This is a genomic window from Kribbella sp. C-35 (genome assembly GCF_046549195.1).
Lineage (GTDB): Bacteria > Actinomycetota > Actinomycetes > Propionibacteriales > Kribbellaceae > Kribbella.
On the sequence record NZ_JAJPWG010000002.1, the window covers coordinates 455,650 to 1,371,852 of the forward strand.

The window sequence follows — 916,203 nt, forward strand, 5'->3', positions numbered from 1 at the left end:
CGAGGACGCCGATCACCAGCGCGGGCAGCAGGTACGAGCGCGGGAACCCTTCCAGCACACCGGACACCGGGAACCACTTCAGCTCGACCCCGAACAGGTACTGCGCGGCGAAGTACGCCACCAGTCCGGGCACCGCGAGCAGCACGAGTGTTGCCAGCAGCAACGACCGGTCGACCCAGCCGTTGCGCTTGAAGCCGGCGTAGATCCCGAAGAACAGCCCCAGCGTCCACTGCACGACGTTCGCCAGCAGCGTCAGCTTCAGCGTCACCGGGATCCGCAGCCGGAGCTGGTCGGCGATGTCCGCGCCCGCGAACGTCGTACCGAAGTGGCCGGTGAGGATGTCCTTCATGCTCAGCAGGTACTGGACGATGAAGGGGTCGTCCAGGTGGTACTGCGCGCGCTTGGCCGCCAGCACCGCGGCGGGGATCGGCTTGTCGCCGGCCAGCTCCCGCAGGGGGTCCCCGGGCATCGCGAAGACGAGCGCGAAGACCCCCAGCGTCACCAGCACACCGATCGGTACCGCCGCCACTGCACGGCGCAGGATGAAACGGATCACTTGAAAGTTGCCCAGAGTGCCGATACTCCGACGAACTTCGACACCCGCGGCTCGATCTTGGCCGAGTGCAGGTACGCGTTCGACTTCGTGTAGAGCGGGATCAGCGGCATGTCCTCGAGCGCGATGTCCTCGGCCTGCTGGTACAGCTTGATCGCCTTCTCCGGGTCCGGCTCGGCGTCGCCCTTGGCCAGTACGGCGTCCAGCGCCGGGTTGGCGTAACCGGCGAAGTTCGCGTCACCGTTGGACTTGAACATCGGCGTCAGGTAGTCCTCGATCGACGGGTAGTCGTGACCCCAGCCGCTGAAGCGCAGCCCGTCCAGCTTGCGGCTGTCGGCGAGCTCGCCGATCTCCGAGCTCTGCTTGCCGGTGTACTTGACGGTCAGGCCGAGGTTCTGCCGGAGCATGTTGCCGATCGCCTCGGCGAAGATCTGGCCGGTCGCCGACGAGGTGTTGTAGTTGATGTTCAGCGGGCCGGAGAAACCGCCGGCCTCCTGCAACAGCTGCTTGGCCTTGGCAGCGTCGAAATCGCAGTACTTGCAGGCGTTGTCGCGGTAGCCGGCCATGTCCGGCGCGACCAGGCCCTTGGCCGGCTCGGACAGACCGACGAGGTCGGCGAACGCCTTCCGGTCGATCGCCTCCGAGAACGCGTGCCGTAGCTTCGGGTTCTTGAAGCGCGGGTCCCAGGCCGGGATCACCAGATAGTTGGCGCCGGAGCTGATGCTGGTCACCCATTGGTCCGGGGCGTCGGTCTTGAAGCTCTTCACCTTGGTCGACGGCACGTCCACGAAGTCCACGTTGCCGGCCAGGAACTCGTTGTACGCCGTGTCCGCGTTCGGGATGAACCGATAGGTGATCGAGTCGGCCTGCGGGGCGGTGCCCTTGTAGCCGTCCCACTTGGCCAGCTTGATGTCGTCACCGGCGTTCCAGTCGGCGGCGAGCTTGAACGGGCCGTTGCCGATCGGCTTGCGCTTGTACGCGTCCGGGTTCTTCCGCACCTCTTCGGGCAGCGGCGCGAGGCCGAGGTACTGCAGCGTCAGGCCGAACTGCGAGAACGGCACCTTCAGCTTGACCGAGAAGGTCAGGTCGTCGATCTGCTTCAGGCCGCTCAGCGTCTTCACCGCGGTCGGCTTCGGCGTGGCGCCGTCCGCGGTCGGCGGGTTCAGGGCGTCGTACCCCTCGACCTTGGAGAAGAAGCCGTTGTTCTTCCAGGCGTTCGAGCCCATCGCGGTCATGTTCCAGCTGTCCACGTAGTCCTTCGCGGTCAGCGGCTGGCCGTTCTGGAACGTGTTGCCGGCCTTCAGCTTGATCGTCCAGGTCTGGCTGGTCTTGTCCGGCGTGACCGAGTCGGCCATCACGTTCTGCAGCTTGCCGGTCTCCGGGTCCGTGGTCACCAGCGGGGCGAACATCGCCATCGCGACCTGGATGCCCGGACTGCCGTTCTCGTTCAGCGGGTTGATGTACTCCAGCGGATCGGCAGCGATCGCGATGACCTCGCTCTTGCTGCCGGAGCCGCTGCCGGAGCCGCTGCTCTTCCCGTCTCCACACGAGGCGAGCACCAGAGCCAATCCCAGTGCCACCCCCACTACCCCAGTCAGACGTCGCACGGTCAAACCAACTTCCTCGGCGGGAGGGCCGCTAGGCGGGCGGATCAAGCGTCATGGTGGCTGGTCGAAACTGCACATGTCAACGTTGTCAGGGACAAAGCAGCGGCGCGTAACTCAGGCGTTACTTTGCCAAGACCTCAGATGACCAGCCCTCACTTGCGGAGCGAGGCCCCACTTAATCAGATCAGTACGCCAGAGTCATCAGATGACAGGTCAGATTTGATCTAAACTCGCTTCTGCGCACAGTTGCGCACTTATCGGTAGCCAGCCGCTTGCAGACGGTAAAGCTCGGCATACGTGCCGCCCGTTGCCATCAGCTCGTCGTGGGTACCGCGCTCGCTCACGCGGCCGTTTTCCAGTACCACGATGAGGTCCGCCGAGCGCACGGTGGAGAAGCGATGTGAGATGAGCAACGTGATCCGCCCGTCGGCACGTCCGGCGCGCGCTTCGGCGGCCAACCGGTCGAAGACGGCCGCCTCGGTCTGGGGGTCCAGCGATGCGCTCGGCTCGTCCATGATCATCAGCAGCGGCGCCGGGCGGACGAGTGCGCGGGCGATCGCCAGCTTCTGCCATTGCCCGCCGGAGAGTTCGACGCCGTCGACCCACGACGTACCGAGTTGGGTGTCGAGCCCTTGCGGCAATGTGTCCACGAAGCTCGCATCCGCCTTGCTGAGGGCGGTGCGCACCTGGTCCGGCGGCTCGGACAGTCCGCCGACCGCAACGGCCTCGCCGACCGTCAGCTGGTACCGGACGAAGTCCTGGAAACCGGCGCTGACCTTCTGCCGGTACGCCTCGAGGTCCATCGTGGCGAGATCGACGCCGTCGACCAGCACCGCACCCGAGGCCGGCCGGTACATGCCGGTGAGGAGCTTGACCAAGGTCGACTTGCCCGCGCCGTTCTCGCCGACGATCGCGACCGTGCGGCCGGCGGGCAGGAACAGGTCGGTCCCGGGGAGCGCGAGGCGATCGCCTGCGCCGTACCCGAAGGTGACCTGCTTCAGTTCGATGCCGTGCGTCAGCCGATCCGGCGTCGGCGCGGTGCCTGGTTCCTTGTCGGCCTGCTGCGCAAGCCAGAAGTAGTGCTCGGCCGTCGTACGAACCCGCAGTACGGTGCCCGCCAGGTCGAGGACCCTGTTCGCCGCACTCACCACGGCGCCGGCGAGCGCGAGCGCCAAGGCCACGTCACCTGGGGTGACACTCGCCTCTTGCAGGATCAGCACCATTGCGCCGACGTACGCGAGCGGGAACACGGACCAGCCGACGGACCCGATCAGGACCGATCGGAAGAGCGCCCGGTGAGCGATTGTGTTGGCCTTGTCCGCGGCTTCTCGGTGGCTATGGAGCAGCTCATCGCCCATCGAGGCGACGTGCAGCTCCTGTGCCGAGGTCGGAGCGACCGACAGCATGAACAGTTGCTGCGCGAGCCGCCGTTGCGGAGCCGCTTCCAGCTCCGACTTTCTGCGAATCCGTTCGGCCCGGCGGCTCAACCACAGCGAGGGAATCGCCACCAGCGGGAGCACCACCAGCACGGGCTTCAGGTCAGCCAGGAGGACAGTGCTGATCACCAACTGGGCCACGACGAACAGGCCGATGAACGGCATCGTGACGCTGTCCGCGAGGTCCGGCGCCTCTCGCCGCAGTGTCTGCAATCGGTCCAGGAACTCGGGTCGCTCGAAGTGCTGGATCTGCGGCGCACCCGCGGCCAGCCTCAGTACTCTGCGCTCGGCGACAAAACTGGAGCGTTCGCGCATCCGGATCGTTGCCCAGCGATAGCCGATCGGGGCCACCAGCACGAAGGTCAGTGCGACGGCGACCGCGATGCCTCCGGCAACTATCTGCCGTGGTTCGCCGGACACTACGCCGTCGACCAGTGGCCGTACGCCGAGTGCGACGAGCAGCGGGCTGACGAAACTCGACATCGTGACGACGGTGTAGAGCGTGAACAGGCCCGGACCGATCTCCCAGCCGAGTCCGATCAGCAGACGGGCGGTGGCGACCCATGACTTCACTCCGGGCCTCCCTCGAAACGAGCCGCTTGAAGGCGGAACAAGTGGGCGTAGGTGCCGTCCCGTTGGAGCAGCTCGTCGTGCGATCCCTGCTCGATCACCCTGCCTTCGTCGAGTACGACGATGGACGAGGCCTGGCGCACCGTGGAGAAACGGTGCGAGATCAGGATCGTCGTCAGCCCGGCGGTCAGGTCGAGGAAACGCCGGTACAGCTCTGCTTCGGAGCGGGCGTCCAGGTGCGCGGCCGGCTCGTCCAGTACCAGTACGGACGCGCCCTGTTGGACGGCGTACAGCGCTCTCGCGAGGCCTAGCCGTTGCCACTCGCCGCCGGACAGCTCGACACCGCCGTCGAACTCGGCCGAGAGCACCGTGTCCCAGCCGTTCGGCAACGCCTCGACAATGGTCTTCGCTCCTGCCCGTTCGGCCGCGACCTCAATGTCTGCAGCACCGCGGCCGAATCGGACATTGCTGTACGCCGACATCGGCAACCGCACCGGTTGCTGGAAGACCACCGCCAGCCTGCGACGCCAGTCGTCCGTGTCGAGGTCTCGCAGCTCGACACCGTCGATCTGGATGGAGCCTTCGTTCGGTTCGTACAGACCGCACAGCAGCTTGACGAGGCTGGTCTTGCCGGCACCGTTGGCGCCGACGACCGCGAGGGACTGCCCGGCTGGAATCGCCAGATCGAGGTCCTTCAGTACCCGACGGCTCGCGCCTGGATAGCTGAAAGACACGTTGCGGAAGGCGATCTCCCGTTGCGGCATCCCGGTGGCCGGCTGCGATCCGTTGGCGGGCCCGGCCATCGGTGCGATCGCGCGCATCGCCTCGTCGTACCGGTCGAGGGTCGCGAGGGCGAGCTCTGTCTGCAGGCCGGACCAGGACGACTGCTGGATGCCGCCCAGCGCGACCAGGAAGGTCTGGACGTACGTCGCGGTCGGGCCGGCGGCGAGGCGACCGGCCATCGCCTCGCGAACCACGAGCACGATGCCGCCGAGCACGACAACGCCGAGGAACGCGGTCGCAACCAGCGGACGACGGCCGGCCGGGGTCAGGACCCGCTGCATCGTCGCGGCCCAAGTCTCCCCGTGCCTGTTGACGACGAACTCCGGCAACCCGAACAGGCGGATCTCCTTGGCGGCCGGCGGGGTGGTTCCCAGATCGCTGAAGTACCGCATCCGGCGCGCCGACTCTGTTGCGCCGTAGTGGTGCCCGGCCTCGGTGCGGGATGCGACCCGGTCCTCGTACGCCGCCCACACACCGGCCACGAGCAAACCTGCGCCGAGCCACCAATGGAAACCGGCGAGAATGATGCCCGAGGCCAGCAGAATGATCCGCCCGGTGGCCAAACCACCGATCGTGCTCGCGAGCCGACCCGGTCGCGCCCAGTCCGCCCGCAAGGTGTCACGCCCGACCTCCACCAGCGCCGCCGTCGCAGGATCCTCCAAATGCCGCACGCCACTAGGCGCAGCCACAGCCTTCATCAACTCGTGCTGCAGCACCCCATCAACCCGCTCCCCCAACGCAGTAGCTGCCGCCCGCTGCTGCGCACCCCCAACCCACTGCAGCAACAAACATGCACCGGCCACAACAGCCCACCCCACCACCCGAGGCGCGTCCGCTCTGGCAACCCCAGCAACAACCTGCCCAATCGCCACGGCCATCCAGATCGGCGCAGCAGCCGACACCACGATGCCCGCAACTGTGAGCACCGAAAGCCCTCGCGCCTCCCGCCAGGCCACGAGGGCAAACCGCCAGAGTCCGGACATCCGGCCAAGTTACCAACGCCAAGCGGTCCACGCGGCCGAGCGCAGTACTTGCTGGGGTCGAACCGCCGGCGCCGCGGCGAGCCTGCCTATCCGTTTCCGGCGATCGAGCAGTGTGATGTTTGTGTCTGTGGATAAGCGGAATCCCTTGCACATAAGGGATCTACGGGTCGAAAACCGTCCTTTGGTGTGTCTAAGGTCGTGGGTATGGCGATCTTGGACGAGCGACCCGTTTGGTCGATGAGCGGTGGCGAGAAGCTGTCGGCTCTCGACGCGGCACGCGCCGAGATCGCGCGCCTCCAGGTGCGCTGCCTCCACCTGTCAGCCGGGCTCGACGCCGACGGCTACGCCCAGGAGGTCGGCGCTCGCGACACCGTGCAACTGCTCTCGGTCCGCTACCGCCTGGATCCCGCCGACGTACGCCGAGACCTCCGCCTGGCTCGTGCCCTGCACAAGTACCCGGCCGTGAACGCGGCCCTCGGCACCGAACGCCCGGCCGACCCCGCCAGCTCCGTCGACAGGACACAGCTGAACCTGGGACAAGCCGACGCGATCGTCTCCGCGCTCGAGAAAGTGCCGACCGCGGCCGGCGTGCCGGTCGAGGACCTGCGTGTCGCCGAAGAAGCGATGGTCGAGGCAGCCGGTCTGCTCCCGCCGGCCGACCTGCGCAAGCTCGGCAAGGAGATGCGCGAACGGCTCGACACCGACGGCCCCGAGCCCCACGGCGACGAGGACGAAGCGTCGTCTCGCGAGGCCCTGTGGATCAAAGCGGCCGATCGCGGCGTCACCTTCGGCGGCTACCTCGCCGACGAGAACGCCGAACTCTTCCAGACCCTGATCTTCGCCGGCGCCAAACCACACAAGACCCCCGACGGCGAACGTGATCCGCGGCCGCGCAGCAAGCGACAGGCCGACGCCCTCACCGCCATTCTCGCCACGGCAGCCGGCACAGGCGCGGCCGTACCAGGCCACGGCGACATCAAACCGCACATCACCGTGACCATCGACCTGGAAGACCTCAAGGTAGGCACCGGCTCTGGCGACCTCGTCCATGGCGATTTCCTCTCCGCCGCCGCCGTCCGACGACTCGCCTGCGACGCCGGGGTGATCCCGCTGGTGCTCGGCTCGGACTCCGAACCGCTCGACGTCGGTGCCGAACACCGCTTCGTCACCCGGGCCATCCGCCACGCCCTCAACGCCCGCGACAAAGGCTGCATCGCGTGCGGCGCGCCGCCCTCGATCTGTGAAGCCCACCATGTGGTCCACTGGGCCGACGGCGGCTCGACAGCTCTCGACAACCTCGTCCTCGTCTGCAAACGCGACCACATCAACATCCACCAAGGCCGCATCACAGTCACGTTCGCCAACGGCCAACCTGCCGTGACTCGCCCCGCCTGGTCCGACCCCGACCCGCCACCCGTGCGCCAGACGGCCTGATTCACCCGCTCCGCGCTCATGCTTCACGCGAAGTGGGCCGTTACCGCGCGCCCAGACCTTCGGAGATCAGCACGCCCGCCAAATCGTCCAGACCGAGCTACCCGTTTGGTCAGCGACTTGTCGCCTGCTGCGCGAAGAGTCGAGCGAAGCGGCCTGCCGCTTGGGACATCAACTCCGGGTACGTTCCTTGCTGTACCACCGAACCGCCGTCGATGACGTAGATGCGGTCCATCTCGCGGAGGGTCCAGGCTCGGTGCGAGACCACGATCGTGATGCGGTCGGCGCTGGTACGGCGGAGGTCGGTGAAGATCTCCTGCTCTGCCTCGGCGTCGATCGCGGAGGTCGGCTCGTCGAGGATCCAGACGCCGGCGTTGCGCAGGCGGATCCGCGCGAGCGCCAAGCGCTGCCACTGGCCACCGGAGATGCCGGTGCCGCCCCACTGCTGCCCGAGCTGGGTGTCCGGGGGAAGGTCGGCGGCGAAGGTGTCCGCCAGCGCTTCGCGGATGTCCTGGTCCGTGACGGAGCCCGGCGCGCCGAGGGTGACGGCGTCGCGGAGGGTGAACTCGAAGCGTCCGAACTCCTGCACCAGCAGGCCGAAGTGCGCGAGCCGCTCGTCCTCGGCCAGCGCGTCGGCGTCTGCTCCGTCGATCAGCACCCGCCCGCTGTCGGGGCGCAACGAACCGACCAGCAAGTTGATCGCTGTCGACTTGCCCGCCCCGTTCACGCCGACCAGGGCAACCATTTCGCCTCGGCGGGCTTCGATGCTCACGTCGCGAAGAGTCGGCTCGGCGGCGCCCGGGTACCCGAACGTTACGTTGTCCAAGGCAACAGAACCGACGTGCCGAACCACCGCACGACGAGGCCGGTCCGGCACGCTGCGCACGAACCGCCGGTAGATCGCCGCCTGCGGAGCCGCGGTGACGATACTGCCGAACGCGTACCCACACTGCCGAATCGCATTGAGCCCCGTGATCGTCCCGGCCACCGCCGCAGCCGCCGCTCCCCCGGTCGCACCACCCAGCACCAGCGCTATCAGGGCTCCGCCGAACAGCAGCACCGTGGCCAGCGCCGCGCCCAGCTCGTACAACATCGCCGTACGGACCATCCGGTCAAGGATCCAGGTCGCCTGCGCGCGGCTGCCGGCGATCAGGTCGGCGACCTTCCATCCCGATCCGAGCACGGCCAACTCGGTCCCGGGACGTTGCTGGATGAGCTGCTCGGTCGCGTACGCCGCCTTCCGCTCGTGCTCACCCACCCGCGGCCAGCCTTTCGCCTCCATCCGCGAGATCAGCGTGAACGCGAGGACAGTCGGCACCAGCGCGGCCAGCACCAGCAGCCCGGACAGCAGGTTGATCGACGAGATCGCCATGCACAGGACGACGGACGTGGCCGCGGCACTCAGCACCTGAACGGGCTTCCCGGCGACATCACTCATCGGATGTGTCGCGGTCTGGCTCGCCTCGAGGTCCCTGACCGCCTCGGGCTCAGCCAGCCGGCTCGGGCTCAGCCGGGCTGCGACCCGGGCCAGCTCGACCCGCAGGGCGAGGCGGAGTCGCAGCATCATCCGCTGCCCGGCGATGTTCGACACCTGGGTCAGCGGATACATCGACCCGACTACGACCGTCAGGCCGAGCAACGGTCCCCACGGGTTCTCCGCGTCGACCAAGTCCTGAATCAGCACCACCTGCGCTCCAGGCAAGATCGCCAGCAGCAGTTGGAGAACCGAGTACGTCGCGAGCCACCCCGGAGTGATCCGGACGGCATCGAGCAGTGATTCACGGGCAGTACGAAACGCATCCAGCACGGGTGATCCTCTTTCGCATGACGGCAGGCCAAACCGCACTGGGTGCATCCAGTGCGGCACATCGACCGTCAAATGCGTGCGATCCCGTTCAGAGTGGAATCCAGAGGCAGATCACGTCGTGACGCGACACAACTCCCCGCAGGTTAGTGCGGTGGGATGTTCTGGTTCAAGTGGAAGAGGTTGCCCGGGTCGTACTTCCGCTTGAGAGCCTGCAGACGGTCGTACGTCGTACCGCCGTACGCGGACCGGATCCGGTCGGTGCCCTCGTTGCTCAGGAAGTTGAGGTAGACGCCGGACAGGTGCGGCTCGAGGGCGCGCCAGGAATCGCGGACCCACTCGCGTTGGGCCTCGAACCCTTCCGGGCCGTCGGTCGCGCCGACGAAGTTGAAGGTGTGCCCGCTCGTCCGGCCGCCGAACGCCGTACTGTCGGCCGGCACCCGGGAGATCGCGCCGCCGAGGTGGAAGATCGGGTACGCGGTGTACGGCGAATCGATGGCGTGACCGCGGTCCACGGCCACGTCGATCACCTCGTCGGACAGCTCGGCCACGTCGCCGGCGCGGATGTAATACCAGCGGCCGTGCGGGAAACCGGGGTCGAGCATCGCCTGCAGGTCCAGGTAGGGCTGCGGCTTCACCAGATCCAGCAGCGACGGCGCGAACGCCTTCAGCGGGGCCACCACCTTCTCGCCGTCCTCGACCGGCCCGGCGTAGCAGGCGACGATCGCCACCACCGGCCGGCCGTGCAGCTCGGCCGGGATCGCTGCCGTGGACGGCAACCAGCGATGGATCACCGCAGTGGTGAGCTCGTCGGGGATACCGGTGATCCAGTCCCGGTAGAAGCGCATCAGCTCCGGCGACCGGTCCATGGGCCACGCGACCAGGCCGCCGTACACGATCGGCCCGACCGGGTGCAGCTGGAACTCGAACTCGGTCACGATGCCGAAGTTCCCGCCGCCACCGCGGATCCCCCAGAACAGGTCGCCGTTCTCGTCGGGGCTGGCAGTCACCAGGTCGCCGCCGGCAGTGACCACGTCGGCCGAGAGCAGGTTGTCGATGCTCAGCCCGTACTTGCGCATCAGCCAGCCGATCCCGCCGCCCAGCGTGAGCCCGGCCAGACCGGTGTGCGTGACGATCCCGGACGGCGTGGCCAGGCCGAACGCCTGGGTCTCCCGGTCGAGCTCTCCGAGCAGCACACCCGCCTGCGCCCGCGCGGTACGGCGTACCGGGTCGACCCGGATGCCCTTCATCGGGGCCAGGTCCACCACCACGCCGCCGTCACACGTCGAGTGCCCAGGGAAGCTGTGGCCGCCGCCCCGTACCGCGACCGGACCACCGGTACGACGGGCGAACTTGAGCGCCGACCGGATGTCGGCGACTCCCGTGCAGCGCGCGATCAGCCCGGGCCGACGGTCGATCGACCCGTTCCAGACCCTCCGGTGCTCGTCGTACGCCGGGTCGCCCGGCTGGATCAGGTCGCCACGAAAGTCCGTGGCCAAGTCCTCGAGTGCATGGATATCCGCCGCGATAGTGCTCATGACCGCCCCCTCGGCGCCAGTATGCGCCTCGGACGTCAGAGGGTGAAGGCGGTGCTGTCTTCCTTGAAGGGGCCCATGACGGTGAGAGCGGGGGTGCCGGCGTAGAGGTCCGCGGCCAGGGCTGTCACGTCATCGAGGGTGACGGAGTCGATGCGGTGCAGGATCTCGTCGACGGTGGGGAGCTCGCCGTACACGAGTTCGGCCTTCGCGATCCGGGTCATCTTGGCGCCGGTGTCCTCGAGGCCCATCACGACCGAGCCGCGCATCTGGCCCTTGCCGCGGAGCAGTTCGTCGGGGGTGATGTTGCCGCGGGCAATCGACGCGAGCTCGCCGCGGATCACGTCCAGGACCTCAGGGGCCTTCTTCGGCAGGCAGCCCGCGTACACGCCGACCATGCCCGAGTCGGCGTACGCCGAACCGAACGTGAACACCGAGTACGCCAGTCCGCGCTTCTCCCGCACCTCCTGGAACAGCCGCGACGACATCCCGCCGCCGACGATCCCGTGCAGTACGCCGGCGATGTAGCGGCGCTGGTCGCTCCGGACCAGCCCGGGCATCCCGAGCACCAGGTGCGCCTGCTCGACGTCCCGGTGATGCACCTGCACCCCGCCGTACGTCGGAACGGTCTTGCCGGAACCACGTCGTACAGCGGCCGGCTCGGCCTCGGCCGTCACCCAATGACGCTCGAACGCCTTGCGGACCAGGCGAACCACCTCGGCGTGGTCGACGTTGCCCGCCACCGAGACGACGATGTTGGACGGCTTGTAGCGGCGCCGGTACCAGCCCACGACCTGCTGGCGGGACAGCCCGGCGACCGAGTCCGGCGTACCGGTGATCGAACGCCCGAGCGGGGACCTGCCCCACAGCTGCTCGGCGAACAGGTCGTGGATGTGGTCCGACGTCTCGTCGGCGTGCATCGCGATCTCTTCGTCGATGACGTCGCGTTCACTCTCCACGTCCGCGTTCGTCAGCGTGGCGGAGGTGATCATGTCGCAGATGACGTCGACCGCGAGCGGCAGGTCGGAGTCCAGCACCCGCGAGTAGTAGCAGGTGTACTCCTTGCCGGTGAACGCGTTCATCTCGCCGCCGACCGCGTCGATCGCGGCGGAGATCTCCAGTGCGTCGCGGCGCTCGGTGCCCTTGAACAGCAGGTGTTCGAGGAAGTGCGTCGCACCGGCCAGCTGCTCCGGCTCGTCGCGGGAGCCGACGCCGACCCAGAGGCCGAACGTGACCGAGCGGAAGCCCGGCACCGACTGGGACAGCACGCGAAGCCCGGAGGGCAGGACGGTCCGTTTCACCGGACCGCCCGCCTCCGGGCTCAGCAGTGTGCTGGTGGTTGCTCGAATCACTCGGCGGACTCGGCAGCCTTCTCTTCAGCCTTCTCTTCACCCTCGATGACCGGGATCAGCGAGAGCTTGCCGCGGTCGTCGATCTCGGCGATCTCGACCTGCAGCTTCTGACCGACCGAGAGCACGTCCTCGACGGCCTCGACGCGCTTGCCGCCGGCCAGCGGACGCAGCTTGCTGATGTGCAGCAGGCCGTCCTTGCCCGGCAGCAGGCTGATGAACGCACCGAAGTTGGTCGTCTTCACGACCGTACCCAGGTAGCGCTCGCCCTTCTCCGGCATGGTCGGGTTCGCGATCGCGTTGATCGCGGCCCGGGCCGCCTCGGCCGACGGGCCGTCGGTCGCGCCGATGTACACGGTGCCGTCGTCCTCGATCGAGATGTCGGCGCCGGTGTCCTCGGTGATCTGGTTGATCATCTTGCCCTTCGGGCCGATGACCTCGCCGATCTTGTCGACCGGGACCTTCACCGAGATGACCCGCGGCGCGAACTCGCTCATCTCACCCGGCGCGTCGATGGCCTTGGCCATCACGTCCAGGATCGTCAGGCGGGCGTCCTTGGCCTGGGTCAGCGCGCCGGCCAGCACGCTGGCCGGGATACCGTCCAGCTTGGTGTCCAGCTGCAGGGCGGTGACGAAGTCCTTCGTACCGGCGACCTTGAAGTCCATGTCGCCGAACGCGTCCTCCGCGCCCAGGATGTCGGTCAGCGCGACGTACTGCGTCTCGCCGTCGATCTCACCGGAGATCAGACCCATCGCGATACCGGCGACCGGCGCCTTCAGCGGCACACCGGCGTTCAGCAGCGACAGCGTCGAGGCGCAGACCGAACCCATCGAGGTGGACCCGTTCGAGCCGAGCGCCTCGGACACCTGACGCAGCGCGTACGGGAAGTCCTCGCGGGACGGCAGCACCGGCACCAGGGCCCGCTCGGCCAGCGCGCCGTGACCGATCTCGCGGCGCTTCGGCGAACCCACCCGGCCGGTCTCACCGGTCGAGTACGGCGGGAAGTTGTAGTTGTGCATGTACCGCTTGCGGGTCTCCGGGGAGAGCGTGTCCAGCTGCTGCTCCATCCGGAGCATGTTCAGCGTGGTGACACCCATGATCTGGGTCTCGCCGCGCTCGAACAGCGCCGAGCCGTGCACCCGCGGGAGCACGCCGATCTGCGCCTTCAGCGGCCGGATGTCGGCCAGCCCGCGGCCGTCGATGCGGACCTTGTCCTTCAGCACCCGCTGCCGGACCAGCTTCTTGGTCAGCGAGCGGAACGCTGCGGACAGCTCCTTCTCGCGGCCCTCGAAGTCGGCGGCCAGCTTGTCCACCGTGGCGGCCTTGACCGCGTCGGTGGCGTCCTCACGCTCGTGCTTGCCGGCGATGGTCAGCGCCTGCGCGAGCTCTTCGCTCGCGGAGGCCTCGACCGCGGCGAACGCGTCGTCCTGGTAGTCCGGGAAGACCGGGAACTCACCGGTCGGCTTCGCGGCCTTGGCCGCCAGCTCGGACTGCGCGTCGACCAGGGTCTTGATGAACGCCTTGGAGGCCTCGAGGCCCTCGGCGACGATCTCCTCGGTCGGCGCCTGCGCGCCACCGGCGACCTTGTCGAAGGTGGTCGGGGTCGACTCGGCCTCGACCATCATGATCGCGACGTCACCGGACTCGGTGACACGACCGGCGACGACCATGTCGAAGACGGCGTCCTCGAGCTCGGTGTGCGTCGGGAACGCGACCCACTGGGTGCCGATCAGCGCGACGCGGGTGGCGCCGATCGGGCCCGAGAACGGCAGCCCGGCGATCTGGGTGGACATCGACGCCGCGTTGATCGCGAGCACGTCGTACAGCTTGTCCGGGTTCAGCGCCAGGACCGTGATGACGACCTGGATCTCGTTGCGCAGACCGGACACGAACGACGGCCGCAGCGGGCGGTCGATCAGCCGGCAGGTCAGGATGGCCTCCTCGGAAGGACGGCCCTCCCGGCGGAAGAACGAGCCCGGGATGCGGCCCGCCGCGTACATCCGCTCCTCGACGTCCACCGTCAACGGGAAGAAGTCGAACTGGTCCTTGGGCTTCTTGCTGGCCGTGGTGGCCGACAGCACCATCGTGTCGCCGTCGAGGTAGGCGGCGGCGGAGCCGGCGGCCTGCTGGGCCAGACGGCCCGTCTCGAAGCGGATGGTGCGGGTGCCGAAGCTGCCGTTGTCGATGACGGCCTCAGCGAATTCGGCGCCCTCCATGGGCGCGCGTGTGGATCCCGACACGGGATACCCCTCTCTCACAGTGTGACGACTGCGAGGCGCGAGCTTCCGGGATACCGGTCTTCGATCGAGGCTCGCGGGTCTTTGCCAAAAGATCTGGCACTACCCGAAAGCCACTACCGAGGACCGGTCGTGATCCCGCCACGCGCTTCGCGTCGCCTCGTACGTCTTACGTGATTCGATATTCAGTTGTGCCACGCCAGGGCGTGGATACGCCAGGAGCGGCCACCCGAGTCTCGGGGGCCGCTCCTCGCGAAGTCATCGGCGAAGGCCGAGCCGCTCGATCAAGGACCGGTAGCGGTTGATGTCCTTCTTCGCCAGGTAGTTCAGCAGCCGGCGGCGCTGACCGACCAGGAGCAACAGGCCACGACGGCTGTGGTGGTCGTGCTTGTGCTCCTTCAGGTGCTCGGTGAGGTGAGCGATGCGGTGCGTCAGAAGCGCAACCTGGACCTCGGGGGACCCGGTGTCGCCCTCGGTCAGGGCGTACTCACCCATGATCTTCTTCTTCGTTGCGGCATCAACAGATGACACAGGATTCCTCTCGATTTCCGTTGCGCGGCGCACCGGGGCATTCTTCACCCGAGCACTCTCGATCCGCGGCCGTTCAGACGGCAGCAGCCAGCGTATCAGTCCGTGGACGCGTCACCCTAATCACCGGTCAGCAGGCGGCGCGCGCCGTCGACGTCGGCCTTCACCTGCACCACCAGTTCGTCGATGGTGTCGAACCGGATCTGCGAACCGCGCAGCCGGGCGACGAAATCGATCGCGACCGTGGCGCCGTACAGCTCGAGGTCGTCGCGGTCCACCACGTGCGACTCCACCCGGCGGTCCACGCCGTCGAAGGTCGGGTTGCTGCCGACGCTGATCGCCGCGGGCAGCGGATCCGGGTACGCCGGGGCGCCCGGAGCCGCCGTCAGCACGGTGAGCCATCCGGCGTACACGCCGTCCTGCGGGACCGCGGCGCCCGGGTCGGCGGGGATGTTCGCGGTCGGAAAGCCGAGTTCGCGGCCGCGCTTGTCGCCCTCGACGACCACGCCGGTGACGCGGAACGGGCGGCCGAGCGCCTCCGCGGCGGCCTCGACGTCACCGTCGGCGAGCTGCTGGCGCACGTACGTCGACGACCAGGGCTGCTCGTCTCCCGCGAGGCTCAGACCCTCGACCTGGAAGCCGTACTGCGTTCCCGCCTGGACGAGCGTGTCGACGTGACCGGCCGCCTTGTGTCCGAAGCGGAAGTTCTCGCCGACCACGATCGCCTTCGCGTGCAGCGCGTTCACCAGCGTGCGCTCGATGAACTCCTCCGGCGACCAGTGCGACACCTCCTTGGTGAACTCGAGGATCAGCACCGCGTCGGCGCCGGCCTCGCCGAGCAGCTCGGCGCGCCGGCCGGGCTCACTGAGCTGCAGCGGCGCGTGGTCGGGCCGCAGGACCCGCATCGGGTGCGGGTCGAAGGTCATCGCGACCACCGGCAGTCCACCCAGCTCGGCCGCCCGCGCGCGAGCGTGCGCGAGCACCTCCTGGTGACCCCGGTGCACCCCGTCGAAGTTGCCGATCGTGACGACTGTCGGCCCGAAGTCCGGGCTCACCTCGTCCAATCCGTGCCAGACACGCATGAGAGCAGGATTCCATGCCGCGTCTGAATTGCTTCCATCAGGTCCACGATCACCCCTTGTAATCGTGCGGTGACTCAACTTAGGGTGGGCCGCGCACTGGATGAGCCTGGGGAGGTCTCGTGAAGCTACGCCGTCTGGTTGCTGTCTGCGCCGCACTCGCACTGGTGGCGGGCCTACCTGCCGCAGCCGCCACAGCCGCGCCGAGCACCACGACGTCCACCGGCTTCTCCCGGTACGTCGCGTTAGGCGACTCGTATACGTCCGCGCCGTTCGTCCCCGTGGCCGACCTGTTGTCGCTCGGGTGCGCCCGCTCGTACAGCAACTACCCGAAGCTCCTGGCCGGGGCGCTCGGGGTGCACCGGTTCACCGACGTGAGCTGCGGCGGGGCGGACACCACGAACATGACCCAGCCGCAGAGCACGATCCTCGGCACCGCCGCGCCACAGTTCAACGCGCTGACGCCGGACACCGACCTGGTGACGCTCGGAATCGGCGGGAACGACTTCGGCGTCTTCGGTGACATCATCGGAACCTGCCCCGGGCTGCGCGCCTCCGACCCGACCGGGGCGCCGTGCAAGGCGCACTTCACGGTCGACGGCGTGGACACGCTCAAAGCCAAGATCGCCCAGACCCAGACACGGATCGCGATCGTCGTCCAGGGCATCCGGGCGAGGTCGCCGCAGGCCACCATCGTGCTGGTCGGCTACCCGAAGATCGCGCCGGAGCACGGGACCTGCCCGTCGATCCTGCCGTTCGCCGACGGCGACTACGCGTACCTGTACTCGATCGAGCAGGCGCTGAACGCGGCCGTCTCCGGGGCAGCCGCGGCCGGCGGAGCGACGTACGTCGACACCTTCGGGCCGTCCACCGGGCACGACGCCTGCGCCCCGGACGGCCAGGCCTGGATCCAGGGCAAGGACATCAACCTGCTGCGGGCGTTGAACTACCACCCGCGCTTCGAGGGCGAGGCCGGCATGGCCGCGCTCACCTACAAGGCCCTGACCGGCGCGCAGCCGGTCGTCACCGCCGCCGAGCAGGCCGCGTGGGCCGCCCGGGCGCGCACGCTGGCGAAGCAGGCCGCCGCATCACCCCAGATTGCTCTCTCCCCCAAGGCCCTCGAGGCCTCCCTGAACCGCGTACGGACCAGCGCGCAACGCTGACCCTTTCCAATCCGTACTGCGGACCACGGGCCGGGCCACCTCACGCGTGGCTCGGCCCGCTGGTTTCTTCCACTAGTTCCGTGAGTGCCTGTCCGAGGGGAAGATCGACGCGGTACGTCGCGTACGGGTCGCCGCGGGTCAGCCCCTGGTTGACGATCAGCACCGGCGTACCGGCCTTGGCGGCGTGCCGGACGAAGCGGAACCCGGACATCACGGTGAGGGACGAGCCGAGGACCAGGATGGCGTTCGCGTCGTCGATGAGCCGGTAGCAGCGCTCGACGCGGCTCTTCGGGACGTTCTCGCCGAAGAACACCACGTCGGGTTTGAGCACGCCGCCGCAGACCGTGCACGCGACGACGGTGAACGTACGGACGACGTCCTCGGGCAGTTCGACGTCGCCGTCCGGGTTGATCCGGGTCGCCTCGGCCGTGAACGCCTGGTTGGCGGCGCGGAGGCGGCGGTCGAGGACCTCGCGGGCGGACGTCGTACCGCAGCCGAGGCAGATCACTCGGTCGAGGTTGCCGTGCAGTTCGATCACGTCGCGGGCGCCGGCCGCCTGGTGCAGGCCGTCGACGTTCTGCGTGATGACGCCGCTCAGGTGGCCGCGGGCCTGGAGGGCGGCGACGGCGCGGTGGCCGGCGTTCGGGGCGGCGCGAGCGATGGTGCGCCAGCCGAGGTGGCTGCGCGCCCAGTACCGCTGCCGCGCGACCTCGCTTGCGGTGAAGTCGCCGTACGTCATCGGGGTGTGCGTCCGCAGGCTGCCGGTCTCGCCGCGGTAGTCCGGGATCCCCGATTCGGTCGAGATCCCGGCGCCACTCAGGACGACGACGCGCCCGGCGGCCACGATCTGCGCGACCGGGCCGATGTCCGTCGCACCCGGCTCCAACGCCAGCACCTCGGGCCCGGGGGCCCACTCCAACGTCGGACGAGAACGCACACCCCAAGGTTACGTGCAGATCGGCGGGCCTGCTTTCAGGCGGCGTTCGGCGGCTTCACGGACAGCTGCCGGATCCATCGAGGACCAGTCGGCGTCGATCCACCAGGTCGCCCCGGCCTCGGCCCACGGGCGGACCGTGTCCGCCGCCTTGGTGTCGTCGGCGCGGGTCACGCCTTCGGTGACCACGTCGTACCCGTCCATCGTGAGGCCGTGTGCCTCGCGTTCCTTGCGGATCCAGGCGACGCCTTCGGCCAGGAGCTCCGGAGTCAGCTCGCCCGGCTGCTCACCCGGCGCGAGGATCGGCGCATAGTTCGGCAGCCAGCCGTCCTGGAGCGCCGCACGGCGCATCGACTTCGGTCGTGGCCAACCGCCCACGACCCAGGTCGGGACCCGCGGCTGCTGCACGGGCGGAGGTGGCGCCGGTGGCATCAGCTCGGCGATCTTGCGGGCCTGGTAGTGCTTGCCCGAGTACTCGAACGGTTGGTCGCGCCACAGATGCGGCAGGAGCTCCAGCGACTCGTCCATGAGCTCCGCGCGAACCTTCCGCCCGGGGTCCTCCTCGAACAGCCAGAACCGGTCCTCGCCGGCGACGCCCAGTCCGACCGAGAGGATCACCCGGCCGCCGCTGAGGTTGTCGACGGTCGAGACCTGTCCCGCCACGTCCCACGGTTTTCGGCGCGGCAGCGGCGTGAGCATCGTCCCGAGCCGGATCCGCTCGGTCGTCATCGCCGCGGCGCCGAGCATGACCCAGGCGTCGATACCCCAGATCGACTCCCACACGAAAAACCCGTCCCAACCGTGCGCTTCGGCAATCGCCGCGAGCTCAGCCGCATCCCGCGCATCGCCGTACGCCATCACGAACCCGTATTTCATGCCACCGGACGGTACGCCGGACCACCGACAAAAACGTCAGCTGACGAAGACCGCGGTGGGTTTGGCGACGGGGCCGTGGGGTTCGTAGAGGGCCAGGAAGGTGCCGTCCGGGGCGAACATCGCGGTCTGTCCGGTGGCGAGTTCGAGGCCCGGTAGCGGGCGGCCGGTGCGGATCGCGGCCGCCTGGGCGTCGTCGGCGTCGTACCGCGGGAAGGTGCCTGCGGCAACGTCCGCGATCGGGAGCCAGTCGAAGGACTCGGCGAGGGACTCCAGGGTGTGCGCGGTCTTGAGGTCGAAGGAGCCGACCCTGGTACGGCGCAGCGCGGTCAGGTGACCGCCGACGCCGAGTTCGGCGCCGAGGTCGCGGGCGAGCGCCCGGATGTACGTGCCGCTGGAGCAGTCCACCGAGACGTCGACCGAGATCCCGTCGTCGTCGGGCCGGACGTCGAGGATGTCGTAGCGCGACACGGTCACAGCCCGGGCCTTCAGGGCGACCTCCTCGCCCGCGCGCACCCGCTCGTACGCGCGCCGACCGTCGACCTTGATCGCCGACACCTTCGACGGGACCTGCGAGATCTCCCCGCGGAACCCCTCGACGGCCGCCGAGATCGCCTCGGCGGTGACGCCGTCGACCGGGGTCGTGGACGTGATCTCGCCCTCGGCGTCGTCGGTCGTCGTCGTGGCACCGAGCCGGATCGTCGCGTCGTACGACTTGTCGGCCAGCTGCAGGTGGCCGAGCAGCCGCGTCGCCCGGTTCAGGCCGACGACCAGGACACCGGTCGCCATCGGGTCCAGCGTGCCGGCGTGGCCGACCTTCCGGGTGCCGGCCAGCCGGCGGATCCGGGCGACGACGGTGTGCGAGGTCAGCCCGGCAGGCTTGTCTACGACCACGATCCCGTCGGACGTCGACGTGAAGTCAGGGCTCAACGAAGTACTCAGTCCTGCTCGTCCTCGTCGTCGTCCTTGTGCTTGTACGGGTCCGCGTCACCGGCCGGCTTCGCGCCCGCGGCGGCCTTGGCCACCTCGGCATCGGCCGTCCGTGCCTTCTCGAGCAGTTCCTCGATGTGCCCCGCGGTCTCCGGCACGGCGTCCAGGAAGAACGCCACGCTCGGGGTGTGCCGCAGGCCGAGCGCCTTGCCGACCTCGCTGCGGATCAGGCCCTTCGACGACTCGAGCGCGGCCGCGGTGCTCGCGCGGGCCTGCTCGTCGCCGTACACCGTGTAGAAGACGCTCGCCTCGCGCAGATCGCCGGTCAGCCGGGCGTCGGTGACCGTGACGAACCCGAGCCGCGGGTCCTTGACCCGGCGCTCCAGTAGTTCGGCGACGAGCACCTGGATCCGGTCGGCCAACTGCTTCGCCCTTGCTTCACCCATCAGGGCTCACTCCTTCATTCATGAACAACGTCCGGAGAGGCGGCCAGCGCCTCTCCGGACGTTACTCCGGTGCCCCTGGGACCAGGGGCACCGCCTGCTGTCAGCTGCGCGGCTTCTCGCGGAGCTCGAACGCCTCGACGACGTCGCCGATCTTGATGTCGTTGAAGTTGTTGATGGTCAGACCGCACTCGAAGCCCTCGCGGACCTCGGACGCGTCGTCCTTGAACCTCTTCAGCGACGACAGCTCGGAGTTGTCGACGACCACCGCGCCGTCCCGGATCAACCGGACCTTCGCGTTCCGCTTGAGCAGGCCGCTGGTCACCCAGCAACCGGCGATGTTGCCCACCTTCGAGGAGCGGAAGATCTCCCGGATCTCGGCCTGGCCGAGGGTGACCTCCTCGTAGATCGGCTTGAGCATGCCCTTCAGGGCGGCCTCGATGTCGTCGATCGCCGAGTAGATGACCGAGTAGTACCGGACATCCACGCCCTCGCGCTCGGCCAGGTCTCCGGCCTTGCCCGCCGGCCGCACGTTGAAGCCGATGATGACGGCGTTCGACGCGATGGCCAGGTTGACGTCGTTCTCGTTGATCGCACCGACACCGCGGTCGATGATCCGCAGGTTGACCTCGTCGCCGACCTCGATCCGGACCAGCGCGTCTTCCAGCGCCTCGACCGAACCGGACACGTCGCCCTTGAGGATCAGCAGCAGCTCCTGTGCCTCGCCCTTCTCCATCGAGGCCATGAAGTCCTCGAGGGTCCGGCGGACGCGCCGCTTGGCGTTGGCCGCCGCACGAGCGCGGGCTTCCCGCTTCTCGGCGATCTGCCGGGCCTGGCGGTCGTCGTCGACGACCAGGAACTTGTCGCCGGCACCCGGAACCGCGGTCAGACCGAGGACCAGGACCGGACGCGACGGCGTCGCCTCCTCGACCGGGTCGCCGTGCTCGTCGAGCATGGCCCGGACCCGGCCGTACGCCGGACCGACCACCATCGAGTCGCCGACCCGGAGCGTGCCGCGCTGCACCAGCACGGTCGCCACCGGACCACGGCCCTTGTCGAGGTTCGCCTCGATCGCGATGCCCTCGGCGTGCATCTTCGGGTTCGCCCGCAGATCCAGCGCCGCGTCCGCGGTCAGGACGACGCCCTCGAGCAGGCCGTCGATGTTGATCCGGGACTTGGCCGAGACGTCGACGAACATCGTGTCGCCGCCGTACTCCTCGGGAACCAGGCCGTACTCGGTCAGCTGACCGCGCACCTTGGCCGGGTCCGCCGCCGGGACGTCGATCTTGTTCACCGCGACCACGATCGGGACACCCGCCGCACGGGCGTGGTTCAGCGCCTCGATCGTCTGCGGCATCACGCCGTCGTCGGCCGCGACCACCAGGATGACGATGTCGGTGGCCTGCGCACCACGGGCACGCATGGCGGTGAACGCCTCGTGACCCGGGGTGTCGACGAAGGTGATCGCCCGCTCCTCGCCGTCCACCTCGGTGGTCACCTGGTACGCACCGATGTGCTGGGTGATACCGCCGGCTTCCTTGGCCTGGACGTTCGCCATCCGGATCGCGTCCAGCAGCTTCGTCTTACCGTGGTCGACGTGACCCATGACGGTCACCACCGGCGGCCGCGGAGCCAGGTCGCTCTCGTCGCCCTCGTCGGAACCGAAGTCGATGTCGAACGACTGCAGCAGCTCGCGGTCCTCGTCCTCCGGCGAGACGATCTGGACGTCGTAGTTCAGCTCGGTACCGAGCAGCTCGAGCGTCTCCTCGTTCACCGACTGGGTCGCGGTCACCATCTCACCGAGGTGGAACAGCACCTGGACCAGCGACGCCGGGTCGACTCCGACCTTCTCGGCGAAGTCCGTCAGCGACGCGCCACGCGGCAGCTTCACGACCTCGCCGTCACCGTGCTTGACGCGCACGCCACCGACGGCCGGAGCCTGCATGTTGTCGAATTCCTGGCGCTTCGCCCGCTTCGACTTGCGGCCACGACGCGCCGGACCGCCCGGACGCCCGAAGGCACCCTGCGTCCCGCCACGACCGCGGTTGCCCGGACCCGGACGGCCACCGCCGCCACCGGGCGGGCCGCTCGGGCCGCCGCCACCGGGACGGAAACCGCCGCCGGCGCCGCCACCGCCACCGCCGCGCGGACCGGCACCCGGACCGCCGCCGGGACGACCGCGGCCACCGCCAGCGCCACCGCCACCACCGGGACCGCCGGAGCCGCCGCCGGGACGGCCGGTGAACGTACCGGCCGAGGACTTCGGCATCATCGCCGGGTTCGGACGCGGAGCGCCCGGCACACCACCGGAACGCGGCCGGTCGCTACCGCCGCGCTCGCCACCACGCTCGCCGCCGCGACCCTGCGGCGGACGCGGGGCCATCCCGGCCGGGCTCGGAGCGCCCTGCCGGTCGCCACCGCCGCCACCCTGGCCTGGGCGCGGTCCACCGCGCTGCATGCCCTGGGTCGAACTGAACGGGTTGTTGCCCGGACGCGGAGCACCCGGACGCGGGCCGCCGCCACCCTGGCCGCCCTGACGGGGCGCGCCGGGACGCGGGGCACCCGGACGGGGCGCACCCGGACGCGGACCGGAACCGGGACCACCCTGGCCACCCGGACGCGGACCAGAACCCTGGCCGCCGCCCTGGCCGCCCGGACGCGGGCTCGCACCCGGTGCCGGACGCGGACCCGGACGGGCCGCGGAGTCGCCACCGGTACGACGCGGCGCCGGAGACGGAGCCGACGGGCCACGGGTCTCCGGGGCCGCCTTCGCGGCCGGAGCCTCGAACGACGGGGCTGCCGGGGACTCCGCCTTCGCCGCCGGTGCGGACTCGACCGGAGCCGACTCCACCGGGGCAGGCGCAGCCGGAGCGGACTCCTGGCGCGGACCCGGCTTCGGGCCCGGACGCGGACCCGGCTTGATCCCCGGGGCCGACTTCACCGTCTCGGCCGCAGGGGCCGTGGCGGCCGCAGCGGCCGGAGCCTCGGCGACCGGAGCCGCCTCGGTGCGCACCTCAGCGGCCGGCGCGGTGCGCTCGGCCGGAGCCTTCGGGGCAGCCGGCTGTGCTGATGTCGGGGCCGGCTTCGGCGCCGGCGCGACCGGTGCGGTCGCCTGCGGCGCGGCAGACGTGCTTGCGGCGGCCTTCTTGGCCGCGCGCTTCTTCGGCGGGTTCTTCTCGAACTCCTCCGCCAACCGTCGGACGACGGGTGCCTCGATCGTCGAGGACGCCGATCGGACGAACTCTCCCATGTCGTTCAGCCTGGTCAGAACGACCTTGCTGGTAACTCCGAGCTCTTTCGCGAGCTCGTAGACCCGGACCTTTGCCACTACTCTCCCTCTGGTCCGAGCCTGGGGCGCGGACCGTTAGTTGACGTACATGCTCATCGCATTGCACTCATCGTTCGACACTCATCGAGTGGTCATGAGTCGATGACCCGCCTTCATGTCGGTCACGACGGTCCGGTCGAACCGCCGCGGACGGCCGGGTGGCCGCCTTTTGCACTGCTTCTTCCCTATCACGCTGCGCGAAGTACTCCTGCAACCCGGTCACGTCGAGCGGCCCCGGGACCTTGAAGGCCCGTGGGAACGCCTTACGCCGGACGGCGAGGTCGAAACACTCGGTCGCCGGGTGCAGATGCGCCCCGCGGCCGGGTGCCCGACGATCGGGATCCGGGAGGACCATGAGATTGCCTGGTCCTCCGGACACCGTCATCCGCAGCAGGTCAGTCGGGCTGGATCGTTTCCGGCACCCGATACAGGTGCGCTCCCGAAGCTTCTCAGGGCGCGCGTCTGCAGTTTCTGTCACAGTTCCTCAGGGTGTGGTGACGACTCAGTCGACCGACCGAGAGATCAGTCTACCTTCTTGTCCTCACCAGTCACATCGGTATCCGGCCGGATGTCGATCCGCCAGCCGGTGAGCCGGGCGGCGAGGCGGGCGTTCTGCCCTTCCTTGCCGATCGCGAGCGACAGCTGATAGTCGGGTACGACGACGCGCGCCGCACGGGCCGCGGCGTCCACCACCTCGACAGACGTAACCTGCGCCGGGGACAGCGCATTCCCGACGAACGTCGCCGGATCGTCGCTGTGGTCGATGATGTCGATCTTCTCGCCGTGCAGCTCGTGCATGATGTTGCGCACCCGCTGACCCATCGGCCCGATGCAGGCGCCCTTGCCGTTCACGGAGGGGTTCAGGGTGCGGACGGCGATCTTGGTCCGGTGCCCCGCCTCGCGGGCGATCGCGGTGATCTCGACGGTGCCGTCGGCGATCTCCGGGACCTCCAGCGCGAACAGCTTCTTCACCAGGTTCGGGTGCGTCCGGCTGACCGTGATCTGCGGACCTTTGAAGCCCTTCCGGACGCCGACGACGTACACCCGCAGGCGGGAGCCGTGCTCGTACTTCTCCCCCGGCACCTGCTCGGGCGCCGGCAGCACGGCCTCGATCTTGCCGAGGTCGACCATCACGGACCGCGGGTCGCGGCCCTGCTGGACGACACCGGAGACGATGTCGCCCTCCTTGCCGGAGAACTCGCCGTACCGCACCTCGTCCTCGGCGTCACGCAGCCGCTGCAGGATGATCTGCTTGGCCGTGGTGGCGGCGATCCGGCCGAAGTCGGCCGGGGTGTCGTCGTACTCCCGGGCCAGCGTGCCGTCCTCGGCCAGCTCGCGGGCGAAGACGGTCACGTGCCCGGTCTTGCGGTCCAGCTCGACCCGGGCGTGCTGCTGAGCCCCCTCGGTCCGGTGATACGCCACCAGCAACGCCGCCTCGATCGCCTCGACGACGACCTCCAGGGCGATGTCCTTCTCGCGCTCGAGTGACCGCAGCACGGCCATGTCGATGTCCATGTCAGTTCTCCTCCACCGTGCCGTCGGCAGGTGTTTCTTCGTCGTCGTTGCCGGCAGCCCGGTTGAATTCGATCTGGATCTTGGCCTTGGCCACGTCGGCGTACGCGACGCTCTGGCGCTTGCCGTCGACGTCCAGCTCGGCCGCCTCCTCGGAGGCGGACTTGATCCGGCCGGTCAGCTTCCCGCCGTCGGTCAGCGTGACCGCGACCAGGCGGCTGATGTTGCGCCGCCAGTGCCGGGGCAGGGTGAGCGGCCGGTCGACGCCGGGGCTGGAGACCTCCAGCGTGTAGGCGCCCTCGCCCATGATGTCGTCGGCGTCGAGCGCCTTGGAGATCGCGCGGGTGACATCCGCGACGTCGTCGAGGCTGATGCCGCCGTCGCGATCGACCAGGACGCGCAGCAGGCGGCGGCGCCCGGCCGGGGCGATGTCCACGGCCTCCAGGTCGCAGCCGAACTGCTCGACGATCGGCCGCAGGAAGTTCTCGAGGCTCGTGGTGTCCGTGTGGCTCGTGGGGCCCGGCTTTCGGCTCACAGGTTGACCTGCCTCTCTCCAGTTGTGCACCCGTTCCACTCCCGGCGGTCCGGCCGAGAGCAGTAGCCCACCATATCTGCCCGCTGCTCCGATCCCGGTCATCGGCTCTCCCGGGCCGGTCATCGGCGGGTCAGCAGGTATCGTTCCGGCGTGCCTGAACGCCGCCTCAATCGACGCACCGTCTTCGTCACCGCCGCCCTTGTCCCGGGCGCGGTCGCGCTGGCCGGTTGCAAGGACGACGCCGCCTCCGGGGCCGGTACGCCGGGCACGAAGGGCGCCGTGAACGGCACGCCGACGGCACCGGGGCCGACCGAGGAGACACCGACCGTCGACCCGGCAGTCGTCGCGGCGCTCAGTACTGCGGCGACCCAGGTGACTCAATTGTCCCAGCTCTACGCAACCGCGAGCCGTAAGTTCCCGGCGCTGCGGGCCCAGCTCGCCGCGGGCGCGAAGTACCACGTGAGCCACCTGGCGAAGCTCAAGGAGACCCAGGGAGTGGCAGCGCAGGCGGCCAAGTCCGCAGTCCCGGCGAGTTCACAGGCCGCGCTGGCCGCTATCGCCAAGCAAGAGAAGGCCACCGCCGTCGCGCACGCGGCCGCCGCGGCGAAGCTTTCCGGTGCCCCGGCCCGTCTGCTCGCCGAGATCGCCGCGTCCGAGACCCAGCTGTTCGCGACGCTGACCCCGAAGAAGAAGGAAGCCCCATGAACCAGGTCGAAGCCCTGCAGGCGGCGCTCGCCGGCGAGCATGCCGCGCTGTACGGCGTGGGCGCCGCCGGGGGCAAGCTCAGCGGGGCCAGGTTCCGGGACGCGACCGACACGTTCGAGGTCCACCGCGACAACCGCGACCGCCTGAGCGCGTTGCTGGTCGCGGCCGGCGAGACACCGGTCGCGGCGCAACCGGCGTACGACCTCCCCCAGGTCGTCAGCAACACCGCGACGGCAACCGCCTTGATCCTGCTGATCGAGCGCCGGATCGCGGCGGTGTACGGCGACCTCGTCGAGGCCGCCGAACAACCCGCCGTACGAACGTTCGCCATCGAGACCCTGCTCGGCTACGCAACCAGCCAGCTCAGCTGGGGCGGCGCGCCCGTAGCCTTCCCCGGCGCGACCCCCTGACCCACGCCCGCCCAGCGCGGCCCCACCGACCCGAGCCGACCGCTGAGTCCAATTTGCCTGGCATACCCATCAAATCAGGGCTTCCGGACCCATTCTCAGGGTCACGAACCCATTGTTTGCCTGGCGGACCAAGGAAATATCCGGCTCTTGTGACTGATGTGTGGGTGGTCGACGGGTTCCAGGGCGGCGCGAGGCCGGGTGTTATGTGCAAGCTCGACAGGAGGTATCGAGTGAACGGGTAGTGCACCTGAGCGTGAACGTGTCCGTGCGTACAGCGTCTCGTCGGTGCACTACCTGTCGAACTCGCACATCACACAGCCGCCAGGGCCGTGCCACCACCAACCCCGATCACCCAGCCGCCACACAACACCCACACCTCCGGCACGAGACCGGATATCCCCTGGTGTTGTGGCTTCTCCCCTCGCATACCAACAGAGAAGCCACAACACCGACGGATATCCCCTCGTATGCGGGAGCTCTCGTCGCGCGTGCGGTGCATGCGGTGCGGTGGTGGGGGCTGGAGATCGGGGCGGGTGGGTGGGGTGGGTCAGCGCCTACGGCGCCACGGGCCGGTGATCGCGTAGGTGATGCCGGGGCTGTAGACGTTGAAGAACATCGTGCGGCCGTCGGCCGAGAAGCCGGCGCCGGCCAGTTCGCCGTACTCCGGGTCCTCCGGGGTGCCGTTGTTCACCCGGTTGCGGGCGAACTTGAACACCTGACCGTCCTCCGTGGTGCCGAGGATGTGCTGCTCGCCGAGCCCGTCCTCGCACATCATCAGCCCGCCGTACGGCGACATCGTGATGTTGTCGGGGGCATCGAACTCGGGGTCGTCCGAGCCGGGCGACGGCCGGGTGAAGATCACCTCGAGGCGCAGGGTCTTCTTCCGCGGGTCGAACCGCCAGACCTGGCCGTCGTGGTTCACCTTCGGGCCGAGCTCGGTCCGCGCGAACGACGAGACGAAGTACACGCAGCGGTCCCGGGTCCCCCACCAGCAGCCTTCGAGCTTGTAGCCGCCGGTGATCGGCTTGGCGTAGTCCTGCGCCCGGACCGACTCGGTCGTCGCCAGCGGATCCGGCACCTTCACCCATTGCACGCCGTGGAACAGCGTGCCGGCCTCCTGGACCACCGACAGGTCGGGCAGGTCCGGAATGTGCATCGCCTGCAGCTCGCCACCGGCGCGCAGCGAGCCCCAGCCGCCGCGCGGGCGGTTCGGCAGGAACCGGTAGAAGCCGCCGAGCGGCGCGACGAACGCGTCCTCGGTCTCGTACACGATCCCGGTCGCCGGATCGATGGCGACCGCCTCGTGCTGGAATCGGCCCATCTGGGTCAGCGCGAACGGCTGGACGTTGCGGCGGTCGTCGTACGGGTCGACCTCGAAGATGAAGCCGTGGTCCTTGATGTAGCCGCTCTGACCGGCCTTGAGTTCGGTCTCCTCGCAGGTCAGCCAGGTCCGCCACGGGGTGATGCCACCGGAGCAGTTGATCGCCGTACCGCCGAGGCTGACGAACTCCCGCGTCGCCGCGTTGTGCCGGTTCACGACCAGCGTGCTGGTGCCGCCGGCACCAGCCGGGTCGTAGGTCCGCTCGGCCGGGGCGACGACCTTGATGGCCGCGGTCGGACTGCACTCGTGGTTGCGGACCAGCCGGGCACCGCCGTCGCGGTCCGCGAACGCGCCCATGCCGTCGAACCGGCTGGGGGTCTGCAGCCCGTCGGGCCGAACGGTGCCCTCGCGGGACAGGATCTTGTAGCTGAACCCGCGCGGCAGGTCGAGCATGCCGTCCGGGTCCTCGATCAGCGGGCCGTAGCCGATCTTCGGGCCGGACGTGCCGAGCGCGGGCTGGGCGGTGTACAGCGCCTCCACCGAGCCCGCGACGCTGACCGCGACACCGGCCGCGGCAGCTCGGGTGACGAACTGCCGCCGGGACAGGGGATTCTCGTGAACGGACACGGGTGGGGCCTCCTCGTGGGCGTAAGGATCTGCCGGTCACCGGTGAACATACGGTGAACGGCAGACGCCTACAAGATGAACCTCCGTGTCGCTACTGGTAGCAGGGCTTGGTGAAGTCGTGCGCCTTCGCCGTCTTGCCGGTGAAGAAGTCGCGTTCCACCTTGACGCCGGTCGGCGCCGTCGGGTCCACCTTCGAGATGATGCTGGAGCGGAAGACGCGCTCGTTCGGCTCGCCGTTGAAGCGGCCCGCCTCAGCCGGCAGCATCCCTTCGTAGTCCACGGTCTGCAGTGACTTCACCGCGGCCAGCAGCCCGGCCCGGGTGAGGTCCTTGGACTCGACCGCCTTCTGCAGCGCGGCCTTCAGCGGGTACGACCAGACCCAGCCGGCTGTGTAGCCGTCGTTCGGCGCAGCCTTGAAGGTCGCCTGGTCGATCGACGCGGCCAGCGCCTTGTGCCCCGGGGTGTCGGTGCCGTACGGCGCCCACGGTCCGGACTGCCGGTAGAGCGCGGTCAGTGCGGGCGCGGCCGGACTCTTCAGCAGGGCCGGGTTCCAGGTCGGGCTGGTGCCGATGAACGGGCTCTTGAAACCGTTCTGCGCGGCGCCGCCGACGATGGTCGCCGCCTCGGTCGGGCCGGTGGTCAGGATGACCAGATCGGGTTTGGCCGCGAGCAGTTTCTGGATCGCCGCACCCTGGTTCTCCTGCCCGGGCGCTGTGGGGATGTCGGTGAACTTCAGCCCGTTGGCCTCGGCCGCGATCTTCGTCCCGGCCGCGGCGTCGTCGCCGTAGTCACCCGGGAAGTGCACCGCTGCGACGCTCTTCGGCTTCAGCGTCTCGACCGCGAAGTCGACCGAGTTCATCGACTCGAAGCAGTAGTTCGTGCCCGACTCCAGGATCACGTCCTCGAACGCCCACGCCGAGGTCCAGGACGCCGGTACGCCGATCATCCCGCTGGCCTTCAGGTCGCCGAGGATCGCGGCTGTGGTCGGCGAGCCGAGGGTCTGGGCCAGCCCCAGGACGTCGGGCTTGATCTCGGCGTACACCTCGTTGTGGATCTGCGGGTTGTACTTGTTGTCCTTGGTGTACTTCGACACGTCGACCTCGTACGCCCCGATCCCGCCGGCCTTGTTGACCCGCTGCCAGAACGCCTTCTGGCTCTCGGTGATCGGTACGCCGAGCGCCTTGAACGGGCCCTCGGTCAGGTCCGAGATCGAGCCGAGGTAGATGCAGCCCTTGGTCTTGTCGACCGCGGCCGGGCACGGCTCGGCGGTGACCCCGACGTCGAACTTGACGCCCGATCCGCCCTGCTGCGTCTCCGGGGCGTCGTTCCGGCACCCCACCAGCACAGCCATCGCCGCGACCAGCGCGACAGCGATTCCCCTCCGAATGCTCATCGATACTCCTTAGTGCGAGAACGGCCAGGATTTCCAATAGGTGCGGAGCCGGATCCAGATCCCGAACAGCCCTCGCGGTTCGAAGATCAGGAAGGCGATGATCAGCAGGCCGTAGAGGATCGTCTCGACCTGGAAGACCGTGATCCCACCGGCCGCCGAACTGCTGCTGATGAACGGCAGCACGGCCGGAAGCTCGCGGGTGATCCGCGGCAGCAGGGTGATGAACAGCGCGCCGAGCACCGAGCCCGAGATGGTGGCGACCCCTCCGATCAGCACCATCGCGATGTACTGCACCGACATGCCGAGGTTGAACGACCCCGGCTCGACGAAGCCGATCATCACGTACAGCAGCGCGCCCGCGACGCCGGCGTAGAACGACGACACCGCGAACGCGATCATCTTGTAGCGGGTCACGTCGACCCCGATCACCTCGGCGGCCAGGTCCCGGTCCCGGACCGCGGCCAGCGCCCGGCCGATCCGGGAGCGGACCAGGTTCCGGGCCAGTACGCCGAAGATCACCAGCAGCACGAGCATCAGCAGGTACAGCTTCTGCGCTTTGGTGAACATCGACCCGTCCACCGCGAACTGGATCCCGAACAACTCCGGTACGGCGGCCGGACGGCCGACCCCGACTCCCCCGGTGAGATCGCGCCAATGCTTGAACACGTGCTCCCCGATGAACACCAGGCCGAGCGTCACCACCGCCAGGTACAGCCCGCGCAACCGGGCCGCCAGCGGCGCGACGATCAACCCGGCGAGTCCCGCGACCAGCCCGGCCGCGAGCAACCAGATCGGCAGTGAGGTGATCCCGAACCCGATCAGCCGCGTGCTGTCCGGATCGCCCGACAACGCCGCCGCCGTATAGGCGCCGATGGCAAGGAAGAACGCGTGCCCGAGTGACACCTGCCCGGCGTACCCGGTGACGAGGTTCAGCCCGATCGCCCCGATCGACGCCACACACGCAGTCGCCAGTACGACGAGCAGGTCGTCGGTCAGCAGGAACGGCAACGACACCGCCGCGATCCCGAGCACCGACGTCCAGAACCGCTTCCCCGGCGTGTTCAGCAAAGCCGTGTCCTGCTGGTAGGACAGGTAGAGCAGTGGTCGACTCATATCCGCTCCACCTCGCGAGTGCCGAAGAGGCCGTAGGGTCTGACGAGCAGGACGAGGAGCATCAGCAGGTACGGGACGACGAGGAAGAAGTCGCCGCCGAAAGCCGGATGCAGGTTGTCGCCGTAGCTGCCGACCAGCGCCTCGATCACGCCGACCGTCAGGCCCGCGATCACTGCGCCGCCAAGGGAATCCAGGCCGCCGAGGATGATCACCGGCAGTGCCTTGAGCGCGGTCAGCCAGAGGTTCTGCTCGAGGCCGATGCCGGTCGAGAGGAACACCCCGGCCAGCCCGGCGAGTGCGGCCGCGAGCGCCCAGGACAACGAGAACACTCGCCCTACTGACACTCCCTGCGCGAGCGCGACCTCTTGATCCGACGATGCCGCCCGCATCGCCAGACCGGTGCGCGACCAGCGGTAGAACGCGAACAGCGCAGCCACCACGATCAGGGTCGTCACGAGCGTGGCGAGATGCCGCTGGTCGATCTTGGCACCCAGTACGTCGACCTGCCGCAGGCCCCACGGATCACCCATCTGCCGGATGTCCAGGCCGATGAACGAGTTCACCACCGTCCGGATCACGATGTCGACGCCGAGGGTGATGATCGCGATCACGAACACCGGCTTGCCGATCATCGGCCGCAACGCCAGCCGTTCCACGCCGGCGCCGAGCAGCCCGGTCAGCAGCAGCGCGACCAGGACGGCGACGAAGAAGTTCATCGACAGCACCAGATAGCCGACCAAGAGCGCGCCGGCCATCATGAACGCCGGCTGGGCGAAGCTGATCACCCGCATGGACTTGTAGACGATCACGAACCCCAGCGCCAGCAGGGCGTAGATCGACCCGTTGCCGAGACCGCGGACCACCGTGGCGACGAACTCGTTCACCTGACACCCCCGGCGTACATGGACTCGACCAGGCCGGCGAACGCCGACTCGACGGCCGTACGTTTGACCTTCTGGGTCGCGGTCAGCTCGCCGTCCTCGTGATCCAGCACCTTCGGCAGCAGCCGGAACGACCGCACCTGCTCGACGGTGGCGAACCGTTCGTTGACCTCGTCGACGACTCCCTGCACGAGCCCGATCACCTCGGGCTTCGCGGACAGGTCGCCGTACGTCGAGTACGGCAGGCGATGGACCTGCGCCCAGTGCCCGACCGTATCCGGCTCGATGCCGATCAACGCGGTGAGGAACTTGCGCCGGTCGCCGATCACCACGGCTTCCTTGATGTACGGCGACGCTTTCAGGGCGTTCTCGAGTTCCGACGGGGCGACGTTCTTGCCGCCCGCGGTGATGATGATGTCCTTCATCCGGTCGGTGATGCGCAGATGCGTACCGTCGACCCACTCCCCCACGTCGCCGGTGTGCAGCCAGCCGTCCGGGTCGACCACCTTCGCGGTCGCCGCCGGGTCGTGCCAGTAGCCGGCGAACGTCCCCGGATGCCGGGTGAGGATCTCGCCGGTGCTCTCGTCGATCCGCACCTCGACGCCCTTGTGCGGCTCGCCGACCGTGCCGACCTTGACCCGGCCCGGACGGTTGGCGGTGGCCACCGCGGTGTTCTCGGTCATGCCGTACACCTCGTGCATCGGCAGGCCGAGTCCCATGAAGAACCGCAGTACCTCGGGTGCGATCGGTGCGGCGCCACAGGCGGCGTACCGGACCTTGCGCAGGCCGACGCGATCCTTCAGCGCGCGGTAGCAGAACAGCCAGCCGACCGCGTAGACCGCCCGCGAGGCGGCGGTATGACGTCCGCCGTTGGCCGCGAGAACGCCGCCGATCCAGTCGGCACGGCGCAACCAATAGCCGCAGACCACGCGCTTGACCGGATCCGCGGACTCGATCCGGATCTGCACACCGGCCGCGATCTTCTCCCAGATCCGGGGTACGCCGAACAGGACGGTCGGCTGTACCTCGTGCAGGTTGCTCGCGACGGTCTCGATCGACTCGGCGAAGTGCACGCAGACGCCGGCTCCGGCGCCGAACCAGCCGCTGAAGATCCGCTCGGCGACATGGCACAACGGCAGGTAGGACAGCACGCTGTCACGCGGTGACGGCGGCGGTGCGGTGAAGCCGCCGCGCTCGACCAGCTCCTGGATGGCGAAGTCGACGTTCGCGCCGGTGAGCATCACGCCCTTCGGCGGCCCGGTGGTCCCGGAGGTGTAGATCAGCGTCACCACGTCGTCCGGGCGGGCGTCGATCATGCGCTGCGCCACGGCGTTCGGATGGGCCTCGCGGTGCTCGGTGCCGAGGGCAAGGAAGTCGGGCCAGGCGATCAGCCGCGGGTCGTCGTACCGGTAGCGGATGCCGCGCGGTTCGACGTACACGATGTGCCGCAGGTCGGGCAGGTCGTCGACCGCGAGCGCCTTGTCGACCTGCTCCTGGTCCTCCGCGATCAGCACCTTCGCGCCCGAGTGCCGGAGCAGGTAGCCGACCTCGGCGACCGGGTTGGTCGGGTAGAGACCGACGGTGGCGGCGCGGACGGCGACCGTGCCGACATCGGTGTAGAGCCACTCGCGCCGGTTCTCCGAGTGGATCGCGACCCGGTCTCCGGGTTCGATGCCGAGGGCAATCAGCGCGTGCCCGACCAGCTCGGCGGTGTCCCAGTACTGCCGCCAGCTGACCTGCTGCCAGATGCCCAGATCCTTTTCCCGCAAGGCGATCCCGCCGGCTGTCTTCCTGGCCCGCTCGCGGACCCGAGTGGCGATCGTACTCATGGCATCACCCGGTGTTCCTCGCCCAGGTAGGCGCGGACCACGTCGGGATCGGTCGCCACCTCCCGCGGCGTGCCGGTGCGGATCGGCTTGCCGAAGTCGATCACCATGATCCGGTCGGCCAGATCCATCACCAGGCCCATGTCGTGCTCGACCATCACCATCGGCAGCCCGAGTTCGTCGCGGATGTCGAGGATGAACCGGGCCATGTCCTCGGTCTCCTCCAGGTTCATCCCGGCGACCGGTTCGTCCAGCAGTAACAGCTTCGGCTCGGACGCGAGCGCGCGGCCCAGTTCGACCCGCTTCTGTACGCCGTACGGCAGCAGGCCGACCGGGAGCCGCCGCCACGGGGCGAGCTCGAGGAAGTCGACGATCTCCTCGACGGCGAGCCGGTTCGCGAGCTCGTTGCGCCGGGCCTTACCGAGCCACGCGAACGCCGAGAGGACGCCGTACGGGTGATGGAGGTGCCGGCCGAGCATCAGGTTGTCGAGCACGGTGAGGTTGGAGAACAGCTCGATGTTCTGGAAGGTCCGGGCGACGCCCAGGCGCGCGATCGCGTGCGGCCGGCGGCCGATCAGGTCCTCGTCGCCGAACCGGACGGTCCCCTGTTGCGGGCGGTAGACGCCGGAGAGGACGTTGAAGATCGAGGTCTTGCCGGCGCCGTTCGGCCCGATCACCGCGAACAGCTCGCCCGCGTTCACGGTGAAGCTCACGCCGTTGAGCGCCGTCACCCCGTCGAATCCGAGGACGACATCCTCGAACGTGAGCACCGGCGTCGCTTCCTCGGTGCGCTCACTCTGCCGAGCCTCCGTCGCGGTCACGACAGCCAACGCTTCCGGCGGCGGTAGTGCTTGACGTCGCGGAAGGACTTCACCGAGCCTTCGGCGCCGAGGCCGAGATAGAACTCGCGAACGTCGCCGTCGGCAAGCAATTCCGCGGCGGGTTTGTCCATCACCATCGCGCCGTTCTCCAGCACGTAACCGTGTTCGGCGATCGACAACGCCATCGCCGCGTTCTGCTCGACCAGCAGAACCGTCGTACCGTCCTGGTTGATCTGCACGATCACGTCGCGGATCTGCTGGACGATCATCGGCGCCAGGCCGAGACTCGGCTCGTCCAGCAGCAGGTACTTCGGGTCCGACATCAGCGCCCGGCCGATGGCCAGCATCTGCTGCTCACCGCCGGACAGGTAGCCGGCGAGCTTGCGGCGCCGGTCGGCCAGCACCGGGAACAGCTGATAGGTCCGGTCCAGGTTGGCCTTGATCGAGCGCGGGCTGACGTGCCCGCCGATCCGCAGGTTCTCCTCGACGGTGAGGTCGGCCAGGATGCGCCGGCCCTCCATGACCTGTTTGATGCCCAGGGCAGCGATCCGGCTGGCGCCGTACGTGTGGATCGGCTCGCCGTCGAGGGTGATCGACCCGCGCCGGACCGCGCCGTCATGGACGTCGAGCAGGCCGGAGAACGCGCGCAGCAGGGTGGACTTGCCGGCGCCGTTCGCCCCGAGCAGGGCCACGATCCGGCCCTGTGGAACCTCGAGGCCGACGCCCCGCAGCACCAGCATCACATCGTCGTAGACGACCTCGAGATTCTTCGCCGCCAGCACTCGGCCCCCTTGGTGGAGGTTCCCCAACCAGCATCTTGGCGAGTGAGTGTGACAGCACCGGTGGCGACTTTGAAGTCCTCGCAGCCCGGAAATCGGACACCGCTGCGCAACCGTGACCGATCGTCAGGGGTGAAACCAGTTACGCAACTGGTATTACAACGAACGAACCCAGTTGGCGAGCAGCTCGGCGCCCGCGTCGCCGGACTTCTCCGGGTGGAACTGGGTGGCGGTGAGCGGGCCGTTCTCGACGGCGGCGACGAAGCGGTCGGCGCCGTACGTCGTCCACGTGACCAGCGGGGCGACCGACTCGCGGGCGTCCAGCAGCTGCCACTCGCGAACGCCGTACGAATGGACGAAGTAGAAGCGTTCCTTCTCGATACCGTCGAACAGCTTCGTGCCGGCCGGTACGTCGACGGTGTTCCAGCCCATGTGCGGGACCGGCTGGTCGTCCTTCGGCTGCAGGCGCTCGACGGTGCCGGGCCACTGTTCGCAGCCCTCGGTCTCGACGCCGTGCTCGATGCCGCGGGCGAACAGGATCTGCATACCCACGCAGATCCCGAGCACCGGGCGGCCACCGGTCAGCCGACGGTCGACCGCGACGTCGCCGCGGACCGCCTTCAGACCGGTCATGCAGGCCTCGAAAGCACCCACGCCCGGCACGAGCAGGCCGTCCGCGTTGCAGGCCGCGTCGAAGTCGGAGGTCACCGTGACGTCGGCGCCGACGCGTTGCAGCGCCCGCTCCCCCGACCGGATGTTGCCCGATCCATAGTCGAGCAGGACGACCTTCTTGCTCACAGGGCGCCCTTGGTGGACGGGATGCCCGGCTGCCGCGGGTCCAGTTCGGCGGCGGCGCGGAGAGCCCGGGCGAACGCCTTGAACTGCGCCTCGACGATGTGGTGCGGGTCGCGGCCCGACAGCACCCGGATGTGGATGCAGATCGCGGCGTTGAACGCGAGCGTCTCGAACACGTGCTGGGTCAGCGAACCGGCATAGTCGCCGCCGATGATCGCGTACACCTGGCCGTCCGGCTCGCCTGTGTGCACGCAGTACGGGCGCCCGGACAGGTCGACCGTGCAGTGCACGAGCGCCTCGTCTAGCGGCACGGTCGCGTCGCCGAACCTTCTGATCCCGCGTTTGTCGCCCAGCGCTTCCTTCAAAGCCTGGCCGATGCCGATCGCGGTGTCCTCGACCGTGTGGTGCGCGTCGATCTCCAGGTCGCCGACCGTGTTCACGTGCAGGTCGAGCAGCGCGTGCTTGGCGAGCGCGTTGAGCATGTGGTCGTAGAACCCGACCCCCGTCGAGATGTCCGCCCGGCCCTCGCCGTCGATGTTCAGCTCGACCAGGACCTTGGACTCACTCGTCTCCCGGTCGATCCGCGCCGTACGCCTCATGCACGTCCTCGCTTCGCTGCGGGCGCACAAGAGCCGTACGACGCGCTGTGCCTATTGATGAGTTCGCTTCGCTCACTCATGTGTCAGCCTTCCAGTGTCAGTCTTGAGAACGCGCTCCAGCGAAGCGCGGAACGCGGCCATCTCGTCGCCGGTGCCGATCGAGACCCGCAGCCAGCCGTCCGGACCGGTCTCCCGGATCAGTACGCCGTCGTCCAGCAACGCCTGCCAGACCGCGTGCCGATCCGCGAACGTGCCGAACAGGACGAAGTTCGCATCCGAGTCGACCGCCCGCAATCCCAACGACCGCAGCCAGTCGACGGTCTCGTCCCGCTCGACCCGGAGCTGCTCGACCCGGCCGAGCAGCTCGTCGGAGTGCTGCAACGCCGCCCGCGCGACCGCCTGGGTCACCGCGGACAGGTGGTACGGCAGGCGAACGATCCGCAGCGCGTCCACGAACTGCTTGCTCGCGGCAAGGTATCCGACCCGCCCGCCGGCCATCGCGAACGCCTTCGACATCGTCCGCGCGACAGCGAGATTCGGGTACGACGGCAACAAACTGACCGCACTGGGCGTCCCGGCCCGCCGGAACTCGGCGTACGCCTCGTCGACCACGACCACCGCGCCTTGTGCGGCGGCCTGCGCGACGATCGCCTCGGTCACGTCGATCGGCAGCGCCGTCCCGGTCGGGTTGTTCGGCGAGGCGAGCAGGACCACCGACGGGCGGTGCCGGGAGATCGCCGCGAGCGCCTTGCTCTTGTCCAGTGTGAAGTCCTCGGCGCGGCGGCCGGCGACCCACGCGGTGTTCGTGTCCCGCGCGTACTCCGGATACATCGAGTACGTCGGCGCGAACGAGAGCGCCGTACGACCGGGGCCGCCGAAGGCCTGCAGGATGTGCAGCATCACCTCGTTGGACCCGTTCGCCGCCCAGAGCTGCTCCGGCTCGAGGTGCGCGCCGGACTCACGCGCCAGGTACGCCGCGAGGTCCGCACGCAATCCGATGAACTCGCGGTCCGGGTAGCGGTTCATGCCACGGGCGGCCACGGTGACCGCAGCCGCGATGTCGGCGACGGTCGCCTCGCTCGCCGGGTACGGGTTCTCGTTGACGTTCAGGAGGACCGGGACGTCGAGCTGCGGGGCGCCGTACGGTTCGAAGCTCTTGAGCTCCTCGCGGATCGGCAGCCCGTCGAAGCGGCCCATCACCGCTCCCCTGGGAATCGGACGGACACCGCGGCGCCGTGGGCAGGCAGGTCCTCGGCGTGAGCCAGCGTGACGACGTGCGCGGCGACCGCCTGCAACGCGTCGCGCGAGTAGTTGATCACGTGCACGGCCTTCAGGAAGCTGCGCACGGACAGGCCGGACGAGTGGCAGGCGCAACCGGCCGTCGGGAGGACGTGGTTCGAGCCCGCACAGTAGTCGCCGAGCGACACCGGCGACCAGCCGCCGACGAAGATCGCGCCGGCGTTGGTGATCAGGTCGGCCCGCTCCTCGGCGTCCGCGGTCTGGAGCTCAAGGTGCTCGGCGGCGTACGCGTCGACCACCGCGGTGCCCTGCTCGAGGTCGTCGACCAGTACGACGGCCGACTGCTGACCGTTCAGAGCCTCCGTCACGCGGTCCTGGTGCTTGGTCTGCGCGACCTGACCCGGCAGCTCGGCCTCGACCGCGGCGGCCAAGGCTTCGGACGGTGTCACCAGCACGCTGGCGGCCATCGGGTCGTGCTCGGCCTGGCTGATCAGGTCGGCGACGACGTGCTTGGGGTCGGCGGTGTCGTCGGCGAGGATCGCGATCTCCGTCGGGCCGGCCTCGGAGTCGATGCCGACCTCACCCAGCAGGAACCGCTTGGCGGCGACCACGTAGATGTTGCCCGGTCCCGTGATCAGGTTGACCTTCTTGCAGCCGTCAAAGCCGTAAGCGAATCCGGCGATCGCCTGCGCGCCGCCCATTGCGTAGACCTCTTCGATCCCGAGCAGCGCACATACCGCGAGCACCGTCGGGTGTGGCAGGCCGCCGAACTCCTTCTGCGGCGGCGAAGCAACAGCAAGGGACGGTACGCCGGCCACCTGAGCCGGAACGACGTTCATCAGGACGCTCGATGCAAGCGGCGCCCGGCCGCCTGGCACGTACAGGCCCACGCGCTGGACCGGGACGAACCGCTGGGTCACCCGCCCGCCGGGCGCGGGCTCGGAGGCGATGTCGGCGGTGAGCTCGTCCTGGCTGACCTCGCGGACCCGGCGGATCGATTCCTCGAAGGCGCTGCGCACCTCCGGGTCGAGCTCCTCGAGCGCGGTCTTCAGCGCCTCGGCCGGGACCCGGATGTCCTCGACGCGCACATGGTCGAACTTCTCGCCGTACTCCCGGATCGCCTCGAGGCCGCGATGGCGGACGTCCAGGCAGATGGGTCGGACGACGTCGAGAGCCTTCTCGACGTCGAACACGGCTCGGGGAACGAGGGCATTCACTTCGGCTTGGAGGTCGGAGACCTCTCCGGCCGCCACTCGGCCCCGCAGGTCGACGCGGCGAATCATGGCGCCAGTCTAGTGGCGCGACCCGGCCTGCTCCGCGCCCTATCCACAGGTCGGCCGCCGGCGACGCCGTACCGGCGCGGTCACCGGCCGTGATCAGGGGTTGTGTCCACTAGGCTCATTGGCATGGACTCCCGCCTGCCGTTGCTCACTGTCGACACGGTGATCTTTCCCGGCCTGGTGGTCTCGATTCCGGTGACCGATGTCCAGGGCCGCGCGGTGGTCCGCGACCTGGTCGAGAACGGCGGCGAGCTGGTCTGCGGTGCGCTCGCGGTCCGGGACGGATACGAGCTGGGTGAGCGGGTGTTCCGGTCGCTGTACGGGACCGGCTGCGCGGCAACGATCTCCGAGATCGCGCTGGACGCGGACGACGACGGACCGGTCGAGGTGACGCTGACCGGGAACCGGCGGTTCAAGGTGAGCGAGCTGGACGGCGGCGGCGACTACCTGGTCGCGGATGTGGAGTGGCTGCCCGACGACCTCGGCGACGACCCGCTCGGTACGGCGACGATTGCGCTCGAGAGGTTCCGCAAGTACGCCGAGGCGGTCAGCGAGATCAGTCGCCCCGGCCTCCACCTCGGCGATCTCCCCGACGACCCCGGCACGCTGTCGTACCTGATGTCGGCGGCAATGAAACTCATGACCCCCGACCGCCAGAAGCTCCTCGAAGCCGCCGACGTCACCACACGGCTCGTCCAGCTCGTCGCCCTCATCGACACCGAACTCGCCGCGATCAGCGCCCTTCCGTCCCTCCCCGCCACCGACCTCATCGCCTGGTCCGCCCTCTCCCCCAACTGACCTCGGCCTGCTTGCCCTACCGGATTGAATCCCACAGCGGTATGGTTGTGGTATGAGCAAGCAGATCACAGTCCGGCTGCCGGACGACCTGGTCGACTTCATGGACGAGCTCGTCGCGACCGACAAGGCGACGAGCCGGGCTTCCGTGGTCGCCCGGGCGATGGTGCGTGAGCGGCGCCGCGAACTGGCGGCCCGCGATCTCGCCATCCTGAACGAACACGGCGAGTACGCCGACCTCGAGGGCTTGGCCCCCGCGGCCGCGGGCACCGTGCTCAGCGACCTCGACTGAGTACGACGTCGTGCGTCCGCTGCACATCGCCCGGCTCGACAAACCCCGGCCGGTCGTCGTGCTGACCCGTGAACTGATCCGGCCGCGCCTCACCAACGTGACGGTCGCGCCGATCACCAGCACGATCCGTGGCCTGTCCACCGAGGTCCTGGTCGGGCCCGACAACGGCCTCGACCACCCGAGCGCGATCTCCTGCGACAACATCCAGACCATCCCGAAGGCGCAGCTCGGCCGCCTGATCGGGTACCTCCACCCCGACCAGGAACCTGCCCTGGCCGAAGCGATCAACCTGGCGTTCGACCTTGAGTTCTAACCCAGCTTGCTGATGTCGCGGACCGCGCCCTTGTCGGCGCTGGTCGCCATCGCGGCGTAGGCGCGCAGGGCAGTCGTGACCTTGCGGTCGCGGCTCTTCGGGGCGTAGACGCCGCCGAGCGCCGCCTCGCGTGCGGCCAGCTCGTCGTCGCCGACCAGCAGCTCGATCGACCGGTTCGGGATGTCGATCTTGATCCGGTCGCCGTCCTGGACCAGGGCGATCGTCCCGCCGGACGCCGCCTCGGGCGACACGTGCCCGATCGAGAGTCCCGACGTACCGCCGGAGAAGCGGCCGTCGGTGATCAGCGCGCAGACCTTGCCGAGACCGCGACCCTTGAGGAACGACGTCGGGTACAGCATCTCCTGCATGCCCGGGCCGCCCTTCGGGCCCTCGTACCGGATCACGACGACGTCGCCCGGCTGGACCTGCTTGGCCAGGATCTTCTCGACGGCTTCCTCCTGCGACTCACACACCACCGCAGGGCCCTCGAAGGTCCAGATCGACTCGTCCACACCGGCCGTCTTCACGACACAGCCGTCGACGGCCAGGTTGCCCTTCAGGACGCCGAGACCGCCGTCCTTGGAGTACGCGTGCTCGCGGTCCCGGATGCAGCCGTTCGCCGCGTCGTCGTCCAGCGTCTCCCACCGCTCCGACTGCGAGAACGCGGTGGCCGACCGCTTGCAGCCCGGCGCCGCATGCCACAGCTCGACGGCCTCCGGCGACGGCGATCCGCCGCGCAGGTCCCACGTCTTCAGCCACTCGTCGATCGAGTCGCTGTGCACGGTGTGGATGTCCTGGTTCAGCAGGCCGGCGCGGTGCAGCTCGCCGAGGATGGCCGGGATGCCGCCGGCGCGGTGCACGTCCTCCATGTAGTACGTGCCCTGGGGCGCGACGTTCGGCGCGACCTTCGCCAGGCACGGGACCCGGCGCGACACCGCGTTGATGTCGTCGAGGTCGAAGTCGACCTCCGCCTCCTGTGCGGCCGCGAGCAGGTGCAGGATCGTGTTGGTCGACCCGCCCATCGCGATGTCCAGGGCCATCGCGTTCTCGAACGCTTCCTTGGAGGCGACGTTCCGCGGCAGCACGGTGGCGTCGTCGTTGTCGTAGTACCGCTGGGTGATCCGTACGACGGTCTCGCCGGCCTTCTCGTACAGCGCGCGGCGGGCGGTGTGGGTGGCCAGCACGGAGCCGTTGCCCGGCAGCGAGAGGCCGATCGCCTCGGTCAGGCAGTTCATCGAGTTCGCGGTGAACATGCCGGAACAGGAACCGCAGGTCGGGCAGGCGTTCTCCTCGATCCGCAGGATGTCGGCGTCGGAGACGTTCTCGTTGACGGCCTCGGACATCGCGTCGATCAGGTCGAGCTTGCGGACCGTGCCGTCGACGAGCGTCGCGCGGCCGGCCTCCATCGGGCCGCCGGAGACGAACACGGTCGGGATGTTCAGCCGGAGCGCCGCCATCAGCATGCCGGGGGTGATCTTGTCGCAGTTCGAGATGCAGACGAGTGCGTCCGCGCAGTGCGCCTCGACCATGTACTCGACCGAGTCGGCGATCAGGTCCCGGGACGGCAGGCTGTAGAGCATGCCGCCGTGACCCATCGCGATCCCGTCGTCGACGGCGATCGTGTTGAACTCGCGGGCGATCCCGCCGGCCGCGTGGATCGCCTCGGACACGATCCGGCCGACCGGGGCCAGGTGCGTGTGGCCTGGGACGAACTCGGTGAAGCTGTTCGCCACCGCGATGATCGGCTTCCCGAAGTCCTCCCGGGCTACCCCGGAGGCCTGCATGAGCGCGCGGGCGCCCGCCATGTTGCGGCCGTGGGTGACTGTACGGGACCTGAGAGCGGGCACGACGGCATCTCCTTGCAGCTAGAAACGTACTCGTCGATCCTGCCACGCCCGTCCGGATGCCGGTACGCGGGTCCCGGATCGTGGAGGTACTGATTCTGTCGGTGGGCCGATCTAGCCTGTTCATATGGCTGAGACGGAGCCGGGAATCGAGTACAGCACGCGACCGCTGCACGCGGCGCTCCGTCCGTATGCGAGCGACGTCATCGGGTATGCGTACGACGCCGATCCCCCGGACCTGCACCGCGGCCTGCCCTCGCGCTACCTGACCGTCATCGTCACCCTCGACGAGCCGCTGGGCGTCGCGTGGCCGGGCGGTCCGGTGGAGAAGTACGACGCACTCGTCGGCGGGCTGCACTCGAGCGCCGTGGAGGTCGGCCAGACGCCGAGTCGCGCCGGTGTGCAGCTCAACCTCACTCCAGCCGCCGCGCGGGTGCTGCTCGGCCTGCCGCCGGGTGAGCTCGCGTCCGGGGTGCTCAGTCTCGACGAGCTGCTCGGGCGCCGGGCACGCGAGCTGACAGAGCGATTGCGGCAGGCAGCGACCTGGTCCGCACGCTTCGACGTGCTCGAGACGTGGCTGCTCCGGGAGCTCGGTCAGCGCCGGGCGGGCGCGATCCGCCCGGAGCTGGGGTGGGCGTGGCTGCGGCTGTGCGAGTCCAGCGGCGGCATCGGCGTACAGGAGCTGGCGAAGGAGGTGGGGTGGAGCCGGCGGCATCTCACCGATCGGTTCCGGTCCGAGTTCGGCCTGCCGCCGAAGGTCGCGGCCCGGGTGCTGCGCCTCGAGCTCGTCACCGCGACGCTCCGCCGCCGGCCGCACACCCGGCTGTCCGAACTGTCGGCCGCCGCCGGGTACGCCGATCAGGCGCACCTGACCCGTGAGTTCCGGGCGATCGCCGGCTGCTCGCCGCGCCAATGGATGATCGAGGAACTCCCGGCGCTACCAGCCGATTTCGCCCGTAATCCACAGGGCCCGGCGATCGCGCCAGCATCGTCGGCGCGATCTCATTAGACTCGCCGGGGTGAGTGACACGACCGAGCTGCCCGATTCCGAAGCTCTTCAGGTTCTCCGGCGGGTGTTCGGGTACGAATCCTTCCGCGGTGAGCAGGCCGACATCATCGACACCGTCGTCGCGGGCGGTGACGCGCTGGTGCTGATGCCGACCGGCGGCGGCAAGTCGCTGTGCTACCAGATCCCGTCGCTGGTCCGGTCCGGCGTCGGCGTGGTGATCTCGCCGCTGATCGCGTTGATGCAGGACCAGGTGGACGCGCTGACCGCGCTCGGCGTACGGGCGGGATTCCTGAACTCCACGCAGGACTTCGAGCAGCGGCGTGAGGTCGAGCAGGCGTTCCTGGCCGGCGAGCTCGACCTGCTGTACCTGGCGCCCGAGCGGTTGCGGGTCGAGGCGACCGTGCGGCTCCTCGACCAGGGCAAGATCGCACTGTTCGCGATCGACGAGGCGCACTGTGTGTCGCAGTGGGGCCACGACTTCCGGCCCGACTACCTGATGCTGTCCGAGCTGCACGAGCGCTGGCCCGACGTACCACGGATCGCGTTGACCGCGACGGCGACCGAGGCGACGCATCAGGAGATCGCGACCCGGCTGAAGCTGGACGAGGCGAAGCACTTCGTCGCGAGCTTCGACCGGCCGAACATCCAGTACCGGATCGTCCCGAAGGACAACCCGCAGCGGCAGCTGCTCGACCTGCTCCGCACCGAGCACGCCGGCGACGCGGGCATCGTGTACTGCCTGTCCCGCAACAGCGTCGAGAAGACCGCAGCCTTCCTGACCCAGAACGGGATCGAAGCCGTGCCGTACCACGCGGGCCTGGACAGCCGGACGCGCTCGACCAACCAGGCGCGGTTCCTGCGCGAGGACGGGCTGGTCGTGGTGGCGACGATCGCGTTCGGGATGGGGATCGACAAACCGGACGTCCGGTTCGTCGCGCATCTCGATCTGCCGAAGTCGGTCGAGGGCTACTACCAGGAGACCGGTCGTGCGGGGCGGGACGGACTGCCCTCGACCGCGTGGCTGGCCTATGGGCTGCAGGACGTCGTACAGCAGCGGAAGATGATCGACACGTCCGAGGGCGACCTCGCGCATCGGCGGCGGCTGGGTTCGCATCTCGACGCGATGCTCGCGCTGTGCGAGACCGTGCAGTGCCGTCGGTCGCAGTTGCTGGCGTACTTCGGTCAGCAGGGCGACGCGTGCGGGAACTGCGACACCTGCCTGACGCCGCCGGAGTCGTGGGACGGGACGATCGCGGCGCAGAAGCTGCTGTCGACGGTTTATCGGCTGCAGCACGAGCGCGGGCAGAAGTTCGGCGCCGGGCAACTGGTCGACATCCTGCTCGGCAAGGAGACCGACAAGGTCAAGCAGCTCCGGCACCACGAGCTGACGGTGTTCGGGATCGGCACCGAGTTGAAGGACACCGAATGGCGCGGGGTGGTCCGGCAGTTGCTGGCGCTGCGGTTGCTGGCGGTCGAGGGTGACTACGGCACGCTCGTGCTGACCGAGGAGAGCGGCGAGGTGCTCGGCCGGCGGCGCGAGGTGATGATGCGCCGGGAGCCCGAGCGGGTCCGGTCGTCGAGCAGGTCGTCGGGCGGGAAGAAGGCGGCGGCCGATCTGCCACCGGAGGCGGCGCCGGTGTTCGAGCGGTTGCGCGCGTGGCGGGCGGCCGTGGCCAAGGAGCAGGGCGTTCCGGCGTACGTCATCTTCCACGACGCGACGCTGCGGCAGATCGCCACCGACCAGCCGTCGTCGCTGGCCGAGCTGGGCACGATCAGCGGCATCGGCGAGAACAAGCTGACCAAGTACGGCGAGGGCGTGCTGGAGACTCTGGCCGCTGAGTGATGTCGAATCGCGCTGCCGGTCTTCGACGCCTTGGCACAGGGTGCGGACCATCCGTGCCCGCGAGACTGGGAGAACGACCATGTCTTCATCCGTGCTGTTGATGTCGATGTCCGCCGACGGCTACATCGCCGGTCCGGACGACCGGCCCGGCAACCCCGGCGGCGACGACTTCATGCGGTTGCACGAGTGGTACCTGGACGCGGACGGCGAGGTGGGCCGCCCGGACGGCGAGCCCGGCGAGATCTGGGACGAGTTCAACGCCACGGGCGCGGTCCTGGTCGGCCGTCGTACGGCGGAGCAGGTCGACTACTACGGCGGCGACCATCACGGCGTACCGATCTTCGTTCTCAGCCGCGACCCGTCTCCGGTCGACTACGAGAACGTCCACGTCGTGGGTGACATCGAGACCGCGATGGCGCAGGCCAAGGCGGCGGCCGGTGACAAGGACGTCCTGGTCCACGGCGCGGTCACCGCACAACTGGCGCTGGCGGCCGGTGTCCTCGACGAGCTGCAGATCAGCCAGGTGCCGGTCCTGTTCGGCAGCGGTCTGCGACTCTTCGACGTACTCCCCGACCGCGTCGAACTCGAGATCGTCCGCGTGATCGACACCCCGCGAGCGACCCACCTCCGCTACCGGGTCCGCCGCTGATCAGCTGAGGAGCGGCTGCAGTGCGGTGAGGAGTTCGGTCATCGTGGTGTCGACGTGTTTGTTGCCATCGGCAAGGAGCAGGGAGACCGCGAGCTTCTTGGCCGGGATCACGATCAGCAGGCTGGAGTGATCGGGCATGTCACCGCGATGACCGTACGCCGGGTCGATGCCGAACTGCTGCGAGAACAGCATCGTGCCCAATCCGTACCCGCCCTCGCCGCTCGTCATATCCGCGACCAGCTCGGGCGGCAGCACGCGGCCGCCGTACAACTCGTAGCCCCAACGGGCGACCGTCGGGGCGTCGGCGGCGAGGCCCGCGTTCGCGGCGGACAGGCTGGCGATCGCTCGGCACGGGAGGTAGCCGTCCGGCTTGCCGCACACCGGGTTGGCGTCGGCGACCGCCGGAGCCTGTGGCTTCTCCGCGTCCTGGAAGGCCGCGTGCTGCAGATCGGCCGGCGTCGCGAGGTCCCGGCGAAGCACGGTGGCGAGCGGCTGCCCGGTGACCTTTTCGATCAGCATGCCGAGCAGGACATAGCTCGGATTGCTGTAGTTGTACGGGCTGTTGGGCGCCCCAACGGGTGCGGTGTCGTAGGACAGCGCCTGCTCGGGGGTCCAGTGTTTGCTGGGCGCGGCGGCGATGGCCTTGTCCAGGTGGGCGTAGTCCGCGGGCAGGTAGTTCGGTACGCCTGAGGTCATCGAGAGGTGCTGGCGAACGGTTGCGTTGTTCGCGGTCAGCTTGTGCTTCACGTACGTCGACAGCGGGGCATCGAGATCGACCTTCTTCGCCTTCGCGAGCAGCATGACCTCGGACGCGACGAACGTCTTGGTGATACTCGCGACCGCCATGCTCGACGTCGGCACCACCTTCGTACCGCGCGCGTCGACCCCGGCGGCGCCCGACCAGGTCCACCGATCGGTGACGACCGCGGCGGTCACACCGCGCGCACCCGACTCGATGTCCGGCATCGAGACGACCTTCTCGAGCACATCCTGCAGGACCTTCGCCTTCGCCGGATCCAGCGTGCCCGTTCCCGGGTCGGGGAAACTCGCAGCGGCCGGCGTCACCCTAGGCGCCTCTTCTCCCCCGCCGCCAGAACAAGCCACCAACCCCAGCACCAGTAGCACGGCCGCCCCAGTTCTCACCATCTGCTGATGATGGCACCGGCACAGACCACAACGCCGTACCCGATCGGGCAGTCCTACGGCGTCCAGCTGACCGAGCCGGCCAGGGTGGCGAAGTCCTGGAGGAGACGGGAGCGGCGGGTCGCGATCCACGCCAGGCAGACCGTGTTCGGGGCGAGGTTGTCGACCGGGACCGTGACGACGTCGGGACGCTGGTAGAAGGTCGCGACGGACAGCGGGATGATCGAGACGCCGCGGCCGGCGGCGACGTGTTCGAGTTTCTCCTCGACGCTGCGCAGGACGGGGACCGGCTTCGCCGTCCGGGTGCGGAGCTCGACGGCGATGTCGCGCCATTCCGGTACGGCGTCCGGGTCCTGCAGCAGGTGCTCGTCGGCGAGGTCGGTGATGTCGATGACGGGCTTGCCGGCCAGGCGATGATCGGCCGGCAGCGTGGCGACCCGCGGCTCGTCGAACAGCGGGCGAACGGTCAGCCCGGCCTGATCGATCGGCAGCCGGACGATGCTCACGTCCACCCGTCCGTCGTGCAGTACGTCGACCTGGTCGTCCCACGTGGTCCGGATCAGCTCGATCTCGAGGTCGGGATGCGCTTGGCCGAACCCGCGCACCGCCTCGGTCACCGTCAGGCCCGGCATGAAGCCGATCGTGAACGTCTTCGAGCCACGCGCCGCGAGCGCGACCCTGCGCCGAGTGGCGTCCGCGGCGGCCAACAGCGGGCGGGCGTCGTCGAGCAACTGGCGACCGGCCGCCGTCAGTTCGGTGGCTCGCTTGGTGCGCACGAACAACTGCGCCCGTAGCTCGTCCTCGAGCGCGCGGATCTGCCGCGACAGCACCGGCTGCGCGATGTGCAGCCGCTCGGCCGCGCGCCCGAAGTGCAGTTCCTCGGCGACGGCCACGAAGTACCGAAGCTTGCGGAGATCGACATCCATAATACCTTCAGGGTATTACAGCGACCGGAACAGGTCTTGGACGCCGGTCCCCGGACGGCCGCATCGTGGAAAGCGAAATCCCCACCACGAAAGGCAGTTCCGTGACTCTGCAGGACCAACGCGTCGTCGTCCTCGGTGGTACGTCGGGCATCGGGCTCGCGACCGCTCAACTCGCCGCCGCCCAGGGCGCGACCGTGATCGTTGCCTCCAGCAACCCCGACTCGGTGCAGCGGGCGCTCGCAACCCTCCCCGACTCGGCGACCGGCGCGGCCGTCGACCTCACCGACTCCGCTGCTGTGGCGGCGTTCTTCACCGGTCTCGATCCGTTCGACCACCTGGTCTTCACGGCAGGGGAAGCCCTGACGTTGCTCGAGGTCGGCACGATGGACCTCGCCCAGGCCCGTGCCGCCTTCGAGTTGCGGTACTTCGGCGCGCTCGGTGCGGTGAGTGCCGCCGTACCGAGGCTCCGTCCGGGCGGTTCCGTCGTACTCACGACCGGCGCCGCCGCGGACCGGCCCGGCGCCGGCTGGTCGGTCGCCTCGAGTATCTGCGGCGCGGTGGACTCCCTCGTCCGGGCCCTCGCCGTCGAACTCGCCCCGCTCCGCGTCAACGCCGTCAAACCCGGTGTCGTCCGTACGCCGTTGTGGCGCGGCGCCCTCGAGTACGACGAGACCGCCCGCCACCTGCCCGTCCAACGCGTCGGCGAACCCGAGGACATCGCCGCCGCCTACGTCTACCTGATGAACCAGCCGTACGCGACCGGCTCCATCGTCACCGTCGACGGCGGACACGTCCTCGTCTGAGTCAGGCCTGCGAGATGTAGAGACGGTTCCCGTCGGGGTCGCGGAGGCTGAACATCGGCGGGACGCCCGGCCACTCCAGCAGTTCGTCGGTGTCGACGCCGGCGCCGAGGAAGTGCTGGTGGGCCGCCTTGGCGTCCGGGCTGGCCATCCGGATGCCGGTGTCGACGCCGGCCGGGTTGCCCGCACTCGCGGGGACGAGCGCGATACTCCCCGCCGATCCAGACGACCCTGCCGGAGCGACCACGATCCACCGCCCACCGAGCTGCGGCAACGGCGCATCCATCAGCACCTCGAACCCCAACGTCTCGGTGTAGAACGCCACCGCCCGGTCCTGATCGCTCACCGGAACGCCGACCGTCCTGATCTCGCTGATGTGGTTCATGCTGATTCTCCTTCTCGTGAAGAGGTGCTTTCACTCAGGAGGTAGAACCCGATCCGCGCTTTTCGACATCACCCGCAGAATCCTCGCGCAGAGTTGTCCGGCTCTCCTGTCCGCGGTCACCACCGTCGCTGCACGGCTGCCCCCGCCTGTGCGGTCTCACGCCGAGTCGTGGCGTTTGGTTGCCGCTCGAGAGCGCGAGTCGTGGATCGAGGCTGCGTTTGACCGCCAAATCCCACGACTCGACGGACATCGGTGCCTGCGCCACGGTCGCTTGAGGGACGCGGCCGGCCTTCGCCAAACTCGTCTCCGTCGAGGGCGTCGGGCACTGGATCCACAGAGAAGCCCCGGACGCCTGTGGTCAGGCGGTCCGGGGCTTCTTCGGTGATGTGATTACTTCGCGACGACCCGCAGGCTGATTTCTGCCTCTCCGTCGCCGGTGGAGCGGGTGACGATGCCGGCCGAGCGGAGCGCGGCCAGGTCCTTGTCGTCGGAGAACCGGTCGCTGACCGAGCCGGCCGCCTCGAAGTCGACGTACCCGATCATCACCGCGCCCTTGGTGTCGGGCAGCGCCTGCTTGAAGTTCTCAGTCTGGCCGAGGTTGCCGCCCTTCAGCACCTGCTCGGCGTAGTCCTTGCTGGTCGAGACGACAAGCGTGTCGTCGTCCTTCGCGGTCTCGATCGGGATGTTGGCCGACGAACGCTCGCGGAGCAGCGTGGTCAGCTTCTGCACCACCGGCTCGGCCTTCGACGGGTCGGTCTCCATCCGGGCCGCGATCTTCGGGCCGTCCGCGGTGTCCTTGTCGATCGAGACCGACAGGTTCTTGCCCGCGAGGGTCTTCAGGTCGTCCGGCAACTTCAGGCCGGTCTCCTGGGCGATCTCGTCGATCATCGGCTGGAGCTTGTCGCCGCCCGCCTTCTGCACCTGCGCCCAGGCGGTGTCGATCAGGTTCTCGCCACCGGAGATCGCAATCGCGCCCGCCGTACCGTCCGGCAGCTTCGTGACCAGGTCACCGGCGTCGGCATTACCCACCTTGACGCTCTTGTCGCCGTGCGCGATGCCCTTCAGCTCGACGTACGACGCGTCGAACCGTAGCGCCACTGCCGCGCTGGCGTCACCCAGACCGGCGATCTGACCGGAGTCGACCTTGCCGCTGATCGAGGCCAGGCCCTTCGCGTCCGCCCAGCCCGAGATGAAGCCCTGCTCGCCGAGCTTGTCCATGTCCGCGCTGAACTTGGCGTTCTTGCTCAGCGGGTTGTCCTTCGCCGCGGCGATCGCCGAGTCGACGGTCGCCTGATCCTCGGACAGCAGCATGTAGCCGTTGCTGAACGCACGACCGGGCTTCTCGTCCTCGTTCGCCAGCAGCTTGTCCATGCCCTTGGTCGCGGCGTCCTCGTCCTTGATCTGGACCGCGACCACCGGGACCGGCTCGTCCTTGCCCTCGGCCGGCGGCAGCGCGGCGAAACCGGCGCGGTCACCCAGCCACGGCTTGATGTCCTTGTCGTAGTCGACCGCGGCGAGGTCGTCGCCGGCGGACTTCTTGATCTGCTCGAACAGCTTCTGCTTCAGGTCGTCCTGGTCACTGGTGAGGCCCAGGTTGTCCTTCACCGACGGGAACTTCATCATGAACCGGATCGCCGCGACCTTCTGGCCGGCGGACGGGTTCAGGTCCACGCGGACGTACCCGACCGCGGTGCCCGGCAACACGTCGGACGGCTGCTTACCACCGCCGCCGAGCTTGCCGTAGGCAAAGATGCCGCCGCCCGCGACCACCAGCACCATCGCCAGCGCGGCGATGATCGGGATCAGCTTGCCGCGCTTCTTCTTCGGCTCCGGCTGCCACTGCTGCGGACCGCCGTACCCGGGCCCCTGCGGCGGCTGCCCGCCGACATGCATCTGCTCGTACGACGCCTGACCCGGCTGACTCGGCTCGCCCGGCTGCCCGTATCCACCCTGGCCGTACGGCGCACCGCCGTACTGCGGGCCGCCCTGCTGCGGGCCACCGTACTGCTGGCCCTGCTGTGGGTGTTGCTGCGGGTAACCCTGCTGACCCGGCTGCGGGCCCTGGGGACCGCGCTGCAGGCCAGGCTGCTGACCCTGCTGGGGCCAGGGGTTCTGGCCCTGCGGGTTCTGACCCTGCGGCGGGCCGTACTGCGGCTGCTGACCACCGGCACCTGGGTACGTGGGTGGTTGGTTCTGGTCGGACATATGCTCCCTCGCTGGCTCCGGTGGCCTCACCGCCGGACCTACAAAGGCTAGTGGAGCGGCGGTCCAGGTTCCGACGCAGCAGGTTGCGAACTGGTTGCAACCGGGTCCGCCCGCCAGGTCGTGGCTGCGATGATCGCGCACGCCAACGCGGCGCCGACCAGCCAAGAGGCCGCAGGAGTCCAGGTGTGCAGCTCCAGCGGGGCCGAGACCAGATCCCCCGGGTGAGCCGCCCGCAGCCGCGGCTCGAGCGGGTCGTGCCCGAGCAGCATCCCGACACCCCACGACACTCCGGCGCCAAGACACGCACCCAGCGTGACGATCGCGACCGACCACGGGCCGTAGTTACGCAGCCACCAGAACAACGCGGCGCCGAGCACCACAGCCGCCACGAACCCGATCGCGGTGAAGGTCCCGTCCGGCCCGAAGATCCGGGTCATCTGCTCCTCGCCCAGCGCGCCACCCTGCTCGTCCACGGTGTACTGCGCCAACGGCGAGAACTGCTGCCACCCCCACCCAGCCACCACACCGGCGACCAGAAACACCACCACAGTCACCAGAACCGCCTTGGCCCACGGCAACCGCGGCTCCTCGACGACCGGCGCACCGAACGGGGTGTACGACGGCGCCGCCAGGTACGGCGACGACTGAGACGACTCCGGTTGACTCACGACGCCAGTGTGACGCATTGGTTCCACCATCGATCAGCTGGCCAGGCAGGAGGGGCCCAGGAGGGCTTTCAGGTCGGCCATCAGGGATGAGGTGGGGGTTACGCGGAAGCGGTCGCCGATGCGCATGACCGTCGTTTTCTGGCGGGCCTGGAGGCGTAGGTGGACCTCGGTCATGCCGGGATGGGAGGTCAGGATGTCCTTCAGCTGGTCGACGACCGGCGGGGTGCAGCGGTTGACCGGCATCGTGAGGACCACCGGGCCGCTCGGGCCCTCGGTGAGATCGGGGACGACGACCTCGTCGCCGCTCAGTTCGAGCCGGTCCTCGCGGCGGCGTACCCGGCCCTTCATCAGGATGATCGCGTCGTTCGTGAGCAGGTGCGCGTGCAGCTGGTACGCCGAGGAGAACATCATCACCTCGATCGAACCTTCGAGGTCCTCGATGGTGACGATCGCGTAGATGTCGCCGCGCTTGTTCACCTTCCGCTGGACCGCGGTCACCAGGCCGCCGATCGTCACCCGGCTGCCGTCCGGCCGCTCCTCGTCGGCGAGCAGCTGACCGATCGTGCAGTCGCTGCCGTTGGTGAGCACGTGCTCGACGCCGAACAGCGGGTGGTCGGACACGTACAGCCCCAGCATGTCGCGCTCGTGCGCCAGCTTGGTGGCCTTGTCCCACTCCTCGATCTCCGGGACCGTCACGGTCAGGCGGCTGTTGCCCTCGCCCTCGTCCGCGTCGTCGTCGCCCATCGAGAACAGGTCGAACTGGCCGTGCGCCTCGTTCCGCTTCAGGTCGATGGCCTCGTCGACGGCCTGCTCGTGCACCGCGACGATCGCCCGCCGGGCGTGGCTCATCGAGTCGAACGAGCCCGCCTTGGCCAGCGACTCGATCACGCGCTTGTTGCAGACCGGCAGCGGCACCTTGTCGATGAAGTCGACGAAATCGGTGAACCGGCCCTTCTCCTCGCGGGCCGCGACGATCTCGGCGACCACGTTCACGCCGACGTTGCGGATCGCGGACAGGCCGAAGCGGATGTCGGTGCCGACCGGGGTGAAGTTCGAGTCCGACTCGTTGACGTCCGGCGGCAGCACCTTGATGCCCATCCGGCGGCACTCGTTCAGGTAGATGGCCATCTTGTCCTTGTCGTCCTTCACGGACGTCAGGACGGCGGCCATGTACTCCGCCGGGTAGTTGGCCTTCATGTACGCGGTCCAGTACGAGACCAGCCCGTACGCCGCGGAGTGCGCCTTGTTGAACGCGTAGTCGGAGAACGGCAGCAGGACGTCCCACAGCGCCTTGACCGACGCGTCGGAGAACCCGTTCGACTTCATGCCCTCCGCGAAGCCGACGTACTCCGCGTCCAGCACCTCGCGCTTCTTCTTGCCCATCGCCCGGCGGAGCAGGTCCGCCTTGCCGAGCGTGTAGCCGGCCAGGCGCTGGGCGATCTCCATCACCTGCTCCTGGTACACGATCAGGCCGTAGGTGACGCCGAGGACCGGCTCGAGCGCGACCGCGAGCTCGTCGTGCGGGTAGCTGATCTCCTGCTGCCCGTTCTTGCGGAGCGCGTAGTTGGTGTGGCTGTTGGCGCCCATCGGGCCCGGCCGGTAGAGCGCCGTACTCGCGGAGATGTCCTCGAAGTTGTCCGGCTTCATCAGCCGCAGCAGCGCCCGCATCGGCCCGCCGTCGAACTGGAAGACGCCGAGCGTGTCACCCCGCGCCAGCAGGTCGTACGTCGGCTTGTCGTCGAGGTCCTTGCTCAGCTTGTCGAGGTCGACCGAGATCCCGTGCGCGGCCTCGATGTTCTTGACCGCGTCGTCCATGATCGTCAGGTTCCGCAGGCCCAGGAAGTCCATCTTGACCAGGCCGAGCGTCTCGCAGCTCGGGTAGTCGAACTGGGTGATGACCTGGCCGTCCTGCTCGCGGCGCATGATCGGGATCAGCTCGATCAGCGGCTCGCTGGACATGATCACGCCGGCCGCGTGCACACCCCACTGGCGCTTCAGGTTCTCCAGGCCGCGGGCGGTGTCGACGATCTTGCGGACGTCCTGGTCGCCCTCGTACAGCTGGCGGAACTCGCCGGCCTCGGAGTACCGCTTGTGCTGCGGGTCGAAGATGCCGGACAGCGGGACGTCCTTGCCCATCACCGCCGGCGGCATCGCCTTGGTGATCCGGTCGCCCATCGCGAACGGGTAGTCCAGCACCCGGCCGGCGTCCTTGATCGCCTGCTTGGCCTTGATGGTGCCGTAGGTGACGATCATCGCGACCCGGTCGTCGCCGTACTTCTCGGTGACGTACCGGATCACCTCGGGGCGGCGGCGGTCGTCGAAGTCGATGTCGAAGTCGGGCATCGACATGCGTTCCGGGTTCAGGAAGCGCTCGAAGAACAGACCGTGCAGCAGCGGGTCCAGGTCGGTGATCTTCATCGCGTACGCGCACATCGAACCGGCGCCGGAGCCACGGCCCGGGCCGACCCGGATGCCGTTCGCCTTGGCCCAGTTGATGAAGTCGGCGACGACCAGGAAGTACCCGGCATACCCCTTCGAGACGATGACCTCGATCTCGTAGTCGGTCCGCTTCCGGACGTCGTCCGGGATGCCGTCGGGATACCGGAAGTGCAGACCGGTCTCCACCTCTGCGACGAACCACGACTCCTCGTTGTGGCCCTCGGGGCACGGGAACCGCGGCATGAACCGGCCCTCGCCCTCGGTGAAGCTCACGTCGCACTGCTCGGCGATCAGCAGCGTGTTGTCACACGCCTCCGGGAAGTCCTTCCAGACCTCGCGCATCTCGGCCGCGGTCTTCACGTAGAACTCGTTCGCGTCGAACTTGAACCGGTTCGGGTCGGACAGCGTCGAGCCGGACTGGACGCACAGCAGCGCGGCGTGCGCGGTCGAGTCCTCGGGCTTGGTGTAGTGCAGGTCGTTGGTCGCGACCAACGGCAGACCGAGCTCCTTGGCCAGCTTCAGCAGGTCGCCCTGGATGTTCCGCTCGATGCCGAGGCCGTGGTCCATCAGCTCGCAGTAGTAGTTCTCCCGGCCGAAGATGTCGCGGAACTCCGCGGCGGCCTGGACGGCCTCCTTGTACTGCCCCAGGCGAAGCCGGGTCTGCACCTCGCCGGACGGGCAGCCGGTGGTCGCGATCAGGCCCTGGCCGTACGTGTTCAGCAGCTCGCGGTCCATCCGGGGCTTGAAGTAGTAGCCCTCGAGGCTGGCCAGCGAGCTCATCTTGAACAGGTTGTGCATACCGGACGTGTTCTTCGCCAGCAGCGTCATGTGGGTGTACGCACCCGAGCCGGAGACGTCGTCACGGCCGGAGTTCGCATCGCCCCACTTGACCCGCTTGCGCTCCGAGCGGTGGGTGTGCGGCGTCAGGTACGCCTCGACGCCGATGATCGGCTTGACGTCGTACTTCTTCGCGGTCTTCCAGAACTCGTAGGCGCCGAACACGTACCCGTGGTCCGTGGTCGCGATCGCCGGCATGCCCATTTCCTGGGCGGTCTTGAACAACTCGTCGATCCGCGCGGCGCCGTCCAGCATCGAGTACTCCGTGTGCACGTGGAGATGCACAAAACTGTCGCTGGACGCCATATCGACGCAGACCTCCCGGGGCGCGATTCAGATGAACCGCTACAGCCTATGCGGGCCCGTGGACAGTTCTGAATCGGCTCACCGGCGAGCCCTCCACCGCCCGCTATCCGGGCGTGGAACGCACCACTTCCACACCAGTTCGCACCCGGAGGTGCGGCAGGGGTGGAGCGGCCGACCTGGCGTCGAGCAGGGGTCTCAAGGACGCCAGGTCAGCCGGTTCAGGGTGTCGCCGCCGCGACCATCACGTGCACCGCGCCGTGGTGTTCCAGGTCTCGCCTCATCACCGGGAGACCGCCGTCGGTCAGATGCTGCGGAGTCGGCACCACCACGACCCAGACGTCGTTGTCGCTGCGGATCTCGTCCAGCAGCGCCTCGAACGCGGCCGGTGCGGTCCGCGGGTGTTCGAGATAAACGGTGCCGAGCGCGAGGCCTTCGGCCAGGGCGAACGCCGCCAGGTCGACTTTCGCCGCGGCGATGTCGTCGTCCGTCGTCTGGACCCGTGCCCGGATGTAGCCGAGGGCCAATGGACGCGTCACGCCTCGGCCTCCAGCAGGGTCCAGACGGCGCTGTTCGGGGGAAGCTTCTCGCCGGCCTCAGGGTTGCTGGCGAGGAGCAGGGGCCCGTCGACCGGGTTGCAGACCGGCTTGGGCGAGCAGTTGACGACGCAGGCGAAGCCGTCGCCGCGGGTGAACGCCAGTACGCCGGGCTCCGTCAGCAGCCAGCGGAAGTCGTCCGACCCGAGTGCGGGGAGGCGGTGGCGCAGAGCGAGCGCCTCGCGGTACAGGTGCAGCATCGAGTCACCGCGGTCGAGCATCCGGTCCACCGCGTGCTCCGCGAACCAGTCCGGCTGCGGCAACCACGTCGTACCGGCCGAGCCGTCCGGTGAGAAGCCGAACACGTCATGCTCCGCCGTCCACGGCAGCGGGACGCGGCACCCGTCTCGTCCTCGCCGGGCCCCGCCGGTGCGGTGGAACATCGGATCGGTGAGCAGCTGCTCCGGCAGGTCGGTGACCTCCGGCAGGCCGAGCTCCTCGCCTTGATAGAGGTACGACGATCCCGGCAGCGCCAGCATGAGCAGCGCGGCCGCCCGGGCCCGGGCCAGGCCGAGTTCGAGATCGCCGGGTCCGGAGCCCGGTGCACCTCCGGCATACCGGGTGACCGACCGCGGCATGTCGTGGTTGTTCAGCACCCAGGCGACGGAGGACCCGGACCCGGCGATCGTCTCGAGCCCCCGGTCGATCACGTCGTACAGCGCCGGCGCGTCCCAGTCGGCGCGGAGGAACTCGAAGAAGAAGGTCTGGTGCAGCTCGTCCGGACGCTGGTATTGCGCGAGCTGCTCGGTGTCGAGCAGGCCGACCTCGCCGACCAGGACCCGCTCCCTGCCGGTCCGCTGCGTGTACTCCTCCGCGACGGCTCGCCAGTGCCGCCACACCTCGTGCACCTCGGGTTGGTTCCAGGCGTGCGGGTTGATCGGGTCGCCGGTCAGCTCGTCGTGGTCGGCGTGCTCATGGTCCGGGAGCCCTTCGGCCTTGTGCAGCCCGTGCGCGACGTCGATCCGCAGCCCGTCCGCGCCACGGTCGAACCAGAACCGCAGTACCTCCTCGAAGGCTGCCTCGACGTCCGGGTGCCGCCAGTTGAAGTCAGGCTGCTCGGCCGCGAACGTGTGCAGGTACCACTGGCCGTCCGGCACCTGCTGCCAGGCGGAGCCACCGAAGATCGATCGCCAGTTGTTCGGCGGTTCGTCGCCCACACCGTCCGCGAAATGAAAACGGTCCCGCTCCGGGCTCCCCGGGCCGGCCGCGAGGGCCTGGAGGAACCAGCGGTGCTCGATCGAGCAGTGGTTCGGTACGACGTCGACGATCACCTTGAGGTCGAGGCGGTGAGCGTCGCGGGCCAGCCGGTCGAAGGAGTCCAGCGTTCCGTAGTCCGGGTGGACGCCGCGATAGTCCGAGACGTCGTACCCGTGGTCGTGCAGCGGTGACGGGTAGAACGGGTTCAGCCACAGCCCGTCGACGCCGAGGCTGCGCAGGTACGGCAACCGGGCCCGGACACCGTCCAGGTCGCCGATACCGTCACCGTCGGAGTCCGCGAAGCTCCGCACGTAGACCTGGTAGATCACCGCGTCCCGCCACCAGCCGGGCGTGCTGCCGCGGAGCGGTGGGCAACTCGTCTCGGCAGACATCGGGAACCTCGGCAACGGTGGGAGGGGACAACGTTGTCAGCCAGGATCCGCAGACCAGGCGGCGAAGACATCGGGACACTTACGTATTTCGGTACGTAGGTATCGGCGAAATCGTCACCGCTCGGGGTGCTCGGCCACCCAGCGGCCGACCTGGGCCCGGGAGGCGAAGCCGAGCTTGCTCAGGATGTGGTCGACATGGGTCTCGGCAGTGCGCTGCGAGATCACCAGACGGGCGGCGATCTCCCGGTTGCTGAGGCCTTCACCGAGCAGTACGGCGATCTCGTGCTCCCGCCGCGTCAGCCGCCCGGCCAGCCCCGGCTTCGCCGCGCTCTCCCGCTCCTCCCCCAACGCCAGCGCGACCGCCTGTTCGAACGAGTACGCCGCCCCTTGCGCGAATGCCGCGTCGAAGACGACGTCACCGACCGCTGCCCGGATCCCCTGCTCGGTCCGGTCGTCGTACTGGCTGTACGGCGTCGTCTCGTCGACATGTGCCCCGCTGGATCGCCACACCGCCCGCGACGCGCCCATCAACCGGGCGGCCCGCTCGTCCGGTGCGGCCGAGCCGGCGCACCACGAGAGCGCCTGCACGCAGAACCCGATCCCGGTCCGGTCGTTCAGCGGCTGCCACAACCGGATCGCCTCCCGGAACGACCGGGTCGCCTCGTCGACCTGATCGTGGTCGCGCCACTGGACGATCCCGACACTCCACAGCGCATAGGCCTTCGACGAGTCCGCACCCCGGGACGCGGCCAGTTCGTACGCCGCCTGACCGAAGCCCTCCGCCCGCGGATCGCCGAGGAAGAAGGTGGTCGCGGTCAGCAGGATCAGCGCGTCGAACTCGCCGAGCTTGTCGCCGACCGCGCGGTACCCGGCCAGCCCCTCCTCCAGCAGGGCGATCGCGCCCGGCAGGTCACCCTGGTAGAGGAGGGCATGACCGGCGACCTCGGCGATCCGGGCGCGCAGCGAATCGTCGTCGTACCGCTCGGCGAGTTCCTCGCACTCGGCCAGCAGCCGGGCCGGCTGGTCCGTCTCGCCGAGGAACATCGACAGGTAGCTGCCTGCCCAGAGCCCCAGCGCCCGCGCGGGCGTCTGCTCCGGCGCGGCACCGATCGCCAGGGTGAGGTACCGGTGACCTTCGCGGAGGAAGCCGGCGAACCAGAAGTTCCACAGCGGTGCGGCGATCTCGACGGCGGCCGGACCCTCGCCCGGCTCGGCCAGGCAGAAGTCCAGCGCGGCCCGCAGATTGTCGTGCTCACGGCGCAACCGGATGAACCAGTCGGCCTGCCGCGGACCGAAGCTGTCCTCCGCCCACGCGGCCGCCAGCGCCCGGTAGTAGTCACGATGCCGGAGCTTGAACTCTCGGGTCCGGCCGGCCTCGGCCAGCCGCCGGCCGCCGTACTGGCTGATCGTGGTGAGCATGTCGTACCAGGCAACCGTGTGGGCGGTGGCCATGGTGCGGGTGATGATCGACTTGTTCACCAGACCCGCGACCAGGTCGAGCATGTCGTGCCGTGGGATTCCGTCGCCGGAACAGACCTCCTCCGCGCCCTCGAGGTCGAAGCCGCCGGAGAAGACCGACAGCCGCTCCCACAGCAGCTGCTCGGCCGGTGAGCACAGGTCGTAGCTCCAGGTCACGGCGGCGTCCAACGCCTGCTGCCGGACCGGTCCGGCAGGCCTTCCACCGGACAGCAGCCGGAAGCGGTCCTCGAGCCGCTCCAGAATCTGCGACAACGACAGCGTCCGCATCCACACCGCCGCGAGCTCCAGCGCCAGCGGTACGCCGTCCAGCTGCCGGCAGACCTCGATCACCTGAGCCCGGTTGCTCTCGTCGATCTGGAACTCCGGCACAACCGCGCGCACACGATCGGTGAAGAGAACCAATGACTCGTACTGGTCCACGTCGGCGTCCGGAGCGTCGGCCGGCGGTGTTGACAACGGTGGCACCGCGAGTACCTGCTCCCCTTCCACGCCCAGCACGTGCCGGCTGGTCGCGAGGATCCGGAGCTGTGGCGCCGCGGCCAGCAGCTTGCTCACCAGGACGGCGCAGGCCTCGGCAACCTGCTCACAGTTGTCCAGCACCAGCAGCAGGTGCTTGTCCTCCAGGTACTCGGCGAGATCCGCGGTCGGGTCGGCCGACACCTGGCTCAGCTCGAGCGCGCCCGCCAGCGTGTGTCCGAGCAGGGCCGGGTCGTGCAGCGCGGCCAGTTCGACGAACCACACTCCGTCGGCGAAGGTACGCCGTACCTCGGCAGCCATCCGTAGCGCCAGGCGGGTCTTGCCGACTCCCCCGGCGCCGGTCAACGTCAGAAGACGGCTGCTCGACAGCAACCGCCTGGTATCCGCCAGCTCGCGACGCCGCCCGACGAAACTGGTCAGCTCAGCCGGCAACCGCCCACGAGCCGATGCTGGCTTCGACCCCGCCATGCCTCAGCGTAGGCCGGATCGAAGCGCTTGAGACCAGCTCGCGACGGTCCCGGAGGGGAGCTTCACTGGGCGTCGACGAGGAGGTCCAGAGCGTGGTCGAGGTCGTCGGGGTACTTCGACGTGAACTCGACGTACTCGCCCGTGCCGGGGTGGGTGAAGCCCAGGCGCATCGCGTGCAGCCACTGGCGGGTGAGGCCGAGGCGTTCGGCGAGGACCGGGTCGGCGCCGTACGTCAGGTCGCCGCAGCACGGGTGGCCGATCGCGGACATGTGGACGCGGATCTGGTGGGTGCGCCCGGTCTCGAGGGTGATCTCCAGGAGGGTCCCGTACCGGAACGCCTCGAGGGTCTCGTAGTGCGTGATGCTCGGCTTCCCGCCGGCCACCACGCCGAACTTGTAGTCGTGGTGCGGGTGCCGGTCGATCGGCGCGTCGACCGTGCCGGTGAACGGGTCGGGGTGACCCTGCACGAGCGCGTGGTAGATCTTCTTGACCGTGCGCTCCTTGAAGGCGCGCTTCAGGACGGTGTACGCGTACTCCGTCTTCGCGACCACCATCAGACCGGACGTGCCGACGTCGAGCCGGTGGACGATGCCCTTGCGCTCGGCCGCGCCGCTCGTGGAGATGGTGAAGCCCGCGCCGGCCAGGTGCCCGATCACGGTCGGGCCGGTCCACCCGGGCGACGGGTGCGCGGCGACGCCGACCGGCTTGTCCACGACGATGATCTCGTCGTCGTCGTACACGATCCGCAGGTTGTCGACGGTCTCCGGTACGACGGTCACCTCGGACGGCGGCGCCGGCAGCTCGACGTCGAGCATGACTCCGGCCGCGACCCGGGACGACTTCGGCGCCGTGGCTCCGTCGACCTGGACCAGGCCGGACTCGATCAGCTCAGCGGCCTTCGTCCGGGAGACGCCGAACAGCCGCGACAGGGCGGCGTCCAACCGCTCCCCCGCGAGACCGTCGGGCACCATCACGGTCCTGGAGCTCCCTGATGTCACTGCCGGTGCTCCCGGGTCCCGTCGAGCTTGATGCCGCGCAGCGTCTGGATCACCAGCAGTACGGCGGCCGACGTCACCGCCATGTCCGCGACGTTGAAGATCGCCCAGTGCGGGGTCTGCAGGAAGTCGACCACATGCCCGTGGAACGGTGACGGCTCCCGGAAGATCCGGTCCAGGATGTTCCCGACCGCACCGCCGAACAGCAGCCCGAACGCGACCGCCCAGCCCACCGACCGGAGCTTGCGGGACAGGTAGACCACGCCGAGCGCCACGGCGATCTGGATCGCGCTGATGTACGGCGTGTAGCCGGCGCCGAGACTGAACGCGGCGCCGGAGTTCCGGATCAGGTTGAACTTGAGCAGCGAACCGATCACATTCGCCGGCTCCCCCGGCGTCAGATGCGCCAAGGCCAGTGCTTTCGTCAGCTGATCCAGAACCAGAATCAGCAAACCCACCCCACCGAACAGCACAGTCCATTTCCAGGAGTGACCGGTCGGGGACGACGGAGAACCGGCCGACGGGTTGTCGGCCGGTTCTGGGGTGTCTGTGTCCTCCACCTGGTGGGTCGAGGTGGGGTCGTTCAGCGGCGTTCCTGGCGTTCTTTGCATGAGACGCACAGTGTCGCACGCGGGAACGCCTGCAGCCGACCCTTGCCGATCGCGTTGCCGCAGTTGTCGCAGACGCCGTACGTGCCGTCCTCGATCCGGGTCAGCGCGAACTCGATCTGGTTCAGCATGTCGCGGGCGTTGTTGGCCAGCGTCAGCTCGTGGTACCGCTCGAGGGTCGTGGATCCGACGTCCGCCTGGTCGTTGCCGGCGCCGTCGCTGCCGTCCCGGAACAGGCCCGCGATCTCCTGCTCGGCGTCCTTGATCTCCTGCGTGAGGTGCTCGACCTCACCCTCCAGCTCCGCGCGCAGCTCGGCCAGCTCGGCAGCGGTCCACGGGTCCTCGCCCGGCTTCACCTTGAAGGTCTCGGCCGTGTGTGCAGCGGACTTCCCCGGCGCCGTCGCCGGTGTCCTGTTCTCGTTCGTCTTCATGGCCACCCTCTTCGTCGGAGCTTGCTTGGCAGGGGTCTTAGCCGCTGTTTTCTTGGCCGCGGTGGTCGGTGACGACTTCTTCACCGCGGAGGTCTTCTTGGCCGGCGAGGTCTTCGCCGTGCCGTTGCGAGCCGTCGTCTTCTGGACCGGTTCGGACTGCTGGCCGGCGGCGCTCTTCTTGGCCGCGGCAGAACGTTGGGGGGCGGACTTCTTCCGTGCCGATGTAGCCATGGTCAGCTACCCCCTGCCTTCCGTCGGAGACTGAAGCGGACTGGTCGCAAGACAGTAGGCCACGCGAACACCGCGTGCCAGTCCGACGCGCAGACCGTGGACATACGGTAGTCGGTTCTTCAAGTCCGCTCGATGTTCCGCGCGTCACAACCGCATTGCGGACGTCACTGTCCGTAACAATCTCTGTCCCCCGGCTGCTCTCGCAGCAGAATTGTCCTCCCCGATTTCGCACCGCACCAGTCATTAACGATTCGTAGTCACCCCGTACGACGCCGTACACTGAGGACCGCGAACCGCAAGGCAGTGATGGGGCCATCACCCCGGAGCCGCCGGAAGAACAGTCCCGTAGGGACCTATTAGAACCGGCAGCGTGTCGTTAAGGAAGTGGGTGACCGCACTCCGGGTCGCCAAGGAGGGTGGTACCGCGCGGTAGCTGGACGACACGTCCGGCACTTCGTCCCTCGTCCAGTGGCAAGGACGGACGAAGGACGCAGAAAGATGGCGGCAGCGCGCAACTCAGGTACCCCGTGGCGGCAGGTTCCCGCCCAGGTCGACTTCCCCGCGCTCGAGCGCGAGGTGCTCACCCTCTGGGACGAGCACGACACCTTCGCCAAGAGCCTCGAGCAGTCCGCCGGCGGTCAGCCGTGGACGTTCTACGAGGGTCCGCCGACCGCGAACGGCATGCCCGGCACCCACCACATCGAGGCCCGCGTCTTCAAGGACGTGTTCCCGCGCTACCGGACCATGAAGGGGTTCTGGGTCGAGCGCAAGGCCGGCTGGGACTGCCACGGCCTCCCGGTCGAGGTCGCGGTCGAGAAGGAGCTCGGCTTCAACGGCAAGAACGACATCGAGGCGTACGGCATCGCCGAGTTCAACGCCAGGTGCCGTCAGTCGGTCCTGCGGCACGTCGACGCGTTCAACGAGCTGACCACCCGGATGGGCTACTGGGTCGACCTCGAGCACCCGTACAAGACCATGGACCCGGAGTACGTCCAGTCGGTCTGGTGGTCGCTCAAGCAGATCCACGACAAGGGCCTGCTGGTCGAGGACTACCGGATCACGCCGTACTGCCCGCGCTGTGGCACCGGCCTGTCCGACCATGAGCTCGCCCAGGGGTACGAGACCGTCGTCGACCCGTCGGTGTACGTCCGCTTCCCGCTCACCTCCGGCCCGCTGGCCGGCCAGGCGTCGCTGCTGGTCTGGACGACGACCCCGTGGACACTCGTTTCAAACACTGCGGTCGCCGTACACCCAGAGGTCGAGTACGTCGTCGCCACCGACGGCACCGAGTCGCTGGTGGTCGCCAAGTCGCTGCTGGACCGGCTCGGCGAGGGCTGGACCGTCACCGGTGAGTACGGCGGTCGCGAGATGGAGCGGTGGACGTACCAGCGGCCGTTCGAGCTCGTGCCGTTCGACGAGCCGGCGCACTACGTCGTCCTCGCGGACTACGTCACCACCGAGGACGGCACCGGCCTGGTGCACCAGTCCCCCGCGTTCGGTGCGGAGGACCTCGCGGTGGGCCGCGCGTACAACCTGCCGGTGGTGAAACCGGTGGACGCGACCGGTCACTTCGACGCCGACGTACCGCTGGTCGGCGGGCAGTTCTTCAAGAAGTCCGACCAGACGCTGGTCAAGGACCTGAAGGACCGTGGCCTGCTGTTCAAGCACGTGCCGTACGAGCACCCGTACCCGCACTGCTGGCGCTGCCATACGCCGGTCATGTACTACGCGCTCCCGTCCTGGTACATCCGCACCACGCAGGTGAAGGACGCCCTGCTCCGCGAGAACGAGAAGACCAACTGGTACCCGGACTCGGTCAAGTGGGGCCGGTACGGCGACTGGCTGCGCAACAACATCGACTGGGCCGTCTCCCGCTCGCGCTACTGGGGTACGCCGCTGCCGATCTGGCGCTGCGGTGAGGACCACCAGGTGTGCGTCGGATCGCTGGCGGAGCTCGGCGAACTGGCCGGCCGCGACCTGAGCGCGACCGACCCGCACCGGCCGTACGTCGACGACATCACCTTCGACTGCCCGACCTGTGGCGCCGAGGCGCGCCGCGTACCGGAGGTGATCGACGCCTGGTACGACTCGGGCTCGATGCCGTTCGCGCAGTGGGGCTACCCGTGGGCGGAGGGGTCGAAGGAGAAGTTCGCGGAGACCTACCCGGCGGACTTCATCTCCGAGGCGATCGACCAGACGCGCGGCTGGTTCTACACGCTGATGGCGATCGGCACGCTGGTGTTCGACGAGTCGTCGTACCGCAACGTCGTCTGTCTCGGGCACATCCTCGCCGAGGACGGCCGGAAGATGTCCAAGCACCTGGGCAACATCCTGGAGCCGATCCCGCTGATGGACGACCACAGCGCGGACGCGGTGCGCTGGTTCATGGCCGCGTCCGGGTCGCCGTGGAAGGCGCGCGGCATCGGGCCGAACGTGCTGAACGAGATCGTCCGGAAGGTGCTGCTCACCTACTGGAACACGGTCGGGTTCCACGCGCTGTACGCGCGGCTGGCCGACTGGTCGCCCGCGGACGCTCCGGCGGTCGAGGATCGTTCGGTGCTGGATCGCTGGCTGGTCAGCGAGACGCACCGGCTCGTCCGGGACACCGACGAGGCGTATGCCGCGTTCGACACGCAGCGGCTCGGTCTGCTGATCAACTCGTTCGTCGACGTGCTCTCGAACTGGTACGTCCGCCGCTCCCGCCGCCGGTTCTGGTCCGGTGACGCCAGCGCGCTGGCCACCTTGCACGAGACGCTCGAGGTGCTCACCCGGGTGATGGCGCCGCTGACGCCGTTCGTCACCGAGCGGGTCTGGCAGGACGTGTTCCGCCCGGTCACGTCCGGCCTGCCCGAGTCGGTGCACCTGACGAGCTTCCCGACGTACGACGAGACGCTGATCGACGACGTACTGGCGCAGCACGTGTCGATGGCGCGCCGGGTCGTCGAGCTCGGCCGGTCGGCCCGGGCCGAGGCGAAGGTGAAGACGCGGCAGCCGCTGGCCCGCGCCCTGGTCGGGTCGGCCGCGATCGCGGACCTCTCCCCCGAACTGCTGCAGGAGATCGCCGACGAGCTCAACGTGGGCACGGTCGCGCCGTTGTCCTCGGCGGGCGCGGATCTGGTCGAGTTCTCCGCGAAGGGCAACTTCCGGGAGCTCGGCAAGCGGTTCGCGAAGCAGACCCCGGTGGTCGCGGCGGCGATCGCCGCTGCCGACGCGGGCGCGCTGGCTGCTGCGTTGAAGGAGTCGGGTACGGCGACCGTCGTGGTCGACGGCGAGGACGTCCAGGTCGGCGAGGCCGAGGTGCTGGTGTCCGAGCGGCCGAAGGAAGGCTGGTCGGTGGTCAACGAGCAGGGCGAGACCGTTGCCCTCGACCTCGAGGTCACGCCGGAGCTCAAGCAGGCCGGCCTCGCGCGCGAGGTCGTTCGCACCCTGCAGGAGGCCCGGAAGAACGCCGGCCTCGAGGTGTCGGACCGGATCAAGGTCTGGCTGACCTCGACCGACGCCGCACTGACCGATGCCCTCGGCAAGCACGCCGACGAGATCGCCCGCGAAGTCCTCGCCGTCGAACTCCACCAGGCGGCACCGCCCGAGGCAGACGTTGCCACCGGCACCGAAGAGGACCTCCAACTCACCTATTGGCTGACCAAGGCCTAACGAGGTGGCCGGACGGCGCGAGCCCGCAACGAAGGGCTCGCGCCGAGCCGGTCGATCAGCTCCACCAGCAACAACCGCGCCTCTTCGACGCGGTCATCCCCCAGATCCTTACGAACTTCCGCATCCAGAGCCGCGCGGTGTTTGCGGGCGGCGGCGATCACGGCCTGGCCGCGGTCGGTGAGGAGCACCTGGCGAGCGCGGGCGTCGGCCGGATCCGGCTGGCGGCTGACATAGCCGCGGCTCCACAGGTCGGCGACCGATTTCGACGCGGCCTGCTGGGTCACGCCCAGCCTCTCCGCAAGTGTGCTGATCGTCACCGGCCCACCGACCAGATGCTGGAACACCACACCGTCCGCAAACCGCGAGTCCGCGAACCCTTCGTCCGCGAGTCGCCGCTGCAATTCGTCGGCCAGCGCCCAGCCGGCGAACAACGAGGCCAGTGACAGGTCCGCGTCAGCAGGATCGAACTCCATGCCCCGAAATATACAACCAGGGTTGTGCATCGGCTAATCTACAACCATGGTTGTGCAAAAGGAGTTCCTGGACAGAGCGCACCGGATCGTCTGGTGCACGGTGGCGACGGTCGGGCCGGACCACCGGCCGAGAAGCAGAATCCTGCACCCGATCTGGGAACTGACCGATGCGGCCGACGGCCTGGCGCGGCGGGATGGCGGCGGGCTCGTCGGGTGGGTCGTCACCAGGGCGACCCCGGTGAAGGTGCGGCACCTCGGGTTCAGCCCGTACGTGAGCTGCAGCTATTGGGAGCCCGGGCATGAGGTGGCCGTCGCGGATTGCGAGGCGGGGTGGGTTGCGGATGCCGCGACCCGGCAACGAGTGTGGGAGCTGTACCGGGACGCTCCCGCACCACTCGGCTACGACTTCTGGAGTGTGTTCCCCGACGGTCCTTCCGGGGAATCACCCTCACTCCTGCGGCTGACGCCGTACCGGCTGCGGCTTGCTGATGTCGAGACCCTCAGCGGCCGGAAGGTTGCCCCTGCCTGGAACTGACTACCTGTCACCAGGACAGGACCCTCAGTCAAACACATCCAGACATGGCGAAGAGGCGGTGCCGCCGGAAAGCACCGCCCCTTCAACAAACAAACACAGTGACTACGTCTTTTTAGACGCCGTGACCGTGCGCCTGCGCACGCGCCTCCGGCCGGAAGCCGTTGCGCGGGCTGAGCGTGTCGTCGCCGTTGCCGAGCGCCTTCAGCTGCTCGGTGAAGTACGTCTTCAGGCGGCTGCGGTACTCACGCTCGTAAGCGTGCAGGTCGTCGATCGTGCGCTCGAGCTGACCCTTCTGCTTCTCCAGCGTGCCGAGCATCTGCGCGCGGCGCTCGGCGATCTCGCCGTCGAGCTTCTCGGCGCGGGCGCGGGCCTCACCGGTCATCCGGTCGGCCTTGCCGCGGGCCTCGTTCTCCAGGCGCTCCGCCTTGGCGCGGGCCTCGCCGATGATCTTGTCGGCGGTGTCCTTCGCCTCCTGGACCAGGTCGTCGGAGTGCTTGGTGGCCATCTCCAGCAGCCGCACCGCGGAGCTGGAGGCGTCACCGACAGTGCCGGCCGCCGCAGCCGCGGTCGGAGCGGCCACCACCGGCAGCTTCTCCTCGGGCTTCTCGACCACGACCGGGGGCTTCGGCTGCTGCACGACTGGCGGCAGCGCGGCGGTCTGGTCGACCGGGCGCTGCTGGTCAGCACCAGCGCGCTGAGCCGCCGCGAGCTTGGCCCGCAGCTCCTCGTTCTCGGCGAGAAGTCGCTCGAGCTCGGCTTCCACCTCGTCGAGGAAGGAGTCGACCTCTGTGACGTCGTAGCCCTCCCGTAGTCGGACGGGCGTGAACTGCTTCGAGCGGACGTCATCCGGCGTCAGCGGCATCTTTCACCTCGTTTGTCTGTGTCTTGGCGGAGTCCCCGTGGCCCTCGCCTTGGCGACTCAGTAGATCACGTTATCGCTTCGTTGTCTTATGACGGAATCCGGGCTCTACCTACCCAGTCTTCGCGGTCCTCACCCTTACAACGATCGAAGGGCCGTCGAGTTGATCGCCATCGCCACCGACACCATGACGAACAGCATCAGCATCGACAGATCGATCCGGATTCCGCCCGCCCCGATCGGGGGAAGGATCCGCCGCAGCGGCTTCAGGAACGGGTCCGTGACCGAGTAGATCAGCTCGAAGAACAGCAGCAGCGGCCCTTTGGGGTGCCACTGCGGAGCGAACATGACGATCAGACTGAGTACGAACCGTGCCACCAGCACCAGGAAGAAGGCGAGCAGTACCCAGTACAGAACGATGAGGACGAGCGCTAGAGCATCCATGTCGACAACGAGTGTAGAAGACGGCGGAAGCGCCGGCCTCAGCTCTGGTTGTAGAACCCGTCCGCAGCGATCTTTTCCTTCTCCTCGGCGGCCACCGTCACGTTCGGCGGGCAGACCAGGAACACCTTGGTGGTGATCCGCTCGATCGAGCCCCGGCAGCAGAAGATCAGGCCGGCCGCGAAGTCCACCAGCCGCTTGGCGTCGGAGTGGTCCATCTCGGTCAGGTTCATGATGACGGGCGTACCGTCGCGGAAGTGCTCACCGATGACGCGCGCCTCGTTGTAGCTGCGCGGGTGCACGGTGGTGATGCGGGCCAACTCGGTAACCTCCGGGGACGACGCGACTCCGCGCCGGTCTGGGAACTTGCTGACCGTGGCGCCGCTGTCCTGACGGTCCTCGCGGCCCTGGAACTGGGGCTCGGTGCGAGGCTCGCGGCTCTCCCGGCCGGCAGGTACCGGCTCGGTCTCGTGGGAGTCCCCGTCGACGGCTTCGTCCTCGTACTCGTCGTAGTCGTCGTACTCGTCGTCGTACCGCGCGTTGTAGCGCTCCCCGTCCTCGACCAAGCCGAGGTACACACCCATCTTGCGCAGTGCGCCGCTCATGGCCCTCCAGCACCTCGATCCGGTTCGACGACAACAGTGAGCAGGAAGCAAAACCCGCTCGATGTCGACACTAACCCAGCAGAGAGCGCGTACCGAGTAATGCACGCCCGAGCCGCACGTGTGTCGCACCGTGCTTGATCGCGGCCTCCAGATCGCCGGTCATCCCGGCCGAGATCCAGTCCGCGCCAGGGTGTTCGGAGCGTAGCCGAGACGCTACTTCACGCAGTCCTGCGAAGGCCTTCTCGGGGTCCGAACCGAGGGGCGCGACGGCCATCACTCCCCCGAGTTCGAGGCCGTCGGCCGCCGCGATCTCCGCGGCCAGATCCGGTACGTCGGCCGGCGCGACACCGCCCCGGCTCGCACCGGTCGCCGCGTCCGTGGATCCGTACGCCGCGAGGCTCACCTGGATCAGGCAGCGCAACGTCTTCTCCTCGGCGACCGCGGCCTTGGACAGCGCCTCGACGAGTGACGACCGGTCGACCGAGTGCACGGCCGACGCGTACCGCGCGATCGAGCGGGACTTCTTCGACTGCAACTGACCGACGAAGTGCCAGCTGAGATCCGGGCACTCCGGCGCCTTCGACTTGAGCTCCTGCTCGCGGTTCTCCCCGACGTCCTGGATCCCGAGGCCCGCGAGCGCCCGTACATCGCTGACTGGGAAGGTTTTGGTGATCGCCACGAGGGTGACCTCGTCCCGGGCTCTCCCGGCCGCCTGACAGGCCTTCTCGATCCTTTCCTGCACCTGCTCCAGATTCGCCCGGAGCTCGTCTTCGCGTGTGCTCACGGTGTGACCAGCTTGATCAGCCCGGCCATCCGCCCACTCTCCGGACCTTCGCGGCGGTACGAGTACAGGTTCTCGGATTCGATCGTGCAGGCCGTCGCGTCCACGACCTCGACACCGAGCTCGGCCAGTTGTGCCTTCACCCCGGCGGCCACATCGATCGCGGGCGTCCCCCAGCTCGTCTCGGAGTACGACGCCGGCACCCGCTCCGCGACCTCGGCGCGCATCTCGTCGGGGACCTCGTAGCAGTTCCCGCAGGCATACGGTCCGAGTACGGCGGTGATCGTCGACGCGCCGAGCTCCCGCATCGCGTCGACAGTCGCCGGGACGATGCCGACGTACATGCCCTTGCGGCCGGAATGCGCTGCGCCGATCACGCCGTCGCCGGACAGCAGCACCGGCAGGCAGTCGGCCGCCCGAACCGCCAGCACCACATCGGATCGCGTTGTCACCAGCCCGTCGGCCTTAGGCATCGGCTGGGTGGGCAGTTCGTCATCCGGCCGTACGACGTGCACGTCGCGGCCGTGCACCTGACTGACCCGCACCACGTTCTCCACGGGCACCCCGAACTCGGACGCGATCAACCGAAAGTTGGCGACGACACCCTCGACATCCGGCCCCGAAGCGCTGCCCAGATTCAGTTCGCCGTACGGCGGCCCACTGGCGCCGCCGTACCGATCGGTGAAGGCGAAGCGGACGTCCTCGAAAACCTCGTCATACCCGAACACGCCCAGAGCCTACCGGCCACAACACTCCTGACCGGAGCGAAGCCGCGAGCTCCTGACCCCACTTTGAGAACCCACCGACCATTCTTCGGATCGCCAGGTGGTCGGTGGCTTCTCAAAGTCGCGTGCAACCGGGTGCATGGTGGCGGGGGCGGGGATTAGTTGGGGATGCCGGCCAGCGCGGCGCGGGCTTCCTCAGTGACCTCGCGGCGGCCGGGGCCGTCCGGCAGACCAACGACATGCTCGAGCGCGCAGCCGTAGGCAACGGCGAACGCCGCATCGGCGGCCACCTCGAGATCGGGAGCGATCCCGGTGCCCTCCCAGTTCGTTCCCGAGACCGGATTGACGGCCCGTGCGACCGGAACGGTGGCTTCGAGGTGCGGGTGGACCGTGAATCCTTCGCGCGGGTGGGCGCCACCCCGCGTGCGCGCGCCGACCACAACCGCACGGCCGAGTTGCTGGAGGTTGTAGGTGAGCTCCTCGGCCGCCGAGAAGGTGGTCGACGAGGTCAGGACCCAGATCGGCTTGGTTCCACCGAACCGGGGGCCAACCAGTTGCGGAACGGTCCAGTACTGCCGGACCGTTCCGGCCGCCGGTGTCACCAGGTCGTTCAGGTGCACTGGCGCGTCCTCGAACAGATAACTGCACAGCAACGCGACCATGTCCGGCGAACCGCCTCGGCAGCCGCGCAGGTCCAGCAGCAACGCGTCGGTCGCCCACAGCATCGCCATCGCACCGGCCGCCGCGACGGCCGCGTACTTCGGCTCGTACAGCGTCGGCCGAATTTCCAGTACGCCGACATTGCCAGGCAACCGCTCCGCTCGCGCCATTCCGGCCGCGGTCAGCTCGACCCGTCGTACCCAGGCCGCTTCCTCGGCGACCGGGTCGTCATCGTCGTCGAACAGTTCGTCGACGTGGTAGAGCAAGCGCAGGTGCTTGTCGTCGTTGCCCATCTGGAGATCGGCAGTGACTCGATCGGCCAGCTCGGCCGGCTCGCTCAAGTCGTCGTACCTGCCGTCCGACGCCGCGGCGGTCAGCCGGTCGGCCACCACCTTGCCGACCTCGGGAAACACGTAGTGGGTCTCAACCAGCGTGGCGACCTGGTCGACGACCGCCGCGATCTCGTCTCTGTGCATGGCGGCCAGTGAAGCACCGCCACGACCCGCCGTCGCCCGAATTACCTACTTGAGGAAGTCGGGGATGTCGAGGTCTTCCTCGGGCTCCGGCTTCTTCGGCTTGACCGGCTGGCTCGGCTGACCCTGCTGGCTGGGTTGACTCGACTGACCGCCGGCGCTGCTCGGGCCGTGGGTCGGCCAGGAGTGCTGGGTCGACGGGGAGGCCGGGGTGTGCGGAGCCGGCTGGGCCGACTGCTGGCCGGACTGCACCGTGCGAACGCCATCGCCCGCCTGCGGGCGCGCGGAGTTCGTCGTCCCGGCACCGGGCCGCGGCTCGGTCGGCGCAGGCACCGGCACCGTGTTGTCGGTCGGGGTCGCCTGGGGGGACGGTGCCGGCTGGGACGGAGCCTGCTGCTGGCCCGGTACTGCAGGCGGCTGGTTGCTCTGCGCAGGTTGGGTTGGCTGCGCGTTCGGCGCGGGCTGCTGCGGAGCAGGCTGCGCGGGCGGCTGCGCCGTACCTGGCTGGCCGGCCTGTTGGGTCGGCGGTGGGGTCGTGGCGCCGGACATCGGGGCCGAGTAGTTCTGCGACGACGGGCGGGATGACTGCGGGCGGGCCTGGTTCATCGCCTGTTCGCGGCGTTTCGGCATCCCGCCGTCGAACCCGGCCGCGATCACCGTGACCCGCACCTCGTCGCCGAGGGCGTCGTCGATGACCGCGCCGAAGATGATGTTCGCGTCCGAGTGCGCGGACTCCGAGACCAGCTGGGCCGCCTCGTTGATCTCGAACAGGCCGAGATCGGACCCGCCGGCGATCGAGAGCAGGACGCCGTGCGCGCCCTCGATACTTGCCTCCAGCAACGGCGACGAGATCGCCGCCTCGGCGGCCGCGACCGCGCGGTCCTCGCCGCGCGACGAGCCGATACCCATCAGCGCCGAGCCGGCGTTCGACATGACCGCCTTGACGTCGGCGAAGTCCACGTTGATCAGGCCGGGCGTGGTGATCAGGTCGGTGATACCGGAAACACCCTGCAGCAGCACCTGGTCGGCCTGCTTGAACGCGTCCAGCACGGACACGGCGCGGTCGGAGATGGTCAGCAGCCGGTCGTTCGGGATGACGATCAGGGTGTCGACTTCTTCGCGGAGGGTGGCAATGCCGTCCTCGGCCTGGGTCGCGCGCCGCTTTCCCTCGAAGGAGAACGGCCGCGTGACGACACCTATGGTGAGCGCGCCCAGCGACCGGGCGATCCGCGCCACCACGGGCGCGCCGCCGGTGCCGGTGCCGCCGCCCTCGCCGGCCGTGACGAAGACCATGTCGGCGCCCTTCAGCGCCTCCTCGATCTCCTCGGCGTGGTCCTCCGCGGCCTTCTGCCCGATCGCCGGGTTCGCACCGGCGCCCAGGCCGCGGGTTTCCTCGCGGCCGATGTCGAGCTTGACGTCCGCGTCGCTCATCAGCAACGCCTGCGCGTCGGTGTTGATGGCGATGAACTCCACGCCCTTCAGACCGTGCTCGATCATCCGGTTGACGGCGTTCACGCCGCCGCCGCCGATGCCGACGACCTTGATGAGTGCCAGGTAGTTCTGCGGTGCCGCCACGTCCGCGCCTCTCGCCTCGTTGCTTTCCCGTTGTCCAGCGAAAAGACTGAACCTCAAGTACATGCTTAGACTTATGTCAACTTTAGATTACGCCGCACGATACGGGACGCTTCCAGCCAAAATCCACGCGCCTCGCCGCACGTCCCAGATGTGACCGGTCACCGCTTTTCGCCTTTGGTGACAGGGAGATCGGGCGCCGAGACGTCGTACACCTTCGCCTGCCGCTTCATCAGCACGCTGAGTACCTCGGCCTTGCGCTCGCTGTCATCGGAACTACCCCAAACGACCTTGACGCCGGAGCTGAGGTTGAGCGTGATCGAGTCCGGCGACGCTGCCGAGATCGACCCCACCTGCGCCCGCAATGTGTCCGGAAGGGCCGCCGACACCGTCACCACCGAGTGGATCGTGACGTCGCGCCGGACCCCGGTCACCTTCGCCTCCGGCAGTCCGGCCGGCCGGTCCGGCACCGTGCGGTACGACGTACCGGTCGCGTCCACCAACTCGTACCGCGAGCCGTCGGTCACCACCACGACCGGGACCCGTTCGGTGACGACGATCACGATCTTGCGCGGCCACGCCCGCGTCACCTGCGCGTCCGCCACCGCCGGGATCGTCCGTACCCGGTCCGCGATCGACCGCAGGTCGACCTTCGCCAGCGGCGTACCTGTCGGCGCGGCCGCGACCTGCTCGATCGTTGCCACCGGCACCGTGTCGGCACCGCTGATCCGGACCCCGGAGACCGCGAACGCGGAGGAGAAGTAGAACAGCCAGACGACCAGACCGGCCAGCACGACCAGTCCGCCGCCGATGGCCCAGGGCAACCAGCTCCGCCACCGCACCAGCCGTTGCCGGCGCGCGAACTTCTGCTGTGCCCGAGCCAGATCGACGCTCTGGCTCATTCAACAAACCCCACCCGTTTACTCCACCACAGGTACCGGCATTGCCTCGGAAGGCTCGCGGGCCGATTCGCGAGCACTGGCGCGTTCGGCCAGCAAACCAACGACTTCCGGGCCGATCAGGGTCACGTCGCCCGCGCCCAGCGTCACCACCAGGTCGCCCTCCTGGGCGAGGTCCGCGACCAGCTGCGGTACGGCGGACCACGACGGCTCGAACCGCACCTGCTCGGGCTTCAGCGGCACGTGGTTCGCGATCAGGGCGCCGGTGACGCCGGGCTCCGGGTCCTCGCGGGCCGCGAAGATGTCCATCACCACGACCTCGTCGGCCAGCGCCAGCGCCTCGGAGAACTCGGCGGCGAAGATCCGGGTCCGGCTGAACAGGTGCGGCTGGAAGCACGCGATCACGCGCCCCTCCCCCGCCACCTGGCGTGCCGCGGTCAGGTCGACGGCGAGCTCGGTCGGGTGGTGCGCGTACGAGTCGAACACCCGCACGCCGTCCTCGAGACCCTTGAACTCGAACCGCCGGCCGGTGCCGGTGAACGACGCCAGCCCTTCGGCCAGGTCGGCCGCGGAGAACCCGAGTCCGAGCCCGACGGTCAGTGCCGCCGACGCGTTCAGCGCGTTGTGCTTACCGGCCTGCTGCAGGTTCACGACCGGCAGCTTGCGTCCGCGGTACACCGGCACGAACGACTGCGTCGCCCCGGTCGCGGTGATCTCGGTGACGCGCAGGTCCGCGTCCTCGGCCTCGCCGTACGTCCGGACGTCGATCCCGCGGTCCCGCGCGTACGACGCCAGCGCGCGGGCGCCCGCATCGTCCTGGCAGATCACCATGAACCCGCCGGGCAGGACCCGGCCGCAGAACTCCTCGAACGCCTTCCGGTAGCTGGCCTCGTCGCCGTAGTTGTCCAGGTGGTCCGGCTCGACCGACGTGACGATCGACACCTCGGGCGCGTAGGTCAGGAACGACTTGTCGGACTCGTCCGCCTCGGCGACGAACAGGTCGCCGGTGCCGTCGTGGGCGTTCGACCCGGACTCGTTCAGGTTGCCGCCGATCGCGTACGACGGGTCCGCGCCGCAGTGCTGCAACGCGACGGTCAGCATCGACGTGGTCGTGGTCTTGCCGTGCGTGCCCGCGACCGCCAGCGTCCGGCGGCCGACCATCACCGAAGCGAGCGCGGCGGCCCGCGGCAGGATCGGGATCCCGGCGGCGCGGGCGGCGACCACCTCGGGGTTGGTCTCGCGGATCGCGGTCGACACCACCACGGTGTCGGCGTCCTTCACGTGCTCGCCGGCGTGGCCGACCCAGCAGGTCGCGCCGAGCGCCCGGAGCGCGCCGAGCACCTTGCCGTCCTTGGCGTCCGACCCGGACACCTCGATCCCGCGCGACGCCATGATCCGGGCGATCCCGGACATCCCCGCGCCGCCGATGCCTACGAAGTGCACCCTGCCCAGCTTCTCGGCCGGTAGCAGCGTGTCAGGAGCGGTGACGATCACGAGGCAGACCTCACCACATCGAGGATGATCCGCGCCAATCGGTCGTCGGCGTCGGTCCGGATCACACCGGTCGCAGCTGTGGACATGGCTGTCAGACGCTCGCGGTCGAGCAGAAGTTGCGGCACGTTCGCGCGCACCCAGTCAGGAGTCAGCTCGGCGTTGTCGATCAGCACACCTCCACCCACGTCGACAACCGGCTTCGCGTTCAGCCGCTGCTCACCGTTACCGATCGGCAGCGGAACGTAGATCGCGGGCAGGCCAACACCGGACACCTCGGTGACCGTGTTCGCGCCCGAGCGGCAGACCACCAGGTCGGCGGCGGCGTACGCGAGGTCCATCCGGTCGACGTAGTTCAGTACGACGTACGGCAGCGGACCGGTCTGCGGCACCTCGAGGGTGTTCTTCGGGCCGATCGCGTGCAGCACCTGGATGCCGGCCGCCTGCAGGTCCGCGGCGGCGCCCGAGACCGACTCGTTGATCCGCTGGGCGCCCTGCGAGCCGCCGGTCACGAACAGCGTCGGCGCGTCCGGGTCGAGGCCGAAGAACTGCCGGGCCTCGGCGCGCAGCGCAGCCCGGTCCAGCGTCGAGATCGCGCGCCGGATCGGCAGCCCGACGTACTCGGCGTGCGGCAGGTCGGTGCCCGGGAACGACGTCTTCACGTGCTGCGTGCAGTAGCGCGCGGCGAACTTGTTCGCGATCCCCGGGACCGCGTTGCCCTCGTGCACCACGATCGGGGTCTTCCGCCGCCAGGCGGCGACGTACGCCGGGGTGGAGACGTAGCCGCCGAAGCCGACCAGGACGTCCGCCTTCGCCTCGTCCAGCACCTTCCGGGCCGCGCTCACCGAGGACAGCATCTTCCCCGGAACGGCGAACAGGGCAGGCGTGGGCTTGCGCGGCAGCGGCACCGGCGGGATCAGCTCCAGCCGGTACCCGGCCTCGGGGATCACGCGGGTCTCGAGACCGCGCTCGGTCCCGAGCGCGATGATCTCGATCGTCGGGTCGATCCGGCGCAGGGCGTCTGCGGTGGCGATCAGGGGTGAGGTGTGGCCGGCGCTACCGCCGCCGGCCAGAACGATGCTGGGCAAGGCTTCCAACGCTCCCGCGGTTTCATTTGTACTTCACTTGTACGCAGTACGCCGCGAAGGCAACCAGCCGAAACGAGGACGCCGAGTCTCTTTCAGGGCGGCCTGCGCGCCGGGCTCGGCCTTCGCGAAGGACAGCAGCATGCCGATCGCGATCAGCGTCGGCAGCAGTGCGGAACCACCGTACGACAAAAGCGGGAGCGGGATACCCACGATGGGTAGCAGTCCGATCACGGCGCCGAGGTTGACCAGCGTCTGCGCCATGATCCAGATGGTGATCCCCGCCGCCGCATAGCGGACGAACGGCTCGGTGTTCCGGGTCGCGATCCGCACCCCGGCGTAGGCCAGCGTGAGGAACAGAGCAAGCACGGTGAGCGACCCGACCAGGCCGAGTTCCTCACCGATCACCGAGAAGATGAAGTCGGTGTGCGCCTCCGGCAGGTTGCTCCACTTCTGCCGGCTGTTGCCGATCCCGACGCCCCACCAGCCGCCGGTCGAGAGTGCGTAGAACGAGTGGTACGCCTGCCAGCCGACCGTGGTCGGGTTGGCGAACGGGTCCAGGAACGACGTCACCCGGTCCAGCCGGTACTTCTCCGCGTTCACGAAGTACGTCGCGACCGCGCCGACGACCGCGATGGTCGCGACGAACAGCCGGGTCGGCGCGCCGACGATCCAGATCATGCCGATCATCACGGCCATCAGCACCAGCGCCGTACCGAGGTCGTGCTGCCCGACCACCAGCGCGATCACCAGACCGCAGACCGGCACCATCGGGACCAGCAGATGCTTCCACTGGGTGAGCAGCTTCTCCTTGCGCGCATAGAGATCCGCGCACCACATCACCATCGCCAGCTTGGCGAACTCGCTCGGCTGGATCTGCAGCGGTCCGCCGAGGTTCAGCCAGTTGGTGTTGCCGTTGACGCCGACGCCGAGGCCCGGAATGTAGGTCAGCACCAGCAGGAACATCGAGCCGAGCAGCGCGACGTACGCGAGCATCCGGAAGTGCCGCGGCGTCATCCGCGAGGCGACGTACGCCATCGGCAGACCGACGCCGACCCAGATCAGCTGCCGGATGAAGATCGTGTAGCTGTTCCCGTTGACGCGCAGCGACAGCACGCTGGATGCCGACAGCACCATCATCAGGCCGAGCACCAGCAGCAGGCCGGTCGCGCCGAGCACGATGTGGTACGACGTCAGCGGCCGGTCGAGCACGTCCTTGATGGCGGCGATCCACGCACGTTCGCTGGTCTGCTTCTTCTGGTCCGGCTGATCTGCGATCGACGTCACGCGATCACCCCAGTCGGCGTACGGCTTCGGCGAAGGCGTCGCCGCGGGCTCCGTAGTTGGCGAACATGTCCCAGGATGCGCAGCCAGGCGCGAGCAGCACGGTGTCACCCACCTGTGCGAGCTTCGCCGCCTCCCCCACCACGATCTCCATGGCTCCAGTGTCCGTTGACTCGACGACGATCCTCGGGACATCCGGTGCGTGTCGCTCCAGAGCTTGCGCGATCACGTCCTTGTCCTGCCCGAGCAGTACGACGGCGCGCAAACGTTGGCGTGCTGCGGTGACGAGCTCGTCGAACGTCGCGCCCTTGGCCTGGCCGCCGGCGATCCACACCACGTGCTCGTACGCGAGCAACGACGCCTGCGCCGCATGCGGATTCGTGGCCTTCGAGTCGTCGACATAGTTGACTCCGGCAACGTCTGCGACGTGCGCGATCCGGTGCTTGTCGGGCCGGAACCCGCGCAGCCCGTCGCGGATCGCGGTCGCCGGTACGCCGAACGCGCGGGCCAGCGCCGCGGCCGCCAGCGCGTTCGCCACGTTGTGCGGCGCGGGCGGGGTGATGTCGGACAGACTCGCGAGCTCCAGCGCCGACGTGGCGCGCTGCTCCACGAACGCACGGTCGACGAGCAGGTCGTCGACGAGGCCGAGCATCGAGAGCCCCGGCGTACCGAGGGTGAAGCCGATCGCGCGGCAGCCCTCGATCACGTCGGCTTCCTCGACCAGGTGCTCGGTGGCCGGGTCCGCGACGTTGTACACGCACGCGACCTGGCAGTTCTCGTAGATCCGGCCCTTGTCCTGCGCGTACGCCTGGAGCGAACCGTGCCAGTCGACATGATCCGGCGCGATGTTCAGGACGGCGGCCGAGTGCGCCGACATCGAGTGTGTGAAGTGCAGCTGGTACGACGAGAGCTCGACCGCGATCACGTCGTACGGCTCGGGGTCCATCACGGCCTCGAGCAACGGCAGGCCGACGTTGCCCGCGGCAACGGCCCGGTGGCCGGCGGCCTGCAGGATCGCGGTCAGCATCTGCACGGTCGTGGTCTTGCCGTTGGTGCCGGTGATGCACAGCCACGGCGCGGCGTTCGCCGGGTCCCGCAGCCGCCAGGCGAGTTCGATCTCGCTCCAGATCGGCACGTCCCGCTCGGCCGCCTGCGCGAGCAGCGGCGCGTGCGGCGGTACGCCGGGCGACGTGACGACGACATCGACATCCTTCGGGAGTTCCGTCGTACTGCCCGGGCCGAGAGTGATCGTGGCGCCGAGCGTCTCGAGGATCTGCGCCTTCTCGCGGAGCGCCTCGGTGTCCCGGTCGTCGAGGACGACGAGGTGCTCGGCGCCGGCCTGGATCAGGGAGTCGGCGCAGGCGTAGCCCGCAGTACCGAAGCCGAGCACGACGAACCGAGTGGTCGCCCAGCCGTCGTCAGTCCGTGTCTCGAGACTCATCCGGTCACCCATTCCGCGTAGAAGACCCCGAGTCCGATCACCACGAAGAGACCTTGGATGATCCAGAAGCGGATCACCACGTTCACCTGTTCCCAGCCGAGCATCTCGAAGTGGTGATGCAACGGCGCGATCAGGAACAATCGTTTGCCCACACCGGTGGCCTGTTTGGTGATCTTGAAGTAGCCGACCTGCAAGATGACCGACGCGGTGATGACGACGAACAGGCCGCCGAGCAGCAGCACCAGCAACTCGGTCCGGGTCATCACGGCCATCCCGGCCAGCGCACCGCCGAGCCCCAGCGAACCGGTGTCGCCCATGAAGATCTTCGCCGGCGACGCGTTCCACCACAGGAACCCGAACAACGCGCCGGTCAGCGAGGCCGCGACCACCGCGAGATCGTGCGGATCCCGGACTTCGTAACACTTGGCGCCGACGCCCTGCGCGGTCGCGCAGCTCTGGTTGAACTGCCAGATGCAGATCAGCGTGTACGCGCCGAACACCATCATCGACGCGCCGGTGGCCAGACCGTCCAGGCCGTCGGCGAGGTTCACGCCGTTCGACATACCGGCGATCAGCAGCAGGATCCAGATGATCACCAGGATGACCGGCAGCTCGAGCCAGCCGATGTCGCGGATGAACGAGATGAACGGCGACGCCGGCCGCTGCCCGCGCTCGTCCGGGAACTGCAGTGCGAGCACCGCGAAGATCACCGCGACGATCGTCTGGCCGGCCAGTTTCGCCTTGCTGCGCAGGCCGAGGCTGCGCTGCCGGAAGATCTTGATGAAGTCGTCCAGGAAGCCGACCGCGCCCATCCCGGCGAACAGGAACAGCACCAGGATCGCCGAGGCGCTCGGCGGCGTCATCGTGAACAGCTTCGCCGCGAAGTACCCGACGATGGTCGCGGCGATGAACACCGTGCCGCCCATGGTCGGCGTACCGCGCTTGATCTGGTGCGACTTCACGCCGTCGTCGCGGATCTCCTGGCCGTAGCCGCGTTTGGCCAGCCACTTGATCGCGTACCGGGTGCCGAGCAGCGTCAGCACCATCGCGACGGCGCCGCCGAACAGGATCGAAATCACTGGGCGTCCTCCACCAGCGCGTCGGCGAGGCTGCGCAGTTTCGCGGCCTTCGAGGACTTCACCAGTACGACGTCACCCGCGCGGAGCTCCTGGCGCAGCAACTCCAGCGCCTCGGGGATGGTCTCGACGAACGCGGACTCGTTACCCCACGAACCTTCCAGCGAGGCGCCGAGGTGGATCGGTTTCGCGCCCGCGCCGACCACGAGCAGCCGGTTCACGTCCAGCCGGACGGCCAGCCGGCCGATCGCGTCGTGCTCGTCGGACGAGGTGTCGCCGAGCTCGAGCATCTCGCCGAGCACCGCCCAGGTCCGCGCGCCGCGCGACCGGCCGATGGCGGCCAAGGACTTCAGGGCCGCGCGGGTCGACTCCGGGTTCGCGTTGAACGCATCGTTGATGATCGTCACGCCGTCCGGCCGCTCGGTCAGCTCCATCCGCGCCGCGGACACCCGCTGCGCGGCGTTCAGGCCGTCGGTGATCTGCTCCGGCGTCAGGCCGATCGCGAGGCAGACCGCCGCGGCGGCCAGCGCGTTCGAGACGTAGTGCTCGCCGATGAACCGCAGCTGGACAGGGGCGCCGAAATCGCCGATCTGCAACGTGAACGCGGGCCGTCCCTCGCCGTCGATCTTCACGTCCGTGGCCCGGACCTCGGCCTCCGGCGCCTCGCCGAACGTCAGCACCTGCTGCTCTGTCCGGCTGCGCATCGCGGCGACCCGGTGGTCGTCCGCGTTCAGGATCGCGATGCCGCCCGGCGCGACGGCCTCGACCAGCTCGCCCTTGGCCAGCGCGATGTTGTCCTGGGACCCGAGCTTGCCGATGTGCGAGGTGCCGACGTTCAGCACCAGGCCGACCTTCGGCGGCGTGATCCCGGCCAGGTAGGTGATGTCCCCGAGGCTGCGGACACCCATCTCGGCGATCAGGTACTTCGTCGACGCGGTCGCCTGCAGTGCGGTCAGCGGGTGCCCGATCTCGTTGTTGAACGAGCCTTCCGGCACCACGGTCTCGCCGTACGGGCTGATCAGCTGCCCGATCAGGTCCTTGGTGCTGGTCTTGCCCGACGATCCGGTCAGCGCGATCACGGTCAGATCGGGCAGCTTGCCGATGACGTGGCGCGCCAGGTCGCCGAGGGCGCGCTGCGCGTCGTCGACGACGATGCACGGGCTGCCCTCGATCGGCCGGGTGGTGAGCGAGACCGTGACGCCGGCCGCGGTCGCCGTACCGACGAAGTCGTGGCCGTCGACGCGTTCACCGGGCAGGGCGACGAACAGTCCACCCGGCCCAGCGGCTCGTGAGTCGATCACCACCGCGCCGTCCACGACGGCTCCGGGCTCGACGCCCACGAGCTCACCGCGGACCGCGTCGGCGATCTCACCGCACCTGACAGGGATCACCGGTCTGCCTCCAACAGCTCACGCACAGTTTCGCGGTCGTCGAACGGGTGGATCACACCGCCGACGTCCTGGCCCGTCTCATGACCCTTGCCGAGGACGACCACGGTGTCGCCCGGGCCGGCCAGCTCGATCGCGGACGCGATCGCCTGCCGGCGGTCGCCGATCTCGTGCAGATCCACGCCCGGAACGGCCTCCCGGGCTCCCGCGAGCGCGGCGGCGCGAATCGCGGCCGGGTCCTCACTGCGCGGGTTGTCGTCGGTCACGATCACGACGTCCGCAGCCTTGGCGGCCTCGGCGCCCATCGCGGGCCGCTTCCACGGGTCCCGGTCACCACCGCAGCCGACGACCGCGAACAGCCGGCCCTTCGTCGCAGTCCGCGCGGCCCTCAGCGCCAGCGCGACCGCGTCCGGCGTGTGCGCGTAGTCCACGATCACCGCCAGCCCGTCCGCACGGGTGAACGTCTCCATCCGCCCGGGTACGGCGGCGGTCCGCAACCCGGCCGCGATCGTCTCGGCGGGTACGCCGACCTGCCGCAGCATCGCCGTGGCGAGCAGGGCGTTGGCGACGTTGAAGTCACCAGGAAGCCCGATCTCCACGGTCAGCGTCTCGTTCGGCCCCTGGATATCGAGCACCGTCGTACCGTGCTCGGACCGGTGCCGGTTCGCGACCGTCCAGTCGGCTTCACCCTTCGCCGACACCGTGACCAGCGGTACGACGGTCTGCGCGGCGAGCCGGCGCCCGTACTCGTCGTCGATCGTCACCACCGCGACATCACACCGCTCCGGGGTGAACAACGAGGCCTTCGCCTGGAAGTAGTCCTCGAACGTCTTGTGGAAATCCAGATGGTCCTGCGTGAGGTTCAGGAACCCGGCGACCGCGAACCGCGCACCGTCGACGCGGCCCATCGCCAGCGCGTGGCTGGACACCTCCATCGAGCACCACGCGACGGCCTGCTCCCGCATCACCGCGAACAGCGCCTGCAGGTCGGTGGCCTCCGGAGTGGTCCGGACGCTCTTCACGACCTCGTCTCCGATGCGCGTCTGGATCGTCCCGACGAGCGCAGTCGGACCGAGCTCCCGCAGTACGGAGTCCAGCAGGAAGCTGGTGGTGGTCTTCCCGTTGGTGCCGGTCACGCCCAGCAGCCGGAGCGCACTGGTCGGCTCGCCGTAGATCCGGGACGCGATCGCGCCGAGGACGCTCCGCGGATTGTCGACGACCAGCACCGGGAGACCGGTTGCCGCTGCGCGTTCCGCGCCGGTCGGGTCGGTCAGTACGGCGACCGCGCCCGCCTGCTGGGCTTTCGCGACGAACTCCGCGCCGTGCGTGACGGCACCGGGCAGCGCGGCGTACAGGTCGCCGGGGAGGATGGAACGCGAGTCGAGGGAAACGCCGGTCACGGTCGCCGGCGACGGTGCCGGGACATGTGCGACGCTCGCGAGGTCGGCGAGGCTGACCGGCACGACGTGCCGAGGCCTGATCGCTGCGACCGCGCCGCCGGCGGCGGTAGGGGTGGACACGGGCCCTGAGGCTACCGCTCCGGACCCCGTGACTCCTATCTGACCCTGCGTCACCGCGCTGTGTATCAAGCTGGGCGTCACCGCTTCGATGAGGTCCAGGTCAGCGGGATGTTCGGCTGTTGCGCCCCGGTCGGCGGGACGACGTACTTCTGCAGCGCGTAGCTCATCACATCGCGGAACACCGGTCCTCCTTGCAGGCCACCACCCCGAACGCCGTCGCTGGGGTCGTGCAGTACGACGTACGTCACGAACCGCGGGTTGTCGGCAGGAGCAAATCCGGCGAAAGAAGTCGCCCACTTGCCGTACTTCCCGGTCTTCGGGTCGACCTGCTGCGCCGTACCGGTCTTGCCGGCCACCAGGTAGCCGTCGATCGCGGCCTGCGGCGCGGTGCCCTTCTTCGCGGTCACCGCCTCCATCATCGTGGTGACCTCCTTGGCGGCCTTCTCGCTGACCACCCGGCGGGCCGGCGCGGTCTGGTTCGGCACCGTGGCGCCGTTCGCGTCGATGTAGTTACGGACCAGCTTCGGGGGGACGTAGACGCCGCCGTTCGCGACCGCGTTCACCGCGGCGGTCTCCTGGACGGCGTTCACCGACAGGCCCTGCCCGAACGCGACGTTCGACCGGGTCAGCTCGGGCCACTCGTCACCCGGGGTCAGCAGGCCCTTGGTCTCGCCGGGGAAGTTCAGGCCGGTCGGCTCGCCGAACCCGAAGTCGTGCAGGTACTTCACGAACTGCGGGATCGGCATCTGCTGCGCGGCGATGATCGTGCCGACGTTCGACGATTTCGCGATCACGCCGGAGATGGTCAGGTTGATCGTGCCGTGCGGCCAGTGGTCCTTGATGATCCGGCGCTGCACCTCGATGCTGCCGGGCACCGGGATCTTGGTGTTCAGGCTGATCAGGCCGGCGTCGGCGAGGGCGGCCATCGTGACCACCTTCTGCACCGAGCCCGGCTCGTAGCTGCGCTCCAGCGCCGGGTTGTTCAGGTCGGACGACGTGTACTTCTTGTTCGGGTCGAACGTCGGGTAGTTCGCCATCGCCATCAGCTCGCCGGACTTCACGTCCATCACGACCACCGTGCCGGAGCTGGCCTTGTACTGCTTCACCGCCTGCTCGATCCGCTTCTGCGCGAAGAACTGCAGGTCGGTGTCCAGGGTCAGCTGGACGCCGAGACCCGGCTTCGGCTCCTGCACGGTGTGGTTCGCGTTCGGGATTTTATTGCCCTTGGCATCGACCTCGTACATCGCCTGGCCGTCCTTGCCGGACAGCTTGTCGTTCAGGCCGTACTCGAGCCCGGACTGCCCCTTGCCGTCGGTCCCCGTCACCCCGACCACGGTCGCGGCGATATTGCCGTTCGGGTGGCTGCGGATCGGATCTTCCTCGGTGTACAGCCCGGCCAGCATCGGGGCCTGCTGTTCCGTCGGCTTGCCCTTGTTCTGCTCGGCGATCGGCACGTTCGCGGCCTTGATCTCGGCCTGGATCGCGCTCCAGATCGTCGGGCTCACCTGGCGCGCGAGTCGGGTGTAGCGGCCGGGGCCGGACATCGCGGCGACCAGCTTCGCGGTCGTCGTACCGGTCAGCTTCGGGGCCAGGATCGCGGCCAGCTGCTGCGCGACGGGCTTGGTCTGCTGCGGGTCCGCGGTGATCGCGACCGCGTCCTCGGTGACCGCCAACTCGACGCCGTTGCGGTCCTCGATAGTGCCGCGGTTGGCGTGCAGGATGTACGACCGGGCGTTCTCCTTGGTCGCGGCCTGCGCATAGCTGTCCGGGTCCACGCCCTGCAGCAGCACGAGACGCCCGGCGAACAGCGACAGTACGAACGCCATCACGCCGAACGTCATCCGCAACCGCAGCGCCGGCCGCCCAAGCCGCAACATCCGCGGCGCCTTCCGCACCTTCCGCTTCTTCGGCCGCGGCGCAGGCCTGTTCTGCGGCGGCCGCTTCCTCCCGGAGCTCTTCTTGACCGGCCGCGTCGCCGTCTTCTTGACGGGCCGCCCGGTCGTTGTCTTTGCAGCGCTCTTCTTGGCAGCAGTCTTTTTTGCGGCAGTCTTTTTGGCAGCAGGAGCCTGCTTGCGAGGAGTCGTACCACTCGGCGGCCGTTTCGCGGCGGCCTTCTTCACCGGGCGTGGTGCAGCCGCCGCCTGCGCGCGCTCCTGCTCCTCGCGGGCTTTGCGGAGGAGGCGTTCGCGGGTGGATTCGGGGCGTTGCGGGGCGTTGCGGGCACTGTCCGTAGCGGATGGACGACGGGGCTGAGCCTTGCTGGGCGGGTTACCCCGGCCCGGTGCGGCGCCGCGCTTGCGTGGCGGCGGCTCGTTTCCCCGTCGGTCCGTCATCCGATCATCCCCGTGTGGTCGTAGCAGGCTTCTTCGTCGTGACCGGCGGCTTCGCGGTGCCCGTCGGCGGCTTGGTCGTACTCGCGGGCGGCTTGGTGGTCCCGGTCGGCGGCTTCACCGGTGTCACCGGCTTGACCGGCTTCACCGGTGTGACCGGCTTGGTGGTCGTCTTGCCGGTCGGCGTGCCCGGGCCGAACATCGCCGTACCGGCCCCGGCCTTGCCCTCCGCCGGTACGCCGAGCACCCGGCCGTCGGACAGCCGCAGGAACACCGGGTTCGGGTTCGGCACCATGCCGAGCCGCAGCGCGCGGTCGGACAGGTTCTGCGGCGACTCCAGCGTCCGGACCTGCTTCTCCAGCTGCTCCTGCTGGTCCCGCAACTGATCGGCCTGCGAGCTCAGCTTGGTGATGTTGAACGTGCCGCTCTGCAGCTCGGTGTTCAGCAGCAGCAGACCGACCAGTCCGGCGGCCAGCAGCGACACCACGAAGATGACGAACGGCATCCGGGGCGGCCGGAACGGCGCGCCGTACACCACCCGCAGCCGCGGCTGCGTCTTCTTCGCCGGGACCGGCGTCACCCGCGCTTTCTGCGGGCTGAAGACAGTACTCATCAGGCGACCAGTCCCCTCTCCCGGATCCGCTCGGCCGCCCGCACGCGAGCCGAGGCGGCGCGCGGGTTCACCGCGACCTCCTCCTCGGTCGGCCGTTCGGCGCCCCGGGTCAGTAGCTTCAGATACGGTTCGTGCCCGGCCGGGATCACCGGCAGGTCGTCCGGTACGTCGGACTTGGTGCCCGGCGCGAACGCCTGCTTGGTGATCCGGTCCTCGAGCGAGTGGTAACTCATCACCACGATCCGGCCGTGCAGCGCCAGCGACTCGAGCGCGGCCGGCAGCGCACGACGCAGTACGTCGAGCTCGCCGTTCACCTCGATCCGCAAGGCCTGGAACGTCCGCTTCGCGGGGTGTCCCCCGGTACGGCGGGCCGCCTGCGGGATCGCGTTGCGCACCAACTCGCTCAGCCGCGCGCTGTTCGTGAACGGTTCGGTCTCGCGCTCACGCACGATCCGGTCCGCGATCCGGCGGGCGAACTTCTCCTCGCCGTACTGGAACAGGATCCGGGCCAGGTCGGCTGCGCTGTAGGTGTTGAGGATGTCGGCCGCCGTGGTCGGTCCGGTCGAGTCCATCCGCATGTCCAGCGGCGCGTCCTGCGCGTACGCGAAACCGCGCTCGGCCTCGTCCAGCTGCATCGACGAGACGCCCAGGTCGAACAGGATGCCGTCGATGGCCGGTATGTCGAGGTCCTCGAGCACCCGCGGCAACTCGTCGTACACCGCGTGCACGAGCGTGATCCGTTCGGCGTACTGCGCGAGCCGGTCGCCGGCCAGCCGGAGGGCGGCGGGGTCGCGGTCGAGCCCGATCAGCCGGAGCTCAGGGAACTGCCGCAGGAACGCCTCGGAATGACCGCCGAGGCCGAGGGTGGCGTCGACGACGACGGCGCCGGGACGCGCGAGCGCCGGTGCCAGCAGCGCGACCACGCGCTCCAGCATCACCGGCACATGCCGCTCCGCAGCGTCCATCTCGACCCTTCCCGTCACTTCCCTGCGCTTACCTGCGCGCTGTGGGAGCGACCCTGCCCCCGCAGGTCAATGTGTTGTGCGTAGACAGGACCGTCCGGTCAGATCGCGGGTACGCCTTCCGGGGAAGTACCTGCTGGTCTTGGCGCCGGGGAAGTGACGCCAACACTCCAGGTCGGAAGTCGGACCCGTGATCTCACCGGACGGTCGGTGTGTCGCGGTCCTCGCACACTGTTCAGCTTGAAGTTCAGAAGATGCCGGGCAGTACTTCCTCGGACAGGTCGGCGAATGCCTGCTCCTGCTCCTGCGAGTACCGGTTCCAGTTCTCCGTGTTCCAGATCTCCACCCGGTTCATCGCCCCGATGACGACGCAGTCGCGATCCAGTGACGCGTAGTCGCGCAGCATCGGTGGGATGGTGACCCGGCCCTGCTTGTCCGGCATCTCGTTCGAGGCGCCGGCGAACAACATCCGTAGGTAGTCCCGGGCACCCTTGTTGGTGATCGGAGCCTGCTTCAACTGCTCGGTCAGCTGGACGAACTCACGTTCCGGCCACACGGACAGCGATCGCTCCTGTCCACGCGTGATCACCAGACCGTCGGCCAGCTCGTCCCGGAACTTCGCCGGCAGGAACAGCCGTCCCTTGTCGTCGAGCTTGGGGAAGTGAGTTCCGAGGAACACGCTCCACCTCCCCGTTGCGGACTCTCCGACTCAGGCGGGTGTTTCCACCACTTCAGTTCCACTGCGCTCCACCTTACTCCACTTTCCACCACCGTCAACCAACTTCCGCCCCATTCCGCCCCCGCGCCGCCTGAATCCACGCTCAGCGCCCGCGTGTCGCTGCCGCCTCAACCTCCGGCGAACGCGCCGGTTCCGGGCGGTGTATTCAGGCGTGTGGAGCGTGGTGGAGGGGCCTGGTGGAGCGGAATGGAGGAGCCGGTGGAGGAAAGTGGAGGAAGGTGCGTACGGAAGCGATGAACTGTTCGTGGGCCCGAACCGTGAACCAGGTACGGATTCGCGGCGTCGTACGCCCCGCATGCTGCTTTTCCCGCCCGTACGCTTGGGGGGAATACTTTTCCGACCCGCCGTGAGGGCGTGTGCCGATGAACCCCGAGATGAACACCGAAACGCCAGGTAACGAAAGTCCCGCGGCTCTAGGCCGGACCCCTACAGCGGGTGAGAATGTGTCGGCAGTCAACGAATGGGGAGGACACAGAGTGAGCACCACCGCGACCAGCTCGCCGCTGGCAGGAGCCGGGGACTTCGACGAGCTGTCCGAGGTGGCGGGCCGTGTCCGCCGGGCCATGGAGCAGGTGATCGAGGGCAAACCCGACGTGGTCGAGGTCGCCATCACGGTCCTGCTGGCCGAGGGACATCTGCTGATCGAGGACGTGCCAGGCGTCGGCAAGACGATGCTGGCCAAGGCGCTGGCGAAGTCGATCGACTGCACCGTGCGCCGGATCCAGTTCACGCCGGACCTGCTGCCGTCGGACATCACCGGCGTCTCGGTCTTCAACCAGGAGATCCGCGACTTCGAGTTCAAGCCGGGTGCGGTGTTCGCGAACATCGTCGTCGGCGACGAGATCAACCGCGCCTCGCCGAAGACCCAGGCCGCGCTGCTGGAGTCCATGGAGGAGCGCCAGGTCACCGTCGACACCACGACGTACCACCTCGAGTCGCCGTTCATGGTCATCGCGACGCAGAACCCGATCGAGATGGAAGGCACGTACCCGCTGCCCGAGGCGCAGCGCGACCGCTTCATGGCCCGCGTCTCGATGGGCTACCCGGAGCCGGCTGCCGAGCTGCGGATGCTGGACGGGCACGCGGCCGACGACCCGCTGGCGAACCTCCAGCCGGTCACCGACGGCCAGCAGATCCTCCGGCTGGTGAAGACGGTGCAGTCGGTGCACGTGTCCGAGTCGGTCAAGGAGTACGCCGTTGCGCTCGTCGGCGCGACCCGCCGCTCGCAGGAGCTGCGGCTGGGCGCCAGCCCGCGGTCGACGTTGCACCTGATCCGGGCGGCCCGTGCTGCCGCCGCTCTCGATGCACGGGAGTTCGTACTGCCGGACGACATCCAGGAGCTCGCGGTACCGGTGCTCGCGCACCGTGTGCTGCCTGCGGCCGAAGCGCATCTCGGTGGGCGCGGTGCGTCCGACATCATCTCCGGGCTCGTGGCGAGCGTGCCGCTCCCCCGCACCCGCCGGGACTGAGACATGCGGCAGGCACTGCGCGGACTGACCACCAGAGGGCGGGCGTTCGTCGCGGCCGGTCTCACTGCTTCGCTGTGCGCGCTGCTGCTCGGCCAGAAGGACCTGCTGCGCGTCGGCATCCTCCTGGCCGCGCTGCCGGTCGTGGCGGCGCTCGTCGTCGGCCGGACCCGGCTGCGGCTGCAGGTACGGCGCAGTCTCGCGCCGGACCAGGTGCCGGTCGGGACGCAGGCGACCGTGGAGCTGACCTTGAGCAACCAGGGCCGCATGCCCGCGGGTCTGCTGCTGCTCGAGGACCGCATTCCTTATGTACTAGGTCATCGGCCGCGGTTCGTCGTCGACCGGGTGAGCCCGAACTGGCGTCGTACGGTCACCTATCCGGTCAAGTCCGACGTACGCGGACTGTTCCAGGTCGGGCCGTTGATGCTGACGGTGGCCGACCCGTTCGGGCTCGTGGAGACGAGCCGGACGTTCACGCGGAGCCAGCACCTGCTGGTCACGCCGCGGGTCTACAAGCTTCCCGAGATCCGGCTGGGCGCCGACCGGGCCGGGTCGGGTGAGAACCGGCCGCGGGCGATCGCGGCCGCCGGCGAGGAGGACGCGACGGTCCGCGAGTACCGCGACGGCGACGACCTGCGCCGGGTGCACTGGCGGTCGACCGCGCGACGCGGCGAGCTGATGGTCCGCCGCGAGGAGCAGCCCTGGCAGAGCCGGTGCTCCTTGTTCCTGGACGCGCGGACGATCTCGCACCACGGGCACGGTCCGTCGTCGAGCCTGGAGTGGGCGGTCAGCGCGGCCGCCTCGATCGGCATCGACCGGATGCGGCGCGGCTACGTCACCACGATGCTCGGCGGGCCGACCACGCTGTCCGCCATCACCCACCGGACTTCCGCGGCGGTGCACCAGCCGCTCACGCAGCAGCAGCTGCTGACCGAGTGCGCGACCGTCGAGGAGCACAAGTACGCCGAGCTCGGTCCGCTGCTGACCGTCGACCGGCACGCGCAGGAGCCGAGCCTCGTGATCGCGATCCTCGGCGCGTGCGGGACCGAAGACGTCACCGCCCTGAACCGGTGGCGGACCAGCCAGGCGACCGGGGTCGCATTGGTCCTGGACGCCGCCAGCTGGGCGGTCGGCGCCGAGGCGACCGAGAAGGCGGCTCGTCTGACCGCTGCCACAGACGCCACCGAGAACGAGCTGCGCCGGAACGGCTGGCGAGTAGCCAGGGTCCGCCGCGGCGACCACCTCCCCACCGTGTGGTCCGGCCTCGGACTACGGAGCGGAAGGATCGCATGACCGGCCACGCCAGGATTTCCATTGCTGCTTGGGGAGCGACCGTGCTCGGGTCGCTCGTGCTCACGCCGGTGTTCTCCGGGCCGTTCCTGTTCATCAGCGCGTTCGTGTGCGCGCTGGTGACCGGTGTCGGCGTCCTGTTGCAGAACCTGCGGACCCCGCGGATCGTCGTACCGATCGTCCAGCTGCTCGTGCTGATCGAGCTGCTGTCGCTGTTCTTCCTGCACAGCACGATGAAGTTCGGGCTGCTGCCGTGGAAGGCGACCGCGATCGAGTTCAACTCCCAGCTGGTCGACGCGATGGACTCGATCAACCGGTTCAGCGCGCCGCTGCCCCAGGACTCGCACCTCACCCTGTTCGCGGTCTCCGTGATCTCGGCGACCGGGTTCCTGATCCACGTCATCGCCGTACAACTGCGGCAGGCGGCATGGTCCGGCTTGCTGCTGCTGATCATGTACACCGTGCCGGCCGCGACGGTGCACGGCGGGCTGCCGTGGCTGCTGTTCATCCCGCCGGCGATCGGCTACATCGTGCTGCTGTCCGCGGAAGGCCGCAGCCGGCTCAGCCGCTGGGGCCGCCGGATCTCGGGCGTCTCGCACCTCGACGCGGCCGAGCCCGTCGAGGCGTCGGCGCTCGGTCAGGCCGGCCGGCGGATCGGACTGACCGTGGTCGCGATCGCCGCGCTGCTGCCCGCGTTGCTGCCGACGCTGCCGGAAGGTGTCATCGGCAACGGCCTGGCCGGCGGCGGGACCGGCAGCGGGGTCGGAGCGAGCATCTCGTCGACCGACCCGATGCTGGACATGGGCAAGAACCTGAAACGCGGCGAAAACGCCGTCGCACTCACCTACAAGGGCGGCCCGGCCGGCGGGACGTACCTGCGCCTGACCGCGCTCGACCTGTTCGACGGCAACACCTGGCGGATCGCGCCGCGCTCCGCCGGGCAGAAGCTGACCGGCGGCGACCTGACCCCGCCGCCGGGCTACACCGGTGACCTGACGAAGGTCCAGCAGTCCTCGATGGAGATCGACGTCACCCGGACGTTCCGCTCCCAGTTCGTCCCGGTCCCGTACCCGCTGCACTCGATCTCGCTGAAGCGCGACTGGCGGTACGACGCCGGCACGCTGGACGTGGTCTCGTCGAACGGGTCGATCGTCGGCGGCAAGAAGTACAAGCTGACGTCGTACGACCTGCAGCCGACGCCGGACCAGCTGCACGACTCGATCACCACCGGCGCCCCGGACCAGTACACGATGGTCGTGCCGCAGAAGACGCCGGCGACCATCAAAGCGAAGACGGCCGAGATCACCGCGGCGGCCAAGGACAACAAGTTCGAGGCGGCGGTGCTGATCCAGAACTGGTTCCGCAGCGGCGGCGGCTTCACCTACAGCACACAGAACGCCAAGGGCAGCGGGATGGCTGCGCTCGAGGACTTCCTGCTGAACAACCACGAAGGGTACTGCGAGCAGTTCGCCACCGGGATGGCACTGATGGCACGGATCATCGGGATCCCGTCCCGGGTCGGCATCGGCTTCCTGCCCGGCACCGCCGGCAAGGACGGCGAGTTCACGGTCAAGATGCACGACATGCACGCCTGGCCGGAGCTGTACTTCCAGGGCATCGGCTGGGTCCGGTTCGAGCCGACGCCGTCCGCGCGGGTTGCGGCCACGCCGAACTGGACGGTCGCCTCGACCGAGGGCCCGACCAGCCCGACAACCGCGCCGACCAACGTGCCGACCACGCCGGGCGACAAGGAAACCCCCGGGATCGACAAGCCGAAGACCGACCCGAACCTCCCGAACGACAGCGGGACCGCGATCGTTGACACCGGCAACTGGTTCACCAACGGCGGCGCCAAGGCGATCGCCGGCGGGCTCGGCGTGGTCCTGCTCCTGTGCATCCCTTGGCTGGTGCGGACCCTGACCCGCCGACGGCGGTTCCTGCGACCGCCGGGACGTGCCGGAGCCGAAGGGTTGTGGGCCGAGATCCGGGACACGTCGCGGGATCTGGGCCTCGACTGGTCCGACATCTCGACACCACGGCAGGCCGGCCAATGGCTGACGTCCCAGCTGCCCGAGGACACCCATCCGGCCGCGCGCCGGGTGGCCCGCGGGATCGAGGCGCTGCGGTACGCCGGGGACGCGGATTCCGAGCTGGACCTTCGCGACGACGCATCCGCCGTACGGCAAGCGCTGTGGTCGCGTGCACGAGCTCGTCGCCGCTGGCGGGCGCGGCTGTTGCCGCCGTCCTGGCGCTGGTACCTCAGCCGAGGCACCACCGAGGCGTCCGATCTCCTGGACGAGTTCGACCTGCTGCTTGCCCGGCTCCGCTCGTTGATCCTCCCGAAGCGGGCGCATACCAACTAGCTACAGCGGGATCTGGTAGAGGATGAATCCCCGGTTCTCGGCCACCTGGTCGTAGAGCCGGCGAGCCGTGGCGTTGGACTCGTGCGTCGACCAGTAGACGCGGCCGCACGCCCGCTCACGAGCCCAGTCGGTGACGGCTTCGATGAGCGCCCGCGCCACACCACGTCGACGGGCCTCCGCTGCGGTGAACAGGTCTTGCAGGTAGCAGGAGTCGGGCGCCGTCGTACTCGCGTGCGTCAGGAAGTGCACGATCCCGACCAGCTGTCCGTCCAAGCGAGCCCCGAGCGCGTGGACCTCCTCGTCGCGCTCGAACCTGGCCCACGCGTGGTCGAAGAACTCGTCCGGCATCGTGCGGCCGTAGAACTCGTTGTAGCCGGCGAACAGGGTCTGCCAGGCGTGACGGTCAGCTGGCTCGAGGCGTCCGATGATGAGCATGGGTGAACAGTGCCACGCTCACGGGCCGACGGGTGAGCCAAAAAGAACCACACTCGTTCCACCAGGGCACGGGTGTGGTTCCAGGTCAGAGTCGGCGGGCGGTCAGAGGTCCTCGTCGCGGCGGCGGCGCCAGCGGTCTTCCATGCGCTCCATGAAGCTGCCGGACGAGTCGTGTTTCGTCCGGTGCCGTTTGGTCGGCGGAGGCGGCGGGATGTCGTCGGACTCTCCCGCGTTGCTGATCCGCTTCATGCTCAGCGCCGCGATGTACAGGCAAGCCACCATCATCACGAAGCCGATGACCCCGATGATGGTGTTGGGGATGATCGCACCGGTCATCAGCACCACGATGCCCAGCACGAATCCAACGCCGGCAAGCACTGCCCGGCGCTTGTAGTACAAGCGCACATTGGTCCCACGCATGGCGGAAACGAACTTCGGGTCTTCCGCAGCAAGGGCACGTTCGAGCTGCTCGAACTGGCGCTGCTCTTCTTCCGAGAGGGGCACCGTCGATCCCTCCATGATGAGCGCGATCTCGATAGGCCGCCTCCAGTCTAGGCCGCGCCCGCGTCACACGAAACCCTGACCGGCTGTCCAGCGCGTCACGGTCCGGCAACTGCCCCGGCCAGACCGGTCCCAAACCTGTGTCCTTCGGCGTGTCGCTCACAGCCGGTTGACGGCAACCATTCCATTCAGCGTGCCGCGGGTAGTCCGCTCGTCACCCTCCGTCGCGAAGCCCCAACTGGTGACTCAGCGGGTGGCGAGGATGTGCAGCTGGGTCGCCAGCGCGCGGAACGCCGGATGCTGACTGGCGGCCCGCTCGAGCTCGGCCAGCGAATCGGCGGCTCCCGGCTCGGAGTCGACGAATGCGGACGGCACCAGATCGGCGAACGTCCGGACGCCGTGCACGGTATGCACCATGAATCCGGCATCGGCCAACTGCCGCGTGATCCCGGCCTCGTCGAACCGCCGCGGCATCGGATCGGTAGGACCCCAGCGCCCGTCCGGGTCCTGCAGCGCGACCCGCGCCTCGGCCAGGTGCCCGGCCAGCGCCCGGGCCAGGACGACCGCGTTGCGCTGGGCAACCAGCAGACTCAGTACGCCGCCTTTCCGCAGCACCGACGCCATTGCCTGCAGCGCCTGGACCGGGTCGTCGACGACCTCGAGCACCCCGTGGCACAGGACGGCGTCCGCGCTCGACTCCCCCGCCAGCCCGGGGAGCTCGGCCGCGTCGCCCTGGACGCCGCGGACCAGTTCGCTCACGCCTTCGTCGCGGGCGCGGCGCTCCAGTGAGGCCAGCGCGTCCGGGCTCGGGTCGACCACCGTCACCCGATGGCCCTCGGCCGCCAGCGGTACGGCGAACCCGCCGGTGCCGCCGCCCAGGTCGACGATGTCGAGTCCGGCACGGTCTGGTCCGTCGGCGCGATCGGTTCGCTCGCGGCCCGCCAACGCGACCCGCAGCGCCTCTCCCACCAACGCCGTCCGCACGCTGCGCCGCCGCCGCTCCACCATCAACCCTCCAGCCGGTCCCCCATCACCACTCCACCGCGCCACACCCTACTTCCACCGCGCCCCGGCCATCCCGCCGACCGTCGTAAGCAGTTCATAAGTCCTGGGATCTATCGCCGGAGGCGCCGGAGGACGACTCTCGGAGACAAGGGGAGAGCCGATCACCAGGGAGGGATCATGGCCATCTTCAGCAAGTCCTTCGACGAGCCGGACGAGCAACGCTCACCGGACAAGACGCGCGTCGACGTCGTCAAACTGCCGGGCGCGAGTGTCGCCCGGATCACCTTCCAGCCCGGCTGGCGCTGGTCCGAGTGCATCCGTCCGGTCATCGGCGGGGACTCGTGCCAGGTCCGCCACGTGGGAACCCTGCTGTCGGGCGAGATGGAGGTCGTCCACGACGACGGCACCAAGGCGAATCTGGTGCCGGGGATCGCGTACGTCATCGAACCCGGACATGACGCCTGGGTCGTCGGCAACGATCCGGCGGTCAGCCTGGAGTTCGAGTCGCTCGCAGCGGAGACGTACGCCAAGGCCTGACACACCGGCCGGTCCGGCTGAGGCAGCAATCGGAGGGAGCTGCTGCCTCAGGACAGGGCTGCCTCAGGACGGGGTGCGGCCGATGACGTACAGACGGCGGGTGGTTTCGGCGCGGGTCGTGATCGGCCCGCGCAGGTACCACTCGGTGTCGGTGAGGCCGGCGGCTTCGACAACGCTCACGATGTACGCCGGGTCGTGCAGGACGTAGTCGAGGTTGACCTCGTGGCCGAGCAGCTCGTCGACGTGACTGATCTCCTCGCCGGCATGCAGCGCGAGCACCAGCCAACCGCCCGGGTCGAGCGGACGTGTCAGCGCCGAGATCGCGTCGGGGAGTTCGGACGCGGCGAGGTGGATGAGCGAGTACCAGCCGAGCACCGCCGCCCAGCCGGAGCTCGTCGGCGGGCGGCCGAGGCGGCGCAGGTCGCCGACCTCGAACCTCAGGTGCGGGAAGCGCCGACGGGCCTCGGCAACCATCTCCGGCGACAGGTCGACGCCGGTGGCATCCGCGTCCCGATCGGCGAGGTACGCCGTGACGTGGCCCGGGCCGGAGCCGACCTCCACGACCGGACGACCGTTGGCGTGGGCAATCACCCGGTCGAGCAGCCAGCGTTCGAACGGCAACGCGTCGAGCTCGTCCAGCAACTCGTCCGCGTACGTCGTCGCCACCGCGTCGTACGCCGAACGCACGCGGGCATCACGCTCGTCCGCACCGTCGGCGATGACCGTGTCCCGGTCGACGCTCTCGACGACGGCAGCCGCCTCCGCCTCGGACACGGGGCCGAGGAGGTGGATCCAGCGACGATCGTGCTGCCCGACGCGGCGTTCCAGCTCGCGCACCAGCGGCTCGGGGCGGGCGGCCATCCGTCGCAGGCACGCTTCGACGTCGCTCCGGTCCTCGAACTTGTGCAGCCGCTCGGTCCGTGTCCGCAGTTCGCCGGGCGCCTGGGCGCCGCGCAGCAGCAACACCGTGATGAGCGCCCGCTCGTCCTCCTCGAGCTCGAGCTTCTCGTCGAGGATCTGGTGGTACTTCAAGGTCCGCCGGCCGACGTCGGCCCAGACGATCCGCAACAACTCCCGATCGCGCAGCGCCCGTGCGGTCCGCTCCACGGTGCCTTGGTCGTAGTCGACGACCGGATCCCGGTTACTGGTCTGATTGCAGGCCGTCCGCAACGCGTTCGCCGTCAACGGGTACGACGCCGGCACCGTGGTCTGCTTCTCCAGCAAGCTCCCGAGAACCCGCTGCTCCTCGACATCCAACACCGGAAGTCCGCTCACCCCGCCGACCTTAGACGCTGTCCGGCCGACCTTTGAACACCTTTCGGTGACTCAGCTCTGCGACTCAGCCGGGTTGGTAGGTGTCCGGGAGGGTCAGCGGTTCGAACGCGGTGCCGTTGCAGGTCGGGCACAGGAAGTCGGATCGGATGCCGGACTGGATCTCGGATTGGATGCCGGAGCCGGCGCACTGGGTGCACAGGCCGTCGTGCCAGGAGTCGCCGGACAGGGCCTGATGAGGTCTTGGGTAGTGCGTGTCCGGCAGGTAGCACTCGGCGCTGGTGAGGGCATGGACACGACCGCACAGGTCCTTGCCCAGCCCTCTCGAGGGTTCGCTCACGGTCGGGATCTCCTCAACTGCGGGGGTGAATCTAGCTGGCTTGCATCCAGGGCTGGGTGAGGACGGACTGGGGGTCGGTGGTCGCGGTGAGGACCGGGGTGGTGGAGAGCCGCAGGCTGGCTTCCACCTGGGTGTAGAAGGTGTCGACGGCGCGCACCAGGTCGTCTGCCTCGCGGGTGCTGACGGCGCGCTCCAGGCCTGCCTCGGCGGCGGCGCGCTGGGCGGCGCCGGCAGCGAAGAACGTGGCCCATTCGCCGAACTCCGGCGCGACCTCGGCGAGCAGCACCCAGGCGTTGCGCTGGATCCGGCGGCGGCTGCTCGAGCGGACCGGACGGGCGCGGACGGCGAGCACCGCGGCCGCGACCCGGAGCGCCGCGACGTGAGCGCTCGAGTAGCGGATCAGGTGGTCGCTGGTCTCGGTTGCCTCGGCCAGGGCGGCGCGGGCACGGGACAGCTCTCGGCTGGCCGCGCCGGCCGCGGCCGGCGATACCGGTGAAACAGTCATCGGTCGGTCACCCTCTCCAGTTGCCAACGGCCCGAGTCCGGGTCGTTGGCGAGATCGAACATCTCCTGCCGTCCATACCTTCCGCAGCCGGCTTCGACGCGGAAGACGGTCCGCTCCGGTCCCCAGTCGGCGTCCAGCACTCCGACCGCGGCCGGGGTCCTGTCGTCCGGTGCGGGGAGCGTGGCAGCGGGGCGCGAACGGGGGTTGGCCGCCGCTGCCACGCCGGCTGGGTGCGTCCGGGTCGGACGAGAGGTCGTGCGAGCCCCCGAGCAAGCCTCGGCGACGGTGGCCGCATCGATCCGCGCCAGCGAACCGGCGTAGGCGCGGGGGTCGTGGGTCTGGCCGGTGCCGATGACGCCGCGCTCCCACCAGGCGGCAGTCTCGGTCCACTGGGACCTGATCGCGCGGACCCGCCAGAGCCGGCCGCGCCAGAGGAACTGGTCGGGGGTCTGCACACCGTCCACGGGCACCGTGTGCACCTCGACGGCGTCGTCGAACTCCCACATGCTCCATCGCCTCCTGTTCGTCCCCGGCTCTGCTTCAGATCTGGCCCGCTTCTGCCAACGGTGTCGAGGGCCGGGCCCCGAGCCGGCGGCCCGGCGGGTGGGCACGGGGTGGGGGTCGAGGACCACCCCGGTGCCCGGCCCGCCGGGACCACCGGATTCCGATGCGGCCGCAACTCCGCACCGGAGCCGTTCAGCTGTCCGGCTCACCTCGGTCCGGCCTCCCGACGAAACCGGGGCCGAGGTAATCGAACATCTGTTCGAACAAGGGAAGGGTAGCGTCGCCCGCCGACAGTCGTCAACGGTCCGTAAGGTCGGCGCGTCGCCGCGGGGCTGTTCCGGCCGACAGACTGGAAGCACCGAGGCGAAGGGACGCACGATGCGGAAACGGACAGCCGGAATCGCCGCGGCGGCGGTCGCCGTCGTGGTGGCAGCGGTCGCGCTGCCGCTCTTCCAGCCGTGGCGGCTCGCCACCGACAAGTTCGTCGACGAGGCGTTGCCCGGCGCTGTTCCGATCTCCACGACTTCATCGTCGACGACGCCACCGACAGTTTCCGTCGAGCCGAAACAGCCGACCCAGCAACCGAGGCCGCAGCCGAAAGTTCTGCTGACCGGAAAGCTGATCACGCACGAACACAGGACATCCGGCACAGTCGCCGTACTCGCGCTCCCCGACGGCAGCCGCATCCTCCGCCTCGAGAACCTCGACACCTCCGACGGCCCCGACCTGAAGGTCTGGCTGAGCGACGCAGCGGTCGTCCCCGGCCGCGCGGGCTGGCACGTCTTCGACGACGGCCAGTACCGCAGCCTGGGCAGCCTCAAGGGCAACCACGGCAACCAGAACTACGCAGTACCCCACGACCTGAAGCTGGAGAACTTCCGCAGCGTCGCAATCTGGTGCGACCGTTTCAACGTCTCGTTCGGCGCCGCCGCCCTCGCCTAAGCAGCCCTCCCGTCCGATGTATGCGTGATGGTGGCCGCATCCGGGGAGCCCACGCATGGGTCACAAGAGTGGTTATCCCCTCGAGTGGAGGGTTCTCTGTTGGTATGGGAGGGGAGAACCCCCAACGCGAGGGGATAGCCAGCCCTGTGACACCTCCGGAGGCGAGGGCGTCCAACCCACCCGCGGAGGCGTCGGAAGTGCCGCATAGGCTCATGAGTGTGAGTAGTCATCCCAATGTGCAGAAGGTGGCGGACGCCCTGGCGGCGGCCGGCGCTACCGGTGAGATCGTGATTCTGGACGAGGCGGTGCCGACTGCGGCGGCTGCGGCGGCGGAGCTCGGGTGCGCGGTCGGAGCGATCGCGAACAGCCTGATCTTCGACGGCGACGGCGCCCCGGTGCTGATCCTGACCTCGGGCGCGCACCGGGTGGACACCGCCAAGGTCGCGGCCGAGCTCGGGATCGGGAAGCTGAAGCGGGCCACGCCGGAGTTCGTCAAGGAGCACACCGGTCAGTCGATCGGCGGCGTCGCCCCGGTCGGGCACCCGGGCCGCGTTCCGACGTACGTCGACACCGCCCTCGAGCAGTACCCGGTGATCTGGGCCGCCGCGGGCATCCCGCACTCGGTGTTCCCGACGACGTACGCCGAACTCCTCGAGCTGACCGACGGCACGCCCATCACCGTCAACTGACGACTACCGATTCAGCACGGCGGGAATCGCGGTCCGCACGAAGCGCCGGGTCAGCCCGGCGCGGGTGTGCCGCCACCAGGGACCGGTCCGCACCTCCTCCGGGTGGTAGCGGCGCCGCCTGATGTCCTCGACGACGTCCGCGGGCGCCCCGAGGCGGGGCAGCACGTCGAAGGCGGCGCGCTTGGTGATCAGGTCGCCGGTAGCCAGCGTGACGTGCGCGCGGGCGATCGTGAGCAGGCTGAGATCGACCCAGATGTCGTGGTACCAGGGCTCTCGCTTCCGCGCGACCGGCAGCCAGAACTCCCGCAGGTCGCGGCGGATGAACGCGAACAGTTCCTCGTCGGTGGTCGCCGGCAGCAACTGGTCCGGGGCCGGGCCGTAGAGCGTTCGGTTGCCGATGGCAAGCTCCCGGCGGGTCACCGGCGTCACCGGGCGGTCGAAGTACCGGCCCTGTGCGAATGTCGGGTGCCGGGCCGAGAGATCGGCTAGCTGAGACGTCAGCATGTAGGAGCAGTGCAGCTTGGCGGCCAACGGGTCCGCGCGGATCAGCTCCCGATGCATCTCGGCCACAGCCGGCGAAGGCGGTGCGGAGACGACCGCGATCACGTCGAGGTCGCTGCGCCCCAGCTGGTAGTCCCCCAGTGCCAGTGAGCCGTGCAGCCAGACCGCCTCGATGGCGGCGACTTCGCGTACGGACGTGACAAAGCCGCCCAGCAAAGGCTGGACGGCTTCGTCGATCACGGCAGACAGACTAGACGGCTGGTCGGACGTCCACGTCGGCGGCCCGTACGTAGGCCATCCGGTGGCCGAACCAGATCTGGTAGTACTTGTCCTTCCCGAGCACCTGGACGTGGTCCGCCGGCGGCTCTCCGGCGAACGTCACTGCGCGGTAGTAGTCGGTCTCGATGTTCAGGTCACCCACCGGGTAGGCCTGCCCCTCGCCGATCGAGTACTGCAGCGGCGTCACCGTCTGGTAGGGAATCCCGGCCGGGTACGCCGACTGCTCCGGGTACGCACGCCCGTACACCGGCACCGACGTGAGACCGGCCTTCGGCTTCACGACCAGACCCGGTTTGGCGAACGCGTCCGGTGCGGACGCCGGGCTCTTGAACCACGCCAGCGCGCCCAGGTACCACACAGCTACCCAGTCGCCGTCCCGCTGCGCCACGACGTACTCCGAACCCGCTGCGGCTCTGGAGCCCATGTCGGAGACCTCAGTGGTGCCGTTGGAACCGTCCGGATGCAGACCGAGGTCCTTGACCAGCGGAGCGTTGTCGTTCGCAGCCTGGCGCAGGTAGATGAAGTTGGTGGCCTGCGGCTTGCACGGCGTCCCGGGTGTGTCGCAACTGTTGACGACCTGGACGTTGCCCGCGAAGCCCGGCTTGATGGTGACGATCGACCCCGGCTTCACCGGCAGCACCGACTTGCCCCAGATCGGCGCGCCGATCAGGTCCATGTAGTGCTCCCAGTCCCAGTACGGTCCCGGGTCCCAGTGCATGCCGCGGACCGTGGACGGGACCGTGCCCGGCACCTGGTCGTGGCCGATGATGTGCGCGCGGTCGAGCGGGATGTTGTTCTTGACGGCCAGGTAGCGCACCAGCTTGGCCGAGTTGCGGTACAGCGACTCGGTGTACCAGGTGGCGCCCTGGGCCGCGAAGCCCTCGTGCTCGATGCCGATGCTGTGCATGTTCACGTACCAGTTGCCGGCGTGCCAGGCGACGTCCTTGGCCTTCACGTGCTGCCAGACGTGGCCGTCCGACGAGCGCATCGTGTACTGCCAGCTCACGTACGTCGGGTCCTGCACCAGGTTCAGCACGCCCTGCCAGGTGCCCTCGGTGTCGTGGATGATGATGTAGTCGATCTTGCCGGTCTTCGGCCGGTTGGCGAGGTCGTGGTTGCCGTAGTCGCCGTCACCGAACTCCGAGTACGGCGCGGGCAGCCACTCGCAGCCGAGCGTCGGCGGGCACTCCACGTCGGACGTGGACGGCTGCACACCGGCCGGCAGCGACAGCTTGCTGAGCTGCGACTTGTCCGGCGTCACGGCGAGCGCCGGCATCACGATCTGCTGGCCCGTGTTCGTCGTACGGGCCGCGCCCTTGGCCAAGATCGAGTAGACGTCGTCGGCGAAGCCGCCCGCGCCGACCTTGTCCGGCGCCTCGGCGTACGACGCGACCGCGCCGTACCACTGGGCCGGTGAGGTCTCCGCGCCGACCGGGAGGCCGAGCGACTTCTGGTACGACGCCAGCACCGCGGCACCACCGTTGATGTTGGCGGTGACGTCTTTGCGCAGCGCGCTCTCGTCGATGCCGGTCAGGTCGGACGCCTTCTGCAGCGTCTGCAGCGACTCGGCCGTGGCGACCTTCTGCTTACCGGACAGGTCCTCGACCTCGGAGTCCCCGAGCGCGGTGAGGTGCATCGGGCCGTAGCCACCCGTGGTGCTCGGCGCACCGGCGTGGTCGTCCCAGCGGGACTCGGCGTACGAGACGGCCAGCAGGACCGACTCCGGTACGCCGTACTTCGCGGCGGCCTGACTGAACGCCGACGCCGCATCGGGCGGTGCGGCCTGGGCTGGTGGACCTCCCAACGACACGCCGACCAGGGCGGCCGGCAGCGCTACCGCAGCGAGTGCGGCAAGAATCTTCGGACGACGCAGCATGATTGTTCTCCTGAACCCGTAGGGCGGGTGCCGGTCACACAGACTGGCAGCCTAGTCACTGTGGGTCGGGGCGACGCGGATGTCAACGGTTAACCAAAACTCACCTCGTCGAGTTCGATACTGACGAAATCATGCCGGTGCCGAGGGTTACGGAGTACGACGATGGAAGCGCTGCCGTTGGCAGTCACGACAGGCTGGGCCAGTGGGGTGAACGCCTATGCCTGCGTGCTGATTCTCGGTCTGCTCGGCCGGTTCGCGGGCGCCGACGACGTACCGCACTCGCTGACCACGACCCCGGTCCTGATCGTCGCGGGCGTGCTGTTCGCGGTCGAGTTCGTCGCCGACAAGATCCCGTACGTCGACTCCGCGTGGGACGCGATCTCGACCGTCGTCCGGCCCGTGATCGGTGCTGTCCTCGCCGCGCTGATGTCCGGTCAGGCGAGCACGCTGCAGCAGGCCCTGATCGCGACGACCGGCGGTCTGGTGGCGCTGCTGTCGCACGCGGTGAAGGCGAGTCTGCGGCTCGCCATCAACACCTCGCCCGAGCCGGTCACCAACATCGCCGCGTCGTCCGGTGAGGACGTCGCGGTCGCCGGCGTGATGTCGTTGGCCGCGTTCCACCCGGAGATCGCGCTCATCATTGCCGGAGTGCTGCTGCTCCTCGGACTGCTCGGGGTGTACTTCGCGTTCAGGTTCATCCGGCGCGGGTATGTCAGATTCAAGGCTTGGCGAGAGAAAAGTGTTGCCTGATGGCGAATGTGATTGTCGTGGGGGCTGGTCTGGCCGGTCTCGCGAGTGCGGTGCGGCTGGCCAAGCTCGGCCACCAGGTGACCATCTGCGAGCGCAACGAGCACCTGGGCGGCGCGCTCGGCCGCGTACAGGCGGACGGGTTCACCTGGGACGCCGGAGCCGCCAGTACGACGCTGCCGGCCGCGCTGCGTGACCTGTTCCGCAAGAGCGGCCGTCCGATCGAGAGCCTGGTGCAGCTGGACCCGGTGTCCGAGCCGCGTCGCCACATGTTCGCTGACGGCTCCGTACTCGACCTGCCCGTCAGCGACCGCGGCGCCCAAGAAGAGGCATGGACCGACCTGGCGGGTGCACCTGTGGCCGCGCAGTGGACCGCACTGGTCGACGCGTACGGCGACACGTGGCAGATCCTCCGCAAGACCTCACTGGAACCACCGCTCGAGGACAAGCTGCCGATCAAGACCATCCGCGCGCTCAAGCCGTGGCAGTCGCTGGAGAAGGTCGCGCAGCGCGAGCTGACCGACGACCGTTCCCGTGCGGTACTACGGCACTTCGCAGCCCAGGGTGGATCGGAGGCCAGCCTCACGCCGGGGTACGTCGGCGTCTGGTCCTACCTGGAGCGCACCTTCGGCCGCTGGACGATCGCAGGTGGTTTCGGCGCGCTGGCCGACGCCCTGGTGCAACGGGCCAGCGAGCGGAAGATCACTGTGCGCACCAGCGCCGAGGTGGTCGCCGTCTCGACCTCTGGTGGTGCAGTGACCGGCGTACGGCTCGCTGACGGTGAGGAGTTGCTCGCAGACATCGTCGTGAGCGACGTCGACCCACGGATCCTTTACGAGTCCTTCGTCGACGATCCGGTCGCCAAGAAGGCACGCAAGCGGATCCTCGCCACACACCAGGCACAGGCGGCGTACGTCGTACATCTCGGTCTGAAGGACCCGGTGCCGCAGCTGCCCTTCGAGACCGTGCTGCACGGGACGCCGACCGTCGTCGTCCGCACAGGTGGTACAGCACCCGCCGGGCACCAGGCCTGGTCTGTGCTGGTCCACGGCTACCCCACTGACGACGTACTAGACCTCTTGGTCGCGCGTGGCCTGCCTATCCGCGAGAACGTGGTGTCGCGGCAGACGTCGCCGTCCTGGTGGGCCGGAGTGGCCTGGGAGGGCTACAAGACCGCCCGCCGCCGGGCCACCAACGTGTCACCGGTGAAGGGCCTGTACTGCGTCGGCGCGGGCGCGCACCCGGGCTCCGGTGTGCCCGCCACCACACTCGGCGCAGCGATCGTGGCCGACGCCATCGGGAAGGCCTGAGACCGCTGTGTGGTTGGACAAGGAAGCCAACTAAGATTGGTTGTTCCTGTGTTCTGAGTCGGGGCGGGTCCCGGCCGTAGAGAGGACCTCGGTGGATCAAACCCCCACATCGGCCGATCACGACAATGCTGAGAGGGCTGAGCGGGCTGAGCTGGCGGCAGAGCAACACCATGTCGACCGGGTGTACGGCCGGGTCGAGGAGGCGGCGCGGTCCGCGTCCCGGATCGCGGTCGAAGGCCACCAGCGCGGTCAGGCGCAGAACGTCGGGCGTGTCCGCGACGAGGAGCAGACCGGTCTGTACGAGCGCGACGTGCTGGTGTTCGCCGCCGCCCGCCGGATCGCCGAGCTGGACGCCGAGCACGAGGGCCTGGTATTCGGCCGGCTCGACTCCGACCACGGCGACGACGAGCCGGCCGCCACGACCGCGGCCGAGCTCGAGAAGCTGTACGTCGGCCGCATCGGTGTCCGCGACGCCGAGTACGAACCGCTGGTGATCGACTGGCGCGCGCCGGCGGCCGAGCCGTTCTACCGCGCCACCCCGACGGACCGGCAGAAGGTCGTCCGGCGTCGCGTGCTGCGGAACAAGGGGGCGCGGATCGTCGGCCTCGAGGACGACCTGCTGGCGCCGGAGCGAGCGCCGGAGGACCTGCCGGTGATGGGCGAGGGCGCGCTGATGGCGTCGCTGTCGCGGGCCCGTGGGCACACGATGCGCGACATCGTCGCCACCATCCAGGCCGAGCAGGACGAGGCGATCCGGGCACCAGCTCGTGGCGTCACCGTCATCGGCGGTGGACCGGGTACCGGCAAGACAGTGGTCGCTCTGCACCGCGCGGCGTACCTGCTGTACAGCGACCGCAGGCGCTTCGAGCGCGGCGGCGTACTGGTCGTCGGACCGTCGGCCGCGTTCATGGCCTACATCGAGCGGGTGCTGCCGAGCCTCGGTGAGAACACGGTCTCGCTGCGTGCTGTCGGCGAGCTCGTCGACGGTGTGAAGGCCACTGCGGTCGACGACGCCGCAGCGGCTGCCATCAAGGGTTCGCTGCGGATGCGTGCCGTGCTGTCACGTGCCGCCCGCGACCGGGTGCCGAACGCGCCGACGAACCTGCGGGTGTTCCTCGGCGGCGCGACCGTCGAGCTCGACGCCAACCAGCTCGACAACGTACGCCGGAACGCGCTGCGCCGTACGGCCCGCAACCGGGCCGCCGCTGAGGCACGGAAGGGCCTGATCGCCGCGCTGTGGCAGCGGTTCCCGGAGGACCTGCGCAACGGGCCTCTTGGAGACCGTGAGGCGTTCGGCGACCGAGTCACCGACACCCCGGCGTTCCGCACGTTCTTCAGCCAGTGGTGGCCGGTGCTGACCCCAGAAGCGGTACTGCGCTGGCTCGGTGACGCACGCCGTCTCCAGCGCTGGGCTCGCAATGACCTGACCCCCGCTGAGGTCGACGCGCTCGCTACGGCAATCCGTACGACCGACGAGTTCACCATTGCCGACGTCGCGTTGCTGGACGAGCTGACCGCGTTCCTGGGACGTCCTCCGATCCAGGAGAACACCGACGAGGAGTTCGACTGGCTCGAAGGGCTGTCGGACGGCGTCAACGAAGTACTGACCAGCTCCGAGCGCCGGGCCCGGGCTGCGGCGGCACGGGAGGCGGAGGAGCCGGAGGAGTACGCGCACGTGCTGGTGGACGAGGCGCAGGACCTCTCCCCCATGCAGTGGCGGATGGTGACGCGCCGCGGACCGCAGGCCAGCTGGACGATCGTCGGCGACCCGGCGCAGAGCTCCTGGCCCGACCCGGACGAGGCGCGGGCCGCGATGGACTCGATGCTGTCGCACCTGCAGCGGCACGCGTTCCGGCTGTCCACCAACTACCGGAACTCGGCCGAGATCTACTCGTTCGCCGGTGAGGTGATCCGGCAGTCCATCCCGGACGCGGACCTGCCGAACGCGGTCCGCAGTACCGGAGTGGAGCCGGAGCACCGGATCTTCGACGCCGGCAAGGTCGCTGAGGCGGCCGGCGACGCGGCGGTGGAGCTGCTGCAGCTGGTCGAGGGCACCGTCGGCGTCATCGTGCCGCCGGCGCTCCGCCCGGTCGTCGATCCGGTCCTCGCCGAGCTGAACGACCCACGGGTCATCGCCGTCAGCCCGCTCGACTCCAAGGGCCTCGAGTACGACGCCGTGGTCGTCGTCGAACCGGACCGGATCGTCAGCGACACGCTGGGCGGCGTACGAGCCCTCTACGTGGTCCTCACCCGCGCCACCCAGCGCCTGATCACCGTCAACAGCACGACCCGCTGGCTGCCCTCCTAGGCACGCGGTACGACGTACGACACGAGGTCGGCGTCGTTGGCCGAGAGGTCGGCCCAGCGGGTGGTGAGGTGCAGGATCGTGAGGCCCGTGGTCGGGTACTTCTGGGTGAGCTCGACGCGCTCTGGACTGGTGCCGTCCAGGGCGAGCTCGTCGGCGAGCCACGGGATGCCCGGCGCGTGGCCGACGACGACCACGGTGCGGGCCTCGGCCGGGGCTTCGTGGATAGCGTCCAGGATGCCGTCGGTGTCGGCGTTGTAGATGCGCTTGTCGTACCAGACGTCCTTCGCGGTGACGCCGGCGTCGGCGACGTACTTCCACGTCTCGCGGGTGCGCTTCGACGGCGAGCACAGGACCAGGTCGGCCTCGATGCCTTGGGCAACGAGATGCCGGCCGGCGGCGCCCGCGTCGGCGCGGCCGCGGTCGGCCAGCGGCCGCTCCAGGTCAGGCATCGTCTCGGGCGGCACCGCCTTGGCGTGCCGGAGCAGGACGAGAGTGCGATCGATCAGCAGGTCCGACGGGTCAGCCATTGCGTCAGGATACGACGGACGCCTTGAGGTTGCGGAAGACCTGCCTCGTCGCCGTGGATCTGTTCAGGGTGATGAAGTGGATGCCGGGGGCGCCGCCGGCCAGCAAGCGTTCGCACAACTCGGTCGCGATCTCGATACCGACCTCGCGAACGGCGGTCGGCTCGTCCTCGACGGCGAGCAGCCGGTCGGTGACGGCGGCCGGCAGCGCCATGCCGGTGAGGTCGGCCATCCGCTGGATCTGCTTGATGTTCGTGACCGGCATGATGCCCGGCAGCACCGGGATGTCGCAGCCTAGCGCGGCGGCCCGGTCGACGAGCCGGAAGTAGTCGTCGGCGCCGAAGAACATCTGCGTGATGGCGTAGTCGGCGCCGGCCTGGGCCTTCGCGGCGAGCACCTGCGCGTCCGCCTCGAGCGTGGTCGCTTCCGGATGCTTGTCCGGGAAGGCAGCGACGCCGACGCAGAAGTCGCCGAGCGAACGGATCAGCTCGACCAGCTCGATGGCGTGGTTGAGGCCCTCGGGGTGCGCGACCCACGGCTGGTTCGGCCCGCCCGGCGGGTCGCCGCGGAGCGCGAGCATGTTGCGGACGCCGGATCCGGCGTACGCGCCGATCACGGAGCGGAGCTCGTCGCGGGAGTGCGCGACGCAGGTCAGGTGCCCGAGCGGCGTCAGCGACGTGTCCTGCGCGACCCGCTCGGTGACCCGGATGGTGCCGTCACGCGTGGTCCCGCCGGCGCCGTACGTGATCGAGACGAAGGTCGGCCGCAACTGCTCGATCTCGCGGATCGACCGCCACAGCACCTCCTCCGCCTCGGGCGTCTTCGGTGGGAAGAACTCGAACGAGAAGGACCGGTCTCCGGACGCGAGCAACTCACGGATGGTCGGCGCACCGCCGGGAAGCGTCGAGGGAAGACCGTTGGCCATGGCGATCAGGTTACCCGGGGTGAGCGTCGGCGTCTGCCCACCGACTACGCTCCGAGACGTGGACGATGTGGACATCCCTGGCGGGATCCAGCGGGCGCTCAGTGAGTTCCTCGATCGGCAGGAGGAGCGGCTGGCCGCCATCGGGCCGGAGCTGGTCGAGCAGGTGCAGGCCGCGCGGGACGCGACCAGCGGCGGTAAGCGGCTGCGTCCGTCCTTCTGCTACTGGGGTTTCCGGGCCGCGGGCGGCGATCCCGCACAGCCGATCCTGACGGCCGCGGCGAGCCTGGAGATGCTGCACGTCAGCGCGCTGGTGCACGACGACGTGATGGATTCCTCGGACGTACGACGGGGCGCGCCGGCCGCGCATCGCCGGTTCGAGGCGCAGCAGCGGGAACGCGCCGCGAAGTCGGGACATGGTGCGGATCCGGTCGGGTTCGGCGTCGGCGCCGCGATCCTGCTCGGGGACCTGTGCCTGATCTGGGCCGACGAGCTGCTGCACACGTCGGGCTTCGACGCGGCGGCGCTGGCCCGGGCGGAGCAGTACTTCGACGCCGTACGGGTCGAGGTGACGGCCGGGCAGTACCTCGATCTGCTCGCGCAGGCGAGTGGCGAGTCGGACATGGATCTGGCGTTGCGCGTGCTGCGCTACAAGTCGGCGACGTACACGATCGAGCGGCCGCTGCACGTCGGCGCCGCCTTGGGCGGCGGGGACGCGGAGTTGATCTCGTCCCTGTCCGGGTACGGGCTGCCGCTGGGCGAGGCCTTCCAGTTGCGGGACGACCTGCTCGGAGTGTTCGGGGATCCCGCGCTGACCGGCAAGCCGGCCGGGGACGATCTCCGCGAGGGCAAGCGAACGGTCCTGATCGCGTACGCCGTCGACCACGCGTCCGAGATCCAGCTGACCGAGTTCAACCGGCTCTTCGGGCGCCCGGACCTCGACGACGACGAGATCCAGCTGCTCCGCGAGATCCTCCAGGACTCCCGCGCCGTACAGGCCTGCGAAGACCTCATCACCGACCGCACCGAGGACGCCCTCGACGCTCTCGACAGCGCTCCCCTGGCCGACGACATCGCCCGCAAGGCCTTGACTGATCTGGCCGTCGCGGCGACTTCACGCGTCGTCTAGCTACTGCTCCGCCAGCATGTTGATGAGGCGGAGGAGGTCCGCGGTGGCGGAGAGGTTGCCGAGGACGATGACCTTGAGGACGGCGCGTTCCTCGTCGTAGATCGTCTCGGCCTTGAGGTGGACCGCCTCGGGCTGGTTGAGCGCGCCGTGGATGTGGGTGCTGAGGCGGTCGGCGGTGGCCCGGTCGACCGCGTCGATGTGGACGATGCTGGACGCCTCGACGTGCCGCGCGGAGCGGTCGACCTCGACCACGGCGGCCGGCGTACCGGTGAATTCCTCGAGGTCCTCGCGAGTGATCCGGTACTGCTTCCCGATCCGCACCGCCTTCAGCCGGCCGTCGCGGACGTAGTTCCGGATCGTGCGAACGTGCAGGCCCAGCTGGTTCGCCACCTGCTCCACCGAATACAGCTCCTGGGCCATCTTCTCAGCGTAAGGCACGTTCCTTAGAATTCCCTATAAATAGTCACATAGCGGCACTTAGGGTAATTTGAGGTACATGATCTTCAAGTCCGCACTGTTCTGCTGCCGGATGCCGGACATGTGCTGCCGGCTCAGACCGAGAGGGTGTTGACGTGGTTGAGGAGCTAGCCGGCGTACGGGTGTTCGTGAGCGACACCGCGGTCACGAACGAGAGCGACGCCGTACAGCTGATCGTCGACGCACACTACGCGCATCAGGTCGAGTGGATCGCATTCGCGCCCGAGCAGTTGGGCGACGAGTTCTTCGAGCTGAGCAGTGGGCGGGCCGGTGCGATCACGCAGAAGTTCGTGACGTACCAGATGGGCCTGGCCGTCGTCGGCGACATCTCGGAGCGGGTCGCGGCGAGCAAGCCGCTGGCGGACTGGGTGCGGGAGAGCAACCGCGGCCGCAATCTGCTGTTCGCCGCGGACCTCGGTGAACTGGCAGAGCAGCTACAGGACCGGCAGTGAGCTGAGCAGGTCGGGCGTTTCCGTCTCGGCGATGAGCACCCGGAGCTGGCCGGAGTTCGTGGTGTCCTCGGCGAAGATCTGTAGGGCGACGTCGACCGTGTCGTGGTCGTGGTCGAGCAGGTGACGGAGCCCGGTCCACAACACGACCTCAGGTGCGCCCGTCGACCGGTCGCTCAGCGAGTCGGCCAGCGCGTCCCAGTTCCGGCCGAACCAGCGCGGCAGGTCGAACGCGGTCGCGCAGAGGTCGAGGAACCCGGTCTTGTCGTGGATCTCGCCGGTGTCGAGCAGCACGAACCCGAACCCGGCGGCGGCAGCATCTCGGTGTACGTCGGCCGCGGCCGGAGCGGATGGCCAACGGTAGACACCAGGCCGCAGCCCTTCAGCCAGCAGCTTGCTCAGCGAGCTCATGAAGTTCCCCCGTCGTCCGCGACCCGGCGGAAGGACTTGTAATGGTCGTCCGTGTAATAACGCTCGCCGGCGTTGCCGGTCACGATGCGGCGGGCACCTCGGTCCTTCTCCCCCGGCGTCTTCACGGTGTACTCGTGGTAGTAGCCGCGGTCGTGCTTCGGCAGGATCTTCTCCAGGTTGCCGAACACCACACCGTCGCGGCTGTACGGGTACGGACCGCCCTGGTCGATCAGCTTGAGCGTGTCCTGCCCCTCCTTCGGCAGGTCCGCCACAGCGACGTACGCGAGACCGCTCGTCGGGTCGACGTCTGCTTTCTTGTCGGCCACTGTCTTGTCGGCGGCACAGCCGAACAGCGACGCTGCCAGGGTGATCACCAGCATGGCGATCACCACGACCGCGACGATCCGTGCGGCCTTCGGGTTGTTGATCACCGCAGCCTCCGGCTGAACTCGGCGGCCGCCTCCCCCGGGTCGTCGGCCTCGGTGATCGCCCGTACGACGACCACGCGCGTGGCCCCCGCTTCCAGTACGTCGTCCAGTCGCTCCAGGTCGATGCCGCCGATCGCGAACCACGGCTTCGACTGTTTGCGACCGGCCGCGTACGACACCAGGTCCAGACCGGCGGCCTGACGCCCCGGCTTCGTCGGCGTCGCCCAGGTCGGCCCGACGCAGAAGTAGTCCGAGCCCACCTCGTCGACCGCCGCGTTCACCTGGCTGAACGTGTGCGTCGAACGCCCGACGACCGGAGCAGGCCCGACGATCGCACGAGCGGCGTGCACCGGCAGGTCACGCTGCCCCAGGTGCAGTACGTCGGCGCCCGCGGCGAACGCGATGTCAGCGCGGTCGTTGACGGCCAGCAGCTTGCCGTGCCGCCGGCACGCGTCCGCGAACACCTCCAGCGCGGCCAGCTCGTCGGCAGCCTCCATCTCCTTCTGCCGGAGCTGCACGATGTCCACGCCGCCGGCCAGCGCGGCGTCCAGGAACTCTTGGAGATCACCCTGCTTCTCGCGCGCATCCGTGCACAGGTAGAGCCGGGCATCCGCGAGACAATCGGTGTGGTCAGTCACACCCCAAAGCCTGCCACGTCCCGCCGCACGTAGGGTTGAGGGCATGCCTGATGTAGTTGTTATTGGCGGCGGACTGATCGGGCTGGCGACCGCGTGGCGACTGGCCGCAGACGGTATCCAGGTGACGGTATGTGACCCCACACCAGGCGCTCAGACCTCGAACGTCGCCGCCGGCATGCTCGCCCCGGTCACCGAGGTGGAGTACGGCGAGGACGACCTGCTGGCCCTCAACCTGGCTTCGGTGAACGCCTGGCCTACCTTCGCCGCAGAACTCGAGGAACTCACCGGACAGCCCGCTGGCCTGCACCAGACCGGCACACTGTCCGTCGCGTACGACGTGGACGACGCAGCAGCGCTCCGCAGGCTCGCCGACTACCAGCGACGTCTCGGCCTCGAGGTGGAGGAGCTGTCCGGTCGTGACGCCCGCCGCCGCGAGCCCATGCTCGCCACAGGCGTCTCCGGGGGCGTCTGGGTCCCAGGTGACCATTCCGTCGACAACAGGCAGGCCGTAGCGACTCTGCTCCGCGCCGTCGAGCTCTCCGGCGTACAGCTCATCCGCCAACGCGTCACCCGAGTCATCACATCCGGTACGACGGCACTCGGCGTACAGCTCGAGAACGGCGACGCGGTGCACGCAGGTCATGTGATCGCGGCAGCGGGACCGTGGTCGTCGCAGCTGGACGGCGTACCCGAGGAGCTTCGTCCGCCGGTGCGTCCGGTGAAGGGCGAGGTACTGCGGTTGCGGGTCCCGGAGGCGTACCGCCCGGCGCTGCAGCACACCGTGCGCGCCACAGCCCGTGGCTTCTCGGTCTACCTGGTGCCGCGACCGGGTGGCGAGCTGGTGATCGGTGCGACCACCAGCGAGCTCGGCTACGACACCCGGGTATTGGCCGGGGGTGTGTTCGCGTTGCTTCGCGACGCGCGGACCGTGCTGCCGATCATCGACGAGCTCGAATTCGTCGAGTCGATCGCCGGTCTCCGGCCCGCGACCCCGGACAACGCGCCGGTACTCGGCCCGTCCGGTCTGGATCGGTTGCTGTGGGCAACCGGCCACTATCGCAACGGTGTCCTGCTGACCCCGGTCACCGCGCAGATCCTGGCCGAGACCGTGCGCACTGGAACGCTGCCGGACCTTGGGAAGCCCTTCCTCGCCAGCCGGTTCGGGCACTGACTCACCGTTGCCCGCAGCAACCGGAAAGATTGTGAACGACAACAATGTAGTTCAGCCTTGAATTGTAACCTTTACGTTACAGGCGTAACACCAACCCCATTCGCCACTGTTGTCACATCCGTATCAGCACATACGGTCAAGTGACGTTCACACGGGGAGTTGGTTGCGATGCGCAACGTCGTACGGATTTTGAGCGGCCTGGCCGTGCCGGTGCTGACCGCGGCGGTGATCACCGCCGGTGCGCCCGGCTTCGGCGCGTACAAGGTCAAGGAGGGCGACACCCTCGGCCACATCGCCGGCCGCTACGGCACGACGGTCTCGACACTGGTCGCGCTGAACAAGCTGCCCGGCAACGGCAACGCGATCTACGCGGGCGAGGTGCTCAAGGTCCCCGGCAAGGGGTCGACCGCCAAAACGACCACGACGCGCTCCCAGCTCGGGCGGGTGACGTACGTCGTGAAGCCCGGCGACACCGTCTCCGGGATCGCGAAGCGCTTCAAGTGCTCGCAGGCCAACCTGCTCGCCGCGAACGGGCTGAAGGCGGGCGACCGCATCTACGCCGGCAAACCGCTGCAGGTGCCGGTCAAGGTGCGGGCGAAGGCGCGCCCGAAGACCCGGACCGACAACACCTTCGCGGGACGCACGTACGCCGACCACATCGTCGCCGCGGCCAACCGCAACCGGGCCACCCTGAAGAAGCGCAAGCTGCCGACCCGCACCCAGATGCGCTCACTGATCGTGAGCACCGCGAAACGGTACGGCGTCGACCCGGAGCTCGCGCTCGCGGTCAGCTGGCAGGAGTCCGGCTGGAAGCAGCGCGTCGTCTCCCCGGCGAACGCGATCGGCGCGATGCAGGTCATCCCGTCGACCGGCCGGTTCGCCTCCCGGCTCGTCGGCCGCGACCTGGACCTGCTGAAGCCCCGCGACAACGTCACCGCCGGCGTCGTCCTGCTGAGCCGCCTGACCGGCGCCGCCAAGCTCGACATCGCGGTGGCCGGCTACTACCAGGGTCTGGGCGGCGTGAAGAAGAACGGCATGTACGCCGACACGAAGCTCTACGTGAAGAACGTCCTCCGGATCAAGGCCCAGCTGGAACGCGGGTGGGACCCCTTGCGGTGAGCCTCAGGCTGTCACGCTGAGCGGTTATCTACACTCTCTGCAGAACGGTTTGGGGAGAGGCGGCTCACCGCAAGTGACGGACGACGTGGACACGCAGGTCAGCGACCGCCTCGTCGGGCGTGTGCTCGACGGTCGGTACCGCGTGGGCGCGCGCGTCGCCAAGGGCGGCATGGCCACCGTCTACGAGGCGCTGGACATGCGGCTGGACCGGACCGTCGCGCTCAAGGTGATGCACGACGGGCTCGGTGACGACGCCCAGTTCACCCGCCGGTTCGTGGCCGAGGCCCGCGCCGCCGCCCGGCTCTCGAACCCGAACGTGGTGGCCGTCTTCGACCAGGGCGACGACGACGGCACGCTGTTCCTGGCGATGGAGTACGTGCGCGGCCGCACGCTGCGCGACGTCATCCGCGAGGAGGCGCCGCTGTCCCCCGCACGCGCGCTGGACCTGCTGACGCCGGTCCTGTCCGCGCTGTCGGCCGCACACGACGCCGGCATCGTCCACCGCGACATCAAGCCCGAGAACGTCCTGATCTCCGACAAGGGCGCCGTCAAGGTCGCCGACTTCGGTCTGGCCCGTGCGGTGAGCGCCAGCGGCAACACCGCCACCCAGGGGCTCCTGATGGGCACGGTGTCGTACCTGGCGCCGGAGCTCGTCACGGACGGCAGTGCGGACGCCCGCTCGGACGTGTACTCGGCCGGCATCCTCCTGTACGAGATGCTCACCGGCAACAAGCCGCACTCCGGTGACACCCCCATCCAGGTCGCCTACGCCCACGTGCATGCCGACGTACCCCCACCGTCGCTGGAGCAGCCGAGCATCCCGCCGTACGTCGATGCGCTCGTGCAGCGCGCGACCGCGCGGGACCGGGACCTGCGGCCGACCGATGCGCGGGTGTTCAGTCGGCAGGTGCACCGGGTGCGCAGTGCGCTCGACGAAGGGCTCCCTGACGACCCCGACCTGACCGGTGACCTGACGGTGCCGATTCAGCAGATCCGGCAGGACAGCGGGTACGACGACGGCTACACGCGCGGTGAGCCTTCAGGTGAGATCCGGCACGACACCATCGTCGTACCGGTGGAGCACGGCCGCCCTACCGGCGCTCCGGCGAAGCCTCCGCCCCCGGCGGCACCGCAGAAGCAGCGCAGGTCGCGTGGCCCGATCGCACTGATCGCGATCCTCGCCGCCGCGATCGCGATCGGCACCGGAGCCTGGTACTACGGGATTCAGCGCTACACCACCACGCCCGACCTGGTGAACCTGGAGCCCGCGGCCGCGACGGCGAAGGCGGAGCAGTCCGGCCTGCATACGACCCTGGACAACCAGGACTACTCGGAGGACGTGAAGGCGGGTCACGTCATGCGCACCGACCCGAAGTTCGGTGACCGGATCCGGAAGAACGGTGACATCGGTCTCACCGTCTCCAAGGGACCGGAGCGGTACCGCGTGCCGCAGCTCGTCGGTCTGCAGCTGGACGCCGCGCAGCAGGCGCTGTCGCCGATCAAGCTGATCACCGGGCAGGTCAACGAGCAGTACAACGAGACCGTGCCGGCGGGCAAGGTGGTCGCGATCAGCCCGAGGTTCAACACGGTCGTGAAGCCGGGGACCGCGGTGAACTTCGCCGTCAGCAAGGGCAAACGGCCGATCACCGTCCTGGACCTGACCGGCAAGTCGTACAGGGACGCGAAGAAGACGCTGACCAAGCTCGGGTTCGTCGTCGGGCGCAGCACGCAGTACGACGAGAAGGTCGCCGAGGGCAACGTGATCAGCCAGAGCCCGAACAACGGAACGCTCTTCGCCAAGGACAAGGTCTCGCTGGTCGTGTCGCTCGGCCCGCCGCTGGTCGAGGTGCCGGACGTGAAGCGGAAGACCACCGCCGACGCGCAGAAGATCCTCGGCGACGCCGGCTTCAAGGTGACGGTGCAGAAGGCGCCGTTCAACCTCGGCCTCAACATCGTCGCCGCCCAGAGCCCCGCCGGCGGCCGGAAGGTCAAACCCGGCAGCACGATCGTGATCACCGTGCTCTGATTTTTGGCTTACCCGCAAGGGATCTGATCTGATGTCCGGCGTGAACCACCCGCGTCTCGCCGTACTGGCCCTGCTGTCGGTTGCGGCCGCCTGGGGGTCGACGTTCTTCCTGACCAAGGACCTGCTCACCAGGATGGACGTCGCCGACTACTTGGCGTTGCGGTTCCTGATCGCGTCCGTCGCCCTGGTACTGGTCCACCCGCCTGCGATCGCGCGGCTGAGCCGCCTGGACCGCGGCCGCGCCGTTGCCCTCGGCATCACGTACGGCATCGCCCAGCTCCTCCAGACCGAGGGCCTGCGGCACACCTCGGCGAGCGTTTCCGGCTTCGTCACCGGGATGTACGTCGTCTTCACCCCGCTGCTCGGCGCCGTGATCCTGCGGCACAAGATCGGCCGCTGGGCCTGGGTCGCCGTGATCCTCGCCACGACCGGTCTCGGCGTACTGTCCCTGCGCGGGCTCAGCCTCGGCCACGGCGAGCTGCTGACACTGGCGTCCGCCGGCCTCTACGCGCTGCACATCATCGGCCTGGGCGCCTGGTCGACGTCGAGGAACGCGTTCGGTCTGTCGTCGCTGCAGATGATTGTGATCACCTGCGTCTGCGCGATCGGCGCCCTGCCCGGCGGATTCTCGGTGCCTTCGACGGGCGGCGACTGGGTGGCCGTGGTCTACATGGCGCTGGTCGCCGGCGCGCTCGCGCTGATTGTCCAAACCTGGGCGCAGGCACACCTGACTCCCACTCGCGCGGCGATTGCGATGACAATGGAGCCAGTGTTCGCCTCGGGGTTCGCGGTGCTGTTCGGCTCCGACAGCCTCACCTGGCGGATGCTGGTCGGCGGCGCACTGGTGGTGTCGGCCATGTACCTGGTCGAGCTGGCACCACGGCGTAAGTTCGAGGCGGAAGTGCAGCACCTAGCCCAATAGTTCGGCTTGGCGGGGAGGGATTATGCGCGAGGGGAACCGGCGACGGGACCGGTGGTTCCCGTACGTCGTGATCGCCCTCCTGCTCGCGATACTGGCCGCCGGGACCGCCACCAACCTGGTGCGCAACCCGCAGCCCCGCCTGGTCGCCGACGGCGTCCCCGGCGACGCTGCGCCGGCGCGCGCCGGTTCCGCCCTCCGGAGCGAGAAGTACGAGGACCTGGTCCGGCACGCGCTGGCTGACCTCGACGCGCTCACCCTCCCGAACGGCGCGACCCTGGCCGGCTGGGACGGCCCGTGGCGGTACGTCTGGCCGCGGGATGCGTCGTTCGTCGCCGTCGCCCGCTGCGCGATCGGCCAGTACGACGAGGCGCTCGACGTACTGTCGTTCCTGGACCGCGTCCGGCCGTCGACCGGTCGCTGGCAGGCCCGGTACACCGACGCCGGTGGTCACGTCGACGACGGTCGCGAGCCGCAGCTGGACGCCTCCGGGTGGGTGCTGTGGGCCACGTGGTTCTGCCGCGCGGGCAAGCGGTACTGGGACCTCGTCGAGGAGTCGGCCGACCAGATCCTGAGCGAACTGGGACCCGACGGACTGCCGGCGCCTTCCTCTGACTATTGGGAGCGCTCCGAGAAGGAGCTGACGATCGGTACGGTCGCCCCGTTGCTGACGGGCCTCCGGTCCGCCGTGCAGATCGCCACCGAGGAGAAGCGTCCGGCCGAGGCGACCCGTTGGCGGGAGGCCTTGGACAAGTTGTCGGCGGCAACCGACCGGGTCTTCGGGCCGGACTACCCGCGGACACCGGCTCGAGCCACGAGCTTCGTCGAGCCAGGTGTCGAACCGATCAGCGTCGGCGGCGGTGCCGACGCTTTCGTCACGGTGCTCGGTCCACCGTTCGCACCGGCTCGGGCCGCTGTGTCCACCGCGATCGACGACGCGCACGACGTACTCACGCAGCCCAACGGCGGCGTGACGCCTGGCGAGTCGTGGCGTGCTGACGGCGTGTCCTGGACGCCTCAGACCGCGTTGTTCGCTTTGAGCGCCGCAGCGCGCGGGGATCGCTCCGGAGCCGAGGCGCTGCTCTCCTGGCTCGACCAGCACCGGACCAGCACCGGTGCGCTGCCCGAGAAGGTCAACCGAGACCTGGAGCCAGCCGGCGAGGCCCCACTCGCGTGGACCGCCGCACTGGTGGTCCTCGCCGACACCGCGCTGCAGAACGCCCTACCGATCCCTGGCTAGCCACAGGGCCGACCGGGTTGCTGTTCCTGCCGCGGATCGGGCGTTAGGTCCTCTTCGCTCGCTTGAGCTGGCGGAGCCTCAGCCGACGGAGTCTGAGCCGGCGCAGCCGCTGGCTCAGACTCTCGGACCCGCGCCTGCGACGGTCGTCCTTCGTCAGCCAGGTCCATCCCCACGCGCCGAGCGCGAACACCACCGCGGCGATGGGGATGGAGCTGTACATCGACAACGGCGACTTGTTGTAGACCTCGTCCCGCGAGCTGACCCACACCGTCACGTGCTCACCCTCGTCCGGACGGTTGCAGGTCGTCATGACGCCGCGGTGCTCGGCTCCGTCGGCGCCCGTCCAGACCAGGTCGACCTCGTACGACGTGCCGTGGGTGTGCCGCACTCCATTGGCATCCTTGCTTTCACCGCATGAGCCATCGGCCACGGCGGCGCCCGCGACGGCGTCCACCTTCTCGGTCCGGAATGTCGCCTGCTCGACGAAGTCGTCGGGATCGTCCGACCCCAGCACCAGGGCTAGCCCGAAGATGATCGCCCACACGAGCGCACCCACGATCGCCCAGCCGACGACGAACAACACGCGGCGCATCCAGCACTCCCTTGCCCGGTTGGGACATCTGTCGTGAGGCAGGCAGCGTACTAGCAGATCTCCATTGCGTCGTGCGTTGGCGCGGCCGGTCGCGTCGTACTCGTCTTGCCCGAGTAGAAGAACGCCGTGGACGAGATGTCGTCCTGTAGCGGCAGGTAGCGTCCGCCGGAGCGCCAGCCGAGGGCCTGTACGTCGACGCGCAGCCGCTCCTTGAAGCGGACCGGGTCTGGCAGGTGGAAGCGGTACATGCCGAACCGTTGCTGGCTCTGATACTGCCCGTCCGGCCGGATCACCTGCGGCATACCGAGGTACGGCGTACTGAACTCGGTGTAGCCGCCCAGATGGGGTACGTCGAAGTTCCACGCGCCACCGAAGTAGTCCTCGGTACCTGTGCCGCAGATGGTCGGGAACTCGTCGTCACCGTCTAGGTAGAACTTCACCTCGCCCTCACCCCACCAGCCGGTGCTGTTGACGCCCCAGGCCAGGTAAGTGCCGACATAGTGCCCCGGCCCCTCTACACCGTCCAGCAACGTGTGCACCGTCTTGGAGGGCAGCGGGTTGCTCCGGCGCCACTGCGCGTGCAGGTACGCCGACTTGTCCGCCACCGCGCCCAGCCAGTAGTCGACCTGGAAGTACACGACCACTGCCTCGTCGTGCGTGTTCTCCAGGGTCAGCTGCGCCTGCGACTGGAACGGCATCTCCCAGTAGCAGTTGAACCCGCCGTTGGGGTTCACCGCGACCGGCAGCGAGCTCACCTGGGCGAACTTGCCCCAGCCGGAGCAGAAGAAGTCGCCGACCGGCGTCTCGATCGCGGGCGCGGCGTCGCCGTCCCAGAACGCTCGCAGTACGAGCCGGCGCCAGTGGTCGACGTGCGTGGTCAGCCAGATGTGCGTGATGCAACCGGACCCGGCGATGTCCGCCAGCGTCACGGTCTCCCCCGGCCCGATCTCGATCGACGGCGAGACCTTCCAGCCCTGGCCGAGATCCCGGGCCGCGTGCGCACCGGTCCCCTCGGTCCGCCGTCCACCCTGACCGGGCTCGCCGGTCGGGTTCTCCGCACTGATGGAGCGCGACTCGACGTCGGCGAGCGCACTGATGCCGGTGAGGTTCCCAAGAGTCATACCCGCGACCTTAGGCCTGGCTGGGTCCTCTGAGAAATCGATTGCCCAGCAAGTGGGACTCGGCGTCGTCGACGCGGCTGCCGCTGTTCCGTGGGCGCTTATATTCATCGTGGGTTATATTGCTGTCATGGACAGTCGGCGCGGAACGGTCTCCACGACGGGCGACGGACGGACTGCGATCAGGTTCGAACGAGTGCTGCCCCATCCACCGGAGCAGGTGTGGCAGGCGATCACCGATCCAGCGCGACTGTCCTCGTGGTTCCCCGCCGTGGTGGATCTGGATCGGCCGGTCGGGAGTGAGCTCTTCTTCGCGGTGACGGAGGAACAGCAGCGGCGGTACGGGATGGCGGACGACCCGGACCGCAAGCCGAACGGACGCCTGCTGCGGAGCGAGCCGCCGACTGTGCTGGAGTACGAATGGGCCGGCGAGATCCTCACCTGGGAGATCGCTCGCACCCCGACGGGTAGCCGGTTGGTGTTCACCAACGTCCTGTCCGATCCCGAGGCCGCCGGACCTGCGGCGGCGGGCTGGGAGGCAGGACTGGAGGTCGTCGAGGCTCAGCTCGACGGCAGGCCTGTCATGTGGGATCCGTTGGATCGGGCCGAGGAGTTGAGCGCGCGGCCTACGAATAGCGGGGGTCAGCAGGGGCGGACCTTGGCGTCCAGGCCGTAGACAAAGGAGAGGCAGGCCCAGGGGCGGCCTTGGTCGCGCTTGGCGCGGATGACGAGTGGGTAGGCCTCTGCGCCGCGTACTTGCGGATTCTTCTCAGTCGGGAGCGTTCCTACCGCTCCCCCGCGTGCCTCGGCCGCGGCCTGCACGTCCGCTACCGAGACCGCGCTCTGGGCGTTCTTCTGCGCCGCGTTCTTCGCGTCGGTCGCGACCTGTAGCGCGAAGTCGATTTCCGGCGGCTTCGACCAGGTCGTCTGCGAGACCGGGATGATCAGCCCGAACATCCCCAGCCCGACACCCGTCACGATCTGCCGCAGCCGCCTGGTCTGGTCGGTGGCCAGCAACGCGGCGCAGCAGACAGCGAGCAGGGCGGTGAGGCCGCGGAGGATCCAGTGCCGATCGAGCCGGATGTCGACCGCGAGCCCGGCCACGACGGCGATCAACAGACAGAGCCCGGCCGCACCCAGCGCCCGAGCCCGCGGAGACAGAGATTGCATGCCGCAGACGATAGACGGTGAGCCGTTCGGCGCACGGTAGCGGCCGTTGGGCGCGGGACGCGCCGGTCAGGTTCGTGCGACTCGGACGGTACTGGCAGATTTGCAGGAGTCCCACCGCCCCCTAGGGATTGGATCCGATGACGTGACCGAGAACCCTGGTTCCTGGAGCATCTCGCGGCGGCGCGCGCTGCAGCTCGGCGGAGGTGCCGCCGCCGTCGGCGCCGTACAACTTCCGGCCCTGCCCGCCGAGGCCGCCGACGCCTCCACCGGCCGGCAGGCCGTCCTCACTGAAGGCACGAACCTGATGGTGTCGGTGTCGCCGGACGGGAAGTGGCTGGCGTTCGACCTGGTGACGGCGATCTGGGTGACGCCGACCGCGGGCGGCACGTCGCGCCGGCTGACCGACGACCTGCAGGACGCGACCCGCCCGCGCTGGTCACCGGACGGGCGGTCGATCGTGTTCCAGTCGTACCGCGACGGGAACTTCCACCTCTGGTCGATCCGGCCCGACGGCAGCGGCCTGCGGCAGTTGACGAGCGGACGGTACGACCACCGCGAGCCGCACTTCACGCCCGACGGCCGATCGATCGTCTTCTCCTCCGACCGCGGCGGCTTCGGGAACGGAGGCAACACCGCGGGCAGCTACGGCATCCACCGGCTGGACCTCGCGAGCGGCGCGATCGTCGCGCTGACCGATACGACGAGCGAGGAGGCCGAGCCGACCGTCTCCGCCGACGGCCGGAAGATCGCCTTCACCGTCGACACCAGTTCGATCGTCGAACTCGACCTCGCCTCCGGTGTTCGCACGACGATTGTCAACAATCAGACCGGGATCAGCCTGTTCGGGCCGTCGTACTCGCCCGAGGGCCAGCTCGCGTACGTCCGCCTGACCGGCCCGGCCTGCGATCTGATTGTCGACAATCATCAAGTCAGCAATGGACAGGACGTCTTCGCGGTCCCGCCGTCCTGGGCGTCGACAGACCTCTTCTACACGGCCGACGGCACGGTCCACCGGTACGCCGCCGCCGACGCCGGCGGCGAGCACAGCGTCGTACCGTTTGCGGCAACGGTCCCGGTGACGTCGCGGCGGCCGCGGCCGAAGGCTCCTGATCTCGAGTCGACAGGCAAGCGGGCTGTGCGTGGGATCGCGAGCCCGACCGCGTCGCCGGACGGGAAGTGGCTCGCGTTCCGCGCGTTGAACGCCCTTTGGCTGGCGTCGACCGACGGCAAGACGCAACCCCGCAAGGTGGTTGCCGACGGCTACTTCAACTCGGACCCGGACTTCTCGCCCGACGGCAAGAAGTTGCTCTACGCAAGCGATCGCGACGGCACAGCGGACCTGTGGCTGCACGACCTGGCGACCGGTGCGAACACCAAGCTGTCTGGTCTCCCGGGTGCCCAGACTGCGCCGCGTTTCGCACCCGACGGGCAGCGCATCGCTTACCAGGACCAGGACGGCATCGCCTGGGTTCTCGACCTCGCGTCGGGCGAGGTCCGACAGCTGACACCGACGCTGTTCCAGCCGGGCCGGGTCAGCTGGTCGCGCGACGGCAAGACCCTCGTCCTGGCCGCGGTGAAGCCGTTCTCCAAACGCTTCCGCGAGGGCACCAGTCAACTGCTGTACGTCGATGTCGCGTCGACCGCGCTCGAGTACGTCGAGCCGATGCCGTTCCGCTCGCTCGCCACCCGCGGCGACGACGGCCCCGTGTTCTCACCCGACGGCAAGCAGCTGGCCTTCGTGGCGGAGAGCCTGCTCTACGTCGCACCGGTCGACGCCCGCGGGCGCTTCACCGGGGAGCCGCGCGCGGTCACCAACGAAGTCACGGACTCCCCTGTATGGCTGAACAACAACACGTTGATCTACCTGAACAACGGACGGTTGCGCACGACAACTGGTGAGACGATCAAGTTCGACCTCCAGTACCGGCGGGCGACCGTCAACCAGCACGTCACGATCCACGCCGGCGCGTTGTGGGACGGACGGGCGACCACCCTGCGCCGGGACATCGACGTTGTGGTCGACGGTGCGCGAATCGCCGCCGTACGACCGCACAGCGGCCGCGCCGACATCGACGCGTCGGCGCTGACCATCATGCCCGGCCTGATCGACGCGCACAACCACTGGCATCTGCGCGGACGGGCGTGGGGCGCGCGGCAGGGGAACCTGTGGCTCGCGTACGGGATCACGAGTACGCGCTCTCCGGGCGATCCGGCGTACCAGATGCAGGAGACCCGGGAGGCGCTCGTCAGTGGGTCCTTGCGCGGACCGCGGTACTTCGCGACCGGTGAGGCGATCGACGGATCGCGGGTGTACTACAACTTCATGCGGCCGACGTTGTCGCTGCGGCAGCTCGGTCTAGAGCTCGATCGAGTCGAGGGGCTCGCGTACGACCTGGTGAAAACGTACGTGCGGTTGCCGATCGAGTACCAGCGGCGGGCGATCGCTCACGTGCACCGGCTCGGGCTGCAACTGTCATCGCATTACCTCTATCCCGCGGAGCATCTCGGGATGGACGGCATGGAGCACACCGGCGCGACGAACCGGCTCGGGTACTCGCACACGGTCAGCCGGCTGGGACGCGCGTACGCCGACGTGGTGACACTGTTCACGCGGGCGGGTCTGTCCGTGACGCCGACGCTCTTCAACTCGACGATGGCGCACGTCGACGATCCGTCCCTGCTCACGGACCGCCGTACGACGACGCTGTACCCGTCGTGGGAGTACAACGCGTTGATCGCCGAGGTGAACACCGCGAAGGGACCGGCCGGTGTGACCACGCGCGAACTGCTGCGTGGCAACGTCGACATGGTCCTCCGCATCCACCGCGGCGGCGGGCTGGTCATCTCCGGCACCGACACGCCCCTCGACAACATGGCCGTATCGCTGCACGCCAACCTCCGGTCGATGGTCGCGGGCGGTTTCACGCCGTACGAGGCCCTCACGACGGCGACGCGCAACCCGGCGCGGTGGCTCAACCTGGAGGACAAGCTCGGCGTCGTGAAACCCGGAGCCCAAGCCGACCTGTCCTTCGTCACCGGAGACCCACTGGCAGACATCCGCGCGGCCGCCGCCGTACAGCAGGTCATGATCGCCGGCAACCACTACACCGTCGACGACCTACTGACGCCGTACGCGTCCACGAACAACCTGCAGCCGACCGTCCACACCGCCAACGCCCCACAACCCCTGACCCGCGCCCAAGCCCACGCTCACGACACCGACTACTGGTGGCACGAACCCGAATGGCTCCACCGAGCCTGCTGCGAAAGCTAGGAGTGCGCGCAGTCGAAGCTAGGGCTGCGGATGTTGTGCAGGTCGACAGTACGTATACGTCCACTGTCCGGCGATCCGGCCGGCCGCACGGCGCGCGGTGGCGGGTATGAGACGTATACGTACTGTCGAGATGCAGCTTCCGGTGGACGGCAGACTGGCCTAGTACACGTGACGGTCGCTCAGAACGTGGTGGTGAGGTCCTGGGTCTGGCCGGTTGCCGCCGCGCGGTACGCGGACTCGATGATGTCGATGACGTGGCGCGCGTGTTCGGCGGTGACGATCGACGGCGTGCCGTCGCGGACCCAGTCGACGAGCTGCATGACGTCCTCGTACACGTGCTGCTCCTCGATCTCCCGGTGTACGCCGGTCACGTGCGGAAGCAGCGCCTGGTTCCCCGGCCCGCGGGGCGACTCCTCGGACGGGTTGCGGTTGGGGAAGTCGAAGGGTTCGCCGTTGAGCAGCAGCCCGTCGATCGTCCCCGCCGTACCGTAATAGGCGCCGCCGAACCCTCCGCGCATCCCGCCCGCGGCGGTCCCGGTCGCGACGCAGAACAGGTTGTCGCCGAAGTCGATCAGGATGACGGTGTTGTCGTCGGCATCCGTCTGTACGTCGCCGCGGACCGGGATCCGTACGCCGGACATCGCCGTGACGCGCCGCGCCGGCCCGAGGATCCCGGTCACGGAATGCAGCGCGTAGACCGTCATGTCGTACAGCGGTCCGCCGCCGGGCTTGCGGAAGTACCACGACGGATCGATGTTCGTCAGTACGTCGTTCCCGCCGCGCACGGACTCGTTCTCGTGGTAGGTGCCGAACGCCGCACCGCAGCTCACCCACGACAACGTCCCGATCGCGCCCTCGGCAATCAGCTCCCGCGTCCGCACATGATGCGGCCGCAGCATCTCCCCCGGCGACGCGACGATTCGCAGATCGTTGTTCGCCGCGAGCTCGATCAACTCGGTCGCCTCGACGACGGTCAACGTCATCGTCTTGTTGAAGTGCACGTGCTTCCCGGCCTGCAACGCGAGCTTGCCCTGCTCGTAGTGCAACCCGATCGGCGAAGCGATCGTGACGGCATCGACGTCGCCGCGCGCCAGCAACTCCTCGTACTCGGCGAACGCGCGCTCGACCCCGAACTTCTCGGCCGCCGCCTCCGCCCGCCCCGGCACCGGGTCACACACCGCCGCCAACGACACCCGGTCCGCGAGATCCGGCTGGCCCAGATGCGGAAGGAGCCCGCGAACCGAAATGCTCCCCGCGCCGACAACACCGATCCGCACCGAATCCGCCATACCGGCAATGCTATTGGCGATCGCCGAACGCCGCGGCTGTGCGCGTGGCTGGTTCAGATACCGAGCTGTTCGTCGAGGACCTTGATGATCGGCCAGGCGCCGTCGGACCAGTTCGCGATCACGGTGTAGGTGATCGATGCCGACGGTTTATGCAGGCTGGCGAACGACACGCCGGCGTCGTACCCCTCCAGCCAGACTCCGTCGCCCGTCGCGCGGAGGTGGAATCCGAGGCCGTAGCGCCTGGACTCCTCCGGCCAGTCGCTGCGCGGTCGCACCATCTCGGCGACGTGCTCCGGCGAGACGATCCGTCCGGCGAAGAGCGCGTCCCAGAAGGCGCTGAGGTCGGCGGCGGTCGAGTAGATGCCGCCGTCGCCGTTGCCGAGCACGGGGAGATGGAACACGTTGGTTCGCAGGCCGTCGACGGACAGGTAGCCCAGCGCGGCGCGGCCCGGGAGTTCGTCGGAGCGCAGGAACTCGGTGTCGACCATGCCTGCGGGCTCGCAGACCAGCGTGCGAACCAACTGGTGGAAGTTGATGCCGCTCGCCCGTTCGGCCAGCAAGGCGAGGACGACATAACCGCCGTTGTTGTAGGCGAACCGCTCGCCGGGCGGGGACACGGTCTCGTGCCCCTCCAGCACCGGTAAGAACTGCTCAGTCGTCGCCAGCTCGTGCACCGACACCGGCATCACATAGTCGGTGATGTCACCGACCTCGTCCTCGTCGAGGTAGTCACCGATCCCGGACCGATGAGCCAGCAGGTGCTCGATCGTCACGTCGTCCGCGATCAGGGGCAGGTCGTTGCCGAGCAACGAACGGGCGGTGGTGTTGAGCTCGAACGTCCCGCGCTCGACCAGGCTCATCACGGCCAACGCCGTCAGGCTCTTGGTTCCACTCGCGGTCGCGAACTGGGTCTCGACCGTGTTGAGGATCCCATGGGCCCTGTCGGCGTACCCATAAGCCGCGCAGAACTCAGTCACACCCGACCGATCGACTCGAACCACACCAGAGAACCCGGCGCGCTCGACTGCCCCCTCCACCACATCCCACACGGCGCTGAAGCTACCAGTTAAGTGTTGCGGTGGGCGATGACTCGGGTGAGGCCGAGAGTCTTGCCGGCGTCGGTGTGGAGCATCTGAGCTTCTTCGCGTCCCGGCGTACCGGTGTCTTCGTCGCAGGCTTCGTTCCACTGCAGCCAGTCCTGCCAGCCGTTGGGCAGCTGATCGGCGACCTCGACGGTGACCAGCCCAGTCTTCTCCCAGTGCCGCCGCCACCAGGCAGCGCTGTGCCAGGCGCAGAAGTCCCACTTCCAGTACTCCTCGAGGTGCTGCGGCGGAAGCACCTCGTACTCCTCGACCGGACCAGGCTGAACGATGCCGATCCGCCCGCCGGGTTTCACGAACCGCGAGAAGTAGCCGATGTAAAGGTCGTCCGTACCGAAGTAGTGATAGGCGCCGATGCTGACCAGCGCATCGAAGAACCCATCTGCGTATGGCAGCGCATGGGCCTCGGAGAAGACCGGGTGAACCTTGCCTTCCGCACCTGCCTCGACGACGTGGCGCAGGTTCTCCTCGGGCTTGACCCACAGATCAGTAGCCCAGACCTCGACCCCGAACTCCTTGGCCAGAAAGATCGAACTCCGGGCGGTACCACACCCCATGTCGAGCACCCGCATACCAGGCTCGAGCGGCATCAACCCGACCAGCGCCTCCGCCTGCCACACAGGATTCGGCCCCATCGACCCGTCAACCATCCACCGAGCCGAGTACCCCGCAGACCGCGGGTACCGCCCGTTCCGCAACCGCACCTCAAGCTCGGAATCATCCATGCGTCCGGAGTGTGCGTGGCTACTCGTCCCCGTGCAAACGGATATTCGCGGGCGCCAGCGCGTCGAGTACGTCGGCGAGACTCTGCGGATCGCGCCGAGCGATGTTGTGGCCGACTGGAATCTCGTGCACCCGCCAGGCCGGGTCCTTGCGCAATCGTTCGGTCAGCTCCAGGAAGGGACTTCCGGACCACTCACCACCACTGATGTACATCCGGCCAAGCGCCGGCCACGCGTTGTCCTCGAGCCTCACCGACTGCAGGAAGCTTGCCAACGGATGTGCTCGCGCCCGCGAATCAAGCCCCTCAGGTACGGCGACCCACCGGCCGTCGGCGCTCGCGCCCGAGATGAACAACTCCCGGAACGTATCGCTCGTCAACGTCCAGCAGGAGTCACCGTCGTCCGGGACATAAGCATCGATGAACACCAGCTGATCGATCCGATCCCCGAGCCGGTCCGCAACCCCCGCGATCACCAGGCCCGCATAGCTGTGACCACACAACGCCAGCTGTCCGTCAGCGTTCCGCTCGACGATCTCCGCCACCTGATCAATATGCGTATCGAGATTCGCCGGCCGCTCCAGATCCAGCGGCACCTCCTGCTCGAGCCCAGCCAAGGTCACCGCCTCAACCTCATGCCCCCGCCCCCGCAACTCCCCCGCCACGGAGTCAAAAACCCACCCACCCTGCCACCCACCTGGCACCATCACAAACTTCACCGCGTCATCGTAGGCCGGGCATTTACGACGTGACCGTGAGCCCCAGCGACGCCAAGAGGACGTTGCCGGCCTCGGTCCGAAGCTCGACGGCAAGCCCCCACGTGCCCGGCGGGACGGCGTACCCCAACTCGGGATCCAGGGAGGCTGTACCTATCAGCACAGGCACAGTCCGACTCTGCCCGGCCCCGATCTCGAACCCGACCCGCCGCGCATACTGCGGTCCAACGAACAGGCCAACCACGCGACCAGAACCGTCGGTCACCGCAGCCGCCAGCACACCGTTGGAGATCAGCACCTGCTCGGCAGCGCCCCGATTCGTTACCACCACCTCCCGACGCTCGGACCACCCACTTCGCACCAACAACGGTGAAGGCGCCACCACATCGAGCCCGGCATCCACAGCGGGTCCCCCGCGGAACCGGTCCCCGCGCCAACGCACGGCCAACTCGCAAGCCGGAAACCGCATCGCGCCAACCTGCAGGTCGACAAGCTCGCCGTACCGCGCATGCAACCCAGCCGCGATCTCAACCGCCCAAGCAGCCAGCTCAATATGAAACCGCTTCTCAGACCGCCGCTCACGGTCCGGACCGGGCCACACAACAAGCGCCCCCGGTGACTCCTCAGCCAACCGCCGCAACTCCACCCGCAGGCTCTCCCAACCACCCACAACCAGACGATAGCTCCACCACCCACAGGCGGACATGCAGAATGTCAGCCATGCTCTCGCACTCCCGGCGCCGCCGCGAACAGCAAGCCACCGAAGCCGTAACCGTGCTGTGCTACGAGGCGTTCGTCTCCATCCGAGGCAGCGCCTACACCGGCCAGGTCCAGTCAATGACCGACGCCGGCCCATAGATGTCGACGTCATCGAATGGATCCGATCCCTCGCAGACGCCTGCCACAACCTGCCAAGCTCCCTACGCCCGTCAGTCGCAAACGGCCGCAAACACCGAGCAACCGACGCCATGCAGTACCTCCTGGCCACAGCAAGCCCGCTCCGACGCAAATGGATCACAGCCACCCTCACCGCCAATGGCATCAACCCCGAGAACCTGACCCGCTAACCACCGCCACCATCCGCCCGCCGGCAGTTCCCACGCGGAACCCGCGCACGAACAGAAGGCAGGTCCGTAGGCAGCGAGGCCTGCACGGATGTCAGCTCGTGCCTTCGATTCGCTCGAAGATGTCCGCGTCGGTTTCTTGTTGCCAGGCCGGTAGGTCGTTCCAGTCGGCTACGTAGCTGGGCTTGGGGTCGGGGATGTGGCGGTGGATCTGCGCGATCCAGCACAGCGCGACGAACCGGCCTTTTTGCTCTCGGCTGAGCTTGCTTGTGTTGCCTTCCGAGACCTCGACGAACGCACGTACCTGGTCGTAGACGGCCGCGGCGCTCTCCCGCTTCCAATCGGGTGTGTCTTCCCAGAGCGCGATGTACCCGGGCTTTGGTTCGCCGGGGTAGTGCTTCGTCACGCCTGCAATCCACGCCTCGCGGAAGATGCGGCCTTGTTCGTTCGACAACAGCTTTGCTCCTTTGGACGGGAAGGGTTGGTCGCGGGCGTTGGCTTGGTAGTCGCCAGCGAGCAGCAAGGCGGGCGCTAGCCCGCAGCTCGCCGGCGCCAGCCGGCAGCTGAATTACGGCGCTAACCCGCGGGTGGGTGGGAGCGCGCGGAGTGGGTGCGCTGAGGAGCGGAGCGACGACGTAAGCGCACGCGTAGCGTGCGGGGGTCGGCTACATCTAGAACGGGAGTTTGGGTTGGGGTGGGGCGTGGGTGGGGTCTACGCCGTCGAAGAGGCTGCTGACGGATTCGCCGCCGTGGATGCGTTTGATGGCTTCGGCGAAGAGGCCTGCGACTGAGGTGACCTGGAGGTCCGGGAAGCCGGTGGGGCGGGGGACGGTGTCGGTGCTGATGACTTCGGTGATGGAGGGGTGCGACCTCAACCGCTCGACGGCGGGGCCGGCGAACAGGCCGTGGGTGCAGGCGACGGCGGCCGAGGTGCAGCCGCGGTCCTTCAGGCGGTCCAGCAATTCGATGATTGAGCCGCCGGTCGCGATCTCGTCGTCCAGCACGATGGCTCGCTTGCCGGAGACATCGCCGACGATCGTGTCGATGATCACGCGGTCGTCGGAGAGCCGCTGCTTGCTGCCGGCCGCGACCGGGAGGCCGAGCAGCCGGGCGAACTGCGTCGCGGTCTTCGCGTTGCCGAGGTCGGGGCTGACCACGACGGTGTCCGAGAGGTCGCGCCCGCGGAAGTGGTCGGCGAGGATGCCGATCGCGGTCAGGTGGTCGACCGGGACCGAGAAGAAGCCGTGCACCTGGGGTGCGTGCAGCGACATCGTCAGCACCCGGTTGGCTCCGGCCGTGGTCAGCATGTCGGCGACGAGCCGGCCGCCGATCGAGATCCGGGACGCGTCCTTCTTGTCCGAGCGTGCGTACGCGTAGTGCGGGATGACCGCGGTGATCTGCTGCGCCGACGCGCCGCGGGCGGCGTCGATCATCAGCAGCAGTTCCATCAGATGATCCTGCGTGGGCGGCACCAGCGGTTGCACGATGTACACGTCGCGTTGCCGGCAGTTCGCCTGCAGTTGGACCTGCAGGCAATCGTTGCTGAAACGATGGATCTCGACCGGAGAAAGCGGTACGCCGAGATCCTTACAGATCTGCTCCGCCAACTCGGTATGGGCATTTCCGCTGAACACGACGATCTCTCGCACGGCTCTCCCCGAACGCTGCGACCCCGACAGCTGAACCCTAACCGATCAGTCGCGCCAGAATTTCCGCGGCCCGACGGCAGTCGGCTGCCGAGGCGTCGAGATGCGTGACGATCCGCAGCTGGGTCGCCCCGACACCACCGACCAGTACGCCGGCGTCGCGAGCCCCGGCCACCACGTCGGCGACCGTGCGGCCGGTGGCGGCCAGGTCGGCGACGACGATGTTGGTCTCGACCTGGTCGGGCTTCACCGAACCAGGCGCGGCATCCGCGAGCAACGACGCGATCGCGCGTGCGTTCGCGTGGTCCTCGGCCAGGCGCTCGACGTTGTGTTCAACGGCGTACAGCCCAGCCGCGGCCAGTACGCCGGCCTGCCGCCAGCCGGCGCCGAGACGCTTCCGCCAGATCCGTGCCTCGCGGATCAGCTCGGTCGACCCGACCAGCACCGAGCCGACGGGCGCACCGAGCCCCTTGGACAGGCACACGCTCGCCGCGGCCGCCCGCGACGCAAAGGAAGACACGGAACGACCCGTGGCGACAGCGGCATTCCACAGTCGCGCGCCGTCGAGATGCAGCGGGAGCCCACGAGCATCGAGCTCGTCGGCGAGTGCGTCATAAGAATGCTGGATCGACCCGCCGCCGAAGTTGTGTGTGTTCTCGACCGAGACGGCCGACGTGACGACGAAGTACGGACCGAGGTCGGGCGCGATCAGCGCGCGGATCTGCTCGAGGTCGATCTGCCCGGACGGCGCGCTCCACGTCCGCGTCGTGACGCCGCTCGCGGCCGCGTGCGAGCCGAGCTCGGCGCGGACGATATGCGCACTCGCCTCGCACAGCACCTCGCCGCCGCGCGGGACCAGCGCCCGTACGCCGAGCACGTTCGCGAGCGAGCCCGTGACGGTGAAGAGGCCGGCCTCGTGTCCGAGCAGGCCGGCGACCCGCTCCTCCAGGGCGTTGACGGTCGGGTCCTCGCCGTACACGTCGTCGCCCAGCGGGGCCGACGTCATCGCGGCCAGCATCTCCGCCGACGGACGAGTGACGGTGTCCGAGCGCAGATCGATGGTCATGCCTGGGCGCCTCGCAGGCGTTCCGCGACCAGGAAGGCGAGCTCGAGCGACTGGTGCCGGTTCAGACGGGGGTCGCAGGCGGTCTCGTACCGGTTCACGAGGTCTTCCGCGACCAGTTCCTCGCCGCCGCCGAGGCACTCGGTGACGTCGTCGCCGGTCAGCTCCATGTGGACGCCGCCCGGCCAGGTCCCGACCTGCTCGTGGGCGTCGAAGAAGCCCTGGACCTCGTCCATCACGTCGTCGAAGTTGCGGGTCTTGTATCCGTTCGGCGTCTCGAACGTGTTCCCGTGCATCGGGTCGCACACCCACGCGATCGGCGAGCCGTGGTCGCGCACCGCTTCCAGCAGCGGCGGCAACGCCGAGCGGATCTTGCCCGCGCCCATCCGGGTGATGAACGTGAGCCGGCCCTCGATGCCCTTCGGGTTCAGCTTGTCGATCAGGGCCCGGATGTACTCCGGCGTGGTGGTCGGACCGATCTTCACGCCGAGCGGGTTCGACAGCGAAGCGAGGAACTCGACGTGCGCGCCGTCCAGCTGCCGGGTTCGCTCCCCCACCCAGAGCAGGTGGCCGGAGACGTCGTACGGCTGCTCGGTCCGCGAGTCGATCCGGGTCAGCGCGTGCTCGTACTCGAGGATGAGCGCCTCGTGCGACGCGTAGAAGTCGACGGTCCGGAACTCGTCCGAGGTCGCGCCGCAGGCCCGCATGAACGCGAGCGCGCGCTCGATCTCGCCCGCCAACTGCTCGTACCGCTGGCCGACCGGCGACGACTTCACGAAGTCCGTGTTCCAGGCGTGCACCTGGTGCAGGTCGGCGTACCCGCCGGTGGTGAACGCGCGGGTCAGGTTCAGCGTCGCGGCCGCCGCGTTGTAGACGCCGCGCAGGCGCTGCGGGTCCGGGATCCGCGACTCGGGGGTGAAGTCGAAGCCGTTCACGGCGTCCCCGCGGTACGACGGGAGCGTCACGCCCTCGCGGGTCTCCTCGCCGGACGAGCGCGGCTTGGCGTACTGCCCCGCGATCCGGCCGATCTTCACGACCGGCACGCTGGCGGCGTACTGCAGTACGACGGACATCTGCAGGAGCACCCGCAGCTTCGCCCGGATGTTCTCCGCGGTCACGCCCGCGAACGTCTCCGCGCAGTCGCCGCCCTGGAGGATGAACGCCTCACCGCGGGCGACCGCACCGATCTTCGTGGTCAGGTCGTCGCACTCACCGGCGAACACCAGCGGCGGCAGCGTCCGGAGCTCGGCGATCACCTGCTCCAGCACACCCTGATCCGGCCACTCCGGCTGCTGCAGCGGCTTCAGCCCCCGCAACTCGTCCAGCGTAGGAACCCCGGGAACCTGACCCGCCGTCAACGTCGCAAATTGCATACCCTCAGCCTAGTTGACCCCCCTCACACGCCACCCACACGTCTCATCACCTCCACACGCACACCACCTCCCGCCCCGCCGGGCACATCCTCGCCCCTCGCCAAATCCCTCCTAGGAGAGGAATGCCTCCTCAACGGGTGAAAACCCGCCAGGATCCGGCGGGAGGTTGTCCACAGGCGGCGAACTCGTCGCGATCGCGGAGGGCGATCGACGGCACGTTATAGGTGTGGATGAACTTCGGCAATCAGAGGTGGAGGCTGACGATGAGCAAATCCGGCGGTTCGTCGAGCTGCGCGGCCGGCAGCAGGGCATGTTCACTCGCGCCCAGGCGGTGGCGCACGGGATCGACGACAACACGCTGGCGCGCCGCTGCCGGAACCGGCAGATCCAGCGGATCCACCAAGGTGTGTACGCCGACTTCACCGGCCCGTTGCCGTGGTCGGCCCGCGTATGGGCCGCCTGGCTGGCGTGTGGTCCCGACGCCGCATTGACGGCTGATACGGCGTTACGCTGGCACGGGCTGAGCGGCGACTGGCAGGACTCGCCGGTCCACCTCGCCGTACCGCAGAGTCGTCGGATCGAGCGGCGGATCGGCGTCCGGCTCACCCGCCATCAAGACGTCTCCTCGTGGCTGGTGCAGGGACGTGAGCCGTACGTCGTACGCCTGGAGATCGCCGTGCTGACCGCGGCGGCCCGAAGGCTCGACCCTGATCGGCGGGCGGGCATCGTTCTCGACGCTTGCCGTCAGCGCCGCACGACACCTGATCGGTTGCTGGCCGAGCTGAACCAGCTACCGCGACTCCGCGGGCGCAAGCTGCTGATACCGGTCCTGTCGGATGCCGCGTACGGCGTGCAGTCGTTCCTCGAGCAGGTGTATCTGACCCGAGTCGAACGTGCCCACGGTCTGCCCACCGGCACCCGGCAGGTCCGCTCGACAAGCAGCTCGACGAGCGGCTTGCCGGTGGAGTACCGCGATGTCGAGTACGTCCCGTACGACCTGATCATCGAGCTCGACGGTCGCACCGGGCATGCCGACGCAATCTCCACCTGGCGAGATATGCACCGGGACAGCGCGGCGACATTGCTGGGCAAGACCACGCTGCGCTTCGGATATCAGCTGGTGACCGATCCTTGCGCCACCGCGGGCCAGGTCGGCGCGGCGCTCGCCTTGCGCGGCTGGACCGGAACTCTCACGCCCTGCTCCCCCACCTGCTCGCTCAAAGGAGGGTCTTCCGCACATACCAGGAGGGAATCTGGCGCTATCCCAGCAAAAACCTCCTAGCAACTCCACGATCGCTCGCGGGGCCCCGGGTTAGGTGAGGGAGCTGGGGTCTGCGGGGACGTCTACCGCGTGGGTGCGGAGGGCGGACAGGGGGATGGTGTCGAGGGCGCGGACGTGGGTTGATGCGAGTACGACGGGGGCCGGGGCGCCGGCGTGGTACGACTGGAGCCAGCGGGCTGCTACGACGCACCAGCGGTCGCCCGGGTTCAGGCCGGGGAACTGCCACTCGGGGCGCGGGGTGATCAGGTCGTTCCCGATCGAGGCCTGGTGGGCCAGGAACTCGGCCGTCATCACCGCGCAGACGGTGTGGTTGCCGAGGTCCTCGGGCCCGCTCGTGCAGCAGCCGTCGCGGTAGAACCCGGTCACCGGGTCGGTGCCGCACTCCTCGAGCGGCTCACCGAGCACGTTCAGGTCGTTGTCCATGACGGCAATCCTCGCCGTACGACGGCTGGAAAAGCGTCAGCTGGCCTTGGTGTCGCCGAGGCGGACGTGCTCGTCGATCGACTCGCCGGCCTTGAGCAGTTCCTTGGCCTTGTCGGCGTACATGTCGACGTACTCCTGACCGGACAGGTCCATCAGGGCGTACATGATCTCGTCGGTGACCGAGCGCAGCACAAAGCGGTCGCGCTCCATGCCCTCGTAGCGGGAGAAGTCCAGCGGCGTGCCGAACGCCACACCCGGACGCACCAGGCGCGGCAGCAGCTTGCCCTTCTCCCGGTAGAACAAGGTCGGCCGCATCCGTCCCGCGGGCTGCAGCTTCTCGGTGTCGATCATCGCGACCGGGATCACCGGGACGCCGGCCACGATCGCCATCCGGGCGACGCCGGTCTTGCCCTTGTACAGCCGGCCGTCGGGCGAGCGGGTGCCCTCGGGGTAGATCCCGAACAGGCCGCCCTTCTCGAGGATCCCCAGGCCGGTGTTCAGCGCGGCCAGCGAGGCGCGGCCGCCGGAGCGGTCGATCGGGATCTGGCCCACGGACCGGAAGAACGTGGCGACCAGCTTCCCCTTGAGGCCGGGACCGGTGAAGTACTCCGATTTGGCCGGGAAGACGATCTGCCGCGGAATCGAGACCGGCAGGAAGATCGAGTCGCAGAACGCCAGGTGGTTGCTGACCAGCAGCGCCGGACCGTCGGTGGGCACGTGCTCCACCCCGGTCACCTTGGGCCGGAAGAGCAGCTTGACCAGTGGTGCGACCAAGAACCGTCTGAGGAACAGGTACAGCATCCGCCTCGACCTCCGTCACTCGCCCGACACACTCACCCGACAGCACTCACCACCAGGGCCCACCTACCATGGTCTGCCCGTACCCATTCCGGCACCAGTGCACGCCGGTGGCGGTCACGCGACAACTCCGGCGCGCCACCTTCCGGTGCGGAGACTACGTTCCAGCTTCCCCCTCAGGCAATGTCACCGCCAGGAATGCGGGTGTTGCTCACCGTGTTGTCACCTGGATGCAGACTGGATGCAGCCCAGATGCGACGATTGTCACGCGCCTACGAGGCGCGACTGTGAGGATCTGAACGGCGAGGAGTCGAGCGTGCCAGTGCAAGCCCACGCGGAGGAGTTTCGCAGTCCCGGCACCGGGGAGAACGCCGCCGTCGGCGTACTGCTGAGCCACGGATTCACCGGCTCGCCGCGGTCGATGCGGCCGTTCGGTGAGCATCTGGCCGCCGAGGGGTACGGCGTCGCCGTGCCGCGGCTGCCCGGTCACGGGACCAGCTGGCAGGAGATGAACACGACCGGCTGGCCGGACTGGTACGCCGTACTCGACAACGAGCTCGAGCGACTCCGCAAGGAGCACGACCGGGTGTTCCTGGTGGGACTGTCGATGGGCGGCTGTCTGGTACTGCGGCTCGCCGAGCTCCACGGCGAGGACATATCCGGTCTGGTCCTGATCAACCCCTCGGTGCGCACCGACGACAAGCGGCTGGCGCTGCTGCCGGTGCTGGCCAAGCTGGTGCCGTCGTTCCCGGGCATCTCGAACGACATCAAGAAGCCGGGCGTCGAGGAGGGCGCGTACGACCGGATGCCGTTGCGGGCGCTGCACTCGCTGTCGCAGCTGTGGAAGGTCACCCGGGACGATCTGGCGAAGATCACGCAGCCGGTGCTGCTGTTCCGCAGTACTGTCGATCATGTGGTGGAACCGAGCTCGGGGCGGACGGTGCTGTCCTCGATCTCGTCCCGCGACGTGACCGAGACCCTGCTCGAGGACAGTTACCACGTGGCAACCCTGGACAACGACGCCCCGCGGATCTTCGCGGACTCGACCGCCTTCATCAGTCGGCTGAGCGTGAGCAGCGATGCGTGACAACGGACTGACCGCGACGTCGTACACGTCGCTCGGCGGCATCGATCCGCTCGTCGCCGAGCCGGTGCTCGACGCGCTGAAGGCGGCCGGTATCGCGGCGTACTGCGAGAACCAGAGCGAGGCCCGGACGCCGGAGGAGGCCGAGGAACCGGTCCGGATTCCGGTCGGGTACGACGAGATCTTCGTGGACGCCGAGGCGGTGGAGCGGGCCCGTCCGGTGATCGACCGCAGTACCGAGGACGCCGAGTGGCAGTCGCTCGTGGAACAGTTCAATCAGCCGTCCGCGCCGGGGCACGACGGCGGCGAGGAACCGGTCGCGCGGTGGCCGGCGAGCGAGGACGTGGACGAGAAGTACGAGCCGCTGATCGACGTACCGTCCGGGCTCACCGTCGAGGAGAAGAAGACCGAGGACGCGGAGCCGCCCGCCAAGAAGAAGGCGGACGACGCGCACGACCACTACGTCCCGCCGGAGCCGCCGCGCGGGCCGCGGCTGGACTGGGTCAGCCGGCTCGCCTGGCTCGGGCTGCTCGGCGGGCCGCTGCTGCTGATCCTGGCCGCCCTGCTCGACTTCGGCACCGGCCGGATCACCACGCTCGCGGTCACCGGGTTCATCGGCGGCTTCCTCACGCTGGTCTTCCGGATGAAGGACCGGCTCCCTCCGGGTGACGGCGGTGACGACGGGGCGGTCGTCTGAGTTAGAGTGCGGATCGTCGGACAATCCGACGACTTCCGAGGGAGGGCACCCCGTGCAGGTCACTGAGACCGTCGAGATTACCGGCCATCTGATGGACTCCGGGCTGCTGTCCCGGGTGCTCGACGACATCCGCGGGTACGGCGGCGAGTACACGCTCGACAAGTTCGACCTCGGCTACGACAAGGACGACCCGTCGACGGTCCGGATGACGGTCGGCGCGGAGGACGAGGAGTCGCTGCAGCGGCTGCTGATGCGGATCCAGACCAAGGGCGCGAACCTGGTCGACCCCGGTACGCCGGAGATCACCGAGGTCAGCCAGGACGGGGTGTTCCCGGACGGGTTCTACTCGACCACGAACCTGCCGACCAGCGTCCGGCTGGGCGGCCACTGGGTCCTGGTGCAGAACCCGGAGATGGACTGCGGTCTGCTCGTCGACGGCGACACGGTGCGGACGATCCCGATGTCGGACGTCCGCGCCGGGATGCGGATCGTCACCAGTGCGCAGGGCGTCCGCGTCACTCCCCCGATCGCGGTCGACACCGAAGAGGGGTTCGGCTTCATGGAGTCGGACGTGTCGTCGGAGAAGCCGCAGCGGGTGCTGGTCAAGCAGGTCGCGGACGGGATGCGCGAGGCGAAGGCGAACGGGCAGAAGGTGCTCTGGGTCGGCGGGCCCGGCATCGTGCACACCGGCGCCGCGCCCGCGATGGTCGCGATCGTCGAGGCCGGGTACGTCGACGTACTGTTCGCCGGCAATGCGCTCGCGACGCATGACATCGAGTCGTCGCTGTACGGGACGTCGCTCGGCGTGGATCTCGCCCGCGGGCGGGGCGTCGAGCACGGGCACGAGCACCACATCCGGGCCATCAACACGATCCGCAAGGCCGGGTCGATCGCGGCCGCGGTCGAGCAGGGCGTGCTGACTTCCGGGGTGATGCATGCGCTCGTCCGGCAGGGGAAGACGTTCGTGCTGGTCGGTTCGGTGCGCGACGACGGGCCGCTGCCGGACGTCTACACCGACGTCCTCGAGGGTCAGCGGGCGATGCGGGCCGAGCTGGACGGCGTCGGGTACTGCCTGATGGCCGCGACCATGCTGCACTCGGTTGCCACCGGCAACATTCTGCCGGCGTCGATCCCGTTGACCTGCGTGGACATCAACCCGGCGACGGTGACGAAACTCGCGGACCGCGGCTCGTCCCAGGCGCGCGGGATCGTCACGGACGTCGGCCTGTTCATCGAGCACCTGGCGCGGGAGCTAGCCCCGTCGTACGCCGACACCAAGTGACCCCATCGCCGTAGAGGCTGGTGTCATGAACCAGGACTTCGAATCGTTTCTGCGACGCTTCGAGGAGGCCAACACCGCGTTCGTCAACGGCGATCCGTCGTTGTGGTTGCCGTTGGTGTCGCACAGCGAACAGACCTCGATCTTCGGCGGATTCGGCGGCCAGGAGGTCGGCTGGTCCGAGATCGGGCCGCGGTACGAGTGGGCGTCCTCGCAGTTCCGTCCCAGCGGCGCGAAGATCGAGTTCGAGTACCTCGTCAAGCACGTCGGCGCGGACACGGCGTACACGGTCGCCATCGAGCGCGGCACCGTCCAGCACGTCACCCAGCCGGCCCCGCTGCCGCACCTGCTCCGTACGACGATGGTCTTCCGGGCCGAGCACGGCGCGTGGATGATCACCCACCGCCACGCCGACCCGCTCAACCCCACCTCGGCCCCCTCAGGGCCGTGACGTGGCCCGCAGCGGATGGGACGGCATTGGGTGTTTGATGACCCCATGACCGAACTCGTGCACCTGGACGTGGCCGACGGAGTGGCAACTGTCACGTTGGACTCGCCGCACAACAAGAATGCATTGTCGCAGCAGTTGACCGGTGAGTTGCTGGCGCGGCTCGAGGCGGCGGGTGCGGATGATGCGGTGCGGGTGATCGTGGTTCGGTCGGCGCTGGACGTGTTCTGCTCGGGGGCCGATCTGTCCGAGGCGACGACCGTCGGGATGGGCGTCGGCGCGCAGCGGATGGTCGACGTACAGCGCGCGATCGTGGCGATCCCGAAGCCGGTCGTCGTGCGCGTCGCGGGGCCGGCGCGGGCGGGCGGCATCGGGATCGTGGCGGCGGCCGACATCAGCATCGCCGGGGAGAGCGCGACGTTCGCGTTGACCGAGGTCCGGCTGGGCCTCGCGGCGGCGACGATCTCGCTCACAGTCCTCCCCCGGCTCACCGACCGCGCGGCGGCGTACACGTTCCTGACCGGCAACGCCTTCGACGCCCTCGAGGCCGCGCGCCTCGGCCTGCTCACCCTGACGGTCCCAGACCCCGACCTGGACGCCGCCGTCGAGACAGTGCTCACGTCCCTCCTCAAGGGCGCACCGCAGGGCCTCCGCGAGACCAAGAAACTCCTCAACCGCGACCTCCTCGCCGACATAGATGCCCGCGGCAAAGACCTCGCCGAACTCTCCGCCTCTCTGTTCGGCTCACCCGCCGCGCAGGAAGCGATGCTCGCCTTCCTCAATCGCAGGAAGAGCTAGCGTCCCGGCGCGCTGCAGCGCCAGGACACACTCGCTCATCAAGCGAGACACCAGCTCCGCAGCGGGCGCGATGTCGTGGATCAGCTCGGTCGACTGGCCGGTGAACGGCAGCAGCTCATGGCCCCTGCCCGCGAGCACCTCGCTGCGGACGCGCGCCGCCAGCTCCTGCGGGTCGACGCTGTCCGGATCCTGTTCGAGCTGCTCGGTCAGGGGCGTCCGCAGCACGCGGGGTGTGAACGTCGCGCCTACCTGCGGGAGGTTGAACGGCGGCAGCACGCGATCGGACTGTGCGACCTTCACGGCGTCCCGCGCATGGGCAGCGACGATCCGTTCCTTCCACGCCTGATCGATCGTCATCTCGGTGCTGGCGAGGAACCGTGTACCCAAACTGACGCCCTGTGCCCCGAGGGCGAGGGCGGCCGCCATGCCACGGCCGTCGGCGATCCCCCCGGCGGCCACCACCGGCGTCGAGCCGGCCAGATCGACGACCGCGGGCACCAGTACCAGCGTGGACACCCAGCCGGCGTTCCCGCCGGCCTCGGTGCCCTGCGCAACCAGGACGTCGGCACCGGCCTCGAGCGCGATCTCGGCCGCGTCGACGTCGCCGACCGCCTGGATCCACACGATGCCGTGCTCGTGCGCCCGGGCGATCAGGTCGGCCGGGATTCCCATGTGGAACGAGATCGCCGCAGGCCGGGCCTCGAGCGTGGCCTCGAACGCTTCCCGGACCAGCGGTCGCCCCGTGTGGTTGACGGCGAACGGCCGATCCGTCAGCTCCCGCATCCGGCGCCACTGGTCGCGCAGCTCTTCGGTACTGCGCAACGCCGTACCGAGGCTGCCCAGACCTCCCGCCTCCGACACGGCCCCTGCAAGCTCCACCTGCTCCCACGGCCCGAACGGGGCCAGCACGACCGGCACCTCGATCCCCAACAGCGAGCACAGTGTGTTCATCGATGCACTCCCCCTTCACCCCTTGACCCAGCCATACCACGGTGCCACCGAAGGACGCCGGTGTCATGAAGAAGGGACCGAACCGGCCTGCCCGTCCTACAGTGAATGCATGGTCGAGGGGGTACCCGCCGTGGAGACGCTCGGCGTGCTGCTGGCCGACCGCCGGCGGCGGGCCTTCGTCGGACGCGCGGCCGAGCTGGAGATCTTCCACCGGGCGCTGACCGGTCCTGCCTGGGTGTTGTACGTGCACGGCCCGGGAGGCATCGGCAAGACCAGCCTGTTGCTCAGGTACGCCGAATTCGCGGCGGAGCTCGGCGTCGCGGCGACCAGGCTCGACGGACGAGAGCTGGACCCGACGCCCAAGGCCGTGCTCGACAGCATCCAGGCCACGACACTCGACGACGTTCCGGCAGCGTTGGCGACGGTTCCGGGAGTCCTACTGGTCGACACCTACGAGGCGCTCCAGCCCCTGGACGACTGGTTCCGTACAGAGTTCCTGCCCCGGCTGCCGACCGGAACCGTCACCGTGCTCGCCGGACGCGGGGCCCCAGACGCATCCTGGTCCGCGGATCCCGGCTGGCGTGAAGTGCTGCGCGTCGTACCGCTGCGCAACCTGACCCGCGACGAGTGCCGCACGTACCTCCGGACCCGAGGCATCGAACCCGGGCACGACGATCGCGCCGTCGAGATCAGTCACGGCCATCCGCTCGGGCTCGCGGTGCTCGCCGATCTGGTCGCCTCAGGAGGCGAGGCGGACGAGCCGCTCACGCCGGACGTCGTGGCCACCTTGCTGCGAACCTTCGTGGATGTCCTCCCGGTCGGCCCGCGCAGGACCGCACTCGAGGTCTGCGCGCTCGCCCGTACCACCAACGAAGCCCTGCTCCGGCACGCGCTCGGCGTCGACGACGCGCACGAGGTGTTCGCCTGGCTGCGCGGGCTGTCGTTTGTCGAAGCGGGCCTGGACGGGCTCGCTCCGCACGACCTGGCGCGTGAGGTTCTCGTCGCCGATCTCCGCTGGCGCGACCCGGAGGGCTACGACCGGATCTTCCGCAGGATCCAGAAGCACATCCTGCGCCAGCTCGGCAGCACCACCGGGCGGCGGCAACAGCGCGCTCTGTACGACGCGAAGTATCTGCACCGGCATCAGCAGGTGTCTCGCGCATGGACCGACTGGGACTCCTTCGGACGGCACTACCCGGAGCCGGCCAGGCCCGAGGACCGCGCCGGGATCATCGACGTCGTCCGCCGCTGGGAGGGCGCCGAGTCGGCGGCGCTCGCGGAGCACTGGTGGCGCCTGCAGCCCGACGGGTTCCTCGTCGTCCGGCACCACGACGGCCGGATCCGCGGCGTCCTCGCGACCATCGACCTCACGCTGGCCGCCGAGTCCGACATCGCCGCCGATCCGGGGGGAGCCGCGGCGCTGCGCTACGCCCGGGCGCACCTCCGCCGGAGGCCGGACGATCGGGTGACCCAGTTCCGCTTCTGCGTGGATCGCGAGTCCTATCAGGACCCGTCGCCGACGATCAATCTCGGTCCGGTGGTGGCGATCCAGCAATGGCTCCGGACGCCGGGTCTGGCTGCCTCCTTCCTGACGTTCCACGAACCGGCACGGCGCGAGGAGTACTTCACGTACTTCGAGATTCCGCGAGCCGCCGGCGCCGACTTCGAGGTCGGCGGCCGGAACTACGGCATGTTCGTCCGTGATTTCCGCAGGTTGCCGCTGGACCAGTGGCTGCGGGTGATGTTCGAGCGGGACCTCGCCGGTGATCCCGGTCCACCGGACGGCCGCGTGGCCGAGCCGCTGCTCCTGTCCGAGCCGGACTTCCGGCAGGCCGTCCGGGCCGCCCTCCGCGACCTGCATCGCCGGGACGCCCTCGCCCGCAACCCCCTGACCCGGTCGGCGCTCGCGCTCACGACGGACTGCGATCCGGCGGACCGGCTTGCCACGCTGGTACGGGGTGCCGTCGAGCGGCTCACGGCCACCGAGCGCGATCACAAGCTGTACCGCGCCCTGGACCGGACCTTCGTCCGCCCGGCCGCGACCCAGGAACGTGCCGCCGAACTGCTCGGGTTGCCGTTGAGCACCTACAAACGGCATCTCGCGCGTGGTGTCGGCCGGGTGATCGCCGACCTGTGGCGCCAGGAGCTCGACGGCCCTGACCCCGAAAGTGATCCCGAAAGTGAGCCGGAAACGGCCTGGTGAGTGAGACCGCATCCTGCGCATGCTCCGGGGCATTCGGACCAGCGACAGGAGGCGGAGATGCACCCCGAGAACCAGCCCGCGGACCAGCGCCCCACCAGGACGGTCTGCGTCGAACCGGCGTACGACTCCTATGCGGGTCGGTACGACGACCTGCTCGACGAGTACGGGGTCACGGCTGACGTGTCCTGTCCGGCTGTCGGCTCGACCGGCCGGGTGTTCGTCGCCCAGGTGGGGGCCGGAGATCCCGTGGTATTCCTGCACGGGACACCAGCGACGTCGGCCGTGTGGATCCCGCTCGCCGCCCGGTTGCGGGGTGTGCGGGCGTACCTGGTGGACCGGCCCGGCCACGGTCTATCCGGATCCGTCGACTACGCCGAGGTATCCGACCTGCGGGCGCATGCGGTGGCGTTCGTCGACGCCCTGCTCGACACGCTCGGGCTCGAGCGTGCGGTCCTGGCCGGCAACTCGATGGGCGGCCTATGGGCCTTGTGGTCAGCGCTGGACCTGCCCGGACGGGTGTCGGCCGTTGCGGCGATCGGTGCCCCGCCGGGCCTGCTGGCGCCGCGGCTGCCGCGAATCTTCGGGCCGTTGTCGGTGCCGTGGATGGCCAAGGTGCTCCGGCGGCTCGATCCACCGTCGCCGCGATCGACCCGCCGGTTCTTCCGCCTGATGGGCGATCCGCCGGCGCAGTTGAGCGACTCGATGGTCGACGTCTTCACCGAGGGCTTGCGGCTGCCGAACGCCGAAGGCGGCATGAGCCACATGATCCAGCACTTCGTCGCGTGGCCCGGGCGGTTCGCGGATCGACGCCTGTGGCTGTCCGCGGACGAGCTCGGCGAGATCCAGCAGCGAGTCCTGCTCGTGTGGGGGCGCCACGACTTCCTCGGCGATCTCACGGTTGCGCAATGCGCGGCCGGCGCCTTTCCGCGGGCCGTCGTCGTCGAGGCCGGCGTCGGACATCTGCCGTGGCTCCAGGACCCTCAGGTCGTCGCGGATACTCTCGGCTCGTTCGTCAGACGCTGATCTCGATCAGCATCGGTAGATGGTCGGAGGCAGCGGCGAGGTCTTCCGGTGTGGCGGGTGTTGGGAGGATACGGCCCTGAAGGGTCGGCGACAGGTGCGCGCCGTCGATGCGTTTGTGGGGGTCGGTGGAGCTGCAGGTCGGGCCCGCATCGGCGCCTAGGTCAGTCAGGCACTCTTCGGCGAGGCGTTTCCATACAGGAAGCCATGCTCACCTTCCTCAACCGCAAGAAGAGCTAATTCGTTTGCCGGTACGACGGCGCGCTGGTGGACTGACCGCATGCCGCACATCAGCGACGGGCAACGCACCGCATTCCGCGAGCAGGGTTATGTCGTAGTCCCCGGCGTACTGACCGATGAGGAGGTCGCGGCGGGGCGGGAGTTGTTCGCGGCGGCGCTGGAGACGGAACCGCCCGCGCCGGGGCACGTGGGACACCACTTCGCCTGGCCCAGGTTCGAGGACGGGCCGCATCCGCTGCTCGACTTCTACCGGGAGACCGTCGCCGAAGTGGCGGCCGAGCTGATCCGGCCGGAGCTCGGGGTCGACGAGCCCGACTTCGCGCAGATCGCCACGACGATTCCGCCGTGGTCGCACCGCCCGGGGGCACCGCACGTCGACGGAGTCACTCCACTGGGTCCGGACGGCACGCCGTACACGTTCTCGATGCTCGCCGGGGTCTGGCTGACCGACCAGGAAGAGCTCTACCACGGGAACCTGCATGTCTGGCCAGGGACGCATCTGCGATTCGGGGCGTACCTGGCTGAGCAGGGTGCCGACGCCCTTGCCGAGCTGTCCGAGGACACCAGCGGGGCGCCGTACCCGAAGATCGAGCTCGGTGAGCAGGTCCAGGCCACCGGGCCCGCCGGAAGCGTGCTGTTCTCGCACTACCTGCTAGGGCACAACATCGGCGGCAACACCGGCCCGGAGCGCCGGGAGACGATCTACTACCGGCTGCAGGCCCACGGACACCGCGATCGCTGGCGCGACGTCGTCACGGATCCGTTGGTCGAGTTCAGGGCCTGAGTTCGATCAGCATCGGGAGGTGGTCGGAGGCGGCGGCGAGGTCCTCTGAGGAAGCGGGGGTTGGGAGGATGCGTCCCTGCAGCGGCGGTGACAGGTGTGCGCCGTCGATGCGTTTGTGGGGATCGGTGGAGCTGAAGGTCGGGCCTGCGTCGGCGCCGAGGTCGGTCAGTCCCTCCTCCGCCAGACGTTTCCACACCGGGCCGTCGGGTTCCTCGTTCAGGTCGCCGACCAGCAGGTACGGCGTTCCGAAGGCGCGGCATCGCTTCAGGATCTGCTCGAGCTCATACTGACGGCCGAGGATGTGCAGGCCGAGATGACAGCAGACGACGGCGACCTGTGTCGTGCCGACGAGTACCTGGCCGCCGACGGCTCCGCCGGGCAGCTGGGTGGCGACGAAGTTCAGGCGCCGGCGGACGAACGGCCGCCGGATCCGCCAGTGCAGCGCTTCGGCCAGCTCGATGCCGTCGGCAACGAGGATGGCGTTGCGCGCGGACGCCGCGACGTACCGCATCCCGAAGGTCGCCGCCATTGCCCGTCGCTTGCGTCGGGTGCCCCACCAGGTCGGGGCCTCCTGCACGAGCATCACGTCGGGCGCGCAGGCCTTCACCACCCGCGCTAGCGCCGTACGGTCGTCTCCCCACCGGTGCACGTTGTACGACAGCACCCGCAGGGCGCCATCACTCATGCGTCAGGGTCGCCGTTCAGGTCGGCCGGGTGCAGGTCCGCATCCTGCGCCGCAGCGCGCATTCCGGTACGCCGTCCCGCGGTCTTCCGGGCCGCCCGCTCGAGGCGGGTCGACCGTCCACGCGCCGCAGCCGTCTTCGCGGTCACGGCGGTGGTCTTCACCCGGACCCGGCGCAGCCACGTCGCCTCTTCCCGCGCGAGGTCGGCCGCACCGACCAGGCCCGCCTCCGGCCCGAGCACCGCACGGACGATCCGCGCCTCCGGGCGGAACCCGCGACCGGTCAGCGTCCGCTTGAACGCCTCCCGCGCCGGCGCCAGCAGCAGCTCGCCCGCGTCGGACACACCACCGCCGATCACGAATGTGCCCGGATCCAGCGCGGCGGCCAGGTTCGCGAGGCCGATGCCGAGCCAGCGGCCGACGTCCTCGAGCAGCTCGACCGCGACCGGGTCGCCGTCCTTGGCCAGCTCGGTCACCATCGGGCCGTTGATCTTCCGCGGATCGCCTTCGGCCGCCCGCAGCAGGTTGTGCGCGACCGGCGAACCGGACAGCGCCAGCTCCCGGGCCTCCCGGGTGAGCGCGTTGCCGGAGGCGTACTGCTCCCAGCAGCCGCGGTTCCCGCACTCGCAGCGGTGACCGCCCGGCACGACCTGCATGTGCCCGAACTCGCCCGCGATGCCGAACTTCCCGCGCTGCAACGCGCCGTCGTTCAGGATCGCGCCGCCGATGCCGGTGCCGAGGGTGACGCACACCAGGTGGCTCTCGCCCTGGCCGCCGCCGAACCGCCACTCGGACCAGGCGGCCGCGTTCGCGTCGTTCTCGACGACGACCGGCAGGCCGAGCCGGCGCTCGACCGCGTCCCGCAGCGGCTCGTGCCGCCAGGCGAGGTGCGGTGCGAACAGCACCGACGACCGGGTGCCGTCGACGAACCCGGCGGCGCCGATGCCGACGGCAATCACGTCGTGCCGGGACTCCAGGTCGTGGACGATCTCGGCGATCGCGTCCTCGGTCTCCTTGGGGTCCTTGGTCGGCGTGTCCCGGCGCAACCGGTCCAGGATGTTGCCCTCCGGGTCGACCACCCCGGCGGCGACCTTCGTCCCGCCGATGTCGATCCCGATCGTCAGAGCTTGCGTCAAAGCCAAGGTTCGACCTTCCTCGCGGCCCCCGCCGGACTACCCTCAGTATCCCAGGTCAGGACAATCATGGTGCTGGGGCCGGGCGGCGGGCGAGGTCCGCGGCGCCGATCAGGCCGGCGTCGTTGCCCAGCTCCGCGAGGGTGAACGGCGCGTGCGGGCGGTTGGCCTTGGCGGGCAGCACCTTCTCGAACGCCTGCACCGCGGACTTCATGATCAGGTCCTTCGCCGCGCTGACACCGCCCCCGATCACGACCAGCGTCGGGTCGAAGATCGTCGCCAGGCTCGCCACGCCCTCGCCGAGCCAACGGCCCAGGTCGTCGAGCAACTCGACCGCGCACGGGTCTCCTTGGACGGCGGCGTCCGTGATCATCGGGCCGGTCAGCTCGGCCGGGTCGTTGATCCCGCACACGCTCAGCATCTGCATCGCCGCCAGCGAACCCGACTCGGCCTGCGCCCTGCCCTCGCGCACCAGCGCCTTACCGGAGGCGTACTGCTCCAGGCAGCCGCGAGAACCACACCCACACCGGTGCCCACCGGGTACGACGCGCATGTGGCCGAGCTCGGCCGCCACACCATGGGCGCCGCGCAGCAGCTCACCGTCGATCACCACGCCACCGCCGATCCCGGTGCCGACCGTGATGCAGACCATGTGCTCGACGTCCTTGGCCGCGCCGAACGCGAACTCGCCCCACGCCGCCGCGTTCGCGTCGTTCTCGACCACGACCGGAATCTTCAGCTGCTCCGCGACCCGCGCGCCGAGCGGCTCGTCCCGCCAGGCCAGGTTCGGCGCGAACAGCACCGTCGACCGGTCCGAGGAGACGAACCCGGCCGCGCCGATCCCGACCGCTTCCACGGCGTGGTGCGCGATCAGCTCGGCCGCCGCGTCACAGATCGCCGCCGCGGTGGCGTCGACCGAGTCGGCCGGGGTGTCGCGATGCGTGCGCGCGATGATCTCGCCGTGCTCGTCGACCACGCCGGCCGCGATCTTCGTGCCGCCGACGTCGATGCCGATCGTCAGTCCCATGGTTCGGGGTCCTCACTCACGTCGATCCGGTCCACCCGGGACCGAGTCGATTCTTGGGTCGATTCTTGGGCCGGTTCCTCCTCCGGTGGCGAGGACCGCGACGCTGCGTCCTCCCGCGTCTGCCGGGCCGCGTCCGCGGCGGCCTCCAGCAGAGATCTCAGTGAGCCGAGCACGTGCGCGGCCGCCGTCGACAGCTGCTCGATCGTCTCCGGGCTGGTGTTCCGCACCCGGTGGATCAGCTGACAGACCGGGCACCAGACACAGTCCGGCCCCAACTTGTGCTCCTGAGCTGTCTCATGGGCAGTCTCGTCGGCAGGCGGCGCGTCATGAGCGGCGTTCTGCAGTACGGCGAACAGCTTCGCGGCCTCCTCAGCGACCGAGCCGACCGGATCTTTCGTCACCGCGCCGCCTCGCGACGCGTGAGCGCCTCGTGGTACTCCGCCGTCAGCCCTTGCGCCAACTCCTGCGCCGACTCCAAAGGACCTGACCCGCTCGGAACCTCCGACGAAGGCGTCACTGGCCGCGCGGTCTCCCGCGGCGAGAACCGCACCTGCAACCGGCCTTCGTCCAGCCGCGCGCCTGCCACCACGCGCCGTGCCAGGGCGGCCGGCAGCGGCAGCACCCGGCGGTACGACCCGACGGTGATGATCAGCTCGTCCCCGTGCCGCGCGAGCTCCAGCTCGTCGGCGGATGCCAACGGCAACGGCATCGTCAGCGTGTACGTCCGCCCATCGGTGTCGATGTGCCGGTCCACCCACAGCGACGTGTCGTCCGTGGCGCGGGCGAACGGGTCGTCCCCGCCGTACATCTCGACCGCGAACGCGGCCAGTTCCTCGACGCCGACCGGCTCACAGACGCGGTACGGCGACTCCCAGATCGGCAACGGCCGGAACGAGTCCGCGACTTCCTCGAGAATCCCCCGCTGCGCGGCGACCCACTGCCGGCGCCACGTGTCGGCCCCGGCCGCCGGGAACACCCGGTTCGCCACGACGCCGTCCACGCGGTACCCGTACAGCGACAGCCTGGTCAGCGACCGCCGGGCCTCGGCGACCACGACCGCTTCCGGCGTCAGGACCAGCCGCACCGAGGCGTCCGGGCCGGCCAGCAACGTGCGGATGTCGGACAGGTCGGCCTGCAGTCGCCGCAGCGCGTCGAAGACGGTGTCGTCCGGCATCGGGATGCTCGACCCGCGATTCAGGAACGGCCGGAAGGTCCGCATCATCTTGCGTTCGGCGTTGAAGATCCGATCGAGGTACCAGTTCAGTGCTTCGGGCAGGGCCAACAGCCGGAGCGTTTCCGCAGTCGGGGCGCAGTCGACGACGATGACGTCCCAGCGGCCGGACCGGACGTGGTCGCGCACCTCGAGCAGCGCGAGCACCTCCTCGGCGCCGGGCAGAACGGTCAGTTCCTCGGCCTCGACCGGGTCGACGCCGACCATGTGCAGCACCGACCGCAGATACGCCTGGATGTCGCCCCAGGACCGCTCGAACTTGCGCTGCGCGTTGATCTGCTGGACGAACAGCAGGTCGTCGATCTCGGTCGGCTCCGGCCCGACCGCGGAGTCGAACGCGTCCGACAGCGAGTGCGCGGCGTCCGTCGACAGCACCAGCGTCCGCAGCCCGCGGAGCGCCGCGAGCGTGGCCGTTCCCGCAGCGGAGGTCGTCTTGCCTACGCCGCCCTTACCTGTGTACAGCAGTACCCGAGTCACTGGATCAGGACTCGACGCGCTTCTTGAGGCCCTTGAGAGCCGTGTCGATGATGACCTTCTCGGCCTTCCGCTTGAGCATGCCGATCATCGGGATCGCCACATCCACAGCCAGCCGGTACGTCACCTCGGTCCCCTCGGCTCCCAGATCCTTCAGGACGTACGCGCCGTCCATCCCCTTCACCATCTTCGCCTCGACCAGCGTCCAGGTCACCTCGTTGCGGGACCAGACGTAGGCCAGCGTGTACTCGTCGGAGATCGCGCCGGCGTCCACCTTGAACCGCACCTTGTTCGGCCGGCCGGCCTCGTCGGTGGACAGCACCTCGGTCTCCCGCATCGAGTCGGCCCATTCCGGGTACGCCGCGAAGTCCGCGATCACCGCCATGATCTCTTTGGGGGTCGCGTTCACCTGGATGGTCGAGGTGGTCTGTTCCGCCATCGATTCACCTCTTCAGTTGCCTGGGACGGGTGCTGCGGGACCGCCGGACCCCCCGATGGATCCGTGCCCTCCCCGGAGACTATCGCGGGATCGGATCCGGTACGGCGTTCGCCCGCCGCGCGGCCCGCTTCGAGCTCGTCCTTGAACGCCCACAGCCGCTCCCGGTACGCCGCGACATACCGCTCCTTCAAGCGCTCGACCGCGCGTCCGCGGACCGGTTTCGCGGGGTCGACCCGCAGGTACCAGTGCACGACGACCCCGTCCCGGACGGTCTCCAGCCACCATTCCGCCGTACCGATCGCGGCACCGGTGACGGCCCACCGGACCCCCTCCAGGCCGCGCCGCTCGGACGGCGTCAGCGTGAGATCCGGCCACCACTCACGCCACAGGGTGTCCGAACCGAGCCGCTCGGCGACGTAGGCTGGATCAGCAACGACCAGGTCGTCGCAACTGATGTCGAGCAATGGCATAGCTAGAACCTAGTTCCGTGGGTCACATAAACCTGGCTACCTGTGGGTAGGTGACTGTAGCGTGCGCCGGAAGTCGACAATTCGGGACCGACTGAGGAGACGCGGATGCGTGAGTACACCGTTCCTGCTGTGACAGAACCGCCCACCGGGAGCCTGAGCGACCCCGTGTGGGCGAACGCGTCCTCTCATCCTGACACCGCGGTATTCAGTCGCCGTACGGGATCTGCCTGGACAGACGTCACCGCGGCGGAGTTCGCGCAGCAGGTGACGGGCGTGGCGAAGGGCCTGATCGCGGCCGGTGTGAAGCACGGTGAGCGGGTCGCCCTGCTGAGCCCGACGCGGTACGAGTGGACCCTGATCGACTACGCGATCTGGAGCATCGGCGCGGTCACCGTGCCGATCTACGAGACCTCCTCGACCTCGCAGATCCAGTGGATCCTGACCGACTCCGACGCGGTCGTCGCCGTCGTCGAGAACGCGACCCACGGCGCGGTCGTCGAGTCCTCCCGGGCCGAGGCGCCCGCGCTGCAGGAGGTCTGGCAGATCGAGGCGGGCGCCGTCGACCAGCTGACCGCGCTCGGCCAGGACGTCACCGACGCCGAGTTCGACAAGCGCCGCTCCGCGGTGACGCCGTCCGACCTCGCGACCCTGATCTACACCTCCGGTACGACGGGACGCCCGAAGGGCTGCGAGATCAGCCACTCGAACTTCCAGGACGAGCTCGGTCCCGCAGTGAAGATCCTCGACGACCTCTTCGACACCACCGGCGCGAGCACGTTGCTGTTCCTCCCGCTCGCGCACGTGTTCGCCCGGATCATCCAGGTCGGCTGCGTGATGAAGCGGGTCAAGGTCGGGCACAGCGCCGATGTGAAGAACCTGGTCGAGGACCTCGGCGCGTTCAAGCCGACGTTCATCCTGAGCGTGCCGCGGGTGTTCGAGAAGGTGTTCAACTCGGCCAGCCAGAAGGCGCACGCGGACGGCAAGGGCAAGATCTTCGACGCCGCCGCGGAGACCGCGATCGCGTACTCGCAGGCCCAGGACAAGGGCGGCGCGTCGTTCGGGCTGAAGGCCAAGCACCTGCTGTTCGACCGCCTCGTCTTCGGCAAGCTGCGGGCGGTGCTCGGCGGCCAGGTGCAGTACGCCGTCTCCGGCGGCGCTCCCCTCGGCGACAAGCTCGGTCACTTCTTCCGCGGCATCGGCGTACCGGTTCTGGAGGGCTACGGCCTGACCGAGACCACCGCCGCGGTGTCGGTGAACCTGCCCGACGACATCCGCATCGGCACCGTGGGCCGGCCGCTTCCTGGTGTGACGGTCGGTGTCGCGGACGACGGTGAGCTGCTGTTCAAGGGCGGCCAGGTGATGCAGGGCTACTGGAAGAACGACGAGGCGACTGCGAACGCGATCGACGCGGACGGCTGGTTCCACACCGGCGACCTGGGCGAGTTCGACGTCGACGGGTTCATCAAGATCACCGGCCGGAAGAAGGAGATCCTGGTGACGGCCGGCGGCAAGAACGTCGCGCCGACGATGCTCGAGGACCAGATCCGCCTGCACCCGCTGGTCAGCCAGTGCATGGTCGTCGGCGACGGCAAGCCGTTCATCGCGGCGCTGATCACGATCGACCCGGAGAACATCGTCCCGTGGGCGACCGAGCGCGGGAAGCCGACCGACCCGGCGGCACTGACCCAGGACGCCGACCTGATCGCCGAACTGCAGAAGGCGGTCGACGACGCGAACGCCTCGGTCTCGCACGCCGAGGCCATCAAGAAATTCTCGATCCTCCCGATCGACTGGACCCAGGAGACCGGCGAACTGTCCCTGAAGCTCTCGCTACGCCGGCACATCGTGATGGAGAAGCACGGCACCGACGTCGAGGCGCTCTACGCGAAGTAGTTCACCCGCGGAGGAGGTCGCCCGTGATCAGCCCGGTCAACGCGGCGACCGCCGCCGGCGCGGTCACCCGGCCGTGATTCAGCTCGGCCGCGATCGCCTCGGCCGCACCGAGTACGCCAACGCACCGCAGCCGAAGCGCCTTCGGAGTGAGGTCCGAGTACGGCGTGAGCGCGGCGACCATCAGCGCGACGTACTCGGCGAGCAACTGATGCTGCGCGGCCGCCGCCTCCGGATCACCCTTCAGCGCCGCGGACACGGCCGCGAACTCCGGTAGGTCCGTCGCGCAGGCGAAGTACGCCCGGCTCAGCACCCGCGCGGTCTCGGCGGCCCCGGCCGTCGACTCGATCGCCCGGGCGACCGCCGCGCGGTGCTGCTCGTCCATCAACCGGTAGAGCGAGAGCAGCAGGGCCGCGCGCGTCCCGAAGTGGTCGTACACGACCGGCCGGCTGACGTCGGCGGCATCGGCCAGGGTGACGAGGGTCAGCCCGTCCGTACCGCGCTCGCGGACCAGCGTCAGCGCGGTGTCGAGCAACTGCGCACGCCGTGCCGGTTTGGCCATCCGAGCCGCCATCACCCCTCCTTGCGATCGCCAGGATCCTAAGCTACAACTTGTAGCCTACAAAATGTAGGTTACGGAATGTAGCTAAGGAGCTGTGATGGATTCGGTACTCATGCTGGGCGGTTCGGGCCAGGCGGGCGCGAGCACCGCCGCGATGCTGCGGCAGTGGCATCCGGACCTGCCGCTGACGATCGCCGGCCGCGACCTCGGCCGCGCCCGGCGCGTTGCGGACGACCTCGGTACGTCGGCCGCCGTCAGCGTCGATCTGTCCCGCCAGGGTCTCGGCCTGCCCGACGGCTCCCGCCACTCGGCCGTCGTCGCGACCGTGTGGGACAAGCACCTGCTGGGCCTGCAGTACGCCCAGGACCGCGGTGTCCCGTACGTGAGCATCTCCAGTGGGCTGTCGGATATCGCGCCCGAGGTGGTCGCCGGCGGACAGCGGCCGACCGCCGCGCCGGTCCTGGTCGCCAGCCACTGGGCCGCGGGCGTGGTCGTCCACCTCGCGAGGTACGCCGCCCGCGAGTTCGACCGCGTCGACACCGTCGAGATCGGCGCCGTCCTGGACGAAATGGACGCCGGTGGTCCCGCCTCCGCGGCGGACCTGGAACGGTGGGCGGACGCCGCATCCACCGCGATGATCCGCCAGGACGGCGTCTTCCGGTGGACCGCCGACGTCGCCGTGGACGTCCCCGCCGCCGATGGTGTCGTGTTGCCCGGCCAGCTGGCCGGAATCCTCGACGTACCGAGCGTCGCCGTGGCGACCGGTGCGGCGAACGTCCGGTTCGGGTTCGCGATGGGTGTGTCGTCCGGGCGGCGTGCGGGCGGCGAGCCGTCGCACGACATCCGCATCCGGCTCGGCGGAACCGGTCGGAGCGGCGCTCCCCTGGAGCGGACCATGCACCTCGTCCACCCCGGCGGCCAGCGCCCCGTGACCGCCGTCGGCATCGCACTCGGCCTCGAACGACTGATCACCCGGCAGGGCGATCTGGTTGCCCCAGGCATCCACATGCCCGAGGGCCTGGTCGACCCGGAGTACGCCGTACGTCGGCTGCTCGGGTCCGGCGCGACGCTCGCGCATCAGCCGATCGGCTGATCCCGGCACGACCCGATCGGGCGATGTGCCGCGGGCGTGCCGTCGGCGAAGCTCGGTGTATGACCAGCAATTCTTCGATCGTCGAAGTCAGGGACCTGCGGAAGGCGTACGGCGGGCGCGCCGTTGTCGACGGGTTGTCGTTCAGTGTCGACGAGGGTGAGATCTTCGGGATCCTCGGGCCGAACGGGGCCGGCAAGACCACCACCGTCGAGTGCGTCGAGGGCCTGCGCATCCCTGACGGCGGACGGATCCGGGTCGCCGGGCTCGACCCGGTCGCCGATCATGCCGCCGTCACGCAGGTGCTCGGCGCGCAGCTGCAGGAGAGCGAGTTGCAGGCCAAGCTGACGGTCCGCGAGGCCCTCGAGCTGTACGCCGCCCTGTACCCGAACCCGGCCGACTGGCGGCCACTCGCCGAGAGACTCGGCCTGACTGGGCGGTTGAACACCCGGTTCGGCGTCCTCAGTGGTGGCCAGAAGCAACGACTGTTCATCGCGCTCGCGCTGATCGGCAACCCGCGCGTCGTCGTACTGGACGAGCTGACCACAGGCCTCGACCCGCGCGCCCGCCGGGACACCTGGGAGATCGTCGAGGATGTCCGCGCGAACGGTGTCACCGTCCTGCTGGTCACGCACTTCATGGAGGAAGCGCAGCGGCTGTGCGACCGGATCGCCGTGATCGACGGGGGCCGGATCACCGCACTCGACACTCCGCAGGGACTGATCAGCGCATCGGCGGGATCCACCGTCATCTCGTTCACCCCCTCGGCGCCACTCGACAACGACGAGCTGGCCGCGCTGCCCGCACTCACGTCGGTGGATCTCAAGGACGGCCGGATCACGCTCGGCGGGTCCGACGAGACCGTGACCGCGCTGCTGTCGCTGCTCGCCCGGCGCCGCATCACCGCCCATCAGCTCCGCGTCACCGACGCCACCCTCGACGACGCCTTCCTCGACCTCACGGGAGCCACCAAATGAGCACCACCGCGGCTGTACGTCGTACCTCGCCGAGGACCGCGGTGCTGCGGGCCGAGGCGCGGTTGTTCCGCCGGGAGGCCGGCACCCTGTTCTGGACGCTCGGCTTCCCGCCGCTGCTGCTGGTGATCCTCGGGTCGATCCGGAGCTTCCGGAAGTTCGACGCCGGGCTCGGGATGCGGGTCATCGACGTGTACGTGCCGACCCTCGTCCTGGTCGCGCTGATCGTCACCGGTCTGCAGGCGATGCCGCCGGTGATCACCGGCTATCGCGAACGCGGCATCCTGCGCCGGATGTCCTTGACCCCGGTCCGGCCGTCCGCACTGCTCACTGCCCAGATGGGACTGAACGGCGCCGCGGGTGTGTTGTCGGCGTTGGTCTGCCTGGCGATCGGACGGCTCGCGTTCGACGTCCAGCTGCCGAAGCAGGCCCTCGGCTACGCGCTGGCGTTCCTGCTCACGGTCACCGCCGCGCTGGCCCTCGGCGCGCTGATCTCGGCGCTCGCTCCGACCGCACGGCTCGCGACCGGCGTCGGCATGGTGGTGTTCTTCCCGAGCCTGTTCTCCGCCGGCCTGTGGGCTCCCGTTCAGTCGATGCCGCACACGCTGCGGGAGATCGTCGTACTCCTGCCGTTCGGTGCCGCGTCCCAGGCGCTCGAGCAGGCCGCGGCCGGGCATTGGCCCGCGTGGTCCCACCTCGGCGTGCTGGCCGCGTGGGCGGTAGCGCTGTCGGCGGCCGCCGCGCGCTGGTTCCGATGGGAGTAAGGACGTTCGTGCAGACTGGGCAGGTGACGACGGCCGACAGCGAGCTCGACCGGCGCCAGGCGGCCTTCCAGCGCTGGGCGCCGTACTTCCTGCTCGGTCTCGGCACTTTCCTGGCGTCGGTCACCTCGGGGCACCTGATGCCGCTCGCCGGCGAGCGGCTCGCGGGTGTGGTGCTGGTGGCGGTCGCGCTGGTGATGCTGGTGTGGTGGGACCGGAGTGGCCGCCTGCATCGCGGCCCGAACGCCGTGTCGGTGACGTACTACGTGGTGCGGTGGGCGATCGCGTTCGCGCTGACGGTCCTGAACGGGTTCTTCGCGTTCTTCGTTGTGGCCGGCTACTACGACGCCGACGAGCTGATCCCCGGCCGGAAACGGCAGCGGCTCGCGCTGTTCGCGTGCTCCATCCCGATCGCCGGTGCGCAGACCGGCGGCATGCCTTTCCGCGACCGGGCCGGTTGGCTGGTGTTCGGCGGCCTCCTGATCGCGAACAACGTGCTGCTGACGGTCGTGAAGTTCTTCGCGGAGCAGCAGGAGGCGCGGTCGCAGGCCCGGGCCGCCACCATCACCGAGCTCGAGCAGGCCCATGAGGAGAACGCCGCGTTGCAGGCCCAACTCCTTGTGCAGGCAAGGGAAGCGGGCATCGCGGACGAGCGCCGCCGGCTGGCCGCGGAGATCCACGACACCATCGCGCAGGGGCTGACCGGCATCATCGCGCAACTCCAGGTGGTGGCGAACTCTTCTGATCCGGCATCCGTCAAGGAGCACGTCGGCCGCGCGACCGATCTGGCCCGGCACAGCCTGGGCGAGGCCCGCCGCTCGGTGCAGAACCTCGCCCCGGAGGGCCTGTCGTACGACGGTCTCCCCGAGGCGCTCCGCAAGACCGTCGACCAGTGGTCCGAGCGGACCGGCGTACCCGCCGAGTTCACCCTGACCGGTACGGCGCAGCACCTGCACGGCGAGTTCTCGGCGACGGTCTTGCGGATCACGCAGGAGGCGCTGGCGAACGTGTCGAAGCACGCCGCCGCGACACGCGTCGGCGTGACGCTGAGTTTCATGGACGACGAGGTGACGGTGGATATTCGCGACGACGGCAAGGGTTTCGATCCGCTGGCCCTGTCTACCCGGACCGGCACCGGCGGTTTCGGCGTCGACGGCATGCGGGCCCGCGCCGAACGCATCGCCGGCTCCCTCACGGTCGAGTCCGAGCCAGGGTTCGGTACGGCGGTGTCGGCTCGCCTACCGTTGGTGCTCCATGGCTGAGTCATCTGAGATCTCACTGCTCCTCGTCGACGACCACCCGGTGGTCCGCAACGGGCTGCGCGGCATGTTCGAGTCCACGCCCGGCTTCACCGTGCTCGCAGAGGCGTCGAACGGCGTCGAGGCGGTCGAACTGGCCGCGGACCTGACCCCGGACGTGATCCTGATGGACCTCCGGATGCCGGGTGGCGGCGGGCTCGACGCGATCACCGAGCTGACCCGGCGCGGCATCCGTTCGAAGGTGCTGGTGCTGACGACCTGGGACACCGACACCGACACGCTGCCGGCGATCGAGGCGGGCGCCACCGGGTATCTGCTCAAGGATGCGCCGCAGGACGAGTTGTTCAACGCCGTCCGCCAGGCCGCGGCCGGTCGCACGGTGCTCTCCCCCGCGGTCGCCTCGCGGCTGGTGTCGGCGGTCCGTTCGCCGGCGCCGAGTCCGCTGGCCGCGCGCGAACGGCAGGTCCTGGAGCTGGTCGCGAAGGGTACGTCGAACCGCGACATCGCGCGGGAACTGTTCATCAGCGAGGCCACAGTGAAGACGCATCTCAGCCACGTCTTCACCAAACTCGGCGTCACCGACCGTGCCGCAGCCGTTGCCAAAGGCTACGAGCAGGGCATTCTCGGTCGCGACTGACAAACTCCGAGGTCTGGCCGGGCGCGGGTTCTCGGCATAACCTCGGCTCAGGCAGGCGCCGCGGGGGTGCCGGCCGCGACGCCGGTATCCGGGGGGATTCGGTCACAGGACTGAGGGGTTTTCGCGTTTCGACCTTGGGGGTCTCCTGACGTTCTGTGCTGCCTCCTTCCGCGACGGCGTTCCGTCTCTCTGGAGGCCCGCGCATGAGGTCACCGCATCACCGACGAGGTCATCGTCGTACCGTCACTCAAAGAACCGCCACTCGAAGTGTCACGGCCGGTGTGTCCGCCGGTCTGCTGGTCGCCGCGCTGCTGCCCGCGATGACCGCGTCAGCCGCAGATCCGACTCCCACCGCGCCGAACGGCCGGCCCTGGACCGCGACGCCCCTGACCGTCGCCAGTACGGTCAACGGCGCCAAGTCACCCAGCGGTCAGCTCGCGAAGAGCGATCCCGCGCTGGTGAACAGCACGTCCCCCAAGCAGGTGCGGGTGGTCGTGAAGCTCGATTACGACTCGCTGGCGGCGTACCGCGGCGGGATCAAAGGCCTGCCCGGCACCAGCCCGGCCGTCACCGGCAAACGCCTCGACGTGAAGGGCGCGAACGCCACGAAGTACCTGAAGCACGTGGCCACGGTGGAGAACAGCTTCCTCGCCGCGATGCAGTCGAAGGTCCCGAGCGCGAAGGCAGGACAGCGGCTGCGCACCGTGTACGGCGGTATCGCGCTCAGCGTGCCGGCGAACAAGGCCCGCGACCTGCTGAAGCTGCCCGGTGTGGCCGCGGTCCAGCAGGACAACCTGCAGCAACTGCTCACCGATTCCAGCGGCACCTTCATCGGTGCTCCGACGATCTACAACCAGCTCGGTGGATCGGCCAACTCCGGTAAGGGCGTCATCGTCGGCGTCCTCGACACCGGCGCCTGGCCGGAGCACCCGTCCTTCGCCGACCCGGGCGGCCTGCCCGCACCACCGCCGACCGCGGACGCGACACCACGCGTGTGCGACTTCGGCGACAACCCGCTGACACCGGCGACCGACGTGTTCAACTGCACCAACAAGCTCATCGGCGGCCGGCCGTTCCTCGACACCTACAACGCGGTGATCGGCGGCGACACCTACCCGGACAGCGCGCGTGACTCCAACGGTCACGGCACCCACACCGCCTCGACATCGGCTGGTGGCGCGGTCGCGCACGCCAACCCGCTGGGCATCGACCGCGGCGCGATCGCCGGGATCGCACCGGCAGCGGCCGTGTCGGTCTACAAGGTCTGCGGCGCCGAGGGCTGCTTCCCGAGCGACTCGGTCCAGGCCGTCGCACGGGCGATCCTCGACGGCGTCCGGGTGATCAACTTCTCGATCTCCGGCGGCAGCGACCCGTACAGCGACCCGGTCGAGCTCGCGTTCCTGGACGCGTACGCCGCGGGCGTGTTCGTCTCCGCCTCGGCCGGCAACTCGGGTCCGGGCGCGGCGACCACCGACCACCGCGGCCCGTGGGTCACCACGGTCGCGGCGTCCACACAGAGCCGCACCTTCCGCTCGACGGTCACGCTGACCGGCGGCGGCGCGACCGCCACGGTCACCGGCGCGTCGATCACGGCCGGCATCAGCTCGGCGCTGCCCGTCGTACTCGCCGGGAGCACTGCGGGCTACACCGATCCGACCTGCAACACCCCGGCGACACCGGGGGTGTTCACCGGCAAGATCGTCGCCTGTCAGTTCACTCCGGGACGGGTGATGAAGGGGTTCAACATCCTGCAAGGCGGCGCGGCCGGCATGCTGATGTACAACTCCACTGGTCCGTCCGACGTCTTCACCGACAACCACTGGCTGCCGGCCGTGCAGCTCGAGAAGCCGGACGCCGACGCGCTGCTGGCATTCCTCGCCGCGCACCCGGGGACCACGGCAACGTTCACACAAGGCACCAAGACCACCTGGCAGGGCGACGTGATGACGTCGTTCTCGTCCCGCGGCCCCGGTGGTGACTTCCTGAAGCCCGACGTCACCGCACCCGGCCTGCACATCATGGCCGGAGCCACGCCGACACCCGAGTCCCCGGCCGAAGGTCCGCCCGGGAACCTGTACCAGGTGATCGCCGGTACGTCGATGTCGTCGCCGCACGTGGCCGGCTCCGCCGCACTGGTTCTCGCCCTGCATCCGTCGTGGACGCCCGGCCAGATCAAGTCGGCGCTCGAGACGACCGCCAAGACGACCGTCAAGAAGCCGGATCGGACCACCCAGGCCGACCCGTTCGACTACGGCGGCGGGCGGATCGACCTCACCAAGGCCGGCGACCCCGGTCTGACCCTGGACGAGACCGCGGCGAACTACGCGGCCTCGGCCACCGACCCGCTGAACCGGATCGATCTCAACCTGCCGTCGGTGAACGCACCGACCATGCCGGGCCTGATCACCGCCACGCGGACGGTCACCAACGTCACCAGCCAGACCCTCACCTTCATGGCGTCCGGGACCACGGTCAGCGGTGCGAACATCACCGTGCTGCCGCCGGCATTCCAGGTGAAGCCTGGCAAGTCGCAGAAGCTGACGATCGCCATCACGGCCCCCGACGTACCCGACGGTCAATACTTCGGTCAGGTCAACCTCAAGCAGGTCGGCGGTAACCGGGCCCTGCACCTGCCGGTGGCGTTCTTCCGCCAGGAGGGCATCGTCCCGATCGACCAGACCTGTGTGCCGTCCACGATCGCGCGGAACACCGGTCAGTCGACCTGCACGGTGACCGTGGAGAACAAGAGCCTGCAGAGCACGGAGGTCACGGCAGTCAGCACGCTGAGCTCGGAACTGCGGCTCAACAGCGTCACGGGCGCGACCAAGGTCGGCTCGCAGATCGCAACCAAGACGGCCACCCTCGCCGGGCGCCAGCCCGACAGTCCGGTCATCGCGCCGGGATCGTTGGCCGGGTACCTCCCGCTCGACGCGTTCGGCACGACGCCGATACCGGTCGGGGACGAACAGGCGTTGAACTTCAACGTTCCGGCGTTCCAGTACGCCGGGCAGACGTACACCCGGATCGGGGTGACGTCCGACGGCTACTCGGTCGTCGGCGGCACGACGTCCGGTGACGACGTCCAGTTCCTCCCGCAGACGCTGCCGGATCCGGCACGACCGAACAACGTGCTCGCACCGTTCTGGACCGACCTCGACGGCACCGGCGCGCCCGGCGTCTTCGCCGAAATCCTGACCGACGGCGTCAGCAGTTGGATCGTCATCGAGTGGCGGCTGAACCTCTTCGGGACCAACAGCCTGAAGGTGTTCCAGCAGTGGATCGGCATCAACGGGACCGAGGACATCACGTACGCGTACGATCCGGGCAACCTTCCCGGTGACCCGGGTCCGGCGTACGGGCTCACGGTCGGTGCGGAGAACTTCGAGGGTACGGCCGGCAGTCAGATCACCGGTCCGCCGGTCACCGACTACCGCATCACGAGTACGCCGGGAGCCCCGGGCGGCTCGATGACGTACTCGATGAACATCAAGGGTGTGCAGAAGGGCACCGGGTCGGTGACGACCGTTACCTCGACGCCACTCGTCAAGGGCGTCACGATCGAGGTCGACAAGATCATCGTCAACTGATCACAGGCACGTCCGGGCCGGGTCTCACGGGTCCGGCCCGGACGCTGTGCGCTGTGCTCGGTGGCCGCGGTGCAGGTTAGCCGCGGGGTACCGGGACGCATGAAAACACCCCATGCGATCAGGTCCGCCCGCCGACCGGCAGTGGTGAGCGGACCATTCGTCTGTAGCTGGAGTTCTGTCGGTGACTGTGCGATCGTCCGGGTGGCGGGCACCGTCGATGTCCGTACCGCCCCCACCTTCGCGCACGAACTCCACCACGTCATCACCACCAAGCTGCCGCGGCTCGTCGTCGACCTGCGGCGCGTCACGGCGATGGAGGCGACCGGCCTCACGGTTCTCGCCGACGCGCACGAACTGGCTGTCCGGAACGGCGGCTGGCTGCGCGCCTCCGGAGCCGGCCAGTGGCTGGCCGACCTCCTACGGGCCACCGGCGCCGACCGGCCGCTCGAGCACTACCCCACGTTGGCGGAAGCGCTCCCGGCGTACCGGCCGGCGATCAGAGCTGTCACTTCCCACCACTGATCAGGTGGTCGCCGCCCGCACGCCGCGCAGTACGACGTCCAGCACCACGTCAGCCTCGACACGGGCGGCCTCGGGGTCGGCGGCACGGGCGATGTAGAGAGCTGAGCCGTAGAGACCGCCCAGTGCGAGGTGCGCCAGCGCGTCGAGGGTGACGCCGGGCAACGCGCCGCTGTCCACCAGCGGCGTCAGCACGGTCCGCAGCATTGGCAGCTCGACGCCTTCCGCGCCGCTTTCCCACGCGCGGGCGGCCAGCACGGTCACACTGTCGATGATCACGATCCGCCGGAACGCCGGGCGCAGGCAGGCGTCGAGGAACGCGGACAGGCCCGCACGTACCGCGACCCACGGATCCTCCTCGGCCAGGGCCGCGGCCATCACCTCCCCCGCGGTCTCGTCCAGCACCACGTCGTAGACCGCCGTGAACAGCGCGTCCTTGCCGCTGAAGTGGTGGTAGAGAGCGCCCTTCGCGAGACCCGCGCGCTGGACGATGTCGTCCATCGCGGTTGCCGCGTAGCCCTGCTCGACGAACCGCTCGCGCGCGATCCCGACCAGCAGCTCCCGGGTTGCCTCCGCTTGCCGTTCCCGCAGCCTCTTGACAGTCACCCGGTAAGCATAAAAGACTGACTGCAAGTCGGTGACCGACCGTCGGTCGGTAAAGGAGGTTCGTGATGGTGTCACTTCCGCCAGGACAACGCCGCGTCGAGGGGTTCCCGCGCTTCGGCACCCATCTGCACCGGCCGCCGCCCCCGGTGCCAGACGCTCCGGTGATCGCGATCAGCGGCGTCGTACGCAAGCCGTCGGAGGTGCCGCTGCCGGAGCTCGCCACGCTGCCGCGGCACGAGCTCGTCGCCGACTTCCACTGCGTCTCCGGCTGGGCGGCGACCGACCTGCGGTGGGAAGGAGTGCGGTTCGCCGACTTCTTTCGCGCCTTCGTCGAACCGGCGCTCGACGCGGAGGTCTCCGTCAGCCACCTGGCGTTCGAAGGTCTGGACGGGATCAGCTCCGTGGTCGAGCTGCAGGACGCCCTGGCGGACGACGTCCTGCTCGCAGACCGGGTGAACGGGCGCCCACTCGGCGGCGACCATGGCGCACCGATCCGGTTGGTCAGCCCCGCCCAGTACGGCTACATGAGCATCAAGCACCTGTGCCTGGTCGAGGTGTGTTCCGCTCTGCCGGCACACCGCCTCGATCGGAGCCTCATCGGCCGGCTGATCGAGGGCCATCCCCGAGCTCGGGTCTGGCACGAGGAGCGCCACGGCCGCATCCCGGGACGCCTGATCCGGCCGTTGTACCGCCCGCTGATCCGCCCCATCCGGGCCCTCTGCGCGAAAGGAACGCAAGACCGATGAGACTCCCCAACGACGTACTGAATTCCCAGGACTGGATCATCGACGACGTCGTGCCCGACTTCGACGTCGAGGACGTCTGGGCACTTCCCATCGAGGGCGGCGCGGACGATTTTCCGGCCGTCATCGAGACGCAGCAATCCCTCGACTTTCCGGGGTCCGCGCCGATGCCGGTGCGCTTGCTGTGGGGCATTCGCGACCTGCTCGGACGCGCGTTCGGGCTCGGGCGCATCTCGACATCCGCAGACGCCGCCGGCACCTGGCCGCCCGTTCCCGGCACGGGCGAACCATCGCTGCTCGCGCGGGTTCCGGACGACCTCCGCGACACGTCCCCAGCATCGCTGGCCACCGACAAGCCGTTTCGGCCGCTGTACCGCACCGGCACCGAACTCGCCGAGGAAATCTCCAACCGGACCATGTACGGAGTGATGCACCTGGCCTGGGCCGACCAGGGAAGCGGCCGCTACCGCGCGCAGATGACCGTCTATGTCAAACCCCGCGGCACCTTCGGCAAGGCGTACATGGCCTTCATCAAGCCGTTCCGCTATGCGATCGTCTATCCGGCACTCATGCAACACCTCGAACGAACCTGGTCGCAACAGCACTGACGCACGTCCGGCATCACCCGATGGGGTGATGCCGGACCTGCGGTACCTGTCAGGTCTTCGAGCCGGACAGAGCGATACCTTGCACGATCTGGCGCTGGGCGATGATGAAAACCAGCAGCATCGGCAGCGCCGCCATGGTCGTGGCCGCCATCAGGCTCGTCCAATCGGAGGAGTAGGCGCCCTTGAACTGAGTGACCACGAGCGGAATCGTGAAGTTCCGATCGCTGTTCAGGAAGATCAGCGGAGAGAAGAACGAGTTCCACTGTCCGAGGAACACGAAGATGCCGAGGGCCACGAGTGGGGTACGCAGCAGCGGCAGGATGATGGTGGTGAAGATGCGGACCCGCCCCGCGCCGTCGATCGAGGCGGCTTCCTCCAGCTCCAGCGGAATGCCGCGGACATATTGGCGGAGGAGGAAGACGCCGAAGGCGTTGAACAACGCCGGCGGGACGATCAGCGCCAGGTGGGTGTCGATCCAGCGGAGCTGCCCCATGATGACGTACAGCGGGATCACGGTCAGCTGGAACGGAACCATCAGGGTGGCCAGGAAGACGCCGAAGATCACGTTCCGCCCCGGAAAACGGATCCGCGCGAAGGCGTAGGCGGCCATCGAGCAGGTGATCAGGGTGAGGACCGTGACCAGGCCGGCGATATAGACACTGTTGAAGTACGCGCGCGCGAAGTCGGCGCCGTGCCAAGCGGTGACGAAGTTCTGCGGCTGCCAGACCTTCGGCAGCAGCTTCGGCGGCTGGGCGAAGATCTCGTCCAGCGGCTTCATGGCCGAGAACAGCATCCACAGGAATGGCACGAACATCACCAGCGAGCCCGCGACCAGAAGCAGGTGCAGCGGAATCCAGGACGGCTTGAACCGCCCCCCGCTCAGCCTATGAGAAGCATTCTTTCGACGCGCCGGCTCGAGGCCCCGGGCGTCGATCTCGCCTGATGAGGAAGTCATTCGGTGTAATGCACCCATCTCTTCTGAGCAAGAAACTGGAGGCCGGTCAGGGCCAGCAGGACGAGGAACAGGTACACCGCGATGGCCGCGGCGAACCCGAACTTGAACTCACGGAAGGCGATGTTCACGATGTCGTACACGATCGTGTGGGCGTTCGCCGGCGCTGTGGTGTCGAAGAAGAAGTAGATGTAGTCGAACACCTGGAAGGACCCGATGATCGAGGTGATCGACAGGAACAGGATGGTCGGCGAGAGCAGCGGCACGGTGATCTTGCGCAGCTTCTGCCATTCCGAGGCGCCGTCGATGTCGGCGGCCTCCATCAGGGTGGGCGAGATGTTCTGCAGACCGGCGACGAACATCACGATCATGTAGCCGAGGCCCTGCCAGATCGACACCAGGACGATGGCAGGGATCGCCGTCCCCGGATCCTGCAGCCAGTCAGGTGGGTGGGGCACCCCGAGCGACTTCAGCAGCGCGTTGATGGGACTGATCTCGGGGTTCAGCAGCCAGAGCCAGACGGCGCCCACCGCGACGGTCGACGTGACCTGCGGCGCGAAGAAGAAGATCCGGTAGAACGGCGTCAATCGACCCGCCTTCTGAATGAAGAACGCGAAGAAGAAGCCGGTGATCAGCAGTCCGGGGACCTGGAGGGCGGTGAACCACGCGGTGTTCAGCCAGGACTGCCGCAGCTGGGCGTTCTGCCAGACACCGATGAAGTTCTGCAGCCCGACGAACGTGCGCGAGCCCAAACCGTCCCAGCTCGAGAACGACAGCACGAGGGCGAAGACCAGGGGACCCACCATGAAGGCGATCAGGCCGATGAGCTGCGGGGTGAGAAAGGCGTACCCCCACAGTGCTTCGGTCCGCCGTCTGCGCTTCACATCGGATGCGAGCGCCATGTCTCACTTCCCGTTGTTGATGAACTTGCAGATCTTGTCGGCCCACACCTTCGCGTTGTCGCCGGCCTTGATCGACTTGTCCATCTCGGTGCCGAGGTTGGCTCCGACCTCCGCCTTGGACGCGATGGCCGACGGGATGGCGTAGCCCTTCTTGGCGGCCTCCGTGAACCAGGCACAGTGCTCGGGCAGCTTGTTCTCCATCACGACCTCGTCCAGTCCCGCGACGGCCGGCACCGCGTTGCCTCCGCCGGAGAGCCGGGCCTTCTGACCGTCCTTGCTGACGAACCGGGTGGCGAAGTACATCGCGGCTTCGGGGTCCTTGGCCTTGGCGTTCACGGCCATGGCCGCTGTGTAGACGATCGCCGGCGGTACAGTCTTCCCGTCGGCGGACGGGAACGGTGCGATGTCGTAGCCGAACTTCAGCTTCTTGAGGTTCGGGAGGATCCAGCGTCCCACCTGGCAGCTGGCGAGCTGCTGGCTGTAGAACAAGGCGTCGATGGCCTGACCCTTCGGCAGCGACCCGCCGTAGGTGATGTTGCCGTTGGCCATTCCCTCCCAGAGCCACTCGAGGGTCTCCATCGATTTCGCGTCCTCGTTGAAGATCATCTTGTCGCCGTCGGCGACCTTGCCTCCGAACGCGGTCATCCAGCTGAGCATGGGGCCGAAGCCGCCTTCCAGCACCATGCCCCGTTTGCCGGTGGCCTTGATCTTGGTCAGGAAGTCGTCGACGGCGTCTCGGTTCCAGCCGCCGGACTCGTGCAGTTGCGCGGGGTTCTGGGTGATGCCGGCGGCCGCGCACATGTCCTTGTTGAACCAGAACACGATCGGGTTGCAGTCGACGACCAGTCCGTAGGTGCCCGGGCTGCCGTCGGCAGGCTTGCACCAGCCCATCAGGTTCGGATACAGGTCGTCGATCTTGACGGGCGCGTCCGCCTTCGACGTGAACTCGGTGAAATCGGCGACCTTCTTGGCCTGGATGAGCCGTTGCATGCCGGAGTCCTGCACGTAGAAGACGTCCGGAGCGCTGCTGCCGGCGAGCTGGGTGAGCAGCTTGGCGCCGTAGTCGCCGACGACCACCTGGAAGGTGACCTTGGCCCCGTGCGCGGCCTCGTAGTCCTTCGAGATCTGCCGGAACCGCTCGGCCTCGCCCGGGTTCGCCCAAGAGGCCCAGGTCACGGTGCCACCCGTGCCGCCCGCGCCGCCGGCGCCGCCCTTGCCGGCGGAGCTCGAGGTGCCCCCCGCGCTACCGCCGGCGCAGGCCGTGAGCAATGCGCTCGAGCCCACTCCGGCGAGGGCCGCACTGGCCAGGAAACCACGACGTGTGATCGGTCGCCCCAAGGGCATTTCATTGGTCGGCATCACAGTTCTCCTTCTCTTGGTTCGGTTTTCGGCAGACGGCCACACCGGCGAGGTCGGAGCTGAGAGCCGGCCCGGCGGCTTCTCGAAGAAGGCGGATATTAGCGGTAAAACATAGGGACGTCAGGCAATTCCGTCAATACTTCGGAGGATTCGGTTTTACCGCTATAGTCCAGCCCGTGAGAACATTTGAGATCCGCTCCGCCGAAGGTCGTGTCGTCCGCAGCGCCAGCCTGACCGGCCCCGGCGCGCTGACCGAGCGCGCGGCCGTCGAGCCCGGTGTCCTGCGGTACGACGTGGTTGCCGACGTCGCTGCCGACGGTCCGGTGACGCTGCGCTGGACCTGGCCGGCCGATGACGCGGTGACGCTCTGGAAGGCGGCCCAGGGATCACGCCGTCACCTGCCGACGGACTGGGGTTCGCATCGGGAGATCCGGTCGGTGCGCTCGGCGCCGGTCGCCGCACTGGTCGACCCGCAGGATCGCAGTTTGTTGACAATCTCCTTGTCGTCAAACGTCCGCGGTTGCGACTTCGCGGTCGGTGTCAACGAGGAGACCGCCGAGCAGCTGATCGAGCTGACGGTGACGGATGTCGAGAGTGCTCGCTTCACGGTGCGGATCGACCTGCGCCAACTGCATTTCGCCGAGTCGCTGCGTGCGGTGACGGTCGAGTGGACGGCCGAGCTGGGTGACCGGATCGCGCCGGTGCCGGACGTTGCGCGACAGGCGATGTACTCGACCTGGTACAGCGACCACCAGCACGTCTCCGCCGAGTCCGTCGAGCGGCACGCCCGCGCGGGAGCGGCGTACGGCACCGAAGCGGTCATCGTCGACGACGGCTGGCAGACCGACGACACGCGGCGCGGGTACGCGTACTGCGGCGACTGGGAGCCGACCAGCCACAAGTTCCCCGACATGGCCGAGCATGTACGTCGCGTGCACGCGCTCGGCCAGCAGTACGTGCTGTGGATCGCGCCGGCGCTGATCGGTGTGCACTCGAAGGCCTGGGACAAGCTGAAGGACCGCACACTCGGCTTTGCCGACGGCGAGGTGACCGCCGTCCTCGACCCCCGCTGTCCCGAGGTACGCGAACACCTCCTGGAGTGCTGCGTTCGTCCAGTGCGTGACTGGGGCGTCGACGGCCTGAAAATCGACTTCATCGATTCCTGGGCGCGGGGCAACATTCCCGCAGTGCCGGGCGGTGACTGCGAGTCTGTCGACGAAGGCGTGGAGCGGTTCTTGCAGGCCGTCACCGACGAGCTACGGAAGCTGCGGCCGGACGTGCTGATCGAGTTCCGTCAGGACTACGTGCACCCGAGGCTCTGGCGGTTCGGCACGTTCCTGCGCGCCGGCGACTGCGCGCTCGACGCGGTGGAGAACCGTGTCCGTACGATCGACTGCCGCATCCTGGCCGGCGACCGCGCGGTGCACTCCGACATGCTGATGTGGAACCCGTCGGCGTCGGCGGAGAACGTCGCGCAGCACTTCATCGGTGCGTTGTTCAGTACGCCGCAGGTGTCGATGGAGTTGGACGCGCTGCCGCCCGGGCACGAGCAGGTGGTCCGGTACTGGCTCGGATTCATGCGCGACCACGCCGACGCGCTGCTGCACGGCGTACTGCGTCCGTCGCGACCGGATGCGCGGTACACGCAGGTTCGCGCGGTCGGTGCGACGGAAACCGTGGTTGCCGTGTACACGAATCCTGTCGTGCGGGTACAGGAGTCGTGCACCGTCGTGGTGAACGGTGGCGCCGAGCGGCGACTGTACGTCGAAGGTGCGTGCGACCGGCTTGTCGACCTCGTAGTGTCTGACTGTTCGGGCCACGAAGTGCACCGCGAGACGACGACTCCGCCCGAGGTGTGGACGATCGACGTTCCGGTCGGTGGATCAGCCCGGATCGTGTGCGAATAAGGGGGAACGGTTGGCTGCAGAGAAGCCGCGGCGTACGACTGTCGCGGACGTCGCCCGATTGGCCGGGGTGTCGGCGATGACGGTGTCGAACGTGCTCAACGCGCCACACCGCGTAGCGGCACCGACAGTCCAGACCGTGCGCGCCGCGATCCAGGAACTCGGGTACATCCCGAACCACGCTGCCCGCGCGTTGTCTTCCGGACGCAGCCAGGTGATCGGCCTGCCGATGTCCTTCGAGGACGACCTCGTGGACGACGACAACCCGGGCCTGGGCGGGTTCTTGCACAGCCTGCTCGGCGGTCTGGTCAAGGCGGCCGCGGTCTCGGGGTACGGGGTCCATGTCGTCGAGACCCCGGCCGACAGCGCGGCCGAGATCGTGCTGTACGAGAAGCTGATCGCGGCGCGGCAGGTCGACGCGATCGTCGTCCTGGAGACGATGCCGCACGACGAGCGGATCGAGTTCCTCAGCCGCCGGCGGTTCCCGTTCGTGGCGTTCGGGCGGACAGGGCCGGAGCATCGGCAGTGCTGGGTCGACGTGGACAACGAGTCGTCGATGGCCGGAGTCGCTGCGCATCTGCGGTCGACCGGCCGGGAGCGGGCGGTGTACCTGGCGACGGACAGCCCGCTGCCATGGGTGCATCAGCGGCGAGACGGGTTCGTCCGGGAGTTCCCGTCGACGGTGGCGCGATCGTTCGGTTCGCTCGAGGCAGTGGCGGCGTACGTCGAGGAGCTGGACCCGCCGGACGTTTTCGTTGCGGACAACGACGCGTTCGCGGTGGTCGCGATGCGGGCGCTGCAGCGGCGCGGGATCGCGGTCGGTCGGGACGTCGCGGTCACCGGGTTCAACGACTTCCCGTTCGCGAGCATGCTCGACACGCCGCTCACGACCGCCCGGATCCCGCTGCGGGACATCGCCGCGTGCCTGTTCGACCGCGCCCTGCGAGAGATCAGCGGCGAGCCGGACGAGCCCGGCCGGCTCGTCACGGCGCCGCTGGTCGTCCGCTCTAGTGCCTAAGGCTTGATCAGCACCTTGAGTGCGGTGCGGTCGTCCATCGTGCGGTAGCCGTCGGCCACGTCGGTGAGGGCGACCTCGCTGTCGAAGACCTTGCCGGGGGCAACGTTGCCGGCGAGAACGTCGGGAAGCAGGGTTTCGATGTAGGCACGGGCGGGCGCGGGACCGCCGGTGAGGGTGATGTTCGGCCCGAAGAGGCTGGGGAATCCGACCGGGGCGTCGCTGTACTGCGGTACGCCGACGCGGCTGATGACGCCGCCGGCCCGGACGACGCCGATCGCCTGGTCGTACGCGGGCCGGTGACCGACCGCTTCGAGTACGACGTGCGTACCGTCGCCGCCGGTGAGATCCCGTACGCGCGCGATCCCCTCGTCAAGGCGCTCGGCAACGACATCGGTGGCGCCGTACTCGCGGCCGAGATCGGTGCGGGCGGTGTGGCGGCCCATGAGGATGATCTGCTCGGCGCCGAGGCGCTTCGCGGACAGAACGGCCAGCAGGCCGACGGCTCCGTCACCGATCACCGTCACGCTCGTCCGCGGGCCGACGTTCGCCTTGATCGCCGCGTGATAGCCGGTTCCGTACACGTCGGACAGCGTGAGCAGCGATGGGATCAGCGGTGAAGTCTCCTCGACCGGTACGGCGACGAGCGTGCCGTCCGCCAGCGGGACCCGGACGGCTTCGGCCTGACCGCCGGCGACGTCGCCGGCGTTCCAGAAGCCGCCGTGCCGACAGGAGGTCTGCAGGCCCTCGCGGCAGAAGTCGCACGTGCCGTCGGACCAAGCAAACGGAGCGATCACGAAGTCGCCGGCCTTGACCGTGGCCACACTGCTGCCGATGTCTTCGACGACGCCAACGAACTCATGGCCCATGGACTTGCCGTCCGGCGTCGCCGCCATGGAGTGATATGGGTGCAGATCGGACCCACACACGCAGGCCCGCACCACGCGGACGATCGCGTCGGTGGGTTCCTTGATGATCGGGTCGGACACGTCGACAACACGAACGTCGCCGGCGCCGTACATATAAGTGGCTCGCATGAGAATCCTTCGATGGTTGGTGACTTGCGTTCAGTACCTGGTGGATCGGCGTGGGGCGTCGTCAGGGCGAGGCGTAGGGTGCCGGGCGCGGCGGCGTGTCCGACGACGCTGCCGACGATCCGTGGGCCGTACCGGTCGTACTTCGTGTGGTAGGCCTTGTCGATCGCGCTGTGAACCTCGCCGTCCGGACCTCGAAGACGACGTCGCGCTCGATACCGCCGGCGCGGATCCGGCCGCGGCCGCTGATCGTGGCGCGCCGGGAGCTGACCTGCAGTTCGGTCGCCTGTCCGACTCGCTCCAGTTCCTGCTCGCTCCAGCCGCTCACCGTGCCGGCTCCGCGGCACCGAAGACGTCCTTGGCGACGGTGATTGCCGACATGGCGCGCGGCCAGCCTGCGTAGAAGGCCAGGTGGATGATGACCTCCTTGAGTTCGGTCTCGGTCAGGCCGTTCGTCTTGGCCAGGGCGAGGTGGCTGCGCAGTTGTTCGGTGCTGCCGTTGGTGATGAGGGCGGCGCAGGTAATCAGGCTCCGGTCCCGCGGGCTGAGTTCGGCGCGGGCCCAGATGTCGCCGAACAGCACCTCGTCGGTGAGCTCGACCAGCTTCGGCGCGAAATCCCCGATCGCCCGCTGGGCTGGGGTTTGCTCGGTCATGACTGTGCCTTTTCGTAGTCGCTGTCGGCGAGATGCTCGCCCCAGGTCGTCTCCGGTACGTCAGGGTTGCCGGTGCCGTCCCAGATGGCGAGGTGGGTCATGAAGCAATCGGCGGTCGCGCCGTGCCAGTGCCACTCCCCCGGTGGGGTGTGGACGGTGTCGCCGGGGCGCATCACGATCACCTGTCGGTCCCGGGTGCCGACCAGGCCGACGCCCTCGGTGACGTGCAGGGTCTGGCCCATCGCGTGCGTGTGCCAGGCGGTGTGGGCGCCGGGCGCGAAGTGCACCGCGTTCACCCGGGCGCGAGACGGTTCCTCACCGCGGTAGATCTGGTCGAACCAGACCTCACCCACGAACCAGTCGCCCGGTCCTTTCCCGGTCGCCGGTTTCGTCAGTTTCTTCATACGTGCCAGTGAATGGGCTGCCCCGTGCCTGCGGGAGTCACTGTCGTTCCAGGTAACGCCAGTACCTCCTTCAGGTCCGGGGGCCCGTCTACGGTGGAGGCATGGACAACCGAGCTGCGATCCGCGAGTTCCTCGCCTCGAGGCGAGCGCGGATCACCCCCGAGCAGGCGGGACTGCCGGCGTACGGCGGCAACCGCCGGGTCAAGGGGCTGCGCCGCGAAGAGGTCGCCATGCTCGCCGGAATGAGCATCGACTACTACGTGCGGCTCGAGCGCGGGAACCTGGCCGGGGCCTCCGACACCGTCCTCGAAGGGCTGGCCCGGGCGCTGCAACTGGACGATGCCGAACGCGCTCACCTGTTCGATCTCGCCCGCGCCGCCGAACCGACTCCCGCGCGCAGCCGAAAGACCGCTCCGGCGACCGTGCCGGCCAGCGTCCAGCTCGTGCTCGATGCCATCGATGACGCACCGGCCTGGGTGCGCAACGCCCGCCACGACATGCTCGCGGCCAACCGGATGGCCCGCGCGCTCCACGCCCCGCTCCTCGCGGACCCGCGCCGCCCCGCGAACAGCGCCCGCTTCGTTTATCTCGACCCGGCCTCACACGATTTCTTCCAGGACTGGGAGCGAGCCGCCGACGACATCGCCGCGATGCTGCGCTCCGAAGCCGGGCGCAATCCGCACGACAAGTTGCTGATCGAACTCATCGGTGAGCTGTCCACCCGCAGCGAGGACTTCCGCACCCGCTGGGCTGCCCACAACGTCCGCTTCCACCGCACCGGCCTGAAGAAATTCCATCACCCGGTCGTCGGTGACCTGGAGCTCACCTTCGAGGCGATGGAGTTCCCTGCCCACCCAGGACTCACCCTCCTGGTGTACGTCGCTCCCGTCGGCAGCCCGACCGCCGACAGCCTGAAACTCCTCGCCAGCTGGGCCGCCACCACGGAAGTACCCCAGCACTAGGGCGCGCCTGACCGCCGGACTGCCACCTCGACGAACTTGGTGAGGTCGGCGGAGCGACTCCCGGCCGGCCAGACGACGAGCATCTGGTACGGCTCGACGTCAGTCACCGGCCGGTAGACGACGTCCGGCCGGATGTTGCGCTCGGCCATCGACTGCGGCACGAGCGCGACCGCCTGCCCGAACGCAACCACCTCCAGCAGTTGCGACGAGTCCTGCACGATCGGCCCGTCCACCGGATCGTCCGGCCGCGCCGACCAGTAGTTGCGCTCAGCAACATTGGACCGGCTCCACCGCGGCGCCGGAATCCCCGCCAGATCGTCAGCCGCCAGCACGTCCCGCGTCGCCAGCTCGTGCCGCACCGGCAGTGCAGCAACCCGCGGCTCCGTGTACAGCAGCTCGGTTTCCAGTCCGTGGTCGTCGAACGGCCGACTGACCAGCGCGACGTCGGCCCGCCCATCCCGCACCATGTCGGCCTGCTCCCCGAACCCGCTCACCACTACCTGTACGCCCGGCAGGTCGTCCCGGAGCTCGGTGACGATCCGGTGCAGCACCTCCGTGGCCACGCCGGGCTTCGCGGTCACGATCAGCCCGCGCGCGGACAGTCCGGCGCGCTGCGTACGACGTACGGCGGAGTCGAGGGCGTCGAGGACCGGACCGGACTCCTTCAACAGCGTCTCCCCCGCGGACGTCAGCGCGAGCCGCTGGCCGGATCGGTCGAACAGGTCGACGCCGAGACGGTGTTCGAGTTGGCGCATCGCGCGGGACAGCGGCGGCTGCGCGATGCCCAGACGCTCGGCGGCGCGGGTGATGTTCAGGTCCTCGGCGACCGCGCGGAAGTACCGCAGTTCGCGGATCTCGGGTTCCGGCATACCTCCAGGGTATGGCGGACCACCTGATCGGTGTTGGTCCGCGGGGGTGGGTCCGCGCTGGACTGGAGGCATGAATCAGAACGAAGTCGCCCTGGTGACGGGCGGAAACAAGGGCATCGGCCACGAGATCGTGCGCCAGCTCGCGGCGCGCGGGCTCACCGTGTACCTGGCCGCACGGAACCCGGCGCTGGGCGCTCGCGCCGCCGAGGAGCTGGACGGCGATGTGCGGTTCGTGCAGCTGGATGTGACCGACGTGGAGTCGGTCGCGGCTGCCGCCAAGCAGGTCGAGGCGGACTCCGGCCGGCTCGATGCGCTGGTGAACAACGCCGGCATCGTGTCCGAGTGGGGTACGGCGGTCGCGGACATCACGGCCGAACAGGTGCGATCGGCGTACGACGTGAATGTGTTCGGCGTGGTCGCGGTGATCAACGCGTTCGTACCGCTGCTGCGGCGATCGCCGAACGCGCGGATCGTGAACATGTCGAGCGGACTCGGTTCGATCAACCTCCTCTCGGAACTCGACGGCCGCCTCGCAACCCAAGGCCTGCTTGCCTACAGCTCGTCGAAGGCGGCACTCAACGCCCTGACGTTGGTCTACGCAAGCGCCCTGCGCGCCGACAACATCAAGGTGAACGCCGCCACCCCGGGCCTCGTACCAACCGACCTGAACACGCAGGCCTCGGTACCACGCGGCGAGCGAACGGTGGCCGACGGAGCCGCCGTACCTGTCGCCCTCGCAACACTCCCGTCCGACGGTCTCACCGGCGTCTTCAGAGGACCTGAGTCACTGTCCGACGTGGCTCCGTGGTGAGCGCCTGACGGGCGATCAGCAGGGTGATTGTGGTGCCGAGGATGCCGGCCGCTGCCATGGTGAGGTTTGGGGCGAGGAAGGAGCCGACGACGCCGCCTAGGGCGATGCTGACGCCCTGGATCGCCATCAGGCCGCTGGTTTGGACGGTGAACAGGCGGCCGCGGTACGACGGGTCGGCGTGCTGCAGGATCAGCGGGTCGATCGCCTGGTTGAAGGCGTAGCCCGAACCGGAGATCGCGAGGAGGACCGCGGCGACCGGGATCGGCGGTGTGGTCAGGAACGCGATCGCGGGTAGCTGGCTCATCAGCAGGAACGGGACGACGAGCCGTCGCCGCACGGAAGGGGTGAACCGCGCGACGACGAGCTCGCCGAGCACGCTGCCGACGGCGTACCCGGTGAACAACGCACCGGCGGCAGCGGCCGCGGTGCCGACCTGAGCGGTGTACGCGACGGCCAGTCCGTCCGGGACGGATGAGAACGCCGGGGCCACCCAGGTCAGCAGGATCAGGTTGCGAAGCTTCGCGTTGGCGAACAGGATCTGTAGCCCTGCCCACGAGTCGCGGACCGTGTTGCTCGTGCGCTCCCCCGGCGGCGTGTACGGCGTACCTGTCCCGATCAGCACCGCTGACGCGATGAAGGTCACGGCGTCGAGCGCCAGCAACCAGTTCGCGCCTACCACTGCGACCGCGATCCCGCCGAGTGCGAACCCGGTCAGCACCGCGACCTGACTGATTGCCCTCAGCAAGGACCGGCCGACCGGGAAGAGGTCGGTCGGCAACAGGTGCGCGAGGCTGGCGGCTCGTGCGCCCGCGAAGATCGGTGCCACGATCCCGGTCACCAGTAGCAAGCCCAGGAGCCCGCCTACCGACATTCCTGGTACCAGCATCAGTCCGATGGCTGCCGCGCTGACCACATCGCACGCGACCAGGACCCGGCGCGCGGGGAATCGGTCCGCGATCGACGAGAACAGCACGCCACTCACGGCGTACGGCAGGAATGAGCAGGCCAGGACGAGGGCCGACAGCAACGGCGATCCGGTGCGCTCGAAGATCAGGATGGACAGCGCGACCTGCGCCGCCACGGTTCCCAGCATCGAGACGGTATGGGCGATGTAGACGGCGCGCAGGCCGGGAAGGCTGAGTACAGCTCGGTAGGACCTCACGCGGCGAGAGTGCACGCGTCCGGGGCGGTCGGCGTAGAGTTTTGGTTGTGGCCGAAAGTTCAGGTTCATGACGGTACTGCGGTTCACGCAGGCGGACGCGCTGCGGTGCCGGTTCGGGGCGTCGCCGTTGTGGGAGACGATGTCCGCGGTGCGGGTGCTGAACGGATCGAAGCACCGGCCGTTGTACGGCGATTGGATCGCGGCGAAGCGGGAATCGGCAGCGCAACTCGACCTGCGCGGACTCAAGGCGGTGCAGCCGCGCGTGGGCTTCACGCCGGACTTCCTGACCCCGCCGCCGAAGGCCTCCCGGGCGAAGTTCGCGACCGAGATCGCCCGCGTCCGTAGTACTCCGCTCGAGAAGGTCCGCACCGAACTGATCCGGTCGCGCGACGAGTTGAAGAATCCCGGCGCGCCGGAGATCGACAAGATGCTGGAGGACCTCGCCGGCACGCGCGAGCGGCTCGCCGACGAGATCGAGAGCGCCTGGGAGGCTCTGATCCGGCCGGACTGGCCGCTGATCAGCCGTGTCCTCGAGGACGACATCGCGTACCGCGGCCAGCAGCTGACCGACGCCGGCCTGACCGGACTGTTCGACGATCTGCACCCGACCCTGGCCTGGGAGGACGACCGCCTGATCGCCACCCGGTACCGCGCCGAGGACCGCGATCTCGCCGGACAGGGTCTGCTCCTGGTCCCCGGAGTCTTCGCCTGGCCGTATCTCGTGATCGTCGTCGACCCGGCGTACCACCCGACGCTCGTCTACCCGGCCCGCGGCGCCGCCCGCCTGTGGTCCGACGCCCCCGCTCCCCCGGACCCGCTGGCCCGCCTCCTCGGCCGCACCCGCGCGACCCTCCTCGTCGCGCTCGACCCACCTGCCACGACCAGTGCGCTCGCCGCCCAGTACAACCTCGCCCTCGCCACGGTCGCCGAGCACCTGTCGGCGTTGTACGACGCGGGTCTCGCGACACGTCGTCGTACCGGTCACCAGGTCCACTACCGACGTACCGAAGTCGGACAGGCCGTCATCGACGCCTCCGTCGGATAGGCGGCTCGCGGCGCGAGAATGCTGAAATGAACAACGCGAAGGCGCTTCCGCCCAGCACCCGCCACACCCGGCGCTGGCCGGCCTCGCTGGCGGTGGTCGCGGTTCTGGTGCTGCAGGTGCTGGTGCCGACGCAGATCAACTCGCTCCCGCGGTGGCTCATGCCGTTGCTCGGTGGACTTCTGCTGCTGCCGCTGGTGTGGATGAACCCGTTCCACCTGCGCCGAGACGAGCCCTGGCTGCGGTCGGTGGAGCTCGTCCTGCTCGCGGTCCTGGTGCTGGTGAACGCGTTCTACCTGGCCGGGATGATCTTCTTCCTGAACAACGGCGACGCCAACGAGGGCAAGGTGCTGGTGAAGAGCGCCCTGCTGATCTGGGTGACGAACGTGGTCGCGTTCGCGGTCTGGTACTGGGAGATCGACCGTGGCGGCCCGTTCGCCCGGGCGCCCGAGCACGAGCGGGAGACCGAGCGGGCGGATCTGCTGTTCCCGCAGATGACTGTCGACCTGGACGGCTGGAAAGGCTGGCTGCCCGGATTCACCGACTACCTGTATGTCGCGCTCACCAACGCGACCGCGTTCAGCCCGACCGACACGCTGCCGCTGACCGCCCGGGTCAAGACCCTGATGGGCATCCAGTCGGCGATCTCATTGTTGACAATCGCCATCATCGCGGCCCGCGCGGTGAACGTCCTCTGAGAACGCACTCGACAGCCATGTAATGGGCATGAGAGCGTTATGCCCATGTACAGCACGAAGTCGGTGGGGTTGGGGTTCGCGATCTTCTCCGCGGTCACGTTCGGCGGGTCGGGTCCGTTCGCGAAGGCGCTGATCGGCGCCGGTTTCACGCCGCAGCAGGCCGCCTGGTTACGGATCCTCGGCGCCGCCGCGGTGCTGGTTCCGCTCGTGCTGGTCTTCCGCGGCCGCGCCGGGCTGCGCTCGGCGCGGGCGTCCTGGAAGGCGCTGGTGCTCTACGGCCTGACCGGGATCGCCGGCTGCCAGACGCTGTTCTTCATCGCCGCCAGCCGGCTGCCGGTCGGCGTGGCGCTGATGCTCGAATTCTCCGGCCCGGTGCTCGTGGTCGCGTGGCTGAAGTTCGGCCAGAAGGTCGCCGTACCGCGGTCGGCCGCGATCGGGGTGAGTATCGCGGTCGTCGGTCTCGCGACGGTGGCCGAGATCTGGTCCGGGTTGCGAATCGACCTGATCGGGCTGCTCGCCGGCCTCGGTGCGGCCGCGTGCCAGGCGACGTACTTCATCCTGATCGACAAGCTGACCGGCGCCGCGGATCCGCTCGTGATGACGGCGGCGGGCAGCGTGGTCGGCGCCGTCGTACTGACGCTGATCGCGGCGCCGTGGGGTACGCCGTGGCACGTGCTGGTGGACTCGATCGCGATCGGCCAGCGGCACGCTCCCGGCTGGGTGATGGCCGCGTGGCTGATCCTGGTGAGCACGGTCGTCGCCTACCTCGCGGGCGCGGCCGCCGTCCAGCGACTCTCGGCGCCGATCGCGGGCGCCGTCGCGTACGTCGAGGTGGTCGCGGCCTGCGTCTTCGCACTGATCCTGCTCGGCGAGACGCTGCGCACCAACCAGATCATCGGCGGAGTGATCGTGCTGGCCGGCGCCTTCGTGGCCCAGTCGTCGGTGGGGAAGGTCGCGTCTCCGGAGATTCCCGACGCTCCCCCGACCGACGTACTGGATCGGGCAGCCATCTAGCGCCTTACCGCAGCGAGTCGACGAGTTCCCGCGGCAGGCCGTGGGTTTCGTGCAGGTACTCGTAGTCGGTGTCGTCGAGGGACTTGTGGAATCGCTCGTGGCTGAGCACCTTGCGGCCGCGGTCGAGCAGATTGCTGAACCGGATCTCCTCGTCGATCAGGATCCGCCGGATCAGCGTCACCGTCTCGCCCTGGTGGAAGTGGCTCAGCGTGTGCTCGAACAGCTCGACCGGGACGTCGGACAGCGACCGCGACTCGTCGTTCTGCCAGAGGATTGTCAACAATCGGCGGATCAACCGACGCAGCACGTACCCGCGGCCGGTGTTCGACGGGTGCACGCCGTCGCCGACGATCACGATGCTGGACCGCAGGTGGTCGATGACGATCCGCTGCGACCGCTCGTCCAGCGACCACAGCTTCTGGATGATCCGCATCCACGGCTCGAACAGCGAGGTCTCGTACACCGAGTGCCTGCCCTCCAGGAGCATCGTCAGTCGCTCCAGGCCGAGACCCGTGTCGATGTTCTGCTGCTTGAGCTCCTCGAGCGAGCCGTCGTCGTGGCGGCGGTACCGCATCATCACGTGGTTCCACACCTCGACCCAGCGGTCGTCGGTGGTCGGCGTACCCTCCGGCCGGCCGTCACCGGTCCAGACGAAGATCTCCGAGTCCGGGCCACACGGACCGGTCGGGCCGTTCGACCACCAGTTGTCGTCGGTGGTCAGCTCGATCGGCAGCCCGAGCTCCTGCCAGGTGCGGAGCGACTCCTGGTCGAGCGGCACCTGCTCGTCGCCGCCGAACACCGTCACGTACATCCGCTGCGGGTCCAGGCCGAAGCGGGTGGTGAGCAGCTCGTACCCCCAGCGCAGCGTCTCGCTGCTCCCGTAGTCCCCCAGCGACCACGAGCCCAGCATCTCGAACACGGTCAGGTGGGTCGGATCACCCACCTCGTCGAGATCGGTGGTTCGCAGGCATCGCTGGATGCCCACGAGTCTGCGTCCCAGTGGATGTGGTTCACCCTCCAGGTACGGCGTGAGCGGATGCATCCCCGAGGTCGTGAAGAGCACGGGATCGCCGAGCCGCGGAATGAGCGTGGACCCGGTCGTCGGGACGTGCTCGCGGTCGAGGAAGAAGTCGATGAAAGTCCTGCTGATGCTCATGGTTCTCGTCCTTGTCGAATTCAGGACCGGAACCAGACCACCGGGCTACAGAAACAACAACACCGGCGAACCGTTTCCGGTCGCCGGTGGAAGTTTCAGAATGTCAGGCCGCGGCAGCCGGAGAGCAGAAAGCTCGTACGGCTGCGGCAAGTCGGAACATTCGGTGCATGTCGGTCAGAGTACACGACTCCGACCATCCGCTGTCCACCCATTCCCTCGCCCGCGCGTCACGCGTCCAGCAGTTCCCGCAGGACGGCGCCCGACCTCCCCCAGGTCCACTCGTCCTCGATCCATTTCCGCCCGGCGGCGCCCATGGCAGCACGGTCCTGGGCATTCGTCAGCAGTTCGACCAGGCGGACACCTACGGCATCGGGGTTGTACGGGTCGACCAAGTACCCCGTCGTACCGTGCACCACCGTGTCGGCCGCGCCACCCGAGTCCCCCACCAGCACCGGCTTGCCAGTGGCCGAGGCCTCCAGCGTGACGATGCCGAGCGCCTCCGGCTCCAGCCCGAACCGCCGCGTCCGGCACGGCATCGCGAAGACATCAGCAGCATCGACGTACGGCGGAATCTCGGCCCACGGAACCGGCCCCGTGAACACCACCGCGTCCGCCACGCCGGCGCTGACCGCCAGCTGCTCGAGGTACTCGCGGTCCGGCCCACCGCCCACCAGCAGCAGCCGCGCGTCGGGCACCGACTGCTGGACCCGCGACCACGCGCGGATCAGCGTGTCCTGTCCCTTCCGGCGAATCAGCCGCGACACACAGGCGACCACCGGAACGCCGTCGAGCCCGAGCCCCTTGCGGATCTGCTCTCCCCCGCACCCCGGGGCGAAGCGCCGCGTGTCGACTCCGGGCGTCAGCCTCCGCATCCGTTGCGCGGCCGCCGGTGACAGCGCGGGAGCGATCCGATCGGCGCACCACGACGACACCGTCGTCACCGTGTCCGCCGCATCACCGATCCGCCGCAACGCCTGCCGGGCCCCGGGTACGCCGGCCCACCACGTCTCATGTCCGTGCGTCATCGCGACGATCCGCCGCGCACCGGCCCGCCGCAGCGCCGGACCCATCAACCCGAGCGGAGCGGCCGCCCCGAACAGGATCCGATCGGCGCCGTACTCGCGCATCAGCCCGGCGGCCCGCTTCGTGACACGGGCCGTCGGCAACAACATCGACGTACGATCCCGGATCACGGGGAACGGCAGCGTCGCGTCGTACGCCGTGTCGCCGACCTCGCGAGACGTGTAGACGACGACGTCGGGCAATTGGTCGCACAGCGAGCGGACGAACGTCTCGATCCCGCCCTGGCGTGGCGGGAAGTCGTTGGTGACGACCAGGACGGTCATCGTCGGGCCAGCGGTGGGACCGTGCCGCCGTTCTCGGCCGCCCACGCGCGGCCCATCGCGATCCGCTCCGGCGCGGTCGGGTGGCTGGCGAACATCCAGTAGCGCCAGGCGCTCGGGTCGAGTCCCGAGATGTTCCGGACGGCGAGGTCGTGCTGCATCGCGACGAAGTCCTGCGGGTCGTTCGTCAGCCGGAGCGAGTGGTAGTCGGCGCGCGCCTCGATCTTGCGGCTCACCAGGTTCTGGATCGGGCTCGCCAGCGTCGTACCGGCCACGATCAGCGCGACCAGCACCGCCGTACGCCGCGGGTCCGCGATCCGGGCCCCGAGCAACAAGTACAGCACCGTGATGCCGAACGCCGTACCGAGTACGCCGATCAACGTGCCGTGCAGTACGTCGTCCTCGGCGGCGTGACCGAGCTCGTGCGCGACCACGAGCCGGACCTGCGCGGGCGGCGTGTCCTTCAGAAGCGTGTCGTAGACGACCAGCCGACGGGTCGAACCGAAGCCGGACACGTACGCGTTCAGGGCCGTGGTCCGCTTCGACGCGTCCGCGACGAGTACGTCCTTCACCGGTACGCCGTCCTCGGTCGCGAGCTTCAGGAAGTCGTTGCGCAGGGCACCGGCCGGCATCGACGTGAAGTTGTTGAACCGCGGCTCGATCAGCACCGGGTACGCGAACGACACGCCCAGCACGAGCAGCGCCGCGGCGATTGCCCCGGGCAACCACCAGCCCTTCCAGCGTTTCGCGAACCCGATCAGGACGATCGCCAGCACACCGACACCGAGCGACGTGATCACCCAGTTCACGCCGCGGTCCCAGACCCACAACCGCCAGTTCTCCACGGACAGCCCGTACTTCAGGCTGACCCGTTCGGCGAGTACGTCGGTCGGCACGGTGAGCAGGTTGGTGATCAGGGCGATCCCGGCGACCGTGACCGGTACGGCGAGGAACCACCAGCGGATGCGCAGAGCGTCGTACAATCGCCGTCCCAGCGGGCTGAAGCCGATCGCCAGCGGGACCACGACGGAGATGATCCAGGACGCCGTCGACCAGCGGAGGATCTCGTGCCGGAACGCGTTCTGCCGGGCGATCTCGGCGGTGGTGAAGTCGAGCGCGGCGTCCGGCTTCGGCAGATCGATCAGGTGCCACGGCGTGGTGACGGCAATCGTGAAGACCAGCGCGAGCGCCAGCAGACCGCCGACTGCCTTGGGCGCCACGCCGCTAGCCGGTTTAGGCACCGGCGAGTCTCTCGAGGTACTTCTGCCATTCGGCGACGAACTCGGCCTCGGTCATCCCGAGCACCGACCTGAACGCGTCCGGCAGCCCGGCCGAGGTCTTCGACGCGTGCACGGCCCGGTAGAACTTCACCAGCTTGTCCTGTCCCTCGCGCTCGGCGATCAGCCTGCAGGCCAGCCACGCCGACTCGTACGCCTGCGGCAGCTCGGTCGCCGACGCCGCGAACGCCTCGGGTGTCGGCAGCGTGGTCGGCGTTTTCCCGGCCCGCACCGCCTTGAACAACTCCTTCGCCGCCGACTCGTCCTGCACAGGTACGGCGGTGAACGCGACGTAGTCCGCGAAGCCTTCGGCGAGCCACAACGGCACCGGCGACGCGGTCGCGGTCGACGCGACATGCGTGGTCTCGTGAGTCAGCACGATCCGCCGGCCTTGCTTGCCGAGTTCCTCGAACAGCTTCGGGTTCGCGACGATCCGCACCGGCGCGCCGACGGCAGGCGTGTCCAGCTCGGCCATCGTGACGGCGGCAATCTGCGTGTACGTGTTCGGCTGCGCGCCGAGGACACCTTCCATCTGGGCCTGTTTCGCAGGCAGGTAGATGACGACCTTCTGCCGCCAGCCCTTGCCCCACACCTTCGTCACCGACTCGACCGCCTTGTCGGCGACCGAAACGTAGCTTTTCGCCTCGGATTCCGAGTCGAGGCTGATCACCAGGCTGTGCTTGCCCTTGGCGAGGTCGATCGGGCCGAGTGCCCACACCGGTCGACGCTGCCCCGCCACGAACCGCTCCGAGAACGAGGCGGCGTACGTCTTGCCCTCGCGGGTCACGAACGTCACCGGGAGGGTCTCGCGCGCGGGCTTCACGTCGTATCCGGAAAGCTGCCAGGAGACCTCGACCTGCGCCAGCCAGGACTGCGTCCCGCCGAGCTCGGCCTGCCGGTCGGGGGTCAGGGCAGCGCTGTCGTCACTCACATACCGTAACTGGAAGGTGCCGAGCGGGAGCATGCTCAGGTTGCTGAAAATCGTCCGCGCGCTGGCCCGGAACGCCGTGGCCTTCGGGTCGATGGTGTTCAGGAACTCGGCGCGGTCCTCGTTCTCGACCGCGTCGGTCATCTTCTGCAGCACCGCCTCGCCGGCGACCGCGCGCTGGACGCCGGCCTGGGCCTGATCGGGCGTGGTCGGTGCCGACTGCGACGGCTGGTGCGCTCCGACGCCGTTCGGGTCGGCCGGGGCGTTGGCGATGTGCTGCAGCCCGGCGTACCCGGCACCGGCGACCAGGCAGACGGCGACGCCGAGGGCGACCTTCTTCAGGATCGGCGCGAACGGCGGACGCTGCGGACCGTCGACGTACGACTCCGACAGGTGGTCGATCGGCTCCTCAGCGTTACCGGCCGACGGGGTCACCGGCAGCGGAACCGTATCGCCGTGCTCGTCGATCACCTCGGCCCCTCGCTGCTCACCTGCCCCAGTCAGGCGGGACACCCGGCCTCCTCCGACACTACGGCACTCCGAAGAAACGGATCGGCTCCGGGGAGGGATCCCCGGAGCCGATGAGTATGTCAACGTGGCAGGTCAGCCCGGACGGACCGCGGTGTTGTACGGGTTCTCGTCGAGCGGGCTGATCTCGACGCTCTTGCCCGGACGGGGAGCGTGCACGATCCGGCCGTTGCCGAGATAGATGCCGACGTGGCTGATCGGGCTGAAGAAGAAGACCAGGTCGCCCGGCATGAGCTCGGACTTGCTGACCCGGCGGCCCTCGCTGGCCTGCGCCTTCGAGGAGTGCGACAGGGAAACGCCGGCCTTGCCCCAGGCGTACATGGTCAGGCCCGAGCAGTCGTACGAGTTGGGGCCTGCGGCGCCCCAGACGTAGGAGTCACCGAGCTGCGACAGCGCGGCGTTGATCGCGATCTTCGCGCGGCCGCTGGCCGGGACGTTCGGCAGGTCCTTGTCGTCGCCGGTCCGGTCGCCGTCGCGGGTCGGGCGCTGCTTGCGCGCCTCCTCCGCCTCCTTGGCGTTCTCTTCCTCGATCCGCTTGCGCTCGGCGTCGCTGAGCTTGTCGAGCACCTTCTGGGCGGCGTCGAGCTTGGCGTTGATCTGCTTCTTGAACGCGTCCTGCTTGGACTGCACGGCCTGCAGCGCGGACAGCTCGGTCTGCTCACTGGCCTGCAGGTCGGTGAGCTTGCCCTCCGCGACCTGGTAGCGACGCAGCGCCGAGTTCTGCTGGCCGGCGAAGGCCTGGGCGGTGGACGCCTGGCTGAGGAACTGGTCCGGGTTGCTCGACAGCAGCAGCTGCGCCGTCGTCGAGATGCCCGAGGTCTGGTAGCCAGCGACCGCGAGGGAGCCGATCTGCCGCTTCACCGAGTCCACCTGGGCCTGCTGCTTGGCGATCCCCGCCTGCAGGGCCTTCACGCGAGCGGACGAGGCCGTGATCTGGCCGCGCAGGTCATTCGCCGACTCACCGGCTTCTTCGGCCTCGTGCTGAAGCGTGGCGATCTGTTTCTTCGCCTGGTCCAGAGTGGGCTTGGGGTCGGCGTCAGCCGCTCCCTGGATGAAGAGCACTCCCGCAGCGACAGCCGTGCTGGTGATGGCGGCGAGGGCGATTCCCTTGGTGCGGTTGATGCGTCCGATGGACACAGCCCGGTCGGTCCCTTCCTCTGCTCGCGCCGTCCCCGTTGACCAGGCCTGCCGCGGACATCTGTCCACGGGATCCGCCGGATCACTCCCTCGGCTTGCCGCTGCCCGGTCGGCCGGAGCGGCCGACACCCTGAGGCAACGAGAGGTAACAGTAGTGACCGTTTCGTGACCAGTGCAATTCGCCCCTCGGGTTTGATCCAAAATTAACGAAGGATCACCCCGACCCAACGGCCGTTTCGTCTTCTCCGGCAGGCGATTCGGCAGCAATGTCCGGCTCGACACTACTGACGGCGTGCACGAGGCGCAGCGGTGGGACCAGGCCCGAGTCCGCGAGCGCGTCCAGGGCGGCCTTCTCGTCGTCGTCGATGCGCAAGCTGCCGGACCGTTCCTCCGAGAACCCGAGCACAACCGTGACGACGCAGTCCTGGCACCCAGGACCTTTCATCACACAAGCGTCGCAGTCGATCAGCACAACATCCTCCAAGTGGGGAGCACCCGGACTTGCATCCGGCTGAGAAGGACGCTAGAGAACCCCGCCGACAGTTTTTGTTGTCAGCTGCGTGCGATGCGTGCTGTGAGGCTGCTCGCGGACAGTGAGCGGGCGCCGAGCTGGATGATGCTGTCGGCAACCTCGCGGTCGGTGGAGACGACCACGACCGGGCGGCCCGGCGGCTCGGCGCGGACCAGTTGCCTGATCACCTCGTCGGCGATCACCCCGGCAGGACTGAACCGCACCCGCACACCACGCGGCGGATTCAGCTGCACGGGCCCCGACAGCTCGGCGCCGTCGAACACGACAGTGACCTCGATCCGGCGTTGCGCGACCAGTGCGCCCAACGCTGTGACGAGTCGCTGACGCTGCGAGTGCAGCGGCGAGTTCGGCCAGGCAGTCTTCGTCACGTTGTAGCCGTCGATGATCAGATGCACCTGCGGCAACGCCAGCAGTTCGTCGAACAACGCCGGGTCGTCCTCAGGCGCCGTACGTCCGACCGGGGCCGCATCGGGCTCGGAGCCGGCCACGGTGTCCGCAGGGCGGAGCTCTCCCCCGGGCGGCAACGCCAGTTCGCGGCGCAGGCCACTCGCTGCCTCGAGCAACGTGTCGAGCAACAGCCGGGTGCGCGTCGTGGCGAGCTCCCGCTCCTGTCCCGCCGTACGCCGGGCAGCGTGCTCGACCGCTTCCAGTTCGGTGATCCGCGTGCGGAGCTTGCGCAGCTCACGCTCGACGTCGGCACGCGCCGCGTCGACGCGCTCGTCGGCGGTCGCGGCCTCCTTGGTGCGTTGCTCGACCTCGGTCTGCAGACCGGTGATCCGCTGCCGCGCCTCGTTGAGCTTGCGCCGGAGCGTGACGTTCTCGGCCTTGAGCTCGTTGACCTGTTCACGAAGCCGTTCGCGGACCTGCCGGGTCTCGGTGCGCGCGTGGTCGAGCTGGTCGGCGAGCCGGTTGACGGCTTCCTCGTCGGCGCGCGGATTCTCCACCGGGACCTGGGCGGCCGCGGCGACGTGCTGCTCCCAGTCGTCCGGGCGCAGCAGGTATGCGAGCGCGGCGACCTCGACCGGATCCGCGGCTGGTACGGCGATGCCGTCGGCCACCGCATCGCCGAGCTCCGGGTGCTCCCGCCGTACCTCGAAGGCGGCGAGCCGGCGGAAATGGTCGTCGGTCTCCAGGATCGGCCCGAGCACCGAGGCGGACAGTTTTGCCCGTTTCGCCGGCGCGAAGCTGGCGAACCGGCGCAGCGGCGCCGGGATGTCGGACGCGGGCAGCTGGCCGAGTGCGTGCGCGGCCAGCGTCAGGACGCGTTGCCGGACCGGTTCAGGCAGAGTCGTAGCGGCGGAGCTCGCGGCGGTGCCGGCCTCAGTCACCGGTCCGCAGTCCGGCTGGAAGGACGACCTGGCCGCTGCTCGGCCAGTGACGCAGACCACAGCGAGCGGGCATCCGGCCCGGAATCGCGGTGATCGCCTGTGTACGCATACAGAGAGCCTAGTCGACTCGCAGGCGTGTCACCTGCGGAATTGTCGGTGGCGGCTCTTAGCGTCGTGGCCATGACCAGCCCAGGGCGTGCGCCGGCCCAGGATTCCGCAGAGCACCCGTTGCTGCCGATCCGCGGTGTGCAGCACAGCTTCGACGACCTGGGTACGCCGTTGCGCGACATCACGTTCTGCGTCGTCGACCTGGAGACGACGGGCAATCCGCCGGGTGAAGGCGGCATCACCGAGATCGGCGCGGTCAAAGTGCGCGCGGGCGAGGTGATCGGTGAATTCCAGACCCTGGTGAACCCGTCGGAGACGATCCCGCCGTTCATCGCCGTACTGACCGGCATCACGAACGGGATGGTTGCCACGTCCCCCCGGATCGAGTCGGTGCTGCCCGCGTTCCTGGAGTTCGCGCAGGGCTGCGTGATGGTCGCGCACAACGCGCCGTTCGACATGGGCTTCCTGAAACACGAAAGCCTGGTGCACGGGTACGACTGGCCCGACTTCGCGGTCGTCGACACCGCCCTGCTGGCACGGCGCGTGATCACCCCGGACGAGGCGCCGAACTGCAAACTCGGCACGCTGGCCAAACTGTTCCGTACGACGACCACGCCGAACCACCGCGCACTGTCCGACGCCCGCGCGACCGTCGATGTGCTGCACGGACTGTTCGAGCGGGTCGGGTCGTTGGGCGTGCAAACGGTGGAGGATCTGCAGACGTTCTCGTCCCGGGTCGCGCCGGCCGTCCGCGCCAAGCGCCACCTGGCCGAGTCGTTGCCGCACGCACCGGGTGTGTACCTGTTCACCGACGACCGCGGCGAGGTGCTGTACGTCGGGAAGTCCAAGGACCTGCGCACGCGGGTCCGCTCGTACTTCACCGCCTCCGAGACCAGGAACCGGATCGGCGAGATGGTCGGCATCGCGACCGCCGTTCGCGGGATCGAGTGCGGGACGCCGCTGGAGGCCGAAGTACGGGAGCTGCGGCTGATCGCGGAGCACAAACCGCGGTACAACCGGCGGTCCAAGTTCCCGGAGCGGCAGCACTGGCTGAAGGTCACGGTCGAACCGTTTCCGCGGTTGTCGCTGGTCAAACAGGTGCGCGACGACGACGCCGGATACCTCGGGCCGTTCAGCTCGCGGAAGACGGCCGAGCGGGCGATGGCAGCGCTGCACGAAGCGTTCCCGATCCGGCAATGCACCGCGAGGATGTCCAAACATCCTTCGTTGTCGCCGTGCGTGCTGGCGGAGATGGGGCGGTGCGTGGCGCCGTGCGACGGGCGGATCTCGATGGATTCGTACGGCGAGTTCGTCGAGGGGCTGCGGTCGGCGCTGACCGTGGACCCGACGCCCGTGGTGGACGCGCTCGATCGGCGGATCGACGTACTGTCCGCAGACGAGCGGTTCGAGGACGCCGCGGTGCACCGGGACCGGTTGAGCGCGTTCGTGCGGAGTTCGGCGCGGATGCAGCGGATGGCGTCGGTGACCGGGTGCGCCGAGATCTGTGCCGCCAGGCGGACCGACGACGGCGGCTGGGAGCTGCATGTGATCCGCCGCGGCCGGCTCGCGGCGGCCGGGTTCAGCCCGCGCGGGACCGACCCGCGGCCGCATCTGGAGATGTTGCGCGCGTCGGCCGAGACGGTACTGCCCGGGATCGGGCCGGTCGCGGCGGCGTCACCGGAGGAGATCGAGCTGATCCTGCGCTGGCTCGAGCTCCCCGGCATCCGCCTGGTCGAGATGGACGGCACCTGGACCTGCCCGGTCGGCGGCGCCGGGCGGCACCTCACCCGCCTCGACAACTCCCACACCGACCACCACCAGCACCCCACCGAACGCCGCCGCAACCTCCGCCCGCTCGGTCCTGCTCGAGTGAGCTAGTCGGTGTTGCTGTTGATCACCGCGGTGGCCAGGTTCGGCACCTCGGCCACACTATGATTCAGCCCGTTGAGGTGTGAGCTCTGGACGGGTGTTAGGAGAGGACGGCATGGTCACCGCGATCGTGTTCATCAAGGCCGACGTCGCACGGATCCCTGAGGTCGCCGAGCAGGTGGCGACCATCGACGGCGTCAGCGAGGTGTACTCCGTGACCGGCGGGCTCGACCTGATCGCCCTCGTCCGGGTCGCGCGGCACGACGACCTGGCCACTGTGATCCCCGAGCACGTCAACCGGGTGCCGGGTGTGCTGAGCACCGAGACGCACATCGCGTTCCGCGCCTACTCGAGCCACGACCTGGAAGCCGCCTTCAGCCTGGGCGAGGAGAACGGGGTCTAGGGGGTGTCTGGTGGTTCCACGCCGTAGCGAGGAGGTGCTCGGTGCGGTGCATCGGCGTGCGGGGGCGAAGGTCTCGATGCGGAGCATCGTGGCCTTTGCACCCGTGCGGCGAGGTGCCGTGCCGAGTGCCCCGCAGTAGGCGTGGAACCACCAGACACCCCCTAAAGTCCTCAGGGACTGGACTTACCGATCCGACTGACACGAGCTGAAGTTACGGTGAATACATGAACGTCCGGGGTCAGTTTCTTGCCGAGCAGGTCCGCGCCTTCGCGCCGGTGCCGAAGCGAGGACGCGGATGAGCAACCCGCCCGCCGGCTGGTACCCCGACCCCACCGGCCAGCCGCACACGATCCGCTTCTGGAACGGGGAGAGGTGGACCAACAAAACCGAACACGAGGACAACGCCGCGGCCCTAGCCGCCGAGGCTGACGCGTCCGCGGCCGCAGAAGACCCCACCCCTGTCCAGCACCCGGCGGACCCCGCCTCCGCGGAACCGTCCGAGCCCGCTCCGCAGCAGTCTTGGCCCACACAGCCAGACCCCGAGCCCGCTCCGCAGCAGTCCTGGCCCGCACAGCCAGACCCCGAGCCCGCTCAGCAGCAGTCCTGGCCGACGCAGCAGCAGGATGCGCAGCCTGAGTCCGCTCAGCAGCCGTGGTCCGCTCAGCAGCAGTGGTCGGAGCAGCATCAGCAGCAGTGGTCGGAGCAGCAGCAGTCCGGTCCCGGCGACCCAGCGCAGCAGCCGTGGTCTGCGAACCAGCAGCCGTGGTCGGCCGATCAGTTCAGCTCCTACGAGCAGGCCGACCCCGACACCGAGCAGACCCAGCAACAGTCCTGGCCTGCCCAACCAGGCCCCTGGCCGCAGCAGTCGCCCGCGCAGGACAACTCCTCCGCACCGGACCAGCCCCAGCAGCAGTGGTCAGGCAACCAGCAGCCCTGGTCGGCAGACCAGCAGTCGTGGTCAGCGGACCAGTTCAGCTCCTACGAGCAGACTGACCCCAACAACGAGCAGACCCAGCAGTGGCCAGCCACTCCCCACGACCAGGGCAACCAGAGCGCACCCGACCACGAGCAGACCCAACAACAACCGTGGTCCGCACAGCAGCAGTGGCCGGAGCAGCAGCAGTCCGCCCCCGCCGACTCCGCACAGCAGCCGTGGTCTGCGAACCAGCAGCAGTGGTCAGCCGACCAATTCAGCTCCTACGAACAGGCCGACCCCAACAATGAGCAGACCCAGCAACAGTCCTGGCCTGCCCAACCAGACCCGTGGCCGCAGCAGCAGGGCAATCCCGCAGCGGCTGACCTAGAGCAGACCCAACAGCAGTCGTGGTCAGCCAACGACCAGCCGTGGTCGGCCGACCAGTTCACGTCGTACGACCAGCCCACGCCCGACCAGCCCCCGCAGCAAGCGACCCCTCAGAACTGGGGCCCCGAGCAACAGTCCTGGCCTGCACAGCAGCCCACCGGGCACGAACAGCAGTCCTGGCCGGCGCAGCCCACCGGCAACGAACAACCGGCTCAGCCGCACGGCACCTCCGGCGAACAGCAGACGTACCCGCAGCACGGCCCAGCCGACGAACAGCAGCACCGCACAGCCGACAACTGGAATGCAGAGCAGCAGCCGGTTGAGCCTGTGCAGAGTGAGTCGCAGGGGCGTGGGTTGCGGGCGGTACAGGAGACCGACGCGGCTCAGGCCGACCAAGCGGGCGGAGGCGGCTGGTGGCAGCCCGCCGCCACCCCGCAACTGTGGGACTCACAGTCCACCGGCAACAACGGCCCTACCCCCGACGGCCCGCGCCTGCGCGCAGTCTCACCGGACACTGCGTCCGCACCCTCTGCTGAAACGACTGCGTCCTTGGCGACCACTGGCCAGCCCGCGTCCTCAGCGACCACTGGCCAGCCTGTGTCCTCCGCGTCCGCTGGAGAAGGTACATCCACGGCGTCTGCTGAGGAGGAGGCGAGCGCGGCTGATCGTGCTCGCGCGACCTGGGGTGCACCGGAGCTCGCCTCCGCGCCGCCGGAACACTGGACGCAGCGCGAGATCTCAGAATACGAAGCAGCACAGGCCGCAGCCGCCGACGACGTACAGCCGGAGGAACAGCCAAGCGGCTGGACCCTCAAGCTCGCCCCAGACCCGACCGAAGACGCAACCGCCTCCGACGCGCAGACCGCGAGCACGCAGGCTGATGACGCGCAGGCGCAGGCTGCGGACGACCGGGCCACGCAGATGGCCGACGAGCGGGCCGCGGATGAGCTGGCGGCGGAGCAGGCGGCGGATGAAGCTGAGGCCGCCGGTCAGCTAACGCCAAACTGGGGCAGCCAGTCCGGCGACGGCCAGGACCAGCAGACGAGTGACGTCCCCGCATGGGGTGTCGAGGCTACAGACGAAGAGGACCTGAAGACGCCGGAGAAGGCCGCACCACTCTGGACCGTCCCAGGGGCGCCGGACACCACCACCACTCCGGAGCCTCCGGTGCAGCTCTGGGGCGACCAGCCTCAGCAGCAGACGCCTGCCCAGGACCAGAACTGGAACGGACAGCAGTCCAGTGGCCAGGGCACGCCCGCGGCACCGGCTGCGCAGTCGGGGCAGGTTTGGGGCTCGCAGCAGGGTACGGCGGGAGTGGATGCGCCGGCCGACAACGGCTGGGGTGCAGGCGACCAGCACGGCGTACAGGAATCAGGACCTTGGGGGCAGCAGGCAACTGCAGACACCCAGACCGGTCAGCAAGGTGGCAACCAGTCGTGGGGCGGGCAGTCCTGGCCCGTGGAGCAGTCCGGCAATCAGCAGAACGCGCAACAGACAGCGCAGCAGACTGGCCAGCAGCAGTGGGGCGCCCAGCAGAGTGCTGGTGTGCAGCAGGGCGGCCAGCCGGCTTGGGGCGACCAGCAGACGCAGCGTGCCTGGGGTGACGACGGAAACGAGGCTTGGGGCGGCCAGACCGACCTGAGTTCCGGCGTCGGCAAGCGGGACGGCAAGAGCAAGAAGAAGTCGAAGAGCTCCGGCGGCGGTGGTCCGTTCGGCGGGAAGATGCCGTTGATCATCGGCGGCGGCGTCGCGGTCGTGCTGCTGATCGTCGCCGCGGTGGTGCTGCTCACCAACGGGGACGACAAGACGGCGAACCCGGATCCGACCGGTACGCCGACGCAGAGCGGCTCGCCCTCGCCGACGAACCAGTCCAGCGCCAAGCCGGGTCAGTCGAAGGACCCGAAGCTGCACGAGGGCGCCGGGCGGATCGCGTCGGACGCGATCTCGTTCCCGCGCCGGAACCCGCCGTGGTCGGACCGCAAGCGCCTCGTCGAGCAGCTGATCAACTCGAACGGCCAGCGCATCGTCCTGAAGGAGAACGTCGTCGAGCAAGACGACTGGAGCGCGGACATCTTTGTCGGCGGTCTGGGCACCGGCTCCGGATTCAACGGCGACCCGAAGGCGACCGCGGCGTCGCTGTCGATCAAGCTGCGCGAAAACATGTACGGGAACATCCCGGTGACCTTCAAGACGGTCGCCAACGGCCCTGTGAAGCGGACGGAGAAGGCGGGCTGGGTCTTCCAGCAGACCGTGACCGCGACGACGACCGCGGTGACCGATCGGGTGCTTACCCTGACGGTGGCCGTTTTCGACCTCGGTGACGGGACCGCGGTCGCGTACATCAGCGGCATCCCGAACAACCGCCCGGACCTGAAGAAGGCCGCGGACCAGGCCTACCTAGGAATCAACGTTGGCTGAGAACGAAGACCAGAACCCCGCGCGCCCCACCACCCCGGACGGCGCGCCGGACAACTCCGCCCGCCCACAGCCCTCCGACCCGCTGGCCGGCACCCCCCAAGCACCCCCCGCCCCCTTGCCAACCCCCCTGCCGGAAAACCCCGGCCAGGCACAGGGTTCTGGGCAGGCGCCGGGTGTTGGCCAGGCACCGGGTGTTAGCCAGACGCCGGGTCATGGGCAGGCACCGGGTCATGGGCAGGCACCGGGTGGGCAGGTTCCGGGTCAGGCGCAGGGTGGTTCGTCGGATGCGCTGTTCGGGCAGTCGCCTGCTCCGGCACCGCCTCCCCCACCACCGGCCCGGCCGCAGCACGCGGCCCCGCCACAACACTGGACCAACCAACCTCCGCAGCCGGCAAACCCCCAGCCGACCGCGCAGCAACCAGGCACACAGCCGCAGCCCGGCACGCAACAGCCCGGCGCACAGCAGGCGGGCGGACAGCAGTTCGGCGCACCCCGGCAGGGTGCAGCGCAGTCCGGTGCACAGCAGCCGGGTGTGCAACAGCCAGGCGCACAGCCGTCCGGCGCACCGCAGCCCGGTGCGCAACCCGGCGGACAACAGCCGGGTGGGGCGCAACAGGCTGGGGCGCAGGGCGCGGGTGCGCCGATGTGGGGTGTGCAGCAGCCAGGTGCACAACAAACTGGCCCACAGCACCGCGGACCTCAGCAGTCCGGCGGCCAGCAGTTCGGTGGTCAGCAGCCAGGTCAGCAGCAGCCAGGTCAGCAGCAGTCTGGTCCGCAGCAGGCGGGTTCGCAGCAGGTGCGGCCGCAGCATGCGGCTCCTCCGGCTGGTCCGCAGTACGGCGGCCAGCGGCCGCTATCCCCACAGCAGGGGCAGCCGTCCCAGTCACAGGCAGGTCAATCGCAAGCCGGGCAACCACAACCGGGTCAACCACAGTCACGTCCCGGACAGCCGGGTCCGGGCCAGGCCGCTCCAGGGCAGTCCGGGCCGGGGCAGTCGGCGCCGCAGCAGTCCGGCCCGCAGCAGTCCGCGCCCGGGCAGTCCGGGCCGCAGCCGTCCGGGCCGGGGCAAGGCCAGGCGGGGCAGATGTGGGGTGTGCAGCAGCAGGGTCAGCAGGCGGGTGGCTGGCAGGTGCAGGCGACTGGGCCTCAGGCTGCGCGGCCGCAGTTTGGTCAGCAGAGCTCTCAGCAAGGTGGGCAGGCAGCCGGGCCGCAGGGTGCCCAGCAAGGTGGCCCTGGGCAGCAGGGTTCTCAGCAGCGTGGGCCGCAGGGCGGGCAGCAGGCTGGGGCGCCGGGTGCTCAGCAAGGCGGACCGCAGGGCGGGCAGCAGGCGGGGCCGCGTGGTGGGGCGCAGGGTGGGCCGTTGGCGTTCACTGAGGTGATTTCGCGTGCGGCTGGGCCGTACGCGGCGGGGCAGGGTGCTGGAGCGGCCGGTGGACGGTCCGGTGGGCCGGGAGTTGCCGCGGGCGGGCCCGGTGCTGGGCAGTCCGGTGGGCAGGGGGCTTGGGCGGCGGGGGCGCAAGCAGGTGGGCAGGGTGTGGGGGCGCACGCGGGTGGCTACGGTGCTGGAGCGGTTGGTGGCTCGGGCGGGCAGGGCGCAGGTACGGCTGGGGCGCACTCGGGTGGCCACGGTGCAGGTACGGCGGCGCACTCGGGCGGGCACGGTACGGGTCCGGCTGGGGCGCACTCTGGTGGGCACGGTGCTGGGGCGGCTGGGGTGCAGCCGGGTGGGTCTGTAGGCGCTCACGGTGGTGGGAGTTTGGGGGGTAATGGGCGGGCTCGGGCTATTGGGGCTGTGGTTTTGGTGGGGGCGGCGTTGGCCGCTACTGGGTTGAGTGCGGGGTGGGTGTGGACGAAGGCTGAGGCCGTTCCCGGAGTGGCGTTGCCTACGGTGGGGAAGCCGATGGAGACGGTCAGTCCGTCGGCGAAGCCCACGGAGACGCCGACGCCGTTCGGCAAGGTGATCGGTACCGAGATGGTTGCCTCCAACAACGACACGATGCCGAACATGAGTTCGGCCTGGGGTAACATCGGCGAGCGCGCCGGTCTGTGGGGCGGCGCCGCGATCTGGCTGACGGTGCACAGCAACTACGACAAGGGCAAGAGCTGGGGCAACTACGTCGCCTTCGGTCAGCTCCCGCCGGAGATCGCGTACACGAACACCGCGGCCGGCCTCAAGGCGGCTTCGATCCAGGTCGGCGGCCGCATGATCTACAACCTGTACGACAAGGACACGCAGGTCATCAAGGGCAGCGCCACGCACAAGGCGATCACGGTCAACGGCCATCCGGGGCACGAGCTCACCGCGAAGGTGGCCGTCAAGGTTCCGAAGCTGCCGGAGACGTTCTCCACGGTGATGATCGCCGTGATCGACCGCGGCGACGGTACGGCGGCGGTCTCGATCGCCGACATCGCCGGCTCCACCCCGGCCTGGCAGAACGTCTGGCGCTACAAGGTCTCCCAGATCAAGCTGAGCAAGTAAAAGAAGGGCCGGCGGGAATTCCCTCGCCGGCCCTTCTGCTCAAGCCAACGTCAGCCGCGCACCTCGGCGCAGGCAGCGATCCACCGGTCCAGCACGTCCTTCGCCGCCCCGGAGTCGATCGCCTCGGCCGCGCGGTCCATCCCGGTCCGGATCCGCTCCGTCACGGTGCCTGCCTCCGGCGTGTACGCCGCCAGCGCCGCGCCGGCGTTCAGCAGTACGACGTCCCGCACCGCCCCCGGCTCGCCCTCGACGAGTGCGCGCACGACCTTCGCGTTGAACGTCGCGTCGGCGCCCTTCAGCGCGTCCGCGGACACCGGCTCGATGCCCAGCTCCCGCGGGTCGAGCGTGATCGGCCCCTCGACCTCGCCACCGCCGACGATCCACACCTGCGACGTCGTACGCGTGGTCAGCTCGTCCAGCCCGTCGTCGCCGTGGAACACCAGCGCGTCGATCCCGCGCCGCGCCAGTACGCCGGCCATCAGCCCGGCGATCCGGCCGTCGCCGACACCGACCGCCTGCGCCGACGGGTTCCCCGGGTTCGCCAGCGGACCGAGGAAGTTGAACGTGGTCGGCACCCCGAGCTCACGACGCGGTACGGCGGCATGCCGCAACGCGGGGTGGAACGCCGGAGCGAAGCAGAACGTGATCCCGACCCGCTCCCCCACCTCAGCCACCTGGTCCGCGGTCAGATCGAGCGGGATGCCCAGTTCCTCGAGGACGTCGGCCGCACCGCAGGCCGACGACGCCGCGCGGTTGCCGTGCTTCAGCACCTTCGCGCCGGCGCCCGCGGCGACGATCGCGGACATCGTGCTGATGTTCACCGTGTGGGCTTGGTCACCGCCGGTGCCGACGACGTCGAGCGTCCGGCCGGACACCGAGATCCGGGTGGCGAAGTCGCGCATCGTCGCGACCAGGCCCTCGACCTCGGTCACCGTCTCGCCCTTGGAACGCAGCGCGATCACGAACCCGGCGAGCTGCGCGGGCGAGGCCGCGCCGGACAGGATCTGCTCCATCGCCCACGCGGTGGCGGATGCCTCCAGGTCCTCACGCCGCAGCAGCGGATTGAGCACCTGCGGCCAGGAGTAAGCGGTCATGCGTCAGGCGGTGGTGGGCAGCTTGGCGAGGCGCTGGCGGATCAGGTCCGCGGTGACCTCGGCCAGCTTGATCGGGTCGATCGGGTGCGAGACCGCGCCCTCGGCCCGGGACCAGGTCGCCAGCCAGGCGTCCTGCGGGCGGCCGGTGATGACCAGCACCGGCGGGCACTGGAAGATCTCGTCCTTCAGCTGCCGGGCGATCCCCAGGCCGCCGGCCGGGACGGCCTCGCCGTCCAGGATGGCCAGGTCGATCCCGCCCTTGTCCATGGTCTTGATGACGGCCGGCTCGGTGGCGCACTCGACGTACTCGAGCTCGGGCAGATCGGCCGCCGGCCGCTTGCCGAGGGCCAGCCGGACGGACTCCCGCGTCGTACGGTCGTCGCTGTAGACCAGGACCTTCAGCGGACGCTCTGAACTCATCGATCCATCCCAAGCTTGTTCAAAAGACGACTGGACACCCGGAATGCTACCGGGGCGCCTGGTCGGCCCTGCGAGCCTGTTCCTCCAAGCGGTCCAGGCGCCGGTCCTCACGGCGCGCCTCACGCTGTGACTCACGCACCCATTGGACGAACAGTACGGCGAAGAACACCACGCCCACGATGTCGCCGGAGCCCCAGAGCAGGCCGCCCGCGATGTACTGGTCGCGCAGCGGCGACGGGGACCAGGAGCGGCCGAAGCTGGTGTACCAGTCCTCGGCGATCAGCTTGTTCGCGGACATGATCGTGATGCCGAGGAACGCGTGGAACGGCAGTGTGAGGAACGTCAAGATCAGCCGGAACGGGTAGATCACCCGGCCGGGCACCGGGTCGAGCCCGAGCAGCGGCCAGAAGAACAGCGAGCCGACCAGGATGAAGTGCAGGTGCAGCAGGTCGTGCAACACGGTCGAATGCAGCGTGGCGTCGTACCAGCCGCTGAAATAGAGCGCCCAGGGGCTCAGGACGAACAGCGTGAAGCCGATCAGCGGGAAGCAGATCACCTTCGCGAACCGCGAGTGCAACACGGAGAGCAACCATTTCCGCGGCCGCTGCGGCAGTGTCCGCAGCGCCAGCGTGACCGGCGCGCCGAGCGCCAGCGCGAGCGGCGTCAGCATCGACAGGATCATGTGCTGCACCATGTGCACGCTGATCAGGACCGTGTCGTAGGTGCCGAGCGCCGACTGAGTGGCGATCACGGCGCTTCCGAGCCCGACGCCGACGAACGCGAACGTCCGGCCGCGGGACCACTTGTCACCGCGTTTCCGCAGCTTGTGGACGCCGTACAGATAGACCGCGCCGAGTACGACGATCACGGCGAGTAACACCGGTTCGAAGGTCCATGCCGTCAGCAACCGGAGCGGTGTCAGCGGCTCGATCCGGTCGCCGGGCGTGGCGTGAAGGGGAAGCACGCTTCCACAGTAGAAACCATTAGTTGCCGACATGCATGGGGGTGGTCGTGTCAGTTGATACGAGGACCGACATAATGACCGCGTGGCCACTGCAACCGCGCTCCCAGCGTCTCGTGAACACGGACACCACGACCGTCCCAGCATGGTCAGTGTCGGCACGATCGTCTGGCTCTCGAGCGAACTGATGTTCTTCGCCGCCCTGTTCGCGGCGTACTTCACGATCCGGTCGGTGACGACCGCCGCAGCCGCTCCGGGCACGGAGACGCTGTGGGAGGTCATGACGCACCATCTGAACGTCCCGTTCGCCGCGGTGAACACGACGGTCCTGGTGGCTTCGTCCTTCACCTGCCAGTTCGGTGTCTTCGCGGCCGAGCACGGCCGGGTCGGCCGGACCGGCTCGGTGCTGAACATCCGCTCCTGGGGCATGCGTGAGTGGTTCATCCTCACGTACCTGATGGGCGCGGTCTTCATCGCCGGCCAGGTGACCGAGTACGCCGAGCTGGTGCACGAGGGCATCACGATCTCGTCGAACGCGTACGGATCGGTGTTCTACCTGGCCACCGGCTTCCACGGTCTGCACGTGACCGGCGGCCTCATCGCTTTCGTGTTCGTCCTGGCCAGGACGTACATGGCTCGTAAGTTCACCCACGAACAGGCCGTCTCGGCGATCGTCGTGTCGTACTACTGGCACTTCGTCGACGTGGTCTGGATCGCCCTGTTCGCGACCATCTACCTGCTCAAATGAGTGAGAAGAGACCTTCCTTGTCACCGGCGCGCTTTCTCTCCGCGCGACGACGGCACCGGTCCGCCGGCCTCGTCGTGCTCCTGTTCGGCCTCCTGGCAGTGGGGTCGGCGTACGCCGCCTTCGCCCCTGACAACGCGGTGGCGGACAACTCGGCCCAGTCGCAGCAGATCGAGGAGGGCAAGAAGCTCTTCGCGGTCGGCTGCTCCAGCTGCCACGGCCTGAACGCCGAGGGCGGCGGGAACGGCGAGGGCAAGATGGCCGGCCCGTCGCTGATCGGCGTCGGCGCGGCTGCTGTCGACTTCCAGGTCGGCACCGGCCGGATGCCGGCGATGCAGCCGGGCGCGCAGATCCCGCGCAAGGCCCCGGCGTACTCGGAGGAGGAGATCGAGGCCCTGGCCGCGTACGTCGCCTCGCTCGCCCCCGGCCCCTCGGTCCCGGGCTCGGAGTCGTACGACGTGAGCAAGGCCACCGACGAGCAGGTCACCCGCGGCGGCGAGCTGTTCCGCACCAACTGCACGGCCTGCCACAACTTCGCCGGTCGCGGCGGCGCGCTGCCGAACGGCAAGTACGCGCCGTCGCTGATGGGCGTCAGTGAGAAGCACATCTACGAGGCCATGCTGACCGGCCCGCAGCAGATGCCGGTCTTCTCCGACCAGGTCATGCAGCCGGAGGACAAGCGCGACATCATCGCGTACCTGAAGGCCCTGCAGAGCCAGAAGGATCCGGGCGGCTTCGGACTCGGCCGGCTCGGCCCGGTGTCCGAGGGCCTGTGGGGCTGGTTCGTCGGCATCGGCCTGCTGGTGGCGGTAGCGGTCTGGATCGGCGCCAAGGGCGTCAAGGCCAAGGGAGCGAAGGCCGAATGAGCAACGACGACAAACTGCCGGTGAAGCCGGAGGACGAGCACGGCACCGTCGAGGTGGCCGAACCGATCCCGGACCCTGGTATCGAGACGCACGAGCCGCGGATCACCGACATCGACCCGAAGGCGGCCGACCGCGTCGAACGCCAGGTGTCGGGGATGTTCGGCCTGGCGACGCTGCTGGTGATCGGGTCCTGCGTGGCGTACTTCGCCATCCCGCGGGACTCGATCCTGGTGTTCGGCCCGCTGTCCGGCAACGCCAACAACATGGTCATCGGCCTGTGCATCGGGCTCGCGCTGTTCCTGATCGGGGCGGGCGCGATCCAGTGGGCCAAGAAGCTGATGGTCGACGAGGAGATCTCCGAGGAGCGGCACGCCGCGCACTCCTCGCCGGAGCAGATCGCCGAGATCACCGAGGCGTTCAAGGAAGGTGCGGAGGAGTCCGGTTTCGGTCGGCGCAAGATGATCCGCAACTCGCTGATCGGCGCCCTGGGCGTCCTCGGCCTGCCGGCCGTCATCCTGCTCCGCGACCTCGGCCCGCTGCCGGGCCGGGCGCTCTACAACACGATCTGGGCGAAGGGCATTCGGGTCGTCAACGACGTCACCGACCGCCCGATCAAGCCGTCCGACCTGGTCGTCGGCCAGCTGGTCAACGCGGCGCCGGCGAACCTGGCCCCGCTGCAGGAGGAGAGCTCCTCCGAGTACCAGAACGCCAAGGCCAAGGCCGCGGTGATCGTGGTCCGGATCAAGCCGAGCGAGATCCGCACCAAGCCGGGCCGGGAGAACTGGGGCATCGACGGCATCCTCTGCTACTCGAAGATCTGCACCCACGTCGGGTGCCCGATCTCGCTGTACGAGCAGACCACGCACCACGTGCTCTGCCCGTGCCACCAGTCGACCTTCGACCTGGCCGACAGCGCCAAGGTCGTCTTCGGCCCTGCTGCCCGCCCGCTGCCTCAGCTACCGTTGGCAGTAGACAGTGAGGGCTACCTGGTTGCGCAGAGCGGCTTCCACGAGCCGGTCGGCCCGAGCTTCTTCGAACGAGGGTGACAACAGTGTCAACAAGCACAGAGTTCCCTGGACCGGTCAAGTGGGTCGACGATCGCCTCGGCATCGCGAAGATCGGGAAGAAGAACCTGCGGAAGATCTTCCCGGACCACTGGTCTTTCATGCTGGGCGAGATCGCGCTCTACAGCTTCATCATCCTGATCCTGACCGGCACCTTCCTGACGTTCTGGTTCAAGCCCTCGATGGCCGAGATCGAGTACCAGGGCTCGTACAGCCTGCTCAAGGGTCTGCACATGTCGGAGGCCTACGCCTCCACGCTGGACATCACGTTCGACGTCCGCGGCGGTCTGCTGATGCGGCAGATCCACCACTGGGCGGCCGTGCTGTTCATCGCCGCGATGATGGTGCACCTGCTGCGGATGTTCTTCACCGGCGCGTTCCGCAAGCCGCGCGAGCTGAACTGGCTGATCGGTTTCGGGATGCTGTTCCTCGGCATCATCGAGGGCTTCCTCGGCTACGGCCTCCCCGACGACCTGCTGTCCGGTACCGGTCTGCGGATCACCAACGGCATGATCCAGGCGTCACCCGTGGTCGGCACGTACATGAACTTCTTCATCTTCGGCGGTGAGTTCCCGGGCGACGACTTCGTCGCCAGATTCTTCATCGTCCATGTGCTGCTGATACCGGGCATCATCCTGGCGCTCGTCACGGCCCACCTGTTCCTGGTCGTGTACCACAAGCACACGCAGTACGCCGGTCCCGGCCGGACGCAGAAGAACGTGGTCGGCTACCCGCTGTTCCCGGTGTACACGGCCAAGGCCGGCGGCTTCTTCTTCGTGGTCTTCGGCATCACCGCCCTGATGGGCGCACTGATGCAGATCAACCCGGTCTGGCTGTACGGGCCGTACAACCCGGCCGAGGTCACCGCGGGTGCGCAACCTGACTGGTACATGGGCTGGCTGGAAGGCTCGGTACGAATATTCCCCGGCTTCGAGTCGCACTTCTGGGGCATCACCCTCAGCTGGAACCTGATCATCCCGGCGCTGATCGTCCCGCCGGCGTTCGTCACGCTGGTCGCGCTCTATCCGTTCATCGAGGGCTGGATCACCGGTGACAAACGCGAGCACCACCTGCTGGACCGGCCGCGGGACGTCCCGACCCGGACCGGTATCGGCGTCGCGTTCATCACCTTCTACGCGATGCTGTGGATCGGCGGCGGTAACGACCTGATCGCCACCCACTTCAACCTGTCGCTGAACCATGTGACCTGGTTCCTGCGGTTCGCGGTGATCCTCGGCCCGATCCTGGGCTTCTGGATCGCGCGCCGCTGGGCGATCTCGCTGCAGCGGGCCGACCACGACCGGCTGATGCACGGTCTGGAGACCGGTGTGATCATGCGCTCCCCCGAGGGCAAGTACACCGAGAAGCACCAGCCGATCTCGACGTACGAGGCCTACTCGCTCACCGCGCGGGACCGGCTCGTGCCGCACGAGATCGGCCCGGAGACCGACGAGAACGGCGTCCGCGCCCCGCGTCGCGCTCTGAACAAGGCCCGCGCCGCGCTGTCCCGCTTCTACTTCGCCGACGCGGTGCAGAAGCCGACCACTCAGGAGATCGAGGAGGCGCACGAACACGCTCACGACGCCGACGAGATCCACGAGCTGACGGAGGACACGGAGACCTATCGCGAGGTCACCAGCGACCGCTCCTGACGTCGAGCACCAGAAGGGCCTCCGGCACTCGCCGGAGGCCCTTCTGCTATTTGTTGCCGAGACAGAACACCAGCCACTGGTCGCCGCTCTTCACACTGTCCGTGGTGCCGGCGTCCCATCCCGGAACGCCCGCACAGGCGGCCTCCTCGTCACTGGGCACCCACGGCTTGTCGGTTGTGACGCGCTCGATCGACAGCAGCTTGTAGTCGGCCGATCGGTACCAGCACGGGACCTTCCGGTACGACGGCACCTCCTCCGCCGGGGCCGCGCAGTCGCCGACGTGTCCCTCGGTGATCGACGCAGCCGAGGCCGGCGCCTTCTCAGCCACGGCAGGGGAGATGATCTTCGGGTAGACGTAGAAGGCCACGGCGGCCAGCACGAGCCAGACGACCAGCTGGAGCGCCCCGCTGGTGCCTGAGCTCTTGTCGTTCGTGGCCGGCTGCTGGACGGGCTTCTGTGGTGGCGCCGACCTCTCGGGCGGGGGAAGCTTCTTCGTCGGCGGCGGGGCGAGCTTGACGGTCGGTGTACCGAGCAGTTGACGGGCAGCGCCGATCGAAGGCCGGTCCGCCGGATCCTTCACCAGCAGTGCGGTGATCAGCGGCGCCAGGTCGCCTGCGTGCTGCAGTTCCGGTGGGTCGTCGAACATGACGGCGGTGATCGTCGCGGCCGCGGTGGTGCGGTGGAACGGCGACACACCCTCGACCGCGTGGTACAGCGTCACGCCGAGCGAGAACAGGTCACCGGCCGGCTCGTCCGATCCGCGGAGCCGTTCGGGCGCCATGTACTCCGCCGATCCGATGAACATCCCGGTCGCGGTCACGGTCGTATCGGTCGGATGCACCGCGATCCCGAAGTCGGCCAGCAGCACTTCGTCCTGTGGTCCGAGCAGCACGTTGGCGGGTTTGACGTCGCGATGCATGATCCCCGCCGCATGAGCGGCTTCGATCGCAGACAGGAGCCCGGCCGCGATCCGCCGTACGTCGCCGACCGGGACCCGGCCATTGGTACGGATCATGCTGTCGAGGGACTGGCCGTCGACCCACCGCATCACGATCCAGGGCGAGTCGCCGTCGACCACGACCGTGTGCACGGTGACGATGTTCGGGTGGTCGCGGAGCCGGGCCGCGTTCCTGGCCTCGCGGGTGGCCCTGCGCACCGCGTCGGCCCGCTCCCCCGGCGAAAGGCTTGGCGACAACCAGATCTGCTTGACCGCCACGTCGACGTCGAGTGTTTCGTCGACGGCCTTCCAGACCCGTCCGAACCCACCGGACCCAATCAGTTCGACCAACCGGTACTGCCCGCCGACCAGGTACCCCGGCGCGACTTCTTCAGCCACTGTCACCTCACAGTTCTGCCCCCGACCAGCGAAACGGACCGAGCCTACGGGCGCGGAGGGCCGGTCGACCGGTTGCGGCCGCAATCTGCTCCGGTTCGACCGCAAGCGGTCAGCTGAGGGCTTCGGCGACCTCGGTCAGGTACTCGCCGACGGTCGTCCGCTCGGCGGCTGTGAGTGCCGTGGTCACCGCGATCATGCGGTCCAGCAGAGGCCCGAAGAACTGCCAGCCGAGGGCTACCGCGGTGTCGGAGACCTGGAGGCGGTGGCTGCGGCCGTCTGTGCGGTTTCTGAGGCGTTCGACGTGCCCGGCGGCCTCCAGGCGGTGGATGACGGCTGTCGTCGCCTGAGAAGTCATTCCGAGCTGCTGAGCGAGCCAGCTGGGCGTGGCCTCCAGCCCGGCACGTTCGGCGTCCAGGAGGCGTACGAGCGCGCGTACGTCGGTCCTGTGCAATCCCGTCGTACCGGCGAACTCTGCGACAGCCAGGTCGTACCGCAGGGCGACCTCCCGGAGCAGGTGCACCACGTCCAGTGCGGCGGCCCGTTCCGGGTCGGCCGGTGTCACTCCTTCACGCATGCCGGATACTTTACCTCACTGAGTGAGCTATTCTCGGCAGCATGAGCTTTCAGGACGCGTACGACGCTCTCCTCGCCCGCTGGGACGTACCGGTCGAGCAGCTCGAGCTCACCGACGAGTTCGGCACGACCCACGTCAACGCATGCGGTCCCGCTGACGGACCTCCCGTCGTACTGCTGCCCGGGCACGGCGCGACGTCGCCGGTGTGGTTCGCGATCGCGCCGCGGCTCGCTGAACGGCACCGCGTCTACGCGATCGATCTGATCGTCGACGCGGGCCGCAGTACGAACAGTGGTCGGACGCCGAAGACGCCGGCCGACCTGCATACGTGGTTGAGCAACACCTTCAACGGCCTCGGCATCACGCGAGCCGCGTTGTGCGGTCACTCGTACGGCGCCTGGCTCGCACTCACCTACACGATCGCTAACCCGGTCCGCGTCGACCACCTCACCCTGCTCGACCCGACGGACTGCTACACCGGCCTGCGGGTTCCGTACATCCTCCGCGCCCTGCCCGGCCTGCTGCGCCCCTCCCGGAAGCGCACCGCCGCGTTCCTGCGTTGGGAGACGCAGGGCCTCCCACTCGATCCACAGATCCTGGAACTGGCCGGCCTGGCCGCGGAACAGCCGTCGACCCCGTTCGTCCGCACCAAACGCCCCACCGACGACCAGCTGCGAGACCTGGCACCACTGGTCTTCGTTGCCGGCCACAGCAAGAGTCACGACGCAGCTCACCTCACCCGCCGAGTCACGACAGTCTCCCCCGCCGCAACCGTCGTACAGCTCGAAACCGCGACCCACCACTCCCTTCCGTCCCTCCACGCGGACGAGGTGTGGGCTGTGTGGGTCCACGAATTGCCCACAAAATAAGGGGATTCTGGTTCGTCGGTCGACGGCCGGGCGTTCTAGGGTCGATGCCATGGAACTCCTGGACGAGCGGCCGGTGTGGTCGATGAGTGGCAGCGAACTGCTGTCGACTCTCGACGCACTGGAAGCCGAGGCCGCGCACCGGGAGACGTATCGGTTGGCGGTGATCGCCGCGATCGAGAGCACCGGGTACGCCGCCGAGCTCGGCGCTCGTGACACCGCGGAGCTCCTGCGGTTCCGGTACCGCCAGGACGCACCGGTGGCTCGCCGAGCGCTCCGCCTCGCGCAGGCCCTACCGAAGTACCACGCCGTATCCAGCGCCCTCGACGACAGCACTGAGGACGACGAGAGCGAGTGGTTGCTGCGGCCGGCGCAAGCCGAGGCGATCGTGTCTGCGCTCGAACGGGTGCCGTCGCATGTGCCGGTCGCTGATCTCGACGCGGCCGAGCGCCCGCTGGTGAAGCTCGCCGCGCACCTGTCTCCCAGTGAGCTGCGCCAGGCCGGCAACCAGATGCGGGACATTCTGGACACCGACGGCCCCGAGCCGGAAGAAGAGACGGCCTACGCCCGCGAGTCGTTGACCTTCACGCCGGCGGATCGCGGAGTGAAGTTCCGCGGCTATCTCGCCAACGAGAACGCCGAACTCTTCCGTGCCCTGATCCACGCCGGTGCCCGCCCTCACAAGACCGCCGACGGCGAACACGACCCGCGCTCCCGCGAGAAGCGTCAGGCCGACGCGCTGTCTGCCACCCTCAGCATCGCCGCCGCGGCGACCGATACCGCGCAAAAGACCGACGTTGGCGTGGGAGACTCCGCTTCTGACGTGGTGCCCGGGTTCGGGGCCAAGGCGCAGCTGACGGTCACCATCGACTTCGAGGACCTGAAGGCGGCGACCGCGAACGCGAGCGGCCGGCTGGTGTACGGCGACGGGCTGTCGGCCGCCACGGTACGGCGGCAGGCCTGCGACGCGAGGATCATCCCGCTCGTTCTCGGTGCGAACTCCGAGCCCCTGGACGTGGGCCGCAGCGAACGCCTGGTGACCCGGGCGATGCGTCGCGCGCTCAACGCCCGCGACCGGGGCTGCGTCATCTGTGGAGCCCCGCCGATCATGTGCGACGCGCACCACCTGCGCTCCTGGATCGACGGCGGCGAGACGAAGACCTCCAACCTGGTTCTCGTGTGCAGGCGCCACCACGTCGACCTGCACAACGGTCAGTGGACCGTCACGATCACCGACGGAACGGTCGAAGTCACCCGCCCAACCTGGGCACAACCACCCCCGAGGCACCACAGTCATCACCGACGGAGGGCCGACTTCGCGTTGGTCGACGTACCGGCGGGGTGAAACACACCGTGAAACACAACAGCCTCCTGCCCGCGGGCATGCGGGGAGGAGGCTGTTGCGTCTTGGTGTGTCAGGAGAGGGCGGAGCCTGCCTTGTAGGCGGCCCAGGTGGTGTTCCAGTCGGTCCAGCCGTTACCGGGCTCCATGTGGCGGTTGGTGCCGGTGACGATCACCGGGTCGCCGCGGAGGGTCTGGTTGAAGTACCACTGGGCGTCCTTGAGGCTCATGCCGACGCAGCCGTGGCTGACGTTGGAGCTGCCCTGGCTGCCGGCCGACCACGGGGCGCCGTGGATGAACTCGCCGGAGCTGGTGACCCGCTGGGCCCACTTCACGTCCGGGATGTTGTAGTACTCCGGGTCGCCGGGCTTCAGGCCGACCGTCGCCGCGTCCATCCGCTTGACCGTGTACTTCTCCATGATCACCTTCACCCCGCTGCGGGTGGTGAAGCCGTCCTTGCCGGCGGTGATCGGGATGGTCCGGGCCAGCTTGCCGTTGATCGTCACCGTCATCGTGTGCTTCTTGACGTTGATGTTGGTGACCACCGACTTGCCGATGGTGAATGCGATGGTCCGGCTCGCGGTGCCCCACGTGTTGTTGCCCGCGTTGACGCCGAGGGTGCCGATGTCGACGGTCACCTTGGTGCCGGCCGGCCAGTAGTTCTTCGGGCGGTAGTTGACCTGCTTGCTGTTCACCCAGTGCCAGCTGCCGTCGACCGGGACCGAGGTCTTCACCGAGAGCCGCTTCTCGACCGCGGCGCGGTCCTTGACCGGGTTGTTCCAGAAGATCTGGATCGGCAGCGCGACGCCGACGGTCTCGCCGTTCAGCGGGACGACCGAGGCCTTCAGGCTCTTCGACGCCTTCAGCGTCTTGAAGGTCGAGCTAATCGGCACGGTGCCGCCGTCGGTGCCCTCGGCAGAGCCGGTCACCGTGTACGACGCGCCGGGCTTGAGCTGCGGCGACGACGTCCACTGCGTCTTGTCGGCGTTGAAGCTGCCGGTCACCTTGTCGCCGTCGTCGTCCTTGAGCGTCACCGCGGTCAGCTTGCCGGCCGTGGTGGTCACCGTCACCGGCTTGTCCGGCTGCACCGACGACGCGCCCTTGGCGGGCACGACCGCAATGCTGGCCGACGCCGGGGTCTCCGACGGAGTCGTCGAGGTCCCTGGTGTGCTGGAGGCACCTGGCGAGTTGCTCTGCGACGTACTGGGGGTCGACTGCCCGCCGCCGCCATTGCCGCCGCCGGCCTCTGTGTCGCTACAGGCCGTGCCGGCCAGCAGCAGGACGCAGATCCCCGCCACGGCAAGGCCGTGCTTCCTCACCGAACCGCTCACCATTCCCCAGTTCTCCCCTGTTTAGTCAGACCGCGGTAAGGGTAACCTGCCGCAGCGACATTTCTTTGCATCCGCACGGTACCGAACTGGTACGGTCCACAACCCTCCGTACCGCTTCGCACTACAACAGACGCACGAAAACGCCGCCCGGTTCGTTCCCGGACGGCGTTTTTCGTACGACTCTCAACTAGTGAGCGTGGTCACCACGGTAGTACTCGAAGATGAACCCGCTCAGCGTGACGATGCCGATGCCGCAGCCGGCGATGAACAGCCACCAGCCGAAGACGATGCCGAGGACAACGACCGCCAGCGTCAGCGCGCACCACAGCGGCCACCAGGAGTACGGCGGGAAGAAGCCGAGCTCACCGGCCCCTTCGACGATCTCGGCTTCCTTGCGGTCCTCAGGGCGGGCGTCCATCCGCCGGGCGGTGACGCTCAGGTAGAACGCCACCAGCAGCGACAGGAAGAACGTCATCACCAGTGCGGTGGTGCCGGTCGGGTCCTCGGACATCAGCCAGTAGATCGGCGTGACGACGAGCACGAACACACTCAGGATCCCGAAGACCCAGGCTTCGACCTTCACGCCTTGTCCTTCCCCTCGGTCGCGCCGTCGGCGATCTCCTCGAGATGCTCGACCCGGCCCTCGTCCTCACCGGCGTCCAGCAGGTTGTCCTTGCCGGCCCGGTTGTCCGGGTACTCCGCCAGCGCCAGGTCGGCGTGGTGCAGGTCGAACGCCGGGGACTCCGAACGGATCCGGGGCAGCTTCTCGAAGTTGTGCCGCGGCGGCGGCGAGCTGGTCGCCCACTCCAGCGAGCGGCCCCAGCCCCACGGGTCGTCGACGCCCACGAGCGGCGTCTTACGGGACTTGTAGATGTTGTAGAAGAACGGCAGCATCGACGCGCCCAGGATGAAGGCGCCGACGCTGGACACCTCGTTCAGCGTGGTGAAGCCCTCGTTGGCGCCGTACGACGCGTAGCGCCGCGGCATGCCCTCGACGCCCAGCCAGTGCTGCACCAGGAACGTGGTGTGGAAGCCGATGAACAGCAACCAGAAATGCAGCTTCCCGAGCCGCTCGTCGAGCATCCGCCCGGTGAACTTCGGCCACCAGAAGTAGAACCCGGCGAACATCGCGAACACCACGGTGCCGAAGACGACGTAGTGGAAGTGCGCGACCACGAAGTACGAGTCGGACAGCTGGTAGTCCAGTGCCGGCGAGGCCAGGATGACGCCGGTCAGACCGCCGAACAGGAACGTGGTCAGGAAGCCCACCGACCAGAGCATCGGCGTGTCGAACGAGACCGACCCGCCCCAGATCGTGCCGATCCAGTTGAAGAACTTCACGCCGGTCGGGACCGCGATCAGGAACGTCATGAACGAGAAGAACGGCAGGTTCACCGCGCCGGTGACGAACATGTGGTGGGCCCACACCGCCACCGAGAGGACCGCGATACCGAGGGTCGCGCTGACCAGACCGATGTAGCCGAAGACCGGCTTCCGGCTGAAGACCGGCAGGATCTCGGTCACGATGCCGAAGAACGGCAGCGCGATGATGTACACCTCGGGATGCCCGAAGAACCAGAACAAGTGTTGCCAGAGTATTGGCCCACCGTTGGCAGCGTCGAAGACATGGGCCCCGAGTGTTCGATCCGCCTCCAGGACCAGCAGCGCCGCCGCCAGGATCGGGAAGGCGATCAGGACCAGGATCGACGTCACCAGGATGTTCCAGGTGAAGATCGGCATCCGGAACATCGTCATACCGGGCGCGCGCATGGTGATGATCGTGGTGATGAAGTTGACCGCACCGAGGATCGTGCCCAGGCCGGCCATCCACAGACCCATGATCCACAGGTCGCCGCCGATCCCCGGCGAACGGACCGCGTTCGACAGCGGGGCGTAGGCGAACCAGCCGAAGTCGGCCGCGCCGCCAGGGGTGAAGAAGCCGCTGATCGTGATCAGGCCGCCGAACAGGAACAGCCAGAAGCTGAACATGTTCAGCCGCGGGAACGCGACGTCGGGGGCGCCGATCTGGATCGGCATGATCTCGTTCGCGAAGCCGACGAACAGCGGGGTCGCGAACAGCAGCAGCATGATCGTGCCGTGCATCGTGAAGAGCTGGTTGTACACCTCTTCGTTCACGATCTGCAGGCCCGGCTTGGCCAGCTCGGCGCGGATCAGCAGCGCCATCACGCCGCCGACCAGGAAGAACGCGAACGACGTGATCAGGTACATGTGCCCGATCAGCTTGTGGTCCGTCGTGGTCAGGTACTTGACCAGCAACGCACCCTTGCTGCGCCGCCGGGGCAGCGCGCTGGTGCTACCGATAGCGCCGGTGCGCTCGGCGAAGTCGGTCACTTCTCGCCCCCTGTACCGGGAATGGTGGTGGCGTCGGCGCCGCCGGTTGCGGCGCCGGTCTGGCCCTTGGCGGCCAGTTCGCGCAGGTGTGCGTCGTACTCGGCGCGGTCGACCACCTTGACGGTGAAGATCATCCGGCTGTGGTAGAGCCCGCAGAGCTCGGCGCACTTGCCGGCGAAGGTGCCGGTCTTGGTCGGGGTCAGCTCGAACTTGTTCGTCTTGCCCGGGATCACGTCGAGCTTGAAGTAGAACGACGGCACCCAGAAAGAGTGGATGACGTCCGGCGAGGTCAGGTCGAAGTGGACCGACTCGTTCACCGGCAGCCACAGGGTCGCCGGCTTGTCCATCGTGCCGGTCTCCCAGACGCCCTGCTGGCCGTCGACAGTGTCCTTGTAGTTGAAGGTCCACTGCCACTGCTGGCCCACCACGTTCACGGTGTGCGCCGGGTTGGCGTCCATCCTCGTGACCTTGTTGCCGTGCTCGACGGTGTAGAAGAACAGCACACCGATGATCGCGAACGGGGCCAGGGTGTAGAGCACCTCGAGCGGCAGGTTGTACCGCACCTGCCGGGGTGCCTCGTCGTTGCGCTTGCGGTACCGCACCACGACCCACAGGATCAGGCCCCAGACCATCACGCCGATGATCAGGGCGGCGATCCACGCCCCGATCCAGAGGCTGCGGATGGCCTCGGTCCGGTCCGATGCGCCCTCGGGCAGACCGAGTCGTTTCCACTGCTCAGTGGTCGCCGTCGAGCAACCGGTCAGCAGCAGGGTGCCGAGCACCACTGCACTGCCGACCAGCAGGCGACGCTTCGCCGGCCGTGTGGCGCCGGCAGAACCTGCCGGTCGCTCCTCCACTCCGGGCGTGCCGTTCGAACCCACGGGGCGCCTTTCCCTTCCCAAGTGAGACTGACGACCAAACACTACTGGACACGTTTCTCGGTTCCGCGCATAGGTAGGGCTTAGCGTTTCCCCTGTGAGCGAGCGTACGTATCTGGACGCCGCGTCGGCCGAGCCGATGCACCCTGCCGCACGGGAGATGTTGCTCTCGGCAGTCGATTCCGGATGGGCCGATCCGGTGCGTCTGCACCACGAGGGCCGGACCGCGAGACTGCTTGTGGACAACGCCCGCGCGGTGCTCGCGGACGCGGTCGGAGTGCGGCCGGACGAGCTGTACCTGACCACCTCCGGTACGGCGGCGATCCAGGCCGGCCTGACCGCGGTACGAGCCGCGCGCAGCCGGGTCGGGGCAACGATCGTGCACAGTGCGGTCGAGCATTCCGCCGTACTGCACACGGCCGGTGAGGCGGCCGCCGAGGTCGGCGTGGACCGGCTGGGACGGGTCGAGCTGGCCGCCTTCACAGACGCCGTACGGCGACCTGGGGTGGCTGTGGCTGCGCTGCAGTCGGCGAACCACGAGGTGGGGACGCGTCAGCCGATCGAGGCGGCGGCTGCGGCGGCAGGCGACGTACCGCTGTTTGTTGACGCGTCCGCGTCCGTCGGGCACGACGTCGTACCCGCAGGCTGGTCGGTGCTCGCGGCAAGTGCGCACAAGTGGGGTGGACCGGCTGGTGTCGGGCTGCTGGCTGTGAAGAAGGGCACGCGGATCGCACCGGCGTGGCCCATGGACGAGCGGGAGGACGGCCTCTCCCCCGGGTTCCCGAACGTCCCGAACGCGCTCGCCGCGGCCGCTGCGTTGCAGGCGCGGCTGGCTGAGGCGGAGGAGCTCGACAAGCAGCACAGGGCCTGGATCGACGAGGTACGCCGCCGTGTGGCCGCGGACATCCCCGATGTCGAAGTAGTAGGCGACGCGGACGACCGCCTTCCGCACATCCTCACGTTCTCTTGTCTCTACGTGGACGGTGAGGCGCTGGTGACCGCACTGGACGCTGAGGGGTTCGCTGTCTCCAGTGGTTCGGCCTGTACGTCGAGCACGCTCCGGCCGTCGCACGTGCTGGCAGCGATGGGCGTACTGACCCACGGCAACGTCCGTGTCTCTCTCGGGAGGGACACGACCCACGACGAGGTACAGCGGTTCTGTGCTGTCCTTCCAGGACTGGTGCAGCGGATCCGGGCGGAGGTGGGCATGTGAACGTCGACGTGGACTGCCGTGGTCTGCTCTGTCCACTCCCGGTGATCAAACTGGCCAAGACGCTACCGACTGTTGCCGTAGGCGACACGGTGACAGTGCTGGCCGACGACCCGGCCGCCGCGACCGACATCCCGGCGTGGTGCCGGATGCGCTCCCAGGAGCTGGTGTCGGCCGGAGAAAACCAGTACGTCGTACGGCGGGTCAGCTGAAACACTGCGCGACGTGACCGACTTCGCAGACAAGCCGACGCTGACCGGGGACCTGGTGACCCTGCGCCCCGTGGACGAGGCCGACTACGACGCGCTGGCCGCCGCCATAGACGACCCGGACGTCACCCGCCTGACCGGCAGCCACAGCGAGATCGGCGAGGAGCAGGCCCGCAAGTGGTACCGGACCCGCAAGGACCAGACCGACCGGCTGGACCTCGCCATCGTCGACAACGCGTCAGGCGCCGTCGTCGGCGAGGCCGTGCTGAACGACTGGGACCCGGACAACCAGTGCTGCAACTTCCGGATCCTGATCGGCCCGTCCGGCCAAGGCCGCGGCCTCGGCACTGAAGCGACCCGGCTGATCGTCGGCTACGGCATCGAGCAGCTGGGCCTGCACCGCATCAGCCTCGGCGTCTACGCCTTCAACCCCCGAGCCCAGCGCGCCTACGAAAAGGCCGGCTTCACGACCGAGGGCGTCCTCCGCGACGCCCTCCTCTGGGACGGCGAATGGGTAGACGAGATCGTGATGTCCGTCTTGGCCTCCGAATGGATACCGTCTGAGGTGTGATCGAGGCCGAACGCATTGCCGTGCTGACCGGGGCCGGGATTTCGACTGCTTCGGGGATCCCGGACTTTCGGGGGCCGCAGGGGTTGTGGACGAAGGATCCGGCTGCGGAGGCGATGTTCGATATCGACGAGTACGTCGCCAGTCGCGAAGTGCGGGTGGCGACGTGGAAGCATCGGCTGGCCGTACCGGCGTGGGCGGTTGAGCCGAACCCGGGTCACCTCGCTCTCGTGGAGCTGGAGCGGCAGGGCCGTCTGACCGGTCTGATCACGCAGAACGTCGACGGGCTGCACCAGAAGGCAGGCTCGTCACCGAGGCTGGTCCACGAGTTGCATGGCACGGTCTGGTACGTCGACTGTCTGCAGTGCGAGCGCCGGATCCCCATGGCCGACGTACTCCCCCGACTCGAGTCAGGCGACGAGGACCCGGCCTGTGAGGTGTGCGGCGGCATCCTGAAGTCCGCGACCGTCTCGTTCGGCCAGTCCCTCGACCGGGCCGTGCTGGACCGAGCTGTCGCCGCCACCGAGTCGGCCGACCTGTTCCTGGCTATCGGCACGTCACTGCAGGTCTACCCGGCCGCTGGTCTCTGCGACCTCGCACTGAACGCCGGAAAGCCTCTGGTCATCTTGAACGCACAGCCGACGCCGTACGACGAGCAGGCGACCACTGTGGTGCGCACTCCGATCGAGACCACCCTGCCGGACCTCGTGACCTTACCGTGACATTCGAGCCCTCCTCACGGTAAAAGGCGGCGGCTAGCGTCCCCGGCAGGGTGAGTCGCCGGGGAGGGGCACGTGATGCGCGGGTTCAGGCGTTTGACAGCAGGTTTCACCGCAGCCGCGGTAGTCGTACTGGGGTTGGGTACGGCGGCACCGGCTCCGGCCCAAGTGACGGCGGATCGGGTGATCACCGTCACCGGCTCGTTGCAGAGCGAGCTGGGGTGCGAGGGTGACTGGGATCCGGGCTGTGACGCGTCCAGTCTGGGTGCGAGTGCGCCGTACACGAAGGTGTTCGACGTACCGGCGGGGTCGTACGAGTTCAAGGTCACGGTCAACAAGAGCTGGGACGAGAACTACGGCGCCGGCGGCGTGCGGGACGGCGCGAACATCCCGTTGCGGATCGGGGGCCCGGCGAAGCTGCAGTTCAGTTACAACGACACTAGTCACGTTGTGACGGTGAAGCCGGTGGAGCTCGCCGGACCGACGGTGACGGCTGCGGACAAGGCGCTCGCGACGCCGAGCCTGCGCCCGGACCTCACCAAGGAACGGTTCTACTTCCTGATGGCGGACCGGTTCGCGAACGGCAACAAGGCGAACGACGCCGGCGGACTCACCGGTGACCGGCTGAAGACCGGGCTGGACCCGAAGGACAAGGGCTTCTACCACGGCGGCGACCTGGCCGGAGTGATCCAGAAGCTCGACTACATCAAGTCCCTCGGTACGACGTCGATCTGGCTGACCCCGTCGTTCAAGAACCAGCCCGTGCAGGGCTCCGGCACCAACGTGAGCGCCGGGTACCACGGGTACTGGATCACCGACTTCACCCAGATCGATCCGCATCTGGGCACGAACGCCGACATGCAGCAGCTGATCGACCTCGCGCACCGCAAGGGCATGAAGGTCTTCTTCGACATCATCACCAACCACACGGCGGACGTGATCGACTACCAGTCCGGCCAGTACGGCTACATCCCGAAGTCCACGTCGCCGTACAAGGATGCCCAGGGCAAGGAGTTCGACGACAAGGCCTACGCCGGCGGCGACACCTTCCCGGCGCTGGACCGGAACATCTCCTTCCCCAACATCCCGGTCTTCCGGACGCCGGCCGACGAGACCCTCAAGGTGCCGGCCTGGCTGAACGACCCGACGCTGTACCACAACCGCGGCGACTCGACGTTCGCCGGTGAGAGCGCGGAGTACGGCGACTTCGTCGGGCTGGACGACCTCTTCACCGAGCAGCCGAAGGTCCGGGACGGGATGATCGACGTCTACAAGACGTGGGCCGAGCTCGGGATCGACGGGTTCCGGATCGACACCGTGAAGCACGTGAACCTCGAGTTCTGGCAGAAGTTCTCGCCCGCGATCCTGGCCGCGGCGAAGAACGCCGGCTCGAAGAACTTCTTCATGTTCGGCGAGGTCTTCGACGCGAACCCGCAGTTCATGTCGACGTACACGACCAAGGGCGCGCTGCAGGCGACGCTCGACTTCGGGTTCCAGCAGAGCGCGGTCGCGTACGCGAAGGGCGACCCGAGTACCAAGCTGCAGGACTTCTACGCGGACGACGACTACTACACCGACACGGACTCGAACGCGTACGAGCTGCCGACGTTCCTCGGCAACCACGACATGGGGCGCGTCGGCACGTTCCTGAAGCAGAGCGGCGCGGCCGGTCAGGACCTGCTCGCACGGGACAAGCTGGCGCACTCGCTGATGTACCTGACCCGCGGCCAGCCGGTCATCTACTACGGCGACGAGCAGGGCTTCACGGGTCCCGGGGGTGACAAGGACGCGCGGCAGGACATGTTCGCGACCCAGACCGACGACTACGCGGACGACGAGGTCGTCGACGGCACGGGTACGACGACGATCGGCAAGAAGGACAGGTACGACGTCAACTCGCCGATGTACAAGCACATCGCGGAGCTGGCGAAGGTGCGTGCCAAGTACCCGGCCCTGTCCGACGGGCGACAGGTGCACAGGTACGCGTCCAAGACCAACGGCCTGTACGCGTTCAGTCGGCTCGGCAGCGACAACGTCGAGTACCTGGTGGTCGCGAACAACTCGAAGACAGCGGCCGCTGCGACGGTGGCGACGTACGGACCGAACACGTGGCTCAAGCCGGTGTACGGCGGCTCCAAGTCGGTGAAGACCGACCGCGAGGGCAGGGTGGCGGTCAGCCAGGCTCCTCTGTCGGTGACGGTGTACCAGGCCCAGACCAAGGTCCCGCCGCGCGCCAAGGCGCCCAGTGTCTACATGAGCTCGCCAGAAACCGGTGCCACGGTCGGTGGGCGGGCTGAGATCGCTGCTGCGGTCCCGGCGAACACACCGGTCACTGTGACGTTCGGGTATCGGCCTGTGGGTACGACTGCGTGGAAGCGGCTCGGTGCCGACGACAACGCGCCGTACCGCGTGTTCCACGACGTGTCCGGGCTGGCCAAGGGCACGCTGCTCGAGTACCGCGCCGTACTGCGGGATGCCTCGGGCAACTATTCAGTGTCCGGCTCGTACGGCGTGGTTGGTGACGCTGCTGCACCGGGTGGTGGCGGTGGCGGGACAGGTCCCGTCGTACAGCCGGCCAACGTGTCTGTCCCGGGCGACCACAACAGCGAGATGGGCTGCCTCGCGGACTGGTCGCCGGACTGCGATCAGGCTCAGCTGACGCTGGACGCGAAGGACAAGGTGTGGAAGGGCACGTTCACGAACCTGGCCGGTGAGCATGCCTACAAGGCGGCGATCAACAAGACCTGGGACGAGAACTACGGCGCCGGCGGTGTCGCGAACGGCGCGAACATCTCCTACACCGGACCCAGCGGACCAGTCACCTTCTACTACGAGCACGGGCGGCACTACGTCACGTCCAGCGCACAGGGGCCGATCATCACCGTGCCCGGCACGTTCCAGAAGGCACTGGGCTGTCCGACCGACTGGGATCCCTCCTGCATGCGACCCTGGTTGACCGACCAGGACGGCGACGGGACCTACACCTGGTCCACCAGCGAGCTGAAGGCGGGCAACTATGAGGCGAAGGTGGCGCACAACCTGTCCTTTGACGAGAGCTACCCGGCTCAGAACGTACCGGTCGCAGTGCCGTCGGACGGGCTGGTCGTCACGTTCTCGTACGTGCTCGCGACCCACCAGTTCACGGTGACGACGGCCAAGCCCGGTGCACAGCCGGACCTGAGCCAGGCGAAGGCGTACTGGGTCAACCGCAACACCCTCGCCGTCCCCGCGGTCGACCACGCCGAGCGGTACCGGTGGCGGCTGCACTGGTCGGACACCGCTTCGCTGAAGATCGATGCAAACGACATCGGCGGATCCTCGGCCGCACTGCGCTACGACCCCGCTGAGGTGAAACCGGGGTACACCACGCTCCGACTCGACCATGCGGACGTTCGCAAGATTCTCACCGGTCAGCTCGGTCTGGCGCAGTACGACGACGCCGGGCGACTGCTGGACGCGACCGGCGTACAGATCCCGGGTGTGCTCGACGACGTCTACGGAAACGCGACCGGGCGCTCGTACGGCGTGACCTGGCAGGGCGGCAAGCCGACCTTCACCCTCTGGGCGCCGACCGCCCAGGAGGTTCGGTTGATGATCGGATCGTCGACAATCCCCATGCGCACAAATGGCGACGGGTCCTGGTCGGTCAGCGGACCACGGTCGTGGAAGAACGCGTCGTACCGCTATCAGGTGAAGGTGTTCGCACCCAGCACCGGCAAGGTCGAGACGAACGTCGTCACAGACCCGTACTCGGTTGCGTTGACCACCGACTCGGCGTACTCCGTCGCGGCTGATCTGAACGACCCGGCGGGTAAGCCGGCGCTCTGGTCGACCACTCCCTCACCGAAGCTCGCGCGGGGCGTCGACTCGACGATCTACGAGCTGCACGTGCGGGACTTCTCGATCAACGACAGCACGGTCCCGGCTGCGCACCGCGGTACCTATCTGGCCTTTGCCGACGAAGGCAACGGGACCAAGCACCTGCGGTCGCTCAAGGCCGCCGGGCTCAACACCGTGCACCTATTGCCGACATTCGACATTGCATCAATCCCCGAGACCGGGCAGCAGACGCCGGCCTGTGATCTCAAGTCGCTGCCGGCCGATTCCGAGCAGCAGCAGGCCTGCGTGACAGCAGTAGCCGCGAAGGACGGGTTCAACTGGGGCTACGACCCGTTCCACTGGCTCGCGCCGGAGGGGTCGTATGCAACGCAAAAGGACGGACTGGCGCGGGTCTCCGAGTTCCGCACGATGGTCGGCGGACTGCACAAGTCCGGGCTGCGCGTCGTCCTCGACCAGGTCTTCAACCACACCCCGGCCGCAGGGCAGGCGCCGACATCGGTGCTCGATCAGATCGTGCCCGGGTACTACCAGCGCCTCAATGCCACTGGGAAGGTCGAGACCTCGACCTGCTGCAGCAACATCGCGACCGAACACGCGATGGCCGAGAAGATCATGGTCGACGGCACGGTCAGCTGGGCGCGCAACTACCACGTGGACGGCTTCCGCTACGACCTCATGGGTCACCACACCAAGGCGAACATGCTGAAGATCCGCGCCGCGCTGGACAAGCTGACGCTCGCCAAGGACGGCGTCGACGGCAAGTCGATCTACCTGTACGGCGAGGGCTGGAACTTCGGCGAGGTCGCGAACGACGCGCTGTTCGTCCAGGCCCGGCAGGGGAATCTCGGCGGGACCGGGATCGGCACGTTCTCCGACCGGCTGCGGGACGGGGTCCGCGGCGGCGGGCCATTCGACGACAATCCGCGGATCCAGGGCTTCGGCTCCGGCGAGGCGAGCGACCCGAACGGCGACCCGGTGAACGGTACACCGGAAGAGCGCGCCAAGCGGCTCGCCCACGACACCGATCTGGTGCAACTCGGGCTGGCCGGCAACCTCAGATCGTTCACGTTCAAGTCAGCGTCGTCCGGTGCCGACGTCCGTGGTGATCAGGTCGACTACAACGGTTCACCGGCCGGGTACGCCGACCAGCCGGACGAGGTGATCACGTACGTCGATGCCCATGACAACGAAACGCTGTGGGACACGCTGACGTACAAGCTGCCGACCAACCTGCCGATGCCGGACCGGATCCGGATGAACACGTTGTCGCTGGCAACGACCGCGCTGGCGCAGACGCCGTCGTTCTGGCACGCCGGTGCGGACCTGCTGCGGAGCAAGTCGCTGGACCGCAACTCGTACGACTCGGGTGACTGGTTCAACACGCTCGACTGGACCGGCGCCGACAACGGCTTCGGTCACGGGCTGCCGCCGAAGACCGACAACGAGGCCAAGTGGCAGTACATGAAGCCGTTGCTCGCCAACCCGGCTCTGAAGCCGTCGGCGACCGATGTGGCGTCGGCTTCCGCCGCGGCCGCCGATCTGCTGAAGCTGCGCTTCTCCACTCCCCTGTTCCGCCTCGGGTCGGCCGCTCTCATCAATCAGAAACTGAGCTTCCCGCTCAGCGGTACGACGCCGGGCGTCATCACCATGCGCGTCGACGACACCGTCGGCCCGGACGTCGACCCGGCCTTGAAGGGCCTCGTGGTCGTCTTCAACTCCACCGGCTCCACCGTCACCCAGCAGGTCCCTGGTCTGACCGGCGCCAACCTGAGCTTGTCCCCGGTCCAGGCAGCCGGATCGGATCCGGTGGTCAAGCAGACGACCTGGACTGCGTCCACCGGCACGGTCACGGTGCCGGCGCGGACCGTCGCCGTACTGGTCCAGACCTAGGGGGTCCGAGCCCTTCCTTCGCTGCGCTGTGCTTCCTAGGTTCGAAGGTGACCAATTGCACAGCACAGCGGAGGGGGAATGATGTTCCGACGAGCGAGCGTGCTGCTGTCCGGAGCACTGGTCACGATGCTGAGCCTCGGTCTGGGGACGGGGACGGCACCTGCGTCCGATCACACCGCACAGTCCTCGCCGGGTTCGCCCGGCGCCGGGGACCCGTACTTCGCCACCGACGGGAACGGCGGGTACGACGTCCAGCACTACTTCCTGGACGTGAAGTACGTCCCGGCGACCGACCGGATCACCGGCGTCGCCACGATCAGCGCCCGCAGCACCCAGAACCTGTCCCGCTTCAACCTGGACCTGCAGGGGCTGACGGTTCGCTCCGTCACCGTGAACGGCCGGGCGGCGGGCTGGTCCCGGGCGGCCGACGAACTCACGGTCACGCCCAGGTTCGGGTTGCCGAAGGCGAAGAACTTCACCACGGTGATCCGGTACGACGGCGTACCGCAGACACTCGACGACGGCAGCGGGTTCATCCACACCGACGACGGCGCCGACGTGATCGGCGAGCCGCATGTCGCCGACACCTGGTTCCCGGTGAACGACCACCCGAGCGACAAGGCGGCGTACACGTTCAAGGTCACGGTGCCGGCCGGGCTCGAGGCGATCGCGAACGGTGTTCTGAAGGACAAACGCACGAACCACGGCTGGACGACGTGGACCTGGGACGCCAAGGAGCCGATGGCGTCGTACCTGGCCACCGCGACGACCGGGCAGTTCGACATCCGCGCGTACCAGAAGAAGGGCATCCGCTACTGGGATGCGTTCGACCCCGACCTGTTCGCCGAGGCCGTGCCGCGGACGGGGCAGCAGTACGCCCTGTCGCTGCGCGTGAACACGGACGAGCCGTCGTACAAGCGGTTGGCCCGGACCATCAGTGTGCCGGCCGGTGGCGCGGACCTGTCGTTCTGGATCAACCGCGACACCGAGCCGGGCTGGGACCACGTATTCGTCGAGGCGCACACCGTCGGCCAGGACAACTGGACCACGCTGCCCGATCTCAACAGCCACACCAGTCAGAGCACCGGCCGCGTGTGCCCGTTCTGGCTGGACCTACATCCGTTCCTCACGCACTACCAGACCGCACAGCCTGACGGCACGTGTACGCCAACCGGGTCGAGTGGCTCGTGGTGGGGAGCCAGCGGTCGCAGCGACGGGTACGAGCAGTGGAAGGTCGATCTGTCGGCCTTCGCGGGCTCGAACGTCGAGGTGTCGATCACGTACGCCAGCGACGACCTGGTGCAACTGCCGGGGGTCGTCGTCGACGACGTCGTCGTCTCGACCGGCGAGGGTACGACGTCGTTCGAGGCCGATGCCGATCCGTTCGACGGCTGGACCGTGCCGGGCGCGCCGGCCGGCAGCGCTCCGAACCCGAACGACTGGATCGTCGGCACGGCCGCGGACGCACCACCGACCACCGGGGACATCGTCAACGCGTCGTTCGCCCGGCAGAGCGAGATCGTCGGATTCCTGTCCGACACGTTCGGCCGGTATCCGTTCTCGGCGTCCGGCGGCATCGTCGACGACGTGGACGGCCTCGGATTCGCGCTGGAGAACCAGACCCGGCCGATCTACGCCCGCGACTTCTTCACCGACACGGTCAGCGGCCAGAGCGTGATCGTGCACGAGCTCGCGCACCAATGGTTCGGCGACAGCCTCGCGGTGCAGCGGTGGCAGCACATCTGGCTGAACGAGGGGTTCGCGACGTACGCCGAATGGCTGTGGAGCGACCGTGAGGACCTGGGGACGACACAGGAGACGTTCGACTTCTTCTACAACCTGTTCCCGGCCGACGACCCGTTCTGGACGCTCCCGATCGGAGACCCAGGCCCGGACGACCTGTTCGACTTCGCGGTCTACGCCCGCGGTGCGATGACGCTGCACCAGTTGCGGCTCGCTGTCGGGGACGCGGACTTCTTCACGATCCTGCGGACCTGGGCGAAGTCCTACCGCAACAGCAACGTCACGACCGGCCAGTTCATCGCTCTCGCGGAGAAGGTGTCCGGGCAGCAGCTCGACAGCCTGTTCCAGACCTGGCTCTTCAGCACGACCAAGCCGGTGCTTCCGACGGCGGCCGCCAAGCTGGCAACCGCCACACCCGCAGCCGCCGAGAGCTTGCTCGAACGAGCACGCACCGGCCAGCTGCGACGTTAGAGCCCGGCGAACCGAGCTGCCGCTACGAAAGCCGCCAGCGCCAGGAGGATGGTGTTGGCGGCTGTCGAGCGGGGCTCGCGCAGCGAGGAGTGGGACGTGGCGGCGCCGATCATGACGACGCACAGGCCCACGGCCGCGAGTGGGGTGAGGACGCGGGCGGTGTCGGTCAGCCAGGGCGCGAACAGGCCGGCCACCGCGAGGAGCTCGCAGAGCGCCACGAAGCGGACCAGCGGCATCGGGAACGGGGCGATCCCGGTCTGGCCGGTGGCGATCAGACGAGCGCGGGGCATGACGCCCTTCAGGACGCCGGAGATCGTGAAGACAATCGCCAGCAGTCCGCTGAAGATCCAGGTGATCGTATTCATGTCGATTGCAGACGATCTACACACCTGTGCTGTGACACTGTCACTCAGAGGCGTCCCCGATCGTCTGTGATTGGTGTGATGGAGGAACTCAGGCCGCTGCTGTTGTCGATCGCGTACCGGATGCTGGGCACGTTCGGGGACGCGGAGGACGTCGTACAGGAGGCGTACCTGCGGCTGCACCGGGAGCCTGAGGTCACCTCGCCGAAGGCCTTCCTGACCACAGTGACGACCCGTCTGGCGATCGACCAGCTGCGGTCCGCGCGACGGCAGCGGGAGGAGTACTTCGGACCGTGGCTGCCGGAACCGGCGGTCGACGAGTACGTCGATCTCGCGGACCGCGCCGCGCTCTCCGACTCGCTGTCCACCGCGTTCCTGGTCGTCCTCGAACGACTCACCCCCGACCAGCGTGCCGTCTTCCTGCTCGGCGACGTGTTCGGCTACTCGTACGACGACCTCGCCGGAATCCTCGGCAAGACGCCGGCCAACTGCCGCCAACTCGCCGTCCGCGCCCGCCGTCGGATTGCCGACAATCGACCGCGCTTCGACCCGTCCCCGCAGGAACGCGACGAGCTGGTCCGGCGGTTCGTCGCGGCCGCCGAAGAGGGTGAGCTGGAGGCACTCGTCGCCGTACTCACCCCGGACGCGACCTTCACCGGCGACGGCGGCGGTAAGGGCGGCTTCCCCCGTCCAGTGCACGGCGCCGGCAACGTGGCCCGGATGCTCATCGGCGCCTTCGGCAAGTTCCGCGAGCTGACCACCGAGCCGGTGCACGTCGGCGGACAGCCCGCGCTGCGGATCCACGACCGGTCGAATCACACCGTTGCGGTCTGGTCGTTCACGATCGCCGAAGGCCGGATCACCGCGATCCACGGCATCGTGAACCCCGACAAGCTGACCCATCTCCAGCCGTCAGGGCACGCGGACGACCAGAGCTGACGCGTCGACCTCAGCGCTCAGCGAGGTACCGTCGGACACGGTGTCGCCATCGAGCTGGCGCTGTACCGTCCGCTCCGCCCGGACCTGGATACGACGGCCGGTGAAGCGCTGCAGATGTTCCTCACGCCAGGATTTGACCACCAGGCCGAGCACGAGCCGCGGCCATTGGGTGATCCGGCGCGGTGTGAGGACCACCGCGTCGATCCGGCCGTCGTCGGGCGCCGCGTCCGGGAGCAGCGGGATGTTCGCCTGCAGCGTGCCGACGTTGCCGATCACCACGGTGCGCGCGCGACGGCGTACCGCGGCCTGATTGTCGACAATGATCTCGACCCGGACGGACGGATGGTTCAGGTTCCTCAGCGTCGACACGACGTAGGCCGCCCAACCGGCCCGCTTCTTCAGGTCATCGGGTGCATCCGCGATGATCGCGGCATCCAGCCCGAGGCCGGCCATCACCACGAAGCGGTCGGCCGGAAGCTGGTCTCCCTCGACCAGCACGCTGTCGATCCGCCGGTCCGAGCCGTCGAGCACCTCGGCCAGCGCGGTCTCGAGCTCGAGCGAGATCCCGAGGTTGCGGGCGAGCAGGTTCCCGGTCCCGGCCGGCAGCACCCCCGCCGGGATCCCGGTCCCGGCGAGCTCGGCGCACACCACCCGCACGGTCCCGTCGCCGCCGGCGACCAGTACCAGGTCGACCTCGTCGTCGATCGCACGCCGGGCCATCGTCACGCCGGCGTCGTCCTCGGTCGTCTCCAGCCACAACGGTTCCGCGAACCCCCGCGCGGCCAGCGCCTTCTCGACCGTACGACGGAAGTCGTCGACCTTCACCGGGTTGACGATCACGGCTGCCCGCCTGGCAGAACTCACCTGATATTTGTCCGTTCGGAGAGATAGCGTGCTGAGAATGAGCAGACTTCCACGGAGTACGCCAGAAGCCCAGGGGCTGTCCGCTGCCGCGCTCGACAGTTTTGTCGGGGCCCTGGACGCCGGGCGGCCGGAGATACAGACCGTGATGCTGGTGCGGCACGGACACGTGGTGCTGGAGGAGGCGTGGGCGCCGTACCGGCTGGAGGATCGGCATCTGCTGTTCTCGGTGTCGAAGAGTTTCACGTCGACCGGCATCGGACTGACGATCGACGCGGGGCTGTTGTCGCTGAACGACCAGGTGATCTCGTTCTTCGACGCGGACGACCTGCCCGAGACGGTCAGCGAGAACCTGGCCGCGATGAAGGTCTGGCACCTGCTGACGATGACCACCGGGCACTCGCAGGACACCGTCGAGGCGCTCAGCCGGGATCGCCGGATGGTGAAGCTCTTCCTCGGTCTCGAGGTGGAGCACGAGCCGGGCACGGTGTTCGTGTACAACAGCGGCGCGACGTACATGCTGTCGGCGATCCTGCAGCGGCTCGCCGGTGAGAACCTGCTCGACTACCTGCGGCCGCGGCTGTTCGAGCCGCTCGGCGCGACCGAAGCGACCTGGCAGGTGTCGAAGGAAGGCATCGTCGTCGGCGGCTGGGGCCTGAGCCTCAACACCGAATCCCTGGCGTGCTTCGGGCAGCTCGTGCTCCAGCACGGCGAGTGGAACGGTCAGCAAGTCGTCCCGGCCGAGTGGTACGAGGCGGCCACCTCGAAACAGGTCCCCAACGACAACGAGCAGAACCCGGACTGGAAACAGGGCTACGGCTTCCAGTTCTGGCGCGGCCGCCACAACACGTATCGCGGCGACGGCGCGTTCGGTCAGTTCATCCTCGTCTTCCCGGAGTACGACGCGGTGCTCATCACCACCAGCGCGACCAGCGACATGCAGGCGATTCTGGACACCGCCTGGGACTACCTGCTGCCGGCGCTCGAGGGCAAGGACGTCCCCGAGACGCAGCGCCCGGAGCAGCTCGAGCTCGCGCCGCCGACCGGTCTCGCACCAGCGCCGGGCAACGGGCAGACGTACCGCTTCGTGGCGAACAACCCGACCGGCCTGACCGCAGTACGACTCGACCCCGACGGCACCGGCACGTTCACTTTCGAGGACCAGAAGGGCCAGCGCCAGGACCTCGTCTGCGCGGCCGGCGCGTGGCGAGAGCAGACCGCAGCAGGCCCGTTCGAGGACGCCGGTCCCGAGTCCGGTGAGCGGGTCCTGACCAGCGCGTACGGCGCCGGTGACGCGTTCGTCGCGACGTTCCGCTGGATCGAGACGCCGTTCCTCGCCACGCTCACCTGCCGGACCGAGGACGGCACGATGACCGTCGACGGTCAGCTCAACGTCTCCTTCGGACCGACCGAATTCACGCTGATTTCGGAGGAGATGTCACAGAACTGAGGCGGCGCGTGTCCTCCGGGTCGTAATCACAGACGACGGAGGATGACATGAAGGTTTTGGTGGCAGGCGCGACCGGCGGACTGGGCCGGTCACTGGTACCGCAGCTGCTCGCGGCCGGACACGAGGTGACCGGGATGACCCGGTCCGAGTCCGGCGCGGCCGGGGTGCGGGCGTTCGGTGCGGACGCCGTACTCGCGGACGGCCTCGACGCCGCCGCGGTACGGGCCGCGGTGGAGTCGGTCCGCCCGGAGGTCGTCGTACACCAGATGACGGCGCTCAAGGGCGGCATCGACTTCAAGCACTTCGACGACAGCTTCGCGATGACGAACCGGCTGCGCACCGAAGGCACCGACAACCTGCTCGCGGCCTCCCAGGCGGCCGGCGTACGACGGTTCGTCGTCCAGTCGTACGCCGGCTGGAACCTCGAACACGGTGGATCCGCCGCGAAGACCGAGGCGGACCCGCTCGACCCGAACCCGGTGCCCGCCCAGCGGCAGACGATGGCGGGGATCAAGCACCTCGAGTCGGCGGCACTGAACACCGAAGGGATCGAGGGCGTCGCGTTGAGGTACGCGAGCTTCTACGGGCCGACCGGCGACATCGGCAAGGGCGGTTCGATGGTCGAGATGATCCAGAAGCGCCGGCTCCCGCTGATCGGCGACGGCAGCGGGGTCTGGTCGTTCATCCACTACGACGACGCGGCCGCGGCGACGGTGAAGGCGATCGAGAGCGACGTGACCGGTGTGTTCCACGTCGCGGACGACGACCCGGCGCAGGCGGCGGTGTGGCTGCCCGAGTTCGCCAGGATCCTCGGTGCGAAGGCGCCGCTCCGCGTCCCGGCCTGGCTCGGTCGTCTCGCCGCCGGCGACGTCGGCGTGGCCGCCTTCACCGAGATCCGCGGCGCCGACAACACCCTCGCCAAGAAGACCTTCGACTGGCAGCCCGGCTACGCGTCCTGGCGCGAAGGTTTCCGCTACGGGCTCTGAGGCGGGACTGGTGAGAGGATTCCTTTACTTCGCTGTTACACACGAGGACGACTGCTGAAACCGGCTCGTCCTGAACTGGAACAGACCCGCCGGGATGGCGGGGCGCCCCTAGGGTTCCGCTGCTGGTCGACGTGACGGCAGGACTGGTCCGAGAGGGGAGGCGGTGCTGTCGCTGGAGTTGAGGCAATCGCGACGGCGCCGCTCCACGGCGGGACAAAAGCCCGGGAGGCCTTGATGGCCCCGGGCTGCCGTGTGCGTTCCAGGGCCCTACGCAGCGGAGGCCCGACATGTCAGCACCCCCTGAAACCCTCAGCACCGATCAACTGGGCGCGCGAGACCTCAGTGGTTTCGGCTACGCCCAGCAGCTCTCGCGGCGCGTGGGAAGCTACGCGTCGTTCGCGGCCGGTTTCTCGTTCGTCTCCATCCTCACCACCGTGTTCCAGCTGTTCGGTCTCGGCTTCGGCTTCGGCGGTACGGCGTTCTTCTGGACCTGGCCGGTCGTCCTCACCGGCCAGCTGATGGTGGCGTTGTGCTTCGCCGAGCTCGCCGCCCGGTACCCGTTGTCCGGCGCGATCTACCAGTGGGCACGCCGCCTCGGCGGCGCGGTCGTCGGATGGTTCGCGGGCTGGACCATGGTGATCGCGCAGATCATCACGCTGGCCACGGCGGCGATCGCACTGCAGGTCGTTCTGCCCGCGGTCTGGCCAGGCTTCCAGCTGGTCGGTACCGATTCCGCTCTCGCGTCGAAGGACGGCGCGGCGAACGCCGTACTCCTCGGCTGTCTGCTGCTCGTCGCGACGACTGTGCTCAACGCGACCAGCGTCCGCATCACCGCGGTCGTGAACTCGGTCGGCGTGACCTGCGAGCTGGTCGGCGTCGTGTTGATCGTTGTTTTGTTGACAACCCGAGCCGAGCGCGGTCCGTCCGTCGTCCTGCACACCACGAACCTCGACAGCAGCACCGGGTACGTCGTACCGCTGCTGATCTCGGCGTTGATGGCGGCGTACGTGCTGGTCGGGTTCGACAGCGCGGGCGAGTTGTCGGAGGAGACGCACAAGCCGCGCGCGACGACGCCCCGGACGATCATCCGCGCGGTCACCGCCTCGGGGATCGGCGGCGCGTTCCTGATCGTCGCCGCGCTGATGGCCGCGCCGTCGCTGACCGACGGGGACCTCGCCACCCAAGGCCTCCCCTACGTGCTGACGAGCCGGCTCGGTACGACGACCGGCAAGCTGCTGCTTCTCGACGTCGCCCTCGCGGTGTGCGTGTGCACGCTGGCGATCCAGACCGCGGCGGCCCGGATGCTCTTCTCGATGGCCCGCGACAACGTGCTGCCGGGATCGCGGCAACTGCGCAAGGTGTCCACCCGGACCGGTACGCCGGTCGCTGCGACGGTCGTGCCCGGTGTGCTCGCCGGTGTCTGTCTGGTGGTGAACGTCGGGAACGCGGGTCTGTTCCTGGGCCTCGCCAGCGTCTGCATCATGCTGCTGTACGTCGCCTATCTGATGGTCACGACGCCATTGCTGGTACGCCGTCTGACCGGCGGCGGACTGCCCGGCGGCGTGGACGAGAACGGGCGGCCGCTGTTCTCGCTCGGGCGGCTTGGTCTGATTGTCAACATTGTTGCGGTCGCCTACGGCCTCGCGATGGCGATCAACCTCGGCTGGCCTCGCGCCGACGTGTACGACCCGGCGGGTGACGGTTGGTACCTGCAGTACCTCCCGCTGATCACCCTCAGCGTCGTAGCAATCGGCGGCCTCCTCGCCTTCCGCTCCCAGCGCACGGCGTACTACGCCTCGATCGGCGTACCCGTGCCCACCTCCACCCCGGCCGTCGAAGCCGAAGGCGCCAACGCATGACCCCCGCTCACGCGCATGAGCTTCCCGGCGGCGCGGCATGGTCCGCGCCCGTGCGCGCAGGACGCACCATTACCCTGACCGCCCTCGCCGACGGTGCGAACGCGACGATGCTGATCATCGGCGCCGACCGCCTCGATCGCCTGAACATCCCGGACACGTTGAAGTCCCAGATGTCGGCCCGCATCAAACCCGGCATGGTCCTGATGTCGGATCGCGGCCTGGCGCTAGCGACTGTCATGGCGTCGAGCCTCGACTGGCACGACTGCCTCACCGGCGCCCTCCCCGACCAACTCCTCCTCCTCGAACTCATCAAGCACGGCTTCGGCGAACCTGACCTGCACGCCTGCATCAACTTCTTCAGCAAGGTCTCCGTCGCAGACGACCCACGCGCCTCCCTGACCTACGTCCCCGACCACGCCCACACCGGCGACACGGTCACGCTCCGAGCCGACCAGGACCTCCTGATCTTCATCTCAACCGCACCCCACGCGCTGTCCGACGGCCCTGCCGCAAGCGTCGCCGTACAGCTCGAAACGCCAGATCCCGCAGAAGATCCCGCACCGGATCCCGAACTCCGCGAGGAAGCGATCCGCGCCCTGCGCCTGACCCGGGAGCTGATCGCATGACCGTCACCTCAACCATCGCAACCACCACTGCTACCTCAACGACCGTCGCGCTCGACACCGTGGTCGAAGCCGGCGACGGCGCCCTCGTGACCGTGCCGGCGGGCGGAAGATTGCAGATTGTCGACCTGCACGGCAACCAGGCCGTGGACACGTTGTTCTACGACGCCCACGACATCGACAACCGGTACTCCGCCTTCGACACGATCCGCGAGCAGCGCGCCGTGTTCCTGACCACCGGATCCCGCCTGGTGTCGACCAGGCTCGACGAGCTCGCCGTGATCACCGACGACACGTGCGGCCGGCACGACACCGTCGGCGGCGCCTGCTCGCAGGAGAGCAACGTCATCCGGTACGGCGAGTTCACGCGGCATCAGCACGCCTGCCGGCAGACGTTCCTGCGCTACGGAGCGAAGGCGGGCATCGGCCAGCGCCAGCTCACCCACAACGTCAACTTCTTCATGAACGTGCCGGTGACGTCGAGCGGCGGCCTCACGTTCGAGGACGGCCTGTCCGCCCCGGGGAAGTACGTCGAGATCACCGCGAGCCGCGACCTGTTCGTGCTGATCAGCAATTGTCCGCAGGTCAACAATCCTTGCAACGGCTGGGATCCGACGCCGATCCAGCTGCTGGGCCGGTGGTGACGGTGGCCGTGGTCACAGTTGTTGCCCCAGGCATCCAAACGACGGTGCAGGACCTGGCCGGGCGGCCGGGTCTGTGGGATGTCGGCGTACCGCCGTCCGGGGCGGCCGACGAACTCACGTTCGCGCTGGTCAACGCCGCGGTCGGCAACCCGGACAGTGCGGCCGGGCTGGAGTGCGTGGTCACCGGGCCGGTTCTCACCTGCGACGAGGATCGGCTGATCTGTGTCGGCGGCGCTGCGCGCAATCCGACTGTTGACAATCTGCCGTTCAGACCAGGGCTGGTCGTCCGATGGCCGGCCGGATCGGTGCTGGACGTCGGCCCGCTCGATGGTCCCGGGATGCGTGGGTACGTCGCGATCCAGGGTGGATTGGACGTGCCGCGGGTGCTGGGCAGCCGGTCCACGTTCGTCCTCGGCGGCTTCGGTGGTCATGATGGCAAGCCGCTCGCGGCCGGCGACCAGCTACCACTGGGCCGGCAGGAGAACCTACTCACCCCGTTGTCGGTGGAGCTGCCGACAATCTCGAACTCCTGGCAGATGCGGGTGATCCCTGGCCCTCACGGAGCACCGGAGCATCTCACCGCCGAAGGTGTCGACACGTTCTTTGCCAACGAGTGGATTGTCGACCATCGGTCCGACCGCACCGGCGTCCGGCTGATCGGCCCGAACCCCGGCTGGGCGCGGACCGACGGCGGCGAAGCCGGCCTGCATCCGTCGAACGTGCACGACTCCGCGTACCCGGTCGGCGGTATCATGCTGTCCGGCGACACCCCGGTCATCGTCGGCAAGGACGGGCCGTCGCTCGGCGGCTTCGTCGTACCGGCCGTGGTGATCGAGGCCGACCGATGGATGCTCGGCCAGCTACGCGCCGGCGACTCCGTTCGCCTGGTCCCAGTGACACCCGCGGCAGCGGCCGAGGCGATCCATGCCCGCCGACACTGGCTGACCGATCTGCGCCAGGAGCCAGCACCTACCGAAATCGCGATCGGTACGCCGGACCGCCCGAAGGTCCTGCACCACGGCGAGCAGTCCGGCACGGCGCCGTCGTACACGATCAGGTGCGCGGGCGAGCAGCACGTGCTGGTCGAGGCCGGTCCGGCCGAACTCGACCTCACGGTCCGGGTCTGGATCCACCTCCTGGCCCAAGCCCTGCGGAACGACCGGCCGGCCGGCATCACGGAGATCGTCGAGGGTGTGCGATCGCTGCTCGTCGCTGTCGACTCGGCCCGGCTCGCGCTCACCGAACTCGCGGAGCGGCTCGCGTTCCTGGCCGCCGGCCTGGGCGACCCCGAGACCGTGGTGCTGCCCGCCCGCGAAGTGGTGCTGCCGATCGCGTTCGACCACCCGGCGGCGCACGAGGCGATGCGCCGCTACGCCACGTCGGTGCGGCCCGATGCGCCGTGGTGCCCGGACAACGTCGAGTTCATCCGGCGGGTCAACGATCTGGACACCCGGGACGAGGTCTTCGAGATCGTCCAGGCCGCGACGTACCTGGTGGTCGGTCTCGGCGACGTGTACCTCGGCGCACCGGTCGCCGTACCGGTCGATCCGCGGCATCGGCTCGTCACCACGAAGTACAACCCGGCGCGGACCTGGACGCCGCAGAACGCGGTCGGGATCGGCGGGATCTACCTGTGCGTGTACGGGATGGAAGGTCCCGGCGGGTACCAGCTCGTCGGCCGAACGGTCCCGGTCTGGCGGCTCTCCCCCGATGACGCGCAACCTTGGTTACTGAGGCAGTTCGACCTGATCAGATTCGCGCCGGTGAGCGCGGAGCAACTCGCGCACGAGCGGGCCGAGATCGCGGCCGGGCGCGCGGATCTGAAGACCGCACCGGCGACGTTCTCGATCTCCGACGTACGCCGGATCGAGCAGGAGGCACCTGTGGACATCGCGACCTTGCGCGCCAGACGCCGCGCCGCGTTCGAGGCCGAGCGGGCACGGTGGGGCGCATGAACAACGAGTGGATCACCCGGGTCGACCCGATCGAGCCGGCGCCCGGACCGTTGCATGGGCTGACGATGGCGCTCAAGGACAACATCGACCTGGCCGGTGTGCCGACGACCGCGGGCGACCCGCGCACCACGGAGCCCGCGAAGGACAACTCGTTCGTGGTCGATCAGCTGATCGCCGCCGGCGCCGTACCGCTGGGGAAGACGAACCTGGATCAGTACGCGACCGGCCTGGTCGGCACGCGATCGCCGTACGGCGCGTGTCACTCGGTCTACTCGTCGGAGCACGTGTCCGGCGGCTCGAGCTCAGGCAGCGCGGTCGCGGTCGCCACCGGGCAGGTCGACTTCGCGCTCGGCACCGACACCGCGGGGAGTGGTCGCGTTCCGGCGGCCTTCAACCGGCTCGTCGGTATCAAGCCGAGCCGTGGGCTGGTCTCCGCGCGCGGCGTCGTACCGGCGTGCCGGTCGCTCGACTGCGTCACGGTCATGGCGCGATCGGTCGCTACTGCGCGCCGTGTCTTCGACGTGATGGTTGCCTTCGACCCCGATGACGCGTGGTCGCGGCGAGCGTCGTCACTCCCCGATCGCCGGCCGGGCCGCGTCGCGGGGTCGGCGGCGGTGATCGGCGTACCGGATATCGGGCTGGGTCTGGATCCGGAGTACGAACAGGCGTGGCAGGCGACGCTCGATGACGCGCATCGCCTCGGCGACGTGGTCAAGGTCGACGTACAGCTGCTGCTCGAAGCTGCCGACCTGCTGTACTCCGGACCGTGGCTGGCCGAGCGCTGGCTGGCGTTCGGGGACAAGTTGGACGACTCCGAGGCAGTCGATCCGACCGTGCGGACGATCGTGCGGGGCGGCGCGGCGTTGACTGCGGCCGGCGCGTTCGAGGGGTTCGACCGGCTGGCGACGCTGAAGCGCGAGAGTGAGCATCTGTGGACGCAGCTCGACGCGCTCCTGCTGCCGGTGACGCCCGGGCATCCGACGCTGGCCGAGGTGGCGGCCGATCCGATCGGCGTGAACAGTCGCCTCGGTCGCTTCACGAACATGGTCAACCTGCTCGACCTGTGCGCGGTCGCCTTCCCGGGACCGGATCGGGCCGATGGTCTGCCGTTCGGGATCCAGCTCCTGGCACCAGCCGGCCATGACCTCTCGGTGATCGATCTGGCGGCTCTCTGGTGCGGTGAGGACGTACCGGCCGCCGACATCTTGCTCGCGGTAGCGGGCGCTCATCTGTCGGGCCAACCACTCAACGATCAGCTCGTACGGCGTGGTGCTCGGCTCGCCTTCACCGCCCGGACCGCTCCGTCGTACCGGATGTATCTGGTCGACGGACCGCGTCCCGGCCTGACCCGGACCCTGTCGGATGCGGACGGACCAGGGATCGAGGTCGAGGTGTGGAGCGTGCCGGCCGCCGAACTGGGCGGATTCGCAGCGACCATCGATCCCCCGTTGGCGATCGGGCCGCTCGAACTCTCGGACGGCCGGCAGGTCCTCGGCTTTCTGTGTACGGCGGATGCCGCGGACCCCGAGCGTGACATCACCGCCTCCGGCGGCTGGCGAGCGTACCTGGCCGGGGACTGAGCCTAAGGTTGGTGGGCATGAGCCTGACGCCCGCCGAACAGAAGGTGCTGGACCGCATCGACGAGGACCTGCTGGTCCGGATCACGCAGGATCTCGTCCGGGCCCCTGGACAGAACCCGCCCGGTGAGGAGGCCGCCACGGTGGCCGCCCTCACCGCGGCGGGTCGCCAGCTCGGCCTCGACGTCCGTACCTCTCCGGTCGAGCCCGGCCGGGACAACGTCTCGATCACGCTTGCCGGCGGCAACGATCCCGGACTGCTGCTGCTCGGGCACACCGACGTCGTCCCGGTCGGCGACGGCTGGACGGTCGACCCGTACGGCGGCCTCCTGCGCGACGGCCGGATCTACGGCCGCGGCGCATCCGACATGAAGGGCGGCCTCGCCGCGTCCCTGATCGCCCTCGCTGCCCTCCGCGGCACCACACTGAGCGGCCCGGTCGAGTTAGCCGCAGTCGTCGACGAGGAAGAGACCGGCAAAGGGATCCGCGCCTACATCGCGGCCAACCAGCACCCGGTCCGTCAGTACGCCGGATGCATCACCGCCGAGCCGACCGACCTGCAGACGATCGTGGCGGCGCGCGGGGACTCGTACCTCCAGGTCGCGGTTCACGGCCGCGCGTCGCACGCCGGCAACCCGGACGGCGGCGCCAACGCGATCTACGGCGCGGCAGCCGTCGTCGCCGAGATCGAACGCCTGCACAAGGAACTCGCCGCCGCGCCCCATCCGCTGCTCGGCCCGGCGACCTGGAGCGTCGGGCAGATCAACGGCGGCACCGGCGGCTCGATCGTTCCCGCCGACTGCGTGATCGTCGCCGACCGCCGGCTGCTCCCCGGCGAGTCCCCCGCCGAAGTTCTCGCCGAGCTCGACCGCCGCATCGCCGCGCTGCACCTGGAGGATCGCGGCCTGACCGTCGAGCTCGCGATGCCGATGGAGATGCCCGCCTTCGAGACCCCCGAGGACGCCGACCTGGTCCGGATCACCGAGGCCGCGCGCTTCGACGCCGGCGGACCACCGATGCCGCTCGCCGGGTGGACGGCGGCCTGCGACGGCGGGTACATCGCCCGAGATCTCGGCGTACCGGTCGTTGTCCTAGGCCCTGGCTCCGTCACCACCCAGGCCCATCGCGCGGACGAATCCGTCGCCGTCGCAGAGCTGGTCACGGCAGCACGCGCCTACGCCCTCACTGCCCTTCGTCTGGTGACAGGAACCGCTTGACGATCGGCACGCTGCCGGCGATCCGGAGCGCGGCGATCGGCAGTGCGAGTACGCCGACCCCGGTGATGACCGCCATCGGGAACAGTCCTCCGAGCACGATGCACACGACGGCCCAGCCCGGGACGACCCCGCGGAGCGAGGCGCCGGCGAGGAACGTGCCCACTACGAACAGCGGGAACGCGAACAACGCCACCAACGGCGGCGAGCTGAGCCGCGCCGCGAGCTGGTCGAACCCGCTGTGGTCGTCGATCCCGTACATCAGGACCAGTGGCACGCTCAGCATGCTGTTGGCGAACATGGCCGACAGCCCGAGGATCGAGCACGCCAGACCCGCGCCGGCCAGCCGACGGGATCGGCGCCCGGCCACCGCCAGCGCGAACACCGAACCGAACATGAACGGGAACGCCGCTGCGGCGAGGTTGAAGGACAGCACCAACAGTCCGTGCTCGTTGTTGATGATGGCGTAGTCCGGTGCGTCGCCGATCCATGGCTCCTGCAGAGTTGCCAGCGCGAGAGCCAGCAGCACAGGTCCGAGGATCAAACTGATGACGGCCAGAACCGAACCCATCGGTCGCCGCCCGGTGACCGCAGTCACCTCTGTTGTGGTAGTCATGCCGACCACGATCCGCTCCGGCCGGCGGCCGGTCTGCGGTGCCAACCCGGCAATCCGGCCAGGGTTTACCCGGTTGTCGCCGACCCGGCGGGAGCGGATCATCGGAGGTCCGGACACGGTGGACAGGTACTGCGTGGGCACTGGATGGGCGGTGGGGGGCGGATGGTGTTGCGACGGCAGGTCGTCCGCGCGGACGCGCTCGCGGCGACCGGCTGGATCGCCGGATCGCTGGCGGCAGTGTCCGGCCTGCTCGGGCCGGTCCTGGCAGGTGCGCTGGATCCGACGTCGCTGGTCGGCATCGCCAGCGGGTCGGCGGCCTGCGTGTTCGCAGCCATCATCATCGACCGGCAGCCGGCCAACCGAGCCGGTTGGGCGCTGCTCGCCGGCGGGGTCGCACTGGTCGCGTTCTCACTGTGCTACAGCTATGCAGCCGGGCGGGTCCGCGACGGTGTGCTCACCGACCGCGTCGGGACGGTTGCCGCCGTAGCCGAGATCGTCGGTGTGTTCGCCGGCGCCTCCCTGCCACTCTTCCAATTCCTCTTCCCGGACGGTCACCTGCCGTCCGCACGCTGGCGTCCGGTCTTCGTGACGTACCTGATCGGCTGGTTCGCATGCCCGATCGCGGTCGCGGTCGCCATCTGGCCGCACCGAGCTCCGGGCATCGTCGCCGACAACGGTCCGGTCGACATTTCCGTACCCGCCGACCTTGACCCAGCGCTGACTGTCATCGGGATCTGCGAGGCCTTCGCCGCGCTCTCCATGGCCGCTGGAATCGCCGCCATCGCGGTCCGTCTACGGCAGCCGCGGGTACGTCGGCAGGTCGTGCTCGCGTTGTGGGGCGTCGGACTCACCGCGGTACTCATCGCCGCGACCGCCGCGCTGGCGGGCTCCGTCGTCGCGGAGACGGTGACGTCGCTGTGCGCTCCGCTACCGCTGCTCGTCTGCGTCACGATCGCGATGCGCCGTCACGAGCTGTTCGACGTCGAACGACTGGTCGGGCGGACCATCACCTACGCAACAGTGACAGTCCTCCTCGTCGGCCTGTACGCCGGCATCACAGTCGGACTCGGCGCACTGCTCCCCCGCGCCGGCGCCGGTTCCTCGGTACTGGTTGCCGCAGGCACCCTTGCCGTCGCAGCCGCGTTCCGCCCGCTGCTCCGGGTCGTCCGGGCCGCCGTCGACCGCCGTTTCGATCGCCGGACGTGGATCGCGACGCGGACCATCGAGACATTCACCTCCGCGCTGCGCAGCGGAAAGGTCGCAGCATCCGGGATCGCGGCGATCCTGTCGCAGGCCCTGGGCGACCCGACCAGCACGATCGTCTACCTCGACGGCGATCAGGTCGTCGACGCTTCCGGCCACGCCGCGATCCTGGGTGACCCGGTGCCAGGACGGATCCGGCGTGAAGTGGTTGCCAGTGGGACCGCGGTGGCAGTGGTGGAGCTGGACGGGCGGTTCGCCGATCAACCACGGCTCCTGGACGCGGTCCTGTCCTCCGCGGCCCTGGCGATCGAGAACGCCGCCCTGCACGCACAAGCCGCCGTACGGCTTGCCGAGGTCGAGGCGTCTCGGTCGCGCATCGTCGACGCAGACGACAGCAACTGGCGGCGGATCGAGCGCGACCTGCACGACGGCGCACAGCAACGGCTGGTCGCACTCGCGTTGCAGTTACGGATCGCCGAGCGAGAGAGCCCGGACCGAGCGACCGCCGCCTTGCTCGCCGACGCCGTCTCCGAACTGCGTGGCACCGTGAGCGACCTCCGCGACCTGACCCGCAGCGTCCTGCCACCGGTCCTTGCCGACGAAGGGCTTGCGGTCGCTCTGAGTACGACGGCCGCGCGGCTGCCGATCCCGGTAACGCTGCAGGTGATGCCGGATCGCCTTCCACCGATGATCGAGGCAACGGCGTGGTTCGTCGCCTGTGAGGGCATGGCGAATGCGGCCAAACACGCCGGCGCAACCGCGATCCGGATCGACGTACGTCGTACCGGCGACGCGATCCTGCTCTGTGTCGCGGACGACGGCGCCGGTGGTGCGGTGCAGACACCGGGCGGCGGCCTGCAGGGTCTTGCCGACCGGGTCGCCGCGGCGGGTGGGCGCTTCGCAGTGCACAGCGAGAAGGGCGAGGGCACGACACTCGAGGCGGTGCTGCCATGCACGTCGTGATCGCCGACGACAGCGTGCTGCTGCGCGAGGGGATCGTCCAGTTGCTGACGAAAGAGGGTTTCGCGGTCGACGCCGCAGTCGGCACGGCACCCGAGCTGCTGACGTCGGTCGATCAGCACCGGCCTGCGGTGGCGATCGTCGACATCCGGATGCCGCCGACTCACACCGACGAAGGACTGCGAGCCACGCAGGAACTGCGGGCGAATCATCCGGCGCTCGGCATCCTGCTCTTGTCGCAGTGGGTGCACGCCGGGCGGGCCCTCGATCTGTTCCGCGGTGGGGGCGGCGGGCTCGGGTACCTGCTGAAGGATCGCGTCACCGATATCGAGGACTTCGTCGAGGCGGTCCAGCGGGTGGCTCGCAGCGGTTCGGCGCTGGACCCCGATGTCGTCGCCGCGCTGATGTCCGGTGGCCCCGGTCCGCTCGGCGGGCTGACCGAACGCGAGCAGCAGGTGCTCGCCCTGATGGCCGAGGGCCGGTCCAACACGGCCATCGCCGAACGCCTGTTCCTCGGCCTCAAGACGATCGAGAGCTACGTCAACACCCTCTTCGCCAAGCTCGGCCTCGCTCCCACGCCCGATGACAATCGTCGCGTCCTCGCGGTGCTCGCCTACCTCGAGAGTCGATAGCTGCCGAGTGAGCCCGGCGGTTGCGAGGATGCCGGAATGACTCGCCGTCTCCTGCTGCACTCAGGCTCTGTCCTCGACGTCACCACCGGTCAGGCGCGTACGGCGGATGTCGTGCTGGTCGGTGATCGGATTGTTGACGTCGGGATCGGGCTGGACGGCGATGAGGCGATCGACTGCAGCGGTGGGTTGCTGGTGCCGGGGTTCATCGACTGCCACACGCATCTGTGCATCGCGCAGACGCGGATCGACCCGTTCGGGCTGCCGCGGTCGGTTCGTCCGCTGTCCGCCGTACCCGTGCTGCGTACCCTCCTGAGCCTCGGCGTCACGACGGTGCGCGATGCGTGGGGCGCGGACGCCGGAGTGCGGATGGCCGTCGAGAAGGGCTGGATCGACGGGCCGCAGGTGCTGCTCAGCCTGCGGCAAGTGGGTACGACGGGTGGCATCGGCGACCTGTGGGCGCCACGGACCGGGCCGCTCGACTTCTTCGAGGATCCTTCGCTGCCCGATCCGATCTTCAACGGCGCCGACGAGGCGCGGGCCGTCGTACGGCGGATGGTCCGGGCCGGTGCGGACTGGATCAAGGTGACCGTCACCGGTTCGCTGGCGATCGGGAAGGGCCTCGAGGACCTCGAGCTGACCGAGGACGAGCTGACCGCGCTGGTCGACGAGGCGCGGCGACGCGGAGGCCGGCGGATCATGGTGCACGCGCACGGAGCGCGGGCCGCTGAACTCGCCGCCCGCGCCGGTGCGGGGAGCATCGAACACGGGACGTACCTCGACGAGACCGCGGTGCAGGCGATGGCCGAGCACGGGACCTGGTACGTGCCGACCCTCTCCGTCACCCAATCGGATCCGTCCGCCACACCGGGCGGCGCCGCCGAGGCCCACCTCGAATCCATGCGACTCGCCATAGCCGCGGGAGTGCGCATCGCGATGGGCACCGACAACCCGGTCCGGCCGCACACCGAGGTGCTGTGGGAACTGAGGCATCTGGCTGCCGCCGGCCTGGGTGACGCGGGGGCGCTGCGAGCGGCCACGATCGACGCGGCGACACTGCTGGGACTCGCAGACGACCGCGGTGAGATCGCGGCGGGCAAGCGGGCGGATCTGGTTCTGCTGCGGGGCTCCGACCTGGACTGCAGCTCACTCGAGACGCGCATCCAGCGGGTCTTTCACAACGGAGCCGAAGTCGGGCGTTGACTCTGACACGGTGTCAGACCATAGACCGGCTCCATGTACACAGCAGGAGAGATCGCGGAGCGGATCCGCACGGGTCAGGTCACGTCGCGTGAGGTGACGGAGGAGCTCCTCGCGCGGATTGTCGACGATACGAAGGTCAACGCGGTGGTCGAGGTCCGGCCTGGCCACGCCTTGGCGGCAGCGGACCGGGCCGACGCGCTACTGGCTGAGCAGGGCGCTGCGGCCGGGCGGGGCGGGGTGGTCGAACGCGGTGGTGCGGCCGGGCGCGGTGGTGTGGTCGGGCCGTTGCATGGGGTGCCGGTGACGGTCAAGGACTGTTTCAATGTGGCCGGGATGCGCACTACCTGGGGGAATCCGGCGTTCGCGGAGTACGTCGCGGACCGGAACGCGGTTGTCGTGGAGCGGTTGCAGCGCGCCGGTGCGATCGTCGTCGGGAAGACCAACGTGCACGCGATGCTCGCGGACTTCGGGCAGACTGCGAACGAGATCTACGGACGGACCAACAACCCCGCCGACCTCGACCGCACCCCCGGCGGATCGAGCGGCGGTGCGGCGGCAGCACTGGCGGCCGACCTCACCTACCTGGAGTACGGCTCCGACCTCGTCGGCTCGATCCGCCTCCCGGCGGCGTACTGCGGCGTCTACGGACTCAAACCCACCAACAACCTCATCCCACTGCGCGGCTTCGAGATCCCCGGTACGCCGTACCTCCCGACCGAACTGCCCAACTTGTCAACAATCGGACCACTAGCCCGCTCCGCCCCCGACCTCCGGACCGCACTCCGCGCGACCGCCGGCCCGGAAGCCCCGTACTCGTACAACCTCCGCCCGCCCCGGCACGACCGGCTCCAGGACTACCGCGTCGGCGTCGTCACCGATCACCCCGCAGCGCCCGTCTCCAGCGAGGTCGGCGACGCGTTGTCCGACACGATCGACCACCTCGCCCGCAGCGGCGCGAAGATTGTCAACAATTGGCCGGCCGGGGTGGACGCGAACGAACAGGCGGAGGAATTCGGCCGCCAGGTCGAACTGTTCTTCGCGCTGCACGGCGACTCGGACAGCGATCTGACCGCCGCGGACGTCCGCGACCTCGACCGGCGCCGGATGCAGGCGCGCGCGAGCTGGCAGCAGTACTTCGAGGACATCGACGTCTTCCTGTGCCCGACGAGCTTCACCGTCGCCTTCCCGCACGGCTCGACGACCATCGACGGACATCCCTATGAGACACAGGTGTTCTGGATCGCGCACGCATCGCTGACCGGCCATCCCGCGCTCAGCATGCCGATCGGACGCACACCGGCCGGGCTGCCGGTCGGCGCCCAGGTGATCGGTCCGTGGCACGAGGACGACACCGCGATCACGTTCGCGGAGCTCCTGGCTGGTTGACTGCCGTCATGTTCGCAATCGGAGAGTTCGCCCGCCACGGCCGGGTGTCGATTCGGATGCTGCGGCACTATGACGCTCTCGGCCTGCTGCGACCGGCGTACGTCGATCCCGTCACCGGCTACCGCAGTTACACCGCAGGTCAGCTCGCCGACCTGAACCGGATCGTCGCGCTCAAGGACCTCGGCTTCTCCCTTGACCAGGTCGGCACGATGATTGTTGACAATCTCGGCCCAGCCGAACTGCGCACGATGCTCACGATGCGACGGGCCCAATTAGAGACCATGCTGGCCGAGAGCTCCGCGCGACTCGCACAGGTCGAGTCACGTCTGCGCAGTCTGGAAGCCGACATTCCGACTGCCGACATCGTGGTCAAGGAACTGCCCGCCGTACGACTGGTCGGTCTCACCGCCGCGGCCGCGAGCTTCACGCCCGACGACATCACGCCCGTGGTGCACCCGCTGTGCGCGGAGCTCGGCCGGCGGTTGCCGGACGCCGACGTACGCCCATCCGGCCGGCTGACGTGCCTGTACGCGCAGCAGTCCGCGGACGAGGTCGTCGTACGCGCGACAGTGCCGGCCGCGGTCGATGCCGGAGGCAACCTCAACGGACTGGAGGTGATCGACCTGCCCACGACGCAGGCCGCGACGTTGGTGCACCGCGGCCCGATCGACCAGGTACTGCCTTCCTGGCAGGCGTTGGCGCGCTGGCTCGACGACAACGGCCGCCGCGCCGCCGAGCCGGCCCGCGAGCTCTACCTCGACACCCCGGAGGACCCGGAGCACTGGGTCACCGAACTCCAGCAGCCGCTCACAGCCGACTGAACGACAACGTCTCTCCCCGCGCGCCGCCCATCCAGAGGTCCTGGCAGGCGGCGGCGAACTCGTCGAGGTTCTCCGTGATCGCGCCGAACACGTTGCCCGGAACCCAGCCCTGATCGCCGTTGATCAGCAGATTGTTGCGTCCGTAGAACACCGCAAGGTCGACAATCGCACCAGTCGTCCCGGTGCCGGTCGTGTTCTCGTACCCGTACGCCGGATTCCCCAGATCGTCGGAGTCGAACGAGAACCAGCACAGATCCCCCGGGATCGGCGTGACCGTCGTGTTCTCCTTGCCGGGATCGGGCGCGAACCCCGGCAGCAAGGTGTAGATCTCGTTCCGGGCGTACTTTCCGTGGAACACCGGCGCCGACAGCGGCAGCGCATCCCACACCGCCGCACAGGTCCGCGGCGCCACGTCGTCGAGCAACTTCGCCACACAGCTCACGCCGCGCTTGTCCAGGCTGACGGTGATGTGCTTGCTCACTTGGCCTCCAAGGTCGGGGTACGCCGATGCCAGTCCGTGGCCGCCTGATACGCCTGGCCGACCCGCAGCGTCAGCGCGTCGGCATGCCGCGGCGCGACTACCTGCAATCCCACCGGCAGTCCGGCCTGAGTGAAGCCGCACGGCACGCTCAGCGCGGGCTGCTGGGTGAGGTTGAACGGATACGTGTACGGCGTCCAGTCGGTCCAGTCCGGCGACGCCGAACCGTCCGGCACGTCCTGACCGACCGGGAACGCCGTGATCGGCACCGTCGGCGTCACGAGCACATCGTACTTTTCGTGGAAGCGGCCCATCAGCGTCCCGAGGTCCATCCGGACCGCGCTCGCGTCGAGGAAGTCCGACGCGGAGTAAGCCGCCCCGAGCTCCGCGACCCGGCGCAGTCCCGGATCGACGCGATCGTCGACCGTGTACGCCGAGAGCACCTTCGCGGCGCCGGACCACCACAGCACGTTGAACGCGTCGATCGGATCCGTGAACCCCGGATCCACCTCCGTCACGTCGGCGCCCAGGTCCTCGAGCACGCCGACCGCGGTCCGGACCAGCGCCTCGACCTCAGGATGATTGTCAACAAAACCAAGATCTACAGAGAACCCGATCCGCACCCCGGCGACCCCGTCGTCGAGCCCGTCCAGGAACGACCGGCCGGGAGTCGGCATCGCCGACCAGTCCCGCCCGTCGAACCCGGTGACCACGTCGAGCAGCGCCGCCGCGTCGCGCACCGTCCGCGTCATCGGCCCCGCATGCGACAGCGTCCCGAACGCGCTCGGCGGGAACAACGGGATCAGCCCGTACGTCGGCTTCAGCGCGACCGTGCCGGTGAACGCGGCCGGGATCCGGACCGATCCGCCGCCGTCCGTGCCGAGCGACCACACGCCCATCCCGAGTCCGACCGCCGTCGCCGAACCGCCGCTCGATCCGCCCGACGTCTTCGCCGGATCCCACGGATTGCCCGTCGCGCCGTACGTGTGGGAGTCGGTGACGCCCTTCCAGGAGTACTCCGGCGTCGTCGTCTTGCCGAGGAAGACCGCGCCGGTCTCACGCAGCCGGGCGACGGACGGCGCGTCCTCGTCCCACGGTCCGGCCGGGTCGATCATCGTGCTGCCGCGCAGTGTCGGCCAGCCTTTTGTCCACAATGCGTCCTTGATGGACGTCGGTACGCCGTCGCCGGGACCGAGTGGCGTGCCGGCGTGCCAGCGGGCTTCCGACGCCTTGGCCGCGGCGAGCGCACCTTCGGCGTCGACGAGAACGAAGGCGTTGACCTGCTCGTCGTACCGCTCGATCGCGTCCAGTGCCTCCTGCGTCGCCTCGACCGGGGACAGCGCGCCGGTGCGGTAACCCTCGACCAGCTCGGTTGCTTGTCTCATCGATCTCCTGTCGGAATGTAGCCAAGCTTCTTGTCGACGATGTTCAGCAGCGGTTCGCCGGCCAGCCAGCGCCGTACGTTGGCGACGAACTGGTTCGCGAGGGTGTCGCGCCAGCCGATCACGTCACCGGACATGTGCGCGGTGATCGTCACGTTCGGCGCGTCCCAGAGCGGATGCTCCGGCGGCAGCGGCTCGTTGTCGAAGACGTCGAGAGTGGCCGCGATCCGTCCACTGCCGACCGCGGCCAGCAGTGCCGTTTCGTCGACAATCTGACCGCGAGCAATGTTGACGAGGTGCGCGCCGGGCCGCATCGCGGCGAGGACCCCGGCGTCGACGAGCCCACGGGTCGCGGCCGTCAACGGCGCGGCGATCACGACATGATCGGCCCATCCGACCTCGGCCGGAAGATTGCTGCTGGCAACAATCTCGCCGAAGTCCGGGTCGTCCCCTCGCGCGACCCGGCCGGCGCCCCGCACCTCCAACCCGGCGGCGCGGAGCAGCCGGGCAGTCTCTCGTCCGATCGCACCGGTCCCGACGACGAGTGCCTTCGCGCCCAGCACACTCCGGGTCTCGCGGTGCTGCCAGCGACGGCCGCGCTGCAGGTCGAAGCTGCGGAGGCTGTCCTTGGCGTTCGCGATCACCGCGCCGAGCACGTACTCGGCGATCGGCCGGTCGAACACGCCGTGCGCGTTCGTGACCACGACCGGGGAGTCCCGCAGTTCGTCGAAGAGCAGTGTGTCGACACCGGCCGCGGTCACATGGATCCACTCGAGCGCATCGGCGTGCGCCCAGACGTCCCGGACCGCCGTCGAGAAGAAGTCCCAGAGCATCAGGGCCCGCGCACCCCGAACCGCCTCGCCCAGCCCGTCCGCCGCGCAGTACCGGAAGTCGACCGGCAGCCCGCCGAGACCCGGCGGCCGGTCGGTCGCGCGCTCGCAGAGCACCGCGATCACAGGTCGCTCGGCACTGGCAGGCGGGGAGGCTGGCACCCATCGAGGCTAGGAACTCGCTAGTAGGATTGTCAACAATCTCCTGGTGGCCGCACACTGACTCGCATGAGCACGCGTCCCTCCACCCATCCGATGCCGGCGGCGGTGCCTCCCTTGCTGCAGACCGGCATCGGTGTCGTCGCGCCGTACGACTTCGCGCTCGACCGCGAGCTGTGGCGCTGGGTGCCCGACGACGTCACGCTGCACGTCACGCGGACGCCGTACGCACCGATGGCCGCCACCGTCGAGATGGCGGTGCACATCTCGGATCCGGAGCTGATCGCGCGGACGACGTACGACGTGCTCGCGGTCGCCCCGCTCGCGGTCGCCTACGCCTGCACGTTCGGCAGTTTTGTCGGCGGGTTGACCGGCGAACTGGCGCTTGTGGACGCGATGGTCGGCGCCGGTGCGCCGGCCGCGGTGACCACGAGCGGCGCGTTGCTGCTCGCGCTGCGCCGGCTCGGGGTCAGCCGGATCGCGACGGTCACGCCGTACACGAACGACCTGACCGCGGGGCTGACCGCGTTCCTCGCCCAGGCCGGGATCGAGGTGGTCGCGACCGCCGGGCTCGGCCTGATCGCGCAGATCTGGGCCGTCCCCAACGAGACGACCGTGGAACTGGTCCGCAGCGTCGACAGCGAGGCGGTGGAGGCGATCTTCATCAGCTGCACGAACCTGCCGACGTACGACGTGATCGCCGGGCTGGAGGCCACGCTCGGCAAGCCGGTGCTGACCGCGAACCAGGTCACGATGTGGTCCGCGCTCGAACTCGCCGGACATGCCGGGATCGGTCCGGGGCAGCGATTGCTGAGCCTCCGATGACTGAGCCCTCGATGACTGAGTACGGCGCCCGGCTGGCGAGGGTCCGCGCCGTACTGGCCGAGCGTGGTCTGGGCGCGCTCGTGGTCAGCGACCCCGCGAACCTCTTCTACCTGACCGGGTACGACGCCTGGTCGTTCTACACGCCGCAGTGCCTGCTGGTTCCGGCCGAGGGCGATGTGCGGTTGTTCGCGCGGGCGATGGACGCGGCCGGAGCGTCGTACACCTGCAACCTGCGCCTGGAGCAGATCCACGGGTATCCCGAGCAGTTGGTTCACCGGCCGGACGTTCATCCGTACGACTGGATCGCGAACGTCTGCCACGAGCTGATCCCGGCCGGCGCCGACGTCGCGATCGAGAGCGACGCGCACTACTTCACCGCGCGCAGCTACCTTGCCCTCAGCAACGGTCTGCCCGGGCGCCGGCTGGTCGACTCCGCCGAGCTGGTCAACTGGCTCCGGCTGGTCAAGTCGCCGTACGAGATCGGTCAACTGCGGATCGCCGGCAGGATCGCCGAGCAGGCGATGCGGACCGCGCTCGATCGGCTCCAGCCGGGTCGGCGGCAGTGCGACGTGGCCGCGGAGATCCTCGCCGCGCAGACGATCGGCACGTCGGAGCACGGCGGTGAGTACCCGGCGATCGTGCCGATGCTGCCGACCGGTACCGCCGCCGGTACGCCGCACCTCACCTGGAGCGATCGTCCGTTTGTCGACAACGAGGCAACCACGATTGAGCTGGCCGGCGTGTTCGGCCGGTACCACGCCCCGCTCGCCCGCACCGTGATGCTCGGCGACCCGCCGCGACGGCTCCGCGAGACCGCGAAGATCGTTGCCGACGGCATGCGGGCCGCATTGTCGGCAATCCGACCAGGCGTCACCGGCGGTGCCGTGCACGCAGCGTTCAACGCCGTGATCGCCGCGCACGGTCTGGTGAAGGAATCCCGGATCGGGTACTCGATCGGTATCGGGTACCCGCCGGACTGGGGTGAACGCACCGTCAGCCTGCGGCCCGAGGAGACCACCGTGCTGGCCGCGGGAATGGCGTTCCACGTCATCCTCGGGATGTGGATGGACGGCTGGGGCTACGAGCTGTCCGAGCCCGTGGTGGTCGCCGCCGACGGAGTGGAACGACTGACCGGTCTGTCCCACGAACTGACGATCAGGAGGTAGTCCCTTGCCAGCACTCCCGTACGCCGCACGCGCCGCCGGACTGGTGGGCTCGGTGATCGACTCGAGTACGTCGCTGCTGCACAAGCAGACGCACGACATCGTCCGCTTCGCGATGGGATCACCCGCGGCCGAGGCCGTGCCGGCGCAGATCCTGTCCGCGATCGCGGCCGACGAGCTGAGCCGGCCCTCGAGCTACGACTACGCGGCGACCGAGGGCGACCCGCCGCTGCACGCGGCGCTGCTGGACATGCTGCGCGGGACCAGCGACGAGACGACCGCCGAGCGGCTCACCATCACGGCCGGCGGCATGCAGGGCCTCGACCTGTTCTGCAAGATCTTCGTCGACCCGGGCGATCTGGTCGTGGTCGAGTCGCCGACGTACACGAACGGCAGCGCAACCGCGCTCTCGTACGGCGCGGAGCTGCTCGAGGTACCGGTCGACGACGATGGGATGATTGTCGACGATCTACCACGGCTGCTCGACGGGCGGCGACCGAAGGCGATCTACACGATCCCGACGTTCCAGAACCCGTCCGGTGCAACGCTCTCCCTCGAACGGCGGCATCGCCTGCTGGAGCTGGCCCGGTCATGGGGCTCGATGGTGATCGACGACGATCCGTACGGCCTGCTCCGATTCGCGGGCGAGCCGCTCCCGACGCTGCGGGAGCTCGGTGCGGGCGATCCGCTGGTCTTCGCCGTACGGACGTTCTCGAAGATCGTCGCGCCCGGTCTTCGCGTCGGGTGGGTCGACGCGGATCCCGAACTGCAGCAGCTGCTGATCAACGCGAAACAGGCGATGGACACCTGCACGAATCTGCCTGCACAGCGGCTGCTCACCGGGTTCCTGGCCGCTGGGCATCTCGAGGAACATCTCGTCCGGCAGCGAGCGGAGTACAAGCTGCGTAAGGAAGCGATGCGTGCCGCGCTGACCGAGCACTTCAGGGACATCGCGCACTGGACCGATCCGGAGGGCGGCTTCTTCCTCTGGGTCACGCTGGAGAACGGCGTCAACGCCGAGGAACTGTTCGAACTCGCGCTGGCCGAAGGCGTCGCCTTCATCCCCGGCCCGGCCTTCTCCCCCACCGCGCGGTTCCAGAACGCCTTCCGCCTCTGCTTCGCCTCAACACCCCCCGCCCGCATCCACGAAGGCATCACCCGCCTCCGCCGAGCCACCCACAAACTAACCCCCTAGCCGACCCGCGGCCGACAGCCTGACCACAGCCGCGTCGCGCGAGGCGGAGGAACGGATATCCCCTGGCGTGTTGGGTTCTCCCCTCGTATGCCAGGGGAGAACCCAACACACCAACGGATATCCGTTCGTGTTGTGCCTCGGGGTGGCTGGTTACTCGGGATGGCGCGGGGTGGGGAGGGCTTGGGCGAGGAGTTCGGCCAGGTGGCGGGGGCGGCGGGGTGTGGCTTGGGCGATTTGCGTTCGGCAGCTGAAGCCGTCGGCCAGGACGGTGGTTGTCTCGGGCAACGACCGTACGGTGGGGAGCAGCGTGCGTTCACCGACCGCTTTGGAGATCTCGTAGTGGTTGCGTTCGAAGCCGAAGTTGCCGGCGAGGCCGCAGCAGCCCGGTTCCGCGAGACCTGCGTCGATGCCGGCTGCTTCCATCAGCTTGCGGTCGGCGTCGAAGCCGAGGACGGCGTGCTGGTGGCAGTGCGGTTGGACGTACGCCACTCCCCCGATGTGCGGCGGTTGCCAGCCGGACTCGGCGAGCAGCTCGGAGAACGTGCGGGTGTTCGCGGCCGCCGACGCAGCGAGCGGATTGTCGGCAATCAGAGCGGGGGCGTCGTGGCGGAGGGCCGCCGTACAGCTGGGTTCCAGGCCGACGATCGGCGTACCGGCTTGGAGGTGCGGAGCGAGTACGCCGAGGGATCGGTTGAGGACGCGGCGCGCGGTGGTGAGCTGGCCGGTCGAGATCCAGGTGAGCCCACAGCAGACCGGCTTCGCAGGCAGTATCACCTCGAACCCGGCGGCCTCCAGTACGGCGACCGCGGCACGGCCGATCTCCGGCGCGAGGTAGTTGGTGAACGTGTCCGGCCACAGCACAACCCGCCGCCCACCACCCGACCCCGGGCTGTCGCGGTGGGTGAACCAGTGGGTGAACGTCTCCGGTGCGAAAGGCGGGACCTCCCGTTCTGCGGCGATTCCGCCGAGGCGCTTGGTCAGTTGCAGTCCGGCGAACCGGTTCGCGAGGCCGGGCGCTCGGGACGCGAGACGCGACCACAGAGGCAGCCAACCCATCGACCAGTGCGACAACGGTCGCGCCCACGGGCGGCGCGCGTAGTGGTGATGCGTGAACTCGGCCTTGTACGTCGCCACGTCGACATTCACCGGGCAGTCCGACAGACATCCCTTGCACGACAGGCAAAGGTCCAGTCCGTCGCGTACCTCGGTCGACCGCCACCCGTCCGTGATCAGGTCGCCCTGCAACATCTCCCACAACAGATGCGCCCGTCCACGCGTCGAGTGCAGCTCGTCCCGCGTCACCTGGTAGCTGGGGCACATCACGCTGCCTGAGGATTGTCGACACTTCCCGATCCCCACGCACCGCCGCTGGGCCTGCGCGAAGTCGTGCCCGTCCTCCGGGTAGTCGAAGACTGTCAACAATCTGCGATCCTTGGCCGGCCCGTCGTGCCGGATCGCGAGGTCGAGCCGCGGCGGGTCGACAATCATGCCGGGGTTCAGCACGCCCGCCGGATCCCAGATCCGCTTCAGCTCGCCGAGGAGCGCCACCCCGTCGGCGCCGTACATCCTGCTGAGCAGTTCGCCACGCGCCCGCCCGTCACCGTGCTCGCCGGACACCGACCCGCCGAGCTCGACCACCAGATCCGCGGCCTGCTCGACGAACTCGCGGTACGTCGCGATCCCGCGCGAACTCAGCAGGTCGAAGTCGATCCGCACGTGCATGCAGCCCTCGCCGAAATGCCCGTACGACGCACCCGACAGACCGTGCCGCCCGAGCAGTTCGTCGAGACCGCGCAGGTACCCGCCCAACCGCTCCGGTGGTACGGCGGCGTCCTCCCAACCGCCCCACGCCTCGGCCCCGTCCGCGCGCCGCGTCGCGAGGCCCGCGGCGTCCGTACGGCACCGCCACAGAACGGCCTGCGCCTTCGGGTCGGTCACCAGCGACGCGGTCGCGCCGGAATCACGCAGTTCCTCAAGCATCGCGCGGGCAGCCGACGCGGCGGCCGCCTCGTCATCGCCGGCGATCTCGACCAGCAGCCAGGCATTGCCGCTCGGGAGCCCGGCGTGGACCGCGGCGTCACGCACCTCGGTCGGCAACCGGTCCACGAGCTCGTTGTTGATCGACTCCATCGTGAGCGGCGCATGCCGTAGCACGACCGGCACACAGTCGGCCGACGTGATCGAGTCGGCGAACCCGAGAACGCACAAGACCTTTGCCTTGGGCAACTCAACGAGCCGGACCGTCGCCTGCAGCGTCGCGGCGAGACCGCCTTCGCTGCCGGCCAGCAGACCGGCCACGTTGTACCCGTACTCCGGCAGCAGCCGATGCAGCGCATAACCGGAGATCTGCCGCGTGAACTGCCCGAACCGCCGGCGAATCAGCAACTCGTTCCGCTCGGCGAAAGCCTGAAGCGCCCGATGCAACTCCCCCTCCCGCCCCGGCCGAGCCGCCAACCCCGCACGCACTGCGGCGACCGCAGGATCCGCCGCCACGCCACCCACCGAGCCGAACCCTCGCCCCACGCCACCCGCCGAACCGAGCCCTCGCCCAACACCGGAGTCGAGTTCTCGCCCGACGCCGGAGTCGAGGGTCAGGCGGGTTGCGTCGGCGAGGATCACGTCCAGGGAGCGGAGGTTGTCGGCCGTGGTTCCCCAGGCGACCGAGTGGGCGCCGCAGGCGTTGTTGGCGATCATCCCGCCGAGCGTCGCGCGGCTTGCCGACGACGGGTCGGCGCCGAACGCCAGACCGTGCGGTTTCGCGGCGGCCAGCAGATCGGTCAGTACGACGCCCGGCTCGACGACCGCCGTACGCGCCGACGTGTCGATGTCGAGGATGCGATTCACGTGCCGCGAGGTGTCGATGACCACGCCGCCGATCGCGTTGCCGGCCATCGACGTACCGCCGCCCCGCATCACCACCGCCGCCCCGGCCGCGGCAGTCAGCGCAACAGCCGCCGCCAGGTCCTCGGCATCAGCTGGTACGACGACCAGGTCCGGCACTGCGCGGTAGTTCGACCCGTCCGCCGCGTAGAGCGCCCGCGTTCCCCGATCGTCGCCAACCGCACCCCGGAGTTCCCGGCGCAGCGTGCCGGCCAGCCGCGCGGCGTCGTACGCGACAGATCCGGTGCCCGAGCGCTCTGGGGTTAACATTGTCGACAATCTACCTTTCGGACGATGGACCAGCCAGGAGGCCCGATGGTCACGGTAGGACTCCTTTATCCCGGACACAGCGCGGAAGACGACTACCCGTCGCTCGAGGCTCGGCTCGACGGATCGGTGAAGCTCCCGGTCGTCATCACCTCCGTGGGCGAGGACGCGCATCGGGTGGACGCGCTCCTCGACCTCGGCCGGGCAGAACGGCTCGCCGAGGGGGCTGCGGAGCTGAAGCCGGCGCGGCCGGACTCCGTGATGTGGGCGTGTACCTCGGGCAGCTTCGTGTTCGGCCGGGAGGGCGCGAACATCCAGGCGGCCGGAGTGGCGCAGGCACTCGGCGTACCGGCGTCCTCGACCTCGATCGCGTTTGTCGACGCGTGCCGGGCGCTCGGGGTCCAGCGGGTCGCCGTCGCCGCGTCGTACCCAGAGGATGTCGCGCAGCACTTCGTCCGGTTCCTGACCGCGGGCGGCGTCGACGTGGTGTCGATGGGCAGCAACGGGATCATCACCGCCGCGGAGGTCGGGACGCTCGCACCCGAGCAGGTGGTCGCGATGGTGAAGGCCGCCGACCACCCGGACGCCGAAGCGATCCTGGTGCCGGACACCGCGATGCACACGCTGGGGATTGTCGACGAACTGGAGACCGCAGTCGGCAAGCCGGTACTGACCGCGAACCAGGTGACGGTCTGGAAAGGGCTCGAGTTGGCCGGGGTTGTACCCTCCTTGCCAGATCTGGGGACGTTGTTCGCCACAAGGGGGAATTCGGAGTGACCAGTTACATCGAGCCGCTGGCTCAGGAGTCGACACCGAGCATCATCGCCGACAAACTGCGCAAGGCCATCGGCCACGGGGAGTTCAGGCCCGGCGCACAGATCGTCGAGGCGGACCTGGCCCGCAAGCTCGGCGTCAGCCGGGGTCCGTTGCGGGAGGGCATGCAGCGGCTGACGCAGGAAGGGCTGCTGGTCTCGATCCGCAACCGCGGCCTGTTCGTCATCGACATGACGCCCGAGGACATCCGCGACATGTACCTCGCCCGCGAGGCGATCGAGCGCGCCGCGGCCTTCAAGATCCTCCGCGACGGCGACTTCGAGACGATCGGAACGGCGCTGCTCGCGATCGTCGACCGGATGGCGGCCGCCGACGGCGATCCGGCCGCGGTCGGCGAACTCGACATCGCGTTCCACGAGCTGCTCGTGCGGCTGGCCGGTAGCCCTCGACTGTTGCGGATGCATCAGACGTCCATCGTCGAGACCCGGATGTGCATCCACGCCCTGGAGGAGACGTACGCCGCCACCGACGCCCGCGCCATCGAGCACGAGAGGCTCGCCAACGCGATCCGGGACGGCGACGTCGCGCGCACCGACGAGCTCCTGAGCGCCCACATGGACGACGCCATCGAGCGCCTCGTCAGCCGCTGAGCCCCGTCGACCCCGGACCCGTCAGTTGACCGCGATCCCGATGTACTTGGTTTCGAGGAACTCGTCGATCCCGACCGCGCCGCCCTCACGGCCGAGCCCGGACTGCTTCAGGCCGCCGAACGGCGCGGCGGGATTCGACACCACGCCCTGATTCAGCCCGACCATCCCGGTCTCGATCGACTCCGCGACCCGCAGCGCCCGTCGCAGGTCATTGGTGAACACGTAGGCGACCAGCCCGTACTCGGTGTCGTTCGCCGCCCGCACGACCTCCTCCTCGGTGCTGAACGGCGTCAGCGGCGCGACCGGCCCGAAGATCTCCTGATCGGCCATCGCCGCCTCCCGCGGTACGCCGGTCAGCACCGTCGGCGGGTAGAAGTACCCGCTCCCCGACGGCACGTCTCCCCCGGTGAGTACGGTCGCGCCCCGGCCGACCGCGTCCGCCACCAGCGACCGCACCTTCTCCCGCCCCGCCTCGTCGATCAGCGGGCCGACGTTCACGCCCGGTTCGGTGCCGCGCCCGACCGTCAGCGCGGCCATCCGCTCCGCGAGCCGGCGCCCGAACTCGTCGATCACCGACTCGTGCACGAAGATCCGGTTGGCCGCCGTACAGGCCTCGCCCATGTTCCGCATCTTCGCCGCGATCGCGCCGGTCACCGCCTCGTCCAGGTCCGCGTCCTCGAAGACCACGAACGGCGCGTTGCCGCCGAGCTCGAGCGACGTCCGCAGCACCTTCTCCGCGCACTGCTCGAGCAGGATCCGGCCGACCCGCGTGGACCCGGTGAACGACAGCTTCCGCGCCAGCCCGGACCGGATCAGCGGCTCCGTCACGCCGCCCGCATCCATCGCTGTGACGCAGTTGACGGCCCCCGCGGGTACGCCGGCCTCGGCCAGGATCCCCATCAACGCCAGCATCGACAGCGGCGTCTGATGAGCGGGCTTGATGACGCTCGTGCAGCCGGCCGCGATCGCCGGGCCGAGCTTGCGGGTCCCCATCGCCATCGGGAAGTTCCACGGGGTGATCAGCAGACACGGACCGACCGGCTGCTTGGTGATCAGGAAGCGGGCGTTCCCGGCCGGCGCGGTCTGGTACCCGCCGTCGATCCGGAGCGCCTCGCCCGCGAAGTGCCGGAAGAACTCGGCCGCGTACGCGATCTCGCCGCGCGCCTCCGCCAGCGGTTTGCCCATCTCCAGCGTCATCAGCAACGCCAGATCGTCGACACGCTGCGTCAACAGCTCGTACGCCGTCATCAGCATGTCGGACCGTTCGCGTGGCGACGTACGCGCGAAGTCCGGCTGCGCAGCAACGGCCGCCTCTAGCGCGGCCCGGCCGTCCGCCGGTGACGCGTCGGCGACCGCGCACAGCACCTCGCCGGTCGACGGATCGACGACGTCGAACGTCGCGCCGCGGGTCGCCTCGGTCCACTTCCCGTCGATGAACAGCCGCTTCTCGACGGCCTCGACAACCCTCGCTTCGGGCACCCTCGACTGGTCCATCTGCACCCCTTCACCGGCCTCGACAGCTGAGATAGGCTGATTGTCGACAATCTACCATCCGACGACTGGAGGGGAAGTCCGTGGCCGAGCTCTCGCAGATCCTCAAGCAGGCGACCGGCGTGGTCGCCGCCCGCGGTGAGGGCGTCCAACTGTTCGACGAGGACGACCGCAGGTACCTGGATTTCACCGCCGGCATCGGCGTCACGTCGACCGGGCACTGCCATCCGCGGGTGGTCGCGGCCGCCCAGGAGCAGGTCGGCCGGATCATCCACGCGCAGTACACGACGGTCATGCACCGGCCGCTGCTCACGCTGGTCGACCGGCTCGGCGAGGTTCTCCCCCGGCACCTCGACCGGATGTTCTTCGCGAACTCCGGCAGCGAGGCGATCGAAGCGGCCCTGCGGCTCACCCGCCAGGCAACCGGCCGACCGAACGTGATCGTGTTCCACGGCGGCTTCCACGGCAGGACCGTGGCGGCGGCCACGATGACCACGTCCGGGACCAAGTTCCGCTCCGGCTTCAGCCCGTTGATGGCCGGCGTGCACGTGTCGCCGTTCCCGGACCCGGGCCACTTCGGCTGGCCCGTCGAGCAGGCGACCGACTTCGCGCTGAGCCAGTTGGACTACGTCCTGCAGACGTTGAGCACGCCGGCGGACACCGCGGCGTTCTTCGTGGAGCCGGTGCTCGGCGAAGGTGGCTACGTACCGGCGAACGAGCGGTTCTTCGCGGGCCTTCGCGAGCGTGCCGACGCGCACGGGATCCTGCTCGTGGTGGACGAAGTACAGACCGGGTTCGGGCGGACCGGGACGTTCTGGGGCGGCGACCATTTCGGTTCGCATCCGGACGTTCTGGTCACCGCGAAGGGGCTCGCGTCCGGCTTCCCGTTGTCCGCGATCGCTGCGTCGTCGGAGCTGATGGAGAAGGCGTGGCCCGGCTCGCAGGGCGGCACGTACGGCGCGAACGCGGTGGCATGTGCGGCGGCGTTGGCGACGCTGGACGTGATCCAGGACGAGGGTCTCGTGCAGAACTCCGCGGACCGTGGCGCTCAGCTCAAGCAGGCGCTGCAACTGGTCGCGGACAAGCACGACCAGATCACCGACGTGCGCGGGCTCGGGCTGATGATCGGCAACGAGTTCCGCGACACGGACGGGAAGCCGGACCCGGTGACGGCGGCCGCGGTGCAGCAGGAGGCGGCGCGGCAAGGCTTGCTGCTACTCACGTGCGGCGCTTGGGGTCAGGTCGTGCGCTTCATTCCCGCACTGGTCGTGTCCCCCGACGAGATCGACGAGGCCGCGGGTCTCTGGTCCGACGCAGTCACCGCAGTCGTCGGCTGAGCCGGGGTTCGCCCGGTCGGCTGGCCGGGTTGGCGGGGTCGGATCCGCGCTCTCCGGAACCTTTTTCGCGCTGGTTGGCGAATTGTTTCCGGAGAGCGCGGATTCGCGCGGTCAGGCCTTGGCGCGGTCAGGCCTTGGCGTGGGCCGGTTCGAGGGCGACCGGCGGCGGGGCGTCCTCGGTGCCCGGGATCTCGGTGCCGTTGAGCGGGCACCGGGACGTCTCGGGGACCTTGGCGAGCGCGAGCGCACCCACGAGGCAGGCCGCCATCATGTAGTACGCCGGCACCAGCGAGTCACCCAGCTTCGCCGTCAGCCAGTCGTTGACTGCGGGCGCCGTACCGCCGAACAGCGACGTCGACACGTTGTACGCGATCGCGAATCCGGCGTACCGGACGTGCGTCGGGAACATCGCCGGGAACGTCGCGGAGATCGTCGCCAGCTGCGGCACGTACAGCAGTCCGAGGACCGCGAAGCCGATGATCGCGCCGGCCAGGTTCGTGCCCATCAGCAGGAACATCGGCACGCCGAACACGAACAACCCGGCCAGCGACGCCCACCACAGCGGCTTGCGCCCGAGCCGGTCCGACGCGCGCCCGGCAAACGGCACGAACACCATCATTGTCAACATTCCGATGATCGGCACGATCAGCGATTGATCGGCGCTCAGCCCGATCTCTTTCTCCAGGTACGTCGGCATGTAGGTGAGCAGCGTGTAGTTCACGACGTTCAACGCGATCACCATGCCGCCGAGCCGCAGGATCGGGGCCCAGTAACGGGCCAGCAGATCCTTGAACTGGGTCGTGGTCTCCTGCTCCTTCTGGCCCTTCGCCTCGAGCTCGCGGAACACCGGCGTGTCCTCCAGCCGGGACCGGAGGTAGACGCCGACCAGACCGAGCGGCGCAGCGACCAGGAACGGAAGCCTCCAGCCCCACGCATGCATCGCGTCGTCGCCGAGCACCAGCGAGAAGCCCAGCATCAGCAACGCGCCGAGCGAGAAGCCGGCCAGCGTGCCGAACTCCAGGAAGCTGCCGAGGAACCCGCGTTTGCGGCTCGGCGCGTACTCGGCCATGAAGGTCGCGGCGCCGCCGTACTCGCCGCCGGTCGAGAAGCCCTGGATCATCCGCAGCAGGACCAACAGGATCGGCGCCCAGAGCCCGATCGTGTCGTACGACGGGACCAGACCGGCGAGCAGTGTCGCGCCGGACATCATCAGGATCGTGATCGCCAGCACGTGCTTGCGGCCGAGCCGGTCGCCGAGCGGGCCCCAGACCAGGCCGCCGAGTGGGCGGACCAGGAACGAGACGGCGAACGTCATCAGCGCCAGCAGGGTCTGGCTCTCGGTGTCGCCCGGGAAGATCGCGGCCGAGATGTACGTCACGCCGTACGCATAGATGCCGTAGTCGAACCACTCGGTCGCGTTCCCGATCGCCGAGGCGGCGATCGCTTTCCTGAGTACGCCGGGCGGCTGCTCCTGTTCGGTCGTGGTCACGGGCGGCCGGTCCTGGGCGCGCTGACCCTGCGGGGGCCGGGCGCTCTCGGGCGGCTGGGTCTCGGAGTCCACGGTTTCCTCCTGTCGTCATACGGCCTCACCCGAGTGCCCACCCGCAGACAATCCACACGCCTCACGAGTCAGGTCGTAGTTTTGTTGACAATCCGAAGGTTAGCCATGTGCAATCGTGAACCACAAGCGATCACTACCGGCCGATCACACCAAATCACTCAGCGCCGCTCGATACCGCTCAACGGCAGCTCACTGCCGCTCAATGCCGCTCAATGCCGCTCGGCGAGCCCTCTCAGCGCCTCTCAGTGGCTCTCGGCGAGCGACGCGAGACCGGCGGTGATCACCGAGATGCCGAACTCGAACCGGTCGTCACCGGCGGCACCGGCCGTCAGCGGGCCCGCGAGCGCCATCGTGAGCGGGAACCGATCAGCCGGCAACGACGCGAAGTAGGACCGCAAACCGTCGATGAACCGCTCGAGATCCTCGGGACTCCACTGGTCCGCACGCTGCACGTTCTCCTCGAACGCCACCGCGGTCACGTACAGCGGGATCAGGTCGACCGCCCACGCGACAGCCTGATCCGGTAGACCACCGGCCTTGAGAATGCCGAGCAGACACTCGGAAGTACGCAGCGCCGCCTCCCCCAGTGGCACGGCTCCGATCGCGGCGCGGGCCACACCGGGCATCGTCCGCATCGCGCGCAGCATCTCGCGCATCGCTTCCTTCAACTGCTCCTGCCACCGCTCCGGGTCCGGCGGCGAGGGCAGGTTCATCGCCTGCGCGGCCCGGTCAACCAGAAGCTGATCGAGCTCCTTCTTGTTCGCGACATGCGCGTACAGCGAGGCGGGGCCGGTGTGCAGCTCCTGCGCGATCTTGCGCATCGAGACCGCCTCGTACCCCTGGTCGACCATCACCCGCAGGGCAGTGTCGACAATCCGCTCCCGGTTCAGCGGCTCCTTGGCCGGACGCACGGGCTTGGCGGGACTGATCGGCTGCCACGGCGATTGGGTCATGCGAACCACTGTAGCGAACGCCGTACTTGACGGGAACACCGTTCGAGGATAGAACAGTGTTCGTCAACGAACACCGTTCGCCACCAATGCCTAGGAGCCACCGATGAGCGCCACCGCCGTACAGACCTCACCCGACACCACGACCACCCCGCGCGGTACGCCGTACCGCTGGCGCTGGCTCGTGGTCGCCACCATCCTGGTCGCCGAGATCATGGATCTTGTCGACGCAACGATTGTCAACATTGCTGCTCCGTCGATCCGGGCCGACCTCGGCGGCTCCGAATCGGCCATGCAGTGGATGCTGGCCGGCTACACCCTGGCCTTCGCGATCGGACTGGTCACCTTCGGCCGCCTCGGCGACCTGGTCGGCCGCCGGAGGCTGTTCGTGATCGGCGCCCTCGGGTTCACGATCGCGTCCGCGATCTGCGGGCTGGCCACCAGCCCCGAACTGCTGATCGGCAGCCGGGTCGCGCAGGGCCTGCTCGGCGCGGTGATGATCCCGCAGGGCTTCGCGATCCTGAAGTCGATCTTCCCGTCCGACGAACTCGGCAAGGCGTTCGCGATGTTCGGCCCGGTCATGGGGCTGTCGGCGGTCGCCGGCCCGATCCTGGCCGGCGTACTGATCGACGCGAACTGGTTCGACGCCGGCTGGCGGACGATCTTCTTCATCAACGTCCCGATCGGGATCGCCGCCCTGGCCGGCGCGCTGCGCTTCATGCCCGAGGTCAAGACCCCCAACGCGTCCCGGCTGGACGCCCTCGGCGTGCTACTGGTCAGCGTCGCCTCCGGTCTGCTGGTCTACCCGCTGGTGCAGGGCCGCGAGCTCGGCTGGCCGTTGTGGACAATCCTGATGTTGACCTCGTCGGTCGCGGTCTTCGCCCTGTTCGGCTGGCGCGAGCGCCGGTCCGGCAACCCGGTCATCGACCCGTCGCTGTTCCGCAACCGCGGGTACGTCGCCGGCCTCGGCGTGATCACCACGTTCTTCCTCGCGATGAACGGCTTCATGCTGGTCTTCAACCTGTTCACCCAGCTCGGCCTGCACTACAGCCCACTGAAGGCCGGCCTCGCGATGGTGCCGTTCTCGCTCGGCATTGCCATCGGCGCCCCGGTGTCGGCCGCCGTACTCGCCCCGAAGCTCGGCCGCAAGGCGCTGCAACTCGGCATCGCGGTGATGACTGTCGCGATGGTCGGCGTGTGGTTCACCCTGCACACGTACGGCGACGCGACCACCGTCTGGAACCTGGTCCCGGCGACGCTGGCCACCGGGATCGGCGCCGGCATGGTGTTCGCGCCGCTGTTCGACATCATCCTGGCCTCGATCGACGACCAGGCCGCGGGATCGGCGTCCGGCGTACTGACCGCCATGCAGCAGTACGGCGGTGCGATCGGCGTCGCCGTGATCGGCACCGTGTTCTTCCAGCTGCTGCCGACCCACGCTTTCCTCGGCGCGACCAAAGCCTCGGTCCTGGTCGCGATCGGACTGTTCGTCGTCAGCCTCGCGGTGTCGTACCTACTCCCGAAGCGCGCGCGGGAGGAAAGCGTCAGTCACGGCTGACGAACAGCTCCTCGGACATGCCGAAGCCCCTGGTCACCCCGACGGTGACCAGGGGCTTCGGAGTGAATCAGTTGAACGAGTCGCCGCAGGCGCAGGAGCCGGTGGCGTTCGGGTTGTCGATCGTGAAGCCCTGCTTCTCGATGGTGTCGACGAAGTCGATCGACGCGCCCTTCAGGTACGGAGCGCTCATCCGGTCGGTGACGACACTCACACCACCGAAGTCGGCCACCACGTCGCCGTCGAGCTGACGCTCGTCGAAGAACAGCTGGTACCGCAGCCCGGAGCACCCACCCGGCTGCACGGCGACCCGCAGCGCGAGGTCGTCGCGACCTTCCTGGTCGAGCAGCGCCTTCACCTTGGCGGCGGCCCCGTCGGTGAGGAGAACACCAGTGGCGACGGCCTGCTCGGTCTGCGCTTCAGTCATTCCTGACTCCAGTCATCTGCTCAAGTGCCGGCGCACAGCTCCGTCGGCACGGAAGTCTCTTGTCAACACAGGCCAACACCACCCGGCCCGCGCTCATTCCCATGGTCGCACACCAATTTCGCAGATCAACTACCCCGTCACGGGGTGGTCACCGCGCCCAGGTACGGGCGACACGCTCTGCGACGGTGGCGAGCGAGCCGTGCGGGTCCGCGAACGCCTGCTCCTCGCCGACCGCGTCGACCAGCGCGTACGCCGACTCGACCCCCATCGAACGCATCTCGCGGGACCCGATCAGGACCTTCCCGGCCAGTACGACGCAGGGTCGCATCGCGTCGTTCGCGATCTTCGCAACCCCCGCGATCACCTTCCCGTCGCGCGACTGGAAGTCGAACGCGCCTTCACCGCTGATGACCAGGTCGACCTGCGACGCCTTCTGCTTGAGCCCGGTCAGCTCCGCGACCAGGTCGATGCCGGAGACCCGCTCGGCGCCGAGCAGCAACAGCGCGTACCCGAGCCCGCCCGCGGCACCCGCCCCCTTCTTGTCCGCGGTCTTCCGGTCTGCCAGCTCCGCGAAATGCGTCAGCCAACCGTCGACCTCAGGCTTGCGCTCGTCCGAGATCCCCTTCTGCGACCCGAACACATTCGTCGCACCCCGCAACCCGAGCATCGGATTCTCCACATCACTGGCGGCGACGAACTCAACCCCAGCCACCCGGTCGCGCGCAGGTTCCAGATCCACTGCACTCAAACCTGCGAGCCCAGCAGCCCCTGCATCCAGTTGACCGAACTCTCCCGTCGCACCGAGCGCTGCCAGCAGGCCGGCGCCGGCATCCGTCGTACCGGACCCGCCGAGGCCCAGGATGATCCGCTTCGCGCCGGCGTCGACCGCGGCTGCGACGAGTTGACCGACGCCGTACGTCGTCGCGTCCTCGGGCCGACGCTGCTTCGGTTCGACCAGGTGCAGTCCGCACGCTTGCGCGGTCTCGACGTACGCCGTCTCCCCCGCCAGCAGCACCGTCGCGGGCGTCTCCTCACCGAGCGGCCCGCGCACAGTGACCGACAGCAGCTTCCCGTCCACCACAGCAGACAGTACGTCGATGAACCCGGGCCCACCGTCGGCCATCGGCGCGACCAGAACCTCAGCACCCGGGTCCCGCCGCCGCCACCCTTCCTCGATGGCCGCGGCCGCCTCCACAGCCGTCAACGTACCCGCGAACTTGTCCGGCGCAATCAGCACTCGCATGCCGACATCCTCTCCTACGCAGGCGAATGCTTGGTACGCCACGTGGTCTTCTTCGACTGGTTCCCGCAGGTATCCATCGAGCACCAGCGGCGGCTGCCGGGGCGCGACGTGTCGAGGAACCAGGCACCGCACTGCGGCCCGGCGCATTCACGGACCCGCGACAGCTCGGACGACGTCGCCAGTACGAGCGCCTCGCGAGCGATCTGCGCGAGTACGGCCCCGACCGGATCGGGTGCCGTGTAGGCCAGCGCCAAGTCCTGGCCGAGCACCGGGATCGGTGGCGCCTCGCCCGCAGCCTTGTTCAGCAACGCACGGTCGGCCTCGGGACTGTCCGACCCGCTGCGAGCAGCGGCCAGTACGGCATGCACGGATTCGCGGACGTCGCGCGCTTGCCGCAGTACGGCGTCCGACGGGACCGGCACGACAGCGTCGTCGGGATACGGCCCGAGTTGCGCGACCCAGGCGGCGAGCGCCTCGGGGCTGTCGAGCTCCTCCGCGGCTCCGTCCTGGCCGCGCAGGCGCAGGGTGCGCAGGAAGTCCAGACACAGGCGTCCGGATCCACTGCGGAAAGTGAGAGGCACCACGCCAGCGTAGCAATGGAACCGGTTTAACTGGTACCGTCCGGGAACCAGTTAAACAGGTTCCAGATCGGGGTATGCGGTGACTCCTGGCGTTCCGCCGGCCTTCAGCCGGCCACTGATCCTGCTGCTGTCCGTGGCCTGCGGCGTCGCCGTGGCCAACATCTACTTCCCGCAGGCGATCAGCCCGCTGATCGCAGCCGGCCTGCACGTGCCGCCCACCTCCGCGGCCGTGGTCGTCACCTGCGCTCAACTCGGGTACGCCGCGGGAATCTTCCTGCTGGTCCCGCTCGGCGACCGGCTCCGGCATCGCGGCCTGGTCGCCGTGTTGCTGTCGGCAACTTCTGCGGGCCTGGTCCTCGCCGGGATCGCGACCTCGTTGCCGGTCCTGGCCGTGGCCAGCACGCTGGTCGGCCTGACCACTGTCGTACCGCAGATCCTCATCCCGATGGCGGCAGGACTCGTCGAACCCGAACGCCGAGGCGCGGTGACGGGCACGCTCCTGTCCGGCCTGATCGGCGGGATCCTGCTGGCCCGCACCTTCTCCGGAACGCTGGGCGAATGGCTTGGCTGGCGCGCCCCGTACCTCGTCGCGGCAGGTGTCAGCGCCGTACTGACCGTTCTCCTCACCGCCGTTCTGCCGCGGACGACCCCGAGCACCGACCAGCGCTATCCGAAACTCCTAGCCACCTCGCTGCACCTGCTGCGGACCGAGCCACTTCTCCGTCGGTCCGCGACGTACCAGGTACTGATCTTCGCTGCCTTCAGCGCCGCCTGGACGGCGCTCGCGTTGCTGGTCACCGGCCCGCGCTACAACCTCGGCGCCAGCGCGGTCGGCGTACTCGCGCTGGTCGGGGCAGCCAGCATGGTCGCGACCCCCGTCGCCGGGCGGCTCACCGACCGGCGCGGCCCGGACGTCGTCAACCTGCTCTGCGTGGTGGGCGCCGTCGCCGCCGCAGCCGTGCTCCTGACCGGTGACCTCGGCGGCATCGCCGGACTGGTCGGCCTCGGCGCCGGGATGCTTGTCCTCGACGTGGCCATGCAATCCGGGCAGGTCGCCAACCAGGCCCGCATCTTCGCGCTCCGCCCGGAGATCCGCGCTCGCCTCAACACTGCCTACATGACCTGCGCCTTCCTGGGCGGCAGCGCCGGCTCATGGCTCGGAGTCCGCCTCTATGCCCGCTTCAACTGGTACGGCGTGTGCGGGCTGATCGCACTGCTGTCCGTCCTCGCCCTGCTCCACCACCTCCGCGCCTCGTTGACCCCGCTGCGGCCGAGCAGTTGGATCGACAACCATGAAGACGATCCTCTTCGCACTTCGCGTCACTAACCTCGACCGTTCGCTCGCCTTCTACTCAACGGTTGGGTATTTGAACCTCGGCACGGTCCCGTTCGACGACGGCTCCAGCTTGGTCTGGCTCCGGTTGCCCGCCGAGGAGTCGGTGTCGCTCGAACTCGTCCACCGCCCCGCGGACGGCCCGGTCGAGGTCGGCGGGTTCGCGCACTTCGCGATCGAGGTCGAGTCACTCGCCGACACCCTCACCCAACTCACCGCGGCAGACCTGAACCCCGGCGCCTCCGAACTCCCGGGCGGCCCCGACGGCCCGAAAACCTCCTGGCTCATCGACCCCGACGGCTACCGCATCGAACTCGTCGAATGGCCGCCCGGCGGAGCGCCCGTACCCGAGGACTCTTGATGGACCGGCCGAGGATCACGCAGTGGCCGACGACTGCCGCCGAGGCGATCGCGGTGCAGGAGGAGTTGCGGGGTCAGGTCGATCTCACGGACGTCGGCGAGAGACCGCAGTACGTCGCCGGTCTAGATGTCGCGTACGACGGGGACCGGTTGGCAGCTGCTGTTGTCGTGCTGGATCGGGACACGCTCGCGGAGGTTGATCGCGCGGTGGTGCGCGGTGAGACGACGTTCCCGTACGTGCCGGGATTGTTCGCGTTCCGCGAGGTGCCGGCGTTGCTTGCGGCGCTGGAGCAGCTCGGGACGACGCCGGAGTTGCTCGTGTGCGACGGGCAGGGGCTCGCACATCCGCGGCGGTTCGGGCTGGCGTGCCATCTCGGCGTACTGACGGGGATCCCCGCGATCGGTGCCGCGAAGACAACGTTCGTCGGGTCGCATGGGGAGCTTGAGCAGGAGCGCGGGGCGACGGCTGAGCTCGTCGACGGCGGCGAGGTGGTGGGGGCGGCGGTGCGGACGCAGGACGGCGTCAAGCCGGTGTACGTGTCTGTTGGGCATCGGGTGAGTTTGGGGACAGCGGTCGATCATGTGCTGCGGCTTGCGCCGCGGTATCGATTGCCGGAAACGACGCGACTCGCGGATCGGGCTTGCCGGGAAGGATTGTTGGATGGTTGACAATGCACCGCGGGTGCCGGGGTATACGCGGCACGAGTACGGGGATCGGATCGGCGCGAGTGCGCAACTGCGCGCGGGAGCGGCCGCGGCGGTGATGGACGGAGATCGGTTGCTGCTGACGAAGCGGACCGACAACGGCGAGTGGTGCATGCCGGGTGGGGCGATCGATCCGGGCGAGCGGCCGGCCGAGGCTGCTGAGCGGGAGACTCTCGAGGAGACCGGGCTGGTGGTGCGCGTGACCGGACTGGTCGGCGTGTACTCGAACCCTGATGTGGTCGTGGTCTATCCGGACGGCAACCGCGTGCAGGTTCTCGGCGTGGTGTTTCGCGCGGAGGTTGTCAGTGGCGAGGCCGGGTGCTCCGGGGAGGTGAGTGAGTCCGGGTGGTTCACCGCCGAGGAGGCCGCGCGGCTGACGGTGATCGCGGGACATCGGCCGATTCTGCCGGCGGTGTTCGCGCAGCAGCTGTACTTCGACCCGCCCCGCTGACCGTCGCCGGCACGCCGGGCGGGTTAGTCGGGCCGGTGGGTCAGGCGGGTGGGCGGCTCGGGCGGGTGGGTTGGGGAGGATTTCTTCCCGATTCGGGGATAAAACCTCCCCGGGCTCCTCACCGGCGCTTGAGTAGGCGGCGGAGGATGAGGGCCAGGCCGGCGCCGATCAGGTACGGCGCCGCGCGACGGGCAAGCATCGGAAGCAGAGCGCCCCCGAGATCCAGCACCGCCTCGTCGGCTTCAACTGGGTTCGCCGACGCAGACCTCGAGCCGGCAGAGCTAGCGGAGGTCGAGTCGGCGGATCTAGCAGCGCTAGCGGACGTGGTGTCGGAGGGGCTAGCACTGCTAGCGGACGTGGTGTCCGTGGAGCTAGCACTGCTAGCCGACGTGGAGTCCGTGGAGCTAGCACTGCTAGCCGACGTGGAGTCCGTGGAGCTGGCAGAGGGGGTTGGGTGGGGGGTTGGGGTGTCAAGTTTGGTTTTCAGGCAGGTGGTGAACTGGTCGAGGAGTTTGTTGGAGACGTCTTGGATCAGGCCGCGGCCGAACTGGGCGGGGCGGCCGGTGATGGTCAGGTCGGTGTCGACGGTGACCTCGGTGGACCCGTCCGTGGTGCCGTTCAGGTGGGCGGTGACGCGGGCGCTCGCCGTACCGTTGCCTCTGCGGTCCTTGCCCTTGGCCTCGATCACCGCATGATGACCCGCCTCGTCGCGCTCGACGAAGGTGCCGTTGCCGGAGTACTGCAGCGACACGGGACCGAGCTTAACCTTGCACGTGCCGGTGAAGTCGTCACCTTCGTACGACGTCAAGGTGGCGCCGGGGAAACACGGCACCACCCGTTCGAGATCGTTGAACGCGGCCCAGGTCTGCTCGACCGGCGCCGGTACGACGAACTTGTGCTCGAGCTTCACGCGGTACCCGCCGCAGCCAGGACCGCCCGCCGGGTGAGCACCGTCGCGAGATGCCGGCGATAGTCGGCGTCACCGTTGATGTCGCTCACCGGAGACGTCCCGTCCGCCGCTCGCGCCGCGGCTTCCCGTACGGCGTCCGCGGTCGCGGGCTGCCCGACCAGAGCCGCCTCAACTGCCGTCGCCCGTACCGGTGTCGGACCCATGTTGCCGAGGCCGACCCGCGCCTCCGCGATCGAGTCGCCGTCCAGCCGCACCGCCGCCGCGACCGACACGATCGACCAGCCCTGCGCGACCCGGTTGAACTTCTCGTAGTGCGCGCCCCAGCCGGTGTACTTCGGCACCCGTACCTCGACGAGCAACTCGTCCTCGCCGAGCGCCGTACTGAACACGCCCTCGAAGAACTCCGAGGCAGGCACGGTACGTCGGCCGCCCGGCCCCGCGATCACGAACGACGCGTCCAGCGCCACTGCGACCGTGGGCAGATCCGCCGCGGGATCCGCATGCGCCAGTGACCCGCCGAACGTGCCGCGATGCCGGATCTGCGGATCGCCGACCGTTGCCGTGGCCAACGCGATCAGCCGCGCATGCTCGGCCACCAGCGGATCCGACTCCACCGTACTGTGCGGGGTCATGGCGCCGATCACCAGGGCGTCGCCGTCGTCCCGCACACCACGGAGATCGTCGATCTTCTGAATGTCGACAATCGCCTCAGGCGCCGCCAGCCGCAACCGCAGCGCCGGCATCAGACTCTGCCCGCCCGCCAGCACCTTCGCGTCGGGGTGGTCACGCAGCAACCCCAGCGCCTCGTCGACCGTCGCCGGTGCGAAGTACTCGAACGCCGCCGGGATCATGACCGGCTCCCTTCCTGGCTGGCACTTTTCTGGATGGCGGTCCACACGCGGTACGGCGTACACGGCATCGGCACGTCCGTGACGCCGAGCGGTCGTAGAGCGTCGACAATCGCATTGACGACAGCCGGCGTCGACGCGATGGTCCCCGCCTCGCCGACACCCTTCACGCCCAGCTGGTTCGTCGTCGCGGGCGTCTCGGTCCGCGCCGTCTCGAAGCTCGGCAGATCAGGTGCCGCCGGCAACGTGTACTGGTCGAACGACCCGGTGACCAGCGTCCCGGAGTCGTCGTACACCGCCTCCTCGTACAGCGCCTGCGCGATGCCCTGCGCGAGCCCGCCGTGCACCTGCCCCTCGACGATCATCGGGTTCACCACGACCCCGACGTCGTCGACGCAGACGTACGACCGGATCTTCGTCGCACCGGTCTCCGTATCGACCTCGACCGCGCACAGATGCGTGCCGTGCGGGAACGAGAAGTCGTCCGGGTCAAGGGTCGCGTCGGCGTCCAGGCACCCTTCGGCCGAGCCGTCGAGCTTGTGCCCCTGGAACACCGCGAACGCGAGCTCGGCCATCGTCATCCCGGCCTCGGTCCCGCGCACGCCGTACCGCCCGCCGCTGAAGTCGAGGTCGTCCGCGTTCGCCTCCAGCAGCTGCGCCGCGATCGGCTTCGCCTTCTCGATCACCTTGTCCGCGGCGGCCAGCACTGCCATACCGCCGACGGCCAGCGACCGCGATCCGTACGTGTCCAGCCCGCGTACGGCGACCTGCGTGTCACCGTGCAGTACTTCGACATCCTCGAACGCCACGCCCAGCCGGTCCGCGACCAGCTGGCTCCACACAGTCTCGTGTCCCTGACCGTGCGGGCTCGTCCCGGTCACCACCTCGACCTTCCCGGTCGGCAGCATCCGTACCGCTGCGTGCTCCCAGCCGCCACCGACATACCCCATCGAACCGAGCCACCGCGACGGGGCCAGGCCGCACATCTCGGTGAACGTCGAGACGCCGATCCCGAGCTGCACCGGGTCGCCGGACTCGCGCCGCTTGCGTTGCTCGGCCCGCAGGTCGTCGTACCCGAACAGCTCGCGCGCCTTCGCGGTCGCGGCCTCGTAGTTGCCCGAGTCGTACCGCAGCCCGGACACCGTCGAGAACGGGAACTCCTCGTGCTTGATCCAGTTCCGCTCGCGGATCTCGAGTGCGTCGACGCCGACGCGGGCGGCGAGCTCGTCCATGAGCCGCTCGATCGCGTACGTCGCCTCGGGGCGGCCGGCGCCGCGGTACGCGTCGGTCCACGTCTTGTTCGTGAACACGTTGGTGATGCCGAGGTGGTACGCCGGGAACTTGTAGATCCCGTTGTACATGAACGCCCCGAGCAGCGGGATCGCCGACGTGACGAGGCCGAGGTACGCGCCCATGTCGGCGATCAGCTCGACCTTCAGCCCGGTGACCGTGCCGTCGGCGTTCGCGGCCAGCGTGACCTGCTGCCACTGGTCCCGGCCGTGGTGCGCCGCCATCAACGACTCGGACCTGGTTTCGGTGTATTTACAGGGCTTTCCGGTACGCCGGGCCGCGATGACCGTGAGTACTTCCTCCGGCGTGAACTGCAGCTTGCCGCCGAAACCGCCGCCGACGTCCGGCGCGATCACCCGGATCTTGCTCTCCGGGATCCCGAGCACGAGGGCGATGAAGATCTTCACGAAATGCGGTACCTGGGTCGCCGACCAGACGGTCATTTGTTCAGTTGTCGGATCGACGACAATCGACCGCGGCTCCATGAACGCCGGGATCAGCCGCTGCTGGCGGAACTCCTCCTCGATCACGATGCCGCCGTCGCGGGCGGCCGCGATCGCCGCCTCGACGTCGCCGCCGGTGCCGGACTCGGCCGAGTCGTACGACCACACCGCGGACACGTTCGTCCCGAGATCCGGATGCGCGATCACCTCGTCGCGGGCTGCGGCCTTGAGTTCGAGGGCGGGTTCGAGTTCCTCGTAGTCGACGTCGACGAGGTCGGCGGCGTCGTTCGCCTCGGCCGCCGTACGGGCGACGACCATCGCGACGATCTCACCGGCGAACGCGACGTGGTCGACCGCCATCGACGGGTGCACCGGCGCCTTCTGGTCGGGGATGACGGCCCACGCGTTCGGCAGCGCGCCCTGCTCGTCGGCGATGTCGGCGCCGGTGATCACGGCAACGACCCCGGACACAGCGCGCGCAGCCTCGGTGTCGATCGACGTGATCCGGGCGTGCGCGAACGGGCTGCGCACCATCGCGATGTGCTGCAGTCCCGGCAGCACGATGTTGTCGGTCCAGCGGGTCCGGCCGGTGATCAGCCGGGCGTCCTCCTTGCGCCGGCGCGAGCTGCCGATCTCGGTCGCCGGGCGTTCCTCGGTGGCGGTCATTGCGCACCTCCGGCCGCGCTGTGCTGAGGTGCTGCCGCCGCTGCGGCGTGCACGGCCTTGACGATGTTCTGGTAGCCGGTGCAGCGGCAGAGGTTGCCCTCGAGCCCGAGCCGGATGTCGTCGTCACTCGGATTCGGATTGTCTGCAATCAGATCGATGGATTGCATGATCATGCCTGGAGTGCAGTATCCGCACTGCAGGGCGTGGTTCTCGTGGAAGGCCTGCTGCATCGGGTGCAGCTCGCCGTTCGTCGCGAGCCCTTCGATGGTGGTGATCTCGTGACCGTCGGCCTGGACCGCGAGCAACGAGCACGACTTCACGCTCCGCCCGTCCAGGTGAACGGTGCAGGCGCCGCAGTTGCCGGTGTCGCAGCCGACCACGGTGCCCGTCTTCCCCAGTTGCTCGCGCAGATACAGCACGAGCAGCGTGCGCGGCTCCACCTCGTCCGTGAAGCTGCTTCCGTCGACCTTGACCGTGATCCGGGTCATCGCCCCGCCTCCAGATGTCAGCAATCGCCGTACTTTTGATCCTGCTCCTGTTGTGATGTGGACCACAAGGGCCCCGGGAGACACGCCTAGTGGTGGATCGGCCCTGCCGCCGCCGAGAGTCGTTGCCCGGCGCCGCCCCAGCGCTGCGCGATGATCTCGGCGGCGATGCTCACCGCGGTTTCCTCCGGCGTCCGCGCGCCGAGGTCGAGGCCGATCGGACTCGCGAGTCGCGCCACTTCTTCCTCGGTCAGTCCGGCTTCCCGCAACCGCTTCAGCCGGTCGTCGTGCGTACGCCGTGATCCCATCGCGCCGATGTACGCGACCTGCGGCAGTCGCAACGCGACCTCCAGCAGCGGTACGTCGAACTTCGGGTCATGCGTCAGTACGCAGATCACCGTCCGGTCGTCGATCCGCCCGGCCGCCGCTTCGCCGGACAGGTACCGGTGCGGCCAGTCCACGATCACGTCGTCGGCGGACGGGAACCGCGACGCGGTGGCGAACACTGCCCGCGCGTCGCAGACGGTCACGCGGTACCCGAGGAACGACCCGAGCCGCGCGACCGCCGCCGCGAAGTCGATCGCCCCGAACACCAGCAACCGCGGCACCGGCGCGTACGACGACACGAAAACCCGCATCCCCTCCCCCCGCCGCTGCCCGTCCGGCCCGTACTCCAACGTCTCCGATCGTCCATTTGCCAACAATCCGCGCGCATCATCCAGCACCGCGTCGTCAGCCCGCTCCGACCCAAGCCCTCCGTCCGACGCCTCCGGGCGGATGATCAGGCGTCGGCCGATCCGCGTCGGGTCCGGGTGTGCGACCACCGTCGCGACCGCGACCGGGCGGCCCTCGGCGATGTCCGCTGCTACCTCGGCCAGTTCCGGGAACGTCGTATTGTCGACCTTCTCGACGAAGACGTCGATGATGCCGCCGCAGGTGAGCCCGACCGCGAACGCGGACTCGTCGCTCACGCCGTACCGCTGCAGCACCGGCTCGCCCGACGCGAGGATCTCCTCGCCGAGTTGGTACACCGCGCCCTCGACGCAGCCGCCCGACACACTCCCGACCGCCTCCAGCCCAGGCCCGACCAGCATCACCGCCCCAGGCGGACGCGGCGCCGACTCGAACGTCGCGACAACGGTGCCGACGGCAACCGATTCGCCGGCCTGCCACCAGGTCAGCAACTTGTCGAGCACGTCACGCATCGGCCACCACCTCCAGGAGTTCGGCGAAGCTGGCCAGGCTGTGCCCGGCGACGAGGTCGTCCAGGTGCGGCAGTACGGCGACGATCCCGGCCTGCACCGGCTCGTACCCGCGCTTGCCGCGATGCGGATTCAGCCACACCACGCGATGCGCCAACCCCGACAGCCGCTGCAGTTGCGCACCGAGCAGCGACGCGTCACCGCGCTCCCACCCGTCGCTGCACACCACGACGACGGCCCGTCGCGCCGTACCGCGTTGACCCCAGCGATCCAGGAACACCTTCAGCACCTCGCCCAGCCGCGTCCCACCCGACCAGTCCGGTACGACGTCGCCCGCCAACCGCAGCGCGACCTCGGGATCGCGGTGTCGCAGCGCCGGGGTGACGCGCGTGAGCCGCGTGCCGATGGTGAAGACCTCGACCGCGCGTGGCGCCTGCTGAACCATCACGTGTGCGAGCCGCAGCAGACTGTCGGCGTACGGGCGCATCGAGCCGGAGACGTCGATCAGTACGACGACGCGCCGCGGCCGGACGCCCGGGCGGCGGTAGCGGACGCGGCCTGGTTCGCCGACCTGGCGCAGTTGGGCGCGCAGCGTGCGGCGCGGGTCGATCTCGCCGCGATGGGACGGGCGGCGACGGTTCGCGCGGCGGATCGGGGTCTGCGGGCGGAGGGTGCCGAAGAGGCGGGCGAGTTCGGCGCGGTCGGCGGCGGACAGTTCGGCGACGTCGCGGTGCCTGAGGACTTCCGTCGTACTGGCGGAGACGTTGAGCGTGTGGTCGCCTTCGGTCTCGTCGGCGCCTTCGCCGAGGTTGGCCTGGACCGAGGGTTGCGGGGTCCGGCTCGGGACGACGCCGCGCGATCGGTCGCCGGTGAACCAGGCAGCGAACACCTCGTCGTACCTCGCGGTGTCGTCGGGACCGCTGCAGAGCGCGGCGCGGCCGGCCCAGTACACGTCCGCGGTCAGGGTCGCGTCGAGAGAAGCAACGGCTTGCAGAAAGAGCTGCACCCGATCGGCCGTCACCGCAAGCCCCGCATGCCGAAGCGCAGCAGCGAACCCGGCAAGCGCAAGATCCGGAGCTGTCATCGGTGGCTCAGCTCGCCAGCAGGCGGTCGAGGGATTCACGGACGCGGTCGGTGTCCTCGCGATACTTGAGCACCGCGCCGAGGGTCGCGGCGGCCGTCTCGACATCGAGTACGTCGGCGCCGAGCGCATCGAGAGCGCGCGCCCAGTCGAGGGTCTCCGCGACACCGGGCGGCTTGAGCAGATCGAGATCGCGCATCCGCTGCACCGACCGAGTGACCTGCTCGGCAAGCCGCGTCGACACCCCAGGCAGCCTGGTACGAACGATCTCGATCTCACGAGCCAGACCCGGATGATCGATCCAGTGATACAGGCACCGGCGCTTCAGCGCGTCATGCACCTCGCGGGTCCGGTTCGAGGTGAGCACGACGATCGGCGGCACCTCGGCGGTGATCGTCCCGAGCTCCGGAATCGTCACCTCGTACGTCGACAGCACCTCGAGCAGGAACGCCTCGAACTCGTCGTCGGCCCGGTCGATCTCGTCGACGAGCAGTACAGCGGGACTCTCGCGGAGCGCCCGCAGTACCGGACGGGACAACAGGAACCGCTCGTCGAAAAGACTCTTCTCGACCTCTTCGACCGCCGCATCGGAACTCGTCGCTTCAACGGTGCGCAGATGGAGGATCTGGCGCGGAAAGTCCCAGTCGTAGAGCGCCTGCGAAGCATCAATTCCCTCGTAACACTGGAGCCGGATCAGATCCAGGTCGAGCGCCTCGGCGAGAGCGGCCGCGAGCGAGGTCTTACCGGTGCCCGGCTCGCCTTCCAGCAGCAACGGGCGGTGCAGCGCGAGCGCGAGATACCCGACCGTGGCCAAGCCCTCTCCGGCTAGATACCCGGTCGCCCGCAGACACTCGGCCAGTTCCACCGCCGAGCCGACGGCACTCACTTCTTCAGCATTCACCTACTTCCGACCGTTGCCAACCCTCACCCGTGCCCCGGCGGCAGCTCCCCCACCGTGTCGACGTCCGCCCCGTCACCTACGTCCCCGCACTCCACCAACACCACCTCGTGGTCCCGCAAGTACCCCCGAGCCCCCTCGTCCCCCCGAGCCGACGCAATCACCCCGTCCCAGTGGTCCCGGCCGATCACCACCGGATGCCCCGGCGCCCCCAGGTACGTCGCCCGCACCAGCACGTCCTCCCCAGCGCGCTCGACAACCCGCCGCACCACCTCCCCCGTCAACCCCGGAACATCCACCGTCACCACAACAACCGAACCAGCAGTCGGTGGGAGTGCGGTCAGGCCCGTGCGAAGGGAGGCACCCATGCCTTCGTTCCAGTCGGTCGCCTCGACGAGCTCGACGGGTTCGGTCGAGAGCTCGGCGCGTACCTGGTCCGCGGCTGCTCCGACGACTACCACGACCGGTGAGCAGCCTGCCTCGGTCAGTAGGCGAGCGGTGCGCGCGGCCCAGGTGACTCCGGCGGCGTCGCGAATGAGTGCCTTCGGCGTGCCCATCCGACGCCCCGCGCCCGCAGCGAGCACCAGGCCTGCGATCTTCACACCGGCAGCGTACTGATTTCACACTCTGAGCAGTGACGTCTGCCACGCGGCGTACCGCGATGGGCATGCGACGATGTCTGACGTGACGACGATCGCAGACGGCTCGAAGTCCCTTCCGTTGCTGTTCCTCGGGCAGAACACCGACCCGCACTCCGAGCGCGGTGTCGAGTGCCCGGGCGCGCTCCCGCCGGCGTCCGACCCGGACCTGGTCGAGCGGGCGCTGAAGGCGAAGGCGGCGCTCGGTGACCAGGTGTTCGTGCTCGGGCACCACTACCAGCGCGACGAGGTGATCCAGTTCGCGGACGTCACCGGTGACTCGTTCAAGCTCGCCCGCGACGCGGCCGCCCGCCCGGACGCGCCGTACATCGTGTTCTGCGGCGTGCACTTCATGGCGGAGTCCGCGGACATCCTCACCAACGACGAGCAGACGGTGATCCTGCCGGACCTCGCGGCCGGCTGCTCGATGGCGGACATGGCGCGCATCCAGCAGGTCGAGGCCGCCTGGGACGCGCTCGCCGACGCCGGCGTCGCGGACGTGACGGTGCCGGTCACGTACATGAACTCCAGCGCCGACATCAAGGCGTTCTGCGGCCGCAACGGCGGCGTCGTGTGTACGTCGAGCAACGCGGAGACCGCGCTGAACTGGGCGTTCGAGCAGGGCGAGAAGGTGCTCTTCCTCCCGGATCAGCACCTCGGCCGCAACACCGCCGTACTGCAGCTGGGGCTGTCACTCGACGACTGCGTGGTCTACGACCCGCACAAGCCGAACGGCGGCCTGACGAACGAGCAGCTCGCCGCGGCGAAGATGATCCTGTGGCGCGGGCACTGCTCGGTGCACGGCCGCTTCACCCCCGAGTCCGTCGACGACGTCCGCTCGCGGGTCCCCGGCGTCAACGTGATCGTCCACCCCGAGTGCCGCCACGAGGTGGTCACGAAGGCGGATCAGGTGGGCTCAACGGAGTACATCATCCAGGCCCTGGAAACCGCCGAACCCGGTACGTCGTGGGCCGTCGGCACCGAACTCAACCTGGTCCAGCGCCTCGCGAAGCAGCACACCGACAAGAACATCGTCTTCCTCGACAAGACGGTCTGCTACTGCGCCACCATGAACCGCATCGACCTCCCGCACTTCGTCTGGGCCCTGGAAAACCTGGTAGCCGGCCACGCCGTCAACCCCATCAAGGTCGACGCCGACACCCAGCACCACGCCAAGGTAGCCCTGGACCGCATGCTCGCCCTCCCCGGCAAAACCGCCCGCGACTGACCACCGCCGACCGCCCCCCAACACGATGGGATATCCCTTCGTGTTGGGGGTTCTCTGTTGGTATTAGCACGGAGAACCCCCAACTAGAACGGATATCCCCTCAAGTCCGGTCGGTGCGTGCGTGCGGCCGGTGCGTGCGGCCGGCGGCGGGGTTGGGGGCGGTGCGGGAGCGGTGGAGAGCTAGGCGGGTCGGCGGTGGCGGTTGAGGGTTTGGAGGAGGCCGGCTGCGAGTACGGCGGGATGGTCGAAGTCGGACCAGTCGGTGCGGACGACGGTGAGGCCGAGGGCGCGGAGGCGGTCCTCGCGGCGCTTCTCCCGGACCAGCACCTCGGGAGACCCGCCGCCGTACTTCAGCGCGCCGTCGAACTCGACCACCGTGTCGTACCCGTCGAAGTCGAAGTCGACCCGGGCGACGAGTCCTAGGCGATCGTAGAACTCGGTTTGCAGCCTGGGCTCCGGCATCCCGTGCTCGTACATGAGAACCCGAAGACGCGACTCACCGACCGACTCGGACAGTCCGTTGCCGAACCGCAGTGCCTTCCGGGCCGAAACTGATCCGGGCCAGAACGTGCTCGCGGACTGCAAGCGCAGTACCTCGTCCTCGCCGAGGTGTCCGGTGCGAAGGGCAGCGTCAAAGCCCACCACCCCCACCTCGAACGACGTCGTACATGCGGACTCGAGGGCTGCACGCGCCAGGCTGGTCACGAGTCGGCCGTCGACGACAGTCAGGTCGGCAGCGGTGAGCACACCGAGGTGATGCTGTACGCCGGCAACGTGGCCACCGGACTGTCCGTCCATCCGAGTCACGTGCACCCGGCTGAGGTCGAGGCCCCAGATCGGCATGCCGTGCAGGACCAAGGCCGACTGATGGCTGAGGGCAACAGAACCTGGACGCATCGCGTTCATCACCGCGTGCACCTGTCGGAGGTGCCTCCAGCGGGCACGTTCCCACGGCGGCAGAGCAGTCAGGTCGATCTTCTCGGCGTACTGGCCGCGCCGGATCTGTTCCCAGCTGCCGTCCCGCAGCCGGCCGACGATCTGCTCGTGGGTGCACCCGCTCGCGAGCGCCTGCCGACGGCCGAACACGCCGCCCTGCCGCGCTGCGATCAGTCTGAGCCGTTCGTTCACCCAGCAAGCATCCACCGATCAGCCGCCGTCTGGGCGCCGTCCCCGCAGATCTGTGGACAACTCCCACGAGGGGATATCCACTGCAGTTGTGGGTTCTCCCCGCTAGTACCAACGGAGAACCCCCAAGACCGAGGGATATCCCCTCGGGTTGGTCAGCTGGAGACGCGGGCTTGGGTGTACCAAGCCGCTAGGAGGTCGGGGAGGCGGTCGGGGCCCCAGCGGTCTACTGGGGTGATTCGGCCGTGGAGGGAGGCTAGGCCGCGGGCTAGTTCGCCTACTACGTCGCCTCGCCAGGGGACGGTGATGCCTTCGTCGGGGCCGACGATGACGGCGGGGCCGCCGCGGTCGACGCAGACCACGGGGCAGCCGGAGGCGAGGGCTTCGGTGACGGCCCAGCCGGCGGCTTCGCGGAAGGCGGGGGCGAGGAGGGCGTCGGCGCGGAACATGGCGGCCAGGACCTCCTCGCGCGGCAGGGCGCCCATGAACTCGACGCGGTCGCGGACACCCAGCTGCCACGCCAGGCTTTCGGCGCGTCCCCAGTCGGGGCCGTCGCCGATGATGCGGAGCTCCCAGTTGGCTGCCTCGGGACGCGCCAGCGCGCTGATCGCGAGCAGGACGCCCTTCCACGGGATCAGCCGCCCGACGAACAGCGCGGTCTTCACACCGGGAGCCCCGAACGGCTCGTAAGGTCCGGACGCGGTGAAGCGCCGGATCGCCACGTTGGGCTGGACCACGATCTCGCGAGCGTACGGCGCGAACGCCTCCGCGACATCGTTGTTCTGGGCAACCATCAGGTCGGCGATCTGCGCCATCCGCCGCCCGGTCGCACGGCGCCGGAGCCCGGTGTACGCACGACGTACCAGCTCCCCCACCACACCACGGGCACCGAGCCAATGCGCCATCGACAGCGGCGCGCTCGTCGATCCGCCGACCGGTCCCCAGATCACCTTCGCCGACGACGGTTCGACCACGCCGGCACCCATCCAGTCGACCGCGAAGGTCAGATGGTGGATCACGTCGAACGAATGCTCCGCGTGCAGGCGCCGCGCCGTACGCCGAGCCAGCCCCTGCCACAACGGGTAGTACCAGTACACGTCCGCGGGCCGTCGCCGCAGCCGGAGAATCCACCGAGGCATCTCGAGCGGTACGACGGTCAGACCGGGTACCGGCCGCGCCGCGAGCTCCTCCTCGATCTCGTGCACGAACTTGCCCCGGGTCAACAGCCAGACGTCGTGGTCCCGCGCCGCGGCCTTCGCCCACGCCCACCCGGCGCCCGGCTCGGAGCCGCCCGTCGGCCGGCAGGCGTACGCGCTGAGCAGTACCTTCGGCCGGCCGTACATCAGCTCATCCCCTCCAGGAGCCTGCGCAGATCGGTGCTCGAGGTCGAGGCGGTGTACGGGAAATAGTGCACCTGTGCGCCCACCTCACCCAGCAGCCTTTCCAGTCTGGTCCCCTTTTCCGTTCCCTTCCAGTCATCGCCCTTGAAGAGAACGTCGTACCGCAGCTGCTGCCACATCTCGAACTTGTCGCTGGACCAGTCGCTGACCACCTCGTCGACGAGGTCGAGCGCTCGGATGACATCCATCCGTTCCTCGTGCGGCACCACCGGCGGACGGCCCTTGATCCGGGTCACGACATCGTCCTCGACGACGCCCGCGATCAGGTGGTCGCAGTGCTCGCGGGCGCGGCGCAGGATGTTCAGGTGCCCGATGTGGAACATGTCGTACACCCCGGGCGCGTACCCGACGATCGCCATCAGGCGCGCACCCCCAGCGCGGCCATCTCCCGGTACCACTTCCCGACCGCGGCCGCGAGGAAGAGCAGGTTCAATGCCAGCAGAGCGCCGTACAGCACGACGAACAGCGACGGCGTACCGAAGGCCAGGAAGACCAGGCACAGTACGCCGTAGTCGGTCGGTGCGATGAGCAACGACTTGACCACGGAATCGCCGCGCTCGTTGGGTTTCGAGGACGCGCTGTGCCGCCGCCGCAGCTGGTCGATCAGGATCAGCCCGAAGAACAGCACCGACGAGATGCACACGTACGCCAGCGGGATCAGCAGCACGAGATCGTTGTCAAAGGCATCGAAACGGTAGAACGAGATCAGTACGGCGCTGTGCAGCAGCACGATCTTGACCGCGTCGATCATGTGGTCGAGCCACTCCCCCAGCGGCGAGCCGCCGCCGCGCAGCCGGGCCAGCTGCCCGTCCGCGGAGTCCAGCCCGTACCCGAGGACGAGCAACAACGTCACCGCCAGCGCCAGGCTGAGTGACGGACGCACGCAGGCCAGCAGCACGATCCCGACCAGCGAGCTGAACCCGCTCGCCAGGCTCACCTGATTTGGCGTCCGCTTCCCGAGGAACGCCGCGGCCGCGAACACCCGCCCGATCCGCCGGTTCACGAACCGTGAGTACGCCGGCGTACCGGCCGACGGCTTCTGCGCTTGGGACAGCTGCGCGACGGTCTCCCGCAGCCCACTCATGCGACGTTCGAACTGCGGGACTGCCGCTGGTCGATCGCGGCGCGCAGGATCGGGCTGCGGGAACCGCGGCCGGCGGGCAGGACGGTGATCAGCCCGGCCGGGATCCCGGCGAGCTCGTCCACCCCCAGGACGCCGTCGGTGCCGGCAGCGAACACGGTCTGCACGCCCAGTACGGCGGTCAGCCACCCGGACCGTACGTCGTCCACGACAACCACCTCGTCGACGCACCGCAGGTGCTCGACGATCTGCGCCCGCTCGAGCAGCGGCACGAACGGCCGCCCGCCCCACGCGTCCAGCGCCCAGTCGTCGGACAGCACCGCGACCACGAGCCGGTCGCAGTGCCGCCGCGCCCGCTCGAGCACGTCGATATGCCCTACGTGGAACAGGTCGAAAACCCCGGCCACACAGCCAAGCCGCGGCACCCTTACTTCCCCCAACGCAAACTCCTGAATTCCGTCCGGCCCGACGCTGCCCCCTGCGTCGCCCGCGACCTCATACCCGTCGTCCCGTGCGCGCCCGGCCATTGGCGGAGTGCCAGGCGATCGCATCGGTGTAGATCCTTTCCGTGGCCTCCAGGTCACGCTCCGGTGTGAAGCGGTCCAGGTAGACCTGACGGGCTCGTTCGCCGAAGGCTATCGAAGTCTCGGGATCAGCCACCAACCCGATCGCCTTCCGCAATCCTTCCGGGTCACCGGGCGCGGTCAGCGCACCGGATTCACCGTCGTCGACGAGCTCCGCGAGCGCCCCGAGCCGGGACGCGACCACGGGCACGCCGTGCGCGAAAGCCTCCACGACCACGAGTCCGAAGCTCTCATACGAACGCGCCGGTACGACGGCGGCGCGCGCGGACCGCAGCTGTTCCATGCCGTCCGCCCACGGCAGTTGACCAAGTACCTGAATCGACAGGTCTTTCCGGGCGCGCTCCTCGGCCGCCGCCCGCAGCGGACCGTCGCCCACCACGACCAGCCGGCCGAGCGACGAGTCCCACGCCTGCAGCAGATCCGCGAACCCCTTGTCCTCGCTCAACCGCCCGAGGAACACCACCGCATCTCCCGCACCGCTGCGCACCGCACCCGAATGCGGTACGGCGTGCGGCTTCACCACGAACCGCTCCGGATCGAACCCGGCCGCGGCGTACCGGTCCCGCACGAACTCGGACGGTACGACGAACGTCCCGACGTACCGCTGCCACGTGTGCAAGGCGTTGTGCACGCCGATGCTCGTCGCCAGTGGCAACGTCTGCACCCGCGAGTCGCGGTAGCAACTGTGCTTCACGGCCGCCAGCGGCACCTTGCCGATACAGGACTCGCACGGTCGGCCGTCGCGCTGCAGGACACCGTTCGCGCACAGCAGCCGGAAGTTGTGCAACGTCGCCACGACCGGAAGGTCGAGCCGGTACGCCGCTCGCAGCACCGAGGGGCTGAACAGCGGGAAAGTGTTGTGCACATGCACCACATCGGGCCGTTGCGCTTGCAATAGCTGTGTTAAATCGCGTTCCGCCGAAAATGACCAAACGGAGCGAAACGGTAACAGTGCGCGATCTTTTCGGCCCATCTCGGCGATGTCGTCGCTGTTCCGGGCGTACAGATCGATGTCATGTCCTGAGTTACGCAACAAATCAACCGTTTGCGCGACAACCGTGTTCTCACCGCTGGGTTGACCGGTCCGGTAACGGTTGTGCAACATGGCGACCCGCATGGCACTACCTTAAGTCCCGGAGTAACTACGCCTGGTCTCGCCCGCTCCCAGGAGAGTGCATTGAGGAAGTTGTGGTTCGCAGCGCTCATCGCTGCGGCAGCGGCCGTCGTCACGGTCGCGGTGCCCGTCATCGCAGGAGAGAACAAGGCGACGACAGCGGCAAAGTCCGGCGACGCCGAGCAGGTCGCGTCCCGAGTCCTGCCCTCGCACCGCCCGGGCAAGACGACCGCGACTCCCGGCAAACCCCAGCCGAAGCCCACCGCCACGACTGCACCGACCAACAAGCCGACGACGACCACACACCCCACCCAGAAGCCGAAAGCGACACCGACGAAGACGGTCGAGCCCAAGCTCCCGAAGCCGCCCGACGTGGACTCCGACGAGGCCGGTCCCGCCGTCGCCGGACCGTGCGTCGGCACGGTGATCAAGCCCGGCCAGAACGCGCAGTCGATCGTGAACTCCAAGCCGCCGGGTACGACGTTCTGCTTCGCCGCCGGTCTGCACCGGATCAGCGACACCATCCGCCCGAAGGCGAACCAGGTGCTGGCGAGCGCGCAGCGCGCCGTACTCACCGGGTCGGTTCCGCTGACCGGGTGGGCCAAGTCCGGGTCCGTCTGGGTGGTGCGGGGCGCGCTGCCGTCGGCGTACGGCAAGAGCGGTGAGTGCGAGGACAACAAGTCGAACATCTGCTACCTGCGGGAGCAGTTGTTCCTCGACGACACGCACCTGACGCGGGTCGCGAGCGTCGCGGCGGTCAAAGCCGGCAAGTTCTACGCCGACTATGCGGCGAACGCGATCTACCTCGGCAGCAACCCGACCGGTCACGAGGTCGAGATGTCGAAGACCGCCACCGCGATCGAGTCCGGCGCGAGCGGCGTGGCCGTCCGCGGCCTCACCATCGAGCACTTCGCCAGCGCACCGCAGGCCGGGGCGCTCGTTTCCGGTCCTAGCTGGATGGTGACCGCCAACGACATCGCTGGAACCACGCGGTCGGCGTGATGCTCGTGAAGGCGAACAGCACCAAGGTCGACAAGAATCTGATCCACCACAACGGCCAGCTCGGCCTCGGGCAGTACAGCTCGGCCGCGGCCGCCGTCACCCGCAACGTGATCAGCTCCAACAACACCGACGGCTTCTGGATCGCCGACTGGGAGTCCGGCGGCATCAAGTCCACCCGCTCCTCCGGCACCGTCAGCGGCAACGTGATCAAGTCCAACCTGGGCATCGGGATGTGGGCCGACGTCGCCGACGACGGCCGGGTGATCAGCGACAATCAGATTGTCGGCAATGCGGCGGACGGCATCCGGTACGAGATCAGCCGCAACGGCACCATCGAGGGCAACACGGTGACCGGCAACGGCTTCGGCACCGGCCGCGGATCCGGTACGTCGCTGTGGGACGGCGGCGGGATCAACGTGAACACCTCGACCGGGGTCACGATCAAGGGCAACCGGGTCTCGGGCAACGTCAACGGTGTAACGATCCAGTCCCGGACCCGTGGCAGCGGCCCGTGGGGCACGTACCTCCTGCGCGACATCCAGGTCAGCGGGAACACGATCGAGATGACCGGCGGGACCCAGGCGACCGGCATGGTCCAGAACTCCGGCGCCACGGTGCCGGCCGGCGAAGTGGTGTTCAGCGGCAACAAATACGTCCTCGACGACCTCGGCACCCAGCGGTTCGCCCGGTTCGGCACCAAGCTCACCGCGGCCGGCTGGCAGGACGCCGGCCTGGACACGATCGGTAGCTTCCTCGCGAACTGACCGCTTGCCGTTCGCAACATGTTTGTGCGCTACGTATTGCCATGACTACGTGACGTAGGGGTAACCTGCGTAGCGAAGCCGCGCCATGGGGGGTGCGCTCAGGGCTACCTGTGCCACCGGAGGCTCCGCTATGAGGACAGCAGTTGTTGCAGTTGTTGCAGTCGGCACCAGTCTGGTTGCCGTCGGCCCCCTGCCTGCCCAGGGTGCCCTCACTCCGCCTGCAACCGAACCACCTACCGCCGTACCACCGGCTGCCGTTCCGCCGGCGGACGGGACGTTCCGGACCGGTCCCAAGCTTGCGCCCGCGTGCAGCGGGGTACCGATCAGGACCACCGACAACGCCGCCCAGATCGTCGACGACGCCCCGACCGGTACGACGTTCTGCTTCACGGCCGGCTGGCACCGGATCACCGAGACGATCCACCCGAAGGCGGACCAGGTGCTCGCCGGCAACAACGGCGCCGTACTCACGGGATCGATCAGGCTGGCCAAGTGGACGGCGAACAACGGCGACTGGGTGACCACGGGCGTCCTGCCACCGGCGTACGCGCAGACCGGGCAGTGTGAGGACAACACGGCGAACATCTGTCATCTGGGCGAGCAGCTGTTCCTGGACAGCAAGCACCTGACCCGGGTGGCGACGCGCGACAAGGTTGCCCCCGGCACCTTCTACGCCGACTACGCGGCGAACGCCGTCTACCTGGGCAGCAACCCGGCCGGGCACTCGATCGAGATGTCGAAGACGCAGACCGCGATCGAGTCCAGCGCGACCGGTGTGACCGTCCGCGGGTTGACGATCGAGCACTTCGCCACCCCGCCGCAGGGCGGTGCGGTGGTGCTCGGCCTGGGCTGGAAGGTCATCGCCAACGACATCCGCTGGAACCACGGGGTCGGCGCGATGCTGGTGAACGCGGACGGCGCCGTACTCGAGCAGAACCACATCCACTCGAACGGCCAGCTCGGCGTCGGCCAGTACAGCACGCTCAGGGCAACCATTGCCTCCAACGAGGTCAGCTACAACAACACCGACGGCTTCTGGATCGCGGACTGGGAGTCCGGCGGGATCAAGACCACCTGGTCCAACGGCGGCTGGGTGAGCGGAAACCTGATCCAGTACAACCGCGGGATCGGGCTGTGGAGCGACGCGTACGACGACAGCCGCACGTTCAGCAGCAACCAGATCCTCGACAACGCGGCGGACGGGATCCGTTACGAGATCGGCCGCAACGGCGTCATCGAGGACAACGTGGTGAGCGGCAACGGCTTCGGCACCGGCCGCGGATCCGGTACGTCGCTGTGGGACGGCGGCGGGATCAACGTCAACACCTCGTCGAACGTCCAGGTCCGCGACAACGTGGTGGCGAACAACGTGAACGGGATCGCGATCCAGTCCCGCACCCGCGGCTCCGGGCCGTGGGGCACCAACCTGCTCCGCGACATCGTTGTCTCCGGCAACCAGGTGACGATGCGCGGCGGCACCACCGCAACCGGCATGGTGCAGAACGCCGGCGCGGTGATCCCGGCCGGCGAGGTCACCCTGAACGACAACACCTACATCCTCGACAGCCTCGCCGCCGAACGCTTCCAGAAAACCGGCCAGTGGTACACCGCCAAGGAATGGCGCACCACCGGTCAGGACCTCACCAGCGCCTTCACCCTCGGCAAAGCAGTCCTGGACGCCACCGGCATCCTCACAATCCTCCCGACAACCAACTGACGTGGTCCACGAGGAGGTCTCGGAGGACGGCTGAGTCTCGTAGGTCTTGGGTGAAGATGGTTTCGATGGCTAGCAAGGCGTCTACGAGTTTGGTGGGGTCGGTGGCGCCTGCCACTGCGGACTTCAGGCGGTCGGCCTGGGGGTCGTCCAGGTCTGCGGTGCGTTGGACGTAGACCATCCAGGCGGCGACGGCGAGCGAGATCATTCGCGGCTCGGCGCCGGCCGTCAGGCGGTCGCGGACGGTGCCGAGCATCCGGACCGGGAGCTTGACCGAGCCGTCCATCGCGACCTGCCGGGTGCGGTGCTTCAGGGCCGGGTTCTCGAACCGTTCCAGCACGGTCGCGCCGTACGCCGCCAGGTCCAGCCCGTCGGGCGGCGTGAGGGTCGGTACGACGTCGTCGGTCATCAACTGCCGCGCGAGCCCGCCCAGCTCCTCGTCGCGCACCGCCTCGGCGATCGTCTCGTAGCCGCGCAGCGCACCGAGGTACGCGAGCATCGAGTGCGTGGCGTTGAGCATCCGCAACTTGGCCTGCTCCCACGGCGCGACATCACCGGTGAGTACGGCGCCACCGCGCTCCCAGGCAGGACGTGCGCCCGCGAAGTCGTCCTCGATCACCCATTGCAGGAAGGGTTCCGCGACCACCACGGCCTCGTCCCGTACGCCGAGCAGCCGAGCGGCCTCATCGCGATCGGCGTCGGTCGTCGCCGGCACGATCCGGTCCACCATGCTGGCCGGGAACCGCGTCCCCTCGAACGTCGCGGGGACCTTGCCGAGCGCATCGAAGTACTCCGTCACCAGCGTCCGCAGGAAGGGGCCGTTGGCAACCAGGTTGTCACAGGAGACGATCGTCAACGGCTCGTCGCGACGGGTGATCGCCGCCGCAAGCTGGCCGACGACCGTGCGCGGCGGGCGGCCGGTCAGGTCGGCCTGGATCTCCGGGTCGTCCAGGTTCAGCCCGGAGCCGGCGGCCCGGTACCCCTTCTCGGTGACGGTCAGCGTCACCACCGACACCGCCGGGTCCGCGATCCGCGCGACCACCGCCTCGGGGTCCTCGGGCGCGGTCAGCACCTCGCGAATGCTGCCGATCACCTGGACCGACGGCTCACCGAGACCGCGCTCGAGGACGGAGTACAGACCGTCCTGCGGTGCCAGCTGGTCCCGGACCGTGGTGGAACGCTGGCTCACGCCGGCGATGCCCCACCGGGTCTCGCCGGTTTCGACCGCCGCCCGCTCGGTGACAACGGCCTGATGGGCGCGGTGGAAGGCGCCGATCCCGAGATGGACGACGCCGACCGACAACGCCTTCGGGTCGACCGCGGGGGTGACGGGAAGGTTGGTGAGACTCAACCTGCTCAAGCGACAAAACCTTTCACTCTGATGATCACTTTTGCCGTGCTGGTCCGGTCGAGTCCCGGACGATCAGTTCCCCGTGCAGCTCCCCGTGCTTCGAACCTTCGGCGGGGTTCTCCGGGTCGTCGAGCATCGCGAGCAGCAGCTCGACGGCGATCCGGCCGGCCTCCTGCTTCGGCAGCCGGACGGTGGTCAGCGCGGGCCGCGCCATCCTGGACATCGCGATGTCGTCGACGCCAACCACGCTCAGGTCACCCGGGACCGAGATGCCGCGGCTGTGCAGGCGGGCCAGCAGCCCGATCGCGACCAGGTCGTTGTAGGCGACGACCGCGGTGGCGCCGGTCGCGACCACCTGGTCCGCGGCCGCCATACCGCCTTCGTACGTCGGCGCGAAGTTGCCGACCGGTGCGAGCTCGGCCCCCAGCGCCTCGACCGCGTTCCGGAGGCCGAATCCGCGGTGCTGGGTCGACCAGGATGTCGCCGGCCCGCCGACCCACGCGATCCGGCGGTGGCCGAGGGCAACGAGGTGGGCGACGGCCTGCCGCATCCCGTCCTCGTTGTCGTAGGCAACGCCCGGCAGACCGACGGCGGTGCGGTTGACGAGTACGACGGTGGTGTCCTGGGCGATCGCCGCCAGTTCCTCGTCACTCGCTCGCGGCGAGCACAGCACGACACCGTCGACCTGCTTGGACAGCGCCCGCACCAGCCCGGCCTCGGCCGCCGGGTCCTCGTCGGTGTCCGCGACGAACACGGCGACGTCATGGTGGCGGGCGCGCGCCTGCACGCCTTTGGTGAGGCTGGCGAAGAACGGGTTGGCCAGGTCCGGCACGACCAGGCCGATGGTGCCGGTCCGGCCGGTGATCAGGCCGCGGGCCGCCCGGTTCGGCTCATACCCGAGTTGCTCGACCGCGGCGGCGACGCGGGCCCTGGTGGTCGCGTTGACCATCCCGGGCAGCGAGAGCGCACGCGAGACCGTCGACGGCGATACGCCGGCCAGCCGCGCCACATCCCGGATCGTCGCTGCCATGCCGGTGAGTCTGCAATCGGTTGCAGCTTGTGTCAAGAACCCATCCATCGGACGCTCACTTGTGCCGACAAGCCCCGACTGCAATCCTTTGCAGAACACGTTTCAGCCCAGCAACGGAGGACCCATGCCGAAGGCCCTGCAGCCGCATCCGGACCGCGCCCTGCCGGCGGGCGCCGCGCGGGACGTCGCCCGCCGGATCCACGCCTCGACGAAGGATCTGCCGCTGCTGTGCCTGCACGGACACGTCGACATCGGGCTGTTCGCCACCGACGCGCCGTTCGGCAACCCGGCCGACCTGCTGGTCGTGCCGGACCACTACGTCACCCGGATGCTGATCTCCCAGGACGTCTCCCCCGACAAGCTCGGACTCCCCCGCCGCGACGGCAAGCAGACCGCCGAGCCGCGGGAGATCTGGCGGGCGTTCTGCGCCAACTGGCACCTGTTCCTCGGCACGCCGAGCCGCTACTGGCTGGAGCACGAGTTCGCGGAGGTCCTCGGCCTCACCGTGCACCCGTCCGCCGAGACCGCCGACGAGCTCTACGACCAGATCTCCCAGCGCATCGCGGAGCCCGAGTTCCGGCCGCGAGCACTGCTCGACCGCTTCAACATCGAGCTGATCTCGACCACCGACGCCGCGACCGACGACCTCGCCCAGCACGCGAAGCTCGCCGCGGACCTGCCAGGCCGTGTGGTCCCGACCTTCCGCCCGGACGCGGTCGCCCACGTCGACCGGGACGGCTGGCCCGCGCTGATCACGCAGCTCGGCGCGCTGGCCGACGTCGACACCTCGACGTACGACGGGTTCCTGCAGGCGATCCGGCAACGTCGGCAGGCGTTCATCGCGGCAGGTGCGCGCGCCACCGACCACGGTCATCTGAGCGCGGCCGCCGTACCGCTGACCGACGCGGAGGCCGGGCGGATCTACGCCGGCGCGTTGAAGGGCGACGTGACGGCTGGGGACGCGGCGGCGTTCGCGGGGCACATGCTGTATCAGTCGGCGGTGATGTCGGCCGAGGACGGACTGGTGATGCAGCTGCACCCCGGCGTACTGCGGGACCACGACCCGGCGATCTTCGCGACGTACGGGCCGGACCAGGGGCACGACATCCCGGTGACGACCGAGTTCACGCGATCACTGCGGCCGGTGCTCGAGCGGTTCGGGCACGCGGACGGATTCCGGATTGTGCTCTTCACGGTGGACGAGACCGTGTACAGCAGGGAGCTGGCACCGCTAGCGGGCGTCTACCCGGCGGTGCGGCTCGGTGCGCCGTGGTGGTTCCTGGACAGCCCCGACGGCATGCGCCGGTTCCGTGAGCTCGTGACCGAGACGGCCGGTTTCTACAACATGTCAGGCTTCGTCGACGACACCCGCGCGTACCTGTCGATTCCGGCGCGGCACGACCTGGCTCGCCGGATCGACGCCGGCTACCTGGCCGACCTCGTCGTACAGCACCGGCTGGACGAGGACGACGCGATGCAGGTCGCGAAGGCGCTCGCGTACGACCTTGCCCGGGACACCTACCTCAGCTGAGGTCAGCGCTCCCAGGACTCCGGCGCCCGCCTGGCGCCGCTCTCCGGAGACCAGCCATCAGGGCGGGAGGCGGCGGCCGTACCCGATCCGGCCGGCCGGCCCTCCCACCCTGTGGCGGATCTGCCGATGGCATCAGCAGCGGAGTAGTAGGCGTCGACCTCGGCCACGACCCTCTTGATCTCGTCCTCGCCGCCGGCCTTCTCGGCCAGATCTCCGAAGGTCCGGATGATGTCCTCGGGTGCCGACCGGTACGGCGTACCAGGCCCTTGGTAGAACCCGTACCGGCTGATCATCTCCCCGCCCAGGCCCGAGAGTCCGACCGTGGATCCGGTCCGCTGGTTCGTGACCTGGAAGTTGGCGCTCCCCATCGTCCCGTCCTGGAACGGAGACTGCTGGAACCCTCTGCTCTGCTGCACCTCGATCGAGTAGCGCTGGTCGTCGGCTCCGAGGTAGTCCGAGATGCCGAAGTGGCTCGCGGTCCAGTCCGCCGTCTGGACGGTCTCTCCCAGTTCGGCGTGGGTCAGGCCGAGCTTCCGGACCACATCGTTGTCCCGGGCCATCGTCCGGAGCAGCTTGTCGCCCCGGCCGAGAAAGCCGTCCTGCGAACTGCCGAAGTCGACGGATCCGCCGAAGTCGGCCGGGCGCATCCACGCCTCGAGTTGCTCGACGGAGTGGCCGTTGAGCTCGGTCAGGCCGCGGATCGACTCTGTGTCGTTCTCGCCGCCGACCACGAACCCGCTCGGCTCCACGGCGCGCGGCACCTCGGGCAGACCGAGCTCCGCCGGGATCACCGGACGCGTCATCTCCGCATCCAAGGGGTAGAGGCTGGGCGCGACCAGCGTGTACGACATCCACTCACCGTTGAGCCGGAGGCCCTCGACCGAGGAGTCCGGCAGCTGCACCACTCGATCGACCTCGGACTCGCGAACCATGTCGTCCATGCCGGATCCACTGGCCGGGGTGTAGAAGGTCAGCGCGCCGTCCCGCAGCACTGCCGTCATCGCGGCGTCGGCGCGGCTGTACCGCCACGCGCCGTCGGACAGCGGCTCGAAGTGCGAGTCGACCAGTTGGCGGTCGAGCGGATCGTTGCTCGCGGCCACATCGTCGAGCTCCGCCGCGACCGCCTCCCCCTCGGGCCCCCAGAGTCCGCCGCTGCTGCCCTTGGCCCAGTGCCGGTCGGCCGGCTCCTGCCCGGGTATGAGCTGCCGGTAGGCAACCATCGTCTGGCCGTACGCGCTGGGCGCGACGACCAGCGCCGCCACCTGCTCGGCTGGTAGTTCGTGTGCCGGGGTGTGCAACTGCAGCCGGCCAGAGCCGGACTCCAGCAGGAATCCGGCCGCGAGCGCGAGGTCCGGGCCGATCGGCTCGATCCCCGAAGCAGCCGGAGCCGGTGTTGTCCGAGACTCCTCGCGGTGAGGGCTCGATCGCGAGAACCCGGTTCGACGGGCCATGGGCGGAAATCTATCCGGACCGAAGTTCAGGCGGGCGTCGCGGTGCGGTCCCCTGGGCGAGTAGGGTCCGGGGAGCCTGTACGCCGGGGTGGTCGGAAAGGGATGTTGATGAGGGGTCGTGGAGTCGCGGCGTATGGTGCCGTGCTCGGGCTACTGCTGCTGTCTGGCTGCACGGACGAGGGAGGCGCTCCCGAACCGTCGAAGCCCGCACCAACCGTCACGGTGACCGTCCCCACCGCTCCCCCGGCCGCGGCCGCTGCTGTGCTCGGACCGACAGGCCCGAGTACGGCGAAACCCTGCAAGGGAACCGCCATCGCGGTCGGCGCGGACCCGCAGCCGATCATCGACGCCGCGCCCGCGGGCACCACGTTCTGTTTCGCGAAGGGCATCCACCGCATCCCGCGAGCGATCCAGCCCCGCGAGGGCGACACGCTCGCGGGCGGACCTGGCGCCGTACTGAGCGGTGCCGTCCGGCTGACCGGATGGAAGCGGACCGGGAGCGCCTGGACAGTGCAGGGTGTGCTGCCGGCGGCGTACCCGCTCAAGGGCCAGTGCGAGGACAACAAGACCAAGCCGTGCCAGCTCGGCGAGCAACTGTTTGTCGACGGCAACCACCGGACCCGCGTGATGAGTCTGGGTGAGGTGACGCCGGGCACGTTCTTCGCCGACTACCGGGCCAACGCGCTCTACCTCGGCGATGACCCCACCGGTCACGTCACAGAGATGTCGCGCACCCAGACCGCGATCGACAAGTCGGCCGACAACGTGACCGTGACCGGCCTGACGATCGAGCACTTCGCGAGCCGCCCGCAGGCCGGCGCAGTGCAGGTCGGCAAAAGCTGGAAGGTGACCGGCAACGAGGTCCGGTGGAACCACGCCGTCGGCATCATGGTGATCGAGGGCGACAACGCCGAGCTCAGCCGGAACACCGTCGCCGACAACGGGCAGCTCGGCATTGGCCAGTACAAGTCCGCCGGTGTCCGGATCAGCGCGAACCTGGTCACCCGCAACAACACCGACGGGTTCTGGATCGCGGACTGGGAGTCCGGCGGCATCAAGTCCACCAGGTCGTCCGGCGAGGTCAGCGGCAACGACATCGTCGCGAACCGCGGCGTCGGGATGTGGAGCGACATCGCGGAGTACGACCGCCGGATCACCGGGAACCGGATCCGGGACAACGCCGCGGACGGGATCCGGTACGAGATCAGCTACGCCGGCGTCATCGACCAGAACGTCGTACAGCACAACGGGTTCGGCACCGGACGCGGCTCCGGCGGCACGCTCTGGGACGGCGGCGGCATCAACGTCAACACGTCGTCCGACGTCCAGGTCCGGGGCAACCTGATCCAGGACAACCGCAACGCGCTGTCCATCCAGTCCCGCACACGCGGCGACGGTCCGCGCGGTACTTACGTCCTGCGCAACGTCCTCGTCGAGGGCAACCTGGTCGTGATGACCGACGCCAACTCATCCCTCGGCGTGGTGGAGAACAAGCGCTCCCCCGCGCAGCCCGGCGCCATCACGTTCCGCCGGAACAGCTACCAAGGCGCCGATCGCTTCGCCTACCGCGGGAAGACGATGACCTGGCCCGAGTGGCAGCAGTCCGGCTTCGACCAGGACTCAGTGAGCAGCTGACATTCGTCTTCGCTGACGCAGCCGGTCGCCGTCGCAGATCGCGGCGGCTACCAGCAGGTGCACGGTCATCGAGGACAGGTCGGACAGGCCGCTCTCGTTGAGCGAGGCGGCCGTAACGTACCCGAGCAGCAAGGCGCCAGAGGCCCGGATGTACGGCGTCGGCGCGCGCAGGACCGATACCCACGCCGCGATCAGCGCCACCGCGACGATCGCCACGGCCAGCAGCCCGGTCTCCCAGTAGAGGCCGAGCCAGCTGTTGTCGATCGCCATCACGTCGACGTCGCCTTCACCGCGGGTGAGCAGCACGCGCTTGTTGCCGAGTCCGTGGCCGATGATCGCGGTCTGGATCGACACCTTCTCGTCCAGCACCGCCTGCCAACTCGTCGTACGGCCACTCAGCGAAGTGATCTGCTGCGTGCCCTGTCCGCGCAGCAGCCAGGTGTGCAACGACCCGATCGTCAGGAACGCGAGACCGAGCAGCCCTGGCACGGCGAGGCACGCGATCCGGCCGAGCCAGGTCTTGCGGGTGATGACGAGTCCGATCACGAGACCGAACGCGACCGCGGCGGCCGACGTACGGGTCCGGCTGGCGGCGATCAGGATGCCGCCGAGGCCGATCAGCGTGACCGCAGGCAGGGTGGACAGCTTCCGGCAGACCAGGCCGATCAGCGCCAGTCCGAGCAGGATCGCCCCGACCTCGCCGACGCGCGGCGGCAGCATCGGGATGATGACGCCCTGCAGCCGGTACCCGGCGCCGAGGGACCGCAGCGGCCGCCACGCCTGCGAGGGGGCAACGGCCAGACTCAGTACGACGGTTGCCCCCAGCAACAGGTGGGCCCACAGATGCGCGCGGACCAGCCGCTCCGGCACCTGCACCAGCGGCCCCCACAGCAGGAAGAGCAGCACCAGGCCGATCAGGAAGCGGGCCAGCCGGGTCAGCGGCCCCATCGGCTCCGCCAGCAGGAACGCCGTCGCGCACGCGAACAGCACGTACATCACGTACAGCCAGCTGGCCGGATTCACCCGGGTCCGGAACCCGGGTTTGGTCGCCGCCAGCGCGACCAGGAAGACGGCTCCGAGTAGCAGTCCCTTCGCGACGCTGTTCGTCGACCCGGTCGTGCCCTGCGGCGCGGCCACCCGCGCCGACCAGGGCTGCACGCCGAGCACGAACAGGCACCACAGCATCAGCCAGAACCAGGCCGGCCGCTCGACCTCGCCCTCGACCGTGCCCGGGACTGCGGGGGCCAATCGCGTCACGGACATCAGCGCATCGGCTGCGCGCCCGCGTCCAGCGGCTTGTAGTTCAGCGGGATCCCGAGCGTCTCGTCCTGTGTGGAGGTGCCGATCAGTACGACGCCCAGCACCGGAGCGCCGGCGAACTGCAGGGCGCCCGTGAGCCGCGCGACGTCCATCTCCTTGTCGAGGCCGACCTGCACCACCAGCACCGACGCGTCGACCGCCGCGGCGAGCGGCGTGATGCCGTGCCGCCCGACGGAGGCCGGGCCGTGGATCACCACGGAGTACCCGGGTGGCAGGTCCGCGACGATCCCCGGGACCAGCGACGGGCCGACCGCCTCGGCCGTCTCCTCGTGGTTCAGCCCAGGCGGCAGCACGTACAGGTCCGCGACGGTGCCCGGCCGGAACAGCTTCCGGGCCCGGATCGCGCGGGTCGCGGCCGGCTCGTTCACCAGGTCGGTGAGTCCTTCGTGGCCGGTGAGATGCGGGAGCACCGGCGTACCTTCGATGTCGGCCAGCACCAGCAGCGTCTCGCGGCCGTCGCGGGCGTTCGCCTCGGCCATCGCCAGCGCGATGCCAGCCGAGTTCGGGGTCGGGGACGCCGACACGACCAGGAGCGCGCCCGGGGCGCCGGCCGCGAACGCGCGCGGGTTCAGCTCACGCCGCGCCAACGCGCCGCTCGCCTCAGCACCGAGCGCGGTGATCTCGTACTGCGGGAGTTCCGGAGCGGACCGCTGCCACACCCGCCGCCGATGCCCCTCGGACGCCGCGATGACCGGCGCGGACGACGCCCGTGCCGCCTGGTCGCGGGTCAGGATGTACGGCGTCAGGTGCGACCGCAGCAGCGCGAGACCGAAACCGAGGACCAGACCGAGGATCCCGCCGACGAGGATGTCGCGGGCAACCATCGGCGACGAGCTGGCGGTGTCGGTCGTCGCCGGCGTGACCAGCTGGCTCCCGGCGCCGACGGTCGACAGCGCCTTCAGCATCGCGGCCGCGTCGTCCGCGGCCTGCCGGGCCTCGGTCGCCAGGCCGACGCGCTGATCGCGCAGCGCGGCCGCAGTCTGGTTGTCGCCGCGACCGACCGCCTCGTCGATCTGGCTGACCAGGCTGCGGGACTGCGTGGTCGCGGTCTTCGACCGGGCCTGGGCTTGCTCGGCCAGGTTGGTCAGCAGGGACTTGGCTTCGGTATTGCGCTGCGCCAGGTAGATGGCCGCGATCGCGTTCGCCCGGTCGACCGCCTTCTGCGCGGTCGGGCCGTCGGTGGTGACCAGGTAGGCGTTGTCGGTGACAGCCTTCACCCGCGTCACCGCGGCCAGGTCCTGGATGGTCTGGTCGTTGTCCGGCATCCCGAGCGCCTTGACGACTGCCTTGAGCAGCGTCGGGCTGGCCATCACCCGGGCCTGGGTCTCGGCCGGCAGGTCCATGCCCAGCGGGCCGCTCTTGTCCGCGGAGGTGGACAACTTGCCGACCAGCGCCGGCGGCACCGCCGGCCCGATCACCAGCTGGCTCGAGGCGGTCCAGCGCTCGGTCTGGGAGAGCGCGAACACGGAGGCGCCGAGCAGCCCGAGCAGGATGCAGCCCATGATCAGCCACTTCTGCCGCAGCAGCGACTGAGCGGTCTCCCGCCAGACCACGGTGCCCGGTTCCATCAAGTACCTCACTCTGCTCGAAGTCAGCGACCCAGGATATCCACAGGTGGGGACGAGGGACTCACGCGATCTCGCCTTGTGCCCTACTCTCTTCCCGGGGAGTTTGGATTTGTCCAAGGGGGGACATCGCTACATGACGAAGACACGGCTGTTCACGCGCCTGGGGATCGTGGGCACTCTGCTCGCCGGGGCCTTGGTGGTGACGCTCGCGCCGCCGGCGCAGAGCGTCGAAGCATCGCTCGCGGCCACCAACAGCTCGACCTGGCAGACCAACGCCAGCGTCCAGGGTCTCGCGGTCGCCGCCGGCAAGGCATACGCGGGAGGACGCTTCACCAGCGTCCGCCCGCCAGGCGCGACGCCGGGGACCGGCGAGGTCGCCCAGGCGTACCTGGCGGCCTTCGACGCGGGCACCGGCGCACTGGTCAGCTCGTTCAACCCGGTGCTGAACGGTCAGGTGTACGCGGTCGCCGCCTCCGCGGACGGCTCCCGGATCTTCGTCGGCGGTGACTTCACCACGGTCGACGGCCAGACCCGGAACCGGATCGCCGCCTTCGACACCGCCACCGGCGCCCTGGTCGCGAACTGGAAACCGTCCGTTTCGTATCGCGTCAAGTCCATCGCGGTCTCCGGTACGACGGTGTACTTCGGCGGCTCGTTCGGCCTCGTCAACGGCGTGGACCGTCTGCGGCTGGCCGCCGTCACCACCGACACCGGCACCTTGTTGCCCTGGGCCCCCGCGACGAACGGCGACGTGTACGCCGTGGATGCCGCCGATGACGCGTCCAAGGTGTACGCCGGCGGCCAGTTCAGTACGGTCAACGGCACCACCCAGAACACCGTGACGAGCCTCGACCCGGTCAGCGGCGCCGTACTGCCGTTCCCGGGCGCATCCGCCGTACCGCCGCCGAACGGGTCCTGCACGACCCGGGTGAAGACCATCGACGCCAGCGGCGACACCGTGTACTTCGGCAACGGCGGAGACGGCGGCGGGTGCTTCGACGGCACCTGGGCGGCCGACATCGCGACCAACACGCTGAAGTGGAAGAACCAGTGCCTGGGCGCGACCGAGGCGGTCAAGGTCGTCAACGGCTGGCTGTACAAGGGCTCGCACGCGCACGACTGCGCCAACCAGGGCGCCGGCGGCTTCCCGCAGGGCTTCGGGTACCGCTTCCTGCTGAGCGAGAAGCTGACCGACGGCACGCTCGGGCCGTGGTTCCCGAACACCGACGCCGACCCGAACAGCGTGACCAACGTCGGCCCGCTGGCGTTCGCGACCGGCGGCAACGACCTGTGGGTCGGCGGCGACTTCCTCAACGTGAACGGCGCCGGCCAGCAGGGCCTGACCCGCTTCACCAACGCCACCCCGGGCGCGGCTCCGGCCAAACCGGCCAAGCTGCTCCCGTACAGCGTCCAGCCCGGCGTCGTCCAGATCCACTTCCCGACCGTCGTCGACAACGACGACAGCACGCTGACCTACCGGCTGCTCAAGGGCTTCAGCAACACCACCATCGCGACCTGGACGGCCAAGTCCACGCCGTGGGACCGGCCGTGGCTCAGCTACACCGACACCACCTCGGCCCCGGGCGAGGTCACCAACTACCGCGTCGAGGTCACCGACGGCAGTACGACGATCCGCGGCAACTACTCCGACCAGATCACGGTCGCCTCGGCGGCGTCGACGGCGTACGACCAGATCGTCAGCGCGGACGGGCCGCAGGCGTACTGGCGACTCGGCGAGCCTGCCGGTACAACGACCTCGGTCGACGCGTCGGGGCAGAGCAACAACGGCACGTTCACCGGCGTGACGCTGGGCGGCGCCGGCGCGATCGCGGGCAACACCGCGATGACGACCAGCTCGAGCAGCGGGCGGATGGTCGGCGAGAAGGCGTACAGCTTCCCACAGCAGTTCACGGTCGAGGCCTGGGTCGAGCAGAGCGGGTTCGGCCGCGGCGGCCGGATCATCGGCTTCGGCAACTCGAAGACCGGGAACAGCGGCGGTGGCGGCGACCGGATGCTGTACCTGCGGACCAACGGCTCGATCGTCTTCGGCGTGAACGACGGCGCGCAGCGCACGCTGACCAGCCCGTCCGGCAAGAACGACGGCCTCTGGCACCACGTGGTCGGCAGCTACGACAACGGAATGATGAAGCTGTACGTCGACGGCGTACTCAGCGGGAGCGCTCTGGTCGGCTCGGCGTCGGTGTACTACGGCTGGTGGCGGGTCGGCTATGACCTGACGAACTCGTGGCCGGGCGGCGGAGCGACCCAGACCGGAATGGGTATCGACGAGGCGGCCGTCTACCCGTACGCACTCACCCCCGTGCAGGTCCAATCTCACTATGCAGCAAGGTGAGCTGTGTTTTTTAAAGTGAAACGGCATCTTTCTGCAAGTTCTAGAACAAACTCATAACGCGGGGCGGAGGTCTGCTTCCGGTAGGCCTCCTCCAGCGGTAATGTCCGCCGCTGGTGCGTGATGAGGCACGCACTGTTACGCCCCCGCCTGTCGAAGGACATAAATGAAGAAGTTAGTGCTCGCCCTGATCACCGGTGCGGCAGTGCTCGCCGCCGCGTTGATTCCTTCCGGACCTCCGGTGCAGGCGGCGACGCCGGGCTTCGCTTCTGCGGTGTCGGCGATCAAGCAGACCTCGTGGCAGACCAACAACAGCGTGAACGCGCTGGCGATCGCCGGGAACACCGTGTTCGCCGGTGGCCTGTTCACCAGGCTCCGGCAGCCGGGCAAGGCGTCCGGCCAGGCGCCGGAGGCCCAGCGCTCGTACGTCGCCGCGTTCGACCGCACCACCGGCAAGCCGACCGGTTTCGCGCCGGTCCTCAACGGCCCGGTCTACGCCATCGCCACCAGCGCCGACGGCAAGTGGGTGGTGATCGGCGGTGACTTCACCACGGTCAACGGCATCCGGCGCAGCAAGATCGCGATGTTCTCGGTCGCCACCGGCAAGCTGGTCGCGGCCTGGGACCCGGTCGTGGCGGCCCGGGTGAAGGCACTGGCGATCTACGGCAACAGCGTGTTCATCGGCGGCGCGTTCCGCGCGATCGACGGCGCGACCCGCAACCGGCTGGGCGCGGTCCGGCTGATCCAGGGCGACCTGCTGCCGTGGAACCCGAACGCGAACAACGACGTGTACGCCGTCGACGTCGCCGACAACGGCACCCGGGTGTTCGTCGGCGGACCGTTCAGCACGATCAACGGCAAGGACCACTACTCGCTGGCGATGCTGAACAACACCACCGGCGCGGCGTTCGCCTTCCCGGCGGCGGCCGCGATCCCGAAGCCGACCGCGACCTGCACGACACGGGTGAAGGACATCGACACCCTGGGCGACAACGTGTACGTCTCCAACGGCGGCGACGGCGGCGGCTGCTACGACGGCGTACTGGCCGCGCAGGTGTCGACCGGCAAACTGCTGTGGCAGAACAAGTGCCTGGGCGCGACCGAGGCGATCAAGGCGATCGGCAGCTGGCTCTACAAGGGCTCGCACGCGCACAACTGCAGCTCGTCGCCGAACGGCTTTCCGGACGGTACCGGAACGCACTACCTGCTGGTCGAGAGCACGATCAACGGCAACCTCGGGCCGTGGTTCCCGAACACCGACGCGAACCCGAAGAGCACCACTCAGGTCGGTCCGCTGGCGATGGCCGGCACCGACACCGACCTGTGGGTCGGCGGTGACTTCCTGCACGTGAACGGCACGCTCCAGGTGGGAATCACCCGGTTCACGAACGCTCCGGGCGGCGCGGCCCCCGCCGTACCGAAGGCTCCGACGCTGACCGCGACGACGTCCGGGCGGGTGTACGTGAGCTACGCGGACTCGTACGACCTGGACAACCTGACGCTCACGTACAACGTGTTCCGCGGCTCGCTGAACGTCGGCTCGAACAAGTACACGACGTACTTCTGGCAGGCCCGCAAGACCTACCAGGTCGTCGATCGCGGCCTCGCCCGCGGCTCGTCGTACACCTACCACGTGGAGGTCCACGACGGCCGCAACATCATGAAGGGCGCGAACGCGACGGTGAAGATCCCGTAACCCTCCCTTCCGCATCGGCACCCTCCGTCGTAGCTTGGTGACAGGGGGATCGATCATGGGGCGAAGACTGTTTGTTGCGCTGGGCATCAGCGGGCTCGTGCTGGGGGCGGGGGTAGCGCCGGCACGACCCGCGCTCGGCACCGGGGCAAGCCTGACCGCCGTCGCCGCGGCGGCCTGGCAGACCGACGCCAGCGTGCTCGGCCTGGCCATTGCCAAGGGCAAGGTGTACGTCGGGGGCCGGTTCCTGAAGGTGCGTCCGCCGGGCGCGGCGGCCGGGACCCACCTGACGAGCCGGACCTATCTGGCCGCGTTCAGCCAGAGCACCGGCGCACTCGACGCCGGGATGAACCATGTCCTGAACGGGATCGTCTGGGCGGTCGTCGCGTCGGCCGACGGGTCCAGGGTGTACGTCGGCGGAGACTTCACCCGCGTCGACGGCCAGGTCCGGAATCGGATCGCCGCCTTCGACACCGCGACCGGCGCCCTGGTCGCGACGATCGCGCCGCGGGTCTCGTACCGGGTGAAGGCGCTCGCGATCGGCGGGACCAGCCTGTACTTCGGCGGGTCCTTCGGGCTCGTGAACGGCATGACCCGGAATCGGGCGGCCGCGATCAGCACGGTCACCGGCGCCCTGCTGCCGTGGAATCCGAACACGGACAACGACGTCTACGCGATCGACGCGGCCGACGACAACTCGAAGGTCTATCTGGGCGGGACGTTCGCCAAGGTCGGCGGGACGAGTCGCTGGGCGGTTGCCAGTGTCAACAATTCGACCGGCGCACCGCTGCCCTTCGCGGCGGCGTCCGCCGTACCGTTGCCGTCGAGTGGCTGCACGTCGCGGGTGAAGGACATCGAGACGTCCGGCAACCGGGTGTACTTCGCCAACGCCGGTGACGGCTGGGGGTGCTTCGACGGGACCTGGACGGCGGATGTTGCCACCGGCAACCTGGTCTGGAAGAACACGTGCCTGGGCGCGACCGAGGCGGTCGCCATGGTGAACGGGTGGCTGTTCAAGGGGTCGCACGCGCACAGTTGTCCCGGTGCCTTCCCGGACGGCAGCGGCAACCACTTCCTGCTGCTGCAGAACCCGGCCAACGGGTCCCTCGGGCCATGGTTCCCGAACACGGACGCCGGGCCGCCGACCTCGGTCGGTCCGCTCGTCGCGGTCAGTGGCGGCAGCGATCTGTGGGTCGGCGGCGACTTCACCAGGGTGAACGGCGCCGGGCAGCAAGGCCTGACGCGGTTCACCAATCTCGGCCTCGGCGCTGCCCCGCTCGGCCCGGCGTCGCCGACGCTCTCCAGTCCGGCGGTCGGTCAGGTGAAGGCCACAGTCCAGGCCTCGCTGGACAACGACGACGTCCGTCTCACCTATCGCCTCCTCCGCGGGACGACCAACACTGTCGTCGCGACCACGACCGTCAGCTCCGCGTTCTGGTCGCGCCCGACCGTCACGCTCACGGACACCACAGCGCCGTCCAGAACCACCCAGACCTACCGCATCGAGGTTTCCGATGGGAGGCACGCCGTACGAGGCGGCTACTCCACCGTCACGGTGCGCTGACCCGGCGGTGGGCGGCTATGGCTCGGTGGGCCTCGTTCCACCAGAGGAGCAAGGTGGCGAAGGAGGCGCCGGCCAGGCCCCAGGCCGCGCCTTTGGGGCCCCAGAGGAAGGCTCCGCCGACGCCGCTGATGATGAGGACGACTGAGGAGATCAGGCGGACTCGGAGGCCTCGGGTGGCTGCGGTCAGGGCTCGGAGGATGGCGAAGGCGCCGGCGTTGGAGGCGCCTAGGGCCTGGAGCAGGATGACGGGGACCAGGACGCTGTGGGCCTGGTTCCAGACGCCGGGGCCCAGCAGTTCGCGGCCGACGACCGGGGGTAGCAGGAGGAAGATCGCACCCCACGCCAGTGCGCCCGCGCCGACGCCTAGCGAGATGGCGAGGCCGACGAGCCACAGCCGCCGGTACGAGTGCCGCAACGCCCGGGCCGCCTCGGGGACGGAGATCATCCGGATGCCCTGGTTCAGTACGTTCACCGGGCCGAGCAGTACCTGCGCTCCCCGGATGCCCGCGGTCGCGACGAGGCCGGCGGCCGCGGTGATGCCGAGCATGTAGAGCTGGATGGTGCCGGAGACCGCGAGCATCTCCCCGACGTACTTCGGGCTCAGGTCCCAGTTCCGCTGCACCCATTCACGGATCAGCTGCCGGCGCGGCGCGACGCCGGCCTGGAAGCGGCCGGCGATCGCGGCGATCACCGCGCCGAGTCCCCATGCGAACGTGAGCGTGAAGGCAGACGTCGTACCGGTGAGATAGAGGCCGCCGAAGATCGCCAGCATCGCCAGCAACCAGATCAGGTCGTTGACGAACGCCTTCTGCCCCTCACCGACGACGAAGAACGCCCAGCGCCACGCGTCCTGAAGGAGCAGCCCCGGCATGGTCAATGCGAAGGCGAGCAGCACGCCACGAGACGGCACAGCCGGGACAGCCGCAATAGCAAGACCGAGCAACGACGCCAGAACGCCGGTGAAGAGAGCTGTCGCCGTACTGGCGCGGACTGCTCGTTGCCATTCGGGGGTGCGAGCACCGGAGTGGCGTACGGCGAGGGGCTCGGTGGAGATCGCCCGCGACACGTTCAGGGCGATCGTGTAGCCGCCGAACGCGAGCGCGTAGACACCGAAGTCCGCGACGGTACTGGACCGCGCGACGACGACTCCGACGGCGAGGTTGCTGAGGCTCGACAGGCCCTGATCCGCCAGACCCCAGCCCGCGCGACCAGCCGGTCCGGCCAGCCGACGTAGTTTCGGCCGCCGGAACTTCACTACCTCACCCTAGACGGGGCGTGGCGGATCGCGGAGGATGCCGAGGAGGAATCGCGGGATGCCCAGGACGTAACGCTTCCAGAGCCGGCGCGGCTCCTTGTACAGCCGGTAGCTCCACTCCAGCCCGGAGCGCTGCATCCAGTACGGCGCACGGTCCAGCCGGCCGGTGTGGAAGTCGAAGGCCGCACCGACCCCGATCAGGATCGTCGCGTTCAGCCGGTGGCGATGGTCGGCCATCCAGCGCTCCTGCTTCGGCGCACCGAGCCCGACCCAGACGATGTCCGGCCGTGCCTCGTTCATCCGGGCGACCGTCTCCGCGTCCTCGGCGTCCGTCAGCGCACGGTACGGCGGGCATTCGACGCCGACCACCTTCAACGCCGGGTGCAGCTCCTGGAACCGCTCGCGCAGCTCGTCCGCCACGCCCTCGGCCCCGCCGTAGAAGTACTGCGTCCAGCCGCGATCCGCCGCCTCGGCGAGCACCCGCTCGAGCAGATCCGGACCGGCCACGCGGTCCATCTCCTCGAACCCGGCGCGGTGACCTGCCCACACCAGCGGCATCCCGTCCGGAACGGTCAGACCGGACGTGTTGTAGACCTCGGTCAGCCGCGCGTCGGCACGCGCGTGCAGCAGGGCGTTCATGTCGGTGACGCAGACCAGCTGCCGTTCGCCGCGCTCGATCCAGCCGGCGAAGGCGCCGACCGTGTGGTCGAGGTTCGTCACACTGACGTGGATGCCGAGCACGTCGACCCGGTCGGACGTGGTGGGTTCTGCCTGAAGGTCGGTCATCAGTCCTCCCCCTTCAGCGCGTCGAGATCTGCGTCGACCATGATGCGGACCAACTCGGGAACATGCACCTGGGCCTTCCAGCCCAGGTCGGTGGCCGCCTTCGACGCGTCCCCGATCAGCGAGTCCACCTCGGTCGGACGGACGTAGCGCTGGTCGTAGTCGACGTACTTCTCCCAGTCCATCCCGACGTGGTCGAACGCCAGCGAGACGAAGTCGCGGACGGAGTACGACGTACCGGTCGCGATCACGTAGTCCGCGGGGGTGTCGTGCTGCAGCATCCGCCACATGCCCTCGACGTACTCCGGGGCGTAGCCCCAGTCCCGGCAGGCGTCCAGATTGCCCAGATACAAGCGGTCCTGGCGACCCGTTTTGATCGCCGCCACCGCGCGGGTGATCTTGCGCGTCACGAACGTCTCGCCGCGTCGCGGGGACTCGTGGTTGAACAGGATCCCGTTCACCGCGAACATGTCGTACGCCTCGCGGTAGTTCCGCGTCATCCAGTAGCCGTAGAGCTTCGCGGCGCCGTACGGCGAGCGCGGGTGGAAGGCGGTGTCCTCGTTCTGCGGGGGCGGGGTCGCACCGAACATCTCCGAGCTCGACGCCTGGTAGAACCGGCAGTCCAGCCCGATCATCCGGATCGCCTCGAGCAGCCGCGTCGTACCCATCCCGGTGGTGTCACCGGTGTACTCCGGCTCGTCGAAGCTGACCCGCACATGCGATTGCGCGGCCAGGTGATAGACCTCGGACGGCTGGATCGACGCCAGCAACGTGACGAGCCGCGAACCGTCGGTCAGGTCGCCGTAGTGCAGGAACAACCGCTTGTCGCGGGCGTGCGGATCCTCGTACAGGTGGTCGATCCGCTTGGTGTTGAAGGTGCTGGCGCGACGGATCAGGCCGTGCACCTCATACCCCTTCGACAGCAGCAACTCGGCCAGGTACGAACCGTCCTGGCCAGTGATGCCGGTGATGAACGCTTTCATGCCACATGCTCCTGGTACCAGGCGTAGGTGGCGGCCACACCGTCTTCGAGGGAAATAGAGGGCTTCCAGCCGAGCGCCTGCAACCTGCTCACGTCGAGCAGCTTGCGCGGGGTGCCGTCCGGCTTGGACAGATCGTTGCTCAGGGCACCGGTGTAGCCGACCGTCCGGGCGACCAGTTCGGCCAGCTCGCGGATCGTCACGTCCGCGCCGACACCGACGTTGATCGGCTCCGGCGCGTCGTAGTGCTCCAGCAGGTGCAGGCACGCGTCGGCGAGGTCGTCCACGTGCAGGAACTCGCGCCGCGGCGTACCGCTCCCCCACAACACGACCTCCTCCGCGGCCGCAGCCTTCGCTTCGTGGAAGCGCCGGATCAACGCCGGAAGCACGTGCGACGACGTCGGGTCGAAGTTGTCGTGCGGACCGTACAGATTCGTCGGCATCGCCGAGATCCAGCGCAGCCCGTACTGACGGCGGACCGCCTGCACCTGCATGATGCCCGCGATCTTCGCGATCGCGTACGCGTCGTTGGTCGGCTCCAGCTCGCCGGTGAGCAGGCTCGACTCACGGATCGGCTGCTCGGCGTACTTCGGGTAGATGCACGACGACCCGAGGAACAGCAGCCGCGGTGTCCGCACCTCGAGCGCCGCGTCCATCAGGTTCACCTGAATGCGCAGGTTGTCGCTGAGGAACTCGGTCGGGTGATCGCGGTTCGCGAGGATACCGCCGACCCGCGCCGCGGCGTCGATCACGACCGCCGGCCGGTGCTCGCGCAGGAAGTCGAACGTCTGCTGCCGGTCGCGCAGATCGAGCTCCGCCGAGGTCGCGCCGATCAGGTGCGTGTACCCGGCCGCTTCGAGCCGACGCCAGAGCGCCGACCCGACGAGGCCGCGGTGACCCGCGACGTACACCGGTGCCCCAAAGTCGAACGCTGAATCCAACACAGAATCCATTCAGTAAGCTCCCGCGCCGTAGAACACCGCGCGCACGGTCTTCCAGAGAATCAGCAGATCCAGCGTCATCGACCAGTTGTCGACGTACCGCAGGTCGAGGCGGACGGACTCGTCCCAGGACAGGTCGCTGCGGCCGCTGACCTGCCAGAGACCCGTCATACCGGGCTTCACCAGCATCCGCCGCGAGTCGTCGGCGGCGTACAACGCGACCTCCTCGGCCAGCGGCGGCCGCGGACCGACCAGCGACATGTCGCCGCGCAGCACGTTGAACAGTTGCGGCAGCTCGTCGAGGGAGAACCGGCGGATCCAGCGGCCGAGCGGTGTCATCCGCGGGTCGTTGCGCATCTTGAAGATCACGCCGTTGCCGTCGCTCAACGCGAACAGGTCGCTGAGCCGCTGCTCCGCGTCGACGTACATGCTGCGGAACTTGAGCATCGTGAACTCGGCGCCCGCGCGGCCGACCCGCTGCTGCCGGAACAGGACCGGACCGGAACTGGACAGCTTCACCGCGAGCGCCAGGCCGATCAGCACCGGCGAGAGTACGGCGACGATGCCGAGGGCAACGACCCGGTCGAAGACCGCCTTCATCAGGTGCGGCCCGCCGCTGACCGACGGCCGCTCCAGGTGCAGCAGGGACAGGCCGGCGACCGGGCGGACCGAGATCCGCGGGCCGGCCACCTCGATGATGCCCGGGGAGACGATCAGCTCGATGCCGCGCTGCTCCAGCGCCCAGGACAGCCGGCGCAGCGACTGGCCGGCCAGCTCCGGGTCGGTCGCGATCGCGACCACCTCGACCGCGTGCCGGTCGGCGGCGGCCAGGATGTCCGGCTCGTCGAGCTCCTCAGGGTGCATCGATCCGTTGCTGTCACCGCGGGGGCGGCAGGTTGCGACGACCCGGAAACCGTCGGTCGGGCGGCTCTCCAAGTGCTCACAAAGTGTTGCGGCCGGGCCACTGCGCCCGACCACGAGAACCCTGTGCATGCAGCGACCTCTGACCCGGTGCCGGTGCAGGTCCTTCCGCAACGCGTACCGCAGCAGCAGCGCCGCCACGACCATCACGGGGATCGCGAGCACCACGAAGCCACGGGCGATCTCGGCCTTGGTCACGTACGACGTCATCGCGACCGCCGCGGTGAGTCCGACGCCGGCGCGGAGCAGCGACCGGAACTCGTCCGGCCCAGCACCGTAGAACCGCGAGTCGTATCCCTTCGACAAGGCGACCGCGGCCACCCAGGCGAGCGGCAGCACACTGCTCACCACGAGGTAGCTGGAGCCGACGTGGTACCCGAACCGGGTCAGCAGCGCGATCGAGACACCCAGCATCGCGGCGAGCAGATCGCCGCCGACAGCGGCCCAGCGGTACACGCCGACCCAGCGCGGCTCGGTCGAGCGCGACGGCAGCGGAACGATCGCCGGAACCTCGTGTGGGACGACCCAGAGCGGCCGACGGCTGTCCACAGCGTCCGGCGCTTCTGCTCCGCTCACAGCGGCCCTCTCGTTCCCTCCCGCAACGGCGCGGTCACTTACAGTGTCCGGCTCAGCGTGCAGCATGTCCTTGTTAACCCGCGCGTCGGCGTCGAGTCACCGAACATTACTACGCGAGCAGGCCCAGGACGACGAGAGGGGCCGATCCTTGTGGAGATCTTTCAATGTAGCTAATCAGTCAGCTTTCTCCGCCGGATCTCGGTGTTCTCGAGGAAGCTGACCAAGCGTTTCCCGACCACCTCCGACGAGAACTCCGCCTCGGCCCGGACCGTGGCCGAGGCCGCCATCGCGCGCAGCCGGACCGGGTCCTCCAGGACCTCGATCAGGACGCCGGCGGCGGCCTCCGGATCGTCCAACGGCCAGAACTGTCCCTCCTGTCCCGGCCGCACGATCTCGGGGATGCCGCCGACAGCTCCGGCGACGACCGGCAGTCCACCGGCCATCGCCTCGAGCAGCGCGATCGGCAGATTCTCCATCGTCGCGGTGTGGCAGTAGAGACGGTGTCCGGCCATCAACGAGGGCGGATCGGCCTGGTACCCCAGGAACCGCACCTGGTCGCCGAGTCCGAGGGCCTTGGCCTGCGCCTGCAGCGCGCGCCGGTCCGGCCCGTCCCCGACGACGGACAGCGTGTACCTGTGGCCCCGGCGCGCGGCGGCGCCCAGCACCTCGAGAAGGTAGCTGTGGTTCTTCCGCGGCTCGAGTGCCCCGACCGTGATCAGGTCCGCGCTGTGCGGTGACACCGCACCCGGCGACGGAATGTTGACCGGATTCGGGATCACGATGCCAGGCACGTTGCGGATCGCGGGCATCCGGTCCTCGAGCACCGAGCGCGCGAACTCGGACACGTAGACGATCCCGTCCAGTTCGGTCAGTACCTGCTCCTCGAACAACCGGATCGCCCCGAACATCGTCCCGAACCGGGCGATCTCGCCCTTGCCGGCCCACTCGTCGGCCTGCGAGACATTGAAATGCGCCGCCATCACGACCGGCTGCGTCGTCCGCACCCGCAGGGCGACCGCCGCCGAGACCGGGCACTGCGCGTACAGAACCGCCGGTCCGGCATTCGACAAGTGCGCGGACAGCGCCCGCTGCAGGTAGTGCGCGTGCCAATGCCGGTACCACCACACACCGGCCTGCGGACTGAACATCCGGATGGCGAACCTGGCCCCGAAGATCGGCGGAAGCAGCGGGTCCTTCGACGAGAACGGGTTGACGACACTGGCCGGCCGCGCCGCGTCGTCCAGATACTGCCGCACCGTGCGCACATGGGTCTGGACGCCGGATCCGCCGTTGCGGCGCATCAGCATCGCCATCACGATCTCGGTGTCGAGCCGGTCCCGGCGGTGTGCCGACTCAGCAGTCGCGTTCGTCATGCGGGCGCTCCCGTCGTCTTCACCCGCGCGTCCGGCGGGACCAATTCGGCGGCTCCTCGGAAGTGCTCCCGCCGGGAACGGAGGAACTGCCACCACCAGATCGCGGCCCCGGCGATCGATGCGATCGCCGTCCCCCACACCGCTCCGAGAGCACCTCCGACGACGGCTCCGGCGCTGCCGAGCAGGACGGAGAGGGCCGACACGACCAACTGGCAGCGCATCGTCCGGTCGGCACGGGCGAGGGCCCGGAGACCCGCCGAGGGGCCGATCATCAGGCAGCCGAAAGCGGCGCTCACGGACACCCCGAGAAGCACCTGGTGAGCCTCCGTCCAGACCGTTCCGAGCAGCGCCTCGCCGATCCCGAACGGGAAGACGACGATGACCACCAGGCCCCAGCCGAACCCCACCGCGGCGAGACCCCCGCTGAGGCCCAGGCAGAGTCGCAGGAGCGAGCCGGACCCCTTGCGCAGCGCACGCGCAGCCTCCGGGACGGAGACTTGGGAGATGCCCATCAGCAACGCTGCGACCGGACCGACCAGCATCTCGGCGGCCCGGATCGCGCCGACCGCGGCCAGCCCGACCGCTGCCGCGACGACCGGAGCGCGAATCTGCCCGCCGGCCCCCATCACCACGTTCTCCACGAGGAAGCGATTGCCGAGGTCGCGATGCTGCTGCAGCCAGGCACGGGCAGCGAAGACCCGGGGCACCGTCCGCGCGTTCACCATTCCCACCACCGCGGCCGCCAGGGCCGTGACACCGAACCCGACCAGCAACAGGGTGATACTCCTGGTCCCGGTGAGCTGAGCGATCAGCAGCAGGCTGAGGAACAACACCGTCCACACCGCGTCGATGAGGAACGCCTTCGCGCCGCGCTCGGCTGCGAAGAAGACACACCGCCAGCTGTCCAGCAGGGTCAGCGCCGGCATCGCGATACCGATCGCCAGGAAGGCGGTACCGGCTCCCGACCCCGGCTCCGCGGCCCTCAGAATCAGGCCCAGGCCGACGGAGACGGCACCAGTGGCGACACCGATGAGCAGCGCGACGCCGGTCGCCGCGGACGCCGCGGTCCGCCAGACCTTCTCCGACGCCCCGGAGAACCGGATCGCCAGGGCATCGGTCGCCAGTGCCCGGGAACAACTGAGTGCGATCGAGTAGGCGACGAAGGCGAGCCCGAGGGCGCCCAGCCCCTCGGCGCCGAGCATCTTGGCCACGAAGACGCCAAGCAGGAAGTTCTCCAGGCTCGACACCCCCTGATCGGCGACGGCCCACCCGAGCCGGCCCGCGATCTGCTGCCGCCAGGGCGCAAGCCTCCTCATGCCGGGACACCCCCTGCCCGCCGGACCGGCGGATTCGCGAACACCTCGGCCGACAGCGCGTCGAACTGCGCTGCCAGCCCACGCTCGACCGCACTGTTGCGTTCGGCCAGTTCCTTCACGACCCGTTCCCGGTCGTGCGTCAGGAGGGTGAACTGCTCGAGCAGCACGTCGACGTCGAAGTCGCGGATGTCGTGGGCGTACTCACCTTGGCCGAACAGCTCCATCACGGCGGCGTTCTTGCGGCCGTAGCCGATCGAGATCGTCGGTGTGGCGCACTTCAGCCCGGCGATCACGTTGTGGAAGCGAGAGCCGATCATGACGTCGACGCCGGCGACCCGGTTCAGCAGCTCGTCGAACGTCTCGCAGCGGTCGTAGCGGATCGCCCCGGCTTCCGCTTCCTCCTGCAGCATCGGAATCAGTGGTTCGTCGTAGTCGTCGCCGACGAAGAGCCGGACCTGGTAGCCGCTCGTCGTCAGCTCGCGGACGAGTCGCCGCATCTTGACCAGGTACGAGTCGTACAGCTCGTCGGTCCGCGGGTCGTCGGCGCTGTAGTGGTACGCGATCACGCCGACGCCCACCACGCCGGTCGGGCCAGGGTCCGCCACCGGTGCCGGGAGCGCGAAGACAAGGTCTGGATAGACCCTGTCGCGCGAGGTCGCGAAGCCGCTCTCACGGGCCCCGTCGAGCGACAGCTGGTCCCGGAACGACCGGTAGCGCGCCAGCCGCGTGCTGATCCGCATCAGGGTACGGTTCACGCGCTGCCGGATCACCGTAGCGCCGACGCAGACGAAGGCGGCCGTCACACCGGACACGCGCGCCGCGACGGACATCACGGCCAAGGAGTACGGCAGTTGCCACGGTCGCTGCGGCATGGTCGCCTCCAGCACGCCGCAGCCGGGGACGATCACGACGTCGTGGCGCCGGGTCCAGGCAACCGTTCGCCAGGTGTCGATCACGGCGCCGAGTGCGATCCGCGGCACGGTCAGGACCGCCCGCCCCAGCCGGGAGCGCGGCGCTCGGCTGTTGTTCAGGCAGTGAATCTGGTACGCCGGGATCCCGTGGCGCGCGGTCACCACCTCGGGTCCTGAGCACATGCTGTCGACTACCGCGTCCGGATACTTTGCGCGCAGGAACGCGATCACCGCCTCGAGCGTTGCGTCGTTGCCGAGGTTGCCGGAGCCGAGGCGGCCGAACAGACCGACTCGTTGAGCTCGTTCCGGGTTGCTCACGGGCGACCGTCCGCTCCGGCGACGAGCGCCCGGCTGGCCAGCACTCGCGCGCCGATCTCACCGAAGCTCTCCGGCGCCGGTTCCGGCGGCACGGAGCGCCCAGGCAGCCGCCGGGAGGCACGGTTGGCGGCCCACGAAATGATGTGCCGGTAGCACCTGCGGCGCTCCGCACCGGTGACAGGCGCTCGCCCGACGGCCGCGAACCAGCTCCAGAGGTACTCCGCGAACAGCCGCGCCTTGAAGTTGCGGAATCGGCTGGCCCGGCTCGGGTCGAGTCGCGCGGCAACGGCGCTGACCGACGCGAGCGAAACCCGGTCGTCGTGCTGGCGACGGAAGTAGAGCCACTCGGGCACCTGCACGAACGGGCCGTGCAGGGAGATCTCGGCGGTGTAGGTGTAGTCCGCGTGGTAGAAGCTGCCGTGCGGCTTGATCTTGCGCAGCACGTCGGAGCGGATCACCCCGTAGAAGTCGTCGGCGGCCAGCGCCCCGGGCAGATCCACACCGAACAACATGCTGCGGAACCGCTCGGATGCCTGCGCCGAGTCCGTCGTCAGCGGGTACTCGATCGCCTGGATGACCTCGCCGTCGCCGTCGATCGCCGCGCCCCACGAGTGCGCGAGGACCGCGTCGGGACGCTCGTCGAGCAGGGCGACGCAGCGCTCGAAGAGGTCGCGCGCGTACAGGTCGTCGGCCGCGACCCATTTGAACAGTTCGCCACGGCTGTGGTCGAAGACGAACTGGTGGTTGGGGGCGGCGCCGATGTTCTGCTCCTGGCGGTAGATGCGGATCCGCGGGTCCCGCGCCTGGTACTCCCGGCAGATGTCGTCGGTCGCGTCGGTCGAGGCGTTGCTCGAGATGACCAGCTCGAAGTCCTCGAACGTCTGCCCCAGAACGGCGTCGAGGGCCTCCCGGAGGTACTCCTCGCCGTTGTAGACGGGCAGTCCGACGCTGAGCCTGGGAAGAGCTGAAGCCATGGTCTTTCCTTCCTAGACGAACCGGCGGAAGACCGGTTTGACGGGACGTCCGCCGATGAATGCCTGGATGTCCTGGGCGTCGAGCGCCTGGCGGTAGACCGCGCAGGCGCCGGCCACGACCTCGACGGTGCGGTCGATGTCGGCGTCGGTGAGCGCGCTGCTGACGACGAACGACGGGCCGATGACACCGCCCGTGATGAGCTCGCGGAGGAAGAGCGTGCGGTACAACTGGGACGGCTCGAGCTGCTCGTCGAGAGTGGCGAACACCAGGTTGCCCGGCCGTCCGCGGACAACCACATGGTCTTGTACGCCGGCCGCCGCGGCGACCTCGCGGACACCTCGGGTGAGCCGCTCGCCGCGTTCGTGCAGGCGGGCGGGGATGTCCTCCTCGGCATACACGTCCATCACTGCGACGGCTGCCGCGAGGGCGTGCGTCTCGGCGCCGTGCGTCGTCGACAGCAGGAAGACGCGCTCGTGACTGTCCCGCAGTCCCCCGCGTTCCAGGTACTCACGCTTGCCGGCCAGGGCCGAGACCGCGAAGCCGTTGCCGAGCGCCTTGCCGAACGTGGACAGGTCGGGCGTCACCCCGAACAGGCCCTGCGCGCCGGACGCGGACAGCCGGAAGCCGGTGATCATCTCGTCGAAGATCAGCAGTGCGCCGTGCCGGTGGACCAGGTCGCGCAGACCTTCCAGGTAGCCGGCCGGCGGGTCCTGCTGGGTGGCGGCCTCCAGGATCAGGCAGGCGATCTTGCCGTCGTGCTGCCGGAACAGTTCCTCGGTCGCGTCCAGGTCGCCGTACGGAAAGGCGACGGTGAGGTCGCCGATCTCGGCGGGGATCCCGGCCGACATCGGAGTCCGGGTGATGAACCAGTCGTCGATCGAGAAGAAGGCCTGATCGCCGCAGAGCGCGACCAGCGGACGGCCGGTGACCGCGCGGGCCAGCTTCACCGCGGCGGTCGTCGCGTCCGAGCCGTTCTTGGCGAACTTCACCATCTCCGCGGTCGGGACCGTGGCGAGGAAGCGTTCGGCGGCCTCGAGCTCGATGATGCTCGGGCGGACGAAGTTGCTGCCGCGATCGATCTCCCGGCGTACCGCTTCGAGCACCTTCGGGTGCCGATGGCCGAGGCTGACCGCGCGCAGGCCGGAGCCGTACTCGATGTACTCGTTGCCGTCGACATCCCACACGTGCGCGCCATCACCGTGGTCGATCACGGGCGCCATGTGCTCGGGGAACTGGTCCTCGCCCTTGGCGTAGGTGTGCGCGCCGCCGGGGATCAGGTCGTGCAGCCGCTTGTTCGCGGCGACGGACTTCTCGAAAGACTTGGTCATGTGAGCCTCGCAGTGGCGAGTTCGAGGGACGCGGCGGCCCGGTCCCGGTCGGACATCAGCGTCACCGGCAGCGGCCACGGGATGTCCAGATCGGGATCGTCGAAGCGGATCGCCACGTCCTCGGACGGGTCATGGGCACGGTCGATGCGGTACGAGACGTCGGCGGGTTCGGTCAGGGCCTGGAAGCCGTGCGCGCAACCGGCCGGCACGTACACGGTCACCTGGTTGTCGCCGGTCAGGTCGAACGTCTCCCGGTTCCGGTACGTCGGCGAGCCGGGACGCAGGTCGACGACGACGTCGAACACCGCGCCGTACGAGCAGCGCACCAGCTTGGCCTCACCTAGGCCGGACCTGGTGTGCATGCCGCGGACGACACCCTTCCGCGACCGGGAGATGCTGTCCTGGACGAAGCCGTCCGGGTCCAGACCGGCCTTCGCGATCACGTCCCGGTCGAACGTGCGCGAGAAGAACCCGCGTTCGTCGCGGTGCGGCGCCGGACGGAACAGCAGTACGCCGGCGATGCCGGGGACCTCGACGATCTCCATGGTCAGCGTGCCCTCTCGTGCGGTTCCGGGAGTGGGACGAGGTACGTCGTACCCCAGCCGCCGTCGGCCTCGAGTTGGGCGATGATCTCGTCGGCGATGTCCCACGTCAGGACGAGGACGATGTCCGGTCGCGCGGCCTTCAGGTCCTCGATCGGACGGATCGGCACCATGCAGCCGCCCGGCACGCGGCGGCCGTGCTTGCCGGGGGCGAGGTCGACGGTGAACGGCAGCAGGTCCGTCGTCACCTTGCTGAGGTCGAGGAGCACCGGCGCCTTGGACGGAGCGCCGTACCCGAGGACAGTTCGGCCGGCGGCCTTGTGCCGGGCCAGTTCGTCGTGCAGTGCGCCGGCGGCGTGCCAGGCGGCCTCCTGCAGGCTGCCGAGCTGTACCTCGTCGGCGATGCCCGCAGCGTCCTCGTCCTCCAGCACCACGTCGACCGACGCGTCCGGTTTCGCGTCGGCAGCGTGCCGGAGCATCACCATCAGACTGCCGCCGAACATCTCGACCTGCTTCACCGACTCGACCGCCAGGCCGTGCAGGGCAGCGAGGTTCCGCAGCGCGCGCAGCGAGACGTACGCCCAATGTCCGTGGCGAATGGTGTCGAACTGGTTCCCGACGAACAGCGGCAACAGGTGGTGGAACTCCATCACCAGCAGGCCGCCCGGCGCGAGCCGTTCCGCCCGCAGCTTCAGCGACTCGCCGTACTGCGGCTCGTGCACGATCCCGTGCACGTCGATCACCAGATCGGCAACTTCACCGTCACCCGCGAGCCGCGAACCCGCCGCGGACAGGTGATCGAGCCAAGACCCGCCATGGGGACTTCCGAACTCGAACACCACTCCCCCGAGCAGTTCTGGGTAATCACGGAGGATCTCCTTGACCGAAGCCTCCGCATGCGCGCGGCTGGTCGCCGACTCGACCGCCAGCGCCTCCTCGGGCAGCTGCGCCTCGACCGGACCGAGCTGTACCAAGGTGCAGTCCCGGCACAGCCACAATGCGAGCGGCCAGCGCGGATCCGGGCCTGGGTCGTCCGCCGGCGGGAAGTAGTCCGCACACGGCTGCTCACCGATGTCCACGACGGGTACGACATTCGCCGACGTACACCCACGGCACTCGAAGCTCACTGCATCCCCCTCATTCACCACGTCAGCGTGGCTTTCGCTGTCGTGAAGGCCTCGGCGTACGGCGCCCGGCACTCCATCCCCCGCAGCCGGGCCAGCCCGGCGAACACCTCTTCGTCGAACCAGTCGTGCGGGACCTGCGACGGGTATGCCTTGTGCAGCCGCGCCACCTTCTCCCGCAACTGCTCCTCGGTGAGCTCGACGTACAGCCACGGCCGGCTGAGGTCGCCGTCCCACTTGGGGATCTCGTAGTGCAGCACCAGATGGCTGCGCCACACGGTCGGCGCCACCTCGGCGATCAGCCGGTGGTCCTGGTGTGCGTCGTGCTTGCTCGGCGCAAGCACCAGGTCGGGCCGCCTACTGCCGCGAGCCGTTGCCTCGAGCAACTCCTTGGTCTCGTTCCAGTACGCCGGCAGCCGCCCGTCCGGCAGCTCGGCCGACGTCACGGTCACCTCGCACTCCGGCAGGAACAGCTCCGCCGCGCGGCGGGCCTCCTCCAGGCGCACCGGCGTACCGGTCGCGATCACGAACTCGGCGGTCAGCTCCGGGACCGACTCGGCCAGCTTGAGCAGCGTGCCGCCGCAGCCGATCTCGATGTCGTCCGGATGCGCGCCGAGGGCAACCAAGTGGACCGGCCCGTCGATCAGGCCGAGCTGGAACGGCAGCATCAGATCGCCACCACTACCGGCCCGTCGGCCGACGACTCGGGCGCCTTGTCCAGGATCCGGCTCTGCTGCTCGCGGGCCTCGTGGCTCCACAACGCCCATGGCTTCTTGCCGGACCGGTAGAGCTCCTCGAGCTGGCTGCGCTCCTTCAGCGTGTCCATCGGCGCCCAGAACCCGTGGTGCGGGATCGCCTCCAGCTTGCGCATCGCGGACAGCCGCGGGAACGCGTCGCCTACCAGGTCCTCGTCCTCGTGCAGGACGTCGAAGATCTCCTTCTTGATCACGAAGTACCCGCCGTTGATCCAGACGTTCAGATCGGCCGCCGAGCGGAGCCCGGTGATCCGGGAGTCGTTGTCGAACTCGACCACGTGGAACGACGCCTGCGGCGGGACCGCGAGCAGGCTCGCGGTGATGTCGCTGGTCATCACGTGGTCGACGATCTTGTCCATCGGCGCGTCGGTGAGCACGTCGCCGTAGTTCGCCAGGAACGCGTCGTCGTCCTCCAGGTACGGACGGACCCGGCGCAGCCGCTCACCGATGCTGGTGTCGATCCCGGTGTCGACGAAGGTGATCTTCCACTCGCTGATGTCGGAGTCGAGCAGCTCGATGCGCTGCCCGCCCTTCGTCATCACGAAGTCGTTGGAGACCGTCTCCTCGTAGCGCAGGAAGTACTCCTTGACCGCGGACCCCCCGAAGCCCAGGCAGAGGATGAACTCGGTGTGGCCGAAGTGCGCGTAGTAGCGCATCACGTGCCACAGGACCGGCCGGTCGCCGATCGTCATCATCGGTTTCGGTGCGGAGTCCACGCCGCTGCGCATCCGCAACCCGAACCCCCCGCAGAAGATCACGACCTTCATCTGAATCCCCTTCCCCCCCAACGCCTTCAGATCACTTCGAGGCGCGGGATGGGTACGACGAACTTCGCGCCCCACTCCCGTGCGTAGCCGAGCTGGTGGACGATCTCCGCGCGCAGGTTCCACGGCAGGATCACGATGTAGTCGGGACGCGTCTCGGCCAGGCGCTCCGGGGCGTGGATCGGGATGTGCGTGCCGGGCAGGAACATCCCGTGCTTGTGCGGGCTGCGGTCGACCGTGTACGGCAGCAGGTCCTCGCGGATGCCGCAGTGGTTGAGCAGCGTGTTGCCCTTGCCGGGAGCGCCGTACCCGGCGACGAACTTGCCGTCCCGCTGGGCCTGGATCAGGAACTCGAGCAGATCGGACTTGATCTTGAACACCTCGGCCGCGAAGCCCAGGTGTCCCTCGACGCTGTGCAGGCCGGCGTCCTCCTCGTCCTGCAGCACCTTGCCGACGAGCTCGGTGGGCTCACCTGCGGTCTCGGCCGGCGTGCTGAAGACCCGGAGCGAGCCGCCGTGGCTCTGCAGCTCCTGGACGTCGACGACCTTCAGGCCGGCTCGGTCGAGCGCTTCGGCCGCGGTCTTGAGACTCAGGTACGAGTAGTGCTCGTGGTAGATCGTGTCGTACTGGCGGTTCTCGATCAGCCGGAGCAGGTGTGGGAACTCCAGCGACACGAGGCCGTCGTCCTTCACCAGCGCGCGCAGGCCCTTGGCGAAGTCGACGATGTCCGGCACGTGCGCGAACACGTTGTTGCCGACGACCAGGTCCGCCTTGCCATGCCGTGCGGCCGCGTCAGCGCCGGTCGCCTCGCCGAGGAAGTAGCTCTCGGTGCGGATGCCCTTCTCGTTCGCGATCTTCGCGATGTTCGCGGCCGGCTCGATCCCCAGCACCGGGATGCCTTCGGCAACGGCGTGCTGCAACAGGTAGCCGTCGTTGCTGGCGGCCTCGACGATCAGGCTGTTCTCGTCCAGGTTCAGCCGCTCCTGCATGTCGACGACGAAGCGGCGGGCGTGCTCCACCCAGCTGGTCGAGTACGACGAGAAGTACAGGTAGTCGCTGAAGACGTCGTCGGCGGCGACGTACGCCGGGAGCTGGACCAGCAGGCAGTTGTCGCAGATCCGCACGTTCAGCGGGTAGAACGTCTCACCGCTGTCGATCTGGTCGGCGCGCAGGAAGCTCTCGCACGGCGGCGACATGCCCAGGTCGACGAACGTCCGCGTCAACGGTTCGCCGCAGAGGTGGCAGGCGACCGAGTCCGTTGCCAGTTCAGGCATCAGTTCATCTCCTTCGGGCCGGGGAACTGCTCGTCGGTCTGGCGGCGCAGCTGGTCGTCGACCAGGCCGGCGCCGAGCAGTTGCTGGATGCGGCGCAGCCGGACGAACTGCGCCGAGTTGAAGTCGTCGAGCGTGAGGCCGTGGCGCCGGTAGGCGTCGTACAGCTCGTCGACGCCCTTGCGGACCGTCCACTCGAGCCTCAGGTCCGGGAACGTGTCGTTGAGCTTGCTGAAGTCGACCTTGTAGTTGCGCAGGTCCGGGCCGGCGCCGTCGGCGATCGACAGCGTCGACCCCGGGACCGCCTCGCGGACCATCTCGGCGATGTCGCGGACCTGGACCACGTCCTCGGAGCGGCCGACGTTGAACGCCTCGTCGTGGATCGTCTCGCGCGGCGACTCGAGCACCGTCAGGAACGCGCGGCTGATGTCCTCGATGTGCACCAGCGGCCGCCACGGGGTGCCGTCGCTCTCCAGGCGGACCTGGCCGGACGTCAGCGCGATGGCCGTCAGATTGTTGACAACAATGTCGAGCCGGAGTCGGGTCGAGGCGCCGTACGCGGTCGCGTTCCGTAAGTACGTCGGGCTGAACGTGTCGTCGGCGAGCTTGGACAGCTCCTGCTCCGCCAGCGCCTTCGTCTCGCCGTACGGCGTGACCGGGAACATCTCGGCGTCCTCGGCGACCGCCTCCGACCCCGCGGCGCCGTACAGGCTGCAGGAAGATGCGAACAGGAACCGCCCGACGCCGGCGTCCTTCGCGGCGCGGGCGAGGTTCAGTGTCCCTTCGAGGTTGACCGAGTACGTGGCGTCGCGGTTGAGGTGCCCGAGGGGGTCGTTCGACAACGCGGCCAGACAGACCACCGCGTCGTACCCCGTCAACTCCCCCGCCGTCACGTCCCGCATGTCACGCGGTACCCGGGTCCCGATCGGCTCCGGCCCGCCCAAGAGGTCGCACCCCTCGTACAGCCCGGTGTCCAGCCCGTCCACCTGATGCCCGGCAGCCCGCAGGAACGGCACCATCACCGCCCCGATATAGCCGCGATCCCCGCTGACCAGAACCCTCATCCGGCGTCCCCTCACCCCAGCCCACACCCCAGCACAGCCTCTGTCGCCATACAGATCCGCGGGGACGCGTCCTGATACACGCAATTTCGGGTATCAGACCGTGGGGCTCGGTGCTCTCTTCGGTGTCCTCCCGCACCCGGTAGGCGCTACGACTCTGGGAGGTGACGGTGTGTGCCCACTAGCTGACAAGAAGAGCTTGGCGCGGGAAGCACTGGACCGGTTGACGGTACGGCTGGGGTTCGGCCACTCACAGGAGCGGCTCGTCGACGACGCGAAGGCGTATTGGGTCGACGGCACGGCGGAGACGAGTTGGCGTGGATTCTCGCACTTCCGGGACGCCGAGGTGTTCCGGACGACGGACTGGGCATCGGTCGGACAGGAACACTGGGAACTCTTCCAGCGGCTGGCGCGACTGCGCGGCCGCGACGAGCAATACTCGCGGATCGTCGAGTGGGGCTGTGGCGGTGGTGCGAACGCGCTCGCCTTCGCACCGCACTGCGACGAGTTCGTCGGTGTGGACATCAACCAGGAGACGCTGGACGAGTGCGGGCACCAGCTGGCCGCGGTACCCGGGACACACTTCACGCCGGTCCTCGCCGACATGAGCAACCCCGAAGCTGCCGCTGAGCACGTCGGGCAGGCCGATGTCTTTCTCTGTCTGTACGTCTTGGAGCTGGTTCCCAGTCCTGAGTACGGACTGCGGATCATGCAGATCGCGCATGATGTTCTGAAGGACGGCGGGATCGCGTTCGTGCAGACGAAGTACCAGACCACTGATTGGCGCACCGCCCCGCGCCGCCATCGCTATCGCGGCGCCCGCGCCGCCGGTATGACGTCGTACCCGATCGACACGTTCTGGACCCAGACGACGGATCTCGGCTTCCAGCCCGAGGCCTGCTTCCTGGTCCCGCACAACGCGCTCGACGAGCGCTACGCGTACTACCTGCTCAGCAAACGCTGAGCCCAAAATTCGGCCGAGATTTTGACCGGCATGTATCAGCGAGGTGGGGCCGGCGCTCTCATGGGCGCCGTGGGGACGTGGGGATGCCGCGTCATGAGCCTGTGGGGGGCGTTATGAAGGTTGCCGTATTCGGCTTGGGATACGTGGGGTCGGTGACGGCGGCATGTCTGGCAGCTGCTGGGCACGACGTCTGGGGGGTTGATGTCGACACAGCGAAGGTCGAGCCGATCGCCCAGGGTCACAGCCCGGTTGTCGAGCCGGGGCTGGACGAGCTGGTCGCGGCGGGTGCCACGTCGGGACGGTTGCACGCGACCACCGATCCGCGGCTCGCGCTCGAGCGCGCCGATGTCTCGCTGATCTGTGTCGGTACGCCGTCGACGCAGGCGGGCAGTACCGACCTGACCTACATCAAGCGTGCGGTGCGTGACATCGCCGAGGCGGCGCGGGTCGTCGTCCGGCCGGAGTCGGGTTTTCACAGCATCGTCATTCGGAGCACGGTCCCGCCGGGCACCGTCGACGAGGTGGTCGCCCAGGTGCTGGCCGAGGTACCGCCGCCGGACGGTCTCACCTTCGGTACGGCGATGTGCCCGGAGTTCCTGCGCGAGGGCTCCGGTCTCGCCGACTTCTACGAGCCGCCGTTCGTCGTGGTGGGCACGCGCACGCCGAAGGTCGGTACCGCTCTGACCGACCTGTTCGCGTTCCTCGGTGTCGACGTGCAGATTGTCGACGTTCGTACGGCGGAAGCACTCAAGTACGCCTGCAACGCGTTCCACGCCACCAAGGTCTCGTTCGCGAACGAGATGGGCCGGATCTTCCGGCACTTCGCCGTGGACTCGCGCGAGGTGATGAAGATCTTCGTCCAGGACACCAGCCTGAACATCTCGCCGTACTACCTGAAGCCCGGGTTCGCGTTCGGCGGCTCCTGCCTGCCGAAGGACCTGCGCAGCGTTCTGCACCTCGCGCGGATCAACGACACCGAGCTCCCGCTGCTGGCCGGCACGCTGGCCACCAACGAGCGGAGCGTCCGCGACGTCGTCGACCGCGTGATCGCCGGCCCCGGCCGTGAGATCGCGCTGCTCGGCCTGAGCTTCAAGCACGCCACTGACGACCTCCGCGAGAGCCCGAACGTCGAGCTCGCCGAACGGCTGATCGGCAAGGGCTACAACCTGCGGATCTACGACGCGATCGTGAACCCGGGCCGCCTGGTCGGCGCGAACCTGCGGCACGTCACGTCCAAGCTCCCGCATCTGCAGCGGGTCCTCACCGACGACCCCGACGCGGCGCTGGCCGGCGCCGACCTGGCGATCGTCGCGGCGACCGACAAGCCCGCCGTCGAGGCGCTGCTCAGAACACCGCCGGCGCGAACCATCGACCTGAGCGGCCGGCTCGGCGTCGATGTCGAGGCGCTGCCCGGATACGAAGGAGTGGGCTGGTGAGCGGTCCGCGTGTCCTGATCATCATCCAGAACCTGTGGGTGCCGTTCGACCGCCGCGTCTGGCTGGAGTGCCAGGCGCTGGTGGCGGCCGGGTACGACGTCACGGTCGTCTGCCCGAAGGGTCCCGGCGATCCGTCGTACGAGGTCATCGACGGGGTGACCGTGCACAAGTACAAGGCGTACGCGCCGGGCGGCAGCAAGATCAGCTTCGTCTGGGAGTACGCGTACTCGTTCCTGGCCACGCTCCGTCTGGTCTTCCGGGCCCGCAAGGCCGGCAAGTTCAAGGTGCTGCAGGCCTGCAACCCGCCGGACATCTTCTGGCCGATCGCGATGCTGCTGCGCCGCCTGGACGGCACCCGGTTCGTGTTCGACCACCACGACCTGTGCCCGGAACTGTTCCAGTCCCGGTTCGGCGGCACGAACAGCCTGCCGTACAAGGGATTGCGCTTCCTGGAGCGGATGACGCATCGTAAGGCTGACCACGTCATCTCGACGAACGACTCGTACCGTCGCATCGCGATCACGCGGAGTGGCAAGGCGAATCACGACGTCACCGTGGTCCGCACCGGGCCGGACCCGGACAAGTTGCTCCGCGGCGGAGCGGACGAGTCGCTCCGCCGCGGTCACCGCTACCTCGTCACCTACATCGGTGTGATGGGCCCGCAGGACGGCGTCGACATCGTCGTCCGCGCCGCGGATCATATTGTCAACAATCTGCAGCGGACCGACATCGCGTTCACGCTGATGGGTGGCGGCGACTCGTTCGACGACGTCGTCGCGCTGCGGGACGAGCTCGGGCTGACCGAGTACATCGAGTTCACCGGCCGCGTGCCGGACGAGACGGTCCGCGCGGTGATGTCGACCGCGGACCTCGGCCTGTCGCCGGATCCGAAGAATCCGCTCAACGACGTGTCGACCATGAACAAGACCATGGAGTACATGGCGTTCGAGCTCCCCGTCGTCGCCTTCGACCTGGTCGAGACCAAGGTCTCCGCCGCGGACGCCGCGGTGTACGTCGAGCCGAACGACGTGGCGCAGTACGGCGACGCGATCGTCGAACTGCTCGACGACCAGGTCCGCCGGCGCCGGATGGCCAAACTCGGCCGCGAACGCGTCGAGCAGGTACTGGCGTGGAGGCACCAGCAGAAGGCGTACCTCGAGGTGTACGACCACCTCACCGGGCATGTCAGCCACTTCGGCACAGTTGCCGGTATCCGCAACGCGACGGGGTCCTGACGGTGTGCGGCATCGCCGGCTGCTACCAGCAGCGCGACGGCTTCGCGCTCGCGGAGGCGATGAGCGACCGGATCGCTCATCGCGGCCCGGACGCCGACCGGGTGTACGCGTTCGACGAGGGTGACGTCCGTGCTTTCCTGGCGCACCGCAGATTGTCGATCATCGACCTGTCGTCGGCCGCGGATCAGCCGTTCAGCAAGCGCGGGCTGACGATCTGCTACAACGGCGAGCTCTACAACTACAAGGAGCTCCGGGCCGAACTCTCCAAGTCGGGTGTGCATTTCCGGACCAACGGCGACACCGAGGTCGTGCTGGAGGCCTGGCGCCGCTGGGGCCCGGACGCGCTCAAACGTTTCCGCGGCATGTTCGCGTTCGCGATGCTGGACGAGGACAGCGGCAACCTGTACCTCGCCCGCGACCCGCTCGGCATCAAGCCGCTGTACTTCCTCCGCCGTGAAGGCGGCGTGATCTTCGCGTCCGAACTGAAGGCGATCGTCACCGCGGTCGGCTCCGAACTGCGCACCGAACCGGGCGCGCTGATCGCGTCGATGCTCTATTACTGGCTGCCCGAGCAGCGCTGCGCGATCGACGGCGTCGAGAAGCTGCCGCCGGGTTCGTGGGCCGAGTTCCGGCCGGACGGCGGCAGCCGGCACGAGACGTACTGGCGGGTGACCGACGTCGCCAGCGAGGCCGCGGCCGGCCCCCGCGCCGACCTGCGCCAGGTCATCGAGGAGTCGGTCGCTGCGCACCTCGTGGCCGACGTACCGGTGTCGACGTTCTTGAGCGGCGGCCTCGACTCGAGTCTCGTCACCGTGCTGGCGAAGCAGATGGATCCCGGCGTCGACTCGTACACGATCACGTTCCGCGCCGAGGACCAGAAGCTCGAGGCGATGCCGGACGACGCGATCTACGCGCGCAAGCTGGCCCGCCAGTTCGGGATCGACCTGCACGAGATCGAGATCGCGCCCGATGTCGTCGAGTTGCTTCCGCGGATTGTTGACATTCTGGACGAGCCGATCGGCGACCCGGCCGCGATCAACACGCTGCTGATGTGCGACACCGCGCGCGACGCGGGTGTGAAGGTGCTGCTGTCCGGGATGGGCGCCGACGAGCTGTTCGGCGGGTACCGCAAGCACCTCGCGTGCGTGATGGGAGCGCAGTACCAGCGGCTCCCCGGCGTACTGCGGAACGGTCTGATCGGGCCCGCCGTACGACGGCTGCCGGTGACTGTGAACGGTCGCGGCCTGCGGTACGCGCGCTGGGCCAAGCGGTTCGAGACATTTTCGAACCTGCCGGAGGAGGAAGCGTTCCGGCGCAGCTACACGATGTACGACGCCGACCAGCTCGCCGGCCTGATCAGTCCGGACCTGGACCCGTACGTCGGGAAACTGCTCGCCGAGCACAGCGACATCTACCACGACACGACCCTGACCGATCACGTGAACCGGATGTGCCTCGCGGACTCGCGGATGTTCCTGCCGGGCCTGAACCTCGCGTACACGGACCGGTCCAGCATGGCGGCGTCGACCGAGGTACGGACGCCGTTCGTGGACCCGATCGTCGCGCGGGCGGCGTTCTCGATCCCGGGCAGCGAGAAGATCCACCGCCGGGTCAGCAAGCTCGCGTTGAAGAAGGCGGCCGAGGCGTGGTTGCCGAAGGAGATCATCTACCGCCCGAAGGCGTCGTTCAGTGCGCCGCTGCGGGCGTGGGTGCGGAACGACCTGCGCGAACTGGTGGACGACGTGCTGCTGCGCGGGGAGCTGGTCGGGAGCGGGTTCCTGCGGCAGGCCGCCGTACAGAAGCTGGTCGACGACGAGCGGGCCGGGCGCGAGGACTACTCCAAGCAGATCTGGCAGTTGCTGACCCTGGAGACCTGGACCCGCCACATGCGGTCCTTGGGCGTCACCATTACTTCTTTGTGAAGGACGGATATGAAGCAGGTTGCACAGAACTACAAGTCCGGTGAGCTGGCTGTACTGGATGTGCCTCCGCCCGCCTGTGCGCCCGGTGGGGTGCTGATCCGTTCGCTGTACTCGCTGATCTCCACGGGCACCGAGCTGATGAAGGTGGGCGAGGCCAAGCTGTCGCTGGTCGGCAAGGCGAAGGCCCGGCCGGACCAGGTGCGGAAGGTGCTGGACTCCGTTGCCCAGCAGGGCGCGCTCAACACCTACAAGAAGGTGATGAACAAGCTCGACTCGTACACGCCGCTCGGGTACTCGCTGTGTGGTGTGGTGGTCGAGGTCGGCGCCGGGGCCGAGGAGTTCAGTGTCGGGCAGTTGGTCGCCGCGGCGGGGAACGAGTTCGCGCTGCATGCGGAGTACAACTGGGTGCCGTTGAACCTGTGCGTGCCGGTGCCGGACGGCGTGCCGGCTGAGCAGGCCGCGTTCTCCACGGTCGGTGCGATCGCGATGCAGGGCGTGCGGCAGGCCGAGGTACAGCTCGGTGACACGGCTGTGGTGATCGGGCTCGGGCTTGTCGGGCAGTTGGTTGTGCGGTTGCTGGTTGCCGCTGGGGTCCGGGTGTTCGGGATCGACACGGTCGAGGACCGGTGCCGGATGGCGGAGAAGGCCGGGGCGCTGCACTGCTCGTCGCCGGACGAGGCAGGGGTTGCGTCGCTCGAGCGAGCATTGCTCGAGGCGTCGAACGGTCTGGGCGCCGACCGCATCCTGCTGGCCGCCGGCGGTCACTCGAACGGTCCGGTCGAGACAGCCGCCCGCCTGGCCCGCGACCGTGCCCGCGTCGTCGACATCGGCAAGACGAAGCTGGACCTGCCCTGGAACGCGTACTACGACAAGGAACTGGACGTCCGGTTCTCGCGTTCCTACGGCCCCGGCCGGTACGACGACCGCTACGAGCTCCAAGGCATCGACTACCCGGCCGGCTACGTCCGCTGGACCGAACGCCGCAACCTCGAATGCTTCGTCGACCTGATCGCCCGCGAACAGATCGACGTCGGCTCCCTGATCGCCAGCACCTTCCCGATCGCGGACGCCACCGAGGTCTACCAGAAGCTCAGCAGCGGCGCGTACCCAGGCGTCGGCTTCCTGTTCGAGTACCCCGACGTACCTCAGGCCACCGCACCGCCGACGGCGACATCCACGGCACGTCCTGCCGCACCCACGAGTCGTGGGGTGCGGATGGGTTTCATCGGGGCCGGGAACTACGCGTCGAGCATGTTGCTGCCGCATCTGCAGAAGAACGAGCAGGCTGTCTTGGGGCGGGTGGCGACCAACAAGTCGTTGTCGGCGGCCAACGCGCAGCGGCGGTTCGGGTTCGAGGCGGTTTCCACCACCGCGGACGAGGTGCTGTCCGACGCGAGTCTGGATGCCGTGTTCGTGGTGACCCGGCACAGTTCGCACGCGGAGCTGGCCTGCCGGGCGCTGGAGAGCGGGAAGGCGGTCTTCGTCGAGAAGCCACTGGCGCTGACCGACGAGGAGCTGGACCGGATCGTCGCCACGGTGGATGCCACCGGCAACGATCGGCTGATGGTCGGGTTCAACCGCCGGTTCGCGCCGTTGCTGACCGACCTGAAGGACCGCTTCGGCGACCCGGGCGGCAGCTTCTCGCTGCGCTACCTGGTGAACGCCGGCAAGCTCGACTCCACCAGCTGGTACCTCGACGCCGGCAAGGAAGGCACCCGGTTCGCCGGTGAGGGCGGCCACTTCATCGACACGCTGACCTGGTGGCTGAACAGTCTCCCGACCGAGGTGTACGCCGTACCCGGACCTGACACCGGCGACGTCGTCGTCACGCTCCGGTTCGCGAACGGGTCCGTCGGCACGATCAGCTACGTCGGCGGCGGCAACTCGCGCTTCCCGAAGGAGACGATCGACATCACCGGGGCCGGCCGGAACGCCCGGTTCGACAACTTCCAGAGCGCCTCGCTGTGGACCGGGCGCAAACCGTCCACCCGCAAGTCCCGCAGTACCGACAAGGGCCAGCGCACCGAACTCGAACGCTTCGTCGCCGCGGTGAAGTCCGGCGGCCCGATGCCGATCCCGTTCGACGCGCTGGTCGCCACGACCCGCGCGACGATCGCCGTCGACCGCAGTCTCGCAAGTGGCAAACCGGAGCAAGTGTGAGCCGCCAGCCTTTGGGCTGGTACGTCCGCCGCCTCCGCCGGATGTCCCCCACAGAACTCATCTGGCGAACCCGCGATGCCGGACGCCGTACTGCCTGGGCCTACCAGCACGTCAGGCCCGGGCAGAACGCGGCGATCCACCTCCCGCTCCGCAAAGACCTGACGTTCGGTACGACGCTCCCGCCCAAAACCGCCTGCGCCGTACCGGAGGAAGCGCGGAAGGCGGTGATCGAGACCGCCGACGCCATCCTGGCCGGGAACCTCGAAGTCCTCAGCGTCGAGCGCACTGACCTGCGTGCACCGGACTGGTTCCGCGACCCGGCCACGGGCCGCCGCTCCGACCCGACGCAGTACGTCTTCAAGCTGAACCACCGCAACGAAGAAGCGGTCGGCAACATCAAGCAGGTGTGGGAGCTGTCCCGTCACCACCACCTCACCCAGCTGGCCGCGGCGTGGTACGTGACCCACGACGACCAGTACGCCGAACGCGTCGCCGACCACCTCAACGACTGGTGGCGTTCGAACCCGTTCCTGTCCGGCGTGCACTGGGCGAGCGGCATCGAGCTCGGCCTGCGCCTGATCAGCTGGACCTGGATCCGCCGGCTGCTGAACGACTGGCCCGAGATCACCGACCTGTTCGAGCACAACGAACTGGCGCTCCAGCAGATCTACTGGCACCAGCGCTATCTCGCCGCGTTCCGCAGCCACGGCTCCTCCGCCAACAACCACGTGATCGCAGAAGCGGCCGGCCAGCTCGTCGGCGCCTGCGCGTTCCCCTGGTTTACCAAGAGCGCTCACTGGCGTGCTGATGCCGCAGCCCTGCTGGAGAAGGAACTCGACGCCAACACGTTCCCGTCCGGCGTCAACCGCGAGCTGGCCACCGACTACCACCGCTTCGTCTCCGAGCTCGGTCTGTACGCCGCTCTGGAGGCTGACCTCGCCGGCCATCCGCTCAGCCCGCAGACGTGGGCCCTGCTGACCCGCACCGTCGACGTGGCCGCAGCGATCGTCGACACGAACCTGCGGCCGCCACGCCAGGGTGACGACGACGAAGGCATGGCACTCGTCCTCGACCCGCCAGACATCAGCAACTGGTCGGCGTACCTCTCCCTCGGCGCGGCCGTGGTCGGCGCAGCGCCCTGGTGGCCGGACAGCCCACCTACCGCGACGTCGGTCATCGTCGGCTCGCTGGTCAATGCACAGCAACCAGACCGGCCGGCAGAACGACCGGACCACTTCCGGGACGCTGGACTGACCATTCTGCGGAGCAAAGACACTGGTCCGGAGATCTGGTGCCGTGCGGACGCCGGTCCGCACGGTTTCCTCTCCATCGCGGCCCACGCGCACTCGGACGCGCTTTCGCTCGAGGTGCGCGTCGACGGCGTCGACATCCTCGCTGACCCGGGTACGTACTGCTACCACGGCGAGGAGGAGTGGCGGGACTACTTCCGCTCCACCATCGCCCACAACACCGTCGAGGTGGCGGGCAGCGAGCAGTCCACCTGGGGCGGCCCGTTCCTGTGGCTGCGCGGCGCGACAGGCACGGTACGCCGGCACGACGAGAGCAGCTGGGATGCCGAACACGACGGCTACGCTCCCGTGACGCATCGACGTACCGCCGTACTGGACCACGGCGTACTCCGCGTGGAGGACCACCTCGACGCCGCAGCCGACGTACGGATCGCCTGGCACCTCGGACCTGAGGTGTCCGTGGAGTTGGACGGCTCGACCGGACGTCTGGAGTGGTCCGCCGGCTCGGCTGTCGTCGAACTGCCGGCCGGACTGTCCTGGACGCTGCACCGGGGTGAAACCGACCCGATCCTCGGCTGGTACTCCGGTCGTTTCGGCCACAAGGTCCCGTCGATGACGCTGCTCGGCAGCGGTCGATCGGATCCGACCTACCCGATGGTGACCAGATTCCGGCTGTCTACCTGAAGCCGTGTATCACGGCGAGCGCTCGCCGCTCTTTTGTACGGAGAGCGCCTGCGGTTGAGGAGGGACGCGTGAGCACGCAAGAACTCGACGTCAAGAAGGCGTTTCGGGCGATCCTGCGGCATCGCCGGATAGTCGGCGCCGTTGCGGCCGTCGGGCTGCTCGGCGGGATCGGCGCGGGTCTGCTGATCCCCCCGCTGTACTCGGCCTCGTCGCTGGTGCTGCTGCCGCCGCCGCCGAAAGTGGAGGGCCAGGCGGCGCCGAGCGAGCAGAACATCGACACCCAGGTCTTCATCGCGAACAGCGAGCCGGTCCTCAAGAGCGCCGGCCAGAACGTCAGTCCCGTTCTCAGCGTCGAAGAGGTCAAGAAGCGCATCAAGGTCCAGTCGGCGACCGAGGACGTCATCCAGATCAAAAGCCAGGGCGTCAGCCAGCAGCAGGCGACCAGCCTGGCGAACGCGGTCGCCGACGTCTACCTGGTGTTCGTCACGACGGAGCAGAAGCTGCCCGGTGATCTGGGCAAGAAGACCGGCGCACGGGTCCTGGAGCGAGCGACGACGGCCAGCGGCGGAGGGCTGGCCCCGCACCTCGCTGTCTACGGTCTCCTCGGTCTCATCGGTGGCGCACTGCTCGGCGCGGTGGCCGCACTCGTCATCGCCCGCAGCGACCGGCGGCTCCGGCTACGGGACGAGATCGCCGACGCGATCGGCATCCCGGTGCTGGCCTCGGTGTCGTCGTACCGGGCGAAAGGCGTCTCCGACTGGAGCAACCTGCTCGACCGCTACACGCCGCCGGCGGTCGATGCCTGGAGTCTTCGCAAGACGCTGCACCACCTCGGCCTGGACCCGAAGGAGAACGCTTCGACCTCGCTGACGGTCCTCTCGTTCACCGAGGACGAGGCCGCGCTGCCCTTCGGGCCGCAACTGGCCGCGTACGCCACCTCGATCGGGATCGCAACCTCACTGGTCGTCGGCAACCACCACGAAGCGACCGGCGTCGTGCCGGGGACCATCGTGGGATCCGGCAACCGGGTCCAGCTGGACATCCTGGTCGTCGTCGTGGACCGCGACGAGCCGCAACTGAACGACGTCCTCGGCACCACCACGACCGTGGTCGCGGTGTCGGCGGGTGCTGTGACCGCCGAGGAACTCGCCCGGCTCGCGGTCGCCGCGGACGACACCGAACGCACCATCGACGGCATCGTCGTGATGGATCCCGATCCGTCCGATCGCACCATCGGGCGGGTGCCGCGCTCCCTGCGGCGGTCCGGCTCCGCGCTGCCGACCCTGCTCACCGGCGCGGCGAAGAGGAGAGCCCGATGAGCGAGCACTGGCGGGCCGAACAGCCAGGCCCCGAGACCGTCTGGTCGGATGACGACGAGCTGTACGGCATCGACGAACGGACCGACAGCTACCCACCGGACGGGCTCGTCACCCTCAGATTCCTGAAGGACGCCGTCCGTCGGCACGCCCGGTTGTGGATCATCGTCGCGATCCTCGGCGTGGCCGCAGGTACGGCGGTCCCCTTCGTCATGCCGCCCCCGGCCGAGTCGTCGGCCAAGCTGCTGCTGACCCACCGCGAGGGCGACAACCTCGACACGGCGATGGCGACCGACGAGAGCCTGGTGACCACGCGGGCCGTCGCGCAGCTGGCCATCCAGAAGCTCAACCTCACCGACTCGCCTGACGAGCTCCTCAAGCGGTACTCCGCGACGGCGTTGACCGACCGCATCCTCCAGATCGACACCAAGGCCAAGACGAGCGCCGAGGCGACTGCGCTGGCCGACACCATCGCCGGCGTCTATCTCGTGTTCCGGAACCAGCAGATCGTCGAGCAGGCCGCGCCTCTGCGAGCTGATCTCGCGGCGGCTGCAGCCGCGGTCAAGCGTGCCGAGGCAGCGGTCCGGGCAGCGGGCGGCGACCCCAGCGACACCTCTGCGCCCACCACCACGCTGACGGCCAGGCTCGGCCAGGCGCGGGACACTCAGCGCTTCATAGAGCAGCAACTCCTCGACCAGCAGGTGTCGGGATCGCGGATGGCCAGTAGCCGCATCCTCGACGAGGCCACGCCGGTCCGGGTGTCCCAGCGTTACACCCAGGTCGTTGCCACCGGCTCGGGGCTCATCGTCGGCCTGTTCCTCGGGATCGGGTTCGTCGTCGTCCGGGCGATGATCTCGGACCGGCTCTGGCGGCGGCAGGACGTGGCCCATGCACTCGGCGTACCGATCCGGCTGAGCATCGGGCGCCCGCGGCTCCGCCGGCGGCCGACCCTCCGCCGGCTCCGCGCACCGGAACCCGACCTCGGACCAGTCGTGCGGCACCTGGGATGGAACGTCACCGCCGAGGACGGGCTCACACCGGCCCTCGCCGTCGTGAGCATCGACACGACGAAGGACTGTGCGCGGATCGTCGCCTTGCTCGCCCAGTCCTTCGCCGAGCACGGACAACGGGTGCTGGTGGCCGACCTGACCGGCACCGGCGACCTCGCGGCCGCGTTCGGCATCAGGAAGCCGGGCACGTTCGATACCCAGGGAACGGCCACCGACCTGCCGATCAACGTCCATCGCCCGGTGTCGGGCACCGGCGCGCTCGAAGGTCTTCGCCTGCACGAGGACGAGGACGGGGACACCGACGAGGAGAAGGCTCTGCGCGCGGTCTGGGCCGCCGCTGATGTCGTACTGGTCCACGCGACGCTCTCCCCCGCGCTCGGCGCCGAGTACCTCCCGGCCTGGGCCTCCCGCGCGGCGCTCGTGGCGACTGCAGGCCGGTCGAACGCGACGACCCTGCACGCCGCCGGCGAGATGATCCGGCTCGCCGGACTCCGCGTCGAAACTGCCGTGCTGCTCCGCGCCGACCGGACCGACGACAGCCTCGGGCAGTGGGAAGCGGGGACCGAGCAGACCGAGCAGGCTGAGCAGACCGAGCAAACCGAGGAGCCCGAGCGGGTCAGGACGGCCGGACAGAACGGGCAGCCTGCAGCCGGATCCGGATTCGGGGCGGTCGCCCCATGACTGCTCCGCCGCTCCTCGGCACCTCACCGGCAATCCGGTCGGTGCCAGGGCCGCGGACCGTCAAGCGCCGGATCTACCTCTGCTGGGGGCTGCTGGTTCTCAACGTCATCCCGTTCTACCCCGGCGAGCAGCACCTGCTGCTGCCGATCCCCGGAGTCGTCGGCAAGCTGATCACGCAGGGATCCCTGGCCGTCGCGCTGATCCTTGCGATGAGTATCAATCGCCGGGGATCGATCCGCCGGAGCACCTACATCCTGCTGGTGACCGTCATGGCCGGGGTGGCCTTGATGGACAGCCTGCGGAGCGACTTCATCTTCGGCAGCCTGTACCGGGTCTGCCGCCTGCTCGCGTTCCTGCTGACGCTGCTGCTGCTGACTCCCTGGTGGGGCCGGCGCGATCTACTCCTCGTCAAGGTGCATCTGACCGTCATCGGGATCATCCTGGGCTCGGTTCTCGTCGGGTACGTCGTCGCCCCGGGTGTCGCCATGGGGTCGGAGGGCCGGCTGGGCGGCTCGCTCTGGCCGATTCCTGCGACGCAGGTCGGCCGGTACGCCGCGACCGCGATCGGGCTGACCGCGATCCTGTGGATGTCCGGCACGATCCAGCGGAAAGCTGCCTTGATCACCGCCACGATCGCCCTGCCGATGCTGTTGCTCACCCACACCCGCACGGCGCTGGTGTCCATGGCGGCCGGCCTCCTGATCGCCGGGCTCAGTCTCTTCCGCACCCGCGCCCGCGTCCGCAGGGCGTTCGCCATCGGAACGGTCATCGTCTCGATCGGCGCACTCAGCCTGTCCTCGGTGCTGACAACCTGGATCGCCCGCGGCCAGGACACCCAGCAACTGTCGAACCTGACCGGCCGCACCGTGGTCTGGGAGCAGGTACTGGCCCAGTCGCGGGGCTGGTTCGAGCTGTTGTTCGGCATTGGACTGACCAACAAGTCGTTCAACGGCCTGGCGATCGACAGCAACTGGATCTCCACGTACTACGAGCTGGGGCTGGTCGGGGTGGCCCTCAACATCGCGATGCTCCTGTTCCTGCTGGTCGCCGCGTCGTTCCGCCCGCACGGCGTGCATCGGGCGCTCGCGCTCTACCTGGTCGGCTACGCCATCGTCTCCAGCTTCACCGAGACGGGTCTCGGCGACGCGTCGCTCGCGTTGCTCGAACTCACCCTCGCCGCATCTCTGCTCCTGCCGACCCTCCACAGAGGCCCGCGATGAGAATCCTCGTTCTGCACAACCGCTATCGCTCGGCGGCCCCCAGCGGGGAGAACCGGGTCGTCGACCAGGAGAGCCAGGCTCTCCGGTCTCTCGGTCACGAGGTGGAACACTTCGAACGACGCAGTGACGACATCGAGAGCTGGTCGCCGCTGCAGAAGGCCGCGCTGCCCGCGAGCGTGGTCTGGAGCCGGAGCTCCCATCGGGATCTGAGCGAGGTGCTCCGACGGTTCGAGCCGGACGTGGTGCACGTTCACAACACGTTTCCCTTGCTCAGTTCCTCCGTGCTGTACGCCTGCCGTGATGCCGGCGTACCGGTGATCGCGACCCTGCACAACTACCGGCTGGTCTGTGCGACCGGCGACTTCTTCCGGGACGGCAAGATCTGCCTGGAATGCGCCGACGGCAGCTCCACGGCCGCTCTCCGGCACCGCTGCTACCGCGGCTCGGTGCTGGCGACCGCACCTGTTGTCGTGGCCGGGCGCGTGCACCGGAACGCGTGGCGCTCGCTGGTCTCGGCGTACGTGCTGCCCACTGCTTCCCAGATCCCGCTGCTGGCCGCGATGGACTTCGATCCGGAGCGCGTCTTCGTCAAACCGAACCTCGTGCCGTACGACGGACCTGTGTCCGGGCCCGAATCACGCGAGCACCAGGTGGCCTACGTCGGCCGCCTCGACGAGGCCAAAGGCCTGCCGTTCCTGATGCGTGCCTGGGACGACTACTGCTCGACGGCGGGCGATCAGGCGCTGCGGCTGGTGATCGCCGGCGGCGGAGCGCTGGAAGCGGAGGTCTCGCGGTGGGCCGAGCGGCATGCTTCGGTCGAGGTGACCGGAATGCTGAGCAAACAGGAGTGTTTCGAGCTGATCGCCCGCTCGCGCGCCGTACTGCTGCCCTCACAGGTTCAGGAGACGTTCGGGCTCGTGCTCGTGGAGGCGATGGCTGCCGGTGTCCCGTCGATCGCCGCGGCGCACGGCTCGTTCCCCGAGCTGATCACCGACGGCGTGGACGGCTCGCTCTTCCGGCCCGGTGACGCCCCCGAACTGGTGACCGCGCTCCAGGACGTCGACCGGTTCCCGGAGCGCTACGAGAAGTACGGGCTGCAGGCAAGGGCGACGTACGAGACCCGGTTCCATCCGACCCAGAACATCGGGCAGCTGCTCGAGATCTACAGGTACGCAGTGGATCACCCCGCTGTGCGACGCCGATGAACACCCGGCGCCTGCTGGTCGGCTCCGGGGCGCTGTTGCTGGTCGCCTGCCTGGTCACCGCCGGGCTCATCGCCAGGAACCGCGCCTCAGTGACCGAGGCCTCTACCGGCGTCGCTGTCTCTGGAACACCGGCCACCACGGAGCCGGGGCCATCGGCGGCCGCGGCCGCGCCCGCGTCTCCACCGGCCCGCATCTGCAACAATCCGTCCGTACTGGCTGGTCCTGCGAGGCCGCCCACCGGCGCGGTCGTCGTGCTGCCGTCGCAGAACCTGATCACTCTGACTGAGGACAGGCCCGCCGGTACGACGTTCTGGCTCGTCCCGGGAGTGCACACCCTGGGCACCGGCCAGTACGACCAGGTGACGCCCAAGGCCGGCAACACCTACGTCGGCGCGCCGGGAGCGATCATCGACGGGCAGCACCGGAACCTGTACGCGTTCACCGGGCCGTCGGGCGGCGTCATCATCCGGAACCTCACCATCCAGAACTTCGGGCGCCACGGTTCCAACAACGACGAGGGCGTGGTGAACCACGAGACCACGGCGAGCTGGACGCTGCTGGGGAACACGATCCGGAACAACGCCGGGAACGCGGTCATGGTCGGTACCCGCAATCTGCTGCGACACAACTGCCTCGCGAACAACGGGCAAAGCGGCTTCGGAACCTACAACGCCACCGCCACCGTTTCGAACATCACGCTCGACAGCAACGAGATCACCGGCAACAACACCGACGACTGGGAGCGCCTCAGGCCGGGCTGCGGGTGCACCGCCGGAGGGAAGTTCTGGGAGGTCACCGGAGCGATCGTGCGGAACAACTGGGTGCACGGCAACAACGGCGCGGGCCTGTGGGCCGACACGAACAACGCCGGGTTCCTCTTCGAGGGCAACTACATCGACGGCAACGACGCCGAGGGCCTGATCTACGAGATCAGCTACAACGCGGTCATCCGGAGCAACACGTTCGTCGGCAACGGCCACGTCAAGGGTCCGACCAACGGCAGCTTCCCGACCGGAGCCATCTACATCTCGGAGTCGGGCAGCGACCCGCGCGTCCCCGCGGGCTCCGGCAAGGCCCTCGAGATCACCGACAACGTCTTCAGGGACAACTGGTCGGGCGTCGTGCTGTGGGAGAACTCCGACCGATTCTCGGGATCGCCGGCGGAGGGCAGCCAGGCCGACACCCTGGTCAATCCTGAGTCGGTCACCGCCAAGACCTGCACCCGGGACAACATCAAGAAGCGGCCCTACTTCGACGACTGCCGGTGGAAGACCCAGAACGTCCAGGTCCACCACAATCTCTTCAGCCTCGATCCGAGTCAGCTTCCGGCGACCTGCGGCTCGCAGACGGGCTGTGGCTACAACGGTCTGTTCGCGAACTACGGGACATCACCGGCGTGGTCGCCGTACAAGGGCACCGTGATCGAGGAGGCCGTCGCACTGCAGCAGAACAACAAGTTCTCGTTGAACGTCTACTCCGGCCCGTGGAGCTTCGTCGTTCCCGCGCAGGGCGCCCGGGCGAACTGGGCGACGTGGCAGGGCGCGCCGTACAGCCAGGACACGGACAGCGTGATCAAGCTGCCGACCGGGGAGCGCTGAAGCGACGATGAGGCCTCCGGAGCGAGTCGCCTGTGAGCAGATCGCGCTGCTCCGGTCGGTCGGGTACGCCGCGTTCGGCCGGCACGAGCGGGACCTGGACGTGCTCGACCTGGTCTTCGACAGCCTCGTCGACCAGCCCGGAGCCGACGACGTACGACGGCTGCGCTTCGCCGGGCACGGGGTGACGCTGGACGTGGAACGCACCTCGCTGACCGTGGAACTGCGGGTCTCCCCGGCCGGTCCGGTCGTGGTCGAGGCCCGCGGCGGCGAGGGACCTGGGGACGCGCAGCTGGTGAGCTTCCTGCTGCGGTGGCCCGGTACCGCACAACGGCCGGTCCGGACCGCCTGGATCATGCTCTGACCAGAGAGCACGATCGGTCAGCGGCCCGGACCGGGTCCTGCTGCCTCAGGAGGCAAGCAGCAGTCTGAGCTTCTCCAGGCAGCGGCCGCGGATCGGGCCGATGCTGCCGATCGGGATCCCGATCGTCGCGGAGATCTCGGCGTACGGCGCCGGCGGATCGGACATCAGCATGCCGAGCAGCTGCTGCCACCGGTCGGGCAGCTTCTCGAGCGCCCGTCGTACGTCGTCCGCCCGTTCGCCGGCGATCAGGTCGGAGTCGAGCTCCGGCTGGTCGCCGGCCACGTCCTCGAACGCCGTTGCTTCGTAGGTCAGCAGCACGCGCTTGCGGAACGCCAGTACCCGCAGGCATTCCCGGCGCGTGGTGACGACCAGCCAGGCGCCGACCCGTTCGGGGTCGACGCGGTTGATGTGCTCGAGCAACCGCAGCCAGACCATCTGCGAGACGTCAGCGGAGTCGCTGTCGCCCAGCCGGAAGCTGCGGGTGACGGCCCACACGAGCCGTGCATAGTGGTCGACCAACCGGCTCCATGCCCCCTGGTCCCCGGCCGCGGCCTGGATCACCAGGGTCGCAGCTTCGGAACGCGTCGCGGCCGACCTTTCCATTACTACAGTCACGAATTCCCCCCTCGGGAATGCACAGCTTCGAGACCACTCAGTACGCGCCGGCGCTCCCCAGCACTGCGCGTGCGGTCTTCCACAGAATCAAAAGGTCCAGCGCGATCGACCAGTTGTCGGCGTACCGCAGGTCGAGCCGCATGGACTCCTCCCAGGTCAGGTCGCTCCGGCCGCTGACCTGCCACAGGCCGGTCAGGCCGGGCTTCACGAGCATCCGCCGCGCGTCGTCGATCTGGTACTGCGCGACCTCGGCGGGCAACGGCGGACGCGGGCCGACCAGTGACATGTCCCCCCGGAGCACGTTCACCAGCTGCGGCAGTTCGTCGATCGAGAACCGTCGCAGGTACCGCCCGACCTTGGTCACCCGCGGGTCGTCGCGGAGCTTGAACAGGACCTTGTTGCCTTCGTTCAGCGCGTGCAGGTCGGCCTTGCGCGCCTCGGCGTCGACCACCATCGTGCGGAACTTCAGCATCTGGAACTGTTCACCGCCGCGTCCCACCCGGGTCTGCCGGAACAGCACCGGCCCGCGGCTGGTGAGCTTCACCAGAACCGCTGTGACCATCAGGAGCGGCGCAACCGCCAGCAACATCAGCAAGCCGACCACCCGGTCGAAGATGCTCTTCAGCACGTGCGGTCCACCGCTCACCGACGGCCGCTCCAGGTGCAGCAGCGACAGCCCGGCGACCGGCCGGATCGAGATCCGCGGACCCGCCACCTCGATGATGCCCGGCGACACGATCAGATCGACCCCACGCTGCTCCAGCGCCCAGGACAGCCGGCGCAGCGAGTGCCCGGCCAGCTCCGGGTCGGCCACGATCGCGACCACCTCGACGTCGTACTGGTCGACACCGGCCAGGATGTCCATCTCGGTACGGCCCAGCCGTTCGAACCCCTCCTCCTCCTCGAAGCTGTCGCCGCGCGGCAGGCAGCTGGCCACCACGACGTACCCGTCGGCCGGCCGCTCCTCCAGGTGCCGCCGCAGCGTGGTCACCTGGTCGTTGCGTCCGACAACGAGCACCCGGCGCATACACCGCCCGGCGAACCGCCGCCAGGAGATCTGCCGGTGCAGCAGCCAGCGGCCGAAGATCGCCGCCATGCACGTCATCGGCACCGCCAGCACGACGAACCCTCGAGCGACCTCGCTCTTGGTCGCGTACGACGTGACCGCCACCACCGCGGTCAGCGCGACCGCAGCCCGGATGATGGACCGGAACTCCTCCGGCCCGGTGCCGAAGTACCGCGTCTCGTAGCCGCGCTGCAAGGCCACACAGGCCACCCAGGCGATCGGCAGCAGCGCGCCCAGCACGAAATAGCCGAGATTGATCTGGGCTCCGAAGCGGGCCACCAGCGCCAGCGAGGCGCCGATCACCCCGGCGCCGAGATCGGCGGCCAGCGAGGCCCGCCGGTATCTCGCCACCCAGCGCGCTTCGGTGTACCGGGCCGAGCGCGGCAGCACCGCGGGTACCTCGTCCGGAACCACCCAGACCGGCCGACGTCGTTCCCCCGACGGCGCCGGCCGAAGGTCAGCCGAATCGGCCAACCCCTCGGACATGACAAGATCAGTCACGCACAGTCACCCCCCACAGGTGAAAACCGAAACCCGTGACCAACCCACACCCCGTCACGGACTTCGTCCAAACGCCGCCCCCACAACGGCTGAACCAGAGAGTACTACGTGGATGCACCGCGCAACAGCACCCGACGAGAGTGTTTACCCCTGCGCAAGCTCGACTCTCCGGTTCCGTAAATCAAAGACCCCTGAGAACCGTCGAACGGGTTCCCAGGGGTCTCAGATGACTACTTGAAGTGATCAGTCGCCGGGTCGGGGCACCGATCGGGTGGTACTCAGCCGGCGATCAGGCCGTCGCCGCTGATCAGCTCACGCATCTCGGCGAGCGAGCTGTCCGACGGGGGCAGGATGGCGTCGGAGTCGTGCAGCTCGGTGTCCGGCACCTGCTCGCCGGAGCGGACGAACTCCAGCAGCGCGGCGAACGCGGTCTGGTACGCCGTCTCGTCGCCGGACGACACCGCCTTCTCCAGGTCGCCGTCCACCGCGTTGAGCGCGCCCAGCTTGTCGTCGGCCAGTCGCCACTGGCCTTCACCCATGATGCGAACGATCACCGAACATCTCCGTCCTGAGGTCGCGCCGGCTCGGCTGCCGGCTGCTGCACTGGCTGGGCGGACTGCGGCTGGGCCTGAGCGGCCCCCTCACCGGAGAGCTCCTTCGGCGCACCGCCGCCGGACAGCTGGGCCTTCATGGCGGCCAGCTCGTTCTCCACGTCGGAGCCGGACGACATCCGGTCCAGCTCCAGGGTGATGTTGTCCTTGACCGTGCCGCTCGCGTCGTCGAGCGCGCCGGAGGCGAGCAGCTCGTCGATCGCGCCGGCCCGGGCCTGCATCTGCTGGGTCTTGTCCTCGGCCCGCTGGACCGCGAGACCGACGTCGCTCATCTCCTCGGAGATGCCGGAGAAGGCCTCGTTGATCCGGGTCTGCGCCTCGGCCGCGGTGTAGGTGGCCTTGATGGTCTCCTTGCGGGTCCGGAACGACTCGACCTTGGCCTGCAGCCGCTGGGAGGCGAGCGTCAGCTTCTCCTCCTCACCCTGCAACTGGGCGTGCTGGGTGGTCAGGTCGTCGATCTGACCCTGCAGACCGGACTTGCGGGTCAGGGCCTCGCGGGCCAGGTCCTCGCGGCCCATCGAGAGCGCCTTCTGCGCCTGCTCCTGCAGCTTGGCCGACTGGGACTGCAGCTGCGACGCCTGCAGTTCCACCCGCTTCCTGCTGGTGGCCACGTCGGCCACGCCCCGCCGTACTTTCTGCAGCAGCTCGAGCTGCTTCTGATACGAGTAGTCAAGGGTTTCGCGAGGATCCTCGGCCTTGTCCAGGGCGGAGTTCGCCTTGGCCTTGAAGATCGTCGACATCCGCCTGAAGATGCTCATCGATATCCGTACCCCTTCTGTGCCGGAGTGACGACCCGGCGTGCGTGCCTTCCACCCTATGTGCCTATGGGTCATCAGACCATCAGGACTGGCCCCGATAAAGTAGGAGAAGGTCCGGGGACCACCCCGAGTCGCGACCTGCCCTGCGAATGAGGTTCTGACCCCGTGTTCCGTCGTACCAAGTCTGAGACAGATACCACCGTACCCGCCGACCCCCAGGGCAAGCCGGGCGGCAAGGGCCGGCCGACGCCGAGCCGCAAGGACGCGGAGGCCGCGCGCAAGGCCGCGTTCAAGAAGCCGCGCAACCGCAAGGAGGCCTCGGCGATCCGGCGGGACAAGGTCCGGACCGAGCGCGCCAAGATGCAGGCGGCGATGCAGACCGGCGACGACCGGTACCTGCCGGCCGCCGACAAGGGCCCGGTACGGCGGTTCGCCCGGGACTATGTCGACGCGCGCTACTCGGTGATGGAGTTCGCGCTGCCGGTGCTCCTGGTGGTGTCGCTGATCGGTGTCGTGTTCTCGCCGCAGTTCCCGTGGCTGGCCGGGATGGTGAACCTGCTGTTCCTGTTCATGATCCTGCTGATCGCGGCGGACTGGTTCCTGCTCACCTCCGGGCTGAAGAAGCAGGTGGGGATCAAGTTCCCGAAGGAGTCCACCAAGGGGATCGGGTTCTACGCGGTCCGGCGGACCATGCAGATGCGCCGCTGGCGGCTGCCCAAGCCGATGGTGAAGCGCGGCGAGAAACCATCCTGAGCAAGTAGGGTCGGGGCATGGACTTCCGCTATCTGGGCAACAGTGGTCTCAAGGTCAGCGAGATCTCGTACGGCAACTGGCTGACGCACGGCTCCCAGGTGGAGAACGAGCAGGCCAAGGCCTGCGTGCGGGCGGCCCTGGAGGCCGGCATCACGACGTTCGACACCGCCGACACCTACGCCAACACCAAGGCCGAGTCGGTGCTCGGCGAGGCGCTGGCCGGCGAGCGCCGCGAGTCGCTGGAGATCTTCACCAAGGTGTACTGGCCGACTGGTCCGGGCGGACCGAACGACACCGGCCTGTCCCGCAAGCACATCCACGAGTCGGTCAACGCCTCGCTCAAGCGCCTCGGCACCGACTACGTCGACCTGTACCAGGCGCACCGGTTCGACACCGAGACGCCGCTCGAGGAGACGATGGAGGCCTTCGCCGACGTCGTCCGGCAGGGCAAGGCGCTGTACATCGGCGTCTCGGAATGGACCGCGGAGCAGCTGCAGGAGGGCCACCGGCTGGCCCGTGAGCTGCGGATCCCGTTCGTCTCCAACCAGCCGCAGTACAGCATGCTGTGGCGGGTGATCGAGGCCGAGGTGGTGCCGGCGTCGGAGGAGCTCGGCATCGGCCAGGTGGTGTTCTCGCCGATCGCGCAGGGCGTGCTCACCGGCAAGTACCTGCCCGGTCAGCAGCCGCCGGAGGGGTCCCGGGCGACCGACGCCAACGGGTCGAACTTCATCAAGCGGTTCCTCACCGACGACGTCCTCACCCGGGTCCAGGAGCTCAAGCCGCTCGCGGACGAGGTCGACCTGTCGCTGTCCCAGCTGGCGATCGCGTGGGTGCTGCAGAACCAGAACGTGTCGTCCGCGATCATCGGCGCCTCCCGGCCCGAGCAGGTCACCGAGAACGTCAAGGCGTCCGGTGTCACGCTGGACGAGGGTCTGCTGAAGCGGATCGACGAGGTGCTCGGCCACATCGTCGAGAGCGACCCGGCCAAGACCGCCCAGAACTCCCCGCAGAAGCGGCCGAACTCGTGAGCTGGAGCTGGCGGTTCGAGACCGCTTCCGGTGCCCTGGTCGACCCCGGCGAGGTCGGCGGGGCGGAGTTCTCTGCGCAGGGTGACGCCGAGAGCTGGCTGGGTGAGGTCTGGCGGGACCTGGCCGACCGCGGCGTCGGTCAGGTGTACCTGCTGGAGGACGGCCGTGAGGTCTACGGCCCGATGAGTCTGTCCTCCGCCGAATAAGGGGCAGAGTAGAGTTCGGTCGAACCACACGCCTGCGTCACAGGGAAGCCGGTCCGAGTCCGGCGCTGACCCGCAACCGTAGGCCACCCATCAGCTGGACCAGGGTGGCGAGCCGGAACACTGTGACGCAGGCAGTCAGGCTCAACTACCCGCCGTGGTCCGCGGGTGGAGCCCCTACCCTGCCGGTGCAGGCGGGACCTCCTCCACCGGGCTGCGGCCCGACCGAGGAACCACCATGACTGCACACCGGACCGTACGACTGGTCCTCAGCCTGCTGGCGGGTCTCCTGCTCGCGGGGACCGTCGCCACCACAGCGCAGGCCGAGGACGGCTACCGCTTCTGGGGCTACTACCAGTGGACCAATGGCGCCTGGGCCTTCTCCCAGAAGGGCGCCGACGCGTTCGTACCGGCCGACGGCGGCGTCGAGGGCTGGCGGTTCGCTCTTGGCGGCGCCAAGCCCCGCGTGCCGCGTGCCGCGGGCGACTTCGAGCAGATCTGCGGCAAGACCCCGGCGGAGACCGGTAAGAAGCGGGTCGCCGTGGTCGTCGACCCGGGTACGCCGGAGGACGCGGTCGCCGGTGACACTCCGAGTGCGGCCAAGGGCACCTGTGTGGTGACGGACCCGGCGTCGAACGGCGCGAAGATCCTCGCCGCGGTCGCACCGGTCCGGATCGAGAAGGGTCTGACCTGTGGCGTCGCGGGCTACCCGTCCAAGGGATGTGGCGATCAGGTGAAGAACATCAAGGTCCCGGCCACCGAGACCCCGGTCACGCTGGAGGTCGGGGCGGCGGTCGGCTCGACAGCGACCCCTCCTGCTTCCACTCCCGCTTCCTCAGACGACAGCAGCACCCCGTGGGCGGGCATCATCATCGCGGCCGTCGTGGTCGTCCTCCTGGCCGGCGGCGGATTCGTCCTGAGCCGCCGGCGTACCGCAGCTCAGTAGATGCGCGCCGTCCACCACCTGACACTCCCCCGGGCACTCCACCCGGGGGCCTGGTGGTTGTGGGCGCTCTGTATGGCTGTCGCGGCCAGCAGGACACGCAACCCGGTCCTGCTGGTCCTGATCCTCGCCGTGACCGGATTCGTCGTTTCAGCCCGCCGGAGCGACGCACCGTGGGCACACAGCTTCACTGCGTTCCTCAAACTCGGCCTGCTGGTCATCGGCGTCCGTGTGGTCCTGCAGGCACTGCTGTCCACCCGCTCGCAGGGAAACACGCTGCTGTTCACGCTGCCGCAGATCCCCTTGCCTGACTGGGCTGCGGGCGTCAAGCTCGGCGGCGACGTCACGGCAGAGGCCCTGGTGACGGCTCTGTACGACGGCGGTCAGCTGGCCGTCATGCTCTGCTGCGTGGGTGCGGCCAACGCACTGGCCAGTCCGCGGCGGCTGCTGAAGTCGTTGCCAGGGGCGCTCTACGAGATGGGTGTCGCCTGCGTGGTCGCACTGACCTTCGCGCCGCAACTGGTGACGGACGGCCGCCGCGTGCGCGCAGCACGACGGTTGCGTGGCCGTACGCGCGCCTCCTTCCGTACGACGGCCATGCCGGTCCTTGAGGGTGCGTTGGACCGGTCGGTGGAGCTGGCGGCAGCGATGGACTCACGCGGCTACGGCCGGACTGCGCAGGCTCCTCGTGCACAGCGCCGGCTCACGGCGCTGTGCGTGCTGCTGGGACTGCTGGGGATCCTGCTCGGTGTCTACGCGTTGCTGACCGACGCCATGGCGTTCCCGTTCGCCGCTGGCGCCCTGGCCGCCGGTGTGCTCCTGGCAGTCGCAGCCATGGCAGTCGGACGACAGCGGGTCAGCAGAACGCGCTACCGGCCGGATCCGTGGGCGCTGCCCGAGTGGCTCGTCGTAGCTGCCGGTGCCGTGGCCGCAGGCGCCATGGTGACCGCAGCGGTCCGTGGCGTGAACGGTCTGTTGCTGGCCGGCCCGTTGGTCGTCCCGCCAGTACCAGTGCTGCCGGTCGTCGGCGTACTGATCGGACTGGTCCCCGCACTGGCCGCACCACCCCTCAAGAAGGCGGTCACATGATCGAGTTCGACCAGGTGACTGTCACGTACGACGGGGCACGGGAACCGGCCTTGCGAGACGTGAGCTTCACAGTGCCGGAGGGCGAGCTGGCGTTGGTGATCGGGCGCACCGGGTCCGGCAAGTCCACGTTGCTGCGGGCAATCAACGGCCTGGTGCCGCACTTCACCGGCGGCACGCTGGCCGGGCGGGTGCTGGTCGGAGGGCGGGACACCCGCGAGTACCGGCCGCGCGATCTGGCCGACGTGGTGGGGATGGTCGGGCAGGACCCGATGGCGGGGTTCGTCACCGACACGGTCGAGGACGAGCTGGCGTACAGCATGGAGTCGCTCGGGGTGGCGCCGGACGTGATGCGGCGGCGCGTCGAGGAGACACTGGATCTGCTCGGGCTGGCCGACGTACGGGATCGTGCTTTGACGTCGCTGTCTGGTGGACAGCGGCAGCGGACTGCCATCGGAGCAGCTCTCACGTCGCATCCCGCCGTACTCGTGCTGGACGAACCCACGTCGGCGCTGGACCCACAGGCGGCTGAGGAGGTGCTTGCTGCGCTTCAGCGGCTCGTGCACGACCTGGGCGTCACTGTGGTGATGGCCGAGCACCGGTTGGAGCGCGTGATCCAGTACGCCGACCGCGTGATCGAAGTACCCGGTGGCGCCGCTGCTGTGTCGACAGGGCTGCCGGCAGAGCGCATGGTGACGGCACCGGTCGCACCGCCGGTGGTGGAGCTAGGACGGCTGGCCGGCTGGTCGCCGCTTCCCCTGTCAGTACGGGACGCCCGACGCGCTGCAGCAGGTCTCCGCGCCCAGCTGTCCTCACCACAGCCTGCACGCACCGGAGGCCCATTGGGTGCGGAGCTTGCCTACTGCAAGGACCTGGTCGTGAGCTACGGGAGCGTCACTGCACTCCGTGGTGTGTCGCTGAGTATCAAGGCCGGTGAGGTCGTCGCGTTGATGGGCCGCAACGGCGCGGGCAAATCCACCTTGCTGAACTCACTCGTCGGCATCCTCTCTCCTAGTTCTGGCACTGCGTCCGCCGCAGGAGTCGACCCACGCCGCACCAAGCCGAAGCGACTGGTCAAGGCTGTCGGACTGGTCCCGCAGGAACCCGCAGACCTCCTGTACGCCGCTACGGTCGCGGGCGAGTGCGCCAGCGCGGACTCCGACTTCAAGGTGCCCGCAGGTAGTTGCCGGGCACTGCTGGAGCGGCTGGCACCAGATGTGCCTCTGGACATGCATCCCCGCGACCTGTCCGAGGGACAACGGCTGTGTCTGGCGTTGGCCGTCGTACTGTGCGGTGCGCCGCCGTTGCTGTTGCTGGACGAGCCGACGCGTGGACTGGACTACGGCGCGAAGCGGCGGCTGGTCGCGATCCTGCGGGAGCTGGCGGCGGCCGGGCACGCGGTGGTGCTGTCGACGCATGATGTGGAGATGGTCGCCGAAGTCGCCACGCGGGTGATGGTGCTCGCCGACGGCGAGCTGGTGAGTGACGGCGAGACGGCCGAGGTGATTGCCGGGTCGCCGGCGTTCGCGCCGCAGGTGGCGAAGATCCTGGCCCCGCTGCCGTTCCTGACCGTGGGCGAGGTCGCCGAGGCGTTGGACCGGGCGTCGTGAACCGCATCCGGCTCAAGCCCCGTAGCACGGCGTCGACCGCCGCTCCCCTTCTCCGCCTGATTCGGCTCAAGCCGCGAAGCACGGCGGCGTTGCTGGTCGCGTCTTTGGTCGGCGTGCTCGCGTTCGCGTGGCCGTTGTTCTTCCAGACCTCGCAGGCGGGTGAGTCGGCGATCGGTCACACCACGGACGCGCCGTGGCTGTTCGTGTTGCTGCTGCCGTTGCTGGTGGCCGTCGTACTCGCGGAGCTGTCCGAGGCCGGTATCGACGCGAAGGTGATCTCGCTGGTCGGCATGCTCGCCGCCGTGGGCGCTGCGCTGCGGGCGTTGGGCCCTGGTACGGCGGGACTCGAGCCCGGGTTCTTCCTGCTGGTGCTGGCGGGACGGGCGTTCGGGGCCGGGTTCGGGTTCGTGCTCGGGGCGGTGTCGTTGCTGGGCGGGGCGCTGATCAGCGGCGGGGTCGGGCCGTGGATGCCTTTCCAGATGTTCGCGTGCGCCTGGGTCGGGTGCCTGGCCGGGCTACTGCCACGTGTCGGCGGGCGGTTGGAGTTGCTGCTGCTGGCGGCGTACTCGCTGGTCTCGGGCGTGCTCTACGGCGTGATCATGAACCTCTGGTTCTGGCCGTACGCGACGTTCGGCAGCGACTTCTCGTTCATCCCGGGCGACTCCCTGGCCGCCAACCTGCACCGGTACTTCTTGTTCGTGGTGGCGACGTCGCTGGGGTGGGACATTCCGCGCGGGATCCTGAGCGCTGTACTGGTGCTGGTGCTCGGACGGCCGATCCTGAACGCGTTCCGGCGTACGGCGCGCAAGGCGGCCTTCGAGGCGCCGGTGGTTTTCGAACCCGGGAGGACGAATGCCTGACCGAACCCTCATCCTCGGCGGAGCCCGCTCCGGCAAGTCCGTCGCCGCGGAACGCCTGCTGTCCGCGGAGCCTGACGTTCTGTACGTCGCAACCGGCGGAAACGACTCCGGTGACGCCGAGTGGGCGGCCCGCGTCGCGAAGCACCAGGCTCGTCGGCCATCCTCCTGGGGTCTGGCGGAAACGATCGACCTGGTGCCGCTGCTCGAGTCCCCCGGTCCCCCGCTCCTGATCGACTGTCTCACCCTGTGGCTGTCGCGAACGATGGACGCCACGAATGTCTGGTCGGACCTCGGCCGGGCCGACCTCGTCGAGCAGCAGATCACCGACCTCGCCGACGCGTGGTCCGCGACCGCCCGTCGTGTGGTTGCTGTCAGCAACGACGTCGGCTCCGGCATCGTCCCCGCCGACCCCGGCACCCGCCTCTTCCGCGACCTCATGGGCCGCCTCAACACCACCATCTCCCTAGCCTCCGACCAGGTCCTCTGGACGGTGGCCGGCCGAACCCTCCCCCTCACATGACCGAACCCGGTGGGGCCGACCAGGGTGCAGGGCGCTCGCGGGGTGGTTGGGCGGACGCTGTTCGGCTCTCGTTCGGCACCCTCACTGTGCTGCCTGCCGGCGTGCCTTCCCGGGTTGACCGAGAGGTCGGTGGGCGGGCGATGGTGCTGGCACCGGCCGTGGGAGTGCTGGTCGGTGGGATCGCTGCCGCGGTTGTCCTACTTGCTCAGCTGGTGCAGCCGGACGCGGACCTGCTGGCGGCAGTCCTTGGGGTCCTGGTTGTCGCCGGGCTCTCGGGTGGGCTGCATCTCGACGGGCTCGCCGACTTCGCCGACGCGCTCGGTAGCCGGCGGGATCGCGAGACCATGCTGCGGATCATGAAGCAGAGCGACATCGGCCCGTTCGGTGTCGTCGCGATCGTCGGCGTACTGCTCCTCGACGTCGCCGCCCTCACCGCCTGCCTGCAAGCGAACTTCGGCTGGCAGGCGCTCCTGATCGCCACCACCGCGAGCCGCCTCACCCTCCCCTGGTCCTGCCGTACGTCGATCCCCGCAGCCCGCCCGAACGGCCTGGGCGCCATGGTCGCGGCCACCGTCCGGCCAGCCACCGCTGCCCTCGCAACGGCCCTCGTCCTGGCCGCAACCGCCGCTCTCAGCTGGCAACCGCAGCTCACGGGCCCCGCAACCGCGCCCCTCACCTGGCAGCGCCTCGCCGGCACCGCGGACGCCGTACTGCTCGCCGTCGCCATCGGCGTCCTCACCAGCCGGTGGGCAAGCCGGAAACTCGGCGGCACCACCGGCGACGTCCTCGGCGCGACCGTCGAGCTGGCCCTCCCGACAGCACTCCTGGCCCTCGCCCTGACCGTGTGAGCGCTCGCCTCCACCACCCCGCCGCCCCGGTGGTCTAACCTCGCGCTCGTGAGTGCTCCGCGATCCGTTATCTTTATGTAATGAACGCAACCCGCCCAGCCCCGGGCTCGCAGGCTTCGCTGCGCGAAGCCAACCGTGCGCGCGTTCTCGGCGTCGTCCGGCAGCACGGCCCGCTCACCCAGGTCGAGATCGCCGCCGCCTCCGGCCTGTCCGCCGCCACCGTCTCGAACATGGTCAAGGAGCTCGACCAGGCCGGCATGGTCGGCCTGTCCCGCAGCATCCGCAACGGCCGCCGCGCCGTACTGGTCTCGCTCGCGTCCGGCGGCGGGCTGCTGGCCGGCGTCGCGTTCGGCGAGCGCGACGTCCGGGTCGCGGTCGCGAACGGTTCCCGCGAGATCCTCGCCCAGCAACTGATGCCGCTCCAGGCCGACCACGTCGCCGACGAGGGCATGGAGCGCGCCGCGCGGCTGCTCGCCGACCTGGCCGAGACGGTCAGCTCCGGCGTCGAGGACATCTCCGCGGTCGGGTTCGGACTGCCGATGCCGGTCGACTCGGTCAGCGGCGAGGCGGGTTCCGACGCGGTGCTGCCCGGCTGGCGCGGCGTCAACGTGACCCAGGCGATGTCCGGGTACCTGCGCGCCCCGGTCGCCCTCGACAACACCGCGAACCTCGCCGCCCTGGGCGAATTGCGGGCCGGCGCGCTCCGCGGCGTCCGGAACGGCTGCTACCTGAAGTTCTCGTACGGCGTCGGCGCGGGCATCGTGATCAACGGCGACGTGTTCCGCGGTTCGACCGGTACGGCGGGCGAGATCGGGCACGTCACGATCGACGAGAACGGCCCGATCTGCCGCTGCGGAAACCGCGGCTGCCTGGACACGTTCGTCGGCTCGCGGGCGCTGATCAGCAGCCTGGCCGCGTCGCACGGACCGCTGCGGCTGAAGGACATCGTGACCCGCGCGCTCGCCGGCGACCTCGGCTGCCGCCGGGTGATCGAGGACGCCGGCCGACGCGTCGGCGTCGCCGTGGCCGGCGTCGTGAACCTGCTGAACCCGGAGGCGATCGTGGTCGGCGGCCTGATGGCCGAGGCCGGTGAACTGATCCACGCCCCGCTCCGCGAGGCACTCGACCGGTGCGCGATCCCGAGCGCGGCCGCGACCGTCGAACTGCGCCCCGCCGAGCTCGGCGACGAGGCCGACATCGTCGGCGCGATCCACCGCGCATCGATGCTGAGTCACATCAATATCTCCATTTCTTGAATTCAAGTCTTGACGCCAAGACGCTGGAGGGCTTGACTGCGGGCAGGCCAATCGGGGCCGCCTCGTCAAGGAGTCGCCATATGTCCGTCTCAGCACTTCGTCTCGTCGGCCTCGGCCTTGCCGTCTCGGCCCTCGCCGCCTCCTTGGTGGCCTGCGGCTCCGACGACTCCGGCTCGGGCAGCGGCTCAGGCGGCGCGAAGAAGGTCGCGCTGTTGCTGCCCGAGTCGAAGACCACCCGGTACGAGGCGCTCGACCGCCCGCTGTTCACCGAGGCATTGAAGGCGGCCTGCGGCGACTGCCAGCTGATCTACAGCAACGCCGACCAGGACGCCGCCAAGCAACAGCAGCAGGCCGAGGCCGCGCTCACCCAGGGCGCGAACGTGCTGGTCCTCGACCCGGTCGACGGCAAGGCCGCCGCCGCGGTCGCCGCCTCCGCGAAGGCCCAGAGCGTCCCGGTGGTCGCGTACGACCGGTTCATCGAGAACGCCAACTACTACGTGTCGTTCGAGAACGAGGCGGTCGGCAAGCTGCAGGCGCAGACTCTGGTGGATGCGTTGAAGGCAGCCGGCAAGACGTCGGGCAACATCGCGATGATCAACGGCTCGCCGACCGACCCGAACGCCGCCGACTTCAAGAAGGGCGCGCACAGCGTGCTCGACTCGAGCGGCTTCAAGATCGCCGCCGAGTTCGACACCCCGGACTGGAGCCCGGACAAGGCGCAGGCCTGGATGGAAGGTCAGCTGAGCGCGATCAAGAACGGCCTGGTCGGCGTGTACGCAGCCAACGATGGCACTGCCGGCGGCGCGATCGCCGCGCTGAAGGGCGGTGGCGTGAAGCCGCTGCCGCCGGTCACCGGTCAGGACTCGGAACTGGCCGCTATCCAGCGGATCGTCTCCGGCGACCAGGCGATGACCATCTACAAGGCGGTCAAGCCTCAGGCCGAGGCCGCCGCCAAGGGCGCGGTGGCGCTGGCGAACGGCGGCAAGCCCGAGTCCACCACCGAGAAGAGCGGCGTACCGTCGACGATTCTCGACCCGGTCGCGGTGACCAAGGACAACATCAAGGACACCGTGGTCAAGGACAACATCTACAAGGTCGCCGACATCTGCACCGCGTCCTTCGCGGCCGCCTGCACCGCCGCAGGCCTGAGCAGCAACTGACCCGCCCCCTCGTCGCAGCCCCCCGCAGTGAGGTGCGGGGGGCTGTGCCGGGCCTCTCCCCAACCGCGCCCCCGGCGAGGATCATGGCCTGAAATAAGCCCCAGGAGGCTGATCGAGTGACTGTTACCCCGACTCCCCTCGACGTCGGCGCCGGTACGGTGCTGACGCTGCAGGGGATTTCCAAGCGTTTCGGGGCCGTGCAGGCTCTGAAGAACATCGAACTGGACGTCCGTGCCGGTGAGGTGCTGGCTCTGGTCGGCGACAACGGGGCCGGCAAGTCCACGCTGGTCAAGACGATCGCCGGCGTCTACACCGCCGACGACGGGTCGATGGTGTTCGACGGCAAGCCGGTCCGGGTCGGCAGCCCGGCCGAGGCGCAGCAGCTCGGCATCGCCACGGTGTTCCAGGACCTGGCGCTGTGCGACAACCTGGACGTCGTCGCGAACCTGTACCTCGGCCGCGAGCTCCTCAAGAACGGCGCGCTCGACGAGGTCGAGATGGAACGCTCTTCCTGGGAGCTGCTCCGGCAGTTGTCGGCGAAGATCCCGTCGGTCCGGATCCCGGTCGCCAGCCTGTCCGGCGGCCAGCGGCAGACCGTCGCGATCGCGCGCAGCCTGCTCGGCCGGCCCAAGGTCGTGATGCTGGACGAACCGACCGCGGCTCTCGGCGTAGCTCAGACCGCCGAGGTCCTCAACCTGGTCGAGCGGCTGCGCGAACGCGGCCTGGCCGTGATCCTGATCAGTCACAACATGGCCGACGTGATGGCGGTCGCGGACCGGGTCGCCGTCCTGCGTCTCGGCCGCAACAACGGCGTCTTCGTGGTCAGCGAGACCCGGACGCAGGACATCATCGCCGCGATCACCGGCGCTACCGACAACGCGGTCTCCGAGCGCGCGGCGCGCCGGAACCGGGAAGAGGGACCGGCCTCATGAGTCTCCAAGGATCGGGGACCCGCCCCCAGGACATCTCGGGTACGACGGCGACGCCCGAGGAGAACGGCGCGACCCAGCTGCCGGCCGACCTCCAGGACGAGCGGCTGATCGCCCGGCAAGGGATCAGCGGCGCGGTCGGCGCGTTCACCTCCCGGCTGCGGTCCGGCGACCTGGGCTCGGTCCCGGTGGTCGTCGGCCTGGTCATCATCTGGGCGGTCTTCCAGGTCGCGAACAGCTCGTTCCTGTCCAGCCGCAACCTGGTGAACCTCACGCTGCAGACCACGTCCGTCGGGGTGATTGCCCTCGGCATCGTTCTCGTCCTGCTGCTGGGCGAGATCGACCTCTCGGTCGGTTCGGTCAGCGGCGTGGCGGCCGCGGTCGTCGGCGTCACGTTCGTCAACGAGGGCTGGCCGATTGTGTTGTCGCTCGTCGCCGCCATCGCGCTCGGTGTGCTGATCGGTCTGTTCTACGGCCTGCTCTACACGCGCTTCGGCGTACCGAGCTTCGTCATCACGCTCGCCGGTCTGCTCGGGTTCCTCGGTCTGCAGCTGCTGGTCCTGGGCAAGGACGGCACGATCAACCTGCCGTACGACTCCGCGCTGGTCGGATTCGCGACCCGGAGCTTCCTCTCCCCCGCGATGGCCTACGCGCTCGTTGCTCTGGTCGTCGTGGCCTACGCACTGAGCCGCTGGCAAGGCCGGACCGCCCGCGCCGCGGCCGGTCTCTCCGCAGCGCCGAACTCGGTCATCGCGATCAAGGCCGCCGGCCTCGCGATCGTGCTGCTGATCCCGGTCGCGGTCCTGAACGGCGATCGCGGCGTCTCGTCGATGTTCCTGCTCTTCCTCGCCCTGGTCGTGGTCACCGACCTCGCCGTACGGCGGACGCGCTGGGGCCGCTCGGTCTTCGCCGTCGGCGGCAACGTCGAGGCCGCGCGCCGGGCCGGTATCAACGTCCGGATGATCTACCTGACGGTGTTCGCGGCCTGCACCACCTTCGCCGCGGTGGGCGGCATCCTCGCAGCGGCCCGGCTGGTAGCGGTCGGCCAGGCCAGCGGCGGCACGGACGTGAACCTGAACGCGATCGCGTCCGCCGTCATCGGCGGCACCAGCCTGTTCGGCGGCCGCGGTTCGGCGTACTCCGCGCTGCTCGGCGCGCTGGTGATCACCTCGATCTCCAACGGTCTCGCCCTGCTCAGCCTGGACTCCAACGTCCGCTACATCGTCACCGCCGGCGTCCTGCTGATCGCGGTCACGATCGACTCGCTCAGCCGCCGCAGCCGCCAGGCGCACGGCCGCGCATAACTGATCCGCACACAAGTAAGCCCTCCGTCGCCATTGACGGAGGGCTTACTTGTGTCTCAGGCGGTTTCGGCGATCAGGTCGACCTTCGGCTCCGCGAAGTGGCAGGCGGCCGTGTGGCCCGGAGTCGACTGCGGCTTGATCTCCAGCAGCGGCTCCTGGGTGGCGCAGATGTCCTCCGCCTTCCAGCAGCGGGTCCGGAACCGGCAGCCGCTCGGCGGGTCGATCGGCGAAGGTACGTCGCCGACCAGCCGGATCCGCTCCTTCGGCGGGACGCCCCGGATGGTGCCCAGGTCCGGCGCCGCCGACAGCAGCGCCTGCGTGTACGGGTGCTGCGGCGCGTTGTAGATCTGGTCCCGCGAGCCCTGCTCGACGATCTTACCGAGGTACATCACCGCGACCTCGTCACAGAAGTGCCGGACGACGCCGAGGTCGTGCGCGATGAACACGAACGCGATCCCGAGGTCCTTGCGCAGGTCCTCGAGCAGGTTCATCACCTGGGCCTGGATCGACACGTCGAGCGCGGACACCGGCTCGTCGGCGATGATCACCTCGGGCTCGACCGCGAGCGCCCGGGCGATGCCGATGCGCTGCCGTTGACCGCCCGAGAACTCGTTCGGGTAGCGGTTGTGGTGCTCCGGGTTCAGACCGACGCGCTCCAGCAGTTCCTGGACCCGCGCGAGCTCTTGGCCCTTCTTGACCAGGTTGTGCACGCGCAGCGGCGTACTGATGATGTTGCTGACCGTCTGCCGCGGGTTCAGCGAGCTGTACGGGTCCTGGAAGACGATCTGCAGCTGCCGGCGGAACGGCCGCAGCTCCCGCTCCTTCAGCTGCGCGATGTCGGTGCCCTTGAACACGATCTCGCCGGCCGTCGGGGTCAGCAGCCGGGTGATCATCCGGCCGGTGGTCGACTTACCGCAGCCGGACTCGCCGACCAGACCGAGGCTGGCGCCGGCCTTCAGCTCGAAGGAGACGCCGTCGACGGCCTGCACGACCTTCTTGGTCCGGCCGAGGCCTGCGGCTTCCTTGATCGGGAAGTGCATCTTCAGGTCGCGGACCTGCAACAGCGTTTCACTCTTGGTTTCGCTCTTGGTTTCGCTCATGGTTCCTCAGTCCCCTCGTCAGCCCAGTCTCGGCGCGATCTCGGTCTCGTAGATCGAGGCCTTGTCGTGCAGGTGACAACGGGAAGTGTGCGCACCGGCGCCGTCCACCGGCAGCAGGTCCGGAAGTTGGGTGGTGCAGAGCTCGCCCTTGACGCGCTCGACGTACGGACAGCGCGCGGAGAACGAGCAGCCGGCCGGCAGGTTCAGCAGGCTCGGCGGCAGGCCCTTGATCGGGCGCAGCCGCTCGTTCGCCGCGGAGACGGTCGGGATCGACTCGAGCAGACCCCAGGTGTACGGCATCCGCGGGTTCGCCAGGACGTCCTCGGCGGTGCCGTACTCGACACAGCGCCCGGCGTACATCACCAGGACGTCGTCGGCCATCTCGGCGACCACCCCGAGGTCGTGGGTGATCAGCACGATCGCGGAGCCGAACTCCTTCTGCAGGTTGTTCAGCAGGTCCAGGATCTGCGCCTGCACGGTCACGTCCAGCGCGGTGGTCGGCTCGTCGGCGATCACCAGCTTCGGGTCGTTGATCAGGCTCATCGCGATCATCGCGCGCTGCCGCATACCGCCGGAGAACTCGTGCGGGTACTGCGAGAACCGGCGCGGCGGGTTCGGGATCCCGACCAGGTCGAGCATCTCCAGCGCCCGCTTCTTCGCGACGTCCTTGGAGACCTTGTGGTGCACCCGGTACGCCTCGACCAGCTGGTTGCCGATCGTGTACAGCGGGTGCAGCGAGGACTGCGGGTCCTGGAAGACCATCGACATCGCGTCGCCGCGGATCTTCATCAGCTCGTTCTCGGGCAGGCCGACGAGTTCGTCGCCGCCGAGCCGGATCGAGCCGGTGATCCGGGTCCGCTTGCGGTCGTGCAGGCCCATCACGGCCATACTCGACACCGACTTGCCGGAGCCGGACTCGCCGACGATGGCCAGCGTGCGGCCGAGCGGGACCGAGTAGCTCAGCCCGTTCACCGCGCTCACCAGTCCGTCGGCGGTGGGGAACTTCACGGCCAGGTCCTCGACCACCAGGTACGGCGTCTCGCCGCTCGGGTTGATCGAACCCTGCCGGCGCTCGCGGGTGGCGACCGACGGACCGCGCTTGGCGTCCACAGGGCCAGCGCCGGCGGCGTCCGCCGGAGTGGCTGCACTCTCGGCCATGCTGTCCTTCTTGTCTTCGGGGGCGCGGTCTTCGGGGGCGCGGTCTTCGGGGGCGGGTGTGCTCACGACAGCCTCACTCGCGGGTCGATCACTGAGTAGGCGACGTCGACGAGGAAGTTCATCGCGACCAAGATGGCCGAGGAGACCAGGACCGTGCCCATGATCACCGGCAGGTCGTAGTTGCTCAGGCTCTCCAGCACCAGGTTGCCGAGGCCCGGCAGGTCGAAGATCCGCTCGGTGAAGATCGCGCCCGCGAGGCTGCCGGCGATGTCCAGGCCGAAGATCGTCATGACCGGGATCATCGCGGACCGCAGCCCGTGCTTGTAGGTGACCACCCGGTCCGACAGGCCCTTCGCCCGCGCGGTCCGGATGTAGTCCTCGCTCAGCGCCTCCACCATCGAGCCGCGCGAATACCGCGCGTACTGGGTGCAGCTGTACAGGCCGAGGACCAGCCAGGGGGTGAGCAGCCCGGTGAACCAGGCCGCCGGATTCTGGGTGATCGGTGTGTATCCGCCGCGCGGCAGGATCTGGTACAGGATCGTCAGGTAAAGCGAGATCATCAGCGCGACGATGTAGTACGGGACCGAGCTGAGGATCAGCGTGCTGCTCATCAGCGCACGGTCGCCCAGCGTCCCACGTCTCTTCGCAGCCATCGAGCCCACGAAGACACCGATGGTGAGGACGAGCACCGCGTACCCCGCGACCAGTGACACCGTGACCGGCAGCCGTTCCTTCAACATCTGGGTCACCGGACGGTCGTTCTTGAACGAGAATCCCAGGCAGGGCACCGAGCACTTCTGCTTGACGCCGGCCGTCTCGAAGGTCCGCCCGGCGAAGATGCCCGCCGTGTACTCGGCGAACTGCTGCACCACGGGCCTGTCCAGGTGCAGATTCTCCTTGATCTCGTTGTATCGCTCCTGGGTGCAGTTGCGATCACCGCAGATCGCGCCGGCCGGGTCGGTCGGCGCAACGAAGAACAGCGCGAAGGTCACGATCAGCGTGACCAGCACGACGCTGAGCGCGCTCACCAGCCGGCGCGCCACGAAGTAGAGCACGAGGGATTCTCCTCACCGGGGGTGGTGACCGGACCGAGTCCGGTCACCACCCGTCGTCAGATGATCAAACCGCTGGGACTACCGCGGCCCGGATCAGGGCTGCTTCAGGTAGATGGAGGTGAACTCCGGCAGGCCCTGGGTCGGGTCGTTGATGACGTGACCGAGGTTCTTGCCGACCGGATAGTTGCTGGCGCTGTAGTAAAGCGGGATCAGCGGCAGGTACTTCTCCATGATCATTTTGTCGACCTTCGACCATTCCTTGAGCTGCTGGTCGGCGGTCATCGAGTTGACGCGGTCGATCTCGGCGTCCAGCGTCTTGTCCTGCAGCATCCCGATGCTGTTGCTCAGTGCGACGGCGTCCGACCGGAACAGCACCGGGAACCAGCTGGCGCCGGACGGCCAGTCCGAGCACCAACCCGACGGCCCCTGACCGATGTTCACCGGCGCGGCCGGGTCGTTCCGGAAGGTCCGCAGCTTGGCCTTCGCGACGCCTACGGGCCGCACCTTGAAGCCCGCGGCCGTGTACACCTGGGTTCGCAGCTGGGTGACCTGCGTGGCGATCTTGTCGTCGTTCGCGTAGTACCAGCTGAGCTCGAAGTCCGACTTGCCGAGATCCTTCAGCTTCGCCTTGACCTCGCTCGCGACGGCCGGGTCCTCGGCGCCCTTACCCGTGCCGACCAGGCCCGGGAGCTCGTACTTCTCGTAGCCGGGAACAGCGGGCGGCAGGATCGTCGAGGCCGGGATCGCGCTCTGCGGCGTCAGACCGGCGACCTTGCGGTAGGTGTCGAACGGGTATGCCTTGGCGATCAGCTGCCGGACCTCCAGCGGGATCTTCCGCGTGTCCAGGCCCCAGACGTTGGTGCACGGCTGCGGACCGGTGACGAGCTGGCTCTGGTCCTTGACCTCGGGAACGAGGCTGGAGTCCAGGTCGGAGTAGTTCAGCGCGTTCGCGTCCGGGCCGTTGCTGGCCAGCACCTGGCGCTGCACCTTCAGCGTGTCCTGACCGAACTTGAAGTCCCAGGTGTCCGGGTACTGGTACCGCACCGGGTCGGTGTTCGGGTCCCAGTTCGGGTTCCGCTTGAGCTTCAGCTCCGAACCCGGGTTGTAGGAGTCGACCTGGTACGGCCCGGTGGTCATCGGCTTCAGGTCGTAGGACTTCTTGGTGTCCTTGGCCTGCGGGATCGGCGTGAACATCGGGAACGCCGCGTAGTACGGCAGGTCGTCGAATTTCTTCGCCAGGTGGATGACCAGGGTGTTCTCGTCCGGTGTCTCGACACCGGAGTAGTTGGCGCCGTTCGCGCCGTACGGGCCCTTGTAGGTCTTGCCGTCCTTGAAGTACTCGTTCTGGTATGTCGGTCCAGCGTCGTACAGGTCGTGCGCGAAGGACCGCTTGATCGCGTACGCGTAGTCGGCCGCCTTGACCGGCGTGCCGTCCATGTACTTGATGCCCTGCTTGAGCTTGAAGGTCCAGGTCAGACCGTCGGCAGACTTCGTGCCCAGGTCCTCGGCGAGGTCGGGAACGAGCACCGGCTTGTGGCTGTCACCGTCCAGCCGGTACTGGGTCAGCGCCCGGTACATCAGCTTGCCGATCTGGTTTCCGTCGACGAAGTAGATGTTCGTCGGGTCGAAGGTGTCCGGTGAGACGTCGGACAGGACGGTGGCGGCGCCACCCTTCTTGGCACCGTCGATCTCTGGCGCCGGGCCCTTCGCGGTCGGGTCCGTGGCCTTCTGCTGGGCCGTACCCGCGTCGCCCGAGTTGGCACCGCCCTTGTTGTTGCTGGCCGACGGGCTGCCACAGGCCGCGACGGCCAGCATGACCGTCGCCGCAACAGCGGTGATCCGTTTCCACTGCATTCTCGTGTTTCTCCTTTTCTGCCGCTGGGGCAACGCCGGGCTACCGGCGAGTCTTGGGGTCGAAGGCGTCGCGGACGGCATCACCGAGCAGGGCCAGCGCCAGTACGAGCGCGGTGATACCGAGGACCGGCAGCCACAGGTAGATCGGATCCGCCTTGAACCAGTTGGTCGCGGTCGCGATCGTCTGGCCCCAGGACGGGACCGGCTCGATCAGACCGACACCGAGGTAGGACAGACCCGCCTCGGCGGTCACGTAGGCCGGCAGTGCGAGCGACGCCGAGATGACGATCGGAGCGACCAGGTTGGGCAGCAGTTCTTTGAACAGGACCTGCCGGGTGGGGACCCCGATCGCCTTCGCGGCGAGCACGAACTCACGCTCGCGCAAGGACAGCACCTCGCCCCGGATGATGCGGGCCAGACCTGCCCAGCCGAAGAACGACAGGACGAAGATCAGGACGAAGAATCGCGTCGACGCCTGCTCCTCCGGCGAGAGGTTGAAGGACCCGCCGCGCATGCTCTCGACGATCGGCACCATGGCGATCGCGAACAGCAGGTACGGCAGGCTCAGCACGAAGTCGACGACCCAGGAGATGATCCGGTCGACCCAGCCGCCGAGAAAGCCGGCCAGCAGGCCCATCACGACGCCGACGACGGTTCCGAACAGCGTCGCGACGAACGCGACGATCAGCGACGGACGCGCGCCGTACACCCAGCGGGCGAAGTTGTCCCGCCCGGTCTTGGGTTCCACGCCGAACCAGTGCTGAGCGTTGGCGACGAAGGTCGGGAAGCCGTACTCGTCGACGAGGTCGGGGTTGAAGGTGCCGATATCGGCACCTTCGAGCTTGGTCAGTAACGGCGCGAAGATCGCGATCAGGATGAAGAAGATCACTATGCACGCGCAGATCACGGCTACCCGATCCTTGCGGAGCCGGTCCACTGCGACCCGAGTCGGGGACTTGCCGTGCGGAACCGCGGAACCCCGAACCGGCTCCGCCGAGGCCGGGTGATCTTCGACCCCTACGGTCGAGTCGGGCGACCCAATACTCATTCGCACTCCGTCAGTTCAGTCGGCCGGATTTCGGTCCGCGGATCCGGCACTTATCGGTGGATAGCGTGCCGACCTTTGCTCGCTTGCGGGCTCGCGTCAAATCCCCTTGACAGGGGATTCCGCCGTAGCCGCGCGCTAGCCTGCCCGACACCGTGACACCAAACCAGCAGTGCTCGGCAGCAGTGCACAAATCGTTACCGGAACCGGTACTCGAACGGAACATTTGCCCCATTTCGTCACCGTTCGCAGTCAATCCTGCGCAAAACGCGTCGGCACAGCACCGACAGTGGCCATTTTGTGCCAATATCTCACGCAATGTAACGAAAAGACACATTCGGTCTCAGTCCGAACTCTTCGTGCGGTGGTGCGCTCAGGCGGGGGTCTCGGGCCCTGGACGACGACAGGCGCACGCATGTCATCGACATGCGTGCGCCTGTTCGGAGCGTCTGTGTCAGGCTCCGCTGCCTCCCAGCCGGCGCCACGTGGCTCGTAGTCCCGATCGCATAGCGCGGCCGTGCTTGCGGACGAACATCACTACGAACAGCACCTGGAGCCCGCCCTCTACCAGAACGACCACGGCACCGTTGAGGAGGACAAGCGCATTGCCGTCGGCGACCCCTCGGCCGATCTCGCCGAAGGAGTCTGCGAACAGGCGCAGCAGGACCGGTGCTCCATATCCCGCGAAAATAGTCAACGACACACCGGAACCGATCAGCATGAACCAGGCGTACAGGCGCACTGGACGCTGCTCCCGTTCCGGCAGCGCCAGCACGGGATCTGCCGACTCATGCGATCGGTCACCCACCAACCGTCCGCGTTTGAAGTGCACGTACGCCCACGCATCGCCGAACAGGTTCTTGCACCGCAGGAGTTCCTGGCAAACGAAGTACACGTCGGTTCGCATGTAGAGGGCGAACTGGGTCGCTATCGAGATGAAGAGGGCGAGGATCAACGATTCAGCCGACCGCGCGACAAAGGTGGGGAGCGCTGTCCAGGTCAGGGTGATCGACAGCACCGCCATGACGCACAGATCGAAGCGCATACCGGCCGTGTAGACGCGGAAGCGGGTACGGCGTGGTGCGCCCCACAGACCCGCGACCTTGGTCTCAGCGACCAACAGGTTCAGCCTGGTTCCCAGGCCGAAGCGGGCATGAACGTTCGAGGCTCTCGCAGCAGCGAGATGGGAGAACTCGTGGCCCGCCACGGTCACCAAGTAGAACAAGGTGCTCCACGCGATGTTGAACCCGTTCCAGCCGGTCACGAAGAACGAGCTGTAGTCAGGCAGCAGATCGCGTCGACGCCAGGCTGCCAGCAGACCGGCGAGCCACAACAGGCCGACGAGCACGGCAGCAGGGCGGGAGAACAAGAAGCGCACATGATGGGCCTGCAGCCACGGCAGACTCGGCGGCTGTGCGCTGTCCGCGTACACATGGCTTCCGATCGACTCGACGTAGCCGAGCCCGACCAGCGAGGTCACGAAGCCTTCGCTGTCGATCGCCTGACCATGCCGCTGCTCGACGCGCAACTCCGCAGCTGGGATCGATCCGGTGAGCTGCAGAGCCTCGATGAAGGTAATCGCCTGGATCGGCAGCTCCACAAAGTCACCGGAGTCGTTACGGCCGACGATCCAGGAACCACCCTCCTCATGGATTGTCAGCGGGCGCATCCGCACTGCCAGATCGGTGCTCTCCGCGGTCATCCTGCGCTGGCTTGGTCGCCACACGCCGGACAGTCCGGCTGTCGCGGCCCTTCGATGAAGTACTGATGGTCGTAGTCGAGGAAGCTGCGATGGATCTGTCGCCCGGCAGTCTGGACCCTCATCCCGGCGAGAAAGTAGATGATTTCCAGCGCCCCGAAATGCCCGCTCATCTGCGCGGTTGGCGCCATCACCGGGTTGAATCCGTCCACCGGGCGGGCATCGAGGAGATCGTCGTCGCCGGCCAGCTCGAGCCGATTTCTCTCGGCCGTCCGCATGCATTCGTAGCATCCGGTCTTGCCCGGCAGGAACATCGAGCACGCCATCATCGGGCCGTTGTACGACGCCATCATCCAGGGAATCCCGAGTTCGACCGCAACCCGATTGGACCAGCGCTGTATACCCTGCGGTCTGTCGATGGCGTGCACGAAGATGTCCGAACCCCGGACCTGGCGCGCGATCTCGTCCTCAGTCTGGATCATCATGTCGGCACCAGTCACCTGCACGTCACTGTTCAGCCGCTTCAGCCGCTCGATCACGACGTCGACCTTGGACCGGCCGATGTCGGGTTCGCTGAACACCGTCTGGCGGTTGAGGTTGGACAGTTCGACGACATCCCCGTCGACGCAGTGGACCTGACCGACACCTGACGCGACGAGGCTGACCGCGACCGCGGAGCCGATACCGCCGACACCGAGAATCGTGACTCGCGCAGCCTTGAGACGTCCTTGCAGCTCGAAACGGCTCTGCCGGGGAGTCGTGTCGAGCCACGACAGCAGGTCGGCGTTCCGCCCGTAGCGCTCGATGTCGCGAGCTGTCAGGTTCTCCGGCAGGCGCCCGGCCGCGTCCTCGATCCAGCCCGAGCTGATCAGCAGCTCGATCACCTGCTCCACGTTGGCGGGGTGCCGTCCGCCGTCGGCAGTGAGTAGGTTCACGATCTCCGCGTGGGTTCGTGTGCCGTCCATCAACTGGCAGCATTGCCAGACCAGACCTGACGCATCCTGGATCTCCGTACCGAGGCCGAACTGGACGCTGCCGATCCAGATCCGTCCGTCCGGACGGAGCAGCGGACGATGCCCGTCCTTGACCCGAGGCTTGTTCATCGCGTGCATGCCGACCCTTTCTCGAAGGAACTCGCTGGCGGGTGCCCACCCGCGAAGGGTGGGCACCCGCGCTACAGCTGGATCAGAACGGACCCTCGACCTCACGGAAGGAGGTCGTCTCGAGCTTGTCCAGCTGCCGGACTTCGATGACCAGCTTGGGAGCCTCCGCAACGGTCGCGGCGGCCTCGGCGGTCGGCTTGTCGTCGTGCATCGAGGTTTCCTTTCGCAGTGGCCCACCTGGTTGTGGGCGCAGCGACAGCCTCGCAAGAACGCCTCATCCGACCGCTATACAGCCACTATTCATCGTCTGTTCGCTGGTCACTGCGCCACCCGCCCCTGGGCATCCGGCGCCGCGGTCGAAGCGCTGAACGGCCAAGTCCGCAGGTCCATCGCGGGGACCTGCGCCGCATGCAGCCGGACCAGGTCTGTCATCCAGTACCGCCCCGATCCGGTCCGGCTGACCAAGCCACTTGCCACCAGTTCCTCGATGATCTGGCGAACTGACGGCTCGTCGATCCGGGCCAGCTCCTCGACGTCCGAGGACTCGAACATCGAGCGCTCCAGCCCGCCCAACCGGCGGTAGAGGCGGAGCGCACGCGCCGACAGGTCGGCCACACATTCGTCCAGAGCGTGCGGCAGAGAAGCACCTGCCTCGGCCAGATGCAGATGACCAAGTCGGCCGGCCGGGTCGGTGAGTTCCTCGAGTAACTTCTGGACCGGGTAGCCGACGTCGACCAGGACCCGAGCCGCGGCGATCCGCAGCGCCAGTGGCCAATCACCACACAACTCGGCCAGCCGCTCGGCTCCACCGGGATCGATGGGATGCCCCACAGCGTGGCCCAGCATCTCGACCGACTCGTTGCGCCGCAGCGGACCGATCTGCACCAGTGGCGCGGACTCGCTGACCACCAGCCCATCGAGCCGGCGACGGCTGACCACGGCGAAACCAGGCTTGGCCGCCGGCAAGAGCAGATCGCGCACCTGAGCCGACGACTCGACATGATCGAGAACCACCAGTGCGGCAGAGTCGGTGAGGGTGGCGGCGTACAGCTCGGAGAGATCGTGTGGATCGGACGGCACCTCAGGTCCAGCCACCTTCAACGCCCGGAGCACGGTCCGGCGAGCCTCGAACACAGCAACTCGACGATCCCAGCGGCGCAGATCCACGGTGATCACACCGTCGGGGAACGAGGGCGCCAACCTGCGCGTCCATTCGGCGACCAGGGCCGTCTTGCCGATACCTGGCAGGCCGCACACCAGGATCGGTGCGTTGCGTGGGCGAGCTCGAACTCGCTCCAGCGCCGCATCCAGTGCCGACAACTCCTCGGCTCGCCCGATGAGCGCACCGACCTGATCCTCCGGCGCTGTCCTGGCTTTGGTTGGTCTCGCCGGCTCCTCGGCCCCATGGTGCTCCACCGGCGCTGTGCCGCCGTCGACGAAGTCCAGGCCTGGGTCGCCCCGCAGGATCGAGGTCTGCAATTGCTGGGTCTCCCTGGACGGCTCGATCCCGTGCTCCTCGACCAGAACTTCACGCAGGTCTCGCAGCACTTCCAGTGCCGCAGCGGCCTGGCCGCTGCGGTACAGCGCCAGCGTCAGAAGCCTGGCCAGCTGCTCTCTGCCGGGATACAACGCACAAAGCGCCGGCAGCTCAGTCGCCAGCTCGTGATGCTTGCCGAGATCGAGCCACAGCTCGGCGAGTTGCTCCTGGGCGAGCAGCCGTTTCTTGTCCAGCTGGGCCCGGCTGCTTTCGGCAAACGGAGCCTTCACTCCAACCATCGCCTGGCCACGCCACAGACCGAGAGCCTCGATCAGCAGCGCCTCCGACTGAGCCGGATCGTTCGCCATGCTCGATCGGGCGTCGATCACCAAGTTTTCAAACCTGGCGAGGTCGAACTCGTCGTCCCGCACCACAACCTTGTAGCCCTCTGGACCCGTGACAATGCGTTCCTGCTCACTGGCCAGTGCCAGAGTCCGCCGGAGCTTCGCGACCATCGTATGAATCTGGGCTCGGGCCGTCTCCGGTGACGTGTCACCCCATAGCGCCGAGATCAGACGATCGATCGTGACATGCTGGTTCGCGTGCAGCAGAAGGTAGCTGAGCATGCCTTGGAGTTGCGGACGAAGAGGCGGCAACACCACGTCCGGGACCACGATCTCGACCGGCCCAAGCATGCGGAACTCCACGGCGGCTACCACATGTAGGGGCTCATGGAGTGCAGAATCTTCAGGAGCGCCGCCCGGACCTCGGACTCGTGGTTCAACCGTAGCGGGGTCTTCTGCCTGCTCGGCCGCACACCGGTCGTCCCGAGGATGTACACCACGCGGAGCGTGTGCACAGCGTTGCTGACCTCGGCCGGGGGTGCACCCGGCGTCCGGTTGGCCCAGTTGTCAGCGACCGCGTCGAGCCAACGAACCGCCGTTTCGTCCGTCAGCTCGTCGCGCGTCAGCGTGAGTGCGATCGCATAGCCGAGCCTGTCGTGCTCGTGGTCCCGCCAGACGGTGTCACCTGGAGCGACGAGTCGCTCGGCAGCGATGGCAAGGACTCGATCCGGAGCCACGCCCGTGCTCCGTCCGAAGGCACCGAGGAGGTCTGCGCCGTGGGCGATCGCGTGCAGCCAGCCGAGCTTCTGGTCATGGCCCCGCAGATCCCGCTCTGCCGGATACCAAGCTGCGAAGGCATCGAACCATGCCGGCCTGAGGCGGCCTTTGGACACGATCGAATCCAGGATCAAAGGCGCGAATGTCCTGACTTGGATCGCGTCGCTGTCGAACCGTTTCGCCATGCAGTCGCCCAAAGCGTCCAGCTGTGTGGCAGAGAGGACGTCACGGTCGATCCACCGTGCCAGCGTCGAGAATGCCAGTTCGTCACGCGTGACGGGATCCTCCGACATCAGCATCTCGGCGAGCTCGTCGACCAAAGCTCCAAGTTCGACATCTTGAGGAACGGCAAAGTCCTTCGCTGTCACTGTACGCCAGTCGACCATATGCGGATTGTAGTCATGGCCGGTGCAGGCAACCCGCGAACTCGCTGTCAGCCCTAGCGCACGTGAACGGTCACGAAGGGCGGTTTGACGACGTCGAAGGTTTCCCCGCGGCCCCGGATGTCGACGGTTACCTGATCGCCTTCTTTCACCGACGCGTCCAGGAGTGCCAACGCAATACCTTTCTTCAGCGTCGGCGAGAACGTTCCGGAAGTCACTTCACCGAGCGCTGTACCGGATTGATCCAGAACCGACATGTGCGGCCGCGGAATACCCCGTCCGGCGGCGCGCAGGCCGCGCAGGATCCGGGCCGGTCCGCGCTCCTTCTCGGCGCGCAGGGCCGCGTCGCCCCAGAAGTGCTCCTTCTTCCAGCCGACGGCCCATCCGGACCGCGCCTGGACCGGCGTGATGCCGGGCGCGATGTCCTGGCCGTGCAGCGGGTAGCCCATCTCGGTCCGCAGTGTGTCCCGCGCGCCCAGTCCGGCCGGGACGATGCCGTACTGCTCGCCGGCCGTCAGCAGCGCGTCGAACACGGCCACCGCGGCGGCGTTCGGTACGACGAGCTCGAAGCCGCGCTCGCCCGTGTAGCCGGTGCGGCACACGACCACCGGCGTACCGCCGAAGTCGGCCGTGGCGAAGGACATGTAGTCGTGACCGGTCGGCAGCCCGATCGCGGACACCACCTCGTCGCTGTTCGCGCCCTGCACGGCGAGGATCGCGTAGTCGTCGTGGACGTTCGTCACCTCGATGCCGTCGGGGGCGTCGGCCTGGAGCAGGCGGACCACCTCGGCGGTGTTGGCCGCGTTCGGGATCAGGAACACGTCGTCGTCGGCGTGCAGGTAGGCGATCAGGTCGTCGACCACTCCCCCGTTCTCGTTGCAGCACAGCGTGTACTGCGCCTGACCCGGCGCGATCTTGCCGAGATCGTTGGTCAGGCACGCGTTCACGTACGCCGCGGCGCCCGGGCCCCTGACCGTCGCCTTGCCGAGATGGCTGACGTCGAAGACGCCGACCGACGTACGGACCGCGGTGTGCTCGGCCACGACGCCGGAATACTCCAGGGGCATCTCCCAGCCGCCGAACTCGGCGAACTTGGCGCCGAGCGCGACGTGGCGCTCGTGCAGTGGCGACTTCTTCAGATCAGGAGACTGGGTCATGGAGGGGAAACTACCCGACGCGTAGCATGCTCAGGCAGCACGCACGTACCGTGACGACCGGCCATCTGCCAGCCGGTCAAGGAGGACTGAGGATTTCGTGACCACCATCACCCTGAGCAAGTCAGATGCCGCCGGCGTCAAGAGCGACGCCGTGGTCATCGGCGTGGTCAAACTCGGCGGCGGCGTCACCCTGCCGGCCGGCACCGAGTCGCTGAACGCCGCGTACGGCGGGAAGCTGGTGGAGGTGCTGTCCGGTCTCGGCGCCACCGGCAAGGCCGGCGAGGTGACGAAGGTGCCCGGGCCGCTGCTCGGCAAGCCGGGCAAGTTCGCGACGCTGATCGCGGTCGGTCTCGGCGCGGCGCCCGACGGCGTGCTGAAGACCGAGGACCTGCGGGCCGCGGCCGGCACCGGTGTGCGGGCGGCGAAGATCTCGCAGTCGGTCGCGTTCGCGCTGCCGGCCCCGGACGCCGAGTGCGTGCGCGCGGTCGCCGAGGGCGCGTTGATGGGTCGCTACGCGTTCACGGCGTACAAGTCGTCGGACGGCGCGAACGACGCGCCCGGCAACCTGACCGTGCTGACCGACCTGGCCCGGAACAAGGACGCCAAGGCCGCCCTCGAGCGCGCCCAGGTGACCGCGGAGGCCGTCGCTCAGGTGCGGGACTGGGTGAACACCCCGCCGTCGGACCTGCACCCGGCCGAGTTCGCGGCCGACGCGGTCAAGCTCGGCAAGGAGTACGGCGTCAAGGTCGAGGTGCTCGACGAGAAGGCCCTCGCCAAGGGCGGGTACGGCGGCATCCTCGGCGTCGGCCAGGGCTCGAGCAACCCGCCCCGGCTGGTCCGGCTGACCTACACGCCGAAGAAGCCCGTCACCCACCTGGCCTTCGTCGGCAAGGGCATCACGTTCGACTCCGGCGGCCTGTCGCTGAAGACGTCGACCGGCATGGTGAGCATGAAGTCCGACATGGCCGGCGCCGCCGCGGTGATCGGCGCGACGCTCGCCATCGCGCGGCTCGGCCTGCCGGTCCAGGTGACGACGTACGCCGCGATGGCCGAGAACATGCCGTCCGGTTCCGCGGCCCGGCCCTCCGACGTACTGACGATGTACGGCGGCAAGACCGTCGAGGTGCTGAACACCGACGCCGAGGGCCGCCTGGTGCTCGGCGACGCACTGGTCCGGGCCTCCGCGGACCAGCCCGACCTGATCATCGACGTGGCCACCCTGACCGGGGCGTGTGTGGTTGCCCTGGGCACCAAGGTGGCGGGCGCGTTCGGGAACACCGACACGGCCCGCGACCGGGTGGTCGACGCGGCGATCGCGGCCGGCGAGTCGATGTGGCCGCTGCCGATCCCGACCGAGATGCTGGACAAGCTGAAGTCGCACTCGAAGGTCGCCGACCTGGCCAACATCACCGGCGAGCCGTGGGGCGGCGCCCTCGCGGCGGCCGCCTTCCTCGGCGACTTCGTTGCTGACGGCATCGACTGGGTGCACCTGGACGTCGCCGGTCCCGCCTTCAACGACGGCGGCCCCTCCGGCTACACGCCCACCGGCGGCACCGGGTACGCCGTCCGCACGCTGGTCGAGCTCGCCGCGTCAGCGAGCTGAGTAGCGAATCCCCGGCGGCCGGCAGGCGTGGTCGCCGGGGACGAACTCCCGCTCGTCTTTCAGGTGTCAGTCCCAGGCCGGGGCGAGCTGCTCGATCGAGTACACGACGCGGCTGGTCAGGCCGCGCGGGTCGGTCAGCTCCACCCGCCACGCGTCGGCGAACTGGTCGACGCCCGCGATCATCGGAATCGTGCCGCTGAGCAGCACGGTGCCCGGGACCAGGCGATCGCCGAGCTCCTTCAGCCAGTACGACGGCGGCAGCAACTGCGCGAGCGTGCCATCCTGGATCAGTTGCTCGGTGTCGCCGTGCCGAACCCACGCCTTCAGAGTGAACCGGTCGAGCTCGTCCTCGATCTCCCTGAGCGGCCACGCGACGTCACCGAGCAGGTCCGGCGCGGATTGCTTGCTCCAGGCAACACCGTGCACCTCGAGCGCCCGGTCGGTGTGATCGCACGCGGCCGTGAGCAGTACGTCGTCCTCGCCGACCACCAGTGCCCACTCCGCCTCACCCGACGTCTTGGCGTGGGCGACCTGCACGACCTCCGGCCTGCCGACGAGTGACGCGGACAGCGGGTACAGCGTCGGGATGCGGCGCGGAGCCGGTACGCCGAGCTCGGCCAGCTCGTCCACGTGATGCTGGACCTGCGCGGTGTCACGGCCGGCGTAGCCCGCGTTCAGCGCATAGCGGACCGTGACCGCCCGCTCACTCCCGTCGGGCAAGGTGAACCGCATCGTCATCAGGTTCCTCCAGATTTTCTCGAATCAGCGCTTGCGTGAACACGTCGTATACAACGAGTATGGGGCATCCCCCCAAGGAGGTCCACCCGATGACCAGCGTCCCGCCCTCTCCCCCCGATCGCCGCGGTCTGCACAAGGCTTTCGCCGCGAGCCTGTCCGGCACCTCGTTGGAGTGGTACGACTTCGCCGTCTACAGCTCCGCCGCCGCCCTCGTCTTCGGCGACCTGTTCTTCCCCGGCAGCGATCCGCTGACCGGGACCCTGCAGGCGTTCGCGACGTACGCCGTCGGGTACGTCGCCCGCCCGCTCGGCGGCATCTTCTTCGGCCGGCTCGGAGACGTGATCGGCCGTAAACGCGTACTGGTCGCCACCCTGCTGCTGATCGGCGTGGCCACCTTCTGCATCGGCCTGCTGCCGACGCACGCCCAAGCCGGTGCCGTCGCACCGACGCTGCTGGTCGTACTCCGCTTCGCGCAGGGTGTGGGTGTGGGCGGCGAGTGGGGTGGAGCCGTGCTGCTCAGCAGTGAGTTCAGCGAGGCCGGTCAACGTGGCTTCTGGGCATCAGCCGCCCAGGTCGGGCCGCCGCTCGGGACGTTGCTGGCGAACGGCGTACTGGCTGTTCTGGCCGGCGCATTGTCCGAGGACGCGTTCCTGAGCTGGGGATGGCGGGTCGCCTTCCTGCTGTCCGCCGTACTGGTCGCCTTCGGTCTGCTGATCCGTTCCAGGCTGGAGGAAACTCCGGTGTTCCGCGAACTGGAGGCGCGGGGCGACCGGCCGACCGCTCCGGTGTCCGAGGTGCTCCGGACGCAGACCCGGCCGCTGATTGCGGCGATCCTGGCTCGGGTGGGGCCGGACGTGCTCTATGCGATGTTCGCGGTCTTCGTTCTCACCTATGCGACCAAGGAGCTGGGCATGAGTCGCGGCGAGGCGGTGACCGCCGTACTAGTGGGTTCTGCGCTGCAGGTCGTGATGATTCCCTGGTCCGGGTGGCTTTCGGACCGGTACGGGCGTCGTACGGTCTACGCGATCGGTGCGGTCGGTGGAGCCGTGTGGAGCGTGGTCTTCTTCGCGATGGCGTCGTCGCTGGCGACCGTGTTGCCCGGTGTGGTGATCGGGCTGGTGTTCCACTCGCTGATGTACGGGCCGCAGGCCGCGTTCGTGTCGGAGCAGTTCACCGCGCGGCTGCGGTACACCGGGAGCTCACTGGCCTACACGTTCGCCGGGGTGATCGGTGGTGCGCTGGCGCCGCTGGCGTTCACGTACTTCCTCGCCAAGGCGGGCACGGGGTACGTCATCGCGGCGTACATCATTGTGGCGTGCTCGATCACCCTCGTCGGCCTTCGCCTCGGCCGGGCCGTGCAGGAGGAGTCCCTTGCCGTCAGCCCTGCATGAGGACCGAGCCGGTGGTGCCGAGATGGCTGAGGATCGCCTTCTCGGCCACGGCCGGGTCGCCGCCGGCCAGGCCGTCGACGATGGCCTGGTGCTCGGCGAGGACGTCCTGCCGGCGGGTGGCGCTGCGCTGCAGGGCGACGACGCCGAGCAGCACGTGCTTGGACCGCAGGTTCTCGTACAGCCGGCCGAGCACGGAGTTGCCGCCGGCCGCGACCAGCAGCGCGTGGAACTGGCTGTCCAGCTCGATGAACGCCTTCGCGTCTCCCTGCGCGACGATCGCCCGCTGCTGCTCGAGGACGCTCGTCATCGCCTCGATCGGGGCCGCGTCGGCCGCAAGAGAAGTCGACGCGGCCCAGCACTCGATCACGCCGCGGGCCTGCATCAGCTCGGCGATCTCGCGGCCGGGCAGTGGCGCGACGAACGCCCCGCGGTGCGGCACGAGCTGGACCAGGTCCTCGGCGGCGAGCATCAGCAACGCCTCGCGGACCGGCGTACGGGAGATGCCGACCTCGGTCGCGACGACCTGCTCGTTGATGAACGTCCCCGACACGGCCGGGTCGCTCAGTACTGTCCCCCGCAGGTATTGATAGGCACGATCACGGCCGGAGTCCCCACTCAATTGCATACTCAATGTATACAGCTTCGGAGGTTCTGATGACAGTCCTGCACGTGGCCGCGGCCCAGATCAGCAGTGGGCCGGACCCGGTCGCCAACCTGGTCGTCGCGACCGACGCGATCCGGCAGGCGGCCGCCGACGGCGCCGAGTTGATCATCCTGCCCGAAGCCACGTCGGCCTGCTTCGGCACCGACCTGGGCGCGATCGCCGAGTCGTTGGACGGACCGTTCGCCACCGGCCTGCGGAAGGTCGCGGCGGACGCCGGGGTCGTGGTGGTCGCCGGCCTGTTCGAGCCGTCCGAGGACGGACGGGTGCACAACACGCTGCTCGTCACGGGACCCGGCGTGGAGGCGTCGTACCGGAAGATCCATCTGTACGACGCTTTCGGGTCGCGCGAGTCCGACACCGTTGCTCCGGGCAAGGAGCTGGTGACCTTCGGCCTGCGGGACGTGACGATCGGGCTGGCGACCTGCTACGACCTGCGGTTCGCCGACCAGTTCACCGCGCTCGGGCGGCTCGGGGCGGAGCTGATCGTCGTACCGGCTTCGTGGGGTGCTGGGCCGGGCAAGGAAGAGCAGTGGGATCTGCTGACGCGGGCTCGCGCCGCGGACGCCCAGGCCTGGTTGCTGGCGTGCGATCAGGCGTATGTACCGCCGGTCGGCACGGATCCGCTGGGAATCGGGCGCAGCAGCCTGACCACTCCCCTGGGTCAGACCCACACCAGGCTCGGCGCCGGCGCTGAGACGTTGCACGCTGTGGTCGACACATCGGTTGTCGCTGCGGTCCGCTCCCGGGTGCCCATCCTCTGAGGCTTACGCGAGGCCGTTCTTCTTCATGCGGGCGTTGTACTCGCGCATCCGCGGCGGGTAGCCGACCACGGCGGCGTCGTACGACGGGATGCCGAGCTTGTTCGCGAAATCGTGCGCCCACTTGACCGACGGGACCCGGCGGCGGGTCCACTCGCCGTCGAGCGCGACCAGCACCATCGTGTACTCCGTCACCGCCGTCCGCGGCTCGACGAATCCCTCGACGCCCTGGCGGGTCTGGGCGAACTCACGCAGGTGCGCCTGGTCGGGAGTGTCCGACCGGCGCATCGTTCCGGCCTTCTGCCGGCGACCGAACCACTTCATGGGAGTAAGTGTCCACTATCTGTGCAAGTCCCGGCCGAAATCCTGGATAACGGTTGCGGCCGGTCCCGGCCTGTGCACCACGACCGGCCCGGGGATGGATCCGGCCGCGATCGGTGACAAGATGACGCCGGGCCGGAACCGCGATCCGGGGCCGCCCGCCCAGACCCACAGCCTTTTGGACCCCACGGAGGAACCTGTGACTGACAGTGGTACTGAAACTGGTACGACGTACGACCTGGTGATTCTCGGCGGCGGCAGCGGTGGCTATGCCGCCGGGCTGCGCGCGGCGACCCTCGGCCTGTCCGTGGCGCTGGTGGAGAAGGACAAGGTCGGCGGAACCTGTCTGCACCGCGGATGCATCCCGACCAAGGCGCTGCTGCACGCGGCCGAGGTCGCGGACTCGGCGCGCGAGGGTGAGCAGTTCGGAGTCCGGACGACGCTCGAGGGCGTCGACATGGGCGGCGTGAACAAGTACAAGGACGGCGTCGTCGACCGGCTGTTCAAGGGTCTGCAGGGCCAGCTGAAGGCCCGCGGCATCACGGTGATCGAGGGCGAGGGGCGGCTGACCTCGCCCACCACGGTCCAGGTCGGCGACACGACGTACACCGGCCGCAACGTCATCCTTGCCTCCGGCTCCTACTCCAAGTCCCTGCCGGGCCTGGAGCTCGACGGGCACCGGGTGATCGCGAGTGAGCACGCGCTGACGCTCGACCGGGTCCCGGAGTCCGCGGTGATCCTCGGCGGCGGTGTGATCGGCGTCGAGTTCGCGTCCGCGTGGACGTCGTTCGGCACGCGCGTGACGATCGTCGAAGCGTTGCCACGGCTCGTCCCGGCCGAGGACGCGGACTGCTCGAAGACCTTGGAGCGCGGGTTCCGGAAGCGGAAGATCGCGTTCAAGACCGGTACGCCGTTCGAGTCGGTCGCGGTGACCGATTCCGGCGTACGGGTGACCGTCGCGGGCGGCGAGGTGATCGAGGCCGAGGTACTGCTGGTCGCCGTCGGCCGAGGACCGAACACCGCGGGCCTCGGGTATGAGGAGGTCGGCGTCGCGCTCGACCGCGGGTTCGTGACCGTCGACCCGACGCTGCAGACCAGCGTGCCGGGCGTGTACGCGGTCGGTGACATCGTGCCGGGGCTGCAGCTCGCGCACCGCGGGTTTCAGCAGGGCATCTTCGTCGCCGAGCACCTCGCGGGCCTCGCGCCGACGCCGATCGACGAGGCGGGCATCCCGCGCGTCACGTACTCCGAGCCGGAGGTCGCGTCGGTCGGGCTGACCGAGGAGCAGGCCCGGGAGAAGTACGGCGACGTGGAAGTTCTCAATTACAACCTCGGCGGCAACGGCAAGTCGCAGATCCTGAAGACGGCCGGCTTCGTGAAGCTGGTCCGCGCTAAGGACGGCGCGGTCGTGGGGCTGCACATGGTCGGTTCGCGCGTCGGCGAGCTGATCGGCGAGGCGCAGCTGATCTACAACTGGGAGGCGTACCCGGCGGACGTCGCGCCGCTGGTGCACGCACACCCAACCCAGAACGAAGCCCTCGGCGAAGCCCACCTCGCCCTCGCCGGGAAACCTTTGCACTTCCATGACTGACCCTGCTGGACCGTCCCAGTAAGTTGGAGCTGTAGGAGCGTGGAGGATGGCCTTGACCCGGATCCCGAGCGCTCCGGCGGCACCGTAGGCTGACACTCGACCGATCAGACGAAGGAGCAACGACCGTCATGCCGACCTCTGTATCCCTGCCGGCCCTCGGGGAGAGCGTCACCGAAGGAACCGTCACCCGCTGGCTCAAGCAGGTCGGTGACACGGTTGCCGTGGACGAACCCCTGCTGGAGGTCTCGACCGACAAGGTCGACACCGAAATCCCGAGCCCCGTCGCCGGCACCCTTCTCGAGATCAAGGCCGCCGAGGACGAGACCGTCGAGGTCGGCGCCGAACTGGCCGTGATCGGCGACGCCGGCGAGGCCGGCTCCGCTCCTGCGGCTCCGGCCGAGCCCGCCGCAGAGCCCGCGCCGGCCGCCGAGGCTGCTCCGGCTCCTGCCGCCGAGGCACCCGCCGCCGCGCCCGCTCCGGCCCCGGCTGCCGAGGCTCCCGCTGCCGCGGCTCCTGCTGCTGAGGCTCCTGCTCCTGCCGCGTCTGAGGCTGCTCCGGCTGCTGGTGCTTCCGGTACGTCGGTGACGCTGCCCGCGCTGGGCGAGAGCGTGACCGAGGGAACCGTCACCCGCTGGCTGAAGCAGGTCGGCGACGACGTGGCCGTCGACGAGCCGCTCCTCGAGGTCTCCACCGACAAGGTCGACACCGAGATCCCGAGCCCGATCGCCGGCAAGCTCCTGGAGATCAAGGTCGCCGAGGACGAGACCGTCGAGGTCGGCGCCGAACTCGCCATCGTCGGCTCCGGCGCCGCCGCCCCCGCCGCCGCCCCGGCTCCTGCTGCTGCAGCCCCCGCCGCTGCGCCTGCTCCGGCTGCCTCCGCTCCGGCCCCGGCTGCTGCTCCGGCTCCCGCCGCTGCCCCGGCCGCGGCCCAGGCTCCCGCGGCCCAGGCTCCGGCTGCCCAGGCTCCTGCTCCGCAGGCGGCTCCGGCCCCGGCCGCGCAGGCTCCGGCTCCGGCAGCAGCTCCGGCTCCTGCGGTTTCGCCGAACGGCTCCGCTGACGGCGCGAACTACGTCACCCCGCTGGTGCGCAAGCTCGCCGCGGAGCACGAGATCGACCTGAACGCCGTACAGGGCACCGGCGTCGGCGGCCGGATCCGCAAGCAGGACGTGATCGCCGCCGCCGAGGCGAAGAAAGCCGCCGCGGCCGCACCCGCTCCGGCAGCCCAGGCCGCCGCCCCCGCCGCAGCCGCGAAGGCCCAGGTGGTCAGCCCGCTGCGCGGCACCACCGAGAAGATGAGCCGGATCCGCAAGGCGATCGCGGCCCACATGGTCAACAGCCTGAAGGTCTCGGCCCAGCTGACCACGGTCGTCGAGGTCGACGTCACCGAGATCGCCAAGCTGCGCAACAAGAAGAAGGCCGACTTCGAGGCCCGCGAGGGCGTCAAGCTGTCCTTCCTCCCGTTCTTCGCGCTCGCCGCGGTGGATGCGCTCAAGCAGTACCCGAAGCTGAACGCGTCGATCGACGAGGAGAAGGGCGAGATCACGTACCACGCCGCCGAGCACCTCGGCATCGCGGTGGACGTGGAGCGCGGCCTGATGGTCCCCGTCGTGCACAACGCCGGCGACCTGAACATCGCCGGCCTGGCGAAGAAGATCGCCGACCTCGCCGACCGCACCCGCAACAACAAGGTGCTGCCGGACGAGATGGCGGGCGGCACGTTCACCATCACCAACACCGGTAGCCGGGGCGCGCTGTTCGACACCCCGATCCTGAACCAGCCGCAGGTCGGCATGCTCGGGACCGGCGCCGTCGTGAAGCGCCCGGTGGTCATCACCCACCCAGAGCTCGGCGAGACGATCGCGATCCGGCAGATGGTGTACCTGGCGCTGACCTACGACCACCGCCTGGTCGACGGCGCCGACGCGGCCCGTTACCTGACGGCCGTCAAGCAGCGGCTCGAAGAGGCCCAGTTCGACGTCTGATCCGATCGGACGACAGGCGCCGGTGCATTGTCTCCCCGGAGACGGGCACCGGCGCCTTTGTGTTCAGCTTTGTGTTCAGTGAACCCGACAAGGAGCACAGCGGGATGAAGTACGTACTGGCCGGCGCCTCCGGCTTCCTCGGCAGGGCCCTCGCCCGCGACTTGGTTGCCAACGGCCACCAGGTGCTCCGGCTGGTACGCCGGCCGCCGTCGACACCGGACGAGGTGCGCTGGGACCCGGCCCGGGGCGATCTGGACGCGGCCGCTCTGGGCGATCCCGATGTCCTGGTCAACCTGGCCGGCGCGAACATCGGCCGCCCGTGGACACCGACGTACCGCCTGAAGATCCGGGAGAGCCGCGTCGCGACAACCACGACCCTGGCCGCGGTGGCGACCCAGCTCGACCGCCGGCCGGTGCTGCTCACGCAGAGCGGGATCGGCGGCTACGGCACCGACCTCGGCGATCGCATCCTGACCGAGGACTCCGAGCTCGGCGAGGGCTTTCTGGCCGACGTCGTCCGGCTGTGGGAAGGCGCGCTCGAACCCGCTCGTGAAGCAGGCAGCCGGGTGGCCGCGCTGCGTACGGGCGTCGTACTCGACGGCAAGGCTCCGGCGTTCCAGCTCTTGTCCCTCCCCTTCCGCATCGGTCTCGGCGGCCGCTTCGGGCCTGGCACGCAGTACTTCCCGGTGGTCTCGCTGACCGACTGGATCCGCGCCGTCCGGCACGTCGCCGAGAACGACAGCGTGAGCGGCCCGGTGAACATCACTCTGCCCGCACCGGCAACCAACCTCGAACTCACCGAAGCCCTGGCAACCGCCCTGCACCGCCCGTCCCTCGTCCCGGTGCCCGCAGTCCTCATGAAGGCGGCCCTCGGCGAGTTCGCCTGGGAACTCCTCGGCAGCAAACGAGCCCTCCCAACCCGCCTCCTGTCCTCCGGCTTCACCTTCCACCACCCCACAGTCACCACCGCAGTCTCCGCGGCCCTCGCCTAGCCTCCGCCGCGGTTCACACCAGCGCCATTCCAGGGACTCGCTTGCGGATGGCCTCCATCTCGGCCTCGTCGGAGATGCCCTGCCAGTCGTACCGCGGCGTGTACGGAGCCTCCAACGCACGGACGTCGTCGTCGGTGAGCTCGACCTCCAGCGATGCCACGGCGTCGTCGATCTGCTGAATCGAGCCGGCGCCGACCAACGGTGCGGTCACCACCGGCTGGCTGCGCAGCCAGGCGAGCGCGATCTGCGCACGGCTGACGCCGTGCTCCTGCGCGACCTGTCCGACCGCCTCGATGATCGCGCGGTTGGAGGCCTCCTGCTCCGGCGAGTAGAGCAGGTCGGCGTAGGCACCGTCGCTCTCGGAGCGAGCCGTCGACCTGGCGTCGTCCCAGCTCCGGCCGAGCCTGCCGCGAGCCAGCGGCGACCAGATGATCGTGCCGACACCTTCGTCGAGGCACAGCGGGATCATCTCCCGCTCTTCCTCACGAGCCAGCAGGTTGTAGTGGTCCTGCATCGACACGAAGCGCGCCCAGCCGTTCTGTTTCTGCAGGTTGAGCGCCTTGGCGAACTCCCAGGCGTGCATCGACGATGCGCCGAGGTACCGGACCTTGCCGGCTTTGACGAGATCGCTGAGTGCCTCGAGCGTCTCCTCCCACGGAGTCGCGTGATCGTTGCGGTGGATCTGGTAGAGGTCGATGTAGTCGGTGCCGAGTCGGCGCAGCGAGTGGTCGACCTCGGTCATCACCGCCTTGCGCGACAGGCCGCGGCCGTTCGGGCCGAGCCGCATCGGGTGCCGGAGCTTCGTCGCGATCACGACGCTGTCGCGGTCGGCGTAGTCCCGGAGCGCGCGGCCGAGGATCTCCTCACTGGACCCGTTCGAGTACATGTTCGCGGTGTCGAAGAAGTTGATGCCCGCATCCAGCGCGTGCCGGATCAGCGGCCGCGCCGCCTCCTCGCCCTTCGACCAGACGGGATGCCCGCGGTCGGGTTCGCCGTACGTCATCGCGCCGATCGCGATCGGTGACACGTCGAGGCCGGTGGTGCCGAGCTTGATGTATTGCATGATGCTCCTTAAGCTAATTGGAGAGGTCTCCACTTACCGTAGTGGAGAGCTCTCCACTTAGCAAGCGAGGAGCTCATGGTTCGTTCGGACGCCCGGGAGAATCGGGCCCGCATCGTCGCCGCCGCCCTCGAGGCGTTCGCCGAGGACGACCGCACGTCGATGAACCAGGTGGCTCAGCGCGCGGGGGTCGGCGCCGGCACCTTGTACCGGAACTTCCCGACCCGGGAGGCGCTCGTACTCGCCGTCTACCAGGACGAGGTCGACCGCATCACCGGCGCCGTACCGGAGTTGCTCGCCGAACTGCCGCCGGTCGAAGCGCTCCGGCAGTGGACGACCGGACTGGTTGAGGCGATGCGCAGGAAGCACGGCCTCGGTGACGCGCTCAGCCCAGCCGCGCACAAGGAGATCAGCGAGCAGACCTACGGGCCGGTCGTTGCGGCGATCACCGAACTACTCGACGCCGGCAAGAAGGACGGCAGCATCCGCGAGGACGCCGACCCCGGCGACTTCCTCCAACTCACCGGCGCCCTCTGGCGCGCCACCACCCACCCCGAGGACCGAGCCCCCCACATGCTCACCGTCATCCTCGACGGCCTCCAACCCCACTAGGCCAGTCGGCAGGCCTCGTGTGGTTGGTTGGGTTCAGGGCGCCGGATGCCGGTGAAGGGCCGCAGAGGGGAACCCCGCTATGACAGTCACGCCGAAGGCGGCCGCGCGGTATGACGGTCTTGCCGAGTGGTACGACGAGAACAACGCGGCCGCGGCCGACTCCAATCGGGAGCCGCTGCTGGATCTGCTGGGTCCTGGAGATGGTCTGTGTCTGGACCTTGGTTGCGGGACCGGACAGAACCTGCAGACGCTGCGCAGCACGGGACGCACCGTCGTTGGCCTGGAGTACTCCGCGGACCAGTTGGGACTTGCCCAGCAACGCGTGGCCCAGGGCGAGGCGCTGGTTCAGGGCGATGCGGCTGCATTGCCGTTCGCCGACGCTGTCTTCTCTACTGTCGCCGTTCTCTGGTTGTCCACCGACGTCGATGACTTCGCCGCTGTCCTGCGCGAGGCGGCTCGCGTGCTGCACCCGGGCGGAGCGCTCGTGTTCTACGGAGCCCATCCGTGCTTCAACGGCCCGCACACCGAGAGCCGTCCCGATGACGGGCGCATCGTCCACCCGACGTACCGCACCTCTGGCTGGCATCCTCCAGCGCCCTGGTGGGGCGAGGGCGGTATCCGCGAGCGCCTCGGCATGCGCCACATGCCGCTCGCCGACCTCCTCAACGCGTTCGCCGACGCGGCCCTGACAATCACTCGAACCGTAGAGCCACGCACCGACCCAATCCCCTGGGTCCTCGCTCTCCGCGCCGAAAAGCGCTAACTCGCAGAAACAGGAGCCGTGCACACCGGTTCGCCCGGCTGGACGAGCTGGATCTGTCGGCCGCGACCGAGCGGGACGCGAGCACCTGCTTCGTACGCGACGTGTTCGACGCACTGAACCGACCCGTCGCGTCTGGTTCGGCGGGTCCTTGTCAGCGTCTTTGTGCACCCACCGACCGTTTTGGCGCGCTCAGAATGGTTGGTGGGTGCACAAAGACGCCCGGGCACCGGAGTGTTGTCGTCTAGCTCGAGCTGGTGATTGTGGTGATGCGCCAGGTGTGGGTGGGTTGGCGGGTGGAGCTGCGGGAGGGGGCGGGGGTGCGTGGGGTGGTTGTGAGGGTGATCAGTCTGGTGGCCGGGGGGCCGGGTGGGAGTGGGGTTTTGGCGCCGGTGTGGTCGACTGCTTGGCCGGCTGTGAGGTGGTCGGTGGTTTTGAGGGTGACGGTGGTTGCGTTGCGGCGGGTGATGGCGGTGCTTTCGATCGTGATTCGGAGGCCTTGGACGCGGACGTTCTGGTCGCGGTAGGCGGACAGGAGGGCTCGGTCGGCGCGCCAGGGGGCGCTGCCTGGGACGTAGATCCGGTCGAGGGCGTCTAGGTCGAGGGTCCAGAAGGCTTGGGCGCGTTGGGCGTCGAGCGCCTGCAGTGTCTGGATCCAGGTCGCCAGTTCTGCTGAGGACTCGGGGCGTGGCGCCGAGGTCGTGGCACGGGACTGGCTTGGCGACGTCTCGGGTCGCGCGGGAGACGTCGCGCGGGCGGTGGGCGACTGTGTGGGCGGGGATGCGGAGGTGCCTTGGGTTGTGGACCGCGAGGCGGTGGGGTCTGGTTGGGCGGTTGCTGGGGTGTCGATGGTTCGGAGTGTGGCGATGGCGATTGCGAGCACGATGATCGCGGCCAGGGCGGCTGCGGCGAGTACGCCGTACGCGGGGTGTGGGAGTCGCGGGAGTGCGGGGGTCAGCACAAACCTGGTGCGGCGGGGCTTGGTGCGGCGGTTGGAGCGGATGCGCTTCGAGCGGGCCTTGGCGGACGGTGCGGTGGGGTGAGGTCGCTTCGGCTGCGTCAGTGGTGAGGGCGGTGGGTCCGCTGGAGGTGGAGCGAGCGGCGCACGAGCGACGGCAGGGGCATCGTCATCGTCTGCATCTCCTTGGGACGACGTCGGAGGGCGGTCGCCTGGCCCGGGGGCAGTCGCCGCCGGGGTCTCCGGGCGGGGTGGAGTGCTCGGCGGTCGGGTGTCCGGGCGGGGAGGCGGGGGGCTGGTTGGCGGCTGGGTCGGAAGTGGCTCGGGCGGCGGAGGGCTCGGTGGCGGCTGGGTGGGGAGTGGGTGGGGCGTCGCGGACGGGGCGGTGGGAAGAGGGGATGGGGTGGTCGTGGGGTGGTTGGTGCCGGGGGACGCAGCGGTGGGGGTTGGCGTGGGTGGGGTGTGCCCGCCGGCGGGGGGATGCGTTGCTGTGGGGGTGGTGAGTGGGGCTAGGTCTATGGGGGTGGCGGGGGTGTGGGTTAGGAGGCGGTGTGGGAGGGATTTGAGGGGGGTGGTGGTGATGAGGGTGGGTGGGAAGGGGGTGGGGTGTGCGCTGACGTGGTGGGTGAGGGTAGCTAGGGCTTGATGGTCCGAGGTGGGGTTGGCGGGGCGGAAGGTGGCGTCGGTGAGGATTGGGCGGCCGTCGGCGTCGAAGAGGATGTTCTCTGGGGTGATGGAGCCGTGGGTGAGGTTCGCGGCGTGGAGGTGGGCCAAGGCGTCGGCGAGGGGAGCTAGGAGGGTGACCAGTTCGCCGCGGGACAGCGGAGCGCGGCGGGTGAGGAGGGCGGCGAGGCTGCCGGCGGCCAGGTGCTGAGTGATCAGGACCCAGCCGGTGTCGGTCTCGCGGAACTCGTGGAGCTGCGCGACGTGCGGGTGCCGGAAGCGGGACAGCATGCTCAAGTCCTCGCGGAGCCGCCCCCGGTCGGGATACGCGCTGTGCGGGACGTGTTTGAGCACGGCGTTGCGGCCCGAGGCACGGTCCCGGACCTGCCAGACGGTGCCGGACGGTCCGGACCCGAGCTCGCGGCGCAGGCTGTAGCCGGTGAGATCTGCGAGGTCCATGTCCAAGAGGATGCACCGATCGCGACCTCGCCCGTCGAAGTTATCCACAGCCCAGGGCACCGGTCCCGATCAGCCGCCGCCTACACTCGAAGGCGTGAGGGCTATCAGGTACGTGGAAGCTGGATTCGGCGCCGACGCGGTGGACTACGAGACCGCGTGGGCCGAGCAGCGACGACTGCACACGGAGGTTGCCGAGGGCACCGGATCGGACACGGTGATCCTGCTCGAACACCCGCCGGTCTACACGGCAGGCAAGCGCACCGAGCCGCACGAGCGACCGATGGACGGTACGCCGGTGGTCGACGTGGACCGCGGCGGCAAGATCACCTGGCACGGCCCCGGGCAACTGGTCGGGTACCCGATCGTCAAGCTCGCCTCACACGTCTACGTCGTCGACTACGTCCGGCGGCTCGAGGAGGCGCTGATCGGCGTCTGCGCCGAGCTCGGTGTGAAGACCGGCCGGGTCAAGGGCCGCAGCGGCGTCTGGGTCGCGGCCGACGACCGCGGCCGGGAGCGGAAGATCGCCGCGATCGGCATCCGGGTCGCGCAGGGCGTGACCATGCACGGCTTCGCGCTGAACTGCAACAACGACCTGGCTTGGTTCGACCGAATCGTCCCGTGCGGCATCTCGGACGCCGACGTGACCACGCTCTCCAAGGAGCTCGGCCGCGAGGTCACGACCACCGAGGTCCTCGAGTCAGTACGCCGGCACCTCGACGAGCTCCTCGCCTGGAACGAGTACGAGCGCAGCCCGGACATCGATCACCACGAGGAGCCGCCGACCGCGATCACCTACGGATTGACTGTCTGAGCCTCGAGCCCGACCTCCGCACGCCAATCGGCGTGCAACAAGCGCAACTGGTCGGCGATCTCCGGCTGCGCTGACAGGTGGTTGGTCTGCTCGCCGATGTCATCGGCCAGTTTCGCGAGGAACCAGCCCTCCCCCATCGGCGCGTGCTCGTAGTCTCGCAGGTGCCTGGTGTTGGCGTCGTCGGCCACCCAACTGAGCTTCCACTCCCCCGACCGCACCGCCCACTGGAACCCGCAGTCCCAGTGCAGGTTCTCGTGCGCCGCCTCGGCGGTCCCGGCCAGCACGGGCAGGATGTCGATGCCGTCGGCACCGTCCACGGTCGCGCCCGCCGCCGCGGCCAGCGTCGGGACCAGGTCCATCGTGCTGACGAGTGCGTCCGTACGACGTCCCGCCGGCAACTGGTCCGGCCAGCGCCAGAGCATCGGGATGCGGATGCCGCCGTCCCACAACGTGTACTTCGTCCCGCGCAACGGCGCGTTGTCGCCGAAATTGCAGGTCGACCCGCCGTTGTCCGTCACGTACACGACGATCGTGTCGTCGCCCGCCACGTCGAGCAGCCGCCCGATCTCCGCGTCCATCAGCTCCAGCTGGGCGAGGTAGTACTCACGCCCGTGCGGCAGATTCGGCACGATCACGTCGTCGTACCACTCCATGAAGGGTCCGTCCGCTTCCGGTGACCAGTCGCGGAAGGCCGGGAGCCCACGCGCTTCCAGCTCGGCGTCCGGCAGCTGCCAGCAGAAGTTGTGTACGGCGTTGAACGCCACCATGCAGAAGTACGGCCGCTCGTCCTCCGCATCCATGAACTCAGCGGCGCGGCGACCGAACTCCGCGGTCAGAAAGCCCTCAAGCTCAACTGGCTCGTCCCCTGACAGCAGCGGCTGCACAGCCATGTGGTGCGCGGCCGGCTGACCGTACGACTCGACCGACTCGTCAGAGTGATGCAGGTAGTTCAGCCGCCCGAAGGACTGCCCTGCCAGCCCGTACAGCGTCTCCTCGAACCCGTGGTGCGGCGGACACGCCCTGTCCCCCACGTCCTCTTTGCCGTAGTGCACCTTGCCGAAGTACGCCGTCCGGTACCCCTGGTCGCGCAGGATCTCCGCGAGCGTCGGTACGTCGTCCGGTGGGAACGCGGCCGAGTCGAACCATTGGCCGCCCCACCGCTGCTGGTACCGCCCGGAGATGATCGAGGCCCGTGACGGGCTGCAGATCGGCGCTGTCACGTAGGCGTCGGTGCAGCTCACTCCCTCCGCGGCCAGCCGGTCCAGCGCCGGAGTGCGTACGTCGGAGTGCACACCGAGTCCACCGCGGTCGGCGTACCCGTGGTCGTCGGAAACGATCAGCAGAATGTTGGGTGGGCGCATGGCCCTAGCTTAGGCAAGCGGTTGCCTGTCGGCGTGTGCCGAAGTGTCTGCACGGTGTGACGGCAGTTCGTCGCTACCTTGGGGGTGTGACCAAGTTTCTCGGGTTCTTGCTCGGCGTAGCTGTTGCTCTGGCCGGACCGGCCGTGTTCGGAGTCCTCGCGGCGCCGGGTGGTATCGAGCTGAACGCGAAGGGGATGGCGCTTGCCTTCGGCATCGGCGCGCTGATCTTCTGGGCCGTGGTGTCGTACTTCTCCGGCGCCGGCGCGCTGGGGGCGTTCATCGCCTTCGGCGCCCTGATCTACTGCTGGCTCTGGATCCCGAACCGGACCACGAACTTCCTGAACGACGTCCCCGGCGTCACGAACGGGATGATCGAGGGGTCGAAGCAGTACACGCTGAACGGCGTGGTGCCGATCCTCGGGGTGATCTCGCTGGTGTACGCGATCCAGCTGATCGTCCGCGGCGTCCAGCGCCGGCGGCGCGAGCGGGTCGACGCCGAGCGGCTGCAGCGCGAGCAGGAAGCGGCGCAGGCGCAGCAGGAGGCGGACGTCGCGGCCGTGTATCCGGTTGCCGGAGGCACCTATCAGGCGCCGGCGGCGTACGAGAGTCACACGCGGTACGACGACCTGTTCGACGAGCCCGAGCCGGCCCAACCGCGGAACCAGGCCGACGACCAGACGCGCCAGTTCCCGGCGAGCGAGGCGGAGGAGTTCGAGCACACGCGGCAATTCCCCGAAGCAGATGCCGAAAGCAACTACCCCGGCGAGGAAACAGTCATCGCACCACCTCCGGCAGCAGAGGAGCCGGTTGCGCAGGCGACCCCGGCAGCCGAGGTAAGCGAGCCGACAGACGAAACCCAGCCGGTAGAAACCAAGCCACAGGCGGTTGAGGAGACCCAGCCAGTGGAGGCCAAGCCGCAGGCAGCCGCGCCGGTCGAGGAGACTCAGCCGATGGAGGCGACGCCCGAGGCGGTCGCGCCGGTGGAAGAGGCTCAACCGGTGGAAGCCAAGCCCGAGGCAGCCGCGCCCGTTGAGGAAACCCAGCCGGTGAAGCCCGAGCCGCAGGCCGCCTCGCCGGTCGAAGAGACTCAGCCGGTCGAAGAGACTCAGCCGGTTGAGAAGGCCGAGCCGGTGGAGGAGAAGAAAGCGGAGCGGAGGGTTTCGCCTCGGGAGCAGGTGGGGTCTCAGTATCGGGAGCGGATGGAGGACCCGGAGGACACCGGGGAGTTCCACCTCGCGTTCGAGAATCCGGTGGTCAAGCCCGCCTGAACGGGCTCAAGCGACGTGCATGCGCTGCTGGTGCTGATCCCGGCGCGCGTGCTCGGTGATGGCCTCGTCGTACGCCTCGCTCGCCATCTGCAGCACGTCGCCCGCCATCTGGGCCCGCGGTGAGTCGGTGCTCCACGCGAGCACCAACTTCCGGTGAATCGGGTCACCCACCAGGGTGCGAGTAGTGACGTCCGCCGAGAGCATCCGGTACGACGTGGGCGAGATGAGCGCCACGCCCTGACCACTGGTCACGAACCCCATCAGCACCGACGTGTCGACCGAGTGATGCTCGACCCGAGGCTGGAACCCAGCCGCCTCACACGCCGCCCGGAACAGCACATGGAACCCGCTGTCGTCCGGCGGCTCACCGATCCACTCCTCGCCCGACAACAACGCCAGGTCGACCTCACCCCGCGCCCGCGTCGCCTCCGCCACCGGGTGGTCCGCCGACAAGGCGACGTACGCCGACTCGGATTCGACGACCGTGGTGGACTCGACCCCGGCCGGCAGCCGCAGCTCGAACCCCGGGAACTCCCGCAATAACGCGAAGTCGAGCCGCCCGCTCTCCAACTGCTGCAAGAGCACGCTGGTGGACCACTCGACCTCGATGCTCACCTGCTCGATCTCACCGTGCGCGCGGAGCCGGGACGCGATCCCGGACATCGGCGCGGTCGGGAACCCGCCGAGCCGGACCGCGGACGACTCGACCGCGGTCATCGCGGACACGGTCGCCGACAGGTGGTCGACGTCGACCAGGATGGCTCGCGCGCGGTCAACGGCGTACCGGCCGAGCGGAGTCGGCTTCACGCCGGTGCGGGAGCGTTCGAACAGCTCACCGCCGAACGCGGCCTCGATCCGTTTCAGCTGCGCGGTCAGGCTCGGCTGGCTGACTTTGAGCCAGCGGGCGGCCCGTCCGACGGAACCCGCTTCTGCCACCAGGACCACCACCCGCAGGTGGCGCAGCTCAACGTTCATGCGTTGAGACCGTAGTCGAGGTCTACACACAGCACACAGCGACCCTACATTGCGGTTTCGTCACAGCCGGGCCCGGAGCTGTAACGCCGGGCCCGGTCGTGACGATGTGCTACTTCGATTCGAGCGCCAGGGCCTCGCGGTAACCGAGACGGCGGCCGGTCTGCAGCAGGGTGCGCTCGTACAGCCGCGCGCCCATCCGGACGATCAGCACGGTCGCGGCCAGCAGCAGCGCGATCGCGACCAGCGGCTGCCAGACCGGCACGTCCTCGGTGAGCATCCGGCCCGGCATCGACATCGACGACGCGATCGGGACGAACGACGCCACGGTCTTGGCCGACGACCCCGCGAACACCGAGAAGAAGAACGGAATCATCAGGATCATCTGGCCCGGCAGCGTGGTCGACCCGAGGTCCTCCTGCCGCGTCGCCAGCGAACCGGCGACCGCCCACAGCCCGGCCAGCGCGACGAACCCGAGCACGAAGAACACCACGAACCACCCGGCGACCGGCGTGACCACCTCGAGGATGTCGGCCTGGTCGGTGGCGAGCAACCCGATCAGCGACGCAGCCGCGATCACCACGATCTGGCTCAGCGCCAGCACCGTGTTGCCCAGCACCTTCCCCCACAGCAGCGACCGGATCGGCACCGCGGCGGCCAGGATCTCGACAACCCGGCTCTCCTTCTCCTGGACGACGCTCTGCGCAATCATCATCCCGAAGCCGAGCGCGGTCATGTAGAACACCAGCGCCAGCCCGATGTTCACGAAGTCGGAGACGATGTCCGGCAACGGTCCCGGGTTCAGCAGTTGCAACGAGACCTTCGTGCCGGCGTGCAACTCCGTCGGGGTCAGTCCCGCCTTCCCGGCGTTCGCTTCCATCCCGACGGCCGCGGCCGCTTCGCGCAGGGCACCCTCGACCCCCGAGTCGACGCGGTCCTTGCCGAGGACGACGTACCCATCGGCGTCCGGCAGCAGCGCGGCCTTCACCTTGCCGTCGGTCACAGCCTTCTCAGCGGCCGGTCGGTCGGAGAAACGCGTCGCTTCGTAACCGTCGCCGCCTGCCGTCACCGACGCCGTCTGAACGACCTTCTGGCTCGCGTCGTCGATGACCGCGATCTTGTCCGGTCCGCCCTTGCCGGCGAGGATCGCGGGCAGGATCACCGCAACCATCACGATCAGCAGCATCACCAGCGTCGAGCCGATGAACGTCTTGTCCCGCAGCTTCGTGGTGATCTCGCGCTCCGCGATCAGCACCCACGGCTTGTCCAGTGTCTTCATCGGGTCGCCTCCCGGAAGACGTCGCTCAACGCCACCCGCTCCGGCCCGAACTCGAGCACCGGTCCGCGGGTCAGCGCCTCCTGCAGGATCTTCTGCTCCACGGCTCCGTCCAGTACGTCGAACAACGCCGTACCGCCGGCCACATCGCGCACCTGGATGCCCCGCACGTCACGCAGCCACCCGGCGTCGCCGTCCACCACCAGGCGGTACGTCGACGTAGGCCCGGCCGCCAGCTCGGACACCGCGCCCGCGGCGACGACCTTGCCGCGAGACAGTACGACTAGGTCGTCGCACAGCCGCTCGACCAGGTCGAGCTGATGACTCGAGAACAGCACCGGCACCTCGGGCGTCACCTCCTCGCGGAGCAGGTCGACCATCGCGTCGACGGCGAGCGGGTCGAGGCCGCTGAACGGCTCGTCGAGCACCAGCGCGATCGGCTCGTGCACCAGCGCTGCCGCGATCTGCACCCGCTGCTGGTTCCCCAGCGACAGCGTCTCGAGTATGTCGGTAGCGCGCTCGGCCAGCCCGAGCCGCCCGAGGATCTTGTCGGTCCGCGCGGCGGCGCGCTCCGGGTCGAGCCCGTGCAGCCGGCCGAAGAACACCAGCTGGTCGCGGATCTTCATCTTCGGGTACAGCCCGCGTTCCTCGGGCATGTAGCCGAAGTCCCGGCGTACGTCCTGCGTCAGCGGCTTGTCCTGCCACCGCACCTCGCCGGCCGTCGCGGCCAGGACCCCGAGGATGATCCGCATCGTCGTCGTCTTCCCGGCCCCGTTGGCCCCGACGAATCCGGTCATCCGTCCCGGTACGACGTCGAAGGTCACGTCGTCCAGCGCCAGATGATCACCGAACCGCCGGGTGAGCCCAGCCACCCTCAGCATGTGTCACCGTTCCCATCAGCTTTCAGCCCCCAGCCGGACACTCGCCCGACCCTCCCAAAGCTAGTCAGCCGAGGTATGCCGGCACGTCGCCCGTGAGGGTGATCACCGGCGTCATCCGTACGACGGATGGATCAGCCGGTCGGGTCATCGCCCGGGGTGACGAGGCCGCATTCGTACGCGAACACGACCGCCTGGACGCGGTCGCGCAGGCCGAGTTTCAGCAGCACGCGGGATACGTGGGTCTTGACCGTCGCCTCGCCGACGAACAGCTGGTTGGCGATCTCGGTGTTGGTCAGCCCGCGGGCGATCAGCCCGAGCACCTCACGCTCCCGCTCGGTCAGCTCCGCGAGCAGGTCCGGCCGGTACACCCGCTCCCCCTTGCCGGTGAATCGCTTGATCACCCGCCGGGTCACCTCGGGCGCGAGCAGCGCGTGCCCGGAGTGCACGACCTGGATCGCCTCCACCAGGTCCTCGGGCGCGGTGTTCTTGAGCAGGAATCCGCTCGCGCCGGCCCCGAGCGACTCGAAGAGGTAGTCGTCGCGGTCGAAGGTGGTGAGGATGACGACCTTTCCGGCGTCCTCCGCGACGATCCGCTGCGTCGCCGTGATCCCGTCCATGCCGGGCATCTGGACATCCATCAGTACGACGTCCGGCCGCAACGCCAGCGCCAGCTCGATCGCCTTCTCGCCGTCCGCGGCCTCGCCGACCACCTCGATCTCCGGCTCGACCGACAAGATCATCCGGAACCCGGCCCGCACCAAATCCTGATCGTCGACCAGCAGCACCCGCATCGGGTCACTCACGCGCTTCTCCCCCAGCCAATGGACGGTTCTGCGGATCCAATGGGATCCGGACCCGGACGCGGAATCCTCCCACGGGACGCGGGCCGATCTCGCTCTCGCCGCCGAGCAGGCTGACCCGTTCGCGGATCCCGACATGGCCTAGCCGGCTCCCGACCGGGGCATGTTTCGGGCGGCCGTCGTCGAGGACCTCGAGCTCGACCGCGTCACCGAGGTAACGCAGTGTGACGTGAGCGCTGCGAGCCGTCGAGTGTTTCCGGACGTTCGCGAGCGCTTCCTGGGCGATCCGGTACACCGACACCGACACGGTCTTGGGCAGCTCGGCCGGCGACCCGATCTGGTGGAAGCCGACCTCCAGGCCCAGGCTGTTCGCCTCCGCGATCAGCGCCGGCAGCCGGTCCGCGCCGGCCTGCGGCTCTTTGGGGTCCGGCGTACCGACGTCGAGGTCGGGGTCCGCCGAGCGGAGCATGCCGAGCAGTTGGCGCATCTCGTTCACCGCGCTCCGGCTGGACTCCTCGATCACGTTCAGCGCGTTCTTCGCGGCGTCCGGGTCGGTGTCCATCACCCGCCGGGCGCCGCCGGCCTGGATGCCGATGCTGCTGATGTGGTGGGCGACGACGTCGTGCAGCTCGCGGGAGATCCGCAGCCGCTCGTCGATCACCGCACGCCGTGAGTTCGCGTCCTGCTGCGCCGCGAGCTCGGTCGCCTGCTGCTCGAGCTCGAACCGCTGCCGCGCGGTCGCCCACGCGGTCCGGCCCCAGAAGTACGCGCCGAAGAAGTACAGGACGTTCAGCGCGACGGCCATGACCACGCTGGAGACGTACGGCGAGAACAGGGCATGGTTCGGCCCTTCGATCGCGTTGTTCCGCAGCGCCTTGACGAAGTTGAGCGCCAGCCAGCCGAACATACCGATGAACACGACCGCGTTCGCGGCCTTCATCAGCCGCCGGTCCCGCGCCCACGCGACCGCCGCGTAGATCGCCATGAACATCGTCGCCTGGGTGACCAGGTTGCCCGCGAACGAGAACATCGCCCGCTGCCCGTTCACCACGAACAGGACCGCGACCACCAGCAGCACCGGGATCGGCCACCGGCGCCGGAAGCACAGCGGCAACGCGGAGGCTGCGCTCAGCACGTACGGCTCGATCCCGCCGATGCCCAGGTCCACGTGCGTCGGCGAGGCGCCGCGGGCGAGTTCGGTCCCGAGCAGGCCCGCGGCCGCCATCCCGAGACCGAGCAGTACGTCGTACCGCTGCTCGCGAGCCGTCGGCCCGGGACGGGTCCAGCCGCGTGCCGCCGTACCGGACGCAGTACCGGACGCCGGCGGTGTGACCGGTTCGGCATCCGTACGCAGGTCAACCGTGGACATAGCTCATCAGCGTACGGGTGGAACGGCCCTGAGCGGGGACGCGTACCCTTGAGGGCGTGACCATCGCCCCAGAAGGACGGAAACTGCTCAGGCTCGAGGTGCGCAACGCGGAGACCCCGATCGAGCGCAAACCCGAGTGGATCAAGACCCGCGCCAAGATGGGCCTGGAGTACCAGGCGCTGCAGAAGCTCGTGAAGTCCGAGCAGCTGCACACGGTGTGCCAGGAAGCCGGCTGCCCGAACATCTTCGAGTGCTGGGAGGACCGTGAGGCCACGTTCCTCATCGGTGGCGACCAGTGCACCCGGCGCTGTGACTTCTGCCAGATCGACACCGGCAAGCCGGAGGCTCTGGACCGCGACGAGCCGCGGCGCGTCGCCGAGTCGGTCCGCACCATGGGTCTGCGCTACGCGACCGTGACCGGTGTGGCCCGCGACGACCTGGACGACGGCGGCGCCTGGCTGTACGCCGAGACGATCCGCCAGATCCACGAGCTGAACCCGGGCACCGGTGTGGAGATGCTCGCGCCGGACTTCAACGCCGTACCCGAGCAGCTCGCCGAGGTGTTCTCGTCGCGGCCGGAGGTGTTCGCGCACAACGTCGAGACGGTGCCGCGGATCTTCCGCCGGATCCGGCCCGGTTTCCGGTACGAGCGCTCGCTGGACGTCATCACCCAGGCCCGCGACTACGGGCTGGTCACCAAGTCGAACCTGATCCTCGGTATGGGCGAGACCCGCGACGAGGTCAGCCAGGCACTGAAGGACCTGCACGCGGCAGGCTGCGAGATCATCACGATCACGCAGTACCTGCGGCCCTCGGTGCGGCACCACCCGGTCGAGCGCTGGGTGAGGCCCGAGGAGTTCGTGGAGCTGGACGCCGAGGCGCAGGAGATCGGTTTCGCCGGAGTCATGTCCGGTCCGCTGGTACGGTCCTCGTACCGCGCCGGACGGCTGTACCGTCAGGCCGTTGAGTCACGTATGAACGCCGCACAGGCATAGAGGACAAGGTAGAGATGGCCAAGAACGACGCGCCCGAAGAGAAGACCAGCAGGCTCAAGCAGATCGTTTCGGCGTACAAGCTGACCCGGAAGTCCGAGCCGCTGGTCGGCCTGGTGCTCGCCGGGATCTTCCTCGGCATCGTCGGGCTGGCCGTGCTCGGCGGCTTCCTGGTGGGGCCGCTGCTGGTGTGGATCCCGCTCGGCGTCGCACTCGGTTTCCTGGCCGCCACGATCGTCTTCGGCCGCAAGGTCGAGAAGGCGGCGTACAGCCAGATCGAGGGCCAGGCCGGTGCGGCCGCGTCCGCGCTGCAGACGCTGCGCCGCGGCTGGAGCGTGGACCCCGCGGTCGCGGTCACCAAGAACTCCGACATCGTCCACCGGGTGGTCGGCAAGCCCGGCATCATCCTGGTCGGCGAGGGGCAGCCGAGCCGGGTGAAGAACCTGCTCGCGGCCGAGGCCAAGAAGCACAACCGGGTCGCGGGTGGCGCGCCGGTGACCCAGATCATCGCCGGCAAGGGCGAGGGCGAGATCGACATCCGCAAGCTGACCAAGTACGTGATGAAGCTGCCGGCTGTCCTGCAGCCGTCGGAGATCACCGACCTGCTGCAGCGGCTGAAGGCACTGGACGCGGTCCGTCCGCAGGTGCCGATGCCGAAGGGTCCGGTGCCGACGAGTCTCAAGGGCGCCCGCCAGGCGATGCGCGGCCGCTAGAATCTCGGCTGGGGGATATCTCTGAGTGAGACGCCGGTAACCCGGTGGCCGCTCAGGCAGTTGATCTGTCGTGACGTGGCACGTGTGTGCCTCCGTGTCGCGCTGTGGGGTGGCTGGTTGGCCTTAAGGTGCGACCAGGACGGATCGATACAGGGGTAGAGATGACGGATGTGATGCCGCGCGTGCAGCATCCCGTGCACGCGCCGGAGACCGAGACCTGGCCGACACTGGCCCGGCCACGGTCGAACCCGGTCCGTCGGTACGGCGCTGCGACCGCGATCCGGCTGATCGCCAAGGATCTCCCGGCCACGATCCACCTGGACCGCAACCGCTCGTTCGGCCTCGGCGGCCCCGCCATGCGGGTGCACCGTACGTCGGCGTTCCTGGACCGGCTCGGTCAGGACGCCGGGTCCGGGTTCGGCGAGGCGTACCTGGCCGGCGACTGGGACCCGGAGCCGGGCACCGACCTGGCCGATCTGCTGGTCCCGTTCGCCGAGCGGTTCAGCAACGAGGAGACCCGGCATCTGCTGCCGAAGTGGGCGCAGTCGCTGCGCTGGCTGGTCACCCGGTCGCAGCCGGGCGAGCAGGAGAACGACCGGGCCGGCGCCCGGGAGAACATCAGCCGGCACTACGACCTGAGCAACCCGATGTTCGCGGAGTTCCTGGATCCGACGCTGACCTATTCCGCGGCGTACTTCGGCGGCGATCCGACGGCCGATCTCGCGACGGCGTCGTACGACGAACTCTCCGCCGCCCAGCTGCGCAAGCTCGACTCGATCCTCGACGCGGCCGGGGTGCGGTCCGGGTCACGGGTGCTCGACATCGGCTGCGGCTGGGCGAGCCTGGCGATCCGTGCCGCGCAGCGTGGCGCCTGGGTGACGGCGATCACGATCGCCTCGCAGCAGGCCTTGCTGGCACAGCGCAAGATCGCCGAAGCGGGCGTCGGTGACCGGGTGCAGGTCGCGCTCCGCGACTACCGCGACCAGATCGGCGAGTTCGACGCCGTACTGAGTGTGGAAATGATCGAGGCGGTCGGCGAGAAGTACTGGCCGGTGTACTTCGACGCGATCGAGCGGCGGCTCGCGCCCGGCGGGGTCGGCGTCGTCCAGGCGATCGTGATGCCGCACGAGCGGATGCTCGCGACCCGGAACACCTTCACCTGGGTGCAGAAGTACATCTTCCCCGGCGGGCTGATCCCGTCGATCAAGGTCATCGAGGACGTCACCGCGCAGCACACCGGCCTGCGGGCGGAGGTGATCCGCCACCTCGGCGGGGACTACGCGCGGACGCTGCGGGTGTGGCGGAACCGGTTCATCGAGCACTGGCCGGCGATCGCGGCGCTCGGGTTCGACGACACGTTCCGGCGGATGTGGGAGTTCTACCTCGCGTACTCCGAGGCGGGCTTCCGCACCGGGTACCTGGACGACGTACAGCTGCTGCTCACGCGGCGCTAACTGTCGTCTAACGCAGTACGACGACCGTCCGCGCCGCCAGGTCGTGCAGGCCGCGCCGGTCGCGGTCGAAGATCACGGCGGGGATCAGCAGGCTGACCAGCAGCGCGCGGACGATTCCGGCCACGAGACCGGGCGGGGCGGTGTACGTCTTCCGGTCGCGGACCGGAACCACCCGCAGGTCGCAGATCCGGTGGCCGATGGTGGCGCCCGCCAGACCGGTCAGGATCCCGGTCGTCGCGGCGAAGATGGCCGAGTGCATCACGCCGAAGTCGCTACCGCCCGCCCACATCGGCCGGCCCATCACCACGGACGCGATCAGACCCGCGATCAGCCAATCGATCAGCAGCGCCACCAGGCGGCGGCCCCAGGTCGCCACCGAGCCCGGACCGGCCTCGGGAAGCCCCAGCCGATTGCCCGGGTAACGGAATTCTTCGGAGGGTCCGGTTGCGGCCGCCGCGGATGATGCCATGATGTCTAGCCTACGGACACACCCGGGGACGGTCGCACGCGGACCGCGAGATCTCAGGGCGTAACCGCCGTACACCAGTGGGTCAGCGCGGACACGCTGGGCGTAACATCCGCGAAACATCAGGGTCACGACGGAGAAACCGGCGGGCCCTACGTTCAGATGCAATCTCTGAGCCACCCTAGGAGTACGTATGTTTTCCAGCGCTGAGGAGCTGCTCGCCTACGTCAAGAACGAGGGCGTCGAGATCGTCGATGTCCGGTTCTGTGACCTGCCAGGCATCATGCAGCACTTCACCGTCCCGGTGTCGTCGTTCGGTCCCGAGGTGTTCGAGGACGGCCTCGCCTTCGACGGTTCGTCGGTCCGCGGTTTCCAGCAGATCCACGAGTCCGACATGAAGCTGCTGCCGGACCCGACCAGCGCGTACGTCGACGAGTTCCGCAGCGCCAAGACGCTGGTGGTCAACTTCTTCGTGCACGACCCGCTGACCGGCGAGGCGTACTCGCGTGACCCGCGCAACATCGCCCGCAAGGCGCAGGAGTACCTGAAGTCGACCGGTATCGCGGACACCGCGTTCTTCGCGCCCGAGGCCGAGTTCTACGTCTTCGACGACGTCCGGTTCGAGACCAAGGCGAACTCCTCGCACTACTCGATCGACTCGATCGCCGGCGCCTGGAACACCGGCCGGGTCGAGGACGGCGGCAACCGCGGCTACAAGGTCCGCTACAAGGGTGGCTACTTCCCGGTCGCGCCGACCGACCACTTCGGCGAGCTGCGCGACGACATCACGCTGGCGCTGGAGCGGTCCGGCCTGATCGTCGAGCGCGCCCACCACGAGGTCGGTACGGCGGGTCAGGCGGAGATCAACTTCCGCTTCGACGAGCTGCTCAAGGCCGCCGACGACGTGATGAAGTTCAAGTACATCGTCAAGAACACCGCCTGGAAGGCCGGCAAGACCGCGACCTTCATGCCGAAGCCGATCTTCGGTGACAACGGCTCCGGCATGCACTGCCACCAGTCGCTGTGGAGCAACGGCGACCCGCTGTTCTACGACGAGTCCGGGTACGGCGGCCTGTCCGACACCGCCCGCTGGTACATCGGCGGCCTGCTCAAGCACGCCCCGTCGCTGCTGGCCTTCACGAACCCGACCGTGAACTCGTACCACCGCCTGGTGCCGGGCTTCGAGGCGCCGGTCAACCTGGTCTACTCGTCCCGGAACCGCTCGGCCTGCATCCGGATCCCGATCACCGGTTCGAACCCGAAGGCGAAGCGGATCGAGTTCCGCTGCCCCGACCCGTCGGCGAACCCGTACCTGGCGTTCGCGGCCCAGCTGCTGGCCGGCCTGGACGGTATCCGCAACAAGATCGAGCCGGCCGACCCGGTCGACAAGGACCTCTACGAGCTGCCGCCGGAGGAGCACGCGGGCATCGCGCAGGTCCCGACCTCGCTCCCGGCCGTGATCGACGCACTCGAGGCCGACCACGCCTTCCTCCTCGAGGGCGACGTCTTCACCGAGGACCTGATCGAAACCTGGATCGACCTCAAACGCGACAACGAAATCGCCCCCATCCAGCTCCGCCCCCACCCCCACGAGTTCGAGCTCTACTACGACGTCTGAGTTCGTAACAACTCTCCGAGAGCCGCGTCCACTCCGGTGGATGCGGCTCTCGCACGTTCCCAACGGCCGCAGAGCGCGACTTTGTGCACGGTTCGACCATTTCACGGGCCGTTTCATGGTCGAACCGTGCACAAAGTGCGGCTGCAGCACCCCTTTCTTGGAGTGATCGCAGGTTGGCGCCTGGGTGTTACCGCCCGCTCACCGGTGCATCTGAGTCGTAGCCGGATGTCGGCAGCCCACTCGGTTCGTCCGGGTGGGCTGCTTTGTCTTAGGAGAGGGCGTCGAGTTTTGCGAGCGCCTCGGGGTCGAGGTGGAGGTTGGCGGCGCGGAGGTTGTCCTCGAGGTGGGTGATGCTGCCTGTGCCGGGGATGAGGGCGGTGTGTTCGTCGTGGGCGAGGATCCAGGCTAGGCAGATCGCTGCGGGGGTGGCTCCGAGTTGGGTGGCGATTTCTTGTACGGCGGGGTGCTCGGTGGGTGATGGGATCTGGTCGAAGGCCGAGCCGAGCGGGAAGTACGGGATCCACGTGATGCCGTTGGCTGCGCAGAGTTGGAGTTGGGGCTCGGACGAGCGGTCGAGGAGGCTGTAGGCGTTCTGGACGCAGACGATGTCCGCGGGCAGCGCCTGCTCGAGCTGCTCGGTGCTGATGTTGCTGAGGCCGATCGCGCCGATCAGGCCTTCGTTGCGGAGGGCAATCAGTTCGGCGAGCTGGTCATCCAGGGGTACGACGTCGTCGCCGGAAGCAATGAGGCCGGGACCTTGGTCCGCCCGGCGGAGGTTGACCACGGGCACCTGCTCCAGAGCGAGCGACGTGAGGTCGAGGTGGACCTGCTCCCTCAGCTGCTCCGGCCGTTGCGCCAGGGCCAGCGGCACCGGCGCGTCCACCCGGCGGGCGCCGACCTTGCTCACGATCACCAGGTCGTCCGGGTACGGGTGCAGGGCGGCCCGGATGTGTTCGTTGACCGTGGTGTGCCCGTAGAACGACGCGGTGTCGAGGTGGTTGATGCCGAGCTCCACAGCGCGGTGCAGGACCGCGCCGGCCGCGGCAGTGTCGACGTGTTCGAGTTGCATCGCGCCGTACCCGATCCGCGCGATCTCGTGCTGCCCGAGCTTGACCATGCCACCTGGGCCGCCCGGTCGTTCGGATGTCATCAGCTGTGTCCTCAGGTAGAGTCGAGGTTAAATGGAGTTTTCTCCGGTTAACTCAACCGTAGCACTAAATGGAGGTTTCTCCACTTATGGGTGGGCAGACACGGCCGTTGCGGGCCGACGCGGCGCGGAAACGTGCGCAGGTGGTGGCGGCAGCCGGCGAGGAGCTGGCGGACCTCGCCCTGGCCGCGCGCGACGGCGAGCCGGCTCGCCTCTCGCTCGACCGGGTCGCCACCCGCGCCGGTGTCGGCATCGCCACGCTCTACCGGCACTTCCCCACCCGGGAGGCACTGCTCGAGGCGGTATACCACCAGGAACTGGCCCGTTTGTGCGCGGCCGCACCGGCGATGGCCGACTCAGGTCCCGCGGACGCGGCGCTGCTCGCCTGGATGCACCGGTACATCGACTTCGTCGACTCCAAGCGGGCGATGGGCGTCAGCCTCCGGGCCATGGTTGCCTCGGGCGCTGTCACGCAGTCGGACACCCGTGCCAGGTTGACCGCGGCAGTCGCGCACTTCCTCGACGCCGGGGCGGCGTCGGGTGTGATCCGGAGCGACGTACCTCCGGGGGACGTCATCGCGGCGATGGCTGGTGCCGTGATCGCCGCCGATCCGGATCAGCAACGGGAGCAGACCGAGCGCCTGCTCGCGCTGCTGATTGCAGGCCTGCGCTCTCGTTAGGCGAAGGTCTGGGTGCCGATGACGCGGAGGAGGTCGAGTTTTTCGCGGGCGTCGGTGCCTTCGATGGGGAGGAAAGCGCGGACTCGTACGTCGGCTGCGGGTGTCAGGAGGGTTTCGCAGGTGAGGTCGAGTTCGCCGACCTCCGGGTTCAGGAAGCGCTTGCGGGGCAGGCGGCGTACGGCGACCTCGTGGAGGTCCCACAACGCGCGGAACTCCTCGCTGTGTTCGACGAGTGCGTCGACCAGGCTGGTGACGTCGTGATCGCCCATCCGGCGTGAATAGGTGCCGCGCAGGTCGGCGACATGGGCGGCCGAGTGGGCGTCCCAGTCCTCCTCGGGGAACAATTGGCGGATCGCCGGATCGGTGAACCAGAGCCAGGTCAGGTTCCGGTCGCGGCCCGCGCCGGAGCGGCGGCCGATCAGGACGTCGGCGAGCGCGTTCTGCCAGAGGACCTCGTCGAGGTCGGTGGCGACGAACACCGGGATGTCGGCGAGTCGTTCGACCAGACCGATCAGGCCCGGCCCGAGGTGCCGGCCGGCCAGACGGAGCGGCGGCGCGAGGCCGGCCAGGTGGTACAGGTGGTCGCGCTCGTCCAGGTCGCAGCGCAGTGCGCGGGCGAGGCCGGCGACGATCGGCTCCGACGGGTTCGCGCCGCGGGACTGCTCCAGCCGCGAGTAGTAGTCCGTCGACATGCCGGCCAGCTGCGCGACCTCTTCCCGGCGCAGTCCCGGCGTACGGCGTCGTGCGCCGTCCGGAAGGCCGACGTCCGCCGGCCGGAGCAGCCCGCGGCGACGGCGGAGGAAGTCGGCCAGGCCGTCACGATCGATCACACGTTCCATCATGCGTGACGTCCCGCGCGCTATCCAGGGACAACCTGTCCGTGGACGAAGTAGGCCTTCTCCACGGCCGGCCGCACCTCCAAGGTGGAGACAACACCAAGGAGGAAACACATGCACTACCGCACGCTCGGCCGGACCGGTATCAAGGTCAGCCCGTACGCGCTCGGCGCGATGATGTTCGGTGCCGTCGGCAACGACGACCGCGCGGAGTCGATCCGGATCATCCACAAGGCACTCGATGCCGGGATCAACTTCGTCGACACCGCCGACATCTACTCGCACGGCGGTTCCGAGGAGATCGTCGGCGAGGCGCTGAAGGGCCGCCGGGAACACATCGTGCTGGCCACCAAGTCGCACCTGCCGATGGGCGACGACCCGAACCAGCGCGGCAACTCCCGGCGCTGGATCATGACCGCGGTCGAGGACTCGCTGCGCCGGTTGCAGACCGACTACATCGACCTCTTCCAGATGCACCGCCCGGATCCGGACACCGACATCGAGGAGACCCTGTCGGCGTTGACCGACCTGATCCGCAGCGGGAAGGTGCGCGCGATCGGTACGTCGACGATGCCGGCCAGCGAGCTCGTCGAGGCGCACTGGGTCGCGGAGCGGCGTGGCCTGGAGCGGTTCCGCACCGAGCAACCGCCGTACTCGATCCTCAACCGCGGGATCGAGCGCGAGGTGCTTCCCGTCGTGCAGAAGTACGGGATGGGCGCGCTCGTCTGGAGCCCGCTTGCGCAGGGTCAGCTGACCGGACGGGCGCCGGCGGACCTTCGGCGTACGGCGATGTTCCGGCATATGTCCGACGAGCGGCGGCTCGAAGTCGTCGAGCAGCTGATCCCGGTCGCCGACGCGGCCGGGCTCAAATTGACCCACCTGGCGATGGCGTTCGCGATCGCGCACCCGGCGGTCACGTCCGCGATCATCGGCCCGCGCACGATGGACCACCTGGACGACGCGCTGGCCGGCGCCGACGTCGTACTCGGTGACGACGTTCTCGATCAGATCGACAAGATCGTCCCACCGGGCACCGACGTCGGCCGCCTCGACATGGACTACGACACCCCGCCCATCCTCAACCCGTCCCTGCGCCGCCGGACGCTCGAGGACCGACCCGCGGCCTAGCTGTACGTCGCGTTCACGTGGTAGACCCGGCCGCCCCAGCCGTCGTCCGGGAACGAGTCGGAGATCCGGACGTAGCCGGCCTTGTCGGCACCGAGTTGCGGCGTCAGGTCGAAGGTGCGGACCGCCTTGTTCTCGCCGTCGTGGTACGGGGTCGTCTCGGTCGCGACCGTGGTCCAGTTCTGCCCGTCGCCGCTGACCTGGACGACAAACTGATTGTCGATTGTCAACGATACGGATGCCGACGTGGTGTCGGCCGGGAATGGGAAGCGGTAGACGAAGTACGAGTGGCCGTCGGCGAACCGGTTCTGCACGCCGTTGCTCTGTGACCCGTCCGCGTCCCACAGCCACGGCGTCTCGGCCGCCGTACCGGTGTCGAAGTCCGCGGTGTGCGCAATGAGAATGTCGGACCGGGTCGTGAACGACAGTTGCGACCCGGACGTCACCGACGCGGTCACCGAATGCAGGCCGTCCGGAGTACCCGCGGGGATCGTCACGTCGAGGTCGACCGACTTGGCCACCGGTACGGCGTTGCCGCGCGTCGTCAGCGTCACGGTCGTCCGGCTCGGCGAGACCGTCCAGCCGGACGGGGCGGTTGCCTGAACGACGGCCTGGATCCGATCCCCCACCGGACCGGTGGCCTGTACGCCGACCTTCACCTTCAAATGAGTCGCAGAGCCAGTCGCCGGCATCACCACGGGCAACGCTGGATCGGTTGTCGCGGACAACGATCGCACCGGCGGCGTCTGCGGTACGGCGGCGATCAGGGCGCTCAACGCACTGGCCTGGGTACGCCAGTCGAAGACGTTCGGGGTCGCGCCGGACCACCGCACCCCGAGCCGGTCGGCCGCGTCGTGATTGTTGTCCCAGATCGTTGCGGCCTGCTGTGCAACGAAGTCGGTGTACCGGCGGTCGTGCGTGGTGTCGGCGAGATCCGTCCAGTAGCGCATGAAGATGCCCTTGAACTGCTTGCCGTTGTCGTCACACGTGCGGCCCGGCGCATCGCAGGCCTCCGTCAGGACGCCGTCGGTCACGAGTCCGCCCGGAGCGATCGCGGCGTCCGCCAGCCGCCGTACCGTCGTCAGCAGTTTGGGGTCGCGGGTCGCACGCCACAGCTCGAGGCCGGCGCCGATCGCGAGGCCCTGGTTGTAGCTCCAGACCGTGTCGCGGTTGCTCTCGCAGTTGCTCTTCAGGCCGTCGTTGACGAGGCCGGCGGAGTTGATCATGCCGCTGCCGGTGAACCAGTTCCAGCCTTCCTGCGCACGGCCGAGCCAGCGCTTGTCGTTCGGCAGGCGGTTGTGCAGTTCGGCGGTGAGGCGGATCCAGAGCCCGTTGGTGACGGCGTTCTTGTAGGTGCGTTCGCCGTCCCACCACACTCCCCCGCCGCACGAGCTCGGGTCCCAGTAGCCCTCGACGTACTCCGCGATCGTGATCGCCATGTCGAGGTACTTGCGGTTCTTGGTCAGGTCGTACGCCTGGATCCAGGTCAGGCCCCACCACTCGGAGTCGTCGATGGCGCGGCTGGTGAAGTTGCCGAGCAGCGGGTCGCCGGACAGGTACCCGGCCGGGAACACGCCCTTGTCCTTCTCGAACGTGTTGTCGAGCTGCCCCAGGTAGCGCCGGTCGCCGGTGCGCTGCATGTAGTCGCCGATTGTCTGCAATGCGACGGCCGAGTTCCACCAGGAGGACGGGAACCAGGCCTTGTTCGGCTCGTACGAGCCCATCAGTACGTCGGCCGCGACGCGCGCCCGCGCGGTCGCCGTTGCACCGGCGGACCCACCGGTCGCACCGGCGGGTTGTGGCACGAGGGCCGCGGCGAGCAGGATCGCCCCAGCCGTCAGAACCTTCAGAATCTGCACACGACGATTCACACGATCTCCTCGAGATGCTTCATGGCGGCTCGGCTCACCGAGGGGCTGGAAAGACGGTCTGGAAACGTTTCGAGACGGTATCGTCGTCGCCCCCGACAACGATGTCAATGCCCTGTTACCGCCTTTGTTCAGACGCCGGTCCGGGCCTGCACCCGCCCGGAGTCGACCGCGTCGGTGAAGGTTTTGTGGTCGCGACTGTTCTGGTCGGCGTACGTCGCGGCGAAGGCTGTCACGGCGTGGTCGAAGCGGGTGGACTTGCCGAGGTAGGCGGCCACGGCGAAGCGGTCGCCCGAGCGGGCGTGGGCACGGGCGAGGGTCCAGCCGCAGAGTCGGGCGTACAGGGTCATGGCGTCGGGGTTGAGGTTTTCGATGTCGGCGGAGATCTTCCAGTCGCGCAACTGGCGGACGTAGTAGTCCTGCTCGCCATCAGCGGCGTCAGCGCGGAGCCAGCCGAGGAAGATGTCGCTGGCGGCCTGCATCAGACGCTGACCCACGACCACACGCTCTCCTTGATTCGCGTGATCCGAGGGAGCGACGACGTACGGCGACAACACGGACGGGCCGGCCTGTTTCGCCTGCAGGAGCAGCGCTTCGTCGGCCACGGTCGACTCCAGCAGCATGATCCATGCGCGCGTCCCGACACTGCCGACGCCGACGACCTTGTGCGCGACGTCGCTGAGCCGGAAGTGGTCGAAAAGGTGCCGATGATCCGGCCGCAACGTGCCGCGATAGCCGTCGACGAGGTCCTGCAGCCGCCCGAGTACCAGCGACCCGTCGAGCTCGGTGAGCTCGTCCATCGGTACGACGAGCGGCGGGTCCGACACGATCCGGCGCCCGTCGCCGCCACCCGTGGTGAGCTTCCCGATCGCCTGCAGGCTGTCGCGGGTGTACGCCTTCGCGAGCTTCCCCTCGGCCGCCTTGAAAACCTTCCGCTTCCGCTTCCCCGACGACAGCGTCGCCTTGTACCGCGTGACGAGCTCCTCGATGTCCAGTCGCGCGTACCAGACCGAAAGAATCGTCTGCCCCGCGAACTCCCGCATCGCCTCGCGATAACTCCGTACGGCGATCGACGCGACCGTCCGGCATTGCTTCGCGCTGAACCCGTTCTCCCGCCCCGCCACCACGAAGCTCGTCGCAAGTCGCTTCACGTCCCACTCGAACGGGCCCGGCAGCGTCTCGTCGAAGTCGTTGATGTCGAATACCAGCCGCCGCTCGGGCGACGCGTAGGCGCCGAAGTTCGACAGATGCGCATCGCCGCACAGTTGCACCGAGAGCCCTGTCGCCGGCGTCTGCGCCAGGTCGGCGGCCATGATCAACGCGGCACCGCGGTAGAAGGTGAACGGCGACACCAGCATCCGTCCGTGCCGGATCGGCACCAGCGCCGGCACCCGCCCCTCGGCCTGGGTCAGCAGCAACGCGACCGGGTCCCGGGTGTCGCTCGACCCGACGTCGGCGTGCGACTCGAGCGGCACCTTCTCGCGCTCGGCCTTCCCGCGCGCCGCCCGCTCCTTCACACTCAACCGTTCGCCCACCCCGTCAGCGTCGCCCACCGGTCGGCAATGTGCCAGCACCGGCACGACGCCCAGTCCGCGAGACGCCTCAAAGTCAACTAATCAAGTGGATTTAGTCTGCTTCTCATGACTTTTCTCTGGTACATCCCGAACCAGGTCGACCCCGGTCACCGCGGGGACGACACCGTCCAGGGACACAACAGCATCGAGCGGCTGACCGAACTGGCGCGGCTTACCGAGGACCACGGGTGGTCCGGCGCGCTGCTCGGCACCGGGTGGGGCCGGCCCGACACGTTCACGGTCGCGACCGCACTGGCCGCGCGGACCACGACGTTCCAGCCACTGGCCGCGATCCGGCCCGGGTACTGGCATCCCGCCCACTTCGCGTCCGCGGCGAGCACGCTCGACCAGCTCACCGGCGGGCGGCTGCTGATCAACATCGTCTCCGGCCAGGACAACCTCGCGGCGTACGGCGACAGCGAGGGCGACCAGCCGCAGCGGTACGCCCGTACCAAGGAATTCCTCCAACTCGTACGGCGCCTGTGGACCGCGGAGGACGTGACGTACGCCGGCGAGTACTTCTCCGTCACCGGCTCCACAGTCGCGACACGTCCCGTCGTACGGGAAGGCCGTCCGCATCCCCGGTTGTACTTCGGTGGAGCGTCGGATGCCGCGCAACGAGTCGCCGCGACGGACGCCGACGTACAACTCTTCTGGGGTGAGCCGCTCGACGGAGTCGCCGCGCGGATCGCTCGACTGCGCGAACTGGAGAACGAGCTAGGTCGCGAGCATCCGCCGCTGGAGTTCGGGCTGCGGATCACCACCCTCGTCCGCGACACCACCAAGGAGGCCTGGGCCGACGCCGAGGCGAAGGTCGCGAAGATGGCCGAATCGCAGGGCTCGCGGGACAAGCGCTGGTTCAAGGCGGTCGGCCAGCAACGCCTCCTCGATCTGGCCGAACGCGGCGAGGTCCTCGACGACAACCTCTACACCGCTCCCGGCAAGTACGGCGGTGGCGGCGCCGGCACCACGTGGCTCGTCGGCTCACCCGACGACGTCGCCAAGTCGCTCGACAAGTACCGCGACCTCGGCATCACCCACTTCATCCTGTCCGACACGCCGTACCGCGACGAGATCATCCGCATCGGCGACCAGCTACTCCCCTTGTTGTCCTGACGTCGAACCCCTTGGACTGATTGGATGTGATCACCGCTTGACGGACGCATGCCGAGTGTGATCGGTTGATTACCGAGCGCCAAGTCTGGGTATGTGGCGCTGTGAGGCATGTGAGGAGCACTGATGGTCGAATATCTGCCCCGGTCCGCGTGGAACGCGCGCCCGCCGAACGGCGGACCGGGCAACCTGACCGTGTCGCGGGTCGAAGGCGCGGTCATCCACTGGCCAGGGACCGGATCGACGAGTGTCATCCACTCCAAGGCGGCGGTCGCGTCCGCGTTGCGTGGCTGGCAGGACTACCACATGGACACCCGCGGCTGGTCCGACATCGCGTACCAGATCGCGGTGGACCAGGCCGGCCGTGCCTGGACGCTGCGCGGTCTGCGGACCCAGTCCGGCGCCAACGGCGACACCGACGTGAACGAACGGTACGGCGCGATTCTGCTGATCCTGGTCACCGGGGAGCAGCCGTCGGCCGCGATGAAGGCGACCGCCCGCGGAGTGATCGCCGACTTCCGCAGAATCTTTCCCCGCGGTACGGCGATCCGGCCGCACTCCGCGGTCCGCCCGGAGCCGACCGACTGCCCCGGCGACCCCGCCCGCGCCGCGATCGCTCGCGGCGAATTCACCCCCGGCCACTCGGAGGACGACGACATGACCCCGGCCCAGATGCAGGAACTGAAGAACTTCATCGAGGCCCGGACGCAGGCCTACGCGCTCTGGACGCACCGGCAGCTGCGCAAGGACCTGTCCGCGGTGGTGAAGGCGTACGCGCTCGACATCAAGAACTACGAGCGCCAGACCGACGCCGCCGATGCCGCCCGTGCCGCCGCCGCGGTCTGGGCGACCGCCCCGAGGAGCCTGCAGGTCGACGGCGCCCCGGCTCCGGAGCAGCCGGCCGCCCCCGACCCGAACACCGATCCGGACCTCAGCCTCCCGGACCTCGACCCGTTCCCGGACACCCCCGCTCCCGAAGAGCCGCCGGCCTCCAACGGCGACCAGCCGACCGCCTGATCCGACGCTCCGTCAACGCCCTGCGGCCTTCAGAACCCGCAGGGCGTTGAGCGTGATCATCTCGTTCGGTCCGCTGCGCCCCCAGTCGACGACTTCCGGCGTACGGTTTCCGCCGAGCGGACCCCACCACGGCGTGCCCGCGTTCCACCGTCCGTCCGGGCGACGCCGGCGCTCCAGTTCGTCCAGTGCGTCGGTGGCGCGCTCGTCCTTCCCCAGCCCGAGCCGTGACAACACGAGCAGGGCCTGCAGGATGTCGTAGTGCCAGTACGGCGGATAACTCGGGCGCAGCCACTGCGCATTGATGACCTCACCGGTCGACAGACTGCGGAACAGCCGGTGCTCCAGAAACAACTCGCCTGCCCGAAGCGCGGCATCTCGAGCCGCCGTCTCGCCCGTGACTCGGTAGTACTCGTGGAGTCCCCAGGCAGCAGCATGCGTCTCATGGAACGACGATCGCCGGCCGGACGCGCTCCGGTCGCAGTTCCAGCCGCCGTCCGGCCACTGCCACTCGATCAGCCCTTCCGCCAACTGCTGCACTCGTGGATCGGCAGCCATGCCGAAGCGGCTGCAGGCGCCGAGCGTGTTGCCCTCGACGGACCCGCACCTCCGCACCAGCCCGTCGATGACAGTCACGCCGTACTTCAAAGAGCGCATGACCTCGGCCAGGTCGTACTCGGCCGCCGCCACCGCCCGCGGCTCCTGCGCCGGAACCTCCAGTTCCGCCAAGGAAACGATCCGCCAGTGGGCGCCGGTCCACTTCTTGTACGCCCGCTTGTCCGCGCAGGCGTCAGTCAGCAGTCGACTCACGATCGCCCCGCTCAGCACGTCCTCCGCGTGCTCCTCCCCCAGCAGGTCCCGCCGGGCCATCCCCCGAACCGCCGGCTCACTTGACTCCAGCAACCACGCCACCGCGTCCATCCACCCATTCTGGACCGGTGACTCGGCGATTGTCGGCGGAAGCTGATTGGGTGGGTCGGTGGATATCGTGGAGTTGTCGCAGCGGTTGGAGAAGATCTCGGTCGGGTACGGCGAGCGACTGGGCTTCGAGCGTGACCCGGACTGGTTCCTGCTGAAGCTCCAGGAGGAGGTCGGCGAACTCACGCAGGCCTATCTCCAGCACACCGGCCGCGCGCGAGCCAAGGGCGCGACGCCGGACGACATCCGCGACACGTTCCACCAGGAGTTCGCCGACGTACTCTGCCAGCTTCTGCTCTTCGCTCGCCGGCACCAGGTCGACCTCCCGGCAGAGGTCGACCGAAAGTGGCTTCGCTACGAGGCCTGACCGGCCGGCTGCACCTTGGCGGGCGCCTTTGCCGCCAGCACCATGCCGACCAGCAGGGCGACTCCGATCAGGATGTCAACTGTCAGGCTCAGTGCCCACGGCGGCTGGACGGTGACCTCCATCCCGAGCAGGACGGCGTACGCGAGCGGCCAGTTGAGCGTGCCGAGGAGCTTCCACCCGACGGTCCAGCGGTTCGACGACCACAGCATCCCGATGCCGATCATGTAAGCGATCAGCGGCACCCAGATGCCCGGCAGGTAGGGACCGAAGAACACCAGCGCAAGGGCGACCATTTCGCTCGGGCGCAGCTTCGGTGGGACCTCCACCAGGACCAGACCCTCGGTGGCCGCAGCAACGATCTCTTGCGGGTCGCCGAGGCGCTGCAGGACCTGCCGGATCTCGCTCTCCGAGGAGGCACCGGCCGCGCGCTCCTCGGCGATGTGCGCCCTCATGTCGTCGATCAACTCGGTCCGGCGCGCTGCCGGCAACGCCTCGGCTGCCTTCGCCAGCTCTTTCAGGTACGCGTCGACCAGCCGGTCGTTGTCCTGCTCCACGTTCATCCCTATCTCCCACTCTGCAAGATCTTGTCGACCGACGCGCAGAACCGTTGCCAGTCCGCGGTGAAGGCGGCCAGCGCCTGGCTGCCCTCGGCCGTCGATGTGTAGTACCGCCGCGGTGGCCCGGACTCGGACTCGCGCCAGCTCGTCTCCACCAGACCTTCCCGTCGTAGCCGGGCCAGCAGTGGATAGATCGTCCCCTCGGTGGTCACCAGACCGTCGACCTCGCCCAGCGCCTTCACCAACTCGAAACCGTAACGGGGCTCTCCCTGCAACAGCGCGAGGACGCAGAACTCCAGCGTCCCGCGACGCAGCTGGGTGAAGACCTTCTCCGCTACCATGCGACACAAGGTACCTGTCCGCACCAAGAACCTGCAACCACCACTGAGCGGTAGGCCCTGTCTGGACCACCAGACAGGGCCTAGTCAGTTTTGGGGCGGACCGCGAACATCAGCATCAGGACGACCGACGGGATCACCACGACCCAGAGACTGCTGAGGTTGAACAGGACCGGCGCCAGGCACAGCACCAGGAGGTCGAAGCCGCGGGCCGGCTGGGAGAACAGGCCAGGCGGGATCGCGCCCATCGGAGACGTGACGAGAGGTCCGGCGTACGACGGCGGCCGGGCGGACGCCTGCCGGACGGTACCGGAAATGACGGCCGCAGCCACCGCGAAACTGGAGGCCGCGCTGCCGATCGCGGGATAGGCACAGGCCGCCCAGACGATCGTGAACAGGCCGGGGACGACGGCCATCACCACCCGCAACTCGCGGAGGTCCCAGCCGAGCGCACGCACCAGGCCGGTCGAGCGGCACGCGGTGCGGAGTCCGTCGAGCATCGGCCGTACCGCGATGAAGCCGGCGATCGCGGCCGCAATCGGTACGAGGACGTGGAAGCCGGCGCCGTGGACCGCGTACGGGACGACGAGCAGCCCGAACGCGACCGCGATCCGACGCGGCCAGCGCAGGATCCGGCGGAACTCGCGGTGCACGATCGCGACCCCGTCCGCACCCCGACCGCGCCGCGAACGCACCCGCCCCTTCAACCGCCAGTGCCGCCCGGCGATCACATCCCCGAGCATGCTCACATCAAGACTGCTAGCCGCCCCCGCAAGCCCGGCCAGCAGTTCACCACCCGCAATCACACTGACCCGCCCCAACCGACCCAGAGTCCGCGAGACGAGGAAGGTCAACACCACGCACACCACAACCGCGACGGCGCACAACAGCAGCAGGTTGAGCTGACCCGACGTCACAGCGTCCGCATCGCGAGCCGCGCCGAGGTGGAGCGTCGGATAGCCGTAGGTGTCGGTGATGATCTGGTTGGTGAAGCGGTCCTCGCGTGGGCCGAACGCCAGGATCAGCCCTGGGACCACCGCAGCTACCAACAACACATCGGAAACTCTCAGCGCCCACTTGGAACGACGTGTGGTCTGCTGTGCCCACACCGTCGCGACCGCAGTGCACACGAGAGCTGCGACGATCAGGATCGCCGCCGTGAAGACCTCGAACCAAGGCACCCCAAGCAGCGCCCAGGTCACCGCTCCGGCAACGAGTCCGATGATCGCGACCGCGGCGATCACCAAGCGGTAGGCCGGTCGCAGGAGCGTCGTCCGATCCACCGGCGTGCCCAGCAGCCAGAAACCGGTCGCGCGCGACGCCGAGACCGGGCCGACCGCCAGCAGCACCCGGATTGTGGTTGCCAGGAGCAACGGTACGGCGATCCACGGCATCGCCTGGGTCAGTTCTCCGCACGTCGACGTCGTACACCCGGAGGCGTTCGAGTTCAGATGGCGTACGACGTTTCCGCCGGTCGCGCCGACCATCGCCAGGGTGAACAGGACCAGGTACACGTCCTCGAAGATCTCCCAGAACGACCGGTCCGCGTGCTGCCGTCGCGTCGTCCGCATCCATGACCGCAGCGTCCGCGACGAAGGGATCGTCCCGAAGTCCGATGGATCGAACCGCACCGGCCCGTCGGCAGCGCTCATGGGAGCGGAGTGAGGGTGACGACGGAGTCCGCGACCGTCTCGACCAGCGCCGGGTCGTGACTCGCGAAGAGGATCGCCGTACCCGACTTCTTCTCCTCGACGAGCCGGTTAGACAGCCACTGCACGCCGTCGGTGTCGAGCCGGGCCTCAGGCTCGTCGAGGACCATCAGCTTGCGCGGGCGGACGAGCGCCGTCGCCAGCGCGAGCCGGCGCCGCTGGCCGGACGACAGCGAACCCGGCAACTGATCGGCCGCCGGCAACAGACCGATGTCGTGCAGCGTGGTGTCCACCAGATCTTCCGGCGACGAGTTGCCGTGCGCGCGGGCGAGCAGATCGAGATGCTCGGCCGCGGTCAGGTCCGGGAAGAAGTCCAGGTCGTCGAGCAAGGTGGCGACGTTCCGGCGTACCGCCTCGGCGCGCTCGTCGATCGGCAGACCGTCGAGCAGGATCTTCCCGGCCGCCGGTTCGGCTGCGCCGACGATGCACTTCAGCACGGTCGTCTTGCCCGCGCCGTTCGGCCCGACCAAGGCGATCGCCTGCCCGGCCCGCACGGTGAACGTGAGGCCCTCGATCACCGGACGGTCGCCGTACTTGTGCTGCAGATCCGTCACCGCCAGCCGGGGCGCCGCCTTCTTGCTCACTTTTTCCGGACCAGCGTCAGCCCGTCGCCGATCCCGAGCATGATCACGTCGACGCGGTCGTCCTGCGCGACGTGCGCGTTGAACTCCTTCCGGTCCGCCGGACCGTCCGCGTCCACCACCCGGCCGCCGGCCAGCGTGTTGTCGAACAGCAGCAGCCCGTTCGGCCGGATCAGCGGCAGCACCGTCTCGTAGTACTGGATGTACCAGTCCTTGTCGGCGTCGACGAAGGCCAGGTCGAACTCGCCGTCGAGCTTCGTCACCGACTCGTGCGCGTCGCCGATCCGCAGGTCGATCTTGCCCGCGACGCCTGCCCGCTCCCAGTACTTACGCCCGATCGAGGTCCACTCGTCGCTCACGTCCAGGCAGATCAGCTCGCCGTCGTCGGGCAGCCCGCGGGAGATCGCCAGCGCGGAGAACCCGGTGAAGGTGCCGATCTCGACCGCCCGGCGGGTGCCGATCAGGCGGGTCAGTGTGGTCAGCAGACCGGCCTGGTCCGCGGTGGTCAGCATCCCCGCGGCGCTGCCGAGCTTCTCGGTCTCGGCGCGCAGCTCGGTCGCGATCTCGTCCAGCGGCATCCCGTGGGCGAGCATGTACTCGTGCAGTTCCTCGGTCACCGGTACCTGATGGCCCATGAAATCCACCCCTCCGTGTATTAGATCGGTCGCCTGTAGTCTCTATTGGCTGTCTGTTGGCCGTACACCCACCCCACCTCGAGGGAGCACCCCGCATGCGCATCGCCGTCGCCGGCTCGATCGCGACCGACATCCTGATGACGTTCCCGGGCCGGTTCAAGGACCAGTTCCTCGAGGAGCAGATGCACAAGGTCTCCCTCTCGTTCCTGGTCGACGAGCTGGTCGTCCACCGCGGCGGGGTCGCCGCGAACATCTGCTACGGCATGTCCCAGCTCGGCTTCCCGTCGCTGCTGGTCGGCTCGGTGGGCGCCGACTTCGCCGAGTACGGCGCGGCGCTGACGGAAGCCGGCGTGGACGTCTCGCATGTCCGCGTCTGCGGAGGAGTACACACCGCCCGGTTCACCTGTACGACGGACCTCGACGCGAACCAGATCGCCTCGTTCTACACCGGTGCGATGGCCGAGGCCCGGGAGCTCGACCTGGGCGCGATCCATCAGGCCGCGGGCGGTGTCGATCTGGTGCTGATCGGCGCCGACGACCCGGACGCGATGCTCAAGCACACCGAGCTCGCCAAGCAGCACGGGATCGCGGTCGCGGCTGACCCGTCGCAGCAGATGGCGCGGATGGACGGCGAGGACATCCGCAAGCTCGTCGACGGCGCGGCGTACCTGTTCAGCAACGAGTACGAGGCCGGGCTGATGGTGCAGAAGACCGGCTGGAGCCACGCCGAGATCCTCGAGCGGGTCGGCGTACGCGTCACGACCCACGGCGGCGACGGCGTCGTCATCGAGGACACCACCGGCATCCTCGCGAAGGTCCCCGCGGTGCCCGCGCCGAACCTGGTCGACCCGACCGGCGGCGGCGACGCGTTCCGGGCCGGCTACCTGACCGGTCGCGCCTCGGGCCTCGACCACGAAGCGGCCGCCCACCTCGGCTGCACGCTGGCGACCACGGTGCTGGAGACGGTCGGCACGCAGGAGTACAGCCTGGACCACCCGACCTTCCTCGACCGGCTCACCAGCACGTACGGCGCCGACGCTGCCGCCACTGCCAAGCAGGCGCTGCGGGTCATCTCCTAAGTCGAGGTGATCCGGTCGATCGTGAACGTGGCCTGTTTGCTGTTCGCGATACCGACCCGGATCCGGTAGCCGCCGATCGCCGCGGACTTCTTCGGCCCGAGCGTGACGTGCTTGTTGCCGACGTAGAACGTGATGGCGGTCTTGTGCCGCTCGTACCCGACCATCTGCCCGCCGTTGCAGGTGAAGCCCTGGTCGGAGATGTAGATGTTGGTGCCCGAGAAGTTGAACATGCCGTTCTTGAACGACCCGGTGCAGTCCGCCTCTGGCATCACCGGCTTGGGCTTCACCGTCGGCTTCGGAGTCGGCTTGGGTGTAGGTCGCGGCGTCGGGGTCGGCGTGCCGATGGACGTCGGCGTACTGCTGACCGGCGTCGACCCAGCGCCCGACCAAGTCCCTGCCCCGCCGCCACATCCCGCCAGCACCAGCGCCACACCCACCACGCCCAACCACCGCAGATCACCCATACCGCCAGCGTCCCAACACCCCAGGTGTCAGGGAGCAGAATGGCCGCAACCTGTCAGGTCGAGCGGGCCCACAGTCCTCGGACGTGGCCGATGTGGCGCCGCATCAGCTGCTCGGCGCCCTCGCCGTCGCCGGCTTCCACGAGGTCCAGCAGTTCGTGGTGTTCGGCGGCGGATGGGACCAGGCGGCCGCTCTCGACCAGTGGCGTGAGGCCGAGCAAGCGCGTCTGTGAGCGCAGGTCCGACACGACGTCGACGAGCTTCTGGTTGCCTGAGTACGCGAGCAGCGTCACGTGGAAGACGCGGTCCGCCTCGATGTACGCGATCAGATCGCCGGCCTGGGCCGCCACCACGATGTCCTCGGCGAGCTGCCGCAACCGCGGGTAGTCCGTCGTCGGGATCGCCGGTACGACGTCCCGGATCGTCGGCGGCTCGATCAGCTGGCGCAGCGCGGCCAGGTTGTCGAGGTCCTCGTCGGACACGTCGGTGACCCGGAAGCCCTTGTTCCGCAGCGAGATCACCAGGCCCTCGCGGACCAGGTCCAGCATCGCCTCGCGGACCGGCGTCGCGGAGACCCCGAACCGCGCGCCGAGCGTCGGCGCCGAGTACACCTCCCCCGGCTTCAGCTCGCCGGAGATCACCGCCGCCCGCAGCGCGTTGGCGACGCTGTCGCGCAGGTTCTCGCGGTGCGCCAGCCGCCGTACGCTCGGCAGCGGCTCGATCGAATCGGCAGCCATGGTTCACCTCCTGGGTCGCCGCCTATTGTGAAGCACCGGTCATCAGTGTTTCGGGATGCCACCCCCGATGGAGGCGACCAGCTCGGTGAGCCGCTCGAAGACCCGCTGCGTGCCCAGTCCGTCGTGCTCGTACTCGTTCGTCACCCACGCCTGCACGTTGCCGACCCGGTGCGCGGTGTCCAGCTGCAGCCCGGAGTCGACGTACATGTCGTCGAAGTACACCGCGGCGGCCACCGGTACGTCGTTCGCGGCGAGCCGCTCGAGGTCGTACAGCTCCGGCCACCGCGGACGCTGCGCGAGCACTTCGACCGCGCCCTGGAACGGCCGCAGCCCGCGGATCTCCTCGAACATCCAGGGGTACATCATCTCGCCGGTGAACAGCAGCGGGCGCGCGTCCTCGGCGAACTCCGGATGCCGCGCCCGCTCCGCCTCGGCCGCCCACCCGGTCGCCCCGTCACCGGATCCGTAGATGCTCTCCTGGAGCGCGGCGAACAGCGGTCCGTCGAGGTACGACGACGATGCCAGCACCTGGCCGAGGAAGCCGTCGGACAGCTCGTCGCCGTCGAAGGCCTCGTCGATCAGCCAGTGGATGCGCTCGTACCCGGGCTTCATCCCGAAGTCGATCCCGAGCGACTGCAACCGCCGTACCGTCAGCCGATCGCCGTCCGGGAGCCGTACGTCGGACTCCGCCAGGCGGTCGGCGATCCGGCCGATCCGCTCGACGTTGTGCGGGTACCGCCGGTAGAACTCCCGGTTCTTGGCCGCCACCCGCGGATAGGTCCGCCGGTACACCTCGGCCGCCGACGGGTCGATCGACGCGAGCCCGCCGGTCACGTAGCAGGCGGTCAAGGCGTCAGGTGCCTTGGACAAGTAGGTGAGCGTGAGGAAACCGCCGTAGCTCTGGCCGAGTGTCGACCAGCGGCGGCCGCCGAAGACCTTGTTCCGCAGGTGCTCGGCGTCCGAGATGATCGAGTCCGCCCGGAAACACGCGAGATAGTCGGCGCCTTCCTCGGCCGACATCGACGCCATCCGCCGCCCGCTGACCGGCGTACTCCGGCCCGTCCCCCGCTGGTCCATCAGCACGACCCGGTAGTTCTTGAGCGCGTGCTCGATCCACCCCGACACCCCGGTCGGCCGCGGCCCCTTCCCACCGGGACCGCCCTGCAGGAACAGCAGGCACGGCAGGTCCTCGTCCTTCCGGGTCGGATCGATCAGCTCCCGCGCGAACACGGTGATCGACTCACCCGGGTCCGACCAGTCCAGCGGCACCGAGAGCTCGTGCTCACGAACATGCATCCCCGGAATCGTGTAGCTGATCATGAAGCCCTCTTCCCCCTGCGTCTGGCGTCCCATTCCGGGTTGATCCGCGGTACGGCGGCCAGCAGCGTCTTCGTGTACTCGTCCTGAGGATCCCCGAACACCTGGTCCCGCGTCCCCACCTCGACGATTCTGCCTCGGTTCATCACCGCGACCCGTTGCGAGATCTGCCGTACGACGGCCAGGTCGTGCGCGATGAAGACGTAGCTGAACCCGCTCTCCCGCTGCAGCCGCATCAGCAGCTCCAGCACCTGCGCCTGGATCGACACGTCGAGCGCCGACACCGCCTCGTCGCAGATCACCAGCTTCGGGTTCACCGCGAGCGCCCGGGCGATCCCGATCCGCTGCGCCTGCCCACCGGAGAACTGCGCCGGGTAGCGCCGGCAGTGGTCCGGGTTCAGACCGACCCGCTCCATCAGCTCCTGCGTGAACGCCCGCCGGCCCTTGGCAGGTGTGATCCCCTGGTACGTCAGCGGCGCGGTGACGATCCGCTCGACCGTGTACCGCGGGTTCAGCGACGAGAACGGATCCTGGAACACCACCTGCACGTTGTTCCGGAACGACGCCAGCTCCCTGCCCCTGACCTTCGTCACGTCCTGCCCGTCGAACACGACCGTACCGGCGGTCGGCTCGAGCAACCGGGCCGCGATCCGCGCGGTCGTGGACTTGCCGCTGCCCGACTCTCCCACGATCGCGAGCGTCTCGCCGAGCTCGACCTCGAAGCTCACGTCGTCCACGGCTGTGAACGTCGACTTGCGGGCCATCGCACCTTCGCCCCGGGTGACGAACTCCTTCGTCACGCCCTTCACTTCCAGCAGCGTCATGCTGTGCTTCTTTCTTGGGCAACCTCGTCATCGATCCGCGGTACGGCGTCCAGCAGCATCCGCGTGTACTCGTGCCGCGGATCCGAGAACACCTGCTCCGCGGTCCCGTACTCGACCGGATCGCCCGACTGCATCACCAGCACCCGCTGGGCGATCGAGCTGATCACCGCGAGGTCGTGGGTGATGAACATCATCCCGGTCCCGGTCGTCGACTGCAGTTCGCCGAGCAGCTCCAGGATCTGTGCCTGCACGGTCACGTCCAGCGCGGTCGTCGGCTCGTCCGCGATCAGCAACGACGGCGAACAGCACAACGCCATCGCGATCATCACCCGTTGCCGCATGCCGCCGGAGAACTGGTGCGGGTAGTGGTCGACCCGCCGCGCCGCATCCGGAATATGCACCCGCTCCAGCGCCTCGATCGCGACCTTCCGGGCCGCGCTCCGCGACCCGCCGCGGTGCGTCTGGTACATCTCGGAGATCTGCAGACCCACGGTGTAGTAGGGATTCAGCGACGACAGCGGGTCCTGGAACACCATCGAGATCGCGTTGCCCCGCACGGATCTGAGGTCGCGGTCCGAACGCCCGAGTAACTCGGTGCCGTCCAGCCGGACGCTGCCCGACGTACGGGCGCCGCGCGGCAGCAACCCCAGTACGGCGAGCGCGGTCATCGACTTGCCCGATCCGGACTCGCCGACGATCCCGACCGTCTCGTCCCGGCCGACCGTGAACGACACGTTCTTCACCACGTCGACCGGTCCGCGGCTGGTCGGCAAGGTGACAGTCAGATTGTCGACAACGAACAATTCGTCACTCATGAGGTCACCACCCGGACCCGCGGATCGAGAGCCGTGTACAGCAGGTCCACCACAACGTTGCCGATGACAACGAAGAAGGCGGCGAGCAGGGTGACCGCCATGATCACCGGCTGGTCGTTCTTGGCGATCGAGTCGGCGGCCATCTTGCCGATCCCGTTCAGCCCGAACACGGTCTCGGTGATCAGCGCGCCGCCGAGCAGCCCGGCGAAGTCCATCCCGAAGATCGTGGTGATCGGCGTCAGCGCGGGCCGCAACGCGTGCCGGCGCATGATCAGCGCGCCGCTCAGTCCCTTGGCGCGTGCGGTCCGGTAGTAGTTCTCGGCCAGCGTGTCGATGACATTGCTCCGGGTGAGCCGTGCGTACAGACAGGCGTAGCCGACGGCGAGCACGACCCACGGCATCAGGTACGACTCGAACCAGACAAGCGGATTGTCAACAAAAGACACCGCCGACGGGAACGGCAGCACCTGAAGCTTCACGACCAGCACGTACTGCAGCACCAGGGCGAGCACGTAGTTCGGCACGCTGACGCCGCCGAGCGCGAGGCCCATCGCGGACCGGTCCCACCACGTGCCCTGCTTGACCGCGCTGACCAGACCGCCGATCACGCCGACGAGCAGCCAGAGTACGGCGGCGCCGACCGCGACCGTGATGCTCACCGGAAGCCGCGCGGTGATCATGCTCCACACCGATTCGTTGGTCTGGAAGCTGTACCCGAGACACGGCGCCGAGCAATGCACCGAACCGTAGTCGCGGCCCACGAAGATTCCGCTCAGGAAGTCCCAGAACTGCGTGAGGAGCGGCTGGTTGAGCCCGAGCACGTCACGGATCGAGTCGATGCGCTCCGGCGTACATGTCTTCCCGCAGATCATCACCGCGGGATCCGGCGAGAGCTTGAAGAAGATCAGGTACGTGAACAAGCAGACGGCCAGCAGGATCAGTACGACGCCCCCGAGCCGGCCGAGGACATAGCGCGTCATGGGGCTTCTCCTTGGTCGATGAGCGTGCGAATCTTGTCGCCGAGGACGGTCAGCGAAAGCACGGTGAGGAACAGGAACAGACCGGGGATCGCGAAGAACATCGGGTCCACCGAGTACCAGCTCACCGAACTCGCAATCATCTGGCCCCAGGACGCGGTCGGCGGCGAGACACCGACGCCGAGGAAGGACAGGCCCGCCTCGGTGCCGATGTAGCCGGGGATCGCGAGCGTCGTCATCACGACGATCGACCCGCGCAGGTTCGGCAGGATCTCCCGGAACACCACCTGGGAGTCCTTCGCCCCGGACGCCCGCGCCGCCTCGACGAACTCACGGTTCGCGAGCGTCATCGTCTGGCCGCGGATCACCCGCGCCAGGTACGGCCAACCGAACGCGCTGATCACCACGACCAGCAGCACCGGCCGGTTCCCGGACGGCAGCGACGACAGGATCGCGATCATGAAGATCAGCGCCGGGAACGCCATCAGGAAGTCCATCAGTCGCGAGATCACTTGGTCGACCCAGCCGCGGTAGAACCCCGCGAGCATGCCGAGCACGACGCCGAGGATCCCGGTCAGCAAGGTTGCAGACAATGAGATTGTGATCGATACGCGTGCGCCGTACACGATCCGCGCGAACAGATCGCGGCCGTTCTGGGGCTCGACGCCGAACCAGTGCGAGCCGCTGATCCCGCCGAGCGAACCGTGCGGTACGCCGCCGAGGTCAGAGTTGATCGCCGCCGAGTCGAACTGGTACGGCCCCCACCCGCTGAGCTTGGTGATCAGCGGCGCGGCCACCGCCATCAGGACCACGATCGCCAGGAACACCAGGCACGCCAGCGCGCCCTTGTCCCGCGTGACCGCGGTGAGGATCCGCCGGCCCGAGGTGGGCGGTGCCGACGACGGCACCGCCTCCTCGACCTCGACGAGAGTCGGACTGGTTGTCACCACTCCCCGCCCTCTCTGCTCTCCCTCACTTGCTGCTGTCCTTCAGCCCGACCGACACGAGGTCGATCCCACCCGAGAACCCGTCGTGCAGGTAGGCGCCGCCAATGTTGCTGCCGACAAGCATCAGGACCTTCTCGTAGAGCAGTGGGACGACCGGCGCCAGCGCCATGATCTGCTTGTCCAGTTCGCCGTACGCCTTGTTCGCCGCCTGGACATCGGTCAGCTTCGCGATCTCGTCGATCTTCGCGTTCACGCCCGGGTCGTTCAGCTGCGACAGGTTGCTGTTGCCCTTCGGCGTGATGTTGCGGCCGTCGAACAGCGGCGGCAGGAAGGTCGCGCCGGACGGCCAGTCCGGGCACCAGCCGGTGATCGCCGCGTCGTGCTGCTGCGACGTCGTACCGATCACCTCGTAGTACGTCGCGGTGTCGATGGTGTTGATCTTCACGGTGATCTTCAGCGGCTCGAGCGCCTGCTGGATCGCGACCGCCATCGCCTGCATCTTCGGTTGCGCACGGGTGTCGAGCGTCATCGTGAAGCCATTGGCGAAACCGGCCTCGGTGAGCAGCTTGCGGGCACCGTCGACGTCACCCTTGTGGTCCGGGCTCGGGTACGGGTCGTAGTCCACCCGGCCGGCGATGGTCGGCGGCTGGATGCTGGTGGCGATCTCGGCGAGGGTCGACCCGCCGACCGCGTCGCGGACGGTCTGCTTGTTGACCGCGAGGTTGATCGCCTGCCGCACCTTCACGTTGTCCAGCGGCTTCTTCGTGGAGTTCAGCCCCATGTACGTCGTACAGCCGCCGAGACCGCTCATCGTGCGCTGCTTGAGCTGCGCGGTCTGGATCCGGGCCACCGTGGCGGCCTGGATGGTGCCGGCGATCGCGTCGGCGTCGGTGCCCTGGCCGGCGATCATCCGCTCGTCGATCGTCGCCGGGTCGAGGCCGAACGTCCACTGGTACGCGTCCGGGTTCGCCTGTCGTACGTCGTCGGTCTTCTTGTCCCACTTGTCGTTGCGGACCAGCTTGAGCGCCGCGCCCGGCTTGTACTCGGAGATCTTGTACGGCCCCGACGCGATCGGCTTGCTGTCCAGCGCGTTGCCCGCGCCCTGCCCCTTCGGCACCGGAGTGAACGTGTTCTGCGCGACCACGCTGCCGAAGTCGGCGTACGGCTTCTTCAGGTGGAACACGATCGTCTTCGCGTCCGGTGTTTGGATTGTCGGCAATTCACCGGACTTGTAGGGGCCTTGGTACGACGCGGGCGCGGCGATCAACTGCTTCGCGTACGGCGAGCCGATGCCGATCTCCGGATCCCAGGCACGCGAGACGCCCCACTTCACGTCGGCACTCGTGATCGGTGCGCCGGTCTCGAAGAACAGGCCGTCCTTCAACGTGAACGTCCAGGTCTTGCCGCCGTCGGACGGCTTGCCCGTGTCGGTGGCGAGGTCCGGCACGATCTTGGTGCCGTCGGCCCCCGGCGCGGCGCCCTGGGTGGTGAGCGTGCGGTAGATCAGCCGGTAGAAGTTGTTGACGCCGCCGTCGAAACCGCGGGCCGGGTCGAGGTGCGAGAAGCCTGCGTTCGCGAGCACCTGGAGCGTGCCGCCCTGCGCGGCCTTGGCGCCGGGGCCGGCGGCTTCACCGTTCGCGCCGGACGCACCGGATGTGTTGCCGCCGCACGCGGTCAGCGCGAGCGCCGCCGATGCCACGAGCCCCACCAGCATGGAAGTTCTCTTCATCAGTCGTCTCTTTCGGTTCGCAGCCACACACGCATGGCCAGGGCCTGACGGTTTCCCCAGAGGAAGTACGGCGTGAACGTCACCGGTACCTCGTCGATGGCGGATCCAGGGGTCTGTTCGGTGATCACGGGATAGAGCTCGGGAGGCGGCGCCGGGGCGACACCCGCGGTCAGTTCCAGCACGAGATGGTCGTCCTGCTGCCGCGCGGTCGCCTTGGTCACGGCGGTCGGCGTAAGCAGCAGGTCGTCGACCGGTGTCTCGACATCTTGTTGCTCAACGCAATAGACCAGCGGCCCGCGAGCGACGGCGATCGCACCCCGAGTCGCATCAAGGTACGGATGCGACCCGTGCGCCCTCGGCCCCATCGGCAACGTCAACCGCAGTACGTCTCCACGCTTGAAGCTTCGGGTTGTCACGGCCCAGCCGACGTCTACGGACTGTCCGTCGAGCTGCGCATCCGAAGCCCATCGCGGGATGCGGAGGGCGATCGTTCGCTCCTCGGACGGTGCGTTCTCGACGGTTAGCGTGATCTCGCCGTTCCACGGGTAGTCGGTGGTGACGTTGACGGTGAGATCACCGGCGGTGATGCGGGCGTCGGCGTAGATCCCGACGTACAAGATGTTGTCGCGGGCATCTGCTACGTGGTCCTGGAGTTCGGACATCCAGCGGATGATGTTCGGCGGGCAGCACGGGCAGCCGAACCACGCGCGCCGGAGCAGCTCACCGCCATCCTCAGCACCGGAGCGCTGCTCATGATCCGGCCGGCGCTGCAGCGGGTTGTCGTAGAAGAACGCCGAACCGTCGGCCGAAAGCCCAACGGCGTAAGCGTTGTAGAGCACGGTCTCGTACACGTCGAGGTACGACGCCTTGCCGGTGGCGCGGAACATCCGCCAGGCCCACTGCATCGTCGCGATCGCCGCGCACGTCTCGGCGTACGCGCGCTCCGACGGCAGCTCGTACCGGTCGCCGATCGCCTCGTCGGAGTGCCGGCTGCCGAGCCCGCCGGTGAGGTACAGCTTGGTCGCGACCATGTCGGCCCACAGCCGCTCCAGCGCCGCGAGCAGCGTCGGGTCGCCGGTCTCCAGGTGTACGTCGGCCGCACCCGCTGCGAGGTACGCCATCCGTACGGCATGACCGGTGACGGACGGCAGCTCGCGGAACGGCACGTGGTCCTGGAAGTACTCCCCCGGAAAGATCGTGTGCTTGAGCTTCCCCCGACCACGCCGGTCGACGAACAGCCGCGCCTGCGTGAGGTAGTCCTCGTCGCCGGTTTCTCGATATAGCTCGACCAGCGCCATCTCGACCTCGGGATGACCGTCGACAATCTCCTCGCCGTGCTCGCCGTACTTCCGCACGACCAGGTCCGCGAACCGCCGGGCGATTGTCAACAATCGGCCGTCCGACAATCTGCGGTTCGCCGCGACGGCCGCCTGGATGAGGTGGCCGAGGTTGTAGAGCTCGTGGCCCCAGCCGAGGTCCGACCAGGGCTGCTTGGGCTGGTCCGGGTCCTGGAAGTACGAGTTCAGGTAGCCGTCCTCGGCCTGCGCCTGCTCGAGCAGCTCGACGACCTCGTCGAAGAACTCCCGCGCACCGGCCGGCGCGTCGTCGCGATCGACCTCGTAGGCGAGGCCTTCGAGCGTCTTGTAGAGGTCGGTGTCCAGGAACGGGTACCGCCCGCGGTACGGCCCGACCGACGGGTCGGCCAGCCGCCGCAGGTTCTCCAGGTTCCCGGCTTTGCGCAGCTCCGTGATCGCGTGCGGGATTGTCGCCTGCCGGTTTCGCTGCTGCCAGTCGTGCAGCAACCCTCCGGTCAGCTGCACGCTCAGCCCAAGCTCCGACTCTGTACCGTGTGACATTGCACAGACCCTAAGTGCAATGTCACACCTTGCCAAGGGATAACGACAGACGTTTACACGCCGGATACAACCGCCCGCTCAAACCAGCCTCCCCGCCCCACGTCAATCTGAGGAGTCGGGCGGCGGGTCCGTCCCACCGGCCGGCCCTGACCCAGCGCGGCGAGAGCCCCCGCACACGAGGGGATATCCGCCGGCGTTGTGCCTTCTCCGTTGGCATCCGAGGGGAGAACCCACAACACCAGGGGATATCCCCCCTCAGATGGTCACGGCGGCCGGGGACGGGGTGTTAGAGGCGGGGGTCGATTGGTTCGGATTCGAGGGCCAGTACGGCGAAGACGCATTCGTGGATGCGCCACAGGGGTTCGCCGCGGGCGGCGCGGTCGAGGGACTCCAGGCCCAGGGCGTACTCGCGAAGGGCCAGGGAGCGTTTGTGGCCGAGGTTGCGGTCTCGGAGGCGGGTGAAGTTGGCCGGCTCGGTGTAGTCGGGGCCGTAGATGAGCCGCAGGTACTCCTGCCCGCGCACCTTCAGCCCCGGCTGAGCGAGTCCCTTCGCCGTGCGGATCAGGTTCGCGGCAGGTTTCACCACCATGCCCTCTCCCCCGGCCCCGGTCAGCTCCTCCCACCACGCGATCCCGGCGTCCCAGTTGTCCGCATCCACGAACAGTCGTCGCGTCTCCGTGATCAGCTCCGGGCCTGCGGCAACCATCCGGTCCGCGACACCGAGGTGCCAAGCATGCGGTCGTTCCTGGTACGTCGCCCCTTCGGACGCAAGCACCTGGAACGGCGCGACACGCACGCCGTCGAGCCCATCGGTCGGCCAGCAGTACCGCCGGTACGCCGCGGTGAACCGCTCCGCGTTCGCCGAACGGCGCTCGGCCGACGCTAGCAACCCACCCACGTCCAGCCCGGCAGCAGCAGCGGACCGAAGCGCGGCGGTTGCTGCAGGCAACGACGTACGGGCGGCCGCGCCGACGGCGGCGTACTGGTTCCGGAGCAGGTCCTCGGCCTTCGCGCTCCACGGCAGCAGCTCGGCGTCGAGCAGCAGCCAGGACGTGTCGAACTCATCGAAGACACCAGCAGCAGAGGCAACCGAGCGCAGGCGGAGCAGCAGCTCGTCGGTCAGGTCCGCGTCGAAGAACGACCGCCCGGTGCGGGTGTGGATCGCGCCACGGCCGGCCAGACCGAACCGCTTCTCGGCCACGTTGTCGTCCCGCGTCAGCAGCACGACCGCCCGCGAACCCATGTGCTTCTCCTCGCACACCAGCTCGGTGACACCCTGCGCCCGGAACGTCTCGAACGCCTGCCGCGGGTGCTCCAGCAACCCCGGCTCCGGCGACGTCGCGACAGGGCTCATCGTCGGAGGCAGGTACAGCAGGAACCGCGGATCGATCGCGAACCGGCTCATCACCTCCAGCGCCGCACCGGCCTGCTCGGCCCGGATGCTCAGACGTCCGTGCGAAGCGGTCTCGATCACCCGGCGGCCGGTCACGTCGGTCAGCTCGAGTACGTCGGGCTCGCGCGCCGGCGCCGTTGCCACATGCAACGGTTTCGCCGGGGCGTAGTACTCCTCGGCCGCCTGCACCGCCACCAGCTCCCGCTCCGGGTAGCGCAGCGCGGTGAGCGATCCGCCGAAGACGCAGCCCGTGTCGAGGCAGATCGTATTGTTGATCCACTCCGGCTCGGGCGTCGGCGTGTGACCGTAGACGACCATCGCGCGACCGCGGTAGTCGTTCGCCCACGGGTAGCGCACGGGCAGCCCGAACTCGTCGGTCTCCCCCGTCGTCTCGCCGTACAGGCAGAACGAGCGGACGCGTCCCGACGTACGACCGTGCATCCGCTCGACGAGGCCGGCGTGCGACACGACCAGCTGGCCACCGTCGAACACGTAGTGCGAGATCAGTCCGTCGATGAACGCCGCGACCTCATCGCGGAACTCCGATGGCTCAGCGGCCAGCTGCTCCAACGTGGTCTCCAGGCCGTGGCTGATCTTCACGTTCTTGCCTCGCAGCGCGCGCAGCAACTTGTCCTCGTGGTTGCCGGGTACGCAGTAGGCGTTGCCGCCAGCAACCATCCCCATCACGAGCCGGAGTACGCCGGGAGAGTCGGGACCGCGGTCGACCAGGTCACCGACGAAGATCGCCCGCCGGTCCGGGTGTACGGCGTCGACCGGTCGGCCGGCGGCGTCGCGGGTCAGCGTGTAGCCGAGATCGATGAGCAGCCGCTCGAGTTCGGGACGGCACCCGTGCACGTCGCCGATGATGTCGAACGGGCCGTTCTGGTCGGTCAGGTCGTTGTACAGTCGCGTCCGTTCGATGCTGACGGCATCGATCTCCTCGACGCTCTCCAGCACATGAACCGTCCGGAAGCCTTCACGCTTCAGGCTGCGCAGTCCGCGCTTCAGCTGCGAGCGCTGCCGGGTGACCACCTTCGGCCCGAACTGCCGATCGGACCGCTGCTCGTTCCGCTCGACACACAGGCGCTCCGGCGGGTCGAGCACGATCGCGACCGGGAGTACGTCGTACTCGCGGGCCAGGTTCACGAGCTCCTTGCGGACCTCCGGCTGCACGTTGGTGGCGTCGATCACCGTCAACCGCCCGGCGGCCAGCCGCTTCCCGGCGATGAAGTTGAGCACCTCGAACGCGTCCTTCGTCGCGCTCTGGTCGTTCTCGTCGTCCGACACGAGCCCACGGCAGAAGTCGCTCGAGATCACCTCGGTCGCCAGAAAGTGCTTCCGCGCGAAGGTCGACTTCCCCGACCCACTCGCACCCACAAGCACGATCAGCGAGAGAGCTGGTACGTCGATCCTCATCGGGCCTCCCGGCGGAACAGTGCGAGCTGGGTCGGCGGTCCAACCTCAGGATCCTCGGCGCCGACGGCCCGGAACTCCACGGCGTAGCCGAAGCGGTCCGCGACCTGCTGGGACCAGGTCCGGAACTCCGCGCGGGTCCACTCGAAGCGGTGGTCGGGGTGGCGGAAGTTGCCGGCTGGGAGGGACGGGAAGCGCACGTTGTACTCGCTGTTCGGGGTGGTGACGACGACCGCGGCAGGGTGTGCCGCGCGGAAGACCGAGTCCGCCAGGGCAGGCAGCCGTGGCGGATCGACGTGCTCGACGACCTCCATCAGTACGACGGCATCGAGCCCGGCGAGCCGCTCGTCGGCGTACGTGACCGACGACTGCAGGAACTTCAGCCGGTCCCGCTGGCGATCCGGAAGGTCGTCGTAGTGCAGCCGTCGCTTGGCCTTGATCAGCGCCCGCGCCGACACGTCGGTCGCGATCAGCTCGCCGATCATCGGGTCCTTCAACAGCTCCCCGACGAGCGCGCCCTCACCACATCCGATGTCCGCGATCCGCCGCGCACCGAGCTCCCGCAGTACCCCGGCCACCGTCGTACGCCGTTCGACCGCCAGCGACACCGAGCCCTCATCCGAACTCTCGTCCGCCAGTTCGACCCCGTCCGCCTCGGCCAGCCGCTCCAAAACAGCGTCGGCCAGATAGCGACGGTGCGCGAGATAGCGGTGCGAGATCAGATCCTTCTCGGGATGCGTGCCCAGCCAGCCGTCCCCGGCGCGAACGAGTTTGTCCACCTCGTCCGATCCGACCCAGTAGTGCTTGGCGTCGTCGAGAACCGGGAGCATCACATACAAGTGCTTGAGTGCGTCTGCCAACCGCAGTACGCCGGTCAGCCGCAGGTCGACGTACCGCGAATCACCCCACGCCGGGGTCTCCGGATCGAGCGGCACCGGGCGGGCGTCCACGGTCCAGCCGAGCGGCGCGAACAACCGCTCCGCGAGGTCGGCGCCGCCGTTGCACGGGAGCGCCGGGACGTGCACCTCGAGCGGAATCGGGCGCGCGGCGAGGTCCGGGCGGGCGTCGCAGCGACCGTTCATCGCCGTACGGAAGAGTTTTCCGAGCGCGACGGCGAGCAGGCTGGAGGCGGCGTACGGGCGGTCGTTGACGTACTGCCCGAGCGTGAAGCCTTCGGCCGCCTTGCCGCGGCCGGCCTTCACCAGGCCGATCGGGTCGATCTCGAGCAGTACCGCCGCCGTGCAGCGCTCGCCGGTCGCTTCCGGGTAGAAGACATGGGCCGATCCTCCGGTGACGTCGATCGCCTGCGGACGGGCCGGGTTCTTGTGCAACAGGAACCCGAAATCACTCGCGGGCGCGTCCACTCCGGCCAGATCGGTACCAATCGTCAGGAACACCGTGGTATTCGATCACGGGTCGAGGATTGAGACACGCGGATTCAGGTCTGGCGTGTTCGGGGGGTTTGGTTCTAGCTTGTTTTGAGAAGATGAGTCGCTACAGACCGTCCTTCCCCGCTGACAGTCAGTACATGTCCCCGGTTTGTGGCGAGAGCCCAACCACGCCACCACTACGGGGAAAGGATCATGGCAGCTCTTTCACGCCACACGGGGTGCCGCCGGTGAAACCCCAGACGTTCGAACTCGTCCGTTACACCGACATCAGTGGAGTTTCCGGGACCGGCGTCGTCGCCGAAGGCTGTGTGTTCACCGACGGCTCGGTCGCCCTGCGCTGGCACGGCGCGAACCCGTCGACGGCCGTCTGGCCCGACCTGGACTCCATCCTCGCCGTCCACGGCCACTGCGGCGCCACCGTCGTGCGCTGGCTGGACGTCTCCGAGATGGAGCCGGTCCCGGGCACCGACCTGCTGCCCGGCGAGCTCACGCACATCCTGGCCACCGGCCGCCGTACCCACATCCACCCGCCGGCAGCCGCGTCGGCCTGACTGAAGCTTCGCCTGGCTGCCCTTACGGGGTGAGGCCGGTCAGCGCGAAGAACTCCTGCCGCGAACTGGGGCTGTCGCGCAGGATCCCGTGCAGCGCGGACGTGACCGTCCGCGAGCCTGCCGCCCGTACGCCGCGCAACGACATGCACTGATGCTCGGCCTCGATCACCACGCCGACCCCCTTCGGGTCGAGGTGATCCTGGAGCCAGTCGGCGACCTGCTTCGTCAGCCGCTCCTGCACCTGGAAATCGCGCGCGAACAGCTCCACCACCCGGGCCAGCTTCGAGAGCCCGAGGATCCGGTCGCCGGGCAGGTACCCGACGTGGGCGACGCCCTGGAACGGCAGCAGGTGGTGCTCGCACAGCGACTGCACCGGGATGTCCTTGGCCAGGACAAGCTCGTCGTACCCCTCGTCGTTCGGGAAGGTGGTCAGTTCGAACTCCCGCGGCGTCAGCATCTCCGCGTACGCGTTCGCGACCCGGCGCGGGGTGTCCGCCAGGTGCGCGCTCTGCGGATCCCGCCCGAGCGCGGTCAGCAGATCCGCGACCGCACGCTGCGCGGCGGGCAGGTCGATCTCCGCCCGGCGCGCGACGATATGGAGGGGCACGGACTCGAGGTCGGCCGAGATCGCCATCTGCACACTCCCTGAGATATCAACGAACTGACAGCATACTGTTAGTCCAACCGATGTTGTCGATAGAATCATTCCGTGGACATGTCCTGGGACGCCGCTGTTCAGGCGGTCGCCGTGCTGGAGGAGCCGACGCGTCGCCGGCTCTACGAGTACGTCGTCGGCCGTCCCGAGCCCGTGAGCCGGGACGACGCCGCGAGTGCGCTCGGGATCCCGCGGACCACGGCCGCGTTCCACCTCGACAAGCTGACTGAAGAGGGTCTGCTCGACACCTGCTACGAGCGCCGCACCGGCCGCACCGGCCCGGGAGCGGGACGGCCCGCGAAGCTGTACCACCGTTCCGACCGCGAGATCGAGATCAGCCTCCCAGAACGCCAGTACGCCGTCGCCGGCCACCTCCTCGCCACCGCCATCCAGGACGCCGAAACCAGCAACCTCACTCCCCGAGAGGCGGTCAACCAACGAGCCCGCGAGTACGGCGAAGCTCTAGGCCGAACGGCCCGCGATCGAGGCGAGGGGGACGTTCTGGTGCAGGTGCTCGAGGCGCACGGGTTCGAGCCGCGGCCGGACGACGACGGGATCGCGCTGGCGAACTGCCCGTTCCGGCGACTGGCGAAGGACCACCCGCAGCTGGTCTGCGGGATGAACCTGCATCTGGTCGCCGGGTTGCTGACCAGCCTCGACTCGCCACTCCGGGCCGAACTCGCCGGCACCCCCGGCCACTGCTGCGTGCGGCTCACCGGAAACTAAGCTCGCCCCGTGGCGAAGAAGCAGAGTCAGGGCACACCCGCGACCGTTGCGTTGGCGAAGGCGAAGGTCGAGTTCACGACGCATGCGTACGAGCACGACCCGGCGGCGAAGTCGTTCGGGCTGGAGGCTGCCGCGGCGCTCGGGCTGGCGCCTGAGCAGGTGTTCAAGACGCTGCTCGTCGAGGTCGACGGGAAACTCACGGTCGGCGTCGTACCGGTCGACAAGCAGCTCGACCTGAAGGCGATCGCAGCCGCGGCCGGCGGGAAGAAGGCGGTGATGGCCGACCCGGCCGCCGCCGAGCGCACCACCGGGTACGTCGTCGGCGGCATCAGCCCGATCGGCCAGAAGCGCGCCCTGCCCACGGTCGTCGACAGCACCGCCGCCGACCACCCGACCGTCTACGTGTCGGGCGGCCGGCGCGGTCTCGACATCGGCCTGTCCCCCGCGGACCTGATCACCGTGACCAAGGCCCGTACGGCGGCCATCGCTCGCTGACTACACGCCGATCATTCTGTGGGATCGGCGTCCAGATTGGTCGCGCCGGTCATGATCGCCACCCCCTCGCTCATGGTGTGCGAGTCCGGCGTGATGACCCCGGCGCATCTGCCGAGTCGCTGGATGTGGATGCGGTCCGCGACCTCCCAGACGTGCGGCATGTTGTGGCTGATCAGGATGACCGGAAGCCCCCGTTCCCGCAGGCCTTTGATCATCTCGAGCACCTGGTTGGATTCCTTCACACCGAGCGCTGCCGTCGGCTCGTCGAGCACGACGACCTTGCTGCCGAAGGCGGCTGCCCGGGCCACCGCGACCGCCTGCCGCTGGCCACCCGACAAGGTTTCCACCGGTTGTTGCATGTTCTGGATCGTCTGGATGCCGAGATCACGCACCGCGGTCGCAGCCCGGTCGCGCATGCCGCGGTGGTCGAGCATCCGGAAGACCGAGCCGAGAACCCCTCGCCGTCGCTCCTCCCGTCCCAGGTACAGGTTGCTGGCGATGTCGAGCGCCGGTGCGACCGCCAGCGTCTGGTAGACGGTCTCGATGCCTGCCGCACGCGCATCCTGCGGCCGCCGGAACATCACCGGCCGCTCCTCCAGCAGGAGGTGGCCGGCATCCGGGACCAGTGCGCCCGTCAGGCATTTGATCAGCGTGGACTTTCCCGCGCCGTTGTCGCCGATGACCGCGAGGACTTCACCGGGGTACAGGTCGAGGTCGACGCCGTCCAGGCCGATGACCCGGCCGAACGTCTTCACCAGACCACGCCCCGACAGGACGGGCGCGCGCAACTGCGTGTCCTGTGCGCGACTTGCCGTTGCCGTCATGAGCGCACCCTTCTGATCCACTGGTCGACCGAGACCGCGACGATCACCAGGATCCCCACCGCCAGCAGCCGGTACTGCGCGTCGACGCCGGCCAGCGACAGGCCGACGGTGAAGGCCTGCACGATCAGAGCGCCGAGCAACGTTCCCAGCAAGCCGCCGCGGCCGCCGAACAGACTGGTCCCGCCGATCACGACGGCCGTGATGCTGTCGAGGTTGGCGTCGACGATCGCGTTCGGGCTGGCCGCGCCGGCCCGGCCGATCAGCGTCCACCCGGCGATGCCGTAGATCAGGCCCGCAACGGCGTACACGCTGAGCAAGACCCGGCTCGAGCGGACACCGCTGAGGCGGGCCGCCTCCGGATCGTCGCCGACGGCGTACACATGTCTGCCCCACGCGGTCTGGCTGAGTGCGTAGCCCACCACGAGATACAGGGCGACGACGATCACGACGCCGGTCGTGATCGTGAACTGGCCGATCTTGAACCCGTCCCCGGTCCAGTTGAGCAGCGCCGGCAGCCGGTTGTTCTGGATGCTCTGACCGCTGGAGTAGAGCAGGGCGATCGCCGTGAAGATGCTGAGGGTGCCCAGCGTCACGATGAACGGTGGCAGGCCGATCCGGGTCACCAGGACCCCGTTCAGCGCACCGGCGGCCAGGCCGAGAACGATGCCGGTGGCAAGGGCCAGCCAGGCCGGCCAGCCGTTCTCGGCCGCCAGCGTCGCCATCACCATCGTCGACAAGATCGTGATGGCCCCGACCGACAGATCGATGCCCGCGGTCAGGATGATCAGCGTCTGCCCCACCGCGAGCGCGGCCACCACGGCGGTCTGCTGGACCAGCAGTGAGAGCGCAGCCGGATTGGAGAACCTGCTGTTGACCGCGGTGAAACAGACCACCGTGAGCAGCAGAATGAGGGCCGGGCTGAGCGCCGGCCGCTGGTGCAGAAGATGCTGCACCCGCTGGCTGAGCGTGTGTTCCCGACGCGCGAGTTCCTGCGCGGCGGCGCCCGGCGTCGTACTTTGGACGGTCATCGCGTCACCCTCCGACCAGGCGATTCAGGCGATTCAGTGGTCAGCCCCAGCACAACGAGCTTCCCTTCGTCGTGTCGATGCTGGTAACGCCGTCCACGCCCTTGTCGGTGACCAGCGCGACACCGGTGTTGAAGAAGTCGAGGCCGTCGCTGGTCTTCGGCTTCTCGCCGCCGCGGGCGATCTTGGCGATCGACTCGACACCGAGCGAGGCCATCTTCAGCGGGTACTGCTGCGACGTCGCGCCGATCACGCCGTCCTTGACCGACTTCACGCCGGCGCAACCGCCGTCGACCGAGACGATCAGGACGCCGCTGGTCTTGCCGGCCGCCTTCAGAGCGTTGTACGCGCCGATCGCCGCGGGCTCGTTGATCGTGTAGACGACGTTGATGTTGGAGTTCTTGGTCAGGCAGTTCTCCATCGCCGACCGGCCGCCGTCCTCGGCGCCTTGGGTGGGCTCGTTGCAGACGATCGAGTAGGAACCGCCGGCGTACTGTCCGGACTTCTCCTCGTCACCGTTCTTCTTCTTGTCCTTGACGTCGATGCCCATCCCGGTGAGGAAGCCCTGGTCGCGGTTGTAGTCGACCGACACGACCTTGTCGTTGAACAGGTCGAGCAGCGCGATCGTGGCCGGCTTGCCGGCCAGCTGCTTGTTCGTCCACTGGCCGATCAGCTTGCCGGCCTCGAAGTTGTCGGTGGCGAAGGTGATGTCGACGGTGTCGGCGGGGTCCGGCGGGGTGTCCAGCGCGATCACGTACAGTCCGGCGTCGCGCGCCTTCTTGATCGCGGAGTTGACGCCGGGGCCGTTCGGCGTGATCAGGATGCCCTTCTGCCCCTGGGCGATGGCGTTCTCGATCGCCTGAACCTGGCCCTGTTCGTCGCCGTCGGCCTTGCCGGAGGCCACGGTCAGGTCCACGTTGTTCTTGGCGGCCTCTTCCTTGGCGCCCTTCTGCATGGCGACGAAGAACGGGTTCGTCGAGTCCTTGGTGATGAGCGATACGCCGATCTTGTCGGTCGAGGAAGCCGACTGGTCGTCGGAGCCACAGGCCGCCAGCGCGAGCAGGCTCGCGGTCGCGGCCACGGCGACACCGAGGCGCGCCGTACGTGAGTTCAGGTGCATGTCCAGGATCCCTCTCCAAGCGGCGAACTTTGTTCTTACGTCAACGTTGACGTAGGGCAAGACAACCGCTGGCCATGCTTGTAGTCAAGGCCTCAATCGGAAATACTGCATCTCATGACGACAACGATGACGCAACCTGATTCGGAGGGTCCGAGACCGGCTCGGGCCACCATGAAGGACGTCGCTCTGCTGGCCGGTGTCAGCGTGAAGACGGTGTCGAGAGTCGTCAACGGAGAGCCTGGCGCGTCGACCGCCGTACGGCAGCGGGTGCTGAACGCCGCCGAACGGCTCGACTACCGGCACAATCTCGGCGCCAGCACCTTGCGCCGCAAGGACGCCCGGTCCGGCATCGTCGGCGCGTTGCTCCAGGACGTCGGAAACAGTTTCTCCGCCGGCCTGCTGCGGGCGCTCGAGGATGTCCTCCGGCAGGCCGGACTGTCAGTACTGGCGGCAAGTCTCGACGAGGAACCGGAGCGGGAACGCGACATCGTCTCCGATCTCGTCGCCCGCCGGGCGGACGGCCTGGTCCTGATGCCGGCCACCCATCGCCATGAGTACCTGGTCAGCGAGCGCCGGGCCGGCCTGCCGATCGTCTTCGTCGACCGCCGGCCGCACGGCCTCGACTGTGACTCCGTCACCATCGACAACCTCGGCGGCGCGAAGGTGGCCACGAACCATCTGCTGTCCGGCGGTCACCGGCGGATCGCCATGCTCAGTGACCTCGAGGAGATCGAGACAGCCGTCGAGCGCCGGGCCGGATACCGCGCGGCGCTGGCGGAGGCGGGCCTCGAGCTCGCCCCCGAACTCCTTGTCCACGGCATCCGCAGCGATCGGGAGGCGGCCGCCACCGTGACCGCCCTGCTCGAACTTCCGGACCCTCCGACCGCCGTCCTGGCCGGGCGCAACATCATCACGGTGGGCACGGTTCGCGCCCTGCGGGCCGCCGGGGCGGCGCACGAGATCGCCGTGGTCGGCTTCGACGACTTTCCGTTGGCCGACCTGGTCGAGCCCGCCCTCACGGTCGTCCGGCAGGACGTCCAGCGCATCGGTGCCGAGGTGGGCCGGATCTTGCTGGACCGGCTGAACGGCGCCGGCGGCCCACCTCGTCACATCGTCCTCGAGCCCGCGCTGGTTCAGCGCGGGAGCGGCGAGATCCCTCCTCGATGACTTACCTGGATGCCGTGTGCGTCAGCCGGTGATGCCGGGCTTGCCCGTTTCCAGGTGGCCGGAGAGACGGCGGCGGTACGTCGGGTCGTCGGGAGTCGTGACCTCCACGTCGTACCAGCCGCTGTCGGTCGGCCAGAAGAGCGGGCGGGACTGCTTGCCGCGGAGCTCGATCGTCGTGGTCTTGCTGCCGTAGCCGCGAGCCTTCAGCTTCACGGTCAGGGGTTTCCTCGAGGCGTTGACCAGGTGCAACTGGAGGGCGCCGGCGCGGTTCTCGATGCGTACGTCGAGGCCCGCCGCGGGGCCCGAGGACGAACCGGCGATCTCCGCCCAGAACCGGTTCGGGCCCTGCACCGCGAGTTCGAACGGACCGTCGACGGGGATCGCGACCACGGTCGGGTTGTCGCCCGGCGTCTTGTCCGCGTGCGTGTGGTGGACGTCGAAGTGCGCCGGCGCCGGGAGTTCGCCGCCGTACGGATAGACGGCGAAGTGCGCCGACTGCGCGCCGTGGTTGCTGAGGGCAAGCATCAGCTTGCCGTCGGCCACCGATCCCGAAACCGCCGGTCCGTAAGGGAGTGCGCGGGCGGGACGCCGACCGGGCTCCTGCGCCGGCACCGCCTGATCGGTCGGCGGCGCCGGGTGCCAGCGGTTGATGGGCGCCGGGACCGGGCCGGGCTTGTCGACGGACGGCTGCCGGTAGCTGCGGTCGAAGTCGAACGTCGAGGTCAGGTCACCGCAGACCGTCCGGCGCCAGGAGCTGATGTTCGGCTCGCGGACACCGGTCCAGCGTTCGAGGAACCGCAGTACCGAGGTGTGGTCGAAGACCTGCGAGTTCACGTGACCGCCGACCGTCCACGGTGACACCACGGTCATCGGGACTCGCGGGCCGAGACCGATCGGCTTCCCGGCATACCAGTCGTCGCCCTCACCCGAGGGAGGCTGCGGCGCGACCGGCGGCGGGACGTGGTCGAAGTACCCGTCGTTCTCGTCGAAGTTGATCATCAGGACGGTCTTCGACCAGGTTTCCGGGTCGGACGCGATCGCGTCGAGCACGTCGTAGATCAGGTTCGCGCTGCCGACCGGTGTCGACGAACCGGGGTGCTCGGAATCGACCGCGGACGGCACCAGCCAGCTCACCTTCGGCAGCGTGCCGGCCTTGATGTCGGCGCGCAGCCGCGGCACCAGCGACTCCGGCTCGGACCGGTACATCGCCTTGCGGAACAGCTTCTGGTCCGCGGCCGGGAGCTTCTCGACGGCCAGGGACAGCTGCTGCAACGCGATGGCTCGCTCGGCCTCGGTCTTCGCGAACAGCTTGTCGTAGAACTCCTCGGTCGTCCGGTACCCGCCCGGCACGTTCTCGAGGATCTTGTGCCCGATCTCCTTGAAGGTCTTGAAGTACTCGACCGCGTTGTCGGTGAAGTTGTCCCACTCCTGGTAGATCTGCCAGGAGACACCGGCCTGCTCCAGCCGTTCCGGGTACGCCGTCCAGTCGTAGCCGGCGTGGTTGTAGTCGTACGCCGCGTTCGTCACCGCGCGCTTCGTCGTACCGGGCTCGTAGCCGGTCGTGCCGGACCACAGGTAGTTGCGGTTCGGGTTGGTCGAACCGTTGACCGAGCAGTGGTACGCGTCGCAGATCGTGAACGTCTCGGCGAGCTCGTACTGCAGCGGGATGTCGCGGCGGTCATAGTGGGTCATCGTGGCGGCTGTCTTGGCCTGCACCCAGTCGTCGTTCCAGCCGCCTGCCCAGGCCTGCGTGGCGTCGCTGTAGCCGTGGGCCAGCGCGCCGAGGTACTGGATGTCGTCCGGGTTGCGGCCCGCGTCGGCGGCGGCCTTCCGGAGCGAGAAGGGCAGCACCTCGCCGCCGCCCGTCTTCGGCTGGTGGAAGATGCTCTTGCCGTTGCGCAGCCGCAGCGGCTGACGGTCGCCGTACCCGCGGATTCCGCGCAGCGCTCCGTAGTAGTGGTCGAACGAGCGGTTCTCCTGCATCAGCACGATCACGTGCTCGATCGCGCGCAGACCACCACGCCTCACTGGTTGCGCCATCGCGGTGTGCAGTGACGGTGGGAGCAGCGAGACCGCTGCCCCACCCGCCACCGAACCGAGCACCAGGCGCCGGGAGATCTCAGTCATGGTCCGGACCTTATGGGTGGCCCGTAGCCGAAGCGAGACCTCGAGATGAACAGCTATCCGCGTCGAGCGATTGCTGCATCCCGCAGCTCTTGGAGCGTCTGCTCGGTCGTCTCCCAGCTCATGCAGGCGTCGGTGATCGACTGGCCGTAGACCAGCTCCCGCGTCGGGTCGAGGTCCTGGCGACCCTCCTGCAGGAACGACTCCAGCATCACGCCGACGATCGCCTGGTTGCCGGCCGCGACCTGCGCACCGATCTCCTGCGCCACCAACGGCTGCCGGCGGTGGTCCTTGCGGCTGTTGCCGTGGCTGGCGTCGATGACCACGCGCTCCGGCAGCCCCGCCTTGCGGAGGAGGTCGACCGCGCCGGCGACCGACTCCGCGTCGTAGTTCGGGCCACTGTCCGAGCCACGGAGTACCAGATGGCAGTCCGGGTTGCCGCGGGTGTGCAGGATCGCTGGCGCGCCGTCGTGGTCGATACCGGTGAAGACGTGCGGTACGGCGGCTGCCTTGATCGCGTCGACGGCGGTGGCGATCGAACCGTCCGGACGGTTCTTCATCCCGATCGGCATCGACAGGCCGGACGACAACTGCCGGTGGACCTGGCTCTCCACGGTCCGGGCGCCGATGGCACCCCAGCCGACGGTGTCCGCGATGTACTGCGGGGTGATCGGGTCGAGGAACTCGCAACCGGCCGGGAGCCCGAGCTCGCTGACCTGCACGAGCAGCCGCCGGGCGATCCGCAGACCGCGGTTCACGTCGCCGGAGCCGTCCAGGCCGGGGTCGTTGATCAGGCCCTTCCAGCCGAGGGTCGAGCGCGGCTTCTCGAAGTACACCCGCATCACGACAAGGAGGCCGTCGGACAGCCGCTCGGCGACCGGCCGGAGGCGTTCGGCGTACTCGAGCGCCGCGTCGGCGTCGTGGACCGAACACGGGCCGACGACAACCATCAGGCGGTCGTCGACGCGGTTCAGTACGTCGGCCACCGCCTGGCGACCGTCGGCAACGGTTCGGGCGACGTCGTCGCTGAGCGGGAACTCGTCGTGCAGGGCGAGCGGGGTGACCAGGGGAACGGCCTTCTCGATTCGTCGGTCGACGACTCGGGACTGTTCACTCGGCTTCGGGAGGGTGTTCATTCTGGGGACCTTTCCGCCGGTCCGTATGCGTGCGACGCAGTCAGCCGGCTGGGAACGAGAAAAGGCAAGGACGGTTGTCCTTGCCTTCGTGCCGGCTCTGGTGTGTGCGGGTGGGCGTCAGCGATCGGCCGAGTCGCCCGGCACCAGGGCCGGCCACTCAAAAAATCGCCAATAGCTGCGCTTCACGAGGACGACAATAGCACCCATGAACATCCGTACCGCCCATCGAGACGAGCTCCCCGCTCTCCAGGAGCTCGAGCTTGCCGCCGGCGTGCTGTTTCGCGAGATCGGTATGACGGACGTTGCGGAGCATCCGCCGCCCGCGGTGGAGGTCTTCGAGGAGTTCCGGCAGGCCGGGCGGCTGTGGGTCTCGGTCGACGACGCGGACAAGCCGACCGGCTTCGTGTTCGTGAAGCTCGTGGACGGCGGCGTACACATCGAGCAGGTGAGCGTGCATCCGGATCAGCACGGGCACGGCATCGGGCGAGGGTTGATCGAGTACGTCGGAACGTGGGCCGCCGAGCAAGGGTTTCCGGTGCTGACGTTGAGCACGTTCCGGAGCGTGCCGTGGAACGCGCCGTACTACGCGCGTCTCGGGTTCACGGAGCTGCCGGCCGCGGAATTCACGCCCGGGCTGACCGAGATCCTGGCCGCGGAGACAGCCTTCGGACTCGACCCCGCGGAGCGCGTTTTCATGCGTCGGCCGGTTGCTCGCCAGTAACCACCTCATGGGTGGCTTCGTTGATCGCTGCAAGACCGGATCGAGACATCGGGGAGTGCAGCAGGTGGTGAGGCCGCGAACCTTCGAGTTGGTTCGGTACCGAGATCCCAGTGGCGTGTCCGGGACCGGCGTGGTGGCGGAAGGGTGTGAGTTCACCGACGGCTCGGTGGCCCTGCGCTGGCGCGGCGACAACCCGGCGACGGCCGTCTGGCCGAACGTCGACGCAATCCTGGCCGTGCACGGCCACCAGGGCGCGACCGAGATCCGCTGGATCGACGCACAGACTGCACAGACCGGGCCGGCGGCGCCTCGGGCCGGCGTCGACAACCTCTTCGACGAGCTGCACCAGGTGCGGCCGCCGGCGTCCCTGACCGACTCGCCGCCGCCCGGCCACACCCGTGGATGGGCGGGGGCCCGACATCTCAGGTAGAACATGCCCGTGACTCAGATCTACCTGGTCCGGCACGGTGAGCCGGACTACGAGCCGATCGATTCCCGCGGCTGGCCGGGGATGGCGGCCGACTCCGCCCCACTCACCGCGCTCGGGATGAAACAGGCCGAGGAACTCGCCGACCTGCTCGGCGGCATCCGCGCGACGTACCTGGTCAGCTCCCCGTTCACCCGGGCCCTGCACAGCGCCGCGATCATCGGCCACCGGCTCGCGCTCGGCGTGAAGGTCGACTACGACCTGCGCGACTGGTTGCCGGACCACACCGGTCTGTGGCGCAGCGCCGCCGACGTCCGCGCGGCCCAGGCCGAGTTCGAGGCGTACGACGGGGAATGGCCGGACGGCATCCAGCGATCCTGGGAGCCACTGTCCCGCGTCCGCGAACGCGCCCGCGCCGCCCTCGCCCGGCACACCGCCAGCACCGACGGACCGGTTCTGGCGATCACGCACGCGACGGTGATCCGGGCCCTGACCGGCGAACGGAACACACCCCACGGCACCCACGAGCACTACCGATTCGACCCCGAAATCGGTGCCTGAGGCATCTGCACGTGCAGACGAACTTGCACCGTTAAAGTGACTCATGTCACATCAGGTGATGACGTGAACACCCCGCCCGCCTGAAATCCCCCGATCACGGGCCGCGACGGCACGCGGCGATAACGAATGGCCCGAACTTCGAGACAACAAGGGTTGAACTCGCTCTGAGATGAGCATAGTTTTCACCGAGCGCCCGTCCGCGCTTACGGTGAGTCATAGGAGGTTGCCATGTCGAGAGGGATGCCTCGTCTGCCCCGCCCGCTCATGGATCTGTGGGACTGGCAGTCGCAAGCCGCATGCCGGGACGTCAACCCGGAACTCTTCTTCTCACCCGAATCGGAGCGTGGCGTTCGCAAACGCGCCCGCGAGATGGTGGCCAAGTCGCTGTGCGGCACCTGCCCGGTCCAGCCCGAATGCCGCCAGCACGCCCTCGCCGTCGGCGAGCCGTACGGCGTCTGGGGCGGCACCACGGAGTCCGAGCGCGACAACACCCTCCTGCCCGAACACCGGAAGTCCGCCTAGGTCCCAGCCGGCGAACCGCGTAAGGCCTGTGTGGAAAACTCAGGCCTTACCTTCGTCGGTCTCGGACGGGGAGTCCTCGGACCCCTTGGTGTCCTTCGGTTTCTTCGGTGTCTTCGGTGGTTGCTTCGGCTCGTCCGCCGGGTCCTCGGGCTCGGGCGGTTTCACGGTCGTGCGCGGGTCCCGGTAGCGATCCAGTGACTTGAGGAAGTCCGGATCGTCGTCCGGCGCCGTCGGTCGCGCGGGCGGCTTCGACGGTTCCCGCCGTACGACGCTCTCCTGGCGGTTGAGGTGCGCGCGCGACATCAGCAGCCAGACGATCGGCCCCGCGAACGGGACGAACACGATCAGGACGATCCACAGCAGCTTCGGCAGATGCGGCACGTCTTCGTCGGGTGTCTGGATGCACGAGAACAGCGCGTAGACAGTGAGCACCAGGCTGATCAGGAACGGCAGAAATCGGACCACGTTCCAACAGTACGGCTACTGCGGGCACACGCCGTATCAGCGAGCGGATGTGGTGAGTCCTCGGGCGCGCAGCACCGAGTTCTCCAGCGGCCGGAAGACCAGCAGTTCGATGCCGACGCCGACCACGAAGATCAGCACGATCCCGGCGAACACCATCGAGATGTCCGACAGCGACATGCCGTTGTGCAGGAACTGCCCGAGGCCCTCACCGAGCTCCGGCGAGGTCGCGATCAGCTCGGCCGCCATCAGCGACCGCCAGGAGAACGCCCAGCCCTGCTTGAGCCCGCCGAGGAACCCGGGCAGCGCAGCCGGCAGCAGGATGTACCGGATCCCGCCGAAGCGGCCGGCCCCGAGCGCCTTGCCGACCCGCGGCAGGATCGGCGGCACCTGGTCGAGACCGGACACCAGCCCGTTCGCGATCGACGGCACCGCGCCGAGCAGCACCACCCAGTAGATCGCGCGGTCGTTCAGCCCGAACCACAGGATCGCCGCCGGCACCCACGCCACCGAGGGCAGGCTCTGCAGCCCCGACACGAGCGGCCCGATCCCCCGCCGTACGACGCGGATGTTCGCGATCGCGAGGCCCAGCGGTACGGCGATCAACAATGAGATCGCGAACCCGATGACGGCCCGGTGCACGGACACCCAGAACAGCTCGACGATGTCGCCGCTCGTCACCAGCTGCCAGATCTGACCCCAGACGGCCGCCGGCGAGGGCAGTTTGAACTCGGGCCAGAACGCTGCGGCCCACAACGCCTGCCAGATCGCCACCAGGACGACGATCGCCCCGATCGGCGGCAGGACGCGCGCGGCAATGCGCCGTACCCGCGAACCCTCGGGCGCGTTGACGGGTGTGTCGAGGGCGTCCAGGCCGGCCTCGACGGATCCTTCCTGGACGTCAAGCGGCATGACTGCTGATCACCTTGCGCAGCGCGGTGTTGATCTCGTCAACTGCATCAGGTGCGTCGTCCACATCCCACTGCTGTACGACGCGCCCAGGACGCGACGACAGCAGTACGACGCGTTGCCCGAGCCGCACCGCTTCGCGGACGTCGTGTGTGACGAACAGGATCGCCGTACCGGTCGCACGCCAGATCCGCAGCAGCTCGCCCTGGAGTACGTCGCGAGTGATCGCGTCGAGCGCCGAGAACGGCTCGTCCATCAACAGCAACGACGGCTTGCCCGCGTCCGCACTGTCCGTGGTTGATGCAAGCGCGCGGGCCAGGGCGACCCGCTGCCGCATGCCGCCGGACAACTCGTGCGGCCGCTTGTCGCCGAGGCCTGCAAGCCGCACCAGCTCCAGCAGCTCCGCGGCCTTGGCCCGCCGCTGCGTCTTCGGTACGCCGGCCATTCGCAGCGGAAGCTCGACGTTCCCGGCCGCCGTCAGCCACGGCATCAGCGCGGCCTCCTGGAAGACGACCGCCGGGCGCGACGAGTTCAGCTCGATCCGGCCGCTCGTCGGCCGGTCCAGACCGGCGACCAGGTTGAGCAGCGTGGTCTTGCCGCACCCGGAGGCGCCGAGCAGGCAGACGAACTCGCCGGCACCGACCTCGAGGTCGACGCCGTCCAGCGCGACCACAGCCTTCCGGCCGCTGCCGAACGCCTTCCCTACTTGGTGAAACCGCACCGGAGTGAGCTGGTTGGGCGGCGCGTCGACTGTGGCGGTCATCGAGCTCTCCTTACTACTACTGGCCTGCTACTTGACTGCTACTTGGCGTCCAGGCCGGCGGCGTCGACCGCCGGCTTGCCTGCCTGAGTGAGGACCTCGTTCAGCGGTCCCAGGTCCGCGAAGCCGGCCACGTTCGGCGCCTGCTTCGCGATCCCCGCGGTGACCTGGTCCTTGGCCAGCTGCGGGAAGGTGGCGGCGATCGGGTCCGCGGTGATCTTGATGTGCTGCCATGCCCGGTCGATGACCGCCGGCTTCAGCGCCTTGCCGGTCGCCGCCTTGAGCTGGTCGTTCACCACGGTCTTCGCCTGCGCGGCGTCCGACGTGCTGAAGTCGATCGCCGCGTTCAGGCCCTTCAGCAGCGCCGTCACCGTTGCCGGGTGCTCCTTCAGGAACTGCGTCCGGACGATCAGTACGGTCGTCGGGAACTGCCCGTTCGGCCACAGCGTCGCCTCGTCGAGCAGCACCTTCGCGCCCGCGTCCAGGACCAGCCGGGACGACCAGGGCTCGGGCAGCCAGGCCGCGTCCACGTCGCCCTTCTTGAATGCGTCCAGCGTCTGGGCGTTCTCCAGGTTGGTCACCTTGACCTTGCCGGTCAGCTGGTTCTCGGCGAGCCACTTCTTCAGCGACACGTCCTGCGTGTTGCCGAGCTGCGGCGTGACGACGGTCTTGCCGACCAGGTCGGCCGGCTTGGTGATCGTCGGCTTGACCACGAGCTGCGCGCCGCCCGAGGTGGCGCCGGCGATCAGGCGGACCGCCTCGCCGTTCGACTTCGCGTAGGCGTTGATCGCCGGGCCGGAGCCGATGAAGGACGCGTCCAGCGAGCCGCCGAGCAGCGCGCCGACGGCCTCGGGGCCGGCGTTGAACTTGGTCGGCACCAGCTTCGTGCTGCCGAGTTCCTTGGTGAACAGGCCCTTGCCGAGGCCGACCAGTGCGGCGGCGTGGGTGACGTTCGGGAAGTAGCCGAGCCGCAGCTCGGTGGCGGGACCCTTGTCGCTTGACGCGGCAGCGGACTCGTTGCCGTCGGCGCGCGAGCAGCCGGCAGCAGCGACGGTCAGCGCCAGGGCGGCGGCGAGCAGGCGGAACGGACGGATGGCGGAGATGCTCACAGGAAGACCTTTTGTCTTGAAGGAACGTGAAGTTCAGGAAATGGGCTCGAGCTCGGATTCGTCGAGCAGTCGTTCGGCCTCGCGGACGGTACGGCGGGCCGCGGCGCGGACGCCGTACGTGACGATCGCGGCCCAGCCCAGGACGAGGGCCGCGTAGACGGCGTACCGCGGGCCGGTGGTGACGTCGAGGCCGTTCAGCACGGTGCGGGCGTTGGTCAGGATCAGCACCAGGCCGACCCCGACGCCAAGCCAGCGGGTGGCCAGCCGCGACACCAGCCAGGCGGCGAGCGGGGCCGCGATCACGCCGCCGATCAGCAGCGCGGCGACGATGCCGAACGGCAGGTTCTTCCCGCCCAGCCCGAACAGGAATCCGATGCTGGCGGCGACCGACACCAGGAACTCGGCGGCGTTCACCGAACCGACGGCCCGGCGCGGCGCCAGCTTGCCGCTGGACAGCAGCGCGGAGTTCGCGACCGGACCCCAGCCGCCACCGCCGGTGGCGTCGATGAAGCCGGCCACCAGACCGAGCGGGCCGAGGAACTTCCCGGCCGGGCGGCCCTCGATCACCGCCCGGACCTTCCCGGTACCGAACCGGACCAGGATGTAGACGCCGAGCAGGAGCAGCAGGCCGGCCACCCACAGGGACGCCGACTCGGTCGAGAGGCTGGACAGGAACGTCGCACCGGCGAACGCACCGACCGCGCCGGGCGCCCCGATCAGCGCGACGACGCGCCAGTCGACGTTGCCGAACCGCCAGTGCGACAGGCCGGAGGCCAGCGTGGTGCCGACCTCGGCCAGGTGGACCGAGGCCGAGGCGACGGCCGGGGTGATCCCGGTGATGAGCAGGGCGGTGCTGGCGGTGACGCCGTACGCCATGCCGAGGGTGCCGTCGACGAGCTGGGCGATCGAGCCGAGCAGCGCGATCAGGACGAGGCGACGCATGGATGTACTCCTACGGAACGGGGAGGAGACGGGCAGGAAGGTACGCCGTCGTTCAACAACCCGAGGAGTTCACGCGCAGCAGATCGACGTGCCGGCGCCGTGTGAGGGCGTCTCCGGGCGCGTTCGTGATCAGCTGCATAGGACTATGAAAGCGGACAAAGTCGAGCAAGATGCTGAGGTTTCAGTATTTGGACCTGTCAATCACTTACCGAGACAACCGATCAAAGGTGATCATCGGCCGGATCTGGTCAGACGGTTGAAAGCCGGGCGCGCGACTGCCTACGGTCCTCAGCGTGCTGACTCCTCGATCTCTCAAGACCGAGTACGCCGCCCAGCCACTCGGCGTCGACGTCCCTCGGCCACGCTTCAGCTGGGTCGCCGTCGCCCCCGGGTACGGCGCGACGCAGACGGCGTACCAGATCCTGGTCGCCTCTGCGCCGGAGCTGCTGACGCCGGAGCGCGCCGACGTGTGGGACTCGGGCAAGGTCGAGTCCGCGCGGACCTTCGGGATCGAGTACGACGGCCCGACGGCGGCACGCACGCGGTACTACTGGACCGTCCGACTCTCTGACGACGGCGTTGGCGAGTGGGCCGAGCCTTCCTGGTTCGAGACCGGGCTGCTCGACGAGGGGTTCGGTGCCGCGCAGTGGATCGGAGGCGCGACCGAGAGCGCGCCGCTCCTCCGGCGCGGGTTCACGGTCGACGGGACAGTCACGCGCGCCCGGCTCTACGCGAGCGGTCTCGGGTACGCCGATCTGCGGCTCAACGGGCACGCAGTGAGTGACGCCGTACTCGATCCGGGATTCACCGCCTACGACCGCACTGTCCTCTATGTCACGCACGACGTGACCGAGCTTCTGCAGGCGGGCGACAACGTGGTCGGCGCCGAACTCGGGCGTGGCTTCTTCGGACTGACCTCGGTCAACGTCTGGCGCTGGCACGACACCCCGTGGACCGCCGATCCGCGACTCATCGTCCGGCTGGTCGTCGAGTACGACGACGGCCGCGTGGACGAGGTGGTCACGGACGAGACGTGGCGCATCACTGGCGGGCCGACGCTGTCGGACTCGCTGTACACCGGCGAGACGTACGACGCGCGGCGTGCGCTGCCCGGCTGGGATGCGGCCGGGTTCGACGACTCCGCCTGGTCCGCCGCATCGGTCGTCGAGGCGCCCAAGGGGAAACTGACCGCACAAGCCCACGAGCCGATCCGGGTGGTCGAGACCGTCGACCCGGTCGACGTCACCGAGGTCCGGCCGGGCGTGTGGATCGTGGACTTCGGACGGACCGTGGCGGGCTGGACCAGGCTGTCCACCACTGCCCCGGCCGGGACGACGATCAGCCTCACGCACGGCGAGACGGTTGCCGATGGCAACGTGGAGGCGTGGAACGTGCACGTCGACGGCGACCGGATCCAGCGCGACGAGTACATCGCGGCCGGCACCGGGGTCGAGACCTGGGAGCCGCGGTTCTCGTACAAGGGCTTCCGGTACGTGCAACTCGAGGGCGCGGCCGCCGACCTGCAACTGCGGGTGGTGAACTCGGACGTCCCGTCGGTGACCCGGTTCGCCTCGACGCAGGCGCCGTACGAACAGTTCGAACGGGCGATGCGGCGGACGATCCTCAGCAACCTGCATGGGATCCCGACCGATACGCCGTACTTCGAAAAGAACGGCTGGACCGGCGACGCGCAGGTCGGCGCGCCGACGATGCTCGCGACCTTCGGCCTGGCGCGGTTCTTCACCAAGTGGCTCGGCGACATCCGGGACAGCCAGGCCGACTCCGGGCAGCTCCCGGTGATCGTGCCGACCAGCGGCTGGGGCTTCACCGACCTCTCCCCCGCGACCGAATGGCCGACCGTCTATCCGTTCCTGCTGCGCGAGATGTACCGGTGGTACGGCGACGAGCGGCTGCTCCGCGAGCACTGGGACTCGCTGACGCGCTACCTCGCGTGGGAGCTGGACCGCGTCGAGGACGGGCTGTCGGTGAGTGTGCTCGGCGACTGGCTGCCGCCAGGGTTCGGAGGTGGTCCTGCACCGGAGGACCGGCGGTTGACGGGTACGGCGTACCTCTACCGGGCGCTCGTCGTCGCGGCGGAGATCGGCGAGTTGATTGGACAGCCCAACGAGTACCGGAAGGCGGCGGAGGAACTCGCTGACGGGCTGAACCGGACGTTCCTGGATCGCGCCGAAGGACGGTACCGGTCGGCCGACGACCCGGACTACCGGCAGACGTCGAACGCGGTCCCGCTGGCGTTCGGGATCGTGCCGGACGAGTTCGTCGAGCAGGTCGCGGCCGGGTTGGCCGCCGATGTCGAGGCGCGTGGCTTCCATCTCAACACGGGCTGCCTGGGCGTCGGCGTACTGCTGCCGGTGCTGACCGCGCACGGGTACGGCGACGTGGCAACGAAGGTCGCGCTGCAGCGGAGTTACCCGAGCTGGGGTTACTGGTTCGACCTCGGCGCGGACACCATGTGGGAGAAGTGGGAGGACGACTCGCGGTCGCGCAACCACTACTTCCAGGGCACCGTCGTGCAGTGGATCTTCGAGAACGTCGCCGGGCTGCGCGTCGTCGACGCCGGGAGCGAGCGGATCGTCGTACGGCCGGATGCCCGCGACGAGGTGGACTCGGCGAGCATCCGCACCGAGACGATCCGCGGGCGCGTGGCGGTCTCGTGGAAGAAGACGGGACGGGTGCTGTCGCTGGACGTGCACGTGCCAGTTGGTACGACGGCCGAGGTTCATGTGCCGTCGGCGCGGACCGCGGATGTCGACGCCGTACCGCGGGCGTTCGCGGGCTCGGCGACGTACGCCGACGGGTACACCATCTACACCGTCGGTGCTGGGCAGTGGTCCTTTACGAGCCGGTCCGCTTCGTGAAGATGAGGTCGCGGACGTCGCGGCCCTCGGCCTGGGCTCGGGACTCGAACTTGGTGACCGGCCGCCATTCGGGGCGCGGAGCCCAGCCGTCGTACTGGTTACGGAGCGAGGGCTCGGCCTCGCACGCCTCGAGCATGCGGTCGGCGTAGTCTGCCCAATCCGTTGCCAGGTGCAACGTTCCGCCCGGCTGCAGGCGGTCGGCGATCAGCGCTACGAACGGCGCCGTGACGAGTCGGCGTTTGTGGTGCCGCTTCTTCGGCCACGGATCCGGGAAGTAGATCCGTACGCCGGCCAGCGCGCCCGAGGCGACGTGATCACGCAGGAAGTCCACCGCGTCGCCCTGCAGCAGGCGGACGTTGTCGAGGTCGTACTTCTCCACCCACAGCATCAGCTGGCCGAGACCGGCCGGGTAGACCTCGGCGGCCACATGGTTGACCTCGGGGGCGGCGACGGCGAGCTGCGCGGTCGCCTCCCCCATCCCGGAGCCGATCTCCAGCACGGTCGGCGCCGTACGGCCGAACCACTCGGCCAGATCCAGCTCGCCAGGCGGCAGATCCTCCTGTGTGCGACCGAGCTCAGGCCACCGTGTCTCCCAGACGCGCTTCTGCCCCACCGTCATCCGCACGCTGCGGCGGACGGTGCTGAAGACACCGACTTGCCGGACCTGATCTGTTGCTCCCACCAGGTGAATTCTAGGAGAAGGTGATCTCCAGGGTTCGCGCGGTCTCCAGGTAGGTCTTCAGGTTGGCGAGGATCGGGGCCCAGCCGTTCCGCCAGCCCTCGACGGTGTCCTCGGCGATCTCGTCGTGCACGACCTTCAGTTTCACTACGTTCTTCCCGGCCGGCTCGATCGTGAACGTCACCCGACCCGGGTCATCCGTCTGGGCTGCGTTCTTGAACGTGTACGCCAGCGTTTTGGGCTCGTCGTACACCAGGACCTCGCCGGAGTCGGACAGGCTGTCGTCCGCGCTGTCGTAGAACCGCACCGGCGAACCGACCGTCCAGTCGGACTCGATCCGGCGGCCGAACCAGTACAGCTTGGTGAACGCTCCCGAGGTGAGCGCTTCCCAGAGCTTCTCCGGGGTGGTCTCGATGTAGGTCACGTGAATCATGGCCGGTTTGCTCATTTCTCCTCCAAAGCAGCCTTGAGCGCGCTGAGCGCACGCAACTTGTCGCGTTCGTAGTTGCTCAGCCACCGCTCGGCGATCTCGTTGATCGGCACCGGGTTCAGGTAGTGGTGCTTGTGGCGTCCGCGTTTGACCGTGACCACGAGGTTCGCGTCCTCGAGGATCCGCAGGTGCTTGGTCACGCCCTGCCGGGTCAGGTCCGGCAGCAGCTCGCACAGCTCCTGCAGGCTCTGCCCGTTGCGCTCCCGCAGGGCGTCCAGCAACCGCCGCCGCCCCTCGTCGGCCAACGCCTTGAACACCAGCTCCACGACTCGACCATAGGCAACTAAAAGGTTGCCTGTCAATGCTGCGGACCGAAGGACGGGTAGTGGTCGGCTCCGGCGTGCAGGCGCGGGCGGGCGGAGTGGGTAGATCGGACGTCGGGCGGGAGGACTACCCGTTCTTCGGTACGGTCAGTCGTCCCAGAACAGGCGGGCGACGGTGTTGTGGGCGCGGCGGGTGGTGCGGAGGTAGTCGTCGGAGAAGCGGCCGGACTCGCCGGGCGGGTAGCCGCAGATCTGCGCTACGGCGGCCAGGTCGCGCGGATCGCGCGGGAGTGAGTCGCCCGGGCGGGCGCGGACGAGCATGATCGCGTTCCGGATCCGGGTGGCCAGCACCCAGGCCGCTTGCAGCGTCTCGGCCTCGGCGGGGTCGACGAGGTTGGCCTCCACCCCGGCGCGGAGCGCGGTGAGCGTGCGCGTCGTACGGAGACTGGGAACGCGGTGTGCCTCGCGGAGTTGCAGGAGCTGAACGGTCCACTCGATGTCGGCGAGACCGCCGCGTCCGAGCTTGGTGTGCGTGCTCCGGTCAGCGCCGCGTGGCAGCCGCTCGGCGTCGACGCGCGCCTTGATCCGGCGGATCTCCATCACGTCCCGCTCGCTCACCCCGTTCACCGGGTAGCGCAGCGGGTCGATCAGCTCGCGGAACGACTGACACAGGTCGGCGTCGCCGCACAACGGGTCGGCGCGGAGCAGCGCCTGCGCTTCCCACACGGCCGACCAGCGCGCGTAGTAGGAGGCGTACGACGCGAGCGTCCGTACCAATGGTCCTTGCCGGCCCTCGGGGCGCAGGTCCGCGTCGATCGCGACGGCCGGGTCGGCGCCGGGCAACGACAGCATCCGGCGCAGCTCGGTCGCCGCCTGGGTCGCGAAGTCCGTCGCCTTCTTCTCGTCCGCGCCCGGGAGCGGATCGTGTACGAACATCACGTCCGCGTCGCTGCCGTACCCGAGCTCGTGACCGCCGAACCGGCCCATCGCGACGATCGACATCCGGGTCGGCTCGGGCTCACCCTTCGCGACCGCCTTGCGCGCGACTTCGAGCGCGGCCGTCAGCGTTCCGACGGCGATGTCGGTCAGCCCGTCGCCGACGGTCTCGACGTCGAGCAGGCCGGACAGGTCTGCCGCAGCGGTCCGGAAGAGTTCACGGCGTCGTACGGCGCGGATCGCGGCGACCGCGGCCTCCGGCGAATCCTGCCGCCGGGCGGCGGCGGACATCTCGGCCAGCAGGGCGTCCTCGCCGCGCGGCGTCAGCTCTCGCTCGTCGGCGAACATCGCGGTCGCTTCCGGGGCGCGCTGCAACAGGTCGACGGCGTACCGGCCGCTGGCCAGCAGGTGCGCCAGCCGCTCGGCCGACGCACCCTCGTCGCGCAGCTGGCGCAGGTACCAGGGCGTGGAGCCGAGGGCGTCGGAGATCGTGCGGAACGCGAGCAGACCGGCGTCCGGATCGGGTGATTCGGCGAACCAGCCGAGCATCGCGGGCAGCAACGCCTTCTGGATCGACGAACGCCGCGAGACCCCTTCGGACAGTGCTTCGATGTGCCGCAGCGCCGACCCCGGATCGGCGTACCCGAGGGCCGTCAGCCGCTGCTTGGCCGCCTCGGGCGTCAGGCGTACTTCGTCGCCCGGGATCCGCGCGACCGCCGCGAGCAGCGGGCGGTAGAACAGCTTCTCGTGCAGGCGCCGTACCTCGAGCGCGTGCTTCTTCCAGGCCGCGGTGAGATCGGTGACCGGGTTCTTCGTGAAGCCGAGCGAGCGGCCGAGCCGTCGCAGGTCGGCCTCGTCGTCCGGGACCTGATGCGTACGACGCAGACGGAACAGCTGGATGCGGTGCTCCATCGACCGGAGGAAGCGGTACGCATCCGCGAGTACGGCGCCGTCCGTACGGCCGACGTACCCGCTGCTCGTCAGGGCCTCCAGCGCGACCAACGTCGTACCGCTGCGGACCGAGTCGTCGCTGCGACCGTGCACGAGCTGCAGGAGCTGTACGGCGAACTCCACATCGCGCAATCCACCGGGACCGAGTTTCAGCTGGCGGTCCACGTCCGCTGCCGGGATGTGGTCGATGACGCGGCGGCGCATCGCCTGGACGTCGGCGACGAACCCTTCCCGGTCCGCCGCGGACCACGTGAGCTGACCGATCTTCTCGGAGTACTCACGACCGAGCTCGGCGTCGCCCGCGACCGGGCGGGCCTTGAGGAGGGCCTGGAACTCCCAGGTCTTCGCCCAGCGCTGGTAGTACGCGAGGTGGCTGTCGAGCGTGCGGACGAGTGGACCGGACTTACCTTCCGGCCGGAGTGCGGCGTCGACCGGCCAGAGCGTGCCCTCGCCGGTGTGCGCCGAGCAGATCCGCATCGCGGCCGCGGCCAGCTGGGTCGCCGTCTTGAGGGCCGGCAGCTCCGGTTCGCCGTCGAGCGGCTCGGCGACGAACAGTACGTCGACATCGCTGACGTAGTTGAGTTCCCGGCCACCACACTTGCCCATGGCAATGATCGCGAGCCGGCAGTCGGCGGCGGCCGGATGCGCGGCGAAGTACTGGTTGCGGGCGATGTGCAGTGCGGTCTCGAGCGCTCCCCCGGCGAGATCCGCGAGTACGGCGGCCACCTCGTCGACGAGCAGTCCTTCGGCGAGATCCCGGGCCGCGAGCCGGAGCAGCAGGCGGCGGTACTCGACTCGCAGCGCGTCGACTGGGTTCTCCGCATCGACGGCGGTCGCGAGCTTGGCGGCGACGTCCTCCACCGACGGCCGGGCCCCCGCGAGCGCGGGGTCGGCGAGGTCGTACCAGTGACGCGGATGTACGCCGAGATGCCGCCCGAGCGCCTCGCTCGCGCCGAGCACGTACACGAGCCGGCGACGGAAGCCGTCGTCCATCTCGAGGGTGCGGGCGAACGCGGCGAGGTCGTGCTTGTTCCGATGCAGCGCCTCGGCCATCGAGCAGAGACTTTGCAGCGCGAGATCGGGATCAGCCGATTCCGAGAGCGTCGTGATCAGCTGCTCGGTAGCCAGCGGACTGTGCGAGTCCAGCGCGTCGAGGTCCTCGAGTATCCCGGCCGCCCGCCGGGGGTCCTCGAACCCCAGCCGAACCAGCCGGCCTTCCCACGACCCCCTCCGCCCGTCAGCCACCCCCGCAGGCTACCCAATCCCCCACCTTGAGCCCGCACCAACCGTTTCCGGCCACGCAGAACGGTTGGTGCGGGCCCAAAGATCTCGGGTTGATTGCGGTGAATACACGGTGTCGTGTAGCGAACTCGCTCAGTAGTCGGGCATGATGACTGTTCATGGTGATGATGACGGGGTCGCTCGCCGTGCGCGGCACGGTGGTGTGGTTGACACCCCAGCAGGGCGGACGAGTCTCCGGGCCGCCGGAGCCGGACTACGACTACGACTACACGGCGACCGCGTACCTCCCGCCCCGCACTCCCGAGGACGGCCAGGCCGGGATCGCGCTGCGGCACTTCTCGCCGGGCGCCTGGCGGACGCCGATCGACGGAATTCTCGTTCCTGCCAAGGGAAACCGAGCCCAGCAGGTGATCCCCGGCTGCATCGTGATCATCACCGAAGGCGTCCGCCCAGTCGGCATCCTCACGGTCGAAGAAGTCAACGCCCTGGCCCCCGACGGCACCCCGGTCGTTGCCGCCGCCCCCACCTACGAAGCGGCTGTCGAGATGCCCCCGGTCGCCGCCGAACCGCCGTACCGGCACTCCACCGCGGCCGCCCGCTGGGCCTCCAAGCACGCCTCCGACGACGCCCCACCCCAGACCGCCGCCGTCTGAACCGAGTGGTTCTACGGATGTGGCGGCGGCTCGGGCAGTCGACGATTCCGGCATGACGAAAAGAATCCAGCCACAGCAGACGGCAGCCTTCTACGCCCAGGCAGTCGCGTCTTTCGGGATCTCGGTCTCCGCGATGGTCCTCGCCCTGGCCTACCTACCAGCCGAACCCTGGGTACGGGCGTTCCTCGCACTCGGCCTGTTGTACGTCGTCACGTCAACGGTCGTCCTGTGCAAAGTGGTCCGGGACCGGCAGGAGATCTCCGCAGTAACCACCCGAGTAGACCAAGCCCGCCTAGACAAACTCCTCACCAACCACGACCCCTTCAAGGTCGACGGCTGAAGGTCCTACAGGACCGGGAGGAGTTTGTTGAGTTCGAAGGGGGTTACCTGGCGGCGGTAGTCCTGCCATTCGGCGCGTTTGTTGCGGAGGAAGAAGTCGAAGACGTGTTCGCCGAGGGTCTCGGCGACGAGTTCGCTGTCCTCCATCGCGCTGATGGCTTCGGCGAGGCTGCCGGGGAGGGGTTTGATGCCGAGCGCCTTGCGTTCGCGTGGGGTCAGGGACCAGATGTCTTCCTCGACCTCGACGGGGAGCTCGTAGCCCTCCTCGATGCCCTTGAGGCCGGCCGCGAGCATCAGCGCGAAGGCGAGGTACGGGTTCGCGGCCGAGTCGAGCGACCGGAACTCGACCCGACTCGACTGCCCCTTGTGCGGCTTGTACATCGGCACCCGCACGAGCGCGGACCGGTTGTTGTGACCCCAGGAGACGAACGACGGCGCCTCGTCCCCGACGGCGAGCCGCTTGTACGAGTTGACCCACTGGTTCGTCACCGCGGTGATCTCGGCGGCGTGCTGCAGCAGGCCGGCGATGAACGCCCGCCCCGTCTTCGACAGCTGGTACTGCGCGCCGCCCTCGAAGAACGCGTTACGGTCGCCCTCGAACAGCGACATGTGGGTGTGCATCCCGGATCCGGGCTGGTCCGACAACGGCTTCGGCATGAACGACGCGTAGATCCCCTGCGAGAGCGCCACCTCCTTCACCACGACGCGGAACGTCATGATGTTGTCGGCGGTCGACAGCGCGTCGGCGTACCGCAGGTCGATCTCCTGCTGCCCCGGACCGCCCTCGTGGTGGCTGAACTCGACCGAGATGCCCATCGACTCGAGCATCGTGATCGCCTCGCGGCGGAAGTCGTTGCCGATGCCCTGCGGCGTGTGGTCGAAGTACCCGGACGAGTCCACCGGCTCCGGCGTCGTACCGGGGGCGCCGGTGAGCGACTTGAACAGGTAGAACTCGATCTCCGGGTGCGTGTAGAACGTGAACCCGAGATCGGCCGCCTTCGACAGGGTGCGCTTCAGCACGTGCCGCGGGTCGGCGAACGACGCCGAGCCGTCGGGCATGTTGATGTCGCAGAACATCCGCGCGGTGCCCATCGTCTCGCCCCGCCAGGGCAGGATCTGGAACGTCGACGGGTCCGGCTTGGCCAGCATGTCGGCCTCGGTCACCCGGGCGAAGCCCTCGATCGCCGACCCGTCGAAGCCGAGCCCTTCCGCGAACGCGCTCTCCAGCTCCGCCGGCGCGACCGCCACCGACTTCAGGAACCCGAGCACGTCGGTGAACCAGAGCCGCACGAAACGTACGTCGCGCTCCTCCAGCGCGCGCAGTACGAACTCCTGCTGCTTGTCCATCAGTCCACCTCTCACCGGCATATCTCTCAGGCACATTCACAAGGTCTCTCACAGTGTGCCCCGCCCTTGTTAAGCAGACGTTACGTGCCAGGGAGGACTTGACCGCATTCAGGGCCTAGCGTGTCCCTTTGTGCAGACGATCTTCCACGCCGCCCTGATCGTGGCCGCGGTCCTCTGCCTCAGCGACCTGATCGTCAGCACCGCCCGCTTCGCGCAGTCGCTGCGCCGTCAGCGACCCGCCGAGCGGGACGTGCTCGGGCGCCGCTGGCTGCCGATCCCGGAGCTCGGGTTCGGGATGTGCGCGTTCTGCTGCCCGGGTCTGGTCACGCTCGGGCTGACGCATCACAACGCCGACAACCTGCCGACCCGCCAGATCCTGCTCGCCGCCCTGGTCTTCGGGTACGCCGGCGCCGTGCTGTCCCGGGTCGTCCGGACCCCGGGCCCCGGCGGCCGCCGGTTCAAGCTACGCGCCGGCCTGCTGCTCGGCCTGCCTGCCGTGTTCGGCCTGGTCTTCGGCCTCTCGGGCATCGCCGTCTGAGCGGGCTGCGCGGCGCTGCCGGAACCACGGTACGACGCGCTCGAGCGGCGCGAACGCCAACCAGCAGACGACCGTCGGCAGGAAGTGGATCAGCAGGATCGCCGTGTTCGCCGCGTGGAACCCGAGGAAGAACAGCGCCCCGAACAGCTGCCAGCGCCCCTTGAGCCACAGGATCACCGGCGAGCAGAACTCCCCGATGATGCCGACCCACTGCATCACGTGCAGCACCCACGGATAGTGCAGCAGCCACTCCCCGACCGGGTGCGGCCGCCGCACGATCGCCCACGTCAGGATCGCGCTGCCCGGCCACGCCAGCGTCCAGCCGGCACCGCGGAGCTTGGCGATCGCGGACAGGAAGTAGGTCGCGATCACCGAGATCTGGATGCACCGGATCGCCCAGCCGGCCGCCTCGGACTTCGTCTGGTCCGCGTACGGCGAGACTTCGCGACGCCACCGCAGATTCCAGCCGCCGGTCCGGGGCGCCACCGTCGGCAGAACCCACAGTGCGACGACGAGGGCGAGATGGTCGTGATCGACCTTGCCGTCGCTCATGCCGATCAGCACCCACCAGGTGAACGCCGGGGCGACCACCCAGCCCGCGAGTCTCGGCAGCCGGTTGGTCGCGGCGATCAGGCAGGCCGCGATCAGGACGACGTACAAGGCGGTCGTGTTCGCGACGGACGGCGTGGGCAGGTCGAGGAGCCTGGCCAGCAGCAGCGGCTGGTAGAGGCCGGGGTGCTCGCCCTTGTCGCGGGTGTCGCGGACGAACGCATGCATGTCGAGGATGACGAACAGGTAGAGGATCGTCCGCAGCCACGCGATCCGGGCGAGGGCGATCGTCGGGGTGAACCAGTCGGCGACCCGGCCGGCGGCGGTCCGATGGGTGGTGCTCACTTGCGCACCTCCCAGGTAGCGAGGACCTCGGGCGTCGGTGGGCCCTCGACCCGGCCTTTGACCAACTGAGTGGTGTCCCGGATCAGCTCGAGCTTCACGTACTGCGGCTTGTCCGGGTGCTTGCGCGCCCAGCCGTCCGCCACCTGCTGCAGCAACGACGGGTCGTTCACGATCTCGCCGGACCTGGCCTCGATCTCGGCCCGGGCGACACCGGCGCCCTCGATGTTCAGCGGCACGTCCACGGTGGTGCCGGCGTCGGTCTGCGCGCTGATCCGGGTGAACGTGATCTTGGCGTCGTCCGGGACCGATCCGGCGTACTGCGACATCGGACCGAACGGCCACGCGTCGTCGCTGGCGCGCACCGAGCCGTTGATCAGCAGGCCGATGCCGGCGACGGCCACGAGCACCCGCAGTCCCTTGCCGACCCGCCCCACCCGCACCACGTCCGGTGCCTGACCCTGTGTCACCACGTCATTAGATCATTCCGGTTTGGAGGCCTTGGCGGTAGGGGATTTTCTATAACATGACCGCCCCAGAAAGATTCCAACATGCCCGGGTGTCCCGGCGTACCGTCCTCGGCGCTACCGCCGGCGGCGTACTGCTCGGCGGCATCACCGTCCCGACCGCAGCGCATGCCGCCCCCGCGCCGCGCTGCTACACGCGCACCGAATGGTCGGCGCGCCCGCCGAAGTCCGCGACGCAGGTGATCGGCAAGCCCGACCACATCGTCATCCACCACACCGCGAGCCCGAACGTCACCGACTACTCGCTCGCGGCGGCATACAAGGTCCAGCACTGGATCCAGGACCTGCACATGGACACCAACGGCTGGATCGACATCGGCAACCAGCTCACGATCAGCCGCGGCGGGTTCCTGATGGAGGGCCGGAGCAAGTCGCTGTCGTCGATCAACAACGGGCAGAACGTGCTCGGCGCGCAGACCGCGAACCACAACAGCCACACGATCGGCATCGAGCATGAAGGCATCTACGTGAGCCAGGACGTGCCGGTCGCGCTGTTCGACATGTCCGTGCTGACGTGCGCGTGGTTGTGCACGAAGTACGGCCTGGACCCGCATGCGGCGATCGTCGGGCACCGGGACTACAACACGACGCAGTGCCCGGGTGACGTGTTCTACGCACGGCTCCCGGAGTTGCGGGATCGCGTCGCGGCGGTGCTCTTCGGCTGATAGGTGATCCTCCGGATCAGGAGCTCGAACGGTCCGCGGTAGTTGGCGCGTCGCATCCGGTCGGCGAGCAGTACGGTCGCCAGCCAGGTCGCGACGGCGAGCAGAGCTGTCGTGGTCGTGGTGAGCGTGTCCGACAGGTCGAGCAGGTACGGCGTGAACACGAGAGCCCAGACGACGGACTGGGCCAGGTAGCACGTCAACGATCGTTGTCCGACGGCGGCGATCGCCGTGGTCAGAGGTCCATGGCGATCGCTCAGCCGGTGTGCGATCAGGGCGATCAGAGCGGCGTACCCGAATCCGCCGAAGACACCGGTTGCGTCGTGCAACGGTCCGAGGAGCGTCACCGCGTGGTCGCTCGGCCGGGCGATGACGCCGCCGACGACGAGCGAGACCGGGAGCGCGCCGAGGATCGCGATCGTGAGACCGAGCAGGGCCGTGTCCGCAGCAGGGTGAGGTGCTCGGCCGGGCGTTCGAGGATTCGGCGGCGGCCCGCCCACAGGCCGATCAGGAACGGCGTGACGAAGCCGATCCAGCCGACGCCGGCGATGAACGGCTGCACCACCAACCGGTCGGGGAACTGACCGAGGAACGTTGTCGGGAGCATCGAAGGATCGGGCCCTTCGGCGGATCCGGCGAGGCTGTCGTCGCTGGGCAGTGCGGTGAGGACGAGGACGAGGGCAGCGACGACGAACAGCCAACGGTCCTTCCAACGCAGGGCCCAGACGCCGAGGAACAGGAGTACGCCGTACGCCGCGAGGATGTCGCCGATGTAGAGCAGCATCGCGTGCAGGAAACCGAGCACGATCAGGACGAGGCTGCGGCGCCACAGCAGTTTCCGGATCGGCCACCACTCCTTGCCCGACTCGCGTTGCCGGCGGACGATCTGCGCGACGCCGTACCCGAAGAGGACGCCGAACATCGGGAACGCGCGACCGTCGACGAGCGTCGAGATCAACAGCCCGAGCCCGCGGTCGACGGGCGATCCGTCGGTCGGGAATCCGCCGAAGTAGCCACGGCCGGCGATGAAGTAGTGCGAGTTCGCGAGCGCGATGAACAGCAGCATGAAACCGCGGGCGAGGTCCGGGCCCAACGCGCGTTCGCTCAGTCCGGTCGGTCCGCCTTGGGTACTCATGATTCCCAGTCAATCCGCGCGGCGTCGGCGGAACATCCGACGAAAGTCCCTGCCGAGTGAACCTTCGTCGCTGTTCGATAGTTGCATGCACGACGAAGCCCTGACTCGTTGGCAGCGTGGGTGGTCCGCCTCCCGCGGATGGACCGACTTCCAACGCATCGATGACGTCACGGTCGTCCGGATCGGCGAGCCGGAGCGGCGGGTCGAGTACGTCGCGACCGAGCAGCACGCCATCGCCGCCGCGCATCTCGCGCTGACCGACTGCAATCCGCCCGGTACGTCGTGGCTCACGATCGCCGCCGGCGCCGCGGGTCGCGTCGCCGCCGACCTCAGGCCGCTCGAGATCGTCCGCACCGAGTGGCTGATGACGGTCCGGCTGGCCGACCAGGTGTCGTATCCCGTTCCCCCGCCGTACTCCCTCGAGCTCTCCGCCACGCCGTCGGTGATCGAGGCACAGGTCTGCGGATACGGCGAGATCGCCGCCACCGGACGGATGGCGGTCCTGCACACCGGCGCCGTCGCCGACATGATCCAGACCGACCCCGCCCACCGCTGCCGCGGTCTCGCGCGGGCCGTCATGACCGCCCTCGCGCACGCAGCCCGCTGCCGCTCCGCCACCACCGCCTACCTGGCCGCCTCCCCCGAAGGCCGCCACCTCTACCAGTCCCTCGGCTGGACCACCCTCACTCCCCTCCTGGTCGCTCGGACCTCGACACCATGAAGCAGATCATCGCGTTCACCGGACTGCCCGGAACCGGAAAGTCGACGCTGGCCGAACAACTGGCCGCAGAAACCGGAGTCCCGGCTTTCGCAGGCGACTGGTTGCTCGGAGCCCTCAGACCGCACGGCGTCCTCGGCGGTCTCGACCGTCCGACGTTCCTGGCGATGTACTACGACCTCCTGGGGACCCTCGCCGAACGGCAGCTGATGCTCGGGCAGTCGGCGATCGTGGACTGTCTGGTCAACGAGGAGATCGCGCAGCGGTGGGGCGAGCTGGCGGCGCGGTACGACGGGCGGTTGCGGATTGTGGAGTGTGTCTGCAGCGATGAAGCCGAGCATCGCCGGCGACTGGAAGGGCGGCGGCGGGGCATCCCGGGATGGCATGAGGTGGGGTGGGATCACGTGCTGCGGATGCGGAGTGAGTACCCGCAGTTGGAGGGTGAGCGGCTGACCGTGGACGCGATCGAGACGGTCGACGGGAACCTCGATCGGGTGCGGACATTCCTTCGGCATTCGTAAGAGGTTGGCGATGGGCGTGGGGTCGGGCCTGATGACCCAGTAATGTGCTCTCGTGCCTCAGCTTCGGGTAGCGCTCGCTCAGCTCAATGTGACCGTGGGTGACATCGACGGGAACACCGACAAGATCGTCGCGTGGACCCGTAACGCGGTCGAGCGAGGTGCGCACGTGGTCGCGTTCCCGGAGCTCGGGCTGACCGGTTACCCGGTGGAGGATCTGGCGCTGCGCGCGTCGTTCGTGGACGCCTCGCAGCACCGGATCCACTCGCTCGCGAAGCGGCTCGCCGACGAAGGACTCGGCGACATCGTGGTGATCTGCGGGTACCTCGACCGAGCCGGCGGTACGGCGATGGGCATCGACCGCCTCGGCCGTCCGAAGGGCTCCCCCACCAACGCCGCCGCGGTCATCCACCAGGGTCGCGTCGTCACGAGCGCCGTGAAGCACCACCTGCCGAACTACGGCGTCTTCGACGAGTTCCGGCACTTCGTTCCCGGCAACACGCTGCAGGTCGTCCGCATCCACGGCGTCGACGTCGCCCTGGTGATCTGCGAGGACCTCTGGCAGGACGGCGGCCCCGTCGCGGTCACCCGCGAGGCCGGTGCCGGCCTGCTGCTCGTCGTCAACAGTTCGCCGTACGAGGCCAACAAGGACGACGTCCGCGGTGATCTCGTACGGCGCCGCGCTCGCGAGGCCGGCTGCGCACTCGCGTACGTGAACCTGGTCGGCGGCCAGGACGAACTGGTCTTCGACGGCGACTCGCTGATCGCGGATGCCGACGGCAAGATCTTCGCCCGCGCACCGCAGTTCGAGCAGGGCAGCATGGTCGTCGACCTCGACCTCCCGGCCGCCTCCGGTACGCCGTCCGGCACCCACGAAGGCATCGAGATCGTGCACACCGTCCTCCAGGACGACGAGCTCCCGCCGTACGAAGCGATCGCGTCGAACATCGCGCCGCGGTTGTCCGACGAGGCCGAGATGTACGGCGCGATCGTCACCGGACTGCGCGACTACGTGCAGAAGAACGGCTTCAAGTCGGTGCTGCTCGGACTGTCCGGCGGCATCGACTCCTCGCTGGTCGCCGCGATCGCCTGCGACGCGATCGGCGCCGAGCACGTGTTCGGGATCTCGAACCCGAGCGTGTACTCCAGCGACCACTCCAAGGACGACGCCGCCGACCTCGCCGCTCGGACCGGCCTGAACTACCGCGTCGTACCGATCCAGCCGATGGTGCAGCCGTTCCTGGACACGCTCGGCCTGACCGGGCTCGCCGAGGAGAACCTGCAGGCGCGGGTCCGCGCGGTGATCTGGATGGGCCTGTCGAACGCCGACGGCCACCTGGTACTTGCCTGCGGCAACAAGTCGGAGCTGTCCGTCGGCTACTCGACGATCTACGGCGACGCGGTCGGCGGGTACGCGCCGCTGAAGGACGTGCCGAAGACACTCGTCTGGCGGCTCGCGAAATGGCGGAACGCGGACGCCAAGGCTCGCGGCCAGCAGCCGCCCATCCCGGCGAACTCGATCGCCAAACCGCCGTCGGCCGAGCTTCGCCCCGGGCAGCAGGACACCGACTCGCTGCCGCCGTACGACCTGCTCGACGACATGCTGGACGACTACGTCGAGCAGGACCGCGGCAGTGCGGAACTCGTCGCCGCCGGGTTCGAGACCGGGCTGGTCACGCAGGTGATCCAGCTCGTCGACCGGGCGGAGTACAAGCGCCGGCAGTACCCGCCGGGCCCGAAGATCACCCACAAGGCGTTCGGCCGGGACCGCCGGTTGCCGATCACCAATGCGTGGCGTGAGGATGCACGAAAGGCGGCCGAGCACTGAGCGACTCCTGGCGGTACCGACCGTCCCAGCCCGACCCCTGGGCCCAGGACCAGTCGTGGGACTCCACCGAGGAGACCCACGACCGCTCCGGCCTGCCCAAAGAGGATGTGAGCGATCGCTCACCTACAGGCGGTGGCGCTCACCCTCCGCATCGGTGGGACGATGAGGGCATGGTTGACAACTTCCTGTCGGCCGGTACCCAGGGTGACGACGAGGAGTTGCCCTCGCCGTACGGGACCGGACCGGCGAACCGGGCAACCGAGGAACACCGCCGCTCGGACTATGAGAACGACAGTTGGCGGGACCGCGACTCTGCCAGTTCTGGATGGGGTCTCGACCCGTCGCCGTCGCTTCCGAACGCGCCGCGGACGTACGAGCGCGGGCCGGTCCCGCAGCAGCCGTACGTCCCGAAACCGCCGTACCTGCCTAGTGCTCCACCTCCTTCACAGCAGCCACCGCGAGTAGAGCGGGCGGAGCGGCAGGAACAGCCGGAGCGGCGGGAGTACTACGGGGAGTCGCGGGAGGAGTCGTACGGGCGGGAGTACCAGGAGCAGAACCCGTTCCGGCCGCAGCCGCCGGCGCAGCAGCCTCCGCAAGCGCCGCCGCAGGGGCGGCCTAGTCCGTTCGGGCCTGGGTCCAACGGAACGTCAGGTGCGTCGGGTGCAGCACAGCCGCGGCCGGCGCAGCCTCCGGCGCCTCAGGCTCCGGGGAGTGGTGCGCCGCAGCGTCCGCCGCAGTCGTCCAACGGCAGTACGAACTGGGGCAGCCCGGCGCCACAGCCGAACCTGTTCGCCGCGCAGCCGCCGTCGCCCGCCGCGAACAACGGCACCAGCAATGGGTTGAGCCATGGCTCGAGCAACGGTGTGAGTGGTCACGGCTCGAGTAACGGGCTCAGTAGTAGCAATGGGTCGAGCAACGGTTTGAGCAATGGGTTGGGTCCGCAGCAGCCGCCGCGGCCTCCGCAGCGTCTTCAACCACCGGATGCACCACGAGCCCAGGAGCCCGGCCGCGGCCAGGAACCACCTCGCCGCTACGAGCCTGGTCCTGGCCCCGAACCGATCTGGAGCCACGACCGCATCCCCGAGCCAACTCGCGCACCCGAGCCACCCCGCCCAGCCGAGCCGCCCCGCTCCCCTGAGCCCGACAACGCCCGCCGCCAAGAAGAAGCGGTCCGGCACGAGCAACCCCGTCGGCAGGAGGATCCCCGCAGAGACGAAGACACCCGGCGACGCGAGGACGCTGAACGCCGCCTGGAAGCTCTGCGGCGTCAGGATGCTGAGCAACGCGAAGCAGCTCGGCGACGCGAACAGACCCAGCGCGAACAGGCCCAGCGCGCGGAGGCTGGGCGGCGGCAGGGTGGGGGTGAGGAGACTCAGCCTCAGGAGATTCGGCTTCGGCCGGGTGCGCCGTCGCAGGACGCGGCATCAGGTGCGCGGGACAACGGGTATCCGTCGGACCCGAGCGCCGAGTACGAGAGCAACGCACCGATCAGCGACGAGCCCGTTGGTACGCGGGCCGGCGAGCAGCCGCATGTACCTGGCGCAGCTCGCCCGCTCGGCGCCCGTCGGCGCGCGGGCGTCCAGCAGGACGCCCCCAGCCAGATCTCCACAGAGCAAGTCACCTCACACCGAGCCGGCCGCCGCGCCCAATCCACACCGAGCAATCCGTTCGGGGGCCCGTCGGCGACCAACACACCAGAGACAGCCGCCAACAACCCGGCCGGTCCGAGCTCGAGCGACGCCGCAGGCCCGTCCGCGAGCAACGCACCGAGCACCGCCGCCTCCGCCGGCAACGTAGGCCCGGCAGCTGCAACCGCCGGCAGCGCGTTCCCGGGCAACGGAGCAGGTGTGGCCGCAGGTGGTGCAGCTGCAGGTGGTAGGTCGGCGGGCGGTTCGCCTGTGGTTGCGAGTGTTGCGCCCGGTGCGGATGCCGAGGTTTCGCCGTACGGCGGAGGTGCTGGGAAAGCTGCAGCGCCTAGTGATGGAGTGAAGCGGCCGCGCCGGTATCGGATTCATCATCTGCGGGACTTCAAGAGCCGCGGTGAGAAGTGGGCGATGCTGACGGCGTACGACCAGTACACCGCCGAGATCTTCGACCAGGCCGGTATCCCGGTGCTGCTCGTCGGTGACTCCGCCGCGAACAACGTCTACGGCTACGACACCACCCTGCGCGTGACGGTCGACGAGCTCATCCCGTTGGCACGCGCGGTGGCCGGTGCCGTCGAGCACTCGCTGGTCGTCGCGGACCTGCCGTTCGGTTCGTACCAGGCGTCGCCGGAACAGGCGTTCCACACGGCAGTGCGCTTCATGAAGGAAGCCGGCGTCCACGCGGTAAAGCTCGAAGGCGGGCGCACCGTCGTACCGATGGTCGAGAAGCTCACGCAGTCCGGCATCCCGGTGATGGCGCACATCGGCTTCACCCCGCAGAGCGAGCACAGCATCGGCGGGTACCGCGTCCAGGGCCGAGGCGATCAGGCAGCCGGTCTGATCGACGACGCCGTGGCGCTCGCCGAAGCCGGTGCGTTCTCGGTGGTGCTGGAAATGGTCCCGGGCGACGTCGCCGCGGAGATCACCAAGCGCATCCCGATCCCGACGATCGGCATCGGCGCCGGCCGCGACACCGACGCCCAGGTGCTGGTGTGGCAGGACATGGCCGGCCTCCGCTCCGGCACCATGCCCCGCTTCGTCAAGCAGTACGCCGACCTGCGCGGCATCCTCACCAACGCCGCCACCACCTACGCCTCCGAGGTCGCCTCGGGCGCATTCCCAGGAGACGAACACACCTTCTGACGCAACTCTCCGCACCTCCCCGGTAGCTGTCCGGAAACGGTCGGCGAACCCTTGTCCGGCCGATTACATCGGTTCACGATGTTTTCGGCAAAGGGGAACCGTCCGAACGGGACGAAGATCCAGCTGGCAGTGTCGCGCATCAAGCACAAGACGCCCGACTCGCAGGCCCAAGGTCCGATGCTGGTGAACCCGGGCGGCTCGGGTCTGACCACGCTCGACTCGGTCCGCGACATGGAGAGCATCCGGATGGCGCTCGGCGCCCCGCAGATCAACTACTACGGGTTCTCCTACGGCACGTACCTCGGCCAGGTGTACGGAACGCTGTGCCCGAACCGCTTCCGCCGCGTCATCTTCGACGGCGTCGTGAACGCGACGCGCGTCTGGTACGACGCGAACCTCGACCAGGACTTCGCGTTCAACAAGAGCGTGAAGGTGTTCTTCGCGTACGTCGCCGCGCACAACTCCACCTGGCATCTCGGCACCACCGAGGCCCAGGTCGAACTCCGGTATTACGCCGAACTGAAGAAGCTCATCGGCCATCCGGCCGACGGCAAGATCGGCCCGTCCGAATGGAACGACATCTTCACGCAGGCGGCGTACTACGTGTACGGCTGGGTGTTTGTGGCGAACGCGTTCGCGGCCTGGGTCCACGACGGCGCCGTTCCTGACCTGGAACAACGCCTGGTTCAACGCACCGTGCGCGTTCTGGCCGGCGACGGCCGGTCACCCGGTGAAGGTCGACGGGAGCCGGGTCCAGAGTCTCTTGATGATCAACGAGACCCTCGACGCCGCAACGCCGTACTCGGGCGCACTGCAGACCCGCAAGACGTTCCCGAACGCGGCGCTCAGGCCGTCAAATCCATGGGAGCGATGAGCGTTCGGTCCAGTACTCCTCGGGTTGCTGGACGAACTCGGTGAGCGGCCCGTCGGTGCGGTAGGCGAGGTTGCTGGCTAGTTGGGCCGTCGTGGTTGCTCCGCTGAGGACCACGTCGGCCCACGGTTGGGCGACGGCCGCTCCGACGGCCAACGCGTCAGGTGCGACGCCGCGCTGGCGAGCGAACTCGTTGAACGGTGTCTCGCCGGCGCGGGACGTGAGGCGGCCGTTGGCGACGGCCTCCTTGACGACGACGAACCAGCCGGCGTCGTGCGCCTCGGCGAGTGCGGCGCCGGCTGACGTCTCCAGGACGTTCCAGGTGGCTTGTACGGCGGAGAACGGCGTACCGGAGGACAACGCCTTGCGCAGCGTCTCGGCCTGTCGTGGACCGCTCGTGGAGAGCCCGACGCGGACACCGGAGTCCGCGAGTTCGCGCAGCCGATCCAGCAAGCGCTTGTCCTCGAGCGCGGGACTGTCGGTCGTCAGGCTGTGCACGAGGTGGAAGTCGGGCGGTCCACCAAGCGCTTGAAGGGTCTCCGGCCATTGGCGTTCGAACGTCGCGAGGCTGTGGTCCTTCACCTCGTGCGTCTCCACGTCATGCCGCCAGTCGGCGACGTACGTGTAACCCCATTTCGACCCGACGGTCATCGCCGTACGGCGTTCCGGTGTGATCCACTCTCCGAGGAACTGCTCGGCAAGACCGTACGAACGCGCGGCGTCGAAGTACCGAACACCTGCTTGCCACGCCTGCTCCAGCAACTCGTGGGTCCGCACCCGCAGGTCCTCGACCGCACGTCGCGGCGGCAGGTCCTCGTCGTGCCCGAGATTGATGTACCCGGGACGCCCGAGCGCTGCCAGTCCGAGACCGATGCTTGCCATGCCTTCGATCGTAGATGTCCACAGCAACCATGTGAGACGCGCCGCAACACCCGACGTACTGCGGCCCGTGTCCCTTAGCGTTTTGTGGTGTGAGCGAATCCCAGATGCCACCACCAGGAACGGTCCGGCACCGTACGACGGCGCGCGTGCTGCCGGTGCGTCCGGACGGCAAGGTGCTACTGCTGCACGGCTGGGATCCGCTGAAGCCGCAGACGCCGTACTGGTTCACGATCGGCGGCGGCGTCGAATCCGGTGAGACGGTCGCGGAAGCGGCCGGCCGCGAACTGCGCGAGGAGGTCGGCATCGTGCTGCCGATCGACGCGCTCGGAACACCGGTCGCGACGAACACGATCGAGTTCGAGTGGGGCGGGTGCCGGATCATTCAGCACCAGACGTTCTTCGCGGTCGCGGTGGACCGCGTCGACGTGACGTTCGCGAACCAGGAGGAGCTGGAGCTGCAGACCATCAGCGCACACGGCTGGTGGTACGGCGACGACCTCGAGGCGACCGGTCAGGCCGCGCACGCCACGATCCCCGGCATGCTCCGGCGGGCAGCGGACGTGATCACACTGCGCCGGGCCTCTTGAGTCAGCGCTTGCGGGCTTCCTTGAGGACCTTCTTCGGGACCTTCTTGTCCACCTCGTAGTGCACGCGATCGAGCCGCTCGGCGCAGCCTGCCTTGGACAGGCGCAGCAGAACAACCGGGCACTTCTTGCACCTCGGCTTGTCCTTGCAGCACTTCTTCTTCGCGGTCATCGACGGCACCCGGCGAGCGTAGGTGAGGCATACCTAACACGTCTAGATGTCAGGCGACGATCGTGGCGGAGGTCACGAAAGCTGTCCGCTCAGCAGTTCGTGGGCTTCGACAAGTGACGGTCCGTACCAGGTCAGGTGCCGGCCCGAGACACAGCGTGCGGGTTTCGTGAACGCCTCCGGACCGTCCTCGGGTGAAAACGGATAAGGCTCGTCGGGCAGTACGACGACGTCGTAGTCGGGTAACACGTCCGGGTCGATGCGCGGATAACGTTCACCGGATTCTCGGAGCACGTTGTCGATGCCGATCCTCGACAACAGATCTCCCGCGAACGTGTCCCGGCCGAGTGCCATCCACGGCCGGCGCCAGATCGGTATCACGGCCCGCCGGCGCATTCCGTCGTACGGCGTACTCCACACCTCTCGCGCATCGTGCAACCACTGCGGTTCGCCGCCGATGATCGCGGACAGCATGCGACCGAGCGAGTCGAGTGATTCAGGCACCGTCCTTGGCGCCGTCACCCAGACCGCGATTCCACTCGTTCGCAACGCGTCGAGATCGACGGCGCGATTCTCCTCGGCGTTCGCGACGACGACGTCGGGTGCGAGTTCGCGGATGCGATCGAGGTCGGGATTCTTGGTACCGCGAAGACGGGCGACGTCGAGGTCCGCGGGATGCGTGCACCAGTCGGTCGCACCAACGATTTCGGCCGGATGCGTGACCGCGATCGACTCCGTCAACGACGGCACGATGCTCACCACACGATGCACCTCATCGGGTAGCTCGACGACGTTGCGCAGGTCGTCGTACGCGCTCTTCATCTGCTCGATGCACCTCACGTTCGCAGGACGTTGCCGAGGACAACACTCGTCGATCAGGGCGTTCGATGGCCAGATTGTGCGCGTGTCGCCAAGAAATTATTCTGCCTATCCGGCATGCTCGGGGCGCGGCGGAATCCCTTCTGCACAAGGATTTTCGGCATTTGCCCGCGAACCCGCCGCCAGTTCTCCTTAACCTGCGGACGTTTCCGGTGCTTTACGTAGCGCACAAGTGTTGTCATCATCATGACGACGAGGAATCCACCGTGGTTTTCCTCAGCCGCACCAAGGAGGCAGAGTGCCAGCCAAGAAGGCAGCCGCAGGGAAGGCGACAGCCAAAAAGGCTTCTCCCGCCAAGAAGACTGTCGCGAAGAAGACCAGCGCCGCGAAGACGACCACCGCGCGCAAGGTCAGCGCAGCAAAGAAGACAGCGACGAAGAAGGTGAGTGCGGCCAAGAAGACCGCCGCCAAGAAGACGGTGGCGAAGAAGGCGCCGGCCAAGAAGACCACCGCCAAGAAGGCCCCCGCGAAGAAGGTCGCGGCCAAGAAGGCCCCCGCGAAGAAGGTCACGGCCAGGAAGACCGTCGCGAAGAAGGCGCCGGCGAAGCGCGCGACCGCTGCGAAGAAGACGACGGCAGCGCGGAAGACGACGGCCAAGAAGACGGTCGCGAAGAAGACCGTCGCCAAGAAGGCGCCGGCCAAGAAGGTCGCGGCGAAGAAGGCGCCGGCCAAGAAGGTCGCGGCGAAGAAGGCGCCGGCCAAGAAGGTCGCCGCCAAGAAGGCCCCGGCCCGCAAGGTCGCCGCCAAGAAGGCTCCCGCGAAGCGCGTCGCCGCGAAGAAGGCGCCGACCCGCACCGCCGCGAAGAAGTCCGCGGTGAAGAAGACGGTTGCGAAGAAGGCACCGGCGCGCAAGGCGCCGGCCCGGAAGACCGCGGCCAAGCGGGTAGCCCGCTGACCTTCACGTCAGCAAAGCAACAGAAGTCGGTAACTGTCGAGGGGCACCACCTGGTGGGTGGTGCCCCTCGGCACGTCGTCGTCGGAGCCGGACCTCAGTCGTCGTCCCACTTCGGGTCGTTGTCCCAGGCCTCGTTACGTTCCTGGGCCTTCTCCAGGGCGCGGGCGGCCTCCTCGGGCGAACTGTACGGCCCGAGCCGGTCGCCGGACTTCGCACCCTGGTACTGCTCGACCTTGCCGGTCTTGGTGTTGTAGTACCACTCGTTGCTGTGATCGTCGCTCATCTGGATGACCACCTCCTGGGAGTCTTGTCGCAGCTCTCTAGAATGATCTCACCATGTCTGTCCTTACCTCTGGCGTCATTTCGCCGCGCCGCGACGTACCTGCTTCCATTCCGCGTCCGGAGTACGTCGACAAGCCGGCGCCGACGCCGTTCGACGGGTCCTATGTGACGTCGCCCGAACTGGTCGACAAGATGCGCGTCGCGAGCAAACTCGCCGCGCAGGCGTTGCAGGCGGTCGGTGCGGCGGCGAAGCCGGGTGTGACCACGGACGAGCTCGACAGGGTCGGCCACGAGTACCTGGTGGAGCGCGGCGCGTACCCGTCGACGCTCGGCTACCGCGGCTACCCGAAGTCGCTGTGTACGTCGGTGAACGAGGTGATCTGCCACGGCATCCCCGACGACCGTCCGCTCGAGAACGGTGACATCGTCAACGTCGACATCACGGCGTACCTGGACGGCGTGCACGGCGACACCAACGCGACGTTCCTGGTCGGCGACGTCGACGAGGAGAGCAGGCTGCTCGTCGAGCGCACGCTCGAGGCACTGAACCGCGGCATCAAGGCGGTCAAGCCCGGTCGTCAGGTGAGCATCATCGGCCGCGTGATCGAGTCGTACGCGAAGCGGTTCGGGTACGGCGTGGTGCGCGACTTCACCGGCCACGGCATCTCGACGTCGTTCCACTCCGGCCTGATCATCCCGCACTACGACGACGAGCGCTTCGACGACGTGATCGAGCCCGGCATGACGTTCACCATCGAGCCGATGCTGACCCTCGGCACGTACGAGTACGACCTGTGGGACGACGGCTGGACCGCCACCACCAAGGACAAGTCGCGCACGGCCCAGTTCGAACACACCCTGGTAGTCACCAACTCCGGCGCCGAAGTACTCACCCTGCCGTGACTGTCACGCAGTATCTCGAGGCCCACCTCCCGGGCATCCTGGCGATCTGCGAGGCCGAGAACTGGCCGAGCCTCCCCGCCGATCCCACCCGCGCGCACGCCGTCTTCACTGCTCCTGGTGTGACGACGGTCGTCGCACTCGACGGCGAACAGGTCATCGGCTTCGCCTACCTGCAGAGCGACGGCCACATCCAGGCACACCTGTCCCAGATGGCCGTCCACCGCGCATACCGCCGCAAGGGCATCGGCCGCGCGCTCCTCGAGTACGCCACTCCCCTGACCGGCGCCCAACGCGTAGACCTGGTCACCGACACCGCCGAGGACTTCTACCAGTCGTTCGAACACAAGACGTTCAGCGGCTTTCGGATCTACCCGGGCTGAAATCCCACTGATCGGTAGAGCGCGAGGGCCGCCGTGTTGATGTCCTCGACGCGGAGAGCGACTGTCACGTTCGAGCAGGCGCTCAGCAACAGTCGCGCGATGCCTTGGCGGCGGTGGGATCGGGCTGTGAAGAGTTCGATGATGAACGGGCAGTCCGGGGTGTCCCGCCAGGGTGCGCGTTCCACGACGAGGAGCGCGCCGACCAGTTGATCGCCGTACCAGGCGAGGCGGCTGAGGTTCGGCGCCAGTACGCCGTACTCTCCGGCGAACGTCAACTCGATGTCCTCGAGTGCTTCGCGTTCGGTTGCCGAGGCGACGCCGGGGTCGTAGGCCTCGAAGTACAGCTTGCCGAGTGGAAGTGCGTCCTCAACCGCCGGTGGACGCAGTACGACGCCTGGAACAGTCGGCGTCGGTACTGCGTCTGCGCGGCGGATGAGGATCATCGGTTGGACGACGCGGTGATGAAGGCGCCGAGGTCGGCGGACTGCTGAATGCGGGACTGGTCGTGGAGGTACATCATGTGGCCGGCCGGGTAGTACTTCGTCTCGATGTTGGCGGTGAGTTCGGCGGGGATCTGGAGGCGGGCGAGGGTGTGCTCGGTGGCGAAGTACGGCGTCGCACCGTCGTAGTGGCCGGAAGCGACGTGCACCTGCAGATGCGGGTTGACGCGCATCGCCTCGGCGAGCTTGTCCGCGACCGAGATCTGCTGACCCTCGAACTCCTTGAACGACCAGTTCTTCGCGGCGTCCATGTTGATCACCTCGTACGGCAGGTCGTTCTCGTAGCCGAGCTCGACGCGGACGTAGTGGTTGAGCGCCGCGGAGTACGGCCCGGTGATCGCGTTCATCGACGGGTCGCGGTCCTGCCGTTCACCGGCCGCGTCCGGGTCCCATCCGGTGAAGCGGCCGTCGAGCCGGCCGACGATCAGCCGCCGGGCGCGGAGCAGTTCGGCGAAGAAGCGGCCGTGCTCGATCCGCAGGTTCACGCGGTCGATGTAGTCCTCGCTCAACCCGGTCAGCGCGGCCAGCCGGGTGACCACCTCGGCGCGGTAGTCCGCCTGGATTCGGTTGCCCTGGGCAAGCGCATTCGGATACCGCCCGGCCGCGAACCGTTCCGCGTCCGCGAGCAGGTCCGGCAGCGACTGCTCCTCGACCATCCCGTGGTAGTGCGCGATCGCGGCGCACGTCGGCAGGAACAACGTGTACGGCAGGTCGTTGCCCGGCGTGAAGTCGAGCGTCGCGAACTCCAGCACCACCGAGATCAGGATGACGCCGTTGAGATACATCCCGTACCGCTGCTGCAGATGCGCGGCCAGCCCGGCCGCACGCGTCGTACCGTAGGACTCGCCGGCCAGGAACTTCGGCGACATCCAGCGCCCGTTCCGCGACGTCCACAGCCGGATCACCTCACCGACCGACTCCAGGTCCCGCGTGAACCCGTGGTAGTCCCCCGGCTTCTCCCCCTCCGCGGCCCGCGAGAACCCGGTCGACACCGGGTCGATGAACACCACGTCGCTGTACTTCAGCAACGTCTCGGCGTTGTCGACGATCGAGTACGGCGGGGGCGCGAGCTCACCCACGTCACCTGAGACCACGCGCCGCGGCCCGAGCAGACCGAGGTGCAGCCAGATGCTCGACGATCCCGGGCCGCCGTTGAACGCGAACGTGACCGGACGGTCCTCGGCGTCCGCGTCGTCCAGCGTGTACGCGGTGAGGAACACCTCGGCCTTCGGCTTCAGCCCGTCGAACTTGCCGTCGGTGTACACCTCCTCGCGGAGCACGATCCGTCCGGTGGTCGCCGTGTACCGCAACTCCTGCCCGTCGACCGTCAGCGTGTGCTGCGTCGTCACCAGGTCGTCGACCGGCTTCGCGGGCTTGGTCTCCGCCTCGGCCCCTGCCTTGGTCTCGGCGTCGGCGTCGGTGTGCTCCTCGTTGGCCATGTCGAGCACCTTAATCCACCGCCGCAGCCACTAGCGTTGGGTTTATGGCGACGATTCTGCACATCGCGTTCGCGGACCAGTGGGAGGCGGCGCTCGGGGCCGGGAGCTACCGGTGGTCGACCCGCGGCAAGAGCCTCGACGACGGCGCGACGTTCATCCACGCATCCCGCCCCGAGCAGGTCGCGATGGTCGCGAACTTCGCGTACGACGATGTGACCGAGCCGCTGTGCCTGCTGGTGATCGACACCGCCCGGCTGGTGTCCGCGCTCTGCGACGAGGACCTGGACGGGACCGGGATGAGTTTCCCGCACATCTACGGGCCGCTGAACCTGGACGCGGTGGTCGACGTACGCCCGTACCACCGGGGTCCGGACGGCCTGTGGCCCGAGGTCACGGCCGAGGCCGTATCCTGATCGTACGGAACGGGTCGGTCGGGCGATCGCGTCGTCCTTTGCAGAGGACGCCGAGGAAAGTCCGGACTCCACAGGGCAGCGTGGTGGGTAACGCCCACCCGGGGTAACCCGCGGGACAGTGCCACAGAGAACAGACCGCCAGCGGCTCCGATGAACCCCGTGGTTCATAGGAGTGCGGGTGAGGGTGAAACGGTGGTGTAAGAGACCACCAGCTCCGCAGGTGACTGCGGAGGCTAGGTAAACCCCACGTGGAGCAAGGCCAAGAAGGGTGATGGGCAACCACCACCCGCGCGAGCGTCCGAGGGCTGCCCGCCCGAGCTCGCGGGTAGGCCGCTAGAGGTGCCCGGCAACGGCCACCGTAGATGGATGATCGCCACCACAGAATCCGGCTTACAGACCGACCCGTTCCACTCCCCGATCCGCTTAATTGCTTGGCTGTTCAGACGTCTCGCGCCGTACAGTTGACGGGAAGACAGGCCCGGGTGGGCCGGAGTTGATCGGTTATCACCTTTTAAGTGGAGTGTCGCAGGTTCGAGTCCTGCCGGCGGGTGTGAGCCCGGCGTAGCTCAGATGGATAGAGCATCTTCCGGTCGACGCACCACGTCCGCCCTGGCCTGTCTTTTTCATGCCCGAAAACGACAGGAGAGAAAGGACATGTCCACAGACCCGCTGGCGCTCATCAGCACCCGGCAGACGCGACAGGACGAGCAGGCCGACCCGCGGCAGCGTAAGAACCACGCCGGCGGCTACACGTTCGTCCAGGACGACTTCGCCCGGCTGCACCGGTTCCTGACCCTGGGCACGACTGGAGGCACCTACTACGCCTCTGAGCGTGACCTGACGAGGGAAAACGCCGGACTGGTCGTGGAGCTCGCGCGGAAGCAGGCCTCCGAGGTTGTGGCCGCCGTACTGGACATCTCCCTCGCAGGTCGGGCACCGAAGCAGGATCCGGCTCTGTTCGCTCTCGCAGCAGCTGCCAAGCTCGGTGACGACGACGGTCGCCGTGCCGCGCTGGCCGCCGTGCCGCTGGTGGCGCGGACCGGGACGCACATCTTCCGCTTCGCCGGCTACCTGGAGCAGTTCGGCGGCTGGGGCCGCGGTACGCGACGGGCGATCGGCAACTGGTACGTCGACCGTAGCGCCGACACGGTTGCGTACCAGGTGCTCAAGTACCGTCAGCGCAACGGCTGGTCGCACGCCGACCTGCTCCGCCTGTCGCATCCCAAGACGACAGAGCCGGTACGACGGGAGCTGTTCGACTGGATCCACGGCCGGCCGGCGGACCTGTCCGGACTGCCGCTGCTGACTGCCTTCGAGCGGATCCAGGCTGCGATCGACGTAACCGAGGTTGCCGACGTGATCGCGCTCAACCGTGGTCTGTCATGGGAGACGATCCCCGACCGGTTCCTGAACGAGCCGAAGGTCTGGGAAGCCCTGCTCGCGAACGGCCTTCCTCAGACCGCGCTGCTCCGGCAGCTCCCCCGCCTCACCCGGCTGGGGCTGCTCGAGCCGCTCGGCTCCTGGGCCGGGATCGTCGCGGACCAGCTCGCGGACGCCGCCCGCCTACGGAAGGGCCGGGTACATCCGGTCAACGTACTCGTCGCCCAGCGCACCTATTCCGCGGGCCGTGGCGCGCGCGGCGCGGGCGAGTGGACGCCGTCCCGGCCGATCGTGGACGCGCTCGACGCTGCGTTCTATCTGGCGTACGACGCGGTCGAGCCGACCGGGAAGCGGATGCTGCTCGCGCTGGACGTGTCCGGGTCGATGACGGCGCCGGTATCGGGGCTGCCCATCACGTGCCGGGAGGCGACGGCGGCGCTCGCGCTCGTCACGGCCGCGACGGAGTCGTCGTACGAGATCGTCGGTTTCACCAGCAAGGGCGGCTACCGGCGTACCGAGCTGACTCGGCTCCCGATCAGCCCGCGGCAGCGGCTGGAGAACGCGATCCGGGCGGTGTCGGAGCTGCCGTTCGGTGGCACGGATTGCTCGCTGCCGATGGAGTATGCGCGTCGCCGGAAGATCTCGGTCGACACGTTCCTCGTTTACACGGACAACGAGACCTGGTACGGCGACATCCACCCGCACCAGGCGCTGCAGCAGTACCGCCGGGAGCTGGGGATCGACGCTCGTCTCGTCGTGGTCGCGATGACCGCGAACGGCCGGACGATCGCCGATCCGTCGGATCCGGGGATGCTGGACGTATCCGGTTTCGACAGTGCGGTTCCGGGACTGATCAGCGACTTCGCGCGCTGACGCCGGGGGCAGCAGGCACGCACCTGCTGCCCCCGCCAGCTCAGTGGCAGTGGTCGTCGTGGTTGTGCACGGCGCGGCCGGCTGGTTTTTCCCAGGGTTCTTGGCGGCCGAGGGCGGTTAGGTCTAGGGCTGTGACGGTGAAGGTCATTGCGTCGGGGCCCCGGCCGTAGGTGGAGTAGGTGTGGTAGACCTGCTCGTCGACGCGGAGGAAGCAGCTCAGGCCGTGGAGGTCGAAGGGCTGCTCAGACTGGGTATGCTCGTTGTTCGGGAGTGCGTCCCACTCGGGCTTGGTGCGGTAGTTGTACTCGAACGGTACGACGGACTCGTCCAGGGTGCCGTGGTAGTCGTAGTTGAAGTCGCTCCCGTACGACGAGTACCAGGGGTACTCCCAGCCGCGGGCGACCTGGTACGCGGCGAGTTTCTCGTACGGCGCTCGCGAGACCAGCGCGAACGTGGTGTTCGCCGCGTTGAGCAGCTGCGTCGACCCGATGTCGTCGACGAACCCGGTGCAGTTCGGGCACCCGGCGTCCCACTCCGGCTGGAACATGAAGTGGTACACGACCAACTGGTCCCGCCCCTCGAACAACTCCAGCAGCCCCACCGGCCCGTCCGCCCCGGTGAACGAATACCCCTTCTCAACCAGCACCATCGGCAACTCCCGCCGCCGAGTGTTCAGCGCATCCCGCTCCTTGGTGAACGCCTTCTCCGCGGCCAGCAACTCACGCCGAGCCCCCAACCACTCGTCCCGCGACACAACCTCCGGCAAACTCATCCCAACTCCTTCTCCAACCAACAGAACACCCGAGACGTCGGGGCCATCCCCACCACTTCGACATCCGCCCGCGAACAATCGTCGTACGATCGAAACCGTGGCCGCCGACGAGTCGATCCGCATGCCGTACCTGCCTGTCCAGGAACGCCCGGCAAAGAACCTGGCGGCGCGACTCGAAGGAACACTCTCGCTGGACGACGCCACGAACTGCATCGTCGTCCTCAAAGCCGACCGCCTCATCGAGGTGGCCTGGCCACCGGGATGCTCAGTCGTCGCGCGTGACGGCTCATTCGCCGTACTCGACCCCGACGGACGCACAGTCGCCGAGCTCGGCAGCACGGTCGTACTGGGAGGCGGCTATGTCCCGCCTGCGGCCGCCCACATCACCTCCCGCACCGGCAGCGCAAGAGTCTTCGCCGTCGGCGGCTCCTGGGGGCTGCTGACCTGAGCCGCCGCCGAGTCGTGGCGATTGGTTGGCGGGGGGGGTTTGTCGAGTCGTGGATCGTGGCGGGATATTCGGGGCCGATTCTCACGACTCGGTGGTGGTACGGCGGGGTGTGGCCGCGTCGGATGAGAAAGTGGGGGTATGCGGAGGCGAGTGCGGACTGGGGTCGTGTTCTTGCTTCTGGTTGTGCTTGTGGGTGGGGCTGGGTATGTGGGGTGGGTGTTGGTTCAGCGGTCGGAGCCGGTGTCGTTGCCGGAGACGACCGGGAGTTTTCAGGTGGGGCGGCGGACGTACGAGTGGACCGACACACCCCGTCGCGACCCGTACTCGAACGGACCCCGTCGGCTCGCCGTCTGGCTCTGGTATCCGGTTGCCAAGGACACCACCGGCCGCCGCGTGCAGTACGCGCCGGGTGAGTGGAGCGGGCTGCACCTCAAGGCGCCGACCTCCTTGTTCCAAGGACCGTTCGACACGTTCCAGGATCGCGCTCTCGACCGCGTCGCCGTCGCACCCGGCCGGTTCCCGGTCGTTGTGTTGCTGCCCGGTATGGGCCTGTCGGCTCCGATGTACGCCGCGCTCGCGGAGGATCTCGCCAGTCACGGATACCTGGTCGCCGGCGTCACCCCGACGTACAGCGCGAACCTCACCGTCCTCGGCGGGCAGACCGTCGAGAGCAAACCGGAAGCGAACCCGCCGAACCTCGGCGAGAGCACCGAAGGCGCGAAGCAGGTCGGCGATCACCTCGTCGGCGTCTGGGCCGCCGATGCGCGGTTCGCGGCCGGCATGGTCGCCAAGGAGCTCCCGAACTCGGTCGACTCCACGATCGGTCCGTCGTACGTCGGCCACTCGTTCGGCGGCGCGGCGTCACTCGAGGCCTGCCGGCTGGACGCACGCTGCGCGGCCGCGGTCGACCTCGACGGGATCCAGTTCGGTGACGTCGTGACGAAGGGAGTGAAGGCGCCGATCCTGCTGCTCGGCGCCGACGACTCCTGTATCACCAGCGTCTGCGGCCCGGACGCGAAGAACGACCACGACCGGGACCGCGCCCTCTCGTTGCTCAAGGCAAGCACCGGTACGGCGTGGTGCGCCACGGTCCCCGGCACGCGGCACTTCAACTTCACCGACTACGGCGCCTACTACCTGGCGTACCCGCTGCGCAGATTCCTGCCACTCGGCAGCGTCCACCCGCGCCACGCGCTGACCGTCACGAACGGGTACGTGAACACGTTCCTCTCGCACGCGATCTACAAGACCGCCGCCTCCGGCGCACCGGCTTGTAAGAGCTAGAGGTCCAGCTCGTACGTCTGACCGACGAGGCTTTCGCCCCACATCTCATGTACTTCGGAACCAGTGAGGCGGAACCCGCGGGCCAGATAGATGTGCCGCGCCGCGACGAGCGGATCGTTCGTCCACAGCACCATCCGCTTGTATCCAGCTGAGCGCGCGAACGCCAAACACGTGTCGACCAGCTCGGCACCGAGCCGGAGGCCCCGTGCAGCCGGCGTCACGAGCAGCAACCGCAACTGCGCGGTCGTCTCGTCTGGCCCGCGCACGCAGAAGATGCTGCCGGCCCGTTCCCCGTCCACCTCGGCTATCCACGCGGCCTCGCGCTCGTCGTCGTGGTCGGACGCGTACGCCGACACGATCTGCGCGATCAGCGTCTCGTACGACGGGCCCCAGCCGTACTCCGCCGCATAGACCTCCGCATGCGACTGCACGACCCAGCCGAGGTCTCCAGGCTGCCCCAGCTTCCTGATCAGTTTCGTCATCTACCTACCCGATCTACTGACACGACTGTTTCAGTAAGCAATACTACCCCTGTGCCAACCACCAAGGAAGCGCCGTCCGCACGAGAGCAAGAACTGCTCGAGCGTGCGTACGCCTACTCGCTCACGCACGGGCTCGCCGACCTCTCGCTGCGACCGCTGGCGACCGCGATCGGCTCGAGCCCGCGCGTGCTGCTGTTCCTGTTCGGCAGCAAGGACGGCCTGATCCGCGCCCTGCTCGCCCGCGGCCGCGCCGACCAGCTCGAACTGCTCCGCCAGACCGAGCAGCGGTACGACGAGCCGCCCGGCCTGACCGTGATCGCGCGGGAACTGTGGACCTGGCTGGCCGCCCCGGAACGCCGGCCGTTGATGACGTTCTGGGTCGAGGCGTACGGGCGTTCGCTCGTCGCGCCGGAGGGCCCGTGGTCGGACTTCGCCCGCTCGACCGTCGACGACTGGCTCGAGCTGCTCAAGACGAGCGCGCCCGACGAGACGGAGGCACGACGTACCGCCGTACTGGCGATGCTCCGCGGCGCCCTGCTCGACCTGCTCGCGACCGGCGACCTGGACCGAACGACCGCCGCCCTAGAGGACTATCTAAGGGACTAGTTCGAACGCCACAGTGCGCTTGGCGATATCGGCCTCGACGAGCTTCACCCGGACCTGCTGACCGAGCGGCAATGCCGCACCGGTGACCCGGCCCTCGATCGCGAACTTGGTCAGCGCGACGATGCCGCGGGTGTTCTCCTTGTCGTCCACATCCGTGATCACGCCGTCGAACTCGGCGCCGACCTGGTCCGCGACCAGGCCCGCCTCGACCATGCTGACGATCGACCGCTCGTACGCGTGCGCCCGCCGGTCCGCGTCGTCCATGGTCTTCGGGATCTCGTCCATCGACTCCCGCACCCAGGCCGGCACCTCGACGCCCGCCGACAGCGCGACGCAGATCTCCCCCGCCCACCGGTCCACCAGCCGCCGCAACGGCGCGGTGACATGCGCGTACTCCGCCTTCATCGCAGCGTGCCCCGACTGCTCCGGCACCTGGCCGTCGAACGCCGTGTACCCGGCGCCGCGGAACAGCACCGTGCAGGCCGCGAGCATCGCCGCGTGCGCTGGCACTTTCGGGTCGAGCCCGTGGATGAATTCGGCGTACGTCGCCTCGTCGGCCCAGACGATCCCGAGCGCCTTGGCGGTGTTGCCGAGCTTGCGCCGCAGGTCGTCGTGCGACTCGGGCAGCGTGCGCAGGATGCCGATCTTGCCCTTCGTCATCAGCTGCGCGGCCGCCATGCCGGTGAGCAGCGAGATCTGCGCGTTCCAGCCCTCGACCGGCAGCGGCGCACGGAACTCCAGGCCCCAGCCGTGGTTGGAGGTGACGATCTCCTGGTCCGGGATCGGGAGGTTGACGCCGCCGCGTTCCAGTTCGCGCTGCTCGCGGAGCTTCCCGACCTCGCGCAGCAGCTGCAACGACTCAGACGCCGTACCCGCGTCCAGATCCTTCTGTACGTCGGCGTAGTTGAGCTTGGCGCGCGACTTCACCAACGCACGCTCGCACACCACCTCGGTGCCTTCGCCACGAGCGTCCACCGTCATCGTCCACAGCAGCGCGGGACGGACCACGTCGGGCAGCAACGAGGCCGCGCCCTCGGACAGCTCCGGCGGGTGCAGCGGCGTCCGCTTGTCCGGGGCGTAGAGCGTCTCGCCGCGTCGGCGGGCCTCGGCGTCGATCGGATCGCCGGCCTGGACGAACGCGGCCACGTCGGCGATCGCGTAGTACACGGTGAACCCGTCACCGGTCCGCTCGATGTACAGCGCCTGGTCGAGGTCCATCGAGTCCGGCGGATCGATCGTCACGAACTCGAGGTCGGTCCGGTCGAGTTCCGGTAACCGCGCGTTCTGGGCAGCCTTCAGAGCCGCGGCGGTCACCTCGGGCGGGAACTCCGCGGGCACCTCCTGCTCCCGGCGGATCTCCTGCAACGATGCCCGGAAGACCTCCGGAACGGCCTCGGCGAAACGAACCCTCTGCAGCGGCATAGGGGTCAGACTAGCGAGGGCTGCACATTGAAGGAGCGTAGGGACGCGAGGCCGTCGGCGTACCAGTGGATCTCGGTCAGCGTTGCCGGGCGCAACTCCATCCGGAACAGCGCGGACATCGGGGCCTGGAGCACCGACCGGACCATCAGCTTGATCGGCGTCACGTGGGTGACCACGACGACCGTCTTGCCCGGGTACCGCGCCAGCAGACCGTCACGCGCCGAGCGGGCCCGCCGGGCGGACGTGTCGAACGATTCGCCGCCGGGCGGCGCGACCGCGGTCGACGCCAGCCAGGCGTTCATCGCGTCCGGCCACTTCTGCTGGACCTCCGCGAACGTGTGCCCGTCCCAGTCCCCGAACGAGACCTCTCGCCAGTTCTCGTCCACGACCGGATCGAGCCCGAGCTTGGCCGCGACGACCGCCGCGGTCTCCTGGGTACGGCGCATCGGCGACGCGACCACCGCGTCGACCCCACCGATCCGCGACAGGTACTCGGCGGCCGCCTGCGCCTGGGCGCGGCCCGTGTCGCTCAGCCCGGGATTGTCACCACCGGATCCGGAGAAGCGCTTCTCGACGGTGTGCGGCGTCTCGCCGTGCCGCAGGAAGATCAGCTGCGTCGGCGGCTCGGCCTGCGGACCCCAGCCCTGCAACGCCTTCTGCAGCTCCGACGGCTCCTTCTTAGAGGCTGCGGACGATCCGGCGGGCTCCGGCGTCAGCGGGATGTCCACGCCGTCGAGCGCGTTGTTCGCGAGCGCGTCGGCGGCCGAGTTCTGTGCCCGCGGCACCCAGGTCCACTCGGTCCCGAACGGCGCCAGGGACTGCGCCTTGATCGCCAACGGCTGCAGGTCCGGGTGCTTGATCTTCCAGCGGCCGGCCATCTGCTCGATGACCAGCTTGGAGTCCATCCGGACCTCGATCGAGGCGTTCGGCGCGTACTCCGCGGCGAGCTCGAGCCCCGCAATCAGACCGGAGTACTCCGCGACGTTGTTGGTCGCGATCCCGAGCGTCCGCCCCTGCTGCGCGATCACCTTCCGTGTCACCGGGTCGCGCACGAGAGCGCCGTACGCCGCCGGCCCCGGGTTCCCGCGCGATCCACCGTCAGCCTCGACGATCACGTGGTCGTACGTCATGCGGCGCTCTCCGACGTCCGCACCAGGATCCGTCCGCACTCCTCACAGCGCAGTACGGCGTCCGGCGCGGCAGCCTTGATCGTGTTCAGGTCGGAGGGTGCGAGCTCCATCCGGCAGCCCATGCAGCGCTTGCCGACCAGCGGCGCGGCGCCGATCCCGCCGTTGTGCTCCCGCAGCCGCTGGTACTGCGCGAGCAACTGCTCCGGCAGTTCGGCCGCGACCGTGGAGCGCTTGTCACCGAACTCGGCGCGCTGCTCGTCGAGCTCCTTGAGCGCGGCGTCGCGGGTGGTCTCGAGCTCTGCCTGCCGGCCGGCGAACGCCTCGGCCCGGGTGCGCAGGTCGGTCTGCACCGCCTCCGCGGCCTCGAGCTTCTCCATCACCTCGAGCTCGGCGTCCTCCAGGTCCGAGATCCGCCGGTCGAGCGAACCGATCTCGTGCTGCAGGTTCTCCAGGTCGCGCGGCGACGTGATCTGACCGGAGTCGATCCGCTGCTGGTTGCGCGCCTTGCGCTGCCGGACCTGCTCGACATCGCTGTCGGCCTTCTTCTGCTCACGCTGCAGGTCGCTGACCTCGGTGTCGGCGGTGACCAGTTCGCGGTCGACCACGGACTTCTCGGCGGTCAGCTCCTTGAGCGCCTGGTGCTCGGGCAACGACGCGCGCTTGTGCGCGACCTGATCCAGCTGCAGGTCGAGATCCTGCAGGTCCAGCAACCGGCGTTGGACGGCGGGCTCGGCGTTCAGAGTCGGCTCCTTCGAAGATGTGGCGGCGCGCTCAGATTCGCAGGGTCCATGCGTCCGTGCAGAGCGTTGAGATGTGAGTGTCTACGGTACTGCCTTTGACCGCTAGTCCTTCGCGCAGGAGACGGTCTGCGTCGACCAGCCACGGCCACTCGCTGGCCCAGTGCGCCACGTCGACCAGCGCAGGATCGCCGTACGCACGGGCCTCGGTGGCGGGATGGTGGCGCAGGTCCGCGGTCAGATAGGCGTCGACGCCCGCCGCGCGGACCCGGTCGAACTCCGAATCTCCCGCTCCCCCGACCACCGCGACGGTCTCGATCACCCGGTCCAGATCCCCGGACACACGGACACCGTGCTCGGTCTGCGGCAAGCTCTCCGCGACGAGCCGCGCGAAGTCGGCCAGCGGCAGCGGCTCCGCGAGTACGCCGACCCGCCCGCCGCCACGCTCACTCGGCAACGCGGCCACCTCATAGATGTCGTACGCCGGTTCCTCGTACGAATGCGCCGCGACCAGCGCCTCGACGACCGCGCGGCGCTTGCGGCGCGGCAGGAGCATCTCGACCCGGTTCTCCGGCACGACCTCGATGTCCCCGACGGTCCCGATCGTCGGGTTCGCGCCGGCGAGCGGCCGGAAGGTCCCCTCGCCGGTACCGCTCCACGCGGCCCGCTCGTAGTCGCCGATCTGTCCCGCGCCGGCCTTCGCCAGCGCGTCGAGCATCGCCTGCGTCTCCGCGACCGGGACGAAGACGACGACCTTGTCCATCGGCTCGGCCGGCATCGCCTTCAGCGGCCGGGTGTCGCGCAGCCCGATCGCGGCGGCGAGTGCGTCGCTGACGCCCGGGTTCGCGTTGTCGGCGTTGGTGTGGCAGACGTGCAGCGCGACACCGGCGCGGATCAGGTCGTGGATCACGCGGCCCTTCGGCGTCGTCGCGGCCACGCTGTTCACCCCGCGCAGCAGCAACGGGTGATGCGTGACGAGCAGATCGAACCCGCCGTCGATCGTCTCGTCGATCACGGCCCGCATCGGGTCGACCGCGAACAGGATCCGCCGTACCTCCTGCTCCGGGTCGCCGGTCACCAGACCGACCGCGTCCCAGGACTCCGCCCAGGCCGGGTTGTAGAGCCGATCGAGAACCGCGATCACATCTCCGAGCGTCGTCACGACGCTTATCCTGACATTTCATGGATCGTGACGGGGGCGCCGCCCGCGCCCCCGCCACGTCCATTCACGCTCCGGTCACAGGGGGAGGGCCGTCTTGCGCACGGCTTGACCGAAGCGGGTCTGTGGAGTGACTAGATCAGCCAGGCGGTCGTCGCGCTGGGGAGTTTGTCGCCTTCGAGTGGGCCGCTGGACAGCACGACCGCCGCGTCGGGCAGTTCGACCGGGGCCGCGCCGAAGTTCGTGACGCTCTGCCAGCCGCCTGAGCGGACGAAGTGCAGGACGTCGTCGGTGCCGTCGATCCAGGTGAGTGAGCTGCCGGTGCGCAGCCCTCGCCGTACGGCGAGAGCCTTGCGGTACAGGCTCAGCGTCGACTCCACGTCGTCCTGCTGCGCCTCGACGGAGTACGCGCCGAACCACTTCGGCTGCAGCAGGTGCGAGCCACCCGTGCCGAAGCCGAACGACAGGCCGCCGACCGTCCACGGCAGCGGCACGCGGCAGCCGTCACGGCCCTTCTCGGCGCCCTTCGAGCGGAAGTACGCCGGGTCCTGCAGGTTCGCGGCCGGCAGCTCGCCAACCTCCTGCAGACCGAGCTCCTCACCCTGGTAGAGGTACGCCGAACCCGGCAACGCCAGCATCAGCAGGGTCGCGGCGCGAGCACGGCGCAGGCCGAGCGCGACGTCGACGGTCGGCTCGGTGCCGTTGCTCAGCAGCCAGTCCTTGCCGTCCTGCCAGCCGCCCTTCGGGTTCCGCGGCAGGCCGTACCGGGTGGCGTGCCGGACGACGTCGTGGTTCGAGAACACCCACGTCGACGACGAGCCGTTCTCCTCGGCGAGCGCGAGGTTCTCCTCGATCACCTTGCGGAACTTCTCGTACTCGAAGTCGGCCTGCAGCAGGTCGAAGTTGAACGCCTGCCCGAGCCCGTCGGCACTCGCGTACCGGGCCCGGCGCGCGGCCGGCACGAACGCCTCGGCGACCGCCGACCGCGGCGGGTCGTAGGTGTTCAGCAGCTTGCGCCAGTCCTTGTAGATCTCGTGCACGCCGTCCTGGTCCCAAAGCGGGTGCTGACCGTTCGACTCGGACTGCCGCGGCAGCGTGGTCTTCGACGGGAACGGCTCGGACAGGTCCTTCACCAGCGCGTGCGCGACATCGACGCGGAAGCCGTCGACGCCACGGTCCGACCAGAACTTCAGGGTGTCCAGGAAGTCCGCGCGTACCTCGGGGTGCTGCCAGTTCAGGTCCGGCTGCTCGGCCGCGAACATGTGCAGGTACCACTGGCCGTCGTCGGTCTGCGCCCAGGCGGAGCCGCCGAACACGGAGTCCCAGTCCGACGGCGGCTGGTCGGGGGCGCCGTCCGGGCCGTCGCGGAAGATGTACCGGTCGCGGGCGGGGTGGCCCTTCGCGGCCTCGAGCGCCTCGACGAACCACTCGTGCTGGTTCGACGTGTGGTTCGGGACGATGTCGACGATCAGCTTGATGTTCTCCGCGTGCAGGGCCGCGATCAGGCCGTCGAAGTCCTCCAGGGTCCCGAGCCGCGGGTCGACGTTGCGGTAGTCGTCGACGTCGTACCCGCCGTCGGCGAGCGCGGACGGGTAGAAGGGGCTCAGCCAGACCGCGTCGATCCCCAGCGCCACCAGGTACGGGACTCGACTGATGATGCCGGGCAGGTCACCGACACCGTCGCCGTTCGCGTCGGCGAAGCTGCGGGGGTAGATCTGGTAGACGACAGCCTGCCGCCACCAGTCGGGATCGGTCGTCTGCGGACTCGTCACGATCGCCTCACTCGGAATCTGCTGGTAACCCAGCGTTTATATATAGGCTCTAAATTTAGAATCTGCATGTATTCTGCGGTCGGTACTACGACGAGGTCAAGGGGCTTTCATGGCGAAACCACCGACAACGCCGCCCACGGCCACGCCGACGATGTTGCGCCGGGTGAACGCGGGCAAAGTACTCGGCGTGCTCACCCGCGCCCGGGTGATGACAGGAACCGGCCTGATCGAGGCCACCGGTCTCACCCGCGCGACCGTGCACGCGGTCTGCAACGACCTGATCTCGATGGGCTGGGTGGTCGAGCTCGACCCCGGCCGGACGTCGGTCGGGCGGCCGTCGCGGCGATTCGAGTTCAACAGCCACGCGGGGTACGTGCTCGGCATCGACATCGGCGCGGCCAAGACGACGGTCCTGGTCTCCGACCTGCGCGGAGAAACGGTGGCCAAGGCGGGACGATCGGCCGTCGGTGTGAAGACGCCGAGCGAGCGGACCGAGATCGTGCACCAGACCGTGGTCGAGGCGCTCGCGTCCGCCGGCGTGACGGACGCGCAGGTCCTCGCCGCCGGCGCCGGGGTCGCGGCACCCGTCGACCGGGACGGCAACATCCTGGTCGACGACGAGTTCTGGCGGCGCTTCGACACCGGGCTGGCGCAGCGGTTGACCGAGCTGCACGGGTGGCCGGTCCTGCTGGAGAACGACGCCAACCTCGCGACCCTCGGGGAGCACTGGCGGGGAGAGGCGCGCAACGTCGACGACCTCGTCGTACTGCTCGCCGGTGAACGGTTCGGGTCGGGTCTGATGGACTCCGGCCGGTTGCTTCACGGCAGTCGCGGCGGCGCCGGCGAGATGGTGTTCCTCAAGCTCATCGAGGGGGTCGGCGACACCCATGGGATTGCCCGGATCGCCCGCGAGGACGGTACGGCGGCGGTCGCGGACGCGGCCGTGGAGACGTCGTTGCGGAAGCTCGCGACCGACGGCGAGGTGACCGCGGAGCAGGTGTTCCGCGCAGCCGCCGACGGCGACAAGGTTGCCCAAGGCATCCTTCAGGACATCGCCGGGCGGACCGCGCGCGTGGTCGCGACGCTCGGCACCCTGTTCAACCCCGAACTGGTGGTCCTGGGCGGCGCCGTCGCCGAGGCGGCCGGCGCTCTGCTCCCCGACCTCGAGGCCCACCTGGCCCGCTACACCAGCACTCCCCCGCGCGTCGCCGTCTCCTCGCTCGGCGACGCGATCGTCTCGGTCGGCGCCGTCCGCCACGCCCTCAACCACGTCGAACAGCACGCCCTCGACCTCGAACTGGGCTGCCGCCCGACCTGAGACCTTCTGCAGCACGACAGTACGTATACGCCCACTAGGCCGGATCACCGGTCCCGCTGAGCGTGAGCCCGGCCAGGTCTGCCGGACACGTCCTGTCGAGCTGCCGGTCCAGGAGGGTTAGGGCTCGCGGGTGAGTTGGCGGGCGATCGCTTCCAACACGATGACGTTGCGGCCCGACGTGGTGGCGGACGGGATGCCGGCCGGGACGAGGGACTGGTCCTCGGGGATGCCGGTGCAGAGCACGAAGACGTTGTCCGGGTGGCCCTGGACGAGGTGGTTCAGGGCCTCGCGCATCCACGGCGTACGGCCGGCGTCCTGGACGGCGATCACCAGCGGGCGGCCCTGCGCGGCCTTGGCCGCCTTGCCGATCGCGTCGTCCTGCGGCTCACCAGTGTCGGTCAGGTGGTGTTCGCCGCGGAGTACGACGCCCTCGGCGCCAGGAGCGACCCGGGTGAAGATCTCCGGCAGGCCGGAGAAGTACGGGTTCCAGGCCGGGTGCAGACCCTGCGTCAGGTCGATGACGTACGGCGTCGCGCCGTACGCCGGGAACGTCTGCCCGGCCACCACGCGCGCGGCGACCTCGCGGATCGGGGCGCCGTCGAGACCTGGCTGACGGCTGCGCTGCCCCAGTGAAGCGGCGAGGGCCCGAACCCGGGCGGCGGCGTCGGCGACCCGCTCGGCGGGGAGCGTGCCGGTGCGGACCGCGTCGACCACGCGGGCGGTCAGCGCCTGCGGGTCCGCCGTACCGACCGCGATCATCGCGAGGTCCGCACCGGCGCCGATCGACGCGACCGCGGCGTCCTCGATCGAGCGGTTCTTGGTGATCGCCTGCATCTCGAGCGCGTCGGTCGTGATGACGCCGGTGAAGCCGAGTTCCTCGCGCAACAGTCCGGTCAGTACCCGGTGCGAGAGGGTGGCCGGCTGGTCGTCGTACGCCGAGAAGATGATGTGCGCGCTCATCACGACGTCGGCGCCGGCGGCGATGGTCGCGCGGAATGGTGCGAGCTCGACGGCCGCGACCTCCTCGACCGAACGGTCGACGCGCGGGAGGTCGGTGTGGGAGTCGACCGAGACGTCGCCGTGGCCCGGGAAGTGCTTCGGGCAGGCGGCGATCCCGGCGTCGTGGACGCCCTCGACGAACGCGACGCCGTGCCGCGAGACGACGTCCGCGGTGCGGCCGAACGAGCGCGTGGAGATGATCGGGTTCGCGGGGTTGCTGTTCACGTCGACCGACGGGGCGAGCATCAGGTCGATACCGAGGGCGGCCAGGGTCGCGGCTGCGTCCCGGGCCGCGGCGCGGGTCAGGTCGACGTCGTCCAGGTCGCCCAGCAGGCGCGGCGACGCCAGCGGCCACGGGTTCGCCGGCGCGAGGTGGCTGAACTCGCCGCCCTCGTGGTCGATCGCCACGATCAGGTCCGGCCGCTCGGCCCGCAGGGCGGCCGTCAGCGCGGCCACCTGCTCGGCGTCCGCCACGTTCCGGGTGAACAGGATGACCGCCCCGAGCCCGCCAGCCACCGCCCGCCGGAGGCCGTCGGGAGCCGTGGTCCCGGTGAAACCGACGACCAGCGAGCCGGCCGCGTCACGATCCAGTTGATCACTCATCCCCCAACCCTCTCGCAGCCCCGCCGTCGCGCGCCAGCTATCACCGACAGCTAATAATTAGCCGCTTCGAACGCCTGGAGGGGCATCGTTGTCAGGCGTTGTCATGGCAGTTTCCTGCCTCCTTCCTGCGCGTTTTCCGTGATTACCTCGAATCACCCCTGTCTGTTCGGGCCGACTACAGATAACGTTGTCTCTCGACCTGACCGCCCTGACCGGGGGGACGATGAGCGACGACACAGCGAAAGCGCGGGGAACCGTGCTGGGAATCGACATCGGCGGCACGAAGATGGCCGCCGCTCTGGTGTCTGCGGACGGCACGATTCTCACCGCCGACCGGATCCGTACCCCGTCCGGCGACGGCGACCAGGTGTTCGCCGCGCTCGGTGAGCTGATCGACCGCGTTCGCGGCGACGAGACTCCCCTGGCCGTCGGCATCGGCACCGCCGGACCGGTCGACCAGCAGCACGGTCTGGTCTCCCCCGTGAACATCGCCGGCTGGCGCAACTTCCCGATCGTCGACCGGGTACGGGCGATGACGGGCGACATTCCCGTGGCGCTCGGGCTCGACGGGCACTGTTTCGCGCTCGGCGAGTTCTGGAGCGGCGCAGGTCGCGACGCGCACACCCTGCTCGGGATCGTCGTCTCGACCGGCGTCGGCGGCGGCCTCGTCGTCAACGGCAGACCGCTGATCGGCCAGTCCGGCAACGCGGCGCATATCGGTCACGTGGTGATCGACCAGGATGGCGAGGCCTGCGTGTGCGGGTCGTTCGGCTGCGTCGAGGCGTACGCGAGCGGCCCGCGGATGGTCGCCCGCGCGCAGCGGAGCGGCTGGCGGACGGGCGAGGACGTGGATGCCGAAGTACTGGCTGCCGATGCCGCGGCCGGGGACGAGCTCGCGCTGGCTGCGTTCGACGACGGTGCGCAGGCGCTGGCCGCTGGGATCGTCGCGACGGCCGTGACCGTCGACCTGACCGCAGTCGTGATCGGCGGCGGGGTCGCGAAGGCGGGGCCGGTGCTGTTCGACCCGGTGCAGGCGTGGGTGAAGCGGCTGGCGCAGCTGCCGTTCGTCACGGACCTCACCGTGGTGCCCGCTCAACTGGACAACGCGGGCCTGCTCGGCGCCGCGCACCAGGCCTGGGCCGCACTGTCCTGATCCCACTGTCCTGATCCGCACACTTTTGCGCGTCCGGTAAGGCCTCTCCCGCGCATCTTTGCGCAATTTTTACGAATCTCCGGAATCCGTGTAACGACCGGCCTTCGTCACGCGATGCAACGGATGGATGGGGTGGGGGCACCGTCATCCACGACCGGTCGAGGGGGGCTCAGACCGGGCGTCAACCGGGAGATCGAGGGGGGCTTTGGTCGACCGGAACACGTGAGCGGCGGGTGAGGGCACTCTCCCGCCGCAACCGTGTGAACTGCAGGGCCGGGAACCAGTCTGCCAGCGGAAGCGTCCGACCGGTTCGAATGCGATCGATCCTGTGGAGGGATGGGATCGAACGCTGGTTCTGCACCGTGAACGGCGGACGGTGGTTACGGGAGGAGAGCCACCGGCCATACCCCCGTCCACGGTGCAGAACTACGGTCTGAGCCACTCCGGCTCGGGCAGCCGGCTGCGGTCCAGCCGGCCGTTGTCGTCCAGCGGCAGCTCTTCGATCGGGATCAGGTCCGCCGGCACCAGGTAGATCGGCAGTTCCTTGCCCAGGTCAAGCATCAACCGTGCCAGTACGGCGGGATCGCTGTCCTCGAGCACGACGTACCCGATCAGGCAGGTGTCACCGCCCGGGTCCGAGCAGGCCACCACGACCGCGTCGACGACACCGGGCTGGTCCGCCAGCACGTGCTCCGTCTCGCCGGGCTCGACCCGGTGGCCGCGGATCTTCACCTGGTCGTCCGCGCGGCCGAGGTACTCCAGGGTGCCGTCGGCGCGCCAGCGGCCGAGGTCGCGGCTGCGGTACAGCCGCGCGCCCGGGTGTCCGGGGTCCGCGACGAACGCGTGCTCGGTCTCCTCCGGCCGCCCGATGTAGCCCTGGGCAACCGCGGCGCCGCCGAGGTGGATCTCCCCGACCGCACCGACCGGCACCGGCCGCAGCGCGGCATCCAGCAGACGTACGGCGACACCGTCGATCGGGCGCCCGATCGACGGCCGGTCCTCGGACGGGTCGACCGCGTGGATCGTGGTCACGATCGACGCCTCGGCCGGACCGTACTCGTTGAACAGCCGGCACTTCGGATGCGCGTCGAGGAAGTCCCGCACCTTGTGCGTCAGCACCATCGCCTCACCGCCCGCGACGATCTCCCGCAACTCGGGCAGCTCCGGCAGCCGGCGCATGGTCGCCAGCAACGCGGTCAGCGGGCTGAACGCCATGAACAACCGCTGCACGCCGTGATCACGCAGCGCCGCAACCACCGCGTCCGGGTCGTAGCGGTCGTCCTCGCCGATCAGCACCAGCGCCGCACCCGAGGCCAACGTCGTGAACATCTCCTGTACGTGGACGTCGAATCCGAACGACGTCCACTGCAGTGTCCGCAGCGACCGCCGCGTCCGCAGGTAGTGCCGGACCAGGTTCACCGGGCCGCGGTGCGGGACCACCACGCCCTTCGGGTTGCCGCTCGAACCGGACGTGTAGATGCAATACGCCACGTCATCGGCAGCGGCGCGCACCGGCGGCGCCTGCCGCGACCGCGGGTCGCCGTCGATTCGTGCTGCCGGACCTGCGACCGGCACCAGTCGCAGACCGAGACGGTCCGCTAGCGCCGCGTCGTCACCGACCAGCGCGACCGCTGCCGCGTCCTGCACCATGAAGGCCCACCGGGACTCCGGTACGCCAGGATCCAGCGGCAGGTACGCCGCACCGGACTTCAGGACCGCGAGCACCGCGACGACCATCTCGGTGCCGCGAGCAACTCGTACGGCGACCAGTTGGCCCGGCTTCACGCCGAGGTCGACGAGCTGCCAGGCGACCGCGTTCGAGCGGCGGTCGAGTTCGGCGTACGTCAGCTTGCGGCCGTCCTGGATCAGCGCGATCGCGTCCGGCGTCCGCGCCACCTGCTGCTCGAACAGGGTGTGCAGGCCGCTGAGTTCACCGGCGACCACCGCGTCGCGGCGTACCCGGCCGATCGGCCCGCTCGCGTCGGCGTCGGACTCGAGTTCACGGAGCGCCTCGAGGTCGGACTCGATCGGGAGGACCAGCTCGGGCAGGCGGAGGTTCGGCTTGGTCGTTGCCCTGCGCAACACTTCGGCCACGTAGTCGAGTAGGCGCTCGACCGTCGGCTGTTCGAACAGGCCGGAGCGGTAGTCCGCCGTACAGGTGATGCCTGTCTCGTGCTGGGTCAGGCGGAACCGCAGGTCGACGCTCGGCGGCAGGTCGTCAGTGTCCGCAGGGTCCGCGTCCTCGAATTCGACCTGGATCTGGAACAGCGGGTCGCGTTCGAGGATCGCGAGATCGGTGCGGGCGTGCTCGGACGCGCCCGACGTGATGTCGCGGATCCGCTCCGTCAGCTCACCGAGATCGGGCTCGCCGGACAGGTCGATCCGCAGCGGGAGCGGGCGGTTCTTCTTCGGGCCGAGCAGCGCCGAGCCGATGGTCACGTCGTCCTGCGCGGCGAACCGGCCGAGCACAGTCGCGACCGCGGCGAGCATCGTCATCACGGGGCTGAGCTTGCGCTCCCGGCTGTACGCGCGCACCGCGTCGCCGAGCTCCTTGTCCAGTTCGTGCTGGACCGACGCGACCGCGTCGTCGCCGGCCGCGCGGGCGCGATCCGCGGGGAGGACCAACGGTTCGGCACCGGAGAGCACCTGGCTCCAGTACGTGAAGTCACGGCGCTGCACGTCAGCCGCCGATTCCGCCGCACGACGGTCGGCGTCGGCGCGCAGCTCGTTGGATGGGGCGGGCTGCTCTTCTTCTGTTGCCTGCTCGTCTTCTGCTGTCTGCTCAGTTGTTTGCGCAGCTGGTTCGCCGAGGAGGGCGAGCTGTTCGCGCATGAGCTTGGTGACGCCGTCGACGAGCTGCCCAGCAACCCGGAGCTGCTGCGACATCAGCGCCGCCATCCCACTCCCGGGCAGATCTGCCTCGCTCGTGGCGGCCGCAGCCTCGTCGACCTTCGCCGCGAGCTCCGCGAGTCCCGATCCGAGCACAGCCAACGCCGCCCGCGCATCCCGCGCCGGCTCCTCCTCAACCTGCTCGACTGGAGCCTCGTTCTGCGGCTCGACAGCCTCAACCTGCTCGACCGGCTCGGCTGTCTGCACAGCGACCGCTGTCGCAAGCTTGTGCGGTGTCGTGTACGTGAGGAACAGGTCGTCCGGCGCCAACTCAGCCTCGAACCGGCTCTTCAACTCGTCAATCACCGGCGCCATCGACGCCGGCGTCGCCCCGAGCTCGGCGAACGTGTGGTCGACCGTGAGGTCGTACGGGTCGAGGTTGTGCACCTCGCAGGTCAGGTCAAGGACGACATCCAGCGACTCGCGGTACCGCTCCGCAGACATCTCGTCACCGGACAAAGACCCGGCCTGCGCCAGATAGTCCGCGTCGATCTGATGCGTCTCGGCCGGCAACGCGAACGGCGATCGCTCGGATTCCTCAACAGCCTCGACAGGTTCGCTCGCCACCGGCTCCGGCGGGTCCAGCGGGATCCGCTTCACCGCGGCGCTCGACGGCGGCTCGAACACCACGGCCTGTGCGCGCGCGGCCCGTTCGAACGCGTTCAGCCGCGGCGCATTGTTGTCCACGGCAACCGCCGTACCCGGACCGGCCAGCACCGTCACCGACGGGTCGACCGGATGGTGCACCCGACGGAACGGGTACGTCGGCAACGGGACGCGCCCGCCGTCCGCGTAGACCTTCGCCCACGCGATCTCGGTGCCCTGCTCGTACAACTCGGCGAGACCGTTCATCGTCGCGAGCACCGGATCCTGACCGAGGCGCTGCGCGGGAATCCACGTGCTGTTCGGCGCGATCCTGCGACCCGCGGGACTCAGTACGGCGTCCGGCCCGAGCTCCAGGAACCGGCGACAGCCGGCCGCCGTCACCGCCTCGACCGCGTCGCCGAACAGCACCGGCTGCCGCAGCTGACCGACCAGGTAGTCGCTGTCGAGCACGGTCCCGGACTCGAGCAGATCACCCGACCAGCTCGACACCATCGGCGTCCGCAGCGGCTTCAGTGTGATCTCGCGGACGATCTCCGCAAAGTCAGCCAGTATTGGATCGACCAACGAACTGTGGAACGCGCGGTCGACGTCCAGCCGTTGCCAGGCGACCTGCAGCTGATCGAGTTGCGCGGCGAGCTGCCCGACGATCACCTCGGATCCGGTCAGCACGAACGACTGCGGACCGTTGCCCGCGGCAACCTCCACGCCGGCGGTCCGGGCGATCTCGCGGACCCGGTCGGCGTCGGCGCGGACGGCGACCATCGCGCCGGGGACCGTGCCGCGCTGCATGAGTTCGCCACGCTTCGCGGTGAGGCGTACGCCGTCTGCCAGCGAGAGAGCGCCCGCGACGCACAGAGCGGCGTACTCGCCGACGCTATGACCGACGACGAGCGCAGGCTGGACGCCGAACGACTGCCAGAGGCGGGCCAGTGCGAGCTCGAACGCGAACAGTGCGGGCTGTGCGGTCTCGGTCGGCCAGACGCCTTCCGCCGTTCCCTTCGGGGTGAGGAGCAGTTCGAGCAGGCTGCCGCCGGTCTCCTCGTGGTAGACGCGATCGCATTCGTCGAGGACCGAGCGGAATACGGGGAAGCGCGCGGCCAGGCCGGCCGCCATTCCGCGACGGGCAGCGCCCTGTCCGGTGAACGCATAGCCGAGCGGGCCGGGTCCGCCGCGCGGCACCTCCGTCGGCTGGGCGGAGCCGAGTGCGGCGACGAGCTCGCCCTCCGTACCGCCCGCGACCGCGACGCGGTGGCGGTGCGCCGGGCGGCCGAGCGCCGCCGTACCGGCGAGGTCGATGAGGCGGTGGCCGGTGCCGTGGCCCAGGTCGGAGCGGTACAGCTCGATGAGGTCGGCGAGGGCGTCCGGGTCGGGCGCGGACAGCGGCAGTACGACGGGGCCGTCGTCGCCGCGGCGGATCTGGCGCGGGGCCTCTTCGAGGATCACGTGCGCGTTCGTGCCGCCCGCGTCGAGGGCGCTGACGCCGGCGCGGAGCGTCGTACCGCCGGACAGCAGCGGCACCGTCCACTCGCGCACCTCGGTGCCGATCACGAACGGGCTGCCGTCGAGCGCGAGCTCCGGGTTCGGCTCGGCGACGTTGATGGTCGGGACCAGCATCCGGTGCTGCAGCATCAGGATCGTCTTGATCAGGCCTGCCATCCCCGCGGCACTGTCCAGGTGGCCGATGTTCGGCTTCACCGATCCCAGCGTGCAGAACCCGACCTTGTCGGTGTGCCGGCGGAGCGCGGTCGTCAACGCCTTCACCTCGGCGGCGTCCGCGGCCGGGCTGCCGATCCCGTGCGCCTCGATGTAGCTGAGCGAGTCGGCGTCGAACCCGGCGCGGTCGAGCGCGCGCTCGATCAGCTCCGTCTGGTTCCCGGCCGGCGCGTCCTCGTTGCTGACCGCCGTACCGCGAATCACGGCGTACACCGTGTCGCCGTCGGTCAGGGCCTGGTCGAGCCGCTTCAGGAGTACGGCGGCGACCCCGTTCCCGCCGACCGTGCCGTCGGCGTCGGCGGCGAACGCGCGGATCTGACCGCTCGGCGACAGGATCGAGTTCGGCGTCGGGTGATAGGTCGTTGCCTGCGGCACCTGTACGGCGGCGGCGCCGGCCAGCGCGAGGTCCGCGTCGCCGGATCTGAGCGCCTGACACGCGAGATGCACCGCGACGAGCGACGACGAGGAGGCCGACTGCACACCGATCGCGGGGCCGGTCAGGCCGAGACGGTACGCGACGCGAGTGGCGATCGAGTCGCGGGACTGGTGCTGGCGGTTGTACAGGTTCATGCCCGAGCCCGCGAACACCCCGACGCGGTTCGTCGTACCGGCGTACCCGCCGTGCTCCAACGCCTGATGACACACCTCGAGGAACAACCGCTGCGCCGGATCCATCAACTCGGCTTCACGATCACTCAACCCGAAGAACTTCGCATCGAACGACTCAACGTGCTCCAGTACGCCGCTGACCGCAACGACTCCGTCCCCCGACTCCCGCCGGACGCTCTCCACACCCGCAACCAGGTTCTCCCAGAACTGCTCCACCCCCTCAGCCCCCGGAAACCGCCCAGCCACCCCCACAACCGCAACCGGCTCCACAACCCCAACACCAGCCGCTGCGACAACAACGTCCTGCCCAACCCCAGGCACGGCAGCAGCCGCCGCCAGCTCCGCAGCCTCCTGCTCCCCGGCCGCAACGGACTCACCTTGCTCAAGCACCGCCGCCGCGACAACTCCCTCGGCAAAGTCACCATCACCTGCGTCGCCTACAACCGCTTCGTCAGTCCCCGCCCCATCCTCAGCACCCGCGTGCTCAGCATCCGCATCGTCTGCATCCGCGTCCTCGACGCCTGCGTCCTGAGCATCCGCGTCCTCAGCAACCGCGTCGGCGCTTGCAGTGTCAGTCGTCGGCTCGCTGCTGGTCTCGTCGGTCTCTGCGAGGTCAGCCGTCGGCAAGACGTCCGCAGCGGCGACCGCGTCAGTCGCGTCCGCGTCGCTCGCGTCCTCCTCAATCTCGTCGACGTACGTGGAAGTCGAATCTGCGGACTCGTCTGTGCCCGCTCCACGGCCGCTGGTCTCGTCCTGAGCAACCGCAGTCTCGGAGGTAGGAGCCGACAGCGACAGTGCCGAAGCATCAACCGCAGCTTCTATGTCGGACCCCGCGTCGTCGGCACCCTCAGCCGAACCCGACTCATCCACACCCTCGGCCGAACCCGAGTCGTCGGCTTCCTCGGCTGAAACCGAGTCCTCGGCTTCCTCGCCGGAAACCGACTCGTCCGCATCCTCGGCAGAAGCTGTCTCGTCGCCGTCTTCTTCGGACGCTCGGTCTGCATCCGTCTCGTCCTGGTCGAGGTCGGCAGACTCCTCAGCCGTCTCGTCGTCTGAACCCGCCTGAGCGTCCTGCGATCCCGCCGCTAAATCGTCTGCGGAATCCACGTCCCCGTTCGCGTCATCCGAGTACGCCGCAACCTCATCCGCGGCGAACTCCTCAGCCCTGGCAGCGACATCGGTCGCATCCGCAGCATCGTCCGCAGAGATCGTCTCCACAGCCTCCGCCGCATCGGTCGCGTCCACCTCGCCCGCTGCATCGACCACGTCCGTGGCATCGGTCGCCTCCGCCTCACCCGCCGTATCCGCTGCATCGACCGCGTCCGCAGGATCCGTCGTCTTCGCCGCGTCCGTCGTGTCGGCGGCATCGGTCGCGTCGATGGGGTCCGGTGTGTCCAACTCGTTCGCGGTGTCGTTCGACTCGCGGTCGGCGGACTTCTCGTCGGCGGACGGGGTCCGGTCTTCGTCCAGTACGCCGGCGTCGACGACCGCAGCGTCGTACGACTGCGCAGCCTCAGACCGGCCAACAGCCTGCTCCGACTCAGCGGACTCCTCGTCCGCGGACGGCATGTGTTCTTCGACCGGTATGTCGGCGCCGGCCGTCTCAGCGTCCTGCGATTGCTCGGCCTCTGACCGGCCGGTGGTCGGCTCCTGCTCGGCCGACTCCTCATCCGCGGCCGGCGTCTGCTCTTCGACCGGTACGTCGGTGCCGGCGACCGCAGCGTCGTACGACTGCTCAGCCTCCGACCGGTCAACAGGCTGCTCCGACTCGGCGGACTCCTCGTCCGCGGACGGCGTGTGTTCTTCGTTCGGTATGTCGGCGCCGGCCGTCTCAGCGTCCTGCGAGTGCTCGGCGCCCGACCGGCCGACAGTCGGCTCCAGCTCGGCCGAGTTCTCATCCGCGGCCGGCGTCTGCTCTTCGACCGGTACGTCGGTGCCGACAGCCGCAGCGTCGTACGACTGCTCAGCCTCCGACCGGTCAACAGCCTGCTCCGACTCGGCGGACTCCACGTCCGCGGACGGAGTCTGCTCCACGTCCGGTACGTCGGCGCCGGCCGTCGCAGCCTCCTGCGATTGCTCGGCCTCCGACCGGCCGACGGTCGGCTCCTGCTCGGCCGTGCCCTCATCCTCGGACGGCGTCTGGTCTTCGACCCGTACGTCGGTGCCGACAGTCCCAGCGTCGTACGACTGCGCAGCCTCAGACAGCCCGGTCGTGTGCTCCTGCTCGGCGGAGTCCTCGTCTGTGGACGGCGTCTGGTCTTCGACCGGTGCGTCGGCGCTCACGGTCGGAGCGTCGTGCGGCTGGTCGGCGGTGTCGGAGTGCGCGTTGGCGGGCCTCTGCTCTGCGGCGGGTGCTGAGGCGGACGGATGTGTGGCGGGGTCCGGGGTGATGCCGGGCGCGGCAGGCGCTGACGAGTTGGTGAGGGCCGGAGCGGACGCGGGCGGCGAGTAAGGCGCGGGGATGGGCGGGGGCGGGGCGGTGGGACCAAGCGCAGGTGCCGTGGCGGAGGCAGTCGGCGCGGATGCGGTCGCGGCAGGGTCTTGCTCAGGTGCCGACGCGGTGCGGATGCCCTCGGGAGCCATCTCGTTGGAGGTCGGCTCGTGCTCCGACCCGGCGGACGCGGGTGCGGAAGCCGGTGCGGTGGACGCCGGCTCGGGAGCCGATGCGGTGGACGCGGGCTCGGGGGCAAGCGCTGTGGGGTCGGGAGATGGGGCCGCGGGTGGTGGGGTGCCTAGGGTGGGGCGTTGGGGTGGGGTGGGGATGGATTGCTGGAGTTCGCGTTTCCAGGCCAGGCGGACTACCGGGAGTTCGGTGGTGCGTTCTGCGGCGTCCTCGTCGGCGAACGGGGTGGACTCAGGGGTGCTGGAAGGGCCCTGGCCAGTAGGGCCGGAGGCGGGGGTGGCGCCGGCTGGTTCTACGTGGGTGGTGGCGGGTTCGAGGAGGGTGCCGTCGATCCAGCGTTGCTTGAGGAGGGGGCGGAGGATTTTGCCGCCGGGGGTGGTCGGGAAGTCGCGGCGCGGGACGCCGACGACTTGGGCCGGCAGGCCGAGGCGGGTCTGGATCAGGCTGCGGATCGCCTGGTCCATGCCGGGGACGGAGTCGGCGGTGAGGGCGTAGAACACGACCAGGCGGTCGGTGCCGGTTTCCTCGTCGGCGATGCCGCAGGCGGCGACCAGGCCGTGTTCGGCGCCGACGACCGTTGCCGCGACGGACTCGATGTCGTGGGCGTAGTGGAGCTTGCCGGACATGATGATGCGTTCGCTGTCCCGGCCGGTGATGACGACCTGGCCGCCGGTGATGAAGCCCTGGTCGCCGGTCGCGAGCCACTTCCGGGCCGGCCAGTTCCCCACCGGGAACGCGGTGCGGTCCGCCTCGAGATTCCCAAGGTACCCAGGCGTCACCCGCGCCGACGCGACCTGCAGCTGACCGATCCGGCCTTCGGGCAGTACGGCGCCGTTCGGGGCCACGATGCGCACCGTCGTACCGGGGGCCGGCGCTCCCACCGAGACCAGCGAAAGCACACCCGGCACCTCGGTCCGCGGCTTGCCCGGGCGCGCGACCGCGACCTTTCCGGATGACGGACGCTGGTCGACCCACTCGACGACGCCGGTCGGTGGGATGCGGACGCGGTGCACGTTCGGTGTCAGGCCGGGCCGCGCGAACGTGATACCGGTGACCGTCTCGGTCATCCCCCACGCTGCCACGAACGTCTCCGGAACCACCCCGAACCGGTTCGTCACCCGCAGGAACTCCGACATCACCGGCACTGTGATCTGCTCACCGCCGCTGACCAGACTCCGCAGCGCCGACAGATCCCAGTGCCGATCCGGCTCCCCGGCCACCGCCAAAGTCGCGAGCCGGTACCCGAAGTTCGGCGACCACGAGTGGTTCACCCGGTGCTGCTCCATCAGGTCGAGCCAGCGCAGCGGGTTGGCCAGCACCCAGTCCGTGTTCACGTGGATGTTCGTGCAGCCGGTGAACACGGGCAGCAGGTGATAGAGCAGGAACGCACCGCTGCGCTCCAGCGGCAGCCAGTTCAGCGTCGTCTGCCCGGGTCGTACGGGAAGCATCGCCGGCGTACCCGCGGCGAACTCGACCAGCCCGCGGTGCGTGAGCTGCACGATCTTCGGCGTACCCGTGGAGCCCGAGGACATCATCAGTACGGCGACGTCGTCCGCGGCCGGCCGGTGGAAGTCGGAGGTGGGCTCGTGCCCGGCCATCGCGTCCGGGTCGAGGACCGGGAGGCCGAGGTCGTTCGGCAGGTCGGACGGACGGCCGATCAGGACGGTCCAGCCGAGCAGGTCGGTGATCCGGCGGAGCCGTTCGCGGCCCTCCTCGGTGCGGTCGCCGCCCGGGTTCGGCGCGACCAGCAGCGGGCGGATGCCGCCGAGCGTGCAGGCCCAGAACGCGGCGAAGAAGCCGACCGGTTCGGTGCAGTGCACGACCGCGGGGTCTCCGGCGCGTACGCCGTTCGCACGCAGGCCGGCCAGGATCCGGGCGGCCAGCTCGAGCAGCGTCGGGAAGTCGAGTTTGGTCTCGCGGCCGTCCGGCCCGATCTCGACGACACCGGCGCCGCCGAAGTCACGGGCGGCACGGAGCAGTGCGCTCGGCAGGTCACGGGGGTACCCGGCGGGAATCATCAACGCCGGCCCGGTGGAGATCGCCGGCCGGTCCGCACCACTTCTCACGCCGATGCCACCACCAGCTGAGACCCAGAGGACGACTCGGGTACGACGGGGCGCTCGGCCGGTTGGCGACCCACGGACACGTGCCTCCCCAACTGGACGGGGCGGGTTCTGGGCAGACCCGCCTCACTTTCACACCGACAGCAGCCCCGTTCTCCGCCTGCCGGAACGATGTCGTGACCGGGCACACCCGGTGCGTCATCGCGCCGACCGACAGCCGTGAACCCTACCAGCCGCGACCCGCCCTGGAGGAGTCCGTTCTCACCAGCCGATGGTTAAGAATTCCCGTGAGAAACCACTGACCACCGACATGGTTCCAACGAGTGACCACGGGTTCCGATACGGCCCGTACGAAAGCCGGTCACCCGCGCCGCGTCAGCGTCGTGGCGGCTCCGTGTCAGGACTCCCCGTGATCGTGAGTGACGTCGAACAAACAGCACTCGAACGAGGAGTACGACCCATGTCGATCCAGTCCGCTTCCATCAATAGCACCGACCGTCCTGAGCTGCAGAAAGCCGCCCAGGAGTTCGTCGACGCCGGGTTCGGCGGTCTCGAACTGCGGGTCCACGACGAGCGCGGCGAGTGGGTCGGCACCGCCGGGATCCGCGAACTCGGCAGCACCGAGAAACCGCCGGTGGACGGTCAGTTCCGGGTCGGCAGCGTCACCAAGACGTTCGTCTCGACTGTCGTGCTGCAACTGGTGGCCGAGGGCAAGCTCGAGCTGGACGGCGCGGTGGCCGGCCACCTGCCGCGGTTCGAGCTCGACCCGCGGATCACGGTGCGGATGCTGCTCGACCACACCAGCGGATTGTTCAACTACACCGGCGAGTACTACCCCGACGGCACCGTCGTCGCGGGCCTCCCGGCGACCGGCAAGGAATGGGCCGAGAACCGACTGCAGGGCTACACCCCGGACGAGCTGGTCGAGTTCGCGCTGGCCAAGCCGGCGCGGTTCGAGCCGGGCGCCGAGTGGAGCTACGCGAACACCAACTACACGGTCGCCGCGCTGCTGATCGAGGCGGTCACCGGCCGCACGTTCGTCGAGGAGCTGCAGACCCGGATCGTCGAGCCGCTCGGCCTGACGGGCACCGTGGAGCCGGGCGACCGGACGGACATCCCCGGTCCCCACTCGCACGGGTACTTCCGCTACCAGGACGGCGACGAGTGGAAGGTCGTTGACGTCACCGAGCAGAACCCGTCGCTGCTCTTCGCCGCCGGCAGCATGCTCTCGACCACGCAGGACCTGCACAAGTTCATGTCCGCCCTGCAGAGCGGCAAGCTGCTGCCCACGGAGCTCCTGACCGAGATGCGTACGGCGCAACCGAAGAGCGGACCGCTCAACTACGCCTTGGGCCTGTTCGCACAGGACACCGGCACTGAAACCATCTACCACCACAACGGCAGCGCACCCGGCGGCTACGGCGCGCTCATGTACAGCTCCGCCGACGGCGAGAAGACCCTGACTGCCGCCATCACGATGGGAGACGCCGACATCGACCTGCTCCAGGCCTTCCCGCCAGCACTCGAGCGCCTCGTGAACGCGGTGTTCGGCGCCTCCAGGTAGGTGGTTGGGGAGGATTTCTTCCCGATCCGGGTAGGAAATCCTCCCCAACCCTCGATCCGTCGCGTGCTTGCTGACGGCGCGGCTCGGACGCATGCTCGGACCAACAGGAGGCGGTATGGACGAGTCACGAGCTCTTCAGCGTGCGGGATGGGCGGGCGCCGCTTCGATCGTGCTGCTCGTCGTCGCGGTGGCGCTGGGTTATCTGGTCGGCGTCGACAACCCAGGTATGTCGGACTCGGACATCCTGGCGAGGCTCAACGACGACGCGCGGCAGGCCGCCGCCGGTATTGGGATGCCCGTGCTCGCTGCGGGGGTCGCGCTGCTGCTCTGGTTCGCCACCGGTCTGCGGCGCGTGCTGGACCGGCTGTCCGGCGGCGACCCGCTCGCGCATGCGATCGTGCCGGCCGCGGCGCTGTTCGGCGGGCTGATGATCACCGGTGTCTCGCTCGATGTGGGGAGCGCGTTCGCGGCGTGGTCGGACGAGTTCACCGCCGACCCGAACACCGTGCGCGCGCTCGGCATGGCGGGGCAGGTCCTCGCGCTCACCGGGCTGATCGGCTGCGGTGTGTTGGTCGCCGTCACGACGCGGATCGCCCAGCAGGCCGGCGCCCTCCCGACGTGGGCGATCTGGGCGTCCTACGCGGTCGCCGTGCTGTGCCTGTCCGGCTTCTGGAGCGGGGGCGTGGCGTCTGTGGCCTTCGCGCTGTGGCTCGTCGGCGCCGTGACCGGGGTCCTGCGAGTGGCGCGGCGGACACTCCAGGCGAGATGATAAGGTCGATCCGCTTGCTCCACAGGAGCGCAACTTCCCCGGCCCGTCGTTGGCCGGGCTTCGTTTGCCGTGGGCATGGGCTGTTAGCTCAGTTGGTTAGAGCACCTCGTTTACACCGAGGGGGTCGGGGGTTCGAGTCCCTCACAGCCCACCACAACGCCCCTACCCAGGCGTGAGACTCGCCAAGGCCTCGGCGTAGTCGTCGGGGTTGCGGGCTTCGGGGATCGGGTTGAGGACCGACCAGCGCACGATCCCGGACCGGTCCACCACGAAGGTGCCGCGGAGGGCGCAGCCGCGATCAGCGTCGAGGACGCCGTACGCGGTGGCGATCGCGCCGTGGGGCCAGAAGTCGGTCAGCAGGTTGAAGTCGAGGTTCTGCGCGTCGGCGTAGGCCCGGAGGGTGAACATCGGGTCGCAGGAGATCGCCAGGAACTCGGCGGCGGCGAGCAACGACGGCCGGTCACGCAGCGCGGTCAGTTCGCTGGTGCAGACCTGACTGAAGGCATACGGATAGAAAACCAGTACGACGTCCCGCCGGCCGGCGTAATCGCTCAGCCGGACCGGTTCGCCGTACTGGTTCTGGGTCTCGAAGTCGGGTGCCCGGCTGCCGACAGCCGGGAGGCTCACCCCCGGCGGCCGGACTTCGGGACCACCAGCTTGGTGGCGGACCAGTCGTCGGTCACGCTCAGAGTGCTGGTCGTCGCCAGGCCCGCAACGGGCGCGGCCTCGGTGATGTCGCTGGTCTCGACGTAGCCGTCGCGGCCGACCTTCGGGGTCAGCAGCCAGACCACTCCACCGGCCTTGAGGTCGGTCAGGATGTCGAAGAACGCGTCGACCAGGTCGCCGTCGTCCTCACGGAACCAAAGCAGTACGACGTCGACGACTTCGTCGGTTTCCTCGTCGACGAAGGCTTCGCCGGTGATCTCCCGGATCGCATCGCGGAACTCGTCGTCGCAGTCATCGTCGTACCCGATCTCCTGGACGACCCAGCCGGCCTCCAGGCCGAGCCGGGAGGCCATGTTCGGCACTCCGCTCTTGCCGTCCGCGTGGTCCGCGGTCGCGCTCACGTGTCCTCCTCCGTGGTCCCCGCTTACCCGGGGGTAGGTGTCAGTAGCCTGCTGCTCAGCGATAGTCCATCGTGACGTACCGCGTCGCGCAAGTATGCACCAGGGTTCCGTGACGTGTCCGGTATGCGCGTGGCGGGTACGAGGCGTGTCCGCTGAGATCTGGTCCGGACAGCCCGAATCCGGCCGGAAAGGAAGGCGAAGTAGAACGCATACCGAACAGGTGACAGGATTGCGGTGAAGACAACCAGAGAGAACGGCAGGACAACGTGGCTTCCGGACACGAACCACCAGCCATCATCACCGAGGGGATGCCCACCCAGCTCCCCGACATCGACCCCGACGAGACACGGGAGTGGGTCGAATCGCTCGACGCGGTCCTGGACGAACGGGGCAAGGCGCGAGCGCGCTACCTGATGCTCAAGCTGATCGAGCGCGCCCGGGAGCGACAGGTCGGCGTGCCCGCACTGCGGAGCACCGACTACATCAACTCGATCCCGCCCGAGCGTGAGCCCTGGTTCCCCGGCGACGAGCACATCGAGCGGCGGATCCGGGCGTTCATCCGGTGGAACGCCGCGGTGATGGTGAGCAAGGCCAACCGCAAGGGCCTGGAGGTCGGCGGTCACATCGCCACCTACCAGTCGGCCGCCAGCCTGTACGAGGTCGGCTTCAACCACTTCTTCCGCGGCAAGGACCACCCCGGCGGCGGCGATCAGATCTTCATCCAGGGTCACGCCTCCCCCGGGATGTACGCGCGCGCCTTCCTCGAGGGGCGGCTGACGACCGACGACCTGGACGGCTTCCGCCAGGAGGTGTCGCGCGGCCCGCACAAGGGCCTGTCGTCGTACCCGCACCCGCGGCTGATGCCGGACTTCTGGGAGTTCCCGACCGTCTCGATGGGTCTGGCCGCGCTGAACTCGATCTACCAGGCGCGCTTCAACCGGTACCTGCACCACCGCGGCATCAAGGACACCAGCCAGCAGCACGTCTGGGCGTTCCTCGGTGACGGCGAGATGGGTGAGCCGGAGTCGCTCGGCGCGATCGGCCTGGCCGCGCGCGAGGAGCTCGACAACCTCACCTTCGTGATCAACTGCAACCTGCAGCAGCTGGACGGCCCGGTCCGCGGCAACGGCAAGGTCATCCAGGAGCTGGAGGCGTTCTTCCGCGGCGCCGGCTGGAACGTCGTCAAGGTGATCTGGGGCCGCGAGTGGGACAACCTGCTCGCCCAGGACCACGACGGCGCGCTGGTGAACAAGATGAACACCACGCCGGACGGTCAGTTCCAGACCTACTCGGTCGAGTCCGGTGAGTACATCCGGAACAATTTCTTCGGCGGCGACCAGCGGCTCCAGCAGATGGTCAGCAACCTGTCCGACGAGGATCTGCGCAAGCTTCCCCGCGGCGGTCACGACTACCGCAAGGTGTACGCCGCGTTCAAGAGCGCGAACGAGCACGTCGGGCAGCCGACCGTGATCCTGGCCCAGACGATCAAGGGCTGGACGATCGAGGCGCTGGAGGGCCGCAACGCGACCCACCAGATGAAGAAGCTGACCTCGGACGACCTGAAGGCGTTCCGGGACCGGCTGTACCTGCCGATCGACGACTCCGCGCTCGAGGACGCCTACAACCCGCCGTACTTCCACCCCGGCACCGACTCGCCGGAGTACCAGTACATGATGGAGCGGCGCAAGCAGCTCGGCGGTTCGCTGCCGCAGCGGCGGGTGGCGCCGAAGACCTCGCTCAAGCTGCCTGGTGACGACGTCTACAAGCCGCTGGCCAAGGGCAACAACTCGCCGGTCGCGACGACGATGGCGCTGGTCCGGCTGTTCCGGGACCTGATGAAGGACCCGGAGATCGGCGCCCGGATCGTCCCGATCGCCCCGGACGAGTACCGCACGTTCGGCATGGACTCGATGTTCCCGACGGCCAAGATCTACTCGCCGCACGGGCAGCAGTACGAGGCGGTCGACCGCAACCTGCTGCTGTCCTACAAGGAGTCCGAGCAGGGCCAGCTGCTGCACGAGGGCATCAGCGAGGCCGGCGCGATGGGCTCGATGATCGCGGCGGGTACGGCGTACGCGACGCACGGCGAGCCGATGATCCCGTTCTACATCTTCTACTCGATGTTCGGGTTCCAGCGGACCGGTGACTCGCTCTGGGCGTTCGGCGACCAGCTCGGCCGGGGCTTCCTGGTCGGCGCGACGGCCGGCCGTACGACGCTGACCGGCGAGGGACTGCAGCACGCGGACGGTCACTCGCCGCTGCTCGCCTCCACCAACCCGGCGGCGGTGCACTACGACCCGGGCTTCGCCTACGAGGTCGCGTACATCGTCAAGGACGGTCTGCGCCGGATGTACGGCTACGGCCTGGACAAGGACAAGCCGTTCGGCGAGGACGTCTTCTACTACCTCACGGTCTACAACGAGCCGGTGGCACAGCCCGCCGAGCCGGAGAACCTCGACGTCGCGGGGCTGCTCAAGGGCATGTACCGCTTCGACGAGTACCAGACCGCCGAGGGTGACGACGTACCGCGGGTGCAGCTGCTCGGGTCCGGCGTCGCGCTGCCGTGGGTGCGGAAGGCCCAGCAGATCCTCGCCGAGGAGTACTCCGTGGCCGCGGACATCTGGTCCGTGACCTCGTGGAACGAACTGCGCCGGGACGCCGTCGCCGCCGAGCAGCACAACCTGCTGCACCCGGAGGAGCCGGAGCAGGTGCCGTTCGTGACCGAGCAACTGAAGGACACCAAGGGTCCGGTCGTTGCCGTCAGCGACTTCATGCGCGCGGTGCAGGACCAGATCTCCCGCTGGGTGCCGAACGACTACACGTCGCTCGGGACGGACGGCTGGGGCCTGGCCGACACCCGGGCCGCGGCCCGGCGCCACTTCCACGTGGACGCCGAGTCGATCGTCGTGGCCACGCTGGAGATCCTCGCCAAGCGCGGTGACGTGAAGCCGGAGGTCGCCGCCGAGGCAGCCCGCAAGTACCGCATCGACGACCCGACCGCGGTCGCCGGTGTGAAGCAAGAGGGCGCCGGCGCCTGACGCCGAACAACGGGCCGCTCACCCCACTGGGGTGGGCGGCCCGTTGCATATTCGTTGGGGCTGCACGGCCCATCGGTCCTACCCTCGGCACATGCCTGAGTTGATCGAGCCGACTGTCGAACTGCGCGACTCCTGGATGGAGTCGGCCGGCGAATGGGGCGACACCCATCAGGACGGTGCCGGGCTCTGGGAAGCCGACGACCTCAGTACGGTCGAGGAGTTCACCGCGTGGACCCAGCGGCTGCGCGCGCAGAGCGACGACAGCATCCCGGTCACGCCGGAGCGGGTGCCGGCGACGTACTGGTGGATCGTTGACAGCGGCACCCACCTCGGTGCGATCACGCTGCGGCACGCGCTCAACGAGAAGCTGCTCGAGGGCGGCGGCCACATCGGGTACGGCGTACGCCCGTCGGCTCGTGGTCGCGGGCTGGCGACGTGGGCGCTCGGCGCGGTGCTCGAGCGGGCCCGAGCGCGCGGGATGGACCGCGTGCTGATCACGTGCGACGACGGCAACGTCGCGTCGGCGCGGACGATCGAGCGGAACGGCGGCGTACTCGAGGACGTTCGCGAGACCTGGCTGGGTCTGACACGGCGGTACTGGATCACCCTCTGAGTAGCTGAGCGGCTACCGATTGCTACCGTCGGAGCATGTCCGAGACGCAGCAGGCCGCCCCCGAGAAGACATTCTTCGGGCATCCGCGCGGGTTGATGACGCTGTTCACCACGGAGCTGTGGGAGCGGTTCAGTTACTACGGGATGCGCGCGATCCTGCTGCTGTACCTGACCGACAAGGCGCACGGGCTCGGGCTGGATGAGTCGCTCGGGCAGGCCGTGGTGTCGATCTACGGCGCCTCGGTGTACCTGCTGTCGGTGCTCGGCGGCTGGTTCGCGGATCGCGTGTTCGGCGCCCGTCGCACCGTCCTGTACGGCGGCTCCGTGATCGTCGCCGGCCACCTGTGTCTGGCGCTGCCGTCGACCGGTCCGGCGTACGCCGGGATCGCGCTGGTTGCCCTCGGCACCGGACTGCTGAAGCCGAACGTGTCGACGATGGTCGGCACGCTCTACGAGCAAGGCGATGCGCGGCGGGACTCGGCGTTCTCGATCTTCTACATGGGGATCAACATCGGGTCGTTCTCGGCGCCGTTCGTGGTCGGGTTCCTGCGCCGCGAGTTCGGGTTCCACGTCGCGTTCGCGGCGGCCGCGGTCGGTATGACGCTGGCTCTCGTCGCGTATCTGCTCGGCCGCCGGACCCTACACGGCCGCGGCGACGCCCCGCCGAACCCACTGACCGCCGCGGACCGGCCGACGATGATCAAGGTCTCGGCCGCGGTCCTCGCGCTGCTCGCGGTGGTGTTCGCCTGGTCGGCCTGGCGGTCCGGCGGCGTCGGTCCGCGGCCGGTCGTGGACGCGATCTCGTACGTGTGCTTCCTGGCGCCGATCGCGTACGTCGTGATGCTGCTGCGCAGCCCGCTGGTCACACCGGTCGAACGGCAGCGGGTCCGCGCGTACATCCCGTTGTTCGTCGCCGCGATGCTGTTCTTCATGCTCTTCGAGCAGGCCGCGACCACGCTGACGACGTTCGCCGCGAGCCGGACCCAGCTGGACCTCTTCGGGGTGGAGATCTCGCCGGAGTTCTTCCAGTCGGTGAACCCGTTCTCGATCGTCGTGCTGGCGCCGGTGTTCGCGGTGATCTGGATCAAGCTCGGCGACCGCGGGCCGTCGATCGGGCAGAAGTTCGCGACCGGGCTGCTGCTGGCCGGCATCTCGTTCGCGGTGATGGCGCTCGCCTCGTCGGTTGCCGGGGACAACCTCGCGTCACCGCTCTGGCTGGTCGGCGTGTACGTGATCCAGACGCTCGGCGAGCTGTTCCTCTCCCCCGTCGGCCTGGCCGCGACGACAGTCCTGGCGCCGCGGGCGTTCCTCAGCCAGATGATGGCGCTGTGGTTCCTCGCCCCAGCCGCAGGTCAGGCGATCACCGCACAGCTCGTGCAGGCGACCGAGGACGCGTCGGACACGGCGTACTTCGGCGGTCTCGCGGTCGTGACGATCGTGGTGGCGTTCATCGTCTTCGCGCTGGCGCCGTGGATCCGGCGGCACACCGACGTACGAGAAACCTCGTAGTCGCGTCGTTCGCGAGTTGCGCATTCCGTCCGACGCGGACGGCGGTCCGGGAGACCTAGCGTCAGTGACATGACTGGCGCAAGCGTTGCTCTTCTCGCGGGGACAATGTCCACCATCCTCTTCGCGTCGAGCGCCCTGCCGATGGTGGTCCGGGCGATCCGGACCCGCGACCTCGCGTCGTACAGCCCGGCCAACCTGGTCCTGGCCAACGTCGGCAACGCCGTCCACTGCATCTACGTGGTGCACCTGCCGCCGGGACCGATCTGGTTCCTGCACGGCTTCTACGTCGTGACGTCCGCGCTGATGTTGCTGTGGTGGCTGCGCTTCCACGCTCCCCGGCGCCACGTCGGACGCCCTGTCAGGGAGGTTGTTACATGAACACCATCATCATCGGCGCCGGCCAGGCCGGGCTGTCCACCGGCCGCCACCTGCAACGGCTCGGGGAGCCGTTCACCATCCTCGACGGCAACGCCGCTGTCGGCGACCAGTGGCGGTCGCACTGGGACAGCCTGCGGCTGTACTCCCCCGCGAAGTACGACGGGCTGCCCGGCCTCCCGTTCCCGGGCGATCCGTGGCACTACCCCGGCAAGGACGAGGTGGCCGACTACCTCGCGTCGTACGCCGCTCACTTCGAGCTGCCGATCCGGCCCAGCACCCGGGTCGACCGGCTCGAACGCCGCGACGACCGGTGGGTCCTCACCATCGGCCGCGAGGAGCTCACCGCGGACAACGTCGTCGTCGCGACCGGCACCTTCGGGCGTACGCCGTACCTCCCGGACTACGCGGTCGACCTCGACCCGGCGATCCGGCAGCTGCACTCGTCGGAGTACCAGCGGCCGGCGCAACTCAAGGACGGGCCGGTGCTGGTCGTCGGCGGCTCGCACTCCGGCACGGACGTCGCGTACGAGGTCGCTGAGACGCACTCGACGGTGCTGTGCGGCCGCGATCCCGGGCAGATGCCGTTCAAGCCGGGGCGGCCGGGGCAGAAGCTGTTCTGGCCGATCTTCCTGTTCGTCGGACGGCACGTCATCACCCGCCGGTCGCCGATCGGCAAGGCGGCGATGAAGGACCTGCGGTTCCACGGTGGCCCGATGATCCGGGTCAAGCGGGCGGACCTGCTGGCCCGCGGGGTCGAGCGGGTGGCCGACCGGGTCGTCGGCGTTCAGGACGGCCGGCCGCTGCTGGCCGACGGGCGGGTGCTGGACGTGGCGAACGTGGTGTGGGCGACCGGGTTCAAACAGGTCTTCGACTGGATCAAGGTCCCGGTGGTCGACGCGGACGGCTGGCCGCGCGAGTACCGCGGGGTCGCCACGGACGCACCGGGGCTGTTCTTCTGCGGGCTGTGTTTCCAGTACGCCTTCAGTTCGATGGTCCTCCCCGGGGTCGGCCGGGACGCGGCGTACGTCGCCCGGCGGATCGCAGCGCGCACCGGCGCAGGCCGGAGTCTTGCCGCCGCCTGACCTGGCAGCGCATGCTCGCTGGTGGGGGTCTACATGGGGATTGTCGACGATCTGCAACGGGCCCGGTCCGCGTTCGAGCGGCGGGACTGGGCGGTCGCGTACGAGCGGCTCACCGCGGTCGACCGGGAGCAGGGGGCGACCGCGCTGGGTCCGGACGAGCTGGGAACGCTGGCCACCGCCGCGTTCCTGCTCGGCGACACCGATGCCTGCATCAGGGCGCTGCAGCGCGGTTACCGCCAGCAGATCGAGGCCGGCGACGTGCTCGGTGCGATCCGGTTCGCGTTCTGGCTGGCCCGCGTACTCAACGGCCGCGGCGAGGGGGCCGTCGGCAACGGCTGGGCGGCCCGCGCCGAGCGGTTGCTGGTCGACCAGCCGGAGGACGTCGTGGAGCGCGGCTACCTGCGGATCCACGACTTCTTCCGGTGCCTGGACGACGGGGATTTCCCGGGCGCACTGGCCGTTGGAGAAGACATCGTCGCCATCGCCCGGCGGCACGGCGACCCGGACCTGCTGGCTCAAGGCCTGGTGTGCAAGGGCCGTTTGCTGCTGTACTCCGGCCGCGTACCGGAAGGCCTCGCCCTGATGGACGAGGCGATGGTCGGCGTCGCTGCCGGTGAGCTGTCACCGATCTTCGCGGGTACCGTGTACTGCGCGATGATCGAGGGTTGCCAGGAGGTCCTCGACTTCGGGCGGGCCTCCGCGTGGACGGCGGCGCTGACGCGCTGGTGCGACAGTCAACCGGACCTCGTGCCGTTCACCGGCCAGTGCGCAGTCCACCGCGGCCAGATCCTGCGGCTGCATGCGGCGTACCCGGAGGCGCTCGCGGAGTTCGAGGACGCGTGCCGGCGGTACGAGGCGTCCGGGTCGGATGTCGCGGCAGGGCTCGCGTTGGGCGAGCGTGGCGACGTACTGCGGATCCGGGGCGATTTCACGGCGGCGGATGCGTCGTACGACGAGGCGGCCGGGTTCGGGTACGAGGCGCAGCCTGGGCGGGCGTTGCTGATGGTTGCGCGCGGGCGTGTCCCGGGCGCGGTTGCCGCCGTACGTCGGCTGCTCGCGGAGACGGGTGATCCGGTCCATCGGTCGCGGTTGCTGGCCGGTGCGGTCGAGGTACTGCTGGCCGGTGGCGAGTTGTCTGATGCAGACGATGCGGCTGTCCAATTGTCAACAATCGCCGAATCGTTCGGGTGCGTCGGGTTGCGGGCGTCGGCGGCCTACTGCCTCGCCCTGGTGGCGCTGGCGCAGGACGATCCGGACCGGGCGTTGCCGCACGCTCGCACGGCGGCCCGGTTGTGGGGTGAGCTGCGGGCGCCGTACGAGCTGGCGCGCGCGAAGGTGCTGGTCGGGCGGGCGGTCCGGTTGCTCGGTGACGACGACTCGGCGACGGCCGAGCTGGCCGCCGCCTGCCGCAGTTTCGCCGAGCTCGGCACCGAACCGGCCCGGCAGGGCGTCGAGCGGTTGATCGGCCGCAGTACCGCGGGCGGGCTGACCGGGCGCGAGCTCGACGTCCTCCGGTTGGTTGCGGTAGGCAACAGCAACGCCGAGATCGCGGAGCGGCTGGTGCTGAGCGACAAGACCGTCGCCCGGCACCTCACCAACATCTTCGCGAAGCTCGACGTACCGTCCCGCACCGCGGCCGCGGCGTACGCCCGCGATCACGACCTGCTCTGAGTCACCCAGGTCGATAGCGCTTCTTCAAGTCCCGTCACGGTGCCGTCCGCGGCGGCCCAGGCGACGTACCCGTCCGGCCGGATCAGTACGCCGGTGAGGTCCCCGTCGTACTTCGGGGTGAGCACGCGCACCCGCCCCGACGCGACATCGCGCAACTGCCCCGAGTCGGCCAGGTCCAGCAGCAGCGGCCTGCCGTCGAACAGGTGCTCCCCCAGCCGCGTGCCGTCCGCGAACTTGAAGTCCGGCGCACCCGAGCCGACCAGCTCGTGCGTGCCCTCGATCGGGTAGCGATGCAGAACACCGGACAACTTCTTCGCAAGGTACGTCGTACCGCCCGCCGTCTCGAGCAAGTCCTTGACCACACTGCGCAACGCCGTAGTCCGGAAATCCGTGCGCATCAAGGCGATCTGGGCCCGCGTCCAGTCCAGCACCCACTCGCCGACCGGGTGCCGTTCGGTCGTGTAGGTGTCGAGCAGGCCCTCGGGTGCAGTGCCCTGGATCGTCGCGGCCAGCTTCCAGCCGAGGTTGACCGCGTCGCCGATCCCGAGGTTCAGACCCTGGCCGCCGAAGGGCGAATGCACGTGGGCCGCGTCGCCGGCGAGCAGCACCCGCCCCATGCGGTACGTCGTGGCCTGCCGCGCGTTGTCCGTGAACCTGGTCGCCGAGAGCACGCGAGTAACCGTGACGTCGACGCCTGTGACCCGGCGCAGACTGCCCTGGATCTCGTCCGCGGTGATCGGCGCATCGCGATCCTCCGGCGGACCGTCGAACTCGACAGTCAGCACCCGACCCGGGACCGGACCGTGCGCGTAGAGCCCGGTCGAGGTGTAGTTCCAGCCGCGCCACAGTCCCTCGGCACCCTCGAGCTCCACAATCGCCTGCCGGCCCGTGATCGCCGGCTCAGTACCGGGAAAGTCGAAACCGGCGAGCTTGCGCACCAGACTGCGGCCGCCATCGCAACCGACCAACCAACCCGCCCGCACCGAGCCCTCACTCAACCGGACGGTCACGCCCTCGTCGGAGGCGTCGAGGCCCGTGACCTCGACACCACGCCGGATCTCGACACCGAGCTCGGCAGCCCGGGCACCCAGCTCGGACTCGATCGCCTGCTGCCCGACCGCGATGACCGACACCGCGGGACCGGCGTCACGGAAGTCCGGATCCGCGAAGTCCACCCCGGCGGAGCTGACCATGATCCCGGCGAAGTGCCCGGCCGGCGGCGGACCGCTCGGCGCATTCCCGCCCCGGAACGCCGTCATCTGCTCGTACGCCAGCCGCTGGTGCTCCTGCAGCACCGGCAGCATCGCGCGCCGGTACAGCGCCTCGGCGGTCGGCACGTTGATCGAGCCGGCCTTGATCGTCGGGTCGATCTCGAGCAGCCGCTCGACGACGAGTACGTCGACTCCGGCCAGCGCGAGCTCGCAGGCCAGCATCAGTCCGACCGGTCCGCCGCCGGCGATCACCACGTCCTTGTTGTCCATGCCGAGAATCTTAGACCGAGTATAAAATTTGGTCCAGTACAATTCACGTCATGGCCGAGCAAGGACTGCGCGAACGCAAGAAACAGGCGACCCGGCGGATGATCGCGGACGTGGCCACCGGCCTGTTCGTGACCCGCGGGTTCGACGCGGTGACGGTCGCCGAGATCGCCGAGGCCGCCGGCGTGTCCAAGATGACCGTCTTCAACTACTTCCCGCGTAAAGAGGACCTGTACCTGGACCGGCACCTCGACCGGCTCCGTGAGCTCGAGGCCGTCGTCCGCGACCGGCCAGCCGGCGAACCGGTGGCCACCGCGATGCGCCGCTACCACCACGAGTTGCTCGCCGCAGGGCACCCGCTGTCCGGCGCGATCGCGGGCGTGCACGGGTTCTGGAGCGTGCTGCAGTCCAGTCCCGCCCTGATGGCCCGCATGATCGAACAGGAACACGAGATCGGCGACATGCTGGCCGGCGTGCTGGCCGAAGAGACCGGCGACGAGTTCTCCGCACGCCTGGTCGCGAACCTGCTGACCGCGACCATCACCACAGTCTTCCGCACGCCGGTCGGCCGGATCCTGGCCGGCGACGACGTCGACCAGGTCCGCCGCGATCAGGTGGCCGTCATCGACCGCGCGTTCGACGTACTGGAACAAGGGATCGGTCCTCGGAGGGAGCAGCTTCACTCCGACGGGTGAGGCGGCGCCGGGGCCGCACGCCGGATGCTCGGAACGTGAGCACAACAGAGCGTCCCGTCCCGCGCTGGGCCTACGTCCTCGCCCATGCGATCCCGTTCCTGACCCTGCCGTCCGGGCTCTGGCGTCTGGGCCTGGTGTTCGGTTCGTCGATGGGCATGCTGGACGACAACGGCAACCCCGCCCAGCTCGGCGGTATCGGCGCCAAGGTGTACGTCGTCTCGCTGTCGATCTTCTCCGAACTCGTCGCCCTGACCGCACTGGGCCTGGTCAGCCGCTGGGGCGAGGTCGCGCCGCGCTGGATCCCGTTCATCGGCGGCCGGCGGGTCCATCCGTACGCCGCGATCGTGCCCGCCGTCCTGGGATCGCTGTCGCTGATGGCGATCTGGACGTACGGGTTCCGCGACGTCTTCAGCAACGACTTCATCCCGTTCGCCAGCACGCCGTGGGCGGCGCTGATGATCGCGTGCTACGCGCCCCTGCAGCTCTGGGGTCCGGCGCTGCTGGTCGTCACCTGGGCGTACTACCGGCGACGGGTCAGCGCGCCCGCGGTCGCGGTTTGAGCGTCGTCCCGGGCAGCGGCGGCGCCGGCAGCGGTTCGCCGTCGTACCCGGGGACCATGGCGAACCTATCGTTGCCCTCAGCATCGATCGCGGCCTGCCAGGCGTCCCGCGCGGCGACGATGTCCTCGTGCGAGCGGCCGATGAAGTTCCACCACATCACCAGCTCCTCCTCGAACGGCTCGCCGCCGAGCAGCAGGAACCGCACACCATTGCCCGAGGCAACGAGCTCGATCGCGTCGCGGCCGGCGCCGAGGTAGGTCATCTCGCCGAACCCCGGGTTCAGTTCCCCGACCGTCAGCGATCCGTCGACCACGAGGACGGCGTACTCGTTGGACGGGGTCAGCGGGAGGCTCAGCGACCGCCCGGGCTCGATCGTGACGTCGGCACCGACCAGCGGGGTGTACGCCGGGGCGGGTGAGGTGACGCCGGCGACGGTCCCGATCATCACGGTGACCTGCGCGCCGTCGAGTTCGAGCTGCGGCAGGTCGGCGTACGCGTTGAAGGCGGGCGGGGTCGTCGTACGGACGTCGTCCGGGAGGGCGACCCACAACTGGGCTCCGTGCAGACGCGGCGGAGCGTCCGGGGTGGAGACCTCGGAGTGAGCGATGCCGTTGCCGGCGGTCATGATGTTCAGCTCACCCGGCCGGACGAACGCGTGCGATCCGACGCTGTCGCGGTGCTCGATCTCGCCCTCGAACAGCCAGCTCACGGTCTGCAGGCTCGTGTGCGGATGCGGCGGGACCTGCATGCCCCGCTCCCCCGGTACGTCGTACGAGTCGACGCGCTGCGTCAGATCGTCCGGCCCGTAGTGATCCACGAAGCACCACGCGCCGACCATCCGCCGATTCTTGTTCGGCAACAACCGCCGCACCGTGGTGGACCGCCCCAGCACAACCTCCCGGCCCTCGAGCATCTCCAGCGCGGGCCCTTCACAGTCCCCGGTCCCGACGACCTCGGCCGGGTCCTTTTCGAGATCACTCATGACGCCGTCCATTCCACGAGTTGTTGCTGGTCCCAAGTGTTGATGACGCGGTCCGCCGTGACACCGCAGTCCTCGGCGCGTTCGCAGCCGTAGACCTGCCAGTCGAGCTGGCCGGGCGCGTGTGCGTCGGTGTCGATCGAGAACACACAGTCCATCTCGACCGCCATCGAGAGCAGCCGCTTGGGCGGGTCGAGCCGTTCGGGACGGGAGTTGATCTCGACCGCCGTACCGAACTGGCGGCACGCCTCGAACACCACCTCGGCGTCGAACTCCGACTCGGGACGGGTCCCGCGGGCGCCGGTGATCAGCCGGCCGGTGCAGTGACCGAGGACGTCCACGTGCGGGTTCGCGACCGCGCGGACCATCCGCTCGGTCATCGGCTCGGACGCCATCCGCAGCTTCGAGTGCACGCTGGCCACCACCACGTCCAGCCGGGCGAGGATCTCGGAATCGCAGTCGAGCGAGCCGTCCTCGTTGATGTCGACCTCGATACCGTTCAGGATCGTGAAGCCGTCCAGCTCGTCCTGCAGCTTCTTGTTGAGCTCGGCAACGACTTCGAGCTGCTGCAGCCGCCGCTCCCGGGAGAGCCCGTTGGCGACGGTCAGCCGCGGCGAGTGGTCGGTGAGCGCCATGTACGAGTGGCCCAGGCGATGCGCCGTACGCGCCATCTCCTCGATCGGGCTGCCACCGTCGGACCACTCCGAGTGCAGATGCAGGTCCGCCTTCAGTTCGGCGCGCAGGCCCTGCCCCGCGCCGGTCAGCTCGCCCGCGGCGCCCTCCAGCTTGACCAGGTACGCCGGGGTCTCGCCGTCCATCGCCTCGACGATCACGGCCTCGGTCTTCGGCCCGATCCCCGGCAGCTCGGTCAGTGTCCCGGCCCGGCGGCGCGCCCGTACCTCGGCGGCCGGCAACGCCGCGATCGTGTCGGCCGCCCGCCGGTACGCCTTCACCCGATGCGTCGGCTGCCGATCGCGCTCGAGGTAATACCCGATCGCCCGCAGCGCGGCCACGGCGTCCGCGACGCCCGCGTTGTCCGTCATACGCTCCATCTTCCCCGCTCGCCCGCACACTTGGAGGGTTGCCCCCTCGTATTTTCAGTAGGCAACCCTCCCGGTGAGGGGATGCCCGCTCAGGTGGAGGGTTTGCGCCGGACGGTGGGCGTGGGAGCTATGGTCAGGGCGTGGCGACGAAGGCGCATCTGGCGCGGGCGGAGCGGTTGCAAGGAGCGACCGGCGCGCTTGCCACGGCCGCGATGGCGGCGATGGAAGAGAAGCTGCCGTGGTTCGGGAAGCTGTCGGCGCAGGATCGGTCGTGGATCGGGCTCGTCGCGCAGTCCGGGATCTCGGCGTTCGTCGAGTGGTTCCGCGACCCCGAGGCGCACTCGTCGATGCCGACCCGGATCTTCGGCTCCGCGCCGCGGGAGTTCACCCGGGTGATCTCGCTGCACCAGACCGTCGACCTGGTGCGGACGACGATCGAGACCATCGAGAACACCATCGGCACCCTGCTGCCGCCCGCCGACGTGCCGATCGTCCACGAGGCCATCCAGCGGTACGCCCGCGAGGTCGCGTTCGCCGCCGCCACCGTCTACGCGCAGGCCGCCGAGATGCGCGGCGCCTGGGACGCCCGCCTGGAAGCGCTCCTCGTCGACTCCGTCATCCGCGGCGAGGCCGACGAGTCGGTCCGCTCCCGCGCCTCCGCCCTCGGCTGGACCGGAGCCGCCGGTACGACGGGGGCCGCCGAGGTCGCCGTGGTGGTCGGACGGGCTCCCGCCGCCGAACCGACCGAAGCACGCGACGCCGGCTCGAACGTCGCGGATCAGGTCCGGCACGCGGCCCGCGAGGCGGGTGCTGACGCTCTGTGTGCGGTCCAGGGCGACCGCCTGGTGGTGGTACTCGGCGGTACGAGCAAACCTGTGGAGATCGTACAAAAACTCGCGCCCTGGTTTGGACCCGGTCCGATCGTGGTCGGACCGGTCGTGAAGGACCTGATGTCTGCCGTGACCTCGGCACGAGCCGCGGTCGCCGGCCTCCGCGCGGCCGTGGCCTGGCCGGGTGCCCCGCGGCCGGTGCCGGCTGACGAACTGCTCCCGGAACGGTCACTCTCCGGAGACGGCCACGCGCGCCGGCAGCTCGCGAACGAGGTCTACGGCCCACTCGCCGTAGGCGATGGGGTACTCCTCGACACGGTCTCGGCGTACCTGGACTCCGGCGGGTCGATCGAGGCGACGGCCCGGGCGATGTTCATCCACGCCAACACCGTCCGGTACCGGCTGAAGCGTGTGGCGGACATCACCGGGTACAACCCGCTCAATCCCCGCGACAGTTTCACATTGCGTGTCGCACTGACCTTGGGTCGCCTGCTCAATCCCGAGCCCGGAAGCACCGTTTTGTAGGATCTCTACAAACCGGCCCGGGAGAATTCGTGTTCGCCTTTCCGCTCACGACAGGCAGGTGTGAGGGAGAGTGGTCACGTGCTCGTCATCGTCGCGCCCGGTCAGGGTGCCCAGACCCCAGGATTCCTCGAGCCGTGGCTGGCGGATCCCGTGTTCGAGAGCCGGTTGAACTGGCTCTCCGCGGTCGCCGGTCTCGACCTCGCCCACTACGGCACCGAAGCCGACGCCGACACGATCCGGGACACCGCGATCGCGCAGCCGCTACTGGTCGCCTCCAGCATGCTGGCCGCGCTGGCGGTCTTCCCGCACCCGGCCGACGCCTTCGCGAAGGTCGGCGCGGTCGCCGGCCACAGCGTCGGTGAGCTCGCCGCCGCGGCCGGCACCGGTGTCCTGAGCGCCGAGCAGGCGATGGTCCTGGTCCGCGAGCGCGGCAAGGCGATGGCCGCCGCGTCCGCGCTGACCCCGACCTCGATGACCGCGGTGCTGGGCGGCGACCGCGACGAGATCCTCGCCAAGCTCGCCGAGCACGGCCTGACGCCGGCCAACGACAACGGCCCCGGCCAGATCGTTGCCGCAGGCACCGTCGAGGAGCTGGCCGCGCTGGCCGAGGACCCGCCCGCGAAGGCCCGGCTGATCCCGCTGTCGGTGGCCGGCGCGTTCCACACCAGGCACATGGAGCCGGCCGTCCAGACGCTGGCGAAGTACGCGACCGCGATCAGCACCCACGACCCGCGGACCCGCCTGATCTCGAACCGCGACGGCCATGTCGTCCACGACGGCCGGGACGTCCTGCGACGGCTCGTCACCCAGGTGAACTCGCCGGTCCGCTGGGACCTGTGCATGCAGACCATGGCCGACCTCGAGGTGACCGGCATCCTGGAGCTGCCGCCGGCGGGCACCCTGACCGGGATCGCGCGGCGCGCCCTCAAGGGTGTCGAGACGTTCGCGCTGAAGACTCCGGACCAGCTCGACGACGCCCGCGCGTTCGTCGAGAAGCACGGCAGCCCGTCCGAGATCGATGCCTCCCCCACCTGGCGGCTGCTGGTCGCCCCGATCAAGGGCACCTTCACCCGCAAGGTCGACGTACTCCGGGAGACCGGGGCGACCGTCGAGGCCGGTGAGGTCGTCGCGAAGGTGGCGAGCCTGCGGGACGAGGTCGACGTGACCGCGCCGCACGGCGGCATCGTGGTCGAGTGGCTCGTCGAGGAAGGCGACCCGGTCGCCCCCGGTCAGCCCCTGGTCCGCCTGCACCCCGCTGGGAGCAACGCATGATCACCGCATCGACAGGCTCGCAGTACGCCGGGATTCTCGGCATCGGCTCGTACCGGCCGCGGCGGGTGGTGCCGAACGCCGAGATCCTCCAGCAGATCGACTCCAGCGACGAATGGATCCAGACCCGCTCCGGGATCAAGGAACGCCGCTGGGCGAGCGAGGACGAGACCGTCCTGATGATGTCGGTGAACGCGGCCAAGGAGGCGCTCGCCGACTCCGGCATCGACCCGTCCGAGATCGGCTGTGTGATCGTCGCGACCGTCACGCACCTGTACCAGACGCCCGCGATCGCGACCCGGATCGCGGTCGAGGTGGGCGCCCCGACCGCGGCCGCGTTCGACATCTCGGCGGCCTGCGCGGGCTTCTGCTACGGCGTCGCGATGGCCAATGACCTGGTCCGCGGCGGCAGCGCGAAGTACGTGCTGGCGATCGGGGTCGAGCGGCTCAGCGACATCACCGACCGCACCGACCGCGGTACGGCGTTCATCTTCGCCGACGGCGCCGGCGCCGCGATCGTGGGACCGACCGACGAACCGGGCATCGGCCCGGTGGTGTGGGGCTCGGACGGCACGCAGCACCAGGTGATCAGCCAGAAAGAGTCGTGGGTGGAGGTGCACGGCAACCACAACTGGCCGCACCTCACGATGGACGGCAACCCGGTGTTCCGCTGGGCGTCGTTCGAGATGGCCAAGGCCGCGCAGCAGGCGCTGGACGTGGCCGGTGTGAAGGCCGAGCAGCTCGACCTGTTCGTCCCGCACCAGGCGAACATGCGGATCACCGACGCGATGCGCCGCACGCTGAAGCTGCCCGAGCACGTCAAGATCGCCCGCGACATCGAGCGCCAGGGCAACACCTCGGCCGCGTCGATCCCGCTCGCGATCACCGCGATGCGCGAGGCCGGCGAAGCCAAGAGCGGCGACCTCGCCCTGATCATCGGCTTCGGAGCCGGGCTGGTGTACGCCGCCCAGGTCATCCGCCTGCCATGAGTCACGAGTAGTCCATAGTTGTCCGGGGGCGGCTCAGGTGGCCGCACCCGGCTGTGACAGCCAGAAGAAATCCGAAAGGGAACCAGAGAACATGGCCAGCACCGAAGAGATCCGTTCCAACCTCGCCGAGATCGTGAACGAGATCGCCGGCATCCCGGTCGAGGACGTCCAGCTGGACAAGTCCTTCACCGACGACCTCGACGTCGACTCGCTCTCCATGGTGGAGGTCGTGGTGGCCGCCGAGGAGAAGTTCGACGTGAAGATCCCCGACGACGAGGTCAAGAACCTGAAGACCGTCGGCGACGCGGTCGCGTTCATCGAGCGCGCCCAGAACGGCTGACGTACGCCGTCACCGTGCTGGCCCGGGTGCTCATCGGGCCCCTTCGTCGCAAGGCAGTCCGATGAGCACCACGCCCGTACCGCGACAAACGCAGCCACCCCTCGCTCCCAACCGCAGAACGCTCATGTGAAGGATGAGGTAACCATGTCGAAGACCCGAGTCGTCATCACCGGACTCGGAGCCACGACTCCGCTCGGCGGCGATGTGACCAGCACCTGGGAAGGGTTGCTGGCCGGTCGCTCCGGCGCACGGCGGCTGACCGACGAGTGGGTGCAGAACCTGGCGGTGCAGATCGCCGCACCGGTCGCGGTCGAGCCGACCGAGGTCATCGAGCGCGTCAAGGCCCGCCGTCTCGACCGTACGGCGCAACTCGCCGTCGTCGCCGCCCGCGAGGCCTGGGCCGACTCCGGCCTGGAGGACTCCGGGCTCGACAAGGAGCGGCTCGGTGTCGCGGTCGCCTCCGGGATCGGCGGCCTGCACACGACGCTGTCGAACTACGACGCCCTGCAGCAGAACCCGCGCCGGGTGTCGCCGCTGGCGATCCCGATGCTGATGCCGAACTCGTCGGCGGCCTACGTGAGCCTCGAGCTCGGGGCCAAGGCCGGCGTCCACACCCCGGTGTCGGCGTGCGCGTCCGGTAACGAGGCGATCTGGCTGGGTCTGGACCAGATCCGGCTCGGCCGCGCGGACGTGGTGGTCGCCGGTGGCGCCGAGGGCGCGATCATGGCGCTGCCGCTGGCCGCGTTCGGGATGATGCAGGCGCTCAGCAAGCGCAACGACGACCCGGAGAGGGCTTCCCGTCCGTGGGACGTGGACCGCGACGGGTTCCTGCTCGGTGAGGGCGCCGGGATCCTGATCCTGGAGTCGTACGAGCACGCGAAGGCGCGCGGCGCGAAGATCTACGCCGAGCTCGCCGGCGCGGGCATCTCCGCCGACGGCCACGACATCGCGCAGCCGGACCCGACCGGTTCCGGTGCGCGGCGGGCGATGGAGCGGGCGCTGTCCGAGGGCGACCTGACCCCGGCCGACATCTTCCACATCAACGCGCACGCCACCTCGACGCCGCAGGGCGACATCGCCGAGTCGATCGCGATCCGGCAGGCGCTCGGCAAGGAGGCCGACCACGCGGTCGCCACCGCGCCGAAGTCGATGATCGGCCACCTGCTCGGCGGCGCCGGCGCGGTCGAGTCGGTCGCCACCGTGCTCGCCCTGAAGAACCGGGTCTCGCCGCCCACCATCAACGTGGACAAGCTCGACGACGAGATCGACCTGGACGTCGCGACCGAGCAGCGCAAGCTGCCCGACGGGGACATCGCGGCGCTGAACAACTCGTTCGGCTTCGGCGGCCACAACGCCGCCATCGCCTTCAAAACCCTGTAGTCCTGGAGGCAACATGACCGTCGCCCCGGCAAAACCCGCCAAACTGCCCCGTGAGCTGGATCCGCGGAACCCCGTCACCCGGCTCACGAACCTGCTCGACCCGGGCAGTCTGGAGCTGATCACCCCCGATGATCTGTCGGGGATGATCGCGGCCCGCGGGCGGATTGCCGGAGCGAAGGTCGTGGCGTTCTGCTCGGACGCCACCGTGATGGGCGGCGCGATGGGTGACATCGGCTGCGACGTGGTGGTCAAGGCGTACGAGGTCGCCCGCGAAGAACAGGTGCCGATCATCGGCTTGTGGCACTCCGGCGGCGCCCGGCTGGCCGAGGGCGTGCTCAGCCTGCACGCCGTCGGCAAGATCTTCTACGCGATGACGCAGGCCTCCGGGAAGATCCCGCAGATCTCCGTCGTCCTCGGCCCGGCGGCGGGCGGCGCGGCGTACGGTCCGGCGCTGACCGATGTCGTCATCCTCGGACCGGAGGGCCGGATCTTCGTGACCGGCCCGGACGTGGTCCGCTCGGTCACCGGTGAGGACGTCGACATGCTCCGTCTCGGCGGCCCCGAGCCGCACGGGCGGCGGTCCGGCGTCGTCCACATCACCACCGACAGCGAGGCGGCGGCGCTGGAGCAGGCGCGCCGGCTGACCGACCTGCTCGCCAACCAGGGCACGATGTCGACCGCGATCCCGGACACCGATCTGTCCGGGTTCCTGCCCGAGTCGGCGAAGCGCGCGTACGACGTCCACCCGCTGGTCGGAGGGGTGCTCGACGAGGACTCCTCGGTCGAACTGCACCAGCGGTGGGCGCCGAACATCGTCACCACGCTCGGTCGCCTCGGCGGCCGCACGATCGGCGTGATCGCGAACAACCCGCTCCGGCTCGGTGGTTGCCTGGACGCCCTGTCCGCGGAGAAGGCGTCCCGGTTCGTCCGGATGTGCGACGCGTTCGGCGTACCGCTCGTCGTCCTGGTCGACGTACCGGGGTACCTGCCTGGCGTCGGTCAGGAGTGGGACGGTGTCGTACGACGGGGCGCGAAGCTGCTGCACGCGTTCGCGGAGGCCGTCGTACCGCGGGTGACGCTGGTGACCCGGAAGACGTACGGCGGGGCGTACATCGCGATGAACGCACGCTCGCTGGGCGCCACCCGCGTGTTCGCCTGGCCGCGCGCCGAAGTCGCCGTGATGGGCGCGGTGGCGGCCATCCGGGTCCTGCACCGCCGCAAGCTCGCCGAGGTCGCTCCGGAGCTCCGGCCCCAGGTCGAGACCGAGCTGGCCGCGGAACACGAGAAGATTGCCGGCGGCATCGACCGGGCCATCGAGATCGGCGTCGTCGACGAGGTCGTCGAACCGACCCGCACCCGCACGGCACTCGCGACCGCACTGGCCAAGGCGGAGGCCGACGGCCCGATCCGCGGGAACCACGGCAACATCCCGCTGTAGACAGCCCTGAAACGGCTTGAAGGGCACGGATCCGAAGATCCGTGCCCTTCACGTGGTGCGGCCGCTGTGGTTAACAACCACCGGGGGTGTCCCGACACCCGGTGGCCCAGCGGCCACGGCCCCTCCCACCCTTGTAAAACGTCTGATGCTCAGTCTCACCGAAAAGTTCGGCGAAATCCCCTAGTTCACAGGTTTCTTCTGAAGTTCTCAGCATCTCCTTAGACGACCTGGTGGAGCCAGCGCACCGGGGCGCCGTCGCCGGCGTACCGGAAGGGCTCCAGCTCGTCGTCCCACGGGCGGCCGAGCAACCGCTCGACCTCCTCGGTCAGGTCGGCCTCGCCGCTCGCCGCCTTCAGCATGGCCGCCTTCAGCCGCTCCTCGGGCACCATGATGTCGCCGTGGACGCCGGTGGTCGCGTGGAAGACCCCGAGCGCCGGGGTGAAGGAGTACCGCTCGCCTTCGACGCCGTTGCTCGGTTCCTCGGTCACCTCGAACCGGAGCTTCTGCCATCCGCGCAAGGCGGACGCCAGCTTCGCCGCGGTCCCGGCCTCGGCCTGCCACGACAGTTCGGCCCGGTACTGGCCCTGGGCCGCGGGCTGCGGTGTCCAGTCCAGTTTCACGGGCACGCCAAGGATGCCGCCCGCGGCCCACTCGACATGCGGGCACAACGCTGACGGCACCGTGTGGACGTACAGAACGCCACGAGTTGTCGCCACCGGGACCTCCTGTGCTCGAGGGGCGCCTTCCCCAGCGTTCTCGATCACTTGTCTGTCGGTCCTGGCGGTACTGAATCCCTCACGGCATCACAAGATGCCCCGCGGAACTCTGGTACATCTTGCACCACAGTCCCCTCCAACACCAGCAACCTCGCCGTGTCAACTACATCACCGTCGTGTCGCGATCTCAGCTGGACCCGCGGCGCACCAGGCGAGTGGGGAGAATCAGCGGCGTCGGCGTCTCCCCGGAAATCAGTGCCAGCAGCATCCGCGCCATCTCCCGGCCGAGGGACTGGATCGGCTGGGCGACCGTGGTCAGCGGCGGATCGATGTGCCGGGCACCGGCGATGTCGTTGAAGCCGACGATCGCCACATCGCCCGGAACCGAGCGCCCGGCCTCCTTCACCACCTGCAGCGCGCCGACGGCCATCTGGTCGGACGCGACGAACACCGCGTCCAGGTCGGCGTGCTTGTCAAGCAACTCGCGCATCGCTGCTGTTCCGCCGTCCTCGGAGAAGTCGGCGTGGGCAACTCGGCCGGCGTCGAGTCCGGCGACGGCGAGGGCCTCCTGGAACCCCTTGTACCGCGCGCTGCCGGCGCCCTCGTCCATCCGGCCGGTGATCGTGGCGATCCGGGTCCGTCCGCTCGCGATCAGGTGTTCGGTCGCGAGCCGTGCGCCGCCGCGGTTGTCCGCGTCGACGTAGTACCGCGGTTCGAAGCCGATCGGGCACCCGCCGAACACCACCGGTACGTCGGACTTCTCGGCGAGCCGCGCGAGCGGGTCGTCGCCGTGCATCGACATCAGCATCACCCCGGCGGCCTGCCGCGTCCGCAGCAGCTGCTCGAGCCGGGTCTGTCCCCGCGACGACGTTGCCAGCAGCAACATCAGCTCCAGCTCGGTCTCGTCGAGCACCGCCGAGATGCCGACCACGACCTCGGCGAAGAACGGGTCCGCGAACACCTGCGGGCTGTCGCTGGAGATGGCGAGAACCACCGCGCCGGCCTGCTGCGTCGCGAGCGCCCGCGCTGTCGCGTTGGGCACGTAGCCCAGGTCGGCGACTGCCCGCAGTACGGCGGCCCGCTTCGCCTTGCTGACGTGCGGGGCGTTGTTGATGACACGTGAGGCCGCTGACCGGGACACACCGGCACGCTCGGCGACTTCGTCGAGCGTCACCTGGCGTCTGGAGAGGTCGGTCACCGGCGGTTCCTTACTTTTGGCGTAGGGCGAGCGTAGAACATCACATCCTGAGTGCGCCCTCCAGCACCAGAATGGTAGCGCTCCCAAACCTTGACACAGGTGTTCCCGGTCGGCAGCATCAGGTCCCACTTGGTCCATAAACTGCAAGCGCTCCCAGCGGAGGCCCGCCATGCTCAGATCTCGACGGCGGTCCGGTGCGATCGCCCTGCTCGGCGCCCTCACCCTGGTCCCGCTCCTCACCGCACCGGCCGCCGCCGATCCGTCGTACGAGCGGGTCCTCAACGGGACCTTCGACGTCACGAAGGAGCCGTGGTGGAGCAGTGGCAACACGCCCGCCACCGTCGCCGACGGCAAGCTCTGCGCGCAGATTCCGGCCGGCACCGTGAACCCGTGGGACTCGATGATCGGCCAGGACGACCTCCCGCTCGAAGAGGGTCAGCCGTACACCCTGAAGTTCGACGCGTCGACGACCCGGCCGGTCCAGTTCCATGCCGTCCTCCAGCAGGCAGCAACGCCGTACGCGACCGTGCTCAACAAGACCGTCGACGCGACCAGCACTCCGCAGACTTACGTCTTCACGGGCACCTCCCCCGTCACCGACACACACGGTCAGGTGTCGTTCCAGATGGGCGGCGCGACCGAGCCGTACACGCTCTGCCTCGACAACATCTCGGTCATCGGCGGCGTCATCCCACCCGGTGGAGTCCGCGACTTCGGCTCACCGGTGCGCGTCAACCAGCTCGGGTACGTCGCCAACGGGCCGAAGCGCGCCACCTACGTCACCACAGCCACCGCTCCGCTCGACTGGCGCCTGCTTGCCGCGAGCAACGAGGTCGTCGCCACCGGCCGCACCACGCCGTACGGTACGGACGCGCTCGCCGGGGACGCCGTACAACTGATCGACTTCGCCGCGTACCGCGGTACCGGCACCGGCTTCCGGCTGGTCGTCGGGGAGGACGTCAGCGAGCCCTTCGACATCGGCAAGCACCTGTACGCCGGACTCCGCCAGGACGCGCTCGAGTATTTCTACAACAACCGCAGCGGCCTCCCGATTGAAGCGAAGTACGTCGGCGCGGAGTACGCCCGCGCCGCCGGCCACCTCGGCGTCGCGCCGAACCAGGGCGACACCTCCGTGCCCTGCTACCCGGGCACATGCGACTACAGCCTCGACGTCCGCGGCGGTTGGTACGACGCCGGCGACCACGGGAAGTACGTCGTGAACGGAGCGCTCGCCGCGTGGCAGCTTCTCGATCTGTACGAGGAGACCGGGCCCGGTATCGCGCTGAAGATCCCCGAGTCCGGCAACCGGACGCCCGACGTACTCGACGAGGCCCGGTGGGAGCTCGACTTCCTGCTGCGGATGCAGGCGCCGAACGGCATGGTGCACCACAAGGTCCACGACGAGAAGTGGACCGGGCTCGGCCTCGCGCCCGCCGACGACCCGCAACCGCGCTACCTCTACCCGGTGTCGACCGCGGCGACGCTCAACCTCGCGGCCGTCGGCGCCCGCTGCGCCCGGGTCTACGCGCGCTGGGACCACCGGTTCGCCGCCCGGTGCCTGGCCGCCGCGGAGACGGCCTGGAACGCAGCACGACAGCACCCGGCGTTGTACGCACCGGCAGGTGGTGAAGGCGGTGGAGCGTACGACGACACGAAGGTGACGGACGAGTTCTCGTGGGCCGCCGCCGAGTTGTTCGCGACGACGGGCAGGACGTCGTACAAGCGCTTCATCTCGACGACCCTGAACGCGGCCGACGGGTTCTCGTGGCAGGAGACCGGCGGACTGGCCGATCTCGCGCTGGCCCGCGTGCCGTGGCGGCTGTCACCGACCGACCGCTGGAAGCTGCGCACGCGGATCACGGACGCGGCGAACACTTACCTCGCCGACCTGAAGTCGCAGGGCTACCCCAACCCGTACAAGCCGGCGGACGGCCAGTACGTCTGGGGATCGAACTCCGCGACGGCCAACGACGCGATGATCCTCGCCCTCGCCGCGGACCTCACCGGGCGGTCCGCCTACCGATCGGCGGCGCTCGAGTCGCTCGACTACCTACTCGGCCGGAACGCGCTCAACCAGTCCTACGTGACCGGGTACGGCGAACGCTCGAGCCACAACCAGCACCACCGCTTCTGGGCCCACTCGCTCAACCCCGCATTCCCGTCGCCGTACCCAGGCTCGCTCGCCGGCGGGCCGAACTCGCACCTGCAGGATCCCGTTGCCCAACGCAACCTCCCGGGCTGCGCTCCTGCCAAGTGCTACCTCGACGATATCGGCTCGTACTCCACCAACGAGGTCGCCATCAACTGGAACTCGGCGTTGGCCTGGCTGACCGCGTACGCCGACTCCTAGGGGAAGCGTGTGGCGAGTGCGATGCAGGCGCCGGCGGCGGCGAGGGTGAAGAGCATCGCGATCCCGGCGTACCGGGCGGTGATCTCCTTGTCGACCTCGTCGTACCCGACCGAGGAGCCGATGTCCTTGTAGACGTCCTCGAGCTCGCCGGCCGACTCCGCGGTGTAGGCCTTGCCGCCGCTGATCTCGGCGACCGACCGCAGCTCGGCGCGGTCCGGTGGCACCCGCTGCCGGATGCCGTCCATCTCGATGAAGCCGGAGTCGGTGCCGAAGCAGATCGTGTACACCGGGGTGCTCTTCGCCTTCGCCGCCTGCGCGCCCTCCTGGGCGGTCCGGCCGACGGTGCGCTTCCCGTCGGACAGCAGCACGATCCGCGCCGGGGCCGGCTCGGTCGGGTGCTCAGGGTCCGGCGGGACCTGGGTGAGCGCCTGCAGCGAGGTGAAGATGCCCTCACCGGTCGCGGTCGACTCGGCCAGCTCGAGCCCGTCGATCGAGCGCAGCACGGTCGCCCGATCGGTGGTCGGCGGCACGATGATCGACGCCGTACCGGCGAAGTTCACCAGCGCCACGTTGAACTTGCTGGGCAGCTGGTTGACGAAGTTCTTCGCCGACTTCTTCGCGGCCTCGAGCCGGTTCGGGTCGATGTCGGTGGCCATCATCGACAGCGAGACGTCGACCGCCACCACGATCGTGGCCCGCTCGCGCGGCACCTTCACCTTGTCCTTCGGCTGCGCGAACGCCACGATGCAGGTCAGCGCGGCCAGCAGCGCCAGCCCGACGGCCAGGTGCCGCCGCCACTGCGGCCGCCGCGGCGCGACCCGGTCCAGCAGCGCGATGTTGGTGAAGCGCAGCGCGTACTGCGAGCGACGGTGCTGGAGAAAGATGTACCCCGCGACGATCAGCGGGATGAGCAGCAGGAACCACAACCGCCCTGGAGACAGGAACTCCATCAGCGAGCCACTCCCTTCGGCGGTTGGTGCAGGCGGGACGCGACATGCCGGTAGGCGAGCACGAACCGCACGGTGTCGGCGACCCAGTCGCGGTCGGTCCGCAGTACCAGGTGCCCCGCACCTACCCTACGCAGGGCGGCCCGCGTTCGTTCCCGCTGCGCGAGCGCGGCCGTCGCGAACGCTTCCCGGACCTTGCGGCGCCGGGTGTCGATCTCGCGGATCTCGCCGGTCTCCGGGTCACCGATCGTGACGACGCCGATGTTCGGCAGCTCCAGCTCGCGCGGGTCGACGATCTCGACCGCCAGCACCTGGTGCTGCGCGGTCAGCTTGCGCATCGCTCGCTCCCAGGACGGCTCGATCTGGCTGGCCACCTCGCCGTCCTGCGGGGTGAGGAAGTCCGAGACGATCACGCGCAGTCCGCGCTTACGCTGCGTCCGCGCCATCGACTCGAGCGCCGCGGCCAGATCGCTGCGGTGCGCCTCCTCGTCGCCGTTGAACTGCTCGGCCAGCAGCGCGCGCAGCAGGCCGTAGAGCGCGAGCCGCCCGGACCGCGCCGGCCAGCGGCGCAGCGCCGAGTCGCGCAGCATCAGCCCGCCGAACCGGTCACCGAGCCGGTGGGTCAGGAACCCGACCGTCGCCACGGCCGCGACCGCGAGCTCCCGCTTCTCGAGCGTCGACGTACCGAAGTCCATCGAGCCGGACAGGTCCACCAGCGCCCAGGTCTCCAGCTCACGGTCCGCGATCAGGTCGCGGACGTGCGGAACCGTGGTGCGCGCGGTGACCGCCCAGTCCATCCGCCGTACGTCGTCGCCGACCTGGTACTCCCGCGCCTCGGCCAGCTCGGTGCCGGGCCCGGGCAGCAGGCCGAGGTGCTCCCCGTGCAGGTAACCCTCGAGCCGCCGTACGACGGTCAGCTCGAGCCGCCGCAACGCACGCTCGGGAGCGAGCTGCGAGATCGTCATCGCAACTCGTGGATCAGGGCGATTGGGCACTACACGAACTCCGGGCGGCCGGAGCCGTCGGTGCCGTCGCGCCAGACCGGCTGCGGCGGCGGGACGGTGGCCAGGATCCGCTCGATCACGGCGCGCGGGTCGATGTTGTCCGCGACCGCGTCGAAGGTCAGGCCGAGCCGGTGCCCCATCACGTCCAGGGCGACGGTCTGGATGTCGCTCGGCAGCAGGTAGTCCCGCCCGTGGATCAGCGCCAGCGCCCGGCCGGCCGCGATCAGGCCGAGGGTCGCGCGCGGGCTGACGCCGAGCTCGATGATCGGCTCCAGGTCGGGCAGGTGGAAGTCGGTCGGCGTCCGGGTCGCCATCACCAGGCGGACGGCGTACTCCGCGACCAGGTTGTGCACGAAGACCTGCTCCGCGGACCGCTGCAGCTCGAGGATCGTCTCCGGCTTCAGCACCTGCCGCGGCTCCGGCGGGTCGACGCTCATCCGGCGGAGGATCTCGAACTCCTCGTGACCGCGCGGATGCGGTACGTCGATCTTCACCAGGAATCGGTCACGCTGCGCCTCGGGCAGCGGATACACGCCCTCGGACTCGATCGGGTTCTGGGTCGCGATCACGATGAACGGCTTCGGCATCGGGAACGTCTGGCCGCCGATCGACACCTGCCGCTCGGCCATCAGCTCCAGCATCGCGGACTGCACCTTGGCCGGTGCGCGGTTGACCTCGTCGGCCAGCACGAAGTTCACAAACGTCGGGCCGAGCTCGATGTCGAAGGTCTCGCGGGTCTGCCGGTAGATCCGGGTGCCGACGATGTCGGACGGGACCAGGTCCGGGGTGAACTGGATCCGGGCGAACGTGCCGCCGACCACGCTGGCGAAGGTCCGGACGGCGAGTGTCTTGGCGACGCCCGGGACACCTTCGAGCAGGCAGTGACCCTTGGCCAGCAGCGACACCATCAGCGTCTCGACCATGTGCTCCTGGCCGACGATCACCCGCTTGACCTCGCCAAGGGCCTCGCCGATCAGCCGGGACTGCTGGGCCACCGTTCCTGCCGGCACCGTGGTTTCGGTCATGCCTGTCCTTCCGGGGCCCGCACCCGAGCCTTGTCATTCCCCACTTCACACAACACGGCCATTCCATCAGATCACCGGGGCCAGCGCTCCCGGAGCCCCGTCCCATCCTCCACCCCGGCCCCAAATCCCGGGCCCGCCGCACCTTGAGCCCCCACCAGCCAAATGTCCGGTCCGGAAACGGTTGGCGGGTGCTCAAGGTGGGTTCGGTGCGCGTGCTACCGGGGATGTGGTGGGATTGGGGTGATGACTGCGACCGAATCCCAGCCGAAGGTGCAGCCGGAGGACCGGCCTGCGCTGGAGATTCCGGACGCCCTCCCGCTGCAGCCGGAGGACCCGCCGCGGGTCGGCGAGTTCTGGCTCCGCGGCCGGCTCGGCGCGAACGCGGCCGGCTACCTGTACACCGCCAGCTCCGAGGACGGCCGGGACGCGATCGTCGCGATGATGACCGAGGGATCGGCCGACGACGCCGCCGCCCGCGAGCGGTTCGTGAACGCCGTCGACGAACTGCCCGAGGACGCCGTACTCGCGCACAACGACTCCGACGACGACGATCTCGCGCTCTGGGTCGCGGTCGGGCCGATCCGGACCGACGACGGGTCCAGCGCGGCGTCCGACGAGCGGCTGATCGCGGAACGCCGCGGCGAGGAGATTCTGTCCGCGGTCCTGATGGACCGGATCCCACAGCCCGGGAAGCTCCGCGGACCGGACTTCCGGCACTACTGGGAGAACCGTCGCCGCCCCGGCCTGTTCCGGATCTGGCCGCTTCCGTGGCCGAACGCACTACGCCCCGCGTCGCGATGGGCGCTGGCGCTCGCGTTGCTGACGATGGCCGTGATCATGGCGCTCGCGGTGTTCCTGGCGTGGCTGCTGTTCCGGCACGCCGCGCCGCTGGAGCCGGAGCCCGTCATCCCGACCCCGAGCGGGACCACGACGGTTACGGTCACGCCGACCACGCCGCCGCCGGGGACCGGGACAGGGTCCGCGTCGCCGCCGACCGCCAGCCCGACTACGGTCACACCGAGCACCGGCATCCCCACCGTGGTGCCGACGGGTACGTCCGGTACGGCGACGAACCCGGGCGACAAGTTCTAGTTCGCGTCCTCGCGCCTCAGCAAATTCAGCAGGCCAAGCAGGCTGATCACCGCCCAGCTGCCTTCCAGCAGCAGGAAGCCCCAGGACTGATGGACGGCCGCGATCGTTGCCAGCACCCCCGATCCGAGCAGGTTCAGGAGCTGGTACGTGATCGTGCGCTGGTGCAGCTTCCCGGTCTGCGCGGCCGCGAACGCCACCAGAATGGTGAGCGCGCCAACGATTTCGACGACATCGATCGCATGCATGGGACGACCCCCTCCCTGAGGGGCAAGGCGTCGTCTTCTCAGACCGGGTACGGCGCCGCTCGTCCGGGGAGCCCGCTGAAACGCGAACTCCTCACTTCAAGATAGCAAACGCAGCAACTCCGGATCCTTCCAGAGCCGCTCCGGCACCGGCTGCCTGACGAGCGCTGCGTCGGCGCGGATCTCCGCGGGTGACGACGCCGCGATCAGCACCGACGTGACCGCGGAATGCCTGCTGGGGAAGGCGAGCGCGGCCTGCGGCAGCGAGACGCCGTACCGCTCGCAGACCGCCGATAACCTTCTCGCCTGGATGGTCTCCATGTGCAGCACCTGTGGTGTGAGTACGCCGGAGACGACCGCGGACACCCCGCGCGCGACGCAACGATCCAGCAGCGGCCTGGCCGACTGGTCGAGCAGCTCGTACTGCGCGGTGAGCAGCACACAGTCCAGTTCGACGTCCCGCACCTGCCGATCGAGCTCGCGCCAGTCGTCCGACACCGCCCCGAGTGCCTTGATCACGCCGTCCCGCCGCAGCCGATCGAGCACCGGGTACGCCGCGTCGTCCTGCGCGAACACCAGATCGACGGCGAGACCGAGTCGCTCGCTGCTCGCCCGGACCGACTCCTCCGGGTCGGCGCCGACCACCTTCGTCGACACCAGGAACTCACCACGCGGCCGCCGCTGCAGGGCCAAACCGAGTCGTCGCTCGGAGTCGCCGTACGCCGGGGACGTGTCGAAGAACCTGATGCCGGCCTGGTACGCCGCATCGACCGTCGCGACCGCGGTCTCGTCTCCTGTGTCGTGTCCGGTCTCGTCTCCTGGATCGGGTCCTGGGTCGCCGAGATGTGAGCCGCCGAGCCCGAACCGCGGCGGGCGGAACCGGGCCGTGGTGCGGGGTGCGAGCACCTGGCTGGGTGCAGCCATCGCACTCACCTCCGCTGGTCGGTTACCTACCAGGATCAGGGCTCGGCGGCTTCTTTGCATCTCGAACTAGCGACCGGATTCGTACAGGGTCTGCACCTCCGCGTCGGTCAGGGCTCGGTCGTAGAGGTGCACCTGGTCGATGGTCCCGTCGAGGAAGTCGACCTGGTTGCCGCCGAACTTCGCCCGGCCGATCACCGTGTTGCCGGTCGAACTGGAATCGAGCGTGCAGGCGGACTTGGCTGCGACGAGCTGACCGTCGACGTACAGCCTGAGCTCACCCTTCACCACGTCGCGTACGCCGGTGACGTGGTACCACTGCCCCGGGTTCGGCTTCGTCGGCGACAGCGCCCGGATCCCCGGGAAGCTCATCGCGAACCGCTGGTCCTGGCCGGAGTACTGCAGGAAGAACGCGCTGTCGCGATCGCCGTCCTGGCTGACGAACGTCTGGAACGAGGCGTCGGCCTTGTTCAGCTTCACCCAGGCGCTGGCGGTGTAGTTCTTGCTGGTGTCGAGCAGCGCCGCGCCGGTGTCGGCGTACTGGCCGGATCCGTTCAGCGCGAGGCCTTGGCCGTTCTTGCCGGGTCCGTAGACTGCGCCGCCTTGCAGCGTCGCGTCGTTGTTGCCGACGGCATCTTCTCCGGTTCCGTCCAGCGGGTAGAAGTGGATGCCGTCGACGCCGGGCGTGCCCGGGCCGGGGTCCGGGGTTCCGGCGCCGGTTCCGTTCGCCTTGTCGACAATCTGCTTGTTGATTGTCCGCACCTGGGCGAAGTCCATCTTCGGCACCCGGCGGTCGTAGGTGAAGAACCCGTTGAGCTCCCTCTCGACATCGGTGATCTGGGTATAGACCGAGCCGCTGATCCCACACTGTTGGGCGGATCTGAGCACATCGGTCTGGTTCTCGACGTACCTGCGGGTGAGAGTCGCCGAGTCCGGCTCCATCTCGTACGCCGACCCGTCGCCGAACCACATGTGGTCGGGCACCTTGAGGCCGAACCCGCCGTGCTCACCGTCGACCGCCGCGCGATCGCTTGTCGGCGCCGTGGTCGCCGGGCCGAGGTACGCGTGATAGTCGAGGAGGTCACCGCGGCCGGAGTCGCCGTGCGAGTTGCAGCAGTTCACGCCGCTGTGGGCGTTCACCAGGCGGGACGGGTCCTGCGCCTTCACCGAGTCGGCGATCGCACCGGTCTCGGTCCGGTCCCACTCGCCCCAGCCCTCGTTGAACGGCACCCAGACGGTGACCGAGGTGAAGCTCTTGTGCTCCTCCACCATCTCGTGCAGCTCGGACTTGAACTGCGTACGCCACGGCTCGGGCATCGCGTCGGTCTTCGACGCCGGCATGTCCTGCCAGACCATCAGGCCGAGCTTGTCGGCCCAGTAGTACCAGCGGTCCGGCTCGACCTTGATGTGCTTGCGGACGGTGTTGAAGCCGAGTCGCTTGTGCTGCTCGAGGTCGAAGCGGAGCGCCGCGTCGGTCGGTGCTGTGTTCAGTCCGTCCGGCCAGAAGCCCTGGTCGAGGGTGGACAGGTTGAACAGGATCTTCCCGTTCAGTCCCATCCGAAGTTTGCCGTCGGCACCTTTCTGCAATCCGACCGAGCGCATCCCGGCGTACGAACCGATTTGGTCTACCATTTTGCCGCGGTCGAACAGCTTGACCTTGAGGTCGTAGAGGAACGGGTCGGCGGGCGACCAGGTCTTCGGGTTCGGGATCTTCATCCGGAGCTCGGTGTCCGCTTTGCCTCTCACCTGGCCGACCTGCCGGCGTCCGTCGTACGCCGTGACCTCGACGTCGAGGTCCGCCGGCCCAGAGGTCTCGGCTGTGACCTTGAGGGTCTGGTTCGGCAGGTCCGGCGTGAGCTGGAGGCGGCTGATCGAGGCGACGTTCACCGGCTCCATCCAGACGGTCCGCCAGATGCCGGAGCTGCCTTGGTAGAAGATGCCGTGGTCGCCGACCTCACGCTGCTTGCCGATCGGCTGGTATGTCTCGTCGGTGAGGTCCTCCGCCCAGACGATCAGCTCCTGCGGGCCCTTCGCGTGCAGGGCGTTGGTGACGTCGACGTCGAAGCCGTCATAGCCGCCGCGGTGCGTGGCGACCTGACGCCCGTTGACCCAGACCTTCGCGTCGTAGTCGACCGCGCCGAAGTGCAGCACGAGCCGCTGGCCCTTCCAGTTGTCGGGGACCTGGAAGGTACGGCGGTACCACATGCGGTCCTCGTGCTTCTGCAGACCGGAGAGCGCGGACTCGATCGGGTACGGGACGAGCACCTTCTCGTTGAGCGTGCGTCCGAACGGGGGCTGCTCATCTGGGGTCGCGGCGGACCATTCCCATAGGCCGTTGAGGTTGCGCCACTCAGGGCGGGTCAACTGCGGGCGCGGGTACTCCGGGAGCGCGTTCGTGGGCGAGACCTCGTCGGTCCACGGTGTGGTCAGAGGTGGTGTACCAACGTGCCAATCGGGTGTTGCCTGAGCCGTGGGAACCAGGACGGCTGAGGCCACGAGGGCTGCGGCGGTGAGGATCTTGAGCATGGGCGTCGTCCTTCCGGGGCGGGGAAAGGCGATCCCATGGAAACGTTCTCATCACAAAAGCGCAAGAGCTCGCGCACGATCAAACATTCACGCAGACCGGCGTCGGCGTGCTGAAGTCGCCGGTCTGCGTCAGCGTGCCGGCCGTTTGGTCTACCGAAAACGTCGTGATGTTGTTCGACTTCTGATTGGCGACGAACAGCAGGCCGCCGGTCGGGTCGAATGCGGCATGCCGCGGCCAGTCCCCGCCACAGCTCGGCGATCCGAGCAGCTCGAGCCCTGCCTCGTTGGTGCGGAAGATGGAGACACTGTTGTCGCCGCGGTTGGTCACATAGACGAAGCGGCCGTCGGCGGAGATCACCACCTCGCCCGGGTAGTTCTCCCCCGCACCGGTCGGGACCGTGTCGAGGACCGTGAGTACGCCGTTGTCGTAGCCGCAGATCGTGACGGTGCTGTCGAGCTCGTCGGCGACGTAGGCGTACTTGCCCGACGGATGGAATACCAAATGCCGCGGGCCGGCGCCGGTCCTGACCTTCGTCTGGTGCTGCAGCGTGAGCCTCCCGGCCGCGAGCGTGTAGGTGTAGATCGTGTCGGTGCCGAGGTCGACTGCCAGCACGTAGTCACCGACCCGCACCACCTGATGCGCGTGCGGTTCCGGCCCGTCGTGCCGGACCAGGTCAGTTTGTTGCTCAAGGCTCCCATCTGCTGCGATCGGATGGACCGCGACGTCACCGGATCCGTAGTTCGCACTCAGCAGGTAGTCACCGACCTTGGCCAGGTGGCACGGTCCGGATCCGTGGTTGGGTTGGCGATTCAGCACGCGCGGCGTACCGGAGATGTCGATCGCCGTCACCGCGCCGGGGTCCTGCTCGTTCACGGCGTACAGGAAGTTGCCGTCCCGGATGACGAACGACGGGTTCGGTATACCGGCGATCGTCCCCGTCCTGGTGATCTTCCCTTCGGCGTCGTACGTCGCGATGCCCACGCCGTCGCCGTACGTGCCGAGGTACAGCGTGCCTCCGGCCTCGCGGCGCGATCTCCGGCCGATCGCTTCCCCATGGGCCAGACCTTCGCCGTCGGGTGCCTCCCAGGTTGCGGCCTGGTGGATCGGGACGAGGGCAGCGGTGAAGCCGAGGAATCCCCGGCGGCTGAGGTTCACGACGCCACCGGAACGCTGACCCAGGACGGATCGCCCGCCGGTGAACTGAACGTCACCGTCGACCCGATCACGCTCCGCCCGAGGTACCGCGGATCGACCGTGTCCACCACGAGCACGAGATGATGCCCGGCCGGCACCTCCCAACTCGTCGCCTCCAACCGGAGGTCGAGCGGGACCGCCTTACCCGGCGTCGCGCCGCGCAACGTGTACGGCTTGTGCGAGATCAACGAGCCGACGCCGAGCGCGTCGACGTCGTACAGGTAGGCGAACAGCGACGTACTCGCCGCCGACGGCTTCACGGTGAGATGCAGCTTCGGCGACCCGTTCACCACGGTCGCCCGGTCGAACGCCGGACCGGACCAGACCCCGGCGAACGCCCGGTTCACCAGCGGCGTCGCGACCCCGGTCGGGATCGACAGCAACCCCTGCAGCGCACCCGAGACGAGCGCAACCCCACTATCGGCAACCGTTGGTATACCAGCGCCGATCGCCCGGCTCCACCCGATCGACTCCTGACCCTGCAGCGCGCCCGCCTTGGTGAGGTACGACGTACGCTCTTGGCCGACCGCCGCCCAGTTGGCATACCCACGCCACACCCCGCGCTGCGATTTGAGCTGCACCGGCGCTTCCGTGTCGGCGCCGTTGTCCGCGCCGGTGAGGTAATGCCGCAACCAGCCGGCCAACTCGTCCCACGTCTCATTTGGTAGACCAACCGCCCCGCTCGCCTCAGGCGTGGCGTGATCACCATGCGCCAGCAACAGCCGCTTCGGGCCGGTCAGCGCGGTGAAGAAGTCCGTGTACTGCGCCGGCGGGAAGATCGAATCCTCGAACGCGTTCGCGAGGAAGACGGCCGGTTTCCGCGCATTGATTTGGTCTACCATCGTCGCCGCCGAGCGAACCGGCGACAACTGCTTCGCCTCCGCGATCGCACCGTTGAAGTCGCCGGTGGCGAACTTCGTCTGCAACGACGCCATCTCCGGCCCGGGCCGACCGGTGACGTTGCCCAGGGCAAGCAGACCGGCGACAGCCTGGAGCGCGACCGTGTCGTTCGGATCCAGCGACCGGATCAGATCCGCCCAGCCGCTCAGCGCGCCGACCGCCTTGATCCGCGGGTCCTTCGCCGCGGCGAGCAGCGACGTACCGGCGCCGTACGAGATCCCGACCGCGGCGACCCGGCTGGTGTCCGCGGGCGTGTGCGCGTCGGCCCAGTCGATCACCTTGCTGACATCGGCGACGGTCGGCGGTCCGGCGATGTCGATGCCGCCGCCGGTATCCCAGAAGCCGCGGCTCGAGTACGAGATCACCTGGAACCCGGCGGTGGCCAGCATCGCGCCCTGACCGATGTACTCGACGTTCGGCACACCCCAGCTCGACGGCATCACCACGAGCGGGAACGGCCCGTCGCCCTGACCGGTCGGCGTCAGTACGACGGCGCCGACCTCGATCCCGTCGGCGCCGGGGATCCGCTGGTACGACGTACTGAACCCTGGCGCGGTCTGACTTGCGTCCGCACTCGTACCCCTCGCGATCAGGGTCACGGCGATCAGGGTCAGGGCTACTGCTAGGGCGGCAGCGAACTTGCGCACTGGAGGACCTCCGGCAACTGGAATTACCGGAGGGTAACCAGAAAGTTGCCGCTCTGTCACTACCTCGGCACGGTGAGTGCCGGATCGACCCCGGTTGCCTCGACCGACCACTCCCAGAGACGCTGCGCCAGCTCGGGGTCCTGCGCGGTGCGGGTCGGCAGCACGACCTTCGGCGTACCGCGGTACTCGAAGAAGCTCGGGCCGACGAATGATCCAGGACGCAGATCCGGGTACGTCGCGGCGTACAGACTCGGCCACGCGCCGGCCGCCGCAGATTGTGCGACCATGCGCGTGGCGGCGCCCCACAACTGCGCCTGCAGGGCACGCCCGGCGAGCTCAGGACCGGCTGCCTGCAAGTGGGTCGACGCGTACCCGGGATGCGCCCCCACGCTCAGCAGATCGGCTCCGTCGGCGCGAGCCCGGCGGTCGAGCTCCAGCATGAAGAGCAGGTTGGCGAGCTTCGACTTCCCGTACGCCTCCCACTTCCGGTAGCTGCCCGCCGGCCGGCGCAGGTCGTCCTCGCTGAGGCCACGCACGGTCTTGTGCATGAACGAGCTGACCGTGATCACCCGGCTGCCCTTGACCAGCGACGGAAGCAGGCGGCCGGTCAGCGCGAAGTGCCCCAGGTGGTTGGTGCCCAGTTGCAACTCGAACCCGTCCAGCGTCTGCCGGTACGGCGGCGCCATCACGCCGGCGTTGTTGACCAGCAGATCCAGCTTGTCGTACGACTTGACGACCTCCTCGGCCGCCCGCTGGACACTCGCCAGATCGGCCAGGTCGAGCTCGAGGACCGTCGGCGCTCGTCCGGCCTTCTGCGTCAGGGTTTCTACCGCCTGCGCAGCCTTCTCCGGGTTCCGCGCGGCGACGAGCACGTCCGCGCCGTGTCTGAGCAGTTCGAGCGCGGTCTCGTACCCGAGTCCACTGGTGGCGCCCGTCACGAGCGCGAGTCGTCCGGTCAGGTCGGGAATGTCCGCCGTACTCCAGGTCATGCGCCCACAGTAGTCGTGGGCGCACGACCTGGTATTGGTTATGGGAGGATCTTGCGGTCCTGGAAGGCCTTCGTGACCTGGGCGGCCGCCGGCTTTCCGTAGAGCAGCCGGGCAGCCTGGACGGTGTCCTGGGCCGCGGCGGCGAACGACGTGTCGGGGTCGTAGAAGAACGTCGACTCGAGGATCAGCTTGTTGGCCTTCGTCCGGCCGAGCGCCTGGTGGATGTCCCACAGCGCGTTCGACCAGATCTCACCGTCGTCGTGAACCTCACCGGTCTTGTCGTCGATGGTCTTGCCGGTATCCGTCCGGCGCAGGCAGTGCGACTCGTCCGTCGTGTACGACGTGGCGTCCCAGTCCATCACGCACGGCAGCTCGAAGCCCTTGCTCACCGGCACCGACATCGTCACGGCCCAGTAGTCGCCGAAGCCCTCGCCGATCGCGCCGGCCTCCTCCGACTCACCGAAGTTCGGCACCACGTCGTCCTGGATTGCGTGCCCGTACTCGTGCCAGATCACCTCGGCGTCCTCGGCATCGTCGACACCGCCCTCGCCGACGGTGATCATGTCCGTCGACGGGTCGTAGAACGAGTTGTCCCCGGAGAACGTGTCGACCGAGAAGTCCTGCGACTCGTTGTTGACCTCGGTGAATCCGAGCTGGTGGATGTACTCCTGCGTCTGGTTGATGTGGTAGTACACCATCACCTGCTCGAACTTCTCGTTCGCGCGCTGGTAGACGAAGGTGTTGGTCTTGCTCTGCGCCACGCCGCCCTTGGCCTCGGTGATGTTGACATAGGGGCCGTTGAGCTTGCCGGAGCCGTCCAGGTTGCGCAGGATCACGTTCTTCTGCGCCAGGAACAACGCGTCCTGGTTCTTGTCGTTCTGGTCGGTCAGCTTCTCGTTCTGCTCACTGACCACCGGGTTCGGGTCGAACACCGAGCCGCGGCCGTCGACGTTGTCGCTGATCACCTTCGACTCGACGACGGTGCCGGTGTCCGCGTCGACGAGCGAGCGGCTGACACCCTCGGCCGAGCGGCTGGTGACGTTCCAGACCAGGCGCGCGTTCGGTCCGCCGATCACCGCGAGCTGCGCGGCGCCGCTGGTGGCCCCCGGCTGCGGCACGAGGTTCTTGTTCGGCCCGGCGGTCCGGGCACGGTTCGCCCGCGCGGTGACCGCGGCGTTGGCGGTCTGCGTGGCGGACGCCGGCGCGACGGTCGCACTGACATCCAGGTTCGCCGGTACAGCGTCCCGGCCGTCCGCGATCTGCACCGCGCCGTCCTTGGCCACATGCTTGGCGTAGTACCCGTTGATCACCGGCAGCCCCTTGAAGGTCTGCTGGTACCAAGAGTGCTTGCCGAGCAGCGACGTCTTGGTCTTGATCAGCTTCAGCCCGTTCGGATTGGCCGTCGCTGCTTCCGGCGCGGCCCCCGCGGCGCTGGTGAACGACAACCCGAGCGAGACAGTGGCCAGTCCTGCGGTGACGGCCACGAGCGCCTGACGGCGTTTCCTCATCCGTTTCCCTCCCACGTCCAGGTTGCGTAACGCAACCACTACGGTCCGTCGAACCCTAGTTCCGCGCAGTACCCGCTGGGAAGCAGATCGTCACCAGATTCACGCCGTGCAAGGGAAAACCCTGCAGCATTCCCGGCTGCCTTTTGGGCTTCAGCCGCCGGCGAGGATGCGGATCACGCCGGGCAGCACCGCAACACCGACACCTGGGTCAATGGCCCGCTGCACCCCGAGGCCGACACCAAGACTCAGCAACGCCGTTGCGCAGTCCTCAGCCGGCATCGGAAGCTCAATCCCGAACGCCTCCGCATGCTCGGTCAGCAACGCCGCCACCGCGTCCCGGATCTGTGCGTTCCGCTCCGCGAGCCCCCGCCGTACCTGCTCGTCCTGCCGCGCACGGGTCGCGAACTCGACCTCGAACACCGTCCACGCCACGTCGCCGATGGTCGCGTCGGCCCAGCGCTGAAACGCCTTGAGCATGGCGTCGAGCGTCTTCGCGCCCTCGAGTGCGAGCGCCATCCGATGGGCCTGATCGGTGCGGATCGCGTCGACGACCGCGAGGCAGAGCTCGTCCTTGTTGCGGAAGTTCGAGTAGACGGCGCCCTTCGAGTACCCGGCCTCGTCGGCGACCTTCTCCAGGCTGGTCGCGGCGTACCCGTCCCGGAGGAACAGCGCGGTCGCGGTCGCCACCAGCGTCTCGCGGGTCCGGGCCTGGCTCTCGGCGCGGGTCATCCTCGGCATGATCCGACTCTAGTGCCTCGGGTATTGGAATTCTGGCAGTATTCGAATACCGTCGGTTTCTGGAGGTGGTTCGATGGACGTGGTCGTAGTGGGTGCAGGGGCCTCGGGAATCGGCGCGGCGGTCCGGTTGCGGCAGGCCGGGATCAGCTTCGCGGTGCTCGAGAAGGCGCCCGCGCTCGGTGGAACCTGGCGGGACAACACGTACCCGGGGTGCGCGTGCGACGTACCGTCTGCGCTGTACTCGTACTCCTTCGCACCGAACCCGTCGTGGACGCGCGCCTTCGCCCCACAGCCGGAGATCGAGTCCTATCTGGCACAGACGGCCGAGCAGTACGGCGTACTGCCGCACATCCGCTTCGGTGTCGAACTGCTGCGAGCGTCATGGTCCGCGTCGGCTGAGCGCTGGTTATTGGAGACGAGCGACGGGCCGCTGGAAGCGAGGGTGCTGATCACGGCGACCGGTCCGTGGCACGAGCCGCTGCTGCCGTCGATCCCGGGGCGCTTCGACGGGCCGATGTTCCACTCGTCGCGGTGGGACCATTCGATCGACCTCACCGGCAAGCGGGTTGCGGTGATCGGGACGGGCGCGTCGGCCGTGCAGTTCGTGCCGGCCCTGCAGCCGTCGGTGTCCGCGCTGCACGTCTTTCAGCGGACGGCGCAGTGGGTGCTGCCGAAGCCGGATCACTACGTGCCTTCGGTCGAGCGGTGGCTCTTCCGGCGTTTTCCGTCCGCCCAGCGGGCGCTTCGCCGGCTCGAGTACCTCGGCATGGAGGGGCTCGGGCTGGGCTTCCGTCATCCGCAGGTCATGCGGGCGGTGCAGCAGGTGGGGTTGTGGCACCTCCGCCGTTCGGTGCGCTCGGCGTCGTTGCGCGCTGCGCTGACGCCGTCGTACACGATCGGCTGCAAACGGCTGCTGATGTCGAACAGCTACTATCCGGCGCTTGCCCAGAGCAACGTTTCGGTCCATCCGACGGCGGTGGCCGGGTTCGACGGTACCGCGGTCATCGGCGCGGACGGGACGCGCGCGGACGTGGACGTTGTTGTCCTTGGCACCGGCTTCAAGATCCTGGACCTGCCGATTGCTTCCCGGGTCGTCGACGGCGCGGGCCGGAGTCTCGCGGATCATTGGCAAGGGACTCCGCAGGCGTACCTGGGTACGGCGGTGAGCGGGTTCCCGAACTTCTTCAACCTGCTCGGGCCGAATCTCGGGACCGGGCACACGTCGGCGTTCATGATCCTCGAGGCGCAGCTGGACCACGTACTGGGTGCTGTCACGCGGCTGTTGGCCGGTCCGTGGACGAGTCTCGACGTCCGGCCGGAACGGCAGGCCGCGTTCGTCGCCGCTGTGCAATCAGCGTTGCGGGGCACGGTTTATGAGACCGGTGGTTGTACCAGCTACTACCACGATGTGAACGGGCGCAACAGCTTCAGTTGGCCTTGGTCGAGCGGGCGCCTTCGTACCGAAGTGGGTCGCTTCGACGCGTCGGCGTACCGGACTTCTGTTCGGGTCGGCTCATGAGGCCCATGGATCTGCGTCGTTCGGTGGTTGTCGTCACCGGCGCGGCGCGGGGGATCGGCCTCGCCACCGCGGAGGCGTTCGCCGCGGCCGGCGCAACAGTGCACGCCGGTGACCTCGACGACTCCCTCGATGTGACCTCACGCGAGTCTTTCGCGCATTTTGTTGACAATGTGCTTGTCGACAGTGGGCGGATCGACATTCTGGTGAACAACGCCGGCGTGATGCCGCTCGGCCCGTTCCTCGACGAACCCGACGAGATCAGCCGGACGACCCTCGACGTCAACGTCTGGGGCCTGATCAACGGCATGCGCCTCGTCCTCCCCGGCATGATTGCCCGCGGCAACGGTCACGTGGTGAACGTGGCGTCGATGGCGGGCCGGGTCCCGTTCCCCGGTATGGCGGTCTACAACGCGTCGAAGTACGCCGCGGTCGGCCTCACAGCCGCCGTACGCCGGGAGCTCGAGGGCACCGGGGTGACGATCAGCGCGGTGCTGCCGAGCGCCGTACGCACGTCATTGTCATCCGGTGTGCGTCTTGGCGGCCTGCTGCCGACGGTCGATCCCTCAGACGTGGCGGCCGCCGTACTCCGGTCCTGCCACACGCGTCGTCCGGAGCTCGCCGTACCTCGCTGGCTGGCCGGCTGGAAACTCCTCGACGCGGTAGTTCCCTCAGCCATGATGACCAGAGCCCTGCGGCTGGCGGGCGACGACCGCGGACTCACGGCCGATCCCGCGGCGCGTGCCGACTACGCCGAGCGCGTCGCGGCCTTCGCGCGATCTCGCGCACGGAGGTAGCGGACCGAAACTGACCGCTTCTCTGCCTACCGTTGGATCCGCCGATCGGAGAGGATCCGCCATGACCAAGCTGAGCCTGCAGGCCCTGAACCGCGCCACCCTGGACCGCCAGTGGCTCCTCGAACGCCACGACGCGACCGCCCTGGACGCGATCGAACACCTCGTCGGCATGCGGGCCCAAGCCCCGCAAGCGCCGTACGTCGGCCTCTGGACCCGGCTCACGAACTTCGACCCCGCCGACCTCTCCACCCTCCTGGAAACCCGCCAGGCTGTCCGCGGATCGATGATGCGAGCAACCATCCACCTGGTCTCCAGCCGTGACTTCCTCGCATTCCGCCCAATCATCCAGCCCCGGCTGGAACGCGAGGTCTACCAGAACCAGACCTACGGCCGGCACCGCCTCGAAGGCCTGGACATGGACGCCGTCCTGGCCGCCGGCATCGCCCGCATGACCGAAAGCCCCGCCACCGCCGCCCAACTCCGCGACCACCTGGCCCCCCTCTACCCCGACCGAGACCCCGCCGCCCTCGCCCATGCCGTCCGCTGCCTCCTCCCCACCATCCAAACCCCACCCCGAGGCCTCTGGAACAAACCCGGCCAACCCACCCTCACCACAGCCCCCTCTGGCTCCCCCAAACCCCCACCTCAACCACCGCCGACGACTCGGCTCGTAGCGACGAGAACCCAACTGCGTCTGCCGAGGCGATGATCCTCCGCTACCTCGCCGCCTACGGCCCAGCCTCAGTAGCCGACGCCCAAACCTGGTCCGGCCTCACCCGCCTGTCCGAGGTCTTCGACCGCCTCGACCTCCGCACCTACACCGACGCCACCACCAACCGAACCCTCTACGACCTCCCCCACCTCCCCCTCCCCCTCCCCCACGAAGACACCGAGGCCCCCACCCGCTTCCTCCCCGAATACGACAACCTCCTCCTCTCCCACGCCGACCGAACCCGCTTCATCTCAACCTCCACCCGAGCCTCCCTCACACTCCACCAGGTCCTAACCCAGGGCACCGTCCTCTACAACGGCCAAGCCATCGCCCTCTGGAAACTGACCAAGAAGACCAAGACCGCTGCATTGCAGATCGAAGCGATCGGTAATATGAGCCGCCAGGCGCACGAATCCATCGAAGCCGAGGCGCACCAGTTGCTGGCATTCACGAGCGCCGCATCGGAGACCACAATCACGTTCGTGTGATATGTCCCCAGACGCCCCGGTTCAACGAGGTGCGTCGCGACTCATCGGCGCTGCAGATATACCTCAAGCGCACTGATACGTTCTGCCACCGACGGCTGGCCGGTGAGCCAGTCAGGCTGCGCGAACCCTCCGCGACGTTGTCCGCCCTCATGCTGGGCTTGCCATCCGTAGAGGACCTCGAGAAATTTGCGGCCGTAGCCTAGGTCGCTTGTCGTGTGATCCGCCATCCGTTCCGCGAACTTGTTCGCACCGATGAACAGCAATGGCGAGAACAGCGGTGCCAGAAACGCCAACGGCACGGCAAGGCTGTCATAGAAGATCAATGCGCCGAGGATCAGGCCCAGATAGGCAATGAGAAGGAAGCCGATGATGGTGCATCCGACCGCCGGGATCGTCCGGCTCAGTTTGAGCAGTTGCCAGATCACGAAGCCTACGAGTCGAGCCGGAACCGAATACCAGTGCAGGACCCGACTCACCCACAGGTGGCCGTGACGACGCACAGAGAAGTCATGAGCGAGCGCCGCCTCCAAGTGACTCGGAGGCAAAGTGTAGAGCGCCCAACTCGTCACTGAGAGCGTGTTGCCGCCGGTTGCCGAACCGGTTGGGGTCTCGGCTCTTTCAATCCATATCGTGAACCTGCTCGGGTCGACTCCAGACCTGTTCGCGACGGCGTACCAGATAGGAGCGAGGCGCTGGTTCTCCACCATCGTCGGCCGGCGTAGTCCGAGCAGAAAGCGTGCGATCAGACCGTCCGAACCCGGCCAGAACACGATGAGTCCCGTGAGAAGCCATGCGCCGACGACAACGACCGGGTTCCAGTCGAACGTTCCCGACAGCCAAAAGGTGATGACGAAGCTCGCAGCACCCCAGAGCAGCATGGCGACGAACTCAGCAGCGAACATGCCAGAACCACCCGGTGTCCCCGATGCGGCAGGCCCGCCGATCCCGCGCTGCTCGTGCCCATGCGGGCCGTTGACCGGAATCTGCGGCACGGCATTGTCCGCGCCCGGTGTCCTCGGTGCCGAGTCGCGAAAACCATGCTCTCGCGAGCCATCATCGGTACGATCATCCGGGTTCTGCGAGTTGTTCATGTACCGCCTCGGCAATTGGAATCAGTAGAGCGACACGTGAACGTGATCGTAGTGGCCACCTGTCGCATCACTCGGATCGTAGACGCCGCCGCCGTTGTACGGCTTCCACTGCCCAGTGCGTGCACTCCAGATCTTGCCGTACCAGATGAGGTAGTGCAGCCCAGTCGTGCCTGCCGTCTGAATCGCCCAGTTCGCAATGCGATCCCCCTTCGCTCGCGCCGGCGCGGATCGCCGCGAGTCCCCGCCGACGAAGACGTCACACGCTTTCCCCTTCGGATGGTCACTGGTCGGGTTCCAGACATGGGCGTCCCAGCAGCTCATCGGCGGATTGGCGAGCGCGGCACGAGCCTGCGCGACCCACGCAGCCGTGCGTTGGGTGACGAGCCCGCCTGTGCCCGTCGGATCCGTGACGCTTGCAGTCTGCGGGGGCCATACGCCGTTGATGGGGCGGCCTTCGATCAGTCCGCCTCCGCCACAATTGTTGTCGACGTCGGTCGGTTGCGACGGGCCGACGGTAGGTTTCGGCCCGGAGCGCCCCGCGTAGGGATCGCCTGCCCGCTCGAGGTCGATACCTGCCTCCGCTGCGATTTGCCGCGCCGTGCGTTCATGTCGCGCATAGGCATCGGGGAACGCCGAGACCTGAACGGCCTGGGCAGCCTCGGTGAATGACATAGACGGCCAGTCGTCGATGTCGACCAGGCCGGGAGGGCTAGGTGGATTCGCACCACCGAAGAACGCCTCGGCAGCGTACGTCGGATCCAGAATCTGCTGGACCGTGCCCCAACCTGCTGAAGGACGCTGCTGAAACAGCCCAACCGAATCGCGGTCGCCGTAGTCGATGTTCTCAAGTCCCGATTCCTGCAGCGCCGTCATCAGGGCGACCAGAGTCGCTCGACCCGGAAGGCCACGCGCCACTGCGACGCCGTCGATGATCTTGGCGAAGGCAACCTGCCTTGCTCGCACCGGCGCACCCGCAGGCGGATCGTCGACCCGGGAATCACCGCTTCCCGGAGGGCAACTGGCGAGGAACCGGTCGCCTCCAGCACCGAAGGGAACGATCAGGACAAAGCTCATCAATCCGACTACGGCCATTGCTCCGAGCGCCTTCAGGCCAAGGAGTTTGCCCGCGCTCGAGCCGAAGACACCGCCTGCGCCACGATCCATGAACATCACAGTCCCCGTTCGCTCATGGACCGGTCCCGCCGTTCAAGTCGCTGATCACCCAACTGGTTCCCTCGGGCACCAGAGTGATCAGGAGCGGCAGTACCATGCGGTTGGGGCGCTTGCCCGTGACATCGATCGTGACGGAAACCAGGCGGCTGATCCGCGTCGGCGTGTCCACCGGAGCTGAATCCGGCTTCGGCATCTCGACTTTCACGGCGGCCACAGTGGATTTCCCACCGTCGGACTTCAGGGCGTCGTAGGTCGAATCGCCTTCGGACTGCAGGCTCTCTCCGAGCTCAGACGTGATGTAGGCAGCTGTCTTGTCGATGAGATTCGCATATGTCTCACTCGACGGATCACGTGCGTAGAACACCCGTGCCCAAGCATTGAGGGTAGTCGTCACGGCCGTCGTTGCAGCCGCCGACGGACGCTCGGTCAGGATCGGCGGAGTGGAGTTCTGCAGCGTCGCTGGGCCTGAGGGAGTCGTCGACGACTGTGGTGCCTGAGAAGACTGCGCCTCGTCGGGCGGTCGCGAAGGAGTCAGCACCCCAACATCTCCACGGGTGGGAGATTCATCTCCTCGCAGCAGACGCGGCAACCCGCCGCCGAGACCGAGAACGATGATCGCGAGGATCACGACGGCGACTATGACCGTCACCGGGCTCGTAGGCTCCGCTTGTCGCTGCTGGCGGAGCCAAGCCACACGTTGTGCCTGATCGTCACGGCGCCAGGTGCGCTTCGCCCGACGACGCTCTCGCCGGCTCAGCTCGTCAATCTCGTCGGGATAGTCGTAGTCCGTCCGAACCATGTCACGCCAGTTCGTCGGCTCATCGGGCCGGACCCTGCCGGAATCGTCATCGCGATCACGCCGCGAAGAGTCGCCGCCGCTCTTCATCGTCTGGTCACCTGCGGCTTGGCACCATGACCGTCACGCCGTCCTTCGTGACGCTCGAATATTCGCGGAACCGTCGGCCCGAACTGGACGGTGCCTTGCGGCGATCGCGAGCCGCCTTGGGAGGTCCGTCGCGCAGGCTCGCCGAATGCGTATGAGCTCTCGGCTCAAATCTGCTGTGCGAGGCGGGACGACTGTCGTTTCTGATCGACTTCGCGTGCCTTGCCTGCCTGGCTTCTGCCTTCGACGATCCGCCACCGGCCCCGCCCGACTGAGCTCCGCTGTTCGCTGTACTGGATCGAACGGACGGCGAGGACGACAATCCAACGGTGATCGTTCGGCGTCGACCAGAGGCGCCGCCCGAAGTCGCAGAAGGGGTTGTCGCCGATGTCGCGTCACTGGATGTCTGTGCGTGGTCCTTGAGGCGCGCGAGCTTCGAATCCTGATTTCCGCCAGAGCCCGCACGAGCCGAAGTCGTCCCTGCCGGCTCGATAGCTCGACGTTCAGGAGAACTCATCGCATGAGCCGGCGCCTGTCGTGCCGACAGCATGCGATAGTTGCCTCCGAGCGCCGGTGCCTGTCGGAAGACCCGGACGGATGAGGCTCGCTCGACTTTTGTCTCGTACGACCCTCTCGAGCTCTTCTCCCCGACCGTTGGACTCGCGGCTCGGCTGCCTACAACGCCCATGAGACGCCGAACGGCCCCCATAGCTCCTCTGCGAGCAAGGCCTCCCATGACCAGGCTTCCCATTCCCGGCCGCATCATCGAACTCATGCTCTCGAAGAGCCGCCGAAGCCGGAACCCTGCAATGAGAACGGCGATCGCGAGCCCACTCACAGGAAGCCATCCGAGCGTGTCGGTCAGGCTGAAGACCGCAGTGACAAGTGCCAAGGTGGTCGAGAACACCAGCAGGGCAAGGATCGACTGCAGAACCAGGCCGAGTAAGGCCTCGAACCAGTTCATCCCCCATTGCCTGGTCCGGCCGGGAACAGCCCACAGACAGGTGAACAGGACACCGACCACCAGCAAGATCATGCAGCCGATGAATGCCATCAAGGCTGTGAACGCAAGTGACACCGTCAAGAACGCGAACAGCGTCGCCGCTATCGCACCAAGAGTCAGCACGCCCACGCGTCCGAAAGGATTGTCACCCTTCGCCCACTTCACTGTCGGCGCATCTCCGCCGCCCTCAGCCTTGCTGATCTCCTTATCGATGTAGCTGTTGCGGGCATCGCCGTCGGTGCCCTTGTCGAGGATGGCCTTGCCGTAGCGCTGACAAGCCTGGAGAGAACCGAACTCAGCAACGCACCACGGGGTCGCCGCGAAGGCTCGCCAAGTTGCGTCACCGGATTTTCGCAGCAGCGTGTCACGCTTGGAGCCAGCAAAACTAGGTTCGGGCCACTCGATCGGAACCTTTGTCGTCGATCCGAGTACCTCGGTGGACGTTCCGACAACCGCGTCGGAACCAATCTGCCGTGCGCCATCGACGCCGTGCAGCCAAGTCGCCGGCGCGACAGCGAAACTCGTGGCCAACAGTCCAGCGGCAAAGACCCATACCAACTGACTCATCGAGCTACCGCTGGCCCGCCGCTGCGCGTATGCGGCAATCGCGCCGAACGCCAGAGCGGACGGCAGCAACCATCCGGCAAGTTGCGTGTTCACCAGACCGATGGCCGACGAAGCGGTGTCGGTCAAAGGCTTCAGATCTGTGAACGAGAACAGCCACCAGCCCACAGAGATCGCTGCGCGGGTGATTGCGACGATGTACAGCATCACCATGTGCGCGTAGCCGTTGAACACGGCCTCCATGGGATCGCGGAAGCTCGTTTCGAAGTCCAGCCCATAGACCGTCGGGCTGTACTGCTCGAAGAGCGTTCGCGAATCACCGTGGGTCAGGTCAGGGGTAGGTAGAAGGTCACCGAAACCGGTTGGGTTGGTCGGGCCTTGGTTGGGGTCGGCGGCTAGGGCTAGTTGGGAGGTGAGGATCAGGGAGACGGAGAGGACGGTGAGCGCCGTTCGGGTGCGGCGCTGCCATCTCATGCGACGTGCTCCTTGCCGGTGGGGGACTTGGTGGGTTGGTCGGAGCCGTTGGGGGTGGGGTCGGTGGTGTCGTAGGCGGGGTACATCGCCTCGTTGTAGGCGGCCTCGTCTGCCTCTTGGTCGTAGACCTCATCGGGGCCGATCGGGGACTCGTAGCGGAGCGCGTGGTGGCGGTCTTCGCTGGAGGGGGTTGGAGGGTGGCCGTTCTGCTGGGCGACGGCGGAGGTTGCCTGTGCAGCTGTGGCTGGTGCGGGATCAGGGGCCGCGGTGGGCGGCGGGCTCGGGTGTGCTGGGTTGCCTTGTGGTATTCCGTTGCCGGTCGCGAACGGCTGGTGCTCGGCGGCAGGAGTTGCGGGCTGGGGTGCGTGCGGCACATCCGGTGTGGAGGTCGGCGCGGCCGGAACTGGTTGCTGGTGCTCCGGCGTTGCCGCCGCAGCCGCTGCCGAAGCCGCCTCTGCCGGTCTTGGGGCGGCCTGAGCCGGTGCCTGTCGCTGAGCGAGCGACTGGGCCGCAGCGGGTGCCTGGGCCTGAGGCTGGGCCTGGGCCTGGGTTTCAGGCTGGGCCTGGGTTTCAGGCTGGGCCTGGGGATGCGGCGCCTGGTTGCGGAGTTCGTCCTGGACGCGTGGGCTGACGGCTTGCCGGTCGGTCTGCTGGTCTGCAGCCTCGCGGTCAGGGCTGGCCTGCGCGAGCGCTGGTTCGAAGGCCGGTTCCTCGTCCTCGGCGAAGGGGTCTTCCGGGACGGCGATGGTCTGGGCAGGAGCCGTAGCGGCCGCGTGTTCGGATTCGGGGGTGGTGCGGAGTAGGGCTGCGACCTGTTGGCTGGGGATGTCGATTTGGACTGTGGCTACTTCGTCCCAGCGGTCTCGCATGATGCAGTGGCCGTGGCGGATGGATTTGCCGTTGGCGGCGGTGTTGATGCCGCGGACCAGGGTTTGGTACGGCGCAGTCTGCGGCCGACCCAACAACTCCAGGAGTGAGTCGACCTGTTCGCGGGAGCGGAGGCTGAAGGCGAACAGGGTGGTGATCTGCTCGACGAGGCCGGGGAGTTTCAGGATCGAGGCCGGGTCCTGGGTGTCCAGGACCAGGGAGGCGCCGAGGGCGCGGCCGACACGGGCGATGTAGTCGAGGAAGGAGGCGCCGTCGGGGGTCTTCGTCAGCAGGTGGACCTCAGGGACGATGACGACCTTGGAGCGGCCGCGGAACTCGCGGCGGCCCGTCGTACGGACCATCCAGGCCAGGCAGCCGCGGAGGCAGGCCATGCCGACGCGTTCGATGGGGGACCAGGACTCGGGGGCCGACTCGGGGGACGGCAGCGTGAGGCCGGGCATCTGGACGACCCAGAGGCCTGGGTTCGTGGTCAGGGAGGAGAGGCCGGACGGTGGGCCGGCGACGACGGAGCCGAGACCTGTCTCGACCAGGTCGCGCAGCGCGAAGCCGACAGTCCGCACCGTCTCCGAGTCGGAGGCGCAGAGCCGCTGGATGACACCCCACGACGAAGGATCGGGAGACTGGATCTCCGCGCGGGTAGCGGCCATGACCGGTGCCTCGGCCGCACCACGCAGATGAGGCGGCAGCAACAGCATCAGCTGCGACGGGGCCTGCAGCAGTGCGTCGTCAACGGGCAGCACCCGCAGCAGGTCTGCAGCGCCGGAGAACTGTGCCGTGATCTCAATGACAGCAGTGGGTACGCCGTACTCCGCGGCGACCGCGGAGACGCCGGCAGCGTCGCCCTTCAGGTCCAGCAGCGGCACCCATGCGCCGGCGAACGCGGAGTCCAGACCGCCCAGCATCGCGGCAGTCGTCTTCCCTCGACCGGACCGGCCGAGGAAGAGAGTCGTGGTCGCGTCACCGAGGGCAGAACCAGCTGCGGCGTCGAAACGCACCAGACCGGGTGTGGAGCCGGTCAGGTACCCGATGGCCGGGCCGGTGGCGTCACCGATCGAGGCACCGCCCCAGAACCAGGACCCGAAGAACGCGGTGGACTCACGCACGTGCCCGAGGTCCGGCACGCGCAGCTGGTCGCCCGGCAAGGACTCCAGCCACAGGTCGCGCTGCTCGTCCGCGCCGGCGGCAACGGTGATGCCGCGGTCCGCGTAGTGCGCGATGACCGCGTCGACGTACGCCTCGAGGTCCTCACGCGTGTCCGCGCTGACCAGCAACCGCGGGTGGTCCTCGACCAGTGTTAGACCGCTGCGGTTGATGTCGCGCTTGACCTCGCGCATGACGCGTTCGGTCTCGACGATCTCGTCGGCCGTCTCCTCCGCAGTACCCTTCGCGGCCGAGCGGCGCTGCTCCTTCGCGCTCTTCCGGGTCTCGTCTACCAGGTGGCGCGCGGTCTTCTTCGTCAGTACGCGGAACCGGACGGAGGCCTCGACGGTGACGTCGATCTCCTCGCCGTCGTCGTCGATCGCCTTGATCTCCGACAGCGTCCGCAGCCACTCCCCCGCGCCCGGTGTCTCGAGCTCCTCGGGGAAGTCCGTCATCGCGAGGACAGTCGTGTACGCCGCGATCTGGCCACGCGTGTCGTAGATCCGCAGGTGGTCGGTGTACGGCACTACGCGTCCGGACGTCAGGCGAGCCAGCGAGGCACCGGTGATCAGGCCGCGTCGCGGCGCCGCGACTGCTCCGCGGTGCATCTCGCGACTGATCAGCCAGGAAATCACCTCGGCCGGCGCTGTGTGCGCACGCCAGACCGTCGAGCCGAGTTGACGAGCGAGCTTGCGCACCCGCTCGTCCAGGTGCGCGAGCTCGCGCGCGCTGACCCGCCACGACGTCGTACCGAGTGCGTCACTGATCGAGCCGCGGACCTGCGCGGTGGCCCGCGGGTCGCGGTCGGACAGGTGTACGCCGAGTGCGACGTACCGCTCCGGCATCCGCATCTCGTCGATCCGGTCGGCCCGGGTCTGCGCCCACGCCTCGTGGTCGCCGAGCCGGTAGTGGCCGGCCACGGAGTCGATGTAGTCCTGACCGGTCGAGCGGCCCCACACCACCTTCAGGTGGCTGAGCCGGTCGCCGAGGATCGTCGCGGCGGCGCTGACCGCGGCGTCCAGGGCCGCGTCCTGCTCGGCCTCGGTGGCCAGGTCGGTGTTCGCCACCGAGATCAGGAACCACGCCTCGGCGCTGCGCTCGGTCACCAGCAGACCGTCGGCGATAGCAACAAGACGAGGTGGCGGCAGGCCGCGCTCGCGGCCGACCCCCACCAGGTTCAAGAGCTTGTCAGCGATCTTCATTCGCGGCCCTTCCCTGACGACGTCCTGCGACTCACCCGTTGCACATGATCCGAACCGAGCAGGCGGGCCCGCTGGTTGACGGTGATGTCCGCACCCGCGCGGACCCTCGGGTCGACCTCCACCACGACCTCACGTTCCCACTCCGGCGTGACCCGGGCCTTGGCCAGATCGGCCACCTTCCGGGTCGAGATGCGCTCCCGCCAGGGCAGGTACTCCGTCTTGTCGGCGGCGCGCGCGCCCAGGCCGATGATGGGGCGGTGCGCACGCAACGCGTACCGGACGGAGAGCGCCCATTCGGTCACCCGCCGGCGACGCTCGTGGAACTTGCCGGGGCGCCAGCCGAACGCGGTGATCACGAACGGCGGCACGATGTACAGGCTGACGGTGGGTTTCTTCGGTACGCCGATGAACGGGAACAGCAAGGCCACCCAGAGCACGATGATCACCGCTCCGAAGATGATCATCCGGCGCCGGGCGCCTTCTCCGAGGTCGATCCCGAGCAGGTCGTACTGCCGGGTCTCGATCTCGAAGTGGTGGGTCAGGGTGCGGCCGACTCGCATCAATTACCTCCGGACAGCAATCCCCAGAAGCCCTTGAGCACGTTGATGGTCTGGTTGTTGGCGTAGATCAGCCCGCCGACCAGGACCCCGGCCGCGATGTGGCCGAACAGCTCGCCCCACTCGCGCTTGAAGTAGTGGCCGATGGCACGCAACACGAGGATCGCGATGAAGATGTTCCCCGCGATGACCAGGACCCAGTCCTTGAAGTCCGCGCCCGTCGGCACATTGGGGTCGGCCATGGGCACGGCAAGCTGAAGCACGCTCGCAGCCAGTTCGTGAGTCGTCATTGCGGTGTCTCCCTTGTTGCCTCGGTCATCCGATGGCCAGTAGCTGGATTCATCCGACGGCAGCCACTTGCCATCGCTGTGCTCCGTCCGTGGCGACAGTACGCCTCAGCGTGAGCGTGTACGTCTGGTCCAGCGTGGTGTCACCCACGCCGTTCCAGGTGACGGCCGCGGTCGCCCGCCGCTCGTCGTCGTTGCCGGTGTACACCTGCCAGTCCTTGAGTTCGCCGAACTTCACCGCCCCGTTCAGGCTGCGGATGGTCGAGCCGGGCGCGGTCACCGCGGACACCTTGTTGTCGGACTCGGCGTACGCCGAGAAGAACGCCTCCGCGTCCTTCTCGGTCGCCGTCGTCAGGTCGTCGTCAGGCTTGCCGGCGTCCGGCATGTTGCTCGGCAGCGGCGCCCGCAGGTCCGGTACGAACGTCGGCGGCCCGCTGACCACCACGCGTGACGCGGTCCGCGCGACCGGGACCGAGATGCGTTCCCAGGTGATCGGGCCGGCGGCCCAGCTCCTGCCCTGCTTGGTGAACGTGTAGACGCGGACCCGGACGTCCACCGTGGCCGTGATGCCGTTGGAGTCGGCCTTGACCTCTCCCGGGTACGCGACGTCGGCGGTCTGCTTGCCGCGACCGTTCCAGCCCGCACGGCTGTCCAGTCCGGCGGCGAGATCCAGTCCGATCTGCGCCGGACGAGCGTCGGGGTTGCTCTCGTCCCAGGTCAGGTACGACACGGCGTACCGCGTCGCGACCGCACTCGCCTCTGCGGACGGGAAGCTGCTCTGCCCGCTGACCACTGTCTCGGGCGTCTTGTTCGGCGCGATCCAGGAGCGGATGCCGCTGATCGCAGCCAGCAGCAGTACGACGACCACGAGGCCGCGGAAGAACCGCCGGGCCCACGTGGAGAAAGAGGACTCCGGTTCGGTCGACCACGGCGTCTGCCCCGGCTCCAGCACCTCGCGGACCGGGCCTGGCGCCGCGTGCGCGCCGTGCGGCGAACGCTGTTTCAAACGTTCGGGTGTGCGAGGCGCCGGGTTCTGGTGCTGTTCCTCCGGGGTACGCGCGCCCGGACGACGCGGCGGTGCCATCACGCCACCGGGCGGCGGCGCCTGGTTCTGCGGTGTCTGCTTCTGCGGAGGCTGGCCCTGCGGAGCGGCGTACTGCGCGGCTACACCCTGCGCCTGGCGAGGGGTAGGTGACACCGGCCCGCCGGGGTGGGCCCACCACTCCGGCGCGGTACTTTGCGGGCGACCCTTGCCCGGCCTCTTGGTCCGGCGCTGGTCCGACCAATGCTCACCTTTTGGCGGCAGATTCAGCAACGTTCGCCACCAACTCATCCCTACCCGCCCCTCAGACAGCAGTTACGCGGACAGTAGCCGGGAGAATACGGCAAGCGACCGCACTCCGGGAGACCTGAGCCCAGGATCCGGATGGTCCATCGCTCCCCGCTGCCATACTGTTACCCCACTCGCGGGCAGTGTCACCCTCGCCGTCACTGTTTCCGGCCAAGCGTGACACCTTCGGTACCGTCGTCATAGCTCCTCTCTCATGCCCGCTCAGGTCGGGCGGGCAGCGCACACCATGCCACACGCCGCGGACAGGTTCGAAAATCCGTGCGAACAACATGGTAAGAGAACGCACCAACTGATCACTCATAGTAACCGATCGGGTGGTCCGCCTGTGGAAAACTCTCCCGTGGCGAGGGGTCAAAATCGGCTGTGGACAACCGCTTGCCGAGAGCGCTTCCGGGCATAAGGTCGGAGTGACCCCTGCTACCCCTGGAGGACCAGGATGGAAACTCGCCGACTGGGCAGACTCGGCCACGAAAGCTCGGTGCTGATCTACGGCGCCGCCTCGCTCGGCGGCGTCGACCAGGACCGCGCCGACGCGTCGATCCAGGAAGCCCTCGACGCCGGCCTCAACCACTTCGACGTGGCCGCCGACTACGGCGACGCCGAGCTCCGCCTCGGGCCCCGGATGCCGGAGATCCGGGACCGGATCTTCCTCGCCACCAAAACCGGCCGCCGGACGTTCGAGGAGGCCTGGAGCGAGATCAACCGGTCGCTGGAGCGGCTGCAGACCGATCATGTCGATCTGATCCAGATGCACGCCGTGTGCGACCTGGAGAACCTCGATCTCGTGACCGGCAAGGGCGGTTCGCTGGAGGCGGCGATCCGGGCCAAGGACGAGGGCATGGTCCGCGCGATCGGCATCACCGGCCACACCGCGCAGGCGCCGTCGGTGCACACCGAGGGACTGCGCCGGTTCGACTTCGACAGTGTGCTGACGCCGCTGAACTACAAGCTGTCCACGGATCCGCAGTACGCCGATGACTACGCGGCGCTCGTGGAGGCCGTCAAGGCGTCGGACGCCGCGCTGATGACGATCAAGATGATCGCCCGGCGCAACTGGCAGGAAGGTGAGCAGAAGTCGTACGACACCTGGTACCGGCCGTTCGACGAGCAGCGCTACATCACCGCCGCGACCGCCTGGCTGCTGAACGGGCATCCCGAGATCACCGGTCTGGCTACCGCGGGTGAGACCCGGCTGCTGCAGCAGATGATCGTCGCGGAGCGCGAGCGCGCCGACCTCACCCCGGAGGACGCCGCGTCGATCCTCGGCGAGGTGCAGGACTACGCATCACCCTTTGTGGACATGCCCATCTGACAACGTGGCCCAGGTCACATACGAGACTCCGCATTCCGGTCAGGTCGTACGGCGTACGAGATCAGCCGGCGTACCTGACCGGGGTCCGGGAACAACTCGGCCGTCGATCGGTGTTGACTACGGCGTACTCATCTACTTTCGGAGGTCGTAGTGGCAACGGTCGAGCTGACCCAGGAGAACTTCAACGAGGTGGTCGGTAGCGACGGTCTCGTGCTGGTGGATTTCTGGGCGGAGTGGTGTGGCCCGTGCAAGATGTTCGGGCCGGTGTTCGAGAAGTCGTCCGAGCAGCACGGTGACATCACCTTCGGCAAGGTCGACACCGAGGCCCAGGGCGAGCTCGCCCAGGCCTTCGAGATCCGGTCCATCCCGACCCTGATGGCAGTCCGCGACGGCGTCGTCCTGTACTCGCAGGCGGGTGCGCTCCCGGCCGCGAGCCTCGAGGACCTGATCGGCCAGCTGCGCGCGGTCGACATGGAAGAGGTCAAGGCCCAGATCGCCGCCCACGAAGCCGAACACGGCACCGAGCCGCACACCCACTGAGCTAGGTAGTAGGCGGAATCCGGGGACTCTTCGCGAGTCCCCGGATTTCTTCTGCCAACTCGCGACGAGCCGGACCCCTGGCGATCTGAGGATTCGCTTCAATCGCGGCGCCGAGCTCGTTCCGCTGAGCGTCGGAGAGCTGACCCCACCCGTTCAGGACGATCTTCAGGGCGTGGTACTGCTCGTTGCCGGTCAGCGATTTGTTGATGGCTTCGAGGAGCACCTCGCCGTCGATGAGTGAGAGGTCGCCCTCCATCAGGCCGAGGGCGAGCACGCGGACGATCGGTGAGCCGCTCAGGTAGAGGTCCTTGACCTCGGTCTTGTCGAACTTCTCGACGGCGGAGGCGTTCGCGACCCGCTGGACGATCCGGTCGAGGACCTCGCCGCGAACCGCCTTGAGCTCCGATCCGCGGAGCTCGGTGTAGATCGTCGCGTAGGCGTCCAGCTGCGGCTCCATGCCCAGTCGCCGCAGGGTCTCGGCGCTCTTGCGGGCGGTCGCGGCGATCTGCCGGACGAGATGTACTTCGAACTGCCCCAGCCTCATGCTTCGCACCCGGTCGACGATCGACGGCATCACCAGGAGCAGGAGGCCCGCGGTGAGAACCGTCACCAACTGGCCTTCGCCGACACCGGTGAACAGCCCGACGAGGCCGGCGACCAGCAAGCCGCCGCCGATCACCAGGCAAAGGATGCGTGCCGACACGTCCACAACCGGCCGCGCTCGCACTGTCCAGGCAGGTGCGTCCGTCGATGGAGCAGGTGCTGGGGATCTCTTCACGTCCGACATCGGGCGGGAGCCTCCGTACGTCGCTGGTGATTCCGCTGATCGTGCCTGTCCCGTCAGCGATCGGCAACAGGTTGGGTGGTCAGGCGGGGGTCGGTGGTGCGGCGCATCAGGTGGGACATGCCGACCTGGGTGGTGAAGCCCCAGCGGTTGTAGAAGGGGATCAGGTCGGGTTGGCAGACGAGTTCGAGGCTGCGGACGGCGGCGAGGTCGGGGTGGGTGACGACGGCGTCGAGTAGGGCGGCGCCTGCGCCGGTACCGCGGTGACGTTGGCCGACGATGACGTCGAGGATGAGCGCGACGGACGCGTAGTCGGTGAGGACTCGGGCGAAGCCGACCAATTGGTCTGTTGGGTGGTGGGTGATGGTGATGACCAGGTCCGAGTGGTCGAGCAGGTGGCGGACGTCGGCGGGTGTGCGGTCGGTCATCCACCACGCCGTACGCATGAGGTCGGTCAGCTCTGGGATGCGGTGCGCGGGCACAGTGGATTCGGTGGTGAGCATGTCGGTGTACGCCGGGGCTCAGAAGTCGCGGGAGCTGAGGACGCAGAATTCGTTGCCTTCTGGGTCGGCCAGGACTGTCCAGCCGGGGTCTTCGGGTTGGCCGACGTTGACGCGTTGGGCGCCGAGGGCTTCCAGGCGGGCGATTTCGGCGTCGCGGTCCTGGCTGGTGTGGGGCGCGAAGTCGAGGTGCAGGCGGTTCTTCAGGGTCTTGTCCTCGGGCACGGGGACGAAGACCATCCCGGGGCCGATCCGCTCCCACGGGAGGTCGCGGAGGCTGTCCGGCTCGACCCAGCCGGGCACGTTCACGCATTCCTCGTCGGTCGCGATGATCGTCTTCCAGCCGAACGCCTCGGCCCACCAGGCCGCCTGTTTGCGGACGTCGTGGCAGTCGATCACGACGGTGTACCAGCGAAGCACCATGACATGTCCTCCCAAAAGTCTGAGCAGAACAGTCGCACAGCCCACCGACAGAAAAGAGCGGGCCCTGGGCAGGAGAAAGACGCCAGGGCCCGCTCTCAGGGCTGACCGGAGCGGCAACGTGGTGGCCTGAGGAGGTGCGGGCAGGTGAGGTGCTGCCCGGGGAGGGTCACCGAAGGGGCTGCTCGAAGAGACGGTCAGCGAGATGGAGGGACCACGTCGTTGGGGTCCCTCCAGCCGAAGGTCAGCGGAGCGGGTTGAAGGGACGCAGTTCCGCCGGCGCGCGGCCGGTGGTGATGGTCTCGGCCAGCAACTGGCCGGTGATCGGGCCGAGTGTGATGCCCCACATGCCGTGCCCGCCGGCGGCGAACACCCGCGGCGATGCGGTGGCGCCGATGATCGGCAGGCCGTCGGGGGTGCAGGGCCGCGGGCCGACCCACTCGAAGGTCCGCGCGTCCAGGTCGGCGTCCCGCAGCAGCGGCCGGGCGGCCTCGACGATCGCGTCGATGCGGCGCGGGTCGAGCTTCGCCTCGGGCTTGCGGAACTCCATCATCCCGGCGACCCGGAGCCGGTCGCCCAGCGGCGTGCAGGCGATCCGCTGCGCCGGGAAGTACACCGGGCCGGCCGGTACGTGCGCGATCGGCACGCTGAAGCTGTACCCGCGACCGGCCTGTACGACGGTCTTCACGCCGAACTGCCGCGCCAGGTCACCCAGCCACGCACCGGTCGCCATCACGACCGCGTCGAACGGATCGGTCTCGCCGTCGCCGGTGACGAGCCGGACGCCGCGGATCTCGTCGACGACGTCCTTCACCACAACACCGCTGATGATCTGGCCGCCGCGGGCGATCACCGAGTCGGCGAGCAGCTGGACGTATTCGCCCGGGTTGATGAACCGCTGCCCGTGCAGCCGGATCGCCGCGCCGATCTCGTCGGACAGCGACGGCTCGATCTCGCGGGCGTCGTCACCGCTGATCGCCTCGAACTCGATGCCCTGGCCGGCGGCGTGGATCTGCTCGATCTCCTCGAGCAGCACCTTGCGCTCCTCGACGGTCCGGTAGGCGGCCAGGAACGACTTGGCCTCGTACGTCTGCGCCTCGACCCCGGCCTTGGCCAGGAAGTCGAACGCGGGCAGGGCCTGCCGGTTGATCGGGACCAGCGCGTCCATGGCGGTCTTCCAGCGTCCGGCGGTGCTGTTGCGAGCGAAGCGGGTGAGGAATTTGAGGAGCCGCGGGCTCGCGGTCGGTGGAACGTACACCGGTGAGGCAGGGCTCAGCACCGCACGGACGCCGTACTTGAGGACCGCTGGTTCCGGGAGCGGGGTGGCGAGGCCGGGGGTCAGCCAGCCGGCGTTGCCCCAGGACGCGCCGGCGGCGACGCCCTCACGGTCGAGCACGGTCACCTCGACGCCGGCCTCCTGGAGGAACCAGGCGGTGGCCAGGCCGACCATGCCCGCGCCGACGACGGCGACGCGGTCGGGGACGATCTGAGTGGAACCAGCTGTGGTCATGTATCGATGGTGCGGCCGCCACCGACGGCTGTCATGGTGCGATCACACCATTGCCGCGACGAATGACTGTGCTCATCGCACAATAACCCGCACAATGGACGCATGATCTCCTCGTCCGACCTGATCGTCGCCGTCGGTCCGGCACTGTTCGAGGTCGTGGTGCCCGGCAAGGGCGACCGGGAGGTCCGGGACGTCTTCCTGGCCGACCCGCAGGAACCTGCGACGGGTCAGCCGGGCGACCTGGTGCTCGGACTCGGTCTACGCGACGCAGAAGACGCCGTGGAGCTGGTGGAGCGCTGCGCGGCCGGCAACGCCTCCGGGGTGGTTCTCCGTACGGCGCTAGCACACAAGCCGACCGTGGTGGCTGCAGCGGAGCGGGAGGCCATGACCCTCGTCGCACTGCAGCCGAGCGTGACGTGGGCCCACGTGGTCTGGCTGCTCCGCGGTGTACTCGACCGGGCGGCCGCACCGGACTCCCCTGCCGCTGGCGACGCCGGTGTGCACCAGGAGCTGTTCGCACTGGCTGACGCTGCCGCTGCGATCGTCGACGCACCTGTGACGATCGAGGACAACCAGTCCAGAGTCCTGGCGTACTCCTCCGGGCAGGACTTCACCGACCCCACCCGTGTGTCGACAATCGTCGGACGCCGGGTGCCGCCCGAAGTGATCGCACACTTCCGGGCCCGTGGCATTTTTCGCCGGCTGGCACGATCCAGCGAGCCGTTCCTGGTACCTGACGGACCCAACGGCATCCGCCCGCGTCTCGTCGTACCGGTCCGGGCTGGGGGTGAGTGGCTGGGGTCCATCTGGGCCGTTGTCGACGGTCCGGTGAGTGACGCGGTCACGGCGGAGCTCAGCAACGCCGCCTCCGTTCTCGCCTTGCACCTGTTGCGGCTGCGGGCTCAGGCGGACGTAGCGCGGCGGAGTGCGATTGACCGGCTGCGGACGATCCTGCGGCAGTTCTCCCCGGACAACCCGGTCGACGTACGGCTCCCGCGGCAGCCGTGGCGAGTTGTGGCGCTCGGGTCGCCCGACGGGTACGACGTACCGCAGCAACTCGACCTGTGGGAGTCGACCGGTCGCAGGCACGGCTGGAGCGAGCCGCAGTTGGCCGACCTCGACGGGACGGTGCTGGCTGTTGTTACAGACACTGACGGACCAGGGTCATGGACCTGGTTGCAGAAGCTCGTCCTTGAACAGGCCGCCGGTACGTACGCCGCTGCCGGCGGCCCCGCGCGCGGTCCGGCCGATCTGCCGAGCTCACGCGCCGAGGCGGTCGAGCTGCTGGGTCTGGTACGGCGGGGTGTCGCGCCGGGGCCGGCGTTGCGGGTCGAAGAGGCGTGGCACGTGCTGACGGTGCACCGGGCAGTCACGTCGCTTGATACCACCAAGATGGATGGTCCGCTCGCGACGTTGCTGCGGCACGACATCGAGCACGACACGGGGTACGTGGAAACGTTGCAAGCCTGGCTGAACTTTCCGGGGCAGCCGCAGCGGGCGGCGCGGGAACTGCATCTGCACACGAATACGTTGCGGCACCGGATGAAACGGATCGGGGAGATCTCCGAGCTCGATCTGTCGGATCCGCGGGAGCGGTTGGCGTTGCAGCTGCAGATAGCCGCGGTCCGTACGGAGCACTGAACATGGGCACTGAGATCTACGCCACAGCCCCATGTAACAAGGCTTCACATTCCGGCAACTGTTGGGCAACATCCGCCTGACAGAGTCTTCCTTGTCAGCAGGTCCGACTCTTCACCAGGGAGCCGGAAAGGCTGCGGGGTCCGAGCTTTTCACCAGGAAGCTCGGGCCCACCCGTTAGGCCCGGCGGTTGTCTGAGCGATCGCCGGGCCTACGGCATTCTCTTACCCCGGAAATTTGCCTAGGACAACCGGTTCACGATGGTGCGGTAGACGGCCGGGAGCGCGGCCGCGGCGGGGACGATCCGCGGTGCGAGGATTGGGCGGTTACGGGCCCACAGCAACGACGCGGTGAGCAGGCGGCATTCCCAGGAGACGCGGCGCCAGGCTGCCTCGTAGTCCTGTGGGCGGTCGGCGCGGATGCAGTCGACCAGTTCGGCGGAGGTCCGCAACGCGACCGCGATGCCTTCGCCGGTCAGCGCGTCGACGTACCCAGCGGCGTCGCCGACGAGCAGGACCCGGCCAGCGGTGCGGGCGCTCACTCGCTGGCGGAGCGGGCCCGCGCCCATCACGGCACTCGCCGCGACCGCCCCACGCAACCGGCGCTTCAGGAGAGGGAAAGCGTCGAGGTGCGAGTCGAATGTGCCGCGCGCGGAGGTGAGGACGGCGACCCCCACGAGGTCGTCGGCTACCGGAGTCACGTAGGCCTCACCAAGCTTTGACCAGTAGACCTCGACGAGGTCAGTCCAGGGCGAGACAGCGAAGTGCTGCCGGAGCCCACGACGTACCTCACCTGAATTCCCACCACACAAATCCAACTGCCGGCGGATGGGTGAGTGGAGGCCGTCGGCGGCGGCTAGGTAGCGGGCGGTTTGGCCGGCTGCGGTGACGGACGTGGTGTTCTGGGTGATCGGGCCGACTCGGGCGCGCACGACTGGGATATCTAGCGCTGCTAGCCGGGACATGAGCGCCGCGTGCAGCGTCGTACGGCGTACTCCGAGGCCTGGGCCCGCGGTGAAGCGGGCGTCGACGGTGTGACTTGCGTCGAGGTAGCGGATGCCGTGGAACTGGCGGCCGGATAGTTCCACGCCCAGGCGCTCGAGATAGGAGACCCCGCTGTGGGCGATGCCTTCCCCGCAGGCCTTGTCGATCGGGGCCGAGCGCGGTTCGACCACGACGACCGACAATCCGGCGAGCGCCGCGCGGATCGCAGTGGCGGCACCGGCCGGCCCGGCACCGGCGACGAGCAGATCGATCATCGAGTAAGCACTGTGCGCAACGCGGTCTCTTCGGTCCGGATCCGGACCGCCAGCAACGGGATGTTGAGGACCGTGAACACGATCGCGGTGATCCAGGCCGAATGCACGAGCGGCAGCGCAATCCCCTCACCGATGACGGCGACATAGTTCGGGTGCCGCAGGAAGCGATAGGGCCCACCGGTGACCCGTCCGAGCCCCGGTACGACGATCACCCGGGTATTCCATTGATGCCCGAGCACTGAGATGCACCACCAGCGCAGCGCCTGCATCGCCACCACCACGGCCAGCATCGTCCACCCGAGCTTCGGATCGAACGACCGATCGGACACGATCGCCTCGACCACGCACCCGGCCAGCAGCCCGGTGTGCAGCACCACCATGAACGGGTAGTGCCCCTTCCCGAACTCCACGCCGCCGCGGGCAAAACTCCACTTCGCGTTCCGCAGCGACACCGCCAGTTCGGCGACGCGTTCGAATCCGACCAGCACGACGAGTGCGACGTACCACCACAACGATTCCGTCATGACCACTCCAAGAGGACGAGCTCGGAACAGAAACCCGGGCCCATCGCGAGCAGCAGACCCATACCCGAAGGATCCAGCCTGAGCGTGTCACCGAGGACATGCAGCACCGAGGACGATGACAGGTTGCCGACCGCATCGAGCGACTTCCACGTCAATTCGAGCGCCCCGGGTCGCAACGACAACGTCTCCGCCACGGCCTCCAGCACCTTCGGGCCGCCCGGATGACTCACCCACGTCCCGATGTCGGGAACGGTCAGCCCGTGCGCAGCGAGGAATCCGTCCACGTCCCCACCCAGGTACTGACGTACCACGTCCGGCACATCCGCCCCGAGCACGATCCGGAACCCACCCGACCCGACGTCCCACCCCATCACCCGCTCGGACTCCGGGTACAGCCGACTCCTCGTCGCGACCACCGAAGGCCCGGACGCCGCCGGATGTTCCGACCCCGTCAGCACCACCGCCGCCGCACCGTCCCCGAACAACGCGCCACCCACCAGGTTCGGCAGCGACGAGTCGTCCCGCTGCAACGTCAACGAACACAGCTCGACCGACAGGAGTACGGCGACGTGCGTGGGCCACGCCTTCAAGTAGTCATGCAACCGCGCAATCCCCGCCGCTCCCCCGACACACCCCAACCCGAACAGCGGCAGCCGCTTCACGTCCTCCCGCATCCCCAGCCGCATCGCCACCCGCGCATCGATCGACGGCGCCGCCACCCCGGTCACCGTCGTGAACATCAGTACGTCGACATCGTCGAGCGTCAGCCCCGCGTCCTCCACCGCGCCCGCGACCGCCTCGGCCCCGAGATCCACGGCAGCCGCGATCCACGCGTCGTTCGCCTCGCCGAAGTCCTTGAGTACGGCGTACCGCTCCAACGGCAGCGCGAGATGCCGATAAGAGACCCCTGCGTTCGCGTGCAGCCGGCGGAGCAACGCCGTACCGCGGCCGTCCGGGAGACAGATGGACTCGAACGCCGCGGTCAGCTCGGACTGCGGATACCGGTACGGCGGGAGCGCGGGCCGGACCGCTGCGATCCGCGTCATCGTGGCATCGTTACGTCGGTGAAGACCGTCAAAGGTCTGGCTCTTGCCTGCCACCCCGGGCCCACTGTCGCCGTGACCGCCCTGGTCACCGCCGTCGCGTGGTCGGCCGGGCGAAGTCCGGCCGGGTGTCTCCTCGTCGCAGCAACGATCCTCACCGGCCACCTCTCGATCGGCTGGAGCAATGACGCGATAGATGCCGCCCGCGACACCATTGTGAACCGCCGGGACAAGCCTGTGGTGCTCGGACTGGTGAGTCGCCGGACGCTCGCGGTCGGTGCGGGCGTGATGCTGGTCGTCACCGTTCCGGTCTCCCTCGCCAACGGCATCGCGTCCGGGTTGATGCACCTGCTGTTCGTCGCCTGCGCCTGGGCGTACAACCTGGGCCTCAAGTCGACCGTGATCTCCTGGCTCCCGTACGCCGTCGCGTTCGGCGGACTGCCCTCGTTCGTGACGCTCGGCACCGCACACGTCTGGGCCCCGTGGTGGGCGACCGCGGCGAGTGCCCTCCTGGGGATCGGTGCCCATCTGGCAAACGTCGTACCCGACCTCGCCGACGACCTCGCCACCGGCGTCCGCGGCTGGCCGCAACGCCTCGGCCGCTACGCCCGCCTGATCGCACCGCTCCCGTTGGCGACAGCAACGGGTCTTCTGGTCATCGCGCCGCCCGGAGCGATCGGCATCATCGGCTGGATCGCCCTCGCAGTGGTCGCCGCCCTCCTCGCCACCATCCTCCTGTGGCGCAACGCCCCCTTCCTCATCACCATCGCCATCGCCGCGGTCAGCGTCATCTCACTCATGCTCCGTGGAGACGCGCTGGTCTAGCCCGCGTCGGGCTTGAGTGGGGCGTTGCTGCCCAGGATGGCGGCGGTGAGGGCTTCGGCGGGTTCCTTCGCGGCGCGGGGGTTGGTGATGAGGACGAGGTCGATGGAGGGGAGTTCGGGGAGGCCGGCGCTCGGTGGGGGCTCGACCAGGTCGGCGGGCATCAGGGAGCGGGCGAAGATCGCGATCCCGAGGCCGGCGCGGACGGCCGCAAGTACGCCGTTGACGCCGCGGACGATGCACGTGATCCGGCAGGTGCGACCGGCCTGTTCGAGTGACTGCACGCCGAGCGACCGGCTCAGCGACGGCGCCTGGTACGCGACCAGCGGGACCGGGACGTCGGGCGCGATCCGGGTCCCGGCGATCCCGGCCCAGACCATCGGGTCCCGCCGTACCAGCCGGCCGTTCGGCTCGTAGCCGCCGCCGGCGCTGTGCTTCACGTAGGCCAGGTCGAGGTGGCCGGACTCGACCCGGCGGAGCAGGTTCGGGCTCTGGGCAACGGTCAGCTCCAGGTCGATCCGCGGGTACAGCTGGCGGAAGTCGCGGAGGATCTTCGGCAGCGGCGTGAGCGCCAGGTCGTCGGTCACGCCGAACCGCAGCCGGCCGCGCAGCTCCGAGCCGGTGAAGTACCCGGCGGCCTCCTCGTGCGCGGCCAGAATGGTCCGGGCGAAACCGGCCATCGCCTCGCCGTCCGCGGTCAGCGTGACAGTGCGGGTGTCACGGACGAACAGCGGCCGTCCGACCGCCGTCTCGAGTTTGCGGACGTGTTGACTGACCGTCGGCTGCCGGATGCCCAGCCGCTCGGCCGCCTGGGTGAAGCTGAGCGACTGCGCGACCGCGAGGAACGTGCGCAGCTGGTCCGGGTCGTACATCGATAGACCTCCCATTACGTGACGCAATAAGACTAATAGGAGTAATTCGTTGGAGGAATCCAGCACCTAACCCTGAGGATGGACATGTCCTCCCCTGACCAGTCCACTCGCGTAGGGATCGCTCTTGACCACCCGGGCCACCGGTACTGTCCCGTCCACCGACTTCCATCTCCACCGCTCCACCGACTCCACCAAGCTCCGGGAGCAGCGCCCGGGCTTCAAGGACACCTTCAGCGCACTGCGGGTCCGCAACTTCCGCCTCCTGGTCAGCGGACTGCTGGTCAGCTCGACCGGCGGCTGGATCCAGCGCATCGCCCAGGACTGGCTGGTGCTCACCCTCACCGGCAGCGCCACCGCGGTCGGCATCACCACCGCGCTGCAGTTCCTCCCCACCCTCACCCTCGGCCTGTTCGGCGGCGTGATCGCGGACCGGTTCCCGAAGCGGAGGATCCTGCTCGTCACGCAGCTCACGATGGGTACGTGTGCAGGCATCCTCGCGCTGACCGCCTTCACCGGTCACGTCCAGGTCTGGCACGTCTACACGATGGCCTTCGTCCTCGGTCTGGCGACCGCGGTCGACAACCCGACCCGGCAGTCGTTCGTCACCGAACTCGTCCCGCGCGACACCGTCCGGAACGCGATCAGCATGGTGTCGTCGACGTTCCAGCTCGGCAGCCTGATCGGTCCCGCGCTCGGCGGCGTACTGCTCGGCACGATCGGCGCCGGCTGGGCGTTCGCGCTCAACGGGCTGACGTTCTTCGCGTCGATCAGCGCGCTGCTGCGGATGCGCGAGAGCGAGATGCCCGGGTTCCACGCGGCGCGCAAGGCGAGCGCCGGGATGCGGATCCGAGACGGGCTGCGCGACGGCGTACGGTACGCGTTCCACGAGCCGGCCGTCCGCTGGGCGATCGCGCTGGTGGGTATCTACGGCATGTTCTGCATCAGCCTGCCGGTGACGCTGACCGCGTTCGCCGACCGGGTCTTCCACACCGGCGCTTCGGGGTACGGCGTACTGAACTCGGTCGTCGCGTTCGGGGCCCTGGCGGGCGCGCTCCTCTCGGCCCGGCGCGTCCGGCCGACCCGCCTGCGGAACCTGATCGGTATCGCGTGCCTGCTGACGATCACCGAAGTACTGGCCGCGATCCAGCCCTCGCTGTGGACGTTCATCCCGGTGCTGGCGTCGATGGGAATGGCGACGCTGATGTTCCTGACCGCGGCCCAGTCGATGGTCCAGCTGACCACGCCGGACGGCCTGCGCGGCCGGGTGTCCGGGATCTACAACCTGGTCTTCATCGGGGGCGGCGCGATCGGCGGGCCGCTGGTCGGGTTCCTGGCCCAGCACTTCGGTGCTCGCTCGGCGCTGATGATCGCGGGCCTGGTCCCGGCGGTGGCGACGGTCGCGATCGGCCTCCGGCTGCGACGCGACGGCCGGCTCCGGCTGGTCCTGGTCCGGACGCGCTCCCCATGGCACCAGGTCCCGATCCGCGTGAACCTGCAGCAGGCCGAGATCCAGCTGTCGGCCCCGAAGAGCGCCCCACTGCCGAGCCGCACCTCACGCCCGTTCGTACTCGGCCGCCGGCAGCACGCCCGCACCGATCCCCACCTACGCCCCCTCCGCCCCCGCCGCCGCCCTCAACACCACTGAGCTCCTGGGGCGGGACCGCGCTGCCTTCCCAGTCCCGCCCCAGGCAACCTTGAGCACCCACCAACCATTTCCCACCACGAAATCTGGTTGGTGGGTGCTCAAAGTCGGTCTGGAAAGGCTCGCGCCCCCGGCTGGATCGTGGCCGGGGGCGCGAGTGCCGGCGGGCGGGCCGGCTGGGCGGCATCAGGGAGCGTTGATGACGCCGACTGGGGGCACCTGGACGGTGCGGTGGTGCTTGGTGCCGCCGAGGATCACCTTGCGGAGGGCGACGTTGTTCTTCGTGCTGGACTCGAACAGCCGGTTCTCCGGGTTGGCCGTCACCTGGACGTAGTACGTGCCGTTCGCCAGGTTGGTGATGTCGAAGGACTGGCCGGGCAGCGTCTGCTCGTACGTGTCGCCGGAGCCGACGTCGAGGACCTCACGAACTGACAGCGAGCCGTGGTCGCCGCAGGCGGTGTGCAGGTCGGTGTTGTCCGGGTGCCAGTTCGCGTTCTTCACCGTGTAGTCGATGGAGTCCGTCGCGGCCAGGCAGAACGCCTCCTTCTGGCTGCGCACCACCTCGGTCTGCTTGGCGTTCAGCAGGCTGTAGCGGGCGAAGTCGGTGAAGTGCCAGTGGTTGTGGCCGTCCCGGCCGTCCCACTCCAGCGTCCCGGTGTTCTGGTACCCGACCTGCTTGCCCTGCGCGTTGTAGAAGTACTGGTACGCGTCCATCAGGTCCTTGCCCTGCCGCCGGAACCCGTCGAGCACCAGCGGCGACGGGCCCGCGTTCCACACGGTCGCCGAGAACTGCAGGAAGTCCTTGTTCGCGTCCGGCGTACCTTCGTCGCCCGGCGTGGCCACGATCCCCCAGGCCGGCACCGGCCGGAGGTCCGGCTTCGGGCCCTTCGGAACGCTCGCCTTACCGACCGGACGCGCCGCGTTCGGCTTCGGCGCCGCCGAATTCGAGCTCATCTTCTGAACCCCGGAGGCGTCGGACTTCTGCACGGTGACGTTCAACTTCACCGACGAGTCCTTCGCCGGGATCTTGAAGAAGTCCCGGTACGCCTTGTTCACGGTCACCGTCGCCTTGTACTTGCCGACGGCAAGCTGCACCGGCTTCCCGTCGCCGTACGTTCGTGCCGACCACCCGGTCTGCAGTCCCCACACAGCGCCCTGCGTGAACGGGTTCGCCGTACAGCCGTCCGGGTACGGCGAGGTTGCCGGGGCATCCGGGCGGGTCCGCGACCCGTCGCCGTTCAGGCAGACCGACTGGTCTTTCTCGAGCACCTTCCTGCCCGCGGCGTCGGTCAGCGTGATGTGCAGGAACTTCCCCAGTCCGGAGAAGTCCGTGACCAGCCCCTTCGGCAACTGCCGGACCGGCTTGCCGTGCACGTACTGCGTCGCGACTACCGGCGAGCTGTACGACGCTCGCGTGGCGCGGACCTCGATCGGCGCGTTGCCGGCCACCACATGCGTACCGAGATCCAGGTCGACGCCGTAGTCCTCGACGCTTTCCAACGTCACATTGGTGCCTCCAGCAACCAACTTCACCGGTGGCGGCGACGCCGATGATGCCGCCGATGCCCCGGCGGCCGCGAGTGCGACCAGGCCGGCCGCCCCGGCCGCGGCGACCGCCGTCCGGCCGAGTTTCCTTGTGTTCACGATGACGGAACCCCCTCCTGCCTCCGGCCGGCGTCCTCACGAAACCGGCCCGTTGCTGGTACGACGACCCGGGCGCGGAGCGAAGTTGATCAAGGTTCCATGGCAGTCCTGTCACACGAAGTAACAGTGCCTCAATACTTGACTGTGTAAATTAAGCCTGCCTAGGCTCGACGGCGTCCGCTCACTCCTCCCCCGGAGGACGTTTCCATGTCCTTGAGACGCCGTACGACGCTCGTCCTGGCTGCCCTCGCCCTGGTGTCGACAGCAGCCGTGACCGCCCCAGCCGATGCAGTCCAAGACCAGAAACCCGCTGATCCGCAGATCGCCGCCAAGCCGTACATGGGCTGGAGCAGCTGGAGTCTGCAGTCGACCAACTATCCGGGCGTGAATCCCGACGGCCCCGGCAGCTTCATCAGCGAGAAGAACATCCTCACCCAGGCGAACGCCCTGGCCACGAAGCTCAAGCCGTACGGCTACGAGTACATCAACATCGACGCGGGCTGGCAGGACGGCGGTGACGAGTACGGCCGCCCGGTCGCGATGGCGAAGCGGTTCCCCCGCGGTATGAAGGCCGTCGGCGACGACATCCACAAGCTCGGCCTGAAGTTCGGCATCTACACGACCGTCGGCCTCGGCATGGACGTCTACCGCGACGGCAACACCCCGATCTACGACGCGCCGGGCTGCTTCACGCGCGACATCGTGTACCCGGACCTGCGCAAGACGAACGGCTGGGACGCGGCGTACAAGATCAACTACGAGAGCCCGTGCGCGCAGAAGTACGCCGACTCGATCGCGAAGCTGTTCGCGTCCTGGGGCGTGGACTTCATCAAGATGGACGGCGTCGGCCCGGGCTCCTGGAAGGGCGCGCCGGACGATCCGAACCACAACAACACCGAGGACGTCGAGGCCTGGTGGCGCGCGGTGCAGAACGCCGGCCGGCCGATGATGTACACGCTGTCCTGGTCGCTCAGCCACCGGTACGCCGACGTGTGGAAGCAGAACTCGAACGGCTGGCGGATCGACACCGACGTCGAGTGCTACTGCGACACGATCGTCAAGTGGGACAGCTCGGTGAAGCAGCGTTGGTGGGACATCGCGCAGTGGATCGACGACGCCGGGCCGGGGCACTGGAACAACCTGGACGCGATCAACGTCGGCGTCGGCGCGATGGACGGCCTGACGGACGCGGAACGCCAGTCCTATATGACGTTCTGGGCGATCAACTCCGCGCCGCTGTTCGCCGGTGACGACCTGACCAAGCTGGACGCGTATGGCCTGAAGCTGCTGACGAACCGCGAGGTCATCGCGATCAACCAGTCCGGCAATCCCGCGCGTCCGCTGAATCAGGATCAGCTGCAGCAGGTCTGGTACGCACAGAACGCGGACGGCAGTACGACGGTCGCCCTGTTCAACCTGGCTGACTCTCCCGCTACGGTCACCGGCAACTTCGACCAGCTCGGCATCGGCGGGAAGGCCACGGTTCGCGACATCTGGGCGAACCAGAACACCCGCAACGTCTCCGGTTCGGTCAGCGCCCAGCTGCCGGCGCACGGGTCGAAGCTGTACAAGATCACGCCGAACCAGTACGCGCCGGTGAGCATCCCGGCCGATCTGACCGCGACGGACGTCAGCCGTACGTCGGTGTCACTGAACTGGCGCCCGAGCGCGGGCGCGACGTCGTACCAGGTGTTTGCCAACGGCAAGCAGGTTGCGACGAGCACGAAGCCGAGCGCCGTGGTGGGCGGGCTGCAGCCGCAGACGCAGTACACCTTCACGGTGAAGGGTGTGAAGTACGGCCCGTCGGACGCGAGCGCCGGGATCACCATGTACACGTCGAAGTCCGGCGGGCCGGTGCGCTACGAGGCCGAGGCACCCACGAGCACACTGACCGGGAACGCCGGCATCTCTGGCTGCACCCTGTGCTCGGGTGGCGCGAAGATCGGCAATATCGGGTACGACGCCTCGGTGACGCTGAACGGCATCACCGTGCCGACGACGGGCACGTATCTGGTGAAGATCGCCTACACCGACGGCGACACCAGCCGGCAGAGCATGCTGACGGTCAACGGCACGGACAGTTACTGGGTGAACTACCACGGGCTCGGTGACAACGACTGGGGTACGCCGCAGGTCACCTACCTCCCGATGAAGCTGACCGCCGGATCGAACTCGATCAAGGTCAGCAACCCGAACGGCTACATCGCCGACATCGACTGGATCACTGTCTGATCCAGCCGGAAAGACCGCGGGGCCGGCACCACCAGGGCCGGCCCCGCACCCCTTTCAGCGTGGTTCAACGGTGTAGTGGATAGTCTGGGCAACGATCTTGCCGTCCTCGATCACGTACGAGTCGGCACCGTCGCGGACCTGGACCTTCGAGTCCTGGTAGGCCCACTCCAGGAAGCCGATGTTGCCCTCGGCGGCGACGTAGGTGTACTCGAACGCCGCGTGCTCCGGCAGCTCGTCGGCGAGCATCACCGCAAGTTCCCGGACGCCTTCGTGCCCGCGGAACGTGCCGCGGTTGATCAGGATCACGATGTCCTCGGACACGTTCCGCCGCAGGTCCTCGGCCAGCAGCTCCTCCATCGTTCCGCCCACCCAGTCGTTCGCGATATTCAGATGATCGTCCAGCACCTCACGTGCCGATCGCTGACTCAACTCCGCCACGATCCCTCCCTGGCTCGTAGTAGGACTTCATGCTGCGCTCAGCGGCCGAACCGCACAAGTTCCAGGGTTTACTGGACGAATGAGCGCCTACCCCGAACCTCTGATCCCGCCCGGCGGCACCGCGCCGGTCCCGCGGCGGATTCGCGCGATGCTCGACGACCGCGTCGTCCTCGACACGACGGATGCGATCTACCTCTGGGAGTTCCCGCCGTACCCGCAGTACTACGTCCCGCTCGAGGACGTCGCCGACGGGTTGCTGACCGACACCGGCGAGACCAAGACGTTCGCGCACGGTGTCGCGCGGGTGCACACCGCCGGCGTCGGCAAGGCCTGGGTGTACGACGACGGCGTCGCGAAGGGCCGTGTGCGGTTCCAGTGGGACGCGCTCGACAACTGGTTCGAGGAGGACGAGGAAGTCTTCGTCCACCCGCGCAACCCGTACGCCCGCGTCGACGCGATCAAGTCCACGAGCCACATCACGGTCACCGCCGACGGCCAACTCCTCGCCGACTCGTCCGCGACCGTCATCGTTTTCGAGACGGGTCTGCCACCGCGCTACTACTTCCCGAAAACGTCCGTCCAGCTCGAGCAGCTCACCCCGTCCGACACCGTCACGGCCTGCCCGTACAAGGGACGTACGTCGGCGTACTGGTCGGTCCCCTCGGTGCCGGACGTCGCCTGGTCCTACGACTTCCCGACCGCGCCCCTACTCCCCATCGCCGGTCACGTCGCGTTCTTCAACGAGAACGTCGACATCACCGTCGACGGCGTACCACAGGAGCGTCCGATCACCCCGTTCTCGACCCCAGGTCAGCGACCAACCGACGGAACTGTGAACAGGCCGTGAAATCGGGTTCTGCACACGTCAGCGCATGCGAAATCAGTCGTTTGGACTCCTGAGCCTGCCGGATCTGCTCGTCGAGCAGTGCATCCTGCTCACCCAGCACAGCACGACGTTCGGAGCCGTTCGGCGCGTCGAACATGCGGCGGATCTGGGCCAGGCTCAGACCCGCCACCTTCGCCCGCTGAATCATCACCACGCGCGCGACATCCGACTCGTCGTACTGCCGGCGGCCCGCGACGCGCGCAGGGGTGAGCAGGCCCTCGTCCTCCCAATGGCGGAGGACGTGGGTGGCGAGCCCGAACCGGATTGCGAGCTCGCCGATGGACAGCATCAGATGCCTGCGGTTGTCGCGCCGTCCATGGTGATGATCGAGGCGGTGACGTAGCTGGCGCGGGGTGAGGCGAGGAAGATCGCGACGTCGGCGACCTCGTGCGGCTCGCCTGCGCGGCCCATCGGGATCTCGCGGACCATCTCCTGGAGCAGCTCGTCCTTCGGCTTTCCGGTCGCCCGTACTGCGGCTTCCAGCCCCTCGTCGACCCGGGAGGTGCGTGTCATGCCCGGGTTGATCACGTTCACCCGGACACCCTGACCCGCGTACGCCTTCGCATAGCCGACCGACGCGAGCATCAGCGCCGCGTTGGCCGCGCCGCCACCGATGTGCAACGGGTTCGCCGCGCGACCACCTTGGCCGACCACGTTCACGACCGCGCCGCTGCCGCGTTCCGCCATCCCACGGATGACGGCCTCGGTCGCGTGCATGTACGTGAAGTACTTCGCATCCATCGCGGCGTGCAGCGCCGAACTGTCCAGCTCGGCGACCGGGGTCCGGCGGGCCGCGCCCGCGCAGTTGATCAGGATGTCCGGTACGCCGATCCGCTCGAACGCCGATCGCGTCGCGTCGGCGTCGGTGAGGTCGACCGCTTCGGCCTGGAAGCTCAGCCCTTTGGCGGCGAGCTCCTCCTGCGCCTTCGCCAGGTTGCCGGCGTCCCGCGAGATGCCGACGACCACCGCACCCTCACGCGCCAGCGCCTCGACACACGCCAGCCCGATCCCTTTGCTCGCACCGGTGACCACCGCGGTCTTCCCGGACAGTTCCAGCTCCACGTGACTCCTCAGTTCGGCTCGTCAGCCGTGAGTCTACGTGCGGCGACCGGACGCCGATTCGGTGAGTGATCGTCACGTTCGAACCGGTCCTGAGGAGTCACTCGGAGCCGAGGGCAACGATTTCGGCGGATTGCTGTTGTGGGCTTGATCCGGTCAGTACGATGAGTAACTAGATCGACACTCTTTGTTTCGACGCCTGATGCCCGAGCAGTTGCCCTGAGCACCGACGCCGGAGGACCCCGTGCCGACCACTTCCCATTCCCCACCGACTTCCGGTCTCTGGAAGTCGGTTCTCCACCATGACCTACCGGCCTCGCTGGTGGTCTTCCTGATCGCTGTACCGCTTTCGCTAGGAATCGCCGCCGCATCCGGCGCCCCGCTGATCGCCGGCCTGGTGGCCGCTGTGGTCGGCGGTGTCGTCGCCGGCGCGCTCGGCGGCTCCCCACTCCAAGTCAGCGGCCCGGCGGCCGGCCTGACCGTTGTCGTCGCCGGACTCATCACCCAGTTCGGCTGGGCCGCGACCGCCGCCATCACCTGCGCGGCCGGCCTGTTGCAGATCCTGCTAGGCGTCACCCGAATCGGGCGGCTGGCGCTATCTCTCTCCCCCGCCGTCGTGCACGGCATGCTCGCCGGGATCGGCGTCACGATCGCCGTCCAGCAGTTGCATGTGGTGCTCGGCGGCACAGCCCAGAGCTCGTTGATCTCCAACGTGACCGCATTGCCCGCGCAGCTGATCGCGCACCACGGCCACTCGGTCCTGGTCGGCGTACTCACGGTCGCGATCGTGCTCACCTGGCCGCGAATCCCTAAAGTAAAGGTGATTCCGGCACCACTCGTCGCCGTCGTGGCGGTCACCGCACTGGCCGCCGTCACCATGCCCGACGTGACCCGGGTCGATCTGCCGGACAACCCGCTGCAGAGTCTGATCCTCCCGGTGATGCCCGAGGGCACACCGCTCGAGATCGCCACCGCCGTACTGACCGTTGCGCTCGTCGCCAGTGTCGAGTCGTTGCTGTCGGCCGTTGCCGTCGACAAGCTTCATCGCGGCCGGCGGAGCAATCTCGATCGCGAGCTGATCGGTCAGGGGGCCGCGAACGCGGTGTCCGGTGCGCTCGGCGGGATGCCCGTCACCGGCGTGATCGTGCGCTCGTCGACGAACGTCGCGGCAGGCGCCCGGACCCGCGCGTCGGCGATCCTGCACGGCGTGTGGATCGCAGCGTTCGTGCTCGCCGCAGGATCGATGCTCGAACTGATCCCGATGGCCGCGCTGGCCGGCGTACTGCTCGTCACCGGACTGCGCTTGGTGCAGCTCGCCCACATCCGCACGCTGCGCCGGCACGACGAACTACTCGTGTACGTCGTGACCGCGGTCGGCGTCGGCGTACTGGGACTGGCCGAAGGCGTGCTGCTCGGTCTCGTGCTTGCACTCGCGCGCGTTCTGTACCGGCTCGCGCGGGCAACAGTGACGGCGACCGAAGCGGACGGCGTATGGACGGTACGGATCCGTGGTGCGCTCGTGTTCCTCGGCGTCTCGTCGCTGGTGCGCACGCTGCGGTCGATCCCTCCCGGCGCGACGGTTCGGGTCGACCTCACGGTGGATCATCTGGACCACGCGGCGTCCGAGGCGATCGAGGACTGGCGGCGCGGGCACATCGCGCGCGGCGGCTCGGTCGAGGTGTTCCGCGCTGGGTCCGCTGAGCAGCTGGACGACGTACCGATCCGGGTGTTGCTGGCGAAACTCGCGGCCGACGGGCAACAGCCGGCACACCTGTTCATCACGTGCGCGGACTCGCGGATCGTGCCGACGATGATCACGACCAGCGGTCCGGGTGACCAGTTCTGCGTGCGGAACATCGGGAACCTGGTGCCGCCGAAGGGATCGAACAGCAACTCGGTCGACGCCGCGATCGAGTACGCGGTCGATGTCCTCGGGGTGAAGTCGATTGTGGTCTGCGGTCATTCCTCCTGCGGCGCTGCGGCCGCCGCGCTCGCGGCCGACGTACCCGAAGGATCGGGACTGCAGAACTGGCTCCGACACCTGGAACCGTCGGTACGGCGAGCGGTCGCACTGCCCGACATCGTGGATCCGGCGACCGGCGTGCAGTTGTCGCCCGCCGACAAGCTGTCGGTCGCGAACGTCGCCGTACAGCTGGAGAATCTGCGGAGTTTCCCGTGCGTCCGCGCGGCCGAGGATCAAGGCCGGCTCGAGCTGATCGGGCTCTGGTTCGACATCGGCGCGGCGACGGCACGCTCGGTCCTGGACCGCGCGCCGTTCCTCGTCCGCGCCGACGAGGACCTGTCGAAGATCAGGAGCAGTGGTACGGCGAGGGCGATGGCGACCAACCCGTCCAGCCAGTAGTGGTTCGCGGTGACCACGACGACCGTGAACGTGAGCAACGGATGTGCGATCCATAGCCAGCGCCAGCGTGACCGGGTCGCCCGGATCAGGAAGACCGCGACCATGAACGCCCAGCCGACATGCAGGCTCGGCATCGCGGCGAACTGGTTCGCGACCCCGGAGTGCGTGCTCGGTCCGTAGACCGACTGACCGAGCAGCACCCCCGTGTCCACCCAGCCCGGCATCATCCGCGGCGGGGCGAGCGGGAAGAACATGTGCCCGATCAACGCCAGCCCGGTCAATGACGCGAGCGCCCAGCGCGCCTTCCCGTACTCGGTCGGGCGGCGGATCAGCAACCAGAGCAGCACCACCGCGGTCAGCGGGAAGTGCACGCTCGCATAGAACACGTTGGCGAGCTGGGCGAGGCCGTCGATCTTCAGCGCGTGGTGCTGGATCGTCGCCTCGCTCGGCAGCCCGAGCCAGGCCTCCCAGCGGATCAGCTCGTCCGCGTGCCGGAACGCCGACCCCGCATGCTCCGCGGACAGGAAGCGGCCGAGGTTGTAGACCCCGAACAGTACGGCGAGCAGGGCGATCTCCTTGACGATCCGCCAGATCCCGCCGCGATGCCGCCGCAGTTCCGGCACGCTCGGTTGGCCTACCCGCTCCAGAGTCACCTGCGCCATGCCCGACCCCCACATCAAACCGAACGCTCGTTCTCTGAAATCCACCCTGCGCCTCGGATCACCCGCAGATCAAGAACGGTTATTCGTTTTCCCTTGTGATCCTCGGCACTCTTTCAAATTATCGCAACATGCTGATAGTTGCGAACAATATGAACCAACTCACATCGGGCCATGGTGAAGGTCCCGGCTAAATCGGTCGACGCGGGGCGCCGGCCTCGGGAGAGTGCTGGCATGGTGACCGTCTTCATCCGGTGGACGTGGATGCGGGCGGTGCTGCACAACGGGTGGTGGCTGGTCACCAGCGTCTATCTGGTCGTCGACGCCGGGCTCTCCCCCGCCGAACTCGTACTGATCGGGTCGGTGCAGAGCGCGTTCGCACTCGTCTTCGAAGTACCGGCCGGCGTCATCGCCGACACGATCAGCCGCAAGTGGTCGCTGGTCATCTCCCAGGTCCTGATGGGTACGGCGATGCTCGCGACCGGGCTGTTCTCGTCGTTCCCCACGTTGCTCGCGACCCAGGTCCTGTGGGGCATCTCGTGGACCTTCGCCAGCGGATCCGACGTCGCGCTGATCACCGACGAACTGGACGAGCCCGGGCGCATCAATCACGTGCTCGCGCGGGCCGCCCGCGCGCAGCTGACGGGCGCGGCGACGGGTCTCGTTGTCCTCGGGCTACTCGCCTGGGCGACCCGGCGCGACCTCACCATCGTGATCGCCGGCGCCGCGATGGCGGCCCTCGGGCTGTACGTCGCGTTCCGCTTCACCGAGCACAACTTCGTCCCGACCCGCACCGCCCGCTGGTCAGCGTCCTGGAACACGTTCCGCCGCGGCGTGACGCTGGTACGACGGAGCCGCGCGATCCTGTTGATCTTCGCCGCGACCTTCCTCGTGAACGGCGCCGCGAGTACGGCCGGACGCCTTACCCAGAAGCAACTTCTCGTCTTGGGCCTGCCGACTGCACCGAATCCGATCGTCTGGTTCACCGCCCTCGGCGTGATCGGTCTGCTCGTCGGTGCCGTCGTACTCCGGCTCGTCACCCGACGGATCGACGGCGCTCACGCCGCGACCGACTACGCGCTCGCTGCCGCCGTCGGGGCGCTCGGCATGCTGCTCCTCGCGTTCGCGCCCGATCCGTTCGTCGGCGCCGTCGCTGTCGTACTGCTGAACGGGATCGTCCAGCCGCTCACCCGGGTGATCAGCACGATCTGGGTCAACGCCCGTACGACCGCCGACATCCGCGCCACCACACACTCGTTCCTCGCCCAGCTCAAGTATCTGGGTGAGATCGTCTGCGGCCTGACGATCTCCACGATCGCAGGACTCACCACACTGCCCCTCGCCCTCACGGGATGCGCAGTCCTGTTCGCGGCAACCGCCGTACTGATGCGCCGGCCAGTCACCAGGTGATCGTGCCGTCGGTGACCTGCACCAGTGCGTCGGCGGGGATGGCGTCGTACTGCGCGACGACGACCGGGAGGTTGAGGCCGTACAGCTCGGCGGCGATGAGGGCGCCGAGCGGGATGATCGGGTCGGGGCGGGACAGGATGATGGCGGCGGGGGCAGTGCCGGCGCGGATCTGTTCGGCGAGCACGCTGGATGCAGAGCTGGAGCCGCGGCCCGATTCCATCAGGAGGATGCGGCCGGTGAGGACCTCGCCGCACTGCGGGTGATGCGCGTCGACGATGCGGCATTCGTTGTCGGTGCCGCCCCAGAAGGACAGCGGCGCGGTGAGGCGGATCGGCGTACCGGAAGCGGTGCCGGGGTGGAGGGTTCGGCCGTGGATGATCATGCGTCGAGGACCACGTGACCGGCGCGGGCCGAGGCGACGCATTCGGCGAGCGAGCCGAGGATCGCGGAGACGTTGATGTTGCCGGGTGCGTAGTGCGCCCACTTGCCCGAGTTCGTCATCACGTACTTCCAGGTGGGCGACAGGATCGCCGTGACGTACGTGCAGGTGTCCACGACGACGGTTACGCCCGCGGCCTCCAACACTTGCAGTACGCCGTTCTCGGCCAGGCGCTCCCGCGTCGCGCGAGCGGTCGACAGGTAGAACGGCAACTTCAACGGCGGTCCCACCACCAGCTCGGACAGCCGGACGCATTCGGCGTACGACGCGTGCGGCGTACCGATGCTCACCGCATCGAGCTCTGACGCGACCGTCGACAGCTCGCGTCGGACACGCTGCAGTGTCTCGAGGTCGACCACTCGGACCGGCATGCCGTCGATGGATGCCGGTGCCTCTGGCGTTACCCCGACTGCGTGGAACAACGCGACTCCTCCGGCTGAGGCGGCCGCTGCGCCGAGTGCCTTCAGGTCGTCCTCGCTCACGTCGGCCGGAATCCCCAGCAGTACAGGGATCTCGGCGCCGACCACCGATCCGATGTGGTGGCCGAGCAACGGATACGCCAGGTCTGTTCGGAGGAAGTCGCCCAGCGAGCGGCAGTCGAAGATCACAGTCCCTCGCCGCGCCTCGCGAGTCTGCAGTCCGGCGTACGGCGCTCGTCCGGTGATCGCCGCGCAGACGTCGAGGAAGTCGCCGTACCGATCGGTGCGCGCGCCGAGGACCGAGTTCGCGAACACGATCGCGTTCGACTCCGCCCACGCGACATGCTCGCCGAGCGTGGGGCGATTCGGGAGCTGGTACGGCGCGCAGGTGAACGTCGGCGTACAACCGAGCTCGACGTACGCCGCCATCAGCTCCCGTCCCGCCGCCGCGAGCTCCTGATCCCGGACGAGGCCTGGATGGATGAGGTCCGTCGAGCCCACGTTCAGGGTCGTCGGCACGCGCACTCGAGCGCCTAGGTCGACGAGGCGGTGCGCGAAGTCCAGGCTGACCTGACCGTGGTACAGGCACGAGTCGACGTGCGCCGACGTGATCTCGACCAGCCGCGGCGCATCCGAGATCCGCGCCTGCCCGACAATCACCCGCATCGCAAGCGCCACACCACCCCCGTCCCGACCACCGAGCATCGCCTCTTCGTCGGCGGTCAGGTACAGGGTCGGCATACCTCAGACGGTAACCCGGCGGGATGCGACGAGTTCGCCCGTGTCGTAGCCGTCGGCGCGGAGGAGTTGGCCGGGGTTCACCTCGAGGATGTCGATGCTCAGCGGGGCGGTGTAGTCCTCGGAGCTGATCGGGCGGCCTTCGACGTAGAGGTCGACCCGATCGATGCCCTGGGCATCTATCGCGACAGTGAGCGTCGTACCGCTGAGCGAGGTCTTCAGGTCGAGCCGGCGGACCGGCAACGCGGCGAGCAGCTCACCTGCCCTGTTCAGCAGGTCGACGTTGCCCTCGAGCAGGTCGGCCCTCGTCATCTGGTGGGTCTCCTGCGGCTTGACGCCGAGGTCCTCGACCGGCGTACCGGCGAGCTTGCCGACCCGCAGCGTGCGCCGGATCGCGACCCGCAGGTTCGCGCCGTTCGGGAGCGCGACGTACGGCGAGGTCTCGTCGGGTGGCGGCGGTTCGTTCAGCAGCGCCGCGAGCAGACCGTGTGTCCAGACGTTCGCGCCGCCCGCGCCGGTGTTGTCGTCGACGCCGAGGATCGTGCCGATCTCGTGGTCGGCGAACCCGGCGGCGAAGATGTCCGTCGCCGAGTAGACCCGGGCGTCGGTGATCAGGACGACGGGTCCGTGGTACGTCTGGCCGATGTCGTTCGCACCCTCCTCGGGCGTGATCGGCTTCGCCGCCGAGTACTGCGCCCCGGTCTCGATCGCCAGGTCCAGCGAGTCGAACCACGGACCGAGATCGATCCCCGCCGGGTTCTCCTGGTGCCGCCGGCAGAGCCGCAGGTTGAGCGGCGAACTGATGAACTGCACCGGCTCCGGCGCCACCCACCGCGGGGTCATCGTCTGCAGGGTGAACTCACTAGCGTAGATGTGCCCGCCGCCGTTGTCCCGGACGTCCACGATCAGGCCGTTCTGCGGCAGCAGCGCGGCCAGCCGGACGAACTCGTCCCGGAACGCGACCGGGTCGGGCACGCTGAACGTGAAGATCCGCAGGTGCCCGAACGTCCCCGACGCCGTCACGACCTCACGGGCCCGGAACACCCCGGGCATCGTGGTCGGCAGATCGGCGCCGGTGACCGCGGCCGGGGCGGCCAGCTCGGCGGAGCTCTGACCGCGTTCGAGGTCGACGACGTCACGGACGTACAGCGCCTTCTTCGCGCGCGACTTCTCGTCGGAGTCGAGGTCGAGACCCATCAACGCGGACGCCTCGCTGATCGCGTCCAGGTCCGTCATCGGCGGCAGGTTCGTGGTGACCTTCCACTGCTCGCGCAGTTCCTGGTCCGAGCCGTCGAGGCCGACGTACGACAGCGTCACCCAGTCCTCGTCGGGCGGGGCCTGGATGACCAGCGGGCGCAGAGTCAGCGACTCCAGGCCGCGAGCCAGGTTCGCGGCATCGTTGCTACCGGCGAAGACGGCGCCGTTGAGAGCGACCGCGCGGGCGATCGGCGTACCGTTCCAGTGCGTTACCTCGGCGCCGGGACCGAACTGCGGTGCCTGGTAGCCCGTGACGGTGCGGGTGATCAGGTAGTGCTCCGAGTCGTCCGCGTCGTAGCACTTCTCGATCATGAACGGCAGGAACGCGATCTTCCCGGCGAACGGCACCGGCAGCAGGTAGTTGGTGTGCAGATCACGGACCGAGTGGAAGATGCTCGACATCTCGCGATGGAACAGCCACTCCTCCTCCATCGTCCCCGTCGACAAACGCTCCATCCGCGCGCGCATCACGCGCAGCCGCTGCAACGGGTTGACGGCGTGCATCGCGACCTTCAACGGCAGGTGCACGTAGTTCTCGCTGAGCAGCAGAAGCGCCTGATCCACCAGGAGTTTCCGCTGGTCGAGCGTCAGCGTGCCGGCCGCGTCGAGGAAGTCTGGCAACGGGACGGCGGCCGCTGCGTCGGTGCCGACTGATTCCCGCACTGCGGGCCGACGCGCGGTCGTCTTGCTCGCCGCCGTCCTCTTCGCTGCGGTCTTCTTGGATGCAGACTTCTTGGCCGCTGTCTTGCTGGCTGCTGTCTTCTTGGCTGCTGTCTTGCTGGCTGGGCGTTTGGTCGTGCGTGGTTGAGACATCGTCCCCCCAATACGGCAGGCCCCTCCCCGGGCCGCGATCCCTCCACCGTGGTCCGCGCACCAGGCGATGTCAACGGCCCGCCACGCCGTTCCACGAGGACATCCCACCGCCTCGTCAATCATTATCAGAAGCATGCGGATCAGCCGTTTGTTCTTGACGGCCGCCGCGCGCTGTGCCACGAGACGTACCTGAACGCGTCGCTCAGTCCGCAGGGGTTCTGCTGGCAGGACGGCGAGGACGACGACGAGAACGTCTGGATCCCGCAGGGCGTCAGCGGTTCCGGCGACGCACAGCCGGCCAGCCGATCGGTCCTGCGGTGTTCGACCTGCAGCACATCTGGCGCACGGACACGAGCACCGGCGAGGTCAGCCACGACCTAGGTGCTGACGGCAAGTATCACGCGTTGTGGCACGCGTTTCGCGTTGCCGCAGGTCGGCGCCTACTGGTACGCCGGTGGCGGCTGCGCGAACACGATCGGGACCAAGCCGTGTTTCGCGTCGCTCGGGATCGACCACGGCGGGACGGGATCGTTCGTGGCGGTGGAGCACACGACGCGGGGCGGCGGGCGGATCGTCCGCTGGCCGCTCGACGAGTCGACCGGGCTGCTGCGTGCGGGGGCCGACGGAGTCGTGCATGCGGTCGAGGCGTTCGACTCGCCGGTGTGGGGGATGCAGGGCGCGACGTCGTACAACAACAGCTTCGTGATCACCGGCGTGTGTCCGGAGTACGCCGGGAACATCGGCGACGGGATCGACTACCCGAGTTGCCTGCATAGAGGCGTCGGCGGTGAGTCGACAACGGTCTGGACCAAAGCACCGAAGAACACCGAGAACCTGTCGTACTGCCCCGCGACCGGCGAGCTGTGGCTGATCAGCGAGCAACTCCGCGAACGTGTGACCACCAGACACCCCCTCATAGTTGACCACTCGCCTGTAAGGATGGGCGGGTGAAGGAGTTCTGGGACAACATCACGTCGGTTCAGCCGGATCCGTCGCTCCAATTGATCATCGGTACGGGCGTCGCCGCGCTGCTGCTGATCGCCTGGCGCCCGATCTGGCAGCACACGCGGCAGGTCGTGACGATCGCGCACGAGGGCGCGCACGGGCTGATCGCCGCGCTGGTCGGCCGGAAGCTGTCCGGGATCCGGCTGCACTCGGACACGTCCGGCGTCACGGTGTCGCGCGGCAAGCCGACCGGCGGCGGGATGATCGCCGTACTGCTGGCCGGCTACCCGGGTCCCGCTCTCTTCGGCCTGGCTGCCGCGTTCGTTCTCAGCCGCGGGTACGCCGTTGCGCTGCTGTGGGGACTGCTGGCGGCGCTGGTGATCTTGCTGCTCCAGATCCGGAACCTGTTCGGGCTGTGGTCGGTGCTGGTGTTCGGCGCCGTGGTGTTCAGCGTGACGTGGTGGGGCTCTCCTTCGGTGCAGTCGACCTTCGCGCACCTGCTCACGTGGTTCCTGCTGCTGGCCGCGCCACGTGCCGTGCTGGAGTTGCAGCACTCGCGGCGGCGCGGTCAGGGGCGCAGCTCCGACGCAGATCAGCTCCGACGCCTCACCGGCGTACCGGCGTTGATGTGGGTCGGTGTGTTCGGGCTGGTCACGCTCGCTTGCCTGGCGCTCGGCGTGCTCTGGTCCGGTGTGCTTCCGAGCTAGGGAGGTGGCAGGGTGACGCCGAAGCCGGTCACTGCGAGCCGCAGCAACACCTGTCCTGGTCTGAGCAGGTCAGCCACCTTCGCCGCACTCAGCACCTCTAGCTCAGCTAGCCGCTTCTCGTAGTTGCCTTGTACGCGGGCATGCTGCAGCTCGACCGTGTTGTGCCAGACCTTCTGCCGGGATTCGCGCAGGAAGCGTTGCGACGCCAGTCGGTTGAGTGGTGTGAGGACACGATCAACCAGGCTGCGCGCTCCGGTCGCGGCGAGCTCACCGTCCTCTGCCGCGACCCGTTCCGCCAGCACACGGTCGATCCGTTCGTGATCGCGCCGGCGTTTGTCCATCAGCTGCGGATCCAGGAAGTCGTCGTCACTGATCACCGCGAGCAGCGCCTGGGGTAGGTCGTAGTTCACGTGCGCGTTGATCCCGAGCAGCACATGCGCCAACGCCGGCAACTTCGCCGGCGCCTCGAACGCCAACCGCCACGGCCGCGCCACCGACGTACCGTCGTGAGCCTCCAGGTAGAGCTCCGCGAACTCCACGTCCCAGGCCTCGACCCACTCCGGATCCTCGAACCTGGCCTGGTCGATCGCCCGCCCGACGGCCTGTGTCGTCCGCAGGTAGGTCTCCAGGAAGAACCGCCGGTGCGCGACCTCCGGCGGCAACTCGTCAACGCGCTGCCGCATCCGCGCCACCACGTCGTCGATCGGATTACCATCGGTCATCGGATCTCCTCAGGGGGAGGGATCATGCGCACCAGTCCACTGTCCTTCGACCCGGTGGTGGTCGGCAACCGCGAGACGGACGCCTGGGCCGCGTACTACCGCCACGAGTGGCGCCCGTTCCTCGTCGCCGCGGTCGGGATGGTCGCCGCCGGGTTCGGCATGCCACCGCGTCGGACACTCACCGGGGCCTGGTACGTACTACGCGCCAACCAGGTGTGGGCGCCGTACCCCGACAACCAGCCCGACGCGGCCCTCGCGTACATGCGCCGCTTCTACGAACTCGTCGCCGTCTCCAGCACCTTGACCTTCGACCCGTCCCGCGCCGCGCGCCTGGAGGTCGAGTGGTGGCGCGTGCATCGAGCCCATCAGCACTCGGACCACGTGACCGAGGACCAGCTCGAGACCGCGCTCGTCGACCTCTACTCCTACGTCTACGACGCCGAGCGGGACGCCGTACGACAGGCAGCGCGGAAGCGGGTCGAGGCGATGGACCTGTCGGATCGATGGGTTCGGGCGGGATGCGATCGCGGCGACCCGCTACTTGCGGAGGAGCGGCGCGCGTTGGTCGCGTCGTACGCCGCCCTCCGAGCTGCTGTTGAGAACTAGGCGCGTCCTCCGCTGATCGGGCGGTCGCGTTGGGCTACGCCTGGGCCGCCGTAGGGGTAGTCGGCTGCGCCTGGGTCGCTGGCCTCGTCCAGCTTTGCGGTTTCCTCCGGGGTGAGGTGCAGGTCTGCCGCGGCGAGGTTGTCGTCCAGCTGCTCGAGCGTGCGGGCGCCGAGGATCACGGACGTGATCGCGGGACGGTCGACCAGCCACGCGAGGGCGACCTGCGCCATCGAGATCCCGCGGGCCTCGGCGATCTCGCGGAGCGCGTCGACCACGTCGCGGACGCGCTGGTTGCGGCTGCGGCGGTACCAGGACTCGACACCGCGGTCCGGGTTCTCGCCGAGCCGGGTCGCACCCTCCGGCTCCTCGTCGAACGAGTACTTGCCGGTCAACCACCCACCACCGAGCGGCGACCACGGGAGCAGGCCCAGCCCGTTCTCCTGCGCGGCGGGAACGATCTCCCACTCGATCTCGCGGACCAGCAGGTTGTACTGCGGCTGCAGCGTGACGAGCGGCGACCACCCGCGGTGCGCGATCAGGTCGCACGCCTTCTGCAACTGCCATCCCGTGAAGTTCGACAGGCCGGCGTACGAGATCTTGCCGGCGCGTACGGCGTCCTCGAGGAAGCTGAGCGTCTCCTCGAGCGGCGTGACCGGGTCCCACGCGTGCAACTGGTAGAGGTCGATGTGGTCCACGCCGAGTCTCTGCAGTGACGCCTCCAGCGCCTTGCGGAGGTGGCGGCGCGACGTACCGACGTCGTTCGGTCCGTCACCGGTCGGGAACCGGCCCTTCGTGGCGAGGACGACGTCGGCGCTCTGCTTCTTCGCCAGCCAGCGCCCTACGATCTCCTCGGACACGCCGGCCGTGTACACGTCCGCGGTGTCGACGAAGTTGCCGCCCGCCTCGACGTACCGGTCGAGCTGCGCGTGCGACCCGGCCTCGTCGGTCTCGTTGCCGAACGTCATAGTGCCGAGCGCGTACGTCGAGACAACGGCGCCGCTCGCGCCGAGAGTGCGATATTCCACGATTGCTCCCTCTCATCGAACTGTCTGAAGCGAAGACTACGGTGGCGGGTATGAAGACAAGTGAACTGCTCCTCGATGCGCACAGCCGGGTTCACGAGGTGCTGCACGACGTCGTCACCGGACTCGACGACAAGACGCTCGCGACGCGCCCGGGCGACACGGCGAACTCGATCGCCTGGCTGGTCTGGCACCTGACCCGGGTGCAGGACGACCACCTCGCGGACGCGGGTGGGTACGAGCAGATCTACACCTCGGACGGGTGGTTCGAGCGCCTCGGGCTGCCGCTCGACGCCGCCGACACCGGGTATGCGCACACGTCCGACCAGGTCGAGCTCGTGAAGCTCTCGGCGGATCAGCTCCTCGGGTACTACGACGCCGTACACGCCCGGACCGCGGAGTTCCTGCGCACCCTGATCGACGAGGACCTCGACCGGATCGTCGACCGCCGATGGAACCCGCCGGTCACGCTCGGAGTGCGACTGGTCAGCGTCATCGACGACTGCGCGCAGCACTCGGGCCAGGCGGCATTTGTGAAGGGCCTGCTCAGCTGAGCGAGGTGCCGGCGATCAGGTAGAGGTTGCGATCCGGAATGAGTACGGCGTCGGTCGCCTTGCAACCGCGGTGAGGCGGCGCAGGTCAGCGGCTCTGCGGAAGCTTGGTGGTCTTCTTCCGGCCGGTCCTCGGCGCGGACGGCGGTGGCACGACCGGACCGATGTCGCCGTCCGGTGCGGTGTCGAGGTCGATGATCACCGGGGCGTGGTCGCTCGGGCCGGTGCCCTTGCGGGCCTTGCGGTCGATCCACGCCGCCTTGACCCGCTCGGCGACCGGGACGGTGGCGAGCATCAGGTCGATCCGCATGCCGAGGTCCTGGTGGAACATGCCGGCGCGGTAGTCCCAGTAGCTGAAGATGCGGTTGTCCGGCCAGCGGTCGCGGACGACGTCGTGCAGGTCCTTCGCGGCCATCAGTTCCGCGAGCGCCTGCCGCTCGGGCGGGGTCACATGCGTCTGACCGACGTACGCCGCGGGGTCGAAGACGTCGGCGTCGGTCGGGGCGATGTTCATGTCACCACAGACGATCTGATCGGCCGGTCCGTCCGCCACGACTTCCGTCAGCGCTGCGAGCCAGGCGAGTTTGTAGCGGTAGTGCTCGGAGTCGGGCTCGCGGCCGTTCGGCACGTACAGCGAATGGATCCGTACGCCGCCACAGGTCGCGGCCACCGCGCGGGCCTCGGGATTCGGGTAACCGGGCGCGCCGGCGACTCCGGTCACCACGTCCTCGAGTCCGACCTTGGACAGTAGGGCGACCCCGTTCCACTGCGGTTCGCCGTACAGGCCGATCTCGTAGCCGCGGCCGGTCAGCTCGTCACCGAGCAGCTTCCTGAGCGCGTCGTCCGCAAGCTTCGTCTCCTGCAGGCACACGACATCCGGCTGCCGCTCGTCCAACCAGTCCAGCAACCGCGGCATCCGCTGCTTGACCGAGTTCACATTCCAGGTGGCGACTCGCATCCGACCAAGGTAGCGCCCGCCACGGACCATTTCAGCCGAGCTTCGGCGCCCGCCAGACGAGAGTGTTCAGGAGGTCGGTGCCGGGACGTTCGACGCTGTTGTTGTGCCGGGGTTTGTCCTGGCGTCCCCAGGCGTCGCCCAGCCACGGCGGTACGCCGAACGGCAGGTCCCGTGGCGGGATCGGCGCATAGTCGGACTCCGCGAACTTCACGCCGCAGTTGGGAACCGTGGCGTCGCCGTCCGGATCCGGCGTCGCGGCCGGGGTGCGGTTGTGCCTCGGGTCCGACTGGGGTCCGTCGGGGACGCGAAATGTCCTGTGGGAGTTGAAGGTCGCCGATCTGTGGAACAAGACGGAATCGGTTTTCACCGACGAAGAACTGGTCCGGATGGTGACGTCGAATCCCGGTGCCGCATTGTCCGGCGTCTGGCCGCGTCCGGTCGGCAAGCTCGAGCCCGGCGCGCTCGCGGACCTGGTCGTCGTACGGCGCTCCGCCGCGGGCACCTATCGCAGCGTGATCGAGGCGACCGAGTCCGACATCCGACTGGTCGTCGTGGGTGGTCGGGCGCGCTACGGCCTCCGGTCGCTCATGACGCCGCTCGCACCGGCGGCGACGTCGATCAAGGTCGGCCGGCTCTCGCGTGCGATCGACTACGGCGACCCGGCGGTCACCTGGAAGACCGTCGTCGCGGACCTGGAGAAGATCCGGAGCGACCCGGCCGGGGCGTCTGCCCGCGCTGCTGTCACCTTCGCCGCATTCATCGGGGACGGGGTTGCAGGGAACGGTCTCGCCGACTCGTTCGTGCTGCTGCCCGACATGCCCGCGCCCGAGGTCGACGATGAGATCCTCCGCGGCGGACCCGCCACCCCCTCCCCCGACCCTGTCACCATCCCGCCGCTGGAGCCCCTGACTACCAGCACCGCCTGGTTCGACACGGTCGACGCGAACCCGTTCCACAACGGCCTCCTCAGCGGCCTCCGTGCGTACGCCTGAGATATATCACTTGAACTCTATATACGCTTCTTGTAATACTTCTCGGCATGGACGTGTTCGAGGCGATCGCGGAGCCGAGCCGGCGGGAAGTACTAGATCTGCTCGCGGAGCGGGAGCGGCCGGCCGGTGAGCTGGTCGAGCATCTGCACCGACTGACCCAGCCGGCAGTGTCCCGGCACTTGCGGATCCTGCGCGAGGTCGGGCTGGTCGACGTACGGCCGGAGGGTCAGAAGCGGATCTACGCGCTGCGCGCCGACCGGCTGATCGAGATCGAGAACTGGATCAGCCGGTACCGCAAGTACTGGCCGCGGCACCTCGACGCCCTCGAACAGCATCTGGCCGACAACCCTGAGGAGCACCCGCATGACTGACCGCTTGGGTGAGCTCGCCATCGACGGCGACCGCACCACCATGACCTTCCGGCGCCACCTTCCGCACCCGATCGAGCGGGTGTGGGCCGCGCTGACCGATCCCCTTGAGCGCAAGGCCTGGTTCGGCGAGACCGTGATCGACGGGCGCACCGGCGGCAGCATCGAGATGGTCCCGACCGATCCCCCGGCGGCGCCGGACGCCAAGCGATTGACCGGCCGGATCCTCGTCTGGGACCCGCCGCACGTCCTCGAGCACGAGTGGCGCCAGCGCATCGTCGAGAATAGCGTCGTGCGGTACGAGCTCCGTCCGGACGGCGACGGGACCTTGCTCACCTTCACCCACACCGGCCTGTCCGAGCAGAACGCCCGCGGCTTCATTCCCGGCACGCACGCGTTCTTCGACCGGCTCGAGGCCTGGCTCGACGACGCCGAGATCCCCGACTGGTCCGACCGGTACGCCGAGCTCGCGCCGTCGTACCCCGCCTGGATCTAACTCGATGTAGTTATCCACATACTTAAAGTCACCGGTCCTGCGTGGGTCGAATCGCGGCACTCTCTTTGGCAAGGAGATTGGCGGCGAAGGGTCCGGAATGGGAGATCTCGACTGTGAACCGGCGGACATCACCGCACTGGTGGCGTACCTGCGCGACATCGGGCAGCACGAACTACTGACTTTGGAGGAGGTGAGCGAGCACTCGTACTGGATCGAGGCCGGCGTGCTGGCGGCGGAGCAGCTGGCCGGCGATCCGGGGCGGCACGATCCGCGCGACCTGCAGAAGGTGGTCGCGCTCGGGCGGCACTCGTGGCAGCGGATGATCGAGGGCAACCTGCGACTGGTCGTGTCCCTCGCCCGGCGGTACGGCGGGAAGGGCATCTCGCTGCTCGACCTGATCCAGGAGGGCAATATCGGGCTGATGCGCGCGGTCGAGCGGTTCGACCACCGGCTCGGCCACCGGTTCTCGACGTACGCGATCTGGTGGATCCGCCAGTCGATCGGGCGCGCGATCTCGGACCGTTCCCGCCTGGTCCGGATGCCGGCTCAGGCGTACGCCGACGCGTCCCGGGTGGCGTCGGCGCGCCACGACCTGACCCAGGAGCTGGGCCGTGAACCCGGTACGCCGGAGCTTGCGCGGGCGACCGGGCTGAGCATCGCGCGGATCGAGCGTGCGCAGGCGTGGCGGATGCAACCGGAGACGCTCGATGTCGAGGACACCGACCCGGTGATCGACGACGACCCGATCGTTCTGCGAGCCGCGCTGCGCCGAGACCTTGCCCACCACCTCCAGTTTCTCGACGACCTGCACCAGTCCGTGCTCCACCGGCGGTACGGGCTGCACGGCCATATCCCGTCTACCGCTGAGGAGATCGCGATCCAACTGGGTTTGAACACGGCCAAGGTTCGCGCACTGGAACGAGAAGCCCTGCGGCAGCTCCGGCGCCGAGCACTACCGCAACTCCGCGACTACGTCGCCTGATCGGCTGCTTGGTGCGGCTGGAATGATGGGGGTGTGAGACTTCTGCGTAATCCCTGGCCGCGCGAGCTGGGCGTAGCGGTGTCGGCCGCCGCCCGCGAGTCGACCGGGAGCAAGGAAGACGTCCTGGCCGCCGTCGAGTTGACGAACGGCCGCTGGGTCGCCGGCACCCGCGCCGCCGTCTATCTGCCGTCGGACGCCGCCGATGCCGACCGCCGGGTCGGCTGGGAGAAGATCGAGCGCGCCAACTGGGACTCCGAGGCATCGGTCCTGCACGTCTACGAGACCACCGACTTCGGCACCCCGTTGCGCGCCACCGAGCTCAAGGTCGAGGACCCGGGCCGCTTCGGCCAGCTCCTCCGCGAGCGCGTCGACGCGAGCATCGTCGTACAGCGTCATGTCCCGCTGTCCGGCAAGCGCGGAGTACGGATCGTCGGCCGCCGCAACCCGGCCGCCACCGACGCGGCCGTCACCTGGAACTTCGTTCTGGACAAGGGATTGGAGCCCACCCAGCCCGGCGTCGTGGACGCGGCGGAGGCGGCCCTCCGGCAGGTCCGCGACGAGTTCGGAATCTGACCCGGCAGCGGCCCGAATCCCGTTTTTGTAGTTCGCCGCCCGCCTGCTAACCTACTCAAGTCCTCGGGGATCGAGGGCTTGAGCACCACCACGATCCCGCGTAGCTCAATTGGCAGAGCAGCCGGCTGTTAACCGGCAGGTTACTGGTTCGAGTCCAGTCGCGGGAGCAACACATCAGCCGGGCCTCCACAGGAGCCCGGCTTCTGCATTTCCCAGGCCGCTCAACCGCCCGGCGGGTAGGTTCGGGGAATGACGTGCCGGGGGTGGGTGGGGTTGGTCGGCGGACTCCTGTTGCTGGCGGGATGCGGAACCGAGGCCGCAGGGTCCGGAGCAGTTGGCGGAGGGCCGACGTCGCCGAGAGTGAGTACTCCGACTGCGCCCACGCCTACTCCTCCCCCGCCAACCTGTCCGGCGTCCGGCGCGATGATCACCGTCGGCCCGGTGGAGCCGGCGCTCGGGCATCGGGCCGTCGTACTGAAGCTGACGAACTGCCGGACCGCGCCGATCACCGTCAACGGCTACCCGGACGTTGCCGTACTCAACGCTCGCCGGCGAACGATGACCGTGACGATCGCGCACGGTACGTCGTACATGGCAAGGGATCCCGGCCCGACCCAGATCCGCCTACGTAAAGGGGAATCGGCACTCGCGGCCGTCTCCTGGTCGAACACCGTGGAGGTTGCCGAGGACAAGGCCTCCGGCACCTATCTCGCCGTCGCCCGCCACCGCGGCGAGCGACCGATGATCTTGCCGGTCGACACCGACCTGGGCACAACGGCCAAGATCACGCTCACCGCCTGGTGCCTGAAGTTCCCGAATTGATTCGCCACGAATCCATTTTGCCTATTGGCCTAGACCGCCAACTGGGCTAGCTTCCTCTGCAGTATCCCGAGGGGGGCCTCGGGGATGGAGGGGAAGGAACCCTGTGAACATCAAGAAGGTTTTCAACACCAAGGGCGGCCGGCTGCTGGTGGCCGCCGTACTGGGGGCCGGCGTGCTCGTCGGTGTCACGGTCGCGGCGAACGGCGCCGTACGGCCGGACTGCAAAACCCTGTCGTACCCGCTCTGCGCGCGCTCGGTCGCCGCATCGCAGGTCGTCGACAACAGCATCCCGGCGAGCAAGCTCGTGCCGGGCGATCGCGCAGCGTTCCTCAAGAACACGGACGTGTACGGCAAGTCCGGGGTGTCCGCGGACTTCAAGGCCGTGACGATCGACAAGATCGGCGGATCGTTCAAGACCAACAAGACCAAGGTCGGCGAGTTCAAGCTCGAGCCCGGCACCTGGTTGCTGAACTCGACCGCGTTCTTCGCCCGCACCACCGCCGGCGCACCCGGCACGCGGCCGCAGTTGGCCCTTCGCGTCGGCGCCTCTGACACAGCGTTCGGCGAAGACTACGGCACCATCCTCGGCGCCGAGATCTCCCCCGCGAAGGACCGCGAACTGACCGGCTCCACAGTCAAGGTCGTGACCGTCGCCAAGGCGACCACGGTCGAGGTCTTCGCCTTCGGCTACAACGACGACGCCGGCTCCGCCGGAAGCGGCGAGATCGCCGCCTCCGCATCCGTCGTAGCGGTCCTGGTCGGCTGAGAAACTACCGACTTGTCAAGGAGGCCCTGACCGCATCGGGCGGTCAGGGTCTCTTCGTGCTTCAGGAGGAAGTGTCTACTTCCCCTTCTTCCGGTCGATCGCTCGCTGGATACGTTGCTGAGGCTGACCGAGGATCTTCGCGAGCAGCGGCACGCGGTACTTGTACGCCGCGATCGCGCCCACCACGATCACCAGGAAAATGAACCAGCCCATCGGGGTTCCCTTCGTCCGGACTTGCCTCCATCATGCCCGGTCAGCGGTAATCACAGCTCAGTCAAACCCCTGACCCACCCCTGGTTTCGCACCACGTCAGCGGCCGCGCGGCGGTCAACCGCCTCCTCACCGGACCTGATCTGCCAGGAGCTCCCGAGCCAGCACCTCGGCCCACCACAGCTCGACGCGTTCGGCCGACCAGCCGCGCTCGTCGATCAGCGTGTGGTAGACGTCCACGTTGCAGACGCCGGCGTAGATGTCGACGGCCGTCTCCACGTCCAGGCCCTCGCGCAGCGCGTTCTTCCCCCAGGCGGAGAACACTGCGACGCGAGTTTGGTCGGCTTTGCGGCGGCCGTCGCGGTACACCGCGTCCAGCACCGGCTCGGCGCGTCCGGCCTCGCGCAGGAGCAGGATGACGTCCGCGGCGCGCTCGTACAGGCGCCGGTCGAAGCCGGCCATCGCGGCGAGTTGCCGTGCGGGGTCGTTCTTCGCGGCCTCCAGGTCGGCGAGTTGGCGGTCCAAGTCGCCGGACAGGTCGGCTGCGTCGGCGAGTGCCTGGGTGAGGCCAGTCTTGTTCCCGTACACCGCATAGACCGTCGGCGCGGAGACGCCCGCCTCCCGCGCCACGTCGCGCACGGTGGTGGCGGCCCAGCCGCGGCTGACGAACAGCCTGCGTGCGGCGTTGGCGATCTCGGCGCGGGTCTGCAGCGCTTGCGCCGTACGGCGCATCGAGTCGTACCGCCGTCGCTCCACCTCTGCTCCCATGCCCGCACCCTAGCCGGATCGATGCTTTACGCTGTTTATAATGAATATGATCAGCGTAAGAGTCCAGCGAAAGGCACACAGATGAAGCTCGTGATCTTCGGGGCCAACGGCCCGACCGGACGGCTCACCACCGCCCAGGCACTCGCCGAGGGCCACACCGTCACTGCGATCACCCGGCACCCAGAGACGTTTCCGCTCAGCGACGAGTCGCTGAGCGTCACGAAGGCGGACGCCCTCGATCCTGAGGCCGTACACCGAGCGGTGGCCGGGCATGACGCCGTGATCTCGACGCTGGGCGTGCCGTACGGCTCCGAGGCGCCGACCACGTTCTCCGTGTCCGCCACCAATATCGTGAAGGCGATGACCGCGCATCGCATCCGGCGACTGGTGTGCGTGAGCTCGACCGGCGTACCGATGAAGCCACCGCCCGACGAGACGCTGATCTACCGCAAACTGGTCGTGCCGATGCTGCTCAAGATGGGTCGCCCGCTGTACGAGGACGGCGGCCGAATGGAGGAGATCGTCGCCGGCAGCACCCTGGACTGGACCGTCATCCGCCCATCGGGCCTGTTCGACGGCGACCACGTCACCAGCTACACCGTCGGGGCACCACAGATGGTCGGCCGCTTCACCTCCCGCCGCGACCTCGCCGACGCCCTCCTCCGGGAGGCCGTCGAAGGACGCAACCTCCGCTCAGTCGTAGAGGTCATCACCACCGAGGACACCCCGAGCGTCTACCGCGTGTTCCTGAAGGAAGCCCTCCGCATCGGCAGCAAGTCCTAGGCCGCCACCATCCGCCCCGCACCTCCATCCCGCCCGCCCCACCCAGACCCGATACGATCTGCCGCACACGGGGCGGTAGCTCAGCTGGTTAGAGCAGGGGACTCATAATCCCTGGGCCGCGGGTTCGAGTCCCGCCCGCCCTACTCTGTAAAGCCGCAGGTCACGGCCACATCCGCCATGGCCTGCGGCTCGCGCCGCAGCCGCTCGTGACATTACTCGTGACACGAGATCGCGTTATCGGCGCAGCATGGTCGGCGACGGCGGCCGCTAAGCGGCGCGAGAGAAAGGGCCGGCAGGCGGGCCTTTCCCAGCGCACTCACATCCGGCTCCCGCACCGCGGCTAGCAGCGCCACGCCCTCCGGCATCAGGCGCCGCGCCACGAAGGCGAACGCCTCCAACGAGGATCGTCCAGCCACTGCGCATCGTCGACCACGACCCGCAGAGGCCTGTCCTCGCCAGCTGGCTGAGCAGGCTCAACAGTGCAGCAGCACGGCTGCCCGTGCTTCCGCTCGCAGACCTGACGTGCGCGAGGCCGGACCCCGAGGAGGCCGACACGCAGGCCCAGGCTGGGACGGTCAGCACGGCTCAGATGGCCTCGTGCAGGTCCCTGAAAACGGCGTGGTCCAAGCCGTCGGAGAAGCGGTCGTACTCCTCGGTAAACGCCGAGTCGTCCTCACCTATCTCTTCAATGTCCGGCCCACGGGGGAACAGCAGCAGCGCAAGACGAACCGTGGTGTCGGCTCTGATGCCCGGCATCAGTTCTCGTATGGTCACCTCGTCCGGCGGAAAGACGTCGACGTCGGTCCTCCATGCTTCTCGCCACATCCGGGCTGCGCAGGCGACGGCATCGTCTTCGCGTCCCTGCGTCCAGATGGAGTCGAGGAGTTCGAGCGCCCGAGCGCGGATGTCTACGTAGAACTGCAACGTGTACTCGTCAGGGGGACCGCCGGTCAGGTGGAAGAGGTACGAGTGAAGGACCGCTCTGCCGAAACAGACCGCTGCCTGCTCTGGCCTTCCCTGCAGCCAGTGGATGTCACCGCGCACTCGGTGCAGGTTGCTCATCAGCTCGTGGTCCGGTTCCGCCGCCGGTGACTCGACCTCTTCCTCTGTGTCGGTGTCCTCTGACGGCGCGCTCGCCGGTGCCGATCCGGGTGTCGGTTGAACGAAGTCCGCCGCGTCCTTGCTGAGACGCAGCGCTTGCTCGAGCGCGTTGAGGTCGAGCAGCTCATCCTTCCTGGCTCGCTCGAGGTGCAGATCTGCTCGCTCGAACGCGACCCAGGCCAGGTCCCAGGTGTCACCGTTCTCCCTAAACCTGCCGTTTGCATCTTGGTATCTCTTGTCCGCACGACGGAAGTAGGTCTCCGCGTCTGGTCTCGCCTTCGCCTGGTAGCGCCACGTGTGCGCGAGGAACACGTTCAACAGCGCGTAGATGTGGCGCTGGCGCGCGCTCGGCCTTTCCGGCAGACGTGCAAGACCGCAGGCCCGTTGGATCTTCAGCAGCGCGGCGCGCACGAGCGGCCACTCCGCCCGCGGAGGCTTCTGCGAGCGAAGCGGGTAGCTGGCAAGGACGTCCTCTAGTCCGCTGTGCAAGGTGCTGAGCTCTGGCCAGACCCTGAGCTCGACACCTGCCTGCACCCGAGCCGACGAACCTGAGCCGTCGGATGCCAGGTTCCGGACCAGGTGGCCCAAGTCGGCCACGAGTCGGTCGCAGAAGTCGAAGTGGACGTAGTTCCCCCACCACCAGTGGGCGTCGAGGAACAGCCGCGTGGCCTCGAGGAGAGCGCCATGTCTCTTCTTCGGGTCCTCCAGGCGGGACATGTGGTAAAGCCACTCTCGCTTGCGGTTCTGCCAGACCGGGCTTTCGAGGAAGTACCAGTCGCCGTACGATCGAGCCCGGCCTTGCTCGTCCTCGAAGTCTCTTCGAAGGCGGTGCTCGTAGTAGGTCTCCGCTCGTTCGTGCAGCTTCTGCAGACGCGGTTTTTGTAGCGTCCCCATCCTGGCGACGATGCTTGCCCTCACGTACTCGTGGATACGGAGCTCGCCGTCCCGCAGGCCAGCCTCGGTGAACGGCAGCGTCCTGATGCGTTCGAAGTGGTCCCGCAGGCCCTTGTCGACTTGTCCATCCTCGTCGACCGCTCCCGATGGCGACCCATCGTCGCCTCCTGGTGGCTCCTGGACGAGCAGGGCGGACAGCAGTTCCGCATCAAACCGCCGAGGCACCGCAGCGGCCTCAATGGCGTCCATCAGACCGGGTACGTCGAGGCGGGCGACAAGCCGCTCGACAAGGCCGGCGGACCTCTCCTCCCGGGGCAGCGGAAGGTCATGGAGGAGCTCCTCCACGCTGCCTCCCGGAGCAGCGAGCGCCTCGCCCCACAGCAGATCGCAAACCAGACGAAGGATGGCCGGATGACCGTCAGTCACACCGTTGATGCGCGTCAACGTCGCACGGTCGACCTCGGCACCGCCAACCTGGCGGCGGCCGTCGCCCAGCGGACGGTGCGCCGCAAGCTCCCGTCGGTACCCAGTGACGAATTTGTCGACCTCCTCCAGGCTCAGGTTCGACAACGACCACGATCTGACGCGTTCTCCGGGCAGCACCGAGGGCGCGCTCCCCTGGGAGCGGGTCACAACCAGGATCGGCCGCGCCAACGGTTCCACGCTTTGGCCGTGCTGGTCGCGCCTGTGCAGCAGCCCAGTGAGCCACACGCCGATCTCCTGTTCGGACACCGAGTCGAAGTTGTCCAGAAGGAGGAGGCAGCCCCGGGCGTCGCCTTCCCAGAGTTCGAGGAAGATCTCGGTGATCGCATCCGCAGCCCTGCGCCACGCGTCGGCGAGCGCCTGCGGATCGAGCGGAGCATTCAGCTCGTCGAGGCTGGCCTTGATGCTTACGGTCCGGCCGGCGAAGATCTCGTCGTTCCTAGCCTTTTGGATCGCCTGCCGCATCCGTCCAGTGGCTCCCGACGGGGCGGCCTGGTCGACGAGGAACTGCAGCAGCCTCGCGTACTCGGTGAAGTTAGCCTGCACCGCGCCGACCGACGCCTTGTCGCCTACCTGCCCGGGATGGTCCGGGTTGAAGTCGTCGAGATCGACGAAGATCGATCGCACGTCCGGAGGATGCTTTTCGTCTAGGTGCTGGAGCAGCCGGGTTCGCCCCGTGCCCAGATCACCGCGAATGTCTGCCACGAAACGATCGGCGGGGTCGTGCCGCCTGATCTGGTCGACGATCTCGTCACGGCCGATGAACATCTCGCTCACTCTTCCCCATCGCTCCGAGGTTCACGGGACGGAGCCCCTCGTCACCTGCCGGTGCAGGGCTCTGGAGGTCGTCTCCGCACGGCGGCGCGTTGAAGTCAGGGGGCCACGAGGCGTTCCGGCATCGCATCGGAACGCCGTGCTCACCCGTGAGCACGGCGCCTCTCAGCTCGATGTCGTCGAGGACGGCGTCATCCCAGTCAGCGCCCGTGAGGTCTGCCCGGAGCGCGTATGCGCTGGTCAGGTCGGCACCGCCGAGCCTCGCACGTGCCATCCGGGCGTCGGTCAGGCGGGTCCTTGACAGGTCGGCTCGTTCGAGGTGTGCGTCGACGAGGTGAGCGCCACCCATGTTGAGCTCCTGGAGCTTGAGACGTTCGAGACCGAAGAATGCCGGCGGCGCGGCGGTGAGCAGCGTGAGGGCGGTCTGTACGTCCGAGGGCAGGTCGGTCGCTGGTGCCGATGCGTCCTTCGGCGCCTCCTTGAGAGGACGCCTGTCGCGGATGTATGCGAGAAGGACATCACCGCAAGGCTTGCGATAGGACTCCGAGAGCGCCGCGAGCCTGGCGAGCCCGTGCAACCCAGCTATCCTGACACTGTTCTGATCGCTCCCAAGTCCACTGAGCGCCTGGCCATACAGGTCGAGGTGAAAGTCGTCGCGCTTCTCATTGCGCTGCTGGACATACTGCCGCCATGCGAGGACAGCACCGGAAAGAGCGACCAGGCCGACGATCCCCTGCAGCGTCGTCCCGCGCAGGCCAGACTGAAGCTGAAGGCGGGCGGTCTGGACGTCGTAAATCTCCTTGCTCCTCAGGCCGTCAGCACGCATGTCGGCGGCATCGAGGGAGGGATAGGCCATCACCGGGACGACGACCAGGACAAGCCAGAGCAGGAACCCGACGGCTCCCACGACCAGCACGGCGACGACGCCGTACGTCCAGCGCCGCGCTGCCTCCCCCGCAACGAGGCGCTCTTGCCAACTGTTGCGCATGACTCCCCCTCCGTACAACCACGCCCGCCGCGGCGCTCTCGTCTCATGTCCTGCCGGCTACCTGACCGCGGACCGCTCAGACGCACGGCGTCCAATTCAAGGACTACGCTGCGACGATCCGTCCGCCGTCACCCGGTGCGGCCGGCGGCCACCTCGGCGACAGGCGCGGACCAGCTGTACGCCCGGGTCACCTCGGCAACCGTGATGTCGTACGAGCTATAGAACTCGTCCCGACCGCGCTGCTGGGTCCGGACGTGATCGGGCTGAGACTTCCAGGCCTCGATCGCTTCGTCCGAGTCGAATCGCACCAGCGCCAGCTCGCTCCCGTCCTCACCGGTGAAGCCTTCGATGCTGATGAACCCGTCCATCTCCGAGACGATGGCATACATCTGCTCGAACGCTTTCTCGTACGCTGCTTCGTCCATCCCGGGCCGGTGGCGGTTACGGAACAACACCACGAAACTCATGCTTGCGTCCCCTCGTTCGATACGGCGGCAGCGAAGTCGCGCAGTGGGTACACCGGCAGGCGACCATCGACCGATTGGGAAAGAACCGATTGGATCAATCGCGCTAAACCGTCGTCGGATGCCGCTGCGGCTCCTTCGCACGCCGTGAAGTACTCGTTCAGAAATTCCGTGATCGTCGCGGCCTCGACCGTTGTCTCGCTCGGGTCAACGATCGAGATCAGGAGCATCCCGTCAACTCTGCTCGAGTCTGGATACAGAGCTGGCTGGAAGTATGGGAACGGCAGTACCACCGCCCCAAAGCGGTCGTAGAACCGTACTCGCGCTCGTGGATCGCCGTACCCGTCAGCGGCGGCGTGACAGCGCGGGTCGTCGATCTCCAGCAAAACCATCGATGCCGAGGTCTGTGAACGCCAACGGTGGAGGCACTGCCTCACCAACGCTGATCCGAGGCCTTGTCCGCGGACGTCGTGGCGAGCAGCGAGATAGCCCACGAGCAGCACGCGGCTGGCCGGATATATCTCGGACAGCATTCCCGCGACGACTCGTCCCTCCGCATCAGTCACAACCGCCGCCGGATCACGCCGATCCGGCGATGCGTACACCTTCAGAATGTCGGTGAGCGACATCAACTCGTCGGCAGGGATGGAATTGCGCAGCACTGCATCGAACAGTTGCTTCAGGTGATCGCCCGTTAGCTCGTCGCCCTCAAGTATGCGAAAGCCGTCGGCCAGCTGAATGGACATCGGTCGTCTCCCCCGGTTCCTATCGTCACCCGGGTCATACCAGTGCACAAGTGGTTAGCTTCCAACTTTGACCGCCGAGTGCTCGGCAGCCATCACGGACTCCAGGAAGTGCAATTTGGAAGCGCAGGACAGCTAACGCTGACTGGTTCCAGAAAAGGGGAGGATCCGGGGCCCAACAGTACATCGGTCCACGCCGCGCTCGAAGGCTGGCAAGGCATCATCAAGGAACTGCCCCCGGGGCACTGAGCAACTGCTACAGGCTGAAGGCGATCGAGCGCAGGATCAGTGCCGCGATGAAGACCGCTGTGAAGGCCAGGTCGAGTGACAGGCCGCCTAGGCGGACCGGTGGTAGGACTCGGCGTACTCGGCTGATTACCGGCTCTGTCCAGGCGTGGGTCAGGGTGCGGGCTCGGCTGGCCCATTGAGGGCCGTTCGCCAGGACGCCTGTCCAGTCCAGGACCATCCGGGCGAGCAACACCAGGATGAACGCCGTCAGGATGTACCCGACCAGGGCTCCGATGAGGCTCATGATCAACTCCTCCGTGATGGCCACGCTGACCGTCTTGTCAGTATCAACGGTGCAGGCCACGGAGGAATGTCCCCGGCGCCGACTTCTTAGCGGACTATCAGGATGGTGGGGTTGCCCCTCCGGCGTTCGGAGGGGCAACCCCAGCATGCGATTAGTGGCGGGTAACGGCGGCGTAGGCGTCGACGATGCCGTGGCCGTAGAAGCCGTTGAAGTCTCGCGTTCCCTCACAGAGGGCGTTGAACTCTTCTGAGCGGCCTTCGTTGATGTAGGTCTGGAGTGGCGGGTTCGGGCAGGCGCGTGGCTGCGCTGTGTTCATGAGGATCCGGCCGACCTTGTCCGGGTCCATCCCGAAGTCGCCGTGGCTCTTCTTGCCGAACTGGCTGACGATCAGTGCGGCCACGCCGGTGGCATGAGGTGACGCCATCGACGTGCCTTGGAGCACGAAGTAGTACCCGCACTTGGTGAAGTCCGTGACACCGGCAGGGCACTGCTTCTGCGCCCCGGCCGTGACGCCGGCCGGCGTGATGTTTCCGGCCGCGTCGACCAGGCCGCCGGCCTGCAGCGTGTTCACCGGGTACGTCGACAGGATCAGGTTCCCGTTCGTCCGGAACTGCGGCGTCCCGAAGTAGTCGCGGAACCATCCACCCGGCGCGGAGACCTCGATCTGCTCGAGGCCGTAGTTGGAGTAGTCGGCCTTCGTCGTCGACGGACCGAGCGCCGAGACACCGATCACGTGCGGGCCCTCGACCGGCAGGTCGACGCAGGTCGAGTTGTCGATCGTGCGCGGGTACGCCGTGTTCAGCGGGAAATCAGGGCTGCTGAGGTCGGGCCGCGGCTTGCCGAGATCCTCGTGGTTGTTGCCGAGCGAGCCGACGAGCGTGACGCCGTGGTTGTGCGCGTAGTTCAATGCCCGGTTCATCGCCCGGATGATGGTGCGCTGCTCGGCCTGCTGCTCAGGGCTGTCCGCCGGGTTGTTGGTGCAGTTGTACAGCCACGGGTCGACGTAGAAGGACATGTTGACGACGTCGAGTCCGACATCACCGGCGTACGTCAGCGCGTCGGTGACCGGGCCGAGGAACAGAAAGCCGCTGTCCTGGCCGCCGCGAATCTCCACCAGCGTCACGTTCGGCGCGACGCCGGAGACGCCGACGCCGTTGGCGGCGGCACCGATCGTGCCGGCTACGTGGGTGCCGTGACCGCTGTCGTCCCAGCCGACCGGGTCGACACAGCCGCGGAACTCACACACGCCGTCGATCTCCGGGATGTCCGGCGCGAAGTTGCGGGACAGCTTCCAGTCGAAGTTCGGCGCGATGTCCGGGTTGCGCGCATCGATGCCTGAGTCGAGTACGCCGACCTTGACCGACTTCTTGCCCGGCTGGACCGTCCGCGCCAGATCGGAGCGGACCATCTTCAGACCCCACAGTTGCGCGTCGAGCGGGTCCATCCCGACTGTCTTCTTGCCGACCTTGGCGCCGGACGTGCTGGTGCCGCCGTTCTCGGTCTCGACGGTGCGCGGTTTCTGCTGCGGCACGGTGCCGATCGGCCGGCTGCGGGCCGCGCCCTCGACCGCGCTCGACGCGGACACGCGGCTGACGAAGCCCGACGCGGCCGCCCGCACGGTCAGTGTGCCCAGGTGCGCGTTTTCCTTGACCACTTCACCGCCGGCGGCTTTGACCGCCGCGATGGCCTGGCTACGGTCCGCACCTGTCTCGAGCAGGACCAGATACTCGGTGTCTCCCCCGGCAACGCTCGTAGCCCCGGCGCCGGCTGTGACCGGTGCCGCGAGCGTGGCAGCGACCAAGGCGATAGCCCCTGTCACCACCATCAGATTTCTCCGGACGTCCCTCATTGGTGGATCCCCTCCCCTGAAGAATGTTGCGACGGGGCTCACAGTAAGTCGGAGTACCGCAACCGAGAAGGGGACGACGTTGTCAGTTCCCGAAGCACAAGCCCGCACGACCGCGTCGGTTCCGTCCCATCGCCGGGGTCTTGGCGCGCGGGTTGGTCCGTCGGGTGCGGCATGCTGGGCTGCCTCGCACGATCAGCGTTGACGGAGGGGTGGTCATGGACTGGAAGGATCTGCCGATCGATCATTGCCCGCGGGGTGACGAGGTCGAGACGTTGCAGTTCGCGTTGGACCGGGTGCGGCAGCAGTTCGCGTGGAAGACCGGCGGGCTCACCGCCGAGCAGCTTCGGCAGACGCATCCGCCGTCGACATTGACGCTCGCGGGGCTGATCAAGCACATGGCGTTCGTGGAGGACGGATTCACCGGGCGGGCCGCCAAGCAGCCGCTCGGTCCGCCGTGGGACACCCGCAGCTGGGTCGAGAACGACCGGTGGGGTTGGGAATCCGCGGTCACCGACGACCCGGACGAGCTCTACGCACTCTGGTACGCCGCTGCCGCGCGCTCCCGTGCCACCTGGCAACAGCTGAGTGCGGACGGCGGTCTGGACGCCTTGGTCGAGGACCCGGATCCGGCCTGGACGTCGAACCGCCGACGGATCGCGATCGACCTGCTCGAGGAGTACCTCAAACACACCGGCCATGCTGATCTCCTGCGTGAGGCCGTCGACGGCGTGACGGGCAACGATCCTGACTGACATCGCGGACGCCCTGCGGGATTCGTACGGCGTCCACGTAGCCGAACTGCACCGGATCCCCGCCGGCACCAACACCATCAATTACCGCGTCGTCGACGAGAACGGCCGGCGGTGGTTCGCCAAGATCTACCGCGGCGACCTCGAGCGCGAACGCGCGGCGATCGAACTGACGGAGTTCGCCCGTCAAGGTGAGGTCCCGGTGCCGGTAGTACGGCGAACCCTCGACGGCGACGTGATCTGCGAACGGGCGCCGATGTCGTTGTGGGAGTTCGTCGACGGCGAGACGGCCGAGGGCGGGCTCACCGGTGCTCGCTGGCCTTCGGTCGGCACAGTGCTCGGCCGGCTGCATCGACGGTTGGCCGAACATCCGGCGGCGACGCCGACGAGGCAACCGGCTGTCGGCGTGCGCGATGTCCGCAAGGCACCGCGCTCCTTCGACCGGGTGATCGACGGGTATGCGAGCCGCACGCGCCTCAGCCCGTTCGAGCAGTGGGCCTGGGAGGCCGCCAAGGAGCGCCGGGGACTGCTCGATCGGGCCGGCGCGATCCTCGCGGGGCTGCCGGACCTGACGGTGCAGATCGTTCATGGTGATCTCGCCTCTCCGAATCTGATGCTGCGCGACGACGAGGTCGCCGCCGTGATCGACTTCCAGCCGCCGAGCCCGCGCTTCACCGCGTGGGAGATCGCCCGGATCGGTTGCGACCCGCGGACCGTGATGCTCGGCGACGACTGGATCGACGGGCTGGCCGAACTGCTGGTCGCCTACCGCGACGAACATCCCGCGGCGCACGTCGACGACCTCGTGTCTTCGGCCGCTACAGGGTGTGCCTACACGCTCGCGTCGACGTACCCGCTCGCGGAACCGCTCGACGATCCAGCCGCCGTCACTCCGGCTCTCGAGCTCTACGCCCGGGCGCGTCATCAGGCGGCGCTCGTGATGCTCGAGCGGCTGCCCGACGTACAGGAAAGCTTGCGGGAGCGGCTCAGACCGAGACCTTGAACATGCGCTCGGCGTTGTGCAGGGACTCGGTCACGATGGGCTGGGAGTTGGCGATCACCTCCTGCTGGTACGTCACGAGGTCCTTGTCCGAGGTCAGCGCGCGGGTGAGTCGCGCGGCATCCCAGAGAGCCGTGTTGGCGCCAGCGCCAGCGGCAGGGGTCATCGGGTGTACGGCGTCGCCGAGCAAGGTCACACGCGACGACGACCAGGACGGGACGGTGATGCAGGTCCGCAAGGTGATCGGGAACGCGGCGCCGGGCTCCCCCGCATCGACCAGCTCGCGGATCGTCGGATGCCAGTCGGCCACGGATCGCTCGACGATCGCCCACAGCTCGGCCGGGCTCATCGCGAACAGTTCCTCGTCCGACGCACCGAGCACCGCGTTCGTCCCGGTCAGCACCGCCATCAGATAGTCGCCGTACTCCGCCGGCGGCTCCCGGAACAGCACCGGCGCGAACGCCGCGCCAAGACCGGCTCCATCGCTCGCGAAGCAGAACCCGCGAAGGAAGGCTTCCGGCGCGGTCTCCCGGACGGCCGGAGTCAACGGCACCTTCCCGTAGATGCAGCGCACCCCGATGTCCAGCACGTCGAGCTCCGGCACCAACTGGCCACGCACCCGCGACCCGACACCGTCCGCGCCGACCAGCACGTCCGCGACCGCGGAAGTCCCGTCCGCGAAGGCGATCTCGACCCCGTCGGGCGTCTCGACGTACGACGAAAACTGCTTGCCGAACTGCAGCACGTCACCGAGCCCGGTCATCAACGCGCGACGGAACGCATACCGATCCACCGAGGTCACCGCGTCCGGACCGGCAATCGGGAACACCTGCTCGAACTGCTGGTTCAGCTGGGCGTCGAAGCCCGCCACCAGGTCACCGGGCTGCGTCGCCGTGGCGATCACCCGACGCCGCACCGCGTCCGGCAGCATCGCGGCCATCGCCTCCTCCCCGACCTGGCTGATATGGATTCGGTACCCCTGCTTGCGGTACTGCGGGGAGGGATCGCGCTCGAACACCGTGACGTCCACGCCCGCCTTGAGCAACCCCTGCGCCAGCGCCAGCCCACCGATCCCGGCACCCATGATCGCGACCTTCATCCCCGACTCCAATCATCCGCTCAGACAACTTTGTCATCCGTATGGTTGATTAAGTTAGCACGCCGGATGGAAGTCCGCTAGGATGATTTTCGTGCGGAGATCACCGGATCCTGAGCAGCGACAACGTGACCCCGAGCGCACCAAGCAGCAGTTGCTGGACGCGGCAGTCGTCGAGTTCGGCGCGCACGGGTTCAGCGGGGCGCGGGTGAGCGAGATCGCCGCCCGGGCAGGCGTCAACAAGCAACTGATCTCGTACTACTTCGGCGGCAAGGAGGGGCTGTACCGTGCGGTCGCCGACCGCTGGCGGGCCGGCGAGCCGGATCTCACGGCGGAGACCGACTCCCTCGGCGAGGTGGTCGGGGCGTATGCGAGTGCCGCGATCGCGCAGCCGGACCTGCTCCGCCTGCTCGTCCGCGAGGCCGTCGAGCGGGACACCAGCAACCTGGATCGGGAGGGTCAGCGCGCCCGGTTCCGGGCGATGGTCGCCGACTTCATGCGCCGGCAGGCCGACGGGGAGCTCGCGCCCGACCTGGATCCGCGGCACACCGCACTCGCGTTGTTCGGCCTCGCCGCTGCACCGGTGGTGTTCCCGCAGATCGCCGAGGCGCTGGGCCTCGACGCCGGCAGCGAGGAGTTCGCCGCCGAGTACGCCGACCAGACGGTGAAGCTGGTCTCACACCTGAAAAGACCCTAGATCGCCCCGGAGATGGCGCGGTTGCGGAGTTCGGACTTGTAGGCCTCGAGCGCGATGAGTTCGCCGAACATCCGGTTGTACTCGTCCGCGCGCTCGATCGGGTTCGTCCGCTGCAGCTTCGACTTCAGGTCCTGGATGCGGCGCGCGCACGTCAGCTCCTGCAGCCGCGCCAGCAACGCGAGCGCGTATGGCTCGTCGGGCTCCCGCCCCAACCGCAGCGGATCCACCGCCAGCGCACCGACCACCGCGGCCGCCGGGTCGTTCCCGATGGCATCGCGTACGGCGACCACCCAGGCCTCGCCGGGTGGCGCCGCGGCCGGCCCGCCGATCTTCGCCATCGCGGCCCGGATCGCGCCCAGCCACGGATGCGTGAAGTCGTGGTCGTCGAGCTCGTCGAACGCGACCCCGACCAGCGCCGGATGCTGCATCGCGACCTTCAGCACGTCCCACTCGATCACGAACCGCTGGTCCCGCGGCGACGGGATGTCAGTCCGCTGGACGCTCGGCTGCGGCACGTGCGCCTTGGCCCCAACTGTCTGTGGCTGCACAGTGGTCGACCGGGAAGCCGCCTTGTAGACCTCGGAGCGGACCTGGTCCTCGTCCATCCCGAGATGCCCGGCGAGCTCGCGCGTGAACGCGTCCACCTTCGACCGGTCACGGATGCTGATCACCAGCCGCGCCGCGTCCCGCAGCGCGTCGATCCGGGTGTCGGCCCGGTCCAGGTCGTACTTCGACAGCACGTTCCCCAGCACGAACCGGTACAGCGGGACGCGCCGCCCGATCAGCTCCCGGACCGCGGCGTCCCCCTTCTGCAGCCGCAGGTCACACGGGTCCAGCCCGTCCGGCTCGACCGCGACGTACGTCTGCGCGGCGAACGCCTGGTCCCCCGCGAACGCCTTCAGCGCCGCCCGCTGTCCGGCCTCGTCGCCGTCGAAGGTGAAGATCACCTCACCGCGGAACTGGTCGTGGTCGAGCAGCAGCTGCCGCAGCACCCGCGCGTGATCGTCGCCGAACGCCGTACCGCAGGTGGCGACCGCGGTCTGCACGCCCGCGAGATGACAGGCCATCACGTCGGTGTAGCCCTCGACGACCACGGCCTGCCGGCCCTTCGCGATCTCCCGGCGGGCGAGGTCCACGCCGTACAGGACCTTGGACTTCTTGTAGATCGGCGTCTCGGGGGTGTTCAGGTACTTCGCTTCGATCCGGTCGTCGTCGAAGAGCCGGCGCGCGCCGAACCCGATCACGTCGGACGACGCGTCTCGGATCGGCCACATCAGCCGGCCGCGGAACCGGTCGTACAGCCCGCGCTGGCCGTCGGCGCACAGGCCGGACGCGACCAGCTCCGCGTTCGTGAAGCCGCGGCCGCGGAGGTGGCTGGTGAGCGCCTCGCCGCCGCGCGGCGAGAACCCGACCCCGAACTGCACCGCGGCGTCCTTGTCGAAGCCGCGCTTGTCCAGGAACTGCCGCCCGATCGACGCCTCGGCCGCGCCGAACAGGTTGTCGACGTAGAACTCGGCCGCGACCTTGTGCGCCTCGACGAGCCGCGGCCGCTGGTTACCCGGTCCGCGCTGCACCGGCGCCCCGGAGTCCTCGTACCGCAGCTGGATGCCGACCTTCGCGGCCAGCGTCTCGACCGCCTCGGAGAAGGTGATCTGGTCGACCTTCTGGATGAAGTCGATGACGTCGCCGCCCTCTTGGCAGCCGAAACAGTAGAAGAACCCGCGGGACGGGGTGACGTTGAACGACGGCGACTTCTCGTCATGGAACGGGCAGAGGCCCTTCAGGTTGCCCCCGCCGGCGTTCTTCAAGGTCACGTACGAGCCGACGACGTCGTCGATCCGGGCTCGCTCGCGCACCAGCGCGATGTCCTCTTCCTTGATCCGGCCTGCCACCCCGCGAGTCTAGCCGGGCGGATCACGTAGGTTTGCGGGTATGCCACGTACTCTTCGCCCAGGTCAGCGGTCCGAGCTGTACGTCGTCGACGTCGCGACCGATTCCCACCGGCTGGTGTTCAGCTCGGACGACGTCCTGTTCGAGGCGCCGAACTGGCTCCCCGACGGCACTCTGGTTGTCAACGGCAACGGGCTGCTGTTCCGGGTCGCGGACGGACTCGAGGAGATCGAGCTCGGCGGCGTACCGGCGATCAACAACGACCACGTGGTGAGTCCGGACGGGCGCACGGTGTACGTGTCGGCGAACGACGGGCACGTGTACGCCGTACCGATCGAAGGCGGACCGGGCCGCCGGGTGACGAACGATCGCGGACCGGGCTTCCATCACTACCTGCACGGTGTTTCGCCGGACGGTACGACGCTCGCGTACATCGGGCTGGAGTGGGTCGACGACCAGCGGATCACCAACGTGTGGACGATCCCGAGCGCGGGCGGCGCCGATGTCCAGGTGACCGACGACGACTTCGCCGACGACGGATCGGAGTACGGTCCGGACGGCGACTGGATCTACTTCAACTCGGAGCGCGCCGGTCAGGCCCAGCTGTTCCGGATCAGGGACGGTCACGTCGAGCAGCTGACCGACGACGAGCGGGTCAACTGGTTCCCGCACCCGGCACCGGACGGGTCGGCGATCGCGTACGTGAGCTTCCCGCCCGGCACCGAAGGACACCCGGCCGACATCGAGGACGTCCGGCTGAGACTGCTGATGAAGGACGGCGAGATCCGCGAGCTGACGAGCCTGTTCGGCGGCCAGGGCACGATGAACGTACCGAGCTGGTCGCCGGACAGCGCGTCCTTCGCCTACGTCACCTACCCGCTCTAGACCTCCGCGAGGTCCACGGACGTGTCGGCCAGGCGGGCCGGGTCGACCTCCTTGCCGGAGCGGATGAGGTCGCGGACCGCGTCGATGGCACCCCAGGTGTTGACGTGCATGCCGGCCAGGACGTGGTGGTCGTCGTCGACCCAGAACGCCACGTAGGCACCGGACTTCGGGTCGCCGCGCAGGACGACCTGGTACGACGTTCCGCGCGGGACATCCCCGGCGTACTCCATCCCGAGGTCGAACTGGTCGGTGAAGAAGAACGGGATCGCGTCGTGCGCCACGTCCTGCCCGAGCATCGCCTTCGCGGCCGACGCGCCGGTGTCCTTCGCGTTCTGCCAGTGCTCGACCCGGACGAACCGCCCGAACAGCGGGTGGTCCCAGCGGACCACGTCACCGGCGGCGTACACGTCCGCGACCGAGGTCTGCAGGTCCGCACCGGCGACGATGCCCGAGCCGTTGTCCGGTGTCGCGACCTCGATACCGGCCGCCTCGGCGAGCTCGGTGTTCGGCCGTACGCCGACCCCGACCACCACCAGCTCCGCCGGAATCACCTCACCGCCGTTCACGCGCACCCCGGTGACCTTGTCGGTCCCCTCGAACCCTTCGACTCCGGTCCCGAACCGGAACTGCACCCCGTGCTGCCGTTGGAAGTCGGCGAACAACTCACCGACCTCTTCACCGAGTACGGCGGCCAGCGCGGTGGACTGCGGTTCGACGACCGTCACCTCGCACCCGCGCTCGCGAGCAGCCGACGCCGCCTCGAGCCCGATCCAGCCGGCACCCACCACGACCACGCGCGGCTTCGCGGCGTACGCATCGGTCAGCGCCTGCGCCTCCTCGGCCGTCCGCAGGTAGTGCACGCCCGGCAGGTCTGCACCCGGTACGTCGAGCTTGCGGACGCGACTGCCCGTCGCGATCAGGAGCTTCGTGTACGACACCTGCGAGCCGTCGTCGAGCGTGACCGTGTGCGCGGCCGGATCGATCGCGGTGACCGTGGCACCGAGGCGCAGGTCGATGTTGTTGTCGTCGTACCACTGCTGATCGTGCAGCTGCGCGGACTCGGTCTGTTCCTTGCCGAGCAGGACGCCCTTGGACAGCGGTGGTCGCTCGTACGGCAGTGACTGCTCACTGCCGATCAGGACGATGCCACCACTCCAGCCACCCTTCCGGAGGGCCTCGGCCGCGGTCGCTCCCGCGAGACTCGCGCCGACGATCACGAACTGCTCTGCATCAGCCATGCAACGAACCTTAGTCCTCGCCGACCTCTTGCCGCGGGCGACGCGGGTGACTACTTTGTCGCAGGACATCCCACGTCCTATGACCTCCCGGGAGAGCCATGCGCGTTCTCGTACCAGGCCGTCTCGCGGCCGCCGCCCTGCTGGTGTTCACGACCCTCACCGCGCCGCCGGCCCACGCCGGCGCAGCGCCCTTTGTCGACGACAGCGTGCTGTTCAAGCAGAAGACCGAGGGCTACTCGTGCTTCCGAATCCCGGCCGTCGTGCACGCGACGAACGGTGACGTGCTCGCGTTCGCCGAGGGCCGGGTGGCGGACTGCGGTGACGACGGCGACATCGACATCGTGCTCAAGCGGTCCACCGACGGCGGCAAGACGTGGGGACCGTTGCAGGTGGTGTCCGACGGCAACGGCAGCACGCACGGCAACCCGGTTCCGATTGTTGACAATCAGACTGGCCGGATTGTCCTCGTGACGACGCACAACGGTCCGGAGCCGTGCACCAACGGCTGCGACCGCGACCCGTACGTCCAGACCAGCGACGACTCCGGCGCGACCTGGACGGCGCCGCGAGAGCTGACCGACGCGAAGCTGCCGAGCTGGAACTTCTGGTACGCGACCGGCCCGATGCACGGCATCCAGCTCGAACACGGCCCGCACGCCGGCCGGCTGATCGTCGGCGCCAGCTTCGAGACGTACGACGGGGCCGGGCCGCATGTCTACGGCACCCACTTGCTGTACTCCGACGACGCCGGCGAGACCTGGCACATCGGCGCAGCGACATCTCGCGACGACGGGAAGGTGATCGCGCAAGAGGTCACCGTGGTCGAGCGCAACAACGGACAGATCTACGCGCTAGCCAGGGAACGCGGCACCGATCCCGGGAACCGCGCGTACGCGATCAGCAGCGACGGCGGGGCCAGCTTCGACGCACCGTTCCGGACCATCCCGAAGCTGGTGATGCCCGACGTCCAAGGATCGCTGCTGCGGTTCGACAGGCACCAGATCCTGTTCTCGGCGCCGGCGCATCCGGCCGCGCGCGAGGTGATGACCGTGCGGTCGTCGTACGACGAAGCGCGATCGTTCAGCACGTGGCAGCAGGGGAAGGTCTTCTACTGGGGGCCGTCGGCGTACTCCGACATGGTCCGGCTGGACGGTGACGAGGCCGGGTTGCTGTACGAGGCCGGCGTCGCGAACCCGTACGAGTCGATCCGCTGGGCGCGGTTCAACGAGGCGTATCTGGCGACGCCGAACGGGACGCCGCCGGGCATCCCCGGTCCGCCCGCGCCCGGGCCGCTGACGCCCGACACCGGGCCGGCGCGCAATCCGGCGTACGTGCGCGGCGGCGCGACTGTTGCCGCAGGCAAGTTCGGGAACGGACTCGCGCTGGACGGGGCGGACGACTACGTCGAGGTGCCGTACGACCGGTCGATCGATCTGGGCGCCGACGACTTCACGATGATGGCGTGGATCAAGTACGGCGCGACGACCGGGACGCACGCGATCCTCTGGGCGTACCGGACCGGATCGGGCAGTACGCCGCAGGTGTGGTTGCGGGCGGAGCCGGAGAGCAAGCGGATCCGCGCGTTGCTGTCGGTCGATCGTTTCAACGTGACGGTCCAGTCGGCGTCGGCGTACAACGACGACCAGTGGCATCACGTCGTACTGCAGCGGGTCGGCGGGAAGTTGCGGTTGCTGGTCGACGGCACCGAGGTCGGCTCGGCGACGGCACCGGCCGGATCGGTGACGGCGGGCAAGGAGTTCGGCGTACAGGGCATCCACGTCGGCCAGCGCGTCGACGGCGTCAACCGCTTCCGGGGGTCGCTCGACGAGGTCCGCGTCTATCGCCGGGCACTCACCGATTCAGAACTCACGCAGATCCGGGAAACCAACAAACCCATCACGAACAAGCTGGGCCTAGACCTTCCCCTCGACAAGGTGAGCGTGCCAGGTCAGGGCTGAGGGGTCGGTGAGGGAGGCTACCTGGTCGACGATGACGCGGAGGCGGGCGTTGTCGTCGGTCGCCTCCGCGAAGTCGGAGCGGAATGGGGCGTCCAGGTGCCGCGGGGCCGTTTTCCACAGGGCTTCCACGAGTTCGGTGAGAAGCTCGCGCTGGATGGCCCGGCGGGCCTGGCGTTCCGGTGAGTTGAGGACGTGGAACATGCCGACGCCCTTCAACAAGCCGATCTCGGTGCGGACGCCGTCCGGCACCACCAGATCGGCCTCGTACCGGATCAGCCGGGACCGGCCGAACACGGCGTGTGTGGCCTGCTCGGCGGCGGTCGCGAACCGCCCAATGAGCTGGCTGGTGACATCCTTGAGCGCACCCAATGCCTGCCTGCTGTCGTCGAACGCGGCGCGCGGCCAGTAGTTCAGCGCCTTGAGCCGAGCCCAGCCCTCGTCCAGCTCGGCATCGGTTGCCTCCGGCAAATACATCTGCCGGACCGTCTCCCAGTACGGCGCCGGCTCGGCATCGACCGCGGCGAGATCGATGTGGTGCGCGACGATCCCGTCCTCGACGTCGTGCACCGAGTACGCCACGTCGTCGGCGAAGTCCATCACCTGCGCCTCCAGGCAGCGCCGCTCCCCCACGCCCTGACGCAACCAGGTGAAGACCGCGAGGTCGTCGTCGTACACCCCGAACTTGCGCTCTTCCGGCCGTCGCGGCCACGGGTACTTCGTCGCGGCGTCGAGTGTCGCGCGGCTCAGGTTGAGGCCGACGCTGCGTCCGTCGGCGTCGAAGGTCTTCGATTCCAGCCGAGTCAGCAGTCGCAGCGTCTGCGCGTTCCCCTCGAAGCCGCCGATCTCCGCGGCGACCTGGTCCAGCGCGCGCTCGCCGTTGTGACCGAACGGCGGATGCCCGAGATCGTGCGCCAGACAGGCCGCGTCCACGATGTCCGGATCGCAGCCGAGCGTCGCCGCCAGCTCGCGGCCGATCTGCGCGACCTCGAGGCTGTGCGTCAACCGGTTCCGCACGAAGTCGTCGCTGCCCGCCGTCACCACCTGCGTCTTGGCCGCCAGCCGTCGCAACGCCGCACTGTGCAGCACGCGCGCCCGATCACGAGCGAACGCAGTCCGCCCCGGTCGCTTGACCGGCTCGGCAACCCAGCGCTCTGCGTCGTGCTCGTCGTACCACTCATGCTGCTTCCTCATTACCGCTCACAGTAGCGGCGACCACCGACAGTTTCGCGACCTTCAGATGGCCACGCAGTAACGCATCCAGATGACGCCGTCCTTGAACACCTCGGTGCCGGCGTGCTGGAGGTTGAGGCGTCCGGTGTCGTACCAGCGGTCGCCGCCGATCAGCACCGGATGCACGAGGAGCGCGAGTTCGTCGATCAGTCCGAGCGCCAGACAGGCCCGCAGCAGTACGCCGGACGTATCGACGCGGACGGTCTGCACACCACGGCGACCCAGGACGTCGAGCACCTCGACGAGATCGACCTGGTCGTACCCGGTGATCAGCTCACGGGTCGTCGCGTCCGGCGGTCGCTCCGGCGTCTGGTCGGCGTACAACGCAAGGACGCCGGACCAGTAGCCCAGCTCCCGCAACGAGTCCCAGCTCCGGACCCGCGCCCGCTCGTCCACCACCGCGAGCAGCGGGCCTTCCGCCCGCGGACCGCGCCGAGGAGCCGCGAGTACGGCGCTCTCCTGGGCGAGGATCGTGCCGGCGTCGATCAGCGTCACATCCTCCTGCCACAGCGACGCCAGCGCATAGAACCGCGCGAGGTCGACGTCGAATCCCGACGTCACCCCGTCCAGCGAAACCGCCAGCTGAGCCACCACATGAGGCCGCATGTCCTCAAACCTAGGGGCGCCCACCGACAAATCCGTATTGCAGAGACTCCTTTGCAGAGACTACTCTGCATTCATGCGACGGATCGATGCCCGGAGTCTGCGCGGTCTCGCCCACCCGCTCCGGATGCGCATTCTGGAGGCGATCGAGCTCGACGGGCCCGCGACGTCGAGCACCCTGGCGACGCGGCTCGGCGAGAACACCGGCACGATCAGCTGGCACCTGCGGCTGCTCGCCGAGCACGGGTACCTCGTGGAGGACCCCGACCGCGGCACGAAGCGCGAGCGCTGGTGGCGGATCCCGGGCCGGACCGTCCTCGATCCGTCCGAATTCCTCGACGACCCCGAGACCCGCCGTGCGCTCGACGTGTACCTGCGCGATCTCGTGGAGCGCTATTACGACCGCGTCCGCACGTACGTCGACGAGGACTGGCCGGGCGAGTGGCAACAGGCGGCCGCACTGTCGGACTGGCGGGACCTCCGGCTGACTCCGGCGCAACTGCGCGCGCTCAACGAGGAGGTCGCCGCAGTCATCGATCGGTACGCCGACTCTGGCTCTGACTCTGGCTCGGCGGCCGAACAGGCTGACGGCTCGGAGCGTGTGATCGTCCAGCTGCAATCGTTCCCGCGCCGCTCATGAGCCTGCTACGAACGCACCGCGACTTCCGCCTCTTCTGGATCGGCGAGACGATCAACCGCTTCGGCAGCGCGACGTCGTCGGTGGCCCTGCCGCTCGTCGCGATCTCGATGCTCGACGCAACAACCTTCGAGGTCGGCCTGCTGACCGCGGCTGCGTGGGCACCGTGGCTCCTGATCGGCCTGCCCACCGGCGCCTGGATCGATCGGGTACGTCGACGTCCGCTGATGCTCGCCTCCTCGGCGGTCTCCGGCCTGCTGCTCGCCGTGGTTCCGCTGGCCGGCGACCTGTTGACGATCGAGTTCCTCTTGGTCATCGCGGGACTCGTCGGAGCCGCGTCAGTCGTCTTCCAGACGGCGTACACCGCCTATCTCCCCACGCTTCTGGATCCGCCCGATCACGCTGAGGGCAACGCGAAACTGCACGGCAGCGCGTCGGCCGCGCAGATCGCGGGACTCGGGTGCGGTGGCCTCCTGGTCCAGTTCGCGGGGGCGGCGAACGCGTTGCTCGTCGACGCGGGCAGCTTCCTGGTCGCCCTCGGTTGTCTCGCCGCGATCCGCTTCCGGGAACGCCGTACGAACGCGCCGCGGCGGGCCGGCGCGATCCGGGAAGGCATCCGGCTGGTCGCGCACGACGTCTGGCTACGGACGCTGACGATCTTCGGCGCGGTCTCGAACCTCGCCTTGATGGGCTATCAGGCGATCGTCGTCGTGTTCCTGGTCCGCGAGGCCGGTCTGACTGCCGGCACTGTCGGCGCACTGATCGCGGCGGCATCCAGTGGCGGTGTTCTCGGCGCGCTCGTCGGCCGCAAGATGATGCGGTTCGGTACGGCGCGTGCGCTGCTGCTGTGCGAGCTCGGCCTGCCGACCTTGGCGTTGCTGATCCCGTTGGGCGGCGCGAGCCCGTGGTTCTATCTGGTCGGCGCGTTCGGCGTGAGCCTGGGCGTGGTCGGCGGAAATGTCGTGAAGGCGACCTTCCTGCAGTCCTACTGCCCGCCTGACCTGTTCGGCCGGCTGACCGCGACGAACGCCTTCGTCAACTACGGCACCATCCCGCTCGGCGCCCTGCTCGGCGGAACGCTCGGCCAGACTCTCGGCCTCACCCCGGCACTCTGGATCACGACAGCCGGCGTACCGCTGGCCGGTCTGGTCCTGCTCGCCTCACCGATCCGTGGGTGCCGCGACCTGCCGACTCACCAAGGGACCGGCACACCGGGAACGACCGCCGACTCCAGCCGGATCCGCACCGCCTGACGCGCGCGTTCGTACCCCGCCTCGTCGTTGTGCAGGATCGAGGCGAGGTTCGCGGCCTCGTAGTACGCGTTCAGGTCGAACGCGAGCTGCACCGGATCGGCCGCGAGCTCGCCCCGTTCGACAGCCTCGGCGACCGCGGTCTCGATCAGGTCCATCCACTCGTGATGCACGGCCGCGAGGTACTCGTGCACGGCGCCGTCGCGCGCGGAGAACTCGTGCGAGACCTTCTGGAAGAAGCAGCCGCCCGGGAACACCCGGCTCCGCGAGTAGTCCAGCCAGTGCCGGCTCAGGGCCCATACCCGCCCGAGACCGGGCTCGACCTCGTACGCCGGAACCACGACGTTGTCGGCGTAGATCCGGCGCGCGGCCCGGACCGTCGCCAGCTGCAGCTCCTCCTTGGAGCCGAAATGCGCGAAGAGCCCGCTCTTGCTGATCCCGAGCTCGGTCGCGAGCCGCCCGATCGACAGGCCCTCGAGCCCGTCGACCGACGCGATGTCGACCGCGCGGCGCAGGACGGCGCGGCGGGTCTGGTCACCCCGCGCCAACCGTCCGTCGACCTTCTCCACGATTCCCGATCCTAAGTCCCGTTGACTGCTAGCCTGTGCGAAACTAATAATACGACCGTTCGTATAGTTTGCCGGAGGGGATGTCATGCAGAAGCTGGTCAGTGTCGGATTGCAGACAATCGGAGTGTTGTCACCGCGGCTCGGCGGACGGCTCGCGTTCAACCTGTGGCGGCGCCCGCTCGCCCGCGGCCGGGTCCGCCCGGAGGAGCAGGCCGTCCACGACACCGCCCGGGTGGAGATTGTCGACAATGTGAAGACCTACACCTGGGGCGACGGCAACCGCCCGGTGCTCCTCGTGCACGGCTGGCGTTCCCGCGCCTCGCGGTACGCCGGATTCATCACCCGCCTGCTCGAGCTCGGGTACAGCCCGGTGTCGTACGACGCCCCGGCGCACGGCGACTCGGACGGCGACGTCGTGTCGATCCTCGGCCACCAGCGGATCATCCGCGCGCTGGAGGAACGCCACGGCCCGTTCGAGGGCGTGATCGCGCACTCGCTCGGCGTACCGTTCGCGTTGTACGCCGTCCGCGAGGGCGTCCCGGCCAAGCGGCTGGTGATGATCAGCGGCGTCGCGGACTTCGGCTACCTGGCCGACACGTTCTGCGCCCAGCTCGGCCTGAGACCGAAGATCAACCAGCAGCTCCGACGACAGATCGAGCGCGGGTACTTCGACGGCGACGACCAGATCTGGACGCGCTTCTCGGTGACCACCGGCAAGCTCGAGCTCCTGGTGATCCACAACGACGAGGACGAGATCGTCGACCCGGCGCAGGCCCAGGTGCTGCTACGGAACTACGGCGACCGCGCGCACTTCCTGCCGACGACCGGCCTCGGCCACCGCCGGATCCTCTCGGACCCGGCGGTGATCACCGAAGCGGTCACATTTCTCCAAGACCAAGACCAAGACCAGGATCAGGACTCAGATGTCCCGGAAGGTCTCGATCTGAGCGCCTAGCGAGTTCAGGCGGGCGGCCAGGTCCTCGTAGCCGCGGTTGATCACGTAGACGCTGCGCAGGACCGACGTACCCTTCGCGGCCAGCATCGCGATCAGCGTGACGACGGCCGGCCGGAGCGCCGGCGGGCACATGATCTCGGCGCCCGAGAAGTGCGTCGGGCCCTCGACCATCACCCGGTGCGGGTCGAGCAGCTTGACCCGGCCGCCGAGCTTGTTCAGGTCGGTGAGGTAGATCGCGCGGTTCTCGTAGACCCAGTCGTGGATCAGCGTCTGTCCGGTGGCGATCGCCGCGATCACCGCGAAGAACGGCAGGTTGTCGATGTTCAGGCCCGGGAACGGCATCGGGTGGACCTTGTCGATCGGCGCGTGCAGCTTCGACGGCCGGGTGGTGAGGTCGACGAGCCGGGTCCGGCCGTTCTCGGCGAGGTACTCCGTACTGCGGTCGTAGTCGAGCCCCATCTCCTCCAGCAGCGCGAGCTCGATCTCCAGGAACTCCACCGGCGCGCGCCGGATGGTGATCTCGGACTTCGTGACGATCGCCGCGGTGAGCAGGCTCATCGCCTCGATCGGGTCCTCGGACGGCGCGTAGTCGACGTCGACGTCGATGTCGGCCTTGCCGTGCACGGTCAGCGTCGTGGTGCCGATGCCGTCGATCTTCACGCCGAGCAGGTCGAGGTAGAAGCACAGGTCCTGGACCATGTAGTTCGGGCTGGCGTTGCGGATCACCGTGACGCCGTCGTACCGGGCGGCGGCCATGATCGCGTTCTCGGTCACGGTGTCGCCGCGCTCGGTCAGCACGATCGGCTTGCCCGGAGCGATCGCCCGGTTCACCAGCGCGTGGTACTGCCCGCCGGTCGCCTTCACCTCGAGACCGAACGGGCGCAGCGCGGTCAGGTGCGGCTCGACGGTGCGGGTGCCGAGGTCGCAGCCACCGGCGTACGGCAACTCGAAGGCGTCCTCGCGGTGCAGCAGCGGGCCGAGGAACATGATGATCGAGCGGGTCCGACGGGCCGCCTCGGCATCCATCGCGCTCAGGTCGAGGTGCGTCGGCGGGATGATCTCCAGGTCGCCGGCGTCGTTCAGCCAGGTGGTCTTGACGCCGATCGAGTTCAGCACCTCGAGCAGGCGGTTGACCTCTTCGATGCGCGCGACCTTGCGCAGCGTCGTACGGCCCTTGTTCAGCAGCGAGGCGCAGAGCAGCGCGACACCGGCGTTCTTGCTCGACTTGACGTCGATCGCGCCGGACAACCTCCGGCCGCCGGCGACGCGGAGGTGGACCGGACCGCCACCGAGAGAGACAATTTCTGAATCGAGCGCCTCGCCGATCCGGGCGAGCATCTCGAGGGTGAGGTTCTGATGACCCTTCTCGATCCTGTTCACCGCACTCTGGCTGGTGTTCAGTACTTCCGCGAGCTGCGTCTGCGTCCAGCCACGATGCTTGCGGGCGTCCCGGATGAGGTTTCCGATCCGGCTCAGGTAGTCATCGGTCATGGGCGGGACCATATCTCACATGTGAGATACCGCTGCACCGACCCGCCGGTGCCGGCGTAGCGAATGTCACGCGCGCAAAGGTTCTGGGGTCGCGAAGGACCCACATGACCTGGTGAAACGCCCAGAGCCTACAGTTACCCCCAACTCCCGCCGCCACCCGGAGAGGACCCAGCAGATGCCCGACGACACCTCCGCCGCGGTGGTCAACGAGTTCGAGGCGGAGTCGTGGCCGCTGGAGGCTGCCGCGGACAGCCTGCACCAGGTCATCGACGGCTTCCACAACGGGGACACCCGGCCGCTGGTGATCGGCGACGGCGACCAGCCGGTGCTCGTGGTGCTGGCGATCGCCGACCTGGCCGACTTCCGGGCCCGGATCGCGGACCTGCTGGGCAACCCGGTCGACGCCGGCTGGCTGCGGTACTACCTGCGCTCCAACTTCGACATGAGCTCCGAGCGGCTGGTCGAACTGCTCGGCGTGGACACGGACCACGGGCTGTCGTCGCTGGCCAGCCAGGTGAACGTCGAGCAGGCTGCGACGCTGATGTCCGACCACGTACGCCGTACCGAGGCCGGCGGCAACCCGCTGATGCTGATCGGCGACGGGACGATGGCGACCGCCGCGCTGCTGTCCTTCCAGGCGTTCCAGGTGCTGCTCGCGATGGAAGGCGACGGCAAGGGCGAGGACGACTCCTGCGCGCACGACGACGAGGAGAAGCCGACCACGCCGCTGGAGGTGCTCGCCGAGCGGATCGGTCCGGTGTCGACGCAGCTGGTCGCACAGATCAACGCCGGCCGCGAGCTGGGCCTCCCACGGTACGAGCTGCACTTCGAGGACGACCTGGTCGAGCACCTGCGCGACCTGGAGGCGCGTGCGCAGAAGGCGCCGGGCGGTGGGGCGTACGACGAGCTGAACGGGCTGCTGCACCAGTTCGACCAGATGCGCAGCGGGCTGGTCGAGGCGGAGGCCGAGGAGGAGCTGGACGAGGCGCCGTACCTCGAAGCGTCCGACCTCAAGGCAGCGCTGCCGGACATCCGGGACGCGTTCCGCGACGGCGCCGACGACCCGTACCTGGTCGGCCTGGACGGGCGGCCGATCGCGGGGCTGATCTCGTTCGACCTGTACGAGGAGCTGCAGAAGGTCTCGGTCGAAATGAACGGGACGGACGAGGCACCGGTCCTCCCGCTGCCCGAGCCCCGCTGGGAGAACGGCCCGCGGCTGTTGCCGTTCGAGGTCGCGCTCGAGATGTGCGAGGCCGTCATCGAGGACCTCACCAACGGCGAGGCGTCGATGCTCTTCATCGCCGACGAGGACAACGAGCCGGAGCTCGTCCTCGCTCCCCTGGTCTGGCTCTGGGCGTACGTCGACCACCTGAACATGGAAGGCGCCGGCGCCTGACCCGGTGGGGACTGGCCCGCCTGGTGTTCGAGGGCGCGGGCCGAGCGATCAGCTGAAGGGGAAGAGGGGCTGCCATTCGGCGAGGGTGGCGATCTCGTAGACGTCGGCCGGGGTGTACGGGTCCTTGGCGAGGATGTCGCGGAGCTCGGCCTCGTCGGCGACGTCGTACACGAGCAGCGCGCCGGTCTGATCGGCGAACGGTCCGGCGGCGACGAGCTTGCCGTCGGCCTTCAGCGCGGTGAGGTACTCGCGGTGCGCCGGGCGGACCTCCATCCGGCGGTCGGTCTGGGTGACGTCGAAGCGCAGCTGCACGACAAATTGAGCCATGCCCCAAACCCTACGGCATGACCCAGGGGCCTTGGAAACAAGGAGATTTGGTGCGGGAAAGGGAGTCACGAGCCGCCACAGCGGCTGGTTCAGGTCAGACCCGAAAGTCGACGAGTGATCTCCCTTCCCGCCCGGATATTCTCACCAGCCGACGGCCTCCTACGCAAGGGGTTGGTTAAGGGAAATTCCTACAGACAGTTGATTCAGATAACGCTTCGTGACCGAACCTCCGGCCGCGTCGATGAGCGCGCCGATGCACCCGTACAGTCCGTCACGCCGGTCCGTTGTCAAGGCCCGATGACCCGAATACGAGGACAGAAGTTCGAGGTACGCGGCCGTCGAATAGGCCGCGTCCCAGGCATAACTGCGGAACTCCACGGACCCGAAAAGCTCCGTCTCCCCGAGCCCGGCCGGATCCTTCGGTACGTCGTCCGCGGCTGGCAATCCGTCCTTCGCCGGATCGTCGGTGAACCGGTCGTAGCAGGACTGCACGTCGACGAAGAACTGCTCGGAGCCGCCCGCGACATGATGCGTCGACACGACCGCGAGCGCGCCGCCCGGTCGCAGCCCGTCCACACAACGCTGAATCCGCGTCGCCGGATCGAGCCAGTGGAACGCGGTCGCCGAGATCACCAGGTCGTACGACGCCGCAGGCAACTGCCAGGTGTCGAAGTCCGCGACGATCACCTCGACCGTCGGGAACTTCCGCTGCAGGACCTCGGCCAGCCCAGGACTCAGTTCAACCGCGGTGACCGACCAGCCGCGCTCCACCATAGCGGCGGTGGCCTGGCCGGTCCCAGGGCCGATCTCCAGTACCTTCGGGCGCTCACCGAGCAACTCGGCGAGATCGTCGTACAGCTCGCCTGGGTAGCCAGGCCGAACGCGATCGTAGAGCTCGGCATCTTCCCCGAACGTGCTACGCAGACTCTCCCGACTCACACCCCGACGCTAGCCGCCCACTTTGAGAAGCCACCAACCATTTCGCGGGCCGACTCGTGGTCGGTGGCTTCTCAAAGTCGGGATCGGAGTCAGGCCAGAGCTGCCCGGCCTGCCTCCAGGCGGGCTACCGGAATACGGAACGGCGAGCAGGAGACGTAGTCGAGGCCGACGTCGTGGAAGAAGTGGATGCTGTCCGGGTCGCCGCCGTGCTCGCCGCAGACACCGAGCTTCAGGTCCGGCTTGGTGGCCCGCCCGCGGTCCACACCGGTGCGCACCAGCGCGCCGACGCCCTCCCGGTCGATCGACTCGAACGGCGACACCGCGAAGATGCCCTTCTCCAGGTACCGCGAGAAGAACGCGCCCTCGACGTCGTCCCGGCTGAATCCCCACGTGGTCTGGGTCAGGTCGTTGGTGCCGAACGAGAAGAAGTCGGCCGCCTCCGCGATCTGGTCCGCGATCACCGCGGCCCGCGGCAGCTCGATCATCGTGCCGATCGGGATCTCGGCGCCGTCGGCGTAGTCGGCGAGCACGCGTTCCACCTCGTCACGCGCGAGGTGCAGCTCCTGGACGGCGCCGACCAGCGGGATCATGATCTCCGGTCGCGGATCCTTGCCCTGCGACCGCAACTCGGCAGTCGCCGACGCGATCGCCCGGACCTGCATCGCGAACAGACCAGGGACCACCAGCCCGAGCCGCACCCCACGCAGACCGAGCATCGGGTTCTCCTCGTGCAGCCGCTCGACCGCCGCGAGCAGCTTCACATCGTGCTCCGACTCGACACCCCGCTCGCGCGCCACCGCGACCTTCACCGCCAGGTCCTCCATCGACGGCAGGAACTCGTGCAGCGGCGGGTCGATCAGCCGGATCGTCACCGGCAGCCCGTCCATCGCGCCCAGCAGCTCCAGGAAATCGCCGCGCTGCAACGGCTCCAGCTCGGCCAGCGCGGCCTCGCGATCCGCGTCGTTGTCCGCGAGTATCAGCCGCTCGACGGATTCGCGCCGCTCCCCCAGGAACATGTGCTCGGTCCGGCACAGCCCGATCCCGGCCGCCCCGAACCGGCGCGCCCGCGCCGCGTCGTCCGCGGTATCCGCATTGGTCCGTACGCCGAGCCGCCGTACGTCGTCCGCGTGCGTGATCAACCGGTGCACCGACGCGACGAGCTCGTCGCCCGCGTCCGGGGCCAGCGTGCCCTCGAAGTACTGCACGACCGGGGACGGTACGACCGGGACCTCGCCGCGGAACACCTCACCCGTGGTGCCATCGATCGAGATCAGCTCGCCGGCCTCGAGCACCGAACCGTTCACCTTGATGGTGCCCTGGGCAACGTTCACGTCAAGCTCCTCGGCGCCGCAGACACAGGTCTTACCCATGCCGCGCGCGACCACGGCCGCGTGCGAGGTCTTGCCGCCGCGGCTGGTCAGGATGCCCTGCGCCGCGATCATGCCGTGCAGGTCGTCGGGGTTCGTCTCGCGCCGGACCAGGATGACCTTCTCGCCGCGCTCCGCGGCCTCGACCGCCGCCGCCGACGTGAACACGACCTTGCCCGAGGCCGCACCCGGCGACGCGCCGATCGCCTTCGTGATCAGGTCCGTCGCGGCATCCGCGTCGAACCGCGGGAACATCAGCTGCGCGAGCTGCGCGCCCTTCACCCGCTTCAGCGCCTCGTCGGTGTCGATCACGCCCTCGTCGATCAGGCTGGTCGCGATCCGGAACGCCGCCGCCGCGGTCCGCTTGCCGACACGGGTCTGGAGCATCCACAGCTTGCCGCGCTCGACGGTGAACTCGATGTCGCACAGGTCGCGATAGTGGCCTTCGAGCTTCGCCATGATCTCCATCAGGTCGTCGTACGACGCCTTGTCGATCTGCTCCAGGTCGGCGAGCGGGACGGTGTTGCGGATGCCCGCCACGACGTCCTCGCCCTGGGCGTTCTGCAGGTAGTCGCCGTACACGCCGGGCTGACCGCTCGACGGGTCGCGGGTGAACGCGACGCCGGTGCCGGAGTCCATGCCGAGGTTGCCGAACACCATCGAGCAGATGTTCACCGCCGTGCCGAGGTCGGTGGGGATGCGCTCCTGGCGGCGGTAGAGGATCGCGCGGTCCGAGTTCCAGGAGCGGAACACGGCTTCGGTCGCGAGGTCCATCTGGGTCCGCGGGTCCTGCGGGAACTCGCGGCCGGTGTGGTCGTGGACGGCCTGCTTGAAGGTCTCGACGAGGCGCTTCAGGTCGGCGGCGTCCAGGTCCAGGTCGTTGCTGGTGCCCTTCGCCTGCTTGGCCTGTTCGATCGCGTCCTCGAACACGTCGCCTTCCATGCCGAGCACGGTCTTGCCGAACATCTGGATCAGCCGGCGGTATGCGTCCCACGCGAACCGGGGGTTGCCGGAGTGGTGCGCGAGCCCGTTCACCGAGTCGTCGTTGAGGCCGACGTTCAGAACCGTCTCCATCATGCCGGGCATCGAGACGGCCGCGCCGGAGCGGACCGAGACCAGCAGCGGGTCGTCGGCCTGGCCGAGCTTCTTGCCCATCTTCTGCTCGAGCAGCGCGACGTGGTGGTCGATCTCGTCGGCCAGGTCGGCCGGGACCGCGCCGGTCTCCAGGTACGCGCGGCAGGCGTCCGCGGTGATGGTGAAACCGGGTGGCACCGGCAGGCCGAGGTTGGTCATCTCGGCCAGGTTCGCTCCCTTGCCGCCGAGGAGCTGCTTCATGTCCCTGTTGCCTTCGGCGAAGTCGTACACGAGTTTCGGCACGGTCACTCCCTGGGTTGCAGGCGGGTGTTTTCACGCGCGGGAAGATGGCCCGCTGGCCCATCGACTCCGGCGGCGGGGGCGTGTTTTCAGAGTAAGCCCAAAAACCAGTCCAGTTGAACACTGGTCTCACGATGCTGACGTGACCCTCCCCACAGGTCGAAGGCCGGAAAACCCTTCCCTGATTGACAACGCGAGACATTCGGCGTCTTCACCGATGAAACCTCCGGCGCGGGCGCTGCGGGGGTTTCGTCGGGAGTTCGGTGGGTAGTCGGGCTAGAGTCTGCGGGGTGCGGATCGTGTCGTTGCTTCCTTCGGCGACCGAGATCTGTTTCGCGCTCGGTGGCGGTGCGGATGTGGTCGGGGTCACCTTCGAGTGCGACTTTCCGGCGGCTGCTCGCACCGGCGGATCGTGTCGACGACCGCGCTGCCCGAGGGTCTGACACCGGGCGAGATCGACGCGGCTGTACGTCGGATGGTCGCGGCCGGGGAGGATCTGTATCACCTGGACGCGGGTGCGTTGCGCGAGCTCGACCCGGATGTGGTGATCACCCAGGACCTGTGTGCGGTGTGCGCGATCGACGTGACGGATGTCGACGAGGCGCTTGACTATCTGGGGTGTCGCGCGGACGTGGTGAGCACGGATCCGCACAACCTGACCGAGATACTCGAGTCGATCGAGACCATCGGAAAGGCAATCGGCCGAGACGCCACGCAGTTGGTGGAGAGCCTCCGGACCCGGCTGGGTAGGCGGGCCAGTGGTGGTGCGCGAGTCGCGTTGTTGGAGTGGACGGATCCGCCGTTTGCGCCGGGGCACTGGTTGCCGGAGATGGTGACGGTGGCGGGCGGGGTGAATGTGCTGGGGGTGGCTGGGGAGCGGTCGAAGGCGATCACGTGGGAAGCCGTGCGGCAGTCGCAGCCCGAGGTGGTGGTGTCCGCGCCGTGTGGGTTCGGGCTTGATGGGGCTACCGAGTTGACGGAGCTCCTGATGGGCGACCTGCCGGCGGACATTCCGGTGTGGGCCGTGGACGCCAACGGGTACTTCGCGCGACCGGGGCCTCGGCTCGTCGACGGTGTTGACGTGCTGGCGGCCATTGTCCGCGGAGAGATCCCGGATCCGGCCGTCGCGCGGCGCCTGCGGTAGTGGCGTTGGTCTCGCCGTACGCCGAACCGCATCCGGCGCGCGTACGCTCGATCGTGCCGACGGTTCGCGTGGTCACGCAGGATGTGGCTGGGCGAGGCAAGAGGGAACCCGGTGAGAATCCGGGACTGCCCCGCAGCGGTGAACGGGAACGACCGCCGTCACAAGCACTGGACTAACGTCCGGGAAGCGACGGCCAGTAGGTCCACCGGTCCTGGCCGGTCTGCCCGTGAGTCCGAAGACCTGCCGCCGGCCCGCACGCCCAACCCGGGTGCGCGGGGGATCGGTGGTCTCGTGGGAGGACCCGCCCGGGCTCACGGCGTACCCGTGGTCCCTGCGTTTTCCCGCGAGCGATCCGCCGATCCATCGGCACGCTCGCGAGGAGAGAGACGTGAACACCAGTAACACTCTTGGCAACACCCTCGGCACCACCATCCTGGGCTACCCGAGGATCGGCCCCGGCCGCGAACTCAAGCACGCGCTGGAGCAGTACTGGGCCGACGGCGACGCGACGCAACTCGAAACCACAGCCCGCCGGCTCCGGGCGGAGACCTGGCTCGACCTGAAGTCCCGCGGCCTCGGCACCATCCCCGGCAACACCTTCTCGTACTACGACCAGATGCTCGACCACGTCCAGCTCTTCGGCGTCGCTCCGGACCGATTCCGTGGCCTCGGCGACCTCGACCAGTACTTCGCGATGGCCCGCGGCCGCGACGGCGTCGCCCCGCTCGAGCTGACCAAGTGGTTCGACACGAACTATCACTACCTGGTGCCCGAGCTCGACCGCGAGACCCGCTTCACCCTGAACCCGGCCAAGATCCTGACCGAACTGGCCGAAGCCCGTGAGTACGACGTGAATCTCCGCCCGGTCCTGATCGGTCCGCTCACCTTCCTGCTGCTCTCCAAGTCCGACGACGTCCAGCCGCTGACCCTGCTGGACCAACTCGTCGACGTGTACGCCGAGTTGCTCGCCCAACTGGACACCGACTGGGTACAGCTCGACGAACCCGCGCTGGTGCAGGACCGCACCCCGGCCGAGCTCGACGCTCTGCAGCGCGCGTACACGAAGCTCGCCGCCCTGACCGACCGGCCACGCCTGCTGGTCGCGACGTACTTCGGCGACCCAGGTCCGGCGCTTCCCGTGCTGACCTCGACCGGCGTCGACGGTCTGGCCCTCGATCTCGTCTCCGCCCCTGGCCTTGTCGATCAGATCGCCGGGCTGCGATCACTTCGCCAGAAGACGGTCGTGGCCGGCGTGGTCGACGGCCGGAATGTCTGGCGAACCGCGCTGGGCGACGCGCTCTCCACGTGCGCCGCCCTCGCCGGTTCCGTCGGCCGACTGGAGGTGTCGACGTCCTGCTCGCTCCTTCACGTCCCGTATGACGTCGACGTCGAGGACGACCTCGATCCACGGGTTCGCGCGCGGCTCGCGTTCGCCCGTCAGAAGGTGGACGAGGTCGTACTGCTCGGCCGCGCGTTGAGCTCGGACGCAGGTGTCGTCGTGGATGCCGCCAACCCGGCAGGCGGTCCGCTCAAGGAGTCCGACCTGGCCTGTGAGCAGGCTGTCTGCGACCGGGTCGCCTCGATCCGGCCGGAGGACCGACAGCGTCCGTCGTACGACGACCGCCGTACCGCGCAGGAATCACTGGAGCTGCCGAAGCTCGCCACGACCACGATCGGCTCGTTCCCGCAGACCGCGGAGATCCGTCGTACCCGAGCCGACCTCAGCAAGGGCAAGATCGACCAGGCGGCGTACGACGAGCGGATGCGGGCCGAGATCGCACAGGTCATCGCGCTACAGGAAGACCTCGGGCTGGACGTGTTGGTCCACGGGGAGCCCGAGCGGAACGACATGGTTCAGTACTTCGCTGAGCAGTTGGACGGATTCGCGACCACGAAGCACGGCTGGGTGCAGTCGTACGGCAGCCGGTGTGTCCGGCCGCCGATCCTGTACGGCGATGTGTCGCGGCCCGTGCCGATGACGGTGCAATGGTCGTCGTACGCGCAGTCGCTGACCGCACGGCCGGTGAAGGGCATGCTGACCGGACCGGTGACGATCCTGGCGTGGTCGTTCGTGCGCGACGACCAGCCGCTGCAGGTGACGGCGGATCAGGTCGCGCTGGCGCTCCGCGACGAGGTCGCCGATCTCGTCGCGGCCGGGATCCGGATTATCCAGGTGGACGAACCCGCGCTTCGTGAGCTGCTGCCGCTCCGCAATGCCGAGCGGAAGGCGTACTTGGATTGGTCGGTCGGCGCGTTCCGGCTGGCGACGGGTGGGGCGCCTGCAGAGGTTCAGGTGCACACGCATCTGTGCTACTCGGAGTTCGGCGCTGTCATCTCCGGGATCGATGGGTTGGATGCCGACGTCACCACGATCGAGGCGGCGCGCTCGCGGATGGAGGTGTTGGGGGATCTTGCGGGCGTCGGCTTCCGGCGCGGGGTCGGCCCCGGGGTCTACGACATCCACTCGCCCCGAGTCCCGACGACCGAAGAACTCACCGCCCTCATCCAAGCGGCCCTATCCACCACGCCCGCCGACCAGCTCTGGATCAACCCCGACTGCGGCCTCAAAACCCGCACCTATGCAGAGATCGCCCCCGCCCTACGCAACCTCACAACAGCAACCCAGCAGGTCCGCGCAACGCTGTAGACCGCGATGGGGTCCTGGGACATGTCTCAGGACCCCATCCAGTCGGGCTACAGCTTGCGGCGGGTGCGGAGGTAGTCGCCTACTACAGCTGCGCCTAGGCCGTCTGCGTCGGGGGCGAGGACTCGGCCGCCGCTGCGGCGGGCCAGGAGGTCGACGAACGCGTTGAGGCGCGGGTCATCGCCCAGGCGGAAGACGGTCAGCGAGGCGCCGAGTTTCGCCAGGCGGTCGACTTCGAAGATCGTCTTGCGGAGGGTGGCTGCCTCGGGTGGGTACGAGAACTCGGCCGTGCCGTCCGGCTCCAGGTGGGCGGTCGGTTCCCCGTCCGTCACCATCAGTACGACGGGCTGCGCGTCCGGGTGCCGTCGCAGATGACGCCCGGCGAGGAGCAGCGCGTGGTGCGCATTCGTCCCTTGCTCCCACGTGCCTTCCATTCCGATCAGCTGAGGAAGCTCGACAACCCCGGCGTACCGGCCGAACGTGATCAGCTGCAACGCGTCGTTCCGGTACCGCGTCGAGATGAGCTGATGCAACGCGAGCGCCGTCCGCTTCATCGGCAGCCAGCGGCCCTCCTGCACCATCGACCACGACGTGTCGACCAGCAACGCCACCGCGGCCCGGGCCCGATGCTCGGTCTCGGCGATCTCCACATCCGCCACATCAAGCTTGACGGACCCATCAAGCGAAGCACTACGCAGTACCGCGTTCCGCACCGTTCTCGGCACGTCCCACGGCTGGGTGTCCCCGAACTCCCACGGACGCGACGATCCACTCAGCTCACCGGCCGCGCCCGCGTTGGCCGCGTCCCGTTCACCCGAGCCCCGAGCGGTCCGCAGTACGTCGGCCAACGCCGTCTGACCGAGCTGACGCAACGCCTTCGGCGACAACCGCAGCGAACCATCCGGCGCCCGCTCGATCAGACCCTGATCGCGCAACTGCCGCTCCAGCTCACTCAGCCGCCGCGCGTCGACCGTCGCCTCGTCGCCCAGCTGACGGGTGAGCGCGTCGAGATCGATGTCTTCGAGCCGCGCCCCCGGATACGACTGCGCCAACTGCTCGGCCAGCGCATCCAGTTCCGCGAGATCGGACATCGCCTGAGCGCCTTCGGCGAGACCGAGCGGATCGTCACCACGCATCTGCTCCGACCCGTACCAGTCCTCCCCCGGCCGCAGCGACTGCAGCTGAGCGTCCAGCTGCGCCAACTGCTGCGCGAGTTGCGGACTGCCGAACGCCTGCTGCGAAAGCTCCGCCAGTTCGGCGCGCTGTTCGGGTGTCATCGAGTTCAGCATCCGTTGCGCGGCGGCCGCCCGCTGCGCGAGTACGTCGATCAGTTCGTCGACGTTCCGCGGATTCTCCGGGAAGAACTCGCCGTGGTTGGCCATGAACTCCTCGAAGAGTTCGGGTACCTCCGGCCTGCCTTGCGCGTGCGCCGTCAGCAGGGCGTTGAGGTCGGCCAGCATCTCGTTGATCGCCTCGACGTCCTCAGGCGTGGTCTGCTGCAGCGCCTCCTTCATACCCTCGAACCGCGAACCGAGCAGCTCCCGTCCGAGCAGCTCACGGATCTGCTCGTACTTCTCCCGGGCCTCCGACGACTCCCACTGGTAGTTCGCCAGCTCCCGTACGGCGGCCGCCGTACCGGACGGAAGCGCGTCGAGCTCCGCCTCCTTGAACCGCGCGTCGTCGGACGGATTCGGGAACAGCTCGCGCCGTTCCGCTTCCAGGGCCTCGTTCAGCAACCGCTGCACGTCCCGCAGGGTGCCGTCGAGGTTGTGCCGCCGCTCGATCTCGCGGCGGCGCTCCCACAACCGGCGGCTCAGGTCGTCCAGGCCCTGGGTGTTCCGGGTGCCGCGCCGGAGCAGTTCCTCCAGCGCGGACCGCGGCGACGACCCGTTCATCACGTCTCGGCCGATCTCGTCCAGCGCATCCCGCAGATCCGCCGGCGCCTTGAGCGGATCCGGCCCGTCGTGCCACGGTCCGTAGGACCAGCCTTCCGGAATTGACGCCGACATGTCAGGCTCCGTAGACCGTGGTGTCGTCATCGGCGTCCTTGGCGACGCGTTTGGACAGGTACAGCATCTCGAGGGCGAGTTCGATCGCGGCGGCGATCCGCCCGGACGAGTCGTCCGGCTCGACGCCGGCACGGGCGGCGACATCGTGCAGGACAGGCAGCTCGGGCAGCGCGGCGAGTACGTCGCGGCCGGGCACCCGCTCCCCCGTCGTCACAAGGTTGCCATTGGCAACAGCGTGCGCGAGCGGGGTGAGGTCGAGACCCGCGAACCGTTCGCGTGCGGTGTCGGCCACCGACCGGCGCAGCAGGTACTCGAGCAGTTCGATCTCGCGCCCCTCCTCACCCGGCTCGAACTCGAGCTTGCCCCGCAGTACGGCGGGAACTGCCTCGAGATCCACCGGGCGGGCGACCGCGGGCTCCTCGCCCGTGATCGCCGAACGGCGCAGGGCCGCGGCGGCGATCGTCTCGGCCGCAGCGACCGCGAACCGGGCGGACACCCCGGACCGCTGGTCGATCGACGTCGACTCGCGCAGGTGCCGGACGAACCGGGCCAGCACCTCCAGCAGCGGCTCGCCGACCTCGGCGGTGAACTCGGCCTCCTGCCGGATCACGTCCACCTCGGCGTCGATGTCGAGCGGGTAGTGGGTCCGGACCTCGGCGCCGAACCGGTCCTTCAGCGGCGTGATGATCCGGCCGCGGTTGGTGTAGTCCTCGGGGTTGGCCGTTGCCACCAGCAACACGTCGAGCGGCAGCCGGAGCGTGTACCCGCGGACCTGGATGTCGCGCTCCTCCATCACGTTCAGCAGCGCGACCTGGATGCGCTCGGCGAGGTCGGGCAGCTCGTTGATCGCGACGATGCCGCGGTGCGCCCGCGGGACCAGTCCGAAGTGGATGGTCTCCGGGTCGCCGAGACTGCGGCCCTCGGCAACCTTCACCGGGTCCACGTCACCGATCAGGTCGCCGACCGACGTGTCAGGGGTGGCGAGCTTCTCGGCGTACCGTTCGCTGCGGTGGATCCAGCGGACCGGCAGGTCGTCGCCGAGTTCGGCCGCGCGCCGCCGGGAGGCCGGCGTGATCGGCTCGAGAGGGTGTTCGGGAATCTCGGCGCCGTCGATCACCGGGGTCCACTCGTCGAGGAGACCGACCAGCGTGCGCAGCAGGCGTGTCTTGCCCTGACCGCGCTCACCGAGGAGTACGATGTCGTGCCCCGCGAGCAGGGCGCGTTCGAGTTGCGGGATCACCGTCCGGGTGAAGCCGACGATGCCGGGCCACGGATCCCGCCCGGCCCGGAGTTCTTTCAGCAGGTTGTCACGGATCTCGGCCTTGATCGACCGAGGAAGATGCCCGGCGGCCCGGAGGTCACCGGCTTTACGAGGGAGTTCAGCAGGTGCACTAGTCACCCTGACGACGTTAGCTCGGTCACCCCAAATCGCACCCGCTTTATCTCAGCGCCTGGGCGTGACGCGTCCAGACGTGAAGACGTGCGTCGGGGTGAACGTGACCGGCACCCACGGGTGCGCGGGCGACTCGCGGGTGACGAAATGGTTGCCGTCGGCAGGCTCGGTGGGGCGCAGCTCGTACTCGTGCACCGGGTCCTCGGAGAACAGCAGCCGGTCCCCCGTAGCGGTGTAGACCATCACCAGTTCGTCGTCACGTTTCGCGACGTCCAGTCGCACGCTGGCACGTTCGTAGCGGCCGGCGTGACGGTCGTCGACGGGTACGTCGATCGGCTGCGGCCCGGCCGGATGCGCGACACCGGCGTACTCCGTGAACACCGCGGAGGCGAGCGGCTCGAACAGGCGGGTGCCGTTGCCGGAGTTGGTCAGCAGGCACATCGCCAACCGCGCCTCCGGATCGATCCGCAGGAAGGCGAGCTGGGAGATCGTCGACCCGTCGTGACCGAACAGGCGGCGGCCGCCCCAGTCGTAGATCCGCCAGGTCAGGCCGAGGTCGACGAAGCCGCCGATCCCGGCCGCGAACGGAACCTGCGGCTCCTGCATGGCGGCGTACCGCTCGTCGGTCAGGTGCATCCGGGCGAACTCGAGCAGGTCTGCCGCGGTCGCACTGATCGTCCCGGCGGGGCCGATGCTGCGCGGGAGTTGCCACGTCTTCACCCGCTCCCCGTCCGTGGCCGTATGGCCGACCGCAACGCGCTCCAGGATCGCCTCTTCCGGCAAGGTGACCGTGTGGGTCAGGCCGAGCGGCTCGACCAGACGGGCCTTCAGCGATTCGTCCCAGGTCCGGCCGTCGAGGACCTCGATCAGGCGGCCGAGCAGGATGAATCCGGCATTGCAGTACGAGTACGCCGTACCGGGCTCGAAGAGCTGGTCCACGTCCGCGAGCAGAGCGACGTACCGCTGCAGGCAGTCGTCGCCGCGACCGGTGTCGGTGAACAGGTCGCCGTCGATGCCACTGGTATGCGTCAGCAGGTGACGGACCGTGACCCGCGGGTCGACAGGTGCCTCGGGCAACAACTTGACGATCGGGTCGTCCAGCCGCAGCCGGTCCTCGGCGGCGAGCTGGACGATCATCGACGCGGTCCACGGCTTGCTGACCGAGCCGATCTGGAAGAGCGAGTCGGCGGTCGTCTCGACGCCGGTCGTGGCATTCAGGACGCCGTACGGCGCGATGGTCGTCTCGCCGTCGTGCCAGATCCCGAGCACCGCACCGGTGACGTCACCCGCCACCGCCAACTCGTTCAACCGCGCAGACCAGTCAGACATGCAGCCAACCTACTTCGTGGCCTCCTCGAGCAACGCACGGATCCCCGCCCACGCAGCCTTCTCGTCGAGGCCCTGCTCGACCAGGACCTGCGTCGCGACCCCGAGCGAGTCCCGGTAGAACGCGAGCAGCAAGTGCTCGGTGCCGACGTAGTTGTGGCCGAGCGTCAACGCCTCGCCGACAGCACCCTGCAGGACGTGCGCCGTCCGGCGGGTGTACGGCGGGTTCTCGCCGTCGAGCGCCTTCTCGGCACTCTTCGCATCAGCCGACGGCCCCGCCGGGCTCTTCGCGTCCACCGCCGCCCGCACCGACTCTTCGGTGATGTCGTGCGCCAGTAGCACCTTCGTCGCCAGCGCCTGGGGCTGGGCGAAGAAGGCGAGCAGCAGGTGTTCGGTGCCGATGAAGGCGTGGTTCCTGCTGCGCGCGACCTCTTTCGCGGCCTCCACGACGGCTTGCGTCCGTGGGGTGTACCGGTCGAATGCGGGCTTGGTGGTCCAGGAGTCGGCGAAGCGTTTGTGGGCGGCTTGTTTGCTGACGCCGAGCACGGTGCTGATCTCGACCCAGGACTTCCCCGCGCCGCGGGCCCGGTCGACGAAGAACCCGAGGGCGGCGTCACTGGTGGCGGTCAGTTCGCTGATGGTCGCCGCCGCGGTCCCGAGCTGCACCAGCTCGTCGTCGCTACCGGCGTCCGTCTTGATCGTGTTGATGAGCTGCTGCAGATCAGGTCCAGGAGTCATGCCGTCAACCCTAGGTTGACAACCTGGCCCGCGTCAACCCCGGGTTGACGCGGCTAAGGACAGGAGGTAGTCCCCCTCAGGCGGCCTTCGGGTCGGGTGCCAGGCGTACACCTGGGTGGCCGGGACCACTACCTCCTGTCGTTAGCTACGGTGTCCCGCGTGGACGGCATTCCGGATGTGATCGGGCCTGGGTTGCGGGTGTTGTTTTGTGGCATCAATCCCGGGCTGATGTCGGCGGAGACTGGGCATCACTTCGCGCGGCCGGGGAATCGGTTCTGGCCGGCGTTGCACCTGAGCGGGTTCACACCTCGCCAACTGCAGCCGGTCGAGCAGCAGGAGTTACTGACCTACCGGCTCGGGATCACCAACGTGGTCGACCGCCCGTCGGCGAAGGCCGCGGAGTTGTCGCGGGCGGAGTTCGTGGCGGGCGGCGAGAACCTGGTGAAGAAGGTGCTCGACGTGCAGCCCGAGTGGCTGGCGGTGCTCGGCGTCACGGCGTACCGGGACGCCTTCGACGAACGTACGGCGGCAGTGGGCAAGCAGGACCGGACGATCGGCGCGACCCGCGTCTGGATCTTGCCGAATCCGAGCGGCCTGAATGCCCACTACACACTGCCGAAGCTGGCTGCGGCATTCGCCGAGCTCCGACTGGCCGCCAATTAATTCACATTCCTTCGACGGAGCTTCTGGCTACGCTCAAGCGCATGGCAAAACGCAACTACCTGGTCGAGGGCGGTTCGGGCACCGGGAAGAGTTCGGTGTGCCGCGAGCTTCGCAAACGCGGTTACACAGCCGTTGACGGCGACAACGAACTCGCCTACGCGGGCGATCCGGAAACCGGAGACCGCGCCGAGGCCCACGACTACTACACCCACATCTGGGATGTTGCCAAGGTCCGTGAGATCGCCGCGGACACCACCGAAGAGATCGCCTTCTTCTGCGGCGGTTCGAGGAACTTCGCCAAGTTCCTCGACGTGTTCGACCAGGTCATCGTGCTGGACGTGGACACCGAAACCCTCAAGCGGAGGCTGGTTGCTCGCGAGGCCGACGACTGGGGCGGGAACGACGAACAGAAGGAATTCATCGTCCGCCTGCACGCCACCAAAGCAGACCTACCCCAGGGCACAGTCATCGACACCGCGCGCCCGCTCGACGAAGTTGTCGACGCGATCTTCGACGCTATTCGTTGAGTGCCTTGCGCAGCGTCGAGATCGCGAGCTCGATCGCGGCGTCGGCAGCATGCGTGTCGCGCAGCGCGTCCAGCATCACGAAGTCGTGGATGATCGCCGCGAATCGGACCGCGGTCGTCGGTACGCCGGCCTCGAGCAACTTGGCGGCGTACGCCTCGCCCTCATCCCGCAGTACGTCGGCCGCACCGGTGATGACCAGCGCCGGCGGCAGACCCTTCAACTGCTCGGTCGTCGCCCGCAACGGCGACGCGGTGATCTGGTTCCGCTCGTTCTCGTCGGTCGTGTACTGATCCCAGAACCACTTCATCCCGTCCAGCTGCAGGAAGTACCCCTCGCCGAACTCCTTGTACGACGCCGTGTCGAACGAAGCGTCCGTGACCGGGTAGAACAGCACCTGCTGGACGAACTTCACGTCCCCGCGCTCCTTCGCGAGCAGGGTCACGGCGGCCGTCATGTTCCCGCCGACAGAGTCGCCGGCGATCGCCAGCCGCTCCGCGTCCAGACCGTGCTCCTTGCCTGAGGCAATGATCCAGCGAGCGACCGCATAGTTCTGCTCGAGCGCGTGCGGGTACCGCACCTCCGGCGACAGGTCGTACTCCGGGAACACCACCGCGGCCCCCGCGCCGACCGCGAGCTCACGCACCGGCCGGTCGTGGGTGTGCGCGTTGCCGAACACCCAGCCGGCGCCGTGGATGTAGAGGATGACGGGCAGCACGCCGGTCGCGCCCTGCGGCTTGACGATGCGGGCCTTGGTGCCGTCCGCGGCGGTCACCCACTCCTCGTCGACCGGGAGCTTCGGGTAGTCGGTGGTCTGCACCTCGTCGACGGCCTTGCGACCTTCTTCGGGGGTCAGCTGGAACAGGTACGGCGGCTTGGCGGTCGCGTCGGCGAAGGCCTGGGCAGCGGGCTCCAGAACGGTCATCTTCCTCATCCTTCCCTTGACGAGAGAACGCTCGTTCTCTCCGGTGTTTGGTACTGTAGGAGAACGATGGTTCTCCGCGCAAGGTGGCGCGGGTCACGCGGGAGGTTCACCAGATGGTGCTGGACACGGCGACAGCGCAGCAGCAGGTGCTGGACGCGGCGGACGCGCTGTTCTACGAGCGCGGCGTGCAGTCGGTCGGGATGGATGCGATCCGGACGGCGTCCGGGGTGTCGCTGAAGCGGCTCTACCAGCTGTTCCCGTCCAAGGACGTCCTGATCGAGGCGTACCTGGACCGCCGCGACGCCCTCTGGAAGTCGATGCTCGCCGAGCATGTCGATGCGGCCGCCGATCCGCGCGACCGCATCCTGGCGGTGTTCGACTTCCTCGACGAGTGGTTCCGCCAGCGCGACTATCGCGGCTGCGCGTTCATCAACTCCTTCGGTGAGCTCGGCGCCGTCTCGCCGCGGGTCGCCGAGATGGCGCTCCGGCACAAGGAAGGCTTCCGGCAGGCGCTCACCCAGCTCGCCCTCGAGGCCGGCGCGGACGACCCCCACCGGCTCGCGGACCACCTGATCCTGCTCAGCGAAGGTGCGATCACCCGCGCCGCGATCTCCGGCTCGGCCGACCCCGCCCTACGCGCCCGGGAGGCCGCGACGATGATCCTGGACGCCTCACTGAAGAGCTGACACCTCCCATTGGGCAGGATGGGCGCATGCGTCTGCCCGAGCTGCTGCGATCCATCGACGGACTCTCGTACGGACAGCGCGTACGCCTGCTCGCCGACCAGGCGTCGCAGCTGGTGAGTCTCCTCGACGAGGTGGGTCGAGGTACCGCGTTCGAGCGCGTCCTCGGTCTCCAGATCGCCGAGGTCACCCGCGAAGCGTCGTACGTCAGCCGGATGCTTCGGGACCCGGATCCGACCGTGCAGTCACGGGCGCTCGCGGCGGTCGGTCGCGGGGTGCCGGTCGCGGACGACGACCTGCGGATCGTGTACGACGACGCGCCCGCGGCACTGCGCTCGAAGCTGGTGACCCTGGTACGTCGGCAGCGGCGCGAGCATCTCGCCGTACGGCTGATCGACGAGCACCGAGCGCGCTGGGGCGACGTAGCAGCGACCGGTCTGCTCGACGCGACCGATGATGCGACTGTGGCGCGGCTGCTGCCCGAGCTGGCGTACTGCGTGACGCCTGGCGGGTGGCGTCAGCTCGCGAAGCATCACCCGGACGAAGTACTTGCGTTTGCTCGTCAGACGCTCCCTGCTAACGACGAGTGGTGGCAGGGCGTCGGCCACGGCGTCACCGCGTCGCTAGAGCACGCACCGGACGCGGTCCTCGAGCTGATCAAGCAGGCGGTACCTGCGCACGACCTGCCCAGCGCAGTGCTCGACATCATCGGTCCGCTCACGGACCGGGACCCCGCAGGTGTACTGGAGCTCCTGCTCGCCCCTGACCGGCGTGGTGTGGTGACGCGGGCGCTGACCCCGGCGTTCCGGCGTCGCTTGCACAGGTACTCCGACGACGAGCTCGTCACTCTCGGACGGGTCCTCTGGCCGCAGCTGGCCACGTTCCTCGACACACTGGAGCCGTCGCGGCGGGCGGTGATCTTCGCGGCCGTAACGCAGTACGTCGACCTCGGACAGGCACAGCTGAGTACGGAGCTTCTCCAGGCGCTGCCGCATGCTGTGCGCGCGGAGCAGGCACGTCGGATGCTGGCGCTACCTGCGATCAGTGAGGACGCGTGGTGGCGGCGCAGCATCGCTAGTCACCTCCCGTTCGACGAGGCCTTCGCACTCCTCGAACCTGACGTGAGCGATCCAGACGCCGCCGTGCGCAGCTCGGTCTACCAGGGGGTCATCCAGTCAGCCGGGTATGGCAGACGGCCGGAGCAGGTGGTGCAGGCTGTCACGTGGGCGGCAGGGCGGATCCGCAACGACCAGGACACAGTGCGGCTCAACGCCGTACAGGCGGTCGCGGAGCTGCCGCCGACACTGCTGACCGATGCGTTGACCGAGTCGTTGGACACGCTGATCACGGATGCGCTGGCAGCACAGGATACCTCGTGGGCAACGCGGCATGCCTTGACGCAGCTGGCCGAGAATGCCGTCGTACAAGGCGTCTTGGGCAACCGAACCACCCTGCTGGACTGGGGCTTGCATGCGCACGCGCGACTCTCGGAGAACCGGGGCCGGATCGACTTGGATCCGCTGGTCGACAGGCTGCCGCGCGGACGGGAAGCCGCCGTGTACGAGGCGCTCCGGCCCGCGATCGAAGCAGCCGCCAAGCGCGACGAGTTCTCGCTGGCGTTCACGGTGGCCGCTGCCCTGGGCCGCCGCGACTGGACGACGGAACACCTCGAGAGTGTGCTCGAACAGGCGGTCTGGTCGGACCAGGAGCACACGTCCGAGCAGGCCTGCAGATACTGGCTGGAACCGCCCCGGACCCGGTACAACCGCCTCCGTCAGATCGTTGACCAGGACGTCACCATGGCCCGCTGGCAGCCGGTGTGGTGGCTGGTCACCGAGCACTACACCGACCTGCTCGACCCGGTACTCGCCGCGGCGGATCGGATCCGTCGCTTCGATCGCAGCAGCACGTCCTGGCAGGTGCCCGACTACGCCCTTCGCCGCTGGCTGCCGCGCCAGCAGGCCCGGTACGCCGAGCTACTCGTCCAAGCTGCCCGCGACGACCGGATGCACACGTGGTACCGGGCGCTGGCGGTACGGACGCTTGGACGCGTGCCGGTTGCGGGCAGGGCTGCGTTGGACGAGTTCCTCGGGAGTTCCGACGTACTGCTGCAGGAGGCGGCACTGGCGGCGTTGGCGTGGACAGAGCGACCTGACCTCGCTATGCCGTTGCTGCTCGCGCATGCGGGTGACGATCGGGCTCGGGTCGCTGCGTATGCGGCTAGCCGGGCGGCGCGGTTCGTTCGGCCCAGTCTGTTGCCGGGGCTGCTGCAGCCGGTGCTGACTGGTGGCCGCGTGAAGGTCACGTCGCGGAAGGAGGCGGTGCGGCTGCTTGGCGAGCTACGGGCTCCGGGAGCTAGCGCCGTACTGACGGAGGCGTGGGCTGGTGCGCATCGGGACGTGCGGGCAGCAATTGCGCGGACCGTGTCGCAGTACTTGCTGTATGACCCTGCCGCGTGGGCCGTGCTGGAGCAGGCAGTGCATGACTCTCCGGCTACTGCGACGGCTCTGACGGTACGGCGCGCGTACGACGTACCTGTGGGGTACCGGGCGCGGTACGCCGACCTGTTGATCGCTGTGACGACACGCAGCGAGCCAGAGGTTGTGGGGCCGGCGTTGCTCGCGTTGCGAGGGTGGGCGCGGTACAACCCGGCTGCTACGCGGGTCTGTGCGGACTTCATCAGCCGGCTGTCGCTGCGCAGTCGGGTGTGGCGGGACGCGATCACTGCGCTCGTCTCGTTCGTCGCTACGGATGCGCCGGCAGGGCTGGATGACGTGGTTGACGTCGCTCGGCTGCTGGTGCGGTCGGAGGCGAACCCTGCGCTGCCGAACGCGTTGCCGGATCGGGATCATCCGGCTCGGCAGCGGCTCACGTATCTGGTGAGTCAGCTGTCCTCGCAGTTCAGCCGCCGGTCGGCAGAGGACCGGCGGTACCTGCGCGTGGTTGCCGACGAACTGGTTGGCTCCGACTTTCTGGAGCTCCGGCTGGAGCTCCTGGTGCATTCGCAGTCGGCGGTCGAGCTGCGCGATCTGGTCGGTGATGATCCGTTGGCTGCGCTGAGGGCCGCTGACCTCGTCTCCGCGCGGCTGTCCGGGACTGAGCCGACCTGGACGCCGGCGGAACTGCTGCCGGTTGCCGAGTCGCTCGTCCACTCGCCTGACTTGGCATCCGGGTTGCTGGCTCACGTCCTCGTGCGCGCGGCCGCGCCCCGCGCCGGGTGGTCCACCGAATGGCGCGAACTGTTGGTTGCCCTCCGCAACCACCCTTCCCCGCCCGTCCGCCGCCGCGCCCTCGACCTGACAACCGCCCCGGAGTAGAAGCCCGAGGGTCGGTACTTGGGCTCTGCAGGGGCCGGGCTCGGATGGCGTTAGTCGGCCTGCTTCTGTTCCTCGGCTTCGCGGGCGCGTTTGCGGCGTTTGCCTTCGTGCATGGCCGCGACGCGGGCGACCGGGATGGCGCGGCCTTCGAGGAGGACGTCTTCCGGGATCTCCTGCGGGGCCGGGAGTTGCTCGGCCCACGGATCACGATCGCCGAGCAGGGCCGGGGCGCTGCGGACGGTGAAGTCGCGCGGCGTCACGCTCTCCAAGTCGTCCCAGCCGACCGGGAACGACACCGTCGTACCGGGCCGGACGCGCGGACTGTACGCCGCGACAACCGTCGCACCGCCGGACCGCGTGGAGTCGACGAAGACCTTCCCGTGCCGGTCTTCCTTGATGTACGCCGTGGTCGCGACCGACCGATCGATCTCCTCAGCCCGCGCCGCGATCGCCCGCGTGGCGGCCGCAGCGTCCTCGATCGTCACCGTGTCGACAATCGGCACGATCACGTGCACACCCTTCGCACCACTCGTCTTGACCGCACCGGACAACCCGCAGTCCGTCAACGCCTGCCGCACCAGCAGCGCGGCCTGCACCGCCATCGAGAACGTCTCGCCCTCCGGCGGGTCGAGGTCGAGCACGAGATGCGTGACGCGGTCCCAGCGATCGGCGCGCATCAACGTCGGGTGGTACTCCACCGCACGCTGGTTCGCGAACCACAGCAGCGTCCGGCGGTCGTCGCACAACGCGTACGACACCTGGCGCTTCGACGCCTCCGCCCAGACCTGCACGGTCTTCACCCAGTCCGGCGTGTACTTCGGGACATTCTTCTGCATGAACTTCGGCTGCCCCGGCCGGATCCGCACGACCGACAAGGGCCGCTCCCGCAGCTCCGGCACGATCCGCTCATGCACCGCGTCCAGGTAGTCGACGAGATCCCGCTTCCGCGCATCAGCCCCGTCGAACAACGGCTGATCCAGGTTGGTCAGGTCAACGCCGTCCCGCGTCTCATCCGGCTTACTCGCCATCCCCCGAGCTTAGCCCCGCGCCACTAGAAGCTTGTTTCACCGCTGCCGCACTACAACCCGCCACCCGTCACACAACCCACCATCGACGAGAGGTTCCGCGCGCCCGACCCGGCACTCGACCCGGTTTCAGTCTGGCATCGTCCGACGAACTCGTTGTCCCTCCAGGTGATCAGGTAGTCCCCTCACCGGCCGGCTCCATCGCGAACCATCCCAGCTGGTGACGGCCGTCCAGCAGCCGGGTCCCTGCCTCTCGCGGGTTAGAAAACCCTTATCGCCGCAGGCCGCTGACGAATAGGCTCGCGCGCATGACCGAGGGCGACTGGAGGGATAGCGGGTTCAGGCAGCGTCGGTCCTCCGCGGAGACTCTCGCCTGGGTTGCGGCGTCGATGGGTCGGGGCAGTCGCATCGTCGGCTATCGCCGGTTGACCGGTGGCGTCTGCTCCGCCGTGAATCGGCTGACTGTCGAGCGACGTGGAATGCGAACATTCGTCGTACTGCGGCAGTACCCCGGCGGGCTTGACCTGCAGGGGACCTTGGAGAAGGAGATCGCCAACCTCGGTGTGGTGGCGGGAAGCGGGCTCCCGGTTCCGGGCATCCTGGCTGCTGATGTCGCCGGTGCTTCGACGGGCGGCGCGCCGTCGTTGCTGATGACACGGTTGCCGGGGCATGTTCACCTCAATCCGGCGGAACCTCGGTCGTGGATGACGAGGATCGCGGAGCTTGCTGTACTGCTGCATTCCCTCGATCTCCCCGCGAAGGCGTTCAGGCCTTGGACGGATTCTTGGATCGCTCCTCGAGACGGGTTTCAGGTGCCGGTCGACGCACAGAAGCCGGCTGTGTGGAAGGCGGCGTTCGGTGTCATGGCGACGCCGCCGCCCAAGGACACTGCCGTCTTTCTGCACTGCGATCTCCTGCCTGTCAACATGTTGTGGTCGCGCGGGAGGATTACTGGACTGACCGACTGGAACTCCATCCATCGGGGGGCGCGCGCGATTGACGTCGGGCACTGTCGGCGATACTTGGCGGCGCTCTACTCGCCCGAGTGGTCGGAGCAGCTTCGGTCGCTCTACGAGTCGATCGCCGGGGTGACTCTCGATCCGTGGTGGGACCTTATGCCCTGCTGCACTATGACGACAGCGTGCAGAAGTGGATCCGTGGTCAGGTCGCGGGGCGCCGTCCCGTCGATGTGCCCGGCATGACGTCCCGGGTCGAGGTCGCCATCGAGATAGCCCTACGGCGCCTCGGATAACTGCGGGGTCCCTACTGGTCGCCGTTCCGGTTCTGGCATGCCGCACAGACCCCGGCGAAGGCTCGTGTACTCGGGCACTCGGGAGCTACGGGGCGAGGACTTTGAGGAGGGCGGCGAGGACTTGTTTGTCCTCGCCGGGTTGGAGGGTTTGGGGGTTGAGGGCGATGGCGTCGTCCGGTACGCCGAAGGTGCCTACCGCGATCCGCGGTTCGCCGTCCCACAGCGCCTTGATGACCTCGTCGCGGTCGCGGGTGAGGCGGAGGACGGCGCGGCTGTGGGGTTGGCCGGCCTCGCTCGGGTAGCCGCGCTCGACCGTCACGATCCCCTGCAGGCCGACGATCCAATCGTCGACAATCCGCTCGTAGGTCGCCAACAATTCGTCCTCGTCCTGCGCGAGCGTCCACTCGACCGCTGCGAGCAGACCCATCAGCTCTTCCTTCCCCACCTTCATCCCGCGGCCGAGCTCCTGCTTCGGTGACGTGTGGGCCTGCACCCGATCCACGAGCCACCGCTTCCCCAGCACGAGCCCGCTCGACTGCGGCCCGCGCAGCCCCTTCCCGCCGCTCACCAGCACCGCGTCCGCACCGATGTCCCGCGTGAACCGCCACAGCGACGCAACCGGCGGGATCTGCGCCGCCGCATCCACAATCACCGGTACGCCGAACTCGCGCGCACCCCGCACCACCTCCTCCACCGGCAACGCTCCGGTCGCGTAGTGCGCGCCCGCGAACCACAGCACGCACGCCGGCTCGCGTGCGAGCGCCGTACGCAACTCCTCGTACGACGGGCCGACCTCGACGACGCGGGCGCCCGTGAGTCGGGCCGAGTAGTCGTAACCGTTGCGCTGGCTCGCGAACATCACCACCTCGGCGTCGGTGGGGAACGCCTGCGATTCGGTGCTGATGCAGGCGGCAACCGTCAGCGAGATCGCGGCCGCGGCGCCGGACGTCACGTATGCGGCTTCGTTGTGAGTGAGCTCCGCGAGCCGCTCCCCCACCCGTTCGTTCAGCTCGGGCAGGTCGACGAACTGCGCCGCCGCGTCGTTCATCGCCTTCAGGACCGGGGCCGGCATCAACGATCCACCCAGCACCGTGACTGTGGCGTTGGCGTTGATGACAGGCCGCACGTCGAGTGGTGCGGTCATGCGACGAACTTCGACATCGCCGGCACGCCGACGCGTTCGGCCAGCCACGCGTCGAGGAAGTCGTTGTCGGTCCCGTCGAGGTGGGTGACCTGGTAGACCTCCGGATCCGGCAATGCCGACAACAGCGACCCGCACCAGTCCGCGTCGTCAACGGCAAGCAATGTCCGACCAGTGACTGCGGGAGCGTGCCGCGACGGATCGAAGTACGCCAGGGTTGTCGACAATGCGTCAGTCGACGATCCACCCCGCAGATGGTCGTTCAGCTCCTCCAGCGGATACAGGCACGACGTCAACCGCGCCTCCATCGCGCGGTAGAACAGCAGGTCCGTCACCCGCACCGTGCTGAACCCGGGCCGTCGCGCCGCCGTGAGCACCGCAAGATCGTCTCCGGTCACCGCGACCCGCGCCGGATCGACCTCCGCCAGTCCCATCAGGAACTCCGCCGCTCGTAGACAATCCGCCGCGATCCCTCGATAGACGTAGGTCGACGGGTCGTCGATCCCCATTGTCAACAATCCCGGGTAGGCGGCCGCGAACCCCTCGTCGGCGAGCCGCTGACCGCGGTGCATCAGCCCGAGGACGACGTACCGGCTCCGGTCGTTCGGGTGCGGGATGTTGTTGACACTTCCGTACCGCGGCGTGCTGAGCAGGCCGGGGAACGGGCCGTCGCCCTTCGGGATGCTGAGGTTGCCGTACACGCGGTACGGCCCGGAGCTGGTGATCCGCACCGTGTAGAACGTCGCCTCGTCCGTCGTCCGCGCCGGCACCACGTCCAGCACGGGCCGGCCGGGAATCGCCGCGAGCTCTTCGTCGACCGCGGCCCAGTAGGCATCGAACGTCATCAGGTCACCGTCCCGGGGTGAGGTGCTCGGCAAGGAAGTCCTCCACGACGCGCATGACGTCCGGCAGGCCGGCGTGGTGCGCGCAGTGCGGATAGGTGTGCAGCGTCTTCTCGCACGTCAAGGTGCGGTGCAACGCGAACCCGGTCTCCGGCGGGCAGACGTCGTCCTCGAGCCCGAGGTAGAGCAGCGTCGGCGCCTGCACCTTCGACGCGAAGTTCAGCCCGTCGTAGTACGCGACCGTCTCCCGCACCCGGTCGACGTCCTTCGGATGGATCCGCAGGTACTCGTTGATCTCCTCGTACGGGTACGACCGGGTCAGCGTCGGCGCGGTCATGATCCCGCAGAGGTACGGCGCTCCCGCCGCGACGCACCGGATCACGTCGGGGAGCAACGCGGCCGTGGAGATCCCGAGTCCACCGCCCTGACTCGACCCCTGCAAGCCGATCCGCAGATTGTCGACATCTGGACGATCAAGCAACACTTCGACCGCACGCACCACGTCGAGATAGAACCCTCGGTACCCGTACGTCTGCGGGTCGACGATGTTGTGCGTCAGCAGGCCCGGGTACCCGGGGTTGAACACGTCGTTCGAGCGGAGCTTCCCGCGCGGCGCGATCGCGAGCGCGGCGTACCCGAGTTCCGCCCACTCCTTCGGGACGGTCGGCTCGGAGATGTACCCGGGGATCGTCACCAGGCCCGGGTACGGCGCAGTGCCCGAGCGCGGCACGGCGTACCAGCCGGCGATCCGCAGACCGCCGTAGCTGGTGAAATGCAGATCGTAGACAATCACCGTGTCCGTGGAGAGCGTCGGCATCTCGGTGAGGACCGGGTCCAACGGGTACGACGCGCAGTCCGCCAGTCCCGCCGCCCAGAAGTCGTCGAAGTCGGCGGGCAGTTCGACGTCGACGGTCGCGTTCTCGGGGTCTCTCAAGAGTGTTCCTCTCGTTCGGGCGCGTGGAGTGCGGTGCCGTCGGCGGCGAACAGGTGCAGGCGGTTCGGGTTGAACCCGACGTACACCGTGCTGTCGTGACCGAGACGGAAGGGGGTCGGGACGCGGGCCTTGATCAGCTCGCCTTCGATGCGGACGGTTACCAGGACGTCGGGGCCGAGCGGTTCGGAGACGAAGACCTTCCCGGGGCGATGGCCGTCGACGGGGGTTGTCGACAATGTGACGTCTTCGGGGCGGATCCCCAAGACCACGGCCGGGTCGGTTGGTTCGGCGGGCAGGCGCAGGGTTTGGGTCAGGGCGGGCGAGCGGAAGGTGCGGATCCCGTCGACGTCGGCGAGTTCGCCGGTGACGAAGTTCATCGGCGGTGAACCCATGAACGACGCCACGAAGCGGTTCGCCGGGCGCTCGTAGATCTCCTCCGGTGTCGCACACTGCTGGACGACGCCGTCGCGCATCACCGCGATCCGGTCCGACATCGTCATCGCCTCGACCTGGTCGTGCGTGACGTAGATGAACGTCCGCGCCACGTCGACGTGCAGCCGCTTGATCTCCGCACGCATCAGCACCCGGAGTTGGGCATCGAGGTTGGACAGCGGTTCGTCGAGCAGATAGGCGCCGGCATCGCGGACGATCGCCCGCCCGAGCGCGACCCGTTGCCGTTGGCCGCCGGACAGTTCCCGCGGTTTGCGGTCCAGCAGGTCCTCGATGTCCAGCGTCCGGGCCGCCTGCAGTACCTGCTCGGAGATGGTTGCCTTCGGCACCCGCATCATCTTCAGCGCGAACCCGATGTTCTGCCGCACGGTCTTGTGCGGGTAGAGCGCGTAGCTCTGGAACACCATCGACACGTCCCGTTTGTTCGCCGGCAGCCAGCTGACCGGCTTGCCGTCGAAGAAGATGTGCCCCTCGGTTGCCCGCTCCAGCCCGCAGATCATCCGTAAGGTTGTCGACTTTCCGCAACCGGACGGTCCGACCAACGTGAGGAACTCGCGGTCCTCGACGGTCAGGTTGAGATCGCGGACGGCGGTCTTGCCGCCGAACGACTTGGTGACGCCTTCCAAACGCACTTCAGCCATGTGTCTCAGCCCTTCACGGATCCGGCGGCCATGCCCTGCACCAGCTTGCGCTGGAAGAGCAGGGCGAGCACGAGGGGTGGAACGACCGCGAGCACGCCGGCCGCGGCCATCACGGTGAACTGGGTGTTGAAGTCGGTGGCGAAGTTCGCCGCCACCACCGGGATCGTCTTCGCCGCCTTGGTACTGGTCAGGAACAGCGCGAACATGAACTCGTTCCACGCGGTCATGAACGCGAACACCGCGGCCGCGACCAGCCCAGGCGCCGCGACCGGCAGGAACACCGTCCACATCGTCCGGAACCATCCGCACCGGTCGACGCGCGCCGCTTCCTCCAATTCGCGCGGCACCGACCGGAAGAAGTCCTTCAGGATCCAGATCGTGATCGGCAACGCGAACGTCGTGTACGACAGGATCAGCGCGAGATACGTGTCCAGCAGCCCGAACGACCGCATCAGCAAATAGAACGGGATGATGATCGCGATCCCCGGCACCATCCGGGTCAGCAGGTACAGCACGAGCAGCACCTGACTCCCCCGGAACTTCAACCGCGAGAACGAGTACGCCGCGAACGTCGCCAGCACAAGGTTCAGTACGGCGGTCGCGGTCGCGACGACCAGGCTGTTCCGCAGCGAGTACGGCGTCTCCGACACGGCCCGCCCGCCGACAAGCTCCTGCGCCGCGTTCGGCCGCACGAAACCGAGATAGTTCTCCAACGTCGGATGCGTCGGAACCCAATGCGGCGGCACCGAGATCGCGTCCACCTCGTGCATGAAACTCATCGCGACAATCCAGTAGAACGGCAACACCAGATAGAGTGCGAAACCAACCGCCAGCACATACAGCACGATCTTCTTCCACGGAATCCGGTAACTCAGGGGAATGCGTACATGAGTGCTCATACTTCGAAGTTCCCCTTTCGATACAGCAGGCCGATGTAGCCGACGGAGATCAGGAGGGTGATGGCGGTGATCACCCAGGCGTAGGCGCTGCCCAGGCCGAAGTCGGTGAAGGTGAGGACGGTCTGCACGTCGAGGAGCGCGATCGTGGTGGTCGCGTCGCCGGGGCCGCCGCCGGTGAGGACGTAGATCGTGTCGAACGCGCGGAACGCGTTCATCGTCTCGAGGATGAGGACGATCAGGAGCGGATGGAGGAGCCACGGAACGGTGACCTGGGTGAACCGTCGCCATGCGCCGGCGCGGTCCACGGTCGCGGCGTCGTACAACTCCGAGGGGATTGTCGACAATCCGGCGAGCAGGATGATGACCGAGAACGGGAGCGTGTTCCAGACCTGGGCGAGCGCCGTGAACAGGAACGCGCCCGTGCCGGACGTCAGCCAGGCGTGGTAGCTGTCGATCAGCCCGAGTTGTTGCAGCAGACCGTTCAGTGCGCCGGTCTTCGCGTCGAAGATCGTCCGCCACATCAGGCCGTTCACCACCCCGGGCATTGCCCAGGGCAACAAGGCGAGGCTGAGCAGCAGACCGCGGCCCCGGAACCGTTCGTTCAGCACCAGCGCCAGGATCAGCGCGAGTACGACGGTCAGCCCGAGCACCACGAGCACGAACAATGCCGAGACCTTCAGCGCGGACAGGAAGGCCTGGTCGCTGAGCAGTGCCTTGTAGTTGTCGAACCCGATGAATCGCTTGGCCCGCGGGCGTTTCAGGTTGTTCTTCTGCAGGCTGACGTAGAACGAGTACCCGATCGGATAGGCGACCAGCAGGGCGATCACCGCGATCGCCGGAGCATTCAGAGCCCAGGCCTTCGCGTTGTCGCCCAGCGGCCGGCGTTCAGCGGACCCGATCCCCTTGAGCACGGCCATCCCTCTGAGCACGGCCATGCTCAGGAGTACTTCTTCTTGAGCGTCTCGGCCGACTGCGCGAGCGACGCGACCGCGGCCGATGGCTGGGTCTGGTTGCTCAGCACGCCTTGCACGACCTTGTGCATCTCGGTCTCGAACTCGGTGTACCAAGGCACCCCGAGAACGTTGCGCGGCTTCGCGATCTCGGCCAGGTGCGTGTAGATCTTCGGATCGGCGAACTTCTTCAGCGCCGCGGTGATTGTCGGATCGTTGACCATCGCTTTGTAGGCAAAGCCCAGTCCGCGCTGCAGGAACCAGAACTTCGCGGTGTACGGCTGCTTCTGGTCGTCGTACCCGCCGAGGTACGTGAGCAGCTTGAACGCGTTGTCCTTGACCTCGGTGTCCTTCGCCAGGCCGTACATCCGGGTGTTGCTGACGGTCCCGTGCTCCTTGCCGTCCAGGCTCGGCACGAGCCCCATCCGGATCTTGCCCGCGGCCTTGGACTTGGCCGGGTCGTTGTAGTCGCGGCTCGCGTAGCGGGCGCCGATCGTGTACGCGTACCGGTTCGCCTTCATCGCGTTGTCGACCGGCACCGGCAGCAATTGCAGCGACGCCGGATCGATCACCTTCGACTTGGTCGCGGCCTGCTGCAGCCAGGCGAACACGTCCTTTGTCACCGTGTCAGAGGTGTTCATGATCGGGTTCTGCTGATCGTCGAACATGTTCCCGCCGCTGCCGAACAGCAGCGCCCACACCCAGGACCACCAGGTGTCGGACAACTGCGCGGGCACACCGATCGGGTACTCCAGCAGACCGGCGTTCTTGATCTTCAGGGCCTGCGCCTCGAGCTCCTCGAGGCTGGCCGGCGGCTTCGAGATCCCTGCCTGGGCGAGGATTCCGGCGTTGTACGTCAGGCAGGTGGCATCGGTGTAGTACGGGAGGCCGTACCGCTTCCCGTCGTACGTCATCGCCTGGGCGTTGCCGGGATAGATCGCGTCGTAGACCTCGTCGACGCCGGCCATCCCGTCGAGAGGTTGCAGGTAGTCGCCCTCGACCCAGGCCGCGAGCGAGTCGTCGTACACGTAGAGCGCGTCCGGTCCGCCGCCGCCGGTGAACTCGGCGACGACCTTCTGGACGTACTGCGCACTCGTGATCGGGGTGTAGTTGACCTTGATGCTGCTGTTCTTGGTGAAGCGGTCGAGGTTCTGCTGAACCAGCGCGGCTTCGTAGTCCCAGCCTTCGAACTTCACGCTGCCGTCGCCGGAACCACCTCCCGAGGAGGAGTCGTTCGAGCAGGCGGACAGCAGGGCAGGGCCGGCCAGTCCGAGACCGGTCAGCTTGAGGATGTGGCGGCGGGTGAGCTCCATGGTTGTGCCTCCAACGCTTGGGCGATGCGCAGTCGGTACAGACGCGTCGGGCGTCCTTTGGCGTGGTGCTGGGCGGTTCCCTCGACGCTCACCAGGCCGCCTGCGTCGAGAGTCCGGATCAGGCGGCGTCCGCTCTGGTCCGTGATGCCGAGATGACCGGCAAGCTCTCCAGGCGAGAGCGTGCGGCCTTGTAGTTCGTGGTCCAGCGCGGCCAGCCGGGAGACGGTGGTCGCGCTCAGACCGACGTACTTCGCGAGTTGTTCGACCTCGTCGCCGTGCTCGCGGTACGAGAACCGCAGCGCCTCACCGACCGGACCCATCGGGCCGATCACGACACCGCTGTCCTCGAACAGGTACGCACACGGTTCGTCGGCGAGCTCGGCGCGCGCGGCCGCCTGCTCGGCGAGCAGCACGCAGTTGCGGGCCGACACACCGACACCGAAACCGGCCGAGATCTGTGCACCGAGCGCCACGGCGGCCTCGGCCAAAGCGGGTACGGCGACCCAGTTGCGGGTGATGCGCTCGAACAACGCCTTGTGGGCGAAGACGACGACACCGCGACGCCCGCGGTTCTCGATCCAGGCGCCGGCGAACTCGGGAGTGTTGAGCAGGTGGTTCATCAGGCCGATCCGGGCCCGTTCCTCGTCCGCCGACGCCTCGATCAGGAAGACGCCTGCAGCGAAGCGTTGCGCACTGGCCCGCTCGGACTCGATCCGCAGCGCGAGCTCGTGCAGCTCGGTACGGATCGTGGCCGGCACCGGCATGCCGCTCATGATCTGGAGCGAGCCGGCGAGTTGTTCGCGTACGGCGGCGCGCACGCTGATCACGTAGCTGCGCTCACCGAACCTCCGGTACGCGGCCTGGTGGAACGCGACGATCTCGTCGACGCTCTGGGTCGGTGCATAGGGCAAGCAATCGATCTGGTCCTGATCGAGGTCCAGCGCGGTGGCCACTGCTTCGACCGCTTCGGCCGGGAACGTGTCGATGCTGACCGGCGTACGGCCCCAGCCGCGTTCCTGCGCACGGTAGAGCGCGAGCGTCAGGTCGAGCGCCGACGAGCGGATCACCCCGACCGGCAGGCCGGGCGGGAGGAGTTCTTGGCTCGCGGTGTACGGCACCGGGCCGGCCAGGAAGCCGTCGAGTCGCGTCGTACTCAGGAACTCGGCGACCTTGTCGCGGATCTCGTCCTCGTGGTCGTAGCTGACCCACTCGAGATCCACCCCACCCAGCGTGCGCGCGGCGTCGTGGAACAGCTCGTGGTGGGTCACATGGGTGACGACCCCGATCACGATGTCCACGGCACTCCTTTACGAACCAGGTTCGGCGGTATCTGATTTACGAACTACGTTCGGAAGTGACTCGTAAATGCATTGCCGTCAAAGATCGCGTGATTCCGGCGGTCAGGTCAAGGGATTCCGCCTGGCAGGAAGCTGTCGCCCGGACTGCGCACGCCGATCCGCCCGGCTAGGCCCCGACCCCGGCACGAAGGGGAAAGCGGATGGTGGAGTACGAGCTCGACGCTGACGGTGTGCACGTCGTCGGGACGGTCTACCGCTGGCAGCGGGACTACCACGAGCTCACGATGTGGAGTGGCACCTTCGAGAAGTTCGAGAGGGTGAAATGCGGTACAGCGTTCACCTCGGGACCTGGCAAGGATTCGGGTGACCGAGAAGCGTGCTCGGCCATGGAGACCAGCGGGCGTCGCCTCGGGATCGGCCTGATCGTGCTGAGTGTAGGCGGGCTGATCGGCGGGTCGCGGTCGCGCACGGAGCACCGGGAGAACCAGAAGCCGACGAAGCGGGAGCCGACTGGGTCGCCCTGGGACTCTTGGCCGGATGACTAGCTCGCGCACCGATTGTGCGGGATTTGATCAAGACTCCGGGAGGTGCGGCTCGTAGCGTCGCGGGCATGATTCTTGTGACCGGTGGGCTCGGCATGATCGGCGCTCACACCGCGCGTGCCCTTCTCGACCTCGGGCAGGAGGTCGTCGTCACGTCGCATCGGCGTACCGCTGTGCCGTCGTTCCTCACCGGGGAGGTCGCGGTGGAGCAGCTCGACGTGACCGACAGGGGCGCGTTCCTCGCGCTCAGGGAGCGGTACGACGTCAGCGACATCGTGCACCTTGCCGGCTCCATTCCGGGCGATGATCCGGTCGCGTACTTCCGCACCGATACGACTGGGCTGTTCAACGCGCTCGATGCGGCGCGGGCGTGGGGCGTACGCCGGTTCGCGGTGGCGAGCAGCCTCGGCGTGTACATCGGGCGGGGCGAAAGCCCTTGGCATGAAGGGCTCTCGCTCCCGTCGGCCGAGTTGCCGCATCTGATCGTCGCGTTCAAGAAGGCCGTCGAACCTCTGACGACGCACGGTCTCCAAGGGTCCGGCGTACAACCCGTCGTTCTGCGGATCGGGTCGACGTGGGGTCCGTTGATGGACCCGGAATCGCCGTTCAACTACATCCCGCCGTACATCAGCGCCGTACTGCGTGGTGAGAAGCCGGCACCGCTGTACGCCGACGACGGCGGCGACTCGTGCTACGCCCCCGATGCGGGCCGCGCGATCGCGCTGCTCCTCACGGCGGACACGCTCAGCCACACGACGTACAACGTCTCCAGCGGCCGTCCGATGCGCAACCGCGAACTCGCCGACGCGCTACAGCTCCCGTGCAAGCCTGGCGGCCAGCCGAACCCGCACCTCGACATCACCCGCCTCACGACGGACACCGGCTTCACCCCGCAGTACGACGTACCTCAGGCCGTCGCGCACTACGTCGCCTGGCGCGCCGACAACCCCCGCTGACCCGGTCTGTGCACCCCTGGCCGCGTGATGAGACAAGCCATTGCGGCTCTTGTGACTGATGTGTGGGTGGTCGACGGGTGCCAGGTTTGGTGTGATCTGCAGCTCGACAGGATGTGTCGGTCGGCTGGGTAGTGCACCTGAGCGTGAACGTGTCCGTGCGTACAGCGTCTCACCGGTGCTCTACCTGTCGAGCTTGCACATCCCACAGCCCACGAGCAGCCGTGCCGCCACGAGCCCATCGTCCAGCCGGCTGCCCGGCGGGGCAGCCTCATGCCAGCTCGTCGGCAGGTCACCACTGGCGGGGTATGTCACCGCTGGTCTCCTACGTCCCGCCATCGGACACATAACCCGCCAGCCGGCACCACAACCCCCACACCTCCGGCAATAGAACCGGGTATCCCCTGGTGTTGTGGGTTCTCCCCTCGCATACCAACGGAGAAGGCACAACACCGTCGGATATCCCCTCGTGTGCGGGACGGTGCACGCCGGGCGGTGGTGCGGTGCGTGCATGCGAGCGGTGGCGGTGGGGACTGGGGACAGGAGCTGGTGGGCGGAGACAGGGAATGTCGGGTTCCAGCCCGCCACGGCCTGTCATATGTCCTCGGGTGCCCCACCGACACCGACACATCAGACCGGAGAGTCGCAATTGCATGTCTCCCCACACCAGAACCTGTCTCCACATACCGGCGCCGACCCCTCGGGGACGGTTTGATGGTGGGTGTGACGGGAAGCAGATTGGTTCTGTTGTGCGGGACGTCGTTCTCCGGAAAGAGCACGGTCGCGCGTGCGCTGGCGCCCCGGCTGGCGGCGCGCATCGTGAGTCTCGACGAGATCAACGAGCGCCGGGGGCTGTGGGGTGGTGACGGCATTCCCGTCCAAGAATGGATCCGGACGCATGAGCTGGCGTCAGCCGAGGTGCGCGAGCTGCTGCGGTCGGGGACCTCGGTGGTCGTCGATGACACCAGTTCGCCGCGGTTTCTCCGGGACGGTTGGCGTTCGCTGGCTCGCGAGGTCGGGGCTCGGTTCACCCTGGTCTACGTCGAGGCGGACCACGCGACGGTACGCCGGCGCCGGGCCGACAACCGGCTCGATCCGCAGCGGCGCGACGTCGCGGACGCGGTACTGGACCAGCACCTCGCAGACTTCGAGCCACCGGGGGCCGACGAACACGCCGTACGAGTGACGTCGGTCGACGACCTCCAGCAATTGGCCCTCTGAGCCACCGGCCGAATGGCGGCATCAGCCGCCGGAGGCTGCCAACGGACAGCCGCCGCGGAGCGGTGTTCTTAGCCGCCGGAGACTCCGATTTCGGCGTCGGCTAGGTCGGCGGTTAGGCCGTCGGTGTCGTCGAGCCAGCCTTGGGGGAGGACGATGTGGTCTCGGGGGCTGCCTTGGCGGCCTCGGGGGGCGCCTAGTTCGGCGACTGGGAAGGGGACGGTGCGGTCCAGTTGCGCCAGGAGCTCGTCCAGGCGGGCGAGGGAGTCGACCATGCCGAGGGCGGCGCGGAGTTCGCCGCCGGCGGGGAAGCCCTTCAGGTACCACGGGACGTGTTTGCGGAAGTCGCGCAGGCCGCGCTGCTCCCCCATCAGCTCCGCGAGCAGCTCGCCGTGCCGGCGCATCACGTCGGCGACTTCGCCGAGCGTCGGCAGGTTCAACGCCTCGCCACCGGCGAACGCGACCGCGAGATCGCGGAACAACCACGGCCGCCCCAGGCACCCACGCCCGACGATGACACCGGCGCACCCGGTCTCAGCGACCATCCGCAAAGCGTCGCCGGCTTCCCAGATATCGCCGTTCCCCAGCACCGGGATCGACACGTGCTCCACCAGCGCGGCGATCGCGGTCCAGTCGGCCTGCCCGGAGTACGCCTGAGATGCCGTCCGCCCGTGCAACCCGATCGCCGCAGCGCCGGATTCCTCAGCGATCCGTCCGGCGTCCAGGTAGGTCTGGTGCGAGGCGTCGATCCCGATCCGGGTCTTCATCGTCACCGGTACGCCGTACGGCGTCGCGGCCTGCACCGCGGAGCGCAGGATCGCGCCGAGCAGGTTCCGCTTCCACGGCAGCGCGGCGCCACCGCCCTTGCGCGTGACCTTCGGGACCGGGCACCCGAAGTTCAGGTCGATGTGCGCGACACCATAGGAGTCACAAAGGATCTGCACCGCCCGCCCGATGAAGACAGGGTCGACGCCGTACAGCTGCACCGACCGAACCGTCTCCCGCGCGTCGAACGTCAGCATGTCGAGCGACTTCTGGTCACCCTCGACGATGCCGCGCGACGTGATCATCTCGCACACGTACAGCCCGGCGCCCTGCTCGGCGCACAGCCGCCGGTACGCCGCGTTGGTGATGCCGGCCATCGGCGCCAGCACCACCGGCGTCTCGATCGTCAAATTACCCAGGTGAAGCATGATCAGGCCTTCGCCACCAGCACCTGGCCGTTACCGGAAACCTGTGCTTTATAAGGCTGTACGGCGTTCGCCGTCGTCGTCACGTCACACGCGATACCGGCATCGGAATGCTTGACCACGGCAACATCATCCATCGTGCAGGTCACCTTCGCGGCGTCCGTCACAGTCCGCAGTACGGCGTCGACCACTTTCGCGCGCACGATCGCGACCGACTCCGAGGTGAACTTGTACGACGCCGTGTACTGCTTGGCGTCGACCGTGAGAGTGCCGCTGTACGGCTTCCCGGCGTACGTCACAGTGCAGGTCAGCTCGTGCTTGCCGGCGGTCTCGACCTTGTCGATGCCCGGGCACTTCACGGTCGTGGCGGCTGCCTTTCCGGCCGCGATCTGCGCCTGCTTGGAGATTGCGAACGTGATCCGCGAAGCCAGCGGAGCGTCGTCGGCCGGCGCGCCGGTGACCTTCGGCGTCGGCCACGGCTTGGACGGCGTCGGCAGCGGGGTCAATGAAGGCGTGGAAGCGGTCGGGATCGGGGCACTGGACGGCGGTGCGCTCGAAGAAGTAGACGACGACGCGGACGGCGTGCTCCCAGCTGAAGGCTTGCTGTCCGAGCAGGACGACAGCACGAACACCGCAAGCACCGACAGCCCCAAGGCGGCCAGCGCGCGATCCCGTGACAGCGTCATCGTCAGCAACCCACCAGGTGCTGGGCGAGGTAGCCGGTGACCTCGGTGAGGGCGACCCGCTCCTGCTTCATCGAGTCCCGCTCGCGAATCGTCACCGCGTGGTCCTCGAGGGTGTCGAAGTCGACGGTGATGCAGTACGGCGTACCGATCTCGTCCTGGCGGCGGTACCGGCGGCCGATTGCACCGGCGTCGTCGAAGTCGACGTTCCAGTTCTTCCGCAGCTCGCCGGCCAGGTCGCGGGCCTTCGGCGACAGGTCGGCGTTGCGGGACAGCGGCAGCACGGCCGCCTTGACCGGGGCGAGCCGCGGGTCGAAGCGCAGTACCGTCCGCTTGTCGACACCGCCCTTGGCGTTCGGCGCCTCGTCCTCGGTGTACGCGTCCAGCAGGAACGCGAGCACGTTACGGGTCAGGCCGGCCGCGGGCTCGATGACGTACGGCGTCCAGCGCTCGCCCTTCTCCTGGTCGAAGTACGACAGGTCGGCGCCGGAGTGCTTGGAGTGCGTGGACAGGTCGAAGTCGGTGCGGTTCGCGATGCCCTCGAGCTCGTCGAACTCCTTGCCGCCGAAGTTGAACCGGTACTCGATGTCGACGGTGCGCTTCGAGTAGTGGCTCAGCTTCTCCTTCGGGTGCTCGTAGAACCGCATGTTGTCCGCGTTCAGCCCGAGGCCGGTGTACCAGTCCCAGCGCGCCTTCAGCCAGTACTCGTGCCAGTCCTCGTCGGAGCCCGGCTCGACGAAGAACTCCATCTCCATCTGCTCGAACTCGCGGGTCCGGAAGATGAAGTTGCCCGGGGTGATCTCGTTGCGGAAGCTCTTGCCGACCTGGGCGATGCCGAACGGCGGCTTCTTCCGCGCGGTGCCCATCACGTTCGCGAAGTTGATGAAGATGCCCTGCGCGGTCTCCGGGCGGAGGTAGTGCAGGCCCTCCTCGGACTCGACCGGGCCGAGGTACGTCTTCAGCAGGCCGTTGAACATCCGCGGCTCGGTGAACGTGCCCTTGTTACCGCAGTTCGGGCAGGCGATCTCGGCCAGCTTGACGTCGTCGACGTCCTTGTTCTTCCGGCGGGCGAAGTCCTCGCGGAGGTGGTCGTCGCGGAACCGCTTGTGGCAGGACTGGCACTCGGTGAGCGGGTCGACGAACTCGGACAGGTGGCCGGAGGCCTCCCAGACCTTGGTCGGCAGGATCACCGAGGAGTCCAGGCCGACGATGTCGTCGCGGCCGGTCACCATCGTCCGCCACCACTGGGTGCGGACGTTGTTCTTCAGTTCGACGCCGAGCGGTCCGTAGTCCCAGGCCGACTTGGTACCGCCGTAGATCTCGCCGCACGGGTACACGAAGCCCCTCCGCTTGCTGAGGCTGACGACGGCATCGACGGTTTCCACGGGCACTTTTCGACTCCAGAACGGGCACAGATGAATCTACGGAAGGAACCAGGCTATCGGTCCAGGGTGGCCGCTATCGAATCCGTGCTACGGCAGCAACTCTTCGTACGCCGTCGGCTCGTCGATCGCCTCCGACAACAGCGGCACCGCGGCCAGTTTCACCTCGTACGGCGACAGCGCCCGGCGGTAACTGCCGATGTTCTCGAACTCCAGCGTCAGCGCCAGCAACTCCGGGTCGTCGACGTTCCGCCCCACCCGGGCCGAAACGAACCCCTTCTGCCGCCCGAGCACCTCGACCGCCCCGCGCATCCGCTCCGCGAATCCGGCCTGCGCACTCTCCCCCACCCGAAACCTGATCACGACGAACACGGGCTCAACCATAGGACCTGGAACAATGGGGCCATGAGTACCCCCAGCAGCCCGTTGCGGCAGCGGATCACCAAGGTGAGTTACCCGTACGTCGCGAAGCTGCATGCCGCGCCGAAGCTGACCCTGCCGGCGATCACCCTGCTGCTGGCGTTGGTCGGAGTGTTCGCTCCGGTCCCGGTGGGGATCCCGGCGTTGGTGCTGCTGGCGTTGCTGCTGGGCTGGCTGGCGTTCCTGTCGTGGCCGGCGGTGACGACCGGGCCGCGATTCCTGCGGATCTTCTCGATCCTCGTCATCCTGCTCTTCGCGGTCTCCCGGATCGCCACCGGTTAGTCAGGGGCGGCCGAGGCTGTCGTACGCCGCCTCGACCGCGGCCTCACGCAGTTCGGCGACGGGTTCGTGGTCGATCATCACCGCGCAGTCGGACAGCCCGCCCAGCGCGACCATGCAGCGGACCACGTCGGACAGCGACGGACTCGTGCCGATCAGGAGCGTCGCGAGCGTGCCGCGCCACTCGATGAAACGGTCGGCCAGCTTCAGTTCGTGCAGCACCGAGAGGTCGCGGATCGCGAGCTGGATCAAGGCGCGGTGCCGGTAGGCGAGGTCGAAGTACGAACCGAGCAGTTCGCGCGGTGGCACCGGAGCAGCTTCCTGTTGCGCCGCGGCGTACGCCTCGAACTCGGCGATCATCGGCTCGACCAGGCTGTTGAGCAGGTCCTCGCGGGACTCGAAGTGGTAGTACAGCGCCGGTTTGGTGACGCCGAGTCGGTCGGCGATGTCGCGCAGGCTGGTCTGCTGCATCCCGCGCTCGGCGAACAGCTCCAGCGCGGCCTGCTGGATCCGCGCCCGGGTGTCGCCGGTCCGTCGTCTCGGCATACCCGGAAGATTAGCTGACCTTCCGGTAAGTAAGCCATTGACAAGCCTGCCCTCGTTTACTTACCTTCCGATAAGTAAGCAAACGCCAGGAGGTGTCATGAAGGTCCTGATCTCGGGTGCGAGCGTGGCCGGCCCGGTCCTCGCCCACTGGTTGCACCGCTACGGCTTCGAGCCGACGCTCGTCGAGCGCACCCCGGCCCTGCGGCACGGACTCGGCGGTCATGCCGTCGACCTGTTCAGCTCGGCCGCCGACGTCACCCGGCGGATGGGCTGCTGGGACGCGATCGAGGCGGCTCGCACCCAGCTCGACGCGATGACCATCGAGCGGTTCGGCAAGCGCCCGGTCGATGTCGATCTCAGCCGGATGTACGCCGGAATCTCGAGCCGGCACGTGGAGATCCTCCGCGGCGAGCTGACCAGGATCCTGTACGACGCCACCCGCGACACCGCGGAATACGTGTTCGGCGACTCGATCGCGAGCGTGCACGACGACGGCGCCGGCGTCGAGGTGGTGTTCGACTCGGGGACCGAACGCCGGTTCGACCTGGTGATCGGCGCGGACGGGATGCACTCGAACGTCCGCCGGCTCGTCTTCGGTCCCGAGGAGCCACTGCACCGGTCGCTCGGCGGGTACCTTGCGGTGTTCTCGATGCCGGACGTCTTCGGCCTCGGCAACCACACGCTGTCCCACTTCTCCGTCGACACTCTGGTCGGCATCTACGGCGTGCGCCAGACCGGTCAGGTCCGCGCGGGCTTCCTCTTCCGCGCACCTGAGCTGCAGTACGACTACCGCGACAAGGACGAGCAGAAAGCCCTGCTGAACAAGGAGTTCCGGGACTACGGCTGGAAGGTGCCGGAGCTGCTGGAGCACCTGGAACAAGCAGAGGACTTCTACTTCGACTCGATCGCACAGATCACGCTGGACACCTGGCACCGCGGCCGCATCGGACTGGTCGGGGACGCGGGCTACTGCCCCGGCCCGGCAGTCGGTGGCGGTACGAGCCTTGCTGTCGTGGCGGCGTACATCCTGGCCGGAGAGCTGGCTGCGGCACGTGCTGATCTGCCGTCGGGACTGCGCAACTACGAGCGGATCATCCGGCCGCTCGTAGCGTCGAGCCGACGGCTCGCACCGAAGGTGATGCGCACTATCATCCCGGGCAGCCCGCTTGCGTTGCGGCTGATACCTGCTGCAGCAGCCGGGCTGGCAAAGCTGCCGACAGCGGTCCAGCGCTTCATCTGGTCGCAGAACGCAGTAGGCAAGGCCCTCAGCTCAGTCCCGCTGCCTGACTACTCAGACCTCGTCCAGCCCCAGAGCGGTCAGCCGGTCACGTAGCCACGTCAGCTCCTTGGCGATCCGTTTCGCCAACGCCTGCTGAGTTCTGGCCGCACGCGGCCACACGTACACCTCTGACTCCAGGTGGTGCGTGAGTGGATGCCCACCACCAACCAGTCTGGTCAGACAGTCATCCAGTACGCCGGTTGTCGCGCTCAACGGATCTGGTGGCGCAGCGTGGGCCGCCAGGTGGGCATGCATCCGCCAGGCGGCGTGACCGGACAGTTCGTAGGCCTGTGCCACGTCGTCCACCCCAGGTCCGCCCCACTCACGCACTTGGCGCAGGTACTTCGGTGTGCCGAGTTGACCGAGCACGTACCGACCGGAGGCGTCCCCCGGGTCCACAAGTGTTGGAGCCAGGGACAGCTGCGCCTTGACCACGTCGACGCCCGCTCGCCATAGCAGCTCGAACGACTCGGCCGGGTCCTCGAACTGCACCGCCAGATGACACGTGTCGAGCCCCAGGCCGATACGCGACGTACCGCCGTACGGGCTGGAGTAGCGGTCCAGCCACGCGGTGGCCTGGCCGATCATCTCGAGTACGCAGCCCGGCTCGGTCTCGACGGCGATCCGGATCGTCCGGCCGGTCCTGGCCTCGGTCCGGGCCAGGTGCTGTTCGACGCGGTCGATCGCCGCGCGCGCGGCGCGGTTCCGCTCCTTCGACCACGGCACCCGCCAGCCGAGCGGCACGGTCGAGATCGATCCGTACGCGACGTCCGTGGGGAGCAGTTCGGCCAGCACGTCGATCAGGTCGAGGGTGTAGCGGAGTCGCTCAGGGTCGGTCCAGTCGGGGCAGTACAGCTTGGTGCCGACGACCTTGTCGGTGAACTGCGCGTGCGGCGTGCCGTTCAGCGTGACGACCTCGAGCCGATTGCGCTGCAGTGCCCGGCGGAGCTTGCTGAGCGCGGCCGGCGAGTTCGCCAGCCGATCGGCCAGCCGATGCGGGAACCACAGACCGACCCCGAGGACAGGTACGCCGAGCGCCGAGCGGACCGCACCCGCACAGGTGTCGAGGCCGGCGATCAGCTCGTCGAGCTCCGCGGCCGGATGCACCGTCGCGCAGTACCCCAGATGAACGGTCGAACCGTCCCGATGACAGAACCTCATCAGCACTCCTCACCCCGTTAGGTCGCCGAAGGTAATCGCGGGCGGACTCTCCGTGACCTAGTTAGCACTGTAAAAGCCACAGCGCTCGGGGGGAAGGGCTGATTTTCGGTTAGAGGCGTTCCGCGTCGGCGACCAGTTCGCGGGAGCGGTCGGCGACCGCCATCGCGGCGAGCGCGGTGGTGAGCGGGACCGCCGCGATGATCCCGAGGCTGCCGATCAGGCCGCGGACGACCTCCATCGCGACCGACTCGGTGGAGATGACGGACAGCGTCGGCAGGTCCTGGATCGCGAAGACGATGAGCACCGGCATCGCGGCACCGGCGTACGCGAGGACCAGGGTGTTCACCACCGAGGCGACATGCGTGCGGCCGATGCGCAGACCCGCGGACATCAGCTCGCGTCGGCTCGCCGCGGGGTTGGCCGCCGACAACTCCCAGACAGCGGCCGCCTGCGTGACCGTGACGTCGTCGAGGACACCCAGGGCACCGATGACCATCCCGGCCACCAGTAGCCCGGTCAGGTCGAGGTTGGGCGCGAACGACTTGGCCGCGGACGCACCATCCGCGGCCAGACCGCTCAGCTGCGAGAACTTGGCGAAGAACCAGCCGAGCAGCACGGTCAGCCCGAGCGCGGCGATCGTCCCCGCCAGTGCGATCGACGACTCGGCATTGATCCCGTGCGTGAGGAACACCGCGATCGTCATGATCACGGCACCGCCGACGACCGCGACCACCAGCGGATTCGAGCCCTTCAGGATCGCCGGCAGGATGAACTGGGTGAGCATCACCGCGGTCACCGCGAGCGCGATCAGGGCCGCGAAGCCACGCCACCGCGACAGCGCGACGACCGCGATCGCGAAGATCACCGCGAGGATCAGCAACGGCTTCGACCGGTCGTGGTCGACGTACTGGTACCGCTGGTCCAGCGGCGCGCCGTCCTGGATGCCGAGCATCACCGACTGGCCGGCCTTGATCGCGAACGGGGTCTGACCGGCGCTCGGCACCTGGACCGGCACCGCCTTCCCCTTGTCCGGGCCGTTGCTCAGCTTGACCGTGGCCAGGTCGCACTTGTCCTTCGGGTCCGGGCAGGCCTTGATCGCGGTGACCTCGCCGCGGGCGGTGCTGGTCTGGTACGAGTCGACCTTCACGCCACCGCCCGGCCACAACGCGATCATCAGCACCACGGCCCCGGTGATCAGCGGGATCAGGATCGCGGCGACCACGATCCGGACGCGCCGGGCGACGACCGCGTCGGAGTTCACCACCGAGGTGTCGACCACGTGATCGCCGTGCCCGTGTCCGTGCCCATGACCGTGACCCTGCGGAATATCGAGGGTCCGGCGGCGGTTGCCCTTGTGGTCGGCACGTCGTCGCCCGACGTTGCGGCTGGCCATCGTGAACTCCCTGTTTTGACAATCAGTTCCAGTTAAATGAAAATGATTGTCATGAAATCTGGTCTTCGAGCTGTCCTCGCCGGCGCCACCGCCCTGGTCGCCGTCACCCTGGCCGGATGCGGCGGCTCCGCCGCCAACGGCACCGGTGGCGGCAAGCTCGACGTCGTTGCTTCGTTTTACCCGCTCGAGTTCATCGCCCGCACAGTGGGGGGCGACGCGGTGAACGTCACCACGCTGACGGCCCCCGGCGTCGAGCCCCACGACCTGGAGCTGACGCCCAAGCAGGTAGGAGAAATCGCGAGCGCGAAACTCGTCGTCTTCGAGAAGGACCTGCAGCCTGCCGTCGACGAGGCCGTCGAGCAGAACGCCAAGGACGCCGGCTTCGACATCGCGCCGGCCGCGCAGCTGGAAGCCACCGGCGCCGACTTCGAGGAGCACGAGGAGGGCGCGGCCCCAGCCGCCCACAAGGACAACGCTCTCGACCCGCACTTCTGGCTCGACCCGGTGCGGTACGCCGCGGTCGTCAAGGCGGTCGAGGACAAGCTCGTGAGTGTCGACAGCGCCAACGCCGCCGGGTACCACGAGCGCGCGAAGGCGCTGCTCGCCCAGGTCGGCAAGCTCGACACGGAGTTCAAGACCGGTCTGGCGACCTGCAAGCTGAAGACGTTCGTGACCAGCCACGAGGCGTTCGCGTACCTCGCGAAGCGGTACGGTCTGACGATGGTCGGGATCGCCGGGTTCACGCCGGACGCGGAGCCGACACCGGCCCGGATCAAGGAGGTCCAGGACATCGTGAAGGCCCAGCACGTGACGACCATCTTCTACGAGGAGCTGGTCAGTCCGAAGGTGGCCGAGACGATCGCGAAGGACGTCGGCGTCCAGACCGCCGTACTGAGCCCGATCGAGGGCCTGTCGGACGCGAACTCCCAGGAAACGTACCTGACGCTCATGCAGGAGAACCTGCAGGAGCTCCGGAAGGCGAACGGCTGCTCGTGACAGATACCGCATCCAGGGCCGTCCAGGTCGACGATCTCTCCGTCGACCTGGGCGGCCGTCTGGTGCTTCGGGGCATCGACCTGCGGATCCGCCAGGGCGAGGTGGTCGCCGTGCTCGGCACCAACGGCTCCGGCAAGTCCACACTGATCAAGACCGTCGTCGGGCTGCTCCCGGCGGCCCGTGGCGAGGTCCGGCTGTTCGGGACGCCGGTCCCCCGCTTCCGCGAGTGGCGACGGGTCGGGTACGTGCCGCAGCGCATCACCGCGGCCGGCGGCGTACCGGCGACCGTGTACGAGGTGGTGTCGTCCGGTCTGCTCTCGAAGCGGCGGATGTTCGCACCGCTCGGTGCCGCCGGCAAGCAGGCGATCGAGGAGGCGCTGGAGGTCGTCGACATGGCCGACCGGCGTAAGGACGCGGTGGCCGAGCTGTCCGGTGGGCAGCAGCAGCGGGTGCTGATCGCGCGAGCCCTGGTGTCGGACCCGGAGCTGCTGATCCTCGACGAGCCGACGGCCGGCGTGGACCTGGCCAGCCAGCAGATCTTCGCGGACGCGGTCCGGGAGCGGGTCGCCCGCGGCACGACCGTGGTGATGGTGAGCCACGACCTCGGCCCGATGGACGCCCTCATCGACCGCTCGGTCGTGATGCGCCGCGGCCGCATCGTGTACGACGGCCCGCCGCACGCCTCCCAGACCCACGCCCACGTCCACCACTCCCACACCGACGACGACCCGGGGTGGCTCACGTCATGACCATGTTCCAGCTCGAGTTCATGCAGCGGGCCCTGATCGCCGGGCTGCTCACAGGGCTGTCAGCTCCCGCTATCGGGACGTACTTGGTGCAGCGGCGGCTGTCGCTCATGGGTGACGGCATCGGTCACATCGCGATCACCGGTGTGGCGCTCGGTCTGCTCACCGGTAGCGCACCTGTGCTGACGGCCATCATCGTGTCGATCGCCGGCGCGACCGCCATCGAACTGGTCCGCGCCCGCGGCAAGGCCACTGGTGACGTGGCGCTCGCTCTCTTGTTCTACGGCGGTATCGCAGGCGGTGTGCTGCTGATCGGCCTCGCAGGTCAGGGTGCAGCCACGCTGAACACCTACCTGTTCGGTTCACTCACCACGGTCTCCCAGAGCGACCTGTACGTCGTTGTCGGCCTCGCCGTCGCCGTACTGGTCGTAGCGATCGGTCTAGGCCCACAGCTGTTCGCGGTGTGCCAGGACGAGGAGTTCGCCCGTACGACGGGACTCAGGGTCCAGCTGCTCAACCTGGTGATCGCCGTGATGGCTGCGGTCACTGTGACGGTCGCGATGCGCACGGTGGGGCTGCTGCTGGTCAGTGCGCTCATGGTCGTCCCGGTGGCGACAGCGCAGCAGGTGACTCGGTCGTTCCGCAGTACGTTCATCACCGCGTGTGTCATCGGTGTGCTGGCGTGTCTGGCCGGCATCGTCACGTCGTACAACGCGAATGTGGCGCCGGGTGCGACCATCGTGGTGCTGGCACTGGCCGGGTTCGTGGTGGCTGCGACGGTCGGGACACTGCTGCGGCGGCGGGCCGGTCGGGCACGTCCGCTGGCGGATGAGGAGCCGGAGATCGGCGTACCGGCACCGGAGCCGCATGTGGTGAGCGCCGGGCACCCGCACGCACACAGCCAGGCCTGCGGCCACAAGAAGGTCGAGCACGGGGATCACGTCGACTACGTACACGACGGTCACCTGCACGCGGCGCACGGTGACCACTGGGACGAGCATTGACTTGCTGAGTTCTGAGAGACTGGAGGGCGGTAGAGAGATGACAGGAGGAACGGTGGCTATCGGAACACGCTCGACCCGTCAACGCGCGGCGGTCGCGTTCGCGCTCGACAAGATCGACGACTTCCGGACCGCCCAGGAGATCCACCAGGAGCTCCGGTCCGCCGGTGAGGCCGTCGGTCTGACCACTGTCTACCGCACTCTGCAGGCGCTCGCGGACTCCCGCGAGGTCGACGTACTGCGCACCGCCGACGGCGAAACGGCGTACCGGCGCTGCTCGAAGGGTCACCACCATCACCTCGTCTGCCGCAGCTGCGGCCGCACCGTCGAGGTCGAGGGTCCGGCCGTCGAGCGCTGGGCCGACAAGGTCGCGGCCGAGCACGGCTACGCCGACATCAGTCACACCCTGGAGATCTTCGGCACCTGCCAGGAGTGCCAGAAGTCCTAGCCTTCGACGGACTTCATGAACCGCTGGTAGCGGCGCTGCCCGAACAGCCACCAGATGCCCCGGACGGGTGCGGGTAGGTCGGCCAGCATCCGGGCGGCCTCCTCGGGCCGGGCGGTTGCGAGCAGTTCGCCCATCGCCGTGAACCGCTGGTTCGGCTTGAACTTGCTGAACGCCTTCTGCCCCAGCTGATCCCACTCGGCCTGGGTGACGTGCGTCGCGATCAGCGGTACGACGTCACGCTCCTCCTCCCCCAAGTGCTCGACAAGCCGCGCGGACACGAGCTCGAGCGCCGCGCCGAGCGGCTCCGCACCAGCAGCGGTCGGTGTCGTACGCCAGGCCGTCAGCGCGCTTCGGGCCGCATCCACGGCATCGTGGATCGCCACGTGCTGCTGCTCCATCCGGCGGATCAGCGCGGCCGACAGCTCAGCGCGCTCGAGCAGCAGAGGCCAGAGCAGCTCGTCCTCCGTCGAGTGGTGCGAGTGCAGACCGTCGAGCTGGAAGTCGACGTACGCCGCCACCGCTGCGGCCCGCGACTCGGCCCCAGCGGCCAGCACATGCACCCTCGCCTGCTCGAACCCCCGCCGGATCACCCGGTGGATCAGTGCCATCTCCCACGGATCAGATGCCTTCACAGCGCCGACTGGTGTCGCCATGCCTCTCCCCCTTTCACTAGTGGCTGCCACTAGTGAATGACTACTGCTAGCGTGAGACGGGTGGGGAAGCCTGTCAAGACGCCGAAGCGCACCCGCCGCGAACAGGCGGCGGAGACCCGGGAGCGGGTGATCCACGCCGCCATCGAGGTGTTCGCCGAGGCCGGGTACGTCGGCGCGCGGATGACCGATATCGCCGGCCGCGCCGGTGTCGCCGTACAGACCGTGTACTTCGTCTTCCACACCAAGGCCGAGCTCCTGCAAGCCTGCTTCGACCACGCCGTCCTCGGGCCGGATCGGCTTCCGCCTCTGCAGCAAGCCTTCTTCGCCGAGATCTCCGCGGCGGAGTCCGGCCGGGCGGCGCTGGCCGCGTTCGTTCGAGGCAACACCGCAATCCTGACGCGGGTCGCGGTGATCAAAGAGGTCGCCGAGTCGGCGTCCCACGAGCCCGATGCGGTGGCCGTGGTCGAGCGCAGCGAGCAGCTGCGGCGCGACGGTCTGCGCCAGGTGGTGGATCAGATCGCCGGGCGCTGGGGGCTGCGTCCGGGTCTCGACGCAGCCGACGCCGTCGACCTGCTGCTGATGCTGTCCACCTCCGGCCCGTTCCTCGAGCTGCGCCGCTACGGCTGGAGCGACACGAAGTACGCCGAATGGTTGACCGATGCGCTCGCCCGGGAGCTCCTCGGCTGACTGTGGCCGAGGTCACCTTTGCCTTTGAGCGCGCTCTAAGGCATACCGTCGTAGACATGAACGCGACCGAACTGCTCACCCCGCCGATCGATCGGGACCTGATGGGCCTGCTCGAGCTGCCGGAGGACCTGCCCGAGCAGCTGTCGATCGCCGAGGCCTCCGAGCTCACCGGCCTCACCGCGCACACCCTGCGGTACTACGAGCGCATCGGCCTGCTCGACGTACGCCGGGATTCCGCCGGGTACCGCAGCTACGACCAGCGGGCGATGGCGCGGATCGCGTTCATCAGCAGGCTGCGTGCCTCCGGCATGCCGATCGGCACGATCAGCCACTACCTGGAGCTGGTGCTCGAGGGCGACCACACCGCACCTCAGCGGCTCGCCCTGATGCAGGAGCACCGTGACCGGATCCAGCGCCAGCTGCGCGATCTGCAGCTCGCCCTCGCGGTGACCGACTACAAGATCACTGTGTACGGCGGCACCGCCGCCCCGTAACCGCCGTACAGGGCTGATAAACTGACCGCAGTAAGCCTTCCGTACCGGACTCTTCCGGCGGGAGGCTTTTCTGCGTTCAAAACAAGTCCTGAGGAGACCCATGTCTGATCTCGTGGTGCGCCGTGTCCAGCCTGCCGACCGGCCCTTGATGGAGCGGCTGTGGCTGATGTTCCGCCACGACATGTCCGAGTTCCAGGGCCAGCTCCCGCGCCCCGACGGCAGCTTCCGCACCGAGTGGCTGGAGAAGGTTCTCACCGGCGATCCGGAGTGGGCCGGGTACCTGATCTCGCTGGGCGAGAACCCGGTCGGCTTCTGCTTCATGCGAGCCCTGCAGCAGCCGGTACACGTGCTGAACGCGTTCTTCATGGTGCGTCCGGTACGTCGCAGCGGACACGGACTGCGCGCCGTCCAGGAAGTGCTGTCGCATCACCCCGGTCCGTGCGACGTCGCGTTCCAGGGCAACAACGAGAAGGCGGTCAGGTTCTGGCAACGGGTCGCGACCGAGGTCTCCGGCGACGTGTGGACCCAGGAGTCCCGCCCGATCGCCGGCAAGCCCGACGCCACTCCAGATCTGTGGATCTCATTCAAGGTGTAGGGGCAGGTCGAAGTACGCGAAGAGCTCCTGGCCGAAGAAGACCACGTTGTGCGTGATGCCGGCCTTGGTGACCGTGAACACCTGCAGGCTGTGCGCGTGGAATCGTCCGTCGTCCCCGCGCACGTACGCGCCGATGGCCGGCTGGTCGTTGGCCACCGTCGGCAGCAGTCGCCAGTCCGGGCCGCGCATCGCGTACACGCGCTCCATGAACTCGCCGTATGCGTCGCGCCCGACGAACCACAGCGGGGCGGGCGGCATCTCGAGGACGACCTGGTCGGTGAGCAGCCGGGTCAGGCCGCCGACGTCGGCGGCCTCGAACGCCCGGATGTAGTCCTCGATGACGGACTTGATCTCCCGGTCGTCGGGCTCGTCGACGTCGTCCTCGGTGAGGTCGATCTCGGCGAGCTTGGCCCGCGCTCGCTGCAGCGCGCTGTTCACGCTCGCGGACGTGGTCTCGAGGGCCTCGGCGATGTCGGCGACCGGCCAGTCGAGGACGTCCCGCAGCACGAGCACCGCGCGCTGCCGGGCCGGGAGGTACTGCATGGCGGCGATCAGAGCGAGCCGCAGACTCCCCTGCGCGACCGTCGCCGACGCGGGGTCGGTCGGGAACGGCTGCAGCCAGGACACCTCGGTCGACAACTCGATCGGTACCTGAGTGTCCTCAGCCGCAGTCACCAATCCTGAGGGCAGCGCACGCCGGGCTCTGCCCTTGAGAGCGGTCAGACAGGCGTTGGTGGCGATCCGGTAGAGCCAGGTCCGCATCGACGCCCGCTGCTCGTCGTACGTGTCCGAGGCGCGCCACGCCCGCAGCAAGGTCTCCTGCACCAGGTCTTCCGCGTCGTGGATCGATCCGAGCATGCGGTAGCAATGCACCAGCAGCTCGTGCCGGTGCGGCTCGGTCGTCCGGTCGAAGTCGTCGCGGTCCATCGCGGTCAGCCTCCCACGGTTCGGTTGCAGGAGTACGTACTGCGCAACCTCCCGAAAATCATCGGTCCGCGACCGATGAATCCCGCGGACCCGCCAGGTATACCCCCACGTCCCGTGCAGACAAGGGAGAACCTGATGACCGCTCTAACCACCGACCGCCCTGCGGATACTCGGCGTGGGCTGATGCTCGCCGTCCTGCTCCTCGGCCAGTTCATGGCGCTGCTCGACACGTCGATCGTCAACGTCGCGATGCCGGCCATCGGCGCCGGCTTCCACGCCTCCGGCGCGTGGCTGCAACTGGTCGTCGGCGGCTACCTGGTCGCGTACGCGATGACGCTGATCACCGGCGCCCGGCTCGGCGATCTGTACGGCCGCCGCCGGATGTACCTGACCGGCGCGATCCTGTTCACGCTCGCATCACTCGCCTGCGGCCTGGCGCCGGCGATCCTGCCGCTGGTGCTGTTCCGGTTCATCCAGGGCGTCGCTGCGGCGATCATGGTGCCGCAGATCATCAGCCTGATCCAGGCGCATTTCTCCGGACCGGCCCGCGCCAAGGCGTTGTCGGCGTACGGCGTGACGCTGTCCGCCGGCCAGGTCGCCGGGCTGATCGCCGGTGGCCTCCTCGTCGGGGCGAACATCCTCGGCTCCGGCTGGCGCCCGGTGTTCCTGGTCAACGTCCCGGTCGGCGTCTGCCTGGCGATCCTGGTCCCGCGCGCGATGCCCGCCGACCGGCCGGCGGCGACGCGCCGCCTCGACGTGACCGGGCTGGCGCTGTCGACCTGCGCCGTACTGCTGATGGTGCTGCCCGCGGTTGTCGGCCACGAGATCGGGTGGCCGCTGTGGACGTTCGGCTGCATGGCCGCCGGTGTGGTGCTCGCGGCCGTCTTCGTCGGGTACGAGCGCCGTACCGCGGACCCGTTGCTCAACCTCGAGGTCCTGCGCGCTCGCGGGCTGCCGGCCGGTCTGTTCACGATGGCCTGCACGCTGCTCGCCCTCGGTGGATTCCTGTTCGCGTTCACCCTTCATCTGCAGACCGAGCTCGGTGAATCGGCGATGCGGGCCGGTCTCACCTGGCTCCCGTTCGCGGTGACGTTCGGCCTGGTCGGGTACTTCTGGCGAGTGGTCCCGAGCCGGTTGCACCACCTGGTCGTACCTGTCGGACTCGCGTTGTGCGCTGTCGGCTACGCGGGCGTCGGGTCGTTCTTGTGGCCCGCATTGGTACTGGCCGGCGCGGGCATGGGTCTGTCCGCGAGCCCGCTCGTCACCCAGGCCCTGGCCCACGTACCGCTCCCCCGCGCCGCCGACGCGAGCGGCATCCTCACCACCGCCATGCAGCTGAGCCAGGTCGGCGGCGTCACGATCTTCGGCACCCTGTACCTGTCGACGCGCTCGTTCCCGACCACGAGTTGGGCGGTCGCGCTGACGGCAGCGATCGGGATCGTCGCCGCCGGGTTCCTCGCTAGAACAGTACGACCGACCGCAGTACGTCCCCGTGGTGCATCCTCGTGAACGCGTCCTCGACCTCGTCCAGCGTGATCGTCTCGGACACGAAGCGGTCCAGGGGCAGACGTCCTTGAAGGTGGAGGTCGATCAGCAGCGGGAAGTCGCGGGTCGGGAGGCAGTCGCCGTACCAGCTCGACTTCAGGGAGCCGCCGCGGCCGAAGAAGTCCAGGAGGGGCATGTCGAGGCGCATGTCCGGCGTCGGTACGCCGACCAGCACCACGGTGCCTGCCAGGTCGCGCGCGTAGAACGCCTGCTTCCACGTCTCCGGGCGACCGACCGCGTCGATCACCACATCGGCGCCGAATCCGCCGGTCAGCTCCTGCACCGCGGCGACGACCCCGTCGTGGTCGAGGCCCTTCGAGTTGATCGTGTGCGTCGCGCCGAGTTCCTGCGCGGTGGTCAGCTTGCGCTCGTCGAGGTCGATCGCGATCACCTTCGCCGCTCCGGCGAGGCGGGCGCCGACGACAGCCGCCGTACCGACACCGCCCGAGCCGATCACGGCGACGGTGTCCCCCCGGCCCACGTTGCCCGTGTTGAGCGCGGCGCCCAGACCGGCCATCACGCCGCAGCCGAGCAGGCCCGCGACCTCCGGCTTGGCGGCGGGGTCCACCTTCGTGCACTGCCCGGCCGCGACCAGGGTCTTCTCCGCGAACGCCCCGATGCCCAGGGCAGGGCTCAGCTCGGTGCCGTCTTTGAGTGTCATCTTCTGCTGGGCGTTGTGCGTGTTGAAGCAGTACCAGGGCCGGCCGCGCAGGCAGGCGCGGCAGTTGCCGCAGACGGCCCGCCAGTTCAGCACGACGAAGTCACCCGGCTGGACGTCGGTCACGCCGTCGCCGACCGACTCCACGATCCCCGCGGCCTCATGCCCGAGCAGGAACGGGAACTCGTCGTTGATCCCGCCCTCGCGATAGTGCAGATCCGTGTGGCAGACCCCGCACGCCTGCACCTTCACGACCGCTTCCCCGGGCCCCGGGTCCGGGACCGTGATCTCCTCGATCGACACCGGCGCACCCTTGCGCGCCGCCACCACACCACGCACCGTCTGAGCCATTCCCCGAACCTAACCGCCCAGCCCCACTCCCGTCAGCCCTCTCGGCGTGTACGCAAGAACAGGACGTAGTCGTCTACGTATACGACTCCGCCCGCCTGAACCCGGCCGTCGAGACCCGGTTGACCCCACCACCTCCTGTTCTTACGTACACCGCTGTCCACCGGTCGGGGGACAGAGCAGTCAGCCGGGCGGTGCTCCCGGAGGACGGTGCCGGAAAGCGAGAGTTGAGGCATGGAGAACGACAACGCAGTGAGGGTGCGCGGCCTGGTCAAGCGGTACCCGGACAAGGTCGCGGTCGACGGTGTCGATCTGGACATCCACCGGGGCGAGGTGTTCGCCCTGCTCGGCCCGAACGGGGCCGGCAAGACAACGACCACGGAGATCCTGGAGGGATATCGCCGGGCCGACGAGGGCGAGGTCAGCGTGCTGGGCATGGACCCGGCACACGCCGACCGCCGGTGGCGCAGCCGGATCGGGATCGTGCTGCAGACCTCGCGCGACGAGGCCGAGTCGACCGTCCTCGAACTGGTCAACCACTACGCCGGCTACTACCCGAACCCGCGCGACCCGGACGAGGTGATCGCCGCCGTCGGGCTCGAGGAGAAGCGCAAGACCCGGCCGCGCAAGCTGTCCGGCGGTCAGCGCCGCCGGCTCGACGTGGCCCTCGGCGTGATCGGCAACCCGGAGCTGCTGTTCCTGGACGAGCCCACGACCGGGTTCGACCCCGAGGCCCGTCGGCAGTTCTGGACCCTGATCGAGAACCTGCGGACCAGCGGTACGACGATCCTGCTGACCACCCACTACCTGGACGAGGCCGAGCACCTCGCCGACCGGGTCGGGGTGATCGCCGACGGCCGGATGATCGAGATCGGTACGCCGGAGACGCTCGGCGGGCGTGGCGCCCGGACCGCACGGGTCTCGTGGAGCGACGCCGACGGCCCGCACGAGTTGCGCACCGACCGGCCGACCGCCGAGATCGCGGCGCTGATGCAGCGCTTCGACGGCGAAGTACCGGAGCTCGAGGTCCGCCGCCCGAGCCTGGAAGACATCTACCTGGACCTCATCGGCAAGGCCAACGCCGCCGACGCCGCTGTCTCGATCGAAGCTGGAGCACTCTGATGGCCGACACCACCACGAAGCCGCTGCCGTCGACGCTGTCGGTCGGCCTGGCCCGGACCAAGCTCGAGGTCCGCGAGTTCTTCCGCGAGAAGGAGGCGCTGATCTTCACCTTCTTCTTCCCGATCATCTTCCTCGGCATCTTCTCCGCCGTCTTCGGCAGCACCGACTTCAACGGCGTCAACGCCGCGACCTACTTCACCCCTGGGATGATCGCCTCCGGCATCTTCCTGAGCAGCTTCCAGTCGCTCGCGATCAGCATCGCGCTCGAGCGTGACGAGGGCCTGCTCAAGCGGCTCCGCGGTAGGCCGATGCCGCCGCAGTCGTACTTCATCGGAAAGATCGGCCAGGTGCTGGTGACCTCGATCGCACAGTTCGCGCTACTGCTGGCGATCGCCGGGCTGCTGCTCGGCGTGGACATCCCGAGCGAGCCGTCGAAGTGGCTGCACTTCGCCTGGATCTTCATCCTCGGCGCAGCGTCCGGGTCGGTGCTGGGGATCGCGTTCAGCGTCGTACCGAAGTCCGGCAAGGCCGCGTCCGCGGTGATCACCCCGGTCGTCCTGCTGCTGCAGTTCATGTCCGGTGTGTACTTCGTCTACAGCAGCCTGCCCGGATGGATGCGGGACGTCGCCTCGGTCTTCCCGCTCAAGTGGCTCGCCCAGGGGATGCGGTCGGTGTTCCTGCCGGACGGGTTCCAGGTGAACGAGCCGGGCGGTTCCTGGCAGCTCGGCACCGGCGCGATCGTGCTCACCGTCTGGTTGATCGTCGGCCTGTTCCTCGCCCAGCGGGTGTTCCGCTGGACCCGCCGGGACGCGGGCTGATGAACCAGGTCACCGGTACGACGCCCTCCCTTCCGGAGCGGCGTCGTACCGAGCTGTCACCGGCGTGGACCGGTCCTCGTGTGTGGATCCTGCTGTGGAGGAAGATGGGGTCTGTGCAGAGCTCTCGCGGTGGCGCCGGACAGCCCGTGTGGACACGGACGCTGATCGGTTGGCACATCGTGTTCTGGGTGCTGCTCGGGATGACGCTGGCGCTGTCGTTCCTGGGCGACCTCGGCGCCGTGCGGCAGGCCCTCTTCGCGGGCACGGTGGTGGTTCTCGGGGCGGCGTACCAGTTCATCGGGCTGTACGCGATCCGGTCCCGCCGGGCGCTCCCGTCGTACGCCTATCGGCTGGTGCTGATCGCCTCCCTGATGGTGCTGATCGGGATCTATCCGCAGTCGGTGTTCCTGATGTTCATCGCGTCGGCGCAGATCTGGCTGCTGTGCGAGGACATTCGCGAAGGGGTCGGACTCAGCCTGCTGCTGGTGCTCGGCGTCGGTACGGCGCAGTTGTGGAGCGCCGGGTGGGGCTGGGACGCGTTCTGGAGCATCCTGCCGTGGATGCTGGTCAGTCTCGTGGTCAGCCTGCTGTTCGGGATCTGGATCGAGAAGGTGATCACCCAGAGTCAGCAGCGTGCCGAACTGATCGAGCAGCTCGAGTCGGCGCGGGACGAACTCGCCGAGGCGCACCACAGCGCCGGGGTGATGGCCGAGCGCGAGCGGATGGCGCGGGAGATCCACGACACGCTCGCGCAGGGGATGACTTCGATCGTGATGCTGGCCCAGGCCGCCGCGGCCGAGCTCTCGCAGGGTGGTAATGCCGCGGCACGTTTGGCGGCCATCGAGGACACCGCGCGGGAGAACCTGGCCGAGGCGCGGGCGTTGGTTGCCGCGTTCACCCCGGTTGCGTTGTCGGAGGCAACATTGACCGAGGTACTGCGTCGGCAGGCGGAGCGGTTCGCGGCCGAGACCGGTGTCGACGTACAGGTCTCGCTGGATCTGCCGGACGACGAGGTCGCGGCGTTGCCGCAGGCGCAGCAGGTGGTGTTGCTGCGGTCGGCCCAGGAGGCGCTGGCCAACGTACGCAAGCACGCGGCCGCCACTCAAGTCCTCATCACCCTCGGTCTCTCGTCCAACGATGTCTGGATCGAGATCCGGGATGACGGCTCAGGCTTCTACCCCGGCACAACCTCGGGTGGTTTCGGCTTGAACGCGATGCGCGGCCGGGTCGAAGAATCCGGCGGTACCGTTCAGATCGAAAGCACTCCCGGCCACGGCACGCGAGTTCAGGTTCTGATCCCAGCTGTGCAGGAGGATGCGTGATTCGGGTACTCGTCGTCGACGACCATCCGGTGGTGCGCTCCGGGCTCAGCGGGATGCTGTCGGTGACCGACGACATCTCCGTGGTCGGTGAGGCCGGAGACGGTTCCGAGGCGCTGGCGCTGGTCGAGTCGACGCGGCCGGACGTCGTACTGATGGACCTGAGGATGCCGCGGATGGACGGTGTCGCGGCGACCGGGGCGATCGTGTCGGGCTACCCGGCGACGCGGGTACTGGTGCTGACGACGTACGACACCGACTCGGAGATCCTGCACGCGGTCGAGGCCGGTGCCGCGGGGTACCTGCTGAAGGACACGCCGCACGCCGACCTGCTGAACGGCATCCGGGCCGCCGCCCGCGGCGAGACCGTGCTCGCCCCGCCGGTCGCGGCGCGGCTGATGTCCCGTCTTCGTACGCCGGCCGCACCCGCCGCCGCGCAACCCTCGCCACGCGAGCTCGAGGTGCTGGCCGCCGTCGCCCGCGGCCTCAGCAACGCGGAGATCGGGCGCGAACTGTTCATCGGCGAGGCCACGGTCAAAACCCATCTCCAGCGCCTGTTCGCCAAACTCGACGTCGACGACCGCACCCGCGCGGTCACCGTGGCAATCGAACGCGGCCTACTCCCCTCGCCAGGCCGCTAGCGCTGCATTCCGCTGTTCTGGGCCTTCCCGTCCAGCCGGCGGTGCAGGTCCTGCTGAGAGTTGCTCTCCGTGTGCTGGGTCTGGGTGTGCTGGGTCGGCGCGGGCCTGGGCGTCGTACCTGCCTGCACGTTCTTCGCCAGCTCCTTCGCCGCCTTCTCCGCATCCTTGGCTGTGACAGCCGCGCCGATCGCCTGATCGGTCGCCTTCGCGACGTCGGCTTTCCTGGATCCAACTGGACCTCGGACCTCGCGGACCCGGTCCTGGGCGCCGGAGAGCTCTCTCCCCAGCCTGTGTCTCGTCGACGTGATCTGGTCCGCGAGCTGTCCGCTCTTGATGGCGGGCGGTTCCTGCTCGAACCGGGCCGCGATCGTCCGTGCCGTCTCGATTCGCGCCGCGGCCTCGGCGACACCCTTCTCGGCCTCGTCGACGATCGACTTCACGCCGCGAACGTTCGCCAACTGGCCCTTAGGTCCGTCGTACCCCTCCATGCGGTCGAGCGCGTCGGCGTGCTTCATGACGTTCTGGAGCTGCTCGCTGCTGGCACGCAGACCGTCGCGCAGCCCGGCCATGTCCTTCGACGGCTCGCTGAGTCTCGCCGAGATGCTTCCGGCGTCGCCCTGAGAGCTCCTGAACGCGGAACCCAACGCGGCGTCGGCGTCGTCCGACGCCGCAACTGCCCGCGGCTCCTCGGTCTCCCACGCAGCCCGCCGCTTGGGACCCGCGTCCTGCTCCAACTGGGAGACCCGCTCGGCCGACCTGCCGAAGGACTGTACGTCGTTGAGCCGCAGGGTCAACTCCTGATCGACAGTCTCCTCGTTCAGCAGGTTCTCGACGCGCCCGAGGACCGCCCGCGCCTGGTTCAGCGCCGACGCGACCTCATCCGTCCGTCCTCTGACCTCGGCCAAATCCACCATCAGCTCTCCCAACGCACTGCTTCACTCGCCTGTCTGTTCGTCCTGCTGGTCCTGCTCACCCTGCTCGTCCTGTTTCAGCCTGGCGCGCATGTTCTCGGCCATCTGCTGTACATCCTCCCGCGCAGCGAGCAGTTCCCGCTCCGCGATCTGCCGCGGGGTCTCCTCCGGCGCGCTACCACTCCCGTTGACGGTCACAACCAGCGTAGACGCGGCCCGACCCGTACCCGGTTCCCGGATCAGTTGCCCTGTGCCCGCAATTCTCCGTCGGCGACCTCGTTCGGGATCGCGCCGCCGTACCGCCGGTCGCGCTGCGCGTAGATCTCGATCGCCCGCCACAGGTCCCGACGGTCGAAGTCCGGCCAGAGCGTGTCCAGGAACACCATCTCGGCGTACGCCAGCTGCCAGACCAGGAAGTTGCTCGTCCGCTGCTCCCCGGACGACCGCACGAACAGGTCCACCTCGGGGATGTCGGGCGCATAGAGATGCCGGGCGATCGTCTTCTCGGTGATCCGGTCCGGCTTGAGCTTGCCGGCGGCAACTTCCGCCGCGATCGACTTCATCGCGTCGGCGATCTCCGCCTGACCGCCGTAGTTCACGCAGAACTGCAAGGTGATGGTGTCGTTGTCCTTGGTCCGCTCCTGCGCGTACTCGAGCTCGTCGATCACGCTCTTCCACAACCGCGGCCGCCGCCCGGACCACACCACCCGGACCCCCATCGCGTCCAGCTCGTCACGCCGCCGATGGATCACCTCACGGTTGAACCCCATCAGGAACCGCACCTCTTCGGGCGACCGGGCCCAGTTCTCGGTCGAGAACGCGTACGCCGAGATGTACTTCACCCCGATCTCGATCCCGCCTTTGATCACGTCCAGCAACGAAGCCTCACCGGCCTTGTGCCCCTCGGTCCGAGCCAGCCCCCGCTGCTTGGCCCACCGCCCGTTCCCATCCATCACGATCGCCACATGCCGAGGCACCAGCTCCTTGGGAATCCCCGGCGGCCGAGCCCCGGACGGATGCGGCTCCGGCGCCACCACCACCTTCCGCTCCCCCCGCCCAACAACCCCCCGACCCCGACGACGACCAATAGGCGACATACCCCGATCCTCCCCCACCACTCCCGAACCCCGCCGCCCACCCCCAACTGCAACAACCTGCAACCTGTGGAAAACGCCCGACTTCGAACACCCTCCGTATGCCACCCTTTACACAACAACACTCAAGAACGGAGCCCCACCCCATGCCCCGCCGACCGGCTCTCACAACCGCCGCAGCAGCCCTCTGCGCCCTGACAGCGCTAGGCGCCTGTCAAGGCTCCCCCGAGGCCGGCCAACCCAACACCACCCCGACCACAACCGCTCCGACCACAAGCCCAACACCTACCGCGCCGTCCACGCCAAACCGGACCACGGAGGAGCAGGCTGCCATCACGGCTGCCAAGGAGCGCTATGTGACGGCATCGGTAGCCGCCGATACTGCACTCAACAACCCTCCCGCGGCGACCGAGGCCAAGCTGCTGCAGGCGGGTGTCGGCGGCAACTGGCTCATCCAGGTGTGGGGAAGCGTCGGGTTCAATCAAGAGCGTGGCTGGTACCAGGACGGCAAGGTCAAGATCGAGTCGATCTCCGTCGTCTCAGTGAAGACCACCGGGGAGCAACCAGAGGTACTCCTCCGTGTCTGCCAGGACGCATCCAAGGTCTCACTCCGGTACCTCGCAACACGCAAGCCCGTACCTGTCGGCCCAGGGACGGACGGACGAAGCAAGGTGCAGGCAAAACTGGTCTTCGCGCCACCAGCTGGTCAATCCAAGAAGATGTGGTTCCTCGTCGATCAGCAGGACGCCGGAACATGCTGAAATCTTTGCTGAGACCCGTTGCCAGCCTCCTCATGGGTGCGTTAATTCTGACAACTCTTGTCGCTGCAGAGACAGCATCGGCCGGAAACAAGAAACTGCCACCTAAGCCAGATGGCGACTACATTCCATTTTGTTTGCCGAAAGGCCCCTGTTGGTGGGTCCTACGCACCGTGGTGCAGAAGCCAAAGGAGTCGACGAAGCCAGGAAAGAAGCCCGCCAAGTCGACCGTCAGGACACCGGAGCGCGTCTGCATGGACGGCGGCGCTTCGCGTGCATGTACGTCGCACCTTGGTAATTGGTCGAACGGCCAGCAGTGTTACCTACGGAGACTCGACCCGCAGCCGCCGAAGAGCGACCCCTCCTGGCAAGGCCACACCGACGGTGCTATCTGGACCTGTGTTCGCGAGCAAGGCACACGGTTTGTAACGCGGTGGATCTGGTTGCCCGGTAGGCCGGACACCGTGGTGGTCGACCCGGTGACACTGGTATACGAGGCAATCGGGGAAATGCACCTGGCTGCGCCACTCATCAAGACGGCGCCGGCTCCTGGTCAGATCGGCCTGGTAAACATGCCCGTCTGGTTATGGGTGACCAAGACGGAGAACACCTGGGGACCGATCGTTCGAAGTTCGAGCGTGCCAGGGTTGTCGGTGACAGTCACGGCTCAGGTGAAGGCGATTAACTGGTCGATGGGCGACGGTAAGACGGTTCGGTGTGAAGGGCCGGGGACGCCGTATGACAAGTCGATGGGTGTGAAGGCCTCGCCTACGTGCGGGCATCGGTATGTGAAAACGTCGCAGAAGTTGGCGAACTGCAAGTACCCGGTGACCGCGGTTGCGCAGTGGGACATCACCTGGCAGAGCACGTTGGGTGATAGCGGGCAGATCGCCATGACCCAGCAGGCGGCCACCCAGCTGCGCATCGGACAAGCGGTCCCAGTGCTCGTCGATCCGAACGGAGGCGATGCGGTCGCGCCGCGGGGCGCCGACTGCTGACCACAGGTCTTCGTGGTGCCACTGGACAGGCGCCCGTCGGGCCGGACCGACGTTCCAGCCGCCAAGGGGCCTCTCGTCGGCCAACCGAGTAGTCGTCCGCGGCAGCCGGGGTTGGGGACGTGGGGAGGATTGCCTACCCGATTCGGGACGAAACCCTCCCCAAGGTGGTCGAGTCTAGGTGCCCCGCCGTGACGCCCCCCGCCCCGCGGGAGCCCGCCGTTGGTCCTCTTTGTGAATCGGATTCGGTGCCGCCGACTCCGCGCCGTGCCGACGGTATGGGCGATCGCATCGCGGAGATCTCGGTCGATGGTTTGCTGCTGCGCTTATCCACAGGGGTCGCGAATGGGACGAGCACGGAATCCGCACGGCGAATACAATTCGGGACATGCTCGGACCAACGAGAGATGCGCGGATTTATCTGCTGGATGAGGATCAGCGGCAGATCGAGCCCGGGGGGCCGGCGGTGATCGGGCCTGACGGAGAGCGGATGGAGATTCCGCCGCTGGTGTATCGCGCGGTGTCGCATGTGCTCGAGGCGATGCAGGCGGGTCAGGCGGTCAAGGTTATGCCGTTCCGGCCGGAGTTGCCGATCGACGAGGCGGCTTATGCGATCGGGATGCGGCGCGACGATCTGCGGAAGCACGTCGCCGCAGGGGATATTCCGTTCCGGTCCTCGGAGTCCGTCGACTGGGTTCAGTTGGCGGACGTGATCCGGTGGGACAATGAGCGTCGCGCGCGGCGACGCGCGATCCTGGACGAGATGCTGGCTGACGATCCCGAGGACGGCGAGGCGTAGCGCCGTGACCGAGTCGTCCGACCGGCCAGACTCGCGGGAGACCGAGCACGCATTCCTGGACGCCAACGTGATCCGGGGACAACTGACGACCGACGTCTTGTTGTCGTTGGCAGAGCAGGACGTCTTCCAGCCCCGGTGGACTCGGAAAGTGATCGACGAGATGCGCCGGAACCGGCCTCCGGGAGTGTCCGAGAAGGCCATCGCCAGGCGCATCGCGATGATGAACGGCGCATTCGAGGACGCGATGACCGAAGCTCCGCCGCAGGAACTGCAGGATGAGATGCAGGCGGATCGAAAGGACAGGCACGTGCTGGCGGGTGCACTGCACAGTCGGTCGGACTTCCTTGTCACCGACAATGTCAAGGACTTCTTCCCGCCGTCGACGGGCCCGCACGCGATGCGGGTCGAGCAGCTGAACGAGGTCCTGATCCGCAAGCTCAACGAAGACCCCCAGCGGGTTCAGGCGGGCCTGCAAGAGATGGTGAACCACAATCGGCGGGAACCGCGGAGTATGCAGGCGTTGATCGACACGATGGCTGAGGGGCAGGAGCTTCGGGGGTTGCTCAGAGGCTGAATACTCTGGTGCCCCCGGTGCAGCGTGGGAGTTCGGCGGTGTTGTGGGCGCCTCTGCGGGGGTCTGCGCAGTATGCCGCGTTCGAGGGGGTGGCTGGGCCTGGTACGCCGCACGCTCCGGCCACGGCCCCTGAGGCGCGGAAGGCCGGCGATTCGAAGTCGGCTGAGCGGGTGATGGGCACCGAGCAGGACAACTGAGTCAGCTCGCTCCGGACGTCAGGTCTAGGTGGCGTAGGGAGCGGAGTTGGTTTTCTTGGTGGTAGGTGAAGAAGGCGGCTATCAGGCCGGTGGATTCTCGGCGGGTTCGGGGGTCGGCTTGGAGGGCGGTGGGCCAGTCTCCGGTGAGGAGGGCGGCCAGGTGGGTGACGGTGGCGAGGGACGGCATGGCTGAGGCGGGTGGGCGGCAGGTGGTGCAGACCATGCCGCCGGCGGCGGGGTTGAAGGCGCGGTGGGGGCCGGGTTCGCCGCAGCGGGCGCAGTCGTCGAAGGACGGGGCGTAGCCGGAGATCGCCAGTGAGCGCAGCAGGAACGAGTCGAGGACGAGGGCCGGTTCGCGTTCGCCGGTGGACAGGACGCGCAGGGCGCCGGCCAGGAGCAGGTGGTGCTGGGTGGCGGGTTCCTTCTCCTCGACGACGAGGCGGTCGGCGGTCTCGAGGAGGACGGTGCCGGCGGTGTAGCGGGCGTAGTCGTTGACGATGCCTTCGCCGTACGCCGAGATCGACTCGGCCTGCGTGACCACATCCAACGTCCGCCCGGTCGCGAGCTGCAGGTCAACGTGGCTGAACGGCTCGAGCCGGGCGCCGAAGCGTGACGACGTCCGCCGGACGCCCTTGGCGACCGCGCGGACCTTGCCGTTGGCACGGGTCAGCAGCGTGGCGATCCGGTCCGCCTCACCCAGTTTCTGGGTGCGCAGCACGATCGCCTGATCCCGGTAGAGCGGCACGACGTCAGTGTCTCACCCGCGACCGACATACTCCTCGAGGCCGACCGGCTGACGTCCGGTGATGTCGGCGACAGCGGTCGAGACGTGCCCCATCTCACCGCTGGCGATGGCCGCGTACGACGTGACCCACCCGGCCACTTCCCACGGGGCCGCACCGAAGGACTCGCGGGACCGATAGGCCTCGTCGAGCGTCTCGGCCTCGTATCGCACCTTGCGCCCCCAGGCCTCCGTCAGCACAGCCGCCGCCTCGGCCAGCGTGAACGCCGACGGTCCGGTGAGGTCGTAGGTGGCACCGGAGTGCTCGTCGGTGGAGACAGCAGCACCAGAGAGAGCGGACTCGGCCGTGAGGAGTACTGATGCCGCCACCGCGGCTACGTCGTCGCGGGCGACAGCGGCGGCTCGCCCGTCGCCCGCCGGCCCGCGGATCACGTCATCCGAACCCACGAACCCAGGCACAAAGTCGAGGTACAGGTTGTCCCGCAGAAACGTGAAGTCGACCCCAGTCGACCGGATGTGCTCCTCGGTGTGCCAATGGTCCCGCGCAAACGTGAACGTCGCACCCGCAGCCGCCCCGACGAACGACGTGTACACGATCCGCTGCACCCCCGCAGCCACCGCCGCGTCGACCGTTGCCTTGTGCAACGCCACTCGATCCGCCGACTCCGTTGCACTCAGCAACATCAGTACGTCGACCCCGTCCAGGGCCGACAGCAACGCCGCGTGCTCGCCGTACGCCGCCTGCGCGACAGAGGCACCCGGTACCGACGGAGCCCGTGCCGGATCCCGCACAATCAACCGCAGCGGTACGTCGGTCAATCGTGCGACGATCCGGGACCCGAGCTGTCCGGTCGAACCGGTGACGCCGATCACTTGCCCACCAGGTCCATCCCGCCTTGGGTGTACCGCTGCCCGGCCACCGCGTCCGGCGGGAACGCCTCGTCCAGCGCCGCCAGCTCGTCAGCGCTCAACGAAACGTCAACCGCGCCGAGGTTCTCCGCGAGGTACGAACGCCGCTTCGTCCCCGGGATCGGCGCCACGTCATTGCCCTGCGCAAGCAACCAGGCGAGCGCCAGCTGCCCCGGCGTCACGCCCTTCGCCACAGCCAGCGACTGCACCTGCGCGACCAGGTCCAGGTTCCGCTGGAAGTTCTCGCCCTGGAACCGCGGCAACCCGCGCCGCATGTCATCTTCAGGGAAGTCAGCCGGCGACTTGATCTGCCCGGTGAGGAACCCGCGCCCGAGCGGGCTGAACGGCACGAACCCGATCCCGAGCTCACGCAGCGTCGGCAGTACGACGGTCTCCGGGTCCCGTGTCCACAGCGACCACTCGCTCTGGACGGCGGTGATCGGGTGTACGGCGTGGGCCGCGCGCACCGTCTCCCCGTTCACCTCGGACAGCCCGAGGTACCGCACCTTCCCGGCCTCGACCGCAGCGGCCATCGCCCCGACCGTCTCCTCGATCGGCACCTGCGGGTCACGACGGTGCAGGTACCACAGGTCGACATGGTCCACGCCGAGCCGGCGCAGCGAGGCATCCAGGGCCTGAGCAGCGTACGCAGGCGAACCGTCGACGACGGACGGCAACGCGGAGGCCGACGCCGGGCGCTTGAAGCCGAACTTCGTCGCGAGCACCACCTGGTCGCGGCGGCCGGCCAGCCCGCGGCCGACGAGTTCCTCGTTCTCACCGTCGCCGTACACATCGGCGGTGTCGATGAAGGTGCAGCCCGCGTCGATGGCGGCGTGCAGCGTCGCGATGGACTCGGAGTCGTCGGCGCGGACGCCGTACGACTGGGACATCCCCATGCAGCCGAGGCCGAGGGCCGAAACGGTTAGGTCACCGAGCTGGGATTCACGCATACCCCGAACCTACCGCCGCGGCCTGCCCGGCGGGGCAATGGGCCGGATTTCAGCCCGGACAACGGCTATTGGACGAGGGCAGGCTCAGCTGGGTACGCCGGCTGTAGGTCCGGCCCGACCAATACGGGGTCGAGCTGGATCCTGGTGACACCGAGCGGCGCGAGCGTCTCGCGCAAGGCCTCCTCGGTCAGGCGCATCCATTCCTGCCGTGGCCCGGACGCGACGCGCAGGTTCGCGAGGGTGGTGAACGCGATGCCGACCCGGCAGCCGTCGGGCAGCCGCCCCATCTGCGGCGCAGCGATGTCTCCAACGGAGTGGACGGGGACGAACCAGTCAGTGGTATGCCGAGGCTTCACACCTCGAAGCTAGGCGTTCTCGTTGCCCGGAGCTCCTTTTCTTGCAGAGTTCGCACAGGTCTCTTACAGGCCGAGCGGAGTGGTCGGTGGTCCGCTCGCCAGCACCTGCCGGAGCAGGTCCGGAAGGTTGCGAGGGGCGAACCGCTCACCGTGCTCGGCTAGTTCGGCCGGCGTCCACCACCGCATGTCGTGGACGTTTTCGGCGCGGAGCTCCTCGGCAGTCAGCGTGCCGGCCGGTGTGAAGTGGTCCGTGCGGATCAGGAAGTAGTCGTTGAGAACGCCGTCGTACCCGGTTGCGTGGCCTTCGGCAACTACTTCCTCGTGCCAGAGGTGCGGCGGGTCGGCGAAGTCTCGCAGGCCGACCTCCTCGACGAGTTCGCGCCGCAGACCCTCGACCACGGTCTCGCCGGCCTCCAGACCGCCGCCCGGTGTCGCCCACAGCGGCCCGTCGTCGAACTCGAAGCGGACCAGCAGGATCCGGTCGTCAGGGTCGACGATGACGCCACGGGCCGCCGGGCGGAGGCTGGGCAGGCGGAGCTCCAGTTCGCGGTGCTGCTCGACGGCACGGAAACCGAAGCGGGTGTTGACCTTGCGCATCGGGGCGTTGGTCAGCGCCGTCCACGTGTGCAGGAAGCGTTGCGTCGTACGGTGTTTCGCCAGTTGCTCGAGGTTGGCGAGCTTCAAGAACGTGCCGAGGTTGTGGCCGCGATGCTCCCGCAGGACCAGCGTGTCGTCCTGCTGGGCGTTCTCGGCGTCGGCCCGCGGCAGGTAGATCAGCGTGTAGCCGGCCGGTTCACCGTCAAGAGTGTGCGCCATCGTCACCAGCGCGAGGTAGTTCCGGTCGATCCGCGCCTCGCTCGCCTCGAGCTTCTCGACGGTCCACGGCACGACCTCACGCGTCATGCCACCGGTCGGTACGTCGAGATCCATCGCGGTGTGCAGGTCGGCGTACGCCTGCTGATGTTCCGGCGGGCACAACCCTGCCCACGACGTCAGCCGGTACCCGTCGAGCCGGCCCGCGGACGAGCGCAGGTCCTCCAGCCGCAGGTCGTCGTACGGCAGCGGTACGACGAGATGCTCCTCGACGTGCTCCACCTGGAACCCGAGCCGCTCTGCGAACGCGGCACCCGGCGACGAATCTGCGGGTACGCCGAGCTCAGCCTGGACGATCGTCCTGCCGAGTTGCGTCGAGCGGGTTACGGCCCACTGCCACAGCGCCGTACCGATCCCCCGCCGCCGATGCGCCGGCGGTACGTCGATCTCGACCTCGACCGTGTCGAGGTTGTCGGTCAGCCGGTACTCGAACAGCATCCCGCCGAGCACCCGGTCGTCCTCGAACGCGCCGACCGCGATCCGCTGCTTGAGCGGACCCGGGTTGCGCAGCGAGTACCCGAGGGCCTCAACTCCGGTCACCAGCGCGGCCTCCCGTCCGGCGACCGCGCCGGCCCGGAAGGCGTCGTACCACTCGTCGAACAAGGCCAGGTCGGCCGGGTCGATCTCGCGAACACTGATCACCCGGCCGACCCAACCAAACAATCGGGTCAGAACGCCAGTTGTTAAACCGGTGCGACCTTGCCCGAGTACATGCCCATGATGACGAAGTTGTCCGCGTACGGCGCGTTCTTCAGGATCGGGTCGTCGTCGGCCGGGAACTTCGCCACCCGGGTGCCCTCGAGCGCGGGGTTGTTACCGTAGCGCTCCCAGAGCGGGATGATCGGCAGCAGTTCGTTGAACGCCATCGCCGCGGCGGTGATGTTCTTCTTCTGCTCGTCGACGTTCAGGCCCTGGGCGGACTTGTCCACCACGGACTGCAGGTCGATCGGACCCGCCGACGTGGTCTGCTTGAGCGGGAAGTTCATGCCCTTGCCGCCGGAGTTCGCCGCGATCACGTAGTTGAACGTGTACAGGTCCTGGACGAACGCGAAGTACGGGTGCGGGTGGCTCGACGCGCCCCAGCCCTGGATCGCGATGTCGAACTTGCCGGCCAGGACGTCCGGGTTCAGCTGGGTGAAGGTGATACCCCGCTTGGTGATGTTGAACCCGAACTTGTTCAGCTGGTCGGCCGCGTTGGTGGCGGCCGGGTTCCAGTCGGCGAACTCGGTCGGGAACTTGATGTCGTAGGCGGCCGGCTTGCCGTTCGGCAGCGTCCACTTGCCGCCGTTCTTCTTCCACCCGGCCTCGGTCAGCAGCGAGGTGGCCTTGGCCTCGTCCTTCTCGTACGCCTGCAGCTTCTTCTGGTCGGCGTCCGATACCCAGTCGGGCACGAGGATGTCGGAGAAGCCGGCCATGAACTTGCAGGGCTTGCCCGAGTCGCCGAGTGCGACGGTTCCGTTCTCGTTGCGGTCCAGGACGTAGGCGATCGCCTGCCGGACCTTGGCGTCGGCCAACTCCGGGTGAGCGGTGTAGTTGAACACCAGCGACGGACCCGAGTACACCGGCGGCCGGAGGATCCGGAACCCGCTGCCCAGCAGGGTCTTCTCGGTGGCCACCGCGAAACCGTGGGTGGCGTAGTCGACGTCCTTGTTCAGCACGACCGGGGAGATGTCCGAGGTCTCACCGTTGTACAGGACGACCTTGGTGAAGCCGATCTTGTCGGCGAACAGGCCCTTGTCATTCTTGACCAGCGACATCTGCGCGTTGGTCATGCTCTTCACGTCGAAGTTGAACGGGCCGGAGACGACCGGGTTCTCCGGACGGAACTTCTGGAAGTCGCCGTTCAGCTTCTTGCCCTCGGCGCTGTCCAGGCTGGTCTTGGCCTTGCGCATGGTCTCGGCCTTGGTCGCCCACTCACCGTAGACCGAGTCCGGCAGGATGCCGGCACGGAGGATGTAGCGCTCCAGCACGGTGGACGGCGTACCGATGGTGAACACCACGGTGGTGTCGTCCTTGGCGCTGACGTCGGACAGGAACGTCCAGTCCTGCTGGCGCAGCAGCCAGCGCAGGTTGAACGTCGACACGACGTCCTTCGCGGTCACCGGCTTGTCGTCGCTCCATTTCAGCCCGGAGCGCAGCTTCAGGGTGTAGGTCTTGGTCGCCTCGTCCAGCGTGCCGGACTCGGCCATCATCCATTCCCACTTCTTGTCGGCCCAGTAGTACATGCCGGCAGACGGGTAGACGAGGTCGAAGTACGGGCTGTTGCTGGCCTGGATGCCGTCGGTGACACCGGCTGCCAGGTTGAAGTGACCCTTGGGCGGCAACTGGTACGGGTACGCCCCGTGGAACTCCTTGTTGCCGGACTTGCCGCTGTCACCCCCGCTGGCGTTCGGCTTGCTCGGCGAACACGCCGTCACAGACCCGATGCCGGCCGCGCCGACACCGGCGATACCGAAGATCTGGAGCACGTGCCGGCGGGAAATCGCGTTGGTCAGGGCGCTCGCGCCCTTCCCGTTGGTGCCGGAATCGTTGGTGCCGGTGGGACTCATCCTTCGTCCTTTCTGGACTGACCACACACCTATGTGGGTCAGTTACTACTTACTGGTGGGACTAACTACCGCCCTCGCGTTTTTCCCGGCGCCGGGTGATGACCACCCCGACGACGACCACCAGGCCCAGTAGCAGGCCCAAACACAAGGTGAACAAGGTGACGACGAACTCCGGGGTGCCCGGCGTCAGGGTGAGTAGCAGGACTCCGCTGGCCAGCACCAGGAACGCCGCCCAGCTGAGCGCCATCCGGCCGATCTGCGACGACATCAGGCCCTCGGTTCATCCGACCGTGCCTCATCGTCGAGAGCGGCCACGCCGTCCCGCGCGACCACGTGGCACGCGGCGGACTGGCCGGACCGGATCGTGACGAGCTCGGGGACCGCCCCGTCGCACAGCCCGTCCTCGAACAGCGGGCAGCGCGGATGGAACGTGCACCCGGACGGCAGGTGCGCCAGGCTCGGAATCTCCAGGCTGCGCAGGGACTCGCGGCCCTTGGTCTTGGTCAGGTCCGGGTCGGGCTCGGGGATCGCGTCGATCAGCGCCCGGGTGTACGGGTGCGTAGGCGCGTTGATGATCTTCGGCGTCGGCCCGAACTCCACGATCCGGCCGAGGTACATCACCGCGGTCTTGCCGTGCCAGCCGAAGTACTTCGCGATCGCCAGGTCGTGGGTGATGAACAGGAACCCGACGCCGAGGTCGTCGCGCAGCCGGCCGAGCATCGCGAGCACGCTGATCCGGATCGACACGTCCAGCATCGACGTCGACTCGTCGGCGATGATCAGCTTCGGGTCCAGCGTCAGCGCCCGGGCGACGGCGACCCGCTGCCGCTGACCGCCGGACAGCTGGTGCGGGTACTTCGACAGGTAGTTCTCGGCCGGGGTCAGATCGACCTTGGTGAGGAGCTCGACTGCCTTCTCTGCGGCTGCCTTCTTGCTCTTCACCACTCCGTGCTTGAGCAGCGGGGCGGTGATCGTCTGCAGGATCGTCCGCGTCGGGTTGAGCGAGGCGTACGGGTCCTGGTGGACGTACTGCACGCTGCGCCGGAAGGTGGCGAAGTCGTCCCGCTTCAACGACCAGATGTCGGTGCCGTCGAACGCGACCTCACCGCTGCTCGGCCTGGCGAGACCGGCCGCCATCCGGGCCGCCGTCGTCTTCCCGGAACCGCTCTCGCCGACCAGACAGAGAACCTCGCCGGGGTTGACCGACAGGTTGATGTTGTCGACCGCCCGGATCGGACCGGCCTTGGTGTGGAACACCTGGCTGACCCCGCCGAGCGTCATCAACGGCGCCCGGCCCGCGGTCTCGGGGGACTTCTCCAACGCGCTCATGATGCGTTCCCCAAGTCGCTTGGCACCTCGCGCTGGAGGTGCACGTCCTTCCAATGGATGCAGGCCGCCTCGTGCGCGTCACCCGGCTCGTCGGTGATCGGGAGCAACGGCGGGTCCTCTTCCTTGCACTCCTCGGTCGCGTACTTGCACCGGGGATTGAACGTACAACCCGGCGGGAGCGCGGCGAGGCTCGGCGGTCCGCCCGGGATCGACTCCATGTCCGGCAGGTCGCCGACGATCGGCGGCACGGCCTTGATCAGCCCGAGCGTGTACGGGTGCCGCGGCCGGTAGAACATATCCCGGACACCGCCGGTCTCGATGATGCGACCGGCGTACATGGTGGCGACCCGGTCCGCGAGCTCGGCGGCCAGCGACAGGTCGTGGGAGATGAAGATCATCGAGAACCCGAGCCGCTCGCGGACCTCGTGCAGGACGTCCACGACGGACCGCTGGGTGAGGATGTCGAGCGCGGTGGTCGGCTCGTCGAGGATCAGTACTTCGGGTTCGAGCAGCAGGCTCATCGCGATCAGCACGCGCTGCCGCATACCGCCGGACAGCTCGTGCGGGTAGCTGTCCATCACCCGGGACGGCTCGAGCCGCACCAGCCGGAGCAGCTCGCCGGCCCGGTCCTCGATCTCCTGCTTGGTGAACTTGGTGTGCGCGCGCATCGTGTCGTGCATGTGCGCGCGGATCTTGAGCACCGGGTTGAACGCGTTCATCGCGCCCTGGAACACCATCGCCGCGTCCCGCCAGCGGAACTGCCGCAGGTCCCGGCCGTCCAGGCCGAGGATGTCGATCTCGGTGCCGTCGCCGCGGTTGAAGGTCACCTGGCCGCTGGCGTGCCCGAGCCGCGGCAGCAACCGCAGCAGGCCGAGCCCGAGCGTCGTCTTGCCACAGCCGCTCTCGCCGACGAGTGCGACGCTCTCACCCGGAAACAGGTCGAGGTCGACACCGCGGACCGCCTGAACCGTCGCACCGGAACCGGTCCGGTACTCGACCTTGAAGTCCCGGATGGACAGCAGCGGCTTGCCCTCGCCGCCGCGCCTCGCACGGGTACTCGAAGAAGTAGTCGTCACAGTGCTCACCGGTCCCGGAGCCGCGGGTTGAGGATCTCTTCGAGGGATCTCGTCATCATCACCAGTCCGAGCAGCAGCAGGATGATCGCGACGATCGGGCTGAGGATCCAGGCCAGGCTCGCGTCGTTGAAGATGGCGCCGGCGATCCAGGCACGGTTGAGCATGATGCCCCAGTTCGCCCCACTCAGCGGCGCCAGCCCGAGCAGGTAGAAGCCGACCAGCTGGTAGATCGCGTTCGTCACGCCGATCATGAAGTTCATCAGGATGAAGCTGGCCATGTTCGGCAGGATCTCGACGAACACCACCCGCGCTGTCCCGAGGTCGAGCAGCCTGGCCGCCTCGACGAACTCTCGCTCCTTGAGGGAGAGGACCTGCGCCCGCACCGCCCGGGTCAGCACCGGCCAGGACAGGACGCCGACCAGCAACGCGAGCAGGATCGGCGAATCGAGCTTGAAGAACGCGCCGAGTACCGCGAGCAGGATGATCGGGGGGACCGTCAGGAAGACGTCGGCCACGGTGACCACCGCGGAGTCGACCCATCCGCCCAGGTAGGCGGCCAGCGATCCGAGCACGATCGCGATGGCCGTCGAGATCGCCGCGGCGAAGAATCCGACGAAGATGACGGTGCGGCCGCCGCCGATCATCTGGGCCAGGACGTCCTTGCCCTCGTTGTCGGTACCGAGCAGGTGGCCCGGGGAGCCGGCCGGAAGCAGGATCTCCTTGACGTTCGGCGCGATGTCGGGCGCGAAGAAGGGCCCGATCGCGGAGACCAGTACCAGCAACAGCACCACCACGAAGCCGATGAAACCCGCTGGACTGCGGCGCAGTGAGCTGAGGATGCCGGCGAACCGTGAGACGCCGGTCGTGCCGATCGAGGTGACCGGAATCGATGCTTCTGTCATCTCAGCTCACCCCTTGGCCTTGCCGCCGACCCGGATCCGCGGATCCAGGCGGCTGTAGAGGACGTCCGCGAGCAGGTTGGCCGCGACCACCGAGATCGTGACGACCAGGAAGATCCCCTGCAGCACCGGGTAGTCGCGGCCGTTGACCGCGTTGAAGAGGCTGAAGCCGATGCCCTGGTAGCCGAAGATCTTCTCCACGAAGATCGAGCCGCCGACCACGAATCCCAGCGACACCGCGAGCTGGCTGAACAGGGGCAGTACGGCGTTGCGTCCGACGTACCCGGACCGGATCCGGTTGTCCGACAGACCGCGCGCCCGGGCGACCGTCACGTAGTCCTCGCCGAGGGTCTCCACCGTGGACGACTTCATCACCAGCGCCCAGGAGCCGACCGTGGTCAGCGCGTAGGCGAGGATCGGCAGGAAGGCGTGGTAGAAGATGTCGTTCAGGAAGCTCAGGCTGAACGACGGCTCCACTCCTGCGGTGTACGAGCCGCGGGCCTCGGTCAGGTTGAACAGCTGCAGTTTCACGCCGAGGAAGACCACGATGAGGATCGCCAGGATGTAGTTCGGGATCGCGTGCAACAGCGAGCCGATCGACGTCAGCAGGTGGTCGATCCAACTCTCCCGGCGGTAGGCCATGATCATGCCGGCCACGATGCCGACGATGAAGCTGAAGACCGTCGCGACGCCGACCGAGAACAGCGTCCAGGGCAGGTAGGTCTTGATCACCTGCGCGACTGTGGTGCCCGGCGACAGCGTCGAGCTGCCGAAGTCGCCGTGCAGCAGGTTGACCATGTAGGTCGCGTACTGCGAGATCACCGGGGCGTCCGGATCGAGCGAGAACAGGTTCTTCGCCTGGGCGGCGGCCGCCTCGTACGAGATACCGGTCTGCGCGATCTGCGTCTGGATATAGGTGTCGACCGGGTTACCGGGCAACAATCTGACCAGGAAGAACGTGCCGGTGGTGACGATGAAGACCGTCAGGACCGCCTTGAAGAGTCTTCGGACCAGCCAGGCGTTGACAAAACGCCGAGCAGCCGAGGGTCTCGGTTCGACGACCGGTCCTTCGATCAGCTTCGCCGCGGACGTGTCGACCGCACCACTCACTGCTCACCTCCACGCGACTACCAGGGAAAGTCGGTGGCGCAGACCCTGATCAGCTCGACTTAGTAACACTGTCTTGCAAGGATCTGCGCATAGTGACGACAGTGTGCGCAACCTCAGTCACCGAGTCAACGACTTGAGGCAACGTTGAGACAACGTTGCGGACTGTGAGGTAACGGTATCGGGGAGTACAGGAATTGCCCGCCTCCGACACGGAGGCGGGCAACTCGGAGTGAAGATGAGAACGCTGTCAGCGCGTGGCGCGGTTGACAGCAGACACCACGGCCTTCAACGAAGCAGTGAGAATGTTGGCATCCCGGCCGACACCCCAGAACACGTCGTCGCCGACCTCGCATTCGACGTACGCCGCGGCCAGCGCGTCACCGCCCGCGGAGAGAGCGTGCTCGTGGTAGTCCAGCACCCGTACGTCGTACTTCAGCGGCTTGATCGCGTCCACGAAGGCCGACACCGGACCGTTGCCTTCACCAACCAACTCGTGCGGAACGCCGTTGGCATAGACCTGAACCCGGAGCTGGTCGCCCTGGCCCTCACCGGACGTCGAGTTGACGCTGAGCAGCGACAACGCGCCCGGCGCCAGGTACTCGGCCGCGAAGATGTCCCACATCTGCTGCGGGCCGACCTCGCCGCCCTCGTTGTCGGTGTGCTGCTGGATCACCCGGCTGAACTCGATCTGCAGCCGGCGCGGCAGGTCGAGCCGGTGCTCGGACTTCATGATGTACGCGACGCCGCCCTTGCCGGACTGCGAGTTCACCCGGATCACGGCCTCGTAGCTGCGGCCGACGTCCTTCGGGTCGATCGGCAGGTACGGCGCCTCCCAGGCGATGTCGCCGACCGGCTTGCCCTCGGCCGCGGCCTGCTTGTCCAGCGCCTCCAGGCCCTTCTTGATCGCGTCCTGGTGCGAGCCCGAGAAAGCGGTGTAGACCAGGTCACCGGCGTACGGCTGACGCTCGGGAACGCGCATCTGCGTGCAGTACTCGACGGTGCGGCGGATCTCGTCGATGTCGGAGAAGTCGATCTGCGGGTCGATGCCCTGGCTGAACAGGTTCATCCCCAGCGTGACCAGGTCGACGTTGCCGGTCCGCTCACCGTGGCCGAACAGGCAGCCCTCGACACGGTCCGCGCCGGCCATCAGCGCCAGCTCGGTGGCCGCCACCGCCGTACCGCGGTCGTTGTGCGGGTGCAGGCTGATCGTGCTGTGCTCGCGCCGGGTCAGGTTCCGGCCGAACCACTCGATCTGGTCGGCGTACACATTCGGGGTGCACATCTCGACGGTGGCCGGCAGGTTCAGGATGATCTCGCGGCCCTCGGCAGGCTGCCAGACGTCGCTGACCGCCTCGCACACCTCGAGCGCGAACTCCATCTCGGTGCCGGTGAAGATCTCCGGGCTGTACTGGTACCCGAACTCGCAGTCGCCGAGGATCTCGTCGGCGTACTTCATCACGGTCTCGGTGCCGCGGACCGCGATCGTGCGGCACTCGGCCTTGTCGACGTTGAACACGACCCGGCGGAACAGCGGCGCGGTCGCGTTGTAGAGGTGGATGGTGGCCTTCGGCGAGCCCTGCAGCGACTGCACGGTGCGCTCGATCAGCTCCTCGCGCGCCTGGGTCAGGACCGAGATCGTCACGTCGTCCGGGATCACGTCGTCCTCGATCAGGCTGCGGACGAAGTCGAAGTCGTACTGGCTGGCGCTCGGGAAACCGACCTCGATCTCCTTGTAGCCCATCTTCACCAGCAGGTCGAACATCCGCCGCTTGCGGGCCGGGGACATCGGCTCGACCAGCGCCTGGTTGCCGTCGCGGAGGTCGGTGGACAGCCAGCGCGGGGTGCGGTCGACAGACTTGGCCGGCCAGGTGCGGTCGGGCAGGTCGATCGGCGGGAACGCGCGGTACCGGTGGGTCGGCATACCGGACGGCTGCTGAACAGGCTTGGGCTGGTTCTTCGGTGCCACGGGGGTTCTCCTCGAGAAGCTGTCTACTGCACAGGGTCGCTGGACGACCGGCGTACGACGAAACCCCGCGGCGAGGGAACCGGCCTTGTCAGGCCTCGCCGCGGCAGCGAAGGAGGAGAAGCTGGTGCCGCATGATGCCAGGGAGTCTATGCACAACTCCCCCGGCCCGTCGAACCGGGGGTCTCGACCGGCGAGACACGGAGAGTTACGAGACGCTCGCTGAGGATGTGCTGAGGATCTGTGGCCGCGTGTCGCGGGGCGGCTCGGTGGCGGTGCGAGGATGGGCGGATGACGGCGCGAGTACTCGTGGTGGAGGACGCGGAACCGATCCGGACCGCCGTCGGGATCGCGCTGACCGAGGCCGGGTACGACGTACGGACGCGGCCGGACGGCGACGGGTTCGAGCGGGAGCTGGCGACGTACCGTCCGGATCTGGTGCTGCTGGATGTGATGCTGCCCGGGCGGGACGGGTTCGAGCTGCTGACGCTCGCGCGCGAGACGTCGAACGCCGGCGTGATCCTGCTGACCGCCCGCGACGCCGTCGGGGACCGCCTGCACGGGTTGCGCACCGGCGCGGACGACTACGTGGTCAAGCCGTTCGTCCTGGCCGAGCTGATCGCCCGCGTGGAGGCGGTGCTGCGCCGGATGGGACGGCTGCGAACCGTGCTGGCAGTGGGCGACCTCGAGGTGGACGTCGAGGCGCGAGCGGTACGCCGGGCCGGGACGGCGATCGAGCTGACGGCGACCGAGTTCAAGCTGCTCGCGTTCCTGGCCGGACGGGACGGCAAGGTGGTGGGCAAGACGCAGCTGCTGACGGCCGTCTGGGGGTACGACGACTACGCGGACAACCTGGTCGAGGTCTACGTGAGCGGCCTCCGCCGCAAACTGGAGGCGCACGGGCCGCGGCTGCTGCATACCGTCCGCGGGTCCGGGTACGTGCTCCGGGCATGTGACGGGCCATGAGAGGACTGCGGACCGGGTCGCTGCGCGTTCGCGTGACGATGACAGCGATCGCCGTACTGCTGGTCGTGCTGCCGATCACCGGGCTGACGGTGAAGGCGGTGTTCGACGCGCAGGCCGAGCGCAGCCTCGACTCGCTGCTGACCGGGCGGGCGCAACTGGCGCAACAGCTGGCCCGGCAGAACGTTGCTCCAGGCAACTTGGTACGCCGGGTCGATGCCGACGGCGTCCGGGTCACCCTGATCCTGCGGAACGGGCGCCAGCTGGGAGCGCCGCCGATCGACGCGGGCGGGACCGTGCGGCAGGTAAAGGCGACGCTGCAGGCCGGTCAGCAGACGAAGGGCGCGACGTTGATGCTGTCCGCCGACACCAGTTTGCTCGCCGACGCGAGCTCGCGGCTTCGTACGGTGCTGTTGCTCTCCGGCGCCGCTGCGATCCTGACCACCGCGCTCGCGTTGGTGATCGGCATGCGGTTCGCGCTGGCGCCGCTCGATGCGATGACCGGGTTGGCCCGCTCGATCGCGGCCGGACGCCGGGGCGGGCGGCTGCAACCTTCGCGTGCGGACACCGAACTCGGCCGCACAGCAACCGCGTTCGACGAGATGCTCGATGCGCTGGAGGGGGCCGAGGGCGCTGCGCGACGGTCGGAGGATCGGATGCGTGAGTTCGTCGCGGACGCCGCGCACGAACTGCGGACTCCGATCGCCGGTCTACAAACGGCCGCGGAAACGCTGATCCAGCTGGGTCCGCGGGCCGCTGCGAACCAGCGCGGTCAGCTCGAACTCCTGCTCGTGCGGGAGTCTCGCCGCGCCGGCACGCTGGTCTCCGACTTGCTGGAGCTGAGCCGGATCGATGCCGGCCTGCAACTGCATCTCACGCAGGTCGACCTCCGCCATCTCGCCGAGTCGCAGGCCGCTCGCATCCGGCTGGTCGCACCCGGCCTGAAGGTCCAGGTGGTCGGATCGGCGATCGTCACGGCCGACCCGGAGCGGTTGACCCAGGTCCTCGCCAACCTCGTCGACAACGCCCGTCAGGCCGGCGCTCAGGCGATCCGGATCACCGTCGACCCATCCGGCGTACTGGTCGAGGACGACGGTCCCGGAGTACCGCCGGAAGCTCGCGAGCGGATCTTCGAGCGCCTGGTCCACGGCCCGCACAGCAAAGGCGCAGGTCTCGGCCTGGCCATCGCCCGCGGCGTAGCCCGAGCCCACGGCGGAGACCTAACCGTCACCGACCGCTCCGACAACCACCGAGGCGCCGCCTTCCACCTCCACCTTCCACCACCCCCTGCCCCACCACCCCCTGCCCCACCACCTCCTGCCCCGCCACCCACCGCCTAACCCCACCACCAGCCCCACCCGATCCACCCTCTCCCGGCCCCACCCCGCCAGGGCCAGCCCAGCCATCCACCCGGCTCCTTCCAACCAGCAATCCGGCCGGATATCCCCTGGTGTTGTGGGTTCTCCCGTGGTGTGCGAGGGGAGAACCCACGACACCGACGGATATCCACTGGTGTGTGGCGGGAGGTTGGCGGGGTGGGACGCGAAGGAGGCGGGCGATGGTGCTGGTGCGGTGGTGGGGTCAGGCGCGGAGTAGACCGTTGATGGTGGTGGTGTGGTTGGCGAGGATTTGGGCGGGGTCGGCGCCTAGGACGTGGTGGAGGACTGTGGCGTAGACGTCGCGGAAGTCGGTGCCGGCTTTGAGATCGCCGTTGGAGAGGTCCGTCAGGCTGGGTTGGTTGCCGTAGAAGCCGCCGGCGACTTTCTCGCCGAGGACGAAGACCGGGCCGGCGGTGCCGTGGTCGGTGCCGTCGCTTCCGTTGGCCTGGACCCGGCGGCCGAACTCGGAGTACACCAGCACGACCGCGTTCTTCCCGCGGTCCGTCTTCTGCAAGCGCTGCACGAACGGCGTCAGCGCGCCGTCCAGCTCGGTCAGCAGCCGCTCCTGCGTCCCGCGCTCATCCGCGTGGGTGTCGAAGCCGCCCAGCGAGGCGGAATACGCCCGGGTCGGCACACCGGCCTCAATCAGCCCGGCGATCAGTTCGAGCTGCGCACCGAGCTGCGACGCACCGCCGGCGGACGCGCCCTTCGTGCGCTCCTCGTCGTCGTCCTCCTGGTCGTGCCCGCTCTTGATCGCCTTGCCCAGCACCTGCGTCGCGTTCTGCAGGTCCAGCACCGACTTGGCCGCCCGCGCCTGCCAGTGGCCCTCACCCGGGCTCGGCTTGCCCAGTGCGGCGTACGCCGTACCCAATGCACCGCCTGGCAAGGACAGTCCGCGCAACGGGAGTGAGGCGGCGGCCGTGGTCTCGCCGGCCAGGAGCGGCGGCAAGGTTGGTTCGACGGAGACGGCCCGCAGCGGGTCGGCACCGGTTGCGTCGAGCCAGCGGCCGAGCCAGCCGGTCGGGACCGGCGACTTGGGCGATGCCGTCTGCCAGATCGCCATCGACCGGAAATGGCTGCGATCCGGGTCCGGATAACCGACCCCGCGCACGATCGCGAGCCGCTTGTCGTCCCACAAGCCCTTGAGGCCCTTCATCCCCGGATTCAGGCCGAGCCCGTCGCCGAGATCGAGCACCTCGTTCGTCTGGTACGCGAGATCCGGCCGAGCCTTCTGGTACGCCGGGTCCGCCGCCGGGACGACCGTGTTGAGTCCGTCGTTCCCGCCGTACAAGGTGATGACGACGAGCACCGACTGGTCACTCGGCAACGGATCGTCGACGGCCGCTGCCATCAGGTCGGACCAGTTCACCTGGGTCGCCCCGGCTGCCAACGCACCGGCCGCCGTCACCCCACTGAGTGTCAGGAACCGTCGTCTCGTCAGATTGTCCACAATTCTCCTATCCGCTCACGACGTACTCAGGTGCGCACGCGGCAACCGCGGTCAGCTGCGCCGGATCCTTCACACCGGCCAGCGCCGACCGGGTCCGCTCGGACCAACTGTCGACACCGAGCAGCGCGCCGACCGCGCTCACTCGATCGGCTGCGTTGTCGACAATCGACAGGTCAGCCTTCTTCGCCAGCTGTTGTGCGAGCTGCAGCCGCGTGACACCGGCTGACGTCGTCAACCAACTCGCACCGGCCGGCCAGCCGCCGACGCTCGGCGGGCGGTACGGCAACTGGCCCATACCTCGCAGGCCGGCGAGCAGCTTCGTCTGTTCCTTCTCCTCCAGCTTCCCCGGCCGGAGGCGCAGCGCCCGCAACAAGCCGACCGCCCACTCCACCGGCTCCTTCACCAGACTCGATGCCGGGTCCTTGAACGCCGCCTCGGCAACCATTGCCGTCAGCAACGACCTGACATCACGGTTGACGCCGTACGCCGTCGTCAGCCGGGCCACCGTGGCCGTATCGGGCGGCGTCGCCGACACCAACCGGAACCACAGCCGCCCGATCACGAACCCGGCCGACGCGGGCTGGGCGAGCGCGAGCCGCGCGAACCCCTTCGCGTCGAAGTCACCGGTCGTGCCGAGCACCGTCTTGCTGCCGGTGTCGAACCGCCTCCGCTGGAAGGTCGCGGCATCCTCGCGCAGCACCCAACCGGTCAGGCAGCGGGCGCCTTGGGCAACGTCGGCCTCTTGATAGTGGCCGATGCCGAGCGTGAACAGCTCCATGAACTCGCGGGCCAGGTTCTCGTTCGGCGAGCCCTTGCGGTTCTTCTGCCCGTCGAGCCAGCGGATCATCGCGGTGTCCACGATCATCGCCTGCGCCAGGTCGCCGAACCGGCCGAGCGCGAGGGTGCGCTGGGTCTGGTTCTGCGCCAGCATCCAGGCCGCGTTGCGGACCTTCTGGTTGCTGGTCGCGAAGTGCCCGTGCCAGAACCAGGTCAGCCGCTCCCCCGCAGTCCGACTCACGACCATCCGGTCGAGCCACCAGATCGTCAGCTTCCGCTCCTGCGCGGCCCGCTGCCGATTCGCAGCCTTCTTCGCCGCCGGGTCCTGCTTCTTCGCGTCCCGGTCCTGCTTCTTCGCCTCCCGGTCCTGCCCGTTCGCCTTCGCCGGCGGTTCGAGTCCGGTCGGTACGGCGATCGCCGCCGCGGCCGGATCCGTGCCCGGACCGAGCAGTCGCCGTACGGTCGCGTCGACCCCCGCCTCCAGATCGCCCGGCGCAGGGCCGAAGCCCAGCCGGTCGTTCAGCCGCCGTACGACGGCCCGCTCGCTGATCTCGGTCATGTCCCCGATGGTTTCCAGTCCGCGGCCGCCGGACCAGGATCCGGGGGCTTTCCTCAGCCGATCCACAGGTACTGAGTAGACATCGTCTACAGAGATCGTGTAGACACTGTCTACGTGATCGCACTCGGGTTGCTGACCGCCTCCGCCGGCTGTCACGCGGCGTGGAACCTGCTGCTGAAGAAGGGCGGTCTGGGCGGTCCCGAGTTCGTCTGGTTGTGTGGTCTCCTGACGCTGCCCGTCTCGCTCGCTCTGCTCGTTCGCGGCTCGCTCGCGACAGTCTGGTGGGCCGGGCTGGTGAGCATGGCGCTGCACACGACGTACGCCGTGACATTGCAGAAGGCGTACGCGCTCGGGGATTTCTCGACGGTGTATCCGGTCAGCCGCGGTACGGCGCCGCTGCTCGTATCGGCCGCGACGCTCCCGTGGTCGGGCTCGGGTCCGCGGGTGCTCGCGGGCGCGGGGCTCACGCTGGCCGGAGTGCTGTTGATGGACCGGCCGCACTCCCGGCGTCCGGCCCGCGGTGTCGCGGTCGGGTTGGCAGTCGCCGGCTGCACGGCGGCGTACACGCTCTGGGACGGGTTCGCCGTCACCACGCTCGACGTCGAACTGCCGGCGTACCTCGCGATGGCCAACGTGGCGCAGGTGGTGCTGCTGTCGGCAGTCGTGCGGGATCACCGGCGCGTGCTGATGCTATGGCGGCGCGCTCTGCCGATCGCCGTGCTCATGCCGGCGAGCTACGGGTTGGTGCTGCTCGCGTTGTCGTTCGCGTCGGTCGGGACGGTGGCGGTCGGCCGCACGTTGAACATCGTCCTCGGCGCGTTGCTCGGCGCGACCGTGCTGCACGAGCGGCCACGTATTGCAGGGCTCGTCGTGGTGGTGGCCGGCGTACTTCTGGTGAGTGTTTGAGAGGAGTGTTGGTGAAGGACCTGGTGTGTTTGCACGCTGGTACGAGCGGGCCGGCGACGTGGGATCGCTTCGTGCCTGCGTTCGAGGAGCTGGGGTATCGGGTGCACTGCCCGACGTTGCTGGGCCATGCGAGCGCGCCGCGGCGGCGACCGTACCTGCTCGACGACTTCCGTGATCAGGTACTGCGTGATGTCGACGGACTGGCCGACAGTACTTTTGTCGGCAATTCACTCGGAGCGTTCGTGGCGAGCGCTGTCGCCGCGGCAGACCCCGATCGCGTCGACCGCCTGGTCCTGGAGGAACTGCCGGTGCCGCCACGCGACGCCCAGGACAACGGACCGACCGTGCGCCTGATGCCCGCGCTAGCGCTGCTAGCGGCCGGCTGGCTGACGAGACGCAGCTGCGATCCGCTCCTGCTGCGAGACGTCATCGCAGACCTCCGCCGCCCACAGCCCGAGTGGTGGGCCGGATTGTCGACGATCCGATCGCCCACAATGCTTCTCGCCGGCGGCCCGACGAGTCATCTGGACCAGACCCGATTCCACCTCGTCGCGGAAACGATGCCGACAGCAACGGTCGCCACGATCGAGGCCGGCCACCGCATCCACAGCAAAGCGCCGGACCGCTGGCTGACCACGGTCCGGGACTTCCTTGCCTTCAAGGGCGCTTGAATTCTTAAGCTTGCGGTATGACGGATTCTCTCCTCGACCGGATCGGGACCCACGGACTCGGCGTACTGGTCACGATCAAACGTGACGGCCGGCCGCAGCTGTCCAACGTGACGTATGTGTACGACGGGACGCGCGTGCGCGTGTCGCTCACCGACGGGCGGGCGAAGACCAAGAACCTGCGCCGTGACCCGCGGGCCAGCCTGTACGTCGACGGGCCGCGCGGCCGCTCGTACGTCGTACTCGAGGGCAAGGCCGAGCTCAGCCCGGTCGCCGCCGACCCGCACGACCCAGTGGTCGACGACCTGGTCGACTACTACCGGACCGCGTCGGGCGAGCACCCGGATTGGGACGAGTACCGCGCGGTGATGGTGCGCGACAAGCGGTTGATGTTCTCGATGACCGTCGAGCATGCGTACGGCATGCCTACGCCGTGACAGCAGCTTCCGCATCGTCAGTCAGCCGGTCCGCCCGAGCGGCTTGGCGGTAGCGGCGTGGAGCGACACCGTTGACGCGCTTGAAGGCGTTGCTGAACGCGCTGTCCGACGTGTAGCCGAGTGAGTGCGCGATGGCGGACAGCGGCTGGTCGTCGTCGCGCAGGGCGCGCTCGGCGAGGCGCATGCGCCAGTTGAGCAGGTACGTGAGCGGCGGGACGCCGGCCACGGTACGGAAGCGTTCGGCGAACGTGGTCCGGGACATCGCCGCGGCGTGTGCGAGCTCGTCGAGCTGCCACGCGCGGCCGGGCTGGTCGTGCATGCGGCGCAGGGCCGGCGCGATGCGTTCGTCGGCGATCGCGCGCAGCCAGCCGACGGGCAGTGCGTCGGCCTCGGCGAGGCAGGCGCGCAGGGCCTCCAGGAAGAGGAGGTGTGCGAGATCGTCCGCGGCCAGGCGCGCACCGGGTTCGGAGGTCGATGCCTCGCGCGACAACCGGTTCAGCAGCCAGCGGAACGTCGCGGCCCGCTCGTCGGTGGCCCGCAGATGGATCACCGGCGGGAGCGCGCGCCTGAGCAGCTCGTCACCGGTGCGATTGAGCGAGACGTGGCCGCCAACGCCAACGACTTTCGCACCGAGTCCGGTACCGACGCCGTCACCGAAGCGGGCGATCGGCCCGTCGGCGGATCCGAAGGCTTCGATCGCGTCGCCGATCGGGACGGTGTCCGAGTTGCCCTTCACGAACTCGTGCCGGCCGTCGAACAGCACGACGTCGCCGGGTTCCAGCTCGATCCGGCCGACATCCAGATCGTCGAAGTCGATCCAGCACGTGCCCTCGACCGTCGCGCTGAACTTGAGCCGGTTCGTGGCCGGGTAGCGCAACGCCCACTCGCCGATCGCCTCGAAACCGCGCGAGACGTGGCAGTGCGCCTCGGTCAACGCGAGGGTGTCGGTGAGCGGATCGACCATATCCGTACTATCGCGCAAGTTGTCGGCACTCTCAAGCATTCTGCGTCCGGGTGATGGACCCTAGCGTTGAAGCATGCAAACACCAATGGGATCTGGATTCACTGCCGCGTCGACGACGTACGACGTACTGCAAGGCATCGACCTGCACGGGAAGGTCGCGATCGTCACCGGCGGGTACTCCGGGCTGGGCAAGGAGACTGTCCGCGCCTTCCGGTCCGCGGGTGCGGACGTCATCGTGCCGGCGCGTGACGTCGCGCTGGCCGCCGCCGCAATGGACGGTATCGACGGGGTTGTCGTCGAGGAGCTGGACCTGCTCGATCCGGCGAGCATCGATGCGTTCGCCGACCGGTTCCTGGCGAGCGGGCGGGCGTTGCACATCCTGGTGAACAGCGCCGGGATCATGGCGAACCCGCTGACCCGGGACGCCCGCGGGTACGAGTCGCAGTTCGCGACGAACCATCTCGGGCATTTCCAGCTCACGACGCGGTTGCTGCCGGCGTTGCGGCAGGCCGGTGGCGCGCGGGTGGTCGCGGTCTCGTCGCGCGGGCACCGGTACAGCGACGTCCACTTCGACGACCCGAACTTCGAGCATCGCGAGTACGCGCCGTACACGGCGTACGGGCAGTCGAAGACCGCGAACGTCCTGTTCGCCGTCGAACTGGACGAGCGCGAACGGGCCAACGGGATCCGCGCGTTCGCCGTCCATCCGGGCAGCATCATCACGCACCTGACCAGGTACTCGAACCACGAGACGCTGCGCCAGGGCGGCTTCCTGGACGAGAACTACGAGCCGATCATCGACCCGGAACGAGGCCTGAAGACGGCCGAGCAGGGCGCGGCGACGCAGGTGTGGTGCGCGGCGAGTCCACAGCTCGAGGGGTACGGCGGGGTGTACTGCGAGGACGTCGATATCGCAACGGTGCACAGGTCCGACGTACCGGACACCGATGTGCTGGCGGTGACTCCGGGCGCGTTCGGCGTACTGCCGTACGCGATCGACCGCGACAGCGCGCGGCGGTTGTGGAAACTCAGCGAGGAACTTCTCGACCGCGGATAAACCAGATGCGGTAACCGGTCTTGTCGGTGGACGCTGTGGGCGTGGAGATCACCAAACTGTCACCCGACGACGAGGTCGGCTGTGCGGACGCCGTGGCTGTCGACTCGGCCGGCTGGAAGCTGGACTGCCCCGAGGTTCTGCAGCACACACCGCGGAGTTTCGCGAACATGCTGCGGTACGGCTGGGACCTGGAGCCACCGCGCGCCTACCTGGCCCGCGAGGACGGCACCCCGGTCGGCCTGCTGACCGTCGACGTGCCGACGTACGACAACACCAACCAGACCTGGATCGACGTCAAGGTCCATCCGGATCACCGTGGTCGCGGGATCGGGTCCGCATTGATCGAGTACGGCGAGAAGGTGACCGGCGAACTGGGCCGGGACACCATCGGCTTCGGTGGACTCGACCTGCCGAAGGCCGAGGCGTTCGCCCGGCGGCACGGATTCGAGCAGAAGGCGGTCGAGGTCAACCGGCGCCAGGATCTCGCCGGGTTGGACTGGGGACTCGTCCAGCGGATCTACGACGAGTCCGTCGCGGCCGCGTCGGCGTACGAGCTGATCACGCTCACCGGATCGCTGCCCGAGGACATGCTCGACGGGATGATCGCGGTGACCGAGTCGATCAACGACGCCCCGAAGGACGACCTGGACATGGAGGACGACGTGTACAGCCGTGAGCGGCTGCGCGCGTACGAGGAGGCGCAGGCGAAGAGCGACCGGACCGTGTACCGCGTCGTCGCCCGGGAGAAGGCCACCGGCGCGCTCGCCGGGCACACGGTGATCGCGGTCGAGCGCGAGCGCCCGCACATCGGCGAGCAGCACGACACCGCCGTCGCCCGCGAGCACCGGGGACATCGTCTGGGCGCGCTGCTGAAGTCGGCCATGCTGCTGGAGCTCCGTGACGCCGAGCCCGCGCTGACCCAGGTCGACACCTGGAACGCCGAGTCCAACGGCCACATGATCGGCATCAACGAACAGCTCAACTACAAGATCGTCGCCCGATTCCTGGCCTACCAGAAGACGGTCTAGAGCCCGAACAAGCAGGCCACCCGGTCGGCCAACTCGTCCTCGGTCTCACCGGTCCCGACCACGAGCCCGGTGAGACCAAGGCGGTAGGTCTCACCGGCGACTCGTGCGGTGAACATCCGGTCCCGCTCCAGCAGGTTGCCCAAGGCCCGTTCCGGCGTACTCGTGCGCCCAGCAATCGACCAAAGCGACCCACGCTGCTCAAAAGCAGCCCGTTGGAAGCTAGGCGTCGGCAGCAACCACACGGCCTGCCGCCGATCGGCCAGCAGCGGCGCGACCAGCTCCGGCAGCAGGCGGAACCCCTCCACCACGACAGGTTCGGCCGGCAGCCTGAGCAGATCCTCCACGATCAGCTCGAAGGCCTCACCACGGAACCAGTGGAACGTGTCGAGCATGACCTCCGGCGACCGGTTCGCCCACCGCTCGTCCATGTCCATCGCGAGAAAGTCCTGCAGGTACGGCGTCGCACGGGGATCGCTGCGCGCCGTGTGATCGCCCATCGACCGATCGGTGTCGTAGCGGCGCAGGCCGTACCGGTCCGCGAGGCGCCGGGAGATCGTCGACTTACCGGCTCCGGTGCCGCCGCCAAGCCAGTAAACGTGGGCGAGGTCCGTCATACCGGCTCGACCAGGGTGACCTTCATTTCGTTGGAGAGCTCGAAACCCAGCCCCTTGTAGAGGCGGATCGCGTTGGTGTTGGAACCGCCGGTGTGGAGGAACGGGGTCTGGCCGGCAGCGGTGATGCGCGCCGCGACCGCGCGGATCAGCCGACTGGCGAGGCCTTGGCCCTGGTACGACGGATGCGTGCAGACGGCACTGATCTCCGTATACCCGGGGAGCGCGAACCGCGTACCGGCCATCGCGATCAGCTCGCCGTCACGGCGTACACCGACGTAGGTGCCGAGCTCGATCGTGCGGCTCCGGAACGGGCCCGGGTCGGTCAGGGCGACGAGGCCGAGCATGTCCGGCACATCGTCGACGCCGAGGACCACCGCTTCGGGATCCGCTGCCGCAAGCGAAGCCGGCGCCACGAACTGCACCAGGTCGAACCGGCGGTCCAGTTTGAAGGAGTCCGGGACCGGAAACTCTGGGCGCATCAGTGCGACCACGGTGCCGGGTCCGACGAGTTCGGCCGCGTCCGCCCAGTCCTGCTCGGTCGGTACGTCGGGCAGCGCAAGGAACGGCGCCACCGCCGACGGGTAGCGGCGGGCGTTGCCGCGGACCTCGGCGAACGACGCGTGCGGCCCGGTCAGGGCGGCGTACACGGGATTGCGCAGGCTCATCAGAATCCCAGTTTGCGCAGGTTCTTCGCGTCTGTCTGCCAGTTTTTCGCGATCTTGACGTGCAGGTCGAGGTACACCGGCGTACCGAGCAACGCCTCGATCTGCCGCCGGGCCGCTGCGCCGACCTCGCGCAGCCGCGCGCCCTTGTGGCCGATCACGATGCCCTTCTGGCTCTCCCGCTCCAGGAAGATGTTCGCGTACACGTCCAGCAGCGGCTTGTCCTCCGGCCGGTCCTCGCGCAGCCCCATCTCGTCGATCGTCACCGCGATCGAGTGCGGGAGCTCGTCCCGAACGCCTTCGAGCGCGGCCTCGCGGATCAGCTCCGCGACCAGCGTCTCCTCGGGCTCGTCGGTGATGTCGCCGTCGGGGTAGAGCGGGAAACCGGACGGCAGCAGCTTCACGAGCTCGTCGGCGACCAGATCGACCTGGTACCCGGAGGTCGCGGACACCGGGACGATCGAGGCCCACTCGATGCCGGAGGACTCGCCGAGCGCCTGGATGTCGGCCAGGTGCTCGACCATCCGGTCGGGTTCGACGAGGTCGGCCTTGGTGGCGAGCGCGACCTTCGGGGTCTTCGCGACCTTCGCCGCCTCGGCCGCCAGGAAGCGGTCGCCCGGGCCGATCTTGTCGCTGGCCGGCAGGCAGACCGCGATCACGTCGACCTCGGCCCAGGTGGACTTCACGAGGTCGTTCAGCCGCTCACCGAGCAGCGTGCGCGGTTTGTGCAGACCGGGTGTGTCGACCAGGATCAGCTGCGCGTCCGGCCGGTGCACGATGCCGCGCACCGCGTGCCGGGTGGTCTGCGGCTTCGACGACGTGATCACGATCTTCTTCCCCACCAGGGCGTTGGTGAGGGTGGACTTGCCCGCGTTCGGCCGGCCGACGAAGCAGGCGAAACCTGCTTTGAAGTTCTCAGGTGTGGACGACATCGCGGACCTCTCCAGTGCCAAGAGCAAGTACTACGGGAATGTTGGCGCCGGCGAAGTGCCGTACGACGCCGACATCGGCGGATTCGGCCTCGGTGACCACCGCAGCCGCCTCGAGACCCTTCACCCCGGACGCGAGCGCCATCGCCACAGCCAGCTGCAGCGCGGTCAGCTCGACCGTGTCGAGCGCGACCGTGCAAGCGGAGTACGTCCGCCCGTCGGAGTCCCGTACGGCGGCACCCTCGGCGGCCCGGGTACGCGCCCGGGCAGCGCGGGCGAGCGTGACGAGTTTGGCGTCCTCAGCGGAGAGGTCTGACAACAAAGGCTCCTAGGCGTGTTGGTGGTTCTGGTCCTGCGGGGCGGGAGTCGGCTCCTCGCGCCGTACGAGAACCGTACCTACCTGGTTCCGGCGGCCGGACGGCCGCTCCGCGGTCAGCGACAGACCTTCGATCCCGACCTCGGCGCCGGGGATCGGCACCTTGCCGAGCAGCTTGGCCATCAGGCCGCCGACGGTGTCGACGTCGTCGTCGTCCAGCGGTACGCCGAACAGCTCGCCCAGCTCGTCGATCGGCAACCGGCTCGACACCCGGTACGCGCCGTCGGACAGTTGCTGCACCGAGTCCGGGTCCTCGTCGTACTCGTCGGTGATCTCGCCGACGATCTCCTCCAGGATGTCCTCGATCGCGACGAGTCCCGCCGTACCGCCGTACTCGTCGACGACGATCGCCAGGTGCATCCGGGCCGCCTGCATCTCGCGGAGCAGCTCGTCGACGGGCTTGGAGTCCGGGACGTACATGCACGGCCGCATCACCGACTCGACCCGCTCGGTCGACTCGGCCTGGGCGTTGTCGTACACCCGGCGCATCACGTCCTTGAGGTAGACGACGCCGACGATGTCGTCGAGCGACTCGCCGATCACCGGGATCCGCGAGTACCCGGAGCGCAGCGCCAGCGATGTGAGCTGGCGGAGCTTCTTGTGCCGCTCGATGTAGACCATGTCCGTGCGCGGCACCATCACCTCGCGGACGATGGTGTCGCCGAGCTCGAACACCGAGTGGATCATCTGCCGCTCGCCGGACTCGATCACCGCGGACTTCTCCGCGTAGTCGACCAGCGCCCGCAGCTCGGCCTCGGTCGCGAACGGCCCTTCGGCGAACCCCTTGCCCGGGGTCAGCGCGTTACCGATCAGGATCAGGAACTTCGGCAGCGGCCCGAGGATCCGGGTCAGCGCCATCACCGGGCCGGCCGACACGATCGCGAACCGGTCCGAGTGCTGCCGGCCGAGCGTCCGCGGCGCGACCCCGATGATCACGTACGACACCAGCACCATCACCACGGCGGTGATCAGCACGTGCTCCCAGGTCACGTCGAGCACGCCGGACAGCGCCTGGGTGACCAGCACGATCGCGGTGATCTCGCAGATCAGCCGGAGCAGGAGCAGCGAGTTCAGGTACCGCGGGGCGTCGGACAGCAGGTCACGCAGCCGGACCGCCCGCAGGTTGCCCAGCTCGACCTGCTCGTTCGCCCGCACCTTCGAGTACGACGACAACGCCGCCTCGGCCCCGGCGAACAACCCGGCCAGCAGAACGAGCACCGCAGCCACAACCAGGAGAACAAGGTCGTGGGAAGTCATCGTCAGACACCCTCTAGCCGGTTTCCAGGGGCTCGCCATGCTTCCAGCAGGCGGCCCTGGACGTCCCACATCTCCGCTTTCTCGGCGGGTTCCGCATGGTCGTACCCGAGCAGGTGCAGGATGCCGTGCACCGTCAGCAACTCGAGCTCCGCCCACGTACCGTGGCCGGCCTTCGCGCCCTGCGCCGCGGCGACCGTCGGGCACAGCGCGATGTCGCCGAGGTGCCCGAGCGGCAGGTCCTCGTCGGCGTCGCTGTCGGAACCCGGCCGCAGCTCGTCCATCGGCCACGACATCACGTCGGTCGGACCCGGCAGGTCCAGGAACTCGACGTGATATCGCGCCATGGTGTCCTCGTCGACCAGCTTGATCGACAGCTCACACTCCGGGTGCAGCCGCAGCGACGACAGCACGAACCGGCTGAGCCGCATCAGTCCGTGTGCGTCGATCTCGACCCCGGACTCGTTGTTGACCTCGACGTTCATCGGTGGTTGTCAGCACTACCTTCATAGTTTTCGTACGCCGAGACGATCCGCCCGACCAGCTTGTGCCGGACCACGTCGTGCGAGGTGAGCCGGCAGAACGTCAGGTCCTGGACGCCCTCGAGGATGTCCTGCACGACCCGCAGCCCCGAGTGGGTCCCGTTCGGCAGGTCGACCTGGGTGACGTCGCCGGTGACGACCATCTTGGAGCCGAACCCGAGCCGGGTGAGGAACATCTTCATCTGCTCCGGCGAGGTGTTCTGCGCCTCGTCCAGGATGATGTAGGCGTCGTTCAGCGTCCGGCCGCGCATGTAGGCCAGCGGCGCGATCTCGATCGTGCCGGCGGTCATCAGCCGCGGGATGGACTCCGGATCGAGCATGTCGTGCAGGGCGTCGTACAGCGGCCGCAGGTACGGGTCGATCTTCTCCGACAGGGTGCCGGGCAGGAACCCGAGCCGCTCGCCGGCCTCGACGGCCGGCCGGGTCAGGATGATCCGGTTGACCTCCTTGGCCTGCAGCGCCTGGACCGCCTTGGCGACCGCCAGGTAGGTCTTGCCGGTACCGGCCGGGCCGATCCCGAACACGATCGTGTTCTTGTCGATGGCGTCGACGTACCGCTTCTGGTTCAGCGTCTTCGGCCGGATCGTGCGGCCGCGGCTGGACAGGATGTTCTGCGTCAGCACGTCGGCCGGGCTCTCGGCCGTGGCCTGCTTGATCATCGCGATACTGCGCTCGACCGAGTCGGCGGTCAGCCCGTGCCCGGTGCGGATCACAGCGATCAGCTCGTCGATCAGCCGCTCGGCCAGGGCCAGCTCGGCCGGCTCGCCGTTCAGCGTGATCTCGTTGCCGCGGACCATGATGTCGGCGGCGAACTCCTTCTCGACGATGCGGAGGAACTCGTCCCGGGCTCCGAGCAGGGCCACCATGTCGATGCTGTTCGGCACGACGATCTTGTGTGACGCCTGTGTGCTCGCGGCGGCTGCGCCGTTGGGGCGCGCCTCCGGTTCGATACTGCGTGGCCTGGACAGCCTGTTCCCTCCTGATGCCGATGAAGTAGTCCACCCATGCTAGCCGTCTCGTCCGACACCCTCACTCGTAATTCCCCGGGACACGCTTCCGGGGCGCCGCTCGGGCGGTTTCGCCGGGGTCGCCCCCGCTGCGGCGTTCGGGGCCAGGACACCGGCGAGGCGGGCGATCTCGTCGGCCTCGGGGCCGGGCTGGAGCACCCCGTGCTCGAGAGCCAGCCGGCGGTTCCGCTCAAGGGCCCACTCGCGGCCGGGGAACCAGTTGACGGTGACACCGGACGGCGACGGGCGCAGCATCGGCGCCATGTCGTTGCGCCGGGCCCGGTCCGCCGCCTCCGGAGCGAGGTCGTGGTTGAGTTCGTAGCTGCGCAGCATCCGGTACGTCGCCTCGATCGCGGCGCGGGTCGATCCCGAGGTGGCAGGCGGCGTGTCGAACTCGTCGGCGTGGGTGTTCTTCCCGTCGTCGAAACCCACCGCATGCATGGGCGTGAACACGTGCAACGACACCACCGGCGCGGTCGGGTCGCCGTCGTACACCGAGTCCGCCCGCCAGGCGTGCGCGCCGGAGTAGCTGTCCTGCAGGGCGTGCGCGGCCGCGCCGAGATGCCGGAACTCGTCGGCCGCGGACGCCTGTGCAAGCTCGTCGTAGATGTACTCGGTGTTGATGTGCAGGTTGTCCAGGCCCTTGCGGTACGGGTCCGCCATGAAGTGCTCGCGTTGCGCGTTCGGATTCACGTACGCCGAGTGCGCAGTCGGGCCGGGACCGACGTACGGGACGGAGTTCCCCGATCCGCCGTAGTTCTCGATCACGCCGGCGCCGAGCGGACGGTCCTGATGCGCCTGGGCCTTGTCGAGCGCCGCGGCGTACTCCTCCAGTTGCATGCCGCGGATGGTCCCGTCCGGACCCGCCAGGTTCTCGTACAGCCGGGCGACCGCGGCGTACGTGATGTCGTGATGGCCCGACCACTGGCCGTCACCACGCTGCTTCATGGATCCAGGTTGCCACTGGTTTGGGCCAACCTGTTGTCAACCTGGGACGGGGTCTTTGCGTCGTCTTTTCGTGGCACAACCGGCCGTGGTGTACGAAGAGTGCGTGACACATGAGTCCTCGTGGGATGCCGACGAGGCGCTGACGGCTGTCTACACCGCGCACTACACCTCGCTGGTCCGCCTCGGCGCCCTGCTGCTGCGTGACACCGGTACGGCGGAAGAGATCGTGCAGGACGCGTTCGTCGCGATGCACGGCCGCTGGAACCGGCTGCGCGACCCGCACAAGGCGCTCGCGTACCTGCGGACCGCGGTGGTGAACCGTTGCCGCTCCCGCCAGCGCCACCTGGTGGTGGTGGACAAGCACACCCCTCGGACCCTTCCCGATGAGCCGAGCGCCGAACAGGCAGTACTGCGGACCGCGGAGACGGACCGGGTGATCGAGGCGATGCGGACCCTCCCGGAGAAGCAACGCACAGTGATGGTCCTGCGCTACTACGGTGACCTTTCGGAGGCCGAGATCGCGGACACGATGGGCATCAGCCGGGGATCCGTGAAGAGCCACGCCGCGCGCGCGAGCAAGTCGCTGCGCCAGCTCCTGGAGCAGAACGTATGAACGACAACCAGAACGATCCGTTCGACGAGCTGATGCGGCGATCCCTCCACGAGGAGGCGGACCGGATCGAGCCGTCCGACGCGCTGCCGGAGATCCGCGCCCGCGCGCACGCCCAGCGCCCCGCCGCGCGACGCCCCTGGCTCCTGACCGCCGGCCTCGCCGCAGCGGGCACCGCCGCCGCGATCGGCGCCTTCACCATGCTCAACGGCTCCGAGAACACCGCCAACGACGGCGACGCGGTAGCCGGTTCCGGTACGACGACCACCGCGACCGGCCTGCCTCCGAGCCCGACCCCGTCGGAACTGACGGTCTCCCCCGAACCGTCCCAGGCGCCGACCGAGGTGCCGAGCACGGCGCCATCCGCGAAGACCGCGGAGCCGACGGATCGCGGCGTACCCGAGCCGGAGGTCAAGAGCACGGTCGTCCCGGTCTACTGGCTCGGCCAGCAGGTCGGCGCGCAGAAGAAGTCGGCCGCCCGCCTGTACCGCACCTGGGCCAAGGTCAGCGGCCGCCCCGCCGAGCAGGCGGTCCGCATCATGACCACCAAGCAGCCGAACGACCCGGACTACTACTCGGTCTGGCGCGGCGCAGCCGTCAACACCGTCACCCGCTCGAACGGCATCGTCACAGTCGACTTCAAACAACTCCCGAAGGCCACTCTCGACGCCGACCTCGCCAGGGTCGCCACCCAGCAGCTCGTCTACACCGTCCAAGGCGCACTCCAGGACAACAAGACCCCGATCCAGATCACCGAGGCCGGCCGATCCTCAGGAAAACTCTTCGGCCAGATCAACACCGGCACCCCGGTGTCGCGCGCCGCGGCGGGTGAGGTCCAGGCGCTGGTCTGGATCGACTCGCCGTCCGAAGATCAGATGGTCGCGCCGAAGGTCACCGTCCAAGGCGTCGCGGCGGCCTTCGAGGCGACGGTCAACTACGAGGTCACGAACCTGAAGACCCGCGAGACGAAGAAGAGTTTCGCCAACACCGCGGAAGGCCAGAAGTTCTCGCCGTATGCCTTCCAGCTCACGCTCACTCCGGGACCCTGGCAGGTCAGCGTGTACCTCATCTCGGGGACCGACGGCAGCATCACGGACACCGACACCAAGTCGATCGTCGTGAAGTAGTTCTTCAGTCCGTGCGGTCGATGGTGGCGGCGAGGAGACCTGGGAAGGCTGTGTTGAACTCTTCGCGGCGGAGGCGGTTGAGGCGGCGGGCGCCTTCGTCGCGTTGTTCGATCAGGCCGGCGGCGCGGAGTACCGAGAAGTGGTGGCTGGCGGTGGCCTTCTTCACCGGGAGGTCGAACGTGCCGCAGGCGCGGGTCCAGTCGTCGTGGACGGCCAGGTCCCGCAGGATCGAACGCCGCACCGGGTCCGCGAGAGCATCCAGCGCAGCCTGCAACGGCACCTCGGCCGGCTCGACGTGGCTGAGCGTACGCGCGCGAGCTGACTCGACGGCCATGGTGTTCGATCCTTGTCGTACGGTGGTGTTCGGTTCCTGTCTAACAGCTTAGCGAGGAGTTGCCGATGATCGAGCTGGTCGACTACGGCTTCGGCCCGAGCGCACGGTTGCGGGCGGACGAGGCCCGGGCACCGGAGCGTGCGGGAGCTGTATGCGTGCAGGTGACGTTCGGCGACGCGGCGACGTACTGGCTGGGTGACTCGGTGGTCTTCGCCGGGCGGGAGGTCGGCACCTACACCAGCAGGCCGTTCGTGGTTAGGTCCAGCGGGTGGGGCTGAGGAGGACGGCGGCTGCGGCGACGCCGGCTGTTGAGGTGCGCAGGACCGTGTCGCCGAGGCGGACGGGCTCGACGGCGAACGCGGCCAGCTCTGTCGGCGCGATCCCGCCCTCGGGGCCGATCACGATGACCACGTCGCCGGTCGCCGGTACCTGCAGACCGGCGAGAGGCGTGGTGGCTTCTTCGTGCAGTACGACGGGGAGCGCAGCGTCGGCCAGCAACTTCGCGACGTCGGATGTGGTCGCCAGTGGAGCCACCTCAGCGAACCACGTGCGGCGTGACTGCTTGCTCGCCTCGAACGACCAGGCCCGCCACTTCGCGAGCGTCTTCTCGACCCGTTCCGGGTTCGCGCGGAACTGACTGCGCTCCGCGTTCCATGGCACGATCACGTCGACGCCGACCTCGGTCAGCATCTCCACCGCGAGCTCGGCCCGCTCACCCTTCGGCACCGCCTGTACGACGACAACCCGCGGAGCCGCCGCAGGCACGCTCCCCCGCGCATCCACGGCAACCGTCACGCCGCCCTTGGATGCCGCGACCACAGCGCCCTCGGCCCAGGCACCCCGGCCATCGCTCAGCCGAACGCGCTCCCCCGGCCCGATCCGCCGTACGACGGCCGCATGCCGCCCCTCCGCCCCGTCCAGCACCAGTTCCTCCCCGCCGAGATCAGCGCGAAAGAACACCGCCACACCCACCTACCCACACCTCCGAAGCATCGGCTCAGTGGGTGCCGAAGGCGTCGCGGAGGCGGCCGAAGACGCTCTTGTGGGTGGCTTGGACCTGGCCCTGCGGGCGCTCCTCGTCGCGGACCGCCGCGAGTTGCCGCAGGAGCTCGGCCTGGGCGTCGTCGAGCTTGGTGGGCGTCTCGACGATGACCTGGACGATGAGGTCGCCGCGACCGGCGTGCCGCAGCCGCGGTACGCCGCGTGCGGTCAGCGTCATCGCCGTACCGGACTGCGTGCCGGGCCGGATCTCCAGCGGGGTCGTCTCGCCCTCGAGCGTCGGCAGGTCGATCGTCGTACCAAGAGCGGCCGCGGTCATCGGCAGCGTCACCGTGCAGTGCAGGTCGTCGCCGTTGCGGGTGAAGATGTCGTGCGGCTCGACCTCGATCTCGACGTACAGGTCGCCGGCCGGACCGCCGCCGGGACCGACCTCGCCCTGACCGGACAGCTGCACGCGTGTCCCGGTGTCGACGCCGCCGGGGATCTTCACGGTGACGGTACGCCGGGAACGCACGCGGCCGTCGCCGGCGCACTCGACGCACGGGCTCGGGATCGTGGTGCCGTAGCCGCGGCAGTTCGGGCACGGCCGCATCGTCCGGACCTCGCCGAGGAACGACCGCTGCGTGTGCGTGACCTCGCCGCGCCCGTGGCAGATCTCGCACGTGACCGGCTCGGACCCGGCCGCCGCGCCGGACCCGCTACAGGTCGGGCACAGTACGGCGGTGTCGACCTTGAGCTCCCGCGTCGTGCCGAACGCCGCCTCGGCCAGGTCGATCCGCAGCGGGATCAGCGCGTCCTGACCGCGCCGGGTCCGCGGCCGCGGACCGCGGGTGGCCCCGCCGGTCTGGCCGAAGAACGCGTCCATGATGTCGGTGAAGGTGAACGCCTGGCCGAAGCCGGCGCCGCCCGGTCCGCCGGCCGCGGAGGCGAACGGGTCGCCGCCGAGGTCGTGCATCTGCCGCTTCTGCGGGTCGCTGAGCACCTGGAACGCGCGCCCGATCTCCTGGAACTTCTGGTGCGCGTCCTCGGAGTCGTTCACATCCGGGTGGTACTGGCGTGCCAGCTTGCGGTACGCCTTCTTGATCTCGTCCGCTGAAGCGTCACGGCTGACACCTAGGACGGCGTAGTAATCGGTGCTCATACTCCAGACCAGAGGGTTGTAATCATCAGGACTCAGCCAGGATCTGGCTGACATAACGCGCGACGGCGCGTACGGCGCCCATCGTGCTCGGGTAGTCCATGTGGGTCGGGCCGACGATGCCGAGGGTGGCGAGCGCCTCCGACTGCGACCCGTACCCGGTCGCGACCACCGACGTGGTGGCCAGCTCCGCGAACGGATTCTCGTGACCGATGCGAACGGTCAGCGTCTGCGGGTTGGTCGCCTCGCCGAGCAGCTTGAGGAGGATGACGTGCTCCTCCAGCGCCTCCAGCACCGGCTTCACGTTCCGCTCGAAGTCGTCGCCGTACCGCGTCAGGTTGGCGGCGCCGCCGACGGCGATCCGCTGCTCGCCGACCTCGTCGGTGAACGCCTCCAGCAAAGTGGTGACGATCGCCGCCACCAGTGGCCGGTCGGCCGGCGCGAACTGCTCCGGCACGCCGGCCAGGGACGTCGTCGCATCGGTCAGCCGCTGCCCGGCGAGCGCGGTGTTCAACCGGGACCGCAGGTCCGCGATCAGCTGCTCGTCGACGTCGTTCGGGTGCTCGACGAGCCGCTGCTCGACCCGGCCGTTGCTGGTGATCAGCACCAGCAGCAACCGCCGCGGGCTCATCGTGACGACCTCGATGTGCCGGACGCTCGACCGGTTCAGCGAGGGGTACTGCACGATGGCGACCTGGCGGGTGATCTGGGCGAGCAGCCGGACGGTACGGCGGACGACATCGTCCAGGTCGACCGCCCCGGCCAGGAACGACGTGATCGCCTTCTTCTCGGCGACCGACAGCGTCTTGACCGTGCTCAGCTTGTCGACGAACAGCCGGTAGCCCGCGTCGGTCGGGATCCGGCCGGCGCTGGTATGCGGCTGGGTGATGTACCCCTCCTCCTCCAGCGCGGCCATGTCGTTCCGCACGGTGGCCGGGGAGACGCCGAGGTTGTGCCGGTCGACCAGTGTCTTCGAACCGACCGGCTCATGAGTGGCCACGTAGTCCTCGACGATGGCGCGGAGCACATCCAGCTTGCGTTCGTCGAGCACGCGCGCACCACCCTTTCCGACTCCCTGGCACTCAATAGTTCAGAGTGCCAGTCTAGGCGGTCTCGGGCGACGCTCCCAACGGAACAGCCGCGGGACGTGTCACTGTACTGGCCACATCAAGGGGCTGATCCTGTACGGCGGAGTCCACGAACGACTCCAGTACGTCGAGCACGTGGTACGCCAACTCGCCGCTCGCGCGGTGCGGCTCGCCGGTCCGCAACGCCCGGGCCATGTCCGCGACGCCGACCCCGCGCCCGGCTCCGGCGTACCCACCGGAGACCGGCACCTCGGTCCACTCGCGCTGCGCCGGAGTGACGATCTCGACGGTCCCGTCGAACCCGTTCGGGTCCGGCACGGACAGGCTGCCGTCCGTACCGTGGACCTCGATCCGCGGCAGCCGCCCGGCCCATACGTCGAACGACATGAGCACGGTGGTCAGCGCGCCCGACTCGTGCTCCAGCACGCCGGTGACGTGCGTCGGCACCTCCACGTCGAACACGGTCCCGGCCCGCGGCCCGGTATGGATCGTCCGCTGCTGTTTCGCCCGGCCCGCGCGGGCGGTGACCCGGACGACCGGCCCGAGCAGCGTGACCAGGCTGGTCACGTAGTACGGGCCCATGTCGAGGACCGGTCCGCCGCCCGGCTGGTAGTAGAACTCGGGCGCGGGATGCCAGAGCTCGTGGCCGGGCGTCACCATGAACGCGGTCGCTGCGTGCGGGGTGCCGATGTCACCGCGGTCGATCACCGCACGAGCCGTCTGGGTGCCGGTGCCGAGCACCGTGTCCGGTGCGCAGCCGATCCGGAGGTCGTTGGCGGCGGCGTACTTCAGCAGCGGCTCCGCTTCGGTGCGGTCCATGGCCAACGGCTTCTCGCCGTACACGTGCTTGCCGGCCGCCAGCGCGGCCTGGTGCACAGCGGCGTGGGCCGCGGGGATCGTCAGATTGACGACAATCTCAATGTCGTCAGCGGCGTACAGCTCGTCCGGCGAGACCGCGCGGATGGACGGGTTCTGCTCGGCAATCGTTTGAGCACGCGCGAGGTCCAGGTCGGCGACCGCGACCACGTCCACGCCGGGGAGCTTGCCGAGGTGATCCAGGTAGGTGCCGGAGATAACCCCGGTGCCGACGATGCCGACATTGGTCACTTGCTCGCCCACAGCAGCCCCCGCTCGATGATCGTCCGTACCTCGGGCGTCTCCAGGTCGTCCAGCTTGTGGCCGACCGTGCAGACGAAGACGTTGCCCTCGCCCCAGGTCCGGGTCCAGACGGCCGGCATCACGGCGCCTTCGATCCACGGGTAGTCCGGGTGCGACTCGAACGTCGTCGTCGCGAGGACGGTGTTCGTCGGGTCGTAGTGGATGTAGTACTGCTCGGTGTGCACGTCGAAGTGCGTGATGCCGTCGACAATCGGATGGTCGGCAATGACGTCGACGCGATAGTCCGTGAAGCCGTGCGGGTGCGAGATGAACTGCCCGCCGGTGATGAAGCTGTAGTCCACGTTCTTGCGGAACGAGTCCGCGATCCCGCCGTGCCACCCGGCGAACCCGGTACCGCGCCGGATCGCCGCCTCCAGGCCCTTGAAGTGCTCGGGCTCGATCTCGCTCATCGTCACGCACTGCAGCACGAGGTCGACGCCGTCCAGATCGAGGTACGCCGCCGTCGTGTCGGAGACCGTGACGTCGTAGCCGTTCTCCTTGAGAAACGGGATGAACAGGTCGGTCGCTTCGACCGGGGAGTGCCCTTCCCAGCCGCCCCGGACCACCACAGCACGTCGTGTCGTCACACCGACCACCCTTCGAAAGTTTCGGAGTTCCCATCGGAACACTTGCGACCTTAAGTCGGAGGGAGAGGGCTTGCCAACCACTAGTGTCGAAGGATGGGCTGGAAATTCTGGAAGCGCGCGAACCCGATGGATCCGCAGGAGATGCTGGCGCGCGGGCATGCGGAGCCGAACAGTTTTCCGGGGCCGCCGCGGCCGCAGGACAACCTGCCGGTCGGGTCGTTCGGGATGACGGTCGAGGACGTGTTCTCGATCACGGGTCGCGGCACCGTGGTGACCGGGCGGGTGCAGGCAGGGACGGTGACAGTCGGCGAACAGGTGCTGCTCAGCCGGGCCGGGCAGCCGATGCTGCAGGTCGAGGTGACCGGCGTGGAGATGTTCCGCAAGACCGTGCAGACCGCGACGGCCGGCGACAACGTCGGGCTGCTGCTCCGCGGCATCGCGAAGGACCAGGTGGCCAGGGGCGACGTACTGAGCAAGTAATCGGGGCAAGTACTGTCGGAACCATGAGCGCTTGGGCCGAGATCGGCGATCGCACCTGGGTCCGCCGGTACGACGAATGGGACCTGAACGTCGGCCTCGTCGTCGGAGCCGACGGCGCACTGGTGATCGACACACGCGCCACCACCGAGGAGGCCGAGCAGCTCCGCGAGCACATCCGCGAGCTCACCGACGCACCGGTGAAATGGGTCGTCAACACCCACGCGCACTTCGACCACGTGGCCGGCAACAGCGTCTTCACCGACGCGACGGTCTATCTGCACGAGAACGCCGCCGCCGAGGAGAAGCTCGCCGGTACGACGTTCGCGGTCGCGAAGGTCATCGACCTCGGCGACCGTCGCGTCGAGCTGCTGTACGTCGGCAACGGGCACACCTCCGGCGACACCGTGGTCGGCGTACCGGACGTGAACGTGTTCTTCCTCGGCGACCTGCTCGAGGAGTCGGCGCCGCCGTCGTACGGCGAGGACTCGTTCCCGCTCGAATGGCCGGACACGGTCCAGAGCGCGATCGGCATGATGACCGCGGACGCGAAGATCGTCCCGGGTCACGGCGCCGTCGTCGACGTCGAGTTCGCCACCGACCAGGCGATGGACCTGGGCAAGGTCGCGAACACGATCTCGGCCCTGCACCACGCCGGCACTCCCCTCGACGACGCGCTCAAGCACACCGAGGACTGGCCCTGGCCGGTCGACAAACTCCAGGACGCGATCCGCCGCGGCTACCAAGCCCTCGGTACGCCGCAACGCCCGAGCCTGCCCCTTCTCGGCCCGAGCTGACCCTTCGCTCCAACCTCCGCGCCCTTCTGTTCTGCCCTTTCGGTAGTTGTCCGTTGACACGAAGTCATCCCGTCGCGCAACTTGTTCGGAACGGACATCGCCCGACCGGATGGGGTGGAACTTCATGGCCACGACCGAACAGACGGTTCACCCCGACGGACGCGTCGAGCTAGCGGATCCCGGCGTACTCGCGGACAGCGCGTACGCGAACGCGGAGCTGGCGCCGACGCGGTTGCCCGAGCGCACCTGGACGACGTACAACTACGCCGCGCTGTGGATGGGGATGGCGCACAACATCCCCAGCTACCTGCTCGCGTCCGGCCTGGTCGCGATCGGGATGAACTGGCTGCAGGCGTTCGTCACGATCACCCTCGGGAACCTGATCGTCCTCGTTCCGCTGCTGCTGAACAGTCACGCGGGCACGAAGTACGGCATCCCGTTCCCGGTGTTCGCGCGGGCGTTCTACGGCGTCCGCGGCGCGAACTTCCCGGCGCTGCTGCGGGCGTTCATCGCCTGCGGCTGGTTCGGGATCCAGACCTGGATCGGCGGGCAGGCGATCTACGTGATCGTCGGCGAACTGTTCGGCAAAGGCTGGACCGAGGCGTCGGCGATCGGCGGGCACCCGTGGACGATGTGGCTGAGCTTCGCGTTCTTCTGGGTGCTGCAGATGGTGCTGATCTTCCGCGGTATCGAAGGACTGCGCCGGTTCGAGAACTGGGCCGCGCCGCTGGTCACGGTCGCCTTCCTCGCATTGATGATCGCGATCCTGGTCAAGGCCGGCGGACTCGGCCCGATCCTGGACCAGCCGTCGAAGCTCGGCTGGGACGCCGACTTCTGGAAGATCTTCGCGCCGTCGCTGATGGGCATGATCGCGTTCTGGGCCACGCTGTCGCTGAACATGCCGGACTTCACCCGGTTCGGGAAGGGCCAGCGGGCGCAGGTCTGGGGGCAGATCATCGGCCTGCCGACCACGATGTCGTTCATCGCGCTGGTCTCGATCATCACCACGTCCGGCACCGTCTTGCTCTACGGCTCGGCGATCTGGGACCCGGTCGAGCTCACCCGCCGATTCGAGAACCCGGTGATCGTGACGATCGGCCTGGTGATGGCGATCCTCGCGACGATGTCCTGCAACGTCGCGGCCAACGTCGTGAGTCCGTCGTACGACTTCGCGAACGCGCTGCCGCGGTGGCTGAACTTCCGGACCGCGGGCTTGCTGACCGGCGTGATCGGCATCCTGATCCAGCCGTGGCGGCTGATCTCGGATCCGTCGATCTACATCTTCGTGTGGCTGTCGTTCTACGGCGGCCTGCTCGCGTCGGTGGCCGGCGTACTGATCGCGGGCTACTGGGTGATCGACCGGACGAACCTGAACCTCGCCGACCTCTACCGGCCCGGCGGCCGCTACTGGTACGCCGCCGGCTGGAACTGGCGCGGCGTTGTCGCCACCCTGCTCGGCTCAGTGCTCGCGGTCGGCGGCGCGTACTCGAACCCGGGCGCCGGACCGTTCCCCCAGGACGGCCTGATCCCGTTCCTCAAGCCGCTGTACGACTACTCCTGGGCCGTCGGCCTCGTGGTCGGCTTCCTGGCGTACTTCGTTCTCACACTCACCGCGCCGAGCCGCCAGTCAACTGCGACGCATGCAGCTCCGACTTATTAGCATGAGCGGGTGGCTGACAGGTATGGGAACGACGTGCTTGCGGGTGACTGGCGTAAGCCCAAGAACGGGCGGACCGTCGAGGTAGAGATCGCGAAGGGCATGGTCGTCGAGGAGCCGACGTCCGGGTTCGTCGGGGCGATCGTGCGCTGGGAGCACGGCGTCGTCGACCTGGAGGACCGGCACGGCAAGATCCGCACGTACCCGCTCGGTCCGGGGTTCTGGATCGACGGCAAACCGGTCAGCCTGAAGCCGCCGAAGAAGGCCGGTCCGCCGAAGAAGACGCGGACCGCCTCGGGATCGGTGGCCGTCGACAACGTCCGGGCGAAGGTCGCGCGGGCCAGCCGGATCTACGTCGAGGGCCGGCACGACGCGGAGCTGGTCGAGAAGGTGTGGGGCGACGACCTGCGGATCGAGGGCGTCGTGGTCGAGTACCTCGAAGGCGTCGACGACCTGGTCGAGATCGTCAACCGGTTCCAGCCCGGTCCCGGCCGGCGGCTCGGCGTCCTCGTCGACCACCTGGTCGAGGGGTCGAAGGAGTCGAAGATCGCCGCGCAGGTGTCGAACCGGTACGTGCACGTGGTCGGCCACCCGTTCATCGACATCTGGGAAGCGGTCAAGCCGTCGTCGGTCGGCATCAAGGCGTGGCCGCGGATCCCGCACGGGCAGGACTGGAAGAAGGGCGTGCTGCAGGCGTTCGGCTGGCCGGCCACCGATCAGGCCGACGTCGCCGCCGCCTGGAAGCACATCCTGTCCAAGGTGAACAGCTTCGCCGACCTCGACCCGTCCCTGCTCGGCCGCGTCGAGGAACTCATCGATTTCGTGACGCTGGACTGATCTCGGGCATCCGTCGTGCGATCCACGCGCGGATCCGGCGGCGGGCGCGACGTACGTACCAGGTGATCACGCCGAGCACCGCGCTGAGCGCCAGCACCGCTCCGGCCAGTACGGCGGCGACCAGACGGACGGCGTCGACGGCGCCGGCGAGAATCAGCAGTACGACGCCGGCCGCAGCTGTTGCCGCGGGCAACCATGGCTCGAAGATCGCGGGTCGATGCGCGGGACTCAGCTTGGCGCCGCGCACCATCCGCTCCCACACGGTCTGCCGGGCCGGTTCGGTGAACCAGCGCGCCGTCCGCAGTAGCCACGAACCGGGCTGATGCTTGCGGCCCGCGGCCGCCTTCACCCAACTGCCGACCTGCGGACCGAGCCCGCCGGAGACGTCGACCATTCGGTCCGCGATTCCCTTGGTGATCTTGCGACCCTCGGCGGACGCGTTCAGCTCGTCCCGCATCGTCACCAACGCGCCCATCCCGGCATCGACCGGGAAGTCCCTGGCCAGCCGTTCGATCCGCTCGGCGACCGCGTCGAGCTGCCAGCCCTCGGCCTGCAGAACCTGACGCTGGGTGTCGCGGATCCAGTCCGCGTCCGCACCGAGCATCGCGCCGAGGTGCGCGACGCAGTGCAACCGGCCCATCAGCCAGTCCCACCGCCGCCAGTCGGCCGCACCGAACGCGCCGAAGTGGCCCACCTGGCTGCCATACAGGATGCGGTCGTTCAGTTGGCTGGCGATCGACCCTTCCTGCAACTCGTCGAGCACCGCGAGCGGGATGTCCGGTCCGAGGCGGAGGAACTGGAACGGGGCGCTGCGCTGCTGCGGCGTGCGTGCCGACGTACAGCGGGAAACGATCTCGACCTCGAGCGCGGTGTCGACGAGCTCCCAGCCGATCACCGCGATCAGGCTCGCGAACGCGTCACCGAGCGCGCGCTGGATCTGCAACTGCTCGAAGATGTCGTTCAGCCCGACCGCGACCGCTTCCGCGCCACCGGCCGGGCGGAGATCGAGATTCGCGGCGGCCAGTTGGACGTCGAGTGCGTCGCGAACCGCCTGGACCTTCATCAGGCAGTCGCTCGCCGCGGTCAGCCGCTTGTCCAGGTCGGCGCGCTCGTCCTGCGGCGCCGACCTGATCCGGTTGCGCAACGAACGCAGGATCAATCGGACGATCCGCTCGGCGGCTCCGGTCCCCCACAACCAGCTCGGGTTGCCGTCGGCATCGTCCCGGAGCGCGGCCGTGGAGCCGTCCGGAGCCGGGACCCACGGGTGCTCGGTGGTGAGGATCTCGTCGATCTGCGCTTCCGAGAGCGCGGTCGCGGCGTCCAGCACGGTCGACTGGTCGTGGCTCGCGACCGTCACGGCCTCCCACACGCCGCCGGCCGCACGTCCCCGCGAGTACGCCGGTTGCAGCGCCTCGGCCGCCGCCTTCAGCCGGACTCGCTCCTCTGGTTGCTTCAGGCAACGGTCGAAGAGGCGCTGGGAGTCGGACCAGGATGCATCTGCCTCCAGCAGCAGACGTTCCAGCTGCTCGACGTCGGAGCGGAAGTCCACCTCCCGCGGGAACTGCACCGCGGACAGCGCCGCGACCCGCCAGCTCGGCTCCTTCGCCCCGGGCAACGCGGTCGACGCGTGGCCGATCCCGGCCGACGGTACGACGTACAGCACATAGCGGGTCGCCTTGCCGTTGACCGGACGCCGGGCGACGACGTCGAGCACCGGGCCGAACGGGGCGTTGTCGAGAACGCCGCCGTCGACGAGCCAGGATCCGGACTCGGCCGGGCCGGGCTGGATCCGTGGTGGTGCCGCGGCCAGCTCCGGCGTCTCCAGCACCGGACCGAACGCGGCCGGGAACGACGCGGACGCACGGGCCGCCCGCGCGAGCAGCTCGGTGTCCTTCAGACCGTTCTTTTCCTCGACGGTGAACTCCCGATGCGCACCGTCGTACGTCGGCGCGTCCTCACTCGTGAATCCGTACAGGTACCGGTGATCCGGTACGACGAATGCCTGCCCCGCGGCGTCCTTCGCCTCGAACTGCTGCACACCCAGCCCGGACGCGGTGACGAACAACGTCACCGGCTCCTCCGCCGCGCTCTCGCCCGCGTCGGCGACGCCCTTGAGCAGGTCCTCGAGCTGCCGCAGGAAGTACTTGCCGTCGAGCACCGAACTCGACTTCGCCCCCGCGGACGGCACCAGCTTGCCGACGTCGAGCGACCCGAGCCCGATCCACTTCTGCCGCAGCCACGGACCATTGCCGCCGTCGCCGCTGCCGTCGGGGTCGAGGGTCGAGCCGTTCGCGATCGCGGTCGCCAGCAGCGAACCGTTCAGGCCGCCGGCGCTCGTCCCCGCGATCACGTCGACCACCACCCGGCGCCGTTCCTCGCCGCGGCGGCACAACTCCCGCCAGCGATCCGCGAGCACCGCGTCGTACGGCTGTGGGCCGGGCGCATCGTCGCCGCCGGACGCGCGCCGGATCAGATCCAGCTCGTGCGTCACCCCGCCCATCCAGACCGCCAGGCTGACACCGCCGTTCAGAACCAGTGCGATCCGGATCTCGTGGTCGGTCATTCGGCCCCCCTTTCACCCAGAGATACCACGGTTGCGGCACTTGTCGCAGCGGAGAGTGAACAAAAGGTTGTCGAGTTCTGCACGCAGGGTCATCCTTGGGGTGGGGGTGGTCGTCATGCGCAGATGGGCGATGACGGTTGCGGTCGTACTGGTTGTCGCAGGATGTTCCGGCACGTCGGGCGATACGCCGCCGCCGGACGCGACCGTCACGGTCGAGGCCACCGGCGAACCGGCGCCCGAGCCGACCGAGGCCGAGTCGACGCAGTCACAGCAGACCAAGCCGTCGATCGAGCTCGCGTCGCTCCCGGTCGGCGGCGTCCCCGAGGACGGCTCGAACTGCAACCCGATCAGCTGGCTGGCCGGCGAGATCCCCGCCGGCGTGACGATCAGACTCGGTACGCCGTCCTTCGAACCGACCGGCATCTTCGAGGTCGACCCGTCCGGCTGCCGGCCCGACGCACTGTCCTGCACCGGTCTGGAGTGGACCGCGCAGGACACGCCGCAGTGCTGGGTCGGCTTCCAGCAGATCGCCCGCGAAGGGACCGTCTCGCTGATCATCCCTGCCGTCGCGACCTGCGACACCGCCACCGTGTGCGACACCCTCAAAACCTTAGGCGGCAGCCAGATCACCCTCACCGCGCTACCGCCCGAAACCCCGCTCGAGACACCGTCGAGCGGGTGACCGATGGCGGACGAGCGGTCGCAGGCCGAGCGGTGGATCAGTTTCGCGGCAGGCATCGTCACGCCGATCACGCTGGTCAGCGCGCTGCTGTTCTACTTCGGGTACGTGTCGGCGCGGGCGCAGTACGAGTACTTCGGGATCGACGTCGACACGATCGGGCTGAGCACGCAGGACTACGTGATGCGGAGTCCACAACCGCTGCTCGTCCCGTTGCTCGTCATCACGTTGCTGGCCGTCGCCGCGCTGCTGATCCACAACGCGATCCACCCGACGCCGACCGGCGTACGGCGGGCTGCGCGGATCGCCGTACTGGTCCTTGTCGTCGGTGTGGCGGGTCTGCTCGCCTACCCGTTGATCGGCGGGATCGCGTACTACGCCCTCATCGTGCCCGCGATCATCGGGCTGGCTGCCGCGACGCTTGCCTATCTCACCTATCTGCGCCGCAAGGCTGATCCGTCCGTCGGTCCGCAGCGGATCCTCATCGCGCTCCTGGCCGTCGTCACGGTCGTCTGCGCTTTCTGGGCCACCGCGACCACAGCCCAGTACTCCGGCCTCGGCCTGGCCAAGTCTGACGCCCGCCACCTGAACCGCTTCCCCGTGGTCATCCTCGACACGAAGGAGAAGCTCGCATTGCGCTCCCCCGGGCTGGAGGAGACCGCGCTGCGTGCGGGTGCGGGGCAGACGTTCAATTACCGCTATCGCGGTCTACGTCTGCTTGTCGTCGGCGAGAACCGGCTGTTCCTGGTGCCAGCGAACTGGTCCGCGTCGAACACCACGCTGATCCTCCCCCTGGACAACTCGATCCGGGTGCAGTTCCAGTTCGAGAACGACCCGCCCTAGCCAAAATGTCGGACCCGCGGACGACGATGTCCCTCATGAGTACTGACGCTCCAGCGACCCGACCGGTACTTCGCAGCCTTGATGCGGTCGTCCTCACGGTTCCCGACCTGGACGCAGGCCTCCGGTTCTACCGGGACCGGCTGGGACATGACCTGCTGTGGCGCAACGACGACCTCGGGCAGGCCGGCCTCCGCTGCCCGGAGTCGGCGACCGAGATCGTCCTCTCGACACGTTTGCCAGCCGAGCCCAACTGGTTGGTGCAATCGGTGGACCAGGCCATCGAGGCGATCACTGCAGCCGGTGGTCAGCTGCTGGGCGGCCCCACCGACATCCCGGTGGGCCGCGTCGCGACGGTGTCCGACCCGTTCGGCAATCGACTCGTCCTGGTCGATCTCAGCGCGGGCCGCTACACCACCGACCAGCACGGCCAGGTCACGGGCGTCACCCCGGAGCCCTAGTCGGCCCAGTCTGGCGGCGAGTGTCTGGTCAGGCGCTGTCGCGGATGATGAGTTCGGTGTCGTAGATCTCGGGGGCGGTGAGGTTCGCGCCGGCGATCTTGGCCAGGAGGATTTCGGCCAGGCGGGCGCCGAGTTGTTCTACCGGCTGGCGGACTGTGGTGAGTTTCGGGGTGGTTGTGGTGGCCAGGACCGAGTCGTCGAAGCCGACGACTGCTACGTCGGCGGGGACGCGGCGGTCGTGTTGGGAGAGGACGCGGAGGGCCGCGGTCGCCATCAGGTCGGACGCCACGAACAGGCCGTCCAGGTCCGGGTGCTCGTCCAGGAGGCGCAGCGTCGCCTGCTCACCACCGTCGGCGGTGAAGTCGCCGTACGCGATCATCGCGGGCAGTCCGGCTTCCTTCATCACTTCCTGGTAGCCGGTCAGGCGGTCGATGCCGGCGGTCATGTCGAGCGGTCCGGCGACCGTCGCGATCTTGCGGCGGCCGATCGACAGCAGGTGCTCGACCCCGGTCCGCGCGCCGGCGACGTTGTCCACGTCCACACTCGCCACCGGTACGTCGACGCCGAGCGGCCGCGCGCTGAACACGATCGGCAACGGCAACTGCGCCAGCTCCTGCAGCACGTTGTCGCGGCCGTGGTGGCTGATGATGATCGCGCCGTCCACGTGCCCGCCGCGCAGGTACCGCAGCAGCCGCTGGTCGTCGGCCCCGGTCGGTTCCGGTGCCGGCTCGATCAGCAGCACGAGTTGGGACGACGTCGGCGCGAGCGTCCGGCTGACACCGCTCAGCATGCCGGCGAAGAACGGGTCGGAGAACACCCGGCTGTCCGGTTCCGGTACGACGATCGCGATCGAGTCGGTCCGCCGCGTCACCAGCGCGCGAGCCGCCCGGTTCGGCACGTAGCCGAGCTGCAGGATCGCCTGCTCGACCGCGGCGACCGTGTCCGGCAGCACCTTCGGCGATCCGTTCACCACCCGCGAGACCGTTGCCCGCGACACCCCGGCGAGCGCCGCGACCTGCTCCAAGGTCGGAGAACCAGACTCGTTCATCGGCCCTCCTCAGTTCTCGATTGGCCCGCGTTCACACCGTAGTACCTCCCCGGCCGAACGCGCGTCAGTCGTTGGCCGCCCGACGTGGCGTGTTGGCAGAAAGGTTCAGTTGCCGACGCGGGTGTCGGCGACCTTCTCCGCTTGGGCGACGGCCTGCTTCCACGCGGCGTCCGGTGACTGCTTCTTGTCGTCGATGCGGGACAGTGCGGCGCTGAAGATCTGGTTGATCTCGCCGTCGCGAGGACCCTTGTGCTGCTTGAGGATCACGTTCCGGGCCCGGTTGACGAAGATCTGCCCGACCGGCGCGTTGTTGAAGTACGCGTTAACCTGCGACTTCACCTGCGGGTCGTTGTAGGCGTCGAGCGTGGACGGGAACGAGCCGATCTTCTTGAACACCTTCACCTGCTGCTCCGGCGCGGTCAGCCAGGCGGCCAGCTTGGCGGCCTCCTCGGGATGCGGCGACTGCGCCGGCACGGTCAGGTACGACCCGCCCCAGTTGCCACCGCCGCCGGGGAACACATCGGCGACGTCCCACTTGCCCTTGCCGTAGGCGCCCGCGTTGTCCTGGATCACGCCGAGCAGCCAGCCCGGGCACGCCATGGTCGCGAACTTGTCGCTGCGGAACGCCGCGTTCCAGGCGTCGCTCCAGGCCGGCAGCCGCGCGGACAGGCCGTCCTTGCTGCCCGCGACGACCTGGTCCCAGGTGGTCTTCAGCAGCGGGTTCTCGGCACCGAGGAAGCGGTCCTGGTTCGAGTAGTACGCCTGGATCAGCTGGTTGCGCATCGCTTCCCAGGTAAGCACCGCGGAGTCGTACCAGGCCGAGCCCGGGACCCGCTGCTTGAACTTCCGCCCGGCCGCGAAGTACGACGGCCAGTCCTGGAACAACTCCGCCACCTTGGCCCGGTCGGTCGGCAGCCCGGCCTTCGCGAACAGGTCGCGGCGGTAGCAGATCGCCTCCGGGCCGATGTCGGTGCCGTAGCCGATGATCTTCCCGTCCGGCGTGGTCGCGCCGGCCACCTTCCAGTCCAGCCAGCGGTCCCGCAGGTCGTCGGCGCCGTACTTGCGCAGGTCGACGAACTTGTCGTCCTTGGCCAGGTACTTGTAGATCCAGCTGACCTCCATCGCCTCGATGTCGGCCAGGCCGGTGCCGCGGGCGAGGTTCGCGTCCAGGTTCTTGACGTGGTCGTCGACGGTCTTGGCGTGCCGCTCCACGATCGTGATGTTCGGGTGCGCGGCCTCGTACTCGGCGTACAGGTCGGCGTACCCGAACTCGTTGAAGGTGGCGATGGTCAGCTCGACCTTCGGCCCGTCGCTCTCGGCGGCGCCGGACTCGTTGCTGCCGGAACCGCCGCCGCAGGCAGCGGCGAGCAGGATCGCGGCGCAGGCCACGATGCCGGCTACGGGGCGATAGCGGGCACTGGGCCGCATGCAAAGCTCCCTGGAACTCGGACGGGGGTTGAGAGCGCTCTCGGATCGCGAAAGTGAGCTGAGTCTCAAGCGTCCGCAGTGGATATGTCAAGCATCCGCGTCGTCACACTGAGACACGAGGTCACACACGTCCTGACATAATGTCGCCGCTGGTCACGCAGCGAATTAGTCCGATCACCGAGGGCCGTCGAGGCTGGGAGTTCGCGGTGAGTGATCAGCGCTCAGCCGGTGGTCCAACGGAATCGCGGACGACCACAACCGTGCCGAGTGTGGTCATCGGCTGCTGATGCGCGAACGGGTCTGCACTCGGCACCTGACCCGCAAGCCCGGCCCGTACGGCGGCCCGCCCGAGCTCCTCCAGCGGCACCCGGACGGTCGTCAACGCGGGCTGCAGCTCGGTCGCCACCGGTACGTCGTCGTACCCGGCCACCGACACGTCGTCCGGGATGCGCAGGCCGCGCTCGCGCAGGGCGGCGTACACGCCCGCGGCGACGATGTCGTTGGCGGCGAAGATCGCGGTGAAGTCGAGCCCGTCGTCGAGAGCCCGGAGGGTCTGCTGATACCCCCACTGTCGCCCGAACGCGCCGGTCCGGACCAGATTCGGGTCGTGCTCGAGCTTGCGTGCGGCGTACGCCTGCCGGAATCCGCGGAGCCTGGCGGTCGTCGTGGAAAGGGTCGTCGGCCCGCCGAGATACAGGATCTTGGTGTGGCCGGCGCTGAGCAGGTGATCGGTGATCGCCGCCGCGCCGCCGGTGTTGTCGTACTCGACGGCGTACGCCGGTACGCCGTCCTCCAGCCCCGGCCGGCCGCAGAGCACGAGACTCGAACCGTTCTTCGCCAGCTGACGAGCGCGTTGCGCGACCGCGGCGAAGTACTCCTTGTCCTCGACCGCGCCGCCGACCAGGATCACGGCGTCGGCGCGCTGTTCGAGCAGGAGGTCGACGAACCGCAGCTCGGCGGACTCACCGCCCTGCGTCGAGCAGACCAGGCAGAGGCGACCGGAAGCGAGCGCCTCGGACTGGACGCCGCGGGCGATGTAGGCGAAGAACGGATCGACGATCTCGCTGACCACGATGCCGACCACGCGGGTGGTGGACCCGGCGAGGGCGCGGGCGTGCGCGTTCGCGACGTACCCGAGATCCCGCATCGCGCGTTCGACCGCGGTCCGGGTCGAGGCCGCGACCGGATAGTTGCCGTTGACAACGCGGGAGACGGTCGCGGTGGAGACGCCCGCGCGAGCGGCCACGTCCCGGATGGTCCGGGCCGAGTCGGGGCCACTCCGGCGCGCCCGCGACCGGGGCCGTTCCGCCGCCATCACCCACCTCCTCACCCAGCTGTACGTCGGCCGTCGTACCAATGCTCGGCGCCGGCGCCCAGCCGAACCATGTGGCCGGACAGTACCACCGCCCGACAACCGGTTGCTGCGGAAGCTCAGTTGAAGGACACGGTGTGGGTGGCGCCCTTCGTGCCGCCGACGGCGACGTCCAGCACCAGCTGCTTGCCGGTGGCAACGACCGTGATCGCCGGATCCTTCGCGATCGCGTCACCGACCTGCCGGTCGATCGTCACCCGGACCTTGGCGGCCGTGCGACTCGGATCAGACACGGCGACCGTCGTCGTGCGGGCGTCCTTCCCGACCACCACCGACGCAGGCCCGTCACTGGCCACGGAACGCGTCCCGGTACCGCCGGCCGCCTCGGCAACAGTGCCGGCGGTCCAGAAGTTCACCATCACCAGATTCTCGCGGTGCGAGCTGATCGCTTGGACATTCGGATTGTTGACAAGCACGGTCATTCCCGGATCGGCCGCACGCTCGGCCGTCTGCCTACTGGTTGCATTGGGCAGCACGACGTACGCGTAGTCGCCGGTCGCCGTCCCGTGGTCCAGGACCAGGCTCGCGTAGCGGCGCGTGTACGGCGTGGTCGAACCGCCTGTGTCGTTGCCGATGTTGATCTCCGACCAGGACGCGGTGCGGTCCTCGCGCCGGACCTTCAGCTGCCCGCCGTGCGGGAAGACGTAGCCTGCGACACCGTCCAGATGAGCCCAGTGCGGATCGTCGTACGTCTGGTCCGCAGCTGTCCGGCCGTCGATCTGGAGCACGGCCGTCCCGTTCTGGTGGAGATTCCGATTGTCGACAATCGTCTCGACCGGGTAGCCGTCCGTGCCGGTGATTCCGGCGCCGAGGGCAACGATCGAGTCGCGCAGGCAGAACCAGGATTTCCTGGCCTGCAAGGTCTTGTCGTGGTTGATCAGGTGCATGCCGACCGCGCCGGCGACGTTCTTGTACGACGCTCCGCCGACCCACTCGGCGTACGCCGCGACCGTGCCGGTGCCGCTCCCGGAACCGCCCGGTTGGCGGGGCTGCGTGCTGACCGTCGTACCAGGCATTCGTTGCGCGTCGACTGTCGGCCAGTACGCGTCGTTGAACTGGGACTGGTCGCCGTTGTACAGGTACGTCATACCGTCGCCGACGTACCAGCCGCGGAGGTTCTCGCCGTTGCCCCACTCGTAGCGGGCCATCCGCTTCGACGACATCGCGATCGCGAACGTCCAGCCCGGGCGGCGGTGCACGACGCGGTCCTGGTTGTAGAACTGGAAGTGCCGCGGGACCGCCGGCGCCGGCACGACACCGGTGTCGGCGAGCAGCGCCTTCGCGCGGGAGATCTCCGGGATCGACGCGCCCGGGAGGTAGTCGTTGAGGCGATCGCGGGTGATCCAGCCCTTGGCGAGCGCCTTGTAGCGCGAGGCGTACGGCTCCGCGACGCCGCTCGCGAGGAGCAGGACGGTCGACGTGGTGCCGTGGCCGTTGCGGTGGTCGCCGGCCCGTTCGCGGGAGATCGCGCGGCCGGAAACGCAGTCCATCATCAGACCGTCGACGATGAACGGCGCGAAGCTCGCCTCGACCGCGTCCAGGAGTACGGCGCGGTTCGGGTCGGCGATCTCCCAGGTGGAGCCGCCGAGCAGGGCGATCAGGTTCGCGACCCCGCCGAGCGCGACGTTGCCGTACGTCCCGACGTACGCGAGGTTGCCGTGCTGGACGAACGAGCCGTCGCGATAGAAGCCGTCGCCGCTCGTGACGTAGGTGAAGACGCTGTTCTTGCCCGCCTCGGCGACATCGCTGAGGGCGTCGCGGGCGGCGGCGAGCTTGTCAGCGGACTTGCCGACGATGCCGCGGAGCGCGACGATCAGCGCCTTGTCGACACGGTTGGCGCCGGTCTCGCGGAGCGTGGGCGCGTTGGTCCGCCGGTTCGGGTCCGGGACGAACCGATCGACCGCCGTCAGGTACTTGGCGATCTGCTCAGCGGACAGGACGTCGTACGCGAGAACGCAGATGTCGAGCAGCGCCCGCGGCGCCCCGATCTCCCAGAACCACCAGTTCCCGGTCTCCTTGAGCGTCTCGTTGTAGGCGTTCGCGTTCAGGAAGTCGAGCGCCCCACTCAAGAGCTCGCCGGTCTGCGGAGTGCCTGTGGTCGCGCGTGCCAAAGCGATCGTCTTCAGGCGCGTGTAGCTGATCGAGAAGTTTCCGCTCGACGGACTGAGGGGCAGGTCCGGCCAGAGCATCGTCCGGTCGGCCGCAGTGATCATCGTGTCGAGGAACTGCTGCGCCTGCGCGCCCAGGTTGGCCAGCGCATCGGCGTACGCCGGGTCGGTCGCGTCGATAGCCCCGCCGGTGTTGAGCTCGGCCCAGCGGGCGCGAAGTACGTCGTGCTCGTCCTCCGCGAACGCCCGGGTGGGCAACCCGAGTGTGCTGAGCGCACCGGCGGCAAGGCCGGCCTGAAGCAACAGTCGACGACGGATGAAGGGCGGCATCGCGGACTCCTCGGCGGGTAGTAAACGCTTACCACCAAGCCTGCCCGGTGCGCACAACAGTCGTCAACAGCTCGCTGTGATCACTTCTGATCACTTCAAGGCAGCAACTGCCGGACCACCGCATCCGCCAGCAACCGCCCCCGATCAGTCAGCACCAGCCGCTCGCCCCGGCCGTTCCCCAGCCCACTCGCCGCACCAACCGCCGACCCGCGGTCCGCGTCGGCGGCGGCCACCACCGCGAGTCCGTCTGCGACGACCTGCTCGACCGCGGCGCGGCCCGCCTCGTCCAGGACCTCGAGTGGAAGGCCGGCCGACAACCGCACCTCGAGCAGCACCCGCTCGATCCGGCGGGTCTCCTCGTCCAACGTCTCCCGTGCGTGCGCCGGACTCACGCCGGCGTTGATGCGCTCGGCGTACGCGCTCGGATGCTTGACGTTCCACCAGCGCACCCCGCCGACATGGCTGTGCGCGCCCGGCCCGATCCCCCACCAGGTGTCGCCGCGCCAGTACAGCTCGTTGTGCCGGCAACGCGCCGCCGTACTGCGAGCCCAGTTGGACACCTCGTACCACCGCAGCCCCTGGGCCGACAGCAGCTCGTCGGCCAGCACGTACTTGTCGGCCAGGTCGTCGTCGTCCGGCATCGGCAGCTCACCGCGCCGGATCCGCCGCGCGAGCTGCGTGCCGTCCTCGATGATCAACGCGTACGCGCTGACGTGGTCCGGCTGCGCCGACAACGCCGACTCCAGCGACGCTCGCCAGTCGTCGAGCGACTCCCCCGGCGTCCCGTAGATGAGGTCCAGGTTCACATGCTCGAACCCGGCCGCGGTCGCTTCCTTGACCGCCTGCAACGCGCGGCCTGGCGTGTGCTGCCGGTCGAGGATCCGCAGTACGTGCGGGGACGCGCTCTGCATCCCGAAACTCACCCGGGTGAATCCCGCCTCCAGCAACGCCTCGAGGTATGCCGGGTCCACCGACTCCGGATTCGCCTCGGTCGTCACCTCCGCGCCGGGCGCGAGACCGAACTCGTCCCGTACCGCGGCCAGCATCTTCCCCAGATCGGCGGCCGGCAGGAGGGTCGGCGTACCGCCCCCGAAGAACACCGTGTCGACCGGTCGATCCAGATTCCCCAGGACCCGCCGCGCCATCCGCACCTCGTCGACCGCGGTCTCCGCGTACGACGCCTGCGAACCACCGCCGCCCAACTCCTTGGCGGTGTAGGTGTTGAAGTCGCAGTACCCGCACCGCGAAGCGCAGAACGGCACATGCAGGTAGAACCCCAGCGGCCGCGAACCTGCCTCGCGCACAGCAGCATCCGGCAACGCCCCATCCCGGGGCGCAACCTCCCCCTCGGGCAGTGTCGACGGCACCCACCCATCCTACGGACGGCGTACGAAAGGACGGGTAGTGGTCGCTCCCGCCGCGACCGGCACCGCCCGGGTCCACCGTGATCGCACACCCGTCGTCCCGACCACTACCCGTCGTTCGGTACGGGCCACGCATTCTTGATCCGATCGCAGAGGTTCTGCGGTGGCGGAGCGTGGCGGGACGGTTACATTCGGCTCATGGAGACCGAGGCTCAGCCTGTCGGACGTGCCACCCGGAACGCGGTCGTGGTGGCGATCATGCTCGGAATGCTGCTCGCGGCCCTCGATCAGACGATCGTCGCGACCGCGCTGCCGACCATCGTCAGCGACCTCGGCGGCGCCAACCACCTGTCCTGGGTGGTCACGTCTTACCTGCTCGCCGAGACGATCATGACCGCGCTGATCGGGAAGTTCGGCGACCTGTACGGGCGCAAGCCGATGTTCCTGCTCAGTGTCGTCCTGTTCCTGGCCGGCTCCGCGCTCTGCGGGATGGCGGACTCGATGCTGTGGCTGGTCGGATCCCGCGCGGTCCAGGGTCTCGGCGCCGGCGGGCTGATGGTGACCGCGATGGCGGTGATCGCGGACGTCGTACCGCTGAGCGAGCGCGGCCGGTACCAGGGCGTGATGGGCTCCGTGTTCGGCGTCTCCACCGTCGCGGGACCGCTGCTCGGCGGGCTGTTCGTCGACCACCTGAGCTGGCGGTGGGCGTTCTACGTCAATATCCCGCTCGGCATCCTGGTCCTGATCGTTGCCTCGATCACCCTTCCTTCGGTGAAGGCCGCGGTCGGGCCGAAGATCGATTACCTCGGCATCCTGTTCATCGGTCTCGCCGCGACCGGGCTGACGCTGGTGACGACGTGGGGCGGGAACGAGTACGCCTGGACGTCGACGGTGATCATCGCGATGGCGGTCGGATCCGTGGTCGCGCTGGTGCTCTTCGTCCTGGTGGAGAAACGGGCGGCGGAACCGTTGCTGCCGTTGCGGTTGTTCCGGTCCGGCGTGTTCACGGTGTGCTCGATCATGAGCTTCATCATCGGGTTCGCGATGCTGGGCGGGGTCACGTATCTCCCGACGTACCTGCAGTTCGTGCACGGCGCCTCGGCGACGGAGTCCGGCCTGCAGATGCTGCCGCTGGTGCTGGGGCTGCTGATCGCCTCGGTCGGCGTCGGACAGACCATCAGCAAGACGGGGCGGTACCGGCTGTTCCCGATCGTCGGGACGGTGCTGATCGGGATCGGACTGTGGTTGCTGTCGCTGCTCGACAACCAGACCTCGTACGTCGAAACCGCGGGCTTCATGCTCGTGCTCGGACTAGGTGTGGGTCTGTGCATGCCGGTTCCGACGGTGGTTGTGCAGAGTACGGTCGACTACTCGGACCTCGGCGTCGCGACCTCCGGCGTGAGCTTCTTGCGGACGATGGGTAGCTCCTTCGGGGTCGCGGTCTTCGGCTCGATCTACGCGCATCAGTTGCCGGAGAAGCTCGGCGTCGCGGCCCAGACCGCGCAGGTCGATCCCCGGGTAGCGTCAACGGTCGAGGGCGTCCGATCCCTTCCCGACGCGACACGTTCCGTCATCACCGCGGCGTACGCCGATTCGCTCCACGTGGTGTTCCTCTGGGCGGTGCCGGTCGCAGGGCTCGGATTCGTGGTCGCCTTGCTGCTGAAGGAGGTCCCGCTCCGCGACACCGCGCGGATGGCGGCCTCCGACGTCGGCGAGAACTTCGCGGCGCCGGCGTCGTTCGACTCCGAACACGAACTGCAGAAGCTCGCCGCCCTCGTCGTACGGCACCACAAGCGCAACCCGGCACCCGAGGTCCTGGCCGAATCCGGCCTCCCGCTCAGCCATGCTCAGGCCTGGATGATCATGCGGGTGTTCCGCGGCGGCGCCGAGAAGGGTTCCGCGACCCTGGCCGAGATGGCCGGCGACCTCCGGATGCCGCCCGGAGTCCTCGAACCACTCGCCACCCAACTGGTTGCTGACGGCTACCTTTCCGAGACGCTCGGGCACTACCGTTTCACCCCGCTCGGGATGGAGATGTTCCAGCGCTTCGTCGGCGCCTTCCGGATCTGGATGCTCGACCGCCTCACGGATTGGGACCCGGAGAACTCCGTGGCCTTCTCCCACGCCGTAGACCGCATCGCCGAACAAATGATCGACCAAGGCCAATCCCTAACCACCGGCAAACACGCCGCCGTGACGGCCGCAACGAACTGACGCCTCTCACCCCGACCCGGCGGGATATCCGTCGGGTCGTACGGCGACGAGGTTGAGGCCGGTCTTTCGTGTCGGGCCGCGGAGTGCCATGCGGTTGGACTCGATCGCGTAGGTGAGCGGAGTGCGGAGGTTCTCGAGGATGGCGTGCTCCAGGTCCGCAGCTCGTCCTGTGGGGTGTGTGGTCACGACGGTGAGCTCGCTGAAGACGAGCGTCGATTCGTCGCGGGACACGGTCGCGGTGAAGGAACTGCTGCCGGTCGAGCCGGTGACCTGGGTGCCGTTGATGATCAGGCCGGCCGCACCGACCAGGGGGAAGTGTTCGAAGACCTCTCCGCGGACCACCGACTCGACGTTCCAGGTGCTGCCTTCGAGTGGGAAGTTGGGATTGGCGAGGCTGCGCTCGAGCAGGACAAGCGTCGTACCGCCGCTGGTCAGCGTGAGGGTGTCGCCGTCGACAGTGCAGTCCGACTGGTGCGTCAGAAGCTCCGCGAGCCAGTCGTCTTGAGCCTCCAGCTCGGGACCGCATCCCATTTGAGTTTGCATCTGCAACTCGAAGCGCAGTACGCCGTCGTCGACCTGGATCGCGCCGATGAGCTCGTTACAGCCGGCGCGCGCGACGAAGATGCCGTTCTTCCGAACCGTCACACGAACCCGCGTTCCCGGCACCAGCTCCTTCTCCACACCGTCCTCGGTCGCCGCTACCGACAAGTACGTCTTCCCGATCGGCGACCCTTCCCCGCCGATCATCGGCCCATACACGGTCATCGCGCTCCCCTCCCTCCCGGATCATCTCGCTCGCTGCCGCAGTCCACCAGGGGAACTATGCTCGCCGGCATGTTGAGTGATGGGGTGCGGACGGTCGGCGTTGGTGGGGTTGGACATTGGGTGCGGGTGGTTGGGGCTGGGGATGGTGGGGTGCCGTTGGTGTTGGTGCATGGTGGGCCTGGGGAGAGTTCGTATTCGATCGAGCAGTCGGTGGGGGACGAGGTCGCGAAGCTGGCGCCGGTGGTGTTCTACGACCAGCGCGGGTGTGGACGTACGGCGCGGCCCGCCGATACGTCGACGTACACGATGGAGCGGCTGGTCGCGGATCTCGAGGAGTTGCGTACGGCGCTGGGCGTCGAGCGGATCGTGCCGTGGGGCGTGTCGTTCGGGTGCCTGCTGGCGGCCGAGTACGCCGTTGCGCACAGCAACCATGTGGACGGGCTGATCCTGCACGCGCCGCCGATCACCGATCCGCTGCACCCGGGGCTCTGGACGATGCGGCCGGGTGCCGTCGACCCGTTCCTCACGCCTGACGAGCGGACGGCGCTCCGCACGCAGCTGGACGGGGTGACGGAGTCGATCGAGCGTACGGTCGCCGCACTCGGGGCGATCGCGGGGAGCGCGAACGCGGCCCGGTTCTTCTACCACGACCCGGCGAACATCCCGCCCGACGACGAGAACGCGCCCGAGTCCAACCTGGAGATGGCGATGGCGCTGGTCGGCAACGAACGCGTGGAGCTCGCCGACGACCTGGCCGCCCTCGACGTACCCGTCCTGATCCTCGCGGGGCTCTGGGACCGTCACGTCGGCTTCGACATGCCGCGCGATCTCGCGACCCGGTTGCCGCGGGCGACGCTCGAGATCTTCGACCGGTCGGCGCACTCGATCCATGACGAACAGCCCGGCGAGTACGTCGAGGCGATCCGCAGCTTCCTCGCCCGATGAGCCTCATCGAATCGGTCGAGTACCCGGGCCGCGGTCTCGCGATCGGCCGTGACGCGGACGGCGTCCCGTTCTTCACGTACTGGCTGACCGGCCGCTCCCCCGCCTCCCAGGCCCGCGAACTCGTCGTCCACGACCGCGAGATCGTCGTCCGCGACACGTCCGGCGGCCCGGTCGACGACCTGCGCCACTACACGGCGGCGACCCGCGGAGACGACTGGGTCATGGTCGGCAACGGCACCCAGGTCGGCGAACTGACGGCCGCCCGCGAGCAGCAACCCGATCTCCAGCTCGCCCTGCGCCAGCTGACCTACGAACCCGATCCGCCGATCCGCACCCCGCGCATCACCGCGGCCGCCACGATCAACGGCACGGAACTGACCGAGGTCGTGATCGGCTCCGCCCGCGCGTACGACGGTGCGCCCGAACTCACCGAGCACCCGTCGCTGTACGCAGCCCGCATCGCACCGGGAACAGCCCTCACCACAACGACCTACAACGGCACCGCGGCCGACATCATCACCCACGGCCGACCCGCGACAGTCGCCGTTCCAGGCGCGTGGTCGACGATCAGCGACGCGCTCTGGAGCATCCTCACCCCGTCGCTGCGCGTCGCGATCGTGACGGTCCGGCTGGACCAGGAGACGTTCGCGGACGTCCGCGCCAACTCCCGCTGAAGCCACCGCCACGAGAGCGGCGCGGCTTACTCGTACATCTTGTCGAGTACGTCGGCGTACTGGGATTCGACGTGTTTGCGTTTGAGTTTGAGGCTCGGGGTCATCTCGCCCGACTCGACGGTCAGGTCGCGGTCGAGGATGGTGAACTTCTTGATCGTCTCCCAGCGGTTCAGGCCGGCGTTGAGTTCGTCGACGTACCCCTGGACCATCGCGTGCGCGGCGTCCGACGTGACGATCTCGGCGTACGACTTGCCGGCCAGGCCGTTCGCCGCGGCCCAGCCCTCGATCGAGTCCGGGTCGAGGGTGACCAGCGCGGAGACGAAGTTGCGCAGGTTGCCGTGCACGATGAACTGGCTCGCGTACGGGCAGATCGTCTTGAAGCGGCCCTCGATCACCTGCGGCGCGACGTACTTGCCGCCGGAGGTCTTGAACAGGTCCTTCTTCCGGTCCGTGATGAACAGGTACTCGTCCTCGAAGTGCCCGATGTCGCCGGTGTGGAACCAGCCGTCGGCGCCGAGCACCTCGGCGGTCTGCTCGGGCTGGTTGTGGTACCCGCTCATCACCCCGTCGCCCTTGATCAGGATCTCCCCGTCCTCGGCGATCTTGAACTGCGTCCCGGGGAACGCCGGCCCGACGCTTCCGAGCCGGTACTGCGTCGGGCGGTTCAGCGTCGATCCCGCCGACGTCTCCGACAACCCGTACCCCTCGAGGATCAGCAGGCCGGCCGCGTGGAACCACTCCGCCAGCGACTTGTCGAGCGCGGCGGACCCGGACACGAAGAACCGGATCCGGCCGCCGAACCTGGCCCGGATCTTCGACAGCACGAGCCGATCGGCCGCCGCGTACTGCGCGCCCAGCAGCCCGCCGGGCTCCTTGCCGGCCTGCCGGAGCGCGGAGACCTTGGCACCCACGCCGAAAGCCCAGTCGAACAGCTTGGCCTTCGCCCCGCCCTCGGACTGGATCATCGTCACGATCCGCCCGTGCGCCTTCTCGAAGATCCGCGGCGCCGCCGCCATGAAGGTCGGCTGGACGACAGCCGCATTGTCGACAATCTTGTCGATCCGTCCGTCGACCGCGGTCGCGAACCCGAGCTGGAACTGGACGGCGAGCAGCACCTGGCCGAACACGTGCGACAGCGGCAGCCACAGGAACTGCAGGTCGTCCGGTGAGAGCACCCGCATCCCCTCGACCGCGGCGCCCTCGTACGTCCACACCGAGTGCGGCAGGCGGACCCCCTTCGGGCGTCCCGTCGTACCGGACGTGTAGATCAACGTGCAGAGGTCGTCCGGCTTAATGCCTGCAATCCGATCGTCGACAATCGACGGGTGCTCGGCCAGGTAGGTGTCGCCGAGCGCGTCGAGCTCGCCGAGCCCGATCACCCAGTCGCCGTCGCTCTCCTCCGGCGTCCCGTCGAGCAGCACGACCTTGCGCAGTGACGGCGTCTCGGTCCGGTGCTGACGGAGCTTGTCCACCTGCCCCGCGTCCTCGGCGAACACCACCTGGACGTCGGCATCGGCCACGATGAACGCCACGTCGGACGAGATCGTGGACGGGTAGATCGTGGTGGTCGCGGCGGCCGCGAGTACGGCGGCCAGGTAGCACTCGATCCACTCGATGCGGGTGCTCGACGCGACGGCGACCCGCTGCTCCGGCTCCACGCCGAGCGCGATCAGGCCGGCGGCGCGCCGGCGGGTCAGTGCCTCGGTCTCCCGCCAGGTCACCGACTTCCATTGCTCCCCGCGTGGGAACCGGAACGCCTCCCGCTCAGGCGTGGCCGCCACCCGGTCCAGGAACATCTGGGCCATGGTGTCCTTGCGGTTGCTGAGAAGCGCGAGCTGGCCGGAATCGGCGACAGGCTTCATAACTGGCCTCCGTAGGGGGTCAAGTGACTGGAGGGTAATCGCTGGGCACCGTGCCTGACCATGGCACTCGCTTGCCCACCTGCACCTTCTCCATTACGTTTCCGCAACATGCGCATACGGTCGGTGGCTCTTGTCTCACTATCCGTTCTACTCCTCGCCCCTCTACACCTGGCTCTGGGCGCTCCGGCCCGCGCGGTGACCCCGCCGGCGGAGTTCGGGTCGGACTACGACGACCCGCGGACCCCCGCGCCGAAGGTCGTCGTACCGGACACCAGGCATTGCGAAGTGCAGATTGTCCACAATCAGTTCCGCAACTTCGACCCGTACCAGGCGACGTACACGCCGCCGGCCGCCTGTGCGGGTCCGTGGTCCAAGGTCGTGTTGCGGATGCACGGCGAGGTGAAGGGCGTCCAGTACGACCGCCTCGGCCACATCACGATCGGCGGCGTCGGCGTCTTCCGTACGTCGACGCCGGAGCCGAGCGCGGACGGTATCGCGTGGGACGTCGAGAAGGACGTCACGTCGTACAGCCCGCTCCTGCGGACGTCGCAACCCGTCGTGATGGAGCTCGGCAACGTCGTCGACGACACGTACACCGGTGTCCTCGACATCACCGTCACGCTCGACTTCTACACGACCGACCACCACACCCCGGCCGCCCGGACCGCTGACGACGTACTGCCGCTGCAGAACCAGACGCGTCAGGACGCCGACCTGACCGGTGCGGCGACCTTGCCGCGGAACACGACCCGTCTCCTCGGCGAGGTCTACGTCACCGGATCAGGCGGCGGCTGCGAGGAGTTCTGGGATACGTCCGCGCCGGCGTCGACCGGGTACTCGTGTCCGGACGGATCGCCGTACCGCGAGGTCGACGTCAGCATCGACGGCAAACTCGCCGGGATCGCGCTGCCGTACCCGTACATCTACACGGGCGGCTGGTCGAACCCGTACTCGTGGCGGCCGTCCCCCGCACCGCGCGCGTTCGACATCAAGCCCTTGACCTACGACCTCACGCCGTTCGCCGGGCTGCTGACCGACGGCAAGCCGCACGAGTTCCGCGTGCACGTCGACGGCGTACCGGCCGGCCAGTCCGGGTGGTTCACGGTCCCGAACCTGCACGTGTGGACCGACGCCCACCGCGCGCAAACGACCGGCGGCCTCACGTCGTACGCCGTCAGCCCGCTGGCGAAGACCGACGACGTGACCGGGGCACCGAACGCAGCCGGATCCGTGAACACCAAGGCGTCTCGAACGATGACGATCAGCGGATACGTCGACACTTCCAAGGGCCGCGTCCGGACGAGCGTCCAGCGCACGCTGAGCAACGTCTCGAAGCACACCTGGGACGCGGGCGAGTCCCGCGACGCGCTGGACGCGAACTGGCGCGACACCACGACGACGATCAGCAACGGCCGCGTCGAGCGCACCGACCTCGACTACGGCAAGAACGGCGTCCTCACCTTCTTGCCCAACGCAACGATCCCCGGTGCGTACGACGTCGTCACGGACCTGAAGATCCACGACACGATCCGCACCCCGGCGAGGACCAGCACCGAGACGTACGACGGGCGCGCGTCCTGGATCTACGGCGTACCGCGGGACCAGCGGCACGCGACCGGGACCCAGACCGTGCGCTTCCGCGCGATCGGGCACGGCTGCTACGACCACACCCTGACCGCGGTGAACGGCGTGTACACCAAGGACTTCTACCGCTGCTGAGGTACCGAAGAACGGGTAGTAGTCCGGCGATTGCAGTGAGACGCCGCGTGCGGTCGGCGCGTTGGACTGTGGACTACCCGTTCTTCGGTACGCGGGTCAGCGTTGGGCGAGGAGTTCCGCGATCTGGACCGCGTTCAGGGCGGCGCCCTTGCGGAGGTTGTCGTTCGAGACGAACAGGATCAGTCCGCGGTTGCCCGGGACGGACTGGTCCTGCCGGATGCGGCCGACGTACGACGGGTCCTGGCCGGCCGCGAGCAGCGGGGTCGGGAGGTCCGTGACGGCGACGCCCGGCGCGGCGCCCAGGATCTCGGTGGCGCGCTCCGGGGTGATCGGCTCGGCGAACTCGACGTGGATGCTGAGCGAGTGGCCAGTGAAGACCGGCACCCGGACGCAGGTGCCGGCGACCGGCAGGTCCGGGAGGTGCAGGATCTTCCGGCTCTCGTTGCGTAGCTTCTGCTCCTCGTCGGTCTCACCGGTGCCGTCGGCAACGATCGAGCCGGCCAGCGGGAGCACGTTGAAGGCGATCGGCCCGGCGTACACCTTGGGCTCGGGGAGGGTGATGCCGTCGGTGCCGCGGGCGAGCGCGCCGCCGGCCACGGCCAGCTCACGCGCCTGGTCCTCGAGCTCGCTCACACCGACGCCGCCGGAACCGGAGACGGCCTGGTACGTCGAGACGACGAGGCGGGTCAGGCCGGCTTCGCGGTGCAGCGGGGCCAGGACCGGCATCGCGGCCATGGTCGTGCAGTTCGGGTTGGCGACGATGCCCTTCGGGATCGTGTCGAGGTCCTCGGGGTTCACCTCGGACACCACCAGCGGCACGTCCGGGTCCATCCGCCAGCCGGACGAGTTGTCGACGACGACGGCCCCGGCCGCCGCGACCTTCGGGGCGAGCTCCTTCGAGGCCGTCTTCCCGTTGGAGAACAACGCCAGCTCGAGCCCGGAGAAGTCCGCCGTCGCCGAGTCCTCGACGACAACCTCCCGCTCCCCGAACGCCAGCTTCCTCCCCGCCGACCGCGCCGAGGCGAAGAACCGCACCTCGTCCACCGGGAAGCTGCGCTCAACCAGCAACTCCCGCATCACACCGCCGACCTGACCCGTAGCACCGAACACACCAACTCGCATGCGACAGACACTAATAGGTCGAAGCCCAACCCGCCCGCACGTTTCACCATCCGGTGCCCCCGGCCGCGACCACCAGCCCCTGCATCTCGTGGGTCGGCGTCCGAGATGCTGGGTTTGCGGCCGGGATCCTGGACGCAAACCCAGCATCTGATGGGTAGACCCACGAGAGGGGATCAGCCCGCGGGCCGGTGCGTTGGCCCGCGGGTGTGCGGGCGCGGGTGTGCGGGTCAGGCGTCGGCGGCGAGGGTGCCGCCGTTGGCGACGTCGGTCTTCTCGATTTCGGTGAAGACGATGCGGACGGCTTCGCGCTTGGCGCCGAGGATGGCGATCGCGGAGTCGGTGACGGCGGCGACGAACTCGCGGCGCTGGTCGAGGGTACGGCCGGAGAGGAGTTCGACGGTGATGTTCGGCATAGGGCCTTCTCCTAGAGTGGACGGTTCCGTGTCGTGGGACAGTGTTTCAGATTTCAGGACAGCGCCGCGGCGCGCTGGGCGGTGGCCACGTCGGTGTTGAGCGAGTCGACCAAGTCGTCGACGTCCGCGTGGTTCTCCGGCGCGAGCAGGCCGAGTCCGACGTACACCACCAAGGAAGTTGCCAACGGCAACGCCACGACCAGGGTGGTGTCGGTGGAGCCGACGCCGTACTTGACGATCACCCAGATGATCAGCCCGATCGCCCACGACGCCAGTGCCGCCCGCGGTCCGCTGCGCCGGAACCACGGCAGCAGCCCGAGCATCAACGGGATCGCGATCGGTCCCATCGTCGCGGCGACAAGATCGACGACGATCTTGAGTACGACGCCTTCACCGTTCGTCGCGATCGCGATCAGCATGCTCACCGTGACGAACGTGAACGTGACGATCCGCGCCATCTTCAGAGCAGCAGCGTCGGTCAACTGCCGGACGCGGGGCACCAGCACCGGTGCCAGGTCCCGCGTGATCACCGACGAGATCGCGTTCGCGTCGGACGCCACCATCGCCATCGTGTGCGAGAAGAACCCGGCCAGCACCAGCCCGATCAACCCGGTCGGCAGGAGCAGCTGCGCGAGTGCGACGTACGACTGCTCGGGCTTCCCCGGATGCACCAGCAGCGGCGCCGCGCACATCGGGATGAACAGGATCAACGGCCAGACCAGCCACAGCGCCGAGGACAGCAGGGCGGACTTCTTCGCGGCGGACCCGGACGGCGCGGCCATGTAGCGCTGCGCCAGGTTCCACATGCCGCCGTTGTACTCGAACGTCTTGATGAACAGGAACGCGATCAGGAAGATCGGCGTGTACGGCCCGTTCAGCGCGTCACCGTGCCCGGCCGGCAACTGGTCCCACATCTTCCACAGCGTCGGTACGCCGTCCAGCTGCGCGAGCACCCCGATGAACATCGCGACACCGGCCCCGAACTGGATCACGAACTGCCCGAAGTCGGTCAGTACGTCGGCCCACAGCCCGCCGAGCGTGGCGTACAGCATCGTCACGACGCCGGTAAGCAGGATGCCCCACCGGATCGGCACCCCGGTGAAACCGTTCAGCAGTACGGCGATCGCGACCCACTTCGACGCGATGTCGACGACCTTCAGTGCGGCGCCGGAGTACGCGAGCGCCTGCTGCGTCGGCAGGTTGTAGCGGCGCGCGAGGTACTCCAGCGGCGACACGACCCCGTGTTTGGCACGGAGCCGGTTCCAGCGCGCCGCGAACAGGAACGCGCCGATGCCGACACCGACGCCGATCGTCATCGCCCACCAGACGTAGACGGTGATGCCGTACGAGTAGGCGACGGCCGCGAACGCGACGAACATGACGGCGCTGTAGCCGGACATGTGGTGCGAGATGCCGGACAACCACCAGGGAATCCGGCCTCCGGTCGTGAAGTAGTCCACGACCGTCTTGATCTTGGTGCGCGACCAGACTCCGATCAGCACCATCAACACGAAGTAGCCGACCAGGACCGACCAGTCCACAGCGGTCATCGAGATCCTCCCAGGGGCGATGGGCGAGTGACTGGACGGTTCCATTCCCCAGAACCGCGTGTCAATAGACGGAACCTGGAACATTTCCTGGCTCAGTTCCAAGACTCCAGGACGATTGACAGTCGGTTCTGCTGAGTAGAACCTAGTTCCGTGACTCTGCAGATCAGGCACGCCACCCATCCCGAGCAGCTGCCCGGCTTCGACACGGCCGCAATGCGCCGCCACTACCTGGTGGACAACCTCTTCGTCCCCGGCGCCGTCAGCGCGGTGCTCACCCACCACGACCGGATCGTGCTCGCCGGCGCCCGCCCGACGGACGGGCCGCTGACGCTCGGCACCTACCCCGAACTGCGCAGCGAGTTCTTCCTCGAACGCCGCGAGGCCGGCATCGTCAACGTCGGCGAACCCGGCACGGTCACCGCCGACGGAACGAAGTACGAGCTGACCACCGGCGCCTGCCTGTACGTCGGACGCGGCGTCCGCGACGTGGTCTTCGAAGGACCCGAGTCGGCGTTCTACGTCTTCTCCGCGCCCGCGCACACGAGTTTTCCCACCGCGCAGGTCGATCCCGGCGAGGGCAATCGCCTCGAGCTCGGCGATCAGCAGACCGCGAACCGCCGGACGATCGACCAGTTCATCCACGCGGGCGGCGTACAGAGCTGCCAGGTCGTCCTCGGGGTGACGACGCTGCACGCGGGCAGCACCTGGAACACGATGCCCGCGCACACCCACGACCGCCGTACCGAGTGCTACCTATACTTCGGGCTCCCGGAGACCGAGCGGATCGTGCACCTGCTCGGCGAGCCCGAGGAGACCCGGCACCTCCTGGTCGCGGACCGTCAGGCGATTATCTCCCCCAGTTGGTCGATCCACTCCGGCTGCGGCACGTCGTCGTACAGCTTCGTCTGGGCGATGGCGGGCGAGAACCAGGCCTTCGGCGACATGGACGGTGTCGACCTCCGGGATCTGCGGTGAGCTTCAGCCTCGAAGGTCGTACGGCGCTCGTCACCGGGGCGCGGCGTGGGATCGGCGCGGCGATCGCTGCCGGGTACGCCGCTGCCGGTGCCGAGCTGATCCTGATGGCCCGGGACGCCGCGCTCGAGGACACGCTCGAGGCGATCAAGCAGAACGGCGGCGGCGACGCGACCGTGGTGATCGCGGACTTCGCGGACCCGGCCGCGGTGGAAAGAGCAGCAACCGAGATTGTCGACAACAGGAAGGTCGACATCCTGGTGAACAACGCGGGCACGATCCGGCGGGCGCCGGCGGCCGCGACCACGACCGCGGACTGGCAGCACGTGATCGACGTCAACCTCAACTCCACCTGGGCGGTGACGCGCCCGATCGGGGCCGCGATGGCGGAACGGCGTACCGGGAAGATCGTCACGATCGCGTCGTTGCTGAGCTTCCAGGGTGGGATCACCGTCCCGGCGTACACCGCGAGCAAACATGCGGTGGCAGGGCTGACCCGAGCACTGGCCAACGAGTGGGGCCCGGCCGGGCTCCAGGTGAACGCGATCGCGCCCGGGTACATCAGCACCGACAACACCACGGAGCTGCGCGCGGACCCGGAGCGGGAGACCGCGATCCGGCAGCGCATCCCGGCCGGGCGCTGGGGGCAGCCGGAGGACGTCGTCGGGGCCGCGGTCTTCCTCGCGTCAGCGGCCGCGGACTATGTCAACGGGCATGTGCTCGCCGTCGACGGTGGCTGGCTGGCGAGGTGAGGAGTGGCAGGATGTCCGACATGAGTTCGCCCTCGGCCATCGACAAGACGTTGATGGTGCTGGACGCCGTACTGGAGCACTCGCGGTTCACCGACGTGGTGAACGCGACCGGCCTGGCCAAGTCGACCGTGCACCGGATCATGGCGTCGCTCGTCGAGCACGAGTTCGTCACGCAGGCCGACGACGGGTCGTACCACCCGGGGCCGAAGGCGCTCCGGCTCGCCGGTCACGCGCTCACGAACGTCGACCTCGCCACCGTGGCCCGCCCGGTGCTCGCGGACCTCGTCGCGCAGACGCGCTGCACGGTCCACGTCGGTCTGCTGAACGGCGACGAGGCGATCTACGTCGCGCGGCTCGACGGCCCGAAGCCGTACCGCATGCCGTCCCGGGTCGGCAAGGCGATCTGGCTGCACTGCACCGGCATCGGCAAGGCGCTGCTCGCGGAGAAGGACGACGAGGCGCTCGACGTCCACATCACCCGAACCGGTCTGCCCGCGCGCACTCCCCTGACGCATACGTCAGCCGCCGCGCTGAAGGCCGACCTCGCACAGACCAGGTCCCGCGGCTACGCACTCGACGACGAGGAGAACGAGCCCGGCATCCGCTGCGTCGCCGCCGTCATCCACGACCACACCGGCGCCGCGATCGCGGCAGTCAGCATCTCCACTCTCTCGCTGGAGCAGTCGATCGCCCAAGTCGCCCTCATGGCCCCCGCCGCCATCGAAGCCGCCCGCAAAATCTCCGCAGCCCTCGGCTACCGCGAACCCACCAACTGACGCGCGGCGGCCCACCGTACGACGGGGACGAACAGCGCTCCGGTCAGGGCGAACCACGCGCCCAGGATGATCCAGCCGGGTACGCCGAGGCCGAGTGGCAGCAACGCCATCACGGTCGGGGCCAGCATCGAACTGACCGACGTACTGGTGTTCCAGACGCCTTGATACTGACCCTGCGCCTGCTCGGTTGCCAGGTCGAAACCGAGCAGCAACGACCCGGACGACTGCAGCAACTCACCTGCCGTCTGCACCAACGCTGCCACGGCCAGTACTGCGATCGCTACCGCCGCATCCCCCGCGGAAGCCGTCGCGAACAGCACCATCGACGCCAGCAACAACAACCCCGCGATCCTGGTCGCCCGCGCCGCGCTGGCCGTGTCGACGATGCCGCGTGACGCGCGGACCTGCAGTACGGCGACGCCCGCAGCGTTCACGATCAGCGGCAAGGCGGCTGCCCAGTGCGGAGCGTCGGTGTGGTCGACCACCCAGAGCGGGATCGCGACGTCGATGACCGAGTAGTGGATCGAGATCGCGGCGTTGAGGCCGGAGACCGCGAGATACCCGCAGTCCCGGAGCGCGATCCACACCGGGCCGTCTGCGACCTTCGGTTTCGGCGCAACGCGTGGCACGGCGAGGACAACCAACGCCGAGAGCACGCCGAGAACGACGTACACGCAGAACATCAGCCGGTACGACGTCGCCGTACCGAAGGACAACGCGACCGCGCCGAGGCCCGCTCCGGCGGTGACACCGATGTTGGTCATCGACCGCAGGTACGCGCGGGCGCTGACGCGGGCCGCGGATCCCTGGGTGACGCCTGCGATCAGGGCGAACCGGACGGCGTTGGAGCCGCGGTCCAGGATCGCGATGACCGACGCGAGGGCGAGGAACTGCCAGAAGGTGCCGATCACCAGGTAGAGCAACGCCAGCACGGACAACAGCAGACTGAGGACGACGAACAGCGTCCGCGGGCCGCGCCGATCGGCGAGGTGGCCGAAGGGGATGCCGGCGAGCAGACCGAACAGCCCGGCGACAGTGAGACCGAGGCCGACCTCGGCGATGGACAGCCCGATGACGCGATTGAAGTACAGGACGCTGATGGTCATCAGCAGGCCGTTGCCGACCCGGCTGAGCAGTGTCGCCAGAGCCAACGGGCGCAGCGGCCCCGGCGGCGGGAGCAGTTTCCGCACTGCCCCATCCTCAGCTATCTGCGACTAAGTCGCAACAAGCAATCCGGGGCTTATCCGCGGGACAGGACGCGGTGCGCGGTGTCGCGGAGTTCGTCCATGAGGTCTACGCCCGAGTCGAGCATCCGCCGCATCTTGGCAGGGTCCTGCTGGGCGAACATGAGCGCGATGGTGACCTCGTGGTCCGGCCGGCTGATGATCTGGATCGGGTCGCCGGCGCCGATCGTGCCTTCGCGGAGCACCTTCAGGTACGCGCCGGGGCAGCCGGCCTGGTGGAACCGTTTGACCCAGTGCGGTTCCTGCATGCGGTGCTGGAAGGTGATGCACGGGATGCGCGGCGCGCGGACCATCACCTCGACCTCATCACCGATCCGCCATACCTCACCGAGCAGCGCGCCACTGATGTCGAGCCCCTCGGTCCGCAGGTTCTCGCCGAACAGACCGGTCGGGATGTCGCGGCCGAGTTCGGCGGCCCACCAGTTCGCGTCCTCCTCGGCGTACGCGTAGAGCGCGAGGTCCGGGCCGCCGTGGTTCTTGGTGTCGCAGACCCGGTCGCCGGCGAGACCGAGCTCACCGACCCGGACCCGGCCGGGCTGCGGGCGCTTGTCGATCGCGGTGAACCCCGTCTCCTTCGGACCCGGGATCAGCTTCTCCACCACATTGACCGTCAACAGCCGCATACCGGCATCCTCTCCCGGCAACCGCTACGGATCCAGAGGTTTAAGCGGGAGTACGGCGATGATCAGCAAGGTGGCTGCGGTGGCGGCGACCCCGATCCAGGCGGCCGCGCCGTACCCGGACTCGCGGGGGAAGACGCCCGTCGTGTGAGTCGCCAGGATGAGGCCGCCGAGGGCGCTGCCGGTGGAGAAGCCGACGCTCCGGACGACCGCGTTGACGCTCATCGCGCTGGCCGTCTCGGCGGACGGCGTCACCGCGAGGATGACGACCGGCATCGCGGCCGAGAACGCGCCGACGCCGAAGCCGAGGATGCCGATGGCAAGGATCGGTTCGACCAGGTGTGACCGGGCGAGCGCGAAGAGTACGAACGCGGCAAGGACCACAGCAGTACTTGCTGCTAGCAACGACCTGGCGCCGAGGCGGTCACGCCAGGCGGGGATCAGCCGGCCGGCGACGAAGCCCAGGAGCGAGAACGGAACCAGGACGAGGCCTGCCTGGAGCGAGCTCAGGCCGAAGCCGTAGCCGGCCGCCGCGGGTGTCTGCACGTAGCGGGTGATGAGGCTGAACAGCAGGTACATGCCGACGCCGCCGGTGAGCATCACGAGATTGGCGGCGGCGACCGCCGGATGCCGGAGGAGCTTGATGTCGACAAGCGGACTCTCGGTGCGGACCTCGAGGAAGGTCCAGCCGATCAGGAGCAGCAGCGCGGCAGCGAGCATTGCTGTGGCCGGGGCAGTGTGATCGCCGATCTCAGTGATGGCGAGGAGCAAGGCCGGCAGGGCGATCGCGAGCAAGATCGCGCCGCGGACGTCGAGGCGAGACGACGGGCGGTCCGGTGCCTGCGGAAGCGCGAACACGGCCGCGGCTAAGGCGGCTGCGGTGATCGCGAGGCCGAGGCCGAACGCCGCGCGAACGCCGGCGATGTCGGTGAGCAGACCGGACAACGGGTAGCCGATCCCGATCCCCGCGGTCGTCGTGACCGACAGCAACGCGATCGTCCGCGCGGCTCGCTGCTCGTCCAGATGGTCCCGCGCGACGGCCATCATCAGCACGATCAGCCCGATCCCGGAGCCCTGCAGCGCCCGGCCGACCAGCAGGAAGGCGAACGGCAGCGGGATCACCGTCAGCAGACTGCCGACGACCTCCACCGCCAGCATCACCAGTACGACGGTGCGCCGCCGCGGGCCGGAACCGAGCCTCCCGAGGACCGGCGTCGCCACAGCACCGGCGAGCAACGCGATCGTCAGCGTCCACTGCGAGGCCGCGAGCGAAACGTCGTACGCCTCGGCCACCGCCGTGATCAGCGGAGCGCCGAGGCTCCCGATCACCGCCCCGACCAAGCCGACGAAGACCAAGAACGCCACGAGCCCCCGAGGCGACCGCACCCCCGAGACCCCGCTCTCCCGTTCCCCGGTCGCGGCGCGGTCCTTCATTGGTTGGTCTCGGTGGTGATGTGCGTGAAGAGGCCCGGTTTGATCCGGGTTCTGGCTTGGTGGGACCACGGTTCGTCGACCTGTGGGAGGTCCAGGGCGGCGTTCGTGTTGAGCAGCATGCCGAAGGCGAGGAAGGATTTGATGGTGACCGGGTCGAGTTGGGCGGTGTCGGCGACGGACTGCCACAGCCGCGCGAAGCTCGCCCGTACGGCGTCCCGCACCTCACCATCACCCGCTGCCGCCGCGGCCGTGCCCTGTAACTGGAGCAGCAACGTGGTGCGGTCGGCGAGCATGTCGTTGTACTCCTGCCCCATCGCCGCGAGCGCCTCGATCCCGCTCGCGCCACCGGCGGCCGCGATCATCGCCAGCCGCATCCGCTCGAACGCGGCGTCCACGCACTCCAGGAACAACAGTTTCTTCGTCCCGAACAGCCGGAACACGTACGCCTGCGTGATCCCGGCCCGCCGCGCGATCGTCTCGGTCGAAGCGCCGTACAGCCCCGCGGCCGCGAACTCCTCCTCGGCGATCCCGAGAACCTGCTCCCGCCGCTGCTGCCCGCTCATCCGTGTCGGCATGCCACCGAAGTTAGTAGGTAGTAACTACTAACTTCAATCCAGTGTCTGCTACCTCACGTCCCTCGGTATCAGTCCTGGATGGCCTTGACGATCGCGATGTTGCGGGTCAGCCAGTCGTGGGGCAGGGACTCGTCGGTGCTGGTGGACTCCAGGGTCCAGAGCACGTTGAGCATCTGGCGGACGATCACCCAGTTGCGGGCGCGGTCCTCGTCGAAGCCGGCTGCGTCGATCGTCGTCCAGAACCGCTGCCGGACGGCGAACCGCACGTCGCTGACCTCGTCCCAGCGGTTCCAGATCAGGGGCGCGACCTCATAGTGCGGGTCGCCGGACAGCGGCTTCGGGTCGATCACCAGCCACGGTTCACGGTCCGCGGCGAGCATGTTCTCGTAGTGCAGGTCGGTGTGGATCAGCCGGCCGTCGGTCGCGGGGTCGGCGATGAAGTCCTCGGCCAGCGAGATCGCCTGCTCGACGTACCGGTGCGGCACCGGCGCCGACGCGGGCAGTTGCCGGAGCCGCTCCACCCAGCGCTTCAGCTCCCCGGACAGTGTCCGGTACTGCGGTCCCGCCGGGACATGCAGCCGCTTGTAGGTGCTGCCAACGAGCTCGCACGCGTCCAGCGCGTCGATCGCCGTCAGGTCCCGCGGCTCCAAGCGTTCGAGCAGTAGCGCGAACCGGCGCGGGTCTGCGCGCAACAGTTGTACGGCGCCGTTGCCGGCCCAGGCCCGGAGCGCCAGGTGCTCGGTCTCCGCCTCCCAGTGTGGGAACTGCACCTTCAGCACGGCCCGCTGCCCCTGGGCGAGCACTGGTACGACGATCGCACAGTTCCCGTACGCCGCCGTACCGTCAACGCGGAGCTCCCACTCGTCGAGGAGATCCCGCAACAGCCGCGGCAGCCGATCCAGCCAATCCGCCCAGTCCTGCCCGCGCGACGCGACGACGAGCAGGCCTTCAGGAATCTGGACCGACACCTATTTCTTGCCGGCCTTCTCGGCGGATTCCGACGTACGGAGGGCGGCGATGAAGGCCTCTTGCGGGACCTCGACGCGGCCGACCATCTTCATCCGCTTCTTGCCTTCCTTCTGCTTCTCGAGCAGCTTGCGCTTCCGGGTGATGTCACCGCCGTAGCACTTGGCGAGCACGTCCTTGCGCATCGCGCGGATCGACTCGCGGGCGATGATCCGGGACCCGATCGCGGCCTGGATCGGCACCTCGAACTGCTGCCTGGGGATCAGTTCCTTCAGCTTGCCGGCCAGCGCGACGCCGTACGAGTAGGCGTTGTCGCGGTGCACGATCGCCGAGAACGCGTCGACCGTCTCGCCCTGCAGCAGGATGTCGACCTTGACCAGCGCGGCCGCCTGCTCGCCGGTCGGCTCGTAGTCGAGGGACGCGTAGCCCTTGGTCTTGGACTTGAGCTGGTCGAAGAAGTCGAAGACGATCTCGGCCAGCGGCAGCGTGTAGCGGAGCTCGACCCGGTCCTCGGACAGGTACTCCATCCCCTGCAGGTTGCCCCGCTTGGTCTGGCACAGCTCCATGATGACGCCGATGAAATCCTTCGGGCTGAGGATCGTCGCCTTGACCACCGGCTCGTAGATGTCGGCGATCTTGCCTTCGGGGAACTCGCTCGGGTTGGTGACGACGTGCTCCTTGCCGTCCTCCATCTCGACCCGGTAGACCACGTTCGGCGCCGTCGAGATCAGGTCCAGGTCGAACTCGCGCTCGAGCCGCTCGCGGACGATCTCCATGTGCAGCAGCCCGAGGAAGCCGCACCGGAACCCGAACCCGAGCGCGCCCGACGTCTCCGGCTCGTACTGCAACGCCGCGTCGTTCAGCTGCAGCCGCTCCAGCGCGTCGCGCAGCGTCGGGTAGTCGTCGCCGTCGATCGGGAACAGCCCGGAGTACACCATCGGCTGCGGGTGCTTGTAGCCGCCGAGCGGCTCGGTCGCACCGTGGACGGACGCGGTGACGGTGTCACCGACCCGGGACTGCCGGACGTCCTTCACGCCGGTGATCAGGTAACCGACCTCACCGACACCGATACTCGGCGTCTTCACCGGCTCCGGGGAGATCACCCCGACCTCGAGCATCTCGTGCACCGCGCCGGTCGACATCATCTTGATCCGGTCCCGGTGCGTCAGCTCGCCGTCGACCACCCGGACGTAGGTGACGACGCCGCGGTACGTGTCGTAGACCGAGTCGAAGATCAGCGCCCGCGGCGGAGCGTCCTTCACGCCCTTCGGCGGCTCCACCTGCGCGACGATCTCGCTGAGCAGCTCCTCGACACCCTCACCGGTCTTCGCGGAGACCTTGAGCACGTCGGACGGGTTGCACCCGATGATGTGCGCGAGCTCCGCGGCGTACTTCTCCGGCTGTGCGCTCGGCAGGTCGATCTTGTTCAGCACCGGGATGATGTGCAGGTCGGCGTTCAGCGCGAGGTACAGGTTCGCGAGCGTCTGCGCCTCGATCCCCTGCGCGGCGTCGACCAGCAGGACGGCACCTTCACACGCCTCGAGCGACCGGGAGACCTCGTACGTGAAGTCCACGTGGCCCGGCGTGTCGATCATGTTCAGGATGTACGTCGTACCGTCCGGGGCCAGCAGGCCGCCCGGGGTGTCGGGCTTCGGCGCGAACGGGAGCCGGACCGCCTGCGACTTGATCGTGATGCCGCGCTCGCGCTCGATGTCCATCCGGTCCAGGTACTGGGCCCGCATCGAGCGGTCGTCGACCACCCCGGTGATCTGCAGCATCCGATCGGCCAGCGTCGACTTGCCGTGGTCGATATGGGCGATGATGCAGAAGTTCCGGATCAGCGACGGGTCGGTGCGACCCGGCTGCGGCACTTTCGTGGGGCCAACGGGCACGGAGGGGATCCAGTTCTGGTCTCGAAGGGTATATCCGGTCAATCATCCCATGGCGGTCCAGCAGATTCGAAAATCACTGGCATAGGCCCGCTAGCGTGGTGACGTATGGCGCATGCTGCTGGGGTCCGGTTGCCCTTCGAAAAGCTGCCCGCCGCGGTGCGGGCCTGGGTTGAGCGCTCGCTCGGTTCGGTCGTGGTGTCCGCGACCACCCAGCAAGGCGGCTTCTCCCCCGGCGTCGCGGCCCGCCTGGTGACCGCCTCCGGCCGCCGGGCCTTCGTGAAGACCGTCGGTACGGCGCTCAACCCGAAGACGCCGGAGCTGTTCCGCCAGGAGATCACGGCGATGCAGGGGATCGGCACGGTCCCGATGGCTCCGGTCCTGTTCGACGTATACGACGACGGCGACTGGGTCGGGATGCTCTTCGAGGACATCGAGGGGCGACTGCCCTCGCACCCGTGGGAGCAGGCCGACGCTGACCGGGTACTGGGCGCACTGGCGGAGCTGACCGATGCGCTGGACCCGTCACCGTGGCCGGACGCACCTGTGGCGGCTGTGCGGAGCAGGGAGTTCCTGAGCCGGTGGGACAAGGTGCTGGAGGACGGTACCGCCGTACCTTCGTGGATGGACCGCCGGGTGGAGGAGTTCGCGGAGCTGGCGCAGACCGGCATCGAGGCACTCGCCGATGGCAAGGCGCTGGCGCACTGGGACCTGCGGGCCGACAACATCATCCTGACCGACGACCGCGTGGTGTTCATCGACTGGGCGCACCCGGCGCTGGCGCCGCGCTGGGCGGACACGGTGATCCTGCACGCCGACATGCGCGGCTCGGTCACTTTGCCTCAGCTGCCGGACGACGAGGCGATCACGGGGTTCATCGCGGCGATCGGTGGCGGTTTGTGGTGGGGTGCGGCGCAGCCGGCGCCCCCTGGACTGCCTACGGTACGGACGTGGCAGCGCGAGAGTGCTCTGGTGCATCTGGACTGGGTGCGGGAACGGACGCAGCGTTCCTGAGCGCCGCGCGTCTCTAGCGGTGTGACGAATCAAATGGTGAGCATCGGACGCCCGGCGCCTGCACAGGCGGCCGTGTCGGCGCTTTACCAGCAGCACTGGGCCGGACTGGTCCGGCTGGCGGTGCTGATGGTCGACGACCGGCAGGCGGCGGAGGACGTCGTACAGGAGGCCTTTGCCGAGCTGTACCGGCGCTGGCCGTTACGGGGGCCCGATGCGGCCCTGGCCTACCTGCGGACCGCGGTGGTGAACCGCAGCCGGTCGGTACTGCGACGGCGCAAGGTCGCCCGGTTGTACATCCCACCGCACCAGGCGCCGAACGCCTCCGCCGAGAGTGCCGTCGTACTGAGCGAGGAACGGACCCAGGTACAGCAGGCGCTCCAGGGACTGCCGCGGCGGATGCGAGAGGTCCTCGTCCTGCGCTACTACCTCGATCTCCCCTTCGCCGAGATCGCCCAGATTCTCGGGATCAGCGAGTCCTCCGCCCGCGCCACGTCGTCGCGCGGTCTCGCCGTCCTGACCGAACGCCTCGAGGAACTCCGATGACCGACACCGAAACGCGCCTCCGCGACTACCTGCACACCCAGGCCGCCACCGTCCCCGACAACGCGCAGGGCCCGGGCCTCGAATCACCTGAACGCCGCCGCAACTGGCCGGTTCTCGCGGCCGCAGCAGCGATCGTCGTGGTCGTCGTGCTGGCGGCTTCCCTGTTGACCCGAGGCGACCGACCCGACCCGGCGCGACGCCCGGCTCCACCTGTCTCCGGGGCGGCTCCCCAGGTTCCGTACACGGTGTACGAGGAGAACTCGCTCCACGACGGCAAGCAGACGGTGCGCATTCCGAAGGGCATCGACGGCTTCTTCTTCGGCCGTGTCGGCGGCGGCTGGCTGGGCCAGCAGCTGTCCGTGCCCGGCCAGTTCCGCCCCGGCATCCTGCTGCCGAACGGCATCTTCCGGACGCTCGGCCCGGACCGGTCCGACGGTCAGCAGCTCTCCCCGGATCGCAAGCAGCTGGCGATGTACCACTACCTGTCCAACACCCGCGGCCAGGTGATCGTCATCGATATCCAGTCCGGTCGGCAGGTCGCACAGCTGCCCGCCGAGGCCGGTCGGCCGACCATCCTGGGCTGGAACCAGGACGGCCTGTGGCTGGACCGCGAAAAGGCTGGACTGGTCGTCTGGCAGCCGGCATCCGGTCAGCAGCGACGCGTCTCCATCGCCGGCTTCGACGGCAGCGCGTCGATTCCAGCGGCGGCCGGGACCGTCGTCGTGTCGGCCAAGGCCGGCGGCAAGCGGTGCCTCAAGGCCGGTGCGCTGCGCGACGACGGGTTCAAGGTGCTGCGGGAGTACTGCGACGACGGGCCTGAGCACCTCTACCCGGTACTGTCACCCGACGGCCGGACGATGATCCAGAGCGCGCGAGCGGAGGCCATCGACATCAACACCGGTCAGGTCACCAAGCTCAAGCTGCAGAACAGGATGTCGGACGCCCTGCCGCAGCCGGTCTTCGAGAACGGCACCCAGCTGCTGACGCTCACCGAGACGGTTGGTGTCGGCGGCGCCGTCCACAATCAACTGTTCCGCTGCGACGTCACGTCGGGCGAGTGCAAGCTGCTGGTCGAGAAGGCAGACGCCTGGACGATCCACGAGCCCTAACAGACGAACGAGGGCGGCCCGGGGATGTTCCCGGGCCGCCCTCGTCGTCAGCTGTCTACGCGTACGACGGTGGAGCCGGAGCCATCAGCTCCGTCGGTGAAGTGCAGCTGACCCAGGTACCTGGTGCCGGCGGTCAGTCCGGTCCAGCTGGCAGTCACTGAGGCCTGGCCGGCGACTGTCACCGGCTGACTGGCCGGTGTGACGGTCAGGTTGCCTTCGGCCTTCTGCAGCTCCCAGTGGTCGAGCTTGACCTGCTGCTCGTTCGCCCCGGCGTACAGGTCGACGTACACGTCCACCTGACCACCTGCGGGCTGCGACAGGTTCACCTCTTCCTCAGCGGAGCCACCGGTGCTGCTGCCGAGCAGGGTCGCCGTACCGGCCTTGTACGCGAACACGTCCAGATCGGTGCCGGCCGGGTAGTCCGCGTCGAACGTGGAGAACCGGGCGTACGTCGTACCCGCCGGGACGTTCACGGTGAACTTCGCGACGTGGTCGTTGACCTTCGGCGCGGTCGTCGGGAACGACACGCCACCCGGGTTCTTCAGCGCGGCCTCGCCGACCGTGGCCGGGTTCAGGCCCACCGCGGTGGTCTCGAGCGTTCCGGCGTACCCGGCCGTGACCGGAACCTGCACCGAACCGGCGGTGCCGGTGCCGTTGACCTGGACCGGCGCCTTCACCGTCAGCGGCTTGATCGCCACCGTGCTCGCCACGGTGTGCTTTACCGACTTCCAGACCAGCCGGCCGAACGAATACTGCTCGAGCGGAGCACCGTTGTTCTCGATCGTGACCTTGTACGTCGTGCTGCGGCCCGGGAGCGTGATCAGGATCCGCGGCGTCACGGTCACCTTCAGGCCCTTGAGGCCCTCGACCTTCGGGAAGTAGACCTCCGGGACCTGGCCGACGTTCGTCACGGTCCGGGTCACGGTCTGCTTGCCGGCCAGGTCGCCGATCGCGATCGTCGGGTAGTTCAGGTCGCTGAGGTCGATCTTGCCGTTCGCGCACAGCTCGTGCGTGCTGGGCACCTGACCGGAGCCGCAGACGAACTTCGTCCAGTCGGTGTACGTCGAGTCGTAGACCAGGCCCGGGTCCATACCGAGCTTCGGCTGCACTTCGCCGGCGCCGTACCCGAACGGGTTCGCCGCCGAGCCGGAGTCGTTCTGGATCGGCTTGCCGCTGGCGTCCTTGTCGGTCGCGGTCGTCATCATGGCCGACTTGATCGCCATCGGGGACCAGGTCGGGTGCTTGCTCTTCAGCACCGCCGCGATACCGGCGATGTGCGGTGTGGACATCGACGTACCGCTCATGAACGCGTACTCGCCACCGGCCGCGCTGAACGCGGTCGTCGCGGCCAGCACGTTCGTGCCCGGGGCCATGATGTCCGGCTTGAGCAGGTCACCGTTGCCGGCCGGGGACGGACCGCGGCTCGAGGAGGCGGCCACCTTCGGGGCGTTGACGCGGACCGGCGTACCGGGGCCGATGGTCGCGGTCGGGTTCGCGGTGCCGCTCACGTACGCCTTGACCGCCGGCGTGGCCTTGTCGTCGAGGTGGACGGTCGGGACCGAGTGCAGGTCGGCGTCCAGCGTGCCCGGGGTGATGTTGAGCAGGATCATGCCGACGCCGCCCGCCTTCTTCACCTGCAGGCTCTTGTCGACGCGGGCGTTCCCACCGCGATCACAGACCACGATCTTGCCGGTGGCCTTCGCCGGGTCGAGCGTGCCCGCCTGGCAGAGCGTGAGATTGGCCGGGTCAGCGTTGGGCAGGCCGGCGTCCTTGGCCAGGACCACCGGCGTCTGCGGCGTACCGGAACCGATGCCCGCGCCGGTGTAGGACTTGCCGTCGCCGAGCGTCACAGTGGTCTGGATGTCGCGGTCATGGGTGCCGTTGGCAACCGACGTGACCCAGGGGTACGTCTTGCCGACGGTCGCCTCGCCCGGACCGGTGTTCCCGGCGCTGGTCGCGACGAACACGCCCGCCTTCGCCGCCCGCAGGAACGCGAGACCGGTGGCGTTCACGTACGTCGATCCGCTGCCGGAGATCGAGTAGTTGATGACGTCGACGCCGTCGGACACCGCTGCGTCGATCGCAGCCACGATGTCGGCGTCCGTACCGCTGCCGCCGCCGGTCGCGTCGACCGCCCACAGCGCCTTGTAGATCGCGAGGCGGGCGTGCGGCGCCATACCGGAGCCCTTGCCGTAGTCGCGGCCCATGACGGTCATGTCGACGCCGGAGTTACCGGCCGCGGTGCTGGCGGTGTGGGTGCCGTGGCCGCCGTAGTCACGGGGCGACTTGAACTCGTCCGGGATCGGGCGGGTGCCGATGCCCTTGTCGAAGTACCGGGCGCCGATCACCTTGTTGTTGCAGGTGACGGGCGCCTCCTCGCCGGCCTGGCAGGTGCCCTTCCACTTCTTCGCGACGATCGCGTCGGACTGCTTCGTGGTCTTCATCGGCGCGAAACTCGCCCGCTCCGGGACGTACCCGGAGTCGATCATGCCGATGATCACGCCGTCGCCGGCCTTGTCGATACCACCCGCCTGCTGCCAGGCGCCGCCCTTGCCGGACAGCCCGAGGAAGCGCGGGGTGTCGACGGTGTCGGCGTGCTCGATCTCGCTCGGCTCGACGCTCTTGACCCCCGACGACTTGGCCAGCTCGACCGCGTCGTCGTACGACATCTCGGCGGAGAATCCGGCGTACGTGTAGCTGTAGTCGTAGAGCTTCTTGACGCCCGGGACCTGGTTCAGGACCGCGTTGCGTTCGCCGGCGAGATGCTTGACGTAGTCGACGACCGGCGCCGCGGTCTTCAGCAGCTTGCCGCCCGGCACCACCTTGGTGGCGGCGAGGCCGGCGATGTCACCGGCGTACTCGGCAACCGGGGAGTCGTCGAGCTGGACGATGTACGAACCGGTCTCGGAGCGCTTGACCTCCGGATCGGCGGCCGTGCTTGTTGCCGGGCTTGTGGCCGGCTGGCTGGCGCTGGCGGCGTTCACCAGCACGGGTACGCCGGCGCAGGCGGCGATCAGTGCGGTGGCGACGACGATCGCCGGGCGTTTGCGGGTCACGCAGTTCCTCCAGGCTTGGACGGAGCGATGGCGGGAGCCCTTGGCTCGCGGGCCCTGAGTATGCCGTCAGGTACCGCCGGTGTCACGCACGCTTGCGCAGGCGCAAGGGAAAACCCCTGATCAGGCAATGAGCGACGAACCCGACGAGAGCGAGGAACAGGATCGCCCCGACGCCGATCAGCAGAATCCGGAGGTCTCGCGGGACCGGCGAGCCGTCGTACTCGCCGCCGCCGCTGGCGATGCCTGTCGCGGGAACGGCGACCTTGACGATCATGGCTGCACGTGTGCGGCCGGGGGTGAAGACGGCGGGCTGAGTGGACACGCACGGGGTGGGCCTGTCCGTCGGGTACGCGCTGCAGGACGCTCTGGTGATGGTGGCGGGCGCGACCACGCGGACCTCGTCGACGGGCGGCATCGGCTCGCCGCCCCACGAGTTCCCGGTCATCCGGACCGGATCGGGCCAGTTGAGCTCGTAACCGTCGGCAGCCCAGTCGAGTGCACCGTGGACGCGGTAGCGCAGGATGTAGCTGGCCTTGTCACCGGCTTCTTTGTTGCGTTCTCCGATCTGGATCCTCAGATCGGAGAGCCGACTGTCCCACCCGTCGATGCCGGTCCCGGTGAGCGGCGGCAGGACCGGGTCCAGCTCCTTGGTCCGCACCGGGACGGGTGCCCCGGACCGATCCGTGGCGCTGAGGTGGGTCACCGTCCAGACGCGGTCCTGGCTGCGTAGCGAGACCTGCTGGTCGAGCGTTTCCTCGACGGGCCGACGGAGCTGGACGGCGCGGTCGAGCGGCATGCCGGAGGCGTTGTACTCGTAGTCGATGGTCTCGGTGACGTCGAGATCACCGTCCGTGCGGATCTCGTACTGCGCCTTGATGTGCGCACCCGACAAGCGGCCAGGGTAGAAGCGCTCCCCCTCGCGCACCGCCGGCACCACGATCCCGGCCACCGCCAGGCCGATCGCCGCGAGCGCCACGACCCGGATCACTCTCCCGTCGACCACGGACAGTAGTGTGGCAGGCGGCGGTTCCACCGTGCCCGGTTTGGTTGTCGGCGGGGCTTGTTGGTAATCTGGCTGTTCGCGCGCCCACGGGTGGTGCTTAGCCGTGCGCCGCGACACCTTCCGTAATGACCGCACACACCTGATCGAGGCTCTTCTTCGTGGCGAACATCAAGTCCCAGATCAAGCGCAACCGCCAGAACGAGGCTGCGCGACTTCGCAACAAGTCGGTGAAGTCGACCCTCAAGACGGCTGTTCGCCGCTTCCACGAGGCCGTCGAGGCCGGCGAGGCCGAGAAGGCCACCGAGACCGCCCGCAAGGCCGGTCGCCTGCTCGACAAGGCCGTCAGCAAGGGCGTCATCCACGCCAACCAGGCGGCGAACCGCAAGTCGGCCATCTTCAAGAAGGCCGCTTCCCTCTGACGCCAGGGCCGCGTCCCTGACGCGCCCTCGCCAACGATCGGCCCGGTCCCCCGACCGGCCGATCGTTTTTGCGTACCCAAACCAGCCGGGTTTGCAAACAGCGGGTGGGTGGTTAGCGGCGGCCGTGGGCTCGGGTGATGGTGAGGACCATGCGTTCCAGGGCGTAGCCGGCGTCGCCCGACGCGCCCTTGACGTCCGCGTCGGCCTGCGCGACCGCCTTGATCGCGGTCGCGAGGCCACCCGGAGTCCAGCTCCGCGACTGCTGCTTGAGCTGCTTGAGCTTCCACGGCGGTACGCCGACCTCGCGCGCCAGATCCGCCTCCCGCATCCCACTCGGCGCGCTCGCGTACTTCGCCAGCCCCCGCAACCCGCCCGCCATCGCGCTCGTCACCAGCACCGGCGCCACACCGCAGTCCAACGCCCACCGAAGCTGCTCCAGCGCCGGCTCCGTCCGGCCCGCGATCGTCGCATCCGCGACCGCGAAGCTCGTGACCTCCGCACGCCCACCGAAGTACTGCCCGATCAGCTGAGTCGTCACCGCCTGACCGCCCGAATCCGACACCAACTGCGAACACGCCCCCGCCAGCGCCCGCAGGTCGTGACCGACCGCGTCCACCAACGCCGACGCCGCCCCTTCGTCGACCGTCCCGCCGTGCAGCCGGATCTCCCCCGCAACGAACTGCGGAAGCTCCCATGCTTTCGGCGCGGTCGCGACGACCTCCGTGACCGATGCCTTCCGCAACTTGTCGAGGACGCCCTTCCCCTTCTGCCCACCGGAGTGCACCAGCACGGCCAGTACGTCGTCCGACGAAGACCCGGCGTACTCGATCAGATGCGGCGCCATCTCACTCGGCAGGTTCTCCAACCCGCGCAGCACCAGCACCCGCTCAGTCGCAAACAGCGAAGGCCCGGTCAGCTCCGCGAACACCCCGACATCCAGCGTCGACGCCTCGAGATCCGTCACCTCCACCGCGCTGTCGCCGGCGGCCTCCGCGTTCTTCGACACCGCCGCGATCGCCGACCGCACGGCCCGATCCGCCAGGAACGACTCGGTCCCGGTCACGAGGAGCACATCGCCCAGCTTGGGCGCAGAACCTTTACGAGCAGCCACCCCGTCAGCATCCCACGCCCTCCGGACAATCCCGGTGCGGCCCCGCACCAAACCGGCAAGGATGACGCCATGACCTCACACGTCGACGCCTTGGTACTCGTCGATCTGCAGACCGCGTTCGTGTCCGGCCATGACGCAGTACCCGGCGCGGCCGCACTCCTCGATCGGACAACGGACCTGCTGGACCGAGCCCGGGCCGCCGGCGCACTCGTCGTACACCTGCAGAACGACGGCCCACCCGGCGCGGACGACGAGCCCGGAACGCCCGGCTGGGAGCTGCACCTGCCGCTCAAGCCGGGTCCCCGCGAGCACGTGATCCGCAAGCCACGCGACGACGGCTTCGACGCGACGCCACTCGGGGAGATCCTGGTATCGGCCGGCGTACGCTCGCTCGCCATCTGCGGCGTCATGTCCGAGATGTGTGTACACGCAACAGCTAAAACCGCCCTCGCCCGCGGCTACCGAGTCGTCCTCCCGTACGACGCCCACGCCACCTACGACATACCCGCCGTCCCCGGCGTAGCAGACGAGATCCCAGCCCACATCGTCTCCCGAGTAGCCGCCTGGTCCCTAGGCGACCAACCCGAAAACACCACCCCAACCTCCGCCGTCACCTTCTAAGTCCCCGGCAGGCGGGTGTGCGGTCAAGGCCTCACCTTCCAACTCCTTCCTGTAGGTGTGAGTGGGTGGTCAGGGCGAGGTGGTTGTTGGTATTGGTGACGACGAGAGAGCCGCTGACGTTGGTGGTGGCTGTCCGGGTCGCGTTGTGGGACAGGAGGTCCAGTGTTCTCGGCGCCGGGTGCCCGTAGTCGTTGTCCCGCCCGGCTGAGATGAGCGCCAACCGCGCGTTCGCAGCAGCGATGAACCCAGGATCCTGCTGAGCCGAACCATGGTGCGGGACCTTCAACACATCCGCCCGCAGGTCCGCACCCGTCGCCACGACAGCGCGCTGCGACTCAGGCTCCAGGTCGCCGGTGAGCAGGATCCGAAGGCCGTCGAGCTCGACCATCATCGCGATGCTGGCGTTGTTCTCCGGCGACCCTTCATCCGTGGACGTCGCCGACGACGTACCCGGCGCAGGCAAAGCCGGCACCTTTGCCGGCCACAGCGTCGTCCACCGCACCTTCCCCACAACCCGCTGCTCCCGGAACCCGACCGTACGCACAGTCACCCCGTGCCGCGACGCCAGCTCAACCACCCGGTCGTACTCAGCCCGCGGCGAGAAGTACGGCGTCACCTCGATCTCCTCCACCCGCCGATCGTTCAGTACGCCGGCCAACCCGCCGACATGATCCGCATGGAAGTGACTCAGCACGACGACCGGGACGTACTCGATGTCCAGGTCCTTCAGACACCGATCCATCGCCGCCGGATCCGGCCCGGTGTCGACAACAACCGCCGTACGGTCACCCGCCCGCAACACCAGACCGTCCCCCTGCCCGACGTCGCACGCGACGAACAGCCAGTCGTCAGGCGGCCAGCCGAGCGATCCCACAGGACGCAGTACGACGACCGCGAGCAGGACCACCGCCAGGATCATCGCTATCGGGCGAGCCAGGATGCGGTGCAGACCCAGTACGAGCGCCAGGCAGAGCACCGTCAGTACGGCGACACCGACCACGGTCGCCGGCCACGCATTGGCGGCGCCCGGAAGGTCCGCACCTTCGCGAGCAACCAGGATGATCCAGCGCGCTGGCCATCCGGCCGCCCAGCCGACGACTTGCGCCAGTTGACTGCTCACCAGGGCGACTCCGGCCGCAACGAAGCCGAGGATCGTGGCTGGGCCGACCATTGGTCCCGCCAACAGGTTGGCCGCGACCGCGATCAGCGATACTTCGCCAGACAGCCACGCGACGACCGGCGTACAGGCAAGCTGCGCGGCAAGCGGGCACGAGATCGCGTCGGCCAGCCAGCCAGGCATCCACTTCGCCAACGCATCCCGCCAACCTGGTCCGAGCAGGATGATGCCCGCAGTCGCGAGCACCGACAGCGCGAACCCGGCCGAGCGCGCGAGCGACGTGTCCAGTAGCAGCAACACGATCACAGCGACCGACAGACTGCGTACGGCGCGGCGCCGCCCTCCTCCGCTGGTCATCGCCGCCAACGCGACCAGTCCCATCGCGGCAGCCCGAAGGACGCTCGGCTGTGGTCTGGCCAGGACGATGAATACGACGACCGTCAACAGCCCAACCACGGTCAGCCCGCGCGCCCGCACGCCGATGAGGCGCGCCAGCGGGAGGAGGAACGCGAGCAGGAGCGTCAGGTTCGTCCCGGATACAGCGGACAGATGGGTCAAGCCCGTGGTTTGGAAGTCCGCGTTCAGGTCTGCCGACACGCCCGAGACGTCGCCCATGACGAGCGCAGGCACGAGCCCACGGACGTCCTCGGGCTCACCTGCCACGGCATCTCGCAGTCCTGCCCGGACCCGTTCGGCGGCACGCAGCCACCACGGCGGCTCGTCGACAACCCGCGGCGGCGACCGGGTCGAGAGCATTGCGGCTACCTCGGCGCCGCCTTCGACTTGCTCGAGCCTCCCACTCGCGTCGACATGTTGGCCGTACCTGACGTGCTCCCACTTCGCAGTCCCGACCAGCAGCACCGGCGTACGCACCCGTTCCCGGATCGCATGCTCGGAGCCGACGCGGCTGCGGATCTCTTCGATGGTCGCTCTGACCACCACGTACGGCGGGCGTCTGCTGGTTGTGCTTTGCCGGAGCGACGGATCCCCGTCAATCTTGAGCCGAACGGTGACCGTCGCCGAACGAGCCGCGAGCTCCTGCACGGGTCCAGCCCGGAGGGCCGCGGTGTGCAGCCCGGCGGCGACCGCCAGCCCACCCACAACCACCAACGAACCAACAACGGCCCAACCAACCGCCCGGTCAGCCGCCCACCGAGGCACCCAACGACGCACCCCGCCAGCCACCGAACCGATCACCGAACCAGTCGCCCGATCGGTCGCCGCATCAGTCGCCGCGTCATTCCCCGCGTCAGTCGCCGAACCAGTCGCCGAACCAGTCGCCGAGCTGCCGGTTGAGGATGTCCGGCTCGGCCACCGACGGCTCAGGATCACCCGGCCGCTGGCCTGCCGGACTGTTGCAGTTTTAGGACCGCGGTTCGGCCGCCGGAGGATCAGCCCGAGCGTCACAGCCATTGTCGCGGCGAGTGTCATTGCGAGCCCGGCGACGATCCAGCCGACGATTGGCGACTGACCGAGCAGCACCACCGCAGCCAGCCAACCCACAGCCGCCGGAATGAGCAGCCGCGCATCGAGCCGCTCATCCTCCTCCGCCTCCGCAGAGCTGGGTTCAGCAGCCTCGCCGGTTGCCGACTCAGCAGCCCCTTCGAGTGCGAGAGCAGGCCATCGAACAGACGCGGGAGTTGGCGCGGGGCTTGGTGCGGAGGTTGGTGCGGGTGGGTGGTTCGAGCGTGGGTGGTTGGCGGGGTTAGGTGCGGACATGGGGTTTTAGGGAGTCGAACTTTTTGGGGCCTACGCCGGGGACCTCCTGGAGTTGGTCGATGGTGGTGAAGGGGCCGTTCTGGGTGCGGTAGTCGAGGATTCGTTGGGCTAGGACGGGGCCTACGCCGGGGAGTGCGTCGAGTTGGTCGAGGGTGGCGGTGTTGAGGTTGACGGGGGCGTTTGGGGCTGAGGATGGGCTGGGGCCGCTGGTCGGCGGTGTTTGGTTCGTTTGTGGGGATTGGGTGGTTGTGCCGACGATGATTTGTTCGCCGTCGGTTACTTGGCGGGCGAGGTTGAGGGTGGTGAGGTCTACGCCTCGGAGTGGGCCGCCGGCGAGGGTGAGTACGTCGGCTACGCGAGAACCTGCTGGGGCGCGGATGAGGCCGGGGCGGCGTACCTTTCCTGCGACGTGTACCACGACCGGCGGTTGACCGGAGGAGGTCCCGTTGCCGGGCGTCTGGTTGGTGCCTGGGGTTTGGTTGGCGCCCGAGGTTGAGCTGGCGCCTGGGGTTTGGTTGGCGGCGGGTTGGGTTTGCGTTGAGGCGGGGCCGGGTTGGGTGGGGGTCGGTTGGGCTACTGCGGAGCCTGTGATTGCAGTGGTTGGGCGAGTGTCGGGGAGGGGTTCGGGGCGGGCTCGGAGGAAAGTCCAGGCGGCCCAGGTCAGGCCGAGGATGAGTACTACGGCCAGGACTGCGATGTGGCGTGGAGTGAGGGTCCAGCGGGCATCGCGTAGTCGGTCGGGTCGGGGTTGTTCGGGAGTCCATCCGCCTCGCACCTCATCACGCTCCTCCGGGTATTCGTCTCGGCGCTGCTTGTCGCTCGGCTGCCTGCCGCTGGGATGTACGCCGCGATCAGCCGTGGCGGGCGCACCGCCCGGGCCGCCGATGTGAGCGGTCCGCTCGGCAGATGTCTGCCCTCCGCCGCTCCGCTCGGCGGCCACCTCCTCGCCGGCGGGGGTGTGCCCGGCGAGGGTTCGCGCAGGCGAGGTTCGCTCGGCCGGGATCCACCCGCCAGCGATCGGCCCGACCGCGGCCGTCTGCGCGGCAGGGGTCTGCCTGTAAGGGGTCTGCTCAGCGGGGGTTTGCCCAGTGGAGGTTGGCTCGGCGGGGGTCCACCCGCCAAGGGTCGGCTCGACGGCGGTTGTCTGCCCGGTGGGGGTTTGTTCGGTAGTGGTCCGGTCGGCTGGGGTTTGGTCGGCGTACGGGGTGTGAAGGTGGGGAGCGGTTGGGTGGGGGTGATGTGGGAGGCGGGGGGTGAGGCGGGCGAGGGCTCGGGCTCGGGCGGCCGGGTCGAGGGGTGGGGTGCGGCGGAAGACCTTCACGCCCAAAGAAGGTACGAGTTCAGGGCCCGGGTGGACCCGCGACTTGAAAACTGTGGAGAAACCGCCTGTTCGCGCCGAGAACGAAGGATCGGCCGCCCACGTGAGGGCCTCGGTCGCCGGTCGCACGCGGCGGCAACGGCCGGCTCATGGGAGGGGAGACACCCCGTGGGGGCGGTGAACAGGAAGTAGCAGCTCTTTCGCGCGTCATGACTCCCGGCGGCGTCTGAACGGATGCCGTGGCGCGGTGCCGGCCGGAAGTGAGTGGGGAGGATTCCCTGCCCGTTGCGGGAAGCAATCCTCCCCAGCCCTCCGTTCCCGGCTCCCGGGGCCGCCACTCACCGATCAGTCATACGCACGGATAACCCCGCGTGTTGGGGGTTCTCCCCTTGTATGCGAGGGGACAACCCCCAACACGAGGGGTTATCCGGCCTCGTGCGCAAGGTGCGGGGTTGTGTCCTGCCCCGGGCGGCGACCGGCAGGTTGTTGTACGGCTCCGGACGCTACTCGGTCGGAGGACTGATACATGGTGTACGCCGACCTGCATCACGCCGAGTCGTGGCGTTTGGTCGGTCCCGGAACGGCGAGTCGTGGATCGAGGCTGCGTTTGGGCGCCGAAACCCACGACTCGATGAACTTCCGGTGCCCGCGGCGTGCCCGGTCCGGGTGGGACGCGTGCGCGTGGACGTGGCGCCGCTAGGCGAAGGGGTCGGTCGCCGGGCGAGCGCGGTGGCGTTGGCCGGCTCTTGGGGGTGCAGACATCCCGTGGGGGCGGTGGACAGGGAATTGCGTGTCTTGTGGCACCGGTGCCTGTTCGCGGGGCGCGGGGCGGGGTGTGTCATCGCGCGCAGGTGGGCGGTTGGCGGGGCGGGCGCTGGTGCGGCCGGGCGCTCGCGGGCGGGAGCTTGCGGGCCGGGGGGTCTGGCGGGGCCGGGGATTTAGTGGGGGCTTACTACTACGGCTAGGAGGCCGGGACCTACGTGGGCTCCTATTACGGCGCCTACTTCTCGGAGGACTATTTCTTCGGCGTTGGGGAGGCGGGTGGCGAGGTCGTCGGCCAGGGTTTGAGCTTTTTCGAGGTTGGACAGGTGGTGGACGGCGATCTGGACGGGGGTGTCGCCGGCGCGTTGGACGGCGATGTCGGCCAGGCGGGCGATGGCTCGGCTGGAGGTGCGGACCTTTTCGAGGGGGACGATCCGGCCGCCGCTGATGGTGAGCAGTGGTTTGACCGCCAGCGCCGTACCGAGGAGGGCCTGGGCGGCGCCGATGCGGCCGCCGCGGCGGAGGTATTCGAGGGTGTCGACGTAGAAGTACGACGAGATGGACTTCATCCGGGCGCGGGCGGCGGCTTCGACCGTGATGGCGTCCTCGCCGGCGGCGGCTGCGGCGGCCGCGGCGAGGACGGGGAAACCGAGGCCCATGCCGAGCGAGCGGGAGTCGACCACGTGGACCGGGATCGGGGAGTCCTTGGCGCCGATCATCGCGGCCTCGAACGTGCCGGACATGTCGCCGGACAGGTGGATCGACACGATTGCCTCGACACCGTCCTTGGCGCACTCCAAGTACGTCTCGGCGAAGGTCTGCGGTGCCGGTCGGCTGGTCGAGACCGGTGTGAAGGTCTTCAGCGCCTCCGCGACCGCGTCCGCCGAGGTGGCGCCGTCGTCGTACGACGTCCCGCCGATCACGACCTGGAGCGGTACGACGGTCAGCGGGTGGTGGAGCAGCTCGTGCGTGGACAGACCGGCCGTGGAGTCGGTGACGACCTGCACGCGGGCTGCCATGCAGCGAGGTTACCGGACAGTTTAGGGCGTGTCTCCCGGTCCCACACCGTCGCGAGCAGGTGCTCGGTGCGGTGCATCGGCGCGCGGGAGCGAAGGTCTCGATGCGGAGCATCGTGGCCTTTGCTCACGTGCGGCGAGGTGCCGTGCCGAGTGCCGCGCAGTAGGTGTGGGACCGGGAGACACTCCCTCAATGTCCGGGAGCAGTGCCAGACTCCAGAAGATGAAGGAGACAGCGACCGAAGTCACACAGCTACAGGAGCTTCTCGACGCGGCGTACGAGCGGTCGACCGAGCATCTGCGCAACATCATCACGGCGCCGCGACGGCTGGACTCAAACGAGCTGGTGCAGGTTCTGACCGGGATGTGCACGCTGAACCTGGCCACCGTGACCGCGCGAGGTGAGCCGCGGATCAGCGCGGTGGACGGGCACTTCCTGCACGCGCGGTGGGTGTTCACGACGTCCGGGTCGGCGGCGAAGGCGCGGCACCTGAAGAAGCGGCCGGCGGCGAGCATTTCGTACGTCGACGGCGAGCGGATCGGGGTGTTCAGCCACGGGAACGTCGAGTTCCTGACCGCGGATCACCCGGAGTTCGCCGAGATCGAGGAGCACCTCACCAGCCACTACGGCAGCTCGCCGTCGAGCTGGGGGGACGACATCGTCTACTGCCGCCTCCAGCCCTCGTGGATGGTCGGCTACGCGTTCGACAAGTCAGCCGTGCTGGAAAAACCAGCGAGGTGAAGGCCACCCCTCCCGGGGCCTTCACCTCGCTTTGGTTGTGCCGTGCTGCTGACGTCCCCTGTGCGTCACCAGCCCGGCTCGTCGTGCTGACTCCCCCTGGTTGTCAGCCGAAGTTGGTGGGCCTCGGCGAGCTACTCCCCGTATCCGGTTCCGTGAGAACCGGCCTGACCGCGAGCTCGTCGAGGTCCCGGGAGGTCCCAGCGGCCGGCCGGCCGGTGGGTGACCAAACCCACCGGTACCCGCGCCAGCCGAGTCGTGACACTCGTCCCCTGTGTCGTGTGCCTGACCCTGTGCTGGGACCCCGCCCCGGAAGCAGTGCCCTGACGGTGCACCGCGCCCGGTACAGGCAGGACAGATCCGCACTCCGCAGCACTCCGGAGCTCTCGGCCGCCGGTCGGCGCCCCCACCAACCAGCCACCGGAGGCCCTCCGCGTCGCCTTCTCCGGGCGAGGCAGCTGAGCGGTTCGCCATGGCCTCTTCATGGTTCACCACCCCTTTCGCTGCCCGTGACCGGTGTCGGTCTCTGCTTCGTGGAACCTGCCCTACGGCTGTAATTCTTGGCCGGACAGGTATGTCAGGACGAGGCAGAACAACCGGCAGTTACCCGGCAGCTTCAGCAGATCCGCGTCATGAAAGCGGGGAAGAAAGCGCAGCGAGTACGTCGTTGGCCAGCCGCTGTACGGCGGCCGATGGGTCCGGCTCCGGCCACCCGTCCGCGACCGATGCGCTCTCGCAGGACTCCTGCAGGACCGCCCACGCGGTCGGCAGCATCGGCGGGTCCATCGACCGCTGCCACGCCAGCAGCTGGCCGCACACGGCGTCTCCCGCGTCCGAGCGCCCCAGTGCGTGCAGCACCGCCACAGCTTCCGGCAGTACTTCGAGCAGGTAGACGACCCGCCCTTCGAGCAGCAGCCGGTTCAGCGCGTCCAGGATCGTCACGCGCGCCTGCTCGGCCTCACCGGCGGCACGAGCCAGCCGAGACCGGTAGAGCATCACCAGGTAGTCGAAGTACCCACGGTGCCCGCGGATATCGGCGTCGGCCTGGTCGAGCAGTGCCCGCGCCTCGTCGTACCGGCCGTCGTGGTACTCCACCATCGCTAGACATCCGGCGACCTTGGTGCGTTCCGGGTCGTCCGACGCCTGGCTGTCGCGGGCGAGCTGTGCCCAGTGACGGGCGCCGGACAGGTTCCCCAGCTCCAGGTCGACGCGGCTGAGTGCCATGTACGCGATCTCGTCCGGGTAGACGCCCGGATTGACCAGTGCGCCCTCCCACGCAAGCAGGAGCTCCTTGGCCTCCACCAAACGACCCCACCGCAGCAGCGCCAGCCCGCAGGTCGCCTGCACGGTGGCAGACCGCTGTACGTCGCCATGCTTGCGAGCGTCATCTACCAGCGCAGGGATCTCGGCCAGACTCTGCGTATCGAGCAGGTGCGACCCGGACGACACCCAGCCGCCGCGAGCGACCAGGCCCATCTCTGTCTCACCCGGGATCCGCGTACGTGCCTCCTCGTAGTGCCGACGCGCACCACGGATGTCACCGGTCAGACTGGACAGCCGGCCCGCGATGGCGAGCAGCCGCCCGCTCGTCTCCTTGTCGGACACGTTCTCGGCGCACAGCGTCGCCCACCGGATTCCGCTCTCGGCGACGCTCGCCTGGTACTGCCACGCAATCCGGAAGCCGAGCACGATCCGCGCCGCGACGTCCCACTCCCCCAGCTCGCCCGCGCGCGCCAGCGCCACCTCGAAGAGCGCCGAGTTCGCATGCGCCGCCCGGTACCGCCGATCGCGGTCCGGTGACGACCACGCGCCCTCCAGCCCCGAGACGTACGTCGTACACCACTCGACCGCCCGGTTCCGGAACTCGGTGAGGTCGTGGCCCTGTGACGACAGCCCGGCGTACGCGTGCTCCCGGATCGTCTCCAGCAGCTTGTACCGCGCGCCGTACAACTGCTCGAACTCGTGCACCGGCTGCAGCAGCGACTTCTCCACCAGCTCGGCGAGCAGCATCGGTACGTCGCTCTCGTCGATCGGAGTGCCCGTGCAGACACCCGCGACGGCCTCGAGTGTGAACGGTGAACCGAGCACGGAGGTCCGGTACAGCAGCTGCCGCGCCGGGTCCGAGAGCGCGTCGACGCTCCACGCGATCGTGTCGGCCAGCGTCCGCTGATGCGGCGCACCGAACCGCCGCGGCCCGGACAACAGCCGGAACCGGTCGTCGAGCGCAGCGAGAATCGCCTCCACCGACAGCGACCCGGCCCGCGCGGCCGCGAGCTCGAGCGCGAGCGGCAGACCGTCCAGTCGCCTGCACAGCCGCGCCACAGTCGAGGCATTCGAAGGGCTCAGCGTGAAGCCCGGCCGCACCCGCGCGACGCGGCGGCAGAACATCTCGACCGCCGGCGACGCCGCGATCGCCTCGAAGTCCTCGTCGTTCGCCGGTACGCCGAGCACCTGCACCCGACGTACGACCTCGTCCGGCAGGCCGAGCGGGATCCGGGACGTGACGAGCACACCGATTCCTGGGAAGCTGCGGACCATCCGGTTGGCGACCGTCGCGACACCGTCGAGAACGTGCTCGGCGTTGTCCTCGACGATCACCAGGTCACCGGGTCGGCGTCCGGACAGTACGTCGTCGAGGTCCGACGTACCCGGGGCTGTGCCGAAGGCGTCCAGGATCGCCGACGGTACGGCGGCATCGCGCTGGACGGTGGTGAGGTCGACGACCACGACGGTCGTGTCGGCGCCGGAGAAGCGGTCGGCCGCGGCGAGCGCCAGCTCGGTCTTGCCGACGCCGCCGGGGCCGACGAGCGTGACCAGCCGGTTCTGCCGCAGCAGCGACTCGAGCTCGAACAGCTCCTGCTCGCGACCGACCAGACCGTCCGGGATCGGGCGGGTGCCACGCCAGCGCAGACCGGTCGGTACGGCGTCCGCGACCGAGACGACCGGCGGCGACGGCGCCACTGCCCGTACGACGGGACGCACCGAGCCATGCCCCGCGGCCGCGAGGAAGTGATCGGTGTCGTCGGGCCGCAGACCGAGCGCCGAGGCGAGCAGGCGGACGGAGTCCTTGCGCGGGCGCGCGACCCGGCCGGCCTCCATCTCGCGGATCGACCGGACACTCAACCCTGCCCGGTCGGCCAGCTCCTCCTGGGAGAGGCCGGCCTGGACCCTCAAGTCGAGCAACAGATCGGCGAATCCCCGCCGACCGTCCGCCCGGCCATCCGTGTCCGACACAGCCCGTCACCCCTCTTAGGCCTCACGTTCCTGACACAACATAGCGTGACGGAGCGGAACTTGCCGGAGGTGATCGGCGTGCGGGATGCGGCCTGGGTCACACAATTCGTTGACTGTGGCAACGGGTTTGACGACCTGGAGAAATCATTGCGAACTCAGAAATGCACGTTTCAAGCAGTCGCGCGAACCGAGCGGGATTCATTTTCGGCGGCGTACAGAGAAAGGATGCCGGTCCAGTCGTCGATCCGGGCACGGGTATCCGCGCGGCCGGAGTCGGCATTCAGCAGGCTGCCGTCGGAAATGCCGCGGGTGGCGCGAACCAGGAGCTCGGCAGTGACGTCGCGCAGCGTGTCAAGGGCAGCCATGGCGACAATTCAAGCGGAACCGTGTTTCGCAAACGTAACGCGATCGGCAACATCACGATAAGTCACCAAAATCCCGGAAATGCTTGTTACCCCGTAGTCCACTAACCGGCCAGGAAGGACAGCCGGACGTGCCGGTCGGGATTGTCGCGATTGGTGTCGACCAGACAGATCGATTGCCAGGTGCCGAGCGTGAGCCGGCCCCTCAGCACCGGCACGGTCGCGTACGGCGGAATCAGTGCCGGCAGCACGTGGTCGCGACCATGTCCGGGCGAGCCGTGCCGGTGCTGCCACTCGAAGTCCCGCGGCAGCAGGTCCTCGAGCACCGCCATCAGGTCGAGGTCGCTGCCGGCGCCGGTCTCGAGGATCGCGACACCGGCGGTCGCGTGCGGCACGAACACGTGCAGCAGGCCGTCACCGCGACCGGAGACGAACTGCTCACACCGGCTCGTGAGGTCGACGACGACCTCACGAGCACCGGTGTTCAGGTCCAGGACGACCGAGTCCATCAGGCGGGGACGATGTTGACCAGCTTGGGCGCCCGCACGATCACCTTGCGGGTACCGCGGCCGTCCAGCGCCTTCTGGATCGCCTCGGACGCCAGCGCCAGCTGCTCCAGGTCGGCGTCGGAGATGTCCGGCGCGACCTCCAGCCGGTCCTTCACCTTGCCGGCGATCTGCACCACGCAGGTCACCGAGTCCTGGACCAGCAGCGCCGGGTCGACCTTCGGCCAGCCGGCCTTGGCGACGGTCGGCTCGTGGCCCAGCTCCTCCCACATCTCCTCGGCCGTGTACGGCGCGACCAGGCTCAGCACGACCGCCACCGCCTCGACCGCCTCGCGCACCGCCGGGTCGGCGGCACCGGGACCGGAGTCGATCGCCTTCCGGGTCGCGTTCACCAGCTCCATGATCCGGGCGACCATGACGTTGAACCGGTGCGAGTCGATCAGCTCGGCCGCGTCCGCCACCGTCCGGTGGGTCAGCTTGCGCAGCTCGACGTCACCGGTCGCAGGGTCCGAGCCGACCGGCGACTCGACCGCTCCGGCCAGCCGCCAGGCCCGCTGCAGGAACTTGAGCGAGCCGCCTGGGGACATGTCGGCCCAGTCGATGTCGTCGGCCGGCGGACCGGCGAACACCATGGTCAGCCGGACCGCGTCGACACCGAACTCGTCGATCTGGTCGCCCAGGTTCACGCCGTTGCCCAGCGACTTGCTCATCGACTTGCCCTGGTTGATTACCTGGCCCTGGTTCAGCAGCCGGGTGAACGGCTCCACGACGTTCAGCAGGCCCATGTCGTGCAGCGCCTTGACGAAGAACCGCGCGTACAGGAGATGCAGTACGGCGTGCTCCTTGCCGCCGACGTACTGGTACACCGACATCCACCGCTCGGCCGTGGCCTGGTCGAACGGACCGTCGGTGTACTCCGGCGACAGATAGCGCAGGAAGTACCAGGACGAGTCGACGAACGTGTCCATCGTGTCGGTGTCGCGCTCGGCCTTGCCACCGCACTTCGGGCAGTCGACCTCGACCCACTCGCGAGCCGCCGCCAGCGGCGACACGCCCTTCGGCTGCAGGTCGGCGCCGCGCAGGTCGGGCAGCTCCATCGGCAGCTGGTCGTCGGGCACCGGGACCTCGCCGCAGGACGGGCAGTGGATGATCGGGATCGGGCAGCCCCAGTACCGCTGGCGGCTCAGCAGCCAGTCACGCAGACGGTAGTTGATCGTCCGCTCGCCCAGGCTCTTGCTCTCCAGCCAGTCGATGATCCGCGACTTGGCCTCGGCGACCTCCAGACCGTCCAGGCTGATCTCGTCGTTCGCGCTGTTGATCGCCGGACCGTCACCGGTGTACGCCTTGCCGTCGAAGTCGGCGGCAGGCTGCACGGTGCGGACGATCGGCAGGTCGAACTTCTCCGCGAACTCCCAGTCCCGCGTGTCCTGGCCGGGGACCGCCATGATCGCGCCGGTGCCGTAGTCGGCCAGCACGTAGTCGGCCGCCCAGATCGGGATCCGCCGGCCGGTCACCGGGTTGATCGCGTACGAGCCCAGGAAGACACCGGTCTTCTCACGCTCGGTGCTCTGCCGCTCGATCTCGGTCTCGCCCTTGACCTTCGCCAGGTAGGTGTCGAAGGCCTCCTGATGCTCGGGCGTGACCAGCTCGGCGGCCAGCTTCGCGTCCGGCGCGACAACCATGAAGGTGGCGCCGAACAGCGTGTCCGGACGGGTGGTGAAGACCTTGATCGGCTCGTCGCGACCCTCGACCTCGAAGTTCGCGAACGCGCCCTCGGAGCGGCCGATCCAGTTGCGCTGCATCAGCAGGATCTCTTCCGGCCACTGCAGCAGCTCCATGTCGTCCAGCAGCCGCTGGGCGTAGTCAGTGGTCTTGAAGTACCACTGGGTCAGCTCCCGCTTGGTGACCTCCCAGCCACAGCGCTCGCACCGCCCCTGGACGACCTGCTCGTTGGCCAGCACGGTCTGGTCGTTCGGGCACCAGTTGACGTACGACGCCTTGCGGTACGCCAGACCGCGCTCGTACAGCCGCAGGAACAGCCACTGCGTCCAGCGGTAGTACTCCGGGTCGGACGTGTGCAGCCGGCGCGACCAGTCGAAGCTCAGCGCGTAGCGGCGGATCGACTCGGCCTGCGTCTCGATGTTCGCGTAGGTGTACGTCGCGGGGTGCTCGTTGCGCTTGATCGCGGCGTTCTCCGCCGGCAGACCGAACGAGTCCCAGCCGATCGGGTTCAGCACGTCGTACCCCTGCTGGAACCAGTAGCGCGCCAGGACGTCGTGCAGCGCGAACACCTCGGCGTGACCCATGTGCAGGTCGCCGGACGGGTAGGAGAACATCGTGAGCGCGTAGCGACGCTCGGCCGAGCCGTCGTCCTTCGCCTTGAAGGGATCCAGCTTCTCCCACACCGGACGCCACTTGGCCTGCATGGCGTTGAAGTCGTAGCCGCCCCTGTCGATCTGGGCGTCCTCCACCTGCTCGCTCACGGTCCTACTCCATACTTCGTGTGTTTGTTGAGCCTAAATGTGCCAGAAGGCACCCCTGGACATAAAAAAGCCCCTCACACAGGAGGGGACGCCGCACTGACCGGCGCTTCAGCGCCTGGATGCCAGCACGGCTAACTAAGGAGCAGGCTCACTCGCATAGGACCAGTTTAGCACCGGTGCCGCGACAGTCCGAGACAGCCGCGGCACCGGGTGCTGTCAGCCGACCGGTACGCCGAACGTCTTCAGCCAGTCCTGGACGACCTTGATGTCGATCCGCTGCAGTCCGTCGAGGTACCTGCAGTTCTGCGTATAGCCGTAGCTGGTCACGGTCACCTGGTAGCCACCGTGGAACGTCGGACCGCCGGAGTCACCGAAGCAGGTGCCGCCGGTGCCGCGGTTGTCGTTCTCGTTGCCGTTCACCTGCAGGATCTGCGGGGTGAGCTTCTGGCCGGGCTCGTCGGCCCAGCGACGCAGCAACGGGTACGACATCGGGGTCGGCTTCTGCGGACCGGAGTCGGCCTTACGAACCTCCGTGCCGTAGCCGACGGAGCGGAAGATCGTGCTGTTCAGCTTGGGCTGCTGGTACGCGTTCAGGTAGTTGGCGGGCGCGATCTTGGCCGGAGCGATGTTCGTGACCGGCCGGTCGAGCACGATGACGCCGACGTCGTTCCAGTTGCTCAGGTCGGTGAAGTCGGAGTACTTCGGATGCGCGTACGCCGTACCGGACTTGTAGCCGGCCTTTTCGAGCTCTGCCTGGGTGTAGCCCTTCGCCGGGTCGGCGGCGACCGGGAACGGCGACGGCGGCTGCTCGGCGATCACCGAGTCGAACGTCACCAGGGTCTTGCCGAGCGTGCCCAGCGTGCAGTGGGCCGCGGTCACGAGCACGGTCGGCGAGACGAGTGTCGCCGTACACCGGAACCGTCCGTCAGGTTGGTAGAACAGGATCAGACCGACGTTGGGATGCGCGTTGCCGTCGGGCTGTCCGCCGGTGATCGCACTGGCGGACAACGCCGGCGATACGGCCAGTCCGAGAGCCAGCGCACAGATGCCGATGATGCGACTGAATCGATGCCTCATATGCCCCTCCAGGGGTCCGGCGAAATACCTGAATGCATTGGAGCAATGACTCAGCGCGCTGTCCAGAGTTCGTTTGACTACCCTCTGTAACCGTCCGACCGGGCAGATCCGCATCGACTCCACCGAGCAGGTGTCGTTCTAGACGAATTCGGTACCGCCGGCGCGACGGTGGTCTCCAGGTGTCCGACCGTATTTGCGTTTGAACGCTGTAGAGAACGGACGTACGTCGGAGTACCCGCAGGCGCGTGCTACCTCGGTGATGGACATGCTGTGGTCCAGAAGCAGCTGTGCGGACAGCTCGAGCCGGAGGCGGCGGAGCGTCGACATGATCGAGGCACCTGTCTGCTGCGTGAACAGGCGCTCGGCGTGCCGCTCTGACATGTGTACGACAGCAGCCACGTCCCGGACGGTGATCGGCCGGGACAGGTTGTCGCGCAGGTGCCGCTGCATCGCCTCCACCACCAGAGGTCCCCGATCACGTCTGACGGGCTCCACCGCGAGGTCCTCGTCCAGTGCGAACGCGCGAGCGGTCTCCATCACCAGAGTCGCGCCCAGAGCGCCCAGCACAGTGCTGTAACCAGACACCGGTGCAGCCGCCTCAGCAGCCAAGCCCGTGATCAGTGCCGGCAACGCACCTGTTCTTGTGGACATGACGGGGCCATCAGTGCGGGTCAGCCCGGACCACCACCCTCGTTCGTCCGACCCGGGACGGAAGGTGAAGCCCCAGAAGGCGATTCCCAGCGGCGCCACCCGCGACGACTCGATTTCGTGGACGTCGCCGGGGCGGGCCAGGAAGACGGAGCCCGGTACGACGTCGTACTGCGTCGTACCGTTGTTGAAGCGGCCCTCGCCGGAGTAGGCGAGGCAGACCTCGTGGAACGAGTGGCTGTGCCAGTAGTTGCGCCAGTACTCCGGCCGGTAGTGGCCCCAGCTGAGGAAGTCCGCGCGGAAGCCGTCGACCTCGCAGGACTCCAGCAGTCCCGCGAGGTCGACGAACCGCTCCGCCGCGGCGACGTCAGCCAGCGTCAACAGCACCCCTACCGGTCGGGTCGACTCCGCGCAGCATCATGCCCTGACCGAGCGACCACTCGTGCGTCTTGACGGTCGGCGGGTCCGACGGGTCGCGGTACTGGATCAGCCAGGTGGTGCGCGCCTCGTCACTCGTGTTCACCCCGGAGCCGTGCACGGTCAGGTAGGTGAAGAACAGTACGTCGCCCGCCTCGGCCGGCTGCGGCGTCGCCGCGTCGAACGACGGCTCGAGCAGGTGGTACGACCCCTCCGGGCTGTGCTCCCGCGGTCCCTCCTTGTGGCTGCCCGGAATCACCCGGACGCAACCCTTCTCGACAGGTGCGTCGTCGAAGTGGAAGATCGCCGCACCGACCCGGTGGTAGGTGTGCGGGAAGAACGGGTGGTCCTGGTGCAGCGGGAACGGCGAACCGTTCTCCGGCGGCTTCACGAACAGCTTGGTGTGGTGCAGCTGCACGTTGTCCACACCCATCACCGCGGCGGCCACGTCGGCGAACCGCGGGTCCACCAGGAGCTTCGAGAACTCGGCGTCGTAGAACTGCGCGTCGTGCAGGTGCTGCAGCTTCGTCGGCGCCTCGGTCATGTCCCGGGCGGCGCCCCAGGTCGGGTCGTCGCTCCGGTTCAGCTGCGCCAGCAGGTCGTGGCTGCGCTGCCGGTAGTGCGCTGCTTCTTCCTTGCTGAGCAGGTCTTTCACCAGCACGAAGCCCTCGGCGGCGTACTGCTGCGCAACCGTGGCCAGCTCCGGTTTCTCAGACGTGATCGTCATCTCGAAATTCCTCCTGATCGGGTACTTCGAGACTACGAACGCCGGCGCCCGGACGGGAGGACCCGACCGGACGCCGATGTTCGTCAAACGGACATGCCTACTCGTCGGCCGGTTTCGAGTCGATCGGTACGGCGATCGGCCGCAGCCGGGCCCACAGCACGAACACGGCGGTGAACACCAGCATCCCGATGCCGCCCCAGAGGTTGATGTTGATCCCGGCGGCCTTGTCGATCTCGGCCTGCTTCTCGACGATGCCGAGAACGGTCAGGACCACGCCGTAGATCCCGACCAGGGTGGCGATCACGATCCGGATGTCGAACGCCCCGGCCTTCTTCTTCTCCGCCATCACAAGCTCCTCAATCAGCCGAAGACGATGTTCAGGACGATGGTCATCGCCAGAGAGATGCCGGCCAGCAGGACCGGCTTGCGGTACCACCCGTGGTCACCGCGGAGCGTCACCTCGGTGCGCTGTTCCTTCGGCGTCAGCGAGTACACCAGGCCGACCAGTTCGGACTCCTCCTTGGGCCGGGTCATCGTGCTCACCAGGACGCTGATCAGGATGTCGACCACGAAGGCCGCGCCGGCGCCGACGAAGCTCGCGCCCTGACCGGGCAGGTTGATGACACCGGTCTCGGACAGGACGAAGACCAGGATCGCGGTCGCCGTACCGCTGACCAGGCCGATCCAGCCCGCCGCGGCGGTCATCCGCTTCCAGAACATACCGAGGATGAACGTGGCGAACAGCGGCGCGTTGAAGAACGAGAACAGCTGCTGCAGGTAGTCCATCAGGTTGCTGTAGCCGGAGGCGATCGCGGCCGTGCCGATCGCGATCAGCGTGCCCGCCACGGTCGCCCACCGGCCGGTCCGCAGGTAGAAGTCGTCCGGCCGGTCCTTGATGACGTAGCGCTCGATGATGTCGTACGACATCACGGTGTTGAACGAGCTGAGGTTGGCCGCCATACCGGCCATGAACGACGCCAGCAGACCGGTGATCGCGAGGCCGAGCATGCCGTTCGGCAGCAGGTCCCGCATCAGCAGCAGGATCGCGTCGTTGTAGTCGACCTCGCCGCTGCCGGTGGCCTTGAACTGGGCCAGCTCCGGCACGATGACCGCGGCGATGATGCCGGGGATGATCACGATGAACGGCACGAACATCTTCGGGAACGACCCGATGATCGGGGTCCGCCGGGCCGCCGACATGTTCTTCGACGCCATCGCGCGCTGCACCTCGACGAAGTTCGTCGTCCAGTAGCCGAACGAGAGCACGAAGCCGAGGCCGAACACGATGCCGATCACCGACAGGAAGCTGTTGCCGAAGCCGCTGAGCGCGTTGCCGGGCCAGGCCGACATCTGCTCGCTTCCGCCCGGAGACGCGGTCACCTTGTCGACCAGGCCCTGCCAGCCGCCGACCTTGTGCAGCCCGACCAGGGTCAGCGGCAGCAGCGCGGCGACGATCACGAAGAACTGCAGCACCTCGTTGTAGATCGCGGCCGACAGCCCGCCGAGCGTGATGTAGCTGAGCACGATCACGGCGGCGACGATCACCGACACCCAGATCGGCCAGCCGAGCAGCACGTTCACGATGGTCGCGAGCAGGAACAGGTTCACGCCCGCGATCAGCACCTGCGCCAGGGCGAAGCTGATCGCGTTCACCAGGTGCGCGGGCTTGCCGAACCGGCGCAGCATGAACTCCGGCACGCTGCGGACCTTCGAGCCGTAGTAGAACGGCATCATCACGACGCCGAGGAACAGCATCGCCGGGATCGCGCCGATCCAGAAGTAGTGCACGGTCGGCATGCCGTACTGCGCGCCGTTCGCCGACATGCCCATGATCTCGATCGCGCCCAGGTTGGCCGAGATGAACGCCAGGCCGGTGACCCAGGCCGGCAGCGACCGGCCGGACAGGAAGAAGTCCAGGCTGTTCGACACCGCGCGTCTGGCCAGGTACCCGATGCCGAGCACGAAGACGAAGTACAGGGCGATGATGATGTAGTCGATCGCCGTGGCATCCAGTCTGAGGATGGATTGTTGGGCAAGCATCGGGCCTCCGGACCGCCTCAATCGGCTGAGGGTGACAGATCGTGTTGTTACCGCTCAGGAACGTTACTCCTACTTTCAACCAAGCGGACGGCGACCCGGCCGACGACCGGTCTCCACCCGGATCTCCACCCGTGGTCGGTCCCCTGGAAAGACCGGGCAGACCTACCGTCCGTGACATGAGCTTCGGAACGTTGCCCAACGCACTCGTCGTGGTCGCCGTCGTGGTGGCGGTGATCGCCCGACGGCTGTCCTGGTCCGAGCTGGAGAACTCCGACACCGACGTGTGGCGCGGCCCGCTCGTGCTGATGGGGGTCGGGGTCTACCAGCTGTACGACCGGCACACCGGCCTCGGCGTCGTCGACGTCGCACTGCTCGTCGTCGGCACCGCCGTCGCACTCGTCGCCGGTGTCGGCACGGGCCGGGTCGCGCAGGTCGAGCGGCGCGCCGGGAAGGTGTTCTTCCGGCTCGGGATGCCCGGGCTCGGCATCATGGTGGCCTACCTGGTCGTCCGGCTCGGGCTCGCGGGACTCGGCCACCTGCTCGGCGCCTCGGTCGCCGGCGGCGGCGCGCTGATGGTCTCGCTGGGTGCGAACCTGTTGACCCAGTCGCTGATCATCCAGAGCAAGGCGAGCCAGATGGCCGAGGAGTACACCAACCAGTGAAGCTGAAGGCGCTGCTGCCGCCCCGTCCGCACGGTGAGAGCGGCTGGGTCGGCCGGGTGCTCACCACGGGTGTCGCGATCGCCGTTCTGGCCACCGCGCGGCCCGCATCCGCTTGGGTCTGGGTCGTGCTCGGTGTGACCTTCGCCCTCTTCGTGGTCGGCTCGGTGCTGATGACGGCACGCCCGTACGTCTCGCTAGCACTGCTAGCCACCGTCGCGGTCAGCAACGCGCTGATCGCGGGCTACCCGCAGTCGAACGCCCTCGTCCTGGTACTGGTCGCGATCACCGACATCGCCGTGATCGACTTCGGGCGGCGCGGCAACCGGCCGATCGTTGCTGTCAGCATCGGTGTCGCGGCGGCGTACGCCGGGTCGGCGTGGTGGTTCGGGCAGCCGGACACCTGGTACTTCTCCCAGCTGCTCTGGACCGCCGCACTGACCGCCTTCGGGTTGAACCGGCGCCAGTACGAGGTGCAAGCGCGGCAGACCGAGCAGTTGCTGGAGCAGACCCGGCTGGCGCAGAGGGAGCACGCCCGCGCGGCCACGCTGGAGGAGCGCGGGCGGATCGCTCGGGACCTGCACGACGTACTGGCGCATTCGCTGGGCGCTCTGAGCGTTCAGCTCGAGGTAGCCGAGGCGCTGCTGGAGGAGCGTGGTGACACGGCCGGTGCTCTGGAGCGGGTACGTCGCTCGCGCCGGCTCGCCGTACAGGGGCTGACTGAGGCGCGGAACGCTGTAGCTGCTCTCCGGGCAGATGAGGTGTCTGAGCTCCCTGCAGCGCTTGCTGACCTCGCGGGGCAGCACGAGAAGGACCACGGCACTGCTGTGCGGCTCACTGTCACTGGTCAGCGGAAACTCGACTCGGGTGTGACGGTTGCACTGCTCGGTGCCGCCCGCGAGGCGCTGACGAATGCTGCGAAACATGCACCTGGTCAGATTGTTGACATGCGGCTTGTCTACGACGACGGCGTACGGGTGTCTGTACGGAACAAAGGTGCCACCAGTGGTGAGGGGTTCGGGCTGGCTGGCATGCGGGAGCGGCTGGCTCTGGTGGGTGGGACATTGACGGCAGGTGCGGACGGCGACGACTGGTTGGTGGTGGCAGAGGTTGACTGACCCAATCCGAGTGGTCGTGGCGGACGACCAGCAGGTCGTGCGAGAAGGACTGGTCGCTCTACTCGGGCTGATCGACGGCGTCGAGGTGACCGGCGCGGCCGCGAACGGTGTCGAAGCCGTCGACCTGGTTGCCCAGGGCAACGTGGACGTAGTGCTCATGGACCTGCGGATGCCGGTCCTGGACGGGACGCAGGCGACCGCGCGGATCACGGCCGACTTCCCGAAAGTCGCCGTACTCGTGCTGACCACGTACGCCGACGACGCCTCGATCGCGAACGCACTCCGGGCCGGGGCGCGCGGCTATCTCACCAAGGACGCCGGCCGCGCCGAGATCGGCGCCGCACTACGGTCGACCGCCGCCGGGCAGTCGACGTTCGACCCCGAGGTAACCAAACGGTTGGTTGTCGGCCTGACGCCGTCGGCCGATCCCGGCAGCGACGGACTGACCGCGCGGGAGACCGAGGTACTGCGGTTGATCGCGCAGGGCCTGAGCAACCCGGAGATCGCCGGTCAGCTGTTCATCAGCGAGGCGACCGTGAAGACGCATATCAACAACACGTTCGCGAAGATCGGCGCCCGGCACCGCGCGGAGGCGGTCCGCTACGCCTACCGCAAAGGGATCGCGTCAGATTCGTAGCTCGGCGACGACCGGGCGGTGGTCGCTGCCGGTCGAGCTCATCACCCAGGCCTTGGTCGGGGTCACGCCGCGCACCAGGATGTGGTCGATCCGCGCCATCGGGAACTTCGCCGGCCAGGTGAACCCGAAGCCGGTGCCGGCCGCGCCCTGCGCCGAGCGGAGGCCGGCTGTCAGCGGAGCGAGACTGCGATCGTTCGCCGTACCGTTGAAGTCGCCCATCACGATCACGCCCACGAGCTTCTCGTCGGCGATTTGCCGACCGAGCGCCTTGATGGTGTCGTTGCGCTGGTCCGACGTGAAGCCGCTGGTGCCGACGCGGACCGAGGCGAGGTGCGCGACGTACACGGCGACCTTGCCCTCCGGCGTGCTGACCTCCGCGCGGAGCGCCCGGGTCCATTTGAAGCCGACGTCGACGGACTTGGTCTCGACGACCGGGTACTTCGACCAGAGGGCGACGGTGTCGCGGGACACCTGGTACGGATACAACTTGGCGAAAGCGGCCTTGTAGATCTTCAGGTCCGACGAGGTGAGCTCCTCGAGCGCCATCACGTCCGCGTCGGCCGCGATCAGGTCCTGCGCGGTCTTCTCCGGGTCCGGGTTGGCGGCGTCGACGTTGTGTGTCAGCACGCGCAGGTCGTACGCTCCCCCACCGCCCTTACCCGGAACGAGCAGGTCGCCGAACATAAGGCCCCACACGAGCGCGGGCACCAGCAGCGCGACACCGGCCGTCGCGGACCGCCGTACGAGAGCAGCGACACCGAGGACCGGTACGGCGAGGCCGACCCAGGGCAGGAAGGTGTCGAGCAGACTGCCCAGGTTGCCGACCGAGTTCGGAACGTAACGGTGGAACACCAGCGGCAGCGCCGACAGGATCGCCAGCACCGCGATCACCCGGCCACGTCGCCACATGCCACCCATCTTCCTCCGCCGCGCGCTGGTGCGCGGCGGCGGCGGTTTACGAGTGGCGACAGCTGTCTGGCGGTCCGGCATGCAGCGATTGTTGCGGACGGCCGGGCCGGACCAAAGTCCGTGCACGGTCAGGTACGGCGATTTCATCCGTACGGACGATCGCCCGGCACCGGAATGATGAGGAATGCATGAGAGCTCTGGTGCCTTCGGGTGACCGCACCGCACAATGCCCGTATGCCGTCAGCGCAGATCACCGAGCCGTTCGTCGTCAAGCGCCACGGGCTCGGTACGACGAAGACCGCGCTCACGCTCGGCACCGTGGTGTTCGGCCTGATGGTGACGCTGACGCTCGCGATCGTCGTGGTGCAGGCGATCCGGGGCGCGTCGATCCGGGAACCGCTCGAGGCGGTGTGGCTGAGCTGGGGCGGTACGCCGCTGATCTTCGCGGTCGGGCTGCCGATCCTGCTCGTGGTCGGTGCGATCACCGCGCTGGAGGAGCGCCGCGAGGACGACGCCGACGACGTACTGCTGACCGTGGACGACGCCGGCATCTACCTCGGCGGTGAGCAACCGCGCACGATCCCGTGGGGCGAGGTCCGCGGCGTCTGCCGGCTCGAACGCCAGGACAGTGAAGAGACGTGGGAGCCGCGGCTGGTCGTCATGCTCGTCGACGAGGACGCACTGCCCCGCAGTACCAAGGCCTGGGGCCCGTCCTGCCCGTGGCCCGGCAGCCACGAGATCCTCGCCCGCTCCCTCCCGTACGACGACTTGGTCACGGCGATCGCCCAACGTGCCCCGCACATCCAGGTCACCAACCGCGGCCGCGTCGAGGACTGATCGCCGGTTACCGTCGGGACATGACGGCTCCTGACATCAGTAGTGCGGAAGAGCAGGCGCGGTACCAGCGTGGGCTGGAGGTTCTCAGCGGTATCGACGGCGGCGGCGCACCTGCCGTGATGGACAGCCTCGGGGACATCGCCCCGGCACTCGCGCATCACATCGTGGCATTCGGCTTCGGTGACCTCTACTCCCGGCCGGCGCTGGCTCCCCGGCAACGCCAGCTCGTCACCCTCGGGATCCTGGCCACGCTCGGCGGCTGCGAACCCGAACTGGAGGTGCACATCAAGACCTCCCTCAACGTCGGCCTCACCCCGGCAGAGATCGTGGAGACCTTCATCCACACCGCCGGGTACGCCGGTTTCCCGCGCGCGATCAACGCGATCACGGTCGCCAAGAAGATCTTCGCCGAACGCAACCTGCTGCCGGTCACGGAAGGATGAGCTCCATGGCACACCTCGTCTACTCAGCCATCGCCTCGCTCGACGGGTACATCGCCGATGCCGACGGGTCCTTCGACTGGGCCGCGCCGGACGCGGAGGTGCACGCCTACGTCAACGACCTCGAGCGTCCGAACGGCACCTACCTGTACGGCAGCCGGATGTACGCCACGATGGCGTACTGGGAGACCGCCGACGACCTGGCACCGGTGAGCCGCGACTACGCCGAGATCTGGCGAGCCGCCGACAAGATCGTCTACTCCCGCACCCTGCCCGCGGTCACCACCGCCCGCACCAGCCTGGAACGCGACTTCATCCCCGCCGAGGTGGCCGACCTCAAACAATCCTCCGAGACCGCCATCTCGATCGGCGGCGCGAACCTCGCCGGCCAGGCCCTGCTTGCCGGCCTGGTCGACGAGATCCACCTGTTCCTCGTCCCGCACATCGTCGGCGGCGGCACGCGAGCCCTCCCCGACGGTCTCACCGCCGGCTTGGAACTCACAGCCGAGCGCCGCTTCACCAGCGGCTTCGTCCACCTCCACTACCAGGTGACGAACTAGCCCTTCGGGCCGAGCACTTTCTCGAGGGATTCAGCCCACGCGTGCGGCATCCGGCGGGGTCCGGGAACAAGCAATAGCTGGTCGCCAGCCCCCATCGCCTGTTCCGGTGCGATCCAGTCCTGTACTGCGGAACATTTCTGCCACCAGGTGCAACATTTGTTCCGCAAACAACCACACCCGCTCGTCCGCACACCCCACGCCTGCGGCTGGGGCGGCCATGGGTTGGTGTCTAGTTGTTGGAGGGTTGGCGGACGTGGGTGTACTTACCAGCGGTCACAGCACCGGTCATCCCAGCGCCTGCTAGCCCTTCGGGCCGAGGAGTTTCTCGAGGTCGGTCAGGACGTCCATTGCGCCGATCGGGCCGAGGCCGAGGAACCAGACCTCGTCGTCGACGCGGGCCGACTTGCCGGCCTTGACGGCGGGCAGGGACTTCCAGAGGTTGCCGTTGACAACCTTGTTCTCGTCGGTGGTGTCGGGCTTGCCGTAGCTGGAGTAGAAGATCCAGTCGCCGACGGCCTGGCCGATGTTCTCCTGGGAGACCTCGACGGCGAGGTCCTGCACGTCCTGGATCTTCGGGCGCGGCAGGCCGATGTCCTTCAGGATGACGCCGATGAACGACAGGTTGCCGTACAGCCGGATCTCCCCCGGTCGGAACCGGACCAGCGAGATCGTCGGCGTACCCTGCACCTTCGACTTCACCTCGTCCGCACGCTTCTGGTAGTCGTTCAGGATCCCGGTCGCCTTGGTCTCCTCACCGACCGAGTCCGCGACCAGCAGGAAGTTCTCCTTCCACGGGAACCCGGGCCGGATGCTGAACACCGTCGGCGCGATCGCGCTCAGCTGCTTGTACAGGTCGTTGGCCCGCAGCTTGCTGCCGAGGATGAGGTCCGGCTTGAGCGCCGCGATCGCCTCGAGGTTCAGCTCGCTGATCCCGCCGACGGTCTTGATCCCCTGCGCCTTGTCGACGAGGTACGACGGTACGCCGCTCTGCCCCGCCGTCGTCGCCATCCCGACCGGGGTGATGCCCAGCGCCAGTACGTCGTCCAGCTCGCCGCTGTCCAGGACGACGACCCGCGACGGCTTCGCCGGGATGTCGGTCGAGCCGAGCGCGTGCTTCACCGTCCGCGGGAACGCCCCCGGCGCGGCGTCCGAGCCGAGTTTCGCGGTCTCCGCGTCGGCGGTCTTGAACAGCCGCCCGCCGGTCGCCACTTCCTTGTCACCGACGCCGGCGTCCGCACTCTTGGTGTCCCCGCCACCACACCCGGCCAGCACCAGCACAGCCGCCGCCACCACGATCCCGATCGCTCTCTTCACAACCGCTGACCCTACAACAACCCAACTAAGGCAACCCTAACCAGGTCCACTTTGAGCGCCCACCAACCAGTTTCGGCGCCTGGAAACGGTTGGTGGGTGCTCAAAGTGAAGGCACGAGGTGGCGGTGCTCGCCGGCGGCGAGGGTGAGGGTGACGGGGGCGTCGGTGGCGAGCGCGATCCGGTGGGTGCCGGCGTGGGTCGCGTGTACGACGGCCTGTGTCAGTACGCCGTTCTGCCAGGTGACGTCGAAGGACAGGCCGCCGCGTGCCCGCAACCCGCGGAACGAGCCGTCGGGCCAGTCGGAAGGCAGTGCTGGTAGGAGGCGGATGACGTCGGTGTGGCTCTGTAGGAGCAGTTCGGGGATGCAGCCGGTGAGGCCGAAGTTGGCGTCGATCTGGAAGATGTCGCCGTCGCGGTGCAGCAGGTTGCCCGAGACGAGTCGGCTCAAGTAGTCCTGGATCTCCTCGACGGCCCGCGACGGCTCGAACAGCCGCGCCCACAACGCCACCAGCCACGCCGCGGTCCAACCACCGTTGGTGGCACCCGCGGTCCGCAGCTCCAGTGACGCACGAGCCGCCGCGGCGAGTTCCGGCGTACGCACGGGGTCGATCTCGGCGCCTGGGTGGAGGCCGTAGAGATGCGACTGGTGCCGGTGCTGCGGCTCCGACGGCTCCCAGTCCGTCGGCCACTCGTGCAGTCGTCCGTCCGGCGTAATCCGCACCGAAGGCAAACGATCGCGCGCGGCGGCGGCCCGCACGGCAAGGTCCGAGTTCAGCCCCAGGACCGCTGAAGCTTCGACCAGGTTCGCGAACAGCTCGCGGATCAACCAGATGTCGTACGTCGACGTGAGATCGACCGATGCCTTCGCGCCGGAAGGCAGCACGAAGTGATGCTCCGGCGCAGTCGATGGAATGAACTGCAACCGCTCGCCGTCGTCGACGAGCATCGCCAGGACGAACTCCGCAGCGCCCGCGATCAACGGATACGCCCGCTCCCGCAGGAAGTCGACGTCCACCGTGAACCGGTAGTGCTCCATGAGATGCGCCGTCAGCCACACCCCACACGTCGCGCACATAGACCACACCGGATCGTCCCCGCCGTCGCCGACAGGCCAGGTCGCCCGCCAGATGTCCGCGTTGTGGTGCGACACCCAGCCGGGCGCGTCGTACAAGATCCGCGCCGTGTGAGCACCAGACGAAGCCAGGCCTTCGAGCAGGTCGGTGAGCGGGTCGAAGCACTCGCTCAACCCGGTCAGGTCGGCCAGCCAGTAGTTCATCTGGGTATTGATGTTGTTGGTCCAGTCACTGGCCCACATCGGCCGCCGGTCCTGGTTCCAGATGCCCTGCAGGTTGGCCGCCTGCGTCCCAGGGCGGGAGGACGCGATCAACAGGTACCGGCCGAGGTTGAAGGCCAGCGCGACCAGATCCGGATCGTTGCCCCCGGCAGCGACCGCCTCGATCCGCTCGTCGGTCGGCAGATCGACAGGAACGCCGAGCTCCAGCGACGCCCGGTCGTACAACGCCGCGTGATCCTCGACGTGCCGCTCCCGAAGCTTGTCCACGGCAACCGCATCGAGTACCGCGACCGCCTCCTGCAACGCGACCAGAGGATCGCGGCCGGGCGGCACCGACCAGCCCGCGAAGGTGCTCGCCGCCGACAGCAGCACGGTCACCCGAGAAGCCCCGCGGACCGCGACTCCGGCCGCCGAGGTCGTGACGCCACCACCTTCGGAGACGACGCGGAGCGCGACACCGAACCCGATCCCGCGCCCTTCCTCGTAGCGGATCGGGTCCGGACTCTCCCGGTACTCGATCGTCAGGTCCGACGGCGCCCGCCCGACGATCCCATAGGTGCCATCGGCAACTTCCACCGCGATCGGATGCTGACTTTCCAGCCCGAGATCGAGATTGATCGCCCCGGGCTGGTCCGCCGTGATCGTCCACGCCAGCACCTGGTCCGGCGCGGACACGAAGGTCTCGCGCCGGAACCTGGTGCCGTCCACTGTGTAGTCCACGCCCACGACGCCGGTGCTCAGGTCGAGCGTGCGCCGGTACTCCGTCGCAGTACCGCTCGACCGGATCACCAGGTCGGCAAGTGGCTGGTACGACTCCACCAACGGCCCCTGCAGAGCACGGGTCCGCTCGGTGGCCGCCAGCTGATCACCGTCCTCCAGCAACAACCGGCGTACGTCGGCCAGCACCGCCGGCCCGTCCGGGACGGTCAGCGTTCGCGGACCGTCACCGGACCAGACGTCGTCGAGGTTGAGCGCGATCCGCTCGTCGGTAACCCGGCCGTACACCTTCGCGCCGAGGTGCCCGTTGCCGAGCGGCAACGCCTCGAACCAGTCTGCCGCGGGGCTGCGGAACCACAGGAGGTGTGACAACTACTTGCTCCCGGACTTGTACTTGTCGTAGGCCTGCTGGTTGATCTCCAGGTACCGCGGCATGCCGGTGCTCTCGAGCCCCTTCACGTACGCGTCCCAGTCGGTGTCGAGGTTCTTCGAACCGGTGATGAAGGCCAGCTGGTTCTGGTTGACGTAGGTGTTCAGGTTGGTCTGCAGCGTCGCGAGCTCGCCGCTCAGACTCGGGTCCGGCCAGACGAACGTCGACGGGAACCACTGCGCCTTGTCCTCGTGGCCCTCGTACAGCTTGGTCGCCTCCCACAGCCGCCGCTCCAGGCCGGCGCCGGTGTAGATGTCCTTCGGCACGACCTGCGCGTTCCGGAAGGCCAGCGTGTTGTTGTACTGACCGAGCGCGCCCCAGCTGATGTTCTTCGGCGCGTCCTGCTTCGGCTTGTACAGCGCCTTCGTGCTGGCGTCGAGCGCGATGTCACCGGCGGCGGGCTTGGTCCAGCCGACGCCCTCCGGGCCCATGTTGGTGATCATCTGACCCTCGTCGCTGTAGATCCAGTCGAGCATCTTGATCGCCGCGACCTGGGCCTCCTTGCTGGCCTTGTTGGTCAGCATGAACGTATATCCGGTCGAGGTTGGGTGGTTGTACCCGGTGTAGCTCTTGCCCTCCGGACCGGTCAGCGGCGGCACCGCGTCGTACTGCTTGTCCCGGCCGTCCTTCGAGTCCAGCTGGACGAAGATGCCCGGCCACAGCACCGGCACCGAGCCCAGTACGACGGCCTTCGGGTTGTTGCCCTGGGCCTGCAGCGCCTGCGCGTTCTGGGTGAACGCGGCCTGGTCGATCAGACCGTCCTTGTAGAGGCCGTGGATGTACTTCAGGCCTTCCTTCCACTGGTCCGAGGTCACCGGCGTGGTGACCTTGTCGCCGTTCAGGGTGAGCAGCGACCGGACGCCGTTGTTCGCGCCGACCGGGTCGTAGGCGAACGCGTTCATCAGGTACGCGATCAGGCTGCTGTCCTGCGGGTCGGTGGTCATCGGGATCTCGTCGGCCTTGCCGTTGCCGTTCGGATCCTTGGTCTTGAACGCCTCGAGCACCTTGCGCAGGTCGTCGGTGGTCTTGGGCACCTGCAGGCCGAGCTTCTTCAGCCAGGTGCTGTTGATCCACAGCTTGTCCGGGTACGTGCAGTGGAAGCAGTCCGCCCACTGCGGGAGCGCGTAGATGTGACCGTCGGGCGCGGTCGCCATCTCCTTGTACTCCTTGTTGTCGTCCAGGACCTTCTGGATGTTCGGCGCGTTCTCCTTGATCAGGTCTTCCAGCGGTACGGCGATCCCCTGCTGGCCGAGCTTGAGCACCTCGGCCTGGGTGAACGCGTCGATCCACGGGATCAGGAAGAACAGGTCCGGGTAGTCGCCGCTGGCCAGCGAGATCTGCCGCTTCTCCTTGGCCGGGCCGGCGTCGTACGTCGTGGTCTGCCAGCGGAACTGGATCTTGAACTTGTCGCTGATGATCTTGGTCACCGCGTTGGTGTCCATGTTGGTGCTCTGGTCGGACGGCGTGAAGGTGTCGATGACGACCTTGCCGTCCGCCGATGTCTCGTTCGCCGCACCCTTGCCGGACTTGTCCGAGCTGCAGGCGGCCAGGACGAGCGCGCCGGCTGCTGCCAGCGCGACGACCTTGCTCACGGATGAGCGCATTGCGGTGTTCCCTTCTGTACTTAGCCTTTGACCGCGCCGACCATTACGCCCTTGGTGAAGTGGCGGGCGACGAACGGGTAGATGATCAGTACGGGCAGGCTCGAGATGACGATGAGCGCGTACTTGAGGACGTTGGCCAGCTGTTGCTGTTCGAGCTGCTGGGCCAGACTCGTCGTGGTGGTGGACCCGGTGAGGGTGTTCAGGATCAGCACGTTCCGCAGCACGATCTGCAACGGGTAGAGCCCCGGGTCCTTGAGGTAGATGAGGGCGTCGAAGTAGCTGTTCCACTGGAAGATCGCGTACATCAGCGCGATCACCGCGATCACGGGCCTGGACAGCGGCAGCACGATCGACCACAGGAACCGCAGGTCGCTCGCACCGTCGATGGTGGCCGCCTCGTACAGCTCGTCCGGGATCGTGCTGCGGAAGAACGTCCGCGCGATGATCACCTGCCAGACCCCGATCGCGCTCGGGATCACCATCGCCCACCGGGTGTTCAGCAGGCCGAGGTCCTGCACCACCAGGTACGTCGGGATCAGGCCGCCCGAGAACAGCATGGTGAAGATCAGCACGCTCATGATCACGTTCCGGCCGAAGAACGTCCGGCGGGACAACGGGTACGCGATCGCGATCGTCAGCGTGACGCTGATCAGGGTCCCGCCGATCGCGTAGATGAACGAGTTCAGGTAGCCCTTCATGATCAGCGGATCGCTGAAGGCCTCCTTGTACGCCCGCAGGCTCGGCTCGATCGGCCACAGCAGCACCCGGCCGGCACTCACCGCCGACGGGCTGCTGAACGAGTTCGCGACGATGTAGATCAGCGGGACGGCGACCAGGATCAGCGCGATCCACAACATGACCTTCACACCGAGCAGGAAGATCTTGTCGGTGCGCGTCTCCTCGATCGTGGTGCGTTCCGACCGGTTGCTCCCCGACGTACGCCGGAATCCTTGCAGAGTGATGCTCATGACCAGAGTCCGTTTCCGGTGATGCGCTTGGCGGCGAAGTTCACGCCGAGCAGCAGGAACAGGTTGATCACCGAGTTGAAGAGCCCGATGGCGGTCGCCATGCTGAAGTCGGCGTTCAGCAGACCGGTCTTGTAGACGTAGGTGGCGATGATCTCGGACTGCGCGGTGTTCAGCGGGTTCTGCAGCAGGAAGGCCTTCTCGAACCCGATCGACATGATGTTGCCGACGCCCAGCACCAGGATGATCACCGCGGTCGGCATGATGCCGGGCAGGTCGACGTTCCGGATCCGCTGCAGCCGGCTGGCGCCGTCGATCCGCGCGGACTCGTGCAGCGCCGGGTCGATCCCGGACAGCGCGGCGAGGTAGATCACCGCGGAGTACCCGGTGGTCTGCCAGACGTCGGACCAGACGTAGATGTGCCGGAAGTAGTCCGGGTTACCGAGGAAGTCGACCGACGGTACGCCGAACAGCCCGATCGCGTCGTTGACGAACCCGAGCCGCGGCGACAGCACCAGGATCGTCATCGAGACCACGACCACGGTGGAGATGAAGTACGGCGCGTAGGTGACCAGCTGGACGGTCTTCTTGAACCGGCCGTTGCGGATCTCGTTCAGCGCGATCGCCAGGATGATCGGGATCGGGAAGCTCGCGAGCACCGTGTAGACCGACAGCAGGAACGTGTTCTTCACCAGGGTCCAGAACACCGGGTTCTGGAAGAACAGTTCGAAGTTGCGGAAGCCGACCCAGTCACTGCCCCACGGGCCCTTGACCGGGCTGTAGTTCTTGAACGCGATCACCGCGTTCGCGATCGGGACGTACTTGAAGATCACGAAGTACGCGAGCGGTACGACGATCAGCAGGTAGAGCTGCCAGTGCCGCCCGAGACTGCGCCGGGCCTGGGTCCGGCGACTCGTTCGCGGTGGTTTCCGGGCGCTCGCCGCGGCCGGCGGCGCCGTTGCCGCCGGTGCCGGTTTCACCTCGAAGGTTGCGCTCACTCCGCATCCTTTCCCTCACGCGCTGGAGTGGAACCGATATCCGATAGGATCTCGGGTTTCGCTATCCCGGAGGATGACACACAACCCCGGCGCAGCGGAAGACTTCCGGCCCGGGTCGATACCGGACGGTGACCGATGAGCTCAGATCCCTTGTAGGTAAGGGTTTTCCGGCGTTGCCCCCAGCAACTACCGGTCGCGGAACGACGAATGATCCGATGGCTCGCCACCGGATCCGGGCATACGTCGATCACACCCGGGGTCGCTCTGAGCCACCGACACCGGACCGATCCAGATTTTATTTCTGCTGTTAACTATGTCGCAGTCAACCCGCCGACAGCGGTCCATGTCAAGACCTGACCTCAGCCAGCTGCCGGTCGATCATGTCGTCGTCGAAACGGCCCGCCTGCCGGCCGTTCCAGAGCTCGGCCATCACCATCAACACCCGGAACACAACCCGCAACGGCTCGATCGCAGCCAGCTCATGTTCAGCCAGCGGCTCGACGGCGGCTCGCTGGTAGCCGGCCAGCATCTCCGGCTGCACCCTGGCGATCACGAGCTCCCAGACACGACTGTCCAGGTGGCACAGATCGAAGTCGATCACCCCGGCGAGTCGGCCGCCCTCGTCGAAGTGCAGATTCCAGCTCGCGAAGTCCCCGTGCACGATCGTCTGCGGCAACCCCAACAGGTCGTGCTCCCGCACCAGCTCCTTGGCACCGTCCATCGCGTGCGCGGCCCGGTCGGCAAGGTCGGGCCGCTGCGCGCGGAGCAGGTCGACGCCGCGGTCCCAGCCCTGGAACTCCGCCATCGCGTCCAGGTCCGCGGCCTGGAAGAACCCCGGCCGCGAGCCGAGTTCGAGGTCGCTCAGGTCCGCGTGCAACCGCGCGAGCACCTCGCCGCGCTCGCTCTGCTGCGCCGCGGTCTCGTCCTGGTGTGGTTGGCCTGGTACGAAACGGGTGGCTGCCCAGAGTCGCTCGTCGTACTGGATCGGGCCGGCGATCTGCGCGGGGACGCACCAGCCGCGCGCTGTCAGGTGATCGAGCACGCGGGTCTCGTAAGTGAGGTCCTCTTCAGTCCTCAGCAGGTGGTAGCGGCGGAGGATGCGGTGCTCGCCGTTGGTGGTCCAGAGATGCCAGTTGCCGTTGCGGACCGAGTCCTCGTCACCGGGCCGGGTCGGCTCCAACCGCGTCGCCTCGAGCCCCAGTGCATGCACCACATCAGCCAGCGCGGTCATTTCTGCATCCTGGCAGGTTGGGATAGTTGGCCGCATGGAGTTTGTGGACGGTCGGGTCGTCGTCGACGGGGTCGTGGTGGGGTCGGCCGGGATGCGGTGGTGGGACGAGGCGGACGGGACCCGGTTGTATTTGCTGACGGGTGAGGTTGAGGCGGCGTACCAGCGACGTGGGTACGGGCGGCGGATCCTGGCTTGGCAGGAGGAGCGGGCCCGCGAGGCGGCGGTTGGGATCTCGGGTACGGCGGTGTTGGGGACCAATCCGGTGTCCGAGCGGGATCTCGCCTTGGTGCGGGCCGCAGGGTACGAGGTGGCGTTGACGCGAGTGCGGATGACGATGCCGCTCGTCGCGCCGAGCGAGGGTGAGCTTCCGGACGGGGTGGAGTTGCGGCCGGCGTCAGCGTTACTCCGGGCCAATCACGCTGCGTTGTGGAAGTCCGGCGTACGGGAGGCGTCGCTGTGGACCGTGCTGGAGAACCCGACGGGGAGCGTCGCGCTGTACGAGCGGGCCGGCTACCGCGTCGTCGAGCGGCAGCCGCGGTACCGGAAACCGATCGAAGGGCGACGAGAAACCTGACCCGACCATCACGGGGGAACGGCCGGGCCAGGCATTACTGATAGTACCCCTGATCACCAACCGGGGTCGCTAATTCGAAGGCAGACGCGCCGCGTCTCCCCTACCCTGTTCGCCATGCGTACTCGCTCCTGAAAGCGCACTACCGCGGCCCTGCCGCCGTCCGTGCGCCACGCAAGCGTTTGACCGTCCGGTCGGCGCTTCGTCCTGCCCGGAACGCGCTTTCAGGAGCCACTCACGATGTCTGCTTACCGGTCTGCCGACCCCACCTGGACGTACTACGTCTACAACGCCGCCTGGTCCTTCCTGGCCGCCCTGTCGTTCACGCTCAACCTCGTGTACTACGTCCGCGATGCCGGACTCAACCCGCTGCAGATGGTCCTGGTCGGGACCACGCTCGAGCTCACCTGCTTCCTCTTCGAGATCCCCACCGGCATCGTCGCCGACCTGTACAGCCGCCGGCTGTCGATCGTGATCGGCTTCGTGCTGATCGGCGCCGGCCTCCTGCTCCAGGGCCTCGTCCCCGCGTTCCTGGCGATCCTCGCCGCGCAGGTGCTGTGGGGCGTCGGCTACACGTTCACGTCCGGCGCCGACCAGGCTTGGATCACCGACGAGATCGGCACCGAACGGGCCGGCCGGGTATTCGTCCGCACCCAGCAGTTGGAGCTGGCCGCGAAGATCGCCGGTACGGTCACCGCCGGCGGTCTCGGACTGATCAGCCTGCCGTTGCCGATGGTGATCTCCGGCGCCGGGACGATGTTGCTCGGCCTGCTGCTCGCGGTGTTCATGCGTGAGCAGAACTTCCATCGCACGCCGCGCGAGGAGCGCGAGACGTTCCGGCAGATGGCCGAGACGTTCAAGCACGGTCTGGCGGTCGCCCGGCGGCGTCCCGTCGTACGGACGCTGGTGGTCATCAGCCTGATCGCGGGACTGTCCAGCGAGGCGTTCGACCGGCTGTGGTCGGTGAAGCTCTTGACCTTCAGCTTCCCGACCGTGTTCGGTACGTCGGACCCGGCACTCTGGTTCACCCTCCTCGCGCTGGCCGGCACCGTCCTCTCGCTGGGCGCGTCGCTACTGCTGAACCGCTTCTCCGCCGAACGCCTGCAGGCCTCGCACCCGACCGGCATCCTCGCGACGCTCGCCGCGCTGGACGTCCTCGGCATGTTCCTGTTCGTGTTCGCCGGGAACCTCTGGCTCGCGCTCGCGGCGCTCTGGTTGCGGCAGATCGCCGCCACCGTCTCGATTCCGATCCACTCCGGCTGGCTGAACCGGCACGTCGACTCCCGTTCCCGGGCCACCGTGCTCTCGATGGTGTCGCAGGCGAACGCGATCGGTCAGGTCGTCGGCGGCCCGCCGCTCGGCGCCCTCGGCCGTACGTCGTTGCGCGGCGCACTGCTCGCGTCCGCGTTCATCTGGCTACCGATCCCGGCGCTGTACCTGCGCCTCAGGGAAGCCCGTACTACCGAGAAGCAGGCCGTCTGACGGTACCTGCACGCAGGCACAACCCCGGAATCAGCATCCGAACCCGCCGAAATCCGGGGTTATGCCTGCGTGGCGGTGCAAGTTGACTTACTCGTCGATCTTGATGCGGACCGCTTCGCGGCGGTTGTCGCGGGCCGTCTTGAGCAGGCTGGCGACCGTGGTGACGAACAGCGTGCCGATGATGAAGCCGAGTGAGGTCAAGATGCCGATGTGCGGCAGGTGGATCGCGCCGATGTCGTCGATGTGCGAGCCGTGCAGCGCTTCGATGATCAGCTTCACGCCGATGAACGCGAGGATCACCGACAGGCCGACGTTCAGGTAGACGATCCGCTCCAGCAGGCCGCCGATCAGGAAGTACAACTGCCGCAGGCCCATCAGCGCGAACGCGTTCGCGGTCAGCACGATGTACGCGTCCTGGGTGAGCCCGAAGATCGCCGGGATCGAGTCCAGCGCGAAGATCACGTTCGCCATCCCGATCGCGGAGATCACGATCACCAGCGGGGTGAGCATCCGGCGGCCACTGGTCCTGGTGACCAGCTTGGCGCCGTCGTAGTCGTGCTGCAGCGGCAGGATCCGGCGCATCCCGCGGATCACGACGTTCTCCTGGAAGTCGGACTCGTCGTTCTCACCCTCGATCGCCAGCCGCACCGCGGTGTAGACCAGGAACGCGCCGAAGATGTAGAACACCCAGCTCGCCGCCGAGATCGCCGCCGCGCCGGCGAGGATGAAGATCGCCCGGAGCAGCATCGAGACCACGATGCCGATGTACAGCACCTTGTCCTGCGCCAGGCTCGGTACGGCGAACCGCGCCATGATGATCACGAACACGAACAGGTTGTCGACGCTCAGGCTGTACTCGGTGATGTACCCGGCGACGAACTCGCTGCCCGACTGCCCGGGGCTGAACAGGAACAGCCCGAGCGCGAACAGCCCGGCCAGGCCGACGTAGAACAGCACCCAGCGGGTGGCGTCCTTGATCGTCACGGTGTGGTTGCGGCGCGCGATCACGATCAGGTCGAACGCGACGATCGCGAGCAACCCGGCGATCGTCAGCACCCAGACGGCAGGGGACATGACAGAGACCATGACGAACCTCCGGACGTCGGCGTACAGCTGGCTTGGTCCGGAGGTCTCTCCCACCCGGCTGATCTCGTGCTCGATCAGTGCGGGCCGGCAGCACCGGTTCGGCCGTCCAGGCCTCCCGTGATGACGACGCTGCCGTGGCGGGATACTCCCCTCCACAAACGCGCCAAGTGTATAGGGTCCCGATCTATCTCACCGTTCACCAGGTCACACCCGACACGTCTGTCATGATCGTATACCGCATACAGACTTCACCGCTAGAGGTCTCAATGAGACACCGATGTCTCATATGAGGTACGCTCGTCTCATGGCTGTTGATCGGGATCAGGTACTGCGGGCCGCCGCGAATCTGTTGATGCGGAAGCCCTCCGCGACGATGGACGAGGTGGCTCGGGCCGCCGGGATCAGCCGCGCCACGCTGAACCGGCAGTTCGCCGGGCGGGACGCGCTGGTCCGGGCGCTCGAGGAGCTCGGCATCGCCGAGTGCGAGGCCGCAGCGGAGCGGGCGGCCGTCGACGACGGTCCGGCCCCGGACGCCGTACGGCGGCTTGTGCGAGAACTGGAGCCTGCCGCGGGACTGCTCGCGTTCCTGTACTCCGAGAACCAGTTGTTCGAAGGCGACGAGCAGAACGAGGGCTGGGCCCGGCTCGACGCCCGCATGGTCGCGTTGTTCCGGCGCGGTCAGGAGGCCGGCGAGTTCCGGATCGACCTCAGCCCGGTGTGGCTGACGGAAGCGCTCTACGGGCTGCTGGTTTCCGCGGCCTGGGCGATCTGCGAAGGCCGCGTGGCTCCCAAGGACTTGAGTTCGAACGTCACCGAGTTGTTGCTCGGCGGCGCACTACGGAGAGAGAAATGAAGCAGCAAGCCATCACACGGCCGAGGCGCTGGCTCGCGCTCGGCGTACTCGTGCTGGCCGTGCTCCTCGTCGCAGTCGACGCGACGGTGCTCGGCCTCGCGACTCCATTCCTGTCCGAGGATCTGAAGCCGTCGGGTACGCAGCTGCTGTGGATCGGCGACGCGTACTCGTTCGTGCTCGCCGGGCTGCTCGTGTCGATGGGCAGCCTCGGCGATCGGATCGGCCGCAAGCGCATCCTGCTGATCGGCGCGACGGCGTTCGGCGCGATCTCGGTGCTGAACGCGTACGCGAACTCGGCCGAGCTGATGATCGTGGCGCGAGCACTGCTAGGGGTCGCGGGCGCGACGCTGATGCCGGCCACACTCGCCCTGATCCGCAACCTCTTCCACGACCCGCGGGAGCGCAGTGTCGCGATCGGGATCTGGGGCGCCGCAGCGTCGGCGGGGATGGCGATCGGCCCGATCGTCGGCGGCGTACTGCTGGAGAACTTCTGGTGGGGTTCGGTCTTCCTGATCAACCTGCCGGTGATGGCGGTGCTGGTCGTCGTCGGCGCTCGCCTGCTGCCCGAATCACGCAATCCGAAGCCGGGTCCCTGGGACCTGCCGAGCGTGGTGCTGTCGATGGTCGGGATGATCGGGATCGTCTACGCCATCAAGGAGTTCGCGGCGCACGGCTTCGGCTGGATCCCGCTGGCCGCGGGCGTGGTCGGCGCGATCGCGCTCTACGGTTTCGTACGTCGTCAGCGTCGGCTCCCGATCCCGTTGCTGGACCTGCGGTTGTTCCGCAGCCGTGGTTTCAGCAGCGCCGTACTGGCCGATCTGCTCACGATCCTCGGGCTTTCCGGGCTGATCTTCTTCCTGTCGCAGTACCTGCAACTGGTGCAGGAGCGGCGGCCGATCGAGGCTGGGCTCGCGGAGTTGCCTGCCGCAATCGGTGCGATCGTCGCCGGTCTGCTCGCCGGGCAGGTGGCGCGCCGGTTCTCGGTGCGCGCGGTCGTGGCCGGTGGACTCGCGGCGATCGGGCTGGCGCTCGCGGCGCTCACCACGATCAGCCAGGACACCGGATATCCGTTGCTCGGGGCGGCATTGCTCGTGGTCGGGGCGGGAGCTGGGTTCTCGTTCACTGTCACCGCCGACGTGATTCTGGCCGCCGTACCGAAGGAGGAAGCGGGCGCGGCGAGTGCGGTGTCCGAGACGGCGTACGAGCTCGGTGCGGCGCTTGGGATCGCGCTGCTCGGATCGATCGTCACCGGCGTCTACCGCGACTTCACCGGTCCTGCGGGCACGCCTGCCGCGGCTCACGAGTCACTCGGAGGAGCGGTCGAGGCGGCTGCACAGCTTCCGCCGGCCGCGGCGGCTCAGTTGCTCGACGCGGCGCGAGAGTCCTTTGCCCACGGCGTTTCCATCGCCGCCGGCGTCGGCGCTGCAGTCCTGCTGATCACCGCGGTCGTCGCCTGGTTCCTGCTCCGCGGCCAGCAACTCAGCACGAGTTCGACACAGGAACACTAGGCAAAAAGTTTCCGTTTCTTCGATTACCTCTGGGAGATTCCGCCGGATCGGAGTACAAAGAGTTCTTGTAGGTCTTACCGCCCCTAGACCTGGAGGAATCTGTCATGGCCGGAATCAGTGCCGAAGCCTCGTGGTTCTGTTGTGGGAACGCATGGGGACCCTGTGGAAGCGCCGGGCACGGCGCCTGCGGGACGTGCAACTCGGGAAGCATGCAGCACGCGTGGCCGAACACCTCGGACGCGTGCTACGCCATCACTCGCCCGGACAGCTGCGGGATCACCGGGATGTCCCGGCGTACCTGCGGTTTCCGGCACGCCACCACCAGCCCGTGTACCGGAAAGCGGATCGTCACGTCGATCGCCGACTGCGGCCCGCAGACCGACCTGTTCTGTGGCGAACGCTCCTGCTGCGGCGGGAACTGCGCCTCGAACCGGGTCATCGACTTCACGCCGGCCGCGTTCAGCGCGCTCGGCCTCAGCCTGAGCAGCGGCCTGTCCCCCGTGACGATCGACGTGGCCTGAGAGGAGAACCGAGATGACATCCACGATGGACCGCCGCTCGCTGCTCAGCCGCGCTGCCCTCGGTGCGACCGGACTGGTCGCCGCAACCGCGATGGGATCGCTCGCTCCGGAGACGGCGTTCGCCGCCACCCAGCAGTTCGCCGACGCGGGTCAGCCGGACCCGAACTTCGCCGAAGGTCTGATCATGGGCCGGAACCAGGATCTCCTGCAGGTACAGGGATCCGACGGTCGGCTGCACCGGATCCAACTGACCGGGGTGACGAGTGTCTGGAAGCTGCGCCCGACCACGATCGACCAGGCCCGGATCGGCGACGGCCTGTACGCGCGCGGCGTACTGCTGCCGGACGGGATCCTGGCCGCCGAGGCGATCTGGGTCAACATCGTCAACCTGACCGTCGCGATCACGGCGATCGGACGGAACGGCGTCCAGTTCGACCACCACGGGCAGAAGGTCGTCGGGCACGTGCAGTCCGGGACCACGGCGGCCGTGTACAACGGCACGCCCGCGGTGTCGGACCTGTCGATGCTCAAGGTCGGCCGGCACGCCCAGGTGATCGGCGCCTGGCGACCGGGGACCAACGAGATCGACATTGCGACCATCTATACGTCGAACTGACATGGGTACCGTGGCGGCTGCTCAGCCGCTCTTGATCGGGTTACTCCTGCTCTGGTCGTCGTACGGCAAGCTCACCTCGCCCGACCAGTCCGAACGTACGGCGCTCCCCCGCCTGGTCGGCGAGTCCCGCGCGAAACCCGCCTACCAAGCCGTCGCCGCGATCGAGGCTCTCATCGCCCTGGCCCTTCTCCTACCGCCTTTCTGGGCGATCGAGGTAGTCGCTGCTGTCGCGCTGGCCGTCGGCTTCACCGGATTCCTGATCTACTCGAAGATCGTCGTACCTGAGGCATCCTGTGGCTGCATGAAGGCCTCGGCGAAACCTGTTGACGGGCGGGCGATCGCACGCGCCTTGTTGCTGCTGGCAACATCATCCCTGGCCACCACGGCTTCGACCGGGTGGTGGTCGGCGGGTGCAGGTGTACTCGTGCTCGTCGTCGAGGCGGCGGCGTTCGCGATGCTGTCCGCCGAGCTCGACCGGTACTGGCTGCTGCCACTGCGGCGGTTCCGGATCCAACTCAGCCACCCGTACGCCGGTACGGCGTCCGACGACACGCCGCTCGCCGCGACGCAGCGGCGGGTCCTGCTCAGCCCGGCGTACCGCGCGGTCGACGGGTTGCTGCGTTCAGACATCCACGACTATTGGGACGACGACGACTGGCGGTTCGTGAGCTACGCCGCCAGGTACGACGGCCGCCGCGCGACCGCCGTCTTCGCCGTACCGCACCAAGACGCCGCACCGGAGTCGATCCGGGTAGCGGTCGTCGACGAGGAAGGTCTGACGTTGTATCGGCCTACCGTGCTGGCCACGACCGGGTAGGGACCGCCAGGCCATCACAATCGCCCCTCCGCCGCTCCCGTCACGCTCGTCGTGGCGGGAGCGGCTGCGTTGTGATGGCCTGGCGATCGCGCTGTTGACATTGAGCTCCATCATTAGGAAGCTTTCCTAACAGTTAGTCCCCTGCAGCTCCTCCGCCCCGGAACACCAGGAGACCTCATGAAACCCCGCTCGATCTGGGCCATGACCGCGCTGGCTGTCGCCACGCTCGGGCTCAGCGCTCCCCCAGCCGCTACCGCGGCGGCCACCGACTACCAAGCAGAGGACGCGACCGTCTCGCAAGGCGTGGTCGAGTCCAACCACACCGGCTACACCGGCACCGGCTTCGTCAACTACGACAACCTCGTCGGCAGTTACGTCGAGTGGACCGTGACGGCCCCGGCCGGCCCGGCGGACGTGACACTGCGGTACGCGAACGGTACGGCGGCCACGCGGCCGATGGACTTCACCGTCAACGGGCAGCCCGGCGCCGTCGGCATCACGTTCCCCGGCACGGGCGCGTGGACGACCTGGCAGACCAGGACCGTCCGCCTCCAGCTCGCCGCCGGCACGAACAAGATCCGCGCCCGCGCGACCAGCGCCGACGGCGGACCGAACGCCGACAAGCTGACCGTCACCCCGACCACCGACGACACCACTCCCCCGTCGGCGCCCGGCGACCTGACCGTCAGCGACGTCAAGTCGAACGCCGCAACCTTCCATTGGACTGCGGCAAGCGACAACGTCGGCGTGGTCCGGTACGAGATCAACCGCGGCGGCAACGTACTGAAAGTTGTCGACGGCAACACGCTGTCCGCGACCGTCGACACGTTGACGGCGAACACGTCGTACGACATCTCCGTCGGCGCGTTCGATGCCGCGGGCAACGCTTCGCAGCAGAGCAATGTGGTCACGTTCACCACGCCGGGCAGCGGCGATACGCAACCGCCGACCGTGCCCGGGAACCTGCACTCGACCGGCGTCACCGCGAACAGCGTGTCGCTGGCGTGGAACGCGTCCACCGACAACAGCGGGAGCATCGCCGGGTACGACGTGTACCAGGGCTCGACGAAGGTCGCGTCGACCGGTTCGCTGACCACGACCGTGACCGGGCTGACGGCGAACACGGAGTACACGTTCACCGTCAAGGCTCGCGATCCTGACGGCAACGCGTCCGGTGCGAGCAACGCGGTCACGGTCCGTACGGCGACGACGGGCGCCGGCGGGATTCCGGCGTACGACAAAGACATCGCGAAGGTCGATCTCGGATGGAGTGTGGCGTTTCTGCCGGACGGGTCCGCGCTCGTGACCGAGCGGGACCGGTTCGAGGTCGTGCGGGTGACGGCGGCCGGGCAGAAGACGACGCTCGGGAAGGTGCCGGGCGTGGTCACGACCACCGGAGAAGGCGGTCTGCTCGGGATCGCGCTGTCGCCGAATTTCGCCAGCGACCACTGGGTGTACTTCTACCACACGGCGTCCGGCGACAACCGGATCGTGCGGATGAAGTACGAGAACGGGCAGCTCGGTACGACGTCCTCGCCGGTGCTCACGGGGCTCGCGAAGAACCGGTACCACAACGGCGGACGGATCGCGTTCGGTCCGGACGGGAAGCTGTACGCGACCGTTGGTGACGCCAAGAATTCCGGGAACGCGCAGAACAAGGGCTCGCTGAACGGGAAGATCCTGCGGATGAACCCGGACGGCAGCGCGCCGAGCGACAATCCGTTCTACAGTACGGGCGGCAACGCGAGGTACGTGTGGAGCTGGGGGCATCGGAACCCGCAAGGTCTGGCGTGGGACTCGCGGGGTCAGTTGTGGGCGGCCGAGTTCGGTGAGAACAGTCAGGACGAGCTCAACCTGATCCAGAAGGGCGGCAACTACGGCTGGCCCGCGTGCGAGGGGACGATCGGTGACTGCGGCGGGTACATCGCACCGAAACGGACTTGGTCGACGTCACAGGCCGGACCGAGCGGCATCGAGATCGTCAACGACTGGATCTACATCGCGGGCGTAACCGGCGAGCAGTTGTGGGTCACGAAGATCAACTCGGCCGGTACCGGCGTCGGGACACCGCAGGCGCTGTTCTCCGGCCGGTGGGGACGGCTGCGGAGCATCACCCGCACACCGGACGGCGCGCTGTGGCTCACCTCCACCAACAACGACAAGAACGGCGGCACCCCGTCCACGATCGACAACGTGATCGTGCGACTCAAGTTCCCGTAGTACGCGACGAGCCGGCTCCCGTCACCCCGGGAGCCGGCCGAAGTCGGCGTAGACCGGGGTTCCGGTGGTTAGGGATTGGTGGGCGAGGGTTAGGCGGCGGGTCATGGAGGGGCGGAGGCGGGGGGCTGCTTCGGCGAGGGTCAGGTAGTGGTGGGCTCGGGCTTCGGTGGGGTCGAGGGTGAGGGTGGGGTTGTCCAGGATGCCGCCGTCGAAGACGAAGGCGAGGGAGTCCGACCACGGGCCTTGGGCGGGGACCCAGTCGACGACCAGGAGGCGGCCGATCTCGAGGTCGAGGCCGATTTCTTCCCGCACCTCGCGGCGGCAGGCCTCGTACGGCGACTCGTCGGGCTCGACGATGCCGCCGGGGATGTCGAGCGTGGGTTTGTAGGTGGGTTCGAGGAAGAGGATCCGGCCGGCCCGGTCGCGGATGAGTGCGCCGCCGGCGGCGGTCTTGCGGGGGAAGCGGGCCGCGATGCCCGGGTTGAACTCCTTCTCCGGCTCGCCTTCGGCAGCAAGGTCGTCCAATCGATTCACGCCTCCAGTGTCGACTACCTGCTGAGCTCGGTCGGCTGCGGGCAGCTACCCACTCGACGGTTGCCGTGGATCGGCGCATTCTGAACCAGCAGACAGCGCGCGGAGGGGTCTGAGGCGCTGGGAAGTGGGGGACGAGATGTGGGGTCTCGGCAGGACCGCGCGCGGGCGCGGACGGATCAGCATGGCGGTCGCGATGCTCCTGGTCGCCGCCGTACTCACGCACGGCGCGGCCGGGGCGGCGACGTTGCCGACCGGTTTCCGTGACTCGGTCGTCCTGAGCGGGCTGACCAACCCGACGGTGCTGCAGTTCGCGCCGGACGGGCGGATCGTCGTCGGTCAGAAGAACGGCGTGATCAAGATCTTCCAGAGCCTGACGGACACCAGTCCGGTCACGGTCGCCGACCTGTCGACCCAGGTCGGCGACTACTGGGACCGCGGCCTGCTCGGCCTCGCCGTACCGCCCAACTTCCCCGCCAGCCCGTACATCTACGTGCTCTATGCGTACGACGCGGCGATCGGCGCGACCGCGCCGCGGTGGAACGACGCCTGCCCGACCCCACCCGGCCCGACCACCGACGGCTGCCTGGTGTCGGCGCGGCTGTCCCGGCTGCAGATCAGCGGCAACGTCATGACCGGTCCCGAGCAGGTGCTGATCAACGACTGGTGCCAGCAGTTCCCCAGCCACTCGGTCGGCACGCTGCTGTTCGGGCGCGACGGCTACCTGTACGTCAGCGGCGGAGACGGCGCCAGCTTCAACAACGTCGACTACGGCCAGTACGGCGCGACGTACGCCGGCGACCAGGCGAACCCGTGCGGCGATCCGCCCGGTTCGGTCGGCACCGCGCTGACCGCACCGAACGCGCAAGGTGGGGCGCTGCGCAGTCAGAGCATCCGCCGTCCCAGCGGTCCGGCCACTCTCGACGGTGCGATCCTGCGCATCGACCCGAGTACGGGCGCCGGCGTACCTGGCAACCCGTTCTTCTCCTCGACGGATCCGAACGCACGGCGGATCGTTGCCTACGGCACCCGCAACCCGTTCCGGATGACGCAGCGCCCGGGGACGGACGAGCTGTGGATCGGCGATGTCGGGTGGAACACGTGGGAAGAGATCAACCGGGTGGTGGCGCCGACGGCAGCGCACAACTTCGGCTGGCCCTGCTATGAGGGCTCGGCCGCGCAGGGCGGGTACCAGGGTGCCGGGTTGTCGTCGTGCTCGACGCTGTACTCGGCGCCTGGTGCGGTCGTCGCGCCGTACTACGCCTACAACCACAGCGCCTGCGTCGTGAACTACACCGGTTGCCGCACCGGTGGTTCGTCGATCACCGGGATCGCGTTCTACCAGAGCGGGTCGTATCCGGCGGAGTACAACGGCGCGCTGTTCTTCGCCGACCATTCACGGAACGAGATCTGGGCGATGCTGCCCGGCACGAACGGTCTGCCGGATCCGGCCAGACTGCGCTCGTTCGTAGGCGTCGACTCGACGGGTGGGGCGGCCGGGCATCCGGTCGACCTGAAGATCGGTCCTGGCGGCGACCTGTTCTACGTCGACATGGAGAGCGGCCTCGTACACCGCATCACGTTCACGGCCGCCAACCAACCGCCGACCGCGGCCTTCACGGCAACTCCGGCCAGCGGACCTGTTCCGCTGACGGTCAATTTCAACGGCACCAGCTCCTCCGATCCGGAAGGTGGGGCGCTCACGTACTCGTGGGATCTCAACGGTGACGGCACCTTCGGGGACGCGAGCGGCGCGACGGCGACGTACACCTACAACTCAGCGGGGGTCTATCACCCGAGCCTCCGGGTGACGGACAACCAGGGAGCGACGGACACGACGTCGGTCACGGTCACGGCCGGCAACACGGCGCCGACGGCGGTGATCGACACGCCCAGTTCGAGTCTCACGTGGAAGGTCGGCGACCAGATCGCGTTCAGCGGCCATGCGACCGACCCGCAGGACGGGCCGCTGCCGACGTCCGCGCTGAGCTGGAAGCTGTTCCTGCATCACTGCATCACGCCGTCGGACTGCCACGCGCACGAGTTGCAGACGTTCGGCGGTACGTCGGGATCGTTCGCGGCGCCCGACCACGTGTATCCGTGCTGGCTCGAACTGCAGCTGACCGCGACCGATTCCGGAGGGCTGTCCTCGACGACGACACGCCGCCTCGACCCGCGGACCGTCGTACTCACGTTCCGGACCAACCCGGGCGGACTCAACCTGACCAACATGGTCGTCAACGAGGCACCCCGCTCGACCCCGTTCTCCGTCACCGTCGTCGTCGGCTCGGCGAACTCGGTCAGCGCCCCGTCCCCGCAACAGTTCAACAAGTTCACCTACTACTTCGTCGCATGGTCCGACGGAGGCCCGCAGGACCACACCATCACCGCGCCCGCGGTCAACACCACCTACACAGCCACCTACCGCAAACGCTGATTTGTCGGAGCGCCCCTCTAGCGTCGTACCTTCACAAGCAGGAGGTACGACGATGCTCAGAGGACGATCCGCGAAGGGGCACTGGTTCGGGACGGTGATCGACGCACCGGATCCGCAGGCGCTCGGCCTGTTCTACCACGAGGTGCTCGGCTGGGAGATCCACAAGAACGAGCCGAACGAGTTCACCCTCGCGGTCCCCGGCAACTCCGAGACGTACCTGGCGTTCCAGGCGCAAACGTCTGCGCCGTGGGAACGCCCGGTCTGGCCGGCCGCCGAGGGCCGGCAACAGATGATGATGCATCTGGACATCGAGGTAGGCGACCTCGATGCCGCGGTCGAGCATGCCGTAGAACTCGGCGCCACCCTCGCCGACTTCCAGCCCCAGAGCAACGTCCGCGTCCTGCTCGACCCAGCAGGCCACCCGTTCTGCCTCTACGCCGACGGCTGAGCTCAGGGCAACCCTCTCGACGGCCGCCCCGGATCGGCGCATCGTGGAGGCAGTAGCACCGGGGAGGGACCATGGAAGCACTGGTAGACATCGAGGAAACCGTCCATGTAGACGCCACGCCGGAGGCCGTCTGGCGGCTCGTCACGGACGTCCGGCGGCATCCGGAGTACGCCGGCCCGAAGAGCATCACCAAGGTCATCGACTTCGACGACACGCTGCACGTCGGAGCGCGGTGGATCGCGCACGAGAAGTTCGGGCCGCAGAAGTTCGACGCGCCGTCCGAGGTGACCACGTGGGATCCGGACCACAGCTTCGGCTGGGTCTCGTTCCCGCCGATGAAGGAGGCCAATCGCGGCGACGGCGGCCGGGTCTTCTGGTCCTACACCGTCACCCCGGAGCTGGACGGCACCCGTCTCAGCCATCACATGGAGGTCCTGCCACCGGCGAAAGGCGCGTGGACCCTGAAGGCGATGTACGCCGTCCTCCGGCTGCCCGCCAAACAACGGCGCGGGATCCGGACCACGCTCGCCAACATCAAGTCCACCGCCGAGCACGCCTGACGGATCTGATCAGTTTTCAAGAAGCGCGGGGGTTCCGCGGCTTCTAGTGTTTGGGGTGTTGGAGACGGCAACCAAACAAGGGAGAGTCCGATGGCCACCACCAAGAACACCAAGAACACGAAGAAGTCGTACGACGGTTTCAGCGCGGCTGAGCGGGACGCGATGAAGGAGCACGCGAAGGAGCTGAAGAGCAAGGAGGACCCGGCCGAGGCGCAGGCGGCGAAGATCGCGACGATGGCGGACGCCGACCGCGAGATCGCCGAGCGGCTGAACGAGCTGATCCCCCAGATCGCGCCGGAGCTGACGCCGAAGCTCTGGTACGGCATGCCCGGCTGGGCGAAGAACGGCAAGATCGTCTGCTTCTTCCAGGACGCCGCCAAGTTCAAGTACCGCTACTCCACCTTCGGTTTCCAGGACTCCGCCAACGTCGACGACGGCGACATGTGGCCGACGTCGTACGCCATCACCAAGCTGACCCCCGCAGTCGAGAAGCAGCTCACCGCCCTGATCAAGCAGGCCGTCAGCTGAACCCGGCAGGCTGCGCACTGCGGCCATGGCAAGATCTGCTGGGTGCAGATTGGGATGTTGGGGCCGTTTGAGGTGCGTGCGGGCGACGGGAGCCTGGTTGACGTGCCGGGGGCTCGGTTGCGTGGGTTGTTGATTGTGCTTGCGCTGGATGCCGGGCGGGTGGTTCCCAAGGCCACGTTGGTGGATTGGATCTGGGGTGAGCAGCCGCCGGCGGATGCTGCGAATGCCTTGCAGCGGTTGGTTTCGCGGCTGCGGAAGGTGCTGCCGGACGGCTCGGTCGAGGGGCACACGGACGGTTACCGGCTGCAGATCGACCCCGACGCGGTGGACGCCGTACGGTTCGAACGCCTCCTCACCCGGGCCCGCACCGACCAGGACCCGCAAGGCGTCCGGCTGTTGCGTGAGGCGCTCGGGCTGTGGCGTGGGTCGGCGATGCAGGACGTCGGGCTGACCGAGAGCGGCGCGTTCGACGCGGCCGTGACCCGGCTGGACGGCCTCCGCCTGACCGCGATGGAGGACCGGTACGACGCGGAGATCACCCTCGGCCACGGAGCGGATCTCGTCACCGAACTGACCGACCTGGTCGCCGCCCACCCGGTCCGCGAACGCCTCGTCGCCGCCCTGATGCGCGCTCTGGTCGCCTCCGGCCGCGACACCGAGGCGCTCCGCGTGTACGAGCGCACCCGCGAAACCCTCGCCGACGAGCTCGGTGTCGACCCCTCGCCGGAGCTGTCCGCCCTGCACGTCGCCCTCCTCCGCGGCGAGCTGGTACGCCGGGACGAGAAGCGGAACACGAACCTCCGCGAAGAACTCACGACGTACGTCGGCAAGGACGCCGACATCGCCACCGTCCGCGACCTGATCGCCGGGCACCGCCTGACGACGCTGATCGGACCAGGTGGATCGGGGAAGACCAGGCTCGCAAGCGAAACCGCTCGAACCGTCTTGAAAGACCTGCCCGACGGCGCCTGGATGGTCGAGCTGGCGGCGATCGGCGCCGACGGGGACGTGGCGCAGGCGACGCTCGGCGCGCTCGCGCTGCGGGATGCGCTGCTCGGCGACGTACCGGACACGGACCCGACAGACCGGGTGATCGCCGCGGTCCGCGAGCGGGCGATGCTGCTGATCCTGGACAACTGCGAGCACGTGATCGAGTCCGCGGCGACGTTCGCCCACCGGGTGCTCGGCGAATGCCCGCGGCTGCGGATCCTCGCGACCAGCCGGGAACCGCTCGGTATCACCGGCGAGGCGCTATGGCCGGTCGCACCACTCGCGCTCCCCACCGACAACAGCGAGATCGACGCCTCGCCGGCCGTCCGTCTGCTGCAGGACCGGGCCCGGGCCGTCCGTGCGGACCTCGCCTTGGATCCGGAGACGATGGCCCGGATCTGCCGTGCGCTCGACGGTATGCCGCTGGCGATCGAGCTGGCCGCGGCCCGGTTGCGCACAATGTCGCTCGAGCAGCTCGCGAACCGTCTCGACGACCGGTTCCGGCTGCTCACCGGCGGCAGTCGTACGGCGCTCCCCCGCCACCGCACGCTGCGCGCGGTGGTCGACTGGAGCTGGGAGCTGCTCTCCGACGCCGAGCGAGCCGCCCTGCGCAGGCTCTCGGTCTTCGCGGGCGGCGCAAGCCTGGAGGCAGCTGAGCAGGTGTGCGCGGGTGGCGAGGTCGAGTCGTGGGAGGTGCTCGACCTGCTGACCGCGTTGACCGAGAAGTCGCTGGTGGTCACGAAGGACGAGGGCGCGCCGCGGTACCGGCTGCTCGGGACGATCAAGGAGTACGCGCAGCAACGTCTCGACGAGGCCGGCGAGACCGACGCGACCCGCCGTACCCACCTCGCCTACTTCACCGAGCTGGCCGAGGCCGCCGACCCGCACCTGCGGCGCGCCGAGCAGCTCGAGTGGCTGGCCACCGTGGCGGCCGACCACGACAACCTCGCCGCCGCGATGCGCGGGGCACTGGCGGCCGGCGAGGCCGAGGGCTCGATGCGGCTCGCCGCGGCCGCCGGGTGGTACTGGTGGTTCGCCGGGCACAAGGTCGAGGGCAGTGAGTTCCTGCTGGCGGCCCCGGACGTGCCCGGCGAGGCGTCCGACGAGAGCCGCGCCGTGGTGTACGCGTTCGTCGCCAACTTCATGACATCGGGGCGTGGCCGCGACCAGTTCAACGCGGTGGACTGGATCCGCAGGGCCGCGGACATCAGCCGGCGGGTCAAGAGCGCGCACCCGGCGGTGACCCTGTCGACCGCACTGGAAGGCCTGTTGCAAGGGCCTGGCTCGTTCGTGTCCGCCTTCGAGCCGCTGCTGACCGCTGAAGATCCCTGGGTACGGGCGTTGGCGCGGCTGCAGACCGGCAAGATGCGGATCATGCTCGGCGACGGAGACGTGGATGCGGATGTCGCGCTCGAGACCGCGCTCGGCGAGTTCCGTGCGATCGGCGAACGCTGGGGTATGTCGTTCGCGCTGACCGAGCTCGCCGACCGGCTCGCCGTCCGCGGCGAGTTCGCCGACGCGTGCGAGTACTACGAGCAGGCGATCACGGTCGCGGCCGAAGTCGGGGCGACCGAGGACGTCGTACGGTTGCGGTCGCGGCAGGCGCAGCTGTACTGGCTCGCGGGTGACCAGGACGCGAGCTCGGCCGCGATGGCGGACGCGCTGCGGCAGGCGGAGCGGGTCGCGTGGCCGGAAGCCCTGGTGGAGCTGGCGTTGTGCAAGGCGGAGCTCGCGCGCTGGAGCGGCGACGCCGAGGAGGCGCGCCGGCAGCTCGACCGGGCGACCACGATGCTGGGCCAGGAGGCCGAGCGGGCGAACCTGCGCGCGATGATCCAGGACGTACTCGGCTACCTGGCCACGGACGTCGACCAGGCCTGGCAGCACCGCAGCGCGGCGTTCCAGGCGGCGGCCGAGGGCGGGCATCCGCCCGGGATCGCCCAGATGCTCGTCGGCGTCGCGGACCTGGCGTTGCGCACCGATCAGGACGAGCAGGCCGCGCGGCTGCTCGCCGCGAGTGCCGTCGTACGGGGACTGCCGGATCGCTCGAACCCGGACGTGGCCAAGCTCGAGCAGGAGACGCGCCGCCGCCTCGGTGACGCGAAGTTCACCGAGGCGACGGAAGAGGGCCGGCAGGCGAGCTGGCGAGAGCTCGTCGAGGTCACGCTCGCTTCTTGAATGTCGAGGTCGCCCAGACATACCCGACCACGGCGATCCCGATGCACCAGGCGAACGCGGCGATCATGTCGCCGGTGTGCGGTGCACCGTTCAGCAGACCGCGGAGCGATTCGATGATCGGCGTGAACGGCTGGTACTGCGCGAACTGCTTCACACCGGGACCCATCTTGTCGGCCGGCACGATCGCGCTGCTGAAGAACGGCAGCATCACCAGCGGCACCGAGGCCAGGCCCGCGGTCTCCGGGGTCTTCGCGAACAGGCCGAGGGCAACGGTCAGCCAGCCGGTCGCCAGCCCGAGCAGTACGACGAGACCGATCACGCCGAGCCACTGGGCGAAGCTCGCCGACGGGTTGAAGCCGAGCGCGAACGCGACCCCGATGATCGCGGCGATCGCGATCAGGTTGGTCATCACGCTGGCGATCACGTGCCCGGTCAGGACCGCGCCCCGCGGCACGTCCATCACCTTGAAGCGGTTGATGATGCCCTTGGTCATGTCGGAGTTCACGGCCGTCGCCACGGCGCCGAGCCCGTAGCAGACCGCCAGCAGGAGCATGCCGGGAGTCGCGTAGTCGACGTACGGGACGCCGACGCTGAACGCGTCACCGAGCATGTAGACGAACATCAGCATCACCACGACCGGCATCAGGACCGCGTTGAACACGGAGGTCGGGTTCCGCGCGATGTGCTTGAGGTTACGGCGCAGCATCACGATCGAGGGGTTCTTCATTTCGCGACTACCTCCGCGGTGTCGTGGCCCGTCAGGGCGAGGAATACGTCATCGAGGTCAGGGGTGTTGACGGAGAACTCGTCGGCGTCGATCGAGTACTCGGCGAGCCGGTCGAGCAGCTTGCGGACGGACTGGGTGCCGCCGTCGCTGGGGACCCGCAGGGTCAGCGCGTCGTCGTCCCGGGTCGAGTCGGGCATGATCCGGGCGGCCGTGTCGAGGTCCTCGACAGAGCCGAAGCGGAACCGGACGTGGGTGCCGGGGATTTGTCGCTTGAGCTCTTCCGGGGTGCCCTGGGCAACCAAACGGCCCTTGTCGAGTACGGCGATCTTGTCGGCCAGCTGGTCGGCCTCGTCGAGGTACTGCGTGGTGAGGAAGATGGTCACGCCGTCGGCGAGCAGCTCGCGGATGATCGTCCACATGGTGCGCCGGCTGCGCGGGTCGAGGCCCGTCGTCGGCTCGTCCAAGAAGATGATCTGCGGGTCGCCGACCAGGGTCATCGCCAGGTCGAGCTTGCGCCGCATACCGCCGGAGTACGTCGCCGCAGCCTTGTCCGCCGCCTCCGCCAGGTCGAAGCGCTCCAGGAGCCGGTCGACGACCTCGTTGCCCGCGCGGGGGCTCAGGTCGACCATCAGCTGGAGGTTCTCGCGGCCGGTCAGCAGTTCGTCCACGGCCGCGAACTGGCCGGTGACCCCGATCGCGGACCGGACCGCCTTGGCCTCGGTCGCGACGTCGTGCCCGGCCACCCGGACCGTACCGCTGTCAGCCTTGGTCAACGTGGTCAGCACGTTCACCGTGGTCGTCTTGCCGGCCCCGTTCGGGCCGAGCAGGGAGAAGACGGTGCCCGCGGGGACGTCGAGGTCGATCCCGTCGAGCACGGTCTTGTCGCCGAATGCCTTGCGCAGTCCTGTGACCGCGATCGCCGAAGTTGTCATGGGAACACCTTCGGCGGACGTCCTGACACCGACCTGACACGCCGCCTACACGGTGTCAGCGCCGTGTCCGCCGGGATCACAGAGCCTTGTCAGCACGCTCGGCCAGTGTGGTTGTCACCGACACACCGAGGAGCGATCAGATGTCCACCTTCAGCACCCCCGCACCCATCTCCGCCGCCGTCGACATCATCTTCGGAGACATCACCGTCCGGGCGAGCGACCGTACCGACACCGTCGTCGAGGTCCGCCCGGTCGACCCTTCCTGGGAGCTGGATGTGAAGGCCGCCGAGCAGGTGGTCATCGAGTTCACCGACGGGAAGCTGCAGGTCAAGCACCCGAAGCTGCGGTCCATCTTCAGCAAGCGGTACGGCGCCGTCGAAGTGCTGATCGAGCTGCCGACCGGGTCCGACGTCCACGGGTACACCGCCAAGGGCGAGTACGTCGTCGAGGGTGAGGTCGGCTCGTGCGAGCTGAAGACCGCCAACGGCGACATCCGGGTCGGCAAGGTGGCCGGCACCCTGCGCGCCAAGTCGGCCACCGGCCACATCACCGTCGAAGCGGCCGGCGCCGAGGTCAACGCGCGGACCGCGAACGGCGACATCCGCGTCGGAGCCCTCGGCACCGGCACCCTCGATCTCTACACCGCCACCGGCGAGGTCGCGGTCGGCGTCCCCGCGGGCACCGCGGCCGCGCTGGACGCCCACACCTCGGTCGGCCGGGTCTTCAACGACCTGGACTCCGCCGAGAACGCCACCCGCACCGTCACCGTCCGCGCCCGCACCCACGGCGGCAACATCACCCTCCGCCGCGCGGTCAACTGACCAGTCGGAGCCACGCTGCGGTGAGAGCGGCGTGGCCCGCCGGAGTCGGGTGGACGCCGTCGGCGCACCAGTACTCCGGATCGGTGGTGGCGGAGAGCTCCGCGAACATGCCGTCGGCGGCGAGCAGGTGGGCGCCGTGCTTCTGGGCCAGCTCCCGCACGACCTGGATCTTCGGGTCCAGATCGGCCCGCCACTTCCGCCGGCCCTCGACACCGACCCGCGCGGCGCCGACCTCGATCGTGCCGCTGATCGGGAGCAGGAACGGCTCGACGAGGATCAGTTGAGTGCCGGCGTCCGCGAGCGGCGTCAGCAGGCCGTCGTACGCCGCCGCGAACTCCTCAGTGGGGATGACGTAACCGTCCGGGTCGTACGTGTGCCAACCCACGTCGTTCATCCCAACCAGGATCGACACCACGTCCGGCCGTACGTCGCGCACGTCGGTCTGCCAGCGCGCTTCGAGATCCATCACCTTGTTGCCGGCGATCCCGGAGTTCAGCCAAGTCACCGGCCGATCCGGGTGCCGGAGCCCCCACTCGCCCGCGATCCGCAGCGGGTACCCGAACCCCAGCCCGTCCTCACTCTCCCCCCGTTGGCAGTCGGTGATCGAATCGCCGGTGAACATCACGGTGCTGCCGGCGCGCAGTGTGATCGTCATGCCGCCCACCTCCGCGCCGCGTCCTCGAACGGTTCCTGATCCCCGACCCACGCGACGACCCCGTCAGGCCGCACAAGAACGGCGTCCAGACCGAGATCATCCAGCACGGGCCCAGCGACGTACCGGATGCCCTTATCTGCAACGGAAAGGGTTCCACGGAAGTCGAGTACGACGGCGAGCCCGTCCTGCAGCAGGTCCCCGAGCCGCGTACCGTCCTCGAACTGGAAGTCCGGAGCGTTACGCCCGACGAGCGGATGCTCGCTGCCGAGGTCGTACCGGAACGCCAGCCCCGACAGCTTGCCGGACACGTACGTCGCCCCGTCGCGGGTCCCGAGCAGGTCCCGGATCAGGCCCTGCATCGCCTCCGCCGACGGACCCGGCCGCATCACCAACGCCTGCGCCCGCGTCCAATCGAGCACGGCCGCACCGATCGGATGCCGTTCGCTCGTGTACGTGTCGAGCAACCCGTCCGGCGCCTGCCCGCGCACCGTCGCCGCGAGCTTCCACCCCAGATTCAGCGCGTCGCCGAGCCCGGTGTTGAGCCCCTGCCCGCCGAGCGGCGCGTGGATGTGCGCGGCATCGCCGGCGACCAGCACACGACCGTTCCGGTACGTCGTCGCCTGCAGCGCGCGATCGGTGAAACTCGACGCGAGCCGTACGTCCATCACCGTCACGTCGGTGTCCGACACGCGCCGCAGTACCGCCTGGAGATGCTCGCGGGTCAGCTCCTGCGAGCGGTCGTACGCGCCGCCGTCGAAGTCCATCATCGCGACATGCCCGTCGGTCTGCATCACGAGGTACATGCCGGTCGGCGTCAGGTTGAACCCCGGCTTCAGCTTCTCGGCATCGGCGAGCGTCGCGTGCATCACGTACCCGGTGAACTCCGGCGCGGTCCCGGCGAACTCGAACCCCGCGAGCCCCCGCACCACACTGTGCCCGCCGTCGCAGCCGACCACCCACCGGGCCGCGTACTCGCGCTCGCCGGCGCTCACGACCACGTGTTCGTCGTACTGCGTGATGCCCGAGACCGCCGTACCGGGTTCGATCTCGACGCCCAACTTGGCCGCCCGCTCCGCCAGCACGGACTCGACCGCTTCGAGGCTCGTCAGCATCGGCCCCGTGACCAGGCTCGGCAGCCGGAACGGCAACTCGTCGACCAGGTCGGCGTCGACCATCATCCCGGCGAAGTGTCCGCCGGCCCGAGGCGTCGGCGGCTGCTCGCCGGCACCCGAGGCGGCCTTCAACTCCGCGAGCAACCCGCGCCGGGAGAACGCCTCGACCGACGCCGCCGACAATCCGCGCATACCGAGCGGGTGCGCCCGCCACGGCGACGGGCCTTCCGGTTCGCGCTCGATCACCAGCACCGAACACCCCGCAAGCCCGACCTCACAGGCCAGAAACAGCCCGACCGGCCCAGCTCCCACGATCACCACGTCATACATATGTTGCCCCTTGATCTATTTGCCTGCGGCACACGACGACCGTGTCACCGCCCGCGCACAGGGCCCTGAGACGGCCTTGCACGGCGCTGAGACAGCCCTGTCGCAGCCCTGCCGGGGATTTGCGTCCGAGGGCCGTCGAAAAAGAAGCCGAATTATGTCGGACTGTTGACGGAATAATTCCGGGTTCCTAGCGTCACGACCGTGCAGACCTATCCAGGAGTGCAGGCGCTGGTGCGGAGGACCCACGAAGAGCGGGTCCTCCAGGTGCTGCGCGAGCAGGGCGCGCTCAGCCGGAACCAGATCGCCCGGGCCATCGGCCTGTCCCGCACCACCCTGTCCGAGATCACCGGGAGCCTGCTGCAGCGGGGCGCCATCGTGGTCACCGACACCGATGCGGCACACCGTGAGGGCAGCGGCCGGCCCGCCGAGCGGCTGGCCCTGGATCCGGCCTCCGGACAGTTCATGGGCGTCGACTTCGGGCATCGCCGCGTGCACGTCGTCGTGGCCGACGCCTCGCACGAGATCGTGGCCTCGGGCTCCGACCGGTACGAAGACCGCGTCGACTGGCCGACCCGGCTCGACGTCGCGTTCCGTCTGGTGGAGCGGCTCAGCGACGAGTACGGCGTCCACTACGGAGCCCTGCAGGGTGTGGGCATCGGCATCCCGGGGCCGTACTCGGGCAAACCGGGCATGCGCGACTACCCGTCCCACCAGGTCGCGGCCGACGGCTTCCATGAGGCCTCGGTCGACGAAGCGTTCTACGAGCGGTTCGGCGCACCGGTGATCGTCGACAACAACACCCGGCTGGCGGCGCTCGCCGAGGCGATCTTCGGCGAGAAGGCGATCGAGCACCTGCTCTACGTCCGGCTGTCGGACGGAGTCGGCGGCGGGCTCGTGGTCGGCGGCCGGCTCGTGCCCGGTTCCGCCGGGCTGGCCGGCGAGCTGGGCCACGTCACGGTGCGAGCCGACGGCGACCCCTGCCGCTGCGGCAAGAACGGTTGCCTCGAGACCATCGCCTCGGTCCCCGCGATCCTGGCCGCCTGCCGAGCCGCCGGTCTCCCGGTGGAGAGCCTGGACGACCTCGCGGCCATGGTCGCCAGGTCGCACCCGGTGGCCGACCGGGTACTGCGCGACGCCTCTGCGGCGGTCGGCCGCGTTCTGGCCGCCGTCGCGATGGCGTTGAACCCCGCGGAGATCGTGATCGGCGGCGAGATCACCCGGCTCGCGCCCGTGATCGTCCAGCAGGCCTCCGCGACCGTCGCCTACGAGCTCTTTCCGGGCGCCGCCTCCCCCGGCGTACGCGCGGCGCACCTCGCCGACGACGACGGCGCACTCGGCGCCCTCGCCGCAGTGTTCCACAGCTCGCCGCTCCTGGCGGGCTACCCAGAGACGCCGGCGCCCGACGGCGCCGGTTCGCGGGCGGCGATCCGCCCGCGGCAGACCCGAGGAGTGGCCGATGGCCGTCATCAGTGACCAGACCGCCCGCGGTGCGAAGCCGCGCGACCGCGCCGGAGGACGAACACGCGCCGGGGCCGGTGGTCTTTCCCTGCTCCTGAACGCGGTCTCGGTCGGCCTCGGTATCGCGGTGTGGTGGGCGCTGGCTCTCGCGGGACTCAAACTGCCCACGCCTCCCGAGGTGGCCGCGCAGGCGATCACTCTGATCGGCAACGGCACGCTGGGCAAGGACGTGCTGGCCAGCCTGACGCGGGTCCTGATCGGTTTCGCGCTCGGCACCGCCGCCGCCGTCCCCGTCGGGTTCCTGATGGGCTGGTACGCCGTGGTCCGCGGGCTGGTCGAGCCGTGGATCCAGTTCTTCCGCACCGTTCCGCCGCTGGCGATCATCCCGCTGGCGATCGTGCTGATGGGGATCGGCGAGGCGCCGAAGATCTTCGTCATCTTCCTGGCCGCGTTCCTCGCCTGCGTGATCTCGACGTTCCAGGGCGTGGTGAACGTCGACCGCACGCTGATCAACGCGGCCCGGGTGCTCGGCGCCAAGGACGCCGGCATCTTCGCCCGGGTGGTGGTGCCCGCGTCGACGCCGTTCATCCTCGTCGGCATGCGGGTGGGTCTCGGGTCGGCCTGGGCCACCCTGGTGGCCGCCGAGCTGATCGCCGCCCAGCAGGGTCTCGGCTTCCGGATGCAGAACGCGCAGCTCTACTACGACCTGCCGACGATCTTCGTCGGCCTGATCTCGATCGGGATCCTCGGCCTGCTGATGGACCGCGTCCTGCTGACGGCCGAACGCAGACTCACCGGATGGCAGGAGCGCCGATGAAGATCTCCGTGCAGTCGGTCACCAAGACCTTTGCCCTGGGCAAGGACACGTTCACCGCGCTGGACCAGGTGTCGCTGGACATCGCCGACAACGAGTTCATCACCGTCGTGGGGCCGTCGGGGTGCGGGAAGAGCACGTTGCTGAACATCCTCGCCGGCCTGGAGGAACCGACCTCGGGGCGGGCGCTCGTCGACGGCGTACCGGTGTCTGGTCCCGGGCCCGAGCGCGGCGTGATCTTCCAGCAGTATGCGCTCTTTCCCTGGCTCACCGTGCGCAAGAACGTCGAGTTCGGCCTGAAGACCGCTGGTATGGGCAAGGCCGACCGACGCGAACGCGCGCAGCATTTCATCGACCTGGTGGGGCTCGGCGAGTTCGCCGACGCGCTGCCCAAGATGCTGTCCGGCGGTATGCGGCAGCGGTGCGCGATCGCCCGCGCGTACGCCGTGAACCCGTCGATCCTGCTGATGGACGAGCCGTTCGGGGCCCTGGACGCCCTGACCCGGGTCAAGCTGCAGGAGCAGCTCCTCGACACCTGGAGCCAGGAGCAGCGCACGGTCCTGTTCATCACCCACGACGTCGACGAGGCGGTCTTCCTGGCGAACCGCGTCATCGTGATGGCCGCCCGGCCGGGGCGGATCTACGACGTCGTCGACGTCGACCTGCCGTACCCCCGGTCGGAGGACTTCCGCCTCAGCCCCGAGTTCGCCGCGCTGCGCAACCGGGTCTGGCACTCCGTGTACCACCAGGACGGCCGCACCGCGGCCAACTCCCCTGCCACAGTTCGATCCTAAGGAACCTCATGTCTGTTTCACGCAAGTTCTCGGCCTTCGCCGCCGGGGCCGTTGCTCTCGCGCTCGCTCTCGCCGGTTGCGGCGGCTCGGACGACGGCGCGGGCGGCGACCTCCAGGAGGTCAACTTCGGCTACATCGCGGACTACAACGGTACGAGCCTGCTGGCGATCGCGAACGACCAGAAGCTGTGGAAGAAGCACGGTCTGAAGGCGAATACCAAGGTATTCACGAACGGCCCGCTGCAGATCCAGGCACTCGGCACCGGCGACCTCGACTTCGGCTACATCGGCCCGGGTGCGTTCTGGCTGCCGGCGTCCGGGCAGGCGAAGATCGTCGCGATCAACACCCTCGGCAACGCCGACCGGGTGATCGCACGCTCCGGTACCACCTCGATCGACCAGCTCCGCGGCAAGACCGTCGGCGTACCGGAAGGCACGTCGGGTGACATGATCCTCACGCTCGCCTTGCAGAAGGCCGGGATGACGAAGCAGGACGTCAAGGTCGTCAACATGGACGCCTCGACGATCGTCTCGGCGTTCGCGTCGAAGAAGATCGATGCGGCGGGCTTCTGGTACCCCGCGATCGGCACCATCAAGAAGCAGATCCCGGACCTGACGGAGCTCGCCAAGAACTCCGACTTCGAGTCCCAGGTCTCGTTCCCGACCGCGTTCGTGGCCGGCAACGACGTCGTGTCCGGCGAGAAGGACAAGACCGAGAAGACGATCGCCGTACTGCGGGACGCGATGGCCTACCGCTCCGCGAACCCGGACAAGTCGATCGAACTGACCGCGAAGATGCTGAGCGTGCCGGTCGACCAGGTCAAGGCCGACGCGAGCAACGTGAAGGTGCTGCCGGTCGACGAGCTGGACGCGAAGACCAAGGACGGCACGATCGACAAGTGGCTGAACGGGATGGCCGACTACTTCGTCCAGGCCGGCAAGCTGAAGTCGAAGGCCGACCCGAAGACCTACTACACCGGCGACCTGTTCACCACGGCGGCGGCCAAGTGAGCGAGCCGAAGAACATCCTCTTCCTGATGACCGACCAGCACCGGACCGACACGCTCGGTGCCTACGGCAACCAGTTGGGGACCACCCCGAACCTCGACGAGCTGGCCCGCACCGGGACCCGGTTCGACCGCTGGTACACGCCGACGGCGATCTGTACGCCTGCCCGCGCCAGCCTGCTCACCGGCCAGGCGCCGTTCCGGCACAAGCTGCTGGCGAACTACGAGCGGAACGTGGGGTACCTCGAGGACCTGGGTGAAGGCACGTTCACGTTCTCGCAGGCCTTGCAGGACCGCGGATACAACTGCGGGCTGATCGGCAAGTGGCACGTCGGCACCAACAAGTCGGCGGGTGACTTCGGGTTCGACGGTCCCGATCTGCCGGGCTGGCACAACCCGGTGGATCACCCGGACTACCTGGCGTACCTCGAGGAGCGGGGCCTGCCGCCGTACGAGATCTCCGACCGGATCCGCGGGACATTGCCCAACGGCGGGCCCGGCAACCTGCTCGCCGCCCGGCTGCATCAGCCGGTGGAGGCGACCTTCGAGCACTACCTCGCGACCCGCGCGATCGAGATGCTCGAGCGGTACGCCGCGGACGATGGGAAACCGTTCTTCCTGGCGCTGCATTTCTTCGGGCCGCACCTGCCGTACATCCTGCCGGACGAGTACTTCGACCTGATCGATCCCGCGGATGTCCAGCTGCCACGGTCGGTCGCGGAGACGTTCCAGGGCAAGCCGATGGTGCAGAAGAACTACAGCGCACACTGGACGTTCGACACCATGCCGATCGAGACCACGCGCAAGCTCATCGCGATCTACCAGGGGTACGTCGCGCTGATCGACATCCAGCTCGGCCGGGTGCTGGAGGCGATGCGCCGGCTCGGGCTCGCCGACGACACCTCGGTCTTCTTCACCTGCGACCACGGGGAGTTCACCGGCTCGCACCGGCTGCACGACAAGGGTCCGGCGATGTACGAGGACATCTACCGCACGCCCGGTCTGATCCGCGTGCCGGGGCAGCCGGAGGGCGTCGTACGGAACGAGTTCGTCAGCCTGCTCGACTGCACCGCCACGATCCTCGAACTGGCCGGAGCCGACCCGAAGCCCGCCGTCGACTCGCGGAGCCTGCTGCCGCTGGTGGGTGGCGAGCCGGCCGAGTGGGACGACGACATCGTGTGCGAGTTCCACGGGCACCACTTCCCTTACCCACAACGGATGCTGCGCACGGACCGGTACAAGCTCGTGGTGAACCCGGACTCGGTGAACGAGCTCTACGACCTGGAACTCGACCCGGACGAACTCCTCAACGTGTACGAGCGCCCGGAGCAGGCCGACGTACGGTCGCGGATGATGCGCCGCCTGTACACGGTACTGCGAGAGCGGGGCGACAACTTCTACCACTGGATGACATCCATGTACGACGTGGGCGAAGTCGGCTACGACCCCACCATGAGCGGCCTCGACGAGGCGACGTATCAGGCGCCGGACGTGTGAGAGTTGCGGCGCTTCACGTATAGGCGGTTGCTGGTCGGGCCTGTCCACTCCATTCGGACGACTCCGGGGACTGCGGCGTCAGCGGTGCGGGTGGGGTCGGCCCAGTAGCCGAGGGCGGGGTTTCGGAAGAAGGTCGCCCACAGGTGGCCGGAGGCGTCGACGAAGAGGTTGTTGTGGCCGGCGCCGACGCCTGCGGTCCAGCGTTTCGAGTACGGGCCCTCGAAATGGTCGGAGACCGCCATGATCAGGTCGTACTGGTACTGGACGCGGCCTGGCGCGGGCGGGTCGTAGGCGTTGCGTGCGCTGCCGTCCGGGTTCGTCGAGGCGCGATCCCAGGCGGCGTGCATGAGGTAGTACTTTCCGCCGTACTTCAGCACGTACGCACCCTCGATGTAGGGCTCGGGCGAGTACGGGCTCTGCTGGAACGTGGGCAGACCGGTCGTGGGGACGATGTCTTCCATGTCGTCGCGGAACCGCGCGTAGAGGTTGTTGTGCAGGACGAGCCACGCGTCGTCACCCTCGGAGTACAGGCCGCCGTCGATGTGGTGGTAGGCGCCGGGCAGGACGAAGGCAGGGCCGCCGACGAACGAGTCGCCGAACGGCTTCAGGAGGTTGCCCTGGGCAACTCGGTACGGGCCCTCGACCCCGCCTTCGCTGATCAGCAGGAACGATCCGACCTTGCGGGAGTGGTCGCCCATGCAGGCGACGATGTACCAGGTGCCGCGGAAGTAGTGCAGTTCGGGCGCCCAGGCGTTTCCACGTTTGCCGAACTGGTCGTCGTACCAGTACTCCTGCCACGGAGCGACGACGGTACGGCCGGGCGTGTTCTCGCCGGCGAACTCGGGTGACCAGACCTTGCCCAGCTCCGCGCCGGGCCGGATCCCGCTCGTGTCGGCGAGCCGCCACGGGCCGTGCAGCGACGGTGCGGTCCAGACGAAGATGCCGTCGTTCCACGGGCCGGCTGCGGGTCGCCCTGGTACCCGCGTCGTGCCTGTCGCGACGTACAGCGGGCGGCCGTTGACTGTGAAGCAGTTGACGTATGTGTCGCGCATCCACACGCGCCCGAGTTCCTCGTCACGAGGCCGTAGTTCGAGCGGCAACACGAAGGAGTTGTCGTCACGCGGCCACAGGTCGAGCCGGGTGTCAGCCGCGCCGTACGGCTCCAGCTCGGGCCACTCCGCCGGGTGTTGCCGCGGCGGGCTCACAGGGCTTCCGTACGCCGTTCCGCCCGGTAATGCCGCGGCGCCGACGGCCCCGGCCAGGCCGCCCAGGACTGTCCTCCTGTTGACGTGAGCTCGCTCCATCTGCGCATCCTCCTTCAGTGAGCAGGACACCCTGCCCCACCCGGAGCACACGCTAATCAGACTCATTTCAACGGTGAACAACCGACAAAAAGCTCGTTTTCCCGGGTGATGTCAAGAGGGGGCGGACGACTCCGACCTACCTGTGACGGCGCCGAAGCGCGGGGCCGATGGAGTGAAGGAGCAGTTCGATGTCAGAGGTTCGGGTTCACAACTTCGCGATTTCGCTGGACGGGTTCGGCACCGGGGACGTGCAGTCGCTCGAGGCGCCGTTCGGGCATGCCGGTGAGCGGTTGCACGACTGGCTGGTCGCCACACGGTTCTTCAAGGCCGCGGACGGGCTGCCCGGCGGCACCGTCGGCGTCGAGAACGCCTACGCCGAGCAGCACGAGCGCGGGATCGGGGCCGAGATCATGGGCGCCGGCAAGTTCGGCCCGCCCGGATGGCAGGACGACCCGGAGTGGAAGGGCTGGTGGGGCCCGAACCCGCCGTTCCACACGCCGGTGTTCGTGCTTACCCACCGCCCGCGCGCGTCGATCGAGATGGAGGGCGGTACGACGTACCACTTCCTCGACGCCACGCCGAGCGAGGCGATCGAGCAGGCCCGCGCCGCGGCCGACGGCGGCGACATCCGGGTCGGCGGCGGGCCCACCGTCGTACGCGAGTTCCTCGCCGAAGGCCTGATCGACTACGCGCACGTCGCTCAGGTCCCGATCCTGCTGGGCCGCGGCGTCCGGCTGTGGGACGGGCTGGAGGCGCTCGAGGACACCTACAACATCGAGGTGGTCACGAGCCCGAGCGGCATCACCCACCTGACCCTCACGGCCAAGACTCGCTGAAGATCAGCTGTCCAGCCCTGCGGTGCCTCGGGCTCGTCGCGTCCAGCTCTTCTCGGCACTCCGCAGGGGCAGTTCCACGGTGGCGCGAAGCCCGCCGCCGTCGCGCGGAGTGAGGGTGAGGCTTCCGTTGTGGGCCTGCGCGATGCTGTTGACGATCGCCAGGCCCAGCCCGACGCCCGCGTGGTCGGACCGGGTCCGTTCGGCACCTCGTTGGAACGGCTCGACCAGCGTGGAAACCAGGTGTGCGGTGAGCTTCTGGCCGGTGTTCTCCACGGTCAGCCGCACGGTCCGGGAGCCGACGGCGGTGCGGACCCAGATGCTGCCCTGGTCCGGCAGGTTGTGGACGATCGCGTTGTGCACCAGGTTCGTCGTGAGCTGCAGGAGCAGCGAGTTCGAACCCATGGTGGGGGCCACCTCGCCCGAGGTCTCGATGGTGAGGCCGCGCTTCTCGGCGAGTGGGAGCAGCGTTTCGGTGGCCTCTTCCGCCAGGAGGGAGAGGTCGACAGGTTCCCGGATGAAGGTCCGCTGGTTGGCGCGGCTGAGCAGGAGCAGTGCCTCGGTGAGGTCGATCGCCCGGGTGTTGACGAGGTGGAGGCGCTCGACGAGTTCGCCGGTGTCGCGGTTCAGATCCTTGCGGGCCACGTCGAGCAGCGTCTGGGTGATCGCCAGCGGAGTGCGCAGTTCGTGGGAGGCGTTCGCCGCGAACCGCTGCTGTTCGGCGTCGTGCGCCTCGATCCGGGCGAGCATGACGTCGAAGGCGTCGGCCAGCTCGCGGAACTCGTCCGTACGGCCCTCCAGATGGATCCGGTGCGACAGCGAGCCGTTCGCGGCCAGGCGGGTCGCATTGGTGATGCGCGTCAGTGGCGCGAGCATGCTGCCGGCCAGAATCGAGCCTCCGACGAGACCGAAGACCAGTAGGAACGCCAGCATCATGGTCACCTTCGGGATGAAGGCACGCATCAGGTCGGAGCGATCGGGCGTCCGCATCGGGCCCATGGTCACGTCGGGTACGTACCGCAGCAGAAAGACCCACACGACCGCGAGCAGCAAGGCACCCGCCAGCATGATGAATCCCGCATAGCTGAGGGTCAGCTTGAGCCGAACGCTCAGCCCCGGCTCCCTATCCACGCCCCTCAGCTCCCGTGTCGATGCGGTAGCCGGCGCCGGCGACCGTCGCGATCAGCCAGGGCTCGCCGAGGCGTTTGCGCAGGGCCGAGACAGTGATCCGTACGGCGTTGGTGAACGGGTCGGCGTTCTCGTCCCAGGCTCGCGCGAGGAGATCCTCGGCGCTGACGACCCCGCCTTCGGCAGCGACCAGGACCTCGAGTACGGCGAACTGCTTCCGGGTGAGCGCGACGTACCGGCCGTCGCGGTAGACCTCGCGGCGGAACGGGTCCAGCCGCAGTCCCGCGATCTCCCACACCGGCGGCCTGTTGTGGGCGCGCCGGCGGTCGAGCGCCCGGAGCCGGAGGACCAGCTCCTGCAGTTCGAACGGCTTCGTGAGGTAGTCGTCGGCGCCGAGCTCGAACCCCGACGCCTTGTCGTCCATCCGGTCGGCCGCGGTCAGCATCAGGATCGGCATACCGCTGCCGGAGGCAACGATCCGCTTGGCGATCTCGTCACCGGACGGGCCGGGGATGTCGCGGTCGAGAACGGCGATGTCGTAGCTGTTGATGCTCAGCAGCTCCAGCGCGGTGTCGCCGTCGCCGGCCACGTCGGCGGCGATCGCTTCGAGGCGCAGGCCGGCGCGGATGGCGTCCGCCATCTCAGGTTCGTCCTCGACGATCAGTACCCGCACAGTCTCGATGGTACGAGGCGTCACATATCGCCCGCATATCCAAAACCGGATACGCGCTGACAACACCCGCCTGTTTTGACTGGACCCATGTCCGCCAGCGCACCGTCAACAGGCCGCCGTACCTTCCGGGCGGCGCTCGTCGTCGCCAACGTGGCGATCATCGGCGTGTTCATCCACCAGTCGCTCGCGTTCCCGTCATTCCCGGCCGGATCCACGCTCGGCGAGACGGACGGCGCCGTACCTGACGGCGTGACGGTCTTCGACGACATCCCCGCGGTCGCCAACCTCGATCCGGCGCTGCTCGTTGCCCTGCGCAAGGCTGCGAGGGATGCCGCGGACGACGGGGTCAAGTTCTTCGTCAACAGCGGCTGGCGTACGCCGGCGTACCAGGAACACCTGCTCCAGGAGGCGGTCTCGAAGTACGGCTCGGAGAAGGAGGCCGCCCGCTGGGTCGCCACGCCTACGACGTCACCGCATGTGTCGGGGCAGGCGATCGACATCGGGCGCTCCGACGCGACGGCTTGGCTGTCCGAGCATGGTTCTAGGTATGGCCTGTGCCAGATCTACGACAATGAGCCGTGGCACTACGAGCTACGCCCGGAGGCTGTGACGCGCGGCTGCCCGCCTCGGTACGCCGACCCGACGCACGATCCGAGGATGCAGGGGTGACGCTGACCGTCGCGCCGATCAGCTCGGCTGAGCATCTGGAGTTCGTGCAGGCCCAGCGGTCAGTGAGCTTCCTTCAGACCCCGGCGTGGGGCCGTGTGAAGACCGAGTGGCGTAGCGAATCTCTCGGCTGGTACAACGGGCGGCGGCTCGTCGGCGCCGGGCTCGTTCTGCACCGGCCGGTGCCGCGCCTCGAGCGCCATACGCTGGCTTACCTGCCCGAAGGGCCGTCCATCGACTGGACCGGCGATCTCAGCAGGTGGCTCGACCCGTTGGCGGCGTACCTGAAGGCGCAGGGCGCGTTCGCGATCCGGCTGGTTCCGCCGCTGCGCACTCATGTCTGGACCACCGCTCAGGTCAAGGTGGGGATTGCTGATCCGGGCGTCGAGCGGCTCACGGACGTGCCTGGTGGGAGCGTCGATCCGGTTGGTGCGCGGGTGGCTGGTTGGCTGCGTGACGCCGGTTGGTTGGCGCAGAATCCGGAGGACGGGTTCGGGGCGGGGCAGCCGCAGTTCAAGTACGAGGTTCCGCTGGCCGGGCGGAGCGAGGACGACGTACTCGGGGGGATGAATCAGCTCTGGCGGCGCAACATCAAGAAGGCGGCCAAGGCAGGCGTCGAGGTCACGGTCGGCTCAGACTTGAAGGCGTTTCACGACCTGTATGTGCACACCGCCGAGCGCGACCATTTCGTGCCGCGGCGGCTGCAGTACTTCGAGACCATGTTCGCTGAGATGAGTGCGGAGGACCCCGAGCGGATCAAGCTCTACCTGGCTCACCATCAGGGCGATCTGGTCGCCGCCACCATCCTGATCCGTGTCGGGGCCTACGCGTGGTACTCGTACGGCGCGTCCGCGACCGAGAAGCGGGAGGTGCGCGGCTCGAACGCCTGCCAGTGGGCGATGATCCGCGACGCGCTCGCGGCCGGCTGCGACATCTACGATCTCCGCGGCATCACCCCGACCCTCGACGCCGACGACCCGCACGTCGGGTTGATCCAGTTCAAGGTCGGCACCGGCGGCCAGGCGGTACGGTACGTCGGTGAGTGGGATCTGCCGCTCCGGCCGGTGATGTATCGGGCTTTCGACCTCTACATGAGGCGGCGCGAGTACCTGAGAGGCAAGCGAAGATAGCGTGATGGTCAAGGACTGGCAGCACCTGGTCACCACCTTCAACGGCATCGCCCTCCTCACGATCGCGGCCGCGCCGGTGGCCGTTCTGGTGGTGTGCGTTCTGGCCTTTCGGCGACGTACTGGCGAGCACCCTTGGCGTACGTCGGTGGCCGAGGTCGGCATCGTCTACGGGACCGTGCCAGTGGTCTGGATGACCATGCTGCCGGGCAGCCACGCCGGCGAGGTCCCGGGTCGCTTCAGCCTGATACCGCTGCGGGACCTGCTCACGATGTCGGCGCCCGGGATTGTCGGCAATCTGCTGGTGTTCGCGGCGCTGGGGTTCTTCGTTCCACTGCGATTCTCGGCGCTGGCGTCGATACCGCGGGTCCTTGCACTCGCGGCCGGTTGTTCGGTGCTGGTCGAGGTCGCGCAGTACGTGCTGCGGCTCGATCGGGTGTCCTCCGTGGACGACGTACTGCTCAACACCGCCGGCGCCGGGCTGGCCGCGTTGGCGTCGTGGCGCTGGTGGCGCTCGTTGCGTGGCCCGGGGACATTTCGTCGGCATATCGAAAACCGGATACAGGCTGACAACACGACCTCCCCTTGACTTGGAGGTATGACCTACAGCGAACCGGCTGCTACGGCGGTACGGCGCACTGCCGCGGGCCTCACGGTCTTCGGGTGCGAGCCGGACGAGGCCGCGTTGTTCCGCGAGTTGGCGCCGCGCTTCGGCATCGCACCGATCATCACCGAGGCGGCCGTCTCCGAGGCCACCATCGAACTCGCCTTCGGCAGTCGATGCGTCAGCGTCGGCCATAAGACGCGAGTCACGAACGCCACCCTGCTCGCACTCAGCCGGATCGGCGTCACGTACATCTCCACCAGGAGCGTCGGCTACAACCACATCGACGTGCGGTACGCCGAGCGAGTCGGCATCCGCGTCGAGAACGTGGCGTACTCACCCGACAGCGTGGCCGACTACACGCTCATGCTGATGCTGATGGCGGTACGGAACATGAAGTCGGTGCTCCGGCGCGCCGACGTACACGACTATCGGTTGAGTGCCACCCGCGGGCGAGAGCTCCGCGACCTGACCGTCGGCGTCATCGGAACGGGTCGCATCGGCAGTGCGGTGATCGACCGGCTGCACGGGTTCGGCTGCCGGGTGCTTGCCTATGACAAGGATCCCGGAACACGTGTTCCGCTGGACGAGCTGTTGCTGCAGAGCGACATCCTCACGCTGCACACGCCGCTTACCCCGGAAACCCATCATTTCCTGGATCGCCGACGGATCGGGCAACTGAAACCCGGCGCGTTCGTGGTCAACACCGGACGCGGAGCACTCCTCGACACCGAGGCGCTGGTCGCCGCCCTCGAAAGCGGGCGGCTGGGCGGCGCCGCACTCGACGTACTCGAAGGCGAGGAAGGCATCTTCTACGCCGACCGCCGCGACGAACCCGTCGAGAGCGAACTACTGCTGCGGCTGCAGAAACTGCCGAACGTGCTCATCAGTCCGCACACCGCCTACTACACCGACCACGCGCTGAGCGACACGGTCGAGAACTCCATCATCAATTGCCTGAATTTCGGAAGCAGGGAACAGCATGGATAGGTTGAAGATCGGCGTCCTCTTCGGGGGCATTTCCGAGGAGCACCACATCTCGGTCAAGTCCGCGCAGGAGATCGCGAAGAACCTCGACCTCGAGAAGTACGAGCCGTTCTACGTCGGCATCACCGAGCACGGCGCCTGGAAACTCTGCGACGGCCCCGGTCCGGACTGGGAGAACGGCAACTGCCGTCCGGTGGTCCTGTCGCCGGACAGCAGCGTGCAGGGCCTGCTCGTGCTGGAGTCCGACCGGCTGGGTTCGCGGATCAGGCAGGGGCAGTACCGGACGATCAACCTGGATGTGGTGTTTCCGGTGCTGCACGGCAAACGCGGCGAGGACGGCGTGATCCAGGGCCTGCTGGAACTGTCCGGTATCCCCTACGTGGGCTGCGATGTGCAGAGTTCCGTGCAGTGCATCGACAAGTCCCTGACCTACACCGTCGCCCGCAGCGCCGGCATCGCGACCCCGAACTTCTGGATCGCCACGGCCGACCTCGATCCCGAGCAGCTCCCGTACCCCGTCTTCGTGAAGCCGGCCCGTTCCGGGTCGTCGTTCGGCGTCAACAAGGTCTCCAGCAGCGCGGAACTGCCGGAAGCTTTGGAAGCCGCCGGCCAGTACGACGCGAAGGTGATGATCGAGGAGGCTGTCATCGGCAATGAGGTCGGCTGCGCGGTCCTCGGGAACGAGGTCGATCTGATGACCGGCGAGCTCGATCGCATCGCGCTGTCGCACGGTTTCTTCAAGATCCACCAGGAGGACTCGCCGGAGACCGGATCCGAGAACTCGACGTTCGTCGTACCGGCCGATATCCCGGAGGAGTCGCGCGCGCTCATCCAGGAGACCGCGCAGGCCGTGTACCGCGCGTTGGGATGCGGCGGGCTGGCGCGCGTCGACATGTTCCTCACGGCGGACGGGAAGGCGGTCCTCAACGAGGTCAACACCCTGCCCGGTATGACGTCGTACAGCCGCTATCCCAGGATGATGGCGGCGGCCGGCGTACCGCTTGGTGAGGTGATCGACCGGCTGGTGTCGGTGACTCTGACCGGGAAGCTCCAGTGAACGCTGACTTTGCTTTTGTGGATGAGGTGGCGCCTGGGATTCGGTGGGATTCCAAGTACGCCACGTGGGACAACTTCACCGGCAAACCGGTGGACGGCTACCTGGTGAACCGCATCGTCGGCACCAGGGCTCTGTGCGCGGCGCTGGAGACAGCACGTGAGAAGGCGGCACCGCTGGGCTTCGGCCTGCTGCTGTGGGACGGCTATCGCCCACAACGTGCCGTGGACAACTTCCTGCGCTGGGCCGAACAGCCGGAGGACAGGCGGACGAAGCCGCGGCACTATCCGAACATCGACCGTCGTGAGATGTTCGAAAAGGGCTATGTGGCAACGAAGTCCGGCCACAGCCGGGGCAGTACCGTCGACCTGACGCTGTACGACCTGTCGACCGGCGAACTGGCGCCGATGGGCGGCTACCACGACCTGATGGACTCGATCTCGCACCACGGCGCCACCGGCATCACCTCGCAGGAAGCTGACAACCGCCGGCACCTCTGCTCCGTCATGGAGTCCGCGGGTTTCAGCCGGTGCGACCACGAGTGGTGGCACTACACGTTGCTGGACGAGCCGTACCCGGACACGTACTTCGACTTCCCGATCGCCTGATGGACATCCGTCCCGCCCGCAGCACTGACGCTGTCGCCATCAACGAGTTGCTGGACGAGCTGGGCTATCCGCAGTCTGATCCCGCTGCGACGGCGGCGCGCATCCAGACGTGGTGCGACGATCCCGCCGGAGCGGTGTACGTCGCCGACACCGACCAGGGTGTCCTAGGCGTCATCGCCGTACACACCTGCCCGTTCTTCGAACGCGAAGGCACGTGGGCCCGCATCGTAGCCCTGGTCGTCTCCCCGCGGGCCCGCCGCCAAGGCATCGGCTCCCGACTTGTCGCAGCTGGAGAGTCCTTCGCCACCCACCACGGCTGCCTCCGCATAGAAGTAACCAGCTCCCCCCACCGAACCCAAGCCCACACCTTCTACCAATCCCACGGCTACACCATCACCCCCACCCGCTTCCTGCACCCTCTGCCCACTTGAGCGTTGCTCTCCAGCTCTCGAGGGAAGTCTTGATGTAGGTGAGGTCGCGTAGGTAGCCGGCGCCGTGACGCCAGGGCTCAGGCTGTTCCCATTGCGCCTGCCAGCCGGGTCGTCCTTCGGAGGCCCAGATCCGCATCGTGTCGTACGCCGCTTGGACGCGAACTGGAATGGTGTCGAGGACCGCGTGCCACTGCTCTTTCGTGCACCCGTAGGCGTCCCTGATTCGCGCAAGTCGTTCGTGCACGGGAGTTGGGCTCGGCCAGCCCATGGGTTCCAGATTCTCCGGCGCGGCCAGAGGGACGAGGGTGTAGGCCAGGTACGCCAGGTCCCACGCGCGCGGGCCGGGTGCCGCCGTATCCCAATCGACGAAAGCCACGATCGCGCCGTCGCGGGCAATCAGGTTCCACGGGGCGGTGTCGTTGTGGCAGATGACTTCCGGCTCGCCGACCGGTACGGGTGGCGACTGCCACGCGCCGGTCGCCGGACTCCAGCCCTCGACGGCGTCGTGGTACCTGCGCAACAGGGCGGCCGCGCTGTCGAGCACCACCGGCTCGAACAACATCGGACCAGGTGGCCAAGGGGTCTCACCCGACACCTTGGAAAGGATCTCGCGACCGTCCTGGTCGATGCCGAGGAATCGCGGCGCTCCGGCGAACCCACTGGCCTCGAGATGCTCGAGAAGTCCATGAACGGACGCGGACCAAGGCCCGACCGGCCGCCGAATCGTCTGCCCGATCTCCGAGACCTGATTGATGCCCCCATCAAGGCGCCGCTCGTCCACGCCCCATGCTCCCACGCGTTTCAGAAGCAGAACGGGTGGCCGGCTGGGTCGGCGTACACGACGTTCTGGAGGTGGATCGCACCCAGCTCTTGGGCACGCGCCATCGCGGCCTTGGCTGCCGGGGTTTGGAAGTGGGGAAGTTCGTGGTCGACCGTGAATCGGTAGTCGACGTGCAGCTGCGCCGGATAGGCGGGGTCGGGCCATCGCGGAGCGAGCAACTGCGCGTGCTGAAACGCCAGGTCGGGCAGCTCATCGTCGTCGAGGTCGATCACGACTCGCTCAGGGGAGTCTTCGAGTCGCTCCGGTACGCCGATGAAACCCTCGTAGAACCTTGCGAGCGAGCGCGGGCTGAAGCAGTCGTACACCAGGCGGGCGACCGCCGGCCCGGTCGTCGTACGGGACGGATCTGGGTAGAGGCAGAGCGGGTGTCCAGCAGGATCGGCGTACACCCGGTGGTCGGCGTCGTCCTGAAGCAAGGCCCCGCCCGCGGCGAGGACGCGCGTGCCAGCGGCGTCCAGATCCGGTACGGCGATGTCGAGGTGGATCTGCTGTGGGTACTCCGGGTCGGGCCATCGCGGCGGCCTCTGATCCGACCAGCCGTCACCGTCGAATCCGATCCGGAACTGGGGGCTTCTCGACAGGAAGAACGTTCCGTAGGCGTCGTACAGCTGCCAGCCGAGTACGGCGTGGTAGAAGTCGGCCAGCGCCGTCCTGCCGTCCTCACCACCGAGCGAATCGGGGCATCCGATGTAGACCGTCATACCGGCGTCGTCCGCGAGAAGATGCACCACCGCCGCCTCCTGAGTCGCCTTGGTGTGCGACGTACCCACCGAGCGACCGTCGGAATCACTCAGGTGTCCCGCTCTGCGTTCACGCCGATGGGACTTTGCTCAGGATCTGTGCGGCGTCGTCGTTGTCGGGGTCGAGGTCGATGGCACGTCGGAGGGCGCTCCTTGCCAGGTCGAGCTCCCCGTCCAGCTGATGGGCGCATCCGGTCATCGTCCAAGCACTGGATGAGTCCGGACGCAGCTCGGTCCACACGCGCAGGAGGGGCCAGACCAGGCTTGGGCGGTGCAGCTCGATCGCTCCCCACGTGGCGTCGACGAACCCCTCGTCGTCGAGTTCGAACTCGGCCGGCTCGACCGCCGCTAGCCGGTGGAACTCCACCTTGGCGGCTTCCGGCCCCGACGCTCTCAGCACCTCGGCGACCGGTCCGACGACCGAGCGCGGGAAGGCGCGGAGGTCGATCATCCCATCAGGCTTCGCCGAGAGTGGCACATCGGCGAGGGCGATATCGAGCGCGGCCGCGGCGATGTCCGAAGCAGGAATGTTGTTGGAGTTGGCCAGCACGACAACGCCCGTCCGCAGCTCAGGCACCATCACGAGCCTCGACCCGAACCCGGGGTCCGAACCGGCGTGGCTCACCGTTCGATGCCCGCGGTAGCTGCCCACGAACCAGCTGAGTCCCACCGCGTCCATCCACGGTGGGCGCCCCAGCTGCATCACCGGCTGCCACATCAGCTCGAGCAGTGCGGGATCCAGCCGCGCCCACTGCCCGTCGGATCCCCCGGCCGGCGCGAAGTGGGCCACCATCCAGCGACACATCTCGACCAGATTGGAGTGCAGAGTCGAACTCGGGGCATGGCGCCTGGTGTACGGATACGAGCCCTCGGGCACCGACAGCGGCATCCCCACATGCGGTGAGGCAGCCAGATTTGCGGGTACTTCGCCACGCAGGAAGGTGCTGTTCTGCATTCCGAGTGGTGCCAGGACCAGGTCCCGGACGGCGTGCTCGAACGTCGTACCCGTGACCCTGGACAGCAACAGCCCAAGCAGCTCGAACCCGGCGTTGGAATAGGAGAACGCCGAACCCGGCTCCGACTGCAGCCGCCAGTCCGCCAGGCTGCGAGCGAACTCGCTCAGCGCGTCGTCGCCCAGCTGAGGATCGTGCCAGCCGTAGTCGTCGATGTCGGGTAGTCCGCTCGCGTGGCTCAACAGGCGCCGGGCTGTGACCTCCCGTTCCCGACCGTCGGCCAGCGTGAACTCAGGCACCCATTCGGTGATCGGAGCATCCAGATCGAGCACCTTTTCGCCGGCGCCACTCGCCAACGAAACGATCGCGGTCGCGACAAAGGGCTTCGACACCGAAGCCAGGTGGAACATCGTCTCGGGCGTAACCGGCGTACCGGTCCCGACGTCACGGACGCCGAACCCACGCGAGACAACCTCCTCATCCCGCACCACGGCAACGCCCAGACCTGCCACCTCATGCGAGCCGAAAAAACTCTCGACCAGCGGCCACAACTCTTCTTCCACACTCCCCCGAAGGCCCGCCCCCACGTCCATCTGCCGAGAGTACGCGCATTGTGACTCCCGGTCTCCCGTTCGCCTCCCGGCCGGCGGTCAGAATGTGGCGATCGGGTTGACCGGGCTTCCCGACGTACCGGCGAAGCGGACCGGGGCGACCGCGAGCTGGAAGTCCCACTGGCCGAGCTCGGCAGCCGTTGTCGCGCACTCCTCCAGGTCGCAGTTGTCGAGCAGCCACAGCCCCATCGCAACGAGGCTCACGGCGTGCACGGGCATCAGTACGTCGTCGTACCCCGACGGCTGTACGTCCTGGGGCGTGTCGGCGCCGATCAACGCGACCTCCCGTTCCTGCAGCCATGGCAGGCAGGACGCGTGCCAGCCGGCCTGCGTGAAACCGCCGGCCGCACCGGCCTCGTGCCTGACGCGGCCGTAGCCGGTCCGCAGGAGTACCGCATCGCCGGATTGCACCCGCACACCCTGGCGACGCTCGGCCTCCTCGAGATCCTCGGGAAACACGCCGTCACCGGGTTCCAGCCACGGCACATCGCGGACCGCCGCAACGTCCAGCAGAACACCACGCGTGACGATCCCGTTCGCCGCCGCCGTGACGGCCGCCCACGCCGATCCCGTCGCGGGGTCGACCAACGAGTGCGACCGCCCGTTGTACATCTTGCCGTCCCAGAAGAGATGGCACGGCGAGTCGAGGTGGGTGATCGTGTTGCCGTGGAAGAAGATGCCGAGCCGCTCGTTCGAGAAACCCCAGTGGCGATCGTTGTGGAACGCAGCCGGCATGTTCTCGGCACCCGGCATGTCGGCAGCGCACGGGCACGACGTCGTCGACCGCTCCATTTCCTCCGGTACGGCGACCTCCCAGCCGCACGACACGCTCCGCCCATGACGCACAGCCCGCGCCGCCGCCAGCCGCACGTCGTCAGTGATGTGATTCAGAGTCCCGAGCTCGTCGTCATCACCCCACCGCCCCCAGTTCGACAACACGTCGAAGTACCCGAGCACGTCGTCCTGCGTCGGTCGCCCTGCCGTCATCCCACCATCACTCCTCCAAGACCCGCCGAACTGGCATGAAACTACATCGCCAGGCCACGGCTGGGTCAGCCCGGCTTGACCGCCAGCGTTGCAAAATAGTGCGACATGTATTCAGCGGAGGCGTCGGATTGGTGCGGCGCTTCCGCGAAGCCGGTGAGGGCGAACCCCGCGGCGAGTTGCCCGCCGATCTGGTCGGTGAGGGTGTGGCTGTATTCAAGAGCGGCATCCGCGCCGAACTTCGTGGCGCGTTCCTCGGCGGAGTACTGCGTGACATCGCTGTAGGGCAGCTTGTGCACGACGATCAGCTCGCCGCGCTCGTCGAGCGCCTCGTGGTCGAACAAGTACACATCAGGGTTGAGGAAGCCCGCGAGCAGAGTTCCGCCCGGTCGCAGGACGCGGAAGCACTCACGCCATACCGGTGCCAAGTCTGGTACGAACAGATTGGAGACCGGATGGAATACGACGTCGAATGTCGCGTCGCCGAACGCGCTGAGGTCGCGCATGTCGCCTAGGACGGTGCGCAGCTCGAGTCCGTCACGCGCCGCCACCATCTGGTCCTGGCCGAGCTGGCCGGGTGAGTTGTCGAACACGGTGACCCGCGCCCCTGCGGCGGCAAGGATCGGACCCTGCTGGCCACCGCCGGAAGCCAGGCACAACACGTCCTTGCCGGTCAGGTCCGTCGGCAGCCAGGAGCGATCGACTGGCTCATACCCGATGAGAACAATCGACCAGTCGCCCCTGCGGGCGCGCTCGACATCCTCAGCACTCACCGGCGTCGACCACTCGTTGCCCTCTTGAACATACTTGTCCCAGGCCGCCCGATTGTGGGCAACGGGGTCGACACCATCGTCCTGCACGTTCAACTCCCTGCTACATCCAACCGGACACCTACGGCACTGACAGCTCAGTCCCGCTAGCCAACACGATCCCAGGGTGCGCGCTCAACGAAATTACCGGGCACCGAGCTGTCCACGGCGGGACGACACTCGTTCCCTTACCGACAACTCGTTCTCGGCTTCCTGGTTGTTGCGAGTTGTCGACTGGTATCCGACACCCGTCCACCAGGTGATCTGCTGCGACGATCGCGCCATGAGCCGATCCAGCGATGAGGTATCTGCTTGGATGGGCGCTGATGATGACGCAACCAACACTGTTCTTGACCGTGGGACTTCCATGCACCGGGAAGACCACTGCCGCGCGGCGCATAGAGATCGAGCACGGAGCGCTTCGCCTGACGAAAGACGAATGGGTGAAGGCTCTCTACGGGCACGCGAACCCGGACGCGGCCCAGCGCGTGATCGAAGGACGGCTGATCCAGATCGGCCTCCGCGCTCTCGAACTCGGCAACAACGTCGTGATCGACTACGGACTCTGGAGTCGAGACGAGCGCTCCGCCCTACGCCGGGCCGCAGCAGACATCGGCGCGATAGTAGAGATGCGGTACTTCGAACTCCCCGCAGCCGAGCAACGCAAACGACTCGACCAGCGACAAGCCGAAGCACCACACACAACCTGGCCCATGTCGGACGAGGAACTCGCCGGGTGGGCCGCCACCATCGAGATCCCAACACCAGGCGAACTGGATGGCACCGAACCCATCGATGCCCCACCGGCCGGATTCGCAACCTGGGACAAGTGGCGCAACCATCGCTGGCCACCGGCAGTCGCCTGACGTTCCTCGTCCGCAAGCGGCTCCCAGATCGCTCCAACGGGACCGCAACAACAGGCCAGGGGCGAAAGCGCCTCCTGACTTGCGGATACTGCTGGTGAAGCTTAGGGGATTCGAACCCCTGACCTCTTCCATGCCATTCACACCTGACCACCGAACGACGACCGGACCGCACCCGGTGCCGCTTACCGGCGAAATCTTCTCCAGATCAGCACCGGAAGCATGCTCACGCTCGACGGCTGGGCTAATCACCTTGCCCCAGAAGGGGATTCCCAATCGGTCATCGGCCGGCTGCCATCCACGCTGGGTCTCAGGGACCGGTGGGCGTGCGGCTTGCGGATCAAGTCGCGAGAGCCCGCCAAAGGTCCCCACGAGAGTGTGCACGTACGCGCAATCGTGGAGAAGCCGAGCGACTCGTAGAGACGGCGCGATGCCGGGTAGCCGTCGTCTCCGCGTGGAGCGAGGGACCGGTTCAGTCGCGCCTGCTCGGGGCGACCTCGCGCACCATCACGCAGTTGCCCAGGCCCTTTGGCCGGTCGTAGGTGAAGCCCTCGCGCTCGTACATCGTGCGGGTGCCGTTGTAGAGGAACGAGGAGTTCTTCTTCCGGACCCCGCCGGTGTCGTGCGGGTAGCCCTCGACCAGGCCGCCGCCGCCCTGGGCGATCAGCTCGACCGCTCCGCGCAGGGCGATCGCCGCCAGGCCGTGACCGCGAAAGCCGCGCTCGACCAGGATGCAGGTGACCCGGTAGTCGGGCAGTCGCTCGGCAGTGGCGACGTACTCCTTGCGGTGCTGGATGTTGGGCAGTTCCTCGGGTGATCCGTACTCCGCCCAGGCGACGGCCCGGTCGCCGTCGTAGACCAGCGCCGCGTGCGCGATCCCGTCGGCCACCAGACGTTTCTTGAGCGCCCGGTTCCCCTCGGCGGTCTGGCCCTTCTCCGCGCAGTCGGGATGGAAATGCGTGCACCAGCAGCTGGCGAACATGCCCTTGTTCCGCTCGACGAGAGCGGCGAAGTCGTCGAACGTCTCCGGCGTGAGCGCCTTGACTGTGAAGTCGGACATGCCGACAACGTACGCCCGATTGCGGACGTTCTGCGTCCGGTAGCGATGGACGAGATCCTGCCCCGAAACCGGTAGTCACTCAGGTCATGCAAGAGGCCGGTCTCCCGAAGGGGAAACCGGCCTCTGACCTGCGGTGGAACTTAGGGGATTCGAACCCCTGACCTCTTCCATGCCATTCACACCAAGCCACCGAGCGGCCTACAGCGAACGCCTCAACTCGATCCACCAACGTCCATGTACGTCGGGTGCGATACAACCCCGTTGTCGCTCAGTTGGACACTCGGTTCGCTGTCGCGGAGATCTACCGCCTGGCAGGATCTGAATATCCGGTTGACGGCGGACTGGTCCGATCGATCGGATGGGCTCGTGAGTCCCCGCGAGATCCAGGCCGCCCCGGCCGACATCGACACGCCGCTCGTCCGCGAGCTGGTGGCCGCGCAGTTCCCGCAGTGGGCCGCGTTGCCGTTGGAGCCGGTCGCCTCCAGTGGATTGGTGAACGCGATCTACCGTCTCGGTACCGATCTGTCCGTACGGCTGCCGCTCCGGCCCTCGATCACCGACATAGTGCAACGGGAGCAGGCGAAACTCGCGGCACTCGCGCCGTTCCTGCCTGTGGCCATCCCTTCTGTCGAGGCGATCGGCTCACCCACCGACGCGTTCCCGGGCGAGTGGTCCGTCCACCGCTGGCTCGCCGGTACGCACCCCTCCGCCGACGCGCTGGCCGATCCGCGGGGGCTGGCGACGGACCTCGCGGCGTTCGTCGACGCGTTCCGGCGGATCGACCTGCCGGACCGGCAGCCGGTGTATCCGGGCGAGCGACGTACGCGAGCTCCGATGGTCTCGATGGACTCCTCGACGCGGGAGGCGATCGGCGAGCTGGATGGCCTGATCGACACTCGCGCAGCGCTGGCGTCGTGGGAGGAGTCGCTCGCGGCGCCGTACGACGGGCGCGAGGTGTGGGTGCACTCGGACCTGACGCCGAGCAACTTGCTCGTGTCGGCGGAGGGCCGGCTGACCGCGGTGCTCGACTTCGAGACGTGCGGTGTCGGCGATCCGGCGTGCGACTTGTTTCCCGCATGGCACCTGCTGCCCGCGAACGTCCACGACGAGTTCCGCGCCACGCTGCACGTGGACGACGCGACCTGGCTCCGCGGACGCGGGCGCGTACTGTCCCAGGCCGTGATCGTGTTGCGGTACTTCAAGGACACCAACCCGGCGCTCACGAACTACGCGCGACACGCCGTCGGCAAGGTCCTCGCAACCCCTCGGTGAGCCCAAAGTCACTCAGGTCATGAAAAGGCCGGTTCTCCGAGTGGAGAACCGGCCTCTGAGCTGCGGTGGAGCTTAGGGGATTCGAACCCCCTGACCTCTTCCATGCCATTCACATCTGGTCACTACACGTCAGCAGATCGGTCTCCTGCTGACGTCTGCCAGACGCCAGCTCGCGCAGCCTTTCGGTGCCCGGAGAATTCCAACGGGTTGTGGCCGTCGGTAGCGTGAGGCCGTGACGATGTTCGCGAATAGGACTCGGGTGGACAGGTCCCCGAAAAGGGCAAACGAGACTTCGTTCGGCTTCCTGGACCGAACTGGGTCGACGTTCTTCGATCCCGTCCGCGATCTCCTGGAGACGTGGGTCGGCCGGGTTCCCGCCGAGCATCGTTCCGGCATCGTCGGCAACCTCACGGGCGGAGACGACACATTCGAGAGCGCTCTGTGGGAGTTGTACCTTTACGTCGTCGAGACTGGGTCCGGTCATCAAGTGGAGATCCACCCGGACGTTCCTGGCACCTCCAAGCACCCCGACTTCCTGGTTCACGGGCCGGCACCGTACTACCTGGAGGCGGTCGCGGTCGGCCGTCCACCAAGACACGTGGCTGCTGATAGGCGACTGCGAGAACTCGAGATGATCCTCGACCAGGTGCGCGTTGACGGAGTCACGTTGAGCTTCGAACACCACCAGGTCGGAACGAGACCAGTTCGTGCCACCAGGCTGCGAGATCAGCTCCTCCGGTGGATCGGCTCACTGGACCTGGTGGGGCTGGCCGCGCAAGCCGAAGCCGTCGGACGCACTCCCCGTCCAACCCTCCGATTCGAGGACGATGGATGGCTCCTGAGCTTCGAGGCGTTGCCGACGAAGAGCAGCGTTTCCGGCGGATCACCGCTCATTGGGATACGCGGTTCAGGGCGGGCGAAGGGAGTAGACAACAAGACAGGTCTCCGGCGTGCTCTCGACTCGAAAGCAAACAAGTACGGAACGAAGCTGCCGTTCCCGCTAGTCACCGCCGTGCTCAGCAACACGGAGTTCCCAACGCGCGACTACGACGTGTCCGCCGTGGTGCACGGCGTCAGTGCGTTGCCGCCCGCCAGCGTCGTGGATCCGGCCGAACTCCATACCGACGGACACTGGCGCACCAAGAACGGCTGGCGCCGGTCCCACAACCCGAATGTGATCGTCGCCGCGGACCTGAACCTCTACACCCTGGCGACTAGAACACCAACCCTATGGGCCACATTGGACCCGGCGGCCACCGTTGTTGGCGATATCAGCTGGGCAGACCCGGTGAATGTCGGCATACAGGACCCCCAGCCAACCGGACGCGCCCCCGCGCTCGACGCGCTCGGCATTGACGCCACGTGGTGCTTCGGCCCGCCCGACTTCGACGACTGACCAACGGCACGGGCCGGCATCAGCATCCGGGCCGCCTGCGGTCGTGCGAGCTACAGCACCCAGATCTCGGGGAATCGCTCGCGGAGGCCAACAAGAAGCCGCTCCACTGTCCTATGGTTCGGGCCGCCCTTCGAGGCCAGCCGTTGCAGGTCCCTAGTGTTCTCGCGGACGCTTTCCGCCTGCGCCATGAGGTCGACAGGTGCCTCAAACGTGTCGAGGGCCTGGTCAACGATCTCGCTAACTTCCTCGACGTGTCCCTCTACCGGAAGAAGAACTGCTACGGCGCGGACGATATTCGTCAGCGTGGCGGTCGGGACCTCATCAGTGCCCTGCAGGAGACCCTGCGCGACGCCGAGGCGGAACAGCGGGGTCCACACATCTAGGTCGGCCGACGTTTGGGCCGGTTGTACGCCTTCGAGGTACACGTTGAAGGTGTGCTGGGCCGACCGCTGCCCCACGGCGATGCCGATCGAGCGCTGGTGACGCTCCTCAAGTCGAGGGAGCCCCGTGGCGCGCAGACGTTCGGCCAAATCACCCTTGTAGAAGCTCTGGTTCTCGATGATGAGGTCGCGTATAAGTTCGGTGGGCTGTCCCTTCGCAAACAACCCGAGCCGACGTACTGCCCAACGAACCCAAGTGAGTGTTCCGTCGATGGTGAGGTCGACCATCTCGTCACGGACGCGAGGCTGACGCGCTTTGCCATGTCCACCGCCGTAAGTGTTGCGGATCTCGGCCAACTGGGCAGCCATCTTGGATGCGTTCGTCGCGATGTTGGCATACGGAGTCTCGAACGTGAGTTCATGGCCCGGCTGTGTCCGGAGAACCTCATGGGCGGCGGAGATGACGGTTGTGACCGATGCGTTCGACGCGGCAGGCTTGCCTGCGATGTCCAGCGCGACCTTCGCGACCGCCTCGGCCAGGCACTTGAGGTTTCCCAAGGCCTCGGACTGATCGCCAGCGTCCAGGGAACGACTCAGCCGAGTGACTTCGATTTCAATGCTGTCCCAGTACTCGTCGGCAAGGTAGTCCGGGCGGATCACCTCAAAGCGCCCGTGGTCGCTGCCGGCCACAATCACATCCTTGCTCTGCTAGACACTCAGGTCACGAAGGAGGCCGGTCTCCCTAGTGGGGAAACCGGCCTCTGAGCTGCGGTGGAGCTTAGGGGATTCGAACCCCTGACCTCTTCCATGCCATGGAAGCGCGCTACCAACTGCGCCAAAGCCCCGCGGTGTCTTGCGACTCCGAAAGCTTAGCGGATGAGGGGCGGCAAAGAAAAATCGGTTCCCTCGTGGGGCTGGTGAGGTACACGACAGGCTGTTTGCGGTCTGCAAGCGGGTACGACGAGCGCCTGATCTGCACGGTTCTGTCCGCAGTTCACGGTACGTCGCGGTGCGGCTCGGGGCTCCCGAGCAGACAGGAAATTGTCGCAGCCGATGCCCTGCCGCCCCCCTCCACGCGGATAAGCCGCCCCTGGTCGTGGGCGCACAGTGCGTGCATCCGATCCGCCACGGGCAGTGAGCGAACGAGCAGTCCGCGCGCGCCCGAAGGCGGCCAGAAGACAGTCGCCGCGAAGCGGTGTCCGCTGCCCTTCAACCGCAGTTCGTACGCCGTGGACAGTGCGGCTGCGACGCAGGTCGCGCGTCGCCGGAGGCGCAAGAGAGCTGTCGCCGCGGAGCGGTGTCCTTTGGGCGGTGTCGCGCAGTACTTCTTAGCGTTGGGGGTCGTCGCTCATTACTGGTTCGGGGAGGGAGCCGGCGTTCCATTCTTCGATTCGCCAGCCGGCGCGGCCGGGGAGGAGGGAGACCCAGTTGCAGTTGGCGAGGCCTCCGAACGCGGGCCAGTTGGCTTGCGGGATGCCGAGGAACAGGCAGATGCCGACGCGGGCCGCGAGGCCGTGGGTGGCGATCACGATGGTGTCTTCGGAGGTTCCCTCCGCAGAGATCCGAGACAGCGCGTCGGCGAACCGATCAGCGACTTCTTCGACGGTTTCGCCGTTGGAGCCACGGCGCTGGGGTTCGCCGTTGCGCATCCGGGCTTCGGCCTCGGGGTTGAGGGCGGCGAGCTCGGCCCGGGTGAGGCCGGCCCAGTCGTCGACGTCGATCTCGCGGAGCGCCTCGTCGTACTCGATCTTCAGACCGGTCAGTACGGCGAGCTCACCCGCGGTGGACGCGGCGCGTTGCAGGTCGCTGGCGAACAGCCGGGTGGGATCGAGGGACGCGAGCCGCGCGGCCGCGGCGCGTGCCTGTGCTACGCCGACCGCGTCGAGCGGGATGTCGGCCTGGCCCTGGATCTTGTCCTGCAGGTTCCATTCCGTCCGGCCATGCCGCCAGACGATCAGTCGGCCCGCGGTCATTCCGCCGAAGCCGAACCAGGGACGGGCGACGGCAGCGGAATGACCGGGCAGTCGCGCCACAGGCGCTCCAGCGAGTAGAACGAGCGCTCCTCGTCGTGCTGGACGTGGATGACGATCTCGAGGTAGTCGAGCAGCACCCAGCGGCCCTCGCGGGCGCCCTCCCGGCGGACCGGCTTGGCGTCGAAGTCGACGCGGAGCTTCTCCTCGACGGCGTCCACGATCGCGCGGACCTGGCGGTCGTTGGAGGCGGACGCGACCAGGAAGGCGTCGGTGATGGCGAGCTGCTCCGAGACGTCGAAGGCGAGGACGTTCTCGGCCTTCTTGTCGTGGGCCGCTTCCGCGGCCGCGGTCAGCAGCTCGATGGCGCGTTCACTGGCAGGCATAAAAACGTCCTAACGGTTGGTGTAGAGCTCACGCTTGGCGATGTACTGGACGATGCCGTCCGGCACCAGGTACCAGGTCGGGTTGCCCTTGGCGACCCGGGCGCGGCACTCGGTCGACGAGATCGCCAGCGCCGGCACCTCGAGCAGGGTGATCCGATTCATCGGCAGCTGGTCCAGCGGCAGTTCGAGTTGCTCGGTACCGGGCCGCGTACAGCCGACGAACTGAGCCAGCTTGAACATCTCGTCGACGTCCCGCCAGGTCAGAATCTGGGCGAGCGCGTCGGCACCGGTGATGAAGAACAGCTCGGCGTCCGGGTACAGCCTGGACAGGTCGCGCAGGGTGTCGATCGTGTACGTCGGACCGGGCCGGTCGATGTCGACCCGGCTGACCGAGAACCGCGGGTTCGACGCGGTCGCGATGACCGTCATCAGGTACCGGTCCTCGGGCGGGGAGACCTTGCGGTCCGACTTCTGCCACGGCTGGCCGGTCGGGACGAAGATCACCTCGTCGAGGTCGAAGTACGACTGCACCTCGCTGGCCGCGACCAGGTGGCCGTGATGGATCGGGTCGAACGTGCCGCCCATCACGCCGATGCGTCGTACCCGCTCCACAAAAGCCACGTCAGCCCTTCAGCAAGCCGCTCAGCTGTGCGGCCGGCCCTTGCCCATGATGACGGTGACGAGCAGCAGCAGGACGAGGACGAAGAGCGCGAACCCGCCGTACCACCACTTCGAGATATGCGAAGCCTCGACCGCGGCCTCTTCGAGAGCCGCGACCTGCGGCACCAGGAGCGTGAACATGAGGCAGAGCCTATCTCGTGACCGCCGGAACGACAGCGACCGGTGGCCCGGACACTCGCCGTGGGACACCGGTCGCGATAGGAAGAGTCAGCTGTGGCGGGTGTTGCGGGTCAGCAGCCGGCGCCAGGCAGACGGTACGGCGTGCGCGCGGCGGGCCTGCGCTGCGGCGCGATGCATCTCGTCGATACGGGCACGGGCGACTTCGGGGGTGATCATGGTTCCTTCACAGGGTTGGTACGGCGGAGCCGGGGCGGACTGTCCCCGGTACCTCAAATTGTACGGTAAGAGTTACGCTCTCACAAACGAATTAAAGGCACAGGACATTCCAGGCCTTAGAATCTGCGGTGAACAGGAGGCGTCATGGACGCGATCGATCGGCAGCTGATCGAGGCGCTCCGGCTGAACGGCCGCTCCAGCTGGGCCGAACTCGGCCGGGTGGTCGGCTTGTCCGGCCCGAGCGTCCAGGAGCGGGTACGGCGTCTCGAGGAGCGCGGCGTACTGCTCGGCTACCGCGCGGTGGTCGCCCCGGACCAGGTCGGCCTCGGCACGAGCGCGCTGATCGGCCTGTTCCAGCGCGACGACGTCGAGACCGACGACATCGTCGAACAGGTCCGTGAGATCCCCACGGTCGAGGACTGCTGGTTCGTCGCCGGCGACCAGGAGCTCGTGGTCAAGGTTCGAGTGGCCGACGTGACGCAGCTCGAGGCTGTGGTCGGCTCGCTGCGCCGCGTGAACGGCGTGGTCAGGACCCGGACGACGGTTGTGCTGTCGACTCGCTGGGAAGGACGTCCCGCGCCTTTGCCCGAGTGAGCAGCAGTACGGCGCCCGCAGCGATCGCGAGGCCCGCGGCCACGGGGTAGAGCAGTCGCGGCGCGTGCTGGTACGCCGTACCTCCGATCGCCGGCGCGAGGAACATGCCGCTGATCGACGCGGCGGCGTACAGGCTGGAGTACCGCCCGACCATCCCCTCCGGCGCCGCATCGGCCACATGGGCCGTGGCGGTCGGCTTGTAGAGCATCTCCCCCGCCGTCATCACCACGATCGCGAGTGCGGCCCCCGCCAGCGCCGGCCAGACGCCGATGATCGCGAGGCCCAGGCCGATGCACGCGAAGCCGGCCGCGATCACGCGGGTTGCACGATGCCCCTGGAGGCGTACGGCGATCGGCGCCTCGAACAGGACGATGACGACCGAGCTCGCCCCGAGCAGTACGCCGTACGCGACGGCCGGCGTACCCGCATCGCGCAGGAGCAGCGGCATCGTCGCGAAGATCTGCCGGTAGACGGTGTCGACCACCACGATCGTCGCGAGCACCATCAGGACCGCACGATCCTTGAGGACCGACGTCCACAATCCAGTTGTCGACAATCCTGATGTACGCCGCGCGTTCGGGACCCAGCGCCAGACGATCGCGGCCATGACCAGGCTGGTGACGGCGTCGACGAAGAAGACCAGCGAGAAGTCGTACGCCGCGAGCAGGCCGCCGAGGGGCGGTCCGATGGTGAAGCCGGCGTTGGTTGCGGTGCGGGACAGCGCGATGCCCTCGCGGCGGCGTTCGGGCGGGAGCGAGGTGGCGACGAGCGCGCTGAGATTCGGCCGACCGGCGCCGCCGAACAGGCCCGCTAGCGCTGCTAGAAAAGCTAGCGACGCTCCCGGAGCGAAGGGCATGGCGGCGCACGCGATCGCCCACAACAGTTGGCTCGCGAGCGCCGCCGTACGCAGACCGAACCGGTCGCCGAACCACCCGCCGCCGAGGTTGCCGCCGACCAGGCCGACGCCGTACGCCGCCGCGGCGAAACCGGCGTGCTGCGCCGACATGCCGCGGTCCTCGACGAGGTAGAGCGTGAGGTAGACCCAGGCGAGCGCTCCGGCCCCGTTGACGAGCTGGCCGACCATCACCGCCTTGAGCCAGGTGGGCAGCTCCGCGATCCGGCGCCAGTACACGTCCGCCCCCTCCGGTACAGTGAGTTCCTGTCGGGAACTTACTCGACCGGCGACTGTGACGGCAACCGGGATTCCAAGGAGGGCGGACGTGCGGCGGAGCACCTTCTCACCCGAGCCGGACTGTGCGATCGCGCAGTCCCTCGGCGTCATCGGCGACGGCTGGGAGCTGCTGATCGTCCGCGATCTGGCGCGCGGGCTGGCGCGGTTCGACGAGCTGGCTGGGTCGTTGCACATCTCGCGGAAGGTGCTGACCGAGCGGCTGAACGGCCTGCTGGACAGCGGGATCGTCGAGCGGTCGGCGTACCAGGATCGGCCGACGCGGTACGCCTATGAGCTGACGCCGCGCGGGCGCGCACTGCTGCCCGTGCTCGTCGCGCTGCAGGACTGGGGCGATCGCTGGCTGCTCGGCGACGGGTCGCTCACCGGGACGAACACCGCGGACGAACCGCCGGCGCAACGCCTGCAGGAGTTGGTGGGTCAACGCGTGCCGTACGTCGCGTTGCCGTCAATCGCCGGTACGACGGTTGACGTGGTGGATCCGGACGCGCGGGCGACCGTGCTCTTCGGCTACCCGGCGACCGGGCTGCCGACCCGGCTACCGGATGGGTGGGACGAGATCGTCGGAGCGGCCGGGTGCACGCTGGAGAATCGGCTCTTCGCGGGCCGGTACGACGACTTCGCGTCGAAGCGGATCGCGATCCGCGGGGTGAGTACGCAGCGGACCGACGAGCAGCAGGCGTTCGCTCGGGCGGAGGAAATCCCACACCTGCTGCTGTCCGATCTCGATTTGGAACTGGTGGCGGCGCTGCGGTTGCCGACGTTCCGGGCCGGCGGGTACGAGCGGTTGAAGCGGGTCGTGCTGGTGGTGGGCGCCGACCGGGTGGTGCAGGCGGTGCGATACCCGGTGACCGACATCGCGGATGCCGTGGACTGGGCGCTCACGACTGCTTGAAGAACGCTTTCACGTCGGCGGCGATGCGCCCTACCACCTCGGGCTTGCCGGTCGGGTTGACGCCGCCGGGATCCGAGGACGAGCCGTGGTCGTAGCCGTCGTACTCGATGCGGCGGACGCGCGGTAGCACCTTCTCCAGGGTTGCCCGGCCGGGCTTGAGTCCTGGAAGGCCCTTCGTGCCGCCGAGGAGCAGAACCTCGGCGTCGACCGTGCGGAAGTTGTCGAAGGTGCCGCCCAGTTCGGCGACGATCGTGCCCTCGGCGTGGAGGGTGGGTGCCAACTGGCGCATGGTGATCGTGCCGGCGTCGGCCTGGCGCTCCTCCTTCACCATCATCTTCTCGGTCGTCCAGCGGAGCAGGCCGCGTGGCATCACCTTGAGGAACGCCGGGGCCATCTCGAAGCCGAACATGCTGGTCACCATCGCTCCGGCGACATCGCCCCGGGCGATCTCCTGGTCGAACCGTGCCAGCCACTCGCGATGCGGTGCGCCGTCGGCGACGATCGCCGGCTCGTAGAGCGCGATCTGCTTGAGGTTCGGGAGAGTGCGGGCTGCCTCCAGGACGACCGCTCCCCCGGCACTGATGCCGAACGCGCGCTCGGCTCCGGCTGCGCTGAGGACGGCGTCGAGGTCCTCGACCTCGGTGCGGACACTGTGGTCCGGCTGGTGCGGGCCCGAGAGTCCGCGGCCGCGGCGGTCCGGGAGGTAGACGGTGAACTCGTCCGCCAGCGCCTCCGCGAACAACCTATGGCTGCGGGCCGACTCCATGCTGCCGTGCAGGACGACGACGGCCGGGCCTTCGCCGGTCTTGTAGTAGCCGATCTCGGTGCCGTCGCGGGAGGTGACTGTGCCTTGGGTCAATTCTGCTGCTCTCATGGATCGATAGTTACATGCGGTCTAGTTACATTGCAACTAGTTTCTTTGTCCCCTATGGTGGAGGTGTGACTTTTCGACGCTCAACGCTGGCGCTGGCGATCCTTGGCCTGCTGGAGAACGGGCCGATGCATCCGTACGGGATCCAGCGGCAGATCAAGCAATGGGGCAAGGACCAGGTGGTCAACGTCGGGCAGCGGACCAGCCTGTACCGGATGATCGTGCGTCTGGAGGAGGCCGGGCTGATCACGGCCGGCGCGATCGAGCAGGACGAGCGGTATCCGGAGCGGACGGTCTACCACCTGACCGACGAGGGGCGGGAGGTCTGCCTGGAGTGGCTGGCGGAGATCCTGACGACGCCGCGGAACGAGTTCCCGGAGTTCCCGGCGGGGTTGTCGTTCGTGATGCTGCTACCGCCGGAGACCGCGGGTGAGTTGCTTGGTCAGCGGCGCGAGCGGTTGACCAAGCGGATCGCGGAGTTGCAGCTGGAGCTGCGGTCGGAGGTGGACGGGCAGCCGATCCCCCGGTTCGCGCTGCTCGAGACGGAGTACCAGGTCGCGGTCGCCGTTGCTGAGGCGAAGTGGATCGACTCAGTCCTCCACGACCTCCGAACAGGCACCCTCACCTGGACCCCAGGCCCGGTATGAGCACAACCCGGACCGGGGTCGGGGCGGGGGTTGAGGTTTGGTGGGTGGGGGTTGGGGAGGCTCGGGACGAGTTTGTTCGGGATCTGGATGACGTCGAGCGGGGGCGGTTAGCGGCCTATCTGCGGGACGTGGACAGGGCTCGGTTCCTGTTGGGGGTGACGTTGGTTCGGCGGGTGCTGGCGGAGAGGTTTTCGTTGCCTGCGGCAAAGGTTGTTTTGGACCGGACCTGCTCGGAATGCGGGAAGCCGCATGGGAAGGTGCGGGCTGCGGGGGTGGAGTTGTCGGTGACGCATTCGGGGGATCTGGCGGGGGTCGCGGTGGCGGATCGGCCGGTGGGGCTGGATGTGGAGAAGGTCGATCTGGGGGTGGATGTCGACGCGGTGGCTCGGGTTGCGTTGACGGACACGGAAGTGCTCGAGTTGAGCGGGTACGACGGGATGGCGAAGGCGCGGGCGTTCACGACGTACTGGACGCGGAAAGAGGCAGTCGTGAAGGCAACCGGCGCAGGACTACGCGGAGATCTGCGCGGCAGGGTGCCAGATGGTGTTCAGGTGCTGGATCTGGAGGTGGGGGCAGAGCACCGTGCTGCACTTGCGGTGATCTCAGCCGAGCGCCCCGTCGTGCAGGTGCATGACGGGGCGCGGTTACTCGGGTGAGTTACTAGGTGCGGATTTGGCCTTCGCCGGTGACGACGTACTTGGTGGAGGTCATTTCGGGGAGGCCCATGGGGCCGCGGGCGTGGAGTTTCTGGGTGGAGATGCCGATCTCGGCGCCGAAGCCGAACTCGCCGCCGTCGGTGAAGCGGGTGCTCGCGTTCACCACGACCGCCGCCGAGTCGACCGCGGTCGTGAACCGGCGCGCGGCCGCCTGCGAGCGGGTGATGATCGCGTCGGTGTGACCCGAGCTGTACCGGCGGATGTGCTGCACCGCGTCCTCGAGCGAGTCGACGACGGCAGCTGACAGATCGAGCGAGTTGTACTCCGTCCCGAAGTCCTCCTCCGTCGCCTCCACCACCGCGCCCTCGACGGCGGCCGCGTCCGTCGTCGGGTGGTTGTTGCTGATCGCAACTATCTTGGGGTCGGCGTGGACGGTGACGCCGGCTTGGGCGAGGGCGGGTAGCGCGCGGGCCAGGAACTCGTCGGCCACCGACGCATGCACCAGCAGGGATTCGGCGGCGTTGCACACGCTCGGGCGCTGGGTCTTGGAGTTGAGCAGGATCTCCAGCCCGAGGTCGAGATCCGCGTCCGCGTCGATGTACACGTGACAGTTGCCGACCCCGGTCTCGATCACCGGCACCGACGACTCACTGACCACGGTCTGGATCAGCCCGGCGCCGCCCCGCGGGATCAGTACGTCGACCAGCCCGCGCGCCTGCATCAGTTCCTTCACCGCGGCCCGATCCGTCGGCACGCCCTGTACGACGTCCGCCGGTAGCCCGGCCGACTCGGCCGCTTCCCGCAGTACGGCGATGATCGCCTCGTTGGACGCGGCCGCCGACGACGAACCGCGCAGCAGGACCGCGTTGCCGGACTTCAGGCAGATGCCCGCGGCGTCGGCCGTCACGTTCGGCCGGGCCTCGTAGATGATCCCGACGACACCGAACGGCACCCGCACCTGCCGGAGCTCGAGTCCGTTGGGCAGCGTGTACCCCCGGACGACCTCACCGATCGGATCCGCCAGCCCCGCGAGCTGCTCCAGCCCGGCCGCCATCGCGTCGACCCGCGCCGGGTTCAGCGCCAGCCGGTCGACCGTGGACTCCGGCGTACCGGCATCCCGCGCCGCCGCCACGTCCTTCGCGTTCGCCGCGACGATCGCGTCCGTGTTCGCCCGCAGCGCCGCCGCCATCGCGTGCAACGCCGCGTCCTTGGTCGCCCGGGACGCCTCCGCCAACGCGTACGACGCCACCCGCGCCCGCCGCGCCAACTCGATGATCTCGCTCACCCCTCCATCGTATGGCCCCACACTCACGGCGAAGGACCCCGATCTCGCCAGACGACCCCAAGCCCCGGACGCCCGCCACTCCGACGGACAGCCCGTCCGGCCAGGTTGGTGAGTGTTGGAGATCCGCCGCCGGAGCAGGAGCCGGCGCGTCCGGCGGGTCGGGCGGGTCCGGCGCGTGCGGCTTCCACGGCAGGCGCGGGGTCAGGATCGCCAGGCCATCACAATCGCTCGCCCAGCGCTCAGCCGAGCGTGGCGGCGGTCACCGGTCGCTCATTGTGATGGCGTGGCGATCGGCGTAGGCGGGGAAGGCGGGCGATCGCGTGGGCCAGCGGGACAACTGCCGCCAACGCCACAGCGAGCCGCCGGTCGGTCGAGGCGATCGGGGACGCCCTCGGTCTTCAGTCGCTGCCACGCCCACGCGCTGAACGGGATGACCACCAGCGGAGTCGTGATCAGGCCGGGGGGTGTAGCGGCGGAGGACAGCAGACTGGGCGAGGTGGGTGCCCGCGTGCAGGCCGAAGCCCATCAGGGAAGCCTGGAAGACCTTGCTGCGGCCATTGGTTGCTGCGCCCGCGGCCGACGCGGCGGCCATCGCCACGCCGGTCAGCCCAATCGCGGTCGCTGCCTCGCCGCGTGACATCGGCAGCACCCACGCCACCTTCTTCACAACAGGACCAGGTCGTCGCGGTGGACTACCTCGCGTTCGTACGCCGCGCCGAGCTCGCGGGCCAGGTCTCGGGTGGAGCGGCCTAGGAGGTTGGGGAGTTCGGAGGCGTCGTAGTTCACCAGGCCGCGGGCGATGACGACACCTGTGGGCGACACGAGGTCGACCGGGTCGCCGGCGGAGAAAGTGCCTTCTACTGCGGTGATTCCGGCCGGTAGGAGCGACGCACGGCGCTGCGTCACCGCGCGGACTGCTCCTTCGTCCAGCCGCAGGATGCCCTGGCCCGACGTGGCATGTGCCAGCCACAGCAGGCGCGTCTTGCGGCGCCGGCCGGTCGGGTGGAACAGCGTGCCGACGGGCTCCCCGCGGAGCGCCTCGCCGACCCGCCCGGCGGAGGTCAGGATCACCGGAATCCCTGCCTCCGTAGCGATTGCGGCTGCTTCGACCTTCGTCTGCATGCCGCCCGTCCCGACGCTCGACGTGCCCGTCTTCCCGATCGCGAGCGGCTCCAGGTCGGCGGCGCCACGGATCTCGGTGACCATCGACGTACCGGGTTTGCGCGGATCCCCGTCGTACAGGCCGTCGACGTCGGACAGCAGGAGCAGCAGGTCGGCGTGCACGAGATGACTGGTCAGCGCCGCGAGCCGGTCGTTGTCGCCGAAGCGGATCTCGGTGGTCGCGACCGTGTCGTTCTCGTTCACGATCGGTACGACGCCCAGCTCGAGCAACCGCGCGAATGTCCGGTAGGCGTTGCGATAGTGCGATCGGCGCGTCACGTCGTCGACCGTCAGCAGTACCTGCCCGACGCGCAAACCGTGCGCCGCGAAGGCATCGCTGTAGCGGGCCATCAACAATCCCTGGCCTACCGAAGCAGCGGCCTGCTGCGTCGCCAGGTCACGCGGTCGGGTCCGCAACCCCATCGGGGCGAGGCCGGCGGCGATCGCGCCGGACGAGACGAGGACGACCTCGGCGCCCTCCACCCGGCGCGCCGCGATGGCGTCGACGAGCAGCCGGAGCCGCTCGAGGTCGATCTTGCCGCGCTGGGTCAGCGACGACGAGCCGACCTTCACGACGATTCGCGTGGCGTTCACAGCCTCCGCGCGCCCGGTCCTGGGATGCACCGTCATGGATCAACCGTTCTGGTCGAGTTCCTCCTGCGCCGCCAGCTCGCGCGCCTCTTTGCGCGCCAACTTCGCCGCAGCGTCCGCTGCTCGCTTCGCCTCAGCCGGGGACAGGTCGACCTCGTCGGCGTCCCAGTTCCGGCCGTACTCCGACCAGTCCTCGGTACGCTCCCCCTCGCGGAAGGCGTGGTACTCGGTGTCCTTCGCCCGCCGCCGCTGCGCCGCGGGACGATCCTCCTCGAGCCGGTGGTCCTCACCGCGCCGGGCGAGGATCTCCGCACCGGCCTGGACGTCGGGCGCGAAGTCGAACACGATCGCGTTCGGCCCGTCCCCGATCACGACCGCGTCGCCCGGATTCGCTCCGAGCTTGAGCAGCTCGTCCTCGACCCCGAGCCGGTTCAGCCGGTCGGCGAGGTACCCGGTCGCCTCCGCGTTGGCGAAGTCGGTCTGCCGCACCCAGCGCTCGGGCTTCTGGCCCTGCACCAGCCAGCCGCCGTCGTCCGGCAGCTTCTTCACCTTGAACTCAGGCCCGCCCTGCACCTGCGGCCGGATCACGATCCGCGTGGTGTCGGGTTTCGCCTGCTCCGCACGCCGCCGTACGACAATCTCGGCCATCGCGAACTTCAAGGCCTCCAGGCCTTCGTGCGACGCGGTCGAGATCGGGAACACCCGGTACCCGCGCTCCTCCAGCTCGGCCTGCACCATCGCGGCGATCTCGCGGGCGTCCGGTACGTCGATCTTGTTCAGGGCAACGAGTCGCGGCCGGTCCTCGAGGCCACCGTGCGCCGCGAGCTCCCCCTCGATCGTGTCGAGGTCGCTCAACGGGTCCCGGCCCGGCTCGTACGTCGCGCAGTCGATGACATGCACCAGCGCCGCGCACCGCTCCACGTGCCGCAGGAAGTCGTGCCCGAGCCCGCGTCCCTCGCTCGCGCCTTCGATCAGACCGGGTACGTCGGCGACGGTGAAGGTGGTGTCACCGGCAACGACCACGCCGAGGTTCGGGATCAGGGTGGTGAACGGGTAGTCGGCGATCTTCGGCCGCGCGCGGCTGATCGCGGCGATCAGCGACGACTTGCCGGCGCTCGGAAACCCGACCAGGCCGACATCGGCGACGACCTTCAGCTCCAGGACGAGGGTGCGCTCCTCGCCCTCCTCACCGAGCAGCGCGAAGCCGGGCGCCTTCCGCGAGCTGCTCGCCAGCGCCGCGTTGCCCAGGCCGCCCTTGCCGCCTTGCGCCGCAACGAACTCCGCGCCCGGTCCGACCAGATCCGCCAGTACGTCGCCGCTCGCCGTACTGATCACGGTGCCGTCCGGGACGCTGAGGACCACGTCGCCGCCGTTGCTGCCGGCCTGGTTGTCACCCTTGCCCTGGGCACCGTTCGTCGCGGTGCGGTGGCTGGAGCGGTGGTAGTCGACGAGCGTCGTGGTATCCGGGTCGACGCGCAGGATCACGCTGCCGCCGTCGCCGCCGTTCCCGCCGTCAGGGCCGCCGAGCGGCTTGAACTTCTCCCGGTGCACCGAGGCGCAGCCGTTTCCGCCGCGGCCCGCGGTGACGTGCACCGTGACGCGGTCGACGAAACTGGGGATTGCCATCGGTGTTCTCTACTTCCTGTCTTCCCCCACCCCGAGCGGAGCGAGGGTTCTTTGTTTTTGCTCTGGTCCTTGCCTTAGACAGCAAAAGGGCGGGTGCGCGGTATTCCGCGACCCGCCCTTCTCAGAGCTTGTGAAACGTACCGGGTGGCGGTGTTACTCCGCCGGGGCCGGGACGATGTTGACGACGCGGCGACCGCGCCGGGTGCCGAACTCCACGTGGCCCTCGGCCAGCGCGAACAGCGTGTCGTCGCCGCCACGGCCGACCAGGTTGCCCGGGTGGAAGTGCGTGCCGCGCTGGCGGACGATGATCTCGCCGGCGTTGACCAGCTGACCGCCGTACCGCTTCACGCCGAGGCGCTGGGCGTTGGAGTCGCGACCGTTACGGGTCGACGCTGCTCCCTTTTTGTGTGCCATCTCAGATCAGCTCACTTCTTCTTCGCGTCGATCGCGGTGACCTTGACCTGGGTGTAGTGCTGACGGTGCCCCTGGCGCTTGCGGTAACCGGTCTTGTTCTTGTACTTGAGGATGTGGATCTTGGGGCCCTTGGTGCGGCCCAGGACCTCGGCCGACACGGCCACGTTGGCCAGCGCCGCAGCGTCGGCCGTCACGGTGTCGCCATCCACGACGAGGACCGCCGGCAGCGACACAGTGTCGCCCACCTGGTCGGTCAGGCTGTCGATCTCGATGACATCGCCGACGGCGACCTTCTGCTGGGTGCCGCCACTGCGCACGATCGCGTACACCGTGGATCTCACTCTCTGCTGGATCGGAAAACTAACGGGGGCCTGCACAGACCTGGCGGCCCACACAAACATGGCACGCGGAACCGCGCGCCGACGCTCAAGTTTACGGGTCCCCTCACAGGCGGGTCAAACTGGCTACCCCGCCCCGTGAGGGACCCACATCACATCGCGTCAGCTACCGGTGGTGACGAGTTCCGAAGGTTCGGTCGATTCACTGTCGGTAGCGGTCTTGCTCCGGCTGCGGCTGCTGCGCCGCCGCCGGGTGCTCCTCGGGGCGCCGTTCTGCGCCGCGTCCGATGCCTCCGCAGCCTCGGCCGATACCTCCGGGGCGGCCTGGTCGGCCGGTTCCGGGGTCGGGAAGCCGGTGGCCTCGGGGCTCACGTGGTCGTCGGCGCCGGCGGACACCGGGTAGCCGGTGGGTTCCGGCGTACCTTCGGCCTGCTCGTCCGCCTTCGCGGAGGCGGCGGCGATCTGGGCCAGCCTCTGGGCGGCGTCGCCGTTGTGCTGCGGCGCCTCGGGCTCGGTGGTCTGCTCGTCCTCGCCCCGGCCCTTGCCGCGGCGGCGGCGCGAGCTCTTGCGGCCGCCCTCCTCCGCCTGCGCAGGCTTCTGGTCCTGACCGTTGCCGTTGTTCTGACCGCTGCCGTTGTTCTGGCCGTTGCGGCCGTCGCGGCGACGGGACTCCTTCGGCTCGTCGTGCAGGATCAGCCCGCGGCCACCGCAGTGGTCGCAGTTCTCGCTGAACGCCTCGAGCAGGCCGGTGCCGATCCGCTTCCGGGTCATCTGGACCAGGCCGAGCGAGGTGACCTCGGCCACCTGGTGCTTGGTCCGGTCGCGGCCCAGGCACTCGACCAGCCGGCGCAGCACCAGGTCGCGGTTCGACTCGAGCACCATGTCGATGAAGTCGATGACGATGATGCCGCCGATGTCGCGGAGCCGGAGCTGCCGGACGATCTCCTCGGCCGCCTCCAGGTTGTTCTTGGTGACGGTCTCCTCGAGGTTGCCGCCGGAGCCGGTGAACTTGCCGGTGTTCACGTCGACGACCGTCATCGCCTCGGTGCGGTCGATGATCAGCGAGCCGCCGGACGGCAGCCAGACCTTGCGGTCCAGCGCCTTCTTGATCTGCTCGTCGATCCGGTAGTCCGAGAAGACGTCGCTCTGGGCCTTCTCGAGCCGGTCGACCAGGTGCGGCGCGACGCCCTCGACGTACTCGCGGACCTGGTCGTACGCACGGTCGCCGGAGACGACCAGCTTGGCGAAGTCCTCGGTGAACAGGTCGCGTACGACGCGGATCAGCAGGTCGGGCTCGCCGTACAGCAGCTGCGGGGCCTGACCGTTCTTGGACTTCTTGTCGATCTCTTCCCAGGCGGCCTGCAGGCGACTGACGTCGGAGGTCAGCTCCTCCTCCGAGGCACCCTCGGCGGCGGTCCGGACGATCACGCCGGCCTCGTCCGGGACGATGTCCTTGAGGATCGTCTTCAGCCGGTTCCGCTCGGTGTCGGGGAGCTTGCGGCTGATACCGCCGTTCCCCCCGCGCGGGACGTACACGACGTACCGACCGGGCAGGCTGATCTGGTTCGTGAGGCGGGCGCCCTTGTGGCCGATCGGGTCCTTGGTCACCTGGACCAGTACCGACTGACCGGACTTCAGCACCTGCTCGATCTTGCGCGGACCGTTGGCGCCACCAAGGGTCGCCCAGTCGACCTCACCGGCGTACAGCACCGCGTTGCGGCCCTTGCCGATGTCGATGAACGCGGCCTCCATGCTGGGCAGCACGTTCTGCACGCGGCCGAGGTACACGTTGCCGATCAGCGACGTCTGCTCCGCGGTCGTCACGTAGTGCTCGACCAGGACGTTGTCCTCGGAGACCGCGATCTGGGTGACGTCCTCGCGGGACCGGATCACCATCGTCCGCTCGACCGACTCGCGCCGGGCCAGGAACTCGGCCTCGGTGACGATCGGCGCGCGGCGGCGGCCGGCGGCGCGACCCTCGCGGCGACGCTGCTTCTTCGCCTCGAGTCGGGTCGAGCCCTCGATCGCGGTGACCTCGTTCGCAACGGTCTTGCTGCGCGGCTCACGGACCCGTACGACGGTCTCGTCCGGGTCGTCGGGCGACGCAACGCTGTCCTCGCCCTTGCGGCGGCGACGACGGCGGCGACGCCGGGACGAGCTGCCGCCGGCTTCGCCGTCCTCGTCCGTGTCGGCCTCGGCGTCGGAGTCGGCGTCAGCGGCCTGGGCGTCGGTGTCCTGCTCGGACTCGTCGTCCTCGTCGTCGGACTGCTCGTCGGCGTTGTCCTCCGCGCCGTCCGCGTCACCGGACTTGCGGCGACGGCGACCGCCACGACGACGGCGGCGACGGCGGGTGCCTTCCTCGCCGTCCTCACCCTGCCCGTCGGCGGTGCTGTCGGCGGACTCCGCGTCGGCGTCGGTGGTGTCGTCGGTGATGTCGTCGTCGGTGTCGTCGCTCTTGGCGGCGGTCTTGGCGTTGGTCCTGGTCCGGGTCCTGCGGCTGGAGCGGCCCTCGGGCTTCGCGTCGGCTTCGCCGTCGGTCTGCTCGGCGCTCACGGTCTGCGGGGCGTCATCGGTGGTCGGCTCGGCCTCGGCGTCGCGGCCACGACGGCTCCGGCGACGGCGCGTACCTGCCGGCTGCTCATCGACACCCGGCTCCGGGGCGCTCTGGGCTGCCGCATCCGCCGTGTCCGCCGCGCCGGTCGGCGCCTGGGCGGGCTGGCTGGCCTTGGTCTGGCTGGTGGTGGACTGGCCGGCCTTGGGCTGGGTGGTCTTCGCGGGCTCGCCGGCCCGCGGTACGTCGGTCGGCGCCTGGAACAGCACCGCCGCAGCAGCAGCCGGCCGACGGCGCGTACGCCGAGCACTCGGCGCCTCCGCCTGTGTCTCGGCGCTCACGGAAGCTTCAGAAGCCGTCTGAGCCACGGGAGCCGCCGTCTGAGCGTCGGGAGCCGTGGTCGGGGCGTCGGACGCCGTGGAGTCGGCCGCTGCCGCGGCGGACTTCGTCGTACGGCGCCGAGAACTACGCTTCGCAACCGGCGCCTCAGCAACCTCAGCAGCCTCAGCGGGCGCGGAGGTGTCTGTGGTTGGGACGTCGGTGGTCTTCTTGGTGGTGCGTTTGCGGGTGGTTTTCTTCGCCGGGGCGGGGTCCGCGGCGGGGGCGGCCTCGGCAGAGGTCTCGAGGGGCGCCTCGAACAGGGTGGTTTCCTGGGAGGCGGCCTTCTTGGTGGTGCGCTTGGCCGTCTTCTTGGCGGCCGGGGCCTTCTTCGCGGGGGTCGCCGCGGCCTTCTTGGCCGGGGCCTTCTTCGCGGTCGCCTTGGCGGCCGTCTTCTTGGCCGGCGCGGCCGCCTCGGCGGCGGGCTCGGCGGTCTTCGTCGCGGCGCGCTTACGCGTCGTGGTGGTCTTCTTCGCGGCCGTCTTCGCTGTCTTGCGAGTGGCGGCGGACTGGGCGGGGGCAGCCGTGCCGGCTGCTTCGGTGGTCGGCTCGTTGTCGAGCATGTAGTGCGGGTCTCCTCAAGCCTTCCGGCGCATCCGGCGACCCCTGTCACGGGTCCGGCGCGGCCACAAGGCGGTCACGGTTCGCCTCACCGGGCCCTCAGATTCTGCACGGGCCGCGGTACGGCGGAAGCCTGCTGGATCCGCTCCGCCCGCGCTCAGGGCACAGAGGGAGCGGCGGCGTCGCCCTCCGCTGTGTGCGTCTGGCGGGGATCTGCCTGGCCGGTCGCGGTCGCCTGGTTGGCGTCGCGGTCACGAGCGAGCGGATCTTCCACCGTGCCGGTGTCCGTGGTGAGCGGGCCCTGGGCGAGCCTGGTCAAAAGAGCCGGGCCCGTCACCGGGAGCGTCGCTACCTCGAGCACGCCGGCGAGAACGTCGTCGGGTCTCACGGCCGGGGTTCCGTGCCGTAACACCACTTGCAGTATCGCACACGCCGCAACCGGCCCCGGTTCACTCACGACGGTGAGTCGGAGAACAGCAGCCCGACAGTCGAACGAGCGAAGTCCCCGTTTGGTCATGCGTTCGACCAGAATTTCGTCCCGTTCGAGGAACGTCCGCACCGCCGCGGCGGCCGCCTCCGGATCCGCTCCCGGCAACGCGATCTGCCACTCACTGGCCTCCAGCCGCTCGGCCAGCGCACCCCGCCCGGCGACGACCACCTCGAGGACGTCCAGCCCCGGCGGCAGCGCCTCGTCCAGGGCGGCCCGGACCTGGTCGGCGTCCCGCTCGTGTGTGAGCGATATCTCCAGATACTCCGCCTCGGAGGCGGCCCCGGTCGGCGCGGCGCCGGCGTACGAGATCTTCGGGTGCGGGCTGAAGCCGTGCGAGAACGCCACCGGGAGCTCGGCCCGCCGTACGGCGCGCTCGAACGCCCGCTGGAAGTCGCGGTGTGAGGTGAATCGCAGCCGCCCGCGCTTGGCGAACCTCACCCGCAGCTTCTGGACCGCGGGGAGCTGCTGCGACGGCGGAGCTTGAACTGGTGGCACGCGGACAGTCTCTCAGAACCCGATCACTCCGACGGGGCGTACCGCGCCTCCGGCTCGAACGCCGGCTCGGCCTCGGGATCGAGCTCGACGTGAACGACGCCGCGGAGGTCGTCGAAGACGACGACCCGGCTGCCGTCCGCGGGCACTCGGTCGGGCGAGGTCCGCATCCGCGCCCGAATCTCGTGCGAGCCGGCGAGCGAGTCGTACGTGATCGTGACGTCGAGTTCGGGGTTGTTCCCGAGCCAGATCACGACGCGGCCGAGCTTCACCTGACCGGCATACCGGTGCCCGTCCCGTCGCAGGCGTTCGATGGTCACCTGACGCTGCCGCGCGTGCAGCAGTGCCGACGGCAGCCGAACCGCCACGGTGACGAACCAGAGGCCCGTCGCCACCGCCACGACAGCCGAGATGGCGATGGATTCGGTGCCGATCACGCCGTTGACGGTTCGCCGAACGACGCCGGACGGATCGGGCGCGACGGCGGTGGCGGCCGAGATGAAGGCCCCGAGGGACATCCCGGCCAGGAGCGGGGCGGAGCGGAGCAGAGTTGCCGCACGCCGTTGCCCGAGCCGTTGGCGCGCGTTATTGGTCAGGTCGGACGTGACGGCGAGGAGCAGGTAGCCCACGACGACAGCTGCCGCAATGAACCAGCCGGCCGAGATGTGGCTGGGGATGTCGACGGCACAGGTGCTGGCCGGTGCTGACGTCGTACCGCACAGCGCCGACGTACCCAGCAGGCTCACGGCACCCCACCCCAGGAAGCACAGCAGAACCGAGACCAGCAAGCGTGTCGTCACGTGACCAGGTCGCTGGCCTGGGGCGAGTCCGGTGATGCGGGACATCTTGTCGGTGGTCGAGAAGACCGGCCGATGGTCCCACCAGTCCGTCGAGACCTCCACCGGTGCCTCCCCAGGTCGCGATTCGCGACGAACCGTACCTGGAAATAACTGCGAATAAGGTCACGGCTGGGCTGCGGACTTCCCGGTCAGGTAGAGGGCCCAGCCGAGGAGGCCGAAGGAGACCAGCGCGAGCAGGGTCCGGACCAGGTTGAAGGCCACCCACTTGGACTCGTTGAACGCCGCGCGGGCCGCCGCGACGTCGATCGTCGCCGGGTCGCCGGCCGCTTTCAGTGCGTCGTTCAGCGGTACGTTCACCGCCATCGTCAGGATCATCGTGACCAGGTACAGCACGAACGCGACCGCGATCCACGGCAGCGCCTTCTCCTTGAGGCTGAGCAGGCCGGCGAGCAGCGTGAAGACCAGTGCACCAAGGAATCCGAGGCCGAGGAAAAGCGGGTTCACAATCGCCCGGTCGACTGCCGTGAACGCCCCGACGAAGGTCTTGTCGTCGGTCTTCGCGAGGCCGGGCATGAACGCGTTCGCGTAGATCCCGTACACACCGGCCACCAGACCTGTCGTCATCATGGCCGCCATCAACGAAGCCACCCGCAGTCCGTTCATTTCACTCCTCCAGTACGGCGGGAACTCCCCGCACCGAGAAAGTTAGAAGATCCCGGTCGTCGGGAACATGTCGGCGAAACTCACCTGCATGTCCGCCCGGCTCAGAGCTTCGCGCACTGCCCCGAGCGCGGGCCGGAGACCCGGTTCGGCGCCTGCAGGTTGGTCGGCGCCGGGGTGTTGTCCGAGCAGCTGAGCGGACCGTTGACGGTGTTCCCGGCGAGCGTGACCGGGTCGGTCGTGCGGCTGCTCGTGACGGACAGCGGTCCCTGGACGGTGCTGCCGACCGCGACCAGGCTGCGGGTGACGCCACTCGCGCTGACCAGTCCGGCGATCGTGGAGCGCAGTAGGTGCAGGTCGGCCGCCCGATCGGCACGGACAGGGCCGTTGACGCGCGAGTCGGTGACGACAAGGGATGCGCCGGCGGCGACCAGGACGGCGCCGTTGACGGTCGCGTTGGTCAAGCACGTGACGCCTTTGCTGAGGTACAGCGGGCGGTCGTGCGTTCCGGCGAGTGTCGTTGTACAGGCCGGTGCCGGTCGCAGGAGCGTGACGGCGAACCGGCGCGGGTCGCCGATGTTGCCGGTGGCATCGATGGCGCGGTACTCGACCTGATGACGCCCATATCCAGGCGGTACGTCGTCCCACGGCACAACCCGCGGTACGCCGAGCTTTCCGTACACGAGCTGGTCGATCGCGGTCCCCTCGGCGGTGAACCGGAACGGCGCAGACGCATCGGTCGGCCAGCCGTAGTAGTTGTACCAACCGTCCCCGTCGACGCGGAACTCCGGTACGACGTACCCCTTGCTGTCGTCCGTCGCAGCCAGACCCATCGTGAACGCGTCGTTGTAGATGTACTCCGGCCCGGTCGGTTTCTGCACTGTCAGCAGCGGTTTCGACATCGCCGGCGTCACGACCGGCTGTACGCCGTCGACGTCCCAGGTGAGCGTTTCGGAGCCGGTCTGCGCGGTCAGGGTGTGCCGCCCGGTCAGCTTCAGCGGTGCGAGATCGAAGTCGCGGTCGTTGCCAGGATTGTCGACAATCCGACCGTCGACTTTCCAACTGATCACACCGGCGGATTGCGCGGTTTCGGCGTACACGACCTCGTCGGCGCTGACCGGGTGCTCGATCGAGGTGGATCCGGTGAAGACGGGCGTGGTCGGCTGCGGCGCGGTGGCCGCCGGGTCGATTGTCCACAATCGGATTGCCGTCGGGCGGACGGCGGGATCGCGGATGAACTCGGTCGGGTCGACGATCGTCGCGGACAGCGTGTGCGGCCCGGGCGCGAGATCGAGCGTGGACAGGTCGACAGAACGGGCGTTCGCGGTCGGCAGCGCCGTACCGTCGACGGACCAGGTGACGTCGAGCTCATGGTCGACCGGGTGCAGGGTCTGCAACCAAACGACCTGGTCAGCCGCGACTGAGCCGACCGGAGTGCTGTCCTGGAAGAGGTTCGCCTTGGCGGAGAGTCGTTGGGTCATCCGCTCCCGCGACGGCTGGTCGAAGTAGTACCCGAGGGACTTCATCATCGAGTGCGCACTGGGCCGCCAGACGCCCGAACCGGCGTACATGCCGCCCTCGTACCGGCCGATCGTGCCGCCGGACTCGGACTTCTCCCCCAGCCAGCGCCACCACTTCTTGTGCTGCTCCAGCATTTGCTGCTCGGTCAGCAACGTGTGGTGGATCGACGACGGCTCAGGACCGACGTAGGGCGCACCGCGCTCGCCGCGGGCGTAGTAGTCGTACTCGTCCTGCAGCCCACCGAGGGAGTGCCCGAGCTCGTGCGGCGTGATCAGGGCGGAGAGCGCGTTGCCGCCGGACGCCGTGGCGTACGTTCCGCCCGCACCGCCGTACGTGTCGCTGTTGCCGATAGCAAGGATCTGCCGGTTGGCGCTCGTGGTCCCCGGGACGAGGTCGGCGTACTGCGTCGCGGCCGCCTGGCTGACCGTCAGCAGGCGCTGCACGCTGGCCGGATTGCAGCCGCCCCAGAAGCCCATCTGCAGCGGGGTGTCCCGCTTCGGGTCGGTCAGACCGGGATCGCAGTCGACGCCGGACTCGGGCGACGCGATCTCGACGGCGTACACGTTGACGTAGTTCCGGTACGACTTGAACGGCTCGATGCTCCAGAGGATGTTCAGGTGCTTGTCGAGCTGCTCGCGGAACTTCGGCAGCTCGGCCGCCGTGTAGCCGTCGCCCATCACCACCAGGTTGAACCGCGACGCCGCCGGGCCGGTGACCTGGATCGGTACGACGGTCGCGTCCGGAGCGGCTGCTCTCGCGGGTAGCGTCACCAGAACCCCGGCTAGCAGTGCTAGGACTGCGGTCAGGAGCTTCGTACGCATGGTTCTCTCCCCCACCTGGGCGACGGTGCCGTCAGCAGCTTACGAAGGTCCGGCGCGGAGTGTGAGGAGTTCCCGCGTGGCGACGTACGGGCCAACCGGGCGATCGTGCGGCATCATGAGAGGGTGTCTGAGGACCCTGCGCCGTAGCGAGCAGGTGCTCGGTGCGGTGGCTCGGCGTGCGGGGGCGAAGGTTTCGATGCGGAGCATCGTGGCCTTTGCACCCGTGCGGCGAGGTGCCGTGCCGAGTGCCGCGCAGTAGGCGCAGGGTCCTCAGACACCCTCAAAGGGGTCGGGGAACGCGTGAGGCTGCGTGACCTCTTGCGTGACCTCTACGGAAGGGACACCGATGACGGAACCGGCACAGTCGCCGCGGCGGGAGCCGGACCCTGCGGTCGTGGATGCCGGCGACGGCGACGGCAAGGGCATCTACTGGGTGCTGAAGAACGTGGTCGTCGGGCCGCCGGTCCGGCGGATCTTCCGGCCGAACGTGGTCGGCGCCGAGAACATCCCGGACACCGGCGCGGCGATCATCGCGAGCAACCACCTCTCGTACTCCGACTGGATCTTCATGCCGCTGGTGCTACGGCGGCGGGTCACGTTCGTGGCGAAGTCCGACTACTTCACCGGGGCCGGGATCAAGGGCCGGTTCCAGCGCGGGTTCTTCAAGGGCACCGGCCAGGTGCCGATCGATCGGTCCGGCGGGTCGGCGTCCGAGGGCGCCATGCGGGCCGGGATGAAAGTGCTGCAGCGCGGCGAGCTGTTCGGGATCTACCCGGAGGGCACCCGCTCGCACGACGGGCGGCTGTACAAGGGCCGGACCGGGGTCGCGCGGCTGGCACTCGAGGCCAAGGTGCCGGTGATCCCGTGTGGCGTGATCGGCACCGACGTGGTCGCCCCGCCCGGGAAGATCGTCGCGTCGTTCGCCTCGCCGACGGTCAAGTTCGGCGAGCCGCTGGACTTCTCGCGGTACGAGGGCATGGAGAGCGACCGGCTGATCCTGCGGGCCGTCACCGACGAGATCATGTACAAGATCATGGAGCTGTCCGGGCAGGAGTACATCGACATGTACGCCACCAAGGCCAAGGCCCTCGAGGGCCGCGCGGTCACCGGAGCGCCGGAGAAGGTCCGTAAGTCGGACACCTGATCCGGGTGCTGAGACGTCCGGGGTCTAGGCTGGTAGATCGTGGACGGACCGATCGCTTATCAGGGTGAGCCAGGCGCCAACTCGGCGATGGCGTGCACCGACATGTTCCCGGAGCGCGAGCAGTTGCCCTGCACGACGTTCGAGGACGCGCTCGAGGCGGTCAGCAGCGGACGGGCCGGACTCGCGATGATCCCGGTGGACAACTCGATCGCCGGCCGGGTCGCGGACATCCACCACCTGCTGCCGGAGTCCGGGCTGCACATCGTCGGTGAGTACTTCCTGCCGATCCACTTCCAGTTGCTGGGGGTTCCCGGTACGTCGCTCGACCAGATCCGCACGGTCCGCAGCCATGTGCACGCGCTCGGGCAGTGCCGGAAGATCATCCGCGAGCACGGGTGGTCGACGGTCGTTGCCGACGACACCGCCGGTGCTGCGCGGGAGGTGTCGGAGCTCGGTGATCCGACCGTCGCGTCCCTGTCTCCGCGGGCCGCAGCCGGGCTGTACGGGCTCGAGACGCTGGCCTCGGACGTCGAGGACGAGCATCACAACACGACCCGCTTCCTGGTCCTGTCCCGCGAGCCCGAGGTCCCGCCGGTCGGGTCCGGGCCGGTCATCACCTCGTTCGTGTACCGCGTCCGGAACGTGTCCGCCGCCCTGTACAAGGCACTCGGCGGCTTCGCGACCAACAGCGTCAACATGACCAAGCTGGAGTCGTACCAGCTCGGCGGCATGTTTTTCGCCACCCAGTTCTACGCCGACATCGAAGGCCACCCCGAAGACCCGAACGTAGCCCTGGCCCTCGAAGAACTCGCCTTCTTCTCGGTAGAGGTCCGCATCCTAGGCGTCTACCCCGCCAACGAGTTCCGCACCCAAATAGCCGAACCCGCCGCCAACCGAGCCCTCCGCCCCCACCACTAAGTTCCCGCGGAACCCGGCACACTCCCAGGCCACTGGTAACAGGCTATTGCGCGTCCCCACTCCCCATCAGTTGTTCCCAGTCCGGTTCTAATTCGCGGGCGTTCGTGGATGGGTCGCACTAGGGTCCGGGGATGGAGATTGTGTGGGTGGATGGGCGGGATGTTGAGGTTTTTCGGCGGTTTTACGGGGTGAAGTTCGGGGTTCGGCAGGAGGAGTTGGAGTTTCCGGCGGGGATGGGGCTGGAAGAGGCTCGGGTGTTAATGGCTCGGGAGCATGCCGACGTTCGGGCGGACGGGCTTGGGCTGGTGGATGGGGACACCTGGTTGGGTGTCGCTTGGCTGGACTGGTGGTTGGTGGGGAACACCGACACCGTGGACGTGGAGCTCGCGGTCGCTCCGGCGTACCGGCGGCGTGGGGTGGCGACGAAGCTGCTCGACGCGGCGATCGAACGTGCCAAGGCCGACGGCCGGCGGATCGTGTCGGGGACGAACATGGCCGGTGATCCGGTGACCGGCGAAAGCCCGGGTACGGCGTTCGCGGCGGCGCGGGGGTTCGTGAAGAAGCATGCCGAGCTGCATCAGGTCGCCGAGCTGCCGATGACCGACCTGGTGGAGCAGCCGGTCGACGGGTACGAGATCGTCCAGTGGCGGGAGCACACACCCGACGAGTGGATGCCGCAGTTCGTGGAACTGCTGAGTGGGATGAGCGAGGACGTGCCGACCGGCGATCGCACCTCCGAAGCGGTTCGCTGGACGCCCGAGTTAGTCCGTGACGCCGAGGACCGCCGGATCGCCCAGGGCCGGTTCACCTACACCACGGCCGCCGTGCACACCGCCTCCGGCGAGCTGGCGGCGTACACGCAGATGGGCGGTACGCCGGAAACCCCGGACCGGCTCAACCAGTACGACACCTACGTACGTCGTACGCACCGCGGCAACCGTCTCGGTATCGCGGTGAAGGGCCCCAACCTCCGCGCGCTCCAGGCCGGCGTCGCGCTCCCCGCCGTCCTTCACACCTGGAACGCCCCGGAGAACGCGCCCATGATCGCCGTCAACGCCAAGCTCGGCTTCCGCCCGGTCGCCCAGCGCACGATGTGGGAACGGACGCTCTAACTACAGCTTGCGCATCGCGCGGTAGGTGCAGTCGGCCAGGTGGTCCAGCACCTGCGCCCGTCCGTCATGCGGGTGCTCGGCGGCGCAGACGACGACCTTGGTGCCGACCGCGTGGATGCGGCCGCGGTGTTCGATCGCGTCCGGGAACACCCACGACAGCACCACGGATGCGGTGACCGTCAGCACCAGCCAGACGGCAAGCTTCCGAGACCCGATCACGACCACAGGGTCGCATCCGGCACAGCGGCCAGTGCAGCCGGTACCCCTGCAAGCGCTTGAAATTCCTCAACCACCACAGCGGATCGGGTGAATTCGACTGCCGGTGCGCGAAGGGTTGTGCACGGGCGGTGATGAGCGGATCGTGAAGCGAGAGCAGCGACTTGGGGGCCGACTGTTCGGTGGGGGAAGACGGCAGGACCGTCTTCGATCGAGGGCGCGCTGGGGGTGGTTCTTCGGTTCGGCGTACGCCGGCCTGCTCGTGCGCCCCCGCGGAAGGGGGAGAGATGCCGAGGAAGGCCAACGGGCGGGCGGACAAGCACCGGGACGACTTCCGGATGCCGGGCGAGGCGCCGGCGACCGAGCAGAACGGGCATGCCACCAGCGGACAGCCCACGGCGAACGGCATGCCGGCTTCTAGCAGTACGCCGACGACCATGAGCGGCGGCGGATCGCCGGCCGCTGACATGGGCGGTGGCGGATCGCCAGGCGGCGCCGGAATGAGTGGCGGCGGATCGCCTGGCGGAGCAGGCATGAGTGGAGCCGGGGCCCCTGGCGGTGCCGGGATGTCGGGTGGCGGCCAGGCCGGTGGTGCCGGTATGAGCGGCGCGACCGACGGTGGACGGACGGAGTACCCGACCCGTCGCCAGTGCGGCGTGATGGACGTGCACCGGCGGCTGCTGTCGACCTCACCGGCGTACGCCGCCGCGCGGTCGGCACTCGAGTCCGCGACGATGGACTACGTCGCCGCGCAGCAACGGTTCACCGGGATCGCCCGGATCCCCTGTGTCGTCCACGTGGTCTGGAACACCAACGCGCAGAACATCTCGCAGGCCCAGATCGACAGCCAGATCGACGTACTGAACCGCGACTTCCGCGCCACCAACCCGGACACCAGCATCGTGCCGGGCGTGTTCAGCGGCCTGATCGCGGACACCCGGATCGAGTTCTTCCTGGCCACCGAGGACCCGAACGGGAACCCGACGACCGGCGTCACCCGAACCCAGACGAGCACAGCGGGCTTCGGCACCGACGACAAGGTGAAGTCGTCGGCGACCGGCGGGATCGACCCGTGGGACACCGCCAATTACCTGAACATCTGGGTGTGCCAGCTCGGCGGCGGCCTGCTCGGCTACGCGCAGTTCCCCGGCGGCCCGGCGAACACCGACGGAGTGGTCATCCTGCACAGCGGCTTCGGCACGAACGGTACGGCGGCGGCGCCGTTCGACCTCGGCCGGACCACGACACACGAGGTCGGGCACTACCTGAACCTGTTCCACATCTGGGGCGACGACGGCAGCGGCTGCAGCGGCAGCGACGAATGCGCCGACACCCCGAACGCGGCCGGCCCGAACTTCGGCGTACCGACGTTCCCGCATGTGACGTGCAGCAACGGGCCGAACGGCGACCTGTTCTACGACTACATGGACTACACCGACGACCGCGGCATGGTCATGTTCACCAACGACCAGGTGACGCGGATGCAGGCGTGTCTGGACACCGTGCGCAAGGACCTGCCGGACTTCGGCGGCACCGGTACGCCGGAACCGGCCGGATCGGTCGTGGCGTGGGGCGCGAACCGGCTCGACGCGTTCGTGCTCGGCACCGACCTGGCGATGTATCACAAGTGGTGGGACGGATCGGCCTGGGGACCGTCCGTCGCAGGTTACGAGTACCAGGGTGGTATCTGTATGAGCGCTCCTGAAGTCGCGTCCTGGGCGCCGAACCGGCTGGACGCGTTCGTCCTCGGCACCGATCACGCGCTGTACCACAAGTGGTGGGACGGCTCGGCCTGGAACGGCTACGAGTACCTCGGCGGCGTCTGCATGAGCCCGCCGCGGCTGGCGACCTGGGGCCCGAACCGGCTCGACGCGTTCGTCCTCGGCACCGACCGCGCGCTGTACCACAAGTGGTGGGACGGCTCGGCCTGGAACGGCTACGAGTACCTCGGCGGGATCTGCATGAGCCCACCGGAAGTCGTTGCCTGGGGCCCCGATCGGCTGGACGCGTTCGTGCTCGGCACGGACAACGCGGTCTACCACAAGTGGTGGGACGGCTCCGCCTGGAACGGGTACGAGTACCTCGGCGGCGTCTGCGCTTCGCCACCGCGGGTCGTGGCCTGGGGCGAGAACCGGCTCGACATGTTCGTCATCGGCACTGATTCGGCGCTGTACCACAAGTGGTACGACGGCTCGGGGTGGTCGGACTGGGAGTACATGGGCGGCGTGTGTACGACGGCGCCGACCGTGGTCTCGTGGGGTCCGGACCGGCTCGACGTGTTCGTACTCGGAACGGACTCGGCGCTCTACCACAAGTGGTGGGACGGGTCCTCGTGGGGACCGTCGATCACCGGGTACGAGTACCTGGGCGGGATCTGCACCGACGAGCCGCGCGTGGTCTCGTGGGACACGAACCGGCTGGACGTGTTCGTCACCGGCACCGACAAGCAGCTCTACCACAAGTGGTGGGACGGCTCGGCCTGGAACGGGTACGAGCCGCTCGGCGGCGTCATCAGCGACTTCCGGCTGACCGTTCCCGATTCGCCCGCGCCGATCCAGCAGGCGGTGGGGCTCTGACCACTTCGCCGATCGGGCACTGGACGCATTCCGTCGAGGAGGACCACGACGGGATCAGCGTCTATCGCCGCGACGACTACGCCTTCCCGCCGGCCCGCGGCCGGCGGGGGGTGGAGTTCCGCGCAGACGGAACGTTCGTTCCCCTGATGATCGGCCGCGGCGACGCCCCGCAGGCGTGGCCGGCCGCCGGTCGTTGGGCCCCGGACGGCCGTCTCGCCGCCGCCCCGCCCAGTGACAACCCCTTCCAGGGCAGCCCTCTGGAAGCTGGGCCCGGGCGCATCGTCTCGGCAACACCCGACCGCCTCGAGATCGCTTGGGGACAACCATGAGTGCAGGACCTGTGCGCTATCTCGTCGTACCGACCGCGGATGCCGGTGACGGCGCGCAGTCGGCGCGGTTCGGGGAGCGGACGCTCCTCTGGGTCCCGGCCGACCAACGCCTCGGCCGGGCCTCCCGAACTGCTCCCGGACTGCTGCTCGTCACCCAGGTGGGCCGCAGCTTCCAGAACGACTACCCGGACGTCACCCCCCTGCTCGATCACGGCCGGCACTTGGTGATCTCGGCCGCCGACAGACCCCGTCGACGGTCGAACCACTGCTGGCGGATCGAGCACCTGCGAGCCGGTACGACGGTTATCGACACCCCTCCCGTCGTACCGGCGCGCGCTGACCCGGCCGTTGCGCAGCTCGTCGCCGACGTGTCAACGGCGTCGTACCAGAGCGACCTGACCTGGCTGGCGAGCCTGCCGACCAGGCACTCGCTGAGTACGACGTTCACGCAGGCGATGGACTTCGCCGCCGACCGGATGGTTGCCCTCGGCTACCAAACCTCCCGGACGCCGGTCACCGTCGGCGCCGGTCACTCGGCGAACCTGATCGGCGACCGGGCCGGCATCGGATCCAACCGTGGACTGGTGATCGTCACCGCCCACCTGGACTCGATCAACCTGGCGGGCGGCCCGGCCGCGCCGGCGCCGGGGGCCGACGACAACGGCAGCGGTTCGGCTGGGGTGCTGGAGCTCGGTCGATTGTTGGCAATCCGATCGTGGAAACACGACATTCGCCTGATCCTGTTCGGCGGCGAGGAGGAAGGCCTGTTCGGCAGCAAGCAGTACGTCGCAACGCTGCCGCCGGCCGAGCGGTCCCGCGTCCGCGCCGTCCTGAACATGGACATGATCGCGACCAAGAACACTGCTACACCGACCGTTCTCCTCGAGGGCGCACAGGTGTCGACCCCGCAGATCGGTGCGCTGGCGACCGCCGCCGCGACGTACACCGGTCTGAAGGTGGAGACCTCGCTGAACCCGTTCGCCAGCGACCACGTCCCGTTCATCGACGCCGGGATGCCCGCGGTGCTGACGATCGAGGGCGCGGACAGCGCGAACGGTCACATCCACTCCGCCAACGACACCCTGAACTTCATCGACTGGTCGTTCGCCACAGAGATCCTGCGGATGAACATCGCCGCCCTGTCCGGCTGGCTGGAGCCCGCGGCCGTCCGTCCGCGCCCGGCCGGCTCGGTCGTCTCCTGGGGCCCGGGCCGGATCGACGTCTTCGCGGTCGGCACGGATTCCGCCTTGCACCACAAGGCTTTCGACGGATCATGGCACGACTTCGAATCGCTCGGAGGTGTTGTTCTGGACACGGTCTAAGCTGACAGGTATGTGGAGCCCGAATGCGCGTGACGTTGGCGGACTTCCGACCCGGTACGGCGTGCCGACCCGACCGCGCGCCGTCGTCCGCAGCGATGCTCTCGACGCCGCGGACCTCGCCGATTTCGAGGCGCTCGACGCAGGGCTTGTTCTTGATCTGCGGTCCGACTGGGAGATGAAGCAACCACATCCACTCGAGGGCACCCCGGCGTACCAGCGGATCCCGTGGATCGACCCGGACGCCGAGCGGCTGCGGGACGCGGAGGCGGAGCCGCGGCTGGTCGATGTCTACCGCAACAGCCTGACGCGCAACGCGGCCCACATCGGCCGCGTTTTCAGCGCGATCGCGGACGCGCCGGCGGATCGGCCGGTCGTCGTGCATTGCAAGGCGGGCAAGGACCGGACCGGCCTGACCATCGCGGTGCTGCTCGAGCTGGCCGGCGTACCGCGGGAAAAGATCGCGGCCGACTACGCGATCAGCGAGGTGCACCTCGGGATCCAGGACGGACCCGAGTTCACCCGGACCCGTCCGGAGACGATCCTCGGGTCGCTCGAACACCTGGACGACCTCGGCGGTGTGCGCGAGTACCTGTCCTGGCTGGGCTTGAGCGAGACCCAGATCCACCGGCTCGTCACGCGGCTCGTGCCGGTCGAGGTGCAGGCGATCGTGTTCGATTTCGACGGCCTGCTGATGGACACCGAGACCACGATGGTCGAGAGCTGGCAGGCCGAGTGGGCGCACCACGGTCTCGAACTCGAGCTGGACGGTTTCTGGCCCGGCCACGGCGGCGACATCACCGAGGACCGGTACGCGGTCCTCGCCGCTGCCGTCGGCATCGGCTTCGACCGTACGGCGAGTCACGCCCGCCGCGTTGCGCACCGGGAGCGGCTGCACGCCCACCTCGACTTCCGGCCGGGGATCCGGGCCTGGATCGCGGCGGCGCGAGAGCTGGGCCTTCGCGTGGCGATCGCAAGCAGCTCGCCCCGCAAGTGGGTGGTCGGCCACCTGGAGCGAGTCGGTGCGGTCGACCTGTTCGACCACATCGTCACCGGCGACGAGGTGCAGACGCACAAACCCGATCCGGCGATCTACGAGCTCGCTCTGCAGCGTCTCGGCGTACCTGGCTCATCGGCAATCGCCGTCGAGGACACACCCCATGGCGTGGCTGCGGCACAGGCGGCCGACATGTACGCGGTCGCCGTACCCAATCCGTTCGTCACCGCCGCCGCGGTTGCGGAGGCCGACCTCGTTCTGGGCAGCGCTGACGAGCTCTTGCTCACCGACCTGCTTCTTTCCGCCGCGCCGAAAGGCTCGACGTCTCGTAACTGAGTGACCTAATCTGCTGACCCTCTGTAGGTTTCCAACTGGAGGGTGGTCAGATGCGGAAACTCGTAACGACGGTCGCGGCCGTTGCGGCGGCTGCGGCAGGTCTGACGGTCGCGGCGCCGGCCCAGGCGTCGACCTCGGCCTGCGATCTGGTGACGGCGAAATCGGTCGGGTACTCGGCGTTGATGCTGTACGTCGCCGTGGGTCTGGAGGGCTGCTCCAACAGCGTGACCGAGGTACGCGTCGAGCTGCAGAAGGGCGACAGCGCGAGCGGGCCGTTCACCACGGTCGCGGAGACGTACGCGTACTCCGGCGGCGGCGCCTGGTTCGACGAAGGCACCGGCTGCGGGTACTACGTCGGCGTCGCCCACTGGCAGGACCAGACCGAGACGACCCCAACCCCGGCGTACTACTGCAACTGACGCTGTTCCCGCGGCACGCGGACGACGCCCGATCGGCCGCGTGCTGCGGGATAGGGTGAGGCGAACGGCGGGTGGGCTGCGGAGGGGATCCTGGGGATGACGTTTCTGCTGTTCTTGGTCGCGGCCGGGCTCAGCATCGCGGGGCTGGTCACGGACAGCGGCACGCTGCTCAACATCAGTTGGGTGATCTGGGCCCTCGGCCTGCTGTCCGCTCTCCTGCGGTGGCGCCGACAGCGGCATACGTTCGCGTCTCCCGAGGCGGCTCAGGCAGCAGCCGACGCCGGCAATCCCCGCGCGCTGCGGGCGCTCGCGTCGGTGGCCAAGGTCAAGGGCGACATCGACCGGGCCGAGCAGTTACTGCACGCCGCGATCGCCAAGGGCGACCGCGAGTCGATGTGGGACATGGGTCGCCTGGTCGAGGAGCGCGACGGGCTCGCGGCCTCGGAACCGTGGTTCCGGATGGCCGCCGAGCACGGGCATCTCGTCGCGAAACGCTTCTTCCGTAAGGGCTCCGCCCTCAACCTGGACGGCACCAACCCGCTCTGAGTCGTCAGACGACGGACAGCGGCAGGAGCTTCTTGCCGGTGGGGCCGATCTGGATCTCGGTCCCCATCTGCGGGCAGACGCCGCAGTCGAAGCACGGGGTCCAGCGGCAGTCCTCGACCTCGATCGCGCCGTCCTCCTCGAGCGAGTCCTGCCAGTCCTCCCACAGCCAGTCGCGGTCCAGCCCCGAATCCAGGTGGTCCCACGGCAGTACTTCGGCGTACTCGCGCTCTCGCGTCGTGTACCAGGCGAGGTCGACCGGCTCGTCGGCGAGCGCCTTCGCGGTGCAGTCGATCCAGCGGTCGTACGAGAAGTGCTCGCTCCAGCCGTCGAAGCGGCCGCCGTCGCGCCACACCGCCTCGATCACGCGGCCGACGCGCCGGTCCCCGCGGGACAGCAGTCCCTCGATGATGCCGGGCTTGCCGTCGTGGTACCGGAAACCGATCGCCTTCGCGTAGCCCTTCTCGGACCGGATCGCCGCGCCGAGCTTCGCCAGCCGCGCGTCCGTCTCCTCCGCGCCGAGCTGGGCGGCCCACTGGAACGGCGTGTGCGGCTTCGGCACGAACCCGCCGATCGACACCGTGCACCGGATGTCGCGCCGGCCGGACACCTCACGGCCGGTTTCGATCACCCGCTTCGCGAGCGCGGCGATCGCCAGCACGTCCTCGTCGGTCTCGGTCGGCAGGCCGACCATGAAGTACAGCTTCACCTGCCGCCAGCCGTGGCTGTACGCCGCCGCGACCGTGCGGATCAGGTCCTCCTCGGTGACCATCTTGTTGATCACCTTGCGCATCCGGTCCGACCCGCCCTCCGGCGCGAACGTCAGACCGCTGCGCCGGCCGTTGCGGGAGAACTCGTTGGCCAGCGTGATGTTGAACGCGTCGACCCTTGTCGAAGGCAACGACAGCGACACGTTGCTGCCCTCGTACCGGTCCCCCAGGCCCTTCGCGACCTCGGCGATCTCGCTGTGGTCGGCACTCGAGAGACTGAGCAGGCCGACCTCCTCGAACCCGGACTGCTTCAGCCCGTTCTCGACCATGTCGCCGATCGTGGTGATACTGCGCTCGCGCACCGGCCGGGTGATCATGCCCGCTTGGCAGAACCGGCAGCCGCGGGTGCAGCCGCGGAAGATCTCCACGGAGTACCGCTCGTGCACGGTCTCGGCGAGCGGCACCAGCGGCTTCTTCGGGTACGGCCACGCGTCGAGATCCATGACCGTGTGCTTCGCGGTCCGGAACGGTACGCCGTGACGGTTCGGGGTGACGCGCTGGATCCGGCCGTCCGGCAGGTAGTCGACGGTGAAGAACTTCGGGATGTAAACGCCGCCGGACTTGGCCAGCCGCATCAGTACCTCGTCGCGGCCGCCCGGGCGGCCCTCGTCCTTCCACTCCCGGATCACCTCGGAGATCGCCAGCACGATCTCCTCGCCGTCACCCAGTACCGCGGCGTCGATGAAGTCCGCGATCGGCTCCGGGTTGAACGCGGCGTGCCCGCCGGCCAGCACGATCGGGTCCTCGTCGGTGCGGTCGACTGCGTGCAGTGGGATCCCGGCGAGGTCGAGCGCGGTCAGCATGTTCGTGTACCCGAGCTCGGTCGAGAACGACAGCCCGAACACGTCGAACGCCCGTACCGGCCGGTGGGTGTCCAGCGTGAACTGCGGGATGTCGTTGTCCCGCATCACCTTCTCCATGTCCGGCCACACGGAGTACGTCCGCTCGGCCAGGATGTGGTCACGCTCGTTCAGCACCTCGTACAGGATCTGCACGCCCTGGTTCGGCAGCCCGACCTCATACGCGTCCGGGTACATCAGCGCCCACCGGACACTGACCGCGTCCCACTCCTTGCTGACCGAGTTCAGCTCACCACCGACGTACTGGATCGGCTTCTGCACCCCCGGCAACAGAGCCTCCAGGCGCGGGAACAACGATTCGACAGTCATAGCCACTTCCAGTCAGCGATCAGAGCGCTTACCAGACTAACCGCGCATCGCCGTCAGACCATCATCGATCGGGCCGCGGCGGCAGCACCGGCGCCAGTACGCCGACCATCGCCTCCCGCCGCTCCCATGTACAGTCCACCGGTTGCGCACCGCACTGAACCTGTAACAACGCGCCGACCTCCCGAAACTCAGTGAACACCCCAGACGCCTCGAGAGCGGCCCGTCCCCCGAGCAGCTCCAAGTGCCCGGGCCCCAGCAACACCCGCCACGCAGGCCCCCGCACGCTGCTCCGAGGATCCCGCCGTACGCCGGGCCGCACCCCGGCAAACGACTCGTACCGCGACTGACCGTCGCCCAGGTACAGGACCCGGGCGGCGTCGACCCAGCCGCCGACCACCGGCAACGTCCCGACGGCACGGGCGACCAAGTCGTCGACGAAGAGTCCCTGAACGAGCCCTCGCATCGGATCGGAGATCTTGACGGTCAGATGAGCGGGCAAGCTGTACAACCGCTGATCCGCCGCGAGTTGCGCGCCGATCAGCAGGTCGCCCCACGGTTCAATTCCACGCATCAGCCCGAAGCCGTTCGCCACTCTGCACTTGAACTTCACCGACGTCAGCTCCCCCGCCCGCAGACGCTTCTGCACGCGGCGCCACGCCTTCTCGTCCGCAGGTGCCCCGGCGGAGCGTCCGCGGGCCGACCTGTAGACCAGCGTCGGAACGAGCGCGTACCCAGGGACGTCACCGTTCTTCAGATGTACTTGACCACCGCGCTCGGCGTACGCCTCCACCAGCGGTGTCACGAGCAGCTCGCGCGCATGATCAAGCCAGTCCGCGACCTGATCGGCACTGTTGAGCAGGTCCGTAGCCATCGCGAGCTCGAGCCCGGCGTGCTGTGGATCGGCGATCGAGTGCAGCCACCACTGGCTCCTGGTGTGATCGCCGAACTCGTCTCCGAGGCCGTCGGGGTAGTCCGGCGGCAACTCGACGTTCAGTTCCAGTCGGTTCTCGTCCGCGGGTCGGCCTTGTACGCCGACATTCGCACGCGCCCACGCCACTGCCTCGAACAGATCGCCGGCGACCTCGGACGGCACCTCCTGCCATTCCACACCGAGGTGTTCCGAGACCCAGGTCCGCTCGGTGTCGCGGCCATAGCTGCTCAGGGTGATCGGTGGATCGCACGCGACGAACACGCTGCCGTCGATCGCGACCAAAGCAGGCGGCTCGCCGAAGGAGTCCAGCCAGAACTCGGCAACCAACCCGCGCCACGCGTCCGAGCTGTGATCGATCGGCGCTGCCAGCACTCCGGCCATGGTTGGGCCAGCCGGCTTGGTTTTCTGTTCGGCGGCCTCACCGAACGGTCCGCGGTCGGCGTCGACGGTGGGGTCCAGGTCTTGGTACTCGGTCGGGCTGTCGGCGGACATGACACCGAGTGCCTCCAGTACCTCGCTGACGCCTTCTTCGGCGAAGACGTGGTCGCGTTGCAAGATCTCCGTCAGCGCCTCGCCGTCGACCACCAGGCCGGCAGGATCAGCCCATTCGGCAATCAGCTGCGCCGCCGCTTGCGCCCGCTCCGCCAGGCTGTCCTCCAGCGCGTCCGGGTCGACATCTTTCCCCTCGTACACGGCGAGCGCGACCTCGCCGTACACCCACCGCCACCGCTGTTCCCCCGCGACCAGACCGCGGATGTCCGCCACATCACTGTCGAAGATGTGCGCGACGATCGCCGGCCCCGATCCTGGATCCCAAGCCTCGCCGCGCGCCAGCGGCAACTCCCACCACACCCATCCCGGCACGGTCTTGCTGTGCCGGGCGCACGCCGCCGGTGGGTCCTCCCGCTCACGTCCGATCATGTACGTAGCCCAACGCCCCACCCTGGCCTCCTCGCCGATATGGGTGGGAGCGTAGCGGCAGCGTCGGACAGTCCTCAGCCGAGATGGGCGAGCAGCAAGGGATTGATCACGTCGGGGTGGGAGTAGGTGACCAGGTGGGCGGCGTTTTCGATGATTTCCAGGTGGGCGCCGGGGATCTGGGAAGCCAGGGGTACGACGGTTTCGGGTGGGACGGAGGTGTCGGAGTCGGCGGTGACGACGAGGACGGGGGCGGTGATGGTGGCGAGGCCGGGGAGGAGGTTGGTGGTGCTGAGGGCCTCGCAGCAAGCGGCGTAGCCCTCGGCAGGGCAGTCCTCCAGCATCCGTCGTACGGGGTCGGTGTCCTTGAACTCGGGGAGGAACCAGCGGCCGAGGGTTGCGTCGGTGATGGCTTGGGTGCCCTCGGCACGTACCTGCGCGGCGCGGTCGATCCACATCTGCGGGTTCGCGGCCGGGTTCGACGGCGGGCAGATCACGACGAAGCGGTGGAAGCGGTCCGGGGCGTTCTGCGCGAGCCACAGGCCCACCGCGCCGCCGAGCGAGATCCCGACGTACGACGCCTGCTCGACCTCGAGCGCGTCCAGCAACTCGACGACGTCGCCACCGAGGTCGTCGATCGTGTACGGCCCGTCGGGGACCTCCGACCCGCCGTGACCCCGGTGATCGAACGCCACCACCCGGAACCGCTGGGCCAGTACGTCGACCTGCGGCGCCCACATCCCCTGATCCGCCCCGAGCGACGACCCGAGCAGCACAACGGGCGCATCAGCCGGTCCTGTCTCCACGTAGTTCAGTCGCATGTCCCCCACCCTACGAAGTCAGCGGCATGATCGTGGTGCGGCGGTGGTGTTCGAAGACGACTGAGCTGCGGATGTCGGCGATTTCCTGGCGTTTGGCGAGGGCGAGGACGAGGTCGCGGAGGGCCTGGGTGTCCTTGACCGCGACGTGGGCGAGGAAGTCGGAGCCGCCGGAGACCATGAACATGTCCAGCGTCTGCGGCAGGTCCATCACGTATTGCTGGAACGCGGTCGCTACCGCCATCGCCTGCGGGCGGAGTTTGATCGAGATGATCGCCTGGGTGGATCGGTCGATCGCTTTCAGGTCGACGGCCGCGTGGTACCCGCTGATCACCCCGCGGTCGCGCAGCCCGCGGATCCGCTCCAGGCACGTCGACGGCGCGATCTTGAGCTCGGCCGCCATGTCCCGGTTGGTCCGGCGGGCGTCGTTCTGCAGCATCCGCAGCAGCGCCGTATCAAGTTCGTCCATGCCGCCCAGTTTCCCAGATCCGCCGAACGATGTTCGGAGTACGCCGAGATCGGCCGCCCATCGAGCTAGCGTGACGGCCGTGCTGACGAACAAGATGGTCGTGATCATCGCGGCCGAAGCCCCCATCGGTGTCGCCCTCAACACCGCCGCCCTGCTCGGCGTCGGCGTCGGCCGGCACCACGACGACACCGTCGGTCCGGACACCACCGACGCCGCCGGCAGTCCCCACACCGGCATGTGCGCGTACCCGATCCCGATCCTTCGCGCCCCGGCCGACACCCTGAGCACCCTCCGGGCTGAGGCTGCGGCCCGCGCCGACGTCACCATCCACGACATGCACCAGGTCGCCCAGCAGGCCCGCACCTACGACCAGATGTACACGACGCTGGCCGGCACCAAACCCGAAGACATCCAGTACTTAGGCCTAGCCCTGTACGGTCCCCGCACCTCGATCGACTCGCTGACTGGAGCGCTCCCGCTCTACCGCTAGTTGGGCAGGTGTGGGGTGATGAGTTCGAGCAGGCGCGCGTGGCTCTTCTCATCGGCCGCGGCGATGACTCCCGGGCCGGAGTAGAGCGGACCTCCGCGCAGGTCGGTGACGACGCAGCCGGCGGCGCGGCAGAGCGCGAGGCCGGCGGTGAAGTGGACGCTGTCGCGGAGGTTGCCGTCGGTCACATACGCCGTACGTCGGCCCGCGGCCACCCACGCGACCGCAAGCGTCGTCGACAGAACCCGCTGACCGAACGCGGCCCGGAAGGCGGGATCCGCGAGGAGCCGCGATCCGAGAAACCCGCCTTCCGTGATCGGATCGAGGTTGACGTCCACCAGGAGCGAGTCGGCCGACGGCGCGAGCGGGAGGTCGAAACCGTCGCGGCGGACGCTTGCGGTTGCGCCGTCGGTCCAGAAGATCTCGCCGGAGACTGGGTCCGCGATCGCGGCGGCGCTGGTCCTGCCGTCGATCTGTAGCGCCACGTTGACCGAGAAGAGCGGCGTGCCGGCGGCGAAGTTGAGTGTCCCGCACAACGGATCGACTAGCCAGCGCCTCGACGCATCGGCCTCTCCACTGGCGCCGTACTCCTCGCCGAGAATCGCATCCCCCGGCCGCGCACTTTGGATCACCTCGAGAATCGCCCGCTCGGCCGCAAGGTCGGCGTCCGTCGCAAAATCCGTCGCCGTCTTGTCATACCGAGCGACAACAGTGCCGTACTTGCCCCGCACCACAGCCGCCCCAGCCGCAGCCGCCGCGATCGCCAGCTCGAGATCAGAACTCATACCGTCATCTAACACACGTCACACCGCGGAAAGCTTCTCCGGGTTCGCCACAACTCGAATCGCCGTGATCGCGGTGCCGTCAGAGTCCAGGGTTGAAAGGGTGCTGGTTGCCTCGGACAACCACCTTCAGTCCGGGGCCCGGTGATCAGGTCCACCGGAGTGAACGCCGCGCCAACACGCCCATAGATGTGAGCGAAGAAGTTGGCGACCTTCTCCCGGCCCGCGACGGGTTTGCGGGCGGCCCGGCGGCGGCCGTTGGCGTCGGTCCAGGAGCAGGCGGCGCTGTTCCGCGGCGGTGGGCTCGTAGCGTCTGCGATCGTCGGCCAGGGCATGCCGGCCCGGCGGTGCAGTTGGCGGCAGTCGTCCGGCGTACGGTCGAGGATCTCCGCGATCTCGTCGTACGGGAGGGTGAACCTGGTCCGCCGCGCTGGCGTTGACCGACGCGGTCACGGCTCCCCGAGCCGGTCCCGGCGAATGCGCTCCTGCATCTGATGGAACGCCTCACTCGAGTCCTGCCAAGCCGCGAGACCGAACAGGCGCTGGCTGCTCTCGCCGTCCTTCAACGCGTCCGTGGTGTGCATGTTCAGGCAGAACGCACACCCGTTGAGGATCGACGCCCTGACCTTGATCAGGTGCAGCAACGCGTGGTCCACCACGCCCTGCACGTACTTCTCCACGCCGAACACGGCCCGGAAGCCGGCCGGAGAGACCTTGCTGAAGTTCATCCGCTCGTCCATGCCAACACGACGGCGATTCGGCCGCCCTACGTGACGACTAGGTGTGTGACACCAGTCACGCGGGCTTCAGGACGTGCCTGGCCTTCGTGACGGCCGCCTCGGTGGCGGGGTCGAGTTCGGTGCCCTGGCCGGCGAGGACGCCGACGGAGATGATCACGTCGTCGACGCCCGTGACGACGGCGGCGTACTCAAGGCCGCGCTTCGGGCCGCTGGTGCCGGTGAGGCGGAACGCGAACGGCTTGGAGCCGTACTCCGGGGCGGTGATCTTCTCGACCTTCATCGACGTACTGCCCGCGCCGTCGGTCTTCAGGGTCACCTTGGCGCAGGAGTCAACGGCCTTGGCGTACGCGTCTCGGAGGTCCGTGACCTCGTCCGCGGTGCCCATCGCGTCGAGGCCGTAGTCGATGTACGGGCCTTCCTGACCGCCCGTGAACGTGCGGGCCACGCTGGCCTTCGAGCCGGGCGCCTTGGTGGCGTTCAGGTACTTCACCAGCGTCTTGCACCGGCTGCTCGACGACGAGAACGGCTTCGCGTCCTCGTCGGCCTCGTCCTTGTCCTCTGCGAAGCCGGTGGGCAGGTCCCCGAGCTCCAGGAGCGCCTTGGTGAGTTCAGTTGTCGTCCTGGTGACGGGCGCGGCCGGCGTGGACGCGGTGGCGCTCGGAGTCGGCGTCGGTGTGGTCGCCGGCGGACCGGCGGCGGGCTTGTCCTCCTCACCACCGCAGGCGGCAAGGGACAGCGTCAGGACGGCGACTAGCGGCACAAACCTGTTCATGGGCCTTCCAGCGGGGCTCTGGGCGGGGGCCGAGCAGGGAGCAGCGTACCTGACGGGTCAGTCGGGTGATCAGTGGCGGTGCGAGCGGAGGTGGATGTTCTGCAGCAGGCCGATCGCCAGCAGGCAGGCGAACATCGAGGAACCGCCGTACGACACGAACGGCAGCGGCAGGCCCGTGACCGGCATGATGCCGAGCGTCATCCCGATGTTCTCGAACGCCTGGAACGCGAACCAGCAGACGATCCCGGTCGCCACCAGCCGGCCGAACGCGTCCCGCGCGTTCACTGCGATCCGCAGCCCGCGGAACAGGATGATCGCGAACAGCACGATGATCGCGCCGGCGCCGATCAGCCCGAGCTCCTCCCCCGCGACCGTGAACACGAAGTCGGTGTGCTGCTCGGGAACGAACGCGTTCTGCGTCTGGCCGCCGTGGAACAGTCCCTGCCCGAACACGCCGCCGTTCCCGATCGCGATCCGCGCCTGGTTCACGTTGTACCCGATGCCCTGCGGGTCCGACGACGGGTGCATGAACGCGGTGAAGCGGGCGATCTGGTACTCCTTCAGCACCTGCAGCTTGATCGCGATCGCCGCCACCAGCACGCCGGCCGTGAGCAGCCCCAGCATCCAGCGTTTCGGTACGCCGGACACCGCGATGATCCCGAACACAATCGACCCGAGCACCATCACGGTCCCGAGATCCGGCTGCAGCATCACCAGGATCACCGGTACGGCGGCGACCCCGACGGCCTGCGCGACGTCGAGGGTCCGGGCGTCCTCGTTGCGGTCGGTCTCGCTCTTCTCCGCGATCAGCAGCGCCATCCCGACGATCACCGCGAGCTTGGCGAACTCGCTCGGCTGGATCGACATGAACGGCAGCTGGATCCACGACCGGGAACCGTTGATCGTCGAGCCGACGCCGGGCACCAGGACCAGGATCAGTCCGACGACCGATGCGGCGTACAGCAGCGGGGCGAGGATCCGGACCCGGCGGTGGTCGGTGACCGCGGCGCCGATCGCGAGGACCAGGCCGATCGCGAAGTTCAGCGCGTGCCGGAGCAGGAACGCGTCCGGTTTGCCCTCGGTCAGCGAGGTCCGGTTGTGGGTCGCGGACCAGATCAGCAGGGCGCCGATGAACGACAGCGCGACCACGCCGAACACCAGGATCCAGTCGACGTGCCACACCGTCGACCGGCGGTCCATCCGCGGCCGGGTCCGGATCGGGGTCAGTAACGCCATCTCACTGCACCGGCTTCTTCTCGGCGGGCGGCGCGGGCTTGATGTTGTACAACGTCTCGTAGATCTTGCGGACCGCGTCACCGCCGGCGCCCGAACCGGTACCGGCCTGGCTGAGCATCATCACCACGGCGTACCGATCGGTGTACGACGCGAGCCACGACGTGGTCTGCTTCCCGTACACCTCGGCCGTGCCGGTCTTGGCGCGGACCGGGATCTTGTCGAGCGGGAAGCCCTGGAACTTCCACGCCGCCGTACCGGTCTTGGTGGTGCCCTTCAGCGCGGTGTCGATGTACTTCAGGGTGTTCCGAGGGACCGGGAGCTTCGACTTCACGACCGGCTTGATCTCGTGCGGCTTGCCGTTCGCACCGATCCAGGACTGGACGACGCGCGGCTCGTACAGCGTGCCGCCGTTCGACAAGGCCGAGTAGACGGTTGCGAGCTGCAGCGGGGTGATCGTGGTGTCGCCCTGGCCGATCGCGAAGTTCACCGCGTCACCGGCGCGGTACTTGTACCCGTCGACGCAGAACTCGCGGGCGAACTGCTTCAGGAACGCCGACGTCCCGGCGGGCGGGTTGGCCGCGATCTTGCAGTAGTAGTCCTTCTGCGCGTCGTAGTACGTCTTCTTCCACTTGCGGTCCGCGATCCGGCCGCTCACCTCGCCGGGCAGGTCGATCCCGGTCGGCTTGCCGAGCCCGAACTTCTGCGCCATCTCGACCAGCGGGTCGCGGGTGCTGATGTCGCTGGAGTTGCCGCCCTCCTTGAGCCAGAGCGCGTACGCGATCCGGTAGAAGAACGTGTCGCAGGACAGCGCCAGCGCCTGGTCGAAGCCGATCATCCCGTACGACGCGGACTCGTAGTTCTTGAACCGGCGGTTGCCGACCTCGAAGTACGACGAGCAGTCGAGCCGCGTCTTCGGGCCGTACCCGGCGCTCATCGCGGCCGCCGTGGTGATCGGCTTGAACGTCGACCCCGGCGCCAGCTGGCCCTGCAGCGCGCGGGACACCAGCGGCGTCCCGGACTTCGTCGAGTACAGCGCGTCCAGCTCGCGCTGGGTGATGCCGCCGACCCAGACCCCCGGGTCGTACGTCGGGTAGCTGGCCATCGCGACGACCCGGCCGGTCTTGGTGTCCATCACGACCGCGGCGCCGGAGTCGGCGACGTACTTGCGGTGGGTGACCGGGTCGGTCTGCTTCCGCGCGGTCATGATCGCGTTCTTCAACTGGGCCTCGACGGACGCCTGGATGCGCGCGTCGATCGTGGTCACCAGCGTCGCGCCCGGGATCGGAGCGGTCTGCTTCTTGATGCCGGTGGTGTACCCGACCGCGTCGACGATCACGTCCTTCTCACCCGGCGTACCGCGCAGGAGCTTGTCGTACGACCGCTCGACGCCGGCCCGGCCGACCAGGTCCGAGCGGTGCGGGACCGAGTCTTGTCCGGCCTTGTCCATGTCCTCGAGCTCTTCGGTGGTGATCGGCGACAGGTACCCGAGGATGTGCGCCGCGTTCACCTTGTACGGCGAGGGGTACGCGCGGAGCGTCTGCGAGTCGGCGGTGATCCCGGGGAAGTCCTCGCGGCGCTCCATCACCTCGATCGCGACCTGCTCGCTGACGTCCTTCGCGACCGGGATCGGCTGGTACGGCGTGCCGTTCCAGCAGGCGGGTGGTTTGGACGCGCCCGGCTCACCGCACAGCATCGTGCGCGCCTTCAGGTCCTTCGGTTTCTGGCCGAGCACCTTCGCGAGGCGGGCGAGGACGACGTTCTGCTGGCTGTCCGGGAGCTTGGCGAGCACCGAGCGGTCGACCGTGATCATCACCGAGACGCGGTTGCCGACGAGGGTGCGGCCCTGCGAGTCGACGATCGTGCCGCGCGGAGCCGGGACGAGCACCTGCCGGATGTGCTGCTGGGTGGCCGCCTGGCTGTAGTCCGCGCTCGACATCACCTGCATGTACCAGAGGCGGCCGAACAGCGTGCACAGCAACGAGAAGACCAGCACCCCGATCACAAACAGCCGGAGCCGGGCCTTGAGCGGCGCCTCGAAACCGTCCCAGCTCATGGCAACGAGCCTAGATAGGTACTCATGGCGCGACTCGGCGGCGTTCGCGGGCGGGTTGGACGCGGCCCATGATCCACATGACCAGCGGGATCACCACGATCGCGCCGACCACGTCGTACCCGGCGGCGATGCCGAGGCGGACGCCGAACTCGCCCCAGTCGACCGACGGGTCGTGCAGCAACGATCCGGTCGCGCTGTAGATGAAGAACGAGACCGCCGTCCCGAGCACGACCGTCAGCGCGACGCCGAGCGGCCCGACCGGGCTGCCGGAGGTCTCGCGGCGGATCAGCCCGGCGATGTACCCGGCGATCGCGAGCGACAACGCCCACCGCCCGGCGGTGTGGTCGGCGGGCGGTACGACGTCCAGCATCAGACCGCCCACGAAACCGGCGATCGCGCCCCACTCCGGCCCGCGGGACAGCGCCAGCGCGATCACCACGATCAGCGTGAGGTCGCAGGTCACCCCGGCGACCGCGATGTTCGTCAGCACGGACGTCTGCACGGTCACGGCCACCATCAGGAAGAGGGCAGCCAAGCCGATGCGTAGTGCGATCACGTCAGTTCCCCTTCCCTGGTAGTTGTGCGCGCGGTGGTCGGGCAGGTGGCCCGGTCACGACGCCGACGGTGTCGATCCGGGTCGGATCGACAGACGGCTTGACGGTCGCGGTGGACCCGAGCGACCCCTCGTTCGCCGTTACCGAGGTGACGACGCCGATCGGGACCCCCGGCACGTACGGCGCGTTGCCGCTGGAGCCCCAGGTGACGATCCGGTCGCCGACCTTCGGCCGCGCCTTCGGGTCGATCAGCTTGTAGTCGAGGGTGCCGCCGACCTCGCCGCGCCCGGAGACGAACCCGAGCGCCATCGACGCGTTCAGCCGGCCGCCCACGGTCGAGTTCCGGTCGCCGATCAGCAGCACGGTCGCGGTCCCCTGGGTGGTGCGCACCACCCGGCCGACCAGACCGGTGCCGTTCAGCACGGTCATGTCGGTGTGCACGCCGTCCGCCGTCCCAGCGTCGATCGTGACCGTGTGGCTGAACGTCTGCGCACTACCGATCCCGATCACCCGGGCCGGCGTCATCGTGTACGCCGGCGCGACCTTGAGCAGCTTGTCCAGCTCCTGGGCCCGGTTGCGGGCGTAGTCGGAGGTGGTCAGCTCCCGGGTCAGGTCCTCGTTGTCCTTCTTGAGTTTTTCGTTCTCTGCTTTCAACCTATCCATTTCCGCGAATCTGTCGCGGAGGTTGTCCACAGGCTGCCGGGCCGAGGTCGCGGTGGACTCGAGCGGGCCGAACACGCCGGCCGCGGCCTCCCGCAGCGGCTCGACCGGCGATCCGGCCGACCGGCGGGCGTCGAGCACGATCAGTGTGAAACAGGCCAGGATCACCAGCACCAGCACGGTCCGGCGGCGGCGCACGTCCCGCGGCGTACCGGCCGAACGCAGCGGGGTCTCCCCCGCCGACCGGAACGCGCTCCTGGTCGCCGGGGTACCGAGGTCTTTGAGCATCGCCTGCTACCTCAGCGCCGGTTGTCGGTGACCAGGATGCGGTTGAGGGTCTCGATGTTGTCGACGCACTTGCCGGCGCCCAGGACGACCGCGTCCAGCGGGTTCTCGGCGACGTGGATCGGGATGCCGGTCTCGTGCCGCAGCCGCTCGTCCATGCCCTTCAGCAGGGCGCCGCCGCCGGTCAGCACGATGCCGCGGTCGACGATGTCGCCGGCCAGCTCCGGCGGGGTCTTGTCCAGGGTGGCCTTGACCGCGTCGACGATCGCGGTGATCGGCTCCTCGATCGCCTGCCGCATGTCCGCCGACGACACCTTCACGGTCCGCGGCAGGCCGGAGATCATGTCGCGGCCGCGGATCTCGCTGTCCGGTCCGTCGGTGGTCGGGAACGCCGACCCGATCGTCATCTTGATCTGCTCCGAGGTGGCCTCGCCGAGCAGCAGCGAGAACTCCTTCTTGCAGTAGTTCACGATCGCTTTGTCGATGGCGTCGCCGGCCACCCGGATCGACTGGCTGGTGACGATGCCGCCGAACGAGATGACCGCGACCTCCGTCGTACCGCCGCCGATGTCGACGACCATGTTGCCGGTGGCGTCGCGGACCTCGAGGTTCGAGCCGAGCGCGGCGGCCATCGGCTCCTCGATGATGTACACCTTGCGGGCGCCGGCCATGTACCCGGCGTCGCGGACCGCGCGCTGCTCGACCGCGGTGATCCCGGACGGCACGCAGACCACGATCCGCGGCTTCGCGAAGTACCTCCGGCGGTGCACGCGCTGGATGAAGTACCGCAGCATCTGCTCGGCGGCGTCGAAGTCGGCGATCACGCCGTCCTTGAGCGGCCGGATCGCGGTGATGTTGCCCGGCGTACGGCCGATCATCTTCTTCGCCTCGTGCCCGAACGCGACCGCCTCGCGCGGCTCGTCCGTCCGGGTCGCGACCACGGACGGCTCGTTCAGCACGACGCCGCGGCCACGCACGTACACCAGGGTGTTCGCCGTCCCGAGATCGACCGCCATGTCGCGGCCCAGCATGCTGTTAGCCACCGCGGCACCTCCCAATCGACCCGCCTTCAGGCTAAGCGCCGCCCGCGCACAGCCCGTGGACCGACACGACCGGTCCGCCCAGGACAGATCGTATCGGTCCATTCACCTGCAGTCCGCAACGGCCTGCAACTACAGCGATCCGGCGGCCTTCTCCAGATCGTCGACAGTGCCGGACATGATCGCGCGAACATGCGCGGTGAGGTGCTCGAGCGGCCAGTCCCACCAGGAGATCGCGAGCAGCCGGTCCACGTCCGCGTCGGCGTACCGGCGGCGGATGAGCTTGGCCGGATTGCCGCCGGCGACGCCGTAGTCGGGGATGTCGCTGGTCACGACCGAGCCGGACGCGACGATCGCGCCGTGACCGATCCGGACGCCGGGCATCACGAGCGTCCGGTATCCGAGCCAGACGTCGTGCCCGATCACGGTGTCGCCGCGTCCGGGCAGACCCGTGATCAGGTCGAAGTGCTCCGACCACGAGCCGCCCACGATCGGGAACGGGAACGTCGACGGGCCGTCCATGCGGTGGTTGGCGCCGTTCATGACGAACTTCACGCCTTCACCGAGCGCGCAGTACTTCCCGATGACCAGCTTCTCCGGACCGTAGTGATACAGCACGTTGCGAGTCTCGAACGCGGTCGGATCGTCAGGATCGTCGTAGTACGTGAACTCGCCGACCTCGATCAACGGCGACTTCACCAACGGCTTGAGCAGTACCACACTGCGTCGAGGCGGTGCTGCACCGGGCCGTAGATGCCCCCGGGGATCCGCTCGACCCGCCCGGTCTCGATCACGATGGCCGCCGCGAGAGGTTGCATGCTGGTCAGGGGAGGTCGGGGAACCAGATTTTGATTTCGCGCTCGGCGGACTCTTCGGAGTCGGAGCCGTGGACGAGGTTTTCGCGGTTGGACAGGGAGAGGTCGCCGCGGATGGTGCCGGGGGCGGCTTTGCGGCCGTCGGTGGCGCCGTTCAGGGCGCGGACGACCTCGATCGCCTCGTCGCCCTCGAGGACCATCGCGACCAGCGGACCGCTGGTGACGAAGTCGCGCAGCGGCGGGTAGAACGCCTTCTCGACGTGCTCGGCGTAGTGCTGGTCGGCCAGCTCGCCGTCGATCGTGCGCAGGTCCATGGCGACGATCCGGAGCCCCTTGACCTCGAACCGGCCCAGCACCTCACCGACCAGGCCACGGCGGACCGTGTCGGGCTTGAGCAGGACCAGGGTGCGCTGCGACATCTGTCAACTCTCTCTCGAAGTAGCCGGGGCGGATGAGCCTAACCGGTCTGTGCCTGGTGTGCCTTCTTGGCTTCCTCGATGCGGCGGCCGAGGACGATGGCGGCGACCCAGAAGGCCGCGAAGAAGACGCCGAGGACGAACATCACGGAGACGACGAAGCCGAGCCCGACCGCGCCGACCTGGACCACCGAACCGAGCACGTAGCCGGCCTGGAACCGGAGCAGCCCGGCCGAGACGATCGCGAGCGCCGCCAGGCCGAGACAGACCGGCACAGCGACAGCAGGACGGATGTCTGCGACCGAGATCATCACCGGCGTGACCAGGGCGAGCACGATCGACTCGAACGCGAGCACGATCGACGCGAGCGATCTCACTGCTCGCCCTTCCCCTTGCGGACCAGCAGCGCCCGCGCCTCGCCGGCGGTGATGACCGATCCGGTGATCAGTACGCCGCCACTGCCGAGCGCGACCGCGTTCTCCTCGGCGAGCCGGATCGCGTCGTCGATCGCGTCGATCAGGTGCGGGCGGACCAGGACGCGCTCCTCGCCGAACACCTCGGCGGCCAGCTGCCCCAGCTCCTCGGCCGGCATCGATCGCTCGACGAAGCTGTTCCGGGTGCAGACGACCGTTTCCATGATCGGCTCGTACGCTTCGAGGACGCCGTACACGTCCTTGTCCTTCATACAGCCCAGTACGCCGATCAGCGGCTGGAACTGGAACGCCTCCGAGACCGTGGCCGCGGTCGCCTCGGCGCCGTGCGGGTTGTGCGCGGCGTCGACGACGATCGTCGGGCTGTGCCGGACGACCTCCATCCGGCCGGGACTGGTGACCTGCTCGAAGCCGGCCTGCAGCAGTTCGGTGGTGACCCGGCCTTCGGTCTCCGCGCTGGCGCCGAGCAGGGCCTCGACCGCGGCGACCGCGGCGGCCGCGTTGTGCGCCTGGTACTCACCGTGCAGCGGGATGAACATGTCGTCGTACTCACCGCCGAGGCCCTTGATCGAGACGACCTGGCCGCCGACCGCGAGCGCGCGGCTGACGACGCCGAACTCGATCCCCTCGCGGGCGACCTGCGCACCCACCTCGGCGGCCTTGCGGAGCAGGACCTCGAAGACTTCCAGGCTCTGCTGCGCCATCACCGTCGTACCGCCGGGCTTGATGATGCCGGACTTCTCGCCCGCGATGGTGACCGGATCGGCGCCCAGCAGGTGCGCGTGGTCGACCGCGATCGGCGTGATCACCGACACCGTGCCGTCGGCGACGTTGGTGGAGTCCCAGCTTCCGCCGAGGCCGACCTCGATGATGGCGACGTCGACCGGGGCGTCCGCGAACACGGCGTACGCCATGCCGGTCATCACCTCGAAGAACGTCAGCGGGTGCTCCTGCTCGGCGTCGACGACGTCGAGGTACGGCGCGATCTCCTCGAACGCCTCGACGAAGCGCTCCTCGCTGATCGGTTCGCCGTCGAGCGTGATCCGCTCCCGGACCGACTCCAGGTGCGGGCTGGTGAACCGGCCGGTCCGCAGCCCGGCCTCGCGCAGCAGGGTGTCGATCATCCGCGCCGTGGACGTCTTGCCGTTGGTCCCTGTCAGGTGCACCACCGGGTAGGCCTTCTGGGGGTCGCCGAGCAGCTCGACGAGCCGCCGTACCCGCTCCAGGGTGGGCTCGATCTTGTGCTCCGGCCAACGCTGCTGGAGCCGTGCCGATACCTCGGCGAAGGAAAGGTCGCTCATCAGAACGCCCAGTCTAGGAGGGGGGTGTGGATAACCGGTCGGAGCACCCCTTGACAACCACTAACATTGTGCGCATGAGCCAGACGTCCCGTGTTCCAGACAAGCCCAGCCTCGACGGTCTCGAGGAGAAGTGGGCTGCCGTATGGAAGGAGCAGCAGACCTACGCCTTCGACCGCACCGCCGAGCGTGCCGATGTCTACTCCATCGACACGCCGCCGCCGACGGTCTCCGGGTCGCTGCACGTCGGGCACATCTTCAGCTACACCCACACCGATCTGGTCGCCCGCTACCAGCGAATGCGCGGCAAGAAGGTCTTCTACCCGATCGGCTGGGACGACAACGGCCTGCCCACCGAGCGCCGGGTCCAGAACTACTACGGCGTCAAGTGCGACCCCTCGCTGCCGTACGACGCGGACTTCACCCCGCCGGCCAAGCCTGACCCGAAGAAGCAGGTCCCGATCTCCCGGCAGAACTTCGTCGACCTGTGCGGTGAGCTCACGCATATCGACGAGCAGGCGTTCGAGGCGATGTGGCGGCAGGTCGGCCTGAGCGTCGACTGGTCGTACCTCTACACCACGATCTCCGAGGACTCCCGGCGTACGTCGCAGCGCGCGTTCCTGCGCAACTTCGCCCGCGGCGAGGCGTACCTGGCCGAGGCGCCCACGATGTGGGACGTCACGTTCCAGACCGCGGTCGCGCAGGCCGAGATGGAGCCCCGATCGTACGCAGGCGCCTATCACCGGATCTCCTTCCACGGCGCCGACGGCCCGATCTACATCGAGACCACCCGCCCGGAGCTGATCCCGGCCTGCGTCGCGCTGATCGCACACCCGGACGACGACCGCTACAAACCCTTGTTCGGTACGACGGTGACGTCGCCGCTGTTCGGGGTCGAGATCCCGGTCCTCGCACACCCGGCCGCCGAGATGGACAAGGGCGCCGGCATCGCGATGTGCTGTACCTTCGGCGACCAGACCGACATCCAGTGGTGGCGCGAGCTGCAGCTCCCGGTCCGTACGGTCATCGGCCGCGACGGCCGGCTGCTCCGTGACACCCCGGCGTGGCTCGAGGGTTCAGAGCTGTACGGCGAGCTGGCCGGCAAGACCGTGTTCAGCGCGCGCGAGCTGATCGTCGGCAAGCTGCGGGAGTCCGGCGACCTGGACGGCGAGCCGAAGAAGACCGAGCGGATGGCGAACTTCTACGAGAACGGCGACAAGCCGCTCGAGATCGTCGCCACCCGGCAGTGGTACATCACGAACGGCGGACGCGACGCCGGGCTCAAGCAGGAGTTCCTGGAGCTCGGTAACGAGCTCACCTGGGTCCCCGACCACATGCGCCACCGGTACCTGAACTGGGTCGAGGGGCTGAACGGCGACTGGCTGATCTCCCGCCAGCGGTACTTCGGTGTCCCGTTCCCGGTCTGGTATCCGCTGGACCACGACGGGGAGCCGGACTACGAGCACCCGCTGATGCCGTCCGAGGCCGAACTCCCGATCGACCCGACCTCGCAGGCGCCGCGCGGTTACGACGAGGCGCAGCGCGGCAAGCCGGGTGGTTTCGAGGCAGATCCGGATGTCATGGACACCTGGGCCACGTCGTCGCTGACGCCGCAGATCGCATGCGGCTGGGAGCGGGACGCGGACCTGTTCGAGCGGACCTTCCCGACGGACCTCGCCACGCAGGCGCACGACATCATCCGGACCTGGCTGTTCAGCCGGGTCGTGCGCGCGCAGTTCGAGAACGGCGTGCTGCCTTGGCGGGTGGCGATGATCTCTGGCTTCATCGTCGACCCGGACCGCAAGAAGATGTCCAAGTCCAAGGGCAACGCGGTGCTGCCGACCGAGGTCCTGGAGAAGTTCGGGTCGGACGCGGTGCGCTGGCGGGCCGCGATGGCGCGGCCGGGGCTGGACTCGCCGTTCGACGAGTCGCAGATGAAGGTCGGGCGCCGGCTCGCGATCAAGGTCCTGAACGCGTCGAAGTTCGTTCTCGGGTTCGGGGCGACCACGGTCGACCCGGCTTTGGTCACCGAGCCGGTCGACCTGGCGATGCTGCAGCGGCTGCGGGCGGTCGTCGCCGACGCCACGGCGGCCTTCGACCGGTACGACTACACCGGGGCGCTGGAGATCAGCGAGCGGTTCTTCTGGACGTTCTGCGACGACTACGTCGAGCTGGTCAAGGAGCGTGCGTACGGCGGTCAGGGCGACGCCGCTGCTGCCTCGGCGAAGGCGGCACTCGCGGTGGCGTTGTCGGTGCAGCTCCGGTTGCTGGCGCCGTACCTGCCGTTCGCGACCGAAGAGGTCTGGTCGTGGTGGCAGGAGGGTTCGATCCACACGTCGTCGTGGCCGACGCCGGACGGCGACCTGGCCGTCGCCGCGCAGGAGCCCGAGGTGCTGGACGCGGTCTCCGAGGTCCTCGCGGGTATCCGCGGCGCGAAGTCCGAGGAGAAGGTGTCGATGAAGACCGAGGTCTCCAAGGTCGAGGTCACCGGGCCCGCCGCGCGACTGGCGCTCGCCGAGCTCGCCGAGCCGGATCTGCGCGCCGCCGGCCGGATCACCGGCGAGATCGTCTGGCACGCGGACGACTCCGACACGGTCAAGGTCGTCGCGACGCTCTGACGCCACAGAGGTGCCCGTCTCCTGTTGGGGAGGCGGGCACTTCTGCGTTCTGAGGTTCGACTACGGTTTGTCATGATGTGGAACCATCGGGACGAGCCGACCGCTGCACCCCGTGACCCTGACGTCCGAGGAGCCAATCGATGAGCGACCCCACCAACCCGGCAAATCCCAAGAACCAGGCCGACGACGCCGGCGCGGACACCACCGAACTGGCCCCCGTCCCCCCGGTCGCTCCGGCGACGGGTGCTCCGGCGACGGGTGCTGTGGCGACGGGTGCTGTGGCGACGGGTGTGGGTGAGCAGCCGAAGAAGAAGGGGTTGCGGCGGTTCAAGGTTCGTGGGCCTTGGGTGACTGTTAGCAGTGCGGTTGTTGTGCTGATCGTGCTGGCTGTGCTCGGGTATTTGTGGGGTCTCGGGCCGCTCAGCCGGCTGAACGCGGAGCGTGCGATCACCCCGCCCGCCAAGGTCGCGGGCCTCGACCGGATCACCGACCCGGAGATCCGCAGTCAGGCGCGGCTCGATCAGACCCGTGATGCGTTGAGCCGGATCAACGACGGCAAGAAGGTGATGGTCGAGGCGTACGGCAGCCTCGAGGGCGACCGGTTCTACGTCCTGATCGCACTCCGCGGCCGGGTCGACATCGACAAGGTCGTCGCGGACTCCGGTGCGAGCGCCGACAAGATCAAGAAGATCGGCAACTCCACCTGCATCGAGGCCGTCGGCAACCTCCCGACCCAGTGCTACCGCGGCTCCAACACCCTCACCGTCATAGCCCAGTCCGCCAACGAAGGCGTCGCAGTAGACCAGGTAGAACCCGTAGCCGAAGAAGCCTTCAAAGCCATGAGGTAGCGGCCGTACGCCGGCTCGTCACTCCATCCGCAGAGTGACCGGACCGGCATATTTGGCCGTGGGCGGTCGGCTTTGCGACTGTGGAGTGTGCCCAAAAGCCGCAGCCGGAAGAAGCCGAACAAGAACAGTCGCAGCAACCAGTCCCGTGGACGCCGCTCGGCGGAACGTGAGCTGGACGCGATGTATCGCGAGATCTTCGACAAGCTCGATCAGATCGCCCGCGGCGGAGATCCGCTCGACGCCGAGACGCTGGTCTCGATTCTGTGCGGCGATGGCTGGCAGACAGGAGATCTCGGCGGTGACGACCATGAGTCACTGGAGGCGGTTCTCGAGGCAGCGGGGTACCGGACGACAGCGGGTGGCGTGGCCCTGGCCCGTGCAGTTGTAGCGATGGCGCCGACTGCGGAGCTGGCGGCACGTGCGCAACGGCTGTCGGCCGACCTGATCGCCCGCGGTGCTCCCGAGCCGACCTGGTCAGCCGACCTCGATCAAGTGACCACAGTCGGCTGCTGGGCGCTACGCGACGTGTACGGCGACGGGGCCAGCGTGCTGTGTGCGTTCGAGCGGGCGGGACGTCGGCACGGCATATCGATCATGGTCGACTTCAACCATCTCGGCGGTTGGGCGAAGGACATTCTGCTCGCCGAGGACGTCGAAGACCTGCTCAAGTTGATGCGTCAGGGGGCGGAGGAGGCCGCTGGCACCATGTTCCTGGAAACGATGGATCCGGCCGCGGCGCGGAGGTTGCTCGAAGACGCTCTCGAGGCGACCGACAACACCTGGGAGCCCGAGGTTTCGTCCGATTTCGCCGAGCTGCGGGCCTTCGCGCTGTACCGCCTGACCGCCCTCCCCGAGCCACCCGAGCGAACTGAGCCCGTGGAGATCGACGAGGACGAACGAGCCGAGATCGTCAGAGAGTTCCTCGCCGCACCCGAAGCCGCGGACCTTCCGTCGACCGGCGACCCGGCGTACTGCGCGCGGCTGATCGTGGACTACGGCGCCGACTACGACGACGGCAAGCTGCTCCGGGTCAGCCCGGCCAAAACGGAGATCTTCCTGCTCGGCTGGCTGCCGAAGAAGGCCGTTCTCGAACCCGACGATCGGATGCTGCTGCCGGAGCTCGTGCCGGCGTGGATCCAATGGTCGGCTCGTCGCCAAGGCCTGCCATCCGCGGCACTCGAGGAGCTGCTCACCTTCACCGGGGCATGCCTCGGGCACTTCGACGAGGCGTACGACGACATCGCCAACGCCTCGCCCGGACGGGCGCTGCTGGAGGGGCTTGACCCGGCTGCCACCATCGACGACCTACAGGACGCGCTCGACCGGAGAACGTTCGCGATGCCCTACGTCGGCACCCGCATCGGAGACGAGGACTTCCCGCGGCTGGATCCGAACGACCCGGACGAACGTGGGCTGCTGATCCAGGGCGAGCATCCCGAGTATCACGAGGCGCTCGCTGATCCGGCATTCGACGGCGAGATCGACGGAGTGAATCCCCGCCTGCACCTAGTGATGCACGAGATCGTCGCGAATCAACTGTGGGACAACGATCCGCCGGAAGTCTGGGCCGCGGCCCGCAGACTGCTCGACGCGGGTCACGACCGTCACGACATCCTGCACGCCATCGGTCACGTGCTCATGCCCCTCACGCACGCCTCTCTCACCCGCCGGGAGCCTTTCGACCTCGCCCGCTACCGAGCGGAGCTGAACGAGCTCGGCGACTGAGGCACCACAAGACAACCAGATTTGGTATGTTCATTGCTGAACATACCGCGTGTGGTTGTATCTGGGAAAGGACGCGATGGATCACTTCTACGGCCGAGCTCGCGAACTCGACGCGCTCAGCCGGCTCCTACAACGTGTTGAGCACCGTGGACGGACAGGGCGTCCGGGCAGGGCAGCGCTCATCCGTGGCCGGCGGAGGGTGGGGAAGTCACGCCTCGTCGAAGAATTCATCGAGCGCTCAGGACTACCAAGCCTCTTTTTCACGGCATCAGCGCAATCGAACACAGCCACCGACCTGCGGCTTTTTGTCGAGGCAGGAGCCACCTCGACGCTGCCAGAGGCGGCGCTCTTCGCCGGCCAAACGCCACAAGACTGGGATGCCGCATTGCAACTGCTGTCGGCGGCTCTGCCAGCTGACCAGCCCAGCATCGTTGTCATAGACGAAATGCCATACCTGATCGCCAACGACCCCGGGTTCGAGGGCACTCTCCAGAAGGTCTACGACCGGGAGCTCTCCCGAAGGCCGGTACTGCTCCTCTGCGTGGGGTCGGATCTCGCGATGATGGAGCGCCTGAACCAGTACGACCGTCCGTTCCACCAGCGCGGCACGGAACTGCTGGTGCCGCCGCTGAACCCTGCTGATGTCGCCGACATGCTCGGCCTCGAAGCGCCCGAGGCGTTCGACGCCTACCTCGTCTCGGGAGGCTTACCACTGGTGCTCGAGAACTGGCCCGCGGGCGGCAGCACCTTCGACTACTTAGCGGAGGCGGTTGCCGATCCGACCTCCGCACTGATCGTCAGCGGGGAACGCTCCCTGGCGGCCGAATTCCCTGCCGATGCACAGGCCCGGCTGGTTCTCTCGGCCATCGGTTCGGGCGAACGCACGCATACACTCATCGGCCGGGCCGCAGGAGGCCTGGCTGCGAGCACCCTCAACCGGGCGCTCCACCTACTTGGCGCCAAGCGGATCGTCGAGGCGGCGACACCGTTGTCCACTCGTCCTTCCAAAGAGACCCGCTACTACATCGCCGACCCGCACCTACGGTTCTGGCTCGCGTTTCTGGGCCCATACCTCGCCGAAGTCGACCGTGGGCGTGGAGACCTCACTTTGGCTCGTATCCGGAAGTCCTGGCCATCGTGGCGCGGTCGCGCAATCGAACCTGTGGTTCGCGAGTCACTCTTCCGTCTCCGCGACGGCGGACTCCCCGACGGCACAGGCGCGGTCGGCGGGTACTGGACAAGGACGAACGACCCCGAGATCGACCTGGTGGCCGCGGACCGCGGCCCGACAGCGACGAGAATCTTAGCCGTGGGGTCGATCAAGTGGCTGGAGAGGAAGGCATTCGACGTACACGACCTCGGCCGCCTACTTCTTCACAGGTCGCAGCTTCCGGGCGCCGATGACACCACACCGATGGTCGCTGTCGCCCGTGCGGGCGTTGCGGTGGACGGGGTGCAGGCCGTGGGTCCTGAACAGCTCGTGACTGCTTGGCGCTAGTCGCGGGACCCTTCAGGTGAGTAGGCCGGCTATGAGGATCATGACGGGGATTGAGAGCAGGGTGCTGAGGAGGACTGCGCTGCGGGCTAGGGTTCGGCTGGCTCGGTAGTGGACGGCGTAGACGTAGACGTTTTGGGCTGTGGGTAGGGCGGCTAGGAGGGTTGGGGCTAGTAGGGCCGTGCCGTGTAGGTCCAGGGCCCAGCGGGCGATCGCGTAGGCCGCCAGTGGTTGTACGACGGTTTTCAGTGCAACGGCTAGTAAGACGTCCCGCCGTACGGTGATCGAGTCCTTGGTGCCCGCACTCAAGCTGAGGCCGTACGCCACCAGTGCGACCGGGACCGCCGCCGCCGCGACCAGGTCGATCGGCCGCATCACCACGTCTGGCAACCGCACGCCGAGCACCGACACCAGCAGTCCGAGCAGCGACGCCACCGTCAACGGGTTGCGGAACGGCCGGGTGGCCACGGTCCGCAGCGACACCCGCCGACCGCTCCCCTGCCGGTCACCGTCCAGTACGGCGAACGCGACCGGCGCCATGATCAGCACCTGGAACAACACGATTGGCGCCACCAACGCACCGTCGCCCAGCACGTACGCCGCCACCGGTACGCCGAGATTGCCCGCGTTCACGTACGACGACGCGAGCACACCGATCGTTGCCTGGGACCGTGTCCGCCGCCAGATCACCGCGGCGATCAACAGGAACAGCGCCTGCACCACGAACAGGCTGACCAGGTTGGTGACGAGCACCACCGAGAAGATCGCCCGCAGGTCCGCGCGCGCGACGGTAGTGAACAACAGTGCCGGGGTCGCCACGAAGAACGCCAGCCGGGACAGGACGAGTTCGTCCTGCTTCTTCAGTACGCCGAAGACGCCGACGACGTACCCGAGCACGGCCACAGCGACCAGTGCGCCGAAGGCACCGACGACGGCGGACATATGTCAGCTACTCAGCGGGGTGGACACGCCATCGATCGTAGGGGAAAGCGCTGTCCGTGACGCTGCGATGCTCAGGAGCTGGATGGTGACGTGCGGCACCTGGTGATGATGCCGGCGATGACTGCCCGGAAGTGTTCCCGATCGGCATCGCTGAGGTGCCCGATCAGCTCGTTCAGGGCCTCGCCGACGTCGGCGTGGAAGGCGATTGCGGCGCGGCGACCGGAGTCGGTCAACGTGACCTGCACGGCGCGCCGATCGCCAGGGACCGGTGAGCGCTCGGCGAGGCCGCGCTTCTCTGCGCGGTCCATCAGACCGGTGAGCGCCGCCTTCTCGACCCCGAAGCACTGCGCGAGCTCCGCCATACCCCTGGGTCCGTCGAGCAGGACGCACAGCAGCTTCGCCTGGACAGGTGTCAGGTCGTGCCGCTCGGAGATGCCCGCGTAGAGGCCCTGAACCATTCCGCTGACCTGCAGCAGTCCGGCACCGGCATCCAGCTCCGCTGGGTCCACGCCGGCACCGTGGACGTGCGCGAACCGCCCGCCGCGGAAGCGAGCGCGTTCCGGGGTCGTCTCCGTCTCGCTCACCCTGTTCACGGTACATGGCCTGTATAGTTAACATCGCATACTATAAATGCCATTAACTATCGAGCAGAGGAGATCCGATGTCGTTCAGCGCAGCGGAGATCGCCTATCTGCGGTCCCAGCCCCTGGGCCGCCTCGCCACCGTCGCGGGCGACGGTCAGCCGGACGCCGTCCCGGTCGGTTTCGAGTACGACGGGACGCACCTGTACATCGGCGGGGTCGACCCGGTCCGCACCCGCAAGTACCGCAACGTCCACGACGGGCAGACCAAGGTGGCGTTCGTCGTCGACGACCTCGTGTCCACGCGCCCATGGGTCCCGCGCTACCTGCGGATCTACGGCGAGGCGGAACTCGTCGAACGCGACGGCCAGTTCGGTACGTCGGCGTACCTGCGGATCACGCCGACCGTGTCCTGGAGCTTCAACCTCGAAGGCCGCCCGTTCACTCACGACGCGAAGGTCTCCACGACGCGCACCGTGCACGCGCGCGAGGCGGTGACGAGCCGATGAGCTTCGACACCCGGGCCGGGACCCGCGGCGCCCGGCAGCCGAAAGGCCGCCTGCTGCGCTGGATGAACACCTTGATGGCCCGACGGATCGGGCGGCGCGGCGGCGGCAAGTTCATGGGCTTCGACGCGCTCGTACTGCGGACGGTCGGGCGGAAGTCCGGCGTGGAGCGGACGACCCCGGTCGGCTGGTTCGCGGCGCCCGACGGCAGCCGGTTGATCGTCGCTTCCGCGGCCGGCGCGCCTGGCAACCCGGCCTGGTACTACAACCTCGCGGCCAATCCCGACAAGGTTCGGATCGACCTCGACGGCCGGACGATCGACGTCCGCGCGGAGCAGTTGCACGGACCGGAGCGGGACGAGGCGTGGAAGCTGATCACCACGGCATCCCCGCGGTTCGCGGAGTACCAGGTGAAGACCGACCGTGAGCTGCCGGTGATCCGGCTGGTAGAGCGGAGCTGAACTGTCACCTGGAAGATGCTGACAAGTCAGAGCGAGGTCTAGAAAGATTCCACCGCCTGCTCCGAGGATGGGCGGTATGACTACTTCCGCTCGAGTGTTCAAGGCCGCCCTCGGCACGGCCGCGGTGTTCGGCGTCCTGGCGACCGGGTTGTCGACCGCCGGCGCCGCACCGGCGCGCGAACAAGTGCAGGGCCTGCCGATCGGGGACGCCGACCTGGCCGAGACCCGGACCGTCCAGACGCTGGCGCGCGGCGTCACGCTGACCCGGATCGTCCGCGGCACCGACCCGGCGCCGGCCGACCAGATCAACACCACGCCGCGCGGTCCGTGGGTCGTCAACGTGCTCACGATCGACCCGCGGACCGCCGACGGCCACCTGAAGGCGACGTACGGCCCGGACCTGGCCCGCGTCGAGAAGACCTCGGACCTGGTGAAGTCGTCCGGTGCGCTGGCCGGCGTGAACGCGTCGTTCTTCACCTTCACCGCGAACCCGCAGTACCCGGGCGACCCGGTCGGGCTCGGCCTCTTCGACGGCAAGCTGCTCAGCGAGCCGCTCGCCGACCCGACCGAGGCCAACCTCGTGATCGATGCCAAGAGCAACAGAGTGGTCACCGGCCACCTGCGCTGGACCGGCGCCGTGCACAACCGCTTCACCGGCGCCGAGCTCCCGCTCGAGTTCCTCAACCACCCGCCGGTGATCCCGACCGCCTGCGCGACGCTCGCCGACCAGACCACGTGCACGGTGCCGGGTGACGTCGTCCGATTCACGCCCGAGTTCGCCGCCGCGACTCCGGCCGGCGCCGGCGTCGAGGTCGTCCTCGACCGCCGCGGTTGTGTCGTCCGTACGTCGACCACGCGCGGTACGGCGCTCAGCCCGAGCCAGACCTCGTTGCAGGCGACCGGTCAGGACACCGTCGCGCTCCTCAAGCTGGCGAAGGGCTGCCTGCGCACGGACCTCGCGGTATCGGACGAGAACGGCCGCAAGGTCCCGTTGCGCAGCGGCCTGTACGGCGTGACCGGTCGCTACCAGCTGACGAAGAACGGCGAAATCGTCGTACCGGACGGCACCGGCAGCTTCTTCGACCGCAACCCGCGCACCATCGCCGGCACGACCCGCGGCGGCAAGATCGTCCTCGCCACCATCGACGGCCGTCAGACCACGAGCGTCGGCACGACGATGGACGAGACCGCCGCCGTCGCCAAGGCGCTCGGCCTGTCCGACGCCCTCAACCTCGACGGCGGCGGCTCCACCGCGATGGCCCTCGGCGACGGCACCGTCGTCAACCACCCCAGCAACACCGGCGGCGCCGAACGCGCAGTCGGCGACGCAGTCGTCTTCGTCCCGGGCCGGTGATCCGGTAGTACGTTGAAGTATGCGACTGCTGCTGTGGGCTGCCGTGCTGGTGAGCACGGCAGCCTGCGGCGGCGATCAGTCGGGGAAGGAGCCGGCCGTGACCGCACCGGACAGCATCACAGTCACCAGTACGGCGTTCCGCGACGGTGAGGCGATCCCGCGCAAGTACACGTGCGACGGCGAAGGCGTGCCGCCGCCGCTCGCCTGGACAGACATCCCCGCGAACGCCAGAGCTCTGGCCGTGGTCGTCGACGATCCCGACGCACCCCGCGGCACTTTCACGCACTGGATCCTGCTGGACCTCGAGCCGGCCCCCGCACAGCTGACGGAAGGCGGCGTGCTGCCAGGCGTGAAACAAGCGAAGAACTCCGGCGGCAAGAACGGGTACTACGGGCCCTGCCCGCCGAGCGGCACGCACCACTACCGCTTCACCGTCTACGCGCTGTCCGGGCCGACCGGCCTCTTCGACGGCGCCGGCCTCGACGAAGCACTGAAGGCGATCGATGCCAAGACCATCGCCCGCGGCCGGATCACCGCCCTGTACTCCCGCTGAGCTTGTGTGACTCAAGTCACACGGGACGAGCCATTGACGTTCTGACTACGTAGACAGAATCTGACTGCGTAGTCAGAAACCGTCAGAAGCAGGGCAGAAACATCCCGAGATGAGGCCCGATGACCGTGGCGAAACGGAGCTCCGAGGATGGTCGGGCGCGCCGTCGTCCCGGGAGTACGGACGTCGCCCGGCTGGCCGGTGTGTCGCAGAAGACGGTGTCCCGGGTCATCAACGGCGAGCCGTACGTCAAGGAGGAGGTCCGGCTCCGGGTCCAGGCCGCGATGCGGGAGCTCGGGTACCGCCGCAACGACGCCGCGCGAGCGCTGAACTCCGGCCGCACGCAACGGATCGGGGTCGTCTGTCTCGGTACGGCGCTCTTCGGTCCGGCGACGCAGTTGGTGGCGATCGAACGCGCCCTCCGCACCACCGGCTACTCGGTCAGCATCGTCAACACCCTCGAAGGCGACACGGTCGCCGACGCGATCGAGCACCTCCTCGTGCAGGGGGTGGACGGCATCATCCTGTCCGAACCGATCGACGAGGGCAGCGACGCCCGCCCGATCGACGTCGACCTCCCGGTGCTGAGTTTCGGCCGGCTCCCAGGTCTCACCGCGAAGCCGAGCCTGGACACCGGCGGCGACAACGTGGAGGCCGGCCGGACCGCGACCGAGCATCTGCTCGGTCTCGGGCACCGGACGGTCTGGCACGTCGCCGGCCCGCATCGCTGGTGGGCCGCCCGGGAACGGATGGCCGGTTGGAGACAGGCCCTCGCCGATGCCGGTGCCCCGGAACCACCTGTACTGGAAGGCGATTGGCTCCCCGCGTCCGGCTACACGGCTGGTCAGCAGCTGGCAGCCGACGATGACGTCACCGCGATCTTCGTCGCCAACGACGACATGGCCATCGGCGTCCTGCGCGCGCTGACCGAGGCGGGCCGATCGGTCCCCGACGACGTCAGCATCGTCGGATTCGACGACATTCCGACGGCGGCGTTCCTGACTCCCCCGCTGACCACCGTCCCTCAGGACTTCGACCTCCATGTCGCCCGCGGGATCGCGAACCTCGTCAAGGAGATCGAATCACCTACCGGCGATCGGTCTCCCGCGCCGGAGCGACCATCGCTTCGGCTGGTCATCCGCCACTCCACCGCCGCTCCACCCGAGCGGCACCGCTGAACGCACACGTCCGCCCTGATGGGCGGTCCGCACCGGCCGGCCGAGGCCGCGATCCCGGGTGAAGTCTGCTCAGATCCCAAGGAGTTGTTCCACGTGTTCCGTTTCCAACGCACATCCCTGCGGCGCCGAGTCGCGCTAGCCGCAGCGCTCGTCCTGAGCGGCAGTCTCGCCCTGGCCGCCTGCGGCGGTGGCGGTGACAGCTCCAGCGGCCAGCCCGCGGCCAAGACCGTCAGCCAGGCCGACATCGACAAGGCCATGTCCACACCCACCGAGCTGACCTTCTGGACCTGGGTGCCGAACATCCGGAAGGAAGTCGACCTGTTCCAGAAGAAGTACCCCGCGATCAAGGTGAAGGTGGTCAACGCCGGTCAGGGCGGACCGCAGTACACCAAGCTGCGCACGGCCCTGAAGGCCAAGGCCGGCTTCCCGGACGCCGTTCAGATCGAGTTCCAGTACATCCCGACGTTCTCGCTCACCAAGAGCCTGATGGACCTGCGCCCGTACGGCGCCGAGGCGCTGAAGGACAAGTTCGTCGGGTGGACCTGGCAGCAGGTGGTCGGCTCCAACGGCGAGGTCTGGGCGATCCCGCAGGACAGCGGACCGATGGGGATGCTGTACCGCAAGGACATCTTCGACAAGTACGGCATCGCCGTACCCAAGACGTGGGACGAGTTCGCCGCGGCGGCCCGCAAGTTGCACGCCGCGGATCCGAAGGTCTACCTGACGAACCTCGCGCAGAGCCAGGCCGGCGTGTGGTTCGGCCTGCTCTGGCAGGCAGGCGTGAAGCCGTTCGAGAACACCGGTGCCGACTCGGTCAAGGTCGATCTGAACGGCGCGGAGTCCAAGAAGGTCGCCGACTACTGGAGCGGACTGATCAAGGACGGCTCGGTCTCGACCGACGCCGACTTCAACGACCAGTGGTACCAGGCGCTGAACCGCGGCAAGTACGCCACCTGGATCACCGCGGCCTGGGGCCCGGTCTTCCTCGAAGGCAGCGCGAAAGCGACCAGCGGCAAGTGGCGCGCGGCACCGCTACCGCAGTGGGAGGCGGGCAAGAACGTCTCCGGCAACTGGGGCGGCTCCACGACCGCGGTCGTGCAGGGGACGAAGAACCCGATCGCGGCGGCGAAGCTGGCCGAGTTCATCAACACCGATCCCGAGTCGACGAAGATGTTCGCGACCCAGCAGTTCCTCTTCCCGGTGACGAAGTCCCTGCTGGCCGACAGCTCGTTCGTCGACCGCCCGCTGCCCTTCTACGGCGGCCAGACGGTGAACAAGCTGTTCGCCGGGATCAGCGACACCGTGGACACGAAGTTCCAGTGGCCGCCGTTCCTCGACCAGGCCTACAGCGACTGGGGCGAGACCGTCGGCAAGTCGTTCGCGAACAAGAGCGACACCAGCGCCGCACTCGACCAGTGGCAGGACCGGACCACGAAGTACGCGAAGAACCAGGGCTTCAAGGTCGGGCAATGAGCGTCAACACGACCGATCGGCTCGGCGCGCGGGCGCCGAGCCGAGCCGAGGTACGCCGGCGCGCCCGTGGCGTGAGCCACGCCCGTACCGGCTACCTCTTCGTCGCGCCGTTCATGCTGGTCTTCCTGGGCCTGCTGGTGTTGCCGCTGGCGTACGCGGCGTACCTGAGCCTGTTCCAGGAGCGGCTGATCGGCGGCACCGTGTTCGCGGGGCTCGGCAACTACACCCGGGCGCTCACGGATCCGCGGTTGCTGGACGGAGTCGGCCGGGTCGGGCTGTTCTTCCTGATCCAGGTGCCGATCATGCTCGCGATCGCGTTGTTCGCGGCGCTGGCCATCGACAGCGGGCTGCTCCGGGTGGCGAAGGGCTTCCGGCTCGGCATCTTCCTGCCGTACGCCGTCCCGGCCGTGGTCGCCACCCTGATGTGGGGCTACCTCTACGGCCAGGACTTCGGTCTGTTCGCCCAACTGGCCGACAAGCTGAGCATGTCGCCGCCGAAGTTCCTCAGCAGCGACTGGATGCTCGGTTCCATCGCGAACATCGTCACCTGGGAGTTCACCGGCTACAACATGATCATCCTGTACGCCGCTCTGCGGGCCGTGCCGCACGATCTGTACGAGGCCGCCGCGGTGGACGGCGCCGGGGCGATCCGGACGGCGTGGAGCATCAAGATCCCGGCGCTCCGGCCGGCCCTGCTGGTCTGCGTGATCTTCTCGGTCATCGGCAGCTTCCAGCTGTTCAGCGAGCCACAGCTGATGCAGCGGCTCGCGCCCAGCGTCATCGACGGCGGCTACACACCGAATCTCTACGGGTACACCCTGGCCTTCACGGGTCAGGAGGTGAACTACGCCGCGACGGTGTCGTTCCTGCTCGGCGCCGTCATCGTCGTCGTGTCGTACGCCGTTCTGTTCGTCACGACCCGAAGGAGCCGGTCATGAGAGAACGCCGCAGCAGCGTGCTGACCATCTGCATGGTGGCATTGCTGATCTACTTCCTGCTGCCGTTGTTCTGGTTGTTCGTGGCCTCGACCAAGACAGTGGGCAATTTGTTCTCGAGCTTCGGCCTGTGGTTCGCCGACGACTTCTCGCTGTGGTCCAACATCCGCGCCACCGTGACGAACGGCGATTGGGTGTTTTCCCGCTGGATGGCCAACACCGTCTTCTACTCGGTGGTCAGCGCGGGCGGGGCGGCGTTCCTGTGTGCGCTCGCCGGGTACGGCTTCGCCAAGTACCGGTTCCGGGGGAACGCCGCGATGTCCGGGCTCGTGCTCGGTGCGATCATGGTGCCGACCACGGCCCTCGCGATCCCGACGTACCTGCTGTTCAGCAAGGCGGGGCTGGTGAACACGCCGTGGGCCATCATCCTGCCGTCACTGGTCAGCCCGTTCGGCCTGTTCCTGATGCGCATCTATGCCCAGGACGCGGTTCCGGACGGGATCATCGAGGCCGCCCGGATCGACGGCGCGGGTGAGTTCCGGATCTTCTTCCAGGTCGCGGCCCGGATGCTTGCCCCGGGCATCGTCACGGTGGTGCTGTTCACGCTGGTCGCGACCTGGAACAACTACTTCCTGCCGCTCATCATGCTCAACAACCCCGACCTGTACCCGGTCACGGTTGGGCTCGCGCAGTGGTCGTCTCAGGCCGGCGCCGGCGGCGGGACGACCGGTGCCGTGCTGTCCCTGGTGATCACCGGTTCGTTCCTGTCGGTGATCCCACTGATCGCTGCGTTCCTGCTGCTGCAGCGGTACTGGCAGTCGGGGCTGGCCTCCGGCGGCATCAAAGCCTGATTCCCTTCTGAGCTTGGAGAAACTACTGTGCACGAACGTGTGCTTTTCGGAGCTGCGTACTATCACGAATATCAACCCAACGACCGGCTCGAGCTCGATCTCGACCTGATGGCCGAGGCGCGATTCTCGGTGATCCGCGTGGGCGAGTCGGTGTGGTCGACGTGGGAGCCGGAGAACGGGCGGTTCGACCTGGACTGGCTGCAGCCCGTTCTCGACGGCGCGCACTCCCGCGGTATCGCGGTGCTGCTCGGCACCCCGACGTACGCCGTCCCGCCGTGGCTGGCCCGGCTGTACCCGGAGATCACCGGCGAGCGTAAGACGGGTCAGCGGATCGGGTGGGGCGCGCGGCAGGAGGTGGACTTCACTCACCCCGGCTTCCGCTTCCACGCCGAGCGGGTGATCCGCAAGATCGTGGAGCGGTACGCCGATCACCCGGCCGTGATCGGGTTCCAGGTCGACAACGAGCCGGGGAACGAGCTTCTCCACAATCACGGGGTGTTCCAGCGGTTCGTGGACAGCCTGCGGCACACGTACGGCGACGTACAGACGCTCAACGATGCCTGGGGCCTGGTGTACTGGTCCCATCGCCTGTCGGACTGGGCGGACCTGTGGACGCCGGACGGCAACGTGCAGCCGCAGTACGACGTCGCGTGGCGGAAGTTCCAGGCCGAGCAGACCACCGACTTCATCGGGTGGCAGGCCGACATCGTCCGCGAGTACGCGCGCCCGGACCAGTTCGTCACCACCTGCATCTCGTACGGGCGCCCCGCGGCGGCCGACGACGAGCTGGTACGGCGTCTCGACGTGACGGCCGGCAACCCGTACTACGCGATGCAGGACGGCCTGCTCCATCCACAGACCGGACAGGCATCGCAGAGCTGGACCACCAACGGCACGTGGGCGCTGTACCAAAGCGCGGACCGCATGTACTCGTCGCAGCAACGGCCGTTCCTCGTCACCGAGACGAACGCGCAGTCCATCGGCTATCCGTGGGACAACCGGCCCGCGTACGACGGCCAGTGGCGCCAAGCCGCCTGGGCGCTCGTCTCGCGTGGAGCCACGATGATCGAGTACTGGCACTGGCACACCCTGCACTTCGGCGCCGAGACCTACTGGGGTGGAGTGCTGCCGCACAACGGACTGCCGGGCCGGACCTACCGCGAGATCGCCCGTCTCGGTGCGGAACTGGAGACCGCCGGGTCACTGGTGACAGGTCTCACGCCGGACAGCGACGTGACGATGCTCTACTCGCTGCCGAGCAAGTGGCTCATGGAGAAGTACCCGCCGCTCTCGCACGAGGACGGCAGCCCGGACTACCAGTCGTACCACGGCCTCTTCGATCCCTTCTACCGTGGAGCTTTCGACGCCGGGCTGCAGGTACGCATCCTGCACGTCAGTCAGTTCACCGGCTCGGTCGGCGAGCACCCAGTGCTCGTCGTACCAGGGCTGTACCTTGCGGACGACGAACTGCTGAGCCGTCTGCTGGCCTACGCTGCGGCCGGCGGTCATCTGGTCGTCGGTCCCCGGACTGGTTATGCGGACCACGAGGCGCGGGCTCGTACGGCGACGATGCCGGCCGGGCTCGCTGACGCGGCCGGTGTCCGGTACGACGAGTACAGTAACGTCGGCGCGGAGCTGCCGGTCCGGTCAGCAACCCTGAAGCTCGGTGACGACGCGGCCGCGACCCGGTGGGTCGACGGCATCCAGGTCGACGGTGCCGACGTGCTGGCGAGCTATGAGCACCCGCACTTCGGTCGATGGCCGGCGATCACCACGCGTGCCCACGGTGACGGCCGTATCACCTACGTCGGCACCGTCCCCAACGCGCCGTTGGCGACCGCCCTGCTCCGGTGGATCAAGCCAAGCCGTTGGCAGGACCTACCGAGCAGCGTGACGGTCACGTCCGCTACGGCCACGGACGGACGCCAGCTCCGGTTCGTGCACAACTGGTCGTGGGACAGCGTGAGCATCGATCTGCCGGACCCGGTCTACGACGTACTGGCCGACAGCTCGCCCGGGGACAAGCTCCACCTTGGGCCGTGGGACGTCCGCGTGCTGCTCGTTCAGTAGCCGTAGTTGCCGCCGTCCGACGACGAAGGAGCCTGGGTAGGGGCGGCGGCTGTGGTGGTTGCGGCGTGCCAGGTGAAATCTATGCCGGAGAAAGCATCGGCGAGGTTGTTGCCCTTGGCCTCACCCGCGGCGGTGTCGAGTTTGAAGGTGTAGAGCGGCTTGCCCTGGAAGGTGAGTTGGTCCGCGCCGGTGTCGGAGCGTTTCATGGTGGCCAGGCCGGACACCGACTTCGCGTCGGCGTCGGACCCGGTGGCGGGCATCCAGAAGCTCAGGCAGCTGTCGATGCACTTGATCGTGCCGCCGGCTTCCTGGTCGGCGAAGTACAGCGTCTTCCCGGAGGCGTCGACCAGCGTCTGGCCGACGCCGCTGACGTCCTTGACCGACACCGCGGCCGCCGCAGCGCCACCGGCGTCACCGGCGGGCCGGGCGTCGTCACCGCAGGCGGTCAGCGCGCCGAGCGCCGCCACCGTTGCTCCTAGCAACAAGATTGTCGTCTTCATCGAATCTCCTCTCGCTATTGACTACGCGAGATCCGGCCCGGCGGTTCAGTTGAACCTTTTACCGCCGTACTGCGTAGTTCCAGAGTGTGGATGACGACACGGTGATCCGCGCGCTGTACGACAAGTACCGGCGGCCGTTGTTCGGGTACGTGCTGCGTTCCGTGGGCGACCGGCAGTACGCCGAGGACATCGTGCAGGAGACGATGGCGCGCGCCTGGACGCATGCGGCCGACCTGGACCCGGACCGGGCCGGGCGCTGGCTGTTCACGGTCGCCCGCAACCTGGTGATCTCCGGCCGCCGTCGGCAGAGCGCGCGGGTGACGGAGGTACCGATCGAGGACCGCGAGTTCCCGGCCCTTACCGACGACATCGACCGCGTGCTGCAGGTCTGGCAGGTGATCGACGTACTGCGGGGTCTGAGCACGGACCACCGGCAGGTGATCGTCGAGCTGTTCTACCGCCGCCGCACCGTCAACGAGGCGGCCGTCGTCCTCGGCGTACCGCCGGGAACGGTGAAGTCGCGCAGCTACTACGCACTGCACGCGTTGCGCGCTGCCTTGGAGGAACGAGGGGTGACCGGCTCTTGACGTCCTCCCCGCCATAAATGGTGGGGATTCCAACCCAACTACGCGGAGGTAGGGAGTTGAAGTTCACGCTTCTCGGCGCCCAGCACGTCAGGAGCTCCACGTGCGTTCACGGCCCGTCCGGCCGCGATGTTGACAGCAGCGTTCACGTCGGCGTTCGCGCTGTAACTGCAGGACCGGCAACGGAAGACGGCTTGGCTCTCGCGCCGGTCCCTCTCCCTTGCGTTCAGCCGGGCGATCGCGGCCCTGGTCTTGGCGCGGCGGTCACGCAACGCCTGCTGCTGGACGGTCTGCGACCCGGCCCGCAACCACTCGTTGTCCGCACGGGCCTCGGTCAACTGCCGCGCCTGCTCGACGTAGCGCGGTGGGCGACTCCTCCGTCCCACCGACCACATCCCCCACTGCTCAAGAGCCAGGTTCCAGATGCATCTGGCGTGTGCGCAGTGCCCCAGCAACGCCGCTTCCTGCTCCGGAGTCGGGGCCAGACGGTAACGGGACACGCCACTCATTCAACCAACCGGGACCGACAGTCCCTGAGATGTGAAGGGAGGGAGTTGCTGGTCCTCCCCGCCCAGAGGGACGGGGTATCGCCGCAACTACTTCGATGACGTGCCCGGAGACGATGTCGGTCGGCGCCTATGTGCTCGGTGCACTGGAGGCGTCCGAGCGTCGCGCGGTCGAGGAGCACGTCGTGACCTGTACGGCGTGCCGCGAGACGTTGCTGCAGTTCGCGCATCTGCCGGGGCTACTGCACGCCGTACCGGTCGAGGACATCGAAGTGGAGCAGCCGGAGCCGGCGCCGCTTCAGCTGAGCAGGAAAAGGCGGCCGCGGTGGGTGCTGGCCGCGGCAGCAGCGGCAGCGATAGCTGGTGTCGCTAGCTGGGGCCTGCTGTCCGCGCCGGCGCCGGCGTCAGCGACGTGGACAGCGACGGACGGGGTCGGTGGCCTCGACACGACCGCCAAGCTGGTCAGCCGTGGCTGGGGTACGGACATCCAGCTCCGGCTGACCGACCTGCAGCCGTACGAGCACTGCATGCTCGTCGTCCACGGCCGCAACGGAACCGTAGAGACAGCCGGTTGGTGGGCAGCGAACGGCAGCTACCACGCACAGATCCCCGCTAGTACGTCGATCCCGCTAGGCGACATCGACCACCTCGAAGTGGTCGACGCAGGGGACACCGTACTGAGCACGGTGTCCCCCACAACGCACTGATTCACCAGCTGTTGTTGGAGATTCCCGTGCCCAGGTAGACCTGGTCGTACGTGTTCCCGTCGTTGTCGTCGGTGTAGGCGACCGCTACCTCGGCGTACGGCGAGACCGCGACGGTCATCTGCTCCTGCCGACCTGTGGCCACGGAGCTCAGCCGCTGCGCCGACAGCCGACCCGTGTCGGTGCCGTCCGTACCGAACCCACGTACCCACACGTCGGGATCAGTGCCGGCCACGGTCCAGCCGACGACCGTCTGCGCCTGGTCGTCGATGCCGATCGACGGTGCTACACCAGCAGTCGCCACCTGTACGTCGGCGTACCGGGCAGTGCCCACACTGTTGAACGAACGCGTCGCGACGGTACCGGCCGACTCCCAGGCGACCGCGAAGTCGCCGTTGAAGTTGGCTGCCGCGGCCGGATGCGTCTGCTGACCTGTGGTGTTCGAGTTGGCGACCCGGCGCGACAGCGTGGCTGCACCGTTCGTACGGCCCAGCCGGATCAGTCCGATGTTGTAGTCGGCGTTGGCGTCGCCGTCCTCGTCCCACACGACGACCGCGTCACCTGACGCCGACACGGCCACATCCGGGTTGTGGTGCTGGCCGGTCGTCTGCGAGGCGGTCACCTCCCAGGCGCGTGTGGTCGGCCCGGTGAAGCCGGCTGCCTTCGCTGTTGCCGGCGTACCGGTCTGGATGTCTTCCCACGCCACAGTGAACGCGACTGCAGCACCGGCCGGTGCGCCGTCTGGGTCGACAGCGACTCGCGGGTTGATCTGCTGGCCGGTGGAACTGCTGTTGGAGGTGCCGGACGCTGTCACGGTGCCGGCGGTGTTCACGACGCGGTACGGGATGTTGTAGTACCCGTTGCCGTCTGGGTCGTCCTGCCACACCACGACCGCGTTACCCTTGTCGTCCAGGCCGACGTCCGGGTGCAGGTGCCGCCAGTTCGTCACACCGCTGCTCCCGCCGGCGGACAGCTTCGTCTCGTACACGGCAGTGCCGTTGTGGAAGAGCCTCAGGTAGATCTCGCTGTGCACGTTGTCGGTCGCGTTGTCGGTGTCGCGGTCGTCCTCCCACACCACAGCGACGTACCCGTTGCGGTTGATCGCAACGGAGGCATTGTCCTGGTCGCCGGTGGACACACTGTTCGCCGCCACCCAAGTGGGGGCAGCAATGTGTGCCTCGGCGGTGGTCGCAGTGAAGGTCAGAACCGTCGCCGCGATCGCAGTAAGAGCAAGCGTCTTCTTCATAGGAGTCACACCGCCTGCAGTCCGGGCTGGCCCTCTGGGACAACGAACGACTTCACGGTCGCCGCGGCGGCCCCGTGCTCGGAAACCTTTGCCACGTTGCGGAAATCGGCCCGCAGCTCAGTCGGGCTGAGTGTCGCACGCACGTAGCCGCGACGGTTGTTGTAGAACTTCAGCCACGGGTTGGTGCCGACATCGGGGACCGTGGTGGACCCGTCGCCGTCGCCGCTCGAGGTGACCGAGCTGGTGACCAGTTCGGTGCCGATCGTCGCCGAGTTCGCGTTGTTGTAGTCGGCCTTGAGGTCGCTCGCCCAGGCCCGGTGCACGTCTCCGGTGAGTACGACGGGGTTCCGGACGCTGCGGTCGACCCAGCCCTGCTGGATCCGCGCCCGGGACGCGCGGTACCCGTCCCACGAGTCCATACTCGCCCCGGTGGAGTTGAACCGGCGGGCGAAAAAGACCTGCTGGCCGATGATGTCCCACGTACCCAGGTGCTGCCCCAGTCCGTCCAGCAGCCAGCTCTCCTGTGCGTTGCCTGGAAGGCTCCGCGTAGCCAGGTCTGCGTCCGAGCACACCTTCCAGCCATCACCGCAGGCCTGGTCGTTGCGGTACTGACGCGTGTCGAGCATGTGGAACGTCGCCAGACTCCCCCACCGCAGTCGCCGGTACAGCTGGATGCTGTTGCCGCTGTTCACCTGAGCAGGACGCAGCGGCATGTTCTCGTAGTAGGCCTGGTACGCCGCCGACCGTCGCGCGGTCCACTGCGCCGTAGTCAACGCCGGCGTGTTGTTCTCCCGGATCGTGCCCGCGTAGTTGTTCTCCACCTCGTGGTCGTCCGGTACGACGATCCACGGTGCGACGGCATGTGCCGCCTGCAGGTCCGGGTCCGTCTTGTACTGCGCGTACCGGCGGCGGTAGTCGGCGATCGACACGATCTCGTTGCCGAGGTGCAACCGCGTGCGGCCGGTGGTCGGACCGTACTCGTAGATGTAGTCACCGAGGTGCAGGATGACGCCCGGGTTCTCCTCGGCCATCCGGCGGTAGACGGTGAAGTAGCCCTCCTCGTAGTGCGAGCAGGAGGTGAAGGCCATCAGCAGGTTCCGGCCGGTCGTGCCGACCGCGGGCGTGGTGCGGGTGCGGCCGACAGGTGACAGATGGCCCTGGGCGCGGAAGCGGTAGAAGTAGTCGGCGTCCGGGCTGAGGCCGCCTGCAACGACATGCACCGAGTGGGCGGCGGCGTACTTCGCCGTCACCGTGCCGGATGCGACCAGCGTGCTGAAGGTGTCGGTGGTCGACACCTGCCAGTCGACGGCGACGTCGGCGTTCGCCATGCCGCCTTGGCCGTCGGCGTTCAGTGGCGACGGCGCCAGGCGGGTCCAGAGCACGACGCTGTTCGCGTCCGGCTCACCGGACGCGATGCCGAGCTGGAACGGGTACGGGACGGCGGCGGTGGCGGTGATCACGGAGGACTGGGCGGCAGCCGGGAGGGCGCCGGCCCCGGCCGCGGCTAGTCCGCCGAGAACAAGGGTCCTGCGACTGATTGGGCTCATGAGGCCTCACCTTCACGGGTACTCAGGGCGGTAGGCCCCCGGATCGGTCGAACTGCGGGTGACCATTCGGGAACCTTGAGTGTGTGCGGTGCTCTGTGCCCATGATTGCGCAGAATTGGTAAATTTCCTACAGCAGGACGAGCAGCAGCAGGACGGCTGTCGGCACCCCTTCCAGCAAGGCGTTCAACCAGAGCCGCCGCTCCGTTGCGAGCAGGACGAGCGCCAGGAAAACGTGCTGCGCCGCAGTGAACGCGACCAGTGCCTCACCTTGCGGCACATGCCCGGTCCGGGCGAGAACGACCCCGAGCGCCAGCGCGACACCGGTCGTGAAGTTGTAGAACCCGAGGTTCACGATCCACAGCTTGACCGCGTCGAAGTCGCGGCGTTCCAGCAGGAACAGCGGATACAGCCGTGGATGGCGGTAGAAGAACGACTCCATCAGCCAGACCGACGCCAGCATGACCGCGATGGCGATCGCGAGGATCTGCGCCGCCGTACTCATGTCGTCGCCCCCAGACTGACGCCGTGCCGGCTGGTGATCTCGCCCAGCGCGGCGTAGTCGGCCGGATCGGCGCCGGCCAGGTCCGCGAAGAACGCGCCCATCCGGCCGGTCTGGCTGATGGTCAGGAACTTCGCCGACGGCGTCAGCACCGAGAACGTGTTCACGGTGCCGGCCGGGATGCTGATCGAGGCGCCGGGCCCGAGGTCGTACCCCTGATCCCCTGCCTGGACGAGGATCCGGCCCTGCAGGACGTAGAACGCCTTGCTCCACGACTCGCTGTGCGGCGGCGACGCCTCAGCACGCGGCGCGTCGATCTCGAACAGCTCGTACTGCCCGCCGGTGTGCTCGGCGCCGATCTTCACCGTCACGGTCGCGTCCGGGGCGGCGTACTCGACACCGCTGCCCGCATTGCTCAAATGCACTGTTTCGTTCATGACTGCGACGGTAGGAACCGGCGTGCTCCAGAGATATCCCGTGCGATTGGGCTCGTTCGGATCCCGGAATCCCCACATTTCGGGGATAGGCGGCCGGGGTACGTCGGCGCATACTGAGCGCATGTGGGAGGGCCGGGCGCGGGCCGCGCGCCGGGACATCGCGGCACTGGCGACCTCGGGGATGGGCGTCGCCGAACTGCACGCTGCCGCGATCGAGGTCGTCGAACAGGTCGTCGGCAGCGAGCTCACCTGCTGGGCCGGGATGGATCCGGGCACGCTGGTGATCAGTTCGATGACGAGCGGCGCGGCCCGCATTCCGCCGGAGTACGAGCCGCGGCTGGCGGAGACGGAGTATGCCGGAACCGTGCCGAACTCGTTCGCCGAACTGGCCCGCACCGCTCACAACGTCGCGCGATTGTCGGACCTGCCGTACCGCGAGGTCGTCGGCCACCGGCGGCTGAACGAGGTGTGGCGGCCGCTCGGGATCGAGCACGAGGTCCGGACGACCTTCGTCGTCGACGGGGACTGCTGGGGCGCGGCCGGATTCGTCCGGAGCGGTCCGGACTTCAGCGACCGGGAGGTGGAGTTCCTGGGATCGGTGGCGCCGGTCATCGGCGCGGCGACGCGGGTCGCCGTACGGACGGACGCACACGGGTACCGCGGAGGGGTCGGCCCGTCGATCGTCGTCACCGGTCCGACCGGCGAGCCACGGGCGATCACCGCGGCCGCCCGGACCTGGCAGGACGAGCTGGACGAGATCGCGCCGGGACGCTTCGGCGTACTGCTCCGGGCCGTCGTCACGGGCACCCGCGTCTCCGGAACCTTCCAGGCGCGGGTCCAGACCGCGTCCGGCGAGTGGGTTCTGCTGCAGGGCAGCCGGCTTCTGGGCGAAAACGAGGACGAGATCGTGGTGACCATCGAGCCTGCGTCGGGTCAGCACCTGGTCGGCATGCTGCTCGCGGCGTACGGCCTGACCACGCGCGAGCGGGAGATCTGTCTGGAGATCATCTCCGGGCACACCACCGGCGCGATCGCCGACCGACTGTCGATCTCGCCGCACACGATCCAGGACCACCTGAAGTCGGCGTTCGCGAAGGTCGGCGTCCGTAGCCGCGGTGAACTGGTCGCGACGCTGAGGCCGGAGATCAGGCCGTGACGACCTGCCGCCGATACGTGCCAGGCGGTACGCCGAAGTCGCGCTTGAACGCCTTGGCGAACGCGAACTCCGACGTGTAGCCGATCTCCTTCGCGACCGTGGCGAGCGGGCGATCGTGGTCCCGGAGCAACCGCGCCGCGGTCGTCATCCGCCAACGGGACAGGTACGTCAGCGGCGGCTCCCCGACCGCCTCGGTGAATCGCCGCGCGAAGGCGGCCCGCGACAACCCGACATCGGACGCCAGGTCAGCGACCGTCCACGCGGCGCCCGGACGCTCGTGGATGAGCTCCAGCGACTGGACGACCGCGGGATCGGTCAACGCCCGCGACCAGCCCCGATCCGCCGGGCAGTCGCTGTCCTCGAACCAGGCCCGCAGGATCAGCACCAGCAGCGCATCCACCAGCGCCGGTACGACGGCAGCCGCGCCGGGGCGCTGCGCGTCGAGCTCCTCGCCGAGGATGCTGATTGCCGTATGCAACGAACGGTGGCGTCCCGGATTCGCCGGTACGACGACCACGTCGGGCAGCTTGCTCAGCACCGGGTGCGGACGCTCGCGGTCCAGCCGATAGGTCCCGCACAACAGCAACGACCGCGCGCCCTGACCCTGCGGCGGCTCCTCGACGGCCGGGTCGAAATCGACCAGCGGCGAATCCGGGTGGTCGGCGATCGCGTGCTCGAGGCCGCGCGGCAGGAGGACCGCGTCGCCCGGGCCGAGCGGGATCGGGTCTCCCTCCGGCGGCAGCAACCACGCCGTACCTTGCAGGACCACGTGGAAGGTGGCGCCGAAGGAGTGCACCATCCGCAGCCCCCACGGCCCCCGGACGTCGGTGCGCCCGGACGTGGCCGGGCCGGTCTTCATCGCGGTGACGACATCGGCGAGTACATCCATACCTGTCATGATACGCGCAGTCGTCAAGACGATCGGATATAAACCTGCGCTCCATGGACATAGATCCGCTCGTCAGTGCCGCCTACTGTCGGTGACAGAACCTCAACGACTAGGAGTATGAATGAGCATCGTCGTCACCGCCGCCACCGGGCACCTGGGCACTCTCGTCATCGACGAGTTGCTGCAGCGAGTCCCGGCCGATCAGGTCGTCGCGGTCGCGCGGAGCGCCGCAAAGGCGGCCCCGATCGCAGACCGCGGCGTGGAAGTCCGGGTCGCCGACTACAACGACCCGGACGCGCTGGCGAAGGCCTTCGGCGCCGGTGACACGGTCCTGCTGATCTCGGGCATGGACCCGAACCGGCGCGAGCAGCACCAGACCGTCGTCACGGCCGCGAAGAACGCCGGCGCCGCGCGGATCGCGTACACCAGCGTGCTCGGCGGACCTGACGCCGACTTCGACCTGGCCGCCGACCACATCGCCACCGAGCAGGCGATCCTCGAGTCGGGTCTGCCGTACACGTTCCTCCGCAACGGCTGGTACAGCGAGGTCTACACGGACCAGATCGCCGTACAGCTGGCGAACGGGGTCGTCGGTAGTGCGGGCGACGGGCGGATCGCGTCGGCTCCGCGGCGGGACTACGCGGCGGCGGCAGCTGTCGCACTGACCGGCGACGGGCACGAGAAGAAGGCGTACGAGCTGAACGGCGACACGACCTGGACGCTGGCCGACTACGCCGCCGAGCTGTCCAAGCAGTCGGGTCAGGACGTTGCCTACAACAACATCTCTCGCGAGGACCTCACCCAGGTGCTGACGGCTGCCGGAATCCCGGCGTCGTTCGTGCCGGTCCTCGTCGACGTCGACCACGCCATCGAACGGGGCCTCCTCGCGGGCCGCGGCTCAGACCTCTCCCGTCTCATCGGCCGCCCGACCACGCCGATCGCCGACACCATCGCCGCCGCTTTGAAGGCCTAAGGAGCCGCGACGAGTTGGGTGTGCTGCTCTCCGAGGCCGTCTGCCCACACTCGTAGTACGTCGCCCGGGCGTAGGTAGCGTGGTGGTTTCTGGCCCGCGCCTACGCCGGCCGGCGTGCCGGTGCTGATCACGTCGCCCGGGTACAGGGTCATGAACTGCGAGATGTAGTGCACCAGGTGCGCGACGCCGAAGATCATCTCGGCCGTCGAACTGTCCTGCAGCGACTCGCCGTTCACGTCCAGCCCGAGCTTGATCGCCTGGGGATCCGGCACCTCGTCCGCGGTCAGGATCCACGGACCGAGCGGGCAGAACGTCGCCGAGTTCTTGCCCTTGTCCCACTGCCCGCCACGCTCGAGCTGGAAGTGCCGCTCGGACACGTCGTTCACCAACACGTACCCGGCGACGTGATCGAGCGCTTCCGCTTCAGAGCTCAGGTACGCCGCGGTGCGCCCGATCACCACGCCGAGCTCGACCTCCCAGTCGGTCTTCTCGCCGCCGCGCGGAATCACCACGTCGTCCTGCGCACCGACCACGGTGTCCGGCGCCTTCATGAACAGGATCGGCTCGGCCGGCGCCGCCTGGCCACCCTCAGCCGCATGGTCGGCGTAGTTCAGCCCGACGCACACGATCTTCCCGGGGCTGAGCGGTGCCGCCAGCCGTACCACCTCGAGCTCAAGCGCCGGATCGGTTGCCGCGGCGGCCCGTTCGCGCCAGCGGTCCGGGTCGAACGCCTCCGACGTACCCGGCAACGTCGCCACCCGGCCATCTTCGGACAGCACGGCGTCGCGCAGTCCGTCCGGCGTGTGGATCCGGAGCAGTCTCACTTGTTCCTCCAACCTGAGTTCTTCGCCCAGTTCAGGTAGGCGATACCCAATGCGTGCGAGCCTTGCACCGGGACGAGTTGTACGGCGTCGTACACGCGCAAGGACTGCTGATAGACCAGCAGATCCTGTTCGGCGTACGCACCCCAGCGCGCGCACTGCACCGCGTTCGCCGGCACCGCATCGCCGGTCCCGTCGACCCGGTACCAGACCTCGGTCGCGGACCGGATCAGCTTCTGCGTGAACGTCTTCGTGAAGCGCTGGATGTCCGTCGCGGGTCCGCCGGCGATCCCCGCGTCGTACGCCGCATGCACGAACTCGGTGCTGATCGCTGCGTGGCTCAGGTCCTCGATCTGCTTCGAGGCCGGGTACGACGGCGTGTACTCCGAGATGCCCGCGGTCTTCGGGTACCCGGCGTACAGCTCGCTGTACGGCGGCCAGTAGGTCCAGACGTAGGCGTCGCCAACGAGTCGCAGTGCGGGCTCGTACGCCTTCAGCATCTGCAGGACCCGCGTGCGGTAGCGCGGCTGCTTGGTCACGCGGAACAGCTCGACCAGCACCTGGCCGATGCCCTGACTCTGGTTGTACGGCTGGATGGTCCCGTCGAACGGGATCGGCGCACCCTTCGGCCACACGTAGTCGCCGGTGCCGTCCGCCCGCGAAACCCACTCCGGGTCGTGGAACGCTACTGCCGCGGTCGCCGCATCCAGCACCTCCTTCGCGAACGCCCGACTGCGCTGGAGCTTCGACGACTGTAGGACCATCCGGGCGTAGCGAGCCAACGGGAACGCGATCATGCCGGTGTGCACAGCGAACACGTAGTACTGCGACTTGAACGCGATCGTGGAGTCCGCCGGTGCGGGCGCGGCCGCGGGAGCCGTCCGCAGATCGACCGCAGTCCAGCGCAGCGATGCGTTGTAGGCGTTGTTGACCGCCGTCACGACGTACGTCGGTGACGCCGGGTCGAGGCTGACCGCGGGCAGGGTGACGACGCTGGTCGTGGCGGGGTTGCGGAGCACGAGGTCGAAGGTGCCGTCGGCAACGTTCAGTACCTGGGCGATCGATTCAGCCGATCGGATCCCGGCCCAGCGGAGTTGGATCGCCGGGGCGCCGTTGCCGTCGGGGAGTACGCCGTGGCCGGCGGTGTAGTTGCCGGCCGTGCGCCAGACCTTGCCGGATCGGCCGGCGTAGTCCTTGACGCGGCGGGCGTGGTCGGTGGTCTTCATCAGGTGCCGGGCGCGGTCCTCGAACGTGCGCAGGTAGCGCTCGTCCTGGTAGGCCTCGTACATCCGGAGCAGGGCGAGCAGGAAGTAGGACTCACCCCAGGCGTACAGACCGGCCTCGTTGTCCTGGGCGTTGGACGCGAGGTAGCCCGCTTGGGCGGCGTCGAAGGCTTCGGGCGAGTCGTACACGAGTGGATCGGCGGCGGCCGAGAGGGCTGGTAGACCGGCCCAGGCGGCGATACCACCGGCGGCGGATCCGAGCAGGAGCGTGCGGCGGCTGACGTGCATGTATGCCTCACAAGGGTTTGGGGCGGGGTCAGCCTTTGACGGCGCCGCCCATGCTGTTGAGGATGCGTTTTTGGAGGAACAGGAAGACGGCGATGACGGGGACCAGGGAGATGACGGTGCCGGCGGCGAGGCCGCGGACGTCGGTGCCGGAGACGCCGCTCAGGTAGGCGATCCCGAGCGCGATCGGGAACTTCGACTGACTGGTCAGCACCACCAGCGGCCAGATGAAGCTGTTCCACACCGACACGAACCCGAGGATCGCCAGGACGGCGAGCGTCGGCGCCACGATCGGCACGCAGATCCGCCAGAAGATCGCGAACTCGTTCGCGCCGTCGACGCGGGCGGCCTCGACGATCTCGTCCGGGATCTGCGAGAACGCCTGGCGGAGCAGGAAGATCCCGAGCGACGACAGGATCGCGGGCAGGATCACCGCGGCGAACGTGTCGGTCAGCCCGAGCTCGCTCATCACCAGGAACCGCGGGATCAGCATCAGCTCGCCGGGCAGGAACATGATCGACAGGAACAGCATGAAGAACACGCCGCGGCCGTGGAACGCGATCCTTGCGAGGGGGTACGCCGTCAGCGCGGACACCACGAGGTACACCGGGACGGTGATGCCGACGTAGATCACCGAGTTCAGCAGGAACCGTGCGTACGGGATCGTCGTCCACGCCTCGCGGAACCACTCGAACACCGGCGGCCGCGGGATCAGGTCGGGCGGGAACCCGAACACGTCCTGGCTGGCGGGTTTGGTCGCGGCGCTGAGCAGGATCAGGAACGGCCCGATGAACAACGCGGCGACCGCGATCAACAGCACGTAGAGCCCGACCCGACGCGCGTTGAGCCTCGGCGTACGCCGGTAGAGCCGCCTGGCCATCAGATGTCCCTCCGCCGGGTCACCAGCAGGTTGAAGCCGGCCAGGACGATCATGATCGCCCACAGCAGCAGGCCGACGGCACTCGCATAGCCCATGTCGTAGTCCTCGAAGGCTTTCGACCAGATGTAGTAGCCGAGGGTGAGAGTGGAGTCGAGCGGTCCGCCGCGGGTCAGCACGTACACGGATTCGAAGGCCCGCATCGCCTCGAGCATGCTGAGCACGAGCGTGACCGCGAACGTCGGCCGCAGCGACGGTACGACGACGTGCAGCAGCCGCTGCCACGCGTTCGCGCCGTCGATCGTCGCCGCCTCGATCTGGTCCGACGGCACGGCCTGCAACCCGGCCAGGTAGATCATCATGAACAGGCCGGCGTTCTTCCAGGCCTCCAGCAGCACGACCGTGGGCAGCGCCCAGTGCCGGTCGAGCAGGAAGTCGGTCGGCCCGGCGCCGAACAGTCCGAGCACCCAGTTCACGACGCCCTCGCGGTTGAACACGTACCGCCAGGCGACCGCCACCGCGACCATCGACGTGATCACCGGCAGGTAGTAGAGCATCCGGAACGCCTGGATCGCGCGCAGCTTGAGGTTCACCAGCATCGCCAGGAACAGCGGCGCGACCACGGTCAGCGGCAGGAACATCAGCACGAACAGCAGCGAGTTCCGCAGCGCGATCCAGACCCGCGGGTCGTGCGCCAGCCGGACGAAGTTGTCCAGGCCGGAGAAGCGGACCGGATGCACGATGTCGTAGTCGGAGAACGCGAGCTGGATCGCGATCATGGCCGGCCACGCGAACATCGCGGCGTAGAACAGCAGCCCGGGCAGCATGAACGCGTACGGCGTGTACCAGTGCTGACCGACTACTCGCCCACGCTGTGTTTGTCTCAGTTGGCCCGGCATGCTTCTCCTCGTGTCTGAAACCCGGATTTCAGATACCAAGCTGACGGGAACCGTAACGCACAACTCAGCGGCCCGGAAGCGGTAACTCCAGAAAATTTCCGCATCTTCCGTTGACTCGCGCGATCCGATGGCGAACACTCTGGTGTCTGTAAGCCAGGTTTAGGACATTCCATTCTGAGGAGCCAACGATGGCCCGACTCCGCCTTGCCGTGGTTGCCACTCTCCTGCTCGCCCTCACCGGCTGCGTGTCCGGCAGTCCCGCGGGCGGCGGTGACGACCAGAAACAGTCCGGCGACGCCTACTCCGGTGACGTCGAGTGGTGGACGATCAACCTGCAGAAGAACTACGGGCCGGACATCCAGAAGTGGATCGACGCCTACCAGAAGGAGCACCCGAAGGTCTCGATCAAGTGGGTCGACGTACCGGGTGCCGACATCACCACCAAGCTGCTGGCCGCGATCGCCAGCGGCAAGGTGCCGGACGTCGTGAACTTCACCTCCGCGACCACCGGCCTGTTCGCCGGCTCGATGGCCGACCTGAGCTCGCTGTTCAGCCAGCAGGACGTCGCCGCGTACCTGCCGAACCTGGCCGAGCCGTTGGTTGTCGACAGCAAGCGCATCGCGATCCCGTGGTACAACGGCGGCACGTCGCTGGCGTTCTACAACAAGGATCTGCTGGCCAAGGCGGGCTTCGACGCGGCCAAGCCGCCGAAGACGTACGACGACGCGCTCACGCTGGCGAAGACCTACCACGACGCGACCGGTAAGTCGGCGACCAACTTCATGGCGTACTCGAGCGTGGTGCAGGCGAACGGCATCCCGCTGCTGTCGGAGGACGGGAAGAAGGCCGCCTTCAACACGCCGGAAACCCTCGCGCTACTGGAGAAGTTCAAGCCGCTGTTCAGCTCGGGTGCGATCGCCCCGGGAAGCCTCAGCGAGAACCCGCGGGACATGCCGCAATCGCTGGAGAACAAGGGCATCGCGTTCAACCCGGCCGCCGTCTCAAGCTCATTGCTGAACGTCGAGAAGAACGCGCCCGCGGTCTACTCGTCGATCGTGGTCGGCCCGCCGGTGACCGGTGCCGGCGGCAAGTTCTACATGCCCGGCCAGCAGGTGATGGGCATTCCCGCGAAGTCGGACAACCAGGCCGCCGCGGCCGCCTGGCTCAAGTACGTCGCCGCGCCCGAGCAGCAGCTCGCGCTGTGCAAGCTGGTGCCGATCTACCCGTCCTCGGTGAAGGCGCTCGCGGACCCGTTCTTCACCGACATCACCGGGACCACGCCGGCCGACCAGGCGCGGAAGATCCTGGTCGACACCTTCAAGCAGAGCATCGACGCGTCGATGGGGTCGGGTAACGACGAGCAGCTGCGACAGCTGTTCGACGAGCAGGTGCGGGCGTTCATGTCCGGGACCAAATCGGCGAAGCAGGCTTTGGACGACGCCGAGAAGGCGTGGAACGACACTCTGGCGAAGGGCAAGTAGCGTGCTGCGGATCGGTATCGTCGGGGCCGGGATCATGGGGCGTGGCAACGCGTTGTCGTTGTCCGGCCGGGCCGACGCCGAGATCACGGCGGTGACCAGCCGCTCGTCGGACCCGGCCGCGCAGCTTGCGGACGAGATCGCCGAGCGGGGTGCGCCACGGCCGACGATCCATCCCGACCTCGGCGCGCTGCTCGCCGACGACGCCGTGGACGCGGTCGTGCTGACCACGCCGGACGACGTCCACGGCGAGATGATGGTCCGCGCTGCGGAGGCCGGGAAGCACATCCTGGTGGAGAAGCCGATGACGACGTCGGTCGCGGAGGCCGATGCCGCGGTGAAGGCGATCCGCGAGAACGGCGTGATCGCGATGTGCCTGTTCAACCACCGGTGGGTGCCGGCGTACGCGCAGGCCTACGAGCTGCTCGCGGACCTCGGCGACGCCGCGGTCGCGTACGCGCGCAAGGACGACACGATCTTCGTGCCGACCGAGATGCTGTCGTGGGCCGATCGCACGACCTGCGCCTGGTTCCTGTCCAGCCACGACATCGACCTGGTGTCCTGGCTGCTCCGCGACCAGGTACGCCGGGTGTACGCAACCGCGCGCTGGGGCAAACTCCGGTCGCTCGGGATCGAGACACCGGACGCGATCCAGATCCAGGCGGAGTACTCGCGCGGCGCGGTGGCGACGTTCGAGTCCGCGTGGATCTACCCGAACACGTTCCCGACGACGGTCGACTCGTACGTCGCGGTGGTCGCAGATAACGGCGTGGTGCAGCTGGACCGGCAGCGGGAGAACGTCGTGCTGGCCAAGCCGGACGGCTACAGCTACCCGAGGAACATGCTGCAACGGGTCATGCACGGCATCCCGTCCGGTGCGTACGCCGACGCGATCGCGCACTGGGTCGACTGCTGCCGCACCGGCCGGGAACCGCTCATCACGATCGAGAGCAGCCGCAACGTCACCGCCGTACTCGAGGCCGCCCACCTGTCGATCGAGACACGCCAGCCCGTCGACGTGTCGATGCTGGTCGCATGAGCGAAGGACCTGAGAAGCCGCGGCATATCGACGGGCGGATCAACCGGATCGGGACGGATGACCTGATCAAAGCGTTCGGTTCGCCTGCTGCTGATTTGGCGGGGCTGCGCGCGTACGTGGGTGAGCAGCTGAGGCGGCCGGCTTGGCCGTTGCCGGAGTGGGCTGAGGCGACTCGATCCGCACCGGACACCGTACTGGCAGCTGCTGCTCCACTACTTGATGGTGTTGATGTCACCGGACAGGGACTTGGGCGGTCCCAGCTGTACGGCTTCCACTACCTCGGCTGGCTCGCGCCTGGAGTGCAGGCGTGGTTGCTGACCGGTGACGAGCGCTACTTGCGGGCGTTCGAACAGCACCTCGATCAGTGGGTGGACCAGCGTGACTCGGTGATCGGTGAGTGGCCGGGGCTCGACGTCATCTGGTATTCGCTCGGCACCTGGGCCCGCTGCCGCAGCCTGCTGCCGGCACTCGAGGTGCTGACCACCTCGCCGCTGTCCGACCGCGTGTGGGGCCGGCTCGTCGCGACACTCGTCGGCGGGGCCCGCTGGTCGTACGACGAGCATGACGTCTTCCGGCACGGCAACTGGCAGCTGGTGTGCGCGACGGAGCTGCTGCACCTCAGCGCCGTACTGCCGTCTCTTGTGGAGTCTGCGGCGTGGGCAGAGCGTGCGCGGCAGCGGATCGAGGAGCACCTGCTGTTGGACATCTATCCGGACGGTGGGCACTACGAACGCTCACCTGGGTACCACCGGATGGTGTTGACGGCTCTGCAGACTGCGGCGCGCATCGACCCCGCTGTGGCCGCACACCCCCGTTTTGCCGCTATGCACACGTGGATGTGCGAGCTGGTGTCGTCGGGCGGATGGCTGCCGCATCTGCAGGACAGTGGAATCGAGTGGCCGGCAGGGTCGTTGCTGCGCGGTAGCTACCTGTTGAACGACCCTGTGTTCGCGCGGGTCGCAGCGCAGTGGATGTCTCCGTCGGAGCTCGCTGCGGAGGCGGCGACGTTCCCTGCCTGGCCGGAGCGTCAGGAGCTGTGGCTGTCGCCAGGCGCAGTTCTTCAGTTGCCACAGGCGACTGTGCTGCCCGAGTCCGGGTACACGATCCTGCGGAGCCCTGAGCTCCGTGCAGTGATCAACCACGGCCCGCACGTCGAGCACGAGTTGGAGTCGCATTCACATCGCGCCGTACTGGACCTGGTGCTGGACGGGTGGCAGCAGCCGTTGCTGTGGGAGGCGGGTGGTCCGCCGAGCTACGACGATCCGTCGTACCAGACGTGGTACCAGTCGGGCCGTGGCCACAACACGGTCCTCGTCGACGACCAGGAACTGTCGACGGACCGCGGTGTGCTCGTCGACCCACTCGTGGACACCGGTGTGCTCGCGGTCTTCTCAGGCCGTCACCACGGCAACGGCATCGAGCAGAGCCGAACGATCGCACTGGTCCGCGAGAGCCCGTCGTACGTCGTCGTCACCGACCACGCACCGGGCTCGCACGCCTTCCGTGCTTGCTGGCATGCACTGCATCCGTGGCGTGAGGTGGGACCGCTCGCGTACGACGCCTCCGCGCCCGACGGACCGGGCTTGACGCTGATCGACGCCGGTGACGCTGCTGCCGTCGAGCTGACCGAGGGTGTGGCTCGCCATCCGGTGCTGGAGCGTCGGGCGGCTGAATACGGACCGCTGCACTCGCTCACCGTGACACGGTCGACCGGCGACTTCACGACGGTGCTGGTGCCGCACGCCGGGAGTGAACCCGCCGCAGCGTCGGTGGATCGAGTCGATGGTGAGCTGGTGGTCGCCCTCGACGAGACAGTCGACCGGATCGGGCAGTCCACGTGGACACGGACCGTCGACGGCCAGTTGTCCTGGGCAACCGGGTGGCGCGTGCGGACGCTGCCGGCACTGCTTCGGGCGACTGACGACGTCGACGTACTGGCCAGGCCGACCGGCGACAAGCTGCACTTCGAGATCACGTGCGAGGGACGCTGCGGGCTGTGGATTCGCGCACGCGGCGAGATCAGGCTCAACGGGATGCCGGTCGACGCGATCGTCGAGGACGAGTGGGCGCACTTGACGCTTCCGTACGCCGGGGCGTGGACTGTTGACGGGGTTCGCTATGAGTGACGACGTGACGAGCGGGTGGTTCGACGCGCGGATCGTCGCTGGCGCGCATCCTGCGTCACTGCTCCCACCCACCGATCGGGACGCGATCGTCGCGCATCTCGACCGCTACGCGCTGTCCGGCGCCCTGGTGAGCTCCATGGCGTCGTGGTTGCACGACCCGATCGGCGGCAACGCGGAAGCCTCGGCCGTTGCCCACGACTTGGCCGATCGCGGCGTACTGGCCTGCTGGACCGCGGTCCCCGCGACGGCCGGTGAGCTCGACTCACTGACTGCTCTGGTCGATCGCGCTGTGGATGACGGCGTCGCGGCCTTCCGCATCCATCCCGCGTCGCACGGCTTCTCCCCCGCTCTGCTCAACGGGCTGTACGACGCACTTCAGACCCACCGCCTGCCGTTGTGCGTCGACGCCGCGGAACTCTCCTGGCCGGATCTGACCACGATCGCGACCCGCTTCCCGGAGCTGCCGATCGTCGTGTCGAACCTCGGCTACCGGAAGCTCCGCGAACTCTGGGCCGCGCTCGTTGGCCACACCAACGTCTTCGTCGATCTCGTCGACTTCGCCGCGCACCAGGGCGTCGAGTGGCTCGCCGCCAACGGCCTCGCCGACCGGTTGCTGTTCGCGACCGGTCTCGGCGTCCGCGATCCCGGCGAGAGCATCGTCCGGCTCGCGTGGTCCGGTCTCGACGACGCGACGGTCCGCCTGGTCGGCTCGGAGAACGCGGGCCGTCTGCTCCAGGGAGTACGGGCATGATCGGGCGCCGGCCGCAGCATCGGATCGTCGACGTGCACGCGCACCTCGGCCCATACTCGCTGTTCTTCATCCCCGAGTCGGACGCCGCGACGATGGTCGCGGTGATGGACCAGACCGGGACGGACGTCACCGTGCTCGCGGCGAACCGAGCGATCCAGCAGGACGCGCACCTGGGCAACTCGCAGTCCCTCGCCGCGGTCGACGCGTACCCGGACCGGATCGCGGCGTACGCGGTCATCAACCCGTGGCAGGAACCGGAGCGCGAGCTCGAGCGGCTCGCGGGCGACGACCGGTTCGTCGGGATCAAGGTGCATCCGAGCCTGCACCGCTACCCGGTCACCAGCGCGCGGTACGCCGCCGTGTGGGAGTTCGCCGAGTCCACCGGCTGCCCCGTGCTCAGTCACTCCGAGTACCAGTCGCCGTACGACGCGCCGCGGCTGTTCGAAGCGGTTGCCGAGCGCTACCCGGGTACGTCGGTGATCCTCGGGCACGCCGGGATAACACCGGCCGGGGTGGACGAGTCGATCGCGGCAGCCCGCCGGTACGACTCGCTCTGGCTGGAGGTGTGCGGCTCACAGATGACCGGGCCGCTGATCCGCGCGATGGTCGACCAGGTAGGCAGCGGGCGGGTGTTGTTCGGTTCCGACTTCCCCTTCATCGACCAGCGCATGTCACTGGGCCGGGTGGTCAGTGCACCGCTGACGGAGAGTCAACGCCAAGATGTTCTCAGCGGGAACGCCCGCAAGCTGTTCCGGTGGCGGCCATTACCAGACGGGCCGGGAGAACGAGGGGTTGAGGAATGACCGAGGAGACGGTGTCCGGCGAGCGGCTGCCCGCGGTGACGGTCGGGCTGTTCGGCCCGCGCCGGCTGGTCAAGACGATGTCGGAGGTCGGCCAGGAGGTCGCGGAGCGGTCCGTGCACGGCGTGCGGTTCCTGACCGGCGGGTACGACGACCTGTCCGAAGCCGAGGAGCGCTACCTGCGGCTGCGGGACCGGATCGACGCGGCGGTGTTCCCCGGCCCGTGGGCGTTCGACCTGGCGACGACCGGCCACTGGCTCACCGTCCCGTCCACCCACCTGCCGCTCACCGGCGCCGCGCTGTACGCCGCTCTGCTGCGGGCCTCGCTGACGATCGAGGACATCGACCTGAGCCGGGTCAGCATCGACTCGCTCTCACTCGCGGACGTCTCCGAGGCGTACGGCGAGATCGGCCTCGACACCGCCCAGGTGTACGACGTCCCGTACGAGGGCCCCGAGTCGGTCGCGGGATTCGCTGCGTTCCACCGGGAGAAGCGGGAACGCCAGCACACCACGGTCGCGCTGACCACGATCCTGTCCGTGGAGCGTGAGCTGCGCGCGGACGGCGTACCGGTGCTGCGGATCGCGCCGACGCGGTCGAGCGTGCGGGATGCGCTGGAGACTGCCGTACTGCTCGGGCAGGGCACGCGGATGGGGGCGCATCAGCTCGCGATGATCGCCGTACAGGTCATTCCGACCGGTGCGTCGCGGGCCGAGTCGGGTGACTACTGGCAGCAAGAGCTGGCGTTGTCGACGCACCAGAAGCTGCTGTCCGAGGCCCGCCAGGTCGGTGCGTC

General features: G+C 68.5%; 846 protein-coding genes, 4 tRNA genes, 1 other RNA gene, 5 pseudogenes and 3 riboswitches (2 of these 859 cut by a window edge). Of the genes and pseudogenes, 370 read left to right on the forward strand and 486 right to left on the reverse strand.

Annotated features, from left to right (window positions below):
• The 4 genes from ACLJOO_RS14790 to ACLJOO_RS14805 form a co-directional block, all read right to left on the reverse strand.
• Positions 1-556, reverse strand: partial view of an ABC transporter permease gene (locus ACLJOO_RS14790; protein ID WP_410787656.1) — the 5' portion only. The gene continues 371 nt to the left of window position 1, outside the view; only the first 556 of its 927 coding nucleotides appear in the window; its start codon is at positions 554-556; its stop codon lies beyond the left edge, outside the window.
• Positions 553-2,133, reverse strand: coding sequence for an ABC transporter substrate-binding protein (locus ACLJOO_RS14795; protein WP_410787657.1), 1,581 nt, complete (start codon positions 2,131-2,133; stop codon positions 553-555). The genes ACLJOO_RS14790 and ACLJOO_RS14795 overlap by 4 nt, the downstream gene beginning before the upstream one ends.
• Before the next feature lie 281 nt (positions 2,134-2,414).
• Positions 2,415-4,169 (reverse strand): ABC transporter ATP-binding protein, encoded by a 1,755-nt coding sequence (locus tag ACLJOO_RS14800; RefSeq protein WP_410787658.1) that lies wholly within the window; start codon positions 4,167-4,169, stop codon positions 2,415-2,417.
• A complete protein-coding gene (locus ACLJOO_RS14805) occupies positions 4,166-5,932 on the reverse strand; it encodes an ABC transporter ATP-binding protein (RefSeq protein WP_410787659.1) in 1,767 nt (588 codons plus the stop codon). The genes ACLJOO_RS14800 and ACLJOO_RS14805 overlap by 4 nt, the downstream gene beginning before the upstream one ends.
• A 204-nt stretch (positions 5,933-6,136) precedes the next feature.
• Here ACLJOO_RS14805 and ACLJOO_RS14810 point away from each other — a divergent pair, with 204 nt between their 5' ends.
• Positions 6,137-7,366 carry a DUF222 domain-containing protein gene (locus ACLJOO_RS14810; RefSeq protein WP_410787660.1) on the forward strand — a complete coding sequence of 410 codons (1,230 nt, stop codon included), beginning with the start codon at positions 6,137-6,139 and terminating at the stop codon, positions 7,364-7,366.
• A gap of 109 nt (positions 7,367-7,475) precedes the next feature.
• Here the strand turns inward: ACLJOO_RS14810 and ACLJOO_RS14815 are convergent, their stop codons facing one another.
• From ACLJOO_RS14815 to ACLJOO_RS14840, 6 genes are all read right to left on the reverse strand, one after another.
• On the reverse strand, positions 7,476-9,170 hold the full coding sequence (locus ACLJOO_RS14815) for an ATP-binding cassette domain-containing protein (protein ID WP_410787661.1): 1,695 nt from the start codon (positions 9,168-9,170) through the stop codon (positions 7,476-7,478).
• 143 nt (positions 9,171-9,313) lie between these two features.
• Positions 9,314-10,705 (reverse strand): FAD-binding oxidoreductase, encoded by a 1,392-nt coding sequence (locus ACLJOO_RS14820; RefSeq protein ID WP_410787662.1) that lies wholly within the window; start codon positions 10,703-10,705, stop codon positions 9,314-9,316.
• Positions 10,706-10,740: 35 nt separating this feature from the next.
• Positions 10,741-12,054, reverse strand: coding sequence for a M16 family metallopeptidase (locus tag ACLJOO_RS14825; protein WP_410787664.1), 1,314 nt, complete (start codon positions 12,052-12,054; stop codon positions 10,741-10,743).
• The gene (locus ACLJOO_RS14830; protein ID WP_410787665.1) at positions 12,051-14,267 is read right to left on the reverse strand and encodes a polyribonucleotide nucleotidyltransferase; all 2,217 of its coding nucleotides are present in this window, start codon (positions 14,265-14,267) and stop codon (positions 12,051-12,053) included. Before ACLJOO_RS14830 ends, ACLJOO_RS14825 begins: the two co-directional genes overlap by 4 nt.
• A 279-nt stretch (positions 14,268-14,546) precedes the next feature.
• On the reverse strand, positions 14,547-14,819 hold the full coding sequence (gene rpsO / locus ACLJOO_RS14835) for a 30S ribosomal protein S15 (protein ID WP_130379758.1): 273 nt from the start codon (positions 14,817-14,819) through the stop codon (positions 14,547-14,549).
• 116 nt (positions 14,820-14,935) lie between these two features.
• A complete protein-coding gene (locus ACLJOO_RS14840; protein WP_410787666.1) occupies positions 14,936-15,898 on the reverse strand; it encodes a bifunctional riboflavin kinase/FAD synthetase in 963 nt (320 codons plus the stop codon).
• Positions 15,899-16,017: 119 nt separating this feature from the next.
• Between ACLJOO_RS14840 and ACLJOO_RS14845 the strand changes: the two genes are divergently transcribed.
• Positions 16,018-17,058 (forward strand): SGNH/GDSL hydrolase family protein, encoded by a 1,041-nt coding sequence (locus tag ACLJOO_RS14845; RefSeq protein WP_410787667.1) that lies wholly within the window; start codon positions 16,018-16,020, stop codon positions 17,056-17,058.
• Between the two features lie 40 nt (positions 17,059-17,098).
• On the opposite strand, the gene ACLJOO_RS14850 is transcribed toward ACLJOO_RS14845, so the two are convergent.
• The 8 genes from ACLJOO_RS14850 to rimP all read right to left on the reverse strand — a co-directional run bounded on the left by ACLJOO_RS14850 (position 17,099) and on the right by rimP (position 25,613).
• Positions 17,099-17,995, reverse strand: a complete 897-nt coding sequence (locus ACLJOO_RS14850; protein WP_410787668.1) for an NAD-dependent protein deacetylase — start codon at positions 17,993-17,995, stop codon at positions 17,099-17,101.
• A gap of 9 nt (positions 17,996-18,004) precedes the next feature.
• The gene (locus tag ACLJOO_RS14855) at positions 18,005-18,868 is read right to left on the reverse strand and encodes an LLM class flavin-dependent oxidoreductase (RefSeq protein ID WP_410787669.1); all 864 of its coding nucleotides are present in this window, start codon (positions 18,866-18,868) and stop codon (positions 18,005-18,007) included.
• A gap of 36 nt (positions 18,869-18,904) precedes the next feature.
• Positions 18,905-19,795 carry a tRNA pseudouridine(55) synthase TruB gene (gene truB / locus ACLJOO_RS14860; protein ID WP_410787670.1) on the reverse strand — a complete coding sequence of 297 codons (891 nt, stop codon included), beginning with the start codon at positions 19,793-19,795 and terminating at the stop codon, positions 18,905-18,907.
• A gap of 8 nt (positions 19,796-19,803) precedes the next feature.
• Positions 19,804-20,241, reverse strand: coding sequence for a 30S ribosome-binding factor RbfA (gene rbfA / locus ACLJOO_RS14865; protein ID WP_202870369.1), 438 nt, complete (start codon positions 20,239-20,241; stop codon positions 19,804-19,806).
• A 100-nt stretch (positions 20,242-20,341) separates the two neighbouring features.
• A complete protein-coding gene (gene infB, locus ACLJOO_RS14870; RefSeq protein WP_410787672.1) occupies positions 20,342-23,566 on the reverse strand; it encodes a translation initiation factor IF-2 in 3,225 nt (1,074 codons plus the stop codon).
• Positions 23,567-23,633: 67 nt separating this feature from the next.
• Positions 23,634-24,044: a YlxR family protein gene (locus tag ACLJOO_RS14875; protein WP_410787673.1), complete on the reverse strand. Its 411-nt coding sequence runs from the start codon at positions 24,042-24,044 to the stop codon at positions 23,634-23,636.
• 44 nt (positions 24,045-24,088) lie between these two features.
• Positions 24,089-25,081, reverse strand: a complete 993-nt coding sequence (gene nusA, locus ACLJOO_RS14880) for a transcription termination factor NusA (RefSeq protein WP_410787674.1) — start codon at positions 25,079-25,081, stop codon at positions 24,089-24,091.
• A gap of 1 nt (position 25,082) precedes the next feature.
• Complete coding sequence (rimP, locus tag ACLJOO_RS14885; protein ID WP_410787675.1) at positions 25,083-25,613, reverse strand: ribosome maturation factor RimP; 531 nt, start codon at positions 25,611-25,613, stop codon at positions 25,083-25,085.
• 150 nt (positions 25,614-25,763) lie between these two features.
• On the opposite strand from rimP, the gene ACLJOO_RS14890 reads away from it, so the two are divergent.
• On the forward strand, positions 25,764-26,318 hold the full coding sequence (locus ACLJOO_RS14890; protein WP_410787676.1) for a cell division protein FtsK: 555 nt from the start codon (positions 25,764-25,766) through the stop codon (positions 26,316-26,318).
• The gene (locus tag ACLJOO_RS14895) at positions 26,315-26,728 is read left to right on the forward strand and encodes a ferritin-like domain-containing protein (protein WP_410787677.1); all 414 of its coding nucleotides are present in this window, start codon (positions 26,315-26,317) and stop codon (positions 26,726-26,728) included. Before ACLJOO_RS14890 ends, ACLJOO_RS14895 begins: the two co-directional genes overlap by 4 nt.
• A 547-nt stretch (positions 26,729-27,275) precedes the next feature.
• Here the strand turns inward: ACLJOO_RS14895 and ACLJOO_RS14900 are convergent.
• The 11 genes from ACLJOO_RS14900 to hisD form a co-directional block, all read right to left on the reverse strand.
• Positions 27,276-28,676: an alkaline phosphatase PhoX gene (locus tag ACLJOO_RS14900; RefSeq protein WP_410787678.1), complete on the reverse strand. Its 1,401-nt coding sequence runs from the start codon at positions 28,674-28,676 to the stop codon at positions 27,276-27,278.
• Between the two features lie 91 nt (positions 28,677-28,767).
• Positions 28,768-30,069: an ABC transporter substrate-binding protein gene (locus ACLJOO_RS14905; RefSeq protein ID WP_410787680.1), complete on the reverse strand. Its 1,302-nt coding sequence runs from the start codon at positions 30,067-30,069 to the stop codon at positions 28,768-28,770.
• A 9-nt stretch (positions 30,070-30,078) separates the two neighbouring features.
• On the reverse strand, positions 30,079-31,182 hold the full coding sequence (locus ACLJOO_RS14910; RefSeq protein WP_410787681.1) for a branched-chain amino acid ABC transporter permease: 1,104 nt from the start codon (positions 31,180-31,182) through the stop codon (positions 30,079-30,081).
• Positions 31,179-32,066 carry a branched-chain amino acid ABC transporter permease gene (locus ACLJOO_RS14915; RefSeq protein WP_410787682.1) on the reverse strand — a complete coding sequence of 296 codons (888 nt, stop codon included), beginning with the start codon at positions 32,064-32,066 and terminating at the stop codon, positions 31,179-31,181. Before ACLJOO_RS14915 ends, ACLJOO_RS14910 begins: the two co-directional genes overlap by 4 nt.
• Entirely contained in the window at positions 32,063-33,892 is a 1,830-nt protein-coding gene (locus ACLJOO_RS14920) for an AMP-dependent synthetase/ligase (protein WP_410787683.1), read from the reverse strand. Before ACLJOO_RS14920 ends, ACLJOO_RS14915 begins: the two co-directional genes overlap by 4 nt.
• Positions 33,889-34,710, reverse strand: coding sequence for an ABC transporter ATP-binding protein (locus tag ACLJOO_RS14925; protein WP_410787684.1), 822 nt, complete (start codon positions 34,708-34,710; stop codon positions 33,889-33,891). Before ACLJOO_RS14925 ends, ACLJOO_RS14920 begins: the two co-directional genes overlap by 4 nt.
• Entirely contained in the window at positions 34,707-35,492 is a 786-nt protein-coding gene (locus ACLJOO_RS14930) for an ABC transporter ATP-binding protein (RefSeq protein ID WP_410787685.1), read from the reverse strand. Before ACLJOO_RS14930 ends, ACLJOO_RS14925 begins: the two co-directional genes overlap by 4 nt.
• A gap of 153 nt (positions 35,493-35,645) precedes the next feature.
• Positions 35,646-36,287 carry an imidazole glycerol phosphate synthase subunit HisH gene (gene hisH, locus ACLJOO_RS14935; protein ID WP_410787686.1) on the reverse strand — a complete coding sequence of 214 codons (642 nt, stop codon included), beginning with the start codon at positions 36,285-36,287 and terminating at the stop codon, positions 35,646-35,648.
• Positions 36,284-36,883 carry an imidazoleglycerol-phosphate dehydratase HisB gene (hisB, locus tag ACLJOO_RS14940; RefSeq protein WP_410787687.1) on the reverse strand — a complete coding sequence of 200 codons (600 nt, stop codon included), beginning with the start codon at positions 36,881-36,883 and terminating at the stop codon, positions 36,284-36,286. The genes hisH and hisB overlap by 4 nt, the downstream gene beginning before the upstream one ends.
• 72 nt (positions 36,884-36,955) lie before the next feature.
• A complete protein-coding gene (locus ACLJOO_RS14945) occupies positions 36,956-38,080 on the reverse strand; it encodes a histidinol-phosphate transaminase (RefSeq protein WP_410787688.1) in 1,125 nt (374 codons plus the stop codon).
• Positions 38,080-39,405, reverse strand: a complete 1,326-nt coding sequence (gene hisD / locus ACLJOO_RS14950) for a histidinol dehydrogenase (RefSeq protein ID WP_410787689.1) — start codon at positions 39,403-39,405, stop codon at positions 38,080-38,082. Before hisD ends, ACLJOO_RS14945 begins: the two co-directional genes overlap by 1 nt.
• Before the next feature lie 123 nt (positions 39,406-39,528).
• Between hisD and ACLJOO_RS14955 the strand changes: the two genes are divergently transcribed.
• The 3 genes from ACLJOO_RS14955 to ACLJOO_RS14965 are packed head-to-tail and all read left to right on the forward strand — an operon-like array spanning position 39,529 to position 40,802.
• A complete protein-coding gene (locus ACLJOO_RS14955) occupies positions 39,529-40,200 on the forward strand; it encodes an LON peptidase substrate-binding domain-containing protein (protein WP_410787690.1) in 672 nt (223 codons plus the stop codon).
• A 52-nt stretch (positions 40,201-40,252) separates the two neighbouring features.
• The gene (locus ACLJOO_RS14960; protein WP_130379807.1) at positions 40,253-40,489 is read left to right on the forward strand and encodes a ribbon-helix-helix domain-containing protein; all 237 of its coding nucleotides are present in this window, start codon (positions 40,253-40,255) and stop codon (positions 40,487-40,489) included.
• Positions 40,490-40,499: 10 nt separating this feature from the next.
• On the forward strand, positions 40,500-40,802 hold the full coding sequence (locus ACLJOO_RS14965) for a type II toxin-antitoxin system PemK/MazF family toxin (RefSeq protein WP_131288663.1): 303 nt from the start codon (positions 40,500-40,502) through the stop codon (positions 40,800-40,802).
• Here the strand turns inward: ACLJOO_RS14965 and ilvD are convergent.
• On the reverse strand, positions 40,799-42,649 hold the full coding sequence (gene ilvD / locus ACLJOO_RS14970; protein WP_410787691.1) for a dihydroxy-acid dehydratase: 1,851 nt from the start codon (positions 42,647-42,649) through the stop codon (positions 40,799-40,801). The genes ACLJOO_RS14965 and ilvD overlap by 4 nt on opposite strands.
• 124 nt (positions 42,650-42,773) lie before the next feature.
• Between ilvD and ACLJOO_RS14975 the strand changes: the two genes are divergently transcribed.
• From ACLJOO_RS14975 to ACLJOO_RS14985, 3 genes are all read left to right on the forward strand, one after another.
• Positions 42,774-43,655 carry a helix-turn-helix domain-containing protein gene (locus ACLJOO_RS14975; protein WP_410787693.1) on the forward strand — a complete coding sequence of 294 codons (882 nt, stop codon included), beginning with the start codon at positions 42,774-42,776 and terminating at the stop codon, positions 43,653-43,655.
• A 10-nt stretch (positions 43,656-43,665) separates the two neighbouring features.
• The gene (gene recQ, locus ACLJOO_RS14980) at positions 43,666-45,498 is read left to right on the forward strand and encodes a DNA helicase RecQ (protein ID WP_410787694.1); all 1,833 of its coding nucleotides are present in this window, start codon (positions 43,666-43,668) and stop codon (positions 45,496-45,498) included.
• A 79-nt stretch (positions 45,499-45,577) separates the two neighbouring features.
• A complete protein-coding gene (locus tag ACLJOO_RS14985) occupies positions 45,578-46,147 on the forward strand; it encodes a dihydrofolate reductase family protein (RefSeq protein WP_410787695.1) in 570 nt (189 codons plus the stop codon).
• Here ACLJOO_RS14985 and ACLJOO_RS14990 read toward each other — a convergent pair whose 3' ends face one another.
• Together ACLJOO_RS14990 and ACLJOO_RS14995 are read right to left on the reverse strand one after the other, a co-directional pair.
• Positions 46,148-47,212: a serine hydrolase domain-containing protein gene (locus tag ACLJOO_RS14990; RefSeq protein ID WP_410787696.1), complete on the reverse strand. Its 1,065-nt coding sequence runs from the start codon at positions 47,210-47,212 to the stop codon at positions 46,148-46,150. It lies immediately after the preceding gene.
• 134 nt (positions 47,213-47,346) lie between these two features.
• Entirely contained in the window at positions 47,347-48,216 is an 870-nt protein-coding gene (locus ACLJOO_RS14995) for a LysR family transcriptional regulator (protein ID WP_410787697.1), read from the reverse strand.
• A gap of 101 nt (positions 48,217-48,317) precedes the next feature.
• Between ACLJOO_RS14995 and ACLJOO_RS15000 the strand changes: the two genes are divergently transcribed.
• Positions 48,318-49,019 (forward strand): SDR family oxidoreductase, encoded by a 702-nt coding sequence (locus ACLJOO_RS15000; RefSeq protein ID WP_410787699.1) that lies wholly within the window; start codon positions 48,318-48,320, stop codon positions 49,017-49,019.
• A gap of 1 nt (position 49,020) precedes the next feature.
• On the opposite strand, the gene ACLJOO_RS15005 is transcribed toward ACLJOO_RS15000, so the two are convergent.
• The 10 genes from ACLJOO_RS15005 to ACLJOO_RS15050 form a co-directional block, all read right to left on the reverse strand.
• The gene (locus ACLJOO_RS15005; RefSeq protein WP_410787700.1) at positions 49,021-49,401 is read right to left on the reverse strand and encodes a VOC family protein; all 381 of its coding nucleotides are present in this window, start codon (positions 49,399-49,401) and stop codon (positions 49,021-49,023) included.
• 390 nt (positions 49,402-49,791) lie between these two features.
• The gene (locus ACLJOO_RS15010; RefSeq protein ID WP_410787701.1) at positions 49,792-51,606 is read right to left on the reverse strand and encodes a DUF3352 domain-containing protein; all 1,815 of its coding nucleotides are present in this window, start codon (positions 51,604-51,606) and stop codon (positions 49,792-49,794) included.
• Between the two features lie 47 nt (positions 51,607-51,653).
• Entirely contained in the window at positions 51,654-52,274 is a 621-nt protein-coding gene (locus tag ACLJOO_RS15015; RefSeq protein ID WP_410787702.1) for a hypothetical protein, read from the reverse strand.
• Between the two features lie 33 nt (positions 52,275-52,307).
• Positions 52,308-55,856 carry a DNA polymerase III subunit alpha gene (dnaE, locus tag ACLJOO_RS15020; protein WP_410787703.1) on the reverse strand — a complete coding sequence of 1,183 codons (3,549 nt, stop codon included), beginning with the start codon at positions 55,854-55,856 and terminating at the stop codon, positions 52,308-52,310.
• Positions 55,857-56,074: 218 nt separating this feature from the next.
• Positions 56,075-56,392, reverse strand: a complete 318-nt coding sequence (locus ACLJOO_RS15025) for a hypothetical protein (RefSeq protein WP_410787704.1) — start codon at positions 56,390-56,392, stop codon at positions 56,075-56,077.
• Entirely contained in the window at positions 56,389-58,038 is a 1,650-nt protein-coding gene (locus tag ACLJOO_RS15030; RefSeq protein WP_410787705.1) for a glycoside hydrolase family 13 protein, read from the reverse strand. Before ACLJOO_RS15030 ends, ACLJOO_RS15025 begins: the two co-directional genes overlap by 4 nt.
• A gap of 114 nt (positions 58,039-58,152) precedes the next feature.
• On the reverse strand, positions 58,153-60,462 hold the full coding sequence (locus tag ACLJOO_RS15035) for an ATP-binding protein (RefSeq protein WP_410787706.1): 2,310 nt from the start codon (positions 60,460-60,462) through the stop codon (positions 58,153-58,155).
• 62 nt (positions 60,463-60,524) lie between these two features.
• Positions 60,525-61,433, reverse strand: coding sequence for an RluA family pseudouridine synthase (locus ACLJOO_RS15040; protein ID WP_410788675.1), 909 nt, complete (start codon positions 61,431-61,433; stop codon positions 60,525-60,527).
• A 23-nt stretch (positions 61,434-61,456) separates the two neighbouring features.
• Positions 61,457-62,068: a signal peptidase II gene (gene lspA, locus ACLJOO_RS15045; RefSeq protein WP_410787707.1), complete on the reverse strand. Its 612-nt coding sequence runs from the start codon at positions 62,066-62,068 to the stop codon at positions 61,457-61,459.
• Complete coding sequence (locus ACLJOO_RS15050) at positions 62,041-62,727, reverse strand: TraR/DksA family transcriptional regulator (protein ID WP_410787709.1); 687 nt, start codon at positions 62,725-62,727, stop codon at positions 62,041-62,043. The genes lspA and ACLJOO_RS15050 overlap by 28 nt, the downstream gene beginning before the upstream one ends.
• Positions 62,728-63,225: 498 nt before the next feature.
• Between ACLJOO_RS15050 and ileS the strand changes: the two genes are divergently transcribed.
• Positions 63,226-66,378, forward strand: a complete 3,153-nt coding sequence (ileS, locus tag ACLJOO_RS15055) for an isoleucine--tRNA ligase (protein ID WP_410787710.1) — start codon at positions 63,226-63,228, stop codon at positions 66,376-66,378.
• Here the strand turns inward: ileS and ACLJOO_RS15060 are convergent.
• Positions 66,375-66,851 (reverse strand): MarR family winged helix-turn-helix transcriptional regulator, encoded by a 477-nt coding sequence (locus tag ACLJOO_RS15060; protein WP_410787711.1) that lies wholly within the window; start codon positions 66,849-66,851, stop codon positions 66,375-66,377. The genes ileS and ACLJOO_RS15060 overlap by 4 nt on opposite strands.
• Positions 66,852-66,897: 46 nt before the next feature.
• Here ACLJOO_RS15060 and ACLJOO_RS15065 point away from each other — a divergent pair, with 46 nt between their 5' ends.
• Complete coding sequence (locus ACLJOO_RS15065) at positions 66,898-67,386, forward strand: pyridoxamine 5'-phosphate oxidase family protein (RefSeq protein WP_410787713.1); 489 nt, start codon at positions 66,898-66,900, stop codon at positions 67,384-67,386.
• A gap of 112 nt (positions 67,387-67,498) precedes the next feature.
• Here the strand turns inward: ACLJOO_RS15065 and ACLJOO_RS15070 are convergent, their stop codons facing one another.
• From ACLJOO_RS15070 to mraZ, 19 genes and pseudogenes are all read right to left on the reverse strand, one after another.
• Positions 67,499-68,248 carry a DivIVA domain-containing protein gene (locus tag ACLJOO_RS15070; protein WP_410787714.1) on the reverse strand — a complete coding sequence of 250 codons (750 nt, stop codon included), beginning with the start codon at positions 68,246-68,248 and terminating at the stop codon, positions 67,499-67,501.
• A gap of 135 nt (positions 68,249-68,383) precedes the next feature.
• Positions 68,384-68,689 carry a YggT family protein gene (locus tag ACLJOO_RS15075; protein ID WP_410787715.1) on the reverse strand — a complete coding sequence of 102 codons (306 nt, stop codon included), beginning with the start codon at positions 68,687-68,689 and terminating at the stop codon, positions 68,384-68,386.
• Between the two features lie 38 nt (positions 68,690-68,727).
• Complete coding sequence (locus ACLJOO_RS15080) at positions 68,728-69,291, reverse strand: cell division protein SepF (protein WP_410787716.1); 564 nt, start codon at positions 69,289-69,291, stop codon at positions 68,728-68,730.
• A 70-nt stretch (positions 69,292-69,361) separates the two neighbouring features.
• Positions 69,362-70,075, reverse strand: coding sequence for a YggS family pyridoxal phosphate-dependent enzyme (locus ACLJOO_RS15085; protein ID WP_410787717.1), 714 nt, complete (start codon positions 70,073-70,075; stop codon positions 69,362-69,364).
• Positions 70,072-70,800, reverse strand: a complete 729-nt coding sequence (pgeF, locus tag ACLJOO_RS15090; RefSeq protein WP_410787718.1) for a peptidoglycan editing factor PgeF — start codon at positions 70,798-70,800, stop codon at positions 70,072-70,074. The genes ACLJOO_RS15085 and pgeF overlap by 4 nt, the downstream gene beginning before the upstream one ends.
• A 155-nt stretch (positions 70,801-70,955) precedes the next feature.
• A complete protein-coding gene (locus ACLJOO_RS15095) occupies positions 70,956-71,933 on the reverse strand; it encodes a S41 family peptidase (RefSeq protein WP_410787719.1) in 978 nt (325 codons plus the stop codon).
• Between the two features lie 330 nt (positions 71,934-72,263).
• Positions 72,264-73,505: pseudogene (ftsZ, locus tag ACLJOO_RS15100) on the reverse strand (cell division protein FtsZ); the annotation flags it as partial.
• 158 nt (positions 73,506-73,663) lie between these two features.
• Positions 73,664-74,404, reverse strand: a complete 741-nt coding sequence (locus tag ACLJOO_RS15105; protein ID WP_410787720.1) for a cell division protein FtsQ/DivIB — start codon at positions 74,402-74,404, stop codon at positions 73,664-73,666.
• An 18-nt stretch (positions 74,405-74,422) separates the two neighbouring features.
• Positions 74,423-75,895, reverse strand: coding sequence for a UDP-N-acetylmuramate--L-alanine ligase (murC, locus tag ACLJOO_RS15110; RefSeq protein WP_410787722.1), 1,473 nt, complete (start codon positions 75,893-75,895; stop codon positions 74,423-74,425).
• Positions 75,892-76,980, reverse strand: coding sequence for an undecaprenyldiphospho-muramoylpentapeptide beta-N-acetylglucosaminyltransferase (gene murG, locus ACLJOO_RS15115; RefSeq protein ID WP_410787723.1), 1,089 nt, complete (start codon positions 76,978-76,980; stop codon positions 75,892-75,894). The genes murC and murG overlap by 4 nt, the downstream gene beginning before the upstream one ends.
• Positions 76,981-77,013: 33 nt before the next feature.
• A complete protein-coding gene (gene ftsW, locus ACLJOO_RS15120) occupies positions 77,014-78,264 on the reverse strand; it encodes a putative lipid II flippase FtsW (protein ID WP_410787724.1) in 1,251 nt (416 codons plus the stop codon).
• Between the two features lie 4 nt (positions 78,265-78,268).
• Positions 78,269-79,702 (reverse strand): UDP-N-acetylmuramoyl-L-alanine--D-glutamate ligase, encoded by a 1,434-nt coding sequence (gene murD / locus ACLJOO_RS15125; protein WP_410787725.1) that lies wholly within the window; start codon positions 79,700-79,702, stop codon positions 78,269-78,271.
• Positions 79,699-80,781, reverse strand: coding sequence for a phospho-N-acetylmuramoyl-pentapeptide-transferase (gene mraY / locus ACLJOO_RS15130; RefSeq protein ID WP_410787726.1), 1,083 nt, complete (start codon positions 80,779-80,781; stop codon positions 79,699-79,701). The genes murD and mraY overlap by 4 nt, the downstream gene beginning before the upstream one ends.
• Positions 80,778-82,169, reverse strand: coding sequence for a UDP-N-acetylmuramoyl-tripeptide--D-alanyl-D-alanine ligase (locus tag ACLJOO_RS15135; RefSeq protein ID WP_410787727.1), 1,392 nt, complete (start codon positions 82,167-82,169; stop codon positions 80,778-80,780). The genes mraY and ACLJOO_RS15135 overlap by 4 nt, the downstream gene beginning before the upstream one ends.
• A complete protein-coding gene (locus ACLJOO_RS15140; protein ID WP_410787728.1) occupies positions 82,166-83,686 on the reverse strand; it encodes a UDP-N-acetylmuramoyl-L-alanyl-D-glutamate--2,6-diaminopimelate ligase in 1,521 nt (506 codons plus the stop codon). The genes ACLJOO_RS15135 and ACLJOO_RS15140 overlap by 4 nt, the downstream gene beginning before the upstream one ends.
• 77 nt (positions 83,687-83,763) lie before the next feature.
• The gene (locus ACLJOO_RS15145) at positions 83,764-86,019 is read right to left on the reverse strand and encodes a peptidoglycan D,D-transpeptidase FtsI family protein (RefSeq protein ID WP_410787729.1); all 2,256 of its coding nucleotides are present in this window, start codon (positions 86,017-86,019) and stop codon (positions 83,764-83,766) included.
• Between the two features lie 4 nt (positions 86,020-86,023).
• Positions 86,024-86,629 (reverse strand): hypothetical protein, encoded by a 606-nt coding sequence (locus tag ACLJOO_RS15150; protein ID WP_410787730.1) that lies wholly within the window; start codon positions 86,627-86,629, stop codon positions 86,024-86,026.
• Entirely contained in the window at positions 86,629-87,594 is a 966-nt protein-coding gene (gene rsmH / locus ACLJOO_RS15155; RefSeq protein ID WP_410787732.1) for a 16S rRNA (cytosine(1402)-N(4))-methyltransferase RsmH, read from the reverse strand. Before rsmH ends, ACLJOO_RS15150 begins: the two co-directional genes overlap by 1 nt.
• 244 nt (positions 87,595-87,838) lie before the next feature.
• Positions 87,839-88,270: a division/cell wall cluster transcriptional repressor MraZ gene (gene mraZ / locus ACLJOO_RS15160; RefSeq protein ID WP_131341982.1), complete on the reverse strand. Its 432-nt coding sequence runs from the start codon at positions 88,268-88,270 to the stop codon at positions 87,839-87,841.
• A gap of 590 nt (positions 88,271-88,860) precedes the next feature.
• On the opposite strand from mraZ, the gene ACLJOO_RS15165 reads away from it, so the two are divergent.
• From ACLJOO_RS15165 to ACLJOO_RS15175, 3 genes are read left to right on the forward strand one after another with little or no spacing between them, the layout of a single operon-like run.
• Positions 88,861-89,799, forward strand: a complete 939-nt coding sequence (locus ACLJOO_RS15165; protein ID WP_410788676.1) for an AAA family ATPase — start codon at positions 88,861-88,863, stop codon at positions 89,797-89,799.
• Between the two features lie 3 nt (positions 89,800-89,802).
• Positions 89,803-91,089, forward strand: coding sequence for a DUF58 domain-containing protein (locus tag ACLJOO_RS15170; RefSeq protein ID WP_410787734.1), 1,287 nt, complete (start codon positions 89,803-89,805; stop codon positions 91,087-91,089).
• 41 nt (positions 91,090-91,130) lie between these two features.
• Complete coding sequence (locus ACLJOO_RS15175) at positions 91,131-93,449, forward strand: transglutaminaseTgpA domain-containing protein (protein ID WP_410787735.1); 2,319 nt, start codon at positions 91,131-91,133, stop codon at positions 93,447-93,449.
• Here ACLJOO_RS15175 and ACLJOO_RS15180 read toward each other — a convergent pair whose 3' ends face one another.
• From ACLJOO_RS15180 to ACLJOO_RS15190, 3 genes are all read right to left on the reverse strand, one after another.
• Entirely contained in the window at positions 93,450-93,884 is a 435-nt protein-coding gene (locus ACLJOO_RS15180; protein WP_410787737.1) for a GNAT family N-acetyltransferase, read from the reverse strand. It lies immediately after the preceding gene.
• 102 nt (positions 93,885-93,986) lie between these two features.
• Positions 93,987-94,388 carry a DUF3040 domain-containing protein gene (locus ACLJOO_RS15185; protein WP_238150981.1) on the reverse strand — a complete coding sequence of 134 codons (402 nt, stop codon included), beginning with the start codon at positions 94,386-94,388 and terminating at the stop codon, positions 93,987-93,989.
• Between the two features lie 243 nt (positions 94,389-94,631).
• Positions 94,632-95,393: a class I SAM-dependent methyltransferase gene (locus tag ACLJOO_RS15190; protein WP_410787738.1), complete on the reverse strand. Its 762-nt coding sequence runs from the start codon at positions 95,391-95,393 to the stop codon at positions 94,632-94,634.
• Between the two features lie 174 nt (positions 95,394-95,567).
• Between ACLJOO_RS15190 and ACLJOO_RS15195 the strand changes: the two genes are divergently transcribed.
• A complete protein-coding gene (locus ACLJOO_RS15195) occupies positions 95,568-95,927 on the forward strand; it encodes a cupin domain-containing protein (RefSeq protein WP_410787740.1) in 360 nt (119 codons plus the stop codon).
• A 63-nt stretch (positions 95,928-95,990) separates the two neighbouring features.
• On the opposite strand, the gene ACLJOO_RS15200 is transcribed toward ACLJOO_RS15195, so the two are convergent.
• From ACLJOO_RS15200 to ACLJOO_RS15215, 4 genes are all read right to left on the reverse strand, one after another.
• Positions 95,991-97,202, reverse strand: a complete 1,212-nt coding sequence (locus ACLJOO_RS15200) for a DUF480 domain-containing protein (RefSeq protein ID WP_410787742.1) — start codon at positions 97,200-97,202, stop codon at positions 95,991-95,993.
• A 64-nt stretch (positions 97,203-97,266) separates the two neighbouring features.
• The gene (locus ACLJOO_RS15205) at positions 97,267-97,539 is read right to left on the reverse strand and encodes a hypothetical protein (protein ID WP_410787744.1); all 273 of its coding nucleotides are present in this window, start codon (positions 97,537-97,539) and stop codon (positions 97,267-97,269) included.
• Positions 97,540-97,570: 31 nt separating this feature from the next.
• Positions 97,571-98,044, reverse strand: coding sequence for an SAV_6107 family HEPN domain-containing protein (locus tag ACLJOO_RS15210; RefSeq protein WP_131342000.1), 474 nt, complete (start codon positions 98,042-98,044; stop codon positions 97,571-97,573).
• The gene (locus tag ACLJOO_RS15215) at positions 98,041-98,550 is read right to left on the reverse strand and encodes a DUF6504 family protein (protein ID WP_410787745.1); all 510 of its coding nucleotides are present in this window, start codon (positions 98,548-98,550) and stop codon (positions 98,041-98,043) included. Before ACLJOO_RS15215 ends, ACLJOO_RS15210 begins: the two co-directional genes overlap by 4 nt.
• Before the next feature lie 376 nt (positions 98,551-98,926).
• On the opposite strand from ACLJOO_RS15215, the gene ACLJOO_RS15220 reads away from it, so the two are divergent.
• The gene (locus ACLJOO_RS15220) at positions 98,927-99,490 is read left to right on the forward strand and encodes a DM13 domain-containing protein (protein WP_410787747.1); all 564 of its coding nucleotides are present in this window, start codon (positions 98,927-98,929) and stop codon (positions 99,488-99,490) included.
• A 212-nt stretch (positions 99,491-99,702) separates the two neighbouring features.
• Positions 99,703-100,179, forward strand: a complete 477-nt coding sequence (locus tag ACLJOO_RS15225) for a YbaK/EbsC family protein (protein ID WP_410787748.1) — start codon at positions 99,703-99,705, stop codon at positions 100,177-100,179.
• A 3-nt stretch (positions 100,180-100,182) separates the two neighbouring features.
• On the opposite strand, the gene ACLJOO_RS15230 is transcribed toward ACLJOO_RS15225, so the two are convergent.
• A complete protein-coding gene (locus tag ACLJOO_RS15230; protein ID WP_410787749.1) occupies positions 100,183-100,920 on the reverse strand; it encodes a hypothetical protein in 738 nt (245 codons plus the stop codon).
• Positions 100,921-100,930: 10 nt separating this feature from the next.
• Entirely contained in the window at positions 100,931-102,835 is a 1,905-nt protein-coding gene (locus ACLJOO_RS15235; RefSeq protein ID WP_410787751.1) for an N-acetylmuramoyl-L-alanine amidase, read from the reverse strand.
• A 162-nt stretch (positions 102,836-102,997) separates the two neighbouring features.
• On the opposite strand from ACLJOO_RS15235, the gene ACLJOO_RS15240 reads away from it, so the two are divergent.
• The 3 genes from ACLJOO_RS15240 to ACLJOO_RS15250 all read left to right on the forward strand — a co-directional run bounded on the left by ACLJOO_RS15240 (position 102,998) and on the right by ACLJOO_RS15250 (position 107,200).
• Positions 102,998-103,585, forward strand: a complete 588-nt coding sequence (locus tag ACLJOO_RS15240; protein ID WP_410787752.1) for a DUF4126 domain-containing protein — start codon at positions 102,998-103,000, stop codon at positions 103,583-103,585.
• Complete coding sequence (locus tag ACLJOO_RS15245) at positions 103,585-104,892, forward strand: phytoene desaturase family protein (protein WP_410787754.1); 1,308 nt, start codon at positions 103,585-103,587, stop codon at positions 104,890-104,892. The genes ACLJOO_RS15240 and ACLJOO_RS15245 overlap by 1 nt, the downstream gene beginning before the upstream one ends.
• A 91-nt stretch (positions 104,893-104,983) precedes the next feature.
• Entirely contained in the window at positions 104,984-107,200 is a 2,217-nt protein-coding gene (locus tag ACLJOO_RS15250; RefSeq protein ID WP_410787756.1) for a HelD family protein, read from the forward strand.
• Here ACLJOO_RS15250 and ACLJOO_RS15255 read toward each other — a convergent pair.
• Positions 107,197-107,727, reverse strand: a complete 531-nt coding sequence (locus ACLJOO_RS15255) for a SixA phosphatase family protein (RefSeq protein WP_410787758.1) — start codon at positions 107,725-107,727, stop codon at positions 107,197-107,199. The two genes, ACLJOO_RS15250 and ACLJOO_RS15255, sit on opposite strands and share 4 nt — an antisense overlap.
• Before the next feature lie 4 nt (positions 107,728-107,731).
• On the reverse strand, positions 107,732-108,649 hold the full coding sequence (metF, locus tag ACLJOO_RS15260) for a methylenetetrahydrofolate reductase [NAD(P)H] (RefSeq protein ID WP_410787760.1): 918 nt from the start codon (positions 108,647-108,649) through the stop codon (positions 107,732-107,734).
• 58 nt (positions 108,650-108,707) lie between these two features.
• On the opposite strand from metF, the gene ACLJOO_RS15265 reads away from it, so the two are divergent.
• Complete coding sequence (locus ACLJOO_RS15265; protein ID WP_410787762.1) at positions 108,708-109,775, forward strand: polyprenyl synthetase family protein; 1,068 nt, start codon at positions 108,708-108,710, stop codon at positions 109,773-109,775.
• Here the strand turns inward: ACLJOO_RS15265 and ACLJOO_RS15270 are convergent, their stop codons facing one another.
• Complete coding sequence (locus ACLJOO_RS15270) at positions 109,776-110,195, reverse strand: helix-turn-helix domain-containing protein (RefSeq protein ID WP_410787764.1); 420 nt, start codon at positions 110,193-110,195, stop codon at positions 109,776-109,778.
• 152 nt (positions 110,196-110,347) lie between these two features.
• On the opposite strand from ACLJOO_RS15270, the gene ACLJOO_RS15275 reads away from it, so the two are divergent.
• The gene (locus ACLJOO_RS15275; RefSeq protein WP_410787765.1) at positions 110,348-110,704 is read left to right on the forward strand and encodes a DUF4180 domain-containing protein; all 357 of its coding nucleotides are present in this window, start codon (positions 110,348-110,350) and stop codon (positions 110,702-110,704) included.
• Here ACLJOO_RS15275 and ACLJOO_RS15280 read toward each other — a convergent pair.
• The 3 genes from ACLJOO_RS15280 to thiE are packed head-to-tail and all read right to left on the reverse strand — an operon-like array spanning position 110,687 to position 112,178.
• On the reverse strand, positions 110,687-111,112 hold the full coding sequence (locus tag ACLJOO_RS15280; protein ID WP_410787767.1) for a barstar family protein: 426 nt from the start codon (positions 111,110-111,112) through the stop codon (positions 110,687-110,689). The genes ACLJOO_RS15275 and ACLJOO_RS15280 overlap by 18 nt on opposite strands.
• Positions 111,109-111,543, reverse strand: coding sequence for a ribonuclease domain-containing protein (locus ACLJOO_RS15285; protein WP_410787769.1), 435 nt, complete (start codon positions 111,541-111,543; stop codon positions 111,109-111,111). Before ACLJOO_RS15285 ends, ACLJOO_RS15280 begins: the two co-directional genes overlap by 4 nt.
• Positions 111,540-112,178: a thiamine phosphate synthase gene (gene thiE / locus ACLJOO_RS15290; protein WP_410787771.1), complete on the reverse strand. Its 639-nt coding sequence runs from the start codon at positions 112,176-112,178 to the stop codon at positions 111,540-111,542. The genes ACLJOO_RS15285 and thiE overlap by 4 nt, the downstream gene beginning before the upstream one ends.
• A 43-nt stretch (positions 112,179-112,221) precedes the next feature.
• Between thiE and thiO the strand changes: the two genes are divergently transcribed.
• The 5 genes from thiO (at position 112,222) to ACLJOO_RS15315 (ending at position 118,653) form a co-directional block, all read left to right on the forward strand.
• Entirely contained in the window at positions 112,222-113,349 is a 1,128-nt protein-coding gene (gene thiO / locus ACLJOO_RS15295) for a glycine oxidase ThiO (RefSeq protein WP_410787773.1), read from the forward strand.
• Between the two features lie 168 nt (positions 113,350-113,517).
• Entirely contained in the window at positions 113,518-114,468 is a 951-nt protein-coding gene (locus tag ACLJOO_RS15300) for a LysM peptidoglycan-binding domain-containing protein (protein ID WP_410787775.1), read from the forward strand.
• A gap of 73 nt (positions 114,469-114,541) precedes the next feature.
• A complete protein-coding gene (gene pknB, locus ACLJOO_RS15305; protein WP_410787777.1) occupies positions 114,542-116,494 on the forward strand; it encodes a Stk1 family PASTA domain-containing Ser/Thr kinase in 1,953 nt (650 codons plus the stop codon).
• A gap of 31 nt (positions 116,495-116,525) precedes the next feature.
• Positions 116,526-117,416, forward strand: a complete 891-nt coding sequence (locus tag ACLJOO_RS15310; RefSeq protein WP_410787778.1) for a DMT family transporter — start codon at positions 116,526-116,528, stop codon at positions 117,414-117,416.
• Positions 117,417-117,438: 22 nt separating this feature from the next.
• Positions 117,439-118,653: a glucoamylase gene (locus tag ACLJOO_RS15315; RefSeq protein WP_410787780.1), complete on the forward strand. Its 1,215-nt coding sequence runs from the start codon at positions 117,439-117,441 to the stop codon at positions 118,651-118,653.
• Between the two features lie 43 nt (positions 118,654-118,696).
• Here ACLJOO_RS15315 and ACLJOO_RS15320 read toward each other — a convergent pair whose 3' ends face one another.
• Both ACLJOO_RS15320 and ACLJOO_RS15325 read right to left on the reverse strand, forming a co-directional pair.
• Positions 118,697-119,245, reverse strand: a complete 549-nt coding sequence (locus tag ACLJOO_RS15320) for a hypothetical protein (RefSeq protein WP_410787782.1) — start codon at positions 119,243-119,245, stop codon at positions 118,697-118,699.
• Positions 119,246-119,295: 50 nt separating this feature from the next.
• On the reverse strand, positions 119,296-120,366 hold the full coding sequence (locus tag ACLJOO_RS15325) for a glycoside hydrolase family 172 protein (protein ID WP_410787784.1): 1,071 nt from the start codon (positions 120,364-120,366) through the stop codon (positions 119,296-119,298).
• A gap of 127 nt (positions 120,367-120,493) precedes the next feature.
• Between ACLJOO_RS15325 and ACLJOO_RS15330 the strand changes: the two genes are divergently transcribed.
• Entirely contained in the window at positions 120,494-121,039 is a 546-nt protein-coding gene (locus ACLJOO_RS15330; protein WP_410787786.1) for an SRPBCC domain-containing protein, read from the forward strand.
• Here ACLJOO_RS15330 and ACLJOO_RS15335 read toward each other — a convergent pair.
• Positions 121,006-121,533 (reverse strand): hypothetical protein, encoded by a 528-nt coding sequence (locus tag ACLJOO_RS15335; protein ID WP_410787788.1) that lies wholly within the window; start codon positions 121,531-121,533, stop codon positions 121,006-121,008. The two genes, ACLJOO_RS15330 and ACLJOO_RS15335, sit on opposite strands and share 34 nt — an antisense overlap.
• Positions 121,534-121,675: 142 nt before the next feature.
• Between ACLJOO_RS15335 and ACLJOO_RS15340 the strand changes: the two genes are divergently transcribed.
• Entirely contained in the window at positions 121,676-124,807 is a 3,132-nt protein-coding gene (locus ACLJOO_RS15340; protein WP_410787790.1) for an amidohydrolase family protein, read from the forward strand.
• 179 nt (positions 124,808-124,986) lie between these two features.
• Here the strand turns inward: ACLJOO_RS15340 and ACLJOO_RS15345 are convergent, their stop codons facing one another.
• From ACLJOO_RS15345 to ACLJOO_RS15365, 5 genes are read right to left on the reverse strand one after another with little or no spacing between them, the layout of a single operon-like run.
• On the reverse strand, positions 124,987-126,096 hold the full coding sequence (locus ACLJOO_RS15345; RefSeq protein WP_410787792.1) for a Gfo/Idh/MocA family protein: 1,110 nt from the start codon (positions 126,094-126,096) through the stop codon (positions 124,987-124,989).
• Positions 126,097-126,149: 53 nt separating this feature from the next.
• Entirely contained in the window at positions 126,150-127,145 is a 996-nt protein-coding gene (locus ACLJOO_RS15350) for a serine hydrolase domain-containing protein (protein ID WP_410787794.1), read from the reverse strand.
• Between the two features lie 17 nt (positions 127,146-127,162).
• Entirely contained in the window at positions 127,163-127,921 is a 759-nt protein-coding gene (locus ACLJOO_RS15355; RefSeq protein ID WP_410787796.1) for an SAM-dependent methyltransferase, read from the reverse strand.
• Positions 127,922-127,940: 19 nt separating this feature from the next.
• Entirely contained in the window at positions 127,941-128,624 is a 684-nt protein-coding gene (locus ACLJOO_RS15360; RefSeq protein WP_410788677.1) for an alpha/beta fold hydrolase, read from the reverse strand.
• A gap of 34 nt (positions 128,625-128,658) precedes the next feature.
• A complete protein-coding gene (locus ACLJOO_RS15365; protein ID WP_410787798.1) occupies positions 128,659-128,964 on the reverse strand; it encodes a hypothetical protein in 306 nt (101 codons plus the stop codon).
• Positions 128,965-129,353: 389 nt separating this feature from the next.
• On the opposite strand from ACLJOO_RS15365, the gene ACLJOO_RS15370 reads away from it, so the two are divergent.
• A complete protein-coding gene (locus ACLJOO_RS15370) occupies positions 129,354-129,491 on the forward strand; it encodes a hypothetical protein (RefSeq protein WP_410787799.1) in 138 nt (45 codons plus the stop codon).
• Between the two features lie 300 nt (positions 129,492-129,791).
• Here ACLJOO_RS15370 and ACLJOO_RS15375 read toward each other — a convergent pair whose 3' ends face one another.
• From ACLJOO_RS15375 to ACLJOO_RS15390, 4 genes are all read right to left on the reverse strand, one after another.
• Positions 129,792-130,151 (reverse strand): hypothetical protein, encoded by a 360-nt coding sequence (locus ACLJOO_RS15375; protein ID WP_410787800.1) that lies wholly within the window; start codon positions 130,149-130,151, stop codon positions 129,792-129,794.
• Positions 130,152-130,368: 217 nt separating this feature from the next.
• Positions 130,369-131,346 (reverse strand): ribose-phosphate diphosphokinase, encoded by a 978-nt coding sequence (locus ACLJOO_RS15380; RefSeq protein ID WP_410787801.1) that lies wholly within the window; start codon positions 131,344-131,346, stop codon positions 130,369-130,371.
• Between the two features lie 37 nt (positions 131,347-131,383).
• Complete coding sequence (locus tag ACLJOO_RS15385; protein ID WP_410787803.1) at positions 131,384-132,409, reverse strand: threonine aldolase family protein; 1,026 nt, start codon at positions 132,407-132,409, stop codon at positions 131,384-131,386.
• Positions 132,406-133,779 (reverse strand): class II 3-deoxy-7-phosphoheptulonate synthase, encoded by a 1,374-nt coding sequence (locus ACLJOO_RS15390; RefSeq protein WP_410787805.1) that lies wholly within the window; start codon positions 133,777-133,779, stop codon positions 132,406-132,408. The genes ACLJOO_RS15385 and ACLJOO_RS15390 overlap by 4 nt, the downstream gene beginning before the upstream one ends.
• 226 nt (positions 133,780-134,005) lie before the next feature.
• Between ACLJOO_RS15390 and ACLJOO_RS15395 the strand changes: the two genes are divergently transcribed.
• On the forward strand, positions 134,006-135,061 hold the full coding sequence (locus tag ACLJOO_RS15395) for a type IV toxin-antitoxin system AbiEi family antitoxin domain-containing protein (RefSeq protein WP_410787807.1): 1,056 nt from the start codon (positions 134,006-134,008) through the stop codon (positions 135,059-135,061).
• Between the two features lie 30 nt (positions 135,062-135,091).
• Here the strand turns inward: ACLJOO_RS15395 and ACLJOO_RS15400 are convergent, their stop codons facing one another.
• Both ACLJOO_RS15400 and ACLJOO_RS15405 read right to left on the reverse strand, forming a co-directional pair.
• Positions 135,092-135,484, reverse strand: a complete 393-nt coding sequence (locus ACLJOO_RS15400) for a DUF2237 family protein (protein WP_410787809.1) — start codon at positions 135,482-135,484, stop codon at positions 135,092-135,094.
• A 36-nt stretch (positions 135,485-135,520) separates the two neighbouring features.
• Entirely contained in the window at positions 135,521-136,285 is a 765-nt protein-coding gene (locus tag ACLJOO_RS15405; RefSeq protein ID WP_410787810.1) for a lysophospholipid acyltransferase family protein, read from the reverse strand.
• Positions 136,286-136,598: 313 nt separating this feature from the next.
• Between ACLJOO_RS15405 and ACLJOO_RS15410 the strand changes: the two genes are divergently transcribed.
• From ACLJOO_RS15410 to ACLJOO_RS15430, 5 genes are read left to right on the forward strand one after another with little or no spacing between them, the layout of a single operon-like run.
• Positions 136,599-137,369, forward strand: coding sequence for an alpha/beta hydrolase (locus ACLJOO_RS15410; protein WP_410787811.1), 771 nt, complete (start codon positions 136,599-136,601; stop codon positions 137,367-137,369).
• On the forward strand, positions 137,362-138,063 hold the full coding sequence (locus ACLJOO_RS15415; RefSeq protein ID WP_410787813.1) for a hypothetical protein: 702 nt from the start codon (positions 137,362-137,364) through the stop codon (positions 138,061-138,063). The genes ACLJOO_RS15410 and ACLJOO_RS15415 overlap by 8 nt, the downstream gene beginning before the upstream one ends.
• Before the next feature lie 52 nt (positions 138,064-138,115).
• Positions 138,116-139,345 (forward strand): TIGR00300 family protein, encoded by a 1,230-nt coding sequence (locus ACLJOO_RS15420; protein ID WP_410787814.1) that lies wholly within the window; start codon positions 138,116-138,118, stop codon positions 139,343-139,345.
• A 25-nt stretch (positions 139,346-139,370) separates the two neighbouring features.
• On the forward strand, positions 139,371-139,793 hold the full coding sequence (locus ACLJOO_RS15425) for a nuclear transport factor 2 family protein (protein WP_410787815.1): 423 nt from the start codon (positions 139,371-139,373) through the stop codon (positions 139,791-139,793).
• A gap of 45 nt (positions 139,794-139,838) precedes the next feature.
• A complete protein-coding gene (locus ACLJOO_RS15430; protein ID WP_410787816.1) occupies positions 139,839-140,588 on the forward strand; it encodes an enoyl-CoA hydratase-related protein in 750 nt (249 codons plus the stop codon).
• Here the strand turns inward: ACLJOO_RS15430 and ACLJOO_RS15435 are convergent.
• Complete coding sequence (locus ACLJOO_RS15435) at positions 140,535-141,539, reverse strand: NAD(P)H-dependent flavin oxidoreductase (RefSeq protein WP_410787818.1); 1,005 nt, start codon at positions 141,537-141,539, stop codon at positions 140,535-140,537. The two genes, ACLJOO_RS15430 and ACLJOO_RS15435, sit on opposite strands and share 54 nt — an antisense overlap.
• Positions 141,540-141,648: 109 nt before the next feature.
• Here ACLJOO_RS15435 and ACLJOO_RS15440 point away from each other — a divergent pair, with 109 nt between their 5' ends.
• From ACLJOO_RS15440 to ACLJOO_RS15450, 3 genes are all read left to right on the forward strand, one after another.
• Entirely contained in the window at positions 141,649-143,742 is a 2,094-nt protein-coding gene (locus ACLJOO_RS15440) for a hypothetical protein (protein WP_410787819.1), read from the forward strand.
• 57 nt (positions 143,743-143,799) lie between these two features.
• A complete protein-coding gene (locus ACLJOO_RS15445; RefSeq protein ID WP_410787821.1) occupies positions 143,800-144,765 on the forward strand; it encodes an alpha/beta fold hydrolase in 966 nt (321 codons plus the stop codon).
• Between the two features lie 277 nt (positions 144,766-145,042).
• On the forward strand, positions 145,043-145,786 hold the full coding sequence (locus ACLJOO_RS15450; RefSeq protein ID WP_410787822.1) for a phytanoyl-CoA dioxygenase family protein: 744 nt from the start codon (positions 145,043-145,045) through the stop codon (positions 145,784-145,786).
• Here the strand turns inward: ACLJOO_RS15450 and ACLJOO_RS15455 are convergent.
• Genes ACLJOO_RS15455 through ACLJOO_RS15485 form a run of 7 tightly spaced genes read right to left on the reverse strand, consistent with a single transcriptional unit; the run spans position 145,776 to position 151,242 of the window.
• Complete coding sequence (locus ACLJOO_RS15455) at positions 145,776-146,471, reverse strand: endonuclease/exonuclease/phosphatase family protein (RefSeq protein ID WP_410787823.1); 696 nt, start codon at positions 146,469-146,471, stop codon at positions 145,776-145,778. The genes ACLJOO_RS15450 and ACLJOO_RS15455 overlap by 11 nt on opposite strands.
• On the reverse strand, positions 146,468-147,610 hold the full coding sequence (locus ACLJOO_RS15460) for an ROK family glucokinase (protein ID WP_410787824.1): 1,143 nt from the start codon (positions 147,608-147,610) through the stop codon (positions 146,468-146,470). Before ACLJOO_RS15460 ends, ACLJOO_RS15455 begins: the two co-directional genes overlap by 4 nt.
• A 58-nt stretch (positions 147,611-147,668) precedes the next feature.
• Positions 147,669-148,628, reverse strand: coding sequence for an ROK family glucokinase (locus tag ACLJOO_RS15465; RefSeq protein WP_410787826.1), 960 nt, complete (start codon positions 148,626-148,628; stop codon positions 147,669-147,671).
• A complete protein-coding gene (locus ACLJOO_RS15470) occupies positions 148,619-149,029 on the reverse strand; it encodes a hypothetical protein (RefSeq protein WP_410787827.1) in 411 nt (136 codons plus the stop codon). The genes ACLJOO_RS15465 and ACLJOO_RS15470 overlap by 10 nt, the downstream gene beginning before the upstream one ends.
• Positions 149,026-150,336, reverse strand: coding sequence for an ArsA family ATPase (locus ACLJOO_RS15475; RefSeq protein WP_410787829.1), 1,311 nt, complete (start codon positions 150,334-150,336; stop codon positions 149,026-149,028). Before ACLJOO_RS15475 ends, ACLJOO_RS15470 begins: the two co-directional genes overlap by 4 nt.
• Positions 150,337-150,340: 4 nt before the next feature.
• A complete protein-coding gene (locus ACLJOO_RS15480; protein ID WP_131342091.1) occupies positions 150,341-150,772 on the reverse strand; it encodes an SRPBCC family protein in 432 nt (143 codons plus the stop codon).
• A complete protein-coding gene (locus ACLJOO_RS15485) occupies positions 150,739-151,242 on the reverse strand; it encodes a hypothetical protein (RefSeq protein WP_410787831.1) in 504 nt (167 codons plus the stop codon). Before ACLJOO_RS15485 ends, ACLJOO_RS15480 begins: the two co-directional genes overlap by 34 nt.
• A 105-nt stretch (positions 151,243-151,347) precedes the next feature.
• Between ACLJOO_RS15485 and ACLJOO_RS15490 the strand changes: the two genes are divergently transcribed.
• The gene (locus tag ACLJOO_RS15490; protein ID WP_410787832.1) at positions 151,348-153,135 is read left to right on the forward strand and encodes an AMP-dependent synthetase/ligase; all 1,788 of its coding nucleotides are present in this window, start codon (positions 151,348-151,350) and stop codon (positions 153,133-153,135) included.
• 1 nt (position 153,136) lies between these two features.
• Here ACLJOO_RS15490 and ACLJOO_RS15495 read toward each other — a convergent pair whose 3' ends face one another.
• Entirely contained in the window at positions 153,137-153,706 is a 570-nt protein-coding gene (locus ACLJOO_RS15495; protein WP_410787833.1) for a TetR/AcrR family transcriptional regulator, read from the reverse strand.
• An 85-nt stretch (positions 153,707-153,791) separates the two neighbouring features.
• On the opposite strand from ACLJOO_RS15495, the gene ACLJOO_RS15500 reads away from it, so the two are divergent.
• The 7 genes from ACLJOO_RS15500 to ACLJOO_RS15530 all read left to right on the forward strand — a co-directional run bounded on the left by ACLJOO_RS15500 (position 153,792) and on the right by ACLJOO_RS15530 (position 162,524).
• Positions 153,792-154,787, forward strand: coding sequence for a saccharopine dehydrogenase (locus ACLJOO_RS15500; protein WP_410787834.1), 996 nt, complete (start codon positions 153,792-153,794; stop codon positions 154,785-154,787).
• 59 nt (positions 154,788-154,846) lie between these two features.
• A complete protein-coding gene (locus ACLJOO_RS15505) occupies positions 154,847-155,761 on the forward strand; it encodes an ABC transporter ATP-binding protein (RefSeq protein WP_410787835.1) in 915 nt (304 codons plus the stop codon).
• Positions 155,758-156,522, forward strand: coding sequence for an ABC transporter permease (locus ACLJOO_RS15510; RefSeq protein ID WP_410787836.1), 765 nt, complete (start codon positions 155,758-155,760; stop codon positions 156,520-156,522). The genes ACLJOO_RS15505 and ACLJOO_RS15510 overlap by 4 nt, the downstream gene beginning before the upstream one ends.
• Before the next feature lie 23 nt (positions 156,523-156,545).
• Positions 156,546-157,781, forward strand: a complete 1,236-nt coding sequence (locus ACLJOO_RS15515) for a sensor histidine kinase (protein WP_410787837.1) — start codon at positions 156,546-156,548, stop codon at positions 157,779-157,781.
• A complete protein-coding gene (locus ACLJOO_RS15520; protein ID WP_410787838.1) occupies positions 157,774-158,415 on the forward strand; it encodes a response regulator in 642 nt (213 codons plus the stop codon). Before ACLJOO_RS15515 ends, ACLJOO_RS15520 begins: the two co-directional genes overlap by 8 nt.
• A 281-nt stretch (positions 158,416-158,696) precedes the next feature.
• Entirely contained in the window at positions 158,697-162,002 is a 3,306-nt protein-coding gene (locus tag ACLJOO_RS15525; RefSeq protein WP_410787839.1) for a S8 family serine peptidase, read from the forward strand.
• 99 nt (positions 162,003-162,101) lie between these two features.
• Positions 162,102-162,524 (forward strand): STAS domain-containing protein, encoded by a 423-nt coding sequence (locus ACLJOO_RS15530; RefSeq protein ID WP_410787840.1) that lies wholly within the window; start codon positions 162,102-162,104, stop codon positions 162,522-162,524.
• Here the strand turns inward: ACLJOO_RS15530 and ACLJOO_RS15535 are convergent, their stop codons facing one another.
• Entirely contained in the window at positions 162,525-163,127 is a 603-nt protein-coding gene (locus ACLJOO_RS15535; protein WP_410787841.1) for a TetR/AcrR family transcriptional regulator, read from the reverse strand.
• A gap of 65 nt (positions 163,128-163,192) precedes the next feature.
• Between ACLJOO_RS15535 and ACLJOO_RS15540 the strand changes: the two genes are divergently transcribed.
• Together ACLJOO_RS15540 and ACLJOO_RS15545 are read left to right on the forward strand one after the other, a co-directional pair.
• On the forward strand, positions 163,193-163,873 hold the full coding sequence (locus tag ACLJOO_RS15540; protein WP_410787842.1) for a molybdopterin-dependent oxidoreductase: 681 nt from the start codon (positions 163,193-163,195) through the stop codon (positions 163,871-163,873).
• Complete coding sequence (locus ACLJOO_RS15545; RefSeq protein WP_410787843.1) at positions 163,870-164,478, forward strand: DUF2867 domain-containing protein; 609 nt, start codon at positions 163,870-163,872, stop codon at positions 164,476-164,478. The genes ACLJOO_RS15540 and ACLJOO_RS15545 overlap by 4 nt, the downstream gene beginning before the upstream one ends.
• A gap of 49 nt (positions 164,479-164,527) precedes the next feature.
• Here ACLJOO_RS15545 and ACLJOO_RS15550 read toward each other — a convergent pair whose 3' ends face one another.
• The 3 genes from ACLJOO_RS15550 to ACLJOO_RS15560 are packed head-to-tail and all read right to left on the reverse strand — an operon-like array spanning position 164,528 to position 167,691.
• The gene (locus ACLJOO_RS15550) at positions 164,528-165,433 is read right to left on the reverse strand and encodes a carbohydrate ABC transporter permease (protein ID WP_410787844.1); all 906 of its coding nucleotides are present in this window, start codon (positions 165,431-165,433) and stop codon (positions 164,528-164,530) included.
• Positions 165,430-166,332 carry a carbohydrate ABC transporter permease gene (locus tag ACLJOO_RS15555; protein WP_410787845.1) on the reverse strand — a complete coding sequence of 301 codons (903 nt, stop codon included), beginning with the start codon at positions 166,330-166,332 and terminating at the stop codon, positions 165,430-165,432. Before ACLJOO_RS15555 ends, ACLJOO_RS15550 begins: the two co-directional genes overlap by 4 nt.
• 3 nt (positions 166,333-166,335) lie before the next feature.
• Entirely contained in the window at positions 166,336-167,691 is a 1,356-nt protein-coding gene (locus ACLJOO_RS15560; protein ID WP_410787846.1) for an extracellular solute-binding protein, read from the reverse strand.
• Between the two features lie 176 nt (positions 167,692-167,867).
• Between ACLJOO_RS15560 and ACLJOO_RS15565 the strand changes: the two genes are divergently transcribed.
• Both ACLJOO_RS15565 and ACLJOO_RS15570 read left to right on the forward strand, forming a co-directional pair.
• The gene (locus ACLJOO_RS15565) at positions 167,868-169,598 is read left to right on the forward strand and encodes a glycoside hydrolase family 36 protein (protein WP_410787847.1); all 1,731 of its coding nucleotides are present in this window, start codon (positions 167,868-167,870) and stop codon (positions 169,596-169,598) included.
• 10 nt (positions 169,599-169,608) lie between these two features.
• Complete coding sequence (locus ACLJOO_RS15570) at positions 169,609-170,613, forward strand: LacI family DNA-binding transcriptional regulator (RefSeq protein ID WP_410787848.1); 1,005 nt, start codon at positions 169,609-169,611, stop codon at positions 170,611-170,613.
• On the opposite strand, the gene ACLJOO_RS15575 is transcribed toward ACLJOO_RS15570, so the two are convergent.
• The 4 genes from ACLJOO_RS15575 to ACLJOO_RS15590 form a co-directional block, all read right to left on the reverse strand.
• Positions 170,610-171,647 carry a zinc-binding dehydrogenase gene (locus ACLJOO_RS15575; RefSeq protein WP_410787849.1) on the reverse strand — a complete coding sequence of 346 codons (1,038 nt, stop codon included), beginning with the start codon at positions 171,645-171,647 and terminating at the stop codon, positions 170,610-170,612. The two genes, ACLJOO_RS15570 and ACLJOO_RS15575, sit on opposite strands and share 4 nt — an antisense overlap.
• 61 nt (positions 171,648-171,708) lie before the next feature.
• Positions 171,709-171,972, reverse strand: coding sequence for a hypothetical protein (locus ACLJOO_RS15580; RefSeq protein ID WP_410787850.1), 264 nt, complete (start codon positions 171,970-171,972; stop codon positions 171,709-171,711).
• The gene (locus ACLJOO_RS15585) at positions 171,969-172,298 is read right to left on the reverse strand and encodes a carboxymuconolactone decarboxylase family protein (protein WP_410787851.1); all 330 of its coding nucleotides are present in this window, start codon (positions 172,296-172,298) and stop codon (positions 171,969-171,971) included. Before ACLJOO_RS15585 ends, ACLJOO_RS15580 begins: the two co-directional genes overlap by 4 nt.
• Entirely contained in the window at positions 172,295-172,702 is a 408-nt protein-coding gene (locus ACLJOO_RS15590) for a cupin domain-containing protein (RefSeq protein WP_410787852.1), read from the reverse strand. Before ACLJOO_RS15590 ends, ACLJOO_RS15585 begins: the two co-directional genes overlap by 4 nt.
• A gap of 101 nt (positions 172,703-172,803) precedes the next feature.
• On the opposite strand from ACLJOO_RS15590, the gene ACLJOO_RS15595 reads away from it, so the two are divergent.
• Positions 172,804-173,664 (forward strand): helix-turn-helix transcriptional regulator, encoded by an 861-nt coding sequence (locus ACLJOO_RS15595; RefSeq protein WP_410787853.1) that lies wholly within the window; start codon positions 172,804-172,806, stop codon positions 173,662-173,664.
• On the opposite strand, the gene ACLJOO_RS15600 is transcribed toward ACLJOO_RS15595, so the two are convergent.
• Positions 173,661-174,533, reverse strand: coding sequence for a LysR family transcriptional regulator (locus tag ACLJOO_RS15600; RefSeq protein ID WP_410787854.1), 873 nt, complete (start codon positions 174,531-174,533; stop codon positions 173,661-173,663). The genes ACLJOO_RS15595 and ACLJOO_RS15600 overlap by 4 nt on opposite strands.
• Before the next feature lie 70 nt (positions 174,534-174,603).
• Here ACLJOO_RS15600 and ACLJOO_RS15605 point away from each other — a divergent pair, with 70 nt between their 5' ends.
• The gene (locus ACLJOO_RS15605) at positions 174,604-175,344 is read left to right on the forward strand and encodes an SDR family oxidoreductase (protein WP_410787855.1); all 741 of its coding nucleotides are present in this window, start codon (positions 174,604-174,606) and stop codon (positions 175,342-175,344) included.
• Here ACLJOO_RS15605 and ACLJOO_RS15610 read toward each other — a convergent pair.
• On the reverse strand, positions 175,304-176,506 hold the full coding sequence (locus ACLJOO_RS15610) for an MFS transporter (RefSeq protein WP_410787856.1): 1,203 nt from the start codon (positions 176,504-176,506) through the stop codon (positions 175,304-175,306). The two genes, ACLJOO_RS15605 and ACLJOO_RS15610, sit on opposite strands and share 41 nt — an antisense overlap.
• Positions 176,507-176,573: 67 nt before the next feature.
• Here ACLJOO_RS15610 and ACLJOO_RS15615 point away from each other — a divergent pair, with 67 nt between their 5' ends.
• The 3 genes from ACLJOO_RS15615 to ACLJOO_RS15625 are packed head-to-tail and all read left to right on the forward strand — an operon-like array spanning position 176,574 to position 179,260.
• The gene (locus tag ACLJOO_RS15615) at positions 176,574-177,551 is read left to right on the forward strand and encodes a DUF5937 family protein (RefSeq protein WP_410787857.1); all 978 of its coding nucleotides are present in this window, start codon (positions 176,574-176,576) and stop codon (positions 177,549-177,551) included.
• A 26-nt stretch (positions 177,552-177,577) separates the two neighbouring features.
• Positions 177,578-178,246, forward strand: a complete 669-nt coding sequence (locus tag ACLJOO_RS15620; RefSeq protein ID WP_410787858.1) for a hypothetical protein — start codon at positions 177,578-177,580, stop codon at positions 178,244-178,246.
• A gap of 45 nt (positions 178,247-178,291) precedes the next feature.
• Positions 178,292-179,260, forward strand: a complete 969-nt coding sequence (locus ACLJOO_RS15625) for an EamA family transporter (RefSeq protein ID WP_410787859.1) — start codon at positions 178,292-178,294, stop codon at positions 179,258-179,260.
• A 4-nt stretch (positions 179,261-179,264) separates the two neighbouring features.
• On the opposite strand, the gene ACLJOO_RS15630 is transcribed toward ACLJOO_RS15625, so the two are convergent.
• From ACLJOO_RS15630 to ACLJOO_RS15660, 7 genes are all read right to left on the reverse strand, one after another.
• Positions 179,265-180,416: an alanine--tRNA ligase-related protein gene (locus tag ACLJOO_RS15630; protein ID WP_410787860.1), complete on the reverse strand. Its 1,152-nt coding sequence runs from the start codon at positions 180,414-180,416 to the stop codon at positions 179,265-179,267.
• Between the two features lie 227 nt (positions 180,417-180,643).
• On the reverse strand, positions 180,644-181,762 hold the full coding sequence (locus ACLJOO_RS15635) for a glycosyltransferase family 4 protein (RefSeq protein WP_410787861.1): 1,119 nt from the start codon (positions 181,760-181,762) through the stop codon (positions 180,644-180,646).
• Positions 181,759-182,979, reverse strand: coding sequence for a M48 family metallopeptidase (locus tag ACLJOO_RS15640; RefSeq protein ID WP_410787862.1), 1,221 nt, complete (start codon positions 182,977-182,979; stop codon positions 181,759-181,761). Before ACLJOO_RS15640 ends, ACLJOO_RS15635 begins: the two co-directional genes overlap by 4 nt.
• A 13-nt stretch (positions 182,980-182,992) precedes the next feature.
• Positions 182,993-184,477, reverse strand: coding sequence for a hypothetical protein (locus ACLJOO_RS15645; protein ID WP_410787863.1), 1,485 nt, complete (start codon positions 184,475-184,477; stop codon positions 182,993-182,995).
• Positions 184,478-184,567: 90 nt separating this feature from the next.
• On the reverse strand, positions 184,568-185,629 hold the full coding sequence (locus ACLJOO_RS15650) for an NlpC/P60 family protein (RefSeq protein ID WP_410787864.1): 1,062 nt from the start codon (positions 185,627-185,629) through the stop codon (positions 184,568-184,570).
• Positions 185,630-185,843: 214 nt separating this feature from the next.
• A complete protein-coding gene (locus ACLJOO_RS15655) occupies positions 185,844-186,074 on the reverse strand; it encodes a hypothetical protein (protein ID WP_311136370.1) in 231 nt (76 codons plus the stop codon).
• Positions 186,075-186,181: 107 nt separating this feature from the next.
• Positions 186,182-187,489 (reverse strand): NYN domain-containing protein, encoded by a 1,308-nt coding sequence (locus tag ACLJOO_RS15660; protein ID WP_410787866.1) that lies wholly within the window; start codon positions 187,487-187,489, stop codon positions 186,182-186,184.
• Between the two features lie 180 nt (positions 187,490-187,669).
• Here ACLJOO_RS15660 and ACLJOO_RS15665 point away from each other — a divergent pair, with 180 nt between their 5' ends.
• From ACLJOO_RS15665 to ACLJOO_RS15675, 3 genes are all read left to right on the forward strand, one after another.
• The gene (locus ACLJOO_RS15665) at positions 187,670-189,475 is read left to right on the forward strand and encodes a DEDD exonuclease domain-containing protein (protein WP_410787867.1); all 1,806 of its coding nucleotides are present in this window, start codon (positions 187,670-187,672) and stop codon (positions 189,473-189,475) included.
• Positions 189,476-189,581: 106 nt separating this feature from the next.
• Positions 189,582-189,869, forward strand: a complete 288-nt coding sequence (locus tag ACLJOO_RS15670) for an Lrp/AsnC family transcriptional regulator (RefSeq protein WP_131342153.1) — start codon at positions 189,582-189,584, stop codon at positions 189,867-189,869.
• A 295-nt stretch (positions 189,870-190,164) separates the two neighbouring features.
• Positions 190,165-193,590, forward strand: a complete 3,426-nt coding sequence (locus ACLJOO_RS15675) for a hypothetical protein (RefSeq protein ID WP_410787868.1) — start codon at positions 190,165-190,167, stop codon at positions 193,588-193,590.
• Here the strand turns inward: ACLJOO_RS15675 and ACLJOO_RS15680 are convergent.
• Both ACLJOO_RS15680 and ACLJOO_RS15685 read right to left on the reverse strand, forming a co-directional pair.
• Positions 193,577-194,401, reverse strand: a complete 825-nt coding sequence (locus tag ACLJOO_RS15680) for a hypothetical protein (protein WP_410787870.1) — start codon at positions 194,399-194,401, stop codon at positions 193,577-193,579. The two genes, ACLJOO_RS15675 and ACLJOO_RS15680, sit on opposite strands and share 14 nt — an antisense overlap.
• Positions 194,402-194,524: 123 nt before the next feature.
• On the reverse strand, positions 194,525-194,779 hold the full coding sequence (locus tag ACLJOO_RS15685; RefSeq protein ID WP_410787872.1) for a hypothetical protein: 255 nt from the start codon (positions 194,777-194,779) through the stop codon (positions 194,525-194,527).
• A 711-nt stretch (positions 194,780-195,490) separates the two neighbouring features.
• Between ACLJOO_RS15685 and ACLJOO_RS15690 the strand changes: the two genes are divergently transcribed.
• The gene (locus ACLJOO_RS15690) at positions 195,491-196,069 is read left to right on the forward strand and encodes a hypothetical protein (RefSeq protein ID WP_410787873.1); all 579 of its coding nucleotides are present in this window, start codon (positions 195,491-195,493) and stop codon (positions 196,067-196,069) included.
• Between the two features lie 50 nt (positions 196,070-196,119).
• Here the strand turns inward: ACLJOO_RS15690 and trpD are convergent, their stop codons facing one another.
• From trpD to ACLJOO_RS15705, 3 genes are read right to left on the reverse strand one after another with little or no spacing between them, the layout of a single operon-like run.
• The gene (gene trpD, locus ACLJOO_RS15695) at positions 196,120-197,163 is read right to left on the reverse strand and encodes an anthranilate phosphoribosyltransferase (RefSeq protein WP_410787874.1); all 1,044 of its coding nucleotides are present in this window, start codon (positions 197,161-197,163) and stop codon (positions 196,120-196,122) included.
• 3 nt (positions 197,164-197,166) lie between these two features.
• Positions 197,167-197,583 (reverse strand): hypothetical protein, encoded by a 417-nt coding sequence (locus ACLJOO_RS15700; protein WP_410787875.1) that lies wholly within the window; start codon positions 197,581-197,583, stop codon positions 197,167-197,169.
• A gap of 46 nt (positions 197,584-197,629) precedes the next feature.
• Positions 197,630-198,547 carry a cytochrome c oxidase assembly protein gene (locus tag ACLJOO_RS15705; RefSeq protein WP_410787876.1) on the reverse strand — a complete coding sequence of 306 codons (918 nt, stop codon included), beginning with the start codon at positions 198,545-198,547 and terminating at the stop codon, positions 197,630-197,632.
• 82 nt (positions 198,548-198,629) lie between these two features.
• Here ACLJOO_RS15705 and ACLJOO_RS15710 point away from each other — a divergent pair, with 82 nt between their 5' ends.
• Genes ACLJOO_RS15710 through ACLJOO_RS15725 form a run of 4 tightly spaced genes read left to right on the forward strand, consistent with a single transcriptional unit; the run spans position 198,630 to position 202,871 of the window.
• A complete protein-coding gene (locus ACLJOO_RS15710) occupies positions 198,630-199,292 on the forward strand; it encodes a heme-copper oxidase subunit III (protein WP_410787877.1) in 663 nt (220 codons plus the stop codon).
• Positions 199,289-200,155 carry a c-type cytochrome gene (locus tag ACLJOO_RS15715; protein ID WP_410787878.1) on the forward strand — a complete coding sequence of 289 codons (867 nt, stop codon included), beginning with the start codon at positions 199,289-199,291 and terminating at the stop codon, positions 200,153-200,155. Before ACLJOO_RS15710 ends, ACLJOO_RS15715 begins: the two co-directional genes overlap by 4 nt.
• Positions 200,152-201,201, forward strand: a complete 1,050-nt coding sequence (locus tag ACLJOO_RS15720; RefSeq protein WP_410787879.1) for a Rieske 2Fe-2S domain-containing protein — start codon at positions 200,152-200,154, stop codon at positions 201,199-201,201. Before ACLJOO_RS15715 ends, ACLJOO_RS15720 begins: the two co-directional genes overlap by 4 nt.
• Positions 201,198-202,871: a cytochrome b gene (locus ACLJOO_RS15725; protein WP_410787880.1), complete on the forward strand. Its 1,674-nt coding sequence runs from the start codon at positions 201,198-201,200 to the stop codon at positions 202,869-202,871. The genes ACLJOO_RS15720 and ACLJOO_RS15725 overlap by 4 nt, the downstream gene beginning before the upstream one ends.
• Before the next feature lie 46 nt (positions 202,872-202,917).
• Here ACLJOO_RS15725 and ACLJOO_RS15730 read toward each other — a convergent pair whose 3' ends face one another.
• Together ACLJOO_RS15730 and ACLJOO_RS15735 are read right to left on the reverse strand one after the other, a co-directional pair.
• Positions 202,918-204,207, reverse strand: a complete 1,290-nt coding sequence (locus ACLJOO_RS15730; RefSeq protein ID WP_410787881.1) for a serine/threonine-protein kinase — start codon at positions 204,205-204,207, stop codon at positions 202,918-202,920.
• Positions 204,208-204,316: 109 nt separating this feature from the next.
• Entirely contained in the window at positions 204,317-204,781 is a 465-nt protein-coding gene (locus ACLJOO_RS15735; RefSeq protein WP_410787882.1) for a MarR family winged helix-turn-helix transcriptional regulator, read from the reverse strand.
• 41 nt (positions 204,782-204,822) lie between these two features.
• Between ACLJOO_RS15735 and ACLJOO_RS15740 the strand changes: the two genes are divergently transcribed.
• On the forward strand, positions 204,823-205,650 hold the full coding sequence (locus tag ACLJOO_RS15740; RefSeq protein ID WP_410787884.1) for an alpha/beta fold hydrolase: 828 nt from the start codon (positions 204,823-204,825) through the stop codon (positions 205,648-205,650).
• A gap of 49 nt (positions 205,651-205,699) precedes the next feature.
• Entirely contained in the window at positions 205,700-206,992 is a 1,293-nt protein-coding gene (locus tag ACLJOO_RS15745; protein WP_410787885.1) for a DUF222 domain-containing protein, read from the forward strand.
• A 70-nt stretch (positions 206,993-207,062) separates the two neighbouring features.
• On the opposite strand, the gene ACLJOO_RS15750 is transcribed toward ACLJOO_RS15745, so the two are convergent.
• The 4 genes from ACLJOO_RS15750 to coxB all read right to left on the reverse strand — a co-directional run bounded on the left by ACLJOO_RS15750 (position 207,063) and on the right by coxB (position 211,552).
• Positions 207,063-208,307 carry a L,D-transpeptidase gene (locus ACLJOO_RS15750; protein WP_410787886.1) on the reverse strand — a complete coding sequence of 415 codons (1,245 nt, stop codon included), beginning with the start codon at positions 208,305-208,307 and terminating at the stop codon, positions 207,063-207,065.
• Between the two features lie 199 nt (positions 208,308-208,506).
• On the reverse strand, positions 208,507-208,902 hold the full coding sequence (locus ACLJOO_RS15755) for a cytochrome c oxidase subunit 4 (RefSeq protein ID WP_130380095.1): 396 nt from the start codon (positions 208,900-208,902) through the stop codon (positions 208,507-208,509).
• Entirely contained in the window at positions 208,899-210,671 is a 1,773-nt protein-coding gene (gene ctaD, locus ACLJOO_RS15760; protein WP_410787887.1) for a cytochrome c oxidase subunit I, read from the reverse strand. Before ctaD ends, ACLJOO_RS15755 begins: the two co-directional genes overlap by 4 nt.
• Positions 210,668-211,552 carry a cytochrome c oxidase subunit II gene (gene coxB, locus ACLJOO_RS15765; RefSeq protein WP_410787888.1) on the reverse strand — a complete coding sequence of 295 codons (885 nt, stop codon included), beginning with the start codon at positions 211,550-211,552 and terminating at the stop codon, positions 210,668-210,670. Before coxB ends, ctaD begins: the two co-directional genes overlap by 4 nt.
• Before the next feature lie 94 nt (positions 211,553-211,646).
• Between coxB and ACLJOO_RS15770 the strand changes: the two genes are divergently transcribed.
• The 6 genes from ACLJOO_RS15770 to ACLJOO_RS15795 all read left to right on the forward strand — a co-directional run bounded on the left by ACLJOO_RS15770 (position 211,647) and on the right by ACLJOO_RS15795 (position 222,199).
• Positions 211,647-212,762, forward strand: coding sequence for a cysteine desulfurase family protein (locus tag ACLJOO_RS15770; protein WP_410787890.1), 1,116 nt, complete (start codon positions 211,647-211,649; stop codon positions 212,760-212,762).
• Positions 212,759-212,971: a sulfurtransferase TusA family protein gene (locus ACLJOO_RS15775; protein ID WP_410787891.1), complete on the forward strand. Its 213-nt coding sequence runs from the start codon at positions 212,759-212,761 to the stop codon at positions 212,969-212,971. Before ACLJOO_RS15770 ends, ACLJOO_RS15775 begins: the two co-directional genes overlap by 4 nt.
• Positions 212,972-212,984: 13 nt before the next feature.
• A complete protein-coding gene (locus ACLJOO_RS15780; RefSeq protein ID WP_410787892.1) occupies positions 212,985-213,539 on the forward strand; it encodes a GNAT family N-acetyltransferase in 555 nt (184 codons plus the stop codon).
• Positions 213,536-214,258: an SIR2 family NAD-dependent protein deacylase gene (locus ACLJOO_RS15785; protein WP_410787893.1), complete on the forward strand. Its 723-nt coding sequence runs from the start codon at positions 213,536-213,538 to the stop codon at positions 214,256-214,258. The genes ACLJOO_RS15780 and ACLJOO_RS15785 overlap by 4 nt, the downstream gene beginning before the upstream one ends.
• A gap of 75 nt (positions 214,259-214,333) precedes the next feature.
• The gene (gene pulA / locus ACLJOO_RS15790; protein WP_410787894.1) at positions 214,334-219,985 is read left to right on the forward strand and encodes a pullulanase-type alpha-1,6-glucosidase; all 5,652 of its coding nucleotides are present in this window, start codon (positions 214,334-214,336) and stop codon (positions 219,983-219,985) included.
• Positions 219,986-220,063: 78 nt separating this feature from the next.
• A complete protein-coding gene (locus tag ACLJOO_RS15795) occupies positions 220,064-222,199 on the forward strand; it encodes a M1 family metallopeptidase (protein WP_410787895.1) in 2,136 nt (711 codons plus the stop codon).
• Here ACLJOO_RS15795 and ACLJOO_RS15800 read toward each other — a convergent pair.
• On the reverse strand, positions 222,196-222,564 hold the full coding sequence (locus ACLJOO_RS15800) for a DoxX family protein (RefSeq protein ID WP_410787896.1): 369 nt from the start codon (positions 222,562-222,564) through the stop codon (positions 222,196-222,198). The two genes, ACLJOO_RS15795 and ACLJOO_RS15800, sit on opposite strands and share 4 nt — an antisense overlap.
• Positions 222,565-222,642: 78 nt before the next feature.
• Here ACLJOO_RS15800 and sigJ point away from each other — a divergent pair, with 78 nt between their 5' ends.
• The gene (sigJ, locus tag ACLJOO_RS15805) at positions 222,643-223,500 is read left to right on the forward strand and encodes an RNA polymerase sigma factor SigJ (protein ID WP_410787897.1); all 858 of its coding nucleotides are present in this window, start codon (positions 222,643-222,645) and stop codon (positions 223,498-223,500) included.
• On the opposite strand, the gene ACLJOO_RS15810 is transcribed toward sigJ, so the two are convergent.
• Complete coding sequence (locus ACLJOO_RS15810) at positions 223,474-224,364, reverse strand: diacylglycerol/lipid kinase family protein (protein ID WP_410787898.1); 891 nt, start codon at positions 224,362-224,364, stop codon at positions 223,474-223,476. The genes sigJ and ACLJOO_RS15810 overlap by 27 nt on opposite strands.
• 37 nt (positions 224,365-224,401) lie before the next feature.
• Between ACLJOO_RS15810 and ACLJOO_RS15815 the strand changes: the two genes are divergently transcribed.
• The 8 genes from ACLJOO_RS15815 (at position 224,402) to ACLJOO_RS15850 (ending at position 234,672) form a co-directional block, all read left to right on the forward strand.
• On the forward strand, positions 224,402-225,811 hold the full coding sequence (locus ACLJOO_RS15815; protein WP_410787899.1) for a serine hydrolase domain-containing protein: 1,410 nt from the start codon (positions 224,402-224,404) through the stop codon (positions 225,809-225,811).
• 47 nt (positions 225,812-225,858) lie between these two features.
• Positions 225,859-226,797, forward strand: coding sequence for an NAD-dependent epimerase/dehydratase family protein (locus tag ACLJOO_RS15820; protein ID WP_410787900.1), 939 nt, complete (start codon positions 225,859-225,861; stop codon positions 226,795-226,797).
• A gap of 287 nt (positions 226,798-227,084) precedes the next feature.
• The gene (locus ACLJOO_RS15825) at positions 227,085-228,656 is read left to right on the forward strand and encodes an amino acid permease (protein ID WP_410787901.1); all 1,572 of its coding nucleotides are present in this window, start codon (positions 227,085-227,087) and stop codon (positions 228,654-228,656) included.
• Positions 228,653-229,282: a DUF1989 domain-containing protein gene (locus ACLJOO_RS15830; protein ID WP_410787903.1), complete on the forward strand. Its 630-nt coding sequence runs from the start codon at positions 228,653-228,655 to the stop codon at positions 229,280-229,282. Before ACLJOO_RS15825 ends, ACLJOO_RS15830 begins: the two co-directional genes overlap by 4 nt.
• Positions 229,279-229,923 (forward strand): urea amidolyase associated protein UAAP2, encoded by a 645-nt coding sequence (locus tag ACLJOO_RS15835; RefSeq protein ID WP_410787904.1) that lies wholly within the window; start codon positions 229,279-229,281, stop codon positions 229,921-229,923. Before ACLJOO_RS15830 ends, ACLJOO_RS15835 begins: the two co-directional genes overlap by 4 nt.
• A gap of 2 nt (positions 229,924-229,925) precedes the next feature.
• Complete coding sequence (locus tag ACLJOO_RS15840) at positions 229,926-231,878, forward strand: 5-oxoprolinase/urea amidolyase family protein (RefSeq protein WP_410787906.1); 1,953 nt, start codon at positions 229,926-229,928, stop codon at positions 231,876-231,878.
• Complete coding sequence (gene atzF, locus ACLJOO_RS15845; protein WP_410787907.1) at positions 231,875-233,458, forward strand: allophanate hydrolase; 1,584 nt, start codon at positions 231,875-231,877, stop codon at positions 233,456-233,458. Before ACLJOO_RS15840 ends, atzF begins: the two co-directional genes overlap by 4 nt.
• A 17-nt stretch (positions 233,459-233,475) precedes the next feature.
• Entirely contained in the window at positions 233,476-234,672 is a 1,197-nt protein-coding gene (locus tag ACLJOO_RS15850; protein ID WP_410787908.1) for a M20 family metallopeptidase, read from the forward strand.
• Here the strand turns inward: ACLJOO_RS15850 and ACLJOO_RS15855 are convergent.
• Positions 234,638-235,285: a hypothetical protein gene (locus ACLJOO_RS15855; protein ID WP_410787910.1), complete on the reverse strand. Its 648-nt coding sequence runs from the start codon at positions 235,283-235,285 to the stop codon at positions 234,638-234,640. The two genes, ACLJOO_RS15850 and ACLJOO_RS15855, sit on opposite strands and share 35 nt — an antisense overlap.
• A 162-nt stretch (positions 235,286-235,447) precedes the next feature.
• Here ACLJOO_RS15855 and ACLJOO_RS15860 point away from each other — a divergent pair, with 162 nt between their 5' ends.
• Genes ACLJOO_RS15860 through ACLJOO_RS15880 form a run of 5 tightly spaced genes read left to right on the forward strand, consistent with a single transcriptional unit; the run spans position 235,448 to position 241,487 of the window.
• Complete coding sequence (locus tag ACLJOO_RS15860) at positions 235,448-237,451, forward strand: histidine kinase (RefSeq protein WP_410787911.1); 2,004 nt, start codon at positions 235,448-235,450, stop codon at positions 237,449-237,451.
• On the forward strand, positions 237,439-238,080 hold the full coding sequence (locus tag ACLJOO_RS15865) for a response regulator transcription factor (RefSeq protein ID WP_410787912.1): 642 nt from the start codon (positions 237,439-237,441) through the stop codon (positions 238,078-238,080). Before ACLJOO_RS15860 ends, ACLJOO_RS15865 begins: the two co-directional genes overlap by 13 nt.
• Before the next feature lie 36 nt (positions 238,081-238,116).
• Positions 238,117-239,280: an amidohydrolase family protein gene (locus tag ACLJOO_RS15870; protein WP_410787913.1), complete on the forward strand. Its 1,164-nt coding sequence runs from the start codon at positions 238,117-238,119 to the stop codon at positions 239,278-239,280.
• Positions 239,281-239,313: 33 nt separating this feature from the next.
• Complete coding sequence (locus ACLJOO_RS15875) at positions 239,314-240,666, forward strand: amidase family protein (RefSeq protein WP_410787914.1); 1,353 nt, start codon at positions 239,314-239,316, stop codon at positions 240,664-240,666.
• An 8-nt stretch (positions 240,667-240,674) separates the two neighbouring features.
• Positions 240,675-241,487 carry a MerR family transcriptional regulator gene (locus ACLJOO_RS15880; RefSeq protein WP_410787915.1) on the forward strand — a complete coding sequence of 271 codons (813 nt, stop codon included), beginning with the start codon at positions 240,675-240,677 and terminating at the stop codon, positions 241,485-241,487.
• On the opposite strand, the gene ACLJOO_RS15885 is transcribed toward ACLJOO_RS15880, so the two are convergent.
• Genes ACLJOO_RS15885 through ACLJOO_RS15895 form a run of 3 tightly spaced genes read right to left on the reverse strand, consistent with a single transcriptional unit; the run spans position 241,474 to position 244,339 of the window.
• A complete protein-coding gene (locus ACLJOO_RS15885; protein WP_131462638.1) occupies positions 241,474-241,968 on the reverse strand; it encodes a DUF3830 family protein in 495 nt (164 codons plus the stop codon). The two genes, ACLJOO_RS15880 and ACLJOO_RS15885, sit on opposite strands and share 14 nt — an antisense overlap.
• Positions 241,965-243,350 (reverse strand): amidase, encoded by a 1,386-nt coding sequence (locus tag ACLJOO_RS15890; RefSeq protein WP_410787916.1) that lies wholly within the window; start codon positions 243,348-243,350, stop codon positions 241,965-241,967. Before ACLJOO_RS15890 ends, ACLJOO_RS15885 begins: the two co-directional genes overlap by 4 nt.
• The gene (locus ACLJOO_RS15895) at positions 243,347-244,339 is read right to left on the reverse strand and encodes a D-2-hydroxyacid dehydrogenase (protein WP_410787917.1); all 993 of its coding nucleotides are present in this window, start codon (positions 244,337-244,339) and stop codon (positions 243,347-243,349) included. The genes ACLJOO_RS15890 and ACLJOO_RS15895 overlap by 4 nt, the downstream gene beginning before the upstream one ends.
• Positions 244,340-244,405: 66 nt before the next feature.
• Here ACLJOO_RS15895 and ACLJOO_RS15900 point away from each other — a divergent pair, with 66 nt between their 5' ends.
• The 3 genes from ACLJOO_RS15900 to ACLJOO_RS15910 are packed head-to-tail and all read left to right on the forward strand — an operon-like array spanning position 244,406 to position 247,519.
• Positions 244,406-245,161, forward strand: coding sequence for an Asp/Glu racemase (locus ACLJOO_RS15900; RefSeq protein WP_410787918.1), 756 nt, complete (start codon positions 244,406-244,408; stop codon positions 245,159-245,161).
• A gap of 11 nt (positions 245,162-245,172) precedes the next feature.
• Positions 245,173-246,327, forward strand: coding sequence for a M24 family metallopeptidase (locus ACLJOO_RS15905; RefSeq protein WP_410787919.1), 1,155 nt, complete (start codon positions 245,173-245,175; stop codon positions 246,325-246,327).
• Between the two features lie 4 nt (positions 246,328-246,331).
• The gene (locus ACLJOO_RS15910; RefSeq protein WP_410787920.1) at positions 246,332-247,519 is read left to right on the forward strand and encodes a PLP-dependent aminotransferase family protein; all 1,188 of its coding nucleotides are present in this window, start codon (positions 246,332-246,334) and stop codon (positions 247,517-247,519) included.
• A 150-nt stretch (positions 247,520-247,669) separates the two neighbouring features.
• Here the strand turns inward: ACLJOO_RS15910 and ACLJOO_RS15915 are convergent, their stop codons facing one another.
• The gene (locus ACLJOO_RS15915; RefSeq protein ID WP_410787921.1) at positions 247,670-250,669 is read right to left on the reverse strand and encodes an FAD-binding and (Fe-S)-binding domain-containing protein; all 3,000 of its coding nucleotides are present in this window, start codon (positions 250,667-250,669) and stop codon (positions 247,670-247,672) included.
• A gap of 24 nt (positions 250,670-250,693) precedes the next feature.
• On the opposite strand from ACLJOO_RS15915, the gene ACLJOO_RS15920 reads away from it, so the two are divergent.
• Both ACLJOO_RS15920 and ACLJOO_RS15925 read left to right on the forward strand, forming a co-directional pair.
• Positions 250,694-251,443, forward strand: coding sequence for a maleate cis-trans isomerase (locus ACLJOO_RS15920; protein ID WP_410787922.1), 750 nt, complete (start codon positions 250,694-250,696; stop codon positions 251,441-251,443).
• Entirely contained in the window at positions 251,440-252,090 is a 651-nt protein-coding gene (locus tag ACLJOO_RS15925; protein WP_410787924.1) for a GntR family transcriptional regulator, read from the forward strand. Before ACLJOO_RS15920 ends, ACLJOO_RS15925 begins: the two co-directional genes overlap by 4 nt.
• 21 nt (positions 252,091-252,111) lie before the next feature.
• Here ACLJOO_RS15925 and ACLJOO_RS15930 read toward each other — a convergent pair whose 3' ends face one another.
• Entirely contained in the window at positions 252,112-253,584 is a 1,473-nt protein-coding gene (locus ACLJOO_RS15930) for an NAD-dependent succinate-semialdehyde dehydrogenase (RefSeq protein WP_410787925.1), read from the reverse strand.
• A gap of 80 nt (positions 253,585-253,664) precedes the next feature.
• On the opposite strand from ACLJOO_RS15930, the gene ACLJOO_RS15935 reads away from it, so the two are divergent.
• On the forward strand, positions 253,665-254,918 hold the full coding sequence (locus ACLJOO_RS15935) for an aspartate aminotransferase family protein (RefSeq protein ID WP_410787927.1): 1,254 nt from the start codon (positions 253,665-253,667) through the stop codon (positions 254,916-254,918).
• A gap of 127 nt (positions 254,919-255,045) precedes the next feature.
• Here ACLJOO_RS15935 and ACLJOO_RS15940 read toward each other — a convergent pair whose 3' ends face one another.
• Positions 255,046-256,479: an MFS transporter gene (locus tag ACLJOO_RS15940; RefSeq protein WP_410787928.1), complete on the reverse strand. Its 1,434-nt coding sequence runs from the start codon at positions 256,477-256,479 to the stop codon at positions 255,046-255,048.
• Positions 256,480-256,721: 242 nt separating this feature from the next.
• On the reverse strand, positions 256,722-257,432 hold the full coding sequence (locus ACLJOO_RS15945; protein ID WP_410787929.1) for a TetR/AcrR family transcriptional regulator: 711 nt from the start codon (positions 257,430-257,432) through the stop codon (positions 256,722-256,724).
• A gap of 103 nt (positions 257,433-257,535) precedes the next feature.
• Between ACLJOO_RS15945 and ACLJOO_RS15950 the strand changes: the two genes are divergently transcribed.
• Positions 257,536-258,987: a DHA2 family efflux MFS transporter permease subunit gene (locus ACLJOO_RS15950; protein ID WP_410787930.1), complete on the forward strand. Its 1,452-nt coding sequence runs from the start codon at positions 257,536-257,538 to the stop codon at positions 258,985-258,987.
• Positions 258,988-259,054: 67 nt separating this feature from the next.
• Here the strand turns inward: ACLJOO_RS15950 and ACLJOO_RS15955 are convergent, their stop codons facing one another.
• From ACLJOO_RS15955 to ACLJOO_RS15965, 3 genes are all read right to left on the reverse strand, one after another.
• On the reverse strand, positions 259,055-259,411 hold the full coding sequence (locus tag ACLJOO_RS15955; RefSeq protein WP_130446795.1) for a HesB/IscA family protein: 357 nt from the start codon (positions 259,409-259,411) through the stop codon (positions 259,055-259,057).
• 148 nt (positions 259,412-259,559) lie between these two features.
• A complete protein-coding gene (locus ACLJOO_RS15960) occupies positions 259,560-260,654 on the reverse strand; it encodes a glycerate kinase (RefSeq protein ID WP_410787932.1) in 1,095 nt (364 codons plus the stop codon).
• Positions 260,655-260,668: 14 nt separating this feature from the next.
• The gene (locus ACLJOO_RS15965) at positions 260,669-261,235 is read right to left on the reverse strand and encodes a CGNR zinc finger domain-containing protein (protein ID WP_410787934.1); all 567 of its coding nucleotides are present in this window, start codon (positions 261,233-261,235) and stop codon (positions 260,669-260,671) included.
• Positions 261,236-261,314: 79 nt separating this feature from the next.
• On the opposite strand from ACLJOO_RS15965, the gene ACLJOO_RS15970 reads away from it, so the two are divergent.
• Genes ACLJOO_RS15970 through ACLJOO_RS15985 form a run of 4 tightly spaced genes read left to right on the forward strand, consistent with a single transcriptional unit; the run spans position 261,315 to position 264,084 of the window.
• Positions 261,315-262,562, forward strand: a complete 1,248-nt coding sequence (locus ACLJOO_RS15970) for an MFS transporter (protein WP_410787936.1) — start codon at positions 261,315-261,317, stop codon at positions 262,560-262,562.
• A complete protein-coding gene (locus ACLJOO_RS15975; protein ID WP_410787938.1) occupies positions 262,528-262,929 on the forward strand; it encodes a VOC family protein in 402 nt (133 codons plus the stop codon). Before ACLJOO_RS15970 ends, ACLJOO_RS15975 begins: the two co-directional genes overlap by 35 nt.
• Positions 262,929-263,597: a deoxyribonuclease V gene (nfi, locus tag ACLJOO_RS15980; protein ID WP_410787940.1), complete on the forward strand. Its 669-nt coding sequence runs from the start codon at positions 262,929-262,931 to the stop codon at positions 263,595-263,597. The genes ACLJOO_RS15975 and nfi overlap by 1 nt, the downstream gene beginning before the upstream one ends.
• Positions 263,590-264,084 carry an NUDIX domain-containing protein gene (locus ACLJOO_RS15985; protein WP_410787941.1) on the forward strand — a complete coding sequence of 165 codons (495 nt, stop codon included), beginning with the start codon at positions 263,590-263,592 and terminating at the stop codon, positions 264,082-264,084. Before nfi ends, ACLJOO_RS15985 begins: the two co-directional genes overlap by 8 nt.
• A 118-nt stretch (positions 264,085-264,202) precedes the next feature.
• On the opposite strand, the gene ACLJOO_RS15990 is transcribed toward ACLJOO_RS15985, so the two are convergent.
• The 8 genes from ACLJOO_RS15990 to ACLJOO_RS16025 all read right to left on the reverse strand — a co-directional run bounded on the left by ACLJOO_RS15990 (position 264,203) and on the right by ACLJOO_RS16025 (position 272,509).
• A complete protein-coding gene (locus ACLJOO_RS15990; protein WP_410787942.1) occupies positions 264,203-264,994 on the reverse strand; it encodes an SRPBCC family protein in 792 nt (263 codons plus the stop codon).
• On the reverse strand, positions 264,991-265,845 hold the full coding sequence (locus ACLJOO_RS15995; protein ID WP_410787943.1) for an FAD binding domain-containing protein: 855 nt from the start codon (positions 265,843-265,845) through the stop codon (positions 264,991-264,993). The genes ACLJOO_RS15990 and ACLJOO_RS15995 overlap by 4 nt, the downstream gene beginning before the upstream one ends.
• The gene (locus tag ACLJOO_RS16000) at positions 265,842-268,241 is read right to left on the reverse strand and encodes a xanthine dehydrogenase family protein molybdopterin-binding subunit (RefSeq protein WP_410787944.1); all 2,400 of its coding nucleotides are present in this window, start codon (positions 268,239-268,241) and stop codon (positions 265,842-265,844) included. The genes ACLJOO_RS15995 and ACLJOO_RS16000 overlap by 4 nt, the downstream gene beginning before the upstream one ends.
• Positions 268,238-268,729, reverse strand: coding sequence for a (2Fe-2S)-binding protein (locus tag ACLJOO_RS16005; protein ID WP_410787945.1), 492 nt, complete (start codon positions 268,727-268,729; stop codon positions 268,238-268,240). The genes ACLJOO_RS16000 and ACLJOO_RS16005 overlap by 4 nt, the downstream gene beginning before the upstream one ends.
• An 86-nt stretch (positions 268,730-268,815) precedes the next feature.
• Complete coding sequence (locus tag ACLJOO_RS16010; protein ID WP_410787946.1) at positions 268,816-269,931, reverse strand: XdhC family protein; 1,116 nt, start codon at positions 269,929-269,931, stop codon at positions 268,816-268,818.
• A complete protein-coding gene (locus ACLJOO_RS16015; RefSeq protein WP_410787947.1) occupies positions 269,924-271,012 on the reverse strand; it encodes a vWA domain-containing protein in 1,089 nt (362 codons plus the stop codon). Before ACLJOO_RS16015 ends, ACLJOO_RS16010 begins: the two co-directional genes overlap by 8 nt.
• A gap of 7 nt (positions 271,013-271,019) precedes the next feature.
• Entirely contained in the window at positions 271,020-271,895 is an 876-nt protein-coding gene (locus ACLJOO_RS16020; RefSeq protein ID WP_410787948.1) for an AAA family ATPase, read from the reverse strand.
• A gap of 38 nt (positions 271,896-271,933) precedes the next feature.
• On the reverse strand, positions 271,934-272,509 hold the full coding sequence (locus ACLJOO_RS16025) for an NTP transferase domain-containing protein (protein WP_410787949.1): 576 nt from the start codon (positions 272,507-272,509) through the stop codon (positions 271,934-271,936).
• A gap of 73 nt (positions 272,510-272,582) precedes the next feature.
• Here ACLJOO_RS16025 and nadA point away from each other — a divergent pair, with 73 nt between their 5' ends.
• Positions 272,583-273,773, forward strand: a complete 1,191-nt coding sequence (nadA, locus tag ACLJOO_RS16030; RefSeq protein ID WP_410787950.1) for a quinolinate synthase NadA — start codon at positions 272,583-272,585, stop codon at positions 273,771-273,773.
• A 180-nt stretch (positions 273,774-273,953) separates the two neighbouring features.
• On the opposite strand, the gene ACLJOO_RS16035 is transcribed toward nadA, so the two are convergent.
• From ACLJOO_RS16035 to ACLJOO_RS16060, 6 genes are all read right to left on the reverse strand, one after another.
• Positions 273,954-274,901: a type IV toxin-antitoxin system AbiEi family antitoxin domain-containing protein gene (locus tag ACLJOO_RS16035; protein ID WP_410787951.1), complete on the reverse strand. Its 948-nt coding sequence runs from the start codon at positions 274,899-274,901 to the stop codon at positions 273,954-273,956.
• 152 nt (positions 274,902-275,053) lie between these two features.
• The gene (locus tag ACLJOO_RS16040) at positions 275,054-276,241 is read right to left on the reverse strand and encodes a glycosyltransferase family 4 protein (protein ID WP_410787952.1); all 1,188 of its coding nucleotides are present in this window, start codon (positions 276,239-276,241) and stop codon (positions 275,054-275,056) included.
• Positions 276,241-276,657 (reverse strand): adenylyltransferase/cytidyltransferase family protein, encoded by a 417-nt coding sequence (locus tag ACLJOO_RS16045; RefSeq protein WP_410787953.1) that lies wholly within the window; start codon positions 276,655-276,657, stop codon positions 276,241-276,243. The genes ACLJOO_RS16040 and ACLJOO_RS16045 overlap by 1 nt, the downstream gene beginning before the upstream one ends.
• The gene (locus ACLJOO_RS16050; RefSeq protein ID WP_410787954.1) at positions 276,657-277,382 is read right to left on the reverse strand and encodes a CDP-alcohol phosphatidyltransferase family protein; all 726 of its coding nucleotides are present in this window, start codon (positions 277,380-277,382) and stop codon (positions 276,657-276,659) included. Before ACLJOO_RS16050 ends, ACLJOO_RS16045 begins: the two co-directional genes overlap by 1 nt.
• Positions 277,379-277,819, reverse strand: a complete 441-nt coding sequence (locus ACLJOO_RS16055; RefSeq protein WP_410787955.1) for an adenylyltransferase/cytidyltransferase family protein — start codon at positions 277,817-277,819, stop codon at positions 277,379-277,381. Before ACLJOO_RS16055 ends, ACLJOO_RS16050 begins: the two co-directional genes overlap by 4 nt.
• Positions 277,820-277,874: 55 nt before the next feature.
• Complete coding sequence (locus ACLJOO_RS16060; protein ID WP_410787956.1) at positions 277,875-279,080, reverse strand: glycosyltransferase family 4 protein; 1,206 nt, start codon at positions 279,078-279,080, stop codon at positions 277,875-277,877.
• Between the two features lie 60 nt (positions 279,081-279,140).
• Here ACLJOO_RS16060 and ACLJOO_RS16065 point away from each other — a divergent pair, with 60 nt between their 5' ends.
• From ACLJOO_RS16065 to ACLJOO_RS16075, 3 genes are all read left to right on the forward strand, one after another.
• Complete coding sequence (locus tag ACLJOO_RS16065) at positions 279,141-280,079, forward strand: hypothetical protein (RefSeq protein WP_410787957.1); 939 nt, start codon at positions 279,141-279,143, stop codon at positions 280,077-280,079.
• Positions 280,079-280,843, forward strand: a complete 765-nt coding sequence (locus ACLJOO_RS16070) for a right-handed parallel beta-helix repeat-containing protein (RefSeq protein WP_410788678.1) — start codon at positions 280,079-280,081, stop codon at positions 280,841-280,843. The genes ACLJOO_RS16065 and ACLJOO_RS16070 overlap by 1 nt, the downstream gene beginning before the upstream one ends.
• A 130-nt stretch (positions 280,844-280,973) precedes the next feature.
• The gene (locus ACLJOO_RS16075) at positions 280,974-282,560 is read left to right on the forward strand and encodes a right-handed parallel beta-helix repeat-containing protein (RefSeq protein ID WP_410787958.1); all 1,587 of its coding nucleotides are present in this window, start codon (positions 280,974-280,976) and stop codon (positions 282,558-282,560) included.
• On the opposite strand, the gene ACLJOO_RS16080 is transcribed toward ACLJOO_RS16075, so the two are convergent.
• Positions 282,535-283,917, reverse strand: a complete 1,383-nt coding sequence (locus ACLJOO_RS16080) for a mannitol dehydrogenase family protein (RefSeq protein WP_410787959.1) — start codon at positions 283,915-283,917, stop codon at positions 282,535-282,537. The two genes, ACLJOO_RS16075 and ACLJOO_RS16080, sit on opposite strands and share 26 nt — an antisense overlap.
• Before the next feature lie 25 nt (positions 283,918-283,942).
• Positions 283,943-284,938 carry a LacI family DNA-binding transcriptional regulator gene (locus tag ACLJOO_RS16085; RefSeq protein ID WP_410787960.1) on the reverse strand — a complete coding sequence of 332 codons (996 nt, stop codon included), beginning with the start codon at positions 284,936-284,938 and terminating at the stop codon, positions 283,943-283,945.
• A gap of 124 nt (positions 284,939-285,062) precedes the next feature.
• On the opposite strand from ACLJOO_RS16085, the gene uxaC reads away from it, so the two are divergent.
• Positions 285,063-286,469: a glucuronate isomerase gene (gene uxaC, locus ACLJOO_RS16090; RefSeq protein ID WP_410787961.1), complete on the forward strand. Its 1,407-nt coding sequence runs from the start codon at positions 285,063-285,065 to the stop codon at positions 286,467-286,469.
• Between the two features lie 2 nt (positions 286,470-286,471).
• Here uxaC and ACLJOO_RS16095 read toward each other — a convergent pair whose 3' ends face one another.
• Positions 286,472-287,920 (reverse strand): hypothetical protein, encoded by a 1,449-nt coding sequence (locus ACLJOO_RS16095; protein ID WP_410787962.1) that lies wholly within the window; start codon positions 287,918-287,920, stop codon positions 286,472-286,474.
• Positions 287,921-288,028: 108 nt separating this feature from the next.
• Between ACLJOO_RS16095 and ACLJOO_RS16100 the strand changes: the two genes are divergently transcribed.
• Positions 288,029-289,555, forward strand: a complete 1,527-nt coding sequence (locus ACLJOO_RS16100; protein ID WP_410787963.1) for a right-handed parallel beta-helix repeat-containing protein — start codon at positions 288,029-288,031, stop codon at positions 289,553-289,555.
• Here the strand turns inward: ACLJOO_RS16100 and ACLJOO_RS16105 are convergent.
• Positions 289,541-290,812 (reverse strand): hypothetical protein, encoded by a 1,272-nt coding sequence (locus tag ACLJOO_RS16105; protein ID WP_410787964.1) that lies wholly within the window; start codon positions 290,810-290,812, stop codon positions 289,541-289,543. The genes ACLJOO_RS16100 and ACLJOO_RS16105 overlap by 15 nt on opposite strands.
• Positions 290,813-290,817: 5 nt before the next feature.
• A complete protein-coding gene (locus ACLJOO_RS16110) occupies positions 290,818-292,443 on the reverse strand; it encodes a Wzz/FepE/Etk N-terminal domain-containing protein (protein ID WP_410787965.1) in 1,626 nt (541 codons plus the stop codon).
• Positions 292,444-292,576: 133 nt separating this feature from the next.
• On the opposite strand from ACLJOO_RS16110, the gene ACLJOO_RS16115 reads away from it, so the two are divergent.
• From ACLJOO_RS16115 to ACLJOO_RS16125, 3 genes are all read left to right on the forward strand, one after another.
• Entirely contained in the window at positions 292,577-294,796 is a 2,220-nt protein-coding gene (locus tag ACLJOO_RS16115; protein ID WP_410787966.1) for a LamG-like jellyroll fold domain-containing protein, read from the forward strand.
• Positions 294,797-294,959: 163 nt separating this feature from the next.
• Positions 294,960-296,489 (forward strand): fibronectin type III domain-containing protein, encoded by a 1,530-nt coding sequence (locus tag ACLJOO_RS16120; protein WP_410787967.1) that lies wholly within the window; start codon positions 294,960-294,962, stop codon positions 296,487-296,489.
• A 55-nt stretch (positions 296,490-296,544) separates the two neighbouring features.
• Positions 296,545-298,050 carry a fibronectin type III domain-containing protein gene (locus tag ACLJOO_RS16125; protein ID WP_410787968.1) on the forward strand — a complete coding sequence of 502 codons (1,506 nt, stop codon included), beginning with the start codon at positions 296,545-296,547 and terminating at the stop codon, positions 298,048-298,050.
• On the opposite strand, the gene ACLJOO_RS16130 is transcribed toward ACLJOO_RS16125, so the two are convergent.
• From ACLJOO_RS16130 to ACLJOO_RS16205, 16 genes are all read right to left on the reverse strand, one after another.
• Positions 298,037-299,305: a hypothetical protein gene (locus ACLJOO_RS16130; protein ID WP_410787969.1), complete on the reverse strand. Its 1,269-nt coding sequence runs from the start codon at positions 299,303-299,305 to the stop codon at positions 298,037-298,039. The two genes, ACLJOO_RS16125 and ACLJOO_RS16130, sit on opposite strands and share 14 nt — an antisense overlap.
• A 9-nt stretch (positions 299,306-299,314) precedes the next feature.
• Positions 299,315-300,091, reverse strand: a complete 777-nt coding sequence (locus ACLJOO_RS16135; RefSeq protein WP_410787970.1) for a WecB/TagA/CpsF family glycosyltransferase — start codon at positions 300,089-300,091, stop codon at positions 299,315-299,317.
• Complete coding sequence (gene gmd / locus ACLJOO_RS16140; RefSeq protein WP_410787971.1) at positions 300,091-301,071, reverse strand: GDP-mannose 4,6-dehydratase; 981 nt, start codon at positions 301,069-301,071, stop codon at positions 300,091-300,093. Before gmd ends, ACLJOO_RS16135 begins: the two co-directional genes overlap by 1 nt.
• Positions 301,068-302,021 carry a GDP-L-fucose synthase family protein gene (locus tag ACLJOO_RS16145; protein ID WP_410787972.1) on the reverse strand — a complete coding sequence of 318 codons (954 nt, stop codon included), beginning with the start codon at positions 302,019-302,021 and terminating at the stop codon, positions 301,068-301,070. Before ACLJOO_RS16145 ends, gmd begins: the two co-directional genes overlap by 4 nt.
• Positions 302,022-303,506, reverse strand: coding sequence for a sugar transferase (locus tag ACLJOO_RS16150; protein WP_410787973.1), 1,485 nt, complete (start codon positions 303,504-303,506; stop codon positions 302,022-302,024).
• A gap of 170 nt (positions 303,507-303,676) precedes the next feature.
• Entirely contained in the window at positions 303,677-304,879 is a 1,203-nt protein-coding gene (locus tag ACLJOO_RS16155; RefSeq protein ID WP_410787974.1) for a glycosyltransferase family 4 protein, read from the reverse strand.
• A complete protein-coding gene (locus ACLJOO_RS16160; protein WP_410787975.1) occupies positions 304,876-306,195 on the reverse strand; it encodes a hypothetical protein in 1,320 nt (439 codons plus the stop codon). The genes ACLJOO_RS16155 and ACLJOO_RS16160 overlap by 4 nt, the downstream gene beginning before the upstream one ends.
• The gene (locus ACLJOO_RS16165) at positions 306,192-307,424 is read right to left on the reverse strand and encodes a polysaccharide pyruvyl transferase family protein (protein WP_410787976.1); all 1,233 of its coding nucleotides are present in this window, start codon (positions 307,422-307,424) and stop codon (positions 306,192-306,194) included. Before ACLJOO_RS16165 ends, ACLJOO_RS16160 begins: the two co-directional genes overlap by 4 nt.
• On the reverse strand, positions 307,421-308,398 hold the full coding sequence (locus tag ACLJOO_RS16170) for a glycosyltransferase (RefSeq protein ID WP_410787977.1): 978 nt from the start codon (positions 308,396-308,398) through the stop codon (positions 307,421-307,423). Before ACLJOO_RS16170 ends, ACLJOO_RS16165 begins: the two co-directional genes overlap by 4 nt.
• A 12-nt stretch (positions 308,399-308,410) precedes the next feature.
• The gene (locus tag ACLJOO_RS16175; RefSeq protein WP_410787978.1) at positions 308,411-309,727 is read right to left on the reverse strand and encodes a glutamate-1-semialdehyde 2,1-aminomutase; all 1,317 of its coding nucleotides are present in this window, start codon (positions 309,725-309,727) and stop codon (positions 308,411-308,413) included.
• Complete coding sequence (locus tag ACLJOO_RS16180; RefSeq protein ID WP_410787979.1) at positions 309,724-310,272, reverse strand: dTDP-4-dehydrorhamnose 3,5-epimerase family protein; 549 nt, start codon at positions 310,270-310,272, stop codon at positions 309,724-309,726. Before ACLJOO_RS16180 ends, ACLJOO_RS16175 begins: the two co-directional genes overlap by 4 nt.
• A 2-nt stretch (positions 310,273-310,274) precedes the next feature.
• Positions 310,275-311,414 (reverse strand): class I SAM-dependent methyltransferase, encoded by a 1,140-nt coding sequence (locus tag ACLJOO_RS16185; RefSeq protein ID WP_410787980.1) that lies wholly within the window; start codon positions 311,412-311,414, stop codon positions 310,275-310,277.
• Positions 311,411-312,061, reverse strand: coding sequence for a PIG-L deacetylase family protein (locus ACLJOO_RS16190; protein ID WP_410787981.1), 651 nt, complete (start codon positions 312,059-312,061; stop codon positions 311,411-311,413). The genes ACLJOO_RS16185 and ACLJOO_RS16190 overlap by 4 nt, the downstream gene beginning before the upstream one ends.
• The gene (locus tag ACLJOO_RS16195) at positions 312,061-312,915 is read right to left on the reverse strand and encodes a sugar phosphate nucleotidyltransferase (protein WP_410787982.1); all 855 of its coding nucleotides are present in this window, start codon (positions 312,913-312,915) and stop codon (positions 312,061-312,063) included. Before ACLJOO_RS16195 ends, ACLJOO_RS16190 begins: the two co-directional genes overlap by 1 nt.
• Positions 312,916-312,941: 26 nt before the next feature.
• A complete protein-coding gene (locus ACLJOO_RS16200; protein WP_410787983.1) occupies positions 312,942-314,186 on the reverse strand; it encodes a class I SAM-dependent methyltransferase in 1,245 nt (414 codons plus the stop codon).
• Positions 314,186-315,247 (reverse strand): NAD-dependent epimerase/dehydratase family protein, encoded by a 1,062-nt coding sequence (locus ACLJOO_RS16205; protein ID WP_410787984.1) that lies wholly within the window; start codon positions 315,245-315,247, stop codon positions 314,186-314,188. The genes ACLJOO_RS16200 and ACLJOO_RS16205 overlap by 1 nt, the downstream gene beginning before the upstream one ends.
• A gap of 169 nt (positions 315,248-315,416) precedes the next feature.
• On the opposite strand from ACLJOO_RS16205, the gene ACLJOO_RS16210 reads away from it, so the two are divergent.
• The 12 genes from ACLJOO_RS16210 (at position 315,417) to ACLJOO_RS16265 (ending at position 332,286) form a co-directional block, all read left to right on the forward strand.
• Positions 315,417-316,208: a class I SAM-dependent methyltransferase gene (locus ACLJOO_RS16210; protein WP_410787985.1), complete on the forward strand. Its 792-nt coding sequence runs from the start codon at positions 315,417-315,419 to the stop codon at positions 316,206-316,208.
• A gap of 113 nt (positions 316,209-316,321) precedes the next feature.
• A complete protein-coding gene (locus ACLJOO_RS16215) occupies positions 316,322-317,644 on the forward strand; it encodes a nucleotide sugar dehydrogenase (RefSeq protein ID WP_410787986.1) in 1,323 nt (440 codons plus the stop codon).
• A complete protein-coding gene (locus tag ACLJOO_RS16220) occupies positions 317,641-318,879 on the forward strand; it encodes a glycosyltransferase family 4 protein (RefSeq protein WP_410787987.1) in 1,239 nt (412 codons plus the stop codon). The genes ACLJOO_RS16215 and ACLJOO_RS16220 overlap by 4 nt, the downstream gene beginning before the upstream one ends.
• A gap of 2 nt (positions 318,880-318,881) precedes the next feature.
• Positions 318,882-320,801 (forward strand): asparagine synthase (glutamine-hydrolyzing), encoded by a 1,920-nt coding sequence (gene asnB, locus ACLJOO_RS16225; RefSeq protein WP_410787988.1) that lies wholly within the window; start codon positions 318,882-318,884, stop codon positions 320,799-320,801.
• Positions 320,802-320,810: 9 nt separating this feature from the next.
• Positions 320,811-322,961 carry a bi-domain-containing oxidoreductase gene (locus tag ACLJOO_RS16230; RefSeq protein WP_410787989.1) on the forward strand — a complete coding sequence of 717 codons (2,151 nt, stop codon included), beginning with the start codon at positions 320,811-320,813 and terminating at the stop codon, positions 322,959-322,961.
• A complete protein-coding gene (locus ACLJOO_RS16235; protein WP_410787990.1) occupies positions 322,958-324,895 on the forward strand; it encodes an alginate lyase family protein in 1,938 nt (645 codons plus the stop codon). Before ACLJOO_RS16230 ends, ACLJOO_RS16235 begins: the two co-directional genes overlap by 4 nt.
• A 68-nt stretch (positions 324,896-324,963) precedes the next feature.
• The gene (locus tag ACLJOO_RS16240) at positions 324,964-326,214 is read left to right on the forward strand and encodes a Wzz/FepE/Etk N-terminal domain-containing protein (RefSeq protein ID WP_410787991.1); all 1,251 of its coding nucleotides are present in this window, start codon (positions 324,964-324,966) and stop codon (positions 326,212-326,214) included.
• The gene (locus tag ACLJOO_RS16245; RefSeq protein ID WP_410787992.1) at positions 326,211-327,902 is read left to right on the forward strand and encodes a Wzz/FepE/Etk N-terminal domain-containing protein; all 1,692 of its coding nucleotides are present in this window, start codon (positions 326,211-326,213) and stop codon (positions 327,900-327,902) included. Before ACLJOO_RS16240 ends, ACLJOO_RS16245 begins: the two co-directional genes overlap by 4 nt.
• On the forward strand, positions 327,899-329,122 hold the full coding sequence (locus ACLJOO_RS16250; protein ID WP_410787993.1) for an O-antigen ligase family protein: 1,224 nt from the start codon (positions 327,899-327,901) through the stop codon (positions 329,120-329,122). Before ACLJOO_RS16245 ends, ACLJOO_RS16250 begins: the two co-directional genes overlap by 4 nt.
• Positions 329,119-330,327 carry a glycosyltransferase gene (locus tag ACLJOO_RS16255; protein WP_410787994.1) on the forward strand — a complete coding sequence of 403 codons (1,209 nt, stop codon included), beginning with the start codon at positions 329,119-329,121 and terminating at the stop codon, positions 330,325-330,327. Before ACLJOO_RS16250 ends, ACLJOO_RS16255 begins: the two co-directional genes overlap by 4 nt.
• On the forward strand, positions 330,324-331,925 hold the full coding sequence (locus ACLJOO_RS16260; protein WP_410787995.1) for a right-handed parallel beta-helix repeat-containing protein: 1,602 nt from the start codon (positions 330,324-330,326) through the stop codon (positions 331,923-331,925). Before ACLJOO_RS16255 ends, ACLJOO_RS16260 begins: the two co-directional genes overlap by 4 nt.
• A 7-nt stretch (positions 331,926-331,932) precedes the next feature.
• Entirely contained in the window at positions 331,933-332,286 is a 354-nt protein-coding gene (locus ACLJOO_RS16265; protein ID WP_410787996.1) for a hypothetical protein, read from the forward strand.
• Positions 332,287-332,331: 45 nt separating this feature from the next.
• Here ACLJOO_RS16265 and ACLJOO_RS16270 read toward each other — a convergent pair whose 3' ends face one another.
• The 4 genes from ACLJOO_RS16270 to ACLJOO_RS16285 all read right to left on the reverse strand — a co-directional run bounded on the left by ACLJOO_RS16270 (position 332,332) and on the right by ACLJOO_RS16285 (position 335,837).
• Entirely contained in the window at positions 332,332-332,901 is a 570-nt protein-coding gene (locus tag ACLJOO_RS16270; protein ID WP_410787997.1) for an RNA polymerase sigma factor, read from the reverse strand.
• 37 nt (positions 332,902-332,938) lie between these two features.
• Positions 332,939-334,468 carry a sugar transferase gene (locus ACLJOO_RS16275; protein WP_410787998.1) on the reverse strand — a complete coding sequence of 510 codons (1,530 nt, stop codon included), beginning with the start codon at positions 334,466-334,468 and terminating at the stop codon, positions 332,939-332,941.
• Positions 334,469-334,746: 278 nt separating this feature from the next.
• Positions 334,747-335,022 carry a PspA-associated protein PspAA gene (pspAA, locus tag ACLJOO_RS16280; RefSeq protein ID WP_410787999.1) on the reverse strand — a complete coding sequence of 92 codons (276 nt, stop codon included), beginning with the start codon at positions 335,020-335,022 and terminating at the stop codon, positions 334,747-334,749.
• Positions 335,019-335,837: a PspA/IM30 family protein gene (locus tag ACLJOO_RS16285; protein WP_410788000.1), complete on the reverse strand. Its 819-nt coding sequence runs from the start codon at positions 335,835-335,837 to the stop codon at positions 335,019-335,021. Before ACLJOO_RS16285 ends, pspAA begins: the two co-directional genes overlap by 4 nt.
• A 165-nt stretch (positions 335,838-336,002) precedes the next feature.
• Between ACLJOO_RS16285 and ACLJOO_RS16290 the strand changes: the two genes are divergently transcribed.
• From ACLJOO_RS16290 to ACLJOO_RS16350, 13 genes are all read left to right on the forward strand, one after another.
• Positions 336,003-336,590, forward strand: a complete 588-nt coding sequence (locus ACLJOO_RS16290; protein WP_410788001.1) for a DUF3043 domain-containing protein — start codon at positions 336,003-336,005, stop codon at positions 336,588-336,590.
• Positions 336,591-336,607: 17 nt separating this feature from the next.
• Positions 336,608-337,618, forward strand: a complete 1,011-nt coding sequence (locus ACLJOO_RS16295; RefSeq protein WP_410788002.1) for an aldo/keto reductase family protein — start codon at positions 336,608-336,610, stop codon at positions 337,616-337,618.
• A complete protein-coding gene (locus tag ACLJOO_RS16300) occupies positions 337,615-337,824 on the forward strand; it encodes a hypothetical protein (protein WP_167214214.1) in 210 nt (69 codons plus the stop codon). The genes ACLJOO_RS16295 and ACLJOO_RS16300 overlap by 4 nt, the downstream gene beginning before the upstream one ends.
• A gap of 43 nt (positions 337,825-337,867) precedes the next feature.
• Positions 337,868-337,945, forward strand: a riboswitch (cobalamin riboswitch).
• Between the two features lie 114 nt (positions 337,946-338,059).
• Positions 338,060-338,767, forward strand: a complete 708-nt coding sequence (locus tag ACLJOO_RS16305) for an SCO2322 family protein (RefSeq protein WP_410788003.1) — start codon at positions 338,060-338,062, stop codon at positions 338,765-338,767.
• Positions 338,768-339,853, forward strand: a complete 1,086-nt coding sequence (locus tag ACLJOO_RS16310; protein ID WP_410788004.1) for a CbiQ family ECF transporter T component — start codon at positions 338,768-338,770, stop codon at positions 339,851-339,853.
• Complete coding sequence (locus ACLJOO_RS16315; protein ID WP_410788005.1) at positions 339,850-341,460, forward strand: ABC transporter ATP-binding protein; 1,611 nt, start codon at positions 339,850-339,852, stop codon at positions 341,458-341,460. The genes ACLJOO_RS16310 and ACLJOO_RS16315 overlap by 4 nt, the downstream gene beginning before the upstream one ends.
• Positions 341,457-342,320 carry an ECF transporter S component gene (locus ACLJOO_RS16320; RefSeq protein ID WP_410788006.1) on the forward strand — a complete coding sequence of 288 codons (864 nt, stop codon included), beginning with the start codon at positions 341,457-341,459 and terminating at the stop codon, positions 342,318-342,320. The genes ACLJOO_RS16315 and ACLJOO_RS16320 overlap by 4 nt, the downstream gene beginning before the upstream one ends.
• Positions 342,313-342,840: a bifunctional adenosylcobinamide kinase/adenosylcobinamide-phosphate guanylyltransferase gene (locus ACLJOO_RS16325; RefSeq protein ID WP_410788007.1), complete on the forward strand. Its 528-nt coding sequence runs from the start codon at positions 342,313-342,315 to the stop codon at positions 342,838-342,840. Before ACLJOO_RS16320 ends, ACLJOO_RS16325 begins: the two co-directional genes overlap by 8 nt.
• A gap of 101 nt (positions 342,841-342,941) precedes the next feature.
• A complete protein-coding gene (locus ACLJOO_RS16330; RefSeq protein WP_410788008.1) occupies positions 342,942-343,688 on the forward strand; it encodes an adenosylcobinamide-GDP ribazoletransferase in 747 nt (248 codons plus the stop codon).
• 80 nt (positions 343,689-343,768) lie between these two features.
• Positions 343,769-344,944 carry an ROK family protein gene (locus tag ACLJOO_RS16335; protein ID WP_410788009.1) on the forward strand — a complete coding sequence of 392 codons (1,176 nt, stop codon included), beginning with the start codon at positions 343,769-343,771 and terminating at the stop codon, positions 344,942-344,944.
• 80 nt (positions 344,945-345,024) lie between these two features.
• Entirely contained in the window at positions 345,025-346,104 is a 1,080-nt protein-coding gene (locus ACLJOO_RS16340; protein ID WP_410788010.1) for a substrate-binding domain-containing protein, read from the forward strand.
• A 116-nt stretch (positions 346,105-346,220) separates the two neighbouring features.
• Complete coding sequence (locus ACLJOO_RS16345; protein ID WP_410788011.1) at positions 346,221-347,036, forward strand: ATP-binding cassette domain-containing protein; 816 nt, start codon at positions 346,221-346,223, stop codon at positions 347,034-347,036.
• Entirely contained in the window at positions 347,033-348,337 is a 1,305-nt protein-coding gene (locus tag ACLJOO_RS16350) for a sugar ABC transporter permease (RefSeq protein WP_410788012.1), read from the forward strand. Before ACLJOO_RS16345 ends, ACLJOO_RS16350 begins: the two co-directional genes overlap by 4 nt.
• Positions 348,338-348,393: 56 nt before the next feature.
• Here ACLJOO_RS16350 and ACLJOO_RS16355 read toward each other — a convergent pair whose 3' ends face one another.
• From ACLJOO_RS16355 to gcvT, 11 genes are all read right to left on the reverse strand, one after another.
• A complete protein-coding gene (locus ACLJOO_RS16355; protein ID WP_410788013.1) occupies positions 348,394-349,437 on the reverse strand; it encodes an ABC transporter ATP-binding protein in 1,044 nt (347 codons plus the stop codon).
• 18 nt (positions 349,438-349,455) lie between these two features.
• The gene (locus tag ACLJOO_RS16360) at positions 349,456-350,661 is read right to left on the reverse strand and encodes an ABC transporter ATP-binding protein (protein WP_410788014.1); all 1,206 of its coding nucleotides are present in this window, start codon (positions 350,659-350,661) and stop codon (positions 349,456-349,458) included.
• Positions 350,658-351,650, reverse strand: coding sequence for an ABC transporter permease (locus tag ACLJOO_RS16365; RefSeq protein WP_410788015.1), 993 nt, complete (start codon positions 351,648-351,650; stop codon positions 350,658-350,660). The genes ACLJOO_RS16360 and ACLJOO_RS16365 overlap by 4 nt, the downstream gene beginning before the upstream one ends.
• A gap of 93 nt (positions 351,651-351,743) precedes the next feature.
• Entirely contained in the window at positions 351,744-353,504 is a 1,761-nt protein-coding gene (locus ACLJOO_RS16370) for an ABC transporter substrate-binding protein (protein WP_410788016.1), read from the reverse strand.
• A 40-nt stretch (positions 353,505-353,544) separates the two neighbouring features.
• Positions 353,545-354,552: an ABC transporter permease gene (locus ACLJOO_RS16375; protein ID WP_410788017.1), complete on the reverse strand. Its 1,008-nt coding sequence runs from the start codon at positions 354,550-354,552 to the stop codon at positions 353,545-353,547.
• A 451-nt stretch (positions 354,553-355,003) separates the two neighbouring features.
• Positions 355,004-356,251: a hypothetical protein gene (locus tag ACLJOO_RS16380; protein WP_410788018.1), complete on the reverse strand. Its 1,248-nt coding sequence runs from the start codon at positions 356,249-356,251 to the stop codon at positions 355,004-355,006.
• Positions 356,248-357,351, reverse strand: a complete 1,104-nt coding sequence (locus tag ACLJOO_RS16385; protein ID WP_410788019.1) for a HesA/MoeB/ThiF family protein — start codon at positions 357,349-357,351, stop codon at positions 356,248-356,250. The genes ACLJOO_RS16380 and ACLJOO_RS16385 overlap by 4 nt, the downstream gene beginning before the upstream one ends.
• 82 nt (positions 357,352-357,433) lie before the next feature.
• Positions 357,434-357,562 (reverse strand): hypothetical protein, encoded by a 129-nt coding sequence (locus ACLJOO_RS16390; RefSeq protein ID WP_410788020.1) that lies wholly within the window; start codon positions 357,560-357,562, stop codon positions 357,434-357,436.
• A gap of 107 nt (positions 357,563-357,669) precedes the next feature.
• Positions 357,670-359,523: a BTAD domain-containing putative transcriptional regulator gene (locus ACLJOO_RS16395; RefSeq protein WP_410788021.1), complete on the reverse strand. Its 1,854-nt coding sequence runs from the start codon at positions 359,521-359,523 to the stop codon at positions 357,670-357,672.
• Between the two features lie 17 nt (positions 359,524-359,540).
• Entirely contained in the window at positions 359,541-360,335 is a 795-nt protein-coding gene (locus tag ACLJOO_RS16400; RefSeq protein ID WP_410788022.1) for a DUF2785 domain-containing protein, read from the reverse strand.
• A gap of 53 nt (positions 360,336-360,388) precedes the next feature.
• A complete protein-coding gene (gcvT, locus tag ACLJOO_RS16405) occupies positions 360,389-361,489 on the reverse strand; it encodes a glycine cleavage system aminomethyltransferase GcvT (RefSeq protein WP_410788023.1) in 1,101 nt (366 codons plus the stop codon).
• Positions 361,490-361,586: 97 nt separating this feature from the next.
• Here gcvT and ACLJOO_RS16410 point away from each other — a divergent pair, with 97 nt between their 5' ends.
• Positions 361,587-363,092: a leucyl aminopeptidase gene (locus ACLJOO_RS16410; RefSeq protein WP_410788024.1), complete on the forward strand. Its 1,506-nt coding sequence runs from the start codon at positions 361,587-361,589 to the stop codon at positions 363,090-363,092.
• Between the two features lie 66 nt (positions 363,093-363,158).
• Here ACLJOO_RS16410 and ACLJOO_RS16415 read toward each other — a convergent pair whose 3' ends face one another.
• The gene (locus tag ACLJOO_RS16415; RefSeq protein WP_410788025.1) at positions 363,159-363,830 is read right to left on the reverse strand and encodes a DUF2848 domain-containing protein; all 672 of its coding nucleotides are present in this window, start codon (positions 363,828-363,830) and stop codon (positions 363,159-363,161) included.
• Positions 363,831-363,919: 89 nt separating this feature from the next.
• On the opposite strand from ACLJOO_RS16415, the gene ACLJOO_RS16420 reads away from it, so the two are divergent.
• On the forward strand, positions 363,920-365,221 hold the full coding sequence (locus tag ACLJOO_RS16420) for an MFS transporter (protein ID WP_410788026.1): 1,302 nt from the start codon (positions 363,920-363,922) through the stop codon (positions 365,219-365,221).
• Here ACLJOO_RS16420 and ACLJOO_RS16425 read toward each other — a convergent pair.
• On the reverse strand, positions 365,208-365,846 hold the full coding sequence (locus ACLJOO_RS16425; RefSeq protein WP_410788027.1) for a GntR family transcriptional regulator: 639 nt from the start codon (positions 365,844-365,846) through the stop codon (positions 365,208-365,210). The two genes, ACLJOO_RS16420 and ACLJOO_RS16425, sit on opposite strands and share 14 nt — an antisense overlap.
• Before the next feature lie 29 nt (positions 365,847-365,875).
• Between ACLJOO_RS16425 and ACLJOO_RS16430 the strand changes: the two genes are divergently transcribed.
• Entirely contained in the window at positions 365,876-366,646 is a 771-nt protein-coding gene (locus ACLJOO_RS16430; protein WP_410788028.1) for a nitrilase-related carbon-nitrogen hydrolase, read from the forward strand.
• Between the two features lie 3 nt (positions 366,647-366,649).
• On the opposite strand, the gene ACLJOO_RS16435 is transcribed toward ACLJOO_RS16430, so the two are convergent.
• The gene (locus ACLJOO_RS16435; RefSeq protein WP_131342419.1) at positions 366,650-366,967 is read right to left on the reverse strand and encodes a hypothetical protein; all 318 of its coding nucleotides are present in this window, start codon (positions 366,965-366,967) and stop codon (positions 366,650-366,652) included.
• A gap of 196 nt (positions 366,968-367,163) precedes the next feature.
• Here ACLJOO_RS16435 and lpdA point away from each other — a divergent pair, with 196 nt between their 5' ends.
• The 3 genes from lpdA to ACLJOO_RS16450 all read left to right on the forward strand — a co-directional run bounded on the left by lpdA (position 367,164) and on the right by ACLJOO_RS16450 (position 371,529).
• Positions 367,164-368,555, forward strand: a complete 1,392-nt coding sequence (gene lpdA, locus ACLJOO_RS16440; RefSeq protein WP_410788029.1) for a dihydrolipoyl dehydrogenase — start codon at positions 367,164-367,166, stop codon at positions 368,553-368,555.
• A gap of 128 nt (positions 368,556-368,683) precedes the next feature.
• Positions 368,684-370,537 (forward strand): 2-oxoglutarate dehydrogenase, E2 component, dihydrolipoamide succinyltransferase, encoded by a 1,854-nt coding sequence (gene sucB / locus ACLJOO_RS16445; RefSeq protein ID WP_410788030.1) that lies wholly within the window; start codon positions 368,684-368,686, stop codon positions 370,535-370,537.
• Positions 370,538-370,641: 104 nt separating this feature from the next.
• A complete protein-coding gene (locus ACLJOO_RS16450) occupies positions 370,642-371,529 on the forward strand; it encodes a TIGR01777 family oxidoreductase (protein ID WP_410788031.1) in 888 nt (295 codons plus the stop codon).
• Between the two features lie 13 nt (positions 371,530-371,542).
• Here the strand turns inward: ACLJOO_RS16450 and ACLJOO_RS16455 are convergent, their stop codons facing one another.
• Positions 371,543-372,592: an aldo/keto reductase gene (locus tag ACLJOO_RS16455; RefSeq protein ID WP_410788032.1), complete on the reverse strand. Its 1,050-nt coding sequence runs from the start codon at positions 372,590-372,592 to the stop codon at positions 371,543-371,545.
• A gap of 75 nt (positions 372,593-372,667) precedes the next feature.
• Here ACLJOO_RS16455 and ACLJOO_RS16460 point away from each other — a divergent pair, with 75 nt between their 5' ends.
• Complete coding sequence (locus ACLJOO_RS16460; RefSeq protein WP_410788033.1) at positions 372,668-373,201, forward strand: TetR/AcrR family transcriptional regulator; 534 nt, start codon at positions 372,668-372,670, stop codon at positions 373,199-373,201.
• 79 nt (positions 373,202-373,280) lie between these two features.
• Positions 373,281-373,964, forward strand: coding sequence for a class I SAM-dependent methyltransferase (locus tag ACLJOO_RS16465; protein ID WP_410788034.1), 684 nt, complete (start codon positions 373,281-373,283; stop codon positions 373,962-373,964).
• 241 nt (positions 373,965-374,205) lie between these two features.
• Here the strand turns inward: ACLJOO_RS16465 and ACLJOO_RS16470 are convergent, their stop codons facing one another.
• The gene (locus ACLJOO_RS16470) at positions 374,206-376,041 is read right to left on the reverse strand and encodes a protein kinase domain-containing protein (protein ID WP_410788035.1); all 1,836 of its coding nucleotides are present in this window, start codon (positions 376,039-376,041) and stop codon (positions 374,206-374,208) included.
• 94 nt (positions 376,042-376,135) lie between these two features.
• Here ACLJOO_RS16470 and lipB point away from each other — a divergent pair, with 94 nt between their 5' ends.
• A complete protein-coding gene (lipB, locus tag ACLJOO_RS16475) occupies positions 376,136-376,852 on the forward strand; it encodes a lipoyl(octanoyl) transferase LipB (protein WP_410788036.1) in 717 nt (238 codons plus the stop codon).
• Here lipB and ACLJOO_RS16480 read toward each other — a convergent pair.
• Positions 376,834-378,213, reverse strand: coding sequence for a sulfatase (locus ACLJOO_RS16480; protein ID WP_410788037.1), 1,380 nt, complete (start codon positions 378,211-378,213; stop codon positions 376,834-376,836). The two genes, lipB and ACLJOO_RS16480, sit on opposite strands and share 19 nt — an antisense overlap.
• An 86-nt stretch (positions 378,214-378,299) precedes the next feature.
• On the opposite strand from ACLJOO_RS16480, the gene ACLJOO_RS16485 reads away from it, so the two are divergent.
• Positions 378,300-379,481: a hypothetical protein gene (locus ACLJOO_RS16485; RefSeq protein ID WP_410788038.1), complete on the forward strand. Its 1,182-nt coding sequence runs from the start codon at positions 378,300-378,302 to the stop codon at positions 379,479-379,481.
• 6 nt (positions 379,482-379,487) lie between these two features.
• On the opposite strand, the gene ACLJOO_RS16490 is transcribed toward ACLJOO_RS16485, so the two are convergent.
• The 5 genes from ACLJOO_RS16490 to ACLJOO_RS16510 form a co-directional block, all read right to left on the reverse strand.
• The gene (locus ACLJOO_RS16490; protein ID WP_410788039.1) at positions 379,488-380,456 is read right to left on the reverse strand and encodes a LysR family transcriptional regulator; all 969 of its coding nucleotides are present in this window, start codon (positions 380,454-380,456) and stop codon (positions 379,488-379,490) included.
• A gap of 109 nt (positions 380,457-380,565) precedes the next feature.
• On the reverse strand, positions 380,566-381,732 hold the full coding sequence (locus tag ACLJOO_RS16495; RefSeq protein ID WP_410788040.1) for an ABC transporter permease: 1,167 nt from the start codon (positions 381,730-381,732) through the stop codon (positions 380,566-380,568).
• Entirely contained in the window at positions 381,729-382,610 is an 882-nt protein-coding gene (locus tag ACLJOO_RS16500) for an ABC transporter ATP-binding protein (protein ID WP_410788041.1), read from the reverse strand. The genes ACLJOO_RS16495 and ACLJOO_RS16500 overlap by 4 nt, the downstream gene beginning before the upstream one ends.
• A 131-nt stretch (positions 382,611-382,741) precedes the next feature.
• The gene (locus ACLJOO_RS16505; RefSeq protein ID WP_410788679.1) at positions 382,742-383,401 is read right to left on the reverse strand and encodes a response regulator; all 660 of its coding nucleotides are present in this window, start codon (positions 383,399-383,401) and stop codon (positions 382,742-382,744) included.
• A gap of 4 nt (positions 383,402-383,405) precedes the next feature.
• On the reverse strand, positions 383,406-384,779 hold the full coding sequence (locus ACLJOO_RS16510; RefSeq protein ID WP_410788042.1) for a sensor histidine kinase: 1,374 nt from the start codon (positions 384,777-384,779) through the stop codon (positions 383,406-383,408).
• A 56-nt stretch (positions 384,780-384,835) separates the two neighbouring features.
• Here ACLJOO_RS16510 and lipA point away from each other — a divergent pair, with 56 nt between their 5' ends.
• The 3 genes from lipA to ACLJOO_RS16525 all read left to right on the forward strand — a co-directional run bounded on the left by lipA (position 384,836) and on the right by ACLJOO_RS16525 (position 387,938).
• Positions 384,836-385,774, forward strand: coding sequence for a lipoyl synthase (lipA, locus tag ACLJOO_RS16515; RefSeq protein WP_410788043.1), 939 nt, complete (start codon positions 384,836-384,838; stop codon positions 385,772-385,774).
• 14 nt (positions 385,775-385,788) lie between these two features.
• Positions 385,789-386,484, forward strand: a complete 696-nt coding sequence (locus ACLJOO_RS16520) for a DUF4191 domain-containing protein (protein WP_410788044.1) — start codon at positions 385,789-385,791, stop codon at positions 386,482-386,484.
• Positions 386,485-386,645: 161 nt separating this feature from the next.
• The gene (locus ACLJOO_RS16525; RefSeq protein ID WP_410788045.1) at positions 386,646-387,938 is read left to right on the forward strand and encodes a class I SAM-dependent methyltransferase; all 1,293 of its coding nucleotides are present in this window, start codon (positions 386,646-386,648) and stop codon (positions 387,936-387,938) included.
• A 7-nt stretch (positions 387,939-387,945) separates the two neighbouring features.
• On the opposite strand, the gene ACLJOO_RS16530 is transcribed toward ACLJOO_RS16525, so the two are convergent.
• Positions 387,946-388,407, reverse strand: coding sequence for an RDD family protein (locus ACLJOO_RS16530; RefSeq protein WP_410788046.1), 462 nt, complete (start codon positions 388,405-388,407; stop codon positions 387,946-387,948).
• A gap of 190 nt (positions 388,408-388,597) precedes the next feature.
• Here ACLJOO_RS16530 and glnA (ACLJOO_RS16535) point away from each other — a divergent pair, with 190 nt between their 5' ends.
• Positions 388,598-390,022, forward strand: a complete 1,425-nt coding sequence (gene glnA / locus ACLJOO_RS16535; RefSeq protein ID WP_131342456.1) for a type I glutamate--ammonia ligase — start codon at positions 388,598-388,600, stop codon at positions 390,020-390,022.
• 268 nt (positions 390,023-390,290) lie between these two features.
• Here the strand turns inward: glnA (ACLJOO_RS16535) and ACLJOO_RS16540 are convergent, their stop codons facing one another.
• Complete coding sequence (locus ACLJOO_RS16540; RefSeq protein ID WP_410788047.1) at positions 390,291-391,172, reverse strand: aldo/keto reductase; 882 nt, start codon at positions 391,170-391,172, stop codon at positions 390,291-390,293.
• Between the two features lie 86 nt (positions 391,173-391,258).
• Here ACLJOO_RS16540 and ACLJOO_RS16545 point away from each other — a divergent pair, with 86 nt between their 5' ends.
• Positions 391,259-391,849, forward strand: coding sequence for a TetR/AcrR family transcriptional regulator (locus ACLJOO_RS16545; RefSeq protein ID WP_410788048.1), 591 nt, complete (start codon positions 391,259-391,261; stop codon positions 391,847-391,849).
• On the opposite strand, the gene ACLJOO_RS16550 is transcribed toward ACLJOO_RS16545, so the two are convergent.
• The gene (locus ACLJOO_RS16550) at positions 391,846-392,691 is read right to left on the reverse strand and encodes a helix-turn-helix transcriptional regulator (protein WP_410788049.1); all 846 of its coding nucleotides are present in this window, start codon (positions 392,689-392,691) and stop codon (positions 391,846-391,848) included. The genes ACLJOO_RS16545 and ACLJOO_RS16550 overlap by 4 nt on opposite strands.
• 108 nt (positions 392,692-392,799) lie before the next feature.
• Between ACLJOO_RS16550 and ACLJOO_RS16555 the strand changes: the two genes are divergently transcribed.
• Positions 392,800-393,813 carry an aldo/keto reductase gene (locus ACLJOO_RS16555; protein ID WP_410788050.1) on the forward strand — a complete coding sequence of 338 codons (1,014 nt, stop codon included), beginning with the start codon at positions 392,800-392,802 and terminating at the stop codon, positions 393,811-393,813.
• Here the strand turns inward: ACLJOO_RS16555 and ACLJOO_RS16560 are convergent.
• The gene (locus ACLJOO_RS16560) at positions 393,810-395,681 is read right to left on the reverse strand and encodes a glycoside hydrolase family 76 protein (RefSeq protein ID WP_410788051.1); all 1,872 of its coding nucleotides are present in this window, start codon (positions 395,679-395,681) and stop codon (positions 393,810-393,812) included. The genes ACLJOO_RS16555 and ACLJOO_RS16560 overlap by 4 nt on opposite strands.
• Positions 395,682-395,809: 128 nt before the next feature.
• Entirely contained in the window at positions 395,810-397,213 is a 1,404-nt protein-coding gene (locus ACLJOO_RS16565; protein WP_410788052.1) for a DUF2252 domain-containing protein, read from the reverse strand.
• Between the two features lie 105 nt (positions 397,214-397,318).
• Here ACLJOO_RS16565 and ACLJOO_RS16570 point away from each other — a divergent pair, with 105 nt between their 5' ends.
• Positions 397,319-398,368: an LLM class flavin-dependent oxidoreductase gene (locus ACLJOO_RS16570; protein WP_410788053.1), complete on the forward strand. Its 1,050-nt coding sequence runs from the start codon at positions 397,319-397,321 to the stop codon at positions 398,366-398,368.
• 123 nt (positions 398,369-398,491) lie between these two features.
• Positions 398,492-399,382: a peptidoglycan recognition family protein gene (locus ACLJOO_RS16575; protein WP_410788054.1), complete on the forward strand. Its 891-nt coding sequence runs from the start codon at positions 398,492-398,494 to the stop codon at positions 399,380-399,382.
• A 12-nt stretch (positions 399,383-399,394) separates the two neighbouring features.
• Here the strand turns inward: ACLJOO_RS16575 and ACLJOO_RS16580 are convergent, their stop codons facing one another.
• Positions 399,395-400,300 (reverse strand): hypothetical protein, encoded by a 906-nt coding sequence (locus tag ACLJOO_RS16580; RefSeq protein ID WP_410788055.1) that lies wholly within the window; start codon positions 400,298-400,300, stop codon positions 399,395-399,397.
• A gap of 58 nt (positions 400,301-400,358) precedes the next feature.
• Here ACLJOO_RS16580 and ACLJOO_RS16585 point away from each other — a divergent pair, with 58 nt between their 5' ends.
• A complete protein-coding gene (locus ACLJOO_RS16585) occupies positions 400,359-400,664 on the forward strand; it encodes a pyrophosphatase (protein ID WP_410788056.1) in 306 nt (101 codons plus the stop codon).
• Here the strand turns inward: ACLJOO_RS16585 and ACLJOO_RS16590 are convergent.
• From ACLJOO_RS16590 to ACLJOO_RS16610, 5 genes are all read right to left on the reverse strand, one after another.
• The gene (locus ACLJOO_RS16590; RefSeq protein ID WP_410788057.1) at positions 400,652-401,224 is read right to left on the reverse strand and encodes an HAAS signaling domain-containing protein; all 573 of its coding nucleotides are present in this window, start codon (positions 401,222-401,224) and stop codon (positions 400,652-400,654) included. The two genes, ACLJOO_RS16585 and ACLJOO_RS16590, sit on opposite strands and share 13 nt — an antisense overlap.
• A gap of 2 nt (positions 401,225-401,226) precedes the next feature.
• Positions 401,227-401,562: a PadR family transcriptional regulator gene (locus ACLJOO_RS16595; RefSeq protein WP_410788058.1), complete on the reverse strand. Its 336-nt coding sequence runs from the start codon at positions 401,560-401,562 to the stop codon at positions 401,227-401,229.
• 80 nt (positions 401,563-401,642) lie between these two features.
• On the reverse strand, positions 401,643-403,211 hold the full coding sequence (locus tag ACLJOO_RS16600) for a DUF6297 family protein (protein ID WP_410788059.1): 1,569 nt from the start codon (positions 403,209-403,211) through the stop codon (positions 401,643-401,645).
• A complete protein-coding gene (locus ACLJOO_RS16605) occupies positions 403,208-403,852 on the reverse strand; it encodes an ATP-binding cassette domain-containing protein (RefSeq protein WP_410788060.1) in 645 nt (214 codons plus the stop codon). Before ACLJOO_RS16605 ends, ACLJOO_RS16600 begins: the two co-directional genes overlap by 4 nt.
• Complete coding sequence (locus ACLJOO_RS16610; RefSeq protein ID WP_410788061.1) at positions 403,849-404,484, reverse strand: O-methyltransferase; 636 nt, start codon at positions 404,482-404,484, stop codon at positions 403,849-403,851. Before ACLJOO_RS16610 ends, ACLJOO_RS16605 begins: the two co-directional genes overlap by 4 nt.
• Positions 404,485-404,579: 95 nt before the next feature.
• Here ACLJOO_RS16610 and ACLJOO_RS16615 point away from each other — a divergent pair, with 95 nt between their 5' ends.
• Positions 404,580-405,563 (forward strand): carbohydrate kinase family protein, encoded by a 984-nt coding sequence (locus ACLJOO_RS16615; RefSeq protein ID WP_410788062.1) that lies wholly within the window; start codon positions 404,580-404,582, stop codon positions 405,561-405,563.
• On the opposite strand, the gene ACLJOO_RS16620 is transcribed toward ACLJOO_RS16615, so the two are convergent.
• The 11 genes from ACLJOO_RS16620 to ACLJOO_RS16670 all read right to left on the reverse strand — a co-directional run bounded on the left by ACLJOO_RS16620 (position 405,560) and on the right by ACLJOO_RS16670 (position 419,429).
• Positions 405,560-406,027 (reverse strand): hypothetical protein, encoded by a 468-nt coding sequence (locus ACLJOO_RS16620; RefSeq protein WP_410788063.1) that lies wholly within the window; start codon positions 406,025-406,027, stop codon positions 405,560-405,562. The genes ACLJOO_RS16615 and ACLJOO_RS16620 overlap by 4 nt on opposite strands.
• 53 nt (positions 406,028-406,080) lie before the next feature.
• Positions 406,081-406,761 (reverse strand): GntR family transcriptional regulator, encoded by a 681-nt coding sequence (locus ACLJOO_RS16625; protein WP_410788064.1) that lies wholly within the window; start codon positions 406,759-406,761, stop codon positions 406,081-406,083.
• Positions 406,762-406,803: 42 nt separating this feature from the next.
• Positions 406,804-408,081, reverse strand: a complete 1,278-nt coding sequence (locus tag ACLJOO_RS16630; protein ID WP_410788065.1) for an alpha/beta fold hydrolase — start codon at positions 408,079-408,081, stop codon at positions 406,804-406,806.
• On the reverse strand, positions 408,078-408,902 hold the full coding sequence (locus ACLJOO_RS16635; RefSeq protein ID WP_410788066.1) for an ATP-binding cassette domain-containing protein: 825 nt from the start codon (positions 408,900-408,902) through the stop codon (positions 408,078-408,080). Before ACLJOO_RS16635 ends, ACLJOO_RS16630 begins: the two co-directional genes overlap by 4 nt.
• Positions 408,899-409,717, reverse strand: a complete 819-nt coding sequence (locus tag ACLJOO_RS16640) for an ABC transporter ATP-binding protein (protein ID WP_410788067.1) — start codon at positions 409,715-409,717, stop codon at positions 408,899-408,901. The genes ACLJOO_RS16635 and ACLJOO_RS16640 overlap by 4 nt, the downstream gene beginning before the upstream one ends.
• Entirely contained in the window at positions 409,714-410,697 is a 984-nt protein-coding gene (locus ACLJOO_RS16645) for an ABC transporter permease (RefSeq protein ID WP_410788068.1), read from the reverse strand. Before ACLJOO_RS16645 ends, ACLJOO_RS16640 begins: the two co-directional genes overlap by 4 nt.
• On the reverse strand, positions 410,694-411,641 hold the full coding sequence (locus ACLJOO_RS16650; RefSeq protein ID WP_410788069.1) for an ABC transporter permease: 948 nt from the start codon (positions 411,639-411,641) through the stop codon (positions 410,694-410,696). The genes ACLJOO_RS16645 and ACLJOO_RS16650 overlap by 4 nt, the downstream gene beginning before the upstream one ends.
• A gap of 25 nt (positions 411,642-411,666) precedes the next feature.
• Positions 411,667-413,370 (reverse strand): ABC transporter substrate-binding protein, encoded by a 1,704-nt coding sequence (locus ACLJOO_RS16655; RefSeq protein ID WP_410788070.1) that lies wholly within the window; start codon positions 413,368-413,370, stop codon positions 411,667-411,669.
• On the reverse strand, positions 413,370-415,226 hold the full coding sequence (locus ACLJOO_RS16660) for a glycoside hydrolase family 127 protein (RefSeq protein ID WP_410788071.1): 1,857 nt from the start codon (positions 415,224-415,226) through the stop codon (positions 413,370-413,372). The genes ACLJOO_RS16655 and ACLJOO_RS16660 overlap by 1 nt, the downstream gene beginning before the upstream one ends.
• Before the next feature lie 286 nt (positions 415,227-415,512).
• Positions 415,513-418,035 carry a polynucleotide kinase-phosphatase gene (locus ACLJOO_RS16665; protein WP_410788072.1) on the reverse strand — a complete coding sequence of 841 codons (2,523 nt, stop codon included), beginning with the start codon at positions 418,033-418,035 and terminating at the stop codon, positions 415,513-415,515.
• Positions 418,032-419,429, reverse strand: a complete 1,398-nt coding sequence (locus ACLJOO_RS16670) for a 3' terminal RNA ribose 2'-O-methyltransferase Hen1 (protein ID WP_410788073.1) — start codon at positions 419,427-419,429, stop codon at positions 418,032-418,034. The genes ACLJOO_RS16665 and ACLJOO_RS16670 overlap by 4 nt, the downstream gene beginning before the upstream one ends.
• 221 nt (positions 419,430-419,650) lie before the next feature.
• Between ACLJOO_RS16670 and ACLJOO_RS16675 the strand changes: the two genes are divergently transcribed.
• Positions 419,651-419,974 carry a hypothetical protein gene (locus ACLJOO_RS16675; protein WP_410788074.1) on the forward strand — a complete coding sequence of 108 codons (324 nt, stop codon included), beginning with the start codon at positions 419,651-419,653 and terminating at the stop codon, positions 419,972-419,974.
• Positions 419,975-419,996: 22 nt separating this feature from the next.
• Here ACLJOO_RS16675 and folE read toward each other — a convergent pair whose 3' ends face one another.
• The gene (gene folE, locus ACLJOO_RS16680; protein WP_410788075.1) at positions 419,997-420,608 is read right to left on the reverse strand and encodes a GTP cyclohydrolase I FolE; all 612 of its coding nucleotides are present in this window, start codon (positions 420,606-420,608) and stop codon (positions 419,997-419,999) included.
• 81 nt (positions 420,609-420,689) lie between these two features.
• Between folE and ACLJOO_RS16685 the strand changes: the two genes are divergently transcribed.
• Complete coding sequence (locus ACLJOO_RS16685) at positions 420,690-421,355, forward strand: helix-turn-helix transcriptional regulator (protein ID WP_410788680.1); 666 nt, start codon at positions 420,690-420,692, stop codon at positions 421,353-421,355.
• Between the two features lie 9 nt (positions 421,356-421,364).
• Positions 421,365-421,850, forward strand: coding sequence for a Cys-tRNA(Pro) deacylase (gene ybaK, locus ACLJOO_RS16690; protein WP_410788076.1), 486 nt, complete (start codon positions 421,365-421,367; stop codon positions 421,848-421,850).
• An 11-nt stretch (positions 421,851-421,861) separates the two neighbouring features.
• Here ybaK and ACLJOO_RS16695 read toward each other — a convergent pair whose 3' ends face one another.
• Genes ACLJOO_RS16695 through ACLJOO_RS16705 form a run of 3 tightly spaced genes read right to left on the reverse strand, consistent with a single transcriptional unit; the run spans position 421,862 to position 424,819 of the window.
• A complete protein-coding gene (locus tag ACLJOO_RS16695) occupies positions 421,862-422,674 on the reverse strand; it encodes an ATP-binding cassette domain-containing protein (protein WP_410788077.1) in 813 nt (270 codons plus the stop codon).
• Positions 422,671-423,702 carry an ABC transporter permease gene (locus ACLJOO_RS16700; protein ID WP_410788078.1) on the reverse strand — a complete coding sequence of 344 codons (1,032 nt, stop codon included), beginning with the start codon at positions 423,700-423,702 and terminating at the stop codon, positions 422,671-422,673. The genes ACLJOO_RS16695 and ACLJOO_RS16700 overlap by 4 nt, the downstream gene beginning before the upstream one ends.
• A gap of 40 nt (positions 423,703-423,742) precedes the next feature.
• A complete protein-coding gene (locus tag ACLJOO_RS16705; RefSeq protein WP_410788079.1) occupies positions 423,743-424,819 on the reverse strand; it encodes a substrate-binding domain-containing protein in 1,077 nt (358 codons plus the stop codon).
• A 171-nt stretch (positions 424,820-424,990) separates the two neighbouring features.
• Here ACLJOO_RS16705 and ACLJOO_RS16710 point away from each other — a divergent pair, with 171 nt between their 5' ends.
• Positions 424,991-425,986: a LacI family DNA-binding transcriptional regulator gene (locus ACLJOO_RS16710; protein WP_410788080.1), complete on the forward strand. Its 996-nt coding sequence runs from the start codon at positions 424,991-424,993 to the stop codon at positions 425,984-425,986.
• A 21-nt stretch (positions 425,987-426,007) separates the two neighbouring features.
• Here the strand turns inward: ACLJOO_RS16710 and ACLJOO_RS16715 are convergent, their stop codons facing one another.
• Both ACLJOO_RS16715 and ACLJOO_RS16720 read right to left on the reverse strand, forming a co-directional pair.
• Positions 426,008-428,113: a phosphocholine-specific phospholipase C gene (locus ACLJOO_RS16715; protein ID WP_410788081.1), complete on the reverse strand. Its 2,106-nt coding sequence runs from the start codon at positions 428,111-428,113 to the stop codon at positions 426,008-426,010.
• A gap of 53 nt (positions 428,114-428,166) precedes the next feature.
• Positions 428,167-429,246, reverse strand: a complete 1,080-nt coding sequence (locus ACLJOO_RS16720; RefSeq protein WP_410788082.1) for a 3-deoxy-7-phosphoheptulonate synthase — start codon at positions 429,244-429,246, stop codon at positions 428,167-428,169.
• Positions 429,247-429,451: 205 nt separating this feature from the next.
• Here ACLJOO_RS16720 and ACLJOO_RS16725 point away from each other — a divergent pair, with 205 nt between their 5' ends.
• The 4 genes from ACLJOO_RS16725 to ACLJOO_RS16740 all read left to right on the forward strand — a co-directional run bounded on the left by ACLJOO_RS16725 (position 429,452) and on the right by ACLJOO_RS16740 (position 431,477).
• The gene (locus ACLJOO_RS16725; protein WP_410788083.1) at positions 429,452-429,967 is read left to right on the forward strand and encodes a GNAT family N-acetyltransferase; all 516 of its coding nucleotides are present in this window, start codon (positions 429,452-429,454) and stop codon (positions 429,965-429,967) included.
• A gap of 64 nt (positions 429,968-430,031) precedes the next feature.
• Positions 430,032-430,397, forward strand: a complete 366-nt coding sequence (locus ACLJOO_RS16730) for a hypothetical protein (RefSeq protein WP_410788084.1) — start codon at positions 430,032-430,034, stop codon at positions 430,395-430,397.
• Positions 430,398-430,406: 9 nt separating this feature from the next.
• A complete protein-coding gene (locus ACLJOO_RS16735; protein ID WP_410788085.1) occupies positions 430,407-430,955 on the forward strand; it encodes a histidine phosphatase family protein in 549 nt (182 codons plus the stop codon).
• 228 nt (positions 430,956-431,183) lie between these two features.
• Positions 431,184-431,477, forward strand: a complete 294-nt coding sequence (locus ACLJOO_RS16740) for a WhiB family transcriptional regulator (RefSeq protein WP_130380423.1) — start codon at positions 431,184-431,186, stop codon at positions 431,475-431,477.
• 39 nt (positions 431,478-431,516) lie between these two features.
• Here ACLJOO_RS16740 and ACLJOO_RS16745 read toward each other — a convergent pair whose 3' ends face one another.
• The 6 genes from ACLJOO_RS16745 to ACLJOO_RS16770 are packed head-to-tail and all read right to left on the reverse strand — an operon-like array spanning position 431,517 to position 435,798.
• Positions 431,517-431,942 carry a PLD nuclease N-terminal domain-containing protein gene (locus ACLJOO_RS16745; protein WP_410788086.1) on the reverse strand — a complete coding sequence of 142 codons (426 nt, stop codon included), beginning with the start codon at positions 431,940-431,942 and terminating at the stop codon, positions 431,517-431,519.
• 36 nt (positions 431,943-431,978) lie between these two features.
• A complete protein-coding gene (locus ACLJOO_RS16750; protein WP_410788087.1) occupies positions 431,979-432,851 on the reverse strand; it encodes an ABC transporter permease in 873 nt (290 codons plus the stop codon).
• Positions 432,841-433,611 carry an ABC transporter ATP-binding protein gene (locus tag ACLJOO_RS16755; RefSeq protein ID WP_410788088.1) on the reverse strand — a complete coding sequence of 257 codons (771 nt, stop codon included), beginning with the start codon at positions 433,609-433,611 and terminating at the stop codon, positions 432,841-432,843. The genes ACLJOO_RS16750 and ACLJOO_RS16755 overlap by 11 nt, the downstream gene beginning before the upstream one ends.
• A 38-nt stretch (positions 433,612-433,649) precedes the next feature.
• A complete protein-coding gene (locus tag ACLJOO_RS16760; protein WP_410788089.1) occupies positions 433,650-434,717 on the reverse strand; it encodes an ABC transporter substrate-binding protein in 1,068 nt (355 codons plus the stop codon).
• Between the two features lie 33 nt (positions 434,718-434,750).
• Complete coding sequence (locus tag ACLJOO_RS16765; protein ID WP_410788090.1) at positions 434,751-435,659, reverse strand: sulfite exporter TauE/SafE family protein; 909 nt, start codon at positions 435,657-435,659, stop codon at positions 434,751-434,753.
• Between the two features lie 52 nt (positions 435,660-435,711).
• The gene (locus ACLJOO_RS16770) at positions 435,712-435,798 is read right to left on the reverse strand and encodes a putative leader peptide (RefSeq protein WP_410788681.1); all 87 of its coding nucleotides are present in this window, start codon (positions 435,796-435,798) and stop codon (positions 435,712-435,714) included.
• Between the two features lie 154 nt (positions 435,799-435,952).
• Between ACLJOO_RS16770 and ACLJOO_RS16775 the strand changes: the two genes are divergently transcribed.
• The gene (locus tag ACLJOO_RS16775; protein ID WP_410788091.1) at positions 435,953-438,538 is read left to right on the forward strand and encodes a family 78 glycoside hydrolase catalytic domain; all 2,586 of its coding nucleotides are present in this window, start codon (positions 435,953-435,955) and stop codon (positions 438,536-438,538) included.
• On the opposite strand, the gene trmB is transcribed toward ACLJOO_RS16775, so the two are convergent.
• The 4 genes from trmB to ACLJOO_RS16795 all read right to left on the reverse strand — a co-directional run bounded on the left by trmB (position 438,516) and on the right by ACLJOO_RS16795 (position 443,102).
• Positions 438,516-439,220, reverse strand: a complete 705-nt coding sequence (gene trmB, locus ACLJOO_RS16780; RefSeq protein ID WP_410788092.1) for a tRNA (guanosine(46)-N7)-methyltransferase TrmB — start codon at positions 439,218-439,220, stop codon at positions 438,516-438,518. The genes ACLJOO_RS16775 and trmB overlap by 23 nt on opposite strands.
• A 10-nt stretch (positions 439,221-439,230) precedes the next feature.
• Positions 439,231-439,665 carry an SRPBCC family protein gene (locus tag ACLJOO_RS16785; protein ID WP_410788093.1) on the reverse strand — a complete coding sequence of 145 codons (435 nt, stop codon included), beginning with the start codon at positions 439,663-439,665 and terminating at the stop codon, positions 439,231-439,233.
• Positions 439,662-439,973 carry an ArsR/SmtB family transcription factor gene (locus ACLJOO_RS16790; protein WP_410788094.1) on the reverse strand — a complete coding sequence of 104 codons (312 nt, stop codon included), beginning with the start codon at positions 439,971-439,973 and terminating at the stop codon, positions 439,662-439,664. Before ACLJOO_RS16790 ends, ACLJOO_RS16785 begins: the two co-directional genes overlap by 4 nt.
• A gap of 144 nt (positions 439,974-440,117) precedes the next feature.
• Positions 440,118-443,102 carry a bifunctional [glutamine synthetase] adenylyltransferase/[glutamine synthetase]-adenylyl-L-tyrosine phosphorylase gene (locus ACLJOO_RS16795; protein ID WP_410788095.1) on the reverse strand — a complete coding sequence of 995 codons (2,985 nt, stop codon included), beginning with the start codon at positions 443,100-443,102 and terminating at the stop codon, positions 440,118-440,120.
• 155 nt (positions 443,103-443,257) lie between these two features.
• On the opposite strand from ACLJOO_RS16795, the gene ACLJOO_RS16800 reads away from it, so the two are divergent.
• Positions 443,258-443,752: a hypothetical protein gene (locus ACLJOO_RS16800; protein ID WP_410788096.1), complete on the forward strand. Its 495-nt coding sequence runs from the start codon at positions 443,258-443,260 to the stop codon at positions 443,750-443,752.
• 52 nt (positions 443,753-443,804) lie between these two features.
• On the forward strand, positions 443,805-444,092 hold the full coding sequence (locus ACLJOO_RS16805) for a YiaA/YiaB family inner membrane protein (protein ID WP_410788097.1): 288 nt from the start codon (positions 443,805-443,807) through the stop codon (positions 444,090-444,092).
• Between the two features lie 5 nt (positions 444,093-444,097).
• On the opposite strand, the gene glnA (ACLJOO_RS16810) is transcribed toward ACLJOO_RS16805, so the two are convergent.
• Entirely contained in the window at positions 444,098-445,438 is a 1,341-nt protein-coding gene (gene glnA, locus ACLJOO_RS16810) for a type I glutamate--ammonia ligase (protein ID WP_131342556.1), read from the reverse strand.
• 130 nt (positions 445,439-445,568) lie between these two features.
• On the opposite strand from glnA (ACLJOO_RS16810), the gene ACLJOO_RS16815 reads away from it, so the two are divergent.
• A complete protein-coding gene (locus ACLJOO_RS16815; protein ID WP_410788098.1) occupies positions 445,569-445,976 on the forward strand; it encodes a hypothetical protein in 408 nt (135 codons plus the stop codon).
• Here ACLJOO_RS16815 and ACLJOO_RS16820 read toward each other — a convergent pair.
• Entirely contained in the window at positions 445,902-446,870 is a 969-nt protein-coding gene (locus ACLJOO_RS16820; protein ID WP_410788099.1) for a hypothetical protein, read from the reverse strand. The genes ACLJOO_RS16815 and ACLJOO_RS16820 overlap by 75 nt on opposite strands.
• Positions 446,867-447,337 carry a hypothetical protein gene (locus ACLJOO_RS16825; protein ID WP_410788100.1) on the reverse strand — a complete coding sequence of 157 codons (471 nt, stop codon included), beginning with the start codon at positions 447,335-447,337 and terminating at the stop codon, positions 446,867-446,869. The genes ACLJOO_RS16820 and ACLJOO_RS16825 overlap by 4 nt, the downstream gene beginning before the upstream one ends.
• Before the next feature lie 89 nt (positions 447,338-447,426).
• Between ACLJOO_RS16825 and ACLJOO_RS16830 the strand changes: the two genes are divergently transcribed.
• On the forward strand, positions 447,427-448,059 hold the full coding sequence (locus ACLJOO_RS16830; RefSeq protein ID WP_410788101.1) for a peptidoglycan recognition family protein: 633 nt from the start codon (positions 447,427-447,429) through the stop codon (positions 448,057-448,059).
• Here the strand turns inward: ACLJOO_RS16830 and ACLJOO_RS16835 are convergent.
• Together ACLJOO_RS16835 and ACLJOO_RS16840 are read right to left on the reverse strand one after the other, a co-directional pair.
• On the reverse strand, positions 448,005-448,490 hold the full coding sequence (locus tag ACLJOO_RS16835) for a DUF418 domain-containing protein (protein WP_410788682.1): 486 nt from the start codon (positions 448,488-448,490) through the stop codon (positions 448,005-448,007). The genes ACLJOO_RS16830 and ACLJOO_RS16835 overlap by 55 nt on opposite strands.
• Positions 448,400-449,191, reverse strand: coding sequence for a DUF418 domain-containing protein (locus tag ACLJOO_RS16840; RefSeq protein ID WP_410788102.1), 792 nt, complete (start codon positions 449,189-449,191; stop codon positions 448,400-448,402). Before ACLJOO_RS16840 ends, ACLJOO_RS16835 begins: the two co-directional genes overlap by 91 nt.
• Positions 449,192-449,276: 85 nt before the next feature.
• Here ACLJOO_RS16840 and ACLJOO_RS16845 point away from each other — a divergent pair, with 85 nt between their 5' ends.
• The 6 genes and pseudogenes from ACLJOO_RS16845 to ACLJOO_RS16870 all read left to right on the forward strand — a co-directional run bounded on the left by ACLJOO_RS16845 (position 449,277) and on the right by ACLJOO_RS16870 (position 455,918).
• Positions 449,277-449,912: a GNAT family N-acetyltransferase gene (locus ACLJOO_RS16845; protein ID WP_410788103.1), complete on the forward strand. Its 636-nt coding sequence runs from the start codon at positions 449,277-449,279 to the stop codon at positions 449,910-449,912.
• Positions 449,909-450,430 (forward strand): AAA family ATPase, encoded by a 522-nt coding sequence (locus ACLJOO_RS16850; RefSeq protein WP_410788104.1) that lies wholly within the window; start codon positions 449,909-449,911, stop codon positions 450,428-450,430. The genes ACLJOO_RS16845 and ACLJOO_RS16850 overlap by 4 nt, the downstream gene beginning before the upstream one ends.
• A gap of 52 nt (positions 450,431-450,482) precedes the next feature.
• Positions 450,483-452,255, forward strand: coding sequence for an NAD+ synthase (locus ACLJOO_RS16855; protein WP_410788105.1), 1,773 nt, complete (start codon positions 450,483-450,485; stop codon positions 452,253-452,255).
• A 170-nt stretch (positions 452,256-452,425) separates the two neighbouring features.
• Positions 452,426-455,044 (forward strand): 3-methyl-2-oxobutanoate hydroxymethyltransferase, encoded by a 2,619-nt coding sequence (gene panB, locus ACLJOO_RS16860; RefSeq protein WP_410788106.1) that lies wholly within the window; start codon positions 452,426-452,428, stop codon positions 455,042-455,044.
• 177 nt (positions 455,045-455,221) lie between these two features.
• Positions 455,222-455,506: pseudogene (locus ACLJOO_RS16865) on the forward strand (alpha/beta fold hydrolase); the annotation flags it as partial.
• A gap of 157 nt (positions 455,507-455,663) precedes the next feature.
• A complete protein-coding gene (locus ACLJOO_RS16870) occupies positions 455,664-455,918 on the forward strand; it encodes an alpha/beta hydrolase (protein WP_410788683.1) in 255 nt (84 codons plus the stop codon).
• Here the strand turns inward: ACLJOO_RS16870 and ACLJOO_RS16875 are convergent.
• Positions 455,898-456,797, reverse strand: a complete 900-nt coding sequence (locus ACLJOO_RS16875; protein ID WP_410788107.1) for an aldo/keto reductase — start codon at positions 456,795-456,797, stop codon at positions 455,898-455,900. The genes ACLJOO_RS16870 and ACLJOO_RS16875 overlap by 21 nt on opposite strands.
• A gap of 89 nt (positions 456,798-456,886) precedes the next feature.
• Here ACLJOO_RS16875 and ACLJOO_RS16880 point away from each other — a divergent pair, with 89 nt between their 5' ends.
• Positions 456,887-457,384, forward strand: a complete 498-nt coding sequence (locus ACLJOO_RS16880) for an NUDIX hydrolase (RefSeq protein ID WP_410788108.1) — start codon at positions 456,887-456,889, stop codon at positions 457,382-457,384.
• Between the two features lies 1 nt (position 457,385).
• On the opposite strand, the gene ACLJOO_RS16885 is transcribed toward ACLJOO_RS16880, so the two are convergent.
• Positions 457,386-457,562 carry a hypothetical protein gene (locus tag ACLJOO_RS16885; RefSeq protein ID WP_157996160.1) on the reverse strand — a complete coding sequence of 59 codons (177 nt, stop codon included), beginning with the start codon at positions 457,560-457,562 and terminating at the stop codon, positions 457,386-457,388.
• 63 nt (positions 457,563-457,625) lie between these two features.
• Entirely contained in the window at positions 457,626-458,372 is a 747-nt protein-coding gene (locus ACLJOO_RS16890) for a helical backbone metal receptor (RefSeq protein ID WP_410788109.1), read from the reverse strand.
• 295 nt (positions 458,373-458,667) lie between these two features.
• On the opposite strand from ACLJOO_RS16890, the gene ACLJOO_RS16895 reads away from it, so the two are divergent.
• The gene (locus ACLJOO_RS16895; protein ID WP_410788110.1) at positions 458,668-459,324 is read left to right on the forward strand and encodes a histone H1-like repetitive region-containing protein; all 657 of its coding nucleotides are present in this window, start codon (positions 458,668-458,670) and stop codon (positions 459,322-459,324) included.
• 94 nt (positions 459,325-459,418) lie between these two features.
• Here ACLJOO_RS16895 and ACLJOO_RS16900 read toward each other — a convergent pair whose 3' ends face one another.
• Positions 459,419-459,607, reverse strand: coding sequence for a hypothetical protein (locus ACLJOO_RS16900; protein ID WP_410788111.1), 189 nt, complete (start codon positions 459,605-459,607; stop codon positions 459,419-459,421).
• Between the two features lie 53 nt (positions 459,608-459,660).
• Here ACLJOO_RS16900 and map point away from each other — a divergent pair, with 53 nt between their 5' ends.
• Positions 459,661-460,509, forward strand: coding sequence for a type I methionyl aminopeptidase (map, locus tag ACLJOO_RS16905; protein WP_410788112.1), 849 nt, complete (start codon positions 459,661-459,663; stop codon positions 460,507-460,509).
• Positions 460,506-460,889 carry a GNAT family N-acetyltransferase gene (locus ACLJOO_RS16910; RefSeq protein WP_410788113.1) on the forward strand — a complete coding sequence of 128 codons (384 nt, stop codon included), beginning with the start codon at positions 460,506-460,508 and terminating at the stop codon, positions 460,887-460,889. The genes map and ACLJOO_RS16910 overlap by 4 nt, the downstream gene beginning before the upstream one ends.
• Here the strand turns inward: ACLJOO_RS16910 and ACLJOO_RS16915 are convergent.
• Together ACLJOO_RS16915 and ACLJOO_RS16920 are read right to left on the reverse strand one after the other, a co-directional pair.
• Positions 460,877-461,332, reverse strand: coding sequence for a GNAT family N-acetyltransferase (locus ACLJOO_RS16915; RefSeq protein WP_410788114.1), 456 nt, complete (start codon positions 461,330-461,332; stop codon positions 460,877-460,879). The two genes, ACLJOO_RS16910 and ACLJOO_RS16915, sit on opposite strands and share 13 nt — an antisense overlap.
• Positions 461,329-462,828, reverse strand: a complete 1,500-nt coding sequence (locus ACLJOO_RS16920) for a S10 family peptidase (protein ID WP_410788115.1) — start codon at positions 462,826-462,828, stop codon at positions 461,329-461,331. Before ACLJOO_RS16920 ends, ACLJOO_RS16915 begins: the two co-directional genes overlap by 4 nt.
• 44 nt (positions 462,829-462,872) lie before the next feature.
• Here ACLJOO_RS16920 and ACLJOO_RS16925 point away from each other — a divergent pair, with 44 nt between their 5' ends.
• The 3 genes from ACLJOO_RS16925 to ACLJOO_RS16935 all read left to right on the forward strand — a co-directional run bounded on the left by ACLJOO_RS16925 (position 462,873) and on the right by ACLJOO_RS16935 (position 465,494).
• The gene (locus tag ACLJOO_RS16925) at positions 462,873-463,241 is read left to right on the forward strand and encodes a DUF952 domain-containing protein (protein WP_410788116.1); all 369 of its coding nucleotides are present in this window, start codon (positions 462,873-462,875) and stop codon (positions 463,239-463,241) included.
• A gap of 10 nt (positions 463,242-463,251) precedes the next feature.
• An RNA gene (gene rnpB, locus ACLJOO_RS16930) (RNase P RNA component class A) lies at positions 463,252-463,650 on the forward strand.
• A 245-nt stretch (positions 463,651-463,895) separates the two neighbouring features.
• A complete protein-coding gene (locus ACLJOO_RS16935) occupies positions 463,896-465,494 on the forward strand; it encodes a TROVE domain-containing protein (protein WP_410788117.1) in 1,599 nt (532 codons plus the stop codon).
• 40 nt (positions 465,495-465,534) lie between these two features.
• On the opposite strand, the gene ACLJOO_RS16940 is transcribed toward ACLJOO_RS16935, so the two are convergent.
• Positions 465,535-466,266, reverse strand: a complete 732-nt coding sequence (locus tag ACLJOO_RS16940) for a DUF899 domain-containing protein (protein ID WP_410788118.1) — start codon at positions 466,264-466,266, stop codon at positions 465,535-465,537.
• A gap of 97 nt (positions 466,267-466,363) precedes the next feature.
• Here ACLJOO_RS16940 and ACLJOO_RS16945 point away from each other — a divergent pair, with 97 nt between their 5' ends.
• Together ACLJOO_RS16945 and ACLJOO_RS16950 are read left to right on the forward strand one after the other, a co-directional pair.
• The gene (locus ACLJOO_RS16945) at positions 466,364-466,714 is read left to right on the forward strand and encodes a hypothetical protein (protein WP_410788119.1); all 351 of its coding nucleotides are present in this window, start codon (positions 466,364-466,366) and stop codon (positions 466,712-466,714) included.
• A 216-nt stretch (positions 466,715-466,930) separates the two neighbouring features.
• The gene (locus ACLJOO_RS16950) at positions 466,931-467,998 is read left to right on the forward strand and encodes a hypothetical protein (protein ID WP_410788120.1); all 1,068 of its coding nucleotides are present in this window, start codon (positions 466,931-466,933) and stop codon (positions 467,996-467,998) included.
• Here ACLJOO_RS16950 and ACLJOO_RS16955 read toward each other — a convergent pair.
• Positions 467,995-468,480: a GNAT family N-acetyltransferase gene (locus tag ACLJOO_RS16955; RefSeq protein WP_410788121.1), complete on the reverse strand. Its 486-nt coding sequence runs from the start codon at positions 468,478-468,480 to the stop codon at positions 467,995-467,997. The genes ACLJOO_RS16950 and ACLJOO_RS16955 overlap by 4 nt on opposite strands.
• Positions 468,481-468,531: 51 nt before the next feature.
• Here ACLJOO_RS16955 and ACLJOO_RS16960 point away from each other — a divergent pair, with 51 nt between their 5' ends.
• Positions 468,532-469,086 carry a TetR/AcrR family transcriptional regulator gene (locus ACLJOO_RS16960; RefSeq protein WP_410788122.1) on the forward strand — a complete coding sequence of 185 codons (555 nt, stop codon included), beginning with the start codon at positions 468,532-468,534 and terminating at the stop codon, positions 469,084-469,086.
• On the opposite strand, the gene ACLJOO_RS16965 is transcribed toward ACLJOO_RS16960, so the two are convergent.
• The 5 genes from ACLJOO_RS16965 to ACLJOO_RS16985 all read right to left on the reverse strand — a co-directional run bounded on the left by ACLJOO_RS16965 (position 469,075) and on the right by ACLJOO_RS16985 (position 475,306).
• Positions 469,075-470,508, reverse strand: coding sequence for an RNB domain-containing ribonuclease (locus tag ACLJOO_RS16965; RefSeq protein WP_410788123.1), 1,434 nt, complete (start codon positions 470,506-470,508; stop codon positions 469,075-469,077). The two genes, ACLJOO_RS16960 and ACLJOO_RS16965, sit on opposite strands and share 12 nt — an antisense overlap.
• A gap of 5 nt (positions 470,509-470,513) precedes the next feature.
• Positions 470,514-471,638 (reverse strand): bifunctional RNase H/acid phosphatase, encoded by a 1,125-nt coding sequence (locus ACLJOO_RS16970; RefSeq protein ID WP_410788124.1) that lies wholly within the window; start codon positions 471,636-471,638, stop codon positions 470,514-470,516.
• Positions 471,635-472,348, reverse strand: coding sequence for a zinc ribbon domain-containing protein (locus ACLJOO_RS16975; RefSeq protein ID WP_410788125.1), 714 nt, complete (start codon positions 472,346-472,348; stop codon positions 471,635-471,637). Before ACLJOO_RS16975 ends, ACLJOO_RS16970 begins: the two co-directional genes overlap by 4 nt.
• 61 nt (positions 472,349-472,409) lie before the next feature.
• Positions 472,410-473,537 carry a Nif3-like dinuclear metal center hexameric protein gene (locus ACLJOO_RS16980; protein ID WP_410788126.1) on the reverse strand — a complete coding sequence of 376 codons (1,128 nt, stop codon included), beginning with the start codon at positions 473,535-473,537 and terminating at the stop codon, positions 472,410-472,412.
• A gap of 131 nt (positions 473,538-473,668) precedes the next feature.
• A complete protein-coding gene (locus ACLJOO_RS16985; protein WP_410788127.1) occupies positions 473,669-475,306 on the reverse strand; it encodes a glycoside hydrolase family 13 protein in 1,638 nt (545 codons plus the stop codon).
• Positions 475,307-475,415: 109 nt separating this feature from the next.
• Here ACLJOO_RS16985 and ACLJOO_RS16990 point away from each other — a divergent pair, with 109 nt between their 5' ends.
• Positions 475,416-476,624 carry an ROK family transcriptional regulator gene (locus ACLJOO_RS16990; RefSeq protein ID WP_410788128.1) on the forward strand — a complete coding sequence of 403 codons (1,209 nt, stop codon included), beginning with the start codon at positions 475,416-475,418 and terminating at the stop codon, positions 476,622-476,624.
• 117 nt (positions 476,625-476,741) lie between these two features.
• Here the strand turns inward: ACLJOO_RS16990 and nagZ are convergent, their stop codons facing one another.
• The gene (gene nagZ / locus ACLJOO_RS16995; protein ID WP_410788129.1) at positions 476,742-478,226 is read right to left on the reverse strand and encodes a beta-N-acetylhexosaminidase; all 1,485 of its coding nucleotides are present in this window, start codon (positions 478,224-478,226) and stop codon (positions 476,742-476,744) included.
• Positions 478,227-478,449: 223 nt separating this feature from the next.
• On the opposite strand from nagZ, the gene ACLJOO_RS17000 reads away from it, so the two are divergent.
• Positions 478,450-479,379, forward strand: coding sequence for an ROK family protein (locus tag ACLJOO_RS17000; protein WP_410788130.1), 930 nt, complete (start codon positions 478,450-478,452; stop codon positions 479,377-479,379).
• A gap of 426 nt (positions 479,380-479,805) precedes the next feature.
• On the opposite strand, the gene ACLJOO_RS17005 is transcribed toward ACLJOO_RS17000, so the two are convergent.
• Complete coding sequence (locus ACLJOO_RS17005) at positions 479,806-489,885, reverse strand: amino acid adenylation domain-containing protein (protein WP_410788131.1); 10,080 nt, start codon at positions 489,883-489,885, stop codon at positions 479,806-479,808.
• 457 nt (positions 489,886-490,342) lie between these two features.
• Here ACLJOO_RS17005 and ACLJOO_RS17010 point away from each other — a divergent pair, with 457 nt between their 5' ends.
• From ACLJOO_RS17010 to ACLJOO_RS17020, 3 genes are all read left to right on the forward strand, one after another.
• Entirely contained in the window at positions 490,343-491,446 is a 1,104-nt protein-coding gene (locus ACLJOO_RS17010; RefSeq protein WP_410788132.1) for a serine hydrolase domain-containing protein, read from the forward strand.
• A gap of 115 nt (positions 491,447-491,561) precedes the next feature.
• Positions 491,562-492,215 (forward strand): hypothetical protein, encoded by a 654-nt coding sequence (locus tag ACLJOO_RS17015; protein ID WP_410788133.1) that lies wholly within the window; start codon positions 491,562-491,564, stop codon positions 492,213-492,215.
• Positions 492,216-492,292: 77 nt separating this feature from the next.
• A tRNA-Val gene (locus ACLJOO_RS17020) sits at positions 492,293-492,369 on the forward strand.
• Between the two features lie 8 nt (positions 492,370-492,377).
• Here ACLJOO_RS17020 and ACLJOO_RS17025 read toward each other — a convergent pair.
• Positions 492,378-492,842, reverse strand: a complete 465-nt coding sequence (locus ACLJOO_RS17025) for a peroxiredoxin (RefSeq protein WP_410788134.1) — start codon at positions 492,840-492,842, stop codon at positions 492,378-492,380.
• Positions 492,839-493,282, reverse strand: coding sequence for a DUF3052 domain-containing protein (locus ACLJOO_RS17030; RefSeq protein ID WP_410788135.1), 444 nt, complete (start codon positions 493,280-493,282; stop codon positions 492,839-492,841). The genes ACLJOO_RS17025 and ACLJOO_RS17030 overlap by 4 nt, the downstream gene beginning before the upstream one ends.
• Before the next feature lie 308 nt (positions 493,283-493,590).
• Between ACLJOO_RS17030 and aceE the strand changes: the two genes are divergently transcribed.
• From aceE to ACLJOO_RS17060, 6 genes are all read left to right on the forward strand, one after another.
• Complete coding sequence (gene aceE / locus ACLJOO_RS17035) at positions 493,591-496,320, forward strand: pyruvate dehydrogenase (acetyl-transferring), homodimeric type (RefSeq protein WP_410788684.1); 2,730 nt, start codon at positions 493,591-493,593, stop codon at positions 496,318-496,320.
• Positions 496,321-496,411: 91 nt separating this feature from the next.
• On the forward strand, positions 496,412-496,933 hold the full coding sequence (locus ACLJOO_RS17040; protein WP_410788136.1) for a GNAT family N-acetyltransferase: 522 nt from the start codon (positions 496,412-496,414) through the stop codon (positions 496,931-496,933).
• 35 nt (positions 496,934-496,968) lie between these two features.
• Entirely contained in the window at positions 496,969-498,441 is a 1,473-nt protein-coding gene (locus ACLJOO_RS17045; protein WP_410788137.1) for a peptide MFS transporter, read from the forward strand.
• Between the two features lie 69 nt (positions 498,442-498,510).
• Positions 498,511-498,819, forward strand: a complete 309-nt coding sequence (locus ACLJOO_RS17050; protein ID WP_410788138.1) for a hypothetical protein — start codon at positions 498,511-498,513, stop codon at positions 498,817-498,819.
• Positions 498,816-499,901 carry a flavin-containing monooxygenase gene (locus ACLJOO_RS17055; RefSeq protein WP_410788139.1) on the forward strand — a complete coding sequence of 362 codons (1,086 nt, stop codon included), beginning with the start codon at positions 498,816-498,818 and terminating at the stop codon, positions 499,899-499,901. The genes ACLJOO_RS17050 and ACLJOO_RS17055 overlap by 4 nt, the downstream gene beginning before the upstream one ends.
• Positions 499,902-499,934: 33 nt before the next feature.
• Positions 499,935-501,572: a LuxR C-terminal-related transcriptional regulator gene (locus ACLJOO_RS17060; RefSeq protein WP_410788140.1), complete on the forward strand. Its 1,638-nt coding sequence runs from the start codon at positions 499,935-499,937 to the stop codon at positions 501,570-501,572.
• Here the strand turns inward: ACLJOO_RS17060 and ACLJOO_RS17065 are convergent.
• Complete coding sequence (locus ACLJOO_RS17065) at positions 501,557-503,053, reverse strand: FAD-dependent monooxygenase (protein WP_410788141.1); 1,497 nt, start codon at positions 503,051-503,053, stop codon at positions 501,557-501,559. The genes ACLJOO_RS17060 and ACLJOO_RS17065 overlap by 16 nt on opposite strands.
• Before the next feature lie 50 nt (positions 503,054-503,103).
• On the opposite strand from ACLJOO_RS17065, the gene ACLJOO_RS17070 reads away from it, so the two are divergent.
• Positions 503,104-503,745, forward strand: coding sequence for a TetR/AcrR family transcriptional regulator (locus ACLJOO_RS17070; RefSeq protein WP_410788142.1), 642 nt, complete (start codon positions 503,104-503,106; stop codon positions 503,743-503,745).
• A 35-nt stretch (positions 503,746-503,780) separates the two neighbouring features.
• Positions 503,781-504,305, forward strand: a complete 525-nt coding sequence (locus tag ACLJOO_RS17075) for a hypothetical protein (protein ID WP_410788143.1) — start codon at positions 503,781-503,783, stop codon at positions 504,303-504,305.
• Here ACLJOO_RS17075 and ACLJOO_RS17080 read toward each other — a convergent pair.
• Together ACLJOO_RS17080 and ACLJOO_RS17085 are read right to left on the reverse strand one after the other, a co-directional pair.
• Complete coding sequence (locus tag ACLJOO_RS17080) at positions 504,280-505,287, reverse strand: pirin family protein (RefSeq protein ID WP_410788144.1); 1,008 nt, start codon at positions 505,285-505,287, stop codon at positions 504,280-504,282. The two genes, ACLJOO_RS17075 and ACLJOO_RS17080, sit on opposite strands and share 26 nt — an antisense overlap.
• Positions 505,284-506,327, reverse strand: coding sequence for a PHP domain-containing protein (locus ACLJOO_RS17085; RefSeq protein ID WP_410788145.1), 1,044 nt, complete (start codon positions 506,325-506,327; stop codon positions 505,284-505,286). The genes ACLJOO_RS17080 and ACLJOO_RS17085 overlap by 4 nt, the downstream gene beginning before the upstream one ends.
• A 140-nt stretch (positions 506,328-506,467) precedes the next feature.
• Between ACLJOO_RS17085 and ACLJOO_RS17090 the strand changes: the two genes are divergently transcribed.
• The 6 genes from ACLJOO_RS17090 to ACLJOO_RS17115 all read left to right on the forward strand — a co-directional run bounded on the left by ACLJOO_RS17090 (position 506,468) and on the right by ACLJOO_RS17115 (position 513,098).
• Entirely contained in the window at positions 506,468-507,682 is a 1,215-nt protein-coding gene (locus ACLJOO_RS17090; RefSeq protein WP_410788146.1) for a PucR family transcriptional regulator, read from the forward strand.
• Positions 507,683-507,760: 78 nt separating this feature from the next.
• Entirely contained in the window at positions 507,761-508,954 is a 1,194-nt protein-coding gene (locus ACLJOO_RS17095) for an acyltransferase domain-containing protein (RefSeq protein ID WP_410788147.1), read from the forward strand.
• Positions 508,951-509,940: a beta-ketoacyl-ACP synthase III gene (locus ACLJOO_RS17100; protein WP_410788148.1), complete on the forward strand. Its 990-nt coding sequence runs from the start codon at positions 508,951-508,953 to the stop codon at positions 509,938-509,940. Before ACLJOO_RS17095 ends, ACLJOO_RS17100 begins: the two co-directional genes overlap by 4 nt.
• A gap of 91 nt (positions 509,941-510,031) precedes the next feature.
• Positions 510,032-510,280 carry an acyl carrier protein gene (locus ACLJOO_RS17105; RefSeq protein WP_130446978.1) on the forward strand — a complete coding sequence of 83 codons (249 nt, stop codon included), beginning with the start codon at positions 510,032-510,034 and terminating at the stop codon, positions 510,278-510,280.
• Between the two features lie 144 nt (positions 510,281-510,424).
• Positions 510,425-511,660, forward strand: coding sequence for a beta-ketoacyl-ACP synthase II (fabF, locus tag ACLJOO_RS17110; protein WP_410788149.1), 1,236 nt, complete (start codon positions 510,425-510,427; stop codon positions 511,658-511,660).
• 13 nt (positions 511,661-511,673) lie between these two features.
• Entirely contained in the window at positions 511,674-513,098 is a 1,425-nt protein-coding gene (locus ACLJOO_RS17115; protein WP_410788150.1) for an acyl-CoA carboxylase subunit beta, read from the forward strand.
• Between the two features lie 218 nt (positions 513,099-513,316).
• Here the strand turns inward: ACLJOO_RS17115 and ACLJOO_RS17120 are convergent, their stop codons facing one another.
• Positions 513,317-513,814 (reverse strand): DUF3145 domain-containing protein, encoded by a 498-nt coding sequence (locus ACLJOO_RS17120; protein WP_130380557.1) that lies wholly within the window; start codon positions 513,812-513,814, stop codon positions 513,317-513,319.
• Between the two features lie 187 nt (positions 513,815-514,001).
• Complete coding sequence (locus ACLJOO_RS17125; RefSeq protein WP_410788151.1) at positions 514,002-515,012, reverse strand: LacI family DNA-binding transcriptional regulator; 1,011 nt, start codon at positions 515,010-515,012, stop codon at positions 514,002-514,004.
• 169 nt (positions 515,013-515,181) lie between these two features.
• On the opposite strand from ACLJOO_RS17125, the gene ACLJOO_RS17130 reads away from it, so the two are divergent.
• Complete coding sequence (locus tag ACLJOO_RS17130; RefSeq protein ID WP_410788152.1) at positions 515,182-517,362, forward strand: glycoside hydrolase family 9 protein; 2,181 nt, start codon at positions 515,182-515,184, stop codon at positions 517,360-517,362.
• On the opposite strand, the gene ACLJOO_RS17135 is transcribed toward ACLJOO_RS17130, so the two are convergent.
• The 3 genes from ACLJOO_RS17135 to ACLJOO_RS17145 are packed head-to-tail and all read right to left on the reverse strand — an operon-like array spanning position 517,359 to position 520,338.
• Entirely contained in the window at positions 517,359-518,312 is a 954-nt protein-coding gene (locus ACLJOO_RS17135; RefSeq protein WP_410788153.1) for a VWA domain-containing protein, read from the reverse strand. The genes ACLJOO_RS17130 and ACLJOO_RS17135 overlap by 4 nt on opposite strands.
• Entirely contained in the window at positions 518,312-519,274 is a 963-nt protein-coding gene (locus ACLJOO_RS17140) for a DUF58 domain-containing protein (protein WP_410788154.1), read from the reverse strand. Before ACLJOO_RS17140 ends, ACLJOO_RS17135 begins: the two co-directional genes overlap by 1 nt.
• A gap of 29 nt (positions 519,275-519,303) precedes the next feature.
• Positions 519,304-520,338 (reverse strand): AAA family ATPase, encoded by a 1,035-nt coding sequence (locus tag ACLJOO_RS17145; protein ID WP_410788155.1) that lies wholly within the window; start codon positions 520,336-520,338, stop codon positions 519,304-519,306.
• A 243-nt stretch (positions 520,339-520,581) separates the two neighbouring features.
• Between ACLJOO_RS17145 and ACLJOO_RS17150 the strand changes: the two genes are divergently transcribed.
• Positions 520,582-521,430 (forward strand): hypothetical protein, encoded by an 849-nt coding sequence (locus tag ACLJOO_RS17150; protein WP_410788156.1) that lies wholly within the window; start codon positions 520,582-520,584, stop codon positions 521,428-521,430.
• On the opposite strand, the gene ACLJOO_RS17155 is transcribed toward ACLJOO_RS17150, so the two are convergent.
• The 8 genes from ACLJOO_RS17155 to ACLJOO_RS17190 all read right to left on the reverse strand — a co-directional run bounded on the left by ACLJOO_RS17155 (position 521,427) and on the right by ACLJOO_RS17190 (position 531,096).
• Entirely contained in the window at positions 521,427-521,675 is a 249-nt protein-coding gene (locus tag ACLJOO_RS17155; protein WP_410788157.1) for a CBU_0592 family membrane protein, read from the reverse strand. The two genes, ACLJOO_RS17150 and ACLJOO_RS17155, sit on opposite strands and share 4 nt — an antisense overlap.
• A gap of 24 nt (positions 521,676-521,699) precedes the next feature.
• Positions 521,700-521,768, reverse strand: a riboswitch (guanidine-III (ykkC-III) riboswitch).
• A gap of 3 nt (positions 521,769-521,771) precedes the next feature.
• The gene (locus ACLJOO_RS17160; protein WP_410788158.1) at positions 521,772-522,596 is read right to left on the reverse strand and encodes an aldo/keto reductase; all 825 of its coding nucleotides are present in this window, start codon (positions 522,594-522,596) and stop codon (positions 521,772-521,774) included.
• 66 nt (positions 522,597-522,662) lie between these two features.
• Positions 522,663-525,119 carry a LamG-like jellyroll fold domain-containing protein gene (locus ACLJOO_RS17165; protein WP_410788159.1) on the reverse strand — a complete coding sequence of 819 codons (2,457 nt, stop codon included), beginning with the start codon at positions 525,117-525,119 and terminating at the stop codon, positions 522,663-522,665.
• A gap of 79 nt (positions 525,120-525,198) precedes the next feature.
• Positions 525,199-526,275, reverse strand: coding sequence for a lactonase family protein (locus ACLJOO_RS17170; RefSeq protein WP_410788160.1), 1,077 nt, complete (start codon positions 526,273-526,275; stop codon positions 525,199-525,201).
• Positions 526,272-527,861 (reverse strand): CocE/NonD family hydrolase, encoded by a 1,590-nt coding sequence (locus ACLJOO_RS17175; RefSeq protein ID WP_410788161.1) that lies wholly within the window; start codon positions 527,859-527,861, stop codon positions 526,272-526,274. The genes ACLJOO_RS17170 and ACLJOO_RS17175 overlap by 4 nt, the downstream gene beginning before the upstream one ends.
• A gap of 59 nt (positions 527,862-527,920) precedes the next feature.
• Positions 527,921-528,850, reverse strand: a complete 930-nt coding sequence (locus ACLJOO_RS17180; RefSeq protein WP_410788162.1) for an oxidoreductase — start codon at positions 528,848-528,850, stop codon at positions 527,921-527,923.
• A 38-nt stretch (positions 528,851-528,888) separates the two neighbouring features.
• Positions 528,889-530,358, reverse strand: a complete 1,470-nt coding sequence (locus ACLJOO_RS17185; protein ID WP_410788163.1) for a M36 family metallopeptidase — start codon at positions 530,356-530,358, stop codon at positions 528,889-528,891.
• A gap of 150 nt (positions 530,359-530,508) precedes the next feature.
• Positions 530,509-531,096 carry a TetR/AcrR family transcriptional regulator gene (locus ACLJOO_RS17190; RefSeq protein ID WP_410788164.1) on the reverse strand — a complete coding sequence of 196 codons (588 nt, stop codon included), beginning with the start codon at positions 531,094-531,096 and terminating at the stop codon, positions 530,509-530,511.
• Positions 531,097-531,169: 73 nt separating this feature from the next.
• Here ACLJOO_RS17190 and ACLJOO_RS17195 point away from each other — a divergent pair, with 73 nt between their 5' ends.
• From ACLJOO_RS17195 to ACLJOO_RS17210, 4 genes and pseudogenes are all read left to right on the forward strand, one after another.
• Positions 531,170-532,615: a flavin-containing monooxygenase gene (locus ACLJOO_RS17195; protein WP_410788165.1), complete on the forward strand. Its 1,446-nt coding sequence runs from the start codon at positions 531,170-531,172 to the stop codon at positions 532,613-532,615.
• Positions 532,612-533,409 (forward strand): SDR family oxidoreductase, encoded by a 798-nt coding sequence (locus tag ACLJOO_RS17200; RefSeq protein WP_410788166.1) that lies wholly within the window; start codon positions 532,612-532,614, stop codon positions 533,407-533,409. Before ACLJOO_RS17195 ends, ACLJOO_RS17200 begins: the two co-directional genes overlap by 4 nt.
• Positions 533,410-533,578: 169 nt before the next feature.
• A pseudogene (locus tag ACLJOO_RS17205) lies at positions 533,579-533,944 on the forward strand (DNA glycosylase AlkZ-like family protein); the annotation flags it as partial.
• Positions 533,945-533,991: 47 nt separating this feature from the next.
• Positions 533,992-534,609, forward strand: a complete 618-nt coding sequence (locus ACLJOO_RS17210) for a DNA glycosylase AlkZ-like family protein (RefSeq protein ID WP_410788685.1) — start codon at positions 533,992-533,994, stop codon at positions 534,607-534,609.
• A 41-nt stretch (positions 534,610-534,650) separates the two neighbouring features.
• On the opposite strand, the gene ACLJOO_RS17215 is transcribed toward ACLJOO_RS17210, so the two are convergent.
• Genes ACLJOO_RS17215 through ACLJOO_RS17250 form a run of 8 tightly spaced genes read right to left on the reverse strand, consistent with a single transcriptional unit; the run spans position 534,651 to position 545,069 of the window.
• The gene (locus ACLJOO_RS17215; RefSeq protein ID WP_410788167.1) at positions 534,651-535,700 is read right to left on the reverse strand and encodes a hypothetical protein; all 1,050 of its coding nucleotides are present in this window, start codon (positions 535,698-535,700) and stop codon (positions 534,651-534,653) included.
• Positions 535,701-535,721: 21 nt separating this feature from the next.
• Complete coding sequence (locus tag ACLJOO_RS17220) at positions 535,722-536,870, reverse strand: hypothetical protein (protein ID WP_410788168.1); 1,149 nt, start codon at positions 536,868-536,870, stop codon at positions 535,722-535,724.
• Between the two features lie 16 nt (positions 536,871-536,886).
• Positions 536,887-537,759, reverse strand: a complete 873-nt coding sequence (locus tag ACLJOO_RS17225) for a hypothetical protein (protein ID WP_410788169.1) — start codon at positions 537,757-537,759, stop codon at positions 536,887-536,889.
• Positions 537,760-537,766: 7 nt separating this feature from the next.
• Complete coding sequence (locus ACLJOO_RS17230; protein ID WP_410788170.1) at positions 537,767-539,797, reverse strand: hypothetical protein; 2,031 nt, start codon at positions 539,795-539,797, stop codon at positions 537,767-537,769.
• Positions 539,794-543,027 carry an ATP-binding protein gene (locus ACLJOO_RS17235; protein ID WP_410788171.1) on the reverse strand — a complete coding sequence of 1,078 codons (3,234 nt, stop codon included), beginning with the start codon at positions 543,025-543,027 and terminating at the stop codon, positions 539,794-539,796. The genes ACLJOO_RS17230 and ACLJOO_RS17235 overlap by 4 nt, the downstream gene beginning before the upstream one ends.
• A complete protein-coding gene (locus ACLJOO_RS17240) occupies positions 543,024-543,587 on the reverse strand; it encodes a hypothetical protein (protein ID WP_410788172.1) in 564 nt (187 codons plus the stop codon). The genes ACLJOO_RS17235 and ACLJOO_RS17240 overlap by 4 nt, the downstream gene beginning before the upstream one ends.
• The gene (locus ACLJOO_RS17245; RefSeq protein ID WP_130380595.1) at positions 543,587-543,874 is read right to left on the reverse strand and encodes a hypothetical protein; all 288 of its coding nucleotides are present in this window, start codon (positions 543,872-543,874) and stop codon (positions 543,587-543,589) included. Before ACLJOO_RS17245 ends, ACLJOO_RS17240 begins: the two co-directional genes overlap by 1 nt.
• A gap of 49 nt (positions 543,875-543,923) precedes the next feature.
• Complete coding sequence (locus ACLJOO_RS17250; RefSeq protein ID WP_410788173.1) at positions 543,924-545,069, reverse strand: conjugal transfer protein; 1,146 nt, start codon at positions 545,067-545,069, stop codon at positions 543,924-543,926.
• Positions 545,070-545,658: 589 nt separating this feature from the next.
• On the opposite strand from ACLJOO_RS17250, the gene ACLJOO_RS17255 reads away from it, so the two are divergent.
• On the forward strand, positions 545,659-546,534 hold the full coding sequence (locus ACLJOO_RS17255) for an aldo/keto reductase (protein WP_410788174.1): 876 nt from the start codon (positions 545,659-545,661) through the stop codon (positions 546,532-546,534).
• A gap of 150 nt (positions 546,535-546,684) precedes the next feature.
• On the forward strand, positions 546,685-547,074 hold the full coding sequence (gene trxA, locus ACLJOO_RS17260; RefSeq protein WP_410788175.1) for a thioredoxin: 390 nt from the start codon (positions 546,685-546,687) through the stop codon (positions 547,072-547,074).
• Position 547,075: 1 nt separating this feature from the next.
• Here the strand turns inward: trxA and ACLJOO_RS17265 are convergent, their stop codons facing one another.
• The 4 genes from ACLJOO_RS17265 to ACLJOO_RS17280 all read right to left on the reverse strand — a co-directional run bounded on the left by ACLJOO_RS17265 (position 547,076) and on the right by ACLJOO_RS17280 (position 550,288).
• Positions 547,076-547,777: a hypothetical protein gene (locus ACLJOO_RS17265; protein WP_410788176.1), complete on the reverse strand. Its 702-nt coding sequence runs from the start codon at positions 547,775-547,777 to the stop codon at positions 547,076-547,078.
• A gap of 137 nt (positions 547,778-547,914) precedes the next feature.
• Positions 547,915-548,361 (reverse strand): GNAT family N-acetyltransferase, encoded by a 447-nt coding sequence (locus ACLJOO_RS17270; protein ID WP_410788177.1) that lies wholly within the window; start codon positions 548,359-548,361, stop codon positions 547,915-547,917.
• A gap of 18 nt (positions 548,362-548,379) precedes the next feature.
• On the reverse strand, positions 548,380-548,781 hold the full coding sequence (locus ACLJOO_RS17275; RefSeq protein ID WP_410788178.1) for a VOC family protein: 402 nt from the start codon (positions 548,779-548,781) through the stop codon (positions 548,380-548,382).
• A 241-nt stretch (positions 548,782-549,022) separates the two neighbouring features.
• Positions 549,023-550,288, reverse strand: coding sequence for an NAD(P)/FAD-dependent oxidoreductase (locus ACLJOO_RS17280; RefSeq protein WP_410788179.1), 1,266 nt, complete (start codon positions 550,286-550,288; stop codon positions 549,023-549,025).
• Between the two features lie 102 nt (positions 550,289-550,390).
• Here ACLJOO_RS17280 and ACLJOO_RS17285 point away from each other — a divergent pair, with 102 nt between their 5' ends.
• The gene (locus tag ACLJOO_RS17285) at positions 550,391-551,929 is read left to right on the forward strand and encodes a PucR family transcriptional regulator (RefSeq protein WP_410788180.1); all 1,539 of its coding nucleotides are present in this window, start codon (positions 550,391-550,393) and stop codon (positions 551,927-551,929) included.
• A gap of 238 nt (positions 551,930-552,167) precedes the next feature.
• Here ACLJOO_RS17285 and ACLJOO_RS17290 read toward each other — a convergent pair whose 3' ends face one another.
• The 3 genes from ACLJOO_RS17290 to ACLJOO_RS17300 are packed head-to-tail and all read right to left on the reverse strand — an operon-like array spanning position 552,168 to position 554,754.
• A complete protein-coding gene (locus ACLJOO_RS17290; protein WP_410788181.1) occupies positions 552,168-553,184 on the reverse strand; it encodes an NAD(P)/FAD-dependent oxidoreductase in 1,017 nt (338 codons plus the stop codon).
• A complete protein-coding gene (locus ACLJOO_RS17295; RefSeq protein ID WP_410788182.1) occupies positions 553,181-553,708 on the reverse strand; it encodes an isoprenylcysteine carboxyl methyltransferase family protein in 528 nt (175 codons plus the stop codon). The genes ACLJOO_RS17290 and ACLJOO_RS17295 overlap by 4 nt, the downstream gene beginning before the upstream one ends.
• The gene (locus ACLJOO_RS17300; protein WP_410788183.1) at positions 553,705-554,754 is read right to left on the reverse strand and encodes a type III polyketide synthase; all 1,050 of its coding nucleotides are present in this window, start codon (positions 554,752-554,754) and stop codon (positions 553,705-553,707) included. The genes ACLJOO_RS17295 and ACLJOO_RS17300 overlap by 4 nt, the downstream gene beginning before the upstream one ends.
• A gap of 18 nt (positions 554,755-554,772) precedes the next feature.
• Between ACLJOO_RS17300 and ACLJOO_RS17305 the strand changes: the two genes are divergently transcribed.
• Entirely contained in the window at positions 554,773-555,576 is an 804-nt protein-coding gene (locus tag ACLJOO_RS17305; protein WP_410788184.1) for a UbiA family prenyltransferase, read from the forward strand.
• Here the strand turns inward: ACLJOO_RS17305 and ACLJOO_RS17310 are convergent.
• Positions 555,573-556,445 (reverse strand): LysR substrate-binding domain-containing protein, encoded by an 873-nt coding sequence (locus ACLJOO_RS17310; protein ID WP_410788185.1) that lies wholly within the window; start codon positions 556,443-556,445, stop codon positions 555,573-555,575. The two genes, ACLJOO_RS17305 and ACLJOO_RS17310, sit on opposite strands and share 4 nt — an antisense overlap.
• A 124-nt stretch (positions 556,446-556,569) precedes the next feature.
• Here ACLJOO_RS17310 and ACLJOO_RS17315 point away from each other — a divergent pair, with 124 nt between their 5' ends.
• A complete protein-coding gene (locus ACLJOO_RS17315) occupies positions 556,570-558,090 on the forward strand; it encodes an MFS transporter (RefSeq protein ID WP_410788186.1) in 1,521 nt (506 codons plus the stop codon).
• A gap of 183 nt (positions 558,091-558,273) precedes the next feature.
• Here ACLJOO_RS17315 and ACLJOO_RS17320 read toward each other — a convergent pair whose 3' ends face one another.
• Positions 558,274-559,731 carry a lysyl oxidase family protein gene (locus tag ACLJOO_RS17320; RefSeq protein ID WP_410788187.1) on the reverse strand — a complete coding sequence of 486 codons (1,458 nt, stop codon included), beginning with the start codon at positions 559,729-559,731 and terminating at the stop codon, positions 558,274-558,276.
• Between the two features lie 207 nt (positions 559,732-559,938).
• Between ACLJOO_RS17320 and ACLJOO_RS17325 the strand changes: the two genes are divergently transcribed.
• Positions 559,939-561,963, forward strand: a complete 2,025-nt coding sequence (locus ACLJOO_RS17325; protein ID WP_410788188.1) for a fibronectin type III domain-containing protein — start codon at positions 559,939-559,941, stop codon at positions 561,961-561,963.
• A 54-nt stretch (positions 561,964-562,017) separates the two neighbouring features.
• Here the strand turns inward: ACLJOO_RS17325 and ACLJOO_RS17330 are convergent, their stop codons facing one another.
• Complete coding sequence (locus ACLJOO_RS17330; RefSeq protein ID WP_410788189.1) at positions 562,018-562,401, reverse strand: nuclear transport factor 2 family protein; 384 nt, start codon at positions 562,399-562,401, stop codon at positions 562,018-562,020.
• A gap of 79 nt (positions 562,402-562,480) precedes the next feature.
• Here ACLJOO_RS17330 and ACLJOO_RS17335 point away from each other — a divergent pair, with 79 nt between their 5' ends.
• Positions 562,481-563,248 (forward strand): DUF427 domain-containing protein, encoded by a 768-nt coding sequence (locus ACLJOO_RS17335; RefSeq protein ID WP_410788190.1) that lies wholly within the window; start codon positions 562,481-562,483, stop codon positions 563,246-563,248.
• Here the strand turns inward: ACLJOO_RS17335 and ACLJOO_RS17340 are convergent.
• Positions 563,190-563,576 (reverse strand): MerR family transcriptional regulator, encoded by a 387-nt coding sequence (locus ACLJOO_RS17340; RefSeq protein ID WP_410788191.1) that lies wholly within the window; start codon positions 563,574-563,576, stop codon positions 563,190-563,192. The genes ACLJOO_RS17335 and ACLJOO_RS17340 overlap by 59 nt on opposite strands.
• Positions 563,576-564,349 carry an SDR family NAD(P)-dependent oxidoreductase gene (locus ACLJOO_RS17345; RefSeq protein ID WP_410788192.1) on the reverse strand — a complete coding sequence of 258 codons (774 nt, stop codon included), beginning with the start codon at positions 564,347-564,349 and terminating at the stop codon, positions 563,576-563,578. The genes ACLJOO_RS17340 and ACLJOO_RS17345 overlap by 1 nt, the downstream gene beginning before the upstream one ends.
• A gap of 241 nt (positions 564,350-564,590) precedes the next feature.
• Between ACLJOO_RS17345 and ACLJOO_RS17350 the strand changes: the two are divergent.
• Positions 564,591-566,528, forward strand: a pseudogene (locus ACLJOO_RS17350) (bifunctional SulP family inorganic anion transporter/carbonic anhydrase); the annotation flags it as partial.
• A gap of 14 nt (positions 566,529-566,542) precedes the next feature.
• Here ACLJOO_RS17350 and ACLJOO_RS17355 read toward each other — a convergent pair.
• A complete protein-coding gene (locus tag ACLJOO_RS17355; RefSeq protein ID WP_410788193.1) occupies positions 566,543-567,370 on the reverse strand; it encodes a phosphatase PAP2 family protein in 828 nt (275 codons plus the stop codon).
• A gap of 231 nt (positions 567,371-567,601) precedes the next feature.
• Here ACLJOO_RS17355 and ACLJOO_RS17360 point away from each other — a divergent pair, with 231 nt between their 5' ends.
• Positions 567,602-568,777, forward strand: coding sequence for an MFS transporter (locus ACLJOO_RS17360; RefSeq protein WP_410788194.1), 1,176 nt, complete (start codon positions 567,602-567,604; stop codon positions 568,775-568,777).
• On the opposite strand, the gene ACLJOO_RS17365 is transcribed toward ACLJOO_RS17360, so the two are convergent.
• From ACLJOO_RS17365 to ACLJOO_RS17375, 3 genes are read right to left on the reverse strand one after another with little or no spacing between them, the layout of a single operon-like run.
• Positions 568,767-569,159 (reverse strand): aconitase X swivel domain-containing protein, encoded by a 393-nt coding sequence (locus ACLJOO_RS17365; RefSeq protein ID WP_410788195.1) that lies wholly within the window; start codon positions 569,157-569,159, stop codon positions 568,767-568,769. The genes ACLJOO_RS17360 and ACLJOO_RS17365 overlap by 11 nt on opposite strands.
• Positions 569,156-570,376 (reverse strand): aconitase X, encoded by a 1,221-nt coding sequence (locus ACLJOO_RS17370; protein WP_410788196.1) that lies wholly within the window; start codon positions 570,374-570,376, stop codon positions 569,156-569,158. Before ACLJOO_RS17370 ends, ACLJOO_RS17365 begins: the two co-directional genes overlap by 4 nt.
• A 3-nt stretch (positions 570,377-570,379) precedes the next feature.
• Positions 570,380-572,443, reverse strand: a complete 2,064-nt coding sequence (locus ACLJOO_RS17375) for a S41 family peptidase (protein ID WP_410788197.1) — start codon at positions 572,441-572,443, stop codon at positions 570,380-570,382.
• A gap of 381 nt (positions 572,444-572,824) precedes the next feature.
• Between ACLJOO_RS17375 and ACLJOO_RS17380 the strand changes: the two genes are divergently transcribed.
• Positions 572,825-573,394, forward strand: a complete 570-nt coding sequence (locus ACLJOO_RS17380) for a hypothetical protein (RefSeq protein ID WP_410788198.1) — start codon at positions 572,825-572,827, stop codon at positions 573,392-573,394.
• Positions 573,391-574,095, forward strand: coding sequence for a M50 family metallopeptidase (locus tag ACLJOO_RS17385; RefSeq protein WP_410788199.1), 705 nt, complete (start codon positions 573,391-573,393; stop codon positions 574,093-574,095). The genes ACLJOO_RS17380 and ACLJOO_RS17385 overlap by 4 nt, the downstream gene beginning before the upstream one ends.
• On the opposite strand, the gene ACLJOO_RS17390 is transcribed toward ACLJOO_RS17385, so the two are convergent.
• Positions 574,092-574,817, reverse strand: coding sequence for a DUF5995 family protein (locus ACLJOO_RS17390; protein ID WP_410788200.1), 726 nt, complete (start codon positions 574,815-574,817; stop codon positions 574,092-574,094). The genes ACLJOO_RS17385 and ACLJOO_RS17390 overlap by 4 nt on opposite strands.
• 24 nt (positions 574,818-574,841) lie before the next feature.
• Here ACLJOO_RS17390 and ACLJOO_RS17395 point away from each other — a divergent pair, with 24 nt between their 5' ends.
• Positions 574,842-575,423, forward strand: a complete 582-nt coding sequence (locus ACLJOO_RS17395) for a hypothetical protein (protein WP_410788201.1) — start codon at positions 574,842-574,844, stop codon at positions 575,421-575,423.
• Here ACLJOO_RS17395 and ACLJOO_RS17400 read toward each other — a convergent pair.
• Positions 575,420-576,448, reverse strand: a complete 1,029-nt coding sequence (locus ACLJOO_RS17400; RefSeq protein WP_410788202.1) for an aldo/keto reductase — start codon at positions 576,446-576,448, stop codon at positions 575,420-575,422. The two genes, ACLJOO_RS17395 and ACLJOO_RS17400, sit on opposite strands and share 4 nt — an antisense overlap.
• A 50-nt stretch (positions 576,449-576,498) precedes the next feature.
• Here ACLJOO_RS17400 and ACLJOO_RS17405 point away from each other — a divergent pair, with 50 nt between their 5' ends.
• Positions 576,499-576,999: a mycothiol transferase gene (locus tag ACLJOO_RS17405; protein WP_410788203.1), complete on the forward strand. Its 501-nt coding sequence runs from the start codon at positions 576,499-576,501 to the stop codon at positions 576,997-576,999.
• Between the two features lie 85 nt (positions 577,000-577,084).
• On the opposite strand, the gene ACLJOO_RS17410 is transcribed toward ACLJOO_RS17405, so the two are convergent.
• Entirely contained in the window at positions 577,085-577,954 is an 870-nt protein-coding gene (locus ACLJOO_RS17410; RefSeq protein WP_410788204.1) for an exodeoxyribonuclease III, read from the reverse strand.
• A gap of 31 nt (positions 577,955-577,985) precedes the next feature.
• The gene (locus tag ACLJOO_RS17415; protein WP_410788205.1) at positions 577,986-578,165 is read right to left on the reverse strand and encodes a hypothetical protein; all 180 of its coding nucleotides are present in this window, start codon (positions 578,163-578,165) and stop codon (positions 577,986-577,988) included.
• Between the two features lie 16 nt (positions 578,166-578,181).
• Here ACLJOO_RS17415 and ACLJOO_RS17420 point away from each other — a divergent pair, with 16 nt between their 5' ends.
• The 8 genes from ACLJOO_RS17420 (at position 578,182) to ACLJOO_RS17455 (ending at position 582,953) form a co-directional block, all read left to right on the forward strand.
• On the forward strand, positions 578,182-578,946 hold the full coding sequence (locus ACLJOO_RS17420) for an amidohydrolase family protein (protein ID WP_410788206.1): 765 nt from the start codon (positions 578,182-578,184) through the stop codon (positions 578,944-578,946).
• 47 nt (positions 578,947-578,993) lie between these two features.
• Positions 578,994-579,317, forward strand: coding sequence for an ArsR/SmtB family transcription factor (locus tag ACLJOO_RS17425; RefSeq protein ID WP_410788207.1), 324 nt, complete (start codon positions 578,994-578,996; stop codon positions 579,315-579,317).
• A complete protein-coding gene (locus ACLJOO_RS17430; protein WP_410788208.1) occupies positions 579,310-579,810 on the forward strand; it encodes an SRPBCC family protein in 501 nt (166 codons plus the stop codon). Before ACLJOO_RS17425 ends, ACLJOO_RS17430 begins: the two co-directional genes overlap by 8 nt.
• Positions 579,811-579,907: 97 nt before the next feature.
• Entirely contained in the window at positions 579,908-580,792 is an 885-nt protein-coding gene (locus ACLJOO_RS17435; RefSeq protein WP_410788209.1) for an RNA polymerase sigma factor RpoD/SigA, read from the forward strand.
• 33 nt (positions 580,793-580,825) lie between these two features.
• Positions 580,826-581,365 (forward strand): hypothetical protein, encoded by a 540-nt coding sequence (locus ACLJOO_RS17440; RefSeq protein ID WP_410788210.1) that lies wholly within the window; start codon positions 580,826-580,828, stop codon positions 581,363-581,365.
• Between the two features lie 94 nt (positions 581,366-581,459).
• Positions 581,460-581,532 (forward strand) — tRNA-Asn (locus ACLJOO_RS17445).
• Positions 581,533-581,725: 193 nt separating this feature from the next.
• Positions 581,726-582,187, forward strand: a complete 462-nt coding sequence (locus ACLJOO_RS17450; protein WP_410788211.1) for a DUF4232 domain-containing protein — start codon at positions 581,726-581,728, stop codon at positions 582,185-582,187.
• A gap of 103 nt (positions 582,188-582,290) precedes the next feature.
• Positions 582,291-582,953: a hypothetical protein gene (locus ACLJOO_RS17455; RefSeq protein ID WP_410788212.1), complete on the forward strand. Its 663-nt coding sequence runs from the start codon at positions 582,291-582,293 to the stop codon at positions 582,951-582,953.
• 75 nt (positions 582,954-583,028) lie between these two features.
• Here the strand turns inward: ACLJOO_RS17455 and ACLJOO_RS17460 are convergent, their stop codons facing one another.
• Together ACLJOO_RS17460 and ACLJOO_RS17465 are read right to left on the reverse strand one after the other, a co-directional pair.
• A complete protein-coding gene (locus ACLJOO_RS17460; protein WP_165546613.1) occupies positions 583,029-583,166 on the reverse strand; it encodes a hypothetical protein in 138 nt (45 codons plus the stop codon).
• 126 nt (positions 583,167-583,292) lie between these two features.
• Complete coding sequence (locus ACLJOO_RS17465) at positions 583,293-583,931, reverse strand: TetR/AcrR family transcriptional regulator (protein WP_410788213.1); 639 nt, start codon at positions 583,929-583,931, stop codon at positions 583,293-583,295.
• 81 nt (positions 583,932-584,012) lie between these two features.
• On the opposite strand from ACLJOO_RS17465, the gene ACLJOO_RS17470 reads away from it, so the two are divergent.
• Together ACLJOO_RS17470 and ACLJOO_RS17475 are read left to right on the forward strand one after the other, a co-directional pair.
• Positions 584,013-584,714, forward strand: coding sequence for an NAD(P)-dependent oxidoreductase (locus ACLJOO_RS17470; RefSeq protein WP_410788214.1), 702 nt, complete (start codon positions 584,013-584,015; stop codon positions 584,712-584,714).
• Between the two features lie 69 nt (positions 584,715-584,783).
• Positions 584,784-584,857: transfer RNA gene (locus ACLJOO_RS17475), tRNA-Ile, on the forward strand.
• A 442-nt stretch (positions 584,858-585,299) separates the two neighbouring features.
• On the opposite strand, the gene ACLJOO_RS17480 is transcribed toward ACLJOO_RS17475, so the two are convergent.
• The 6 genes from ACLJOO_RS17480 to ACLJOO_RS17505 form a co-directional block, all read right to left on the reverse strand.
• On the reverse strand, positions 585,300-587,969 hold the full coding sequence (locus ACLJOO_RS17480) for a hypothetical protein (RefSeq protein WP_410788215.1): 2,670 nt from the start codon (positions 587,967-587,969) through the stop codon (positions 585,300-585,302).
• A complete protein-coding gene (locus tag ACLJOO_RS17485) occupies positions 587,944-588,954 on the reverse strand; it encodes a pentapeptide repeat-containing protein (protein WP_410788216.1) in 1,011 nt (336 codons plus the stop codon). Before ACLJOO_RS17485 ends, ACLJOO_RS17480 begins: the two co-directional genes overlap by 26 nt.
• 128 nt (positions 588,955-589,082) lie before the next feature.
• On the reverse strand, positions 589,083-589,421 hold the full coding sequence (locus ACLJOO_RS17490) for an antibiotic biosynthesis monooxygenase family protein (protein ID WP_410788217.1): 339 nt from the start codon (positions 589,419-589,421) through the stop codon (positions 589,083-589,085).
• Entirely contained in the window at positions 589,418-590,164 is a 747-nt protein-coding gene (locus ACLJOO_RS17495; protein WP_410788218.1) for a GNAT family N-acetyltransferase, read from the reverse strand. Before ACLJOO_RS17495 ends, ACLJOO_RS17490 begins: the two co-directional genes overlap by 4 nt.
• Positions 590,165-590,417: 253 nt before the next feature.
• The gene (locus ACLJOO_RS17500) at positions 590,418-590,693 is read right to left on the reverse strand and encodes a YggT family protein (protein WP_410788219.1); all 276 of its coding nucleotides are present in this window, start codon (positions 590,691-590,693) and stop codon (positions 590,418-590,420) included.
• 151 nt (positions 590,694-590,844) lie between these two features.
• Positions 590,845-592,518, reverse strand: a complete 1,674-nt coding sequence (locus tag ACLJOO_RS17505; RefSeq protein WP_410788220.1) for a S8 family serine peptidase — start codon at positions 592,516-592,518, stop codon at positions 590,845-590,847.
• A 239-nt stretch (positions 592,519-592,757) separates the two neighbouring features.
• Between ACLJOO_RS17505 and ACLJOO_RS17510 the strand changes: the two genes are divergently transcribed.
• Positions 592,758-593,294: a DUF664 domain-containing protein gene (locus ACLJOO_RS17510; RefSeq protein WP_410788221.1), complete on the forward strand. Its 537-nt coding sequence runs from the start codon at positions 592,758-592,760 to the stop codon at positions 593,292-593,294.
• A 55-nt stretch (positions 593,295-593,349) separates the two neighbouring features.
• The gene (locus ACLJOO_RS17515; RefSeq protein ID WP_410788686.1) at positions 593,350-594,294 is read left to right on the forward strand and encodes a phosphotransferase enzyme family protein; all 945 of its coding nucleotides are present in this window, start codon (positions 593,350-593,352) and stop codon (positions 594,292-594,294) included.
• On the opposite strand, the gene ACLJOO_RS17520 is transcribed toward ACLJOO_RS17515, so the two are convergent.
• Entirely contained in the window at positions 594,278-595,390 is a 1,113-nt protein-coding gene (locus tag ACLJOO_RS17520; protein ID WP_410788222.1) for an FAD-dependent oxidoreductase, read from the reverse strand. The two genes, ACLJOO_RS17515 and ACLJOO_RS17520, sit on opposite strands and share 17 nt — an antisense overlap.
• A 91-nt stretch (positions 595,391-595,481) precedes the next feature.
• On the opposite strand from ACLJOO_RS17520, the gene ACLJOO_RS17525 reads away from it, so the two are divergent.
• On the forward strand, positions 595,482-596,084 hold the full coding sequence (locus ACLJOO_RS17525) for a TetR/AcrR family transcriptional regulator (protein ID WP_410788223.1): 603 nt from the start codon (positions 595,482-595,484) through the stop codon (positions 596,082-596,084).
• Here ACLJOO_RS17525 and dnaG read toward each other — a convergent pair.
• Positions 596,081-597,976, reverse strand: a complete 1,896-nt coding sequence (gene dnaG, locus ACLJOO_RS17530) for a DNA primase (RefSeq protein ID WP_410788224.1) — start codon at positions 597,974-597,976, stop codon at positions 596,081-596,083. The two genes, ACLJOO_RS17525 and dnaG, sit on opposite strands and share 4 nt — an antisense overlap.
• Before the next feature lie 40 nt (positions 597,977-598,016).
• Between dnaG and ACLJOO_RS17535 the strand changes: the two genes are divergently transcribed.
• The gene (locus ACLJOO_RS17535; protein WP_410788225.1) at positions 598,017-598,859 is read left to right on the forward strand and encodes a TolB family protein; all 843 of its coding nucleotides are present in this window, start codon (positions 598,017-598,019) and stop codon (positions 598,857-598,859) included.
• Here ACLJOO_RS17535 and ACLJOO_RS17540 read toward each other — a convergent pair.
• Positions 598,856-600,097, reverse strand: a complete 1,242-nt coding sequence (locus ACLJOO_RS17540; RefSeq protein WP_410788226.1) for an NAD(P)/FAD-dependent oxidoreductase — start codon at positions 600,095-600,097, stop codon at positions 598,856-598,858. The genes ACLJOO_RS17535 and ACLJOO_RS17540 overlap by 4 nt on opposite strands.
• 98 nt (positions 600,098-600,195) lie before the next feature.
• Here ACLJOO_RS17540 and ACLJOO_RS17545 point away from each other — a divergent pair, with 98 nt between their 5' ends.
• Positions 600,196-602,055, forward strand: a complete 1,860-nt coding sequence (locus ACLJOO_RS17545) for an exo-alpha-sialidase (RefSeq protein WP_410788227.1) — start codon at positions 600,196-600,198, stop codon at positions 602,053-602,055.
• Here the strand turns inward: ACLJOO_RS17545 and ACLJOO_RS17550 are convergent.
• On the reverse strand, positions 602,011-603,246 hold the full coding sequence (locus tag ACLJOO_RS17550) for a deoxyguanosinetriphosphate triphosphohydrolase (protein WP_410788228.1): 1,236 nt from the start codon (positions 603,244-603,246) through the stop codon (positions 602,011-602,013). The two genes, ACLJOO_RS17545 and ACLJOO_RS17550, sit on opposite strands and share 45 nt — an antisense overlap.
• A 42-nt stretch (positions 603,247-603,288) precedes the next feature.
• Positions 603,289-603,891, reverse strand: coding sequence for a dihydrofolate reductase family protein (locus tag ACLJOO_RS17555; RefSeq protein WP_410788229.1), 603 nt, complete (start codon positions 603,889-603,891; stop codon positions 603,289-603,291).
• A gap of 73 nt (positions 603,892-603,964) precedes the next feature.
• Between ACLJOO_RS17555 and ACLJOO_RS17560 the strand changes: the two genes are divergently transcribed.
• Together ACLJOO_RS17560 and ACLJOO_RS17565 are read left to right on the forward strand one after the other, a co-directional pair.
• Positions 603,965-604,528, forward strand: a complete 564-nt coding sequence (locus ACLJOO_RS17560; RefSeq protein ID WP_410788230.1) for an ArsR/SmtB family transcription factor — start codon at positions 603,965-603,967, stop codon at positions 604,526-604,528.
• Positions 604,525-605,778, forward strand: a complete 1,254-nt coding sequence (locus tag ACLJOO_RS17565) for an MFS transporter (RefSeq protein ID WP_410788231.1) — start codon at positions 604,525-604,527, stop codon at positions 605,776-605,778. The genes ACLJOO_RS17560 and ACLJOO_RS17565 overlap by 4 nt, the downstream gene beginning before the upstream one ends.
• On the opposite strand, the gene ACLJOO_RS17570 is transcribed toward ACLJOO_RS17565, so the two are convergent.
• Positions 605,718-606,344 carry a TetR/AcrR family transcriptional regulator gene (locus ACLJOO_RS17570; protein ID WP_410788232.1) on the reverse strand — a complete coding sequence of 209 codons (627 nt, stop codon included), beginning with the start codon at positions 606,342-606,344 and terminating at the stop codon, positions 605,718-605,720. The genes ACLJOO_RS17565 and ACLJOO_RS17570 overlap by 61 nt on opposite strands.
• Before the next feature lie 85 nt (positions 606,345-606,429).
• Between ACLJOO_RS17570 and ACLJOO_RS17575 the strand changes: the two genes are divergently transcribed.
• On the forward strand, positions 606,430-607,299 hold the full coding sequence (locus ACLJOO_RS17575; protein ID WP_410788233.1) for an alpha/beta hydrolase: 870 nt from the start codon (positions 606,430-606,432) through the stop codon (positions 607,297-607,299).
• Here ACLJOO_RS17575 and ACLJOO_RS17580 read toward each other — a convergent pair.
• Positions 607,264-608,790, reverse strand: a complete 1,527-nt coding sequence (locus ACLJOO_RS17580; RefSeq protein WP_410788234.1) for a helix-turn-helix domain-containing protein — start codon at positions 608,788-608,790, stop codon at positions 607,264-607,266. The genes ACLJOO_RS17575 and ACLJOO_RS17580 overlap by 36 nt on opposite strands.
• Positions 608,791-608,965: 175 nt before the next feature.
• Here ACLJOO_RS17580 and ACLJOO_RS17585 point away from each other — a divergent pair, with 175 nt between their 5' ends.
• Complete coding sequence (locus ACLJOO_RS17585; protein WP_410788235.1) at positions 608,966-610,186, forward strand: hypothetical protein; 1,221 nt, start codon at positions 608,966-608,968, stop codon at positions 610,184-610,186.
• Positions 610,187-610,234: 48 nt separating this feature from the next.
• On the opposite strand, the gene ACLJOO_RS17590 is transcribed toward ACLJOO_RS17585, so the two are convergent.
• From ACLJOO_RS17590 to ppdK, 3 genes are all read right to left on the reverse strand, one after another.
• Positions 610,235-610,513, reverse strand: a complete 279-nt coding sequence (locus ACLJOO_RS17590; protein WP_410788236.1) for a YciI family protein — start codon at positions 610,511-610,513, stop codon at positions 610,235-610,237.
• A gap of 159 nt (positions 610,514-610,672) precedes the next feature.
• A complete protein-coding gene (locus tag ACLJOO_RS17595; protein WP_410788237.1) occupies positions 610,673-611,452 on the reverse strand; it encodes a class I SAM-dependent methyltransferase in 780 nt (259 codons plus the stop codon).
• Between the two features lie 89 nt (positions 611,453-611,541).
• Entirely contained in the window at positions 611,542-614,196 is a 2,655-nt protein-coding gene (ppdK, locus tag ACLJOO_RS17600; RefSeq protein ID WP_410788238.1) for a pyruvate, phosphate dikinase, read from the reverse strand.
• Between the two features lie 373 nt (positions 614,197-614,569).
• Between ppdK and ACLJOO_RS17605 the strand changes: the two genes are divergently transcribed.
• Positions 614,570-615,337 carry a cobalamin-binding protein gene (locus tag ACLJOO_RS17605; protein ID WP_410788239.1) on the forward strand — a complete coding sequence of 256 codons (768 nt, stop codon included), beginning with the start codon at positions 614,570-614,572 and terminating at the stop codon, positions 615,335-615,337.
• A gap of 43 nt (positions 615,338-615,380) precedes the next feature.
• A riboswitch (cobalamin riboswitch) is annotated at positions 615,381-615,600 on the forward strand.
• Between the two features lie 125 nt (positions 615,601-615,725).
• Entirely contained in the window at positions 615,726-617,984 is a 2,259-nt protein-coding gene (gene metE / locus ACLJOO_RS17610) for a 5-methyltetrahydropteroyltriglutamate--homocysteine S-methyltransferase (RefSeq protein WP_410788240.1), read from the forward strand.
• A gap of 47 nt (positions 617,985-618,031) precedes the next feature.
• Here the strand turns inward: metE and ACLJOO_RS17615 are convergent, their stop codons facing one another.
• From ACLJOO_RS17615 to ACLJOO_RS17630, 4 genes are read right to left on the reverse strand one after another with little or no spacing between them, the layout of a single operon-like run.
• Complete coding sequence (locus ACLJOO_RS17615) at positions 618,032-619,990, reverse strand: vWA domain-containing protein (protein ID WP_410788241.1); 1,959 nt, start codon at positions 619,988-619,990, stop codon at positions 618,032-618,034.
• A gap of 1 nt (position 619,991) precedes the next feature.
• Positions 619,992-621,389, reverse strand: a complete 1,398-nt coding sequence (locus ACLJOO_RS17620) for an ATP-binding protein (RefSeq protein WP_410788242.1) — start codon at positions 621,387-621,389, stop codon at positions 619,992-619,994.
• A 45-nt stretch (positions 621,390-621,434) separates the two neighbouring features.
• Entirely contained in the window at positions 621,435-622,712 is a 1,278-nt protein-coding gene (locus tag ACLJOO_RS17625; RefSeq protein WP_410788243.1) for a serine hydrolase domain-containing protein, read from the reverse strand.
• A 9-nt stretch (positions 622,713-622,721) separates the two neighbouring features.
• Positions 622,722-623,447, reverse strand: a complete 726-nt coding sequence (locus tag ACLJOO_RS17630) for a Clp protease N-terminal domain-containing protein (RefSeq protein WP_410788244.1) — start codon at positions 623,445-623,447, stop codon at positions 622,722-622,724.
• A gap of 159 nt (positions 623,448-623,606) precedes the next feature.
• Here ACLJOO_RS17630 and mug point away from each other — a divergent pair, with 159 nt between their 5' ends.
• Entirely contained in the window at positions 623,607-624,110 is a 504-nt protein-coding gene (mug, locus tag ACLJOO_RS17635; protein WP_410788245.1) for a G/U mismatch-specific DNA glycosylase, read from the forward strand.
• Positions 624,111-624,151: 41 nt separating this feature from the next.
• Positions 624,152-624,637, forward strand: coding sequence for an AAA family ATPase (locus ACLJOO_RS17640; protein WP_410788246.1), 486 nt, complete (start codon positions 624,152-624,154; stop codon positions 624,635-624,637).
• Here ACLJOO_RS17640 and ACLJOO_RS17645 read toward each other — a convergent pair.
• Positions 624,627-625,559: an alpha/beta hydrolase gene (locus ACLJOO_RS17645; RefSeq protein ID WP_410788247.1), complete on the reverse strand. Its 933-nt coding sequence runs from the start codon at positions 625,557-625,559 to the stop codon at positions 624,627-624,629. The genes ACLJOO_RS17640 and ACLJOO_RS17645 overlap by 11 nt on opposite strands.
• Positions 625,560-625,672: 113 nt before the next feature.
• Here ACLJOO_RS17645 and ACLJOO_RS17650 point away from each other — a divergent pair, with 113 nt between their 5' ends.
• Both ACLJOO_RS17650 and ACLJOO_RS17655 read left to right on the forward strand, forming a co-directional pair.
• Complete coding sequence (locus ACLJOO_RS17650) at positions 625,673-626,245, forward strand: TetR/AcrR family transcriptional regulator (RefSeq protein WP_410788248.1); 573 nt, start codon at positions 625,673-625,675, stop codon at positions 626,243-626,245.
• Between the two features lie 26 nt (positions 626,246-626,271).
• The gene (locus ACLJOO_RS17655) at positions 626,272-629,559 is read left to right on the forward strand and encodes a hypothetical protein (RefSeq protein WP_410788249.1); all 3,288 of its coding nucleotides are present in this window, start codon (positions 626,272-626,274) and stop codon (positions 629,557-629,559) included.
• A 50-nt stretch (positions 629,560-629,609) separates the two neighbouring features.
• Here the strand turns inward: ACLJOO_RS17655 and ligD are convergent, their stop codons facing one another.
• Complete coding sequence (gene ligD / locus ACLJOO_RS17660; RefSeq protein ID WP_410788250.1) at positions 629,610-630,587, reverse strand: non-homologous end-joining DNA ligase; 978 nt, start codon at positions 630,585-630,587, stop codon at positions 629,610-629,612.
• Between the two features lie 305 nt (positions 630,588-630,892).
• Here ligD and ACLJOO_RS17665 point away from each other — a divergent pair, with 305 nt between their 5' ends.
• Positions 630,893-631,786, forward strand: a complete 894-nt coding sequence (locus ACLJOO_RS17665; protein WP_410788251.1) for a phosphotransferase family protein — start codon at positions 630,893-630,895, stop codon at positions 631,784-631,786.
• A 135-nt stretch (positions 631,787-631,921) separates the two neighbouring features.
• Here the strand turns inward: ACLJOO_RS17665 and ACLJOO_RS17670 are convergent, their stop codons facing one another.
• Genes ACLJOO_RS17670 through ACLJOO_RS17705 form a run of 8 tightly spaced genes read right to left on the reverse strand, consistent with a single transcriptional unit; the run spans position 631,922 to position 640,304 of the window.
• The gene (locus ACLJOO_RS17670; RefSeq protein WP_410788252.1) at positions 631,922-632,980 is read right to left on the reverse strand and encodes an aminotransferase class V-fold PLP-dependent enzyme; all 1,059 of its coding nucleotides are present in this window, start codon (positions 632,978-632,980) and stop codon (positions 631,922-631,924) included.
• Positions 632,977-633,822: an acetylxylan esterase gene (locus tag ACLJOO_RS17675; protein ID WP_410788253.1), complete on the reverse strand. Its 846-nt coding sequence runs from the start codon at positions 633,820-633,822 to the stop codon at positions 632,977-632,979. The genes ACLJOO_RS17670 and ACLJOO_RS17675 overlap by 4 nt, the downstream gene beginning before the upstream one ends.
• Before the next feature lie 4 nt (positions 633,823-633,826).
• Entirely contained in the window at positions 633,827-634,753 is a 927-nt protein-coding gene (locus ACLJOO_RS17680; RefSeq protein WP_410788254.1) for an acetylxylan esterase, read from the reverse strand.
• On the reverse strand, positions 634,750-635,844 hold the full coding sequence (locus ACLJOO_RS17685; RefSeq protein WP_410788255.1) for an ABC transporter ATP-binding protein: 1,095 nt from the start codon (positions 635,842-635,844) through the stop codon (positions 634,750-634,752). Before ACLJOO_RS17685 ends, ACLJOO_RS17680 begins: the two co-directional genes overlap by 4 nt.
• A 5-nt stretch (positions 635,845-635,849) precedes the next feature.
• The gene (locus tag ACLJOO_RS17690) at positions 635,850-636,743 is read right to left on the reverse strand and encodes a carbohydrate ABC transporter permease (protein WP_410788256.1); all 894 of its coding nucleotides are present in this window, start codon (positions 636,741-636,743) and stop codon (positions 635,850-635,852) included.
• On the reverse strand, positions 636,740-637,678 hold the full coding sequence (locus tag ACLJOO_RS17695; RefSeq protein ID WP_410788257.1) for a carbohydrate ABC transporter permease: 939 nt from the start codon (positions 637,676-637,678) through the stop codon (positions 636,740-636,742). The genes ACLJOO_RS17690 and ACLJOO_RS17695 overlap by 4 nt, the downstream gene beginning before the upstream one ends.
• A 2-nt stretch (positions 637,679-637,680) precedes the next feature.
• Entirely contained in the window at positions 637,681-639,006 is a 1,326-nt protein-coding gene (locus tag ACLJOO_RS17700; RefSeq protein ID WP_410788258.1) for an extracellular solute-binding protein, read from the reverse strand.
• Positions 638,973-640,304, reverse strand: a complete 1,332-nt coding sequence (locus ACLJOO_RS17705) for a hypothetical protein (RefSeq protein ID WP_410788259.1) — start codon at positions 640,302-640,304, stop codon at positions 638,973-638,975. The genes ACLJOO_RS17700 and ACLJOO_RS17705 overlap by 34 nt, the downstream gene beginning before the upstream one ends.
• 200 nt (positions 640,305-640,504) lie before the next feature.
• Between ACLJOO_RS17705 and ACLJOO_RS17710 the strand changes: the two genes are divergently transcribed.
• From ACLJOO_RS17710 to ACLJOO_RS17720, 3 genes are all read left to right on the forward strand, one after another.
• Positions 640,505-640,849, forward strand: a complete 345-nt coding sequence (locus ACLJOO_RS17710; RefSeq protein WP_410788260.1) for a hypothetical protein — start codon at positions 640,505-640,507, stop codon at positions 640,847-640,849.
• A gap of 65 nt (positions 640,850-640,914) precedes the next feature.
• Complete coding sequence (locus tag ACLJOO_RS17715) at positions 640,915-641,802, forward strand: NAD-dependent epimerase/dehydratase family protein (protein ID WP_410788261.1); 888 nt, start codon at positions 640,915-640,917, stop codon at positions 641,800-641,802.
• A gap of 720 nt (positions 641,803-642,522) precedes the next feature.
• The gene (locus ACLJOO_RS17720; protein WP_410788262.1) at positions 642,523-643,020 is read left to right on the forward strand and encodes an AAA family ATPase; all 498 of its coding nucleotides are present in this window, start codon (positions 642,523-642,525) and stop codon (positions 643,018-643,020) included.
• Positions 643,021-643,088: 68 nt separating this feature from the next.
• On the opposite strand, the gene dusB is transcribed toward ACLJOO_RS17720, so the two are convergent.
• The 4 genes from dusB to ACLJOO_RS17740 form a co-directional block, all read right to left on the reverse strand.
• Positions 643,089-644,210, reverse strand: coding sequence for a tRNA dihydrouridine synthase DusB (dusB, locus tag ACLJOO_RS17725; protein WP_410788263.1), 1,122 nt, complete (start codon positions 644,208-644,210; stop codon positions 643,089-643,091).
• A gap of 2 nt (positions 644,211-644,212) precedes the next feature.
• Positions 644,213-644,893: a hypothetical protein gene (locus ACLJOO_RS17730; protein ID WP_410788264.1), complete on the reverse strand. Its 681-nt coding sequence runs from the start codon at positions 644,891-644,893 to the stop codon at positions 644,213-644,215.
• 2 nt (positions 644,894-644,895) lie between these two features.
• Positions 644,896-646,281 (reverse strand): glycine--tRNA ligase, encoded by a 1,386-nt coding sequence (locus ACLJOO_RS17735; protein ID WP_410788265.1) that lies wholly within the window; start codon positions 646,279-646,281, stop codon positions 644,896-644,898.
• A gap of 81 nt (positions 646,282-646,362) precedes the next feature.
• Positions 646,363-646,644 (reverse strand): antibiotic biosynthesis monooxygenase family protein, encoded by a 282-nt coding sequence (locus tag ACLJOO_RS17740; protein ID WP_410788266.1) that lies wholly within the window; start codon positions 646,642-646,644, stop codon positions 646,363-646,365.
• On the opposite strand from ACLJOO_RS17740, the gene ACLJOO_RS17745 reads away from it, so the two are divergent.
• Positions 646,603-646,974 carry a DUF6703 family protein gene (locus ACLJOO_RS17745; RefSeq protein WP_410788687.1) on the forward strand — a complete coding sequence of 124 codons (372 nt, stop codon included), beginning with the start codon at positions 646,603-646,605 and terminating at the stop codon, positions 646,972-646,974. The two genes, ACLJOO_RS17740 and ACLJOO_RS17745, sit on opposite strands and share 42 nt — an antisense overlap.
• On the opposite strand, the gene ACLJOO_RS17750 is transcribed toward ACLJOO_RS17745, so the two are convergent.
• Complete coding sequence (locus ACLJOO_RS17750) at positions 646,975-647,517, reverse strand: TetR/AcrR family transcriptional regulator (RefSeq protein ID WP_410788267.1); 543 nt, start codon at positions 647,515-647,517, stop codon at positions 646,975-646,977.
• A gap of 97 nt (positions 647,518-647,614) precedes the next feature.
• Between ACLJOO_RS17750 and ACLJOO_RS17755 the strand changes: the two genes are divergently transcribed.
• On the forward strand, positions 647,615-648,850 hold the full coding sequence (locus ACLJOO_RS17755) for an FAD-dependent monooxygenase (protein ID WP_410788268.1): 1,236 nt from the start codon (positions 647,615-647,617) through the stop codon (positions 648,848-648,850).
• Here ACLJOO_RS17755 and eboE read toward each other — a convergent pair.
• Together eboE and ACLJOO_RS17765 are read right to left on the reverse strand one after the other, a co-directional pair.
• Positions 648,809-649,957: a metabolite traffic protein EboE gene (eboE, locus tag ACLJOO_RS17760; RefSeq protein WP_410788269.1), complete on the reverse strand. Its 1,149-nt coding sequence runs from the start codon at positions 649,955-649,957 to the stop codon at positions 648,809-648,811. The genes ACLJOO_RS17755 and eboE overlap by 42 nt on opposite strands.
• Before the next feature lie 109 nt (positions 649,958-650,066).
• A complete protein-coding gene (locus ACLJOO_RS17765; RefSeq protein ID WP_410788270.1) occupies positions 650,067-651,350 on the reverse strand; it encodes a YibE/F family protein in 1,284 nt (427 codons plus the stop codon).
• Between the two features lie 51 nt (positions 651,351-651,401).
• Here ACLJOO_RS17765 and ACLJOO_RS17770 point away from each other — a divergent pair, with 51 nt between their 5' ends.
• The 4 genes from ACLJOO_RS17770 to ACLJOO_RS17785 are packed head-to-tail and all read left to right on the forward strand — an operon-like array spanning position 651,402 to position 654,541.
• The gene (locus tag ACLJOO_RS17770) at positions 651,402-652,346 is read left to right on the forward strand and encodes a metal ABC transporter substrate-binding protein (protein WP_410788271.1); all 945 of its coding nucleotides are present in this window, start codon (positions 651,402-651,404) and stop codon (positions 652,344-652,346) included.
• Entirely contained in the window at positions 652,343-653,095 is a 753-nt protein-coding gene (locus ACLJOO_RS17775) for a metal ABC transporter ATP-binding protein (protein ID WP_410788272.1), read from the forward strand. Before ACLJOO_RS17770 ends, ACLJOO_RS17775 begins: the two co-directional genes overlap by 4 nt.
• Complete coding sequence (locus ACLJOO_RS17780) at positions 653,092-654,096, forward strand: metal ABC transporter permease (protein ID WP_410788273.1); 1,005 nt, start codon at positions 653,092-653,094, stop codon at positions 654,094-654,096. Before ACLJOO_RS17775 ends, ACLJOO_RS17780 begins: the two co-directional genes overlap by 4 nt.
• Before the next feature lie 52 nt (positions 654,097-654,148).
• Positions 654,149-654,541 (forward strand): Fur family transcriptional regulator, encoded by a 393-nt coding sequence (locus ACLJOO_RS17785; protein WP_410788274.1) that lies wholly within the window; start codon positions 654,149-654,151, stop codon positions 654,539-654,541.
• On the opposite strand, the gene ACLJOO_RS17790 is transcribed toward ACLJOO_RS17785, so the two are convergent.
• Positions 654,538-655,194 carry a hemerythrin domain-containing protein gene (locus ACLJOO_RS17790; RefSeq protein WP_410788275.1) on the reverse strand — a complete coding sequence of 219 codons (657 nt, stop codon included), beginning with the start codon at positions 655,192-655,194 and terminating at the stop codon, positions 654,538-654,540. The two genes, ACLJOO_RS17785 and ACLJOO_RS17790, sit on opposite strands and share 4 nt — an antisense overlap.
• A 60-nt stretch (positions 655,195-655,254) precedes the next feature.
• On the opposite strand from ACLJOO_RS17790, the gene ACLJOO_RS17795 reads away from it, so the two are divergent.
• From ACLJOO_RS17795 to ACLJOO_RS17805, 3 genes are all read left to right on the forward strand, one after another.
• Complete coding sequence (locus ACLJOO_RS17795) at positions 655,255-655,881, forward strand: TetR/AcrR family transcriptional regulator (RefSeq protein WP_410788276.1); 627 nt, start codon at positions 655,255-655,257, stop codon at positions 655,879-655,881.
• A gap of 56 nt (positions 655,882-655,937) precedes the next feature.
• Positions 655,938-656,375, forward strand: a complete 438-nt coding sequence (locus ACLJOO_RS17800; RefSeq protein ID WP_410788277.1) for a MerR family transcriptional regulator — start codon at positions 655,938-655,940, stop codon at positions 656,373-656,375.
• Positions 656,376-656,475: 100 nt separating this feature from the next.
• Positions 656,476-656,970 carry a GNAT family N-acetyltransferase gene (locus ACLJOO_RS17805; RefSeq protein WP_410788278.1) on the forward strand — a complete coding sequence of 165 codons (495 nt, stop codon included), beginning with the start codon at positions 656,476-656,478 and terminating at the stop codon, positions 656,968-656,970.
• Here ACLJOO_RS17805 and ACLJOO_RS17810 read toward each other — a convergent pair.
• A complete protein-coding gene (locus ACLJOO_RS17810; protein ID WP_410788279.1) occupies positions 656,956-657,897 on the reverse strand; it encodes a sigma-70 family RNA polymerase sigma factor in 942 nt (313 codons plus the stop codon). The genes ACLJOO_RS17805 and ACLJOO_RS17810 overlap by 15 nt on opposite strands.
• 135 nt (positions 657,898-658,032) lie before the next feature.
• On the opposite strand from ACLJOO_RS17810, the gene ACLJOO_RS17815 reads away from it, so the two are divergent.
• Positions 658,033-659,406, forward strand: a complete 1,374-nt coding sequence (locus ACLJOO_RS17815) for an MFS transporter (RefSeq protein WP_410788280.1) — start codon at positions 658,033-658,035, stop codon at positions 659,404-659,406.
• Here ACLJOO_RS17815 and ACLJOO_RS17820 read toward each other — a convergent pair.
• Complete coding sequence (locus ACLJOO_RS17820) at positions 659,357-660,451, reverse strand: S-(hydroxymethyl)mycothiol dehydrogenase (RefSeq protein ID WP_410788281.1); 1,095 nt, start codon at positions 660,449-660,451, stop codon at positions 659,357-659,359. The two genes, ACLJOO_RS17815 and ACLJOO_RS17820, sit on opposite strands and share 50 nt — an antisense overlap.
• Before the next feature lie 231 nt (positions 660,452-660,682).
• Between ACLJOO_RS17820 and ACLJOO_RS17825 the strand changes: the two genes are divergently transcribed.
• Genes ACLJOO_RS17825 through ACLJOO_RS17840 form a run of 4 tightly spaced genes read left to right on the forward strand, consistent with a single transcriptional unit; the run spans position 660,683 to position 664,348 of the window.
• Complete coding sequence (locus tag ACLJOO_RS17825; RefSeq protein WP_410788282.1) at positions 660,683-661,570, forward strand: ABC transporter ATP-binding protein; 888 nt, start codon at positions 660,683-660,685, stop codon at positions 661,568-661,570.
• Complete coding sequence (locus ACLJOO_RS17830) at positions 661,570-662,388, forward strand: ABC transporter permease (protein ID WP_410788283.1); 819 nt, start codon at positions 661,570-661,572, stop codon at positions 662,386-662,388. Before ACLJOO_RS17825 ends, ACLJOO_RS17830 begins: the two co-directional genes overlap by 1 nt.
• Entirely contained in the window at positions 662,388-663,710 is a 1,323-nt protein-coding gene (locus tag ACLJOO_RS17835; protein ID WP_410788284.1) for a sensor histidine kinase, read from the forward strand. The genes ACLJOO_RS17830 and ACLJOO_RS17835 overlap by 1 nt, the downstream gene beginning before the upstream one ends.
• Positions 663,707-664,348, forward strand: coding sequence for a response regulator transcription factor (locus tag ACLJOO_RS17840; protein WP_410788285.1), 642 nt, complete (start codon positions 663,707-663,709; stop codon positions 664,346-664,348). Before ACLJOO_RS17835 ends, ACLJOO_RS17840 begins: the two co-directional genes overlap by 4 nt.
• Here ACLJOO_RS17840 and ACLJOO_RS17845 read toward each other — a convergent pair.
• The 3 genes from ACLJOO_RS17845 to ACLJOO_RS17855 are packed head-to-tail and all read right to left on the reverse strand — an operon-like array spanning position 664,345 to position 666,356.
• Positions 664,345-665,262, reverse strand: coding sequence for a hypothetical protein (locus ACLJOO_RS17845; protein WP_410788286.1), 918 nt, complete (start codon positions 665,260-665,262; stop codon positions 664,345-664,347). The two genes, ACLJOO_RS17840 and ACLJOO_RS17845, sit on opposite strands and share 4 nt — an antisense overlap.
• A 21-nt stretch (positions 665,263-665,283) precedes the next feature.
• The gene (locus ACLJOO_RS17850) at positions 665,284-665,457 is read right to left on the reverse strand and encodes a hypothetical protein (RefSeq protein WP_410788287.1); all 174 of its coding nucleotides are present in this window, start codon (positions 665,455-665,457) and stop codon (positions 665,284-665,286) included.
• Positions 665,458-665,498: 41 nt separating this feature from the next.
• A complete protein-coding gene (locus ACLJOO_RS17855; protein WP_410788288.1) occupies positions 665,499-666,356 on the reverse strand; it encodes an isoprenyl transferase in 858 nt (285 codons plus the stop codon).
• A 353-nt stretch (positions 666,357-666,709) separates the two neighbouring features.
• On the opposite strand from ACLJOO_RS17855, the gene ACLJOO_RS17860 reads away from it, so the two are divergent.
• The 4 genes from ACLJOO_RS17860 to ACLJOO_RS17875 all read left to right on the forward strand — a co-directional run bounded on the left by ACLJOO_RS17860 (position 666,710) and on the right by ACLJOO_RS17875 (position 669,479).
• Positions 666,710-667,114 (forward strand): hypothetical protein, encoded by a 405-nt coding sequence (locus ACLJOO_RS17860; protein WP_410788289.1) that lies wholly within the window; start codon positions 666,710-666,712, stop codon positions 667,112-667,114.
• A gap of 461 nt (positions 667,115-667,575) precedes the next feature.
• The gene (locus tag ACLJOO_RS17865; protein ID WP_410788290.1) at positions 667,576-668,109 is read left to right on the forward strand and encodes a hypothetical protein; all 534 of its coding nucleotides are present in this window, start codon (positions 667,576-667,578) and stop codon (positions 668,107-668,109) included.
• Positions 668,110-668,494: 385 nt separating this feature from the next.
• Positions 668,495-668,905 (forward strand): hypothetical protein, encoded by a 411-nt coding sequence (locus ACLJOO_RS17870; protein WP_410788291.1) that lies wholly within the window; start codon positions 668,495-668,497, stop codon positions 668,903-668,905.
• The gene (locus ACLJOO_RS17875; protein ID WP_410788292.1) at positions 668,832-669,479 is read left to right on the forward strand and encodes a PIN domain-containing protein; all 648 of its coding nucleotides are present in this window, start codon (positions 668,832-668,834) and stop codon (positions 669,477-669,479) included. Before ACLJOO_RS17870 ends, ACLJOO_RS17875 begins: the two co-directional genes overlap by 74 nt.
• A 198-nt stretch (positions 669,480-669,677) precedes the next feature.
• Here ACLJOO_RS17875 and recO read toward each other — a convergent pair whose 3' ends face one another.
• The 12 genes from recO to leuA all read right to left on the reverse strand — a co-directional run bounded on the left by recO (position 669,678) and on the right by leuA (position 682,390).
• Complete coding sequence (gene recO / locus ACLJOO_RS17880; protein WP_410788293.1) at positions 669,678-670,421, reverse strand: DNA repair protein RecO; 744 nt, start codon at positions 670,419-670,421, stop codon at positions 669,678-669,680.
• 12 nt (positions 670,422-670,433) lie between these two features.
• Entirely contained in the window at positions 670,434-671,291 is an 858-nt protein-coding gene (locus ACLJOO_RS17885; protein WP_410788294.1) for an NAD(P)H-binding protein, read from the reverse strand.
• Positions 671,288-672,277 carry an aldo/keto reductase gene (locus ACLJOO_RS17890; protein ID WP_410788295.1) on the reverse strand — a complete coding sequence of 330 codons (990 nt, stop codon included), beginning with the start codon at positions 672,275-672,277 and terminating at the stop codon, positions 671,288-671,290. Before ACLJOO_RS17890 ends, ACLJOO_RS17885 begins: the two co-directional genes overlap by 4 nt.
• Before the next feature lie 65 nt (positions 672,278-672,342).
• On the reverse strand, positions 672,343-672,633 hold the full coding sequence (locus tag ACLJOO_RS17895; RefSeq protein WP_410788296.1) for an SAV_915 family protein: 291 nt from the start codon (positions 672,631-672,633) through the stop codon (positions 672,343-672,345).
• A gap of 63 nt (positions 672,634-672,696) precedes the next feature.
• On the reverse strand, positions 672,697-674,148 hold the full coding sequence (locus tag ACLJOO_RS17900; RefSeq protein ID WP_410788297.1) for a GNAT family N-acetyltransferase: 1,452 nt from the start codon (positions 674,146-674,148) through the stop codon (positions 672,697-672,699).
• A gap of 41 nt (positions 674,149-674,189) precedes the next feature.
• A complete protein-coding gene (locus ACLJOO_RS17905; RefSeq protein WP_410788298.1) occupies positions 674,190-676,055 on the reverse strand; it encodes an ABC transporter substrate-binding protein in 1,866 nt (621 codons plus the stop codon).
• Between the two features lie 61 nt (positions 676,056-676,116).
• Complete coding sequence (locus tag ACLJOO_RS17910) at positions 676,117-676,323, reverse strand: hypothetical protein (protein WP_410788299.1); 207 nt, start codon at positions 676,321-676,323, stop codon at positions 676,117-676,119.
• Positions 676,323-677,384, reverse strand: a complete 1,062-nt coding sequence (locus ACLJOO_RS17915) for an ABC transporter ATP-binding protein (RefSeq protein ID WP_410788300.1) — start codon at positions 677,382-677,384, stop codon at positions 676,323-676,325. The genes ACLJOO_RS17910 and ACLJOO_RS17915 overlap by 1 nt, the downstream gene beginning before the upstream one ends.
• Positions 677,381-678,460 (reverse strand): ABC transporter ATP-binding protein, encoded by a 1,080-nt coding sequence (locus ACLJOO_RS17920; protein ID WP_410788301.1) that lies wholly within the window; start codon positions 678,458-678,460, stop codon positions 677,381-677,383. Before ACLJOO_RS17920 ends, ACLJOO_RS17915 begins: the two co-directional genes overlap by 4 nt.
• A gap of 5 nt (positions 678,461-678,465) precedes the next feature.
• Positions 678,466-679,362, reverse strand: coding sequence for an ABC transporter permease (locus tag ACLJOO_RS17925; RefSeq protein WP_410788302.1), 897 nt, complete (start codon positions 679,360-679,362; stop codon positions 678,466-678,468).
• 6 nt (positions 679,363-679,368) lie between these two features.
• Positions 679,369-680,469 (reverse strand): ABC transporter permease, encoded by a 1,101-nt coding sequence (locus ACLJOO_RS17930; RefSeq protein WP_410788303.1) that lies wholly within the window; start codon positions 680,467-680,469, stop codon positions 679,369-679,371.
• 247 nt (positions 680,470-680,716) lie between these two features.
• Positions 680,717-682,390 carry a 2-isopropylmalate synthase gene (gene leuA, locus ACLJOO_RS17935; RefSeq protein ID WP_410788688.1) on the reverse strand — a complete coding sequence of 558 codons (1,674 nt, stop codon included), beginning with the start codon at positions 682,388-682,390 and terminating at the stop codon, positions 680,717-680,719.
• 333 nt (positions 682,391-682,723) lie between these two features.
• On the opposite strand from leuA, the gene ACLJOO_RS17940 reads away from it, so the two are divergent.
• Complete coding sequence (locus tag ACLJOO_RS17940) at positions 682,724-683,398, forward strand: response regulator transcription factor (protein WP_410788304.1); 675 nt, start codon at positions 682,724-682,726, stop codon at positions 683,396-683,398.
• A complete protein-coding gene (locus ACLJOO_RS17945) occupies positions 683,395-684,735 on the forward strand; it encodes an ATP-binding protein (RefSeq protein WP_410788305.1) in 1,341 nt (446 codons plus the stop codon). The genes ACLJOO_RS17940 and ACLJOO_RS17945 overlap by 4 nt, the downstream gene beginning before the upstream one ends.
• 241 nt (positions 684,736-684,976) lie before the next feature.
• On the opposite strand, the gene ACLJOO_RS17950 is transcribed toward ACLJOO_RS17945, so the two are convergent.
• Positions 684,977-686,224: a DUF1501 domain-containing protein gene (locus tag ACLJOO_RS17950; RefSeq protein ID WP_410788306.1), complete on the reverse strand. Its 1,248-nt coding sequence runs from the start codon at positions 686,222-686,224 to the stop codon at positions 684,977-684,979.
• Between the two features lie 7 nt (positions 686,225-686,231).
• Entirely contained in the window at positions 686,232-687,560 is a 1,329-nt protein-coding gene (locus ACLJOO_RS17955; RefSeq protein ID WP_410788307.1) for a DUF1800 family protein, read from the reverse strand.
• 114 nt (positions 687,561-687,674) lie between these two features.
• Here ACLJOO_RS17955 and ACLJOO_RS17960 point away from each other — a divergent pair, with 114 nt between their 5' ends.
• From ACLJOO_RS17960 to ACLJOO_RS17970, 3 genes are read left to right on the forward strand one after another with little or no spacing between them, the layout of a single operon-like run.
• The gene (locus ACLJOO_RS17960) at positions 687,675-688,466 is read left to right on the forward strand and encodes a hypothetical protein (RefSeq protein WP_410788308.1); all 792 of its coding nucleotides are present in this window, start codon (positions 687,675-687,677) and stop codon (positions 688,464-688,466) included.
• Positions 688,467-688,477: 11 nt separating this feature from the next.
• A complete protein-coding gene (locus ACLJOO_RS17965; protein WP_410788309.1) occupies positions 688,478-689,137 on the forward strand; it encodes an alpha/beta fold hydrolase in 660 nt (219 codons plus the stop codon).
• A gap of 17 nt (positions 689,138-689,154) precedes the next feature.
• Entirely contained in the window at positions 689,155-689,571 is a 417-nt protein-coding gene (locus ACLJOO_RS17970) for a PPOX class F420-dependent oxidoreductase (protein ID WP_410788310.1), read from the forward strand.
• On the opposite strand, the gene ACLJOO_RS17975 is transcribed toward ACLJOO_RS17970, so the two are convergent.
• Positions 689,561-690,535: an AraC family transcriptional regulator gene (locus ACLJOO_RS17975; protein WP_410788311.1), complete on the reverse strand. Its 975-nt coding sequence runs from the start codon at positions 690,533-690,535 to the stop codon at positions 689,561-689,563. The genes ACLJOO_RS17970 and ACLJOO_RS17975 overlap by 11 nt on opposite strands.
• A gap of 73 nt (positions 690,536-690,608) precedes the next feature.
• Between ACLJOO_RS17975 and ACLJOO_RS17980 the strand changes: the two genes are divergently transcribed.
• Together ACLJOO_RS17980 and ACLJOO_RS17985 are read left to right on the forward strand one after the other, a co-directional pair.
• Complete coding sequence (locus ACLJOO_RS17980; RefSeq protein WP_410788312.1) at positions 690,609-691,592, forward strand: oxidoreductase; 984 nt, start codon at positions 690,609-690,611, stop codon at positions 691,590-691,592.
• Between the two features lie 41 nt (positions 691,593-691,633).
• Positions 691,634-692,620 carry a GNAT family N-acetyltransferase gene (locus tag ACLJOO_RS17985; protein WP_410788313.1) on the forward strand — a complete coding sequence of 329 codons (987 nt, stop codon included), beginning with the start codon at positions 691,634-691,636 and terminating at the stop codon, positions 692,618-692,620.
• Here the strand turns inward: ACLJOO_RS17985 and ACLJOO_RS17990 are convergent.
• From ACLJOO_RS17990 to ACLJOO_RS18025, 8 genes are all read right to left on the reverse strand, one after another.
• Positions 692,617-693,234 carry a hypothetical protein gene (locus ACLJOO_RS17990; RefSeq protein WP_410788314.1) on the reverse strand — a complete coding sequence of 206 codons (618 nt, stop codon included), beginning with the start codon at positions 693,232-693,234 and terminating at the stop codon, positions 692,617-692,619. The two genes, ACLJOO_RS17985 and ACLJOO_RS17990, sit on opposite strands and share 4 nt — an antisense overlap.
• Positions 693,231-693,899 (reverse strand): GNAT family N-acetyltransferase, encoded by a 669-nt coding sequence (locus ACLJOO_RS17995; RefSeq protein WP_410788315.1) that lies wholly within the window; start codon positions 693,897-693,899, stop codon positions 693,231-693,233. Before ACLJOO_RS17995 ends, ACLJOO_RS17990 begins: the two co-directional genes overlap by 4 nt.
• Positions 693,899-694,828, reverse strand: a complete 930-nt coding sequence (gene era / locus ACLJOO_RS18000) for a GTPase Era (protein ID WP_410788316.1) — start codon at positions 694,826-694,828, stop codon at positions 693,899-693,901. Before era ends, ACLJOO_RS17995 begins: the two co-directional genes overlap by 1 nt.
• Positions 694,812-695,147: a cytidine deaminase gene (locus tag ACLJOO_RS18005; protein ID WP_410788317.1), complete on the reverse strand. Its 336-nt coding sequence runs from the start codon at positions 695,145-695,147 to the stop codon at positions 694,812-694,814. The genes era and ACLJOO_RS18005 overlap by 17 nt, the downstream gene beginning before the upstream one ends.
• 6 nt (positions 695,148-695,153) lie before the next feature.
• Positions 695,154-696,458, reverse strand: coding sequence for a hemolysin family protein (locus tag ACLJOO_RS18010; RefSeq protein WP_410788318.1), 1,305 nt, complete (start codon positions 696,456-696,458; stop codon positions 695,154-695,156).
• Between the two features lie 2 nt (positions 696,459-696,460).
• Complete coding sequence (gene ybeY / locus ACLJOO_RS18015) at positions 696,461-696,940, reverse strand: rRNA maturation RNase YbeY (protein ID WP_410788319.1); 480 nt, start codon at positions 696,938-696,940, stop codon at positions 696,461-696,463.
• A complete protein-coding gene (locus ACLJOO_RS18020) occupies positions 696,937-697,863 on the reverse strand; it encodes a PhoH family protein (protein ID WP_166679889.1) in 927 nt (308 codons plus the stop codon). The genes ybeY and ACLJOO_RS18020 overlap by 4 nt, the downstream gene beginning before the upstream one ends.
• Positions 697,864-698,004: 141 nt before the next feature.
• A complete protein-coding gene (locus ACLJOO_RS18025) occupies positions 698,005-698,952 on the reverse strand; it encodes a hypothetical protein (RefSeq protein ID WP_410788320.1) in 948 nt (315 codons plus the stop codon).
• Positions 698,953-699,055: 103 nt separating this feature from the next.
• Here ACLJOO_RS18025 and ACLJOO_RS18030 point away from each other — a divergent pair, with 103 nt between their 5' ends.
• Entirely contained in the window at positions 699,056-699,565 is a 510-nt protein-coding gene (locus ACLJOO_RS18030; protein WP_238151095.1) for a SigE family RNA polymerase sigma factor, read from the forward strand.
• Positions 699,562-700,689: a Gmad2 immunoglobulin-like domain-containing protein gene (locus tag ACLJOO_RS18035; RefSeq protein WP_410788321.1), complete on the forward strand. Its 1,128-nt coding sequence runs from the start codon at positions 699,562-699,564 to the stop codon at positions 700,687-700,689. Before ACLJOO_RS18030 ends, ACLJOO_RS18035 begins: the two co-directional genes overlap by 4 nt.
• Before the next feature lie 4 nt (positions 700,690-700,693).
• On the opposite strand, the gene ACLJOO_RS18040 is transcribed toward ACLJOO_RS18035, so the two are convergent.
• Positions 700,694-701,023: an ArsR/SmtB family transcription factor gene (locus ACLJOO_RS18040; RefSeq protein WP_410788322.1), complete on the reverse strand. Its 330-nt coding sequence runs from the start codon at positions 701,021-701,023 to the stop codon at positions 700,694-700,696.
• 65 nt (positions 701,024-701,088) lie between these two features.
• On the opposite strand from ACLJOO_RS18040, the gene ACLJOO_RS18045 reads away from it, so the two are divergent.
• A complete protein-coding gene (locus ACLJOO_RS18045; protein ID WP_410788323.1) occupies positions 701,089-701,301 on the forward strand; it encodes a hypothetical protein in 213 nt (70 codons plus the stop codon).
• On the opposite strand, the gene ACLJOO_RS18050 is transcribed toward ACLJOO_RS18045, so the two are convergent.
• The 5 genes from ACLJOO_RS18050 to ACLJOO_RS18070 are packed head-to-tail and all read right to left on the reverse strand — an operon-like array spanning position 701,279 to position 705,993.
• The gene (locus ACLJOO_RS18050) at positions 701,279-701,983 is read right to left on the reverse strand and encodes a 16S rRNA (uracil(1498)-N(3))-methyltransferase (protein ID WP_410788324.1); all 705 of its coding nucleotides are present in this window, start codon (positions 701,981-701,983) and stop codon (positions 701,279-701,281) included. The genes ACLJOO_RS18045 and ACLJOO_RS18050 overlap by 23 nt on opposite strands.
• A gap of 37 nt (positions 701,984-702,020) precedes the next feature.
• Positions 702,021-703,163 carry a molecular chaperone DnaJ gene (gene dnaJ, locus ACLJOO_RS18055; RefSeq protein WP_410788325.1) on the reverse strand — a complete coding sequence of 381 codons (1,143 nt, stop codon included), beginning with the start codon at positions 703,161-703,163 and terminating at the stop codon, positions 702,021-702,023.
• Positions 703,164-703,188: 25 nt separating this feature from the next.
• Positions 703,189-704,211, reverse strand: a complete 1,023-nt coding sequence (hrcA, locus tag ACLJOO_RS18060) for a heat-inducible transcriptional repressor HrcA (RefSeq protein WP_410788326.1) — start codon at positions 704,209-704,211, stop codon at positions 703,189-703,191.
• Positions 704,212-704,263: 52 nt separating this feature from the next.
• On the reverse strand, positions 704,264-705,367 hold the full coding sequence (locus tag ACLJOO_RS18065; RefSeq protein WP_410788327.1) for a Gfo/Idh/MocA family protein: 1,104 nt from the start codon (positions 705,365-705,367) through the stop codon (positions 704,264-704,266).
• Entirely contained in the window at positions 705,352-705,993 is a 642-nt protein-coding gene (locus ACLJOO_RS18070; protein ID WP_410788328.1) for a ThuA domain-containing protein, read from the reverse strand. The genes ACLJOO_RS18065 and ACLJOO_RS18070 overlap by 16 nt, the downstream gene beginning before the upstream one ends.
• A gap of 93 nt (positions 705,994-706,086) precedes the next feature.
• Here ACLJOO_RS18070 and ACLJOO_RS18075 point away from each other — a divergent pair, with 93 nt between their 5' ends.
• The 4 genes from ACLJOO_RS18075 (at position 706,087) to ACLJOO_RS18090 (ending at position 709,761) form a co-directional block, all read left to right on the forward strand.
• Positions 706,087-706,473, forward strand: a complete 387-nt coding sequence (locus ACLJOO_RS18075; protein WP_410788329.1) for an EF-Tu/IF-2/RF-3 family GTPase — start codon at positions 706,087-706,089, stop codon at positions 706,471-706,473.
• A gap of 23 nt (positions 706,474-706,496) precedes the next feature.
• The gene (locus ACLJOO_RS18080) at positions 706,497-707,267 is read left to right on the forward strand and encodes an MBL fold metallo-hydrolase (RefSeq protein ID WP_410788330.1); all 771 of its coding nucleotides are present in this window, start codon (positions 706,497-706,499) and stop codon (positions 707,265-707,267) included.
• Positions 707,268-707,391: 124 nt separating this feature from the next.
• Positions 707,392-708,927, forward strand: a complete 1,536-nt coding sequence (locus ACLJOO_RS18085) for an NCS1 family nucleobase:cation symporter-1 (RefSeq protein WP_410788331.1) — start codon at positions 707,392-707,394, stop codon at positions 708,925-708,927.
• 9 nt (positions 708,928-708,936) lie between these two features.
• Positions 708,937-709,761 carry a DUF3097 domain-containing protein gene (locus ACLJOO_RS18090; RefSeq protein WP_410788332.1) on the forward strand — a complete coding sequence of 275 codons (825 nt, stop codon included), beginning with the start codon at positions 708,937-708,939 and terminating at the stop codon, positions 709,759-709,761.
• On the opposite strand, the gene ACLJOO_RS18095 is transcribed toward ACLJOO_RS18090, so the two are convergent.
• Complete coding sequence (locus ACLJOO_RS18095) at positions 709,736-712,324, reverse strand: DUF3376 domain-containing protein (protein ID WP_410788333.1); 2,589 nt, start codon at positions 712,322-712,324, stop codon at positions 709,736-709,738. The two genes, ACLJOO_RS18090 and ACLJOO_RS18095, sit on opposite strands and share 26 nt — an antisense overlap.
• A gap of 115 nt (positions 712,325-712,439) precedes the next feature.
• On the opposite strand from ACLJOO_RS18095, the gene ACLJOO_RS18100 reads away from it, so the two are divergent.
• Genes ACLJOO_RS18100 through ACLJOO_RS18110 form a run of 3 tightly spaced genes read left to right on the forward strand, consistent with a single transcriptional unit; the run spans position 712,440 to position 714,304 of the window.
• Positions 712,440-713,006: a hypothetical protein gene (locus tag ACLJOO_RS18100; protein WP_410788334.1), complete on the forward strand. Its 567-nt coding sequence runs from the start codon at positions 712,440-712,442 to the stop codon at positions 713,004-713,006.
• 3 nt (positions 713,007-713,009) lie between these two features.
• The gene (locus ACLJOO_RS18105) at positions 713,010-713,846 is read left to right on the forward strand and encodes a hypothetical protein (RefSeq protein ID WP_410788335.1); all 837 of its coding nucleotides are present in this window, start codon (positions 713,010-713,012) and stop codon (positions 713,844-713,846) included.
• A gap of 35 nt (positions 713,847-713,881) precedes the next feature.
• Positions 713,882-714,304 carry a VOC family protein gene (locus tag ACLJOO_RS18110; protein ID WP_410788336.1) on the forward strand — a complete coding sequence of 141 codons (423 nt, stop codon included), beginning with the start codon at positions 713,882-713,884 and terminating at the stop codon, positions 714,302-714,304.
• Between the two features lie 28 nt (positions 714,305-714,332).
• On the opposite strand, the gene ACLJOO_RS18115 is transcribed toward ACLJOO_RS18110, so the two are convergent.
• The 5 genes from ACLJOO_RS18115 to hemW all read right to left on the reverse strand — a co-directional run bounded on the left by ACLJOO_RS18115 (position 714,333) and on the right by hemW (position 721,957).
• Positions 714,333-715,352, reverse strand: coding sequence for a LacI family DNA-binding transcriptional regulator (locus tag ACLJOO_RS18115; protein WP_410788337.1), 1,020 nt, complete (start codon positions 715,350-715,352; stop codon positions 714,333-714,335).
• A gap of 105 nt (positions 715,353-715,457) precedes the next feature.
• Entirely contained in the window at positions 715,458-716,780 is a 1,323-nt protein-coding gene (locus ACLJOO_RS18120) for an extracellular solute-binding protein (RefSeq protein WP_410788338.1), read from the reverse strand.
• 214 nt (positions 716,781-716,994) lie between these two features.
• Positions 716,995-718,095, reverse strand: coding sequence for a LacI family DNA-binding transcriptional regulator (locus ACLJOO_RS18125; protein WP_410788339.1), 1,101 nt, complete (start codon positions 718,093-718,095; stop codon positions 716,995-716,997).
• A 116-nt stretch (positions 718,096-718,211) separates the two neighbouring features.
• Positions 718,212-720,590: a polysaccharide lyase 8 family protein gene (locus ACLJOO_RS18130; RefSeq protein WP_410788340.1), complete on the reverse strand. Its 2,379-nt coding sequence runs from the start codon at positions 720,588-720,590 to the stop codon at positions 718,212-718,214.
• 95 nt (positions 720,591-720,685) lie between these two features.
• The gene (gene hemW, locus ACLJOO_RS18135; protein ID WP_410788341.1) at positions 720,686-721,957 is read right to left on the reverse strand and encodes a radical SAM family heme chaperone HemW; all 1,272 of its coding nucleotides are present in this window, start codon (positions 721,955-721,957) and stop codon (positions 720,686-720,688) included.
• 195 nt (positions 721,958-722,152) lie between these two features.
• Between hemW and ACLJOO_RS18140 the strand changes: the two genes are divergently transcribed.
• The gene (locus tag ACLJOO_RS18140; protein ID WP_410788342.1) at positions 722,153-724,168 is read left to right on the forward strand and encodes a DHA2 family efflux MFS transporter permease subunit; all 2,016 of its coding nucleotides are present in this window, start codon (positions 722,153-722,155) and stop codon (positions 724,166-724,168) included.
• A gap of 6 nt (positions 724,169-724,174) precedes the next feature.
• On the opposite strand, the gene ACLJOO_RS18145 is transcribed toward ACLJOO_RS18140, so the two are convergent.
• On the reverse strand, positions 724,175-724,933 hold the full coding sequence (locus ACLJOO_RS18145; protein WP_410788343.1) for an META domain-containing protein: 759 nt from the start codon (positions 724,931-724,933) through the stop codon (positions 724,175-724,177).
• A gap of 150 nt (positions 724,934-725,083) precedes the next feature.
• On the opposite strand from ACLJOO_RS18145, the gene ACLJOO_RS18150 reads away from it, so the two are divergent.
• Both ACLJOO_RS18150 and ACLJOO_RS18155 read left to right on the forward strand, forming a co-directional pair.
• A complete protein-coding gene (locus tag ACLJOO_RS18150) occupies positions 725,084-725,878 on the forward strand; it encodes an alpha/beta fold hydrolase (RefSeq protein WP_410788344.1) in 795 nt (264 codons plus the stop codon).
• On the forward strand, positions 725,875-726,552 hold the full coding sequence (locus tag ACLJOO_RS18155) for an IMP cyclohydrolase (protein ID WP_410788345.1): 678 nt from the start codon (positions 725,875-725,877) through the stop codon (positions 726,550-726,552). The genes ACLJOO_RS18150 and ACLJOO_RS18155 overlap by 4 nt, the downstream gene beginning before the upstream one ends.
• Positions 726,553-726,578: 26 nt before the next feature.
• On the opposite strand, the gene ACLJOO_RS18160 is transcribed toward ACLJOO_RS18155, so the two are convergent.
• Positions 726,579-728,414 carry an AMP-dependent synthetase/ligase gene (locus ACLJOO_RS18160; protein ID WP_410788346.1) on the reverse strand — a complete coding sequence of 612 codons (1,836 nt, stop codon included), beginning with the start codon at positions 728,412-728,414 and terminating at the stop codon, positions 726,579-726,581.
• Positions 728,415-728,609: 195 nt separating this feature from the next.
• Between ACLJOO_RS18160 and ACLJOO_RS18165 the strand changes: the two genes are divergently transcribed.
• The gene (locus ACLJOO_RS18165; RefSeq protein ID WP_410788347.1) at positions 728,610-730,133 is read left to right on the forward strand and encodes a peptide-N4-asparagine amidase; all 1,524 of its coding nucleotides are present in this window, start codon (positions 728,610-728,612) and stop codon (positions 730,131-730,133) included.
• 96 nt (positions 730,134-730,229) lie between these two features.
• Here ACLJOO_RS18165 and ACLJOO_RS18170 read toward each other — a convergent pair whose 3' ends face one another.
• From ACLJOO_RS18170 to ACLJOO_RS18180, 3 genes are all read right to left on the reverse strand, one after another.
• On the reverse strand, positions 730,230-731,255 hold the full coding sequence (locus ACLJOO_RS18170; RefSeq protein WP_410788348.1) for an aspartate-semialdehyde dehydrogenase: 1,026 nt from the start codon (positions 731,253-731,255) through the stop codon (positions 730,230-730,232).
• Positions 731,256-731,482: 227 nt separating this feature from the next.
• Positions 731,483-731,668 carry a tautomerase family protein gene (locus tag ACLJOO_RS18175; RefSeq protein WP_131459181.1) on the reverse strand — a complete coding sequence of 62 codons (186 nt, stop codon included), beginning with the start codon at positions 731,666-731,668 and terminating at the stop codon, positions 731,483-731,485.
• A gap of 53 nt (positions 731,669-731,721) precedes the next feature.
• The gene (locus ACLJOO_RS18180) at positions 731,722-733,218 is read right to left on the reverse strand and encodes a sodium:solute symporter family protein (RefSeq protein WP_410788349.1); all 1,497 of its coding nucleotides are present in this window, start codon (positions 733,216-733,218) and stop codon (positions 731,722-731,724) included.
• A gap of 150 nt (positions 733,219-733,368) precedes the next feature.
• On the opposite strand from ACLJOO_RS18180, the gene kduI reads away from it, so the two are divergent.
• From kduI to ACLJOO_RS18195, 3 genes are read left to right on the forward strand one after another with little or no spacing between them, the layout of a single operon-like run.
• Positions 733,369-734,193, forward strand: coding sequence for a 5-dehydro-4-deoxy-D-glucuronate isomerase (gene kduI / locus ACLJOO_RS18185; RefSeq protein ID WP_410788350.1), 825 nt, complete (start codon positions 733,369-733,371; stop codon positions 734,191-734,193).
• Positions 734,190-734,942, forward strand: a complete 753-nt coding sequence (locus tag ACLJOO_RS18190) for an SDR family oxidoreductase (protein WP_410788351.1) — start codon at positions 734,190-734,192, stop codon at positions 734,940-734,942. Before kduI ends, ACLJOO_RS18190 begins: the two co-directional genes overlap by 4 nt.
• A 20-nt stretch (positions 734,943-734,962) precedes the next feature.
• Positions 734,963-735,718 (forward strand): IclR family transcriptional regulator, encoded by a 756-nt coding sequence (locus tag ACLJOO_RS18195; protein WP_130380912.1) that lies wholly within the window; start codon positions 734,963-734,965, stop codon positions 735,716-735,718.
• Here ACLJOO_RS18195 and ACLJOO_RS18200 read toward each other — a convergent pair.
• The 6 genes from ACLJOO_RS18200 to lepA all read right to left on the reverse strand — a co-directional run bounded on the left by ACLJOO_RS18200 (position 735,697) and on the right by lepA (position 742,449).
• Positions 735,697-736,908: an MFS transporter gene (locus tag ACLJOO_RS18200; protein ID WP_410788352.1), complete on the reverse strand. Its 1,212-nt coding sequence runs from the start codon at positions 736,906-736,908 to the stop codon at positions 735,697-735,699. The genes ACLJOO_RS18195 and ACLJOO_RS18200 overlap by 22 nt on opposite strands.
• A gap of 50 nt (positions 736,909-736,958) precedes the next feature.
• Positions 736,959-737,585: an MOSC domain-containing protein gene (locus ACLJOO_RS18205; protein ID WP_410788353.1), complete on the reverse strand. Its 627-nt coding sequence runs from the start codon at positions 737,583-737,585 to the stop codon at positions 736,959-736,961.
• Between the two features lie 24 nt (positions 737,586-737,609).
• Entirely contained in the window at positions 737,610-738,947 is a 1,338-nt protein-coding gene (locus tag ACLJOO_RS18210) for an MFS transporter (protein ID WP_410788354.1), read from the reverse strand.
• Between the two features lie 65 nt (positions 738,948-739,012).
• Positions 739,013-739,591 (reverse strand): TetR/AcrR family transcriptional regulator, encoded by a 579-nt coding sequence (locus ACLJOO_RS18215; RefSeq protein WP_410788355.1) that lies wholly within the window; start codon positions 739,589-739,591, stop codon positions 739,013-739,015.
• 68 nt (positions 739,592-739,659) lie between these two features.
• On the reverse strand, positions 739,660-740,559 hold the full coding sequence (locus ACLJOO_RS18220) for an aminoglycoside phosphotransferase family protein (protein ID WP_410788356.1): 900 nt from the start codon (positions 740,557-740,559) through the stop codon (positions 739,660-739,662).
• The gene (gene lepA / locus ACLJOO_RS18225) at positions 740,560-742,449 is read right to left on the reverse strand and encodes a translation elongation factor 4 (protein ID WP_410788357.1); all 1,890 of its coding nucleotides are present in this window, start codon (positions 742,447-742,449) and stop codon (positions 740,560-740,562) included.
• Positions 742,450-742,554: 105 nt separating this feature from the next.
• Here lepA and ACLJOO_RS18230 point away from each other — a divergent pair, with 105 nt between their 5' ends.
• The 3 genes from ACLJOO_RS18230 to ACLJOO_RS18240 are packed head-to-tail and all read left to right on the forward strand — an operon-like array spanning position 742,555 to position 745,112.
• Positions 742,555-743,460 (forward strand): hypothetical protein, encoded by a 906-nt coding sequence (locus tag ACLJOO_RS18230; protein ID WP_410788358.1) that lies wholly within the window; start codon positions 742,555-742,557, stop codon positions 743,458-743,460.
• 33 nt (positions 743,461-743,493) lie between these two features.
• Positions 743,494-744,003: a SigE family RNA polymerase sigma factor gene (locus ACLJOO_RS18235; protein WP_130380924.1), complete on the forward strand. Its 510-nt coding sequence runs from the start codon at positions 743,494-743,496 to the stop codon at positions 744,001-744,003.
• Positions 744,000-745,112 carry a hypothetical protein gene (locus ACLJOO_RS18240; RefSeq protein WP_410788359.1) on the forward strand — a complete coding sequence of 371 codons (1,113 nt, stop codon included), beginning with the start codon at positions 744,000-744,002 and terminating at the stop codon, positions 745,110-745,112. Before ACLJOO_RS18235 ends, ACLJOO_RS18240 begins: the two co-directional genes overlap by 4 nt.
• A gap of 47 nt (positions 745,113-745,159) precedes the next feature.
• Here the strand turns inward: ACLJOO_RS18240 and ACLJOO_RS18245 are convergent, their stop codons facing one another.
• Together ACLJOO_RS18245 and ACLJOO_RS18250 are read right to left on the reverse strand one after the other, a co-directional pair.
• Positions 745,160-748,168 carry a S8 family serine peptidase gene (locus ACLJOO_RS18245; RefSeq protein ID WP_410788360.1) on the reverse strand — a complete coding sequence of 1,003 codons (3,009 nt, stop codon included), beginning with the start codon at positions 748,166-748,168 and terminating at the stop codon, positions 745,160-745,162.
• A gap of 82 nt (positions 748,169-748,250) precedes the next feature.
• Positions 748,251-749,171, reverse strand: coding sequence for a DUF2207 domain-containing protein (locus tag ACLJOO_RS18250; RefSeq protein WP_410788361.1), 921 nt, complete (start codon positions 749,169-749,171; stop codon positions 748,251-748,253).
• 158 nt (positions 749,172-749,329) lie between these two features.
• Here ACLJOO_RS18250 and rpsT point away from each other — a divergent pair, with 158 nt between their 5' ends.
• Positions 749,330-749,590, forward strand: a complete 261-nt coding sequence (rpsT, locus tag ACLJOO_RS18255; RefSeq protein WP_380197003.1) for a 30S ribosomal protein S20 — start codon at positions 749,330-749,332, stop codon at positions 749,588-749,590.
• Between the two features lie 112 nt (positions 749,591-749,702).
• Here the strand turns inward: rpsT and holA are convergent, their stop codons facing one another.
• The gene (holA, locus tag ACLJOO_RS18260; RefSeq protein WP_410788362.1) at positions 749,703-750,701 is read right to left on the reverse strand and encodes a DNA polymerase III subunit delta; all 999 of its coding nucleotides are present in this window, start codon (positions 750,699-750,701) and stop codon (positions 749,703-749,705) included.
• A gap of 69 nt (positions 750,702-750,770) precedes the next feature.
• Here holA and ACLJOO_RS18265 point away from each other — a divergent pair, with 69 nt between their 5' ends.
• The gene (locus ACLJOO_RS18265; protein WP_410788363.1) at positions 750,771-751,322 is read left to right on the forward strand and encodes an isochorismatase family protein; all 552 of its coding nucleotides are present in this window, start codon (positions 750,771-750,773) and stop codon (positions 751,320-751,322) included.
• A 31-nt stretch (positions 751,323-751,353) separates the two neighbouring features.
• Here ACLJOO_RS18265 and ACLJOO_RS18270 read toward each other — a convergent pair whose 3' ends face one another.
• From ACLJOO_RS18270 to ACLJOO_RS18280, 3 genes are all read right to left on the reverse strand, one after another.
• A complete protein-coding gene (locus ACLJOO_RS18270) occupies positions 751,354-753,540 on the reverse strand; it encodes a ComEC/Rec2 family competence protein (RefSeq protein WP_410788364.1) in 2,187 nt (728 codons plus the stop codon).
• A 604-nt stretch (positions 753,541-754,144) separates the two neighbouring features.
• Positions 754,145-755,605, reverse strand: coding sequence for a helix-hairpin-helix domain-containing protein (locus ACLJOO_RS18275; RefSeq protein ID WP_410788365.1), 1,461 nt, complete (start codon positions 755,603-755,605; stop codon positions 754,145-754,147).
• Positions 755,606-756,414: 809 nt separating this feature from the next.
• The gene (locus tag ACLJOO_RS18280; RefSeq protein WP_410788366.1) at positions 756,415-757,257 is read right to left on the reverse strand and encodes a DegV family protein; all 843 of its coding nucleotides are present in this window, start codon (positions 757,255-757,257) and stop codon (positions 756,415-756,417) included.
• A gap of 220 nt (positions 757,258-757,477) precedes the next feature.
• Here ACLJOO_RS18280 and ACLJOO_RS18285 point away from each other — a divergent pair, with 220 nt between their 5' ends.
• Positions 757,478-757,996 carry a pyridoxamine 5'-phosphate oxidase family protein gene (locus ACLJOO_RS18285; RefSeq protein WP_410788367.1) on the forward strand — a complete coding sequence of 173 codons (519 nt, stop codon included), beginning with the start codon at positions 757,478-757,480 and terminating at the stop codon, positions 757,994-757,996.
• Positions 757,997-758,623: 627 nt separating this feature from the next.
• Here ACLJOO_RS18285 and ACLJOO_RS18290 read toward each other — a convergent pair.
• From ACLJOO_RS18290 to ACLJOO_RS18330, 9 genes are all read right to left on the reverse strand, one after another.
• Positions 758,624-761,227 carry an ATP-binding protein gene (locus ACLJOO_RS18290; RefSeq protein WP_410788368.1) on the reverse strand — a complete coding sequence of 868 codons (2,604 nt, stop codon included), beginning with the start codon at positions 761,225-761,227 and terminating at the stop codon, positions 758,624-758,626.
• Between the two features lie 170 nt (positions 761,228-761,397).
• On the reverse strand, positions 761,398-761,592 hold the full coding sequence (locus ACLJOO_RS18295; protein ID WP_410788369.1) for a hypothetical protein: 195 nt from the start codon (positions 761,590-761,592) through the stop codon (positions 761,398-761,400).
• Between the two features lie 101 nt (positions 761,593-761,693).
• Positions 761,694-762,098 (reverse strand): YjbQ family protein, encoded by a 405-nt coding sequence (locus ACLJOO_RS18300; protein ID WP_410788370.1) that lies wholly within the window; start codon positions 762,096-762,098, stop codon positions 761,694-761,696.
• Positions 762,098-764,566, reverse strand: coding sequence for a leucine--tRNA ligase (leuS, locus tag ACLJOO_RS18305; RefSeq protein ID WP_410788689.1), 2,469 nt, complete (start codon positions 764,564-764,566; stop codon positions 762,098-762,100). The genes ACLJOO_RS18300 and leuS overlap by 1 nt, the downstream gene beginning before the upstream one ends.
• 228 nt (positions 764,567-764,794) lie before the next feature.
• Complete coding sequence (locus tag ACLJOO_RS18310; RefSeq protein WP_410788371.1) at positions 764,795-765,655, reverse strand: S1 family peptidase; 861 nt, start codon at positions 765,653-765,655, stop codon at positions 764,795-764,797.
• A 138-nt stretch (positions 765,656-765,793) separates the two neighbouring features.
• On the reverse strand, positions 765,794-766,684 hold the full coding sequence (locus ACLJOO_RS18315) for a helix-turn-helix domain-containing protein (protein WP_410788372.1): 891 nt from the start codon (positions 766,682-766,684) through the stop codon (positions 765,794-765,796).
• On the reverse strand, positions 766,671-767,447 hold the full coding sequence (locus ACLJOO_RS18320; RefSeq protein WP_410788373.1) for a phytanoyl-CoA dioxygenase family protein: 777 nt from the start codon (positions 767,445-767,447) through the stop codon (positions 766,671-766,673). The genes ACLJOO_RS18315 and ACLJOO_RS18320 overlap by 14 nt, the downstream gene beginning before the upstream one ends.
• A 97-nt stretch (positions 767,448-767,544) precedes the next feature.
• Positions 767,545-767,793, reverse strand: a complete 249-nt coding sequence (locus ACLJOO_RS18325; RefSeq protein WP_410788374.1) for a hypothetical protein — start codon at positions 767,791-767,793, stop codon at positions 767,545-767,547.
• Between the two features lie 14 nt (positions 767,794-767,807).
• A complete protein-coding gene (locus ACLJOO_RS18330) occupies positions 767,808-769,487 on the reverse strand; it encodes a sodium:solute symporter family protein (RefSeq protein ID WP_410788375.1) in 1,680 nt (559 codons plus the stop codon).
• A gap of 176 nt (positions 769,488-769,663) precedes the next feature.
• On the opposite strand from ACLJOO_RS18330, the gene ACLJOO_RS18335 reads away from it, so the two are divergent.
• The 3 genes from ACLJOO_RS18335 to ACLJOO_RS18345 are packed head-to-tail and all read left to right on the forward strand — an operon-like array spanning position 769,664 to position 771,901.
• Positions 769,664-770,149 (forward strand): hypothetical protein, encoded by a 486-nt coding sequence (locus ACLJOO_RS18335; protein WP_410788376.1) that lies wholly within the window; start codon positions 769,664-769,666, stop codon positions 770,147-770,149.
• The gene (locus ACLJOO_RS18340) at positions 770,146-771,264 is read left to right on the forward strand and encodes a sensor histidine kinase (RefSeq protein WP_410788377.1); all 1,119 of its coding nucleotides are present in this window, start codon (positions 770,146-770,148) and stop codon (positions 771,262-771,264) included. Before ACLJOO_RS18335 ends, ACLJOO_RS18340 begins: the two co-directional genes overlap by 4 nt.
• The gene (locus ACLJOO_RS18345; protein WP_410788378.1) at positions 771,257-771,901 is read left to right on the forward strand and encodes a response regulator; all 645 of its coding nucleotides are present in this window, start codon (positions 771,257-771,259) and stop codon (positions 771,899-771,901) included. Before ACLJOO_RS18340 ends, ACLJOO_RS18345 begins: the two co-directional genes overlap by 8 nt.
• Here ACLJOO_RS18345 and ACLJOO_RS18350 read toward each other — a convergent pair.
• Positions 771,890-772,819: an endonuclease/exonuclease/phosphatase family protein gene (locus ACLJOO_RS18350; RefSeq protein ID WP_410788690.1), complete on the reverse strand. Its 930-nt coding sequence runs from the start codon at positions 772,817-772,819 to the stop codon at positions 771,890-771,892. The two genes, ACLJOO_RS18345 and ACLJOO_RS18350, sit on opposite strands and share 12 nt — an antisense overlap.
• Positions 772,820-773,044: 225 nt before the next feature.
• Here ACLJOO_RS18350 and ACLJOO_RS18355 point away from each other — a divergent pair, with 225 nt between their 5' ends.
• Genes ACLJOO_RS18355 through ACLJOO_RS18365 form a run of 3 tightly spaced genes read left to right on the forward strand, consistent with a single transcriptional unit; the run spans position 773,045 to position 774,647 of the window.
• Entirely contained in the window at positions 773,045-773,647 is a 603-nt protein-coding gene (locus tag ACLJOO_RS18355) for a hypothetical protein (RefSeq protein ID WP_410788379.1), read from the forward strand.
• A 20-nt stretch (positions 773,648-773,667) separates the two neighbouring features.
• Entirely contained in the window at positions 773,668-774,090 is a 423-nt protein-coding gene (locus ACLJOO_RS18360) for a carboxymuconolactone decarboxylase family protein (protein ID WP_410788380.1), read from the forward strand.
• 5 nt (positions 774,091-774,095) lie between these two features.
• The gene (locus tag ACLJOO_RS18365) at positions 774,096-774,647 is read left to right on the forward strand and encodes a dihydrofolate reductase family protein (protein WP_410788381.1); all 552 of its coding nucleotides are present in this window, start codon (positions 774,096-774,098) and stop codon (positions 774,645-774,647) included.
• A gap of 300 nt (positions 774,648-774,947) precedes the next feature.
• On the opposite strand, the gene ACLJOO_RS18370 is transcribed toward ACLJOO_RS18365, so the two are convergent.
• The 6 genes from ACLJOO_RS18370 to ACLJOO_RS18395 all read right to left on the reverse strand — a co-directional run bounded on the left by ACLJOO_RS18370 (position 774,948) and on the right by ACLJOO_RS18395 (position 783,200).
• Positions 774,948-775,961: an ABC transporter substrate-binding protein gene (locus tag ACLJOO_RS18370; protein WP_410788382.1), complete on the reverse strand. Its 1,014-nt coding sequence runs from the start codon at positions 775,959-775,961 to the stop codon at positions 774,948-774,950.
• Positions 775,962-776,061: 100 nt separating this feature from the next.
• Positions 776,062-778,344: a glycosyl hydrolase family 95 catalytic domain-containing protein gene (locus ACLJOO_RS18375; RefSeq protein ID WP_410788383.1), complete on the reverse strand. Its 2,283-nt coding sequence runs from the start codon at positions 778,342-778,344 to the stop codon at positions 776,062-776,064.
• A complete protein-coding gene (locus ACLJOO_RS18380) occupies positions 778,345-780,006 on the reverse strand; it encodes an ABC transporter substrate-binding protein (protein WP_410788384.1) in 1,662 nt (553 codons plus the stop codon).
• 20 nt (positions 780,007-780,026) lie between these two features.
• A complete protein-coding gene (locus ACLJOO_RS18385) occupies positions 780,027-780,974 on the reverse strand; it encodes a carbohydrate ABC transporter permease (RefSeq protein WP_410788385.1) in 948 nt (315 codons plus the stop codon).
• Positions 780,971-781,969, reverse strand: coding sequence for an ABC transporter permease (locus tag ACLJOO_RS18390; protein ID WP_410788386.1), 999 nt, complete (start codon positions 781,967-781,969; stop codon positions 780,971-780,973). Before ACLJOO_RS18390 ends, ACLJOO_RS18385 begins: the two co-directional genes overlap by 4 nt.
• 346 nt (positions 781,970-782,315) lie before the next feature.
• Positions 782,316-783,200, reverse strand: coding sequence for a phosphotransferase enzyme family protein (locus ACLJOO_RS18395; RefSeq protein ID WP_410788387.1), 885 nt, complete (start codon positions 783,198-783,200; stop codon positions 782,316-782,318).
• Between the two features lie 34 nt (positions 783,201-783,234).
• On the opposite strand from ACLJOO_RS18395, the gene ACLJOO_RS18400 reads away from it, so the two are divergent.
• Both ACLJOO_RS18400 and ACLJOO_RS18405 read left to right on the forward strand, forming a co-directional pair.
• Positions 783,235-783,774, forward strand: a complete 540-nt coding sequence (locus ACLJOO_RS18400; RefSeq protein WP_410788388.1) for a GNAT family N-acetyltransferase — start codon at positions 783,235-783,237, stop codon at positions 783,772-783,774.
• A 237-nt stretch (positions 783,775-784,011) separates the two neighbouring features.
• Positions 784,012-785,253 (forward strand): MFS transporter, encoded by a 1,242-nt coding sequence (locus ACLJOO_RS18405; RefSeq protein ID WP_410788389.1) that lies wholly within the window; start codon positions 784,012-784,014, stop codon positions 785,251-785,253.
• Positions 785,254-785,340: 87 nt separating this feature from the next.
• Here the strand turns inward: ACLJOO_RS18405 and ACLJOO_RS18410 are convergent, their stop codons facing one another.
• Complete coding sequence (locus ACLJOO_RS18410) at positions 785,341-786,327, reverse strand: TerC/Alx family metal homeostasis membrane protein (RefSeq protein ID WP_410788390.1); 987 nt, start codon at positions 786,325-786,327, stop codon at positions 785,341-785,343.
• Between ACLJOO_RS18410 and ACLJOO_RS18415 the strand changes: the two genes are divergently transcribed.
• The 7 genes from ACLJOO_RS18415 to ACLJOO_RS18445 all read left to right on the forward strand — a co-directional run bounded on the left by ACLJOO_RS18415 (position 786,326) and on the right by ACLJOO_RS18445 (position 792,874).
• The gene (locus ACLJOO_RS18415) at positions 786,326-786,460 is read left to right on the forward strand and encodes a hypothetical protein (protein WP_410788391.1); all 135 of its coding nucleotides are present in this window, start codon (positions 786,326-786,328) and stop codon (positions 786,458-786,460) included. The genes ACLJOO_RS18410 and ACLJOO_RS18415 overlap by 2 nt on opposite strands.
• 183 nt (positions 786,461-786,643) lie before the next feature.
• A complete protein-coding gene (locus tag ACLJOO_RS18420; RefSeq protein WP_410788392.1) occupies positions 786,644-787,192 on the forward strand; it encodes a TetR/AcrR family transcriptional regulator in 549 nt (182 codons plus the stop codon).
• On the forward strand, positions 787,189-788,700 hold the full coding sequence (locus ACLJOO_RS18425; protein ID WP_410788393.1) for an MFS transporter: 1,512 nt from the start codon (positions 787,189-787,191) through the stop codon (positions 788,698-788,700). The genes ACLJOO_RS18420 and ACLJOO_RS18425 overlap by 4 nt, the downstream gene beginning before the upstream one ends.
• A 209-nt stretch (positions 788,701-788,909) precedes the next feature.
• Complete coding sequence (locus tag ACLJOO_RS18430) at positions 788,910-789,221, forward strand: hypothetical protein (protein ID WP_410788394.1); 312 nt, start codon at positions 788,910-788,912, stop codon at positions 789,219-789,221.
• A 13-nt stretch (positions 789,222-789,234) separates the two neighbouring features.
• Positions 789,235-789,837 (forward strand): cell wall protein, encoded by a 603-nt coding sequence (locus ACLJOO_RS18435; RefSeq protein ID WP_410788395.1) that lies wholly within the window; start codon positions 789,235-789,237, stop codon positions 789,835-789,837.
• A 1-nt stretch (position 789,838) separates the two neighbouring features.
• A complete protein-coding gene (locus ACLJOO_RS18440; protein ID WP_410788396.1) occupies positions 789,839-790,654 on the forward strand; it encodes a MauE/DoxX family redox-associated membrane protein in 816 nt (271 codons plus the stop codon).
• Between the two features lie 177 nt (positions 790,655-790,831).
• Positions 790,832-792,874: a PQQ-dependent sugar dehydrogenase gene (locus tag ACLJOO_RS18445; RefSeq protein ID WP_410788397.1), complete on the forward strand. Its 2,043-nt coding sequence runs from the start codon at positions 790,832-790,834 to the stop codon at positions 792,872-792,874.
• A gap of 21 nt (positions 792,875-792,895) precedes the next feature.
• Here the strand turns inward: ACLJOO_RS18445 and ACLJOO_RS18450 are convergent, their stop codons facing one another.
• Complete coding sequence (locus ACLJOO_RS18450) at positions 792,896-793,408, reverse strand: NUDIX domain-containing protein (protein WP_410788398.1); 513 nt, start codon at positions 793,406-793,408, stop codon at positions 792,896-792,898.
• A 124-nt stretch (positions 793,409-793,532) separates the two neighbouring features.
• Here ACLJOO_RS18450 and ACLJOO_RS18455 point away from each other — a divergent pair, with 124 nt between their 5' ends.
• The 5 genes from ACLJOO_RS18455 (at position 793,533) to ACLJOO_RS18475 (ending at position 800,543) form a co-directional block, all read left to right on the forward strand.
• Positions 793,533-795,842, forward strand: coding sequence for a PQQ-dependent sugar dehydrogenase (locus ACLJOO_RS18455; protein ID WP_410788399.1), 2,310 nt, complete (start codon positions 793,533-793,535; stop codon positions 795,840-795,842).
• A 52-nt stretch (positions 795,843-795,894) separates the two neighbouring features.
• On the forward strand, positions 795,895-796,290 hold the full coding sequence (locus tag ACLJOO_RS18460; RefSeq protein WP_410788400.1) for a VOC family protein: 396 nt from the start codon (positions 795,895-795,897) through the stop codon (positions 796,288-796,290).
• 71 nt (positions 796,291-796,361) lie between these two features.
• A complete protein-coding gene (locus tag ACLJOO_RS18465; protein ID WP_410788401.1) occupies positions 796,362-796,850 on the forward strand; it encodes an SRPBCC family protein in 489 nt (162 codons plus the stop codon).
• Between the two features lie 90 nt (positions 796,851-796,940).
• Positions 796,941-797,378 carry an iron chaperone gene (locus tag ACLJOO_RS18470; RefSeq protein ID WP_410788402.1) on the forward strand — a complete coding sequence of 146 codons (438 nt, stop codon included), beginning with the start codon at positions 796,941-796,943 and terminating at the stop codon, positions 797,376-797,378.
• Between the two features lie 54 nt (positions 797,379-797,432).
• Entirely contained in the window at positions 797,433-800,543 is a 3,111-nt protein-coding gene (locus ACLJOO_RS18475; RefSeq protein ID WP_410788403.1) for a BTAD domain-containing putative transcriptional regulator, read from the forward strand.
• Here ACLJOO_RS18475 and ACLJOO_RS18480 read toward each other — a convergent pair.
• Both ACLJOO_RS18480 and ACLJOO_RS18485 read right to left on the reverse strand, forming a co-directional pair.
• Complete coding sequence (locus ACLJOO_RS18480) at positions 800,527-801,270, reverse strand: ABC transporter permease (RefSeq protein ID WP_410788404.1); 744 nt, start codon at positions 801,268-801,270, stop codon at positions 800,527-800,529. The genes ACLJOO_RS18475 and ACLJOO_RS18480 overlap by 17 nt on opposite strands.
• Positions 801,267-802,202, reverse strand: coding sequence for an ATP-binding cassette domain-containing protein (locus ACLJOO_RS18485; protein WP_410788405.1), 936 nt, complete (start codon positions 802,200-802,202; stop codon positions 801,267-801,269). Before ACLJOO_RS18485 ends, ACLJOO_RS18480 begins: the two co-directional genes overlap by 4 nt.
• A 140-nt stretch (positions 802,203-802,342) precedes the next feature.
• Between ACLJOO_RS18485 and ACLJOO_RS18490 the strand changes: the two genes are divergently transcribed.
• The gene (locus ACLJOO_RS18490; RefSeq protein WP_410788406.1) at positions 802,343-803,023 is read left to right on the forward strand and encodes a DUF4097 family beta strand repeat-containing protein; all 681 of its coding nucleotides are present in this window, start codon (positions 802,343-802,345) and stop codon (positions 803,021-803,023) included.
• Here the strand turns inward: ACLJOO_RS18490 and ACLJOO_RS18495 are convergent.
• Both ACLJOO_RS18495 and ACLJOO_RS18500 read right to left on the reverse strand, forming a co-directional pair.
• Entirely contained in the window at positions 803,016-803,678 is a 663-nt protein-coding gene (locus tag ACLJOO_RS18495; RefSeq protein ID WP_410788407.1) for an SGNH/GDSL hydrolase family protein, read from the reverse strand. The genes ACLJOO_RS18490 and ACLJOO_RS18495 overlap by 8 nt on opposite strands.
• Entirely contained in the window at positions 803,675-805,120 is a 1,446-nt protein-coding gene (locus tag ACLJOO_RS18500; RefSeq protein WP_410788408.1) for an FAD-dependent oxidoreductase, read from the reverse strand. The genes ACLJOO_RS18495 and ACLJOO_RS18500 overlap by 4 nt, the downstream gene beginning before the upstream one ends.
• A 201-nt stretch (positions 805,121-805,321) precedes the next feature.
• Between ACLJOO_RS18500 and ACLJOO_RS18505 the strand changes: the two genes are divergently transcribed.
• Genes ACLJOO_RS18505 through ACLJOO_RS18525 form a run of 5 tightly spaced genes read left to right on the forward strand, consistent with a single transcriptional unit; the run spans position 805,322 to position 810,689 of the window.
• Positions 805,322-806,593, forward strand: coding sequence for an ROK family transcriptional regulator (locus tag ACLJOO_RS18505; RefSeq protein ID WP_410788409.1), 1,272 nt, complete (start codon positions 805,322-805,324; stop codon positions 806,591-806,593).
• Positions 806,577-807,395 carry an ABC transporter permease gene (locus ACLJOO_RS18510; RefSeq protein ID WP_410788410.1) on the forward strand — a complete coding sequence of 273 codons (819 nt, stop codon included), beginning with the start codon at positions 806,577-806,579 and terminating at the stop codon, positions 807,393-807,395. The genes ACLJOO_RS18505 and ACLJOO_RS18510 overlap by 17 nt, the downstream gene beginning before the upstream one ends.
• Positions 807,392-808,186: an ABC transporter ATP-binding protein gene (locus tag ACLJOO_RS18515; RefSeq protein ID WP_410788411.1), complete on the forward strand. Its 795-nt coding sequence runs from the start codon at positions 807,392-807,394 to the stop codon at positions 808,184-808,186. Before ACLJOO_RS18510 ends, ACLJOO_RS18515 begins: the two co-directional genes overlap by 4 nt.
• A gap of 8 nt (positions 808,187-808,194) precedes the next feature.
• On the forward strand, positions 808,195-809,196 hold the full coding sequence (locus tag ACLJOO_RS18520; protein ID WP_410788412.1) for an aliphatic sulfonate ABC transporter substrate-binding protein: 1,002 nt from the start codon (positions 808,195-808,197) through the stop codon (positions 809,194-809,196).
• On the forward strand, positions 809,193-810,689 hold the full coding sequence (locus ACLJOO_RS18525; RefSeq protein WP_410788413.1) for a sulfatase-like hydrolase/transferase: 1,497 nt from the start codon (positions 809,193-809,195) through the stop codon (positions 810,687-810,689). Before ACLJOO_RS18520 ends, ACLJOO_RS18525 begins: the two co-directional genes overlap by 4 nt.
• Here ACLJOO_RS18525 and ACLJOO_RS18530 read toward each other — a convergent pair.
• On the reverse strand, positions 810,671-811,993 hold the full coding sequence (locus ACLJOO_RS18530; protein ID WP_410788414.1) for a family 43 glycosylhydrolase: 1,323 nt from the start codon (positions 811,991-811,993) through the stop codon (positions 810,671-810,673). The genes ACLJOO_RS18525 and ACLJOO_RS18530 overlap by 19 nt on opposite strands.
• A 188-nt stretch (positions 811,994-812,181) precedes the next feature.
• Here ACLJOO_RS18530 and ACLJOO_RS18535 point away from each other — a divergent pair, with 188 nt between their 5' ends.
• A complete protein-coding gene (locus ACLJOO_RS18535) occupies positions 812,182-812,829 on the forward strand; it encodes a dihydrofolate reductase family protein (RefSeq protein WP_410788415.1) in 648 nt (215 codons plus the stop codon).
• A gap of 3 nt (positions 812,830-812,832) precedes the next feature.
• On the opposite strand, the gene ACLJOO_RS18540 is transcribed toward ACLJOO_RS18535, so the two are convergent.
• Entirely contained in the window at positions 812,833-813,957 is a 1,125-nt protein-coding gene (locus ACLJOO_RS18540) for a sensor histidine kinase (protein ID WP_410788416.1), read from the reverse strand.
• Positions 813,950-814,627: a response regulator transcription factor gene (locus ACLJOO_RS18545; RefSeq protein WP_410788417.1), complete on the reverse strand. Its 678-nt coding sequence runs from the start codon at positions 814,625-814,627 to the stop codon at positions 813,950-813,952. The genes ACLJOO_RS18540 and ACLJOO_RS18545 overlap by 8 nt, the downstream gene beginning before the upstream one ends.
• 87 nt (positions 814,628-814,714) lie before the next feature.
• On the opposite strand from ACLJOO_RS18545, the gene ACLJOO_RS18550 reads away from it, so the two are divergent.
• Genes ACLJOO_RS18550 through ACLJOO_RS18580 form a run of 7 tightly spaced genes read left to right on the forward strand, consistent with a single transcriptional unit; the run spans position 814,715 to position 820,104 of the window.
• Positions 814,715-815,296 carry a M15 family metallopeptidase gene (locus ACLJOO_RS18550; protein WP_410788418.1) on the forward strand — a complete coding sequence of 194 codons (582 nt, stop codon included), beginning with the start codon at positions 814,715-814,717 and terminating at the stop codon, positions 815,294-815,296.
• A complete protein-coding gene (locus ACLJOO_RS18555; protein WP_410788419.1) occupies positions 815,293-816,423 on the forward strand; it encodes a lipid II:glycine glycyltransferase FemX in 1,131 nt (376 codons plus the stop codon). Before ACLJOO_RS18550 ends, ACLJOO_RS18555 begins: the two co-directional genes overlap by 4 nt.
• Before the next feature lie 4 nt (positions 816,424-816,427).
• Positions 816,428-817,009 carry a VanZ family protein gene (locus ACLJOO_RS18560; RefSeq protein WP_410788420.1) on the forward strand — a complete coding sequence of 194 codons (582 nt, stop codon included), beginning with the start codon at positions 816,428-816,430 and terminating at the stop codon, positions 817,007-817,009.
• 9 nt (positions 817,010-817,018) lie between these two features.
• Positions 817,019-818,014, forward strand: coding sequence for a D-isomer specific 2-hydroxyacid dehydrogenase family protein (locus tag ACLJOO_RS18565; RefSeq protein WP_410788421.1), 996 nt, complete (start codon positions 817,019-817,021; stop codon positions 818,012-818,014).
• Positions 818,007-819,068 carry a D-alanine--(R)-lactate ligase gene (gene vanA, locus ACLJOO_RS18570; protein WP_410788422.1) on the forward strand — a complete coding sequence of 354 codons (1,062 nt, stop codon included), beginning with the start codon at positions 818,007-818,009 and terminating at the stop codon, positions 819,066-819,068. Before ACLJOO_RS18565 ends, vanA begins: the two co-directional genes overlap by 8 nt.
• Positions 819,065-819,673, forward strand: a complete 609-nt coding sequence (vanX, locus tag ACLJOO_RS18575; protein ID WP_410788423.1) for a D-Ala-D-Ala dipeptidase VanX — start codon at positions 819,065-819,067, stop codon at positions 819,671-819,673. Before vanA ends, vanX begins: the two co-directional genes overlap by 4 nt.
• Entirely contained in the window at positions 819,673-820,104 is a 432-nt protein-coding gene (locus ACLJOO_RS18580; RefSeq protein ID WP_410788424.1) for a GNAT family N-acetyltransferase, read from the forward strand. The genes vanX and ACLJOO_RS18580 overlap by 1 nt, the downstream gene beginning before the upstream one ends.
• Here the strand turns inward: ACLJOO_RS18580 and ACLJOO_RS18585 are convergent.
• The 5 genes from ACLJOO_RS18585 to ACLJOO_RS18605 all read right to left on the reverse strand — a co-directional run bounded on the left by ACLJOO_RS18585 (position 820,067) and on the right by ACLJOO_RS18605 (position 825,093).
• Positions 820,067-820,885, reverse strand: coding sequence for an aminoglycoside phosphotransferase family protein (locus tag ACLJOO_RS18585; protein WP_410788425.1), 819 nt, complete (start codon positions 820,883-820,885; stop codon positions 820,067-820,069). The genes ACLJOO_RS18580 and ACLJOO_RS18585 overlap by 38 nt on opposite strands.
• Positions 820,886-820,905: 20 nt before the next feature.
• Entirely contained in the window at positions 820,906-821,715 is an 810-nt protein-coding gene (locus ACLJOO_RS18590; protein ID WP_410788426.1) for a VOC family protein, read from the reverse strand.
• A gap of 40 nt (positions 821,716-821,755) precedes the next feature.
• Entirely contained in the window at positions 821,756-823,231 is a 1,476-nt protein-coding gene (locus tag ACLJOO_RS18595; protein WP_410788427.1) for a serine hydrolase, read from the reverse strand.
• 57 nt (positions 823,232-823,288) lie between these two features.
• A complete protein-coding gene (locus ACLJOO_RS18600) occupies positions 823,289-824,236 on the reverse strand; it encodes a cyclase family protein (RefSeq protein ID WP_410788428.1) in 948 nt (315 codons plus the stop codon).
• A gap of 65 nt (positions 824,237-824,301) precedes the next feature.
• Positions 824,302-825,093, reverse strand: coding sequence for a class I SAM-dependent methyltransferase (locus ACLJOO_RS18605; RefSeq protein WP_410788691.1), 792 nt, complete (start codon positions 825,091-825,093; stop codon positions 824,302-824,304).
• Positions 825,094-825,371: 278 nt separating this feature from the next.
• Here ACLJOO_RS18605 and ACLJOO_RS18610 point away from each other — a divergent pair, with 278 nt between their 5' ends.
• Positions 825,372-825,908: an ATP-binding protein gene (locus tag ACLJOO_RS18610; protein WP_410788692.1), complete on the forward strand. Its 537-nt coding sequence runs from the start codon at positions 825,372-825,374 to the stop codon at positions 825,906-825,908.
• Positions 825,909-826,377: 469 nt separating this feature from the next.
• Here ACLJOO_RS18610 and ACLJOO_RS18615 read toward each other — a convergent pair whose 3' ends face one another.
• Complete coding sequence (locus ACLJOO_RS18615; RefSeq protein WP_410788429.1) at positions 826,378-826,965, reverse strand: GNAT family N-acetyltransferase; 588 nt, start codon at positions 826,963-826,965, stop codon at positions 826,378-826,380.
• A 366-nt stretch (positions 826,966-827,331) separates the two neighbouring features.
• Between ACLJOO_RS18615 and ACLJOO_RS18620 the strand changes: the two genes are divergently transcribed.
• Positions 827,332-828,237, forward strand: a complete 906-nt coding sequence (locus ACLJOO_RS18620) for an aminoglycoside phosphotransferase family protein (protein ID WP_410788430.1) — start codon at positions 827,332-827,334, stop codon at positions 828,235-828,237.
• Positions 828,238-828,469: 232 nt separating this feature from the next.
• Positions 828,470-829,633 (forward strand): hypothetical protein, encoded by a 1,164-nt coding sequence (locus tag ACLJOO_RS18625; RefSeq protein WP_410788431.1) that lies wholly within the window; start codon positions 828,470-828,472, stop codon positions 829,631-829,633.
• 50 nt (positions 829,634-829,683) lie between these two features.
• Here ACLJOO_RS18625 and ACLJOO_RS18630 read toward each other — a convergent pair whose 3' ends face one another.
• The 7 genes from ACLJOO_RS18630 to ACLJOO_RS18660 all read right to left on the reverse strand — a co-directional run bounded on the left by ACLJOO_RS18630 (position 829,684) and on the right by ACLJOO_RS18660 (position 833,386).
• The gene (locus tag ACLJOO_RS18630) at positions 829,684-830,703 is read right to left on the reverse strand and encodes an abortive infection family protein (protein WP_410788432.1); all 1,020 of its coding nucleotides are present in this window, start codon (positions 830,701-830,703) and stop codon (positions 829,684-829,686) included.
• A gap of 82 nt (positions 830,704-830,785) precedes the next feature.
• Positions 830,786-830,858, reverse strand: a tRNA-Ala gene (locus tag ACLJOO_RS18635).
• Positions 830,859-831,341: 483 nt separating this feature from the next.
• Positions 831,342-831,986, reverse strand: a complete 645-nt coding sequence (locus ACLJOO_RS18640; RefSeq protein WP_410788433.1) for a histidine phosphatase family protein — start codon at positions 831,984-831,986, stop codon at positions 831,342-831,344.
• Complete coding sequence (rsfS, locus tag ACLJOO_RS18645) at positions 831,983-832,369, reverse strand: ribosome silencing factor (RefSeq protein WP_410788434.1); 387 nt, start codon at positions 832,367-832,369, stop codon at positions 831,983-831,985. Before rsfS ends, ACLJOO_RS18640 begins: the two co-directional genes overlap by 4 nt.
• A 9-nt stretch (positions 832,370-832,378) precedes the next feature.
• Entirely contained in the window at positions 832,379-832,990 is a 612-nt protein-coding gene (nadD, locus tag ACLJOO_RS18650; protein WP_410788435.1) for a nicotinate-nucleotide adenylyltransferase, read from the reverse strand.
• A gap of 21 nt (positions 832,991-833,011) precedes the next feature.
• Positions 833,012-833,170: a hypothetical protein gene (locus ACLJOO_RS18655; RefSeq protein WP_165546626.1), complete on the reverse strand. Its 159-nt coding sequence runs from the start codon at positions 833,168-833,170 to the stop codon at positions 833,012-833,014.
• A gap of 87 nt (positions 833,171-833,257) precedes the next feature.
• The gene (locus tag ACLJOO_RS18660) at positions 833,258-833,386 is read right to left on the reverse strand and encodes a hypothetical protein (RefSeq protein ID WP_410788436.1); all 129 of its coding nucleotides are present in this window, start codon (positions 833,384-833,386) and stop codon (positions 833,258-833,260) included.
• Between the two features lie 144 nt (positions 833,387-833,530).
• Between ACLJOO_RS18660 and ACLJOO_RS18665 the strand changes: the two genes are divergently transcribed.
• Positions 833,531-833,980: an Lrp/AsnC family transcriptional regulator gene (locus ACLJOO_RS18665; RefSeq protein ID WP_410788437.1), complete on the forward strand. Its 450-nt coding sequence runs from the start codon at positions 833,531-833,533 to the stop codon at positions 833,978-833,980.
• On the opposite strand, the gene ACLJOO_RS18670 is transcribed toward ACLJOO_RS18665, so the two are convergent.
• Positions 833,913-835,112 (reverse strand): MFS transporter, encoded by a 1,200-nt coding sequence (locus ACLJOO_RS18670; RefSeq protein ID WP_410788438.1) that lies wholly within the window; start codon positions 835,110-835,112, stop codon positions 833,913-833,915. The genes ACLJOO_RS18665 and ACLJOO_RS18670 overlap by 68 nt on opposite strands.
• A gap of 88 nt (positions 835,113-835,200) precedes the next feature.
• Here ACLJOO_RS18670 and ACLJOO_RS18675 point away from each other — a divergent pair, with 88 nt between their 5' ends.
• Complete coding sequence (locus tag ACLJOO_RS18675; RefSeq protein ID WP_410788439.1) at positions 835,201-836,064, forward strand: winged helix-turn-helix transcriptional regulator; 864 nt, start codon at positions 835,201-835,203, stop codon at positions 836,062-836,064.
• Here ACLJOO_RS18675 and ACLJOO_RS18680 read toward each other — a convergent pair.
• Positions 836,051-836,938 carry an alpha/beta fold hydrolase gene (locus ACLJOO_RS18680; RefSeq protein ID WP_410788440.1) on the reverse strand — a complete coding sequence of 296 codons (888 nt, stop codon included), beginning with the start codon at positions 836,936-836,938 and terminating at the stop codon, positions 836,051-836,053. The two genes, ACLJOO_RS18675 and ACLJOO_RS18680, sit on opposite strands and share 14 nt — an antisense overlap.
• 65 nt (positions 836,939-837,003) lie before the next feature.
• On the opposite strand from ACLJOO_RS18680, the gene ACLJOO_RS18685 reads away from it, so the two are divergent.
• Together ACLJOO_RS18685 and ACLJOO_RS18690 are read left to right on the forward strand one after the other, a co-directional pair.
• Entirely contained in the window at positions 837,004-837,582 is a 579-nt protein-coding gene (locus ACLJOO_RS18685; protein WP_410788441.1) for a PadR family transcriptional regulator, read from the forward strand.
• Positions 837,579-838,238: a 4'-phosphopantetheinyl transferase family protein gene (locus ACLJOO_RS18690; RefSeq protein ID WP_410788442.1), complete on the forward strand. Its 660-nt coding sequence runs from the start codon at positions 837,579-837,581 to the stop codon at positions 838,236-838,238. Before ACLJOO_RS18685 ends, ACLJOO_RS18690 begins: the two co-directional genes overlap by 4 nt.
• A 4-nt stretch (positions 838,239-838,242) precedes the next feature.
• Here ACLJOO_RS18690 and ACLJOO_RS18695 read toward each other — a convergent pair whose 3' ends face one another.
• From ACLJOO_RS18695 to ACLJOO_RS18745, 11 genes are all read right to left on the reverse strand, one after another.
• Entirely contained in the window at positions 838,243-839,523 is a 1,281-nt protein-coding gene (locus ACLJOO_RS18695) for a glutamate-5-semialdehyde dehydrogenase (protein WP_410788443.1), read from the reverse strand.
• A 259-nt stretch (positions 839,524-839,782) separates the two neighbouring features.
• Positions 839,783-840,190, reverse strand: a complete 408-nt coding sequence (locus tag ACLJOO_RS18700) for an HXXEE domain-containing protein (protein ID WP_410788444.1) — start codon at positions 840,188-840,190, stop codon at positions 839,783-839,785.
• Complete coding sequence (proB, locus tag ACLJOO_RS18705; RefSeq protein ID WP_410788445.1) at positions 840,187-841,314, reverse strand: glutamate 5-kinase; 1,128 nt, start codon at positions 841,312-841,314, stop codon at positions 840,187-840,189. The genes ACLJOO_RS18700 and proB overlap by 4 nt, the downstream gene beginning before the upstream one ends.
• Positions 841,315-841,317: 3 nt before the next feature.
• On the reverse strand, positions 841,318-842,901 hold the full coding sequence (obgE, locus tag ACLJOO_RS18710) for a GTPase ObgE (RefSeq protein ID WP_410788446.1): 1,584 nt from the start codon (positions 842,899-842,901) through the stop codon (positions 841,318-841,320).
• A gap of 153 nt (positions 842,902-843,054) precedes the next feature.
• A complete protein-coding gene (rpmA, locus tag ACLJOO_RS18715) occupies positions 843,055-843,315 on the reverse strand; it encodes a 50S ribosomal protein L27 (protein WP_130381076.1) in 261 nt (86 codons plus the stop codon).
• Between the two features lie 11 nt (positions 843,316-843,326).
• A complete protein-coding gene (gene rplU, locus ACLJOO_RS18720) occupies positions 843,327-843,644 on the reverse strand; it encodes a 50S ribosomal protein L21 (RefSeq protein ID WP_133780972.1) in 318 nt (105 codons plus the stop codon).
• 171 nt (positions 843,645-843,815) lie between these two features.
• Entirely contained in the window at positions 843,816-847,145 is a 3,330-nt protein-coding gene (locus ACLJOO_RS18725; RefSeq protein ID WP_410788447.1) for an Rne/Rng family ribonuclease, read from the reverse strand.
• 155 nt (positions 847,146-847,300) lie between these two features.
• On the reverse strand, positions 847,301-848,128 hold the full coding sequence (locus ACLJOO_RS18730) for a TIGR03936 family radical SAM-associated protein (RefSeq protein ID WP_410788448.1): 828 nt from the start codon (positions 848,126-848,128) through the stop codon (positions 847,301-847,303).
• Positions 848,129-848,151: 23 nt separating this feature from the next.
• Positions 848,152-849,027 (reverse strand): hypothetical protein, encoded by an 876-nt coding sequence (locus tag ACLJOO_RS18735; RefSeq protein WP_410788449.1) that lies wholly within the window; start codon positions 849,025-849,027, stop codon positions 848,152-848,154.
• Positions 849,028-849,087: 60 nt separating this feature from the next.
• Positions 849,088-849,588 carry a DUF1772 domain-containing protein gene (locus tag ACLJOO_RS18740; protein WP_410788450.1) on the reverse strand — a complete coding sequence of 167 codons (501 nt, stop codon included), beginning with the start codon at positions 849,586-849,588 and terminating at the stop codon, positions 849,088-849,090.
• A gap of 101 nt (positions 849,589-849,689) precedes the next feature.
• Positions 849,690-851,927: a M64 family metallopeptidase gene (locus tag ACLJOO_RS18745; protein WP_410788451.1), complete on the reverse strand. Its 2,238-nt coding sequence runs from the start codon at positions 851,925-851,927 to the stop codon at positions 849,690-849,692.
• Between the two features lie 346 nt (positions 851,928-852,273).
• Here ACLJOO_RS18745 and ACLJOO_RS18750 point away from each other — a divergent pair, with 346 nt between their 5' ends.
• From ACLJOO_RS18750 to ACLJOO_RS18760, 3 genes are all read left to right on the forward strand, one after another.
• Entirely contained in the window at positions 852,274-853,071 is a 798-nt protein-coding gene (locus tag ACLJOO_RS18750; RefSeq protein ID WP_410788452.1) for a lysophospholipid acyltransferase family protein, read from the forward strand.
• A gap of 39 nt (positions 853,072-853,110) precedes the next feature.
• Positions 853,111-853,989 (forward strand): prephenate dehydratase, encoded by an 879-nt coding sequence (locus ACLJOO_RS18755; RefSeq protein WP_410788453.1) that lies wholly within the window; start codon positions 853,111-853,113, stop codon positions 853,987-853,989.
• A 188-nt stretch (positions 853,990-854,177) separates the two neighbouring features.
• Complete coding sequence (locus tag ACLJOO_RS18760) at positions 854,178-855,101, forward strand: GNAT family N-acetyltransferase (RefSeq protein WP_410788454.1); 924 nt, start codon at positions 854,178-854,180, stop codon at positions 855,099-855,101.
• Here the strand turns inward: ACLJOO_RS18760 and ACLJOO_RS18765 are convergent, their stop codons facing one another.
• Positions 855,102-855,320: a hypothetical protein gene (locus ACLJOO_RS18765; RefSeq protein ID WP_410788455.1), complete on the reverse strand. Its 219-nt coding sequence runs from the start codon at positions 855,318-855,320 to the stop codon at positions 855,102-855,104.
• Between the two features lie 284 nt (positions 855,321-855,604).
• Here ACLJOO_RS18765 and ACLJOO_RS18770 point away from each other — a divergent pair, with 284 nt between their 5' ends.
• From ACLJOO_RS18770 to ACLJOO_RS18790, 5 genes are all read left to right on the forward strand, one after another.
• Positions 855,605-857,893 (forward strand): M43 family zinc metalloprotease, encoded by a 2,289-nt coding sequence (locus tag ACLJOO_RS18770; RefSeq protein ID WP_410788456.1) that lies wholly within the window; start codon positions 855,605-855,607, stop codon positions 857,891-857,893.
• 325 nt (positions 857,894-858,218) lie between these two features.
• Positions 858,219-859,544 carry a M20/M25/M40 family metallo-hydrolase gene (locus ACLJOO_RS18775; protein ID WP_410788457.1) on the forward strand — a complete coding sequence of 442 codons (1,326 nt, stop codon included), beginning with the start codon at positions 858,219-858,221 and terminating at the stop codon, positions 859,542-859,544.
• Positions 859,545-859,554: 10 nt separating this feature from the next.
• A complete protein-coding gene (locus ACLJOO_RS18780; protein WP_410788458.1) occupies positions 859,555-860,874 on the forward strand; it encodes an HAD-IA family hydrolase in 1,320 nt (439 codons plus the stop codon).
• Between the two features lie 50 nt (positions 860,875-860,924).
• Entirely contained in the window at positions 860,925-861,293 is a 369-nt protein-coding gene (locus ACLJOO_RS18785) for a hypothetical protein (RefSeq protein WP_130381096.1), read from the forward strand.
• A 96-nt stretch (positions 861,294-861,389) separates the two neighbouring features.
• A complete protein-coding gene (locus ACLJOO_RS18790) occupies positions 861,390-861,839 on the forward strand; it encodes a hypothetical protein (protein WP_410788459.1) in 450 nt (149 codons plus the stop codon).
• Between the two features lie 4 nt (positions 861,840-861,843).
• On the opposite strand, the gene ACLJOO_RS18795 is transcribed toward ACLJOO_RS18790, so the two are convergent.
• The 4 genes from ACLJOO_RS18795 to ACLJOO_RS18810 all read right to left on the reverse strand — a co-directional run bounded on the left by ACLJOO_RS18795 (position 861,844) and on the right by ACLJOO_RS18810 (position 866,911).
• Positions 861,844-863,775, reverse strand: a complete 1,932-nt coding sequence (locus tag ACLJOO_RS18795; protein WP_410788460.1) for a TIGR03960 family B12-binding radical SAM protein — start codon at positions 863,773-863,775, stop codon at positions 861,844-861,846.
• Between the two features lie 61 nt (positions 863,776-863,836).
• Positions 863,837-865,648, reverse strand: a complete 1,812-nt coding sequence (locus ACLJOO_RS18800; protein WP_410788461.1) for a hypothetical protein — start codon at positions 865,646-865,648, stop codon at positions 863,837-863,839.
• A 53-nt stretch (positions 865,649-865,701) separates the two neighbouring features.
• Positions 865,702-866,445: a 3-oxoadipate enol-lactonase gene (gene pcaD / locus ACLJOO_RS18805; RefSeq protein ID WP_410788462.1), complete on the reverse strand. Its 744-nt coding sequence runs from the start codon at positions 866,443-866,445 to the stop codon at positions 865,702-865,704.
• A gap of 10 nt (positions 866,446-866,455) precedes the next feature.
• Positions 866,456-866,911 (reverse strand): Lrp/AsnC family transcriptional regulator, encoded by a 456-nt coding sequence (locus tag ACLJOO_RS18810; protein ID WP_410788463.1) that lies wholly within the window; start codon positions 866,909-866,911, stop codon positions 866,456-866,458.
• Positions 866,912-866,990: 79 nt separating this feature from the next.
• On the opposite strand from ACLJOO_RS18810, the gene ACLJOO_RS18815 reads away from it, so the two are divergent.
• Positions 866,991-867,401 carry a DUF2000 domain-containing protein gene (locus ACLJOO_RS18815; RefSeq protein ID WP_410788464.1) on the forward strand — a complete coding sequence of 137 codons (411 nt, stop codon included), beginning with the start codon at positions 866,991-866,993 and terminating at the stop codon, positions 867,399-867,401.
• On the opposite strand, the gene ACLJOO_RS18820 is transcribed toward ACLJOO_RS18815, so the two are convergent.
• The 13 genes from ACLJOO_RS18820 to ACLJOO_RS18880 all read right to left on the reverse strand — a co-directional run bounded on the left by ACLJOO_RS18820 (position 867,398) and on the right by ACLJOO_RS18880 (position 878,483).
• Positions 867,398-868,183, reverse strand: coding sequence for an inositol monophosphatase family protein (locus ACLJOO_RS18820; RefSeq protein ID WP_410788465.1), 786 nt, complete (start codon positions 868,181-868,183; stop codon positions 867,398-867,400). The genes ACLJOO_RS18815 and ACLJOO_RS18820 overlap by 4 nt on opposite strands.
• A gap of 446 nt (positions 868,184-868,629) precedes the next feature.
• Positions 868,630-868,920, reverse strand: a complete 291-nt coding sequence (locus tag ACLJOO_RS18825; protein WP_410788466.1) for a carboxymuconolactone decarboxylase family protein — start codon at positions 868,918-868,920, stop codon at positions 868,630-868,632.
• A 55-nt stretch (positions 868,921-868,975) separates the two neighbouring features.
• Complete coding sequence (locus tag ACLJOO_RS18830; RefSeq protein ID WP_410788467.1) at positions 868,976-869,692, reverse strand: hypothetical protein; 717 nt, start codon at positions 869,690-869,692, stop codon at positions 868,976-868,978.
• Between the two features lie 69 nt (positions 869,693-869,761).
• A complete protein-coding gene (rodA, locus tag ACLJOO_RS18835; RefSeq protein ID WP_410788468.1) occupies positions 869,762-870,928 on the reverse strand; it encodes a rod shape-determining protein RodA in 1,167 nt (388 codons plus the stop codon).
• A 1-nt stretch (position 870,929) separates the two neighbouring features.
• On the reverse strand, positions 870,930-872,981 hold the full coding sequence (mrdA, locus tag ACLJOO_RS18840; RefSeq protein WP_410788469.1) for a penicillin-binding protein 2: 2,052 nt from the start codon (positions 872,979-872,981) through the stop codon (positions 870,930-870,932).
• A gap of 22 nt (positions 872,982-873,003) precedes the next feature.
• A complete protein-coding gene (mreD, locus tag ACLJOO_RS18845; RefSeq protein ID WP_410788470.1) occupies positions 873,004-873,537 on the reverse strand; it encodes a rod shape-determining protein MreD in 534 nt (177 codons plus the stop codon).
• Between the two features lies 1 nt (position 873,538).
• A complete protein-coding gene (mreC, locus tag ACLJOO_RS18850; RefSeq protein ID WP_410788471.1) occupies positions 873,539-874,483 on the reverse strand; it encodes a rod shape-determining protein MreC in 945 nt (314 codons plus the stop codon).
• An 11-nt stretch (positions 874,484-874,494) separates the two neighbouring features.
• On the reverse strand, positions 874,495-875,511 hold the full coding sequence (locus tag ACLJOO_RS18855; RefSeq protein WP_130383542.1) for a rod shape-determining protein: 1,017 nt from the start codon (positions 875,509-875,511) through the stop codon (positions 874,495-874,497).
• Positions 875,512-875,652: 141 nt separating this feature from the next.
• Entirely contained in the window at positions 875,653-876,219 is a 567-nt protein-coding gene (locus ACLJOO_RS18860; RefSeq protein ID WP_410788472.1) for a CatB-related O-acetyltransferase, read from the reverse strand.
• Entirely contained in the window at positions 876,216-876,338 is a 123-nt protein-coding gene (locus ACLJOO_RS18865) for a hypothetical protein (RefSeq protein WP_410788473.1), read from the reverse strand. Before ACLJOO_RS18865 ends, ACLJOO_RS18860 begins: the two co-directional genes overlap by 4 nt.
• A gap of 5 nt (positions 876,339-876,343) precedes the next feature.
• On the reverse strand, positions 876,344-876,754 hold the full coding sequence (gene ndk / locus ACLJOO_RS18870; RefSeq protein WP_410788474.1) for a nucleoside-diphosphate kinase: 411 nt from the start codon (positions 876,752-876,754) through the stop codon (positions 876,344-876,346).
• Between the two features lie 38 nt (positions 876,755-876,792).
• Positions 876,793-877,128 (reverse strand): DUF4233 domain-containing protein, encoded by a 336-nt coding sequence (locus tag ACLJOO_RS18875; protein WP_410788475.1) that lies wholly within the window; start codon positions 877,126-877,128, stop codon positions 876,793-876,795.
• Positions 877,125-878,483 (reverse strand): bifunctional folylpolyglutamate synthase/dihydrofolate synthase, encoded by a 1,359-nt coding sequence (locus tag ACLJOO_RS18880; protein ID WP_410788476.1) that lies wholly within the window; start codon positions 878,481-878,483, stop codon positions 877,125-877,127. Before ACLJOO_RS18880 ends, ACLJOO_RS18875 begins: the two co-directional genes overlap by 4 nt.
• Positions 878,484-878,557: 74 nt before the next feature.
• On the opposite strand from ACLJOO_RS18880, the gene valS reads away from it, so the two are divergent.
• The 4 genes from valS (at position 878,558) to ACLJOO_RS18900 (ending at position 885,169) form a co-directional block, all read left to right on the forward strand.
• Entirely contained in the window at positions 878,558-881,098 is a 2,541-nt protein-coding gene (gene valS, locus ACLJOO_RS18885; protein WP_410788477.1) for a valine--tRNA ligase, read from the forward strand.
• A 140-nt stretch (positions 881,099-881,238) separates the two neighbouring features.
• On the forward strand, positions 881,239-881,946 hold the full coding sequence (locus tag ACLJOO_RS18890) for a hypothetical protein (protein ID WP_410788478.1): 708 nt from the start codon (positions 881,239-881,241) through the stop codon (positions 881,944-881,946).
• Positions 881,947-882,033: 87 nt separating this feature from the next.
• Positions 882,034-883,671: a DUF1841 family protein gene (locus ACLJOO_RS18895; protein WP_410788479.1), complete on the forward strand. Its 1,638-nt coding sequence runs from the start codon at positions 882,034-882,036 to the stop codon at positions 883,669-883,671.
• A 49-nt stretch (positions 883,672-883,720) separates the two neighbouring features.
• Positions 883,721-885,169 (forward strand): ATP-binding protein, encoded by a 1,449-nt coding sequence (locus tag ACLJOO_RS18900; RefSeq protein ID WP_410788480.1) that lies wholly within the window; start codon positions 883,721-883,723, stop codon positions 885,167-885,169.
• A 12-nt stretch (positions 885,170-885,181) separates the two neighbouring features.
• Here the strand turns inward: ACLJOO_RS18900 and ACLJOO_RS18905 are convergent, their stop codons facing one another.
• The gene (locus ACLJOO_RS18905) at positions 885,182-886,108 is read right to left on the reverse strand and encodes an AEC family transporter (RefSeq protein ID WP_410788481.1); all 927 of its coding nucleotides are present in this window, start codon (positions 886,106-886,108) and stop codon (positions 885,182-885,184) included.
• A 71-nt stretch (positions 886,109-886,179) separates the two neighbouring features.
• Positions 886,180-886,692 (reverse strand): MarR family winged helix-turn-helix transcriptional regulator, encoded by a 513-nt coding sequence (locus ACLJOO_RS18910; RefSeq protein WP_410788482.1) that lies wholly within the window; start codon positions 886,690-886,692, stop codon positions 886,180-886,182.
• 77 nt (positions 886,693-886,769) lie between these two features.
• Here ACLJOO_RS18910 and ACLJOO_RS18915 point away from each other — a divergent pair, with 77 nt between their 5' ends.
• The 9 genes from ACLJOO_RS18915 (at position 886,770) to ACLJOO_RS18955 (ending at position 896,067) form a co-directional block, all read left to right on the forward strand.
• Entirely contained in the window at positions 886,770-887,198 is a 429-nt protein-coding gene (locus ACLJOO_RS18915) for a PPOX class F420-dependent oxidoreductase (protein WP_410788483.1), read from the forward strand.
• Complete coding sequence (locus ACLJOO_RS18920; protein WP_410788484.1) at positions 887,195-887,656, forward strand: nitroreductase/quinone reductase family protein; 462 nt, start codon at positions 887,195-887,197, stop codon at positions 887,654-887,656. The genes ACLJOO_RS18915 and ACLJOO_RS18920 overlap by 4 nt, the downstream gene beginning before the upstream one ends.
• 76 nt (positions 887,657-887,732) lie before the next feature.
• A complete protein-coding gene (locus tag ACLJOO_RS18925; RefSeq protein WP_410788485.1) occupies positions 887,733-889,010 on the forward strand; it encodes a phosphodiester glycosidase family protein in 1,278 nt (425 codons plus the stop codon).
• Between the two features lie 19 nt (positions 889,011-889,029).
• Entirely contained in the window at positions 889,030-889,563 is a 534-nt protein-coding gene (locus tag ACLJOO_RS18930; protein ID WP_410788486.1) for a YbhB/YbcL family Raf kinase inhibitor-like protein, read from the forward strand.
• 119 nt (positions 889,564-889,682) lie between these two features.
• Complete coding sequence (locus tag ACLJOO_RS18935; RefSeq protein WP_410788487.1) at positions 889,683-890,738, forward strand: LacI family DNA-binding transcriptional regulator; 1,056 nt, start codon at positions 889,683-889,685, stop codon at positions 890,736-890,738.
• Positions 890,739-890,831: 93 nt separating this feature from the next.
• A complete protein-coding gene (locus ACLJOO_RS18940) occupies positions 890,832-892,211 on the forward strand; it encodes an extracellular solute-binding protein (protein ID WP_410788488.1) in 1,380 nt (459 codons plus the stop codon).
• Positions 892,208-893,149 (forward strand): carbohydrate ABC transporter permease, encoded by a 942-nt coding sequence (locus ACLJOO_RS18945; RefSeq protein WP_410788489.1) that lies wholly within the window; start codon positions 892,208-892,210, stop codon positions 893,147-893,149. The genes ACLJOO_RS18940 and ACLJOO_RS18945 overlap by 4 nt, the downstream gene beginning before the upstream one ends.
• Entirely contained in the window at positions 893,146-893,997 is an 852-nt protein-coding gene (locus ACLJOO_RS18950) for a carbohydrate ABC transporter permease (RefSeq protein WP_410788490.1), read from the forward strand. The genes ACLJOO_RS18945 and ACLJOO_RS18950 overlap by 4 nt, the downstream gene beginning before the upstream one ends.
• Positions 893,998-894,036: 39 nt before the next feature.
• Positions 894,037-896,067 (forward strand): beta-galactosidase, encoded by a 2,031-nt coding sequence (locus ACLJOO_RS18955; protein ID WP_410788491.1) that lies wholly within the window; start codon positions 894,037-894,039, stop codon positions 896,065-896,067.
• Here the strand turns inward: ACLJOO_RS18955 and ACLJOO_RS18960 are convergent.
• Positions 896,061-896,567, reverse strand: a complete 507-nt coding sequence (locus tag ACLJOO_RS18960) for a hypothetical protein (protein WP_410788492.1) — start codon at positions 896,565-896,567, stop codon at positions 896,061-896,063. The genes ACLJOO_RS18955 and ACLJOO_RS18960 overlap by 7 nt on opposite strands.
• A gap of 86 nt (positions 896,568-896,653) precedes the next feature.
• Between ACLJOO_RS18960 and ACLJOO_RS18965 the strand changes: the two genes are divergently transcribed.
• A complete protein-coding gene (locus tag ACLJOO_RS18965; RefSeq protein ID WP_327633215.1) occupies positions 896,654-897,154 on the forward strand; it encodes a sigma-70 family RNA polymerase sigma factor in 501 nt (166 codons plus the stop codon).
• Positions 897,155-897,192: 38 nt separating this feature from the next.
• On the opposite strand, the gene ACLJOO_RS18970 is transcribed toward ACLJOO_RS18965, so the two are convergent.
• Entirely contained in the window at positions 897,193-897,537 is a 345-nt protein-coding gene (locus ACLJOO_RS18970) for a zinc ribbon domain-containing protein (RefSeq protein ID WP_410788693.1), read from the reverse strand.
• 24 nt (positions 897,538-897,561) lie between these two features.
• Positions 897,562-897,660: pseudogene (locus tag ACLJOO_RS18975) on the reverse strand (helix-turn-helix domain-containing protein); the annotation flags it as partial.
• A gap of 95 nt (positions 897,661-897,755) precedes the next feature.
• Here ACLJOO_RS18975 and ACLJOO_RS18980 point away from each other — a divergent pair.
• Positions 897,756-898,364 (forward strand): anti-sigma factor family protein, encoded by a 609-nt coding sequence (locus ACLJOO_RS18980; RefSeq protein ID WP_410788493.1) that lies wholly within the window; start codon positions 897,756-897,758, stop codon positions 898,362-898,364.
• Between the two features lies 1 nt (position 898,365).
• Here ACLJOO_RS18980 and ACLJOO_RS18985 read toward each other — a convergent pair whose 3' ends face one another.
• The 4 genes from ACLJOO_RS18985 to ACLJOO_RS19000 form a co-directional block, all read right to left on the reverse strand.
• Positions 898,366-899,607 (reverse strand): hypothetical protein, encoded by a 1,242-nt coding sequence (locus tag ACLJOO_RS18985; protein WP_410788494.1) that lies wholly within the window; start codon positions 899,605-899,607, stop codon positions 898,366-898,368.
• A gap of 5 nt (positions 899,608-899,612) precedes the next feature.
• Complete coding sequence (locus ACLJOO_RS18990; protein WP_410788495.1) at positions 899,613-901,154, reverse strand: alkaline phosphatase D family protein; 1,542 nt, start codon at positions 901,152-901,154, stop codon at positions 899,613-899,615.
• Between the two features lie 127 nt (positions 901,155-901,281).
• On the reverse strand, positions 901,282-901,656 hold the full coding sequence (locus tag ACLJOO_RS18995; protein ID WP_410788496.1) for a DUF1304 family protein: 375 nt from the start codon (positions 901,654-901,656) through the stop codon (positions 901,282-901,284).
• A complete protein-coding gene (locus tag ACLJOO_RS19000) occupies positions 901,653-902,090 on the reverse strand; it encodes a cupin domain-containing protein (RefSeq protein ID WP_410788497.1) in 438 nt (145 codons plus the stop codon). The genes ACLJOO_RS18995 and ACLJOO_RS19000 overlap by 4 nt, the downstream gene beginning before the upstream one ends.
• Positions 902,091-902,211: 121 nt before the next feature.
• On the opposite strand from ACLJOO_RS19000, the gene ACLJOO_RS19005 reads away from it, so the two are divergent.
• Positions 902,212-903,246 (forward strand): helix-turn-helix transcriptional regulator, encoded by a 1,035-nt coding sequence (locus ACLJOO_RS19005; protein WP_410788498.1) that lies wholly within the window; start codon positions 902,212-902,214, stop codon positions 903,244-903,246.
• On the opposite strand, the gene ACLJOO_RS19010 is transcribed toward ACLJOO_RS19005, so the two are convergent.
• The gene (locus tag ACLJOO_RS19010) at positions 903,236-904,135 is read right to left on the reverse strand and encodes an AraC family transcriptional regulator (protein WP_410788499.1); all 900 of its coding nucleotides are present in this window, start codon (positions 904,133-904,135) and stop codon (positions 903,236-903,238) included. The genes ACLJOO_RS19005 and ACLJOO_RS19010 overlap by 11 nt on opposite strands.
• 121 nt (positions 904,136-904,256) lie before the next feature.
• Here ACLJOO_RS19010 and ACLJOO_RS19015 point away from each other — a divergent pair, with 121 nt between their 5' ends.
• The gene (locus tag ACLJOO_RS19015; protein ID WP_410788500.1) at positions 904,257-905,108 is read left to right on the forward strand and encodes an NAD(P)H-binding protein; all 852 of its coding nucleotides are present in this window, start codon (positions 904,257-904,259) and stop codon (positions 905,106-905,108) included.
• On the opposite strand, the gene ACLJOO_RS19020 is transcribed toward ACLJOO_RS19015, so the two are convergent.
• From ACLJOO_RS19020 to ACLJOO_RS19035, 4 genes are read right to left on the reverse strand one after another with little or no spacing between them, the layout of a single operon-like run.
• On the reverse strand, positions 905,105-905,932 hold the full coding sequence (locus tag ACLJOO_RS19020; RefSeq protein WP_410788501.1) for a fumarylacetoacetate hydrolase family protein: 828 nt from the start codon (positions 905,930-905,932) through the stop codon (positions 905,105-905,107). The two genes, ACLJOO_RS19015 and ACLJOO_RS19020, sit on opposite strands and share 4 nt — an antisense overlap.
• Positions 905,929-907,440, reverse strand: coding sequence for a hypothetical protein (locus tag ACLJOO_RS19025; protein ID WP_410788502.1), 1,512 nt, complete (start codon positions 907,438-907,440; stop codon positions 905,929-905,931). Before ACLJOO_RS19025 ends, ACLJOO_RS19020 begins: the two co-directional genes overlap by 4 nt.
• Positions 907,441-907,468: 28 nt before the next feature.
• On the reverse strand, positions 907,469-908,317 hold the full coding sequence (locus tag ACLJOO_RS19030) for a carbohydrate ABC transporter permease (protein ID WP_410788503.1): 849 nt from the start codon (positions 908,315-908,317) through the stop codon (positions 907,469-907,471).
• A complete protein-coding gene (locus tag ACLJOO_RS19035; RefSeq protein WP_410788504.1) occupies positions 908,317-909,213 on the reverse strand; it encodes a carbohydrate ABC transporter permease in 897 nt (298 codons plus the stop codon). The genes ACLJOO_RS19030 and ACLJOO_RS19035 overlap by 1 nt, the downstream gene beginning before the upstream one ends.
• Before the next feature lie 188 nt (positions 909,214-909,401).
• Between ACLJOO_RS19035 and ACLJOO_RS19040 the strand changes: the two genes are divergently transcribed.
• The 6 genes in view from ACLJOO_RS19040 to ACLJOO_RS19065 are tightly spaced (at most 1 nt apart) and all read left to right on the forward strand, a layout consistent with a single transcriptional unit that may run on beyond the window.
• The gene (locus ACLJOO_RS19040) at positions 909,402-910,694 is read left to right on the forward strand and encodes an ABC transporter substrate-binding protein (protein WP_410788505.1); all 1,293 of its coding nucleotides are present in this window, start codon (positions 909,402-909,404) and stop codon (positions 910,692-910,694) included.
• A 1-nt stretch (position 910,695) separates the two neighbouring features.
• Positions 910,696-911,730, forward strand: a complete 1,035-nt coding sequence (locus ACLJOO_RS19045) for a Gfo/Idh/MocA family protein (RefSeq protein ID WP_410788506.1) — start codon at positions 910,696-910,698, stop codon at positions 911,728-911,730.
• A complete protein-coding gene (locus ACLJOO_RS19050; RefSeq protein ID WP_410788507.1) occupies positions 911,727-913,856 on the forward strand; it encodes a heparinase II/III family protein in 2,130 nt (709 codons plus the stop codon). Before ACLJOO_RS19045 ends, ACLJOO_RS19050 begins: the two co-directional genes overlap by 4 nt.
• A complete protein-coding gene (locus ACLJOO_RS19055) occupies positions 913,849-914,607 on the forward strand; it encodes an amidohydrolase family protein (protein ID WP_410788508.1) in 759 nt (252 codons plus the stop codon). The genes ACLJOO_RS19050 and ACLJOO_RS19055 overlap by 8 nt, the downstream gene beginning before the upstream one ends.
• Positions 914,604-915,410, forward strand: a complete 807-nt coding sequence (locus tag ACLJOO_RS19060; protein ID WP_410788509.1) for an amidohydrolase family protein — start codon at positions 914,604-914,606, stop codon at positions 915,408-915,410. The genes ACLJOO_RS19055 and ACLJOO_RS19060 overlap by 4 nt, the downstream gene beginning before the upstream one ends.
• On the forward strand, positions 915,407-916,203 hold the 5' portion of the coding sequence (locus tag ACLJOO_RS19065; RefSeq protein ID WP_410788510.1) for a hypothetical protein. The gene runs 556 nt beyond the window's last position; only the first 797 of its 1,353 coding nucleotides appear in the window; it begins with the start codon at positions 915,407-915,409; the stop codon falls past the right edge of the window. The genes ACLJOO_RS19060 and ACLJOO_RS19065 overlap by 4 nt, the downstream gene beginning before the upstream one ends.

Bases quoted from the DNA above. Each gene is read 5' to 3' on its own strand.
- ACLJOO_RS14805 (WP_410787659.1), bottom strand. From the start codon at position 5,932: ATGTCCGGACTCTGGCGGTTTGCCCTCGTGGCCTGGCGGGAGGCGCGA.
- ACLJOO_RS14810 (WP_410787660.1), top strand. From the start codon at position 6,137: ATGGCGATCTTGGACGAGCGACCCGTTTGGTCGATGAGCGGTGGCGAG.
- ACLJOO_RS14820 (WP_410787662.1), bottom strand. From the start codon at position 10,705: ATGAGCACTATCGCGGCGGATATCCATGCACTCGAGGACTTGGCCACG.
- ACLJOO_RS14830 (WP_410787665.1), bottom strand. From the start codon at position 14,267: ATGGAGGGCGCCGAATTCGCTGAGGCCGTCATCGACAACGGCAGCTTC.
- ACLJOO_RS14840 (WP_410787666.1), bottom strand. From the start codon at position 15,898: ATGCGTGTCTGGCACGGATTGGACGAGGTGAGCCCGGACTTCGGGCCG.
- ACLJOO_RS14855 (WP_410787669.1), bottom strand. From the start codon at position 18,868: ATGAAATACGGGTTCGTGATGGCGTACGGCGATGCGCGGGATGCGGCT.
- rbfA (WP_202870369.1), bottom strand. From the start codon at position 20,241: ATGGGTGAAGCAAGGGCGAAGCAGTTGGCCGACCGGATCCAGGTGCTC.
- nusA (WP_410787674.1), bottom strand. From the start codon at position 25,081: ATGGACATCGACATGGCCGTGCTGCGGTCACTCGAGCGCGAGAAGGAC.
- ACLJOO_RS14895 (WP_410787677.1), top strand. From the start codon at position 26,315: ATGAACCAGGTCGAAGCCCTGCAGGCGGCGCTCGCCGGCGAGCATGCC.
- ACLJOO_RS14905 (WP_410787680.1), bottom strand. From the start codon at position 30,069: ATGAGCATTCGGAGGGGAATCGCTGTCGCGCTGGTCGCGGCGATGGCT.
- ACLJOO_RS14910 (WP_410787681.1), bottom strand. From the start codon at position 31,182: ATGAGTCGACCACTGCTCTACCTGTCCTACCAGCAGGACACGGCTTTG.
- ACLJOO_RS14920 (WP_410787683.1), bottom strand. From the start codon at position 33,892: ATGAGTACGATCGCCACTCGGGTCCGCGAGCGGGCCAGGAAGACAGCC.
- hisB (WP_410787687.1), bottom strand. From the start codon at position 36,883: ATGAGGCGTACGGCGCGGATCGACCGGGAGACGAGTGAGTCCAAGGTC.
- ACLJOO_RS14945 (WP_410787688.1), bottom strand. From the start codon at position 38,080: ATGGGCCGCTTCGACGGGCTGCCGATCCGCGAGGAGCTCAAGAGCTTC.
- hisD (WP_410787689.1), bottom strand. From the start codon at position 39,405: ATGATTCGCCGCGTCGACCTGCGGGGCCGAGTGGCGGCCGGAGAGGTC.
- ACLJOO_RS14955 (WP_410787690.1), top strand. From the start codon at position 39,529: ATGGACTCCCGCCTGCCGTTGCTCACTGTCGACACGGTGATCTTTCCC.
- ACLJOO_RS14960 (WP_130379807.1), top strand. From the start codon at position 40,253: ATGAGCAAGCAGATCACAGTCCGGCTGCCGGACGACCTGGTCGACTTC.
- ACLJOO_RS14975 (WP_410787693.1), top strand. From the start codon at position 42,774: ATGGCTGAGACGGAGCCGGGAATCGAGTACAGCACGCGACCGCTGCAC.
- ACLJOO_RS14985 (WP_410787695.1), top strand. From the start codon at position 45,578: ATGTCTTCATCCGTGCTGTTGATGTCGATGTCCGCCGACGGCTACATC.
- ACLJOO_RS14995 (WP_410787697.1), bottom strand. From the start codon at position 48,216: ATGGATGTCGATCTCCGCAAGCTTCGGTACTTCGTGGCCGTCGCCGAG.
- ACLJOO_RS15005 (WP_410787700.1), bottom strand. From the start codon at position 49,401: ATGAACCACATCAGCGAGATCAGGACGGTCGGCGTTCCGGTGAGCGAT.
- ACLJOO_RS15010 (WP_410787701.1), bottom strand. From the start codon at position 51,606: ATGTCCGACCAGAACCAACCACCCACGTACCCAGGTGCCGGTGGTCAG.
- dnaE (WP_410787703.1), bottom strand. From the start codon at position 55,856: ATGGCGTCCAGCGACAGTTTTGTGCATCTCCACGTGCACACGGAGTAC.
- ACLJOO_RS15030 (WP_410787705.1), bottom strand. From the start codon at position 58,038: ATGTCTGCCGAGACGAGTTGCCCACCGCTCCGCGGCAGCACGCCCGGC.
- ACLJOO_RS15035 (WP_410787706.1), bottom strand. From the start codon at position 60,462: ATGGCGGGGTCGAAGCCAGCATCGGCTCGTGGGCGGTTGCCGGCTGAG.
- ACLJOO_RS15040 (WP_410788675.1), bottom strand. From the start codon at position 61,433: ATGGTGCCCGACGGTCTCGCGGGGGAGCGGTTGGACGCCGCCCTGTCG.
- lspA (WP_410787707.1), bottom strand. From the start codon at position 62,068: ATGCAAAGAACGCCAGGAACGCCGCTGAACGACCCCACCTCGACCCAC.
- ACLJOO_RS15050 (WP_410787709.1), bottom strand. From the start codon at position 62,727: ATGGCTACATCGGCACGGAAGAAGTCCGCCCCCCAACGTTCTGCCGCG.
- ileS (WP_410787710.1), top strand. From the start codon at position 63,226: ATGGCGGCAGCGCGCAACTCAGGTACCCCGTGGCGGCAGGTTCCCGCC.
- ACLJOO_RS15060 (WP_410787711.1), bottom strand. From the start codon at position 66,851: ATGGAGTTCGATCCTGCTGACGCGGACCTGTCACTGGCCTCGTTGTTC.
- ACLJOO_RS15065 (WP_410787713.1), top strand. From the start codon at position 66,898: ATGGTTGTGCAAAAGGAGTTCCTGGACAGAGCGCACCGGATCGTCTGG.
- ACLJOO_RS15070 (WP_410787714.1), bottom strand. From the start codon at position 68,248: ATGCCGCTGACGCCGGATGACGTCCGCTCGAAGCAGTTCACGCCCGTC.
- ACLJOO_RS15075 (WP_410787715.1), bottom strand. From the start codon at position 68,689: ATGGATGCTCTAGCGCTCGTCCTCATCGTTCTGTACTGGGTACTGCTC.
- ACLJOO_RS15080 (WP_410787716.1), bottom strand. From the start codon at position 69,291: ATGAGCGGCGCACTGCGCAAGATGGGTGTGTACCTCGGCTTGGTCGAG.
- ACLJOO_RS15095 (WP_410787719.1), bottom strand. From the start codon at position 71,933: ATGCACAGAGACGAGATCGCGGCGGTCGTCGACCAGGTCGCCACGCTG.
- ACLJOO_RS15105 (WP_410787720.1), bottom strand. From the start codon at position 74,404: ATGAGCCAGAGCGTCGATCTGGCTCGGGCACAGCAGAAGTTCGCGCGC.
- murD (WP_410787725.1), bottom strand. From the start codon at position 79,702: ATGAGTCTCGAGACACGGACTGACGACGGCTGGGCGACCACTCGGTTC.
- ACLJOO_RS15145 (WP_410787729.1), bottom strand. From the start codon at position 86,019: ATGACGGACCGACGGGGAAACGAGCCGCCGCCACGCAAGCGCGGCGCC.
- ACLJOO_RS15150 (WP_410787730.1), bottom strand. From the start codon at position 86,629: ATGAGTACTGTCTTCAGCCCGCAGAAAGCGCGGGTGACGCCGGTCCCG.
- rsmH (WP_410787732.1), bottom strand. From the start codon at position 87,594: ATGGACGCTGCGGAGCGGCATGTGCCGGTGATGCTGGAGCGCGTGGTC.
- ACLJOO_RS15170 (WP_410787734.1), top strand. From the start codon at position 89,803: ATGCGGCAGGCACTGCGCGGACTGACCACCAGAGGGCGGGCGTTCGTC.
- ACLJOO_RS15180 (WP_410787737.1), bottom strand. From the start codon at position 93,884: ATGCTCATCATCGGACGCCTCGAGCCAGCTGACCGTCACGCCTGGCAG.
- ACLJOO_RS15190 (WP_410787738.1), bottom strand. From the start codon at position 95,393: ATGGTGGAGCGGCGGCGGCGCAGCGTGCGGACGGCGTTGGTGGGAGAG.
- ACLJOO_RS15195 (WP_410787740.1), top strand. From the start codon at position 95,568: ATGGCCATCTTCAGCAAGTCCTTCGACGAGCCGGACGAGCAACGCTCA.
- ACLJOO_RS15210 (WP_131342000.1), bottom strand. From the start codon at position 98,044: ATGACTGTTTCACCGGTATCGCCGGCCGCGGCCGGCGCGGCCAGCCGA.
- ACLJOO_RS15215 (WP_410787745.1), bottom strand. From the start codon at position 98,550: ATGTGGGAGTTCGACGACGCCGTCGAGGTGCACACGGTGCCCGTGGAC.
- ACLJOO_RS15220 (WP_410787747.1), top strand. From the start codon at position 98,927: ATGCGGAAACGGACAGCCGGAATCGCCGCGGCGGCGGTCGCCGTCGTG.
- ACLJOO_RS15225 (WP_410787748.1), top strand. From the start codon at position 99,703: ATGAGTGTGAGTAGTCATCCCAATGTGCAGAAGGTGGCGGACGCCCTG.
- ACLJOO_RS15235 (WP_410787751.1), bottom strand. From the start codon at position 102,835: ATGCTGCGTCGTCCGAAGATTCTTGCCGCACTCGCTGCGGTAGCGCTG.
- ACLJOO_RS15240 (WP_410787752.1), top strand. From the start codon at position 102,998: ATGGAAGCGCTGCCGTTGGCAGTCACGACAGGCTGGGCCAGTGGGGTG.
- ACLJOO_RS15245 (WP_410787754.1), top strand. From the start codon at position 103,585: ATGGCGAATGTGATTGTCGTGGGGGCTGGTCTGGCCGGTCTCGCGAGT.
- ACLJOO_RS15255 (WP_410787758.1), bottom strand. From the start codon at position 107,727: ATGGCTGACCCGTCGGACCTGCTGATCGATCGCACTCTCGTCCTGCTC.
- metF (WP_410787760.1), bottom strand. From the start codon at position 108,649: ATGGCCAACGGTCTTCCCTCGACGCTTCCCGGCGGTGCGCCGACCATC.
- ACLJOO_RS15270 (WP_410787764.1), bottom strand. From the start codon at position 110,195: ATGGCCCAGGAGCTGTATTCGGTGGAGCAGGTGGCGAACCAGCTGGGC.
- ACLJOO_RS15280 (WP_410787767.1), bottom strand. From the start codon at position 111,112: ATGAGCTCGCTGAGCAAGCTGCTGGCTGAAGGGCTGCGGCCTGGTGTC.
- thiO (WP_410787773.1), top strand. From the start codon at position 112,222: ATGCCTGATGTAGTTGTTATTGGCGGCGGACTGATCGGGCTGGCGACC.
- ACLJOO_RS15300 (WP_410787775.1), top strand. From the start codon at position 113,518: ATGCGCAACGTCGTACGGATTTTGAGCGGCCTGGCCGTGCCGGTGCTG.
- ACLJOO_RS15310 (WP_410787778.1), top strand. From the start codon at position 116,526: ATGTCCGGCGTGAACCACCCGCGTCTCGCCGTACTGGCCCTGCTGTCG.
- ACLJOO_RS15315 (WP_410787780.1), top strand. From the start codon at position 117,439: ATGCGCGAGGGGAACCGGCGACGGGACCGGTGGTTCCCGTACGTCGTG.
- ACLJOO_RS15320 (WP_410787782.1), bottom strand. From the start codon at position 119,245: ATGCGCCGCGTGTTGTTCGTCGTCGGCTGGGCGATCGTGGGTGCGCTC.
- ACLJOO_RS15325 (WP_410787784.1), bottom strand. From the start codon at position 120,366: ATGACTCTTGGGAACCTCACCGGCATCAGTGCGCTCGCCGACGTCGAG.
- ACLJOO_RS15330 (WP_410787786.1), top strand. From the start codon at position 120,494: ATGGACAGTCGGCGCGGAACGGTCTCCACGACGGGCGACGGACGGACT.
- ACLJOO_RS15335 (WP_410787788.1), bottom strand. From the start codon at position 121,533: ATGCAATCTCTGTCTCCGCGGGCTCGGGCGCTGGGTGCGGCCGGGCTC.
- ACLJOO_RS15345 (WP_410787792.1), bottom strand. From the start codon at position 126,096: ATGGCGGATTCGGTGCGGATCGGTGTTGTCGGCGCGGGGAGCATTTCG.
- ACLJOO_RS15355 (WP_410787796.1), bottom strand. From the start codon at position 127,921: ATGGATGATTCCGAGCTTGAGGTGCGGTTGCGGAACGGGCGGTACCCG.
- ACLJOO_RS15360 (WP_410788677.1), bottom strand. From the start codon at position 128,624: ATGGTGCCAGGTGGGTGGCAGGGTGGGTGGGTTTTTGACTCCGTGGCG.
- ACLJOO_RS15370 (WP_410787799.1), top strand. From the start codon at position 129,354: ATGCTCTCGCACTCCCGGCGCCGCCGCGAACAGCAAGCCACCGAAGCC.
- ACLJOO_RS15385 (WP_410787803.1), bottom strand. From the start codon at position 132,409: ATGACCATCGATCTGCGCTCGGACACCGTCACTCGTCCGTCGGCGGAG.
- ACLJOO_RS15390 (WP_410787805.1), bottom strand. From the start codon at position 133,779: ATGCAATTTGCGACGTTGACGGCGGGTCAGGTTCCCGGGGTTCCTACG.
- ACLJOO_RS15400 (WP_410787809.1), bottom strand. From the start codon at position 135,484: ATGGACAACGACCTGAACGTGCTCGGTGAGCCGCTCGAGGAGTGCGGC.
- ACLJOO_RS15405 (WP_410787810.1), bottom strand. From the start codon at position 136,285: ATGCTGTACCTGTTCCTCAGACGGTTCTTGGTCGCACCACTGGTCAAG.
- ACLJOO_RS15415 (WP_410787813.1), top strand. From the start codon at position 137,362: ATGCGTGACAACGGACTGACCGCGACGTCGTACACGTCGCTCGGCGGC.
- ACLJOO_RS15425 (WP_410787815.1), top strand. From the start codon at position 139,371: ATGAACCAGGACTTCGAATCGTTTCTGCGACGCTTCGAGGAGGCCAAC.
- ACLJOO_RS15430 (WP_410787816.1), top strand. From the start codon at position 139,839: ATGACCGAACTCGTGCACCTGGACGTGGCCGACGGAGTGGCAACTGTC.
- ACLJOO_RS15435 (WP_410787818.1), bottom strand. From the start codon at position 141,539: ATGAACACACTGTGCTCGCTGTTGGGGATCGAGGTGCCGGTCGTGCTG.
- ACLJOO_RS15440 (WP_410787819.1), top strand. From the start codon at position 141,649: ATGGTCGAGGGGGTACCCGCCGTGGAGACGCTCGGCGTGCTGCTGGCC.
- ACLJOO_RS15445 (WP_410787821.1), top strand. From the start codon at position 143,800: ATGCACCCCGAGAACCAGCCCGCGGACCAGCGCCCCACCAGGACGGTC.
- ACLJOO_RS15450 (WP_410787822.1), top strand. From the start codon at position 145,043: ATGCCGCACATCAGCGACGGGCAACGCACCGCATTCCGCGAGCAGGGT.
- ACLJOO_RS15455 (WP_410787823.1), bottom strand. From the start codon at position 146,471: ATGAGTGATGGCGCCCTGCGGGTGCTGTCGTACAACGTGCACCGGTGG.
- ACLJOO_RS15465 (WP_410787826.1), bottom strand. From the start codon at position 148,628: ATGGGACTGACGATCGGCATCGACGTCGGCGGCACGAAGATCGCGGCC.
- ACLJOO_RS15480 (WP_131342091.1), bottom strand. From the start codon at position 150,772: ATGGCGGAACAGACCACCTCGACCATCCAGGTGAACGCGACCCCCAAA.
- ACLJOO_RS15485 (WP_410787831.1), bottom strand. From the start codon at position 151,242: ATGCCATTGCTCGACATCAGTTGCGACGACCTGGTCGTTGCTGATCCA.
- ACLJOO_RS15490 (WP_410787832.1), top strand. From the start codon at position 151,348: ATGCGTGAGTACACCGTTCCTGCTGTGACAGAACCGCCCACCGGGAGC.
- ACLJOO_RS15495 (WP_410787833.1), bottom strand. From the start codon at position 153,706: ATGGCGGCTCGGATGGCCAAACCGGCACGGCGTGCGCAGTTGCTCGAC.
- ACLJOO_RS15500 (WP_410787834.1), top strand. From the start codon at position 153,792: ATGGATTCGGTACTCATGCTGGGCGGTTCGGGCCAGGCGGGCGCGAGC.
- ACLJOO_RS15505 (WP_410787835.1), top strand. From the start codon at position 154,847: ATGACCAGCAATTCTTCGATCGTCGAAGTCAGGGACCTGCGGAAGGCG.
- ACLJOO_RS15510 (WP_410787836.1), top strand. From the start codon at position 155,758: ATGAGCACCACCGCGGCTGTACGTCGTACCTCGCCGAGGACCGCGGTG.
- ACLJOO_RS15520 (WP_410787838.1), top strand. From the start codon at position 157,774: ATGGCTGAGTCATCTGAGATCTCACTGCTCCTCGTCGACGACCACCCG.
- ACLJOO_RS15530 (WP_410787840.1), top strand. From the start codon at position 162,102: ATGAAAACACCCCATGCGATCAGGTCCGCCCGCCGACCGGCAGTGGTG.
- ACLJOO_RS15540 (WP_410787842.1), top strand. From the start codon at position 163,193: ATGGTGTCACTTCCGCCAGGACAACGCCGCGTCGAGGGGTTCCCGCGC.
- ACLJOO_RS15545 (WP_410787843.1), top strand. From the start codon at position 163,870: ATGAGACTCCCCAACGACGTACTGAATTCCCAGGACTGGATCATCGAC.
- ACLJOO_RS15550 (WP_410787844.1), bottom strand. From the start codon at position 165,433: ATGACTTCCTCATCAGGCGAGATCGACGCCCGGGGCCTCGAGCCGGCG.
- ACLJOO_RS15555 (WP_410787845.1), bottom strand. From the start codon at position 166,332: ATGGCGCTCGCATCCGATGTGAAGCGCAGACGGCGGACCGAAGCACTG.
- ACLJOO_RS15560 (WP_410787846.1), bottom strand. From the start codon at position 167,691: ATGCCGACCAATGAAATGCCCTTGGGGCGACCGATCACACGTCGTGGT.
- ACLJOO_RS15575 (WP_410787849.1), bottom strand. From the start codon at position 171,647: ATGCGAGCCACTTATATGTACGGCGCCGGCGACGTTCGTGTTGTCGAC.
- ACLJOO_RS15585 (WP_410787851.1), bottom strand. From the start codon at position 172,298: ATGACCGAGCAAACCCCAGCCCAGCGGGCGATCGGGGATTTCGCGCCG.
- ACLJOO_RS15590 (WP_410787852.1), bottom strand. From the start codon at position 172,702: ATGAAGAAACTGACGAAACCGGCGACCGGGAAAGGACCGGGCGACTGG.
- ACLJOO_RS15595 (WP_410787853.1), top strand. From the start codon at position 172,804: ATGGACAACCGAGCTGCGATCCGCGAGTTCCTCGCCTCGAGGCGAGCG.
- ACLJOO_RS15600 (WP_410787854.1), bottom strand. From the start codon at position 174,533: ATGCCGGAACCCGAGATCCGCGAACTGCGGTACTTCCGCGCGGTCGCC.
- ACLJOO_RS15605 (WP_410787855.1), top strand. From the start codon at position 174,604: ATGAATCAGAACGAAGTCGCCCTGGTGACGGGCGGAAACAAGGGCATC.
- ACLJOO_RS15615 (WP_410787857.1), top strand. From the start codon at position 176,574: ATGACGGTACTGCGGTTCACGCAGGCGGACGCGCTGCGGTGCCGGTTC.
- ACLJOO_RS15620 (WP_410787858.1), top strand. From the start codon at position 177,578: ATGAACAACGCGAAGGCGCTTCCGCCCAGCACCCGCCACACCCGGCGC.
- ACLJOO_RS15625 (WP_410787859.1), top strand. From the start codon at position 178,292: ATGTACAGCACGAAGTCGGTGGGGTTGGGGTTCGCGATCTTCTCCGCG.
- ACLJOO_RS15630 (WP_410787860.1), bottom strand. From the start codon at position 180,416: ATGAGCATCAGCAGGACTTTCATCGACTTCTTCCTCGACCGCGAGCAC.
- ACLJOO_RS15635 (WP_410787861.1), bottom strand. From the start codon at position 181,762: ATGACCGTCCTGGTCGTCACCAACGACTTCCCGCCACGCCAGGGCGGG.
- ACLJOO_RS15655 (WP_311136370.1), bottom strand. From the start codon at position 186,074: ATGAAAGGTCCTGGGTGCCAGGACTGCGTCGTCACGGTTGTGCTCGGG.
- ACLJOO_RS15665 (WP_410787867.1), top strand. From the start codon at position 187,670: ATGACCAGCCCAGGGCGTGCGCCGGCCCAGGATTCCGCAGAGCACCCG.
- ACLJOO_RS15670 (WP_131342153.1), top strand. From the start codon at position 189,582: ATGGTCACCGCGATCGTGTTCATCAAGGCCGACGTCGCACGGATCCCT.
- ACLJOO_RS15675 (WP_410787868.1), top strand. From the start codon at position 190,165: ATGAGCAACCCGCCCGCCGGCTGGTACCCCGACCCCACCGGCCAGCCG.
- ACLJOO_RS15680 (WP_410787870.1), bottom strand. From the start codon at position 194,401: ATGCTGCGGCCGCACCTGCTGCGAACCCGCCTGCTGCGGACCAGACTG.
- ACLJOO_RS15690 (WP_410787873.1), top strand. From the start codon at position 195,491: ATGGAGACGGTCAGTCCGTCGGCGAAGCCCACGGAGACGCCGACGCCG.
- trpD (WP_410787874.1), bottom strand. From the start codon at position 197,163: ATGACCGCTTACTCCTGGCCGCAGGTGCTCAATCCGCTGCTGCGGCGT.
- ACLJOO_RS15700 (WP_410787875.1), bottom strand. From the start codon at position 197,583: ATGAGTTCAGAGCGTCCGCTGAAGGTCCTGGTCTACAGCGACGACCGT.
- ACLJOO_RS15715 (WP_410787878.1), top strand. From the start codon at position 199,289: ATGAGTGAGAAGAGACCTTCCTTGTCACCGGCGCGCTTTCTCTCCGCG.
- ACLJOO_RS15720 (WP_410787879.1), top strand. From the start codon at position 200,152: ATGAGCAACGACGACAAACTGCCGGTGAAGCCGGAGGACGAGCACGGC.
- ACLJOO_RS15735 (WP_410787882.1), bottom strand. From the start codon at position 204,781: ATGCGTGAAGGAGTGACACCGGCCGACCCGGAACGGGCCGCCGCACTG.
- ACLJOO_RS15740 (WP_410787884.1), top strand. From the start codon at position 204,823: ATGAGCTTTCAGGACGCGTACGACGCTCTCCTCGCCCGCTGGGACGTA.
- ACLJOO_RS15745 (WP_410787885.1), top strand. From the start codon at position 205,700: ATGGAACTCCTGGACGAGCGGCCGGTGTGGTCGATGAGTGGCAGCGAA.
- pulA (WP_410787894.1), top strand. From the start codon at position 214,334: ATGCGCGGGTTCAGGCGTTTGACAGCAGGTTTCACCGCAGCCGCGGTA.
- ACLJOO_RS15795 (WP_410787895.1), top strand. From the start codon at position 220,064: ATGATGTTCCGACGAGCGAGCGTGCTGCTGTCCGGAGCACTGGTCACG.
- ACLJOO_RS15800 (WP_410787896.1), bottom strand. From the start codon at position 222,564: ATGAATACGATCACCTGGATCTTCAGCGGACTGCTGGCGATTGTCTTC.
- sigJ (WP_410787897.1), top strand. From the start codon at position 222,643: ATGGAGGAACTCAGGCCGCTGCTGTTGTCGATCGCGTACCGGATGCTG.
- ACLJOO_RS15815 (WP_410787899.1), top strand. From the start codon at position 224,402: ATGAGCAGACTTCCACGGAGTACGCCAGAAGCCCAGGGGCTGTCCGCT.
- ACLJOO_RS15820 (WP_410787900.1), top strand. From the start codon at position 225,859: ATGAAGGTTTTGGTGGCAGGCGCGACCGGCGGACTGGGCCGGTCACTG.
- ACLJOO_RS15825 (WP_410787901.1), top strand. From the start codon at position 227,085: ATGTCAGCACCCCCTGAAACCCTCAGCACCGATCAACTGGGCGCGCGA.
- ACLJOO_RS15830 (WP_410787903.1), top strand. From the start codon at position 228,653: ATGACCCCCGCTCACGCGCATGAGCTTCCCGGCGGCGCGGCATGGTCC.
- ACLJOO_RS15835 (WP_410787904.1), top strand. From the start codon at position 229,279: ATGACCGTCACCTCAACCATCGCAACCACCACTGCTACCTCAACGACC.
- atzF (WP_410787907.1), top strand. From the start codon at position 231,875: ATGAACAACGAGTGGATCACCCGGGTCGACCCGATCGAGCCGGCGCCC.
- ACLJOO_RS15850 (WP_410787908.1), top strand. From the start codon at position 233,476: ATGAGCCTGACGCCCGCCGAACAGAAGGTGCTGGACCGCATCGACGAG.
- ACLJOO_RS15855 (WP_410787910.1), bottom strand. From the start codon at position 235,285: ATGACTACCACAACAGAGGTGACTGCGGTCACCGGGCGGCGACCGATG.
- ACLJOO_RS15860 (WP_410787911.1), top strand. From the start codon at position 235,448: ATGGTGTTGCGACGGCAGGTCGTCCGCGCGGACGCGCTCGCGGCGACC.
- ACLJOO_RS15865 (WP_410787912.1), top strand. From the start codon at position 237,439: ATGCACGTCGTGATCGCCGACGACAGCGTGCTGCTGCGCGAGGGGATC.
- ACLJOO_RS15870 (WP_410787913.1), top strand. From the start codon at position 238,117: ATGACTCGCCGTCTCCTGCTGCACTCAGGCTCTGTCCTCGACGTCACC.
- ACLJOO_RS15875 (WP_410787914.1), top strand. From the start codon at position 239,314: ATGTACACAGCAGGAGAGATCGCGGAGCGGATCCGCACGGGTCAGGTC.
- ACLJOO_RS15880 (WP_410787915.1), top strand. From the start codon at position 240,675: ATGTTCGCAATCGGAGAGTTCGCCCGCCACGGCCGGGTGTCGATTCGG.
- ACLJOO_RS15890 (WP_410787916.1), bottom strand. From the start codon at position 243,350: ATGAGACAAGCAACCGAGCTGGTCGAGGGTTACCGCACCGGCGCGCTG.
- ACLJOO_RS15900 (WP_410787918.1), top strand. From the start codon at position 244,406: ATGAGCACGCGTCCCTCCACCCATCCGATGCCGGCGGCGGTGCCTCCC.
- ACLJOO_RS15905 (WP_410787919.1), top strand. From the start codon at position 245,173: ATGACTGAGTACGGCGCCCGGCTGGCGAGGGTCCGCGCCGTACTGGCC.
- ACLJOO_RS15915 (WP_410787921.1), bottom strand. From the start codon at position 250,669: ATGTTAACCCCAGAGCGCTCGGGCACCGGATCTGTCGCGTACGACGCC.
- ACLJOO_RS15920 (WP_410787922.1), top strand. From the start codon at position 250,694: ATGGACCAGCCAGGAGGCCCGATGGTCACGGTAGGACTCCTTTATCCC.
- ACLJOO_RS15930 (WP_410787925.1), bottom strand. From the start codon at position 253,584: ATGGACCAGTCGAGGGTGCCCGAAGCGAGGGTTGTCGAGGCCGTCGAG.
- ACLJOO_RS15945 (WP_410787929.1), bottom strand. From the start codon at position 257,432: ATGACCCAATCGCCGTGGCAGCCGATCAGTCCCGCCAAGCCCGTGCGT.
- ACLJOO_RS15950 (WP_410787930.1), top strand. From the start codon at position 257,536: ATGAGCGCCACCGCCGTACAGACCTCACCCGACACCACGACCACCCCG.
- ACLJOO_RS15955 (WP_130446795.1), bottom strand. From the start codon at position 259,411: ATGACTGAAGCGCAGACCGAGCAGGCCGTCGCCACTGGTGTTCTCCTC.
- ACLJOO_RS15960 (WP_410787932.1), bottom strand. From the start codon at position 260,654: ATGCGAGTGCTGATTGCGCCGGACAAGTTCGCGGGTACGTTGACGGCT.
- ACLJOO_RS15975 (WP_410787938.1), top strand. From the start codon at position 262,528: ATGAAGACGATCCTCTTCGCACTTCGCGTCACTAACCTCGACCGTTCG.
- nfi (WP_410787940.1), top strand. From the start codon at position 262,929: ATGGACCGGCCGAGGATCACGCAGTGGCCGACGACTGCCGCCGAGGCG.
- ACLJOO_RS15985 (WP_410787941.1), top strand. From the start codon at position 263,590: ATGGTTGACAATGCACCGCGGGTGCCGGGGTATACGCGGCACGAGTAC.
- ACLJOO_RS15995 (WP_410787943.1), bottom strand. From the start codon at position 265,845: ATGATCCCGGCGGCGTTCGAGTACTTCGCACCGGCGACGGTCGACGAG.
- ACLJOO_RS16000 (WP_410787944.1), bottom strand. From the start codon at position 268,241: ATGACCGCCACCGAGGAACGCCCGGCGACCGAGATCGGCAGCTCGCGC.
- ACLJOO_RS16005 (WP_410787945.1), bottom strand. From the start codon at position 268,729: ATGACCCGGATCACGGTCAAGGTCGACGGAAGCAGCTTCACGGACGAG.
- ACLJOO_RS16010 (WP_410787946.1), bottom strand. From the start codon at position 269,931: ATGCGTGACGTGCTCGACAAGTTGCTGACCTGGTGGCAGGCCGGCGAA.
- ACLJOO_RS16015 (WP_410787947.1), bottom strand. From the start codon at position 271,012: ATGACAGCTCCGGATCTTGCGCTTGCCGGGTTCGCTGCTGCGCTTCGG.
- nadA (WP_410787950.1), top strand. From the start codon at position 272,583: ATGTCTGACGTGACGACGATCGCAGACGGCTCGAAGTCCCTTCCGTTG.
- ACLJOO_RS16040 (WP_410787952.1), bottom strand. From the start codon at position 276,241: ATGTACGGCCGGCCGAAGGTACTGCTCAGCGCGTACGCCTGCCGGCCG.
- ACLJOO_RS16045 (WP_410787953.1), bottom strand. From the start codon at position 276,657: ATGGCGATCGTCGGGTACGCGCCCGGGGTGTACGACATGTTCCACATC.
- ACLJOO_RS16050 (WP_410787954.1), bottom strand. From the start codon at position 277,382: ATGAGTGGGCTGCGGGAGACCGTCGCGCAGCTGTCCCAAGCGCAGAAG.
- ACLJOO_RS16060 (WP_410787956.1), bottom strand. From the start codon at position 279,080: ATGCGGGTCGCCATGTTGCACAACCGTTACCGGACCGGTCAACCCAGC.
- ACLJOO_RS16070 (WP_410788678.1), top strand. From the start codon at position 280,079: ATGCTCGTGAAGGCGAACAGCACCAAGGTCGACAAGAATCTGATCCAC.
- ACLJOO_RS16075 (WP_410787958.1), top strand. From the start codon at position 280,974: ATGAGGACAGCAGTTGTTGCAGTTGTTGCAGTCGGCACCAGTCTGGTT.
- ACLJOO_RS16085 (WP_410787960.1), bottom strand. From the start codon at position 284,938: ATGGCAGCGACGATCCGGGATGTGGCGCGGCTGGCCGGCGTATCGCCG.
- uxaC (WP_410787961.1), top strand. From the start codon at position 285,063: ATGCCGAAGGCCCTGCAGCCGCATCCGGACCGCGCCCTGCCGGCGGGC.
- ACLJOO_RS16095 (WP_410787962.1), bottom strand. From the start codon at position 287,920: ATGGCCCGTCGAACCGGGTTCTCGCGATCGAGCCCTCACCGCGAGGAG.
- ACLJOO_RS16100 (WP_410787963.1), top strand. From the start codon at position 288,029: ATGAGGGGTCGTGGAGTCGCGGCGTATGGTGCCGTGCTCGGGCTACTG.
- ACLJOO_RS16110 (WP_410787965.1), bottom strand. From the start codon at position 292,443: ATGGAACCGGGCACCGTGGTCTGGCGGGAGACCGCTCAGTCGCTGCTG.
- ACLJOO_RS16115 (WP_410787966.1), top strand. From the start codon at position 292,577: ATGACGAAGACACGGCTGTTCACGCGCCTGGGGATCGTGGGCACTCTG.
- ACLJOO_RS16120 (WP_410787967.1), top strand. From the start codon at position 294,960: ATGAAGAAGTTAGTGCTCGCCCTGATCACCGGTGCGGCAGTGCTCGCC.
- ACLJOO_RS16125 (WP_410787968.1), top strand. From the start codon at position 296,545: ATGGGGCGAAGACTGTTTGTTGCGCTGGGCATCAGCGGGCTCGTGCTG.
- ACLJOO_RS16135 (WP_410787970.1), bottom strand. From the start codon at position 300,091: ATGACCGACCTTCAGGCAGAACCCACCACGTCCGACCGGGTCGACGTG.
- gmd (WP_410787971.1), bottom strand. From the start codon at position 301,071: ATGAAAGCGTTCATCACCGGCATCACTGGCCAGGACGGTTCGTACCTG.
- ACLJOO_RS16145 (WP_410787972.1), bottom strand. From the start codon at position 302,021: ATGGATTCTGTGTTGGATTCAGCGTTCGACTTTGGGGCACCGGTGTAC.
- ACLJOO_RS16155 (WP_410787974.1), bottom strand. From the start codon at position 304,879: ATGACGAACGCGACTGCTGAGTCGGCACACCGCCGGGACCGGCTCGAC.
- ACLJOO_RS16160 (WP_410787975.1), bottom strand. From the start codon at position 306,195: ATGAGGAGGCTTGCGCCCTGGCGGCAGCAGATCGCGGGCCGGCTCGGG.
- ACLJOO_RS16170 (WP_410787977.1), bottom strand. From the start codon at position 308,398: ATGGCTTCAGCTCTTCCCAGGCTCAGCGTCGGACTGCCCGTCTACAAC.
- ACLJOO_RS16175 (WP_410787978.1), bottom strand. From the start codon at position 309,727: ATGACCAAGTCTTTCGAGAAGTCCGTCGCCGCGAACAAGCGGCTGCAC.
- ACLJOO_RS16180 (WP_410787979.1), bottom strand. From the start codon at position 310,272: ATGGAGATCGTCGAGGTCCCCGGCATCGCCGGCGTACTGCTGTTCCGT.
- ACLJOO_RS16190 (WP_410787981.1), bottom strand. From the start codon at position 312,061: ATGCTGCCGTTCCAGCTCGGCCTGATCGACGGGCCGGTCCACTTGGTT.
- ACLJOO_RS16195 (WP_410787982.1), bottom strand. From the start codon at position 312,915: ATGAAGGTCGTGATCTTCTGCGGGGGGTTCGGGTTGCGGATGCGCAGC.
- ACLJOO_RS16200 (WP_410787983.1), bottom strand. From the start codon at position 314,186: ATGCCTGAACTGGCAACGGACTCGGTCGCCTGCCACCTCTGCGGCGAA.
- ACLJOO_RS16205 (WP_410787984.1), bottom strand. From the start codon at position 315,247: ATGAGGGTTCTGGTCAGCGGGGATCGCGGCTATATCGGGGCGGTGATG.
- ACLJOO_RS16215 (WP_410787986.1), top strand. From the start codon at position 316,322: ATGAAGGTTGCCGTATTCGGCTTGGGATACGTGGGGTCGGTGACGGCG.
- ACLJOO_RS16230 (WP_410787989.1), top strand. From the start codon at position 320,811: ATGAAGCAGGTTGCACAGAACTACAAGTCCGGTGAGCTGGCTGTACTG.
- ACLJOO_RS16245 (WP_410787992.1), top strand. From the start codon at position 326,211: ATGAGCGAGCACTGGCGGGCCGAACAGCCAGGCCCCGAGACCGTCTGG.
- ACLJOO_RS16250 (WP_410787993.1), top strand. From the start codon at position 327,899: ATGACTGCTCCGCCGCTCCTCGGCACCTCACCGGCAATCCGGTCGGTG.
- ACLJOO_RS16255 (WP_410787994.1), top strand. From the start codon at position 329,119: ATGAGAATCCTCGTTCTGCACAACCGCTATCGCTCGGCGGCCCCCAGC.
- ACLJOO_RS16260 (WP_410787995.1), top strand. From the start codon at position 330,324: ATGAACACCCGGCGCCTGCTGGTCGGCTCCGGGGCGCTGTTGCTGGTC.
- ACLJOO_RS16265 (WP_410787996.1), top strand. From the start codon at position 331,933: ATGAGGCCTCCGGAGCGAGTCGCCTGTGAGCAGATCGCGCTGCTCCGG.
- ACLJOO_RS16285 (WP_410788000.1), bottom strand. From the start codon at position 335,837: ATGAGCATCTTCAGGCGGATGTCGACGATCTTCAAGGCCAAGGCGAAC.
- ACLJOO_RS16295 (WP_410788002.1), top strand. From the start codon at position 336,608: ATGGACTTCCGCTATCTGGGCAACAGTGGTCTCAAGGTCAGCGAGATC.
- ACLJOO_RS16305 (WP_410788003.1), top strand. From the start codon at position 338,060: ATGACTGCACACCGGACCGTACGACTGGTCCTCAGCCTGCTGGCGGGT.
- ACLJOO_RS16310 (WP_410788004.1), top strand. From the start codon at position 338,768: ATGCGCGCCGTCCACCACCTGACACTCCCCCGGGCACTCCACCCGGGG.
- ACLJOO_RS16315 (WP_410788005.1), top strand. From the start codon at position 339,850: ATGATCGAGTTCGACCAGGTGACTGTCACGTACGACGGGGCACGGGAA.
- ACLJOO_RS16325 (WP_410788007.1), top strand. From the start codon at position 342,313: ATGCCTGACCGAACCCTCATCCTCGGCGGAGCCCGCTCCGGCAAGTCC.
- ACLJOO_RS16335 (WP_410788009.1), top strand. From the start codon at position 343,769: ATGAACGCAACCCGCCCAGCCCCGGGCTCGCAGGCTTCGCTGCGCGAA.
- ACLJOO_RS16340 (WP_410788010.1), top strand. From the start codon at position 345,025: ATGTCCGTCTCAGCACTTCGTCTCGTCGGCCTCGGCCTTGCCGTCTCG.
- ACLJOO_RS16350 (WP_410788012.1), top strand. From the start codon at position 347,033: ATGAGTCTCCAAGGATCGGGGACCCGCCCCCAGGACATCTCGGGTACG.
- ACLJOO_RS16355 (WP_410788013.1), bottom strand. From the start codon at position 349,437: ATGAGCGAAACCAAGAGCGAAACCAAGAGTGAAACGCTGTTGCAGGTC.
- ACLJOO_RS16370 (WP_410788016.1), bottom strand. From the start codon at position 353,504: ATGCAGTGGAAACGGATCACCGCTGTTGCGGCGACGGTCATGCTGGCC.
- ACLJOO_RS16375 (WP_410788017.1), bottom strand. From the start codon at position 354,552: ATGAGTATTGGGTCGCCCGACTCGACCGTAGGGGTCGAAGATCACCCG.
- ACLJOO_RS16380 (WP_410788018.1), bottom strand. From the start codon at position 356,251: ATGACCGCGGAGAGCACCGATCTGGCAGTGCGGATGCGCCCGCTGACA.
- ACLJOO_RS16385 (WP_410788019.1), bottom strand. From the start codon at position 357,351: ATGAACAAGCCTCGGGTCAAGGACGGGCATCGTCCGCTGCTCCGTCCG.
- ACLJOO_RS16390 (WP_410788020.1), bottom strand. From the start codon at position 357,562: ATGCACGACGACAAGCCGACCGCCGAGGCCGCCGCGACCGTTGCGGAG.
- ACLJOO_RS16395 (WP_410788021.1), bottom strand. From the start codon at position 359,523: ATGCTTGGGCCGGTCGAGATCGTGGTCCCGGACGTGGTGTTGCCGCCT.
- ACLJOO_RS16400 (WP_410788022.1), bottom strand. From the start codon at position 360,335: ATGGTCGACTGGCGTACAGTGACAGCGAAGGACTTTGCCGTTCCTCAA.
- gcvT (WP_410788023.1), bottom strand. From the start codon at position 361,489: ATGACCCAGTCTCCTGATCTGAAGAAGTCGCCACTGCACGAGCGCCAC.
- ACLJOO_RS16415 (WP_410788025.1), bottom strand. From the start codon at position 363,830: ATGACGATGCGGTTCACCTTGCCCGACGGGAGTGAGCGGGCGGTCACG.
- ACLJOO_RS16420 (WP_410788026.1), top strand. From the start codon at position 363,920: ATGACCAGCGTCCCGCCCTCTCCCCCCGATCGCCGCGGTCTGCACAAG.
- ACLJOO_RS16425 (WP_410788027.1), bottom strand. From the start codon at position 365,846: ATGCAATTGAGTGGGGACTCCGGCCGTGATCGTGCCTATCAATACCTG.
- ACLJOO_RS16430 (WP_410788028.1), top strand. From the start codon at position 365,876: ATGACAGTCCTGCACGTGGCCGCGGCCCAGATCAGCAGTGGGCCGGAC.
- ACLJOO_RS16435 (WP_131342419.1), bottom strand. From the start codon at position 366,967: ATGAAGTGGTTCGGTCGCCGGCAGAAGGCCGGAACGATGCGCCGGTCG.
- sucB (WP_410788030.1), top strand. From the start codon at position 368,684: ATGCCGACCTCTGTATCCCTGCCGGCCCTCGGGGAGAGCGTCACCGAA.
- ACLJOO_RS16450 (WP_410788031.1), top strand. From the start codon at position 370,642: ATGAAGTACGTACTGGCCGGCGCCTCCGGCTTCCTCGGCAGGGCCCTC.
- ACLJOO_RS16455 (WP_410788032.1), bottom strand. From the start codon at position 372,592: ATGCAATACATCAAGCTCGGCACCACCGGCCTCGACGTGTCACCGATC.
- ACLJOO_RS16460 (WP_410788033.1), top strand. From the start codon at position 372,668: ATGGTTCGTTCGGACGCCCGGGAGAATCGGGCCCGCATCGTCGCCGCC.
- ACLJOO_RS16465 (WP_410788034.1), top strand. From the start codon at position 373,281: ATGACAGTCACGCCGAAGGCGGCCGCGCGGTATGACGGTCTTGCCGAG.
- ACLJOO_RS16470 (WP_410788035.1), bottom strand. From the start codon at position 376,041: ATGGACCTCGCAGATCTCACCGGCTACAGCCTGCGCCGCGAGCTCGGG.
- ACLJOO_RS16480 (WP_410788037.1), bottom strand. From the start codon at position 378,213: ATGCGCCCACCCAACATTCTGCTGATCGTTTCCGACGACCACGGGTAC.
- ACLJOO_RS16490 (WP_410788039.1), bottom strand. From the start codon at position 380,456: ATGAACGTTGAGCTGCGCCACCTGCGGGTGGTGGTCCTGGTGGCAGAA.
- ACLJOO_RS16495 (WP_410788040.1), bottom strand. From the start codon at position 381,732: ATGAAGACACTGGACAAGCCGTGGGTGCTGATCGCGGAGCGCGAGATC.
- ACLJOO_RS16500 (WP_410788041.1), bottom strand. From the start codon at position 382,610: ATGCTGAGGGTGGCTGGGCTCACCCGGCGGTTCGGTGATCATCTGGCG.
- ACLJOO_RS16505 (WP_410788679.1), bottom strand. From the start codon at position 383,401: ATGCGGGTGCTGCTGGTCGACGATCAGGATTTGGTGCGGGCCGGGTTC.
- ACLJOO_RS16510 (WP_410788042.1), bottom strand. From the start codon at position 384,779: ATGTCCACGGTTGACCTGCGTACGGATGCCGAACCGGTCACACCGCCG.
- ACLJOO_RS16520 (WP_410788044.1), top strand. From the start codon at position 385,789: ATGGCCAAGAACGACGCGCCCGAAGAGAAGACCAGCAGGCTCAAGCAG.
- ACLJOO_RS16525 (WP_410788045.1), top strand. From the start codon at position 386,646: ATGACGGATGTGATGCCGCGCGTGCAGCATCCCGTGCACGCGCCGGAG.
- ACLJOO_RS16530 (WP_410788046.1), bottom strand. From the start codon at position 388,407: ATGGCATCATCCGCGGCGGCCGCAACCGGACCCTCCGAAGAATTCCGT.
- glnA (WP_131342456.1), top strand. From the start codon at position 388,598: ATGTTTTCCAGCGCTGAGGAGCTGCTCGCCTACGTCAAGAACGAGGGC.
- ACLJOO_RS16540 (WP_410788047.1), bottom strand. From the start codon at position 391,172: ATGACATCCGAACGACCGGGCGGCCCAGGTGGCATGGTCAAGCTCGGG.
- ACLJOO_RS16545 (WP_410788048.1), top strand. From the start codon at position 391,259: ATGGGTGGGCAGACACGGCCGTTGCGGGCCGACGCGGCGCGGAAACGT.
- ACLJOO_RS16550 (WP_410788049.1), bottom strand. From the start codon at position 392,691: ATGATGGAACGTGTGATCGATCGTGACGGCCTGGCCGACTTCCTCCGC.
- ACLJOO_RS16555 (WP_410788050.1), top strand. From the start codon at position 392,800: ATGCACTACCGCACGCTCGGCCGGACCGGTATCAAGGTCAGCCCGTAC.
- ACLJOO_RS16570 (WP_410788053.1), top strand. From the start codon at position 397,319: ATGACTTTTCTCTGGTACATCCCGAACCAGGTCGACCCCGGTCACCGC.
- ACLJOO_RS16575 (WP_410788054.1), top strand. From the start codon at position 398,492: ATGGTCGAATATCTGCCCCGGTCCGCGTGGAACGCGCGCCCGCCGAAC.
- ACLJOO_RS16580 (WP_410788055.1), bottom strand. From the start codon at position 400,300: ATGGACGCGGTGGCGTGGTTGCTGGAGTCAAGTGAGCCGGCGGTTCGG.
- ACLJOO_RS16590 (WP_410788057.1), bottom strand. From the start codon at position 401,224: ATGAACGTGGAGCAGGACAACGACCGGCTGGTCGACGCGTACCTGAAA.
- ACLJOO_RS16595 (WP_410788058.1), bottom strand. From the start codon at position 401,562: ATGGTAGCGGAGAAGGTCTTCACCCAGCTGCGTCGCGGGACGCTGGAG.
- ACLJOO_RS16600 (WP_410788059.1), bottom strand. From the start codon at position 403,211: ATGAGCGCTGCCGACGGGCCGGTGCGGTTCGATCCATCGGACTTCGGG.
- ACLJOO_RS16610 (WP_410788061.1), bottom strand. From the start codon at position 404,484: ATGGGCCATCAGGTACCGGTGACCGAGGAACTGCACGAGTACATGCTC.
- ACLJOO_RS16615 (WP_410788062.1), top strand. From the start codon at position 404,580: ATGCGCATCGCCGTCGCCGGCTCGATCGCGACCGACATCCTGATGACG.
- ACLJOO_RS16620 (WP_410788063.1), bottom strand. From the start codon at position 406,027: ATGGGTGATCTGCGGTGGTTGGGCGTGGTGGGTGTGGCGCTGGTGCTG.
- ACLJOO_RS16625 (WP_410788064.1), bottom strand. From the start codon at position 406,761: ATGGCTGCCGATTCGATCGAGCCGCTGCCGAGCGTACGGCGGCTGGCG.
- ACLJOO_RS16630 (WP_410788065.1), bottom strand. From the start codon at position 408,081: ATGATCAGCTACACGATTCCGGGGATGCATGTTCGTGAGCACGAGCTC.
- ACLJOO_RS16635 (WP_410788066.1), bottom strand. From the start codon at position 408,902: ATGACGCTGCTGGAAGTGAAGGGCGTGACGAAGGAGTTCGTCACCCGG.
- ACLJOO_RS16640 (WP_410788067.1), bottom strand. From the start codon at position 409,717: ATGAGTGACGAATTGTTCGTTGTCGACAATCTGACTGTCACCTTGCCG.
- ACLJOO_RS16645 (WP_410788068.1), bottom strand. From the start codon at position 410,697: ATGACGCGCTATGTCCTCGGCCGGCTCGGGGGCGTCGTACTGATCCTG.
- ACLJOO_RS16655 (WP_410788070.1), bottom strand. From the start codon at position 413,370: ATGAAGAGAACTTCCATGCTGGTGGGGCTCGTGGCATCGGCGGCGCTC.
- ACLJOO_RS16660 (WP_410788071.1), bottom strand. From the start codon at position 415,226: ATGTCACACGGTACAGAGTCGGAGCTTGGGCTGAGCGTGCAGCTGACC.
- ACLJOO_RS16665 (WP_410788072.1), bottom strand. From the start codon at position 418,035: ATGAGGATCGACGTACCAGCTCTCTCGCTGATCGTGCTTGTGGGTGCG.
- folE (WP_410788075.1), bottom strand. From the start codon at position 420,608: ATGGCGATCTCGGCCGACCTCGAGTCCGTGCCCCTCCATATCGTCGCG.
- ACLJOO_RS16685 (WP_410788680.1), top strand. From the start codon at position 420,690: ATGTCCTGGGACGCCGCTGTTCAGGCGGTCGCCGTGCTGGAGGAGCCG.
- ACLJOO_RS16695 (WP_410788077.1), bottom strand. From the start codon at position 422,674: ATGACGGCAACGGCAAGTCGCGCACAGGACACGCAGTTGCGCGCGCCC.
- ACLJOO_RS16700 (WP_410788078.1), bottom strand. From the start codon at position 423,702: ATGACCGTCCAAAGTACGACGCCGGGCGCCGCCGCGCAGGAACTCGCG.
- ACLJOO_RS16705 (WP_410788079.1), bottom strand. From the start codon at position 424,819: ATGCACCTGAACTCACGTACGGCGCGCCTCGGTGTCGCCGTGGCCGCG.
- ACLJOO_RS16710 (WP_410788080.1), top strand. From the start codon at position 424,991: ATGAAGGACGTCGCTCTGCTGGCCGGTGTCAGCGTGAAGACGGTGTCG.
- ACLJOO_RS16715 (WP_410788081.1), bottom strand. From the start codon at position 428,113: ATGACTGAGATCTCCCGGCGCCTGGTGCTCGGTTCGGTGGCGGGTGGG.
- ACLJOO_RS16720 (WP_410788082.1), bottom strand. From the start codon at position 429,246: ATGAACACCCTCCCGAAGCCGAGTGAACAGTCCCGAGTCGTCGACCGA.
- ACLJOO_RS16725 (WP_410788083.1), top strand. From the start codon at position 429,452: ATGAACATCCGTACCGCCCATCGAGACGAGCTCCCCGCTCTCCAGGAG.
- ACLJOO_RS16740 (WP_130380423.1), top strand. From the start codon at position 431,184: ATGTCGAGAGGGATGCCTCGTCTGCCCCGCCCGCTCATGGATCTGTGG.
- ACLJOO_RS16750 (WP_410788087.1), bottom strand. From the start codon at position 432,851: ATGCCGCTTGACGTCCAGGAAGGATCCGTCGAGGCCGGCCTGGACGCC.
- ACLJOO_RS16755 (WP_410788088.1), bottom strand. From the start codon at position 433,611: ATGACCGCCACAGTCGACGCGCCGCCCAACCAGCTCACTCCGGTGCGG.
- ACLJOO_RS16765 (WP_410788090.1), bottom strand. From the start codon at position 435,659: ATGCGTCGCCTCGTCCTGATCGCGCTGCTCGGCTCGATCGCCCAGCTC.
- ACLJOO_RS16770 (WP_410788681.1), bottom strand. From the start codon at position 435,798: ATGCAGCTGATCACGAACGCGCCCGGAGACGCCCTCACACGGCGCCGG.
- ACLJOO_RS16785 (WP_410788093.1), bottom strand. From the start codon at position 439,665: ATGAGCAAACCGGCCATGATTCACGTGACCTACATCGAGACCACCCCG.
- ACLJOO_RS16800 (WP_410788096.1), top strand. From the start codon at position 443,258: ATGGTGATGATGACGGGGTCGCTCGCCGTGCGCGGCACGGTGGTGTGG.
- ACLJOO_RS16805 (WP_410788097.1), top strand. From the start codon at position 443,805: ATGACGAAAAGAATCCAGCCACAGCAGACGGCAGCCTTCTACGCCCAG.
- glnA (WP_131342556.1), bottom strand. From the start codon at position 445,438: ATGGACAAGCAGCAGGAGTTCGTACTGCGCGCGCTGGAGGAGCGCGAC.
- ACLJOO_RS16840 (WP_410788102.1), bottom strand. From the start codon at position 449,191: ATGAGTACCCAAGGCGGACCGACCGGACTGAGCGAACGCGCGTTGGGC.
- ACLJOO_RS16845 (WP_410788103.1), top strand. From the start codon at position 449,277: ATGCACGACGAAGCCCTGACTCGTTGGCAGCGTGGGTGGTCCGCCTCC.
- ACLJOO_RS16850 (WP_410788104.1), top strand. From the start codon at position 449,909: ATGAAGCAGATCATCGCGTTCACCGGACTGCCCGGAACCGGAAAGTCG.
- panB (WP_410788106.1), top strand. From the start codon at position 452,426: ATGGTTGACAACTTCCTGTCGGCCGGTACCCAGGGTGACGACGAGGAG.
- ACLJOO_RS16875 (WP_410788107.1), bottom strand. From the start codon at position 456,797: ATGGCAAGCATCGGTCTCGGACTGGCAGCGCTCGGGCGTCCCGGGTAC.
- ACLJOO_RS16890 (WP_410788109.1), bottom strand. From the start codon at position 458,372: ATGAAGAGCGCGTACGACGACCTGCGCAACGTCGTCGAGCTACCCGAT.
- ACLJOO_RS16900 (WP_410788111.1), bottom strand. From the start codon at position 459,607: ATGAGCGACGATCACAGCAACGAGTGGTACTACAACACCAAGACCGGC.
- map (WP_410788112.1), top strand. From the start codon at position 459,661: ATGTCTGTCCTTACCTCTGGCGTCATTTCGCCGCGCCGCGACGTACCT.
- ACLJOO_RS16915 (WP_410788114.1), bottom strand. From the start codon at position 461,332: ATGATCCTCATCCGCCGCGCAGACGCAGTACCGACGCCGACTGTTCCA.
- ACLJOO_RS16920 (WP_410788115.1), bottom strand. From the start codon at position 462,828: ATGGCCAACGAGGAGCACACCGACGCCGACGCCGAGACCAAGGCAGGG.
- ACLJOO_RS16925 (WP_410788116.1), top strand. From the start codon at position 462,873: ATGGCGACGATTCTGCACATCGCGTTCGCGGACCAGTGGGAGGCGGCG.
- ACLJOO_RS16935 (WP_410788117.1), top strand. From the start codon at position 463,896: ATGTCCACAGACCCGCTGGCGCTCATCAGCACCCGGCAGACGCGACAG.
- ACLJOO_RS16940 (WP_410788118.1), bottom strand. From the start codon at position 466,266: ATGAGTTTGCCGGAGGTTGTGTCGCGGGACGAGTGGTTGGGGGCTCGG.
- ACLJOO_RS16955 (WP_410788121.1), bottom strand. From the start codon at position 468,480: ATGACGAAACTGATCAGGAAGCTGGGGCAGCCTGGAGACCTCGGCTGG.
- ACLJOO_RS16965 (WP_410788123.1), bottom strand. From the start codon at position 470,508: ATGCCGCTGCAGAGGGTTCGTTTCGCCGAGGCCGTTCCGGAGGTCTTC.
- ACLJOO_RS16970 (WP_410788124.1), bottom strand. From the start codon at position 471,638: ATGACGTACGACCACGTGATCGTCGAGGCTGACGGTGGATCGCGCGGG.
- ACLJOO_RS16990 (WP_410788128.1), top strand. From the start codon at position 475,416: ATGGCGAAACCACCGACAACGCCGCCCACGGCCACGCCGACGATGTTG.
- nagZ (WP_410788129.1), bottom strand. From the start codon at position 478,226: ATGAGTGATCAACTGGATCGTGACGCGGCCGGCTCGCTGGTCGTCGGT.
- ACLJOO_RS17000 (WP_410788130.1), top strand. From the start codon at position 478,450: ATGAGCGACGACACAGCGAAAGCGCGGGGAACCGTGCTGGGAATCGAC.
- ACLJOO_RS17010 (WP_410788132.1), top strand. From the start codon at position 490,343: ATGTCGATCCAGTCCGCTTCCATCAATAGCACCGACCGTCCTGAGCTG.
- ACLJOO_RS17015 (WP_410788133.1), top strand. From the start codon at position 491,562: ATGGACGAGTCACGAGCTCTTCAGCGTGCGGGATGGGCGGGCGCCGCT.
- aceE (WP_410788684.1), top strand. From the start codon at position 493,591: ATGCCCACCCAGCTCCCCGACATCGACCCCGACGAGACACGGGAGTGG.
- ACLJOO_RS17040 (WP_410788136.1), top strand. From the start codon at position 496,412: ATGCCTGAGTTGATCGAGCCGACTGTCGAACTGCGCGACTCCTGGATG.
- ACLJOO_RS17045 (WP_410788137.1), top strand. From the start codon at position 496,969: ATGTCCGAGACGCAGCAGGCCGCCCCCGAGAAGACATTCTTCGGGCAT.
- ACLJOO_RS17050 (WP_410788138.1), top strand. From the start codon at position 498,511: ATGACTGGCGCAAGCGTTGCTCTTCTCGCGGGGACAATGTCCACCATC.
- ACLJOO_RS17055 (WP_410788139.1), top strand. From the start codon at position 498,816: ATGAACACCATCATCATCGGCGCCGGCCAGGCCGGGCTGTCCACCGGC.
- ACLJOO_RS17060 (WP_410788140.1), top strand. From the start codon at position 499,935: ATGGGGATTGTCGACGATCTGCAACGGGCCCGGTCCGCGTTCGAGCGG.
- ACLJOO_RS17065 (WP_410788141.1), bottom strand. From the start codon at position 503,053: ATGGACAACAAGGACGTGGTGATCGCCGGCGGCGGACCGGTCGGACTG.
- ACLJOO_RS17070 (WP_410788142.1), top strand. From the start codon at position 503,104: ATGGCCGAGCAAGGACTGCGCGAACGCAAGAAACAGGCGACCCGGCGG.
- ACLJOO_RS17080 (WP_410788144.1), bottom strand. From the start codon at position 505,287: ATGAGTGATCTCGAAAAGGACCCGGCCGAGGTCGTCGGGACCGGGGAC.
- ACLJOO_RS17085 (WP_410788145.1), bottom strand. From the start codon at position 506,327: ATGACGGACAACGCGGGCGTCGCGGACGCCGTGGCCGCGCTGCGGGCG.
- ACLJOO_RS17100 (WP_410788148.1), top strand. From the start codon at position 508,951: ATGATCACCGCATCGACAGGCTCGCAGTACGCCGGGATTCTCGGCATC.
- ACLJOO_RS17105 (WP_130446978.1), top strand. From the start codon at position 510,032: ATGGCCAGCACCGAAGAGATCCGTTCCAACCTCGCCGAGATCGTGAAC.
- fabF (WP_410788149.1), top strand. From the start codon at position 510,425: ATGTCGAAGACCCGAGTCGTCATCACCGGACTCGGAGCCACGACTCCG.
- ACLJOO_RS17115 (WP_410788150.1), top strand. From the start codon at position 511,674: ATGACCGTCGCCCCGGCAAAACCCGCCAAACTGCCCCGTGAGCTGGAT.
- ACLJOO_RS17130 (WP_410788152.1), top strand. From the start codon at position 515,182: ATGCTCAGATCTCGACGGCGGTCCGGTGCGATCGCCCTGCTCGGCGCC.
- ACLJOO_RS17135 (WP_410788153.1), bottom strand. From the start codon at position 518,312: ATGGAGTTCCTGTCTCCAGGGCGGTTGTGGTTCCTGCTGCTCATCCCG.
- ACLJOO_RS17140 (WP_410788154.1), bottom strand. From the start codon at position 519,274: ATGACGATCTCGCAGCTCGCTCCCGAGCGTGCGTTGCGGCGGCTCGAG.
- ACLJOO_RS17145 (WP_410788155.1), bottom strand. From the start codon at position 520,338: ATGACCGAAACCACGGTGCCGGCAGGAACGGTGGCCCAGCAGTCCCGG.
- ACLJOO_RS17150 (WP_410788156.1), top strand. From the start codon at position 520,582: ATGACTGCGACCGAATCCCAGCCGAAGGTGCAGCCGGAGGACCGGCCT.
- ACLJOO_RS17155 (WP_410788157.1), bottom strand. From the start codon at position 521,675: ATGCATGCGATCGATGTCGTCGAAATCGTTGGCGCGCTCACCATTCTG.
- ACLJOO_RS17160 (WP_410788158.1), bottom strand. From the start codon at position 522,596: ATGGCTGCACCCAGCCAGGTGCTCGCACCCCGCACCACGGCCCGGTTC.
- ACLJOO_RS17165 (WP_410788159.1), bottom strand. From the start codon at position 525,119: ATGCTCAAGATCCTCACCGCCGCAGCCCTCGTGGCCTCAGCCGTCCTG.
- ACLJOO_RS17180 (WP_410788162.1), bottom strand. From the start codon at position 528,850: ATGACCTGGAGTACGGCGGACATTCCCGACCTGACCGGACGACTCGCG.
- ACLJOO_RS17185 (WP_410788163.1), bottom strand. From the start codon at position 530,358: ATGAGGAAACGCCGTCAGGCGCTCGTGGCCGTCACCGCAGGACTGGCC.
- ACLJOO_RS17190 (WP_410788164.1), bottom strand. From the start codon at position 531,096: ATGCCGAGGATGACCCGCGCCGAGAGCCAGGCCCGGACCCGCGAGACG.
- ACLJOO_RS17195 (WP_410788165.1), top strand. From the start codon at position 531,170: ATGGACGTGGTCGTAGTGGGTGCAGGGGCCTCGGGAATCGGCGCGGCG.
- ACLJOO_RS17200 (WP_410788166.1), top strand. From the start codon at position 532,612: ATGAGGCCCATGGATCTGCGTCGTTCGGTGGTTGTCGTCACCGGCGCG.
- ACLJOO_RS17215 (WP_410788167.1), bottom strand. From the start codon at position 535,700: ATGAACAACTCGCAGAACCCGGATGATCGTACCGATGATGGCTCGCGA.
- ACLJOO_RS17220 (WP_410788168.1), bottom strand. From the start codon at position 536,870: ATGTTCATGGATCGTGGCGCAGGCGGTGTCTTCGGCTCGAGCGCGGGC.
- ACLJOO_RS17225 (WP_410788169.1), bottom strand. From the start codon at position 537,759: ATGAAGAGCGGCGGCGACTCTTCGCGGCGTGATCGCGATGACGATTCC.
- ACLJOO_RS17230 (WP_410788170.1), bottom strand. From the start codon at position 539,797: ATGAGATGGCAGCGCCGCACCCGAACGGCGCTCACCGTCCTCTCCGTC.
- ACLJOO_RS17235 (WP_410788171.1), bottom strand. From the start codon at position 543,027: ATGAAGATCGCTGACAAGCTCTTGAACCTGGTGGGGGTCGGCCGCGAG.
- ACLJOO_RS17240 (WP_410788172.1), bottom strand. From the start codon at position 543,587: ATGCGAGTCGGCCGCACCCTGACCCACCACTTCGAGATCGAGACCCGG.
- ACLJOO_RS17245 (WP_130380595.1), bottom strand. From the start codon at position 543,874: ATGACGACTCACGAACTGGCTGCGAGCGTGCTTCAGCTTGCCGTGCCC.
- ACLJOO_RS17255 (WP_410788174.1), top strand. From the start codon at position 545,659: ATGGAAACTCGCCGACTGGGCAGACTCGGCCACGAAAGCTCGGTGCTG.
- ACLJOO_RS17270 (WP_410788177.1), bottom strand. From the start codon at position 548,361: ATGCTCACCACCGAATCCACTGTGCCCGCGCACCGCATCCCAGAGCTG.
- ACLJOO_RS17275 (WP_410788178.1), bottom strand. From the start codon at position 548,781: ATGGTGCTTCGCTGGTACACCGTCGTGATCGACTGCCACGACGTCCGC.
- ACLJOO_RS17280 (WP_410788179.1), bottom strand. From the start codon at position 550,288: ATGACCACAGCTGGTTCCACTCAGATCGTCCCCGACCGCGTCGCCGTC.
- ACLJOO_RS17285 (WP_410788180.1), top strand. From the start codon at position 550,391: ATGATCTCCTCGTCCGACCTGATCGTCGCCGTCGGTCCGGCACTGTTC.
- ACLJOO_RS17290 (WP_410788181.1), bottom strand. From the start codon at position 553,184: ATGATCGATCTGCTCGTCGCCGGTGCCGGGCCGGCCGGTGCCGCCACT.
- ACLJOO_RS17295 (WP_410788182.1), bottom strand. From the start codon at position 553,708: ATGACGGAATCGTTGTGGTGGTACGTCGCACTCGTCGTGCTGGTCGGA.
- ACLJOO_RS17300 (WP_410788183.1), bottom strand. From the start codon at position 554,754: ATGACGCGGATCGCAGCGGTCCGGCCCGCGCTCCCGCCGTACCGGTAT.
- ACLJOO_RS17310 (WP_410788185.1), bottom strand. From the start codon at position 556,445: ATGTACGACCCGGACCAGCTGCGCACGTTCCTCGCGGTCGCGCAGTCG.
- ACLJOO_RS17325 (WP_410788188.1), top strand. From the start codon at position 559,939: ATGTCCTTGAGACGCCGTACGACGCTCGTCCTGGCTGCCCTCGCCCTG.
- ACLJOO_RS17335 (WP_410788190.1), top strand. From the start codon at position 562,481: ATGAGCGCCTACCCCGAACCTCTGATCCCGCCCGGCGGCACCGCGCCG.
- ACLJOO_RS17340 (WP_410788191.1), bottom strand. From the start codon at position 563,576: ATGCTGTCCATCGGCGAGCTCGCAATCCGGTTCGGGCTCGCCACCCAC.
- ACLJOO_RS17355 (WP_410788193.1), bottom strand. From the start codon at position 567,370: ATGGCGCAGGTGACTCTGGAGCGGGTAGGCCAACCGAGCGTGCCGGAA.
- ACLJOO_RS17360 (WP_410788194.1), top strand. From the start codon at position 567,602: ATGGTGACCGTCTTCATCCGGTGGACGTGGATGCGGGCGGTGCTGCAC.
- ACLJOO_RS17365 (WP_410788195.1), bottom strand. From the start codon at position 569,159: ATGATCATCCACGGCCGAACCCTCCACCCCGGCACCGCTTCCGGTACG.
- ACLJOO_RS17370 (WP_410788196.1), bottom strand. From the start codon at position 570,376: ATGCCGACCCTGTACCTGACCGCCGACGAAGAGGCGATGCTCGGTGGT.
- ACLJOO_RS17375 (WP_410788197.1), bottom strand. From the start codon at position 572,443: ATGTCTCAACCACGCACGACCAAACGCCCAGCCAGCAAGACAGCAGCC.
- ACLJOO_RS17390 (WP_410788200.1), bottom strand. From the start codon at position 574,817: ATGACCGATGGTAATCCGATCGACGACGTGGTGGCGCGGATGCGGCAG.
- ACLJOO_RS17395 (WP_410788201.1), top strand. From the start codon at position 574,842: ATGCGCACCAGTCCACTGTCCTTCGACCCGGTGGTGGTCGGCAACCGC.
- ACLJOO_RS17405 (WP_410788203.1), top strand. From the start codon at position 576,499: ATGAAGACAAGTGAACTGCTCCTCGATGCGCACAGCCGGGTTCACGAG.
- ACLJOO_RS17410 (WP_410788204.1), bottom strand. From the start codon at position 577,954: ATGCGAGTCGCCACCTGGAATGTGAACTCGGTCAAGCAGCGGATGCCG.
- ACLJOO_RS17425 (WP_410788207.1), top strand. From the start codon at position 578,994: ATGGACGTGTTCGAGGCGATCGCGGAGCCGAGCCGGCGGGAAGTACTA.
- ACLJOO_RS17430 (WP_410788208.1), top strand. From the start codon at position 579,310: ATGACTGACCGCTTGGGTGAGCTCGCCATCGACGGCGACCGCACCACC.
- ACLJOO_RS17435 (WP_410788209.1), top strand. From the start codon at position 579,908: ATGGGAGATCTCGACTGTGAACCGGCGGACATCACCGCACTGGTGGCG.
- ACLJOO_RS17460 (WP_165546613.1), bottom strand. From the start codon at position 583,166: ATGGGCTGGTTCATTTTCCTGGTGATCGTGGTGGGCGCGATCGCGGCG.
- ACLJOO_RS17465 (WP_410788213.1), bottom strand. From the start codon at position 583,931: ATGGGAGCAGAGGTGGAGCGACGGCGGTACGACTCGATGCGCCGTACG.
- ACLJOO_RS17470 (WP_410788214.1), top strand. From the start codon at position 584,013: ATGAAGCTCGTGATCTTCGGGGCCAACGGCCCGACCGGACGGCTCACC.
- ACLJOO_RS17485 (WP_410788216.1), bottom strand. From the start codon at position 588,954: ATGCGCAACAGTTGGCAAGAGCGCCTCGTTGCGGGGGAGGCAGCGCGG.
- ACLJOO_RS17490 (WP_410788217.1), bottom strand. From the start codon at position 589,421: ATGAGTTTCGTGGTGTTGTTCCGTAACCGCCACCGGCCCGGGATGGAC.
- ACLJOO_RS17495 (WP_410788218.1), bottom strand. From the start codon at position 590,164: ATGTCCATTCAGCTGGCCGACGGCTTTCGCATACTTGAGGGCGACGAG.
- ACLJOO_RS17500 (WP_410788219.1), bottom strand. From the start codon at position 590,693: ATGAGCCTCATCGGAGCCCTGGTCGGGTACATCCTGACGGCGTTCATC.
- ACLJOO_RS17505 (WP_410788220.1), bottom strand. From the start codon at position 592,518: ATGGTGGTGACAGGGGCTATCGCCTTGGTCGCTGCCACGCTCGCGGCA.
- ACLJOO_RS17510 (WP_410788221.1), top strand. From the start codon at position 592,758: ATGGACTGGAAGGATCTGCCGATCGATCATTGCCCGCGGGGTGACGAG.
- ACLJOO_RS17520 (WP_410788222.1), bottom strand. From the start codon at position 595,390: ATGAAGGTCGCGATCATGGGTGCCGGGATCGGTGGGCTGGCGCTGGCG.
- ACLJOO_RS17535 (WP_410788225.1), top strand. From the start codon at position 598,017: ATGCCACGTACTCTTCGCCCAGGTCAGCGGTCCGAGCTGTACGTCGTC.
- ACLJOO_RS17540 (WP_410788226.1), bottom strand. From the start codon at position 600,097: ATGGCTGATGCAGAGCAGTTCGTGATCGTCGGCGCGAGTCTCGCGGGA.
- ACLJOO_RS17545 (WP_410788227.1), top strand. From the start codon at position 600,196: ATGCGCGTTCTCGTACCAGGCCGTCTCGCGGCCGCCGCCCTGCTGGTG.
- ACLJOO_RS17550 (WP_410788228.1), bottom strand. From the start codon at position 603,246: ATGAGGAAGCAGCATGAGTGGTACGACGAGCACGACGCAGAGCGCTGG.
- ACLJOO_RS17555 (WP_410788229.1), bottom strand. From the start codon at position 603,891: ATGCGGCCTCATGTGGTGGCTCAGCTGGCGGTTTCGCTGGACGGGGTG.
- ACLJOO_RS17560 (WP_410788230.1), top strand. From the start codon at position 603,965: ATGCGACGGATCGATGCCCGGAGTCTGCGCGGTCTCGCCCACCCGCTC.
- ACLJOO_RS17565 (WP_410788231.1), top strand. From the start codon at position 604,525: ATGAGCCTGCTACGAACGCACCGCGACTTCCGCCTCTTCTGGATCGGC.
- ACLJOO_RS17575 (WP_410788233.1), top strand. From the start codon at position 606,430: ATGCAGAAGCTGGTCAGTGTCGGATTGCAGACAATCGGAGTGTTGTCA.
- ACLJOO_RS17580 (WP_410788234.1), bottom strand. From the start codon at position 608,790: ATGACCGATGACTACCTGAGCCGGATCGGAAACCTCATCCGGGACGCC.
- ACLJOO_RS17585 (WP_410788235.1), top strand. From the start codon at position 608,966: ATGCCCGACGACACCTCCGCCGCGGTGGTCAACGAGTTCGAGGCGGAG.
- ACLJOO_RS17590 (WP_410788236.1), bottom strand. From the start codon at position 610,513: ATGGCTCAATTTGTCGTGCAGCTGCGCTTCGACGTCACCCAGACCGAC.
- ACLJOO_RS17615 (WP_410788241.1), bottom strand. From the start codon at position 619,990: ATGTCGGCGTCAATTCCGGAAGGCTGGTCCTACGGACCGTGGCACGAC.
- ACLJOO_RS17625 (WP_410788243.1), bottom strand. From the start codon at position 622,712: ATGTCTGACTGGTCTGCGCGGTTGAACGAGTTGGCGGTGGCGGGTGAC.
- ACLJOO_RS17630 (WP_410788244.1), bottom strand. From the start codon at position 623,447: ATGACTCCTGGACCTGATCTGCAGCAGCTCATCAACACGATCAAGACG.
- ACLJOO_RS17640 (WP_410788246.1), top strand. From the start codon at position 624,152: ATGGCAAAACGCAACTACCTGGTCGAGGGCGGTTCGGGCACCGGGAAG.
- ACLJOO_RS17645 (WP_410788247.1), bottom strand. From the start codon at position 625,559: ATGACCGTTCTGGAGCCCGCTGCCCAGGCCTTCGCCGACGCGACCGCC.
- ACLJOO_RS17650 (WP_410788248.1), top strand. From the start codon at position 625,673: ATGGTGCTGGACACGGCGACAGCGCAGCAGCAGGTGCTGGACGCGGCG.
- ACLJOO_RS17655 (WP_410788249.1), top strand. From the start codon at position 626,272: ATGCGTCTGCCCGAGCTGCTGCGATCCATCGACGGACTCTCGTACGGA.
- ligD (WP_410788250.1), bottom strand. From the start codon at position 630,587: ATGGCGAGTAAGCCGGATGAGACGCGGGACGGCGTTGACCTGACCAAC.
- ACLJOO_RS17665 (WP_410788251.1), top strand. From the start codon at position 630,893: ATGACCGAGGGCGACTGGAGGGATAGCGGGTTCAGGCAGCGTCGGTCC.
- ACLJOO_RS17670 (WP_410788252.1), bottom strand. From the start codon at position 632,980: ATGACCGCACCACTCGACGTGCGGCCTGTCATCAACGCCAACGCCACA.
- ACLJOO_RS17675 (WP_410788253.1), bottom strand. From the start codon at position 633,822: ATGACGTTCGATGCCTACTGGGCCGCGGTCGACGAAGAGCTCGCGGCG.
- ACLJOO_RS17685 (WP_410788255.1), bottom strand. From the start codon at position 635,844: ATGGCTGAAGTGCGTTTGGAAGGCGTCACCAAGTCGTTCGGCGGCAAG.
- ACLJOO_RS17690 (WP_410788256.1), bottom strand. From the start codon at position 636,743: ATGAGCACTCATGTACGCATTCCCCTGAGTTACCGGATTCCGTGGAAG.
- ACLJOO_RS17695 (WP_410788257.1), bottom strand. From the start codon at position 637,678: ATGGCCGTGCTCAGAGGGATGGCCGTGCTCAAGGGGATCGGGTCCGCT.
- ACLJOO_RS17700 (WP_410788258.1), bottom strand. From the start codon at position 639,006: ATGGAGCTCACCCGCCGCCACATCCTCAAGCTGACCGGTCTCGGACTG.
- ACLJOO_RS17710 (WP_410788260.1), top strand. From the start codon at position 640,505: ATGGTGGAGTACGAGCTCGACGCTGACGGTGTGCACGTCGTCGGGACG.
- ACLJOO_RS17715 (WP_410788261.1), top strand. From the start codon at position 640,915: ATGATTCTTGTGACCGGTGGGCTCGGCATGATCGGCGCTCACACCGCG.
- dusB (WP_410788263.1), bottom strand. From the start codon at position 644,210: ATGCTTCACCTGGGTAATTTGACGATCGAGACGCCGGTGGTGCTGGCG.
- ACLJOO_RS17730 (WP_410788264.1), bottom strand. From the start codon at position 644,893: ATGACGCTGTCACGGGATCGCGCGCTGGCCGCCTTGGGGCTGTCGGTG.
- ACLJOO_RS17750 (WP_410788267.1), bottom strand. From the start codon at position 647,517: ATGCCGAGACGACGGACCGGCGACACCCGGGCGCGGATCCAGCAGGCC.
- ACLJOO_RS17755 (WP_410788268.1), top strand. From the start codon at position 647,615: ATGAAGGTCCTGATCTCGGGTGCGAGCGTGGCCGGCCCGGTCCTCGCC.
- eboE (WP_410788269.1), bottom strand. From the start codon at position 649,957: ATGAGGTTCTGTCATCGGGACGGTTCGACCGTTCATCTGGGGTACTGC.
- ACLJOO_RS17765 (WP_410788270.1), bottom strand. From the start codon at position 651,350: ATGGCCAGCCGCAACGTCGGGCGACGACGTGCCGACCACAAGGGCAAC.
- ACLJOO_RS17770 (WP_410788271.1), top strand. From the start codon at position 651,402: ATGAAATCTGGTCTTCGAGCTGTCCTCGCCGGCGCCACCGCCCTGGTC.
- ACLJOO_RS17780 (WP_410788273.1), top strand. From the start codon at position 653,092: ATGACCATGTTCCAGCTCGAGTTCATGCAGCGGGCCCTGATCGCCGGG.
- ACLJOO_RS17790 (WP_410788275.1), bottom strand. From the start codon at position 655,194: ATGGCGACACCAGTCGGCGCTGTGAAGGCATCTGATCCGTGGGAGATG.
- ACLJOO_RS17800 (WP_410788277.1), top strand. From the start codon at position 655,938: ATGAACGCGACCGAACTGCTCACCCCGCCGATCGATCGGGACCTGATG.
- ACLJOO_RS17805 (WP_410788278.1), top strand. From the start codon at position 656,476: ATGTCTGATCTCGTGGTGCGCCGTGTCCAGCCTGCCGACCGGCCCTTG.
- ACLJOO_RS17810 (WP_410788279.1), bottom strand. From the start codon at position 657,897: ATGGACCGCGACGACTTCGACCGGACGACCGAGCCGCACCGGCACGAG.
- ACLJOO_RS17815 (WP_410788280.1), top strand. From the start codon at position 658,033: ATGACCGCTCTAACCACCGACCGCCCTGCGGATACTCGGCGTGGGCTG.
- ACLJOO_RS17820 (WP_410788281.1), bottom strand. From the start codon at position 660,451: ATGGCTCAGACGGTGCGTGGTGTGGTGGCGGCGCGCAAGGGTGCGCCG.
- ACLJOO_RS17825 (WP_410788282.1), top strand. From the start codon at position 660,683: ATGGAGAACGACAACGCAGTGAGGGTGCGCGGCCTGGTCAAGCGGTAC.
- ACLJOO_RS17830 (WP_410788283.1), top strand. From the start codon at position 661,570: ATGGCCGACACCACCACGAAGCCGCTGCCGTCGACGCTGTCGGTCGGC.
- ACLJOO_RS17835 (WP_410788284.1), top strand. From the start codon at position 662,388: ATGAACCAGGTCACCGGTACGACGCCCTCCCTTCCGGAGCGGCGTCGT.
- ACLJOO_RS17845 (WP_410788286.1), bottom strand. From the start codon at position 665,262: ATGGTGGATTTGGCCGAGGTCAGAGGACGGACGGATGAGGTCGCGTCG.
- ACLJOO_RS17855 (WP_410788288.1), bottom strand. From the start codon at position 666,356: ATGTCGCCTATTGGTCGTCGTCGGGGTCGGGGGGTTGTTGGGCGGGGG.
- ACLJOO_RS17870 (WP_410788291.1), top strand. From the start codon at position 668,495: ATGCTCGGACCAACGAGAGATGCGCGGATTTATCTGCTGGATGAGGAT.
- ACLJOO_RS17875 (WP_410788292.1), top strand. From the start codon at position 668,832: ATGAGCGTCGCGCGCGGCGACGCGCGATCCTGGACGAGATGCTGGCTG.
- ACLJOO_RS17890 (WP_410788295.1), bottom strand. From the start codon at position 672,277: ATGCGTGAATCCCAGCTCGGTGACCTAACCGTTTCGGCCCTCGGCCTC.
- ACLJOO_RS17905 (WP_410788298.1), bottom strand. From the start codon at position 676,055: ATGAGTCCCACCGGCACCAACGATTCCGGCACCAACGGGAAGGGCGCG.
- ACLJOO_RS17910 (WP_410788299.1), bottom strand. From the start codon at position 676,323: ATGTCGTCGCAGATCGGCCGGATGGCGCTCAGCTGGGCGGCGTTCCTG.
- ACLJOO_RS17915 (WP_410788300.1), bottom strand. From the start codon at position 677,384: ATGAGCGCGTTGGAGAAGTCCCCCGAGACCGCGGGCCGGGCGCCGTTG.
- ACLJOO_RS17925 (WP_410788302.1), bottom strand. From the start codon at position 679,362: ATGACAGAAGCATCGATTCCGGTCACCTCGATCGGCACGACCGGCGTC.
- leuA (WP_410788688.1), bottom strand. From the start codon at position 682,390: ATGCCGACCCACCGGTACCGCGCGTTCCCGCCGATCGACCTGCCCGAC.
- ACLJOO_RS17940 (WP_410788304.1), top strand. From the start codon at position 682,724: ATGACGGCGCGAGTACTCGTGGTGGAGGACGCGGAACCGATCCGGACC.
- ACLJOO_RS17945 (WP_410788305.1), top strand. From the start codon at position 683,395: ATGAGAGGACTGCGGACCGGGTCGCTGCGCGTTCGCGTGACGATGACA.
- ACLJOO_RS17955 (WP_410788307.1), bottom strand. From the start codon at position 687,560: ATGACCGAGATCAGCGAGCGGGCCGTCGTACGGCGGCTGAACGACCGG.
- ACLJOO_RS17970 (WP_410788310.1), top strand. From the start codon at position 689,155: ATGACGGATTCTCTCCTCGACCGGATCGGGACCCACGGACTCGGCGTA.
- ACLJOO_RS17975 (WP_410788311.1), bottom strand. From the start codon at position 690,535: ATGGTCGATCCGCTCACCGACACCCTCGCGTTGACCGAGGCGCACTGC.
- ACLJOO_RS17980 (WP_410788312.1), top strand. From the start codon at position 690,609: ATGCAAACACCAATGGGATCTGGATTCACTGCCGCGTCGACGACGTAC.
- ACLJOO_RS17990 (WP_410788314.1), bottom strand. From the start codon at position 693,234: ATGACGGACCTCGCCCACGTTTACTGGCTTGGCGGCGGCACCGGAGCC.
- ACLJOO_RS17995 (WP_410788315.1), bottom strand. From the start codon at position 693,899: ATGAGCCTGCGCAATCCCGTGTACGCCGCCCTGACCGGGCCGCACGCG.
- era (WP_410788316.1), bottom strand. From the start codon at position 694,828: ATGTCGTCCACACCTGAGAACTTCAAAGCAGGTTTCGCCTGCTTCGTC.
- ACLJOO_RS18010 (WP_410788318.1), bottom strand. From the start codon at position 696,458: ATGACTTCCCACGACCTTGTTCTCCTGGTTGTGGCTGCGGTGCTCGTT.
- ybeY (WP_410788319.1), bottom strand. From the start codon at position 696,940: ATGAACGTCGAGGTCAACAACGAGTCCGGGGTCGAGATCGACGCACAC.
- ACLJOO_RS18020 (WP_166679889.1), bottom strand. From the start codon at position 697,863: ATGGTGGCCCTGCTCGGAGCCCGGGACGAGTTCCTCCGCATCGTCGAG.
- ACLJOO_RS18025 (WP_410788320.1), bottom strand. From the start codon at position 698,952: ATGAAGCAGCGTGGTGACGGCCAGTGGTCGGGCCATCACGACATCACG.
- ACLJOO_RS18035 (WP_410788321.1), top strand. From the start codon at position 699,562: ATGAACGACAACCAGAACGATCCGTTCGACGAGCTGATGCGGCGATCC.
- ACLJOO_RS18040 (WP_410788322.1), bottom strand. From the start codon at position 701,023: ATGGCCGTCGAGTCAGCTCGCGCGCGTACGCTCAGCCACGTCGAGCCG.
- ACLJOO_RS18045 (WP_410788323.1), top strand. From the start codon at position 701,089: ATGATCGAGCTGGTCGACTACGGCTTCGGCCCGAGCGCACGGTTGCGG.
- dnaJ (WP_410788325.1), bottom strand. From the start codon at position 703,163: ATGAGCACCGATTACTACGCCGTCCTAGGTGTCAGCCGTGACGCTTCA.
- ACLJOO_RS18075 (WP_410788329.1), top strand. From the start codon at position 706,087: ATGGGCTGGAAATTCTGGAAGCGCGCGAACCCGATGGATCCGCAGGAG.
- ACLJOO_RS18080 (WP_410788330.1), top strand. From the start codon at position 706,497: ATGAGCGCTTGGGCCGAGATCGGCGATCGCACCTGGGTCCGCCGGTAC.
- ACLJOO_RS18085 (WP_410788331.1), top strand. From the start codon at position 707,392: ATGGCCACGACCGAACAGACGGTTCACCCCGACGGACGCGTCGAGCTA.
- ACLJOO_RS18095 (WP_410788333.1), bottom strand. From the start codon at position 712,324: ATGACCGACCACGAGATCCGGATCGCACTGGTTCTGAACGGCGGTGTC.
- ACLJOO_RS18100 (WP_410788334.1), top strand. From the start codon at position 712,440: ATGCGCAGATGGGCGATGACGGTTGCGGTCGTACTGGTTGTCGCAGGA.
- ACLJOO_RS18105 (WP_410788335.1), top strand. From the start codon at position 713,010: ATGGCGGACGAGCGGTCGCAGGCCGAGCGGTGGATCAGTTTCGCGGCA.
- ACLJOO_RS18110 (WP_410788336.1), top strand. From the start codon at position 713,882: ATGAGTACTGACGCTCCAGCGACCCGACCGGTACTTCGCAGCCTTGAT.
- ACLJOO_RS18115 (WP_410788337.1), bottom strand. From the start codon at position 715,352: ATGAACGAGTCTGGTTCTCCGACCTTGGAGCAGGTCGCGGCGCTCGCC.
- ACLJOO_RS18120 (WP_410788338.1), bottom strand. From the start codon at position 716,780: ATGCGGCCCAGTGCCCGCTATCGCCCCGTAGCCGGCATCGTGGCCTGC.
- ACLJOO_RS18125 (WP_410788339.1), bottom strand. From the start codon at position 718,095: ATGGCGGCGGAACGGCCCCGGTCGCGGGCGCGCCGGAGTGGCCCCGAC.
- ACLJOO_RS18130 (WP_410788340.1), bottom strand. From the start codon at position 720,590: ATGCCGCCCTTCATCCGTCGTCGACTGTTGCTTCAGGCCGGCCTTGCC.
- ACLJOO_RS18140 (WP_410788342.1), top strand. From the start codon at position 722,153: ATGGAGACCGAGGCTCAGCCTGTCGGACGTGCCACCCGGAACGCGGTC.
- ACLJOO_RS18145 (WP_410788343.1), bottom strand. From the start codon at position 724,933: ATGACCGTGTATGGGCCGATGATCGGCGGGGAAGGGTCGCCGATCGGG.
- ACLJOO_RS18155 (WP_410788345.1), top strand. From the start codon at position 725,875: ATGAGCCTCATCGAATCGGTCGAGTACCCGGGCCGCGGTCTCGCGATC.
- ACLJOO_RS18160 (WP_410788346.1), bottom strand. From the start codon at position 728,414: ATGAAGCCTGTCGCCGATTCCGGCCAGCTCGCGCTTCTCAGCAACCGC.
- ACLJOO_RS18170 (WP_410788348.1), bottom strand. From the start codon at position 731,255: ATGCGAGTTGGTGTGTTCGGTGCTACGGGTCAGGTCGGCGGTGTGATG.
- ACLJOO_RS18175 (WP_131459181.1), bottom strand. From the start codon at position 731,668: ATGCCGAACATCACCGTCGAACTCCTCTCCGGCCGTACCCTCGACCAG.
- ACLJOO_RS18180 (WP_410788349.1), bottom strand. From the start codon at position 733,218: ATGACCGCTGTGGACTGGTCGGTCCTGGTCGGCTACTTCGTGTTGATG.
- ACLJOO_RS18195 (WP_130380912.1), top strand. From the start codon at position 734,963: ATGAGTTCGCCCTCGGCCATCGACAAGACGTTGATGGTGCTGGACGCC.
- ACLJOO_RS18205 (WP_410788353.1), bottom strand. From the start codon at position 737,585: ATGCGGCTGTTGACGGTCAATGTGGTGGAGAAGCTGATCCCGGGTCCG.
- ACLJOO_RS18215 (WP_410788355.1), bottom strand. From the start codon at position 739,591: ATGCCGACACGGATGAGCGGGCAGCAGCGGCGGGAGCAGGTTCTCGGG.
- ACLJOO_RS18230 (WP_410788358.1), top strand. From the start codon at position 742,555: ATGGCGCATGCTGCTGGGGTCCGGTTGCCCTTCGAAAAGCTGCCCGCC.
- ACLJOO_RS18235 (WP_130380924.1), top strand. From the start codon at position 743,494: ATGGTGAGCATCGGACGCCCGGCGCCTGCACAGGCGGCCGTGTCGGCG.
- ACLJOO_RS18240 (WP_410788359.1), top strand. From the start codon at position 744,000: ATGACCGACACCGAAACGCGCCTCCGCGACTACCTGCACACCCAGGCC.
- ACLJOO_RS18265 (WP_410788363.1), top strand. From the start codon at position 750,771: ATGACCTCACACGTCGACGCCTTGGTACTCGTCGATCTGCAGACCGCG.
- ACLJOO_RS18280 (WP_410788366.1), bottom strand. From the start codon at position 757,257: ATGGCAGCCCGCGTGCAGGTCGTCACCGACTCCACGGCCGGTCTGTCC.
- ACLJOO_RS18285 (WP_410788367.1), top strand. From the start codon at position 757,478: ATGAAGGAGACAGCGACCGAAGTCACACAGCTACAGGAGCTTCTCGAC.
- ACLJOO_RS18295 (WP_410788369.1), bottom strand. From the start codon at position 761,592: ATGGCTGCCCTTGACACGCTGCGCGACGTCACTGCCGAGCTCCTGGTT.
- ACLJOO_RS18300 (WP_410788370.1), bottom strand. From the start codon at position 762,098: ATGGACTCGGTCGTCCTGGACCTGAACACCGGTGCTCGTGAGGTCGTC.
- ACLJOO_RS18310 (WP_410788371.1), bottom strand. From the start codon at position 765,655: ATGAGGCATCGATTCAGTCGCATCATCGGCATCTGTGCGCTGGCTCTC.
- ACLJOO_RS18320 (WP_410788373.1), bottom strand. From the start codon at position 767,447: ATGACGATCACGTCTGAGAAACCGGAGCTGGCCACGGTTGCGCAGCAG.
- ACLJOO_RS18325 (WP_410788374.1), bottom strand. From the start codon at position 767,793: ATGGCGGAGAAGAAGAAGGCCGGGGCGTTCGACATCCGGATCGTGATC.
- ACLJOO_RS18330 (WP_410788375.1), bottom strand. From the start codon at position 769,487: ATGCTTGCCCAACAATCCATCCTCAGACTGGATGCCACGGCGATCGAC.
- ACLJOO_RS18335 (WP_410788376.1), top strand. From the start codon at position 769,664: ATGAGCTTCGGAACGTTGCCCAACGCACTCGTCGTGGTCGCCGTCGTG.
- ACLJOO_RS18350 (WP_410788690.1), bottom strand. From the start codon at position 772,819: ATGGGTGGCATGTGGCGACGTGGCCGGGTGATCGCGGTGCTGGCGATC.
- ACLJOO_RS18355 (WP_410788379.1), top strand. From the start codon at position 773,045: ATGCCGTCAGCGCAGATCACCGAGCCGTTCGTCGTCAAGCGCCACGGG.
- ACLJOO_RS18360 (WP_410788380.1), top strand. From the start codon at position 773,668: ATGACGGCTCCTGACATCAGTAGTGCGGAAGAGCAGGCGCGGTACCAG.
- ACLJOO_RS18365 (WP_410788381.1), top strand. From the start codon at position 774,096: ATGGCACACCTCGTCTACTCAGCCATCGCCTCGCTCGACGGGTACATC.
- ACLJOO_RS18380 (WP_410788384.1), bottom strand. From the start codon at position 780,006: ATGCGCTCATCCGTGAGCAAGGTCGTCGCGCTGGCAGCAGCCGGCGCG.
- ACLJOO_RS18385 (WP_410788385.1), bottom strand. From the start codon at position 780,974: ATGAGCATCACTCTGCAAGGATTCCGGCGTACGTCGGGGAGCAACCGG.
- ACLJOO_RS18395 (WP_410788387.1), bottom strand. From the start codon at position 783,200: ATGACCGCGCTGGCTGATGTGGTGCATGCACTGGGGCTCGAGGCGACG.
- ACLJOO_RS18400 (WP_410788388.1), top strand. From the start codon at position 783,235: ATGGAGTTTGTGGACGGTCGGGTCGTCGTCGACGGGGTCGTGGTGGGG.
- ACLJOO_RS18405 (WP_410788389.1), top strand. From the start codon at position 784,012: ATGTCTGCTTACCGGTCTGCCGACCCCACCTGGACGTACTACGTCTAC.
- ACLJOO_RS18415 (WP_410788391.1), top strand. From the start codon at position 786,326: ATGACAGAGACCATGACGAACCTCCGGACGTCGGCGTACAGCTGGCTT.
- ACLJOO_RS18410 (WP_410788390.1), bottom strand. From the start codon at position 786,327: ATGTCCCCTGCCGTCTGGGTGCTGACGATCGCCGGGTTGCTCGCGATC.
- ACLJOO_RS18420 (WP_410788392.1), top strand. From the start codon at position 786,644: ATGGCTGTTGATCGGGATCAGGTACTGCGGGCCGCCGCGAATCTGTTG.
- ACLJOO_RS18425 (WP_410788393.1), top strand. From the start codon at position 787,189: ATGAAGCAGCAAGCCATCACACGGCCGAGGCGCTGGCTCGCGCTCGGC.
- ACLJOO_RS18430 (WP_410788394.1), top strand. From the start codon at position 788,910: ATGCAGCACGCGTGGCCGAACACCTCGGACGCGTGCTACGCCATCACT.
- ACLJOO_RS18435 (WP_410788395.1), top strand. From the start codon at position 789,235: ATGACATCCACGATGGACCGCCGCTCGCTGCTCAGCCGCGCTGCCCTC.
- ACLJOO_RS18440 (WP_410788396.1), top strand. From the start codon at position 789,839: ATGGGTACCGTGGCGGCTGCTCAGCCGCTCTTGATCGGGTTACTCCTG.
- ACLJOO_RS18445 (WP_410788397.1), top strand. From the start codon at position 790,832: ATGAAACCCCGCTCGATCTGGGCCATGACCGCGCTGGCTGTCGCCACG.
- ACLJOO_RS18460 (WP_410788400.1), top strand. From the start codon at position 795,895: ATGCTCAGAGGACGATCCGCGAAGGGGCACTGGTTCGGGACGGTGATC.
- ACLJOO_RS18465 (WP_410788401.1), top strand. From the start codon at position 796,362: ATGGAAGCACTGGTAGACATCGAGGAAACCGTCCATGTAGACGCCACG.
- ACLJOO_RS18470 (WP_410788402.1), top strand. From the start codon at position 796,941: ATGGCCACCACCAAGAACACCAAGAACACGAAGAAGTCGTACGACGGT.
- ACLJOO_RS18475 (WP_410788403.1), top strand. From the start codon at position 797,433: ATGTTGGGGCCGTTTGAGGTGCGTGCGGGCGACGGGAGCCTGGTTGAC.
- ACLJOO_RS18480 (WP_410788404.1), bottom strand. From the start codon at position 801,270: ATGAAGAACCCCTCGATCGTGATGCTGCGCCGTAACCTCAAGCACATC.
- ACLJOO_RS18485 (WP_410788405.1), bottom strand. From the start codon at position 802,202: ATGACAACTTCGGCGATCGCGGTCACAGGACTGCGCAAGGCATTCGGC.
- ACLJOO_RS18490 (WP_410788406.1), top strand. From the start codon at position 802,343: ATGTCCACCTTCAGCACCCCCGCACCCATCTCCGCCGCCGTCGACATC.
- ACLJOO_RS18495 (WP_410788407.1), bottom strand. From the start codon at position 803,678: ATGACGATCACACTGCGCGCCGGCAGCACCGTGATGTTCACCGGCGAT.
- ACLJOO_RS18500 (WP_410788408.1), bottom strand. From the start codon at position 805,120: ATGTATGACGTGGTGATCGTGGGAGCTGGGCCGGTCGGGCTGTTTCTG.
- ACLJOO_RS18510 (WP_410788410.1), top strand. From the start codon at position 806,577: ATGGCCGTCATCAGTGACCAGACCGCCCGCGGTGCGAAGCCGCGCGAC.
- ACLJOO_RS18515 (WP_410788411.1), top strand. From the start codon at position 807,392: ATGAAGATCTCCGTGCAGTCGGTCACCAAGACCTTTGCCCTGGGCAAG.
- ACLJOO_RS18520 (WP_410788412.1), top strand. From the start codon at position 808,195: ATGTCTGTTTCACGCAAGTTCTCGGCCTTCGCCGCCGGGGCCGTTGCT.
- ACLJOO_RS18530 (WP_410788414.1), bottom strand. From the start codon at position 811,993: ATGGAGCGAGCTCACGTCAACAGGAGGACAGTCCTGGGCGGCCTGGCC.
- ACLJOO_RS18535 (WP_410788415.1), top strand. From the start codon at position 812,182: ATGTCAGAGGTTCGGGTTCACAACTTCGCGATTTCGCTGGACGGGTTC.
- ACLJOO_RS18550 (WP_410788418.1), top strand. From the start codon at position 814,715: ATGTCCGCCAGCGCACCGTCAACAGGCCGCCGTACCTTCCGGGCGGCG.
- ACLJOO_RS18560 (WP_410788420.1), top strand. From the start codon at position 816,428: ATGGTCAAGGACTGGCAGCACCTGGTCACCACCTTCAACGGCATCGCC.
- ACLJOO_RS18565 (WP_410788421.1), top strand. From the start codon at position 817,019: ATGACCTACAGCGAACCGGCTGCTACGGCGGTACGGCGCACTGCCGCG.
- vanA (WP_410788422.1), top strand. From the start codon at position 818,007: ATGGATAGGTTGAAGATCGGCGTCCTCTTCGGGGGCATTTCCGAGGAG.
- ACLJOO_RS18580 (WP_410788424.1), top strand. From the start codon at position 819,673: ATGGACATCCGTCCCGCCCGCAGCACTGACGCTGTCGCCATCAACGAG.
- ACLJOO_RS18595 (WP_410788427.1), bottom strand. From the start codon at position 823,231: ATGGACGTGGGGGCGGGCCTTCGGGGGAGTGTGGAAGAAGAGTTGTGG.
- ACLJOO_RS18600 (WP_410788428.1), bottom strand. From the start codon at position 824,236: ATGACGGCAGGGCGACCGACGCAGGACGACGTGCTCGGGTACTTCGAC.
- ACLJOO_RS18610 (WP_410788692.1), top strand. From the start codon at position 825,372: ATGACGCAACCAACACTGTTCTTGACCGTGGGACTTCCATGCACCGGG.
- ACLJOO_RS18615 (WP_410788429.1), bottom strand. From the start codon at position 826,965: ATGTCCGACTTCACAGTCAAGGCGCTCACGCCGGAGACGTTCGACGAC.
- ACLJOO_RS18640 (WP_410788433.1), bottom strand. From the start codon at position 831,986: ATGACCGCGGGCCGACTGATCGTCTGGCGGCATGGCCGGACGGAATGG.
- rsfS (WP_410788434.1), bottom strand. From the start codon at position 832,369: ATGCCTGCCAGTGAACGCGCCATCGAGCTGCTGACCGCGGCCGCGGAA.
- ACLJOO_RS18655 (WP_165546626.1), bottom strand. From the start codon at position 833,170: ATGTTCACGCTCCTGGTGCCGCAGGTCGCGGCTCTCGAAGAGGCCGCG.
- ACLJOO_RS18660 (WP_410788436.1), bottom strand. From the start codon at position 833,386: ATGATCACCCCCGAAGTCGCCCGTGCCCGTATCGACGAGATGCATCGC.
- ACLJOO_RS18665 (WP_410788437.1), top strand. From the start codon at position 833,531: ATGGACGCGATCGATCGGCAGCTGATCGAGGCGCTCCGGCTGAACGGC.
- ACLJOO_RS18680 (WP_410788440.1), bottom strand. From the start codon at position 836,938: ATGAGAGCAGCAGAATTGACCCAAGGCACAGTCACCTCCCGCGACGGC.
- ACLJOO_RS18690 (WP_410788442.1), top strand. From the start codon at position 837,579: ATGAGCACAACCCGGACCGGGGTCGGGGCGGGGGTTGAGGTTTGGTGG.
- proB (WP_410788445.1), bottom strand. From the start codon at position 841,314: ATGACGGTGCATCCCAGGACCGGGCGCGCGGAGGCTGTGAACGCCACG.
- obgE (WP_410788446.1), bottom strand. From the start codon at position 842,901: ATGGCAATCCCCAGTTTCGTCGACCGCGTCACGGTGCACGTCACCGCG.
- rpmA (WP_130381076.1), bottom strand. From the start codon at position 843,315: ATGGCACACAAAAAGGGAGCAGCGTCGACCCGTAACGGTCGCGACTCC.
- ACLJOO_RS18725 (WP_410788447.1), bottom strand. From the start codon at position 847,145: ATGCTCGACAACGAGCCGACCACCGAAGCAGCCGGCACGGCTGCCCCC.
- ACLJOO_RS18740 (WP_410788450.1), bottom strand. From the start codon at position 849,588: ATGAACGGACTGCGGGTGGCTTCGTTGATGGCGGCCATGATGACGACA.
- ACLJOO_RS18745 (WP_410788451.1), bottom strand. From the start codon at position 851,927: ATGCGTACGAAGCTCCTGACCGCAGTCCTAGCACTGCTAGCCGGGGTT.
- ACLJOO_RS18750 (WP_410788452.1), top strand. From the start codon at position 852,274: ATGACGGAACCGGCACAGTCGCCGCGGCGGGAGCCGGACCCTGCGGTC.
- ACLJOO_RS18770 (WP_410788456.1), top strand. From the start codon at position 855,605: ATGCCGAGGAAGGCCAACGGGCGGGCGGACAAGCACCGGGACGACTTC.
- ACLJOO_RS18775 (WP_410788457.1), top strand. From the start codon at position 858,219: ATGAGTGCAGGACCTGTGCGCTATCTCGTCGTACCGACCGCGGATGCC.
- ACLJOO_RS18780 (WP_410788458.1), top strand. From the start codon at position 859,555: ATGTGGAGCCCGAATGCGCGTGACGTTGGCGGACTTCCGACCCGGTAC.
- ACLJOO_RS18785 (WP_130381096.1), top strand. From the start codon at position 860,925: ATGCGGAAACTCGTAACGACGGTCGCGGCCGTTGCGGCGGCTGCGGCA.
- ACLJOO_RS18790 (WP_410788459.1), top strand. From the start codon at position 861,390: ATGACGTTTCTGCTGTTCTTGGTCGCGGCCGGGCTCAGCATCGCGGGG.
- ACLJOO_RS18795 (WP_410788460.1), bottom strand. From the start codon at position 863,775: ATGACTGTCGAATCGTTGTTCCCGCGCCTGGAGGCTCTGTTGCCGGGG.
- pcaD (WP_410788462.1), bottom strand. From the start codon at position 866,445: ATGCGACTGAACTACGTGGAGACAGGACCGGCTGATGCGCCCGTTGTG.
- ACLJOO_RS18810 (WP_410788463.1), bottom strand. From the start codon at position 866,911: ATGGACGAACTTGATACGGCGCTGCTGCGGATGCTGCAGAACGACGCC.
- ACLJOO_RS18820 (WP_410788465.1), bottom strand. From the start codon at position 868,183: ATGAGTTCTGATCTCGAGCTGGCGATCGCGGCGGCTGCGGCTGGGGCG.
- ACLJOO_RS18825 (WP_410788466.1), bottom strand. From the start codon at position 868,920: ATGGACGAGCGGATGAACTTCAGCAAGGTCTCTCCGGCCGGCTTCCGG.
- ACLJOO_RS18830 (WP_410788467.1), bottom strand. From the start codon at position 869,692: ATGAACAGGTTTGTGCCGCTAGTCGCCGTCCTGACGCTGTCCCTTGCC.
- rodA (WP_410788468.1), bottom strand. From the start codon at position 870,928: ATGGCGTTACTGACCCCGATCCGGACCCGGCCGCGGATGGACCGCCGG.
- mrdA (WP_410788469.1), bottom strand. From the start codon at position 872,981: ATGAGCTGGGACGGTTTCGAGGCGCCGCTCAAGGCCCGGCTCCGGCTG.
- mreC (WP_410788471.1), bottom strand. From the start codon at position 874,483: ATGCTCAAAGACCTCGGTACCCCGGCGACCAGGAGCGCGTTCCGGTCG.
- ACLJOO_RS18855 (WP_130383542.1), bottom strand. From the start codon at position 875,511: ATGCTGGGCCGCGACATGGCGGTCGATCTCGGGACGGCGAACACCCTG.
- ACLJOO_RS18865 (WP_410788473.1), bottom strand. From the start codon at position 876,338: ATGCAACCTCTCGCGGCGGCCATCGTGATCGAGACCGGGCGGGTCGAG.
- ndk (WP_410788474.1), bottom strand. From the start codon at position 876,754: ATGTCGCAGCGCACCCTGGTCCTGCTCAAGCCCGACACGGTCCGCCGT.
- ACLJOO_RS18880 (WP_410788476.1), bottom strand. From the start codon at position 878,483: ATGAGCGACCTTTCCTTCGCCGAGGTATCGGCACGGCTCCAGCAGCGT.
- valS (WP_410788477.1), top strand. From the start codon at position 878,558: ATGAGCCAGACGTCCCGTGTTCCAGACAAGCCCAGCCTCGACGGTCTC.
- ACLJOO_RS18890 (WP_410788478.1), top strand. From the start codon at position 881,239: ATGAGCGACCCCACCAACCCGGCAAATCCCAAGAACCAGGCCGACGAC.
- ACLJOO_RS18905 (WP_410788481.1), bottom strand. From the start codon at position 886,108: ATGTCCGCCGTCGTCGGTGCCTTCGGCGCACTGGTCGCTGTGGCCGTG.
- ACLJOO_RS18915 (WP_410788483.1), top strand. From the start codon at position 886,770: ATGTCGTTCAGCGCAGCGGAGATCGCCTATCTGCGGTCCCAGCCCCTG.
- ACLJOO_RS18920 (WP_410788484.1), top strand. From the start codon at position 887,195: ATGAGCTTCGACACCCGGGCCGGGACCCGCGGCGCCCGGCAGCCGAAA.
- ACLJOO_RS18925 (WP_410788485.1), top strand. From the start codon at position 887,733: ATGACTACTTCCGCTCGAGTGTTCAAGGCCGCCCTCGGCACGGCCGCG.
- ACLJOO_RS18930 (WP_410788486.1), top strand. From the start codon at position 889,030: ATGCGACTGCTGCTGTGGGCTGCCGTGCTGGTGAGCACGGCAGCCTGC.
- ACLJOO_RS18935 (WP_410788487.1), top strand. From the start codon at position 889,683: ATGACCGTGGCGAAACGGAGCTCCGAGGATGGTCGGGCGCGCCGTCGT.
- ACLJOO_RS18945 (WP_410788489.1), top strand. From the start codon at position 892,208: ATGAGCGTCAACACGACCGATCGGCTCGGCGCGCGGGCGCCGAGCCGA.
- ACLJOO_RS18950 (WP_410788490.1), top strand. From the start codon at position 893,146: ATGAGAGAACGCCGCAGCAGCGTGCTGACCATCTGCATGGTGGCATTG.
- ACLJOO_RS18960 (WP_410788492.1), bottom strand. From the start codon at position 896,567: ATGAAGACGACAATCTTGTTGCTAGGAGCAACGGTGGCGGCGCTCGGC.
- ACLJOO_RS18980 (WP_410788493.1), top strand. From the start codon at position 897,756: ATGACGTGCCCGGAGACGATGTCGGTCGGCGCCTATGTGCTCGGTGCA.
- ACLJOO_RS18985 (WP_410788494.1), bottom strand. From the start codon at position 899,607: ATGAAGAAGACGCTTGCTCTTACTGCGATCGCGGCGACGGTTCTGACC.
- ACLJOO_RS18990 (WP_410788495.1), bottom strand. From the start codon at position 901,154: ATGAGCCCAATCAGTCGCAGGACCCTTGTTCTCGGCGGACTAGCCGCG.
- ACLJOO_RS18995 (WP_410788496.1), bottom strand. From the start codon at position 901,656: ATGAGTACGGCGGCGCAGATCCTCGCGATCGCCATCGCGGTCATGCTG.
- ACLJOO_RS19000 (WP_410788497.1), bottom strand. From the start codon at position 902,090: ATGAACGAAACAGTGCATTTGAGCAATGCGGGCAGCGGTGTCGAGTAC.
- ACLJOO_RS19005 (WP_410788498.1), top strand. From the start codon at position 902,212: ATGTGGGAGGGCCGGGCGCGGGCCGCGCGCCGGGACATCGCGGCACTG.
- ACLJOO_RS19010 (WP_410788499.1), bottom strand. From the start codon at position 904,135: ATGGATGTACTCGCCGATGTCGTCACCGCGATGAAGACCGGCCCGGCC.
- ACLJOO_RS19015 (WP_410788500.1), top strand. From the start codon at position 904,257: ATGAGCATCGTCGTCACCGCCGCCACCGGGCACCTGGGCACTCTCGTC.
- ACLJOO_RS19025 (WP_410788502.1), bottom strand. From the start codon at position 907,440: ATGCACGTCAGCCGCCGCACGCTCCTGCTCGGATCCGCCGCCGGTGGT.
- ACLJOO_RS19030 (WP_410788503.1), bottom strand. From the start codon at position 908,317: ATGGCCAGGCGGCTCTACCGGCGTACGCCGAGGCTCAACGCGCGTCGG.
- ACLJOO_RS19035 (WP_410788504.1), bottom strand. From the start codon at position 909,213: ATGCCGGGCCAACTGAGACAAACACAGCGTGGGCGAGTAGTCGGTCAG.
- ACLJOO_RS19040 (WP_410788505.1), top strand. From the start codon at position 909,402: ATGGCCCGACTCCGCCTTGCCGTGGTTGCCACTCTCCTGCTCGCCCTC.
- ACLJOO_RS19050 (WP_410788507.1), top strand. From the start codon at position 911,727: ATGAGCGAAGGACCTGAGAAGCCGCGGCATATCGACGGGCGGATCAAC.
- ACLJOO_RS19055 (WP_410788508.1), top strand. From the start codon at position 913,849: ATGAGTGACGACGTGACGAGCGGGTGGTTCGACGCGCGGATCGTCGCT.
- ACLJOO_RS19060 (WP_410788509.1), top strand. From the start codon at position 914,604: ATGATCGGGCGCCGGCCGCAGCATCGGATCGTCGACGTGCACGCGCAC.